The sequence below is a fragment of the Rhizobium sp. 768_B6_N1_8 genome, from assembly GCF_051811225.1.
In the GTDB taxonomy this organism is placed as follows: Bacteria; Pseudomonadota; Alphaproteobacteria; order Rhizobiales; family Rhizobiaceae; genus Rhizobium.
On the sequence record NZ_JBPWPV010000002.1, the window covers coordinates 970142 to 1892887 of the forward strand.

Annotated in this window: 817 protein-coding genes and 17 pseudogenes (2 of these 834 only partly in view); 373 read left to right on the forward strand and 461 right to left on the reverse strand. The window is 60.2% G+C overall.

The window, feature by feature from the left end; translation table 11 throughout:
- The 5 genes from arcC to AB8B33_RS28840 all read right to left on the reverse strand — a co-directional run.
- Positions 1-928, reverse strand: the 5' portion of a protein-coding gene (arcC, locus tag AB8B33_RS28820; RefSeq protein WP_310389065.1) for a carbamate kinase. 8 nt of this gene lie to the left of the window's left edge; 928 of the gene's 936 nt are visible here — the first part of the coding sequence; it begins with the start codon at positions 926-928; its stop codon lies beyond the left edge, outside the window.
- Between the two features lies 1 nt (position 929).
- Complete coding sequence (locus tag AB8B33_RS28825; protein ID WP_439017987.1) at positions 930-1934, reverse strand: ornithine carbamoyltransferase; 1005 nt, start codon at positions 1932-1934, stop codon at positions 930-932.
- Between the two features lie 37 nt (positions 1935-1971).
- On the reverse strand, positions 1972-3201 hold the full coding sequence (arcA, locus tag AB8B33_RS28830) for an arginine deiminase (protein ID WP_113320166.1): 1230 nt from the start codon (positions 3199-3201) through the stop codon (positions 1972-1974).
- A gap of 169 nt (positions 3202-3370) precedes the next feature.
- Positions 3371-3577, reverse strand: a complete 207-nt coding sequence (locus tag AB8B33_RS28835) for a hypothetical protein (protein WP_439018875.1) — start codon at positions 3575-3577, stop codon at positions 3371-3373.
- A 182-nt stretch (positions 3578-3759) separates the two neighbouring features.
- Positions 3760-4110 (reverse strand): hypothetical protein, encoded by a 351-nt coding sequence (locus AB8B33_RS28840; RefSeq protein WP_439017988.1) that lies wholly within the window; start codon positions 4108-4110, stop codon positions 3760-3762.
- Positions 4111-4394: 284 nt separating this feature from the next.
- Between AB8B33_RS28840 and AB8B33_RS28845 the strand changes: the two genes are divergently transcribed.
- The 3 genes from AB8B33_RS28845 (at position 4395) to AB8B33_RS28855 (ending at position 8132) form a co-directional block, all read left to right on the forward strand.
- A complete protein-coding gene (locus tag AB8B33_RS28845; protein ID WP_439017989.1) occupies positions 4395-5603 on the forward strand; it encodes a sensor histidine kinase in 1209 nt (402 codons plus the stop codon).
- Positions 5593-6261, forward strand: coding sequence for a response regulator transcription factor (locus tag AB8B33_RS28850; RefSeq protein ID WP_439017990.1), 669 nt, complete (start codon positions 5593-5595; stop codon positions 6259-6261). Before AB8B33_RS28845 ends, AB8B33_RS28850 begins: the two co-directional genes overlap by 11 nt.
- 92 nt (positions 6262-6353) lie before the next feature.
- The gene (locus AB8B33_RS28855) at positions 6354-8132 is read left to right on the forward strand and encodes a hypothetical protein (RefSeq protein WP_439017991.1); all 1779 of its coding nucleotides are present in this window, start codon (positions 6354-6356) and stop codon (positions 8130-8132) included.
- A 5-nt stretch (positions 8133-8137) separates the two neighbouring features.
- Here the strand turns inward: AB8B33_RS28855 and AB8B33_RS28860 are convergent, their stop codons facing one another.
- Positions 8138-9103, reverse strand: a complete 966-nt coding sequence (locus tag AB8B33_RS28860) for a hypothetical protein (RefSeq protein WP_439017992.1) — start codon at positions 9101-9103, stop codon at positions 8138-8140.
- Between the two features lie 159 nt (positions 9104-9262).
- Between AB8B33_RS28860 and AB8B33_RS28865 the strand changes: the two genes are divergently transcribed.
- The 7 genes from AB8B33_RS28865 (at position 9263) to AB8B33_RS28895 (ending at position 15960) form a co-directional block, all read left to right on the forward strand.
- Positions 9263-9907, forward strand: a complete 645-nt coding sequence (locus tag AB8B33_RS28865; protein ID WP_439017993.1) for a helix-turn-helix domain-containing protein — start codon at positions 9263-9265, stop codon at positions 9905-9907.
- A gap of 45 nt (positions 9908-9952) precedes the next feature.
- Positions 9953-10300: a hypothetical protein gene (locus AB8B33_RS28870; protein ID WP_113319956.1), complete on the forward strand. Its 348-nt coding sequence runs from the start codon at positions 9953-9955 to the stop codon at positions 10298-10300.
- Positions 10301-10549: 249 nt separating this feature from the next.
- On the forward strand, positions 10550-11707 hold the full coding sequence (locus tag AB8B33_RS28875) for a Gfo/Idh/MocA family protein (RefSeq protein ID WP_439017994.1): 1158 nt from the start codon (positions 10550-10552) through the stop codon (positions 11705-11707).
- 13 nt (positions 11708-11720) lie between these two features.
- Positions 11721-12605: a carbohydrate ABC transporter permease gene (locus AB8B33_RS28880; RefSeq protein WP_025669760.1), complete on the forward strand. Its 885-nt coding sequence runs from the start codon at positions 11721-11723 to the stop codon at positions 12603-12605.
- Positions 12602-13459 (forward strand): carbohydrate ABC transporter permease, encoded by an 858-nt coding sequence (locus tag AB8B33_RS28885; protein ID WP_025669759.1) that lies wholly within the window; start codon positions 12602-12604, stop codon positions 13457-13459. Before AB8B33_RS28880 ends, AB8B33_RS28885 begins: the two co-directional genes overlap by 4 nt.
- Positions 13460-13535: 76 nt before the next feature.
- Positions 13536-14741, forward strand: coding sequence for an extracellular solute-binding protein (locus tag AB8B33_RS28890; protein ID WP_439018876.1), 1206 nt, complete (start codon positions 13536-13538; stop codon positions 14739-14741).
- An 85-nt stretch (positions 14742-14826) separates the two neighbouring features.
- Complete coding sequence (locus tag AB8B33_RS28895) at positions 14827-15960, forward strand: ABC transporter ATP-binding protein (RefSeq protein ID WP_439017995.1); 1134 nt, start codon at positions 14827-14829, stop codon at positions 15958-15960.
- A gap of 16 nt (positions 15961-15976) precedes the next feature.
- Here the strand turns inward: AB8B33_RS28895 and AB8B33_RS28900 are convergent, their stop codons facing one another.
- The 3 genes from AB8B33_RS28900 to AB8B33_RS28910 are packed head-to-tail and all read right to left on the reverse strand — an operon-like array spanning position 15977 to position 19069.
- Positions 15977-17077 carry a D-TA family PLP-dependent enzyme gene (locus AB8B33_RS28900; protein WP_439018877.1) on the reverse strand — a complete coding sequence of 367 codons (1101 nt, stop codon included), beginning with the start codon at positions 17075-17077 and terminating at the stop codon, positions 15977-15979.
- Position 17078: 1 nt separating this feature from the next.
- Positions 17079-18554 (reverse strand): M81 family metallopeptidase, encoded by a 1476-nt coding sequence (locus AB8B33_RS28905; RefSeq protein WP_439017996.1) that lies wholly within the window; start codon positions 18552-18554, stop codon positions 17079-17081.
- A 29-nt stretch (positions 18555-18583) separates the two neighbouring features.
- Complete coding sequence (locus AB8B33_RS28910) at positions 18584-19069, reverse strand: hypothetical protein (RefSeq protein ID WP_439017997.1); 486 nt, start codon at positions 19067-19069, stop codon at positions 18584-18586.
- Positions 19070-19180: 111 nt separating this feature from the next.
- Here AB8B33_RS28910 and AB8B33_RS28915 point away from each other — a divergent pair, with 111 nt between their 5' ends.
- The 11 genes from AB8B33_RS28915 (at position 19181) to AB8B33_RS28965 (ending at position 30575) form a co-directional block, all read left to right on the forward strand.
- Positions 19181-19567 carry a RidA family protein gene (locus AB8B33_RS28915; RefSeq protein ID WP_113325728.1) on the forward strand — a complete coding sequence of 129 codons (387 nt, stop codon included), beginning with the start codon at positions 19181-19183 and terminating at the stop codon, positions 19565-19567.
- Positions 19568-19592: 25 nt separating this feature from the next.
- Positions 19593-20459 (forward strand): MurR/RpiR family transcriptional regulator, encoded by an 867-nt coding sequence (locus AB8B33_RS28920; protein ID WP_310389035.1) that lies wholly within the window; start codon positions 19593-19595, stop codon positions 20457-20459.
- A gap of 20 nt (positions 20460-20479) precedes the next feature.
- Complete coding sequence (locus tag AB8B33_RS28925; protein WP_310389033.1) at positions 20480-21256, forward strand: SDR family oxidoreductase; 777 nt, start codon at positions 20480-20482, stop codon at positions 21254-21256.
- Positions 21257-21287: 31 nt separating this feature from the next.
- Positions 21288-23204, forward strand: coding sequence for a beta-N-acetylhexosaminidase (locus tag AB8B33_RS28930; protein ID WP_439017998.1), 1917 nt, complete (start codon positions 21288-21290; stop codon positions 23202-23204).
- 253 nt (positions 23205-23457) lie between these two features.
- Complete coding sequence (locus AB8B33_RS28935) at positions 23458-24654, forward strand: MFS transporter (RefSeq protein WP_439017999.1); 1197 nt, start codon at positions 23458-23460, stop codon at positions 24652-24654.
- A 478-nt stretch (positions 24655-25132) separates the two neighbouring features.
- Positions 25133-25738, forward strand: coding sequence for a flavin reductase family protein (locus AB8B33_RS28940; RefSeq protein WP_439018000.1), 606 nt, complete (start codon positions 25133-25135; stop codon positions 25736-25738).
- A gap of 233 nt (positions 25739-25971) precedes the next feature.
- The gene (locus tag AB8B33_RS28945; RefSeq protein ID WP_439018001.1) at positions 25972-26202 is read left to right on the forward strand and encodes a hypothetical protein; all 231 of its coding nucleotides are present in this window, start codon (positions 25972-25974) and stop codon (positions 26200-26202) included.
- A gap of 197 nt (positions 26203-26399) precedes the next feature.
- Entirely contained in the window at positions 26400-27275 is an 876-nt protein-coding gene (locus AB8B33_RS28950; RefSeq protein ID WP_439018002.1) for a carbohydrate ABC transporter permease, read from the forward strand.
- Positions 27272-28180: a carbohydrate ABC transporter permease gene (locus AB8B33_RS28955; protein WP_439018003.1), complete on the forward strand. Its 909-nt coding sequence runs from the start codon at positions 27272-27274 to the stop codon at positions 28178-28180. The genes AB8B33_RS28950 and AB8B33_RS28955 overlap by 4 nt, the downstream gene beginning before the upstream one ends.
- Before the next feature lie 4 nt (positions 28181-28184).
- On the forward strand, positions 28185-29288 hold the full coding sequence (locus AB8B33_RS28960) for an ABC transporter ATP-binding protein (protein ID WP_439018004.1): 1104 nt from the start codon (positions 28185-28187) through the stop codon (positions 29286-29288).
- A 39-nt stretch (positions 29289-29327) separates the two neighbouring features.
- Positions 29328-30575: an ABC transporter substrate-binding protein gene (locus AB8B33_RS28965; RefSeq protein ID WP_113321689.1), complete on the forward strand. Its 1248-nt coding sequence runs from the start codon at positions 29328-29330 to the stop codon at positions 30573-30575.
- A gap of 78 nt (positions 30576-30653) precedes the next feature.
- Here AB8B33_RS28965 and AB8B33_RS28970 read toward each other — a convergent pair whose 3' ends face one another.
- Together AB8B33_RS28970 and AB8B33_RS28975 are read right to left on the reverse strand one after the other, a co-directional pair.
- Positions 30654-31097 (reverse strand): VOC family protein, encoded by a 444-nt coding sequence (locus tag AB8B33_RS28970; protein WP_113321690.1) that lies wholly within the window; start codon positions 31095-31097, stop codon positions 30654-30656.
- Between the two features lie 3 nt (positions 31098-31100).
- Positions 31101-31535: a VOC family protein gene (locus AB8B33_RS28975; RefSeq protein WP_113321691.1), complete on the reverse strand. Its 435-nt coding sequence runs from the start codon at positions 31533-31535 to the stop codon at positions 31101-31103.
- Positions 31536-31793: 258 nt separating this feature from the next.
- Between AB8B33_RS28975 and AB8B33_RS28980 the strand changes: the two genes are divergently transcribed.
- Complete coding sequence (locus AB8B33_RS28980) at positions 31794-32666, forward strand: IclR family transcriptional regulator (protein WP_439018005.1); 873 nt, start codon at positions 31794-31796, stop codon at positions 32664-32666.
- Positions 32667-32741: 75 nt separating this feature from the next.
- On the opposite strand, the gene AB8B33_RS28985 is transcribed toward AB8B33_RS28980, so the two are convergent.
- The 3 genes from AB8B33_RS28985 to AB8B33_RS28995 form a co-directional block, all read right to left on the reverse strand.
- Positions 32742-33866, reverse strand: a complete 1125-nt coding sequence (locus AB8B33_RS28985; protein ID WP_439018006.1) for a Gfo/Idh/MocA family protein — start codon at positions 33864-33866, stop codon at positions 32742-32744.
- 9 nt (positions 33867-33875) lie between these two features.
- The gene (locus AB8B33_RS28990) at positions 33876-34805 is read right to left on the reverse strand and encodes a sugar phosphate isomerase/epimerase family protein (protein WP_439018007.1); all 930 of its coding nucleotides are present in this window, start codon (positions 34803-34805) and stop codon (positions 33876-33878) included.
- A gap of 209 nt (positions 34806-35014) precedes the next feature.
- Positions 35015-36073, reverse strand: coding sequence for a substrate-binding domain-containing protein (locus tag AB8B33_RS28995; protein WP_439018008.1), 1059 nt, complete (start codon positions 36071-36073; stop codon positions 35015-35017).
- Between the two features lie 226 nt (positions 36074-36299).
- On the opposite strand from AB8B33_RS28995, the gene AB8B33_RS29000 reads away from it, so the two are divergent.
- The 10 genes from AB8B33_RS29000 to AB8B33_RS29045 all read left to right on the forward strand — a co-directional run bounded on the left by AB8B33_RS29000 (position 36300) and on the right by AB8B33_RS29045 (position 48066).
- On the forward strand, positions 36300-37229 hold the full coding sequence (locus AB8B33_RS29000; RefSeq protein ID WP_439018009.1) for an aldo/keto reductase: 930 nt from the start codon (positions 36300-36302) through the stop codon (positions 37227-37229).
- A gap of 227 nt (positions 37230-37456) precedes the next feature.
- Positions 37457-38203 (forward strand): phosphoglycerate mutase family protein, encoded by a 747-nt coding sequence (locus AB8B33_RS29005; protein WP_113321710.1) that lies wholly within the window; start codon positions 37457-37459, stop codon positions 38201-38203.
- Positions 38204-38366: 163 nt separating this feature from the next.
- Positions 38367-39065: a GntR family transcriptional regulator gene (locus AB8B33_RS29010; protein WP_439018010.1), complete on the forward strand. Its 699-nt coding sequence runs from the start codon at positions 38367-38369 to the stop codon at positions 39063-39065.
- A gap of 234 nt (positions 39066-39299) precedes the next feature.
- Positions 39300-40847: an ABC transporter ATP-binding protein gene (locus tag AB8B33_RS29015; RefSeq protein WP_439018011.1), complete on the forward strand. Its 1548-nt coding sequence runs from the start codon at positions 39300-39302 to the stop codon at positions 40845-40847.
- The gene (locus AB8B33_RS29020; RefSeq protein ID WP_439018012.1) at positions 40837-41913 is read left to right on the forward strand and encodes an ABC transporter permease; all 1077 of its coding nucleotides are present in this window, start codon (positions 40837-40839) and stop codon (positions 41911-41913) included. The genes AB8B33_RS29015 and AB8B33_RS29020 overlap by 11 nt, the downstream gene beginning before the upstream one ends.
- Positions 41913-42833: an ABC transporter permease gene (locus AB8B33_RS29025; RefSeq protein ID WP_439018878.1), complete on the forward strand. Its 921-nt coding sequence runs from the start codon at positions 41913-41915 to the stop codon at positions 42831-42833. Before AB8B33_RS29020 ends, AB8B33_RS29025 begins: the two co-directional genes overlap by 1 nt.
- Positions 42834-42874: 41 nt before the next feature.
- Positions 42875-43975 (forward strand): BMP family ABC transporter substrate-binding protein, encoded by a 1101-nt coding sequence (locus tag AB8B33_RS29030; protein ID WP_439018013.1) that lies wholly within the window; start codon positions 42875-42877, stop codon positions 43973-43975.
- Between the two features lie 76 nt (positions 43976-44051).
- Positions 44052-45251, forward strand: a complete 1200-nt coding sequence (locus AB8B33_RS29035) for an amidohydrolase family protein (protein WP_439018014.1) — start codon at positions 44052-44054, stop codon at positions 45249-45251.
- The gene (locus tag AB8B33_RS29040; protein ID WP_439018015.1) at positions 45251-46825 is read left to right on the forward strand and encodes a gamma-glutamyltransferase family protein; all 1575 of its coding nucleotides are present in this window, start codon (positions 45251-45253) and stop codon (positions 46823-46825) included. Before AB8B33_RS29035 ends, AB8B33_RS29040 begins: the two co-directional genes overlap by 1 nt.
- Positions 46822-48066, forward strand: coding sequence for an amidohydrolase family protein (locus AB8B33_RS29045; protein ID WP_439018016.1), 1245 nt, complete (start codon positions 46822-46824; stop codon positions 48064-48066). Before AB8B33_RS29040 ends, AB8B33_RS29045 begins: the two co-directional genes overlap by 4 nt.
- A 52-nt stretch (positions 48067-48118) precedes the next feature.
- On the opposite strand, the gene AB8B33_RS29050 is transcribed toward AB8B33_RS29045, so the two are convergent.
- From AB8B33_RS29050 to AB8B33_RS29085, 8 genes are all read right to left on the reverse strand, one after another.
- On the reverse strand, positions 48119-48862 hold the full coding sequence (locus AB8B33_RS29050; RefSeq protein ID WP_113321717.1) for a tyrosine-protein phosphatase: 744 nt from the start codon (positions 48860-48862) through the stop codon (positions 48119-48121).
- A gap of 2 nt (positions 48863-48864) precedes the next feature.
- Positions 48865-49725, reverse strand: a complete 861-nt coding sequence (locus tag AB8B33_RS29055) for a carbohydrate ABC transporter permease (protein ID WP_439018017.1) — start codon at positions 49723-49725, stop codon at positions 48865-48867.
- Positions 49715-50668 (reverse strand): carbohydrate ABC transporter permease, encoded by a 954-nt coding sequence (locus AB8B33_RS29060; protein WP_439018018.1) that lies wholly within the window; start codon positions 50666-50668, stop codon positions 49715-49717. The genes AB8B33_RS29055 and AB8B33_RS29060 overlap by 11 nt, the downstream gene beginning before the upstream one ends.
- Before the next feature lie 81 nt (positions 50669-50749).
- Positions 50750-52045: an ABC transporter substrate-binding protein gene (locus AB8B33_RS29065; protein WP_439018019.1), complete on the reverse strand. Its 1296-nt coding sequence runs from the start codon at positions 52043-52045 to the stop codon at positions 50750-50752.
- A gap of 16 nt (positions 52046-52061) precedes the next feature.
- Complete coding sequence (locus tag AB8B33_RS29070) at positions 52062-52904, reverse strand: metallophosphoesterase family protein (protein ID WP_439018020.1); 843 nt, start codon at positions 52902-52904, stop codon at positions 52062-52064.
- A 111-nt stretch (positions 52905-53015) separates the two neighbouring features.
- The gene (locus tag AB8B33_RS29075) at positions 53016-53657 is read right to left on the reverse strand and encodes a TetR/AcrR family transcriptional regulator (protein WP_439018021.1); all 642 of its coding nucleotides are present in this window, start codon (positions 53655-53657) and stop codon (positions 53016-53018) included.
- Between the two features lie 166 nt (positions 53658-53823).
- On the reverse strand, positions 53824-55548 hold the full coding sequence (locus AB8B33_RS29080; protein WP_439018022.1) for a peptidoglycan D,D-transpeptidase FtsI family protein: 1725 nt from the start codon (positions 55546-55548) through the stop codon (positions 53824-53826).
- Positions 55549-55706: 158 nt separating this feature from the next.
- Positions 55707-55985: a hypothetical protein gene (locus AB8B33_RS29085; RefSeq protein WP_439018926.1), complete on the reverse strand. Its 279-nt coding sequence runs from the start codon at positions 55983-55985 to the stop codon at positions 55707-55709.
- A 448-nt stretch (positions 55986-56433) separates the two neighbouring features.
- Between AB8B33_RS29085 and AB8B33_RS29090 the strand changes: the two genes are divergently transcribed.
- The 4 genes from AB8B33_RS29090 (at position 56434) to AB8B33_RS29105 (ending at position 60842) form a co-directional block, all read left to right on the forward strand.
- The gene (locus AB8B33_RS29090) at positions 56434-57105 is read left to right on the forward strand and encodes a L,D-transpeptidase (RefSeq protein WP_439018879.1); all 672 of its coding nucleotides are present in this window, start codon (positions 56434-56436) and stop codon (positions 57103-57105) included.
- Positions 57106-57118: 13 nt separating this feature from the next.
- Positions 57119-57655: an OmpA family protein gene (locus tag AB8B33_RS29095; protein WP_113321726.1), complete on the forward strand. Its 537-nt coding sequence runs from the start codon at positions 57119-57121 to the stop codon at positions 57653-57655.
- A gap of 288 nt (positions 57656-57943) precedes the next feature.
- Entirely contained in the window at positions 57944-59254 is a 1311-nt protein-coding gene (locus AB8B33_RS29100) for a polysaccharide biosynthesis/export family protein (protein WP_439018023.1), read from the forward strand.
- Between the two features lie 79 nt (positions 59255-59333).
- The gene (locus AB8B33_RS29105; protein WP_439018024.1) at positions 59334-60842 is read left to right on the forward strand and encodes an O-antigen translocase; all 1509 of its coding nucleotides are present in this window, start codon (positions 59334-59336) and stop codon (positions 60840-60842) included.
- Between the two features lie 70 nt (positions 60843-60912).
- Here AB8B33_RS29105 and AB8B33_RS29110 read toward each other — a convergent pair whose 3' ends face one another.
- From AB8B33_RS29110 to AB8B33_RS29135, 6 genes are read right to left on the reverse strand one after another with little or no spacing between them, the layout of a single operon-like run.
- The gene (locus AB8B33_RS29110) at positions 60913-62130 is read right to left on the reverse strand and encodes a DegT/DnrJ/EryC1/StrS family aminotransferase (protein WP_439018025.1); all 1218 of its coding nucleotides are present in this window, start codon (positions 62128-62130) and stop codon (positions 60913-60915) included.
- On the reverse strand, positions 62127-63101 hold the full coding sequence (locus AB8B33_RS29115; RefSeq protein ID WP_439018026.1) for an NAD-dependent epimerase/dehydratase family protein: 975 nt from the start codon (positions 63099-63101) through the stop codon (positions 62127-62129). The genes AB8B33_RS29110 and AB8B33_RS29115 overlap by 4 nt, the downstream gene beginning before the upstream one ends.
- Positions 63098-63817, reverse strand: a complete 720-nt coding sequence (locus AB8B33_RS29120) for an acyltransferase (protein ID WP_439018027.1) — start codon at positions 63815-63817, stop codon at positions 63098-63100. The genes AB8B33_RS29115 and AB8B33_RS29120 overlap by 4 nt, the downstream gene beginning before the upstream one ends.
- Complete coding sequence (locus tag AB8B33_RS29125) at positions 63807-64910, reverse strand: DegT/DnrJ/EryC1/StrS family aminotransferase (RefSeq protein WP_439018028.1); 1104 nt, start codon at positions 64908-64910, stop codon at positions 63807-63809. The genes AB8B33_RS29120 and AB8B33_RS29125 overlap by 11 nt, the downstream gene beginning before the upstream one ends.
- Positions 64907-65944 carry a Gfo/Idh/MocA family protein gene (locus AB8B33_RS29130; RefSeq protein WP_007813020.1) on the reverse strand — a complete coding sequence of 346 codons (1038 nt, stop codon included), beginning with the start codon at positions 65942-65944 and terminating at the stop codon, positions 64907-64909. The genes AB8B33_RS29125 and AB8B33_RS29130 overlap by 4 nt, the downstream gene beginning before the upstream one ends.
- On the reverse strand, positions 65941-66447 hold the full coding sequence (locus AB8B33_RS29135) for an acyltransferase (protein ID WP_439018880.1): 507 nt from the start codon (positions 66445-66447) through the stop codon (positions 65941-65943). Before AB8B33_RS29135 ends, AB8B33_RS29130 begins: the two co-directional genes overlap by 4 nt.
- A 553-nt stretch (positions 66448-67000) precedes the next feature.
- Between AB8B33_RS29135 and AB8B33_RS29140 the strand changes: the two genes are divergently transcribed.
- Positions 67001-67789, forward strand: a complete 789-nt coding sequence (locus AB8B33_RS29140) for a response regulator transcription factor (RefSeq protein ID WP_113321733.1) — start codon at positions 67001-67003, stop codon at positions 67787-67789.
- A 277-nt stretch (positions 67790-68066) separates the two neighbouring features.
- Here AB8B33_RS29140 and AB8B33_RS29145 read toward each other — a convergent pair whose 3' ends face one another.
- From AB8B33_RS29145 to AB8B33_RS29165, 5 genes are all read right to left on the reverse strand, one after another.
- The gene (locus AB8B33_RS29145) at positions 68067-69059 is read right to left on the reverse strand and encodes a glycosyltransferase (RefSeq protein ID WP_439018029.1); all 993 of its coding nucleotides are present in this window, start codon (positions 69057-69059) and stop codon (positions 68067-68069) included.
- A 72-nt stretch (positions 69060-69131) separates the two neighbouring features.
- Entirely contained in the window at positions 69132-70136 is a 1005-nt protein-coding gene (locus AB8B33_RS29150; protein ID WP_439018881.1) for a glycosyltransferase family 8 protein, read from the reverse strand.
- A gap of 59 nt (positions 70137-70195) precedes the next feature.
- The gene (locus tag AB8B33_RS29155; RefSeq protein ID WP_439018030.1) at positions 70196-71248 is read right to left on the reverse strand and encodes a UDP-glucuronic acid decarboxylase family protein; all 1053 of its coding nucleotides are present in this window, start codon (positions 71246-71248) and stop codon (positions 70196-70198) included.
- 45 nt (positions 71249-71293) lie between these two features.
- The gene (locus AB8B33_RS29160; protein ID WP_439018031.1) at positions 71294-72787 is read right to left on the reverse strand and encodes a sugar transferase; all 1494 of its coding nucleotides are present in this window, start codon (positions 72785-72787) and stop codon (positions 71294-71296) included.
- Between the two features lie 15 nt (positions 72788-72802).
- Positions 72803-73660, reverse strand: coding sequence for a WecB/TagA/CpsF family glycosyltransferase (locus tag AB8B33_RS29165; protein ID WP_439018032.1), 858 nt, complete (start codon positions 73658-73660; stop codon positions 72803-72805).
- A 369-nt stretch (positions 73661-74029) separates the two neighbouring features.
- Between AB8B33_RS29165 and AB8B33_RS29170 the strand changes: the two genes are divergently transcribed.
- Entirely contained in the window at positions 74030-74860 is an 831-nt protein-coding gene (locus AB8B33_RS29170) for a phytanoyl-CoA dioxygenase family protein (protein ID WP_439018033.1), read from the forward strand.
- Between the two features lie 13 nt (positions 74861-74873).
- Here the strand turns inward: AB8B33_RS29170 and AB8B33_RS29175 are convergent, their stop codons facing one another.
- A complete protein-coding gene (locus tag AB8B33_RS29175; RefSeq protein WP_439018034.1) occupies positions 74874-75053 on the reverse strand; it encodes a hypothetical protein in 180 nt (59 codons plus the stop codon).
- Positions 75054-75584: 531 nt separating this feature from the next.
- On the opposite strand from AB8B33_RS29175, the gene AB8B33_RS29180 reads away from it, so the two are divergent.
- From AB8B33_RS29180 to AB8B33_RS29200, 5 genes are all read left to right on the forward strand, one after another.
- Entirely contained in the window at positions 75585-76535 is a 951-nt protein-coding gene (locus tag AB8B33_RS29180; RefSeq protein WP_113321740.1) for a glycosyltransferase family 2 protein, read from the forward strand.
- Positions 76532-77632 (forward strand): glycosyltransferase family 4 protein, encoded by a 1101-nt coding sequence (locus tag AB8B33_RS29185; protein WP_439018035.1) that lies wholly within the window; start codon positions 76532-76534, stop codon positions 77630-77632. The genes AB8B33_RS29180 and AB8B33_RS29185 overlap by 4 nt, the downstream gene beginning before the upstream one ends.
- The gene (locus AB8B33_RS29190; protein ID WP_439018882.1) at positions 77632-78768 is read left to right on the forward strand and encodes a glycosyltransferase family 4 protein; all 1137 of its coding nucleotides are present in this window, start codon (positions 77632-77634) and stop codon (positions 78766-78768) included. The genes AB8B33_RS29185 and AB8B33_RS29190 overlap by 1 nt, the downstream gene beginning before the upstream one ends.
- Positions 78765-80975: a GumC family protein gene (locus AB8B33_RS29195; protein ID WP_439018036.1), complete on the forward strand. Its 2211-nt coding sequence runs from the start codon at positions 78765-78767 to the stop codon at positions 80973-80975. The genes AB8B33_RS29190 and AB8B33_RS29195 overlap by 4 nt, the downstream gene beginning before the upstream one ends.
- A gap of 129 nt (positions 80976-81104) precedes the next feature.
- A complete protein-coding gene (locus AB8B33_RS29200; protein ID WP_439018037.1) occupies positions 81105-82334 on the forward strand; it encodes a right-handed parallel beta-helix repeat-containing protein in 1230 nt (409 codons plus the stop codon).
- Positions 82335-82428: 94 nt separating this feature from the next.
- Here the strand turns inward: AB8B33_RS29200 and AB8B33_RS29205 are convergent, their stop codons facing one another.
- A complete protein-coding gene (locus AB8B33_RS29205; protein WP_113325256.1) occupies positions 82429-84012 on the reverse strand; it encodes a hypothetical protein in 1584 nt (527 codons plus the stop codon).
- A gap of 482 nt (positions 84013-84494) precedes the next feature.
- Here AB8B33_RS29205 and AB8B33_RS29210 point away from each other — a divergent pair, with 482 nt between their 5' ends.
- The 5 genes and pseudogenes from AB8B33_RS29210 to fcl all read left to right on the forward strand — a co-directional run bounded on the left by AB8B33_RS29210 (position 84495) and on the right by fcl (position 91369).
- Entirely contained in the window at positions 84495-85682 is a 1188-nt protein-coding gene (locus tag AB8B33_RS29210; RefSeq protein WP_113325257.1) for a glycosyltransferase family 2 protein, read from the forward strand.
- Between the two features lie 574 nt (positions 85683-86256).
- Positions 86257-86721: pseudogene (locus AB8B33_RS29215) on the forward strand (O-antigen ligase family protein); the annotation flags it as partial.
- Positions 86722-86913: 192 nt separating this feature from the next.
- The gene (locus tag AB8B33_RS29220; RefSeq protein WP_439018883.1) at positions 86914-89121 is read left to right on the forward strand and encodes a GumC family protein; all 2208 of its coding nucleotides are present in this window, start codon (positions 86914-86916) and stop codon (positions 89119-89121) included.
- Between the two features lie 180 nt (positions 89122-89301).
- Entirely contained in the window at positions 89302-90405 is a 1104-nt protein-coding gene (gene gmd, locus AB8B33_RS29225) for a GDP-mannose 4,6-dehydratase (protein ID WP_439018038.1), read from the forward strand.
- Positions 90398-91369, forward strand: coding sequence for a GDP-L-fucose synthase (gene fcl, locus AB8B33_RS29230; protein ID WP_439018039.1), 972 nt, complete (start codon positions 90398-90400; stop codon positions 91367-91369). Before gmd ends, fcl begins: the two co-directional genes overlap by 8 nt.
- A 65-nt stretch (positions 91370-91434) precedes the next feature.
- On the opposite strand, the gene AB8B33_RS29235 is transcribed toward fcl, so the two are convergent.
- Positions 91435-93276 carry a putative bifunctional diguanylate cyclase/phosphodiesterase gene (locus AB8B33_RS29235; RefSeq protein WP_439018040.1) on the reverse strand — a complete coding sequence of 614 codons (1842 nt, stop codon included), beginning with the start codon at positions 93274-93276 and terminating at the stop codon, positions 91435-91437.
- Positions 93277-93488: 212 nt separating this feature from the next.
- A complete protein-coding gene (locus AB8B33_RS29240) occupies positions 93489-94124 on the reverse strand; it encodes a GntR family transcriptional regulator (protein WP_113320323.1) in 636 nt (211 codons plus the stop codon).
- A gap of 177 nt (positions 94125-94301) precedes the next feature.
- On the opposite strand from AB8B33_RS29240, the gene AB8B33_RS29245 reads away from it, so the two are divergent.
- The 6 genes from AB8B33_RS29245 (at position 94302) to AB8B33_RS29270 (ending at position 99503) form a co-directional block, all read left to right on the forward strand.
- Complete coding sequence (locus AB8B33_RS29245) at positions 94302-95726, forward strand: M20 family metallopeptidase (RefSeq protein WP_439018041.1); 1425 nt, start codon at positions 94302-94304, stop codon at positions 95724-95726.
- Positions 95723-96442 (forward strand): ABC transporter permease, encoded by a 720-nt coding sequence (locus tag AB8B33_RS29250; protein ID WP_007826850.1) that lies wholly within the window; start codon positions 95723-95725, stop codon positions 96440-96442. The genes AB8B33_RS29245 and AB8B33_RS29250 overlap by 4 nt, the downstream gene beginning before the upstream one ends.
- Complete coding sequence (locus AB8B33_RS29255) at positions 96442-97182, forward strand: ABC transporter permease (RefSeq protein ID WP_439018042.1); 741 nt, start codon at positions 96442-96444, stop codon at positions 97180-97182. Before AB8B33_RS29250 ends, AB8B33_RS29255 begins: the two co-directional genes overlap by 1 nt.
- Positions 97179-97961, forward strand: a complete 783-nt coding sequence (locus AB8B33_RS29260) for an ABC transporter ATP-binding protein (RefSeq protein ID WP_439018043.1) — start codon at positions 97179-97181, stop codon at positions 97959-97961. The genes AB8B33_RS29255 and AB8B33_RS29260 overlap by 4 nt, the downstream gene beginning before the upstream one ends.
- A 37-nt stretch (positions 97962-97998) precedes the next feature.
- Positions 97999-98856 (forward strand): transporter substrate-binding domain-containing protein, encoded by an 858-nt coding sequence (locus tag AB8B33_RS29265; RefSeq protein ID WP_439018044.1) that lies wholly within the window; start codon positions 97999-98001, stop codon positions 98854-98856.
- 269 nt (positions 98857-99125) lie between these two features.
- The gene (locus tag AB8B33_RS29270) at positions 99126-99503 is read left to right on the forward strand and encodes a hypothetical protein (RefSeq protein ID WP_113320329.1); all 378 of its coding nucleotides are present in this window, start codon (positions 99126-99128) and stop codon (positions 99501-99503) included.
- Between the two features lie 114 nt (positions 99504-99617).
- Here the strand turns inward: AB8B33_RS29270 and AB8B33_RS29275 are convergent, their stop codons facing one another.
- Positions 99618-100184, reverse strand: a complete 567-nt coding sequence (locus tag AB8B33_RS29275; RefSeq protein ID WP_113320430.1) for a DUF309 domain-containing protein — start codon at positions 100182-100184, stop codon at positions 99618-99620.
- A 111-nt stretch (positions 100185-100295) separates the two neighbouring features.
- Positions 100296-101216, reverse strand: coding sequence for an MYG1 family protein (locus AB8B33_RS29280; protein WP_439018045.1), 921 nt, complete (start codon positions 101214-101216; stop codon positions 100296-100298).
- 460 nt (positions 101217-101676) lie between these two features.
- On the opposite strand from AB8B33_RS29280, the gene AB8B33_RS29285 reads away from it, so the two are divergent.
- Positions 101677-101877, forward strand: a complete 201-nt coding sequence (locus AB8B33_RS29285; protein WP_113320331.1) for a DUF4167 domain-containing protein — start codon at positions 101677-101679, stop codon at positions 101875-101877.
- Positions 101874-102899 (forward strand): fatty acid desaturase, encoded by a 1026-nt coding sequence (locus AB8B33_RS29290; protein ID WP_439018046.1) that lies wholly within the window; start codon positions 101874-101876, stop codon positions 102897-102899. The genes AB8B33_RS29285 and AB8B33_RS29290 overlap by 4 nt, the downstream gene beginning before the upstream one ends.
- 28 nt (positions 102900-102927) lie before the next feature.
- Here the strand turns inward: AB8B33_RS29290 and AB8B33_RS29295 are convergent, their stop codons facing one another.
- Positions 102928-103731, reverse strand: coding sequence for a helix-turn-helix transcriptional regulator (locus AB8B33_RS29295; RefSeq protein ID WP_439018047.1), 804 nt, complete (start codon positions 103729-103731; stop codon positions 102928-102930).
- 190 nt (positions 103732-103921) lie between these two features.
- Here AB8B33_RS29295 and AB8B33_RS29300 point away from each other — a divergent pair, with 190 nt between their 5' ends.
- From AB8B33_RS29300 to AB8B33_RS29320, 5 genes are all read left to right on the forward strand, one after another.
- Positions 103922-105013, forward strand: a complete 1092-nt coding sequence (locus tag AB8B33_RS29300; RefSeq protein ID WP_439018048.1) for an ABC transporter ATP-binding protein — start codon at positions 103922-103924, stop codon at positions 105011-105013.
- Positions 105014-105035: 22 nt separating this feature from the next.
- On the forward strand, positions 105036-106199 hold the full coding sequence (locus tag AB8B33_RS29305) for a polyamine ABC transporter substrate-binding protein (protein WP_439018049.1): 1164 nt from the start codon (positions 105036-105038) through the stop codon (positions 106197-106199).
- 83 nt (positions 106200-106282) lie between these two features.
- Positions 106283-107149, forward strand: coding sequence for an ABC transporter permease (locus AB8B33_RS29310; protein ID WP_439018050.1), 867 nt, complete (start codon positions 106283-106285; stop codon positions 107147-107149).
- On the forward strand, positions 107149-107961 hold the full coding sequence (locus AB8B33_RS29315; protein WP_439018051.1) for an ABC transporter permease: 813 nt from the start codon (positions 107149-107151) through the stop codon (positions 107959-107961). Before AB8B33_RS29310 ends, AB8B33_RS29315 begins: the two co-directional genes overlap by 1 nt.
- Before the next feature lie 13 nt (positions 107962-107974).
- Positions 107975-108736: an SDR family NAD(P)-dependent oxidoreductase gene (locus AB8B33_RS29320; protein ID WP_439018052.1), complete on the forward strand. Its 762-nt coding sequence runs from the start codon at positions 107975-107977 to the stop codon at positions 108734-108736.
- On the opposite strand, the gene AB8B33_RS29325 is transcribed toward AB8B33_RS29320, so the two are convergent.
- The 7 genes from AB8B33_RS29325 to AB8B33_RS29355 all read right to left on the reverse strand — a co-directional run bounded on the left by AB8B33_RS29325 (position 108733) and on the right by AB8B33_RS29355 (position 115748).
- Positions 108733-109776, reverse strand: a complete 1044-nt coding sequence (locus AB8B33_RS29325; RefSeq protein ID WP_439018053.1) for an L-idonate 5-dehydrogenase — start codon at positions 109774-109776, stop codon at positions 108733-108735. The two genes, AB8B33_RS29320 and AB8B33_RS29325, sit on opposite strands and share 4 nt — an antisense overlap.
- Before the next feature lie 9 nt (positions 109777-109785).
- Positions 109786-111192, reverse strand: a complete 1407-nt coding sequence (locus tag AB8B33_RS29330; RefSeq protein WP_439018054.1) for a TRAP transporter large permease — start codon at positions 111190-111192, stop codon at positions 109786-109788.
- Between the two features lie 4 nt (positions 111193-111196).
- A complete protein-coding gene (locus AB8B33_RS29335; RefSeq protein ID WP_113184449.1) occupies positions 111197-111769 on the reverse strand; it encodes a TRAP transporter small permease in 573 nt (190 codons plus the stop codon).
- Between the two features lie 63 nt (positions 111770-111832).
- On the reverse strand, positions 111833-112807 hold the full coding sequence (locus tag AB8B33_RS29340) for a sialic acid TRAP transporter substrate-binding protein SiaP (RefSeq protein ID WP_439018055.1): 975 nt from the start codon (positions 112805-112807) through the stop codon (positions 111833-111835).
- A gap of 23 nt (positions 112808-112830) precedes the next feature.
- The gene (locus tag AB8B33_RS29345) at positions 112831-113589 is read right to left on the reverse strand and encodes a FadR/GntR family transcriptional regulator (protein ID WP_439018056.1); all 759 of its coding nucleotides are present in this window, start codon (positions 113587-113589) and stop codon (positions 112831-112833) included.
- Between the two features lie 109 nt (positions 113590-113698).
- Positions 113699-114766 (reverse strand): Ldh family oxidoreductase, encoded by a 1068-nt coding sequence (locus AB8B33_RS29350; protein WP_439018884.1) that lies wholly within the window; start codon positions 114764-114766, stop codon positions 113699-113701.
- Between the two features lie 127 nt (positions 114767-114893).
- Positions 114894-115748, reverse strand: coding sequence for a helix-turn-helix domain-containing protein (locus tag AB8B33_RS29355; protein ID WP_439018057.1), 855 nt, complete (start codon positions 115746-115748; stop codon positions 114894-114896).
- 102 nt (positions 115749-115850) lie between these two features.
- Here AB8B33_RS29355 and AB8B33_RS29360 point away from each other — a divergent pair, with 102 nt between their 5' ends.
- The 9 genes from AB8B33_RS29360 (at position 115851) to AB8B33_RS29400 (ending at position 125587) form a co-directional block, all read left to right on the forward strand.
- Positions 115851-117167 carry an alpha-glucosidase/alpha-galactosidase gene (locus AB8B33_RS29360; RefSeq protein ID WP_439018058.1) on the forward strand — a complete coding sequence of 439 codons (1317 nt, stop codon included), beginning with the start codon at positions 115851-115853 and terminating at the stop codon, positions 117165-117167.
- 204 nt (positions 117168-117371) lie between these two features.
- The gene (locus AB8B33_RS29365; protein WP_439018059.1) at positions 117372-118166 is read left to right on the forward strand and encodes a DeoR/GlpR family DNA-binding transcription regulator; all 795 of its coding nucleotides are present in this window, start codon (positions 117372-117374) and stop codon (positions 118164-118166) included.
- The gene (locus AB8B33_RS29370; protein ID WP_439018060.1) at positions 118163-119125 is read left to right on the forward strand and encodes an N-acetylglucosamine kinase; all 963 of its coding nucleotides are present in this window, start codon (positions 118163-118165) and stop codon (positions 119123-119125) included. Before AB8B33_RS29365 ends, AB8B33_RS29370 begins: the two co-directional genes overlap by 4 nt.
- Before the next feature lie 27 nt (positions 119126-119152).
- Positions 119153-120409, forward strand: a complete 1257-nt coding sequence (locus tag AB8B33_RS29375; RefSeq protein ID WP_439018061.1) for an ABC transporter substrate-binding protein — start codon at positions 119153-119155, stop codon at positions 120407-120409.
- A complete protein-coding gene (locus AB8B33_RS29380) occupies positions 120406-121323 on the forward strand; it encodes a carbohydrate ABC transporter permease (protein ID WP_113320349.1) in 918 nt (305 codons plus the stop codon). Before AB8B33_RS29375 ends, AB8B33_RS29380 begins: the two co-directional genes overlap by 4 nt.
- The gene (locus tag AB8B33_RS29385; RefSeq protein WP_439018062.1) at positions 121323-122180 is read left to right on the forward strand and encodes a carbohydrate ABC transporter permease; all 858 of its coding nucleotides are present in this window, start codon (positions 121323-121325) and stop codon (positions 122178-122180) included. The genes AB8B33_RS29380 and AB8B33_RS29385 overlap by 1 nt, the downstream gene beginning before the upstream one ends.
- An 11-nt stretch (positions 122181-122191) precedes the next feature.
- A complete protein-coding gene (locus AB8B33_RS29390) occupies positions 122192-123148 on the forward strand; it encodes an SIS domain-containing protein (protein ID WP_439018063.1) in 957 nt (318 codons plus the stop codon).
- Positions 123145-124446, forward strand: coding sequence for a D-tagatose-bisphosphate aldolase, class II, non-catalytic subunit (locus tag AB8B33_RS29395; RefSeq protein WP_439018064.1), 1302 nt, complete (start codon positions 123145-123147; stop codon positions 124444-124446). Before AB8B33_RS29390 ends, AB8B33_RS29395 begins: the two co-directional genes overlap by 4 nt.
- Before the next feature lie 70 nt (positions 124447-124516).
- Entirely contained in the window at positions 124517-125587 is a 1071-nt protein-coding gene (locus AB8B33_RS29400) for an ABC transporter ATP-binding protein (RefSeq protein ID WP_439018065.1), read from the forward strand.
- 75 nt (positions 125588-125662) lie between these two features.
- On the opposite strand, the gene AB8B33_RS29405 is transcribed toward AB8B33_RS29400, so the two are convergent.
- Positions 125663-127891 carry a methyl-accepting chemotaxis protein gene (locus AB8B33_RS29405; RefSeq protein ID WP_439018067.1) on the reverse strand — a complete coding sequence of 743 codons (2229 nt, stop codon included), beginning with the start codon at positions 127889-127891 and terminating at the stop codon, positions 125663-125665.
- Positions 127892-128396: 505 nt separating this feature from the next.
- Entirely contained in the window at positions 128397-128909 is a 513-nt protein-coding gene (locus tag AB8B33_RS29410) for a hypothetical protein (RefSeq protein WP_439018068.1), read from the reverse strand.
- Between AB8B33_RS29410 and AB8B33_RS29415 the strand changes: the two genes are divergently transcribed.
- Complete coding sequence (locus AB8B33_RS29415; RefSeq protein WP_439018069.1) at positions 128892-129467, forward strand: helix-turn-helix transcriptional regulator; 576 nt, start codon at positions 128892-128894, stop codon at positions 129465-129467. The two genes, AB8B33_RS29410 and AB8B33_RS29415, sit on opposite strands and share 18 nt — an antisense overlap.
- A gap of 104 nt (positions 129468-129571) precedes the next feature.
- Here AB8B33_RS29415 and AB8B33_RS29420 read toward each other — a convergent pair whose 3' ends face one another.
- Complete coding sequence (locus tag AB8B33_RS29420; protein WP_113320356.1) at positions 129572-129985, reverse strand: cupin domain-containing protein; 414 nt, start codon at positions 129983-129985, stop codon at positions 129572-129574.
- A gap of 259 nt (positions 129986-130244) precedes the next feature.
- Between AB8B33_RS29420 and AB8B33_RS29425 the strand changes: the two genes are divergently transcribed.
- Complete coding sequence (locus AB8B33_RS29425) at positions 130245-131435, forward strand: MFS transporter (RefSeq protein ID WP_439018070.1); 1191 nt, start codon at positions 130245-130247, stop codon at positions 131433-131435.
- A gap of 19 nt (positions 131436-131454) precedes the next feature.
- Here AB8B33_RS29425 and AB8B33_RS29430 read toward each other — a convergent pair whose 3' ends face one another.
- The gene (locus AB8B33_RS29430; protein ID WP_439018071.1) at positions 131455-132468 is read right to left on the reverse strand and encodes a LacI family DNA-binding transcriptional regulator; all 1014 of its coding nucleotides are present in this window, start codon (positions 132466-132468) and stop codon (positions 131455-131457) included.
- A gap of 180 nt (positions 132469-132648) precedes the next feature.
- Between AB8B33_RS29430 and AB8B33_RS29435 the strand changes: the two genes are divergently transcribed.
- The 5 genes from AB8B33_RS29435 (at position 132649) to AB8B33_RS29455 (ending at position 138834) form a co-directional block, all read left to right on the forward strand.
- Positions 132649-133893 (forward strand): ABC transporter substrate-binding protein, encoded by a 1245-nt coding sequence (locus AB8B33_RS29435; RefSeq protein ID WP_439018072.1) that lies wholly within the window; start codon positions 132649-132651, stop codon positions 133891-133893.
- A 76-nt stretch (positions 133894-133969) separates the two neighbouring features.
- Complete coding sequence (locus AB8B33_RS29440; protein ID WP_439018073.1) at positions 133970-134896, forward strand: carbohydrate ABC transporter permease; 927 nt, start codon at positions 133970-133972, stop codon at positions 134894-134896.
- 20 nt (positions 134897-134916) lie between these two features.
- Entirely contained in the window at positions 134917-135765 is an 849-nt protein-coding gene (locus tag AB8B33_RS29445) for a carbohydrate ABC transporter permease (RefSeq protein WP_439018885.1), read from the forward strand.
- A 29-nt stretch (positions 135766-135794) separates the two neighbouring features.
- Positions 135795-137726: a glycoside hydrolase family 127 protein gene (locus AB8B33_RS29450; protein WP_439018074.1), complete on the forward strand. Its 1932-nt coding sequence runs from the start codon at positions 135795-135797 to the stop codon at positions 137724-137726.
- A gap of 10 nt (positions 137727-137736) precedes the next feature.
- Entirely contained in the window at positions 137737-138834 is a 1098-nt protein-coding gene (locus tag AB8B33_RS29455; protein ID WP_439018075.1) for an ABC transporter ATP-binding protein, read from the forward strand.
- A 44-nt stretch (positions 138835-138878) separates the two neighbouring features.
- Here AB8B33_RS29455 and AB8B33_RS29460 read toward each other — a convergent pair whose 3' ends face one another.
- Positions 138879-140177, reverse strand: a complete 1299-nt coding sequence (locus AB8B33_RS29460; RefSeq protein WP_439018076.1) for an alpha/beta fold hydrolase — start codon at positions 140175-140177, stop codon at positions 138879-138881.
- A 96-nt stretch (positions 140178-140273) separates the two neighbouring features.
- Between AB8B33_RS29460 and AB8B33_RS29465 the strand changes: the two genes are divergently transcribed.
- The 15 genes from AB8B33_RS29465 (at position 140274) to AB8B33_RS29535 (ending at position 154010) form a co-directional block, all read left to right on the forward strand.
- Positions 140274-141419 (forward strand): M24 family metallopeptidase, encoded by a 1146-nt coding sequence (locus AB8B33_RS29465; RefSeq protein ID WP_113320365.1) that lies wholly within the window; start codon positions 140274-140276, stop codon positions 141417-141419.
- Between the two features lie 254 nt (positions 141420-141673).
- Positions 141674-142462: a phosphonate metabolism transcriptional regulator PhnF gene (gene phnF / locus AB8B33_RS29470; protein WP_113320431.1), complete on the forward strand. Its 789-nt coding sequence runs from the start codon at positions 141674-141676 to the stop codon at positions 142460-142462.
- A complete protein-coding gene (locus tag AB8B33_RS29475; RefSeq protein WP_113320366.1) occupies positions 142455-142913 on the forward strand; it encodes a phosphonate C-P lyase system protein PhnG in 459 nt (152 codons plus the stop codon). Before phnF ends, AB8B33_RS29475 begins: the two co-directional genes overlap by 8 nt.
- On the forward strand, positions 142913-143458 hold the full coding sequence (phnH, locus tag AB8B33_RS29480; RefSeq protein WP_439018078.1) for a phosphonate C-P lyase system protein PhnH: 546 nt from the start codon (positions 142913-142915) through the stop codon (positions 143456-143458). The genes AB8B33_RS29475 and phnH overlap by 1 nt, the downstream gene beginning before the upstream one ends.
- Positions 143458-144555 (forward strand): carbon-phosphorus lyase complex subunit PhnI, encoded by a 1098-nt coding sequence (locus AB8B33_RS29485; RefSeq protein ID WP_439018079.1) that lies wholly within the window; start codon positions 143458-143460, stop codon positions 144553-144555. Before phnH ends, AB8B33_RS29485 begins: the two co-directional genes overlap by 1 nt.
- A complete protein-coding gene (locus tag AB8B33_RS29490) occupies positions 144552-145466 on the forward strand; it encodes an alpha-D-ribose 1-methylphosphonate 5-phosphate C-P-lyase PhnJ (RefSeq protein WP_439018080.1) in 915 nt (304 codons plus the stop codon). Before AB8B33_RS29485 ends, AB8B33_RS29490 begins: the two co-directional genes overlap by 4 nt.
- Positions 145463-146311 (forward strand): ATP-binding cassette domain-containing protein, encoded by an 849-nt coding sequence (locus tag AB8B33_RS29495; protein WP_439018081.1) that lies wholly within the window; start codon positions 145463-145465, stop codon positions 146309-146311. The genes AB8B33_RS29490 and AB8B33_RS29495 overlap by 4 nt, the downstream gene beginning before the upstream one ends.
- A 21-nt stretch (positions 146312-146332) precedes the next feature.
- Positions 146333-147073, forward strand: a complete 741-nt coding sequence (locus AB8B33_RS29500) for a phosphonate C-P lyase system protein PhnL (protein WP_439018886.1) — start codon at positions 146333-146335, stop codon at positions 147071-147073.
- Positions 147060-148232, forward strand: coding sequence for an alpha-D-ribose 1-methylphosphonate 5-triphosphate diphosphatase (locus AB8B33_RS29505; RefSeq protein WP_439018082.1), 1173 nt, complete (start codon positions 147060-147062; stop codon positions 148230-148232). The genes AB8B33_RS29500 and AB8B33_RS29505 overlap by 14 nt, the downstream gene beginning before the upstream one ends.
- Positions 148233-148450: 218 nt before the next feature.
- On the forward strand, positions 148451-149272 hold the full coding sequence (gene phnC, locus AB8B33_RS29510; RefSeq protein WP_439018083.1) for a phosphonate ABC transporter ATP-binding protein: 822 nt from the start codon (positions 148451-148453) through the stop codon (positions 149270-149272).
- 56 nt (positions 149273-149328) lie between these two features.
- Complete coding sequence (gene phnD, locus AB8B33_RS29515) at positions 149329-150243, forward strand: phosphonate ABC transporter substrate-binding protein (protein ID WP_439018084.1); 915 nt, start codon at positions 149329-149331, stop codon at positions 150241-150243.
- A gap of 67 nt (positions 150244-150310) precedes the next feature.
- Positions 150311-151231 (forward strand): phosphonate ABC transporter, permease protein PhnE, encoded by a 921-nt coding sequence (gene phnE, locus AB8B33_RS29520; protein WP_439018085.1) that lies wholly within the window; start codon positions 150311-150313, stop codon positions 151229-151231.
- Positions 151232-151234: 3 nt separating this feature from the next.
- Positions 151235-152089, forward strand: coding sequence for a phosphonate ABC transporter, permease protein PhnE (gene phnE, locus AB8B33_RS29525; RefSeq protein ID WP_439018087.1), 855 nt, complete (start codon positions 151235-151237; stop codon positions 152087-152089).
- 30 nt (positions 152090-152119) lie between these two features.
- On the forward strand, positions 152120-152929 hold the full coding sequence (locus AB8B33_RS29530) for a PfkB family carbohydrate kinase (protein ID WP_439018089.1): 810 nt from the start codon (positions 152120-152122) through the stop codon (positions 152927-152929).
- A 121-nt stretch (positions 152930-153050) separates the two neighbouring features.
- Positions 153051-154010 (forward strand): trypsin-like peptidase domain-containing protein, encoded by a 960-nt coding sequence (locus AB8B33_RS29535; protein WP_037098700.1) that lies wholly within the window; start codon positions 153051-153053, stop codon positions 154008-154010.
- Positions 154011-154090: 80 nt separating this feature from the next.
- Here AB8B33_RS29535 and AB8B33_RS29540 read toward each other — a convergent pair whose 3' ends face one another.
- The 7 genes from AB8B33_RS29540 to AB8B33_RS29570 form a co-directional block, all read right to left on the reverse strand.
- Positions 154091-154984 (reverse strand): haloalkane dehalogenase, encoded by an 894-nt coding sequence (locus AB8B33_RS29540; protein ID WP_439018091.1) that lies wholly within the window; start codon positions 154982-154984, stop codon positions 154091-154093.
- The gene (locus AB8B33_RS29545) at positions 154974-155573 is read right to left on the reverse strand and encodes a TetR/AcrR family transcriptional regulator (RefSeq protein ID WP_310382100.1); all 600 of its coding nucleotides are present in this window, start codon (positions 155571-155573) and stop codon (positions 154974-154976) included. Before AB8B33_RS29545 ends, AB8B33_RS29540 begins: the two co-directional genes overlap by 11 nt.
- A gap of 341 nt (positions 155574-155914) precedes the next feature.
- Positions 155915-156331 carry an organic hydroperoxide resistance protein gene (locus AB8B33_RS29550; RefSeq protein ID WP_113320380.1) on the reverse strand — a complete coding sequence of 139 codons (417 nt, stop codon included), beginning with the start codon at positions 156329-156331 and terminating at the stop codon, positions 155915-155917.
- 159 nt (positions 156332-156490) lie between these two features.
- Positions 156491-157816, reverse strand: a complete 1326-nt coding sequence (locus AB8B33_RS29555) for an ATP-binding protein (protein ID WP_439018092.1) — start codon at positions 157814-157816, stop codon at positions 156491-156493.
- Complete coding sequence (locus tag AB8B33_RS29560; RefSeq protein ID WP_007826946.1) at positions 157813-158553, reverse strand: response regulator; 741 nt, start codon at positions 158551-158553, stop codon at positions 157813-157815. Before AB8B33_RS29560 ends, AB8B33_RS29555 begins: the two co-directional genes overlap by 4 nt.
- A 137-nt stretch (positions 158554-158690) precedes the next feature.
- A complete protein-coding gene (locus tag AB8B33_RS29565) occupies positions 158691-159731 on the reverse strand; it encodes an alpha/beta fold hydrolase (protein ID WP_113320382.1) in 1041 nt (346 codons plus the stop codon).
- A 137-nt stretch (positions 159732-159868) separates the two neighbouring features.
- The gene (locus AB8B33_RS29570) at positions 159869-160240 is read right to left on the reverse strand and encodes a DUF488 domain-containing protein (RefSeq protein WP_439018093.1); all 372 of its coding nucleotides are present in this window, start codon (positions 160238-160240) and stop codon (positions 159869-159871) included.
- Between the two features lie 230 nt (positions 160241-160470).
- On the opposite strand from AB8B33_RS29570, the gene AB8B33_RS29575 reads away from it, so the two are divergent.
- Together AB8B33_RS29575 and AB8B33_RS29580 are read left to right on the forward strand one after the other, a co-directional pair.
- On the forward strand, positions 160471-162246 hold the full coding sequence (locus tag AB8B33_RS29575) for a cytochrome c biogenesis protein DipZ (protein ID WP_439018094.1): 1776 nt from the start codon (positions 160471-160473) through the stop codon (positions 162244-162246).
- 43 nt (positions 162247-162289) lie between these two features.
- Complete coding sequence (locus tag AB8B33_RS29580; protein WP_439018095.1) at positions 162290-163048, forward strand: alpha/beta fold hydrolase; 759 nt, start codon at positions 162290-162292, stop codon at positions 163046-163048.
- Positions 163049-163080: 32 nt separating this feature from the next.
- Here AB8B33_RS29580 and dhaL (AB8B33_RS29585) read toward each other — a convergent pair whose 3' ends face one another.
- From dhaL (AB8B33_RS29585) to AB8B33_RS29640, 12 genes are all read right to left on the reverse strand, one after another.
- On the reverse strand, positions 163081-163737 hold the full coding sequence (gene dhaL / locus AB8B33_RS29585) for a dihydroxyacetone kinase subunit DhaL (protein ID WP_439018096.1): 657 nt from the start codon (positions 163735-163737) through the stop codon (positions 163081-163083).
- A gap of 60 nt (positions 163738-163797) precedes the next feature.
- Entirely contained in the window at positions 163798-165888 is a 2091-nt protein-coding gene (locus AB8B33_RS29590) for a bifunctional sugar-binding transcriptional regulator/dihydroxyacetone kinase subunit DhaK (RefSeq protein ID WP_439018097.1), read from the reverse strand.
- Between the two features lie 152 nt (positions 165889-166040).
- Positions 166041-166688, reverse strand: coding sequence for a dihydroxyacetone kinase subunit DhaL (gene dhaL / locus AB8B33_RS29595; protein ID WP_439018098.1), 648 nt, complete (start codon positions 166686-166688; stop codon positions 166041-166043).
- Between the two features lie 14 nt (positions 166689-166702).
- Complete coding sequence (locus tag AB8B33_RS29600) at positions 166703-167698, reverse strand: dihydroxyacetone kinase subunit DhaK (RefSeq protein ID WP_439018099.1); 996 nt, start codon at positions 167696-167698, stop codon at positions 166703-166705.
- A 22-nt stretch (positions 167699-167720) separates the two neighbouring features.
- Positions 167721-168491 (reverse strand): SDR family oxidoreductase, encoded by a 771-nt coding sequence (locus AB8B33_RS29605; RefSeq protein ID WP_439018100.1) that lies wholly within the window; start codon positions 168489-168491, stop codon positions 167721-167723.
- Positions 168492-168550: 59 nt separating this feature from the next.
- A complete protein-coding gene (locus tag AB8B33_RS29610) occupies positions 168551-169537 on the reverse strand; it encodes a substrate-binding domain-containing protein (RefSeq protein ID WP_113320389.1) in 987 nt (328 codons plus the stop codon).
- Positions 169538-169631: 94 nt separating this feature from the next.
- Positions 169632-170708, reverse strand: coding sequence for an ABC transporter permease (locus AB8B33_RS29615; RefSeq protein WP_439018101.1), 1077 nt, complete (start codon positions 170706-170708; stop codon positions 169632-169634).
- Positions 170677-172155: a sugar ABC transporter ATP-binding protein gene (locus tag AB8B33_RS29620; protein ID WP_439018102.1), complete on the reverse strand. Its 1479-nt coding sequence runs from the start codon at positions 172153-172155 to the stop codon at positions 170677-170679. The genes AB8B33_RS29615 and AB8B33_RS29620 overlap by 32 nt, the downstream gene beginning before the upstream one ends.
- Before the next feature lie 533 nt (positions 172156-172688).
- Complete coding sequence (locus tag AB8B33_RS29625; protein WP_113296602.1) at positions 172689-173672, reverse strand: ABC transporter permease; 984 nt, start codon at positions 173670-173672, stop codon at positions 172689-172691.
- Positions 173669-174664, reverse strand: a complete 996-nt coding sequence (locus AB8B33_RS29630) for an ABC transporter permease (RefSeq protein ID WP_439018103.1) — start codon at positions 174662-174664, stop codon at positions 173669-173671. The genes AB8B33_RS29625 and AB8B33_RS29630 overlap by 4 nt, the downstream gene beginning before the upstream one ends.
- Entirely contained in the window at positions 174661-176199 is a 1539-nt protein-coding gene (locus AB8B33_RS29635; protein ID WP_439018104.1) for a sugar ABC transporter ATP-binding protein, read from the reverse strand. Before AB8B33_RS29635 ends, AB8B33_RS29630 begins: the two co-directional genes overlap by 4 nt.
- Before the next feature lie 78 nt (positions 176200-176277).
- A complete protein-coding gene (locus AB8B33_RS29640; RefSeq protein ID WP_439018105.1) occupies positions 176278-177417 on the reverse strand; it encodes a sugar ABC transporter substrate-binding protein in 1140 nt (379 codons plus the stop codon).
- Positions 177418-177652: 235 nt separating this feature from the next.
- On the opposite strand from AB8B33_RS29640, the gene AB8B33_RS29645 reads away from it, so the two are divergent.
- Complete coding sequence (locus AB8B33_RS29645; protein ID WP_113320396.1) at positions 177653-178696, forward strand: LacI family DNA-binding transcriptional regulator; 1044 nt, start codon at positions 177653-177655, stop codon at positions 178694-178696.
- Here AB8B33_RS29645 and AB8B33_RS29650 read toward each other — a convergent pair.
- Positions 178659-180962, reverse strand: a complete 2304-nt coding sequence (locus AB8B33_RS29650) for an FdhF/YdeP family oxidoreductase (RefSeq protein ID WP_439018106.1) — start codon at positions 180960-180962, stop codon at positions 178659-178661. The two genes, AB8B33_RS29645 and AB8B33_RS29650, sit on opposite strands and share 38 nt — an antisense overlap.
- Positions 180963-181212: 250 nt before the next feature.
- On the opposite strand from AB8B33_RS29650, the gene AB8B33_RS29655 reads away from it, so the two are divergent.
- From AB8B33_RS29655 to cysG, 9 genes are all read left to right on the forward strand, one after another.
- Entirely contained in the window at positions 181213-181800 is a 588-nt protein-coding gene (locus AB8B33_RS29655; protein ID WP_007816832.1) for an ANTAR domain-containing response regulator, read from the forward strand.
- 43 nt (positions 181801-181843) lie between these two features.
- The gene (locus AB8B33_RS29660) at positions 181844-183121 is read left to right on the forward strand and encodes a CmpA/NrtA family ABC transporter substrate-binding protein (RefSeq protein ID WP_439018107.1); all 1278 of its coding nucleotides are present in this window, start codon (positions 181844-181846) and stop codon (positions 183119-183121) included.
- 360 nt (positions 183122-183481) lie between these two features.
- The gene (locus AB8B33_RS29665) at positions 183482-184780 is read left to right on the forward strand and encodes a CmpA/NrtA family ABC transporter substrate-binding protein (protein ID WP_439018108.1); all 1299 of its coding nucleotides are present in this window, start codon (positions 183482-183484) and stop codon (positions 184778-184780) included.
- Between the two features lie 59 nt (positions 184781-184839).
- On the forward strand, positions 184840-185721 hold the full coding sequence (gene ntrB, locus AB8B33_RS29670; RefSeq protein ID WP_439018109.1) for a nitrate ABC transporter permease: 882 nt from the start codon (positions 184840-184842) through the stop codon (positions 185719-185721).
- 20 nt (positions 185722-185741) lie between these two features.
- Positions 185742-186539, forward strand: coding sequence for an ABC transporter ATP-binding protein (locus AB8B33_RS29675; RefSeq protein ID WP_439018110.1), 798 nt, complete (start codon positions 185742-185744; stop codon positions 186537-186539).
- A gap of 3 nt (positions 186540-186542) precedes the next feature.
- Positions 186543-188993, forward strand: a complete 2451-nt coding sequence (gene nirB, locus AB8B33_RS29680; RefSeq protein ID WP_439018111.1) for a nitrite reductase large subunit NirB — start codon at positions 186543-186545, stop codon at positions 188991-188993.
- A gap of 11 nt (positions 188994-189004) precedes the next feature.
- Positions 189005-189334: a nitrite reductase small subunit NirD gene (gene nirD / locus AB8B33_RS29685; RefSeq protein WP_007816845.1), complete on the forward strand. Its 330-nt coding sequence runs from the start codon at positions 189005-189007 to the stop codon at positions 189332-189334.
- Positions 189334-191988, forward strand: coding sequence for a nitrate reductase (locus AB8B33_RS29690; protein WP_439018887.1), 2655 nt, complete (start codon positions 189334-189336; stop codon positions 191986-191988). The genes nirD and AB8B33_RS29690 overlap by 1 nt, the downstream gene beginning before the upstream one ends.
- Complete coding sequence (gene cysG, locus AB8B33_RS29695; protein ID WP_439018112.1) at positions 191960-193435, forward strand: siroheme synthase CysG; 1476 nt, start codon at positions 191960-191962, stop codon at positions 193433-193435. The genes AB8B33_RS29690 and cysG overlap by 29 nt, the downstream gene beginning before the upstream one ends.
- A 219-nt stretch (positions 193436-193654) precedes the next feature.
- Here cysG and AB8B33_RS29700 read toward each other — a convergent pair whose 3' ends face one another.
- Together AB8B33_RS29700 and AB8B33_RS29705 are read right to left on the reverse strand one after the other, a co-directional pair.
- Entirely contained in the window at positions 193655-193996 is a 342-nt protein-coding gene (locus tag AB8B33_RS29700) for a hypothetical protein (protein WP_439018113.1), read from the reverse strand.
- Between the two features lie 122 nt (positions 193997-194118).
- On the reverse strand, positions 194119-195129 hold the full coding sequence (locus AB8B33_RS29705) for a ketopantoate reductase family protein (RefSeq protein WP_439018114.1): 1011 nt from the start codon (positions 195127-195129) through the stop codon (positions 194119-194121).
- A 1442-nt stretch (positions 195130-196571) separates the two neighbouring features.
- Between AB8B33_RS29705 and AB8B33_RS29710 the strand changes: the two genes are divergently transcribed.
- Positions 196572-199853, forward strand: a complete 3282-nt coding sequence (locus AB8B33_RS29710; RefSeq protein WP_439018115.1) for a GH36-type glycosyl hydrolase domain-containing protein — start codon at positions 196572-196574, stop codon at positions 199851-199853.
- On the opposite strand, the gene AB8B33_RS29715 is transcribed toward AB8B33_RS29710, so the two are convergent.
- The 7 genes from AB8B33_RS29715 to AB8B33_RS29745 all read right to left on the reverse strand — a co-directional run bounded on the left by AB8B33_RS29715 (position 199850) and on the right by AB8B33_RS29745 (position 209473).
- Positions 199850-200860 carry an ABC transporter ATP-binding protein gene (locus AB8B33_RS29715; RefSeq protein ID WP_439018116.1) on the reverse strand — a complete coding sequence of 337 codons (1011 nt, stop codon included), beginning with the start codon at positions 200858-200860 and terminating at the stop codon, positions 199850-199852. The genes AB8B33_RS29710 and AB8B33_RS29715 overlap by 4 nt on opposite strands.
- Positions 200857-201864: an ABC transporter ATP-binding protein gene (locus AB8B33_RS29720; RefSeq protein WP_439018117.1), complete on the reverse strand. Its 1008-nt coding sequence runs from the start codon at positions 201862-201864 to the stop codon at positions 200857-200859. The genes AB8B33_RS29715 and AB8B33_RS29720 overlap by 4 nt, the downstream gene beginning before the upstream one ends.
- Positions 201861-202742 (reverse strand): ABC transporter permease, encoded by an 882-nt coding sequence (locus AB8B33_RS29725; RefSeq protein ID WP_113320408.1) that lies wholly within the window; start codon positions 202740-202742, stop codon positions 201861-201863. Before AB8B33_RS29725 ends, AB8B33_RS29720 begins: the two co-directional genes overlap by 4 nt.
- Positions 202742-203677 carry an ABC transporter permease gene (locus AB8B33_RS29730; RefSeq protein ID WP_113320409.1) on the reverse strand — a complete coding sequence of 312 codons (936 nt, stop codon included), beginning with the start codon at positions 203675-203677 and terminating at the stop codon, positions 202742-202744. The genes AB8B33_RS29725 and AB8B33_RS29730 overlap by 1 nt, the downstream gene beginning before the upstream one ends.
- A 93-nt stretch (positions 203678-203770) precedes the next feature.
- Positions 203771-206332, reverse strand: a complete 2562-nt coding sequence (locus tag AB8B33_RS29735; RefSeq protein ID WP_439018118.1) for a hypothetical protein — start codon at positions 206330-206332, stop codon at positions 203771-203773.
- A gap of 206 nt (positions 206333-206538) precedes the next feature.
- Entirely contained in the window at positions 206539-208158 is a 1620-nt protein-coding gene (locus AB8B33_RS29740; RefSeq protein ID WP_439018119.1) for an ABC transporter substrate-binding protein, read from the reverse strand.
- A 220-nt stretch (positions 208159-208378) separates the two neighbouring features.
- A complete protein-coding gene (locus AB8B33_RS29745) occupies positions 208379-209473 on the reverse strand; it encodes a LacI family DNA-binding transcriptional regulator (protein WP_439018120.1) in 1095 nt (364 codons plus the stop codon).
- 531 nt (positions 209474-210004) lie between these two features.
- On the opposite strand from AB8B33_RS29745, the gene AB8B33_RS29750 reads away from it, so the two are divergent.
- Complete coding sequence (locus AB8B33_RS29750) at positions 210005-212194, forward strand: alpha-amylase family protein (RefSeq protein ID WP_439018121.1); 2190 nt, start codon at positions 210005-210007, stop codon at positions 212192-212194.
- A 60-nt stretch (positions 212195-212254) separates the two neighbouring features.
- Here the strand turns inward: AB8B33_RS29750 and AB8B33_RS29755 are convergent, their stop codons facing one another.
- Positions 212255-213067, reverse strand: coding sequence for an IclR family transcriptional regulator (locus tag AB8B33_RS29755; RefSeq protein ID WP_439018122.1), 813 nt, complete (start codon positions 213065-213067; stop codon positions 212255-212257).
- Between the two features lie 393 nt (positions 213068-213460).
- On the opposite strand from AB8B33_RS29755, the gene AB8B33_RS29760 reads away from it, so the two are divergent.
- From AB8B33_RS29760 to AB8B33_RS29790, 7 genes are all read left to right on the forward strand, one after another.
- Complete coding sequence (locus AB8B33_RS29760) at positions 213461-214768, forward strand: ABC transporter substrate-binding protein (protein ID WP_439018123.1); 1308 nt, start codon at positions 213461-213463, stop codon at positions 214766-214768.
- The gene (locus AB8B33_RS29765; RefSeq protein ID WP_310382068.1) at positions 214768-215727 is read left to right on the forward strand and encodes a carbohydrate ABC transporter permease; all 960 of its coding nucleotides are present in this window, start codon (positions 214768-214770) and stop codon (positions 215725-215727) included. Before AB8B33_RS29760 ends, AB8B33_RS29765 begins: the two co-directional genes overlap by 1 nt.
- Positions 215724-216545, forward strand: a complete 822-nt coding sequence (locus AB8B33_RS29770; protein WP_439018124.1) for a carbohydrate ABC transporter permease — start codon at positions 215724-215726, stop codon at positions 216543-216545. The genes AB8B33_RS29765 and AB8B33_RS29770 overlap by 4 nt, the downstream gene beginning before the upstream one ends.
- Positions 216546-216549: 4 nt before the next feature.
- Positions 216550-218601, forward strand: a complete 2052-nt coding sequence (locus tag AB8B33_RS29775) for an alpha-L-fucosidase (RefSeq protein WP_439018125.1) — start codon at positions 216550-216552, stop codon at positions 218599-218601.
- Positions 218602-218741: 140 nt separating this feature from the next.
- Positions 218742-219776, forward strand: coding sequence for a LacI family DNA-binding transcriptional regulator (locus tag AB8B33_RS29780; RefSeq protein WP_113320419.1), 1035 nt, complete (start codon positions 218742-218744; stop codon positions 219774-219776).
- Between the two features lie 37 nt (positions 219777-219813).
- The gene (locus AB8B33_RS29785) at positions 219814-220911 is read left to right on the forward strand and encodes an ABC transporter ATP-binding protein (RefSeq protein ID WP_439018126.1); all 1098 of its coding nucleotides are present in this window, start codon (positions 219814-219816) and stop codon (positions 220909-220911) included.
- 2 nt (positions 220912-220913) lie between these two features.
- On the forward strand, positions 220914-223160 hold the full coding sequence (locus AB8B33_RS29790; protein ID WP_439018127.1) for a glycoside hydrolase family 95 protein: 2247 nt from the start codon (positions 220914-220916) through the stop codon (positions 223158-223160).
- Between the two features lie 182 nt (positions 223161-223342).
- Here AB8B33_RS29790 and AB8B33_RS29795 read toward each other — a convergent pair whose 3' ends face one another.
- Complete coding sequence (locus AB8B33_RS29795; RefSeq protein WP_439018128.1) at positions 223343-224956, reverse strand: right-handed parallel beta-helix repeat-containing protein; 1614 nt, start codon at positions 224954-224956, stop codon at positions 223343-223345.
- Positions 224957-225281: 325 nt separating this feature from the next.
- On the opposite strand from AB8B33_RS29795, the gene AB8B33_RS29800 reads away from it, so the two are divergent.
- The 8 genes from AB8B33_RS29800 (at position 225282) to AB8B33_RS29835 (ending at position 234672) form a co-directional block, all read left to right on the forward strand.
- On the forward strand, positions 225282-226415 hold the full coding sequence (locus AB8B33_RS29800) for a transporter substrate-binding protein (protein WP_113320423.1): 1134 nt from the start codon (positions 225282-225284) through the stop codon (positions 226413-226415).
- Positions 226412-226993 (forward strand): ANTAR domain-containing protein, encoded by a 582-nt coding sequence (locus AB8B33_RS29805; RefSeq protein ID WP_113320424.1) that lies wholly within the window; start codon positions 226412-226414, stop codon positions 226991-226993. Before AB8B33_RS29800 ends, AB8B33_RS29805 begins: the two co-directional genes overlap by 4 nt.
- Positions 226994-227842: an ABC transporter permease gene (locus AB8B33_RS29810; protein WP_439018129.1), complete on the forward strand. Its 849-nt coding sequence runs from the start codon at positions 226994-226996 to the stop codon at positions 227840-227842.
- Positions 227842-228762: an ABC transporter permease gene (locus AB8B33_RS29815; RefSeq protein WP_439018130.1), complete on the forward strand. Its 921-nt coding sequence runs from the start codon at positions 227842-227844 to the stop codon at positions 228760-228762. Before AB8B33_RS29810 ends, AB8B33_RS29815 begins: the two co-directional genes overlap by 1 nt.
- Before the next feature lie 25 nt (positions 228763-228787).
- Positions 228788-230407: an ABC transporter substrate-binding protein gene (locus tag AB8B33_RS29820; protein ID WP_439018131.1), complete on the forward strand. Its 1620-nt coding sequence runs from the start codon at positions 228788-228790 to the stop codon at positions 230405-230407.
- A gap of 66 nt (positions 230408-230473) precedes the next feature.
- Positions 230474-231418, forward strand: a complete 945-nt coding sequence (locus AB8B33_RS29825) for an acetamidase/formamidase family protein (RefSeq protein ID WP_439018132.1) — start codon at positions 230474-230476, stop codon at positions 231416-231418.
- A complete protein-coding gene (locus tag AB8B33_RS29830; protein WP_439018133.1) occupies positions 231415-233091 on the forward strand; it encodes an ABC transporter ATP-binding protein in 1677 nt (558 codons plus the stop codon). Before AB8B33_RS29825 ends, AB8B33_RS29830 begins: the two co-directional genes overlap by 4 nt.
- A gap of 513 nt (positions 233092-233604) precedes the next feature.
- Entirely contained in the window at positions 233605-234672 is a 1068-nt protein-coding gene (locus AB8B33_RS29835; protein WP_439018134.1) for a porin, read from the forward strand.
- A 384-nt stretch (positions 234673-235056) separates the two neighbouring features.
- Here the strand turns inward: AB8B33_RS29835 and AB8B33_RS29840 are convergent, their stop codons facing one another.
- From AB8B33_RS29840 to AB8B33_RS29850, 3 genes are all read right to left on the reverse strand, one after another.
- On the reverse strand, positions 235057-235431 hold the full coding sequence (locus AB8B33_RS29840) for a DoxX family protein (RefSeq protein WP_439018135.1): 375 nt from the start codon (positions 235429-235431) through the stop codon (positions 235057-235059).
- A gap of 175 nt (positions 235432-235606) precedes the next feature.
- Positions 235607-236323, reverse strand: coding sequence for a GntR family transcriptional regulator (locus AB8B33_RS29845; protein ID WP_439018136.1), 717 nt, complete (start codon positions 236321-236323; stop codon positions 235607-235609).
- Between the two features lie 135 nt (positions 236324-236458).
- Positions 236459-236626: a hypothetical protein gene (locus AB8B33_RS29850; RefSeq protein WP_439018137.1), complete on the reverse strand. Its 168-nt coding sequence runs from the start codon at positions 236624-236626 to the stop codon at positions 236459-236461.
- Here AB8B33_RS29850 and AB8B33_RS29855 point away from each other — a divergent pair.
- The 8 genes from AB8B33_RS29855 to AB8B33_RS29890 are packed head-to-tail and all read left to right on the forward strand — an operon-like array spanning position 236619 to position 244134.
- Positions 236619-237746: a BMP family ABC transporter substrate-binding protein gene (locus AB8B33_RS29855; RefSeq protein ID WP_439018138.1), complete on the forward strand. Its 1128-nt coding sequence runs from the start codon at positions 236619-236621 to the stop codon at positions 237744-237746. The two genes, AB8B33_RS29850 and AB8B33_RS29855, sit on opposite strands and share 8 nt — an antisense overlap.
- A gap of 20 nt (positions 237747-237766) precedes the next feature.
- Positions 237767-238897: an ABC transporter permease gene (locus AB8B33_RS29860; RefSeq protein ID WP_113322959.1), complete on the forward strand. Its 1131-nt coding sequence runs from the start codon at positions 237767-237769 to the stop codon at positions 238895-238897.
- Positions 238897-239823, forward strand: a complete 927-nt coding sequence (locus tag AB8B33_RS29865) for an ABC transporter permease (protein ID WP_113322960.1) — start codon at positions 238897-238899, stop codon at positions 239821-239823. The genes AB8B33_RS29860 and AB8B33_RS29865 overlap by 1 nt, the downstream gene beginning before the upstream one ends.
- A gap of 19 nt (positions 239824-239842) precedes the next feature.
- Complete coding sequence (locus AB8B33_RS29870) at positions 239843-240859, forward strand: formamidase (RefSeq protein WP_439018139.1); 1017 nt, start codon at positions 239843-239845, stop codon at positions 240857-240859.
- A 12-nt stretch (positions 240860-240871) separates the two neighbouring features.
- Positions 240872-241573, forward strand: a complete 702-nt coding sequence (gene biuH, locus AB8B33_RS29875) for a biuret amidohydrolase (protein ID WP_439018140.1) — start codon at positions 240872-240874, stop codon at positions 241571-241573.
- Entirely contained in the window at positions 241570-243120 is a 1551-nt protein-coding gene (locus AB8B33_RS29880; RefSeq protein ID WP_439018141.1) for an ABC transporter ATP-binding protein, read from the forward strand. The genes biuH and AB8B33_RS29880 overlap by 4 nt, the downstream gene beginning before the upstream one ends.
- A complete protein-coding gene (locus tag AB8B33_RS29885; RefSeq protein ID WP_439018142.1) occupies positions 243120-243788 on the forward strand; it encodes a cysteine hydrolase family protein in 669 nt (222 codons plus the stop codon). The genes AB8B33_RS29880 and AB8B33_RS29885 overlap by 1 nt, the downstream gene beginning before the upstream one ends.
- Positions 243781-244134 carry a cupin domain-containing protein gene (locus AB8B33_RS29890; protein ID WP_007826658.1) on the forward strand — a complete coding sequence of 118 codons (354 nt, stop codon included), beginning with the start codon at positions 243781-243783 and terminating at the stop codon, positions 244132-244134. The genes AB8B33_RS29885 and AB8B33_RS29890 overlap by 8 nt, the downstream gene beginning before the upstream one ends.
- A 76-nt stretch (positions 244135-244210) precedes the next feature.
- Here AB8B33_RS29890 and AB8B33_RS29895 read toward each other — a convergent pair whose 3' ends face one another.
- The 4 genes from AB8B33_RS29895 to AB8B33_RS29910 are packed head-to-tail and all read right to left on the reverse strand — an operon-like array spanning position 244211 to position 249067.
- Positions 244211-245209 (reverse strand): TRAP transporter substrate-binding protein, encoded by a 999-nt coding sequence (locus AB8B33_RS29895; protein WP_439018143.1) that lies wholly within the window; start codon positions 245207-245209, stop codon positions 244211-244213.
- Positions 245210-245226: 17 nt separating this feature from the next.
- On the reverse strand, positions 245227-247056 hold the full coding sequence (locus AB8B33_RS29900) for a TRAP transporter large permease (protein WP_439018144.1): 1830 nt from the start codon (positions 247054-247056) through the stop codon (positions 245227-245229).
- Between the two features lie 24 nt (positions 247057-247080).
- Positions 247081-248211 (reverse strand): LLM class flavin-dependent oxidoreductase, encoded by a 1131-nt coding sequence (locus AB8B33_RS29905; protein ID WP_439018145.1) that lies wholly within the window; start codon positions 248209-248211, stop codon positions 247081-247083.
- A gap of 10 nt (positions 248212-248221) precedes the next feature.
- The gene (locus AB8B33_RS29910; RefSeq protein ID WP_439018146.1) at positions 248222-249067 is read right to left on the reverse strand and encodes an ABC transporter substrate-binding protein; all 846 of its coding nucleotides are present in this window, start codon (positions 249065-249067) and stop codon (positions 248222-248224) included.
- Between the two features lie 214 nt (positions 249068-249281).
- Here AB8B33_RS29910 and AB8B33_RS29915 point away from each other — a divergent pair, with 214 nt between their 5' ends.
- Together AB8B33_RS29915 and AB8B33_RS29920 are read left to right on the forward strand one after the other, a co-directional pair.
- Complete coding sequence (locus AB8B33_RS29915) at positions 249282-249647, forward strand: metalloregulator ArsR/SmtB family transcription factor (RefSeq protein ID WP_113323003.1); 366 nt, start codon at positions 249282-249284, stop codon at positions 249645-249647.
- A gap of 8 nt (positions 249648-249655) precedes the next feature.
- Positions 249656-250294 carry a glutathione S-transferase N-terminal domain-containing protein gene (locus AB8B33_RS29920; protein WP_439018147.1) on the forward strand — a complete coding sequence of 213 codons (639 nt, stop codon included), beginning with the start codon at positions 249656-249658 and terminating at the stop codon, positions 250292-250294.
- A 26-nt stretch (positions 250295-250320) separates the two neighbouring features.
- Here the strand turns inward: AB8B33_RS29920 and AB8B33_RS29925 are convergent, their stop codons facing one another.
- The 7 genes from AB8B33_RS29925 to AB8B33_RS29955 all read right to left on the reverse strand — a co-directional run bounded on the left by AB8B33_RS29925 (position 250321) and on the right by AB8B33_RS29955 (position 260825).
- Positions 250321-250752: a hypothetical protein gene (locus AB8B33_RS29925; protein WP_113322968.1), complete on the reverse strand. Its 432-nt coding sequence runs from the start codon at positions 250750-250752 to the stop codon at positions 250321-250323.
- Positions 250753-250874: 122 nt separating this feature from the next.
- Positions 250875-252440 (reverse strand): SpoVR family protein, encoded by a 1566-nt coding sequence (locus tag AB8B33_RS29930; protein ID WP_113322969.1) that lies wholly within the window; start codon positions 252438-252440, stop codon positions 250875-250877.
- On the reverse strand, positions 252437-253714 hold the full coding sequence (locus AB8B33_RS29935) for a YeaH/YhbH family protein (protein ID WP_439018148.1): 1278 nt from the start codon (positions 253712-253714) through the stop codon (positions 252437-252439). Before AB8B33_RS29935 ends, AB8B33_RS29930 begins: the two co-directional genes overlap by 4 nt.
- Before the next feature lie 35 nt (positions 253715-253749).
- Positions 253750-255693 (reverse strand): PrkA family serine protein kinase, encoded by a 1944-nt coding sequence (locus tag AB8B33_RS29940; protein ID WP_439018149.1) that lies wholly within the window; start codon positions 255691-255693, stop codon positions 253750-253752.
- 424 nt (positions 255694-256117) lie between these two features.
- Entirely contained in the window at positions 256118-257467 is a 1350-nt protein-coding gene (locus AB8B33_RS29945) for an FAD/NAD(P)-binding protein (RefSeq protein ID WP_439018150.1), read from the reverse strand.
- A gap of 131 nt (positions 257468-257598) precedes the next feature.
- Complete coding sequence (locus AB8B33_RS29950) at positions 257599-258966, reverse strand: sigma-54-dependent transcriptional regulator (protein ID WP_439018151.1); 1368 nt, start codon at positions 258964-258966, stop codon at positions 257599-257601.
- Positions 258963-260825: a sensor histidine kinase gene (locus AB8B33_RS29955; RefSeq protein WP_439018152.1), complete on the reverse strand. Its 1863-nt coding sequence runs from the start codon at positions 260823-260825 to the stop codon at positions 258963-258965. The genes AB8B33_RS29950 and AB8B33_RS29955 overlap by 4 nt, the downstream gene beginning before the upstream one ends.
- A gap of 221 nt (positions 260826-261046) precedes the next feature.
- Between AB8B33_RS29955 and AB8B33_RS29960 the strand changes: the two genes are divergently transcribed.
- The gene (locus tag AB8B33_RS29960; protein WP_439018153.1) at positions 261047-262381 is read left to right on the forward strand and encodes a dicarboxylate/amino acid:cation symporter; all 1335 of its coding nucleotides are present in this window, start codon (positions 261047-261049) and stop codon (positions 262379-262381) included.
- 102 nt (positions 262382-262483) lie between these two features.
- Here AB8B33_RS29960 and AB8B33_RS29965 read toward each other — a convergent pair whose 3' ends face one another.
- The 4 genes from AB8B33_RS29965 to AB8B33_RS29980 form a co-directional block, all read right to left on the reverse strand.
- Positions 262484-263557 carry an ABC transporter ATP-binding protein gene (locus AB8B33_RS29965; protein ID WP_439018154.1) on the reverse strand — a complete coding sequence of 358 codons (1074 nt, stop codon included), beginning with the start codon at positions 263555-263557 and terminating at the stop codon, positions 262484-262486.
- 21 nt (positions 263558-263578) lie between these two features.
- On the reverse strand, positions 263579-264376 hold the full coding sequence (locus AB8B33_RS29970) for a carbohydrate ABC transporter permease (protein ID WP_112572501.1): 798 nt from the start codon (positions 264374-264376) through the stop codon (positions 263579-263581).
- A 79-nt stretch (positions 264377-264455) separates the two neighbouring features.
- A complete protein-coding gene (locus tag AB8B33_RS29975; protein WP_439018888.1) occupies positions 264456-265379 on the reverse strand; it encodes a carbohydrate ABC transporter permease in 924 nt (307 codons plus the stop codon).
- Between the two features lie 100 nt (positions 265380-265479).
- A complete protein-coding gene (locus AB8B33_RS29980; protein ID WP_439018889.1) occupies positions 265480-266748 on the reverse strand; it encodes an extracellular solute-binding protein in 1269 nt (422 codons plus the stop codon).
- A gap of 258 nt (positions 266749-267006) precedes the next feature.
- Here AB8B33_RS29980 and AB8B33_RS29985 point away from each other — a divergent pair, with 258 nt between their 5' ends.
- The 5 genes from AB8B33_RS29985 to AB8B33_RS30005 all read left to right on the forward strand — a co-directional run bounded on the left by AB8B33_RS29985 (position 267007) and on the right by AB8B33_RS30005 (position 270637).
- Positions 267007-268206 (forward strand): ROK family transcriptional regulator, encoded by a 1200-nt coding sequence (locus tag AB8B33_RS29985; protein ID WP_113322991.1) that lies wholly within the window; start codon positions 267007-267009, stop codon positions 268204-268206.
- Positions 268207-268237: 31 nt separating this feature from the next.
- The gene (locus tag AB8B33_RS29990; RefSeq protein ID WP_439018155.1) at positions 268238-269341 is read left to right on the forward strand and encodes a Gfo/Idh/MocA family protein; all 1104 of its coding nucleotides are present in this window, start codon (positions 268238-268240) and stop codon (positions 269339-269341) included.
- A gap of 19 nt (positions 269342-269360) precedes the next feature.
- Positions 269361-270002 carry a ThuA domain-containing protein gene (locus tag AB8B33_RS29995; protein ID WP_113322992.1) on the forward strand — a complete coding sequence of 214 codons (642 nt, stop codon included), beginning with the start codon at positions 269361-269363 and terminating at the stop codon, positions 270000-270002.
- Between the two features lie 133 nt (positions 270003-270135).
- Positions 270136-270288: a hypothetical protein gene (locus tag AB8B33_RS30000; RefSeq protein ID WP_310381983.1), complete on the forward strand. Its 153-nt coding sequence runs from the start codon at positions 270136-270138 to the stop codon at positions 270286-270288.
- 19 nt (positions 270289-270307) lie between these two features.
- A complete protein-coding gene (locus tag AB8B33_RS30005; protein ID WP_113322993.1) occupies positions 270308-270637 on the forward strand; it encodes a DUF6665 family protein in 330 nt (109 codons plus the stop codon).
- On the opposite strand, the gene AB8B33_RS30010 is transcribed toward AB8B33_RS30005, so the two are convergent.
- Complete coding sequence (locus AB8B33_RS30010) at positions 270627-271541, reverse strand: LysR family transcriptional regulator (protein ID WP_439018156.1); 915 nt, start codon at positions 271539-271541, stop codon at positions 270627-270629. The two genes, AB8B33_RS30005 and AB8B33_RS30010, sit on opposite strands and share 11 nt — an antisense overlap.
- Before the next feature lie 174 nt (positions 271542-271715).
- On the opposite strand from AB8B33_RS30010, the gene AB8B33_RS30015 reads away from it, so the two are divergent.
- Positions 271716-272492, forward strand: coding sequence for a class I SAM-dependent methyltransferase (locus AB8B33_RS30015; RefSeq protein ID WP_439018157.1), 777 nt, complete (start codon positions 271716-271718; stop codon positions 272490-272492).
- Positions 272493-272497: 5 nt separating this feature from the next.
- Here AB8B33_RS30015 and AB8B33_RS30020 read toward each other — a convergent pair whose 3' ends face one another.
- Positions 272498-273826, reverse strand: a complete 1329-nt coding sequence (locus AB8B33_RS30020) for an LLM class flavin-dependent oxidoreductase (RefSeq protein WP_439018158.1) — start codon at positions 273824-273826, stop codon at positions 272498-272500.
- Positions 273827-274137: 311 nt separating this feature from the next.
- Between AB8B33_RS30020 and AB8B33_RS30025 the strand changes: the two genes are divergently transcribed.
- Entirely contained in the window at positions 274138-275355 is a 1218-nt protein-coding gene (locus AB8B33_RS30025; RefSeq protein WP_439018159.1) for an SfnB family sulfur acquisition oxidoreductase, read from the forward strand.
- A gap of 71 nt (positions 275356-275426) precedes the next feature.
- Here AB8B33_RS30025 and AB8B33_RS30030 read toward each other — a convergent pair whose 3' ends face one another.
- Together AB8B33_RS30030 and AB8B33_RS30035 are read right to left on the reverse strand one after the other, a co-directional pair.
- Positions 275427-276635 (reverse strand): acyl-CoA dehydrogenase family protein, encoded by a 1209-nt coding sequence (locus tag AB8B33_RS30030; RefSeq protein WP_439018160.1) that lies wholly within the window; start codon positions 276633-276635, stop codon positions 275427-275429.
- A gap of 78 nt (positions 276636-276713) precedes the next feature.
- Positions 276714-277760, reverse strand: a complete 1047-nt coding sequence (locus tag AB8B33_RS30035) for a substrate-binding domain-containing protein (protein ID WP_439018161.1) — start codon at positions 277758-277760, stop codon at positions 276714-276716.
- Positions 277761-277994: 234 nt separating this feature from the next.
- Between AB8B33_RS30035 and AB8B33_RS30040 the strand changes: the two genes are divergently transcribed.
- The 13 genes from AB8B33_RS30040 to AB8B33_RS30100 all read left to right on the forward strand — a co-directional run bounded on the left by AB8B33_RS30040 (position 277995) and on the right by AB8B33_RS30100 (position 292946).
- Complete coding sequence (locus AB8B33_RS30040) at positions 277995-279479, forward strand: sugar ABC transporter ATP-binding protein (protein ID WP_439018162.1); 1485 nt, start codon at positions 277995-277997, stop codon at positions 279477-279479.
- Positions 279476-280534 carry an ABC transporter permease gene (locus AB8B33_RS30045; RefSeq protein ID WP_439018163.1) on the forward strand — a complete coding sequence of 353 codons (1059 nt, stop codon included), beginning with the start codon at positions 279476-279478 and terminating at the stop codon, positions 280532-280534. The genes AB8B33_RS30040 and AB8B33_RS30045 overlap by 4 nt, the downstream gene beginning before the upstream one ends.
- Before the next feature lie 115 nt (positions 280535-280649).
- Positions 280650-281660, forward strand: a complete 1011-nt coding sequence (locus AB8B33_RS30050) for a sugar ABC transporter substrate-binding protein (protein WP_439018164.1) — start codon at positions 280650-280652, stop codon at positions 281658-281660.
- A gap of 60 nt (positions 281661-281720) precedes the next feature.
- Positions 281721-283271 (forward strand): sugar ABC transporter ATP-binding protein, encoded by a 1551-nt coding sequence (locus AB8B33_RS30055; protein ID WP_439018165.1) that lies wholly within the window; start codon positions 281721-281723, stop codon positions 283269-283271.
- Entirely contained in the window at positions 283261-284280 is a 1020-nt protein-coding gene (locus tag AB8B33_RS30060) for an ABC transporter permease (protein WP_439018166.1), read from the forward strand. The genes AB8B33_RS30055 and AB8B33_RS30060 overlap by 11 nt, the downstream gene beginning before the upstream one ends.
- 1 nt (position 284281) lies before the next feature.
- Positions 284282-285259, forward strand: a complete 978-nt coding sequence (locus AB8B33_RS30065) for an ABC transporter permease (protein WP_439018167.1) — start codon at positions 284282-284284, stop codon at positions 285257-285259.
- A gap of 34 nt (positions 285260-285293) precedes the next feature.
- Positions 285294-286694: an LLM class flavin-dependent oxidoreductase gene (locus AB8B33_RS30070; RefSeq protein ID WP_439018168.1), complete on the forward strand. Its 1401-nt coding sequence runs from the start codon at positions 285294-285296 to the stop codon at positions 286692-286694.
- A 123-nt stretch (positions 286695-286817) separates the two neighbouring features.
- Positions 286818-288428: an ABC transporter substrate-binding protein gene (locus AB8B33_RS30075; protein WP_439018169.1), complete on the forward strand. Its 1611-nt coding sequence runs from the start codon at positions 286818-286820 to the stop codon at positions 288426-288428.
- 40 nt (positions 288429-288468) lie between these two features.
- Complete coding sequence (locus AB8B33_RS30080) at positions 288469-289458, forward strand: ABC transporter permease (RefSeq protein WP_439018170.1); 990 nt, start codon at positions 288469-288471, stop codon at positions 289456-289458.
- Positions 289455-290285, forward strand: coding sequence for an ABC transporter permease (locus tag AB8B33_RS30085; protein WP_439018171.1), 831 nt, complete (start codon positions 289455-289457; stop codon positions 290283-290285). Before AB8B33_RS30080 ends, AB8B33_RS30085 begins: the two co-directional genes overlap by 4 nt.
- Positions 290282-291064: an ABC transporter ATP-binding protein gene (locus tag AB8B33_RS30090; protein WP_439018172.1), complete on the forward strand. Its 783-nt coding sequence runs from the start codon at positions 290282-290284 to the stop codon at positions 291062-291064. The genes AB8B33_RS30085 and AB8B33_RS30090 overlap by 4 nt, the downstream gene beginning before the upstream one ends.
- Positions 291061-291840: an ABC transporter ATP-binding protein gene (locus AB8B33_RS30095; protein WP_439018173.1), complete on the forward strand. Its 780-nt coding sequence runs from the start codon at positions 291061-291063 to the stop codon at positions 291838-291840. Before AB8B33_RS30090 ends, AB8B33_RS30095 begins: the two co-directional genes overlap by 4 nt.
- 11 nt (positions 291841-291851) lie before the next feature.
- Positions 291852-292946 (forward strand): pyridoxal-phosphate-dependent aminotransferase family protein, encoded by a 1095-nt coding sequence (locus AB8B33_RS30100; protein WP_439018174.1) that lies wholly within the window; start codon positions 291852-291854, stop codon positions 292944-292946.
- 4 nt (positions 292947-292950) lie between these two features.
- Here AB8B33_RS30100 and AB8B33_RS30105 read toward each other — a convergent pair whose 3' ends face one another.
- Complete coding sequence (locus AB8B33_RS30105; RefSeq protein WP_439018175.1) at positions 292951-293118, reverse strand: hypothetical protein; 168 nt, start codon at positions 293116-293118, stop codon at positions 292951-292953.
- Positions 293119-293375: 257 nt separating this feature from the next.
- Between AB8B33_RS30105 and AB8B33_RS30110 the strand changes: the two genes are divergently transcribed.
- The gene (locus AB8B33_RS30110) at positions 293376-294230 is read left to right on the forward strand and encodes a glycerophosphodiester phosphodiesterase (RefSeq protein ID WP_439018176.1); all 855 of its coding nucleotides are present in this window, start codon (positions 293376-293378) and stop codon (positions 294228-294230) included.
- Here AB8B33_RS30110 and AB8B33_RS30115 read toward each other — a convergent pair whose 3' ends face one another.
- The 7 genes from AB8B33_RS30115 to AB8B33_RS30145 form a co-directional block, all read right to left on the reverse strand.
- The gene (locus tag AB8B33_RS30115) at positions 294231-295046 is read right to left on the reverse strand and encodes an inositol monophosphatase family protein (RefSeq protein WP_113319588.1); all 816 of its coding nucleotides are present in this window, start codon (positions 295044-295046) and stop codon (positions 294231-294233) included.
- Positions 295046-296053: a LacI family DNA-binding transcriptional regulator gene (locus tag AB8B33_RS30120; protein WP_439018177.1), complete on the reverse strand. Its 1008-nt coding sequence runs from the start codon at positions 296051-296053 to the stop codon at positions 295046-295048. The genes AB8B33_RS30115 and AB8B33_RS30120 overlap by 1 nt, the downstream gene beginning before the upstream one ends.
- Positions 296037-296810 (reverse strand): glycerophosphodiester phosphodiesterase, encoded by a 774-nt coding sequence (locus tag AB8B33_RS30125; RefSeq protein ID WP_439018178.1) that lies wholly within the window; start codon positions 296808-296810, stop codon positions 296037-296039. Before AB8B33_RS30125 ends, AB8B33_RS30120 begins: the two co-directional genes overlap by 17 nt.
- 3 nt (positions 296811-296813) lie before the next feature.
- Positions 296814-297863, reverse strand: a complete 1050-nt coding sequence (locus AB8B33_RS30130; protein WP_439018179.1) for an ABC transporter ATP-binding protein — start codon at positions 297861-297863, stop codon at positions 296814-296816.
- Positions 297863-298705 (reverse strand): carbohydrate ABC transporter permease, encoded by an 843-nt coding sequence (locus tag AB8B33_RS30135; protein WP_439018180.1) that lies wholly within the window; start codon positions 298703-298705, stop codon positions 297863-297865. Before AB8B33_RS30135 ends, AB8B33_RS30130 begins: the two co-directional genes overlap by 1 nt.
- A gap of 3 nt (positions 298706-298708) precedes the next feature.
- Entirely contained in the window at positions 298709-300010 is a 1302-nt protein-coding gene (locus AB8B33_RS30140; protein WP_439018181.1) for an ABC transporter permease subunit, read from the reverse strand.
- Positions 300011-300079: 69 nt separating this feature from the next.
- Positions 300080-301426: an extracellular solute-binding protein gene (locus AB8B33_RS30145; protein ID WP_439018182.1), complete on the reverse strand. Its 1347-nt coding sequence runs from the start codon at positions 301424-301426 to the stop codon at positions 300080-300082.
- Positions 301427-301987: 561 nt separating this feature from the next.
- Here AB8B33_RS30145 and AB8B33_RS30150 point away from each other — a divergent pair.
- The 3 genes from AB8B33_RS30150 to AB8B33_RS30160 all read left to right on the forward strand — a co-directional run bounded on the left by AB8B33_RS30150 (position 301988) and on the right by AB8B33_RS30160 (position 303951).
- Positions 301988-302170, forward strand: a complete 183-nt coding sequence (locus AB8B33_RS30150) for a hypothetical protein (protein WP_113319595.1) — start codon at positions 301988-301990, stop codon at positions 302168-302170.
- A 227-nt stretch (positions 302171-302397) separates the two neighbouring features.
- Entirely contained in the window at positions 302398-302856 is a 459-nt protein-coding gene (locus tag AB8B33_RS30155; RefSeq protein ID WP_439018183.1) for a YbaK/EbsC family protein, read from the forward strand.
- Positions 302857-302937: 81 nt separating this feature from the next.
- On the forward strand, positions 302938-303951 hold the full coding sequence (locus tag AB8B33_RS30160; RefSeq protein ID WP_439018184.1) for a Tim44 domain-containing protein: 1014 nt from the start codon (positions 302938-302940) through the stop codon (positions 303949-303951).
- Here the strand turns inward: AB8B33_RS30160 and AB8B33_RS30165 are convergent.
- Positions 303948-304979 carry a hydroxyacid dehydrogenase gene (locus AB8B33_RS30165; RefSeq protein WP_439018185.1) on the reverse strand — a complete coding sequence of 344 codons (1032 nt, stop codon included), beginning with the start codon at positions 304977-304979 and terminating at the stop codon, positions 303948-303950. The genes AB8B33_RS30160 and AB8B33_RS30165 overlap by 4 nt on opposite strands.
- 243 nt (positions 304980-305222) lie before the next feature.
- Between AB8B33_RS30165 and AB8B33_RS30170 the strand changes: the two genes are divergently transcribed.
- The 7 genes from AB8B33_RS30170 (at position 305223) to cydX (ending at position 312998) form a co-directional block, all read left to right on the forward strand.
- The gene (locus AB8B33_RS30170; RefSeq protein ID WP_439018186.1) at positions 305223-305822 is read left to right on the forward strand and encodes a HupE/UreJ family protein; all 600 of its coding nucleotides are present in this window, start codon (positions 305223-305225) and stop codon (positions 305820-305822) included.
- Positions 305823-306071: 249 nt separating this feature from the next.
- A complete protein-coding gene (locus AB8B33_RS30175; RefSeq protein ID WP_037098473.1) occupies positions 306072-306647 on the forward strand; it encodes a GbsR/MarR family transcriptional regulator in 576 nt (191 codons plus the stop codon).
- 4 nt (positions 306648-306651) lie between these two features.
- The gene (gene cydD, locus AB8B33_RS30180) at positions 306652-308358 is read left to right on the forward strand and encodes a thiol reductant ABC exporter subunit CydD (protein ID WP_113319600.1); all 1707 of its coding nucleotides are present in this window, start codon (positions 306652-306654) and stop codon (positions 308356-308358) included.
- Complete coding sequence (locus AB8B33_RS30185; protein WP_439018187.1) at positions 308355-310046, forward strand: amino acid ABC transporter ATP-binding/permease protein; 1692 nt, start codon at positions 308355-308357, stop codon at positions 310044-310046. Before cydD ends, AB8B33_RS30185 begins: the two co-directional genes overlap by 4 nt.
- A gap of 78 nt (positions 310047-310124) precedes the next feature.
- On the forward strand, positions 310125-311702 hold the full coding sequence (locus AB8B33_RS30190) for a cytochrome ubiquinol oxidase subunit I (protein WP_113181683.1): 1578 nt from the start codon (positions 310125-310127) through the stop codon (positions 311700-311702).
- Between the two features lie 6 nt (positions 311703-311708).
- The gene (gene cydB, locus AB8B33_RS30195) at positions 311709-312863 is read left to right on the forward strand and encodes a cytochrome d ubiquinol oxidase subunit II (protein WP_113319603.1); all 1155 of its coding nucleotides are present in this window, start codon (positions 311709-311711) and stop codon (positions 312861-312863) included.
- Positions 312864-312875: 12 nt separating this feature from the next.
- Positions 312876-312998, forward strand: coding sequence for a cytochrome bd-I oxidase subunit CydX (gene cydX / locus AB8B33_RS30200; protein ID WP_007815879.1), 123 nt, complete (start codon positions 312876-312878; stop codon positions 312996-312998).
- A 61-nt stretch (positions 312999-313059) separates the two neighbouring features.
- On the opposite strand, the gene AB8B33_RS30205 is transcribed toward cydX, so the two are convergent.
- The 3 genes from AB8B33_RS30205 to AB8B33_RS30215 are packed head-to-tail and all read right to left on the reverse strand — an operon-like array spanning position 313060 to position 315599.
- Positions 313060-313470, reverse strand: a complete 411-nt coding sequence (locus AB8B33_RS30205) for a VOC family protein (RefSeq protein WP_113319651.1) — start codon at positions 313468-313470, stop codon at positions 313060-313062.
- Between the two features lie 10 nt (positions 313471-313480).
- The gene (locus AB8B33_RS30210; protein ID WP_113319604.1) at positions 313481-314578 is read right to left on the reverse strand and encodes a Gfo/Idh/MocA family protein; all 1098 of its coding nucleotides are present in this window, start codon (positions 314576-314578) and stop codon (positions 313481-313483) included.
- A gap of 10 nt (positions 314579-314588) precedes the next feature.
- Positions 314589-315599 (reverse strand): Gfo/Idh/MocA family protein, encoded by a 1011-nt coding sequence (locus AB8B33_RS30215; protein ID WP_113319605.1) that lies wholly within the window; start codon positions 315597-315599, stop codon positions 314589-314591.
- A gap of 368 nt (positions 315600-315967) precedes the next feature.
- Here AB8B33_RS30215 and AB8B33_RS30220 point away from each other — a divergent pair, with 368 nt between their 5' ends.
- The gene (locus tag AB8B33_RS30220; protein ID WP_439018188.1) at positions 315968-317128 is read left to right on the forward strand and encodes a fumarylacetoacetate hydrolase family protein; all 1161 of its coding nucleotides are present in this window, start codon (positions 315968-315970) and stop codon (positions 317126-317128) included.
- 1 nt (position 317129) lies between these two features.
- Here the strand turns inward: AB8B33_RS30220 and scpA are convergent, their stop codons facing one another.
- The 4 genes from scpA to tauA form a co-directional block, all read right to left on the reverse strand.
- Positions 317130-319265, reverse strand: coding sequence for a methylmalonyl-CoA mutase (scpA, locus tag AB8B33_RS30225; RefSeq protein WP_439018189.1), 2136 nt, complete (start codon positions 319263-319265; stop codon positions 317130-317132).
- A 99-nt stretch (positions 319266-319364) separates the two neighbouring features.
- On the reverse strand, positions 319365-320195 hold the full coding sequence (locus AB8B33_RS30230) for an ABC transporter permease subunit (RefSeq protein ID WP_439018190.1): 831 nt from the start codon (positions 320193-320195) through the stop codon (positions 319365-319367).
- Positions 320192-320986: a taurine ABC transporter ATP-binding protein gene (locus tag AB8B33_RS30235; protein WP_439018191.1), complete on the reverse strand. Its 795-nt coding sequence runs from the start codon at positions 320984-320986 to the stop codon at positions 320192-320194. Before AB8B33_RS30235 ends, AB8B33_RS30230 begins: the two co-directional genes overlap by 4 nt.
- Positions 320987-321050: 64 nt before the next feature.
- Positions 321051-322055, reverse strand: a complete 1005-nt coding sequence (gene tauA / locus AB8B33_RS30240) for a taurine ABC transporter substrate-binding protein (RefSeq protein WP_439018192.1) — start codon at positions 322053-322055, stop codon at positions 321051-321053.
- A gap of 204 nt (positions 322056-322259) precedes the next feature.
- Here tauA and AB8B33_RS30245 point away from each other — a divergent pair, with 204 nt between their 5' ends.
- A complete protein-coding gene (locus tag AB8B33_RS30245; RefSeq protein WP_439018194.1) occupies positions 322260-323615 on the forward strand; it encodes an LLM class flavin-dependent oxidoreductase in 1356 nt (451 codons plus the stop codon).
- 3 nt (positions 323616-323618) lie between these two features.
- On the opposite strand, the gene AB8B33_RS30250 is transcribed toward AB8B33_RS30245, so the two are convergent.
- From AB8B33_RS30250 to AB8B33_RS30335, 18 genes are all read right to left on the reverse strand, one after another.
- Complete coding sequence (locus tag AB8B33_RS30250) at positions 323619-324272, reverse strand: methionine ABC transporter permease (RefSeq protein WP_037098446.1); 654 nt, start codon at positions 324270-324272, stop codon at positions 323619-323621.
- Positions 324253-325335, reverse strand: coding sequence for a methionine ABC transporter ATP-binding protein (locus tag AB8B33_RS30255; RefSeq protein ID WP_439018195.1), 1083 nt, complete (start codon positions 325333-325335; stop codon positions 324253-324255). The genes AB8B33_RS30250 and AB8B33_RS30255 overlap by 20 nt, the downstream gene beginning before the upstream one ends.
- 86 nt (positions 325336-325421) lie before the next feature.
- The gene (locus AB8B33_RS30260; protein WP_310381882.1) at positions 325422-326258 is read right to left on the reverse strand and encodes a MetQ/NlpA family lipoprotein; all 837 of its coding nucleotides are present in this window, start codon (positions 326256-326258) and stop codon (positions 325422-325424) included.
- A 240-nt stretch (positions 326259-326498) separates the two neighbouring features.
- The gene (gene msuE, locus AB8B33_RS30265; protein ID WP_113319616.1) at positions 326499-327059 is read right to left on the reverse strand and encodes an FMN reductase; all 561 of its coding nucleotides are present in this window, start codon (positions 327057-327059) and stop codon (positions 326499-326501) included.
- 206 nt (positions 327060-327265) lie between these two features.
- Positions 327266-328468 (reverse strand): MFS transporter, encoded by a 1203-nt coding sequence (locus AB8B33_RS30270; protein ID WP_439018196.1) that lies wholly within the window; start codon positions 328466-328468, stop codon positions 327266-327268.
- 301 nt (positions 328469-328769) lie between these two features.
- Positions 328770-329591, reverse strand: coding sequence for a 3-methyl-2-oxobutanoate hydroxymethyltransferase (gene panB, locus AB8B33_RS30275; RefSeq protein WP_439018197.1), 822 nt, complete (start codon positions 329589-329591; stop codon positions 328770-328772).
- Complete coding sequence (panC, locus tag AB8B33_RS30280; RefSeq protein WP_439018198.1) at positions 329588-330463, reverse strand: pantoate--beta-alanine ligase; 876 nt, start codon at positions 330461-330463, stop codon at positions 329588-329590. Before panC ends, panB begins: the two co-directional genes overlap by 4 nt.
- 292 nt (positions 330464-330755) lie before the next feature.
- Positions 330756-331349 (reverse strand): transglutaminase-like cysteine peptidase, encoded by a 594-nt coding sequence (locus AB8B33_RS30285; protein WP_113319620.1) that lies wholly within the window; start codon positions 331347-331349, stop codon positions 330756-330758.
- A 673-nt stretch (positions 331350-332022) separates the two neighbouring features.
- Entirely contained in the window at positions 332023-332619 is a 597-nt protein-coding gene (locus AB8B33_RS30290) for a 2-hydroxychromene-2-carboxylate isomerase (protein ID WP_439018199.1), read from the reverse strand.
- Positions 332620-332657: 38 nt separating this feature from the next.
- Positions 332658-333695: an LLM class flavin-dependent oxidoreductase gene (locus AB8B33_RS30295; RefSeq protein WP_439018200.1), complete on the reverse strand. Its 1038-nt coding sequence runs from the start codon at positions 333693-333695 to the stop codon at positions 332658-332660.
- Positions 333696-333706: 11 nt separating this feature from the next.
- A complete protein-coding gene (locus tag AB8B33_RS30300; protein ID WP_439018201.1) occupies positions 333707-334645 on the reverse strand; it encodes an ABC transporter substrate-binding protein in 939 nt (312 codons plus the stop codon).
- Positions 334646-334720: 75 nt separating this feature from the next.
- Entirely contained in the window at positions 334721-335665 is a 945-nt protein-coding gene (locus AB8B33_RS30305; RefSeq protein WP_439018202.1) for an ABC transporter substrate-binding protein, read from the reverse strand.
- Positions 335666-335755: 90 nt separating this feature from the next.
- Positions 335756-337534, reverse strand: coding sequence for an amino acid ABC transporter permease/ATP-binding protein (locus AB8B33_RS30310; protein ID WP_439018203.1), 1779 nt, complete (start codon positions 337532-337534; stop codon positions 335756-335758).
- A 39-nt stretch (positions 337535-337573) separates the two neighbouring features.
- Positions 337574-338131 (reverse strand): GNAT family N-acetyltransferase, encoded by a 558-nt coding sequence (locus AB8B33_RS30315; RefSeq protein ID WP_439018204.1) that lies wholly within the window; start codon positions 338129-338131, stop codon positions 337574-337576.
- Positions 338128-339327, reverse strand: coding sequence for a M20 aminoacylase family protein (locus AB8B33_RS30320; protein ID WP_439018205.1), 1200 nt, complete (start codon positions 339325-339327; stop codon positions 338128-338130). The genes AB8B33_RS30315 and AB8B33_RS30320 overlap by 4 nt, the downstream gene beginning before the upstream one ends.
- An 18-nt stretch (positions 339328-339345) precedes the next feature.
- On the reverse strand, positions 339346-340695 hold the full coding sequence (locus tag AB8B33_RS30325) for an LLM class flavin-dependent oxidoreductase (protein ID WP_439018206.1): 1350 nt from the start codon (positions 340693-340695) through the stop codon (positions 339346-339348).
- A 23-nt stretch (positions 340696-340718) separates the two neighbouring features.
- Positions 340719-341711, reverse strand: a complete 993-nt coding sequence (locus AB8B33_RS30330; protein ID WP_439018207.1) for an LLM class flavin-dependent oxidoreductase — start codon at positions 341709-341711, stop codon at positions 340719-340721.
- Positions 341712-342382: 671 nt separating this feature from the next.
- Positions 342383-344167 (reverse strand): APC family permease, encoded by a 1785-nt coding sequence (locus AB8B33_RS30335; RefSeq protein ID WP_439018208.1) that lies wholly within the window; start codon positions 344165-344167, stop codon positions 342383-342385.
- Positions 344168-344414: 247 nt separating this feature from the next.
- Here AB8B33_RS30335 and AB8B33_RS30340 point away from each other — a divergent pair, with 247 nt between their 5' ends.
- A complete protein-coding gene (locus AB8B33_RS30340; protein WP_439018209.1) occupies positions 344415-346784 on the forward strand; it encodes a DUF1989 domain-containing protein in 2370 nt (789 codons plus the stop codon).
- Between the two features lie 6 nt (positions 346785-346790).
- Here AB8B33_RS30340 and AB8B33_RS30345 read toward each other — a convergent pair whose 3' ends face one another.
- The 14 genes from AB8B33_RS30345 to AB8B33_RS30410 form a co-directional block, all read right to left on the reverse strand.
- Positions 346791-347390 carry a methyl-accepting chemotaxis protein gene (locus AB8B33_RS30345; RefSeq protein WP_439018210.1) on the reverse strand — a complete coding sequence of 200 codons (600 nt, stop codon included), beginning with the start codon at positions 347388-347390 and terminating at the stop codon, positions 346791-346793.
- A gap of 118 nt (positions 347391-347508) precedes the next feature.
- On the reverse strand, positions 347509-348846 hold the full coding sequence (locus tag AB8B33_RS30350) for an NAD(P)-binding domain-containing protein (RefSeq protein WP_439018211.1): 1338 nt from the start codon (positions 348844-348846) through the stop codon (positions 347509-347511).
- Between the two features lie 83 nt (positions 348847-348929).
- Positions 348930-349970, reverse strand: coding sequence for a heme-dependent oxidative N-demethylase family protein (locus AB8B33_RS30355; RefSeq protein WP_113319633.1), 1041 nt, complete (start codon positions 349968-349970; stop codon positions 348930-348932).
- Between the two features lie 20 nt (positions 349971-349990).
- Entirely contained in the window at positions 349991-350956 is a 966-nt protein-coding gene (locus AB8B33_RS30360; RefSeq protein WP_439018212.1) for a PDR/VanB family oxidoreductase, read from the reverse strand.
- Entirely contained in the window at positions 350953-351558 is a 606-nt protein-coding gene (locus AB8B33_RS30365) for a dimethylamine monooxygenase subunit DmmA family protein (RefSeq protein ID WP_439018213.1), read from the reverse strand. Before AB8B33_RS30365 ends, AB8B33_RS30360 begins: the two co-directional genes overlap by 4 nt.
- 11 nt (positions 351559-351569) lie before the next feature.
- Positions 351570-352703 (reverse strand): aminomethyltransferase family protein, encoded by a 1134-nt coding sequence (locus AB8B33_RS30370; RefSeq protein ID WP_439018214.1) that lies wholly within the window; start codon positions 352701-352703, stop codon positions 351570-351572.
- A 114-nt stretch (positions 352704-352817) separates the two neighbouring features.
- The gene (gene folD, locus AB8B33_RS30375; protein ID WP_310381841.1) at positions 352818-353717 is read right to left on the reverse strand and encodes a bifunctional methylenetetrahydrofolate dehydrogenase/methenyltetrahydrofolate cyclohydrolase FolD; all 900 of its coding nucleotides are present in this window, start codon (positions 353715-353717) and stop codon (positions 352818-352820) included.
- A gap of 3 nt (positions 353718-353720) precedes the next feature.
- The gene (gene purU, locus AB8B33_RS30380) at positions 353721-354605 is read right to left on the reverse strand and encodes a formyltetrahydrofolate deformylase (protein WP_439018215.1); all 885 of its coding nucleotides are present in this window, start codon (positions 354603-354605) and stop codon (positions 353721-353723) included.
- Positions 354606-354707: 102 nt separating this feature from the next.
- Positions 354708-356015: a type III glutamate--ammonia ligase gene (gene glnT, locus AB8B33_RS30385; RefSeq protein WP_113325125.1), complete on the reverse strand. Its 1308-nt coding sequence runs from the start codon at positions 356013-356015 to the stop codon at positions 354708-354710.
- A gap of 80 nt (positions 356016-356095) precedes the next feature.
- Entirely contained in the window at positions 356096-357424 is a 1329-nt protein-coding gene (locus AB8B33_RS30390) for an FMN-binding glutamate synthase family protein (RefSeq protein WP_037098381.1), read from the reverse strand.
- Between the two features lie 18 nt (positions 357425-357442).
- Positions 357443-358129 (reverse strand): protein GlxC, encoded by a 687-nt coding sequence (locus tag AB8B33_RS30395; RefSeq protein ID WP_439018216.1) that lies wholly within the window; start codon positions 358127-358129, stop codon positions 357443-357445.
- 54 nt (positions 358130-358183) lie between these two features.
- Positions 358184-359080 carry a class II glutamine amidotransferase gene (locus tag AB8B33_RS30400; RefSeq protein WP_439018217.1) on the reverse strand — a complete coding sequence of 299 codons (897 nt, stop codon included), beginning with the start codon at positions 359078-359080 and terminating at the stop codon, positions 358184-358186.
- A gap of 90 nt (positions 359081-359170) precedes the next feature.
- Positions 359171-359854, reverse strand: coding sequence for a helix-turn-helix domain-containing protein (locus AB8B33_RS30405; protein ID WP_025668617.1), 684 nt, complete (start codon positions 359852-359854; stop codon positions 359171-359173).
- Between the two features lie 72 nt (positions 359855-359926).
- Positions 359927-360886: a GlxA family transcriptional regulator gene (locus AB8B33_RS30410; protein WP_439018218.1), complete on the reverse strand. Its 960-nt coding sequence runs from the start codon at positions 360884-360886 to the stop codon at positions 359927-359929.
- A gap of 88 nt (positions 360887-360974) precedes the next feature.
- Here AB8B33_RS30410 and AB8B33_RS30415 point away from each other — a divergent pair, with 88 nt between their 5' ends.
- From AB8B33_RS30415 to AB8B33_RS30430, 4 genes are read left to right on the forward strand one after another with little or no spacing between them, the layout of a single operon-like run.
- Entirely contained in the window at positions 360975-362225 is a 1251-nt protein-coding gene (locus AB8B33_RS30415) for a sarcosine oxidase subunit beta family protein (RefSeq protein ID WP_113325129.1), read from the forward strand.
- A gap of 12 nt (positions 362226-362237) precedes the next feature.
- The gene (locus tag AB8B33_RS30420) at positions 362238-362516 is read left to right on the forward strand and encodes a sarcosine oxidase subunit delta (protein WP_439018219.1); all 279 of its coding nucleotides are present in this window, start codon (positions 362238-362240) and stop codon (positions 362514-362516) included.
- Complete coding sequence (locus AB8B33_RS30425; protein WP_439018220.1) at positions 362513-365446, forward strand: sarcosine oxidase subunit alpha family protein; 2934 nt, start codon at positions 362513-362515, stop codon at positions 365444-365446. Before AB8B33_RS30420 ends, AB8B33_RS30425 begins: the two co-directional genes overlap by 4 nt.
- A complete protein-coding gene (locus tag AB8B33_RS30430; protein WP_310381816.1) occupies positions 365439-365960 on the forward strand; it encodes a sarcosine oxidase subunit gamma in 522 nt (173 codons plus the stop codon). The genes AB8B33_RS30425 and AB8B33_RS30430 overlap by 8 nt, the downstream gene beginning before the upstream one ends.
- Before the next feature lie 54 nt (positions 365961-366014).
- Here AB8B33_RS30430 and AB8B33_RS30435 read toward each other — a convergent pair whose 3' ends face one another.
- Entirely contained in the window at positions 366015-368057 is a 2043-nt protein-coding gene (locus tag AB8B33_RS30435; RefSeq protein ID WP_439018221.1) for an FAD-dependent oxidoreductase, read from the reverse strand.
- 89 nt (positions 368058-368146) lie between these two features.
- Entirely contained in the window at positions 368147-369052 is a 906-nt protein-coding gene (locus AB8B33_RS30440; protein WP_439018222.1) for a DMT family transporter, read from the reverse strand.
- A 114-nt stretch (positions 369053-369166) separates the two neighbouring features.
- On the opposite strand from AB8B33_RS30440, the gene AB8B33_RS30445 reads away from it, so the two are divergent.
- On the forward strand, positions 369167-370042 hold the full coding sequence (locus AB8B33_RS30445) for a LysR family transcriptional regulator (RefSeq protein WP_007822164.1): 876 nt from the start codon (positions 369167-369169) through the stop codon (positions 370040-370042).
- Here AB8B33_RS30445 and AB8B33_RS30450 read toward each other — a convergent pair.
- Complete coding sequence (locus AB8B33_RS30450; protein WP_439018890.1) at positions 370017-371066, reverse strand: GlxA family transcriptional regulator; 1050 nt, start codon at positions 371064-371066, stop codon at positions 370017-370019. The two genes, AB8B33_RS30445 and AB8B33_RS30450, sit on opposite strands and share 26 nt — an antisense overlap.
- Positions 371067-371107: 41 nt before the next feature.
- Here AB8B33_RS30450 and AB8B33_RS30455 point away from each other — a divergent pair, with 41 nt between their 5' ends.
- The 10 genes from AB8B33_RS30455 to AB8B33_RS30500 all read left to right on the forward strand — a co-directional run bounded on the left by AB8B33_RS30455 (position 371108) and on the right by AB8B33_RS30500 (position 384851).
- Positions 371108-372010: a 3-keto-5-aminohexanoate cleavage protein gene (locus AB8B33_RS30455; protein WP_439018223.1), complete on the forward strand. Its 903-nt coding sequence runs from the start codon at positions 371108-371110 to the stop codon at positions 372008-372010.
- Between the two features lie 7 nt (positions 372011-372017).
- Positions 372018-373508, forward strand: a complete 1491-nt coding sequence (locus AB8B33_RS30460) for a carnitine 3-dehydrogenase (protein ID WP_439018224.1) — start codon at positions 372018-372020, stop codon at positions 373506-373508.
- A gap of 10 nt (positions 373509-373518) precedes the next feature.
- Entirely contained in the window at positions 373519-374679 is a 1161-nt protein-coding gene (locus AB8B33_RS30465) for an acyl-CoA dehydrogenase family protein (protein WP_439018891.1), read from the forward strand.
- Between the two features lie 3 nt (positions 374680-374682).
- Positions 374683-376737: an acetate--CoA ligase family protein gene (locus tag AB8B33_RS30470; RefSeq protein ID WP_439018225.1), complete on the forward strand. Its 2055-nt coding sequence runs from the start codon at positions 374683-374685 to the stop codon at positions 376735-376737.
- Between the two features lie 6 nt (positions 376738-376743).
- Complete coding sequence (locus AB8B33_RS30475; protein WP_439018226.1) at positions 376744-377526, forward strand: carnitinyl-CoA dehydratase; 783 nt, start codon at positions 376744-376746, stop codon at positions 377524-377526.
- Between the two features lie 121 nt (positions 377527-377647).
- Positions 377648-379237, forward strand: coding sequence for an ABC transporter substrate-binding protein (locus AB8B33_RS30480; RefSeq protein WP_113325140.1), 1590 nt, complete (start codon positions 377648-377650; stop codon positions 379235-379237).
- A gap of 97 nt (positions 379238-379334) precedes the next feature.
- Positions 379335-380342, forward strand: a complete 1008-nt coding sequence (locus AB8B33_RS30485) for an ABC transporter permease (RefSeq protein WP_439018227.1) — start codon at positions 379335-379337, stop codon at positions 380340-380342.
- Positions 380339-381166 carry an ABC transporter permease gene (locus AB8B33_RS30490; RefSeq protein ID WP_439018228.1) on the forward strand — a complete coding sequence of 276 codons (828 nt, stop codon included), beginning with the start codon at positions 380339-380341 and terminating at the stop codon, positions 381164-381166. The genes AB8B33_RS30485 and AB8B33_RS30490 overlap by 4 nt, the downstream gene beginning before the upstream one ends.
- A complete protein-coding gene (locus AB8B33_RS30495; RefSeq protein WP_439018229.1) occupies positions 381159-382790 on the forward strand; it encodes an ABC transporter ATP-binding protein in 1632 nt (543 codons plus the stop codon). The genes AB8B33_RS30490 and AB8B33_RS30495 overlap by 8 nt, the downstream gene beginning before the upstream one ends.
- Positions 382791-382847: 57 nt before the next feature.
- Positions 382848-384851: a CocE/NonD family hydrolase gene (locus AB8B33_RS30500; protein ID WP_439018230.1), complete on the forward strand. Its 2004-nt coding sequence runs from the start codon at positions 382848-382850 to the stop codon at positions 384849-384851.
- Between the two features lie 3 nt (positions 384852-384854).
- On the opposite strand, the gene AB8B33_RS30505 is transcribed toward AB8B33_RS30500, so the two are convergent.
- On the reverse strand, positions 384855-385769 hold the full coding sequence (locus tag AB8B33_RS30505) for an alpha/beta hydrolase (RefSeq protein ID WP_113325556.1): 915 nt from the start codon (positions 385767-385769) through the stop codon (positions 384855-384857).
- A 407-nt stretch (positions 385770-386176) separates the two neighbouring features.
- Between AB8B33_RS30505 and betC the strand changes: the two genes are divergently transcribed.
- The gene (gene betC / locus AB8B33_RS30510; protein ID WP_439018231.1) at positions 386177-387691 is read left to right on the forward strand and encodes a choline-sulfatase; all 1515 of its coding nucleotides are present in this window, start codon (positions 386177-386179) and stop codon (positions 387689-387691) included.
- Positions 387692-387862: 171 nt separating this feature from the next.
- On the opposite strand, the gene AB8B33_RS30515 is transcribed toward betC, so the two are convergent.
- Genes AB8B33_RS30515 through AB8B33_RS30525 form a run of 3 tightly spaced genes read right to left on the reverse strand, consistent with a single transcriptional unit; the run spans position 387863 to position 390614 of the window.
- The gene (locus AB8B33_RS30515; RefSeq protein WP_439018232.1) at positions 387863-389113 is read right to left on the reverse strand and encodes a Zn-dependent hydrolase; all 1251 of its coding nucleotides are present in this window, start codon (positions 389111-389113) and stop codon (positions 387863-387865) included.
- 11 nt (positions 389114-389124) lie between these two features.
- Complete coding sequence (locus tag AB8B33_RS30520; protein WP_439018234.1) at positions 389125-389766, reverse strand: TenA family protein; 642 nt, start codon at positions 389764-389766, stop codon at positions 389125-389127.
- 5 nt (positions 389767-389771) lie between these two features.
- A complete protein-coding gene (locus AB8B33_RS30525) occupies positions 389772-390614 on the reverse strand; it encodes a BtpA/SgcQ family protein (protein ID WP_439018236.1) in 843 nt (280 codons plus the stop codon).
- 26 nt (positions 390615-390640) lie between these two features.
- Between AB8B33_RS30525 and AB8B33_RS30530 the strand changes: the two genes are divergently transcribed.
- Positions 390641-391543 carry a PfkB family carbohydrate kinase gene (locus AB8B33_RS30530; RefSeq protein ID WP_439018237.1) on the forward strand — a complete coding sequence of 301 codons (903 nt, stop codon included), beginning with the start codon at positions 390641-390643 and terminating at the stop codon, positions 391541-391543.
- Between the two features lie 3 nt (positions 391544-391546).
- On the opposite strand, the gene AB8B33_RS30535 is transcribed toward AB8B33_RS30530, so the two are convergent.
- The 8 genes from AB8B33_RS30535 to AB8B33_RS30570 form a co-directional block, all read right to left on the reverse strand.
- Positions 391547-392317, reverse strand: a complete 771-nt coding sequence (locus AB8B33_RS30535) for a glutamine amidotransferase (protein WP_439018238.1) — start codon at positions 392315-392317, stop codon at positions 391547-391549.
- Between the two features lie 27 nt (positions 392318-392344).
- Positions 392345-393415, reverse strand: coding sequence for a phosphotriesterase family protein (locus AB8B33_RS30540; protein ID WP_439018239.1), 1071 nt, complete (start codon positions 393413-393415; stop codon positions 392345-392347).
- Positions 393415-394419, reverse strand: a complete 1005-nt coding sequence (locus AB8B33_RS30545) for an ABC transporter permease (protein WP_439018240.1) — start codon at positions 394417-394419, stop codon at positions 393415-393417. Before AB8B33_RS30545 ends, AB8B33_RS30540 begins: the two co-directional genes overlap by 1 nt.
- Positions 394416-395225, reverse strand: coding sequence for an ATP-binding cassette domain-containing protein (locus AB8B33_RS30550; protein ID WP_405049695.1), 810 nt, complete (start codon positions 395223-395225; stop codon positions 394416-394418). Before AB8B33_RS30550 ends, AB8B33_RS30545 begins: the two co-directional genes overlap by 4 nt.
- Positions 395222-396172, reverse strand: coding sequence for a substrate-binding domain-containing protein (locus tag AB8B33_RS30555; protein ID WP_025668587.1), 951 nt, complete (start codon positions 396170-396172; stop codon positions 395222-395224). The genes AB8B33_RS30550 and AB8B33_RS30555 overlap by 4 nt, the downstream gene beginning before the upstream one ends.
- Positions 396169-397230, reverse strand: a complete 1062-nt coding sequence (locus AB8B33_RS30560; RefSeq protein ID WP_439018241.1) for a LacI family DNA-binding transcriptional regulator — start codon at positions 397228-397230, stop codon at positions 396169-396171. Before AB8B33_RS30560 ends, AB8B33_RS30555 begins: the two co-directional genes overlap by 4 nt.
- 338 nt (positions 397231-397568) lie before the next feature.
- On the reverse strand, positions 397569-399623 hold the full coding sequence (locus AB8B33_RS30565; RefSeq protein WP_439018242.1) for an ATP-binding protein: 2055 nt from the start codon (positions 399621-399623) through the stop codon (positions 397569-397571).
- Between the two features lie 296 nt (positions 399624-399919).
- Complete coding sequence (locus AB8B33_RS30570; RefSeq protein ID WP_439018243.1) at positions 399920-401455, reverse strand: sensor histidine kinase; 1536 nt, start codon at positions 401453-401455, stop codon at positions 399920-399922.
- A gap of 1361 nt (positions 401456-402816) precedes the next feature.
- Between AB8B33_RS30570 and AB8B33_RS30575 the strand changes: the two genes are divergently transcribed.
- Positions 402817-403116 (forward strand): GCG_CRPN prefix-to-repeats domain-containing protein, encoded by a 300-nt coding sequence (locus tag AB8B33_RS30575; RefSeq protein WP_113325552.1) that lies wholly within the window; start codon positions 402817-402819, stop codon positions 403114-403116.
- 112 nt (positions 403117-403228) lie between these two features.
- On the opposite strand, the gene AB8B33_RS30580 is transcribed toward AB8B33_RS30575, so the two are convergent.
- Positions 403229-405343 carry a carboxy terminal-processing peptidase gene (locus tag AB8B33_RS30580; protein WP_439018244.1) on the reverse strand — a complete coding sequence of 705 codons (2115 nt, stop codon included), beginning with the start codon at positions 405341-405343 and terminating at the stop codon, positions 403229-403231.
- A gap of 537 nt (positions 405344-405880) precedes the next feature.
- Between AB8B33_RS30580 and AB8B33_RS30585 the strand changes: the two are divergent.
- From AB8B33_RS30585 to AB8B33_RS30610, 6 genes and pseudogenes are all read left to right on the forward strand, one after another.
- Positions 405881-406182: pseudogene (locus AB8B33_RS30585) on the forward strand (transposase); the annotation flags it as partial.
- 242 nt (positions 406183-406424) lie between these two features.
- Positions 406425-406599, forward strand: a pseudogene (locus tag AB8B33_RS30590) (histidine/lysine/arginine/ornithine ABC transporter ATP-binding protein); the annotation flags it as partial.
- Positions 406600-406772: 173 nt separating this feature from the next.
- A complete protein-coding gene (locus AB8B33_RS30595) occupies positions 406773-410021 on the forward strand; it encodes an adenylate/guanylate cyclase domain-containing protein (RefSeq protein ID WP_439018245.1) in 3249 nt (1082 codons plus the stop codon).
- A 73-nt stretch (positions 410022-410094) separates the two neighbouring features.
- Positions 410095-410775 (forward strand): peroxiredoxin-like family protein, encoded by a 681-nt coding sequence (locus tag AB8B33_RS30600; protein ID WP_439018246.1) that lies wholly within the window; start codon positions 410095-410097, stop codon positions 410773-410775.
- A 35-nt stretch (positions 410776-410810) separates the two neighbouring features.
- Positions 410811-410969 carry a hypothetical protein gene (locus tag AB8B33_RS30605; protein ID WP_162748179.1) on the forward strand — a complete coding sequence of 53 codons (159 nt, stop codon included), beginning with the start codon at positions 410811-410813 and terminating at the stop codon, positions 410967-410969.
- A 256-nt stretch (positions 410970-411225) separates the two neighbouring features.
- The gene (locus AB8B33_RS30610; RefSeq protein ID WP_439018247.1) at positions 411226-412104 is read left to right on the forward strand and encodes an SMP-30/gluconolactonase/LRE family protein; all 879 of its coding nucleotides are present in this window, start codon (positions 411226-411228) and stop codon (positions 412102-412104) included.
- On the opposite strand, the gene AB8B33_RS30615 is transcribed toward AB8B33_RS30610, so the two are convergent.
- The gene (locus AB8B33_RS30615; protein WP_439018248.1) at positions 412067-412759 is read right to left on the reverse strand and encodes a GntR family transcriptional regulator; all 693 of its coding nucleotides are present in this window, start codon (positions 412757-412759) and stop codon (positions 412067-412069) included. The two genes, AB8B33_RS30610 and AB8B33_RS30615, sit on opposite strands and share 38 nt — an antisense overlap.
- A 156-nt stretch (positions 412760-412915) precedes the next feature.
- On the opposite strand from AB8B33_RS30615, the pseudogene araD reads away from it, so the two are divergent.
- Together araD and AB8B33_RS30625 are read left to right on the forward strand one after the other, a co-directional pair.
- Positions 412916-414653: pseudogene (gene araD, locus AB8B33_RS30620) on the forward strand (L-arabinonate dehydratase).
- 17 nt (positions 414654-414670) lie between these two features.
- Positions 414671-415393, forward strand: coding sequence for a ribonuclease activity regulator RraA (locus AB8B33_RS30625; RefSeq protein ID WP_439018249.1), 723 nt, complete (start codon positions 414671-414673; stop codon positions 415391-415393).
- Between the two features lie 48 nt (positions 415394-415441).
- Here AB8B33_RS30625 and AB8B33_RS30630 read toward each other — a convergent pair whose 3' ends face one another.
- The 3 genes from AB8B33_RS30630 to ltnD form a co-directional block, all read right to left on the reverse strand.
- Complete coding sequence (locus tag AB8B33_RS30630; protein ID WP_439018250.1) at positions 415442-416215, reverse strand: SDR family oxidoreductase; 774 nt, start codon at positions 416213-416215, stop codon at positions 415442-415444.
- Complete coding sequence (denD, locus tag AB8B33_RS30635) at positions 416212-417198, reverse strand: D-erythronate dehydrogenase (RefSeq protein ID WP_439018251.1); 987 nt, start codon at positions 417196-417198, stop codon at positions 416212-416214. Before denD ends, AB8B33_RS30630 begins: the two co-directional genes overlap by 4 nt.
- A gap of 277 nt (positions 417199-417475) precedes the next feature.
- Complete coding sequence (gene ltnD, locus AB8B33_RS30640; protein WP_439018252.1) at positions 417476-418402, reverse strand: L-threonate dehydrogenase; 927 nt, start codon at positions 418400-418402, stop codon at positions 417476-417478.
- A 210-nt stretch (positions 418403-418612) separates the two neighbouring features.
- Between ltnD and AB8B33_RS30645 the strand changes: the two genes are divergently transcribed.
- From AB8B33_RS30645 to AB8B33_RS30680, 8 genes are all read left to right on the forward strand, one after another.
- The gene (locus AB8B33_RS30645) at positions 418613-419551 is read left to right on the forward strand and encodes a LacI family DNA-binding transcriptional regulator (RefSeq protein ID WP_439018892.1); all 939 of its coding nucleotides are present in this window, start codon (positions 418613-418615) and stop codon (positions 419549-419551) included.
- A 169-nt stretch (positions 419552-419720) separates the two neighbouring features.
- A complete protein-coding gene (locus AB8B33_RS30650) occupies positions 419721-420644 on the forward strand; it encodes an ArsR family transcriptional regulator (protein WP_113324828.1) in 924 nt (307 codons plus the stop codon).
- 206 nt (positions 420645-420850) lie between these two features.
- Entirely contained in the window at positions 420851-422359 is a 1509-nt protein-coding gene (gene arfA / locus AB8B33_RS30655; protein ID WP_439018253.1) for an arabinosylfuranosidase ArfA, read from the forward strand.
- Between the two features lie 196 nt (positions 422360-422555).
- Positions 422556-424460 (forward strand): ABC transporter substrate-binding protein, encoded by a 1905-nt coding sequence (locus AB8B33_RS30660; protein ID WP_113324827.1) that lies wholly within the window; start codon positions 422556-422558, stop codon positions 424458-424460.
- Between the two features lie 109 nt (positions 424461-424569).
- Complete coding sequence (locus AB8B33_RS30665; RefSeq protein ID WP_113324826.1) at positions 424570-425574, forward strand: ABC transporter permease; 1005 nt, start codon at positions 424570-424572, stop codon at positions 425572-425574.
- Positions 425575-425577: 3 nt separating this feature from the next.
- Positions 425578-426435, forward strand: coding sequence for an ABC transporter permease (locus AB8B33_RS30670; RefSeq protein ID WP_439018254.1), 858 nt, complete (start codon positions 425578-425580; stop codon positions 426433-426435).
- A gap of 2 nt (positions 426436-426437) precedes the next feature.
- On the forward strand, positions 426438-427427 hold the full coding sequence (locus AB8B33_RS30675) for an ABC transporter ATP-binding protein (RefSeq protein ID WP_310381706.1): 990 nt from the start codon (positions 426438-426440) through the stop codon (positions 427425-427427).
- Positions 427424-428236, forward strand: a complete 813-nt coding sequence (locus tag AB8B33_RS30680; RefSeq protein ID WP_439018255.1) for an ABC transporter ATP-binding protein — start codon at positions 427424-427426, stop codon at positions 428234-428236. The genes AB8B33_RS30675 and AB8B33_RS30680 overlap by 4 nt, the downstream gene beginning before the upstream one ends.
- Positions 428237-428308: 72 nt before the next feature.
- Here AB8B33_RS30680 and AB8B33_RS30685 read toward each other — a convergent pair whose 3' ends face one another.
- From AB8B33_RS30685 to AB8B33_RS30715, 7 genes are all read right to left on the reverse strand, one after another.
- Complete coding sequence (locus AB8B33_RS30685; protein ID WP_439018256.1) at positions 428309-429034, reverse strand: FadR/GntR family transcriptional regulator; 726 nt, start codon at positions 429032-429034, stop codon at positions 428309-428311.
- 23 nt (positions 429035-429057) lie between these two features.
- Positions 429058-430056, reverse strand: coding sequence for a Gfo/Idh/MocA family protein (locus tag AB8B33_RS30690; RefSeq protein ID WP_439018257.1), 999 nt, complete (start codon positions 430054-430056; stop codon positions 429058-429060).
- A gap of 15 nt (positions 430057-430071) precedes the next feature.
- Entirely contained in the window at positions 430072-430902 is an 831-nt protein-coding gene (locus tag AB8B33_RS30695; RefSeq protein ID WP_439018258.1) for a sugar phosphate isomerase/epimerase family protein, read from the reverse strand.
- An 86-nt stretch (positions 430903-430988) separates the two neighbouring features.
- Positions 430989-431741, reverse strand: coding sequence for an SDR family NAD(P)-dependent oxidoreductase (locus AB8B33_RS30700; RefSeq protein ID WP_439018259.1), 753 nt, complete (start codon positions 431739-431741; stop codon positions 430989-430991).
- A gap of 40 nt (positions 431742-431781) precedes the next feature.
- The gene (locus tag AB8B33_RS30705; RefSeq protein ID WP_439018260.1) at positions 431782-432645 is read right to left on the reverse strand and encodes a carbohydrate ABC transporter permease; all 864 of its coding nucleotides are present in this window, start codon (positions 432643-432645) and stop codon (positions 431782-431784) included.
- Complete coding sequence (locus tag AB8B33_RS30710) at positions 432638-433573, reverse strand: carbohydrate ABC transporter permease (protein ID WP_439018261.1); 936 nt, start codon at positions 433571-433573, stop codon at positions 432638-432640. Before AB8B33_RS30710 ends, AB8B33_RS30705 begins: the two co-directional genes overlap by 8 nt.
- 48 nt (positions 433574-433621) lie before the next feature.
- Positions 433622-434905: an ABC transporter substrate-binding protein gene (locus AB8B33_RS30715; protein ID WP_439018262.1), complete on the reverse strand. Its 1284-nt coding sequence runs from the start codon at positions 434903-434905 to the stop codon at positions 433622-433624.
- 167 nt (positions 434906-435072) lie between these two features.
- On the opposite strand from AB8B33_RS30715, the gene AB8B33_RS30720 reads away from it, so the two are divergent.
- Both AB8B33_RS30720 and AB8B33_RS30725 read left to right on the forward strand, forming a co-directional pair.
- Positions 435073-435534: an HIT domain-containing protein gene (locus AB8B33_RS30720; protein WP_439018263.1), complete on the forward strand. Its 462-nt coding sequence runs from the start codon at positions 435073-435075 to the stop codon at positions 435532-435534.
- Complete coding sequence (locus tag AB8B33_RS30725) at positions 435534-436583, forward strand: ABC transporter ATP-binding protein (protein ID WP_439018264.1); 1050 nt, start codon at positions 435534-435536, stop codon at positions 436581-436583. Before AB8B33_RS30720 ends, AB8B33_RS30725 begins: the two co-directional genes overlap by 1 nt.
- Before the next feature lie 162 nt (positions 436584-436745).
- On the opposite strand, the gene AB8B33_RS30730 is transcribed toward AB8B33_RS30725, so the two are convergent.
- Positions 436746-437897, reverse strand: coding sequence for a mandelate racemase/muconate lactonizing enzyme family protein (locus tag AB8B33_RS30730; RefSeq protein ID WP_439018265.1), 1152 nt, complete (start codon positions 437895-437897; stop codon positions 436746-436748).
- Positions 437898-438108: 211 nt separating this feature from the next.
- Positions 438109-439395 carry an extracellular solute-binding protein gene (locus tag AB8B33_RS30735; protein WP_439018266.1) on the reverse strand — a complete coding sequence of 429 codons (1287 nt, stop codon included), beginning with the start codon at positions 439393-439395 and terminating at the stop codon, positions 438109-438111.
- Positions 439396-439534: 139 nt separating this feature from the next.
- Between AB8B33_RS30735 and AB8B33_RS30740 the strand changes: the two genes are divergently transcribed.
- Positions 439535-440281 (forward strand): FadR/GntR family transcriptional regulator, encoded by a 747-nt coding sequence (locus AB8B33_RS30740; protein ID WP_439018267.1) that lies wholly within the window; start codon positions 439535-439537, stop codon positions 440279-440281.
- A gap of 274 nt (positions 440282-440555) precedes the next feature.
- Here AB8B33_RS30740 and AB8B33_RS30745 read toward each other — a convergent pair whose 3' ends face one another.
- The 5 genes from AB8B33_RS30745 to AB8B33_RS30765 form a co-directional block, all read right to left on the reverse strand.
- Positions 440556-441170 (reverse strand): DJ-1/PfpI family protein, encoded by a 615-nt coding sequence (locus AB8B33_RS30745; protein WP_112972442.1) that lies wholly within the window; start codon positions 441168-441170, stop codon positions 440556-440558.
- Between the two features lie 62 nt (positions 441171-441232).
- Positions 441233-442180, reverse strand: coding sequence for a substrate-binding domain-containing protein (locus tag AB8B33_RS30750; protein ID WP_113324382.1), 948 nt, complete (start codon positions 442178-442180; stop codon positions 441233-441235).
- Positions 442181-442233: 53 nt separating this feature from the next.
- Entirely contained in the window at positions 442234-443226 is a 993-nt protein-coding gene (locus AB8B33_RS30755) for an ABC transporter permease (RefSeq protein ID WP_439018268.1), read from the reverse strand.
- The gene (locus tag AB8B33_RS30760; protein ID WP_439018893.1) at positions 443223-444791 is read right to left on the reverse strand and encodes a sugar ABC transporter ATP-binding protein; all 1569 of its coding nucleotides are present in this window, start codon (positions 444789-444791) and stop codon (positions 443223-443225) included. The genes AB8B33_RS30755 and AB8B33_RS30760 overlap by 4 nt, the downstream gene beginning before the upstream one ends.
- A 22-nt stretch (positions 444792-444813) precedes the next feature.
- A complete protein-coding gene (locus tag AB8B33_RS30765; RefSeq protein WP_439018269.1) occupies positions 444814-445494 on the reverse strand; it encodes a GntR family transcriptional regulator in 681 nt (226 codons plus the stop codon).
- A 211-nt stretch (positions 445495-445705) separates the two neighbouring features.
- On the opposite strand from AB8B33_RS30765, the gene AB8B33_RS30770 reads away from it, so the two are divergent.
- The 4 genes from AB8B33_RS30770 (at position 445706) to AB8B33_RS30785 (ending at position 450807) form a co-directional block, all read left to right on the forward strand.
- A complete protein-coding gene (locus tag AB8B33_RS30770) occupies positions 445706-446932 on the forward strand; it encodes an iron-containing alcohol dehydrogenase (protein ID WP_439018270.1) in 1227 nt (408 codons plus the stop codon).
- 16 nt (positions 446933-446948) lie between these two features.
- Complete coding sequence (locus AB8B33_RS30775) at positions 446949-448436, forward strand: NAD-dependent succinate-semialdehyde dehydrogenase (RefSeq protein ID WP_439018271.1); 1488 nt, start codon at positions 446949-446951, stop codon at positions 448434-448436.
- A gap of 19 nt (positions 448437-448455) precedes the next feature.
- A complete protein-coding gene (locus tag AB8B33_RS30780) occupies positions 448456-449274 on the forward strand; it encodes an alpha/beta hydrolase (protein ID WP_439018272.1) in 819 nt (272 codons plus the stop codon).
- 276 nt (positions 449275-449550) lie between these two features.
- Positions 449551-450807, forward strand: a complete 1257-nt coding sequence (locus tag AB8B33_RS30785) for an arsenic transporter (protein WP_439018273.1) — start codon at positions 449551-449553, stop codon at positions 450805-450807.
- A 112-nt stretch (positions 450808-450919) separates the two neighbouring features.
- On the opposite strand, the gene AB8B33_RS30790 is transcribed toward AB8B33_RS30785, so the two are convergent.
- The 5 genes from AB8B33_RS30790 to AB8B33_RS30810 all read right to left on the reverse strand — a co-directional run bounded on the left by AB8B33_RS30790 (position 450920) and on the right by AB8B33_RS30810 (position 455886).
- Positions 450920-451987: an ABC transporter ATP-binding protein gene (locus AB8B33_RS30790; RefSeq protein WP_439018274.1), complete on the reverse strand. Its 1068-nt coding sequence runs from the start codon at positions 451985-451987 to the stop codon at positions 450920-450922.
- A gap of 14 nt (positions 451988-452001) precedes the next feature.
- Positions 452002-452847 (reverse strand): carbohydrate ABC transporter permease, encoded by an 846-nt coding sequence (locus tag AB8B33_RS30795; protein WP_439018275.1) that lies wholly within the window; start codon positions 452845-452847, stop codon positions 452002-452004.
- A 3-nt stretch (positions 452848-452850) separates the two neighbouring features.
- The gene (locus tag AB8B33_RS30800; RefSeq protein ID WP_439018276.1) at positions 452851-453768 is read right to left on the reverse strand and encodes a carbohydrate ABC transporter permease; all 918 of its coding nucleotides are present in this window, start codon (positions 453766-453768) and stop codon (positions 452851-452853) included.
- A 69-nt stretch (positions 453769-453837) separates the two neighbouring features.
- Positions 453838-455082 carry an ABC transporter substrate-binding protein gene (locus tag AB8B33_RS30805; RefSeq protein ID WP_439018277.1) on the reverse strand — a complete coding sequence of 415 codons (1245 nt, stop codon included), beginning with the start codon at positions 455080-455082 and terminating at the stop codon, positions 453838-453840.
- A gap of 105 nt (positions 455083-455187) precedes the next feature.
- Positions 455188-455886: a GntR family transcriptional regulator gene (locus tag AB8B33_RS30810; protein WP_113324374.1), complete on the reverse strand. Its 699-nt coding sequence runs from the start codon at positions 455884-455886 to the stop codon at positions 455188-455190.
- A gap of 62 nt (positions 455887-455948) precedes the next feature.
- On the opposite strand from AB8B33_RS30810, the gene AB8B33_RS30815 reads away from it, so the two are divergent.
- Positions 455949-457091, forward strand: a complete 1143-nt coding sequence (locus AB8B33_RS30815) for a mandelate racemase/muconate lactonizing enzyme family protein (protein ID WP_439018278.1) — start codon at positions 455949-455951, stop codon at positions 457089-457091.
- A gap of 97 nt (positions 457092-457188) precedes the next feature.
- Here the strand turns inward: AB8B33_RS30815 and AB8B33_RS30820 are convergent, their stop codons facing one another.
- The 3 genes from AB8B33_RS30820 to AB8B33_RS30830 form a co-directional block, all read right to left on the reverse strand.
- Positions 457189-458172, reverse strand: coding sequence for a GGDEF domain-containing protein (locus AB8B33_RS30820; protein WP_439018279.1), 984 nt, complete (start codon positions 458170-458172; stop codon positions 457189-457191).
- Between the two features lie 330 nt (positions 458173-458502).
- Positions 458503-459381 carry an alpha/beta fold hydrolase gene (locus AB8B33_RS30825; RefSeq protein ID WP_439018280.1) on the reverse strand — a complete coding sequence of 293 codons (879 nt, stop codon included), beginning with the start codon at positions 459379-459381 and terminating at the stop codon, positions 458503-458505.
- Positions 459382-460422: 1041 nt separating this feature from the next.
- Positions 460423-461337, reverse strand: a complete 915-nt coding sequence (locus tag AB8B33_RS30830; RefSeq protein ID WP_439018281.1) for a phosphotriesterase family protein — start codon at positions 461335-461337, stop codon at positions 460423-460425.
- A gap of 324 nt (positions 461338-461661) precedes the next feature.
- Here AB8B33_RS30830 and AB8B33_RS30835 point away from each other — a divergent pair.
- Positions 461662-461847, forward strand: a pseudogene (locus tag AB8B33_RS30835) (hypothetical protein); the annotation flags it as partial.
- Here AB8B33_RS30835 and AB8B33_RS30840 read toward each other — a convergent pair.
- Positions 461774-463567 carry an ABC transporter ATP-binding protein gene (locus AB8B33_RS30840; RefSeq protein WP_439018282.1) on the reverse strand — a complete coding sequence of 598 codons (1794 nt, stop codon included), beginning with the start codon at positions 463565-463567 and terminating at the stop codon, positions 461774-461776. The pseudogene AB8B33_RS30835 and the gene AB8B33_RS30840 sit on opposite strands and share 74 nt — an antisense overlap.
- A 763-nt stretch (positions 463568-464330) precedes the next feature.
- Between AB8B33_RS30840 and AB8B33_RS30845 the strand changes: the two genes are divergently transcribed.
- Positions 464331-465158, forward strand: coding sequence for a MipA/OmpV family protein (locus tag AB8B33_RS30845; RefSeq protein ID WP_439018894.1), 828 nt, complete (start codon positions 464331-464333; stop codon positions 465156-465158).
- Positions 465159-465176: 18 nt separating this feature from the next.
- On the opposite strand, the gene AB8B33_RS30850 is transcribed toward AB8B33_RS30845, so the two are convergent.
- The 13 genes from AB8B33_RS30850 to AB8B33_RS30910 all read right to left on the reverse strand — a co-directional run bounded on the left by AB8B33_RS30850 (position 465177) and on the right by AB8B33_RS30910 (position 478054).
- Positions 465177-465527 (reverse strand): EamA family transporter, encoded by a 351-nt coding sequence (locus tag AB8B33_RS30850; RefSeq protein ID WP_439018283.1) that lies wholly within the window; start codon positions 465525-465527, stop codon positions 465177-465179.
- A gap of 5 nt (positions 465528-465532) precedes the next feature.
- Complete coding sequence (locus AB8B33_RS30855) at positions 465533-466636, reverse strand: peptidogalycan biosysnthesis protein (protein WP_439018895.1); 1104 nt, start codon at positions 466634-466636, stop codon at positions 465533-465535.
- Positions 466637-466688: 52 nt separating this feature from the next.
- Entirely contained in the window at positions 466689-467501 is an 813-nt protein-coding gene (locus AB8B33_RS30860; protein WP_439018284.1) for an alpha/beta hydrolase, read from the reverse strand.
- Entirely contained in the window at positions 467491-468366 is an 876-nt protein-coding gene (locus AB8B33_RS30865; protein ID WP_439018285.1) for a fatty acid desaturase family protein, read from the reverse strand. The genes AB8B33_RS30860 and AB8B33_RS30865 overlap by 11 nt, the downstream gene beginning before the upstream one ends.
- The gene (locus AB8B33_RS30870; RefSeq protein WP_113325179.1) at positions 468363-468713 is read right to left on the reverse strand and encodes a permease; all 351 of its coding nucleotides are present in this window, start codon (positions 468711-468713) and stop codon (positions 468363-468365) included. The genes AB8B33_RS30865 and AB8B33_RS30870 overlap by 4 nt, the downstream gene beginning before the upstream one ends.
- Positions 468710-469663, reverse strand: coding sequence for an arginase family protein (locus tag AB8B33_RS30875; protein WP_439018286.1), 954 nt, complete (start codon positions 469661-469663; stop codon positions 468710-468712). The genes AB8B33_RS30870 and AB8B33_RS30875 overlap by 4 nt, the downstream gene beginning before the upstream one ends.
- Before the next feature lie 4 nt (positions 469664-469667).
- Positions 469668-471080: an aspartate aminotransferase family protein gene (locus tag AB8B33_RS30880; protein WP_439018287.1), complete on the reverse strand. Its 1413-nt coding sequence runs from the start codon at positions 471078-471080 to the stop codon at positions 469668-469670.
- A 12-nt stretch (positions 471081-471092) separates the two neighbouring features.
- Positions 471093-471779 (reverse strand): MtnX-like HAD-IB family phosphatase, encoded by a 687-nt coding sequence (locus AB8B33_RS30885; RefSeq protein WP_439018288.1) that lies wholly within the window; start codon positions 471777-471779, stop codon positions 471093-471095.
- Positions 471780-471866: 87 nt separating this feature from the next.
- Positions 471867-473237 (reverse strand): ATP-binding protein, encoded by a 1371-nt coding sequence (locus AB8B33_RS30890; RefSeq protein ID WP_439018289.1) that lies wholly within the window; start codon positions 473235-473237, stop codon positions 471867-471869.
- Positions 473234-473896: a response regulator transcription factor gene (locus AB8B33_RS30895; protein ID WP_439018290.1), complete on the reverse strand. Its 663-nt coding sequence runs from the start codon at positions 473894-473896 to the stop codon at positions 473234-473236. The genes AB8B33_RS30890 and AB8B33_RS30895 overlap by 4 nt, the downstream gene beginning before the upstream one ends.
- 285 nt (positions 473897-474181) lie before the next feature.
- Positions 474182-475312, reverse strand: a complete 1131-nt coding sequence (locus AB8B33_RS30900; protein WP_439018896.1) for an NAD(P)/FAD-dependent oxidoreductase — start codon at positions 475310-475312, stop codon at positions 474182-474184.
- Positions 475313-475651: 339 nt separating this feature from the next.
- A complete protein-coding gene (locus AB8B33_RS30905; RefSeq protein ID WP_439018291.1) occupies positions 475652-477160 on the reverse strand; it encodes an amino acid ABC transporter permease/ATP-binding protein in 1509 nt (502 codons plus the stop codon).
- 60 nt (positions 477161-477220) lie between these two features.
- Positions 477221-478054 carry an ABC transporter substrate-binding protein gene (locus AB8B33_RS30910; protein WP_439018292.1) on the reverse strand — a complete coding sequence of 278 codons (834 nt, stop codon included), beginning with the start codon at positions 478052-478054 and terminating at the stop codon, positions 477221-477223.
- Positions 478055-478281: 227 nt separating this feature from the next.
- Here AB8B33_RS30910 and AB8B33_RS30915 point away from each other — a divergent pair, with 227 nt between their 5' ends.
- Positions 478282-479358, forward strand: coding sequence for a LacI family DNA-binding transcriptional regulator (locus AB8B33_RS30915; protein ID WP_439018293.1), 1077 nt, complete (start codon positions 478282-478284; stop codon positions 479356-479358).
- 213 nt (positions 479359-479571) lie between these two features.
- Here AB8B33_RS30915 and AB8B33_RS30920 read toward each other — a convergent pair whose 3' ends face one another.
- The 3 genes from AB8B33_RS30920 to AB8B33_RS30930 are packed head-to-tail and all read right to left on the reverse strand — an operon-like array spanning position 479572 to position 482404.
- Positions 479572-480291 carry a GntR family transcriptional regulator gene (locus AB8B33_RS30920; RefSeq protein ID WP_310381635.1) on the reverse strand — a complete coding sequence of 240 codons (720 nt, stop codon included), beginning with the start codon at positions 480289-480291 and terminating at the stop codon, positions 479572-479574.
- Between the two features lie 35 nt (positions 480292-480326).
- On the reverse strand, positions 480327-481757 hold the full coding sequence (locus AB8B33_RS30925) for an MATE family efflux transporter (RefSeq protein WP_439018294.1): 1431 nt from the start codon (positions 481755-481757) through the stop codon (positions 480327-480329).
- Between the two features lie 11 nt (positions 481758-481768).
- A complete protein-coding gene (locus AB8B33_RS30930; RefSeq protein ID WP_439018295.1) occupies positions 481769-482404 on the reverse strand; it encodes a cysteine hydrolase family protein in 636 nt (211 codons plus the stop codon).
- A 306-nt stretch (positions 482405-482710) separates the two neighbouring features.
- Between AB8B33_RS30930 and AB8B33_RS30935 the strand changes: the two genes are divergently transcribed.
- From AB8B33_RS30935 to AB8B33_RS30970, 8 genes are all read left to right on the forward strand, one after another.
- Positions 482711-483826 carry an ABC transporter substrate-binding protein gene (locus AB8B33_RS30935; protein WP_439018296.1) on the forward strand — a complete coding sequence of 372 codons (1116 nt, stop codon included), beginning with the start codon at positions 482711-482713 and terminating at the stop codon, positions 483824-483826.
- Between the two features lie 14 nt (positions 483827-483840).
- Positions 483841-484893 carry an ABC transporter ATP-binding protein gene (locus AB8B33_RS30940; protein WP_439018297.1) on the forward strand — a complete coding sequence of 351 codons (1053 nt, stop codon included), beginning with the start codon at positions 483841-483843 and terminating at the stop codon, positions 484891-484893.
- A gap of 2 nt (positions 484894-484895) precedes the next feature.
- On the forward strand, positions 484896-485768 hold the full coding sequence (locus AB8B33_RS30945; RefSeq protein ID WP_439018298.1) for an ABC transporter permease: 873 nt from the start codon (positions 484896-484898) through the stop codon (positions 485766-485768).
- Positions 485765-486565 (forward strand): ABC transporter permease, encoded by an 801-nt coding sequence (locus AB8B33_RS30950; protein WP_113320834.1) that lies wholly within the window; start codon positions 485765-485767, stop codon positions 486563-486565. The genes AB8B33_RS30945 and AB8B33_RS30950 overlap by 4 nt, the downstream gene beginning before the upstream one ends.
- Before the next feature lie 16 nt (positions 486566-486581).
- Positions 486582-487202: a cysteine hydrolase family protein gene (locus AB8B33_RS30955; RefSeq protein WP_113320833.1), complete on the forward strand. Its 621-nt coding sequence runs from the start codon at positions 486582-486584 to the stop codon at positions 487200-487202.
- A 1-nt stretch (position 487203) separates the two neighbouring features.
- Complete coding sequence (locus AB8B33_RS30960; protein WP_439018299.1) at positions 487204-488589, forward strand: amidohydrolase; 1386 nt, start codon at positions 487204-487206, stop codon at positions 488587-488589.
- 48 nt (positions 488590-488637) lie between these two features.
- Entirely contained in the window at positions 488638-489525 is an 888-nt protein-coding gene (locus tag AB8B33_RS30965; RefSeq protein ID WP_310381621.1) for an MBL fold metallo-hydrolase, read from the forward strand.
- A gap of 413 nt (positions 489526-489938) precedes the next feature.
- Entirely contained in the window at positions 489939-490061 is a 123-nt protein-coding gene (locus tag AB8B33_RS30970) for a helix-turn-helix domain-containing protein (RefSeq protein ID WP_439018897.1), read from the forward strand.
- 52 nt (positions 490062-490113) lie between these two features.
- On the opposite strand, the gene AB8B33_RS30975 is transcribed toward AB8B33_RS30970, so the two are convergent.
- From AB8B33_RS30975 to AB8B33_RS30995, 5 genes are all read right to left on the reverse strand, one after another.
- The gene (locus AB8B33_RS30975; protein ID WP_439018300.1) at positions 490114-491022 is read right to left on the reverse strand and encodes a homocysteine S-methyltransferase family protein; all 909 of its coding nucleotides are present in this window, start codon (positions 491020-491022) and stop codon (positions 490114-490116) included.
- A gap of 120 nt (positions 491023-491142) precedes the next feature.
- The gene (locus AB8B33_RS30980) at positions 491143-491832 is read right to left on the reverse strand and encodes an ABC transporter permease (protein WP_113320827.1); all 690 of its coding nucleotides are present in this window, start codon (positions 491830-491832) and stop codon (positions 491143-491145) included.
- A 12-nt stretch (positions 491833-491844) separates the two neighbouring features.
- On the reverse strand, positions 491845-492570 hold the full coding sequence (locus tag AB8B33_RS30985) for an ABC transporter permease subunit (RefSeq protein WP_113320826.1): 726 nt from the start codon (positions 492568-492570) through the stop codon (positions 491845-491847).
- Positions 492571-492582: 12 nt separating this feature from the next.
- A complete protein-coding gene (locus tag AB8B33_RS30990; protein WP_113320825.1) occupies positions 492583-493356 on the reverse strand; it encodes a transporter substrate-binding domain-containing protein in 774 nt (257 codons plus the stop codon).
- Between the two features lie 44 nt (positions 493357-493400).
- Positions 493401-494180, reverse strand: coding sequence for an ATP-binding cassette domain-containing protein (locus tag AB8B33_RS30995; RefSeq protein ID WP_113320824.1), 780 nt, complete (start codon positions 494178-494180; stop codon positions 493401-493403).
- A gap of 162 nt (positions 494181-494342) precedes the next feature.
- Here AB8B33_RS30995 and AB8B33_RS31000 point away from each other — a divergent pair, with 162 nt between their 5' ends.
- Complete coding sequence (locus AB8B33_RS31000) at positions 494343-494807, forward strand: Lrp/AsnC family transcriptional regulator (RefSeq protein ID WP_113320823.1); 465 nt, start codon at positions 494343-494345, stop codon at positions 494805-494807.
- Positions 494808-495197: 390 nt separating this feature from the next.
- Here AB8B33_RS31000 and AB8B33_RS31005 read toward each other — a convergent pair whose 3' ends face one another.
- Complete coding sequence (locus tag AB8B33_RS31005; protein ID WP_310381606.1) at positions 495198-495419, reverse strand: hypothetical protein; 222 nt, start codon at positions 495417-495419, stop codon at positions 495198-495200.
- Positions 495420-495808: 389 nt separating this feature from the next.
- Here AB8B33_RS31005 and AB8B33_RS31010 point away from each other — a divergent pair, with 389 nt between their 5' ends.
- Complete coding sequence (locus AB8B33_RS31010; protein ID WP_439018301.1) at positions 495809-496201, forward strand: YciI family protein; 393 nt, start codon at positions 495809-495811, stop codon at positions 496199-496201.
- Positions 496202-496232: 31 nt separating this feature from the next.
- A complete protein-coding gene (locus AB8B33_RS31015; RefSeq protein ID WP_439018302.1) occupies positions 496233-497504 on the forward strand; it encodes an RNA polymerase sigma factor in 1272 nt (423 codons plus the stop codon).
- Between the two features lie 202 nt (positions 497505-497706).
- On the opposite strand, the gene AB8B33_RS31020 is transcribed toward AB8B33_RS31015, so the two are convergent.
- Entirely contained in the window at positions 497707-498579 is an 873-nt protein-coding gene (locus AB8B33_RS31020; protein WP_439018303.1) for a LysR family transcriptional regulator, read from the reverse strand.
- On the opposite strand from AB8B33_RS31020, the gene AB8B33_RS31025 reads away from it, so the two are divergent.
- Positions 498578-499693 carry a zinc-dependent alcohol dehydrogenase family protein gene (locus tag AB8B33_RS31025; protein ID WP_439018304.1) on the forward strand — a complete coding sequence of 372 codons (1116 nt, stop codon included), beginning with the start codon at positions 498578-498580 and terminating at the stop codon, positions 499691-499693. The genes AB8B33_RS31020 and AB8B33_RS31025 overlap by 2 nt on opposite strands.
- A 131-nt stretch (positions 499694-499824) precedes the next feature.
- On the opposite strand, the gene AB8B33_RS31030 is transcribed toward AB8B33_RS31025, so the two are convergent.
- The 9 genes from AB8B33_RS31030 to AB8B33_RS31070 form a co-directional block, all read right to left on the reverse strand.
- Positions 499825-502719: a hypothetical protein gene (locus tag AB8B33_RS31030; protein ID WP_439018305.1), complete on the reverse strand. Its 2895-nt coding sequence runs from the start codon at positions 502717-502719 to the stop codon at positions 499825-499827.
- Between the two features lie 14 nt (positions 502720-502733).
- Complete coding sequence (locus tag AB8B33_RS31035; RefSeq protein WP_439018306.1) at positions 502734-504527, reverse strand: GMC family oxidoreductase; 1794 nt, start codon at positions 504525-504527, stop codon at positions 502734-502736.
- Positions 504528-504529: 2 nt separating this feature from the next.
- Entirely contained in the window at positions 504530-507319 is a 2790-nt protein-coding gene (locus tag AB8B33_RS31040) for a hypothetical protein (protein ID WP_439018307.1), read from the reverse strand.
- 16 nt (positions 507320-507335) lie between these two features.
- Positions 507336-508811 (reverse strand): cytochrome c, encoded by a 1476-nt coding sequence (locus tag AB8B33_RS31045; RefSeq protein WP_439018308.1) that lies wholly within the window; start codon positions 508809-508811, stop codon positions 507336-507338.
- Complete coding sequence (locus AB8B33_RS31050; RefSeq protein ID WP_439018309.1) at positions 508808-509239, reverse strand: hypothetical protein; 432 nt, start codon at positions 509237-509239, stop codon at positions 508808-508810. The genes AB8B33_RS31045 and AB8B33_RS31050 overlap by 4 nt, the downstream gene beginning before the upstream one ends.
- A complete protein-coding gene (locus tag AB8B33_RS31055) occupies positions 509236-510762 on the reverse strand; it encodes a cytochrome c (protein ID WP_439018310.1) in 1527 nt (508 codons plus the stop codon). The genes AB8B33_RS31050 and AB8B33_RS31055 overlap by 4 nt, the downstream gene beginning before the upstream one ends.
- 34 nt (positions 510763-510796) lie before the next feature.
- Positions 510797-512182, reverse strand: a complete 1386-nt coding sequence (locus AB8B33_RS31060; RefSeq protein ID WP_439018311.1) for an NADH:flavin oxidoreductase — start codon at positions 512180-512182, stop codon at positions 510797-510799.
- 343 nt (positions 512183-512525) lie between these two features.
- On the reverse strand, positions 512526-513674 hold the full coding sequence (locus AB8B33_RS31065; RefSeq protein WP_439018312.1) for an ABC transporter ATP-binding protein: 1149 nt from the start codon (positions 513672-513674) through the stop codon (positions 512526-512528).
- A gap of 223 nt (positions 513675-513897) precedes the next feature.
- Complete coding sequence (locus tag AB8B33_RS31070) at positions 513898-515100, reverse strand: ROK family protein (protein ID WP_439018313.1); 1203 nt, start codon at positions 515098-515100, stop codon at positions 513898-513900.
- Positions 515101-515256: 156 nt separating this feature from the next.
- Between AB8B33_RS31070 and AB8B33_RS31075 the strand changes: the two genes are divergently transcribed.
- Positions 515257-516261, forward strand: coding sequence for an ROK family protein (locus AB8B33_RS31075; RefSeq protein WP_439018314.1), 1005 nt, complete (start codon positions 515257-515259; stop codon positions 516259-516261).
- Entirely contained in the window at positions 516258-518000 is a 1743-nt protein-coding gene (locus AB8B33_RS31080) for a GH116 family glycosyl hydrolase (protein ID WP_439018315.1), read from the forward strand. Before AB8B33_RS31075 ends, AB8B33_RS31080 begins: the two co-directional genes overlap by 4 nt.
- A 96-nt stretch (positions 518001-518096) precedes the next feature.
- Here AB8B33_RS31080 and AB8B33_RS31085 read toward each other — a convergent pair whose 3' ends face one another.
- The 3 genes from AB8B33_RS31085 to AB8B33_RS31095 are packed head-to-tail and all read right to left on the reverse strand — an operon-like array spanning position 518097 to position 521103.
- Complete coding sequence (locus AB8B33_RS31085) at positions 518097-518915, reverse strand: carbohydrate ABC transporter permease (RefSeq protein WP_007814669.1); 819 nt, start codon at positions 518913-518915, stop codon at positions 518097-518099.
- Positions 518912-519865: a carbohydrate ABC transporter permease gene (locus tag AB8B33_RS31090; RefSeq protein WP_113320808.1), complete on the reverse strand. Its 954-nt coding sequence runs from the start codon at positions 519863-519865 to the stop codon at positions 518912-518914. The genes AB8B33_RS31085 and AB8B33_RS31090 overlap by 4 nt, the downstream gene beginning before the upstream one ends.
- Positions 519862-521103, reverse strand: a complete 1242-nt coding sequence (locus tag AB8B33_RS31095) for an ABC transporter substrate-binding protein (RefSeq protein ID WP_439018316.1) — start codon at positions 521101-521103, stop codon at positions 519862-519864. Before AB8B33_RS31095 ends, AB8B33_RS31090 begins: the two co-directional genes overlap by 4 nt.
- A 205-nt stretch (positions 521104-521308) precedes the next feature.
- Between AB8B33_RS31095 and pglB the strand changes: the two genes are divergently transcribed.
- Positions 521309-522607 (forward strand): polygalacturonase PglB, encoded by a 1299-nt coding sequence (gene pglB / locus AB8B33_RS31100; RefSeq protein WP_439018317.1) that lies wholly within the window; start codon positions 521309-521311, stop codon positions 522605-522607.
- 161 nt (positions 522608-522768) lie between these two features.
- Here pglB and AB8B33_RS31105 read toward each other — a convergent pair whose 3' ends face one another.
- On the reverse strand, positions 522769-523974 hold the full coding sequence (locus AB8B33_RS31105) for an MFS transporter (RefSeq protein WP_439018318.1): 1206 nt from the start codon (positions 523972-523974) through the stop codon (positions 522769-522771).
- Between the two features lie 106 nt (positions 523975-524080).
- On the opposite strand from AB8B33_RS31105, the gene AB8B33_RS31110 reads away from it, so the two are divergent.
- From AB8B33_RS31110 to AB8B33_RS31130, 5 genes are all read left to right on the forward strand, one after another.
- Positions 524081-525022, forward strand: a complete 942-nt coding sequence (locus tag AB8B33_RS31110) for an AraC family transcriptional regulator (protein ID WP_113320804.1) — start codon at positions 524081-524083, stop codon at positions 525020-525022.
- A gap of 311 nt (positions 525023-525333) precedes the next feature.
- Complete coding sequence (locus tag AB8B33_RS31115) at positions 525334-525978, forward strand: lysophospholipid acyltransferase family protein (protein ID WP_439018319.1); 645 nt, start codon at positions 525334-525336, stop codon at positions 525976-525978.
- Positions 525975-526922: a phosphatidate cytidylyltransferase gene (locus AB8B33_RS31120; RefSeq protein ID WP_113320802.1), complete on the forward strand. Its 948-nt coding sequence runs from the start codon at positions 525975-525977 to the stop codon at positions 526920-526922. Before AB8B33_RS31115 ends, AB8B33_RS31120 begins: the two co-directional genes overlap by 4 nt.
- On the forward strand, positions 526922-527317 hold the full coding sequence (locus AB8B33_RS31125; RefSeq protein ID WP_439018320.1) for a hypothetical protein: 396 nt from the start codon (positions 526922-526924) through the stop codon (positions 527315-527317). The genes AB8B33_RS31120 and AB8B33_RS31125 overlap by 1 nt, the downstream gene beginning before the upstream one ends.
- Positions 527314-527955, forward strand: coding sequence for a CDP-alcohol phosphatidyltransferase family protein (locus tag AB8B33_RS31130; protein ID WP_439018321.1), 642 nt, complete (start codon positions 527314-527316; stop codon positions 527953-527955). The genes AB8B33_RS31125 and AB8B33_RS31130 overlap by 4 nt, the downstream gene beginning before the upstream one ends.
- A gap of 39 nt (positions 527956-527994) precedes the next feature.
- On the opposite strand, the gene AB8B33_RS31135 is transcribed toward AB8B33_RS31130, so the two are convergent.
- The gene (locus AB8B33_RS31135; protein WP_439018322.1) at positions 527995-529320 is read right to left on the reverse strand and encodes an acetyl-CoA hydrolase/transferase family protein; all 1326 of its coding nucleotides are present in this window, start codon (positions 529318-529320) and stop codon (positions 527995-527997) included.
- A 546-nt stretch (positions 529321-529866) separates the two neighbouring features.
- On the opposite strand from AB8B33_RS31135, the gene AB8B33_RS31140 reads away from it, so the two are divergent.
- The 7 genes and pseudogenes from AB8B33_RS31140 to AB8B33_RS31170 all read left to right on the forward strand — a co-directional run bounded on the left by AB8B33_RS31140 (position 529867) and on the right by AB8B33_RS31170 (position 538735).
- Positions 529867-530172 (forward strand): hypothetical protein, encoded by a 306-nt coding sequence (locus AB8B33_RS31140; protein WP_113320798.1) that lies wholly within the window; start codon positions 529867-529869, stop codon positions 530170-530172.
- A 485-nt stretch (positions 530173-530657) separates the two neighbouring features.
- Positions 530658-532613 carry an SARP family transcriptional regulator gene (locus AB8B33_RS31145; RefSeq protein ID WP_439018323.1) on the forward strand — a complete coding sequence of 652 codons (1956 nt, stop codon included), beginning with the start codon at positions 530658-530660 and terminating at the stop codon, positions 532611-532613.
- 42 nt (positions 532614-532655) lie between these two features.
- Positions 532656-533684 (forward strand): phosphatase PAP2 family protein, encoded by a 1029-nt coding sequence (locus AB8B33_RS31150; RefSeq protein WP_439018324.1) that lies wholly within the window; start codon positions 532656-532658, stop codon positions 533682-533684.
- Positions 533685-533717: 33 nt separating this feature from the next.
- Positions 533718-535412: a S8 family serine peptidase gene (locus AB8B33_RS31155; protein WP_439018325.1), complete on the forward strand. Its 1695-nt coding sequence runs from the start codon at positions 533718-533720 to the stop codon at positions 535410-535412.
- A gap of 238 nt (positions 535413-535650) precedes the next feature.
- Positions 535651-537096, forward strand: coding sequence for an aKG-HExxH-type peptide beta-hydroxylase (locus tag AB8B33_RS31160; RefSeq protein ID WP_439018326.1), 1446 nt, complete (start codon positions 535651-535653; stop codon positions 537094-537096).
- A pseudogene (locus tag AB8B33_RS31165) lies at positions 537096-537917 on the forward strand (ThiF family adenylyltransferase); the annotation flags it as partial. The gene AB8B33_RS31160 and the pseudogene AB8B33_RS31165, both read left to right, overlap by 1 nt.
- A 329-nt stretch (positions 537918-538246) precedes the next feature.
- Positions 538247-538735, forward strand: coding sequence for a DUF982 domain-containing protein (locus tag AB8B33_RS31170; protein ID WP_439018327.1), 489 nt, complete (start codon positions 538247-538249; stop codon positions 538733-538735).
- Between the two features lie 29 nt (positions 538736-538764).
- Here the strand turns inward: AB8B33_RS31170 and AB8B33_RS31175 are convergent, their stop codons facing one another.
- Complete coding sequence (locus AB8B33_RS31175) at positions 538765-539625, reverse strand: helix-turn-helix domain-containing protein (RefSeq protein ID WP_439018328.1); 861 nt, start codon at positions 539623-539625, stop codon at positions 538765-538767.
- A 135-nt stretch (positions 539626-539760) separates the two neighbouring features.
- Between AB8B33_RS31175 and AB8B33_RS31180 the strand changes: the two genes are divergently transcribed.
- Positions 539761-540609: an N-acyl homoserine lactonase family protein gene (locus AB8B33_RS31180; protein ID WP_439018329.1), complete on the forward strand. Its 849-nt coding sequence runs from the start codon at positions 539761-539763 to the stop codon at positions 540607-540609.
- Between the two features lie 267 nt (positions 540610-540876).
- Here AB8B33_RS31180 and atzF read toward each other — a convergent pair whose 3' ends face one another.
- From atzF to AB8B33_RS31215, 7 genes are all read right to left on the reverse strand, one after another.
- Positions 540877-542703 (reverse strand): allophanate hydrolase, encoded by a 1827-nt coding sequence (atzF, locus tag AB8B33_RS31185; protein WP_439018330.1) that lies wholly within the window; start codon positions 542701-542703, stop codon positions 540877-540879.
- Positions 542704-542707: 4 nt separating this feature from the next.
- The gene (locus tag AB8B33_RS31190) at positions 542708-543349 is read right to left on the reverse strand and encodes a cysteine hydrolase (RefSeq protein WP_439018331.1); all 642 of its coding nucleotides are present in this window, start codon (positions 543347-543349) and stop codon (positions 542708-542710) included.
- Complete coding sequence (locus AB8B33_RS31195) at positions 543342-544028, reverse strand: cysteine hydrolase family protein (RefSeq protein WP_439018332.1); 687 nt, start codon at positions 544026-544028, stop codon at positions 543342-543344. Before AB8B33_RS31195 ends, AB8B33_RS31190 begins: the two co-directional genes overlap by 8 nt.
- On the reverse strand, positions 544025-545173 hold the full coding sequence (locus tag AB8B33_RS31200; RefSeq protein ID WP_439018333.1) for an ABC transporter ATP-binding protein: 1149 nt from the start codon (positions 545171-545173) through the stop codon (positions 544025-544027). Before AB8B33_RS31200 ends, AB8B33_RS31195 begins: the two co-directional genes overlap by 4 nt.
- 11 nt (positions 545174-545184) lie before the next feature.
- Positions 545185-546006: a carbohydrate ABC transporter permease gene (locus AB8B33_RS31205; protein ID WP_310381536.1), complete on the reverse strand. Its 822-nt coding sequence runs from the start codon at positions 546004-546006 to the stop codon at positions 545185-545187.
- A 4-nt stretch (positions 546007-546010) separates the two neighbouring features.
- The gene (locus AB8B33_RS31210) at positions 546011-546910 is read right to left on the reverse strand and encodes a carbohydrate ABC transporter permease (RefSeq protein ID WP_439018334.1); all 900 of its coding nucleotides are present in this window, start codon (positions 546908-546910) and stop codon (positions 546011-546013) included.
- A 133-nt stretch (positions 546911-547043) separates the two neighbouring features.
- Positions 547044-548270, reverse strand: coding sequence for an ABC transporter substrate-binding protein (locus tag AB8B33_RS31215; protein WP_439018898.1), 1227 nt, complete (start codon positions 548268-548270; stop codon positions 547044-547046).
- A 443-nt stretch (positions 548271-548713) separates the two neighbouring features.
- Here AB8B33_RS31215 and AB8B33_RS31220 point away from each other — a divergent pair, with 443 nt between their 5' ends.
- Positions 548714-550192: an FAD-dependent oxidoreductase gene (locus AB8B33_RS31220; protein WP_439018335.1), complete on the forward strand. Its 1479-nt coding sequence runs from the start codon at positions 548714-548716 to the stop codon at positions 550190-550192.
- Positions 550193-550243: 51 nt separating this feature from the next.
- Here AB8B33_RS31220 and AB8B33_RS31225 read toward each other — a convergent pair whose 3' ends face one another.
- From AB8B33_RS31225 to AB8B33_RS31245, 5 genes are all read right to left on the reverse strand, one after another.
- Positions 550244-551338 (reverse strand): questin oxidase family protein, encoded by a 1095-nt coding sequence (locus AB8B33_RS31225; RefSeq protein ID WP_439018336.1) that lies wholly within the window; start codon positions 551336-551338, stop codon positions 550244-550246.
- Positions 551339-551611: 273 nt separating this feature from the next.
- Positions 551612-552445, reverse strand: coding sequence for a DeoR/GlpR family DNA-binding transcription regulator (locus AB8B33_RS31230; RefSeq protein ID WP_113320784.1), 834 nt, complete (start codon positions 552443-552445; stop codon positions 551612-551614).
- A gap of 163 nt (positions 552446-552608) precedes the next feature.
- Complete coding sequence (locus AB8B33_RS31235; RefSeq protein ID WP_439018337.1) at positions 552609-553292, reverse strand: HAD family hydrolase; 684 nt, start codon at positions 553290-553292, stop codon at positions 552609-552611.
- Complete coding sequence (locus AB8B33_RS31240; protein WP_113320782.1) at positions 553289-554797, reverse strand: FGGY-family carbohydrate kinase; 1509 nt, start codon at positions 554795-554797, stop codon at positions 553289-553291. The genes AB8B33_RS31235 and AB8B33_RS31240 overlap by 4 nt, the downstream gene beginning before the upstream one ends.
- A gap of 14 nt (positions 554798-554811) precedes the next feature.
- A complete protein-coding gene (locus tag AB8B33_RS31245) occupies positions 554812-555612 on the reverse strand; it encodes a BtpA/SgcQ family protein (protein ID WP_113320781.1) in 801 nt (266 codons plus the stop codon).
- 161 nt (positions 555613-555773) lie between these two features.
- Here AB8B33_RS31245 and AB8B33_RS31250 point away from each other — a divergent pair, with 161 nt between their 5' ends.
- Entirely contained in the window at positions 555774-556559 is a 786-nt protein-coding gene (locus AB8B33_RS31250; protein WP_025669357.1) for an SDR family oxidoreductase, read from the forward strand.
- Positions 556560-556949: 390 nt separating this feature from the next.
- Here AB8B33_RS31250 and AB8B33_RS31255 read toward each other — a convergent pair whose 3' ends face one another.
- From AB8B33_RS31255 to AB8B33_RS31285, 7 genes are read right to left on the reverse strand one after another with little or no spacing between them, the layout of a single operon-like run.
- Complete coding sequence (locus tag AB8B33_RS31255) at positions 556950-557558, reverse strand: alkylhydroperoxidase domain protein (RefSeq protein WP_439018338.1); 609 nt, start codon at positions 557556-557558, stop codon at positions 556950-556952.
- A gap of 10 nt (positions 557559-557568) precedes the next feature.
- Positions 557569-558213: a CMD domain protein gene (locus AB8B33_RS31260; RefSeq protein WP_439018339.1), complete on the reverse strand. Its 645-nt coding sequence runs from the start codon at positions 558211-558213 to the stop codon at positions 557569-557571.
- Between the two features lie 20 nt (positions 558214-558233).
- Positions 558234-559283, reverse strand: coding sequence for a putative FMN-dependent luciferase-like monooxygenase (locus AB8B33_RS31265; RefSeq protein WP_439018899.1), 1050 nt, complete (start codon positions 559281-559283; stop codon positions 558234-558236).
- Position 559284: 1 nt separating this feature from the next.
- Positions 559285-560973: a dipeptide ABC transporter ATP-binding protein gene (locus AB8B33_RS31270; protein ID WP_439018340.1), complete on the reverse strand. Its 1689-nt coding sequence runs from the start codon at positions 560971-560973 to the stop codon at positions 559285-559287.
- Positions 560970-561887, reverse strand: coding sequence for an ABC transporter permease (locus AB8B33_RS31275; RefSeq protein WP_439018341.1), 918 nt, complete (start codon positions 561885-561887; stop codon positions 560970-560972). Before AB8B33_RS31275 ends, AB8B33_RS31270 begins: the two co-directional genes overlap by 4 nt.
- Positions 561887-562828, reverse strand: a complete 942-nt coding sequence (locus AB8B33_RS31280; protein ID WP_439018343.1) for an ABC transporter permease — start codon at positions 562826-562828, stop codon at positions 561887-561889. The genes AB8B33_RS31275 and AB8B33_RS31280 overlap by 1 nt, the downstream gene beginning before the upstream one ends.
- A 46-nt stretch (positions 562829-562874) precedes the next feature.
- Positions 562875-564455 (reverse strand): TIGR04028 family ABC transporter substrate-binding protein, encoded by a 1581-nt coding sequence (locus AB8B33_RS31285; RefSeq protein WP_439018344.1) that lies wholly within the window; start codon positions 564453-564455, stop codon positions 562875-562877.
- A gap of 723 nt (positions 564456-565178) precedes the next feature.
- Between AB8B33_RS31285 and AB8B33_RS31290 the strand changes: the two genes are divergently transcribed.
- The 6 genes from AB8B33_RS31290 (at position 565179) to AB8B33_RS31315 (ending at position 571853) form a co-directional block, all read left to right on the forward strand.
- Positions 565179-566834 carry a putative bifunctional diguanylate cyclase/phosphodiesterase gene (locus AB8B33_RS31290; RefSeq protein WP_439018345.1) on the forward strand — a complete coding sequence of 552 codons (1656 nt, stop codon included), beginning with the start codon at positions 565179-565181 and terminating at the stop codon, positions 566832-566834.
- Between the two features lie 64 nt (positions 566835-566898).
- Positions 566899-567420 carry a hypothetical protein gene (locus tag AB8B33_RS31295; protein WP_439018346.1) on the forward strand — a complete coding sequence of 174 codons (522 nt, stop codon included), beginning with the start codon at positions 566899-566901 and terminating at the stop codon, positions 567418-567420.
- Positions 567417-568586, forward strand: coding sequence for a methyltransferase domain-containing protein (locus AB8B33_RS31300; RefSeq protein WP_439018348.1), 1170 nt, complete (start codon positions 567417-567419; stop codon positions 568584-568586). The genes AB8B33_RS31295 and AB8B33_RS31300 overlap by 4 nt, the downstream gene beginning before the upstream one ends.
- Complete coding sequence (locus AB8B33_RS31305; protein WP_439018349.1) at positions 568583-570943, forward strand: SpoIIE family protein phosphatase; 2361 nt, start codon at positions 568583-568585, stop codon at positions 570941-570943. The genes AB8B33_RS31300 and AB8B33_RS31305 overlap by 4 nt, the downstream gene beginning before the upstream one ends.
- 3 nt (positions 570944-570946) lie before the next feature.
- The gene (locus AB8B33_RS31310) at positions 570947-571507 is read left to right on the forward strand and encodes a slr1658 superfamily regulator (protein WP_439018350.1); all 561 of its coding nucleotides are present in this window, start codon (positions 570947-570949) and stop codon (positions 571505-571507) included.
- 7 nt (positions 571508-571514) lie between these two features.
- Complete coding sequence (locus AB8B33_RS31315; RefSeq protein ID WP_007814738.1) at positions 571515-571853, forward strand: slr1659 superfamily regulator; 339 nt, start codon at positions 571515-571517, stop codon at positions 571851-571853.
- A gap of 101 nt (positions 571854-571954) precedes the next feature.
- Here the strand turns inward: AB8B33_RS31315 and AB8B33_RS31320 are convergent, their stop codons facing one another.
- A complete protein-coding gene (locus AB8B33_RS31320) occupies positions 571955-572863 on the reverse strand; it encodes a DMT family transporter (protein ID WP_439018351.1) in 909 nt (302 codons plus the stop codon).
- A 71-nt stretch (positions 572864-572934) separates the two neighbouring features.
- On the opposite strand from AB8B33_RS31320, the gene AB8B33_RS31325 reads away from it, so the two are divergent.
- Positions 572935-573861, forward strand: coding sequence for a LysR family transcriptional regulator (locus tag AB8B33_RS31325; RefSeq protein WP_439018352.1), 927 nt, complete (start codon positions 572935-572937; stop codon positions 573859-573861).
- Positions 573862-574083: 222 nt separating this feature from the next.
- Here the strand turns inward: AB8B33_RS31325 and AB8B33_RS31330 are convergent, their stop codons facing one another.
- The 13 genes from AB8B33_RS31330 to AB8B33_RS31390 all read right to left on the reverse strand — a co-directional run bounded on the left by AB8B33_RS31330 (position 574084) and on the right by AB8B33_RS31390 (position 585831).
- Entirely contained in the window at positions 574084-575076 is a 993-nt protein-coding gene (locus tag AB8B33_RS31330) for a dihydroxyacetone kinase subunit DhaK (RefSeq protein WP_113320768.1), read from the reverse strand.
- A gap of 59 nt (positions 575077-575135) precedes the next feature.
- Positions 575136-575546: a hypothetical protein gene (locus AB8B33_RS31335; RefSeq protein ID WP_113320767.1), complete on the reverse strand. Its 411-nt coding sequence runs from the start codon at positions 575544-575546 to the stop codon at positions 575136-575138.
- 1 nt (position 575547) lies between these two features.
- Positions 575548-577128, reverse strand: coding sequence for a putative PEP-binding protein (locus tag AB8B33_RS31340; protein WP_439018353.1), 1581 nt, complete (start codon positions 577126-577128; stop codon positions 575548-575550).
- A complete protein-coding gene (locus AB8B33_RS31345) occupies positions 577112-577456 on the reverse strand; it encodes an HPr family phosphocarrier protein (RefSeq protein WP_113320765.1) in 345 nt (114 codons plus the stop codon). The genes AB8B33_RS31340 and AB8B33_RS31345 overlap by 17 nt, the downstream gene beginning before the upstream one ends.
- Positions 577456-577854 carry a dihydroxyacetone kinase phosphoryl donor subunit DhaM gene (gene dhaM / locus AB8B33_RS31350; RefSeq protein ID WP_310381490.1) on the reverse strand — a complete coding sequence of 133 codons (399 nt, stop codon included), beginning with the start codon at positions 577852-577854 and terminating at the stop codon, positions 577456-577458. The genes AB8B33_RS31345 and dhaM overlap by 1 nt, the downstream gene beginning before the upstream one ends.
- Positions 577851-578441 carry a dihydroxyacetone kinase subunit DhaL gene (dhaL, locus tag AB8B33_RS31355; RefSeq protein WP_113320845.1) on the reverse strand — a complete coding sequence of 197 codons (591 nt, stop codon included), beginning with the start codon at positions 578439-578441 and terminating at the stop codon, positions 577851-577853. Before dhaL (AB8B33_RS31355) ends, dhaM begins: the two co-directional genes overlap by 4 nt.
- Positions 578442-578489: 48 nt before the next feature.
- Positions 578490-580127 carry a dihydroxyacetone kinase subunit DhaK gene (locus AB8B33_RS31360; protein WP_113320763.1) on the reverse strand — a complete coding sequence of 546 codons (1638 nt, stop codon included), beginning with the start codon at positions 580125-580127 and terminating at the stop codon, positions 578490-578492.
- 51 nt (positions 580128-580178) lie between these two features.
- A complete protein-coding gene (locus AB8B33_RS31365; protein ID WP_439018354.1) occupies positions 580179-581183 on the reverse strand; it encodes an ABC transporter ATP-binding protein in 1005 nt (334 codons plus the stop codon).
- Positions 581176-582273 carry an ABC transporter ATP-binding protein gene (locus tag AB8B33_RS31370; protein ID WP_439018355.1) on the reverse strand — a complete coding sequence of 366 codons (1098 nt, stop codon included), beginning with the start codon at positions 582271-582273 and terminating at the stop codon, positions 581176-581178. The genes AB8B33_RS31365 and AB8B33_RS31370 overlap by 8 nt, the downstream gene beginning before the upstream one ends.
- 3 nt (positions 582274-582276) lie before the next feature.
- On the reverse strand, positions 582277-582489 hold the full coding sequence (locus tag AB8B33_RS31375) for a hypothetical protein (protein WP_007814759.1): 213 nt from the start codon (positions 582487-582489) through the stop codon (positions 582277-582279).
- A complete protein-coding gene (locus AB8B33_RS31380; protein WP_113320760.1) occupies positions 582486-583439 on the reverse strand; it encodes a carbohydrate ABC transporter permease in 954 nt (317 codons plus the stop codon). The genes AB8B33_RS31375 and AB8B33_RS31380 overlap by 4 nt, the downstream gene beginning before the upstream one ends.
- On the reverse strand, positions 583436-584404 hold the full coding sequence (locus tag AB8B33_RS31385) for a carbohydrate ABC transporter permease (RefSeq protein WP_183800803.1): 969 nt from the start codon (positions 584402-584404) through the stop codon (positions 583436-583438). The genes AB8B33_RS31380 and AB8B33_RS31385 overlap by 4 nt, the downstream gene beginning before the upstream one ends.
- A gap of 101 nt (positions 584405-584505) precedes the next feature.
- Positions 584506-585831, reverse strand: a complete 1326-nt coding sequence (locus tag AB8B33_RS31390; RefSeq protein WP_113320758.1) for an ABC transporter substrate-binding protein — start codon at positions 585829-585831, stop codon at positions 584506-584508.
- Positions 585832-586160: 329 nt separating this feature from the next.
- On the opposite strand from AB8B33_RS31390, the gene mug reads away from it, so the two are divergent.
- Positions 586161-586691, forward strand: coding sequence for a G/U mismatch-specific DNA glycosylase (gene mug / locus AB8B33_RS31395; protein WP_439018900.1), 531 nt, complete (start codon positions 586161-586163; stop codon positions 586689-586691).
- 172 nt (positions 586692-586863) lie between these two features.
- On the opposite strand, the gene AB8B33_RS31400 is transcribed toward mug, so the two are convergent.
- The 17 genes and pseudogenes from AB8B33_RS31400 to AB8B33_RS31480 form a co-directional block, all read right to left on the reverse strand.
- A complete protein-coding gene (locus AB8B33_RS31400; protein WP_439018356.1) occupies positions 586864-588255 on the reverse strand; it encodes an aldehyde dehydrogenase family protein in 1392 nt (463 codons plus the stop codon).
- 1 nt (position 588256) lies between these two features.
- Positions 588257-589903, reverse strand: coding sequence for an acetolactate synthase large subunit (locus tag AB8B33_RS31405; protein ID WP_113320756.1), 1647 nt, complete (start codon positions 589901-589903; stop codon positions 588257-588259).
- Positions 589904-590207: 304 nt separating this feature from the next.
- Positions 590208-591038: a DMT family transporter gene (locus AB8B33_RS31410; RefSeq protein ID WP_113320755.1), complete on the reverse strand. Its 831-nt coding sequence runs from the start codon at positions 591036-591038 to the stop codon at positions 590208-590210.
- Positions 591035-591616, reverse strand: a complete 582-nt coding sequence (locus AB8B33_RS31415; RefSeq protein ID WP_439018357.1) for a TetR/AcrR family transcriptional regulator — start codon at positions 591614-591616, stop codon at positions 591035-591037. Before AB8B33_RS31415 ends, AB8B33_RS31410 begins: the two co-directional genes overlap by 4 nt.
- A gap of 208 nt (positions 591617-591824) precedes the next feature.
- A pseudogene (locus AB8B33_RS31420) lies at positions 591825-592289 on the reverse strand (SDR family oxidoreductase); the annotation flags it as partial.
- 192 nt (positions 592290-592481) lie between these two features.
- Positions 592482-592745, reverse strand: coding sequence for a hypothetical protein (locus AB8B33_RS31425; RefSeq protein ID WP_439018358.1), 264 nt, complete (start codon positions 592743-592745; stop codon positions 592482-592484).
- Positions 592746-593307: 562 nt separating this feature from the next.
- Complete coding sequence (locus AB8B33_RS31430; protein WP_439018359.1) at positions 593308-594249, reverse strand: hypothetical protein; 942 nt, start codon at positions 594247-594249, stop codon at positions 593308-593310.
- On the reverse strand, positions 594243-595397 hold the full coding sequence (locus AB8B33_RS31435) for a hypothetical protein (protein WP_439018360.1): 1155 nt from the start codon (positions 595395-595397) through the stop codon (positions 594243-594245). The genes AB8B33_RS31430 and AB8B33_RS31435 overlap by 7 nt, the downstream gene beginning before the upstream one ends.
- Positions 595397-596227 carry a hypothetical protein gene (locus tag AB8B33_RS31440; protein ID WP_439018361.1) on the reverse strand — a complete coding sequence of 277 codons (831 nt, stop codon included), beginning with the start codon at positions 596225-596227 and terminating at the stop codon, positions 595397-595399. Before AB8B33_RS31440 ends, AB8B33_RS31435 begins: the two co-directional genes overlap by 1 nt.
- Positions 596205-597653, reverse strand: coding sequence for a hypothetical protein (locus AB8B33_RS31445; protein ID WP_439018362.1), 1449 nt, complete (start codon positions 597651-597653; stop codon positions 596205-596207). Before AB8B33_RS31445 ends, AB8B33_RS31440 begins: the two co-directional genes overlap by 23 nt.
- A 642-nt stretch (positions 597654-598295) precedes the next feature.
- Positions 598296-599039: a glycerophosphodiester phosphodiesterase family protein gene (locus tag AB8B33_RS31450; RefSeq protein WP_439018363.1), complete on the reverse strand. Its 744-nt coding sequence runs from the start codon at positions 599037-599039 to the stop codon at positions 598296-598298.
- A 33-nt stretch (positions 599040-599072) separates the two neighbouring features.
- A complete protein-coding gene (locus AB8B33_RS31455) occupies positions 599073-599951 on the reverse strand; it encodes an ABC transporter permease (protein ID WP_439018364.1) in 879 nt (292 codons plus the stop codon).
- 11 nt (positions 599952-599962) lie between these two features.
- Positions 599963-600892: an ABC transporter permease gene (locus AB8B33_RS31460; RefSeq protein WP_113320742.1), complete on the reverse strand. Its 930-nt coding sequence runs from the start codon at positions 600890-600892 to the stop codon at positions 599963-599965.
- Positions 600893-600903: 11 nt separating this feature from the next.
- Positions 600904-601887, reverse strand: coding sequence for an ABC transporter ATP-binding protein (locus AB8B33_RS31465; RefSeq protein WP_439018365.1), 984 nt, complete (start codon positions 601885-601887; stop codon positions 600904-600906).
- The gene (locus AB8B33_RS31470; protein ID WP_439018366.1) at positions 601884-602900 is read right to left on the reverse strand and encodes an ABC transporter ATP-binding protein; all 1017 of its coding nucleotides are present in this window, start codon (positions 602898-602900) and stop codon (positions 601884-601886) included. Before AB8B33_RS31470 ends, AB8B33_RS31465 begins: the two co-directional genes overlap by 4 nt.
- A gap of 82 nt (positions 602901-602982) precedes the next feature.
- On the reverse strand, positions 602983-604617 hold the full coding sequence (locus AB8B33_RS31475) for an ABC transporter substrate-binding protein (protein WP_439018367.1): 1635 nt from the start codon (positions 604615-604617) through the stop codon (positions 602983-602985).
- A 169-nt stretch (positions 604618-604786) separates the two neighbouring features.
- Entirely contained in the window at positions 604787-605500 is a 714-nt protein-coding gene (locus AB8B33_RS31480) for an HAD family hydrolase (protein ID WP_439018368.1), read from the reverse strand.
- A gap of 74 nt (positions 605501-605574) precedes the next feature.
- Here AB8B33_RS31480 and AB8B33_RS31485 point away from each other — a divergent pair, with 74 nt between their 5' ends.
- From AB8B33_RS31485 to AB8B33_RS31495, 3 genes are all read left to right on the forward strand, one after another.
- Positions 605575-606513: a sugar-binding transcriptional regulator gene (locus AB8B33_RS31485; protein ID WP_439018369.1), complete on the forward strand. Its 939-nt coding sequence runs from the start codon at positions 605575-605577 to the stop codon at positions 606511-606513.
- Positions 606514-606997: 484 nt separating this feature from the next.
- Positions 606998-608044 (forward strand): catalase family peroxidase, encoded by a 1047-nt coding sequence (locus tag AB8B33_RS31490; RefSeq protein WP_439018370.1) that lies wholly within the window; start codon positions 606998-607000, stop codon positions 608042-608044.
- Positions 608041-608580 carry a cytochrome b gene (locus AB8B33_RS31495; RefSeq protein WP_439018371.1) on the forward strand — a complete coding sequence of 180 codons (540 nt, stop codon included), beginning with the start codon at positions 608041-608043 and terminating at the stop codon, positions 608578-608580. The genes AB8B33_RS31490 and AB8B33_RS31495 overlap by 4 nt, the downstream gene beginning before the upstream one ends.
- Before the next feature lie 150 nt (positions 608581-608730).
- On the opposite strand, the pseudogene AB8B33_RS31500 reads toward AB8B33_RS31495, so the two are convergent.
- The 10 genes and pseudogenes from AB8B33_RS31500 to AB8B33_RS31545 form a co-directional block, all read right to left on the reverse strand.
- Positions 608731-608955 (reverse strand): annotated as a pseudogene (locus AB8B33_RS31500) (RES domain-containing protein); the annotation flags it as partial.
- Positions 608956-609237: 282 nt separating this feature from the next.
- Positions 609238-610122, reverse strand: coding sequence for an intradiol ring-cleavage dioxygenase (locus tag AB8B33_RS31505; RefSeq protein ID WP_439018372.1), 885 nt, complete (start codon positions 610120-610122; stop codon positions 609238-609240).
- Positions 610123-610129: 7 nt separating this feature from the next.
- A complete protein-coding gene (locus AB8B33_RS31510) occupies positions 610130-611884 on the reverse strand; it encodes an FAD-dependent oxidoreductase (RefSeq protein ID WP_439018373.1) in 1755 nt (584 codons plus the stop codon).
- Entirely contained in the window at positions 611877-612992 is a 1116-nt protein-coding gene (locus tag AB8B33_RS31515) for a branched-chain amino acid ABC transporter permease (RefSeq protein WP_439018374.1), read from the reverse strand. Before AB8B33_RS31515 ends, AB8B33_RS31510 begins: the two co-directional genes overlap by 8 nt.
- Positions 612993-613001: 9 nt before the next feature.
- A complete protein-coding gene (locus tag AB8B33_RS31520; RefSeq protein ID WP_439018375.1) occupies positions 613002-613865 on the reverse strand; it encodes a branched-chain amino acid ABC transporter permease in 864 nt (287 codons plus the stop codon).
- On the reverse strand, positions 613852-614574 hold the full coding sequence (locus AB8B33_RS31525) for a branched-chain amino acid ABC transporter ATP-binding protein (protein ID WP_113320730.1): 723 nt from the start codon (positions 614572-614574) through the stop codon (positions 613852-613854). The genes AB8B33_RS31520 and AB8B33_RS31525 overlap by 14 nt, the downstream gene beginning before the upstream one ends.
- The gene (locus tag AB8B33_RS31530) at positions 614574-615293 is read right to left on the reverse strand and encodes an ABC transporter ATP-binding protein (RefSeq protein ID WP_113320729.1); all 720 of its coding nucleotides are present in this window, start codon (positions 615291-615293) and stop codon (positions 614574-614576) included. The genes AB8B33_RS31525 and AB8B33_RS31530 overlap by 1 nt, the downstream gene beginning before the upstream one ends.
- 51 nt (positions 615294-615344) lie before the next feature.
- On the reverse strand, positions 615345-616625 hold the full coding sequence (locus tag AB8B33_RS31535; RefSeq protein WP_439018376.1) for an ABC transporter substrate-binding protein: 1281 nt from the start codon (positions 616623-616625) through the stop codon (positions 615345-615347).
- 51 nt (positions 616626-616676) lie between these two features.
- Positions 616677-617738: a maleylacetate reductase gene (locus tag AB8B33_RS31540; RefSeq protein ID WP_439018377.1), complete on the reverse strand. Its 1062-nt coding sequence runs from the start codon at positions 617736-617738 to the stop codon at positions 616677-616679.
- On the reverse strand, positions 617735-618610 hold the full coding sequence (locus tag AB8B33_RS31545; RefSeq protein WP_439018378.1) for a dioxygenase: 876 nt from the start codon (positions 618608-618610) through the stop codon (positions 617735-617737). Before AB8B33_RS31545 ends, AB8B33_RS31540 begins: the two co-directional genes overlap by 4 nt.
- Before the next feature lie 98 nt (positions 618611-618708).
- Here AB8B33_RS31545 and AB8B33_RS31550 point away from each other — a divergent pair, with 98 nt between their 5' ends.
- From AB8B33_RS31550 to AB8B33_RS31560, 3 genes are all read left to right on the forward strand, one after another.
- A complete protein-coding gene (locus AB8B33_RS31550; RefSeq protein ID WP_439018379.1) occupies positions 618709-619659 on the forward strand; it encodes a LysR family transcriptional regulator in 951 nt (316 codons plus the stop codon).
- An 81-nt stretch (positions 619660-619740) separates the two neighbouring features.
- Positions 619741-619944 carry an alpha/beta fold hydrolase gene (locus AB8B33_RS31555; RefSeq protein ID WP_439018380.1) on the forward strand — a complete coding sequence of 68 codons (204 nt, stop codon included), beginning with the start codon at positions 619741-619743 and terminating at the stop codon, positions 619942-619944.
- An 8-nt stretch (positions 619945-619952) separates the two neighbouring features.
- The gene (locus AB8B33_RS31560; protein ID WP_439018901.1) at positions 619953-620723 is read left to right on the forward strand and encodes a class I SAM-dependent methyltransferase; all 771 of its coding nucleotides are present in this window, start codon (positions 619953-619955) and stop codon (positions 620721-620723) included.
- Between the two features lie 367 nt (positions 620724-621090).
- Here AB8B33_RS31560 and AB8B33_RS31565 read toward each other — a convergent pair whose 3' ends face one another.
- The 4 genes from AB8B33_RS31565 to AB8B33_RS31580 are packed head-to-tail and all read right to left on the reverse strand — an operon-like array spanning position 621091 to position 626152.
- Positions 621091-622620, reverse strand: coding sequence for an ABC transporter substrate-binding protein (locus AB8B33_RS31565; RefSeq protein WP_439018381.1), 1530 nt, complete (start codon positions 622618-622620; stop codon positions 621091-621093).
- A 27-nt stretch (positions 622621-622647) separates the two neighbouring features.
- Positions 622648-623475 (reverse strand): ABC transporter permease, encoded by an 828-nt coding sequence (locus tag AB8B33_RS31570; protein WP_439018382.1) that lies wholly within the window; start codon positions 623473-623475, stop codon positions 622648-622650.
- Positions 623472-624443: an ABC transporter permease gene (locus AB8B33_RS31575; protein WP_439018383.1), complete on the reverse strand. Its 972-nt coding sequence runs from the start codon at positions 624441-624443 to the stop codon at positions 623472-623474. The genes AB8B33_RS31570 and AB8B33_RS31575 overlap by 4 nt, the downstream gene beginning before the upstream one ends.
- Positions 624443-626152 (reverse strand): ABC transporter ATP-binding protein, encoded by a 1710-nt coding sequence (locus AB8B33_RS31580; RefSeq protein ID WP_439018384.1) that lies wholly within the window; start codon positions 626150-626152, stop codon positions 624443-624445. The genes AB8B33_RS31575 and AB8B33_RS31580 overlap by 1 nt, the downstream gene beginning before the upstream one ends.
- A gap of 276 nt (positions 626153-626428) precedes the next feature.
- Here AB8B33_RS31580 and AB8B33_RS31585 point away from each other — a divergent pair, with 276 nt between their 5' ends.
- From AB8B33_RS31585 to AB8B33_RS31615, 7 genes are all read left to right on the forward strand, one after another.
- Positions 626429-627142: an SDR family NAD(P)-dependent oxidoreductase gene (locus AB8B33_RS31585; protein WP_439018385.1), complete on the forward strand. Its 714-nt coding sequence runs from the start codon at positions 626429-626431 to the stop codon at positions 627140-627142.
- A 22-nt stretch (positions 627143-627164) separates the two neighbouring features.
- Positions 627165-628478 (forward strand): NAD(P)/FAD-dependent oxidoreductase, encoded by a 1314-nt coding sequence (locus tag AB8B33_RS31590; protein WP_439018386.1) that lies wholly within the window; start codon positions 627165-627167, stop codon positions 628476-628478.
- 37 nt (positions 628479-628515) lie between these two features.
- Positions 628516-630570 (forward strand): hydantoinase/oxoprolinase family protein, encoded by a 2055-nt coding sequence (locus AB8B33_RS31595; protein WP_439018387.1) that lies wholly within the window; start codon positions 628516-628518, stop codon positions 630568-630570.
- Entirely contained in the window at positions 630567-632219 is a 1653-nt protein-coding gene (locus AB8B33_RS31600) for a hydantoinase B/oxoprolinase family protein (protein ID WP_439018388.1), read from the forward strand. The genes AB8B33_RS31595 and AB8B33_RS31600 overlap by 4 nt, the downstream gene beginning before the upstream one ends.
- Before the next feature lie 35 nt (positions 632220-632254).
- Positions 632255-632677, forward strand: coding sequence for a RidA family protein (locus AB8B33_RS31605; protein WP_047522366.1), 423 nt, complete (start codon positions 632255-632257; stop codon positions 632675-632677).
- 168 nt (positions 632678-632845) lie between these two features.
- Positions 632846-633637 carry a DeoR/GlpR family DNA-binding transcription regulator gene (locus tag AB8B33_RS31610; protein ID WP_439018902.1) on the forward strand — a complete coding sequence of 264 codons (792 nt, stop codon included), beginning with the start codon at positions 632846-632848 and terminating at the stop codon, positions 633635-633637.
- Between the two features lie 58 nt (positions 633638-633695).
- The gene (locus AB8B33_RS31615; RefSeq protein WP_439018389.1) at positions 633696-634772 is read left to right on the forward strand and encodes a LacI family DNA-binding transcriptional regulator; all 1077 of its coding nucleotides are present in this window, start codon (positions 633696-633698) and stop codon (positions 634770-634772) included.
- A 340-nt stretch (positions 634773-635112) separates the two neighbouring features.
- Here the strand turns inward: AB8B33_RS31615 and AB8B33_RS31620 are convergent, their stop codons facing one another.
- The 7 genes from AB8B33_RS31620 to AB8B33_RS31650 all read right to left on the reverse strand — a co-directional run bounded on the left by AB8B33_RS31620 (position 635113) and on the right by AB8B33_RS31650 (position 642336).
- Positions 635113-635556, reverse strand: a complete 444-nt coding sequence (locus tag AB8B33_RS31620) for a YybH family protein (protein ID WP_439018390.1) — start codon at positions 635554-635556, stop codon at positions 635113-635115.
- Between the two features lie 82 nt (positions 635557-635638).
- Positions 635639-636484: a carbohydrate ABC transporter permease gene (locus AB8B33_RS31625; RefSeq protein ID WP_310381389.1), complete on the reverse strand. Its 846-nt coding sequence runs from the start codon at positions 636482-636484 to the stop codon at positions 635639-635641.
- A gap of 6 nt (positions 636485-636490) precedes the next feature.
- A complete protein-coding gene (locus AB8B33_RS31630; RefSeq protein WP_310381387.1) occupies positions 636491-637429 on the reverse strand; it encodes a carbohydrate ABC transporter permease in 939 nt (312 codons plus the stop codon).
- Positions 637430-637526: 97 nt separating this feature from the next.
- Entirely contained in the window at positions 637527-638780 is a 1254-nt protein-coding gene (locus AB8B33_RS31635) for an ABC transporter substrate-binding protein (protein WP_439018391.1), read from the reverse strand.
- 536 nt (positions 638781-639316) lie between these two features.
- Complete coding sequence (locus AB8B33_RS31640; RefSeq protein ID WP_439018392.1) at positions 639317-640462, reverse strand: ABC transporter ATP-binding protein; 1146 nt, start codon at positions 640460-640462, stop codon at positions 639317-639319.
- A 131-nt stretch (positions 640463-640593) separates the two neighbouring features.
- Entirely contained in the window at positions 640594-641532 is a 939-nt protein-coding gene (locus tag AB8B33_RS31645) for a PfkB family carbohydrate kinase (RefSeq protein ID WP_439018393.1), read from the reverse strand.
- A gap of 3 nt (positions 641533-641535) precedes the next feature.
- On the reverse strand, positions 641536-642336 hold the full coding sequence (locus AB8B33_RS31650; RefSeq protein WP_439018394.1) for an aldolase: 801 nt from the start codon (positions 642334-642336) through the stop codon (positions 641536-641538).
- 232 nt (positions 642337-642568) lie between these two features.
- Here AB8B33_RS31650 and AB8B33_RS31655 point away from each other — a divergent pair, with 232 nt between their 5' ends.
- Positions 642569-643330 carry a DeoR/GlpR family DNA-binding transcription regulator gene (locus AB8B33_RS31655; protein ID WP_037097941.1) on the forward strand — a complete coding sequence of 254 codons (762 nt, stop codon included), beginning with the start codon at positions 642569-642571 and terminating at the stop codon, positions 643328-643330.
- Between the two features lie 156 nt (positions 643331-643486).
- Positions 643487-644521 carry a LacI family DNA-binding transcriptional regulator gene (locus AB8B33_RS31660; protein WP_439018395.1) on the forward strand — a complete coding sequence of 345 codons (1035 nt, stop codon included), beginning with the start codon at positions 643487-643489 and terminating at the stop codon, positions 644519-644521.
- On the opposite strand, the gene AB8B33_RS31665 is transcribed toward AB8B33_RS31660, so the two are convergent.
- Together AB8B33_RS31665 and AB8B33_RS31670 are read right to left on the reverse strand one after the other, a co-directional pair.
- Positions 644509-645462 (reverse strand): alpha/beta hydrolase, encoded by a 954-nt coding sequence (locus AB8B33_RS31665; protein ID WP_439018396.1) that lies wholly within the window; start codon positions 645460-645462, stop codon positions 644509-644511. The genes AB8B33_RS31660 and AB8B33_RS31665 overlap by 13 nt on opposite strands.
- Positions 645463-645471: 9 nt before the next feature.
- On the reverse strand, positions 645472-646620 hold the full coding sequence (locus tag AB8B33_RS31670) for a Gfo/Idh/MocA family protein (RefSeq protein ID WP_439018397.1): 1149 nt from the start codon (positions 646618-646620) through the stop codon (positions 645472-645474).
- Between the two features lie 253 nt (positions 646621-646873).
- On the opposite strand from AB8B33_RS31670, the gene AB8B33_RS31675 reads away from it, so the two are divergent.
- The 6 genes from AB8B33_RS31675 to AB8B33_RS31700 are packed head-to-tail and all read left to right on the forward strand — an operon-like array spanning position 646874 to position 652093.
- Complete coding sequence (locus tag AB8B33_RS31675; RefSeq protein ID WP_439018398.1) at positions 646874-647695, forward strand: sugar phosphate isomerase/epimerase family protein; 822 nt, start codon at positions 646874-646876, stop codon at positions 647693-647695.
- 10 nt (positions 647696-647705) lie between these two features.
- The gene (locus AB8B33_RS31680; protein ID WP_310381360.1) at positions 647706-648782 is read left to right on the forward strand and encodes a Gfo/Idh/MocA family protein; all 1077 of its coding nucleotides are present in this window, start codon (positions 647706-647708) and stop codon (positions 648780-648782) included.
- On the forward strand, positions 648782-649603 hold the full coding sequence (locus AB8B33_RS31685) for a sugar phosphate isomerase/epimerase family protein (protein WP_439018399.1): 822 nt from the start codon (positions 648782-648784) through the stop codon (positions 649601-649603). Before AB8B33_RS31680 ends, AB8B33_RS31685 begins: the two co-directional genes overlap by 1 nt.
- Positions 649600-650433 carry an alpha/beta fold hydrolase gene (locus AB8B33_RS31690; protein WP_439018400.1) on the forward strand — a complete coding sequence of 278 codons (834 nt, stop codon included), beginning with the start codon at positions 649600-649602 and terminating at the stop codon, positions 650431-650433. Before AB8B33_RS31685 ends, AB8B33_RS31690 begins: the two co-directional genes overlap by 4 nt.
- Entirely contained in the window at positions 650430-651149 is a 720-nt protein-coding gene (locus AB8B33_RS31695) for a ribulose-phosphate 3-epimerase (protein WP_439018401.1), read from the forward strand. Before AB8B33_RS31690 ends, AB8B33_RS31695 begins: the two co-directional genes overlap by 4 nt.
- On the forward strand, positions 651149-652093 hold the full coding sequence (locus AB8B33_RS31700) for an ROK family protein (RefSeq protein WP_439018402.1): 945 nt from the start codon (positions 651149-651151) through the stop codon (positions 652091-652093). The genes AB8B33_RS31695 and AB8B33_RS31700 overlap by 1 nt, the downstream gene beginning before the upstream one ends.
- 241 nt (positions 652094-652334) lie before the next feature.
- Here AB8B33_RS31700 and AB8B33_RS31705 read toward each other — a convergent pair.
- Both AB8B33_RS31705 and AB8B33_RS31710 read right to left on the reverse strand, forming a co-directional pair.
- Positions 652335-652444 (reverse strand): annotated as a pseudogene (locus tag AB8B33_RS31705) (SAM-dependent methyltransferase); the annotation flags it as partial.
- A gap of 655 nt (positions 652445-653099) precedes the next feature.
- On the reverse strand, positions 653100-653585 hold the full coding sequence (locus tag AB8B33_RS31710) for a GFA family protein (RefSeq protein ID WP_113320724.1): 486 nt from the start codon (positions 653583-653585) through the stop codon (positions 653100-653102).
- 326 nt (positions 653586-653911) lie between these two features.
- On the opposite strand from AB8B33_RS31710, the gene AB8B33_RS31715 reads away from it, so the two are divergent.
- The 6 genes from AB8B33_RS31715 to AB8B33_RS31740 are packed head-to-tail and all read left to right on the forward strand — an operon-like array spanning position 653912 to position 660265.
- Positions 653912-655090 carry an acyl-CoA dehydrogenase family protein gene (locus AB8B33_RS31715; protein WP_113320843.1) on the forward strand — a complete coding sequence of 393 codons (1179 nt, stop codon included), beginning with the start codon at positions 653912-653914 and terminating at the stop codon, positions 655088-655090.
- An 11-nt stretch (positions 655091-655101) separates the two neighbouring features.
- Positions 655102-656460: an LLM class flavin-dependent oxidoreductase gene (locus AB8B33_RS31720; RefSeq protein ID WP_439018403.1), complete on the forward strand. Its 1359-nt coding sequence runs from the start codon at positions 655102-655104 to the stop codon at positions 656458-656460.
- Positions 656461-656470: 10 nt separating this feature from the next.
- Positions 656471-656812, forward strand: coding sequence for a DUF3088 domain-containing protein (locus tag AB8B33_RS31725; RefSeq protein WP_439018404.1), 342 nt, complete (start codon positions 656471-656473; stop codon positions 656810-656812).
- Between the two features lie 12 nt (positions 656813-656824).
- Positions 656825-658057 (forward strand): acyl-CoA dehydrogenase family protein, encoded by a 1233-nt coding sequence (locus AB8B33_RS31730; protein ID WP_439018405.1) that lies wholly within the window; start codon positions 656825-656827, stop codon positions 658055-658057.
- Positions 658054-659379 (forward strand): LLM class flavin-dependent oxidoreductase, encoded by a 1326-nt coding sequence (locus tag AB8B33_RS31735; protein ID WP_439018406.1) that lies wholly within the window; start codon positions 658054-658056, stop codon positions 659377-659379. The genes AB8B33_RS31730 and AB8B33_RS31735 overlap by 4 nt, the downstream gene beginning before the upstream one ends.
- A 34-nt stretch (positions 659380-659413) precedes the next feature.
- Positions 659414-660265 carry an NADPH-dependent oxidoreductase gene (locus AB8B33_RS31740; RefSeq protein WP_113320720.1) on the forward strand — a complete coding sequence of 284 codons (852 nt, stop codon included), beginning with the start codon at positions 659414-659416 and terminating at the stop codon, positions 660263-660265.
- Positions 660266-660292: 27 nt separating this feature from the next.
- On the opposite strand, the gene gcvA is transcribed toward AB8B33_RS31740, so the two are convergent.
- Complete coding sequence (gcvA, locus tag AB8B33_RS31745) at positions 660293-661303, reverse strand: transcriptional regulator GcvA (protein ID WP_113320719.1); 1011 nt, start codon at positions 661301-661303, stop codon at positions 660293-660295.
- Positions 661304-661602: 299 nt separating this feature from the next.
- On the opposite strand from gcvA, the gene AB8B33_RS31750 reads away from it, so the two are divergent.
- Together AB8B33_RS31750 and AB8B33_RS31755 are read left to right on the forward strand one after the other, a co-directional pair.
- Positions 661603-663210 carry an ABC transporter substrate-binding protein gene (locus AB8B33_RS31750; protein WP_439018407.1) on the forward strand — a complete coding sequence of 536 codons (1608 nt, stop codon included), beginning with the start codon at positions 661603-661605 and terminating at the stop codon, positions 663208-663210.
- Positions 663211-663224: 14 nt separating this feature from the next.
- Positions 663225-664844 carry an ABC transporter substrate-binding protein gene (locus tag AB8B33_RS31755; RefSeq protein ID WP_439018408.1) on the forward strand — a complete coding sequence of 540 codons (1620 nt, stop codon included), beginning with the start codon at positions 663225-663227 and terminating at the stop codon, positions 664842-664844.
- Between the two features lie 92 nt (positions 664845-664936).
- On the opposite strand, the gene AB8B33_RS31760 is transcribed toward AB8B33_RS31755, so the two are convergent.
- The 8 genes from AB8B33_RS31760 to AB8B33_RS31795 all read right to left on the reverse strand — a co-directional run bounded on the left by AB8B33_RS31760 (position 664937) and on the right by AB8B33_RS31795 (position 672773).
- Complete coding sequence (locus AB8B33_RS31760; RefSeq protein WP_439018409.1) at positions 664937-665824, reverse strand: FAD/NAD(P)-binding protein; 888 nt, start codon at positions 665822-665824, stop codon at positions 664937-664939.
- A gap of 63 nt (positions 665825-665887) precedes the next feature.
- A complete protein-coding gene (locus AB8B33_RS31765; RefSeq protein ID WP_439018410.1) occupies positions 665888-666355 on the reverse strand; it encodes an FAD/NAD(P)-binding protein in 468 nt (155 codons plus the stop codon).
- 131 nt (positions 666356-666486) lie between these two features.
- Positions 666487-667731 carry an acyl-CoA dehydrogenase family protein gene (locus AB8B33_RS31770; protein WP_439018411.1) on the reverse strand — a complete coding sequence of 415 codons (1245 nt, stop codon included), beginning with the start codon at positions 667729-667731 and terminating at the stop codon, positions 666487-666489.
- Between the two features lie 72 nt (positions 667732-667803).
- Positions 667804-668862 (reverse strand): aldo/keto reductase, encoded by a 1059-nt coding sequence (locus AB8B33_RS31775; protein ID WP_439018412.1) that lies wholly within the window; start codon positions 668860-668862, stop codon positions 667804-667806.
- A 12-nt stretch (positions 668863-668874) separates the two neighbouring features.
- Positions 668875-669810 (reverse strand): ABC transporter ATP-binding protein, encoded by a 936-nt coding sequence (locus AB8B33_RS31780; RefSeq protein ID WP_439018413.1) that lies wholly within the window; start codon positions 669808-669810, stop codon positions 668875-668877.
- Entirely contained in the window at positions 669788-670783 is a 996-nt protein-coding gene (locus tag AB8B33_RS31785) for an ABC transporter ATP-binding protein (protein ID WP_113320714.1), read from the reverse strand. The genes AB8B33_RS31780 and AB8B33_RS31785 overlap by 23 nt, the downstream gene beginning before the upstream one ends.
- The gene (locus AB8B33_RS31790; protein WP_439018414.1) at positions 670783-671787 is read right to left on the reverse strand and encodes an ABC transporter permease; all 1005 of its coding nucleotides are present in this window, start codon (positions 671785-671787) and stop codon (positions 670783-670785) included. Before AB8B33_RS31790 ends, AB8B33_RS31785 begins: the two co-directional genes overlap by 1 nt.
- Positions 671784-672773 (reverse strand): ABC transporter permease, encoded by a 990-nt coding sequence (locus tag AB8B33_RS31795; RefSeq protein ID WP_113320712.1) that lies wholly within the window; start codon positions 672771-672773, stop codon positions 671784-671786. Before AB8B33_RS31795 ends, AB8B33_RS31790 begins: the two co-directional genes overlap by 4 nt.
- A gap of 281 nt (positions 672774-673054) precedes the next feature.
- Here AB8B33_RS31795 and AB8B33_RS31800 point away from each other — a divergent pair, with 281 nt between their 5' ends.
- From AB8B33_RS31800 to AB8B33_RS31815, 4 genes are read left to right on the forward strand one after another with little or no spacing between them, the layout of a single operon-like run.
- The gene (locus AB8B33_RS31800) at positions 673055-674659 is read left to right on the forward strand and encodes an ABC transporter substrate-binding protein (RefSeq protein WP_439018415.1); all 1605 of its coding nucleotides are present in this window, start codon (positions 673055-673057) and stop codon (positions 674657-674659) included.
- 27 nt (positions 674660-674686) lie between these two features.
- On the forward strand, positions 674687-675865 hold the full coding sequence (locus AB8B33_RS31805; RefSeq protein WP_310381301.1) for an LLM class flavin-dependent oxidoreductase: 1179 nt from the start codon (positions 674687-674689) through the stop codon (positions 675863-675865).
- A 13-nt stretch (positions 675866-675878) separates the two neighbouring features.
- Complete coding sequence (locus AB8B33_RS31810; protein ID WP_439018416.1) at positions 675879-676916, forward strand: ABC transporter substrate-binding protein; 1038 nt, start codon at positions 675879-675881, stop codon at positions 676914-676916.
- 12 nt (positions 676917-676928) lie between these two features.
- Entirely contained in the window at positions 676929-678089 is a 1161-nt protein-coding gene (locus AB8B33_RS31815; RefSeq protein WP_113320708.1) for an acyl-CoA dehydrogenase family protein, read from the forward strand.
- Positions 678090-678149: 60 nt separating this feature from the next.
- Here AB8B33_RS31815 and AB8B33_RS31820 read toward each other — a convergent pair whose 3' ends face one another.
- The 13 genes from AB8B33_RS31820 to AB8B33_RS31880 all read right to left on the reverse strand — a co-directional run bounded on the left by AB8B33_RS31820 (position 678150) and on the right by AB8B33_RS31880 (position 688737).
- Complete coding sequence (locus AB8B33_RS31820) at positions 678150-679757, reverse strand: ABC transporter substrate-binding protein (protein WP_439018417.1); 1608 nt, start codon at positions 679755-679757, stop codon at positions 678150-678152.
- Positions 679758-679958: 201 nt separating this feature from the next.
- A complete protein-coding gene (locus AB8B33_RS31825) occupies positions 679959-680894 on the reverse strand; it encodes an amidohydrolase family protein (RefSeq protein ID WP_439018418.1) in 936 nt (311 codons plus the stop codon).
- Between the two features lie 160 nt (positions 680895-681054).
- Positions 681055-681741: a gamma-glutamylcyclotransferase gene (locus AB8B33_RS31830; protein ID WP_310382173.1), complete on the reverse strand. Its 687-nt coding sequence runs from the start codon at positions 681739-681741 to the stop codon at positions 681055-681057.
- 82 nt (positions 681742-681823) lie between these two features.
- On the reverse strand, positions 681824-682129 hold the full coding sequence (locus tag AB8B33_RS31835; RefSeq protein WP_310381288.1) for a hypothetical protein: 306 nt from the start codon (positions 682127-682129) through the stop codon (positions 681824-681826).
- 27 nt (positions 682130-682156) lie between these two features.
- Positions 682157-682297: a hypothetical protein gene (locus AB8B33_RS31840; protein WP_162748058.1), complete on the reverse strand. Its 141-nt coding sequence runs from the start codon at positions 682295-682297 to the stop codon at positions 682157-682159.
- Between the two features lie 11 nt (positions 682298-682308).
- Positions 682309-682476, reverse strand: a complete 168-nt coding sequence (locus AB8B33_RS31845; protein WP_439018419.1) for a hypothetical protein — start codon at positions 682474-682476, stop codon at positions 682309-682311.
- 26 nt (positions 682477-682502) lie between these two features.
- Entirely contained in the window at positions 682503-682691 is a 189-nt protein-coding gene (locus tag AB8B33_RS31850) for a hypothetical protein (RefSeq protein ID WP_113323913.1), read from the reverse strand.
- A 9-nt stretch (positions 682692-682700) separates the two neighbouring features.
- On the reverse strand, positions 682701-683261 hold the full coding sequence (gene msuE / locus AB8B33_RS31855; protein ID WP_113323914.1) for an FMN reductase: 561 nt from the start codon (positions 683259-683261) through the stop codon (positions 682701-682703).
- Between the two features lie 175 nt (positions 683262-683436).
- Positions 683437-684807 (reverse strand): NtaA/DmoA family FMN-dependent monooxygenase, encoded by a 1371-nt coding sequence (locus tag AB8B33_RS31860; protein ID WP_439018420.1) that lies wholly within the window; start codon positions 684805-684807, stop codon positions 683437-683439.
- A gap of 2 nt (positions 684808-684809) precedes the next feature.
- Entirely contained in the window at positions 684810-686063 is a 1254-nt protein-coding gene (locus AB8B33_RS31865; RefSeq protein ID WP_113323915.1) for an acyl-CoA dehydrogenase family protein, read from the reverse strand.
- A 12-nt stretch (positions 686064-686075) separates the two neighbouring features.
- On the reverse strand, positions 686076-686840 hold the full coding sequence (locus tag AB8B33_RS31870) for an ABC transporter ATP-binding protein (RefSeq protein ID WP_439018421.1): 765 nt from the start codon (positions 686838-686840) through the stop codon (positions 686076-686078).
- Entirely contained in the window at positions 686837-687718 is an 882-nt protein-coding gene (locus tag AB8B33_RS31875) for an ABC transporter permease (RefSeq protein WP_439018422.1), read from the reverse strand. The genes AB8B33_RS31870 and AB8B33_RS31875 overlap by 4 nt, the downstream gene beginning before the upstream one ends.
- On the reverse strand, positions 687718-688737 hold the full coding sequence (locus AB8B33_RS31880; RefSeq protein ID WP_439018423.1) for an ABC transporter substrate-binding protein: 1020 nt from the start codon (positions 688735-688737) through the stop codon (positions 687718-687720). The genes AB8B33_RS31875 and AB8B33_RS31880 overlap by 1 nt, the downstream gene beginning before the upstream one ends.
- A gap of 237 nt (positions 688738-688974) precedes the next feature.
- Here AB8B33_RS31880 and AB8B33_RS31885 point away from each other — a divergent pair, with 237 nt between their 5' ends.
- Positions 688975-690069: a rhodanese-like domain-containing protein gene (locus tag AB8B33_RS31885; RefSeq protein ID WP_439018424.1), complete on the forward strand. Its 1095-nt coding sequence runs from the start codon at positions 688975-688977 to the stop codon at positions 690067-690069.
- 312 nt (positions 690070-690381) lie between these two features.
- On the opposite strand, the gene AB8B33_RS31890 is transcribed toward AB8B33_RS31885, so the two are convergent.
- Positions 690382-691764 carry an FAD/NAD(P)-binding protein gene (locus AB8B33_RS31890; RefSeq protein ID WP_439018425.1) on the reverse strand — a complete coding sequence of 461 codons (1383 nt, stop codon included), beginning with the start codon at positions 691762-691764 and terminating at the stop codon, positions 690382-690384.
- Between the two features lie 388 nt (positions 691765-692152).
- Between AB8B33_RS31890 and cysE the strand changes: the two genes are divergently transcribed.
- Entirely contained in the window at positions 692153-693001 is an 849-nt protein-coding gene (gene cysE / locus AB8B33_RS31895) for a serine O-acetyltransferase (RefSeq protein WP_113323921.1), read from the forward strand.
- Between the two features lie 125 nt (positions 693002-693126).
- Here the strand turns inward: cysE and AB8B33_RS31900 are convergent, their stop codons facing one another.
- The 15 genes from AB8B33_RS31900 to AB8B33_RS31970 form a co-directional block, all read right to left on the reverse strand.
- Positions 693127-693459, reverse strand: a complete 333-nt coding sequence (locus AB8B33_RS31900; RefSeq protein ID WP_113184976.1) for a hypothetical protein — start codon at positions 693457-693459, stop codon at positions 693127-693129.
- A 535-nt stretch (positions 693460-693994) separates the two neighbouring features.
- Positions 693995-694996 (reverse strand): GlxA family transcriptional regulator, encoded by a 1002-nt coding sequence (locus tag AB8B33_RS31905; RefSeq protein WP_439018426.1) that lies wholly within the window; start codon positions 694994-694996, stop codon positions 693995-693997.
- Positions 694996-695559 (reverse strand): isochorismatase family protein, encoded by a 564-nt coding sequence (locus AB8B33_RS31910; protein ID WP_310381250.1) that lies wholly within the window; start codon positions 695557-695559, stop codon positions 694996-694998. The genes AB8B33_RS31905 and AB8B33_RS31910 overlap by 1 nt, the downstream gene beginning before the upstream one ends.
- 286 nt (positions 695560-695845) lie before the next feature.
- The gene (locus tag AB8B33_RS31915) at positions 695846-696232 is read right to left on the reverse strand and encodes a tautomerase family protein (protein WP_439018427.1); all 387 of its coding nucleotides are present in this window, start codon (positions 696230-696232) and stop codon (positions 695846-695848) included.
- Positions 696233-696427: 195 nt separating this feature from the next.
- On the reverse strand, positions 696428-697435 hold the full coding sequence (locus AB8B33_RS31920; protein ID WP_439018428.1) for a fatty acid desaturase: 1008 nt from the start codon (positions 697433-697435) through the stop codon (positions 696428-696430).
- A gap of 350 nt (positions 697436-697785) precedes the next feature.
- Positions 697786-698817 (reverse strand): L-idonate 5-dehydrogenase, encoded by a 1032-nt coding sequence (locus AB8B33_RS31925; RefSeq protein WP_439018429.1) that lies wholly within the window; start codon positions 698815-698817, stop codon positions 697786-697788.
- 11 nt (positions 698818-698828) lie between these two features.
- Positions 698829-699776 (reverse strand): 2-hydroxyacid dehydrogenase, encoded by a 948-nt coding sequence (locus AB8B33_RS31930; protein WP_439018430.1) that lies wholly within the window; start codon positions 699774-699776, stop codon positions 698829-698831.
- A 20-nt stretch (positions 699777-699796) separates the two neighbouring features.
- Entirely contained in the window at positions 699797-700351 is a 555-nt protein-coding gene (locus AB8B33_RS31935; RefSeq protein WP_439018431.1) for a gluconokinase, read from the reverse strand.
- The gene (locus tag AB8B33_RS31940) at positions 700320-701087 is read right to left on the reverse strand and encodes an SDR family oxidoreductase (protein WP_310381237.1); all 768 of its coding nucleotides are present in this window, start codon (positions 701085-701087) and stop codon (positions 700320-700322) included. Before AB8B33_RS31940 ends, AB8B33_RS31935 begins: the two co-directional genes overlap by 32 nt.
- 43 nt (positions 701088-701130) lie before the next feature.
- Positions 701131-701805 (reverse strand): 4-carboxy-4-hydroxy-2-oxoadipate aldolase/oxaloacetate decarboxylase, encoded by a 675-nt coding sequence (locus tag AB8B33_RS31945; protein ID WP_439018432.1) that lies wholly within the window; start codon positions 701803-701805, stop codon positions 701131-701133.
- Positions 701806-701898: 93 nt separating this feature from the next.
- A complete protein-coding gene (locus AB8B33_RS31950) occupies positions 701899-702732 on the reverse strand; it encodes an ABC transporter substrate-binding protein (protein ID WP_439018433.1) in 834 nt (277 codons plus the stop codon).
- A 32-nt stretch (positions 702733-702764) separates the two neighbouring features.
- Positions 702765-703532 carry an amino acid ABC transporter ATP-binding protein gene (locus AB8B33_RS31955; RefSeq protein ID WP_310381227.1) on the reverse strand — a complete coding sequence of 256 codons (768 nt, stop codon included), beginning with the start codon at positions 703530-703532 and terminating at the stop codon, positions 702765-702767.
- The gene (locus AB8B33_RS31960) at positions 703529-704287 is read right to left on the reverse strand and encodes an amino acid ABC transporter permease (RefSeq protein WP_310381224.1); all 759 of its coding nucleotides are present in this window, start codon (positions 704285-704287) and stop codon (positions 703529-703531) included. The genes AB8B33_RS31955 and AB8B33_RS31960 overlap by 4 nt, the downstream gene beginning before the upstream one ends.
- On the reverse strand, positions 704284-704991 hold the full coding sequence (locus AB8B33_RS31965) for an amino acid ABC transporter permease (protein ID WP_439018434.1): 708 nt from the start codon (positions 704989-704991) through the stop codon (positions 704284-704286). Before AB8B33_RS31965 ends, AB8B33_RS31960 begins: the two co-directional genes overlap by 4 nt.
- On the reverse strand, positions 704988-705767 hold the full coding sequence (locus AB8B33_RS31970) for an SDR family oxidoreductase (RefSeq protein ID WP_439018435.1): 780 nt from the start codon (positions 705765-705767) through the stop codon (positions 704988-704990). Before AB8B33_RS31970 ends, AB8B33_RS31965 begins: the two co-directional genes overlap by 4 nt.
- A 233-nt stretch (positions 705768-706000) precedes the next feature.
- Between AB8B33_RS31970 and nac the strand changes: the two genes are divergently transcribed.
- Positions 706001-706906, forward strand: coding sequence for a nitrogen assimilation transcriptional regulator NAC (gene nac, locus AB8B33_RS31975; RefSeq protein WP_439018436.1), 906 nt, complete (start codon positions 706001-706003; stop codon positions 706904-706906).
- A 41-nt stretch (positions 706907-706947) separates the two neighbouring features.
- Here the strand turns inward: nac and AB8B33_RS31980 are convergent, their stop codons facing one another.
- The 13 genes from AB8B33_RS31980 to AB8B33_RS32040 all read right to left on the reverse strand — a co-directional run bounded on the left by AB8B33_RS31980 (position 706948) and on the right by AB8B33_RS32040 (position 719011).
- Positions 706948-708153 (reverse strand): pyridoxal phosphate-dependent aminotransferase, encoded by a 1206-nt coding sequence (locus AB8B33_RS31980; RefSeq protein WP_439018437.1) that lies wholly within the window; start codon positions 708151-708153, stop codon positions 706948-706950.
- Between the two features lie 48 nt (positions 708154-708201).
- Positions 708202-708969, reverse strand: a complete 768-nt coding sequence (locus tag AB8B33_RS31985) for a 5-oxoprolinase subunit PxpA (RefSeq protein WP_310381211.1) — start codon at positions 708967-708969, stop codon at positions 708202-708204.
- Between the two features lie 30 nt (positions 708970-708999).
- The gene (locus AB8B33_RS31990) at positions 709000-709995 is read right to left on the reverse strand and encodes a biotin-dependent carboxyltransferase family protein (RefSeq protein ID WP_439018438.1); all 996 of its coding nucleotides are present in this window, start codon (positions 709993-709995) and stop codon (positions 709000-709002) included.
- Positions 709992-710699: a 5-oxoprolinase subunit PxpB gene (gene pxpB, locus AB8B33_RS31995; RefSeq protein WP_310381206.1), complete on the reverse strand. Its 708-nt coding sequence runs from the start codon at positions 710697-710699 to the stop codon at positions 709992-709994. Before pxpB ends, AB8B33_RS31990 begins: the two co-directional genes overlap by 4 nt.
- Positions 710696-711115, reverse strand: coding sequence for an acetyl-CoA carboxylase (locus tag AB8B33_RS32000; protein WP_439018439.1), 420 nt, complete (start codon positions 711113-711115; stop codon positions 710696-710698). Before AB8B33_RS32000 ends, pxpB begins: the two co-directional genes overlap by 4 nt.
- A complete protein-coding gene (locus AB8B33_RS32005) occupies positions 711112-712500 on the reverse strand; it encodes an acetyl-CoA carboxylase biotin carboxylase subunit (protein ID WP_439018440.1) in 1389 nt (462 codons plus the stop codon). The genes AB8B33_RS32000 and AB8B33_RS32005 overlap by 4 nt, the downstream gene beginning before the upstream one ends.
- Positions 712497-712922 carry an acetyl-CoA carboxylase biotin carboxyl carrier protein gene (locus AB8B33_RS32010; protein ID WP_439018441.1) on the reverse strand — a complete coding sequence of 142 codons (426 nt, stop codon included), beginning with the start codon at positions 712920-712922 and terminating at the stop codon, positions 712497-712499. Before AB8B33_RS32010 ends, AB8B33_RS32005 begins: the two co-directional genes overlap by 4 nt.
- 492 nt (positions 712923-713414) lie before the next feature.
- A complete protein-coding gene (locus tag AB8B33_RS32015) occupies positions 713415-714713 on the reverse strand; it encodes an ATP-binding protein (RefSeq protein ID WP_439018442.1) in 1299 nt (432 codons plus the stop codon).
- A 29-nt stretch (positions 714714-714742) separates the two neighbouring features.
- On the reverse strand, positions 714743-715402 hold the full coding sequence (locus AB8B33_RS32020; protein ID WP_439018443.1) for a response regulator: 660 nt from the start codon (positions 715400-715402) through the stop codon (positions 714743-714745).
- A 185-nt stretch (positions 715403-715587) separates the two neighbouring features.
- Positions 715588-716268 (reverse strand): outer membrane protein, encoded by a 681-nt coding sequence (locus AB8B33_RS32025; RefSeq protein ID WP_439018444.1) that lies wholly within the window; start codon positions 716266-716268, stop codon positions 715588-715590.
- Between the two features lie 14 nt (positions 716269-716282).
- The gene (locus AB8B33_RS32030; protein ID WP_439018445.1) at positions 716283-717020 is read right to left on the reverse strand and encodes a methyltransferase family protein; all 738 of its coding nucleotides are present in this window, start codon (positions 717018-717020) and stop codon (positions 716283-716285) included.
- Positions 717021-717025: 5 nt separating this feature from the next.
- Entirely contained in the window at positions 717026-717787 is a 762-nt protein-coding gene (gene cmoA, locus AB8B33_RS32035; RefSeq protein WP_113320986.1) for a carboxy-S-adenosyl-L-methionine synthase CmoA, read from the reverse strand.
- Positions 717788-717988: 201 nt separating this feature from the next.
- Positions 717989-719011, reverse strand: coding sequence for a methyltransferase (locus tag AB8B33_RS32040; RefSeq protein ID WP_439018446.1), 1023 nt, complete (start codon positions 719009-719011; stop codon positions 717989-717991).
- 891 nt (positions 719012-719902) lie between these two features.
- Between AB8B33_RS32040 and AB8B33_RS32045 the strand changes: the two genes are divergently transcribed.
- The 6 genes from AB8B33_RS32045 to AB8B33_RS32070 all read left to right on the forward strand — a co-directional run bounded on the left by AB8B33_RS32045 (position 719903) and on the right by AB8B33_RS32070 (position 725887).
- Positions 719903-722278: a methyl-accepting chemotaxis protein gene (locus AB8B33_RS32045; RefSeq protein ID WP_439018447.1), complete on the forward strand. Its 2376-nt coding sequence runs from the start codon at positions 719903-719905 to the stop codon at positions 722276-722278.
- Positions 722279-722575: 297 nt separating this feature from the next.
- A complete protein-coding gene (locus AB8B33_RS32050) occupies positions 722576-722893 on the forward strand; it encodes a PepSY domain-containing protein (RefSeq protein WP_439018448.1) in 318 nt (105 codons plus the stop codon).
- Between the two features lie 32 nt (positions 722894-722925).
- Positions 722926-723528, forward strand: coding sequence for a general stress protein (locus tag AB8B33_RS32055; RefSeq protein ID WP_439018449.1), 603 nt, complete (start codon positions 722926-722928; stop codon positions 723526-723528).
- Between the two features lie 90 nt (positions 723529-723618).
- Positions 723619-724122 (forward strand): YciE/YciF ferroxidase family protein, encoded by a 504-nt coding sequence (locus AB8B33_RS32060; protein WP_439018450.1) that lies wholly within the window; start codon positions 723619-723621, stop codon positions 724120-724122.
- A gap of 104 nt (positions 724123-724226) precedes the next feature.
- Positions 724227-724580: a hypothetical protein gene (locus AB8B33_RS32065; RefSeq protein ID WP_439018451.1), complete on the forward strand. Its 354-nt coding sequence runs from the start codon at positions 724227-724229 to the stop codon at positions 724578-724580.
- A gap of 134 nt (positions 724581-724714) precedes the next feature.
- Positions 724715-725887 (forward strand): GAF domain-containing sensor histidine kinase, encoded by a 1173-nt coding sequence (locus tag AB8B33_RS32070; protein WP_439018452.1) that lies wholly within the window; start codon positions 724715-724717, stop codon positions 725885-725887.
- Positions 725888-725952: 65 nt separating this feature from the next.
- Here the strand turns inward: AB8B33_RS32070 and AB8B33_RS32075 are convergent, their stop codons facing one another.
- Positions 725953-726354: a response regulator gene (locus AB8B33_RS32075; protein ID WP_439018453.1), complete on the reverse strand. Its 402-nt coding sequence runs from the start codon at positions 726352-726354 to the stop codon at positions 725953-725955.
- 74 nt (positions 726355-726428) lie between these two features.
- Here AB8B33_RS32075 and AB8B33_RS32080 point away from each other — a divergent pair, with 74 nt between their 5' ends.
- The 3 genes from AB8B33_RS32080 to AB8B33_RS32090 are packed head-to-tail and all read left to right on the forward strand — an operon-like array spanning position 726429 to position 728412.
- A complete protein-coding gene (locus AB8B33_RS32080; RefSeq protein ID WP_439018454.1) occupies positions 726429-726689 on the forward strand; it encodes a hypothetical protein in 261 nt (86 codons plus the stop codon).
- The gene (locus AB8B33_RS32085) at positions 726682-727101 is read left to right on the forward strand and encodes a CopG family transcriptional regulator (RefSeq protein WP_439018455.1); all 420 of its coding nucleotides are present in this window, start codon (positions 726682-726684) and stop codon (positions 727099-727101) included. The genes AB8B33_RS32080 and AB8B33_RS32085 overlap by 8 nt, the downstream gene beginning before the upstream one ends.
- Positions 727102-727128: 27 nt before the next feature.
- Complete coding sequence (locus AB8B33_RS32090) at positions 727129-728412, forward strand: extracellular catalytic domain type 1 short-chain-length polyhydroxyalkanoate depolymerase (protein WP_439018456.1); 1284 nt, start codon at positions 727129-727131, stop codon at positions 728410-728412.
- Positions 728413-728687: 275 nt separating this feature from the next.
- On the opposite strand, the gene AB8B33_RS32095 is transcribed toward AB8B33_RS32090, so the two are convergent.
- Both AB8B33_RS32095 and AB8B33_RS32100 read right to left on the reverse strand, forming a co-directional pair.
- Positions 728688-728927 carry a hypothetical protein gene (locus AB8B33_RS32095; protein ID WP_310381160.1) on the reverse strand — a complete coding sequence of 80 codons (240 nt, stop codon included), beginning with the start codon at positions 728925-728927 and terminating at the stop codon, positions 728688-728690.
- Positions 728928-728990: 63 nt separating this feature from the next.
- Positions 728991-729698: a hypothetical protein gene (locus tag AB8B33_RS32100; RefSeq protein WP_439018457.1), complete on the reverse strand. Its 708-nt coding sequence runs from the start codon at positions 729696-729698 to the stop codon at positions 728991-728993.
- A 168-nt stretch (positions 729699-729866) separates the two neighbouring features.
- Here AB8B33_RS32100 and AB8B33_RS32105 point away from each other — a divergent pair, with 168 nt between their 5' ends.
- Both AB8B33_RS32105 and AB8B33_RS32110 read left to right on the forward strand, forming a co-directional pair.
- Positions 729867-730343 (forward strand): hypothetical protein, encoded by a 477-nt coding sequence (locus AB8B33_RS32105; RefSeq protein WP_439018458.1) that lies wholly within the window; start codon positions 729867-729869, stop codon positions 730341-730343.
- Positions 730340-731677, forward strand: a complete 1338-nt coding sequence (locus AB8B33_RS32110) for a GAF domain-containing protein (RefSeq protein ID WP_439018459.1) — start codon at positions 730340-730342, stop codon at positions 731675-731677. The genes AB8B33_RS32105 and AB8B33_RS32110 overlap by 4 nt, the downstream gene beginning before the upstream one ends.
- A gap of 297 nt (positions 731678-731974) precedes the next feature.
- Here AB8B33_RS32110 and AB8B33_RS32115 read toward each other — a convergent pair whose 3' ends face one another.
- The gene (locus AB8B33_RS32115; protein ID WP_439018460.1) at positions 731975-733735 is read right to left on the reverse strand and encodes an MOSC domain-containing protein; all 1761 of its coding nucleotides are present in this window, start codon (positions 733733-733735) and stop codon (positions 731975-731977) included.
- 32 nt (positions 733736-733767) lie between these two features.
- Positions 733768-733949: pseudogene (locus AB8B33_RS32120) on the reverse strand (adenylate/guanylate cyclase domain-containing protein); the annotation flags it as partial.
- Positions 733950-734446: 497 nt separating this feature from the next.
- Between AB8B33_RS32120 and AB8B33_RS32125 the strand changes: the two are divergent.
- Entirely contained in the window at positions 734447-735379 is a 933-nt protein-coding gene (locus AB8B33_RS32125) for a hypothetical protein (RefSeq protein ID WP_439018461.1), read from the forward strand.
- Here the strand turns inward: AB8B33_RS32125 and AB8B33_RS32130 are convergent.
- From AB8B33_RS32130 to AB8B33_RS32150, 5 genes are all read right to left on the reverse strand, one after another.
- Positions 735340-735720 carry an SIP domain-containing protein gene (locus AB8B33_RS32130; RefSeq protein WP_439018462.1) on the reverse strand — a complete coding sequence of 127 codons (381 nt, stop codon included), beginning with the start codon at positions 735718-735720 and terminating at the stop codon, positions 735340-735342. The genes AB8B33_RS32125 and AB8B33_RS32130 overlap by 40 nt on opposite strands.
- Before the next feature lie 246 nt (positions 735721-735966).
- A complete protein-coding gene (locus AB8B33_RS32135; protein ID WP_439018463.1) occupies positions 735967-737289 on the reverse strand; it encodes an HlyD family type I secretion periplasmic adaptor subunit in 1323 nt (440 codons plus the stop codon).
- A 14-nt stretch (positions 737290-737303) separates the two neighbouring features.
- Complete coding sequence (locus AB8B33_RS32140) at positions 737304-739763, reverse strand: calcium-binding protein (RefSeq protein ID WP_439018464.1); 2460 nt, start codon at positions 739761-739763, stop codon at positions 737304-737306.
- Positions 739760-741523, reverse strand: coding sequence for a type I secretion system permease/ATPase (locus AB8B33_RS32145; protein WP_113321001.1), 1764 nt, complete (start codon positions 741521-741523; stop codon positions 739760-739762). Before AB8B33_RS32145 ends, AB8B33_RS32140 begins: the two co-directional genes overlap by 4 nt.
- Before the next feature lie 72 nt (positions 741524-741595).
- Positions 741596-749683, reverse strand: a complete 8088-nt coding sequence (locus AB8B33_RS32150) for a peroxidase family protein (protein WP_439018465.1) — start codon at positions 749681-749683, stop codon at positions 741596-741598.
- 269 nt (positions 749684-749952) lie between these two features.
- Here AB8B33_RS32150 and AB8B33_RS32155 point away from each other — a divergent pair, with 269 nt between their 5' ends.
- Positions 749953-751404 carry a sensor histidine kinase gene (locus AB8B33_RS32155; protein WP_439018466.1) on the forward strand — a complete coding sequence of 484 codons (1452 nt, stop codon included), beginning with the start codon at positions 749953-749955 and terminating at the stop codon, positions 751402-751404.
- Here the strand turns inward: AB8B33_RS32155 and AB8B33_RS32160 are convergent.
- Positions 751401-752060 (reverse strand): response regulator transcription factor, encoded by a 660-nt coding sequence (locus AB8B33_RS32160; protein ID WP_113321004.1) that lies wholly within the window; start codon positions 752058-752060, stop codon positions 751401-751403. The genes AB8B33_RS32155 and AB8B33_RS32160 overlap by 4 nt on opposite strands.
- A 602-nt stretch (positions 752061-752662) precedes the next feature.
- On the opposite strand from AB8B33_RS32160, the gene AB8B33_RS32165 reads away from it, so the two are divergent.
- Both AB8B33_RS32165 and AB8B33_RS32170 read left to right on the forward strand, forming a co-directional pair.
- The gene (locus AB8B33_RS32165) at positions 752663-754228 is read left to right on the forward strand and encodes a diguanylate cyclase domain-containing protein (RefSeq protein WP_439018467.1); all 1566 of its coding nucleotides are present in this window, start codon (positions 752663-752665) and stop codon (positions 754226-754228) included.
- 57 nt (positions 754229-754285) lie between these two features.
- Positions 754286-754540: pseudogene (locus tag AB8B33_RS32170) on the forward strand (alpha-hydroxy-acid oxidizing protein); the annotation flags it as partial.
- Positions 754541-754653: 113 nt separating this feature from the next.
- On the opposite strand, the gene AB8B33_RS32175 reads toward AB8B33_RS32170, so the two are convergent.
- The 3 genes from AB8B33_RS32175 to AB8B33_RS32185 all read right to left on the reverse strand — a co-directional run bounded on the left by AB8B33_RS32175 (position 754654) and on the right by AB8B33_RS32185 (position 758829).
- Positions 754654-755319: a hypothetical protein gene (locus AB8B33_RS32175; protein ID WP_439018468.1), complete on the reverse strand. Its 666-nt coding sequence runs from the start codon at positions 755317-755319 to the stop codon at positions 754654-754656.
- A gap of 419 nt (positions 755320-755738) precedes the next feature.
- Positions 755739-757883, reverse strand: coding sequence for a methyl-accepting chemotaxis protein (locus AB8B33_RS32180; RefSeq protein ID WP_439018469.1), 2145 nt, complete (start codon positions 757881-757883; stop codon positions 755739-755741).
- Positions 757884-757899: 16 nt separating this feature from the next.
- The gene (locus AB8B33_RS32185; RefSeq protein ID WP_439018470.1) at positions 757900-758829 is read right to left on the reverse strand and encodes a substrate-binding domain-containing protein; all 930 of its coding nucleotides are present in this window, start codon (positions 758827-758829) and stop codon (positions 757900-757902) included.
- Positions 758830-759131: 302 nt separating this feature from the next.
- Here AB8B33_RS32185 and AB8B33_RS32190 point away from each other — a divergent pair, with 302 nt between their 5' ends.
- Positions 759132-759500 (forward strand): hypothetical protein, encoded by a 369-nt coding sequence (locus AB8B33_RS32190; RefSeq protein ID WP_439018471.1) that lies wholly within the window; start codon positions 759132-759134, stop codon positions 759498-759500.
- A gap of 255 nt (positions 759501-759755) precedes the next feature.
- On the opposite strand, the gene AB8B33_RS32195 is transcribed toward AB8B33_RS32190, so the two are convergent.
- From AB8B33_RS32195 to AB8B33_RS32210, 4 genes are all read right to left on the reverse strand, one after another.
- Positions 759756-760547 (reverse strand): amino acid ABC transporter ATP-binding protein, encoded by a 792-nt coding sequence (locus tag AB8B33_RS32195; protein WP_439018472.1) that lies wholly within the window; start codon positions 760545-760547, stop codon positions 759756-759758.
- Complete coding sequence (locus AB8B33_RS32200; RefSeq protein ID WP_439018473.1) at positions 760544-761212, reverse strand: amino acid ABC transporter permease; 669 nt, start codon at positions 761210-761212, stop codon at positions 760544-760546. The genes AB8B33_RS32195 and AB8B33_RS32200 overlap by 4 nt, the downstream gene beginning before the upstream one ends.
- Entirely contained in the window at positions 761209-761850 is a 642-nt protein-coding gene (locus AB8B33_RS32205; protein WP_113321025.1) for an amino acid ABC transporter permease, read from the reverse strand. The genes AB8B33_RS32200 and AB8B33_RS32205 overlap by 4 nt, the downstream gene beginning before the upstream one ends.
- Positions 761851-761948: 98 nt before the next feature.
- Entirely contained in the window at positions 761949-762776 is an 828-nt protein-coding gene (locus AB8B33_RS32210) for a transporter substrate-binding domain-containing protein (protein ID WP_439018474.1), read from the reverse strand.
- Positions 762777-763006: 230 nt separating this feature from the next.
- On the opposite strand from AB8B33_RS32210, the gene hutC reads away from it, so the two are divergent.
- The 4 genes from hutC to AB8B33_RS32230 all read left to right on the forward strand — a co-directional run bounded on the left by hutC (position 763007) and on the right by AB8B33_RS32230 (position 766691).
- Positions 763007-763750 carry a histidine utilization repressor gene (gene hutC, locus AB8B33_RS32215; protein ID WP_439018475.1) on the forward strand — a complete coding sequence of 248 codons (744 nt, stop codon included), beginning with the start codon at positions 763007-763009 and terminating at the stop codon, positions 763748-763750.
- Complete coding sequence (locus AB8B33_RS32220) at positions 763747-764688, forward strand: LysR family transcriptional regulator (RefSeq protein WP_439018476.1); 942 nt, start codon at positions 763747-763749, stop codon at positions 764686-764688. Before hutC ends, AB8B33_RS32220 begins: the two co-directional genes overlap by 4 nt.
- 111 nt (positions 764689-764799) lie before the next feature.
- Positions 764800-766155, forward strand: a complete 1356-nt coding sequence (locus tag AB8B33_RS32225) for an LLM class flavin-dependent oxidoreductase (protein ID WP_439018477.1) — start codon at positions 764800-764802, stop codon at positions 766153-766155.
- Positions 766152-766691 (forward strand): flavin reductase family protein, encoded by a 540-nt coding sequence (locus AB8B33_RS32230; RefSeq protein ID WP_439018478.1) that lies wholly within the window; start codon positions 766152-766154, stop codon positions 766689-766691. The genes AB8B33_RS32225 and AB8B33_RS32230 overlap by 4 nt, the downstream gene beginning before the upstream one ends.
- Here AB8B33_RS32230 and AB8B33_RS32235 read toward each other — a convergent pair.
- Complete coding sequence (locus AB8B33_RS32235; protein WP_439018479.1) at positions 766668-767831, reverse strand: aminotransferase; 1164 nt, start codon at positions 767829-767831, stop codon at positions 766668-766670. The two genes, AB8B33_RS32230 and AB8B33_RS32235, sit on opposite strands and share 24 nt — an antisense overlap.
- 96 nt (positions 767832-767927) lie before the next feature.
- Here AB8B33_RS32235 and speB point away from each other — a divergent pair, with 96 nt between their 5' ends.
- A complete protein-coding gene (gene speB, locus AB8B33_RS32240; protein ID WP_113321127.1) occupies positions 767928-768983 on the forward strand; it encodes an agmatinase in 1056 nt (351 codons plus the stop codon).
- 219 nt (positions 768984-769202) lie between these two features.
- Here speB and AB8B33_RS32245 read toward each other — a convergent pair whose 3' ends face one another.
- Positions 769203-769994 carry a GntR family transcriptional regulator gene (locus AB8B33_RS32245; protein WP_439018480.1) on the reverse strand — a complete coding sequence of 264 codons (792 nt, stop codon included), beginning with the start codon at positions 769992-769994 and terminating at the stop codon, positions 769203-769205.
- Between the two features lie 165 nt (positions 769995-770159).
- Here AB8B33_RS32245 and AB8B33_RS32250 point away from each other — a divergent pair, with 165 nt between their 5' ends.
- The 5 genes from AB8B33_RS32250 to AB8B33_RS32270 all read left to right on the forward strand — a co-directional run bounded on the left by AB8B33_RS32250 (position 770160) and on the right by AB8B33_RS32270 (position 774904).
- Complete coding sequence (locus AB8B33_RS32250; RefSeq protein WP_439018481.1) at positions 770160-771416, forward strand: ABC transporter substrate-binding protein; 1257 nt, start codon at positions 770160-770162, stop codon at positions 771414-771416.
- Between the two features lie 104 nt (positions 771417-771520).
- On the forward strand, positions 771521-772615 hold the full coding sequence (locus tag AB8B33_RS32255) for an ABC transporter ATP-binding protein (protein WP_439018482.1): 1095 nt from the start codon (positions 771521-771523) through the stop codon (positions 772613-772615).
- Positions 772612-773502, forward strand: a complete 891-nt coding sequence (locus AB8B33_RS32260) for a carbohydrate ABC transporter permease (protein WP_439018483.1) — start codon at positions 772612-772614, stop codon at positions 773500-773502. The genes AB8B33_RS32255 and AB8B33_RS32260 overlap by 4 nt, the downstream gene beginning before the upstream one ends.
- A gap of 5 nt (positions 773503-773507) precedes the next feature.
- Positions 773508-774386 (forward strand): carbohydrate ABC transporter permease, encoded by an 879-nt coding sequence (locus tag AB8B33_RS32265; protein ID WP_439018484.1) that lies wholly within the window; start codon positions 773508-773510, stop codon positions 774384-774386.
- A 14-nt stretch (positions 774387-774400) separates the two neighbouring features.
- Complete coding sequence (locus tag AB8B33_RS32270) at positions 774401-774904, forward strand: GNAT family N-acetyltransferase (protein WP_439018485.1); 504 nt, start codon at positions 774401-774403, stop codon at positions 774902-774904.
- A 111-nt stretch (positions 774905-775015) separates the two neighbouring features.
- Here AB8B33_RS32270 and AB8B33_RS32275 read toward each other — a convergent pair whose 3' ends face one another.
- From AB8B33_RS32275 to AB8B33_RS32320, 10 genes are all read right to left on the reverse strand, one after another.
- Positions 775016-775855 (reverse strand): SH3 domain-containing protein, encoded by an 840-nt coding sequence (locus AB8B33_RS32275; RefSeq protein WP_439018903.1) that lies wholly within the window; start codon positions 775853-775855, stop codon positions 775016-775018.
- Positions 775856-776490: 635 nt separating this feature from the next.
- Positions 776491-778110, reverse strand: a complete 1620-nt coding sequence (locus tag AB8B33_RS32280) for a GMC family oxidoreductase (RefSeq protein WP_439018486.1) — start codon at positions 778108-778110, stop codon at positions 776491-776493.
- The gene (locus tag AB8B33_RS32285) at positions 778107-779633 is read right to left on the reverse strand and encodes an FGGY-family carbohydrate kinase (RefSeq protein ID WP_439018487.1); all 1527 of its coding nucleotides are present in this window, start codon (positions 779631-779633) and stop codon (positions 778107-778109) included. Before AB8B33_RS32285 ends, AB8B33_RS32280 begins: the two co-directional genes overlap by 4 nt.
- Positions 779634-779665: 32 nt before the next feature.
- Entirely contained in the window at positions 779666-780508 is an 843-nt protein-coding gene (locus tag AB8B33_RS32290; RefSeq protein WP_439018488.1) for a class I fructose-bisphosphate aldolase, read from the reverse strand.
- The gene (locus AB8B33_RS32295; protein WP_439018489.1) at positions 780481-782229 is read right to left on the reverse strand and encodes an FAD-dependent oxidoreductase; all 1749 of its coding nucleotides are present in this window, start codon (positions 782227-782229) and stop codon (positions 780481-780483) included. The genes AB8B33_RS32290 and AB8B33_RS32295 overlap by 28 nt, the downstream gene beginning before the upstream one ends.
- A 12-nt stretch (positions 782230-782241) precedes the next feature.
- Positions 782242-783237 (reverse strand): aldo/keto reductase, encoded by a 996-nt coding sequence (locus AB8B33_RS32300; protein WP_439018490.1) that lies wholly within the window; start codon positions 783235-783237, stop codon positions 782242-782244.
- Entirely contained in the window at positions 783234-784238 is a 1005-nt protein-coding gene (locus AB8B33_RS32305) for a sugar-binding transcriptional regulator (protein WP_439018491.1), read from the reverse strand. The genes AB8B33_RS32300 and AB8B33_RS32305 overlap by 4 nt, the downstream gene beginning before the upstream one ends.
- 1 nt (position 784239) lies before the next feature.
- Positions 784240-785229, reverse strand: a complete 990-nt coding sequence (locus tag AB8B33_RS32310) for an ABC transporter permease (protein ID WP_439018492.1) — start codon at positions 785227-785229, stop codon at positions 784240-784242.
- 28 nt (positions 785230-785257) lie between these two features.
- Positions 785258-786802, reverse strand: coding sequence for a sugar ABC transporter ATP-binding protein (locus AB8B33_RS32315; RefSeq protein ID WP_439018493.1), 1545 nt, complete (start codon positions 786800-786802; stop codon positions 785258-785260).
- 72 nt (positions 786803-786874) lie between these two features.
- Positions 786875-787906: a substrate-binding domain-containing protein gene (locus AB8B33_RS32320; protein ID WP_439018494.1), complete on the reverse strand. Its 1032-nt coding sequence runs from the start codon at positions 787904-787906 to the stop codon at positions 786875-786877.
- 635 nt (positions 787907-788541) lie between these two features.
- On the opposite strand from AB8B33_RS32320, the gene AB8B33_RS32325 reads away from it, so the two are divergent.
- Positions 788542-788874 carry a hypothetical protein gene (locus tag AB8B33_RS32325; protein ID WP_439018495.1) on the forward strand — a complete coding sequence of 111 codons (333 nt, stop codon included), beginning with the start codon at positions 788542-788544 and terminating at the stop codon, positions 788872-788874.
- Positions 788875-788882: 8 nt separating this feature from the next.
- Positions 788883-789170 carry a hypothetical protein gene (locus AB8B33_RS32330; protein WP_439018496.1) on the forward strand — a complete coding sequence of 96 codons (288 nt, stop codon included), beginning with the start codon at positions 788883-788885 and terminating at the stop codon, positions 789168-789170.
- 496 nt (positions 789171-789666) lie between these two features.
- On the opposite strand, the gene AB8B33_RS32335 is transcribed toward AB8B33_RS32330, so the two are convergent.
- On the reverse strand, positions 789667-790029 hold the full coding sequence (locus AB8B33_RS32335) for a DUF982 domain-containing protein (protein ID WP_439018497.1): 363 nt from the start codon (positions 790027-790029) through the stop codon (positions 789667-789669).
- 1094 nt (positions 790030-791123) lie between these two features.
- Between AB8B33_RS32335 and AB8B33_RS32340 the strand changes: the two genes are divergently transcribed.
- The 9 genes from AB8B33_RS32340 to AB8B33_RS32380 all read left to right on the forward strand — a co-directional run bounded on the left by AB8B33_RS32340 (position 791124) and on the right by AB8B33_RS32380 (position 799000).
- Positions 791124-791555, forward strand: a complete 432-nt coding sequence (locus AB8B33_RS32340) for an organic hydroperoxide resistance protein (RefSeq protein ID WP_439018498.1) — start codon at positions 791124-791126, stop codon at positions 791553-791555.
- A gap of 344 nt (positions 791556-791899) precedes the next feature.
- Positions 791900-792694, forward strand: coding sequence for an alpha/beta hydrolase (locus AB8B33_RS32345; protein ID WP_113321037.1), 795 nt, complete (start codon positions 791900-791902; stop codon positions 792692-792694).
- Between the two features lie 104 nt (positions 792695-792798).
- On the forward strand, positions 792799-794442 hold the full coding sequence (mdcA, locus tag AB8B33_RS32350; RefSeq protein WP_439018499.1) for a malonate decarboxylase subunit alpha: 1644 nt from the start codon (positions 792799-792801) through the stop codon (positions 794440-794442).
- 12 nt (positions 794443-794454) lie between these two features.
- Complete coding sequence (gene mdcC / locus AB8B33_RS32355; protein ID WP_113321039.1) at positions 794455-794772, forward strand: malonate decarboxylase acyl carrier protein; 318 nt, start codon at positions 794455-794457, stop codon at positions 794770-794772.
- Positions 794769-795713: a biotin-independent malonate decarboxylase subunit beta gene (locus AB8B33_RS32360; protein WP_439018500.1), complete on the forward strand. Its 945-nt coding sequence runs from the start codon at positions 794769-794771 to the stop codon at positions 795711-795713. Before mdcC ends, AB8B33_RS32360 begins: the two co-directional genes overlap by 4 nt.
- On the forward strand, positions 795700-796416 hold the full coding sequence (locus tag AB8B33_RS32365; RefSeq protein WP_439018501.1) for a biotin-independent malonate decarboxylase subunit gamma: 717 nt from the start codon (positions 795700-795702) through the stop codon (positions 796414-796416). Before AB8B33_RS32360 ends, AB8B33_RS32365 begins: the two co-directional genes overlap by 14 nt.
- A complete protein-coding gene (gene mdcG, locus AB8B33_RS32370; RefSeq protein ID WP_439018502.1) occupies positions 796394-797077 on the forward strand; it encodes a malonate decarboxylase holo-[acyl-carrier-protein] synthase in 684 nt (227 codons plus the stop codon). The genes AB8B33_RS32365 and mdcG overlap by 23 nt, the downstream gene beginning before the upstream one ends.
- A gap of 23 nt (positions 797078-797100) precedes the next feature.
- The gene (mdcB, locus tag AB8B33_RS32375; RefSeq protein ID WP_439018904.1) at positions 797101-797943 is read left to right on the forward strand and encodes a triphosphoribosyl-dephospho-CoA synthase MdcB; all 843 of its coding nucleotides are present in this window, start codon (positions 797101-797103) and stop codon (positions 797941-797943) included.
- Between the two features lie 124 nt (positions 797944-798067).
- A complete protein-coding gene (locus AB8B33_RS32380; protein WP_439018503.1) occupies positions 798068-799000 on the forward strand; it encodes an acyltransferase domain-containing protein in 933 nt (310 codons plus the stop codon).
- Positions 799001-799080: 80 nt separating this feature from the next.
- Here AB8B33_RS32380 and AB8B33_RS32385 read toward each other — a convergent pair.
- Positions 799081-799414 (reverse strand): annotated as a pseudogene (locus AB8B33_RS32385) (ATP-binding cassette domain-containing protein); the annotation flags it as partial.
- A 207-nt stretch (positions 799415-799621) separates the two neighbouring features.
- Here AB8B33_RS32385 and AB8B33_RS32390 point away from each other — a divergent pair.
- The 3 genes from AB8B33_RS32390 (at position 799622) to AB8B33_RS32400 (ending at position 802849) form a co-directional block, all read left to right on the forward strand.
- A complete protein-coding gene (locus AB8B33_RS32390; protein ID WP_439018504.1) occupies positions 799622-801364 on the forward strand; it encodes a glycosyltransferase family 8 protein in 1743 nt (580 codons plus the stop codon).
- 35 nt (positions 801365-801399) lie between these two features.
- A complete protein-coding gene (locus AB8B33_RS32395; protein ID WP_439018505.1) occupies positions 801400-802086 on the forward strand; it encodes a glycosyltransferase in 687 nt (228 codons plus the stop codon).
- Positions 802087-802603: 517 nt separating this feature from the next.
- Positions 802604-802849 carry a hypothetical protein gene (locus AB8B33_RS32400; protein WP_162747937.1) on the forward strand — a complete coding sequence of 82 codons (246 nt, stop codon included), beginning with the start codon at positions 802604-802606 and terminating at the stop codon, positions 802847-802849.
- 123 nt (positions 802850-802972) lie between these two features.
- Here AB8B33_RS32400 and AB8B33_RS32405 read toward each other — a convergent pair whose 3' ends face one another.
- The 4 genes from AB8B33_RS32405 to AB8B33_RS32420 all read right to left on the reverse strand — a co-directional run bounded on the left by AB8B33_RS32405 (position 802973) and on the right by AB8B33_RS32420 (position 807549).
- Positions 802973-804172: a mandelate racemase/muconate lactonizing enzyme family protein gene (locus tag AB8B33_RS32405; RefSeq protein ID WP_439018506.1), complete on the reverse strand. Its 1200-nt coding sequence runs from the start codon at positions 804170-804172 to the stop codon at positions 802973-802975.
- Between the two features lie 17 nt (positions 804173-804189).
- Positions 804190-805551: a mandelate racemase/muconate lactonizing enzyme family protein gene (locus AB8B33_RS32410; protein WP_439018507.1), complete on the reverse strand. Its 1362-nt coding sequence runs from the start codon at positions 805549-805551 to the stop codon at positions 804190-804192.
- 67 nt (positions 805552-805618) lie between these two features.
- The gene (locus tag AB8B33_RS32415) at positions 805619-806785 is read right to left on the reverse strand and encodes a mandelate racemase/muconate lactonizing enzyme family protein (RefSeq protein ID WP_439018508.1); all 1167 of its coding nucleotides are present in this window, start codon (positions 806783-806785) and stop codon (positions 805619-805621) included.
- A gap of 53 nt (positions 806786-806838) precedes the next feature.
- Positions 806839-807549, reverse strand: a complete 711-nt coding sequence (locus tag AB8B33_RS32420) for a GntR family transcriptional regulator (RefSeq protein ID WP_310380905.1) — start codon at positions 807547-807549, stop codon at positions 806839-806841.
- A gap of 207 nt (positions 807550-807756) precedes the next feature.
- Between AB8B33_RS32420 and AB8B33_RS32425 the strand changes: the two genes are divergently transcribed.
- From AB8B33_RS32425 to AB8B33_RS32455, 7 genes and pseudogenes are all read left to right on the forward strand, one after another.
- Positions 807757-809235 (forward strand): ABC transporter substrate-binding protein, encoded by a 1479-nt coding sequence (locus AB8B33_RS32425; protein WP_439018509.1) that lies wholly within the window; start codon positions 807757-807759, stop codon positions 809233-809235.
- A gap of 73 nt (positions 809236-809308) precedes the next feature.
- Positions 809309-810268, forward strand: coding sequence for a carbohydrate ABC transporter permease (locus AB8B33_RS32430; RefSeq protein ID WP_439018510.1), 960 nt, complete (start codon positions 809309-809311; stop codon positions 810266-810268).
- The gene (locus tag AB8B33_RS32435; RefSeq protein ID WP_310380897.1) at positions 810265-811155 is read left to right on the forward strand and encodes a carbohydrate ABC transporter permease; all 891 of its coding nucleotides are present in this window, start codon (positions 810265-810267) and stop codon (positions 811153-811155) included. Before AB8B33_RS32430 ends, AB8B33_RS32435 begins: the two co-directional genes overlap by 4 nt.
- 11 nt (positions 811156-811166) lie before the next feature.
- Complete coding sequence (locus AB8B33_RS32440) at positions 811167-812264, forward strand: ABC transporter ATP-binding protein (protein WP_439018511.1); 1098 nt, start codon at positions 811167-811169, stop codon at positions 812262-812264.
- A gap of 33 nt (positions 812265-812297) precedes the next feature.
- Positions 812298-813461 (forward strand): mandelate racemase/muconate lactonizing enzyme family protein, encoded by a 1164-nt coding sequence (locus AB8B33_RS32445; RefSeq protein WP_439018512.1) that lies wholly within the window; start codon positions 812298-812300, stop codon positions 813459-813461.
- A gap of 21 nt (positions 813462-813482) precedes the next feature.
- Complete coding sequence (locus tag AB8B33_RS32450) at positions 813483-814229, forward strand: ribonuclease activity regulator RraA (RefSeq protein WP_439018513.1); 747 nt, start codon at positions 813483-813485, stop codon at positions 814227-814229.
- Between the two features lie 183 nt (positions 814230-814412).
- A pseudogene (locus tag AB8B33_RS32455) lies at positions 814413-814778 on the forward strand (DNA-binding protein); the annotation flags it as partial.
- Between the two features lie 140 nt (positions 814779-814918).
- On the opposite strand, the gene AB8B33_RS32460 reads toward AB8B33_RS32455, so the two are convergent.
- Positions 814919-815602, reverse strand: coding sequence for a methyltransferase family protein (locus tag AB8B33_RS32460; protein ID WP_439018514.1), 684 nt, complete (start codon positions 815600-815602; stop codon positions 814919-814921).
- A 67-nt stretch (positions 815603-815669) separates the two neighbouring features.
- Positions 815670-816086, reverse strand: a complete 417-nt coding sequence (locus AB8B33_RS32465) for a GbsR/MarR family transcriptional regulator (RefSeq protein ID WP_439018515.1) — start codon at positions 816084-816086, stop codon at positions 815670-815672.
- Between the two features lie 81 nt (positions 816087-816167).
- On the opposite strand from AB8B33_RS32465, the gene AB8B33_RS32470 reads away from it, so the two are divergent.
- Positions 816168-816320 (forward strand): hypothetical protein, encoded by a 153-nt coding sequence (locus AB8B33_RS32470; protein ID WP_439018516.1) that lies wholly within the window; start codon positions 816168-816170, stop codon positions 816318-816320.
- A gap of 24 nt (positions 816321-816344) precedes the next feature.
- Here the strand turns inward: AB8B33_RS32470 and AB8B33_RS32475 are convergent, their stop codons facing one another.
- Both AB8B33_RS32475 and AB8B33_RS32480 read right to left on the reverse strand, forming a co-directional pair.
- Entirely contained in the window at positions 816345-817316 is a 972-nt protein-coding gene (locus tag AB8B33_RS32475; RefSeq protein WP_439018517.1) for a quinone oxidoreductase family protein, read from the reverse strand.
- 26 nt (positions 817317-817342) lie between these two features.
- A complete protein-coding gene (locus AB8B33_RS32480; RefSeq protein WP_439018518.1) occupies positions 817343-817615 on the reverse strand; it encodes a hypothetical protein in 273 nt (90 codons plus the stop codon).
- A gap of 45 nt (positions 817616-817660) precedes the next feature.
- Between AB8B33_RS32480 and AB8B33_RS32485 the strand changes: the two genes are divergently transcribed.
- From AB8B33_RS32485 to AB8B33_RS32495, 3 genes and pseudogenes are all read left to right on the forward strand, one after another.
- Positions 817661-817984, forward strand: a complete 324-nt coding sequence (locus AB8B33_RS32485; RefSeq protein WP_439018519.1) for a winged helix-turn-helix transcriptional regulator — start codon at positions 817661-817663, stop codon at positions 817982-817984.
- A gap of 142 nt (positions 817985-818126) precedes the next feature.
- Positions 818127-818219, forward strand: a pseudogene (locus AB8B33_RS32490) (ABC transporter permease); the annotation flags it as partial.
- A gap of 79 nt (positions 818220-818298) precedes the next feature.
- A complete protein-coding gene (locus tag AB8B33_RS32495; protein WP_439018905.1) occupies positions 818299-818664 on the forward strand; it encodes a S1/P1 nuclease in 366 nt (121 codons plus the stop codon).
- An 87-nt stretch (positions 818665-818751) separates the two neighbouring features.
- On the opposite strand, the gene AB8B33_RS32500 is transcribed toward AB8B33_RS32495, so the two are convergent.
- From AB8B33_RS32500 to AB8B33_RS32550, 11 genes and pseudogenes are all read right to left on the reverse strand, one after another.
- Complete coding sequence (locus AB8B33_RS32500; RefSeq protein WP_113325434.1) at positions 818752-818991, reverse strand: hypothetical protein; 240 nt, start codon at positions 818989-818991, stop codon at positions 818752-818754.
- A 268-nt stretch (positions 818992-819259) separates the two neighbouring features.
- Positions 819260-819821, reverse strand: a pseudogene (locus tag AB8B33_RS32505) (IS110 family transposase); the annotation flags it as partial.
- Positions 819822-820236: 415 nt separating this feature from the next.
- Complete coding sequence (locus AB8B33_RS32510; protein ID WP_439018520.1) at positions 820237-821058, reverse strand: inositol monophosphatase family protein; 822 nt, start codon at positions 821056-821058, stop codon at positions 820237-820239.
- Positions 821051-821851: a glycerophosphodiester phosphodiesterase gene (locus tag AB8B33_RS32515; protein ID WP_439018521.1), complete on the reverse strand. Its 801-nt coding sequence runs from the start codon at positions 821849-821851 to the stop codon at positions 821051-821053. Before AB8B33_RS32515 ends, AB8B33_RS32510 begins: the two co-directional genes overlap by 8 nt.
- Before the next feature lie 18 nt (positions 821852-821869).
- Complete coding sequence (locus tag AB8B33_RS32520) at positions 821870-822736, reverse strand: ABC transporter permease (RefSeq protein WP_439018522.1); 867 nt, start codon at positions 822734-822736, stop codon at positions 821870-821872.
- Between the two features lies 1 nt (position 822737).
- On the reverse strand, positions 822738-823655 hold the full coding sequence (locus AB8B33_RS32525) for an ABC transporter permease (RefSeq protein ID WP_439018523.1): 918 nt from the start codon (positions 823653-823655) through the stop codon (positions 822738-822740).
- On the reverse strand, positions 823652-824671 hold the full coding sequence (locus AB8B33_RS32530; RefSeq protein ID WP_439018524.1) for an oligopeptide/dipeptide ABC transporter ATP-binding protein: 1020 nt from the start codon (positions 824669-824671) through the stop codon (positions 823652-823654). Before AB8B33_RS32530 ends, AB8B33_RS32525 begins: the two co-directional genes overlap by 4 nt.
- Positions 824668-825615 carry an ABC transporter ATP-binding protein gene (locus tag AB8B33_RS32535; RefSeq protein WP_439018525.1) on the reverse strand — a complete coding sequence of 316 codons (948 nt, stop codon included), beginning with the start codon at positions 825613-825615 and terminating at the stop codon, positions 824668-824670. Before AB8B33_RS32535 ends, AB8B33_RS32530 begins: the two co-directional genes overlap by 4 nt.
- A 57-nt stretch (positions 825616-825672) precedes the next feature.
- Positions 825673-827238, reverse strand: coding sequence for an ABC transporter substrate-binding protein (locus AB8B33_RS32540; RefSeq protein ID WP_439018526.1), 1566 nt, complete (start codon positions 827236-827238; stop codon positions 825673-825675).
- 44 nt (positions 827239-827282) lie between these two features.
- The gene (locus AB8B33_RS32545; protein WP_439018527.1) at positions 827283-828056 is read right to left on the reverse strand and encodes a DeoR/GlpR family DNA-binding transcription regulator; all 774 of its coding nucleotides are present in this window, start codon (positions 828054-828056) and stop codon (positions 827283-827285) included.
- A gap of 164 nt (positions 828057-828220) precedes the next feature.
- Positions 828221-828433 (reverse strand): hypothetical protein, encoded by a 213-nt coding sequence (locus AB8B33_RS32550; protein ID WP_439018528.1) that lies wholly within the window; start codon positions 828431-828433, stop codon positions 828221-828223.
- 166 nt (positions 828434-828599) lie between these two features.
- On the opposite strand from AB8B33_RS32550, the gene AB8B33_RS32555 reads away from it, so the two are divergent.
- The 6 genes from AB8B33_RS32555 (at position 828600) to AB8B33_RS32580 (ending at position 835360) form a co-directional block, all read left to right on the forward strand.
- Positions 828600-828839, forward strand: a complete 240-nt coding sequence (locus AB8B33_RS32555; protein WP_310381018.1) for a hypothetical protein — start codon at positions 828600-828602, stop codon at positions 828837-828839.
- Between the two features lie 112 nt (positions 828840-828951).
- Positions 828952-830784 (forward strand): alpha/beta hydrolase family protein, encoded by a 1833-nt coding sequence (locus AB8B33_RS32560; protein WP_439018529.1) that lies wholly within the window; start codon positions 828952-828954, stop codon positions 830782-830784.
- Between the two features lie 68 nt (positions 830785-830852).
- Complete coding sequence (locus tag AB8B33_RS32565; RefSeq protein WP_439018530.1) at positions 830853-831551, forward strand: hypothetical protein; 699 nt, start codon at positions 830853-830855, stop codon at positions 831549-831551.
- Between the two features lie 9 nt (positions 831552-831560).
- Positions 831561-831749: a hypothetical protein gene (locus tag AB8B33_RS32570; protein WP_310381009.1), complete on the forward strand. Its 189-nt coding sequence runs from the start codon at positions 831561-831563 to the stop codon at positions 831747-831749.
- 290 nt (positions 831750-832039) lie between these two features.
- Complete coding sequence (locus AB8B33_RS32575) at positions 832040-833203, forward strand: HlyD family efflux transporter periplasmic adaptor subunit (RefSeq protein ID WP_439018531.1); 1164 nt, start codon at positions 832040-832042, stop codon at positions 833201-833203.
- Between the two features lie 15 nt (positions 833204-833218).
- Positions 833219-835360 (forward strand): peptidase domain-containing ABC transporter, encoded by a 2142-nt coding sequence (locus tag AB8B33_RS32580; RefSeq protein ID WP_439018532.1) that lies wholly within the window; start codon positions 833219-833221, stop codon positions 835358-835360.
- Positions 835361-835502: 142 nt separating this feature from the next.
- Here the strand turns inward: AB8B33_RS32580 and AB8B33_RS32585 are convergent.
- Both AB8B33_RS32585 and AB8B33_RS32590 read right to left on the reverse strand, forming a co-directional pair.
- Positions 835503-836386 (reverse strand): annotated as a pseudogene (locus AB8B33_RS32585) (hypothetical protein).
- Between the two features lie 30 nt (positions 836387-836416).
- Positions 836417-836887 (reverse strand): NUDIX hydrolase, encoded by a 471-nt coding sequence (locus AB8B33_RS32590; protein WP_439018533.1) that lies wholly within the window; start codon positions 836885-836887, stop codon positions 836417-836419.
- Between the two features lie 73 nt (positions 836888-836960).
- On the opposite strand from AB8B33_RS32590, the gene AB8B33_RS32595 reads away from it, so the two are divergent.
- From AB8B33_RS32595 to nuoG, 15 genes are all read left to right on the forward strand, one after another.
- Entirely contained in the window at positions 836961-838409 is a 1449-nt protein-coding gene (locus tag AB8B33_RS32595; RefSeq protein ID WP_439018534.1) for a CYTH and CHAD domain-containing protein, read from the forward strand.
- 177 nt (positions 838410-838586) lie between these two features.
- Positions 838587-839087, forward strand: coding sequence for an NADH-quinone oxidoreductase subunit J (locus tag AB8B33_RS32600; protein WP_439018535.1), 501 nt, complete (start codon positions 838587-838589; stop codon positions 839085-839087).
- Positions 839087-839389: an NADH-quinone oxidoreductase subunit NuoK gene (nuoK, locus tag AB8B33_RS32605; RefSeq protein ID WP_007819572.1), complete on the forward strand. Its 303-nt coding sequence runs from the start codon at positions 839087-839089 to the stop codon at positions 839387-839389. Before AB8B33_RS32600 ends, nuoK begins: the two co-directional genes overlap by 1 nt.
- Before the next feature lie 5 nt (positions 839390-839394).
- Positions 839395-840861: a monovalent cation/H+ antiporter subunit D family protein gene (locus AB8B33_RS32610; RefSeq protein WP_439018536.1), complete on the forward strand. Its 1467-nt coding sequence runs from the start codon at positions 839395-839397 to the stop codon at positions 840859-840861.
- The gene (locus AB8B33_RS32615; protein ID WP_439018537.1) at positions 840858-841112 is read left to right on the forward strand and encodes a hypothetical protein; all 255 of its coding nucleotides are present in this window, start codon (positions 840858-840860) and stop codon (positions 841110-841112) included. The genes AB8B33_RS32610 and AB8B33_RS32615 overlap by 4 nt, the downstream gene beginning before the upstream one ends.
- The gene (locus AB8B33_RS32620; protein WP_439018538.1) at positions 841105-842880 is read left to right on the forward strand and encodes a Na(+)/H(+) antiporter subunit D; all 1776 of its coding nucleotides are present in this window, start codon (positions 841105-841107) and stop codon (positions 842878-842880) included. Before AB8B33_RS32615 ends, AB8B33_RS32620 begins: the two co-directional genes overlap by 8 nt.
- 8 nt (positions 842881-842888) lie before the next feature.
- Positions 842889-844364 (forward strand): NADH-quinone oxidoreductase subunit M, encoded by a 1476-nt coding sequence (locus tag AB8B33_RS32625; RefSeq protein ID WP_439018539.1) that lies wholly within the window; start codon positions 842889-842891, stop codon positions 844362-844364.
- Positions 844361-845800: an NADH-quinone oxidoreductase subunit N gene (locus AB8B33_RS32630; RefSeq protein ID WP_439018540.1), complete on the forward strand. Its 1440-nt coding sequence runs from the start codon at positions 844361-844363 to the stop codon at positions 845798-845800. Before AB8B33_RS32625 ends, AB8B33_RS32630 begins: the two co-directional genes overlap by 4 nt.
- Before the next feature lie 128 nt (positions 845801-845928).
- Positions 845929-846294: an NADH-quinone oxidoreductase subunit A gene (locus AB8B33_RS32635; RefSeq protein ID WP_439018541.1), complete on the forward strand. Its 366-nt coding sequence runs from the start codon at positions 845929-845931 to the stop codon at positions 846292-846294.
- Positions 846282-846785: an NADH-quinone oxidoreductase subunit NuoB gene (gene nuoB / locus AB8B33_RS32640; RefSeq protein WP_007819590.1), complete on the forward strand. Its 504-nt coding sequence runs from the start codon at positions 846282-846284 to the stop codon at positions 846783-846785. Before AB8B33_RS32635 ends, nuoB begins: the two co-directional genes overlap by 13 nt.
- Positions 846782-847318: an NADH-quinone oxidoreductase subunit C gene (locus AB8B33_RS32645; RefSeq protein ID WP_439018542.1), complete on the forward strand. Its 537-nt coding sequence runs from the start codon at positions 846782-846784 to the stop codon at positions 847316-847318. The genes nuoB and AB8B33_RS32645 overlap by 4 nt, the downstream gene beginning before the upstream one ends.
- 28 nt (positions 847319-847346) lie before the next feature.
- Positions 847347-848561: an NADH dehydrogenase (quinone) subunit D gene (gene nuoD / locus AB8B33_RS32650; RefSeq protein WP_126911742.1), complete on the forward strand. Its 1215-nt coding sequence runs from the start codon at positions 847347-847349 to the stop codon at positions 848559-848561.
- A gap of 16 nt (positions 848562-848577) precedes the next feature.
- Positions 848578-849087 (forward strand): NADH-quinone oxidoreductase subunit NuoE, encoded by a 510-nt coding sequence (nuoE, locus tag AB8B33_RS32655; RefSeq protein WP_439018543.1) that lies wholly within the window; start codon positions 848578-848580, stop codon positions 849085-849087.
- Positions 849088-849091: 4 nt separating this feature from the next.
- Complete coding sequence (gene nuoF / locus AB8B33_RS32660; RefSeq protein WP_310381046.1) at positions 849092-850357, forward strand: NADH-quinone oxidoreductase subunit NuoF; 1266 nt, start codon at positions 849092-849094, stop codon at positions 850355-850357.
- A 32-nt stretch (positions 850358-850389) separates the two neighbouring features.
- A complete protein-coding gene (nuoG, locus tag AB8B33_RS32665) occupies positions 850390-852969 on the forward strand; it encodes an NADH-quinone oxidoreductase subunit NuoG (RefSeq protein WP_439018544.1) in 2580 nt (859 codons plus the stop codon).
- A 75-nt stretch (positions 852970-853044) separates the two neighbouring features.
- Here nuoG and AB8B33_RS32670 read toward each other — a convergent pair whose 3' ends face one another.
- From AB8B33_RS32670 to AB8B33_RS32750, 17 genes are all read right to left on the reverse strand, one after another.
- Positions 853045-853485, reverse strand: a complete 441-nt coding sequence (locus AB8B33_RS32670; protein WP_439018545.1) for a CBS domain-containing protein — start codon at positions 853483-853485, stop codon at positions 853045-853047.
- A 45-nt stretch (positions 853486-853530) separates the two neighbouring features.
- A complete protein-coding gene (locus AB8B33_RS32675; protein ID WP_439018546.1) occupies positions 853531-854097 on the reverse strand; it encodes an NADH-quinone oxidoreductase subunit I in 567 nt (188 codons plus the stop codon).
- A 10-nt stretch (positions 854098-854107) separates the two neighbouring features.
- Positions 854108-855109 carry an NADH-quinone oxidoreductase subunit NuoH gene (gene nuoH / locus AB8B33_RS32680; RefSeq protein WP_439018547.1) on the reverse strand — a complete coding sequence of 334 codons (1002 nt, stop codon included), beginning with the start codon at positions 855107-855109 and terminating at the stop codon, positions 854108-854110.
- A gap of 267 nt (positions 855110-855376) precedes the next feature.
- Positions 855377-856162 (reverse strand): SDR family oxidoreductase, encoded by a 786-nt coding sequence (locus AB8B33_RS32685; RefSeq protein ID WP_439018548.1) that lies wholly within the window; start codon positions 856160-856162, stop codon positions 855377-855379.
- A 45-nt stretch (positions 856163-856207) separates the two neighbouring features.
- A complete protein-coding gene (locus AB8B33_RS32690; protein ID WP_439018549.1) occupies positions 856208-856981 on the reverse strand; it encodes an SDR family NAD(P)-dependent oxidoreductase in 774 nt (257 codons plus the stop codon).
- Between the two features lie 10 nt (positions 856982-856991).
- Positions 856992-858326: a dihydroorotase gene (locus AB8B33_RS32695; protein ID WP_439018550.1), complete on the reverse strand. Its 1335-nt coding sequence runs from the start codon at positions 858324-858326 to the stop codon at positions 856992-856994.
- A gap of 16 nt (positions 858327-858342) precedes the next feature.
- Positions 858343-860034, reverse strand: a complete 1692-nt coding sequence (locus AB8B33_RS32700) for a thiamine pyrophosphate-requiring protein (protein WP_439018551.1) — start codon at positions 860032-860034, stop codon at positions 858343-858345.
- On the reverse strand, positions 860027-860935 hold the full coding sequence (locus AB8B33_RS32705) for an allantoinase PuuE (RefSeq protein ID WP_439018552.1): 909 nt from the start codon (positions 860933-860935) through the stop codon (positions 860027-860029). Before AB8B33_RS32705 ends, AB8B33_RS32700 begins: the two co-directional genes overlap by 8 nt.
- Positions 860935-861972, reverse strand: a complete 1038-nt coding sequence (locus tag AB8B33_RS32710; RefSeq protein WP_439018553.1) for an NAD-dependent epimerase/dehydratase family protein — start codon at positions 861970-861972, stop codon at positions 860935-860937. The genes AB8B33_RS32705 and AB8B33_RS32710 overlap by 1 nt, the downstream gene beginning before the upstream one ends.
- A 32-nt stretch (positions 861973-862004) precedes the next feature.
- Positions 862005-862766, reverse strand: coding sequence for an SDR family NAD(P)-dependent oxidoreductase (locus tag AB8B33_RS32715; protein WP_439018554.1), 762 nt, complete (start codon positions 862764-862766; stop codon positions 862005-862007).
- Positions 862763-864196, reverse strand: coding sequence for a dihydropyrimidinase (hydA, locus tag AB8B33_RS32720; RefSeq protein WP_439018555.1), 1434 nt, complete (start codon positions 864194-864196; stop codon positions 862763-862765). The genes AB8B33_RS32715 and hydA overlap by 4 nt, the downstream gene beginning before the upstream one ends.
- Positions 864193-865455, reverse strand: coding sequence for an MFS transporter (locus AB8B33_RS32725; RefSeq protein ID WP_439018556.1), 1263 nt, complete (start codon positions 865453-865455; stop codon positions 864193-864195). Before AB8B33_RS32725 ends, hydA begins: the two co-directional genes overlap by 4 nt.
- Positions 865455-867545, reverse strand: a complete 2091-nt coding sequence (locus AB8B33_RS32730) for a dipeptide ABC transporter ATP-binding protein (RefSeq protein ID WP_439018557.1) — start codon at positions 867543-867545, stop codon at positions 865455-865457. The genes AB8B33_RS32725 and AB8B33_RS32730 overlap by 1 nt, the downstream gene beginning before the upstream one ends.
- Positions 867542-868417 (reverse strand): ABC transporter permease, encoded by an 876-nt coding sequence (locus AB8B33_RS32735; protein WP_439018558.1) that lies wholly within the window; start codon positions 868415-868417, stop codon positions 867542-867544. The genes AB8B33_RS32730 and AB8B33_RS32735 overlap by 4 nt, the downstream gene beginning before the upstream one ends.
- A 3-nt stretch (positions 868418-868420) precedes the next feature.
- Positions 868421-869434 (reverse strand): ABC transporter permease, encoded by a 1014-nt coding sequence (locus AB8B33_RS32740; RefSeq protein ID WP_439018559.1) that lies wholly within the window; start codon positions 869432-869434, stop codon positions 868421-868423.
- Between the two features lie 69 nt (positions 869435-869503).
- On the reverse strand, positions 869504-871183 hold the full coding sequence (locus tag AB8B33_RS32745; RefSeq protein WP_439018560.1) for an ABC transporter substrate-binding protein: 1680 nt from the start codon (positions 871181-871183) through the stop codon (positions 869504-869506).
- Between the two features lie 184 nt (positions 871184-871367).
- On the reverse strand, positions 871368-872378 hold the full coding sequence (locus tag AB8B33_RS32750) for a GlxA family transcriptional regulator (protein WP_113321070.1): 1011 nt from the start codon (positions 872376-872378) through the stop codon (positions 871368-871370).
- Between the two features lie 373 nt (positions 872379-872751).
- Between AB8B33_RS32750 and AB8B33_RS32755 the strand changes: the two genes are divergently transcribed.
- Entirely contained in the window at positions 872752-872967 is a 216-nt protein-coding gene (locus tag AB8B33_RS32755; RefSeq protein ID WP_439018561.1) for a hypothetical protein, read from the forward strand.
- A gap of 264 nt (positions 872968-873231) precedes the next feature.
- Here AB8B33_RS32755 and AB8B33_RS32760 read toward each other — a convergent pair whose 3' ends face one another.
- Positions 873232-873897, reverse strand: coding sequence for a GntR family transcriptional regulator (locus AB8B33_RS32760; RefSeq protein WP_162747938.1), 666 nt, complete (start codon positions 873895-873897; stop codon positions 873232-873234).
- Positions 873898-874086: 189 nt separating this feature from the next.
- Here AB8B33_RS32760 and AB8B33_RS32765 point away from each other — a divergent pair, with 189 nt between their 5' ends.
- From AB8B33_RS32765 to AB8B33_RS32795, 7 genes are read left to right on the forward strand one after another with little or no spacing between them, the layout of a single operon-like run.
- Positions 874087-874566: an ureidoglycolate lyase gene (locus AB8B33_RS32765; protein WP_113321075.1), complete on the forward strand. Its 480-nt coding sequence runs from the start codon at positions 874087-874089 to the stop codon at positions 874564-874566.
- Between the two features lie 2 nt (positions 874567-874568).
- Positions 874569-875480, forward strand: a complete 912-nt coding sequence (locus tag AB8B33_RS32770) for an allantoinase PuuE (RefSeq protein WP_439018562.1) — start codon at positions 874569-874571, stop codon at positions 875478-875480.
- A gap of 30 nt (positions 875481-875510) precedes the next feature.
- A complete protein-coding gene (locus AB8B33_RS32775) occupies positions 875511-876374 on the forward strand; it encodes a substrate-binding periplasmic protein (protein WP_310380811.1) in 864 nt (287 codons plus the stop codon).
- A 54-nt stretch (positions 876375-876428) separates the two neighbouring features.
- Positions 876429-877100: an amino acid ABC transporter permease gene (locus tag AB8B33_RS32780; RefSeq protein WP_439018563.1), complete on the forward strand. Its 672-nt coding sequence runs from the start codon at positions 876429-876431 to the stop codon at positions 877098-877100.
- Positions 877101-877109: 9 nt separating this feature from the next.
- The gene (locus AB8B33_RS32785) at positions 877110-877790 is read left to right on the forward strand and encodes an amino acid ABC transporter permease (RefSeq protein WP_439018564.1); all 681 of its coding nucleotides are present in this window, start codon (positions 877110-877112) and stop codon (positions 877788-877790) included.
- Complete coding sequence (locus AB8B33_RS32790; RefSeq protein WP_439018565.1) at positions 877787-878764, forward strand: NAD-dependent epimerase/dehydratase family protein; 978 nt, start codon at positions 877787-877789, stop codon at positions 878762-878764. The genes AB8B33_RS32785 and AB8B33_RS32790 overlap by 4 nt, the downstream gene beginning before the upstream one ends.
- A 14-nt stretch (positions 878765-878778) precedes the next feature.
- Complete coding sequence (locus tag AB8B33_RS32795) at positions 878779-879549, forward strand: SDR family NAD(P)-dependent oxidoreductase (RefSeq protein ID WP_439018566.1); 771 nt, start codon at positions 878779-878781, stop codon at positions 879547-879549.
- 168 nt (positions 879550-879717) lie between these two features.
- Here the strand turns inward: AB8B33_RS32795 and AB8B33_RS32800 are convergent, their stop codons facing one another.
- The 8 genes from AB8B33_RS32800 to AB8B33_RS32835 form a co-directional block, all read right to left on the reverse strand.
- A complete protein-coding gene (locus tag AB8B33_RS32800) occupies positions 879718-880659 on the reverse strand; it encodes an ABC transporter permease (RefSeq protein ID WP_113321081.1) in 942 nt (313 codons plus the stop codon).
- Between the two features lies 1 nt (position 880660).
- Complete coding sequence (locus AB8B33_RS32805; RefSeq protein WP_113321082.1) at positions 880661-881638, reverse strand: ABC transporter permease; 978 nt, start codon at positions 881636-881638, stop codon at positions 880661-880663.
- Position 881639: 1 nt separating this feature from the next.
- Positions 881640-883121, reverse strand: a complete 1482-nt coding sequence (locus AB8B33_RS32810) for a sugar ABC transporter ATP-binding protein (protein ID WP_439018906.1) — start codon at positions 883119-883121, stop codon at positions 881640-881642.
- Positions 883121-884134, reverse strand: a complete 1014-nt coding sequence (locus tag AB8B33_RS32815) for a substrate-binding domain-containing protein (RefSeq protein WP_113321084.1) — start codon at positions 884132-884134, stop codon at positions 883121-883123. The genes AB8B33_RS32810 and AB8B33_RS32815 overlap by 1 nt, the downstream gene beginning before the upstream one ends.
- 147 nt (positions 884135-884281) lie before the next feature.
- On the reverse strand, positions 884282-885166 hold the full coding sequence (locus AB8B33_RS32820; protein WP_113321085.1) for an SMP-30/gluconolactonase/LRE family protein: 885 nt from the start codon (positions 885164-885166) through the stop codon (positions 884282-884284).
- A 3-nt stretch (positions 885167-885169) separates the two neighbouring features.
- Positions 885170-885361: a tautomerase family protein gene (locus tag AB8B33_RS32825; RefSeq protein WP_113321086.1), complete on the reverse strand. Its 192-nt coding sequence runs from the start codon at positions 885359-885361 to the stop codon at positions 885170-885172.
- 112 nt (positions 885362-885473) lie between these two features.
- Positions 885474-886214 (reverse strand): response regulator transcription factor, encoded by a 741-nt coding sequence (locus tag AB8B33_RS32830; RefSeq protein ID WP_439018567.1) that lies wholly within the window; start codon positions 886212-886214, stop codon positions 885474-885476.
- A gap of 1 nt (position 886215) precedes the next feature.
- A complete protein-coding gene (locus AB8B33_RS32835; protein WP_439018568.1) occupies positions 886216-887502 on the reverse strand; it encodes a GAF domain-containing sensor histidine kinase in 1287 nt (428 codons plus the stop codon).
- A gap of 746 nt (positions 887503-888248) precedes the next feature.
- On the opposite strand from AB8B33_RS32835, the gene AB8B33_RS32840 reads away from it, so the two are divergent.
- Positions 888249-889970 carry a flagellin N-terminal helical domain-containing protein gene (locus AB8B33_RS32840; protein WP_439018569.1) on the forward strand — a complete coding sequence of 574 codons (1722 nt, stop codon included), beginning with the start codon at positions 888249-888251 and terminating at the stop codon, positions 889968-889970.
- A 123-nt stretch (positions 889971-890093) separates the two neighbouring features.
- Here AB8B33_RS32840 and AB8B33_RS32845 read toward each other — a convergent pair whose 3' ends face one another.
- The 4 genes from AB8B33_RS32845 to AB8B33_RS32860 all read right to left on the reverse strand — a co-directional run bounded on the left by AB8B33_RS32845 (position 890094) and on the right by AB8B33_RS32860 (position 894371).
- Positions 890094-890825, reverse strand: coding sequence for a DUF2182 domain-containing protein (locus AB8B33_RS32845; protein WP_439018570.1), 732 nt, complete (start codon positions 890823-890825; stop codon positions 890094-890096).
- Between the two features lies 1 nt (position 890826).
- Positions 890827-892419, reverse strand: coding sequence for a tyrosinase family protein (locus tag AB8B33_RS32850; RefSeq protein WP_439018571.1), 1593 nt, complete (start codon positions 892417-892419; stop codon positions 890827-890829).
- A 202-nt stretch (positions 892420-892621) separates the two neighbouring features.
- The gene (locus AB8B33_RS32855; RefSeq protein WP_439018572.1) at positions 892622-892867 is read right to left on the reverse strand and encodes a hypothetical protein; all 246 of its coding nucleotides are present in this window, start codon (positions 892865-892867) and stop codon (positions 892622-892624) included.
- Between the two features lie 7 nt (positions 892868-892874).
- On the reverse strand, positions 892875-894371 hold the full coding sequence (locus AB8B33_RS32860; RefSeq protein WP_439018573.1) for a S8 family serine peptidase: 1497 nt from the start codon (positions 894369-894371) through the stop codon (positions 892875-892877).
- 487 nt (positions 894372-894858) lie between these two features.
- On the opposite strand from AB8B33_RS32860, the gene AB8B33_RS32865 reads away from it, so the two are divergent.
- Positions 894859-895671, forward strand: a complete 813-nt coding sequence (locus tag AB8B33_RS32865; protein WP_439018574.1) for a reprolysin-like metallopeptidase — start codon at positions 894859-894861, stop codon at positions 895669-895671.
- Between the two features lie 289 nt (positions 895672-895960).
- On the forward strand, positions 895961-897754 hold the full coding sequence (locus AB8B33_RS32870) for a GMC family oxidoreductase (protein WP_113321095.1): 1794 nt from the start codon (positions 895961-895963) through the stop codon (positions 897752-897754).
- A gap of 229 nt (positions 897755-897983) precedes the next feature.
- Here the strand turns inward: AB8B33_RS32870 and AB8B33_RS32875 are convergent, their stop codons facing one another.
- Together AB8B33_RS32875 and AB8B33_RS32880 are read right to left on the reverse strand one after the other, a co-directional pair.
- Positions 897984-898406: a type II toxin-antitoxin system VapC family toxin gene (locus tag AB8B33_RS32875; RefSeq protein WP_439018575.1), complete on the reverse strand. Its 423-nt coding sequence runs from the start codon at positions 898404-898406 to the stop codon at positions 897984-897986.
- Positions 898403-898657 (reverse strand): type II toxin-antitoxin system Phd/YefM family antitoxin, encoded by a 255-nt coding sequence (locus AB8B33_RS32880; RefSeq protein ID WP_113321097.1) that lies wholly within the window; start codon positions 898655-898657, stop codon positions 898403-898405. The genes AB8B33_RS32875 and AB8B33_RS32880 overlap by 4 nt, the downstream gene beginning before the upstream one ends.
- A gap of 438 nt (positions 898658-899095) precedes the next feature.
- Between AB8B33_RS32880 and AB8B33_RS32885 the strand changes: the two genes are divergently transcribed.
- The gene (locus AB8B33_RS32885; RefSeq protein ID WP_439018576.1) at positions 899096-900868 is read left to right on the forward strand and encodes an adenylate/guanylate cyclase domain-containing protein; all 1773 of its coding nucleotides are present in this window, start codon (positions 899096-899098) and stop codon (positions 900866-900868) included.
- A gap of 553 nt (positions 900869-901421) precedes the next feature.
- On the opposite strand, the gene AB8B33_RS32890 is transcribed toward AB8B33_RS32885, so the two are convergent.
- From AB8B33_RS32890 to AB8B33_RS32910, 5 genes and pseudogenes are all read right to left on the reverse strand, one after another.
- Positions 901422-901931, reverse strand: a complete 510-nt coding sequence (locus AB8B33_RS32890) for a DUF995 domain-containing protein (RefSeq protein ID WP_439018577.1) — start codon at positions 901929-901931, stop codon at positions 901422-901424.
- 18 nt (positions 901932-901949) lie between these two features.
- A complete protein-coding gene (locus tag AB8B33_RS32895) occupies positions 901950-902888 on the reverse strand; it encodes a glycoside hydrolase family 26 protein (protein WP_113321100.1) in 939 nt (312 codons plus the stop codon).
- A gap of 19 nt (positions 902889-902907) precedes the next feature.
- Positions 902908-904815 (reverse strand): glycosyltransferase family 2 protein, encoded by a 1908-nt coding sequence (locus AB8B33_RS32900; RefSeq protein ID WP_439018907.1) that lies wholly within the window; start codon positions 904813-904815, stop codon positions 902908-902910.
- Between the two features lie 39 nt (positions 904816-904854).
- A pseudogene (gene galE / locus AB8B33_RS32905) lies at positions 904855-905796 on the reverse strand (UDP-glucose 4-epimerase GalE); the annotation flags it as partial.
- On the reverse strand, positions 905796-906842 hold the full coding sequence (locus AB8B33_RS32910; RefSeq protein WP_439018578.1) for a UDP-glucuronic acid decarboxylase family protein: 1047 nt from the start codon (positions 906840-906842) through the stop codon (positions 905796-905798). The pseudogene galE and the gene AB8B33_RS32910, both read right to left, overlap by 1 nt.
- Before the next feature lie 353 nt (positions 906843-907195).
- Here AB8B33_RS32910 and AB8B33_RS32915 point away from each other — a divergent pair, with 353 nt between their 5' ends.
- Positions 907196-908344 (forward strand): helix-turn-helix domain-containing protein, encoded by a 1149-nt coding sequence (locus AB8B33_RS32915; RefSeq protein WP_439018579.1) that lies wholly within the window; start codon positions 907196-907198, stop codon positions 908342-908344.
- 100 nt (positions 908345-908444) lie between these two features.
- Here AB8B33_RS32915 and AB8B33_RS32920 read toward each other — a convergent pair whose 3' ends face one another.
- The 8 genes from AB8B33_RS32920 to arfA (AB8B33_RS32955) all read right to left on the reverse strand — a co-directional run bounded on the left by AB8B33_RS32920 (position 908445) and on the right by arfA (AB8B33_RS32955) (position 916964).
- A complete protein-coding gene (locus tag AB8B33_RS32920) occupies positions 908445-908912 on the reverse strand; it encodes an MEKHLA domain-containing protein (protein ID WP_439018580.1) in 468 nt (155 codons plus the stop codon).
- A gap of 96 nt (positions 908913-909008) precedes the next feature.
- Complete coding sequence (locus tag AB8B33_RS32925) at positions 909009-909809, reverse strand: GNAT family N-acetyltransferase (protein ID WP_439018581.1); 801 nt, start codon at positions 909807-909809, stop codon at positions 909009-909011.
- A 226-nt stretch (positions 909810-910035) separates the two neighbouring features.
- Complete coding sequence (locus AB8B33_RS32930; protein WP_113321106.1) at positions 910036-910959, reverse strand: ArsR/SmtB family transcription factor; 924 nt, start codon at positions 910957-910959, stop codon at positions 910036-910038.
- Positions 910960-911124: 165 nt separating this feature from the next.
- A complete protein-coding gene (locus tag AB8B33_RS32935; protein WP_113321107.1) occupies positions 911125-911949 on the reverse strand; it encodes a carbohydrate ABC transporter permease in 825 nt (274 codons plus the stop codon).
- A gap of 1 nt (position 911950) precedes the next feature.
- Positions 911951-912784, reverse strand: a complete 834-nt coding sequence (locus AB8B33_RS32940; protein ID WP_113321133.1) for a carbohydrate ABC transporter permease — start codon at positions 912782-912784, stop codon at positions 911951-911953.
- A 100-nt stretch (positions 912785-912884) separates the two neighbouring features.
- A complete protein-coding gene (locus tag AB8B33_RS32945) occupies positions 912885-914153 on the reverse strand; it encodes an ABC transporter substrate-binding protein (RefSeq protein WP_439018582.1) in 1269 nt (422 codons plus the stop codon).
- A gap of 142 nt (positions 914154-914295) precedes the next feature.
- The gene (locus AB8B33_RS32950; RefSeq protein ID WP_439018583.1) at positions 914296-915381 is read right to left on the reverse strand and encodes an ABC transporter ATP-binding protein; all 1086 of its coding nucleotides are present in this window, start codon (positions 915379-915381) and stop codon (positions 914296-914298) included.
- A 62-nt stretch (positions 915382-915443) separates the two neighbouring features.
- On the reverse strand, positions 915444-916964 hold the full coding sequence (arfA, locus tag AB8B33_RS32955; RefSeq protein ID WP_439018584.1) for an arabinosylfuranosidase ArfA: 1521 nt from the start codon (positions 916962-916964) through the stop codon (positions 915444-915446).
- Positions 916965-917224: 260 nt separating this feature from the next.
- Between arfA (AB8B33_RS32955) and AB8B33_RS32960 the strand changes: the two genes are divergently transcribed.
- Positions 917225-917467 carry a DUF982 domain-containing protein gene (locus tag AB8B33_RS32960; protein ID WP_007819632.1) on the forward strand — a complete coding sequence of 81 codons (243 nt, stop codon included), beginning with the start codon at positions 917225-917227 and terminating at the stop codon, positions 917465-917467.
- A gap of 59 nt (positions 917468-917526) precedes the next feature.
- Entirely contained in the window at positions 917527-917763 is a 237-nt protein-coding gene (locus AB8B33_RS32965) for a hypothetical protein (RefSeq protein ID WP_439018585.1), read from the forward strand.
- Positions 917764-917788: 25 nt separating this feature from the next.
- Here AB8B33_RS32965 and AB8B33_RS32970 read toward each other — a convergent pair whose 3' ends face one another.
- Complete coding sequence (locus AB8B33_RS32970; RefSeq protein WP_439018586.1) at positions 917789-919240, reverse strand: aldehyde dehydrogenase; 1452 nt, start codon at positions 919238-919240, stop codon at positions 917789-917791.
- Positions 919241-919543: 303 nt separating this feature from the next.
- Here AB8B33_RS32970 and AB8B33_RS32975 point away from each other — a divergent pair, with 303 nt between their 5' ends.
- The gene (locus AB8B33_RS32975) at positions 919544-920440 is read left to right on the forward strand and encodes a helix-turn-helix domain-containing protein (RefSeq protein ID WP_439018587.1); all 897 of its coding nucleotides are present in this window, start codon (positions 919544-919546) and stop codon (positions 920438-920440) included.
- Positions 920441-920467: 27 nt separating this feature from the next.
- Here the strand turns inward: AB8B33_RS32975 and AB8B33_RS32980 are convergent, their stop codons facing one another.
- Both AB8B33_RS32980 and AB8B33_RS32985 read right to left on the reverse strand, forming a co-directional pair.
- Positions 920468-922102: an FGGY-family carbohydrate kinase gene (locus AB8B33_RS32980; protein ID WP_439018588.1), complete on the reverse strand. Its 1635-nt coding sequence runs from the start codon at positions 922100-922102 to the stop codon at positions 920468-920470.
- Positions 922103-922269: 167 nt separating this feature from the next.
- On the reverse strand, positions 922270-922746 hold the 3' portion of the coding sequence (locus AB8B33_RS32985; RefSeq protein ID WP_113321115.1) for an SDR family oxidoreductase. Its footprint extends 252 nt past the window's final position; the window shows 477 of its 729 coding nt (coding positions 253-729); the start codon falls outside the window, past its right edge — the gene reads right to left on this strand; it ends in the stop codon at positions 922270-922272.

Sequence of the window (922746 nt, forward strand, 5' to 3'; positions counted from 1 at the left end):
AGCTCAGGCCATCAAAGCCGCCATCGATGATCGTCCCGCGCTCGCCGCGCACCATTCCGGCAATGTCGGCAAGTGAGCCTATCGCCGCCGCCTTGCCGTTGGCACGGGCGAAATGACAGGCCGCCTCCACCTTCGGCCCCATCGAGCCGGCCGGGAAGGAAAACTGCTTCAGATCATCGGGACGAGCGCGATGGATCGCCTTCTGGGACGGCTTGCCCCAATCGGTATAGACCGCCTCGGCATCGGTCGCCATGATCAGGAGATCGGCATAAAGCTCGCGGGCCAGAAGCTCCGAGCAGAGATCCTTGTCGATCACGGCTTCGACGCCGATCAGCTTCCGATCGGCACCCTTTTCATACATGGTCGGTATGCCGCCACCGCCTGCACAGACAACAATCGTGCGCTGTTCCAGGAGCCAGCGGACCGGGCGGATCTCGAAGATGCGTTTCGGCGCCGGCGAGGCGACGACGCGACGCCATTTTTCGCCATCCTGCTTGAAGACCCAACCCTTTTCCGTGCGTATCCGGTCCGCCTCGGATTTGTCGTAGACCGGTCCGACGAATTTTGTCGGGTTCTGAAAGCCGGGATCGTCAGCATCGACTTCGACCATGGTGAGGAGTGTCGCCAGGGGCTGCTCGAAGGGCAGGAGATTGCCGAGCTCCTGCTCCAGCATGTAGCCGATCATGCCTTCGGTCTCGGCGCCCAGAACATCGAGCGGATAGGCTTCCTCGGGTTTATAGGCCGCCCCCTGCAGCGCAAGCAGCCCGACCTGTGGCCCGTTGCCGTGTGTTATGACGAGCTCGTGTTCAGCCGCCAGGGGCGCGATCGCCTCAGCCGCGGTGCGCGCATTTCGCCTCTGGGTATCGGCAGTCATAGGCTCGCCGCGCCGAAGAAGCGCATTGCCGCCCAGCGCAATGACGACACGCATGTCAATCTCCCAAGGTAGCCACAAGTAGGGCCTTGATCGTATGCAGGCGGTTTTCCGCCTGCTCGAAGGCAACATTGGCCTCGGACTCGAAGACGTCGTTCGTGACTTCGAGGCCGTTCGCCATGCCGTAGTCTTCGGCGATCTGCTTGCCAAGCGTGGTTTCGGTATCGTGGAATGCCGGCAGGCAATGCATGAACTTGGTCTGCGGATTACCGGTCGCTTTCATCAGGTCCTGATTGACCTGGTAGGGGGTAAGCAGCTTGATGCGTTCACGCCAGACATCTTTTGGCTCGCCCATCGAAACCCAGACATCCGTGTGGATGAAATCGACGTCCTTGACTGCCTCTCTGGGATCCTCGGTGACCAGCAGGCGTGCGCCCGAGGCCTGCTGCAGATCCTTGGCGATCTTCATATATTCCTCAGACGGCCAAAGCGATCTTGGGCCGCAGATGCGCACCTCCATGCCGAGCAGGCAGCCCACGATCAGCAGTGAATGCCCCATATTCGAGCGCGTGTCGCCGACATAGGCATATTTGATGGCGGTGATCGGCTTGTCGCTGTGTTCACGCATGGTCATGACGTCGGCAATCATCTGCGTCGGATGATATTCATCCGTCAGACCGTTATAGACTGGCACTCCTGCGTAACGTGCCAGCGTCTCCACGCCCTTCTGCTCGGAACCGCGATATTCGATCGCGTCATACATGCGGCCGAGCACCCGCGCCGTATCCTTGAACGATTCCTTGTGCCCGATCTGCGAGCCGGACGGATCGAGATAGGTGACGTTGGCGCCTTGGTCCGAGCAGGCGACTTCGAAGGCGCATCTCGTTCTCGTCGAGGTTTTCTCGAAGATCAGGCAGATTTCCTTGCCTTTCAGATGCTCCTGCTCGGTGCGGGAATATTTGGCCCGCTTCAGATCGCGCGCGAGATCGAGGAGATAGCGGAACTCCCGCGGGGTGTAATCCTGCACGGTCAGAAGCGAGCGATTGCGCAGATTGAAGCTCATGGTCTTGCTCCGTCAGTCTGTTTGGTGGGTGAAAACGTCAGTAAGCCGGGTCGCGCCAGATAGGGCACGTCATGCAGTGCCCGCCACCGCGGCCGCGACCGAGTTCGGAACCGCGGATGGTGATGACCTCGACGCCCGCCTTGCGCAGCAGCGTATTCGTATAGGTATTCCGGTCGTAGGCGACGACGACACCGGGTTCGAGCGCGACGACATTGTTGCCGTCGTCCCATTGCTCGCGTTCGGCCTGATAGGAATTGCCGCCTGTTTCGACCGTGCGTATTAGCGGCAGATCGAGCGCTTCGGCGACGACATCGAGCATCGGCTGGCTTTCGGGATGGATCTCGAATGTGCCGTCGTCATCTACCGGATACATGCTGTAGCAGCGGATCTGATCGACGACCTCGGCAAAGAGCGTGACAAGATCGCGATCACAAAAGCTGAAAACCGTATCGAGATGCATGGCTGCGCGGCTCTTCGGCATCAGGCAGGCGATCACTCGCTTTGCGGCCTTGTTTTTGAACAGGGCCTGCGCCACCTGGCCAACGGCCTGATAGGTAGTTCGTTCGCCCATGCCGATCAGAACAGTGCCATTGCCGATCGGCATGACGTCACCGCCCTCCATCGAGGCATTGGCAAACTGATTATCGGAATCGCCCCACCAGATCCGGAAATCGCCGCCGTGGAATATAGGGTGAAACTTGTAGATCGCGCGCTGGATCAGCGTCTCGGCGCGTCTGGCCGGCCAGAACATCGGGTTGCAGGTCACCCCGCCATAGATCCAGCACGAGGGGTCGCGCTGGAATAGGGTGTTGGGGATCGGCGGGATGACGAAATCGGTTTCCGGAAGGGCACTCAGCATCAGCGACTTCGCTTTGACGTCGGGCAGGTCGGAGATCGCAATGCCGCCGATCATGAAGGCGGCAAGCTGTTTGGCCGGCATCTCGTCGAGCCATGGCCGCATCGCCTCGGCGATCTGGGAGCCGAGCACGTTCGGGGTGATGCGTCGATCCAGTATGAAATCGCGCGCTTGTTTGTTTGAAAACGTCTGGTCAAGCAGGTCATGGGTCTCAAGAACTTCGACCCCTCTTTCCTGCATCTTCAGGACAAAATCATAGTGATCCTTCTGGGCCTCATGCACCCACAAGACATCGTCGAAAAGAAGGTCATGGCAATTTGCGGGCGTCAGCCGCTGGTGCGCCAGAGACGGTCGGCAGACCATGACGGTTCTCAGCTTTCCGACCTCAGAATGAACACCGAAACCACGCATGCGTTCCTCCTTCCAGCCCCCGGGATGGCGGCCGCGCCGCCGGCCGTTGAACACATCCGGCCTGTTTGGCAACCTACTTGGGCAGACACAGCGATGTCATTGATTGCAGACAAGGTGCGGTGCAGCATTTGCAATTTCGGCCATTCGGGATGAGGAGAATGCGACCTACTCAATGAAGCTCAGACGTGTCGCATCGCTGCATCTGCCATGCGCGCCAATGGGTCGGGTGGAGGTCGAGCATCTCGCCTGTCAGGGCATTTGCCCATCCGCGAGGCAGACGCTGGCAGGGAAAAACCAAGGCATGGACGCCTTCGTCGTCAATGACGGCGAGTTCTATATCCTCTTCGAACGGAGCTTCGACGACCAACCGCCACATCACCGACCCTTCCCGACGATGCACGAGTGTCGACCGACAAGAGGCTATTGTTTCGGCGTGCCAGTCACTCGGCCGGCGTGATTTTCCTATTAGCGCGGATGCCGCAAAGACCTCCGCTACGACCTGCCTTTCGATGGATTCGCGACAGCGCGGCCTTCTTCGTGGGAACCCTGCGTGCCCGCTCATTCGATGTAGAACGTCAGATTGCCGTTGCGGGCGCGCGTCACCCATTCGATCTGGTTGGGTGTCAATTTCTTGGCCTTCAGTTGCTGAACGAGCCATGCGTTGGAGCGGATGGCCGTTCGGATTTCCTTGACATGTTCAGCGCTGCCCGGCCTCGGCATCGCGCCGACTTCGACTGCGGTTCGAAAACTGACAATGGAGAACCGCTTGTCGTGATAGGCTCTGATGTGCTCCGGCAGGTTTTCGGCCCAGTTCATGCGCCGGAATTCCTTGCGGTTCTCCTGGGCGCCGACAGGGGTCACGACCGACGCAGCGGTCGCAATAGCAATAGCAAGAGCAAACTTCCTCATCTTCCAGCTCCCTCAAAATGGCTGCAAACCCATCGCGTCCCAGAGTAGCGGAACAACGAGCCAGAGGCATTGAGCCGGATCAATGGAGATGAGGCCGGCCCAAAGCGCCGGCTCGCCGGGCTTTCAGCAGGTGCGGTTGTAGAAAAAGACCAATAGAGTCTACGCGATACTACACTGATCCCCCATCCAAAGATGGTAAACTCTTGTCATTGTTGAGGAGGGAAAGGCCGTTGAGGCACTGGATCGCTTCTCAAAGGGCGGAGGAGACCATCATGTCGACCAAGATGGAGGCGCCGCATGTTACCGAATTCAGCACCCATGTCTCAAGCCTGACGGGACGAACCTCGTTCATCGGCTCGCGAATAGCACGCGATAAGTCCGCGCGAGGTTTGTGCAAAGAGAACGGGCCACAGGCGAACTGGATACGGCAACTCTACGAACACATGCCCGACGCAGTGTTTTTCATGACCGCCAACAATAGAATTTCAGCCTGTAATAGGGCTGCGGTGACCCTGTTCGGTTATGAAGAAGATGAATTGCTCGACCGTAAGATTGACTTCGTCTGGTCTTCAACGCCGGATGTTCAGATCAAGGGACGCTGGGCAGACCAGGGCGCAGTGCGTGCCGGTCTGGCAATGACCAAAATCGGCGTTCAGTTTCCGACTGCCCTGACCATCATCCGAGAACAAGGCGAAGGACAAACCTTCGTTGCGGCGATCTTTGAGGACTTCCGGACAGAGCGTGAGACATTGCAGCAGGTTCAGGAGCTTCAACGTGAGCTGGCGCGTCTCGCAAGAATAGTCACACTTGGGGAAATGACAGCGACGCTGGCACACGAACTGTCCCAACCGCTGTCCTCGATCGCCGCTTACTCTGAAGGTTGCAAGCGCCTTGTGACGAACGACTGCCGGCGGCACGGCGTGGAGCTTCGTGAGGCCTTCTCGGAAATCACGCAGCACGCCTTGTGGGCGGGAACGATCGTCGAGAACGTCCGGGAATTTGCAAAGCGCGGCGCCGGCGAGAAACGACTGGAGGCGATGCACGCGTTGATCCCCGAAGCGACGGCGCTTGGGCTCACCGGATCGGCCCGGAAAGGCCTTCACATCGATTTGCGGCTCGAATCCGAGCGGGACATCGTGGTCGCAGATCGCGTCCAGATCGTCCAGGTGCTGATCAATCTTCTTCATAATGCCGTGGAAGCGACCGACGGCGTCGAGCAGCCGACTATCGCGATCCACACCAGGACCGACGATTTCTCGCATCTGTTTGTCGACGTATCCGACAATGGCTGCGGAATTGCCGCCGAGATCGAAGAGGCGCTGTTTCGTCCCTTCGTGACCAGTAAACCGCGCGGACTTGGCATGGGCCTGGCATTGTCCAAACGCATCATCGAAGCGCATGGAGGCCACATCAGCGCGCGCAAGGGAATACAGGGAGGCTCGATCCTCTCATTTTCGCTTCCGCTGGCGGAGACCCCAATCGATGGCGAATGACCTTACGATCCATCTCGTCGACGACGAGGAGTCGCTCCGGCGCTCTCTAACGTTTTTGCTGGTGTCGGCAGGCTTTGCTGTTCGCGCACATAGCTGTGCGAAAGCCTTCCTAGAACTTCTGCCGCTGTCGGGGCGGAGTTGTCTGGTCACTGATCTGTGCATGCCGCATATTAACGGCATCGAATTACTCTATCGCCTGCGACGTCTCAGTATAGACGTGCCGGCGATCGTCATTACCGGCCAGGGAGATATTGCCGCGGCTGTACAGGCAATGAAGGCGGGGGCATTCGATTTCCTGGAAAAACCTCTGAAGGAGGACGTGCTTATTGCCGCTATCAACGGAGCGATGGGACAGAGGCGGGCCGGCAGTGTTTTACCTGATTCCGGAAGCGTCGCCACACGGCTCCGCCAGCTCACGGAGCGCGAACACCAGGTTCTGATCAGCGTACTCGATGGCTTACAGAACAAGATGATTGCGTATCAACTTGGGATCAGCTCGCGCACGGTGGAGGTCCACCGCGCCAATGTGATGGCTAAAATGGGCGCGCGCAATCTGGCAGAGCTCATGCGCATGGCCATTACCATTGACGCTGCGACGCAATCGCCTGAAACCGCAAAGGCTTTGCCGATCGGCAGCGGGTCAACTTATATTCGATAGCCTTAAAGCAAATCTTGCAACCTCGGACTTGTGGGGTATGATGCGTTAGAATTGACTTATATAACTGCGTGATCTTTGTCGTAAGGTCGATCATGAGAAGCGCAAAGGTCAATACTTTCCGCAGTTTTGGGCCGACGACGGACGAAGTTTGCCGACAGGTCGAACGAATCCTTACAAGCGAGGAGTTTCACGCGCCGAAGCGCGGGCGAAATTTCCTGGAATTTGTCGTCAACGAGACGCTTGCCGGTCGATCGGACTTCTTGAAGGCATTTACGATAGCAAATGTGGTGTTTGGCCGGGAAGCTTCATTCGATCCGCAAAATGATCCTGTTGTCCGGATCGAGGCCGGCCGAATACGAAAGTCGCTCGAGCGTTATTATCTCGTCGCAGGCGAGAGGGACGACGTCGTCATTACTGTGCCCAAAGGCGGATATGTCCCGCATTTCGAATATGCGCGGGGTGCGCTTGCTCCGACTGAGCCCATCGAGACCTCAGACAATCCGGAGAATGTTGAGTACGAAGATCAAAGTCATTCGCTTGAGGAAACACGTCGGCCGGGATTGGTCACCCTTATTGGTCTCGGGACTGCGCTGGCCGTCGTCCTCGCTCTTCTTCTTCTAGCCCTCACGTTCGCATTGTCTTTGCGTGATGCTCCGACGGCAGCATTGCCGCCGACACGTCCTGAGCCAAAGGTGATCGTCGAATTCTTTGCCGAAAGCAGCCCTGCTGACCTTGGCTCGGATATCGGGCGAGGCCTGAGGGACGATATTATCGGACAACTCGCCCAGTTCGATGACATCGTTGTCGTCGCAGATCCGTTCCGTGATGAGCACGTCTCAGTTGCCGACTACATACTGCAGGGTAATGTCCAGATCGATGGAAGCAGGCTGCGTGCTGCTGTCAGGCTGGTGCACCAAGTGGATGGAGCCGTCATCTGGGCCAATAATTTCGATGGGGACCTTCAGGACCAGAACCAGCTTTTGATTCAAGGCAATTTCGCGCGAAAAATCGCCAATGCGATCGCACAGCCCTATGGCGCCATCTTTCAGACCGACACGGATATGATAGCGCGAACGGCACAGATGGAAGACCGAAGTGCCCATGAATGTACACTCGTCTATTCCAGCTATCGTCAGACCATGACAGGGCAAAGTCACAGCGCGGCGCGCGAATGCCTGCAACAGGCCACCCGGCGTTTTCCCGACAATGCGACGTCCTGGGCGCTGCTGTCCATGGTCTATCTCGACGAAATCAGATTCCGCCATACGCTCGGTACATTATCGTCGACCCAGCCTCTCGCGCTGGCGAGCGCTGCGGTGAAGCGGGCAGCATCGCTCGCGCCGCACAATCCACGGGTGCTACAGGCGCAGATGCTGGTGAGCTTCTTTAGAGGGGATACCGACGAAGCCTTAAAGGCAGGCACCGCAGCCTATGCTGCAAACCCTGATGATGTGGAAGTCGCAGGCGAGTACGGCTTGCGATTGGCGATGTCTGGGAAATGGCAGTCAGGCTGCGAGTTGCTGTCGATCGCCCTCAATAAGGGTGTCGGTACCAAAGGTTACTACGAGGTCGGTATGGCTTTGTGCGCATTCATGGAAGGAGATCTAGAAGAGGCGGAGAAGTGGTCGCGAAGGTCCGATCTCGATGATAACCCCATGCATCGCCTTGTGCTGCTGTCCATTCTCGGTGCTGCCGGAAAGACTGATGAAGCCATGCTGGAAAAGGATTGGCTCAATATTCACGCGCCCATTTTGATGACTGACATACGCCAGGAAGTCTCGCTCCGCCTGCAGCGGCCGGAGGACCAGGAGCGGTTCCTGAACGGGCTGCGCGCCTCGGGATTGGTTATCAGCCCCCTGTCAGCAAGATAAGGCAGCTACGGGTCGGCGCCCGCGTCGTTCAGCCCGTGGTTGTTCGAAATAGTCACCGCGATTTGTGTGGCGATCTCGTCCTCGACGTCGAGAATGGCCTGGCCGCGCAGGTCTCGATCATATTGATTTGCCCAGGTGACCGCGCCATCGGCGGCATTTATCAGGCGGACATGCAGATGAAGGATCGTACCCTCGATGAGAGCGCTTCCCTGCAGGCTGAAAAACGAACCGGTCATTTCCGCCCCGGATCGGCCTGGAGCAAGCACAGTAAGGCTCTCCACCTTCATGAGCTTTGCAATCAGCTGATCGGCCAATCCCTTCACGAAATCAGCTCCCTGCGCACTGCCGCCGAGAGCGACGAAGGGTTCGACCGCAACCCTGACCTTGCTCTCCGACTTTGATGCGGCAGGCGCCGGCGACGTCTCTGGTGGGGAGAGATAGGCTTCAAGCGGACGAACAAGAGCGAGTATGGCCATTGCCCCGAACAGCGCGGGGACGCCGATCGGCAACAGGAGATCACGATAGCTCACCGCCCGCTCCTGCCCGGGGGCGCGCCGCTTGCTCTCGCGGTTCTGCGGGGCGGAAATTTCTGCTACATACGAACTGTCTTCTGCGCTCGAAAAGTGCGGCGCATAACCTCCTTTGGGGACAGTAATCCGGATTGGATCACTGCTTCCGCAGACCAGGTAGTATCGTTCGAGCGCTCGACGGATCCGCCCCGCCTCGATGCGGACAACTGGATCATTCTGTGCATCGAAGGATGCATCACGGCCAAAAACCGCTTGTGCAATCGTATAGGCCTTGAGCTGTTCGCTGCGCCCTTCAAGTGTCTCTTCAACGATATATTGCAGGAAGCGGCGCCCGCGCTCCGGGGCAAGGAATTCCGGACTGGCGAGTATAAGGTCAAGCTGCGCACGCACGCTTGCAGAGTCTTGAAGTGCGCGGTTTTCCCCTCCCTCTTCCGATACCATCCAGACCTCCCTCGATACCTTCGTATCGCTCTCATCAGGGGGAATGGCTTTATACACCTATTGGTGGTTCTGGGCTTCCGTAGCGATACGTAAGGGATATCTCGAATACCGGGGCGGACAGCGATTGCCTATGCTGCGATACGAATGGGAGCGACGCATATGCTTCAAAACCAAACGATCGCAAAGCACACGACGTTTCCTGGCCATCGCTATGGCAGCGTTGCCGGAACGGCTAAGGATCAATCGATCCGGCTCAAGGCCGACGAGACGATCTATAGCGAAGGTGAACACGCGTTTGCGATCTATCAGGTCGAAGCGGGCGCGGTGCGGATTTACCGCCTCACGGCAAGCGGGCAGCGATATATTCTGTCCTTTTGCGGCAAGGGTGAATGGTTCGGGCTCGAGACGGGCAATGTACGAACCGATTTTGCAGAAGCCGTCTGTGAAACCTGTATAAAGCCCTTTCGCGCCAATCAGGAGGCAGTCGTCCCGATAGACCTTCTCCACATTGCCCTGACGAACCTCGCGAAGGCACAGCACAAACAGCTCGTCATCACCGAGCAAAGCGCACTGAAGCGGGTCGCCGCCTTTGTTTATGAAACGGCTGATCGTTATCCCGGAGATTGCGAATTCGATATGATGATGTCGCGCAGCGATATTGCCGACTATCTCGGGCTGACGGTCGAGACCGTCGCCCGTTGCTTTACGAAACTACGCGAAAAACGAATTCTTTGTCTCAACGGCAAACTGCAACGCATTGTCCGACTTCTCGACCGTGATGCGCTCGTCGCACTGACGATCTAGCTGCAGCGGATTTCGAAGGTCGATCTTGAAAAAGGGGATTGAACGATGACGCATGCATCCGGTCGAAGATTGAACGCATCAGCCAAAGCGGTCCTCGCAAGCCTGATAGCGCTAACGGGCCTTCCACTCGCGGCTGCGGAGGCACAGACCTCTCCGTTTGACCAATTTCCAATACTTATCCAATGCAAGTACAAGGAAACCTATCACGTTTTCTACATATCACGTATTTCAGAGGACGGTGTCGCAACCTATGTGGCATCCGAACGCATGGGCGGTACGATCACCCTGGACGGTCAAGCGAAGGCAACCGGCGGCGCAAGTGGCGGCAGCTGCGTCGGCAAGACTTTGGCAGAGCTTCGTGCATCTCACCAAGCCTATGACTTGAAACCCTAAAGCCCGCCTTGTGTTCTCTCCGTCACGCGAACGCTGCGGAGTGAACCGCCGATCGCATAGTCTCGAAGCCAAAGCCGAAGGGTGTACTCGAGCCGCCCGATCTGATCTTGCAACCGGTCACATCGGGGTTGGAGCGGATTGATGAAAATTAATTTCATCAATCCGCTCTGAACCCCGTTTTCAGTTGACGGCCCTTGTTTTTTGTCCCAACTTGAAGAAAATAAATTACGAATTGGGAACATTGTTGGCATGAAAGTGGGAATCATAGGGCTGGGATTCCGGCTCGGCTATCTTGGCTATGTTTTCAAGGCTATCGACAGCAGCTTCGAGATCGTCGGTTACGTCGATCCGGAGCCCGCGGGACTTCCCGGACTGATGGAAAAGGGCGTCTCTGTCGGCAAGGCCTATGCTTCACCGCAAGAGCTCCTCGCCTCCGACAAGCTCGATCTCCTGATGATCGGCTCTCCCAACCACATGCATCTCGATCATATCCGCCTCGGTCTTGAGGCTGGTCTCAAGGTCTTCTGCGAAAAGCCGATTGTCACCACGATCGCCGAAAGCATCGAACTTGCCCATCTGATGGCCAAGTTCGGCCATGAGCGGCTGATGGTCGGCCTCGTGCTGCGCTACTCTCCTCTTTACAAGGATCTGCGCGCCATCCAGGCCGAAGGCAAGCTTGGCCATATCGTCTCCATCGAAGCCTCTGAACATATCGAACCCTATCACGGCGCCTTCTTCATGCGCGACTGGCGCCGCTACGAGCGCTATTCCGGCAGTTTCATGCTGGAAAAATGCTGCCATGACCTCGACCTTTATAATGGTGTGATCGGCGCCCGCCCCGAACGCGTCGCAAGCTTCGGCGGCCGCAAGAGCTTCATTCCCGCCAATGACCCGGCGCGCGAAGGCATCAACGATCTGGAACTCTTCCACCGCAAGCCAAGCGGCTGGATGGGCTCGGACAAGGTGTTCGACAGCGACGCCGACATCATCGATTATCAGGTGGCGATCGTCGAATACGCGAATGGCGTCGGCATGAATTTCCACACCAACCTGAACGTTCCCGACCAGTTCCGCCGCTTCGCCATCATGGGCTCGCGCGGCATGGCCGAGGGCGACTTCGTCCGCGGCTATCTCGATGTCCACGAGCAGCTGACCGGCAACAAGATCGTCGAAAACAAATATGCCGCGACCGAATTGTCGCAGCATTACGGGGCCGACGAGCAGATGGCGGCCGATATTCTGCAAAGCGTGCGCTCCGGGTCGGATCTGCCGGTCTCTACGCTGAACGCATTGGAGGCAGGCATCCTGGCACTTGCCATGGATGAAGCTCGCATGAAGAAGGCCGTGATCGACCTTCGTCCCATATGGGACCGGTTCGACGAGGCGCTACACGCCAGAGCGGCCTGAGGAGAACGGCAAGATGAGTGCTCAGAAAAGTGCCGTCATCTTCGCCTGGATCCTTCTCCTTCCGGCCGTCCTCTATGTGCTCGCGATCGTCGCCTATCCACTGGTCGATACGTTCATCCTGTCGTTCACGGATGCATCGCTACGCAAGGTCACGAACTGGGTCGGCTGGGTCAACTACGAGAAGATCTTCAATTCCACCTTTGCGGAAGTCATTGTCCGAACCTTCATCTGGACCTTCTTTTCGGTCGCCCTGAAGATGATCATCGGCACCTTCGGCGCCTCCATGCTGAACGCCGCCGTGCCTGGCCGTTCATTGTTTCGACTGCTGACCATGCCGCCATGGATCGTGCCGATGGCAATCGGCATCTTCATGTGGGGCTGGATGTATAATGGCCAGTTCGGGATGATTTCAGGATTGCTGCAGCGCTTCGGCCTCGTCGACGGTCCGGTCGCCTTCCTCGCCTACGGCAGCACCGCCTTCTGGGCAACGATCGTGACCGACGTCTGGATCGGTGTGCCGCTGGTGACGATCTACTTCCTCGCCGCGATCCAGTCGATCCCGAAGGATCTCTATGAAGCGGCATGGACCGACGGCGCCGGCCGCTGGTATCGTTTCCGCCGCATCACTCTGCCGCTCATGGTTCCGGCCATCATCACCATGTCGATGCTGTCGCTGATTGCGACCTTCAACTCCTTCGACATTATCTGGATCCTGACGCAGGGCGGTCCGAGCGGCGAAACGACGACGATGATCATCGACACCTATCAGACGGCGATCGGCTCGAAAAAATATGGCGAAGGGGCAGCGCGGGCGGTGCTGATCTGCATCTTCCTGTCGCTCTTCTGCTTCGCCTATTTCCGCGTCACCCGCCGCCTCAATCCGGAGAAGCGCGCATGAGCAGCCGTCCCATGATCGATCGCTACAGCTGGTGGGAAATCATCCTCATCTACTGCGGCATAGCGCTCTTCCTGTTCTTCGTGCTGTCGCCCTTCGTCGAAGGCTTCCTGGTGTCGCTGAAGCCGCTGAGCCAGCTGTTCTCCTCGCCCTACCGCTTCTGGCCGGAAAACGGCTCGTTCGAGGCCTACCGGACGATGTGGATCAGTGTACCGGGCTTCGGTCGCTACATCTTCAACTCGTTCTTCATCTCGATCATCGTCACCGTGATCGTGCTCTGCCTCGTCATTCCGGCATCCTATGCCTTCGCGAAATTCGAGTTCAGGGGCATGGGCATTCTGCTCGGCGCCTTCCTGACAGTGAACATGTTCTCCGGCGCCGTCCTGCTCATCCCGCTCTTCCGCCTGATGCGCAGCATCGGTGTTTTGAACACCTATCTTGCGATGATCGTGCCGGGCGTCGCCTTCCTGATCCCTTCGGCGATCTGGCTGCTGCGAACCTATATGATCCGAATTCCACAAGAACTCAACGAAGCGGCCTACATGGATGGCGCCAGCCATTTCTATACGCTGCGTCGTGTCATTCTGCCCATTGCGATGCCGGGGATTATCGTCGTCGCGATCACCACCTTCATCGGCGCCTATGCCCAGCAGTTCATCTTCGCGCTGACCTTCAACTCGAAGACTGAATACATGCCCCTGCCGGTGGGACTCTTCGCTTACTTCGGCAAGCAGGAGGTCATCTGGAACGAACTGATGGCGGCCTCCTTCGTCGGCATTGCGCCGGCGATGATCGTCATCTTCTTCCTTCAGCGCTATCTCGTCGGCGGCCTGACCGCCGGTGCGGTGAAACAATAAGACCAACAATAAAGAGTGAACAGCTAACAACGAGAATGGGAGTAACGACGTGAGCATTACCATCAAGACTGGCCTTATGGCGCTCGCCCTGCTTGGTTCGACGGCACTGACCGCGGTCACGGCCCAGGCAGCCGACAAGGAAATCAGCTGGATCTATTGCGGCGACACGATCGACCCGATCCACACCAAATATATCAAGGAATGGGAAGCCAAGAACGCCGGCTGGAAGGTTGCGCCGGAAGTCGTCGGCTGGGCTCAGTGCCAGGACAAGGCAACGACGCTGGCTGCCGCCGGCACGCCTGTCGCCATGGCCTATGTCGGCTCGCGCACGCTGAAGGAATTCGCGCAGAACGACCTCATCGTTCCCGTTCCGATGACCGATGACGAGAAGAAGGGTTATTACCCGCATATCGTCGACACGGTCACCTTCGACGGCAACCAGTGGGGCGTTCCGATCGCCTTCTCCACCAAGGCGCTTTACTGGAACAAGGATCTCTTCAAGCAGGCCGGCCTCGACCCCGAAACACCGCCGAAGACCTGGGCCGAAGAAATCCAGATGGCAAAGACCATCAAGGAAAAGACCGGCATTCCGGGCTTTGGTCTCTCCGCCAAGACCTTCGACAACACGATGCACCAGTTCATGCATTGGGTTTACACCAACAATGGCGCGGTGACCGATGCCGAAGGCAAGATCACGCTCGACAGCCCGCAGATTCTTGCTGCACTGAAGGCCTATAAGGATATTTCGGCCTCTGCCGAAGAAGGCCCGACCGCCTATGAGCAGAATGAAGTCCGCGCCATCTTCCTTGATGGCAAGGTCGCGATGATCCAGGCCGGCTCGGGTGCCGCCTATCGCCTGAAGGATACGAAGATAAACTGGGGCGTCACGACGCTGCCGCTCGGTCCGGATGCCAAGGGTGCAGGCACGCTGCTGATCACGGACAGCCTTGCAATCTTCAAGGGCTCTGGTGTCGAGGACAAGGCGATGGAATTCGCCAAGTACATCACCTCACCCGACATCCAGGGCGAATACGAACTGCAGGGCGGCGCCGGCCTCACCCCGCTGCGTCCGTCCGCAAAGGTCGACGAATTCGTTGCCAAGGACCCCTTCTGGAAGCCGTTCATCGAGGGCATCAGCTACGGTGGTCCCGAGCCGCTCTTCACCGACTACAAGGGCTTCCAGAATTCGATGATCGAGATGGTTCAGTCCGTCGTCACCGGCAAGGCCGAGCCTGAAGCCGCTCTGAAGAAGGCTGCAGGCGAGATCGAGGCCTTCAAGTAAATCGACGTCGAGGATCGCAGGTCGACGATCTGCGATCCTCACCGACCAATTCATGCGTGTTCAGGCCGGGACCGGAGACAGATTTTTGGGACAGCTTCAGCTCAACAAGGTTCAAAAATTCTATGGCGACTACGAAGTTCTCAAAGGCGTCGAGCTTGACGTCAGGGACGGCGAGTTCGTTGTCTTCGTCGGGCCTTCGGGATGTGGCAAGTCCACCCTCCTGCGCATGATCGCAGGTCTTGACGCGACAACCAAGGGCGACATCATCATCAATGGCGTCAGGGTCAACGACCTGCCGCCGGTCAAGCGCGGCATCGCCATGGTCTTCCAGTCCTATGCGCTCTACCCGCACATGACGGTTTTCGAAAACATCGCCTTCCCTCTTCGTGTGGAAAAGATGGAGGAGGAAAAGCTCAAGGCCAAGGTCGAGAATGCCGCACGTATCCTGCATCTCGAAACGAGGCTGCAGCAGAAGCCCGGCATGCTGTCAGGCGGACAGCGCCAGCGCGTCGCTATCGGCCGCGCCATCGTTCGCGAGCCGAAAATCTTCCTGTTTGACGAGCCGCTGTCGAACCTCGATGCCGCCCTTCGCGCCGATATGCGCATCGAACTTGCCAAGCTGCACCGGCAGCTGAAGGCGACGATGATCTATGTGACGCACGACCAGGTGGAAGCCATGACAATGGCCGACCGGATCGTCGTGCTGGATGCCGGCAATATTTCCCAGACCGGCGCGCCGCTCGAGCTCTACCACAAGCCCGCCAACCAGTTCGTCGCCGGCTTCATCGGCAATCCGAAAATGAATTTCCTACCCGTTACCTGCACGTCTGCAAGCGAGGCGGGCGTGACCGTGGACTATCGCGGCCAGCCGGCAACCCTGCCTGTAACGCCACGCGACGGCATGGTCGGCAAGATGATGACGCTCGGCATCCGGCCGGAGCATATCCAGCTCGGAACCGGCGACATTTCGCTGACGGTTGCACCCAGCGTCATCGAACGGCTTGGCGCAAATACTGTGGCCTATGTTGCGCTCGGCGGCGAAACGGAGAACTTCTGCGCCATGCTGCCCGGCAGTGTGGGCATTCGCACCGATGCGCCGGTCGCCGTCGGCATCAATGCCGCCGATTGCCATCTCTTTGACGAAGAAGGTGTCGCCTTCGAACGCCGCGTCGAGCTCACCGATATCGACATGAACCTGCTGGCACCTGCAACGGCCTGAACGGCCGATCGATCAATTACCAGACGAGCCCGCGCGCGGCGACGTCCTCGACGCGCGTGACGATGCCGTTGCGATGGAAGACCATCGTGTCGAACAGGTTCGACACCACGCATGTGTGGTTCGGGATGATGAAGAGCTTTTCGCCGATCCGGGGCCGCGCACCAGTGCAGACCGAAAGGTCAATGACGCCGTGCTCTTCCGAGAGGCTGGCTATCTTTGCCTCGGGATATCCGACGACGAGGCCGAAATCGGCAAAGCCCTGAAGATCGGAGGTCAGCGCCTTCGAGCCTGCGTCGATAACGGCGCGGTCGGCATTCGGCCGCGATACGACGGTTGCCAGGACGTGCATTGCGCAATCGTCTTGCGTGCAATGTCCCATCCGGATCATCTGACGGTCATTATAGATATAGGTCCCTGCCCGATGCTCCGTCGCCGATTTGACCAGATGCGCCTGAAAGAGACTGGGCGTGCCGCCATTGCTGACGATCGGGCAGGCAATTCCCTCTTCCGTCAGCCGTTTCAGCGTAGCCTGGATGAAAGCCTCGACCGCATCGGCAGCCTGCGGCTTCGGATAGGTGAGGATACCACCGAATGTCAGCCCGTCGGCAGCAGCGATGCGTCTGGCGAGCGAGACCGCCTGTTCGGGCGTCTGGACGCCGCAACGCGCGCCGCCGATATCGCATTCGACGAGGACAGTCAGCGGTTTGCGGCCGGAAAAATGTGAAGACAGGCCGTCGACCGTCACGTCGCTGTCGGCAACGACCTTGAGACCCGAAATGCGATCGTTGAGGGCGGCGAGCCGTCCGAGCTTCGAGGGGCCGATAATATTGAAGGTAATCAGGATGTCTTCGAAACCGGCTTCGCCAAAGACCTCGGCCTCTGTCACCTTCTGGCAATTGATACCCTTGGCGCCGGCCGCGACCTGGGCCGCGGCAAGCGCCGGTATCTTGTGCGTCTTGATATGCGGGCGGAAATTCAGCCCGTGCTCGTCCATGTAAGACTGGACCCTTGATATGTTGGCGGCCAGTCTGTCTTCGTCGATGATCGGTCGGGGCGTGGAAAGATCGGCGATCCTGTCTCCAGCCTTGGCGACGACGGCAAACCGGTTGTCATGCATCTCAGGCAGCTCCGCGTTCTGTTCCATGAGGATCGGCCACAATCGGCCAGATGGTCTTCGGCGCGCGGCGATAGTGGGTCGTCGCCGGATTGTTGGGATAGGGGGTCCCCGCCGAACAGTAGAGTATTTCAGCAGCGATCTTCGAGAAGGATGCGAAGAAATGGTTGGTCGATTTGATCACCAGGATCTTCTGCTTGGTCGGATCGATGCCCATCACCGAAAACAGGCTCGGATCGAAGCTCTGCGCCCGCGTCGAGTTCAGAATGATATCGATACCATCAAGAACGATATGCGCCGCATCCCCGAAAGGTGCCAGGCTTTCGCCGAACTGCATTTCGGCATTCTTCACCAGTTTGACGACCTTCACCATCCCGTCGACGGGATTGCCGGTCCCCGGTGCCGACTTTGCGCCAAAACGCAGCGGAATTTCAGCGCCCTCGCCTGCAGCAAAACAGATCTGAACGGCGATCGGATCCCAGATGGTGCCGATCGCAGCATTCTCCACTCGGCGGGCCAGAAGCTCTTCGAGAATGACGGTGGCATCGCCAGCGGTTCCGCCGCCCGGATTATCCCAGACATCGGCAATGACGACCGGCCAGGCTTTCGCAGCCATCGCCCGGGATACGGCTTCCTTCTCGTCGATCTGCGGCACCATGAAGGTGCCGCGCTTGGAAAACAGCTCCAAGCCGAGTTCGCGCGCCAGCGCCGCACCCTTTTCCGGATTGTTGTCCGTGACGACAAGCAGCTTGGTGCCCATCTCGGGCACATCGCCGACCATGAAGCCGTGGACTACGGAGATCGACAGGATTTCCGGATCTTCCTTCTCGATCCGCATGATCTTGTCTACGAAGGAGCGCATCGGATCGCGCGATGTCGGGAAAACGTCGATCATCCGGCAGTCGAATATCGAATTGACAGGCTTTACCCTGCCCTCGAGCGCGTCGACGGCGATGCGCCAGAGATCCTCGGCGCGGTCGACGAAATCCGTATGCGGGAATTCCTTGAAATAAACCGCGAAATTCAGCGCCGCGATGCGCTTCCGGGTCAGATGGCTATGCGGATCGAGTTCAGCGCAGATCAATACGTCAGGCCCAACGATGTCGCGGATGCGCGTCAGGAGATCGCCTTCCGTGTCCTCATATCCCGCGGCCACCATTGCCCCGTGCAGCCCCATCACCACGGCATCGACAGGCATTGCGGCGCGGAGCTGGTCGAGAATTTCGTCCCGCAGCCCTTCATAGGCCTGACGGTTGACGAGGCCGGCCGGGTCTGCCCAGGCTGCCGTGCCCTCGATCAGCTCCCAGCCCTTTTCAGCGGCGACTCGGCGACCGACAGTGATCGGCGCGGTACAGAGTGTGGGCGTTTCCGGATGCTGGCCGGGCGGGGCATAAAGAGACGCTTCGAAAGCGCGGCGATCCACACAGATCGGGGAAAACGTATTGGTTTCGGTCGCCAGTGCTGCCGTGAAAATGCGCAAATGAGTTGGCCTTGTTTTGCGGTCCCGCCTCAACCCATCGGGTTTGGCAGGTAGCCGGTAAATCCGCAGATTTTCCACCGTCCCCCGTGGAACCTGCAATAATAGAGCGTCTGCCACTGCATGAGGTCACGGGTACCATCACTCTTCGTCAGGCCGCCGTCGAATTTCTTGCGGACAAGAGCCATGCCGCCCTCGATCTCGATGTCCTCGAGCGTCGTGGTCGTGAAGATCGCGGTGCGGGTATCCTCGGCGAAGCTCTGTGTGGCAAAATCCTTTGCCTGTCTCAGCCACTCGTCGCGATAGGCCGAAAGTGCGGGGAATGCCAGACGCCACTTGTCGGGGCTGACTTGCTTGCGGCCATCGATGCCGATGAAGCCTTCCTCAACGAAATCATCTTCGACCATCGACCAGTCGGCTGCCAGAAATGCGTCGATGTCGCGGGGCACGAGCATCTCCCAGATGGCGTGCCGTGCAGTATCGGAGGACAGAAAAGGATTCTTGAAAGGATCACGCATCATAGCTCCCGATTTAAATTCTTTTCATAAATGGCGTTTTTCACTGGTCAAAATCTGCTTTCTATGGTCCCTTGTCAACTTATCAAGAAAATAATTTGCAGGGATCCCGACATGTCCATCAAGCGATATGGCACTGTTCAGACCGGCGCCGGCGGCAAGGCGTTGCCTTTCGCGCGCGCGGTCGAGGCTGATGGCTGGCTCTATGTTTCCGGTCAGGTGGCGATGGAAAACGGCGAGATTATCGACGGCAATATCATTGCCCAGACGCACAAGACGATCGCCAATGTGCTCGCCATTCTCGACGAGGCCGGATACGGCGTCGAGGACGTGGTGCGCGTCGGCGTCTGGCTGGACGATCCGCGCGATTTCTGGACATTCAACAAAATCTATCAGGACTATTTCGGCGCACATCCGCCGGCCCGCGCCTGCGTCCAATCGTCCATGATGGTGGATTGCAAGGTCGAAATCGACTGCGTTGCCTACAAGAAGAAGAGCTGACTGACGGATCGGCGGGAGGACAGGCTTGGATATTTTTTCCACATTGCAGGAAGACAGGAGCCGCCTCTCCGCCTCCGAGAGCCGCATCGCCGACATCATCGTCAACGATTTCGAATTCGCCGTGAATGCCTCGATCATCGAGCTTGCCGAACGCGCAGAAGTCTCGCCACCGACGGTCACGCGTTTCTGCCGCCGCCTCGGCTGCGACAGCTTCTCCGATTTCAAGGTGCAGCTCGCGCGCACCGCTCATGTCGGTGTGCGTTACCTGAAGCCGGAATCAAAGAGCAGCGATCCGGCCGATGTCGCCCAGGATATCATCACCAAGGCGCAGAACGCCCTTTTCCTGGTGCACCGCTCGCTGGACCTGACTGCGATCGAGGCCGCCGTTGCGCAGATTGCCAAGGCGGAGATGATCTATGCCTTCGGGTCGGGCGGCAATTCCTCGATGATCGCCGATGAGTTGCAAAATAGGCTCTTTCGGCTTGGCCTGCGCATTACGGCCAGCTCCGACCACAGCATGCAGTTGATGATGGCGGCAGCGGCGAAGGCCGGCGATGTGATCATCGGCTCGTCTTTTTCCGGACGCAATGCCGAACTGGTGCGGGCCTTTGCGCTGGCACGCGAAGCCAAGGTCAAAACCATCGCGCTGACGCAGTCCGACAGCGCCGTCGCAAGGGCCGCCGAGATCGTCGTGCCGATCGATATTCCGGAAGGCACAAACATCTATCGCCCGACATCGACGCGTATCGCCTATATCGCCACCGTCGATATCCTGGCGAGCCTCGTCGCCTACGCCATCCAGCCGAAGGCGACAGTCACGCTGAGGCGCATCAAGCAACAGCTCATCACCCACCGCGACGGCGACGACGACAAGCAGCTGCTCGGCGATTGATCAAGGGAAGGAAGCGGCAAATGACGCAATCAGTGGCAATCGTCACGGGAGCAGCGGGCGATATCGGAGCGGCGATCGCTGGTCGGCTCGCCGATGACCACGACATTATCCTGCTCGCGGACATCAATGCCGACGCTGCAGCAGCCGTTGCCGGCAAACTCGGACCGTCCGACCGCTTCGTCGCCTTCGAATGCGACGTGACCAACGAGACGAGCGTTGCGGCGCTTGCCGGGCGCGCAGTCGATCTTGGCAGCCTACGCACGCTCGTCAACAATGCGGGTGCAGCCCGCGCCGTCAGCCTGCATGATACGACGCCTGAGATCTGGCGTGCCGACAATGCGCTCAATCTCGAAGCGGCATTTCTCTGTTTTCGCGCCGTCGAAGACCAGCTGAAAGCGTCGCGGGGCTCCATGGTCAACATTGCCTCGGTCAACGGCATGAACGTGTTCGGGCATCCTGCCTACAGCGCCGCCAAGGCCGGCCTTCTGCATTTCACCCGGCTGGTCGCCGTTGAATATGGAAAATTCGGCATCCGCGCGAATGCCGTTGCCCCCGGAACGGTGAAGACGCAGGCTTGGGAAGTTCGCGCGGCAGCCAATCCCAATGTGTTCGAGGATGCCCGTCGCTGGTATCCGCTGCAGCGCGTGGTCGATCCGAAAGACGTCGCCAATGCTGTCGCCTTCCTGGCTGGTCCCCAGGCTGCGGCGATTACCGGCGTCTGCTTGCCGGTCGACTGTGGCCTGACAGCCGGTCAGGCCGAGCTTGCCCGTACTTTTTCTCAGTCCGAGCACTACTGAAATTCATAGGATACACCGAGAGGAACGAGATATGAAACCGGCCGACTATCGCCTGGAAAGCAGCTGGAACCCTGATGGCGGACCGAATGGCGCCTTCACTTTCACGCTTTTCAATCTTTCCACTGAGGCGCTTTCCGGTTTCAAGCTTGTCTACACCGCGCTCACTCGCGTCATCGATGCTGCCGCATGCAGCAATGCCACCTTTCTCAGGCGCAACGCCAATTTTCATGAATTCGAACCACCGGCCGGGCTGACCCTCGCTGCTGGTGAAAGCTGGACGTTCACAGTCGCCGGCCTGCACCGCCCGGCGCGGCATTGCACTGATGGAGCAAAGTCCGCCTATCTCACATTGTCATCCGGTAAACATGTGCCGGTCGCCGTTTCCGATCTGCTTCTCGAAGGCCGTACCAGCGAGCCTCCGCCCGCGCTTTTGCCCGAGGGCCGGCTCGATCTGCCTTTTGCGCTGCAGCCGTGGCCGGCCGAAATCGATGCGAAGCCGGGCGATAGCTTTCCGGTCATTCTCTATCCGGAGGGTGCCAGCGCAGACGAATTGTCGGCAATATCCGCCTGCATTTCTCTAACCCGCCGCCTTTTCGAAAGCGACCATTCGGTTTTCAATCTGGTCGCCTCGCCGCAGGGGCGCGCCCTTACGTTCAGCAAGGACGCCTCGCTCGACACCGAAGCCTACCGGCTGACCTTCTCGGCCGATCGCGTGACACTTTCCTATTCCGGCGCTGCTGGGCGCCAGTATGGCCTGACCTCGCTCGCACAAATGCTGAACGGCGCGCGAGTAAGCAAGGGCAAATTCCAATTCCCGGTTTCCGGAACGATTTCCGATCGGCCCCGCTATAGCTGGCGCGGCTGCCATCTCGACGTTTCCAGGCAGTTTTATCCGGTTGATGACGTCAAGCGGCTGATCGACATCCTTGCCTGGTTCAAGTTCAACATCTTCCACTGGCATTTGACCGATGACGAGGCCTGGCGTCTGGAGATCAAGGCCTATCCGCAGCTGACGACAACGGGCGTGTTGCGGGGCCCGGACGAACCGCTGCTCCCGCAGCTTGGCAATGGCGCGGAGCCTGTCGGCGGCTTCTACTCGAAGGACGATGTCAGAGACATCGTCGCGCATGCAAGCGCCCTTCATGTCGAGGTGGTTCCGGAGATCGACATCCCCGGCCACAATGCGGCGACGCTGGTTGCCCTGCCCGATCTGACGGACGGCCAGGAAGCGCCGGATAGCTACCATTCTGTCCAGGGCTATCCGAACAACGCGCTGAACCCGGCCGTGCCGCTGACCTACGAATTCCTGGAAAAGGTCTTCGACGAAATGGTCGAGCTGTTCCCCTCATCCTACATCCATGTCGGCGGCGATGAAGTGGCGAACGGCTCCTGGCTCGCCTCGCCGCTTGCCAGGAAGCTGATGGCCGAAGAAGGCATTTCCGGCACCTTCGGGCTGCAATCCTACTTCCTGAAGCAGGTCAAGACGATGCTCGACAAGCGCCGCCGCAAGCTCGCGGGCTGGAACGAGGTCGCCCATGGCGGCGGGGTCGCGGCAAAGGACAGCCTCTTGATGGCCTGGGAAAATCCGCAGGTCGGCATCGAGCTTGCCGAACAAGGCTATGACGTCGTCATGACGCCGGGTCAGGCCTATTATCTCGATATGGTCCAGGCCGAAGCCTTCCAGGAACCGGGCGCGAGCTGGGCCGGTACGGTACCGCCGGCCCACACCTATGCCTATGAAGCAGCCGGCGAATTCCCGGAGGAATTGAAGCATAAGCTGAAAGGCGTCCAGGCCTGCATCTGGTCGGAGCACTTCCTGTCGCGCGGCTATTTCAACCGCCTCGTCTTCCCACGTCTTCCGGCAATTGCCGAAGCTGCATGGACCCCGAAAGCGTCGAAGGATTGGGACCGTTTCGCTGCGATCGTGGCGCTTAGCCCGAAGCTTTGAGCTGGCAACGATGAAGATTGACATCGGGATGATAATCGCTAGCCCTTACCGAGGGTTTGGTCGGTCAAGGCATCGAGTATCGGATGAGCATCAGGCCGCCCGCTTTGTCTTTCCCTTGAATCAGGATTTCGGCTACACGCCGCATGCGCGCCTTCCCACCCTCAGGCGCGACCGAGATTGATCATGACGATCCTTGTGCGGACGCGGTTCCCCCTCCGCACAAGGAGCGCCTCAAAGCCAGCTGGCGACGATAATGAACCGCTTGATACCCGACGTTTTCCGTAATCCTGCAATCCGGGTGAGCATGATCGCCATCTTCACGTTCGAATTTGCCGGAGCGACGACGACCCCCTATCGGTCCGTGGTCGGCATCCGCGAGCTCGGCCTGTCGAATGAACTCTATGCGGCGCTGATCTTCGCCGCAGCGGCGGTCAACGTGATCGTCAGCATTCTGCTTGGCAATCTTGCCGACCGGCTCGGTGAATATCGTACGATGATGCTTGTTGCGGCGACCTTCGGCGTTGTCGGTTATGGCGCGGTCTTCTTCTTCCCGACGCAGGACATATTTGTCCTCAGCGCGCTTCTGCTACTGCCGGTCTATGGCTGCCTGAACTCGTTGCTCTTTGCCAATGTCCGGGCCGCAGCCCATGGAATGGCGCCGGCTGACGTGGCGACAGTCAATTCTGGCGTTCGGGCGATGATCTCGCTTTCCTGGGTCCTGGTTCCTGGGCTCACGGGGGTTTTGCTCTCCTCCTCTTCGACCATGCTGCCAGCCTATCTCTTCGCCGCTATTTCCTGCCTGGTCTGTGTGGGGCTCGTCGGCTTCCTATTGCCCCGACAGAGCGGCACGGATCGCGCTGCCACCCACCATCTCTCCTATCTCGCCGCACTCGGCCAGGTGATTTCCCCGAAAATCTTCAGCCGGATCGCGGCCATCGCGCTGATCAGCAGCACATTGCATGTGAACGACGCCATTTTCCCCCTCGTCGTAACCGGCGCCGCCCGCGGCACTGTCGCCGATATCGGAATTCTGGTCGGGATCGTCGCTCTCCTCGAGGTGGTCTTCATCATCGTCTGGTCGCGCCTGCTGCGCCGCATCAGCCAACTCGCAGCCCTTGCAGCCGGTGCATTGATCTATGCCGTCTACCTGCTGCTACTGGCTTTTGCCCATGAGCCCTGGCATGTCTATGCCCTCACCTTGATCAGTGGCATCGGCGCGGCGTCGCTGATCTCTATTCCCATCACCTATCTGCAGGATCTGATTGCCGAGCGGCCCGGTCTCGGCAGCGCACTGATTTCCGTCAACATCTTCCTCAGCGCCGGACTGAGCGCCCTTCTCTTTGCCGCTGGTACAGCCATCACCAGCTATTCCGGCACTGCGGTGGTCAGTGCCCTCTCTGGTCTTCTCGGGATCGCTTGGCTGCTATTTCTCGATAGACGCCGGCGCTAGTTTTGAGGCTGGAATCATTGGATTTCTCTTCCTCTTCCCAGAGCCCTAGGCTCCCTCGCCTCCTATTTCTCGATCGTTGCCGATGGCATCGCCAGGGAACGGTGACGGCGTTTGAGAAAGCTTCGGCGCCATCCGCATTTGCATCGCATTGGTCATTAAGAAACTGGAGACTTACTGGTCACCGGAGCAGATCGCTAGACGTCTTTTGGCCGACAGCTTCTCCACCGCAAAGTTAGAATGTCCTGATCTCGCAAAGTCGGAATGTCATCCTCCCCGCCTCCGCTGCACCTCCGGCTGAGGTGTTCGTGGCATAATTGTACGAGGGAGCCTGATCCCCTACCCTTGCAAACCGGCTATGATGCACTGCGATCAGATTCTCCAAGCGTCATCAGGAAATCACGCAATTTCGCAGCGCCTCACTTCGTCTTAAGGCGCGGAGAAATACCCGGGACTGCGACTTCACCACCGTGGGCTTCAAATGAACGAGCATATGAAGGCTGTTGAACTCAAGAAGGCCTTTCGCCTGATCAACCACGGGCCAACGATCCTGGTTTCCGCGCGCCACGACGGCATCGACAATGTCATGGCTGCCGCATGGTGCTGCGGGCTCGACATCGATCCGCCGAAGCTCACCGTCGTCATCGACAAGATAGCCCAAACGCGCACGCTGATCGAGGCGAGCGGGCGTTTCCTCATACAGGTGCCAACGGTTGCCCAGCTGTCGCTGACGCGCGAGGTCGGGAACCGCAGCCTGTTTGAGGAGCCGGACAAGCTGCAGAAGTCGGGGGTTTCTATTTTCGACGTGCCGGGACAGGACCTGCCCTTCGTGGAAGGCTGCTCGGCCTGGCTCGCCTGCAACCTGATCAATGAGCCTCATATCCAGCATGCCTACGACCTGTTCATCGGTGAAGTAACGGCGGCATGGGCAGACGATCGTGTGTTCCGCGATGGACACTGGCACTTTGAAACGGCCGGCCCTGAATGGCGCAGCCTGCACCACGTCGCGGGTGGCCATTTCTATGCGATTGGCGAAGCGCTTTCGGTTGAAGCCGAACCTGTCGAGCGCGCGCAATCCTCACTCTGAGCAGAAGGCCAATTAGCCCTTGGTCGCTCCTGCCGTCAGCCCGCCGACGAAAAGGTTCTGGAAGAAGAGGAACAGGAGAGCGATCGGCACCGTCATCACCATGGAGGCGGCCATAACCGCTCCCCAATCGGTGTCGAACTCGGTCGAGAATTCGGCAACCCCGATCGGCAGGGTCTTGACCGAGGAATGCGTCGCAAATCAGAGCGCGAAGATGAATTCGTTCCAGGTGCCGCTTGGCCTCGGTGCTCATCCGGGTCTGCGCCACCCTCCCTCGTAACTTCATCGCCTTCGAATATACGACCGGCGATCCGGACTGGTGGTACGACATCGTCGAAGGGCTGCCGCAGGCGATCGTCAAGGATGGCTTTGTCGATGTGATCGAACGGCCGGGCATGGGCGTCGACCTCGTGCCCGAACGGGCAAGACAGTATCTCGCGGAAGACGAGCAGATGTTCTTCGATTGATCGGTGGTCCGAGAGCCCTCACCTTTCCAACTTCAGCGCGAACAATACCGAAGGGCGCAGCCAATTGTTATTTGACATCGCAATTTTTTGATTCCTATAGTTGATCCGTTATGAACTGCATATAGTTCATATAGAAACAGGATAGCAGCGGTCTGGAGGAGCGGAGCGCTGTCAACCTGAGGAGGAGGAGGAGGCTCATGGGAATCCGATGGAGCCGCGTCATTCCGCATCTGGCCGTTGCGCCTGCTGCGCTGTTGACGCTTGTCTTTTTCATTGGGGCGATAGGCTGGACCGTCTATCTCTCCTTCACGGCATCTAGACGCTTTCCCGACTATGAACTGGTCGGCTGGAAGCAGTATTGGCGGCTGTTTCACGATCCGTCCTGGACCCTGTCGCTTCAGAACCTCGTCATCTTTGCCATCGGCAGTCTGCTGTCGATCGTGATGGGCTTTATTCTCGCAGCCTTGATCGACAAGGAGGTGCATGGCGAAGGCATCTTCCGCACGGTTTTTCTCTATCCGCTTGCGGTCTCGCTGATCGTCACCGGCCTCGTCTGGCGCTGGCTCTTCAATCCGGGCCTTGGCGTCGAAAATGTTCTGCACTCGATGGGCTGGGAGAGCGCCTCCTTCAATTGGCTTGCGAGCCAGGACACCGTCATGTTCGGGGTCATTCTGGCGGCGGTCTGGCAATCGACAGGCTTCTTCATGGCGCTCATGTTGGCTGGCCTGAAGTCGATCAATACCGAGATCTGGCAGGCCGCGCGCCTCGATGGCGTGCCCTTCTGGCGACTATACATCGAGGTCATCATTCCCATGATGAAACTCACCTTCCTGACCTGCATCATCCTGCTCTGCATCGGCGTTGTGAAGGCCTATGACATCATCGTCGCCATGACCAATGGCGGACCGGGCGGGGCATCGGTCATGCCGGCCTATTTCGTTATCGATGCTTATTGGCAGAAGCAAAATCTCGGCTTCGCCTCGGCGGGTGCCACCGTCATGCTTTTGACGACGCTCGTTCTGTTCCTGCCGCTCGTCATCATCACCGCTATCCGGCAAAGGAGGGACGCATGACGGCGATTTCAGCTACATCGCAACCCGGCCGCGCGACGAAAGTGCGCCGGCGCCCGCTGATCCGGCCAAGCCGGGTGGTGATCTTCGTCTTCCTGCTGATGGCATCCGCCTTCTTCGCGGTTCCACTCTATGTGGTCGTCGTCACATCCTTCAAGACGATGGAGCAGATCCGCGAGGGACAGATTTTCTCGCTACCCTCGCCCTGGACGGTCGATGCCTGGTCCTATGCGTGGATGCAGGCCTGTTCCGGCATGAACTGCAACGGCGTGCGCGTCGGCTTCGTCAACTCGCTTTATATCCTTGCCCCCAGTCTGGTGCTGACGATCTCGCTCTCGATCGTCACCGGCTATGGGCTGGCGCTCTGGAACGTCAAATGGGCAAACGCCTTTCTTTTCGTGCTTTTCATCTGCGCCTTCGTGCCGTTTCAGATCATCATGTATCCGCTGATCAAGATCACCGGCTCACTGCATATCTACGGCACGACATTCGGCATCGCGGTCATTCACAGCGTCTTGTCGATGCCTTTCCTCACATTGATCTTTCGCAATTATTTCAAGGGAATGCCGCCGCAGATCATCGCCGCGGCAATGATCGATTCCGGCTCCTTCTGGCGGATCTTCTTCGAGATCGTCCTGCCGATGTCGGGCAATATCATGATCGTCGTGCTGATCCTGATGATCACGGGCATATGGAACGACTTTCTGGTCGGCCTGACCTTCGGCGCGCAGGACACGCAGCCGATGACGGTCGTGCTCAATAACATCACGGTCACGACGACCGGCGCCAAGAATTATGCCGTCGACATGGCCTCGGCTCTGCTCACCGCGTTGCCGCCGCTGCTCATTTACTTCGTTCTCGGCAGATTTTTCGTGCAGGGCATCACTGCCGGCGCCATCAAGGGATAGAGGCATGCCTTCCATCGCATTCAACAATATCGTCAAGAAGTTCGGTGCGCTGACAGTCATCGAGAACCTGAACCTCAGCATCGGTGATGGCGAGTTTCTGGTGCTGCTCGGACCGTCCGGCTGTGGCAAGACAACGCTTCTCAATCTTCTGGCCGGCCTGCTCGAAATCGACGATGGAGAAATCCTCATCGACGAACGGGATGTCAGCTATCTCGATCCCAAGGATCGAGGCCTTGCGATGGTCTTCCAGTCCTATGCGCTCTACCCCACCAAGACCGTGCGCGGAAACATGAATTTCGGACTGTCTTCCCGCGGTATTTCGCGCGACGAGGCGAGCCAGCGGATCGCCTGGGCAGCAAAGCTGCTCCAGATCGAGCACCTGCTCGACCGCAAACCATCGCAGCTTTCCGGCGGCCAGCGCCAGCGCGTTGCGATCGGCCGGGCGCTGGTCAAGCAATATGGCGTCTGCCTGTTCGATGAGCCGCTTTCCAACCTCGATGCCAAGCTGCGTAACGAGATGCGCATGGAGATCAAGAAGCTCCATAACCAGCTCAAGAATACCGTCGTCTACGTGACTCACGACCAGGTCGAGGCGATGACCATGGCGACCAAGATCGCCGTGATGAACAAGGGCGTAATCCAGCAATTCGGCACGCCCGATGAAATCTACAACGAGCCGGCCAATCTTTTCGTCGCCGATTTCGTCGGCTCTCCGGCCATGAACGTGCTCGACTGCACCGTCAGGCGTGACGGCAGCGACTTCGTTGCCGTGGATGAAAAGGACGGTATCCGTATCAACCTCGGCGACTACAAGTGGAAGACGAAGGCTGCGGAAGGCAAGCCCGTCAAGATCGGCTTCCGCGCGGAGGAGCTTCTGGTCGAGGAGCGCCATGATGCCGGCAATACCGTCCGCTTCGACTGCCCGGTCGAATATTTCGAGAAATCCGGGCCTGACGCTTTCGCCTTCCTGACCATGTCGGGAAAGAGCATCGCCGTGCGCATCGATGGGCGCGATGCCAACCGCTATCGCGGCCAGCCGGCCCTGCCCGTTTATCTACCGCTGACCAAAATCAACGTCTTCGACGCGCCGACCGGCCAGCGCCTGTGATCAGAAAATGTGATGAGATTACAAAGGGAGGAATGTTGCATGACGAAATGGAAATCGCTGAAGAGACTATCGCTCCTGCTTGCCGCGACCACACTTGCCGCGAACGCCTGGGCAGATGAAGTCGTCGTCTATCACACCTGGTCCAAGCCATCCGAGATTGCCGCACTCGGCGTTCTCCGCGATGCCTGGGCAAAAGACGGTCACCAGTGGAAAGATCTGTCAATCGCCCATGATTCCGGCGCCAACGTCAGCCTGATGAACATGATCACCGGCGGCAATCCGCCTGCGATCTTCATGAATTCCGATCCCGGCATCTATAGGGATCTGAACAAGCAGGGCCTCGGCGTTCCGCTCACCAAGCTGTTCGACAGCATCGGCGCCACGAAGAACTTCCCGCCCTCGGTTCTCAAGAACATTACTGTCGACGGCGAGATCATGAAGGCGCCGGCAACGGTGCATATCGACGGGATGGTTTACTACAACAAACATGTCGCCGAAGCCGCAGGCGTCGACCCGAAGTCCTGGAAGTCGCTCGACGACCTCTTCGCAGCCTTCGACAAGGTCAAGGCCGCCGGCTATATCCCGATCGCCCAGGGCGGCGATCAGTTCCAAAAGGCCTATCTGCTGCAGGCCCTGATCGCCTCGGAAGAAGGTCCTGACATCTACAATCGGTTCTATGGTGAAAAGCCCGACCGTACGGTGATCGATACGCCGGAAATGCGGGCGGCGCTGAAACGCTTCCGCCAGATCGCCGACCACACCGATCCAGGTTCCCCGAACCGCCAGTGGAACGACACGACCAATCTCGTTATTACCGGCAAGGCCCTGCTGCAGATCCACGGCGACTGGATGAAGGGCGAGTTCATGGCCGCGCAGAAGAAGCTCGGCGAGGATTTCGACTGCATCAACATCCCGGGAACCAAGGCTGTCGTCGTTACCGTCGATTCCTGGGGCTTCCTCAACACCAACAATGCTGACACCGCAAAAGCCCAGGAAGACTTCGCCAAGCTCGATGTCGATCCGAAGCTCAATGCCGAGTTCGTCTTGAAGAAGGGTGCAAGCCCTGTTCGTACCGATGCCGATACGACGAACCTTGATGCCTGCAACAAGCTCGTTCTGGAGACGCTGAAGGATCCGACGAAGCAGGTTTCCAACCCCTTCAATATGGCAGATGCTGACTGGTATCGCACCATCTGGCAGGAAGCCGACAAATATTGGAGCGATCCGAAGCGGACGGATGACGAGTTCGTGCAGGCGATGCAGGACGCCTACGACCAGATCTTCTGACTTCTCGCAACGAAAGAACCCGGCAGGTGACTGCCGGGTTCTCTCTCGTTATTTGCCACTACCGCAGAAACAGTCGGTTCAGACTGATTCTTTATGCAGTCTTTTGATGGCCTGCAGCTGAATGCAATCCGGCGCCATCTCCATGACCTCGATCTGCGTGCCATCGGGATCCTCGATCCAAGCGCCGCGATTACCGTCGATGCCGATCTTGGTCGGCCTTGGCTTGCTGGGCTGGATGCCAACTTTCGCAAGCTCTTCGAACGTCTTGTCGATATCTTCGACGGTGAGGCAGATATGGAAGATGCCGATGACGTCAGGGCCGGATTCCGGCCTCTTCACGCCCTTCGGGAAAAGCTCGAGGTATTGATCATCGTTGATGCGCAGATAGACGATCCATGCCTCGCCCTGATCGTTGAGCAGGCGCGTCATCTCGCGAAAGCCGAGCTTCTGATAAAAGGCCAGCGACTTGTCGAGGTCGTTGACGCGCAATGCGATATGGCCGAGATGATTGAAAAGATCCATGGCTCAGGCCCGTCCATTGATGCGGCGAACGGCTGCCGTCTGCATCGCATCTGTGCCAAGCTGCATCAGTTCGATGCGGTTGCCTTCAGGGTCGGCGATCCAGGCCTGATAGTTGTTGTCGACGCCGAGCTTCTTTTCAGCCGTCAGGACAACGCCGCGGCTGGTGATATCAGCGATCGCCTCGTCGATATTCTCGACTTCGAGGCAAAGATGGTTATAGCCGACATTGGCAAAAGGCGGCGCGCTGTCGCCGACACCTTCCGGAAACAGCTCGATGAACTGCGTGTCGGTGATCCTGAGATAAACGATCCACAGGCGGCCGTCGCGCTCCAGTCGGAACATTTCGTCGAAGCCGAGCTTGTTGACATAGAAGTCGAGCGAGCTGTCGATGTTCTTCACACTGACGGCCACGTGTCCGATCGATTTCACACTCTTCATTGCATCCTCCTCCGTCTTTCGGTTTCACCGCGCGTACTGGCGCAGCCACTCGCCGAACCTCCCGATCCGGCATCTTTTCGGAACGCCACGTGCGGAATAAATCGACGTGACGTTTCTTATTTGAACTGATATAAGTTCATGTAAGAATTTATCGGCATTCGTGTGCCGGAGTCAATCGAAAGGAGCCGCGATTGCGTGAACTCCACGCATTGCTTATGGAAGGCGAAGCATTGCCTGATGGGCCTGGCAGGATTTTCAATGACCGACATTAGTGAAGACGCCGCGCAGAAATATCGTATCCCCGTCATCGAGCAGATGGTGGAGGTGTTCGCGCTTCTGGAACGAACGCCGGAAGGCGCGACGATCCGCGACGTGGTCAAAGCGGTACGGCTGTCACGCACCACCGTCTACCGGATGCTCAACACGCTGAGCGCCTACGATTTCGTGCATCGCTCGCCAGCGGGAAGCTATACGCTCGGCCGCCGCCTCCTGACACTTGCGGCCCATGTCGCGCCGACCGTTGCGAGTTACGACCTGCTGGCGATCGCGCAGCCACATCTCAACAAGATCTCCGAGCTTCTGGGTGAAGGCAGCAAGCTGACGCTACCATCGGGCGACAATATTCTGGTTGTCGCCTCGGCGCAGGGGCATGGCCAATATGCGCTATCGGCGACGGCCGGCCAGCGCCTGCCGTTTCATGCAGGTGCCGCCGGCAAGATCCTGCTTGCCTTTTCACTGCAGGAGGACATCGAGCGGCGCCTGACCAAGCTCGAGCGCTTCACCAACCAGACGATTACCGATCCCAAGCAGATGCTTGAAGAGCTTGCGCAGATCCGCAAGCAGAATTGGGCGCGGGACATGGGCGAGCAGATGTCCGGCGTTCACGCAATCGCAGCGCCGGTCAGGGATCATCAAGACACCGTCATTGCAGCTGTCAGCGTTCCTTTCGTCACAGGCGTCGACGAAAAGCGCGTAGCAGACATCAAGCAGGCGGTAATAGCCGCAGCTCAATCGATCACCAACGATATCCGATCCGCAACGCCCACGGCGCCAGCGGCGGGGCTCGCCACAGAGAAGCCTGCACCAAAACACTCAGCTCAGAAGACGGTGGCAAAGCCGAAACAGCGATAGACGTCTGGCGGCCTAAGGCCTCTTCCCCTCGGCGGACGGTGCATTCGCGCATCGCCCGACCGGCCGGGAGGAGCCCTACGTGAATTTGCCTTCCTTCAAATGCTTCGGGATCGGATCTGGGCGGCCGCAGCTGCTGCGGATGGCAACCGCGCGCTTCGACTGGGCAGACCGTTCAAAGGCGGTCATCACCTCGAGCGCATGAAAAGCGAGTTCCGACGAGACGCGATGCGGCCTGCCGGAACGCAGTGAATCCACCATCTCGGCAGCACCCAGTCCTCTCAGGCCGAGATGACCGGGAACGCCTTCGACATAGGGATGGTCGACCGCCACCTCCTCCCAGGCCTCATTTCCCTCGGTGAAGATCTCGACCTTGCCCGTGAAGTTGTTCGGGTCCGGCGTTACCATCGAGCCCTTGGAACCGTAGATTTCGATCTGGTTGTGCTTGTGTTTGATAACGTCAAAGCTCGTGGCGATCGTCACCGTCGCACCGCTATGGAACTCCATGACGCCGGTAAGATGCGTCGGCGTCAGCACCTTGATCGTCTCGCCGAAACGTGGCTGCGTCTTCACAATCCGCTCTATGCGGGTGACCTTGGCAGCGCCGAAGACTTCGCGAACCGGCCCGAGAAGAGCAATCAGATTGGTGACGTAATAGGGGCCGACGTCGAGCATCGGCCCGCCGCCGCGACCGTAGAAGAAGGCCGGATTGGGATGCCAATGCTCGTGACCTGGCAGAAGCAGCATAGCGGTTGCGGAAATCGCCGTGCCGATGCGGCCTTCATCGTAGAGACGCCGCGTCAGCTGATGACCGCCGCCGAGGAAAGTATCGGGCGCGCAGCCGAGCCGCAGATCGCCAGCGCGGGCAAGGGCCATCAGTTCCTCGGCCTCTTCCATGGAAACCCCGAGCGGCTTTTCGGAGTAGACGTGTTTGCCGGCAAGCAGCGCCTTCTTGCTGATCGAATAGTGAGCGGTCGGCGTGGTCAAGTTGATGATGAGGCCGATTTCGGGGTCGGCGAGCATTGAATCGAGCGACACCGACTGGACGCCAAACTGCTCGGCAAGCTTGCGCGCGGGCTCTTGGTAGAGATCGTAGATCGACTTCACGCGAATGAAATCGAACATATGCAGCGTCGCGACATAGGTGGCGCTGATATTCCCGGCACCGACGATGCCGACTTTCATGGCGCTGTTCCCGCTCATTTTTGTTCCTCAGGCGATGATGATGTCGAGTTCTGCAGCGCAGTCGCGCAGGTAGCGGATGCCGCGTTTCATTTCGGAATCGAATTCCGGCGTGGCTTCCCGGAAATGGGTCCAGTGCGATGCGCCCGGTGCATCCTCGAGCTCCAGGGTGATCGGCCCGGAATAGCCGATCGTTCGCAAGGCTGCGAAAATCGCCTTCCAGTCGATCTTGCCGCGGCCGGGGCGCCAGTGGGCATTGGTGTGCCCTTCATTGTCGGAGAAATGCGTGTTGTAGATCCGGTCTCCGAGCGACAGCACCACGTAATGTGGCATGTCGCCGGCAGGAAAGAGATGACTTGGATCGAAATTGAGCCCCAGGTTGGGAGCGCCCGTGCGCTCGATCAACCGCAGCATTCCCTGACCTGAGCTGACCCAGCGATAGGGATGCGGTTCGATCGCGACACGCAGCCCGGCATCAGCGGCAATGGCGCAGGCCGCCGCGAAACCTTCGACGACGACCTCATATTCCTCCGCCCAATCCCATTCGGGCTTCACGACAGCCGACCATTCCTGGGCCGTCGGCCGCTGCAGGATCGGCCTGATATCCGATTGGAAAGGATAAGGCGTCATGCTTGTCATGATCGGCGTGCCGATCTTTGTAGCCATCTCGACGCCGCGTTTATAGGCATCCAGGTCTACGCGAGAGACCGGTGCGTTATCATCACGCGAAAATGGCAGATTGTAGAAGAAGTTGGTCAGCGTCAGCCCTTCACCGTCAGCGATCGACTTGAGCTCGCGGATCGTCTCGTCGGTGTAATAACCTAGCATGTCGACTGACCATGCAGTCAGCTCGAAACCTTTGCAACCGGTGGCCGCCAGCCGGCGCAGAGGCGCCGCATAAGGCGGATTCCAGTTGAACGTCCAAATTGGCGAACCGAAAAAAAGTGCTTGAGCACCCACGCCGTCCTCCCATCATTATCGCAGCGTCTTTATCTTCCCTTTGGAGCGCTCCAACCCGCTCTAAAAGTTAATTCGTAACGTTACGAATGCATGGTAACAGCCACCCTGTCAACGTCCTCCCCGATGGAATTTGTCCCGTATTGCGGTAGGGAAAGATGAATTCGTAACGTTACGAACGACTTGACCTACGCAAGATTTCTGAGGGATTTTTAGCGCAGGCTGAATTCACTGCGGCGTTCGACAAAACTGGCGCGGACGATCTCGATCAGGCCGGATGCCGGCTCGCCCTGCATCGACCTGTAGAGGAGGTCGCTCAAACGCTGTCCGATGATGAAATTCGGAAAATAGTAGGTACTGAGCGGCGGATTGTAGAAATCGTGGAGACGGCTGCCGGAATAGGTCAGGATGGAAAAATCCTCGCCGACCTTTCGCCCAAGATCGGCCAGAGCGGAAACGAAGCCGAGGGCTGCCTCGTCGCTTGCCACGAAGGCGCTGGTGACCTGGGGATATTTGGCAAGCGCATCCACGGCAATCTTCTTGCCGCTATCAGGCGTGGTTGCGGTGAAGAACATCCGCTCGTCAGGAACAGTCAGGTTCCTGCGGTTGAATTCAGCTGTCCAGCCCTTGATGAATTGCAGGCTGTAGGTGAACTGGCTGGAGGGCGCGACCAGCAGCGGCGCCTTGTGTCCGGCATCGAGCAGTCGCGCCGCCGCAGCCGCGCCGATCTCCTCGTGGTCGATATCGATGCTCGGATGTTTGCTGAGCAGCTCGGTGCGGCCGAAGGTGACGAAGGGCATGCCGACTTCCAGCAGATATTTCACCCGATCGTCCTGAGGCCTCGTATGAGTAAGGATGAGTCCATCGACGGTCCCCTCCTCCACAAGATCCCGGACGGTTGTCAGTGGGTCGTCAGCCTGAAACTGCGGGGCGACCGTCGTGCGGTAGCCATGTTGTTTCATTGCGCCGCAGAAGCCCTCGATCAGTGAGGCTACCACGATATTCATCTCGCCCTCCCGATGGAACGGCATGATGACGCCGACGGCATGTGTCTTGCCCGTTCTCAGATTGATGCCGCCGAGGTTCGGTCGGTAACCGAGATCGGACGCGGCTTTCTTGACGAGGTCGATCGTCTCCCGGTTGACCTCGGGGCCATCCTTCAAGGCGCGGCTGACGGTCGTGACGGAAAGGCCGAGCGACTTCGCCACAGTGCGCAATGTCACCCGCTGTGCAGCCCGGCGGGATGCCGCCAGTTTTGCTTGATCCGCCACGCAGATTTCCTCCAATTTGACAGCCGATGTCCTTGCTGGAACACGGCGATCTCTAGCCTATCATGGGAGCTTCGTCCAAAGGGAGCGGCGGAATCCGAAGCCGACATCTGCAAATTCCCGACGCCATCGGTCGTTGACAGCAACAGATCCGGCTAGCCACGCGGCCGGCGTTCCCGTAATAAGCGGATAACCATTTAGTTATTTCGCAACCTCTGAGGTATTCAGCATGAAATTCTATAGGCTTCCGCAGACCGACCTCGACGTGTCGAGCATCGTCCTCGGAATGATGCGGATCGCCAATATGAGCAATGGCGAGATCCAGCAGCTGGTCGGCGGCGCACGCGATGCCGGCGTGACCTTTATCGACCATGCGGACATTTATGGCGGTGCTCCGCATCGCTGCGAGGCTCGTTTCGGCGAGGCGATTTCCCTCACCGCCGCCGAACGCGAGAAGCTTGTCATCCAGAGCAAGGTCGGCATTCGCAAGGGATTTTTCGATTTCTCCGCCGAGCATATTCTGGCCTCGGTGGATCAGTCACTCGCAGCGCTGAAGACTGACTACTTGGACGTGCTTCTGCTGCATCGCCCTGACGCACTTGTCGAACCCGAGGAAGTCGCAGCAGCCTTCGACACGCTCAAATCTGCCGGCAAGGTCCGCCATTTCGGCGTTTCCAACCATACACCTGGCCAGGTCGAACTGCTCAAGACCGCGGTCAAGCAGCCGCTCATCGTCAACCAGGTACAGCTCAGTATCACTCATGCGCCGCTGATTGCATCCGGCGTTGCCGCCAATATGGCCGGGCTTGACCAGTCGATCGATCGCGACAACGGTCTGCTCGACTATTCCCGCATCAACGGCATGATGCTGCAGGCCTGGTCGCCGTTCCAGAAGGGCTTCTTCGACGGTGTCTTCCTCGATGATCGTGAAAATTTCGCCGATCTGAACGACGCCATCGACGAACTCGCGAAGGCCTATGGCGTGACCCCGACGGGTATTGCCGTCGCCTGGATCACCCGTCATCCGGCAAAGATCCAGGTCGTCCTCGGCACCACGAAGCCGGAGCGTGTCGTCGAAGCAGCAGCCGGCTCTTCTGTCTCACTGACCCGCGAGGAATGGTATCGACTGTTCAGGGCTGCAGGACATACCGTGCCCTAACCTGCCCGAAGAGACGGTCGCCCGTCAGTTGGGTGGAACCTTTCCCCAATCCGGTCAATGAGTAACGCCGAGCATCGCCCCGCAGATCTCCTCGTGGTCGATCGTGCGAGTGCTTAAACTCTAGGCTGGCGTTTTGGGGGGCGACTACGTAGCCCAACGCTTCGCGGCCATTGCACACCGCCCTCACGCCCGTCATGATGCCTCATCCTCAGCATATACAGGCAGCCATGCACATCTTTCTCGTTCGACACGGCGAATCTCTCGGCAACATCAGCGAGAGCGCCTACCGGCAGTTCGGCGATCACAATGTTCCGCTGACGGAATGGGGTTACCGGCAGGCGCTGGAAGCGGGACGCAGCATCGCTTCCTATCTGGCAGCGCTACCTGGTGTTACCAGAAAGGCGGCCATCTGGCATTCGCCATATCTGCGGACGCGCCAGACGAAAGACGCGATCATCGAGGCCTCGCCTACGGGCGCTATCGGCGATGTGCATGAGGATTATCTGCTGCGGGAACAGGATTTCGGCTTGTTTACCGAGATCTACGACCGGGCCGAGCAGCGGCGCAAATTTCCGGAAGAATTTGAGAAATGGGCGCGCCTTCGCAACAGTAGCGGCAAGTTCTATGCCCGCCCGCCTGATGGGGAGAGCCGCGCGGACGTTGCCCAGCGGGTGAGGCTGTTTCTGCAAACTGTTATGCATGACATCGGCAGCGGCAACGACACCGTGATCATCATCGGCCACGGTGTCACCAACCGTGCCTTCGAGATGAATTTCCTGCATCACAGCGTCGAATGGTTCGAGCGCTCCGATAATCCAGGCAATGCCGATGTGACTTTGATCCACGGCACGCGTGTGGAAGGCTATCGCTCGATGCTTCTGCACAAGGCCGACGACCGCGATCCATCCGAGGCGACCGAAATGCGCGACGCCTACGGTTCGGAGCTGACGATCGCACCGAAGACCGATATCTAGAGTCTATAGGCAGCGAGATTTAAGCCTTCAAAAGAGGGTAACTTTCTGTCATCTGATCCAGAATATTTCAGCGTGGCATCGACGGATTCGCGTCACAAGTATCGCCTTGTTGTATGCCTGATGGCGCTATAATGTATGCAGAACCAACCGAGCCTTTGAAATCATGTCATCCAATTCCGACCGGGTGGATATCGCCCATCGCACACTTCGGCAGGCCATCATCGAGCAGGCGCTGAAAGCCGGCACCAAGCTTCCCGAAGACGAGATCGGCCGGCATTTTTCGATGAGCCGCACTCTGGTCCGCACGGTGCTGGCTAAGTTGCAGGCCCAGGGGCTGGTCGACACCTACCACAAGCGCACAGCCACTGTGGCCCAGCCGAGCCTTGATGAGGCGCGTGATGCTTTTGCCATCCGCCGTGCACTTGAGCGCGAGATGATGAAAGCTGTCATCAAGCGGTGGAATCCCGCCATCGAAAAACTGTTGCGGGAACATGTGCAGGAAGAGGAGGCCGCTCACGCCAAGGGAGATGTGCGCCTGTCGACCCGTCTTGCGGGTGAATTCCACCTGAAGCTTGCCGAATTGTCAGGCAATGCTCTGCTCGAGCGCTATCTCTCCGAACTCGTCTCCCGCTGCTCGCTCATCCTTGCCATGTATAGCCGGCCCCATTCGAGCGAATGCGCGATCAGCGAACATTCCGGCCTCATCAACGCTTTGAAAAAGGGCGACTTGGCTGCGGCGGAGCATCTGATGGACGAACACCTATCATCCGTTGAAAGCCGCGCCCTGATCGAAGACGGTCTCGCAGCAGAACCTGATATCGGGTCCATCCTGTCGCGATTTTCCACGCGCGCAGCCGGCTGATCTGCCGGTTTTTCAATCACGTATACAAGATTCTGACTATTATGTAGACGCGATCTGCTTTCCACGTTTTGTGGATTTATAGTCGCGCTTCCCGGTAAGACGGCCTATCGCCATTTTTCTCTCAACGAATTCGTGTGTTTAGCCCCTCATAGGCTTGGGGCCGCCATTTACGATACATTCTGGCATTCATATTGCATACTTGATTCTCAGTATCATGTAGCCTGGATTTCGCTCATGTCGCATACCGTGTCATCATCGCCGGAATACCGTCTGGAGTTGCGAGGCATCCGGAAAGCCTATCCGGGCGTCATCGCTAATGATGGGATCGACCTCAGCGTCAACCCCGGTGAAATCCATGCGATCGTCGGCGAGAATGGTGCCGGCAAGTCGACGCTGATGAAAATCATCTACGGCATGGTTCGCCCTGATGCCGGCGACATGCTGTGGGATGGCAGGGAGGTGAGCGTCGCCTCGCCCGCCGATGCGCAGAAACTCGGCATCGGCATGGTGTTTCAGCACTTTGCGCTCTTCGATACGCTGACCGTCGCCGAGAACATCGCCCTTGCCCTACCGGGCAAGCAGAAGATCGAGACCTTGTCCGCGAGAATTGCAGATGTCGCGACCCGCTACGGTCTGCCGGTCGAGCCAGACAGACATATTTACACGATGTCCGTCGGGGAGCGGCAGCGTGTCGAGATCATCCGCGCGCTCTTGCAGGATCCGCGCCTCCTGATCCTCGACGAACCAACCTCCGTCCTGACGCCGCAAGCAGTCGAAAAGCTCTTCGTGACGCTCCGGCAGATCGCGGCCGAAGGCTGCAGCATTCTCTATATCAGCCACAAGCTCAATGAGATCAGGGATCTCTGCCACAAGGCGACAATCCTGCGTGGCGGGCGTGTCACCGGCGTCTGCGATCCTTCACAGGAGAGCCCGGCCTCGATGGCGCGGCTGATGATCGGCTCAGACCTTGCCGGGTACCGCCATCGTTCGCATAGCGTCGCCGGTGAGAGCCGGTTCGCCGTCAACGGCCTTGATCTGCCGACAGCAGATCCTTTCGGCACCGCGCTGTCCAGCATCACTCTTTCGGTGCGGGGTGGAGAAATCCTCGGCATTGCCGGGGTTTCCGGCAACGGGCAACAGGAACTGCTCGCGGCTCTCTCGGGTGAAACCCGTCTGGCGAGAAACGATGCCATTACCATCGACGGCGCGCCGGCCGGCCATCTCGATCCGGCGGGGCGGCGCAAGCTCGGCCTCTGCTCGGTACCCGAGGACCGTCTGAGGCAGGGTTCCGTTCCCTCGCTGCCGCTATCAGAGAACGTGCTTCTCACCGCCAATAGCGGCAGCGCCGTCAGGGCCGGCCTCATTCGTTTCGACCGCGTTCTTGGCTTTGCCGAGCGCTGCATCAAAGCCTTTGACGTCCGCTGCCCGGGACCGACAGCGCCCGCCGGCAGCCTGTCAGGCGGCAACCTGCAGAAGTTCATCATCGGTCGCGAAATCCTGCAGGAGCCCGGCGTGCTCATTGTCTCACAGCCGACCTGGGGCGTCGATGTCGGTGCGGCCCTCGTTATCCGTCAGGCTCTGCTCGACCTGCGCGAACGCGGTGCCGCCATCGTCATCATATCGGAAGAACTGGATGAATTGTTCGAGATTGCCGACCGCATTGCCGTGATTGCCGGAGGCCGGATGACCGAAGCACGGCCACGCGCCGAGGCCGATCGCAACGATATCGGCCTCGCCATGTCCGGCAACAAAATGGAGAGGGAGATGGCCGATGCGCTTTGAACCGCGCCCGAAACCCTCCGCGTTGATGGTGTTCCTGTCGCCGGCGGTCTCGCTCGCTCTGACGGCAATCGTCGCGATGATCATTTTCGCCTCCGCTGGCCTGGAACCATCAGGTGCGCTCGTTACCTTTCTCACCGCCCCGGTCGGCGATCTCTATGGTTTCGGCGAACTGCTGATCAAGGCTGCCCCTCTTGTGCTGATCGGCATCGGTCTTGCCATCGGCTTCCGCGCCGGCATCTGGAATGTCGGCCCCGAGGGACAACTGACCGTCGGCGTGATCTTCGGCGGCTACGTCGCCCTGCATTTCGGTCCTGATGGTGGCGCCTGGGTGCTGCCGGCCATGGTGATGTCAGGCGCCATCGGCGGCATGCTCTGGGCGGCGATCCCTGCCTTCCTGCGTGTCCGCTTCAATGCGTCCGAAATCCTCACAAGCCTGATGCTGAACTATGTCGCCGGCCTTTGGCTCACCTGGCTGATCTTCGGTACATGGCGCGACCCTGCCGGCTTCAATTTCCCGCAATCCGAGCCACTCGCACCGGCCGCCCTCTTCCCGATCCTCATAGAAGGCACGCGCATGAATGCCAGCACCGTCTTCGCGCTAATCGCGGTCGTCCTTGGCTGGATCTTCATGAAACGCAGTTTCATCGGCTTCCAGCTGAAAGTCACCGGCCTGTCAGCGGGAGCCGCGCGCTACGCCGGTTTCAGCGTCACGCGGGCGGTATGGATCGGAATGCTGGTCAGTGGTGCGGTTGCCGGCATCGCCGGTGTCGGCGAGATCGCCGGGCCGTTGGCGCAGATCTTTCCCAATGCCTCGCCCGGCTATGGGTATACGGCGATCATCGTCGCTTATCTCGGCCGGCTGAACCCGCTCGGCATCCTGTTGTCGGGGCTCTTGATGGCGCTGCTCTATCTCGGTGGCGATCTCGCACAGATGTCGCTCGGCATGCCCTCCTCGATCACCGGTCTGCTGCAGAGCACGCTGCTCTTCTTCCTGCTGACGGCAGATGTCCTCGTCCACCACCGCATCCGTTTCAGGACCTCCGGCAGAAAGGGCGTCACGGCATGATGAGCCAGCTTCTTCCCATTCTCATTGCCACGCTGATTGCCGGTACGCCGCTCGTCTATGCCGCCCTTGGCGAACTGGTCACAGAGCGCTCCGGTGTGCTCAATATGGGTGTCGAAGGCATGATGGTGGTCGGTGCGGTCATCGCTTTCATCACCATGCAGGCGACAGGCGAACTCTGGCTCGCCGTTCTCGCCGCCATGCTGGCGTCCATGCTCTTGGCGCTGATGTTCTCGGTGCTGGTCGTCAGCTTCCGCGCGCATCAGGTGGCCGTCGGATTGGCGATGACCATTTTCGGCACCAGCTTCGGTTCCTTCATCGGCAAGAGCTATGTCGGCATGGCGATCGTCATGGAGCCATCGAGGCTCTCGGCTTTCGCAGGCAGAATTCCGCTGCTCGGCGCCGTGCTCGGCCAGTTGCACCCGCTGGTCTGGCTTTCATGGGCGCTGTTTGCCGGCGTTTGGTTCTTCCTCTATCGCACCCGCTTCGGCCTCATCGTTCGCGCCGTCGGAGAATCGCCCTCCTCGGCCCATGCCATCGGCTACCCTGTCGTACTGATCCGCTATCTCTGCACGCTCTTCGGCGGTGCGATGGCAGGAGTCGCGGGCGCCTATATCTCAATCGTCTATACCTCGCTCTGGACCGAGGGGCTGATCGCCGGGCGCGGCTGGATCGCTGTGGCATTGGTGGTCTTTGCCACATGGCGGCCGGGCCGCTGCTTTCTCGGCGCCTATCTCTTCGGCGGCGCGACCATTGCGCAGCTCTTTGCCCAGAGCGCCGGGATCGGGCTGCCATCGGAGCTGATGTCCGCCCTCCCCTATCTCGTGACCATTGCGGTGCTGGTGCTGATCTCGCGCAACGCGACGCTGATGCGCCTCAACGTCCCCGCTTCCCTTGGGCAGCCCTTCGTCGCCGGAGGCTGAACCTCACGCCACATGCCAACAAAAACAGAGAGGAACTGAAGATGAAATTCCAATCCAGACGTGATTTCCTGAAGACGGCCGCCGCCGGCTCGCTGCTCGCCGCAACCGGTGTCCGGCCGCTTCTTGCCGCCGATGAAGTGCTGAAGGTCGGCGTCATCCATATGGGGCCGATCTCCGATACCGGCTGGGAATATTTCCAGGCCAATGCATGGCATGCCCTGGAGAATGCCTTTCCGGGCAAGGTAAAAGTGACCGCGCTTGAAAACATCGCCCAGATCCAGGATTGCGAGCGGCTCTTCCGGCAGCTTTCGTCCCAGGGCCACAAGCTGATCTTCGGCACCACGTTCTCGCAATATGCTTCGCTGAAGAAGCTCGCCCCGACCCTGCCGAACTCGCATTTCGAATGCTGCGCCGGCATTGCCGCGGGTACCAATCTCGGCGTCTTCGAAGCGCGCGAATATGAAGGCGCCTATGTCACCGGCATTGCCGCAGGCCGCATGACGAAGTCCAACATTCTCGGCTGGGTCGGCGCCTTCCCCGTGCCGCAGGTCATCTACAGCATCAATGCCTTCCTGCTTGGTGCGCGCAGCGTCAACCCTGACGTTGTGGTCAAAGTCGTGTGGGCCAATGCATGGGTCGATCCGGCCAAGGAAAAGGATGCCGTCGCAGCGCTCGTTGCCCAAGGGGCTGACGTTCTCTCGGGCAGCCCCAACACGCCCGTTCAGGGCCTTGCCGCGGAGGAGAAAGGCGTCTGGTCGATCGGCAATACCGGTGACTTCTCGCGCTATGTGAAGAAGAAGCAGCTCGTCTCCTACGAACTCGACTGGAGCTCGGCCCATATCAACGCCGCCAAGGCGGTGATGGAGGGCAACTGGAAGCCGGAAAGCACCTGGCTCGGCCTTGGCGAAGGCGGCTATGTCAAGATGACGACGAGCAGCCCGGACCTGCCGGAATCCGTCGCCAAGGAAATGAAAGCGGCAGAGGACGCCATCGTCGCCGGCAAGCTGAAAGTATTTGCAGGCGAGATCAAGGACCAGAACGGCAAGGCAAAGGTCGCCGCCGGCCAAGAACTGGCCGAGAATGACATCAAGGGCATGACATGGCTCATTGACGGCGTACAAGGTACGCTGCCGCAGAACTGATCCTCCATCGCTGGAGAATAGCCGGACCCTGCATCGGGCGGGGTCTGGCCGATAATGGAAGGGAAAGGAACCATCAGTGAGTGCAGTGGAAACAGTCTTCACCAACGCAAAGCTTGCCGACGGTACGCTGAAAAACATCATGGTGCGGGACGGCCGGATCGCGGCGATAGAGCCGGCAAGCTCCAGCGAAGGCGCGAAGGATGTCGTCGATATTGGCGGAGCGCTCCTCGTGCCGAGCTTCGTCGAGGGTCATATCCACCTCGACACGAGCTTCTACGGAGACAAATGGATCCCGCACAAACCGTGCACCAATGGCTTCGATTTGCATGAGCGCGTCGCCTTTCAGGCTGAGAATATGGCTGCCGCAGCGCCCATGGACGAGCGTGCCCGCAACCAGCTCGACCTGTGCATTTCGAACGGCGCCTTGCAGATGCGCAGCCACGTGATGGTCGATGGGTCGGTCGGGCTCAAGTCGCTCGAAACCATCCTGAAAGTACGCGAGGAATACGCTGACATCATCGACATTCAGCTCGTCGCCTTCCCGCAAAGCGGTATCCTGAAGAGCCCGGGTACGCCGGAATTGATGGATGAGGCGATCGCAATGGGCGCCGATCTCGTCGGCGGGCTCGATCCGCTCTCCTTCGACCGCGACATCAAGGGTCATCTCGACGTGGTCTTCGGCATTGCCGAAAAGCGCGGCGTCGATGTCGACATCCATCTTCACGACGCAAGCACGCTTGGCGCGATGACGATCGAGGAGATCTGTGCTCGCACAACCGCCCTTGGTATGCAGGGGCATGTCGCCGTCAGCCATGCCTACGGCCTTGGCGATCTCGCGCCCGACGCCGCCAAGAAGATCGCTACCCTGATCGCCAAGAGCGGCGTCTCGATCATGACCAATGCGCCCGGCAACCACAATTTCCCTCCTGTCGCACTGCTGCGCGCTGCCGGCGTCACCGTCTTCAGCGGCAGCGATAATATCCGTGATTCCTGGTGGCCCTTCGGGGATGGCGACATGCTGCACCGCGCAGAGATTATCGCCTACCGCTCCGGCTTCTACACCGATGCGGAACTCAGCGCCGCCTTCGACGTGGTGACATCAGGCGGCGCGAAGGCGCTACGACTGGAAGGCTACGGCATTGGTATCGGCGCAAAGGCCGATTTCGTCACCCTTGCAGCCGAGCATGTGCCGGAGGCCGTCGTCGCCATTCCAAAGCCACGCCGGGTCTTCAAGGAAGGCCGGCTCGTCGCCGACAACGGCTCCGTGATACGCTGATGTCCAATCCCGTCACCCAGAATAGTCGAGCTGACACGTCGTCCCGCGGCGCCATGATTGTGACGCCGCATTGGCTTGCCAGCGAAGCAGGCGCGAAGGTGCTGCGGCGCGGGGGAAATGCCATTGAAGCGCTGGTTGCCGCCGGCGCAGCTCTTTCGGTCACCTACCCGCATTTCTGCGGGCTCGGCGGCGATGGCGTCTGGCTGATTGCGGATGAGACGGGCAAGGCACAAACCTTCCTAGGTATTGGTCAGGCGGCGGGCGTCATTCCGGATGGAGACATCCCACTTCGCGGTGCCCGCTCCACGCTGACGAGCGCCTGCCTCGTCGATAGCTGGGAGAAAGTGCTTGCCCACTCCATAGCCGAATGGGCGGGCTCGGAGAGCTTGCCAAGCCTGCTTGACGACGCGATCGCCCTGGCGGACGGCGGCTTCGAGGTCAGCCGATCGCATGCCTTCTGGTACGAATTCCGCCGCAGTGAACTCGGGAACTGGCCGGGCTTCACGAAGCTGTTCCGATCAACAGGCGTTCAGCGGCAGCCGGAACTTGGCAAGACGCTTGCCGCTATTGCCCGCCATGGCACCCGTGAATTCTATGAGGGCGCGCTTGCCCGGCGGATCGCCGCTGGGCTTGCAGAAGCCGGCTCGCCGCTTTCGGCCGCCGATCTCGCTGCAACACGAACTGATATCGCGACCCCGCTCCGGCAGACCTATCGCGATACAACCCTGCTCGCACCACCTCCCCCAACCCAGGGAATAACGACGCTCGGCATCATGGGCGTGCTCAACCATTTGCCGATGACGGATTTCCCTCCCGACAACGCGGGCTTCTACCACAGGCTTGTCGAAGCGGTGAAACAGGCCTTTCTCGACCGGCACGCGATCGCCGATCCCCGCTTCGCAGCTGATGTTTCACAGAAGCTGCTCGATCCGGTGCGGCTCGCAGCGAAGGCGGCGGCAATCGATCCCGGCCGCGCACTAGCATGGCCGCAGCCCTATCGGCATGGTGACACGGCCCTGCTTGCCGCTGTCGATAGCAAGGGGCGCTGCGCATCGCTGCTGCAAAGCCTCTACTTCGACTGGGGCAGTGGCGTCGTGGTCAGCGATACCGGTATCCTCTGGCAGAACAGGGGGACGGCTTTCAGCACCGACCCCGCCAGCCCCAATGTCGCCAGTCCCGGCAAGCGACCGTTCTACACGCTCAATCCCGGGCTCGCTCTCAAGAACGGTCGCCCGCATCTCGTCTACGGTACCCAAGGAGCCGATGGACAGCCACAGACTCTGTCGCTGCTTCTCAGCCTGCTAATCGACCATGGGCTCGATCCAGCCGCCGCGCTATCCCGCCCGCGCTTTCTGCTCGGCCGCACCTTCTCCGACAGCCGGGATAGCCTGAAGATCGAGGAGAATGCCGGCCCGGAAATTGTCGCCGCGCTCGCCGCAATAGGCCATGAGATATCGACCATCGACAGCTTCAGCCCGCTCGGCGGCCAGGCCGGCGTGATTCGCATCGGGCAAGATGGGATGATTGACGGCGCCCACGATCCGCGCAGCGACGGAGGCGCGATCTCGCTGTGACGATCACCGACCAATTGTTCGATCTCGTTATCCGCAACATCCGCATTGAAGAAAATGGCGCTCTCGTCGACATAGCCGTGCGAAAGGGTCTGATCGCTGATATCGGATCCGATATACGGTGCGAGGCCATAGAAAGCGTCGATGGCGAGGGCGCTTTCGCCTTCCGTGGATTTGTGGACACGCACATCCACCTGGACAAAGCCTGCATTCTTGACCGCTGCACGATTTGCGAAGGCACGCTTGCCGAGGCGGTGCGGGAAACGGCCAGGGCCAAGGCGGGCTTTGAGGGAGAGGATGTCTATGCCCGGGCCGCACGCGTCGTCGAGAAGGCGATTTCGCACGGTACCACGCGGATGCGGACCTTTGTCGAGATCGATCCCCGCGCTGGCTTCCGCTCGTTCGAGGCAATCAAGCGCATTCGCGCGGATTATGCCTTCGCAGTTGATATCGAGATCTGCGCCTTCGCCCAGGACGGGCTGACGAACGAGCCCGAGACATCAGGCATGCTCGATGACGCCCTTTCCAATGGTGCGGATCTGGTTGGCGGCTGTCCCTATACGGACCCCGATCCCAACAGGCATATCGAAATGATCTTTGCGCTGGCACAAAAACATGACTTGCCGGTCGATTTCCATCTCGATTTCAGCCTCGATCCTCACCGAACCGATCTGCCGGCAGTGATCGAGGCCACGCTTCGTCACGGTTGGCAGGGTCGCGTGGCGATCGGCCACGTCACCAATCTCTCTGCCATGTCACAAGCAGAGGTCGTCGCCATCGCCGACAGGCTGGCTGAAGCCGGCATTGCACTTTCCGTTCTGCCGTCCACCGATCTGTTCCTGAACGGGCGCAGCCATGACCGGCTGGTGCCCCGCGGCGTTGCGCCCGCCCATCTGCTGGCAGGCCGTGGTGTCACCACCTCCATTGCAACGAACAACGTCCTCAATCCCTTCACCCCCTATGGCGATGCCTCGCTGATCCGAATGGCCAATCTTTTTGCCAATGTCGCCCAGCTCTCGCGGGATGAGGACATGGCGCTGGTTTTCGACATGGTGACAGAAGTGGCGGCACGCCAGCTTGGCGGCGTCAAACGGTTGCAAGTGGGCGCCGAGGCGACGATCGTGCTGCTCGATACTTCTGGCCCGCGTGCGGCGGTGCGCGAGATCGCCCGTGTCATTGCCGGCTGGAAGGGCGGACGCAGGAGTTTCGATAATGGCAGACCGCGTCTTTATCGGCCGGGCTGACGACGCTCGATTTACGCAGGCTGCCCTCTCGCTCAACGCGTCAGAGCAAGGTTCAATCGCACAGCCGCTGTCTGAGGCTGGTGATTTCCGCTTCGCCCAAGCCTATCTGCGCGAGATAGGAACCAACGCGGCCATAATGCCCGGCAAGGTACCCGAGTGCCCGGGCCATGCTCTGCGGTGCCGAGGCGAGTATCAGGTCTGCAAGATCAGAAGGTACGCCGCGTGCGATTGCCCGTGCCCGGAAGTCGGTAAGCAAGGGCGCGAATATCGAGCCGGTCAGCGCATAGTCCTCGATAATCGTTGCTTCATCGACGCCGGCGTGCGCCAGCATCAAAGCGGCGATGATGCCGGTGCGATCCTTGCCGGCCGTGCAATGGAAGAGAACGATCCCATCGGGTGCGTGTGCGATCGCCGTCAGCACCCTGGCGATCGCCGGCTGGCAATTGTCGAGGGCGTGACAGTAACGGTCGCCCATGTCGAAATCGGTCGCTTCCGCTGCCATCAATTCGACCGGCGCTAGGGCCGAAAACAACGAGACGTTTTCGTAGTAAACGCGCGGGTCATTCAAGAACGGATTGGCTTCACGTGCGAGTTCCTGAGAATTGCGCAGGTCGATCACCGTCGTGACCCCATGGGCGATCAGCGCCTCGATGTCGGCTTCGCTCAGCGCATGCAGGGCGTCGCCACGCAGGACCGAGCGCCAGCGCGTCTGCCTGTCATTGCCAGCCGGATAGCCGCCAAGGTCGCGCACGTTATGGGCGCCTTCCAGCGCAATAAGTCTCTCATAATTTTGCATGATCAGCGGATTCCGGATTTCATGAAGGATTCGATGACGTGGCGCTGGAGCACGAGATAGATCAGCAGGATCGGCAGACTGGCGAGTGCCGCCGCCGCCATCAGTGGCCCCCAGAGGTTGCCCTCCTGGGTCATGAACATCTGCAGGCCTATCTGCACGACCGAATTCTCCGGCTTTCGCGACAGGAGCAGCGGCCAAAAATATTCGTTCCAGGCGGAAATGAAGGCGATGATCGACAAGGAGGCAATGGGCGCGCCCATGTTGGGCGTGACGATCTGCCAGAGGATGCGCAGGCTTCGTGCCCCATCCACGCGGGCAGCCTCCAGCACTTCGGTCGGGAAGGCCCTCATGGCATGATAGAGAAGCAGGATCGCAAAAGCGTGGGCGGCATTCGGCACGACGAGGCCCGTCAATGTGTCGAGCAGCCCTAGCCTGGAGGCGAGCACATAATTCGGGATCATCGTGACCTGGAAAGGCACGAGCCAGGAGAGCGCAATCAGACCATGGACGACAGACGATAGCCGCATTCGCCAGCGCACCAGCGCGTAGGCGGCAAACATGCCGGTCACGACCTGCAGCAAGGCAGTCGCGGCTGCTACGATCGCCGTGTTGAAGAGCATCTGCAGCATCGGCACGCGCGTTAACACGAAGAGGTAATTGTCGAAGGTCGGACGGGACGGCCAGAGTGCAACGGAGAAGATCTCGTTCTCCGGTCGCAACGATGTGACGATCATCCAGTAGATCGGAAAGATCGAAACGAAGGAAAGGAGCACCATGATGGCGTGCACGCCGAGCTTGCGCACCAATCCGCGGGACGGAGCCGATCGGCTCGGCCTGTGATCGTCGAGTCTGTCAGTTGTCATAGAAGGCAAACCTCTTCGTCAACCACATGCACAGCGCAGCAAGCACCGCGAAGCCGGCAAAAGCGATCATACCGGCGGCCGAGCTCCAGCCAGCCGAAAGCGTCTGGAAGCCGTATTCCCAGAGCAGGTAGAAGATGTTGGTCGTGGACTTCAGCGGGCCGCCATTGGTCAGCACATTGATATAGGCAAAGCTCCACTGCGCGCCGAAAAGCACCGTCATCATCGACAGCAGCAGGATCGTCGGCGAGAGCAGCGGCAGCCTGATATCGCGGATGATGCGCCAACGGCTGGCACCGTCGATGCGCGCCGCCTCGATATAGGACGGGTTGATACCCGCATTGGCGGCGGAAAAGAGCAGCGTCGAAAAGCCGATCAACTTCCAACCGGTGATCCAGGTCAACGTCGGCAGGGCATAGGCGGGATCGGTCAGGAAGCCGATGCGGCCGAGGCCAAGACCCTCGAGAGCGAGCGTTATAAGCCCCTGGTCTTCGTTCAGCAGCCAGCGCCACAGGATGGCGGCTACGACTGGAGCAATGATCATCGGCACGAAGATCAGCGACCTGTAGATCGTCCGGGCGCGGCCGCCGAGATCCTGCGTCCAGATCGCGACGAAAAGCGGAATGATCACCGACATCGGAAACAAGCCGATCGTGTAATAGAGCGTGTTCCAGAGAGCGTTGCGCATTTCCGGCAGCGCCAGCAGCCGCTGGTAATTGGTCAGTCCGACAAAGCGTTGCGGCGACGTCGGCAGCATGTTCCACTGATAGAAAGACAGGCGGAATGTCTCGGCAAGCGGGATGTAGGTCCAGACCATCAGCAGGATGAGCGCAGGCGCCAGATAGAGCCAAGGCGCAATGGTAAACCGTTCGCGGGTCATTTCCGACCGCACCGAAGCCATTTTCACTGTGGCGGGGCCGGCCACTTCTGCCTGGATATCTGTCATTGGCGAAAGCTCCGATCGACTGTCGGCAAAGGGCGGCCCTCGTCGCCGCCCCTCACCTTCCTCGTGAAGATCAAGATGGGCTTATGGCATCAGGTCCTGACCCTGCTCCTGCGCACTCTTCAGCACTTCGACCGGGTCGCCGCTTCCGAAGACAGCTTCGCGAACACCGTCCATCATCATCTTTTCGACCTGGCGATAATTCGGTCCGGGAAAGGCGATATTGGCGGTCAGTCGGTCGAGCTGTTTGATGTTGGCCCGAAACATCGGATTTTCCTTGAGCCAAGGGCCGAGATAGTTCGGGTCGTCGACGATATCGAGGCGCAGCGGCAGGTAGCCGATCTTGCTGGTGATGATCGTGTAGGCTTCCTTGCTCGTCAGATATTTGAGGAGCTCATAGGAGGCGCGCTGCTTGTCGGGGTCCTTGCTGAAGACGAAGAGGGCGCTGCCGGAATTGGTCGGCGCCGTCGGCTTGTCGCCAAAGGAGGGCATCGGTGCAAGCCGCAGCTCGAACTTGCCCTGAGCCGACTTCTTGACACTGGACAGCAGTGCGCTCGTATAGAGGAACATGCCCATATTGCCGGCGGCAAACGTATCGGATGCGCTCGCCGGATCGATCTTGGCATGCGCGCCGCTGTCGACCATGTTGCGCAGCATCTTCACGGCGTCCGCCGCGTCCTTGTCGGCAAAGGTCAGCTTGTCGCCGTCGCGCACCTTGCCGCCATTCGACATGACGATCGACTGATAGACGAAGGTGCCGTCGGTCGGGCCGTAAGCGCCGGGGAAGAAGCCGTTCTTGCCGGTCTTCTCCTTGATGGCCTTGCCGGCAACGTTGATATCGTCCCAGGTCCTCGGGGGCTTGTCCGGATCGAGGCCCGCCTGCTTGAAGAGGTCGGCATTGTAAAACAGGATCGGCGTCGAGAACGTATAGGCAAGGCCATAGGTCTTGCCATCGACCTTGCCGAGTTCGAGGCCCTGCGGGATCATGCCGGCGAACTGATCCTTTAGTTCGTTCGCATCGACCATGTCTTCCAGCGCGTTGGCGCCGAGGTCGCTGGCGATGTAGATCAAATCGCGGAACACCAATTGTGCTACGTCCGGCTGCTTGCCGGCGACGATATCGGCCTGCACGCGCGACATGATCTCATTGGACGGGACGGCGACGGTCTCGACCTTGATGTTGGGGAATTTCTTTTCGAAAGCGGCAATCAGTTCCTTGGTGGCATCGGCCCCGGCGCTCGCCGAGGCGAGATTGTAGTTGTAGAAGCTGATCGTCACCGGCTTGTCGACGGATGCGGGCATTTCGGCGAATGCGCCCAATGGTAAGAGCGAAACGGCGGCGAGTGCTGCCGTGAACTGCAACATGGTTCTGCGCAACATGGATGTCTCCTGACGTTTATTCGGCCGCGACGGGAACGGCCCGCGCCAACAGCATTTCGAGTGGATAGGTGTTGAGTTCGGCGCGGTCGGACGGCAGCGGCACGAAGGCCATGGTCAGGCCGGACTGACGGATGGTGCCGATGCCGAAAGAGGCGCCGCGCACCATGCGCAAAATGTCGGTGCGCAGAATGTCGGTCGCTGCATGCTGGCCGGTGCCGACAACGACGGGGATGCCGTGCCAGACGGACACGCGGTCATGATGGATGTGGCCGCTGAGGATGCCGATGATATCGCGGCCCTTGAGCAGCGATCTGAAGCGTTCCGACTGCGGAAAATGAATGGTCCGCCAGTGGGTTGTATCAGGTTTTTCACCTAGAGCCGGCGGATGATGGACGACGATCAGCTTGGGCAGATCGGGATGCGTATCCAGTGTCGAGGCCAGCCAGTCGAACTGTTCCGGATCGATTGTTCCGCCGATCAGTCCCGGCGTAGAGGAGTCGATCGTGACGATGTGGATGCCATCGACGACGACATCGTGATCGTAGGGGGCATCCGGATCTTCGATCGTAACGCCCATACCCTCGTAAAAACCGGGACGAGTGTCGTGATTGCCGAGCGCATAGATCACCGGCACGTCGATGCGTGCATCCATGATCTCCTTCAGTCGACGGAAGCTCTCCGCATCACCGCGGTTGGTGAGGTCGCCACTGGCGATCACGAATTGCGGCTTAGGCGTGACTGTGGCGACCAGATCGAGCACTTGGTTGAGCGTCTCGGACGTATCGCTGTAAAGATGATCGTCATCGGCGGTGCCGATGTGCAGGTCAGTCAGATGAATGAAAGTGGTCTCGCGGCGCATCGGAAGGCTCCCTGACGGTTCTCTGATGAAAACCGATAGAGGGGGCGTGTTTCGCAGGCGTGACGGATTTCGAATGCTGTTCGAAAGACGTTAGGACTTCATCCGCGAAGCTCAGGAAGCCCGACGGAACATCGGCGCAATCACCTCCACCATGCGCGCTATGACGAGATCCGGATTGTCGAGATCCATCTGATGATTGGTGAGGAGCTCGGTGCGCTGCCTGCTGCGGGTGACCTGCGAGCGGATGCCGAGCGCACAGTTCAGGCGCCAGCCGATATCCACTTCCTCGAGCCACGGAGCGATCCGCTTCAATTGCGGAATGAAGGCCCTGTGATGCTCAACATCGTCGATGATGCGACGATAGTGAGGCGCACCGTCACGGTGGGAATGGGCCATCGAGGTGAAGTGCGACAGCACTGGATAGCTCGATGTCGGATCGGTCGCCCAGCGGATCGACGGACCAACAAGGGCTGCAATCACCTCCTCGATATCGGGGGGATTGGGCGCCCGCCGATCGACGGCTTTCTGCAGCAGGCTCAGGCGCTCGGCGTTCAGCCGGCGATAGACGCGCTCTGCAACGGCGGTGATCAGTTCTTCCTGGGATCCGAAATGATAGACGATCGCCGAAGGCGTCGCCTGCGCCTGGATCGCGATCCGGCGCGCCGTCAGTTCTTCGAGGGCATGCGCCTCGCAAAGCAGCAGCTCGCAGGCATCCATGAGGCGTTTTGCAGTGACGTTCGTTCGACTGGACATGAGGCGCGCACCTTCGCCCAATGACCTAGGCCGCAAGTATGTAGCCCGGATGACGCAACGCAATGAAAGTTCGATGAACTTCACTGCCGGCAACGATTCGGTCAATAATTGCACTGCTCAGCAGAAAAAACCGTCACAGAAGATTTCAAACCGCGCCCGCCAGCCCTCAATATGAGGCCAGCAGGTTCTGCCCGAAATCCGGTTCGACGCCCAGAATAGGCGCGGCGCGGCTGATGATGTCATGCACCATGGGTGCTGCCGTATTCGTCGCGAAGGTGAGCCCGTGCTGGCCGGTCAGCGGTTCGTCGATGAAGGACAGCACGACATATTTCGGCGCATCGATCGGGAATGCCGCGAGATAGGCGTTGAAGCTCAGCGTGTGCGAATAATGGCCGTTCACGACCTTGTTCGCCGTGCCCGTCTTGCCGCCGACATGGAAACCAGGCACGTCGGCCGTGCGTCCGGAGCCCTGTTCGCCATTGAGCTTGAAGAGTGCGCGGATCGTGTCGCTTGTGCTTTTCTTGACGATCTGCTGCTCGGTTTTTGCTGCCTCTTCGGCCGAGCGCGGCAGGAAAGTCGGCTCTATGAGCTCACCGCCATCGACGAGAGCGGCACCGGCAACCGCTGTCTGCAATGGCGTGGTCGCGACACCATGGCCGAAGGAGATCGTGATCGAATTGATCTTCTTCCATACTTTCGGCTGCGTCGGTGTTTTCACCTCCGGCAGCTCGGTCTGCATCTTCGTCAAGAGGCCAAAGCGGGTCAGATAGTCCTTCTGACGATCCATGCCGACCAGATCCATCATCCTCGCCGTGCCGATATTGGAGGAATAGCGGAAGATTTCCGGAATGGTCAGCCAGCGGCGCGGCACGTCATGGTCGTCATGGATGATGAAGCCGCCGTAGTGCAGCGGGCCAGTGGCATCGAAACTGTCTGAGAGTTTGACCGTGCCGCTGTCGAGCGCCAACGCCATCGAGAAGGTCTTGAAGGTCGAGCCCATTTCGAAAGTGCCGTTCGACATGCGGTTCAGCCAGCCTTCGCTGCCGTTCGCCTGCGGGTCGTTCGGGTCGAAATCGGGGGCGGAAGCCATGGCCAGAACCTCGCCCGTGTGGATGTCGAGAATGACGGCGCCTGCGGCCTCGCCCTTATAGGTGGTGATTGCGTCGGTGACCACGTCATGAACGACATTCTGCGCCCGGATGTCGATCGACAGCTTCACCGGCTCCAGATTTTCGCGCACCGCAAGCCCGGTGGATTCCAGATCAGAGAGCCCCTGCATGTCGAGATATTTTTCCATGCCGGCCATGCCCTTGTTGTCGATATCGACATAGCCGAGAATGTGGGCCGCCGTGCGCCCGCCAGGATAGAAGCGCTTCACTTCGGGGCGGAAGCCGATGGCGGGAAGGCCGAGAGCCAGAACCTCGCTTTGCTGCTTCGGCGTCAGCTGGCGACGCAGCCATGTGAACTGCGAACGCTTGTCCGACAGTTTCTGATAGAGCGTTTTCCGGTCGAGTTCCGGGAAAAGCTGCGTGAGCTTCTCGACCGCCTCATCGACATCGACCATATGGCTCGGCTCGGCAAACATCGAAACCGTGCGGATATCGGTCGCCAGGAGTTCGCCGTTGCGGTCGAGGATATCCGGCCGTGAGGCCATGATCGGATTTGGCGGAATGCTCGATGTCGTCGTGTCGACGGCAAGGCCATAATAGATCAGCTTGCCGAACATTCCGACGTAGACGATGCCGAGGACGCCTGCGAGGGTGACAATACGGCTTCTGGCTTGCCGGGCCGTTCCGGCGGTCTTGCGAGCGGCTCGCGTGAAGGGGGCAGATTCGAAGGTGAGCTTTACCAGCCGACCGCTTCTTACGCTGATACTATGAATGATCGACATTGCCACACACCGAGAACAGAACGCACTTGCGCATAACCCACCCGTCGGCATCGACTCTCGAGGGGAGGCATGTGCGGATTTATAGCCCTACGCGGCGGAACACATTCCCACGGCTCTGGTAGAACGTTTAAACTTCTGCCCATCTGAGACCTGGATGGTTAACAAGGTCTTATCCGGCTGCGTGCATTTTGTCGCAGCCGCTCTACGCCCGCGCCAAAAATCACTGGATGATTTAAAACGATTTTAAAATAACCACCCAGAAAGCTAATCGATTTTAATTTTATGGTTAAAATTTTCTTGTTGCAGCGCAAAAAGAATTCGGGCCTAAATCCCTCCGAAGGGTCAATTTGCTCCTCGGAGGAACGCATATGACTGTGACATTTCCGCTGACTGAAAAGCGCAACGCCGATGAGTTGCTTAAACATCTGATCCAGCACAACCTCTCCTATCCCGGAAACTGTGCCGTTTCGCTCAAGGCTCACGTGGCCCTTGTCACTTCTTCCCATACGTTCGCGCTCAGCACCGCACGGACAGCTTGGTAGCGATCGACAGCCGCGCTTTTATTTCTAACGCCATCGGCCTCAGTCCTCCCGAAACGCGGAGATGAACAACCGGCAGGCCAGCCAAATACCGTCTGATCAGCGGCTCCCCGCACGGAACCGCAATCCAACTTCGCAAGGCCGCACAGTTCGTGGCCGCCTCCTGGTGATGTTATCCAGGTGGGTATAGCGCCGATCTCTCCGAGTAACGATCGGAGCAACGCAGACCGCGGACATTAGCAACTCCACCTCAGCCTTTAGGGGATGAGAAGAGTTTTGTGTTGTGACAAATGAAAAATCTGATTTACTGGCACCGCGCAGCTTGGCTTTGAGGGGGATACGGCCGATGGTGTGGACTCGCAGGGATATTCTGTTTGGTGGATTGGCGTTACTTGGCACCGGCGCGGTAGGGAAACCGGCCTTTGCCCAGGCAGCTTCCTATTTTGCCGGCACCGCAGTCGACAATGGCGTCACGTTCCGAGCGACCAACTTCGCCAAGATCGACAAGCAATGGCACCGCCAGGTTGTCAAATATTTCAGCAGCGAGCCGATCGGCACCGTTGTTGTCGATACGCGGCATCATTTTCTCTATTTGATCATGGAGAACAAGACAGCCATTCGCTACGGCGTCGGCGTCGGCCGCGAGGGCTTCAAATGGTTTGGCCGCGCCACGATCGACAACAAATCGCTTTGGCCGCGCTGGACACCGCCTCCGGAGATGCGCAAGCGTCATCCCGAACTGCCCGAATTCGTGGCGGGAGGCTCGCCGAAGAATCCACTCGGGCCCCGTGCCATGTACCTGCTGCGTGACGGCGTCGATACCGGCTATCGCTTCCACGGCACGTTGGAACCGTGGAGCATCGGCAAGGATGCCTCCAGTGGCTGCATCCGAATGTTCAACGAAGACGCCATTGATCTTTACCAGCGTTGCCCGATCGGCACCGCGGTGCAGGTTCTGCCGCATATTGCCGACCAGGCGCCCGCCGCCGAGGTCAGCCAGGCCACCCCGGTCGAATGAGGAAATCAGCTTGATGTCTGTTTTGACCGCATATGCGATGCGCCTTGCCGTCTCGGCCATGCTTCTGGCGCTCACGGCCTGCACCACCACCGATATCGCCTCCGTGGAGGAACCTGCGACAGCACCGATGACCGGCCAGACCAACGATCCCGCACCCGGTTTCGAGAACGTCAAGGCTGGCAGTGAAGAGGATTTCATCCTCAGTGTCGGCCGACGGATCTACTTCACGCAAGATTCCGCCAAACTCGATACCGTCTCCATGACAACGCTGGACAACCAGGCTGCCTGGCTGAACAGGAACCCGGCCTGGCTGATCAAGCTGCAGGGATTTGCCGATGATTCCGGTTCGGAGTCGAAAATGAAGAACCTGTCGCAGCAGCGCGCCGATGCCGTCATGGCCTATCTCGTCTCGAAGGGCGTCGACGCCAACCGCATGTGGGCCAAGGGTTACGGTGCAGATCGCGAAGTTCGCGACTGCACACAGCGTTCGTGCAAGGTGCAGAACAGGCGCGTCGTCGCCAATCTGCGCACGGAGCGGGATGCGATCTGACTGCAATTTCCTGGCTTATGACCTCAATCCGTGGGGGCGCGCCTGACCTCTCCGCTTCCAACGGCCGTTCGTGAGCCGGAGATATGTGCGCCCGCTCGATCTGGGTTGAAGCACACTACCCCGTCTCATCAAAAGTGATGAAGCCAAGCATCCGGCCTTCATCTTCCTCAAGGCTTCGCCAGGCTGCACACTGATGTTGCGGCCTCGGACCCGGTGTTCGGCGTGCGCGCAGCGTCTAAGGCATTGAACCTGTATCCGATTAGGATGCTTTGCAGGCTGGACATGTAAATGAAGTTTTCGTACCGCGTTCCTCACATGTTCTATCGTGCGACGTTTGCCGTCAGCGCACTCGTCTTTCTCGCCGGCGCTGTGTCGCCAGCTTACGCCGACGACACGCCCTTTGCTCCGCAAACGAAAATCCGTCTGACGGTCGTCCAATGGATGCCGTCCAAGGGTCAGTTCGAGCGATGGGATGCGATCGGCGGCGAATATACGATTTCGAATGAAGGCGCAGTCTCCCTGCCCTTTCTGGGATCGCTGTCCGTTGGAAATCTGGACAATGCCGGCCTAACCAATGAGATTGCCAAGCGCCTGCAGGAAAAGATGGGTTTGGCCCAGACACCTGCGGTCACCATCGATGTTCTCGACTATCCGTCCATCTATGTCGTGGGAGACGTAACCACGCCGGGGGAATACAAGTTTCGCTCGGGCCTCAGCGTCCTGCAATCTCTGGCCATGAGCGGCGGCCCACTGCGGCCGGGAGCACGGCAACGATCGCAAACGATCACGCTTGCCGGCGACTTGCGGGAAATCGACCATTCGCTGCTGCGCAGCTCCGCAAAGCTCGCGCGGCTGCAAGCGGAGATGGCCGGAGCAAAGGAGATAAGCTTCGACCAGCCGCCCGCCGTCGACCAGCAATATGCCACCAGTATCCATGACGAGGAGAGGGTCATATTTCAGGCTCGCGCAAGTGCACTGGACAGGCAGTCGACGGCGCTTGTCGAATTGCGCAATCTCTTGAAGGCGGAAATCGATACGCTGGAAGAGAAGCTGAAGGGCTCGGATGACAATATCCAGTCGGTCGAGGAGCAGTTGACCAGCGTCAAGACGCTGGTCGAGAAGGGCCTCACGATCACCTCACGCCAGATGGATCTGGAACGGTTGCTCACCACCTATCGCTCCGACCGGCTCGACCTCGTCACGGCTATCATGCGGGGTCGCCAGGCGATCAACGAGACGACGCGCAATCTCGAGGGACTTTCCGACACACGCCGGAGCGAAGTCGCTTCCGAGGTGCAGGCGGAAAAGGCCAACCTCGATCAGCTCAGATTGAAGCGCGACACGACACAACAGCTGCTTCTTGAAGAGCTCTCCAACGGCAGCAACGTGAGTGACAGCGGTGAAGAACTTCCGCTGACATTCACCGTGAGCCGGCGGGACAACGGGCAAGTCAATCAGTTCCAGGCCTCCGAAACAACGGAACTGGCGCCGGGTGACGTGGTCAAGGTAATACAGCCCCGCATCGCGGATGTGCCGTCCGACGACGCCACTGCGCTGCCTGTTCAGACAGAGGCGCATATCAGTCAGGTGAGCCGGTGAAGCGCGAAAAGCATGTGCCGCAGCCGCGCTTTCGGCGGGCGGTTGAGCGTCATCACGGGATAAACGGCTGGGGCATCTGATGACTTTGCGCATGACCCCACCCAGCAGCCAGACTTACACCCAGATCCTCAAGTCGACGATGTTGATGGGCGGCTCTTCGCTCGTGAACGTCGCACTCAGCATTATCAGAAACAAAGCCATGGCTGTTCTCCTCGGGCCGGAAGGCGTAGGGCTCATGGGCCTTTACGGGTCAATCCTCGATATCGCGCAGGCGATTGCCGGGCTTGGCGTGGGAAGCAGTGGCGTGCGCCAGATTGCCGAGGCTGCGGGCACCGATGACGCAGAAAGGATCGCGCGATCGGCGACAGTGCTCAGACGCATATCGTTGGTGCTCGCATTGCTTGGTGCGCTCCTTCTCGCTGCGCTGGCATTCCCGGTCTCGAATTTCACTTTCGGCGACTACCAGCATGCCGGTGGCATCGCATTGCTGTCGCTGGCAATCTTCTGTCGACTGGTCTCTGCAGGGCAGACTGCATTGATCCAGGGCCTGCGGGGCATTGCAGATCTTGCCCGCATCAACGTGCTTGCCGGGCTTTTCGGCACGGCGGTCAGCATCCCGCTGATCTATTTGTTCGGCATGCAGGCGATCGCACCGTCTCTCGTGGTGATCGCGGCTGCCTCAATCCTTCCGACCTGGTGGTACAGCCGGCGGATCTACCCGCATCCCTCGCCAATGCCCGCGCGCCAGTTCGGCCGGGAAGTGTCGGCGCTGCTCAGGCTCGGCTTCGTCTTCATGGCAAGCGGGCTTCTGACCTTCGGTGCAGCCTATGCCATCCGCCTCATCGTGCTGAAGGAGGGTGGCGTCATGGCGGCGGGATTGTATCAGGCAGCCTGGGGCCTTGGCGGCCTCTACGCCGGCTTCATCCTGCAGGCTATGGGAACGGATTTCTATCCACGGTTGACCGCAGCAGCGGACAACGATGCCGAATGCAATCGGCTGGTCAATGAACAGGCCGAAATCAGCATGTTGCTGGCCGGCCCCGGTCTGCTCGCCACGCTGACCTTGGCGCCGCTCATGATGAGCTTATTCTATTCTGCGGAGTTTCACGGGGCCGTGGATCTTTTGCGCTGGATTTGCCTTGGAATGATGCTCCGGATCATCTCCTGGCCAATGGGCTTCATTGTCGTGGCGAAGCGTACCCAGGCGATTTTCTTCTGGACGGAGGTGGCGGCCGCAGTCGTTCATGTGGGGCTCGCCTGGTTCTTCGTATCGCTGCTCGGCACGCCAGGAGCCGGCATGGCGTTTTTCGGCCTCTATGTCTGGCACAGCATTCTGATCTACGTGATCGTGCGGAAGGTTACCGGTTTTCGCTGGTCCACCGGCAATCGCAGGCACGCTTTGCTTTTCCTGCCTGTCTCGGGATTGGTCTTCCTGTCGTTCTCGGTCCTGCCGCTATGGCCGGCGACGGCGATTGGCTCCGTCGCTGTGGCTCTCACCGGGCTCTATTCGCTGCGCATGCTGGTTGATCTGCTTCCGCCAGAATCCGTGCCAGCAATCATCCGGGGATGGATTGCGAAGTCTGTATGACGAACAATGCGCGCATCGGGTGATACGCGCATTGTTCGTCATGCAAATATTACGTCACGCAAAAACGCTGTCAGGCGAGAGCGACGTCCAGATCGCGTTGCACACTCGCATGACCGGTCACGGCTTCAGCAAGCGCTCCGCGAAGTGCCTCGACAACACGTGCGATGTCGAGCTCCGTCATCTGAGCAAAAAGCGGCAGGATAAGCGTTTGCTGTTGCGCTGATACGCTTTGCATCAGGCTTGTGGCAACGCGATGCGAGCTCCGGTCGGAATAGGCTCTCTCCAGATGAATGTTCATCACGCCGCGCCGCGTCGAGATCCCCTGATCGAGGAGGGCTTGCATGACCGCCCGTTGATCGACGGTTTCAGGCAATCTCACACAGAAGCTCTGCCAGTTGCTGCGAGCCCAACGTGGCTCCACCGGCGACAGCCCTGCTGATATCACGGACAGGTGCTCACGATACTGCTCGGCAAGCAGCCTCCGCTGTGCGATCAGTCCCGGCAGCCGCCGCAACTGCTCGCGTCCGACGGCGGCCTGAAGGTCGGTCATACGGTAGTTGTAGCCCAGTTCGTCATAGTCTTCGAAGATCACCTGTTTCGAGCCGTGACGAACGGTATCGGTAACGCTCATGCCATGCTGGCGCCATAGCCGGAATTTTCGGTCATATTCGGGATTGGCCGTAGTCAACATGCCGCCGTCACCTGTCGTGACGACCTTCCGGGGATGGAAGGAAAAGCAGGCAATGTCGCCATGCGCCTTGCCGATCTTTTCCCAGCGCCCGTCCCAGAGGATTTCGCTTCCCGTCGCGCAGGCTGCATCCTCGATAACCGGTATCTGAAGGCGCTTGCCGATCTCCACGATCGGGCGGAGATCGCAAGGCATGCCGAGTTGATGCACGCAGAGAATTGCTTTGGTGCGCGATGTGATTGCCGCTTCGATCAGGCTGGCGTCGATATTGTAACCATCCGCCTCGATGTCGACAAAAACAGGCACCCCATCGCAATACCGAATGGCATTCGCGGTTGCGATGAACGAATGGCTGACCGTGATGACTTCATCGCCGGCACTGACACCGACGGCCTTCAGGGCGAGATGCAGCGCAGTCGTGCAGTTGGAAACGGCGCAGGCATGCGCCGCACCGACAAAGGCGGCAAATTCGCTCTCGAAAGCTGCGACTTCCGGCCCCTGCGTCACCCATCCTGACAGAATAACGCGGCGCGCAGCCTCGGCCTCCTCCTCCCCAAGAACGGGCTTGGCAACCGGAATTGTCGATGGTGACGGGCTCATGCAGCTTGACCTCCTGCTGCAGCAGTCTTCAGCTGCCACCAGGCCACAAGGTCGCGAAGCCCTTGTTCCATCGATATTTCCGCTTTGAATCCCAAGAGTTTCTCGGCCTTGCTGATATCGGCAAGACGACGGGTCACGCCATTGACCGCACGAGCTTCTTTGTGCTCCGGTTCGAGTGAGACACCCATGATGCTGCTCAGCATCTGCGCGAGTTCCAGGAGGCTTATTTCCCTGCCGCTCGCGACATTGAACACCTCATCCGTGACATTGCTCTTCGCAGCCAGCAGGTTTGCCCGGGCGATGTCGCGTGCATCGACGAAGTCCATCGTCTGACTACCGTCTCCATGGACAACCGGCGGCATTCCGGCGGCCAGACGCTCCATCCAGCGGATCAGCACTTCGGTATAGGCGCCGTAAACGTCCATTCGCGGCCCGTAGACGTTGAAATAGCGAAGCGCCACATAACGCAGGCCGTACATGTCAGCGAAGCTGCGAAGCAGCCCCTCATTGAATGTCTTGGCCGCGCCGTAGATCGTCCTGTTATTATAGGGATGATGCGCTTCGGTGGTCGGAAAGCTCTCGGCAAGCCCCAGCACAGAGGCAGAAGAAGCAGCAACGACCTTCGAAATACCTGCCTTCACGGCAGCTTCAAGGACATTGAACGTGCCCTCGGCCAACACATCGAAGGCGAGCCGCGGATCTTCCGCGCATTGCGTGATGCGGATGGCCGCCTGATGGAAGACGATGTCAACGCCTTCGAAGGTTTTCGCAAGCAGCGCTCTGTCGCGGATATCTCCCTCGATGATATTAACGGACCCGCCGGCTATTGCCGTGCTGAGATTGTCCCGGCGCCCGCGCACGAAATTGTCGAGGATGATGATCTCGCGCGGTTTTTCCAATGCGACGAGATCGGCAATATGCGACCCGATCAGGCCGGCTCCTCCGGTAATGAGCACCCGTTGATTTCTCACGATCTTCCTCCACGCGATATATCCAGCACAGAATCGGCTTCCGTGCGCCAGCGAATGAACTTCGCCGGCACACCGGCGACAACTGAAAACGGTTCGACATCGGAGACGACAACCGCGCCTGCTCCGACGATTGCCCCCTTCCCGATGCTGGCGCCGGGAAGAATTGTGGCATTCGTACCGATATCGGCCCATGCGCCGATGCGGACCGGCTTGATTTCGAGATCCGTGCGGATGATTGGCACATCCACCGGCAGTGCCGTATGGGTCGAACCAAGCACCTTGGCGCCAGGCCCCCAGCCGACACAATCCTCAATCACCAGATCGCGTGCGTCGAAATAGGCCATCGGGCCGATCCAGACATTGTCGCCGATCACGCAAGTGCCGTCGAAGCGCCCCTGGATATAGGCCTGGGCACCGATGAACACGCCATTGCCGATTTCGAAGGTCTCCGGATGTTTGAAACCGGCACCGCCTGCGACCTGCAATCCAGTGCCGCAGCTGCGCGCAATCGCTTGCCAGATGGCTTTCCGCATCAGGGTGTCGACGACACCGTCACCGCTGGCGAAGCGACCGTAGAGCTCGATCAGGCCAGCGCGCCCGTATGATTGCCTGAGTTCTTCGGCTAACCCAGCCTGGTAGGCAGGGTCCGCCGGCCTTTCGTGGCGGCCATGGACCGCCTGCACGACCCTGGCCTCGCCTGCACAACTAGCTGACATACGCGTACTCCAGCGCAGCGGCCACCTGATCGACGTGCCACGCAGGCATCTCGGGATAGATCGGCAGCGAGAGGACTTCCCGTGCCGCGGCTTCCGAGACCGGGAAATCACCGGCTTGGTAACCAAGGTCGGTATGGGCCTTCTGCAGATGAACGGGGATCGGATAGTGCAGCCCGGACTGAATGCCTTCTGCAGCGAGCACGCGCTGAAGCGCATCGCGATCACGGCTTCTGATGGCATAAACGTGGTAGACGTGGCGCCGCTCCGCGACCTCGACAGGCGTCTTTAAATGCGCCGATCCCGCAAGCAGCGAGGAGTAGCGGCGACCATGCGTTCGACGCGCCTCGGTCCAGGCTTCGAGATGCCGGAGCTTGATACGCAGGATAGCGCCTTGAATGGCATCCATGCGATAATTGAAGCCCTTCAACAGATGGTGATAGCGCTGCTCCTGACCCCAGTCACGCAGCATGCGCATCGTCTTGGCGTGATCGTCGCTGTTCGTTACGACGATACCTCCCTCGCCGCAGGCGCCAAGGTTTTTGCCCGGATAGAAGCTGAAGCAGCCGGATGTGCCGATGCTGCCGGCGCGCGCACCCTTGTAGCAAGCTCCATGTGCCTGGCAGGCATCCTCGATGACCGGTATCCGGTAATGGTCGGCGATCGCCTTGATCGCGTCCATATCGGCCATCTGGCCGTAGAGGTGGACGGGAATAATGGCCTTGGTCCGGGACGTAATCTTTGTCTCGAGCTGGGCCGCATCCATTGTGAGCGTTACGGGCTCAACATCGACGAAGACAGGTCGTGCACCTGTGTAGCAGATCGCCGACACCGTCGCGACAAAGGTGAATGGCACGGTGATGACTTCATCGCCAGGGCCGACACCCGCCGCAAGAAGGGACAGATGCAAAGCACTCGTCCCGGTATTGACTGCGATCGCATGCTTGACGTTGCAATAATCTGCGAATTCCTGCTCAAGACGGATGACCTCCTCGCCCAGTATGTATTGTCCCGAGGCCAGGACGCCGAGCACGGCGGCGTCGATTTCGCTCTTGATGGATTGATATTGTGCTTTGAGGTCCAGAAAGGGGATCATGCAATGCGCCTCGCCTCTTCGAGCTCGATGATACGGCCGCGCTGAGCGAGCGACCGACTTGCGGCTTCAAGAATGCGAACGACGCGCAGGCCGGCATGGCCGTCCGTGATGGGCCGCGAATTCTGCTCGATGCACTCAACGAACTGATCCAGTTCGCGTTTCAACGCCTCGGTCATATCGAGCTTGGGCGCCCACATGTCACCACTGCGGTAGCCGACCATCATCTGATGCACCTTCTCGCCATAGGCCTGAGAATTCGGGTTCAGCGTGATGCCCTTGTCGTAGACTTTGATTTTTTCGCTGGGCTCCAGATCGTCGTAGACGACCATCTTGTTGCTGCCGCCGATCAGCGTGCGGCGCACCTTGACGGGTGCCAGCCAATTGACGTGGATGTGAGCGATGAGCTTGCTTTCGAAGAAGAGCGTCAGATAGGCGATGTTCTCCGGCTCGCCGAGTACATGGCTCATGCCCGTCGCTGAAACAGCCACCGGCCTTTCCTGTACGACATGGTCCAGGATGGAGAGATCGTGCACCGCGAGATCCCAGATGACGCTGACATCATGCTGGAAAAGCCCCAGATTGACCCGAACCGAGTCGTAATAATACATGTCGCCCAAGCCGCTCTCGACCAGTTCGCGCATCTTGCGAACGGCACCTGTGTGGACAAAGGTATGATCGACCGCCAGCACGAGGCGTCGGCGTGTGGCCTCTTCGACCATCCGCGAGGCTTCCTCCGTCGTCGAAGCCATCGGCTTTTCGACGAAGACATGCTTTCCGGCCATCATAGCCTGCATTGCGAGCTTGAAATGGGTGAAGACCGGCGTCGCGATAGCGATGGCATCCACTCTCGGATCGCGCAGGACTTCCTCAAAATCATCAGTAATCGTCACTGCGGGGTAGCGGCTTTTGACAGCCGCCAACCGTTCGACATTGAGATCACAGACTGAAATGAGTTGCGCACCGGCCGCTTCCGAGATGTTGCGAACCAGGTTCGGGCCCCAATACCCATATCCAACAACAGCAATACCGATCATCGCATTCCTCCCAACGCTTGCATGTCAGCTGCCCGGTCATGAACGCGACCGGTAATCCTGGCCGGAACACCGGCGACAATGGCGCCCGCAGGCACATCTTTTGTTACAACTGCCCCGGCGCCGACCTGCGCGGCTTCTCCGATGGTTACGCCAGGCAGAATGGTCGCATTGCTGCCGATTGACGCGTGGCGCTTGACCAGCGTGGGGATGACAACCCAGTCTGCTTCGGTCTGCAGACTGCCATCCGCATTGACGGCGCGCGGGTACGTGTCATTGGTGAACATCACCCCGTGGCCGATAAAAACGCCGTCTTCCAGCGTCACGCCTTCGCAGATGAAGGAATGGCTGGAGATTTTGCAGTCTTTTCCGACGAGGACGTTTTTCTGGATTTCGACGAAAGTGCCGACGCGCGTTCCCGCGCCGATCGTGCAGCCATAGAGATTCACAAGATCTCGATGATGGATGACGCAGCTATCATCCAGCCTTACGTTTGATGCAATCATACGCATGCACCCCTTACTCTTCTACAAACCGGATTTCTAAATGAAACCGTCAACCATATGATTGCGCCCAAGGTTTCATTTCGAAAAAACAAATATTTCTTTCCATTCAAAGAGAATTGTTTTCGCCATCGGAGTAAAGAAACAAAACGTCTAAGCTTATTAACCTAAAGACGTATCTACCTATGACGATGTACGCCAAAGTTCATAGCCAACGATCAACATTGGTGATGGAGCAAGCGCGGACCGGCCCCGATCATGCGCCGGGGTGAGCATTATTTTCATGCGTTTAGCAGTTCGTCCGTAACCGAGGAGCAACGTAATCAACCCCTCCGCGAATGACCTAGTATCGCATGAGTTTATACCAAGAATTACGTCCTCTTTACACCTTACGATGGAACTAATCTGCTCCTTTAGCCTATATTAGCTAGTTTAAGATAAAAGGAACTGTGGTATTTAGTTCCTACTTTAGTGCTGCCAAACCCTCATATCTGAAGGGCTTGAGTGTTCGGTTGTTGTTGAGGCGTAGAGAAACTCGGCTGGGGAGGATGAAGCAGTGAATTCAGCGCTTGTACCAAATTTAGACCTTAGGCAGGAAAATGTAGCTCTTCCACTTAAGGTAGAGAATAGTTCTACTGGTTTGAGCTTACAGTCGAGGCCAAAGCACTCTTTGGTTATCCTCGACAACCGTGAACTTGATCGGCAATGCCTCGCGCAGTGCATGGCCGCCTACAAGACGGATTTACTTATACTGGCATTCGGAAGCGTCGAGGAGTGGAAGCAGAAATGCGACGAATATCCGCCGCTTTCGGCAATCCTCCTGAACATTGGCGGCAAGAAGATCGATGAGCCCTCTGTTTCTGGGCAGATCAGGAGCCTTGCTGCGGAATTCGGGGCGATACCAGTCATCATATTGGCTGACAGCGACGATTTCGGCCAAATCGTGAGGGCGATCGAATACGGGGCCAAGGGCTACATACCCGCTTCAGTCAGCATCAGCGTCTGCATGGAGCTGATCGCGCTGTCGGTAGCGGGCGGCGTTTTTGTGCCTGCAAGCACGCTATTCGCTATGCGTCACCTGCTGGAGTCCAGCAACACCACCGCTCGTCCGCTGGCCGGGATCTTCACGGATCGTCAAGCCGAAGTCGTAGAGGCACTTCGACGCGGAAAGGCGAACAAGATCATCGCCTATGAGCTCAATCTGCGAGAAAGCACCGTCAAGGTACATGTTCGCAATATCATGAAAAAGGTCAAAGCAACGAACAGAACGGAAGTTGTGTTCAAGCTAAATGATCTGTTTCAGGGTGGTATTTCCGGCTTCAGTGCAAATAAGACGCTGTGCTGACGCCGTCTTCCGATCAAAGCTTTTCACATGCCGCAAGCACGTTCTTGCTCTAGCTTATCCCGGTGGCGCAGACCAAAAGGCCACCGGGGTTCTGTTTAAGCCGCGGCACCTCGGACCCCGTTGTCGCTTACCCGAATATCTGACGTCGCCATAGCGCGTTCGAAACTGTCGAAGATCTCCGATTCTGCCGTACATCCCCGTCTTGGCATGAGCAGCGATCAAGCGCTCAACCATCGGCTATTGTTTCCGTGCCCTGCGGATGAACCAGATGAACCACTCATCCTGCAACCCGTCGCCCAATAGAATTCAAGGCACACCAGTATTTGGGCCCGATGGTTTGCTTGCAGACCAACTTGATCCAGGGCAAAGAATTTCGCACTTCGGGGGAAACCTCCAGAGCGAAGCGCTGAATAGCCACGGCTGTAGCAACATCGAAATTATTGAACGCCATGCCGGCCAGTCGAAGCGCCTCTTTCCCGAGATCTTTGGCAAGAAAGCGTCTTAGTTTCTCGTCTTTCTTGAGGCTATCTGCGCCCTGACGAAACAGAATATCGAAAGCCTGTTTTCTCTGCCGGAGATCGGGAAGAATACTTTGTCCATAGTATTGCAGCGACATATTCGAAGCATGTCTGCGATATACTGCTTGGTCTTCGTTGATGTAACCCACTCCGGCATGTGATGCGAGCCGCAGCCACATCTCCATATCACCGGCATGCGGCAGCTCCTTATGGTAGCCGCCGACCTGTTTTTGCAGTGTCGTTCTCACGACGGCCGTCGGGGTCGGAACTAGGTTGCTTGCTCCGCTCAACCGCATGAACTGCGGACCGGACAAGACCTGCATGGCAGGCACATTATTGTCTCCGAGAGGATCGACCCGCTTGGTTATGATGCCGTCTGACTCAGCGATGAGCGCGTTCCCGAACGTGAAACCTACATCCGGATGATTGTGCATAAGCTCCGCGGCGCGGCCCAGCGCGCCCGGCAAAAGATAATCATCTGCGGAAAGAAGCAGGAATAAGTCGCCGCTGGCCCACTCGATCCCCTCATTATAGGTGGCAATGTGGCGCTTGTTTACCGTGTGCCGCCTATAGGCCACCCGTTTGTCCCGGGATGCCAAGGCCATTCCGACCTCCGGCGTGTTGTCTGGCGAGGCGTCATCCAGAATTAGGACGCGCACATCGACATTGGCTTGCGAAAGAACGCTTTCAACACATTCCTGCAGGAAATGAGCGTAGTTGTAGCAGGGAATTACGACATCAACACGTTGCAAACTTATTCCTCCGCAGGCAATCGTTTCGTTCGGGCCATTTCATGACCCCCTGAATTCGGCTTGCTTTCGCTCTTATGTGTTCTTCACTCCCCGTTTCACTCGCGCCAACGTTGAAGCGTGCGCCCGTATCGCCGATTTCGTGCAGGACCATGCAGCTCTCAAGAAGGCGGATCGGGCAAGCAGGCGGGAGCCTGCACGCTTCAAGCCGCTCAGAACGCGCTCCCGACGCGTGAGCGCAAAACGGGTCCGGGATCGAAACGTATCGTAAAATGCGACATTCGGGCTCAAGCTTCCTGATTTCCAGGGCTTCACATTGGTCACGAAATGAACGATCGCGGGCCTATGCTCGAGAGTGATACGAGCAAGCGCCTGCGTAGGCTCGAACTGAAAATTCCAGGCGCGGTCCAGGACTTTCCACTTTCCGTCGCAGGCGACGTTAAGAGCGTCCTGATCTGAATATTCAGTGGTCGGAAAGCGATCGAGATAGTCCAACGACCGTTCCGATATTCGCTCGGTTCGCCATCTTGCAAGGTCGATAAGAAGAATGCCGGCGTTGAAGTAGCGCTCGACTCGAGCGCCGCCTGTAGCACCCCGGCCGCTGCTCACCACATTGTCCAGCCAGTAATCCGGTACGGCCCCGATCACTGCCTCGCCCAGATCGATATTCCACAACTGTTCGAGCGCCGTCAGCACGAGGATGTCACCATCCAGATACAGAGCCCGGTTGCAAGTCTCCGGGAGGAACTGCGGCAGAAGGATCCTTGCGAAGGTCATCTTCGAGACGCCGGGGCGAGTGGAAAATCCGCTCGCGAAGGACAAGGTACCGATGGGATGCCACTGGATGACGGCAGAGTTTGCGGGCAGAGAATCAAAGATCCGTCGCTTGGTTTCTTCGCCTATTCCTTCATGAATGACATGGATATCCAGGGGCCATGCGCTTCTGTTGTTCTCGGCGACCGATCTAAGGGCGGTCGCCAAGGGAACGGCGTAGGCCGCATCGACTGCAAAGACGATAGGCCCTAACCGCTGTTTTGCGCCCACAGGGGCGGCTCCTGTTGGTATGCTATGCACATTCATGTTTCCGGCACCATCCCATCGAAAGAAAACGAGCTTCGCCTTATGATCGACGTTGCTGTTCACGTCCCGATCGACATGGCTTCCTGAACAGGAAGGCCGACGGCCGGGGTGGGCAGATGGGTGTAAGCCGGTTGCGGGGGCCGGACGCCAGGCATGCTCCTGGTTCCGCCAGAAAGCTTCCACTCGAAATAGGCGATCGTCTTCTCAAGCCCCTCACGCAGATTCACCGTCGGCTGCCAGCCCAGGTCCTGCTTTGCGCGGCTGATGTCCGGCTTGCGCTGCGTCGGATCGTCGACCGGCAGAGGCTTGTAAACGATGCTTGATTTCGATCCTGTCATTTCGATGACCATTTCGGCCAGTTCCCGGACCTGGAATTCTCCCGGATTGCCGAGGTTGATCGGGCCTGTGACACCGGCCGGCGCGCCCATCAGGCGGATGAAACCCTCGATCAGATCGTCCACGTAGCAGAACGAACGCGTTTGCGTGCCGTTGCCGAAGATGGTGATCGGTTCGTTTTGAAGCGCCTGAACAATGAAATTGGAGACAACACGGCCGTCATTGGTCTGCATGCGCGGCCCGTAGGTATTGAAGATCCGCGCCACCCGGATTTCCACGCCATACTGACGATGGTAGTCGAAGAACAATGTTTCGGCACACCGCTTGCCTTCGTCATAACATGCCCGCGGCCCTATGGGATTGACGCTGCCTCGATATTCCTCGGGCTGAGGATGGACTGCCGGATCACCATAGACTTCGCTCGTCGAGGCCTGAAAGATCTTCGCCTTGGTGCGTTTGGCAAGGCCAAGCATATTGATGGCCCCGTGTACATTGGTTTTGACCGTCTGAACGGGATCAAACTGATAATGGACCGGAGATGCCGGACAGGCGAGGTTATAGATCTCGTCGACCTCCACATAAAGCGGGAAGGTAATGTCGTGGCGAAGGATCTCGAAGCGTGGGTCGTCGAGAAGATGCAGCACGTTGTCGCGCGAGCCGGTGTAGTAATTATCTACGGCGAGGACATCATTGCCTTCGCGCAAGAGCCTTTCGCACAGGAATGACCCCAGAAAGCCGGTGCCGCCGGTTACCATAATTCGCTTTTGTCCGTGCATTGGTGTGCTCCGTTGTTGATGGTTGCCCCGCAGAAACGAGGATGGTTAGTAGGCTCCCCTGCGCTTGAAGACCGCAGGGATTGTGCTGAGAAGAATTTGGCAGTCGAACCACAGGGACCGGTTGTCGATGTAGAACTCGTCGAGTTGCTGCTGCAGCTCGATATCAGCATTGCTTCGTTCGGATATCTGCCAAAGGCCCGTGAGCCCCGGCGTTACTGAACGGCGTTTGTTTCGAAATTCACCGTCCATGGCCAGGAGGTGATATTCCGGAAACGGACGCGGTCCGACGATGGCCATCTCGCCTGCAATGATGTTCGCCAATTGCGGGAGCTCGTCGAAGCTTGAAGTGCGCAGGAGATGTCCGATAACCGGCAGGACGCGCGGATCGTCCTTGAGCTTGAAGTGGGCCAACCACTCGGCCCGCATGGCGGGGTTCTCTCGGAACAATGCCTCGAGGCGCTGTTCCGCGTCTCTGTACATCGTCCTCAGTTTCAGGACGTGCACCGGCTTGCCGGACAGACCTTCCCTGGCATGTCGGAAGAAGACGGGTCCGGGATCGATGGCGTAGATTGCGGCGGCCGCAACCGCGATGAAGGGCGCAACCACGATTGCGGCAGGGATGGCGATTGCGAGATCGAGGATCCGGCGAACCAGGTCCGTGTTGACCGAACTCCCACCGGTGGTGAGGCGAATACCGATCTCTCCGCCGACATCCGCAGGTCGCAAGCCGCTGATCTTGAGGCTCGGCGTATCGGACAGGAGAATGACTTCGGCGAACTTCCCGCGCATCGCCGCCAGATCGGGTACAAGCGAGCCCGCGTCACCCGCAATTAGGGCAATGGATGGCCCGCCATCGGGCGATGCTTCCGGCGTCTCAGGGGAAAAGGGCTCCGGCCTGATGCCATACTGCCAATGGTCCTTGAAATGCGCCATGAGCGTGGGGAGAAGATTGCGGCCCCCTATGATCACCGCGCGCTCCCCCCAGATTCCAAGTCTCCAGCACAAACCTCGTGCGAACCAATGCATGAATGGCTGAACGACCAGCCCGAGGCCAAGGAAGCCAATGATGGCAAGCAGCAGCCGTTCCCCTTCCGGTAGGATGATTGCTCCGAATGCCGCCAGGACAGCCACCTTGACGGCAGCCATCGTGCGCCGCCGCAGATGTTCGTGGTCGTGCAGCCGATATCCGGGATAGAGGCCGGCCGATGCATAAAGAACGATCGCAGCCAGTGCTGCCAGGGTGAAAGCACGCTCCAAAACCGTGCTCTCCGAACCACTGGGAAGAAAGGACAGGAGAGTAAAATAGGCAACCAGATAGCTTGCAATGTCGCCGGCAACCAGGAATGACGACGTTGCGAGCCGAGGAAGCCGGCGCCGCAGTGCGATCGGCATATTCAGCCCTGACTGCCCCAAGGGATCGGCGGTCCTGGCTGCTATCGGTGGCACGGAACCTGCCGGAATTGCCCGCGACGCCATGTCATTTGTGGCGGAGGTCTTCGACGGACCCGATGTTATCGCTGACGGCGCAAATGAGGACATGATGCTTTTACTCCTCTACGGCCTTTGTCCCGACGTACCCAATCCAGAAACGGCGTCTTCGATCGGAAACTTCCGAAGGCCCAGTCTCTGGAAGGCAGTCAGTGAGATGAAGGTCGGCACGACGAGCGCATAGCGCCGCCACAGCCGTCGCGGCTCGCATAGAAGACGAAACACCCATTCGAAGCCGCTTCTTTGAATGATCCTTGGAGCTTGGCGCTTGAGGCCGGCGTGGAAATCGAAGGCAGCGCCGACACCGATGAGCATCGGTGCCTCCAGACGGTCGCGCATGCGCGCCATCCAGAGCTCCTGCTTGGGAGTGCTCAACCCGACCCATATAATATCGGCGCCCGACCGATTGAGCCGGTCGGCAATATCCGCTTCCTCCTGCATCGACAGTTGGCGGAAGGGCGGCGCATAGGAGCCAACGATCCGTGCTTGCGGAAATTTTGCGAGAAGGCGTGCCTGCAGTTGCTCGAGCGTTTCGGCTGTCGCGCCATAAAGGAAGTGTCGCAAGCCTTTGGGGCTGCCGGCATTGAAAACGGAGAGCATGAGATCGGGTCCGTAGACCCTGTCGCTTTCCACGTGACCAGCGTGTTTCAGCGCCCATACCAACGGCATGCCGTCGGGGGTTACGAGGAACGCCCGATTATGGATGGACCGAAGCTCGGGATCCTTTTGACACCGCACGACACCGTGTGCGTCACGAACGCACACATATTCTCTCCGGCCGTCTTCAATCGCCTCTTCGATAAGCCCGGTCGCGCTTTTGAGATTGACTGCGGAAACTCGAACACCAAGGACATTCGTCCACTTCAGGGAACCCTTTGCATCAAGGACTGAAGTTTGGTTTCTGTCTGCTGGTGAATTTCTCATGACCTACGCTTTTGCCAACTGAAACTGTAGCTAGAATATGCTGGCAAGCCTGTTGCCTCCATACTTGCAGCTGCAGCTATTGGACGTAGAAAGACTTCCCATTTCTGCGTTCTGTATAGAAATGAATTACAATATTCGAAGTAAGGCAGTGTCCCCGGGGTATGCCTGATTGCTCTTTTTGATAAGCGTTACCCCAAAAGAGCGGTTTGACCTTCGCGCTGCCGCAGAAGACAGTCGCTGTAGCGCGGCCAAAGCTGGGGAGGTTTGAGCGCGATAAAGCCGGGGAGAGAGACAATGGTGAATTCAACAGGGGTGAATTCAATAGACGAATTCCGGGTGCCGACCAGAGAGCCTTCAAAGGCGCCCAGCATGACCAACCAGCTGCAGAACGATTTGACCTCTGATGGCTATATCGTCATCAGGGATGTCCTGGCGCCTGAGCAGGTGGAAAGATTACGGCGGGTTGCCAAACAATATCTGAGGTCCGGCGGCAAGTATCTGTACGGCGGCAAATTCCAGCTTCACGCCATGTATGCCGTGGACGAAGTCGCCAGGTTTATGACCGCCGATACGATCCTCAATCGCCTCAAGGAAATAACGCAACCGCTCGATGTCGTTCTTACAGGCGAATGCGATCTCATGATCAACACGACATCGTCGTGGCATAATGACGTCCCTCACCATCCTCGCTGCGTTGATGGAAGTATTTTCTCGGACGAGAGCTTCAGGGTCTACAAGATCGCATTCTACCTGCAGGACCAGAACGAGAACTCGAACGCCACATTGAAGGTGCGACCGAGATCCCATCTCAAGGGTTTGGTCCAGAGCCTGCCAGCGAAGGGCCTTGGGGTACGGGCGGGCGATGCGATTATCTTCGACGTCCGTATCGAACATGCCGGGCAGATGCCCACACTGGTTGACAGGAGCCTACGCAAATTCTTCGAGCGGATCGGGCCACTGCTTCGCCTGGACGTTCAGAAGGCATTCACCGTGACGCGATCAATCATTCGACGGCTCAGCAGAACGCCTGACCGCGTCGCGGTTTTCATGACATTCGGTCCATCAGATGCCGAGACCTACTCCTATGCCGAGGAAGGCCGCCATCGCCATCCCGGCGTTCGGGGAACGCTCAGTGCGGACGTGCTGTCACAGCTCGCTGTCAACAACGTTGTTCCACCGATTATCGGGGCGCCTGCCTAACCACATCCGGCCTTCAGGCACTGATCTCAATGTACACAATCGTGCCTGCCATGACTGCGCACCATCGAAAATGGTGCGCAGGGCTACTCCGGTCGGGCGGTGAGCCGCTGGCGGTGCCGAACAGTCCGGCACTCTCGATCAGCTTGACTGCGATCCTGATACCATCGCCGCCGGCAACATAGGTCGGCGACATCAAAACCGCCTCACAACAATCCGACCGCATCCGCAAGGAACTAACCCGGTAGCGGCGGTATCTACGTCTAAAGCATACACCCACTATCCAGGGAGCGGGTTGCACTTACGCCCTCAGCGGTTGCCTCCCCCAAAGGGTGGCGGCCAGGGTCTAGGGGATTGCCAATAAGAGCAGATGTTGCGGGTGTCCATTCACCGGTAGCTTGGAAGGAATGCATAGCGCAAAGGACATGGCTGGGCAGTAGTTTCTGATGACGTAAGGCAATAGTTCCGGCGCAGGCTGATTGTTCGTAGTTGACGCTTAGAGGTTGGGATTCCTATGGTTTCGCGTTCTGGTCCTAGTTCTGCACATTACATGATGGAAGCGTCACCCGTCCCGGCATTTTTGGCGGCGACCTTTCCAGTTCCATGCGATATCCCGGCCAAGCAGAGGGATGCCCTGGATGTCGCCATCATGGAGCTCCCAATGGACACGATCATGATCATGTTGCTGCACCGCGGTGCAGCGCAGCAAGCCGCTTGAGAGGGTGTCATGGAGCGGCAGGGCATCAGCGTTCTCATCAACAATTACAATTACGGTCGCTTTGTCGGGCATGCGATCGACAGCGTCTTGAGCCAGGAGATTGCCGACGTCGAGATAATCGTCGTCGATGATGGGTCCAGCGACGAGTCACGTTCCGTTCTGGAAGCCTATGACAGCCGGGTGAAAGTGATCTTTCAGGAGAACTCGGGACAGGCGGCCGCGATCAACGCGGCCGTAAAGTTCAGCAGCGGCGGCATCCTCTGTTTTCTGGATGCCGATGACTGGTGGGCACCGGGCAAGCTGTCGGCGACGGAAGCGGCTTTTCGCTCGCATCCCGAAGTATCGCTTGTCTACCACCGACTTCAGCCAACTTCGATCGATGGCTCCCCGACCCTCAAGCCGATCCCCCGAACCCTGTGTTCGGGAGACCTGTCGCCGCAGTTGACCAAATCGGCCGGCTGGTGGCCCTTCCCGATGACATCGGCCATCTCCGTACGGCGCAGCGCGTGGGATGCTGCAGGGCCTATTCCCGAACAGTTCCGCATATCCGCCGATGCATGGCTCACGGGGATCTATCCATTTCTGGGCGACGTTGCCGCCTTGCCGGACTCACTTGGATTCTACCGAATTCATAGCAACAACTGGTACCGGCCAGTTGATGATGTCTCCATGCTGAAAAGGCGAATGGCGCATTGGCAGCGTAGTGTCGAAGCGACGAACCGGTTTCTCTCATTCCACGACTTGCCGGCAAGGCTCCGTCTCTCGGATCACTATCCCTATCAGATGGCGGCAGCAGAGCTGGATGGCGTCAATGCGCGCACCCGGCTCAGGCTTGCTGTCGAAGGGCTGCTTTTCGCTGGAGAACCAAACCTGCTGCGGCGGACGCGCGACGCGTTGCGTAGCGCCTACCACCTTCCTCGCCCCAGTCGGGACGTGGGCTTGTCGGAGGCAGCCAAATGAAGGCACTGCTGCTGGTTTCTGAACTGGAAGACTACACCATTGCCTTCGCGAGCGGCGTTGCCCAACACATGCCGGTCGTCCTTGGCGTCCCGCGCCGGCGCTACGCGCATCTCGCTTCCTGGTTCGATCCGGCCGTCGATCTTCACCTTCTGGACTGGCCACGGCACCGCTCGCTTGCCAATCCCTGGTTCCTGCATCAGCTCACGCGTCTCATCCGGCACGAGCAGCCGAACCTCATTCATCTCTTGAGCAACTCCACGCTGTGGCTGAACTTTGCCGCACCGTTCTGGCGCCCGATTCCGCTCGTGACCACCGTCCATGATGTGGAGGTGCATCCCGGCGATTCCGATACGCGCACGCTGCCCGGCTGGGCTCCGGAATTGATGGTGAGGCAGTCGGGGCATGTCGTCGTGCATGGCGAGGGGCTGAAGCGGATGGTCCTCGATCGATATTCAAAATCCCCGGACTGCGTCCATGTCCTGTCGCATCCCGCTATCCATCGCTATGCGGAACTCGCGCGGCGGCAGAAGATGGCGCGACGTACCACTGACGGAACTTTGCGCGTCCTGCTCTTTGGACGGATTTTCGCTTACAAGGGCCTGGAATATCTGATCCGCGCCGAGGCGATGCTCAAGGATGCGCTCCCCAATCTGCACATTACGGTCGCAGGTCGCGGCGACGACCCCTGGGTCTTCAAGCCACTGATGGGCGAAGCCGGCCGCTACGACATTCGCAACCGCTTTATCGAAGACGAGGAGGTCGCCCAGCTTTTCCTGGACGCTGATATTGTCGTCCTTCCCTACACCGAAGCATCCCAAAGCGGCGTGCTCAACCTTGCTGCGGCGTTCGGCAAACCCGTTATCGTGACTGACGTGGGCGAATTGCGAGCGACCGTTCAGCCCAACGGATTGGGAATGGTGGTCCCGCCGGGCAATGCGGAAGAGCTCGCAAAAGCCATCCGGATATTGGCTGACAATAGCGAGCTTAGAAACAATCTCGGCGCCAGCGCACTCGAATGGGCCACAGGACCGAATTCGCCCGAACAAGTCGGCGCCCGGGCCGCAGCCGTTTATCGCGAGGTGGTCGGATCATGCTGATGAAGGTGCGCACGGATGGTCATCAGCTGTCGATGCGAAACACGGCAAGCGTCCGCCACTATGTTCCGGGTGGCTGCGAGAACGGCGGCGGCATTGGCAGGCTGGTCGGTTATATAACCAGCACGGCGAAAGAAGGCGGGGCAGAACATGCTGTCACCGACACAAGAGGGCCTCGATGGTCGGCGGCGACGTCGTCGCTGCGCCTGCTCGGCGCCATCCTGACAATGGCAAAGGATCGAATCGTCGATCCAACACGCATTCACCATATCCATATTGCGGGCCGCGGCAGCACCTCCCGAAAACTGATCCTGACCGAGGTTGCCCATTTGCTCGGGTGCTTTCACATATTGCACCTGCACGACTACGACTATGCCAGCGACTTTGCCGCACGCTCGCCGCGTCAGCAATCGCTCATACGCCGGATGTTTCAGCGTGCCGATTGCGTCGTGGCGCTGGGCCAGCGGGATCGCACGGTACTCGCAACACTTCTGGGCGTAGATGAGCACCGCCTCGTAATCGCTCACAATTGCGTCCCCGATCCCGGCGTGCACAATATTCGTGCCGGCGAACCGCCGTTGATCGTTTTCCTTGGTCGCCTGAGCGAACGCAAAGGCGTTCCGGAACTTCTGCTCGCCCTCAGCCATCCGGTCATGAAAGAGCTTCGGTGGCGCGCCGTGCTGGCCGGCGATGGGCCTGTAGAGGATTATCGCCGCCAGGCTGCGGACATGGGCCTTTCAGGTCTGGTGGAGATGCCAGGATGGCTTGGCGCCGACGAGGCCCGCGCGCTGTGCGCCCGCGCCGATATCCTGGTCTTGCCCTCGCATGCTGAAGGCCTGGCAATGGCGGTGCTCGAAGGACTTTCCCACGGGCTTGCTGTTGTCACCACCCGCGTTGGAGCGCACGACGAGGTCATCTCCGACGGCGAAAACGGTGTCTTCGTCCCTGTCGGAGACAAGGACGCTCTGGCCGCGGCCCTTGCGAGACTGGTTACTGATCCAGATGTCCGCAGCCACCTGTCGGCCAGGGCGCGTGCCCATTATCTCAACCATTTCAGCATGAAGGCATATATGCGGTCGATGGAAAAACTCTACGAAACCATCTCCGCGCAACCTCAAGCAAGGGTTAGCGCACAATGACAATTTCAACTTTTCCGCCAGATCGCAACGTCCCGCTCCCGGCGGTGCATTATGAACCCCGGTTTCAGACGGAGATGAAATCGGAGGAGTTCGATCTGACATCGGGATTACGTTTGCTCCGTCGCCGGATGGTGATGATTGTGGCGCTGATGGTGGTGCTGATGGCGGCTTCCATCGTGCTGATATCGGGGTTGAAGCCGAGCTATCACGCCGGGTCACGGCTGATGATCCACAAGCCCCTGGCAACCGCGCTGAGCACCGGCGATGCCGGCAACAATGCGCCGCTGAACGTCACGTCCGAGACCGAGCGGCTTCTGTCCAGAAGCGTGGCGGAGCGGGTCATTCGCGACTTGCGGCTCGATGAGCGGCCGGAGTTCAACCCGGCCCTGCGCCAGGCCTCTATCGTCGATGAGATCAGGGCAACGTTGCGCGGCCTGGTGAGCAACGATAAGCCGTCGCAACCGGCGGGAGGCAATCTCGAGCCGATCATCCAGGCCTATTACAAGGCGCTCAGCGTATGGCGCGACGGCCAGAGCGACGTCGTCCAGATCGGCTTTACGGCCGGCGATGCCGAACTGGCCGCCGCCGTCCCGAACCGGCTCATCAGCATCTATCTCGAAGAGCGCAAGGACAGTATCCGCAGCAGCCTCGATACGGCGGAAGCATGGATCGGCCAGCGCATCGGCGAACAGCAGGATCGCGCCAAGGCAGCCCGTGATGCCGCCGACACCTATCAGCAAACGATGGGCGTCGTTCAAAATGACGATGATCAGAGCGAACAGATCAAGGCGATCGTCGAGCTCAGCGACCGGCAGACGAAGATCGGACAAAGCCGCGCCGATATCAAGGATACGATTGCCGCGCTGGAAGCAGCCCACGACCCTTCGCTTGCCGCTCAGAACAAAGCCATTCCCGACAGCATCGGCGTGATGCAAGGCGACCTGCGGACCCAGCAACAGGATCTTGCGCGCCTTCTCGACATCTATGGCAACGATGCTCCCGCCGTGGTCGACCTGCGGGCAAAGATCGACACGTCCCGCGCCGATCTCAGCACTGCGGTCGACCGGTACCTGCAGTCCATGCGCGCCAAGCTGACCGCCCTTGATGACGAGGATCGCACCGTCCGATCGGCACTGACGGCTGCCTATGAGCAACGGTCCCGCTCTTCGCTGGCGCAGACCGAGCTGGTGCGGCTGCAGCGCGTTGCCGACAAGGAACAGACAGCCCTGGACAAGCTCGAGGAGCAGCGCCGCAGCCTGGTCGGACAGGCCATGCTGCCGGGCGCCGAACTGGAGGTTCTCTCACCGGCTGCAGTCCCGCTCGTGCCGCAGGGGCGCAGCCGGCTGTTCTATCTGATCGGCGCCTTCTTCGCTTCGATTTCGATTGCGGTGACGGCCGCCTTCGTGGTCGAGATGATGGACCGGACGGTGCGCAGCTTCGACCAGATCACCACAATGGCGCGCATCGTGCCGGCCGGCTTCGTCCCGCATTTAAGACGCAAAGACCGGAGAGATCCGTCGCGGCTGTTCGGGCAAACGCAGATCGGCATGTTCGACGAAGCGATCCGCACCGTGATGATCTCGCTCAAGCAGGCCAATGGCGGAAAGCTGCCGAACAGCATTGCCGTGACCTCGGCCCATAGCGGCGAAGGCAAATCGCTGGTGGCCGGATCGCTGGCAATCGAACTGGCGGCCAACGGAACGCCGGTGCTGCTTGTCGACAGCGACATCCGGCGCGGACATCTCGACACGCTGTTCAGGTCCGGCCTGAAACAGGGGCTGAATGAGTTCCTGAGCGGGCAGGCAAGTCTTGAGGATGTCGTCTATCACCATCCGAGCGGCATCGACTTCATCCCGACCGGCAACCCCCGTCTGCAGCGGCGCGTGCGTTTGACCGACGTGGCCGAGATCATCGAGATGGCCCGCGCCAGGGGCCAGATCGTCATCTTCGACAGCGCGCCCGTGCTCGCCTCGGCCGATACGATGCATCTGACGGCGCTCACTGAGCGAACGCTGATGGTCGTGCAATGGGCAAAGACCAGCCGGCGGGCCACCGAATTCTGCCTGCAGCAGCTCAGAAGCGCCCGCAATGCCGACATCGTCGTCGCCATCAACAATGTCAAACCCAAACAGCACGCCAAATATAACTTCCGTGACTCCGAATTGTACGCAAGGTCGTTGATGAAATACCACGATTTCAAATCGTAAATCTGAGTATTACCAAGGATTTAATAGGGCTTGAGCGACCCGCTGCCGCCTTGGGCAGCGGGTGAACGCCATCAATCATCACAGCCAGCACCCTAGGGATCAGCAGACTACTGGGACAGGAGAATAGTGATGACGGACTATTATGTTGCCACTGACGGAAGCGACATCGCCAAAGGCAGCTTGTCTGCACCATGGAAGACGATTAGTCGCGCCATGCAGGCGCAGCTCAAGCCCGGCGATCAGGTGGTGGTAAGGTCTGGAACGTACCATGAGCAGATCGTGGTGACGAAGGATGGTGCGGCGGATAATTACGTCACCATCCGCTCCGAATTGCCGGGTGACGCTTTACTCAGACCGCCTTCTTCGGACAGCTACAGCACGCTGAATGTGCGAGCAAACTACGTCAAGATCGAGGGCTTCGACGTCGTTGGCCGCGGGGGACATGCGATCGATATTGAAGGGTCGCACCATGTCACGATCAAGGACAACATCGCCCATGACAGCGGCGGTTCGGGTATTTCCAGCGCCAAATCGGATTGGCTGACAATCGAAGACAACCGGGTCTACGGCAACGCCGCGACGAACGGCTATCAGTGCAGCGGCATCTCGCTCTGGCAGAACATGGATCTCGCCGCAGGCAATGCCGAATTCCGCAACATCATCAGGAACAACATAAGTTACGATAACGTGCAAGGACCCGCTATCAACTGGGAACATACGGATGGAAACGGTATCATCATCGACGGCTTTCAGGACACCAAATACCGCTACGGCACTCTGATCGAGGGCAATGTCTCCTACGGCAATGGTGGCAAGGGCATCCACGTCTTCCTGAGCGACTTCGTCACGGTGCGCAACAATACCGTCTGGCACAACAACCATGACAACGCCAACAAGGGAAGCTGGCGGGGCGAGCTGAGCAACGCCATGGGTAGCTACAATACCTGGGTGAACAACGTCGCGGTGGCGGATCCGCGAACGGACTCCAGAAACCGAGCCATCAACGATGTCAGCACCAACGGCTACGTGAACAAGGATGTGAAGTGGTACAACAATATCACCTTCAACGGCACTCCGCGCGAGGCATCGGTGCTTTCGGACGGCCAAATGCCGGACGCCGCCAACGGAAACCTGCTTGGGCTTGATCCGCTGCTTTCGAATCCGGCTACGGGAGATTTCCACTTGAAGCCGGGTTCGCCGGCCACCAATGCAGGAACGTCCGCTTTCGGGCTCGGATCTGTCGACATTGACGGGCAGGCCCGCGTGAACGGCAAGGTCGACATCGGAGCAGATGAGGCCACCTCCACTGCGGACACGCCGCCGAATGCTAAGGACGTTTCTGGTTCGGCGCCGCGCTGAATACAGTCTCCGAGATTATTTTTCGCCAACGGCGGCTAGATCACACCGAGCTCAGTGGCGATGATCGCGGCAGCTCGAAGCGCAATATCGGCGCTTAGCCGCAAGGCAATGAACCCGTCGATGGCGCGCGTCGCCAGATCTGGAAAGCCTGAAAGGTTTCGGTGATCTGAAAATGCTGGTCGGATAGGAACGCGGCTAGTACCCCTTCCGGATCGTAGATATCGGGCTTGCTGGCGACGATCAGGGTTGGAACCTGCAGTGCGGAAGCAAAACCTGGCCGCGGTTCAGAAACATAGAGTGCACTGCCACACTCCTGACCCAGCGGCACATGGTAAACGAGCGCGCCAAGCGCGTCGGCGCTCCACCAGACCCGATCACCCTCGGTGAGGGCTGAGCGTACGACGGCGGCCGCAGAGCGATAGTCGTCCTTCGCGTGACGGGGCGCGAATCTGATGCTTGCGCCGGAGGCCAATGCCATCGTCAGGAAGCCAAGCACGACGAGCTTACCGACAGGCCGACGCCAAAGTAACACCACACCCGCCGCCTGCAGCGCCAAGACGACCGCGATTGCGGGCGCGAGATGGCGACCTACGACTCGCCAGTGCAGAATATATCCGGCAATCAGGATCAGTGCAGCGGCGGCCGTGAACGCGATGGCACAGGCCGCCAGTGCGCGAAGCGGAACATCGCGAATTGCCTGGATCACGCCGGCCAGCGTTACAGCCGCGACCAGGATGGCGTAGCTCGCCAACGCAACCAAGTAAGAGGAGACGATCGCCCCCTCCCCGGCGCGCAGATCCGTGCGGCCCGGCCCGAGGCCCGCAAAGCCCAGCAACTCGTAAGCTGAGAAAACCAGAGTCCGAACGTCAGTTGTCGCTACTTTGGTGCCGCCTGCCCCTCCAAGCACCGTCCAGAGATAGTAGAGCCCGAGCGGCGCCAGCACGACCACGAGCAGAACCGACGGCCCAATGATGCGGCTGGCGGCAAGCCGGCGAACGCGCCAGGGTACGGCACAAGCCGCGGCAGCAACGGCCGCTGCAGCCCATATCGCGCCGAGCAGGCTGCTTCCGGCAAGAGCAATAAGCCCGAGCGCAAGCAGCCAAACTTGGTAGGGACGAAGGAGCGGACCTTCCGCGCCGCGATCACCAGCTGCAACGACCGCGCGTTCGAGCAGGCCGAAGACGATCAGGCTAGCTCCGATCTGCATGCCATAGGGCCGCGCCTCATCGATATAGTACCACAGGAAGGCACTGGTCCCGGCCACCAGAAGCCGATCAATCCGGCCGTTGGCGAAAATGTAGAGGCCCGGAACGAGCCAAAGCAGGTTCATCACCCTCAGCGCGACCTCGCCGTCGCCTGCAACCTTCTCCCAGGCCCAGATCGCCACTAGGAAAAACGGCATCTGCGCATCGGAGCCAGTCTCCGCGACCATGCGAGCCAGAAGCGCCCCGAAGTGCGGCTCCGCTGCACGCCACGCCGTATTGGCCTCGTCTATCCAGTAACTCTGTCCGCTGATCGCCGTGCAGAGCGCCACCAAAGTGGCGACCATCGCGAACCATAGAGTGACGTGCCGCGACAATGGCCGCGACTTCTGCGAAAACGATCCTGATTTGTTGACCGGGTTCGATGGCCCCGCGATCTCCGCGCCCAGCGTCAGATTGAGGTCAGATATGCCCATCCACGTACAATTCCCAAAACCGTGTCCAGCGCGCCACCGGTAATACATCTATCCGGCTTAGATCATCGCTAAGACTAACGCGTTCTTCGTTCAAGCAACAATCAGCACAAAGTGGTACGCGTACGCCTTATGGCTCGCTTTCGACCAGCCGACATAAAGAATAAAGTTCATTTCTACAGAGGCTTGCGTGTCATCACAGACGGAGATTCCGAGAGAAGTTCGATGAGCCTCGGAGCTTGCCAGTTCGGCAAGCTGGATGGAGCCGAGAATGGTCAAGAGTAAGACTAGTGTAAAGAGTAATCGGATCGAACGGTTTCCTCAAAAGACCTATGGGCGGCGGAGTCGCTGCCTTGGCAGAGACTTATATCAGGCCCGATCCCTATTCGGCATGTGCCGGCAGTTGCTCAATCGGCCGAGCGCCGATCGTCATGCGGTAGCTGGCATTCATGGTCCAACCCATTTCATCACATCGGGGGCTTAACATGTTGCCGCACAGCACGGAGTTCCCCCGCACATGGCCAATTGCCACAACTGATCTTTCGCCCCGCGGCATGTCCGATGTGGACGGCCTTGTGCTGAGCATTGTGGTGCCGGTGTTCAATGAGGAGGAGACGATCGTGCTCTTTCTCCAGGCTCTGGATGCACAAACCAACGCGATCCGCAACGCTCTCGGACCAGGCGGACAGGTGGAGATTCTGTTCGTCGACGACGGCAGCCGAGATCGCACTGTGGAGATCATCGAAAGTCTCGTGGCACAGCGACCGGATATCGGCCTGATCTGCCTGTCGCGAAATTTCGGCAAGGACGCAGCGCTGGCAGCCGGCCTCGCCCATGCCCGCGGCGACGCAATCATCCCGATGGACGTCGATCTGCAGGACCCGCCGGACATCGTTCCGGATATGGTGAGCGCCTGGATGCGCGGCGCAAAGGTGGTCAACGCACGCCGCAAGCGGCGTGGCAGCGACACCTGGCTCAAACGCTGGAGCGCCACGGCTTTCTACGGCCTCTATAATCGGATGGCCGATTATCCTATCCAGGACAATGTCGGCGATTTTCGGCTGCTGGATCGCAGCGTCGTCGATGTTCTGAACGGCATGCCTGAGCGCATCCGCTTTATGAAAGGTCTGTTTTCCTGGGTTGGCTTCACTCAGGCGACGGTCGAATACGACCGGCCGAAACGCACGGCAGGCACCTCCAAGTGGGTATATTGGCGCCTGTGGAACTTCGCTTTGGACGGGATCACCGGATCGACGACGATGCCGCTGCGGATCTGGACCTATGTCGGTCTCGTTGTCGTCTTTCTGGCGCAACTCTACGCGGCTATCATCATTGGGCGAACGCTTATATTTGGCGTCGATGCGCCCGGTTATGCATCCATAATGGTGGTCATTCTGGTGTTCGGCGCGTTCAACATGATCTCCGTCGGGCTTCTTGGCGAATATGTCGGCCGCATCGCAGTCGAGGTCCGGCAACGGCCGCTGTACCTGGTGGAGCATCTGACGGGCCGAGCCGCTGCGGGACCGGCTACCGGCACCGTTGCCGATCAGGCGGGGCGTGACGGACCCGCCGGCGCCAGTTCTCTGCGGCGGGTCGGCATCGCCGCAAGTTCAGCGGTGACGAGCGCGAGAGCGCCGGAAGGCCAGTTGGGCAGCCAGTATCCGGCAGAATGACATGGCGGATAAGGCTTGCTACCCGGTAGTCTACAGCCCCGGTGTCATCATGCCTTGGCGTTCGATGGAGTGCGTCGGCGTCATCATCGCGCTGCTCCTTCTGAGCGGTTGCGTTTTTCCGCTGGTCGATCGCGATGGCTACCTGGATGCCAGCGAGATGGCGACTCTTCGCCTGCTTGGCATGCCTATCTATCTGATTTCTCTCGGGCTCTTGGCTCGAAATCAGGCCGAGCTGCTGATCGCCATTCGCCGCAGCCTGCCGTTCGTTGTGCTCCTCCTTTTGCCACTTGTCTCCGTGCTGTGGTCGCCCAGCCCCGCTCTCACCCTGCAGCGGGGCATTGCGCTCGTTCTCTCGGTATCGCTTGCATATCTCCTCGCCATCCTGTTCACACCGCGGCAATTGCTGTTGCTGACGGTTGTAGTGCTTGGCTCCGGCATGGCGTTCAGTCTTTTGATGGCCGCGGCGTGGCCCAGTCGCGCATTCACCGTGGGCGAGAGCTCCCTGAGAGGCGTCTTTGACAACAAGAACGCGCTCGGATGGAACGCCGCAATCGCGACTTTCGCATGTAGCGTGATGGTGGCGGATCGCCGGGCGGGGCTGAGAATAGTCAGCATACCGCTGCTGTGCGCCAGTCTCGTTTGCCTCGTCGCGTCCCAGTCGATGACGGCTATGACCTCACTCGCCAGCGCGGTGGTGGCGACGTTTTTCTTCCTTGCTCTATCAAAGACCCGCGACCTTGGACGGGTGACCCTCGTGCTGGTCTGTCTGCAATTGGTCGCACTGGTCCTTGTAGGCCTCAGCGAACTACTCGTTCCCCTGCTCGAAGCACTGGGCAAGGATGCGACACTGACCGGTCGTGTTCCGCTCTGGCGGGAAGTGGATCACGCAATCGGAAGGCGGTTATTGTTCGGTTACGGCTATCAGGCCTTCTGGGCCGACTCCAACCTCGACGGCTGGCGCGTCCGAGCTGCGGCGGGATGGCCGGCGCCGCACGCCCATAATGGATTTCGTGACACATTGCTAAGCCTCGGGCTCCTGGGCTTCATCCCCCTGGTCTGGACCATTGCCCGCGCGGTGCGGCAGGGTGCGACGCTGCTGTGTGATGCTCCCGAGGAAGGTTGGCTGTGGCTGAACGTGCTGGTCATCATGTTCCTGGTGATGAACCTCACGGAAACGATCCTCCTCACTCAGAATAGTCTTCTCTTCGTCCTGTTTGCCACTGCCGTAATTATGTTCGCGATCCGGTTTCCGACCGAAGCGAGAGAGCTGACATCGGGATTACGTTTGCTCCGTCGCCGGATGGTGATGATTGTGGCGCTGATGGTGGTGCTGATGGCGGCTTCCATCGTGCTGATATCGGGGTTGAAGCCGAGCTATCACGCCGGGTCACGGCTGATGATCCACAAGCCCCTGGCAACCGCGCTGAGCACCGGCGATGCCGGCAACAATGCGCCGCTGAACGTCACGTCCGAGACCGAGCGGCTTCTGTCCAGAAGCGTGGCGGAGCGGGTCATTCGCGACTTGCGGCTCGATGAGCGGCCGGAGTTCAACCCGGCCCTGCGCCAGGCCTCTATCGTCGATGAGATCAGGGCAACGTTGCGCGGCCTGGTGAGCAACGATAAGCCGTCGCAACCGGCGGGAGGCAATCTCGAGCCGATCATCCAGGCCTATTACAAGGCGCTCAGCGTATGGCGCGACGGCCAGAGCGACGTCGTCCAGATCGGCTTTACGGCCGGCGATGCCGAACTGGCCGCCGCCGTCCCGAACCGGCTCATCAGCATCTATCTCGAAGAGCGCAAGGACAGTATCCGCAGCAGCCTCGATACGGCGGAAGCATGGATCGGCCAGCGCATCGGCGAACAGCAGGATCGCGCCAAGGCAGCCCGTGATGCCGCCGACACCTATCAGCAAACGATGGGCGTCGTTCAAAATGACGATGATCAGAGCGAACAGATCAAGGCGATCGTCGAGCTCAGCGACCGGCAGACGAAGATCGGACAAAGCCGCGCCGATATCAAGGATACGATTGCCGCGCTGGAAGCAGCCCACGACCCTTCGCTTGCCGCTCAGAACAAAGCCATTCCCGACAGCATCGGCGTGATGCAAGGCGACCTGCGGACCCAGCAACAGGATCTTGCGCGCCTTCTCGACATCTATGGCAACGATGCTCCCGCCGTGGTCGACCTGCGGGCAAAGATCGACACGTCCCGCGCCGATCTCAGCACTGCGGTCGACCGGTACCTGCAGTCCATGCGCGCCAAGCTGACCGCCCTTGATGACGAGGATCGCACCGTCCGATCGGCACTGACGGCTGCCTATGAGCAACGGTCCCGCTCTTCGCTGGCGCAGACCGAGCTGGTGCGGCTGCAGCGCGTTGCCGACAAGGAACAGACAGCCCTGGACAAGCTCGAGGAGCAGCGCCGCAGCCTGGTCGGACAGGCCATGCTGCCGGGCGCCGAACTGGAGGTTCTCTCACCGGCTGCAGTCCCGCTCGTGCCGCAGGGGCGCAGCCGGCTGTTCTATCTGATCGGCGCCTTCTTCGCTTCGATTTCGATTGCGGTGACGGCCGCCTTCGTGGTCGAGATGATGGACCGGACGGTGCGCAGCTTCGACCAGATCACCACAATGGCGCGCATCGTGCCGGCCGGCTTCGTCCCGCATTTAAGACGCAAAGACCGGAGAGATCCGTCGCGGCTGTTCGGGCAAACGCAGATCGGCATGTTCGACGAAGCGATCCGCACCGTGATGATCTCGCTCAAGCAGGCCAATGGCGGAAAGCTGCCGAACAGCATTGCCGTGACCTCGGCCCATAGCGGCGAAGGCAAATCGCTGGTGGCCGGATCGCTGGCAATCGAACTGGCGGCCAACGGAACGCCGGTGCTGCTTGTCGACAGCGACATCCGGCGCGGACATCTCGACACGCTGTTCAGGTCCGGCCTGAAACAGGGGCTGAATGAGTTCCTGAGCGGGCAGGCAAGTCTTGAGGATGTCGTCTATCACCATCCGAGCGGCATCGACTTCATCCCGACCGGCAACCCCCGTCTGCAGCGGCGCGTGCGTTTGACCGACGTGGCCGAGATCATCGAGATGGCCCGCGCCAGGGGCCAGATCGTCATCTTCGACAGCGCGCCCGTGCTCGCCTCGGCCGATACGATGCATCTGACGGCGCTCACTGAGCGAACGCTGATGGTCGTGCAATGGGCAAAGACCAGCCGGCGGGCCACCGAATTCTGCCTGCAGCAGCTCAGAAGCGCCCGCAATGCCGACATCGTCGTCGCCATCAACAATGTCAAACCCAAACAGCACGCCAAATATAACTTCCGTGACTCCGAATTGTACGCAAGGTCGTTGATGACCTATCAGAATTTCGAGACATCGCCGATCGCGGCATGGTTCACCCTGCGTTGGCTGCACCCGTATCTGGGGATGCAAAAATGAGAGCCAGATGTTTCGATCACCCGCATCACAGGCAAGGCGGGAACCGCCGTTCAAACACCGAAATACCGCCTGTCGATGGCATTCGGCGAGGCATTGCACCTGCATGGGGCGGCATAACGCCCGTCTCTTGCAGCATCGACTTCCCAGAAACAGCGTTAGTATTCGAGTTGGAGAGCGATCATGGATACCGGAATGAGACATGACAGGAAAGTTGCACTGATTACCGGCGTAACAGGTCAGGACGGTGCGTATCTGGCCGAGTTGCTCCTGGACAAGGGCTATATTGTTCACGGCATCAAGCGGCGTTCGTCGTCCTTCAACACCAATCGCATCGAGCATCTCTACGAGGATCCTCATGTCGAGAATCCGCGCTTCATCCTGCACTACGGAGATATGACCGACGCGACAAACCTCATCCGGATCGTCCAGGAAACGCAGCCCGACGAGATCTACAATCTTGCCGCACAAAGCCACGTCCAGGTGTCTTTCGAGACGCCGGAATACACCGCCAACGCGGATGGGACGGGCACTCTGCGGCTGCTTGAAGCTATTCGCCTACTGGGCCTGACCAAGAAGACCCGTTTCTATCAGGCATCCACCTCCGAACTCTACGGCAAAGTTCAGGCGGTCCCGCAGAACGAAACGACGCCTTTCTACCCTCGATCCCCCTACGCGGCTGCCAAGCTCTATGCCTATTGGATCGTCGTGAATTATCGCGAGGCTTATGGCATGCATGCCTCGAACGGCATCCTGTTCAACCATGAAAGCCCGATCCGTGGCGAAACCTTCGTGACCCGCAAGATCACCCGGGCGGCGGCTGCCATCCATCTCGGCCTGCAGGACCGGCTCTATCTCGGCAATCTGGATGCCAAGCGCGATTGGGGACATGCACGAGAATATGTCCGCGGAATGTGGCTGATGCTGCAGCAGGACGAACCGGAGGATTATGTTCTTGCGACCGGCGAAACGCATTCGGTTCGCTCTTTTGTCGAGAAGGCCTTTGCCAGGGTAGGCATGCCGATTGATTGGCGTGGGGAGGGTGCCGAGGAAAAGGGATACGACAAGATATCCGACCGCTGCGTGGTGGAGGTCGATCCGGCCTATTTTCGGCCCACTGAAGTCGACCTTCTGCTCGGTGATCCGACAAAGGCGCATACAAAGCTCGGCTGGAAAAACGAGGTCAGTCTTGACCAGCTGGTTGCGGAGATGGTTCGCGAGGACTTGAAAGTCATGGCCCGCAATGTTCCCTTGCTCAGTGCGAACAAGGGCTTGGTCCATGCCTGAGGTCATCTACAGCCTTGCCGGAAAAAAAGTCTATGTCGCGGGGCACCGCGGCATGGTGGGTTCTGCGATCGTGCGGCGTCTCGCGTCCGAGGGTTGCGAGATCTTGACGGCCCTGCACGCCGAGGTCGACCTGAGGCGGCAGGATCAGGTGGAGGCATGGATGGCAAAAAACCGGCCCGATGCCGTCTTCCTGGCGGCTGCGAAGGTCGGCGGTATTCTCGCCAATGATACCTATCCGGCCGATTTCCTCTACGACAACCTGATCCTCGAGGCGAACGTCATCCACGCCGCTTGTAAAGTTCGCGTCGAAAAGCTGATGTTCCTGGGTTCATCCTGCATCTACCCGAAGTTCGCCGATCAGCCGATCGTCGAAGAGGCGCTTCTCACCGGATCGCTCGAACCCACGAATGAATGGTATGCGATCGCCAAAATTGCCGGACTGAAGCTTTGCGCTGCCTACCGAAAGCAGCATGGCAAGGATTTCATCTCGGCCATGCCCACCAATCTCTATGGGCCAGGCGACAATTTTGACCTCGATTCAAGCCATGTCATGCCGGCGCTGATACGCAAGGCGCATGAGGCCAAGCTCAATGGCGAGCAGGAAATACGCATCTGGGGCACAGGAACGCCGCTGCGTGAGTTCCTGCATGTCGATGATTGCGCCGACGCCTGCGTCCATCTCATGAAGACCTATTCCGCCGAAAGTCACGTGAATGTGGGCTCAGGCGAAGACATCAGCATCCTGGAATTGGCAGGACTTGTCGCAGAGGTCATCGGATTCGAAGGCGAGATCACGCGGGACCTCAGCAAACCGGACGGCACGCCACGCAAGCTCATGAGCGCCGACAAGCTCCGCGCGCTCGGCTGGTCACCGAAGATAGGCCTGAAGGAGGGCATTGCAGACGCCTACCAGTCCTTCCTGAAGGGGAATTATCTCGAGCGCCACAACGAGGCTGCAGAGTGAGCGCAGCTCAGTTGTGGTCACAATAGTCGCGTTATCTGACGCGCCTGATCGTCAGCGTATCAAGGTCACGGGCCGCTTGAGTTTTCGCTTCGCCTTGCTTGCCGAAGGGGAGCCTCGGCACGCAACGCTTCCGTTGCCCGGTCGCGGTCAACCGGACGGCCGAACAGATATCCCTGCACATAGGGGCATCCGAGGCGCCGCAGACGTTCTGCCTGATCTTCCGTTTCCACACCTTCGGCCACAATCCGTGTACCAAGTCCGATCGACATGTCGAGAAGGGCTTTAACGATGACTGCGCCGGGTCCGTCGGACATCCGGTCAATGAAGGTCTTGTCAATCTTGATGATGTCGACGGGGAAATTCAGCAGATGCGTGAGCGAGGCATACCCTGTGCCGAAATCATCAAGCGCCACAAGCAGCCCTTCCCTTCGAAGCTCCTCGATCGCTTTTGCGACCTTCCCGTCTTTTTCATCCATATAGACCGTTTCGGTGACCTCGAGCACGACATGCTTGAGGGGCGTGCGGTGGCGGGCAAAAACGCTTTTGATCCGCTCGCAGAGATTTCCCTGATTGAAATCCGCCATCGATACGTTGACGCTGACATATTGAAACGAGAGCCCGAGATCGAGCCAGTATCGGATGTCGCGGGCGACCTGCTCCAGCATCCGGTCTGTCAGGAGATAGCCCACCGACGGATCCTGGAGCGCCTCGGCAAACGCGCCGGGTGAAAGGATCTGGCCACCGTCCGTACGAATGCGGCACAAAGCCTCAAGGCCAATGATTTCCTGCGTTGGAAGGCTGACAATCGGTTGGTAATGCGCCTCTATCCGATCTTCGGCCAAGGCGCTCGTCACTGTCTGCAGCGCCCGAAACCGGTTTGCGATCGCCCCGGCAAGATCGTCGCTGTAAAGCACAAAACCGCCTCTGGCTGTCTGCTTGGCATGGTGGAGTGCGAGATTTGCATGTTGCAGAAAGGTCGGAACGTCGGGTGGCCCGGACGGTTCGAAGGTTGCGCCCCCGCACGTGACCGAGACCGGCAGGAGATGTTCGTCGCGCTGCGGCGTCCGGTTCTCCATAGCACGTAGAATTTCTGCCGAAACCGCTGATAGGTCCGTTGCGGAACGATTTTCGATCAATACTGCGAACTCATCGGCATCCACCCTGAAGATCGCCGCCGGCGCCGCGATCCGTGCAACCGTTTGACCGACCTCCAGGATCAATCTGTCGCCGGTCGCATGCCCGAAGGCGTCGTTGACCCGGCCGAGATGATCGATATCGACGAGCAGAACCGAAAGAGGCGCGGAGGCACAGTCGACCGCGGACTCCAGCGTCTTCAAAAAGTTGGCACGGTTGCCGAAGCCGGTGAGATTGTCGAAAAAGGCGAGCCTTTGATTATCGGCTTTCACCTCCTCGCGCTCGAGCACCAGCGAGCAAAGGTCGAGGCACTCGGCGACGATCATGCGTTCTTCGGGCGTGGGGCCGCGATTGTCCCTGTAGTAAAATCCGAACGCGCCGAGCACGCGTCCGTCGCTGCGCAGTATGGGGCTCGACCAACAGGCCTTGACGCCATGTTCTTTCGCAAGGATGTCGGCAAGCGGCCGATAGGGGATCCAGAGCGGGTCTGCAAAGATATCGGTGACGGCGATCGGCCTGCGGAAATGGGCAGCCGTGCCGCATGAGCCAACATCAGGCCCAATCGGTATTCCGTCGAGCGCATCTGAATAAGTTTTGGCGATCGTCGGCCCCGCCAGGGGATGCAGGAGCCCTTCGCGGTCAACGGTCACGATTGAGCAAATGACGCCGGCGGCAAGCCGTTCAGCATGCTCGCAAATACGATCGCAGGCATCTTCGAGGGAAGACCCTCGTGCCAGCATATCCAAGATTTCCTGCTGAAGCTGTCCTCGCATGCCCGGCCTCGTCATGTTGCCTTTCGCTCGAATGGCCTCGAAACCCGTTCGACCGGCTACGATCAAAAACTAGCAGGTACTATGTTACGGGTTCGGAAATTTATCGACTACAATTCGAAGCCCCAGATTTACGGTACGTTCTCGCCTTATGGGCGGTCGCGGCTGCAAGTTACAACGACGGCGAAGTGATTGGCGGGATAGGTTAGACGCGTTTAGCCCTGAAGAATGTGTTTTCGCACCAGTTCCTTCAGACGCTCCGTATCGGCAGCTTCGATTGCATCGACCATCAGGTGGTGCTCCCGGCCCGACTGTTCCACACGGGCGCGGGTGCGCCACTGTGAAACCGGCGCCGATGAGGTTCGCTGGCGAATTTCCGTGATGAGGTCGACCAGTTCCTGATTGCCGCCGAGGATCAGCAACTGGCGATGAAAGGCAAGATTTGCTTCATAGAGTTCCAGCATCGTGCCATTCAGCACCATGAAGTCGAACTGCTCTGCCAGTCCGCGCAGATTGGTGATGTCTGCCCGCGACGCGTTCTGAATGATCGTTCCGACGATGGCCGTTTCCAGGATGATGCGGATCTCGCTGACTTCCCGCGCGCGCCGACCGTCCGGCTCATAGACATGGTAGCCGCGGTTCGGCACATGTTCGACAAGCCTTTTCTGGGCGAGGCGATCGAGAGCCCGGCGCACTTCAGGCCGCGTGCAACTGTAACGTCGCTCAAGATCGATCTGCTTCAGCCACGTTCCAGGCAAGAGGACACCGGCCAGGATATCCTGAAGCACGAGATCCGTCACGTCGCGCCCATTGGACACTCCCTGCCCCGAATCCATCATGACATCCGCCATTCGAACTTCTCCTGACTTTCTTCATCGATATCACGGGCTGAGGCATGTCCGTAAGGCAGTCCGAACAGTTTGCCGTGATGAAAATTTATTCGTGCACACGGATTGCGCATAAATTTTTTGTATCCTAAATTGGCGCCAATTTTGGATACTATGCAAAATGAAGCTGTTTTGGAAGTCATGAAAAACTCGGACGCCGTGTGGGACATCGTCGAAGCCAAGCGCGAAGCCTTCTTTGCACTCAGCGACCGGATCTGGGATATGCCGGAGACGAATTACGAGGAGTATCGCTCCGCTGAGGAGCACGCGCGCCAGCTGGAAGCGGAAGGATTTCGTGTCGAGCGAGGCGTTGCAGGACTGCCGACGGCTGTCATGGGCGAAGCCGGCGAAGGTGGCCCTATTATCGCGATCCTCGGAGAATTCGATGCGCTGCCGGGGCTTAGCCAGGAGGCCGGCGTCGCCGAAAAGCGTGAGGTGACGGCAAATGGCAATGGCCATGGATGCGGCCACAACATGCTCGGCGCCGGTTCGATGCTGGCGGCAGCAGCGGTGAAGGATTTCCTCGCTGCAAACGGCCTCAAGGGTCGCGTGCGCTATTACGGCTGCCCGGCAGAAGAAGGCGGGTCCTCGAAGGGCTTCATGGTTCGTGCGGGTGTCTTCGATGACGTCGACATTGCCATTTGCTGGCATCCGGCTGCCTTTGCCGGCGTCAATAACCCGGTCTCGCTTGCCTGCAACGAACTCAACTTCCACTTCACCGGCCGCTCCTCGCATGCCTCGGCAACGCCGCATCTCGGCCGCAGCGCACTCGATGCCGTTGAGCTGATGAATGTCGGCGTCAACTATATGCGCGAACATATGCCCTCGACAGCGCGTATCCATTATGCCGTGACCGATACCGGCGGGTCGGCGCCGAATGTGGTGCAGGCCCGTGCGACGGTGCGTTATCTCATCCGCGCCCGCAACCTGCCTGAACTCCTGTCGCTCGTCGCCCGCGTCAAGAAGGTGGCGGAGGGCGCAGCCCTCATGACCGAGACGTCGGTCCGCAGCGAAGTGATCAGTGGCGATGCCAATCTCGTCGGCAATGTTCCGCTCGAGGAACTGATGTTTGCCAACCTCGAACGCCTCGGCCCGCCCGTCTTCGATGAAGACGACCGCGCCACTGCCCAGACATTCCAGGCGACCATGAGCGCCGAGGACATAGCCTCTTCCTACGCGCGCTTCGGTCTTAAACCGAAGAAGGGCCAGCCGCTTTGCGAGGAAATCTTCCCGCTCTATGCCGGCGACAGCACAATCGTTGGTTCAACCGATGTCGGTAGCGTCAGCTGGGTCGTACCAACGGTGCAGATGCGCGGCGCGACCTATGCGATCGGCACGCCCGGTCACTCCTGGCAGCTGGTCGCTCAAGGCAAGCTTCCAGCCGCCCACAAAGGCACGGAACATGCGGCAAAGGTCATGGCCAGCACCGCCATTGACCTGATCCGCAATCCGGCACTCATCGAGGCGGCCAAGGCGGACCTGAAGGGCCGCCTCGATGGGACGCCATTCGTCAATCCTATCCCCGATGACGTTCAGCCGCCACTGCCGGAGAAGCAGGCACCATGAACCAGCCCGGCATCCTCGAGCTCATAAGCTTCGGCCCTGATGGTTGGGGCAAGGCGCTGCTGGCCGGCGCGTGGATGACGATTCTGGTTGCGATTTCCGGTTATGCGATCGGCGCTGTCATCGGCACTTTCGGCGCCTGGGCGAAAATATCGGGCGGGCGAAGCCTCCGGATCGCCGCCGACACCTATACGACGGTCCTTCGCGGCATACCGGATCTTCTGGTCATTTACCTCTTCTATTTCGGCGGCAGCGCCGCCGTCACCGCTCTCGGCCGCCTGTTCGGCGCTGAAGGTTTCCTCGGTTTTCCGGGTTTCCTCGCCGGATCTCTTGCTGTCGGCGTCACCTCAGGTGCGCAATTTACCGAAGTCTTCCGTGGGGCGTTCAAGGCGGTCCATTCCGGTGAGATTGAAGCGGCAATTGCCTGCGGCATGGGCCGTATATTGCGGTTCCGCCGTATCGTCGCGCCGCTGACGCTTCGCCACGCGCTTCCGGGCCTCGGCAATGTCTGGCAGGTCGTTCTGAAAGAGTCCGCGCTCGTCTCCATCACCGGCGTCGCCGAACTGCTTCGCCAGACACAGGTGGCGGCAGGTTCGACCGGTCTGCCCTTCGATTTCTATGTCGTTGCGGGAGCGATCTATCTCATTATTTCAACCGGTTCCGGCCTTTTCCTAAGGCGAGCTGAAAAGCACTTCTCTCGCGGCGTGAGGAGAGGCTGATGGATTGGCAATTTCTCGGCGAAACCTTCGTCAGTCTCGTTTCCGCCATCCCGCTGACGCTTCAACTTGCCGCGACCTCGATCGCGCTCGGCGCCATCCTGGCGCTCGCGATCGCACTGTGCCGGCTCTCCGGCATCATGGTGCTCGAATGGTTTGCGCGCGCCTATGTCTTCGTCTTCCGCGGAACGCCTCTGCTCGTGCAGATCTTCCTGATCTATTACGGGCTCGGCCAGTTTCCCGAGGTCAGGCACAGCATCTTCTGGCCGTTCCTGCGTGAACCCTATTGGTGCGCCGTGCTTGCGCTGACCATGAATACGGCCGCTTACGCCAGCGAGATCATTCGCGGCGGACTTCAGTCTGTGCCTTTCGGCCAGATCGAGGCGGCGCGCGCCTGCGGCATGCCCCGGCTTATGCAGTTCCGTCGCATCGTTCTTCCGCTTGCAATCCGACAGGCGCTGCCGGCTTACAGTAACGAGATGATCGCCATGGTGAAGGCAACGTCGCTCGCCTCGATCATCACCCTGATGGAGGTGACAGGCGTCGCCGCCAGGATCATTTCCGAGACTTACCGGGCAATCGAAGTCTTCATCGTTGCAGGCGCCATTTACCTGGCGATCAACTTCCTGCTGACGCGCCTCGTCCACCTTGTCGAATATTGGCTGAGCCCGCATCTGCGCCAACCTGTTCCCCACCATCCGGTGGCCGCCCCCGCATCCGCACTCGAAGGAGACGCCCGATGACTGCGGCGAATGCCCCTATTTCTCCGATCGCGCTCAGCGTGAAGGATCTGCACAAGAGCTTCGGGCCTATGGAGGTCCTGAAAGGCATCTCGCTTGATGCACATGAAGGCGATGTCGTCTCGATCCTCGGGTCTTCCGGTTCGGGAAAGTCTACCTTTCTGCGCTGCATCAACCTTCTGGAGATGCCGAATTCCGGCGAGGTGACCGTCGCAGGCGAGACGATCCGCATGGTGGCCGACCACACAGGCGGCAGTCGGCCAGCGGAACGCAGGCAGGTCGACCGTATCCGCTCGCAGCTCGGCATGGTCTTCCAGAGTTTCAATCTCTGGTCTCACAAGACGGTGCTCGAGAACGTGATCGAGGCGCCGGTGCATGTCCTCGGCCGCTCGAAGGCGGAATGCATCGAGGAAGCAGAGGCGCTACTTGCCAAGGTCGGCATTGCCGAGAAGCGGAATTTCTACCCCTCGCATCTTTCCGGTGGCCAGCAGCAGCGCGCGGCGATCGCACGCGCGCTTGCCATGCGGCCGAAGGTGATGCTGTTCGACGAGCCGACGTCGGCGCTCGATCCGGAGCTCGTCGGCGAAGTACTACGCGTCATGCGCGCGCTCGCCGAGGAAGGCCGCACCATGCTGGTCGTCACCCACGAAATGGGCTTTGCCCGCGATGTCTCCAGCCGGGTCGTCTTCCTGCATCAGGGCGTCGTCGAAGAGGACGGCAAGCCGCTGGAGGTCTTTGCCAATTCCCGGTCGGACCGTTTCCGCCAGTTCATCAGCAAATAGTTTTCTCGGCCCAAACAAAGAAAAGGGGAGCAAAAACATGACGTTCTTTTCACGGGTTCTGACGGCGACATCAGCCGCAGCCATCATCGCGACGGCCGGCATCGCGCATGCCGAAGACAAGAAGTGGACGACGGTGACGATCGCCACCGAAGGCGCCTTCAAGCCCTATAACTTCACCAAGCCGGATGGTTCGCTCGATGGTTACGAGATCGAGCTGACCAAATATCTCTGCGACCACATGAAGGTCGAGTGCAAGATCGTCGTCCAGAATTTCGATGGCATGATCCCGGCGCTGAACGCCGGCAAGTTCGACGCCATCATCTCCGGCATGTCGGCGACGGCCAAGCGCGAAGAGGTTATCGCCTTCAGCGATTCCTACGGCTCCACCGGCCAGGCCTTTGCGACCTCGAAGACGGGCGATCTCGCAAACCTGCCTGAAAAGGGCCAGGTCTTCTCGCTCGCAAGCGATGAAGCGGGCGCTGCTGCCGAGATCGAAAAGATCAAGCCGGCGCTCCAGGGCAAGACGATCGGCGTTCAGACGGCCTCAACCGCAGCGACCTTCGTTGACAAATATCTGAAGGGTATCGTCGATGTCAGAGAATACAAGACGACGGAAGAGCATGATCTCGATCTCAAGGCCGGTCGTGTCGATATCGTCATGGCGTCCATGGCCTATCTGACCACGGCTTCCGAGAAGCCAGGCAACGAGGACATGACGACCACCGGCCCGCGCTTCCAGGGCGGCTTCCTCGGCCGCGGCAGCTCCGTTGGCCTGCGCAAGAGCGACACCGAGTTGAAGGCCATGTTCAACGACGCAATTGCCGCCGCAAAGGCGGATGGCACGATCAAAACGCTGTCGGAAAAGTGGTTCGGCTTCGACGTCACGCCGAAGTGAGTAAATTTGCGATTGATACCCGGCGAGTGAAAGTCGCCGGGTATCGCCATTTGGCCGGCCATCAGCGCCTGTGCGTAGCGTTCCACCGATCTCCTTGATGGCAGAGACGTCGGACCAGCCATGGCGCTCAACATTCCGTCGCGGAATATTCAATGGATAGACCCTTGCAGCGCTCGTAAAGCGGCGCCTATACCGCTATTCGTGTGGCTGCGAGTATTGCGATCGACAAGCCCGATATTGGGACCGAACCCATTGCGAAGGAGTAAGCTATGGCCAATCTTCCCGATATGACGAAACACCGCGGCTTCCCATCGGGCATGCCGGGGAGCGGCATTCAGTTCACCATCCGGCGGGCCAATCCCAGGGGCGTGACGCCGATCAAGGCCCTGCCCCGCCGCGCCCGACCCGGCACGGCAGAGCACCGGGTCGATGCAGCCTTCCTGCATGCGCTCTGGCATCATTTCGGGGCAGAGCCCTTCGAGCGTGGCAATCTGGACGCGGCTCGGCTCAACCTGCTCTTTGGACGAGAAGTGGTGGCTGTGGACAAGGATTTCGATCCGATGTCCTATGAGGCGATGCTCGTCATCGACGAAAAGGTAGCACGTCAGAATTTCCCGGAATCGTTTGAAGATGTCATGGAAATTTGATGAGAGCGCTGGCGATGGGCACTGAGCGTTGGGTTCACGGCCATCATCATCGGAAAGCCGAGCACGTAGCGATTGCCCATGTTGTTGTCTCAATCAGAGCTGCCAATAGATCCCTTATGGCGCGAAGCTTCGTGGGTTTCCTAGAATGAAATCGTAAACCGGTTCGGGCTGTCCCAGCCCGGTCGTCCGCAAAACCGGCGGAATGCTTGCCGATGCTTCTGCCCTGTCAGCAAGGATCGCTGGCGACATTCCAAGTGCCTGCGAAAAGGCCTCATGCGGGACTTTCGATAGTTGACGAAACAGCCCGGCGGCGCGGCCTGCATGACGCATGGCCGGTGCGCGCTTGCCTTCGCGGATCTTCACGCCGGCAGCAGAGAGCAGGATCAAGCCCTTAAGCAGGGTGCGCAGCGCACTGCCTCTCGCCGCGACCTGCCAGATCCCTTCCCAGGCCTCATGGGCTTCCCAGTAATAGCCATGGTTGAAAAGGTCAGAGCCCCACGCGAATTCATCGGAATCGAGTGTCGGAAGAATCGGCGCAGGCTCGACCCGGTAACTGTGCCCTGCCGGATCCCTGACGGGATGGGGCATTCGGCCGGGCAAATAGGCGTAGCGCGGAAAGCTTCTCTGCGGCAGTAGACGAGGACGTTGCATAACCTCAACAATCATCATGCCGGTGACCATGATCGCAAGCGAAGCTGCGCGCAAGCCGGCCGACAAATCGCTTCGTCGCCCGCCATTGGACCGGCTTTCCTTATAAGCGCGGAACGACGTCGCCGACGCACGCCGATCGTCCTACGAAAGGGCCTCGTCTACGGCGATTTGTGCCATCGCAAGTGCTGCTTCGCGGTTTTTCGCCGCCGCGACGAAGAGGCCTTTGTGGCAGAAGGTTGCTCCTGCGACGCCGCAGACGCGCTCGAGTTCCTGGCCGGTCAATCCCGCCCATGATGCAGGCAAATCGGCACGCAGCTCGAAGCCCTCGTCTGCGCGGCGGATACCGGTCAGGCACCAATCATTTTCCCGGGGGTGAACAACGAAAAGCAGATGATCGGCCTTCGCCCTTACGATCGCCGCACGAAAAGGCATGCCCATCGGCAATTCGAGGACGCGCCCCTCACCTGTTTCGTTGATCGCCCCGAGAACGAGGGCTTCGGCGCGCAGCTTGGCATCCTGCGTCGCAATACCGGCCTCGACGAAGCTTCGCGCGATCGAAAGGGCGGCATGGAACGCCCTGTCATCGGCCTCGGGATCCTTGGCATCGAAAACAGGCTTCAGGGTTTCCAGCAAGGCCGGCAGCGTAAGGCCGGCCAGCTCGCCTGCGATGGAAGGATCAAGTGCACCATTGTCGGTCAGATCGACAGGCAAGACGAACTTGGCGTCGAACGAGGCATGCACCGATGAAACATGCGCTTCGGGCACTCCTAGCGCTGCAAGATAATCCGCTCCATAGTGTTTCCAGACCAGGCCGAAGGAACTGTAGGGTCGTCCGTCCTTACGCACGGGCGCGCCACGCTGATGGTGGTCGAAAATACCTGCGGCGGGATCATACTGCCCGCCGACGTCGTAGATGATGCGATCGGTGGCCGGTGTGGTCCATTCGACATTTCGGCTGCGAATGATCCTGGCCTCAGGGAACAGCCGGGTTAGGATGACGCTCGAAAGCAACTCATCGGCGTGGAAGCCGCCGGAATGCGTAACCAGGTATGAAGGGGTCATTGTCAGATGCGTCTCTCGGAACCGGAACTTTGTTGCCCGTCCTGATAGCCTGCGTCGGTCGCGAGCTCAACAGCGGGTGCGGGAAGCGACAGAATTCTTTCGATCCGGATAGCTTGCAGGCATGCTGGACGTGATGCAGCCACAATGCTGCAGTAATACGGTAAACATCCGAGGATATTGTATCCTCGATGATGCAGGCTCCGTTGCCCGATTGCCGACGCGCGCTTGCCACCTTCCCATCAGCGATTTGTAGCAGCCGCAGTGGAGTATTGCTTCTGCGCGTGGATCTCATACAGACCAGATCAAAACGACCCCATCAGCTGGCGGAAACGCCGCTCGCCGAGCGCTAACGCACCTTGCCGCAGTCTCCTAAGACAAGGCATCAGTTGCAAGCTGCGCAGAGCACTCAAGCAATCATTTTTAGACAATCAGGAGCGAACCCTCGTGGTTCGGATCTATCATGAATAATCACCATTTCGCCCACCCCAATAGAAGTGCTACACCATCGAGGCAGCGCCTGCTGGATCGACACAAGCAGTACCTTCAGTTTGCCGAGCTGAAATCTTTGGCCGGCGACCGGATCGGCGCAGAAAATGACTACCAGCATGCCGAACACTTCTTCCGCAGCGCTGCCCAACAGAAAGACGCCGACCGACTATGAACGCGACGATGACGGCCGGCCAAGACGCCGGTACCGAAAAAGCCTGGCTCAAGATTCTCTCGAATTACCGAAAACCCAATACAGGCCGAAGCCTGTACGAACTGGCCGTGACGCTGATCCCGTTTATCCTTCTTTGGGCAGCAGCGTGGGTTGCGATCCACTTCGGCTATTGGCTCGGCTTAATCCTCGTCATCCCTGCCGCCGGATTCCTCTTGCGGCTCTTCATGCTGCAACATGATTGCGGACACGGCTCGTTCTTCGGACGGCGTCAGTGGGATGACTGGACAGGGCGCGCGATCGGCGTTCTCACGCTCACACCCTACGACTATTGGCGACGCGCGCACGCGGAACACCATGCCTCAGCCGGCAATCTGGACGAGAGGGGGGTCGGCGATATCACCACGCTGACGGTCGAGGAATATCGCGCCCTGACGAGGCGAGGAAAACTCACCTATCGCCTATACCGGCATCCCCTGGTCATGTTCGGCATTGGCCCTGCCTATCTTTTTCTCTTCAAGCAAAGACTGCCATTCGGCATGATGCGCTCCGGGGTGTTGCCCTGGCTTTCGACGATGGCGACCAACGCAGGCATCGCTGCGCTGGCCGTTCTCCTCATCTGGGCCGTCGGCATCGTTCCCTTTCTGCTGATCCATCTGCCAATCGTTCTGCTTGCCGGATCGGCTGGTGTCTGGTTGTTCTATGTTCAGCACCAATTCGAAGATACACACTGGTCCAAGCCTCCGGAATGGACGTTCCCCTATTCCGCCATGCATGGCGCCTCGCATTATGATCTGCCGCGCCCGCTGCGATGGATCACCGCCAATATCGGCATGCACCATGTCCACCATCTATCGAGCCGAGTGCCGTTTTACCGGTTGCCGGAAGTGCTGCGTGACTATCCGGAGCTGGCGAAGCTTGGGCGCATCAACATTCGTGACAGCCTCAGCTGCGTGAAACTCATCCTCTGGGACGAGACGGCACGACGGCTGATTTCGCTGCGCGAGGCAGAGGCGCGCGCCTAACTGCAGCCCCGGCGCGCGCAGCAATCGGTCAGCTCAGATTTTTCAGATAAAGCGAGAGCAACTGCGTCTGTGAGGAGATTCCGAGCTTGCGGTAGACGTTGCGGCGGTGAACCTTCACCGTCCCCGTCGAGATGTTGAGCTTCAGGCCGATCGATTCCGACGAATGGCCCTGCAGCACCAGTTCGACGATTGCCGTTTCACGGCCCGTCAGGTTGAGGTCGTGCCAGACAGTATCGGCGCGCGGGCTGCCCTCGCTTTTGCGGCGGCTCCTGCCTCTCGCGGCAAGCTGCGTGTCGAAGCGCGGCGCGAGCCCGGCCCAATACTGTTTCACCATGCTGGCCACGAGCGGCTCGACCTTCTTCAGCGTGGCGAATTCGGCGGGCGGGAAAGCGCCGGTCTTTTCGCGCCGCATTAGCGACAACACGACCGTGATATCGCCACCGACAGGTACGAAGAAGCCGATTTCCTCGGCAAGTCCGGTCTGGACGTAATAGGTGCGATAATATTCGCTGGAAAAGAACCGGTCCGGCGCCAGCTCGCGCATCCTGAAGATGCCCTCCCGCCGTTCGTGTGCGGTATGATAGAAGGGATCAAGCAGGTAAGGACCGGCCTGATAGAGCGTCACGAAAACGACGTGCTCTTCGCGATCGAAGGTGCTGTAGAGATCGATCGGCCGCTCTTTTCCGCGATAGGCGAAGACGACGACATAGTCGAAGCGCACGAGTGCGGCCATCATCTGGCGGAACGTATCGCCGAAGCCCGCATCCGTCATGGCTGACTTGCCGACCGTGGCATTGAAAGCGGCAAACAGCGTCTCCAGGTCGATACTCACTAGCCCTTCCTCTCCGCCGTTCCGCGCAGTTTCGCGCAGCCCGGATATACACCTTCCACGAAACGTTGTGCGCCTAAATACCTCTCTCGGGGTATATACCGTGCAGGAAGCTCAGGCTTACTCTTTCCTTAACGACGGTGGCAATAAGGCAGCGACAGACTGCCATTCCAACCAACCGCAGGGAACAGACGTGGCATCCGCTTCGACGAACGATATCGAATTCCGTTCGGTCACAAAAAACTATGGCGCCGTGACCGCCGTAACGGACATCAACCTTACTGTGCCCAAGGGCGCGTTCCTGGCGCTGCTCGGGCCTTCCGGCTGCGGCAAGACGACCTGCCTGCGCATGATCGGCGGTTTCGAACAGCCGAGCGAAGGCACCGTGCTGATCGACGGGCGCGAGATGAACGGCGTTCCGGCCTATCGCCGACCCGTCAACATGGTCTTCCAGCACTATGCGCTGTTTCCGCATTTCAATGTCGAGCAGAACGTTGCCTATGGGCTGAAGCAGATGCGCCCGAGAATCGGGTCGGCGGAGATCGACCGCCGTGTCGCCGAGGCGCTCGAGATGGTCCGACTTGGTGGCTTTGCCACGCGGCGGATTCATGAAATGTCGGGCGGCCAGCAGCAGCGTGTGGCGCTCGCTCGTGCCATCGTCAATCGCCCCTCCGTGCTGCTGCTCGACGAACCGCTGGCAGCCCTCGACAAGAAGCTGCGCTCGGCGATGCAGATCGAGCTGCAGACCCTGCAGCGCGAACTCGGCATCACCTTCGTCCTCGTCACCCACGACCAGGAAGAGGCGCTTTCGATGGCAGATGTCGTCTGCGTCATGAGTGCCGGGCGCATCCGTCAGCTCGGCAGCCCGCAGGAAGTCTATGACCGCCCGGCCGATCTTTTCGTCGCCGATTTCGTCGGCAAGACCAACCGCATCACTGCCGCGATGGAACCTGATGGTACGACGCTGCGGCTGGCGGACGGGTCGGCGATGGCCTCCGGCAAGCGGTTGGCGCCAGGAGACGTCATCGCTGCGCTGCGCCCCGAGGCGATCCATATGACACGTACGGCGGCGGCGACCGGCACGTCGTTCAAGGGGACAGTGACGCACCGCATCTTCCTCGGTTCATCGGCGGAGTATGCCGTCAGCGTGCCGGGGCTTGGCGACTTCCTGATCACGGCCGATCGCCGCAGGATGAACGAGAGCGATCTCGTGGAGCCGGGCGAGGAGGTTTTCCTCGGCTTCGACCCCGCCGCCATCCATGTCTTTCCAGCATCGAATGCATAAACCAAAACAAGGGAACAGCATCATGAGCAAGGATTATAAGGACAATCTGCCCATTTCCGCCGAAGGTTTCATGGACGAGTTCATGCGCCTGAAGCGCGGTTCCGTCAGCCGCCGCCACTTCCTCGGCATTACCGGCCTCGGTCTTGCGACCGCCGTCCTGTCTCGCTTCCCGGGCGCGCTATCGACGCCCGCCTATGCAGCAGAAGATCTCGGCACGCAGATGTCGATCGCCACATGGCCGAATTACCACGACCCGGCGACATTCGAAAACTTCAAGGCGGCAACCGGCGTTGCGGTCGAGGTCAACGTCTTCGGTTCGAACGAGGAAATGCTCGCCAAGCTGCAGGCCGGTGCCTCCGGCTGGTCGCTCTTCGTGCCGACCAACTACACGATCTCGACCCATCACAAGCTCGGCCTGATCGAAGAACTCGACCTTTCGAAGATCCCGAACTTCAGCCAGGCAAGTGAAAGCCCGCGCTTCACCAAGGAAGGGCAGATCGACGGCAAGACCTATGCCGTGCCGAAGAACTGGGGCACGACCGGCTTCTCCGTCAATACGTCTAAGATCAAGACCAAGCTTTCGAGCTGGAAGGACTTTTTCGAGGTCGCCCAAACGGAAGCCGACGGCCGTGCCATGGTGCATGACTATCAGTTGACGACGATCGGCAGCGCGCTTGTTTCGCTCGGCTATGACTTCAATTCGATCAAGGCTGACGAGCTTGCCAAGGCGGAAGAACTGCTGATCAAGGTCAAGCCGCATCTCTTCGCCATCAATTCCGACTATCAGCCGTCGATGCGTTCGACCGATGCATGGCTGACCATGTGCTGGACCAATGACGGCGCGCAGCTCAACCGCGACATGCCGGAGCTTGCCTACATCCTCGGCACCGACGGCGGCGAAATCTGGACCGACTATTACGCAATCCCCAAGGATGCGCCGAACAAGGCTGCCGGCTACGCGCTGCTCAACTATCTGATGGACCCACAGAATGCGGCGAAGGAGCACATTGCCAACGGTGCGCCGACCACCGACAGCCGCATCATTGCGCTGCTGCCGAAGGAAGTTACGTCCAACAAGATCGTCTATCCGGACGAAGCAGCATTGACCCCGCTGGAATTCGGCGCCGCCGTCACGCTCACCGATCCGGGTCGTGCTGAACTGATGGCGCGCTTCAAGTCGGCCTGACACCATCTCTGAACGCCGGTCTTCCGCGGCTTACTGCGGGAGACCGGTTCAGCTCTCATATCCGGCGGATGAAGACTTAAGCCATGTCCCTGCCCCACTCCACCAAATGGCGCCTGATTACCGTCGCCCTTGTCGGCCCGGCCAGTATCTGGCTGTTCGTCTTCCTGGTGCTGCCCTTCATCGCCATCATCGTCTTTGCCTTTGGCGAGCGAGCGCCGGAAGGTGGTTATCAGCCAGCCTTCACCTTCGAGCAGTTCGCCAATCTCGGCGCGCGGTCGGCAGCCTTCGTCAATACGCTGATCCTGGCGCCGATCGGGGCGGCTGCCTGCCTCGTCGTTGCCTACCCAGTCGCCTACTACCTCGCGGTCAAGGCAAGCCCGCAGCGCCGGCTGCTGCTCGTCTCGCTTGTCGTCGTTCCCTTCTGGACCAGCCTGCTGGTGCGCACCTATGCCTGGATGTATCTGCTCGGCGCACGTGGCATTCCGCATCTGCTTGAATTCGTCGGCATCGAAAATGTCAGGCTGATCAATACACCCGGCGCTGTGCTGCTCGGCATCGTCTACGGATACCTGCCGCTGATGATCATGCCGATCTATGTCAGCCTCGAGAAGCTGGACCGCCGGCTGCTCGAAGCTTCGGCCGACCTTGGTGCAAAGCCTATCTCGACCTTCTTCGGTATTACCCTGCCCCTGTCGCTTCCGGGCGTGATGACCGGCGTCGCGCTGGTCACCATCCTGCTGCTCGGCGAATATCTGATCCCGCAGCTTCTCGGCGGCGGCAAGGTGTTCTTCATCGGCAATGCGCTCGTCGATCTCTTCCTGCAATCACGCAACTGGCCGTTCGGCTCGGCGATAGCCGTCACGCTCGTCGCCGTCGTCGTCATCGTACTGCTCGTCGCCATGCGCATCGCTTGGCGTGTCGCCGGTACGCGGCAGGTGGATCTCATCTGATGCGCGCGCTCGTCACCTTCGTCTATCTGTTCCTCTACACGCCGATCGCGCTCGTCGTGCTCTTCTCCTTCAATGCGGGCCGCAATGCCAGCGAGTTCACCGGCTTCTCGACGCAATGGTATGGTCGGGCTCTGTCCAATACCTTCCTGATGGAGGCGTTGCGCAACAGCCTGATCATCGCCGTCACCAGTGCGGCACTGGCGGCGATCTTCGGCACTATGGCCGCGATCGGCATGGAACGGCTCGGCACCAGGACCCGGGCGATCTTCGACGGGCTCTTTGCAGCCGCGATCGTGGTACCGGGTGTCGTCATCGGCATTGCAACGCTGGTTGCCCTCGTCGAAGTCTTCGGCTTCATCAATCCTGTTATCGCCGCCCTCTGGCCAGGCGACCAGCCGCCGAAGCTGGCACTCGGCTACGGCTCGATCATCGCTGCACATGGGCTCTTCACCATGGCGCTGGTGACGATGATCGTGAAGGCGCGTATTGCGAGCCTCGGGCGCGACATCGTCGAGGCCTCCAGCGATCTCTACGCCACACCCTTCACGACCTTTCGGCAGATCGTGCTGCCGCAGATCATGCCGTCGATCCTGGCGGGGTTTCTGCTCGCCTTCACCTTTTCCTTCGACGATTTCATCATCGCCTTCTTCGTGGCGGGCTCCAACACGACGCTGCCGATTTACGTCTTCGCCTCCATTCGCCGCGGCGTGACGCCGGAAATTAATGCAGTCGCGACGATGGTGCTGATCGCTTCGCTTGCCCTCATTTTCATCGCGCGCTTCCTGATGCGCGAAAAGACAACGACAAACTGACCGGGGAAATGCCATGATACTGAGAGATCGCGTTGCAATCGTCACGGGCGCAGGTTCGGGCATCGGACGGGCCGGCGCACAGATCATGGCGCGCGAAGGCGCCTATGTCGTCGTTGCCGACATCAATTTCGCAAATGCCGAAGAAACCGTCGCTCTGATTGTCGAGGCAGGCGGTGGCGCCGAGAGCATGATGGTCGATGTCACCGACGACCAGGCGCTTGAAACCGGCATTGCCGCTGTTGCTGCACGTCACGGCCGGATCGACATTCTGCACAATCACGCGGGCGCGCAGGTGGCCGGCGATCTGGAACAGGTTGCCATCGAAGGTTTCGACAAGTCCTGGAGCCTGAACGTGCGGGCGCATTTCATGGCCGCGCGTTTCGTCATGCCGATCATGAAAAAGGCAGGCAAAGGCGTAATCCTCAATACGTCCTCATCGTCAGGCGTGCTCTACGACCGCGAAATGATCGCCTATACGACGACCAAACATGCTGTCATCGCCATGACCCGGCAGATGGCGGGCGACTATGCGAAGTTCGGCATTCGCGTGAATGCACTCTGCCCCGGATGGGTCGACACGCCATTCAACGAACCGTTCATCGCGCAGATGGGCGGGCGCGGCGCCATTGAAGGCTACATCGCCGAGAAGGTGCCGCTCGGCCGCTGGGCGGATGTTTCGGAGATAGCCGAACCGATCCTGTTCCTGGTCTCGGACCGCTCGTCCTACATGACGGGGCAAATCCTCGTCGTCGATGGCGGCGAGACGGTCGTTTAGGCTGACTGGAAAGTCAGTTGCACCTTGCAGGCCAGCGAACGGTCGCCGGCAATTTCAAAGGCTGAAACGGCGTCTTCGAGCGGCATTCTGTGGCTGATGATTGGCCGCACATCGATCTTCCGGCGGGAAATCAGGTCGACGGCGGTTGCGAACTCCTCATGGAAACGCTGCGTTCCGTGGATGTGCAGTTCCTTGCCGACAATGGCGTTGAGAGGCACCGGAACGTCGCCGGTGACGCCGACCTGGACGATGGCGCCGCGCGGCCGGACCGCCGCAATCGCGCTATGGATGGCCGGCGCGGCGGCAGAACATTCGAACACGAGATCGAAACAGCCTTTTCCTGCCTGGAATTCGGCAAATGACTCTGCATCCCGCGCCACGTTGATCGTGCGGCTGGCGCCCATGGCTTTCGCCCGCGCGAGCGCTGCGTCGGCGAGATCCGTGACCACGATTTCGCCGGCGTAATAATGGCTGATAACAGCGACCATCAGGGAGCCAATCGGTCCGGCACCTGTCACCAGGACTTTCTTGCCGGCAATGCCGGGGGCGCGCGATGCGGCGTGCAGGCAGACGGACAGCGGCTCGCTGCAGGCCGCTTCCGCAGGCGTTATCGAGGCTCCAACCTCAACGCATTGTTTGGCCGGCACCACCAGCCATTCCCGAAACATGCCCTGCTCATGCGGCAGGCGCATCGCACTGCCCATGAAGCGCATTTCCAGGCAGTGGATCGGCAAGCCGATACGGCAATATTCGCAAGCACCGCAGGGCTGGCTCGGATTGACGGCGACCAGCATTCCGGCCTTCAGGGTGACGCCCTCACCTGCCTGCTCCACGGTTCCAGCGGCCTCGTGCCCGGGTATCATTGGCTCGCGAACCCTGACCGGTCCGAAACCACCGTCCTGGTAATAATGCAGGTCGGAGCCGCAGATGCCTGCGGCTGCCATCTTCAAAAGCACTTCGCCCGGACCGGGGGCTGCGACCGGATCAGTCTCGATCCTGAGATCGCCCTTTGCATAAAGCCGTGCCAGACGGGTGTGCATCACATTCTCCTATTTCAGAAGCCCAAGCTGCTGTGGCAGCCACAGGGATATCGAGGGGACGAAGGTGATCAAAATCAAGGCGATGAAGAGCGGCGCAAGCCAGGGCAAGATCGCCATCGTCGTGCGTTCGACGGACAATTTCGCCACCCGCGACAACACGAAGAGTACCATGCCTAGCGGAGGGTGAAGCAGGCCGATCATCAGGTTCAGGGTCATGATAAGGCCAAACTGTACCGGATCGATGCCGAATTTCGCGACGATCGGCAGAAGGATCGGTACGAGGATGGTAATGGCGGCGATTGTGTCCAGAAAGCAGCCGACGAAGAGCATCAGCAGGTTCACAAGGATCAGGAACACCCACTTATTGTCGGTGATCGACAGGATCGCGTCGGACAGAAGCTGGGCAGCCTGGCTCACCGTCAGCAGCCATGCGAAGACCGAAGCGGCAGTGACGATGAAGAGAACGGATGCCGTCGTTTCAATCGTGTCGAAGCTCGCCTTGGCGAGTGTCGAGAACGTCATCGTGCGATAGCGCACGAGGCCGAGGAACAGCGACCAGAGCACAGCGGCGACGGCCGCTTCCGTCGGCGTGAACCAGCCCATGGTCATGCCGCCGATCAAGATGACAGGAGTCATGAGCGCCATGACGGCGGAAAAGCGGAAATACCAGTCGAGCGCCAGAAGCACGACGAGGGCAATGCCCGCCGCGGCATTCATCGATACGCCTGATCGCATCATCACGTAGATCGACAGGGGCACCAGCAGGACAACGACGATCTCGAGACCTGCGGAAAGGAGTTGCTTGACGTCGAAGGGCGCATCGGAACCCCAGCGCTTCACGTAGGCGAAGGCTGCGACTGTGATCATCATCAGCAGCGTCATGACGATGCCCGGCAGAATGCCCGCCATGAAAAGAGCGCCGATCGAAACATTCGCCATCATGCCGTAGATCACGAAAGGCAAGGATGGCGGGAAGATCGGACCGAGCGTGGCAGACGCCGCCGTTACCCCGACCGCGGCCTCGACGGGGTAGCCGTGATCCTTCATCGCCTTGATCTCGATCGTGCCGATGCCGGCCGCATCGGCAAGCGCAGTGCCCGACATGCCCGAGAATATGACGGAACCGATGATGTTGACCTGTGCGAGACCACCTTTCATCCAGCCGACGAGCGCGACGGCGAAGGAATAGATGCGGCCGGTGACACCCGCCGAATTCATCAGGTTGCCAGCAAGGATGAAGAAGGGAACAGCGAGAAGCGGGAAACTTTCGACACCCGCGATCATGCGCTGGGCGACGATGATATCGGGCGCAACGCCGTAGAGGACGATATAGAGAACGGAGGCGACGGCCATCGAGATCGCGACGGGCACGCCGATCAGCATCAGCACCAGAAATGAGCCAAGCAAGAGCAGCATCAGGTCATCCTTCGACAGCGTGGAATTCTTCGGGGCGCTCCAGAACGGAGTAGCCGCGGCGCATATTGGCGATGAAGACGATCACCGCACGGATCAGCATCAGCACGAAGGCTGCAAGCACGCTGTAGAAGACGATGTTGCGCGGCAAGTCGACGGTGACCATCTGCTCGTCGGCGACGATCTGCACGTAGCGCCACATCAGATAGCAGCCATAAGCGAAGAAACCGATGCGGACGATATCCACGAAGGTTGCGAGAACGCGCGCAAGACCTGCCGGCATGTAATGATAGAAGACGTCCACCTGGATATGGCGCGACGTGCGTACGCACATGACGGCGCCGAGAAAGACGACGCCGATCAGGCAGTTGACGGCGATTTCTTCGGTCCAGGCATAGCTGTTGTTCAGCACATAGCGGGTGAAGAACTGCAGGAAGACGCAACCGGCCATCAACCAGAAAACGAGCAGCGTGATCCAGTCTTCGATGGCGTAGTCCGAGATATTGGCGGTGGGCGCATGCCCCTCGAATTCGTGGCCGATCTCCTCGGCAGTGACTTGCGTATGAACTTCTTGTGACATGATCGGCCTTGTTCCGGTGGGGAAGAAGGGCGCGCGGCGCTCAGGCGGCGCGCCCTCGGGCTGTTACTGGATCGCGCGGATCGCTTCCCAATCGGCCTTTTCGTAGCCGAAGTCCTCGAACTTGACCTTTTCCGCGACCGTCTTCTCGAAATCGGCCTTGTCGACTTCGGTGACGCTCAAGCCCTTCTCCTTGAAGGTGGCGATCAGGCTGTTTTCCTTGCCCTCGATGGTCTTGGTCGTGCGCACGGCAGCTTCCTGCATGACCTCGCCGAAGATCTTCTTGTCTTCGTCCGAAAGGTTCGACCAGAGCGTCTTCGAGATCACCGTATTCAAGTGATCGACGATGTGGCCGGTCAGAATGATGTTCTTCTGGACTTCGTAGAACTTCTTGGCCTCGATCGTCGTCAGCGGGTTTTCCTGGGCCTCGACCGTGCCGTTCTGCAAGGCGAGATAGACCTCGGCAAAGGCGATCGGCGTCGTGTTGGCGCCGCAGGCGCGCGGCATGGCGAGGTAGGCCGGAACATCAGGTACGCGGATCTTCAGGCCCTGCATGTCGGCGCATTTGGCGATCGGCTTGTTGGCCGTCGTATGGCGCGTCCCGTAATAGCTGACGGCGGCGATATGGTTGCCGGTCTTGTCCTCATAACCCTTGGCCAGGCGCTTGAAGACGTCGCTCTTGGTGTAGGCGATCAGGTGTTCGGGGCTGCGGAAGATATAGGGGAAATAGGTCACGCCGATCGGCTTATAGTCGCGGGCGGCAAAGCTCGATCCGGAAATGATGATGTCGACCGTTCCGAGCTTGAGACCCTGGTTGATATCGGCTTCCTTACCGAGCTGCGAAGCCGGATAGACCTCGATCTTGTAGCGGCCGTTGGTGCGCTTGTTGATCTCTTCCGCGGCCCAGAGGGAATCCGTGTGGAAAGGTTCCGATGTCTCGTAGACATGGGCCCATTTCAGCACCGTCTGGGCATGTGCGATCGCCGTTGTCGCCATGATTGCCGCGGCAGTGCAGAGTATCGTCGTCAGTTTCAACTTCATCGCTCTCTCCTCCTGAGATCTCGTTAAGTGGCTGCTTTTCCCTTGTTCGGCCCGGCCGTGCGGCCGCGCCCCTGCTCGCCCGAAACCTCCTCCCCGAAGCTTTCGGAAAATCTCTTCTGTGAATTCGTGAGATGCGTGTGCATGGCCGCCTTCGCCCCTGCCGTATCGCCGGCGGCGATCGCGTCGCGGATGGCCCGGTGCTCTTCGAGCGCTGTACGCCACGACATCGGTCCTTCGAAATGGCTGGCTAGCTTTTCGAAATACGGCGTCATGCGCATGTCGAACATCTCGCCGGTAACGCGGAGCAAGGTCGCATTGCCGACGATTGCGGCGATGCCGGTATGAAAGGCGCGGTCGGCGACAAGCACGGCGCGCGCATCCTCCACCACGCCGCTCATCGCTCTCAGCGCCTCGTCGAGGACGGCAATGTCCTCAGGGCGGGCGCTTTTTGCCGCCTCCTCTGATATGGCGCATTCGATGATGGCGCGGGCTTGCAGCAGCTCGAAAGGCCCCTCCACTGGCTCGCGCTCGCTGCCGGTCGTTTCGCCGGCATGTTTGCGCGTGACATAAATGCCGGAGCCCATGCGGATATTGATGTATCCCTCGACTTCCAGCACGATCAGCGCTTCGCGCAGCGTGGGGCGCGAAACCGAAAGTTGCTCCGCAAGCTCGCGCTCGGCAGGCAGCCTCTGGCCGACGGCGAGTTCGCCTCGGATAATCATCATACGAATCTGGTCCGCCACCTGCCTGTAGAGGCGGCGTGATTCAACTGCCGAAAACATTATGGCCTCCCCGGCACGCTTCTCCTCAAGCGCACAACTGGTCAACTGGCCTGACCAATTGATCCGAAGCTATCATCGGGGAAGTTGTGCGTCAATCCGACGCATGCACTCAGACCGGGCTGGCCAGTTGATAAGTGGATGCAAGGGTCCTAAGGGCCTCGACCGTCGCCGGATCCAGCGTCACGCCATGTCTTTCCCGCTCGGCGGCGACAGCCCATTCCCGATCGCCCGGCGCCGTCACCCTGAAGCCTTCACGCGGCGGAGATGCCCTCAAGGTTTCGACGTAGCGTTTCATGGCAGCATCAAAGATCTCGATATCGAGGAAGGCTGCAGGGTTCAGCGCGATGACGAAGGCACCCAGCCCGCGCGGTGTCGAAAAATCCGGCCCGGACATCGGAGCGATATCGAAACTCAGCTTCATGCCTGTGAGCACAGCACTCAAGATCTCGGGAATGCCTGCAAGCCCTGCGCCCTTGAAGCCGAATTCGCCGCCGAGCGGCGCCAGCATTTCGGCCACATCGGGATCGGCCGTGTCATACCCCCGTTCATCGGAGGCGACTCCTTCGGGCAGTTGGCGGCCGAGGCTGCGATAGAGCAGCACGCGGTTATAGGGCACGGCGCTCGTCGCCATGTCGAAGAGCCACGGGTTATCTCCCGTGACCGGCACAGCGCAGGCGATCGGATTGGTGCCATGAAAGCGCATGGCGCCGTCGTGCAGACGCACGAAGCTATCGGAATTGCAGAAAGCAAAGCCGATGAAGCCGCGTTGGGCGGCATCGAACGCATAGGCACCTGCCGGTCCGAAATGCGAGGAATTGCGGATCGCAACCGCACCGATCCCGAATTCCCCGGCAAGACGCGTCGCATGCTCCATGGCCGTATAGGTCGCGAGCGCACCATGGCCATTATCCGCATCGAGCGAAGCGACGGCGCCGAAAGTGTTTACCAGCGCGAGATGCGGGCGCGGATTGAGGCGCCCTTCGGTCAACCCTTTCACATAATGAGGGAGGAGGCGCACACCGTGGCTGTCGATGCCATAGCGCGTAGCATGCAGCATTCCCCGCGTCGCTGCATCCGCAGTCTGTTGGTCGGCACCGGCCGCGATAAAGACCTCTCGGCAGAAATCCTCGATCGTTGCCAGGGACGCCAGGGCGCCAGCGGTTTTTTTTGCTGTCAGTCGTCATCGGCCTCAATCCGTTAGAGTGGATCGTCTGCAAACTCTAGCGCGCTGGCGAGAAGATTCGATAGCCGCACCGCGCCTGAACCTGCACTTCTTTCAAACCCCTGTCCGACTTGTGCAAACGTCACGGCTTGCCGAGCGACAGGCGGAACTGCCGGGGTGTCGTGCCGGTTCGCTGCTTGAAGATGTCGTAAAATCGGCTACTGGAGCCGAAGCCGCAGTCGAGGGCAATCTCCAGGATCGAGTCCTCGGTCTCAGCCAGCCGCTGCATTGCTCTCGCGAGACGATAACGTGTCAGATATTCCATTACGGAAATGCCGAGCACATCGCGAAACGCCCGATTGGCAGTGGTTGGATGCACGTTAACGCGCTTTCCAAGATCCGCCAGGCTTAGCGGCTCGGGAAAATGCCGGTTGATCAGGTCGGTCAGCACCTCTGAATGGCGGATGGCGGGGCTTACCGGCGTCGCGGCCGCTGCAACGGACGAGCCTCGATCATCGGCGTGATCAAGGATGAGCCGGCGCACCCTGAGCTTAGCCTCGTCCGCGATCAACTGGCGCCGGACGGGATCGCTGCTGCCCCATTCCTCGACCCAGGCAGAGACGGTGAGCGGCGTCGTCTCGCGGCGGCGGGGCTCGACCACGAAGGCGCCCTGCATGATTGCCTGTCTCGCCTTCTTGTCGATGGAGAGCGCGAGAAAGTCGACGAGCGGAAGGTAGATGCAGATAAGCGGCGCCTCCGGCGTCACCAGGATCGTCTGGTGGGGAATGGCCGCCCAGAAGAGGACAAGACGCCCGGCCTCGACCCGTTCCTGCCGACCATTGAAGAGATAGGTCATGGCACCATCGAGAAGCAGGTTGATCTCGACATGGTCGTGCCAATGCGCAGCGCTCATGGCATCTGCCGTGTGGCGCTCGATCAGGAAGCTCCGCGGCGACCCCGCCCACTCGCCGCTCCTGTTGAAATGATCGTCTTTCATGCGTCCAACGCTTCAATCCGGGAATACTCCCTTCAATAGCAGGAAGAAATTCTGATTTGGAAGAGGCACCACTATGGCAACCTTGATTTGTGGGAGACCGAAATGCCGAAGATTTGCCTCGTGGGTGCGGGCAGCACCGTTTTTGCGCAGAACATTCTGGGGGATGTGCTGTCCACACCCTCGGGCAGCGATTATGTGATCAGCCTGTTTGATATCGACCCCGAACGGTTGAAGACATCGGAGATCGTTGCGCGGCGCATCTGCGAGGCGCTCAATCTGCAGAGGGTAAGGGTAGAGGCAACCCTCGATCGTCGCGAGGCGCTGCGCGGATCGGATTTCGTTATCCTGATGATGCAGGTCGGCGGCTACAAGCCTGCGACTGTGACGGATTTCGACGTGCCGAAGCGGTACGGCCTGCGGCAGACCATTGCCGATACGCTCGGCATCGGCGGGATCTTCCGCGGACTTCGCACCATTCCGGTGCTGGAAGCGATCTGCCGCGATATGGAAGAGGTCTGCCCCGACGCGCTGCTGATGCAATATGTGAACCCGATGGCGATCAACTGCTGGGCGATCAAGGAGCTGGCGCCCAGTATCCGCACGGTTGGCCTTTGCCATAGCGTGCAGCATACCGCCGCCCATCTCACCTCCTGCCTCGACGAAGACATTGCCGACATCAACTACATCTCGGCTGGCATCAACCACGTCGCCTTCTTCCTGAAATACGAGAAGCTGCATGCCGATGGCCGGCGCGAGGATCTTTACCCCCGCCTGAAGGCTCTCGCCGGCGAGGGACACGTGCCGCCCGACGATCGGGTGCGCTTCGATGTGCTGAAGCGGCTCGGTCATTTCGTGACGGAATCCAGCGAACATTTCTCCGAATATACGTCCTGGTACATCAAGGACCGCCGTCCGGAGCTCATCGACAAGCTCAATATCCCGCTGGACGAGTATATCAGCCGCTGCGAGCGGCAGATTTCAGAATGGCATGCGCTGCGCCGGGATCTCGAAGGCGACAAGCCGATCGAAGTCTGCCGCAGCAACGAATATGCCGCGGGCATCATTCACGCCGCAGTCACCGGCAATCCGGCGCTGATCTATGGGAATGTTCCCAATAACGGCCTGATCGAGAATCTTCCGGCCGAGTGCATCGTGGAAGTGCCCTGCCATGTGGACAGGAACGGCATCCAGCCAACCCGCATCGGCAGGATCCCCTCGCAGCTCGCCGCTGTGATGAAGCTCAGCATCTCGGTTCAGGAACTGACCGTTGAAGCAGCATTGACGGGAAAACGCGACCGCATCTATCAGGCAGCCCTGCTCGATCCGCATACATCGGCAGAACTGTCGCCGGACGAGATCTGGGGCCTGGTCGACGACCTGATCGAGGCACACGGCGAACTCCTGCCCAGATATAGCTGAGATCGGCCACAGGCCTTATTCGCTCACCAAACAACAGCCAAGAGGCACGTCGTCATCAGAGACGGCGTGCCTTTCTTTTTGATCCTGCACCACCAGATCGGCCGGCATGAAAAAGATCATAAACGATCAGAATCTTGATTGACATTGATCGTACTGAGTGGGAACTTTGATGCAAAGAAGCACAATTGCATCAGGGGACGATCTGTGAACCAGACTGGCGGCGTGAAGACTGATCGGCTCGATGCCATCCGCAGCCATCTCTATGCGAATGGCTTTTCCACCATTCAGGACCTGGCCGATGCTGTCGGCGCCTCCTTGGCAACTGTGCGGCGCGACCTGCAAATTCTCGAACAGGATGGCGCGATCGACCGTGTGCATGGCGGCGCTCGCATCGCCGAGGGTTCCTCGGTCGAAATGGCCTTTCAGGAGCGCGAAAAGCGACAGCTCTCGGCCAAGCGTGCGATCGCCAATGCGGCCTATGAACTGCTTCTGCCCCGCACAGCGATCTTCCTCGATGCCGGCACGACGGTTCTTCAGCTTGCCCGGCTCATCCGCATCAATCCGATGCCGCTGCGCATCTTCACCAACGGCCTGATCGTCGCTCAGGAATTTCTCAACATTCCGAACCTCGAGGTCGTGCTTCTCGGTGGCCAGCTGCGCAGCGAAAACGCCTCGCTTGTCGGCCCGCAGGCCGAGGCGATGCTCGAAACGATCTGGTTCGATCAGCTGTTTCTCGGAGCAAGCGCCATCAGCCCCGACGGCGCGATCTACAGCGTGGACAGTGCCGAAGCCAGCCTGAACCGGCGCATGCTCACCCGCTCTGCCAACGGCTATGTGCTCGCCGATTCCTCGAAATTCGGGACGATGGCAACCTACAAGGTCGCGCCCCTGAACGCCGCAAAGCTCATCACCGACAAGGGTCTGACACCCCAATGGCGCGCCGAACTCACCAACTTCGGTATTGACGCGATCTATGCCGAGCTCGGAGCAAAAGAATGAGTAACGAACTGATCCTCGGCATCGATGGCGGCGGCAGCAAGGTGCTCGTCACACTGGCCGACAGAGGCGGCCGAATTCTGCGCACTGCGCTCGGCGGTGGTGTCAATCCGATGGACAATCCGGACTGGCGACAGGAGCTGGAGCGGCATATCGAACCGTTCCGCAATGAGCCGGGACTGGCCGCCGTCGGCGCTGCCCTGCCTGCTTATGGCGAAGTCGCTCACCTCTCTGCGCTTCAGAAACAATGCATTGATGACGCCTTTCCGGATATCCGCAGGATCGTGCTCAATGACGTCGATGCAGCCCATCTCGGTGCCTTTGCCGGGCATCCGGGCATCCTCATCCTGTCGGGGACCGGCTCCATGTCCTGGGCGCGCAACGGCGCGGGCGCCTCCGCACGCGCCGGCGGTTGGGGCGATGTGATCGGCGACGAGGGCAGCAGCTACTGGATCGGTCGCGCAGCCCTGCATCTCATCAGCCAGAGCCTCGATGGACGTGCCAAGCCGACGGCGATGGCGCGAGCCATTTACGATCATCTCCAGCTGGATATTGCAGACCCGATGAACGCGCTCGGCGGCTGGATCAACGGGCTCGCAAAGCCCCGTGCGGGTATCGCCGCGCTCTCCATCCTTGTCGATCGAACCGCTCAGCAAGGTGATGAGACGGCCATTGGCCTGATCGAGACGGCGGCCGAAGAGCTTGCCAAACACCATTGGGCAATCGCCAGCCATTGTGAAAACGGCACGGAGTGGACCTACGCGGGCGGCACCTTCTCCAGCCGTCTTTTGCTTGAAGCCGTCGAACGGCGGATCGGCCGACGGGCGGTTTCACCCGTACTTCCCCCTATTGGCGGCGCGCTTCTGGCCGCCGCCCAACTTCTCGACTGGCCGCTTGACGAGCGCTGGTTCGGGCAAATCGCGGTCGCGGCCGAAACCGTGATCGCGCGATCAAGACAATGACTGTCAACGATAAAGAAGGATGGGAACATGCGTAAATTGATATTGCCTTTGCTTGCCTCCGCCGCCCTTGCGATCGCCCTGCCTGCCGTGGCGGACGACGCCAAACCGCTTGCCGGCCAGTCTATCACGGTGCTGATGCCGTCGCCGCAGGGCGCCACGGTTGCGGCCGATTTTGAAGCCGCGACCGGCATTCATGTCGATCTCCAGACCCTCTCTTGGGACGATATCCGCCCGAAGCTGGTAACGGCGCTCGTCGCCGGCACGGCACCAGCCGATGTCACCGAATTCGACTGGTCATGGACGGGTCAGTTCAGCGCCGCCGGCTGGTACATGCCGCTGAACGACGTGATCGACAAGGATAGTGTCGATGATATTGGCGTCGCCAAGATCTTCACCGTCGACGGTCAGTTGCTCGGCGTACCCTACACGAACGACTTCCGCGTCATGCTCGTCAACAAGAAGCATTTCACGGACGCCGGCATTACCGAAATGCCGAAGACGCTCGACGCGCTGGTCGAGGCCGCAAAGAAGATCAAGGAGAAGGGCATCTCCACCTATCCGATCGGCCTACCGCTCTCGGCGACCGAAGGCGCTTCCACGAGCTGGTATCTGCTGACCAAGGCCTTTGGCGGCGAACTCTTCGACAAGGATTTCAAGCCGCTTTTCCTCACCCCCGATTCAGCCGGCTACAAGGCGCTCGCCTTCGAACTGAAGCTCTTGAAGGACGGCCTGGTCGACCCTGCCTCGACAGGCCTCAAGGACAGCCAGATCAACGAGAGCATGTTCGCCCAGGGGCTGACCAGCATCATGATCTCGGGTGAGCCCGGTCGCCTGGGCCAGATGAACGACCCGAAGCAGTCCAAGGTCGCCGGCCAGGTGGAAGCGATCCTCGTACCGACCGAAAGTGGTCAGACCCGCAGCTTCGGCCTTCCGGAAGCGCTCGCCATTCCGAACGTTTCGCAGAACAAGGAAGCGGCGGTCGCCTTCGTCAAATGGTTCACCAGCAAGGAGTTCCAGAAGAAGAATGCCGCAAACGGCTTCCTGCCGACGCGCACTTCGGCTCTCGCCGAACTTAATACGGAAGGCAAGCTGACAAGCGGCGACGCACTTGTCGAACAGTCCAAGACCGTCGAGCCACTGTTCCAGCAGGGAACGCCGCCGTGGTATCCGCAGTTTTCGAGCGCGGTAAACACGGCGATCAATAGCGCGGCAAAGGACCAGGTCACCGTTGATCAGGCCATGCAGAGCATCGCCGATGCAGCCAAGCAGGCGATGGCGCAATGACAACAGCCACCGCTGAAGGTGTGGCAGCCAAGCGTAGTGTCGGCCTCAACGCCGACACCATGCTCGGACTGCTGCTGGTGCTGCCGATCCTGGTGACGATGGCAGCTCTGGTCTTCTATCCGATGGGACGGACGGTCTGGGACTCGCTGCACCGGGTCAATCCAATGCAGGCCGGAACGCCCTTTGTCGGACTGGAAAATTACACACGCATGCTGTCGGATGGCCAGCTGGCGACGACCTGGACGAATACCCTCATCTACGTCGTTCTCGCCGTCGCTGCCGAAACCATCTTCGGCGTGCTTGCTGCAGCGCTCATCAATCAGATGAGGGTCGGGCGCCAGTGGGTGCTTGCGGCTGTCATTCTGCCCTGGGCGCTCCCCGGTGTCGTCAACTCCGTCATCTGGCTATGGATCTATCAACCCGGCGCCGGCCTGTTGAACGGCATACTCGTCGCACTTGGCCTGCCTTTCGAAAATCATGTCTGGTTCAACGACCGGACGAGCGCGATCATCGCGGTCACCGTCGTGCATGTCTGGCGTATGATGCCGCTGACCATCGTCATCGTGCTTGCGGCTATGCAGAGCATCCCGGCGCATCTCTATGAGGCTGCCCGCATCGACGGCGCGACGCGCGTGCAGATGTTCAGCCTGGTCACGCTTCCGCTCGTGCGCAGCGCAATTGCCGTTGCCATGACGAACGCGACGGTCAATGCCTTCAATCTTTTCGACGAGGCCTGGGTGCTGGCCGGATCGAGCCTCGAAACGCGGCCGATCCTCGTGCAGATCTATCTCGAGACGTTCCAGAACCTTCGCTTCTCCTACGGGATGGCGCTGTCGGTCGTCATTACGCTGGTGTCGCTGCTCGTCTCGCTCGTCTATGTCCTCCGCGTCTATCGCAACACACGGTTCGACTGATGAAACCAACCATTCTCTATCGCCTGATGATTTGGGCCGGTCTTGCGGTGCTGCTGATCTGGTCGCTTGGCCCGATCTACTGGACGATCGCAAGTTCCGTGACGCCGACGGAAGATTTTTCCACGCGGCCGATCCATTTCTTCCCGCAGCATTTCACGCTCGACCATTATTCGCGCCTGCTCGGTATCAACATTGCGCGGATCGGCGGGGTGGAAGTATGGAAGCAGTTCCGTGCAGCACTGCTCAACAGCGTGATCACGTCTGCAGCTGCCACGGCTCTCTGCGTCGCGATCTCGGCACTCGGCGCCTATGCATTCACCCGGATGCGCTTTCCCGGGCGTCAGCTTCTGTTTGGCGCTGTCGTCGCGACGCTGGCCATCCCTGCCTATGCGGTGCTGATCCCGCTCTATCAGATCATGATCAGGATGCATCTGGTCGACACCTATACCGGCGTCTCGCTGATCTATGTCTCGGCCTATCTGCCGCTCTCCCTTTGGCTGTTGCGCAGCGTCTTCGAGCAGCTTCCGATCGCGCTCGAAGAGGCGGCACAGCTTGATGGCGCGGGTCGCCTCTTCATCTTCTTCCACATCGTGCTGCCACTCGCCGGACCCGGTTTGACGGCGGCCGCTATCCTCACCTTCCTGGGGGCGTGGGGTCAGTATCTCGTTCCCCTCATCTTCTCACCGCAGGCGACGAAACCCCTGACGGTTCTCATCCCTGAATTCGTCACCAAGAACTTCATCGACTACGGGCTGATCACGGCCAGCGGATCGATTGCGATCGTCATCCCTGCCCTCGTCGTCATCTTTCTCAACCGGTACCTCGTCAGCGGTCTGCTGGCTGGTTCGGTCAAATAATCGGAGACATCATGAACACGACCGAAAAGGTAATCTTCGAGCAGTTCCGCTATTGGGAAAAAGCCATCGGCTCGAATACGGCAAGCGGCAAGGCGGACGACCTCCTCGTCTTCGTCGGCTGTGGCACCTCCTTCAACCTCGCTTTGTCTCTGGCCGCCTATGCCAACAGCCTCAAGCGCAAGGCGATCGCCGTCCCGGGAGCGGAATGGCTTAACCGGCCTTCTTACTTCTGGCCGGAATGGCAGAAGACCCATGTGGTCGCGCTCTCGCGCAGCGGTGAAACGACGGAAACGGTTGCCGCCGCGAAGGCAAGCCGCGCCGCCGGCGCCTTCGTGACCGCCGTGACCGTCGAGCCCGAAAGCGCACTCGCCAAGAACTGTGACCAGTTGATCTGCTCTCCGACCCATCCCGAGGAAGGCATCGTCATGACAGTTTCGGCAAGCCTCATGGTGTTGCTCAGCCTGCAGCTGATCGGTCAGACCGTGCCTGCCTCGGCCGTTGCATCGGCACGTCAGCTCGCGAATAAACTCGACTCCGCCCTGCCCGACATTATCAAGGATCGTTCGCACTTCGTTTTTCTCGGCGGCGGCCCCCTTTTCGGCATCGCGCTCGAAGGGGCGCTCAAGCTGATGGAAATGAGCCAGCTGATGACGCAGGCCTTTCATCCGCTCGAATACCGCCATGGGCCAATCAGCCTCGTCGACGAGAAGACGGCTGCCATCATGCTCTACAGCACGGACCAGAGACACGCCGAGGCCAAGCTCGTTGGCGAGTTGCGCGAGAAAGGCGCCGTGGTCATCGGTATCGGTGGCCCCGGCGATCTGGAGCTTACTGTCGATGTCGATCTGCCGCTTGCCGGTCTCGTTGTCCTGCCAGCGCTGCAGATCCTTGGCGAACGCGCAGCGCAAGCAAGACAGATTGATACCGTCTCGCCGCGTCATCTTACCAAGGTCGTCACACTCGTATGAGCGCCGTGATCGATCAAAACCGCCAGACCGCCCTGGCGAAACTGTTCGGCGAAAGGGCCCGGCCCCTGCCGCGCGGCATCACATCTGTATGCTCGGCTCATCCGCTGGTCATCGAGGCGACATTGCGACACGCGGCCCGGCGGGGTGATGTCGTCCTCATCGAGGCGACCTGCAATCAGGTCAATCAGGAAGGCGGTTACACGGGCATGAAGCCAGCGGACTTCCGGGCCTTCATCGAGCGCATCGCGACAGAGGTCGACTTTCTCGCAAACCGCATCATTCTCGGGGGCGACCATCTCGGCCCGAACCCATGGCGAAAGCTCGACGCCGAGGATGCGATGGCGCGTGCTGAGGCTATGGTGACGGCTTATGTCGAGGCCGGTTTCGAAAAACTGCATCTCGACACGTCAATGGGCTGTGCTGGCGAGCCCTTGGCGCTTGCCGACGAACTGACCGCCGCAAGAGCGGCACGTCTGGCGAAAGCTGCCGAAGAGGCTGCCCGTCGCAGCGGTCGACGTCTGCCGGTCTATGTCATTGGCACCGAGGTGCCGCCGCCCGGCGGTGCGACCCATGCACTGGACGAGTTGGAGATCACGCGGCGGGAAGCAGCTCTGAGGACGCTTGATGTTCACCGTCGGGCATTTGCCGAAGTGGGCGTCAGTCCAGCTTTGGAGCGCGTTATCGCCATTGTCGTCCAGCCGGGAGTCGAGTTTGGCAACGCTAATGTCGCGCTCTACAGGCCCGAGCGCGCGCAAAAGCTCATCTCTGCGCTCGATGGGATGAAGGGACTGCTTTTCGAAGCTCATTCCACCGACTACCAGCCGGCAGCCGCGCTCTCGGCTCTGGTCGACGGCGGGTTTGCGATCCTGAAAGTCGGCCCCGGCCTGACCTTCGCATTGCGGGAGGCGCTCTACGGCCTCGATGCGATCGCCGGTATTCTTGGCGATGGCAGGCCAGGCAGCGGGCTCACGGCGGCGATGGAAGAGATCATGCTCGCCGAGCCCAGCCACTGGGCTGGCCACTATGGCGGTACGGCTGATGAGCAGCGGTTGCAGCGGCATTTCAGCTACAGCGACCGTATCCGGTACTACTGGCCCGACGCACGTGCCGCTGCAGCAGTCGACGAACTACTCGCCCGGTTGCCCGACGAGATCCCGGAAACGCTGATCAGCCAGCATCTCGCCCGCGTCTACCCTGATGTGGTCGAAAAGCGTGTCGCTCCGAAAGCCCGCGATCTCTGCCTTGCCGCTGTTGATGCTGCGCTCGCTCCCTACGCCACCGCGACAGCGCCTCGATAAGCGAGGCGCTACATATCGCTCTGCCCGAGCGAGCGCAGATCCGAAATCAGATTTTCAGCCGGAGACAGTTATGGCGTCCGTAAACGTGGCAAATGTCCGCAAGAACTATGGTCACTTCGAAGTATTGCACGGGGTCGACATCGATATCCGCGACGGAGAATTCGTCATCCTTGTCGGCCCTTCCGGCTGCGGCAAGTCGACCTTGCTGCGCATGATCGCAGGGCTTGAGGAAATCTCCGGTGGCAACGTCTCGATCGGCAGCAAGGTCGTCAACAACGTCGCCCCGAAGGGGCGCGACATTGCCATGGTCTTTCAGTCATATGCGCTCTATCCGCATATGACGGTCGAAGCGAATATGGGATTTTCGTTGCGACTGGCGAAAGCGCCGAAGGAGCAGATCAAGGCGCGTGTCCGCGATGCGGCGCAGATCCTCGGCCTCGAACATTTCCTCGACCGCTATCCGAGAAATCTCTCCGGCGGTCAGCGTCAGCGTGTTGCCATGGGCCGCGCCATCGTCCGCCAGCCGCAAGTCTTCCTCTTCGACGAGCCCCTGTCCAACCTCGATGCCAAGCTTCGCGTGCAGATGCGCTCCGAGATCAAGCAGCTGCATCAGCGGCTGAAAACGACGACCATCTATGTGACGCATGATCAGATCGAAGCCATGACCATGGCCGACCGGATCGTCGTCATGCGCGATGGTTATGTCGAGCAGATCGGTTCACCGCTCGATCTCTACGACCGGCCGGCCAATCTCTTCGTCGCCGGCTTCATCGGTTCGCCGGGCATGAATGTCATCAAAGGCAGGATCAGCGCGTCCGGACCGCTCGAATTCATCGCCGACGGAGGGGCGCACCTGCCGCTGCCGGAGGCTGCTGCGGCAGCACGCGGCGCGGAGGTGGTCTATGGCATCCGTCCGGAGCATCTGATCGTCAGCCAGGACGGCGTGAGCGCCGAGGTAGCGGTCATCGAACCGACGGGCGCGGAGACCCAGATTAACGCGAAGCTTGGATCGGATCCCCTGGTGGCGACGGTGCGAGACCGGCTTTCCCTGCAGGCCGGCGATACCGTCAGAATGATGCCGGATCTCACCAAACTGCATCTTTTCGACGCCAAAACCGAAAAGCGCCTGCCGATCGGCTAGCGGCTGCTTTATGCTACCGAGTGAAAACGGTGCGGCGATGATCGCCGCACCTTGTCTTGCTTTGCGGGTCTGACCTCAGAACTCTTCCCAGTTGCCGCCCTTGGTATCCAGTGCGGCATTTCCTGAGAATGCGGAGGCAATCTTGCGACCGAGCGTCCGGGCGGGAGACGGCGCCGGCGTAGCGTTTCGCCCGGCGCTACGAACAGGCGCCGAATGCGAAGCATAGCCTGCTTCGTTCAGCTTGAACTGAGCGAGAAGCTGGTTGAGCGATGCAACCTCCTTCGCAAGATTGTAGCTGGCAGCGGTCGACTCTTCGACCATGGCAGCGTTCTTCTGCGTATCCTGGTCCATCTGATTGACGGCCGTGTTGATCTGGTCGAGGCCCAACGACTGCTCCTGCGATGCTTCGACGATCGCAGCGATATGTCGGTTGATTTCCTGAACCTCCGAAACGATCGCCTGAAGCGCCTTGCCGGTATCGTCGACCAATTGCACACCTGCATGCACCTGCGCATTCGAGGCCGTGATCAGATCCTTGATCTCTCTGGCCGCCGTTGCGGAGCGCTGCGCCAGTTCACGCACTTCCTGCGCGACGACGGCAAAGCCCTTGCCGGCCTCGCCGGCTCGGGCTGCTTCAACACCGGCGTTAAGCGCCAGCAGGTTCGTCTGGAAGGCGATGTCGTCGATCACGCCGATGATATTGCCGATCTCACCGGAAGACTTGGAGATCTGCTCCATGGCGAGCACGGCCTTTCGGACCACCTCACCAGAATGTTCGGCGCCGGTTTTGGCACGGGCCACGAGCTGGCCGACATCCTGGGCGCGTTTGCTGGAACCCTTGACGGTCGTGGTGATTTCTTCGAGAGCCGCAGCCGTCTCTTCGAGAGCCGCCGCCTGCTGCTCGGTGCGCTTGGCGAGATCGTCGGCAGCCGACTTGATCTCGTTTGCTCCCGAGTCGATGCCGCGGGCATTCTGCGACACCCGGTTCAACGCGGATTGCAGCTTGTCGGCGGAGTCATTGAAGTCGCTGCGGACGCCATCGAGCCTTGCCACGAAGGGCTGCGCGATCCGGTAGGACACATCGCCCTCGGCAAGCTTTGACAGGCCGGCAGCGAGATTGTCGACGGCAAACTGCACATCGGCAGCGTCCTTCGCCTTTTCCTTCTCGCGCTCGATCTGTTCTCTTTCGCTCAAGCTGCGATTGGCTTCCGCCTCCTGTTCGAGGCGAACCCGCTCGATCGCGTTCTGCTTGAAGACCTGAACGGCACGGGCCATCGCGCCGATTTCGTCAGGCCGGCCCTGACCTTCGACCTCGACATTGATATCACCTGCGGCCAGGCGCGCCATCGTGCCGGTCGTCTTCTTCATGACCGACGCAATCGAACGCGCAAAGACGAGGAAACCGAGCAGTGAAATAAGTGAGACGACGACTGCGCCGATCCCAGCCATCCAGAACGCCTGCTGCGATGCTTCGACGACTTCCGTAACATCGGAGCCGATTTCGAAGACACCGATCTTGCGACCGGAGAAATCTTCGAAGGGAATGGCGGTGACTTCATAGTCCCTGTTGCCGAGAACGGCATGGACACGGACGCGGTCGCCGTTGAAACCCGCCTGCAACTGTTCCTGGGTGAGGATCGTCTTGTCTCCGAAGGTCGAGGCCTGCGGCACAAATTTCCCGTCCTGCAGGATATGGACCGCAACTTCGGCATCGACGGATTTTGCAAGCGGCGCAAAATAGTCATTCGTGAGCGAGGTGCCGACATCGACGACGCCGACAGTCTTGCCGTCCTTGATAACGGGGGCCGAGGCAAACATGCTGACGGCGGTCCGCCCAGGTTCGATGCCCGCGTTCAGTTTGCCCTGCGTCAGCGCCGCAACGATCATCTTGCGACGTCCCTTGAGATCGTCGCCGAAGGTGTCAGGCGTATGGATACGTGCGACCGCGAGGCCATCGCCATTGCTGAAGGTGATGAGCTGAAGGCCTTGCGCTTTGATCGCCGGCAGGCTGGCTGTGTATTTTGCAAGAATGGATGCCCGATCATTCTTGGCGATAAGATCGGCCGTTTCGGGCTCACCGGCAAGGGCTACTGCAAGCCCGGCAGCAGCGCGTTTCTGCGCATCCATATCGGTCTGGATGACGTGCAGGTCGGCCGAGAGCTCCTTCTGAAGCGATTGATCGCTCATCGCGCTCTGGCGATGCCAGGCAAGACCACCGATTGCTGCGCTCGCAAACAAAACCGCAGCGAACCCGTAGGCTGTGATGCGGATCCAAATCGGCCGCTTAATCTGTTCTTCGCTCATATCGTCCTCTCATGCGTCGAGTACCCTAATTCTTGAGAGGAAAACTTGTTTTTTACTTAATTTTGAATGGTCAACATTATGGACATAATCCGTAGGCACATATCGCCGACAGCGCTAGCAAGCGGCGCCTTATCCCGCATAGATTGTGTCTATTTCCATCGCTTGGGCGAGTTCGAAACTCCACACCTGAGGGATGGACGAGCATCGACAACGCGACATGCCGTATCGCCTTCCATGCCAGACCAATCGGCGTCTCATGGCAGGAACCGACCAGATGGTTTCAGATACTCGGCCTTATCTCTTGATAAGCCACGGAGTTTTCTGTCGTCACCCAATCGGGTGATGCTCAAGTATCAGTCTCTCCTCTAAAAGATTTGGCCAGACTAATATTCGGCTTCGGCCGCTCATATGACTTTACCAATCGAAAGACAGTCAAATGGAGCATGCGGATATTGTCGATGCCATCTATCGGGCTTCTGTAAACATACAGTTGTGGTCCAGCACATTATGCGCGGTTGTTGACTATGTGGGAGCAACAGCCGGCAATATTGTCTATCAGGCCCCAGATGGAAAAAGCAGTTTTCTGATCCCCGGCCGGATGCGCGAAGATCTGAACGATCTCTATCTGCAACATTACGCCGGCAATCCCTATGCAAAGGCGTTCGAGAAAGTTCAGCCGGATCAGGTAGCGATCGGCAATGAGCTCATCGATGATGCCGCCGTTCGGCGCACCGCATACTATGCCGACATCTGCGCGCCTCAAAATATCTACAATCAGCTCTTCGTTCCTCACGCCAGCCTGCACGAACGCGGCGGTATCGGCGGGGTAGCGCTTTTTCTCTCCAAGGCCCAGGACACCGAAAACGCCCAGGCGGCCCGGAAGCTCCTGCAATTGACGCCGCATCTTTCCCGCTCGATAGAGCTTTCCCTTCATGTCGGAAGCATCAGGCGAGAAGCCAGCCTTCTGCAGCGGCTGCTCCAGGCGCTGCCCGATGCGGCCATGCTGCTCGATGGCCAAGGCGAAATCGTCCTGCTGAATTCCGCCGCAGAAGACATCCTGAGACGGGGCGACGGCCTTTCGATCAACAGACATGAGCGCTCGGCGCTTCCAAGCATTTCCAGCAGCTCCAAGGTTCTGGCTCATGCGATACGGCAAGCCATCGAAATCGCAAGCGGAACCGCCACGCAATTGCCGGGCGCTGTCCAGATTCTCCGACCGTCGGGCCTGCCTCCCTACCTCGCGCAGGTCACTCCACTACCGCCAAATTCCTTCGTCGCCTGGGACTCGGCAGATTCCGGCGCCCGCGTGCTTCTTCAGATCGTCGATGCGGAAAGCCGCGCCACCGGGCAGGCAGAGCAGCTTCGCAGTATCTTCAGCCTAACCGCCGCGGAAACGAAGGTGGCTGTGCTTGTCGGCTGCGGATTTTCGGTTCCAGAGACCGCGAGGATGCTTGCCCTGTCTCCCAACACCGTCAAAACACATACAGCAAGGCTCCTGTCCAAGACGGGTGTGCGATCTCAAGCGGCATTTGCGCGACTGATGGCGTCCGTTCCCGCGCGGCCCGGCCGGCCCTAATCCCGTTTCCGTCGCAAAGTGATAACGAGAGGCGTTGTAAGGCCGAAAATACGGGAAGGTGATGAAGGGACATCCCCTTCCCGCTCAACGCATCGACTTCTCGATCAGGGATCGGGCGTCGTCAGCTCCGTTTCCTTGGTATCGACGACAAATACGGCCAGAATTTTTGCCGGCTTCGTCTTGCTGGCATTCGCACTTACCAAGTGATGATCGCCGGGTACTTCGATCCAGTTTTCACCGGTTTTGAAGACCTTTTCCTTGCCGTCGTTCACCTTGCTTTTGATTTCACCCTCGATGACCGTCGCGTAGATGAAAGCGCTCTTCGCATGGGTATGCGCGGGATTATACCCGCCCGGCCCGTATTCAACGAGGACGCCGCGCATACTTTTGCCCGGGACATTTGGCAATTCATGGTCGAAGACGACCGTGATCTTGGCATTGTGGGCCTTCTGAGCCGCGAAAGCCGGGGCTGCGGCAAGGGACAGCGCCAGCGCGGCAGTGGTCATGGACTTGAGCATCGTATCTTTCTCCTCTGAGGCTCGCTACGACCTGGGCAAGGTAAGTCCACGCACGAGGAAAGGTCAGATATACGATGGTTTAACGCGCTGCCCTGCGGCTGTGATGACACAGTCCGCGAGTGTGTCGACAACTAGTTAAGGTTGTTGTTGCGGTTGGCGTCAACAAGATATATCTCGGAAATGCCACTCGAAATTGTCTTTTCTCGCCGTCGCTGCGATTGAGACCAAACTCCCGAACCGATCATCCCGGAGCGATCGAATGCATATCCAGCCGCAACACCGGATCTATGTCTGCTTCTTTCTCTTCGCCGTTTCGATGGGAGCACTGCTTTCGCGCCTGCCCGACCTACAGGACGCCCTGGGCGTCAACAAGTCCGAACTCGGCCTCACGCTGATCGGCGCAGCGATCGGTGCGTTGATTTCCCTGACATTCGCGTCGCCGCTCATTGCGCGCTTCGGCGCGCGTAAGACGGCGTTCCTGACCGTGCTCGGCACGTCCGCGCTACTGGCAACCATTCCCTGGGCCAATGCCGCCTGGCTGGTTTTCTTCATCCTCTTCTGTGAGGGCTTGCTGGCCGGCGCCCTGGAGATCAATCTCAATGTCGAGATCGATCGCATCGAAGCCCAACTCGGCCGTGGCGTGATGAACAGGGCACATGGCTTCTGGAGCCTTGGATTCTTCCTGACCGCACTTTTCGGCTCTGCCGTTCGTCAGGCGGGCGTGCCAATGCATCTGCATCTTGCGCTGACATTCACTTTCGTCTTGATCGTCGGCATTGTCGTCATCTCGGGCATAGAGAATGCGCCGGCCCGTGCCGGAGTTGAGCATGTGGAGGGCCCAAGTATGGCGCTGCCGACATGGGGGCTCATGCCACTTTGCGTGATCGGCATTGCCGCCTTTCTGGTGGAAGGCGCAGGTATCGACTGGTCGGCGATCTATATGCGTGACACCTTCGCGGTCGAACCCTTTATCGGCGGCCTTGGGCTGACGCTGTTCACCTTTTTCATGGCGGTCGCCCGACTATTCGTCGATCCGCAAGTCGACCGATTTGGCGCGCGCGCCGTCGCAACGTTTCTGCTGGTTCTCGCGGTGGTCGGGCTTTGCGCAGTCTGGCTTGCGCCACACCCCTATGTCGCGCTGTTCGGTTTTGCGCTGATGGGCGGCGGCTGCAGCGCGGTCTATCCGCTCGCCGTGTCTGCCGCGGCACAGCGAACTGATCGCCCAGCCCATCTCAATGTCGCGGCTCTCGGGCAGATGTCCTTCGTCGTATTCTTCCTGGCCCCGCCCCTTCTCGGCTTTGTCGCCGAGCATGCCGGCATCAGAGTTTCCTACCTTGTCTGCCTGCCGATCATCGTCGCAGCCCTTTGTTTGACAAAGGCGTTGAAGCCGCGCGCCGTTGACAACAAGGAGGATACCGAGGACGAAGCCAGTCAGGCCGCATGCGGATAAATGGTCAGCCGTGCCGGCCTCAAGATTGATCGCCCTGGCCGGCGGACCGGCGAATGACGAGCGTACAGGGCAATCTCTCGACGCCAGGTTGGATCGGTTCACCTTTCGAGAGAGCGAGGATCGCAAGCCCGGCGCGGTGACCGAGTTCCTTGAGTTCCATGTCAACGGTCGTGAGCGGCGGGCGTGTCTGCCGTGAGACGACTTCCCAATTGTCGAACCCGACGACCGCAACGTCGCCGGGGATGGAGACGCTTCTGTCGCGCAGCGCATCGATGACGCCGCGAGCGATCTCGTCGCTGCCACAGAAGATCGCATCCGGTTTGGCCCCCGATCGCGAGAATACCGTCTCGATCGCCGCATGCCCCCATTCTTCCGACCAGTCACCGAACATGACCTCGGCCGTCTGTCCAACGAGCTCCCGATAGGCCTCGGCGCGAATACAGGCGGCGCGATAGTTCTGCTCACCGGTAATGTGCAGGATGCGGGAGCGGCCGAGGCTCTGGAGATGTTCAACCGCAAGCCGCGCACCTTGAGCGTCATCGGGATGAAAGCTGACGCTGTCCGCGGGTCCCTGCGCGAAGACATAGACGACTGGAATGCCCAATTGGGTCAGTTCCGGCGGTGGTTCCAGATCAATGCGCGTCGCGGTGAAGATGATGCCGTCGACCTGCCGGTCGCGCAGCGCTTCGAGATGCAGTCTTGCCAGCCTTGGATCATTGTTGGTGGCGCAAAGGAAAAGGGAGACGCCATGGTCAACAAGCACTTCCGATACGCCGCTCGCCATCGGTAGCGTCAGACGCCCGTATGTATCGTTGGTCAGCATGCCGATCGCATGGCTGCGCTTGGTCAACAACCCACGCGCGAGCGCGTTCGGTCGAAATCCGATCTCCTCGGCGATCCGTCGCACCTTTTCACGGGTCTCGGCATTGGTTCGCCCAGTGCCATTCAGCGCGTTCGACGCCGTCGAAATACTGACCCCCGCAGCCTTCGCAACGTCACGGATCGTATGTCGGCTGCCACCAGATTCCTTCAAATTCGCACCTGTTCAATTGGCTTGTTAAAACCTTTTAGCAGAAAAAATTTAGCTGCTAAAAGGTTTTAACAGAAAGATGGTCTTTTGATGCATACAGACTGTCGACATGAAAAATTTTCTCCGTTAACGTCATCTTCGTCTTGAGGCAGAGGAGCCTCGCATAAGAGAAGGGGAACCCATATGTTACATTTGAAAACCACGATTGCCGCTGTTGCGTTGCTGGCGAGCTCTTCTCTCGCCAGCGCCGAAGAAATCACGCTATGGGTGCGCACATCTTCGGGTGCCGTGCTTCAGGGCCTGGCCGAAAAGTACAATGCTTCGCATTCCGACAAGGTTAACGTGACCCAGATCACCGCCGAGCAGATGGTGCCGAAGCTCGGCGCCGCAATCGCCGGCGGCGCAGCGCCTGATGGGGCGGTCCTTGATCTGATCTACCTGCCGACCTTTGCAGCCAATGACAGCCTTGAGGACATCAGCGACTTCGTCAAGGGTCTGCCCTATTCGGCAGCACTCAGCCCGTCGCACATCCGCCTTGCCACTTATGACGGAAAGGTCTACGGCGTGCCGGCGCTGCCGGATGCCTCGATCATCGCTTACAACACCGACCTCTTCAAGAAGGCCGGCCTTGACCCGAACAAGGCTCCGGCCTCGCTCGATGAGATTGCCGCCGACGCCAAGAAGATCCATGCGCTCGACAAGGAAACCTACGGCTTCTACTTCGTCGCCAATTCCGGCAGCTGGCTGATCTACGACTTCCTGCCGCATCTGTGGGCGGCCAATGGCGACGTGCTCTCCGATGACGGCCGCACGGCGACCGTTGACACGCCGGCGCTGCGCGACACCATTGCTGCCTATCGCGACATGTGGAAGGAAGGCGCCATTCATCCAACCTCCCGTTCAGGCAACGGCAATAACGCCGTCGAAGCCTTCGCCTCCGGCAAGGTCGGCATCCTCATGACCGGCTCCTACATCGTCAACCTGCTGACCAGCAAATATCCCGACGTCAAGTTCGCGGTTGCCCCGATCCCTGGTCCTAAGGGCGGCGCATCGAGCTTTGCCGGCGGCGATACGGTTGCCCTCATCAAGGGCATCAGTGAGGAGAAGAAGAAGGTCGCGCTCGACTTCGTGAAATTCTACATGGAGCCCGAGCAGCAGGTCTACATTACCCAGGAATCCGGCATGCCGTCGCGCACGGATCTTGCCAAGGAAGCCTATGCCAAGTTCGACCCACGCAATCTGATCGCCTACGATATCCTGGCAAAGGCGCGCACGCCCTATACCTTCTCCTCGGATGAGTTGTTCGTCAGCCGCACCGGCCCGTTCCTCAACCTGATCCAGGGCACGATTTTCGGCGATGATGTCGACGGCTCGATCAAGAAGGCGCAGGACGACTTCACCAAGATCCTCGATCGCACCAATCCGTAATCGCATCTCAAGCGGGGCGGCCTCCCGCCCCGCTCCTTCCGCGGATGCCGACGCGCGGTTTTGAAATCTTCGAGGAATGACAGTGGTCGACACGCCGACAACACACATAAAACAGCCGATCTCCGGAGAGCCGGAGCCGAAGGGCTGGCTAGGGCTGGCCTTCATCCTGCCCGGCTTTCTGTTCATCCTGGTGCTGTTTCTCGTTCCGCTCGCCATGACGATATGGATGAGCTTCTACAACTGGCCGCTGCTAGGCCGGAAGAAATTCATCGGTCTTGCCAACTACGGCGAACTGCTGGGCGACATGCAGCTCTGGCATTCGCTGGGCTTCACGATGCTCTATACCGTGCTGGTGACGGCCGCGATCTTCGCCGTTGCCTTTCCCTTGGCACTGCTCGTCGATCGCCCACTGCGCTCGGCCGGCTTTTTCCGCACCATCTTCTTCATGCCTGTCGTCATCGGTTTCGGCGCGGCCTCCACACTCTGGATGTGGCTGCTCAATCCTGACAGCGGCGTCTTCGCTCAGGTTCTGCGTGGCATAGGTCTCATCAGCTCGGCACCGCGCCCGCTCGAAAGCTTCTGGCCAGCGATGGCCGTGATCATCCTGATGGTCGTCTGGAAAACCTCAGGCTTCACGATGGTCATCCTGCTGACCGGCCTGCAGGGCATTTCCAACGATGTCATCGAGGCCGCCAAGATCGACGGCGCCAGCGTCTTCAGCCGGTTCCGCCGTATTACGCTGCCGCTGATGCGCAATTCGCTGGTGCTGGCTCTGGTCCTCAATGTCACCTCCTCGATGCTCGCCTTCGACCAATTCTTCATCATCACCCAGGGTGGGCCGGAAAACAGCACGATCTCGGCGGTATTTTCCATCTACCTGGCGTCCTTCTCATCCTATCGGCTCGGCTACGGTTCGGCGCTCTCCTTCGCGCTGCTGATCGTGCTGGTCGCCATCAGCGCCATTCAATTCGTGCTGCTGCGCGAGCGCCCGGAGGAAGGCTAATGACCGTGACCCCATCCAAGATGAACACCAATCCGCGAGGCGGCCAGACGGGCTACCTGCTCTTCCTGGTGGCATCGATCCTGTTGGCGATCTTCTTCATCATGCCGATCGTCTGGTCGCTGGCGAATTCCTTCAAGCCGGCTGCCGAGGCGCTCGCCAACCCGGCTGCGCTGTTTTCCAAGACCTTCTCGCTGGAAAATTACCGGCGGCTCGAGAATGTCGGTGCCGGCTGGTATGTGTACGCTGCCAATTCGGTGATGATCGCCGTCGGCACGGTTGTGCTGACGGTGGTCGTCTCCGTGCCGGCCGGCTACGGCTTCTCCAAGTTCCGGTTTCCCGGCCAGTCGATCCTCTTCGTGCTGATCATGGCGACGATGATGATCCCGTTCCAGTCGATCCTAACACCGTTGTTCCTGATCCTGAAGCTTCTCGGGCTGCAGAACAACCTCTTCGGCCTGGTGCTCATCTACGTCACCTTCCAGCTCCCCTTCTCCGTTTTCATGATGCGCAATGCCTTTGATGCCGTGCCGAAGGCGCTGATCGAGGCGGCGCGCATCGATGGCGCCTCGCAGGCAACGATCCTGCGCCGCATCATGCTGCCGATTGCGCTGCCCGGCGTGGCGACGGTGGCGATGTTCGCCTTCCTCAATTCGTGGAACGAGTTCCTGGCCGCGCTCATCTTCCTGTCGGACCAGAACAAGTTCACGCTGCCGATCATGCTGGTGAACGTGTCCTCGGGCCTTTATGGCATCATCGACTGGGGGGCACTGCAGGCCGGTATCGTGGTGACCATGATCCCCTGCATCATCCTCTTCCTTCTTCTGCAACGCTATTATGTGCGCGGCCTGACGGCCGGCGCCGTGAAATGAGAAGCGGCCCGTCCGCTCAAGGAGTTCCCATGCCCATCGCCCAGAAATCACAGTCACGATCCCCGATCGACCGCTACGTGCCGGCCGACCATACCCGCGTCGCTTTCAATGGCGGCTTCTGGAAGAGCTGGACGGAAACCGTCCGCGACGTGACCATCCCCACCCAGCATATGCGGCTGGATGAAGAAGGCTTCCTCGAAGTGCTCGATTTCGACAAGCCGGCCGGCCCGCTGGCGCGGCCGATCCAGCCAAGTGGCCTGTCGATGCAGCATTTCTTCGATTCCGATTTCGGCAAGTGGATCGAGGCCGCGAGCTACACGCTGAAGAACAATCCGAATCCGGACATCGAGGCCAAGATCGACGCGATTGTCGAGAAGCTCGAACATGGCCAGATGACTGACGGCTACCTCAACAGCTGGTTCATCCGCCGCGAGCCGGAGAAGCGTTGGACCAATCTGCGCGACTCGCATGAAATGTATTCGATGGGCCATCTGCTGGAAGGTGCGGTCGCCTATTTCGAAGCGACCGGCAAACGCCGCTTCCTCGACGTGATGATCCGTGCCGTCGATCATATCATCGACACGTTCGGCCGTGAGCCGGGCAAGCTGCGCGGCTACGACGCGCATGAGGAAATCGAGCTGGCGTTGGTCAAGCTCTACCGCGTCACCAAGGATCCCCGCCACCTTGATCTCGCCACCTATTTCGTCGACGAACGCGGCCAGATGCCCTCTTACTATGATGAAGAGGCGCGCAAGCGCGGCGAGGACCCGACCAGCTATGTCTTCCAGACCTATGCCTACAGCCAGGCACACATGCCGGTGCGTGAACAGACGCAGGTCGTGGGTCACGCAGTGCGTGCCATGTATCTGTTCTCGGCGATGGCCGATCTTGCGTTCGAGAATGATGACGAGGGCCTGAAGAGCGCCTGCGACCGGCTCTTCAACAATCTGGTGGGACGACAGCTCTATGTCACCGGCGGCCTCGGGCCCTCGGCCTCGAACGAAGGCTTCACTAGGGAATACGACCTGCCGAACGAGACGGCCTATGCCGAGACCTGCGCCGCCGTGGCGCTCGGCTTCTTCAGCCACCGCATGGCGCAGATCGAACTCGACAGCAAATTCACCGACAAGCTCGAAACCGTGCTCTACAATGGCGCGCTTTCCGGTATCTCCCGCGACGGCGAACATTATTTCTATGAGAATGTGCTCGAAAGCCACGGTCAGAACCGCCGCTGGAAATGGCACTACTGCCCCTGCTGCCCGACCAATATCGCCCGTTTCATCACTTCGCTCGGTCAATATTTCTATTCGAGCAAGACCGATGAGGTTGCTGTCCACCTCTACGGCGAAAATGCCGCGGAGCTTACGGTCGGCAATTCCTTCCTGCGTCTGAAGCAGAAGACCGAATATCCCTGGAATGGCGATATCGGGATTTCGCTCGGCCTCGATCAGCCGAAGCGTTTCACGCTACGCCTGCGCATTCCCGGCTGGTGCCGCGATGCCAAGGCCTCCGTCAACGGCGAAGCAATCAAGCTGGATATCATCAAGGGTTATACGGCCATCGAACGTGAATGGAAGGATGGCGACGAGGTTCGGCTCGCCTTCGACATGCCGGTCGATCGCCTCTATGCCCATCCGGCGGCAACGGAGGACAATGGCCGCTTTGCGCTGCGGCGCGGGCCGGTGATTTTCTGCGTGGAGGAAGCCGACCTCGGCACGGAGCCGCAGCGGCTAAGGCTGCCCTCGCAGGGCGAGATTGCAGCAAGTTTCGACGAAACGCTTCTCGGCGGCGCCACCGTGCTCGAAGGCGATGCGCTGGAAGCCGATGCATCCGGATGGCAGGAGACGCTCTATCGCACCGAGCCGCCGGCGCTGAAGCCGCGACGGTTCAGGGCAATCCCCTACCATCTCTGGGCAAACCGAGAGCCGGGCGCAATGGCCGTCTGGCTGCACGAAAAGTAGGGAGATCACAATGGCACGCCTTGAACTGCGCAACGTGGTCAAATCCTACGGCATCTACGAAGCCGTGCGCGGCATCAACCTTGATATCGAGGACAACGAATTCGTCGTCTTTGTCGGCCCCTCCGGTTGCGGCAAATCGACGACGCTGCGCATGATTGCCGGACTGGAACACATCACCGGCGGCGATATCGTCATCGGCGATCAGGTCGTCAACCGGCTTGGCCCCGGCAAGCGCGACATTGCCATGGTGTTCCAGAACTACGCCCTTTATCCGCATATGAGCGTGCGCGAGAACATCTCTTTCTGCCTCGAACAGCAGAAGCTGCCGAAGGCGGAGATCGACGAGCGCATCAGCCGTGCGGCCGAGACGCTGCATATTACCGAACTCCTGTCGCGGCGCCCCGGCCAGCTCTCGGGCGGCCAGCGCCAGCGCGTCGCCATGGGTCGCGCCATCGTGCGCAATCCCAAGGTCTTCCTGTTCGACGAGCCGCTGTCCAATCTCGATGCCAAGCTGCGTGTGCAGATGCGCACCGAGATCAAGCGCCTGCACCAGTTGCTGCCGACCACGACAGTCTATGTCACCCACGACCAGGTCGAGGCCATGACTATGGCTGATCGCGTCGTCGTCATGAATGGCGGCATCATCGAACAGGCCGGGCCGCCGCAGGAACTCTACCATCATCCTGTCAGCCAGTTCGTGGCCGGCTTTATCGGCTCGCCGTCGATGAATTTCCTCATTGCGATGCTTGAAGCCGAGGGAGATGGGCTCGTCGTCATCCTCGAAGACGGCAGCCGGCTTGCCGTTCCAGCGACCCGGTTTCAGGAATATCAGGCGCATGCCGGCAAGCCGGTCATCTTCGGAATCCGGCCGGAATCGATATCGAGCCTGACGCCGAAACCCGGCTTTGAAACCATCGAGGCAAATGTCGATCTGGTAGAGCCGCTGGGGCCGGAAACGATGATCTATTTCGATATCGGCTCGGTCAGCATGTGCGCCAATGTCGATCCTGAGAGCGACCCGCGCCCACGCACGAAAATGCCGCTCTCCTTTAACATGAATCGCATGCATCTCTTCGATCCCGTCGGCGGCAGGTCGCTTTCGGCCTGACGTCGGCGTACGCACAGACATACCAACGGCGGAAACCCCTCGGATTAACCGAGGGGGCCGCCGCGATCACGCACCATCTGCCGCAGCCGCGTGAAGACAGCGGCTGACTGGCGCACGCCGTCGTGTTCGAATTCGTTCGTCACCCAGGTCTGGACATTGCCAACGTCACGCGCGGTGGCGAGTGACAGATCGGCATCGACATACATGTCATCGAAATAGACTGCTGCGGCGACAGGGATCTCGCCTGATGCCAGCCGGACTGGATCGTAGAGCGGTTCGAACCCGTCGTAGCGCGCCAGCGCTTCCACCGCATCGCGGAACGGCCGCAGCGAGCGGATTTCCTCGAACATCCACGGATACATCATCTCGCCGGTCAGATAGAGCGGCCGGCTCTCTTCGCCGAATTCGGCGAATTCCGACCGGATACGCTCCGCAGCCCAGCCGGTCGCACCCTTGCCCTGCCCGTAGATGCTTTCCTGCAGCACGGCGAACATCGGGTTTCCGTCATAGGAGGTCAGCGACATGACCGAAGCCAAGAAGGCATCGGAAAAGCGCATTTCCTCCGGATCGGAGAAGGCTTCATCCACCAGCCAGTGCACGTTTTCATAGCCGGGCGCCATGCCGAAATCGATGCCGATGGTCTGCAGCCGGCGAACTGTCAGGCGATCCCCATCAGGCAGACGGACATCATCGGCGGCAATGCGCGCGGCGATCCGGGCAATGCGATCGCGATCGGCGGGATAGCGCCGGTAATATTCCCGGTTCTTGGCAGCAACACGCGGATAGGTGCGGCGATAAACCTCATCTGCCGTTGCCGAGAGCCCAGCCAGCCCGCCCGTGACATAGCAGGCAGCCAGCCCCTCCGGCGCCTGCGACAGATAAGTCAGCGTCAGGAAGCCGCCATAGCTCTGACCAAGCGTCTCCCAGCGCGCGCCGCCGAACACGGTCTTCCGGAGATGCTCGCAATCGGCAATGATGCTGTCAGCCCGAAAATGGCTGAGATAATCGGCTCCGGCCCTCCCGTCCGCAAAGGCAGCCATGGTGGCGCTCTCGATGCGGGTGCTTCTGCCCGTACCGCGCTGATCGAGCAGCACGACGCGGTAGTTCTTGAGCGCCTCGCCGAGCCAGGGCGGACCGCCGCCGACCGGCCGTGGCGACTTGCCGCCCGGGCCACCCTGCAGGAAGAGCAGGACAGGTAGCTTTTCCTGCTTACGTGCGGGATCACAGACCTCGCGCGCGAAGACCTTGATAGAAGCGCCATCCGGATTTTTCCAGTCGAGCGGCACGTCGACGAGATGGTCGCAGACATGAACGCCGGGGATCGTATATTCGCTGACGAGCATGATCAAATCCTGTGGAATGTTTGTCGACACACTGCCTACAATTGCCCTATGCTGGAATCAAGCATTCAATTTTGACAAAGATAACGGATATATAGCGTGTCTCTCACGGTCTGGTCCCATCCCGTAGCAGCCATCACTGACGAAGAACGCCGCAGCCGCCTGTCGCACTTGCGCGAGCGCATGCAGGCGGACGGCATCGCCGCCACAATGCTCGGCCCAACCGAGAGTCTACGCTATTTCACCGGCCTCGTCTGGCACCTAAGCGAGCGACTGCTCGGCGCGGTCGTGACTGACGATAAACTCACTTACATCGTACCCGGTTTTGAGCGCAGCCGCGTCGAGATGCTGCCGCATCTGCCCGGTGAGATTGCCGTCTGGGAAGAAGAGGAAAGCCCCGCCGCATTGGTATCACGGCTCGTCGGTCCGTCCGGCAAGCTCGCGCTCGACGATGCATTGCCGCTTGCCTTCTATCACGCCTTTACCAGAGAGATGGGGGCGACCCGCCTTGTCGATGCAGGGCCTATCATCCGCGCGCTACGCGCCATCAAATCGCCGGCGGAAATCGCCCTCATCCGATATGCGATGGGTATCACGCTCGATATTCATCGCAAGGTTCGCGACACTCTCGCGCCCGGCATAGCCGCCTCGGACGTTGCGCGCTTCATCGACCAGCAGCATCGCGCTGCCGGCGCCGATGGCGGCTCGACCTTCTGCATCGTCTCCTTTGGTGCGGCGACAGCACTGCCGCATGGGGCGGATGGCGAACAGATCCTGCAGGCGGGTGACGTCATTCTCGTCGATACGGGCTGCCGGATCGACGGCTATCATTCCGATCTGACACGCACCTATACGCTGGACGAGGGCAATCACGAATTCGTACGCGCATGGGCAATCGAGCGTGAGGGCCAGCAAGCCGTTTTCGATGCGGCAAAACTCGGCACGCCCTGCGAGAGCCTTGATGCGGCCGCCCGCAACGTGTTTGCGCGACATGGGCTCGGCCCGGACTATCGCCTGCCCGGCCTGCCGCATCGCGCCGGCCATGGCCTCGGCCTCGAAATCCACGAGGCGCCCTATATCGTCCGCGGCAATAAAACTCCGCTGGCACAGGGCATGTGCTTCTCGAACGAGCCGATGGTTGTCTTCCCCGGCGCATTCGGTGTTCGCCTCGAAGACCATATCTACATGACCGAAGATGGCCCGCACTGGTTCACGACGCCCGCAGAAAATCCCTACGCGGTCTAAATTTCGTTTCCCTCCCACGCCAAGTCATCTGCTGCCATCGGTTCTCCTGGCGTCGGACATGAACGCGACGCCGATATCGGATGATGATCCGTCGGCAGCCTATTTGTACATCCGGATCTTCCGGATCGGGCCTGCGCGACCGGTTCGCTTCAGTCAGCTAGTCAATCAGCGAAGAGTTCGTCCGCCGCTTACACAAAAGCGTCACCGATAGCCGCTATGTTTAGGTCATCCGAATGAATTTTGGATTCATCCGAATGACTAATGAAGAACACTCGATCGAAGCAAGATCGCGGTCCGGCCACTGGCAGACCGTCGAGAAGCAGATCAACAGGGATATCGCGTCAGGCGCGCTCCAGCCGGGAAGCCGCCTGCCGACGGAAACCGAGATCATGGAGCAGTTCCAGGTCGGCCGCCACAGCGTACGACGGGCGATCGCCGAGCTTGCTGCTGCCGGAAAGGTGCGGGTCGAGCAGGGGCGCGGTACCTTCGTGGAAGAGCACTCCGTCATCACCTACAATATCGCCCGGCGAACGCGCTTCCGCAAAAACCTTCTGGAACAAGGGCGCGTTCCCTCCGGCCAGCCGGTCTCTGAGTCGGAGATCGTGGCGCCGCCGGGGATCTCCGCAGCACTAAAGCTCCCGGAAGGCGCAAAGGTCTACATGATCGCCCGCCGCGGCTTTGCCGACGATGTGCCGATCAGCTTCAGTCATTCCTACCATCCGGTCGAGCGCTTCCCGAACATGCACCTGCGCCGCCGCGCGGGTGAATCGGTCACCAGCATCTACGCTGCCTTCGGCATCCCCGACTATGTCAGGCAGAGCACCATGATCCTCACCCGCCGCGCGATTGGTGACGAAGCGCAGCTTCTTGCCCAGTCGCCCCAGCAGCCGGTGCTCGTCGTCCAGAAAACCGACGTCGACATGGAAGGCCGGCCAATCGCCTATTCCGAGACCGTCTGGGCCGGAGAACGCGTGCAATTCAGCATTGACAACGAGCCGGAGGATCGCGCTGCGACGACGGCAAAAGGACAGGACGATGAATGACACCATGGAAGCCGGCGCGCCCCCTGCCAGCTTCAGCCATGCAAGCATGCTCGACATACTTGCCAGGGCGGATGCGGAAGGGATCAAGGCGATTGCAGAGGAACTGCTCGATGACGTGGGAGCGGTTGAGGTTCTCGTGAACCGCACCGGCCTTGCGATGCTGCCCTACACTGACACCGTGCATAACACGGCCTTCCATCTCGGCGAAGTGCTGATGGCCGAGGCCCATATACGCCTGTCGGATCATGGCGTGGAAGGTTATGGCGCCGTCGTCGGGCGCGATCTCGAACATGCCATGGCGATCGCCGTCATCGATGCGAGTTTCGCAGGCAAGATCGGCAAGACCGGCATCGAGACCTTCCTGACCAGCGAACAGCGCCGCCAGATTCAGGACGACGATATCAGGCTGCGCAAGGTCGAAGCGACGCGCGTGCGCATGGAGACCTTCTGATGACACAGACCTTGCTCCTTCCGACTGATGAGGACATACGCACGAACGCCACCTTCGATGCGCTGATGTGGGCACTTGCCCGTCCCGGCCGCGTCCAGCCCCTGCCCTTTCAGGGCCTTCTTGCGCTGGCCGAAAGCCTGCTCGACCGCGAATGCAGCTTCTTCTGCACCGATGAGAGATTGAAGGCAGAGATTGTCGGGACCGGCGCCAATGCCGTTGCCCTGCATCAGGCGGAATATGTCTTCGCATCGATCGGCGACCGCGCCGAAGTCTCCGCGCTTTCGGTAATGCTCAGCGGCAATCTGCTCTATCCAGATGCCTCCGCAACGATTTTCGCGCCGGCCATCATCGGATCGGGAACGGGGCTTCGCCTGACAGGCCCCGGCGTCAACGGTTCCATCGATATCGCGATCGGCGGCGTGCATCCGGATTTCTGGGCGCTGCGCGCCGAAGCCACCCACTATCCGCTCGGCTGGGACATCTATCTAGCCGACGGCGCAAGCCTGATCGGCATTCCCCGCTCCACCAAGATAGAGGTGCTCTGATGGCCTATGTTGCAACACGTGGCGGAGAACACGCTATTGAACAGTCCGAGCGCTTCTATCGCGAAGAACTCGGACAGATCGACAAGGCCCGTGTCGACGCGATCGGCGAGAGCCTGCCTTACTTGGTCGACCGCGTGATGGGCGAAGCCTCGCTTTACGCGCCAGAGCTTGCCGCATTGGCGCTGGCCCAGTCCGGCGGCGACCTCTACGAGGCAGTGCTGCTGCTGCGCGCCTATCGCACCACCCAGCCGCGCCTGACGATTGCTGAACCGGTGCGCCAGCGGGATCTCTTTACAGTGCGGCGTATTTCGGCAGCCTTCAAGGATATTCCAGGCGGCCAGATCCTCGGGCCGACGCTCGATTATTCGCACCGTCTGCTGAATGTCGATGTGCTGAACGGAACGACCTTCGTTCCAGAACCGGTGGAAGCCGCAAAGACACCCGCACCCGCCACCCAGCCGTCGCTCACCGACTGGCAGAAGGCGCAGGGCCTGATCGAGGAGACATCAACGGAAGACGTACCGCTCGACGAGATCCCCGATGTGACGCGCGAGCCGCTGCTCTTTCCGGCGAGCCGCGCCCACAAGCTGCAGAGTCTGGCGCGTGCCGATACCGGCGGGACGCTGGCGCTCGGCTACTCGACCATGCGCGGTTATGGCAGCGTGCATCCGACCGTCAACGAATTACGGCTCGCCGAAGCCGAAGTGCGCATCCGCCATCCGCGCGGCACGCTCTTCAGCGCCGGACGCGTGCGCGTCAGCCAAACGGAGGTCATCTCCAAGAGCAAGGGCCTCGAACTCGGCTTTTCCGCCACGTTCGGCTGGAACGAGGTGAAGGTCATTGCCGCCGCCTCGCTCGATCTCGCCTCCAATCAGCCCAATCCCCATCCGGCCTCGAATGAGGAATTCGTCCTCTACCATACGGAACCCGTCGAAAGCTCGGGCTTCTGCATCCACTTCAAGCTGCCGCATTACGTGACCTTCCAGTCGAGCCTCGATGCTATCAGGCGCGTCAAAGCCGACAAGGCAGCCAATGAGACCGGAGCACCCCGGGACGGCGCCGTCAAGCAGGCCGAACTCGAAAAGGCAATGCCGTGAAACTCGATCAACTGACAAAACCCTGGGCGGCCTTCAGCTATGGCTTCCTGGACGAATCCGCCAAGCGCGAGATGCGCCGCCGCATCCTCAAAGCCATCGCCATTCCCGGTTATCAGGTGCCCTATGCCAGCCGCGAAGTGCCGATTGCCCGCGGCTGGGGAACCGGCGGCCTGCAGGTGACGCTGACGCTCCTGAAGCCGACATCCGTCGTCAAGGTCATCGATCAGGGCGCCGACGATTCGGTCAATGCCAGCAGCATCCGCAAGTTCCTGCGCCGGGTCAGCTCGGCCCGGGAGACATTGGATACGCTGGAGGCAGACATCATCCAGTCGCGCCACCGCATCCCAGAAGAGAAGCTGCGCGAGGACCAGATCCTCGTGCTGCAGGTTCCCAATCCCGAACCGCTGCGGCCTGTCCAGCCGGACATGTCAGAAGCGCGTATCATGCATGGTGATGCCGATTACGGCCAACTCTGGTTGACCCTTTACGAGCAGCTGGTGCGCTCCGGCCGGATTATGCAGGGTTCCAGCTATCCGAGCATGGTCAATGGTCGCCATGTGATGACCCCTTCGCCGATCCCGCGCTGGGATGTGCCGAAGATGAACCAGGCGGCGAACCTCACCATCCTCTCGGCCGGCCGCGAAAAGCGCATCCATGCCGTGCCACCTTACACGCGCGTCGAACCGCTTGTATTCGACGACGTGCCCTACCGGGTCGAGGATCATGCTGACAAGATTTGTCACCGCAGCGGCGTAACAGGCTATTTCATGAACGAACTACCGCAGGATGATGGCTCCTCCACCTTCGAGGTTTCCGACAGCCAGTATGGCGTCAAGCATATCCGCAAGCGGGACGGCGAGACCGTTGCCATCGGCGAAACCTATTACAAGCAAGGCAAGATCGAGCAATGAGCGCCGCCCCCCTTTCCGCCTCCAATCTTTCTGCCGCAAATCTTTCGGCATCCGGGCGCCAGCCGCCGCGGCTGATGCTGTCCTCGCCGATCCTGACGATGAACGGCATCCGCAAGAGCTTCGGCGAGGTACAGGCGCTGCGCGGCGTCGATGTGACCGTCTATCCCGGCGAAGTGCTCGGCATCGTCGGCGAATCCGGTTCCGGCAAATCGACTTTGCTCAGGATGATGAACCTAGAAGACCGGCCGGATGATGGTGAATACAGGCTGACGCTTCCCGGCCGCGAGGATATCAACCTCTTCACGCTCGACCGTTTCGAGCGGCGCATGCTGCGGGCGCGCCATATCGGTATTGTCTACCAGAACCCGCATCTTGGTTTGAGGATGAACCATACGAGCAGCGGAAATGTCGCCGAGCGGCTGCTGATTGCCGGCGAGCGGAATTTCGCAACGCTTCGTGCCCGCGCCAAGGGCGCACTCGATGCCTCGGAATTTCCGGTCGCGCGCATGGATGCCCGTCCCGCGGAACTCTCGGGCGGCATGCAGCAGCGCGTGCAGCTTGCCAAGGCGATTGCGCTCGAACCGGCGCTTCTGCTGCTCGACGAACCTACCACGGGGCTCGATGTCAGCGTCCAGGCGCTGGTGCTCGACACGCTGAAGCGGCTGCAGCGCGAACGCCGGATCACCATCGTCATCGTTTCGCATGATCTCGGTGTTATCCGCACGATGGCAGATCGTGTGATGGTGATGCGCAACGGCGAAGCCGTCGAAGAGGGGCTCGCCGACCAGATCTTCCAGGATCCGCAGCATGAATATACCCACCAGCTCGTGCATGCGAAGCTTTGAGAGGAGACCGAGCCGGTGAACATGCACACACATCCTGCCGCTTCGGCGCAGACCATTCTCTCCGTCCAGGGCCTCGCCAAGCATTTCGAGATGCATCATCTCAAACGCACGCTGCACGCCTTCGACAAGGTCGATTTCGAACTCCGCGAAGGTGAATTCATCCTGCTGACCGGCGAAAACGGCGCCGGCAAATCGACGCTCTTGCGCACGCTCTACCGTTCCTACGTACCGCGCGCCGGCCACGCCTATTATCATACGCGCGAAGGTGTCATCGATCTGACAGTCGCAGCCGACGTCGATATCGCCCTTTTGCGCAAGCGGGAGATCGGCTTCGTGACGCAGTTCCTGCAGGCCCGTCCGCGCGTGGCGGCCGAAGAACTGGTCGCCGAGCCGCTGCGCCTTGCCGGCCAGCCTTACGACGAGGCGATTGAACAGGCGCGCCGTTGGCTTTCCGCCTTCGGCGTCAAGCCGGGACTGTGGGCCGCTTATCCCTCTACCTTCTCCGGCGGCGAGCAGCAAAAGGTCAATCTGGCGCGCGCCCTCATCCTGCCGCAGCGGCTCCTCTTTCTCGACGAGCCGACTGCCTCGCTCGACAAGAATGCGCGCCGCGCACTCGTTGCCCGCCTTGCCGAGCTGAAGGCTGCAGGCGTGGCAATGATCGGCGTCTTTCACCACCCCGACGATGTCGCGGATCTCATCGACCGCGAAATCAGCCTTCAAACCCGACAGATCCAGGATGGAGCAGAGAATGTGGCTGAGTGATTTCGAAATCGTGCTGCGCGATAGGGTCATACCGCGCGGCGCTGTCAGGATTAAAGATGGCATTATCGCCGACATCAGAGAAGAGCCGGCGGCTGGGGCCGATATTTCCGGCGATGGCAGGCTGCTGCTTCCAGGTTTCATCGACATGCATGGCGATATGATCGAGCGTGAGATCGAGCCGCGGCCGAATGTGCGCTTTCCGCTGGAACTCGGCATTTTCGAACTCGACAAGAAGCTTGCCGGCAATGGCATCACCACCGCCTATGCGGCGCTGTCCTTCCATGCCAATAGCAGCTATGGCCACATTCGCTCGGAAGAGCATTCGCGCTCGATCATCCAGACGCTGGTCGAACTCCGGAAGAACGATCTCCTGATCGACCACAGGGTTCACGCACGCTTCGAAATCACCTTCACCCATGCCCGCGCCGTCATCGAAGACCTGCTGCGGGCCGGCGCCCTCGATCTCGTCTCGCTGATGGACCACACGCCGGGCCAGGGCCAGTACCGCGATGTCGAACGCCATATCGAGACGATCGCGCGCAACAACAAGATCAGTCTCGAACAGGCTGCCCAGCGTGTTCAGCAACGCATGGAAAACCGCGCCCAGAACAATGACGCGGTCGACAATCTGCAGGGCATCGCCGCCACCGCGCGCGACCATGGCGTCATCATCGCCTCCCATGATGACGACAGCGTAGAGAAGGTCGCAATCGTGGAGGGACTTGGTGCGCGCATCAGCGAGTTTCCTGTGACGATGGCGGCTGCACAGGAGGCCCGCAAGTTCGGGCTGGCAACGGCCATGGGTGCACCGAATGCGCTTCGCGGGCTTTCCTATTCAGGCAATCTTTCTGCCCGTGAGGCCTATGAACGCGGCGTTCTCGACATCCTGGCGAGCGATTACCATCCCTCCGCCATGCTGCCGGCTGCCATCGCACTTGCGGAAGCCGGATCGGGCGGACTGCCGGCTTCTGTGGCGCTGGTCAGCGCCAATCCCGCCAAGGCGCTTGGGCTGACAGATCGCGGCGCGATCGAAGTTGGACTACGTGCCGATCTCGTCATCGCCGAGCATGGCCGCCTTCCGCGGGTGCGGGCCACTTTCTGCCGGGGCAGGCAGGTCTATTCGGATGGAATTGTCCTGCGATTCCAAAAGGCTGCATAAGAAGCCTCCAGCCGAAAAGCGCCAGGGGCTGCTATTGAACAAAATACATCCGGATTTTCCGGATGTATTACCTGATAAAAACAACGTAACTATCGGCAAATATTGAACAATTACTTAATAAAAGTGTCATACTGAAATGCTATATTTCATTTCATCGACTGGTATTTAAGTACAATTCAGTTTCGTCTCTGACGCTTCTGGCAAGCGGAGGTCTTCCGGTGCTTGAACTTCATTCCCTCAAGAAGAAATTCGGCCAAACACAGGCGGTCGACGACGTAACTCTATCGATCCACGCCGGGCAGATGGTCGGCATTATCGGACGCAGCGGCGCCGGCAAATCGACATTGCTCCGGCTGATCAACCGTCTGCTCGACCCGACATCCGGCACGATCATGTTCGAGGGCAAGGATATTACCAAGCTGCGCGGCCGCGAGTTGCGTCTGTGGCGCGCCTCCTGCGCCATGGTGTTCCAACAGTTCAATCTGGTTGAGCGCATGGATGTGCTGACCAATGTGCTGATCGGCCATGTTGCCCAACACGGCTTCCTCTCATCCATGCTGCGCCGCTTCACGGATGAAGAAAAGGAAATGGCGATCCGCGCACTCGATCGGCTCGACCTCGTGCCGCAGGCGCTGCAACGGGCGGGCACGTTGTCGGGCGGCCAGCAGCAACGTGTCGCCATCGCAAAGGCGCTGGTTCAAAACCCGAAGATCATGCTTGCCGACGAGCCGATCGCGTCGCTCGACCCGGCCAATGCGACACGCGTCATGGAGGCGCTGCGCAAGATCAATCGCGAGGATGGCATTACCGTACTCGTCAATCTGCATACGCTCGATACTGCCCGCAACTATTGCGAACGCATTATCGCCATGCGGGCCGGGCGGGTGCGTTTTGACGGCGCGCCGGCAGATCTGACCCAGGAACGGGTCCGCGAAATCTACGGCACGGAGGATTTCGACGCAGAGATCGACGAGGCCGTGACATCCACCTCATTCAACGCCGGTCGAACCGCAAAAGAGAAGGTCTACCAGGCGGTATGAGTTTCGCCCGCGGTTCTGCCAGGCCGCGGGCTTCTTTTTGCAACAGGAGAGTTGGAATGAAAAACGTCCTCATGCTTGCGGCCGTGACGGCCACGCTTGCCCTGTCCAGCCAGGCCCATGCCGACGGTTGGAAAGACCAGTACAAGACGATCCGCCTCGGCGTTCTCTCGGGCGAGAACGAGAAGGACCGCATCGCACGCCGCGTCGGCTTCCAGCAATATCTGGAAAAGGAACTCGGCGTGAAGGTCGAGATCTTCACCGCCGGCAATTATGACGGCGTCATCCAGGCGCTCGCCTCCGACCAGATCGAATTCGCCTTCCTCGGCTCCTCCGCCTATGCGGCCGCCTATACCGAAACCAATGGCGGCGTGGAACCACTGCTCGCGGGCCAGGAACAGGACGGCTCGACCGGCTACTATTCTGTCATCACCGTTCGCTGCGACTCCGGCTACAAGTCGGTCGACGACCTGAAGGGCAAGGTTCTCGCCTTCGCCGATCCGGATTCCACCTCCGGCTACGCCGTGCCTTACTATAACCTCGTCAAGCAGGGCTACGATCCGAAGACCTTTTTCTCGGCCATTCCCTTCTCCGGCGCTCACGAAACCGGCGTCATGGCCGTCGCCAACAAGCAGTTCGATGCTGCCGCGACCTATGTCAACAACGACATCAGCGGCATCCCGCAGCGCATGGAGTCGAAGGGCATGATCCCGAAGGGTGAGGTCTGCCGTATCTGGCAGTCGCCTGAGATCACCAACGGCCCCTTCACCACCCGCACCAACCTGCCCGCCGACATGATCGCTGAGGTCAAGGCAGCGGTAAAGGCAACGCCGGAGAAGGCACCCGATGCCTTCAAGGAAATGAGCGGCGGCGATAACTCCACCTCCAAAGGCTATGTCGAAGTCGATCATCAGCGCTATCAGTGGATCGTCGACATGCGCGACTGGCTGAAGAAGCAGCGCCGTAACGGCTGACATCCCTCATCCACGCCAAGCAACGGGAGCGCCGCGCCCTCCGGCGCTCTCACGACCGGGATCAGACATGACGACAGCATCAGCTTCCATCACCATCCGCCAGTTCGAGGCGGAATATCGCAGTATCCGCAGCCGCGCCAAAACCGTGCAACTCGTTTCGGTCATGCTCTTTGCCGTCGCGGTTTTGCTGACGGCCTGGACGGGCGGCTTCTTTGACATGACCGAGGTCAATCTGCCCTCGGGCGAGCGTATCACGACCTGGAAACTATGGGCTTCCCTGCCCCGGCTCGGCGAATATCTCTACAAGACACTGCCGCATTTGCGCCTCGAGACGCTCGGTTCCGATCTCGCCGAATGGTTCTGGCGCTGGCCGGTCTGGCTGGAGCTGCTCGGCGAAACGATCCTGATCGCCTATGTCGCAACGTTTTTCGGTGTCGTCGGCGCCTTTATCCTGAGCTTCCCCGCCGCCCGCAACCTCAGTCCCAACAGCTTTCTGCTGATCGCCTCCCGCCGTTATCTCGAGGTTATCCGCACGGTTCCCGATATCGTCTGGGCGCTGATCTACGTCTTCTGCTTCGGCGTCGGCCCACTTGCCGGCGTGCTGGCGATCTCGACGCATGCGACGGGTTCGCTCGGCAAGCTCTATTCCGAGGTCAACGAGAATATCGACATGCGGCCGCTGGAAGGCGTCAAAGCTTCGGGCGGCAACTGGTTTCAGCAGATGCGTTATGGCGTCGTGCCGCAGGTCATCCCGAACATCATCAGTTACACGCTCCTGCGCTTCGAGATCAATGTACGCTCGTCTTCGATCATCGGCTATGTCGGCGCCGGCGGCCTTGGACAGGAGATCCGCACCGCCATGTCGCTTCAGGAATACACCGATCTATCGGCGCTCTTCGTCATCATTCTCGTCACTGTCGTGATCATCGATTTCCTGAGTGAGAAGCTGCGCCACCGCATCATCGGCATCGAAAGCCGGAGTATCTGAGACATGGCCGACACCTCCTCCCTTTCCGGACTGCGGCAACGCGTGCCGGGCGCATTTTCGGTCCCGCCGCGCGTACGGCTGATGCGCTATACCGGTTCGATAGCCCTTATCCTGCCACTCATTGCCGGCCTCTATCTCTTCGACTTTTCGCCGGCGCGCATCCTGAACGGCCTGTCGCGGCTCGGCATGATCTTCTCCTTCATGTTCCCGCCTTATATCTGGACGACCTGGCAGGAATGGAACGATGTGCTCGTCGGCCTCGGCCAGACGATTTCTATGGCGTTCCTGGGAACGCTGCTTGGTGCGGTGGTCGCCTTTCCGCTCGCCTTTCTCGGTGCCAAGAACATCATGCCGCTCGGCTGGGTGCGGCTGTCGACCCGCCGAGGTTTCGATGCGCTGCGCGCAGTGGAACAGATCGTACTCGCACTGATCTTCATCCGCGCCTTCGGCCTTGGTCCGCTCCCGGGCGTCTTCGCCATCGCCGTCTCGGAAATCGGCACATTCGCCAAGCTTTTTTCGGAAGCAATCGAAAATACCTCGCGCAAACCCGTCGATGGTGTTCTCGCGTCGGGCGGCGGACCGCTGCAGACGATCCGCCTTGCCATCATGCCGCAGGCCATGCCGGTGATCCTGTCGATCATGCTCTACAATTTCGAATCCAACACCCGCTCAGGCACCATTCTCGGCATTGTCGGCGCCGGCGGAATCGGGTTTCTGCTTGCGGACCGCATTGCCGCCTATCGCTGGCCGGAAGCCTGGACGATCATCTTCCTGATCGTCGCCGTCGTTTATGTTATCGATCTTTCCTCCGCCTGGCTGCGCGGTAAGATCATCGGCAAGAATGACAGCGCACGCTAAGCGGCGGAAGAGCGCGGCAAGGGAGACGGAATGGCAAGGATAATGGTGGTCGGCAATGCCAATGTCGACCGAATCTGGCGGCTCGACCGACCGCTGGTGCCCGGCGGGAGGCTCGCCTGCCAATCGATTGAGGAGCGCTATGGCGGCGGCGGCTTCAATACCGGCCTGGTCCTGCTCGATCGCGGCCATGAGGTGATACTCGTCACCAGTCTTCACGACGATGATCGAGGGCGCACCTATCTGAAGGATCTCGGCAAACGTGGCTTCAACACCGATTTCGTTGGCCTCGTGCCCGGAAAGACTGCAGCTGTCGACATCCTTGTCGACCCCAGCGGCGAACGCACCATCATCGCGCCTGCTGGCCGCCGCAGGCCTGGTATCGAAGCCCTGCCGCCGATCGATGCTTCGCTCGTCTACCTCAATGCACGGACGATGAGCCAGGCCGCCCTGCGGCAATTGGATGATTTCGACCAGGTGGTTTCGCAATATCCGCTCTCGGCTGAACGCCGGCCGGCCAATGTTCTGATCGCTTCGCGCTCGGACGTGAAAGGAGCGGCGCAAACCGCCTGGCAGGCAGCTGCTGAAATCGCCGCGCCACGGCTTGAAACCCTCGTGCTGACGAGCGGTATGCAACCCATCGAGATCGTCAGCCGGCAAGATTCGATCATCGTCGAGTTACCGCCAGCAGCCCCGGTGCGCGATACGACGGGAGCGGGGGATTATTTCGCTGGTGGTTACATCGATGCCATCATCGGAGGTCTTGACGCCGGCGCCGCAGCGCTGGCTGCCTGCAAGGTGGCGGCTTCGTACCTCGCCGCCTCCAGAAATCACGGCTCTTGAAAGACAGCGCTGCAAGCCTCACCTGATATTTCCATTGTTCACCTGTCGAACGACAGCCCTTTGCCTCCAGCAGTCGCTGCCGGTCCTCAACGTCGACGCCTCACGCGTCGGAGGAGATTTCATGGGATTCATTGATCGTGACATTCAGCCGTCGTCAGACGCCGGGCTGCTGGATGCCTATTCCGAAACGGTGTCAAATACCGTCGATATGGTCGGCCCGGCAGTCAGCCGCATCGAGCGCATCGGCGGACGGGCGGGGCATGGTTCCGGCTTCGCCATCTCGCCCGACGGTCTCATCGTCACCAACAATCACGTCGTCGGCGATGCAAAGGCCGTCACCATCAAGACGCCTGATGGTGCAGTCGTAGAAGGCCGGGTGCTCGGCCGGGATGAAGACACCGACCTTGCGCTGATCCGGGCCAACGACTGGTCCGGCGCCTGGGCGCAGCTTGCCGACTCGAAGAAGCTGAAGCGCGGGCATATCGCTGTTGCCATCGGCAATCCGCTTGGCTTCGAATGGACTGTCACAGCGGGCGTCGTTTCCGCTCTCGGACGCTCGATGCGCGCCGCGAGCGGTCGCCTGATGGAAGATATCATCCAGACCGACGCGGCGCTTAACCCCGGCAATTCAGGCGGTCCGCTGGTCTCTTCGTCAGGTGAGGTCATTGGCGTCAACACCGCGGTCATCCAGGGCGCGCAGAGTATTGCCTTTGCGGTCGCATCGAATACCGCCAAGCACGTCGTGTCTGAAATCCTGCGCTTCGGCGAGGTCCGCCGCGGATATATCGGCATCGCAGCCGATACGGTCGATCTGCATCGGCGTATTGCGCTTGAGGCCGGCGTTCCCCAACGGACAACAGTCCGCCTGCGCCGCGTCGAAGACGATGGTCCTGCCGCCAGGGCCGGCCTTCGCGAGGGTGATTATCTGCTCGCAATCGCCGGCCATCCGGTGTCGGGGATAGACGACGTCGTCCGGCTATTGGATGGGTCGACGATCGATGCCGATGTCGATGTGCTGATTTTCTCCATCGCAGGGCGGATCGAACAACGCACCGTTCGCCCCGCAAAAAGAATACATTAGCATCTGCGGTAGCCGGATAGAGAAGAGAACGAAGTCGAGGCTCGCCTTCGTTCTCCAGTGGCGGCAATCGCTCCGCTGCCTTATGCGACCAGGCTCTGCGCCTCGATCTCGGCGATGAACGCGGCAACCGTCTCGCCGATGATTTCAGGATGATCTTCCTGCAGGTAGTGCAGGCCTTTGCCCAGCTTGATCAGCCGGCAATTACGCAGACGTTTTGCAAAATCCTCGGCAAAGGCGGTCGGAATGAGGGCGCCGGGATCGCCAGCGAAGAGAAGCTTCGGATAGTTCGATACCGCCAGAGCCTCGTGCGCCTTTTCCATGATCGCATAGACATCTGCCGGTTCGCCGGCGATCGGCAGCTCATTTGGAAATTGCCAGGTCGGCCGGCGCGAGGCCGGTGTCGGAAACGGCGCTCGATAGACGGCCATCTCCTCCTCGCTGAATTGACGGTGCGTTGCCCCCGGCAGTACGCCTTCAACGAAGATATTGTCCTGGAGAACGAGCGCCTCCCCCTCTCCCGGCGTGCGGAATCTGCGAAAAATCTCACGCTCGTCGCTGTTCTGCAGAAATTCGTCCCAGGTCGGGATCGGTCTGATGAACTCCATGAAGGCCAAGCCTCGGACGAAATCGGGACGACGGGCGGCGAGATGGAGCGCCAGCCCGCTTCCCCAATCCTGGGCGACGAGATAGGCCGACTTGATGCCCATCTTCGCTATGAAGGCGTCGACGTAGCGCACATGGTCTTCGAATCGATAGGCAATATCCGGCTTGCCGGATTGGCCGAAGCCGATCAAGTCCGGAGCGATACAATGGGCGGCATCTGCGACATGCGGAATGATGTTGCGCCAGATATAAGACGAAGTGGGATTGCCATGCAGAAGGAGGGCGACAGGGCCGTCCGTTCTGCCGGCCTCGCGATATGCCATTTCGGAATCGAGCACCGGCACGCGCGGCAGACTGATATCATGTCTCATGGCTGTGATCCTTGAACACGGTGGCAAAGACGATCTTCTTGAACCGCTCCAGGGGCTGGGCATCCCGCGATACTTTCATGCGCAGGATCGCGCCTTCCCATGAAGCAAGGAGGAATTCGGCCAGATCTTCCGGACTGATCGCATCATCGATCTCCCCGGAGGCCTGTCCTTCGGCAATGCAAGCCGTAAATGGCGCGCTCCATTCGCCAAAAATTTCCGATAGCCGCGTGCGCAGCGTCTCGCTCTGCGGGGCCGCCTCCAGGCTGAGATCGCCGATGAGGCAGCCGCGGCTGAAACCATCGGCAGCCAGACGGCCGGTGATGATATCGAGATATTTCTCGATGCGCTGGCGTGGTCTCAGCCCCGCATCCCCAAGCGCCGTCTCGATGGCGCACTGAAGATCCTGAAAGTAGAGATCCAGCACCTCCTTCGTGAATTCCTCTTTGGAACGGAAGTGGTTCGTGAACGAACCCTGTGGCACGCCCGCTTCGGCGACGATGTCGCGGACCCCCGCGCCAATGTAACCCTTGCGGAACATGACCTTTCGGCCGGCTTCGAGAATTGAGTTTCGATGTGAATGTTTTGCCATACGCATTACAATACGTACGACCGTATTAATGTCAAGACTGAGATCGTTTTGCGACGCAATCGGAGCCAGACAGGTAGAAAAACTTAAAAAAATAAGGCACCCGCCAAACGGCGGGTGCCCTACTCATCGCTCTCAGCGATGACAGATTGCAATCACCTTACAGGGACCCGGGTGCCCCCGAGGCCGCAGCAAGCAGACCAAGCAGTGGCGACGGCTCATCAGAGAACACGTCATAGATACAGGGGGCTGCAAAAACCGCTGCTCCCAGAATGAAGATAATGATCCTTTTCATCGAAGCCTCCGTGGATGCAGCCAGCTGCACCCAAATTGCGCCGGGATGTTTAGACGAGATTGAGCTCGACATTGATGTTGCCGCGCGTCGCCTTCGAATAAGGGCAGGTCTGGTGGGCTTCCTCTATCAGCGTGCGGGCGACTTCAGGCTCCAGACCCGGCAGGCTGATGTTCAACCGGGCCTGCAGGAAATAGGCATCGCCGGTCATGCCGAGATCAACTTCAGCGTCAACAGCAGTATCGGCGGGAAGCCTCAGCTTGCGCTTGCCGGCAGCAAGGCCCATCGCCCCGATGAAGCAGGCCGACCAGCCGGCTGCAAAGAGCTGTTCAGGATTGGTGCCTGCATGGGCGCTGCCCGGAGGCGAAAGCTTTACATCGAGCTGCGCATCGCTGCTGCGGGCGGCGCCGTCGCGGCCGCCGGTGGTGTGGGTCTTGCCGGTGTAGAGAACCTTTTCAATCGTCGTCATGAGAGCACTCCTTGGTTTCGTGTCGCAACCTGCGACATCTGGTGACGGAGTGGTTTTGACGGGCTGACGTATCCCGTATGTTTCCAAAATCGGCCGAACTGTATCAAAGCGTAGCGCCGGTCTATCTGGACATTTTCGCATACAAATGCAGCGAAAAATTCAATTGGCGCGGATCGTCACTTCGGCCGCGAGACCACCGCCCTCGCGGTTGTAGAGCCGCACCGAGCCGCCGATTGCGGCTGCCAATTGCTGGGCAATGGCAAGGCCAAGGCCTGTGCCGCCAGTCTCGCGATTACGCGACTGTTCCAGCCGGAAGAAGGGTTGCATGGCGGCTTCGAGCATGGCGTCCGGAATGCCAGGGCCGCGGTCCATCACGGTGATGGCGATCGCCTCCTCGCCTTTCCGCTCAACGCTGATTTCGGCTGCACCTGCGAATTTCAGCGCATTGTCGACGAAGTTCGTGAGAATGCGACGAAGCGCATGCGGTTTTGTCGATGCAATGCCCTGCACGAGGCCGACGACGCTGACGGCCTTGTCCATGTCCTGATAGTCATAGGCGATGCTGTCGATGAAGGACGAGAGGTCGATGCGGGAAAACTTCTCGCCATTGCCATGGGCGCTGCGGGCATAAGCGATCCCATCCTGCACGAGACGTTCGATCTCACCGAGATCGCGCACCAGCTTGTCCTTCTCGGGGGAATCATCGGTCATATCGGCGCGCAGCCGCATGCGGGTGATCGGCGTCTGCAGGTCGTGCGAGATCGCAGCCAGAATCTGCACTCTCTCTTCGAGATAATGCGCGATTCTCTCGCGCATGGCATTAAAGGCGCGCGCCGCATGCGCAACTTCGCTCGGGCCACGCTCGCTAAGCGGCGGACCTTTCTTGTTGGGATCGAGTGCGTCGGCCGCAGCCGCAAGAGCCCCGAGCGGCCGGATTGCCTGGCGCACGGCAAACCAGGTGCAAAGCACCAGCAGCACCATCTGGATAGCAAGCACATAGGGCAACCATGCCGCAATCGGCATCGGAGGCCGCGGCGTGATGTCGATCGTCAGCGGACTTCCGTCACTCAGCGTCAGATGTGCCTGCAGCCGGCTGATATCGCCCGGAATGGATTCCATGCGGATCGGATAGGTGCCGCCGATCGCCTCTTCGATCCTGCCGCCGATTTCCCTGCCCTTGCTGGAATTGTCGGGCACACCGGGCAGACCCGGCCCAAGTTCGAAACGATAGTTGCCGCGGCTGAGACGATCGAGCAGGTCGCTGCGCTGATCCGCCGGCAGGCGGTCGAGAACGGCGATCGAGGTCGCGACATCACTTTCCAACGTGCCGAGCATGACGGCCTTGGCCGACATGGAACGCTCAACGAAGAGGACTGTGAAGGACAGGCCATAGGCAATCGCCAGGCCCGCCAGCAGAATGAAGAAAAGACGAGCCCGCAGCGTGCTCGGCCAAAACCCGGAGCGAAGAGCAGCCCCCACGCTCATGACCTGGCCTCTTCAATCTCCACCGGAACGGAAAAGACGTAACCTTCGCTGCGCACCGTCTTGATATAGGTCGGCTCGCGGGCATCATCCCCCAGTCGCTGCCGAACGCGGCTGACCAGCAGGTCGATGGAGCGGTCGAAGAGTTCCGCATCGCGGCCCTGCGTGAGGTTCAGCAGTTGGTCACGGTTGAGCACCCGCTGCGGATGGTCGATGAAGACGCGCAGCAGCCGATATTCGGCGCCGCTCAGCGCAATCTCGGTTCCTTGCCTGTCGAGAAGATGCCGGCCGACCGTATCCAGGCGCCAGTCGCCGAAGCGAAGCCACTGCCCTGCCTCCGAAATCTGCAGGTTTGGCGGCAGGGCGCGGGTTCGGCGCAAGACGGCCTTGATGCGTGCCAGCAATTCGCGCGCGGCAAAAGGTTTCGGCAAATAGTCGTCAGCGCCCATCTCCAACCCGATGATGCGATCCATCTCGTCGCTGCGGGCTGTCAGCATCAGGATCGGCGTTGCCTTATGCTTACCCGCACGCAGCTCACGACAGAGCACGAGCCCGTCATCGCCCGGCATCATGACATCGAGCACAATGAGATCGACCGTATTGCCTTCGAGAAAGCTGCGCATCTGGCGGCCATCGGCGGCGACTGACGTCCGAAGCCCGTTCTTCTTCAGATAGCTCGAAACCAGTTCGCGGATTTCACGATCGTCATCGACGATCAGGATGTGGTCGACGTGCTCCATGTCGGGACTTTCGGATCCTCTATCTGTTGGCGCGCAGCAGAATTGTTATCTCTGATGCAGACTCGCTGCTTACTGTTTTGACTCTGAATTGGCTGCCGCGAAACAGGGAATTCCGTTCGCGGCAGCCGAGGCAGGCTTTAGAAGCGATCGACATCTAGAATGGCCTGGGCAAAGGCCTGCGGTGCTTCTTGCGGCAGGTTATGGCCGATACCGCCAGTGATGTTGCGATGCTCATACCTGCCGGTGAACTTTTTGGCGTAGGCCGAAGGCTCCGGATGCGGCGCGCCATTGGCGTCGCCTTCCATGGTGATGGTCGGTACGGTGATGACGGGGAAGGCAGCGAGCTTCTTTTCCAACGCGTCATATTTCTTTTCGCCATTGGCGAGGCCAAGCCGCCAGCGGTAGTTGTGGATGGTGATCGCGACATGGTCGGGGTTTTCGAAGGCTTTGGCGGAGCGGTCGAAAGTCGCGTCATCAAATTTCCACTGCGGCGAAGCAAGCTTCCAAATCAGCTTTGCGAAATCATGCCGGTTGGCCTCATACCCCTCGCGGCCGCGTTCAGTGGCGAAGTAGAACTGATACCACCAGGACAGCTCGGCCTGCGGCGGAAGCGGCTTCTTGTTCGTCTCCTGACTGCCGATCAGATAGCCGCTGACCGAGACCAAGCCCTTGCAGCGTTCCGGCCAGACAGCGGCCAGGATGTCCGCGGTGCGGCCGCCCCAGTCATAACCGCCGATCACGGCGCGCTCGATGTCAAGCGCATCCATGAAGGCGATGATATCGGTGGCGATGGCAGCCTGCTGACCGTTGCGCGGTGTCTTTGCGGAGAGGAATTCGGTTGAGCCATAGCCGCGCAGATAGGGGATCAGTACCCGATAGCCGGCATCGGCGAGCGCAGGCGCGACATCGACGAAGCTGTAGATGTCGTAGGGCCAGCCATGAAGAAGGAGCACAACCGGGCCATTTGCGGGACCGGCTTCAGCGTAGCCAACATTAAGTACGCCAGCCTTGACCTGCTTCAGCGGTGCAAAGGACGTGTGCGAGCCTGCCGTGACGGCGGGCGCGGTGACCTGTGATTGGGCACCGGCGGCGCTGGTCAGGCCGAATTCGACCGCCGCCATGGTCATGGCCGCAACACCGAAAAAACGACGACGCTGAAGATTGATTTCGCTGGACATTGGCTCTCTCCGTTTCAAGTTGATGGCAGGGAGAAAACAGCTCGCATGTATCCCCGATGTTTCGGGTATCCGCTTCAATTGCATGCGGATGTAGCATCCGGCCTTCCAGATACGTTCTGATACAATTGGCTGCCTTCTCAATCGAAAATCCGTTGGATGAGGAAATCACGAAGCACCACGGCATTGTTGTGCTCGTCATCGCTGGTGGCATAAAGCAGCGTGACGGTGCCTTTCCTTATGAAATCGGTCACGGGCTTCAGCTCTTCCTCTTTATGCTCAAGCTCTGCAGTGTAGCGCCGGCGGAACTCCTCCCAGCGAGAGGGCTCATGATTGAACCAGTGGCGCAACTCGGTGCTTGGCGCGACATCCTTTAGCCAGGCAGTCAGTGCAGCACGCTCCTTGCTGAGACCGCGCGGCCAGATGCGATCGACCAGCAGCCGGGCGCCATCCGCATCCGCCTTGGCCGCATAGACCCGCTTGAGCTTTATCGTCTCAGCTCTGGCTGTCATCTGATCCTCCTCATTCACCGATCATCCCTCTTCTTGCGGGATCCCGGCCGGGCGAAGCGCTGATGCATGGAAGATAGCGCAGCCCTCATCGGAGCGCTTCCTACACTTCGGTACATATTGCCGGGAAACCAGACACATCCGAGATACATCGCCCCGGCCAGATAGCCGCGTTGCTGGTCGGGCTGCATCGCCGTCCAGAGCCCGATCACCCGGTTTCAAAGGAAACGATGATGACGCTTCTTATCATTGCCTATCTCGGAGGGGCGCTGACCATATTCAGCCCCTGCATCCTTCCCATCCTGCCCTTCGTCTTCGCCCGCGCCGGACAGCCATTCGTGCGCAGCACGCTGCCCATGCTGATCGGCATGGCCGCCACCTTCGCGTTGGTGGCCACACTTGCCGCCGTTGGCGGCAGCTGGGCGATCAACGCCAATGAATATGGCCGCCTTGCCGCGCTGACCTTGCTTGCCGTCTTCGGCGTCGGTCTTCTTTCGCCGCGTGTCGCAAGCTTCATCACCCAGCCGGTCGTCGATTTCGGCAACCGCCTGCTGAACGCTTCCGGCAAGACCGGTGCTGCGCCGACTGTGGCAAGCGCGCTCGTTCTCGGCGTTGCAACCGGACTGCTCTGGGCGCCCTGCGCCGGGCCGATCCTCGGTCTCGTGCTGACGGGTGCGGCACTTCAGGGCGCCAACCTGCAGACGACATTCCTGCTGCTCGCCTATGCCGCCGGTGCCGCCACTTCGCTGGCTATCGCCCTCTCCGTCGGCGGAAAGATCTTTGCCGGCATGAAGAAGTCGCTCGGCGTCAGCGAGCGCATTCGTCAGGGCCTCGGCGCTGCCGTGCTTGCAGGTGTCGCCGTTATCGCACTCGGTCTCGACACCGGCCTGCTTTCGCAGCTTTCCTACGCCAGCACCGCATCTTTCGAGCAGGCCGTTCTCGACAGGGTGAATGTGAAGCCAACAGATGGAGGATCGTCCGAAGTCGCGAGCAACGACAAGACGATCGGTCTTGCCGATGCGAAGAAACCTTTCCGCAGCGATCTGCCGGTCGAAGGGCCTGCGCCATCGCTGGACGGAGCCGTCGAATGGCTGAACACGCCGCCGCTGACGACGGAACAGCTTCGTGGCAAGGTCGTGCTCGTCGATTTCTGGACCTATTCCTGCATCAACTGCATCCGCACTATCCCCTATGTCCGCGCCTGGGCGGAAAAATATAAAGACCAGGGCCTGGTCGTGATCGGCGTGCATGCCCCGGAATTTGCCTTCGAAAAGAAGATCGACAATGTCAAAAATGCCATTGGCGACTTCAACATCGGCTATCCGGTTGCAATCGACAACGACTACAAGATCTGGCGCGCCTTCGATAACAGCTACTGGCCGGCCCATTATCTGATCGATGCCAAGGGCCAGATCCGCGAACATCACTTCGGCGAAGGCAACTACCGACAGACTGAGCAGGCGATCCAGGACCTGTTGCGCGAAGCCGGCAGCGAGATGGCAACAAGCGCACCGGTCGTGCCGGATGCGAAAGGTGCCGAGGTGAGCCCGGACCTGAAGGACATCGGCTCTGGCGAGACCTATATCGGCTATAAGCAGGCCACCGGCTTTGCGTCCAATGAGAGCATGCGTGCCGATGCCACCAAGGACTATTCGGTCAAGCAGCCGGGTCTCAACCAGTGGGGTCTTGCGGGCAAATGGACTGTCGGTGCCGAAGAGGCGACCCTGGATCAGGCAGGCGGCGGCATCGCCTACCGCTTCAGCGCCCGCGATCTACATCTCGTTCTTGGCCCAAGTACTGACGGCAAACCGATCCGCTTCCAGGTGACGGTCGACGGCAAGGCGCCGGGTGCCGACCACGGCAGCGATATCGATGCCGATGGAAACGGCACGGTGACCTCGACCAAACTCTACCAGCTCGTGCGCCAGTCCGGCGCGGTGGAAGCACGCAACTTCGAGATCCATTTCCTCGATCCCGGCGTCCAGGCCTACGCCTTCACATTCGGCTGAACATTCCTTCTCTCGTTTAACTTGAACAACAGGAGCAATCACCATGAAACGTAAGTATTTTTCTACCATCGCCTTTGCCTTCGCCACCAGCGTCATCGCTTTTGCTGCCCAGGCGGCCGAGGTGAAAAACATCGTCGTCGTCCACGGCGCACTCGCCGATGGCTCCGGCTGGCGCCAGGCAACCGAAATCCTCGAGCGCCGCGGCTTCAACGTCACCATCGTCCAGGAGCCGATCACCTCGCTTGCCGATGATGTCGCCGCCACCAACCGGGTGCTGGACTTGCAGGACGGCCCGACCCTGCTCGTCGGGCACAGCTATGGCGGCATGGTGATCACCGAAGCCGGCAACAGTCCCAATGTCGTGGGCCTGGTCTATGTCGCGGCCTTCCAGCCGGACAAGGGTGAAAGCCTCATCAGCCTGGCGAGTTCCAAGCCGGCTGGCGGCATGAATATTCGTGAGACAAAGGACGGAAAATACCTCTATCTCGATCCGGCCGCCTTCGCGAACGACTTCGCCGCCGACCTGCCGAAGGACGAGGCCGCGTTCCTAGCGAAATCGCAGGTCTTCGCCTCCAAGGAGGCCTTCTCGGCCAAGGTCGGGGATCCCGCCTGGAAGACTAAAAAGAGCTGGACGATCGTCGCCACCGAAGACCGTTCGATCAATCCCGACCTCGAACGTGACATGGCAAAGCGGGCCGGCAGCACGGTGGCGGAGATCAAGGCAAGCCACGCCGTCTTCGCGTCTCAACCGGAGAAGGTTGCCGATGTGATCGCGAAGGCTGCCGAGGCAGCCGGCAAGTAATCAGATCAAAAGCGGTGACCGGAGCCGGTGGATCACTCCGCCGGCTCATTTTCCGTGAACGTTTCCTTCATCGCCTTGATGATGACGACGGCCGATGCCGCGCCCGGATCGATGTGGCCAAGGGATCGTTCGCCGAGGCGGGCGGCACGGCCGCGCGTGGCAACCATCGAACGGGTCGAGCGTGCGCCGGCGTCTGCGGCTTCAAGAATGCCGTTCCACATGTCCAAGACTGTCACCTGTCTGTCGCGGGCAGCAGCAGCCGCCTCTGTTGCCGGGATCCAGGCATCCAGCATCGTCTTATCACCGCGCTGCCCCTTGCCGCGGTCCCGGATACCCGATGTCATAGCCTCGACAATTGCAGCCTGAGCGGCGATCGAAAGCGTCTCGTCCCGCTTCAGAGCCTGCGCCGCCTTGCGGAAGGCCGTGGCATAGAGCGGGCCGGTCGATGCGCCAACGGCATCGAGAAAGGCGGATGCGGCAAGCGAAAAGACCTCTGATGGCAATATCTTATCGAGATCGTGTTTCGCCAGTTCGCCATTCACCGCCTGGAAGCCGAGCGACATGGTAATGCCGTGGTCGGCATCGCCGATCGCGCCATCCAGATCGGAGAGATGATCCTTCTCAGCCGAAATCGCCACGGATATCCGGTGAAACATCCTGCTGAGGCGGCGGGCCGCGTTTGCCGACATGCGTATCCTCCCAATTCATGCAGCCCAGCCCCCTGGGATGCTTTTATGCTTTTATGCTTTTCAGTTTACGACCCTCAGAAACGCCGTATCGCAGGGGTGATGCAGCAGATCCGTCAATTCCTGGTCGAGATGCAGGATCGATATGGATGCGCCGACCATATCGAGCGATGTGCAATAATGCCCCACCCAGTTCGCTTCGATCTTGATCCCCTTCGCGCTCAGGCGCTGCTCCACCCTTCGGTAGAGAATATAGAGCTCCATCAGCGGCGTGCCGCCGAACGAGTTGACGAGAACGGCGACGCGGTCCCCCGCCACCGGTTTCATCTCCGAAAATATGCGATCCATGACGACATCGACCACGCCGTCGGCGCTCATCATCTTTTCGCGCATCACGCCCGGTTCGCCGTGAATGCCCATGCCGATTTCCATATCGTCGGGACCGATCTCGAAATTGTGGCGACGCGTCTGCGGCAACGAACAGGGCTCCAGCGCAACACCCATCGTGAACGTACGGTCATTGGCTTTTCGCGTTGCTGCCTCGCAAGCATTCAGCGACAGGCCGCGATCGCAGGCCGCACCGGCAATCTTGAAAATGAAGAAATTGCCGGCAACACCGCGGCGTCCATCCCGATCCTCCAAAGGCGAGGAGGAGATATCGTCGGTCGTCACCACGGTGCGGACTTCGATATTGTCCTCTGCCGCCATTTCGGCAGCCATCTCGAAATTCATGACGTCGCCGGCGTAATTGCCGTAGACGAAGAGCACGCCGTCCCCGCCCGACGCTGCCTTGGCGCATTGCAGGATCGGCCCCGGAGGCGGCGAGGAAAAGATATTCCCGACCGCGACAGCGTCAGCGAGCCCCTTGCCGACATAACCGAGGAACGCCGGCTCATGGCCGGTGCCGCCGCCGACGACCAGTCCAACCTTGCCAGCCCGCGGGCCCGCGCGGGCAACGAGAGCGCGGTTGGAGCCGTCGACCGGGCGGAGGTAATTCGCATGCGCTTTGACGACACCCTCGAGCATTTCCTCGACGACATCATCAGGATTGTTCAGGAACTTCTTGATGTGGGTGCGAGCGCCGTTCAGCGGCGCCGACACCTCGCTTTCCGCGCGCGGACGCTGGGAGAGCTTTTGGGCGATCTCGGTGACGCCATCAGCATTCAGGATGCCGCGGCCGGTGGCTGCATCGGTGATCAGCACATTGACATAGCCGCCGCGCAGCGCGGCGAGGATCGCCGGCACCTTGTCGAACCCGCCGGCAACAGCAATGCGCATGTTGATCTTCTTCAGGAGGTCAAGCGAAATGCCGACGGTCCGGTCGTCCAGCGGACCGGCGACGGGCCGTCCGTGGCCGTCGATGAAGCGTCCGGCAACGACACCGGTCGCGTCCTTCGCCAGATAGTCCTGCAACGATACCGACTCAAAAAAGCCGCTGGTGTGGATAGTGGAATTCGGCCGCATGGAGGCGATGCCGAAAATCACCCTGTTTGCCCGCGAAAGCGCCTCAAACTGCTGATCGATCAAAGGTTCGCGCATCAGCATGTTACGCAATTCGGCGCTGGAAACGATGGCAGGCGCAGAAATGTTGATAAGCCGGCCATCGACCGCGTCGGCAAAGGCCGCGGCACAAAGTTCCGGCGTGTAGGCGAAGGTTGCGCTCGTCCCACCTGTCGCCTGCACGATGGTCATGTCCTGCAGTCCCGAAATGGCGGCCTGCTCGCCAACCGCCATGATGGTGCGGCCCCAAACGACCGCCATTGTATCCCCGGATTTCAACAGTTTCTGCAGCGCCTGCGCGCCGGCTGCGCCAAGCCGTTCGATCAGCGGCCGGGCATTGTCGTCGCTCGGTACGACAAGACAGTCATGCAGACCGAAATGCCGCTTCAGTTCCTGGGCGATGGTGAGAGAACTCAGGCGCGAGGGTTCGATGGAAATATTGACGATGCCGCGGGCGCGCGCATCGGCGAGGTAACTGTTCACCGTGGCGCGTGAAATGCCCATGGTTTCGGCGATATCGCCTTGGGTCATGCCATCTTCGTAGTAGAGCCAGCATGCCCACACATAGGGATCGTCGCCGTAGCGCAGCGGGATTGGTTCAGCCGCGATATCAGCCGTAGTGTTCTTTCGTGCCGATGATGTCTTAGCCGTCATCCTGCCTGGTTCCCCTCGTCTGCAATCGACGGCGAAGATGAGCGCAAAAGCTGCAGTTTTCAACGTACTTCCGGCCGATTGTTCCCGGCCGCCGAAGCGGCCGGGAAGGTGATACAAGGGAGGATCACGGGCTCTCACCAAAGCCCGATTTGTCAGGCGGGCTGGAGCCTCGTTTCCACGCCATCAGCCAGCGATTTCAGGATCAACGCGCAGGATGTCGCGCCCGCATCGAGCACGCCGAGCGAACGTTCGCCAAGGCGGCTGGCGCGACCGATCTTGGCGACGAGATCGCGTGTACTGTCCCGCCCGGCCTCCGCAGCTGCGACGAGAGCCTGAAGCGCCTCGCCAAAGGACTTTCCGCTGCCGATCGCCGTATCGAACGCACTGATCGCCGGCACGAGCGTGTCGAGCAGCGTCTTGTCGCCCACCTTGGCCGAGCCGATCGCCTGAATGCCATCGAGGCCATTGTGGAGCATGGTGCTAAACGTCGCGGCGTCGATCGCATCAGACTTCTCGATCGTTTCGGCAAACTGCGTGAACATGACGCCATAGAGCGGTCCCATGGAGCCGCCGATCTCTGTCATCAGCACGGTGCCGAGCGTGTCGAGCGCTTCCGCCAAGGACATATCTGCCCCTTTGACGCGTTCGGCCGCCATACCGAAACCCTTGGCCATGTTGACGCCATGGTCACCGTCGCCGATCTTGCCGTCAATTTCGCTCAGATAGGCGCGGTTTTCGATGATCCGATCGGCAAGCGAGAGAACGATATCGCCCGATTTGGCATTCCGAAATTGCTGCATTCGCCTGCCTCCCCTCATAGCATCGCAGGGCACTGAACATCAATATTCAGCAGCCGCTTCAGCTCGTCGTCCAGTGCCATGACGGTCAGTGTTGCGCCGACCATTTCCAGCGATGTGAAATAGTTGCCGATATAGACCTTATAGATCTTCAGTCCGCGTCCGGTGATCTCGGATTCAATCGTATCGTGGAGAATATAGAGCTCGTTGAGCGGCGTTGCGCCAAGCCCTGACACGATAACTGCGACTTCGGCTCCAGCAGGAAGCTGGTGATCGTCGAGAACGATCTTCGCCATCTCCTCGGCAACTTCCTTGGCGGATTTCAGCGGCTCGACGCGCACGCCGGGTTCGCCATGGTGGCCGATGCCGACCTCCATCGTGCCGGGCTCGATGGTGAAATTCGGATGGCCGACGGAGGGCAGCGTGCAGGGGCCGAGGCCGACGCCGATCGAACGGCAATTGTCGATCGCTTTCTGAGCGGTCGCACGAACCTCTTCGAGGCTCGCGCCCTCTGCAGCCTTCGCCGCGCCGCACTTCCACATGAATATCTCGCCGGCGACGCCGCGACGCTTTTCGCGCTCCTCAGGGCCTGCTGAACATACATCGTCATTGGCAACGACGGTGACGATCTCGATGCCTTCTTTGGCCGCCAGCTTGATTGCCATCTTCACGTTCATGTTGTCGCCGGCATAGTTGCCATAGAGGCAGACGACGCCATTGCCGCCATTGGCTTCGCGCGCGGCATCGAGGAAGCTCTTTGCGGTTGGCGAAGAGAAAAGTTCGCCGACGGCCACGGCATCCAGCATGTTGCGGCCGGTATAACCGATGAAGGCCGGCTCATGACCCGAACCGCCACCGGTGATAACGCCGACTTTGCCGGCGACCGGCGTGTGACGAGCAGCAATGACACGGGGATTTTGTGCTGATAGCCTGACGATGTCGGCATGGGCCTTGACGAAGCCCTTGACGGTATCCTCGACGACCTCGTCCGGATTGTTGATAAACCTCTGCATTATAACTCCTATCTACCGCGCGTCAGATAATGGTGTAGCCGCCGTCGACCAGAAGGTCCGCGCCATTGATCATATCGGCGCCGTTGGAAGCCAGGAACACCGCCGCCGCCGCAATCTCCTCTGGAAATGCAAAACGGCCGGATGGAATGCGCTGTTTCAGCGCCTCACCGCGCGGGCCGTCCCATGCCTTCCTGCCGAGATCGGTCAGGACGACGGTCGGAGAGATCGTGTTGACGTTGATGCCGTGCTTTCCCCATTCGGCAGCCAGCGTCTTGGAAAGACCGATGACACCGAACTTCGAGGCGCAATAGGCAACATGCTGGTCGATGGCGACCGTGCCTGCCTGTGAGGCCATATTGATGATCTTGCCGCCCCTGCCCGCCTTGATCATGGCGCGGCCAGCAGCCTGTGACACCAGGAAGGTGCCCTTGAGATTGATCGCGATGGTCTTGTCCCACGCATCGAGGCTGAGTTCCTCTGCTGGCGCGAGCATGACGACACCGGCGCTGTTGACGGCAATATCGATGTGACCGAATGCGGCCACCACGTCGGAAACCACCTTTTCTACCGATTGCGGGTCCGACACGTCGCAGACGAATGATTTCGCGCCGTTGCCGAGTTCGTCGGCCTTGGCCTTCGCGACCGATTCATTGATGTCCACCACGCCGACGATCGCGCCCTTGGCGGCCATGGCGGATGCGATGGCGCTGCCGATGCCGGAGGCCCCACCCGTGATCAGAGCGACCTTGCCGCTCAAGGAAAAGTTCAAATCAACCTGTTTTGAATCAGTCATGGCTTTCTTCTCAACCTGTCGGAATATGGGGCGGGACCTTCATCCCGCCCCAGGGAGGATCACTTGCGAGTGGAAAGCAGTTTATCGACGTTTTCAGCCGTCACCGGGGTCCACGGGACATTATAGGTCTTATCCTTGCCGTCGTTCCACGGCATATCCTTGTAGGTGGTCCAGATATCGGATTCCGGCTTATAGTCGCCCTTCTTGGCATTGAAGATCGCAAGATCCAGAGCGCCCTGCGCCTGGGCACGGGCATCCTGAAGGATCGAGGTCATCTCACCGGCCTTGGCAGCCCGCAGCGCATCGGTGACACCGTCGATACCGGCGATGGCAAAGCTCTTGACGTCGAGCCCGGCAGCCTTGATCGCCTCGATGGCGCCGAGCGCCATTTCATCGTTCTGGCCGATAATGCCGTTGATCTGGTTCGGGTGCGACGTCAGCCAGTTCTCCATCAGCGTCTGAGCTTCGGCGCGCGACCAGTTAGCCGTCTGGTCTTCGAGAACCTTGACGTTAGGGCACTCGGCCAACGCCTTCTTGTTACCCTGCAACCGTTGGATCTGCGCCGACTGGCCGACCGGGCCCTCGATGATCACGACATTGCCCTTGCAGCCGATCTTGTCCAGCACACTCTTGGCTTCGAGATAACCGGAAACCGTGTCATCGGACCCGACATAGGAGGTCAGTTGATCGGAATTGACGCGGGTGTTGGAGCCGATGACCGGAATGCCGGCGTCGACGGCGGACTGAACGGCAGATGCCCCTGCATCAACGTCGATCGGAGCGAAGATGATGGCGTTGTACTTTTGCGTAATCATCGTCTTGAACTGGTCCTGCTGAACCAGCGCGTCATAGCGGCCATCGAAGACCGTCAGTTCGACCTCGCCGCTCTTGACGGCGGGGTGGTCCTGCAGGGCCGCAGTCCAGATCTGCATGAATTCCGCATTCAGGCCGTAGGGCGCTGCGCCAATCTTAATCTTCTCCTGGGCTGCGGCCGACGTCGCCAGCAGCGCCGTTGCCGAAGCAAGCGCAATCAGAAGCTTTTTCATTTCATTCTCCTCCACCTTGGGTTTAGGCTGCCAGCATGGCTTGCCTGTCGGACGGGGCGGCCGAAGCGCCTGCCCCGAATTTCTGTTGTTGAGCTCAGGCTCCGAAATTTCGTTTCTGGTCGAGCATGACGGCGCCGACGATGAGGGCGCCCTTCAGGACCTGCTGGTAGTAGGATTGGATACCCATCAGATCGAGACCATTGTTCATCACGCCGATGATGAGCGCGCCGATCAGTGTTCCCGTCACCCGGCCGACACCGCCGGAAAGGCTCGTGCCACCGATGACGACTGCTGCGATCGCGTCCAGTTCATACGCGACGCCAGCCTGCGGCAGGCCCGAACCGGTGCGAGCGCTGAGCAAGATGCCTGCAAGCCCTGCCAGGCCGCCGGAGATGACATAGACGGTGAAGCGGATTCGGTCGGTGTTGATGCCCGAAGTCTTGGCCGCATGCGGGTTGCCGCCGACGGCATAGATGTAGCGGCCGAACCGTGTACGGTTGAGCACCCACCAGGAAGCCACAAAGACGACCGCAAGAACGATGACGGGAGCAGGAAGACCGAACACATCACCGGTGCCGATCCAGCGAAAGGCGGGTGTCAGCGCCGGAACCGGGCGACCGCCACCGTAGATCAACGTCATGCCACGGGCAGCTGAGAGCATGCCGAGTGTGGCGACGAAGGCAGGCACCGAGAAGCGCGAGACGATCGCGCCGGAGATCGAGCCGCAGACAACACCGACCAGGACACCGACCAAGAGGCCGATAGCGACCGGATAGGGCGAACCGATGACCCCGGCCGTTTCCGAAGTGGTGGCAAAACTGGCGCTGACGATGCCGGCGAGTGCTACGACAGAGCCGACCGACAGGTCGATGCCGCGCGTCAGGATCACGAAGGTCATGCCGATCGCCAGCACGCCGTTGATGGACGTCTGCAGCAGCACGTTGGAAATATTTCCGCCGGTCAGGAAGAACTCATTCGAGAACGACAGGATAACGACCAAAAGCAGGAAGGCGAGGAAGATGCCGTATTCCTGCACGATCAAACGCCGCTGTTCGGTCTTGAACCAGCCGCCCGCACTCTTGTTCTCACTCACTGACACTGCCTGCTCCTCTGCTGCCGGACGAACGCCCTGACCCTGGTCAGGTTGATAAGTGGACGAGTGATTGGGCATTCGTCTCCTCCCGGCTGTATATTCCGGCGCTCTTGCCGCCGCGCATCACCATGATGCGGTCCGACATGCCGAGAACTTCGTCGATTTCCGATGAGATCATCACCACCGTGCCGCCGCCTTCGGCGAAGTCGCAGATGATGCGGTAGATTTCGCGCTTCGCGCCGACATCGACGCCGCGTGTCGGCTCATCCAGCAGCAGGACCTTGGGGTTGCGCAGGAACCATTTGCCGAGAACGACCTTCTGCTGGTTGCCGCCGGAAAGGCCTGATACCGGCATGGTGTCGCGCGCTGCCTTGATCTGAAACTGCTCGCGCATCCGCCTGCTGGCATCCACTTCCTTCGCATGGTCCATCGCAAAGGCGGGGCTCAACTCCGGCAAGCTTGCCATGCAGATATTGGCGCGAACGGAATCGGAGAGATTGAGCCCCGTCTGCTTTCGATCCTCGGTTACCAGCGCCAGTCCATGAGCCATCGCGTCCGAGGGCTTCGCGACCGAGATCGGCGCACCGTCCACTGCAATGTGTCCCTTCGATGGTTTATCGAGGCCAAAGAGGCAGTTGAAGATTTCCGTACGGCCGGAGCCCATAAGCCCGTATATGCCGAAGATCTCGCCCTTATGGGCGGAAAAGGAAATGTCCTCGATCTTGTTCGGGCAGGAGAGCGCACTGACCTCCAGACCGATCTGAGGTGTCGGCGTATTGGTCTTGACGTATTCTTCCGACAATTCCCGTCCGACGATCATGCGGATCAGGCTCGGCCGGTCGATCTCCGACAAGGCGCCGGCACCGACGAAGGAACCGTCGCGGAAGACCGTGTAGGAATCAGCGATCTGGAAGATTTCCGACAGGCGGTGCGAGACGTAGACGATACCGCGCCCCTGGGCCTGCAGGCGGCGGATCGCCGCAAAGAGCTGCTGGGCCTCACGCTCGCCGATCGCCGATGTCGGCTCGTCCATGAAGATGACTTCGGCATCGTGGCTCAGCGCCTTGGCGATCTCCACCAACTGCATTTGCGCGACCGAGAGGCTCATCATGTACTGGTTTGCGCGGATATCGAATTCCAGTCCATCGAGCAGCTTTTGTGCCGCGCGGTTCATGGTGCGGAAATCGATGCCACCGAAACGGGCTGACGGCTCACGGCCAAGATAGATGTTCTCGGCGACCGTCATGTGCGGAACCGGGCTCAGCTCCTGCTCGATGATTGCAATACCGGATGCGAGCGCATCAGCCGGACTGGAGAAATCCACCCCCCGGCCCCGCCGACGAATCGAGCCAGCATCGCGCTTGTGAATGCCCATCAGAATTTTCAGGAAGGTCGACTTGCCCGCACCATTGCCGCCACACAGCGCGTGGACCGAGCCAGCGCGAAGTTGGAAGCGGCCGTCGCGCAGGGCTGCGACGCCGCCAAAGGACTTCTTGAGCCCCTCCACTTCCAGCAGAAATTCCACGTCCGTCTCCTCCACGCATGCGTCTGGCGAGCACGTTTCAGCGCGCCATTCGACATCCGGAAACCTCCGCTCGAATATCGATGCTGACAATATTCGATTGCTATTCGACAAATGTCAAGCGACGCATAATCACGTAAATGTCAGGGTATCCGGGAGTCAGGAACGGCGCCGAAAAATCCCGCAATTTCAGGGTGATGAGTGACAGCGCGCCGGAAATGAGGGCGTGTGGAACATCATGCCGACGTGGCGCAAAGAGATTATCGACGGCGAGCATAATCGCGCCCAGCTCTTCTGAGGAACGGTCACCGGCGTGTCGATTTCTGCCAAAAAGCATCCGGCGGCGCTGACTGACGATGCCTATTCTGCCGCGCGTGCCACCAAGTCATCATCACCGTGGATGCATGCGTGGCCGGCCCCGAACTCGCCAAAGCGATCGTCGATAACTATCTCGCCCCCAGCTTCGGCCCAAATGGTCTATCGGTTGAAACGTCAGGGCAATCGACGGCCAGAACCAGGCAAAACACTGAGTTTTGTCACGAGACCTTCTGCCGACCGTAAAGCAGCAGCATGCCGATGATGACCGCGCCATAGATGAGCTGGCGGCCGGCCTCCTCGATCTGCATGACCGAGAGGATCGACTGGAGAAGGGTAATCAGGATGACGCCGGCAACGGTTCCGAGATAGGAACCCTTGCCACCGAGCACATGTGTGCCGCCAAGCACCACGGCGGCGATCGAGGGCAAGAGATAGGCGTCGCCCATGGATTGAGATGCCTTCGAGGCGTAGCCGGCGAGAAGCACGCCACCGAGCGCGCTGAGCCCGCCTGACATGATGAAGGCCAGCAGGGTGATCCTACGGGTGTTGATGCCGGACATGTACGCGGCGCGCTCGCGATTACCGATCGCATAGAGCGCCCGGCCGAAGGTGGTGCGCGTCAGCAGGAAGACGGCGAGCAGGCCGACGGCCAACCACACCAGAACGCCATTCGGAAGCCCGGGTATGGCGTAACCAGTTGCCAGAAAGCGCATGGCGGCAGAGGCCGAATCCTGTGGCGAAAAACCGCCTGTGTAAACGACCATCAACCCTTGCGCGACGGCATTGGTCGCAAGCGTGATGATCATCGAGGGAATGCGCAGATAGGCGACTGCGATGCCGTTGACGAGGCCGATCGCGGCACCGCAGAGAATACCGAAGGGGATTGCGAGGACCGCACCCGTCGTTCCGTAAGCAGTGGCGGCGCAGGCCATCATCGCCCCTGTCGTCACCACCCAGGGCACAGACAGGTCGATTTGTCCAAGCAGGATGACCGCCATCATGCCGGTTGCGATAACGCCGAGGAAGGAAGCTACCTTCAATTGCTGCAGCAGGTAATCCGGCGACAGGAAATTGGAGGAATAGAGCGAACCGCCGAGAAGCAGCAGGATGATGCAGCCGAAGGCGATCGCCACAGCCGGATCGACGCCGCGCAGCCGGGCGGGCACAGGAATTTGCCGCATGGTGGAAGCATCCTCGCTCATTGGAACCACTCCAGACGATTGCGAACGCGCGACAGGCCGATGCAGCCGATGCTGACTGCCAGCATCAGCACCACGCCCTGGAAGAGCGGCTGCCAGAGCGGATCGAGATCGAAGACGAACAACAGGTCGCCGATGGTGCGGAAGGCCAGCGCACCGAAAACGGCGCCGACAGCGCTTCCCTTACCACCCGCAAGCGAAACACCGCCGAGCACCACTGCTGCGATCGAATAGAGCGTATAGGCGTTGCCGCTCGCAAAGGCAGCCTCACCCGTATAGGAAAAGAACGTCAGATAAAGCCCGCCAATCGCTGACAGCAGACCAGCCAGTGCATAGGCAGCAAGCTTTGCCCGCTTCACCGGCATGGCAGACATATAGGCGGCATTTTCTGCCGAGCCGACCGCATAGGCGGTGCGGCCGAGCACCGAACGGCTGAAAGGCACCCAGATCACTAGGACGACAAGCGCGAGCACGACAAGGCTTGCCGGGATGACGCCGAAAAGTTTCGAGGTAAAAGCATCGGCGAGATCTTCATTGACCGAGCCGCCGGGTGTGGGCCGCAACAGCAGTGCCAGTCCGTAAAAGACCGCACTGGTCGCAATCGTGGTGACGATCGGCTGCAACCGCCCGAAGATGATGACGAGCCCATTGAGAAGGCCGCAGGCGAGACCGGTCAAAAGTACGGCCACGACACCCAGCCCCGTCTGCAGCGGCGTGCCGACGACAAGCCACGAGGCGAGACAGTTGCACAGGATCAGGATCATGCCGACCGAAAGGTCGATGCCCGCCGTTATGACCACGAAACACTGCGCCATGGCCACGAAGGCGAGCAATGTCGCCTTGTTGGCGGCCGTCTGCACCACATTGGGCGTGAAGCCGGCGGGATGGTTCGAAACATAGATGATGAACATCAGGATGAAGAGGAGCGCCGCAAAGAGCGTGCCCTTCTGCTGAACGTACCGGTAGCGCCATTCACCAGTCGCCTGTCTGCTCATTGGGCCATCCTTTGCTGCGCCTCGGCGGCGCCGATGTTGAGGGCGGCGCTCACCAACTCGCGCTCGTTGATCTCGTCTCCCTCGAGAATGCGGATGATGCTGCCATCATACATGACGAGCACGCGGTCGCAGCAACCGACCAGTTCGTCATAGTCGGTGGAATAGAAGATGATGGCCGCACCAGCATCGGCAAGCTTGCGCAGCAGGGCATAGATTTCCTGCTTGGTGCCGACATCGATGCCGCGTGTCGGATCGTTGAGCAGGATGATGCGCGGCCGGTTCATCAGCCATTTGGCGATCACGACTTTCTGCTGGTTGCCGCCGGACAGCGAGGCAACGGGCATGTCGATCGTCGCGGCCTTGATCGCCAGCAGCTTCAGAAGTTCGTCGATCTCCCGAAGCTCGGCTGCGCGGTCGATCACGCCATTGCGCGAAACACGATCAAGGGCTGCGATCGACAGGTTTTCGCGCACCGTCATCGGCAGCATCAACCCCTCGGTCTTGCGGTCCTCCGGGATCAGCGCCATGGAGATCTCGCCCGATTTCGCCGCGCCCGGGCTCTTCAATCTGACCGGTCTGCCATCGACTGCCACCTCTCCCTTGAGGTCTCGCAGCACGCCGAACAGCGCCAGCAGCAATTCGCGCTGCCCCTGCCCGTCCAAGCCGCCGAAACCGATAATCTCGCCAGGGCGCACATCAAAATTGATCCCGGAGAGCCGATCTCCCCAGGAGAGGTCGCGGCAGGACAAAACCGGCGCGCCCGCCCTCGATTGCAGCGGCTTGGGCGGAAAGACGTTGGTATATTCGCGTCCGATCATCAGCTCCACTACCTGCTGGTCGGTCTTGGTGCCGGCGGGATAGGATTCGATACTGCGGCCGTTTCTGAAGACCGTGCAGTCATCGGCGAGCTCTGTAATCTCATGCATGCGATGCGAAATATAGATCAGCGCCATGCCCTCGGCCCTGAGTTGCTTCAGCACATCAAAGACCTTCTCGACATCCGATTGGGTCAGCGCCGAGGTCGCCTCGTCGAGGATCATCAGACGCGGTTTGCGGGCAAGCGCCTTGGCGATCTCTACCATCTGCCGGCGAGAAAGCGGCAAATCCTTCACCAGGGATGATGGATGGATATCGGCAGCGCCGGCGCGGGCAAGTGCTTCCTCGGCAATCTGGCGCTGCCTCTTGCGGTCGATCATGCCGAAACGCAGCGGCGGATTGCTGATGACGATGTTGTCGGCCACCGAAAGATCGGGAATGAGCGACAGTTCCTGGAACACACAGACGATACCGGCAGCATTGGCGGCGGCCGGCGAGGCGAACGAGACCTCATTTCCGTCCAGCAGCATGCGCCCTTCATCCGGCGCCACCACACCGGCCATGATCTTGATGAGGGTCGATTTTCCGGCCCCGTTTTCGCCGAGCACGGCGTGGATCGCGCCCGGTCGAACAGCGATATTAGCTTCCTTCAGCGCAATCGCGCCGCCATAGCGCTTCGATATGCCTTCCAGGCGCAGAAGCGGTTCGGAAAGGGTCATGCATCCAGCCTCCATTCGGTCTTGTCGAGATCGAGGCTGCGGGCGCGAGCGCCCGCAGCCAGGTCCGGATGGTGGTGCTTACTGGTTTTCCTTGGTCTGCCCCATGATTTCCTGTGCGGAGAAGTTGATGCCGCAGGTCGGGAAGGAGTTGCCGACGAAGAAGTTGTCGGACTGGGTGGGGTAATAATCCTCCCCTTCCTTGAAATCGGGATCGGAAACGAGGGCCGTCGGTAGCTTGACGGCCTGCGGAACGACCTCGCCTTCAAGAGCTGCGATGGCCGTCTTGATGGCAACAGCAACCTGTGCCGGGCCGGTGCCTGCCGACGAGCATTTCAGGCCATCCCCCGCATGGGCCGCGCAGAATTTACGGAAGCCATTTTCCGTCTCACCGCCGAAGGGCACGAAGGGATGCTTCGCATCGATCATCGCCTGCACGACGCCGGTGTCACCGCCCTGCGCGGTGATGCCATCGAACGGGCCATTGGTGGCGATCGCATCGGCCGTTGCCTTCTGCGCTACGCCATCATCCCACTTGCCGACAACTTCAGTGACGGTGAACTTCTTGCCGGAAGCGTCCAGTGTTTCATGAATGCCGCTATGGCGATCCGTATCGACGGAGGTACCGGCTACGCCGCGCACTTCCAGGATCTTGCCGCCCTGCGGCAGGTGCTTCACCAGCCAATCGGCCCAGATGACACCAAGGCCTTTCTGGTCGACGTTGACGTTGATCGCATCCTTGGTGTCGAGGATATTGTCGAAGGCGACAAGAACGACGCCGGCTTCCTTGGCGCGCTTGATGACCGGACCGAAGGCTGTCGGGTTCTGGGCGTTGACCACGACGGCGTCATAGCCGGCATCGATGAAGTTGTTGATCGCCGAAATCTGGGCCGGAACGTCCTCGCCTGTCGACACGACCTTGAATTCTTTCAGCTTGGCGGCGACGTCCGGCTGGGCGGCATAGGCCTTTGCCGTCTGCACCATCTGGATGCGCCAGGTATTGGCGATATAGCCGTTGGCAAGCGCGATGCGGTAAGGACCATCCTTCTTCGGATATTGCAGGAATTGGGTTTCGGCCGACCACGGAACCATGCAGTTCGGATCGGCGGCGGGGCCGGACACGACCTTTGGCGCCGCCATGGCCGTGCTGCAGAGCAGAGCAAACGCCGACGCGGAAAACGCGGCGATACGGGCCATCTTCGCTTTCTTCACCTTAAGCATTGAATGTCTCCTCCTCAGGCGGACCAGGCCGCCCCTCCACAAAATCTTATTGGCATGCTGATCCCGGAAGGCTCCATCCCATCCTTTTCCGGTGCAATTTGAGCCTAACATAGTTGACAGCGCTGTCAAATCGGATTTGCTAGCGCTGTCAACTGTAATCATCGATAGGAAATATTTCGCAGTTGCGAGATACATTACAGATCGGCATGAGTTTTCTGTATAAAGCGAGATGACAATGCGAAGAATAACTTTGGATGACGTGGCAACTCTGGCCGGCGTCAGCCCGATCACAGTTTCACGCGTACTTCGCAAACCCGATGCGGTCTCGGAGGCGCTGCGGCTGCGTGTCAATGCCGCCGTCCAGGAACTCGGCTATGTGCCGAATATTGCGGCCAGCCGGCTTGCCTCGTCGCGCACTCATGCAATCGGCGTCATCGTGCCGACCCTCTATAACGTCATCTTTGCCGAATATCTCTTCGCTCTGCACGACGTGCTAGTCGGGGCGGGCTTTCAGGTCATCGTCGTCAATAGCCGGTATTCCGAACAGGAAGAGGAAAATGCCATCAAGGTACTGCTCGGCCAACGGGTCGAAGCGATCATCATCGCCGGCATTCATCATACGCCGCTTGCCCATCAGCTTCTGATGCGGGCGCATTTGCCCGTTGTCGAGACATTCGAGTTATCGCCCGATCCGATCGACCTCAATATTGGCATGCTGCAAGATCGCGCCGGGCAGGCAGCAACGCAGCATCTCATCGACCGTGGCTTCAAGCGTATTGCCTTTCTGGCAGGCAATCTCGACCATCGTTCCCAGTCCCGCTTCGACGGCTATCGCCTGGCAATGCAGGAAGCGGGCTTGGAGAACCTTGAGATCGTCACCCAGCGGCCGCGGCACAGCTCGGTTGCGCTCGGCTCCGATCTCCTGGCCCTCATGCATGAACGTGGCGACCGCCCGGAAGCGATCTTCTGCACCGACGACAACGTGGCGCTCGGCGCCATGCAGGAGTGCCGCAAGCGCGGCATCCGCGTGCCTGACGATATCGCCATCATCGGTTTTCATGATCTGGAATTTTCTGCCTGTGCGTCACCATCCCTCTCATCGATCGTGACGAGGCGTTTCGAGACGGGCAAGCTTGCCGCCGAAAAGGTACTGGCGGCCCTCAATTCGACGAGCCGCCAGCCGCCGAGCCAGATCGACCTTGGCTTCGAGGTCATCGCCCGCGAAAGCACGGGCGTGACCATCAGGCAGCAGCCTGGGCCTCGCTCTTGGCGATCGTGACCGGAACACCCTTGTAGCTCGGCGTGCCCGACTTGCGGTCATAGTGATCAAGGGCAATCACCGCATTCATTTCCGGATAATAGCCGGCCACCGAACCGACGGGGATATTATACTCGACAGCCGTGAAACCGATGACGGTTTTCCCGCCGCCGTCTCCGGTGGTTGAACGGATATCGATCCGGTCTCCGTCACGCAGGCCTCGTTCGGCAAGATCCTGACTGCTCATGAAGATGACGTCACGACGGCCGAAGATACCGCGATAGCGATCGTCGAGGCCATAGACGGTCGTGTTGTATTGGTCGTGGCTGCGCAGCGTCGTCAGCACCAGTGTCGTCGGGTCCTTCAGGCGGGGATCTTCGTCGAGACCGGGGGCAATAAGGAAATTCGCCTTTCCGCTCGCCGTCTTCCAGACGCGATAGGAAGCCGGAACATCGAGCCGGAAGCCGCCGCGGACCCGGACGCGACTGTTGAACTCGTGAAAATCCGGAAAGACCACTTCGATCTTTTCGCGGATTCGATCGTAATTGGCGATCAGCCCGTTCCAGTCGATGCCGTATTTTGTACCGAGTGTGGCCATCGCAATGCCGGCGATTATGGCGGGTTCGGATTTCAGAAACTCGCTCGGCGGCTTGAGGAAGCCGCGCGAGGCATGCACCATCGACATGGAATCTTCCACCGTCACCGACTGCGGGCCTGATGCCTGCGTGTCGAGGTCGGTCCGCCCGAGGCAGGGAAGGATGATCGAGGTCTTTGCCGTCAGGAGATGCGAGCGGTTGAGCTTAGTGGCGATATGGACGGCAAGATCGAGCTTGCGCATCGCTTCGAAGGTGACGTCAGGATCGGACATGGCGACAGCCAGATTGCCGCCGAGGCAGATCAGCGCCTTGGACTTGCCGGCCGCAATTGCCTCAATGGACTCGACCGCATCATGGCCCTTCTCTGCAGAAGGCCGAAAACCGAAGGCGCGTTCCATACCGTCGAGCAGCGCCTTGTTCGGGATTTCGGTAATGCCGACAGTCCTGTCCCCCTGCACGTTGGAGTGGCCACGCAGCGGGCAGAGCCCCGCGCCCTGGCGGCCGATATTACCGCGCAGCATCAGGAAATTGGCAAGCTGCTGGACATTCGCCGTTCCATTGGCATGTTGCGTGATCCCCATGCCGTAGCAGAGAATAACATTGCGGGCATTGAGATAGACATCGACAGCGCTGTTCAGCGCCTCCATGGTAAGGCCGGACACGCTGAGGATATCGGCCCAGCCGGCATTGGCGAGATCCTCCTTCAGGGCATCGATGCCGACAGTGTGTTCGGTAATGAAGGCCCGATCGAGAACGCCTTCGCCGCCGGCTGCGAGATCGGCCTCGTCGCGCTCGAAGATCAGCTTCATCAGCCCTTTGAGGGCAGCGAGGTCGCCGCCTGTGCGAAGCTGATGGTAGGCCGATGCAATGCGTGTCGAGGATAGGGTCACCATTTCCACCGGGTTTTGCGGCGCGGCGAAACGCTCTAGCGCCCGCTCCTTCAGCGGGTTGAAGACGATGATGGGAACACCGCGACGGGACGCCTCATGCAAGGTCGTCATCATGCGGGGATGATTGGTTCCGGGATTGTGGCCGAAGCTGAAAATTGCATCGGCATGATCGAAATCCTCGAGCGTCACTGTACCCTTGCCGACACCGAGCGACAGCGGCAGGCCGACACTCGTCGCCTCATGGCACATGTTCGAACAATCGGGAAAATTGTTCGTGCCATAGGCCCGCACGAAAAGCTGATAAAGGAAAGCCGCCTCGTTGGACGCGCGCCCGGACGTGTAGAACTCGGCTTCGTCAGGACTTGCGAGTTTGTTGAGTTCCGCACCGATCAGGCTGAAGGCATCATCCCAATCGATCGCTTCATATTTATCCGTGGCGCTATTGTATTTCAGCGGATGCGTCAGCCGGCCCTGGTCTTCGAGCTTGTGATCGATCCATCCCCAAAGCTCAGAGACCGTGTGTTCGGCAAAGAATTCCGGCGCGACACGGCGGGCGGTCGATTCCCAGGTGATTGCCTTTGCGCCGTTTTCGCAGAACTCGAAGGAAGACGTGTGTTTGGGATCGGGCCAGGCACAGCCGGGACAGTCGAAGCCTTCGGGCTGGTTTGCCTTGAGCAGGGTCGTACTTCCCTGCGCAACGATCTGCTGATGCTTAAGCGTTTTCGCCACCGCCTTCAGCGCATCCCATCCGCCTGCGGGGTGACTGTATGTCTCAACGCCTTCCGGACGCTTGTCGCTCATCTTCGCTCTCCGTCTTCAAGATGGCCCGACGATAACAGCGAGTGTCCGGGCGGTGCATTATACTGAGGCATAGGTAGCGCAGCCGCCGACAACGGCATGGATGTCGCAATCTTTTTTCGAAACTCCCAACGCAGAAGAGGCACTGCACATATACCAAGCAAATGGCTCATTATTTCATCATTTTTAGCAAATGCCTAATAAATTGCCTTTTTAGCTTGTCCGCTTTGCTGCATTGCGTCATAAATGATGCATGAGCCGGCTCGATCTGACCATCCTTGTGATCGATGAAAACACCATTCGCGCCTCCATCATCGAAGAGGGGCTGCGAGAGGCGGGGCATGCGCGTGTGACGGTCATCCATGAGGTCCAAGGCGTGGCGCGCATCATCGATACGCTGCGGCCAGACGTCATCATCATCGATATCGAGAACCCCAATCGCGACATGATGGAGCATCTGTTCCAGTTGACCCGTACAGTCGGCAGGCCGATTGCCATGTTCGTCGACCGCTCCGACACGGCCTCCATCGAGGCCGCGGTGGATGCCGGCGTATCAGCTTACATTGTCGACGGGTTGAAGAAGGAGCGCGTCAAACCCATTCTTGACATGGCGGTCAGCCGTTTCAATGCCTTTAGCCGGTTGCAGCGCGAACTTGCCGATGCCAAGTCAGCCCTGGAGGAGCGCAAGGTCGTCGAACGCGCCAAGGGCATATTGATGAAGATGCGCGGCCTGTCGGAGGAGGAAGCGTTTGCATTGCTTCGTCAGACGGCAATGAACGAGAAGAAGAAAATGTCCGACATCGCCCAGAGCGTCGTGACCGCGGCAGGACTTTTAATGTGATGGCCGGTCTGGTTGCGACTGTCCGGAGGAAGCCGGAGTGAACATGATGACGAAAAGCCTCGATCCCGATGCCGGCCTGCCCGCGCCCGCCCGCGCCAACGGCGAAGGCTCCAGAACGCTGAGGGCCGGCTTCATTCCGCTCGTCGATGCTTCCGTGCTCATCGCCGCAGCGGAATTCGGCTTTGCTGAGCGGGAGGGCCTGACGCTCGATCTCGTCAAGGACGTCTCCTGGGCGAACGTTCGCGACCGCCTCGCTTTCCGGCAATTCGATATCGCCCACATGCTCTCGCCGATGCCCGTTGCCTCCATGCTCGGCCTCGGCTCCAATCCGTCGCCGACGATTACGCCCTTCTCTCTCGGGCGCGGCGGCAATGCGATCACGCTCTCGATCCGCCTGTTCGATAGGATGCGGAATGCGACTGGGCTTTCCGAAACTGCCAGCGCACTCGAAAACGCCAAGGCGCTCTCAACGGTCCTGGCGGAAATGAAGGCAAATGGCGAGTCGCTGCCAACCTTCGGCGTCACCTATCCTTTTTCCTCGCATAATTACGAATTCCGCTACTGGCTCGCCGCCGGCGGCATCGATCCGGACAAGGACGTCAAACTCGTCGTCGTGCCGCCGCCGCTGACCTCGGATGCATTGGCCGCCGGCGCGATCGACGGCTTTTGCGTCGGCGCGCCCTGGAACATGGTGGCGTCCGAGCGCGGTGTCGGGCGTATCGTCGCTACCAAACAGGATATCTGGCCATCCGCACCGGAAAAGGTGGTCGGCATGCGCCCGGAATGGGCGGACAGCCATCCGGAAACGGTCTCCCGGCTGATTGTCGCTCTCGACGCAGCGGCACGCTGGTGCGACCGGCCGGAAAACCACGATGCGCTTGCCGAGGCCCTGGCGGATGCCCGCTACATCGCAGCACCTGTCCACATCATCCGCCATGTGCTGGCCGGCGAGTTCAGCCTCGATGCAAAGGGGAACCGGCGCATCATCGACAATTACTTCATGTTCCATTCGGGCTTTGCCAATTATCCGCGCACGAGCCAGGCGCTCTGGATCTACAGCCAGATGATCCGCTGGGGCCAGACCGAACTCGGACTCAACCCCGCACGCGCAGCCGCTTCCGCCTATCGCCCGGACCTTTATCGCACGGCCCTAGGCGAGGGCAGCGCACCTATCGATGCTGACGTGCGCATCGAAGGCGCCGACGAAACCGACCGCTTTATGGACGGCCATGTTTTCGATCCATCGAAGCTGCCTGACTATATTGCGGGTTTTGCGGTGAAGAGCGCCCTGCCCTTCATTCCGCATCCTGATGAAACCTGAAAAGGTTGCTGCATTGCATAAATCACTTGCAGCATTTTCGACCCGCGACTGAGCAATCGCACAAAAGTTTTGCAGAGCGATTTCGTGCTTCGAAAAACAGCAACTGGCGCAAACAGAAGAAATTTCCTTTTATTTCAATGTTTTGCAACAACCAAAACAAATTGGCACGCCGCTTGCAAGGCTAAAACCGCACCGGTCAACGGCGACCAGGTGCAGGATGAGCGCGGAATAAGCGCTTACAACAGACATCGACGTCGCAAGGTTTTTGCTGTCCGGGACTTCTCCCTTCCCGAGGACGCAATCTCCGAGCGGCGTTTTTTTATTCCGAAAAATCCGGCAGCCACCCAGAGGAGCCCGCGCATGACCAAGATTTTCACGACCGCGATCAGCCGTCGCAGCATGCTGAAGACCACCGCCGCCGCCGCCCTCGTGAGCGCCGTTCGGACGGCATTTCCTTCAGGCGCTTTCGCTGCTGCGGCCACACCTGAGGTGACCGGCGTCAAGCTTGGCTTCATCGCCCTGACGGATGCGGCGCCTCTCATCGTCGCCAAGGAAAAGGGTCTGTTCGAAAAGCACGGCCTTCCTGAAGTCGATGTGGCGAAGCAGGCCTCCTGGGGGGCAACGCGTGACAATTTGGTTCTCGGCGGTGCGGCCAATGGCATCGATGGCGCGCATATCCTCTCGCCGCTGCCCTATCTCATGCACACCGGCAAGGTGACCCAGAACAACCAGCCGGTGCCGATGGCACTGCTGGCACGTCTGAACTACGACAGCCAGGGCATCTCGGTCGCCAAGGAATATGCCGATACCGGTGTCGAACTCGACTCCTCCAAGCTGAAAGCCGCTTTCGAGAAGAAGAAGGCCGAGGGGAAGGAGGTGAAAGCCGCCATGACCTTCCCCGGCGGTACGCATGACCTGTGGATCCGCTACTGGCTCGCCGCCGGCGGCATCGATCCGGACAAGGACGTCTCCACCATCGTGGTGCCGCCGCCGCAGATGGTGGCGAACATGAAGGTCGGCAACATGGATGTCTTCTGTGTCGGCGAGCCTTGGAACGAACAGCTCGTCAACCAGGGCATCGGCTTCACCGCGGCAACGACCGGCGAGCTCTGGAAAGGCCATCCGGAAAAGGCCCTCGCCATGCGCGCCGACTGGGTGGAAAAGAACCCGAATGCCGCCAAGGCCCTGCTGATGGCCATCATGGAAGCCCAGCAATGGTGCGACAGCATGGACAACAAGGAGGAGATGGCGACCATCCTCGGCAAGCGGCAATGGTTCAATGTGCCGCCGAAGGATGTGCTCGGCCGCCTGAAAGGCGACATCAACTACGGCAATGGCCGCGTCGCCCATGGGACCGATCTCTACATGAAGTTCTGGGCCGGCGGCGTCTCCTACCCCTTCAAGAGCCACGATACCTGGTTCATGGCGGAGAATATCCGCTGGGGCAAACTCGCGGCGAATACGGATATCAAGGCGCTGGTCGACAAGGTGAACCGCGAGGACATCTGGCGCGAGGCCGCAAAGGACCTCGGCGTTGCGGTGGCCGACATTCCGGCCACGACGTCGCGCGGCAAGGAAACCTTCTTCGACGGCAAGGTCTTCGATCCGGAGAACCCCTCTGCCTATCTCGACAGCCTCTCCATCAAGGCCGCTTCGTAATCCCCGCCTCCGGCGCGTGAGGCGCGCGCCGGCCTTTTATTCCATGAAGGAGCGAACGCATGTCAGCGCTTGCAAAGAATGAACCCATCAAGGCGGCTGTTGCGCCGAAGACGGCCAATGTCGTCCATCTCGCAAAGAAGCCGGCGCGCAAGATCGATTTGCAGCTCCTTTCGGTCGCTGCCGCCCGCAATATCGTGCCGCCGCTGATCGTTCTCGCGATCATTCTCGGCCTCTGGCAGATCCTCTGTTCCTCGCCGAACGCCTCGCTGCCATCGCCGCATCAGGTCTGGCAGGAAAGCTATGATCTGATCGCCTATCCTTTCTTCAACTACGGATCTCAGGATATCGGTCTCGGCTGGCGCGTACTGGTTTCGCTGCAGCGGGTTGCTTATGGTTTCGGCCTTGCAGCCGTAGCCGGCATCGTCATCGGTGCGGTTATCGGCCAGTCGATCTGGGCGATGCGCGGCCTCGATCCGATCTTCCAGGTGCTGCGCACCGTGCCGCCGCTTGCCTGGCTGCCGCTGTCGCTCGCGGCCTTCCAGGACAGCAATCCTTCGGCGATCTTCGTGATCTTCATCACCTCGATCTGGCCGGTCATCATCAATACCGCCGTCGGCGTGCGCAACATTCCGCAGGATTACCGCAATGTCGCCGAAGTGCTGCGGCTCAACCAGTTCGAGTTCTTCTTCAAGATCATGCTGCCCTCGGCAGCCCCCTACATCTTCACCGGTCTGCGCATCGGCATCGGCCTGTCATGGCTGGCGATCGTCGCAGCCGAAATGCTGACCGGCGGCGTCGGCATCGGCTTTTTCATCTGGGATGCGTGGAACTCGTCCCGCCTGCCCGACATCATCGTGGCGCTTGCCTATATCGGCGTCGTCGGCTTCGCCCTCGACAAGCTCGTGTCCGCCATCGGCAAACTCGTCACGCGCGGCGCCTAGGCCAATTGAGGGGATCGACCATGAGTGCCTATCTGAAACTCGACCACATCGACAAGCATTTCGACCGCGCGGGCGCCCGCACCGAGGTGCTGAAGGACATCAACCTCGTCATCGACAAGGGCGAATTCGTCTCGATCATCGGCCATTCCGGCTGCGGCAAGTCCACGCTGCTCAACCTGATCGCCGGCCTGACGCCTGTGTCAAACGGAGCCGTGCTGCTCGAAAACCGCGAGGTCAATGAACCCGGCCCCGAACGCGCCGTCGTCTTCCAGAACCATTCGCTGCTGCCCTGGCTGACTGTCTATGAAAACGTCAATCTCGCCGTCTCGAAGGTCTTCAGCAATAAGAAGAGCAAGGCCGAGCGCCACGACTGGGTCATGGCCAATCTCGATCTCGTGCAGATGGCTCATGCGAAAGACAGACGCCCCTCCGAAATATCGGGCGGCATGAAGCAGCGCGTCGGCATTGCCCGGGCACTCTCGATGGAGCCGAAGATCCTTCTGCTCGACGAGCCCTTCGGCGCTCTCGACGCATTGACCCGTGCGCATCTGCAGGACGCCGTGATGGAAATCCACGCCCGCCTCGGCAATACGATGGTCATGATCACCCATGATGTCGACGAGGCCGTACTGCTTTCCGACCGCATCGTGATGATGACCAACGGCCCCGCCGCCCGCATCGGCGAAGTGCTCGACGTGTCGATGGCCCGACCGCGCAACCGTATCGAACTCGCCTCCGACCGAACCTACCTCAAATGCCGCGAAGCCGTGCTGAAGTTCCTCTACGAACGTCACCGCTTCGTCGAAGCCGCGGAGTAAACCATGACCGAAAAACTCGTCATCATCGGTAACGGCATGGCGCCTGGGCGCATGCTGGAACACCTCTTCGAACAGGCGCCGGGCCGTTATCAGGTTACGATCTTCAACGCCGAGCCGCGCGTCAATTACGATCGCATCATGCTCTCGCCGGTCCTCTCGGGCGAAAAGACCTACGAGCAGATCGTCATCCATGGCGATGGCTGGTACATCGACCACGGCATCACCCTTTACAAGGGCCACAAGATCGTCTCGATCGACCGCGACAGGAAGACAGTCACGTCGGATCATGGTGTGACCGAGAGCTATGACAAGCTCGTCATCGCCACGGGCTCTGTGCCCTTCATCATTCCCGTTCCCGGAAAGGATCTGCCCGGCGTCATCACCTACCGCGACCTCGATGACGTGCAGGCCATGCTGCTCGCCGCCCAGTCGCGGCAAAAGGCGATCGTCATCGGCGGCGGCTTGCTCGGGCTCGAAGCGGCCGCCGGGCTTGCTCAGCGGGGCATGGATGTCACCGTATTGCACGTCATGCCGACGCTGATGGAGCGCCAGCTTGATCCCGCCGCCGGCTACCTCTTGCAGAAGGCCGTTGAGGAACGCGGCATCAAAGTCATCTGCAAGGCCAATACCAAGCAGATCATCGGCAACGGCAAAGTGGAAGGCGTCGAGCTCGACAACGGCACAATCATTCCGGCTACGCTCGTCGTCATGGCGGTGGGCATTCGCCCGAACGTCAATCTTGCCAAGGAAGCCGGGCTTGCCGTCAATCGTGGCATCGTCGTCGATGCCGGCATGCAGACCTCCGATGGCGACATCTACTCGCTCGGCGAATGCGCCGAAGTCGGCGGCATGGTCTATGGCCTTGTCGCACCGCTCTACGAGATGGCCCGTGTGGCAGCCTCCCATCTTGCGGGCGATACCAAGCCGGGCTTCGTGCATTCCGATACGCCGACCAAGCTCAAGGTTACCGGCATCGAGCTCTATTCTCTGGGTGATTTCACCGACGGTGATGACCGGCAGGAAATCGTGCTGCGCGATGCAACCGCGGGCGTCTACAAGCGCTTGGTGCTGAAGGACAACCGCATTATCGGCACGGTGCTTTATGGCGAAACCTCCGACGGCGCATGGTTCAACGATCTCAAGAAAAAGGCGGTCGACATCTCCGAGATGCGCGACACTCTGATCTTCGGCCAGGCCTATCAGGGAGGGTCCCCGCTGGACCCTATGGCGGCCGTTGCAGCCTTGCCGGATGATGCGGAAATCTGCGGCTGCAACGGCGTCTGCAAGGGCAAAATCACTTCAACGATCACGGCCAAGGGGCTGACATCGCTCGATGATGTGCGCGCCCACACCAAGGCTTCGGCCTCCTGTGGCTCCTGCACCGGCCTTGTCGAGCAGCTCATGTCCTTGACGCTGGGTGATGCCTATAATCCGAAAGCCGTGCAGCCTATGTGCACTTGTACGGAACTCGGCCATGATGATGTGCGCCGCCTGATCAAGGCGAAAAAGCTGAAGACCATACCCGCCATCATGCAGGAGCTGGAATGGAAGACATCCGGCGGCTGCGCCAAATGTCGCCCGGCACTCAACTACTATCTCGTCTGTGACTGGCCGGACGAATATGCCGACGACTATCAGTCGCGCTTCATCAACGAACGCGTCCATGCCAATATCCAGAAGGACGGCACCTATTCCGTCGTGCCACGTATGTGGGGCGGAGTGACCAATTCCGGCGAGCTGCGTGCCATCGCCGATGTGGTCGACAAGTTCGCGATCCCGATGGTCAAAGTGACCGGCGGCCAGCGCATAGACCTGCTCGGCGTCGAAAAAGAAGACCTGCCGGCCGTCTGGGCCGATCTCGGCAAGGCCGGCTTCATTTCCGGCCAGGCCTATGCCAAGGGCCTGCGCACGGTGAAGACCTGCGTCGGTTCCGACTGGTGCCGCTTCGGCACGCAGGATTCCACCGGCCTCGGCATCCGCATCGAGAAATTCATGTGGGGCTCCTGGACACCGGCCAAATTGAAGATGGCAGTGTCCGGATGTCCGCGAAACTGCGCCGAGGCTACCTGCAAGGATATCGGCGTGATCTGCGTGGATTCCGGCTTCGAGATCCATTTCGCCGGGGCTGCAGGTCTCGACATCAAGGGCACGGAAGTGCTCGGCCTGGTGAAGACCGAGGACGAAGCGCTCGAACATATCGTGGCGCTGACCCAGATGTATCGCGAACAGGGCCGCTATCTCGAGCGCATCTACAAATGGGCCAAGCGCATCGGCCTCGATGAGATCCGCCGGCAGATCATGGAGGATCACGACAAGCGCAAGGCTTATTATGAGCGCTTCGTCTTTTCCCAGAAGTTCGCCCAGGTCGACCCCTGGTCGGAGCGCGTCTCCGGCAAGGACAAGCACGAATTCCGGCCGATGGCGACCATCGGCTTCAATCAGGCGGCAGAGTGAGGAGATCAACCATGAACTGGCACCCGATCGGCGAGATCTCCGATATTCCTTTGCGTGGCTCCCGCTGCGTGAAGACCCCGCATATGAATATCGCCGTCTTCCGCACGGGCGAGGACGAGGTCTATGCGATCGAAAACCGCTGCCCGCACAAGGGCGGGCCGCTTTCCGAGGGCATCGTGCATGGAAATGCCGTCACCTGCCCACTACACAACTGGGTGATTTCGCTGGAGACTGGCAAGGCACTCGGCGCCGATGACGGCGCGGTGCGTACCATCCCGCTCAGGAACGAGGGCGGCAGGCTCTATATCGCGCTCGAAAGCCTCGTTATGGCGGCCGAATGATGGGAGCGGAGGTCAGGACCACCTGCCCCTATTGCGGTGTCGGCTGCGGCGTGATCGCCCGGGTGGACGAGGCCGGCACCGTGACCGTGAAGGGCGACCCAGAGCACCCGGCCAATTTCGGGCGGCTCTGTTCCAAAGGTTCGGCGCTTGCCGAAACCACCGATCTCGACGGTCGGCTGCTCCATCCCGAAATCGATGGCAGACAGGCAGGCTGGGATGAAGCTCTCGCTCTCGTCGCCAACAGATTTTCCGAGACCATCGCCCAACATGGCCCTGATGCCGTCGCCTTTTATGTCTCGGGGCAGCTTCTGACCGAGGATTACTATGTCGCCAACAAGCTGATGAAGGGCTTCATCGGCTCCGCCAATATCGACACCAATTCCCGCCTCTGCATGTCTTCCTCGGTCGCCGGCCATCGCCGCGCTTTCGGCTCGGATACGGTTCCCGGTCTCTACGAGGATCTGGAACTTGCCGATCTCGTCATACTGACCGGGTCCAACCTCGCCTGGTGCCATCCTGTCATCTACCAGCGGCTGGCTGCCGCCAAAGCGGCCCGGCCGGGCCTGAAGATCGTCGTCATCGATCCGCGCCGGACGATGACCTGCGATATTGCCGATCTGCATCTTGCCATCCGTCCCGACGGCGACGTGGCGCTCTTCATGGGGCTTCTGGCCCACCTCGCGGCAAGCCCTGCTATCGACCAGAACTATATCGGCGCCCATACGGAAGGTTTTGGTGCGACTTTCGCAGCTGCCGCTGCGCTATCGGTAGACGACCTGCTTGAGCGCACCGGCCTGCCGGCCATGCAGGTGAGGGAATTCTTTCGCCTGTTCGAGACGACCGAGAAGGTCGTCACCTGCTACAGCCAGGGCGTCAACCAGTCCACGTCGGGCACTGACAAGGTCAACGCGATCATCAATTGCCACCTGGCAACCGGCCGCATCGGCCGCCCCGGCGTGGGGCCGTTTTCGCTGACGGGACAGCCGAATGCCATGGGCGGGCGCGAGGTCGGCGGACTCGCGAATATGCTGGCAGCCCATATGGCGATCGAAAGCGCTGACGATCGCGACCGGGTGCAGCGCTTCTGGAATGCGCCTGAGGTTGCCGCCAAGCCCGGCCTGAAGGCAGTCGATCTGTTCCGCGCCGTCGAAGAAGGCCGCATCAAGGCATTGTGGATCATGGCGACCAATCCCGTCGTTTCCCTGCCGGATGCACGTCGTGTCGAGGCTGCGATTGCTGCCTGCCCCTTCGTGGTGGTGTCCGACATGTTGCGCGAGACCGATACGACACGGTACGCGCATGTGCTGCTGCCATCGCTCGGCTGGGGTGAGAAGAACGGAACGGTCACCAATTCGGAACGCCGCATATCGAGGCAGCGCCCCTTTCTCGCTCTGCCGGGAGAGGCGCGCGCCGACTGGTGGCAGATGGCAGAAGTCGGCCGCCGGATGGGCTTTAACGCCTTCAACTACACGTCTCCGGCCGACATCTTCGCCGAACACGCGGCACTCTCCGCCTTCGAGAATGATGGCAGCCGCGACTTCGACATCGGCGCCTATGCCGAGACGGAGGCGCCAGCCTATGATGTGCTGAAACCGTTTCAGTGGCCGCAGCCTTTCGGAGCAGAGGAAAGGGAAACGCGGTTTTTTGCCCAGGGTGGTTTCTTCCACACCGATCGCAAGGCGCGCTTCATTGCCGTCGAAGCGCCGGCAACCGAAAGAACAGATTCAGCCTATCCGTTCACTCTGAATACGGGCCGCATTCGCGACCAGTGGCACACCATGACACGGACGGGAAAGAGCGCGCGGCTGTCATCCCATATCGCCGAGCCTTTCGCGGAAATCCATCCGCGCGACGCGATGGAACTTGGCGTGGCCGATGCCGCCCTCGTGCAGATCGAAAGCAGCTATGGCAAGGCCATCATCCGCGCGCTGGTAACCGACCGGCAGGCACGCGGCAGCGTCTTCGTGCCGATGCACTGGAGCGACCAGAATTCGGCTGAGGCGCGGATCGGCGCCGTCGTCAAACCCGCAACGGACCCTGTTTCGGGTCAGCCCGCCTCGAAGAATGTCGCGGTTGCCGTCAGCCGCTATCGCGCTGCCATCTATGGCTTCGCTGTCAGCGTGGCAAAGCCTGATGTGGCGGACGCGGACTATTGGGCACTCGCCAAAGCCGATGGCGGATGGCGGCTGGAGCTTGCGTTCCATAACGGCATCGAAGACTGGATGGCCCGGTGTCGAAAAAGCTTCGGCATTGCCGACCATATCGAGCCCTTGGGTTATGCCGACCAGCAATCCGGCGACCGGCGGATCGCCTTCTTCGACGGAGAGAGGCTGCTTGCCGCGCTCTTCCTTGCAAGAGAGCCGGTTGCCGTCGCGCGCAACTGGGCGGTGTCGCAGCTGACTGCCGATCACAGCAATCTGCGTCGCCGCTTTGCCGTCATCGCCGGCCGACCGGGCGCCGACAGACCGGATCCGGGTGCGACGGTCTGTTCCTGCTTCAGCATCGGCGTCAACCAGATCGCCGCCGCCGTCCGCTCCGGCTGCCGCAGCGTCGAGGCGATCGGCAACGAACTCAAGGCCGGCACCAATTGCGGTTCTTGCCGCGCCGAAATCAGGGGGATCATCAATGCCTGTGTTGCAGACGCTGCTGAATGATATTGCCGACCGGGCGCCCGCTCGCATGGCGCCGCTCGCCAAGCTGCCGGTCTTCTGGTCGCTTGCCGGACAACGGGTGATCATCGCTGGCGGCTCGGATGCCTGTGCCTGGAAGGCGGAACTGCTGGCTGCCTGCGGTGCGAAGGTCGAGATCCATGCGGAGCACCTCGGCGAAGCCTGCGCCACTCTCATCGAGCGCGGCGCGCCACATCCTGAAGGCGCGCTCATCCACCGTCCAATGGCGTGGCGCGAAGATATTTTTGCAGGTGCGGCCCTTGCCATAGCGGATTGCGAGGATGAGGCCGAGGCTCGAACGTTTTTCGAAGCGGCGCGGCGAGCCGGCGTTCCCGTCAACATCATCGACAAGCCGGCTTTCTGCCAGTTCCAGTTCGGCTCCATCGTCAACCGCTCGCCTGTCGTGGTGTCGATCTCGACGGATGGAGCGGCACCGATCCTCGCCCAGGCCATTCGCCGCCGCATCGAAACGCTGTTGCCGACATCCCTGAAATCCTGGGCGGTCCTTGCCCAGTCACTGCGCGAGGAGATTGCTCTTCGTCTTAAACACGGCGCAGAGCGCCGCGCCTTCTGGGAGCGTTTTGTCGATCGCGCTTTCGGAGCCGAACCGACGGAAGCAAGCGCCCGCGACATGCTTGCTGATATGGAAAGGCCCGCTCAGACACGCCCCGTCGGGCGGGTGACGCTTGTCGGCGCCGGTCCGGGCGATGCGGAATATCTGACGCTAAAGGCCGTGCGGGCATTGCAGGCCGCCGATGTCATCCTGTTCGATGATCTGGTGTCGGACGAGGTTCTGGAACTGGCGCGGCGCGAGGCAAAACGCCTGCTCGTCGGCAAACGCGGCGGGCGCACGAGCTGCCGCCAGGAAGATATCAACGAGATGATGCTGACTTTCGCCAAGGCCGGCAAAAACGTTGCCCGGCTGAAATCCGGCGACCCGATGATCTTCGGCCGCGCCGGAGAGGAGATTGCCTATCTGAGGGAGAACAATATTCCGGTCGAGGTCATCCCCGGCATCACGGCGGCCAGCGCCATGGCCTCGCGGCTCGGCGTGTCCCTGACGCATCGTGATCATGCGCAGAGCGTTCAATTCGTCACCGGACATTCGCGCCATGGCATCCTGCCTGACACGATCGACTGGCAGGCGATCGCAGACTCAAGAAAAACGACGATCTTCTACATGGGCGGACGCACCGCCGGAGCGATCCAGAACAGGTTGATCAAGGCTGGCCTCGATGCAAAAACACCCGTCGCGATCGTCAGTTCGGTTGCCAATGCCGACGAGCGGCGCTGGACCGGCAGGCTCGATCATCTTTCTTCGGCCATGGCCGGAATCAGCCTCGACCGGCCCGTACTCATCGGCGTCGGGGAGGTTTTTGCCGCCTGCGGTCTGATGGCCGAAACCGGTCTCCCCGTTGCGGCCCAGGCTTGACGACCGGCCGGGTCGGAGAACTCGCTGCAAATCGGGTCTCAAGTCGGATGTATACACGTAACTGGAGCTCGGCTTGCTGCGGCTTCAACTTCCACGCGGACCACACTCTCCCCGACTCCAGGGGTCGAGACGGGAGCCCAAAGCTTTGCCACAAGGGCTGCGACAGAAAATGGCGATGAAGGGTGACCGGGTCACGCCGAAAACCCCAAACACGTCATATCACCGTGCTTGTGATCCCTGTCGGCGGCGGGATAAGACAACCGCAAATGTAGTCGTTACCGCGATTGCCGCCAAAATCGCTCCCCATTGGTCGTGGGTTATTTTGTCAAAGCCCTCGTTGTTCGCAAGCACGAAACTGGCGCAGGTCAATACGCCAGCAGCAAGCCCGACATAGGCCACCGCAAATCCGGACAACACCCTGGTCGAGAACAATATCAACGGAAGATACAGTACGCCCACGACCGGGTCGTACGGTCCCAAGATGTCCAGTAAGAAGACAGCCGAAAGGCCTAAGGGTATTATGAGGAGCATAGTGATGCTCGGGGGTTGTTCGCTTTGCATCTTAACGTCTCCAGTGAACTCTCGCGGCGGGTTCCGTAGCGCCACCGCAGCAGCGTCGCTGTGCAACACTGTTGGTAGCTCGGAACATTCGGGAGCTATGTGCGGACTACGTGCAATGTCCCCTAGGCTGCATTAGCCGGCTCGCCCTGGCTTCTGAAATGAGCGATACCTGTAACGGCTTCCGTAACCGGCATTGTTATTCCTTGCCGCTCCGCCATTTCGATGACGGCATCGCAAATCGAGGCAAGCTCAAGCCGATTTCCTTTCTCGAAATCCTGGAGCATCGAAGTCTTTACATCTCCGAGCATTCGACCGGATTCAATGATCGCATCGGGATCGACCTCAAGTTTGCCACCATAGGCCTCGATGACAGGAATGACCTCCCGAAGCATCTGTCGGCTGACGTCAGAGAGATAGTGATTGCCGAAATTCTCACGAAGCGTCGCACCCGTTATTGCGGTCACCGGATTGGAGATAAGGTTGCGTACGACCTTCGTCCAAACGGCATCGCGAATGCGCGTGGCGACACGGACGTCGATTCCTGCGGTATTTAGAATCGCTGCCAGTTCGCCGACACGTGCAGACAGTCGGTCATCAAGCTCCCCGATCGTCATCTGCAACGGATTGAAGGTTTGCGCGGTCCCCCAACCCAAACGCTCGGCCGTTATGACAGTGGTCGTGCCTATGATTTGCCGCGATGGCATCAATTTCTTCAGGTCGCCCTTTGGGTCGACAGACCGAACAACTGGACCGTCCCACAGCCCACCTTCGCCGTCGAAGTACCACCACGGGATACCATTGACGACCGGGATGATCGTCGTTTCACTGGTAATGAGCGGCTGCAAGGACGCGGCCAATTCCGGCAGGTCGTAAGATTTTGCGCACAGGAATAAGATATGTTGCGGGCCAAAGTCTGCCGCCCGGCCAACCTCCACTTGTGAGCGGTGATCCCCTTCCTTGTCCAGCAGCCGTATCCCGTTCTCCCTTATCGAGGCCAGGCTTCCGCCTCGAGCGATCAACCTTACGCGGAAACCGACGATCGAAAATCTTGCGGCAATCGTGATGCCGATAGCGCCCGCGCCTGCTACACAAATCGATGGAACCTGATCGTTCTCTTCGAGAAGTTGCGACATATAGTGTCTCCTGCTGAACTTCGGTGACGCCGCGAGAATGACAGCGTCAACCTTTAGGCATGGTTTTCCGCGGGTTAGCCGGAATTTGGCGACTTCCTGGACGCTGATGGTGAGATGTTAGGCCGCGAACAGTGCCGAATGGATGTTACTGCCGGCTCCGTGGCTAAGAGTTGAACATGCAGACTCCTACCGACGGATTGGACAGCTATCTGATCCGCGTTAGTAGCAGTCGGGAGAGGTGACAACGGTTCCGACAACGTTGCATGTCGGCCTCGATCCAGATGCTTTGTTCCGATCAATTCCGATACGAAGAAGTTATGACTTCGCTGTCGTCTACGCATCTATACGGAGGTCTAGCCAGCGCCTACAATTGGTGTATAGCCAAAACCGCGAGCTAGCCCTATCAGCTCCTTCGGATCCTCCCAACGAGGAGATAACGGGTCGTTTCGTCCACTCATTCGGCTGCCCATCTGCCAAACCGAGCGGAAAATTGGCAACCAGCAGGTTACCAGCTTTCGACTTTGGCGCCTGCCCATCGACACACATCTGCACCGGATAGTGCGAGGACAGCTCCAGCGCGTTTTTGAACACAGCGCCGGTCGACCTACCTCTTTGTCCCGGCATCGCTACACCTCGGTATAGATGCATGCGGTCATTGATCAGGGGTATTCTAACAACTGCGTAACGGCCTAAGGAAATGCCTCCGTCAGAAGCAGCAATGCGATTGGTTTGCCTCATACGCAACCAGTCAAGACCCGGCTCTTTCGCCCGCGTCGGCCTTGGAGGCGGAAACCGTGGAAATTCCGCAGGGCTTCTTAGAAAAGCGGCCGACCTCGCCGCTGTCCGGATGCTGACGACCAAATCGTTACCGCAATTCAATGGAACTTCACCAATCATGCCCCAAGACCCGGATAAAAGAGCAGGCACGCCAAGATGTTTCATTCTGGAGACAGGCATCGTGTGTTTTATCGCTTTCGCCTGTTGCCTCGCGGTATGGGCCTCGCTCGAGCTTAGCGTTGCCTCAAGCGAGACGGATGAAAGCCCCCGCGCTGCGTCTTCGGTGCCAGTAAAGGTCGCCAGGCCAGTTCCCGTGTATCTTTACAGTCTTGGTTCGGTGCACGGATTGAGCGCAGTCACCGTCAGAACGCGAATAGAGATTCGAACTGCGGGTGTCGCTGGTAGCTAATTCCCCCCAAACTCCTCCGTTTTCGCGACGATGGCTCTCGGTGGAGTCGTCCTCAGCATTTGCTGGACGGCAACCTGCTGACAGGCGCGATGATTTTCCTGGGCGTCGACGGCAGCATCCCTGATGGCCCTTCACCGCCTCGCTCAGGTGCATTCGTCATCTGTGCACCACGATCTAACCAGTGACATTAGGTAGTATTTCGCTCAAACATTTTGCATCATTCTTCGATTCCCTTTTACGCGACACGAGATCTCACATGCCCTCGAGACTGAATCGCAAATTGCAGATGCCCCGCCGCGACGACCTCGGCCTTCTGACGATCGCCAATGGTTCCGGCCTCTCCATATCGGCGCTGCCGAACGGCACGCTCTTCTCCATCGATTATCTCGACAGCTTCGGATCGGTGCAGATCAACCAGATCCAGGGATCGCCGCTGTCCGGCAGCGTCGGGCGCCTCTATCTGCGGATCGGCGGCAAGAAGCCTGCCGTTGCAGAGATCGTCGGACCTCGGGCGCAGGGTCGCTTTGGCCACAGTGAGGCAGGCTTCTCCTGGAGTGGCGAAGTCGAAGACATCCACTATCAGGTGAGCCTCGTGCTTGCCCCCTCCGAAACGACATGGCTCTGGCATGTCACGCTGAAGCATTCCGGTACGGAAAAACTGCCGGCCGATCTCGTGCTGGTTCAGGATATCGGCCTCGGCGATCGCGGTTTTCTGATGAACAGCGAAGCCTATGCCTCGCAATATGTTGACCATCATATCGCCGAGCATCCCGTCTTCGGGGCCGTCGTGATGAACCGGCAGAACCTCAAGCAGGGCGGCGGACGCAATCCGTGGCTCGCGCAGGGTTGCCTGGAAGGTGTTGCCGCCTACGCTACCGATGCGATCCAGTTGGTCAAATCGGCCGCCGGCAAGGATGACCTTCTGGTTGGTCCCTTCGGCAGCAACCTGCCGAGCCAACGCCGGCAGCATGAAATGGCCTGCCCGGCCCTTCAGTCGAAACCGCTCTCCATTTCGGCCGAAGGCGTGACCGCGAGTTTCTTTGGCCTGTTCCTCAACGATCATCAGGCGGCATCCGACAATAGCGATCTGTCCCGCCTCGATCATCTGAAAGCCGTCGAAAAGACGGCTGCTGGTCCGGCAGAGCAGGTGCCGCCGCGCAGCATCCTGCAGGACGCCGGGCTGCTGACGGTCGAAACGCTCGACGACAAGGCGCTTACCCGCCTCTATCCCGATCGTATGCTCGAAGAACGCGTAGACGGGAAGCTGCTGTCCTTCTTCGTGCCCGAGGGCGCCCTCAATCGCCACGTGGTTCTGTGGGAGAAGGAACTGCAGATCGCGCGCCGCCATGGAGCAATCGTGCGCAGCGGCCAGAATATGCTGCTCGACGATGTCACATTGGCATCGACCTGCTGGATGCAGGGCATATTTGCCGCGCAGCTGACGATCGGCAATACGTCCTTCCACAAACTGTTTTCGGTCTCTCGCGATCCCTACAATCTGACGCGGGCCAGCGGGCTGCGCATCCTGGCTGATATCGGTCAGGGCTGGCAGCTTCTCGGCGTGCCTTCAGCCTTCGACATGGGCCTCAGCGATTGCCGCTGGATCTATCGCCTTGGCGACCGCACCATCACCGTCACGGCGACAGCGTCAGGCGAAGATCCCGCCATGCAATGTGCCGTCTCTGTCGAGGGTAAGCCCTGCCGCTTCCTGGTCTTCGGCCATCTCGTTCTCGGCGAGCGGGAATATGACACAAGCGGTTATGCCGAATTCGACGCAGAAGCCAAACGCATCCGCTTCCGCCCAGACCCGCGTTGGCTCTGGGGCGAGCGTTTTCCCGATGCCAGCTACTGGCTGGTGAGCTCCACGCCTGGCGCCGTCGAGGCGGTTGGCGGCGACGAGTTTCTTTATGAAGACGGCGTGGCCCGCAACGGCGCCTACATTGCCCTGCGCTCCCACGAGACACAATCGCTCGCCTTCGCCGTCGTCGGCTCGATGACGGACATCGCAGAGGCCGAGCGTCTGGCCGATCGCTACGCAGGTGGCATCACGCAGGAGGCGATGCTCGATCCAGCTTCGCGTTTCTGGCAGCACGCCATTCGCGGCCTGACACTCGACAAGCCCAAAGCCAATGCGGTGGCGCATGCCGCGATCCTGCCCTGGCTCGCACATGATGCAATCGTGCATCTCAGCGTCCCGCACGGGCTGGAGCAATATACGGGCGCTGCCTGGGGCACGCGCGATGCCTGCCAGGGGCCGGTGGAATTCCTGCTCGCCTACGAGCATGACCGGGAAGCCAAGGAAGTGGTCAAGACTGTCTTCAGCGAGCAGTATCTGGAAAAGGGCGATTGGCCGCAATGGTTCATGCTGGAACCCTATGCCAACATCCGCTCCGGCGACAGCCACGGTGATATCGTCGTCTGGCCGCTGAAGGCGCTCTGCGACTATATCGAGGCAACTGGCGATCTCGCCGTCCTCGATGAAAAGGTGGTCTGGCGCGACGACAAGACCATGGGCAGGGCACCGGCCGATACGATCACCGTCCATGTCGACAAGCTTCTCGCTACCGTGCGCGAGCGCTTCATTCCCGGCACGCATCTAATCCGCTACGGCGAAGGCGACTGGAACGATTCCCTGCAGCCGGCCGATCCGCATCTGCGCGACTGGATGGTGAGCAGCTGGACCGTTTCCCTGCTCTATGAACAGATCGTGCGTTATTCCGCTATCCTGCGTCGCATCGGCCAGGCTGCTGACGCCACGGAACTGCGCAAGATCGCCACCGCCATGCGGCGCGACTTCAACAAACACCTGATCCGCGATGGCGTGGTCGCCGGTTACGGCATCTTCGATCCCACCCATGACGGCGTCGAGCTGCTGCTGCATCCCGACGACCAGCGTACCGGGCTGCACTATTCGCTGATCTCGATGACGCAGGCGATGCTCGGCAAACTTTTCACGCCAGAACAGCGGCAACAGCACATGAAACTGATCGAGAAGCACCTGCTCTTCCCCGACGGCGTGCGCCTGATGGAGAAGCCTGCGACCTATGCCGGCGGTCCGGAGACGTTGTTCCGGCGTGCGGAATCCTCATCCTTCTTCGGCCGCGAGATTGGCCTCATGTATGTGCATGCGCATCTGCGCTACTGCGAGACCCTGGCAATTGCTGAGGATGCAAAGGCGCTCTGGAGGACGATCGGTCTCGTCAATCCGATCGCCGTGACCGACGCCTTGCCACACGCCTCACTGCGCCAGCGCAACACCTATTTCAGCAGCAGCGATGCCGCCTTCCCTGACCGCTATCAGGCGACGAGCGACTGGGACCAGGTCAAGGAGGGCGAGATCGACGTCGACGGCGGCTGGCGCATCTATTCCAGCGGGCCCGGCCTCTATGCCCGCAGCTTCATCGAAAACATCCTTGGCTTCAAACGCCGCTTCGGACGACGCAAGCGCGAACCGCTGCTGCCGTCTTCCGCCTCGATCACGATCAAGACGGATCATGCACCCTGGCGCCGGCTAAAGGGCCCAAAGCGAAAGGGTTAAGCGGCAACTTCGCGTACCCGAGGCGGGATCGGATTGGGAGCGGCGAAATGGCAGGCGGCCATCTGGCCGCTCGCTACCTCTGTCAAAGCGGGCCGTTCGACTTTACAGATGTCCTGCGCGATCGGACAGCGAGTGTGAAAGCTACAGCCGTGAGGGATGCGCGACGGGCTCGGCACGTCGCCTTCAAGCACGATGCGGCGGCTTTTCCGGTCCGGATCGGGCTCAGGTGCCGCTGACAACAGCGCCTGCGTATAGGGATGCTGCGGGGCCGAATAGACCATCCGCTTGTCACCTATCTCCACGATTCTGCCGAGATACATCACTGCCACACGGTCAGCGATATGGCGGACGACGGCGAGGTCATGGGCGATGAAGAGGAAGGAAAAGCCCTTCTTCTCCTGAAGGTCCTGCATCAGGTTGATGATCTGCGCCTGCACGGAAACGTCGAGTGCGGAGACCGGCTCATCGGCGACGATAAAGCCGGGATTGAGGGAGATCGCCCGGGCAATACCGATGCGCTGCCGCTGGCCCCCGGAAAACTGCCGGGGATAACGGTCCATGGCGCTCGTCGGCAGGCCGACCTGCGTCAGGAGATCGGCGACCCTCTCGCGCCGTTCGCGCTTCGAGCGGATGAGGCCGAAGGCGTCCAACGGCTCGCCGATGATTTCGGCGATGGAGCGCCGCGGGCTCAGCGATCCATAGGGATCCTGAAAGATCATCTGCACATTGCGCCGCATGCTGCGCATCTTCTCGTGCGACAACGCCGTCAGCTCGGTGCCCTCGAAGAAAACACGGCCATCAGTCGGCTCGATCAGCCGCAACAGCAGGCGTCCGAGTGTGGACTTGCCGCAGCCGGATTCTCCCACAAGCGCCAGCGTTTCGCCACGCAGGATCTCGAAGCTCAGATCATCGACGGCGCGCACGCCGCTACTCTCCTGCTTGAAGGACAGCATGCCGCCATCGGAAAACACCTTGCTCAACCCTTCGGCCCGCAGGATTGCGTTCATCGCATATGCTCCTCGATCGATGGGAGGGATACCTTGTTTTCGGCTGTAACCCAGCAGGCCGCCTTGTGCTTCGGACCGAAGGCAAACATCGGCGGCATTTCGCTGCGGCACTTGTCGATATGCAAAGGACAGCGGGTGTAGAAGGGACAGCCCTGCTTGACCGTGCCGGCGAGCGGTACGGAACCCGGGATCTGATATAGGCGCGAGCGCTCATCATCGAGCCTTGGGATCGATTGCAGCAGGCCGCGCGTATAGGGATGGCTCGGGTTACTGAAGATCGAGCGGACATCCGCATCCTCGACCACGTGGCCGGCATACATGACGATGACACGATCGCAGACCTCGGCGATGACGCCGAGATCGTGCGAGATCAGCAGCACGGCCGTGTTCAGCGTCTTGCGCACCTTCGCCATCAGGTCGAGCACCTGCGCCTGGATGGTCACATCAAGTGCCGTCGTCGGCTCATCGGCGATCAAAAGCTTCGGATTGCAGGCAACTGCCATCGCGATCATCACCCGCTGGCGCATGCCGCCCGAAAACTGATGCGGATAGGCATCGAGACGCCCTTCCGGATTGGGGATGCCGACAAGCTTCAGGAGTTCGATGATGCGGGCACGGCGCTCTCCGCGGTTCATCTTCTCATGCAGCTTGATCGCCTCGCCGATCTGGTCGCCGATCGTCATGACCGGGTTCAGCGAGCTCATCGGCTCCTGAAAGATCATTGCGATGTCGCGGCCGCGGATCTCGGGCATGGCGCTTGCCGGCAGTTTCAGCAAATCATTGCCCTCGAAACTGATCTTGCCGCCGGAAATCCTACAGAGTTCCGGCACCAGCCGCATGATTGCAAGCGAGGTGACGGACTTGCCGGAACCGGATTCGCCGACGATACCGACCGCTCCGCCAGCTTCGATTTCGAAGCTGACATCATCGACGACAACGATCGGGTTTGCCGGTGTTCCGAATTCCACCCGCAGATGCTCGACACTCAGCAAGGGCTGCTTCATTGGCTCGTCTCCGGATCCAGCACGTCGCGCACGGCGTCGCCGATCAGGTTGAAGGAGAGAACCACGAACGTAATCGCAATACCGGCGCCGATGATCGGCCAGGGTGAACCGAAGAGGTTGTTAAGACCGTCACGGATGATATTGCCCCAGCTTGGATTGGGCGGTTGCGTACCGATGCCGAGGAAGCTGAGCGAAGCCTCCAGGCGGATGGCGGAGGCGACCCAAAGCGTCATCAACACGACGATGGGGGCTGCAATGTTCGGAATGATGTGGCGTAAAATAATCGTCGGCGTGCGCACACCGACCGCGACCGCCGCTTCAACATAGGGCTCCTGCTTGACCGCCAGCGTCGAGGCGCGGGCCACACGGGCAAAGCCGGGGATGAAGGCGACCGTTATGACGGCGATAATATTCCAGAAGCCGCCACCGAGCACGGCGGCGATGATGATCGCCAGCAACAATTCCGGAAAGGCGAGCAACAGGTCGATGACGCGCGAGATGAGGCGGTCGGTGATGCCGCCGAAATAGCCGGCGGTGACGCCGAGCAGGGTGCCGAAAATCGCAGCCAGAACCGGCGATATGAAGCCGAAAATCAGCGAGTTGCGCGAGCCATAGATCATCCGCGACAGCACATCGCGGCCAAACTGATCGGTGCCGAGCCAATGGCCGGCTGACGGGTTCTGGTTGATCGTCAGAATGCTCTGGGCGAGCGGATCATAGGGTGCAAGCCATGGCGCAAAGGCGGCGACGAAGATGAAGATCGCGACCACCAGCAGCGCAAAACTGGTGGATATTCGCCCATAGAGGATGTGGCGGAACGCATCCGCCAGCCGGTGATCGTCAGCAATGACCTGGGGTGCCTGTTCGGTTGCGGCCATCACTTCACCCGGATTCTTGGATCGACGACGATGTAGACGAGATCCATCGCCAGATTGATCAGCACCACGAACATCGCAAAGACCACGACGCCCCCTTGAATGACACCATAGTCACGCTCAGAGATGGCGCTGATCAGCAACTTGCCGATGCCTGGGCGGTTGAAGACGAGTTCGATCGCCACGGAACCTGACAGCGTCGCCAGCATGCTGAGGCCGAGCCCGGTCGTCAGCGGCAGAAGTGCATTGCGCAACCCGTGGCGATAAATGACGCGCGTTTCGCGCGCGCCCTTGGCGCGAGCGGTGCGCACATAATCGCGGCCCATCACCTCCAGCAGCGAGGTGCGGGTGAGGCGTCCGATGAAGGCCGCCTTGACCAGTGCCAATGTAAGCGCGGGTAGGAAGACATGGTGCATGCGGTCAATGAAACCGGTGCCGCCACCATTGATCGGGAACCAGCCGAGATTGAGCGCGAAGGTAATGAGCAGCAGCGCGCCGAGGTAAAAATCTGGAATGGCATAGCCGAACAGCGAAAAGCCGCGCATGGCCGAATCCGGCAGGCCGTTGCGATGCGTGGCTGCCCAGACACCAAAGGGTACACCGACGACAACGCCCATGATCATCGCAACGATCGTCAGCTCGATCGTGTAGGGAAGATTATAGACGATCAGTCCGAGGACCGGCTGGTCGGTCATGGCGGAACGGCCGAAATCAAGGCTGAGCGTGCCGATGACGAAGTTGATATATTGCTGCCATAGAGGAGCGTTCAGCCCCATCCGCTCGCGAAAGAGCTGGAGCTGTTCGGCCGTGGCATTGTCGCCCAGCGCCGCAATTGCCGGATCGCCCGGCAGAATGCGCATGGCAATGAAGACAAGTGTCAAAACCAGCAGGATGGTCGGAATAGCGTCCGCCAACCTGAGCAAGAGATACCGGGTCACAGATCCGTCTCCTCCCTGTCACCGCCAGAGCGGTCTCCTCCTTCGGCGCGGCCGGCGTTCCCGTCGGCGGACGCCCATGTACGTATGCACGGTTCAGTCCTGCAGCGCCGTGTAGTAAGGCTCGTTGGACAGGTTGTCCTCAAGACCTGGTGACAGCACGTGTCGCCCGCCCCTCCTCGAGCTGACGAAAAACTGCAGGTGAAACTTGGAGTCGGTGTAGTCGCCGGGAATGGTCGCGGCGAAGCCATCGCCATTCCGTGTCATCTTCGCCGAATTCCAGCGCTCGGCCTGATTGACATGACGATAGTGCAGCACCGGTTCCTCGTCCACCGTCTCATCGACATGCACCGTAAGCGCCTCGCCAGCTTTGAATGTTGCAGGTGCTGCGATACCCGCAGTGCTGGAGATCACCGGCTGGCGGGCCTTGAGCGCCTTGACGGCTGCAAGTACCTGCTCGTCCGGCTGCACCGCTTCAAACTTGCCGGCGCCGCGCAGCGACTCCAGATCGAGAACTTCGGCCGCCATCTCGGGCAGGCGCGATTGCCACGAGCCGCGCAGCCAGGATTGCGGGCCGTAGGTCAAGTCGTCGTGATAGATATCGCGGGAGACATCGGCCGCCGCCTGCCAAGCCATGACGGAGCGCTTCGCGTGATCAATAACGGGCTCGATCAGCGTCGTGACCTTGGTGGCGATGAAAAGCTCCGCCCAGCATGCAGCCCGGAAGCGCTCCGCGAAGAAGCGGGCAATGCCGGCCGAGATCTGTATGTCGATCATGATGCGCTGGACGGCGGCGGAGCCGAAGCTTCCGGTCGCCTTCGCCCTTGTCAGAGCCGCCTCACAGCCTTCCGCCATCTCCTCCAGCCAGTCGGCCACATCAAGTGGTGTGTAGCGATGCGAGGGCTTGCCAGCGAGAAGCAGTTCAGCATATTCGCGCGCATTGGCAAAGAGCGATGAATCGAAGGTTGGTGCATTTCCGAAACGGACCGGCCCTTCCATGTCGAAGCCATAGGCGCGACGGCCCGAGCCTTCGACGAGTGCAAGGTTGGTGTAGACTTCCGGCCAGTAGTGATTGTTGGACGCTGAAGGGCCGTGTGCCAGGGTGATCAGCGGCAGCACGCGGCTTGCCCAGGAGAGCCCCTTCTCGCAGTCGGCGGCGGCATCGCCGCATTCATGTTCGAGATAGCGCATCCAGCTTTCGCGCGGTGCTTCCGGATAAAAGAGCAGTCGCCCCCAGACGCGGTATTGATACTCATATTTCTGCCAGTCGTAGCGCGTCGGCAGGCCGTGCTTCTGGTAGTTGAAGCGACCACCGGGAATGCCGGTACCCATACGGCCCTTGAAGCTCTGCGGCTCGCACCATTCAACGCCGTCGGAGCCGGCAAACATGGAGCTGCGGCCATAACCGGCGGCAAATTCCGGATCGCCCCAGAGCAGCACCCGCTGCGTCCCCGCCCAGATGCGGTAGATGACCTTGTAGTCCTTGTCCTTGGTCAGGAGGTCACCGTAGCTGTAGCGCAAGAACTTGCGGGAACCTTCGCTGAGCTGCTCGCGCTCGCTGCGCGCCACCTCTGGCGGGTACTCCTTGTTGCGAATAGCGGACTGGTGATAGGGCGGCCCCATATGTTCGGCGAGATATTTCGGCGAGGCGGCAAAGGGCATTCCGGACTCGCGGGCGATCTGCAACATGGTGTGATCGAGACCCTTGCCATGCATGTCGATCTCGACAGGACGGCCGGCGGCAGCAACACCCGCGAAAGCCTCTTTCCAGAACCCGTACTCGCCTTCCGCAATGCCGCCCTCGACATGGACGCGGAATGTCAGGCCGGTTATCTCGGGGACTTGCCGCAGCAATTCGGTGATCGCATCGCGACAGTAAGGTGCGAGATTATCATCAGTGACACCCGTGACCGTGTAGTTGGCACGTGGCACGTCGTCGAAATCGTATCGCTGCGTCCAGAGCGCCAGCTGGAATTCCAGCCCGCGCTTGGCGGCCTCACGACCAATGAATTTCAGCATGTCCAGATTGGTTTCGCGCTCCTCGTCGGAGAGCTCGGTGACGTCAACGTCATAACCCGGCAGCTTCAGCAGGAACGGATAAGGGAAATAGAAATAGACGTCGGTGATCCACGGATTGTGGTAGGGATAGTTGTAGCCCATGCCAAGCGTCAGCGCGAAACGGTTGAACCGGTTCGATGCCAGCATGGTCAGATAATCGCGCCATTGCTGCTTGTGGTGGAACCAGACCTTGTCTTCTTCCTCGCTGCAGAAAAGCCGCGCCATGCTGCGGATGCGAGCTGACGGTTTTTCGGCAAGAGGAAACCTGCCTGCAAACAGGTCTTCGCCATCGCTATAGCGCACGCGATCGGCGAGCTCGGTCAAAGCATAGACCATACCCCTTTCGTCATGCGCCCACACGGTAATCGTGTTGCCGTCGCGGATGAGAGCAAACGCCTCCTCGCTCCGCGCCATCGCCGCCGGCGCCTGTGGCGATCCAACCTCGGCCACCACGATCGAGATACCCTGCCCCGACGCCTTATCGGAGGACTTCGCACCCCGCCGCTTCAGGCGGCTGCGCAATTCGTCGATTGCCCATGCGACACTGTCCGAAAGCGGTGTGGATGGCAGGCTGAAGGATACGGTGTCGGCTTGCGCCATGTCTGACCTCGCAGGAATAAGACCAATATCAGCGCGCAAGGCGCAACGCTCCCCGCTCAACGCTGGGAACGATCATGATGTCGGAACGTGTTCGCGACTGGAGCATCAGACCGAAAATATGAAGCGGTTTTCGAACAATCCGATGCTTTAACAAAGACCTGGAGCGGCGGACGCGATTCGGTTTTTGTCCGCCGTTCTAAGGGAAGTTAGGCCTTGATCTTGGCCTTGGTCAGCGGCCAATTCACATAGCCGGAAACCACATCGTAGCCGAGATCGACCTTTTCAGAACGGACGATCATGAAACCGTTATTGGAAACGGGCAGAATGACCGCATCCTTGAGGGCCTTGATCTCGATTTCCTTGACGATCTCCAAGCGCTTGTTGAGATCCGGCTCGGCAAGCGCCTTGCCCAGGAGGTCGTCGATGCCTGGAACGGCAGCGCCATAATGGCTCATATTCGCCCCGCCATTGCCATCCGAGCGAACTTCAGCGCCCTTCGACAGATAGGTGACGATCACCTGCGTCGGCACCGGCGGCAGCGCAGACGACTGCTGCGACAGCGTGTTGGTGCCAATGTTCTGGTCGGCATGGAAGGCTGTATGATCCTTGATGTTCAGGTCCATATTGATGCCAACCTTGCGCAGCTGCGCCTGGATCATCAGCATGATGGCCGAAAAATCCTCGCGCTGCGACGTATCGTTCTTGAAGCTGAAGCCATCAGGGAACCCGGCTTCGGCAAGCAGCGACTTGGCTTTTTCAGGATCATACTTGTAGGCAACATCGGCCGGGATGTTTTCCGCCGTGAAGCCACCGGGATAGGAGGGTGGATTGAGCCCGTAAGTGCGTTTGCTGATCGGCGCGATCGCTGTGGTGATCTCGTCGCGGTCGATCGCATAGAAGAGCGCCTGACGCACACGCACATCGTCGAACGGCTTCTTCGTCACGTTGACCTGCATGGTGAAGAAGCTGCCGGGGCTGACGACGTCGAAGATCAGGTTCGGATCGCGTTGCGACATGGAAGCCGCCCAGCCGGGGGCACGAACGCCCTCAATCAGATGCACGTCGCCTGACAGCAGCGCCAGCGTACGCGCCGTCGTATCGGCGATATAGAGGCATTGCAGCTTGGGTGTCGCCGGCTGGACGTCCCAGTGTTCTGTATTGGCAACCAGCATGACGCCCTGCGACGGATCCGGATAGACAGTTTCCAGCACATAGGGGCCGGTTCCGATCGGATCGCGGCCGATCGGCTCCTCGCCCTTCTCCTCGACTGCCTTCTTGCTCATGACGGAGGCGTCGTAGTCGCTGAGAACGCCGAGCAGGAAGAGCGGATCCGGCTGCGCCAGCTTGAAGGTGACCGTGTAGGGATCGTCGGCCACGACCTCGCTGATATTGGTGAATTTCGGACGCACGCCACCGACGCGGACGGCATCGCGAATGCGGTCGAAGGTGAACTTGACGTCCGCGGACGTCATCTCGCCATAGCCCTTGTGGAACTTGACACCCTGACGGAGCTTCAGCGTCCAGGACTTCGAATCCGGCGTTGAGCTCCAGCTCGTTGCAAGGCGCGGTACGAGCTCGTCTATCGTTGCCGGGAACTTCCAGAGCGGCAGGTCGACGAGCTTGTCATAGACGTGGATAATCGCCCAATTGTCGACACCCTGGATCGACTTCGCAGGGTCGATGGTCCTGAGGCCGCGGGCAGCAAAAGCAATTTTCAATGTATCGGTGGCTTGCGCAAACGCGGCCGGCCCGAAGCTTGCCACAATACCGGCGCCGACAACGGCAGCCGCAGAATTTTCCATGAATTTACGTCGAGTAATCGCCATGCTCAGATCCTCCCTTATCGAGGCGCTGCATCCCGGTTGACGCTTAATTCCCGGTATTTTGTTATGAAGCGTCTTCTGGGTCGACGAGCAACGCAAGGGGACGGTAGCGCTACCAGATACAGGCGTCAAGTTTGTTCGACGGCGGATTTATGGGCGTTTTGGAAAAGCTCTTATTCAAATTGCGACATATGCCGCAAGCGAAAGATCGGCGGTCTTGGCGTCAGTCGCCCGCCAGCCGGCGCCGCAGTTCCCCGCTGCGGTCGGTGCTGACACGTTTCTTGATTTTGAAGCCCAAGTCGACAATCCGGTCTCCGCTGTCGTCTCCGCTCAAGCGGCGACGGAGCGCCATAACGGCATTGTAACCGGATTCCCATCGGGGGCTGCGCACACTAGTGATCGAAGGATAGGCCGCTTCCATAATGTCGAAATCGTTGAAGCCGGCGATGCCGAAATCCTCGGGCACGCGGATGCCGCGCTCCATGCATTCGAACAGCGCACCAAGCGCCATGACGTCATTGTTACAGAAGACAGCGTCCATATCCGGATTGGCGTCCAGAAGATCGGCCATCAGCTTGCGGCCCGTCGAGGGCGTTGCAAAGCGCGGCGTTTCCCAGCCCACACCTTCGGGAATATTGTCGCTCCTGTCGATCGGCGAAATATAGCTCGGATTATAGATGCCGGCTTCCGTCAGCGTGTCCTTCAGACCGGAATAACGGCCGAAGGAACGGCCATTCAGCCAGCCGCTCAGAAAACCGATATGCCGGTAGCCGGCCTCGATCAGGTGACGGGTTATCGCCCGGCCGGCCTCATAATGCGAAAAGCCGATGATCGTATCGATCGGTTTGTCCGTCAGGTCCATGATCTGGATGACTGGGCAACGAGCATCTTCCAGCATTTCGCGCGCGCGATCGCTCTGTTCGGTGCCCGAGACGATCATGCCCGCCGGCTTCTGGCGCAGCATCTGTGCGATCAGTCGCTCCTCCTCTTCCGGCTGGTAGCGGGTATTGCCCATCTGGATCTGCAGCTCAGTGCCTTCGACACCGTCATAGACGCCGCGCAGAACGTCGGAGAAAATATTCTGGGTCAGCGAAGGAACCAGGACACCGATGACATCGGCCCTGACGGAGGCGAGCGCCCGAGCGCTGAGATTGGGAACATAGTTCAGTTCCCTCACCGCCTTGTCGATATTGGCGCGCAGGGCAGCAGAAACCTGGCTCGGATCACGCAGCGCCCGCGACACCGTAATCGCCCCGACCCCGGCGAGACGCGCAACATCGGCAATCGTGGGACGACCATCGGTCCGTCGGCTTCGCAATCTTTTCTCCCCTCGCGGCATTTCGGAACAGCGCTGCCCCTCCCTTGGAGGGTTTTTCAGGCATTGCCCAAAGCGAATATGTCAATTCCAAAAAGCAACATCGCAGTCAACACAGGCGCAAAACCAATCAGTCCGCCACGATCCTGATAGCGGAACGATGCGCTTCCCGGTCGAATGAAATGTCTGGCGTCTTTGCGGAGACGGCAACACACGCTGGCCTTTATGGGAGCTAGCCTATACGCACTGCGCTTATACTGTCAAAAAGGTAAGCCCTTTCCAGATCGAGCATGAGGCGAAAGATTTCGTCCATCCGGAAATTGAGCTGGGTTTGCGAACCCGTCGCTCGCGAGCGCTCTCGCGCGGACTGCCGGCGCTATGTTCGTTGCAATTGTCTGAACACATTTCCGGACAACCATCGAGCGCTTTGCTGAGATTTTCCGCATCGTGGAATTTCCGGGAAAAGTCGGCGACTAAGCGACGCTTTCATTTAGTTTGGCGATGCAAACCAACTGAACGAGGGTGGAAATAGTCATGGGATCGGAGCCTTGGTACCGCACAGCGTTGCGATGGGGACAAACCAATCTGGTCGAGATCGACCCAGCGCGTTACGACGACACGTGGTGGCGGGAGCACTGGCGGAAGACCCGCGTCCAAGGCGTCATCATCAATGCCGGTGGCATCGTCAGCTATTATCCGACGAAGTTCCCACTGCATCACAAGGCCGTAACGCTCGGCGACCGCGACCTCTATGGCGAGATCGTCAAGGCTGCGCGCGAAGAAGGATTGAAGGTCGTCGCGCGTATGGATTCAAACCGTGTCGCAGAGGATTCCTACCGCGCTCATCCGGACTGGATCTGCCTCGATATCGACGGCAAGCCCTACCGGCAGGCGGACAAGTATGTGACCTGCATCAACTCGCCCTATTACAGCGAATACCTGCCTGACATCATGCGCGAGATCATCGAGCGTACCATGCCAGACGGTTTTGCCGACAACAGCTGGGCCGGCATGCCGCGCAAGAACATCTGCTATTGCCGGCACTGCACCGAGCAGTTCTTCGCATGGTCGGGCGTAGACCTGCCCCGCCGCCATAACTGGGCCGACGAGAACTATCGCCGCTGGATCCAGTGGAACTATAAGCGCCGCACCGATCTCTGGGAATTCAACAACAAGGTCACGACCGGGGTCGGCGGCAAGGACTGCTGCTGGATGGGCATGATCAGCGGCGACATCCTGAACAACGGCAACCGCTTCATCGATCTCAAGGAAATCCTTGCCCGCAGCCCGATCGTCATGCTCGACCACCAGCGCCGCAACCTGATCGACGGTTTCGAGGACAATACCGAAACCGGCAAACGGCTGCATGAGGTGGGCGGCTGGGACAAGCTCATTCCTGAGAGCACGCCGCAATACCAGCTTGGCTCGCCGGCTTTCCGCCTCGCCAGCATGCCGCCCGCCGAAGTGCGCCTCTGGTCCTCCTCCGGCTTTGCCGGCGGCATCCAGCCCTGGTGGCACCATATCGGCTCACTGCATGAGGACCGCCGTCAGTACAAGACGGCTGAGCCGATCTTCAAATGGCATGAGGCGAACCAGGATATTCTGATCAACCGGCAGCCGCAGGCCGATGTCGGCGTCGTCTGGTCGCAGAACAACCACGACTATCACGGCCGCGACAAGGCAAACGACCGCACGATGAACCCCTATCGGGGCACGGTGCGGGCGCTCGACCGCGCCGGCATCACCTATCTACCCGTCAATGCAGACGATATCGGCAAGGCGGCGGGACGCTTCGGTGTGCTTATCCTTCCGAACCTCGCCGCCATGTCGGACGAGCAGGTTGCCGCCATCGAGGCCTTCGTGGCTCACGGCGGTTCCGTTATCGCTTCGTCAGAAGCGAGCCTCCACAGCGAGCATGGCGACCGCCGGATGGACTTCGCTCTTGGCAAGCTCTTCGGTGTCCATCGCAGGAACGGAGCGCATGGCGACTTCGAGGCCGCTAATCCCGACATCGAAACCAGCGCGCGCCACACCTATTTGCGCCTCTTGCCGGAGCTGCGCGCCGGTGTGCACGGCCCCTCCGACAAGACGGCGCCGAAAGCTGACGGAAGGCGTCATCCGGTGCTGGCCGGTCTGGAGGAGACCGACACCCTACCCTTCGGCGGCTACCTGCCGGTCGTTAGCGTCGATGATGACGTCAAGGTGCTGGCGACCTTCATTCCGGATTTTCCGATTTATCCGCCGGAAACCTCCTGGATGCGGCAACCCTATTCGGATGTGCCCGCCATCACTGTCCGCGAGAACGGCAAGGGCAAATTCGTCTGGTTCGTCGCCGATCTCGACCGTTGTTATGCCCGTGACGACCAGTTCGAGCACGCACGCCTGATTACCAATGCCGCGCGCTGGATGCTTGGCGATCACTCGCTGCTCAGGCTGGAAGGCACGCATGGCCTCGTCACCGCTGCGCTCTATCAGCAGGATAAACGGCAGATTGTTCACCTCAACAACCGCGTTCTGATCTCCCGCGTGCCGGGCCGCCAGAACGAACTCGTACCGATCGGCCCGGTGACGTTGCGTCTGCGCAAGCCGGCCGGCAAGTCTGCTTCCGACGCGAGCCTCAGAGTTGCGGGAAAGACAGTGAAGATCATCGACGAGGGCAGCGAAATCGCCATCGATGCCGGCGCAATCCTCGACCACGAGGTGATCATCGTCGACTGGTCCTGATCGGATAAAAAACCGCCGGTTCGAAAGAGCCGGCGGTCCATTCGAGCAGGGTGTTTCGCGTCAGCTCGCAATGGCGTTGACAGGCGGCATCTCCCCGCTGAGAGCCGCCGTCAACTGCGCCGAAGTCTCAGCGAGCAGGCGCCCGAGCACCGGAATCCGCTGCGGCGTTATCCGCGATGCGATGCTCGACAGTGATATGGCGCAGATCGCCTCGCCGTGATGGTCATAGACAGCAGAGGCCACGCAACGCAGGCCGGAAACCAGCTCCTCATCATCGATAGCATAACCGTCTGTCCGGATTTTTTCGAGATCGGCGCGAAGCGCCGATTGTCTGGTGAGCGTATTGGCCGTAAAGCGCCGGCTTCCCTCGCGCAATAGGATCGTCTCCAGATCATCCTGCGAATAGGTCGCCAGGATCGCCTTGCCCATGGCTGAGGCCGTCATCGGCACTCTACTGCCGACCCGGGCGACGCTGCGGGTGATATCGCGGCTCTCAACTCGATCGACGCAGACCACCTCGCCATCCTGAACGAAGCCGAGATTGGCAGTCTCTCGCGTCTGATCGCGCAAGCGCCTGAGATAGGGGAGCGCGCTCGCAACAAGGTTGCTCTGACGGGTGAACACGGAACCGATGGCAAAGGCCTGCCGGCCGATATGCCACATGCGATCATTCGGATTGTACTGGATGAATTGCCACCGCTCCAGCGTCGTCAGAATGCGATGGACCGTCGAAGGCGCCAGACCCGTACGGGTGGCGAGATCGACCAGACGGTTGCCGTCCTCGTCCATTCCCATCGCTTCGAGCAGCATCATGGCGCGGTCGATCGATTGAACGCGCCCGTGAAGACTTTTCTCCTCCACACGCTCTCCCATGCGTCTCCTCCATTGCAATTATTCAGCATCTCCTGGCGCCGTCGACGCTTATGGTAACGCTACCATGCGTAAGCGTCAACGCTGGAAAGATGAATGCATCGACCGAAAAATGATTGTTCACGAGATCGTGCGCCACGCCGCCACCAGGTCGGGCAACGCCACCGCAATCCTGCGGAGACGACCCGGATTCCTAGCCCCTTTTTGCGAACACCTCGCTCGAGAAAGCCAGCTTCAAATCATCATACATGCCGGAATTTATGCATTTATTATAATGACTTAAGCGCATTGTCGTTTATTTATCGATAAAAACACTTGTTCGAGGCAAAATAGATGATAACGTTTCAACTAAATTGAATGCCGGATGGCAGCAGTCAACGTTTGGGAGGACTTGACATGACCAACAGCAGTAAATTTATGCCTGAAATCCGCCGCCGCACGCTGCTCGCAGGAGCAGGCAGCACCGCCTTGCTGGCCATATCAGGTGCAGCACAGGCTCAGGATCCAGTCAGCGGCGAACTCGTCGTTCTGAACTGGCTCGGCGGCTCCGAACTCGACATGATGCATTCGATCCAGAAGGCCTTTCTGGCGAAATATCCAAATGTCACGATCCGCGAAGTCGCCATCACCGGCCAAGGTGACATGCGTGGCGGCATCCGCACCGCGTTGATGGGCGGCGAGGTCGTCGACGTGCTCTTCAACACATGGCCGGCCTTCCGCAAGGAACTCGCCGATGCCGGCATGCTCCGGCCGATTGACGACCCGTGGAAATCCTTCGGTTGGGACAAGCTCATCAGCCAGTCGTGGAAGGATCTCGGATCTATCGGCGACAAGACCTACGGTCTGACTTACACCTTCGGTGATCGCTCCGGCATCTGGTACAAGAAGGAGCATCTCGCCAAGGCCGGTATTGCCGAACCGCCGAAGACCTGGGACGAGTTTGTCGCCTCCTTCGCAAAGCTCACCAAGGCCGGCTATGCGGCCCCGGTCGCGATCCCCGGCAAATACTGGGCACACGCCGAATGGTTCGAAACTCTGTTGCTCAGAACCGCAGGCGTCGAGACGGCGACGAAGCTTGGCGCTCATGAAATTCCTTGGACCGATCCCGCTGTGAAGACGGCGCTGACAAAATACGCCGAGATGCTGACTGCCGGCTGCTGCGGCGCGGCGAACATCATGCTTGCCAATGACTGGGACGGTGAGGCCGACCAAGTCTTCCAGGCCAACGCCAAGAATTATCTGCTGATCGGCATGTGGATGAACAATCGTGCCAAGAACGACTACAAGCTGGTCGAAGGCAAGGATTACGGTCTCTTCCAGTTCCCGTCTCTCGGCATGGGCCATGACGATACATCGAGCGTCGACGCCAAGGAACTGCTGGTAACGACGAATGGCCCCAATCCGAAGGCTGCAGACGCCTTCCTCGATTTCTGGACGAGTGCCGAGGCCGCCAACATTCTCGCCAAGGCCGGTTATGCTTCGCCAAGCAGCAACGTCGATACTTCGCTCTATGGCGAAGTACAGAAAGTGGCGACGCAGGCCGTTGCGAGTTCGAAGCTGCAATTCGTGCTCGGTGACCTGCTGCCCGGCGATCTCGTCGACGAGTATCGCGTGCAGCTGCAGAAATTCCTGCAGGATCCGTCGAGCGCCAACATCGACACGGTTCTTGCGGCTATCGAAACCAAGGCCCAGGGTTCCTACTGATGGCTAGCACCTCCGCTTCCCCGGTGCGGGAAGCGGCGGGCGTGATGCAGGGTTCTCCGCTGGCGGCTGGCATTAAAAGCCGTCGGCGTCTGCTCAGGGACACGCCCGCCGCACTGATCCTGATTGCGCCGGTTCTCGTGTTGTTCGCGATTGCCGTGATCTACCCGTTGGTGGAGACGATCCGGCTGAGCTTCTGGGATATCCAGGGGCTGAGAAAGCCTGTTTTCATCGGCTTCGGAAACTACGCGCGGCTGTTTGCCGACGCGGCATTTCGCAACACGCTGCTGACGACCTTGATCTTCACCATCGGCACGACTGTCATCTCAGTGGCGATCGGCTGGATTCTGGCAATGCTGTGCGCTTTTGCGCCGCAGCAAACCCTGCCCTTCCGCGTGATGATCTTCGCGGCCTTCGGCATTTCGGAAGCGGTTTCCGGCTATATGTGGATCGGCATTTACAGGGCGGATGCCGGCGGCCTGCTCAATTCGCTGATCCAACTCCTGGGCTTTCCGGGCTTTGCGCATGCCTGGTTGGGGGATGCCAACACGGCCCTCTGGGCGCTGATCATCGCGGCCTCCTGGAGCGGCGTCGGCCTGCCCCTCATGCTGATCTTTGCGGCCATCCAGGCGATCCCGAAATCTGTGCTCGAAGCCGCCTATATGGATGGCGCCAAGCCGGTCTCGACCATGCGGCATATCATGATGCCGCTGTCGATGCCGGGCGTGCGCGTCGCCGTCTTCATCAACCTGCTCACGGCACTGCGCGCCTTCGACATCATCTATATCCTGACCGGCGGCGGCCCCGTGCGCTCGACGGAAACCGTCGGCTACTTCATGTACCGGGAATCCATGACCCAGTTCAAACTGGGCTATGGGGCGGCCGCGACCGTCATCCTGCTGCTGGCGGTCCTTATCATTTCCATCCCGGCCATCATCCAGCGAACGGCAGGTGCGAAATGATCGGCAAGGCTCCTCGCTGGATTATCGTCGTCGTCGGAATCGTCGCCTTCATCTGGGTGATCCCGATCATGGGCATTGTCGTCACCTCTTTCCGCCCGCCCGAGGGTGTCTCGCTGGGTTGGTGGCGCTTCGATCATTTCGATCTCACGCTCGATGCCTGGCGCCGCGTCTGGGACAAATATCCGCTCGCAGACTCCATGTGGGTGACGATGAAGACGGCCGGCATCGCGACGGCGCTCACCATGCTGCTGACACCGGCTGCAGCCTATGCCTTCCACTTCCTGACATTCCCATTCCGCCGGGTGCTGCTGATCGTCATCATCAATGCATTCGTGCTGCCGCAGCAGGTCGTCATCATTCCGCTCTTCACGCTTTGGCGCGATATGGGGCTGATCGACAACATGCTGTCGGTGCTTATCCCCTATGTCGGGTTATCCTTCGCTTGGTCGATCTTCCTCGTCAAAAACTTCTTCGAGGATTTCCCGCGTGAGCTGGTGGAGGCCGCCAAGATCGACGGTTGCGGGCCGCTGGCGACCTTCCGCCATGTGGTGTTGCCGAATAGCCTTTCGCCGATCTTCGCCGTCGGCATCCTGCAGTTCCTCTGGACATGGAACGCCCTGCTGCTGCCCATGCTCTTCCTGCGCAGCGATGTGCCCCTTCCCGTGCTGCTTGCCCGCATTTCCGGCAGCTACGAGATCAACTGGGACCTGAGATCGGTGGCGGCCATCATCACCACCCTCGTTCCCCTGCTCGTCTTCCTCATTTTCCAACGTCAGTTCGCCGCCGGATCGCAGACACGCACCGGCGCAAAGGAATAGAACCATGCCCAAAACTACGAACAAGCCGCTGCGCTACCGCCAGATCCATCTCGATTTCCATACGTCGGAACATATTCCCGGCATCGGCGCCGATTTCGATCCGGATGCCTTCGTCTCGACGCTGAAGGCAGCACATGTCGATTCCATCACCATCTTCGCCAAGTGCCATCATGGCTGGTCCTATTACCCTACCAAGGTCGGCAAGCCGCATCCGCAGCTTGCCCGCCCGGATCTGCTCGGCGATATGGTGAAGGCGCTGTCTGCCGCCGATATCGAAAGCCCGATCTATATTTCCGTGCAGTGGGACGAGCTGACGGCGCGCGAACATCCCGAATGGCGGGCCATGAGCGCCTCGAACCGCTATCATCACGACCGGCCGGCAGACCCTTCCGCCGGCAAGCAACTGAGCCCGGCCTGGCACACGCTCTGCCTCAATCATGCGGGCCTGCGGCACTACATCCTCGAACAGGCGCGCGAAGTCGCCCAGAACTATCCGACACAGGGGCTTTTCTTCGATATCATCCTGACACCTGATTGCGTCTGCCCTGATTGTATCGAGCGCATGCAATGCGAGGGCCTTGACCCGGAAGATCCGGCCGACCGCCTGAAGAATGACGAGGCGGTCAACGAGCAGTTCCGTCGCGAGACCAGCGAGGCATTGTTCGCAGAGTTTCCGGGCCTGCGCGTTTTCTACAATTGCGGCCATATCCATAAGCAGGGGCCAGAACGCTTTTCGACCTATTCGCATCTCGAGCTCGAAAGCCTGCCGACTGGTGGCTGGGGCTATGACCACTTCCCGTCGAGCGCACGTTATGCCGCCACACTCGGCATGGACTTTCTCGCCCATACCGGCAAGTTCCACACATCCTGGGGCGAATTTGGCGGCTTCAAACATCCGGACGCACTGGAATATGAATGCGCCCAGATGATCGCGCTCGGCTCCAAATGCCTGGTCGGCGACCAGCTTCATCCGAACGGAGCTATCAACCCCGACACTTATGCGTCGATCGCACCGGCCTATCATCGCGTCGAGAAGCTCGAACCCTTCCTGGAAGGCGCAAAGCAGATCTCCGAGATCGCCATCCTCTCGGCCGAACATATGAACCCCAAGGGGGCACGCAACCATCCAAGCGATGATGGTGCGGCCCAGGTGCTGCAGGAGCTGAAACGCCCCTTCGATGTCCTCGATATATCCGGCCGCTTCGAACAATACCGCCTGCTGATCCTGCCGGACGAGATCCCCGTCGATGCGCCACTCGCCGCACGTCTGAAATCCTATTTGGCCGGCGGTGGCAAAATCATCGCTTCCTGGCATTCGGGGCTCGATGAGAGCGGTAAATTCGCGATCGACTTCGGCATTGAAAGAGGTGTAGCACCCGTCGCTTTCAAGCCGAGCTATGTAAGGGCCGGCAAGGACCTTGACGCCTCCATGCCGGAAACGGCTTTCGTTTTCTACGATGAGGCTGAAACCGTCCGCTCAGCCGGTGCGACTGTCCTGGCAGGTATTTTCCCATCTTACTTCAATCGCTCGTACAAACATTTCTGCTCGCACCAACATGCGCCCGATGACACAAATGCCGAGATGGTCGGCGCTGCCGTGACCGAGCATAAGGGGGCGGCCTATATAGCCTACCCGATCTTCCGGCTCTACCGGGCGATGGGTCAGCCGCTCTACAAATATGTCGTTCGCGGCCTTATCGACCGGCTCGTTCCCAATCCGGCGATGGTCACCGACCTGCCCTCCTCCGGGCGGGCGACTTTGACGCGTCAGATCGAGCACGATCGCCATATCCTGCATCTCCTCTACGGTCCGCCGCAGATCCGCGGCAAGGACGTGCGCGGCGATGACGGCTCGACGCGTGTGATGGAAATGATCGAGGACATTCCGGCGATCGGCCCTGTCAATGCCACAGTGCGTCTGCCGGCAAAACCGAAACGCGTCTTCGATGCGATGACCGGCGAGGATCTCGCGTGGAATGCCGGCGACGACGGCGCCATCAACATCACCGTGCCACGCCTGCACATCCACAGCGCAGTAGTATTCGAAGGCGCCTGATGCAGGTTGAGGTAAGGGAACCGTCGGACTTTGCTCTTGCCGCTCGCAATACTGGTGGGCGGCGGGGCGCTGGGCTATACGACGGAAAGGCGCCTGACCAGGCGCCATTTCCCATGAATGAGTGTAGGAGCCCGCTCGAAATGCGACAGACGGACCAGACGGCTGCAAGGAGGCGCGGAGCCACGATCATCGACGTTGCAAGGGTGGCAAACGTCGCAGTCGGCACCGTGTCCCGCTATCTCAACGGCCAGACGATCCGCCGGTCCAACCGCGAGCAAATCGAGCAGGCGATCCAGGATCTCGGCTATCGGCGCAATGCCGCCGCCGCTTCGATCCGCACCGACCTCACCCATATGATCGGCTTCCTGGTGCCGACATTCGACGAATTCCATGCCCGCATGCTGGAGCATCTCGCCCATTCGGTGCGCCCAACCGGACGCGCACTTCTGACTTATTGCCATGGCGGCGATCCGCGGGTGGTCGCGGAAGCCTTGGATTTCTTCGCCGCGCAGCGTGTCGATGCGCTGGTCATGGACGGCACAGCGGAGGTTTACGACCGTGTCGACGACCTGATCCATCACGATATTCCGATCATCTTCTACAACAACGACGTCCGCGGGCTGGCGGCCGACCGGGTCATGGTGGAGAACCACCGCGCAAGCTATCGCATCGTCAGCCACCTCATCGATCTCGGTCACCGCCGCATCGGCATTTTGACAGGCGATCCACGCAATTCTTCGGGTATCGAGCGGCTGGCGGGCTATGAGCAAGCGCTGCGCGACCGGGGCATCACAATCGATCCGACGCTCGCGGCGCGTGGAAACTGGCGCATGGATGGCGGTTATGAGGCGACCAAGCGATTGATGTCGCTCGAAAATCCGCCGACCGCAATTTTTTCCGCCAACTACGGCATGGCAGTCGGAGGGCTGAGCTGGCTGAAGGAGAACGGCCGCCATGTGCCCGAGGATATTTCGCTCGCCAGCTTCGACGACGTGGCAATCTTCCGGCTCTATGAAGCCGGTATTACGGCCGTCGCCCAACCGGTGGCAAGCATTGCAGAAACCATCACCGACATTCTCGTGGAACGCTTGACAGAACCGTCAGGCGGGGCGACGCGGAGCGTCGTCCTTGAATGCGACATCATCCTGCGAGGCTCGACGCGACGGATCACCTGACGCGCTCTGCCCGCCAAGCGGTTAAAGGGAGGAAGCTTTGGCCAGCGTAGAATTGCACGATATCGACAAATCCTATGGCAGCTTTCAAGCGATAGAGGGCCTCAATCTGAGCGTCGATGATGGTTCATTCACGGTCTTCGTCGGTCCCTCCGGCTGCGGAAAATCGACGCTGCTGCGTATGATCGCCGGCCTTGAGAAGATCACCGCGGGGGACCTCACGATCGACGGGCGGCGCATGAATGAGGCCGATCCGATCGAACGCGGCGTCGCCATGGTCTTCCAGAACTACGCGCTTTATCCGCATATGACGGTGGAGCAGAATATCGGTTTCTCGCTGCGCATGGCCGGCATGGGCAAGGCCGATATCGACAGGAGCGTTGCCGCCGCCGCTGCCACCTTGCAGATCGAGCCGCTGCTCAAGCGCAAACCTGCACAGCTCTCCGGAGGCCAGCGTCAGCGCGTCGCGATCGGCCGGGCGATCGTGCGCAACCCGGCCGTCTTCCTGTTCGACGAGCCCTTGTCGAACCTCGATGCGGAACTCCGCGTCTCCATGCGCGTCGAGATCGCGAAACTGCACCGGCGCATCGGCGCGACGATGATCTATGTCACGCATGACCAGACGGAAGCGATGACACTTGCCGATAAGATCGTCGTCATGCGCGCCGGCAAGATCGAGCAGGCCGGCACGCCGGACACGCTCTACGCCGATCCCGACAATTTCTTCGTCGCTGGCTTCATCGGCTCGCCGCGGATGAATTTCCTCGACGGCAAGCTGGGCGCGGATGGGGTGATCAAGCTCGATTGCGGCACGGTTTTTAGAGCCGGCATCGTCGGCCTGGGCAAGGAAATGCCAGTCAAGGTCGGCATCCGCCCGGAACATTTCACCGGACAGGACGAAGGCGGCGGCGCGATCGACGTCAAGGTCGACGTAGTGGAAAACCTCGGCGGAACCCGCTTCATCTACGGAACTCTCGCTTCGGGCCAATCCGTGATCATTGAGGACCGCTCGGAAAGAACCCTGCGCCCGGGCGAAACGGTCAGCGCCGGCTTTTCTGCGAGAAAGGCGCTGCTCTTCAGCGTTGACGGCCTGCGGATCCGCGACATCAGGCCGGCAAACAGCATCCCGGCAGAATGACGATGGCGGACAACCTTCTCTGGTACGATTCCCCTGCCCGGCTCTGGACGGATGCGCTGCCGCTCGGCAATGGTCGGCTCGGCGCCATGGTCTTCGGCGACCCTGTTTCCGAGAGGCTGCAGATCAACGAGTCCACCTTCTGGGCCGGCGGGCCTTACCGGCCGGTCAATCCCGATGCCTATGGCCACTTGGAGAAAATACGGGAACTGATCTTCGCCGGGCACTATGCGGAAGCCGAAGCAATGGCCGAAGAACATCTGATGGCGCGGCCGATCAAGCAGATGTCCTATCAGCCGATCGGCGATCTCCATATCGATTTCCTCCATTCGCAAACTGTCGGCAGCTACCGTCGCACGCTCGATCTCGACACGGCGATCGCCACGACCTCCTATGTTGCCGACGGCATCACCTTCTTCCGCGAAGCCTTTGTTTCCGCGGTTGATGGCGTGCTTGTCCTGCGCCTTTCAGCGGATCGGCCCGGAGCCATCAGATGCCGGATATCGCTCGACAGCCCGCAACAGGGGCAACTCGTCGACCAGGACGCTACAGGACTGACTTTCTCGGGCACCGGCAAGGCGGAATGGGGCATTGCCGCCGCCCTTCGCTTTGCCTTCGGCATTCGGGTGATCAATACAGGCGGGAGCCTGAGCTCCTCCAACGGCATCATCTCCGTAGACAATGCCGACGAGCTTGTGATTCTGCTCGATGCCGCCACGAGTTTCCGGCGTTTTGACGACGTCTCCGGCGATCCCGATGGCGCTATCACCGGGCGCCTTTCGAAAGCCGGCGGCCACAGCATCGAGGCCACGCGCCGTGACCATATCACCGAGCATCAAAGGCTGTTCCGCACTTTCGCGATCGATCTCGGCACGACGCAGGCAGCCTCGCAGCCGACCGATCGCCGGATTGCGGGCTTTGCCGGCGGAGAGGATCCCGGGCTTGCGGCACTCTATGTGCAATTCGGCCGCTACCTGATGATCGCCTCGTCCCGCCCGGGCACGCAGCCTGCAAACCTGCAGGGCATCTGGAATGAGGAGGTCGATCCGCCCTGGGGCAGCAAATATACAGTCAACATCAATCTGCAGATGAATTACTGGCTGCCGGCGCCGGCCAATCTGCCCCAATGCATCGAGCCGCTCGTCGAGATGGCGGAGGAACTTGCTGAAGCCGGACGTGAGACGGCACAAGTGCATTATCGCGCCCGCGGCTGGGTCATGCACCACAATACTGATCTCTGGCGCGCGACTGGGCCGATCGACGGAGCCAAATGGGGCCTCTGGCCGACCGGTGGCGCCTGGCTCATGACACAATTGCTTGATCTCAGCGATTACCTCGACGACGCCGATCGTCTACGCAGGCGGCTTTTCCCGGTTGCCAAGGCCGCGGCAGAGTTTGTCTTCGATGTGCTGGTGTCGCTTCCGGGCACAAGCTATCTGGTGACAAACCCCTCGCTTTCACCCGAAAATGTCCACCCGCACGGCGCTTCGATCTGCGCCGGGCCTGCCATGGACAGCCAGATTATCCGGGACTTCCTCAATCTGCTTCGCTCCGTCGCCACGTCGATCGGCGGCGAGGAAGAGTTCGTCTCGGAGATCGATCGCGTCCTGCCGCGCCTTCCGCCCGACAGGATCGGATCAGCGGGCCAGCTCCAGGAATGGCTTGAAGACTGGGACTTGCAAGCGCCGGAAATGCACCACCGGCATGTCTCGCATCTCTATGGCCTCTATCCAAGCTGGCAGATCGACATGGACAACACGCCTGCGCTTGCCGCCGCTGCCCGTCGCTCTCTGGAGATCCGCGGTGACGACGCGACGGGCTGGGGCATCGGCTGGCGCATCAATCTCTGGGCACGGCTTCGTGACGGCGATCATGCGCTCGATGTGGTCAAACTGCTGATCGACCCTGAGCGGACCTATACCAATCTGTTCGACGCCCATCCGCCCTTCCAGATCGACGGTAATTTCGGCGGGGCCGCCGGCATTCTGGAAATGCTGGTGCAGTCTCGCCCAGGCGAAATTCACCTGCTACCAGCCTTGCCCAAAGCGTGGCCGCGCGGCTCATTGCGCGGTTTGCGGGTGCGCGGCGGCATGCTTCTCGACCTCGACTGGGAGAATGGCAGGCCGGTGAAGATTGTGATCTCGGCAGCACGGGATATTCGCACGGCCATCCGCTTTGCGGACGGCAGGTTCAGCGTCGCCATTGCCGCTGGACAAACTTTCATGGCGAGCAAGGACGATCTCTTCGCATAGAGGCCAGGCCTCTATGCGAACTCAGCTTTTAGCGGCCTACATTGCCGATCAGACGATAGCGGCTTGATCGAGTGCAAATTGCCCGCACGATATTCAGCCAGTGCGCGTTGAACTTTTGACGGCAGCAGACGCTTGATCGCAAGCGTTCGTATTGCCGCTGTCCTTGCTCTTCCCCTCCCTTCCTAAGACTGATCTCCCTCAGAATATCGTGCTGGTGTAGGCCATATGACCGCGAATGATGGATCAAAGGCATCGATCCGGCCGGTTTCTTGCCAGGCGCCGACGCAATAGTTGGATGGCGCAAACAGACTGCGCGATTTATCCGGCAACTCGATCGAGAAGGCTACCGCCGGCGGAGTCTTGGTTATCTTCAATCCGGATGGCAGACCGATGGTCTGCTCCTGGAATTGAACGTCCGCATAGCTGGCATTTTTGCCGATATCATAATGCGCCTGCCGCAATCGGTCGGGAAAATCCGGGTGCGAGATCACGTCGCCGTCAAAGACAATGCCAAGAGATCCCCAGGAACGTGTGAAGCAACCCTCCTCAAAGCGGATGAGGTCATCCAGCTCGCTCGAGGGATAGGAATCGAAGCTCCAGCCTGATCCAAAGGGAGAACAAGCCTCCCACTTGAACTTATCAGCATCAGCCGCATAACCAATAAGGTTGTTGCGATGCTCTAGCTTCGCAAATCTCTTCTTCTTGGCAATCGGCGCGCGAAGGAGCCAGGTATTGTTGAAGACGTAATGCGGTCCATCCGCAATATGCGTGTCGGGAAACTTGAAAAGCACGCCCTTGGCATGCTTGTCGTCTTCGGGTCCGGGAATGTGAACGTTCCAGCCAAGATTGCCATAGACATAAAAGTAGCCCGAGCGCTGCATTTCGAAGGAAAACGGCATGTAGCAATCGACGAATTGGTTCCGGCGGATCGTCCAGTTCCACGCGAAATTCTCAGGTTCGACGGCATTATCCTTTATCCGCACGAACCAATTATCTTCGATAAGAACGTTCCGAGCGAAGGCTTCCTTGGTGGACTCCGATGCCTGATTGAAGAAATGGACGCCATTGAATGCGTCTGTGATGACGTTGTCGCGGATGATGACATACCCGGCGATGGTCCAGGCGCGGAAGAAGTCGCCGTCATAGGCACGTGCATCGCCGATGGGGTCAACGGGACCATCCTCGTCGCCCGATCCGTGCACCTGCTTCCAGGGGATATCGCTCCAAAGCCTGCAGTCTCCTAGGGATAAGTCGGCACGAACATAACCATTGTCCCGGATCGACAGGACGTCGTCTTCACCGTGGCTTTTCGTATCCTGCACCCAGCTGCATTTCTCGATGAGCAGATGACGCGTGTAGGGACCGGCCGCACCGATCGCAATGCACCCTCCCCTGAAATCGACGCGGCGTATGAAAATGTGTTGGCAGTTATCGAGGTATATTGCTGTCGGCCAGCAGTTCCTGAAAACCAGTTCGTCGATGATAGCCCATTGGCAATCCCGCAATGTCAAAGCCGCATTGTCGGCCATGAAATAGATGCCGGGAAACGAACCACCTTTCTGGTGAGCGGCGGCCAGTTTGTTCGCAGTTTCCCGATAGGCGTCGAAGTCCATATCAGAGCCTAAGATCGCTCCCGGACCGGTGATGTATATAGGGCAATCCTCGGAGCCTCGTTTACCTATTATCGTTATCGGATCGGGATAACGGCCCTTTTTCAGGTAGAGCTCGCCACCGGGCCCCAGCCGGTTGAGTTTCCTATGAATATCTTCGGCATTGACCTTTATTTGCGCTTTCATTCAATGCCGCCCCAACAAAACACCTCATCGACACTATCGCCGGAGTTGATATTTTTGCCAACACTCCCAAACGGGACCCGGCACGGGGCGAGAGCTTCATCTTCAGGCCTTCGCCTCTGCTGTAATCTTACCGCAACGTCCCGGATTTCGCCTGCCGCGCGCTTGACAAAACCGGACTGCCTGTATTTTATTCAAGCCTGCGGATTAGGCAGAGAGCGCCTCCGCATTCTTACATGACTTCGATAGTCGCTGGGCAGTTTCGCCCCATGATGGCCCCATCGCGGATGGGACGCCCTCATGGGGTTTTTGGTTTTTTGGCTTGCAGATGAATGATGCGTTGAAAATCGGCATTCTTTACTCCACCACCGGCCCTTACGGCTCGATGGGGCGCGACGCGCGCGACGGCGCGGAATTCGCGATTGCCGAATTTGCCGCAGAAAGCGGCCTGCCTGTCGAACCTGTTTTCTTCGACCCGCAGGCCGATCTTGCCGCCTATCTCGAAGGCGCGCGCCATCTGCTGCGCGCCGGCTGCCGCCACATTGTCGGCACCATTACCTCGGCCGCCCGCAAGGAAGTCATCCCGCTCATCGAAAAGCATGACGGGCTTCTCTGGTACATGTGCCCCTACGAGGGTTTCGAGGCGAACGAAAACGTCATCTATGTCGGCGGCTGCCCGAACCAGCATCTGTTGCCGCTCTTCGAACATCTGATTCCGCGCTACGGCAACCGGCCCTATCTCGTCGGCGCCAACTATGTCTGGGGCTGGGAGATGAACCGGCTCGCCCGCGAACTTACCACCAATGCCGGTGGCGAGGTTCTGGGCGAGCGTTACCTGCCGCTCGAGGAAACTGCCGTCGAGCGCATCGTCGCCGATATCGAGCAGCGCCGCCCGAGCTTCATCCTCAACAATCTTATCGGCCCGTCGAGCTACGCCTTCCATGAGGCGATCCGGCGGCTTGCCGATCGCGACGCGGCCTTCCGGCCCGAGAACTGCCCGGTCGTCAGCTGCGACCTGATGGAATGCGAGCTTGACGATATCGCGCCGGGTGCGGCCATCGGCCAGCTCTGCGCAGCCTCCTATTTCGATAGTGTCGCCACCTCCGAAAATGGCGACTTCAAACAGCGGATCCTCGCTCATTACGGCGCGCCGCGCCGCATCTCCAGCGTCTTTGCCAGTGCCTACACGGCCGTGCGTCTTTGCGTTGATGCGATCGTGGCTGCCGACGGCGACGAGCCTTCTGCCGTGCGTCGGGAACTCTACAACAAGAACTGGGCAACACCCTTCGGCATGCTGAGCATCGACAGGGAAACGAACCACGCCGCCCTGCCCTTTCATCTCGGCCGCATTAATCTCCAGAACGGCTTTGATGTGATCGCCTCGCGTCCGCCGCTTGCTGCCGATCCCTATCTGACCGGCCGCAACAAGCCGGCTTCGCCGAAATTGCGGGTTGTATCATGAAGGAAACACCCAATTTCACCGGCTGGCGTGCCGTGGTCCTGCACCGTGAGGACGGCAATACGGAAAGATTGATCCGTCAGCTACGACTTCTCGGCCTTTCGGCAACGCTGCAATGGGCGCCTCTTTCGGCCGCAGGCGTGCCCGACCTCGTCATCGTCGATGCCGACCAGGGCTTTGATGATCTCCTGCCCTGGAGCGGTGCCGCCGCGACATGCCCGGTCGTCGCACTGCTCGGCTCGGAAGCACCGGGCCGTATCGCCTGGGCGCTCGGCCAGGGTGCCGGCGCGATCATCGCCAAGCCGATTGCCGCCTCCGCTGTCTATCCGGCCCTCGTCATGGCCGTCTCCATTCACCAGGAGCGCAAGGGTGCCACCGAGCGGCTGCAATATCTCGAAGAGCGCGTGCGCCTTCGACCGCTCGTCCATGCCGCCGTCGAGAAGCTGATGAAGGCGCATGGTGTCGATGAGGAGCGCGCCTATTCGATCCTGCGCAATTGCGCCATGCGCCGCCGCCTGCCGATGGAACAGATCGCCGCCTTCATTATCGGCGGCATAGAGCCCCTGCCGGAGGCGGGTTGAATGCGTATATTAAAAGCCATTTTGCGGCAGCCGACCGCCCTCTTCGGCCTTATTGTCGTCCTTATTGTCATCGGCCTTGCCGTGGCCGCTCCCTGGATCGCGCCCTTCAATCCTGATGAGCAGATGTTCGACGGATTGTCGCTTGAAGGTGCGCCATTGCCGCCTGGTGGCCCCTACCTGCTCGGCACCGATACGCTCGGTCGCGATCTCTTTTCGCGCATGCTCTTCGGTGCACGCACCTCGCTCGTCATCGGCCTCGTTGCCAACGGCATTGCGGTCGCGATCGGCCTCCTCATCGGTATCCTCGCCGGCTACCTGCGCGGCATCGTCGGCAATATCCTGATGCGCTTCACCGATCTGATGATGGCTTTCCCGGCGCTGCTGCTGGCAATCGTGCTTGCCGCCTTGCTGCGGCCGAGCCTCTGGATCGTCGCCATGGTGATCGCGCTCGTCAACTGGGTGCAGGTCGCCCGCATCGTCTATACGGAGACGCGCGGACTGGTGGAGCGCGACTTCATCATGGCCGAACGCTCGCTCGGTGCCGGCCATATGCGCGTGCTTTTCCTGCATATCCTGCCGCACCTCGTGCCGACGGCGATCGTCTGGGGCACACTTGGTATCGCCACCACCGTTCTGCTGGAAGCGACGCTTTCCTTCCTCGGCATCGGAGTGCAGCCGCCGCAACCCTCCTGGGGCAATATCATTTTCGAAAGCCAGAGTTACTTCCAGGCAGCTCCGTGGCTCGTCTTCTTCCCCGGCGCGATCATCCTGCTGACGGCACTGTCCTTCAATCTCGTCGGGGATGCGCTGCGCGACATTCTTGATCCGACCCAGCGCGGGAGAGGCTGATGGTCTTCCTCATCCTTCGCCGGCTCGTTCAGGCCGCCCTCATTCTTCTCGGCGTTGCCGCCATTACTTTCGTGCTGCTCTATGCGCTGCCGGCCGACCCGGCGCGCATGATCGCCGGACGAAGCGCCACGACGCAGACGGTTGCCAACATCCGTCACGAACTCGGCCTCGACCAGCCGCTGCTCGTTCAGTTCAGCACCTATCTGAGCAACCTCCTGCACGGCAATCTCGGCCGCTCCTATGCGCAGAAGACCGAGGTCTGGACGCTGATCGCCGCCCGCCTGCCGGCGACGCTCGTGCTCATGCTGGCCGGTATTCTGGTGGAAGTTGCTCTCGGCCTGACCCTCGGCACGATCGCCGCCGTGCGCCGTGGCGGTTTCGTCGACCGGCTTGTCATGACGGCTTCCTTCGTCGGGGTTTCGGCGCCGCAATTCGTCGTAGCCCTGCTGCTTCTTTATGTATTTGCCGTAACGCTCGGATGGCTACCCATGAGCGGCTACGGCACCTTCGCCCATGTCGTGCTGCCAGCCTCCACCCTCGGCGTTCTTGGCGCCGGCTGGTATGCACGCATGGTGCGATCCGCGATGATCGACGTCCTCAATCAGGACTATGTGCGCACGGCGCGGGCCAAAGGCCTGTCTTCGCGCCGCATCATCTTCCGCCACGCCCTGCCAAACGCCATCCTGCCGATCATCGCCATGATCGGCATCGATATCGGCCAGTTCATGGGCGGCGTGGTCGTCGTCGAAGCGGTCTATGGCTGGCCGGGCATTGGCCAGCTCGCCTGGCAGGCAATCCAGCAGGTCGACATACCCATCATCATGGGCGTCACGCTGACATCGGCACTTGCCATCGTCATCGGCAACTTGCTCGCCGACCTGGTGGCCCCGCTTATCGATCCACGCATCCGTACACGTTGACAGCAACCAAAGAAGGGGAACCCGAATGTTCAAACGCTGGCTTCGACACACAACCATGGCAACGATGGTGGCGCTCGCCCCCCTCGCCGCCACGGCACAGGAAACACCCAAGCAGGGCGGCGATATCGTCGTCACCTACAAGGACGACATCACCACGCTCGACCCGGCCATCGGTTACGACTGGGTCAACTGGTCGATGATCAAGAGCCTCTATTCGCGCCTGATGGACTATGCGCCGGGCACGCCGAACCCGATCCCGTCGCTCGCCGAAAGCTTCACTGTATCGCCCGATGGCCTGACCTATACGTTCAAGCTGCACAAGGGCGTAAAGTTCTCCAACGGCCGCGAAGTCGTCGCTTCCGACGTGAAATATTCGATCGAGCGCGCCGTCAATCCGAAGACACAGGGTCCGGGTGCCGGGTTCTTCGGCGCCATCCAGGGCTTCGAGGACGAAACCGGCGGCAAGACCGAAACGCTTTCGGGCATCGAGACGCCCGACGACAGCACTGTCATCTTCCACCTGTCCCGCCCGGACGCGACCTTCCTGCACGTACTCGCCATCAACTTCGCTTCGGTCGTGCCGAAGGAAGCCGTCGAAGCCGCAGGCGGCGATTTCGGCAAAAAGCCCGTCGGTTCCGGCACCTTCATCCTGAAGGACTGGACGATCGGCCAGCAGCTCGTTTTCGAGCGCAACAAGGATTATTTCGTCAAGGGCGTACCCTATATCGACAGCTTCAAGGTCGAAGTCGGCCAGGAGCCGCTGGTTGCGCTGCTGCGCCTGCAGAAGGGTGAGGTCGATATCGCCGGCGACGGTATCCCGCCGGCGAAATTCCTCGAAATCAAGAACTCTGCCGATGGCGCAAAGATGATCGTCGACGGCGAACAGCTTCACACCGGCTACATCACGCTGAACACCAAGGTGAAGCCGTTCGACAACGTCAAGGTGCGCCAGGCGATCAACATGGCCGTCAACAAGGACCGCATCGTGCGCATCCTGAACGGTCGCGCAACACCCGCCAACCAGCCGCTCCCGCCGCTAATGCCGGGTTACGACAAGTCCTTCACCGGCTATGCCTACGACGTTGCCAAGGCGAAGGCGCTGCTTGCCGAGGCAGGCTTCCCCGATGGATTCGAAACGGTACTCTACTCGACCAATACCGATCCGCAGCCGCGTATCGCCCAGGCGATACAGCAGGATCTCGCAGCTGTTGGTGTCAAGGCTGAAGTTCGTGCTCTGGCACAGGCCAACATCATTTCGGCCGGCGGCACGGAAGGTGAAGCGCCGATGATCTGGTCGGGCGGCATGGCCTGGATCGCCGACTTCCCGGATCCGTCCAACTTCTACGGCCCGATCCTCGGTTGCGCCGGCGCTGTTCAGGGCGGCTGGAACTGGTCCTGGTATTGCAATGCCGATCTCGACAAGCATGCGGTTGCGGCCGACGCGATGTCCGATCCGGCAAAGTCTGCCGAGCGCACCGCTGCTTGGGGCAAGGTCTTCACCGACATCATGGCCGATGCGCCATGGGTTCCCGTCATCAACGAGCGCCGCGTCGTTGCCAAGTCGCTGCGCATGGGCGGTGCCGACAACATCTACATCGACCCGACCCGCGTCATCAATTACGACGCGATCTATGTGAAGCAATAAGCCCTGAGGAAACAACGCCTTCCCGGCCCGACCGGGAAGGCATCATAAAGTCGAGGGAGACACCTTATGTGCATTGCCTGCACCCACACCATTCACCGCGCGCAGCATAATTTCGGCTGGAACAAGGATTTCGCACCGGCCGTCGTCGCCAAGCCCGGCGAGACCATCCATTTCGAATGTCTGGATTCCTCTGGCGGCCAGCTCGGCAGCGACGCGACGCTCGATACGCTGAACAATCTGGATTTCGGCAAGATCAACCCGGTCTCCGGTCCGATCTACGTGGAGGGCGCCAAGCCCGGCGATGCACTGAAGGTAACGCTGCGCAAGTTCATTCCCTCGGGCACCGGCTGGACGGCGAATATTCCGGGTTTCGGCCTGCTGGCCGACCAGTTCAAGGATCCGGCGCTGCATGTCTGGTCCTATGACGCTAACAGCATGACGCCGGCCCTTTACGGCCCTGGCGGCCGCGTGCCGTTGAAACCCTTTGCCGGCACCATTGGTGTCGCCCCGGCCGAGCCGGGCACGCATTCCGTCGTGCCGCCCCGCCGCGTCGGCGGCAATATGGATATTCGTGACCTGACCGCAGGTGTCACTCTCTATCTGCCGATCGAGGTCGAAGGCGCACTCTTCTCCATCGGCGACACGCATGCGGCGCAAGGCGACGGCGAAGTCTGCGGCACGGCGATCGAAAGCCAGATGAATGTCGAGGCGACGATCGAACTCGTCAAGGATGCGCGCTTGCAGACGCCGCGCTTCACCACCACCGAGCCCGTCACCCGCCACCTCGACGGCGCCGGCTATGAAGTCACGACGGGTATCGACCCCGACCTGATGACCGGCGCACGCGAAAGCGTCATGCGCATGATCGATCTCCTGACCGCGGAACATGGCATGAGCGCCGTCGACGCCTATCTGCTCTGCTCGGTCTGCGGCGATCTGCGCATCAGCGAAATCGTCGATATGCCGAACTGGGTCGTTTCCTTCTACTTCCCGAGGATCGTATTCGCGTGATTGAAGCCATGCCCGCCGCGCCCATTCTTAGTGTTCGCAATCTTAGTGTCGATGCGCGAACGCCTGACGGACGCAAACCGGTTCTGAAAGATATCAGCTTTGATCTCGCGAGCGGCGAAACGCTTTGCCTGGCCGGGGAATCCGGCTCAGGCAAATCAGTGACGTCGCTGTCAATCATGGGCTTGCTGCCGAAGGCCTCGCTCCAGGTCGCCTCCGGCAGCATCATGCTCGGCGAACGCGATCTGCTGAAACTTTCCGACCGGGCCATGCGCAGTGTGCGCGGGGGCGACATCGCGATGGTCTTCCAGGAACCGATGACGTCGCTCAACCCGGTCATGTCGATCGGCGCACAGCTGACGGAGGCGATCCGCGAGCATCAGGGCAGCGAGAATGCCGAAGCGTTCGCGCTGCAGATGCTCGATGCCGTGCAGATCACCGATCCGGCGAAACGCCTGAAGCAATATCCGCATGAACTTTCGGGCGGCATGCGCCAGCGCGTCATGATCGCGATGGCGCTCTCCTGTCGTCCCAAGGTGCTGATCGCGGATGAGCCGACCACGGCGCTCGACGTGACGGTACAGGCGCAGATACTCAAGCTGATGCGGGAGCTGAAGTCGGAATTCGGCACATCGATTATTCTTATCACCCATGACATGGGCGTCGTAGCCGAAATGGCTGATCGCGTCATTATCATGCAGAATGGCGGTATCGTCGAAGAAGGCCCGGCAGTCGCCATTTTCCGCGCGCCGCGCCAGACCTATACGCAGCAACTGCTTTCGGCCGTGCCGCGCCTTGGCGCTTTTGCCGGCACCGACGCTCCTCCGCGTATCACATCGCGCAGAGTCGAGACCCTGCATCCCGACCGCACCCCGGTCCTGAATGTACGCGGCCTCAACGTCACCTATGGCGGGGCAGCGAGCTTTCTCTTCAAGGGCAAGGCGCCCGCTGCGGCCGTCAGCGACGTTTCCTTCGATATCCTGCCGGGCGAAACGCTTGGCCTCGTCGGCGAAAGCGGATCGGGAAAATCGACAACCGGCAAGGCGGTGCTCGGCCTTATCCCCTTTACCGGCGATGTGATCATCGATGGCCGCAACATTGCCGGCCTCAGCCATCGCGAGATGCAGCCCATACGCCGCACGGCGCAGATGATCTTCCAGGACCCCTATGCCTCACTCGACCCGCGCATGGCAGTGGGCTCTGCAATTGCCGAACCGCTGGTCATCCATGGCATCGCCAACAAGGCCGAGCGGCAGGACAGGGTCGCGGAACTCCTGCGCCGTGTCGGCCTGACGGCAGATGCTGCCACGCGTTATCCGCACGAATTTTCCGGCGGCCAGCGCCAGCGCATCTGCATTGCGCGTGCACTGACGCTCGAGCCGAAGCTGATCGTTGCCGATGAGAGCGTTGCGGCGCTCGACGTATCCGTGCGCGCTCGCGTGCTCGACCTGATGCTGGAACTGCAGGAAAGCATGGGGCTCTCCTACCTTTTCATCTCGCATGACATGGCGGTTGTCGAACGCATGTCCCATAAGGTCGCCGTCATGCGCGGCGGCAGGATCGTCGAAACAGGCACCCGCCGCCAGATCTTCGAACATCCGGCAGAGGATTACACGAAGGCCCTGATGGCTGCCGTTCCGATCCCCGATCCGGAAGCGCGGCGAGCGCAGGTCTAAGATTTATAGACAGGAAGCAGAAGTGCCTCCTTTGGAGCCGTATACGCTTCCGCGAGGCTTGCTCTCGGCCTCCGCCGAATCATCGCTTAAAATCGACTTTCGGCACGAGCGAATGTCGGTCGCGCCTGCCAACCAAATCCCACTCGCCAGCCACATTTTCTTTCGGCAGCCCGTCCAGATGGGCAAATACAGGCTCGCGGGTGCTGGATTTTAGATAAATTCAGCGTTCATCGACAACTCCCCGCGCCCCTTTGCGCGTGGCCAATCCGGCTAAGTCGTCCTAATATAGCAATATTTCGCCTTTCTATTTTACCTCTCGTTAATACCCGCGCAAGGACTGTTGTACATCTGTCACACACATCAAGGTTTAGTTAGAATTCTCTACAAAATGAGAGCTTTCATTGTTGAGCCCGCCCCCCTTTCGGTTATTTTAGGTCTTACCGAATTAATCGGGTTTTATCAGAGGGGACGTTCTTTCGTGGAACGCACTCGAACTTAGGAGATTGGCTTTCCATGAACATTCGTATGATGTTGCTTGGTTCTGCAGCTGCCCTCATCGCTGCACCGGCATTCGCAGCAGACGCAATTGTCGCTGCCGAGCCGGAACCGGTTGAATACGTTCGCGTCTGCGACGCCTACGGCACCGGCTACTTCTATATCCCGGGCACGGAAACCTGCCTGAAGATCGAAGGTTACATCCGTTTCCAGGTTAACGTTGGCTCGAACGTCGGCGGTGACAACGACTCTGACTGGGATGCAGTTACCCGTGGTCAGGTTCAGTTCACAGCTAAGAGCGACACCGAATACGGCCCGCTCACCGGCGTGATCGTTCTCCAGGCCAATGCCGACAACGCAACGAACCAGGAAACGATCCTCGACTCCGCTTACCTTGACGTCGCTGGCTTCCGCGCTGGTCTCTTCTACTCCTGGTGGGACGATGGTCTCTCCGGCGAAACCGACGACATCGGTTCTGTCGTAACGCTGCATAACTCGATCCGTTATCAGTACGAAACCGGCACCTTCTACGCTGGTCTCAGCGTCGACGAACTGGAAGACGGCGTCTATCAGGGTGACGTGGATCCGGTCACCGGCCTCCTGGTTCCGAACGATGGCCCGAACAATGTCGGCGTTGCCTTCGGTATCGGCGGCACGGCTGGCGCCTTCAGCTACCAGATCACCGGCGGCTGGGACTTCGACAACGAAGACGGCGCAATCCGCGCTATGGGTACGGCTGAACTCGGCCCGGGCACGCTCGGCCTGGCTGTCGTCTACTCCAGCGGCCCGAACTCCTACTACTCGACGGCTGAATGGGCAGTTGCTGCCGAATACGCCATCAAGGCAACGGACAAGCTGAAGATCACTCCTGGTGTTCAGTACTATGGCAACTACATCGGCGGTGCCAGCGCGTTCGACACCGTTCCGGATGACTTCGACGGTACCGGCGACGCCTGGAAGGTCGGCCTGACGGTTGATTACCAGATCGTCGACAACTTCTACGCCAAGGCTTCCGTCCAGTACCTGGATCCGGAAGATGGCGACGACTTCACGACGGGTTACTTCCGTCTGCAGCGCTCGTTCTAAGCTGAATATTGAAGACCCCGGGATCGCATCTCGGGGTTTTTCATCACAGGCTTCTGGTTTGGTGACCTCCAATTCAGAAGAAAGAGGTCGATCCGGTTCCCTGCCGGATCGACCTCACCCATCGATACAGAAATCCACTCCTGTAGATGGTTCTGGCTCGCCCTCATCCGAGGGCGAGCTTTTTACTTGACGGGACTGGATTGTCCGACGGACGGGGGTCTCTGTCGGCGGCTGAGAGTCTGAAGAACCCAGCCGCCGATTTCCTGCAGGAAAAAATGCAGCCGGTAAGCGTAACGATTGTCCTGGTCGCAGATCGCGAACGCGCGCCTGTCCTGGACAGGGACGGAGCGATTGTTCAGACTCCGGGACGAGATCGCTACGCGCTTAAACCATGTTCAGCGGTATCAACTGGCGCAGTCTTGGGTCGCGCAGATACAGGCCACTCCAGGCAGCAATCCCCAGAAGCAGGCTGACGATCTGGGGAGGCGTAAAAAACTCGCCCAGGCGGAAGTGTGTGCAGATAGCGCCACCGAGAAAACCGGTTACCAGTATCGCACCAAGGAAGGCTGTTTTCGGAACAGCATAAAGGATCGCGCAGATCGCAATGATAATGCCGAGTGCCGGAGCAAGATTGACTGGGAAACCGGTTGCCTCCATTTCCGCCCTTATGAAATCAGGTGCAAAAAGGTTGGTGGCCGCATCAGCAAGAAGCAGAACAACAACTGTCGCTGACAGAATTCGCCCAATCCAGATCGACATTATTGCTGCCTCTTCAATTGCCGGTCACAACCCGGCTTATGGTGTGGTCTGGATGTTGTCAATTCAGCAGCAACCGCGCAATCGGGGATTTGGTCCTCCGCGTCCGATCACGTCTGCAGTTCCAAACGTTACTGTCATGATTGCCGCCTTACGCAGTCTGTGCTGGCCGTGGCAACTATTTCTCTCTCGCCGAGGCAAAAACGACGCTGGCATCGCTGACGATTTCCACATGCAAATAGGCTGCCTTTGCAGCGGCTGCACCATCTGCCCGCATGATCGCGGTCACGATCATATCGTGCTCATCATAGGATTTCGCGAGCCGACCCGGCAGCCGGAACTGCGCGCGGCGGAAGGGCGCGAGCCGGGCCCGGCTCTGGGTTACCAGCTCATAGATATGCTCGTTATGCGCACCGCGATAGAGCCGGGTGTGGAACTCGGTATTGTGAACAGCATAGTCCTCTTCCGCACCCTGATGCACAAGCCGAGCGGAAGCGCGATGTTCGATTTCCAAGATGCGCCGCTCATCGACCGTCATACGTTCGGCGGCCAAACGCGCGCAGACCCCTTCGAGCTCCGCCATCGCCTCGAACATCGAATGCAAATAGGTCTCGGTTACGTTGGTGACGAGAGCGCTACGGTTCGGCTCGCGATCGACGAGCCCCATTGCGCCGAGTTCGCGAAGCGCCTCGCGCACCGGCGTGCGCGACACTTCGAAACGGGCCGCGAGCGAGATCTCGTCAAGCTTATCGCCTGGCAGCATCTGCCCGGTCACGATCATATCGGCAATAGCCCGCACCATCTGCTCGACAGTCGTTCCTGCCCTGATGATCTCTCTGCGCCTGACCTGCTTCAAGGAATGATTCTGCCCATTGACGAATGCATACACATGCATTGTTGACGCCGCAAAGTCAAATATAGCTGCAACTCATTGTTTTAATAAAGAAACGTACTGGCCGATGCGCCGCGACACAGTACGCAGAAGCATCTGACGCCGAAATTAGCTAATTTTATAGTCTCTGCATAGTTTTTAATCTTGTGTGGCTAAAAATTGCATACACTTTTCTACAGTGTTTTGCGGACCATTGAATATTTCCAATGCATTCAATGGAATAAAATCTGGCACGGTCATTGCATACACTTTTCCGTAACCGATTGAACCGGCAAAGCCGCCATAAGGGAGCATTCCGATGACCAAACTCCTTTCCATGAACCGTCGCCATTTCCTCCAGGCTTCTGCTGCCACCGCCCTGGTCGGCGCAGCTCCCGGCTTCCTCTCCTCGCCTGCACTTGCGCAGACTGCGCTGACCGTTGGCTTCATCTATGTCGGCCCGAAGGATGACTATGGCTATAACCAGTCGCACGCCGAGGGCGCTGCAGTCGTCAAGGCGCTACCGGGCATTACTGTCGTCGAAGAAGAAAATGTGCCGGAGACCGTCGACGTCCAGAAAACGATGGAATCGATGATTAATCTCGATGGCGCGACCCTGCTGTTCCCGACCTCCTTCGGCTATTTCGACCCGCATATGCTGGCGATGGCCGCCAAATATCCCGATATCCAGTTCCGCCATTGCGGCGGCCTCTGGCAGGAAGGAAAGAACCCGGCCAATACCGGTTCCTATTTCGGCTATATCTTCCAAGGCCAGTATCTGAACGGCATTGCCGCTGGCCATGCTACGAAGAGCAAGAAGATCGGCTTTGTTGCCGCCAAGCCGATCCCGCAGGTTCTGCAGAACATCAACGCCTTCCTGCTCGGCGCGCGCACGGTCGATCCGACCATCACCTGCCAGGTGATCTTCACCGGTGAGTGGTCACTCGCAGTCAAGGAAGCAGAAGCCACCAATGCGCTGGTCGATCAGGGCGCCGACGTCATCACTTGCCATGTCGACAGCCCGAAGGTCGTCGTCGAGACGGCCGCCGGCCGCGGCGCCTTCGTCTGCGGCTATCACGCCAACCAGAGCCCGCTTGCTCCCGAAAAGTACCTCACTGGTGCGGAATGGGCCTGGGGCAATGTCTACAGCGATTTCGTCAAGAAGGCACAGGCCGGCGAAAAGCTCGGCAATTTCGTCCGCGGCGGCCTGAAGGACGGTTTCGTCAAGATGAGCGCACTCGGACCCAGTATTGCCGAGACGGGTCGCAAGGCTTTCGAAGCCACCCACGCCGAGATGATGAAGGGCGGCTTCTCGGTCTTCAAGGGTCCACTGAAGGACAATAAGGGCAATTCCGTCGTGACCGCCGACAAGAGCTATGCCGAAGACGCGATCGAGCTCGAGAGCATGAATTATCTGGTCGAGGGTGTCGTCGGGTCCACAGCGTAAACCGGCAAGGGAGAAGCGCCATGACTGTCCAGGCCAATGATCCCGCAATATCAGTCCCTTCCGAGAAATCGGCGTCGCTGCGCCCCTTCCTCGAATGGATCGCGCGACATGCCGAACCTGTTGTCATCGGCCTTGTGGCCATCCTGATCGGTCTTGCGCTCTTCTCCCTCTTCATCCTGGCGATCGGTAAATCGCCAGCGATGCTCTTCCAGCTTATGTATACCGGCGGCTTCGGCAGCTGGTTTTCGGTGCAGAACAGCTTAAGTCGTGCCGCACCCCTTCTCCTGACGGCACTCTGCGTCGCCCTGCCCGCCCGCCTCGGCCTCGTCATCATCGGCGGGGAAGGAGCGGTCGTGCTGGGCGGCGTTGCCGCCGCGGCCATGGCCATGCCGCTTGCCGGCACCGCGCCTGTTTTCCTGACCCTCATTCTCATGGGCATTGCCGCCATGGTGGTCGGCGGTATCTGGATCGGCCTAGCCGGTTTCCTGCGCCACTATCGCGGCGTCAACGAGACGATCTCGTCGCTACTGCTCTCCTATATCGCCATCGCCCTGATGAACCAGTTCGTCGAAGGGCCGCTGCGTGATCCTGCCAGCCTCAACAAACCTTCGACCACGCCGCTGCCGCCAGAATATATGCTCGGCAACATCCCGGGCATGGACGTGCATTGGGGCCTCGTCATCGGCATTGTCGCCTGTATCCTCTCCTGGATCCTGATCGAGGTGACGAGCTACGGCTTTGCGGCCCGCATCGCCGGCGGCAATGTACGCGCCGCCCAGATCCAGGGCCTGCCAGTCGGCAGGCTAATCGTCGGCTTCACCGCGATCGCCGGCAGTTTTGCAGGCCTCGCCGGCATGGTCGAAGTCGCCGCGGTGCAAGGCAGCGCCAATGCCTCGCTTGCCGCGGGCTACGGCTATACCGGTATCCTCGTCGCCTTCCTCGCTCGTCACAATCCGCTGGCAATCATCCCGGTCGCGATCCTGCTCGGCGGCATCGATGCCTCGGGCGGCCTCATCCAACGCCGCATGGGGTTGCCGGATGCCACCGTTCTGGTGCTGCAGGGCACGCTCTTCATCGTCATTCTCTTCTGCGAGACCTTCTATGGCCGCTTCAAGATCTTCAATCCCGACCTCTGGAAAAGGAGCCTCTGATGGAAGAGACAGGTATCGGCATATGGGGCGTGCCCCTCGGCATCCTCGCAGGCGCCATCCGCGTTTCCACGCCGTTCATTTTCGTCAGCCTCGGCGAGACCATCACCGAGCGCTCCGGCCGCATCAATCTCGGCCTTGAAGGCACACTCGTCTTCGGCGCGATGACGGCTTACGCCGTTGCCGTCATGAGCAATTCGCCCTGGCTCGGCGTGCTGGCGGCCATGGCGACGGGTGGGGTCTTCGGCCTCGTGCATGGCTGGATCTGCAAATGGCCTAAGGTCAACGATATCGCGATCGGCATCGCCATGATGCAGTTCGGGCTCGGTCTTGCCTTCTTTCTCGGCAAGCCCTTCATCCAGCCGGCAGCCCCGCACCTGCCTGCAATCCCCTTGGGTTTCTGGTCCAGCATGCCCCAGATCCAGGCGGCGCTGAATATCAATGTACTCTTCCTGCTTGGCGCGGCACTCGCCTTCATACTCTGGTGGGCCTTCAAGAACACCCGTGTCGGCCTGATCCTGCGCGTCGTCGGCGACAGCACTGATGCCGCACGCGCCATGGGCATCAATCCTGATCGGGTCCGCCTGCTGGCAACGGCCGTCGGCGGTTCGCTGGCGGCAATCGGCGGCGCCTATCTGTCGCTCTATTATCCCGGCTCCTGGAATGAGGGCATTTCCTCCGGCCAGGGCCTGATGGCCGTCGCACTCGTCATCTTCGCCCGCTGGAACCCGATCGGCTGCTTCCTCGCCGCTCTGCTCTTCGGCGGCGCTGGTGCGCTCGGGCCGGCACTGCAATCGGTCGGCGTCACGCAGGGCTACTACCTTTTCTACGCCGCTCCCTACGTGCTGACCCTGGTCATCATGATTGCGACGTCCTCGCCGACACGTTCGCTCGCCGGTGCACCCGGCGCGCTTTCCCTGACGAAATAAGCGTGAAAGGAGCCAAGCCATGAACGGTCTCGGCGGATTGAACAAGGCGGAACATGGCGTCGGCATGGGCCTTGTGCAGCTGCAGCTTCCGGTCACCGTGACAAGGGAAGACCTTACGCGCCAGACGCAGGTCATCGTCGAACTCGTTGCCAAGGCGCGGCGCAACCAGCCGGGCATGGATCTGGTCGTCTTTCCGGAATATGCCCTGCACGGCCTGTCGATGGATATTAATCCGGAGATCATGTGCACGCTCGACGGGCCGGAGGTCGCAGCCTTCAAGAAGGCCTGCAGGGAGAACGCGATCTGGGGCTGCTTCTCGATCATGGAGCTGAACCCTGATGGCATGCCCTATAATTCCGGTATCATCATCGACGATAAGGGCGAGCTGACGCTCTACTACCGCAAGATGCACCCCTGGGTGCCTGTCGAACCCTGGGAGCCCGGCAATTTCGGCATTCCCGTTATCGACGGGCCGAAAGGCGCCAAGCTCGCGCTCATCATTTGCCATGACGGGATGTTTCCCGAGATGGCGCGCGAATGCGCCTACAAAGGCGCGGAAATCATGATCCGCACGGCCGGCTATACGGCACCGATCCGCGAAAGCTGGAAATTCACCAACCAGTCTAACGCCTTCTGCAATCTCATGGTCACGGCGAGCGTCTGCATGTGCGGCTCGGACGGTACCTTCGATTCGATGGGCGAAGGCATGATCTGCAATTTCGACGGCTCGATCATTGCCCATGGCACCTCCGGCCGGGTCAACGAGATCATCACCGCCGAAGTGCGTCCCGATCTCGTGCGCGAAGCCCGCCGCGGCTGGGGTGTCGAAAATAATATCTACCAGTTCGGCCATCGCGGCTACGTCGCCGTTGCCGGCGGCGCTGGCGATGCACCTTACACCTACATGCATGACCTTATTGCCGGCAAATACCGCCTTCCCTGGGAGGATCAGGTGAAGGTCACGGATGGCACATCATGCGGCTTCGACAAGCCGGCGCGCCGCTACGGCGAAACATTCAAACTCGCGGGTGAATAGGAGAAGAAGACGATGGACGCCATAGTCGAAACCAAAGGACATTATGTCGACGCCGATCCCTATGCCTGGCCCTATAATGGCGCCCTGCGGCCGGACAATACCGCGCTCATCATCATCGACATGCAGACGGATTTCTGTGGCAAGGGCGGCTATGTCGACCACATGGGCTACGACCTGTCGCTGGTGCAGGCGCCCATTGAGCCGATCAAGAAGGTGCTCGCAGCCATGCGCGCCAAGGGCTACCACATCATCCACACACGCGAAGGCCATCGCCCTGATCTTGCCGACCTGCCGGCCAACAAGCGCTGGCGCTCACAGCGCATCGGCGCTGGTATCGGCGATCCAGGCCCGTGCGGGCGCATCCTGACCCGAGGCGAACCCGGCTGGGACATCATTCCGGAACTCTACCCTGCCGAAGGCGAGACGATCATCGACAAGCCCGGCAAGGGTTCCTTCTGCGCGACCGATCTGGAACTGATCCTCAACCAGAAGCGTATCGAGAACATCATCCTGACCGGCATCACGACCGACGTCTGTGTCTCCACCACCATGCGCGAGGCGAATGACCGCGGCTATGAGTGCCTGCTTCTGGAAGATTGCTGCGGCGCGACCGACTATGGCAACCACCTGGCCGCCATCAAGATGGTCAAGATGCAGGGCGGCGTCTTCGGTTCCGTCTCCAATTCTGAAACGCTTGTGAGCCAGCTGCCATGAGTACGGTCCGCGACACTCCCCTTCCGCAGGCCGGCAAGGCCGTCGGCATCGACACGATCGACATGACGATGCGCTTCGGCAGTTTCACCGCGCTCGATCACGTGTCGATCAACGTACCCTCGGGCAGCTTTCATGCGCTGCTCGGCGAAAACGGCGCCGGCAAGTCGACGCTCGTCAAATGCATCATGGGTTTCTACCACGCCACATCCGGCGCGCTTTCCGTCGATGGCCGTGAAGTGGCGATCGCTTCGCCGAAGGATGCTGCAACTTACGGCCTCGGCATGGTCTACCAGCACTTCACGCTGGTCCCTTCGCTGACGGGTGCGGAAAACCTCGTCATCAGCCGCGCCGAAGTGCCTGCCATCATCAACTGGGCGAAGGAGCGCAAGGATCTTGCTGCCTTCATGGAGCGTATGCCCTTCAAGATCCCTCTCGATCGGCCGGTGAGCGAACTTGCCGCCGGCGAAAAGCAGAAGCTCGAGATCGTCAAGCAGCTCTATCTCGGCCGCTCCTTTCTGGTACTAGACGAGCCGACCTCGGTGCTGACGCCTGCCGAAGCCGACGAGATGCTCGGCCTCGTGCGTGGCATGACCGAACGAGGCGAGCTGACCGTGCTGATGATCTCCCACAAATTCCACGAGGTCACAAAATTTGCCGATGCCGTCTCCATCCTGCGGCGCGGTAAGCTGGTCGGCACGGGCAAGGTGGGCGAGGTTTCGACCGCCGACATGGCGGCGATGATGATCGGCGACGTCAAACTGGCCGAACTCGACACCCGCGTTCCAATTTCCGACAATGCCAGGCCGGTGCTGACGGTCGAGCAGGTCAAGGCGCCGGACCGTTCAGGCCTCAAGACCATCGAGATCGGCAATCTCACTGTTCGCTCCGGCGAGATCGTCGGCATTGCCGGCATATCGGGCAATGGCCAGAAGGAACTGACGGAAATCCTCGCCGGCCAACGACCGACCGATACCGGCCGCGTCAGTGTCAAAGGCGAGACCTATGGCGCGACGCGCCCGGAGACCCGCAAGAACAATGTCCGCTTCATCCCCGAGGAGCCCCTGCAGAATGCCTGCGCCCCGCGCATGACGGTCAGCGAAAACCTCGCCTTCCGCACCTTCGATCTCAAGGCGGATGGTAAGGATGCGATCTGGCTGAACAAGGCCAAGATGAAGAAACGCGCCACCGACCTGATCTTCGATTTTAAAGTCAAGACGGCCTCCTCCTCCTCGCCGATTGCGGCGCTTTCCGGCGGCAATGTGCAGCGCGCCGTGCTCGCCCGCGAACTGACGGGCGAGGTCGATCTGCTGATCGTCTCCAACCCCTGTTTCGGCCTCGATTTCTCAGCCGTTGCCGAGATCCGCGCCCGCATCATGAGAGCCCGCAATTCCGGTACGGCCGTGCTGCTGCTGTCCGAAGACCTCGATGAGCTGCTCGAAATGTCCGACCGCATCATGGTGATTTCCGAAGGCAAGCTGGTCTACGAGACACCGGCACGCTCGGCCGATATCGGCATCATCGGCGCACATATGGCGGGGCATCACTGATGGCAGAGATCAAGGCAGAACCCTTCGCCTTCCCGGCGAAACACGACCAACTGGCCCTCATCGTCATCGACATGCAGCGCGACTTTGCCGAGCCGGGCGGGTTCGGCGCCAGCCTCGGTAATGATGTCAGCCGCATCACCAGGATCGTGCCGGATGTCAAACGCCTCATCCAGGGCTTCCGCAATGCCGGCCTGCCGGTCATCCATACAATGGAATGCCACCAGCCCGACCTTTCGGATCTGCCGCCGGCAAAGCGCGATCGCGGCAATCCGACACTCCGCATCGGCGATGCGGGGCCAATGGGCCGTATCCTGATTGCGGGTGAGCCCGGCACGGCAATCCTTCCGGAGCTTGCGCCACTCAAGGGCGAAGTGGTGATCGAAAAGCCCGGCAAGGGCGCTTTCTATGCCACCGAGCTTGGCGACGTGCTGCAGGAAAAGGGCATAAAACAGCTCGTCTTCGCCGGCGTGACGACGGAAGTCTGCGTTCAGACGACGATGCGCGAGGCGAACGATCGCGGCTATGAATGTCTGCTCGCCGAAGAGGCGACGGAAAGTTACTTTCCCGAATTCAAGGCGGCTGCCATCGCCATGATCCGCGCCCAGGGCGCGATCATCGGCTGGACGGCGCATGTCGACGACATCCTGGAGAGCATCGCCCATGCCTGAGACTACCCGCGAACTCCTAACTTCAGATGGCTGGAAGACACTTGAATTCGGCCCCTTCCGTGATGAAGTGACGATCCATTGGATCCGTCCTTTCGACGGCGACCAGCCGGGCGTGGCGCTGCTGAAATATGAGGCCGGCGCCAGCGTTCCCCGCCATCGACATGAAGGACTGGAAACAATTCTTGTCCTGGACGGCGTGCAATCGGACGAGGCAGGCGACTACGGCCGCGGCAGCTATATCGTCAATGCGCCGGGCACCGAACATTCGGTCTGGAGTGATACCGGCTGCGTGGTGCTGATCCAGTGGGACAGGCCGGTGAAAATACTGGGAGAGGAAGCAGCGTAAATTCGGCAGCACCTGCTTCGTCAATCCAACGACTGAGCGAGGCTGGCTGACGGCCAGCCTCGCGTTCAGAACTTGTTCAGGCCGATTGGACGGCTTTGATACGGTCAAGGCCACCAACGACAGAGGCGAAATCGTCCCAGACGCCCTGTGCACCCTTCTGCCATTCATCGAAGGCTTCGGGCTTCAGCAGCTTGCCGCCGTTCTTCAGCGAGATTTCGACCGATGCGACCTCGTCACCGACGATCAGCTGGTTGAAGTAGGCCGCACCTTCCGTGGAGGCCTGCTGGAAGACGGCCTTCTGCTCGTCGTTCAGACCGCCCCAGAAGGTCGACGAATAATAGATGATGCCCGACGCCCAGATGTGGCGGGTCTCGGTCATGTAGGGCACGACCTCATAGAGCTTGAAGCCGGCGTAGGCCGATTTGGTGAGGTCCATCGCGTCAGCAACTCCGGTTGCCAGCGCATTATAGGTCTCGGTGATCGGGATGCCGATCGGCGTCGTGCCGAAAGCGCTCCAGAGCTTGGTGTGCAGCGGGCTCTGGATGACGCGGATGCGCTTGCCCTTCAGTTGTTCCGGGCGCGTCACCGGCTCCTTGGTGAGCAGATGACGGGCGCCGTAATTGATGAAGTCGCCGACGACGAAATTCTGCGCCTGCAGCTTGCCCTTCAGATCGGCGCCGACTTCCCCGCTGACGGTGCGGCGTACATGGTCGGCATCGCGGAACAGGAAGGGAAGGTCGAGGATCTGCAATTCCGGCGCCCAGCCGGAGAGCGAAGAGACCGTCGAAAGGCTGGCATGGATGGAGCCTAAGCGAACACCTTCCGCCACTTCCTTTTCGCCGCCGAGCGCACCGCTCTTGACGATGTTGAACTTGAACTGGCCCGGCAGCTTGGCTTCTACCAGCTCGCTGATCTTTACCCAGATCTTCGTCTCCGGCTTATCGTCGCCGAGCAGCGAGGCGATGGTAATCGTCGTCGTACGGGCAGCCGCCGTGCGAACGAAGGCCGGGGCGGCAAGGGCAGTGCCGGCAAGCGCGGCGGTCTTCAGGAAATTGCGTCGGTTGAGATTGTCCATGAATGAGGTCCTGTCCGTTAGAAGATAATCGCCCAGGCGCAAAGGATTGCGAGGGAGACGAGAAGGGCAAGCAGATAGGGAACGACCGCCTTGAAGAGGGCGGAAGCTGGAATGCGGGTCACGCCGCTGACGACGAAGATCAGCATGCCGAGCGGCGGCGTCAGGCCGTGGATCATCAGGTTGACGACGATGATGACGCCGAAATGAATGGGATCAATGCCTGCGGCGACGGCCGCCGGCAACAGGATCGGGCCGAAAAGCAGGATCGCCGCGCCGATGTCGAGAACGAGGCCCACCACAAGCAGGATGATGTTGGACAGCAGGATGACGGCGAGCGCACTGCCGCCAAGCACCGTCGTCAGGTGTGAGATCAGGCCCGAGACATCGTCGACCGCAAGCAGGAAGGCAAAGGGGCCAGCCGTGCCGATCAGCAGGCCGATCGCGGCGGCCTCGACAGCCGCCTGCCGGAAGGCCGTGTAAAGCGAGAGTACGCCAAGCCGCGCACCGATGCCGAGCAGGAAGGTGTAGAAGGCGGCAAGGGCCGCGGCCTCCGTCGTCGTGACGATGCCGATGCGAATGCCGACCACGACGATAACGCCGAGACCGAAGGCGGGGATCGCCTGGACGGCCGACTGCCAGCGCTGCGCCGACGTGGCTCGCGGCAGCGGCGCCTGATCGCGGACCGTCAGATGGATGGCGACCGCGAGGCAGATCGCCATCAGACCACCGGCAAAGAAGCCCCCGACCAGCAGGGAGCCAACCGAAAGATTGGTGGCGGTTGCCAGGATCAGGAAGGCGATCGACGGCGGGATGACATTGTCTAGAACCGAGGTCGCCGCGATGATCGCTGCGGCCTTGGCCGGCGGATAACCGTGGCGGACGAGCTCCGGCTGGAAGGTGGACGCACCGAAGGCGGCATTAGCAACCGAGGAGCCGGATGCACCGGAAAAGAGCACGCTAGTGAGCAGCGTCGTCTGGGCGAGACCGGCACGGCGATGGCCGACCATGGCGGCAGCGAAACGCACGAGCTGGTTGGCAACGCCCGATGCCGTCAGCAGACCGCCAGCAAGCAGGAAGAAGGGGATGGCAAGCAGCAGGAATTTCGAAATGCCGGTGACGGTCGAAGAGACGATCGCCGGCTCCGGCAGGCTGCTGCCGAAAGCGATCACCACATAGGCGGCGGCCAGGAAGGCATGCGGCAAGGGTGCTGCAAGCACGAGGCCAATAGCGGCAATCAGGCCGAGGAAGATGCTGGGCGGCCAGTCGAGTTCGACGGAGACGAAAGGAATGCCGGCATAGAGTGCCACGCCGACTGCGAAGGAGAGCAGGACCGGCCAAGCCTTTCCTTCGGCGATGCGCTGCAGCAGAAGAACGACGAGGATCAGCGCGCCGCCGGCGCCGAGAAAGCCGAAACGGATCCATTCCGGCACGCCGAGCGTCGGGGAAATACCGCCAAGCATGGTCATGATCTCGCTGCCGCCGAAGCTCAGGATGAGACCGGAAAGCACGGTGAAGATATCGGCGGCCACCTGCGTTGCCGGGTAAAGGCGCTCCGGCATCATCTTCACGAAGACGTCAAGACGCATGGCAAGCGCGCTGTTGAGACTGAGCGGTGCGCCGAGCGCGATCAGCAACACATGCAGCCAGATGCCGAGATCTTCAGCGCCGATGAAGCCAGCCGCGAAGAAATAGCGCATGCAGACCGTGACCAGCACCATGACGAGCAGCACGGCAAGCACCGACGCGGCGGCAATGCCAAGGACGCCTTCGATCGTCTTCAGGATGCGGGCTGCAAGCCCGTTACCTGTCGTCTCCTGTTCGGCTGGGTGGAATTCGCTTGCTGCCACAGAACTTGCTTTCTTGCCGGAGGGTCAGGCGCTCTTGACGGTGGAAAGGTCGCGATCGAAGAGCGTCGACCAGGTGTAGTTGCGCGCCTTCGACACTTCCCTGCTGACATCAAGACGCGGCAGAACCTTTTCGCCGAAACGATAGGCTTCCTCAAGCAGCGGCATGCCGGAAAGAATAAAGGTTTCGACGCCGGCCCTCTGATAGGCCTCCAGCGTGCGCAGCACCGTATCGGGCGAGCCGACAATCGCCGTGCCGGGACCGGGCCGTACCAGGCCGATGCCAGCCCAGAGATTGGGCGCCACTTCGAGATCACGCAGGTTGTCCGGCTTCAGGCCGCCATGCAGCGCCGTCATGCGCTGCTGGCCGACGGAATCACTGCGGGCGACGAAACGCTGGTTGGCGGCAATCGCCGCATCGTCCATGCGGCCGTAAAGGTCGGCGGCAGCTTCCCACGCCTTTTCGTCCGTATCACGCACGATCACATAAAGGCGGATGCCGTATTCGAGCTCACGTTCATATTGGGCGGCACGCGCCTTCACGGCCTCGACCTTGCCCTTGATCTGATCGGGCGTCTCACCCCAGGAAAGGTAGGTATCGACGTGCTTTGCCGCGACGTCGAGCGCCTTGTCGGAAGAGCCGCCGAACCAGAGTGGCGGCGGGGCGATGCTTTCGCCAACCGGAAGCGCGAGCTTGGCGCCGTCGGTGGAGAAATACTTGCCTTGATAGGTGACGCTCTCGCCGGCGAAGAGTCGATGCCAGAGCTGTAGATATTCATCCGCCATGTCGTAACGTTCATCGTGCGGCAGCATCATGCCATAGGCGCCGAGCATCTTGGCATCGCCTGAGACGACGTTGATCAGCAGGCGGTCGCGAGCAAATTCCTGAAAGGTCGCGGCCATCTTGGCCAACAATGTCGGCGCGACGAGACCGGGGTGGATGGCGACGAGGAACCGCAGCCGTTCGGTATGGGAAAGCAGCGCGCTTGCCAGCACCCAGACATCGTGGGCACCGGTCGCAAAGAGTGCGCCAGTGTAACCCAGATGATCGTAAGCCTGGGCGAGCTGCTTGTAATAACCGTAATCGACCGGACGCGAGCCTTCCGGCTGCCACGGATAGGCGCCGTCAGGAGCACACATATACCAGAAGACGTTCATTCCCGGCTCCTCACTTCGTTGCTTCCAGCGGCCCACCAATGGCGACCGCGCGATCAAAATAGCCGTGGCGAAAAAGCGTGTCGGCTTCCTCCTGCTGCTCGGCCAGCACTGCTGCATCGATCGGCACGACCGAGAAATCGCGTGCGCGTACCACCCTCTCCCAGGCCTCGGCGTCGATACCGCTACGGTCGTTTTCCGCCAGAAGGTGAGCTGCCCTTACCGGATCGGCGGCGATCTCGCTGCCAACACGGGCAAGCTCCAAGGCAATGCCGGCAATTTCGCTAGGGGAAAGTCCGATGCGCGCGAGGCTCCAGAAGAGCGACCGGTTGGGGATGGTGGCGCCACAGCGGACGATGAGACGGAGATCCGTCCGCTCGATCACCTTCTCCAGCCGCGGCGACATGGCGATCCAGGCATCGACCCTGCCCTCCAGCAGCTCCGTCAGGGAATCCCGCGTGCCGCTTTCGATGCGCTCGACGTCACCAAGCGCGAGATCCTCGCCCTCCAGGCTGCGAGCGAGCAGATAGGTGTGAAACGAACCGTCGATCAGCGAGATTTTTCGGCCGGCAAGATCAGCTACCGAGCCGATATCACTGTCGGCGCGCACGAAGATCGCGCCATTGGCTGGCCGCGGTGCCGATGCGGCGACATATTCGACATGAAGGCCACGCGCATCCGCCTCGATCGGCGGCGTCGAGCCGGTTCCGCCGACATGGATCGCGCCGCCTTCCAGCAGCGAGGCTGTGTCGCGGCCTTCATCATAGGGAACGAAGATCGGATCAAGCCCGGCAAAGGCACCCGGCCATGCGCTGGCGAGCCGCAAGTGGAGATTGTTGGGATGAACGCCGATTCTCATCTTCATTCCGGTCGGGATTGTCATTGCGATCAATCTACTTTTTTATAAATTGAAAGCGAGAAAAGTCCTGCCGGAGACCGGTGGGAAAACAGATCAAAAACCTATTAAATCTACCGAAAATAAAATCTTTTATCGCAGTTGCGCCCGCAAAGCGGCCGGGCATTGAAATTTCCGAGCACTCACTTTACTTTTTTGTAGAACAAGAGAGATGGCGATGACCAAGCCCGTATCATCGAGAGTCTGCCGCAGTGTCGGCGAGGCGAGCGAACTTCTGAAGCTGGTCGCCAATGCGAACCGGCTGGCAATCGTCTGCTATCTGATGGAAACGGAAGCATCGGTGTCTGCGCTGGAAGACGAACTCGGCATCCGCCAGCCGACGCTTTCACAACAACTTGCGGAATTGCGTGAGGCAAACGTCATCGAAGGGCACCGCGACGGCAAGTTGATCGTCTATCGAGTCGTCGATCCGAGGATTAAGACCATCGTCCACGCGTTGCGGGACATGTTCTCCGGCCTCGACGACGTCACCGGCCGTTTCGGCATGGCAAAGCTGCCGGTCGATGAAGTGATGTTCGACTGATCGCTCCTATGATCGACTTCTATACCTGGATCACCCCGAACGGCCTGAAGATATCGATCGCACTCGAGGAATTCGGGCTTCCCTATAAGGCCCACACGATCGATATCACCAAAGGTGATCAGTTTTCCGCCGACTATGTGGCGATCAATCCGGGCAGCAAAATCCCAGCCATCGTCGATCACGAAACCGGTATTACCCTCGCCGAATCCGGGGCCATTCTTCTCTATCTCGCCGAAAAGAAAGGACGATTCCTGCCGCGTGAAGGTGCTGCTCGCCATCACACGATCGAATGGCTGATGTGGCAGATGGGCGGCTTCGGGCCGACGCTCGGTCATGCCCATCATTTCCTGACTTACAATGAAGGTCGCGCGCCCTTCGCCGAAGAGCTTTTCCGCAAGGATACAATAAGGCTCTATGAAACACTTGATGCAAGACTTGAAGGCCGGGAGTACCTTGTCGGCGACTATTCCATCGCCGACATGGCCGTCTGGCCCTGGGTTTCGCGCTTCGTGCGCCACAAAATCGACCTCAGCGACTTCCCGAATGTCCGCCGCTGGTATCTGCAGCTTGCCGCCCGGCCACAGGTGAAGCGCGGCTACGAAGTGCCGCATTTCACCACCCCGGTTCCGCTGCCGCCAGGTGTCTAAGCATTGGTTTCGGATAGGCAGTCGGCCTATCGCGTAAACATCAGCCGCATGCGCGCCAGAATGCCCTTCATGCCCGGTATGGAGGTCGCTCTCAGATGGCGGGCGACGACACCCGCATCGACCCGTGCTCCGAAATGGCAGGAGCAGACGAGCCCGTGCAGTTGCCGATCGTTAAGATCGAAGAAGCTCTGGGCGTCCCCATAAGTATCGCCTTCGAGACCCGCGGCACGCAGAACCGGATCGTCATAGGCTACGGATATGGGTGACCCGGTGATCCTCATCAGTGTCCGCTGGTCGCGGGGTAGATATTCGGTTTCCCGAAGGGTAACGAGCGAACGCGCAGGATCGACTTCCAGAAGCTCAGCCCACCGGTCCAACCGCTCGGCGCGAGACAGTTGTGGCGTGGTACGGCTGACCCTGGCTATAGCCTTAAGCTGATCGACTGCGTATTGTTCCATGACGGCCTCCTATTTGGAAAAATAGACTGCACGCCCCCTCTGAAAGGTTGATCCCAACTACGCAGCCTGTCCAATCACGTTTGAAGAATCGTGTCTCTTAAATGCAGGCAGAATCCCGCCACTCAGGCGAATTCGCTCTGTCGCGAAAATGTCCGCGGGTGGGCGACGTGCTTCCGGACGACACTCTCCTTGCTGTCGAGTTCCTCCAGCAGAACGTCATAGCTCCAGAGATCGGCAAGGTGCTGCAGGACGAGCTTAAGATCTTCTTCTTCCAGGAACTCGTCATTGGTGGCTCGGTGCTGCAACAGCAATCTACGGTCACCTGCGAGATCGACGTCGACGATCTCAATCGCCGGATCGGTATGGCCAATATCGTAGCCGCGGGAAAGTTGCCGGCGGATACGCCGATAACCGCGCTCGTCATGGATCGCGGAAACCAGGATACCCTCCTGAATCTCCGGGTCGTCATGGAGCTGGAACATGCGCCAGCGCCGCATGAGGCTCGGGCTCAGGAACTGGCTGACGAAACTCTCGTCGCGGTAGTTGGCCCAGATATCACGCAGGACCGCCATCGGATCGCCCCGTCCGGCGATGTCAGGAAACCAGTCGCGATCTTCGCCAGTCGGCTCCGTCACGATGCGCTCGATATCCTGCATCATCGCAAAGCCCAACGCATAGGGATTGAAGCCAGAGAACCGCCGATCATCGTACATCGGCTGGAACACGACATTGGTGTGCGATTTCAGAAACTCGAAATAGTTGCCGTCGCTGAGTTGCCCGCGCTCGTGCAGGCGCTGCATGATGTTGTAATGGACGTAGGTGGCGGTCCCCTCATTCATCACCTTGGTCTGGCGCTGGGGATGAAAATACTGGGCGACGTGGCGCACGATGCGCAAGATCTCTCGCTGCCAGGAATGCAGCCGGGGCGCGGATTTTTCGAGGAAGTAAAGGATATTGTCCTGCGGCAAACCGAGTGCGGCACGCCGGTGCTCGAGATCGCGATCGGACTTGTTGCGCTTGAGGCCGACAGGCACGGTGCGCCAGAGATCGTTGAAGATCTTCTCCTCGTGCGCACGGCGCTCCTGCAGCCGCTTTTCTTCCTGCCGGAGGTCGACCGTCGTCTTGCCGGCATAGCGGTGCACACCGTGCGACATCAGCGCATGTGCGGCATCGAGCGTGCGTTCGACGGCCACTTCGCCATATCGTTCTTCGCAACGCGAGATGTAGCTCTTGGCGAAGTCGAGATAATCAAGAATACCTTCGGCGTCGGTCCAAAGCTTGAACAGATAGTTGTTCTTGAAGAAGTGGTTATGGCCGAAGGCAGCATGCGCAATGACCAGCGTCTGCATGGTCGCCGTATTCTCCTCCATGAGATAGGAGATGCAGGGCGAACTGTTGATGACGATCTCATAGGCGAGGTCGCGCATCCCGCGGCGGTAGAAGGCTTCGTGATGGGCAAAATGCTTCCCGAAGGACCAGTGGCGATAGAACAGCGGCATGCCTGTCGAGGAATAGGCATCGAGCATCTGCTCCGATGTAATGACCTCGATCTGGTTCGGATAGACATCGAGGCCCAGTTCCCCAAGCGCGATGTCCTCACAGGCATCATGAATGCGCTGCAGGGTCGGAAAATCCCAGTCAGCCCCTTCAAACAGAAGCTTTTCCTTATGCCGCGTGCTGGTCTTCATGGCGTAGCCCCTGCCTTGGCAGCCTTCTTCTGAAACAGGTCATGGAAAACAGGGAATATCTCGTTCCTGCGGCAGACCTTGCGTATGGCAAGAGGCAGAGCTGCGGAGCGGATCTCCTGATAGAGCGTCCAGAGCGGTGACCTAGACATTGAGGAATCCCCGTCTTCCTCACCGACTTCGATATAGGCGAAGTACTGGCAGACCGGCAGGATTTCCTGCTGCAGCAGCTGGCCGGTCAGAGCGCCGTCGGAATAGGAATTGTCGCCATCGGAGGCCTGCGCCGCATAGATGTTCCATTCCGTCGGATCGAACCGCGCGGCAACGATCGAGCGCATGACCGCCAGCGCACTGGAAACCAGCGTGCCGCCTGTCGCCGGGCTATAGAAGAAAGTCTCCTCATCGACTTCCTCCGCCTTTTCAGTATGGCGGATGAAGACGATCTCCACCTTCTCATAACGCTGCGACAGGAAGAGGTAGAGGAGCAGGTAGAAACGCTTGGCGAGATCCTTCATATGCTCGCTCATGGAACCGGACACGTCCATGAGGCAGAACATCACCGCCTTGACGACAGGCTTCGGTGTGTTTTCAAAGCGCCGGTAGCGGACGTCGAGCGGGTCGATATAGGGGATGCGCTTGCTCTTGAGCGTCAGGGTCCTCAGCCTGTCTTCAAGAACAAGGCGCTCTTCCGCATTGTCGCATTCGTCGATCTGCTTCTGGAGCGCCTCTATTTCCTCTACCTTCGGGCGATGAAGCGCCAGGCGCCGCATCATGGCAAGGCGTGTCGTGCGCCCGACGGCGATGTTGGAGGGGGAGCCGGAGACAGAAAAACCGGCCCTTTGCGGTGTCACCTCCTCGGTCTCGCTCAGTCGCCGCTTGGCGAGATCAGGCAATTCCAGATCTTCGAGGAAGATGTTGAGGAACTCCTCCCGGGTCAGGACGAAGCGGAAGCCGTCTTCGCCGTCGCCCTCCCCCGCCTCGGACGAACGGCCGCCGCCCGATGCCGGCGGACGCTTGATGAAATCACCCTCGACGAATTTCTGATTGCCGGGAAGGATACGATCCTGAATTCCCCCTCCGCCCCGGTGAAGGCCCGGTTCGGCCATGCCGCCGATCGGGAGAGTAACTTCACCGCCATCAAGCACATCGCGGATGGAGCGGTTTTGCAAAGATCGTTTAACCGCTTGTGCTACGGCGTCCTTGGCACGCCGTAGAAACCGTTGTCTATTTTCTAAACTTTTACCGCGCGGATTGAGCCGCCGGTCAATGATGTGCATGTTTGCTCCTAATGGGTACTCGCCGGACAGCCTACCTAACTCGCCTGTTTGACGCGCATGTACCATTCCACCAGCCGGCGAACCTGCCGTTCGGTATATTCCCGCGCGACCATGCGCGAGACGAACTCACTGTGTTTCTTTTCAGTCTCGCTATCCTTCTTCGATCCGAAGGAGATGACCGGCAGCAAATCCTCGACCTGCGAAAACATCCGCTTTTCGATCACTTCCCGGATTTTTTCATAACTGGTCCAGGATGGGTTCTTACCACCATTGTGGGCGCGCGATCTGAGGCAGAACTTGACGATCTCGTTGCGGAAATCCTTGGGATTGGCGATGCCCGCGGGTTTTTCGATCTTCGTCAACTCCTGGTTCAGAAGTTCGCGGTCGAGCAATTGTCCTGTATCGGGGTCCTTGAAATCGACGTCCTCGATCCAGGCATCCGCGTAATCGACGTAACGGTCGAACAGATTCTGACCGTAATCGGAGTAGGATTCCAGATAGGCCTTCTGGATCTCGTTGCCGATGAATTCCGCATAACGCGGCGCCAGTTCTGCCTTGATGAACTCCATATAGCGCTTTTCCGTCTCCTCGGAAAACTGCTCGCGGCGGATAGCCTGTTCCAGAACATACATCAGATGAACGGGGTCGGCGCCGATATCCGTTGTGTCGTGGTTGAAGGTCGACGCAAGGACTTTAAAGGCGAAACGTGTCGATATTCCGTCCATGCCCTCATCGACGCCTGCGGCATCGTGATATTCCTGTACGCTTCTGGCGCGCGGATCGGTTTCCTTCAGGCTTTCGCCGTCATAGGCGCGCATCTTTGAAAAGAGATTGGAATTCTCGTGCTTGCGAAGCCGTGACAGGACGGAGAAGCGGGCCAGCATCTCCAGCGTCGCTGGCGCGCAGGCTGCATCTGCAAGCTCCGAGCCTTCGATCAACTTCTCGTAGATTTTCTGCTCCTCCATGACCCGGAGGCAATAGGGAACCTTGATGACGCAGATGCGGTCGATAAAGGCTTCATTGTTCTTGTTGGCCTTGAAAGTCTGCCATTCCGCTTCGTTCGAATGGGCAAGGATGATACCCGAGAACGGGATCGCACCGATATTCTCGGTGCCCATGTAGTTGCTTTCCTGCGTCGCCGTCAGCAACGGGTGCAGCATCTTGATCGGCGCCTTGAACATCTCGACGAATTCCAGAATGCCCTGATTGGCGCGATTGAGACCGCCGGAATAGCTGTAGGCGTCTGGATCGTTCTGCGAATAGTGCTCGAGCTTGCGGATATCGACCTTGCCGACCAGCGATGAGACGTCCTGGTTGTTCTCGTCACCCGGTTCGGTCTTGGCGATCGCGATCTGGCGAAGCCTGGACGGCTGGATTTTCACGACGCGGAAACGAGAGATATCGCCGTCGAACTCGTCGAGGCGCTTCAGGCACCATGGGCTCATCAGGCCACTGAGGCGACGGGTAGGGATACCGTATTCTTCGAGCAGCAACGGCCCCATGGCCAAGGGATCGAAGAGATTGAGGGGGCTTTCGAAGACCGGGCTCAAGTCGTCGCCGGCCTTCAGCACATAAATGGGATTGACCTCCATGAGTTGCTTCAGGCGCTCCGCAAGCGAAGACTTGCCACCGCCGACGGGACCGAGCAGGTAGAGGATCTGCTTACGCTCTTCCAGGCCTTGGGCTGCATGCCGGAAGAAGGACACGATCCGCTCGATCGTCTCCTCCATACCGAAAAAACCCGCAAAGGCCGGATAGGTTCGGATCGTCCTGTTCATAAAGACCCGCCCGAGCCGCGAATCCTTGGCTGTATCGATGATCTCAGGTTCGCCGATTGCCGCCAGCAGCCGCTCGGTGGCGTTGGCGTAAGCCATCGGATCCTTCTTGCATATGGACAAATAGTCCGCGATAGACATATCCGTCTCGCGGCGAGACTCGTAGTTACGGGTGAACGCATCAAATAGGGAGTTGTTCAGCATAGGCCCTCCTATAAAGGTCTGCCTCAGCGATTTTCGCCTTCGCTAAGTAAGATGGTGCGCCAATGTTTTGAAAGATCAAGGTCCTCCTAGACGGAAATAAGACATCGCTGGCATTCCAGCATCGCTACACAAAAAATTGCGCGTAACCTGCCGATTTGATCCTCGAAAGTTGACCGCCTCTATAGATTTGCGGCAGCACCGGGAGTATTATTCGCGCGCGGTATGAAAGAGAACGCCGCGCACCTTCACGCCATGATGTGAATATGTGTTGGTGCCCCTTAAAGGGCTGCCTGATTCGATGGAGCGAGGATTTCTCGCCGTCCGAATGTGAAATATGCCTTCAAGAACCGCCCGTGAGAAAAGCAAGGCCTGATCGAAAACAGGCCAGCGGCGCAACCCATGCGGTCAAGGCTGAGGGTCCTTCTCACATTGCTATTTGCGCAGCGACCTGTTCTGCCTGAGCCCTGATATCGGGAACGGCGGTAATCTCCCAGAATTGACCGGCTGTCAGCGCGCCGACCGCATAAAGGTTCGATTGCGTCACGCCTTCTGAATTCAGCACGCGCGAATCCCGGTTTACCGAGATTCCGAGCCCAAGCGAATCCGCAACGACAAAGCCCTGCCGGCGCATTTCCTGCAGAAGCGGTGAATGCGCCAACCCCGCCCGTTCCATCCCCGTGCAATTGACGATCCAATCGACTGTGAGAGCGATCGTCTCACGGCGTCCTCTTTTGCGGTATTCGATGCCGATCCCGTCGCCGGCGTCCTTGAGCGTTTTGAGATAGCCGGCGTGGAAATTGACGACGCCCTGCTGCCGCAGTTGCTCGAACCGGTCGCAGATGTCAGGCGCCACGCGATGGCGATGGATGTTCCACCATGGCAGCGCATGCCGCAGGAAACGCGACCGCTGCGCTGGAGCGAGGTTCTGCCAGATCGCCTGGGTCTTGGGCCGCAGCCCATCCATGACGCTTCGCCAGTCGGCCCCCGATCTTACCCGCCGCCTGATATCGTGCAGGATCTGGCTGAGTGTCGTCCCGTTTGCATCGATCTCGATGGCCGCAGGTGATTTCGGATCGCGGGCATGTCCGTGCGGCGCGAGCCCGCGACGGGAGAGAACATCGATGCGGCCGCGGTGCCCATGCGACCGAAGCCCAAGAACCTGATCGATCATGGTAAGGCCCGAGCCCAGGATACAGACCCGATCCTGCGGGCCGACATGTGTCAGCCAGGAAAGGCGCCAGGGATTTTCGATCACATGCGAACGCGTGGCGCTCCCAAGAACTCCGGTATCGACCGGCAATTTCGCATTTCCCAACCCAAGACAGAGGACGACGTGGCGGCCGGCGATTTCGCCGCCATGCTCCAGCAGAAAGCCGAGGGCGCCCGGATAGCGCTCGACGCAACCGGTGGCCTTGGCCTTGATGAAATCGACGCGGCGCCGGTCGTCGCGAGGCCGCAGCAGATCTGCGAGCGTATCCCTGACATAGAGCCCATAATCGCTCCGTGACGCGAAATCGGCATCCCGCGACGGACGGTTCTTGCGGCTCAGCCATTCCACGAAATCGGCCGGCCTGTCCGTGAAGAGGCTCATGCGCGCCGCTGGGACATTCAGCCGGTGGAGATGCATTTCAGTGCGATAGGCCGTGCCTCTGCCAAAACCCGGATCATCGCCGATGACGGCGATCGACGCCGTCTGCGGAAGTTTCCGGACAAGATTGCAGACGACTGCGATCGCAGAAAAGCCGGAGCCGACGACAACAACATCATAAATCAAGCGCTCGTTCCATGAATCACCGGGTGAGGCATCGATGGAACTAGCGCGGCTTGACGACTTGTCACGGTCCCGGACTCTCAACCAAGGTGTTTATACCGGGATCCGTTTCGGCACCGCCGGTAACCGATGTGTCAGCTCTCCGCCTTTGAAGAGCTGAACGCGGCACGCTCGATGCCATAACGCTGCAGCTTGTCATAGAAGGTCTTGCGCGGAATGCCGAGTGTTTCGATCGTTCGGCGCACGTCGCCGCCGTTCCGGGTCAGCGTCTCCCGGATGATATCGGCCTCATAGCGGTCAATTCTCGCCGGCAAAGGGAGCGAGGCCTCTTTGTTCGCCATCCCGTCTTGCTGCGTTTCCGCCGGCGCCGCTTCGAGACCGAGCACGAAGCGCTCGGCGAAGTGGGAGAGCTCGCGTACATTTCCTGGCCAGTCATGGTCTTTCAGATGGCGATGCAGTTCGGGCGCAACAGGCGGAACCGGGCGTTTGAAGCGGTTGGCAGCCCGTTCGGTAAAGTGGGCGAAGAGAAGCGGGATATCGTCGCGCCGATCGCGCAGTGGCGGGATGCTGATCGTCACGACATTGAGCCGGTAATAGAGGTCCTCGCGGAAATCGCCGCGCTCACGCGGATCGCCGAGATCGATCTTGGCAGCGGCCACGACACGCAGGTCGACGGGGCGCACCTCGTTGGTACCGAGCGGCATGACTTCCCGCATTTCCAAGACGCGCAGCATCTGCACCTGCGCGGAAGGCGGCATGCTTTCGATTTCATCGAGGAAGAGTGTCCCACCGCTCGAATGTTCGATGCGGCCGATGCGCTTCTTCTGCGCGCCGGTGAAAGCGCCGGCCTCATGGCCAAAGAGTTCGCTCTCGATCACGGTTTCCGGCAGGGCGCCGCAATTCAGCGCCACAAAGTTTCCCTTTGAGCGACGGCTCCAGCGATGCAGCAGGCTTGCCACCACTTCCTTGCCGCTGCCGGTCTCGCCGGTCACCAGCACATCGACATCCGTGTCGGCGATCTGCCGGAGCGTTCGCCGCAGGCGCTCCATGGCCGGCGTCTGGCCGATCAGCGGCAGGTCGCCTTGTGCCTGCTCGGCCGCCTCGCGCAGCGACCGGTTGTCGAGCACGAGCCGGCGCTTTTCGGCGGCACGATGCACGCTTTGCACCAGCCTGTCGGCCGCGAAAGGCTTGGTGATGAAGTCATAGGCCCCATCCTGGATCGCCTTGACGGCCATCGGGATGTCACCGTGCCCTGTGATCAGGATCACGGGAAGGTCTTCATCGAGCCGGCGGATCCGATCGAAGAGCTGCAATCCGTCGACATGCGGCATGCGGATATCGGAAACGACCACACCCGAGAACTCCGCGGTCAGATCCTTCAGCGCTTCCGTAGCGGCGGAAAAGGTCGAAACAGAAAAGCCGGCAAGCTCCAGCGTCTGTTTCGTCGCCTTCAGGAGATCCTTGTCGTCATCGACCAGCAAGACCGGGATTGCTTCACTCATGCCTGTGCCTTCTGCAGATAAACGGTAAAGCGGGTGCCGCTTTCGTTGCTTTCGACCTCGATACGGCCGCCATAATCGGCAACGATATCCTTAGAAATGACGAGCCCAAGGCCCAGGCCTTTTTCTTTCGAGGTGTTAAAAGGCGAAAAAAGCGAGCCAAGGATGTTCTCCGATATGCCGGGGCCGTTATCTGCCACAGTCACCGCCACCTCGCTGTCCGTCTCCTCGCAGAAGATCTCAACCTTCGCGGCCTCCCTGCCCTCCAGCGCTTCCAGCGCATTCTGGAAGAGGTTGATCAGTACCTGCTCCAGCCGGATGCGGTTGCCGCTCACCTTCAGATCGGCTGCAGGTAGCCTGATATCGAGCGCATCTAATCGGCCGGCAAAACGGCTGCGCAGCAGTACGACCGCGCCTTCGATGACGGCGCGCAGTTCGATCGGCTCCGCCGCAGTGCGGCCCTTGCGGGCAAAGGCCTTCAACTCCTCGGTGATGGTGCCGATGCGCTCCGTCAGGCTGGCAATCGCATCGAGATTGCCGTCGGCCGATTCCGGCTGATGGCGTTTGAGGAAGGTGCGAGCATTGTCGGCATAGGCGCGGATGGTCGCGACCGGCTGGTTGATCTCATGCGCCACGCCGGCGGCGACCTGCCCCAAGATCGCCAGGCGGTTCGCCTGCACCAGTTCCTGCTGCACCACCTGCAGCCGCGCCTCGGTCGCGCGGTGGTCCGATATCTCCTCCTGCAGACGGTCACGGGCGCGGCTCAGGTCCTGTGTGCGCTCCAGCACCCGGCGCTCCAGCTCCTCGCGGGCGGCGCGCTCGGTCGCGATACGCATGACGACGATCTGGCGGCGGCGCAGCAGGAAGGTCATGATCGCCAGCACCGGAATGAGGGCGGCCAATGTCAGCAGCCGCCATTCGCGCACCGAAGAGGCGATCGGCGCTTCGGTCGGCACAAGATATTCGAGTTGCCAGGTTGTCGATGGCACCTCCGTGCGCAATCGCAGGAACTCGCCCTCCCCGGCGCCCGGCATGATGGCATGGACGATTGCGGCTCCAGGCCCCAGCGCCTGCCGTTCGTCGATCGGCAAGGGCAGCAATGGCGCCTCGCCGAATTGCAAACTGCTCCTGATCGCCGCAAGGCTTTCTTGCGGCAGAGGTTTCGCCGTCATAAAGCGCCAGGACGGCAGGCTGGTGATGAGCACGACACCGTGCTCGTCGACAACATAGGCGGGCCGGACAGCATCGCGCCAGTCGGATTCCAGCTGATCGAACTCCATCTTGACGACGACGACACCAAGCGGAGCCGCGGCATCCCCGACCCGCCGGGAAATATAGAGGCCCGGCCGGTTGCTGACATTACCAAGCGCGAAATGCTCCGCCGTGCCCGTTTCCATCGCACGGCGGAAATAATCGCGGAAGGAATAGTCGTTGCCGACAAAACTCAGGGGCTCCCGCCAATTGCTGGAAGCGATCGCGATGCCGTTCTTGCCGGTTACATAGAGAACCGAGGCGCGGGTGCCGGCGACAAGGCTCTGGAGCTTGCGGTCAAGCCCCATGACGGCTTCTCCCTGCCCCGAGGCCAAAGCGTCCCGCACCTGCTGGTCATCGGCAAGGAGCAGCGGCAGAGCCCGTGGCCCCTCGAGCACGGCACGCAGCAGCGCCACCTTGAGATTGGCGTCGGTCTGCCCCTGATCCTCCAGCGCTGCAATTGCCTGCAGGCGGCCGTAGATGCCGGCGCCGTAAAGGGCCGTTCCGATGAGGACGGCGGCGAGCGCCGCAAAGATCAGCCAGACGGATCGGGAGCGCCGGCCAAGCTGTTCAGGCGTCAGTAAAGGTTCATTTGCTGTCCTCTGGAGCATGGCCGCATTGTGCATCTTTTCGCACGGCCAGCAAATCACTTTGTGCGAAAAATCGCACTATCGTTTCTGGGTCAGCCCGACGCATTCAATAATATCAATGAATTAGGCAATTGGAAGTAACTGGCACGCGCGTTGCAAACAAGTCCTCATCAGTCGGGAGGCTGTTTGACCATCATGACTTGGCCGTCGCCCTATTGGCGTCCGGCATAGTGGAGGACACCATGGATATTGCAATGAACGCCGCTACAGAGCGCGGCAAAACTCCCTTTTACCGGCACCTCTACGTGCAGGTTCTCGCCGCCATCGCCGCCGGCATTCTGCTCGGCCACTTCTACCCTGCTCTCGGCGCTTCGCTGCAGCCGCTCGGAGACGCTTTCATCAAGCTCGTGCGCATGGTGATCGCACCCGTCATCTTTCTGACTGTCACGACCGGCATAGCCGGCATGGCCGATCTCAAGAAGTTCGGCCGCGTGGTCGGCAAGGCGCTCGGCTACTTCCTCGTCTTTTCGACGCTGGCGCTCGTCGTTGGCCTCGTTGTTTCCAACGTGCTGCAGCCAGGCGCCGGCATGCATATCGATCCGGCGACGCTCGATACGAAGGCGGTCAACAACTATGCCGCCCAGGCCCATGATGCGACGATCGTCGGCTTTCTGATGAACATCATCCCGGACACGATCGTCGGCGCCTTCGCCAAGGGCGACATCCTGCAGGTGCTATTCTTCTCAGTCGTCTTCGGCATTGCGCTCGGCTCCGTCGGGGAGCGTGGCAAGCCCGTGCTGGATTTCTTCCAGGTTCTGACCGCTCCGGTCTTCCGCCTCGTCGCAATCTTGATGAAATTCGCCCCGATCGGCGCCTTCGGCGCCATGGCCTTCACCATCGGCAAATATGGTATCGGCGCGATCGCCAACCTCGCCTTCCTGATCGGCACCTTCTATCTGACGTCGCTGCTCTTCGTGTTGGTCGTGCTCGGTGCAGTTGCCCGCTACAACGGCTTCTCCATCCTGGCGCTGCTCCGCTATATCAAGGAAGAACTGCTGCTGGTGCTCGGGACTTCGTCCTCGGAAGCCGCCCTGCCCGGCCTGATGAACAAGATGGAACGGGCCGGCTGCAAGCGCTCGGTCGTCGGCCTCGTCATTCCGACCGGCTATTCGTTCAATCTCGACGGCACCAACATCTATATGACGCTGGCTGCACTCTTCATCGCCCAGGCTACTGATACGCATCTGAGCTTCGGCGACCAGATCCTGCTGCTTCTGGTGGCGATGTTGAGCTCCAAGGGTGCTGCGGGCATTACCGGCGCCGGCTTCATCACGCTTGCCGCCACACTCTCAGTCGTCCCCTCGGTTCCGATCGCCGGCATGGCGCTCATCCTCGGCATCGACCGCTTCATGTCGGAATGCCGGGCATTGACGAACCTTGTCGGCAATGCCGTCGCGACTATCGTCGTCGCCCGTTGGGAAAACGAACTCGACCAGACCCGCTTTGCCGCCGCAATGGCCGGCGATTTGCGCGAAGACAGCGACGTGCTTGTTCCAGTGGCGCAGCCCGCCGAGTAAACAACCGACAAAACAAACCCGCCGCCAGTCATACATTGGCGGCGGATTTCATTTGATGTCGACGAGCCGGCACACGTCCGGATCGTCAGCGATCTCTCAGATTTAAAGCGCCAGACCCGTGCCGCGGTCGAAAATATGGACCTGATCGCTGGCGATATTGGCCTCGAAACGGGCGCCGTAGCGGGCGGCATAGTCTCCATCCACCACCGCCGTGACCGGCTGACCGGCCAGATCGAAGACGACGTGCGTCTGGGCGCCGGTCGGCTCGACAAGAAGGGTCTGGCCGGCGAGCGCATTTCCATCCCTGCCGCCCGGCGTCAGATGTTCGGGACGCAGGCCGACTGTCACCACCTGGCCCGGACGGACCTTACGGTCCGGCGCAATGCGGATCGCGGTTCCATCTGAAAGACGGGCTGCAGGCACGCCACCCTCGCCTTCGACAATACCTTCGATGAGGTTCATCGCCGGAGAGCCGATAAAGGCTGCGACGAAGAGATTGGCCGGTTTTTTGTAAAGTTCGAGCGGCGTGCCCTCCTGCTCGATATTGCCCTGGTTCAGGACGACGATGCGGTCGGCGAGCGTCATGGCCTCGATCTGGTCATGCGTAACGTAGATGGACGTCGTCTTGACCTTCTGATGCAACGCCTTGATTTCCGAGCGCATCTGCACACGCAGCTTGGCATCGAGGTTCGATAGCGGCTCGTCGAACAGGAAGACGGCCGGGTTGCGCACGATGGCGCGACCCATGGCGACGCGCTGGCGCTGGCCGCCCGAAAGCTGCGCCGGCTTACGCTCCATGAGCTTCGTCAGATCCAGCATACGCGCGGCCTCAGCCACGCGCTGCTCGATCTGCGGCTTGGGAAGACCTGATAGTTTCAGATTGAAACCCATGTTCTCTGCGACGGTCATATGCGGATAGAGCGCATAGGACTGGAAGACCATGGCGATGTTGCGCTCGCGGGGTGTCAGTTCGTTGACGACGGCGTTGTCGATGATGACCTCACCGCCGCTGATTTCCTCGAGACCAGCGATCATGCGCAGGAGCGTGGACTTGCCGCAGCCGGACGGGCCGACGAGGGCAACGAACTGCCCATCCTCGATCGACAGCGAGATATTATGGATCACATCGAGCGATCCATAGGCCTTGCGAATATTCTTGAGTTCGACAGACGCCATGTGCGTGTCTCCGATGCGGGCTCAGGACTTCACCGCACCGGCGGTCAGGCCGGCGATGATGTGCTTCTGGGCGAGGAAAAAGACGATGATGGTCGGCAGGATGGTCAGCGTGATGAAGGCGAGGATGAGGTGCCAGTCAGTGGCAAACTCCCCTCTGTAGACCATGATGCCGAGCGGCCAGGGATAGAGGCTCTCCGAATTGAGCATGATCAGCGGCACGATATAGCTGTTCCAGCTTCCGACAAAGGAAATGATGCCGACGGTCGCGACGATCGGGCGCGAGAGCGGCAGCGAGATATGCCAGAAGAAGCGCATATAACCGCAGCCATCGACGAAAGCCGCATCGAAGAGCTCCGACGGCAGGTTCCTGAAATAGTTGCGGAACAGCATGATGCTCATGCCGAGCCCGAAGGCCACCTGCGGCAGCACCACACCCCAATATGTATTGAGAAGGCCGAGATCGCGGATGCGGATGTAGAGCGGCAGGATGGCAGTTGCAGCCGGAAACATCAGCCCGATCAGGAAATAGTTCACCAGATAGGTCGAGCCGAAGAAGCGGATATGGGCAAAACAGAAGGCCGCCATGGCACCGAGCGTCAGCGTCAGGAAGACGGTGAGCAGCGCGATCAGCAATGAATTGCCCATCTGCAGCCAGTAGCGATGGCTGACGATGATGTCGATATAGTTGCTCCACTGCCATTCCGTCGGCAGACCGAAGGGATTGCCCCGAAGGTCGGAAAGTGTCTTGAAGCCGCCGAGCGCGGTGCTGATGAGCGGGATGACGACGAGGCCGGCGACGATCAGCAGCGAGACGTACATGTAGATCTGCGTACCGGTGCGGACCTTGCGGCCGGCGCTATTTGCCGATGCGGCATCGATAGGTGGTGCGGTTGAGATATCAGTCATTGCGCATGAATATCCGCTTGTAGCTGAAGGCGAGCGTGACGCAGATCAGGAACAGCACGACGCCGACGGCGCTGCCGAAACCGACCTGCATGCGGGTCACCCCGAAATTATAAAGGAAGGTCACCATCGTTTGCGTCGAGTTCGACGGACCGCCGCCAGTCAGCGGCATGATCATGTCGAAGAGCTGCAGAGAGCCGACGACGCCGAAGAAGACGGACAGGCGAACGGTGGAGCCGAGAAGCGGCAACGTGACGTGCCGGAATTTCTGCCAACCGGTCGCGCCATCGATATCGGCCGCCTCCAGCACGCTCTTGTCGATCGCCTGAAGGCCGGCAATGAAGAGCATCATGTGAAAGCCGAAATACTTCCAGACGATGACGCCGAGAATGGCATACATGGCGACGTCGCGATCGGCGAGCCAGAAGGGTGGCTCAACGCCGATCATATGCGAAATGCCGGCGACCAGGCCGAAATCGCCGTCATAGACGAAGCGCCAGATCATGCCGGCGGCAACGTCGGCCAGAACATAGGGCAGGAAGAAGATGAGGCGAAAGAACAGCGCGCCCTTGATCTTGGTGGAGACCATTGTCGCGAGCCATAGCGCCAGCGGGATCTGCACACAGAGCGAGATGAGGACGATCAGGCCGTTATTGATGAGCGCCTGGGTAAAGGCACCGTTGCGGAAAATGAGCTGGTAATTGCGGAAGCCGATCCATTGCGTCGGGTCGCCGTAGCCATTCCAGTTATAGAAGGAATACCATGCGGCTTCGCCCATCGGTACGATGACGAGCAGCGTGAAAAGCATCAATGCCGGCGGCAGGAAAAGGATCAGCACCGGCCATTTGCTGTGGGCCAGCGAACGCTTGTGCCGGCGCGGGGCCACTTTGGCGCTCGTCCCTGCCACATTTGCTGACATGAAAGTATCACTCATCGGTCTCTAGGACTCCTCGGGCGAATTCGCGACTGCGCCGCGAGTGAGAAGGAGCCGGCGCTCGGTTCGAGCGCCGGCGGATTTTTTACTTCGCTTCGAGCGAGTAGGCGTCCTGGATCTGCTGGGCAGCGTCGGCCGGCGAAGTCGAGCCAGAGACGATCTCCATCGTCATGTCGTTGACGACACCACCGACATTCGGGCCGAGATCCTGATCGAGGAAGTTCTGGTGCCAAGTTTCCTGATCGAGAGCGACCGCGCTGTCCTTCAGAAGCACGTTCTTAACGCCATCGGCTGCGCCCTTGGCGACGGGGATGATACCGGTCTTCTGAGCCAACAGCTTCTGATTTTCCGGATTGCCGAGGAACTTCAGGAACTCTTCGGTTTCCGGAGGCGCATTCTTGGTGACGACCCAACCGTTCAGACGACCGAGGTAATCGGTCGCGAGACCCGGAGCGCCTTCGACGACCGGGAACGGGAAGCGGCCGATATTGTCGTCCGGCTGACCCTTTCCGCTGGTTGAGCTCGCACGCGAGGTGTCGTTGGTGTTTTCAAAGCCGAGCAGCATGGCCGCGCGTCCGTCGCCGAAAGCAGCAAGCGCATCGTTCCAGGTGGCGCCAAGATAGCCGTTCTGGAAGGGTTCGAGCTTGCCGAGTTCGGCGAGATGCTCGCCGGCCTTCACGAAGGCTTCACCGGCAAAACCATCACCCTCGCCAGCCTTGGCCTTTTCGAAGCCATCATGGCCGGCTTCGCGCATGGCGAGATAGCCCCAATAGAAATGGATCGGCCACTTATCACCGCCACCGCCGGCGATCGGCACGATGCCTGCGGCCTTCAGCGTCTTCACGGCGCTGAGGAAATCGCCCCAGGTCTTGATCTTGCTGGCATCGACATTGGCCTTCTTGAACAATTCCTTGTTGTAGAAGAAGGAGACGAGGCCAGTCTTGTAGGGCGCTGCCCAGACCTTGCCGTCGAAGGTCATGCCGTCGATCGTGGCAGCACTGGTGCCGTTGCGCCATGCGCCGCCATCGGCGTCAAGGGCGGCATCGATCGGCCGCAGCATACCGGTCTCGGCTTGCGCCTTCAGCACGCCGCCACCCCAGGTGTAGAAGAAGCTCGGGGCTTCGTTCGACTGCAGGAGCGTCGGAAGCTTGGCCTTGAAGGCCTGGTTTTCGAGGAACTGCAGCTCGACCTTGACGCCGGGGTGGCTCGCTTCGAAGTCCTTGGCGAGCTTGTTCCACACCTCGAGGGTGCCCGGAACCTGCTCCAGGTGGAGCCAGCGGATGGTCGTATCGGCGGCAGCCGTTACCGTTGATGCACAGTAACCGGCAACCGCGATTGCGATCGCCGACAGCATGTTGATGCGATGAGTTTTGGTAGTCAGCACTTGGCACTCCTCCCGAGGCGCTTTATTTCTGTATCCGGATTAAATAATCGCAACCTTTGCCTTTCTGTCAATACCCTGCCTGAAAAAGCGGCAGAAGATGCGCAAAATGATGCCATTATGGAAATTCCTGTTGCGCGATTGTGAAAATCAGATCTACAACAAGGCGAATTTAATTTGCCTCTCGAATAAAATCGCGAGGCCTATGACAGTTTAGGTGCGCACGAGACGATGAAGACTGCCGATCCTGAATTGATGCGTGCCATCAACCGCTTGAACGTGCTGGATACGATCCGGCGCCACGGCCCGATCTCCCGCATCCAGATCAGCGAACGCACCGAATTGTCCACGACGACAGTTTCGGCCATTACCGCTTCGCTTCTCGACGACGGGCTCATTTTGCCCATTCACGAGGGTGATATCCGCAACGAGGCAGTGCGTGGCAGGCCGCGCGTCATGCTGGAGGTCAATCCGGATGCCGCCCGCGTAGTTGGCGCCAAGATTGCCGCCAGCCGCATGATCTTCGTGGTTACCAATTTCCGCGGCGACGTGCTCTCCAAGCTCGCCCTGCCGATCCGCATCGATCGGCAGCCGATTGCCGTGATTGCCGACCTCATCGAGGATGGCGTGCGGCGCTGCGTCGTCGATATCGGCCTCTCGCTCGATGATATCGACAGCATCTGCCTGGCACTCCCTGGCGTCATCGAGCACCGTACCGGCCATATCCGTTCAAGCCCCATCTTCCGCGAAGTCAACATTGATTTTGCTGCGGAAATGTCGGCCCGCCTGTCGACGCCGACCATCATCGAGAGCGACGCACATGCCATCACGCTTGGCCATCATTGGTTCGGCAAGGCCCGCGATCTCGAAGACATGGTGCTGATCTCGCTGGAGCAGACACTCGGTCTCGGCGTGCTGCACGACAACCAGCTTTTCCGCGGCGCTGGCGGCCTCAGCCACAATCTCGGCGATCTTGTCCTCGGCATGGGTCAGCAGGGCGTGGTGCGTCTTTCCAGCCAGGCCGGTGAAAGCGCCATTCTCGGCGAACAACAGGCCGATGGCCGCTTTGCCGAAGCGGTACGCCTCGGCCGAGGCATGACCCATGTTCAGGCGCTGATCCAGGCCGATGACGACCGTCTGATCGGCGCGGCCATGCGCGCCGGCGAGGCGGTGGGGCTGACCATTGCCAATATCGTCACCCTGTTTGCGCCACCGCGCGTTATTCTCGTCGGCTCCTCGCTTGCGCTGGGTGAGCCCTTCCTCAACAGTCTGCGGGATGCCTATGCGCTGGCTATCCCGCCGTCCCTGCAAGGCGTCAGTGAACTCGTTTTCGATGATTCGACCGACGACTTCTGGGCGCAGGGTGCTGCCGCTGTTGCGCTTTATGAACTCTACGAATCGCCCTGGAGCACTACAGGACCGGCGCTCTGACGCGCAAAAATCAGTATTTATGGAGGATATGATGGAAAAAGTCGGCATCGGCATCATTGGATGCGGCAATATTTCGGGCGCCTATCTGAAGGCGATGACATCCGCATTCCCGATTCTCGAGATCCGCGGACTGGCCGACCTCAATCGCGAACTTGCAGAGGCAAAAGCCAACGAATTCAATCTTCATGCCAGGTCTGTCGAAGAGCTCCTGGCCGATCCGAAGGTCGAAATCATCGTCAACCTGACCATTCCGAAGGCCCACGTTGCAGTCGGTCTGCAGGCACTGGAGGCCGGCAAGCATACCTATTCGGAAAAGCCGGTGGGGATTAATTTCGCGGAAGGGAAAAAATTGGCGGATGCCGCCAAGGCCAAGGGTCTGCGCATCGGCGCTGCCCCTGACACCTTCCTTGGCGGCGGCCACCAGACCGCCCGCGCCCTGATCGACGAGGGCGTCATCGGCATTCCAGTCGGCGGCACCGCGACCTTCATGTGCCCGGGCCATGAGCGCTGGCATCCCAATCCGGCCTTCTATTATGAAGTCGGCGGCGGCCCGATGCTCGACATGGGTCCCTATTACATCACCGACCTCGTCAATCTGCTGGGGCCGGTTGCCAAGGTCGCCGGTTTTGCGGTCACGCCGCGCGATGAGCGCATCATCACCAGCGAGCCGCGCAATGGCGAGCGCATTCCGGTTCATATCCCGACGCATGTGGCCGGCGTGATGGCTTTCGCCAATGGCGCTGTCGTACAGATCGGCATGAGCTTCGATGTGGCAGGCCACAAGCATGTGCCGCTCGAAGTCTACGGCACCGAAGGCACGCTGATCGTGCCGGATCCGAACCGTTTTGCCGGCCCGGTCGAATATCTGAAGAAGGGCGGCCAGTTCGAGGACCAGCCCGTGACGCTGCCCTATGCCGACGGCAATTATCGCTCCCTCGGTGTGGCCGATCTCGCCCACGCGATCCGCTCGAACCGGCCGCATCGCGCAAATGGCGATCTGGCGCTGCATGTGCTCGAGGTGATGGAAGCCTTCCAGAAGGCATCTGACACCGGCAGCACGGTAACGCTCACCACGACAACGGAGCGCCCTGCTCCGCTTTCTCAATCCCTCGTCGACGGACTGCTCGGTAAGTAACATTCAGGAGGAATACACGATGCGTGAAGCACTGATCGTCTGGGGCGGCTGGGCCGGCCACGAACCGGAACAATGCGCCGCAATCATCAAGGACATACTCGAGGAAGACGGCTTCAAGGTCTATGTGGAGCACAGCACGGAGGCCTTCGCCGATCCGTCGATCCACGATCTGAGCCTGATCGTTCCCGTCATCACCATGTCGAAGATCGAGAAGGAAGAGGTCAAGAACCTCGCTGCCGCGATCGAAAGCGGCGTCGGCATTGCCGGCTATCACGGCGGCGCCGGCGACAGCTTCCGCGAATCGACCGATTACCAGTTCATCATCGGCGGCCAATGGGTTGCCCATCCCGGCAATATCATAAACTACACCGTCAACATCACCCGGCCGGACGACCCGCTAATGGAGGGGATCACCGATTTCCCCTATAATTCCGAACAATATTACATGCATGTCGATCCCTCGAACGAGGTGCTGGCGACGACGACTTTCACCGGCGAACATGCCTACTGGATCGACGGCGTGACGATGCCGGTTGTCTGGAAGCGGAAATATGGCAAGGGTCGCGTCTTCTATTCCTCACTCGGCCATGTCGCCAAGGAATTCGACGTGCCGCAGATGAAGACGATCTTCCGCCGCGGCGCCAATTGGGCAGCGCGCTGATCGGTTCGACGTTGGGGCTGCCGGTGTCTCGCCGGCAGCCCCACATGAAAAGTGCATATTTGGGCACGACACGGGTGCCAAATCCGTCGATATGCGTTACTGCTGTGGAAAGAACGAACCAGACAGCAAGACAATGAGCGATAACGTTATCAAGTTTCGCAAGCCGAAGCCCCCGCCGAAAGCCCCCAATCCCATGCTCCGCAAGCTCGTGATCATCGCCGCGGTGATCATCGTGTTTGCATTGGCCTGGGTCTATGTCCAGGTCACCGGCGTCCAGCCGCAATAATCCAGCGAGGGATCGTCCGATGAGCGTTCGCCCGCCGCAATCCTTCAGGCAGTCTTTTTCGGCCGAAGGCGGGGTGAATGTACTCGAATACGAGCTCATGTCGGAGCGCGCCAGTTCACTCGGACGCAACGGTCTCAAAGTCGAATCGGCTCTCTCAGCCCTGAAGGCCTGGAATCCCGATCGCGATAGTGCCGAGCAGCGCGAAACGCTGATCAACGAGGCGTCCGATGCCGTTTGGGCGCTCTTCGTCCAGCGCGAGATCTGCGGGCTGCGCAACAACAGGGATATTGTCCAGCGTTACGCCATTCCCGGCGAAGTGCTGGCGCGGGTCGGCGTCGTCAGGAAATAGCGGCGGTCAGGCTCTGTGTCGCAGGCGCCGGATGCGAGAGAACGAATGCGCGCGCCTCTTTTTCCAGCCATTCGCAAAAGAGCGTGGATTTGCGGTTTCGCCTCGCCCGGCGCAAGGCCACGTACTCATGGCCGCTTTCCAGAAATCCATGCGGCGCCACCAACCGGCCGAGGCGAACATCATCCGTCACATAGGGCCAGGGCACGACGCAGACGCCAAGCCCGGCATTGGCCGCCTCCAGCATGAAATAGAAATGCTCATATTCGACACGGCCACCAGCTTCGACGGTGATGCCCGAGCGAGCAAGCCAGTCACCCCAGGCGCGTAGACGGCTGCGGGTATGAAGGCGAGCGGCACCTGTGAAGCGTTCGCCGACAATTTCCGCCAATGCCGGCGAAAGCACGGGACCGGTCTGTTCGGGAAAGAGCGGGATGACATCCGCACCGGCTGGCCAGGGTGCTGTTCCAACGCGGATAGCGACATCGAAGCTGTCGCGGGCAAAATCCACCGGACGTGAAGAGGCGGTCAGGCGCACATCGATATCGGGATATTCCGCCTGAAACCGGTAGAGCCTTGGGATCAGCCAGCGCATGGTGAAGGTTCCGGGGCAGGATACATCGAGCGCACCATCCTCGGTATCGGCCACCGCGCGGACGGACGTGTCGATCTGGTCGAAGGCGGCATTCAGACCTGACAGAAGCGTCGTGCCGGCCTCGGTCAGACGCAGCCGGTTCTTCGGGCCTTCAAAGAGGGGAACGCCGAGCACATTTTCGAGATGCTGGATCTGGCGGCTGACGGCGCTATGGGTGACGTTCAGTTCGTCCGCGGCGAGCGTCATGCGCCCGAGACGGCCGGCGGCTTCGAAAGCGCGGAGCGCATTAAGCGATGGAATGCGGCGAGCCATGTGCATTTTCCGAACAATATTTGTTCGATCATATCGATTTTCACACTGCATTCCATGGTGTTTCTTGCGGTTCGCAAATTAGCGAATGCCTTTTCAGGAACAACAAACGCCGGAGAGCTCAGCGCTCCGGCAACAGCGGCGCTTTGCCTTTTGAAGCAGTCATGGAGACCGATCGTGAACAGCAGACACAGGGACGGAAGTGCGGGCGACGCCAATTACGGCGTGATCGGTACAAATTACACCAGGTACCGCCAGCCCGATCCGCATATCGCCGAATTCATCCGCGCCGCACTTGGCAACGCCGAGACCGTTCTGAATGTCGGCGCAGGTGCAGGCTCCTACGAGCCGGTCGACCGGAAGGTGACACCAGTAGAACCTTCTGCATGCATGCGCGCCCAACGCCCGGACCATCTGCCCGAGGCAATCGATGCAACGGCCGAAAAACTTCCCTTCGCAGATCAATCATTCGACGCGAGCATGGCGACCTTCACTGTGCATCAATGGTCGGACCTCAAAACTGGTGTTTCAGAAATGCGTCGTGTTTCGCGCGGTCCCGTGCTGATCTTGAGCTGCGATCCCAATGAACTGGAACACTCATGGCTGTTCGACTATGCGCCGGAGATGATCGCCGTCGAGGCAAGCCGCTATCCGGCCCTGCAGACCGTCGCCGATCATCTCGGCGGCACAATTGAGATATTGCCCGTGCCGATCCCGCTTGCCTGCATCGATGGTTTCGGCGAGGCCTACTACGGTCGGCCGGAGCTTATGCTCGATCCCGGCGCCCGGCTTGCAAATTCGGCCTGGAGCTTCGTCGATCCATCGATCGGCGAACGCTTCGTGACCGAACTCGGCCGCGATCTCAAGGATGGCACGTGGGATGCGCGTTACGGGCATCTGCGCACGCAACCCTTCTTCGAAGGTTCACTGCGCCTGATCGTCGCCCTGCCCTGACAGCCTTAGCTGAAGAAGCGATTCTCCGGTCGCGGCAGGCCAAGATGTTCGCGCAGCGTCGTGCCTTCGTACTCGGTACGGAATAGGCCACGGCGCTGCAGTTCAGGCACCAGGCGCGTGGTCACGTCGTCAAGCCCCTGCGGCAGGTAGGGGAAGACGACGTTGAAACCGTCAGAGCCCTCTTCGTCCAGCCAACGTTCCATCTCGCCGGCAATGCTTGCAGGCGTGCCAACAAAGGCAAGACCGGAATAGCCGCCGTAACGCTGGGCGAGCTGCCGGACGGTGAGGTTTTCCTCCTGCGCCAGCTTGATGACCTGACCGCGGCCCGTCTTACTGGCATTGGTATCGGGAATATCCTTGGGCAGCGGCGCATCCGGGTCGAAGCCCGAGGCATCATGGCCAAGCGCGATCGACAGCGAGGCGATGGCGCTGTCATAGTGAACGAGACTGTCGAGGGCGAGGCGCTTGGCGCGCGCCTCCTCGATGCTGTCGCCGATGACAACAAAGGCGGCCGGCAGCAGTTTCAGGTGATCGCGGTTGCGGCCGATCGCCTCCATCCGGCCCTTGATGTCGGCATAGAGAGCCTTGCCGCCTTCGAGATCACGCGGCGAACAGAAGACCACTTCGGCGGTTTCCGCGGCCAACTGGCGGCCGGGATCCGACTGGCCGGCCTGCACGATAACGGGCCAGCCCTGAACCGGTCGGGCAATATTCAACGGCCCGCGCACGCTCAGTTCCTCGCCCTTGTGGTTGAGCACATGCATTTTTTCGGGATCGAAATAAATGCCGCTCTCGCGGTCACGAATGAAGGCGTCGTCGGCGAAGCTGTCCCAGAGGCCGGTAACGACATCGTAGAACTCGCGCGCCCGCTTGTAGCGCTCGCCATGTTCCACATGCTCGTCAAGGCCGAAATTGAGCGCAGCATCGGGATTGGAGGTCGTGACGATATTCCACGCGGCGCGGCCATTGCTGATGTGATCGAGCGAAGCGAAACGGCGGGCCACATGGTAGGGCTCGTCGAAGGTCGTCGATGCCGTTGCAGCGAGCCCAATCCTCTCGGTGACGGAGGCAAGCGCGGACAGCAGCGTGAAGGGCTCGAAGGAAGTCACGGTGTGACTGCGCTTCAGCGCTTCGACCGGCATGTTGAGCACCGCCAGGTGATCGGCCATAAAGAAGGCATCAAATTTCGCGGCCTCGAGCTTCTGCGCGAAGGATTTGATATGAGCGAAATTGAAATTGGCATCCGGATAGGAGCCGGGATAGCGCCATGCGCCGGTGTGCAGGCTAACGGGACGCATGAAGGCGCCGAGGCGCAACTGCCGTGAACGGGTCATGTTTTTCCTCATGGATCGGGCGAAGCGGCCGCCTGCCCTCTGCTGAACGGTGATGCCGGAACGACGTATCCGTTCGGGTTACGTAGGCGTTGGCGCACAGCAATTCGAGATCAGCCTTGGCATTTTCTGGTGGCGATTTCACCGGCAATCCGGTCAATTCCCGGTGAGATGGATAGGGGCAGACGTTAGCCGTGCCGACGCGCCTCGCAGAAGCAAGCACTTTCCATTTTCTATCACATCTATAGAATTTATAATCTTACCTGCCGCTCCGATTTCTTTCACCCATATCACGGTCAGAACTGGAGAAATCGATGACGACCGTGCTAAGGCAGCAAGACCAGATCCGGCCCGTGGCCGCCCGCATTGCCAGCGACGAGGAGGCGCTTGATGCGGCCCGCAGGCTTGGCGCTCAATTTGCCGCCACGGCCGCCGCGCGAGACGCGGAGCGCCGATTGCCTTTCGCCGAACTCGATGCGCTCGCGCAGTCCGGCCTGCTGGCGATTGCCGTTCCAGCACAATATGGTGGGCTTGATGTTTCGAATGCCGTGCTCGCCGAGGTCACCGCGATCCTGGCCGAAGCCGATGGCTCGATCGGCCAGATCCCTCAGAACCATTTCTACATTCTGGAAGCTCTGCGCACCGATGGCAGCGAGGAGCAGAAGCGTTATTTCTTCAACCGCGCGCTTGCCGGCGATCGTTTCGGCAATGCGCTTTCGGAGCGCGGTACGAAGACGGTCGGCCACTACAATACGCGCATCGTCAGGGACGGACCCGGCTACCGCATCAACGGCCAGAAATATTACTCGACCGGCGTACTGTTTGCCGACTGGATCACAGTCTTCGCGCTTGATGAGGAAGACCGGCTTGTCATGGCCTTCGTGCCGAAAGGGACAGAGGGTGTTGAGATCCTCGACGACTGGGACGGCTTTGGCCAGCGCACGACCGGCAGCGGCACGACGATCCTCAAGAATGTCTATGTTCATGCCGATTCCGTCGTTCTGCACCACAAGGGCTTCGAGCGGCCGGCGACGATCGGCTCGGTCGGCCAGATCGTCCATGCCGGCATCGATCTCGGCATCGCGCGGGCCGCTTTTGCGGAAACGCTGGAATTCGTGCGTACCAAGTCACGCCCCTGGATGGATAGCGGCGTGGAACGCGCTGCCGATGATCCACTGACGATCTCGAAGGTCGGGCAGATCGCCATCCGGCTGGAAGCTGCGACCGCACTCCTCGAACGAGCCGGCCGCAAGGTCGATGCGGCGCAGATAGAGACGACAGAAAAGACCGTCGTCGACGCCACGCTTGCGGTCGCTGCCGCCAAGGTGCTGACGACCGAGATCGCCATTGAGGCCACCAACACGCTCTTCGAGCTTGCCGGAACCTCTGCGGTCAAGAGCGACCTCAATCTCGACCGGCACTGGCGCAACGCACGCACCCATACGCTGCACGATCCCGTGCGCTGGAAGTACCATGTCGTCGGCAATTACCACCTGAACGGCGTGATCCCGCCGAAGAACGGCGCGCTCTGAACCCTCTCCTCAACTAAAAACCCCACTTCCGTCACCGGAAATGGGGTTCTTTTTTTCTTATGTTCCTGAGTTCAGCTGTAAAGGCTCACTTCAGGGATTTTGTCGTTCAGCACGAATTCGCCGACTTCCTTGGCCTTGTAGAAGACCGGATCGTGCAGCGTGTGGGTGCGCACATTGCGCCAGAAACGGTCGAAGCGATATTTCTCCGCCGTCGAACGCGCGCCGGTCAGCTCGAAGACACGCGAGGTGATATCGAGCGAGACATGGGTAGAGTGCACCTTGGCGGCATAGGCTTCTGCCGCCGCTTCGCCGCGCTCGCGGGCGGTGACACTATGGCCCTTTGCGAGACCTGCCTGAACGGCGGCGGCTGCCGTATCGGCCAGGGCAGCAGAGGCTTTCAACGCGGCGGTGAACTCACCGACCCGCTCCAGGATATAGGGGTCGTCTGCAGCGCGCTCGACGCCCGAGGTGATCCACGGGCGCGTCGTCGTGCGCACATAATCGACAGCAGCCTGGAGCGCGCCTTCTGCGCTGCCGAGATAGAAGTTGACGAAGACGAGCTGGATGAGCGGCGTATTGAAGGTGGAAAGCACCGGCGGGGCGGCATCAGGAGCAGCCGGGGGACCGACGAAGTCTTCCTCATAAACAGGGAAATCGTGGAACTCGACACTGCCGCTGTCGGAGAGCCGCTGGCCGAAATTGTCCCAGTCGTCATTTGCCTGATAACCGGGCCGGTTGGTCGGCACGGCGAAACCGACGATCTTGTCGTCGAGCGTGGCGTTGGCATTGATATAGTCAGATACATGGGCGGCGGTGGAAAACGACTTGCGCCCGTTCAGCACATAGCCATTGCCACGACGGGTCAACACAAGACCCGGATCACGCGGATTGACGGCAGCGCCCCAATAGAGGTTTTTCGCCACGGTTTCGGCACCCAGCGCATGAGCACGTGCTTCTTCTAGCGCCCAGTAGACATACTGGCTGTTGACGAAGTGATAGCCTAGCAGCTGGCCGATCGAGCTTTCGCCGCGCGCAAGGATACGCACCAGCCGCAAGCCATCCACCCAATCAAGGCCACCGCCGCCGATCTTCTGATCATGCAGGGCATTCAGCAGGCCGGCATTCTTCAGCTTGACGATCTCCGCAAGAGGCGGGCGACCGTCGCGGTCGAGTTCGGCGGCGCGATTGGAAAGATCGGTCGAGATTTCCTCGACGCGGGCAAACAGGTCCTCTCGCGTCGTGCTGCGATTGGTCGCGAAGACGACATTGGACTGGCTCATGGGTCGAAACTCCGATTTCTTAAAAAAATGGGCCGGCGGGGGCCGCACAACCCCCGCCGGAAGATCGAGGCAGGCAGCTTAGAAAAGCTTGTCCGGGATCCAGCTCGCGGTTGCCGCGTCACTTGTGCTGAAGGCCGGGATTTTCTGCGCCAGGTCCTCGATCGTCTTGACGCCGGCTGCGCGCAGGCTTTCCTGCGTCAAAAGCGTCGGCTTGACAGTGATCTGATGGGGGACGTCCTGTCCGGCAATTTGCAGAGCCGCGGCGCGGACGGAGACGGCGCCGACAACAGCCGGGTTGGTGGCGACGGTCGCAACCCAGGGGCTGCCCTCTTCGGTGATTTCCTGAATGTCAGCAGTCGAAACGTCGGCCGAATAGATCTTCAGCTTGTTTGCGATACCGAGGTCGTTGGCGGCAAGCTTCACACCCCGGGCAAACTCGTCATAGGGGGCGAAGACGACGCTGATATCGGGATTGGCGGTCAGTGCGGCCTTGGCTTGATCGGCCGTTGAGGTCGCGGTGGTGTCGCTCACGTTACCGAAGCGGGCCTTTTCGACAACGCCGGAATTCTCGGACTTAAACTTTTCCCAGACCTCGTTGCGGCGGTCGAGCGGCGCGAAGCCGGCAACATAGACATAACCGGCATTGAAGCTCTTGCCGTTATCCTTCACCACCTGTTCGAGCCCGAGTTGAGCGAGCTCATGATCGCTCTGCTCCACCTGCGGCACCCCAGGATTGTTGAGGTTGACGTCGAAGGCGACGACCTTGATGCCCTTGTCCAGCGCCTGCTGGACGACATCGCCGAGCGATTCCGGCAGGCCGTGATCGACGACGATGCCGGCCACGCCTAGATTGATCGCCTGCAGGATCTGCTCACGCTGCTCGGCGGCATCCTGCCGGCCGGGGAAGACGCGCAGGTCGATATCGAGGGCTTTGGCCTGGGCCTCCGCACCGGCCTGATAGGCCTGGAAGAAGTCACCCGCGGAGATATAGCTGATCAGCGCCACCTTGACGCCGCCCTTGTCGAAAGGTGCCGGTGCGCCGTTGAGACCGTCGGCAAAGGAAGTCTGGTAGAGGGAGAAAGAAATTGCGGCTGCAGAGAGCGCCAGCCGTGCGAGGGATTTCATCGTCGCGGTCCTTCCGGTCAATCGGGAGCGTCGTCTGACAGGTTGGCAGCTCCCTGCGACGCATGAAATTATTAGATATAAACTCTATGTTTTTAGTAGATTTAATGATCCGATTTTTGCCGGTTCAGGAGATTCTTTGTTCCCATCGCCATGCGACCGGGGCAAGGCTTGCCTCGAAGTTGGGGCACCTGCCGGGCCAATATCGCGGTTTGAAAGCAGACCCGGATTTGCCCGATGCCTCTCCTTGAAGTCGACAATATCACCCGCAGTTTTGGGTCCGCGCGCGCGCTATCCGGCGCCCATTTCTCTATCGAGCGGGGCGAGATCGTTGCGCTGATGGGAGCCAATGGCGCCGGCAAGTCGACGCTGGTAAAGATAGTCTCCGGTGTGCTTGCGGCCAATGGCGGCACAATCAGCCTGAACGGCCGGCCCTTCTCGCCGAAAACGCCATCCGAGGCGGCAAAGGCTGGCATCGTCACGGTACATCAATCGACGGATCTTGTCGGAGCGGCGGGGCTGACCGTTGCCGACGCCTTGCTGCTGCATCGCTTCGCGGAGGGCAGTACTCCCTTCTTTCTCTCCCGCGCAAGCGTGCGACGCGAAGCGCGTGCCATGCTCGATGCCGCCGGCTTCTCGCTGCCGCTCGACCGGGATTTCGGCGATCTGAACGCCGCCGACCGGCAACTGGTTGCGATCGCCCGGGCGCTTGCCAACAAGGCAGAGCTGCTGATCCTTGACGAGCCGACCGCGAGCCTTTCGGCGGATGAAAGCCGGCGCCTGTTTGACATCCTGCTCACCTTTCGGGCGCAAGGCCTTGCCATCCTCTATATCTCCCACCGGACCGCCGATCTCGAGGCGATCGCAGATCGAGCGCTCATCATGCGCGGCGGCCGCATCGTCGGCAGCTTCAACCGGCCGATCGACTTTTCCAACGCAATCGAAACGATGATCGGCCGCAAGCCTGAAGCGGCACGGCCGGACGCTCGACCGGCGACAGGCTCAGCTGTTTTCGAAATGCACGGCATCCGCCTCCTTCCGTCAAGCAAGCCCTTTGACCTGACCCTGCACGAAGGCGAGGTCGTTGCCATCACCGGCGTGCTGGGCGCCGGCAAAAGCCGTCTCCTATCTGCGATCTTCGGCGTTCGAGACTTGGCTGGCGGCGCGATGCAACTCGACGGCAAGCCTTACCGGCCGAAATCGCCAGGTAAGGCGATTGCCGCCGGCGTCGCCATGGCAGCCGAGGATCGCCATCGCTCCTCGCTGATGCCGGCCGCCTGGCCCGGCAATTCGCTCGCCGCCACCATCAGCCTGCCGCATCTTGCCAAATGGTATCCGAGCGGCTTGCTTTTCGGCGGACGCGAGCGGCGCGAAGCAGAGCAGGCCATTTCCCGGCTGGGCATCAAGGCCCCCGGTCCGCTCGCCTCGATCTGGTCACTGTCGGGCGGCAACCAGCAGAAGACGGTCATCGCCCGCTGGGAGGCAGAGCCGAGCCGGCTGTTGCTGCTCGACGAACCGTTCCAGGGGGTTGATGTCGGCGCCCGCCATGACATCATCCAGGCGATCCGGGCACGCACCGACCGCGCGACGCTGATCGCCACATCCGATCCCGAAGAGGCCTATGAGGTCGCCGATCGCATCCTGACGATCGACCACCACAGCTTGCTGCCCGATCTCATCGATATCGCCTCTTCTTCAGCTTCACAGGAAATTTCCGCATGACGACCATCGACGAAGAGGCCCTGCCAAAGACCAGTGCGATCCCTCAGAGCCATAATGAGGATAGCCGCGCTCTGGCACTCGGCAGCTTCTTGCGCGCCGGTGCGGTGTTCATCCTGCTCGGGCTGATGGTGATTGGCTTCACCATCGCCCAACCGGCCTTCATCAACATCGGCAACCTGATGAGTATCCTGCAGGCCGTATCGGTCGTTGCGATCCTCGGCGCCGGTGTGACGGTGACGCTTGCCGTCGGCGGCTTTGATCTCTCGATCGGTGCTGTCGCCGCCTCCAGCGTCATGGCCGCGAGCTATGCGATGATCGTCTGGCATCTCGATGTTTTTGCCACCGTGCCGCTCGTCCTTGCCTTCGGTGCCGCGGTCGGGCTCGTCAATGCCTTGCTCATCGTGCGCCTGCGCGTGCCCGATCTGCTGGCGACGCTTGCCATGATGTTCCTGCTGTCGGGCCTGCAACTCATCCCGACCGCCGGGCGATCGATTTCTGCCGGACTGGTCCTGCCCGACGGCTCCAAGGCGACCGGTGCCTATGATCCAGCTTTCTTGCTGATCGGCCGTTACAGCCTGTTTGCCACCCTGCCCGTTTCCGTCGTGCTGATGGCCGCCGTCGCCATCTTCCTTTTCGTGCTGACAGAGCGTACCCGCATCGGCCGACTGCTCTTTGCGACCGGCGGCAATGAGGTAGCGACGCGGCTTGCCGGCGCCTCCACCACCCGGCTGAAGACGCTTGCCTATGTCATCTCGGGAACCTTGGCCGCTCTTGGTGGCATCGTGATCGCCGCCCGTGTCGGGCGCGGCGATGTCTCCTCCGGCGGCTCGCTGCTGATGGACTCGGTCGCTGCCGCCCTCATCGGCTTTGCCGTCCTCAACCTGCGCCGCCCCAATGTGCTTGGCACCATTGCCGGCGCCGTCTTCGTCGGCGTGCTGCTCAATGGCCTGACGATGCTGAACGCACCCTATTACACGCAGGATTTCGTCAAGGGTGCCGTGCTCGTCGGAGCACTTGCCCTGACCTATGGGCTCGGCCGCAACAGCGATCGCTGAAGCCAGGCCTTAGCTTCAGAAAATTTCCTGCGACCGTGTGCTTTTGGAATAACGTACCTCTTATGAGCCTTAAATCTATATATTTTACAGACTATCAAATTGAGAGGGTATCGTTATGAATGAAGGACTTGGAGGCGGCTTCGGACGCCGTGAAATCTTGAAGCTCGCGGCTGTCGCCAGCGCGACCTTTGCAGGCGCCAGCATGCTGACCGCACCCGCCGCAAGGGCCGACGACGAGGGGCTTTCCCTGAAGGGCAAGCGCGTCGCCATCAGCGCCACCGGTACGGACCACTATTTCGATCTGCAGGTCTATAATGCCCAGATCGAAGAGGTGAAGCGGCTTGGCGGCGAACCGATCGCCGTTGATGCCGGCCGTAACGACGGCAAGCTGATCGCCCAGCTTCAGACGCTTGTCGCTCAGAAGCCGGATGCGATCGTCCAGATCCTCGGCACGCTCAGCGTCATCGATCCCTGGCTGAAGAAGGCCCGTGACGCCGGCATTCCTGTTCTGACCGTCGATGTCGGCTCAACCAATTCGATCAACAACACGACGTCGGACAATTGGGGCATTGGCAAGGATCTCGCCCTGCAGCTCGTCTCCGATATCGGCGGGGAAGGCAATATTGTCGTCTTCAACGGGTTCTACGGCGTGACACCCTGCGCGATCCGTTACGACCAGCTCGTCAACGTCATCAAGTATTTCCCGAAGGTGAAGATCATCCAGCCGGAACTGCGTGACGTCATCCCGAATACGGTTCAGGACGCCTTCACGCAGATCACCGCCATCCTCAACAAATATCCGGACAAGGGCTCGATCAAGGCCGTCTGGTCGGCCTGGGACATTCCGCAGCTCGGCGCCACGCAGGCGATCGCCGCCGCCGGCCGCAACGAGATCCGCACTTATGGCGTCGATGGAAGCCCGGAGGTTCTCCAGCTCGTTGCTGACAAGAACTCGCCGGCTGGCGCCGATGCCGCTCAGCAGCCCGCCGAAATCGGCCGTGTCGCAGTCCGCAACGTTGCCAAGCTGCTCGCCGGCCAGACGCTGCCGCGCGAGACCTATGTTCAGGCGCTGCTCGCCAACAAGGAAAACGTCTCCGAGATCATCAAGAAGCTCGGCATCGGCTGATATCAAGGCTGACCTTGCGGTTAGCGCCGCAAGGTCAGCATGTCCCTGGAAAGCGGCATCATGACTGAACCCGTCCCGGCGCAAGTGACCGACAGCAACGATGTCATCATTCGCTTCGATCACATCATCAAGCGTTTCGGCGGTGCCCAAGCGCTCGCCGACGCATCGCTCGCCATACGACGCGGCACCGTCCACGGCCTCGTCGGACAAAACGGCGCCGGCAAGTCGACGCTGATCAAGCTGCTTGCAGGGCTGCATGTCGCAGACGAGGGCACGATCGAAATCGAGGGTAAAGTCTACGATCGGCTGACACCGCATCTCAATGAAGAGCTCGGCATCCATTTCATCCATCAGGACAGGCTGCTGGTTCCGACATTCACCGTCGGCGAGGCTTTGTTCCTCGGCCGTGAAACGCGGCTTGCGAAAACTCCCTTCCTCGATCGCCGGGCGATGCAAAAGCGTGCCGGTGAGCTCCTAGCCAATTATTTCGGGATCACTCTGCCGAAGAACGCCCTTATAAGTGAATTATCGACCGCCGAAAGGCAGATCGTCCAGATCACCCGCGCACTGCTCCACCAGCCGAAAATACTCGTCTTCGACGAGCCGACCGCGGCCCTGGTGCGGCGCGAGGCCGAGATCCTCTTTCGCCTGATCCGCCGGCTGCGCGACGAAGGCGTGACCATCATCTACATCTCGCATTACCTCAACGAGATCGAAGAACTCTGCGATCACGTCACCGTGCTGCGAAACGGCCGGGATGTGGCTTCGTTGCCGATTGGCGAAACCTCGGCCAAGGCGATCGCCAGCCTGATGATCGAGCGTGACATCGCCGAAATGTTCCCCAAGCGCCAGGTCGACCTCGGCGAAACGATCCTGAACATCCGCGGGCTTTCAGCGCCCAACCGGTTTGACGATGTCAGTTTCAGCCTGCGACGTGGCGAGGTGCTCGGCATCACCGGTCTCCTCGGCTCCGGCGCCAAAGACCTGATCCGCACGCTCTTCGGTCTGGAACAGGCCGCGAGCGGCGAGATTGAAATCGAGGGTCGAGCAGCACAGCCGCGCAGCCCGGCAAGGGCCGTCGACCGTCGGCTTGCACTTGTTCCCGAGGATCGGCGCGGACACGGCGTCGGCCTCAATCTTAGCGTGGCCGAAAATGTCACGCTCCCGAGCCTTGACCGCTACAGCCGTTTCGGTTTCCTCAATCGCAGGCGTGAGCGCTCCGATACCGAGGACCTGATCAAGCGGCTGCAGATCAAGACGGCCGGGCGCGATGCGCTGGTCCGCACACTCTCGGGCGGCAATCAGCAGAAGGTGGCGATCGCCAAGTGGCTGAGCCGCCAGTCGGAAATCTACCTGCTGGATGAACCGACCGTCGGCGTCGATATCGGCTCGAAGGTCGAGATCTATGCGCTGATCGGCGAACTTGCGGCGCGTGGCGCCGGCGTCATCGTCCTCTCCTCCGACCTGCCGGAGCTCGTCGGCATCACGGACCGGATCCTGGTGTTTTTCCGCGGCCGGCTGATCCGAGAGCTAGACTCCTCCAAAACCACAACGGATGAAGTGCTGTCCATCTCGACCGGCGCTTCGGAAGGATTGCGCCATGTCGGTTGACGTTCACTTCGCGCCCCATCCCGCCGTTTCCTCCGACCCCGTGCCGCAAGCCAAGGGCGCAGCAGCCGTCGCGGTGCTCCGCTTCGGCTCGCTGCTTGCTTTCGCGGCCATCCTCGTCGTGTTCTCGTTGACCGCGCCCTACTTCCTGTCGGTCGGCAATATCGGCAATGTTCTCGGCCAGTCCGCCATTTCGGGCGTGCTGGCGATCGGCTTGACCGTAGTGCTGATCGCGGGGGGCTCGAATGTCGTCACCGGCGGCATCGACCTGTCGCTGGCCGCCAATATGGGCCTGAGTGCTGCAGTCTATGCGACTTTGATCCAGCTCGGCTATGGCGACGCAACAGCGGTGGCTGCGGCCTTGCTGACCGGGCTTGCGATCGGCGCGGTCAACGCTGTCGCCGTCGTGCTCGCGGGCATCGTCCCGCTGCTAGCAACGCTCGCGGTAATGAATGTCGTCGCCGGTCTCGAACTCGTCCTAACGCAGAATACCGTCGTGCCCGCCTCGACCGATTTTCTGACAGTGGTTTCGGCTTCCGACAGTTTCGGCATTCCCATTCTCGCCTATGTGCTGATCGGGTTTACAGCAATTGCCACCGCGATAGTGCAATATACGCCAGTCGGTCTGAGGCTTTATGCCGTCGGCGAATTTCAGGATGCCGCGCGCGCCGCTGGCCTGCCGCTCAAGCGGCTGCTTGCCGGGGCCTTCATTGCCAGCGGGTTCTGCGGTGGTTTTGCCGGCATTCTCTCGGTTTCCTATCTCAGCGGCAGCACGACCGGTTCGGGCGAAGCGTTGCTGCCCATCGTCGTTATCGCATTGCTCGGCTCGGTCTTTTCGCGTCGGCTGGTGCCCACTGTTCCGGGAACACTGATATCAGCGCTATTCATCGGCTTCCTCACCAACGGCTTCCAGCTCCTGAACCTGCCGAGTACGCTCGTCAGCGGCGTGCAGGGGCTTCTCATTCTGATCGTCGTGTCGGCCACGACATTGCTGCGCAAGCGGGAGATCTGACATGACCGCCTCGACTTCAGCCGGCCGCTCGCTCGCCGGCCTCGCACGCTTTGGCCTGATCGTGGCGCTCATCGTGGTTTTCTCCGTCTTCTCGATCCTGGCGCCAACCTTCTTCACTCCCGGCAACCTGCAGAGCATTCTCGTCAACAATTTCACGCTGCTCGCCATCGTCTCGATCGCCATGACCTTCGCCGTCTCCGCAGGCGGCATCGATCTGTCGGTCGGCACGGCCGTCGATTTTGCAAGCTTCGCCTTCGTCTCCCTCGTTCTGGCGGGCCAGCCGGTGCCGCTCGCGCTGCTCGCCGGCCTTGCAGCCGGCGCACTGGTCGGCGCGTTCAATGCTGTTCTTGTGTCCGTGATCGGCGTTGCACCATTTCTGGCGACACTCGGCACCTTGTTTATAGGTCGTAGCATCCAGCAATTGCTGACCAATGGCGGAAATCCGGTCTATCTGCCGCCCTCGGGCGTGCCGGACGCCTTCCGCTTCGTCGGCAACGGCACGATCGCCAGTGTGCCCGTTCCGCTGGTGATCGCCGCGGTCGTCATTGCCGGTGCAGCAGCCGTGTTCGCCTGGACGCGTTTCGGGCGGGTGGTGGTCTCGATCGGTATTCAGCCAAGCGTCGTGCGCTATTCCGGCATCGGGCTTGGCGTCCCTGTGGCCGCCACCTTCATTCTCGCCGGGCTGATTGCCGCCGTTGCCGGCCTTATCCTGACGGCGACCGTGACCGTCTACATCCCCTCCTCCGGCAATGCGTTCCTGCTGAACGCCATCGGCGCCACCTTCATCGGCACGACGCTGTCGCCGCTCGGTCGGCCCAATGTGCTTGGCACCGTTCTCGGCGTCCTGCTCCTCAGCATCGTCGCCAACGGCCTGCTGCTGACGGGCCTGAACTTTTACTGGCAGCAGGTCGGTACCGGCACGCTCATCTTTGCCGTGCTCGCCTTCAGCTTCATCAACAGAAAAACCGTCGGCGCCTGAACCGCACCTCGCCGACCGATGTAGGAAGAATAAAATGACCCGTGAAATCAGGCTCAACGCCTTCGATATGAATTGCGTCGGACACCAGTCGCCAGGGCTTTGGCGGCATCCGCGCGACAAGTCCTGGACCTATAAGGACCTCGACTACTGGGTGCATCTGGCAAAGACGCTGGAGCGCGGCAAGTTCGACGGTCTCTTCATCGCCGATGTGCTCGGTGTCTATGACGTCCTGAACGGCAACGTCGATGCAGCACTTCGCCATTCGGCGCAGGTGCCGGTCAACGATCCGCTGCAACTCATCCCGACCATGGCCTATGAGACCGAGCATCTCGGCTTCGGCCTGACGGCTTCGCTTTCCTTTGAACACCCCTATACATTCGCCCGGCGGATCTCGACGCTCGACCACCTGACCAAGGGCCGCGTCGGCTGGAACATCGTCACGTCTTATCTCAACAGCGGCGCGCTCAATATCGGCCAGCCGGCACAGACCAACCATGACGACCGCTATGATCTCGCCGACGAATATCTCGAGGTCTGCTACAAGCTCTGGGAAGGAAGCTGGGAGGCCGATGCTGTCGTGCGCGACCGCGAAAGCGGCATCTTTACCCATCCGGAAAAGGTCCATCCGATCAACCATTCGGGAAAGTATTTTAACGTTCCCGGCATTCACCTGAGCGAGCCCTCGCCGCAGCGCACGCCCGTTCTCTATCAGGCTGGCGCTTCCAGCCGCGGCAAGGATTTTGCCGGCGCACATGCCGAATGCATCTTCGTGGCTGCGCCCTCCAAGACGGTTCTGAAGCGCTATGTCGCCAATGTCCGCCAGGCCGCCGAACGGCTGGGACGTAACCCGCGCGAAATGCTTGCCTTCAACCTGCAGACCGTGGTGCTCGGCGAAACGGATGCCGAGGCGCAGCGCAAATTCAACGAATATCGCAAGTACGCTTCCTTCGAGGGGGCGCTGACGCTGATATCCGGTTGGACGGGCATCGATTTCGGCCAGTTCGGCCCGGACGAGGTGCTGCGCCACCGCCATACGAATGCCGTGCAGTCGGCTGTCGAGACCTTCACGACCATCGACCCGAGCAAGGAATGGACTGTGCGCGAAATGGCCGATTGGGTCGGCGTCGGCGGTTTCGGCCCGGTCTTCGTCGGCTCGCCATCGACGGTCGCCGATCTGATGCAGGAATGGGTCGAGGACACCGATGTCGACGGCTTCAATCTTGCCTATGCGGTGACGCCCGAGAGCTTCGAAGATACCGTCGATCTGCTGGTGCCGGAACTGCAGAAGCGCGGCGTCTACAAGACCGAATACCGGCAGGGTACACTGCGCGAAAAGCTCGGCGCTGCGGGGCCGAGGCTGGTTGCGCCCCATCCGGGAGCTGCCTATCGCAACCTTGGCGCGGAAGCGCTGCGGCTTGCTGTCGGCGGCCGCTGAAAAATAATGGCTGGGTGACAAAAAATATCTCGCCTGGCCATCCTGTTCGAATTTAATTCCTGTCACACTTACGGTTTCAGCTCGAATATAGATCATTGAATTTTTAAGGGATCAGGAGGGGGCATGACTATTGCGGATATCTCTCGGCGTGGCCTGCTGAAGGGCACGGCGCTGCTGCTCGGAACAACGGCGCTGTCGCGCATTGCGCTGGCGCAGGCAGTGCCGGCTGGCGGGCGTCTGATCGTTGCAGCCGACTCCGAGCCGAAGAACCTCAATCCTGCCATCGTCGCCTCGAACGGCGTTTTCTTCATTTCAAGCAAGGTGATCGAACCGTTGGCGGAAGCCTCCTATGAAGGTTCGGATGGTCTCGCACCGCGTCTTGCAACGTCATGGGAAGGCTCGCCGGACGGGCTCTCCGTGACCTTCAAGCTGCGCGAAAACGCCACTTGGCACGACGGCAAGCCCTTCACCTCGGCCGACGTTGCCTTCTCGGCGCTCAACGTGTGGAAGCCGCTCCAGAACCTCGGGCGCCTGGTCTTTGCCAATCTGCAGGCTGTCGATACGCCCAACGATCATACGGCGATCTTCCGCTTCTCGAAGCCGACGCCGTTCCAGCTCATCCGCAATGCGCTTCCGGCTGTCACCAGCGTCGTTCCCAAGCATATTTTCGAAGGCACCGATATCGCCACCAATCCGGCCAACAATGCACTCGTTGGCACCGGACCTTTCAAATTCGCCGAATACAAGCCTGGCGAATATTACCGGCTGACACGCAACGAAAATTACTGGCAGAAGGGCGAGCCGAAGCTCAACGAAATCGTCTACCGCGTGTTGCCGGACCGTGAATCGGCCGGGGCCGCGCTCGAAGCAGAAGAGATCCATCTCGCCGCCTTCTCGGCCGTGCCGCTTGCCGATCTCGACCGCATCTCCAAGGTCGATGGCATCAAGGTGATTTCCAAGGGCTATGAGGCGCTAACCTATCAGCTTGTCGTCGAGATCAATCATCGCCGCAAGGAGCTGTCAGATCTAAGAGTTCGTCAGGCGATTGCCCATGCGATCGACAAGAAGTTTGTCGTCGATACGATCTTTCTCGGCTATGCGACAGAATCCACCGGCCCCGTTCCGAAGAATTCGAAAGAATTCTACACCGCCGATGTCGCCAACTACAATTTCGACGTGAAGGCGGCAAACGAGCTGCTGGACCAGGGCGGCTATACCAAAGGCGCTGACGGCAATCGGTTCCAACTCAAGCTGCGCCCTGCACCCTATTTCAACGAGACACGCCAGTTCGGCGATTATCTGCGCCAGGCGCTTGCTGCCATCGGTATCGATGCCGTCATCGTCAATGCCGATGCGGCCGCCCACCAGAAGGCCGTCTATACCGACCACGACTTCGACATCGCCGTCGGCCCGCCGGTCTTCCGCGGTGATCCGGCAATTTCCACGACGATCCTCGTGCAGTCCGGAACACCTGACGGCGTGCCCTTCTCCAACCAGGGCGGTTATGTCAGCGCCGAGCTCGACAAGATCATCAAGCAGGCGTCCGAGACCGTTGATACGGCCGCACGCACCGACCTCTATTACAAGTTCCAGCAGCTTGTGGTGGCCGAGCTGCCATTGATCAACGTCGCCGAATGGGGCTTCATCACGGTCGCCCGAGACACCGTGCTGAATGTGTCCGACAATCCGCGCTGGGCAGTTTCGAACTGGGGCGATACCGCGCTGCAATCGTGATAGGGTCGAAGGCGCAATTGCTGCAGGGGCCTCGTCCGGCGTGAAACGTGCACTTCTCCTCCTGAGACGCAGGGTCATCAGCAGCATTCCGGTGCTGCTGATCGTCGTGATCTTCAGTTTTTTCCTGCTGGAATCCGCCTCCGGCGATGCGGTCGATGCCTATCTTGGTTCGATCGGCGGTGGTGACGCCGCCCTTATAAATTCGCTGCGGCAGAGCTACGGCCTCGATCAATCGGTCTTTGCCCGCCTCTGGCTCTATCTGTCGTCACTTGCCCGCCTCGATCTCGGCTGGTCGGTGGCCTTCAACCGGCCGGTGCGGGATCTGATTGTCGAGCGGCTGCCGAACACGCTGCTTTTGATGGGAAGTGCCACGGCACTTTCCTTCGGGCTTGGTTCGACACTCGGCATTCTGGCTGGCGCAAGGCCCGGCAGCGTGCGGGATCGCTTCCTCTCGATCGGCTCGCTCGTCATCTACGCCATTCCGAGCTTCTGGCTGGGATTGGTGCTCAGCATCTTCTTTTCGGTCAAGCTACGCTGGCTGCCAATTGCTGGCATCGAAACCATTGCCTCGGGCAAGACAGGCCTCGCGCGTGCGCTCGATATCGCGGAGCACCTGGCCCTCCCGGTTGGCGCACTTGCCTTCATCTATCTCGCGCTGTTCCTGCGCGTCATGCGCTCGGGTATGGAAGAAGCTTGGAAGCTCGATTTCGTGCTCTTTGCCCGGGCCAAAGGCCTGTCGCGCAGCCGTATCGTGCTTCGCCATGTGGCACGCAATGCGCTTCTGCCGCTTGTTACCATGCTCGGCCTGCAATCCGCGGCTATGCTCGGCGGCAGTGTGGTGATCGAGAGCGTTTTTGCCATTCCGGGCTTCGGCCGACTGGCCCAGGAAGCCGTCAACGGTCGTGACGCGCCATTGCTGATGGGCATTATCCTTTCCAGCGCTGTTCTCGTCATCTGCGTTAATTTCATTGTCGATCTGGTCTATGCGACGCTCGATCCGCGCATCGGCGCATCTGGGGGCCGGGCATGACACTGCTGCGTCGTCTTCCTCAAACTCCGGAAGGTGGGATCGGGCTTGCAATCCTTTCAGCTTTGCTCGTCGCCGGCCTGTTGGCGCCGGTCATCTCGCCAGGAGATCCACTACGAATTGCTGGCCGGGCGCTCCTTACGCCGTTCACCGATCCGAGGCTGCCGCTCGGCACCGATAGGCTGGGGCGCGACGTGCTCGCCGGCCTGCTCTACGGTGCGCGCACCTCGCTCGCCGTCGGTATCGCCGCTGCCCTGTCCGCCATGGTGCTTGGGCTCTTTGTCGGCATGGCTGCCGGATTTGCCGGTGGTGTCATCGATGAAGCACTGATGCGCGTCGTCGATGCTTTCCAGATCGTTCCGGGCTTCCTGCTGGCGCTCGCCTTTGTCAGCATCATCGGCGTCTCGACGCCGGTCATCGTCTTCGCCATTGCGCTCGGAACCTGGGCCGATCCTGCGCGGCTGACGCGCGCGCAAGTGCTGTCCATCCGCGAACGGGATTATGTGGCTGCCGCACACGTGATCGGCATGCACCCGGCTGAGATCGCCTTCAAGGAAATCCTGCCGAATGCGCTGCCTCCGGTTCTGGCCCTGTCCGCCACTATTGTCGCAGGCGCGATCCTCACTGAAGCCGCCCTTTCCTTCCTCGGTCTCGGCAATCCCAATCTCGCCACCTGGGGATCAATGATCGCTGAGGGCCGCAGCGTGTTGCGCTCGGCCGCCTACCTTTCCGTGCTGCCCGGCCTCGCGCTGGCAATAACGGTGCTCGGAGTGCATCTCTTTAGCGAGGGGCTGAGCAAGGCGCTTGGCAATGAGGAGGGATTGCGATGAGTGATCTCTTCTGCAGCGTGAGAGGGCTTTCCGTCCATTACGAGCGCGATGCGGCTCTGGAATCCATCGACCTCGATGTCCTCAGAGGTGAAAGGCTGGCCCTCATCGGCGAAAGCGGCTCCGGCAAAAGCACATTTGCCCGAGCGCTTGCCGGACTTTTGCCGAAGAGCGCCAGGATCAGAGGCAACATAACATGGCCGGCGCTTGGTCATGCGCCGCTTCCCGGTCGCGATTTCGGTTTCGTCTTTCAGGACCCCGGCACCAGCCTCAATCCGGTGCTGACCATCGGCGAGCAGGTTGCCGAAGCGGCCCGACGGCACCTGGGGTTAGACTGGCGGCGAGCCTATGCCCGTGCCGAAGAGCTTCTCGAGCGGGTGCGCATACCACAGCCCGCGAGCGCCATGCGCGCCTTTCCGCATCAGCTTTCCGGCGGCCAAAGGCAGCGTGTGGCAATTGCGGCTGCGATTGCCGCCAAGCCAACCTTGCTGATCGCCGATGAGCCGACCAGCGCGCTCGACGTCGTTGTTCAGGCCGAGATCGTCAGCCTTCTCGACGGGCTGGTGCGCGAAGAAGGTATGACCCTGCTCTTCATCACCCATGATATCGCGCTTGCCTCCGGTTTCGCCGATCGCATCGCCGTCTTCCGGAATGGAGAACTGGTCGAGGCCGGCCCTATCAGATCGGTCCTGTCGTCGCCGGCCGATGGCTATACCGCGGCCCTCATCGCAAGCCATCGCGATCTGTCCACGCCGCCCTTGATTGCCGAGGCAGCGTCATGAGCGGGCTTCTGACTGTTGAGGCTCTATCCAAGGCCTATTCCTCCACCGGCCGACAGGTTGCCGCTCTCGACAATGTTTCACTGACGATTGCAGCCGGCGAAACCCTGGGCTTGGTTGGAGCGTCGGGCAGTGGAAAATCGACGTTGTCGCGCGTCCTTCTGCGACTGCTGGAGCCCGATTCCGGCTTCATCCGATTCGAAGGGCAAGATTGGCGCGCGCTTCGAGGCGCCGAACTGCGGCGCCGGCGCGCGCATATGCAGATGGTGTTTCAGGACCCACTCGGCGCCTTCAATCCGCTGTCCTCCGTCGCCTCGGTTCTCGACGACCCGCTGCGGATCCACGCCATCGCGAACAGGAAACAGCGGCCGGCCGAAATCGCTACCCTGCTGGAGCGCGTCGGCTTGCCCTCGACCTTTGCCTCCCGCCCTGTTCGCACACTCTCGGGCGGGCAACGACAGCGCGTTGCCATTGCCCGTGCCATCGCGACGCGGCCGTCTCTGCTAGTGCTGGATGAAGCCGTTTCCGCGCTCGACGTGACCATTCGCGGCCGCATCCTCGAATTGCTGGTCGAGTTGCAGCGCGAGCGTGGCCTTGCCTATCTCTTCATATCCCATGACCTCGCGGTGGTGCGCGCGGTTTCGCATCGTATCGCGGTCATGGATGCGGGCCGAATCGTTGAGGAGGGACCGGCAGCGGATATCGTCAATGCCCCGCGATCCGATGCAGCGCGCCGGCTCGTCGCGGCTGTGCCGCGCCTTGTAACCGAACCCGTTTGAAGGAGTTTCCCATGACCGAAGTCGCCTGGAACCCGTTCTATGGTGCGCCGGTCTATCCGGCCGAACGTTACACCGCCCTCGCCCGCCGCATCGGCGCGATCCTGAAGACGGACAACGACGTTTTGCTGGTGCAGGCCGAGGCGGTGGTGGCGCTCGAAGCCGTTGCGACCAGCCTTGCCAGACCTGGCTTTTCCGCGCTGAACGTCGTCACCAGCGCCTACGGCGGCTGGTTTGGACAATGGCTGCGGCGCGGCGGTACTCACGTCGTCGATGTCATCGCTCAGCCCGGCCTGCCTATCGAGGCCAGAGCAATCGCCGCCGCGCTGGATGCAAATCCCGATGTCAACGTACTGGCCCTCGTCCACGCGGAATCGGCAAGCGGTATCCTCAATCCATTGCCCGAGATCGCTGCTCTCGCAAAGGCGCGAGGCATTGTGACGGTAGTCGATGCCGTTGCCTCCGTCGGCGGCCATGCGCTCGATGTCGACGCGTTGGGCATCGATATCGCCGTGATCGGCCCACAGAAAGCACTCGGCGGGCCGGCCGGCGTTTCCGCGCTGTCAGTCAGCCAGCATGCCTGGGAACTGGCCCTCTATGACGGTGCGCCGCGTGATTCCATCCTGTCGCTGGCCGACCTGAAGGCTTGGGTGGATGCCGGCCGCGGCGCGTTGCCGGGAACGCCGGCACCGCTGGAATTCTTTGCACTGGAAGCGGCCCTCGACCGGGTCGAGGCGGAAGGCCTCGGGCAGGTCGTCGCCCGCCATGAAAGAGCAGCTTCGGCGAGCCGGGCCGGACTTGCAGCGCTGGGCGCCAACCTTTGGGTGCCGGCCGAACAGGCATCGAACCTCGTGACAACGGTCTCCTTACCGTCAGGAATTAAACCCACCTCTGTGGTTGGTTTTGCGGCGGGGTTGGGCGTCGAACTGACGCCGGGTGTCGGGACAGGCTCGTCGCACCTCATGCGTATCAACCACACAGGGGCACGGGCAACCTTCCAGACCGTGCTCGCAAATGTCGTGGCCTATGGTGCCGCGCTTCGGCAGGCCGGCTTCCCGGCGAATATCGGCGCCGCATCGGAAGCTGTCGCGAAGATCTATAGCAGCTGATCGCTCAGTACCAGGAATTCGGCGTCGGCTGCCAGAAGAAGAGTTCTTCCTCCCGCAGGCTACGCAGACGGCTTTCGGAATCCTCTTCCGTCGCGTGGACAGATGTTTCGAACACCGGTTGGTCACGGTCTCGGAAAAGCTTCGCAAAGAAAGTTTTGAATGCCGCAAACATACGTCACCTCCTGGAAAACCGAGCCACGATTTTCGCACGGATCGCTGGGCCAGGGAACATTGTCTACAAAATTAGTATTCTAATTTGCACTGTTGTGCCGCATGCAGATGCCACGGGAAGACTGGCGCACGAAAAAGGCTTTGTTCGGTAAAGAGGGGCCGCGGCCGCGAGATCAAGCCTAATCTTCCACCGACCCTTGAGAATCGAACCTTTCCGATGCACGAAGAAGCCGAGACGAATAGGTCGAGGATGATGGAATGACCGATACAGGCGGACTTCGGATAGAGTTTGAAGGCCATTCGCCCCTGCTGAAGTGGCACCGGCTGCGCCGGCGTATGGCCGACCCGCTGTTTTCGGCCGAGGTGATGGCCGAAGGCTTCAAGGCCGGCGCTTCGATGGAGCTCGACCTGCGGGTGCGCGCCGATGGTGGTTTCGTCGTGCTGCATGATAAGGAGCTGGAAGGCGAGACGACCGGGCGCGGTCTCATTGCCCAAAAGAGCCTTGCGGATCTGCGCGACCTGCGCATGAAGGACGGCAATCGTCCGCTCCTCTACAGCGAGGATCTGGCAGCCATGCTGCAATCGGCCCATCCGGACGCGCTGCTGCAGTTCGATATGAAAGACGATTACGAGGCGATCGGCGAAAAGGGCATCGCCCATCTTGCAGAACACCTGCAGCAGATTTCCGCCTCCGTCATCGTCAGCGCTGGAAGTCCGGAGCTAATCCTGGCCGTCAAGGACAAGCTGCCGCATCTGCGCCGCGGCATCGACCCCACCAACAAACTCGGCGATATCGCCAAAGCCGAAGGCTGGAAAGCGGTCGAAAAGGAACTGCTTGCAGATCTGCGCGGCCCGACGGAGCCGGAAACAATCTACCTTTACTGGCCGATGTTGCTCGATGCCGCAAAGGCCGGCCTCGACATGATCGCGCTCTGCCACAGCGAGGCCAAGCTGGTCGACGCCTGGACCTTCACACTGAAAGATCCCGACGGCGGCTTCAGCGATGCGGAGTGGACGAACTTCTCGGCACTGGTCACTTTGAAGCCGGATCAGATCACCACGGACGAAGCCCTGGCGACCGAGCGGGCGTGGCTGAAGCGCATGGCGGGCTGATCAGCCCGCCAGACCTTCGAACTCGACGAGGAAGGCGAATTCTTCTGCCAGTCCAGGCGAATGGGCGATAACAGGACCGCCATCCTCCAGCAGCGTATCGACAGGTGGAATGGCGACCTTCGCACCGGCCTCCGAGGCGATCAGCGCGCCAGCCAGCATATCCCAGGCATTCAGGTGCCGTTCGTAGAAGAGGTCTGAAACACCTTCCGCCACGCGCACGAGATCGACTGCGGCTGCACCCATGCGGCGATAATCCATGCCGCGCTCGTAGAGCCGCTTGGAGAGCGCCGCATAGTCGTCAAAGCTCGTCTTGCGCGAATGGCCGAGCACGACGATCGCATTGGCAGGATCGGTCGTCGGAGCAGCGTGGATCGGCTGGCTCTCCTTGAAGGCGCCACGGCCGCGGATCGCGGAGAAAACCTGGTCGTTGGCCGCATCATAGACCACGCCGATCTCCACCTTGCCACCAACGACGAAGGCGATGGAGACGCCCCAGTGACGAAAGCCTCTGATATAATTTGTCGTGCCGTCGATCGGATCGACGACCCAGGTGCCGGCAGAGCCGGACTCGCCGCCGGTTTCCTCGCCCATGAATGTGTCGTCTGGAAAGCGCACCAGCAGCCCTTCGCGGATCGACTGTTCTGCCTGCCTGTCTGCGACGGTAACGAAATCCTGCAATCCCTTGTTTTCGACATGCAGCGTGCCTGGGTGTCCTTCACGCCTGAAGCGCGCAGCCTCGCGTCCAACCTTGCGGGCCACGTCGATTGCGACCTCCGCCCGCGCGGTTAGAGCAGAGGCATCGAATGCGGAATTCATCAAGCAGTCCTTCTTTTAATCAGCGTCACGGGGGTAAATTCGACGCGGGCGGTCATATCCGGTTCGGACATGCGGGTCATCAGCAGATCGACCGTTTGTTCGGCCTGGAAATCGCAGGGCTGGCGGATGGTCGTAAGGTCATAGGCAGACCAGCTGGCCTGCGGAATGTCATCATGGCCGATGATGCGTAGCGGCGGCTCATCGTCGCGGCCAAGCCCCTTCATGATGCGGTCGATCACGCCGCAGGCCATGTAGTCGTTGGCGCAGAACAGACCGTCAATACCGAGCGAAACAAGATCGGCGGCCGCGTCGTGGCCGCTCTTATAGTCGTTGATTTTCAATTCGATCATGCGCGGCTCGAGGCCGAGTTGCCGACAGGCCGTCATGAAGGCTTCACCGCGCCGCCTTGCCGTATAGGAGATAGCGGGCGCCGCCATGACCGCCGGCGCCCTGACGCCGCTTTCGATCAGATGCGTGGCAGCGAGATGGCCTGCCATGCGATCATCGGAAATGATGCGGTCGACGAAGGGAATATCGTCGCCCTTGTTGATCAGCACGATCGGCACACCTTCGGCTGCGCATTGCTCGCAGATCTCCGTCGGCGGCGCGTCCGATGTGACGATGACGCCGGAGACGGCATAGTGCAGAAGCTGGCCGATGACGGTCGAGGTGTCCGCCTCCTTCGAGGTCGGCAACAGGATCGGGCGAAAATTGCGGGCGATCAGCACCCGCGCCAGATGCTCGATCTGCAGCGTGCGGAACGGGTTATCGAGGCCGGCGGCGACAAGGCCGACGAGATCGGAACGCTTGTTGGTGAGGCTGCGAGCCAGATAGTTCACCCGGTAGCCGAGATCCTTGGCCGCCTGATAGACCTTCTCGCGCGTCTTCGGCGAAACACTGGCATCCGGGGTGAAAGCGCGCGAAACGGCAGCGCGCGAGACGCCCGCCACACGTGCCACGTCGAAGGACGTGACCTTCCTCGGTCCCTTGTTATCCTTGTCTGCCATGCTTCTCATCCCTGGCGGCCGGGCGCATCAGATCGGGCAGGTCCGTACAGATGCCGAGTACCGGAAGCTTCATGATGTCGGACAAAATGGCCGGCCGTTCCTCGTGCCACAGCACGATTTCACGGCTTTCGCCGAAGGCTCGCCGCATCAGCTCTCCTGTGACCAGATCCTGCGGGCGCTCGCCGGCCCTTTCCCAGCAAAGGTGCAGGATATCGGCGCCGGCTTCATCGCCAGCTGCGTGCGGATCGTGGCCAACACGGACCAGTACCGAGAGCGGGTAATCGCAGCCCGCATCGCGAAGCTCACGCACTTGCGCGGTATCGAAAGAGCCGAGGCAGGCAAAGCGCTGGTTTTTCTCAATAAGATGCTTCCAGCACCGAAGCCCCGTGCCCGGCGCCTTGAGCTCGATATAGAGGCCTGTATTGGTCCGCCGTCCAAGGGCTGCGACCGCCTCGAAGGTCGGAACGTTGACGCCTTCGAGAGCAGCAAGCTCGGCCGCCGTCATCTCGGAAATTCGGCGGTCGATACCGAAGACGCGCTCGAGATGATCGTCGTGGGAAACGACAACCACACCATCTTTGGTGAGTTGCGTGTCGAGCTCCCACATTTCCGCGCCGAGTTCGGCAGCGCGCTGGAAGGCTTCGAGGGTATTCTCCCGCTCATGGCCACTTGCACCGCGATGGCCGATGCAGAAAGGCAGATATCCCTTGTTCGAGGGCCAATCATAACGTTCGAAAAAAGACGAGAAGTCACGCATCGCTCAGAGCCTCCGGCCTTCTTCATCGAAGACGAATACGCCTCGGCTGTCGATCGCCCACTTCACCTCGTCGCCGACGGTGATGTCATTGCGGACCGGCTGAATGGACCGCAGCAGCGAGCCGCCGGCAAGCTGCACGTCGTAAAGGTTCTCGCGGCCCTGCGTTTCGGCAAAGGTGACCTTGCCGGGAACGGCGATGTCGCCGGCCGGATTGAAATGTTCGGGGCGCACGCCGAGCGTCAGCTTGGTGCCCTCGGCGGCCTGGACCGATACCGGCACGCGGATCTCGCTTTCCGGCATGGCGAAAGCGCCATCCTTCATCACGCCACGCAGGAAGGTGATCGGCGGATTGCCAAGGAAGCCGGCGACGAAGGCAGTGCGCGGGTCGCTATACATCTCGGCCGGCGTCGCGATCTGCACGATCTCGCCTTCCTTCATGATGGCAATGCGGTCGCACATACTCATCGCTTCCACCTGATCATGGGTGACTAGGATGGCGGTGATGCCCGTCTCGCGCTGGATGCGGCGAATTTCCGAACGCATTTCGAGGCGAAGCTTGGCATCGAGATTGGCAAGCGGCTCGTCGAGCAGCAGGACGTCCGGCTTGCGGATCAGCGCACGGGCAAGGGCTACGCGCTGCTGCTGGCCGCCGGAAAGCTGGGCTGGCCGGCGCTCCATCAGATTGCCGATCTGCACGAGGCCGGAAATGCGCTCGACCTCCTTGCGGATATCGGCCGCATTGACGCCCTTCACCTTCAGCGGAAAGCCGATGTTCTCTGCAACCGTCATATGCGGATAGAGCGCATAGGACTGAAAGACGACGCCGACATTGCGCATCTGGCTCGGCAGGTCGGTGACGTCCCGGTCGCCAAAGAGAATACGGCCGCCGGTCGGGCGATGGATGCCGCAGATGGCAAACAGCGTTGTGGACTTGCCGCAGCCCGAGGGCCCGAGAAGCGCCAGCATCTCGCCGCTGCCGACTTCGAGATTCATGTTCTCGATGACCTTGGTGGAGCCGAAGCTCTTCGAAAAATTGTCGAGGAGGATACGCATCAGCCTTTGCTCCCGCCGCCATAGATGTTCATGAGATATTTGTGGAAGAGTGCGTAGGCGATCAGAACCGGGATGACGTAGAAGAGGCCTACCGCCTTGAACATGTTGAAATCATAATTGTTATCGTCGGCGAGGAAGCCGGCGAGATAGACCGAGAGCACTTGCACCTGATTGCCGGGCGCCAGCACCTGCGGCAGGATGAATTCGCCCCAGCCGGACAGGAACGAGAAGAGGCCGAGCGCCATGATGCCCGGACCGACCTGCGGCAGAACGAGGCTACGCCAGACCCGGAACCGCGAAGCGCCATCGACGACGCCAGCCATCTCTATTTCCCAGGGCACCGTGTCGTAGAAGCCCTTCATCAACCAGATGCCGAGCGGCAGATCAATCGCCGCCTTGACCAGGATGACGCCGATCAGGGAATTGTAGAGGCCGATCATCTGCAGCACGATGAAGATGGCGATGATCAGCGTTACCGACGGGAAGGCGTGGAGCACCATGACACCGGCAAGGAAGAAGCCGCGCGCAGGTACATTGAGCCGCGAGAGCACATAGCCTGCCATCGACGAGACGATGACGACCACGCTCGTCGTGGAGCTGGCGAAAAGCAGCGTATTGAGCGTCACGATCCAGATGTTCGGCTTGCCTTCGGTCGTCTGCCACAGGAAGCGCCAGTGCTGGAGGGTGAAGCTGGAGGGTATGAGCGAGCCGGCCTCTTTCACCGTTACCGTGTCGATGAAGAAATAGGCGTACATCAAAAGCAGCGGCAGGCTGACGACGGCGAGCATGGCGATGACCGGCCAACTGCTGAAATTCGCGGAGGGTTGCGCTTTTTCGGCCATGGATCAGTCCTCGATCAGCGGCTTGGAGACAAGTGTGCCGTAGTTGAAGATGCGCAGGTAGATCAGAGACAATGTCACCCCGATAACCACAAGCACGAGGGCCATGGCGGCGCCGAGACCGTATTCCAGGTTGCCGGCGTAGTTGTTGAGCGCCGTATGGTAGGCGGCGAGCGCCCAGATTTCGGTCGCCCTGCCGGGTCCGCCGTTCGTCGAAAGCAGGATTTCGTTGAAGGAGGCGAGCAGCGAGAGCGTCTGGTAGCAGGTGACGAAGAGGATCGGCCAGCGCATCTGCGGCAAGATGATGTAGCGGATCTGCTGCCAGCGCGACGCGCCGTCAACCTCGCTCGCATAGAACTGGCTCTTCGGAATAGCCTTCATTGCCGACGAGAAAACCAGCATGCCCATGGAGGCGCCGATGAAGCCATTGATCATGACAACGAAGACCCAGGCATTATAGGCATTGTCGAGTAGGTAATTCTTCGGCGGATAACCGAAATTGCCCATCAGCGTGGAAATGAAGCCGGTATCCCAGGCAAGCCATTTCCAGAGCATGACATAGATGACGACGGGCGTGATGCGCGGCAGTAGCCAGACACCCCGGAAAAAGGAAGCCGGTGCCGCCGGCATGTAATGCGTCCAGATGGCAAGCAGCAGCGCATAGCCGACATTAAAAATGACCAGCACCAGCGCGACGTAGAGCACTGTATTCAGCAGCACGCGGGCCATATCCGGCGAGGAGGCCATGCGCGAGAAATTGTCAGATGTCCACACCCAACCGGTATAGGCGGCCTTGGCGACCTGTTCCTTCTGGTCGGGCGTCAGCTTGAAGCCGAGCGTATCGAGGGCGGAGAAAAGCTCGTCCTTGCTGTCGAATCGGGCATTGACGACCGAGCGGTTGAACTGGTCGGAAATTTGTTTGACCTCGCGCGTCGAGGGGCGCTCGTTCAGGTCCTTGATCATGCGCTCGATTTCGCGGCGTGATGGGAAGACCTCGTTCATATGCTTATCGCGCAGTTCCGAGACGATGGCTGACGAGAGGCTCAGGTCTTCGACGGCCTTGAGGCCAGCTTCGTCGATCGTGTAGCGCGGCTCGCCCAGCTGATCGGCGATATCGGGCATGGTCGATTTGAGCGTGATCAGCGAATTCGGCGCGACCTGGTAGACGCCGCCGGAAATGCCGGTCGCCGTCGTCATGTTCGTCATCGAGAAGACGGCGGTCAGAACGACCGGTAGCAGGAAGAACAGAAGGATCATGATCGCCGCAGGTGCGATCATCACCAGCCCAAGCGTTCTGGACGATTTCATGGAAGTCCCCTCATGGACGACGCTCCGGAAGGCGGCGTTGCGGCCGCCTTCCGGCAGAGTGCGCCGATCTTAGCGGATGACGATCTTGTCGCCGAGCGTGCTCTTCAGCTCGCTCTCGGCATCATTGACGGCGGCGTCGACAGTCTTGGCGCCGGTCCAGGATGCTTCAAGGTTCTTCCACATGATGTTCCAGTAGGTGCCGAAATCGGAATTGTTCGGCATCGCGTTGGCGTGGGGCAGCAGTCGCTCCGTCGCCTCGCGGGCCCAGCGATTGGCGGCGTAGAAATCAACGGCTGATTCGGACTTGGAGACACCGAGATGCGCCGACTTGATAGCGTGCAGCGCATTGGTGCGCGGCTCCGAAGCGATCGTGATCAGCTGGGCTGCGATCTGCGTGTCCTCGTCGCTATGACCCGATGTCAGCAGGTAAACGAGAGGGTGCGTCAGCGTGTTGGCCTTGCCGCCTTCGCCAGCCGGAATCAGCGTGAAGGCGATGTTGCCGAAGAAGTCTTTCAGGCCTTCCTGGTTGACCATGCGGGCATAGTGCCAGGTGCCGGCGTCCCAGATGCCGGCCTTGCCGCTGGAGACTTCCTTCCACCACTGGTCGCCCGGCATGCCGATGTGGTTCTTCTTGGTGACGCCGGAAGCAACGGCATCAGCAAAGAACTGGTACGTGCGCTTCATCGCAGCCTTGTCGAAAACGAGCTTGCCGTTTTCTTCCATGACGCCGCCGAATGAGGTGTAAAACTGCCAGTAATCAGGACCGTTGCTGGTGCGCGGATAGAAGCCGTAGCCGGGCTGTACGAGGCCCTTGTCCTGCATCTTCTTGGCGTCTTCGAGCAAGTTCTTCATCGTGTACTTGCCGTCCTGGACGTTCTGCGGCAGCGCGTCGAGGTCAGCATCGCTGTAGCCGATCGCCTTCATGTGCGGCTTCCAGAACAGCATCGGGCGGGATTCTGCATCCTGTGGGATGCCGTAGACCGAGCCATTGTAGGAGGCGATCTGCATCAGGTTTTCGTAGATGTCGTTGAGCGGCCAGGAGTCGAGGTCGACATAATCCTCCACAGGAACGATGAGGCCGGCCTGCGACCAGGGAGCGATGTCTTCATGGCCGCTGACGACGATATTCGGAGCCTTCTTGGCTTCGGCGGCAAGCGTCAGCGCCTGCTTGAAATCATCCCAACCGGAGTAAGGGGTCTTTTCAACAATGATCTTCAGATCTTCGCCCTTCAAAGCAGCTTCGCGCTGAAGCTGCTGAGCGGCGATCTCAATGGCATCGAGGCGATAAACGTCGTTCGGGCCGGTACCACCAGCCCAGACGCTGATGTGAACATCCTTGGCAAGCGCAAATGCAGAGGTCGAGGCCAGGATTGCGGCCGCAATGGTAAGGGATTTCAGTGTCGGCAAAATGGTCATCTTCTTCGTCTCCCTAGAAGAGCAGTGTGAGGCCTCTTGACGGGTCATCACTGGTGTTGATGGCCGTTCCGATAGCCCCACGAAAACGTGGCGTATCCCGCTCTAGGGGGCGAACGTAACGGCCGAATGACAAAATTGAGCACGTGTGCAAAATTATTATGACGATGTTCTCGACGTGGTCAATCGCTGATGGAAACGCCAGTTCAGCTGCCGGTGGAAATTGATATCAAAGGACGCAACGACGCCGGTCATCGACCGCGACACGGACCCTGCGTCCATATTCAAGCTCTTGCCTACCTTTTCTCAATCGGCTAGTAATCTCGCCGGAGCTGTTCAACAACGGAGGCGTGCAATGACAGATATTTCTTCGTCCCACGCCTCTTTGGCATAGCCTTCGAAGCTCCCAACCCTTGCCCCTATTCGGGGTCTTTCAAGCTTCACCATCCAAAGATGGCACCCGTTTCGCACGCAGCGCCTGGCAGCGATAACGACTGCGCCTGATCTTGCTGCGCACATTCAGCTTGAAGGAAGGGCGGTCCAGAATTCTGGCCGCATTTGATCATGAACAATCAACACGCCGGCGAGAGCCTGGCGACATCCGTGAGCGAGCTCTGCTCGCGCTTCAGCTTTAGAGAAATTCTCGTCGCAACCATCATTGCCCGGTGGAGACGTCGTCGCGTCGTGAACAGCGTCGAAGCTTTCCCACCATGGCTGCGCCGTGATCTTGCTCTGTTCGATGAGTAAGTCCCACACTTTGCAAACCTTACCAGCGATCAGCTGGCGGGTGATCCTCTTTCAGATCATCCCGCCAGCTTGCGGCCGGCAATCCGGGTGGCCTTTCGAAGCACCCGAAATCGTCTCTGTAAACCAAGCGATTGAATTTTCTGAAATTGAGATATTAAGTTGAACGCATGAATCCCCATGCCGCTTCGCGGTCCCTTGTCGGCTGTTCATCCAGAAGTATCCATCCCATGAGCCTCGAATCCGTTCGCACCTTCTTCGCCGCCAACGCCCCCGACATTGCCATCATCGAAACCGCCGGCAGCTCTTCGACAGTCACCCTCGCCGCAGAAGCGCATGGCGTCGAGCCGGCGCAGATCGCCAAGACGATCTGCCTGCGCGTCGGTGATCGCATCATGCTGATCGTGGCGAGCGGCATGGCGCGTCTTGATAACAGGAAGTTCAAGGACACCTTCGGCGGCAAGGGGCGCATGCTCGACGCGGAGGAAGTGCTGGCGGTGACGAGCCACCCAGTCGGTGGCGTCTGCCCCTTCGGCCTGCCGGCACCCTTGCCGATCTATTGCGACATGTCGCTGAAGCAGTTCGATGAGGTCGTTCCGGCCGCCGGCTCGACCAATTCCGCGGTGCGCATCCCCACCGAAAGACTGGCGGAAATCACCCGGGCCGAATGGGTCGACGTCTGCCAGTAGCGGCGCATAACTTCACAGCGCAGAAAGAATACCTATATTAGGTACCGACATGCCATTCAGCGCATGATAGGAGATGAACGAATGCCCACTGCCGTTTCGCGTTTTGCCAGGATCGCGGCGATTGCCGTTCTTGCGAGCGCTACCGTCTTTGCTTCGATCGGTGATGCCGATGCGCGCCGCGCCGGTGGATTCGGCGGATTCGGAAGCCGCGGCACGCGTACCTTCAGCGCGCCTCCGGTCACGCAGACTGCTCCTGCCCCGGTTGCGCCCATTGAGCGCTCGATGACGCCGCGCCCGCAGACAACTACGCCCTATAACACACAACAACCCGGCTACGCCCAGCAGCGCCCCGGCTTCTTTGGCGGCTTCGGCCGTTCGATGATCGGCGGCCTGATTGCTGGCGGTCTGCTCGGTATGCTGCTCGGCCACGGTTTCGGCGGCGGCTTCGGTTTCCTCGGCATGCTCCTGCAGATCGCGCTGATCTTCGGAGCGATCACCCTTGCCATGCGCTTCTTCGCCAATCGCCGCCAGCCGTCCTACAGCGCAGGCGGCCAGAGCTATGGCGGACCGCAGTCCTATGGCATGTCGCCGGCCAATGGCGGTTCGTCCTTCCATATTCCGGCAATCGGTTCGGGCTCCAGCGGCCAACAGCAGCACAACGCACGGCCGAGCGATGAGATCGGCCTTGCCCAGGCCGACCTCGATCAGTTCGAGGAATTGCTGACCAAGATTCAGACCGCTTATGGCGCGGAGGATTACGGTGCGCTGCGCCGCCTGACGACGCCGGAAGCCATGTCCTACCTTGCTGAAGAACTCGGCGAGAACGCGACCAACGGCGTCCGCAACCAGGTTACCGACGTCAAGCTGCTACAGGGCGATATCGCCGAAGCCTGGCGCGACGACGGGCTGGAATATGCGACGCTTGCGATGCGCTACTCCTCGATCGACGCCATGGTCGAGCGTAACAGCGGTCGCCTCGTCTCGGGCGACGACCGCCGCCCGAGCGAAAGCACTGAGGTCTGGACCTTCGTGCGCAATTCCGGCGCCGACTGGAAGCTTGCCGCCATCCAGGGCACCGGCCAGCGCGCTGCTTAATTAACCGAAACGGGTTTGGAGCGCATGCGGGACACCGTTTCGCGCTCCGCCCGCTTGCAGCGCATCGGCGGCAGGCCGCGGTCCATCAGATCCATATCCTCAAGCACCATGTCGCCCATCCTCTTGAAGGCGATATCGAGTGCACCGGCCCGATGGGCCGAGCGGATGAAGCCCTTGAGGTTCCGCACCGGATGGTCTGACGGCAACGGCTCCTGCGGATAGACATCGCTTGCCGCAACGATGTGGCCTGACGCGACGGCGGCCATCAGCGCGTCGAAATCCACGACATCGGCGCGACTGAGCAGGATGAAGGCGGCACCCTTGCGCATGCTGGCAAACGCATCCGCACCAAGGAAGCCCCTGTTCTCGCTGGTGACCGATGCTACGACGAAAACGAAATCACTCTGTGTCAGCACTTCGTTCAGGCTCGCGGGCTGGACGCCATTTTCCTCCAGGATCGAGCGTGGCATCCAGGGATCGAAAACCCTGATCCTGGCGCGAAAGCCCGACAGAACCCGCCGCAGCGCCTTGCCGAGATCGCCGAAACCGACAATGCCGATCTCGGAACCGGATATTAGCCGGGCGCTTGTATTGCCCTCACCGCCCCAGAGTTCATTGCCTTCCCGGAAAGCCACATCGGCATCGACGATGCCGCGGGCGAGGCTGAGCGCAAAGCCAAGACCGATCTCCGCCACCGGCTCGGCAAAGACCTGTCCTGTCGTCACCACATGAATGCCGCGCTGGAAGAGGATCTCGTAGGGCATGTTGTTGAGGAGATTACTCTCGACATTGAGGATCGAGCGGAGCTGCGGCATACGACCAAGCGTTTCCGCAGAAAGCGGTGGCTGGCCGATGATGTAGCGCGCCTTGCCGATGACATCATCGTCGAGGCCAGCGATGTTTTCGGGATCGGCCTCGACGATCTCATATTTGGCGTTGAGTTCGGCGCGCGCCTTATCGCTGAAGATCAGGTCGAGCGTACGCGGCTCCGGCGCGCTGATCGCCAGCGGCCTTTCGGTATTCGTCATGGGGTCCTCCTCGAGACGCGGCGGCACACCTCCGCAAGATGATTGATAATCCGGTTGAGCGCCCCTTGTGAAGCCGCCCTTCAAAAAGGCAATTGCCTATGATATAAGCAATTGAAATTCCTATTTATTTTCATGCTTTTCGTTGACGATAAAATCTCGCTGGACTAGCTTGGCGACGCGACTTGAAACCGTGCCTGAGGGGTCGGCGGCCGCAGGATCTAAAAGCTCGGAGGGAATTCCACAATGAAATCAATCTTCAAGAGCGGCGTCCTTACGCTCGCCACCGCAGCGCTCCCGGCAGTCGCCTATGCCCATACCGGCGTCGGTGAGACGGCCGGCCTTGTCCATGGTTTCAGCCATCCTATCTCCGGCTTCGATCACATCCTTGCCATGGTCATGGTCGGCGTTCTCGCCTTCCAGCTTGGCGGCCGCGCTCTCTGGGCCGTGCCCGCGACCTTCGTGCTCGTCATGGCCTTCGGTGGCGCGCTCGGCATTGCCGGTATCAATGTGCCTTTCGTCGAGACCGGCATTGCGCTTTCCGTCATCGTGCTCGGCGCTGTCGTCGCGCTGAACATCCGTGCCTCGACAGCAGTCGCGATGGCGATTGTCGGCCTGTTTGCAATCTTCCACGGCCACGCGCATGGCGTCGAGATGCCTGAAAATGCCGGCGGCGCTGCCTATGCCGTAGGTTTCATGATCGCAACCGCTCTGCTGCATGCAGTCGGGCTCGGCATCGGCTTCCTCATCGCCCGCTTCGGCGAGCGTCAGGGCGCCTTTGTCGTGCGTTCCGCAGGCGGCCTTGCGGCAGTTGTCGGCGTCGGCATCCTGACCGGCCTGATCTGAGGCTCACGCCTCTCCGATAAATTTATATGGCATTTGGCGCCCGGCAGACACTTGTCTGTCGGGCGTTTTATATTTGCGCGATTTGACTCAAGTCAATTTCAGGCGCGCGACGCCGGTCTATGAAGAAACAGACCACCGAAGCATGTATCCAAATTGACGCAGGTCAAGCTGGGCAATTGCGGCATAAACGCGAAAGTCTGTATAGTGATTTCAGAAATTTCTGAAATAACAGATATAACGGAAACGACAATGAACCTTCCGCCTCTCGTTCAGTCCTTTGTCCTGCACTTCGGTGAAATGGGTTCCCGCTGGGGCATCAATCGCACGGTCGGCCAGATCTATGCCCTGCTCTACGTCTCGCCTTCGCCGCTTTGCGCCGAGGAGATCGTCGATGCGCTCGGCATATCGCGCTCGAACGTCTCCATGAGCCTTCGCGAATTGCAGGCCTGGAACCTAGTGATTCTGCGCCACAAGCCGGATGACCGGCGCGACTTCTTCACCACACCCGACGATGTCTGGCTGATTCTCAGAACGCTTGCCGAAGAGCGCAAGAAGCGCGAGGTCGATCCCACATTATCTGTGCTGCGCGAGATCCTCATGCAGCGCCCGGCGAGCGAGGCCGAACGCCATGCGCAGGAGCGTATGAGCGAGATGCACACGCTGATCGAACAGCTGACGCATTGGTATGAAGACGTAAAACAACTTGAAACAGAAAGGCTTGCGACGTTACTCTCACTAGGTGCGAAAGTGACCAAATTGCTGGAGGCCAAGGACAGAGTCGTTTCGCTTGGCCGCCGTCGTCCCAATCCTGCGAACAAGAGTTAGCGCCATGGGTAGTGCTTTCTTCGACGCGAGAAACCAGCAAGTGTCCGGGATACCGGATCGTAAGGCCGCGGCACGCAAGCCGTCCAAGACCAAAAGCCGCCTACGCGGCGCAGCGATGCTGCAAGCGTTTGCGGCTGCCCTCTGGATTCCCCAGGCAGGCCTGCTCGCCTGGTCCGTCGGCCGGCTCGCCGATGGTGGAAGCCCTGCCGATATCCTCTGGCCGGCACTCTTCATCCTGTTGCTCGGCGTCGTCAAAAGCTGTCTCGATGCGGCCGGCGGCCGCCTTGCTTTTCGTGCGGCACGCGCTGAACTCAGCGAAAAACGCGCCACTGCCATCCGCCTGCTTGCCCGTCTTTCGCCTGTTGATGCCGGGCGCCCTGCGTCGGGTGAGGCCGCCAGCGTTCTCGGCGAACAAGCTGAGCTGATCGTGCCCTATCTCTCCCGTTTCCAGCCGGCGCGAATGAAGGCAAGCCTTGTGCCGCTCATCATCCTTAGCTGCATCTTTCCGATCTCCTGGATCGCCGCGCTCGTGCTGCTGTTTGCGGCGCCGCTCATTCCGATCTTCATGGCGCTGATTGGTTGGCGCGCGCAGACTGCGAGCGAAAAGCAACTCGTCGCAACGGGCGGCCTCAACGCTTTCCTGCTCGACCGGCTGCGCGGTCTTGCGACGATCCGCTCTCTGAACGCGGTCGATGCCACGGCGCGCAGGCTTCGCGCGGAAGCAGAATCGCTTCGCACGCGCACCATGACAGTGCTGAAGATCGCTTTCCTGTCTTCGGCTGTGCTCGAACTCTTTTCGGCACTCGGCGTCGCGATGACCGCCGTCTATGTCGGCTTCAGCCTGCTCGGCGAAATCCGCTTTGGCGCCTGGTCGGGCGGCCTTGACCTTTCGCAAGGCCTGTTCGTCCTGCTGCTGGCACCGGCCTTTTTCGAGCCGCTGCGTGAACTCTCCGCCGTCTGGCATGACCGTGCCTCGGGCGAGGCCGCGCTGAAGGCGCTGGATGGGCTCGCTGCCGAAGGCATGACGCTTCCCGATCGCGAAGAGGCGGGAGCCTTTGCCGCGAACGAGGCCCTCAATATCAACCTAGAAAATATCAGCTTTCGCTATCAGCCGGATCATGCGCCGGTCCTTGATGGCTTCAGTCTCGATATTGCCGCCGGCGAACACGTAGCGCTGCTTGGCGCCAGCGGTACCGGCAAATCAACATTGTTGTCGCTGATCGCCGGTCTGGCGCCCTGCTATGAGGGCCAGGTTCTGGTTGGCGGCACAGCGACAGATCGCGGCAAAATGGCCTGGATCGGCCAGAAGCCGCATATTTTCGCAGGCACCGTTGCCGGCAATATTGCGCTGGGACGGCCCGGCATCGCCAAGGCAGAAGTCTCCAAGGCGCTCGATCTCGCAAGGCTTGGCGGTATCGCGAATGCCTATGGACATCGCCCGCTCGGTGAAAGCGGCATCGGTCTTTCTGGCGGCGAGGCGCTGCGCCTTGCGATCGCGCGGGCTGCCTGCGACCCCGATATCCACATCATCCTCGCTGACGAGCCGACCGCGCATCTCGATGCCGAGACGGCTGCCGAGATCACCGAGAGCCTGCTTGCTCTTGCGGAGGGCCGCACGCTGATCGTGGCAACGCACGACCCGCTGCTGGCCGCACGCATGCACCACGCCATCCGCCTTGATACGGAGCGTCTTCAGGAGGCTGCCGAATGACCAACTTCCTTAGAGATATCAGGCCGGTCCTGCGCCTGTTCATGCAGACGCGTCGCAAGGAACTCCTGCTCGGCGCCGCACTGTCGGCGGCGACCGTTACGGCTGGTATCGCCCTGCTCGGCCTATCCGGCTGGTTCATTACCGCAACCGCGCTTGCAGGTCTCTCGGTAACCGTTGCCGCGACCTTTGACGTCTTTGCGCCATCGGCCAGCATCCGTTTCCTTGCCATCCTGCGCACGGCTGCACGCTATGGCGAAAGACTGACGACCCACAACGCGACGCTCGCCGTGCTCGCCGCCCTTCGCGAGCGCCTGTTTCGCGGCTGGGCCTCCGCCGGTGCGGCGCGCGCCCTTCTCAACCGTCCGGCCCGGCTGCTCTTCCGGCTGACCGCCGATATCGATGCGTTGGATTCGCTCTATCTTCGCATCCTGGTGCCGGCAGCCGTGGCAGTCGGCACGGCACTTGTTGCCAGCGTGACACTCGGCCTGATGCATCCGCTGTTCGGCCTGCTCTTCGGATCTTGCCTCGTTCTGGTGGGGCTTGGCCTGCCACTCGCCGCCGGCCGGCTGGCACTGAAGCACGCTCGCCGCCGCGCCTACGGCATCGAAACCATCCGGTCGCGGACCATCGATCTCGTCGCTGGGCAGACCGATCTTCTCATGGCAAACCGCCTTGCCGCACAGCAGCAGGCAATCGCCGCCGCGGACGCCTATACCGCAAAGGCCGACGACCGCCTGAACAGGATCGAGACCGGCGTGAGTTTCGGTTTCGGGCTCGTCTCAACCGCCCTGCTGGTCGGGGCATTGCTGACATCAGCGACGCTAATGCAGACGGGCAGGATCACCGCACCCGTTGCGGCACTCGGCGTGCTCGTCGCCTTTGCTGCAACAGAACCCTTTGCCGCATTGCGCCGCGGCGCGATGGAATTCGGCAGGACCATGCTAGCGGCGAAGCGGATCGCGCCACGCCTTTCGGCCATTCAAGCGGATTTCACGCCCAAGGCTCCGGCCCATGAGCTCGCCTTCGCGCTGCAGAATGTGACCGTCGCCAATGATGGGGCGGCACTGCCGGCCTTGCGGGAGGTGACGTTCGAACTTCGCCGCGGTGAGCACATGGCCGTGGTCGGCAGCAGCGGCGCCGGCAAATCGACCCTGCTGTCGCTACTATCAGGCGAACTGCCGCCAAGTGCCGGCATGGCCGCAGCGCTCGACGCAACGCTGCTCATCCAGCGCACCGAGCTTTTCCAGGACACGCTGCGCGGCAACCTGCTGCTCGCGGCGCCCGATGCTGAAGATGACCGACTGCGAGACGCGCTCAGAGCCGCAGGCCTGCTTGCCGATGTCGATGCGCTGCCATCAGGCCTCGATACCCCGCTCGGCGAAGGCGGCATGGGGCTTTCCGGCGGCCAGTCGCGCCGGCTGGCGCTCGCCCGCCTCTTCTTGCGCGACACGCCGCTCTGGCTGCTCGACGAGCCGACCGAGGGGCTCGACGGCCGCACCGCCCGCGATGTGCTGCATCGCCTCGCGCTGAGAGCGGAAGGCCGCGCGCTTGTCATTGCCACACATATTCGCCGCGAAGCGGCGCTTGCAGACTTGATCGCCGTCATCGAGGACGGCCGCATCTCAGAAGTTTCGCGCCGTGGAGAGGCGGCGTTCGAAAAGGCGCTCAACCGGCTTCGGCCGGATTGAGCGAACAGGCATGCTCCGCACGGCCAGCCGGCCATGCGGAAACTTCTTGATACCCCGTGGGACCGTGGGAGTAAGACAATGGAACTAGACATCGTAGCGCTATCGCGCTTCCAATTTGCGCTGACTGCGCTTTATCACTTTCTGTTCGTGCCCTTGACGCTCGGCCTTTCCGTGCTGCTTGCCATCATGGAGACGACCTATGTCATGACTGGCCGCCAGATCTGGCGGCAGATGACGAAATTCTGGGGCACGCTCTTCGGCATCAATTTCGTGCTGGGCGTCGCAACCGGTATCGTCATGGAATTCCAGTTCGGCATGAACTGGAGCTATTACAGCTATTATGTCGGCGACATCTTCGGTGCGCCACTTGCAATCGAGGGCCTGATGGCCTTCTTCCTCGAAGCGACCTTTGTGGGCCTTTTCTTCTTCGGCTGGGACAAGCTGTCCAAGGTCGGCCATCTGGTCGCTACCTGGGCAGTGGCGCTCGGCTCGAATTTCTCCGCGCTCTGGATCCTCATCGCCAATGGCTGGATGCAGAACCCGGTCGGTTCCGCGCTCAATCCCCAGACGATGCGCATGGAGATCGTCAGCTTCTTCGACGTGGTCTTCAACCCTGTCGCCCAGGCGAAATTCGTCCACACGGTTTCAGCCGGCTACGTCTGCGCCTCGATCTTCGTGCTCGGCGTTTCGGCCTGGTACATGCTGAAGGGCCGGCATATCGAGCTTGCCAAGCGCTCGATGACGGTCGCCGCCTCCTTCGGCCTCGCTTCGGCGCTGTCGGTGGTCGTTCTCGGTGACGAAAGCGGCTATCTCGCCACCGAAAACCAGAAGATGAAACTCGCTGCGATCGAAGCCATGTGGAAGACGGAGCCGGCTCCGGCCGCCTTCACCGCCTTCGGCTTCCCGGACCAGGAAGCACGCGAGACACATTTCGCCGTCCATATCCCCTGGGTCATGGGCCTGATCGGCACGCGCTCGCTGACGACGGAAATTCCCGGTATCGACAAGCTGGAACAGCAGGCCGAGATCCGTATCCGTGACGGCATCAAGGCCTACGATGCGCTGATGCAGATCCGTTCCGCCCCGGCCCAGGATCAGGTCGCCCAGGAAGTCCGGAGCTCCTTCGAAGATCTGGGCCACGACCTTGGCTATGGCTTGCTCCTGAAGCGCTATGTCGACGATCCGCGTCAGGCGACCGACGAACAGATTGCCCAGGCGGCACGCGATACCATCCCGCATGTGCCGACGCTCTTCTGGTCGTTCCGCATCATGGTCGGCCTCGGCATGTTCTTCATCGTTCTGACGGCAACCTTCTTCTGGCTGTCGGCCCGCCGACATCTGGACAAATATCCGCTGTTGCTGCGCATCGCGGTCTTTGCCATCCCTCTGCCCTGGATCGCTATCGAAGCCGGATGGGTGGTTGCCGAAATCGGCCGTCAGCCCTGGGTGATCGAAGGCGTGCTGCCGACGGCGGTTGCCGTCTCCAATCACGGCGCCTGGGCAGTGCTGCTCACCATCATCGGGTTTGCCGCACTCTACACGACCCTGATCATCATCGAGATGAGCCTGATGCTCAGGGCGATCCGCCAGGGCCCGGAACCGGACCACGAACCGGAAGCCAAGCTCATTTCCGAAACCCTCGTTCCCGCGGAGTGACCTGTCATGATCCTTCATGAACTCATCGATTATGGAACCCTGCGCCTCATCTGGTGGGTGCTGCTCGGCGTGCTGCTAATCGCCTTCGCCGTCACCGACGGCTTCGACCTCGGCGTCGGGACGCTCCTGCCCTTCGTCGCCAAGACCGATGCGGAACGCCGTGTCGCCATCAACACGATCGGCGCCACCTGGGAAGGCAATCAGGTCTGGCTCATCCTCGCAGGCGGCGCGATCTTCGCCGCCTGGCCGCCGCTCTACGCGGTCTCCTTCTCGGGCTTCTACCTGGCGATGTTTGCGATCCTCTTCGCGCTCATCCTGCGTCCGGTCGGCTTCAAGTATCGCTCCAAGCGCGACAGCGCGCGCTGGCGAAACGGCTGGGACTGGGCGCTCTTCATCGGCGGTTTCGTGCCGTCGCTGATCTTCGGCGTTGCCGTCGGCAACGTGTTGCAAGGCATTCCCTTCCGCTTCGCGGACGATATGCGGATCTTCTACGAGGGCTCGTTCTTCGCGCTTCTGAACCCCTATGCCCTTCTCTGCGGCCTGCTTTCCGTCGCCATGCTGGTAATGCATGGCAGCGCATGGCTGGTGCTGAAGGCAACAGGGCCGGTTGCCGATCGCGCCCGGCGCTTCGGCAGCATCGCAGCGCTTGTGGTCATCGTGCTCTTTGCGCTCGGCGGCCTATGGCTCTGGGCCGGTGTCAGCGGTTATCGCATCACCAGCGATATCAGTCCGGTCGGCCCGTCGAACCCGCTTCTGAAGACGGTGGCGCTGGAAAGCGGTGCATGGCTTGCCAATTACGTCACCCATCCCTGGATGATCGCCGCTCCGGTACTCGGCTTCCTGGGTGCGGCGGCCGCCTTCCTTGCCATGCGAGCACGGCTGGAAGTCATGACCCTGCTCTTCAGCGACCTCTCGATAACAGGCATCATCTCGACGGTCGGTCTGTCGATGTTCCCCTTCATCCTGCCCTCTTCGCTCGATCCGAGGTCGAGCCTGACGGTCTGGGATGCGTCGTCGAGCCACCAGACGCTCTTCATCATGCTGGTGGTTACGGTCATCTTCCTGCCGATAATCTTTGCCTACACCGCCTGGGTCTACAAGGTGCTGTGGGGCAAGGTCGACGAGAAGAGCATCACCGACAAAAACAGCCACGCTTACTGAGGAGACGAAACGATGTGGTATTTCGCATGGATACTCGGCCTGCCGCTGGCAGCCGCCTTCGCCGTCCTCAACGCCATATGGTACGAGCTGGTGGATGACGAAGCCAAGAAAAAGGCATCGGGCGAACGCCGATAAAGAATTGAAGGGCGCGGCCCAAACCGCGCCCTTTTTCTTTCAGCTCATCGCCGCACAGCTGTCAGCCAAGCCGGTTCTGCGACCGCTCCGCAAGCTCGACAATGATGCCATCGGGATCGCGGACAAAGGCGATCCTGTTCAGCATCTCCGAATGGACGGCAAAGCGCGGCCGTTCCTTGATTTCGACGCCTGCCGCTTCCAGCTGCGCGAAGGTTTCTTCGACATTCTCGAAATGGAAGGTGATGTGCTTGACGCCTGCCGTTCCTTCGGGAAGATCGACCGCGCGAGCGGCCCCGCCAGGCGGGGCGAAAACTTCCAGCATGCCGCCGCCAGCGTCGAGGAAGGCAACCTGCATGCCATCAGGCATCTGCTTGCGCAGCTGCAACTTTAGCCCGAGCAGACCGCAATAGAACTCGATGGCACGATCCATATTGCTGACGGTCATACCGATATGTTCGAATGATTTCAGCATCTTCACTACCTCAGACGCCAGCCGCAACGCGCCGATCTTCTTCCGGCAGCCAGGAACGATAGAGCGGATGATCGGCCGTGATCGGCATCGGCGTCGGCTGGCCGGTACGCTGCGAATAATAGGCGGCTGTTACGAGCTCCAGCGAATTGCGCGCGTCCTGCAGGGTGACTGGCGGATCGTTGCTCTCCATAAGGGCCTGATGGAACAGCTCGAACTGCCGTGTATAACCGTCTTCCTTGGCTTCGTAGCCGGCAAGCGCTGCGTCGATGCGGGCCTGATGTTCCTCGGTCCCAGCGATGAAGGTCCAGGGATCGCGACCCATCGTGTAGGGTTCCAGAATGCTTTCGGCGACGAGATCGCTGAAGCAGAAGCGCAGTCTGGAGATCTCCTTGCGTGAGCCGAGCGTCATGGAGAGCGTGGCGAGGGAGCCGTTCTGCATCTTCACCGATAGCGCGGCGGTATCTTCCACCTCGATCGGATTGACCAGCGTCGCGCCATAGGAAAACACCTCGGCGCATGGGCCGTGTACATAGTTCAGCATGTCATGGGCATGGATCGCATGGCCGAGCAGGCCGCCGCCGAGTTCCGTCGCCCACTTGCCGCGCCACGGCACGGCATAATAGTCCGGCCCGCGCCACCAATGCGTTTCGATGGTGGTGAGGAACGGCTTGCCGGCCAGGCCGCGCTCGATCAACAGCTTCAGCTTCTGCAGGCCGCTGCCGTAACGATACTGGAAGATCGGCATCAGCTTGCGGCCGTTCGAACGCGCCAGGATGCGCGCCATCTCGTCCACTTCGGCGATGGAACCGAAGAGCGGCTTTTCGCATATCACGTGCTTGCCGCTTTCGATTGCCTTTTTGCAAAGCTCGAAATGTGAGCTCGGCGGCGTGGCGATATCGATGATATCGAGATCGTCGCGTGTGAAGAGCGAATCCGTATCCTGGGTATATTCAGGAATTTTGTGCTCCTCACAGAGCGGCTGGCCGCGATCCGCGTCGAGAGAGCAGAGAACGGGAACCTCGAAAAGATCGCGGTTCCAGCCGAAGCCTGTCAGATGCCGTTCTGCAATGCCCGCGCCGATGACGCCCACGCGCAGTTTCCGTGTCATGATGTTTTCCTCAGCGGGTGCCGATGCGGGCGGCCTTGGTCTGTGCTTCGATTGAAAGGCGGCAGACCTCATAAACGTGGTTCTGCGTCATCGCCGTTTCGGTGCGGTCGCTTACATCGGCGGCAAAGGCATCAAAATAGTCGAGCTTCTCGCCGCTGCAATCGATATGCGTCATCTCCTTGCCGTTGACGAGGAAGAGATGATCCTTGCCGGGCCGGCCGGCGATATCGATATATTTGCGCAGCTCGATATAACCTTCGGTGCCGAGAATGGTCAGGCGTCCGTCGCCCCAGGTGGGCAGCGCCTCCGGCGTGAACCAGTCGACGCGGACATAACCGCTTGCCTTGTCGGAACGCAGCAGCACTTCGCCGAAATCCTGGAAATCAGGTTTTTCCGGCATGCCGAAATTACCAACGGAGCTTGCGACCACCTCACCCGTCGTCGAGCCGGTGTAGAACAGGAACTGATCAACCTGATGCGAAGCGATATCGACGATGATGCCGCCGAAGGCTTCCGGATCGAAGAACCAGTCCGGCCGTGTCGGCAGCTGCAAGCGGTGCGGCCCCATGCCGAGCGTCTGGATGACCTTGCCGATCGCCCCTTCCTTCACCAGCTTGCCGGCCTTGACGGCGGAGCGCACGCAATGGCGCTCGGAAAAGCAGATGGAGAAGATCTTGCCGGTCTCGGCAACAGTACGTTTGACCTCTTCCAGCTGGGCAAAGGTCGTGACACCCGGCTTGTCGGTCATCACATCCTTGCCAGCCTTCATGGCGCGGATGGCAAGGCCAGCGCGGTCGCGCGGAATGGCGGCAATGCAGATGACGTCGATCGAGGGATCGGCGAAGATCTTCTCGCGATCGATCTGAGGCGCATCCGGATAGGTCTTCTCGAACATTTCGCGGATTGCAGGCACAGTCGTTTGCGGGCAATAGCCGACGAATTCGGCACCCGCGGCCAGCAGTCCCTTCACATGATCGAACGTGTGCCCATGGTCGATCCCGACGACGGCAAATCTCAGCATCGCAGTATTTCCTCCCGCGAAATTTCCGGAATCGGCAGCCGCCGACCCTTCTCCATAGTGCAAAACAGACAGCGAAAGAGAGGCCCTGTCAAGGCAAGATCAGCGGCAAAACTCTTTTGCCGCATTGGTAAATATATGAAATAAAACGGTTATTTTGTATCTAAATAGTTATAAGTTATGATGAAATGCCGCTTGGGTGCTCCATTGCGTCGCGGGCGCAAGCCGCCGATGCGAACCGCTTTTCGCCCGCTGAGACTTGCTCTTGCCCGATGAATATGCTCGATTTTCGCAAGCCGTCGGGTAGGAGGACGGCAGCTATCCCTTTCTGCAGGAGCGCTCCCCGCTCCGCCCTGTGACGGAAGATCACCATGTCCCATTCTCCCCTCGATGCGACCGCTTCGGGCGGCCTGTTTGTCGGCCGCGCCTGGAATCCTAATGTTGTCGGACCGAGCGTCGTGACGCTTCGCGACGGCGCACTTGTCGATATCACCTCCCCCGAAGCGCCGACGCTGAGCGCGCTGCTGGAACGAGCCGATGCCGCAGAGTTCGTCCGGGCCGCCGCCGGTAAAACGCTCGGCACGCTGGAAGCGATCGCCGCCAACAGCACCGGCAAGCCGGATGCGAGCAAGGCTTATCTTCTGGCGCCGGCCGACCTGCAGGCGATCAAGGCCTGCGGCGTAACATTCGCACAGTCGATGATCGAACGCGTCATCGAGGAGAAGGCGGCCGGTAACCCGGATCGCGCCGCCTCGATCCGCGAGCGCGTCAGCACGCTGATCGGCGGCAGCCTGACCAACATCAAGGCCGGCTCGCCCGAAGCTGCCAAGGTGAAGCAGGCGCTGATCGAGGAAGGCATCTGGTCGCAATATCTCGAAGTCGGCATCGGCCCGGATGCCGAAGTCTTCACCAAGTCTCCGGTGCTCTCTTCCGTCGGCTGGGGTTCCGACGTCGGTCTTCATCCGATCTCGACCTGGAACAATCCGGAGCCGGAAATCGTGCTGGCGGTCAATAGCCGCGGCGAGATAAAGGGTGCGACACTCGGCAATGACGTGAACCTGCGTGACGTCGAAGGCCGCTCCGCGCTGCTGCTCGGCAAGGCGAAAGATAACAACGCCTCTTGCTCGATCGGACCTTTCATTCGACTGTTTGACGCGAGCTACAGTCTCGACGACGTGCGCAAGGCCGAGCTCGACCTAAAGGTCACCGGCCAAGACGGTTTCGTGCTGCACGGCAAGAGCTCCATGTCACAGATCAGCCGCGACCCGACCGATCTCGTCAAGCAGACGGTTGGCGCTCACCATCAGTACCCCGACGGATTCCTGCTGTTCCTCGGCACCCTCTTTGCGCCGACGCAGGACCGCGATGCGAAGAACCAGGGCTTCACCCACAAGATCGGCGACGTCGTGGAAATCTCGTCCGCCGGTCTCGGCGCGCTGGTCAATACCGTCAGGCTTTCGACGGAATGCCCGCCCTGGACCTTCGGCATCTCCACGCTGATGAGCAACCTCGCAAAGCGCGGATTGCTCTGAGCTACTGGTTTCGCCTGATCCCCTGCAGGAGGTCGAGAACGGAATTCGCGGCCTCAAGCACATTGGTACCCGGACCGAACACGGCGGCAACGCCGTGTTCGTGCAGGAATTCATAATCCTGCCGGGGAATGACGCCGCCGCAGACAACGATGATATCGCCGCCGCCCTGCTCCTTCAGCCGGTCGATAAGCTGCGGCAGCAGCGTCCGGTGACCGGCCGCCAGCGACGAGACACCGATGACATTGACCTTCTCGCCGAGCGCCATGCCGGCCGCCTCCTCCGGCGTCTGGAACAGCGGGCCGGCCAGAACATCGAAACCGACATCGCCGAAGGCCGAGGCAATGACCTTGGCGCCGCGGTCATGTCCGTCCTGGCCGAGCTTGGCGACCATGATCTTAGGCTTTCTACCCATCGCCTCGGTCACTTCCGCCATACGCACCTTGAGCACGTCAAGCTCGGGCTCGTCCCGGTAGGCTGCACCATAGATGCCGCGGATAACCTTGGGCGTGGCAAAATGATCGCCAAAAACGTCGCGCATCGCATCCGAGATATCGCCAACGGTGGCACGCGCCCGCGCTGCTTCGACGGCGGCTGCAAGCAGATTGCCATTGCCGCTGCGGGCAATCTCCAGAAGTGCTGTTAGCGCCTCCTTGACCTTCACGCTATCACGACGGCGCTTGGTCTCCTCGATGCGGCGGATTTGCGCGGCACGCACCGCGCTGTTGTCGATTTCGAGAATGTCGATCGGCTGTTCGGCCTCCAGCCGGTATTTGTTGACGCCGACAATGACCTCATCGCCCTTGTCGACGGCGGCCTGACGGCGGGCGGCGGCTTCCTCGATCAGCCGTTTCGGCAAGCCTTCATTGACGGCCTTCGTCATGCCGCCGAGCGCCTCGACCTCTTCGATCAGCGCCCAGGCCTTGTCAGCCAGTTCCTTCGTCAGGCTCTCGACATAATAGGAGCCGGCGAGCGGGTCGACGACGTTGGTAACGCCGGTCTCGTGCTGCAGAATGAGCTGCGTGTTGCGGGCAATGCGAGCGGAAAACTCCGTCGGCAGCGCGATCGCCTCATCGAAGGAATTGGTGTGCAGCGACTGCGTACCGCCGAGCACGGCCGACATGGCTTCGAAGGCGGTGCGGATGATGTTGTTATAAGGATCCTGCTCCTGCAGCGAGACCCCCGATGTCTGGCAGTGGGTGCGCAGCATCAGCGAAGACGCTTTCTTCGGCTGGAACTCCTCCATGATGCGGGTCCAGAGCAGGCGGGCGGCGCGAAGCTTGGCCGCCTCCATGAAAAAGTTCATGCCGATCGCGAAGAAGAAGGAGAGCCGGCCGGCGAAATCATCAACATTCAGCCCCTTGGCGATCGCCGCACGCACATATTCGCGCCCGTCGGCGAGGGTGAAGGCAAGCTCCTGCACCAACGTCGCGCCGGCCTCCTGCATGTGATAGCCGGAGATCGAGATGGAATTGAATTTCGGCATCTCCTTCGCCGTATATTCGATGATATCGGCGACGATGCGCATCGAGGGTTCCGGTGGGTAGATATAGGTGTTGCGGACCATGAACTCCTTGAGAATGTCGTTCTGAATGGTCCCGGAAAGCTCCGCCTTCGAAACACCCTGCTCCTCGCCGGCGACGATGAAATTCGCCAGAATCGGGATGACCGCGCCATTCATCGTCATGGAAACGGACATATCCTGCAGCGGAATGCCGTCGAACAGAATCTTCATGTCCTCGACGCTGTCGATCGCAACACCCGCCTTGCCGACATCGCCGACGACGCGGGGATGATCGCTGTCATAGCCGCGATGGGTGGCGAGATCGAAGGCAACGGAGAGGCCCTTCTGACCGGCGGCGAGATTGCGGCGATAGAAGGCGTTGGATTCCTCGGCGGTCGAAAAGCCGGCATATTGCCGGATCGTCCAGGGCCGGCCGGCATACATGGTGGCGCGCGGGCCGCGGGTGAAAGGCGCAAAGCCCGGCAGGCTGTCCGCATCCGTACCGTTAAGATCAGCGGCCGTATAGAGCGGTTTGACGTCGATGCCTTCGGGCGTGTGCCAGGTCAGCGTATCCGGTGCTGCGCGCAGCTCCTTTTCCGCCAGCGCCTCCCAGTCCGACAGCGTCTTCTTCGTCATATCATCCTCCGCATCGTCTGCGCGCCACGCTACCACTTTGCGGTGACGCGGCGCGATACAGCCTTAGGATAATTTCATCGGCAAGGCGATGATAGACGTTCAGCGATGCGCGGCCCAGGGCACAAACAACCGTTCGATCAACCGCGCCAGGATCTCCAGCAGGAAGGCAATCGCGGCAATGACGATGATCCCGCCGATGACGATATCGGTCACGAGGAACTGCGCCGCAGACTGGATCATAAAGCCGAGGCCTTGGCTTGCCGCAACGAGCTCGGCCGCGACCAGCGTCGACCAGCCGGCGCCGAGCGCAATGCGCGTCCCCGTCAGGATCGACGGAATGGCGCCTGGAAGAATGACATGCAGCAGCACCTGCAGCCGGCTCGCCCCGAAGGAGCGGGCAGCGTTGACGAAATCGCCCGGCGCGGATTTGACGCCTGACGCCGTCGACAGGATGACCGGTGGCAGCATCGCGAGCGAGATGACGGTGACCTTCGACGCCTCGCCGATGCCGACCCAGATGATGATCAGCGGTAGATAGGCCAGCGGCGGCAGGGGCCGCAGGAATTCGACGATCGGATCAAGGATGCCCTTGCCGATACGGCTCGTGGCGATCGCTAGGCCTGCCGGCACACCGATGATGAGCGAGACGGCGAGCGCTGCAAAGATGCGCAGCAGGCTTGCGAGCGTATGTTCGGCAAGCGTGGAATCGACGAAGCCGTTGACCGCGACATTGGCAAGCGATTTCGCTACGACGAGCGGCGACGGGAGGAAGACCGGCGAGACGGCACCATAGGCCGAAGCAAGGCTCCAGCCGGCAATAATGACCGCTATTGTTACAAGCGAGATCGGCAGCGTGCCGCGGCGTTTCGGCCGCGCCTCTACCGGTCGATCCGACACTGCTGTCGTAAGTGCTTCCGCCTCGACGCTCATGCGGCAATCTCCTCTTCATCCGCGTGGATGAGTGCGGTCAGTTCGTCATGCAGATGTTTGAACGCAGTAAGCGCCTTGATCTCCTTGACGCTTCTGCCTTCGAGCAACGCCTTGCCAAACTCGGTCTTGATGTCGGCGACGATACGGCCGGGATTGGGCGCCAGCACGATGATGCGTGTTGCAAGCAACAGAGCCTCGTCAATGCTGTGGGTGATCAGCAGGGCACCCGTTTTGCTTTCTGCCCAGACATCCAGCAGGAATTTCTGCATGCGGCTGCGTGTCAGCGCGTCGAGCGCACCGAGTGGTTCATCAAGCAACAGGAAGCGAGGGCCGGAGGCGAGCGCGCGAGCGATGCCGACGCGTTGGCGCATGCCGCCTGAGAGTTCCCAGATATTCTTGTGACCCGCGCCATCGAGCCCGACTTTCACCAGCAGTTCCTCCGCGCGGCGCTGTCTCTCGCCTTTCGGGATGCCCTGAAGCTTCAGCGGAAAGGCCACATTGCCGGCTGCGGTCAGCCAGGGATAGAGCGCGTCGTCCTGAAACACCACGGCCCGGTCTACGCCTGGCCCGTCGATCTCTTTGCCGTCGACCAGCACGCGCCCCTCGCTCGGCTCAGTGAAACCTGCAGCAATATTGAGAAGACTGGTCTTGCCGGAACCGGAACGGCCAATGACAACCACGAATTCGTCCGAAGTGATATGCAGGTTGACGCCATCGAGCACACGTCTCTTCCGACGACTGCCTGCCTCGGCATAATCGAGCGACAGGGACTGTAGTGAAAGTATGCTCATATGGGCATCACCTGTTTGAGAAAAAACCGGCGCAGCCGAAGCCACGCCGGGACCCTTGGGAGGATCAAAGACCTGCCTTGGCTGCTTCCTTGACCCAGCGGTCGGAAACATAGGGGCTGTAGTCCCTCAGAACGCCGGGGATCTTGCCCTGCTCCAGAAGGAAGGCCGAGGTTTCAGCGACGGCCTTCGTCGTACCGCCACCGAGGAGATCGGCGCTCGCCTGTTCCTTCAGGCTCGGGAAAATGTAGCCCTTGAGAAGAGCCGGCACTTCATCGGTCTTGGCACCGGTAAGCTTGGCAATCTTTTCGGCCTCCGGTGATTTCGCATTCCAGCTATCCGGATTGGTGAGGTAGGAGGCATAAGCCGCACCCGTGACCTTCACGAAGCCCGTGACCACTTCAGGATGGGCCTCGGCAAATTTCTTGCTGACGATCCAGGCGTCAAAGGTCGGGCCGCCCCACTTGGCAACATCGGCCGAAGTGGCGAGCACGCTGCCGCTCTTCTTCAGCTGCGCCAGCACCGGGTCCCAGACATAGGCGCCGTCGATATCACCGCGCTCCCAGGCAGCAGCGATTTCCGGCGGACGCAGGTTGAGGATCTGCACCGACTTCGGATCGACCTTCCAATGCTTCAGCGCCGTCAGCAGGCTGTAATGCGCGGTCGAAACGAAGGGCGTGGCGATCTTCTTACCCTTCAAATCTTCTGGCTTGGTGATGTTCTTGACGGCGAGCGCTTCGGCGTCGCTTATGAGACCGACGACATAGATCGTCTCGATCGGCAGTTCGCGACTGGCAGCAGCGGCAAGCGGCGATGAGCCGACATAACCGATATCGATGGAACCGGAAGCGATGGCGGTGATGACATCGGCGCCGCTATCGAATTTCTGCCAGTTGATCTTGGCCTTGGTCTCCTTTTCATAGGTACCGTCGGCCTGCGGCACGCGTGACGGCTCGACGATCCGCTGGTAGCCGATATTCAGCGTGACGTCGGCAGCGTGGGCCGCATAGGTGGTCAAGGTGAGGACAGCGGCAGCGGCCGTACCCAGAAGGTTGCGTCGGTTGATTTTCATATCCCTCTCCCGCAATGTTCAAAATCATTCCACCCCGGAATGTGGTTAGATCATTGTAAAATTCATAGATTTTATAGAGATAGAAAATTCCCGAAATCGGGCATGCGAGATAATTTGCTTCTAAATAACGAGAGAGATCCGGTGGTTTCCCGATCTGCCCGATAATTCCACCAAGTGACCGACTAACATCTCAGGACAGTATTGATGAAGAAAATGCAGATCTACGCCTTCGACATGAACTGCGTCGGACACATAAATCACGGCATGTGGACGCATCCGCGGGATCGTTCGGTCAACTATACCGATCTTGATTATTGGGCAGATTTTGCGCGCACGGCCGAACGCGGCAAGCTGGACGGCATATTTCTCGCCGATATTGTTGGCGTCTACGATATCTATAAGGACAGCCCGGGCCCGGTCATCGAGACGGGCGCGCAAATCCCGGTCAACGATCCGCTAATGCCGATTTCGGCAATGGCCTACGTCACGAAGCACCTCGGCTTCGGCGTCACCGTCAATACGACCTATGAGCCGCCCTTCCTGCTGGCGCGGCGCATGTCGACCCTCGATCACCTGACCAAGGGACGCATCGGCTGGAACATCGTGACAGGCTATCTCGATAGCGCTGCCCGCAGCATGGGTTTCGACAAGCTGCCGGAGCATGATGCGCGCTACGACGCCGCCGAGGAATATCTCGAAATCCTCTATAAGCTCTGGGAAGGCAGCTGGGATGACGGTGCGGTGCTGCGCGATAGGGAACGCAGCGTCTTTGCGGATGCCGCTAAAGTGCGGGCCGTCAGCCATCAGGGCCAGTATTATAAGATGGAGGGCATCCATCTCTCGGAGCCCTCGCCGCAGCGCACGCCCCTGCTCTTCCAGGCCGGCGCATCCGCACGCGGACAGGATTTCGCCGCCCGCCATGCCGAATGCGTCTTCATCGCCGGACCGACGCCGCAATCGGCGCGGCCGACCGTCGATGCGCTTCGCGCCAAGACGCTTGCCAATGGCCGCGGCGCGGATGCGATCAAGATCCTGAGCCTGATTACCGTCGTTGTCGGCAAGACCGAAGCCCAAGCGCAGGAGAAGCTCGAGGACTATCGCCGGCACGCAAGCATCGAAGCGTCGCTTGCGCATTATTCGGCCTCCGTCGGCGTCGATTTTTCGAAATACGGGCTCGATGACGTGATCGACCAGAACTCGACCAACGCCAATCAGTCGGCACTAGCGGCAATCACCAAGCAGGCGGCAAAGCCGGTGACGAAGCGGCAGATCATAGACCAGATGGTGCTCGGCAGCCGCATGAAGCCGATTGTCGGATCGCCGGAACAGATTGCCGATACCCTGCAGCGCTGGATCGAGGAAGGCGGCATCGACGGCTTCAATCTCGCACGCACTGTGGCACCTGAGAGCCTTCATGATTTCGTCGATCTCGTCGTGCCTGTGCTGCAGGAGCGCGGCCTGTTCAAGGCCGACTATGTGGAAGGGCCGCTGCGCCAGAAGCTGTTCGGCGGCAATGGCCGGCTGCCGGCCAGCCACCCCGCCGCACAGTTCAGGCGATAATTTCTAGCGATGATCCATGCGGGCGACCAGCCGGTCGCCCAGCCACTGGATGCCGCAGACGAGAACGATGAGCACGACCACGACCGCAATCATCACATTGGTCTCGAAGCGCTGGTAGCCATAACGAATGGCGAGGTCACCGAGACCGCCGGCACCGATGGCGCCGGCCATCGCCGAAGCACCGATCAGCGTCACCAGCGTGACGGTAAAGCCGGCGACGATTCCGGGCAGGGCTTCGGGCACCAGAACCTCGCGGATGATCGTCCAGCGATTGCCGCCCATGGCACGCACCGCATCGATCAGGCCACGATCGACCTCGCGCAACGAGACTTCTGCGATACGGGCATAGTATGGCGTCGCGGCAATGGCGAGTGGAACGATGGCCGCCCAGGTGCCGATCGCGGTGCCGACGATAAGGCGGGTCAGCGGGATCAGTGCCACCAGCAGGATGATGAAGGGCACGGAACGGAAGCCGTTGATGACGGCGCCGAGAATGCGGTTGATCCAGAGATTTTCGGCAATGCCGCCGCGGTTCGTCAGGACCAGCGCCAGGCCGAGCGGCAGGCCGGCAACCAGCGAAATCAGGCCGGATGCAGCTGTCATCAGCACCGTCTCCCAGAGGGAGCGCAGCAGCAGATTAATCATGATCGGTGACATAACCAAGCACCTCCACCCGAGCCGACCGGGCCTTCAGAAATTGTTCGACCGTTCCGGCAAGCGCGGGATCGCGCGCAGGAACGGCAATGAAGAACCGCGCCACGGGCTGGTTCTGGATGTGATCGATACCACCGTGCACGAGGCGGAAGGAATGCGGCAGCGCTGCAGAGAGATCGGCAAAAAGCGCGCCTTGCGCTTCCGGTCCAGCAAGATCGACACTGAGGATAGCTTCCGTGCCGCCGGTTTGCGACAGGCGTGCAGCAATGTGTTCCGGAAGCTGCGGGCGAATGCCGCTGAGCAGGCTTTTTGTGATCGCCGCCTGCGGATCGCCGAAGATCGACCAGACCTGGCCTTCCTCCACGATGCGCCCTGCATCGATGACGGCGACGCGATCGGCAATGCCGCGCACCACTTCCATCTCATGGGTAATCAGAAGAATGGTAAGACCAAGCTTACGGTTGATGTCCTTCAACAGCGCAAGGATCGAACGCGTCGTTTCCGGATCGAGGGCCGAGGTCGCTTCGTCGGACAGCAACAGGGCCGGCCGGGCGGCCAGTGCGCGGGCAATGCCGACACGCTGCTTCTGGCCACCTGAGAGCGACGACGGATAAGCCCTAGCCTTATCGGAAAGACCGACGAGGTCCAGAAGCTCCTGCGCCCGCTTCAGCCGTTCGGCCTTGGCGACACCCTCGATCTTCAGCGGCAGGGCGACATTCTCCTCGACCGTCTTGGCCGACAGCAGATTGAAATGCTGAAAGATCATGCCAATGCGGCGGCGCAAGGGCTGCAGCTCCTGCTCGGCAAGGCCTGCAATATTGCGGCCCTCGATAACGATCTCGCCACTATCGGCCCTTTCGAGACCGTTGAGGCAGCGGATCAGCGTCGATTTGCCGGCGCCGCTGCGGCCGATGATGCCGAGGATTTCGCCCTTCTTCACGCTGAGTGAAACGCCGTCGAGCGCTGCCGTCACACCGAACTTGCGCCTGACATCCTTCAGGCGCACGACCTCTTCGGCATCGACTGGCCGCGTCTCGATCCCTAAGGCGGAGACAATTGAATTCATGCTCGTTCCTTCACAAACGCTGAAGGCGGCCCTGGCAAAAGGCCAGGGCCGCCTCAGTTGCTGACGCCCTTTTAAGGGCGGCGAAATCAATAGGCGCTGAGGCCCGTACCCTTATAGACCTTATCGAATTCGGCCTTCACCGTCTCGTTCTGATAGGAGGAGACGAGCGTCTTTACCCAATCGGCATCCTTGTTCTCTTCCTTGACGGCAATGAAGTTGCGATAGGGATTGTCGGCGATCGGCTCCTGCGCGATGCGCTCCTTCGGGGACAGACCGCTCTTCAGCGCCCAGTCGGTATTGACGATACCGGCATCAAGGTCATCAATGGAACGGCCGACGATACCGGCGTCGAGTTCGCGGATCTCGATGTTCTTCGGGTTTTCCGAGACGTCGACGATCGTCGCCAGAATGCCGGTGCCGTCCTTGAGCTTGATCAGACCCTCATTCTGCAAAACGCGAAGCGCACGGCCTTCATTGGACGGATCGTTCGGGACACCGATTACGGCGCCCGCTGGCAGTTCGGCAACCGACTTGTGCTTCTTGCTATAGAGACCGATCGGCCAGACGCCCGTGTAGCCGACGGATACGATATGGTAGCCGTGCTGCTTGACCTGATTGTCCAGATAGGGCTGGTGCTGGAAGGCGTTCGCGTCGATTTCGCCGCGTTCCAGAGCCTCGTTCGGCTGGGTATAGTCGTTGAAGGTGATCGTCTCGATCTTGAGGCCCTTCTTGGCGGCTTCGCTGGTGACGACGCGCCAGACATCCTCGTCCTCGCCGCTCATGATACCGACCTTGATCGACTTGTCTTCGGCAAAGGAAGGAGCCGGCGCAGCAAAGGCGATGAGTGCGGCCGCAGAGGCGGCAACAGTAAGAGCCGCGCGGCGCGAAAGCGAAATGGCGCCGAAATTCTTGTTCTTGGTCATTTTTTTATCCCGTCTGACTGAATGAGGCCGAGCCCCGAGCAGGCGGATAATTGCAAATACGGGCATGGCGAGCGAAGCACGAACGTCTGATGTCTTCTCACCACCGGAAAAACTCTTGCCGCGTCTTCGAGAGCGGCAGGATAAAATTCCATCAAATTTATGGATTAAATGCCAGCTGCTGGCACGCTCCAAACAAAACGGCGCCCGAAGGCGCCGCTGAAATCCGTATTTGGATATTGTTTATTCCGCTGCGATCAGCCTTGAGCTTCTGCCCGGAAAGAAGGCGGCGAGTTCGCCGATGACCTCCCCGATGCGCTTGGAAAGCTGTTCGGAGGAAACGCGATAGTCGGTGAAATCGCGGTCCGAGGCGTAGACAGCAGTCGGCAGCGTGTGGGCCATGAAGAAGCCGAAGAGCGGGCGCAGTTGATGCTCGACCATCAGCGCATGGCGGTCGCCGCCGCCGGTCGCAGTGATGACGATCGGCTTGGCACGCAGCTCATGCGGGTCGATGAGATCGATCAGATGTTTGAAGAGACCCGGATAGCTGCCCTTGAAGGTCGGCGCACCGATGACGAGGACGTCGGCATTGGCGATGTCGGCGATGATTTCCCTGGCGCGATTGTCGAGATCGTCGCGGCGCAACGCCTGGCCGAGCGAGGGGCCGACATCCGTCAGGTCGTAAATCGTATTGTCGAAGCCATATTTTTCGGCGGCGAGGCCGGCGATATTCTCGACCAGCGCAAAAGTCTTCGAGGGACGATTGAAGCTGCCGGCAAGACCGACCAGTTTGGGTGCAGACATATCATTTCCTTCCACTATCGCGCCGTCGATGGCTGCATCATACGACGGATATTATCCATCAAAATAGTAGATTAAAGAAATGACGATCCGTCTTCGCCGAGGGCCGAGGAAAAAATGTTCGTTCGAACGCAACGCCGCGCCGTGCGCTTGCCCTGACGCAAAAGAGGCACCGAAACGCTTTCGGTGCCTCTTTCTGAGTGCGAAACCTAAACCGCTCGATACTTCGGGATGCGCGGCAGGAAGATAGTGAACAGGCCGAGCAGCGGCAGGTAGGAGCAGATGCGATATACGAAGGCGATACCGTGCGAGTCGGCAAAACCGCCGAGCAAGGCAGCACCGAGACCGCCCGCACCGAAGGCGAAGCCGAAGAAAACGCCGGCGATTAGGCCAACACGACCGGGCACCAGTTCCTGCGCGAAGACGACGATGGCCGAAAAGGCAGAGGCGAAGATCAGGCCGATAACGACGCTGAGCACGCCCGTCCAGAAGAGGTTCGCATAGGGCAGCAGCAGCGCGAAGGGGATCACCCCGAGGATCGAGAACCAGATGACGAAGCGGGCGCCGAAACGATCACCGATCGGACCGCCGAGAAAGGTGCCGGTTGCAACGGAACCCAAGAACAGGAAGAGCATGAGCTGCGCCTGCTGCACATCGAGCTGGAAACGGTCGATGACGTAGAAGGTGAAGTAGCTCGAGACGCTTGCCATGTAGACATTCTTCGTCGCCGTCAGCAACACGAGGATGAGTAGCGCCCAGACGACCTTGCTCTGAGGCAGCGGCAGCGTGCGGCTCGGGGCCGCCTTGCTGGCGTGCTGGCGGCGGTGACTCATGTACCAGTTCCCGACCCAGCTCAGGACCACCATGCCGACCATGGCGATGCCGGAAAGCCAGGACACGCTGTGCTGACCGTTCGGCAGAACGATGAAGGCGGCCAGCAGCGGACCGATTGCCTGGCCGGCATTGCCGCCCACCTGGAAGAAGGACTGCGCAAAGCCGTGGCGACCGCCGGAAGCAAGACGCGCGACGCGCGAAGATTCCGGATGGAAGACGGCCGAGCCGAAGCCGATCAGGCTCGCGGCAACGAGCAGCAGTTCGAAGCTGCCGGCATTGCCGAGGAGGATCAGGCCGCAGAAGGTGCTCGCCATGCCGACAGGCAGCGAATAGGGCATCGGCCAACGGTCGGTGACGATGCCGACAAGCGGCTGGAGCAGCGAGGCCGTGACCTGGAAGGTCATGGTCAGGAGACCGATCTGCACGAAATCGAGGTTATAATTGGCCTTGAAGAGCGGATAGAGCGAGGCAAGCAGCGACTGCATGATGTCGTTGAGCATGTGGCAGAAGCTGACTGCCACCAGGATAGACATTGCGGTCTTTTCAAAGCGGGGGGCGCTCTCGGCAACGGATGCCATGGGTCTTCCTCCTGCGCGGCCGGAATCATGCCGGTCCGTCGTCGGTTTTCGTGCGTGCTGTTCTTAAGGCGATCGGGGCTTGGGAAGTGAATTTCAGCGGCGGTCGCTGAGAAAGCATTTATCGTATGAAGTGGAACGATTACAGCCCAGTTTTACGCGGATCGGTACGCAGTTTTTAAGATTTCTGCTCTCGATCCTGCAATTCGGCCACCTCACGCGCCAATCCCGCGCTGGCGACTGTTCCGTGGGTTAGAGCCGATATGGCTTATCGCCGGGCTCTCCAACGCAATAGGCCGCGCAATCAAGACCGGCGCTTGAATGTATGTTTCTCCGTGGGGAATGCGCGGGAGCGCACCTCCTCTGCATAGGCGGCAGCGGCCACCCCGACCCTCTTTCCAAGTTCGTCGTATCGTTTAACGAAGCGCGGCGTGAAGTCATTGAACAGTCCGAGTATGTCGTCCGAAACCAGGATTTGACCGTCACAGGCAGCCGAAGCGCCGATCCCGATCGTCGGAACAGGAATTGCCGTCGTCACCTCGCGGGCAAATGTCTCGACGGTGCCCTCGATGACCACCGCAAAGGCTCCCGAGCTGCCGACCGCGTCGGCATCACGCCGGATCTTGGCAACCTCCTCCTCGGAATGTCCAACAGATCGGTAGCCGCCTGCGGTATGAACCTGCTGAGGCATGAGCCCGATATGCCCGAGGACCGGAATACCGCGCGCTGTGAGGAAGGAAATTGTCTCGGCCATCTCCTCGCCACCTTCGAGCTTGACCGCGTCGCACCCTGTTTCCTGCAGAATGCGCACGGCATTGCGATAGGCCAGCTCCTTCGACTCCTGGTAGCTGCCGAAGGGCATGTCGACGACCACGCAGGATTTAGCGACGCCACGCATCACCGCCTTGCCATGGGCGATCATCATGTCGAGCGTCACCGACACGGTGCTCTCCATGCCGTAAAGAACCATGCCGAGCGAATCCCCAACAAGCAGGAGATCGCAGTGTTCGTCCAGGAGCCGCGCCATCGGTGTAGTGTAGGCCGTCAAACACACAATCGGCGTTCCGCCCTTCATCGCCCGTATTCGCGTTGGCGTCAGGCGTTTTGCGGAGCTGACAGCGCTCATTGTGCTTCTCCCGTTCCAGACGAACCTTTTCTCGCGATCACCCGATTATCGAGGAGCTTGGTCGTGCCAATCCGCACGAACAGTGCGACAACCACCGGGTCCTCGATTTTCACCACATGCTTCAAGGTCGAGGCGTCCCTCACAGCGACAACTTCCGGCTTTGCCAGGGGCTCACGGCCGATGAAGCCGACTAGCTTCGCTTCAAGGACCTGCGGGTCGGAGAGGCCTTGAGCCACAAGGCGCTCCGCCTCATCCAATGCGCGCGGGATGATGACCGCTGCGCGTCGTTCCTCCTCGCTGAGATAGACGTTACGAGAAGATAGAGCGAGACCATCCGCATCCCGGACCGTCGGCACCGAAACGATACGCACCGCCAGAGCCAAATCGTCTGCCATTCGTTTGATGATGACGACCTGCTGGTAATCCTTCTCGCCGAAATAGGCGTTGCTTGGCTGGACGATATTGAAAAGCTTGCTGACAACGGTGGCGACACCCGCAAAATGCCCCGGTCGAACGGCGCCTTCGAGCTCGCAGCCAAGCTCCGGCACATCAACCACAGTTTTCATCGGGTGCGGGTACATATCTTCGACAGCGGGCGCAAAGAGAATATCGACGCCACCCTTTTCCAGCATCGTTCTGTCGCGTTCCAGATCGCGCGGGTATCGGGTCAGGTCCTCCGTCGGCCCAAACTGGAGCGGATTGACGAAGATCGAAGCAACAACGATTTCGTTTTCAGCGCGGGCTCGCGCAACAAGTTCCATGTGCCCCGCGTGAAGATAACCCATCGTTGGCACGAAACCGATGTCTCCGCCATTTGTTCTCACCGCTGCAAGCGCTGCGCGCACCGCCTCAATGCTCGATAGGACCTGCATGTGCCCTCCCTGGCCGCCTTCCTGACGTTGGGGGCGGATAGAAGATGTAAGCAGGGTCGCAGGTCAATGGATTCTTTTCGATAAGACCGATTAGATGAAGAAGCTTCCATCAGGGCGTGTTCAAATATTGCGGACCGCAACCGAGGCGGCGGATTTCTCACTGGGCAACAAGGGGCGGCGGCTGAGTTGATGGTGTTTCCACGCGCGTGACTTCCGCGCATCTGGTTACCGATAGCGGCACAAAAGATCTCCACGCCCCACATCCGCCCGAACTCGTATCATGCCCGTGCATCTAAAGTTCGTACCATATCCGCGGATTGTCGCCCGACTGGATCATCAGCCAGCGAAGATCCGTATCCTTCCAGCCCTTGATCGCATTCGTGCGGTTGTCGAGCACCAGATCGCCTTGATCGGTTCTGACGACCAGAACCGCGTGGCCCTTGCCGGAGGGCGTCTTGGTCACGGCGATCCGCAATGCCTTCGTCGACCAGCCCATGGCAATGAGGTGGTCGCGCTTCGTCAACGCAAAATCCTCGCAATCGCCCGCCGTGACGTTCACCTGCCAGACATCACCTTGATCGGGCCGGTCGTCGAGCGAGCGGATCGAGCGGTTGACCGAGGTGTTGACAGTGCGAAGCTGCTCGTCCGCTAAGGGGCCCAAGGAGACTTCCGAAGCATCGCCGCGAGCAGTGCACTCATCGGGATTTCGAGCGCAGAACATCACATGCGCGAAAGGTGCTGTAGTCCGGCGCTTTTCAGAAATATAGCTGAATACAGGCGCCGTCTTCAGGCCACGGGCTGCACCGGCAGGCCCGTCCGCGTGAGCAGTCTGAACCGAGAAAAGAGATGCAAGCGTCATCACGATAACCAGTTCATGCTTGCGCATCTTATACCTCCGTGTGGTGGTTGATCGAACGATGATGAGGTTCGCCCAGCGGTGATGAAGCTCTTTCAGGCGCGTCATTCGGACGGCTGGGCGCTTAGTCGCGATCCTTTATTTCCGGGATGTTTCCGGAGACGATCACCTTTCAAATGCAAACGCTGTACGTGTGTCTCACTTTGCGAACCAGACACATCCAAGTTGTGGGCATGTCCGATCCTTCAGTCACAGCGCAACTGGCGGTATGCGCATCGCAACCAGACGCATTCATCCAATGACTTGACAATTTAAAATAGTGCGGCGGACGGCCATGTCAATTGCCGTGATAAGTGCTGATTTGGAAAGACAAGCACTGGGCAACAGGAGATATCGCACCATGTGCGAGCGACGGCGCACCGAGATCCAATACCCGTCGCGGACCGGATTCTGGTCGTCCTTCAATTCGTCGCGGCATCGACGACAGAGTGTTACCACCAAGGACGCCAAGCCTCGGTTCCGTCAGGCAGGGCGGTGTCGCTCTGACGAAGAAGCCGCCGGTATTGTCGTTGCTGTCGGTATGCCCCTTTCGCCGTGGCAGCTCCAGTGGAGAGCAAGGCCGCCGGCATCGGCATTTGCGACGCACCGGAGTTTGCTTTGCAGCCCGCCACCGGCTTTTGGCAGAACGCGCTGCGTCAGCCCTTTACGGCTTGTCGCCATGAAGATGGCGCTCGAGGAAGGGGAGATTGTCCTGCCCCCAGTAGAGCTCATCCTCATAGGCAAAAGTCGGGAAACCGAAGACGCCTCTTTCGCGTGCGTGAACGCGATCGGCTGCCCATTTCTGCTGGACATCGTCATCGGCCTGCCGTCGCAGCAAGGCCGCGCCATCGAGACCGACAGCGTTGACGATCGCTTCGCGGATATCAGGCCTGCCGATATCTTTCGCCTCACTCCAGAAGGCATGCTGTAGGGCGCGCGTCACCCCGATCCAATCCTGGCCATCGAGATAGGCGGCAATGACGAAGAAGGAGGCAGGCGTCGGATCGCTGAGCTCGGGGCGATTTTCAAGGATGAGGGGCTTGCCGCGCACCCTTGCCCAGCGCTTGAGATCGCGGATCCAGTAGGCACGGCGAATTTCCGGGCGATTGCGCGAAAAAATCCCGCCGTTCTCTTCAACGACCGTCGTCAGATATGGCTTGATGGCAATGTCGTTGTTTACGGCAAGCGCGGCAAAGGCATCAAGACCGATATAGGACCAGGGCGAACTGATGGAGAAAAAGTATTCAACTGATTTCGTCACGGAGAGATTTCCTACAATTTCGGCGTTTGTCGCGCCGCTTACGACGCCGCCCGGAGGGCGGTCTTCGTGTTCCAGCCCAGCTCGGGAGCAATGTGGGTGACGAAGTCGTGTAGAATCTGGCGATATTCGTCATGCTCGAACTCGTAGGGCAATTCCAGCCTCAGCTCGCGCACATGCGGCAAAATGGGATCGGCAAGAAGGCGCTCGAGGATCTGCTCTGACGGACCAACGAGATCACGGGCAAACAGCGTGCGTCGTTCACCCTGGGGAGACAGCGTGCGCTCATATCGTCCGGCGGCATAGTCTGAGTATCGCTGGCGGGTGGCTGCATCCGCACTGTCAAAGGGCACGATGACCCGGCCGAGCGCCACGCGCCGTTCCGCTCCGCCGGAAGCCCGATAGGCTTCGAGCTGACGGGACTGGGCGACGAAAAAATCATCGGTCTCTTCGCCGGACGTGACATTGCCGATCAGCAGGTTGAAGCCGTTCCGGCCGGCCCATGAGGCCGACCGCAATGAGCCACCGCCATACCAGATGCGATCGATCAGGCCTTTAGCGTAGGGCTGCAGTCTCGGGCGCTGGGGTCCAAAGGGCGTTTTGATGAAGGTGTTCTCGTCACCGAGATAGGTCCCCTTCAGATTGTCGGCAAAGCGCAGCACGCGCGCATGCGAGAAATCATGGTTCTGCCAGTTGCCGTCGAAGGCAAGCGGACCGATGAGATCGGCATGCAGCGGACGGCCGGCGCTCAGGCCCACATTCAGCCTTCCCTTCGATAGAACATCCACGGTAGAGAGATCTTCGGCGAGCCGATAGGGACTTTCGTAACCGATCGGAATGACCGCGGTGCCGAGTTCGATACGGCTGGTGCGCTGGGTGGCGGCCGCCAGGAAGGCGGTCGCCGAGGAAATCCCGGGCTCCAGATGCCGCTGGCGGGCCCAAGCACTGTTGAAGCCCAGCTCTTCGCCGAAGCTAAGAAGCTGCAATGTCTTTTCGAGGCCGGAGAGCGGGTCGTCATCCGGGTAGTTGCCGGGTGTCAGGAAGCCGATATGGCTGATCGAAAGCGCGTTGCCGCTCATCTTGTCCTCACTCAGAATTTCGGCAGGCCGGGCGGGTTCGTCTCGGAAGCGGGCAGCGCCTCTTCTGAAAGCTGCCAGTGCGCAAGGATTTTTGCGTAGGTTCCATCCCTGATCAGACCATTGGTGGCGAGCGTCAGCGTATCGGCAATGCCGCTTCCTTTGCGGGTGGTGATCGCAACGTCGGAGCGATCGGGCCAACCGGCGCTCAGCGTTCCGACCCGTTTGAGGTTCTTGTCGCGGGCGGCGATATAGACGAGTTGGGCATGCGGCTGGACGATGACATCGGCACGGCCTGAGCGTAGCGCCAGCAGACTTGCTGCCTCGTCATCATAATATTGCAGCTCGAGCGGCTTGAGGCCGGCAGCGACATCCTCATCGCTCCATTTCAGCAGGATGCGTTCCTGATTGGTGCCGGCGCCGACGATGAAGCGCAGTCCTGCCGCATCCTTCGGCTCCTTGATCGAGGCGATCGTGCTGTCGGCCCTGACGAAAAAGCCGTGCAGACCTTTCCGGTAGGTGGAGAAATCGAACTTCTCCTTGCGCTGCTCGGTGACACCGACATTGGAAATAACAGCATCATATTTGCCCGACGTCAGGCCAAGTGGCCAGTCGATCCAGGCAACCGGGACGAGCTCAAGCTGCAGCCCGAGGCTTTCGGCAATGGCGTTCGCGTACTCGGGATCGGCTCCGACGACGGTCTTGGCATCCGTCGCATAAGTGGCAAGCGGCGGTCCGCCCGGGCTTACGGCAACCGTGAATTTGCCTGATGTGACGAACTTGAAACCCTTCGGAATGGACGCGATCGCCGCCTCGTTGCGCTGAGCGTGCACGCGGTTGGGCTGCTCGGGGCTCAGGTCGAATTCATCAGCCGCAGCCACGCCTGTATAGCAGCTTGTCAGCGAGGCAATGGCGGCAATCGATGCGATGCGCAGTCTGGAAAATATCGTCACGAGAGAACTCTCCAAAATATATGAAAACGAGGACGGACCGGCGCGACCTCCAACGCCCGTCCGTCAGACCATCCTTTACGAACCGCTCTTCGGCAGCCCCGGCGGGTTGGTCTTGGCGTCGTCGATGGCTTCGGCGTTCAGGCTCCAGTGCTTCAGCACTTCGCCGTATTTGCCGTTCTTGATAAGGTCGTTGAGGGCGACGGTGACGGCATCGGCAAGGCCGGCGCCCTTATTCGTGGTGACGGCGATTTCAGCCGTCAGCGGCCAGCCGCCGGAGACGATACCGACGAGCTTGGTGTGCCCCTTGATTGAGGAGCTGTAGGCCTGCGTCGCATTCGGATTGAACTCGACATCGGCACGGCCGGACTGCAGCGCCAGATCAGCTGCGGCACGGTCGTCATAATATTGAACTTCAATCGGCTTCAGGCCGGCGGCGACATTCTGGCGATCCCATTCCAGGATGATCTTTTCCTGATTGGTGCCGGCACCGGTGATGACTTTGAGGCCGGCGACATCCTTCGGCTCCTTGATCTCGCTGATCTTGCTGTCGGACTTCACGTAGAAGCCAAGCACGTCCTTGCGATAGGTGGAGAAATCGAACTTCTCCTTGCGCTCCTCGGTTACCGTGACGTTGGAGATGACGGCATCATATTTGCCGGAGGAGACGCCGAGCGGCCAGTCCGCCCAGGCGACGGAAACAAGGTTCAGCTCGAGGCCGAAGGAATCGGCAAGCAGTTGCGCCAGATCCGGATCGGCGCCGACCACGGTCGCAGCATCCGATGCATAGGTTGCGATCGGCGGATCCCAGGCGTTGACGGCCACGGTGAACTTGCCCGGTTCGACGAACTTGAAGTTGGGTGCGATGGCCTTGATCGCGGTCTCATCTTTTTCGGCCCGCACGCGGTTCGACGTGTCGGGGCTGAGATTGAATTTCTCGGCTGCCTGCGCCGTGCCGAGGCCGATTGCCGCCAGGGCGACGACTCCGGCAAGCAGGTAGTTGGCTCTATTTCTGAATGCCATTTCCCTTCTCCATTTCATCTTAGGGTTGTTTTTCTTTTCATGCCCTCCGGACGCCCGTCGCGGCCGGGATCTGCTGATGCCTTGCTATTTTCAGAGAACTTTGGCGAGGAATTCACGTGTGCGGGGATGTTCCGCGCCGTTGAAGATGCGGGCCGGCGAGTCGGCTTCGAGAATATGGCCGCCATCCATGAAGACGACAGTGTCGGCAACTTCACGGGCAAAGCCGATTTCGTGCGTGACGATGACAAGCGTCGTGCCCGTGCGCGCCAGTTCCTTGATCACATCAAGGACTTCACCGACCAGTTCCGGGTCGAGCGCCGATGTCGGCTCATCGAACAAAAGCACCTTCGGGCGCAGTGCTAGGGCACGGGCAATGGCGACGCGCTGCTGCTGGCCGCCGGAGAGCTGGCGCGGATAGGCATTGATCTTGTCGCTGAGGCCGACGCGGGCAAGCAGCTCCTGCGCAAGTTGCACGGCCTCTTCACGGCTCACGCCACGCACCTGGATCGGCGCTTCGATCAGGTTTTCAAGCACTGTCAGGTGCGGAAAGAGATTGAAGCTTTGGAAGACCATACCGATATCGGCACGCCGCTTGAGGATTTCCTTTTCCTTGAGCTCGTAGAGCACATCACCTTTCTGCTCATATCCGACGAGATCGCCGTCGACCGAGATGAAGCCGGCATCGACGCGCTCCAAGTGGTTGATGGCGCGCAGCAGGGTGGACTTTCCGGAGCCCGAGGGACCGAGAATGGCGGTGACGCTGCCGGCAGGCAGATTGAGGTCGATACCATCGAGCACTTTCAGAGAGCCGAAGCTCTTGGAAATGCCGTGGATGCGCACCGTCCCGCCGGTGCGAAGAACCGCTGCGTCACGGAAGCCGGAGGTACGGGTAAAGTCGCCAGAGATCGCTGCCGTAGGCAAAGGGCGGGCAAAACGCTTGAGGAAAGACTGGAAGGGCAAGGGCTTCGGGTTGCGCAATGCGCCCTTGGCAAAATAGCGCTCGATATAATGCTGGGCGATCGACAGCACCGTCATGATGACGAGGTACCAGACGGTCGCTACCATCAGCAGCGGAATGACTTCGAGGTTACGGCGATAGATGACCTGGACCGTGTAGAACAGTTCCGGCAAGGCAAGCACGTAGACCATGGAGGTCGCCTTGGCGAGACCGATGATCTCATTGAACCCGGTCGGCAGGATCGAACGCATCGCCTGCGGCAGCACGATACGGAATGCCTGCCGACGGCGCGAGAGACCGAGCGCCGAAGCGGCTTCAAGTTGCCCCTGATCGACGGACAGAATGCCGCCGCGCACGATCTCGGCGAAGAAGGCCGACTGATTGAGCGTGAGACCGAGGAACGCGGCAGCAAAGGGCGTCAGCAATTGTGTCGTCGGATATTCGAAGAGGACAGTGCCAGTGAACGGCACCCCGAGCTTCACCGTCTCATAGAGATAGCCGAGATTGTTCAGCACCAGCAGCAGAACGATCACGGGGATCGATCGCAGCAGCCAGATGTAGCCCCAGGATAGGCCCGAAAGCAGCGGCGATCTCGAGACACGGGCAAGCGCCAGTGCCGTGCCGAGGATCGAACCGGAGATCGTTGCCAACAGTGTCAGGAGCAGCGTGCGCCCGAGGCCGGCGAGAACAGGCGCCGCAAAGAACCATTCGGCAAAAACATCCCAGCCCCAGCGCGGATTGGTGAAGGTCGAATAGAGGACGGCGGCAATGACGAGAGCAGCGAATATGGTGCCGGCAACCCGGCCGGGATGCCGCGCCGGGACGATCCTCAGTCGGGAATAATCCTGAAGCGTTCGGTCCCCTGCCCTGCTGCCGGTATCGATGCCGGCATAGTCACTCGTCAGTGCCATCGTATATCCCCCTTTTTATGGAGCGTTATTTGCCTGGATTCAGCGACCTGCTGCTGCCTGTAATGGCGGGCGATCGGCGTTGGCCGACAGCTGCGGTGCGAGGTGGCGGATATCCTTCTCGAAGGGCAGCGTCTTATAGATTTCCGGGTCGACCTTGGGGTCGAAAAGCGCCGTATAGCCGTAGTTGAGATAGAGGCCGACCGCCTCCGGCTGGCGAAAGCCGGTCGTCAGGTAGACCCGCGAATAGCCTTGGCGGGCGGCCTGCGCTTCCAGTTCCACGAGAACCTTGCGGGCAAGGCCCTGCCGACGTAGGTCAGAGCGTGTCCAGATGCGTTTGAACTCGGCGGTCTGCTCATCATAATATTTGAAAGCGCCGCCGCCGATCGTCTCGCCGCCGCGTACCAGCAGCACGAAATTGCCGACGGGCGGCGCGAAAGCCTCGGGCGGATAGCGGTTGAGCTCTGCCGCGGCACCCTCATCGCTGAAATAGTTCCCGTAGCGGCTGTCATATTCGTGGATAAGTTCGTCGATCAGCGGCTTGGCGCGGGGGTCGAGCGGGGAAGTGTAGAGAAACGTGTCGCTCATGTCGTTCGTCACCCGTTGTCGTCAGTGAGGAAGGTCTCGGCAAGCCGCACCCAGTAGCGGGCGGCGGGCGCAATGATCGCGTCGTTGAAATCATAGTGAGCGCTGTGAAGAGGCGCGCTGTCGCCATTGCCGACGAAGAGATAGCTGCCCGGCTTCTCCTGCAGCATGAAGGCGAAATCCTCGCTTGCCGTGCGCGGGCGGAACCCAGCCTCGATCCTTTCCGGTTCGAAAGAGGAGAGCGCGACATCGCGGGCAAAGGCCGTCTCGGCCCGATGGTTGATGAGCGCCGGAAAGCCAAGCCGGTAATCGACCTCGGCCGTTGCCCCGAAGCTCTCAGCTTGGGCTAGGGCAAGCGCCGGCACGCGTTCCTGGAGTTTGTCGCGCACCGACTGGTTGAAGGCACGCATGGTGAGCTTTAGCTCGACGCTCTCCGGAATGACATTCGACGCTGACCCGGCATGGATGGAGCCGACGGTGACGACGGCCATATCCTGCGGATCGACATTGCGTGAGACGATGCTCTGCAACGCCGTGATGAAGGAAGCCGATGCCAGAACCGGATCGATGGCGCGATGCGGCTCGGCGCCATGACCACCCTTGCCGACGATGCGGATGACCGCCTGATCGACGGACGCCATGGCGGCATCGGCAACGAAACCGAACTTACCGGCCGGCACGGCCGGCCAATTGTGCAGCCCAAAGACCGCATCGACCGGAAACCGTTCGAACAGGCCTTCCGAGATCATCTTGCGAGCACCGGCACCGATCTCTTCGGCCGGCTGGAAGATCAGCCGAAACGTACCGCTGAAATTGCCGGCCTCGGCCAGATAGCGCGCAGCGGCAAGCAGGATCGTCGTATGGCCATCGTGGCCACAGGCATGCATGACGCCGGGATTGCTGCTTGCATAGGAAAGGCCTGTCGCCTCCTCGATCGGCAGGGCGTCCATATCGGCTCGGATGGCGATGGAGCGCTTGCCGTTTCCGCGGACCAGGGTGGCGACGATGCCGGTGCCGGCAATGCCCGTCGCCACCTCATAGCCCCAGGAGGAAAGGTGTGATGCCACGAGCTTGCTCGTGCGGCGCTCCTGAAAAGCAAGCTCCGGATATTGGTGAAGGTCGTGGCGCAGCGCGATGAATTCATCGAGATAGACGGCAATTCCCGTCTCGACCGGATCGTGGCTGCGCGAAGGTTTTGTAATGACGTTCATGGAATTGTCCGCCGCGCCTCAGGCGCTGGCAGCCTTTCCCTGTTCGACCTCACCGGCATCTGTCGCATAGCGGCTCTCGCGGAAAGGCAGCCCCAGATGATCGCGGAGCGTCTCACCCTTCAGGACGGGATCGAAGTAGCCGCGCCTTTCGAGGAGCGGCAGCACATGGCGGGAAAAATCATCGAAGCCTTCGGCGATGACGGGGAACCCAAGGATGAAACCATCGGCAGCCTCGCCGTCGATCCAGCGGATGATCTCGTTGGCGATATGATCTGCAGTACCGATGAACGCCGTGCGCGGCGTTGCCGCGTCGAGCGCGACATCCCGGAGGGTGAGCCCCTTTTCGCGCGCCGTCTTCTTGATCCGATCCGTCGTGGCACGGAAATTGTTGCGGCCGATGTCGCCGATATCAGGGAAAGGTTCGTCGAGCGGATAGGCGCTGAAATCGTGATGGTCGAAGAAGCGGCCGAGATAGAGCAGCGCCTCTTCAATGGTGACGAGATTGCGGATCGCCTGATACTTGGCCTCCGCTTCCTCTGCCGTCGCGCCGACGATCGGGCCGATACCGGGATAGACGCCGATCTCTGCGGTCCGTCGCCCTTGCGCGATCGCGCTCTGCTTGAGTTGCTTGTAGAAAGCCTGCGCTTCCTCGATCGGTCCGCCGTTGGTGAAGACCGCGTCGGCATGTTTGCCGGCGAGCCGGATACCGGAATCGGAGGCGCCCGCCTGGAAAACCACCGGCTGGCCCTGTTTCGAGCGGCCGATATTGAGCGGCCCTTCGATGCGGAAGAAGCGCCCCTTGTGGTTCAGCCGGTGCAGTTTGGTCTTGTCGGCGTAGACGCCGCTCTGACGGTCGCGCACGAAGGCATCGTCATCCCAAGAGTCCCAGAGACCCCTGATGGCGTCGATATATTCCTCAGCGATCTCGTAACGCAGCTCGTGCTCGGGATGCTCGCGCCCATAGTTGCGGCCCGAGCCTTCGAGTGGCGAGGTCACGGCATTCCAGCCGGCACGGCCGCCGCTGACGAGGTCGATGGAGGCGAACTGCCGGGCAATCGTGAAGGGATCGCTGTAGGAAGTGGAGACCGTGCCGACTAGGCCGATCTTCGAGGTCGAGGCCGCGAGCGCAGCAAGGATCGTCAGCGGCTCGAACCGGTTGAGGAAGTGCGGGATCGATTGTTCGTTGATATAGAGGCCGTCGGCAACGAAGGCGAAGGCGATGCCTGCTTCTTCGGCCTTGCGCGCCGTCTTGACGAAAAAGTCGAAATTGGTGCTGGCATCGGCCGGGCCGCTTGGATGTTTCCAGGCGTTCATATGGCCGCCCGGGCCCTGCAGCATGATACCGAAAGTGATTTTCTTCTTGGCCATGGGTTCAATCCTCCTGGGGATGGTCAGGCTGCGAGGGAAAGCCGTTCCTTGGCGAGCAACTCGATTGAGGAAAGCCGCTCGGAAGCGGCGAGTGCCGGTGTATCGAGAATGAATTCCTTGACCCCGTAGCGGCGATGCAGCTCGTCCAGTTCCTTGCGGATCTGGGCTGCGGTACCGTGCAGCACGCTCGGCACTTTTTCCTCGATGCGATACTCGGCAACACCGGCCTGCCTTGCGAATTCGGCCGCCTGTTCCTCGCTGCCGACATTCACGGTCTGGCCGTTCGGCAGGAAGACCTTGACGATGCGCAGATTGCCGACGCGCTCGCGCGCCTGCTCCTCACTGTCGGCCGCGAAGGCAGCCAGCGCGAGGATCGGCCTCTTGCCATCAGAGGCGCGTTCATAGGCTTCAAAAGTCTTGCGCAGGTTCTCCGGATCGCCGTTGAGATGACCGGCAAAAACCAGCTCCCAGCCTTTCTCGGCGGCAAGTACTGCGCTCTCGACGCTTGCGCCGAGAAGGAAGCGCTCCGGCGCATGAGGCGGAAAGGGCGTCGCCTGCACACCTTCATAGTTGGGATCAGCCGCAAGATAGGTGTTGATGTCGGAAAGCTGGACGGCGAAATCCGGCTTTCTTTCTGGATCGAAAGCCGCCTGAAGAGCCCGCGTTGACAGCGGAAAGCCGCCTGGCGCCTTGCCGACGCCGAGGTCGACGCGGCCGGGCGCAAGCGAGGCGAGAAGATTGAAGGTCTCGGCCACTTTGTAGGCGCTGTAATGTTGGAGCATCACCCCGCCCGACCCGATGCGAATTTTCGAAGTCCGCGCCAGGAGATAGGCAATCAGTGTTTCCGGCGCAGAACTCGCCAGGTTAGACATATTGTGATGCTCGGCGACCCAGAACCGATGATAGCCGAGTTCCTCGGCCCGGATCGCCAGCCGCACGCTTGCCTGCAAGGCTTCGCTAGCGCTTTTTCCCTGTTCGATCGGGCTCTTGTCGAGAAGGCTGAGAAAATAGGTCATGCGAAAACGCCTCATCCGGATCCATATTGTCTATAAAAACAGTAGATAATATGGATTATAAGAAATCGCTTTCTCATTTCAGGGCAGCAGCAGGAAAAAGCGTTTGGGAGACGGAATGGAAAGCGAAGTTCAAAACGCATCTCACCGATAGGCGGATCACGCGCCCCGAGAGCCACGACCGCGACAAGCCGAAAGGGCAAGCAGATGGCCGACCGCGCCGACGACGCGGCACAGGATGTTATGAATGCTATTCAGAGATCACACGGTGAAAATTGCCTCTCGATCGCTGATCGGCGTCGCAAACTTTGGTTTGAGGTTCGGAGTTCGTACACGAGCATGGATAGTCGGGCGGCAACAGCACCACGGGTGCGTTTTCAGGCCCTACTCGCGGGAAGAGATATCGATGCCGTTGACGGTCACATATCTATGGAGCTCGAGCGTCCGAGGCACTGCAGTCAACGCCGACCGGCTTCTGCCCGAGAAGTCGATCTTTCAGGTGTGTGAGTGCAGTCATAGTCGTGGTGGCCTCGGACGTTCCGGCGGGTCCTGACACCGCATAGATGCGTGCAGAGGCGTCAGCCGTTTCCAACTGACGCCTCTGCAGGCATATGGTTTCTCTGCCCGAGCCCGAGCATCAGACAAATCTGTCAGAATACCCCGGCCGACAATCCTTAAGCGGGCAATTGGAAGATCCAGTTGGCGATCAATACGATGGCGAGACCGCCGGCAAGCGCGAGGTATGGCAATATCCCGGCCTTTTTGACACCGAGGTCCTGGCCCACGAGCCCGAGGTCGTCCATGGCGCCGGCCGGGAATTTGCCGCCGTCGCGGACGTAGTGGCGATAGGCGAAAACCGGCAGGATAAGCGCGGCGAAGATGAAGCCGACCCAGAGCGCGTTGGCGTAGCCCCAGACCTTCGCGCCGGCGCCGAGGAAGAGCGCGTTGACGAAGGCAAGCACGGTATTGACGCCGATCAGCCAGGTGGGGGCCTTCCAGGGACGCTCGACATGACCGGAATCCATGCGATGGATCCAGCCGGAATTAAGGTTCAGGAAGTTGAAGATGATGTAACCGACATTGGAGACGGCGAGCACGAAGAAATAGCCGCCAGCATCGGACGCGATCGCCAACAGGAAAAGATTGAAGGCAAAGTCCGTCCACATCGCCCGGGTCGGGGCACCGTGTTCGTTGACATGGTCGAGATATTTCGGCAGCCAGCCATCCTTCGAGCCCTGGTAGAGCGTGCGCGAGGAGCCTGCCATCGCGGTCATGATGGCGAGGAAAAGCGCCATGATCATCAGCACGACGAGAAGCTGGGTGACGACACGGCCGGCGCCGATCAGTCCGCTGAGTGCTTCGGCGACACCCGTCCCGTCAATGATGCCCGGCGCCAGCATGCCCGCATGACCGAGCACGCCCTGGAAGGCGAAAGGTACGAGGAAGAAGAACAAGCAGCAGGCAAGGCCGGAATAGAAGATCGCCTTGAAGGTATCCGTCTTGGGGTTCTTCAGTTCGCGCGTATAGCAGACCGCAGTCTCGAAACCGTAGGTCGACCAGGCGGCGATATAGAGACCGCCGAGGAACAGCGTCCAGCCGCCATTGCTCCAGGTACCGTCGGTGCCGGCATAGGCCGCCGTTGGCGGAACCAGCCCGGTGACGTTGGCGCTAACGATCTGGCCGCTGATGATCGGATAAAGACCGATGATGAGCAGCGGTACGAGCACGATGATCGCCAGCCATTTCTGGACGCTCGCCGTCTCGGAGATGCCGCGATGCTGGATCGCAAAGATGATCAGCATCAGGATGCCGCCGATGAAGAAGGTGGCGTTGATATTGGCGGTGGCCAGGAAGGGAATGCTGAAGCTGACGAGCGACCAGCTGCGGATCGCCGGCGTCAGCGCGGATACGCCGTCCGCGCTCAGCAGCGCCTTGACCGCATCCTCAGGCGAAGTGCCGGCATGGGCAGCAATATATTCGGCGACGCGGGGGCTATCGGCCGTGATCGAAGCGGCATGCGCGCTGATCCAGGCGAGGACCGCCTGCGAATCCGCTGCCGGGATCGGGAAGAAGGCATTGAGAATATATCCGGCCGCAATGGCGCAGCCGAGCGAAAGCACCGGAGACCAGGCAAACCAGTTACACCAGACGGACAGCGGCGCGATGAATTTCGAATAGCGCAGCCAGGCCGTGGCGCCATAGACCGATGCGCCGCCCGACTTGTTGCCGAACATGCCGGCGATTTCGGCATAGGTGAAGGATTGCAGGAAGCCCATGATCATCGAGATGATCCAGACCACAAAGGCGAGCTTGCCGGTCGTACCTGCAATACCGCCGATGGAGAAGAGAACAAGCGGTGGCACGCCGGCTGCCACCCAAAACGCACCCTTCCAGTCAAGCGCGCGTATAAGTTTACCTTCGGTGCCGGCGGCAACGCCGGCGTCCACGATATCCGTCATCGGTGAAATTCCCCATTCTATTTGTTCGGGACGTAGCTTTGCGTACGTCTCCCTGAACGCGCCTCCCGTGGCATTGCATGGGCTGCCCGGCATTTTCTCGATCCGCGTTCCCGAGCGGATTTCCGAGTCTCGACCCTTTATGCATAGTGAAGATATTTTCTTTTTAGTCAACATCCCTTTACTTTCGGGCGGCATTTTGTCAGCATGATTTGCGTGCCGGAGAGCACATCAATCCCATGAGGACCACATGCGAGATCTCCATCCCGGGATGTCAGGGGTGCGACCGGTATCGGCAAGCATCATCCGCTATCCCGGTATCCCCGCGCTGCCCGAGGGTGTCGAGCGTTACCGCTGCAAGGGCGGTGGATCCCTTGTTGTTCGCGTCGAGGCAGGCGACCACGTCACCCTAATCGACAGCGAAGGTGGACAAGCCTGCGAGCTTTCCTTCCTCGACGAAAATGGCCGGTTTCAATCGACCGGCCTCGGCGCAGCCTTCACCGGCTCGGCCGAAGGACTAAAGGCCATTCTCTCTTCAGGTGATGAGGGCGCCGACCGGACCCGCACGGCGCTTGAGCGACGCGGTGCCGATCTCGCCACGGCAGGTGCAATCCGCATGTTCAGCGAAGCCTCCATTCCGGGCAGCAAGGCGGAGTTTGCGATCACGATGAAGGGTCTGCTGATTGCCGCCGCACCTGCAACGGCGATGTCGCCTGACGCGCAGGACACGGCAACGCCGATCGAGATCCGCATCAGGCGCAGCAGGCTGATCCGCGACTATGCCGCGGCCCTCCCCGAGCCGATGGCCGATCCGATCGAGGACATCCGCATCAAGGCGGCGACCGCCTCGGCCTATTTCGTCCGTGCCGGAGAGTTCATCCAGATCATCGATGTCTACGGCCGGCAATGCACCGATTTCCAGGCCTTCGCCGCCCGCAAGGTCGACAAGGGTCTTGATCTTGCGCTCGATTCCACCGTCACACGCACCCTGCTCGGCCGCAGCTATCCCGCCCCCGGCCTGCCGTCCAAGGCTTTCGACCGCGATTTCGAGCCGTTGGTGGAGGTCGTCCAGGACACGGTCGGCCGCCATGACGCATTCGCGACCGCCTGCAATTCGCGCTACTACGACGACATGGGCTATCCCGGCCATGTCAATTGCACCGACAATTTCAACGCGGCGCTAGCGCCCTACGGCATAGCTGGCCGGAAGGGCTGGGAGGCGCTCAATTATTTCTACAATACGAATATCGACCACAACAACCAGCTCTATCTCGACGAGCCATGGTCGCGGCCGGGCGATTATGTGCTGATGCGGGCGCTGACCGACCTCGTCTGCGTCTCCTCCTCCTGCCCCGACGATATCGATGCGGCCAACGGCTGGGATCCGACCGATATCCAGGTGCGCACCTTCTCCGGAAAAGAAAAATTCTCAAGAGCGGTAGCCTATCGCATGACCCCTGACGCCGACGCAGACCTGACGCGGGAAACCGCCTTCCACCCCCGCCTCTCGGCACTGACGCGGGATTACACTGAATATCGCGGCTACTGGCTGCCAAACCGGTTTTCCTCCGCAGGTCCGGTCGAGGAATATTGGGCCTGCCGCGAGAAGGCCGCCGTCATAGACCTGTCGCCGTTGCGCAAATTCGAAGTCACGGGTCCGGATGCCGAGGAACTCTTACAATATTGCCTGACGCGCGACGTGCGCAAGCTGTCGACCGGGCAGGTTGTTTATTCCGCCATGTGCTACGAGCACGGCGGCATGATCGACGACGGCACGCTCTTTCGCCTCGCCGATAAAAATTTCCGCTGGATCGGCGGCGACGACTACAGCGGCATATGGCTGCGCGAACAGGCCGAGAAGAAGGGCTTCAAGGCCTGGGTACGCTCTTCGACAGACCAGATGCACAATATCGCCCTGCAGGGACCAAAGAGCAGGGACATCCTCAAGGAGATCATCTGGACGGCGCCACGCCAGCCTGAGATCGGCGAGCTCGAATGGTTCCGTTTCACAGTCGGCCGCATCGGTGGCTTTGAAGGCGCTCCGGTCGTCGTCTCGCGTACCGGCTATACCGGCGAACTCGGCTACGAGATCTTCTGTCATCCGAAGGATGCGCTGACCGTCTTCGATGCCGTCTGGAAGGCCGGCGAACCCTATGGGCTGAAGCCGATGGGACTAGAAGCGCTCGACATGGTCCGCATCGAGGCAGGCCTCGTCTTCGCCCATCACGAATTCGACGACCAGACCGACCCCTTCGAGGCTGGCATTGGTTTTACCGTGCCGCTCAAGTCCAAGCAGGACGATTTCATCGGCCGCGAGGCGCTCCTGCGCCGCAAGGAGCATCCGCGCCACCTGATGGTCGGTCTAGACATACAGGCGAACGACGCGGTCGGCCACGGCGATTGCGTCCATGTTGGCCGCGCCCAGGTCGGCGTTATCACCAGTGCCACGCGCTCTCCGATCCTCGGCAAGACGATTGCGCTCGCCCGCGTCAACGTCACCCGTGCCGCCGTCGGCACAGAGGTTGAGATCGGCAAGCTCGACGGCCAGCAGAAGCGCTTGCCGGCGATCGTGGTGCCGCTGTCGCACTACGATCCGCAGAAGACCCGGCCGCGTTCGTAAAAACCACTATTCCGCCCTGCGCTGGGCACTGGTGATTGCCCTTGCGGCCTCTTCGGAGGAATTGGCGAGCTGACGCATCTCAGCGGCGAGCACGGCGAAGCCGGAACCCGCCGTCCCCGCCCTTGCCGCCTCGATGCCGGCATTGACGGCGAGCAGCTTCAGGTAGCGCAGCGATTGCAGGATCTCGTTAGTCTTCGAGGCGGTGATGCGCATGCCGGCGGTCTGCTCGTCGATGCGCCGGTAGAGTGACTCGATGTTGATAATGCTGCCCTCAAGATAAAGCAGCTCGCCGTTTTCGTCCCAGATGCCCCCACCCGTTTCCGTCACCCAGACATAATATCCGTCACGGTGGCGGATACGATATTCCATCGTCCAGTCGGTGCGGCTTTCCAGCGCGATGCCCACGACCTCATCCATCAGCGGCACGTCCTCTTCACACATGATCGAGGTGAAGGTGCGTGTGCTGTTGCCGATAATCTCCTCTGCCGGATAGCCGAAGATGCGTTCGATGCCATCGGTCATCTCCAGCATCGTGTAATTTTCATCCGCACGGCAACGATAGAGAAAACCGCTCATGCGGCCGAGAACACTGCTCTGAAAATCCATGAAGACCACGCCTTGAGAAAATGAGTTGCAGATCGGGTTTGCTTCGTCTCATTTCAAACACGCCGGAAAGGGTCGCGACGGACGACCCTTTCTCGGTTACGCGGGAGCCTGGGAAAGATCAGTTGCGCAGATATTCCTCCATGGAATCGTCGAGCGCCTCGACCCAGGGCGTGTGGTGCGTCGGCGACATGTTGCCGGTCATCAGCGAACGATAGGCGTGATCGCGGAAGCCCATGATGTTTTCCGCCTTGTGGTGCTCCCACTCCATGAAGGTCTTGTTGGTCCCCTCAATGTCGAAGCTCGGATAGTCGGTTTCGGCGAGCAGTTCCTTCACGTAGTCACCCTGGTACCAGATCATCTGCTCGGCATCCTCGAGCGTCTCCTCGCGGGCCCGCCACATGTCGAAATTCGCCTTCAGTTCCTCTTCCGGCGGCAGGGTGATGCGACCCATCATCACGTCGCGCGCCCACCATGCCTGCACGTCGAACATGTTGAAGGTGTAGAACTGGTCCTGCATGCCGATATAGAAAAGCTGCGGGTTCCTGTCGAAGATCACACCCTTGTAGAGATGGTCCGCCCAGAGGCGGTTGGCAGTCTTGAGCCTCAACTCGTCGGGCAGGAAGGGGAAGTGATGCTGGTATCCCGTGCACAGGATCAGCGCATCAACTTCCTTCGTTGAACCGTCGAGGAAATGGGCGGTGCGGTTTTCGAGCCTGGTGAGCAGCGGCCGTTCTTCGAAATTATCCGGCCAGTTGAACCCCATAGGCTTCGACCGATAGCTCGTGGTGACCGACTTGGCGCCGTATTTCCAGCATTGCGAGCCGATATCCTCGGCCGAGTAGCTGCGGCCGACGATGAGGATATCCTTGCCCTTGAATTCCAGCGCATCGCGGAAGTCGTGGGCATGCAGGACGCGGCCATTGAAGGTTTTCACGCCCTCGAAATAAGGCACGTTCGGTGTCGAGAAGTGGCCGCTCGCCACCACGACATAGTCGAATTCCTCGTCGTACATCTGATCTTCGACGCGGTTATGCGCCGTCACCGTGAATTTCTTCGTGGCATCATCGAAACGCACCATGCGCACCGGTGTATTGAAGCGCACCCAATGGCGGACATTCGCCTTTTCGACGCGGCCCTTGATATAGTCCCACAGCACGGCGCGCGGCGGATAGGAGGCGATCGGCTTGCCGAAATGCTCCTCGAAGGAATAGTCGGCGAATTCGAGGCATTCCTTCGGGCCGTTCGACCAAAGGTAACGATACATACTGCCGTGGACCGGCTCGCCATATTCGTCGAGGCCGGTGCGCCAGGTATAGTTCCAGAGCCCGCCCCAGTCGGACTGCTTTTCGAAGCAGACGATCTCCGGGATCTCCGCACCCTTCTGTGCGGCCGACTGGAAGGCCCGCAACTGGGCAAGCCCGGAAGGACCGGCGCCGATGACGGCAACTCTTGTCATGAAGCATTCCCCTCTTGATTATATGTCATTGCTTAGTTTACGCGTCTGAGAAGACGCACGGCGCTGGTGCGCATCGCTGCGCCTCAGTCCGGATAAATGCCGGGGCTGGTCGGCGCCCCATCGTCGTATTTGGAAAGCCAGTCGATCGTGGTCTCGCGGAAGCGGGTGAGGCCCTTGTAGTCGATGAGCTCTGGCGGCAGCGTCTTCAGCACGCGCGGGAAGCGCCGCGCCCATTTCGGCACGGTGACGAGTTCTTCCATGTTCATCAAATAGCAGCGGATGACGAAGAGGATGGCATTCGAGCGCGGCAGACGCCAGAGGCTTTGCAGCTCGACGCGCAGATGCACCTTCTCGCCGACATTGTCAGGCGTCACCGTCGTGCGGTCGGGACCCCATTTGTGATAATTCTCAGGACTGGTGTCGAGCCGCGGATTGATCGTCATCGTCCAGTTGAAGCGCCGGGTCGGCTTGCCCTGCTGCAGGTTCAGCAGGAATTTCAAAGCCCGGTCAAAGACGCCGATCTGGTGGGCGAGCGGCACCGGTCCATGCCATTCCATGAAGTTCATGCCGAGGTCGAAATCGAGCGACCAGTCGGCCTGCGTCGTCACCATACCGGCATCCATCCAGAGATTGCCGTCGCGCTGATCGACGATGCAGAAATCGCCCTGGGCCTGGCGGGTGATATATTCGAAGGGCTCGCAGGGCAGCGTCGAGGCATCGCCGAAGGTGAAGCTGTCGTCGATGCCGAGCGGGCGGTTGATCCAGCGCCAATGGTCGCCGTTGCGGATCAGCGTGAAGTGGTCAGGAAAACCCGCCGCCTGCTCTTCCATCAGCAGTTCGAGCGTGTCCCACTGCGCGCTCATCATGTGCGGCAGAGCCTGATAGCGCAGCGGGTCTTCCTTCAACACCAGCGCGCGATCGCACATCTCGGCGACATAGTGCTCGTCGACGTCGATCAGGTTTTCGTAAACGGTGTCCGCCCGGCCGCGCACATGCGGCTCCATATTGACGGAATACATGTATTCGTCGCGGTCGAAGGGAAACGGGAAGCGACGGATGTTCCCGGGGCTGTTCCGATAGCTGAAATCGTCCCGGAACGTTTCCTGCTTGAAGGCGATTGCCATGTCCGGTCTCCTTTTTACCGTCAAAGATCGAGATGCAGCGTGTTTCCCTCGAAGCGGGAAACACAGATCATCACCTTGCGGCCGGATGCTTTTTCTTCGCTCGTGAGATAGACGTCATTGTGCAGCAGCTTGCCGTCGCAGGTGACGACCCCGGTCTCGCATTGACCGCAGGCCCCGCCGCGACAGAGGAAGGGCGCGTCGACGCCCGCCGCCTCGATCGCCTCCAGCATGCTTTCGTGATGGCCGACCTTCACGGTCTTGCCGGATCGCAGTAGCTCGATCGCGAAGGGTTTACCGGGCAGCGACGACAGGAACCGTTCCGAATGCAGGTTCTGTTCCGGCCAGCCGGCATTCAGCCCCGTCTTCAGCACGCCGTCGATCATGCCTGTGGGGCCGCAGACATAAAGATGCGTGCCGAGCGGCTGGCTGTCGAGCAGCCGTGTCAGAGGAATGGCGCCGCCTTCGGAGTCGCAATAGATCTTGATGCGATGCGGACCGTAGCGCTCCAGCAGTTCCCGCCAGTAGGCGCCGCGGTCCCGCGTGCGGATGGCGTAATGCAGTTCGAAATTGGCGCTTTCGCGGGAAAACTGCTCCATCATCGCAATGAAGGGCGTAATGCCGATGCCGCCGGCAATCAGAAGATGCTTGCGCCCGCGCCAATCCGGTTGGAACAGGTTGACGGGATAGCTGACCTTCAGCTCGTCGCCTTCGCTGACCTTCTCATGCATGAAGGTGGAGCCGCCGCGCGAATCCTCGACGTGCAGCACGCTGATCTCATAGGCGGCGCAATCATGCGGCGGCGACATCAGCGAATAGGCGTTGCGGCGCATATGGCCGCCATCGTTCATCGAGACGATGACATGGGCGCCGCCGGAGAAATAAGGCATCGGCTTGCCGTCCAGCCGCTCGAAGCGGAAGCGCTTGACGCGCTCGGCGATCGGGGTGATCCGCACCACGCGGACGGGAATTTCTGTACCACCGCTCAAAGGAACAACTCCTCCGGATTGGGCGCGCTGCCGGGCTCTTCCGCATCGATATTGACGCCCTGGAAGGCGGCGAGCCGACGCGAATAATGGTCACGCACGAGAAGCGTCAGCCCGCAATGGCTGCAGGAAAAGGGGCTGACGGTGACGTCGTCGGTGATGCCTTTGCAATGGACACATTGCACGCGCCTAGCCAGCGAGCCGCGATGCTCGGTGATGATGGAGGCATGGTCCATGCCGTATTCGAGCGCCACCAGCATCGCCTGGCCGATGAAGCCTTCCGTCCCCGAAATATAAAGCCGCGTGCCCATATGGGCGGTGGCGAGCGAACCCTTCAACCGAAAGAGCAGCGTCGCGATCGTCGGGGCCGTGAAGAACATGTCGGCGCCGAGATGGCGCAGCGCCTCGTCCAGGCCGGACCATTGGGAGCCGCGGGCGACATAGAGGATCTCGCTGCGGGAAAGGGCTGCCTCGTCAAGCACCGGCTGCTGGTCGAGGAGAGCCTTGGCGCCCTCCCCTTCGAGCGCGAAAATGTGCCGCCGGGCGTGCGGCTGGATGGTCAGGCCCTTGTAGACTGGTCGGCTCTTGATGCCTGCAACGAGCATTCGCGTGCTCCTTAACCTACGGCAGTCCTCTTCTTCTTCTCCGGATCGTCGAAGGGGAGCGTATGGGCGGTGGCGCTCGCCTTGACGGTCTTGCCGCGTACTTCGAGTTTCGCCCCGTGCACCGCCTTGTCAACATCGAGACGGGCAATCGCCATGGATTTCTTCGTCAGCGACGAATAGCTCGGGCAGGTGATGACGCCGACTTTCTTGCCGTCGGCAAAGACCTCGTCGCCGAGATCGGCCGGACCGTCCGCGTCGATCAGCATGCCGAAGATCTTGAAGCGTTCCTTGCCCTTTAGCCGCGCATGTTCTTCGGCGCCACGGAAGCCGGTCTTGCCGGGGCTGACCGTGAAATCGAGGCCGAGTTCCCACAGGCTGTCGCCGGGCGGCTGGTCGGCAAAGGGATACATCTGCGAATTGTCGTAGGGATAGAACAGCAGGTAGCTCTCGACGCGCAGCATGTCGAGCACAGAGAAGCAGCAGGGAATGATGCCCATATCGGCGCCTTCTGCGACGATACGATCCCAGACCATGACGGCGTCCTGGCCGCGCACGAAGATTTCGTAGCCGCGCTCGCCGGTATAGCCGGTGCGCGAGATCATGACCGGCGCGCCGAACAGCGTCGTCTGCATGTGATGGAAATATTTGAGGTCGCGGATGCCGGGCACATATTTGGCGAGGTAATCGACCGCGATCGGGCCCTGCAGCGACAGGTCATGCAGGTCGTCGTCGAAGAGCACGGCGCAGTTTCGGCCGGCCGCCTGCTTGACGAGTTCCTCGTGGCCGGAACCTGAGCCGTGTACCAGCATCCAGGAATTCGGGCCGGTGCGGTAGACGATGCAATCGTCGGTGAAGTGGCCGCGGTCGTTCAGCATGGTCGCGTAGACCGAGCGGCCGGGATAGATCTTCGTCATGTCGCGGGTGGTGATATAGTCGAGCACGGCGATCGCATGCGGGCCGACAAGATGCACCTTCTTCAGGCCCGAGACATCCATGATGCCGGCCTTGGTGCGGACCGCGACATGCTCGTCTGACATGTTCTTGTCGTAGGTCCAGGCGGTTCCCATTCCGCTCCAGTCCTCGAGCTTCGATCCCAGAGCGCGATGCCGATCCGCCAAGGCGGAGAAACGCCAAGATAATGCCATTTCCGTTCCCTCTTATTTCCTCTACGGAATATTTATTTCCTGACTATATTCGTCTTTCACGCTGTGGCAAGCCGATCCCGGTGATTTTTGTCGGCTGTCCCAATGGCACTTTCCTTAGAATATCGGCGGTGTCAGCCCTGCCGAGCGATGGGCGGCAATCACCGTATTGGCCATCAGCATGGCGATCGTCATCGGGCCGACGCCACCCGGCACCGGGGTGATGACGGCGGCAACCGGAGAAACCTCCGCAAAGGCGACATCGCCGACGAGGCGGGTCTTGCCCTCGCCGCGCTCGGGTGCCGCGATGCGGTTGATGCCGACGTCGATGACGGTGGCACCGGGCTTGACCCAATCGGCCCTGACCATTTCCGGACGGCCGACGGCGGCCACCAGAATATCGGCGTTGCGGCAGACTTCGGCGAGGTTCTTCGTGCGCGAATGGGCAATGGTGACGGTCGCATTGGCATTCAGCAGAAGCTGCGCCATCGGCTTGCCGAACAGGTTGGAGCGGCCGATGACGACGGCATTGAGGCCGGAAAGATCCTCGCCATGGGTGCGGCGCACGAAAACCATGGCGCCGGCCGGCGTACAGGAAACGAGGCCGGTCTTCAGATCACCGGTCGCAAGCTTACCGGCATTGACGACGCTCAAGCCATCGACATCCTTTTGCGGCAGGATCGACTGGATGATCGGCTCGCTGTCGAGATGTTTCGGCAATGGCAGCTGTACGAGAATGCCATGGATCGACGGATCGGCATTGAGCGAGGCGACGAGGGCTGCAAGCTCCTCCTGCCTGGTCTCGGCTGGCAGTGTGTGCTGGACGGATTTGAAGCCGCATTCCTTGGCCATGCGGCTCTTGGAACTGACATAGGTGTGGCTCGCCGGATCATCGCCGACAATGACGACGGCAAGGCCCGTCTGGACGCCCTTGGCGGCTTCAAGCGCAGCATTTGCCGATTTAACGGTTTCGATTACGGAAGCGGCAACCTGCTTGCCGTCGATTACCTTGACCATGGCTCAGCCCATGCGCTCGGAGGCATAGCTGCCGGGGCTTGCCGGGAAGACGACGGTACGGTTGCCATTGATGAAGGTACGGTGGTGGATATGGGCGTGGATGGCGCGCGCCAGCACCTGGCTTTCGACATCGCGGCCGATCGAGACATAGTCTTCGGCGCTCTGCGCATGGGTTATGCGAGCAGTGTCCTGCTCGATGATCGGGCCTTCGTCGAGATCGGCCGTCACGTAATGCGCTGTCGCGCCGATCAGCTTCACGCCGCGCTCATAGGCCTGCTTGTAGGGATTGGCGCCCTTGAAGCTCGGCAGGAAGGAATGGTGGATGTTGATGATCCGGCCCGACATTTTCTGGCACATCTCGTCCGACAGGATCTGCATATAGCGGGCGAGCACGATCAATTCCGTGCCGGTCTGCTCGGCCACGTCCATGATATGCGCTTCCGCCTGCACCTTGTTGGCCTTAGTGACGGGAATATGGTGGAAGGGAATGTCGTGGTTGACGACGACCTTCTGGTAATCGAAATGATTGGAGACGACGCCGACGATATCGATCGGCAAAGCACCGATCTTCCAGCGATAGAGCAAGTCGTTGAGACAATGGCCGAAGCGGGACACCATGAGCAGCACCTTCATGCGTTTCTCGCTGTCATGGAAATCATAAGTCATGCCGAAGCGCGTGGCGATGCTGGTGAAGCCGGCGCGGATATCGGCCCCGGAGATGCCTTCCTCGGAAATGAAGGAGACGCGCATGAAGAACTGGCCGGTGTCCAGATCGTCGAATTGCGAGCTGTCGACGATATTGCAGCCCTGTTCGGCGAGATACCCCGAGATCGCCGCAACGATGCCGCGCGTCGACTTGCAGGATACTGTCAGTACGTAGCTCTTCATGCCATCTCTTCCTTCGTCACTTGACGCATAGGCCATCAGCCGGGCCGGTGCGTTGATGCTCCGGCTCGCAGGCGCATGATGTCAAAACCTCAACCGGTCGGCTCAGATATCGAGCGTGCTGTCGCGTTCCCACTGGGTGAAATGCGAGCAGAAGGCATTCCATTCCTGGTGCTTGAGCTTGAGATAGGCGGCGGAGAACTCGGTTCCGATCGCAGCCTTCAGACCCTCGTCGGCGTCATAGGCACGCAGCGCATCGAGCAGGTTCAGCGGCAGACGCGGCGCGTCCTTCACCAGATGGCCTTCCGCATACATGTCGATATTGTGATGCGGACCGGGATCTGCCTTGCTGTTCAGCCCGTCAAGACCGGCCGCAATGATGATTGCCTGCAGCAGGTAGGGGTTGACCGCACCATCAGGCAGGCGCAGCTCGAAGCGGCCGGGGCCCGGCACGCGTACCATGTGGGTGCGGTTGTTGCCGGTCCAGGTTACCGTATTCGGCGACCAGGTGGCGCCCGAGGTCGTGCGCGGCGCGTTGATGCGCTTATAGGAATTGACGGTCGGGTTGGTGATCGCGGCAAGCGCCGAAGCGTGTTTCATGATGCCGCCGAGGAAATGCCTGCCTTCCGCCGACAGGCCGAATTCGGCTGCCCTGTCGGCGAAGACGTTGACCTTGCCATCATTGTCCCAGACCGAGATATGGCAATGGCAGCCATTACCGGTCAGGCCCTTGAAGGGCTTCGGCATGAAGGTGGCGCGAAGCCCGTGCTTTTCGGCGATCGACTTGACCATGAACTTGAAGAAGGAATGCTTGTCGGCCGTCTTCAGCGCATCGTCGAATTCCCAGTTCATCTCGAACTGGCCGTTAGCATCCTCGTGGTCGTTCTGATAGGCGCCCCAGCCGAGCTCCAGCATATAGTCGCAAATCTCGGCGATGACGTCGTAGCGGCGCATGACGGCCTGCTGGTCGTAGCAGGGCTTTTCAGCAGTGTCGCGGCCATCGGAAATCTGTTCGCCGTCGGCGGTGATCAGGAAGAATTCGGCCTCGACGCCGGTCTTGACCCGCTTGCCCGCCGCTTCGGCCTTATTGACGAGCTTTTTCAGCACGTTGCGCGGCGCCTGCGCCACGACGTTGCCCTCCATCATGCAATCGGCGGCTACCCAGGCGACGTCCTTCTTCCAGGGAAGCTGGATGACGGAGGTGGCATCAGGAACGGCAAAGAGGTCGGGATGGGCGGGCGTCATGTCGAGCCAGGTGGCGAACCCGGCAAAACCCGCACCCTCTTCCTGCATGCCGGCAATCGCCTGCGCCGGCACCAGCTTGGCACGCTGGCCGGAGAAGAGGTCAGTATAGCTGATCATGAAATATTTGATGCCTTTGTCTTTCGCAAAAGCAGCAAGGTCCAGTGTCATTCTCGTTCCCCTTTGGATTTCTCAGAGACACTTTGGTTATGGATGCGAAGCGGCCGGACCTTTTGCCCGGCCGGTAGAAATCAGTAACCTCCCTTGCCCGGTATCCAGCTCGTTCCCGCGAGCGGTACCTGCGCCATCGCAGAAGCCTCGATCGTCAATGCGCAGAGGTCTTCCGGTTCCAGATTGTGGACATGATTCTTGCCGCAGGCGCGCGCGATCGTCTGCGCCTCCAGTGCCATGACCTTGAGGTAATTGGCGAGGCGGCGACCGGCGGTGATCGGATCGACGCGCTTCATCAGTTCCGGATCCTGCGTGGTGATGCCGGCCGGATCCTTGCCTTCGTGCCAGTCGTCATAGGCGGCCGCCGTCGTATGCAGCGCCTCGTATTCCGCCGCCCAGCGCGGATCATTCTCACCGATGGCGATGAGGGCGGCCGTGCCGATGGACACGGCATCAGCGCCGAGCGCCAGGGCCTTCGCCACGTCGGCGCCATTCCTGATGCCGCCCGAAACGATGAGTTGCACCTTGCGGTGCATGCCGAGATCCTGCAGCGCCTGCACGGCCGGGCGAATGCACGCGAGCGTCGGCATGCCGACATGCTCGATGAAGACTTCCTGCGTCGCCGCAGTACCGCCCTGCATGCCATCGAGCACGACGACATCGGCGCCGGCCTTCACGGCAAGGGCCGTATCGTAATAAGGGCGCGCACCGCCGACCTTCACATAAATCGGTTTTTCCCAGTTGGTGATCTCGCGCAGTTCGAGGATCTTGATCTCGAGGTCGTCAGGGCCGGTCCAGTCGGGATGACGGCTTGCCGAACGCTGATCGATACCCTTCGGCAGCGTGCGCATCTCGGCGACGCGGTCGGAGATCTTCTGACCGAGCAGCATGCCACCGCCACCGGGCTTGGCACCCTGGCCAACGACGATCTCGATCGCATCGCAGCGGCGCAGATCCCGCGGGTTCATGCCGTAGCGCGACGGCAGGTACTGGTAGACGAGCGTCTCAGAATGGCCACGCTCTTCCTCCGTCATGCCGCCATCGCCTGTTGTCGTCGAGGTGCCGGCGATCGTGGCACCACGGCCGAGCGCTTCCTTGGCCGGACCGGAGAGCGAGCCGAAGCTCATGCCGGCGATCGTGATCGGGATCTTGAGTTCTATTGGCTTTTTGGCGTAGCGCGAGCCGAGCACGACATTGGTGCCGCACTTCTCGCGGTAACCTTCGAGCGGATAGCGGGAGATCGAGGCTCCGAGGAACAAGAGATCGTCGAAATGCGGCAGCTTGCGTTTGGCGCCGCCACCGCGGATATCATAGATGCCGGTCGCCGCAGCGCGGCGGATTTCCGACATCGTGTATTCGTCGAAGGTTGCCGAAAGGCGAGGCTTTGTGGGCGGGTTATGATAGCTCATGGAGAACCTCGATAAAACTCAATAGGCGTCGGCATTGTCGACGTTGAAATTGTAGAGCTTGCGGGAAGAACCGTAGCGGCTGAACTCCTCCGGCCGCACATCGGTAATGCCTGCCTTTGCGAGCAGGGCGGAGAGAAGCTCAAGATGTTCTGCCCGCATTTCCTTCTCGATACAGTCCGCGCCGAGGCTCTCGACCTTGCCACGGACGAAGATGCGGGCCTCGTAAAGGGAATCTCCGAGCGCATCGCCGGCGTCGCCAAGCACAACGAGGTTGCCGGCCTGCGCCATGAAGGCGGACATGTGACCGATATTGCCACGCACGACGATATCGATGCCCTTCATCGAGATGCCGCAGCGCGAAGAGGCATTGCCCTCGATGACGAGCAGGCCGCCGCAGCCGGTGGCACCCGCATACTGGCTGGCGTCACCCTTGATGGTAATGCGGCCGGACATCATGTTTTCGGCGACACCGGGGCCGGCCGAGCCGTGCACGGTGATGACCGCCTCCTCGTTCATGCCACCGCAGTAATAGCCGACGCTGCCGTGGATATCGATGCTGACGGGTGCATGCACGCCGGCGGCGACGGCATGGTGGCCACGCGGATTGACGACGTCGAACTGCAGGTCGTTGTCGCCTGACGCCACGTCATGCAGGGCTTGATTGAGGTCACGAAGCGGGGTCGCCGCAAGATCGAATGTGGGCATGAAATCGTCCTGAAATGAAATCGAGCCGATGGGATGAAGGCAGAAAAGTTGCTCTCAGCGTTCCCAGAAATAGACGGTCGCGGGCTCCGGCTCCCAGACGCGCGCGGCATCGATGCCGGGCAGGTTGACGAGCGCGCGGTATTCCGAGCCGAAGGCGACGTAACGGTCGGTCTCGGCCATGACAGCAGGCTTGCAGGCGATCGCATCGCGCACGACGCCGAAGCCGGACTTGGTGCCGACGACGAAGGTGAAGAAACCGTCGAGATCGTCGACGGCACCTTCCAGCGCCTCGCCAAGATTCTTGCCCTTGGCCATTTCGGCGGTCAGGTAGGCTGCGGCAACCTCGGTGTCATTCTCGGTCTCGAAGGTCATGCCTTCGCGCTTGAGTTCGCGGCGCAGGTTGTTGTGATTGGAGAGCGAGCCGTTGTGGACGAGGCATTGGTCGGAGCCGGTGGAAAAGGGATGGGCACCGAGCGTGGTGACTGCCGATTCCGTCGCCATGCGGGTATGGCCGATGCCATGTGTTCCAGCCATGGAATTGACGGCGAAACGGGAAACGACGTCCTTCGGCAGGCCGGTTTCCTTGTATATCTCGATCGCGTCGCCGCTGCTCATAATACGGATGTCGGGGCGCAGCTCGGCGATGGCGGCACGGCCCTCTTCGAGCATGTCCTTCGGCAGGGTGACGACGGCATGGGTGCTCTTGATGTCGATTGAGACCTCCGTGCCGAGTTCCTTCTCAAGCTCGGCCTCAAGACCCGAGAAATCCTTCTTCGGCTTGGCGGACTGGACGGTGATCTTCGCGCTGTCGCCGCTGCTTGCGCCATAGATGGCAATGCCGGCGCTATCAGGCCCGCGGTCCGTCATCGTCACCAGCATGGACGACAGCATCGCGCCGAGCTCCGGCTCGAGGCTTTTATCCTTCAGGAAGAGACCCACAATTCCGCACATGACAGACCCTCCATTTCGCGTCTGCAAAATGACTATCAGGTCTGTTTTGGGTTTTCAACCTGCAGGAATATTTTTTTCTTTTAAGGCAAGTCAGTCATTCTTGCCGCGTTGCGGATAGCTGATGATGGAGAGATATCGGCTCGGCAATTTCACAAGTTTTTCCGGTCCGTGCGGCGCATCGGCATCGAAAAACAGGCTGTCGCCCGGCTGCATCGGGAAAAGCTGGTCGCCATGGCGATAGACGACCTCTCCGTCCAGCATGTAGATCAGCTCCATGCCCTCATGCTGGAAGGTCGGAAAGACATCCGAATCGGTCGTCAGCGTGATGAGGTAGGGCTCGACGATCACGCCGCTGCTGTTGTTGTCGATATGGCCGAGCAGATTATACTGATGGCCGGCGCGCGTGCCGCGGCGCTCAAGCTCGATACCCTGCCCCGCCTTGACGAAGACGGCGTTGCGCGGCTCCTCGTAACGGCGAAAAAAGGCTGTCAACGGCACGCCGAGAGCGCGCGAGAGCGATTGCAAGGTCGTCAGCGATGGCGAGATATTGCCGTTCTCGATCTTCGACAGCATGCCGAGCGAAATGCCGGTCGCGGCGGCAAGGTCGGTCACGGTAATGCCGAGCTTCTTGCGATAGGCGCGAACCTCATGGCCGATCGCCATTTCGAGATTGTTTTCCTTCGGCTCGCGCACCGCGTGCGGATTCTGGGACAGGGCCTGACGAACCGCATGGGCATGCTCCTGGCTCGACGTTTCATCCAGCTTGATCTTCATTCACAGTCCTTCGCGCACTCTCTCTGCAAGTATCCTATCGTCAGAGTGAAATCTTCTCAACCCTGAAGAAAGTCAGAGCTTGCGGCTTGAACTCGGATTGGTGCCGTAGAGGCCGCGAAAGAGGCGTGAAAAATGCGCGGCGCCGGAAAAACCTGTCGCAATGGCGATCTCGGAGATCGACAGCGGGCTCTGCTCAAGGAGCCTTCGGGCGTGCTGCAGCCTGATGCGTCTGTATTGCTCGAGGAAGGTCGTATCGAGGTGAGCGGCGAACAGACGGTCGAGATGGCGCGGCGTCACCCCGGCAATGCGAGCCATGGCTGCACGGTTGAGCGGCATCTCGATGGTTTCCTCCATCTTCTCCAGGACGCTCAGCAGACCCGGATGGTGCGCGCCGTAGCGCTCGGCAAGGGAAGCGCGCTGCGGCGCTGTCGGCTGACCGACCTCGGTATGCAAGAACCAGTCGCTGACCCGACGGGCGAAATCCGGTCCCATGCGCTCGGCGATCAGCGCATGCATCATGTCGAGCGGCGCAATGCCGCCGCCGCAGGTAATGCGGTTGCCGTCGACGACGAAACGCGCCTGGCGCGGCGACAGGTCGGGAAAGGCTTCGAGAAGCGTCGGCGCATGCTCCCAATGGATTGTAAAGTCACGGCCTGTCAGCAGCCCGGCCTCGGCCAGCAGAAAGGGGCCGCCCGAAATGCCGCCGATGCGCACGCCTTCGCGCGCGAGCTGCCGTATGCAGGAAAGCACGGCCGGATAGTGCCAGTCGCGCGGCGAACCGCCGGCGCAGACGAAGACAGTGCCGAGCCCAAAACCGCGACCGGGAAGCGGCGCGGCTGGAACTGGTACGCCACCAGAAGACAACACTACCCCGCCTTCCGGCGAAAAGCATGAGATACGGTAGATTTCCCGCCCGGCGAGCAGGTTGGCGGCGCGCAGCGGCTCGCTCGCCGAGGCATAGGACATCAGGGCAAATCCCGGCAGAAGGATGAAGCCGATGGAATGCAGGTTTTTTGCTTCGACAGACGCCATGTCCCTTTCTTATCGATAAATGTCCTAAACAGGCAAGTCACGCCTCTTCTTTCTGGCATCATGGCACCAGCTCCCACCGGATCTATCCATGCGCTATTCCGCTCTCTCCATCTTCTTAAACGGGCTTCGCGGCAACAATGGCTGGGCGCCTGCCTGGCGCCAGCCTTCGCCGAAGCCGCATTATGATGTGATCATCGTGGGCGGCGGCGGCCATGGCCTTTCGACGGCCTATTATCTCGCCAAGACGTTCGGCATCACCAATGTCGCCGTGCTGGAGAAGGGTTATCTCGGCTCCGGCAATATCGGCCGCAACACGACGATCATCCGCTCCAACTACCTGCTGCCCGGCAACAACCCCTTCTACGAGTTGTCGATGAAGCTTTGGGAAGGGCTGGAACAGGATTTCAACTTCAACGCCATGGTTTCGCAGCGCGGCGTGCTGAACCTCTTCCATTCCGATGCGCAGCGTGATGCCTATACAAGGCGCGGCAATGCCATGCGCCTGCACGGCGTTGACGCAGAGCTCCTCGATCGGGCTGCTGTCCGCAAGATGCTGCCCTTTCTCGATTTCGACAATGCCCGCTTCCCCGTCATGGGCGGCCTGCGCCAGCCGCGCGGCGGCACGGTGCGCCACGATGCGGTCGCCTGGGGCTATGCCCGCGGCGCCGACAGCCGCGGCGTCGACATCATCACCAATTGCGAGGTCACCGGCATTCGCAGCGAGAATGGCAGGGTGACAGGCGTCGAGACCACCAGGGGCTTCATCGGCTGCGGCAAGCTGGCGCTCGCTGCCGCCGGCAATTCCACCGTGGTCGCCGACATGGCGGGCTTGCGCCTGCCCATCGAGAGCCATGTGCTGCAGGCCTTCGTCACCGAGGGGCTGAAACCGTTCATCGATACCGTCGTCACCTTTGGCGCCGGCCATTTCTACGTTTCACAGTCGGACAAGGGTGGCCTCGTCTTCGGTGGCGATATTGATGGCTATAATTCCTATGCCCAGCGCGGCAATCTCGCCACTGTCGAGCACGTCGCCGAAGCCGGCGTGGCAATGATCCCGTCGCTGACGCGGGTCAGATATCTGCGCAGCTGGGGCGGCGTCATGGACATGAGCATGGACGGCTCGCCGATCATCGACCGCACCCATATCGATAATCTCTACCTGAATGCCGGCTGGTGCTATGGCGGCTTCAAGGCCACACCCGCCTCCGGCTATTGCTACGCCCACCTGATTGCCCGCAACGAGCCACACGAGACGGCGCGCGAGCTGCGTCTCGACCGTTTCCGGCGCGGCTACCAGATCGATGAAAAGGGCGTCGGCGCCCAGCCCAACCTGCATTGAGGACGTGAAGCCATGGCAAGCCTGATTTCCTGCCCTCATTGCGGCATCCGTCCCAAGGAAGAATTCACCATCCGGGGCGATGCGAGCCTGACCCGGCCGGCGGCCGATGCCGGCGCTGACACCTGGTACGACTACGTCTATCTGCGGGATAATCCGAGGGGATGGCACAAGGAGTACTGGCACCATTCCTCCGGCTGCCGGCGCTGGCTGACTGTTGAGCGCGACACCGTCACCCATGCCGTTCACACCGTCAGCGATGCCGCGCTTGCCAAGCTCGGAGGTGCGGCATGACGAGTTCGCGGCTTCCCAGCGGTGGCCGGATCGACCGATCGAGCACGCTGAACTTTACCTTCGATGGCAGACAACTGGCCGGCCATCCCGGTGATACGCTCGCCTCCGCGCTTCTTGCCAACGGCATCCAGCTCGTCGGCCGCAGCTTCAAGTATCACCGGCCGCGCGGCATCCTGACGGCGGGTGCAGCCGAGCCCAACGCGCTGGTCACGACGAGCACTGGCGGCCGCACAGAGGCCAATACGCGTGCCACGATGATCGAACTCCATGACGGGCTCATCGCCCGCAGCCAGAACCGCTGGCCCTCGCTCGGCTTCGACATTGGCGCCGTCAACGGCCTGCTGTCGCCCTTCCTGAGCGCCGGCTTCTACTACAAGACCTTCATGTGGCCGGCCGCCCTTTGGGAAAAGCTCTACGAGCCGCTGATCCGCAAGGCCGCCGGCCTCGGCAAGGCGTCCTACGAGCCCGATCCTGACTCCTACGAGAAATGCTGGGCTCACTGTGATCTGCTCGTCATCGGCGCAGGACCTGCCGGGCTCGCAGCGGCGCTGACGGCAGGACGCGCCGGCGCCCGCGTCATCCTCGCCGACGAAGATTTCGCGCTCGGCGGCAGTCTGCTCCTCGAAAACGGCACCCGGCTGCAGGACATGCTCGACGAACTCGAGGGCCTGCCGAACGTCCGTCTCCTGCCGCGCACCACCGTCGTCGGCTGGTACGACGACAATGTCTTCGGCGCCGTCGAACGTGTGCAAAAACATGTGGCGCTGCCCGATCCGCATCGGCCCGTCGAGCGCCTCTGGCGCATCATCGCCAAACAGGCAATCCTCGCCTCGGGCGCTGAAGAGCGTCCGCTCGTCTTCGGCGGTAACGATATTCCAGGCGTGATGGTGGCCGGTGCTATGCACAGCTATCTCAGCCGCCAGGCGGTGACGCCCGGCGCCCGCACCGTGATCTTCACCAGCAATGCCTCCGGCTATCGCGCGGCGGCCGCCCTCGAAGCCGAAGGTGTCGATGTCGCCGCCATCGTCGACAGCCGCGATGCGGCCGGCAGTGCCTGGTCCGGGCGCGCCCGTGTGCTGAACGGCAGCCGCGTGCGCGACGCGCATGGCGGCCAACGCCTGCGCCATGTCACGATCGAGACCGCTTCGGCAGTGCAGCGCATCGAGGTGGATGCGCTTGCCATGTCCGGCGGCTGGAGCCCGATCATCCATCTTGCCTGCCATCGGGGCGCCAAGCCGGTCTGGTCCGAGGAAAGGGCAGCCTTCCTGGCGCCGGAACGCCAGCAGGGACTGTCGATTGCCGGCTCTGCGGCCGGGCTCGGCGCGACGGGCGCCTGCCTCGGCGATGGCGCGGCGAAGGCCGTTGAGGCACTGAGGGCGATCGGCTTCGTCAACGTTGAGCCCGCCTTCGCGCCCGTCGAGGAAACCGAGGCGGCCTCGAAGCCGCTTTGGTCCGTCAAGGGCGGAAAGGGCAAGGCCTTCGTTGATTATCAGAACGACGTACACCTCAAAGATCTCGGCCTTGCCGTTCGCGAGGGATATGGGCATGTCGAGCTTGCCAAACGCTATACGACAAGCGGCATGGCGACCGACCAGGGCAAGCTTTCCAATATCAATGCGATCGGCATCCTGGCCGAGGCCCGCGGCGTGTCGCCTGCCGAAGTCGGCACCACCACATTCCGTCCCTTCTATACGCCCGTCTCCTTCGGCGCGCTGACGGGTGGCTCGCGCGGCCGTCATTTCCAGCCGGTGCGCAGATCACCGCTACATGGCTGGGCCAAGAAGAATGGCGCCGTCTTCGTCGAGACCGGGCTCTGGTACCGCTCCTCCTGGTTTCCACGTGCGGGTGAGACGAGTTGGCGTGAGAGCGTCGACCGCGAGGTGCTGAACATCCGGCAGAATGCCGGCATTTGCGACGTCTCCACCCTCGGCAAGATCGAGGTCTTCGGCAGGGATGCCGCTGCCTTCCTCGACCGCGTCTATTGCAACGGCTTTGCCAAGCTACTGGTCGGCCGGGCGCGCTATGGCATCATGCTGCGCGAGGACGGCATGATCTACGACGACGGCACGACGAGCCGCTTTGCCGAGGACCATTTCTTCATGACGACGACGACGGCGCTCGCCGCCGGCGTGCTGACCCATCTCGAATTCTGCGCCCAGACGCTCTGGCCGGAACTTGATGTCCGTTTTGCCTCCTCGACCGACCAATGGGCGCAGATGGCGGTCGCCGGCCCGAAATCGCGCGCTATCCTTTCCGAGATCGTCGACGCGGATATTTCCGATGCCGCCTTCCCCTTCATGAGCGCGCGCGTGGTCTCCCTCTTCGGCGGCTCGCTTGAGGGCCGGCTCTTCCGGATCTCCTTCTCCGGCGAACTCGCCTATGAACTCGCCGTGCCGGCCGGCTACGGCGAATGGGTCGCCGACCGGATCATGCAGGCGGGTGAAAAGCACGGCATCTGCCCCTACGGTGCCGAGGCACTCGGGGTCATGCGCATAGAGAAGGGCCATGTCACCCATGCCGAGATCAACGGAACGGTTACGCCAGGCGATCTCGGCTTCGCCCGCATGGTTTCGGCCACCAAGCCCGACTTCATCGGCAAGGCGATGCTCGCCCGCGAAGGTTTGCAGGCCGAGGACCGCCCTCGCCTCGTCGGCGTCAAGCCGCTCGATCCGGCGACGAGCTTCCGCACCGGTTCCCATATCCTTGCCAAGCATGCCGCAGCGACCCTTGAAAACGACCAGGGCTATGTGACCTCGAGCGCCTTCTCACCGAGTCTTGGCCATACGATCGGCCTTGCGCTCGTCAAGCGTGGGCCTGAGCGCATGGGCGAAAAGGTCGTGGTCTGGAATGGCCTGAGAAACGAATTCACCGAGGCGGTGCTCTGCAGTCCCGTCTTCATCGATCCCGACAACGAGAAGCTCCATGCCTGAACGTCCCGAACACAAGCCGGCCCTCGCCGGCAAGGCGACAGTTGAAGCCTCCGGCATCCGGCTGGAGCCGCTGCCGGAAGGCCATCTCCTGCATGTCATGGCCGCAATTGATGGCGATAGCCTCGCCGACGCGCTCTCTGCCGCTGGACTGGCAACGAGCGCTGCGCGAGTGGCCGGTTATCAGCAATGGTATATAACAGGCGAGGAAAGCCTGCCGCCCTCGCGTATCACGCTCCTTGCCGATCATTTAAGAGGCAGAGGCTTCGTCTGCGATCAGAGCCATGGCCGCATCCGCATCGCTCTTTCCGGTCCCCGCGCTGCGGACCTGCTCACTCGGGGAACGGCAGTCGACATCGATCCCACCGCTTTCCCCGTCGGCCAATCGGCCGTCACGCTTTTCGGACATGTCTCCGTCCAGCTGACCCGGACGCAGGCGACGCGCTTCGAACTCACGGTGCTGCGCAGCTTTGCCGAGGATCTCTACGAGATGCTCGAACACGCCGCGGCGGCCTGAGCGCGGGCCCTGAGGTCACATAGACACACAAAAGCCAGGCCCACGGTCAAGAGCTCAAAACAACGAACAGAACCTCAGCGCATCATAGACGGCGGCATGGATGTTGCGGCTGGAAACCGCGTCGCCGATCCGCACGAGGTCGAAACGCCCCTCGCTATTGCGCAGCGGCAGCGGTGGCTGACGATTGATCAGGGCGGAATAGTCCACCGCACCAAGATTTCGCGAAAGCGGCTTCAGCTCAAGATAGGGCCCGTCATTGGCAAGCGTGCCATGTTCGACGACGACCTGGGAGACGCGCCGCTCCCACTGTGCGCCGTCTGCAAAATCCGACCCGAGTACGGCGACAAGGGCATTGCCGTCGCGCCGGACGGATTTGAGCCGCGTGTTGATGGTCACCTTGACGTTCCGTTCTGCGAAGGTACGGGCATAGGGCACGTGGTTCATGCCCCCCATATCGGGCGCGAAAAAGCGTTCGGGCGACACAAGCTCGAGCTCCGCGCCGCTTCTGGCAATCACCTCAGCCGCCGACATGCCCGGATGTGCGCCATTGTCATCGAAGAGCAATACTGTGTCGGCGATCCTGACACCGCCGGCGAGGATTTCCCAGGAAGATGTCACAAGCTCATCGCCTGCATCGAGTTCTGGCTGCTGTGCGATGCCACCGGTCGCAATGACAACGAGATCGGGTTCAAGAGCAATGACGTCGCTTGCCTCTGCGTAGACATCATAATGCATGCGAACACCCAGCCGCTCCAGTTCCGCCAGCCGCCAGTCGATGATACCAATCATCTCCTTGCGCCGGGGATTGCGGATGAGCAGATTGACCTGTCCGCCGGCCTTTCCGGTCGCTTCCAGAACATCCACCTCATGGCCACGCTCGGCAAGCACGCGGGCGGCCTCGAGACCGGCCGGTCCGGCACCGACCACGACCGCCTTGCGGCGGATCTCCGCCTTGGGGATCTCATGCGGGATCTGTCCTTCACGACCGGTCGCGGCATTGTGGATACAGAGTGCCTCGCCGCCTTCGTAGATACGGTCGAGACAATAGGTGGCGCCGACACAGGGCCGGATGCGAGCCTCCTCACCGCTCTCGATCTTGCGCACCATATGGGGATCGGCAATATGGGCGCGCGTCATGCCGACCATGTCGAGCTTTCCCTCGGCGATCGCATGACGGGCTGTTGCCACGTCACCGATGCGCGCAGCATGAAAGACGGGGAACTTTGTTATCGCCTTCACTTCGCCGGCAAAATCGAGATGCGGGGCAGACGCCATGCCCTGGATCGGAATGACCTCGTTGAGCGCGACATCGCTGTCGATATGACCGCGAATGATGTTGAGAAAATCGATATCGCCGGATCGCGCGAATCGTGAAGCGATCTCTATGCCTTCCTCGCGTGGCAGTCCTTTCTCCCAGTCCTCGTCGGCGACAAGGCGCATGCCGACGATGAAATCCGGCCCAACCGCCTCGCGAACTGCCCGCGTGACCATGACCGAAAAACGCATGCGATTGTCGAGCGAACCGCCGAATTCGTCCTCGCGCCGATTGGTCGCCGGCGACCAGAAGCCATCCAGCAGATGGCCGTAGGCCTCGATCTCGATACCGTCGAGGCCGGCTTCCTGCATGCGCTGCGCCGCCGTGGCATAATCGGCGACGATGCGTTCGATGTCCCAGTCTTCGGCCTCTTTCGGGAAGGCCCGGTGCGCCGGCTCACGGATCGGCGAGGCTGATAGCACAGGCAACCAGTCGCCCCTGTTCCAGCCCGTGCGGCGGCCAAGATGCGTGAGCTGGATCATGACCGCTGCACCGAACTCATGACAGTCGTCTGCAAGCTTCTTCAGCCAGGGCACGATCTCGTCGCGATAGGCATGGAGATTGCCGAAGGATGGCGGAGAGTCAGGCGAGACGACCGCCGATCCCGCCGTCATGGTGAGTGCAATACCGCCTCTCGCCTTTTCCCTGTGATAGAGCCGGTAGCGATCCGTCGGCATGCCGTTTTCCGAATAGGCCGGCTCGTGAGCGGTCGACATGACGCGGTTTTTCAGCGTCAGGTGCTTGAGTTGGAAAGGCTGCAGCAGGGGATCTCTAGAGGTCATATCCGCTCTCGTCGCTTGGGTGGGAGTGGCAATCGAACCGCTATTCTGGCCGATGCCGCAACGAATGACGATCCGGCCGACGCCGCATTCTAGCCGGCATGCGCCCGCCGGCTGCGGCTAAGGTCGATTGCGGTGTGCCAGAGCACGGCTCCAAGGATGACGGCACCCCCAAAGAAGGTGGCAATCGGCGGCTGTTCGGAAAACATGAGCCAGACCCAGAACGGGGTCAATACAATCTCCATTGTTCCGATCAGTGCGGCTTCGGCCGGCGGCATTCGCCTCGCCCCAGCCAGGAAAAGCACGAGCGCCAGCGAAAAATTGGTCGCGCCGAAGGCTGCCAGCACGATCCAGTTGTGAAGATCGAGCGAGCCGACCGAGCCGAAAGGGGCGAAAATGATAAGCGTCAGGAAGGCGCTGACAACGGTCGGCGGCAGGCTCGGCACCTCGGGATTGATGCGCGGAATGATGATGACGAGTGCGAAGGAAACCGTCATGCCGAGCGCCAGCAGGTCGCCGAGCCCGGTCCCGCCGCCGATCGACGAGGCAACGATGACCACAACACCCAGAAGAGAAATGCCCCCGGCAATCAGCGTGCGCCTGGCGACCCCCTCTTTCAGGATGATCCATCCGAACAGGGCGGCGATGAAGGGTGCGGTCGAATAGATCATCGTCACATTCGCGACGCTGGTCATATAGAGCGCCCCGATGAAGCAGCCCTGACTGACGGTCTGGCAGACAATCATAGCCAGACCGGATGGATGCAGGACCGAACGCCATTGCTTTCGCGAAATCCCGCCTTCGAGGAACAGGCAGGGGATCAGCAGGAACAGCCCGCCGAACAGCGAGCGCCAGGCAATGGCCGTCCAGACGTCTGTCGTCAGGAGCCGCGAGTAGACCCCGCTGGCGCTCCAGGCAAGCGTCGCCCCGATGACGAGAAGGACACCCTTCTCGTGCTCGCCGGCACCCAGGTGCCTGGCCGGATGTTCAATCGTCACGCAGGTTATTCTCGAAGGAGGAAAAGTCGAACGCACCTCCTTTTTGCACCCGCAATTGACATCAGACAAACGAATAGTAGAGATGGATGTCATCGATTTTTTCTATGGCTGTCCATGCGCGAGCCCATCGAGAGTGATCTTCTCCGAACCTTCCTCGTCGTCGTCGAGACCACCAATTTTTCGGCGGCCGCACAGCGCGTCGGCAGAACACAGTCTGCGATCAGTGCTGCGATCAAGAAGCTGGAAGACACGATCGGCGAAGCACTGTTCGAACGCGGCGCCCGAGGGGTGGTGCTGACACGTCAGGGCGTCCAGCTCGTCCCCTATGCCCGCCGTGTCATCGATCTCCTGAGCGAGGCGGCGGCGACGATCCGGAGCAAACCGCTCGGCGGACCGGTTCGCATCGGCATTCCCGAGGAATATAGCCAGACGGTGCTGCCTGCCGCGCTTGCGGCCTTCGCCGTGCGTCATCCGGCTGTCGAGGTCACGATCTCCTGCGATTATACTGTCCGCAACATCGCCGCCCTGGAACGCGACGAGCTCGATCTCGCCGTCGTCTTCGACTGGAGCGATCAGATGAGTGGCGAGGTGCTCTGCATCGACCCGACCGTCTGGGTGACCTCGATCGTCCACCGGCTGCACGACATCGACCCGCTGCCGATCGCCACCTATAGAGACTCGAGCTGGTGTCGCGATTTTGCATTGAAGTCCCTACACCAGCTCGGGCGCAACTACCGGGTCGCTTTCATTGCCGATACCAGCTCCGGACTGAAGAACGCTGTGACTGCCGGTCTTGCCGTCACCACGCTGTCGCGCAGCAACATCCCACCCGGTTGCCGGGAACTGACGACCGAGGACGGCTTCCCGCCGGTTGATTCCTCCAGGGTCGTTCTTCGTCGCAACACATTCCGGTCGAGCGAAGCGGTTCGCGAGCTTGCCGAGATGGTGCGCGACGCCTTCCAGCCTATGGCCGGGCCTCCGATGGCCTGACCGTATGCCGCAGCCGTCGCCGCGTTTCCGAGGGACTTTCGGAATAGCTTGCCCGATAGCTTCGCGCGAAGGCGGAGGCAGAATTGAAGCCGGTTGCGGCTGCAATATCGGCAAGGGATGCCGTCGTCTCGATCACCTTGCGCCGCGCCGCATTCAATCTCAGGGCAAGATAATGGATATGGGGCGGCGCACCGATCGAGGCCTGGAAGAGATCTTGCAGGTGCCGGGCGCTGATCCCGACCCTGCGGGCAAGACGCGCCAGCACGATCGGCTGCTCGATATTGTCCTCCATCAGCCGCACGGCGTGGGCCACCCGCGGATCATCCATGCGCAAGCCCGCCGACAGCGCCTCGTCGGCATGAAAGGATGGCTGCTCGTAGCGGAACAGCCGACTGACCTCGAGCGCCAGCGAATAGCTCTGACGCCGCCGGATGACCTCCAGCATCAGGTCCACGGTCGGCAGCGAGCCTGATGTGGTCAGCCGCTTGCCGTCGATGACGAACCGGTCCTTGACGACCGACACCTGCGGATAGGCGAGCGCGAAATCCTCGTAGTCCTCCCAATGGACGGTCGCCGACAAGCCGTCGAGCAGGCAGGCTTCCGCAAGCAGCCAAGTACCGGATTCGATGCCGGCGATCATGGTCCGGTGGCGTGCCGCCTGCGATAGCTGCATCTTCAGGCCAGCAGTCGCGCTTTGCCGCCAGTTGTAGCTCGCCAGCACGAAGAGCGGCGTATCCGATGCCGTGGTCTGGAACGTTCCCTGTGTCGGTATGGCAATGTGGCTGGTTGTCGGCACCGCTTCTCCATCAGGCGTGAAGATGCGCCAGCGGTAGAGCTCGCTGCCGGAAATGCGGTTTGCCCCGCGCAGCGGTTCGATGACGGAAGCGATAAGGATCAGGTTGGTGTCCGGCAGGACGAGAAGATCGATGTCGAGCCGTTCCGTCGATCGCTCCAGCACAGTCCCCTCCCTAGTGTTCCGATAATGTATCGATCGATTCCGAAAATGCAAAGCATCCTCTCCCATCCTGGCGCGTAATACCCTCAAGACGAGGGAGAACAACAAACATGCCTCTTGCGATGAACCGCGATGTTTTCGTCACCTGCGCCGTCACCGGTGCCGGCGATACGGTTTCGAAATCCAGCCACGTTCCCATTACTCCCAAGCAGATCGCGGATTCCGCGATCGACGCCGCCAAGGCTGGGGCGGCAGTCGTTCACTGCCATGTCCGCGATCCGGAAACCGGTGCCGCGAGCCGCCGCAACGACCTCTACAGGGAGGTCACCGACCGCATCCGTTCGGCAGACGTCGATGTGGTGCTGAACCTGACGGCCGGTATGGGTGGAGACCTGATTTTCGGCGACGTCGAAAGCCCCCTTCCCTTAAAGGCGAAGGGGACGGACATGGCAGGCGCAACCGAGCGCGTCAGCCATATTGCCGAATGCCTTCCCGAAATCTGCACGCTCGACTGCGGCACGATGAACTTCAATCTCGGCGACTACGTCATGACCAACACGCCCGCCATGCTGCGGGCAATGGCCAAGAAAATGACCGATCTCGGCGTGCGCCCCGAGATCGAAGCCTTCGACACCGGCCATCTGTGGTTTGCAAAGCAGCTCGCCGAAGAGGGCCTGATCGAGGATCCGGTGCTGATCCAGCTCTGCATGGGCATTCCGTGGGGTGCCCCCGACGACCTCAACACCTTCATGGCAATGGTCAACAACGTGCCCGATAGCTGGACCTTCTCGGCCTTTTCGATCGGTCGCAACGCCATGGCCTATCCGGCTGCCGCGGTTTTGGCGGGCGGCAATGTTCGCGTTGGCCTGGAGGATAATCTCTATATCGGCAAGGGCGCTCTCGCCACCAATGCGCAACTTGTCGAAAAGGCGGTGCAGGTGGTCGAAGGCATGGGCGCGCGGATCATCGGTCCTGAGGACGTCCGCAAGAAACTGAAACTGACGAAGCGCTGAGGACGAAATGACAGGGATTACCAAAGCGGCCTGTATCGGCGGCGGCGTCATCGGCGGCGGATGGATTGCACGTTTTCTGCTTGCCGGCATTGATGTCAGCGTCTTCGATCCGCATCCGGAAGCAAGCCGCATCGTCGGCGAGGTCCTTGCCAATGCGGAAAAGGCCTATGGGATGCTGACCGGCGCCCCGCTGCCGCCGCGAGGTCGGCTCACCTTCGAAAAGTCCCTGCAAGAGGCCGTCTCCGGTGCCGACTGGATCCAGGAAAGCGTGCCGGAACGGCTCGATTTGAAGCGCCGCGTCTTGAGCGAGATCGACGCTGCCGCACGCCCGGATGCCCTGATCGGCTCGTCTACCTCCGGCTTGCTGCCGAGCGACCTGCAGCGTGACATGAAGCATCCCGAGCGTCTCTTCGTCGCCCATCCCTATAATCCCGTCTACCTGCTGCCGCTGGTGGAGATTGTCGGTGGCGAGAAGACCTCGAAAGCCACCATCGAGGCAGCGATGGAGTGTCTGGTCCCGATCGGCATGAAGGGCGTCCATATCGCCAAGGAGATCGAGGCCTTCGTCGGCGATCGGCTGCTCGAGGCGCTCTGGCGCGAGGCGCTCTGGCTTATCCATGACGATATCTGCACCGTCGAAACGCTCGACGACGTCATCCGCTATTCCTTCGGTCTGCGCTGGGCGCAGATGGGCTTGTTCCAGACCTATCGCATCGCCGGCGGCGAGGCCGGCATGCGCCATTTCCTGGCCCAGTTCGGGCCATGCCTTGCCTGGCCCTGGACGAAGCTAACCGACGTCGTCGATCTCGACGACGCGCTGATCGAGAAGATCGGAAAACAATCCGACGAACAGGCTGCCGGCCTTTCAATCCGCGCATTGGAGCGCATCCGCGACGAAAACCTCGTCGGCATCCTGCAGGCGCTGAAGGCCGGAAACGACGGCAAGGGCTGGGGTGCCGGCGAATTGCTGAAGGATTTCGAACGTGCCCTCTGGGCAGCAGGCGGCGGGAAAACCGCTGCTGTCGATCCCACAGAACCCCTGAAGCTCGTCGAGACGAAGGTGAGCCCCGCCTGGGTCGACTATAATGGCCATATGACGGAGCATCGCTATCTGCAGGTCTTTGGCGACACCTCCGACGCGCTCTTGCGCCTGATCGGGGTCGATCTTGCCTATGTCGAGGCCGGGCAGAGCTACTATACGGTCGAGACCCATATCCGCCATCTCGGCGAGGCAAAGCTCGGGCAGGCCATCCATTCGACATGCCAGATCCTCGCAGTCGATGAGAAGCGACTGCATCTCTTCCACACGATCTGCGACACCGAGAGCGGCGCCGTGCTCGCCACTGCCGAGCAGATGCTGCTGCATGTCGATACCGAGGCCGGCAAGGCGACGCTGGCGCCAGCCGCCGTGCTCGACAAGGCGAATGCTATTGCCGCGGCTCACTCAAAGCTGCCTCTCCCGGAAGGGGCCGGCCGCCATGTCGGCCAGAAACGATAAGGAGATCGTCATGGATTTCGGCCTCAGCGAAGAACAGGAAATGATCGTCGAGACGGTCCGCGGCTTCGTCGAAACCGAAATCTATCCGCATGAAAACGAGGTTGAGCGCACCGGCATCGTCCCGCCAGATCTCGCGGTTGAGATCCGACGCAAATGCATCGACCTCGGTTTCTACGCCTGCAATTTCCCCGAAGAGGCCGGCGGCGCCGGCCTCGACCATGTCACCTTCACGCTGGTCGAGCGCGAACTTGGCCGCGGCTCCATGGCGCTAACAGTCTTTTTCGGCCGTCCCTCCGGCATCCTGATGGCCTGCGAGGGCGAGCAGCGCGAACGTTATTTGCTTCCTGCCGTCCGCGGAGAAAAGATCGACGCGCTGGCGATCACCGAACCGGACGCCGGTTCTGACATGCGCGGCATGAAATGCACCGCTCGCAGCAACGGTGGCGATTTCGTGCTCAATGGCACCAAGCATTTCATTTCGCATGCCGATGCCGCCGATTTCATCATCGTCTTTGCCGCAACCGGCGAGGAGGAAACGCCAAAGGGCCTCAAGAAGAAGATCACCGCATTTCTGGTCGATCGCGGCACGCCGGGCTTCGAAATTCTCAAAGGCTATGATTCTGTCTCCCACCGCGGCTATCACAATTGCACCCTGAGCTTTGCTGACTGCCGTATTCCGCAGTCCCAGGTGCTCGGCGAACTGCATCGCGGTTTCGAGCTTGCCAACCAATGGCTTTACGGCACGCGGCTGACGGTCGCCGCCACCTGCGTCGGCCGGGCGCGGCGCGTCTTCGACATGGCTTTGTCCTATGCCGCCGAGCGCAAGCAGTTCGGCAGACCGATCGGCGCCAACCAGGGTGTCTCCTTCAAGCTTGCCGACATGATCACGGAGATCGACGCAGCCGACTGGCTGACACTTTCGGCGGCATGGCGACTGGATGCCGGCCTATCCTCCGATCGCGAAATCGCTTCGGCCAAGCTCTACGCCTCTGAAATGCTTTCGCGCGTCACGGATGAGGCGATCCAGATCTATGGCGGCATGGGCCTGATGGATGACCTGCCGCTCGCCCGCTTCTGGCGTGATGCGCGCGTCGAGCGCATCTGGGACGGCACGTCGGAGATCCAGCGCCATATCATCAGCCGCGATCTCCTGCGGCCTCTGGGAGCGTAGCCGATGACGTCCCGCCCGCTCGATCGCCTGTTCAGACCACAAACGATCGCCGTCTTCGGCGGCCGTGAGGCGCGCCGGGTGATCGAACAGTGCGACCGGATGGGGTTTGCGGGTGAGATCTGGCCGGTTCATCCGACGCTCGATGAGGTCCTCGGACGGAGGTGTTACAGAAACGTTTCCGAACTGCCCTCTCCGCCAGACGCGGCCTTCGTCGGCGTCAACAGGTCATTGACCATCGAGATCGTCCGTAGCCTGTCGGCAGCTGGCGGCGGCGGCGCGGTCTGTTATGCCTCAGGCTTCAGCGAGGCCGTGGCGGAACTTGCCGATGGCGCCGACCTGCAACAGGCGCTGATTGCCGCTGCAGGCGACATGCCGATCCTAGGGCCGAACTGCTACGGCTTCATCAACGGCCTCGACGGCGCTCTGCTCTGGCCCGACCAGCACGGCATGATGCGCGTCGAACGCGGCGTGGCGATCCTGACCCAATCGTCGAATATAGCGCTCAACCTGACCATGCAGACGCGCGGTCTGCCGATCGCCTATGTCGTGACATCAGGCAACCAGGCGCAAACTTCGCTGTCCGACGTCGCCTGCGGCCTGCTTTCCGACCCGCGCGTGACGGCGCTTGGCCTGCATGTCGAAGGCTTTGGAGAGCCGGCCGCGCTCGAACGCCTCGCCGCCACTGCCCGCCTGACGAAAAAGCCTGTTGTCGTGCTGAAAGTCGGCAGGTCCGAACAGGCAAGACAGGCAACGCTTTCCCATACCGCATCGCTTGCCGGTGGCGATGCTCTGGCCGATGCGGTGCTTGCCCGCCTCGGCCTCGGCCGCGTCGAAACGCTGCCAGCGCTGCTTGAAACGCTGAAGCTCCTGCATGTCGCCGGCCCGCTGCCAGACCCTTCGATCTCCTCGATGAGCTGTTCAGGCGGCGAGGCCTCGTTGATGGCGGATGCAGCAGTCGGGCGCGCCGTCACGTTCCGGGAACTCGAACCAAGGCAATTGCCGCGTCTGAGGCGCATCCTCGGCGACATGGTGACGCTCTCCAATCCGCTCGACTACCACACGTTCGTGTGGGGCGATCTCGCGCGCCAGACAGAGGCTTTCACTGCCATGTTCGAGGGCGGCTACGCCCTTAATCTCGTCGTACTCGATTTTCCCCGCACCGACCGGTGCAGCACAGCCGACTGGGTGACGACGGCGGATGCCGTCATTGCCGCTGCCTCTGCGACAGGCGCGCTTGCCGGGGTCCTGGCGACCCTGCCCGAGACCATGCCGGAGGCCGTCGCCAGCCGCCTGATCGCCGAAGGCGTCGTTCCCTTCTGCGGCATTGATGAAACCCTGATTGCCGCGGAAGTCGCAGCCGGCATCGGCCATGCCTGGCGCAAACCGCCTCCCCTGCCGCTTCTCAATGTGCCGTCCGTTGAAGGCGCGGTCGAAACGCTGACGGAGGCCGATGCCAAGGTGGAACTCAACCTCGCCGGCCTTCGGATACCCAAAGGCCTGATTGCGAGTACGCCCCTTCAGGCGGCAGATTGTGCTGAGCGGATCGGCTTTCCCGTCGTCCTGAAAGCGCTCGGCGTCGCACACAAGACCGAAGCAGGAGCGGTCGTACTCAACCTGAAGGATGCAAGGGCCGTATCGGATGCCGCATCAAAGATGGCTGCGACAAGCGGTTTTCTGGTCGAGCAGATGATCGACCGTCCCGTCGCCGAGCTGATTGTCGGCGCCTCCCGCGACCCGGTTTTCGGATTGTCGCTGACGCTTGGCGCCGGCGGGATTTTCGTCGAATTGCTGGAGGATTCCGTCATTCTGCCACTGCCAACGACGAGATCGGATATTTCAGAAGCAATTTCACGCCTGAAGATCGCAAAATTGATTGAAGGATATCGTGGAGGCCCGAAGGGCGACCTCGAAGCGACCGTGACGGCTGTCGCACGGGCGGCAGATTATGTCGTAATGAATGCGGCACGGCTGGAGGAACTCGACATTAATCCATTGATGGTTCTTCCCGAAAGTCGCGGCGTTGCCGCAGTCGATGCCCTGATCCGGCGAAGGAGGTAGCATAGGTTGAGCGACCCCATTCGCACCCGACAGGTTGACGCAGTGCTGGAAGTCATCATCGACCGGCCGAAGGCAAATGCCATCGACCTTGCGACCAGCCGCGCCATGGGATTGGTATTCCGGGATTTCCGTGACGACCCTTCGCTGCGCGTGGCGATCATCTCCGGCGCGGGCGAGAAATTCTTCTCTGCCGGATGGGACCTGAAGGCTGCCGCAGCAGGCGACGCGGTCGACGGCGACTATGGTGTCGGCGGTTTCGGCGGGCTGCAAGAACTGCGCGACCTCAACAAGCCGGTCATCTGTGCCGTCAACGGCATCTGTTGCGGCGGCGGGCTGGAGATCGCGCTCTCCGCCGACCTGATCCTCGCAGCCGAACATGCGACCTTCGCCCTTCCGGAAATCCGCTCCGGCACGGTTGCCGATGCCGCCTCGGTGAAGCTACCGAAGCGCATCCCCTATCATATCGCCATGGACATGCTTTTGACCGGCCGCTGGCTTGACGTCCAGGAGGCGCATCGCTGGGGTTTCGTCAACGAAATCCTGCCAGAGCACAAGCTGATGGAGCGGGCCTGGGATCTCGCCCGCCTGCTCGAAAGCGGACCGCCGCTCGTCTACGCGGCAATCAAGGAAATCGTCCGTGAATCGGAGGGTTCGACCTTCCAGACTGCCATGAACAAAATCACCAAACGGCAGTTTGCGACGGTCGACCGACTTTATTCGAGCGAGGACCAATTGGAAGGCGCACGGGCTTTCGCCGAGAAACGAAGCCCTAACTGGAAAGGACGGTAACAAGGCGGCGGCAACCGCATCATCTTCCCGCAAGCGTGCGGGCACCGCGAACGGAAGAGGAAACCGTTCGGGGATCATGCCCAAAAACCGAAGTCAACGCACCATAAGAAGGAGAAGGGGAATGAACGACTACACGAAATATCTCGCAAGCCGGGTGACCGCCGGTGGCCTCAGCCGCCGCGAATTCCTGGGACGCGCCATGGCAGCCGGCCTGACGCTTGCTGTTGCCGATAAGCTCTTTACCGAAAGTGCCGAGGCCGCTGAACCGAAGCGTGGCGGTCATCTGAAGCTTGGTCTCGAAGGTGGTGCCGCCACCGATTCGAAGGATCCGGCGAAGTTCCTGTCGCAGGTCATGTTCTGCATCGGCCGCTGCTGGGGCGACATGCTGGTCGAATCCGATCCGCTGACGGGTGCTGCCGTGCCGTCGCTTGCCGAATCCTGGGAGCCGTCGAAGGACGCGGCGACCTGGACCTTCAAGATCCGCAAGGGCGTCAAGTTCCACGATGGCAAGGAACTCACCATCGACGACGTCGTTGCGACGCTGAAGCGTCACACCGACGCGAAGTCGGAATCCGGCGCGCTCGGTGTTCTCGGTTCGATCAAGGAGATCAAGGCCGACGGCGGCAATCTCGTGCTGACGCTTTCCGAAGGCAATGCCGACATGCCGCTACTGCTGTCGGACTACCATCTGGTCATACAGCCGAACGGCGGCGTCGACGATCCGCTGGCCTCGATCGGCACCGGCCCTTACAAGATGACGAGCTTCGAGCCCGGCGTCCGCGCCACCTTCGAGAGGAACAAGGACGATTGGCGCACGGACCGGGGTTATGTCGATTCGATCGAAATCATCGGCATGAACGACGCCACCGCCCGCATCGCGGCACTGTCGTCCGGCCAGGTCCACTACATCAACCGCGTCGATCCGAAGACCGTCAATCTGCTGAAACGCGCTCCGAACGTCGAGATCCTCTCGACCGCCGGCCGCGGCCACTACGTCTTCATCATGCACTGCGATAAGGCGCCGTTCGACAACAACGACCTGCGCCTGGCGCTCAAATACGCCATGGACCGCGAGACCATGGTGGAGAAGATCCTCGGCGGTTACGGCAAGGTCGGCAACGACTTCCCGATCAACAGCACCTATGCGCTTTTCCCCGAGGGCATCGAGCAGCGCGTCTACGATCCCGACAAGGCGGCCTTCCACTACAAGAAATCAGGCCACAGCGGTTCGGTCCTTCTACGCACTTCCGAAGTCGCCTTCCCCGGAGGTGTCGACGCGGCCGTCCTCTATCAGGAAAGCTGCAAGAAGGCCGGCATCGAGATCGAGGTCAAGCGCGAGCCGGGCGACGGTTACTGGACCAACGTCTGGAACGTCCAGCCCTTCTCGACCTCCTATTGGGGCGGCCGTCCGACGCAGGACCAGATGTATTCCACCGCCTATCTCTCGACGGCGGACTGGAACGACACCAAGTTCAAGCGTCCTGACTTCGACAAGCTGTTGCTGCAGGCCCGCTCCGAACTTGATGAAGCCAAGCGCAAGGACATGTATCGCACCATGGCGATGATGGTACGCGACGAGGGCGGCGTGATCCTGCCGATGTTCAACGATTTCGTGAACGCCTCCACCAAGCAGGTGAAGGGTTATGTGCACGACATCGGCAACGACATGTCGAACGGCTACGTCGCAACGCGCGTCTGGCTGGACGCCTGATGGCAAGGGGGCACATGCCCCTCCGACCTTCAACGAAGCCGGGACCGTGGGATGAAAACCCGCGGTCCTCCCGACGTTTTAGCGCGAGGTCCTCGCCATGACCAATCCTGCCTCAAGCAATATCTTGCCCGGCCTCAGGTTCCGGCAGCGTTTTCCGCTGCTTGCCCTCATCCTCGAGCGCTTCGTGCTCAGCCTCGTGCTGCTTTTTGCCGTTTCCATCCTGATCTTCGGCGGCCTTGAAGCCTTGCCAGGCGATTTTGCTACCACCTATCTCGGCCAGTCGGCAACGCCGCAGGCCGTTGCCAATATTCGCCAGGACCTCGGATTGAACCGCCCGGTCACGACGCGTTACGTCGAATGGCTCGGCAACGCCGTCCAGGGTGATTTCGGCACTTCCTGGGCGAGCAAGAATTCGGTGAGCGAACAGATCGGCAAGCGCCTCGGCAATTCGCTTTTTCTGGCTGGTTTCGCAGCCGTGATATCCGTGCCGCTCGCCATCGGCCTCGGCATGCTGTCGGTGCACTTCCGGGGCCGCCTGCCTGATAAGATCATCAACGTCATCTCGCTTGCGGCGATCTCCTTGCCAGAATTCTTCATCGGCTACCTGCTGATCCTGTTCTTCGCCGTGAAGTTCGGCATGGCCACATTTCCCGCGACGGTCTACGACAGCATGGGCTTCGTCGAGCGATTGAAGGCGATCGCGCTGCCGACGGCGACCCTCGTGCTCGTCGTGCTCGCGCACATGATGCGCATGACGCGGGCTGCGATCCTCTCCGTCATGTCCTCGGCCTATATGGAGACCGCGGAGCTGAAGGGCCTTAGCGCCTTCCGCGCGATCGTCAAACACGCCGCCCCCAATGCGCTCGCGCCGATCATCAACGTCGTCGCATTGAACCTCGCCTATCTCGTCGTCGGCGTCGTCGTTGTCGAAGTGGTCTTCGTCTATCCCGGCATGGGGCAATATATGGTCGATGCAGTCACCGTGCGCGACATGCCGGTGGTACAGGCCTGTGGCCTGATCTTTGCCGCCGTCTACATCTTCCTCAACATGCTGGCCGATATCCTCGCGATCATCGCCAATCCCAGGCTGAGGCATCCAAGATGAGATTGCGAGATATCCCCATCACCGCCTGGATCGGCATGTTTGGCATCGCCGTCGCCTTCATCTTCGCGATCTTCGCACCCTGGATCGCGCCCTATGGCGAGACGCAGGTCGTCGGCGACGTCTGGGCGCCTGCCAACGCCAACTATGTCTTCGGTCTCGACAATCTCGGCCGCGACATCCTCTCGCGCCTGATCTACGGCGCGCGCACGACGCTAATGGTCTCATCCGCCGCCACCGTCATCTCCTTCTCGCTCGGCGTCATCTTAAGCTTCACCGCGGCCGTCTCGCGCGGCCTCATCGACACCGTCCTCTCACGCTTCAACGATCTGATGATGTCGATCCCGACGCTGATCTTCGCGCTCGTGGTTCTTGCGGTGCTGCCGCAAAACCTCATCGTCCTGATCCTGGTCATGGCTATCCTCGATTCCACCCGTGTCTACCGTCTTGGCCGCGCCGTCGCACTCGATGTCGCGGTGATGGAATTCGTCGAGGCGGCGAAGCTCCGTGGCGAAGGCAAGCTCTGGATCATCTTCCGCGAGATCCTGCCGAACACGCTGTCGCCGCTGCTTGCCGAATTCGGGCTGCGTTTCGCCTTCTCGATCCTGTTCCTCTCGACATTGTCCTTCCTCGGCCTCGGAATTCAACCGCCCGCGGCCGATTGGGGCGGCATGGTCAAGGACAACAAGGACGGCATCATCTTCGGCATTTCCGCAGCGCTGGTGCCGGGCACGGCGATCGCCGTGCTTGCCGTCTGTGTCAACCTCGTCGTCGACTGGCTCTTAAAACGCACATCCAGCCTCAAGGGAGGGCGCGGCGATGCCTGAGCTTCTTTCAGTTCGCAATCTGAGGATCGAAGCAACCAGCTATCCGCCGGGCGAACCGCCCAGGCGGGTGACGATCGTCGATGGGGTTTCCTTCGACCTGCAGAGGGGCAAGGTTCTCGGCCTTATCGGGGAATCGGGTGCCGGCAAGTCGACGATCGGCCTTTCCGCGCTCGCCTATGGCCGGGGTGGAGCCGAAATCACCGGTGGCGAGGTGCTGCTCGACGGCGACAATATCCTGGCGCTCGGCAAGTACGGCATCCGTCAAATCCGCGGCGCGCGGGTCTGCTACGTGGCGCAATCTGCGGCCGCTGCCTTCAATCCTGCGCATCGGCTCGGCGATCAGGTGGTCGAAGCGTCGATCAAACATGGATTGATGAGCAAGGAGGAGGCGCGCAAACGAGCGCTCTATCTGTTCGGGGTTCTCGGCCTGCCCAATCCCGAAAGCTTCGGCGAGCGCTTTCCCCATCAGGTCTCGGGCGGCCAGCTGCAGCGCGCCATGACAGCGATGGCGCTCTGCTCCAACCCCGAACTGATCGTCTTTGACGAACCGACCACGGCACTTGACGTCACCACCCAGATCGACGTCCTGGCAGCGATCAAGCACGCCATCGAGGAGACCCATACCGCGGCTCTCTACATTACCCACGACCTTGCCGTCGTCGCCCAGATTTCCGACGACATCATGGTGCTGCGCCATGGTCGGACGGTGGAATATGGCAGCGTCCGGCAGATCATCGAAGAGCCACGGGAGGATTATACCCGCGCCCTCGTCAATGTCCGGCAGAGCTTGCGACAGGAAGCAACCGACCAGTCCGACACTTTATTGAAAGTCGAAAACGTCAGCGCGGAATATTCCAATGGCTTCAAGGTCCTGAACGATGTCAGCCTCCATCTACCGAAGGGACAGACACTAGCGATCGTCGGTGAATCGGGCTCGGGAAAATCGACGCTCGCCCGCGTCATCACCGGGCTCTTGGCGCCCAGCGCCGGGACGATCTCCTTTGCCGGCAAGCCGTTGACCGCCGAGGTCAGGCATCGTTCGCGCGACGATCTGCGGCGCATCCAGCTCATCTATCAGATGGCCGACACGGCGATGAACCCGCGCCAGACCGTGCGCGACATCATCGGTCGACCGCTGACCTTCTACTACGGCCTCAGGGGAGCCACGAAGACGGCCCGCGTGAAGGAATTGCTCGACCAGATCGAGATGGGCAACGGCTTCCTCAACCGCTACCCGGCAGAGCTCTCGGGCGGCCAGAAGCAGCGCGTCGCGATTGCCCGCGCGCTGGCCGCAAAACCCGAGCTCATCCTGTGCGACGAGCCGACCTCGGCCCTCGACCCGCTGGTGGCAGAAGGCATCCTGAAGCTGCTGCTGCGCCTGCAGGAAGAGGAAAAGCTCTCCTACATCTTCATCACACACGACATCGCCATCGTGCGGGCCATTGCCGATAGCGTCGCAGTCATGCACCGCGGCAGGCTCGTTCGCTTCGGACCGAAATCGAAGGCGCTCTCGCCGCCCTTCGATGACTACACCGACCTGCTCCTGAAATCCGTCCCGGAAATGGAGATCGGCTGGCTGGAAAAAGTGTTGACCACCCGCCGGATGGAGAGTGCCGGAAACTGAACCGTCACGGCGGCCAGTTGCGTTCGGCGGCCTGAAAGATTGCTTCCAAGGAGAACCATGAGCCAACGCTCCTTCACGACGATCGAAAACCAGTGGATCACGCTCAGTGACGGGACGCGCCTTGCCGCGCGCATCTGGATGCCCGATGGTGCGGACGCCGATCCGGTGCCGGCCGTCTTCGAATTCCTGCCCTATCGCAAACGCGATGGAACGAGCCTGCGCGATGAGTCGACCTATCCGGTCTTTGCCGCCGCCGGCATTGCCGGTGTGCGTGTCGACATCCGCGGCTCGGGCGAATCCGAAGGCGTGATCGACGGCGAATATACCGAGCTTGAGCTTGCCAATGCCTGCGAACTGATAACCTGGATCGCCGCCCAGCCCTGGTCCAATGGCTCGGTCGGCATGATGGGCATTTCCTGGGGCGGGTTCAACAGCCTGCAGGTCGCAGCCCTTCGCCCCCCGGCATTGAAGGCCGTCATCTCGATCGCCTCGACGGTCGACCGCTATAATGACGACATCCATTACAAGAACGGCTGTCACCTTTCCGCACAGCTCTCCTGGGCCGCGACCATGCTCGGCTACCAGTCTCGCCCGCCCGATCCTGCCATCGTCGGTGATCGCTGGAAGGACATATGGCTGGGGCGGCTGGAAAACGAGCCCTTCTTCATGGAGGAGTGGCTTAGCCACCAGCGACGCGACGCGTTCTGGAAACACGGTTCGATCTGTGAGGATTTCTCAAGCGTCGAGATCCCGGCGCTGGTGATTGCCGGCTGGGCCGACGGCTATCGCAATACGCCGCTGAAGGCGATCGCGGGGCTTGGGGCGGGAGCCAAGGCGCTGATTGGTCCCTGGGTTCACAAATATCCGCATTTCGCCTTTCCAAAGCCGCGCGCCGATTTCCATGGCGAAGCGATCGCCTGGTGGAACCGCTGGCTGCGCGGCGAAGAAAACGGTGCGGAAAACACGCCGCAGCTTCGCGCCTACATCCTCGATGCCGTGCGCCCTGCCCCGCGCCGCGATGCCGATCCCGGTTTCTGGGTCGCCATGGACATATGGCATGCGCCGACAATGCAATTCTTCCACGTCGGTTCGTCGGGCCGGATCGAGGAAGGTAAGGCCGAGCCGCAGGCATTGGCGCACGAGGTCTATCTGCGCTCGCCGCTCGATACAGGAACAGCATCGGGGGAATATTTCACGCTGAAACCGGATGCCGAAATGGCCATCGACCAGCGCGGGGACGATGCCGGTTCGCTCATATTCGAGACCGCGCCACTTGCCGAAGATCACGACTATCTCGGCCAGCCTATTGTTACCGTGGCGCTACGCTGTGAGGAGAAGACCGCAAATCTCTGCGTACGGCTCGTCGATGTGCATGAGGACGGTACTGCGACACGCGTTTCCTTCGGCGTCCTCAATCTTGCTCATCGTGATAGCAATGCAGAGCCCAGACCCATGAAGAGCAGAGAGCGGACGACGGTGCGCCTGATGCTCGATGCCTGCGGCTACCGCTTTCGCGCTGGCCATCGCATTCGCCTTTCGCTTTCGACGGCCTATTGGCCGATGATCCTGCCGCCGCCGACTAATCCCGGCCTTGTCATCGATACGGCCTCAATCGAACTTGCCCTGCCGATACTTACCGATCATCGCCTCATCGCCGTGAAGGAGCCGGATAATCCCGATCCACTGCCGAAATATATCGAGCATGCGCCGGCGGAAACCAAAAGGCAGGTCATCAGGGAGCTTTCCGCCAATCGAACAGAATACCGCATTCACGAGGATACCGGCCTTTTCGAGCATCCCGACACCGGGCTCAGCACGCGCCAGGTGCGGGATGAGACATGGTCGATTTCGCCGGATGACTCGCTCTCGATGACGGGGCAATCTACCTGGACCTGCGATATGCAGCGTCCCGGCTGGTCCGTGACGACGGTTGCAACCGCATCGATCGGTTGCACGGCAACGCACTGGATCATCGCCGCCACGGTCATCGCCCATGAAGGCGGAATAAAAATCTTTGAGAAGGATTTTGGCGAGACGGCAATCGCTCGCGATCTGATGTAGCCGTCAGCGCGATGCGAAGAGCCGTGCCGCCTCGCATACCGCCTTGAAGCCGGCCCGGGCACCCTCGCTCATATGGCGGGCACGTAGCCACGCATGCACCATCTGCGGTTCCTCGCGGAACCAGACTTCCACGCCGGCCTCCGCAAGCCGGGCAGCGTAGGTGCGCCCGTCGTCTCGCAAGGGATCGAACCGCGCGACCGTGATGAAGGCGGGTGCAAGCCCCTCGACAGAACCCGCATGAAGCGGCGCGGCCACAGGGTGGCGCGACGGAGCCTGCAGGACGTCGCGATAATAGGCGACATCAGCCGTGGTCAGGCCAGGTGCATTTGCCATTTCCACATAGGAACCCTTCTGCAGGTCGCCGCCCAACGCCGGATAGACGAGGACCTGACCGGCAACACCGGGTAGCGCCTCCTCCAGCGCCCTGATGGCGAGCCCCGCCGCCAGATTGGCGCCGGCGCTATCGCCGATGATGACGACCTTGCTGCCAACGGACGACAGAAGGTGTTTCAAGATGAGGAAACAATCCTCGCTCTGCGCCGGCCAGCGGTACTCGGGTGCCAGCCGGTAATCGACGGAAACAAGTTCAGCGCCGGCAAAATCGGCGATTTCAGCACAGATCGAGTGATGGCTTTCGAGCGAGCCGACAACGAAGCCGCCGCCGTGAAGATAAAGGAGAACAGTTGATGTCGTGATTGTCCGCGGCCGATACCGGCGGATCGGTATACGCAGCACCATGCCATCGGCATAGACCAGCCCCTGCGGCAGAAGGTGGTCAAAGCGCGCGCAGAGTGCATCATACCATTGCCGTTGCTGCTGGATCGATGCTTCGACCGCGTCCGGTGGATAAAAGCCTTCGCAAATCTCCAGAAATTCCAGAATGCCCTCTTCGGTGGGCATCGGTCGGGCGATCGACATGAAGATCCTTCCGCGTGCTCGCAAGATGCTGTCGAGGCGATGGCCAGCCAGCCAATACCGCATCATGCACGCACTCCGCCGCGACGCCTGTCTTGGCGCGACCCTTGGTGTCGCCGGCAAGTCTGTCGCTGGAAAACAGGCCCCGCGCTTGTCCGGAACAACCGATGTCGGCGAGGCGATAGTGCGCAGTCACTCGGTCGGCTATCGTCGATGTGTCAATTGCGACCCACGCCGCCAAGAGGATCACTCATGCGACGACCAGTGCCGGTTCTGAAGAGGATAATGGATCCGATCGGCACTTGCGCCGCCGACAAGACGGTTCCGTCAGGCGTTCGCCAGCTGGTGGCGGACACATCCGTAAGCCCTTCCGCCTAAAAGCCATCGAACACGAGCAGCAGCGACATATCATGGCCCGTCCCAATATTCTCATCATCATGGTCGATCAGCTTAACGGCACGCTGTTTCCGGACGGGCCGGCCGACTTCCTGCATGCACCACATCTCAAGGCACTCGCGGCACGTTCGGTCCGCTTTGCCAATAGCTACACGGCAAGCCCTCTGTGTGCTCCGGCGCGCGCCTCCTTCATGTCGGGTCAGTTGCCGAGCCGAACGCGCGTCTACGACAATGCGGCCGAATTTGCCTCGGATATTCCGACCTATGCGCACCATCTCAGGTCCGCCGGCTATCACACCAGCCTGTCGGGCAAGATGCATTTCGTCGGCCCTGACCAGCTGCACGGCTTCGAGGAGCGCCTGACGACCGATATCTACCCGGCCGATTTCGGCTGGACGCCCGATTACCGCAAGCCTGGAGAGCGGATCGACTGGTGGTATCACAATCTCGGCTCGGTCACCGGCGCGGGGGTCGCCGAGATCACCAATCAGCTCGAATATGACGACGAGGTCGCCTACAATGCCACCCGCAAGCTCTACGACCTGTCACGCCGGCAGGACGAGCGTCCCTGGTGCCTGACCGTTAGTTTCACCCATCCTCACGATCCCTATGTCGCCAGGCGCAAATTCTGGGATCTCTACGAGGACTGCCCGGCCCTTGACCCGACTGTTCCGGCACTGCCTTTCGACGAGATGGATCCGCATTCGCAGCGTCTGCTCGAAGCCTGCGACTATACGGCCTTCGATATTGCCGCCGAGCAGATCCGTCGGGCCAGGCGCGGCTATTTCGCCAACATCTCCTATATCGACGAGAAAGTCGGGGAAATCCTCGAGGTGCTGGAGCGGGGGCGGATGCGCGACAATACCGTCATCCTGTTCGTCTCGGACCATGGGGACATGCTCGGCGAGCGCGGCCTATGGTTCAAGATGTGCTTCTTCGACGGGTCTGCGCGCGTCCCGCTGATGATATCGGCACCCGACTGGCAGCCCGCCTTGATCGATCAGCCGGTCTCCACTCTTGACGTTACACCGACGCTCGCATGCCTTGCCGGCCTGGATATTTCGGCGATTGCCAAATGGACGGATGGCGAAGATTTGGCACAGCTGTTGAATGGCGCGAAAGCCCGCGGTCCGGTTTTGATGGAATATGCGGCCGAAGGATCGATAGCACCGCTGGTGGGCATTCGCGCCGGGCGCTTCAAACTGACGGTCTGCGAGAAGGATCCCCCCCTGCTGTTCAACCTTCAGGCCGATCCCCACGAGCTCGTCAATCTGGCCGGAGATCCGGCCTATGCGAACACGCTGGACACGCTTCTCGATCAGGCGAAGCTACGTTGGGACCTTGCAGCTTTCGATGAAGCGGTTCGAGAAAGCCAGGCACGGCGCTGGGTCGTCTATCCGGCCTTGCGCGAGGGAGCCTACTATCCCTGGGATTATCAACCCCTGCAGAAAGCCGCCGAGCGATACATGCGCAATCATATGGATCTGAACGTGCTGGAGGAAAACCAGCGGTTTCCTCGGGGCGAATGACGCTCCGGCACACCATTGGGCGCCACATGTGTCCGCCGGCCCGACCACCCGCACTTTCGTGATACATCCGCTTGCGGGCTGATCTGCACCTTCCTCAAGCGCAATCATCTGCGCGACAGGCCATCTTTCAATGCGGCGTTTGTCGCCATCAATCCCGATCCAAAGCCTTGCTCAAACCTCGGCTTCCAGGATTTCGATCGTCGACAGCAGCAGCATGCGTGCCCCCGAGACAACGTGATGCGGCGCCGCATATTCGGCTTCGTTATGGCTGAGGCCATCGCGGCAAGGCACGAAGATCATTGCCGCGGGCGCGACCCGGTTGACGAACAGCGCATCGTGGAAGGCACCTGACAACATTCTCCTGGTTGCCAGTCCGCCTTTCACCGCGGCTCTGTCCAATGCATCCAGCACCTTTTGAGGAAAGTTGGCCGGCGGCATATTGAAGGTCTGCCTGAGCGCAACCTGGCAACGTTCTGCTTGGGCTCGTTCACCAAAGACTTGCTCGATGGCCGCGCTCAGCCGCTCGATCTCTGATGGATCCGGGTGACGGATGTCGATGGTGCATCGCGCTATCTGCGGGATGGCGTTGATGGCACCGGGTTCTACGGCGATACGTCCGACGGTAAATCGGGCACGATCGTCCTGAGGCATGATACTGGCGTAGAGTCCGTCGAGGGCCGCGATCATCGCGCGAAGCGGATCTCGTCGATAGTTGAGTGCGGTGGTCCCAGCATGGGCGGTCTGGCCCGAGACCGTCACTTCCAGCCACCGCGTCCCCTGAATGCCGGTGACGATACCGATAGGGATATCCTCTTTCTCCAGAGAAGGTCCCTGCTCGATATGCACTTCGAGATATGCGTAAGCAGGAAAGCCGAGATCGCGCATCGCGGCCTGCGGAAGACTGGCAACGGTTGCTCTCAGCTCGTCGTCAAACCGTGCGCCATCGGTTGCGATGAGGTTGGACCACGCAAGCGGAATTTCGCCTGCAGAGAATGCTGATGACCCCATGCAGCCGGGTGCGAAGCGGCATCCCTCCTCGTTGGTCCAGGCAACCACCTCGATCGGCCTTCCGGTTTCAACGCCGGCATCCTCAAGACTTTCCAGAACCTCGAAAGCCGACAGCGTTCCGAGCGCACCATCAAAGCGGCCTCCAGACGGCTGGCTGTCGAGGTGGCTGCCGATCAGGAGCGGTGCCGCCGTCTCGTCCCTGCCCGGGCGGCGGATGAAGAGATTGGCGGCGGGATCCTGGAACACGCCGAAACCGCGCGCCTCTGCCAACTCTGCCAGCAGCAACCGGGCCTGTCGATCCAGCTCCGTCAAAGCCTGGCGATTGACGCCGCCGCCCGCGGTCGCGCCGATCTCGGCAAACCGATCCAGGCGTTCCAGCAGACGTTCTCCATTGATAACGGGATTGCCAGTCATGGCGCGGGCTCTCAGGAATAGGCTGCTCCGTGGAAGTCGATCTCAAGGCGTTGGGCACGGCCGAAAATGGCGCTCAATCGCTTGCGTTCGGCAATATCCATTGTCTCGCCAGCCTCGTCCAGCACCGCCTTCAGCCAACGCGCCTGCGCTTCGAATTCCGGTTCGGCATGAAGCCTGACCCATTCCTTGAGAAGTGGATCGCTGATGGCCATCCGGTCGGCCTCGGTCGACCAGGTCCAGTACATCCATTCGGCGGCAAACATGGCGGCGATCGTATCGAGGAAACCGCCGTCACGGGCAATCGCCAGCATTCCCTGTCGGAACGCAGCGACATCGGCTCGGCCGGTGTCATAGCTGGCGGGGTCGATGGCGCGAGCTGCGAAGGTCTTCTCGAAATAGGCAATCTGCTGGTTTGCCAGCGCGTCCAGCACACCGATCAGCCAGCGCTTCTCCTCGATGGTGCCGGCCTTTGCAGTGGCATAGGAGAAGATCGCAATCGCCGTATCGACGAAGGCACCCTCGAAGACCAGATATCGTTCGAAGGCTTCATTCGGGAGACGGTCAGCCTTGATGTCTTCGACGAAGCGGTGGTGCACCATGGCTTCGAAGACGTCGCGGTTCTCGTCGAGCATCTGTTCGGAGAGAGATACCATGATCGTCACGACTCCAGACCGGGTTTTGCGGCTTCGACGAAGGCTGCGACACGGGCCGGCTCCACAGGGTTCCACCAGACGCCACCCTCCTTCAGCGAAGAGGCGACGATGACGCCGTTGGTGCGCTTGAGGATCTCGACGATATTATCCTTGGTCACGCCCGAGCCGACGAGCAACGGAAGATGGGTTGCAGCACCGATTTCCTCGATCTCCTCCATCGTTGCACTGTTGCCCGTTCGCTGGCCGGTAGCGATCACCACATCCGCATCGAAGAAGGCCAAATCGCGGGTCAGTTCATCGATCGTCCGGTCGGCAGTGATGGCGTGTGCCCCATGCTTGACGTGGCTGTCGGCAAACACCTTGATATGTTCGGCACGCAGCAGCGAGCGATAGCGCATGGCCTCGGCTGCACGGCCCTCCATGAAGCCCTCATTGGCGACATAGGCGTTCGCCCACTGGTTGACGCGGATGAAGCGTGCGCCGCCGGCGGCCGCGATCGCGAAAGCGGGGATCGGCGCATTGGCAAGCACATTGATGCCGAGCGGCACGCCGACAGCGCGAGAGATGCGGTCGGTTACAACAGACATGAAGGCCGCAGTTTCGTGGCCGATATCCTCGGGCTTGGAAAAGGGGATGTCGCCGTGATTTTCGACGATCAATCCATGAATGCCGCCTTTGACAAGCGCCTCGGCATCGCGCATGCAGGTGTCGTAGATGGAATCCATTGCCGCGTCGCGGTAGCGTGGAGCACCCGGGAAGGGCGGGCAATGGATCATGCCGATCAGCGCCTTGTCAGTGCCGAATATTTCCCGTATGGCGCTTGTGGCCTTATCCGATATCTGCTGCATTTTTCTTTCCCTTCTGAAAGCCCGCCATGCGTGCCTATGTCATCGGTAACGTCGCCATCGACGAAACCATTTCTGTAATGTCCATGCCCGAAGCGGGTGCCTCGATCCTCGGTCGGGAGGAAACCCGCGACCTCGGCGGCAAGGGCGCCAACCAGGCCGTCGTAATGGGCCGCACCGGCCTTCCCACGACGCTTGTCACAGCCGTCGGCGAGGATTTTCGCGCCCAGACGATCCGCGACCAGCTTGCTGGTGAAGCGCTGGACGCCCGATTGTTGGGCAGCCCTCACCGCTCCAGCGACTTCTCCATCATCTTCACGACGCCCGATGGCGAAAACGCCATCGTCACGACGACGGACTCGGCAGAGGCACTGACCCTGTCTGAGGCGCTTGCCCCGCTCGACGATGCAGCCGGCGGCGACCTCGTCGTCCTGCAGGGCAACCTCAGCGAAGACGTGACCCGCGGCATTCTTGCCGAGGCCAGACGCCGCGGCCTGACGACCGCCTTCAATCCATCGCCGCTCAGGCCCTATTTCGCCGAGCTCTGGCCGCTCATCGACATCGCCTTTCTCAACAGGGGCGAGGCCGAAAGCCTGACCGGATCATCCGGCGAGGCCGCAATCCACCGCCTCGCCGAAGCCGGGGTGGCACAGACCGTGCTGACCCTCGGCGGCGATGGGGCAATCCTTGCCAGCGGAAATCAAGTGCTGGCAACCATTCCTGCCCGTGCCACAGAGGTCGTCGACACGACCGGCGCCGGCGACACATTCATGGCCGTCGCCCTCGCCTCTGCCGCACTCAGATCGACCACGCTCGACGCCAAAGCCATTCATCATGCGACTGCGGCGGCGGCCATTACCGTCAGCCGCCGCGGAACGCGTTCGGCCTTTCCGAGCAGGACCGAACTCGCCGGCATCCTCGCCGGCGAATGACGCCTACTTCGCCTCTGTCAGCCAGCCGAGGATATTCTTCCAGAGACGCCCATAGCCTTCCCACTCGCAGAAGGCAGGCGAAAGCCAGTGCGGCCCAATATCCGAAGTCCAGGCGGCGGTTCTGCCTTTGCCGAAGCGTCCGGTCACCAGGAGCGGATGGCCGCCTTCCGTATCCGGCAGGCGAGCAATGACTTCGACATCGTCGCGCTCGCGCACTTCTACCTCGTTGACGCCCAGAAGCAGAGGCCATTCACCCGACAGGCCGGCAACCGTGGCGTGATCGGACCTGACGAGGACAGGCGTCGTTCCCTCCGGAATTTCCACTCGGTCGTCATAGGGCAGACACGTGACCGGCAGGACATCCTCGACCGGCGTACGGCGCCAGCGCGCCTTGCCGTCGATGCCCTGGAACGAGAAATAGCCGCCGACCATCAGCAGACCGCCGCCCTTTTCAACCCAGGCTTTGAGCAGCTTCAACCGGTTGGGAACCGTCTTCGAATGCAGCCAGACCGCCGGGGGAAGCAGCAGGGAATTGGCGCCTATATCGGAAAGAATGATCGCATCAAAGGCGTCGAGCCCCGCCATATCGAAGGGGAATTTTTCGACCGCTTCATGGGCCGGCATGTAGGTGAGCTCGAATGCACTATCTTTGAGTGCCGCAACGAGCGGCTCGGCGCCGAGATGAAAAGTGACGCTTCCGAACTGGTCGAAACCCTTGTAGTGCGTGGCGGAACTGACCCAGCTTTCGCCGACGAGAAGAACCTTCTTTGTCATGATGTTTCCATTTCTTTTATGTCACGGTCAGGCGCTGGCCTGAAAGACGGATTTCGGATTGACGCGCATGAAGATATCGAGCGTCGCGTCATCGAGACCGTGACGCTTCAGGCGCGGCAGGAAGTGGCGCAGGATATAGGCATAGCCGTTGCCCCCGTAATGCTTGAGCATCATCTTCAGGAAGACGTCGTGGGAGAGCAGGAGGCGATCGGCATGCCCCATCTCGACGAGCTTGACGAGCGCGCGAGCCGCCTCCTCGTCGCTCGGGCATTGCACCTGCTGATCGGCATAGAAGAAATCCATGCCGATCATGTCATATTCGAGAAATGCGCCGCGGGCGGCAAGCTCGGACTGATAGGTGAGATCGTCATGTGACGGGTTCATGTGGCAGAGAACCGTATGCCTGAGATCACCGCCTTCGGAGGCGACGACATCGAGGACCTTATGGCCCAGCCTGAACCAGCCGGGAAGATGGACCATCAGAGGCAGACCGGTGCGCACCTGCGCCTGGGCAGCACCGCGCAGCGACTTTTCCTCCTCGGCGGTGAAATCGGACGACACGCCGATCTCGCCGATCAGGCCGATCTTCACGTCGGTACCATCGGCGCCGACGGTGGCTTCGGAGACGATCTCGTCGGCGATCTGGGAAGCAGACATGCCGGCGACCTTGGCCGGATGCGAGGAACCAAGATAGAACCCGGCACCCATGACGATGTTCAGTCCCGTCGCCCTGGAAATCCGCCGCAGGGCGAGAGGATCCCGGCCGATGCCCTGGCACGTTGGCTCGACGACCGTTCGACCGCCGAGGCCGGCGAAGTCCCGGAGTTCCGTGACAGCCAGCTGCTCATCGTCGAGGGTGATGTTGTGCTTGTTGACGAAAGGATCCTGCCTGAGTTCGCCGAGGATCTCCATGCAGACGAAACCTTCGGCAAGATATTGCCGCTCAGGCGTCTTCGGCGCATGCCACCAGCAGCGGCAATCGTTGAGAATATGCTCGTGCATCAGCGTGACGCCGATCTCCGATACGGGAACCGGCCCCGAGACCGTCATCACCTTCCCGGATCGCACGTGACCCGGCGAAAGCCGATCCGTTGCCATCAGCTTTTCCTCCTGCCCGCCAGGCGGAAGTTTGCGGTGAAGATGCGGGTGTTCAGCCAGATGGCAACCAGAATGATGGCGCCGGTAACGATCTGGGTGAAGAAGGGCGAGATATGCATGAGGATCAGGCCGTTGCCGATGACGGCGATGGTCATCGTGCCGAGCACCGTGCCGATCATCGTGCCGCGCCCGCCCATCAGGGAAGTGCCGCCGAGTACGACCGCGGCGATGACCTGCAGTTCGAAGCCGACAGCGGCGTTCGACGAACCGGAGCCGAGACGAGCGGCGATCAAAAGACCGGCGAGCGCCGAGGCAACGCCCGATACGAGGTAAACCGAGGCAACGATCCATTTGGCCGGCATGCCGACGCGGCGCGCTGCCTCCATGTTCGATCCCACCGCGATAATCTGCCGGCCATATTTGGTGACGGCCATGATGACGTAGCCGACGATCGCGACCAGGATCGCGATGAGTGCCGGGACGGGAAAGCCCGCCAGTTCGCCGCGCCCCAAGTAAAAGAAGCCAGGCTCGTTATTGATCGGAATGGAATAGCCCTGTGTCAGGTAGAGGGCCACGCCACGCAGGATGGAAAGCCCGGCAAGGGTGACGATGAAGGCTGGAATGTTCTGGTAGGCGATAAACCAGCCCTGCAGCAGACCGACGATGCCGCCGAAGGCGAGCATGCCGATCGAGACGATCGGCCACGGTATGCCTGTGGCAAGAGTAATGGCAGCAACGGCGTTGATCAGGGCCAGCATCGAACCGACGGACAGATCGATCCCGCCGGTCACGATGACGAGGGTCATGGCGATGGCGACGACGAGGATGGGAGCTGCCTGGCGCACGATGTTCAGGATGTTGCCCGTCGTCATGAAGGTGGTGGTCGTCAGTGAAAAGAAGACGAGGCATGCCAGAAAGAAGAAAGCGATCGACAGGACCTGGGCGTTCTCCCCCAGAAAGTCCGCCATCGGTGAGCCCTTGGCGCGTTCGGTGTAGACGGTCAATGTCTTTCTCCCCCGACGATGAGCTTGACGAGATCCTCGAGATTGGTCTTGCCGATATCCCGCTCGGCAACCTTGGTGCCTTCGTACATGACGGCAATCCTGTCGCAGACGCGGAACAGATCCTGCAGGCGATGGGTAATGAGGACGACGGATACACCCTTCGCCTTGACCCGGTTGATCAGCGAGAGCACGGCTTCGACTTCGGCAACAGCAAGGGCCGATGTCGGTTCATCCATGATCAGAACCTTGGGCTGGAAGGAAGCGGCACGGGCGATTGCGATCGCCTGGCGCTGGCCACCAGACAGTTTCTCGACCTTGGCGGAGAGACGCGGAATGCGGATTTCCAGCGCATCCAGCATCTTGCGCGCCTCGCTCATCATCTTCTGACGGTCGAGGAACGGACCCCTGGTGAGTTCGCGCCCAAGAAACAGATTGCCGACGACATCGATATGGTCGCAGAGGCTCAAATCCTGGAAGACCATTTCGATGTGGCGGCCGCGGGCGTCCGCAGGTCCGGAGAGATGAACCTCCTCGCCGTTCAGCGAAATCGTCCCCTCATCCGGCAGATAGGTTCCGGAGATGATTTTGGTAAGTGTTGACTTACCGGCTGCATTGTCGCCGACAAGGCCAAGGCACTCGCCGGGAAAGAGGTCGAGATCGACGCCACGCAGCGCCTGATGCGAGCCGAAAGTCTTGCGGATCCCGCGCAGTGAAACAGCAGGTGTCCGGACGGACGAGCCAGAGGAATGCGGGGAGGCTTGCGCCTCCCCGGCCCCGGCATAAACAGGCCGGTTGTCCGTCATCATTTGAAGACGGCCCGGTACGGTTCGACATTTTCCTTCGTCACGATCGTGATCGGAACGGAGATGCTCTTTTCGACGCTCTGACCTGCGGTAAGCTTGGCAAGAGCCTCGACCGCGGCTTTGCCTTCGCCGGCAGGATCCTGCTGGACGACGGCAACAACGTAGCCGTCGTCGAGACCTGAAATCGCCTGCGCGGTCAGATCCCATCCAAAGACCTTGATGCTGTCCTGCTTGCCCTGGCTCTGGACAGCGGCGATCGCGCCGAGGAGAGCCGGTTCACCGGTTGCATAGATCGCCGTCATGTCGGGATTGCCAGTAATGAGGTTTTCGGCAGCGGCAAGTGCGTTGTCCTGGATATTCTGGCCGTCGACGACGCCAGCCGTCTCGATGCCGTCGCTCTTGACAGCATCCTCAAAGCCCTTCTGGCGAACGTTCTGAATATAGGAGTTCAGGGCGCCGACCACGCCGAACTTGGCTTTGCCGCCCATGTTCTTCTTCACGTAGTCGAGGAAATAGGCGCCCATGTCGGCGCCGGCTTTGCCGTTGTCGACACCGATCTGCGATTTCTGCGGGCCGTCGGGCAGGATCGCGTCAATGGCGACAACCGGAATGCCGGCATCCGAGGCCTGCTTGACGGCGGGCATGATGCCGTTGACGTCGATTGCGACGACGATCAGGCCATCGACCTTCTGCTGAATGTAGTTTTCGATGGCGCTGTTTTGCGCGGCCGCTTCATTGTTGGCGTTGAAGATGACGAGCTTGTCGCCAGCAGCATCCGCCGCCTTCTGTGCGCCTTCATTGATCTGGTTGAAGAAAAGGGCCTGCTGGTTGATCTGCACCAGCGCATAGGTCTTGCCTGCAGCCTGAGCAAGTGAGGCTCCAAGCGTTGCACTGGCCAGCGCGGTGAAGGCAAGAGCGGCGGTAAACGCCCGACGTCTGATCTGTTTCATGTTCTCATCCTCTGGTTTTGTTCTCGTTGCTTATTATGGGTCGACGGCGGCGCAACGGAGTTCCGCACGACGATTTCGACTGGCACGAGTTCCTCGGTGGCGAGCGATTTACTCTCCTGCCAGTTTGTTTCGAGAAGAAGAGATAGCGCGCGCCGGCCAATGGCGCGCACCGGCTGTCGGATCGCAGTCACTGGCGGCGCAAAGAGGTGCAGTGGACTGACATCGTCGAAGCCGATGATCGACAGGTCCTCGGGGATCGATATTCCTTTCTCCCTCAGGACTTCGATCATGCCGATCGCGATTTCGTCGGAACTCGCAAAGATTGCCGTCGCTGGCATGCCTTCTTCCAGGAAGCGGCGCGCCATGTCCCGCCCGCAGGCGATCGTATATTCGCCGCTGTAGCGCCTGATCGAGGCATCGTCGCCGAAACGCTCCTGCAGGCCCTTGCGCAATCCGTTGAAGCGCCGCTGCGTGCTGATCATCGCATCGGGGCCGCCGACATAGAGCACATCGCGATGACCGAACTCCGCCAGATGGCGTCCTGCGAGATGGCCGCCCTGGAAGTTGTCACAGAAAAGCTTCGGGACGCTGGCAAGCGGAACGTCTTCGTCGACGACGATGACCTTGCCTGTTCGATTGATGAGAGCTGCGAGATCCCCGTTGTCGGGATGGTTGGTGACGAAAACCAGGCCGTCGACGTGATTGTGCTCGAGCAGCCGGAGATAGGCGACTTCGCGGCCGGTCCGGTTGAGAGTGGCATAGAGCGAAACGGCAAGCCCCCGGTCGTTCGCCTCCTCTTCGACCGCCGCCACCATCGTCGCGAAGAATGGGTTGGCGATATCGGGCACAACCAGCCCGATCGTGTCGGAACGACCGCGGCTCAGCCGCCGCGCATGGGGGTTCGGCTGGTATTTGAGGGAAGTGATAGCATTTTCGATACGCTGCTTGGTAAGCGCAGGCAAATCCAGCGAACCGTTCAGCATCCGCGAAACGGTCGTCACCGACACGCCGGCAGCTTTCGCGACATCCTTCAATCCTGGGGTACGTCCATGCGCCATCAGCTTTGTAAACCGCTTTAGTAAAACGCTTTACCTACACTCCATGACAAGGGATTGCCTGTCAAGAGGCGTTGTCAGCTGCGGACGATAGGATTTGGGAGGCCAACTAAGCCGCCTCGTGGAAATGCGCCGCTTCGGTTTCGACTGCGCGCCTCGCCAGCCGTTCGACGAGCCATGAATTCGTGGGCAGGCGAAGGGCTCTTTAAATCAGTTGGTTAGCTTCTGGAGGAATAGGGCGATCTCTTCTTTCTCGAAGTCGCAGACCATTGCGCGCTGCGAAGCCGCCAGCAACGGTCGCGACCGCGCAAAAATGCGTATCACACAGACGTCGAAGCTGATCAGCCCTTCGTCGGAATTTCCAGACGCACGACGTTTGCCGATTGGATCACCGAGGTTTTCGCCTCCTCGAGGCAGGCGGCCAGATCCTCGACCTTGAAGGGCTTCGGGACGACCGGACGTCCGACTTCCGTACCGGCCTCCAGCCTGTCGCTATAGCCGGTCATCAGCACGACGGGCAGAGACGCATCTCTGCGGCGGATCTCCTCGGCAAGCTCGATGCCCGACATGCCCGGCATCATGATATCGCTGACGATCGCCTCGATTTCAGGATGACGGTCCAGGATCTCGATCGCCTCGGGTCCACCTGCAGCTATGAAGATCGTCGGCACGATGCCGTCAAGCGCCAGTCGCACGGATTCCAGCGATGCCGGTGTGTCGTCGACGATCATGATCGTACGGGGAAGGTTCGCCGAAGGAGCTGTATCCGCACGCACTGCCCGCGGCTCGTTTGATCGCGGCAGAAGCAAGGTAAAGGCGCTGCCATGGCCGGCCAAACTTGCGACCTTGACTGCACCGCCGGTGCCGGTGGCGAAACTGTGGACCTGCGTCAGGCCAAGGCCCGAGCCACCATTCTTCTTGGTAGAAAAGAACGGCTCGAACACCCGTGCGAGATTTTCCGGGGCAACACCTGTCCCGGTGTCGGAAATCGTCAGCGCGACGAACGGCCCCTCCAGCCCGGAATCCTCCGTGGCGGCGTCGAGCACATTGCGGGCGGAAATGGTGACCTTTCCGCCTCCCGTCATGGCTTCGCGCGCATTCGTCAGGATGTTGATCAGGGCAATTTCAAGCCCTGCAGGATCGACGTGAACCGGCCAGGTATCTTCCGGCACCCTGATTTCCATCAGGATCGCGTCGTTGACGGCTTGGCGCAGCAGCGGAGACAATTCGGCAAGCCTGACGTCCAGCTCGACCTGGGAGGCGCCCTGGTTGGAGCGCCTTGAAAACGACAGCAACCTTTGCGTGATCGCCTTTCCCCGAACCACGCCATCGCTCATATGCGCCAGAAGCTGCGTCACGCGCTGTTCGTCATTTCGTCGTCTCTTGATGCCCTCCACCCCGGACTGGAAAACCATCAGAAGATTGTTGAAATCGTGGGCCGCCTGCCCCGTCAGCTTTCCAAGCGCATCCATCCGCTGCCAGTTGGCCATGCTCTCCCATTCCCGGTTTCTGGCGCGCACCTCCCTATAGAAGAGGAATACAGCCGAGCCGGACAGCAGGAGCGTGAAACAACTCGCCGTCACAAGCAGCATGGTGGCCCTGCGCGCCAGCCGCTCATAGTCGGAGACCGGCAGGCCAACCCTTACCCGCCAGGGCGTGTCGGCGAGCGCGACTTCGGCGACCCGAAGCTCCATCCCGTCCTTGAGGGTGGCCGCGCCAATGTCCTGGCCGGAAAAGGTTGCGAATTCGCTGGCCGGATTACCGGCAAGCGCGGGAGCGCCGGTGGATGCCACCAGACGGTCCCGTCCATCGACGATCCAGGCCGACCAGGATCCTGGAAGTCCATTGGCATAAAGCAGTTTGGTCACGATCGTTGGACGGATCACCACCGACAGGACGGCTTTCAAACGATCGCTTCTCTGGATCGGAGCGCGCAACGCAAAGGCCGCCTCGCCTTTCGGCCCGATGGCGATATTGCCGACCAGGGCAACACCTGTGCGAACCAGGGCGTCGTGGCTTTCCATGTCCACAACGTGCGTATCGGCCGACGGATCGAGCGGCGGAAACGACAGAACCACCTCGCCCTTCTCGTTCGAAATCCGGATCTGCTCCCATTCGGGCACCCGATCGCGCAGACGCCGCGCAGTCTCGGCAAAAGCGGCGCGCGGAATCGGAGGGTCGAGGCGGGGAGAGTCGGCGACGATCGAGAGCAACTGGATCTGGCTCTTGAGTTCACGTTGAAGAGTGGCGGCCAGCGTAGCTGCCCGGCCGCGAATGTCATCGTCGAGAGCGGCTTGCTGCTCCTTGATGAAGAACCTTCCCATCAGCGCCGCCAGTATGATGACCGGAATGAGCGACGCCGTAATGAGAAGGAGCGCTGGCCGGGTTTTGTTCAACAGACACTCCGGATGTGTTCTTCGAGCCCTATCAAATAATCCAGGGCACGAAACTTGCAATGCCAAGCTGCGAAAAGACTGAGCTTTCCCCCTAAAGATAAGCGGTGACAGCAGAGCCGGTATCGCAACTCGGCTTTCGAATGGGTGTGCTTCGACCCGTCAGACCGTGTCGGCAGCCGGCCTTCGATGCGAACCGCGCACGTCATTTGCCTACGTCTTCCAGATCGCCAGGACAACCGCACACGTTGTCCGCCGTTTCAAATGTCCGGCACTCGGCCTCCCCCACGCCGCCCACATCATCGTGCGGCAATCGACAATAGAGCGGTGAAGACGGTACCTTGCGCCCGCTCGGTCCCGTAGGTCCCATCCATCTGGCCGACGAAGGATTTGATCAACCTGCTTCCCATGCCGGTTTCCGTTGCAACCGGCTCATATCCGACGCCGTCGTCCGCCACTTCAAGCAGGACCTTGCCGTCGGGGCGCTGAAGCAGCCTGATGCGGATATGTCCGTCGGCCCGGCCGACAAAGGCATATTTCATGCTGTTTGTCAGAAGTTCGTTCAGCAGCAATGCAAATGGTGTGGCCTTGTCCGCATCGATCCTGATGTCGTCGATCTCGAAGGTCAGCTTGATTTCGCGATCATGCAGCCCGACCAGCGTGCGAACCAGGTTTGGGACGAACTGCCGTGCAGTGACGCTACTGAACTGATCGAAGCCGTACATTTGTTCGTGCACCGCCGACATGGCGACGATCCGCTCGTTCACCCTCCGGACGGTTTCAGGCCGCAACCCCTGCAGCCGGATGAGCGCCATCACGGTCTGCAAATTATTTTTTACCCGATGATGAATTTCCCGCATCAGCACCTGATTGGTTCGAAGCGCCTCGGCAAGTTCGGTGGTGTGGCGCGCGTCCGCATGCGCCAGCCTCAGGATCTTCAATCCGCCGATCACGGCCGCGCAAAGGGCCAGAAGAACGATCAGCGCGGCAATCGAAACATCGGTCCAGAAAGGCTTGAGGATTGCCGCGGTGTCGGCCGATGCGATGGCGACGAAGGGTGTGCGCTCGACGATGCGGTATGCCACCAACCTTTCGACCTGGTCGACGGGTGAGACAGACACATAAGAGCCGGACGTTGCCTTACGCATATAGTCGGTAAACAGGACGTAGTTGCCGAGATCGACAGCTTCTTTCGGCTCGGGATATCTGGCGATCAGCTTTCCATCGCGCCTCAGGAAGCTCACCGTCGAGTTTGGCCCGAGCGACGCAGCGTCCCAGATCGATCGCAACATCCCGACATCAAACGCCAGGATCGCGACGGCTTCGAACTTGTCGTTCCGCTCGATGCGCGCAGCCGAGAGGAAGACGTGGCGATCTGTGTTGCGCATGACCGTCATCGCCGACGTATGGTCCTCTGCGCCATTGGCCAAGCGACGGAAAAAGGTCTGGTCGACGATGTCGGCCGGGCTGCTTTCCCGGTCGGTCGAATAAAGTAAGGTCCCGTCCGCGGCGACCACATAGGCGGTTGCAGTGGTCGGCAATTCGGCCGTCGCGGCGTTGAACCTTCGAATGCGCTCCCCGCCTGATAAGGCCTCCGCCGTTCCGAAGGCATCATCCATGCGGTGAAGGGTCTGGCGCGCCAGGGAGTTGATCCAGATCGCGTTGGCTGCAACGATCTTGGCCGTGGCTGTGACCTGATCTTCCCCACGCGTAACGGCGGAGATGTAGCTCGAATGCAGCCAGAAGCCCAAGACAAGCGAGAGCGCAAGGAACATTGACACGATGGCGGCTATCGCAGCCCTGCCGACAATCGTGAAGCCTTTCGTGAGGCCCATCGAATCCCCATGGATTTAACAGGGAGCACTGTCGGATAGCAGGCTATCAGAGTCAAGGATAGGTTGCAGCCGGCCCGCTCCTCCCATTCTCCGCAACTCGATTTAGGAGACTAACACACGCTTTGCGAGCTTGGTGGCCGAAGGCTCCGGCTCATGAATCGGGACCAAGACGGTGTGGTCATGATCGGTGACCCAACGGCTCAGGCCCATGCCGCAAGCCTGCATAAACTAGGCAATTGCCTCGGGATCGATGTCGCGAAGTCACGCCACTCTACCCGCTAATGAGATGAGGACGATGTGGGGAACCAGCCTCAGAACCTTGGACCGCCTTCGATCGGAGGAGTTCGGAAGGCTCGATTGTGCGGCGGCTGACATTGCTGCCTTTCGACGAGAATTATGGTATTCTCAAAATTACGGTTGTCCTTGGCTGGGAGGCAGTTGATGGTCGCGCGAAGGGACATGACAAGCGACGAATGGAAGTGGCTTGTGCGGCTCTGCCAGCACGAAGCGGATAGCATTCCCAAGGCGATCGAAGCGAGGTTAACCGAACTCGGACTATCCGGGCCGAATGGTCTTTCGAACGAAGCGAGAGACCTGGTTCAACATGAATTGTTGAATGAGCGGCGAAATCGGCTGCAGGGCCTTCATTGAGTTATTGATCGGACACAAAGGAAGTATGCGATCTCTTGCCCCAGGCCCAATCCGCAAGGCAGAACCTTTCTGCGAGCCGACAGGCGCGACAGTGCTTGCAGCAGCATGCAATCTGTTCGTGACAGGCAAGATCGACTGAACGATACAGTCGTCCGCATCGTCACGCACCAGTCGCAGCCCCTCAATAGGAACTATCGCCTCGACCCATCGTTACCTCCGCACAAAAGCGAGGTAACGTCATGAAGAAAATCATAGGACTATCGGCGGCTATCTTTGGATTGGTCTCCACTTGCGCCTTTGCGCAGGCCCCAGCTGAACCATCGCCGCCTCCACCTGCATCGCCAGAATCCAGTAGGGAAAATCCGCCACCTCCGCCGAATTCTTCAAGCAAGAACGAAGAGCGAGCGGACGCTGATTGGCGGTCGCAGCCGAGGGAGCGCGGCGCCCGGTTCCACATCGAGAACGGCCAGACCAGGATCGACCTCAGGTGCGCCGACGGGGACTCCACGAAGGACTGCGCCGACGCAGTTCTGCAGGTGCTGGAGCATTTGCAAACGTCCAATTCCGGCAACAACGATCGACGCGGCGATGACCGACGTGATCGCTGGGAGCGCGACTAGCAGCTAGAGCTGTCCCTCAGGTGAACGGCGTTTTCAGCCTCGGTTCACCAGGACAGGCGCTAAATCCCTCCGACAATCGGAGAAAAGAAGATGCGAAAACTTCTAGTCACTATAGCCCTTCTCGCAGCCGGAATAACGGCTGGAGCCGCAAATGCCGCGCCTGTCGGCAGCATGACGGCGCCAGCAGCCTCGAACATCATAACCGTCGATTTTGCATGTGGCCGCGGTTATCACCTGAGCCCGCGCGGCTTTTGCCGACCCAATCGGTGGGCACCGCCGCCGCGACGCTACTACGGTTGGGATCGCAGCTACGGTTGGGATCGTCCCCATCGCGGCTGGCGCGAATACAGGCGCTACGAGCGCTGGGATCGCGATCGCGACTGGCGGTGAGCACTCCTTTCGCCGGCCGGAATCTCGATCACCTGCTATAGTTCATGCCGGTGATCGACCGCCGCCGTCATGGCTGGACTACCCGGAGCACCACGAAATTGATCGGGCATGACTATTTGCCCGTATCCCCCGATTGTTTCGTAGCTGCCCGCAACACGCCTTTCTGCAAATCCGCCTCGTCGGCAAGAATGGCCGCCGCCTCGTTCAGCAAGACGTCTTTTGCTTTCTTGCGTGCATTTTCAATGGCAATATCGGCACTCAGGCTGCGCTCGTTTGACTCCAGGCCATCATCTCCACCAGGATCTTCGCCATCGCCTAACTCGGCTCGAGACTTCCGTCGATTTTCTCGAGCGGTCGCTTCCTTGCGACGTTCGGCTTCATTGAGAGAGATAATCCCCTTCTCGCGCTGCGCCTTCAGGTCGGCAATATCCTTTACGAGACCTTGGAAGTCCGGATCGCTCGCAACCCGCCCGTCATGGCGGCTTTGCAATGTCGGCAGCAACTTCGTAACCGTGTCGGCGGGCGTGTAGTTCGCGGGCTTGATCTGCGCCCACGGCAGGGCATTGTCATAACTGGTCTCGCCGAAGCTCGTCGGATCGGAAAGTCCAGGCAAACTGATATCAGGCGTCACACCGCGCAACTGCGTCGTACCGCCGTTGACCCGGAAAAACTGGGCAATCGTCACTTTCAGTTCCCCGAATTCGGGTTTGCTGTTGCGAACCATCTGGTCAAGGTCGACGACGGTCTGAACCGTCCCCTTCCCGAAACTGGGTTCGCCGACGATCACGCCTCGACCGTAATCTTGGATCGCCGCAGCAAAAATCTCTGAAGCCGATGCCGACCCGCGATTGATCAGGACACCCATCGGGCCTGTCCAGACAGGTGCTGCAAACTCAGCGCTTCTGACCTCGACCTTACCATCGCTGCCGCGTTGCTGAACGACCGGGCCATTGCCGATGAACAGACCGGTTAAATCAATCGCCTCGTCCAATGAACCGCCGCCATTGTTGCGCACGTCAATGAGAACGCTATCGACCTTTTCTTGTTTCAGTTCATCGAGAAGCTTGGCGACATCGCGGCTTGCACTTTTATAGTCCTTGTCGCCTTTGTGCCGAGCCTCAAAATCCTCGTAGAATGTCGGCAGAGTAATCACCCCGATTTTGCGCGTGACGTCGCCCACGTTCACGGACAGCACGGTCTTCCTGGCGGCCTGCTTATCGAGACTGATTTTATCGCGCACAAGGCTGACAACGCGGTGCGTGCCATCTGCGCCGGCATCCGCCGGCAGGATATCCAAGCGCACGACGGAGCCTTTTTTTCCGCGTATCAATTGCACGACTTCATCAAGGCGCGTGCCTACCACTTCTTTTATCGCACCGTCCTTGCCTTGACCGACGCCGGTAATGCGGTCTCCGACCGAGAGCTTGCCGGACAACTGGGCCGGACCGCCAGGCACGAGTTCGCGGATCGTCGTGTAGTCGTCCCGCTCCTGCAGTACCGCACCGATACCAAATAGTGAAAGCTTCATCGAGATATTGAAGTCGGCCGAAGCGCTCGCGCCAAAATAGTCCGTGTGCGGATCGATCGACGTCGCATAGGCATCCATGAACAACTGGAAAACGTCGTCGCTTTTATACTGGTAGGCGCGCTCGAGAGCGTTTGCGTAGCGTTTGTCGAGCGTTTCGCGTATAGCCGCGTCGGTTTTGCCGGCGAGTTTCAACGGCAACCAATCGCTTTTGACGCGCTTGCGCCAAAGCTCATTGCTCTCGGCTTCCGACTGCGGCCAGGGCTCTTTGTCGCGCAGTACGGAATAATTTTCCTGCACACTGAAATCGAAGTCCTGCTTAAGCAAATTGCGCGCGTAGTTCATGCGATCGACAATACGCTGTTCATACGCGTTGAAGATCGCAAACGGGATCTTCAAATCCTTCTGTTCGATGGCGTCGTCGATCTCGCTGCGGTCAGACATGAACCTGTCGATGTCGGCTTGCAGGAAGAGCACATGGTCCGGATCCAGTGACTTGATAAACTGATCCATAATTCTGGCCGACAAGGCATCGTCGAGTGCAATGGGCCTGTAACTGTATCGCGTGAGAAGTTGTGCACTCAACTGCGCGGCTTGCGCCTGTTGCTTTAGCGGCGCCAAAACAGGAGGTGATGCGACTTCAGCATAGGCGGACTGCGCGACTGCAAGAAATGCAGCAAGAAAAAGGTATGGTATGCGCATTCAGCTTCGATCCAATTCTTAGTGCCTGTTATCGATGTGCGATCTAGGCGGGTAATTATGGTTTTTTGGCAACCAAATGGTAAACGGCATGGTTTGCAAAGCCGCGAAAACCCATCCGGCACGATCGGTCGGGAGGCAGTGAAGCCCATCGGGGCTTCAGCATAGCACCACGCAAAGCGCGCGGGAAAGCGGGAATTCGCGTCACACGAGGTCGTGACAAGGGTAGCCGCAGGAGCTTCAGGATAGCGGTCCGCAAGGAAGCGGGGCCAACTGCCCTAGGACTTCGCGTTCCGCCTCGGGTCGCGCTCGCCACAAGTCGCGATCCTCACACCTGCCAACCAGCCAGCACTGCCTCACCTTCTTCAGTTCACCCCGGGTTCGGCAAGTGACCGCCTACCGACGCATGTCGTATTGATATACTGATGCATTAGCGCTTTAGAACCTCTTTGCGTAGCATGACGTGCCCCCGTCAAATTGGGCCATTCAGACCTGGGATTTTCCACTTATGATCCCCGTTCGGAAGAAGAGGAGAATTCGATGAAGGCCTCGAAGTTTTTAGAAGCGCAGATCGCGTTCGTTTTGAAGTAGGCAGAGGACGGAACGCCGATCGGTGAAGTCTGCCGCAAGGCAGGAATTTCGGACGCGACCTTCTACAACTGGCGCAAAAAATACGCAGGGCTGATGCCCTCGGAGATGAAGCGTCTGCGGCAGCTCGAGGAGGAGAATGCCAAGCTCAAGCGGATGGTGGCCGACCTGTCGCTGGACAAAGCCATGCTTCAGGACGTGCTGTCAAAAAAGCTCTGAGGCCTGCCCGCAAGCGCAAGCTTGTCGACACTTTGAGAGGCGGTGAAATCGCCACGGCTGCGACGGCGGCACCGGCGGAAAGGAGTGCGCTCCTGCGTGTCATGGAAGAAAAGGTCTGGGTCATTTTCGGCTGCCTGCGGCTTCTTCGTTGAGGCATCAGGCGACACTGAGTTCGTCTGACGGGCTGATAGTGCCGCAAGCGTGGGGCGCTCACAATTGCGCCAATAGTTTCGATTTTATTGCGAAATCTGAAATGGTGACGGTGGTCGACGGTCCCGATGGCCGCATTATGCTGATCGTGACGCACGAGATGGCGTTTGCGCGCGACGTTTCCAATAAAGTTTCTTCACGAGGGTGTCATCGAAGAAGCCGGCGCGCCTGCCGAGCTTTTCACGCAGCCGAAATCCGAACGATTTCGGCAGTTTCTGTCAGGGCGAGGCGACGCCGTTTGACGTGCGCTTCAGATCCCGTTCGCAGCCTGATATTCAACGCTGACACGTCAATCCGACCACTTGTTTAGTGCTTGCAGGCAAGTGGCAGCAGGTTCATGCTTGTCTTCGCTTTTGAAGCCCGCCAGTAGCGGCTGATCAGCCGAACAAAGTGGGCTCTTCGTGAGACGCGTGCGATGGAATGCGCCGGCTGCGGTTTCGACATTCAAAGCGGTTTTGCTTTCTGTCCGCGATGCGGCGCAAAGCAGCCGCTCTTGTGTGCTGGCTGCGGCTACTCATGTCAGCCCGATTTCGCCTTCTGCCCCCGTTGCGGCGCGTCGCTTGCCAGCAAAATGCAGCCCGTCCTGAAGTCAAGTACCGAGGTGGCGGTACCGGAAAAATCAGACAGCGATGCCGATCGGCGGCCGGTGACCGTGCTCTTTGCCGATCTCTGCGGCTTCACCACTCTGAGCGAGCAGATCGACCCCGAAGTCATGCGGGCGCTGCAGAACGAATTGTTCGAAGAGATGACCCGGGCGGTTGAAACTTATGGAGGCTTCGTCGACAAGTTCGTCGGCGATGCGCTGCTGGCGTTGTTCGGCGCGCCTGTGGCGCATGAGGACGATCCGATCCGAGCGCTTAACGCGGCGCTCGACATGATCGATCGGGCCACCGAGGTCGGCACGCGCTGGCGTTCACGCGCCCGCGTACCGCTGCGGCTGCATATCGGCATCAATAGCGGACCTGTCGTCACCGGCGGTTTCGGTGCGGTTGGCGCAAAGTCCTATTCTGTCACCGGCGACACGGTGAATACGGCACAGCGCCTGCAGTCCATGGCCGGCGAAAACGACATCCTCGTCGGGCCGCTGACCTATCGCCTCACCCGTCATGCCTTTGCCTTCGATAGTCTCGGCGCACAGACACTGCGGGGCAAAAGTGGTAACGTCCATGTCCATCGACTGACAGGGCTCCTGGAAGCGCCGCATACCGCGCGGGGGCTCGAAAGTTTCGGCCTGCAAGCGCCGATGATCGGACGGGACGCGGAACTGTCGCGGTTGCTGACATGCCTCGATCTTGCCTGCGGCGGCACGGCACAGCTTGTTCGCTTGATCAGCGAAGCGGGCATCGGCAAATCACGCCTGGCGAATGAATTCGTGACAATCGCCGGCAATGCCGGCCGTTTCCCGGGCCTCGCCATTCGCAAAGCCACTTGCTCTCCCCTCGGCGAACAATCCTATGGTACGCTTGCCGCCGTGGTGCGGAGCGCCTACAGCGTCGGCGAGCGGGATGATCCCGACAGGACGCGGCAACTGCTGTCGACGGGGTTTCGCGCGTTGGATTTCACGCAGGAGGAAGTCGAGGGGCTTTTGCCGCTCTTCCTGCATGTCCTCGGCCTCGGTGACCCCGACGGCGCGTTGCGGCATATCGAGCCGGAGCAGTTGCGGCGGCAGATCTTCTATGCGGTCCGCACCGTCTTCGAGCGGCGGCTGGGACAGGGTCCGCTGCTGCTCGTTATCGAGGATCTGCATTGGGCGGACGCCGCCTCGCTGGAAGTGCTTCGCTTCATGATGGACCGGCTGGAGCGCAGCCGGCTGATGCTGCTTGCGATCTACCGGCCGACATCGCAGACCGACCCGCTGAATTCCGATCGTGTCAGCGTCACCGTGCAACGCCTTGGTCCGCTCATGGCAGCCGACGGGCAGAAGCTGCTTGCCGCGTTTTTCGGCGAGGCTCACGGAAAGCTGCCGGTCTCGATGCGAAAGCGCATCCTTGAGCGGGCCAGCGGAAATCCGCTTTTCATCGAGGAAATCCTTCGGGGACTGATCGACATGGGCACGTTGCATCATGACGGTCAGCACTGGCATGTTGCGGCCGAAGACACGGATGTCGATATCCCGGTCAATCTGCAAGCGCTGCTGCTTGCCCGCGTCGATCGTCTGCCGCAGGAGATAAGGCGGTCGGCGCAAGAGGCGGCGGTGGTGGGACCGAAGTTCGCTACCGCGCTCCTGCGCACCGTCGCCACCGATCCGGCCGGCATCGATGCTGCATTGGATTACCTCTGCGACGCCAATATCATCGAGGAACTGCGCGGCCCCGATGCCGCTGTATCGCCGGGCTATCGATTCAGCCAGACGCTGATGCATGACGTCATCTACCATAATCTCCTGCTGCAAAGACGCATGGAGCTTCATCGACGGATCGGCCAGTTTCTGGAACGCCAATATGGCGCCTCTCCCGACCGGCCCGAGCATCTGGCGCTGCTCGGCCACCACTTCAGCCTAACCACCGAAAGAGCCAAGGGAGCAGCCTATCTGATGGCGGCGGGCGATCTGGCGCGCAAGACCTACGCCAATGACGATGCGATGCGCCTTTACCGCCAGGCGCTTGCTGCCTTCGCAAACGAAGCGGAGGTGACGCCGGAGCAACCGGCACTCCTGGAGCGCCTTGCCGATCTCTGCGGCCCGGCCGGTCTGCGCGACGCTGCCTTGAACCATTACCAATGCGCGCTTGCGATCCATCGCTCCAAGGACGACCCTATCGCCGCAGCGAGGATACTGCGAAAGATCGGCCGCCTGCATCTCGATGCCGGGCGCCGCGATCAAGCGGAGACACATTGCGCCGAGGCTGAAGCACTGATCGCGGCGATCGATGCGCCGGTCGAACATGCGCATCTTCTACAGGAGCGCGGTCATCTGGCCTTCCGCATGGGGGATCAGGCCGCTGCCGCCGAGTGGGCCACGCAAGCCCTACAACGCCTGCAAACGCTACCGATCGACGGAACGACTGAGGCCGGACGGGAGGCAGCGCGCGCGATGGCGGAGGCGCTGAACACCAAGGGTGCCGCACTTGCGCGGCTCGGGCGGCGGCGCGATGCCGTGCAGGAAGTGGAACACAGTCTTTCCGTCGCCGAAAAGGCCGATCTGCAAAGTGCCGCCTGTCGCGCCTATTCCAATCTCGGTGTCCTCTACACCATCGTCGATCCGGGCAACGCCATCAGGATCTGCCGGCGCGGACTAGAGGTGGCGACCCGTATCGGCGATCTCGGCTTCCAGGCGCGCCTTCTCGCCAATCTCGCAGTCTCCTGCTGCACTTTCACCGATCGCTGCGCCGCCGAAGGCGTGCCGGCGGCGGAAAAGGCCGTCGAAATCGACCGGGCGCTCGATCAGCGCGATCATCTCTCCGTGCCGCTGATTGTGCTCGCCCAGATTCATCAGTGCCATGGGCAGCCGAAGCTAGCTCGTAAGTATTACGAGGAAGCCCTTGAGGTTGCGAAGGAAATTGACGAGCCGCAATTGCTCTTTCCGTGCTATGATGGTCTGGCGACACTCAGCCTCGAGCATGACGACATAGACGAGGCGGAACGGTATTTCACGCTGGCACAGGATGTATGCATCCGCCACAACCTCGATCCAGCCACGCTCGTCGTATTGCCGTTCCTCGACTGACTGTCCCCGTTGCAACGACTGCAGGAGATCGATGAGGAGAATCGTATCCAACGCATAAAGGGAGGAATGAAAGATGCAGGAGAACCACGTAGCAAAACCATTGCAGCCAGGAGATCGCGCGCCGAACGTGGTGCTGGATGCGATCACCCGCCAGGGCAAGATCTCTATTGACGATTTTCGCGGCCAGAAGCCGGTGCTCGTCGGGTTGTTCCGCGGACTGCATTGCCCCTTCTGTCGCCGGCAGATCGCCGCTATGGCCGAACTCACCGATGCCCTACAGGAGAAAGGCATCGATAGCCTGACCGTCGTCAACACGCCGATCGATCGCGCCCGCCTCTATTTCCGCTACCACCCGCTTCCCAATCTGCTGGCGGCTTCCGATCCGGAACGGGTATCGCACAAGGCCTTCGGCCTGCCGAACCTTCAGTTCACGGAAAACGAGAACGACTGGCCGCACAAAGTCAGCATGAGCACTGTGTCCTCGATGCAGATCGACATGCCGGGCGAGCTTCCGGCGCCCATGGGCGTGATGGAGGCGGTGGAATATCTCGACAAGGCGGATGGCTATGAATTCACCGAGGACGACACGCAGATGATCGCCACCGGCCACGGCCAACTTGTCGGCGAATTTCTGCTCGATCGAGATGGCGTCGTGCGTTGGTGTTTCACCGAAGTCGAGGATGGTGGCCGCCATATGTTCGGCGGCCCCGCCCCGCGGGAGGTGATGTCGGCAGCTTCGAACATGGCAGTCTGAGACGAATTGCTGGTGCGACAAGCGACGACAAGATTATGTCGTCGCTTGAAGGACTGATGGTGACCGATCTTCTGGTTACCGAGAACATGGATGGGGAAAACACAACCATTCATCGTGGCGGATCCCACACCCGCAGTCCTGACAGCCGCTACCACCCGTCGCGTAAAAAGCTGCCGCGCAAACCTCATCCCTGAGGCCCAGAGGATCCTTGTCCGCCGCCCACGCCAAAATCCCGTTCGTTTGGATAAAATCTCAATTAGTTTGGATGTCATCGCAGGGCTGAAACTGGAAACGCAGGTCGCGGGCACCTACCTAAGTTATTGGTCCTACGCAGTCGGCGTTTGAGAATACGATTCTGGAATTTCAATAAGCTTAGCTAGAATTACGATTTTTTTTGATCCAGAATTCCCTTCTTTTGGTGCGGACACGGCGAGGCAAGCCTGGGGCGAAATGACGATCACATTCGAAGTCTTCTCCGACCACTGGGCGCATCTCGGCGAGAGCCCGGTCTGGTCGGAGAATGAAAATTGCATCTGGTGGGTTGATACCGATGGCCGCAGGCTGCTTCGCACCGATTCGGCAACCGGCAAGACCTCGACATGGGACGCACCCGAAGCAGTCGGCTGCATCGCGTTGCGGACAGATGGAACGTTGCTCGCAGGCCTTGCGACCGGCATTTTCCTCTTTGATCAGCGGACAGGCCTGTTCAAGCGCGTCTGCGCGCCGGAAAGCCGCGCGGATGTCCGCTTCAACGATGGGACGCTCGACCCCGCCGGCCGGCTCTGGGCCGGCACGATGCAGCGGGAGATGGCAGCGCCAGCGGGAGCAATCTTCTGCATCGAGCCCGATTTTAGCCACCGCCGGGTCTTCGAAGATTTCTGGACACCGAATGGCCTGGCCTTCGATCCGATACGGCAGAGAATGTATTTTTCCGATTCCCATCCTTCGGTTCAGGCCGTCTGGGCCTGCGACTACGATCTTGCCACCGGCACGCCGTCCAACCGGCGGGTCTTTGCGACCACGCATGCCTTTGCTGGACGGCCCGATGGCGCATTCGTCGATGAGGACGGCGTCTACTGGATTGCCGGTGTCGGCGGCTCGCAGTTGCTGCGCTTTGCGCCATCGAGCGAGCCGCTTGAGCCGGTGGAGCTACCGGTAACCCACCCGACCAAGCTCGTGATGAACCGGACAATGCCGCGCACGGTCTTCGTCACCACGCGACGCATGGCCGATCCGGAGCAGAGCGACGCCTCCGGCCATCTGCTGCGCTGCCTGCTCCCTGAGGCTGTCCTTAGCGCTGGACGAAATCGGGATATTGTTCGCAGATGAGATCGATGATCGACAGCGTGCCGGACAGGTGCTTGCGCATGGCCGCGACCGCCCATTCAGGCTCGCCGGAGCGAACCGCTTCAATGATCGCATGATGATCGGCAAGCACCGTCTCCAACTTGCCGGGCATCGGCAGGTTGAGGCGGCGCAGCCTGTCGAGATGGATGCTCAGACGCCGCACCGTTGCCCAGAGGCCCAGAATGCCGCTGCGCTCAAAGAGCGTGCGATGGAAATCCCTGTCGAATGAATCGAACTGGTCAAACTGATCCGCCGAGGCCACCGCCTCCTGTTGCCGAAGCACCCGCTCCAATACCTGCGCCGTCTCGGCCGGGCTTTCGAGCGTCAGCCGGCGGACCGCCTCGAGTTCGATCGACAGCCTGAGGAAATGCGCCTGGGTGGCGTGGTCGATATCGATCTTGGCGACAACAGTCGCATATTGCGGATAGACCTCGACCAGTCCCTCCTCTTCAAGCCGTATCAGGGCGTCGCGCACCGGCGTCTGGCTGACATTGAACTCCCTCTGCAGCGCGATGCGGGACAGAACCGTTGTCGGCGTCAGATCCATGGAGAGAATGCGGGAACGAAGGATTTCAAGAATTTGCGGCGCGACCTGGCGCGTTCGGTCGAGGGCAAATTGCGTTCGGTTAACTTTCACGCCTGGCCATCCATCCTGTCGAAGCACTGCCGACCGTTTAAACATATTTTGTGGCTTGATGCACTGATACATTAGTGCTTTAGTTAAGCCAATGCAAAGCCGTTGCGCCAGAAACAGGACGGCATTTTCTTCAGTTCGAGACAGGACTTCAAAACGATGAAGGCCAGGAAGACACCTTCCAAGCTGCGCAGCGCCAGATGGTTCGCGCCCGATGACCTTAGAAGTTCAGGCCACCGTTCGCGCACCATGCAGATGGGCTACGCGCCGGAGGAATGGGCTGGCAAACCCGTCATCGCCATCCTCAACACCTGGTCAGATGCCAACCCCTGCCATGCGCATTTCAAGCATCGCGTCGAGGATGTGAAGCGCGGCATCTTCCAGGCCGGCGGCTTCCCCCTCGAACTGCCGGCACTGTCGCTGTCGGAAAGCTACGTCAAGCCGACGACCATGCTCTATCGCAACTTGCTCGCCATGGAGGCGGAAGAACTGCTGCGTTCACATCCGGTCGATGGCGCGGTGCTGATGGGCGGCTGCGACAAGACCACTCCCGGTCTTGTCATGGGTGCGCTCAGCATGGGCCTACCGATGATCTACCTGCCGGCTGGCCCGATGCTGCGCGGCAATTATCGCGGTGAATATCTGGGCTCCGGTTCGGATGCATGGAAATTCTGGGACGAGCGCCGTGCCGGCACGATTTCCGAAAACCGAATGGGTCGAGGTGGAGGCCGGCATCGCCCGCTCTTACGGCCACTGCATGACTATGGGCACGGCGAGCACGATGACGGCAATCGCCGAAGCGCTCGGGCTGACGCTGCCGGGTGCGAGTTCCATTCCGGCCGCCGATTCCAACCATATCCGCATGTCGTCGGCGGTCGGCCGGCGCATCGTCGAGATGGTCTTCGAAGACCTCGTGCCCGCTAAGATCGTTACACAGGCGGCAGTCGACAATGCCGTGACGGTCGCCATGGCGACAGGCTGTTCCACCAATGCCATCGTGCATCTGGTCGCGATGGCACGCCGTGCAGGCATACCGCTGACGCTTGACGATCTCGACCATGCAGGCCGTACAACGCCTGTGCTCGCCAATATCCGCCCGACCGGCAAGACCTATCTGATGGAGGATTTTTATTATGCCGGCGGCCTGAGGGCGCTGATGGCAAAGCTCTCCTCCAAGCTCGATCTCTCGACGATGACGGTCACCGGCGCAACACTCGGCGAAACGCTTGAGGGTGCCAGATGTTACAATGACGATGTCATCCGCTCTCTCGACAATCCGCTCTACCATGAGGGGTCGCTCGCGGTGCTGAAAGGCAATCTTGCACCGACCGGCGCCGTCATCAAACCCGCGGCCTGCGATCCGCGCTTCCACAAGCATGAGGGCCCCGCCCTCGTCTTCGACAGCTATCCGGATATGAAGAAGGCTGTCGACGACGAAACCCTCGACATTACCCCGGATCACGTCATGGTTCTGCGTGGCGCCGGCCCGCAGGGCGGCCCCGGCATGCCGGAATGGGGAATGCTGCCAATGCCGAAGGCGCTGCTGAAGAAGGGCTATCGCGACATGCTGCGCCTCTCGGATGCACGCATGAGCGGCACGAGCTACGGCGCATGCATATTGCATATTTCACCGGAATCGCATGTCGGCGGCCCGCTCGCTTTGTTGAAAACCGGCGATATCGTTCGCCTCGATCTTGAAGCCCGCCGTATCGACATGCTTGTCGACGATGAGGAACTGGCGCGTCGTCGCGCCGCCTGGGTCAAACCGGCGGAAAAGTTCGGCCGCGGCTATGGCTGGATGTTTGCCCGCCACATCGCCCAGGCCGATACGGGCTGCGATTTCGATTTTCTGGAAACCGGCTTTGGCCCCACCCCCGACGAGCCGGATATCTATTGATTTCAGGAGGACAAGATATGACCACCACTTTGAGCCAGCAGACGCGTGAGAAGCTGAAGGGCGTTTCGACTGCGACCCTTTGTACCGCTCTTTTCAAACGCGGCCTGCGTAACCAGTTCATCCAGGACGTGCGCCCGCTCTCACCGAAGAAGACCAACATGGTCGGTCAGGCTTTCACGCTGCGCTATATCCCGGCGCGCGAAGACCTGAACACGCTTGATGTCTTCCGCAATCCGGAACATCCCCAGCGCGCCGCCGTCGAGCGCTGCCCGCCGGGCGCCGTATTGATCATGGATAGCCGGCGGGATGCGCGTGCTGCCTCCGCCGGCTCGATCCTCGTCTCGCGCCTGCAGGTGCGCGGTGTTGCCGGCGTCGTGACCGACAGTGGTTTCCGCGACAGCCCCGAAATCGCCGGTCTCGATATTCCTGCCTATCATCACCGGCCTTCGGCGCCGACCAACCTGACCCTGCATCAGGCGATCGAGATCAATGTCCCGATCGGCTGCGGCGATGTTCCTGTCTTCCCCGGCGACGTCGTGGTCGGCGACAATGAGGGCGTCGTGGTCATCCCCCTGTATCTTGCCGAGGAAATCGCCGACGAGGCCGTCGAGATGACGGCCTACGAGGATTTCGTTACCGAGGAGGTGCTCGGTGGCGCGACCATCATCGGGCTCTACCCGGCGACCAGCGAAGCACCGCGCGAAAAGTTTGCGCAATGGCGCAAGAACAATAACCGATAGGCGCGGAAAGGGGCAGGGTTGCCCTTTTTCATTTCTTGACGGCGCCTGTCATCCACGCCCGACAAAGGGCATCCTGGTCGCCATCACAGTCATCGTCAGCACGTTGGCGCTGAGCGGCAGGCCGGCCATATAGACGACCGCATCGGCAATATGGGCAGGATCGATGGTCGCCTCCGCGGCAGTCGTACCATTGGCCTGAAGAACGCCGGTGGCGATCCTTTTTGTCATGTCGCTTGCCGCATTGCCGATATCGATCTGGCCGCAGGCGATGTCGAATTCACGCCCATCGAGCGCAGTCGATTTCGTCAGGCCGGTGATCGCGTGTTTGGTCGCCGTATAGGGCGCGGAATTGGGACGTGGCGTCGTTGCCGAAACCGAGCCGTTGTTGATGATGCGGCCGCCGCGTGGCGTCTGGCTCTTCATCAACCGGAACGCCTGCTGCGTGCAGAGGAAGGCGCCTGTCAGATTGGCCGAGACGATGGCGCTCCAGTCTTCGAAAGACACATCCTCCAGCGGCATGCCCGGCACCGAGACACCGGCATTGTTGACCAGCAGATCAAGGCGACCATGCTGATTTGCGATCGCATCGAACAATGCTCTGACCGAGACCGGATCGCCGACATCGGCACGGATTGCGGCAAATTCCGCACCTGTCTCGCTGCCGAGTTCGGCGGCGGCTTTTTGGAGAATCTCGGCACGCCGTCCCGAGATCACGACCCTGTAGCCGGCAGCCGCGAGCCCCTTTGCGATCGCGCGACCGATGCCCGTGCCGCCACCGGTCACCAGGGCAATCTTCGATTGCGTGCCGGTACTTTCGCTCATGCAATCCTCCCGCCGAGTTCATCCTCGATATGCACCTGCAGGATCTCGTCAAAACTCGCCTCCGCCTTGAAGCCGAGCGCGGATGCCCTCTGCGCGTCGAACTGCGTCGGCCAACCGGCCACGATGCGTTCGATCACCGGATCGGTCTCGCGCTTGATCAGCGCAACAGCCCTGTCGCCCGCAATCCGGCGCAACGCTTCGATCTCTTCCGAAACCAGGGCCGAGAGACCCGGCATGGTCAGGTTGCGCCGCGACCCCACCTTTGCCGTGTCGATCCTCGCCGCGTGAACGAAGAAACCGACTGCCGCTCGTGGGCTCGCGAACCAGTGCCGGACGCTATCGCTGACCGGCAGCACCGCTGGCTTGCCGGCGAGCGGCTCACGCAGAATATTGGAGAAGAAGCCGGAGGCCGCCTTGTTCGGTGCACCCGGCCGCACGCAGATCGTCGGCAGGCGAATGCCGATGCCATCGAAAATGCCGCGGCGCGAATAATCGGCAAGCAGCAGCTCGGCAATTGCCTTCTGGGTGCCGTAGCTCGTGAGCGGCGTGGAAAAGAACTCATCCGGAATGACATCTGGGAAAGGCGTGCCGAACACGGCGATGGACGAGGCGAAGACCACGCGCGGTACATAGGCGGACTTCAGGCCCTGATGGCGGATCGCCTCGAACAGTGCGCGCACGCCATCGAGATTGACGGCATAGCCTTTATCGAAATCGGCCTCCGCCTCACCGGAAACGATCGCCGCCAGATGAAAAATCAAATCGGGCCGGGCCTCGATCAGCTTGTCGGCGACGCCTGTCCGGGCGAGGTCGATCGTCAGGGTGCTCGACACGGACCGAAGAGCCTCAGGCACCGGCGGCTGAACTGCATCGACCAGCGTCAGTCGGCTGATCGCGGCGCCAAGCACCCCAGGCTCGCGGGCAATTTTTTCGACCAGCTTGCGGCCGATCATGCCTGCCGCACCTAAAATCATCACATGCATATTGGTTTACCTCCCAGCGCTGCCGGCGTCATTTTTTCGAGACGATCTCGATGTTTGATCGGAATCCGTTCTCCCCAGTCGGATTCCGCGCACGTCACGCGAGGCGCAACGCCATCTACTCCTTCAAGTTTTCCACTGCCTTCGACCGATACTCCGGAACGTTAGCGATCAGATGAAACCAAACAAAACTGCAACTTGCAGGTAAACTTACCTCGCATGATCTGCGGATGGTAGCAATCGAACATAAGTCTCATGCGCATTTTGCCCAGGGCCGCCGTCAACCCATAACCGTCATGCCCGGCAGGACGACACCGCTCTTTTCAGCGAGGATCTTTGCCACCGCGGCATCATCTTCGAGGCCGAGACCAGCATCGGACGCTTGCCGGAAGAGATCGAGCGCGGTCGCCGCGAGCGGTGTGACTGCACCTGCCCGATCTGCTTCAGAGGCGACGATGCCGAGATCCTTGACGAAGATGTCGACTGCCGAGCGCGGTGCATAGTCACCCGAGACGATATGCTCGCCCCGGTTCTCGAACATCCAGGAGGAGCCGGCCGAAACCCGCAGCACATCGTAGAGCGTCTTCAGGTCGATGCCCGTCTTGGCTGCAAACGTCATCGCCTCGGCGGTCACCGCGATATGCACCCCGGCAAGGAGCTGGTTGATCATCTTCACTTGCGAGCCGGGACCAGGCCTGTCCCCGAGCCGGAACACCTTGCCGGAGACCGCATCGAGCGCCTGTTTGGCACGCGCGAAAGCTTCTGGCGAACCAGAACCCATGACGACCATCTCTCCGGAAAGTGCCTTGGCGTGACCGCCGGAAACCGGCGCGTCGACGACAAGCATGCCGGCGGTTTCGAGCCGGTCGGCAATCGCGACCGTGGCGCTTGGCGCCATGGTGGTACAAAGCAGGAAGACGGTACCGGCACGAGCCGTCTCCAGCGCGCCGCCAGGCCCGAACAACACGTCCTCGGTCTGGCTGCTGTTGACGACAAACACGAAAACCGCGGCGGCTGTACTGGCAGCTTCAGACGGGCTTTTACACGATTTGCCGCCGGCCTGTGAAAAGCGCTGAAGAACATCCTGACGGACATCGCATCCGCTGACGACAAATCCTGCCCGCAAGAGGGACAGGGCAGCACCCCATCCCATCGAACCGAGGCCGATGACTGCAGCCTTGCCGGCGTCCTGCAAAGTTGTCTCCATAATACCAATCCGTCGATTGATCATGTGTTACCGATACCGGTATCGATACCAAGCGCTAGAATCGCTACAAATGTCAAGCGCTGCCAGTTCCACTTCAACCTCAACAAGCTTATGAATACTGGCGCGGCAGACGCCCTGCTATCGGGAGATCCCTTGCATACTCACAAATCCACTCTGGAAGAGGTCGCTGCGGCAGCCGGCGTCAGCAAGATGACTGCATCGCGAGCCCTACGCGGCGCGCCCGACGTCTCGATAAAAACGCGGGACAAAGTGCTGCAAGCGGCCGAGCGGCTGAATTATCTCGGCAATCGCCTGGCTCTGTCGCTGTCGTCGCAGCGAACCGACCTTGTCGCCGTCGTGGTTCCAAGCATGTCCAACATCGTCTTTCCCGAAGTCCTTGCCGGCATCTCGACCGGCCTGGAAGGGTCGGGCATGCAGGCCGTGTTCGGCATTTCCGATTACGATGTGACCAAGGAGCGCAACGTTATTAGAGACATGCTCTCCTGGCGGCCTTCTGCCATCATCGTTACGGGTCTGGACCAGCCGGATGAGACCGTGAGGATGTTGAAGAACGCGGCTATCCCCGTCATTCAAATCATGGACCTCGATGGCACGCCGATCGATTTTAACGTTGGGCTCTCGCACTGCAAGGCGGGCGAGGAGATGGCAAGGGCACTGATTGCCGCCGGCCGGAAGCGTTTCGGCTATATCGGCAGTGCACTGGACCGGGACTTGCGCGCCGGCAAACGCAAGGCCGGCTTCGAGCGCGTCTTGCATGAGAACCGTCTCGCCTTCATCGGGCAAAGGCTCGGCGACACCCTTTCCTCCGTCAGCCTCGGCAAATATCTGACGCACCAGTTGCTGAGTTCCGAGCCGAGCCTCGACTGCATCTATTACTCCAACGACGACATGGCAGCCGGAGGCGCATTCGCCAGCCTGGAGGCTTCTCGCACCGACGACATTCTGATGGCAGGCTTTAACGGACTGGAACTGGCGGCCGCGCTTCCCGTGAGGATCGCCACATCCAGATCACCCCGCCATATGATCGGCGAAGTCGCAGCGCGTCTGGCACGCGGCTCCATGGCGCCGGACGCCCCATCGGTCAGCAAGATCACCGCCTTCGTCCCCGAGATTACGGGGATTGTATAGCTTGCGTCGCCGCTCGAGCCGGCAACCAGATGGCTGCGGAGGAAAAGCGCCTATCATTTTAAACGAATACTGAGATTTAAATCAAAGAAATCGATCTATATCGCCTCTGGCAACTTGCTGTATCAGCATTGTCGATATAAAGCCGTGTGTGACGCAGCATGGAGCAATCATGGAACGCTCGTTTTTGACGATTGATGCCGGAGTCAATGACACCGTTATCAAAGCTCTCTCTGCGCCGGGACGCCTACAACTCCTCAAACTTTTGTGCTCAAAGGGTCCCATGAACGTCAACGACATGGCCCGAGCTCTGTCGCTGCCGCAGTCAACCGTCGCAACCGGAATTCAAATTCTGGAGGACGTGGGATTAGTCGAATCTCGCCTCGCCAAAGGGCGGAAGGGCAATCAGAAAATCTGCTCCGCAGTTTATGATGAAATCCTCATCAGCTTTGAGGACAAGTCCGTCAACAAGGCAGACGACGTCATCGAAGTTGAGATGCCGGTTGGGCTCTATACGAGTTGCGATATCCACGCCCCTTGTGGCCTTTGCTCAAGCGACAGTGTCATCGGCCTGCTCGACGTCCCTGACTATTTCCTTGATCCACAGCGTATGCAGGCCGGTCTCGTGTGGTTCGGAAGGGGCTTTGTCGAATACAAGTTCCCGAACAATGCCAAGGTTTTGAACAAGGACGTGCGCGCCATCGAGTTTTCGATGGAACTGTCTTCGGAAGTACCGGGAACCAATCCCGACTGGCCCTCCGACATCACGCTTTGGGTCAACGGAATGCCGGTTGGCACCTGGACTTCCCCAGGCGATTATGGTGACAAGCGAGGCGCCTATACGCCTGACTGGTGGAAGCTTAAAGGCTCCCAATACGGCAACCTGAAAACCTGGCGCATCTCCACACGAGGCACATTCATCGACGGCGTCTCAACCTCCAACGTCACGGTTGGAGACCTCGCCCTCGCGCAGCATTCCTCGATCCGTCTGCGCGTCGGCATTGCCGAGAATGCCAGCCATACCGGCGGCGTGAATATATTCGGCCGTGGATTTGGGAATCATGGCCGCGACATCGTTATGCGCCTCTACATTTAACGAACAATATCGGAAATCCTGATTTCAATAATGCGATATTTTTTCTGCCAAAAGACGAAAATTCCGATCTAAATCATTGTGAAATAATAATTATCTCTGATGCCCGAGCGGCGCATAGCGCGCGCGCTGTTCAATTGACTCCCTTCCATCAAGCCATCAAGATAGCTGTATAAGAACGAAGAAATCGATATTTAAGGGAGGGTTCGTTGAAGGCGAATGTTATCGTTCATCGCGATTTTCGGGTCGCGAACATTGACCCCAGACTTTACAGTTCGTTTCTCGAGCACCTCGGGAGAGCCGTTTACGGCGGCATATACGAGCCGGGGCATCCAACAGCCGATGCGGACGGCTTCCGGCGAGACGTTATCGATCTCGTGCAGCAACTCGATACGCCCTATTGCCGTTACCCCGGCGGCAATTTCGTTTCCGCCTACGATTGGCAAGATGGCATCGGCCCGCGTTCGGAGCGCCCTGTCCGTCTTGACCTTGCCTGGCGCACCCGTGAAAGCAACCAGATCGGTGTCAACGAATTCGTCGACTGGTGCAAGAAGGCGAAGACCGAGCCGATGCTCGCCGTCAATCTCGGCTCACGCGGGCTCGATTCGGCCCGCAATTTCCTCGAATATTGCAACCATCCCAGCGGCACCTACTGGTCGGACCTGCGTCGCAAGCATGGTTGGGAAGCGCCCCACAATGTCAAATTATGGTGCCTCGGCAACGAAATGGATGGCCCCTGGCAGGTCGGACACAAGTCGGCGCACGAATATGGCCGGCTCGCCGACGAAACGGCAAAGGCCATGCGCAATTTCGATAAATCGCTGGAACTCGTGGTCTGCGGTTCGTCACATTCCGATATGAAGACCTATCCGGACTGGGAAGCGCAGGTCCTCGACGAGTGCTATGACAGCGCCGACTATATTTCGCTGCATATGTATTTCGCAAACCGCGAGAAAAATACGCTCAATTACCTTGCCCGCACGACCAAACTTGATCGTTACATCACCACCATTGGCGGCGTGATCGACTATATCAAGGCGAAGAAGCGGTCGAAGAAGACGATCGGTATTTCCTTTGATGAATGGAATGTCTGGTATCATTCCAACCAGCAGGACAAGGATATCCTCGCGAAGAACGAATGGCCCGATGCCCCTCACCTTCTCGAAGACGTCTATAATTTCGAGGACGTGCTGCAGGTCGGCGGTATTCTCAATACCTTCATTCGCCGTTCGGATCGCGTGCGCATTGCCTGCATTGCCCAGCTCGTCAACGTCATCGCTCCGATCATGACCGAGAATGGCGGTCCGGCCTGGCGTCAGACGATCTACTACCCCTTCTATTTCGCATCAAAGTATGGCCGCGGATCGGCCCTGCAGCTCATCACCGACGCGCCGACCTATGACTGCGACGAAGCAGACGACGTCCCCTATCTCGACGCATCAGCGGTCCTTTCCGATGACAGCCAGACGCTGACCTTCTTTGTCGTCAACCGTCATCCGCAAAACGCGCTTGACCTCGACGCCCGGTTGGACGGCTTTGCCAATGCCCGCGTGCTGGAACAGGTGGAGATGACGCATCCGGACCTGCAGGCCGTCAACACGGCGCGGCAGCCGGAGACAGTCGCCCCCGTCAAAGTCGAGAACGCGAAAATCGAGGATGGCAGATTGCGCGCAACGTTAAAGCCCCAGTCCTACAGCGTCATCCGGCTGTCGGTCTGACACCTTTCCGGCCATCACACTCGTGCTGGCCTGGAGAATATCCGCTCGCTGCGAGGAGGCAGCCGAGCCGGAGGAATGGTTCGCAGAAGCATCGGACCTGACAAGCGCAAGTCCCAATGCTGCTACGAACCCAAAACCGCGACGTCCCATGCGTCCATTGCGGCCGCGCGCTCGTCGCATTCAAAGGGAGGAGATTATGCAGCATTGGAAGAAGCTTGCATTCGGCGTCGCCTTAGCGACGCTCGGCCTGATGGCCGCGGCTAAGGCTGATGACTATAAATCCTTGCCTCGCAAGGACACCCTCATCGTCGAAAATCCGGAAGGCACGATCAAGAATCCCGGCTGGTTCAATATTTGGGTCAACGGCGGCGGCGGCGTTTCAACCGGGCTGCAACAGTTGACCATGGACACGCTCTGGTACATCGATCCGGAAAAAGGTCTCGGCGGCTCGACCTGGGACAATTCCCTTGCCGCCGACAAACCGCAATACAATGCCGACTTTACCGAGATGACGGTAAAGCTGCGCAAGGGGCTCTATTGGAGCGACGGCGTGGAATTCACCGCCGACGACCTTGTCTATACGGTCAAGACACAGATGGACCATCCCAGCATGGTCTGGGGTGCTGCCTTTTCCGTGCAGGTGGCGAGCGTTGAAGCGACCGATCCCTATACGGTCGTCTTCAAGCTGAAAAAGCCCAATTCCCGTTTCCATGCGATCTTCACCGTGCGCTGGAACGGTGCCTGGATCATGCCCAAGCACGTCTTCGAGAAGGTGGCCGATCCGCTTCGCTATGATTTCGCCAATCCGGTCTCACTCGGCGCCTATAAGCTCAAGGCCTACGATCCTCAGGGCCAATGGTATACCTGGGAGAAACGTGACGACTGGCAGCGAACATCGCTCGCGCGCTTCGGCGAGCCGGGCCCGAAATACGTGACCTATGTCGATCCCGGCCCGCCGGACAAACGCACCATCGCGCAGCTCGAGCATAATCTCGATATCATTCACGACAACACGCCCGAGGGCATGTTCACCCTCAAGGAGAAGTCAAAGTCGGTCGAGACCTGGTTCCCGGGCTTTCCTTTTGCCCATCCGGATCCGACGCTTCCGGCAGTGATCTTCAACAACCAGGATCCGGCCTTTGCCAATCCCGATGTCCGCTGGGCGCTTGCCCTTTTGATCGACATCAAGGCCGTAGACATGGCGAGCTACCGCGGCGCTGCCACGCTGTCGGCGCTCGGCGTACCGCCCACGGCGGCCACCATGAAAGACTACCAGGCGCCGATGCAGGATTGGCTGAAGAATTTCGAGATTGATACCGGCAAACGAAAGATCAAACCCTATGATCCAACAATCGGACAACAGGTTGCCGATATCCTGCGCAAGCAGCCGAAGTTCAAGGACCAGATCCCGACCGATCCGGAAGCGATCAGCACGGCATTCGGCTACGGCTGGTGGAAACCGGATCCGCAGGCAGCAGCCGAACTTCTGGAAAAGGCAGGCTTCAAGAAAACCGGCGGCAAATGGATGACCCCGGACGGCCAGCCGTTCAAGATCCGGATGACGGTTGAGGGCGACACGCGCTCCGTCTTCACCCGGGCAGGCACCCTGATCGCACAGCAATGGGCCTCTTTCGGCATCGACGCCAAAGCCGTGCCCGCCACGAAACTGTGGCAGGTTGCACTGCAGCCCGGCGATTTCCAAGTGGCGATTGCCTGGAGCGTCGAGACCTGGGGCGGCGATCCCGACCTGTCGTTCTTCCTCGACAGCTGGCACTCGCAATTCGTGGCAAAGAAAGGTGACAATCAGCCGCCACGCAACTGGCAGCGTTGGAGCAATCCGGAGCTCGACAAGATCATCGAGAGCATCCGCGGCATCAGCGCCGACGATCCGAAGGGCATCGAACTCGGCAACGATTATCTGAAGCTGGTCGCCCGTGAAATGCCGACGATCCCGCTGATGTCCTATAACGTCTTCACCTCGATGGATACGACGTATTGGACCGGTTATCCGACGATATCAGACCCCTATACCGACCCGGTTCCGAACTGGGCGAATTCCAGGCTCATGATGGTCAAATTGAAGCCGGCACAACCGAAATAATCCTCCCAACGCCGGCGCGATCATGTCGCGCCGGCCCCCTATTGACGGGCATGCGCCCCATGTCCGTCAATCCTTTCGAAAAAGGGAACCAGAGAGGAACCACTGCTCTATGACGTCCTATCTGATCTTTGTGCTGAAGCGGTTCGGTCAGTTTCTGCTCGTCGTATTTCTTGGCGTGACCATAACATTCTTCGTCACCCACCTGACCCCGATCGATCCGGTCGAAGAAAGCATAGGCGCCATCACGCAGATGGGGCAATCCGATCCGAATGCGATCGAACTGATGCGTCAGTCGCTGCGAGAGCTCTACGGAATGGAGGGTTCGATCTGGCAGCAATATCTGCATTTTTGGCTGCGGCTTGCGACCGGTGATCTCGGCCCCTCGCTCTCGGCTTTTCCCACACCTGTTTCCACCATCATTCTGCGGTCCCTGCCCTGGACCATCGGGCTGATGACGGTTTCCACCCTGATCACCTTCGTGCTCGGAAATGCGATCGGCGCGCTCGCCGGCTACTACAGGAAGGATATGCTGCTGAAGGCCGTCAGCCTCGTCTTCATCGCCCTGCTTCCCATTCCCTATTACATTCTTGCTTTCGTCCTTCTCATCGTGTTCGGCTATCTCTGGCCGGTGCTGCCGATCAATGGCGGCTACGAGATGAACACCAATCTGGACCTCTCCTTCGCGCTCGTCCTCGATATCCTGAAACACTCGATCCTGCCGGCGCTGTCGCTGATCCTGGTCGGCGCCGGCAGCTGGCTGATCGGGATGCGCGCGCTTGTTTCCAACATCATCACCGATGATTACGTCGTCTTCGCCGAGCTCGGCGGCGTTCCGAAGCGAAAAATTCTCCGCTCCTACATCGCCCGCAATGCCATGGTGCCGCAATTCACCGGGCTTGCCATGTCACTCGGCGGGATCTTCAACGGCACCGTCATCACGGAGATCGTCTTCGGCTATCCCGGTATCGGAAACCTGCTGATTTCGGCGGTGCATGCCGGCGACTACAGCCTGGTGCTCGGCCTCAGCGCATTGTCGATCGTCGGCGTTGCCGCCGCCGTGTTCATCATCGACATTCTGAGCCCGCTGATCGATCCGCGCATCAAGGTGGAATAGAGCATGTTTACGATCATCCGTGACCTCGCACGTCAGAACATGGAGTTCCTCTGTGGCCTGCTGCTCTTTGCCGTCATCGTCGGATTGGTAGTGGTGTCCTATTTCTCGCCCTATGGTCCCACGGACATCTATCTTCTGCCGCCTGACATGCCGCCTGACGGCGACTATTGGCTCGGCACGACATCACGTGGCCAGGACGTTTTCTGGCAGTTGACGACGGCCCTTCGCAACACCTTGTTTTTCGGCATCGGCGTCGCCTTCCTTTCGCGCATCATATCGCTCGTCGTCGGTCTCGTCGCTGGTTATGCCGGCGGCACGGTCGACCGGGTGCTGATGGCCATCAATGACAGCGTCATGGTGATCCCGCAGTTCCCTCTGTTGATCCTGTTCTATTTCGTGCTGAAGGACAGCATGACCTGGACTGCGCTGATCGTCATCATGGCCGCGCTCGGCTGGTCCTACGATGCCCGCCTCATCCGTTCGGTCGCGATCGGTCTGAAGACGAGACCCTTCACCACCCAGAGCGTCTATTCCGGCATGAGCATGCGCAAGATTCTCGTCCAGGAGCACCTGCCCTATGTATTGCCGATCGTCTTCGCCACCACGATGAACAACATGATCTGGTCGATCGGCATGGAGATCACCCTGTCGGTGCTGGGCTTCACCGATATCGAGACGCCGACCATGGGCATGATGATCTACTGGGCGAATGCCCATTCCGCGCTGATAGCGGGAATATGGTGGTGGGTGGCTGCACCCGTTGCCGTCATCGTCGTTCTCTTCCTGGCGCTGTTTCTCCTGTCCATGTCGATGAACGAATACAACGATCCGCGCAGCCGGCTTAACCGGATGGGAGGTTAGCCATGGATGCCCTGGTCGAAGTCCAGAACCTGAAAGCCTATTACCGCGCCTTCCTTTACGGCGTCGATCGCGAGGTGCGCGCCGTCGACGACATCACCCTGACGATCGGGCGCGGCGAGATCTATGGGATCGCCGGCGAATCCAGCAGTGGCAAAACAACCTTGATCAAGACGATTGCCGGCGCCATCCGGCCGCCGCTCAAGGTCGTATCTGGCAAGGTAATATTCCATTTTGCCGGTGGCACGCAGGACATGTACGCCATGACGCCGGACGAGCGTATGGCGCTTCGCTGGCTGTACCTATCCTATATCATGCAAGCGTCGATGAATGTGCTGAACCCGGTTCGGCGCATCCACCACTCCTTCACCGATTTCGCCTTCCGGCACATGAAGGTCGGCAAGAATGAGTTCTTCATAAAAGTCGGCTCGCATCTTGAGAGACTGAAACTTGATCCGCATCTGCTCCAGGCCTATCCGCACGAACTCTCCGGTGGCATGCGCCAACGTATGACGATCGCGCTCGCAACGATCCTGACACCCGAATTCATCATTGCCGACGAGCCGACGACGGCGCTCGACGTCATCGTCCAGCGCGACGTGCTGTCGATGATCCGCGAAATCCAGCGCGAGATAGGCTCCTCCTTCTTATTCGTCACACACGATATGGGGGTACATGCGACGGTTTCTGACCGCGTCGGCATCGTCTACGCCGGTCGCCTCGTCGAGGAAGCGCCGACCCGCAAGCTCTTCGCCCTGCCGCTGCACCCTTACACGCAGCATCTGGTCGGCAGCCTGCCGCGTATCGGCGATGCAAAGGCCCGGCCTTCACTCGAGGGACGTCCGCCGAACCTTGCCATGCCGCCCGAGGGCTGCCGGTTCCATCCGCGCTGTCCGAAGCGGATGGAGATCTGCTCGCAGAAGGTCCCGCCGATGATCACGGTTGAGCCAGATCGGCGAGTGGCTTGCTTTGCGGTTACGGGAGATCAGGCTTGAGCGCTCTTCTCACTCTCTCTCATGTCACGAAGATCTACCGTCAGGGCGGCATGCTTGGCCGGCGGCAGATTGTGGCGGTCAAGGATGTCAGCTTCGAGATCGGCAGCGAGCCAGAGATTCTCTCCATCGTCGGAGAATCCGGTTCCGGAAAATCAACGATCGCAGCGATGATCCTCGGACAGACAGCGCCCACGCAAGGCGAACTCCAATTTCGTCAGAAAGTGGTGGCCCTCCACGGCAAGGCCGAGCGTCGCGCCTTCATGAGGGAAGTGCAGCCAGTCCTGCAGAATCCCTTCGAAGCCTTCAACCCGCTCAAGCGCGTGGATCGCTACCTTTTCGAAACGGCGCGGAACTTCTCAGCTGGCGCGGGCAAGCTGGACCGGCAGCAGATCGAACGATTGGCCGACGAGGCTCTCGGCCATGTGGGCCTTAGTCTTGCGGAAGTGAAGGGCCGGTTTCCGCACGAACTGTCCGGAGGCCAGCTCCAGCGCGCCGCAATTGCCCGTGCTCTGATCCCGCAGCCACGCCTGCTTATCGCCGACGAGCCGGTATCCATGGTCGATGCGTCACTGCGCATGGCAATCGTCAGTCTTTTCGAACAACTGAAACGCGAGCTCGGACTTTCGATCGTCTACATCACCCATGATCTCGCAACCGCCTACTACATCAGCGACCGGATTATCATCATGCGCAAAGGCGAGATCGTCGAGCAGGGCGAGGCGCGCAAGGTCCTCGACAATCCTCAGCACCCCTACTCGCGTGCGCTGAAGGAGGCCGTGCTGAGCGCAGATTTCGCTGCAACGGCCTAGCAACTCGAATGGCGGCGCCGTCCAGTTATCGACGGAAAGGCGGGAACCGGAATTGTCTCGTGCGCGGCTCGCTTATTTCTGCAGAACTGACTTCACGTCCTCGTCGGCGTGCTCGAGTAGAATACGGACGGTTTCCGCCGCCTTTTCAGGATCACGCTCGCGGATCGCCTCGAACACGTCGCGGTGCTCCTGCAGGCAATGCTGATGGTGGAAGTTCGAGCTGGAGACACTGAAGCTCATCTGGAAATACTGTCTGAACAGATTGGCCAACGGAGCGATGAAGACATTGTTGGACGCGACGTAGATTGCAGTGTGGAAGGCGACGTCGCCCTCGATCCATTTGTTGAAATCCGTCTTGGCTTCGGACATTACCTGAAGCGCCGCCTCGATCTCGTAGAGTTGCGCAAGTGTGGCATTTCTGGCCGCCTCCGCGGCCGCAGCGGGTTCGACGGCGCTGCGGAACGCAAAGAGCTGCTGGATAGCATTTTGCGAGTCGGAGGTTTTCTGGACCCAGCCGAAGACGACTGGATCCAGAAAATTCCATTGGCTTGTTGGCAGAACGACCGTTCCGACACCCGAGCCGGTCTTCAGAAGCCCTCGCCAGGAAAGAAACTTCACGGCCTCGCGAATAACCGTCCGGCTAACGCCGAAACGAGTGCAAAGTTCAGGCTCTGAGGGCACCAGTTCGCCGACCGGAAGGCGACCAGTGACGATGTCTGCGCCAATCTCGCCCGCAACTGCCAGATGCAGGTTCGAGCGGCTTTCACGATGCTTGCTGAGCAAAACAGGGCTTCCCATACGTTCATGTCCTTTCGCGGATGTCAGACCCCGGCTGCGAGTGCCTGTGCGAGGATCGTCTGACATACGCGCATCGTCTTGACCGTGTCCTCGAAGCGCGAGGAGCACGTATTAATGCCTGACTTAAGGGAGTCAATAAACTCTCTGTTCTTCGCTGCAAATCCTCCGTAGACGAAATTCTGGTCGTGATTGGCGGCTTGCTGCGTCGAAAGCGTCTCCCCTTGATAATTGTTATCAAGGTAGATTTTCGCCTCAGCCTCCACCTCGACATCAGCATATCCGCCCTGGACGTGCATCTGGGTTCGAAACACGCGCCGTCCGGATGCCCAATTGCACACGACATAACAGGTCGATCCGTTGTCGAAATGCAGCGTGGCGCCGAACCAGTTGATATCAGGCACGCCGATCCGACGGCACTGGCTTTCGACCTTGACCACCTCCCCACCACAGATCCATCGGGCCGTGTCGATTGCATGCGTGCCATCGTCCATCATCCGGTCGCGGGCAATCAGCATCGGCGTGACGTCGCATTTGAAGAACTCGACGACCCCGTGGATGATCGGCCCTTTCTCGAGAAGGCAAGCCTTGACCTGCTGCAGGATCGGCGAATTGCGCCGTTGATGGCTGACCTGCGTCACCAGATCCTTCTGTTTCGCCAGATGGGCGAGCGCTTCGGCCTGGTGTGTCGTCAGCCCCATCGGCTTTTCAATATAAAGATTGAAACCGTTCGTTAGACACCAGTTCCAGATCGGATACATGATCTCGGGCTGCCCGATGACATAGACGCCATCGGGTTTGAGCCTGGTCAGGATATCCTGATAATCGGAATCGAGGCGGGTTTCGAAACGTGCGGTCTCGGGGATTGCGAACTTGTCGCAGGTTTGCTTGAGCCGATCTGCCCGGCTTTCTATGACACCAACGATCTCGACATCATCGAACGAGGTCAATGAGGGATAGTGGACATTGTTGGCCATGTTGCCAGCGCCAATGATGCAGACACGGACTTTGCGATCCTTGATCATCGTTTCGACCCTTCCTCAATGCGACCAGACGGAGGACACAAGGGAGCGCAGATATGCGACGTCAGTGGACAGATAGGGTAAGACGTCATCGCCCATGCGCTGCGGCTGACCATTCGGATCGCTGTATTCACCCGGCAGCACAAAAGTTCCGGTAAAACCGCGGCGATGCAGCTCTTTGACAAGCCCCGACCACGAATAGGCGCCATGCCGCCCCGTCGTCCAATGGGTCTGGTAGACGGCCTCCGGCTCTTCCGGCCCATTGATCCTCTCGCGGTAGGCATTTTTGAAATTCACGAGGTTGGGGATGCGCTCCCAAAGCAGGTCGACGGACAGTTCGATCGGTTCGCCGGCGATGCCGCAATGCGCCATGTCGAGGATGGCGCAGACATGCTTGGCGTCATAACGCTCCATCAGATGGAAAAGGCCGATGGCGCTACCGACGCAGTTGCCTGAATGGTTTTGGACGCCGATGCGCACGCCGCTTGACTCGAGCAATGGGATAAGTTCGTTGTAGCGGGCGCGATGCTCGGCGATCGTATCGGCGTAGCGTGCCTTGGACAGATCGATGCCGACCATGGTGCGCACGAGCGCAATACCACTGTCGCCACAGGCCGCGATAATGTCGTCGTCGAGCGGGGCGGCGACGCTGCATATCGACAGCCCGTGGCCACGCAGACGACGCACGACCTCAGGCAATGCGGTCTTGACCGTTTGCGGCGTGACCTGATAGCCGGGCCGGATCGGCAGCTCGATCGCTTCGACGCCCAGGGAATTCATTCTTTCCGCCACCTCGTCGATGGGGTCCGTCCACGGCTTCGTGAACACCCCGAATTTGATATCGCTCATTTTCATTCTCCAATTGGAAATTGCTGGACAGGAATAAGGTGTCGCGGTCTCGCCGCGGCATCGGCGGCTCGAAGGCAGAGCGGGTGTCAGACCATCCGCATCGACATGCCCCCGTCGATGGTAAAGGTCTCGCCGGTGATGAACTCGTTTTCGATCAGTTGCAGAATGAGGGACGCGACCTGCTCGGGACGCCCCTCCCTGCCAAGAGGAATGCGATTGCGCAGGTTATTCTCCTTTGCGGCCTCGCTCATCGCATCGTGAAAAGGCGTGCGGATAATGCCGGGCGCAACGCAATTGACGCGGATGTTTTCGGCCGCATGATCGCGCGCCAATGCGCGGGCAAGCTGGATGAGGGAGGCCTTGACGACCTGATAGGCGACGGTTCCGGGGCAGCCACGAAGTGCGGCTGCCGACGATAGAAAGGTGACCGAGCCTCCCCTTGCCGATAGTGGACCATGCGCGGCCCGGAACAGGTGGAAGGCGGAATGGACGTGGACAGCAAAGGCTTCCATCCACCGCTCAGGGCTCAGGTCGAGGATGGTACCCGCTGCCGGTCCGCCGGCAGAGTGGACGACCGCATCGACCCTGCCGAAGGCGTCCAGGGCAGCCGAAACGACTTTTTGGGACGTTTCGGGCGCCGACGCATCGCCGGCAGCGAAGACGCATCGGGCACCGGACGGCGCGCCGAGCGCGCAGAGCTTATCGAAGAGATCAGCTTTTTCGGCCCTGGCATTGATCACCACGTTACTGCCCTTCGTCAGCAGAGCCATTGCGGTTGCCAGGCCGATCCCGGACGTACCGCCCGTAACGACGGAGACTGTCCCTGTTAATTCTGTCACCATTCTTCTCCTTACAAACTGACGAGAGGGTCGACGCGACCTATTTCTCGGCAAAGGCGGTCAGCCCCGAAACGATGAAACGCTGGGCAAAAAGATAGCCGATGAGAACCGGAAGCACGGTGATCAACGTGGCTGCGAAGAGAGAGGTATAGGCGGTCGCCGAGTCTGGGCCGAAGAAGGTAAACAGGCCGACGCTGGCAACCGCCACGTCCTTGCCTCCGGCAATGACCAGAGGCACTAGGAACTCCGACCAGGCCGACACGAAGACCAGGAAGCCTGCGACTGAAAGGCCGGGCAGGCTGAGCGGCATGATGACGCTCCAGAAGGTCCGCCACTTGGAGCAGCCGTCAATCGCGGCCGCCTCATCGAGCGAGCGGGGTACCGTATCGAAGAACCCCTTGAGCACCCATATCGTGATCGGGATGTGGGTCGCGGTATAGATCATCACCAGGGCGGTCAGCGTATTGAGCAGACCCAACTGGTTCATGATCATGTAGTAGGGAACGATGTTGACCGTGCTCGGTATCAGCTGGAGGCCGAGCAGGACCAGGAGCAGAACGTCCTTGTGGCGAAAATCCCAGCGCGACAGCGCGTATCCAGCCAGCCCGCCGAAGAACAGCGTGAATATGACCGTCAAGACGGCCACGATGACGGTGTTCCAGATATAGTGGCCGAAATCCAGACGCGTGAAGAGATCGATGAAGTTGGCGAAGGTTGGCGATCTCGGCCAGATGGTCGGCGGATAGGTGAAGAGCTCGTTGGGATTCTTAAATCCGCCGAGCAGAGCCCAGCTCAAGGGAAGCAGAACTGCCCCGGCAAGCAACGGATAGAAAATATAGGCAGCCGGATTGGGCTCCATTGGCCGGCGCAGGCGCCGACGGGATATGGGTCGAGCCTCAGCCATCCTCATTCCTCCGCTTCGGTTGAAGGACGGCGAGATAGAGCATGATCAGCAGAATATTGACGATCAGCATGACCGTACCGATGCTTGCGCCATAGCTGACGTCGAGCTGAAAGAAAGACTGCTTGTAGAGGGCGATGGAGATGAGCTCGGTCGCGTTCCCCGGCCCTCCACCCGTCAGTGCGAGCGGGATGTCGAGGCTGTTGAGTGCACCGCCGGTTCCCATGATGATGCTGATCATGATGATGGGTCGCAGGAGCGGGACGGTGATGTAGCGGAACCGCTGCCAGGCTGTTGCTCCGTCGATCGCGGCCGCCTCATAGACGTCGCGCGGCAGGGTCTGCAAGCCGCCGAGCAGAATGATGACGGTGAAGGGGATGCCGCGCCATGTGCATACGCCGATCAGGATGATCATCGCCAGCAACGGGTCGGAGAACCAGGACATCTGACCAATGCCGAAGAGCGACAAGAGATAGTTGGCGATGCCGAGGCGGCTACCGCCGAATATCTGCGCGAAGACGAGACCGACGACGACCGAAGGAAGGACCCACGGAAGGATGACGATCGACCGCATCAGCTGATGGCCCGGCAGGCGCTGTTCAAGCAGCACGGCGGCAGCCAAGCCCAGACAGGCCTGAAGGATCACGCAAGCTGCCACGAAGGACAGTGTGTTGCGCGTAATCAGGCCGAGATCGGCGGCCGTGAAGAACCGAATGTAGTTTTCGAAACCGACGAAAGAGGATCCGACATAGCCGAGATTGAGATTGGTCAGGCTGATGTAGATGCCGTAGACCGCCGGAAATAGCGTCAGGCCGAGGACGATCGCAACCCCCGGAAGGACGAAAAAGAAGTAGCCATTGACGGCAAAGCGTCTCTTTCTCGTCTTCGTGACGGTTTTTGCAGGATGTTGTGCGAGCGTGTTGTAACTCATTGTTTCCTCCCAAGGCGGGAGCAGGTGCTCCCGCCGATTGAGCCCAGTTCAGCGCGACTTCTGACGGTCATATTCGCGCATGACGGCCTCTTTCGCCGCCGCTACTGCGTCGGCTGGGGTCAGCTGGCCACCGATGACGGCCGCAAGCTGGGAGGAAATAGCCGATGAGACTGCCGTATAGATCGGCACGGCCGGCCGGGTCTGCATCTCACCGTCGTAGATCGCCTTGTAGCTCTTCATGAGCGCGTTCTGCGAAAAGAACGTACTCGTGTTCCAGATGGATTTTCGCACCGGCAGCTGGCCGAGCGTTTCATTGACGGCTGTCATGTTCTCTGGCGATGTCATGAACTGCACAAACTTCCACGCAGCCGCCTTCTTGTCCTCGTCCTTGGCTGCGATGGCATAGGCATATCCACCAAGCACGGTCACCGGCTGCTTGCCGTCGGGCATCGGATAGGGGGCCACAGCCAGGTCATTCTGGAGATCGGGCAGTTCGCTCCACATCTGCTTTATGCCCGAGGAGCTTGCACCGATCGAAAAAGCCTCGCCGCCATAAAAGAACGGCCTCAACGCGGTTTCGTCCATGGTCGTGACATTGGGCGATATTGCCCCCGCAGCCGCCATATCGTGATACATCTGGTAGACCTTGGCGAGGGATTCACCGTTCTTTCCCTCGAAGAAGACAGGCGCGCCCTGGTCGTCCACCAGCTTGCCGCCGAGACCCCAGAAAATGCTGAGCATATGCAGGGTGGCCGGCTCATCGTTAGCCTTTGCAGGCACGAGTTCGGCAGTGATGCCCTTTTCCTTCAAGGTCTTGGACGCGGTCATGAAATCGTCGAAGCTCTTGGGAAATTCCTTGAGCCCGACCGAGGCCATGACGCTCGGACGATAGAGAAGGCCGCGCATGCCGGTCTGGAACATGATGGCATAGGGCTTTCCGTCAACGGTCTCGGCTGCCAGGACGGCGGGATGAAAATCCGTCTGGTCGTCGTTCGGCCAAAGACCGTCGAGTGACTGCAGGACATCGGACTGAACAAGCCGAGCAATCCACTGACCATCCACGATGACGGCATCGGGCAGCGTATTCGAGGCAGCGGCCGTCAGCAGTTTTTGCAGGCCGGCCGGGCCTGTATCGAAGACTTCGTAATCGATCTTGATATCAGGATTGGCGGCTTGGAACTTCTCGTAGAGCTGCTTGTGAATGTCGGCCCCCGGTACGAAACCGGATGAGGGCGAATAGGTAGCAGGCACCAGCACCTTCAGTTCGACTGCATGAGCGGCACCGGCCGCCGACAGCATCAACGCAGCAATAAAGCCCATCTTTCGAAGCATGATTTCCTCCTCTTTTCCTCCAATGAGGGTCTGAGCAAGCCCACTCCCTCGTCTCTCCCTCCCAATGACAACAACACATAAGCGATCCTGTCAATAACATAATATGTTTGACTTCAAACATTCTACGTATGATGTTTGAAGAGCCATAAGCAGGGAGGAAACGGAACATGGCTATCAAGAAAGGCTGCGCTCATTGCGAAGCGAAAGGTGAGGATCGGCTGTGGCAGGGTCCCACGTTCAGAGTGGTGCTGGTCCATGAGACGGGCTTCGAAGGATGGTGCCGCGTCATCTGGAACGAGCATGTTTCGGAACTCACCGATCTCTCAGAAGGCGATCGACGCGAGGTTTTGGAGGCCGTCATGGCGCTCGAGGAGGCGCTCAGGGCTGAACTGTCGCCCGTCAAGATCAACATCGCCTCGCTCGGGACGGCAGCACCGCATCTGCACTTTCATGTCATACCGCGCTTTGAGGGCGATCCGACCTTTCCCGACCCGGTCTGGTTGCCGCCTTCAAGGGCGAGTGCGCGTTCCCTGCCTGACGGGTTTCATGGCCGCATGCAGCGCCGCCTCGCCGAACGGCTCGGTCCGGCGACGACCAGCCCGCGAAATGCTGTCGCGGAGACGCGATAATGGGGCATGTCATCGTACGCGAAGCACGCAAGTCTTTCGGCGCGTTCGAGGCGTTGAGAGACATATCGCTCAAGGTCGATGATGGCGAATTCGTCGTGCTCGTCGGCCCCTCGGGATGCGGAAAATCGACGCTTCTAAGAACAATTGCCGGCCTTGAAAACATCACCTCGGGCGATATCGAAATTGCCGGACGGATCGTCAGCGACCTGCCGCCCAAGGATCGCAACATCGCAATGGTGTTCCAGAACTACGCACTTTATCCGCACATGACGGTAGCGCAAAACATGGGATTTTCTCTCAAACTGCGTGGAGAGACGAGTGGCGAGGTCCGAGCGAAAGTCGAGAGGGCGGCCGCGATCCTGGGCCTTCAGCCCCTCCTGGAGCGCTATCCCCGACAATTGTCGGGCGGGCAGCGCCAGCGTGTTGCCATGGGCCGCGCCATCGTCCGCAACCCTGCAGTTTTCCTGTTCGACGAACCGCTTTCCAATCTCGATGCGAAGCTGCGCATGCAGATGCGTACCGAAATCAGGGAATTGCATCAACGCCTGCGCACGACAACGGTCTATGTAACGCACGATCAGATGGAGGCGATGACGATGGCAGACAGGATTGTCGTCATGCGCGGCGGCGTCATCGAACAGCTCGGCACGCCTCTCGAACTCTATGATCGTCCCTGCAACACCTTCGTCGCTGGTTTCATCGGTTCGCCGTCCATGAACTTTCTTGAGGGACTTATGACCGACGAGGGGTTTCGTACAGCCGATGGCGTTCTTCTACCGGTCAACTCGACGAATGGACGAGCAGCAGTCTTGGGTGTTCGCCCCGAAGCGATCGGTCTTGATCCATCGGGGCTGGAAGTGGACGTCGTTCTGGTTGAGCCGACCGGTTCCGAAACGCAAGTCGTTGTCAGGCTGGGTGGACAGAACTTGATCGCACTCATTCGCGAACGGGTGAGATTCGCGCCCGGCGTCAAGATCAAGATCTCCATCGATACCTCGGCAATTCACCTGTTCGACGCGCAAGGCCACCGCCTCGCAAACGGCGTATGACCCGATCGCCCCGGAAGACCGCGGTCCGTCCGCGGCTTTCACCCGTCAATGTTGAGGAAGCAGGTGATGATTGAAGGGGATTTTGCGCATCAGGCTTAAAGCCCTGTCGCCGTCCGCGTTCACGCGACGAGGATGCTGAAATCACCATTCCTGTTTTTGTCGCTACCAGTTGGTGAAGCTGCCGTCGCGACGGCGCAGATGCGGGGGCTCGAAATATTGAAAGTCGCGCTTGTTCAGCGCATCTTCGTTCACCTCGATCCCCAGGCCCGGAACCTCCGGGACGTCGTAGTGACTGCCGTTCAACTCTGCCTGCTGCGGAAAGAGCTCGCGGGAATCGAAGCCGAGCTGCTCGACGGGAGAAGCACGGCATTCCAGCCAGGAAAAATTCGGCACCGCAGCGGCAAGATGCACCGTGGCGGCTGTGCAGACGGGACCAAGCGGATTGTGCGGCATCAGATCGACATAGTGGGCTTCGCTCCAGCCGGCGACCTTCATGGCCTCGGTGAACCCGCCGACATTGCAAATGTCCAGTCGATTGAACTGATGGATATCGCGCTCGATATAGGGCAGGAACTGCCACTTGGAAGAAAACTCCTCGCCGATCGCAAACGGCACATCCGTCATCCTTCGAAGCGCTTCATAGGCTTCCGGCGTCTCGTCCCGGATCGGCTCCTCGATATAATCGAGTGTTCCGGACGGCATTTTCTGGCAGAAGGAGGCTGCCTCGGCGACGCTGAGCCGATGATGGTAGTCGATGCCGAGCACAGCCTCGGCGCCCAATTCCTCCCGGACCTTGACCATCCACGGCGCCGTGCGTGCAATCGACTCTCTCGGCTCGAAGACGTCGAGGGAATGCTGTCCCCACGGCACGAAGCGGATGGAGTTCCAGCCCGCATCCATCAGGATCCTGGCCTGCTCCATCATCTCGGGACCGGGATCGGCCGGCGCGGTGGCAAAAGCCGGAACACGGTCACGGTGTTTGCCGCCGAGAAGCTCGTGGACAGGCACGCCAAGCGCCTTGGCGCGGATGTCGTGGAAGGCAATATCGAGTGCACCAATCGCCGCTGTCAGGACCCGCCCGCCCTCAAAATATTGGCTGCGGTACATTTCCTGCCATAGTGCACCCGCCCTGCGGGCGTCGCGCCCAACGAGAAATTCCTGATAATGCCGGATCGCACCAATGACGGCATGTTCCCGACCCGTCAGGCCGGATTCTCCCCAGCCATGAATCCCATCTGCGGTCGTGACTTTGACGAGCAACTGGTTACGATGCCCCACCCTTGGCGTGAAGCACTCAATTCGTTCGATTTTCATCTTGCATCATCCGTCAGATTGATCAGACCGTTTCAAGCAGTTTAGGATCCGCTCGCTATCGAATGCAATTTCAGCTTGACGGGAACGTACTCAGCAATCCACCCGCAGGAGAGTTTGTCGGCCAAGTCAGGCAGCGGTGACGAGATGAACCAGCTGACCGCCTCGCCCGTTTTCGCGAGGCGGCTGACTTTTGCTGATCCAGAGCTCAAGACTACTCGAGCGAGAAAGCGTCCTGTATCTGCTGGGCCGCATCAGCGGGGCTCACGGCCCCGGAGACGATTTCGACCGACATGTCATTGACCACCGCACCCACGTTCGGCCCGAGATCCTGATCAAGAAAGTTCTGATGCCAGGTTTCGGCCGCCACGGCGTCGGCCGCCGCCTTTACAGTCGGTTCGTCGATGGCATCGGCCGCACCCTTTGCCGAAGGCAGAACACGGGTTTCCTTTGCCAGGATGCGCTGCTGTCCGATGGAACTCAGGTATTGCAGGAACTGTTCCGTTTCGGGCGGAGCGTTTTTGGTGATCGCCCAGCCGTTGATGCCGCCAAGATTGTCGGTTGCAAGACCGGGTGCGCCGTCAACGGCAGGAAATGCAAAGCGCCCAATGTTCGACAGGGGTTGTCCTTTTCCGTCTGCCGCGTTGACGGCCTGCGTTCCCGGCGTGTTTTCAAATCCGAGGATGATTGCGGCTTTGCCATTGCCGAAGGCACCGAGGGCATCGTTCCACGTTGCGCCGAGGTAACCGTTCTGGAAAGGTTCGATCTTGCCCAACGCGGCGAGCTGTTTGCCGGCCTCCACAAATGCGGGCGCGACAAAGCCGTCTCCGTTGCCGGATTTTGCCTGATTAAACCCATCCTTGCCGGCTTCGCGGATGGCGAGATAACCCCAATAGAAATGCAGCGGCCACTTGTCGCCGCCGCCACCCGCGATCGGTGTGATGCCGGCAGCTTTGAGTGATTTCACCGCGTCGAGAAATTTCTCCCAGCTCGCTATCGAGCTGGCATCAACGCCCGCCTTGGCGAAGAGATCTTTGTTGTAATAGAAAGAGACCAGACTGACCTTGAAGGGGGCTGCCCAGACCTTGTTGCCGCTCGAAAGGCCGTCAATTGCAGCGGCGTTCAGCGATGCCCTCCAGGCCGCGCCATTCGCGTCCAGGGCCGGCGTCACGTCGCGAAGCATCCCAGTCTCAGACTGCGCTCTCAACACGCCGCCACCCCAGCTGTAAAACATGCTCGGGGCGTCAGACGACTGCAACAGGGTCGGCAGCTTGGCCTTGAAGGCCTGGTTCTCGAGGAACTGCATCTGGATCTTGACACCCGGATGATCCTTTTCGAACGCATCGGCAATTCCCCGCCAGACCGCCACAACCTTCGGCTGGGCCTCTGGATGAAGCCATTTGATCACGGTCTCGGCCGCCGCCGCAGACGGCAACAGCGAAATTGCAGCGCCGGCGATAGCTGTCGAAAGGCCGATCATCGTGGATATTCTCAAACCCATGCTTCTTCCCCCGTTTGAATGTCTGATCCGGTTGACATATCGATTGATCACCGCATCATTGCCTGCGACGCGCGAAGCCACCTCAAGCTTGATCGGGCTTATAGATGGGATCTAAAGACTTTGCAAGAAGGACAACATCATGCTGCCGAAGGGGGTGATCGCCGATACGGTCGAGAGGTTCGGCAGGTCAATCGTCGAAGGTGACTGGCAGCCGGGGGAACATTTGCCGCCGGAACCGGAACTCGCCGCCCGCTTCGGCGTCGGGAGGAACGCCCTGCGAGAGGCAGTCAAAGTCCTCACAGGCAAGGGCCTGATCAGGACCGCCCGCCGTTACGGATCGCGCGTCGCCACGACCGAGGACTGGAACGGCCTGGACGCCGACATCATCCGCTGGAGGCTCAAAGACCGGAAATCGCACGCATCCTTCCGCCGCGAAGTCGCGCAACTGCGCGAAATGATCGAGCCCGGCGCAGCCGCAATGGCTGCTCGAAACGCGACCATCGAGGAACGGCAGACACTCCTCTCTATGGCCAGATCGATGCAGGATTTGCCGTCCATCGCGGCAATCGAGCAGGATATAGCTTTTCACCTTGCCATCTTGCGGGCCAGTCACAACAGCCTGCTGCAGGGGATCGGGCGCTCGCTGGAAATCATGCTGCGGACGCTCTTTACCGCGGACCTTGCGCTCGACGAGCACGATTTGATCTACGATCCAAACCCGACGATCCATCTCGCGCTCGCCAATGCGATCCTTGGCGGCTTCGCCGAAGAGGCGCGGCATATTGCGATGGCGATGATCGCACGCGGCTCCGAGGGCGCCGATCGCTTGGAGCGTGCGAGCAAGAACGGAAGGACCTTATCTTTGGATCCCACCCTCGGATCATGAGGGAAGTCGCTCGGATTGCTCAAACCGTGGATCGACATCGCGACCACTCGCCCAGAATCTTCTAGATGGGATTTATAGTTTGGATTGAAGCGAGAGCCGGCGGATTGCGGCGGGCGCTCTCGGCGCCGCCATGATTGCTGCCCGCAAATGATGCTGCGCATGCATCTGCCTCCCGAGGGCAGGCAAGGACCGTCCCCGGAAAGGCAACCCCCGCGTCCTGCGAGGATTGCCTGATCATCAAACCAAGGAAACAAGCTTTAGCAAGAGAGAAGGCTCAGGCAGCCTTGGCGATATCGTCACTGTGGCGGATTTCGGTGCCCAGCACCTTGAGACATTCGCGGATGAATGCCGCAAGTGCAGTCCATCCCTTCGCCGAGACCATGGTGCCATCGACATAGGCTTCCGTCGGCGACAGATCGATATAGGTACCCCCTGCAAGCGTGACTTCCGGCTCGCAAGCCCCCAAGGCACCCACCTTCTTGCCGCGAACCACGCCATCGACGGCAATCAGAATCTGCACGCCGTGGCAAATCGTAAAGATCGGCTTCTGCTTCTCGTGGAAATGACGCACGATTGCCTGGACGCGTTTGTCGGTCCGGATGTATTCGGGGCCGCGACCGCCTGCGCAATAGACTGCATGATACTGGTCGAGCTGCGCCTCGGCCTCCGAGAAGGTCTTGTTGATCGTGAAGAAGTGCCCGAGCTTCTCCGTATAGGTCTGATCGCCTTCGAAATCGTGGAGCGAGGTCTTGATCAGGTCGCCAGCCTTCTTGTCGGGGCAGATCACGTGGACCGTATGGCCGACCGCCTCCATCGCCTGCTGATAGACGTAGATTTCATATTCCTCGGTGAACTCACCGGTCAGCATCAGTATCTTCTTACCAGGCATGATTTGCTCCTCTTCTTCATGCAATGGGGCGGCGGCTGCGGCCGCCCCGGTTTCAGGTATTGTCAGAACGGAGAGTCGGGGAAGTAATATTCCTTGGCGTTCTCCTGCGTGATCAGCGGCGCATCCAGCTTGACAGTGCCTCGCACCGGCGCCTGGCCGACAATATTGGCAACGGTCATGTAGATGGCGGTCTTAATCATCGATGGCGGATAGGGTGTTTCGACCGGCGTCATCTGATCGCCGTCGATGACCTTTTTGACGATGTCCTTCATACCATTGCCGCCGAGGGCGAGCTTGATGTCCTTGCGGCCCGATTCCTTGACGGCCTCGAGCACGCCAAGAAGCATATCATCGTCATTTGCCCAGACAGCGTCGATCTGCGGGTATTTTGCGAGATAGTCCTGCATCAGCTTGAAGGCGTCGTCACTGTTCCAGTTCGCGTACTGGATGTCCAGAACCTTGAAATCGGTTCCCTTGATGGCGTCCTGGAAGCCCTGTATGCGTTCATCGTCGATGACGGTCGGAATGCCGCGCAAAACGACGAGGTTGCCTTTGCCGCCCAGCTTGTCGATCATGAACTTCGCCGTATTGCGGCCGACCGCGATGTTGTCGCCGGCAAGATAGAGGTCCTGGATGGACTGATCGTTCAGGCCACGGTCCACGACGGTGATGAAGGTGCCTGCATCCTTGACCGCCTTGACCGGCGTCGTCAGTTCTTCCGACGTATAGGGCAGGATGACCAGCGCATCGAGCTTGCGTCCTGCGGAGAGATCTTCAAGCGCGCTCACCTGCGCCGTTGCCGAGGGCGAGGTCTTCACGACGACCTCGACATTCGGAAAGGCGGCATTGATTTCCTTGGCGGCGGCCTGCGCGTGATAGACGATGCCCGCCGTCCAGCCATGGTCGGCTGCTGGGATCGACACTGCGACGACCTTTTTGTCTGCCGAAAGGGCCTGGCTGGCAAGCAGCACCGTACTGACGGCCAAGGCCGCAATCCATTTACTAGACATTCATTCCTCCCAGAATCGGACCACAAACATCAATCCGCGCGGTCCGGACGCGGTTACTTCGAGAACCTCTGTATGAGCATGGCGATGATGATGATGACGCCCTGAACGCCGGCGACGAGATATTCGGACACAAAATCCGAGAGCACCATGAGGTTGGCAATGAGTTCGAGGATGACCGCTCCGGCGACCGTGCCCCAGACATGGCCCTTGCCACCCCGCAGGGCGGTTCCGCCGATGACGACCGCAGTGATGACCTGCAATTCCCACAGCACGCCAGTAGTCGGCGTTGCCGCACCCAGGCGCGGCACGTAGCAGATCGCGGCGATCGCAACGCAAGCGCCCTGGATCGCATAGGCGATCGTGCGCGTCTTGATGATAGAAATGCCTGAATAGCGAGCAACGTCCTCGTTCGCACCAACGGCGGCGCATTTCCGGCCATATTTCATCTTGTAGAGGATGAAGGATGCGATGGCGGCGACGGCAATCGAGATGAGGATCGGAAAAGGAATACCGCCGAGGGTCCCGAAATAGACGGGCCGATAGGCGTCACGGAGACTGCGATCGATCGGGATCGTTCCGCCGTCCGACATATAGGTGATGAGGGCCCGGAAGATCCCCATAGTGCCGAGCGTTGCGATGAAGGGCTCGATCTTTCCGACCGTAACGATGACCCCGTTCATCAGCCCGCAGATGAGCCCGACGACGAGCGCGACCGCCATGCCGGCGGGAATTGCCAGGACACCCCAGTCGGGAGCCATCCTATTCATGAACATGATGGTTATGCCGGTGATGAATGCGGCCATCGAACCGACAGACAGATCCAGTCCGCCGGACGAGATAACGAAGGTGGCACCGACTGCGATGATGGCAATGAAAGCGCTTCGCGTGATCACATTGCCGAGATTGGTCGCAGAGAGAAAATCCGAGTTGATCGAAAAACCGATCACCAGCAGCGCCAGAAGCGCAAGGAAAGGACCGACATCCGACCAGCCGATGTTCCATTCCCGCTCCGGCCGAACCGGCGTCGAACCCGTAATCACAGTCATTGCCTTCCTCCCTGCTTCGCCCCAAGCGTCGTTTCGCTGGTGGCAAGAAGCGCAATCTCATGTTCCGTCATTCTGTCGCTCGTCACCTCTCCTGTGATGCGCCCCTCCCGCATCACAAGAATCCTGTCGCAGATCCCGATCAGTTCCTGCATTTCGGACGAGATGACGATGCAAGTCCTGCCCTCTGCGACGAGGCGCTCGATGAAGGCATAGATCTGGGCCTTATTGGCGATGTCGATCCCGCGCGTCGGCTCGTCGATGACCACGACCGAAGGGTCGGTTAGAAGCACCTTGGCAAGCAGAAGCTTCTGCTGGTTGCCGCCGGAAAGCTGGCCCGCCTTGAGCGCGTAACTTTTCAGGCGGATGTCGTAGGCGCTGACGGCCTCGACAAGCGCGCCCCGCTCGCGGCGGCGGTGCATCAGAAGGCCGGGATGAAACCTGCTGAGGGCGGACAGCGTGAGGTTCGGCGCGAGCCGCTCTTGTAACAGCAGCCCCTTACCCTTGCGGTCTTCAGTCAGGTAACCGATGCCGGCATCCATCGCAGCCCGGGGGCGCCTGATGTCGATCGCTCTGCCCTGCAATTTTACGGTTCCCGTGGCGGGACGCAGGCCCATGATGCCCTCGAACACTTCGGTGCGGCCAGCACCGATCATGCCAGCAAATCCGAGGACTTCGCCTTTGTGGGCGGTAAACGAGATGTCGCTTGCAAAGCCAGGAACGCTGAGGTCCCGGACTTCAAGCATCGCCTGTAAAGCCGGCTTTACGGTCTTCTCAGGATAAAGTGCGGCGAGATCGCGCCCGACCATCAGCCGCGCCATGTCCATCTGCGTCAGGCTATGGCCGGGATATGTGCCGACCATCTTGCCGTCTCTGAGCACCGTCACCTTGTCGGCAAGCCGCTGGACCTCATCCAGGCGGTGGCTGATGTAGAGCACCGCCGCACCCTGTTCCTTCAGCTGCAGGATGATTGCGAGCAGCCGCTCGACCTCCTCACCCGTCAGGACTGCGGTGGGCTCATCGAAAATGACAAGCTTGTAGTCGTCGAGAAGTGCGCGCGCGATCTGCACGAGCTGGCGATCTGCAAGCGAGATGTCGCGCACCAGAGCATTCGGCGACACGTGGCAGCCGAGGTCGTGAAGCTTTTCGACGGCCAGACGCCGCATCGTCCGATCATCGACCAAGCCATGGCGCATCAGTTCCCGGCCGAGGAAGAGATTTTCGGCAACGGTCAGGGCATCGGCAAGTAGGATCTCCTGATGCACCAGAACGATGCCCGCCTCCTGGGCCTGCTCCGGCTTCGAGAAACCGACCTTGCGGCTGTCCATCGACAGCGTTCCGGCAGTGGGTTCGGCATAACCGGAGAGGAGCCGCATGAATGTCGACTTGCCGGCGCCATTCTCGCCGATGATGGCATGGATTTCACCGGGCAAGATATCGAGCGTGACCTCCGAGAGTACGGTGACGGATCCGTATTGCTTCGACATGCCCTCTGCACGAAGGACCGGACGAGAGGCGAGGTCTTCTGTCTCGGCCACCACGCTCCTCCCTCTCCTCTCGATGGTCATGACGTTCGACATTACCCGCCCCTTAATCGAAGGCCGGCACGAGCCGGTCCCGCGAATGTTCGAGATGGGTTCTCATTGCCTTTTCGGCGGCCGACGGGTCGCCTGCAGCGAAGGCGGCGAGAAGTGCCTCGTGCTCGTCCAACGCCTCTTCGGTGACGCGGGAATGGAACATCAGTCGAAAGATGTGAAAATGCGTGTGCTGGTGGCTAAGGGTTTGGCGAATGAGCTCGTTGCCGGCAAATTCCATGATCCTGTCATGGAAAAGGGCGTCTTGCCGCGCGAAGGTCGAATAGCGTAGCCGTTCATCGCCTCCTTCCCGGCGCCCCATGACACCGGCCGCCTCCCGCAGGATGGCAAGCCTCTCATCGTCCATCGCCCTTGCTGCCCTTGCCGCACCATCAGGTTCGAGAAGCAGCCGCAAATGGTAAAGCTCGTCGAAGCGCCGATGGGTGATCTGCGGGGCAGCGCTGTAACCGATGAGATGCGTCTTGACGACAAGTCCCTCTCCCTCGAGGCGGCCGAGCGCTTCGCGGATCGGGGTCTGGGAGACGTTGAACTCCTTGACGAGATTATCGACGGTGATGCGCGCACCTGGAGCGATCTTCAAGGACATTAACTGCGCAAAAATCACCTCGTAGACGCTGTCCGCGAGACTGTTGCTGCGCTGGATGAAACCACTCGGATCAGGCGTGGCATTGAGCATCATCGTATTCCGGCCCTGTATTTCATTTGCCTCTTGACAGGAACAATCGCTAACACGATGCTCGGCGATATGCAATCCCATATCCTATAGGATTTTATATCGGAGGTTTCATGAGGGTCATTTGGGTGGGTGCGAAAGAAATCGCGCGCCAATTTTGCGACACTTCCTCACGGTCTTCCTTCATCCCACAACTGGTGAAGGGACCAGCACGATGACCCTCTTCGCCGCCATCAGGCTCCCGAAAGAAATCCTGTTCGGCAAAGGCCAACGTTTTGCGCTGCCGGCGGTCGCCACCAGGCTTGGTCGAAGGGCACTGATCTGCACGGATGAGCGCCTCGCAGGAACGTCCACATTCGCCGAACTCGTTGCCGCGCTGAACGCAGCATCGATCGAGACATTGGTCTACGACCGGGTCTTGCCGGATGTCCCGCGCGACACTGCTGCCTCATGCGTTGAAGGGGCTCGGAGCTTCGCGCCCGACATGGTGATTGGGATAGGCGGAGGGAGTTGCCTCGACATGGCAAAATGCGCCGCCCTTCTGCTGAGCCACGGCGGAAGCCTCGCCGACTATTACGGTGAGTTCAAGGTTCCCGGTCCGACAATCCCGATCATCGCTGTCCCGACCACGGCGGGGACCGGCTCCGAGGTGACACCGGTTGCCGTCATCTCCGACCCGGACCGGACGCTGAAGGTCGGCATATCGAGCCCGTACCTCATCGCCGCAGCGGCTATCTGCGATCCTGAGCTGACGATGTCCTGCCCGCCGGGCCTGACCGCTGTCGCAGGCGCAGACGCACTGACCCATGCAATCGAGGCATTCACGGCCGCTCGACGCGGCACCGACCCGTCGCTGCCACAGAACCATGTCTTCATTGGTAAGAGTACACTTACTGATCATTTCGCGCTTCTCGCCATCAAACTCTTGGGACGCAGCTTGGAGGCGGCTTGCAAGGAGGGATCGAACGAAGATGCGCGCGCTGACGTCATGATGGGTGCGCTGGCCGCCGGCTGTGCATTCGGCACGGCCGGCACGGCAGCAGCGCACGCCATCCAGTATCCCGCAGGCGCATTGACCCATACGGCCCATGGGCTCGGCGTCGCAACGATGATGCCCTATGTCATGACCTACAACCGCTCCGCCTCGATGACCGAAATGGCTGAGATCGGGCAAGCGCTGGGTCTGGATTCAACCGGCAAGACGACGCAGGAGATGGCAGACGCAGCCATTGAGGAGATCCGCAGGCTCTTTCAGGCCATCGGCATCACGCCGACGCTCGCCGATCTCGGGCTTTCTGCCGACAAGCTCGACTGGACTGCCGAACAGGCGCTCAGCATCGACAGATTGATCAAGAACAACCCGCGGCCCTTCGACATCGACGCCATGAAACGTCTCGTTCGTGCCGCCTATGACGGCGATCTTGCCGCCTCCGCCCTTTAAACATTCGAGGAACAAAATGACCATTGCCCAGCAAGTGCCACAGGCCGACCGCCCCCTGCCAGACATCGAGGCCGCGGCCCGCGGTCTCTATATCGATGGGAGCTGGCGGCAGCCAAAAAGCGGGCGCAAGATCGATGTGATCGACCCCTCGACCGGCGCGCTTCTTGCGGCAGTGGCGGACGCGACCGTCGAGGATGCACGGGCAAGCGTCGAGGCCGCGGCCCAGGCTGCGCCGGCCTGGCGATCGACACCGCCGCGCAAGCGCTCGGAGATTTTGCGACGCTGTTTCGAGCTGATGATCGAGCGTTCCGAAATGCTTGCTACCTTGATCTCTCTGGAGAACGGCAAGGCGCTGCGCGACGCCCGCGGCGAGGTCGCCTATGCCGCCGAGTTCTTTCGATGGAACGCCGAAGAGGCCGTCCGTATAACGGGAGAATTCGGCGTCGCTCCGTCGGGTGCCAACCGGATCGTTGTCGACTACCAGCCGATCGGCATCTGCCTGCTGATCACCCCTTGGAACTTCCCGGCTGCGATGGCCACGCGAAAGATCGCCCCGGCCCTCGCCGCTGGCTGTACCGTCATCCTGAAGCCAGCAAGCGAGACGCCACTGACGGCCTACGCGCTGGCCTCGATCTATGAAGAGGCCGGCGTACCACCAGGCGTCGTCAACGTTCTGACGACAAGCGCCCCTGCTCGATTCAGTGCCGCCATTCTGGCGGATCCACGCGTTAGAAAACTTTCGTTTACGGGCTCGACAGGTGTCGGTCGCCTGCTTCTCGCAGAAGCGGCCAAGCATGTCGTCTCATGTTCCATGGAGCTCGGCGGCAACGCTCCGTTCATCGTTTTTGATGACGCCGATCTGGAGGCAGCGCTCGACGGCGCGATGGTCGCCAAGATGCGCAATGCCGGCGAGGCCTGCACCGCCGCAAACCGCCTCTACGTCCAGTCAGGAATCTACGCGGCCTTCGCTGAAGGGTTGGCCAAAAGAATGGCAGCTCTCACCGTTGGTCCGGGCGTCGATGCCCTGACCGAATGCGGGCCGATGATCACGCCAAAGGCTGTGGAGAAGATTGATCGCCTGGTCGGCGACGCAAAGGCAAAGGGCGCGCGGGCCATGTGTGGTGGCGAGGTCTCTGCTGGGTCGGGTTATTTTTACCCGCCGACAGTTCTTGTCGACATGCCTGATGGCGTCGAGATGGCGTATGAGGAAATCTTCGGACCGGTTGCGCCTCTTTACAGGTTCGAGACCGAGGACGAGGTGATTGGACGTGCCAACGACACCGAATACGGCCTTGCCGCTTACGTCTTTACGCGCGACATCACGCGGGGGCTGCGCGTTTCCTCCGCTTTGGAAGCGGGTATGATCGCGCTCAACCGGGGTCTGGTTTCCGATCCGGCGGCGCCCTTCGGCGGCGTCAAGCAGAGTGGTCTCGGCCGTGAGGGCGGGCAGCATCACGGCATCGCCGAATTCATGGAAGCCAAATATATCGCAATGAGCTTCTGACACGCCAGGGGGGAAATCTTTGGAGACCGATCCGTTCCGCATACGGGGACACGTGCCGGAATTCGACGCCATCGTGTCGGAGATCAAGGCAAGGGGTGCTTCAACCCGCGCAAGGCTCCGCATGAAGGAAATCTCCTATGGAGACGATGCAAGCGAAACCCTGGACATCTTCTACCCGGAAGGTACGCGTGACGGGCTGCCGGTGCACATGTTCATCCACGGCGGCTACTGGCGGATGTTTTCCAAGCGCGACTACTCCTATGTCGCCGACACCATTACCGGCAAAGGGGCAATCGCCGTCATTGTTGATTACGCCCTGATGCCGCATGTCCGGATGGAGGTACTCGTCGACCAGGTTCGGCGGGCCAAGCAATGGGTGCTTAAACATATCGCGAGCCACGGCGGCGACGGATCGCGCTTTACGGTCAGCGGTCATTCCGCCGGTGCGCATCTTGCGAGCTTCCTGTTTCATCGACAGGAGGCTTTCTCGGGCGTGTCGGCGGCTCTCCTGCTTGGCGGCCTTTACGACTTGAAGCCCCTGCAGTCATCGTTTCTGCGTTCAGAGATAGCCATCACCGATAGAGAGGTTGCCGACTTTTCGCCGATGCTGCATTCCTATGACGGGGGCTGTCATGCCACTATCGCGATCGGTGCTGAAGAAACGCCGCCGTTTCATCAGCAGGCGGACGCCTTCGCATTGCGCTTGCGACAGCAAGGACTGTCGGTGACCAACGAAAGGCTCGAAGGCTCCAACCATATGAGTAGCGTTCGCGATCTTGGTCTGCCGGAAACGGCTATCGGCCGAATCCTCGGCAAAACAATTGCATACGCCCGGTGATGTCCAAGGACTAATCTTGATCAGGATCAGGTGGTTTCGGTCAAGAGCGCCTTTGACGCCTAGCCTTTTGACCGATCCAACCACACCAAAAGCCTTGTATTGTGCCGATCCTTCGGGAGCTAATACCAGTCTGCGGCCAGCGGCTTGGCGCAACTGAAAATCGGCCTTCTCGCTTGGTGCTTCCGATTGGCCCGGGCAAACGTCCCCGAGATAATTCTCTTGCGCCTGCCGTGTCGGCTGATAAAAGCCGGCCTGCCAACCGAAAACAGCGACTGAATGACAGAACACGCCATCACCTGGAGCATTGCCGGCTTGACCGCCATGGGTGTGGTCGTTCGTCCATTCCGATGGCCGGAAGCGGTATGGGCCATATTTGGCGCCTTGTTGCTCTTTGCCTTTCGCCTGATTGGACCACACGATGTCATCGCGGGGATCTCGAAAGGCGGCGACGTATATCTCTTTCTGATCGGGATGATGCTTTTATCGGAACTCGCTCGTCGGGAAGGCCTGTTCGACTGGATTGCAGCGATCGCCACAGCGCACTCCAGCGGCTCCCCCAGACGCCTATTCCTACTTGTCTATGTGGTTGGCGTTATCGTGACGGTCTTTCTCTCAAATGATGCGACGGCCGTCGTTCTCACCCCAGCCGTCTTCGCTGCCTGCCGGGCTGCCCGGGTTCGGGACCCGATGCCCTACCTCCTGACTTGCGCCTTCATCGCCAATGCGGCGAGCTTTGTCCTCCCCATCTCCAATCCCGCCAATCTGGTAATCTTTGCTGGCGGCGAGATGCCGCCCCTGGCGCGCTGGATGTCGACTTTCATGCTTCCGTCGATCGTTTCGATCGTGGTTACATTTGGCTGCCTTTACTGGACCCAGCGCCGGGCTCTTGCTTCGGACAGCGTTGCCGAAAATGTGGCCAGGCCGATCCTTTCGGCGAGCGCTCGGCTGGCCGGATGGGGAATTGTCCTGACGGCCATCATTCTTATCGCAGCATCGGCGATGCATATTGATTTGGGTATGCCAACTTTTCTCGCCGGCACAATTACCTCCGTGCTCGTCCTGGCGCTGACCCGTCAAAGTCCGATCGAGATCTTCAAGGGTGTCAGTTGGAGCGTCCTGCCTCTGGTCGCAGGCTTGTTCGTCGTTGTGGAAGCCCTGGATCGCACCGGTCTGACGACCATGCTCTCAGACCAACTGGCCTTGCTCGCGGCAACATCGGAAACACAGGCGGCCGGCATTGCAGGCGTGCTTGTTGCGATTATCTGCAACCTTGTTAACAATCTTCCAGCAGGCCTGGTTGCGGGAAGCGCGGTGCAGGCGGCGCATGTCTCAGACAAGATCGCCGGAGCGGTGCTGATCGCAGTCGATCTCGGCCCCAATCTTTCCGTCACCGGATCCTTGGCGACAATATTGTGGTTGTCTGTCCTTCGCCGCGAGGGACTGCACGTCAGCGCGTGGCAGTTTCTGAAGCTCGGAACTGTCGTCATGTTTCCGGCACTGATTTTGTCTTTGCTGTCGCTCGTTCTTTTCTGAAACTTTCAACGGGCAACGTCTCGCGAAGAAGGCGTGATAATTCAAAACTGTCCGTCAATGATGACATTCGCCTCCATGTTGCGACGCGACAAGATGCCAATCTACGTCTGCACTATAGCCTCAGCTGCGTCTCTGCATCGAAGAGACTGACACTCGATGGGTCCACAGCAAAGGCAATTGGCTCTCCCCTTTTCCCGGCAAAACGTGGCTCCACCCGGGCGATAACGGTTTGGCGACCGATGACCGTCGTCAGGATCGTATCTGGTCCCGTCGGCTCGACCACATCGATGACGCCATTGAAGGCGCCATATCCCTGCACAACCTTGAACTCCTCCGGACGAACACCGAGAATCAGGTCTCGCTCGGTCAATCCACCGTTGCCGGATCCAAGTTCCAGCGCTACGCCTTCCGCCCTGAACTGCCAGCCACCCTCGCTTCCGACCACGCGCCCGTGGAGGAAATTCATGGCCGGTGAGCCGATGAAACCGGCGACGAACATGTTGGCGGGGCGCTCGTAGACGGTTCGCGGATCGGCCAGCTGCTGAAGGTGGCCGCCTTTCATGACCGCCACTTTGGTGGCGAGTGTCATGGCTTCGATCTGGTCGTGCGTCACGTAGACGATACTGGTCCCGAGACGCTCGTGGAGCCTCTTGATCTCGGTGCGCATCTCGACCCTGAGCTTGGCATCAAGATTGGAAAGCGGCTCGTCGAACAGAAACAGGTCCGGATTCCGGACGATTGCGCGGCCCATTGCCACGCGCTGGCGCTGCCCGCCGGACAGGTTTGCCGGTTTGCGATCGAGGAGATGCGTGACCTGCAGCATGTCGGCCGCTTGCGCCACGGCTTCGCGCCGCTGATCCGCAGGCACACCGCGCATCTCCAGACCAAAACCGATGTTACGTTCGACTGACATCGTCGGGTAGAGCGCGTAGGACTGGAAGACCATCGCGATATTGCGGTCTTTCGGCGGCAGAGCCGATACCGAGCGACCGGCGATGGCGATATCGCCGCTGGAGGAATCGTCGAGCCCAGCGATAATGTTGAGCAAGGTCGACTTGCCGCAGCCGGATGGTCCAAGCAGAACAAGGAAACCGCCGTCCTCCAGCTCGACATCTATCCCGTGAAGAACTTCAAGCGCGCCGTAGGACTTTCGGATGTTTTTGAGTGAGAGCGTAGCCATTCGATATTGTCCCTTCAACCCTTGATCGCACCGGCAGTAAGCCCCTGGACCATCGCCCGTTGGACGATTGCAAAAAGAAGCATGACGGGCAGAATGCTGAGGATGCCTCCGGCGGCCAGAACGCCCCAGGGAAGCTGGAATTCTCCGACCATCAGCTGGAGCCCGACGGGCCACGTGCGTGACCCCTGCCCGGTGGTCAGCATGAGGGCGAAAATGAACTCGTTCCAGGCGGCGATGGCGATGAAGACGGAACTGGCGAGGAGACCATTTCGCGCTAGCGGCAAGACAATGCGGACCATGGCGCCGAGACGCGTCGACCCGTCGATGCGCGCAGCGCTTTCCAGCTCCTTTGGTGCGGCGTCCAGGAAGCCCTTGAGCATCCACACGAAGAGCGGCAGCAGGAAGCTGGTATAGGCAAGCGCTAGGCCGAAACGGCTGTCCACCAGCCCCACGGTCTTCATCATCACATAGAGCGGGATGATCATCATCACGGCGGGGAACATGCGGATCAGCAGGTAGCCCAGCATGAGGCTGTTGCGACCGCGGAATGTCATCCGTGCAAACGCATAAGCGGCCAGCGTGCCGGCAACGACGCAGATGGCGACGGTGACGATCGTTACGATCAGACTATTGGTGATCAATACCGGAAAGTTGGACTGTGTCCAGATCGCCACATAGTTCTGAAATGTCACGTGCCGGGGAATATACTGCATCTGCGAGGTGACGATGTCCGTCTCTGCCTTCAGTGAGGTCAGAAACATCCAGAGGATGGGACCAAGGCAGAAGGTCCCGAGCGCACACAGGACGATGTAGGTGAGAACATCGGCTGCCAAACGCCTGCTGTGTTTGGTTCGAAACATGGATCATTCTTTCGTTATGCGTGACAGGCGGATGTAGATCGTCGCAAAGATCATCAGGATCAGGAACATCACGACCGACAGAGCGCCGGCATAGCCAAAATTGAAATCCCGATGAGCGGTCTGAAAAGCATAGAGTGACAGCACTTGCGTCGCGTTTCCGGGGCCGCCGCCGGTCAGGACCAATAGAAGATCGGGAGAATTGACAAGGCTGATGACACGCAGGATGACTGCAGCGGCAATCACTGTTTTCAGCATCGGCACCATGATCAACCGGAATTTCGTAAAGGATCCGGCACCGTCTACCGCAGCAGCCTTGTAAAGGTCCTCGGGAATCCCCTTGAGACCAGCGAGAAACAGCAGAGCAAAGAACGGAAAACCGTGCCAGGCTTCGACAAGGATCGTGGCCGCAAGCGCGGTACTCGGGTCGGCAAACCATGCCTTGTAGGTATTGAGCACGCCTATCCGGACGAGCATGTCATTGATGACGCCAAGTCGCGGGTCGAGAAGCAGGGCCCACATGTGCCCGGCCACGACATTCGGAAGGAAATAGGGCAGCAGGATCAAAACGCCGAAGATCTTCGTCCCCGGCAGATTTCGGTTCAGCGCAACGGCAGCGATGAAGCCGAGCGTCATCTCGACGGCGATCGCCGCCATCACCCATATCGCAGTGTTCTTCAACGAGATCCAGAACACGCGATCGGACATCATCGCCACATAGTGCTTCATCCCCACCCAGCCGTTGAGGCCGGGCCGGGTAAGGCGCATTTCCCGCGCACTGATGACGAAGCCATAGATCGTCGGATAAGCGACGACGAGGAGTAGCAGAAGGAGGCTCGGCAACAGGAGAAGATAGACCCAGGAGCGTGTTTCCGAGAGTTCGCCAAGGCGGCGAAGCGGTTGGCGGTATGAGACTGATGTCATTGGATGTCGGCGATGCGCCGTCCTTGATTAAGGCGCGTGCCCCTTGTGGGACATAGCGCCTGAACGAGGTTAGCGAAGGGCGGCTTCGAGGCCTTCGATGATACGGTCCACGGCCTGCTCCGGCGTCAACTGACCGGTGAGGACTGCCTGGAAGGTCGGATTGACGACGTTCTCCGACCAACCGGCGGCGCCGACGAAACTGTTGGGCAGGCGCCCGAACTCCAGTGTCTGCGTTGCCGCGTTGTAGATCGGGTTGCCCGTGATGCGCTCGTCCTTCAATGCTGCCGTGGAGGCCGGGAAATATCCCGTTGCCTCGAGAAGCGCGATGGCCGCATCGGTCTCGCCCCAGAAGCTGATCCATTTCCACGCGGCTTCGACATTGTCTTCCTTGAAGATCCCGTTGCCGGCGTAGGCGACGCGGGCAATATGCGCCTTCGGACCCGCAGGCATCGGTGCGGTGGAAAACTGCTCGCCTTGTTTGAGCGCTGCCGAGATCTCGATGAGCGAGCCGGTATGGTGCCAGACCATCGCCGTCTGACCGGTCCTGAAGCCCTCCATGATCTGCCGGTAGCTATCGTTCGGCGCGCTGGGCGGAACCACTTTCTCCTTGCGGAAGAGATCGGCGTAGAAGGTGATCGCCTCGACGGCGGCCGGCTTGTCGATGGCGGCCTGGCCATCCTTGACGAGCGGCGAGCCGAACGCTTCCATCACGTCGATGACGTATTTGAAAGCCCCGGCGCCGCCGCGCATCCCGAATGCATAGCGGTTCTTGGAAGGATCCGTCAGCTTTCGGCAAGCGACCAGGAATTCCTCGAAAGTCTTGGGGGGAGCGGAAAGCCCAGCTTCCTCGAAATAGTCCTTTCTGTAGTACATCCAGTCGACGAAGGCGTAGGCTGGAACTGCGTAGATGGCACCATCCTTCGACATTCCTGTCCAGCGGTTGTCGGGCAAGTTCGCCTTGCCGGCCCAATCGTTGACGCGCGCGCTGATGTCAACCAACGCTCCCATCGCCGTCAGGTCAGCAAAACGCTCGGCGATCACCATCCCGGTGTCGGGGCGCCCTCCGGCAACGACCGCCGACGAAACCTTCGCCATATATTCGGAGTTGGGGATGCCCTCCTGCGTCACCGTCACATCCAAATTTGCTGCTGCGAAAAGCTGGATGATCTTTGCGAGTCCGGCCATCTCCGACTGGCTGGCGAAATGGTGCCAGTAATTGATGGCGGTGGCGGCGTTGGCGCTGCGAAGGCTGGCCGCCAGGCTCAGAGCTGCCGAGGCTATCAGGAATTCACGCTTGCTTAGTTGCACTACCATCTCCTCCCGAGATATCAGACCATCAATCTGATCGATCAGATGGCAATATCATCGTTTTGGAAATCCCGCAACACGCTCGCTCGAAGACAGCGAATGTGGAAACGCTCAGACAAGACCGAGATTGCGTTGTACGGCAGCTTGGAAGTGCGCGATCAGGGCCCTTTCGGCAGCGTCCGCGTCCCTCGTGCTGCATGCTTCGAGGATATCGAGGTGCTCCTTCAACGTGCGCACAAGGATCGGCGTCGTGACCTTTCGCTCCAGCCGCAGAAGACGCAGATAGTTGTGCATGCGCCTGTAGGCACTGTCGATCAGCGGATTGCGCAGGGCCTTGATGATCTCGCCGTGCAACTCCAGTTCGAGCGCGTCCGTCTCCAGAAGCTGCTCCGGCCCTATGCCGTTGCGCTCAAGCTGGCGAATAAGCCTGGAATGCCTGACTTCCAGGGCATTCATCAGGTGCTCGTCGCCCTCCTCGGCAAACACCCGAATAGCCGCACGCTCGACGATCGAGCGGAACTGATAGGTGGAGCGCGTCAGTTCCATGCCCGGCCGGACGAACTGGATGCCCGAGCGCGGGTGGATGGTCAGAATGCCCTCCGCTTCCAGCACCCGCAGCGCGTCGCGCAAGGGTGCCACGGGAACATCAACGATTGCCGACAGCTCATTCTGCGAGATGAAGGCACCCACAGGCACCTTCCTTTCGAACAGGCTTTCCAGGATGCGCTCATAGGCTATGTCGCTGAGGCGCATTGCTGCGGCATCCCCGATCGCCGACTTCGCGACATCTGGCTCTTGCAGTTTCTTCATAGGTCCGATATCACCTTTCTGATCGATCAGATCAACATTTTAAACGATCAGTGAGCGCTGCGATGTCTCTCTCCCACTTCCGTATAACCCGATTTCAGTTTGCCCGCGACCGCGTAATCGGCGACAGCCAGGTTCGCGCCGACGAGACCAACGTCGCAGCACTCGAACTGATCTCGGACACAGGCGAGGTGGGGCTCGGATTCATCCAGACCCTTTTTTATCCTCTGCCGGATCAGGCGGAGATCGAGGCCGTTTTTGAGAGCGAGGTCTGGCCAACAATCAAGGGAGAAAAGGCGATCGGACTGGTTCATCGCGTGAACAGGCCGCGCGGCGGCAACCAGCGCGCCTACTCCCTGCCGTTCCACGAAGCGCTGCAGGTAGCTCTCTGGGATCTCGCCGCCAAGCAGGCAGGCATGCCCTTGCACCGTCTTCTCGGAAGCCGGCGCAACCGCGTCCGCGCCTATGCGAGCGGCCTTGATTTCCATCTAAGCGACGACGCCTTCAGCGCCCTGTTTGCGCATGCTGCAAGCATCGGCTACACGGCTTTCAAGATTAAGGCTGGCCATCCCGATTTTGCCCGCGACCTTCGCCGCCTCGAACTCTTGAAGAAGGTCGTGCCGGAGGGATCGCAGATCATGATCGATCCGAACGAAGCCTGGAGTTCCAAGGAAGCCCTGGTCAAGCTGACGGCAATACGCGATGCAGGACACAATCTCCTCTGGGTGGAAGATCCCATCTTGCGCCACGATTTCGAGGGTTTGCAAACCCTGCGTCACGCCGTCAACTGGACGCAGATTAACAGCGGGGAATATCTCGACCTGTCCGGCAAGAGGATCCTGCTCGACCATCACGGCACCGACATTCTGAACGTTCACGGCCAGGTGACGGACGTTATGCGGATCGGCTGGCTGGCCGCCGAACTGGGCGTGCCGGTCAGCCTCGGCAATACTTTCCTGGAGATCGGTGTGCACATGGCTGTCGCACTGCCGGAGGTCGAATGGCTGGAATATTCCTTCCAGAACTTTGACCACCTGGTCGAGACGCCGATCGAGATCCGCGACGGCTTCGCCTACGCACCAGACCGCTTGGGTCATGGTCTCGTGCTTTCCGAGGAAGCGCGGCGCGAATGGGCGCGGCCACACCGGTTGGAGCGGTCCAAGCTTGGCCCAGCTCCGAAAAACAACCGCCTCCCCCTCCTTTCGTGAGGAGGAGTTTGCAAGAGGCGAACAGCCACTGCAGGTGAGATGGCTGGGCAGGGATATGGGAGCGACGCCAACAGAGCCGGCTACCTGATAATTGCAGCTAAGCGGCAAGCTCCCCCAGGGGATGTTCGGGTCCGCTCGAATGCTGGGTTACGGTCGTTGCCGTCGCGCTTGAAGAGAGTTCTTCCATGTTTTGTGGGTTTGCATATAGCTCTACTCGGTTACGGCCGCCTCGCTTCGCAAGGTAGAGTGCCTGGTCTGCCTGATCCCGCAGCTTCTGTGCATTGCAATCGCCTCTCCAAACGGCAACGCCCGCGCTCACACTCGGCACTATAGTCTCCGCGCCAGATGCGAATGCCAAGGCATTGACCGTCCTGCGGATTTGATCCGCCTTGGCAACAGCAGTTTCTTCGGTTTGATCACGCAGAAACAGCGCAAACTCCTCGCCACCAAGACGGCCAAGCGTGACCTTGCGTCCAGCGGCCGTGGCGATGGCTTGTGCGACACCGACAAGAACCTCATCGCCAGTTTCATGGCCGTAGCGGTCGTTGACACTCTTGAAGTGGTCGATGTCTATCATGATGAAAGCGTCGCCTCCCCTGAGCTCGCTCGGAAGGGATGCCAGGAAGTGCTGCCGGTTTGGGATTCCCGTCAGCGCGTCGGTATTTGCCAGCCTTCTGAGCTGAGTTTCTGCGCGTTCCTGGACCAGGACAACCACGAAAAGCGCGACGGAGAAATGGCAAATGATGAGCATGAAAAAGGCATAGCGGGGTTCGACCGGCCCATACTGCGGAAAGATCATTCCGACAGTGACCAGCGTCGAAAAGCCCATGGCAGCAGCGAGTGATGCAAGCAGACCCAATCTCGCCGGCAGGCGGTCGAGGAAGAAATCCCGTAAGATGACAACACAGGAGATGCCAAGGAAAGCCGCGGTGTTCGCATTGAATATTGCGGCGCGCGTTTGGTTATCCGCATACCAATGCATCCAACCAACAACGACGGACAAGATGAGGGCGAAACCCACCAGAAGGCAATCCGAACGCTTTCGCCCGCGACGGCTCAACTGGATCAGTCCCGTCGTCATCAACGCATAACCTGTGACACCGATGGAAAAGCTTGCCAGAGTCCAAATCTCATATGGCAGTATGCCCTGTTCTCCGCCCCCGGCAAGCGTGGATGCAACGGCAAGAAGGCCGTCGCCGATCGCCAGAAAATCGAGACCTGGCTCTCTGGAGCGCCACCTGACGTAGAAACAGCAGATGGCGCCGACTATGAAGGAGCACTTGTGAAGAAGAAGAACTGTAGCAAGATCCATCGTCAAACCGAAAAACAACCGGGATGCTGATGTCTATAATCTCCGAGAGCTACTTTTGAATGAATCTTCTCGCGCTGACACAGGAGATCAGGCACAACTTCATCGCGGGGTCAGCCCGTGAGCTTCAGAAAATGCGAGGACGGCGTTTAAGAATTCTTCCGGCTGTTCCAAGTGCGCGAAATGACCGCTTTGGGAGAAGTGCACCAGCTCCGAATTCGAGCAGCTGTCATCCAGGGTTCTTGCCCATTTCGGACCGCATATGAAATCGTGAGCTCCGGCCAGAACAAGCGCCGGTACGGAAAGGTCCTGAAGTCTTGAGCGGACGTCAAACGGCTCATTATTGCCGATGAGAATTGTCGCCTTTATCCGCAAGCGGAATACTCCAAGATCAAGCTTCTCGTGAACATCGTCGGCAAAGTAAGCGGGAAGCAGGTCGCGCATGATCTCGGTATAGTGTTCGTCGCTCGACATCTTCGGAACCGACTGCCACGCTCGCAGTACTGCCCGTCCCTCCACCTGGTGGCGATCAGCAAAACTCCGCACACCGTCTGCAGCCGCCGCCATGAAGTCACTCCCTGTCACCGCCGACGAGGAATACAGGATCATCGCCGATACGCGATCCGGGTGCTCGATCGTATATTGCTGGATGACGAATCCTCCGTGGGAATGACCAAGAAGCACAACGTTTGAAAGATCGAGTGTTTCGAGGAACCTGCCAAGCTGTTTGGCGAAGCGTTCGACGGTATAGCCATGGGGGTGCTCCGCCAACCGGCCCGAGCCACCGGTGCCGATCGGCTCAAGGTAGAGCATGGTAAAATGCCGCTCCAAAAAACCCATGCGAAGATATTGCCAGTGGATCCCTGGGCCGCCAGGGTGAACGACCATGACCGGCCCCTGGCCCGCGACATGAAAGCTTTGCTGAATTCCGTCGATATCGACGACATGATGTCCGGGATTGAGGCTATTTCGCATTGACATCGATTAGACCTTATATCGCTTGAAAAGCACGGCCGTCGTTGCACCGCGCCAGAGAAATGGATTGAGTCCGGGGAGCCGCGGACGAACACATTGGTGTCACTGCGAACCTGTAAGGGATGCCGCACGCTTCGAGGCGTACGACACACTTGTCCTAAACTCCGCCGATCGCCGTTGCCGCAGCACTGTAGGAAGAAGCTGCGGCAAGGTTTGAGCTGGAAGGCCAAGCACGGTGGACTGCTGGTTTTGGTCCGTGCCAGTCATCGGCTGGTCAGAAGGACCTTACGTTTCGCGTCCACTAGTAGCATACCTCGGTCCTGACCGGACGCCCGGGGCGCTCAGCGTCCCATTGCCAATAGCAGCGATCATAGTCGTCGTTGCTGCCCAGGAAGAACGGCCCGCGATCCCTAAACCGTCCATCGAAGCGGTCGTGGGCAAAAAACGCGCCGCGGTTTCCTTCCCTGTCGAAATGGCCCATACTGAATCCCCCCATGTGCTCCCCTCCCATGTGCCCCCCTCCCTCGTGGCCTCCGCCTCCGTGACCTCCGCCTCCACCGTGAGCCAGTGCGGGCGTTGCGATGGAGCCAACTGCGAGGGTCAGGGAGATAAGACCTGTTGCGGCGATTTTGCGAAGCATAGACATGGTGGTTTTCCTAAAAAGCGGCTCTGTGTAGCCACTATCCGTATGTGTTCATCGAAATTGGCGAACACCTGCCACAATTCAGGAATTTTGCTCACATCTTGTCACATCTTCTCACCACGACCCGTAACACCCGTGATCGCTGGTTGCGCGGAAGCGAGGCATTGAGAGGACAGCCTTCACCCGGCATTGCCAAACACCTGATGATCCCGGTCAGCGGAGACACGTTGGTCCGTGCAGCAAGAAGAAAATCTATATCTTAAAGTCCTTCCTTAACCGCCCAGAGCCAGATGAGATAGGTCTGGGCGCTTCGGCAACCCCTCGTACAAAGCCATACAGGAAGCCTTCGCTCTTCCTGGCAAAACAATCGCAGCAACGTCCAGAAACGAGAACTGCGCCTTTCTTCAGCGTGCGAATGCCTCGAAGGGATTGATTTCGGTGAGTTTGCGGATCGCATCCTGGCTTACCCCCGCGATTGTGAGCGATGGCAGCAGGTTCTCGACAAGGTGCGTGTAAGGTCGCGGGATTCCACCACCGGGCTGCGCGGGATCATACCAGCCGAGATCGTGGCTTATGAGCAGGTGCTCGCCCAGCCCGGTTTCAAGGGCGCGCATTATCATTGCGACCAGTTCTTGGTCTGGAGCCCTTCCCACATGATCGTATTCGATCCACGCACCGCGCTCCACCAGTGCCCGGTGAAGCCCGAAGTCTTTTTCCTCTTGAGTGTGAATGGATATGAAGCGCTCTGGTGCGCAGCCCTCTGACTGAAGAATGTCCAACTGATCCATCACAACCCTTCCCCGGATTGTATGCGAGCCGATGACCGCATTGGTCCGCACGGATGCTCTTGCCGCTGCGCGGAGGATACGGGCTTCGAGCGGCGTTATCCCATCGTCGCCAGCGCTGAGCTTGATCCATCCCGCCAGCACACCAGTGTCCTCGATTCCTTCGGTGAGCTCACTTACCATCCATTGTTCAAGATCACTCTCACTAGCCTCGGCTATCCAAGCCGGTATCCATGGTTCGCGATAGTTGCCGGTCGGGACGACGATCGGGAAGTCGGCGGCCTTCGAAACAGCGAGATCTATGTCGGCCCGTCTTCCAACGCCACCCGTCGTACACTCGACGAGCAGCGTAATGCCTTGTCTTTTGATTGCCTCGATCTGTGGGACCATCAGTGCCACAACGGCGTCTGTCTCCGCCTCGGCATAGCCGGGCTGATCAGGCGTTCTAAGGTCGACGAACACATGCTCGTGCGGGAGAATCATCCCGAGTTCGTCGCGGCGCTTCGGTCCCAAAGTCGTGTAGATCTGCTTCATCGTTTAAGGCCTCCCTCTCGCAATTGAATGCATCTGATCCATCTGGTCTACAGAATAGTAGGATCATTTGTCTGCAGGACATTCGATGACATCTCGCTGACGGTGGAAGATCCCTGCGTTGCCACGTTAGCGGCCACCTTAAGCGCGTGATCTCCCTTATATCTGCGCAGCCGCGATTTTGTGCAATTGAGCCTGTGGCCGGGTGGCCGCTAGGCTAAAGGCGTAGTGGCATTGCCGGTACCCCCGATTCACCGTGGCTTAGCGGGCCGACTGCCCCACGACCCTCGTTCAGTCTTCGGGCCACGCTCGCCAAAAGTCGCGGCCTCGTATTCGACGGCACCATCATCGCTCGGATACCAGACCCCGGCAGATTATGCCGGGATCATCGACGCAAGCGAGATGAATGCTTCGCGTTTCCGCCGGTTGCTCACCGCGGTCATGAGGCCACCAACCCCTTGGTCAACTCCAGCGCCTGCCGCTCGAACAACCGGCGATAGATGCCTTCATTGAGCCGGATCAGAGCCTGGTGGTCGCCCTCTTCAACAATCTTTCCTTTGTCGAAGACCAGCAGCCGATCCAGCGCCCGCACCGTCGACAGCCGGTGCGCGATGACAAGCGTCGTGCGGCCAACCATCAGGCGTTCCATCGCCTGCTGGATCTGCACTTCGCTCTCGCTGTCGAGGCTCGACGTCGCCTCGTCGAGGATCAGCACCGGCGTATCGGCCAGGAAGGCGCGGGCAATGGCAACACGCTGCCGCTCGCCGCCCGACAGCTTGACGCCGCGTTCCCCCACCATGGTTTCATAGCCCTTGGGAAGCTCCATGATGAAGTCGTGGGCACTGGCCTGTTTCGCCGCCTGCTCGATCTCGCGCCGCGAGGCATTCGGCCTTCCATAAGCGATGTTTTCCGCCAGCGTGCGGTGGAACAGGATGGGCTCCTGCTGCACGATGGCGATCTGGCCGCGCAGGCTTGCTTGCCTGACGCGCGCGATATCCTGCCCGTCGATGCGGATTGTGCCGGCGTTCACGTCATAGAGGCGCTGGATGAGCTTGACGAAGGTTGTCTTGCCCGAGCCCGAATGCCCCACCAGTCCCACACGCTGGCCCGGCTTGATGGTGACCGAAAAGTCCTCATAAAGCGGGTTGGGATGAGCGCCATACTGGAAGGTGACGCGATCGAAGACGATCTCGCCCCTGTCAATCTTGATGGGCGTGGCGTTCGGCCTGTCCTCGATACCGAGCGGCGCCTTGTCGAGCAGCACCAGTTCTTCCATGTCGTTGACAGCCCGCTGCAGATTGCGGATGTCCTGGCCGACATCGCGCAGATGGCCTTGCAGGACGAAGAACATCGCAAGCACGAAGGTGATGTCGCCAGGCGTCGCCAGCCCCTGCCGCCACATGATGAGGCCCGTTCCCAGGATACCGGCCTGCATGGAAACCATCATGAAGCCCTGGATCGTGCCGCTCAAGTTGCCGCGCTTCCATGTCCGTCGCGTGCGGCTGTCCCATCTGGCAAGCACATGGCCCAGCCGCGCTTCCTCGCGGCTCTCGGCCCCGAAGGCCTTGACCACCGAATTGCAGCTGATGGCATCCGCCAGCGCGCCGCCGAGCTTGGTGTCCCAGGCATTGGCAAGTTGAGCCGCCGGCGATACGAAGCCCATGGAAAGCGCGACCGTCACACCGATATAGACGAGTGAACCCACACTCACGATCAGACCCATAATCGGCCAGTAGCTGCCGAGCACGATGCTGGCGCCGACCAGCATGACGATGGACGGCAGCAGGGCGACCAGCAGCAGGTCGTTGAGCGAATCGAGCGCCCACATGCCACGGGTGATCTTGCGCACCGTCGAACCGGCAAAGCTGTTGGCGTGCCAGTCGGTCGAAAACCGCTGCACCTTGTGGAAACCGTTATTGACCACATCCGCCATGGTGCGCAGCGTCAGCCGGACGATGCCGTTGAAGATGAACCAGCGCAGCGCGACGCTGGTCAAGCCCAGAGCCACGACGATGACGAAGGCGCGCAAAGCGCCGTCGGCCGCATTACCGCCGGCGATGGCATCGACGATCTGGCCTGAAAACACCGGCACCATCACTTCGGCCAGCGTGCTTAGGATCACCAGCACGATGATGCCGCCGACCAATAAAGGCCGATGGGTCCAATGATGGAAAACAAAGCCGAGCACGTGACGATAGGCATCGGCGCGAAAATCGAGCTTCTTGCGAGTCATTTTAACCAGCCCGGCCCGTATCTCGGTAACCGGTCCTCAAAATCGAGAGCTAAAAGGCACAGCCCGTGCGGGAGACGAAATGATCCCGTCAGATCAATCGGGCTATGAAGGGAGATAAACCGCGTGTCGCGGGCCCGAGGCGGGCCGCGAATGGAAATGACCTAGTGTCGGGACATTCCACACAGGAAGGTTTCGATGATAGCTGCTCTCATGCAACGCCTCCCTTATGTTCGATCTGGAGCGGTAAGCGTTTTGTACCGAACCAATTCGCCATTGCCAACCGGTTTTTTACAACCTTATGGAAAGTGATGCGAAAATGACACAATTTAGCAACTTGCAGCTTTGCATTTAGTCATGTTGGCCCAGAGCCTGTAATCCTATGTTGGATTTCGGCGAACCCTACCTTGAGCTGAGGGAGATCGTCGCGGCCTGAATGGCTGCCGAGAGGCAGACAAAGAATATTTCTTCGCCGACCGATGAAATCCGAGACGCCAAGCCGTCCTATCCTGAGAGTGGCACTCGCTGCTGATCGCCAGGAAAGGAACTCGAAATTGCAATTCGGTTGGATTGGTTACGCCTTCGCGATGGGCTGGGTCAACATCGTCTCGGCGGCGACCGACGGAACGATAGTCGCGCAGGGATCACGACCCCGACATGCCCTCGCGCAGATAACCTATTGACTAGCCTCGCCTTGGCGGCCATTTTTCGGCTGCATCGTGGCGCCTAGGGGCGATGCTTTATCCGGAGAGCAATCTCGTTGAGAATGAGAGCCAAGAGGCTTACGCTTTTTTCTGTCGCCTTGGGGGGGCTGTTGACCGCGTCGCTAGCGCGTGCCGCCGATAGCGGAGACGCGCGCAACCAACCCAATTCCGGCACTTGGATCGTGACATTGGGTGCGAGTGTTGAGTACGGCCCGAAATTTCCGGGCTCGAAGCATGATGGCTTCAGCGCCTTGCCCTCTTTCGATATCAGGCGTTTCGACGAACCGGATGAGCACAGCGCGCCGGACGACAATATCGATTATGGCCTTATCGACTTCGGCGGCTTCGAAGCGGGTCCGGTAGTCGGCTTGCGCGACAGCCGTTCGCAATCCGATGATGACCGCTTGAAAGGCATCCACTCGGTGGATTGGGACGTCGATGCCGGGATTTTTGCACAATATTGGGCGATTCCGAACCAGCTTCGATTCCGCTCCGAGATCCGCCAGGCCGTATCGAATGGCAGCGGTCTCGTCGTCGATATCGGCGCCGATTGGTTCCAGCCGCTCGGCGACAGATGGCTGCTCTCGGCCGGCCCTCGTGCTTCGTTCGGCAACGGCGCCTATATGCGGACCTATTTCGGCATTTCGTCGAGCGAAGCTTTGCAGAACGGCGCCCTACCCGCCTTCGATGCAAAGGGCGGCCTGAAGTCGATCGGATTTACGGTTTCCGCCGCCTATAATGTGACCCCGACCTGGACGCTGCAGATTTATGATCGCTTCGATCGCCTGACCGGAGATGCGGCCAACAGCCCGATCACATCGAAGCTCGGCAGTGAGAACCAGAATGTGATCGGCATCTCCCTCACCAAGGCCTTCAACGTCAGCTTCTGAAATCCGTCATTCAACCGCTCAACTGGCCGACGCCGTTGCGATCAACCAGACACCGACCAATATCAGGAGGCTGCCAGCAAGCCGAAGCAACGGCAATGGCTCGCCAAAGGCGAACCAGGCAACGCCCATGATGAGGACATAGCTGATGGCCGAGAGCGGGAAGGCCTTGCTGAGATCGAGCTCGGAGAGCACGCTCATCCAGATGGCAAAGCAGACGATCTCTGCGGCAATCGCCGCCAGGAACCAGTGTGACGACAGAATATCGACCAGCCAAGCTCCGCCCGCCCTGCCCGCATCGACGGCGCTCTGCTTCAGCAATATTTGTTGCGCCGTGTTCAGGAGCGGTACCATCAGCCAGATCGGCCGCATCGTTCTCACCCTTGCACCTCGCCACCATCGTCTGCGGCAAAAAGCGGTGAGATTGTCTTGAGGATGAATTGCAGCAGCGAATTGGAATGGCGGAAATACATCGCATTTGGCGTCAAGCAGCTTCCAAGCCGAACCTTGTTGCGATAGTAGGCCTGCCCGCTCTGATAGCGACCCATGCCATGGCTCAGGCAATATTCGATATTGGCACACCAACTGAGATAATAGAGATTGTAGGTCCTGCCCTTCCGACCGTCCATGCAGAAGAACTTGTCGACCAACCTGTCCTCGTCGTGGATCAGCAGATTGGCAGCAAGCAGTTCGTCGCCCACAAAATACATTGCGCAGAAAGATCGGCCCGGCATGCCTTTCAGCACCCCTTCAAAATAGGCCGGCGTCAGTTCTTCGAACTGTAATCCGCTCCGCTCGCGCGTCTCACGATAGAGCTGCATGACGCGCGGCAGGAGATCACCGAATTCCGTGCGGTATTCGACCCGCACCTCCTGCCGGCTCCGCAGTTTCCGACGCATATCCTTGCGGGTTGCTGTAGACAGGGAGGCAAAATAGGCGTCGATGTTACCGAACCGGATGTCCATCCATGCTGTCGGCAGTCCGCCTATCTCGGCGTAACCTCTCGCCGACAATACCGGTTCGACGCCTGACGGAATAGGGTAGGACAGATCCTTCAGCGCCGTCAGCGAGCAGCCTTCCATGCGCGCATGCGCCTCGAAAGCGTCGAGGAGTTCCGTAAAAAGCGCCGGCCGGCGAGATTGGGCGATATCAGGATGAAAGCCAATGGAAGCCGTCTCCGTGCAGGGTGAGCCAAGACAGGCGAGGCGGAGCGTCAGGAAGCCGCTGAAGATGCGGCGGATGCTTTCCACCACCCTGCGGAAACGCCCGGCCTCCAGCGTCGTCTCAAGGGCATAGCTGCAAAGGAATGCCGGCATGGCGGCAACAATCTCGTCGTCTTCGCGCACGACCGCATAGCGCCACTCAAAACCCTCGATACCAGCTTCCTCGACCGCGAGCAGATAGTCATAGGTCTCGACCTCACCGGGGAAGCAGGCGTTCCAGTCATCGCGGTCGAGCATTCGAATGCTCGGAACGATCATCGCCGCCACGGATGACGTATCGCTTGAGACCTGCGCTTCAGGTGACCGCACTTTAAGCGCTTGCTGCATATTCTGCCTCGAAGAATTCCGCTGTCATGTCAGCCACACGCCTGTGCTGCCGATCGAGATGGATCATGTGATAGCTGTCGTCGAGCCAGCGTAGCTCCCGGCGCCCGCCAATATGCGCGGCGATATACTGGGCATGCGCGGGGCCGCTGAGATCGTCTTCGCGCGAATGGAGGATCAGGGTCGGTGTCCTGATGTCGGGAAGCCGCGCTTTCAGCGTCCGGCCAAGCTCATGCATCTCGATCAGGCCGCGGCCGGGAAAGGTTTCGAGCATGCCCTCGCCTGTCATGCCGGCCACCATTCGGCGCATGCGCTCGTCCTTGATGCCGAGGGAGGCCGTCTCGCGAAAATTCAGCCGGTCGATGAATGGGATAAACGAGATCCAGCGAATGTGCGGAGAAAACAGCGAATAATAGCGCGGCACGTCCCATCCATCGTAATGGAAACAGGGCGAATAGACGGCGACGGCACGGATCGACATGGGATTGCGATCGGCTGCCATCATCGCCAGCTTGCCGCCAACGCAAATTCCGGCGGCAAAGACCATATCGCTGCGTTCGCAAAGCCAACCAGCCGCCGTTTCGACGCTGCCGAGCCAGTCTTCCCAGCGCGAGCGACGGAGCGCCGCTTCGTTTTCGCCATGGCCGGCCAGCAGCGGGGCGTAGACGCTGAAGCCGCGGCGATGGAATTGCCTCGCCACAAGCCGCATTTCCGCCGGCGCCCCCGTCAGCCCATGAACGAGGATGACGCCCTTGCCGTTCGTGCCCTCGAGAAAGAAGGAAAGACTGTCAGCCGACATGCGGGAATTCCCCCTGCTGGCGGTTCTCCTTCGCCATGAAACCGAGGGCATGGCAAGTGCTGATCACATGCGTGCCCGCCGCCTCCTGCTCCTGCTTGATCTGATCGTGGAAGGTCCTGAGCTTCGTCCAGTGCATCTTCGGGCGGTAGTGATGTTCGGCGTGATAGCCGTTGCCGAACCAGAGCCAGTTGTAGAAGCTGTTATGGCTGCTGACACCCCAGGCGATGGGGACATCGGGGTCGCCGTTCAGATGCTCGTAATAGCCGTTGAGGGAGGACAGGCAGTTGCCAAGATAATAAAACGGCAGGAAAAAGAACGCCGCTCTCCAGTCGTAGATAAGAGCGAGGAGGACGAAGGCAAAGAACGAGACGAGCTCGATGCGCCCCCATCTCGCATCGAATGGCCTTTTTTTCGCAATCGCTCGATGGATGTCGCCGACATCATCGCGGAAGAAGCTGAGAAAGGTATAGGAGAAGACATTTTCCGGCGCACCATTCTTGCCATGCTTGTAGATCGACAGGAGGTCGACCGTCTCGCCGTTTTCGTTGGGGCGATCGCTATTGCCGGAATGGTGACGCATATGCACCCAGTGATAATAGACCTGCGAAAAGCCGATCGTTACGGATTCGAGCAGGCTGAATGCGTAGTTCATCCACTTCGGCTTGAAATACGGCGTGTGGATGAAGTTGTGCGAGATGCTGTTGATGTTCCACGATATCGACACGGCATAGACCGCACCGAGCACCGCCGACAGCCAGAGCGGCCGGCTTTGGAAGCCGGCGATCAGATAGATGTTGAATGCCAGATGCGCTGTCGCGGCAAGCACCGGCACGATATCCCATTTCGTGTGCGCGAAGATTTTCATAGTCCCGTCGCTCCAACACAGACCACGCCGGCTGTCACCAGGACGATGCCGAGAGCGTGGCGAAGATTGATGGTTTCCTTGAAGATGGCGGCGCCTGCAAAAGCGATCGCCGCATAGCTCAGCGCCATCAGCGGAAAGGCCACCGACAACGCCACCTGTTCCAGCACGCGCGTCCACATCACCAGTTCGACCGCCCAGAAAACGATCCCGAGCCAGATGACCGGTTTCTGCAGGGTCTCAAACAGCGCGCTCGCTGCGCCATACTTGAAACACAGCTCGCGGCCGGTTTCGGCAAGAATGCAAAAAGCAATGATGGCGAACGTCCATCCAGTCAGTCCCGTCGTCATGCCATCAGCTCCGACAGGACTTCGAGCAGTGCATGGTTTGCCGCGCTGTTGATGTTGCGGACAACTTTCATGTCGCGACGGCGGAAGGGCTGGTCGATCAGCACCTCTGCTTTCTTCATCGCGCGCGTGTAGAGATCGCCGCCGTAGTGCGGCGTCGAATAATCGCCGGTCACGTCTGCTCCGATGACGCGATACCGTTCACCGATTTCGCTGAGCAGCCAAAGGACGTAGGGTAGCCGCATGCAGCCCTGATCCCAATTGGTCACGGCATCGGCGTCGGAGAGAGCGTCCTTGTCGATCGTTACATAGACCGCTTCGGTTTGGATGCGGCCAAGAAGCCGGTCGAGGAAATTGCTCTCGCCGAGTTCCGATATCGATTGCCAGTGCAGGGCGCCGTCGATCTGGCTGAAACTCGGGCCGGAGCCGTAGTGCAGTTTCACTTTGCTCGGCGGATGCCGATAGGGATAGAGTTCCAGGCGGCCATCGGATAGCGGCATGAGATTGGCCCCCTTGCGCTCCGGCGACTTGAGATCGCGGCTGCAGACCCCGACGGTTATCACTTTTTTGACCAGGGGCTGTTCGAGCGCTTTGTTGACCCAGGAACCGCAATGCATGCCAGGGTCGAAATGGACCCAGTCGGGGTGATTGTCGATATGGATGACGGTAACGGCTTTGCTGCTATTTTCCAGAGCCTGCGACAGAAGAAGAGCTGTCACATGATGGAAGTCGCCCGATCCCATGAAACAAAGGCGGGCGCCGTCACCGGCTGATGGCCGTGCCTTCGCCAGGTTGCGCCAGACGGTATCAAGGTCCGGCCGGCGCCCCCACAGCCTGATGGCGCGGCCGCTATCCTTGGCCTCGACTTCGCGCGCCCCTGCCATCCGGCAGGAATGCACGAAGTCGGGCTGCAACTCCAACGCATCATCAAGATGGAGAAGGAGGAGCTGCAAGGTTCTATCTCCGCTCGGCGCGTGTCAGAAGCTGGTCGAGCAGCGAGATCGCAAGCTCGATCTCCTCGCGGCTGATCATCAGGTTCGGAGCAAGAGTGATGACGTTCTTGTGGTATCCGCCGACGTCGAGCACCAATCCATATTTCCTGCCATCGACCACAAGATCACCCTTCATGCCTTCATCCGCCATCCAGTCGAGCGTTGCCTTGTCGGGGGTGAAGCCATCGGGACCGCAGATTTCCATGCGAAGGGCAAGGCCAAGGCCATCGACATCGCCGACGATCGCATGCCGCGACTGCAGGTCCTTCAGGCCTTCGAGGAAATGCGCGCCCTTTTCCATCACATTCGCGCCGAAGTCGGTCTCAGACACCATCTTCAGCGTTTCGAGAGCGACGGCCGTGCCCATCGGGTTGCTGGCAAAGGTCGAATGCGTGGAGCCTGGCGGGAAGACCGTCGGGTTGATCATCTCTTCCTTGGCCCAGATGCCCGAGAGCGGATTGAGACCATTGGTGATCGCCTTGCCGAAGACGAGTACATCTGGCGACACGCCGAAATGTTCGATCGACCAGAGCTTGCCGGTCCGATAGACGCCCATCTGGATCTCGTCGACGACAAGCAGGATGCCGTGATCGTCGAGGACCTTCTTGAGCTCCTTGAAGAAATTCATCGGCGGAATGACATAGCCGCCGGTACCCTGGATGGGTTCGATGTAGAAGGCGGCATATTCCGATTTTCCGGCCTTCGGATCCCAGACGCCGTTGTACTCACTTTCAAACAGCCGCGCGAATTTCTGGACGCAAAAGCGCCCGTATTCTTCCTTCGACATGCCCTTCGGCCCGCGAAAATGATAGGGGAATTCGATGAACTGGGCACGCTCACCGAAATGGCCGTAACGCCGGCGATAACGGTAGCTTGATGTGATCGACGTCGCGCCGAGCGTTCGCCCATGGTATCCGCCCTCGAAGGCGAACATCAGGCTCTTGCCGCCGGTATAGTTGCGAACGAGCTTCAAGGAATCCTCGACGGCCTGCGAGCCGCCGACATTGAAGTGAACGCGACCTTTCGAACCGAATTTATGTTCGGCATCCCGAGCGATCAGCGCTGCGAGTTCGACCTTTTCGCGATGGAGATATTGCGAGGCGACCTGCGGCAATCGATCCAGCTGCCGATGCGCGACATTGTTCAAACGCTCGTTGCGATAGCCGAAATTGACGGCGGAATACCACATCTGGAGATCGAGAAATGGTGTCTCGGCTGCGTCAAAGACGAATGAACCATCGCAGCTTTCGAAGAATTTCGGCTTCTGCGAATAATGAACCGTATCGCCGTGGGAGCAATAGGTCTCTTCGAGCCGTCGCAGCTCGTCTTCGGAAGCGATGGGGTGCATGCTTGCAGCAAGTTTCAGGTTGGAACGCATGAAGTCCTCTTCTCACGCAGTTTTTGCCACGGGCAGCGCAACAGGCTGCCGTGACGGGCTGGAAAGGATGGCTGCGACACTCGCCTGGATTTCGGCGAAACCGCTATAGGGGATGAAAGGAAGGCAGTTCGCGCGGCAATATTCCGCAAGCTTGGCCTTGGCGAAGACAAGCTGCGCCTCGTGGGAAACGCAGAAGTCGCTGCGGCCGTCGCCGATATAGATATGGTTGCCGGACGGCCTCACCTGGGCGCATTTGCACACGCCGGCGCCGGCAGCGCAGGCTGCGCTCTTGAACGGAAAGCCGAGATCGAAATCGGGCATAGTGCAAGCGTGCGGGCGAGAAATCAGCTTGTTTGCGATGATCTGAATGTCTTCAAGACCATGTCTGGCAAGGACCCGCCTGATAAAATGATCGACACCGTCGCTGACGATGGTGAGGCTTAACCCGTTCTCTTCACAGAATGCCTTGAAAGCTCCGAAGGCACTGTCGATTTCGATCGTGTCCAGGAATGCGTCGATGTCTTCGTGTTTTGCCTGAAGCAGCTGGATCTGGCGGCGCATGCACTGGGCGGCTGTGATCCTGCCGTTGGTCCACTGATCTTCGATCTCGCGCCACTCTGGACGCGCGAAACGGTCCAGAACCAGATCGGTCACGTCTTCTTTCGATATGGTTCCGTCGAAATCGCAAAACACCTGCATCGCATGCTCCTTCAATGTGACGAAGCATTTAGCGTCGCTACCTGAAGGCGAGATGAGGCGAATGTGAAGCGAAACTGAATTGACCGCTTATGCGGCAGGAATATCGAGATCCACCTTCAGGCCGGACCCCCAGGCAGGCGTGCCGAGGCTGATCCCAATGTCGAGACGGTTGCCGATATCGGCGACGATCGGCAATCCCAATCCCGCGCCCTCCTCCCCGGCTCGCGCGTCAAGGCGGTTGAACCGCTGAAATGCGGCTTCTCGCTGTTCGGGTGGGATACCGGGGCCGCTATCTTCAATGGAGAGGCGAAAGCCGCGCGAGCTAGGTTCGATACGCACCTCGATGCGACCGCCGGCAGGGGAATATTTGATCGAATTGTCGAGGAGATTATCGATCATGACGCGCAGCAGGGCACGGTCGGTCAAGACTTGTGGGTCTTGCGTTCCGACCAGCCCGGCATTGAAACCGCGGCGATTGAGCATGACCCCAAAATCCGCCAGGGCTGCCGCCGCAATCTGGCGCAGTGGCAGCGCCTCCAGCTGCAGCGGCTGATGGCTGACCCGTGCAAGCCGCAGCAGCTGCTCTATGAGATGCATGGCGCGCTCGTTGCTGACAACAAGATCCTTCAGCAGGGCGGCGCGCTCCTCGTCGGAATCGGCACGATCGAACAGTTGCAGAAGCAATTTGATGCCGGCCTGCGGTGTTCGCAATTGATGGGCGGCAAGATCGGAAAAGCGCCGCTCCATTGCCAGCGAGTGGCCTAGCTTTCGCAAAAGGTTGTTGAGCGAGTGGACAAGCGGCGTCAGATCCCGCGGCAGTCTTCCCGTCGCAATCATCGACAGATCATCCGGCGTGCGGGTCCGGATCTGCGAGACCAGTCCCCGGACATTCGCAAGCCCGTTATTGATGGCGAGCCAGATGATGATGGCACTGACGGGCACAAGGACGAGCAGCGGAAAGGCGAGATTGAGAAGGATGTTATCGACAAGACCTTCCCGAAGGATGATCTTTTCGGCGACCTCGATGGTCACGTCGCTATTCGGGATCGGCAGAGAGTAGATCCGCCAGAGCTCGTTCTGATAGGTCACATCGGAGAAACCGGCCGAGAAGCGCTTGACCTCGGCTGGAAAGGCGTTGCTGCTGGCAAAGGCCAGCGCCGGCCCCTTCCAGGCGCGAAACGAATGGGCGTCGGCATAGTCGTCCGCGTCCTCGTTGAGCGCAAGCTGATTGTCCATATTGAAATCAAGATCCGGAACCTGCACCGTCGGCCTCGCAGTCAATCTTGTGAGGGGGTGCTTCATCAACGACCAGAGCACGTTGGCATCGTTGATCAACTGCGCATCGTAGATGTTGTCGATCTCGCGCGTTGCGCTGTGATAGGCGAAGATGCCGACGATGGCGATCGTGATGATGAGGGTCGGGAGAATGCGGAGAAAAAGGCGTTGGCTGAGTGTCACTGCTGCCGCTCGACCATGTAGCCGACGCCGCGGATCGATCGGATGAAATCGGTACCGAGCTTCTTGCGCAGATTATAGACCGTCACTTCGATCGTATTGCTCTCGACCGAAACATCCGTGTCGTAGAGTGCATATTCGATATCGTTCTTCGTAACGTAACGTCCACTCCGCTCCATGAGGAGGCGCAACAGATGGAACTCCTTGGCCGGGATGTGAAGCTGTACGCCATTTCGACGCGCCACCATGGCTGAAGGGTCGAGCTCGACGTCGGCGCATCGAATGATGGTTTCGGTACGGCCCTGCCGTCGCCGGATAAGCGCACGCAGCCGGGCGAGCAGTTCGTCAAGGTCAAAGGGCTTGACGAGGTAATCGTCCGCACCCTCGTCCAGGCCGTTGACACGATCGCGCACGCTGTCAAGCGCCGTCAGCATCAGGATCGGGACATCGTTGCCTCCCCTCCTCAGCGAACGGACAACCTCGAAGCCGCTTGCCTTGGGAAGATTGACGTCGAGGATCACGCATCCAAATTGGCTGTCGCGCAGCGCATCAAGCGCCGTCTCGGCATCGTGGAACCAATCCACGCCATAGGCGTGCTTCTCGAATGCGCGTTTCAGCGAGGAGCCGAGAATGTAATCATCTTCGACCAGGAGTATGCGCACGTCCGCGTCCTTGCGATTTCAACTCTCAACTTGCTTCTTCGGTCTCGATTGAGGCCGAAATCCGGCGAAGGTTTCCTCGGGCTGTCCGAAGCCCTTCCACCCTAGCACTCGGCATATTGGCTCGAAGCAGCGAGGAAGCGCAAACTGTCCCAGCCAGCGGATTGCTGGCTCGGCATTGTATCAAATCAATGGAATCACCCCGCCGCTGACCTTGGCGCGACAATTGTGCCAAGGGTCCCGCTGTATTTCGTGACGGGACCACATGCAAAAACCACGCGCGCCCAACTAATGCACAGCAAACCGTTCAGGTCGGAACGAAGCAAGCATAGGATGCTCTCTTCCGGTGGCGATTTCGAAAGCTTGCAGCTCGCCCACGATGAGGCCGAGCGTTGCGCCACTGTGGCTGAAGGCAACATGGTAGCCTGCAATGGCTTTGAATGCACCGAGGACCGGTTCTCCATCGCCGGGGATCGGCTTGCCGCCGACGCCGATTGAAGCAACCTCGAGTTTTGGATTACCCTCCAATACCTTCGACGCTTCTTCAAGCAAGGCCGCAACGACTGAATGGTCGATCTCATAGCTGCCATCCGGATTGATCTTCACGCCTTGATCTGCCGCCCAATCGGCATCGAGCGAAAGGGTTCCGTCTGGTGCCGGACGCACCGCGACACGCGGCGTGTTCAGGACGGCCTTGAGGGGATGGTCAAGAGGTTTGGTCTGCACCAGAAGTGCAATCGGCGTCCCATCACCGATCGTCTGCCCGGAGTCGGCCGCCATTTCCGGTACGGCAGGGCCAGTGGCAAGAAGGACGGAATCCGCCTTGAAACGGCTACCGGATGTCGTTTCGACCCCGATGGCCCGCCCGCCCTCGACCACGACCCTGGCTTTGCCCTGATCCGTAATGAGCACGCCGCCCAGCGTAACAAACTCCTCAAGCAAATGGCCGATCAATCGCGGCAAATCGACCCAACCCTCCCCTGGATTGAAGATGGCACCCGGCGACGTGACGGACCTGGCATCGACGCCCGGGGTCACACTCGCGATCTGGTCGGACGAAAGATGCTGAGCGTCATAGCCGATCGAGGTCTCGTAGTCGAAGGCGAGAACGATCTCGTTCCCCTCGCCCTCGGCGTCCCAAGTCAGTCCGCCCTCGAAGCGGAGCCAGTCCGCATCGGGGTTGCGTGCAGCCAGCGTGCGATAACGGTCGATCCCTGCCATGCGCAACAAATGATAGGGTTTGGAGCGCATACGCGCAGAATTGAGCCAGGAGAGCGAACGGCCCGAAGCGCCGTTGGCCGGCGGACCGTCATTGACGATGGTCACCCGGATGCCGCGCCGGGCCAGCTGCAGACCGGTGGAAACGCCGAAGATACCGGCTCCGATGATGACCGTTGAACTGATGATGTTGTCGTTCATTTTCGTGTCTTTCAGTGGTTGTGCGTGATGATCGGGAAAGAGATCAGAAGGCTTGCCAGCCGCCGGACCCGCAGAGCGAATGAGAACGTCAATCGCCTTCATGTTGGCGATGGCATCATCCAGCCCTGACAAGGGCGGTTCCCCCGTTGAAACGGTTGAGGCAAAGGCGTCGGCCCGCTCGCCGTAGCCTGCGCCCGACCCGGATCGCGCCAGGCGATGGCCGCCGCCTACCCAGCCGGCTCGACTGGATCGCCGCAAGAACCGCTTTGATCGCAATCCTTGCGCAGCCAAGCACGCCCCCGATCGTTCGTGTCATTGTCATCTCCATGCGCCGGGTGGTCAGAGCACTTCCGCAAGGAAGCGCTGGAGGCGCGGGCTTTCGGGGTTGTCGAAGATCGCCTCGGGCGTTCCCGCCTCGACCACGCGGCCCTCGTCCATGAACACGACCTGATCGGCGGCCCGACGGGCAAAGCCCATCTCGTGGGTGACGACGACCATGGTCATTCCCTGCTTTCCAAGATCGGCCATAAGGTTGAGCACACCCTTGACCAGTTCGGGATCGAGCGCGCTTGTCACCTCGTCGAACAGAATGACCTCAGGCTCCATCGCCAGCGCGCGGGCGATCGCAACACGCTGCTGCTGACCACCCGAAAGACCACCGGGACGGTGATGCTGGCGGCTTGCAAGGCCAACATCAGCAAGCCGCGCCTTGGCGATGCGTTCGGCTTCAGCCTTCGGCAGGCCCTTGATCTTCGTCAGCGACAGCATGACGTTTTCGAGCGCCGTGTGATCGGGGAAGAGGTTGAAGTGCTGGAAGACCATGCCGACACGCCGGCGCAACCGCTCCGGTTTCATGGCGAGAATGCTTTGTCCGCCGACAAGGATATCCCCGCTCTTCGGCTCGACCAATCGGTTGAGGCAGCGCAAGAGAGTGGATTTGCCCGAGCCGGACGGACCAATGATACAGGTGACGCTACCAGCTTTCACCGTAAGATCGACGCCCTTCAGCACATCGAGTTCGCCATAGGCCATGCCGAGCCGGCACACATCGAGGCTGCCCCCCTTGAATGTAGGCTGAGATATGCTGCCGGTGCCGTCGAGTTCGCTGACCTCCTCCAGCCCACTGGTGATGATTGCAGGGCGCTGCTTTCCAAGTCTCAAGCGATTGTCGATCGCGTTGACGACATGGGTCAGCGGCACGGTGACGATGAGATAGAAAATGCCTGCAAGCAGCAGCGGCGAAAGATTACCGGTTACGACCGCCTGATCCTGCCCCACGCGAAAAATCTCGCGCTCCGATGCAAGCAGGCCGAGGAAGTAGACAAGGCTCGAATCCTTCACATTGCCGATGAACTGGTTGACAAGCGCCGGCAACACGCGGCGCACGCCTTGGGGCACGACGATCAGCCGCATGCCCTGGCCGTAACTCATACTCAGCGCCCGACACGCCTCCATCTGGCCGCGATCGACGCTCTGAATGCCTGAGCGGAAGATTTCGCCGATATAGGCACCAGCAATCAGACTGAGCGCCAGGATGCCAAGGGGATAGGGCGACGGGCCGAAGAGTTCGCGTCCGATGCGCGCAAAGCCCTGGCCAATCAGAAGAATGGTGACGATGGCCGGCAGACCGCGGAAGATATCGGTATAGACGCGAGCGGGAACGCGCAGCCAAGGTGAGCGAGAGATGCCCATGATGGCAAGCACCATGCCAATGACGACGCCAAGCACGGTCGAAGCCGCGGCCAGGATCAATGTATTCTTCAGGCCGACAGTGATCATGGTCGGCAGGACTTCGGCCATCGCATTCCAGTCAAGGAAGCTGCGACGCAGGTTTTCAAGCCAGTTCATCAAATGGTCCCTTGCAAGAAAGGCCGGCCCGACCGACAGAGGTCGGACCGGAAGGTGGCATCACTGCTTGGGAAGATACGCGTCTGGCATGGGGGTGCCGGGGAACCATTTTTCGTGGAGCTTTTTCCATGTTCCGTCCTGCATGGCGGCATGAAGACCCTTGTTCAGAGCTTCGCGCAGTGCGTCGTTGCCATTGCGGACGACGAAGCCGGCCGGCGCATCAAAACTCGGGATGTTGATCGCCACCTTCAGCACCGGGTAACGCGCCGAATAGTCCTTGGCAGCCTCGTAGTCGAGGAAATGCGCATCGACCGTTCCGTTGTTGAGGGCCGACACAGCAGAGTTGTTGTCCGGAAATTTCACGAGGTCGGCACTCGTGAAGTTCTTCTGCGCATAGATTTCCTGCAGCGTTCCCTGCACGACGCCGAGCCGCTTGCCCTTGAGGCCCGCAACGTCGGTAATGCCGGCATCCGACGTCAACACGGTGAGGTAACCCGCAAGGTAGCCATCAGAGAAATCGACCGTCTCCTTGCGCTTTGCGGTGGTACCGATCGCTGCGGCTGCAACGTCGAAGCGGCTGTTGGCGACCGATGGCATAAGGGCCGAGAATTCCTGACCGGTGAAGACCACCTGCTCTTTTTTGAAGCCCATGCGCTCGGCGACATTGAGAAAAAGTTCGATGTCAAAGCCGGTGAAATTGCCGTCAGCGGTCGTGAAAGCGTAGGGCTTTGCGTCACCCATCGTGCCGACGCTGATGACGCCCGGATCGATCAGGCCATAGGGATTATCTTCGGCAGAGACCGGCGCCGCACCTGCTGAAAGGCCAAGGGCGATGGCAAAAAGGGCGACGCGAACTCCGGCGAAGGGGGACGTGACAATCTCGGGAAATTTCATCGTTTCATTCTCCTCTGGTGGTATCGTTTGCGATTTTCCACGACGCAGGGGTCCCATCCGGGCGACGGCAGAAACCGCACGTCCGGCCCATGCGAGCGCATGTCGGATTTCGATGGATTTTTATATGAGACCGGTCTCTTTTTGAATTGAGACCGGTCTCATTGGCTTTTATCAATTGTTATCTTCGCATTTGCTAGTCGTCAATATCTCTTGTAAGGCTAGTTTTCATGAATCCGAACTCACCTCAAACCGCCTCCGTTACGGTGGCCGATGTCGCGCGCAAGGCGGGCGTATCGAAGGCAACCGCTGCGCGCGTGCTGGGCGGCTATGGGACCGTCAGCGATCGGGTGCGCGATGCTGTCACCGCCGCCGCCCGCGCGCTCGACTATCGGCCCAACGAACTTGCACGCAGCATGACGACGGGACGTTCCGGCACGATCGGCGTGGTCGTGGGCGATATTGAAAACCCCTTCTTCAGCCTCGCGATGCGCGGCATCACGGACGTCGCCCGGCAAGCCGGCTTTACCGTCATCCTTATCAATTCGGGTGAAGACGTATCGGCAGAAAAAGCCGCGATCCGGACGCTGATTGCCAAGCGGGTAGACGGCCTGATCGTCTCTCCGGCCAAGGAGACCGACGTCGAGCATCTTCGGGAGGTTGTCGGTTCAGGACGGCCACTGGCGTTGCTGGACCGCGGCATCAATGCTTTCGAGGTTGATACGGTCATTGCCGACGACCGGCAGGCAGCCGAGGGTGTCACACGCCAGCTTATCGCGTTGGGACACCGGCATATCGCCTATCTCACGGCCTGCGACACGCCCGATCACCTTTTCCGAACGCCTGGTGACATCAATACCGGTTCCGTTCGCAGGCGAATTGAGGGCTTTCTTAGCACCTGTCGCGAGGCCGGTCTTGGCCCGGTCGAACGTTGGATCCACATGGGCGCCGTGATCCCCGAGCAAACGCGTCAGATCGCCGAGCGGCTGCTCGAGGGAAGGGATCGTCCAACGGCAATCATCGCCTCCGACAGCGTGATCGGGCTGGAAGTGTTCAAGACGAGCCGCACGATCGGGCTGGCAATTCCAGATGATCTGTCACTCATCTCATTTCATGATGCTGACTGGACCGCAGTCACCTCTCCTCCCGTAACGGTCGTGCGCCAACCGGTCTATCAGCTCGGTGAAATGGCTGCGCGTCTTCTCGTCGAGCGCTTGAACGGGTTTGCGGGGCCAGGACGCGAAGTCGTCCTTCAAACAGAGTTCGTTGAACGTGCGTCTATCTCCAGCGCTCCGACCCTACCGTGATAGCCCTCCCCGCGGCCCGGACGGCAACTGTCCTTACGCCCATCATGACGGCACATCTACTGATCCTCTAGCAAATCAGCAAAACGCGCTCGAAACCATCAGCAAATGCGCGTCAGGGGCCCTTTTTTGCCGGCCCAGACGACCAATCCCGCCGAATCGCATCTGGTCACAATCGTACTATTTTGCAATCGACAAGAGCTCTAAGCACCGCCGCTACAGAGAAACGGACGGGGCTTTTAAGCCGGCATATTCCTCGTAGGAATCCTCGACGGTGAGGATATGGCTTCGCATCGTATCGGCGGCAAGTTCGCGGTTGCCCTGCAGGATGGCGACGAGGATCGCGTCATGTTCTTTGTACGATTTCGCCAAACGTCCCGTGGTCAGAAACTGTGCGCGACGAAACGGCGATAGCCGCCGACGTGTCGCGAGCGTGATCTCCACAAGATAGGCGTTGTGGCTGCCGGCATAGATCGCCGCATGAAACTTCTCGTTGAGCACATGGTAATGGCTCGGATCGTTTTCCTTGAGAATCTGGGCAAGGCCTTCGTGAATAGTTTCGAGATTGCGCCGTTCCGAAAGGGTCATGCTGGCGGCGGCGAGGCTTGCGCAAAGCGCTTCAAGCTCCGCCATGACGTGAAACATCTGCCGCAGATGTTCCGGCGAAGGACGGGTGACTATTGCGCTACGATGCGGCCGCGTCTCAACGAGGCCCATGGCTGCCAGGTCCCGGATCGCTTCCCGCAAGGGGGTTCGCGAAACGCCGTAGCTTGCGGCGATCTCGGTCTCGTCTAGCGGCATTCCCGGCGAGAGCTTGCCATCGACGATATCGTCTGCAAGGCGCGTGCGCACTTCCTCGGCACGCGTCAGCTTCCGCCGCGATCCGGCTTCCTTGATCAAGGAATTGTCTTCGCCCCGGCTGGGTCTAGTCTTCATTATGTTGTCCAAAGCAGCCATCTTTGCGAGTATTCTTATGTCGGACTGGTGAGCTTGCGCAACATGCTTCGACCTCGGCGTGTATTAGGCGATCCCGTCACCGATATAACCGCGCTATCGGCAAGCCTCCTCCAGCGCAGGAGAAGCGTGCAGGCGACACTTGTAATGCCCACCAATACGCCGAACCAGATGCCGACGGCGCCGAGACCGAGCCCGAAGGCGAGAAAGATTGCGATTGGCATGCCGAGCAGCCAATAACCGCAAAGACCAATGATCATCGGCATTCTCGTGTCCTTCAAACCGCGCAGGGCTCCATTGGCTGCCGACTGTATGCCATCGAAGATGAGAAACGCCGCGAGGATCATGATCAGCTTCTGCGCCAGCGCCTGGATCGCCGAAAATTCGGCGGCCCCTTCGGCGAGGAACACGCTGGCAATGTCTTCCGACGCCACGAGTAAGATCGCACCGAACAGCGCCATCACGCCGGCTGCGGCGATCAGTGAGAGATTGCCAGCCAGCCGGGCGACCGCGTCTCTGCCGGCACCCAGATGGTAGGCGACGCGGACGGTTGCCGCCTGGCCAATCGCAACGATCGGGTTGAAGGCGATGTTGTTCAGCGTATAGGCAATCTGGTTGGCAACGATCGCAACCGTCCCCAAGCCGCTGGTAATCAGTGTCAGCACCAGCGTCATACCGAGCTCCGCCGCATAGATCAGCGCGATTGGCCAGCCGATCGACCAGACATCCCTCGCCGCCTTTGCCGCCGTCGGAAAGGCGCTGCGGAACGTCGAAAGCGGCAAATGTCCTCGAGCAATTGCATAGGCCGTCAAACCGCCGGCGATCAGCCACCAGGCGATCACATAGGCAAGGCCGGCACCCGCAATCCCATGGCCGGGATCGCCGAAGGCACCAAAGGTAAGATACGACAGAAGCGGCACATACGAGAGCGCCCCAAGCCCGACCGACACCATGATCAGCCAGGATTTTCCCGATACCGAGCAATAGAGACGGATCGGCGCGATCCACAGGATAGCCGGTAGCGCCCAGGCCGCCCGGCTGATGAACTGCTCTACATCGCCAAGAATCTCGGACGCGACACCGAACGGCGCAAGTACGGACGGCAGATTGAGGAGGATCGCCACCGATAGGAGCGAAAAAACGAGGCCGACCAGCACGGCCCCGCCATAGGCATAGGCCGCGCCATCCTCCTCAACCGTCCCCGTTTCGCTTCTTCCTTTTGCGGCCGCCATCAGCGGGTGCGCGCCGGCGATCACACCTTGGGAGACGACCGTCAGCGCCTGGATGAAGATGGCGCAGAGGCCACCGGCCGCGAGCGCCGAGCCGCTGAGACGGCCGAGCATGACGCTCGCCGCCAGGCTCATAACGAGCTGGCTTGCCTGGGTCACAGCCAGGGGAGCTGCGATGCCTGCAAGCGAGCGCAGTTCATTCCATGTCGTACGGCTCATGCTTGTCCCGATCAGGCTGCAGTAACCTGACCAGCGAAGGCATCGATGACCTCCTGGGCGCTGCGGCGGGCGCCGGCCTGCAGATATTCCATGGCGACCAGCGCCGCATCATGTGCAGCCTGCCCAGAACCGGATACGCAATCCTCGATGACGCGGCAGTAATAATCGCCCTGGTGCGCATCGACAAAGCTGTAATGAATGCAGACATCGGTGAAGCCGCCGACGAAGAACAGGGTCTCGGCTTTGACAGCTTTCAGCAGGATTTCCATTTCGGTGCCGTAGAAGACCGAATAGCGGCGCTTGGTAATGCGCAGGTCATCCGGACGCATCTCCATTTCCTCGACTGGGAAGGGCGTGCCCGGCGAGCTTTCGAGGCAATGAATGCTTTCCGAGCCATCCAGCTCGCGCCCGAAGTCGATCAGGCTGTCGCGATGGGCTTCCTGCACAAAGATGACGGGAATGCCGGCCTTGCGGGCGGCATCGACGACCGACTTCGCACGCCAGTTGCGCTCGATGTGATCGCCCATGAATTCCAGGCGGGACGTCGTCGGACGCGGCATGAAGCCCGACTTCTGAATATCGACAACGATCAGGGCGGCACGACCGACGATCATAGGCTTCGGCACGATCGGATTTTCAGACGTCATTTTCACTCGCTCGCTTTGAATAAACACCCTCGCCATCCCTCTCCTCGACCATCAGATTCGGTTGGGGGGGGGAACGGCTTTCACGGCCGCAATTATACACGTCGAAATTCAGTATGCAACATTGCATACAATACGCATATTATTTGTGCATATGCCTATTTGGCTTCATGTTTTAGGGCGCATAGAGACAAACAAAAACTTCTTCAACTTCCATATCTATCTGTTTTCGTAAGATTCTTCCAACATGGCACGGCCATTGCATAGTTCTTGATCATCCACTCATGGGACAGTTAAGGAGAACATAGCATGGCATCCAGAAAGCCCTCCTCGCCTTCCGGTCAGGACAACAACTCGGCGATATCGCGCAGATCGGTCCTGAAAGCCGCCGGCGGCCTTGCCGCTGTATCGATCCTTTCGGCGCCCTTCGTGCGTCCCTCCTATGCCGCAGCGACGCTCAAGGTCTCGAACTTCGGCGGCTTCTTTGAGGAAGCTTTCGCAAAGAGCGTCTATCCGGCCTTCACCAAGCAGACCGGCATCGCGGTTCAGTCGATCCCGCAATCCGGCAGCTCGCAGTTCCTGGTCCAGCTCGGCCAGGCAATCCAGGCTGGCTCGGCACCCATGGATATCTGCTGCGCCGGTCAGGCGGACGTCATCCGCGGCCGCCAGCGCGGCCTCTGGGCAACGGTCGAAAGCTCGAAGCTCAAGAACCTCGGCAACCTGATGGAGGGTTTCGTCTATAGCGACGGCGGCAAGGTCGACGGCGTCGGCGCCATGGCCTGGTACATCACTCTGATCGCCAACCCGTCCGAATTCGAAAAGCTGCCGGACAGCTGGACGGAACTCTGGAAGCCGCGCGCTTCCGCCTGGGGCCTGCAAGGCGGCGGCAACAGCGTGCTGCTCGACATCGTCGCCTCTGTCTATTTCGGCGGCCCCCCGACGCTCGATACCCAGGAAGGCATCGACAAGGTCATCGCCAAGATCGCCGAGCTGAAGCCCAATGCAAAGCTCTGGTGGACCGACGAAGGCTCGATGCAAAGCGCCTATCAGAACGACGAGGTCGTCGGCGGCCTCTACTTCCACGACGTCTCGATGATCATGAAAAAGGAAGGCACCGACGTCGCTTCGATCTTCCCGAAGGAAGGTGCCGTGCTCGGCTACAACGCATGGTGCGTTCCGAAGGTCGCCCAGGTGACCGACGCGACGATCGCCTTCCTCGATTGGAGCGCCACGCCGGAATGCCACGAACTGATCGCCCGCAATGTCGGCGCAGCACCGCTGATCGAGCGTTCGAAGCTCAGCTTGACGGATGACGAGTTCAACGCGGTTTCCTTTACCGGCAAGCCGATCGTCGTCGCGTCCGCGGCAAAGGTGAAGAACGCCGACTACATCTCGACGCAGATGCTCAAAATGCTCGGTCAGTAAGTCTGGACGGAATGATGCAAGGCTTGGAAATTTCACACCTCACGAAGTCCTTCGGTACAAACACGGTCGTCTCCGACGTCTCGCTTGCCATCGAACAGGGCAAGTTCGTCTGCTTTCTCGGTCCGTCCGGCTGCGGCAAGACGACCCTGATGCGGATCATCGCCGGCTTGGAGCAACCCACGAGCGGCACAGTGCGTCTCGATGGTCGTGACATCACCGGAATTCCGACGAACGAACGAAACTTCGGAATGGTGTTCCAGGCCCTTGCCTTGTTCCCGCATCTCGATGTGGCCGGCAATATCGGCTACAGCCTTCGCTATCGGACGATGGCGAAGCACCATAAGCAGGAACGGATCGACGAGCTTCTGAAGCTGGTCGATCTGCCCGACATGCAGTCGAGGCGGGTCGATCAGCTCTCCGGCGGCCAGCGGCAGCGCGTCGCGATTGCCCGCGCGCTGGCGCAGGAACCGCTTCTCTTCCTGATGGACGAACCGCTCTCCGCGCTCGATGCGAAGCTGCGCGACCATATGCAGGTCGAACTGCGGCAGCTGCAACAGAAGCTCAAAATAACCACGATTTTCGTCACACACGACCAGCGCGAGGCAATGACCATCGCCGACCAGATCGTCGTCATGGCGCATGGCAAGGTGCAGCAGGTCGGCAGCCCAATCGATATCTACCGCAAGCCGGTCAACCGGTTCGTCGCCGACTTCATCGGCCAGAGCAATATTGCCGAGGGCATTCTCGTCGATCGCGAGCAAGTACGGATTGGCGAAAGCGTCGTTACCACCAGCCCCGCTTCCGCCGCGCTGAAGACCGGAGATCGCGTAACGGTCTGCGCCCGGCCGGAAAGCACACTCATCAGCCGGCCGGCCGCCGGCAGCGACGGCCCCTTCGGAACAGTCACCTTCGTGCGCGACCTCGGCTCGAGCGTCGAAGTCTTTCTCGAAAGCGGTGACCGCCAGGTGGTCGCTTCGCTCGCCCCGGCCGCCTGGGCTGAACTCGACGGCGGCCAAGAGTTTTCCATTTCCTTCGCACCGGGATCGGTGACTGTGCTGGAGGACTGACCATGTCGCGCGTATCCGGACAAGAAGGCATGAACCGGCAGCGCTTGTCGGTAGCGCTCGGTCTCGCCTGGCCGTTCTTCATGATCGTCGCCTTTTTCGGCGTGCCCTTCGTGCTTCTGCTGCGCGTCAGTGTCGCCCGCGTCGATCCCGCCTATTACGAGGGCAGCGGCTGGTCGCTCGAAGCGATGGCAAGCCTGTTCCAGCCGATGGTGATGAACGGGCTCGCTTTCTCGCTCTGGCTTGCGCTGACGGTCGCCACGCTCAGCATGATCATCGCCTTCCCGGCGACCTATTTCATCACCCGGATGAGCCGCAAGGCGCAGATCGTCTGGCTGATCGGTCTGCTGACGACGCTTGCGCTCTCCGAAGTGCTGATCACCTTCTCCTGGCAGATCATTCTCTCCAAGCGGGTCGGTATATCGAACATCGCCGTCTTCCTCGGCTTCCTCGACAAGCCGGTATCGCTGACCCCGAGCTTTTATGCCGTCGTCAGCTGCCTGATCTATGTCGTCATCCCCTTTAACGTGATGACCATCTATCCCGGCCTGTCGCGCATGGATGCCTCCTATATGGAAGCGGCGTCCACCATGGGGGCGCCTCCGATCCGGGCCTTTTTCAACGTGCTTCTGCCCCTGATGCGCAAACCGATCGCCACCGCCTATCTGACGACTGTGGTGATGACGATCGGTGCTTATGTCGCGCCTCTCGTGCTCGGCGGCCCGAGCAATTGGACGATCGGCGTCATCATCAGCGAAGTCGCCAATTCCGCCCAGAACCTGCCGCAGGCCTCCGCAATCGCAGTCTTCCTGATGCTGGTCACCGGCGCGATGATCCTGGTGATTAACCGCATCGGCGGGAAAGGATACACGTCATGAGCCGGTTTGCTCTCAAGCTCGTGCGCCAGTTCTTCCTCCTCTGCCTGGCCTTCTTCCTGGCGGCGCCGCTCATCATCGTTGCAGGCGTCAGCTTCAACACCACAGCGCAGATGACTTTTCCGCCGCAGAATATCAGCCTGCGCTGGTATTGGACCTTCATGGAAGACCCGGCATGGACCTCGGCCTTCCTGCGCTCCGTCGTCATCGCGATCGCCTCTTCGCTTCTGACGATCACTGTCGCCTTTCCGATCGCTTATATGCAGTGGAAGACAAATTCGCGCTTTGCAAAACTGCTGGCCGGAATGGCGGGCGTTCCCTTCATCCTGCCGCCCGTCGTCATCGCTGTCCTGTTCCTGTTGTTCTGGGGTACGGTCCGCCATGTCGGCCAGATCGAGAACATCGTCATCAGCCATGCCGTGACCTTCATCGCCGTGCCGCTGGTGATGATCTCACTTGGCTTTTCGGGGATCGACAAGTCACTCGTCGAGGCCGCCCGGACGATGGGCGCGCGCGAAAACGATATCCTCAGAACTGTCGCCATACCGATGGTCCTGCCTTTCGTCATCTCGAGTTTCATCTTTGTCGCGATCTTCAGCCTCAACGAATATGTGATCGCCTTCATGGTGGCGGGTTTCACCGCCGAGACGATGCCGGTCAAGATCTTTTCCAACATGCGCACCGGCTTCTCGCCGACCATGTGCGTCGGCGCCGTCCTGTTCATGCTGATCGGCCTGTTCGGCTTCATCACCGTTGCTCGCCTGGGCAATCTTCCGAAACTTCTCGGCGCACGTTTCTAGATCGAAGGAGCATCCCATGCCAAAGAAGCAAAATCCCATGATCGTCGGCCAGCCGGTCCTGATCGTCGTCGACATCCAGAAAGTCGGTTTCGACGATGACGGCTCGATCCCTCTTATGCCGGGTATCATCGAGCGCATGCGCAAGGCCCGTACCGTCATCGATGCCGCCCGCGAAGGTGGCGTGCCGATCATCTTCCTGCAGGAAAGCCACCGCAAGAGCGGCGTCGATTACGGCCGCGAAATGGATGGCGACGAAGACATGCACCTGCGCGAAGACTGGGAGGGCACCAAAATCGCCGCCGAGGAAGTCGGCTTGCGTGACGACGATTACGTGATCGTCAAGCGCCGCTATTCCGGTTTCATCGGTACCGACCTGCAGATCCTGCTGCGTGGCCTGAAAGCTGAGACGCTGATCCTCGTCGGCGGCCTCACGAATATCTGCGTCCATTATACCTTCGCGGATGGCCACCAGTCCGATTACCATTGCCGCGTCGTCGAGGATTGCGTCGCGGGATCCTCGATCGAGGCGCATGACGCCGCGCTCGCCAATATGGAATATCTGCAGCATGGCGCCCGCCGTACCGCTGCAGAGATCAACGAAGCATTCCTCGCTTTCAAACAGGGGAAGGCTGCCTGACATGCAGGATCGCTTGAAGACGGAAACACGCCGCATCTGGTCGGGGCTTGCCGCAGAAATCGAGCAACTGTTTGCCGAGATGTGGAAAGTGCCGGAACTGCCGGCGCTGGAATACAAGTCGCAGGCGATCCTCTGCGACTTCATCGAACGGCACGGTTTTTCGGTCGAGCGCGGCGTCGGCGGCGTGCCGACCTCATTCATCGCCCGCATCGCCAAAGGCGACGGCCCCACAGTCGGAATCCTGATCGAATACGATGCGCTGCCGAGCCTCTACAATGACGCGGTTCCCTACCGGCAGGGCAATCGTCGCCTGCCCGGCCATGGCTGCGGCCACAATCACATCGGCCCGGCCAATACCGGCGCCGGCATCGCCGCCGCAAAGGCGATGATCGAACTCGGCCTGCCCGGCGAGATCGTCATCGTCGGTTGCCCGGCCGAGGAAATCGGTTGGGGCAAGCTTGCGCTGCAGGCGGCCGGCGTGTTTGACGGGCTCGACCTCGTCCTGACCTCGCACGGCGACTACCAGAACGGCTCGCTTGCCCGGCCATGCCACGCCATGGCGAGTGGCGAATTCAAGTTCATCGGCGAAAGCGCCCATGGTGGCAAGACCGCCACCCGCAACGCACTGCTGGCCGCAGAAGCCGCCTATGCGGAATTCGACGGCCTCCGCAAGGAGGTTCCCGGCCTGCAGCTGAAGCACGTCTATCGCTTCGCGGGCATCACACCCGGCGTGACGCCTGAGGAAGTGCGCCTCTGGTCCTCCGTCCGACATCATGACTTCGACATAGTGCAGCAAGGTTACCAGCTGATGCTCGACACCTACAGCCGGATCGCTGCCGAACAAGGCGTTGAACTGGTGGCCGAGCAGATCGCCAATTGCCGCGGTTATCTCGGCAATGACACCGTCGGACGTGTGCTGGATACGTGCCTGAGGGAAATCGGCCCGCCGCGCTGGACCGAAGCCGATATCGAATGGATGGAGCAGCTTTCCGCCGCCTGTGATCCCGGCAAATCTTTCAAGCTGCATCGTGAACTCGAATATTTCGACACTGGCATCGATTATTACGGCCAGGATGACGGCGACATCAGTTGGCATATCCCGCTCGGACGGGTTAACTGGGCCTATCCAGACAATGTGCCGATCCATCACTGGGCATGGACGGCGCTGTCAGGACATTCGTCGAGCAGTCCGGGGCCGCTGATGGCGTCGGAAGCGCTTGCCATGGGCGCAATCACATTGCTGGCATCGCCGGAAACGATCGCTACCGCCAAGGCGGAACTCAGCGAACGCACCGGCGGCAAGCGTATTCCGGGACCGGCACCGACGATTTCCGACGTGCTGGCAAAGGATCCGCAGTCCTTCTGGGACGCGACCTGGGCGCGCTGAAGCACCCCGCTCATCATAATGTAAAGGCTGATGTCCAGGAGGAACCGGATGAAGGGCATGCTTGACGACTTCCGCATATTCGAACCATATCCAGGCATATTCGCCTATTATGACGGGCGCATCGCCGGCAAGCGGCTCTATTCGGAAGGGCCCAACTGGCTCGACGACGGCGCCTTCAGCCTCGGCATCGCATCCTATGCGATCGTCGATGGCAATGAGGCGCTGGTCTACGACACCCACATAAGCCTAGACCATGCCCGCGCCATCCGCGCCCATCTGGAAGCGCGAGACATCTCGAAGATCACGGTCGTCCTCAGCCATTTTCACAACGACCATATCGCCGGCAACGAGGTATTTGCCGATTGCATCATCGTCGCGAATGGCGCGACCGCCCGGCTTCTCGAAGCGGAAAAACCGCGCATCGCCGCCCGCCTGCCGAAGATCGATCCTGTCATCATGCCGAACAGCCTGTTCGACGGCAGCCGGTCGATCACGGTCGGAAGCCGCGCGATTGAACTCCACGAGTTCAACATCCACAGTCCCGATGCGACGATCCTATGGCTGCCTGAGGAGCGGCTTCTGTTTGCCGGCGACACACTCGAAGACACCGTCACCTACATAACGGATGCTGCCGCCCTGCCGCAGCATCTGGAAGAACTGAAACGTCTGCGCTCCTTTCCCATCGCCCGTATCCTCCCCTGCCATGGCGATCCGGATCGTATTTTCGCAGGCGGCTACGAGCCTTCCTTCATCGACGCGACGATCCGGTATGTCGAGGCGATGAGTGACGAGGCGCCAGAACCGGAGATCTGGCGCAAGCCTCTGGCCGAAGCGGTCAGCGAGGATGTGAAAAGCGGCGCGCTGATCTACATCCCCGCCTATGAAGATGTGCATGTCTCCAATATCGCATTGCTGAAGACCTTCCGAGAAAGGTGAGGCGTTTACGAACGCTCTCCAATGACATCCACTACGCCAACGGACCCGGCCTGGGCGATGACCGGATTTATGGAGCATCCTTGAACAAGCGGCACGGGGGATCAGACTGAAGTTTCGGGTTCATGTAGGCTATGCCGGTCTGCAATCTCACGCTGATGTGCAATCCGATCGAGCCTCTGCCCCGACCCCCTCGCGTGATGGTCTTGATGAGATTCGAACTGCCAGACTGGGAGCTTCCGACAACATTATCGTTCACCGCGAAGCAAGATCGGGTGACTGCATCGACGCTCGAAACCGTGGCCGAGGATATGGGAATGCTGCCATAACCTCTGGCAACAGATAAAGCACTGGCGGCCGTTCTGGCGCAGACAATCGAGCGAGGTGGCTTCGCCATCGATGATCTTAACCGCCAGATCTATCAGATGACCATGCGGCAAGCAGATGGCAACGTAGCACGGGCAGCCCGTAGGCTCGGGCTCAATCGGGCCCAGTTCGCCTATCGGCTGGGTCAGATCAGCAACGGAAGGAGCCGCTAAAACAATGCTGCCGCTGCCAACTCCCAGGCTATGAGCGATTTCGGCGGGTGCTTCAATCCAAAAACGTCTTCCTCAAGCGATGAATATGAGCAGCACCGATGCCGCAGCAGCCACCGATTATTGTCGCACCCGCTTCGACCCAGGAGCAGGCATAACGCGAATAGGCATCGTCATTCAGATCGTTGCGGGTGTCGTGCAGACCTTCATTGGCGGCTGCGTCGCCTGTTTCCCCTTCGAATGCATTGGCGTAGACGCCGATTTCGATGGAAGCATCCATCTTTCGGAAGACCCGCGCTGCCGTCTCCACTGCCGCCTGCATGACTTCGGGCTTGCTGCAATTGAACAGGAGAGCCTCGGCGCCCGATGAAACCGCCCAGGATGCCGCGTCCTCGACCCTTTCTTCGGAGCGAAGCTTCGGTTCGCCGCCACTGAGGGCTGCCTCGTCATCCGCCAATGTGAAGGAAATCCAGAACGGCTTGCCTAATGTCGCCACCGCCTTGCGGACAGCCTCTGCCTCGGCGATCAGGCTCAACGTCTCGCCGAGCCATATATCGACGAAGGGGCCGAGGTTCTCGACAAGCACCTTAAGATAATCCTGCACCCGCGAAGGCTGAAAATTCTGCGGCTCGTATGAACCGAAGATCGGCGGCAGCGACCCGGCGACCAGCACCTTGCGCTCCGTAACGGCATCCGCCGCCTCGCGCGCCAGGCGACCGGCGAGACGGATCAGCGCCGGCCCTTCCTTCCGGAACCGATCCTCGCCGATGTGAAAGGGCACGAGTGCATAGCTGTTCGTCGTAACGACCTCAGAACCGGCGGCGATGAATTCCTGGTGTACCTTGCGGACGATATCCGGCGCGTTGATCAGCGCCAATGCCGACCATTCCGGTTGTTTCAGTTCCGCGCCCAGCCGCAGCAGCTCGCGGCTCATGCCGCCATCGAGAATTCGCGTCGTGCTCATGAAGAGGTCTCCATTCAGGCTGTCACGCCGTCAGCGGCGGCGGGCTTTTCATAACAAAGTGGGCGAGTTGCGCGTGGTTCGTGCGCCAGGGAATTCATGAGCCAGTCCTTTTACGTCGGCCTAGCGGCGAACCGGCACCTGCGCTTCGAGACCTCGAAAGACGCGGGCGATCACTGCGGTCAGCGCGAGATAGAAGAGGGTGACGACCAGCAGCGGTTCATAGACGAGCAGCGTGTCCTGCCGAACCTTGTTTGCCACGGCGTAGAGATCCATCACCGTCACCGTAAAGGCGAGCGGTGTCGCCTTGAGCTGCATGACGATCTCTCCTGCAATCGTCGGCAGGGCGATGCGAATGGCACGCGGCAGCCAGATGCGGCGGGTCAGCATCCAGGGTGAAAGGCCGAAGGCCCGGCCCGCTTCGAGCTCGCCCTTGGGAACTGCAAGCAGCGCGCCGCGCAACACCTCTGCCTCATAGGCGGCATAGTTCAGCGTGAAACTGACGGCGGCAAAGAAGAAGCCCTCGCGCAAGACTGGCCAGAACAGGCTCTGGCGGATGCCGGGGATCATGGGGAGCAGCGAGCCCACCCCGTAGTAGAGGAGCCATAGCTGTATCAATAGAGGTGTGCCGCGGAAGAAGGTGCAGTAGCTGCGGGCGAGCAGCCGTGTCAGCCCGCCGCCGCTGACCTGCGCGAAGGCGAGACCGATGGCGATGACAAAGCCGAACATCACGGAGATCACCAGCAGGCAAACCGTCTGCCAGGCGCCCGTCAGAAGCAGCGGCCAATAGGAAGAGATCCAGGTGAAACTCATGGGGCGCTTTCTTCAGGCAAGGCGCGGCTGCCCTCGCCGTACCCGTCCCTCGATCAGCTTGACGATGACGTTGGAAACGAGCGTGATGGCGAGATAGAGAAGGGCCGAAGCGAGGAAAAAGACGAAGTAGTGTTTGGTGCTTGCCCCGGCAAGACGGGTGGCGAGCGCCAGCTCCTGATAACCGACGACCGCGACCAGTGCGCTGTCCTTGGTGACCGACATCCAAAGATTGGCGAGACCCGGCAGGGCGTTTGGCAGGAGCGCCGGCAGCAAGACCCGGCGGAACCTCAGCACCGGTCCCATGCCGAAGGCCTTGGCGGCATCGATCTGGCCGACAGGAATGGCGAGGATCGCGCCGCGCAGTACCTCCGTCATGTAGGCACCCTGCACGAAGCCCAGCACCATGACGGCCGCGACGAAGCCGTTCACATTGACCGGTGGCAGGTCCAAGGCGGCCAGGAGCCGGTTCAGGCCATCGGTGCCGGCATAATAAAGCCCGACGATCAGGATCAGCTCCGGAACGGCGCGGATCACCGTGGTGTAGAAATCGAGCAGCAAGCGGAGCCCGCGATTGCCCGAAAGCTTTCCAAGCGCACCACCCGTGCCGAGCAGCAGGCCGATCGTGAAGGCGCAAGCTGAGATGGCGACCGTGGAGACCGCACCTGCCAGAAGAACGCCGCCCCATCCCGGAGGATAGGGAGACAGCAGGTCCAGAATACCTTGTTGCGTGGTCGCCATTATCAGGACTGCTTACTTTGCGCCGTAGATGTCGAAATCGAAGTATTTCTTGGTAATGGCGTCATACTGGCCGCTGGCCCGTACCGCAGCGATGGCCGTGTTCAGCTTGGCTTTCAGCTCCGTGTCTTCCTTGCGCAGGCCACCCGAAACGCCGGCGCCGAGAATTTCCTTGTCGTCGGTGACGTCACCCATCTTGGCGCAGCAATCCTTGCCGCCATCGCTCTTGAGGAAAGCGTCAAGCGCCAGTGAATCGCCAAAGACATAGTCGATACGGCCGGAGGCGAGATCCTGAAAAGCCTCGTCGAGCGTCTGGTAGGTTTTTTCTTCCGCAGCCTCGGCGAAATACTTCTTGTAATATTCCGACTGGATCGTCGACACCTGGATGCCGATGGTCTTGCCCTTCACGTCCTCGGCTGTGGCGCCCGGCTTCTGGTCCTTGGGACCGATCAAAGTGCTCGGCGTGTTGTAATATTTGTCGGTGAAGTCGATCACCTTCGAGCGTTCCGCGGTGTTCGACATCGACGACCAGATCACGTCGAACTTCTTGCTCTGGAGAGCCGGAATGAGACCATCCCAGGAAATGTCGACGATCGAGCATTTCTCCTTCATCTCATCGCAAACGGCATTCATCAGGTCGATTTCCCATCCCTGCCATTGGCCCGACGCGTCCTTGGCGAAGAAGGGCGGATAGGATTCGTTCATGACGCCGAAGCGGACTTCGGCCTGTGCGGTGACGGCGGAAAGCACGAGTGCCGCGCCGGCGAAAAGCGTGGGGAGCAGTTTCATTCGCAGGATTCTCCTGGTTTGTGTTGTCGACGAGAGTTCGCGCATCAGTGGGCGCGCAGACCGGTAAATTCCCGGCAGCGGGCGCTCACCGGCGCCCCGAATATCTGCTCCGGCGGACCTTCTTCCTCGATCCGTCCCTGATGCAGGAAGAGAACACGGCTCGAGACATCCCTGGCGAAGCGCATTTCATGCGTGACGATCAGCATGGTCCGGCCTTCTTCCGCGAGATCACGGATGACCTTCAGAACTTCGCCGACCAGCTCCGGATCAAGCGCCGATGTCGGCTCGTCAAACAGCATGACATCAGGGTTCACGCAGAGCGCTCTTGCGATTGCCGCGCGCTGTTGCTGACCACCGGATAAGAAAGCGGGATAGACGTCGCGTTTATCGAAGAGCCCGACCTTGTGGAGCAGTGCCTCGGCCTTTTCGATGGCCTCGCGCCGCGAAATGCCCATGACGTGCACCGGCGCCTCGATGACATTTTCCAGCACCGTCCGATGGGCCCAGAGATTGAAACTCTGGAAGACCATCCCCAGCCCGGTCCGCACCCGCTCGATCTGCCGCCAGCTGCGCGGCTGCGGCCGTCCGCCCCGACCGATCTTCAGCACAATCTCCTCGCCGTTGACCGCAATCCGGCCACGATCCGGCATTTCCAGGAAATTGATGCATCTGAGGAAGGTGCTCTTACCGGAGCCCGACGAACCGATGATCGAAATCACATCGGACTTGTGGGCCTGCGCCGAAATACCCTTGAGAACCTCTTGCGAGCCGAAGCTTTTATGAAGATCTTCGACGCGAAGAGCAGGAAAGGGTTGATCCGACATGCATGGTTCCGGCTGAACTGAATTTGCGAAGGATAATGATAAAATAACGCGGTTTTTTCGCGCAATTTTCATCCATTCTGCATATTTTGTGCAAAATAATCTTCCCCGTGCGGCAAATGCGGCAGAATGCGTGAAGTGCCGCGGCAAGAATTGGACTGAACAATGGAACAACTGGATCGCTTTGACCGTGACATTCTCGATATCGTTCAGCGCGACTGCCAGCTGAAAGCCGAAACGATCGCCGAACGGGTCGGGCTATCGGTCTCGGCCGTGCAGAGGCGGTTGAAGCGCCTGCGCGAGGAAGGGATCATCAAGGCGGAGGTGGCCGTCGTCGACCGCAAGGCGACGGCGACATCGATGGTGTTCATCGTCGGGATGGAGATCGAGCGGGACAATTACGACGCGCTGGCGAAGTTCCGCCTCTGGGCAGAGAAGCAGGATCACATACAGCAGGTCTATTACGTCACAGGTGCGGTCGATCTGATCGCGATCGTCACCGCCCGCGACGTCGAGCACTATGACGACATCGCGGCCCTGATCATGGCGGAAAACCCGCAGATCCGCCGCATGCACACGAATGTCGTGCTGCGAGACGTCAAGCTCGGCCTGTTCGTTCCCCTGGAATAGCGCGCAAGCAATGGTCTCGCCACCATTGGTTTGGGCCGCGGAGAGGTCCCAGCAGTCTTTAACGGCGGTGTCAGTTACCGCTGTGACGTTTCTGTGCCTGTGTATCAATATCGCCGATAGAACGCTCCAGATCGATTGGGCACCAATGCGATCCTCCACGTCAGCATTCGGACGTGCTTCAAATCTTGGCAGGCTTTAATCGAGGCCGTCGTTTTGAGGATCTATCTGCGCAGATTGGTGTTTCGTGCAGCCCGAGATGAATTCCCAAATCACCCCAGCGGGATCGGCCGGGCCGATCAGGTCCGAGCGCTCCCAGGAGCCTCCGGGCCGGGCCTGTTGGGATCAGCCATTCATTGGGTGACAATCAGGGCCCAACGGAACCTTGACAGCTCATTCCTCAGGCACGCCGTCAAGAAGGCCATCATAGACATCCATGAGCGCGTTGGTGATCGCCTGACCCAGCGCGTTTCCGGCTTGGCGAACATCGTCATCGGTGCCGTCCCGCGCTGCCCTTGCAAGCTCGAAGCCCTGGTCGCCAACGATCTGCTTGGCCATTTCGATTGCCCATAGCCCGAAATCGCCGCGGTTATCGATCTTGATTGTATCGTTCATGTGCTGGGCTCCTGTGATCAGCAGCGAGGATTTACCCACTCGCGCCAGGAAAGGCCAGCCTTCGACGTGGTGTGATCTGCTTCAATCTTTCATGATGCGCCTGGATGGGCACCGGCGCTCTCAGCGAACTGGTTGTCGCAAGAAGCCTATGGGAAGTCAAAAGCGCAGCGATGGCTTGGCGGATCGTTCAATCCGAGGATTTTCTGCGGTGAATTCGTTTATGGCGATCTTGAGGAGCTCCGGGGCCGATGCAGGATTTGCCGGCGCTCTGCTCTAATCCGATTTTTTCAAGATTATTGTCGATTTCCGAAATGCTGCTTCGTTGTCAATATGAGCGGGCTTGTTCAGCGGCAATGGTGCCGGCGTCTCGCTACCGGAGGAACCTTCCTATGCGTTTCATGTCTATCGTCACGTCTACCGATTCGATGCATCCGACGTCCGAGCTTATCGAGGCGATCGGCAAGCTTGCCGATCGGGAAATCAAGGCCGGCCGCATGCTCGACACCGCAGGGCTGATGCCGCTCGCGACGGGTGCCCGCGTCACGATCCGTGAGGGCAAGCTGAATGTGATCGACGGGCCTTTCGTCGAGGCCAAGGAGGTCGTCGGCGGTTATGCGATCTTCGAACTGCAAAGCAAGGAGGAGGCCGTGGCGCTGGCAGTCGAGTTCATGCAGCTGCACAAGGATCTCATGCCCGGCTGGGAAGGCACGTGTGAAGTGCGCGCCTATTTTGAACCGGGTGCAGAGGGGATCTGCGACCCTCTTGCCGAAGCAAGGGCATGATCCTCTCGACCTGTAATCGGGACGGACGGCCGTGACGGTCGCCGGCACCCATCAAACGATCCTGGCGGTCTGGCGGATCGAACAGCCGCGGCTTATCACCAGCCTGGCACGATTGCTGCGTGACGTGCCGCTGGCCGAGGATCTGACCCAGGAAACGCTGACTGTCGCCCTGGAACGATGGCCGAAGACGGGAATCCCCGAGCGGCCCGGCGCATGGCTCATGACCACTGCCAAGCGTCGGGCGCTCGATCATCTGCGGCATCGCCGGATGCTGGATCAGAAGCACGAGATGATTATCCGGGAAATGGAAGCAGAAGAGCAGATCATGCCAGATCTAGACACGCCTCTGGATGACGATATCGGCGATGAAATGTTGCGCCTGATATTCACGGCGTGCCATCCGCTGATCTCGCGCGAGGCGCGTGTGGCCCTGGCCTTGCGGATGATCTGCGGCCTGACGACATCAGAAATCGCCCGGGCATTTCTGGTGACGGAAGCGGCGATCGCCCAACGCATCGTCCGCGCCAAGAAGACATTGTCTGAATCGGGGCTGGGCTATGAGACACCGCATGGCGAGCAGCTGTCGCAACGTCTCGCCTCGGTGCTTGAGGTCATCTACCTGATCTTCAACGAGGGTTACACGGCCGCCCGCGGCGACAACTGGTTTCGGCTGCAATTGTGCAATGAGGCGCTGCGGTTGGGCCGCGTCCTAACGTCAGTGGCGCCGCAGGAGCCGGAGGCGCACGCTTTGCTGGCTTTGATGGAGCTGAACGCGTCCCGTGCTGCGGCGCGCACGGATGCGGCCGGCAATCCGATCCTGCTGCTCGAACAAAATCGCGGCCGCTGGGATCGCTTGCAGATTCAGCGCGGCTTGAAGGCGTTGATGCGGGCTCAGGAGCTTGACGGTGCTGGCGGGATCTATGCCCTGCAGGCCGCGATCATCGCATGTCACGCAAAAGCGATGAGCGCCGATGAAACCGATTGGAGGCGGATCGCCGATCTCTATGCGGAACTTGCCGGGCTTCTGCATTCGCCGATCGTCGAACTCAATCGAGCCGTGGCCATCGGCATGGTCGAAGGCCCCGAGGCGGCACTGGACATTATTGAAAGCCTGCGCGATGAGCCTGCATTGAAGAACTATCATCTTCTGCCCAGCGTCCGCGGCGATCTTCTTTATAAGCTTGGCCGATACGACGAAGCGGGGCGAGCCTTTGAAGCGGCAGCCGCGCTTGCCGAAAATAAGAGGGAGCGTGATCTCCTCATGCGCCGTGCTGGCGAAGCTGGCGCCGCTGCGAAGGGTTGATCCGGCTGAGGGCGGCCCTTTTTTACTTTAGGCCATTCTAGAGTCTGAAGGCGGCCCCATCTGACTCCGGTCTCCAGACGATCAAATCTTATTACGCTTTTTCCGGATGGACGCTGCTGAAGCGGTTGACGCCGCTTGCCCGGATGATGATGCGTGAGGCGGAAGATCCGGTGAGCTCGGGGGGCTTCCTCAGAACGTAGGTCTAGCTGATTTCGGGTTGCGTGCCAGTGATAAAACTGCGCGCAACGGCCGAAATCGCATCGGCAACCTTCGACATGGATCCAAGATGCGGAGAGCGCAGCATCACGACGTCCAGATGCATATCCTGGTCGCTTATGTTGACCCTCTCGATGCCATGTGGCGGCGAGCTTTCAAACAGGCGTCTGGGCATCAACCCGAGACCGAAGCCCCTGCGCACCAGCGCGAGCTGCATACCTGCATCCTCAATTTCGGCCGCAATCGTCAGGGGCTGGCGCTGGCCGGCCAACAACTCTGCGAGACAACGGCGAGCGTCGCAGGGTTCTGGGCTCAATATCCACGTCCTGTTCGCTGGATCATCGGCTCTGCTGGTTCCGCTGGCACCGATGACGATCAGTTTTTCGTCGCCGATATTTTCGGCGTGCGGATATCGGGATCGCTCGGATAACACGATGGCGGCATCGAGATGCCCCAACCGGAACTGCTCGACAAGTTCCTGGCTCCATTGCGATTTCAGCCGCATCGACACCTTGGGAAACCGTGCGGTCGCCGAGCCTAGTTCTCCGGCGAGACTGTCATGCGCAAGGCCCTTGGCCACGCCGAGCCGGAAAAGGCCATGCGCCTCCGGCGCCGCCACAACGGCCTTCATGTTCTCGAAAGCAGTCAGAATATCGCGACTACGAGCCAGCACTTCACGTCCTGCCGGCGTCAGAACCGGCGGCTTCTGCCGACGGTCGAGCAGCGTGACGCCGAGTGCCTGTTCAAATCTCTGGATCTGACGACTGACGGCTGGCTGGGTCAGCGGCAAACGTTGCGCGACCCGTTGAACCGATCCTTCATCGGCAAACATCACGAATGTCCGCATCTCATCAAACATGTTCATTCCACATACTTATTTTGCATATTATGAATTTGAGTATCACGGATATCAAGGTCATTTTGCGGGCACGGATAAATCAACCCGGAGAAATATGATGAAAGCGATCGTCCTCACCGAGGCAGGCAGCCTCGACAATCTGACACTGCAAAAGCGCCCGATGCCACAGCCCCAGCGCCAGGAAATCCTGATCCGCGTCAAGGCAACGGCACTCAACTATCGGGATCTCGAAATTGCGCAGGGACATTATCATACGGCATTCGGGCTGCCGCTCATCCCCTTGTCGGACGGCGTCGGCGAGGTGATTGCCGTCGGTCGTGACGTAACTCGTTTCAAAATCGGCGACAGGGTCTGCAGCACGTTCTGGCAACGCTGGACCGGCGGTTCCTTTCGGATGGCAGAACCGTCCTACCAACGCGGCGGCCCGCTCGACGGGCTTCTTTCGGAATATGCAATTCTCGATGAACAAGCAGCCGTTTTCGCGCCGCGCAATCTGAGCGATATTGAAGCGTCGACCTTGCCGTGCGCCGCCGTTACGGCGTGGCAAGCCCTTGTAACGGAGGGGCACATCAGGGCTGGAGAAACCGTTCTTGTCCAGGGAACCGGTGCGGTATCGCTTTTTGCACTGCAGTTCGCCCGCGCGAGCGGCGCTCGTGTGATCGTCACCTCCAGCAGCGACGAAAAGCTGGAACGCGCAAAGGGTCTCGGTGCATTTGGTGGGATCAACTATCGACGCACACCGGAATGGTCTGCCGCCGTTCTCGATATGACTGACGGTCGTGGCGTCGACCACATCATCGAGGTCGGAGGACCAAAAAGCTTTGAGCAGTCGCTAAAGGCGGCATCCCGTCGCGGCCAGATCAATGTGATCGGCTACCTTGGTGGCATACAGGGCACGATCAATCCTCTCGATATCTTTCGAAAACAAATAGACGTTCGCGGCATTCCTGTCGGATCGCGTGAATCCTTCGAAGCCATGAACCGGGCCATAGAAGCCCTCGACCTCAAGCCGGTAATCGATCGTGTATTCGATTGGACAGACGTTGCAAATTCGATGCGCTATTTCTCAGCCGCTTCCCGTTTCGGAAAGGTTGTGCTGCAACTCGCCGGATGAAGCATGCTGCGGACGATCTCTCGGAAGGTGGGTTCCGCTACCTATGTCTTCGCCGTAACTACGGACAACCACATTTTTGTCGAGCACTGTGTTAGATCAAACCGAGAGCCAGCGACACCGGCTTGCCTCTTCTATTGCCCCGTCATTCCTCCCTGAATGTCCCGGCAACCGTGTTTGCCTCCTGCTTCCGCGAGACTGGCCAGAAGATCCCTCCACCGCTCGTCATGCTTTGTGACGTCGTCCTGCTGAGCCCAAAGTTTGACTTTCTTGGTTGCGGCCTCGTCCTGATAGGTTTCCGCGACATCGCTATGCAGCGCCAGAACCAGCGTTTCGACGTCTCGGGCAGACAGGATCTCGGTCTCCGATAAGCTCTTGGGATTGGTGAACGAGAGCGAGTTGGGAAGCAGCCAATGCGTCCCGATTCCGCCATCTCGTAAAACACGCGGCATGGTGATCTCGTGGATGCTGACTTCAGAATTATGATCGCAATAGAGCTTCTCGATCGCCGTGCGAAGCTCCGTCTCGAGGCCGAGGCCCAACTGGCCCCCGGCGCCAAGCACCGAGCCAAAACCGAAGCTCTCGCTATAGCGGCCGGCCGGCGCCGAAACATCGGCGATGACGACGTGCAGCGGCGGCAGCGTCTGCGGTGATTGCGGCGCTGAGTGGAACGCATTGCGGATGGCGTAGTAGAGCGTCATGGCGCCACGGTTTTCGACCGCTCCGCCATCGGTCACCCAGTATCGTGTCCTTGCTTCTCCGGATGCTTCGATGTCGATTGCAGCATCGGGAAAGACCGGCGGAAAGTTTGCGCTCAGGGCTGCGGCGCGCGCGATCGACATGTCCGCATTGTCGAGTGTGACGAGCTGCATGTGCAGCGATCCGTCGTCCGGCGGAGACGCAGGCGCGGCAAGATTGGTCAGCACCAGCCGCCCGCCCGCCTGGGCGGCATCCAGAAATTGGCGGCAGCGCGTCGCTCTCTCGGGAAGCGAAAGGCTCCGATCGGCTTGGCAGGAGGGGCTGTCATCGGAAAAAGATCCGACGATCGCGGTGTTGAGCATCACGCCGAAGGACGGCGCTCCCATCGTCCCGGCACCCATATGACAGACGAAGGATTCAGCGAGAATCGCGCCCAATCTCGAGCGTGCCGGTATCCAGCCCGTCACGTCCTCCTCCGGCCTTTGAGCTTCACGGCAGGCCGAGGACGCCCAATGCCAGCGCCCGAAGGCGAAGCGCATATCGCTCGCACTGTCGATCACCTGTTCGATGAAGGGCAGCGCCATGGCTTGCGAAAAATCATCCCATGCCTTGACGTCCATGCTGTCACGTGGCCGACGAAGCTCCTGCTCATGAAGCGCGAAATAGCCGAGCGCAGCGCTGCCACCAGAGACGCCACTGACAAGCACAACGTTGCAGATCTGGTCGTGCTCGGCCAGCCCCCGCAGCAGCGAGGCCGTGTAGATCGCCGCACGCGTGCCGCCACCGGAGGCGATAACTGCAACTCTCGGCGTTGTGGGCTGGAGCGGACCGCAGCCGCCGTTGGGTTGGCCGCTTTCGAATAGGAATGATGCGGGCTGCTTGCCCACATGTCGTTCGGAGCGGATTGCAAGTTCCGGAGGCTGGATCGCCCGCAGGAAACTGAAGACAGCAGGACCGCCGATGAGGCCATAAGCCAGCGCGCCGACGAGGGCGGGATAGACGAGCGTCGAGCGCTGGAAATTGCGCAGGCTCGCAAGCAGATCCCCGGCCGGCGCCTGCTCGGCGGGCAGGCGCTCCAGCTGGGCACGAAACTGCGCGAGCACTTCCGCCGGCGTCATGAACTGGATCGCCCGGTCAGACGCGGCCTTGGTCTGCCGCTGATACTGATCCTCATAGCGGCCCTCGATCTTCAGGCGCCCCGCGCCATGCAGCGCGATCGCGCGGCCTTGGTTGCGGACCGTGCTCAAGGTCTCGCTGCCTTCATAGTCGTAAGCGATTTCGACCGGAGTGATCGCTTGCTGCTCCCTGTCCATGAGACGCATGAGCCGGCGCGCGACGAAGTGATCGCACCAGAAGGCATAGTACCAGGCGACGGCATAGGCGAAGGCGATATAGCGCATGAGAGTCGTATTGCCGTAGCCTTCGGAGCCGGCATTGAAGAGGTAGGTGATGTAATGGACGTCAGCGAGGCGAAGCACTGCGACGACAATGACGAGAACGCTGATCACCCGCTGCGGGCCAATGAAGAAAAGACGCCCGATCGTCTGCAGGATTTCCATCAACCGATCGAACAGGATGCCGAGGAAAAGGGCGATCCATGCGGCAACACCGGTCACCAAGAAAGCGTACCAGAGATAGTGATCGGGCACGAACAGGGTGAGCAGCGATCCGGGCAGAAGCAATTCGACCGGATAGCGGATTGGGGCGATGACAAGGGCCGACACCAGCGCGGCAATCGGTCCGCGGCCCATGAAATCGTAGCGATTCTTGGGCAAGAAAAGCTCCACTTTAGGCAGGCTGTCGGCAAGCCCGCCGCCTGCATTGGAGCGGAATAGGCACCGCGAGAGCATCCAGGCCGCCGGCAGCGCAAGCACGAGTGCGCAGACGATCGCGGCGCCGATATGCAGGCGGGGCCGCGCCGTCATCATGCCGTAGGTTTCCGGGCGCGAATTGATGATGAGAAGCGCGGCGAGGGCCGCAAGGATCACCAGCTGTCCGGCAAGCAGATACTGGTTGAAGACCGCTCGCCGGCTAGCTGCCGCATGCAGCAGGAAAAGAAGCGCGAACCCGATCGCAAGCAGACCGAGATTGCCCCAGCGCATCTCGACGGTCGGACCGAGCGCCATGGCAAGGGTCAGAATGCCCGCGAGCAGCGGCACAAACCAGGCATAGCCGTCGGGCGCGAGCCATCGCCACGCGAGGCGCCGCCCCTTCGGCAGCGGCTGGTTCAGCCAGGCATCGAATTCCCGCCACCATCGAACGAAGCCCCGGACGCGTTCGCCGAGCCAATTGTAGATGCTGGCTTCCCGATGGATGGGGTGTTCGCTCATCAGCGTGTTTCCAGTCAGCTGTCGGTGAGAATGACATCGGCCGCCTTCTCGGCGACCATGTAGACGGCAGTGGCAAGGAAGTAGCCGGGAATGCGGGGAAAGACCGAAGCGTCAACGACGCGCAGGCCTTCGATGCCGTGCACCCTGAAGCGGCTGTCGAGCACGCCGCCATCTTCGCGGGGGCCGATGGCGCAGGTGCCGCAGGCATGGTGGCCCCAGGCGTTTTCCGCGACATAGCGGCGAAGCGCCTCGTCGCTCTCGTTCTGCCGGCCGGGCTCCTCTTCGCTTGCGATCGGAGCGTCCATCGCATCGTTGACCTTTCTTACGAAACGGATGGCATGGACGACGGCGTCGAGATCGAGGTCGTAATTGCCTGTTCCCTCGAAGAAGGAATGAAACATGACAGCAGGCAGGGCCGCGGGATCGGCGCTTCTCAACCGCACCGTTCCGCCCTGGTTTTCGGTATAGGCCTTGAGGATCGCCCAGGTCATGTAATCAGGCTTGCGGATGCGCTCGGAATAGCGAGGATAATAGCCGCGGAAATCGGCCAGCAGCGAAAAGCAATGCAGGTCTGGTTCGCTCAGCGTGTCGCGGGATTTAAGCGTCAGGGAAAACATGACACCGTTGCTCGTATAGTTGCCGATGCGAAATCTGCGCCACCGCTGGTAATGGGCGTCGCCCGTCGTATAGGTGACGCCCTTGAGGGCCGACCAGGGTTCGTTCATCCGGCTGACGACACCGACCTCGTAGCGGTCCTGCAGGTTCCGCCCGACGCCTGGAAGCGCCTCGACGACGGGAATATTGTGCTCGTCGAGATGGCCGGGATCGCCAATGCCGGAGAGCATCAGAAGCTGGGGCGAGGCGAAGGCGCCGCCTGACAGGATGATCTCGCGGCCGGCCCGAATGACTTCCTCGCGCCCCTCCCCGTTAATGCAGCGAACCGCGACCGCGCGCTTGCCGTCAAATTCGATGCGCGTGACCAGAGTGTTCAGACGAAGCGTCAGGCGGTCGGGGTGCCGCTTCATCACGTCGAGCAGCCGCTCGCGCGGCCCCTGCCTGGTGTGGCGTCGCGTCGAAAGCGGTGTGACGCGCACGCCGCAGGCGCCGACGTTCCAATTGCGGTGGTCGTTGGGGTCGATCTCGGTCGTCTCCCAGTCGGAACCCCGCTTGCCGAAGGCATCGGCGGCCGCGCCGACGCAGCGCAGCAGCGCCCGCCACAGCGGCCAGTCGCGCAGAGCCCGCAGTGGCAGGGCCCGCTCCGTCGTCATCCACCCCCACCATCCGTGGCCCGTCGGATTGAGGCCTGTTGCCGCGGCGAGCCACCGCCACAGGAAGAAGCGGTAGCGGCAGCGCTCGATGCGCTCGAAATAGCCCTGCATGTGCGAAGCCTTCCAGCTTTCGTCGCCGGTAATCGCAAAGATGTGGTTCCAGTCGCAATGATTGGGCCGCACGATGATCATCGCATGATGGGCGGTGCAGCCGCCGAGCCCGCGCACGCGTGGATAAAGCACACCGTCCTTTTCTTTGCTGTAGCGCCAGTCGCGCTCCTGCATTTCCTGATTTTCGTAGTGGCGCACCCAATGGTTCTCGGCCATGCCGGGATGTTCGGAGGCAAAGGCATGAAAGGCGGGCACGCGACAGGCATCGGCAAGCGGCATGTCGGAGCCGTCGTCCGACTTCGCCAGCGGATCGCCGCCGGCCTCGATGACGAGCACCGTCCGCCCCTCTTCGGCCAGCCGCGCGGCGAGGACGGCGCCGCCGGCGCCGCTGCCGATAACGATATAATCGTAAGTCGGCCCGCCGGACATCGTCAGAACTGCTTCAGATAGGAAATCAGGGCATTCTTGTCCGATTGCGGGAGATCGGCGCCGAATGTGTGCCCACCATTGACCACATAGTCAGGGCATTTGCTCAAGCCCACCAGGCGATCGATGAGCTTGGTGTCGCGCACTACCTTATCGGCTTTGGCGAGCACGGCGGGATCTGCGAGTTCCTCCGGCGTGCATTGCCCGCCGAGCTCGGAGAAGGCTCCGATCAGCGCCGGGCCGTTGGCGATCAGGCGCTTGTAATTGGCGAATTTGCTCTCCTCATCATTGTCGGGCAACAGCTCGGTGTTGGTCAGCGCATTAACAGGGAAACCGGCTGGGAAGGGGCCGACGGTGATCGAGCCGTCCTTCTTGAAGGCCCAGCCGGCGACCTTGTTCAGCAGGCCGGTGAAGGGCTTCACCTTGTCGGGCACGAAGCCCGGCGGCACGATGAGGCATGAGGGAGCGCTGGTGCGGTAGATATAGCCCGGCACCGGCGCCTCGGTCATCTTATCCATCCGGCGCGTTTGCGGCGAGAGCATCTGGCGGATCGACCGGTCGAAGACCGCAAGCCTGTTTTCGACGCAGGGCAGATAGGGATCGCCCGCATCCGCCGCCGGGCAGGCGGTGCCGCGACCGGCGCCGTAGCCGCCGGCATAGTCCTGATTGTAATAGTCCGTCCCGTAATAGCTGTCCTCGTGGCCAACGGAATTGTTGAGCAAGAAGGGCGCGGTCGACCAGAGGCTGACGAGCGATGGCGGCCTTAGATAGCCGCGCCCGTTGCCTGCCGCCTGTAGCGGCGTTGCCGCCCCCGAAACCGGATGATTGACCGTCACCTCATGCGGAGGCGGCAGCGACTTGTAGGTGGAGGAGGTGAAATTGTCCCAGATGTCACCCGAAAGACCGTTGGTGGCGATCGCGCTGCAGGCATTGGTGCGCACGACATCCATCGGCACGCGCCGTTCCGTCGACAGGTAATTGCCGTCGAGGAAATCCTTTCCGTTCTCATCCTTTTGCGTGACGAGCTTGACCATGCCGTGCTTGAAGGCATCCGACTGCGCCCAGGCCCAGTAGCGGTCCCAGCATTCGCGATAATGCGGGCCGGCACCGCCGCCTGCGCAGATGCCCTGATCGACGCCGAGGTCCGGCGCCGGCACCGGCTGCTTGCTCGAATGACAGGCGGCGCAGTTTTCGGCAAAGACGATCTTTCCGCGCTCGACCTCGGCCGGATCGCGCGCTTCGAGCACCTTTTCTCCGACCGGCGTATCCTTCAGGTGATCGGCGCGGGCTGCGACCAGGAAGAATATCGCCATGTCAGGCGTCATCGCCTCAGTGGCCTGCCAGTAGACCGAGTTCTTCTCGGCATCGGCGATGCGGATCGGCGAGATCTTCTGCCCGCCGAGGAAGGGGCGGAAGTGCAGCAGCCATTCCTCGCTGAAGAGGCCGATATTGAGATAGACGCGATTGAGCGCACCGAGCGTGCCGACGGAATCGGCGCCGTCCTTCAGGACGCGCATCGAGGCGACCGTGCCGGTCGCCTTGTCGTAGAGGGAACCGAAGGCCGCGGTCTGCGGATAGTCCTGCGCCTGCTTGTTGTCCTTCTCGTCCCCCTTGATGATTTCCTTGCCGGTCTTTGCCCCGATGCGCAGCCGCTCCAGGACGTCGTAGACGGCATTCATCGTGCGGGGATTGTTCATGTAATCGGTCGAGACCAGCGAGGTATCGAGCGAACCCGGCGGGTTCGTATGGAACAGCTGGAAGAGGAAATTCCTCTCGTTCTCGGCCGGTTCCCCAGGCGTCGCGCGCGGTTTGGTGTTCCAGAAGAAAATGCGGTCGACCCAGAAATACTGAGCGCCGGGATTGGACGAGATTTCGGAGAATTCCGGGCTCTCGACATTCTTTGGCGGGTTGATCGGATTGGGACCGACATGGCAGAAGGCGCAGGACATGCCGACGCGATAGGGACGCACGAGATCCTTGTCGTTGTAATAGGAGGGATCGGTGTAATAGCGCACTGCATCCCAATGTTCGGCGGCCTTGCTGTCGAAGTCAGGATTGGAGAAGAGACGCAGGCCCATCACGCCCGTCGGTTCGCCATAATAAGAGCCGACCGGGATTTTCTTCTCTTCGTCCTTCACCTTGACCGTGGTGCCGCGCGAGCCGATCTGCACGCCGGGATAGCGGGCATCCGCCTCGGCATTGCCGCCGAAACTGTCGGCCGCGCAGTCCTTTTTGCGCTGATCGATCCACAGCCCCCAATGATCGGGATCAGCGCTCTTCGGAGTGTCGAAGCAGGGTTCGTTGACGAGCCCGAGATAGCGGAAGCGGTTGTCGCGGCCATAGGCCATCGTCGGATGAGACGAGATGGTCTTCAGGAGATCGAAGGCGCCGATCGTCGCGCTGGCAGCGAAGTCCCAGAAACGGTCGTTGCCGCCGGTCCAGACGATCCAGGCATTCTGTCCGCGGATCGCCGCCTTGCGGACGGCCTCCGGATCGAGCCCGGTGGCGGTTGCGACCTCCTTGATCTCGTCGGGATAATCGGCGCCGGCTGCCGGCGGCAGCAGCAAGCCCTTGTCCATTGCCGCGAAGTAAGGCTCGCCGGCTCCGGGAAATTCCTCGACCTTGCGATGGACTGTCTTCGCCTCGTCCTCAACATTGCCGAACTGGCTCGCATCCGGCTCGATCAGCCACCAGACGATGAGCGCAACCGCAGCGATGGCGATGACGGCGAGCGCGACGACGGCTGCCACGATCCAGGCGAGAAACCGCACGATGCGCTGTCTGACGTTTGCCATTGCCCCCTCCTGATGGTCAAAGTGTCTTGAGATAGGAAAGCAGTTGCTCCTTCGCCTCCGGCGGCAGATCCGTGCCCCAGAGATGACCGCCATTGCCGTTGCCCGGAAGGCCGGTATCGTAGAGCGTGCCGTACCGCTCCCCCGGCTTATCCGGCATGCTCACGAAGCCGCCATTGTCGGCATCCACAAGATCGGAGCCGCGGTAGAACTGCCCCGGCCGCTCGGCAGGCGGAAGCAGCAGGGCGCGCAATGTCGGGACGCTGCCATTATGCAGGTAGGGACCGCGCAGCCACAGGCCACCAAGGCCCGTCGCCACATAACCGTCGGTCTTCTGGAAATTGGCAAAACCCCAGGCATAGCGCGGCTCGTAGGCCGCATAACGGTCGCGGGCTGCGGGCGTCCACATATCCAGGCGATGGCGGTCCGTGCCGAGCTCGACGATTGGGATCGGCGTCCTGTAGCGTGCGCCCTTGGCATCATGGCAGGCGGCGCATTGCGCGGTATAGATCGCACGGCCGGCGTCGACTGCCGCCGCATCGACATGATAGGGATCGCCTGCCGGCTTGAGGGGAGAAAACGGCGACGGCGGCGGCCCCTGCAGGCGGATGAAATCCATAATGCGGCGAAGACCCTCTTCGCTTCCCCCATAGGATTTGTAGGTCATGCCGTCGCCGATCGCGCCCGAGACCACCGTCTCGTAGAGATCGGTCTGCAATCCGTCCCAATGGAGTGAGAAGCGGCGCGTATTGGTGGCGGCGAGGTCGGCAAGCGACCACAGGGGCATCATGTCGGAATTGCCGATCGTGTGGTCATCGGCAAGTTGGAGGTTCTGGAACTTGACCGGATTGAAAGGATCGATCCGGCCCGGCCCCCAGTCCGGCCGATCCTTCATCCAGGCAAACTGCCGCCCCTGTTCCTGGAGGGCTGCCCGGGTCGCCGGCACCAGGACGAAGCGATAGAGCGCCCGCTCCCAGACCGCCATGTCATAGATCCTACCGATCTCCGTCATCACCCGGTCGGCGGTAAACCTGGGATCGGCGCCGACATCGATCAGAAAGCGGATATAGGCCTGCGGATTGACCCGCGTCCCAGGGCCCGCCTCGACCAGCCGCGCCGGCTCGGCGGCATGGAGCCGATAGCTGCCCTGGTGGCAGAAGGCGCAGTTCGGCGCAACGCGCTCTATGACGCCGAGCGTCTTGACCGACAGGCCGACCGGAACCTCGTCGCCGGCGCGCCAGTAGAGGCCGAAGGCGCCATAACCGTCCGCGTTTGCCGGCAGATGTTCGGGAAAGAGTTGCGGCAAGACGCGCCAGATCCAGTAGGGAATTCCCTGCGCCTCTTCATTGCCGATCGAACCGTGATTGAAGACCTCAGCCAGATCGTTCGTCCGCGGCTGGGCGACCGGCCGGAAGAGCAGGAAGAACAGCGCAAAAGCGCCGACGACGAGCAGGACCAGAACGGCGAAAAGCCATTTCCAGAAGACGCGCCTCATGCCTGTCTCCCTTCGGCGATGTTCTGTTCGAGCAGCAGGATGCGCAGGAGACAGAAAAGCGTCGCAATGCCGACCGACCCGTCGAGGAAGACGCCGGCGAGATAGCCGATCGGCTGGTCGAACACGAAGACGGCGAGAAAGAAGAAGACCGTGCCGAGCGTGCGGGAAGGGAAGACCGCGAGCCAGGCGAAGACGCGGTAACGGTCGATATCGAGCGTCGCCGGAATGTAGAAGATCGACAGGATCCCGAGCAGCAGTCCGGCAAAGCGCGGCCAGATCAGCTGGTTGACGGTGATGCCGAAGAGGCCGAGGATCCATTCCGGACAGAAGATGAGCGGCAGGACGAAGGCGAAGTTCAAAAGGATGCCGATCCAGACGAGGACCGCATGCCGTGCCTTCCATTTGCTGAGCGATCGCGACTGGGTCATAGCGTCTTCATATATTCGACGAGGGCGTCTTTTGCCGCCGCCGGCAACTCCGTGCCGTAGCGATATCCTTCGTGGCCGGCATTGCCATTTCCGGGCCGCGTCGTGTCGTAGCGAAAGAGATCGCCGCCGGCAGACTGATCCGACCGATAGCCCACTTTGGCGAGATCGAACTCGTCGCTGCCGCGGAACCAGACGGACGGCCGCTTGGCGCTCGGTTCAAGCAGATCGCGCAAGGTCGGCACCGAGCCGTTGTGCAGATAGGGCGATCGCGCCCAGATGCCGTCGAGCGGGTGATTGGCATAGCCATCCGTCTTGTGGAAGCGGCTGAAGCGCCAGGGATAGCCGGCATAGAGCAGGTTCTGCTCGGCGGCGAAATTTGCCGTATAGGAGGTCCAGCGTCCCGCATCGGTGCCGATATCGGCGAGGGGAACCGTCATGCCGAGGTGCGTGAAACGCTGCCTGTCGTAGCTGTAGTCCTTCGCATCCTTGAAGCCGTGGCAATCGGCGCAATACTGCAGGAACAGCGTCTTGCCCTCCGCCGCCTTCGCCTGATCGATCTTGGCGGCGACGGGGAACGGCGGCGAAGGCAGATCCCACATCCAGTCCTCGATGCGCGCGATTGACGCCCGGTCGACCGTCACGGGCGTCACGCCGGCGCCGAGTGCGGCACTCAGGTTTCGTTCGGCCACGGAATCATTGTTGCCGTCCCAATGGAGGTTCATGCCCTCGCGCGGGCGCTGGCGCCAGATGGCGGGATAGTCGGAAGAGCCGTTCAGCGCAGCACCACTGATATGGGCCTCGTCCATCGGAAAGTCGAACTGCAGCGCCTTGTAGGGATTGAACGTGTCCACGCGGCCCGGGCCCCAATCCTCCTGGCGCTTGACGAAATCGAGCTGGGTGCCGAGATCGAGGAAGGCGTTCTTGACCCGCGGGAAGACCACGTAGCGATAGACCAGCCGCTCGAAGACATTGAGATCGCCGCCGACCTTGGGGCTATCGATCGTTTCGATCAGCGCGTCGGCAGTAAAACCGGGATCGCGGCCGACATCGATGAAGAAGCGAATGAATTCCTGCAGGCGCAGATTATTGGAAGGCGCGCCGGGGATGAGATGGCGAACCGCGTCTCCAGAAAGATGATAGGTGCCGACATGGCAGACGGAACAGTTGAGCCAGACCCGCTCGACGCCTGAGACCACGCGGCGCGACACCCCGATCGGAAGGTCGTCGCCCGGCTTTTCGTAGAGGAAGCCGAAGCGGCCCCAGCCTTCCGGCCCGAGCTTGTCGGCATACATGACCGGCAAGGCCTTGAAGACCCAGTAGGGTGGTCCCGTCGCCGTCTCGCTGCCGATCGAGCCGCGCATGAAATGCTCGCTCTGGCTTTTGAAGGCGACGACATACTGGTTGACGAACACGAGGTAATAGACGAGCGCGAGCAACAGCAGCACAACGATCGCCAACCACCAACGGCGATGGCGGGCGACGGCGATCTCGACGGGCGTCTTGCGGTCGTTGTCGCTGCTCATAGGTCCACTCCGAATGCGCGGGCGATGGCGCGTGTCAATGGAAGGTCGGCGGCTCGAAAACCGACATGACCTGCTTGATCATCTTACCGTAGCGATCCTCGAAGCTCGTTCCGTCAAACCGGCTGAGATCGTAACAGCCGAGCGGGTTTTCGAGATCGTTGAGCAGACACTTGTTGCAATAGGTGCATTCCTTCTCCGGGCCGTTGGCCTCGGCGAGGATCTTCGGCAGATCGTTGTTGGCGATCAGCGGACGGGCCATGGTGACGCCGTCGCAGGCTTTCGAGCGGATAGCCTCGGCGATCCTGTCGGCATGCTGGAACCCGCCGGTACAGAGCACCTTGATATCGGGATCGATCTTGCCGATCGCTTCGGAAACCGCGCGCGCATAATCGAGATTGATGCCCTCGATGACCTTGCCCCTGCGCCAGCGCCAGAGCGCCTGGAAGGCGCGCCCCAGCAGGGGATTGGAAAAGATCGCATAATTCATCGGCGCACGCGTGCCCTGCGAGAGCATGCCGTCGTACCAGCGATGCAGATCGTTCAGCGGCAGGTCTCCGGCCGGATTGCGTGGATGCGGAAAGGTCGAGCCGCTCGAAACATGGAAGGAGTCGACACCCTTGCCGCCGTCGAGCAGCATCGTGCAGATCTTGACCGTCTCGTCGAGCGTGTTGCCCTTCTTGATCCAGGGATAGAGCCAGTCATTGTGGTCGACGCCGTTGATCTTCATCTGCAGATGGAAGTCCTGGCCCACCTCGCGGCGGATCGCCCTGACGATCTCGAGCACGAAACGCGCCCTGCCCTCCCAGCCGCCGCCATATTCATCCGTCCGGTCGTTGATGCCGGAACTCAGGAATTGCGTCAGCAGATAACCGTTGGCGCCGTGAAGCTCGACACCGTCGAGCCCCGCTTCCCGGGCGCGCCGCGCCCCTTGCGCGAACTGCTCCACCACTTCCGCGATTTCGGGTTTCGTCATCGCCTGGGCGAGCAGCCCATGGAAGTAGTCGCTCTTATCGGTCGAACTCAGGCCCTTGTTGAACAGGTTCTCGACGCCGCCCATGTCCTGCTGGCGGCCGGAATGGCTGAGTTGCATGATGAACCGACAGTCATGGGCGTGGACACGGCGGCCGACTTCCCGCCAGAAGGGGATCTTATCGTCGTCGTCGATCATCGCATAACGCACGAGGATGCGGCCACGCACGGAGACCGGCGTAAAGGAGGAAATGATGCAGCCGATCCCGCCGCGCGCGAACTTCTCCTCCCAGTTCAGCCGGGCATTCCCGCCGTGACCGTTATAGTCGTCGAACTGGCCGGATACATTGGATCGGAAAAGACGGTTCTTCACCGTCAGCGATCGAAACTTAAGCTCATCGAAAATGAGCGCCGCATTGTCGGCGTGGATGTATTGACTGTCTGGATGCATGAAGGCCTATCCGATTGACGTGCCTAGGCAACGGAAGAGGAAGTAAAAGCCGAAATGCAATGCTAAAGTTATAACTTTCTAGTGTATTGAAAGCTAATGCAATTTAATGTGGTTTGCAAACGAATTTCGGGACCATGCACCGCTTTACGCGGCAAGTCGCATGCAGCCATCAGGGCACAAACCCGCCGATGTTTGTGATGATCAGCAGGGCGGCGAGCACCGCCATAATGGCCCCAGCAATTTATAGGTTCATCGGAGCGGTCGATCGCCGATCCCCGTAAGGATAGAATTACAACGACCCGCCGGTCGCCGCATCGGCGCAGCCTCGGGAGCGGTAGGCGCTTCAGGCCTCGATATCGCCGGCATGAACGAGAGCCGCGGCGCCGATAGGCGGTTTTGTGATGGAACTGCCGGTCTTGGCTCGAAAGAGATGAAGGCGCGCGGGCCGGACCGCAAGCTGCAGGGTTGCACGGTCCTTGACCGCTACATGATCAGGCAGGTGGACGATTGTTGCAGTCCCGCTGCCCTCCACCACGCCATACACATAGGTATCCGTGCCGATGCTTTCGGCGTAATCGACTTCGAAGCGGATCGGAAAACCGTCGGCGCCATTGCCCTTGGCGAGTTCGAAATGGCTCGGCCGTACGCCGAGGATCACAGGTTCGCCGACGGTCGCATCCCCCGCCTGCGCTGGAATGTCCAGACGGCCGAAGCCCGCTACGTCGACAGCAACATGACCCGGACCGGTCCCGGCAAGCATTCCATCGAAGAAGTTCATCTGCGGCGAGCCGATGAAGCCCGCGACAAACTTGTTGGCCGGGGCCTCGAACAGCTCCAGCGGAGTACCGACCTGCTCGACGCGTCCGGCATTGAGGACGACGATGCGGTCCGCCATCGTCATTGCCTCAACCTGATCATGCGTCACATAGATCATCGTGGCGCCAAGCCGCTTGTGGAGGCGACTGATCTCGCCTCTTGTCTGCACGCGAAGTGCGGCATCCAGATTGGACAAAGGTTCATCGAACAGGAAGAGCTTGGGGTTCCTCACAATCGCACGACCGATCGCCACGCGTTGCCGCTGGCCGCCCGAGAGCTGTTTCGGGCGTCGATCGAGGAGAGGCTCGATCGCAAGCATTCTTGCCGCCTCCATCACACGCCGATCGATTTCGGCCCGGCTCATCGTGAGGTTTTCGAGGCCGAAGGACAGATTCTTGGCAACGGTCATATGCGGGTACAACGCATAGGACTGAAACACCATCGCGATCCCGCGATCCCCCGGAGGCGACGCCGTCACGTCATCGTCGCCAATGATGATCTTTCCCGCACTCACACTTTCGAGGCCAGCGATCAGGCGAAGCAATGTGGACTTGCCACACCCTGAAGGGCCGACCAACACGACGAATTCGCCCTCACCCACATCGAGATCGACACCATGGAGAATCGAATGATGGCCGAAGCTCTTCCTGATATCGTTCAATTTGAGACCGGCCATGAATCCATTCCTTTGACGTTTCTTCCGGAGGCGGCCGCAGCCACACCGAGGCAATCGGATCTCCTCATATCTCGGTTCAGTCTGCGTGGAAGCAATTAGTTCGTCAAGATGACGAACGTATTTTTCTATCAGCGCCCGTCAGTTTCCTCCCGCCTGCAGACAGGATTTTCAATAAACACCATCCTGGGTGGCTCGCGCCTTGACACGGAGATCTGCGTGACAATCAAAGCGGCGGTGGCGGCAAGCGCCGCTGCTCCGGCAAGGTCTGGGGAGAAAAAAGCAGGTTGTGAACGTGGTTCAGTCCAATCGCGAGAGCCCCGACCAGCGTTGCCCGACCGCCAAGAACACTTGCCTCGACATCGATGGCACGGCGGCTCGCCTTCACGATACCTCGCCGAACGCCTTCGGCTATCAAGGGGTGGCGACCGATACTGCCGCCGAGAACGACGATCTTCGGATCGACGATCGCATTGACGGACACGACAAGCAGCGCGGCAATGTCCGACACCTTGCCGATCACCTCGACCGCGATCGGGTCGTTCTTTTCGGCAAGTTCCAGGATGTCCCGGACCGAGGTGTCCTTCTCACCCCCGGAACGCTCGTAGAGCTCGCTAATTCCCCGAGCCGCGATCGCGCATTCCAGCGCGCCCCTTTCAAGACTGTCCTTCGTGTATGGATCGGCACCGAACGGCATGTAGGAAATCTCGCCGCCCGCCCCGTTTGCGCCACGCATCAGCTTGCCGTCCTGGAGCACGCCGAGCCCGATACCCGTCCCGAGCGAAATGAACGCCACGGTATCGATTGCGGTCGCGCATCCCTGCCAGGACTCGCCGATAACGGCTGCGTTGACATCGTTTTCCAGGACGACGGGACAGCCGAGCCTCTGGCTGAGCGTCCTGCCGATATCGATGCCGGCGATATCGGCGAGGTTTGGCGCCATCGAGAGCGCACCCGTCGTAGGATCGACGACCCCTGGCGTCGCTATCGCCGCTACGAGAACGAACTCCCTGGCGATACCCATCTCCAAAAGCATCTTCGACAGCATTGCTTCGGCCTGGTCGATCAGATGATAGCCGCCACGGCGGTCGGACGGATAGTCGATCTCGCCGACAACGTTTCCGACGATATTGCCAAGCACGATGCGCGTCGTTGTCGCGCCCATGTCGATACCGACAGCATAGCCGGCATCGCCATTGACCTCATAGGTAATGGCCGTGCGGCCGATGCGACCGCTCGTGACGCCTTTTTCCCGAACCCAGCCACCTTCTTCCAGCGCCCTGATGACCTCGGACATCGTCTGCTTCGAAAGGCCGGTGATCTTCGAAAGCTCGGCTCGCGAGGTGGGTCCGGCATGGAGCAGCACGTCCATGACCGCGCGTACGGAGATCTGTCGCAGCACGGGTGGCGCGTTTTCGGTCAATACCATCGTCGAGCTACCCCGCCAGATCCGTCTTCATCGTTGCACCGGTGTTTTGCTTTTTCCATGAAAGCCCCCCGATTTCAAACAGCTTGTTGACAGTTCGCGGGCGCGGTCATAATAAATTCGTCAACCTGCCGAACAAATATCGCAAAAGGACTGCATTTGTCAAATATTTCAACCATTGCGTCTGGCTTGCGACAGGCGAACAGCGTCCATCGTTCGGACGAAGCGGGCGGATCTGAAGGCATGGTCGCCGGTGTCGACCTCGGCGGTACCAAGGTCCTGGTGGGACTTGCCGATCTGCAGGGGCGTATTGTGGCAAAGGCCGAAGAGCCGACCGAACACGGCGCGGGAGCCCCTGTATTGCGGCAAATTCCACGGATGATTTTGTCCCTGGTGCAGGACAATCGCGATCGGGGCCCGTTGTGCAAGGCTGTTGTCGGCGTACCGGGTGCGGTATCGCCGTTGACGGGGCTTGCGTCACTTTCCCCTCACCTGGCCATTCCAGCCGATCAGCCGCTCGCCGCGCTGCTCGCACGAGCCCTGCCCTGCCCCGTCGTGGTTGAAAACGACGTGAATCTCGCAGCTTTCGCCGAGGCCACTCTCGGCAAAGGACAGGATCAGGACTCGCTTGCATTTATCGCTTTCGGAACCGGTGTCGGCATGGGGCTGGTCATCGGTGGAACGCTCTTCCGCGGCCAGCACGGGCGGGCAGGCGAACTGGGTTTTCTGCCGCTAGGTCCCAATCCTCATCAGGCGGCGCCGCAGGCCCGCGCCGGTCTCTTCGAGGATCAGGTTGATTCACCGGCGGTGCGCAGCCTGTATGGCGATGGGACGCTGTCGGTCGCCGAGATATTCGCTCGCGCTGCTGCCGGAGACGGGGAAGCTGTCGCGGCCATCGAAACACTCGCAAAATCGGCGTCGGTCGGCCTGGCCTCCGTGCAAGCCCTCTTCGACCCCGCTCTCATCGTGCTCGGTGGGGGCATCGGGTCGCGCGGCGAGTTTGTCGACGCCGTCAGGCGTCACATGTCGACGCTGCTGCCGTTTGAGACACGGATAGAGGCAACCGGGATTGGCCCCGAAGCTGGCATGCTCGGGGCGCTTATGCTTGGCCTGACCGATCTTGCGGCAACTGAGAATGCAGGAAAACAGGAAGCCATCCAATGAGCGCCGCATCAGCAAAACCGCAAGTTCTGATACCACTTGATGACGGACAGCTTCGCTCTGCGACACCGGTGCTTGTCCCGTTCATGGCTCCGCGCCTGCAGGGCGATTGTCGGCCGGAAGGCAGGATTGAACTTTCGCTATGGGGCGCCGGCAAGCTGGTCAATCTGACCTTCACCGGCTGGAGCGCCCCTTTCACCTATTCCCCGAACCGGGTGGAAGCGCATGGCGGAGGGCTTTACGTGGCGCAGTCGGCGCCGGCGCTCTTCTTGAAGGGCGCAAAGCTGCGGACCTTCATCCCTGCCCGGCGCTGCGCCTGGTGGGGCACGATGGCGAAACGCGAACCGATCGAACGGCAAGAGGGTCGCCGCATTGCCCGCACCGGTTGGGGCGTCGCCATCGCCGAACAGAGGCTGGACGGCATTTTCGTGACCGCCGGCGCGACGATCGAGGAAGCGCTTGCAGCGCTCGAGCTCGACCAGACGAAACTGATTGCCGAGGCCAATGCCTACGTCACGCGTTGCGATGCGATGCCGGAGGCGCCTGCCCTGATGCGCAGCATGATCTCGCAAAGCCTGCATGCCGCTCTTTCCAGCATAAGGCGGGACGAACATGGTGCCTTTGCCGGCCTCGCCGCCGGCCAGGCCTACAGCGCGCCGGCTCGCACCTATTACCGTGACGGCTATTGGACGCTCCAGGCTCTCCTGGATCGGGAACCAGAGGCAGTCCGCGCCCAGATCGATCGTCTTGCGCGCGGTGTGCAGGAAAACGGCGAGGCGCCGAGCGGCGTCATCCTGACGGGACCTGGGCAGGCCGAGGAATGGGAAAAGGTGCGTCTGACAGATCCACGGATCAAGGAGGAGCACCTTCGACCCGGCGACTGGTGGAGCGATCACTTCGACAGCCCGCTCTTCTTCATTCTGACGATCGGCGACTATATCAATGCGACCGGCGACGGCTCACCGCTGTCCCTGTACTGGGACAAGGTGGTGGCGATCTTCAATCGTTACTGCGGCTTCGACGAGAAGGGAACCGGCTTGCCGATCAAGCCGCGGCATGACCGCGATTGGGCCGACAATGTCTACCGCCACGGTTACGTGGCCTATGATCTCGGCCTGTGGATCGGTGCCCTCGACGTCATCGCACAGCACGGCGCCTCGCTCGACAAAGCCGTTGCATCGAAGGCGGCAGCCGTGGCGCAAAAGGCGCGCGCTTCGCTGGACGAGGCGCTTCTGCAACCGGGTGGCACTTATGCGGACTACGGGACAAAGACAGATTTCGTCGAAGACCACCTGACGCTGGACAGCCTGACGCTGCTTCGCTTCAAGGCGGTTTCTCCCGAGCGAGCGAAAAGCGTTCTCGCCAAGGTCCAGGAGATCTTGGAAAGTCGCAACAACGACGGCCAGCCTTATGGCGACTGGGGCGTGCTTTGCGCCTATCCGCCGTTCAAGCGCCCCAAGGATACGCGTGAGAAGTCCTATTTCGCGTATCGCTACCACAATGGGTCGGACTGGCCCTATCTTTCGGGCCTTTATGCCGAGCAACGGCTTGCCTACGGCCTGGACGGCGCGGACTACCCGCTCCTGCGCTGGTGGAAGACCTGCCTCGAAGAGGGCTGGATGGGTGCCGTCGAATATTTCTCGCCACCCTGGGGGCGTGGCTCGCTGCTTCAGGGATGGAGCAGCATGCCGGCCGCCGCCGCCCTCGCCCACAAGGACAAACTGCCGGCGGCGATCCGCTAGAGGTTTTCCGACCGGTCGCCACGGAGACGGCGTTTGAAAGAGAAAATGCAAAGGGCCGCCAGAGAGGCAGCCCTTTTTGCACGATATGTTGCAGCACTATTCCTTGGTTGCGCCCGCCATCAGGCCGTTCATCAACATGCGCTGCAGGGCTGTAAACATGACGAGCACGGGCAGCACCGAAAGCACCGACATGGACAGCAGCCTGGGCCAGTTGATACCGAAGCGCCCCACCGTATTGGCAAGCGCGACCTGGACCGTCCACTTGTCCTGGTCGCTGATGATCAGGAACGGCCAAAGATAGTCGTTCCAGCGCCATACGAGATTGAAGGCGAGCAGCGTGCCGATTGCGGGTATGGCGAGCGGAACGATGATCCGCCACAGGATCCGCCATTCCGGCGTACCATCGAGGCGCGCCGCCTCTAAAAGGCTGTCAGGAATGTTGGTGATGTACTGGCGCATGAGGAAGACCCCGGTCGGGGTTGCCGCCGGCGCGATGATGATGCCTGCCAGCGTATCGAGAAGATTGAGATCCCGCAGCACCAGAAAGACCGGGATCATGATGATCTGCAGCGGCACCATCAACGACGACATGATGAGCAGGAAGAAGAGCGTGTCTCCTTTAAACCGAAACTTCGCAAGTGCGTAGCCGGCCATGACGCTGATGGTGACGGACAGCAGCGCCGAGAGCACGGAGACAATGGCCGAATTGCGGAAGAAGATGAGGAACTTCGCGCGCGACACCGTGTCGATGAAGTTCTGCAACGTCGGTTGCGCCGGCAAAATGGTCGGCGGCCACTGGAAGATCTCCTGTTGTGATTTCAACGAAGACAGGAAGAGCCAGATCGGCGGCATCAGGAAGACGAACAGTGTCAGCACGACAAAGGCCAGTCGCCAGGGAGAGTAGATACGTGTCATTTCTCACTCCGCGATATGCGCAACTGGAAGATCGTGAGGAACAGCAGGATGATGAACAGCACCATGGATTGGGCGGCCGCAACGCCAGCCTGCATCGGTTTCTGGAACGCAGTGTCGTAGATCGTCTGTATGAGGTAGACGGTCGCCTTGCCCGGACCGCCGCCCGTCAGGGATACGACGAGTTCGTAGACCTTGAAGGCCTCGATCGAGGACAGGACCAGGACGACGGCGAGCGTCGGCTTGAGAAGCGGCAAGGTGATATGGGTGAATTGCCGCCACTTGCTGGTCCCGTCGATCGAAGCCGCCTCGTAATAGTCGGTGGAAATCGCGGTCAGACCTGCAATGAAGATCATCATGTTGAAACCGGCTTGCGCCCACACCCAGGCGATGATGACGGCGATCTGAGCCATCGTGTCCTGTTCCAGCCATGGGATTGGCGCGATGCCGGTCAGCGAAAGCAGGTAATTGACGAGGCCGTTGTTGAGGCCGAACAACCACCGCCAGGCGACGCCGATGATCAGCAGGCTGATCATGGACGGGAAGAAGACGATTGTGCGTACGATGGCAAACAGCCTGGTCTGTGGCGCCAGCAGGAGAGCCAGCGCCAACGAGACGACGATGTTCAGCGGAACCGCGACGATGACGAAAAGAACGGTCTTGAGCAATGAAACCTGAAAATCGGCATTGCTCAGGAGCCCGATGAAGTTATCCAGGCCGACATATTGCGGCAAGGTGCTGGGCACCTGCGGAACGACGACCACACCCCGCTTGAAAAAGGCCATGAAGAGGCCCTGGACCAGCGGGTAGAGGGTGAAGGTAACGAGGAGCGCCATTGTCGGCACCATGAGCAGGTAGGGCCAGCCGAGGCTTGCCAGGCTGCCTCGCAGACCTTTCGGCACTGGGTGGGGACCCAGTGCCGAACGGCTATCTTCCAGTATGTCCGTCGTCACTTGCCAGCCTCAAGCGAGGCATCGGCAGCCTTCTTGATCTGCGAAATGGCCTCGGCAGAGGAGATCTGACCGGCAACAGCCTGCGTGACGGCTGTCTTCACGGTACCCCAAACAGCCTGCATCTGCGGCCAGGCCTGGTCGGTCGCAGCGTAAGCAGGGCTGGCGTTCAACTCGGCCTGCATTGCCTTGATCGCATCGGTCGCGGCCGGATTATCGTACTTGACGGCTGCCGCCTTCAGGTTGGCCGGGATCATGCCGAAGGTCTTGGCGTACTGTGCCTGAATATCCGGCGAGGTGATCCATTTGATGAAATCGATCGCTTCCGGAAGATGCTGGCTCGTGTTGAAGGCCACGATATAGTCGCCTCCGTAGATCGACGACGCGACGGTGCCCCGCGGCGTTGGACCAGCCTGCCACGCAAAATGCGCGTTGTCCGCCAGTCCGGCGATTTGCCAGCTTCCTGACATATAGGCAACGGCCTGACCGGCTGTGAAGATTTCCTTCGGATTGTCCGAACTCGCACCGGACCAGAGCCCGGGCGGCATTGCGGCCTTCGTGATGTCGATGAACTTGTCGAGCGCGCTCGTCCACGCTGCCTCGTCCATGACGACCTTCACAGGTTCTTTTTCCGTATAGATGTGGTTTCCGTACTGATACTCGTGAACGATCCAGCGGCTTGCCGAAACGTCCCAGACAAGCGGATAGCGTGTACCCGACTTTTCGGCGACTTCCTTGATCTTCGGAACGAATTCATCCCAGGTCCAACCGGTCGCGTGGTCCGGGATGGCAATGCCGGCCTTCTTGAAGGCATCGACATTCAGGAAGACGCCCGTGGAGGTTACGCGCAGCGGCGCGGCGATAACCTTGTCGTCGAGCCTGGCGCCATCGCCCCAGCCCTTGACGAAGTCGTTGATCCATTCGGGGCCGATCTCCTTGTTGAGATCGACGAGGAACGGACGGATAACCGGCTCCATCGACGAAGTGAGCGACAAATCCGGCATGATGCCGGAGGCCGCATATTGCTGGAATTTCTGGACCATCCCGTCATAAGGGGTGATCTCAAGGTCGAAGGTCGTGTCCGGGTGCAGTTTCGTGTACTGATCGAGCAAGGCGCGCGTGTTCGCCTCTTCCTGATCATTGTCGACATACCAGACGATCTTCAGTTCGGATGCTGCCGCGAGCGAAATCGTCATCGCCAGGGCGCTTGCCGTCATAATCAATGTCTTGAGCGGTTTCATAGGGTTCCCCTTCTTTGCTCCTCAAACTCTGGCAACAACCGGCCTCCAAATCTCCCTTTGGCCGATCGTTTGTTCGTAACCATGACGAATTAAATACGAGTTTTCGATGGTGTCAACACAAACAAGATTGACGGCATCAATTAGTTCGTCCTGTTGACGAATAAAATGGCGTAGCTTAATCATCCCGAGAGCCAGAGGAGAAGCAATGGATATTTCAGTCGAGCCGAATGTCGCTGACCTGCAGCAATCTATCGACAGGCTGGTTAGCGCCGGCGGAGGAACGCTTCTCCTGCAGGCGGGCAGGCACATTACGGGACCCATCCGCCTGTTCAGCGGTATTACGCTGTCAATCGGGCCGGGTGCCACGCTAGAGTTCGTCCCCGACTACGCGCTCTATGCCGGAAATTCGGTGAGCGTAATCGCCGAGGGATCCGATCGCGCCTATATCGTCGCGCAGGAGGCCCATGACGTCGCGATCACAGGCGAAGGCAAGATCCTTGCTTCAGGCGGCGCCTTCAGCACCGGCTTCGACGCGACGGTCGGCACCTACACGCCGAGCGAAAAGCGCCCGAGGGTCCTGGTGTTCGAAGACTGCAGCAAGATCAGGCTGGAAGGCTTTGTCATCGAAGATTCGCCGATGTGGACGGTCCACCTGGTGCGCTGCCGTGACGTGATCGTCGAGGGCATAACGGTATTCAACAACCGACAACTCCCGAATACGGATGGGATCGTCATCGACAGCTGCGCAAAGGTCGCAGTGCGCCGCGTCATCATCAAAACGGCGGACGACGGCGTCTGCCTCAAGACCAGCCGAAGCGAAAAGGGCATCGCACGCTGCGTGGAAATCGAGGTTTCGGATTGCCTTGTCGAGAGCAACAGTTGTGCATTGAAGATCGGCACGGAGAGTTTTGGTGACATCCGCAACGTCGCCTTCACGCGTTGCAAGGTCCAAGATTCCAATCGCGCCCTCGGCATTTTCTCGCGTGACGGCGGAGTGATCGAAGACGTCGCCTTCTCGGACATAGAGATCGATTGCCATGAAACGCCCGATGGTTTCTGGGGCTCGGGTGAGCCGCTCACAATTACCCAGCTCGATCGCAGGCCGGAGATACCGGCTGGCCTCGTCACCAATGTCCGCGTCGAGAACGTGACGGGGCGCTGCCAGGGTCCGATCAATCTCTTTGCGGCGAGAAACGGCGGGATTGCCGGAATGAGCCTCAGCAATATTCAGTTGACGATCGAGGAAGGCTTACTGGGAACAGCCAGGCAATATGACCTGCGCCCCACAAGTGCCGATCTCTCCCCGCCCAAGGACCACGAGGGTCGTGGCAATGCCTGGTTGCGGGGAGCAGACGGAAAAATTGTCGGCCTTATCGATTATCCTGCAGGCATGCCGGCGCTCTTTGCGCATAATATCACTGGCCTCACGCTCGACAATATCGAAATCCAGCGTCCGGAGCCTCTGCCAGACGGCTGGAACACCGAAACCCTTTGCATCGAGTGACCAATAGGGGTCAGTCACAGAGCAATTTGGCGCATGATGCGATGGAGGCCGTCCGGGGATCGTCGTCCTTACTGTTCCATCCGCCAGGAGGGACGCACGTCCCGGGCGCCCCTGATCGTAGCTATTCTTGCGCGCGTTGACGCGCTTCGCATGATCTTTCCTTAAGACGCCGTCGCTACCGTCCTTCGGTTCAGGATACCGATCACCAGGGCCCCGCAAAGTGCGGCAATAGCTGCAAAGCCGAACACCCCTGCCAGCCCCTGCGCCTCGACGATGAAGCCACCAATGGCCGCCCCACTGGAAATGGCGACCTGGAAAGTGGTCAACATCAACGCACCGGCGCTTTCCGCTTCATCGGATGCTGCCTGCGTGACGAAGCTCTGAACGCTTACCGGCAGGGCTCCGAAGGCAAATCCCCACAGCGCGGTCGCGACAAACGCGACGCTTGCAAGGTTTCCGGCAAGCGCTAACGCCAATGTTGTCGCAGCAATCCCGGTAGCCGCGATGACGATGGACAGCGCCGTGCTGCGCTCGGAAACAAAGCCTCCGAACAGATTGCCGAGAAACCCGCCGATCCCGAAGGCCAGCAGAACTACAGATATCCCCTCAACCCCAAAATGTGGCACAGTTTCGAGGAAGGGCCGAATGAAGGTAAAACCCGCGAAATGGCCGGCGACCACCAGCAAGACGGTCAGAAGGCCCAGCCGGATTGCCGGGCGACGCAGCACCGTGGCCATCGTGCCCAATCCTGCGGTGCCGGTCGACGGCATCGCAGGCAGGGTGAGGAGTTGGGCGATGAAGGCAAGGCCGCCGACTGCAGCCGCGATGACGAATGCAGAACGCCAGCCATAGGCTTCTCCGACCCAGGCGCCGACAGGTGCAGCGCAAACCGTTGCAACGGACACGCCAGTCATGATGATCGCCATCGCCCGCGGCATCATCCGCTCTGGAACAAGCCGCATGGCGAGCGCCAGCGACATGGCCCAGAAGCCGCCCAGCGCGATCCCGAGCAATCCACGAGCAACGAGAAGCGTCGCGAGCCCATCAGAGAATGCTGCCAAGAGACTGGAAACAACGAGCAGGGCTGTCAATCCGAGCAATGTGAGACGACGGTCAAATCGGCTGGTGCCAATGACAATTGCAGGGCCTGCGATCGCGCCGATGACGGCGGTCATCGTGACCGACTGGCCGGCGGCACCGATGCTGACATGCAGATCTTGTGAAATTGGCGTAAGCAAGCTGGCTGGAAGAAACTCGGCCGTCACGAGACCGAAGACGCCGAGCGAAAGCGATACCACGCCTGCCCAGGCCGGATCGGCCTCCTTCTTGTTCGCGTGGAAGCCATTGGCTTCGGGATTGATGTTCATACGCCATCTCCAAAGATTGTGATGACAAGGCTAGACGGCTCACGCTGGTGTTTCTATGCTAGAAAATCCACAAGACATGACCGTTCGTCCAAATGACGAGGACTCGATGAGCGATGCACTGACGGAAATGATGCGAGGGCTTCGTCTGGATGGCGTCGACTACGGCCGCTGCCAGCCGTCTGCCCCATGGGCGACGGCGTTTCCGACCAAGGATGAAGCGCAGTTTCACTTTCTGGCAGCCGGAGAGGCATTTGTGCAGACGCCGGACGGGGAATGGATGGAAATGCGCCCGGGGGACGCGGTCCTGCTGCCGCGGGGCGATGCCCATGTCCTTGCAAGCGCGCCCGGTATAGTGCCGACGCCCGTCGAATCCATGCCGCGCAAGGCCGTCTGCGATGGGATCGTCGATCTGCAATGCCCCTGCGCCGATAGCAAGAACCTGCTGTTCTTCGCGGTCATGCGCTTCAATGTCGACAAGCGGCATCCCTTGCTGCAATTGATGCCCAATGTGATGCGGACAAGCGATCTCGCAGCCAGTGAGCCCTCCATCCCTGCCCTGCTCGATGCGATGATGCACGAGGTCGATATGAACCGCGTCGGCGCTGGCGGTATCCTGGCCCGGCTTGCTGATGTTCTGACCGCGACGATCATCCGCGCCTGGGTGGAACACGGCTGCGGCGATGCTTCCGGGTGGTTGACGGCCGTTCGCAATCCCGAGGTCGGGCGGGTCCTGGCGGCGATCCATCTCGACCCTTCCCATGACTGGACGGTCGAAGAACTCGCTCGCAAGATGGGCGCTTCCCGTTCTGGGTTCGCGGAGCGCTTTGCCAGGGCCGTTGGTGAAACACCCGCTCGCTACGTCGCTCGCATGCGCATGCACCAGGCGCATCAGTGGCTGCGTGAAGGACAGCGCGTGGCCGCGATTGCCGAGCGCCTCGGCTATGAATCGGAGGCGTCATTCAGTCGGGCGTTCAAACGCATCATCGGCGCCCCGCCCATGGCTTTCCGCGGGCGACCGCAGGATGGTCGCGCTTCCGCAATACCGTGATCTGTGAAGCACACAGCTTCGAAGCCGGTTTTTCTGACAGCCGCTTGACGACTTGCCACCGGCGGTGCTGCGCACGACCAGCCCACCTGATCCGGCTTCATCAGATAGGTCGGCATCAGATTGATCAGGCTTTCGGCGCCATGTGCTCAATTCGAAATCCAATCTTTGTCGTCCATGGAGATTGCACGTTCGGCTGGAGCCGGACGACCTGTCTACGCCTTTCGGCTGAAAACCCGCGAAGCTCCTTCCTTCCGCCGATGATAATGCTAGAGTTTCGGTTAGTGATCCGGCTAACATCAACAGAGTGATGAATGAAGGCTTTGCCTACAAAGGCCGCGGCGACGGTAATCGTACTGTTCGCGCGCGCGGTCACGGCGGTCCGCGCCGTGTGGCCCGAGGGAGGGCTGCCTTCCCGACCCTGCGTTTATTATGCCAACCACTCCAGCCATGGTGATTTCGTTCTGGTCTGGACGGTATTGCCGCCCAGACTGCGCCATCGGGCCCGTCCGGTCGCCGGAGCCGAATACTGGTTGAAGTCCTGGCTCAATCGCTTCATCGGCAGAGATGTCTTCAATGCGGTGCTGATCGCGAGGGATCGGGACAAGCGGACGGAAGATCCCGTCACTCAGATGGCCTCGGCCATCGATGCCGGTTCGTCCCTCATTCTCTTCCCGGAGGGAACACGAAACCAGTCCGATGCAAGGCTCCTCCCGTTCAAAAGCGGCATTTTCCATCTGGCTGTGGCGCGCCCTGATGTCGATCTCGTGCCGGTCTGGATCAGTAATCTGAACCGCGTCATGCCAAAGGGTGAGATCGTTCCGATACCGCTGATCTGCACAGTTACCTTTGGCAGCGCTTTGCAGATCGCGCCGGGCGAAGACAAAGATGTTTTTCTCGAACGGATACAGGCTGCTCTCCTGGCCCTGTCTCCGAACACTATAGGCGGTGGGGAATGAGTGGCGCGAATTCCGATCTTATGACGCTCGTAGCCGGGATCTTCGGCGTGCTTATCGTTGCGTCAGTCATCGGTTACATATTGCAGCAACGCCTCTCGCCGAACGGTTCGAATGCGGCTGTCGAAAACCTCAACGCGCGGATCAAGGCGTGGTGGGTCATGGTCATCCTGATTGGCATTGCTTTCATAGCGGGCCGTATCGGCGTCTTGATCCTGTTCGGCTTTTGTTCATTTGCCGCGCTTCGCGAATTCGTAACCCTCATCAATACAAGAAGGGCGGATCATTGGGCGCTTGCGGCAGCCTTCTTCGTCGTCGTTCCGATCCAGTATTTTCTGCTCTGGGCTGAACAATACGGCATCTTTTCGATCTTCATCCCGGTCTATGCCTTCCTGCTGATGCCGATCATCTCGGTACTCCGAGGCGACACGGAGCGCTTTCTCGTTCGCATCGCGGAAGTACAGTGGGCCCTGATGATCTGCGTCTTCTGCGCTTCCCATGTGCCGGCTCTGCTGACCTTAAAGATACCGGGATATGAGGGCCGCAATGTGCTGTTGATCGCCTTTCTGGTGATCGTCGTCCAGCTCAGCGATGTCCTGCAATATGTCTGGGGCAAACTGTTCGGACGCACGAAGATTGCGCCAAGACTGTCGCCCTCGAAAACGGTCGAGGGCTTCGTCGGCGGGATCATCAGCGCGACGCTGATTGGAACGGGCCTCTGGTGGATTACACCATTCGCACCGCTTCAGGCAGGGCTTCTCGCCTTGGTCATCACGCTGATGGGCTTCTTCGGAGGCCTGGTGATGTCGGCGATCAAACGCGACCGAGGTGTCAAGGACTGGGGCCATCTTATCGAGGGCCACGGCGGGTTGATCGACAGACTGGATTCCGTCGTCTTCTCGGCGCCTATCTTCTTCCACCTCACGCGCTATTGGTGGTCATTGTGATGCCTGCTGTACTGCAACGTCTTTTGCGCAGCGGAGTGGTACACGTCCTGTTCGCTTTTCTGGCGATGGGCAGCTGGGCCATCTTCGCCAATCGCGCTCATGTCATGCCAGCGCCGCTCGTTGCCGGTCTTGTGCAGGGGACGATATCGGCCTGCCTGACGCTTTTCCTGAAATCGGTAATCGACTGGCTTTCCAGCCGCTTCAGCGGTTCAACACGATTTTGGGCGCCGCCGCTGATTGCCTGCCTTGGTTCGGCCAGCATTCTCGCGGCGATCCATGCGGCAAGCGGCACACCGGAGATACTCCGAACCATCGCGCTGCCGCTGCTGGTGTCGACGACTTATGCAGCGATCTACAATTATTCGATCTCCGCAAGACGAGGTTTCGACACATGATGGAGACAGGAGACAGGAGACCTCTGGCGAGCCGCAATACCCGCTGGGCGGGCGCAATTGCCCGATGGATGGCCGCGCGGGCCATAACGCCGAACCAGATCTCGCAAGCCAGCATGCTGGCGGCAGCAATCGCCGGCAGCATTTTCTATCTGGCGGGACAGACGACAGGCCTGCCGCGTGCCGGCTACCTGCTGCTGGCTGTTCTATTCTGCCAGGCACGCCTTCTTTGCAATCTGTTCGACGGCATGGTCGCAGTCGAAGGCGGAAAGGGAGAGGCTGACGGCCCTTTCTGGAACGAGTTTCCGGATCGCATCGCCGACCTGATGATATTCGCCGGCGTCGGGTATGGTATCGGTATGCCAGGACTGGGCTGGGCGGCCGGAGCCTTCGCCGTGCTGACAGCCTATGTCCGGGAGCTCGGTCGCGCCACCGGCAATCCCAGCGATTTCTCCGGCCCGATGGCCAAGCAGCACCGGATGGCGATGATCACGGCGGCGGGACTAGCATCGCTTCTCGAGCCATTATGGGGCGGGCAGAACCAGATCCTGACGATCGGTCTCTGCGTAATAGCCGTGGGAGCAGCCCTTACAGCGATCCGCCGCTCGAAAACATTGGTAACGCGCCTCAAGCATCGCTGACGAGGTGGATCAGTTTCTAGCCGCCGAACGACGTTAGAATTAGGAGAGCCCTGCCCCGCGCGCTGCCCGGTCCAGCTCCCCGCGAAAATCGGGGTGGGCCAGCCCAATCAACGCCCTTGCCCGCTCCGCCACGGACTTGCCCTTTAGGTTCGCCCATCCATACTCCGTAACGACGATGTGCGTGTCGTTACGCGATGTTGTCACTGGTCCGGTCAGCGTCGGAACGATGCGCGAGAGCGTGCCCTTCGCCGCGGTGGAATGACAGGCGATGATCGATCGTCCCCCGCGAGAGGCATACGCGCCGCGCACGAAATCAACCTGACCGCCGGACGCACTGAACTGCCTGCCGTTCACGAACTCGGAATTGCACGCGCCGTTCAAATCGACCTGCAGCGTCGCGTTGACCGACACCACCCGATCATTCTGCGCGATGATGAAGGGATTGTTCACATAATCGACTGGGTAGGCCTCAACTGCCGGGTTGTTATTCAGGAAGTCGTAAAGGGCTTGATCTCCGAGCGCAAAAGTGAAGATGGACCGCCCGGCATGTATCTGCTTGCGACTGTTGTCGACCACGCCCGCCGTGACCAATCTGGCGAGGCCCGGCGTCATCATTTCCGTATGAATGCCGAGGTGGCGATGCTGTGAAAGCCCCGAGCACACCGCATCAGGCAAAGCACCGATACCCATTTGCAGGCAGTCGCCATCTTCCACCAGGTCGGCGATGATCGCCCCGATGGCATCATCCACCTCATTGCGCTCAGCGGCGAGCAACACAGGCAGGCTGACGTCGTTTTCAACCAGCGCTGTCACGCTTGATACAGGGATCATGCAATCGCCCCGCACATAGGGCATATTGCTGTTGACCTCGAGGATCAGGCGGAGCCCGGGCTTTCGCGATACCGTGAGCGCATAGTCGGTACTGGCACCAAGGCTGAAATTGCCATCGGCGTCCATCGGCGAGACGGTTGCAATCAACGTGTCCACACCGACATGCTCGACCATCGAGCGCGGCACCTGGCTGAAATGGCAGGGTACCAGGTCGACCGCGGGCAGCGCCTCCGCCAATCTCCTCTTGTCGAGCGCACGCTCGACGCCTCCATGAAAGTAGCTCATTGGGACGATCAGGTCGCGCAGCTCGAATTCGAATACACTCGTGCCAGCGACGCCAGTGCAAAGAAGATAGTAGAGCCGCACATTCTCGACGGCTCCCACACGGGCCCGTTCAGCAAGCGCCGCAAGGATAGCGGGTGGCTGACCGGCAGCGAGTGGCATCGCGACCCTCGCGCCGGACGGGACCATCGTGACCGCCGTGTTTGCAGATGTCAGCCGTTCGCGATACAGCCTCTGATGGATCGTCGTCATTGGGCCCTCCTCCCAGTGCACATTTCAGAACAATTCAGTATCCAGTGCCATGCTCACAACCTTATCGGCATTTGCGACCGATGCAGGCGCTTTCGTCTGCCACAGAACACTCTATAAAAAGCGCCCAGCGCGTATTTTTTGCAAGGCTGGGCGCAGCGACGCCGCCTCGAGCGAGCTTTCGTCGGTGCTGTTTTGGTCGCAGCTTTCGCCAACGCACTGGCGATGCCACTGCAAATTTGGATAAGGACGCTCGAGCACACGCGGCGGCACTCTCGCAAAGCCGCGCTCACTGCCAGAATTCTGAATCGGGTATGCGAGGCGTCCTAACCGCCCGAGGCGAAGGTCGGCGGTCGATGTCCAATATAAGCCCGGCGCCTCCGCGGACCATGGAAGCCGAAATTGGCGACCGTCCCGCCAATGCCGGCTACGGGTCAACCATCGCGGCCGGTCATCGATCGAGAGAGGATGGTTTGCACGTAGTTTGAGTTGACCGACCTCGATGGCTAGACGACAGTTGTAACTCGCAGCAAGGCAGGAGGAAATGCGATGGACGAGCCAGATCGGTGGCGCCATATGGAAAGCGCCCCGAAAGACGGGAGTCGGATCTTGGTCACGATCCGCTCGTCTGAACAGGGGCCGGCAGAAGTTGACCTCGCGTATTGGTCGAACGGCGATCAGTTCGGTGGGGAGGGCTGGCGCGCCTCTGATTCCTCCCCCGGACACATCATCGAATATGCTGAGCCGGAATTGAAGTGTTGGATGCCGATGCCCGCGGCAAACCTCAGCCGCAGCTCGATGCCCTCGCCCTGGGAAGGCGACGACACTGAGCAGCTCGACGGGTCGGGGATTTAAGAACTCGCGCTAAAAGACAATGGTTTCTGCCTCCGCAGAAGAGGTTCAGATTGCCGTCGACTGCAACAGGGATTCCGCCTGCGGCCCGCATCGGTCCAGCCTTCCGAAGGCGCAACGGCAAACCGATGTTCACACGTGCCATCTCCCGCGAAGATTAATGCGCTCCGCTTCTGTGTGTGGCGTCCCGGTGGTCAACCGTTTGTTTCGACCATGTTGAAATGATCATAGAGCGCAATCGCTCTTCAAATCGCGCACCGCTTCACAAACCTTTTTGGCCGCTGCCTGCACCTGCGCATCTCAATCTGACAGAGCTGAACATAGTCGTATTTTTCCCAAGATCGATCCCACTATTCTCTGTGAATAGTTGGCAGCCTTTGGCGACGCCTGCAAAGTGACGTCGCCTAAACAACATTCCTTTGACGCTGCTTTGACGGTGGGGTGCTACGGCCAGTTTGCGAAGTTATGCAGAGGGATTTCAGCCGGTTATGCTTCAGTTCAACCATCGCCAAAGTATCGATTTGCCTTTTGGAGTTCCGGTTTCCCTTATCGGTTGCTTGCCAGACGCCGCAGTTGTGGCAGACTGGCCTGCGCATGCTAGGTCTTCGAGCTGCCAAACCAGCACATCGGAGGCAACGGGGGCGGGGCCGGTGGATTGCATGGACAAGGAGCAAAATCCGTTTCGGATGTTCCTGCTCGGGCCTTTCGCCCTTGTGGACGCCGGAGGTCGGTCGGTTACTCCGAAATCAAAAAAGGCCCAGGCTCTTCTGGCGATGCTTGCATTGTCCGCCCGTGGCTCGCGCTCGAGAATCTGGCTTAGGGACAAATTGTGGAGCGATCGCTCTGACGACCAGGCGGCAGCTAGTCTGCGCCAGGCTCTTTTCGACATTCATAAGACTCTGGGGCCAGCACGTAATCTCTTGATTACGGATAAGAATACCGTTTGGCTGGATATGGATCGACTCGTACTCGACACCGACTTGGTGGTTCGGGCGGAGCGGTCCGCGGATCAAATCACTGATGAATTGCTCGAAGGTATCGACATCCGCGATCCGGAATTCGAGGACTGGTTAGCGCTGGAACGGCAGAACTGGTATCGCCGGCTCGATGAAGGACAAGTCCATGATGTATTCGAGCCGCGACAGCAGCCGAGCCGCGATATCGCCAAACATTCCGCCCTGCTGCCGCTAACAGGCGCCCCGGATGTGCCGAGGCCAGGCAAACCCACGGAAACCACCGGCAGCGGCCCAAATCCGCGGCGGGCTTCCGGTGACTGGCGATGGGTGATGGCGCTTCAGTCACCCATCGTGGTGGGCGCTGGAGAGGGCGGACAAATTGCTGCGGCACGATTCCGGAATCTCATTGCAAAAGCCGTCATCGACGGGCTGGCCATTGGCGTCACCGACCTCTCCTTCACCCTGCCGGATATTGAAGAGAGTGAACAGCAAATCAGCCTTCCGATATGCCTACAGCTTCGCGTGACGTTTGACGGTGACATGGTGCTGATCGAACTGGTGATGAAGCACCTGATCAACAACCGTATTCATTGGCTGGGCAGTCAGGCAATCAACCGCACGCAGTTCGAGCGGGGCGAATTCGGCACCGCCGCTGCGCTGATCAGCCAGGCCATCGATCAGTTGGCCTATTTCCAGGAGACCCAGGCAAACGACAGCCGATTGTCGCAAGACGGTCTCCTGATCGACGCTGTCAATGCGATCTTTCGGCTGTCGCGCAGCGATCTTGATAACGCCGAGCGGCGCCTGGAAGAACAGATCCAGTATCAACCGCGGTCATCGGCTTTTGCCTGGCTGTCATTCATCCGGACTTTCCAGGTCGGCCAACGTTTCAACGCGCTCGACGCGCATCTGATCGAGGAGGCCCAGGCCTATGCGCGCAAGGCGCTGGAACTCGATCCGCAGAATTCGGTGTCGCTCGCACTCGTCGGCCACGTCCATTCGTTCCTGTTCTGCGAATATGACTACGCGGCCAACCTGTTCGAAAAATCGATCCGCCTGAACCCCGCCCTGCCGCTCAGTTGGGATCTCTACGCCATGCTTCATTGCTATGCAGGCCAGCCCGACAAGGCTGTGGCCATGGCGCGTTGGGTGCAGGAGCTCGGCGTCTACAGCCCGCATAAATATTACTTCGATACGACCAAGTGCATTGCAGCGGCGCTTGCAAGCGATCATGCCACGGCCATAGCTGCAGGCGAAGAAGCTCTGCGGGCGCGGCCGAACTTCAACAGCCTGCTGCGCTATCTTGCCTCCAGCCATGCCCATTCCGACGATCTCGGCGGCGCGCGCCATTACCTGCAGCGGCTTGAGGCGGCCGAGGGCGGCTTCTCCATCAATGCCTTTCGCGGCAGCGGCTATCCGCTGCTCAACACAGGTGGCGGCCAGATCTTGATCGACGGCCTGCTTAAGGCGGGCGCTAAGCTGCGCTGAACCCCGGACAATTTCTTCAGAACTTCGCGCAAGGAGGCTGCAATGGAAGCGGACACTACCCCGGACCTACAATCAAAAATTGTTTCATTTCTAGACAGTTATAAATTCAGGATTGAGCCGGATACGGTTCTTCCATGCGAACCGAGGGGCGATGCGAGCGCTAATCCCCTCGCCGGTGCATCGCCGGCTGCGCCTGATGCGGCTTCCGAACCTGCGCTTTTCTTCGGTACGGATGAAGATGCATCTCCCATGGCCGGGCCCGTGATGGCGACGATGGCCGTAGCCTCGGTACTCAACAAGAGCGTCGCTAACAAGTCGGTGCTCAACAAGGCGTCTCTGAACAAAAACAAGAATAAAAATAAGAACAAAAACAAGAACAAGTCGACGATGGACGGCGCCAGTCTCGGCGTATCGCAACTTATCCCCTCCTTCGAACTGCGCAGGCTGCACCAGCAGCCGTCACGCAACGCCTATACCGCGGCGCGACGCTTCACCTGGGAAATGCTGGATATACTTCCACCGCCCGGCCCGGATTATACCCGCCTTGAGACGACGGTGCTGCTTTCCATGCAGCGCCGCGACCGCGAACGTGTGCGGCGCCTGCCCGACATCCAGATCGAAGCGACGATCTCCGTGGCGGAATTCACCCGCGCACTGCATATCGAGGATCTCGGCGGCTTCGAGCAGACGGAAGGCCTTTTCCAGGCGATCCTGACGGCCTGCGAATATGTCGGGCTGATCTACAAAAGCCAGTTTAACCGGCTGCGGCCACACCAGTTCGAGCCCATGCTGCGGCCGCTACTGGCCGTGCCTGGCCACGAGTCCTATCCCAGCAACCACTCGTTCCAGTGCTTTTCTATCGCCTTCGCATTCTCGACGATCCTGCCGGAACATCCGGCCACCGACGAGCTTGCCCGCATCGCCCAGAACGTCGCCGAAAACCGCGAATGGGCCGGCCTGCACTATCCGAGCGACACGCAGGCGGGGCGAGATCTCGCCCGACGCTTCGCTCCCTACCTCCACGACGCGTTCGGTCCTCTGTTCCAGGCCGTACACGACGAATGGGTCTGAATTCGCCAGCTGCTGCTCAACAGGATGATAACCATGACGGATCAAACACAAATGCCTGAGCCCGCGCCGATCGACTACTATTATCTCTGGCACCTGACTGCCCTTGGCGTCGTCGACGCGGAATACGGATCGGCTCCGCCTGCTCCAGCGGCACTCGATGCGAGCGCCGTACGCGCGCTCCCCGATCCCCTTATCACCGGCACGGTCTGGGATGCCATCGCTTCCGCCGGCCCGTTGCGACCGGCACGGGTCGCGCTGATCGATGTCGGCGTATCTCCGGATCATCCCAATCTGGCAACCCGGCTTGACCGGGAAGCGTCAATCGATTTGACGACCCATCGTTACGGCGCGCGCGTGCTCGAAATTCTCGATACGACCACGTCCTTTGACCGTGAGGAAAGACATGCCTTCTTCGCCGGGCTCAACATCGCTCCGCTTGGCAATATCGGCCTTTCGAATGACGACCGGGACTATCTCAGTGACCTGGTTGCTGAATATGCCGCGTCGGAGGGGGTTCTCCGGCGGCTCTACAATCCGGAATCGCTGTTCGCATCGCATGGTACCTGCTGCGCGGGGCTGATTGTCGGCGAACCCGCCGTTGTTGCGGAAGAAGGCACACCAAGCCTCCCGCCGGAAGGAGCCTTCTACGGGAATGGTGACGAGCTGCGTACGAGCGGCAATCGCAATGTCATCCCCTATTTTGGCGTTGATCCTTTCTCAAGGCTCATCTCGATCAGAACGTCCTTCGAAGACGATGTCAGGCAGTTCATTGCGGCCTTTCTTTATGCCTATCATCAGAAAGCTGACGTGATCGTCTTGCCGCGCGGTCTGCCTGACCCCAAACGCAGCATTGTTGATCCGAAGAACGAGCTGAAGGCGGACCTGGAGCTATGGAAAAACCAGGATGCCGCCAACTTGTTCACGCGCATTGCCGTTGCTGATCAGGGTGGGCCTGAACTGGAGCCGAAAGCCGCGCAGGAAGGATCTAATCCGGATCGCCCATGGCATATCCTCAAGCAACTCATCCTCGCCATCAGCCGGCACATCCCGATTGTCTGCGCCGCAGGAAATAGTGGCGAAAGCCAGTTGATCTATCCGGCAAGTCTTGCCGCCGATAACAACGGCATCATTGCTGTTGGGGCCGTTACCGTCGAAGGTTTCCGTTCGGGTTACAGCAATTACGGCGAAGGATTGACGGTTGTCTCCCCCTCTGACGATGGTGAGGTCTTCAACAGGCATCAGTTGCGCCTCGACCGGCTTTCTCCATTTGCGGCGCAGCACGACTACGGCGCTTTTCGAGCGCGGGAATACTACTATTCGCACTTCTCGCTGCTGACGACGGACCTGTCGGGGATTTTCGGCTATAATCATGGCTCCGATCCGTGGTCTGCCATCGTGCCGTTCGGAATCAATCCGGGCATCGGGGGCGGATACTACACCACTTTCGGGGGCACCTCAGGCGCGTCGGCGCAGGTGGGTGGGCTATGCGCCCTGATACAGCGGGCCTACAAGAGCCGCCACAATCCCGCTGACCGCCTCTCGGGGCCTCATGTGAAGTCAATTCTGAAGGCCGCATCGCGCCTGGACGCCATTGTCGCGCCCGGAACGAGGAAACTGACGGCGGATTGCATGAATGCCGAAAGCGAGGACGCACTCGATATGGCCTATTTCTTTGGGTCAGGCCTGCCGAACGCGCGGGCGGCAGTACAGGCAGCTCTTGCCATCTGACCCCCGGGGATGCTTTTCCATAATTCCAAGCCTCCTCTATCGAGGGGGCTTTTTCTTTGTTTGCGCCTTTTTACGGATTTTTAACGCGGTACTGGCGGGCAAATGACGCCCTTGGGCAATAGTGCCTCTCAACAGACGACGCACACCGTTCCGATGCCGGACGAAGCGGCCCCAACCGGGGCATCTTCACCCGAGATGCAACCTGATCCGCCCGAAGACAAACTCACGGAGGCTGTTGATGTCCGCGACCCGCATTCAACAATTGGCAGATGAGGCGCGCCACCTGCTCAAGGGCAATCCCTTGATGGCAAGTACCGTCTCCCGGCAGCGCGTCGCAACTCGCAACCTTTTGAAGCGACGCTTCCAATATGGCCGTACGCTCGCGGCGACTTCGAAGCTCGCCGATTGTTCGGTCGGGGTACAGGCGCTGGCGGGCTATTTCCCCGGCCTTGCAGATGATGGATACGCTCGCCTGCTCGAGCTTTCGCCAGCGGTCGCCGGATCGGTCAGCACCGACCCTTACCGTTCATCCGTGCTTGCAGCCTGGATGGGTGGGCTCGCGCGCAGTCTGGAATGGCAGGCGGGCAGCCCCAATGAGCAGATCGTCCGCCGCTATCTGCAGACGGATCTGATCGCATCGGATCTTCAACTCGAACGCCAGCCGGCATGCCGGCTTTCCTGCGGCATTGGCCTCGTCCGCATCGAGAGCCCGGCGTGGAGCCATGTCATGCAAGCCCTCCTCCGCCAATCTATGCCGGACTACCCCGGTCCCGACGACCCCATCACGGGCGATGCGGAATTGGACCGCGTCGCCGACCATCTGGAGAAGGCCTTCGCCTTGATCGCGGAACTGGACGTGTACGGCTATCAGCGTTTGATCGCCTGCCTGCACACGCTTCACGTTGGCGTGCGGCGTGAACCGTCGTGTTCCTTCTCAAGTTCGAACGAATTGCCGGGCAGCGCGATGATCGCCCTTTCAAGAGAAAGATTGCGCGACGACGATCATGCCGCGACAGCGGCCCAACTGCTTCACGAGGCGGGGCATGTCCTGCTGGGGTTTTATACGACCTCGGCTGCGGCATCCCTGCCTGGCGAGTTCCGGTATATCTCCCCATACGAGAACGACCTACAGACGCTCGAGAGCATCCTGCATACGGCCTACGCCATTCCCTGGGAGTGTGCCTTCCGCATGGCATGCCTATCCGCCGAGGTGGATCCTGAGCACCGCGCCCTGAAGACGGCATTCACAATCGCCTATGCTGCGCGGCAAATCCCGCTCATCGATATCGCTCGGAAAGGAATCGAACGTCTCGGCGGCGATGTCCTCCTCGACCTCCCAGACATCGCCGCCATTCCTTCCTGGAGTGGCCGGATCCTATTCCTCGTAAGCCAGTTGCTTGCCGAAGAGCCCGTTGCACACCGCCAGGCTCACCTTGCCGAGCGCCAACGAGTTCTCGATCGCCAAGCCTGGAACATCGGACAGGTGCTTCTGCGCGGCAAGGAGCCGATCGATCCGCGGATGGGTCAGCGAGAGATCGATGACAGCGGCGACAATGTCTGCCTCTGGTACGATGGCAGATTTCACGTGATCACGAAGGCTGCCGACCATGCAATGAGCAAGGATTACGGTCGCTGCGCCGAGACGACCCGTGTAACTGCGCCCAGCGAGATGGAGGCGATGTGATGGTCAATTCTCGGTCTAAACGATTGTCAGCGGCGGCTAGCGCGTCCGTCGATTTCCCGAACCCCTTCGCCCACAGCTTTGGGCGGGGCGGCAGAGGGGCTCTGTTCACCGGCAATAGTGCTGATGCTGTCGAGGAACAGAGCCCCAATGTTACCAGTGCTGCATTCGGCGCGTCGTCGTGGGCATCCGATATGCCGGCGGAGAACGAATATGTCTCCGCAGCAATCGATCACCACGACACCTTCCTGACGCCTCTTTGCCATCGGCAACGCGACTTCGCGCGGTTTCGCGAAATCGACTTCGTCATCATCGGATGCGGCGGCGTCGGCTCGCAGATTGCCATCCAGCTTGCGACCCTCGGCGCGCGCCATTTCCTTCTCGCGGATGCGGATCGTATCGGCGAGAATAACTTAAGCGACCTCCCTTGGGCGGGAAAAGCTGACCTCGGCTGTCTGAAGACAGACAAGCTGGCGACTTATCTGGCTGCACGGTTTTCTGCCAAGGTCTTTGCACTGCCGGAAACTGCGGAAGGGGCTGCTGCGCTTCGGTTGATCGCAGACTATGCCCATAACCCGTTCGTCATTCTCGCCGGCGAGGATTCCCCTTCGGTAGGGAAGTTCGTGGCAGCCGGTCGCGCATCGGCAGCCGGCATGCCGCCCTATTTGCAAGCGAGCCGCTACGGAGACTATCGCACCACCAGTTCCGCTGTCGTGGTGCATGCCGTCTCGCAGATCGCTCAACAATGCCTTTCGAAACACTCTGCCTCGCCAGGACTCCGATGGATAGCCGACCTCAAAACCGATCAGGGCGAGTTCCGTTCTCCTTTCAAAAACCTCGCAAGTGGAAGCCCGTTCGTCGCTCCTGGAGGCGCCAAGAAGGAACCTGTCGAAATCGCTGATGCCATCAATCCGGCGGCGCCGCATTCACAGATGTGGTCGCTCGCGCCATGTTCGCTCATCTGCGATGCTGGCGAAACTGGCGGAATGAATGGTGAGCTGACGATATCAGAAGCTCTTCGTGATCCGCTGATCGCCATGGTGATGCGGGCCGACGGCGTAACCAGCGAAGAATTGAAGCAACTCCTGGAGACAGCAGCCCGTAAGGTCGAAACGAATCTGTCTGACGAAGTTCAGGAACAATGAGATTCGATATGATGACAAATTTCCCAACGATAATTCTTGCTTTTGCGGGAGGTAAAGTTCGCAAGGTGATCCGTACCGCTCGCGAGGCTGCGCCACTGCTGCTGAATGAATGGCCCACCGACGATGGCGAGGAATTCTTCACGGCGGTGAGAATCTGTTTGGAGGTCCTTACCGGAAATACCGAACCCGAGAACTTGCACGAGGCAATCGTCCGCGCTGCATATGAAGCGGGTATTGCTGCGATCACGACTGATCACCGCCTGGGTATCCTCAGGATCTATCCGGTTGCCGAGGTCCACCGCGCATGCGCTCCTCGCAATCCCGCTCCCGTCGAACCGCTTTCGCTATTGCTATCAGGGCGCCGACGGCGGCAGCGAAAATGGTTGGGGCGATCCAAAAGGCATCGATCGGAAATGCATCGGGATGTTTCGAATGAAGGTGAAACTGCCCACGTATCTCTTCGCGATAACCGGAATGAGAAGGGCAAGATATTGTGATTTTCCGAAGCTCATCGACCTGCGCGAAGCTATGCTCGCCCTGTTGGGCTCGTCCCAAAACTCTCGCGAAACCGGCGGGAGAAGTGTGAGCGCGACACGTAGCCCGCAGCCTCGGCGGCGGCGATTGCCGTAGCGCCAGATGTGATTGCATGTTGCGCGGCCTTTAGACGCTCGCGCCGCAAGATTGCGCGGAAGGAGGTGCCGTCTGCGGCCAATCGACGTCGTAGCGTGGATGCTCCAATTCCAAGTTTTCCTGCGACATCAGAAACGTTCCAAGCCTCGGAAGGAGCCGTTGCGATCAGCCAGGCAATGTCGTCCGACAGGCTCTGTTTGAAGAGCGGTCGCGCCTCGGCAAGTGGCCGCAATAGCGCCAGAACCTCTGTCAGCCTCAGCCGTTTGATCGTTTCGCCGACGCTGACATCGGCGATCGTGGATGCTGCGTGGCAAATCGTCTCGACGAGATCGATGCTCAGCGGCACGGCGTCGAGATCGACGGCACTACGGGCGCGCTCCGCAACGGAGAGCGGTGGAATGCCCGCCGGCAGGAACGGCACATCGAGCCGCAATGCTGCATAGACGCCCGTTTTATCGTTCGGAATGTTGACCACGTCCATCGGCACATCACCGGGCAAGACGAAGAGCGAGCCGGCCGAAAAGGACCGAGTGCGATCGCCAAGCCACACGTCCTTTTGGCCATAGAGCACGACGCAGATCATCGGACAATCAAGTCGAAGAGCTGCCACCCGTTCGCGGTCGAAGCAGCAATAGGCGAAAAGCTGCCCGCCATAGGGATGCATCCCAACATCGAGCTTTCCCGCCACCATGGGGCGGAGTCGATCGAGCAGGCGTTGGGAAAGCTCGGAACGTCGGTCGCGGATCATCATGTTCATAAGCGCAATCTATGAGAAGGCGCGGCAAGAAAAAATACCGCCGGTGAGCGTTTCGGGCCCAAGTGATCACAAATCTGGCGCATGCCTTGTGGCGAGCGGCGGCACAAGAAGGATCTTCAAGACAAGGAGACCTTCATGAAGACCTTCAAATTTGCGCTTGCCATCGGGGCAACGGTCGCATCGCTGTCCTTCGCTTCCACGCCGACACGCGCTGCTCCAGACCTTGAACTCTGGCGTCTCGACTGCGGCGACGTCATCGTCAAGGATTTATCGATGTTTTCCGACACCTTCGCTTTTGCCGGCAAGAAGGGCGAGCTGACGGATAGCTGCTACGTTATCCGCCACGGCGGCGACTACCTTCTTTGGGACACCGGGCTTCCTGCCGGCATCATCGGCAAGGCACCCGATCAGGATGCGCCGATCGGCGTCTCGCTCAAAACCGACATCCCGACCCAGTTGAAACAGATCGGCATCAAACCGGAGCAAATCGCAACCGTCGGCATCAGCCACAACCATTTCGACCATCTCGGGCAGGCTGCGACCTTTTCGAAAGCCACGCTTATGATCGGCGCTGCCGATTGGCAGACTTTTCACGACAATCCTCCGCCCTTCGCGGTCGTACCGGATCTCGTCAAACCCTGGCTCGATGGCAAGGCGAAACTCGACCTCGTGACGGGTGACCGTGACGTCTTCGGCGACGGTTCAGTGATGATGCTGTCGATGCCTGGTCATACGAAAGGGGAAGCCGCCCTCCTGGTAAAGCTTGCAAAGATGGGGCCGGTCCTGTTGTCCGGCGATGTCGTGCATTTCGAGGATAATCTGGCCACCCACGGCGTGCCGGGTTTCAATGAAAACCGTGCCGACACGCTCGCATCGATGGAACGCCTCGAAGCGGTTGCAGCCGGGCTGAACGCAACGCTCGTCATCCAACACGACCCCACTCATATTTCGCGCCTGCCGGCCTTCCCCGAAAGCGCAAGATAGGCGACGCGATCGCCATCGGCACATAATCACAAATGCCACCGGCGTTGACATGCCGGTGGCAGCAACACGGTCGGGCTCGCCAACATCGTTCCCTTGGCAACCGGAGGCCGGCCATCCCTCCTTCACCTCCAGCGGTCTTCTCGGGCTCGAGGTGCTCGGCACTAACGCTCCTTTCGCCCTTTTTCATGCGCTTCATTGAAGCTCGATGTGCGATGGATCCGACGTTCGCATCATCATGGACCCGGCGAACAGGCCACTGGATCGTTTTCAGGCGCTTTGCGCGCAATAGGCACGCCAGCCGCCATAACCAGTGATATCCGGCTGGCCGGCGACGGCCGCACTTTCACAGAGAAAGCCGGTCACCTGCGAACCGTCGTCGAGCGTCAGCTTGCCGACGCCGAGCGGCGCGGGAATGCGACCGATGAAATCGCCGAAACCGGCAACCGGCAGGGCCCAAATCTCGATGGCGATCGGCGCACCGCCTTCGGCGCGGATCAGGCCCGGTTTGGCCGGAACAGCTGCGGTCAGCGCGTAGAGCCTGTAGTCGCTGCTGGTGGCGGTGGACCGGCAGAAAAAGCCGCCGCGTTCGACAAGTTCGTGGTTGAGCGGCATGCCGGAAAGATGGGCACCGACCACGGCGATCTCCCGATAGCCTTCCGGCAGCGGCTGTTCGACGACTTCCGGATACGGGTTGTCGAACTTGGCCAGCTTGAGGCCCGTTGCCTTGTGGAAGGCGGCGGCTATGCCGGCTGCGCGCGCCTCCTCGAAACCCGGGGCCAGGAACGTGACGCCGAGCGGCAGGCCGTCCTTGCGGAAGCCGTTGGGAACGGCAATACCGCAAAGCCCCATGAGATTGACGAAGTTCGTATAGATGCCGAGCTTGCTGTTCAGCTCGATCGGGTTCGCGGCGATCTCCTCCTTTGTGTAGATCGTCGGTGTCGTGGGCACCAGCAGAACGGCGATGTCCTTCCATACGGCGCGCGTGTCGCGCTTGAGTTCGGCGATGCGATGGATTGCCGCGAAGGTGTCGATGGCGCTGAAGTTGCCGGATTTCGAGAGGATCTGCCGCGTTACCGGATGGATTGCATCCCGATACTTCTCCAGCACGCTGTCGAGGCTGAGCGCGCGTTCGGAAATCCAGGGGCCGTCATAGAGAATGCGTTGCGTTTCCTCGAAGGGCGTGAAATCCACCTCGACCTTCTCGCCGCCCATGGCGATCAGCCGTTCGACAGCTTTGCCGAACAGGCGCTCGGCTTCGGCGTCACCGAAAAAACGAAGCGCATCGCCGGCCGGCACGCCGAAACGGAAGTGCGGCGGCGGCGCGACGGGAGTGAGCTGCACCTCGTCGGCTTCCGGCTTCGAGAAGGGATAGGACGGGTCATAGCCCGCCATCAGCTTCAGCACGCTCATGCCGTCCTCGACCGTCAGCGAGAATACGGAGAGCGTTTCGATGGTCTTTACGCAGCCGCCGCCGGAAACACAGGCATTGCTGACCAGACCGGGCGTCGGCTTGATGCCCACGATGTTGTTGAAGCCTGCGGGTACGCGCCCCGAGCCGGCGGCATCGTTGGCGATGGAAAAGCTCGAAAGCCCGGCGGCCACGGAAACGCCCGAGCCCGAGCTCGACCCCCCGGAAATATAACGCTCGTCGAAGACTGAGGAACAGGCGCCATAGGGTGTGCGCATGCCCACCAGACCGATGCCGAACTGGTCCATATTGGTCTTGCCGATGAGAAGCGCGCCAGCCTCGAAAAGCCGGTCGAGCGCCTGGCCGGAGGAGTGGGCAACATAGGCGGCTTCCTTGAGCGCGTTCGTCGTCGGCAGGCCGACGATATCGTTGCAGTCCTTCACCGAGAAGGGGATTCCCCAGAGCGGTCGTCCATCATGGCCGGCCGCTTCCAGCTCGGCTGCGGCCTTGAGCGCGGTTGTGCGCGGCACGAGATAGGTCCAGACGTGGTCGTCGCCGCGTGCTTCTATGCGGTCGTAGATGGCGTTGACGACGCGGGTCGGCGTCAGTTCACCGGTAGCATAAGCCTTGCCGAGCGTGGTGAGATCGAGGCTGCCTGTGGCGTCGGACCAGGTGATTTCTGACATGATGCTACTCCTGAATTGTCGTTAGTGCCGCCAGGACGTCGGCGGTGGCGGCAACCGTGCCGAAAAGGCCGTTGCCGAACGTTGTGATGCGCAATTGCGTGCTGTGGCGCAGGGGTGAGGTGCCCTTGCAGGCATCCGCTACCGTCAGGCACTCGAAACCCATGTCGTTGGCCGCCCGCTGTGTGGCGTGAACGATGCCTTCGGTCGGAAGGCCGGTCACGAGCAGGTTGCGCACGCCGCGCTGGCGCAGCTCATCCTCGAGCCCCGTGCGGAAAAATGCGTTGTCACCACCATGATCGACGAGGATTGCGTTATCGGGCAGCTCCAGCATTTCGCTCAGCGCCCATTCGGCAGAATGTCTAGCGGGAACATGATCGCCGAGGAGACGACGGCGAGCCGCCATCGCGCTTTCGGACGGATCTGCACCACGGCGGGCGGCAACGACGGCAAGGCCGGCTTTCTTGGCCCCTTCGAGCAGTTCCTTGGCGGCTTCGAGCTCCGGCCCGGCCGACAGCGCGGCGATGTTGCCGTTCTGGAAGCCGAGGAGCAGAAGCGCGGTGTCTGTCGCCGACCAGACCCCGTCAAAGGGCCAGGAATAGGGATTGGCGGCGATGGCGCCGAAGTTTTTCATGTCGCGCTCAGCCATCGAGCATCTCCAGCATGGCCTTGAACGCAGCCCGGTCGGAGACGCCGCCCCAGCGCCCGCCGAATGCCCCAAGGATTTCGATGGTCGCCTCGTGATTGGGTGTTTCGACCGCCGCCGTGCAGTCTTCGAGAAGCACGCACTCGATGCCGTATTCGAAACCGTCTCGCAGGGTGGATTGCACGCAACAATCCGAGGTGACACCGGTAACGACAAGGCGAGAGATGCCGCGCTTTTTCAGGTCGTCCGCCAGTTCCGTGCGGTGGAATGACGACTTGCCCGGCTTGTCGATCACCAGTTCTCCCTCGACGGGACTTAGTTCGGGAATGATCTGCCAGCCCGGCTCGCCATGCACCAGGATACGGCCAGTCTTGCCCTGATCGCCGATACCGAGCCCATGGACGCGGGTGCGCCATTGCTTGTTGGCATGCAGGTCCAAAAGATCGGGTCGGTGTCCCTCTCGGGTGTGAATAACGGTGATCTCCGCCGCCCGGGCAGCCTCGAGGACATCGCGGATCGGCGCGATGACGGAGCGGGTGTTGGAGACATCCTCGCCGAGTTGGTCGACCCAGCCGCCGGGGGCGCAGAAATCCACCTGCATGTCGATGATGATGAGCGCGATCTCCGCCCTTGAGACGGGACCGCCGAGCGGCCAGAAGCCGCCGGTTGCCGGACTCGTCACAAGGTTACTCCCGTTTGCGCATCAAAAACGAGGATGGACGCCGGATCGATGGTGAAGGACACGCTCTCGTCGCGGCTGATGCGATGGCTGCCGTCGATCATGGCCTTCAGCTTCGGCGACGACTTCATCACATCGCGTTCGTCCTCGATCATGTCGGCATGGCCCATGGCGATCTCGCCAGAATCCAGATGCAACAGCAGGTCGGCTCCCAGATCCTCGACGAACAGGACCCTGGCGGAGAGGGTTCCCGGTCCCGTCGAGCCCGTGGTCACTTTGAAGGCTTCCGGGCGGATGCCGGCGACGACCTTGCCGCCAATGCGTCGGGCCAGCCGGTCCGCCGAGGCCGGAAGCGGGAGCAGGAAGGGGCCGATCTGCAAGGCCGGTGCGCCATCGCGACCGACGAGGGTCGCCTCCATGAAATTGATCGGCGGCGAGCCTATGAAGCTCGCGACGAACATATTCACCGGATTGTCGTAGAGCTTGCGAGGGGCATCGAGCTGCTGCAGTGTTCCCTTGTTCATCACGGCGACGCGATGACCCATCGTCATCGCCTCCACCTGGTCGTGCGTCACGTAGACCGTGGTGACCGCCCGCATACGCTGCAGCCTCGAGATCTCTGTCCGCATCTGGCCACGCAGACGAGCATCGAGGTTCGAAAGCGGTTCGTCCATGAGAAAGGCGTTGGGCGAGCGAACCAGCGCCCGCCCCATGGCGACGCGCTGGCGCTGGCCACCAGAAAGGCGCGCCGGCTTCCGGTCGAGGAATTCCGTCAGTTCGAGCAGCGCAGCCGTTTCGCGAACCTTCTCCGCCACCTCCTCGGGCTTGGCGCCGCGAACCTTCAGTCCGAATGCGATATTTTCGCCTACGGTCAGATGCGGATAGAGCGCGTAGGACTGGAACACCATGGCGATATTGCGCTCGCGCGGGGCAAGATCGTTGGCGACGGTATCGTTGATCCGGAGCGTGCCGCCGGTGATCTCCTCAAGGCCCGCGATCATGCGCAGCGCCGTGGTCTTGCCACAGCCCGACGGACCGACAAGCACCATGAACTCACCGTCGTTGATCGAGAGGTTAAAGTCCGTCAGCGCGGCAGATTTGCCGCCCGCATAGGTCTTGGACACGTTCTGAAACGAAATCTGGGCCATGGATCTGGGTCCTACTGTACGCCGTTCGTTGCGCCCTGAACGAAGTAGCGATTCATGAACAGCGCCATCAGGACAATCGGAATTGTTGAGAAATGGGCGAGCGCGCCGAGCGTGCCCCAGGTGATGTCCTTGGTACCGTAGGCGGTCAGCAACGCGACCGATATCGGCTTGGAATCGAGTGTCGTGAGGAACATCGGATGAAGGAAGTCGTTCCAGGAAAACATCATGCAGAACAGGGCGCAGGCGATCATGCCTGAACGGGTGGTCGGCACAGCGACCTTGAGGAAGGCACCCATCTGCGTGCAGCCATCGGTCAGTGCCGCCTCTTCCATATCGGGAGGCAGCGACTTGAAGTAGGAGAACATCATCCAGGTCACGAAGGCACAGTTGAGCATGGTGTTGAAAACGATGACCGCCCACCAGCTTCCGAGCAGGCCGATGTCCCGCATGAGCAGATAGAAGGGGATCAGGGCGGCGATTGCCGGGATCATGCGGATCGCCAGAAAGAAATAGGCAAAGCCCGCGGCATACCTGGACTTCGACCTTGCCAGGGCATAGCCCGCGGGAGTGCCGAGCAGCAGCGACAGAAGCGTCGTACCGATGCTGATGACAAGCGACGAGCGCACCAGCGAGAACACGTCGAAAGCCGCAAAGGCCTTGCGGAACTGGTCGAGCGTTGGCTCGAAGAACAACCGCGGCGGCACGGAGAAGATCTGGTTCGAGGGCTTATAAGCCGTGGAAATCAGCCAGCATACCGGCAGCAGGAAGAGCACGGTAATGGTGAGAATGGTGGTCCGCTCGAGAAAGACGCGTCGTTTGGAAACCATGGCCATCGCATTACTTCCCATTGATCCGTACATCGGCGCGGCGCACCACCAGCATCAGCGCGGTCGCCATCAGCGCTATAAACAGCAGTGTGACGTTGCCGACCGCCGACGCATAGCCGACATTGAAGAATTGCAGCCCTTCCTTGACGCCAAGCATCATCAACGTGTTCGTGGCGTCGTCGGGTCCGCCCCCGGTCGTGACGAAGACGGAATCGAACACACGGAAGGCGTCCATGCTTCTCAGCGTGAGCGCCAGGAAGACCGATGGCAGCATCAACGGCAGGATAAGCATCCGAAAGCGCTGCCAGGCCGTTGCGCCATCGACCAGGCCCGCCTCCAGCACGTCTGCCGGCAGCGCTTTCAATCCTGCGAGCAGGATCAGCGCCATCAGGGGCGTCCATTCCCAGCAATCGATGAGGATCAGCACCCAGAGCGCCGTGCTGCCGTCCGTCAGAAGGCCGCTACGCGGCCCGATCCCGGCCTCTGACAGGAAGTAGCCGATCATGCCGTAGTCCGCACCGAGCAGCGCCTTGAAGATCAGGCCGACCACCAGCGGGGTGATCGTGGCGGGAATGAGCAGGAAGGCAAGGACGATGCGATTGAAGCGACTGTCGCGCCACAGCAGCAGCGCAAGGCAGAAGCCGAAAACCAGCTGCAACCCGACGCTGAAGATCGTGAACTGAAAGGTATTGAGAATGGCCTTGCGGGCCGACGGATCCGAGAAGATGTCGAAGTAGTTCTGGAGGCCAACGAACTGGGTGCGGGCCGGGCGCAGAAGATGGTATTTATAGAAGCTGTACCAGATGCCCTGTCCAAGGGGCCACAACCCTACAGCTGCGACATATATGACGGCCGGCGCTGCCATGAGAGATAGGAAAAACCTGCGGCGGTCTGAGAAGCTGTAACGCACAGGTCAACGCTCCACTCTAAATTCGGCAGGTCCGGGGAACAGCCAGCGCCTGTCATATGGCTCGCAACTTTACTCAGGTTGCATTGAAGGTCGGCCCGCCACCCTTTCCTCGGCTGGCGGGCGTCAAAGTCTGTCAGAACAGTTTTTCGGCTGCCGCCTGGGCTTTGTCCAGCGCATCCTTCGGCGTAACCGAGCCAGAGAGCGCCGAGTTCACGGCAGTGCCAAGCAGATCCTGGATTTCCGGATACTGGGGAATGCGCGGGCGGAATTCGCCATTGCCGTGCTCATAAGTTTCCTTGAGAACCGGCAGGAAGTCGAATTTCGCGTTGAGATCAGGGTCATCGAGTTCGCTCTTGCGGATGAAGCCACCTGCCCCGAGCATATTGAATTCCTTGTGGACCTTCTTGCTGCTGATCCACTTGATAAAAGTCCAGGCAGCGTCCTGCTTGGAGGCGTCGATGTCGGCATTGATCGACAGGCCCCAGCCGCCGACGCCGTATTGCGGCGTCATGCCCGTTGCGACCGGAGCGACCGAAATACCAACCTTGCCGACCACGTTGGAGACCTTCGGATCGGAATAGGACGTCGCACCGACGGACCATGTCTGCATGAAGGCTGCGAGCCCCTGACGGAAACTTTCTTCGCGGCCGCCCCAGTCATATTCGATTGCGCCGGGAGGTGCGGCCTCCGTGAAGAGCTGCTTGTAAACCTCGAGGCTCTTGATATTGGCTTCGGAGTTCAGCGCCGGTTGGCCATCCTTGTTGAGAATGGAGCCGCCAAGCTGATTGTTATACTGCATCCAGTCCTGCGCGACCGCAGGCCCCTTCTGGCCATTGGCGACAAAGCCATACTGCTTCTTGGACGGGTCGTTGAGTTTCAGGGCGTCCTGAACAAGTTCTTCCATGTTTGCCGGCGGCTTCAGACCGGCCGCTTCCAACAAGTCCTTGCGATAGGCCAGAACGTTGGCATAGGCCGCAAGCGGATAGGCAACATATTTGCCGTCATATTGCCCGAGGGATTCAAGGATCACCGGATAGATATCGTCGAGATCGAGTTCCGCCGCGTCGCGCTTTACCCTGTCGGTCAGGTCAACTGTATACTTGTTCTCCGCATAGGCGCCGGCCCAAACGATGTCCATGGTGACGAGGTCGTAGCCCTTGGTGTCGCCAATGAAGTCGGCGGTCGTCTTGGTCAGCAACGTGCCATAGTCCATGATCTCGACCTTGACGTCCGCGCCCGTCTCCTCCTTGAAGGCGGGGGCGAGTGCCTGAAGGACGTTCGCGAAGCCGTCGTTCATGGAGGCAATCGTCAGCGTTACGCCATCGAGCGACTTCGCCTCGGCATAGGCAGTAGAAGCCATGAGCGCGAGCACCGATACCGCCAGCCTGCCTGCTTTAATGGTCATGCATGGTGAGGATAGTTTCATCATGGATCGCCAACCCCTTCTGTTTTTGAACCGGATGAAGGCAGGTTAGCTATGACCGCACTCAAGTCAAACAAAAATTCACATCCATCACAAAAAACATACCGAAGTCTATCTCTCTGATTAATCCTTTTGCAGGATGACCAATGCGTAGCCGCGATCTGATTTATTTTAAGGCAGTAGCATCTAATTTTTCATCTTATTGTTTTTGCTAAGGTATTTTTCCACTCTATATTTCCCCGTTTCGTTCTCAGAAGGGAGCCGCCGTTTGTGTTGCGAAGAAGAGTGCGTGTGCGAAAAAAATGAAAACAACACAATCAAACACTTTACAACTTTCCCCCTCTCGATACCTTGGTGTCGTTTCCCGGAGAAATGTCGCCATGCAGCCATCGCCAATGGATGTTTCAGCCCCACACCGCCCCGCATTTGGTGCCGCGGCCGTTGCCGCACTTGAAGCGCAGGTTGCGCGCGACCTCACAACGATAGAAGTAGGCCTGCGCGAGTGGGTGCCGGAACGACGCCGCACATCCGGCGAGGCGATATCAGATGTCGTCATCGTGGGAGCAGGTCTCTCTGGCCTGTCGGTTGCCTTTGGGCTGAAGCGGCAGGGCGTCCAGCGCATACTCCTCATTGATGCTGCACCGGAGGGCCGCGAAGGACCCTGGATCACCACGGCGCGCATGCGCACATTGCGTTCACCCAAGACCCTCACCGGGCCGGATCTCGGAATTCCGTCATTGACCTATCGGGCCTGGCACGAGGCCACATATGGGCCGCAACATTGGGAGACGCTGGACAAGATCGATCGGATCGACTGGATGGCATATCTCGGCTGGTTCAGATCGGTCCTCGCACTGAATGTTTACAACGATACAAAACTGATCCGGATCGAGCCCGATGAAGGGCATCTGCGCCTCCTTGTGGAACGAGAAGGGGCGCTAGGAGAGCTTTCCTGCCGCAAGGTCGTGCTGGCCACCGGCCTCGAAGGGGCCGGCAGCCTGAACGTGCCGGGCGCAATCCGCGAAAACCTTCCACGTCAGCACTGGACCCATAGCGGTGATGAGATCGATGCCGGCTTCTTTGTCGGCAAACGGATCGGCGTGCTCGGTGCGGCCGCATCCAGCTTCGACTGGGCGGTCGCGGCTCTCGAGGCTGGCGCTGAATCCGTGACGGTTCTGGCGCGCTCGACTGTCCTGCCTCGCACGGAACTGCTTGATTGGTCGAATTTCCCCGGCTTTCTCAACCATTTCGCCGATCTCGATGATCACAGCCGCTACAGATTTACCCGGCGGATGTTTGCCTTCAAGACACCGCCGACCAACGAGATGTTCAACCGCGCCATGGCACATGAGGCGTGCCGGCTGGTGACGGGCGCCCATGTGCGGTCGGTCGCCATGGAGGGCGAGAAGATTTGCATAGGAACAGCCGCCGGCGATTTTCGGTTCGATCACCTCCTGCTCGGCACGGGCTATCGCGTCGATCTTTCATGCCGGCCGGAGCTTTCCAACCTGATCGGTTCGGTTGCGACATGGGAGGACCGCTTCATCCCGAACGAGGGGGAGGATGACCGCGATCTCCTGGCCTACCCCTATCTGGGCCCGGCTTTCGAATTCCTGGAGAAGACGCCGGGCTCTTTGCCGATGCTCGCCAACATCCATGTCTTCAATAATGCGGCGGTCCCGAGCCTCGGGCCTGTATGCAACGGCATCACCGGACTGAAATCTGGCGTGCCGAAACTCGTTGCCGGCATTTGCCGCGGCCTCTTCAAGGCCGATATCGAGCATTTCTATCAATCGCTCGACGGCTACGACAAGATCCATTTCCAGCCGGAATATTGCTTCGATGGCGGCGCTGCCTGAGGCGCCGGCCCGTCATCTGTCCTCAGGGCGCGCGAAGAATGCGCCCGACGTTCAGCCCGTGACTTGTCCCTGAAGGGCATTCGCGTCGAAATCGATCAGCCCCATGCGGCGCGCGGCGACGACCTTGTAGAGCGGATCGCCGGTATCGCGAAACTCCTCGAATGCCGAAAACACCAGCGAATGGTCGTGTTCGTCATTTGAGGCGACGGCAGCGGCGGTAATGATCTCATCCGGCGGCACCGGCACAGTCCGCCATTGGTCGAGAACCTCCGGCGAGGGCAACGCCGGCATGTTAATCTTGGTATAGAGCGCCATGACGACTTCCCAGAAATGCATGGCGAGGCGTTGCGGCTCATCCAGATGGGGACTGACGAGCCGCAGCCAATGGCAGCCGGTGACGGCATGCAGGGCCTCGAAACTCATTGTCGCCGCAAAGAGCGCAAGGGATGCGGGACGCATCCGGCCCAGCAGATCCGGCGACGGCGCCAAACGCCCGAGCCGCTCCCGAAACGCCGGAACCTTGTCCATGGCCTCGATCCATTTCCAGAGCAGATAGGTCGGCGCGTCGATATTGCGAAGCCGCGGATCGGCATGCATGTCGAGCAAAAGAGCGACCGGATCGATGACGTCGCGCCGGCGATCGGCCGGAATGGCGTCGTAAGACAGGTAGGTGGCCGCCCAGTAACCGAGCGCGACGGCAATTTCGGTATCGTCGCTGCGAAGCACCGCATAGGCGAGCCTCATCAATCCATGGGTGGCGGAAGCGGCAACGCCGGGAAAGAGGCGTGGCAGGTAGCGCCGGATGGCTGCGTGCCCGCCTATCTCGGCAACGACCCCCTGGAAGAAGCGCCGCAGGTCGCCCTCATGTTCGCGCTGCCCCAGCACCGTGTCCCAGTTCGAGGCATCGAGCTGCCTGACCGGCGCCGCCGGCAAGGGAACGGCATGAATGCGCGTGTAATGCTCAGCATATTCCTCCAGCCGCGCGGGTGAAGCGCCGAGCCGTCCCATAGCTTCGAGCACCATGGGAAGATGGTTGGCAAGCAGGACCGGAAACTCGCCGCTGTGACGGCCGATATCGGCGATCAACGAGGGCAGCCGCGCCCCGGCCGACGGATCGGGATAAATGGCTTTCAAGGAAGTGAACATGATCGCGCGCACCGTTTCTTCTGTCCGGAGACTTTTGCCCATCGGAAATGAGCCACAAGGGCTCAATTCACGAATAAAGAACAATCTCTAACAAAAAACAACAAATAGCAACCTTCCCTCCCCTCACTCCGAGGGAATTTCCAGCGGATTATCCTTCGCACGATCAATGCATGCAATGCGCATTTACCTCTTCAAAGGACAAGCACGTTCTCAGCAAGCAATCGTGATCCGAATTTAGGGACGCTGCATCGCGGACATCCGGAACTGGCCCGGTCAATTGGCGACGATAATTTCCACGTTTGCGTTGGTCAGCGCCTTGTAGAGATCGCCCGTCGGCATTTCGTCACAGATAAGCGTATTGAACTCCGTCAACGCGGCCACATACACCAGAGACATGTTGTTGAATTTGGTTGAATCGCACAACACCACACGCCGAGACGCTCGTGAAAGATAGATACGCTTCATGTCCGTTTCTTCGAACGAATAGTCGAAGATCCCTTCTGGCGTCAGGCCGGAAACACCGACGAAGGCCACGTCGAACCACAGGGATTCGAACTGACTGACGGCGGAAGAACCGCTCGTGGACATTTCCTCGCCGCGGATTCGACCGCCGGCGAGATAGATCTCCGCTCCCCTTCCGGCCAGATGTGCGGCGCTGCGAATGCTATTGGTGAAGATCTTAGTATGCGGACGTACCGTCAGGGTTTCCGATACGAAATAGGTGGTCGTTCCAACGTCGAGCGCGATGCTGCGAGCTCCCGCGGCAAGATCGACGGCGGCAGAAGCAATCCGCTTCTTCAGGTTCTCGTTTCGAACAAGGCGAGTTTCGAAGGCTGGCTCTTCGCTGTCGGCACTTTCGCTGACCGGCATCGCCGGCGCACGATCTGGCTTCACCGCGCCGCCATGGGTGCGAATAAGCTTGCCGTCCTTTTCGAGTTCTACGAGATCGCGGCGGACGGTCATTTCCGACACCGAGAGCTGCTGGGCCAGGTCGCTTACGGTCACTGAGCCGAAGCGGCCGATCGCTTCGACAATTGCGGCCTGCCTGACCTGCGCCAGGAATTTGGGCCGTTCATTCGTTTTCAACGCCGACTGTTCCCTCGCCATCTGCCTCTTGTCTTTCGTTTGTCGCCAATGTCCGTTGCGACGAAGATAAAAGCTAGCTTAGCCGAAAGGGAAAGCGTTTCAAACAAAGCTTGTTCGAATCAAACACGCCATGCACAGGCGATTATGATCACCTCTGTGCGGAAGTACAGGCTGCACATTTTGCCTAACGCGTATGACTGGTTGCATTGCCTGTCGAAAAGAGCGCTGCGACGCCGGCCAGCGCGTCGATCGTCAGATCCGGTCGTCGGTCCGTGTCCTCTTCCTCGAGACCGCCGTCCTGCATAGTGAAAAGCACAGAATAGAGACCTGCGGCCCTGGCGGAGACGAGACCGGTGAGACTGTCTTCGACAGCCACGATCGATGCAGGCGAAACCCTCAGGCGTTCTGCCGCGTTGCGATACGGCATGGGCGAGGGTTTGCCTTCCGCTACATCATCGAGGCTGATCGAAAAACGGATGCAGGAGGAAATGCCCATGGCATCGAGATTGGCGTCGACGACGGGCCTGCAGGAATTGGAAACGCATACTTGCGGAATGCCGATATCGGCGAGCATCCGGATGGTTTCGACCGCTCCTGGCACGGCCTGCAGGCTGTGCCGGTTTTCAATATAGTACCAATTGATCGCGTCCAGCCATTCCTGTTCTGCGAGCCCTTGCGGCAGGCGGGAGCGCAACAGCTTCCAGACGTCGCCCATGTGGACGCCGCGAAACGCCATATCCGGAAGATCGGACAGGTCGACGCCGAAACCCCGCGATGCCGCCACAAGTGCGCGATGGTGCAACGGCTCGCTGTCGACCAGCGTTCCGTCGATATCCCACGCAACGGCCAGAAAGCCAGCATCACTCACGAGCCGGCTCTCCAGCGCGGCGCGAGCCGTTCGTAGAGGTCACGGTAGCGGAGGTAACCCTCCCGGTATGAAGCAACGTTCTCGGCCTGCGGCTGCAGGACTTCGGAGAAGGTGACGAAGCGGGTCACGCCCCGCCAGTCGTTTTCAAGGCCGACGCCGATCGCTGCCGTCCATGCCGCCCCGATGCAGGAGCCAGGATGACCGGACAGGCGCTGTACCGGCGCATTCAGCACATCCGCAACGATCTGCATCCAGACGGTACTCTGCGATCCGCCATCCGACACGAGGAAGCGCCTGAGATGGTGGCCCATATCGACCAGAACCTCGATATGGTGGCGAATCGCATAGGCATAGGCCTCCAGGAGGGCTCGCCAGAGATGGCCGATATCGTGCGAAAGCGTGAGCCCCTCAATGACGCCGCGCGCTGCGGGATCATGTATTGGGGTCTTCTCCCCGAGCAGATATGGCAGAATGGTCAGCCCGTCCGCGCCTGCAGGTTTGGCAGAAGCCAGGACATCAAGATGCTGATGAAGGCTTCGCCCCGCGGCCCGCGCCGCTTCCCGCTCGCCTCCGGCAAATGTCTCGACGAACCAGTTGAGGGCCGAACCGCCAGTCGACATGCAGCCATTCGGCATGAACAGGCCCGGCACGAGATGGTAGTCCAGAAACAGGCGCGGATCGGGCTTGACGAGATCGGTTGCTGTGAGAATGTCGACCGCTCCGCCGAATTTCAGGAGCACGTCGCCCGCATCAATGACACCTGCCCCGAGCGCCGAGGCGATCATGTCCGCCGCGCCGCCGACGACTGGCGTGCCGGCCGCCAGGCCAGTCTCGCTCGCGCCGCGGGCATCGATCAAGCCCATGATCTCGTGCGAAGCCCGCTTGGGCGGAAGGACGTTTGGCCTGACATGGGCAAGGCGGATCAGGTCCTCGTCGACAAGGCCCGTCGAAATATCCACGAAACCTGCTTCGAGCGCCCAGTTCTGCTCCATGGCCCGGCTGCCTGTCAGGCGATAGTTGATGTAGTCGTAGGAGCCAAACACAGTGGCAATGCAGGAGAAGACGTCCGGCTCATGCCGCTCGATCCAGCGCAGCTTGGCCGTGACGAGTTGTTGGTTGATGCCATTGCCGGCTCGCTTCAGAAAATCGGGCTCGTTCCATTCCTGCCGAAGTTCGGCAACCTCCGCCCCGCAACGGCCATCGCTCTGCTGGATGCTCGGACGCAGCACGTTACCCTCGCCGTCAAGCAGCACCACAGCCGGCAACATGCCGGTGACGCCGACGGCCTTGACCTCGGACGCTTCGATGCCGCTCGCGTTCAGGAGTTCGGTCACGATGGCGCGCACATTGGCCCACCATTCGGCCGGGTCCTCCTCGGCCCATCCGGCGTGGGGGGAGGAAAGCGTGACCGGTCGGGTAGCGGTCGCCAATATGCGGTCGGGTAGCCCGACCAGGATGCCGATGGTCGAGGTCGTCCCGATATCCAGGCCAAGAACAACGGTCATAAAGCGGTTCCGTCTCAGCGCAATGTTTCGACTACGTCCATGAAGCGTTTGACGCGACTTGCGTCAACCGCATTCCAGGTGTTGCCGTCGACCTTGAAATGGGTGCCTATGACGACACCCTGCGCCATGCCGAGAATATCCCGGACGTTGTCGATGTTGACGCCGGTATTGGCGAAGACCGGGACGTCCTTTATGACGTCGCAGACATCGCGCAAGTCCGACTGATTGGCCGGCTGGCCGGTAATCGGGCCCGAAACGAGGATCGCATCGGCAAGCGAGGAGAATACCGCGCTCCGGGCGCGAAGAGCGATCGGGCGCTGGTCGAGAGAATGGGCAAATTCCGCGTTGATGTTGAACAGCATCTTCATGTCCTTGCGGCCGAGAGTGGCGCGCAGGCGTGCGGCGCCGGCGCAATCCGGCTGCCACAGTCCCATGTCTGAGGCGAACAGGCCCGTGAAGATCTCGCGTACGAAGCTTGCGCCGGTGACGGCCCCGATGGCGACGCTGGCCAGGGGATCCCACAGGTAGTTGACGCCGAACGGTACTTTCAGCGACGGCTTGATCGCCTGCACGATAGCCGTCATGGCCGCGATGCCTTCCGGCGAGCCCTTGAACACATACGGGCGGTCGTTTTCATTGCCGAACATGATGGCGTCCACGCCGCCGGCCTGGAGCTTCTCCACATCCGACATTACGCCATCGACCAGTTTCTGGACGCCGCCATCGGCATCATAGAGCGGAGAACCCGGCAGCGCCCCTATATGGGCCATGGAGATCACGACTTTCTTGCGGGCTCCAAAGCAGTCAAAAACCATTTCCAGATCCTTTAGCGGCGTCAGACTTTTCCGGGCGAAACGACCCGTCCGGTGTGAGATGTCGAAAGCATAGACAGAGAAACGAACGTAAGCAAACAAAAAAAACATTTGATAAGTTCGATTTTGTTTCTTATCGTGGTGCAGCATAATAAGGAGCAGTGATGACTCATCCGAGTTTCCCAGAACTACGCGAGCGCCGTGCCTTCCTTACCGGAGGCGGTACCGGCATCGGTCTTGCCATCGCAAAGGCGCTCGCCCGGCAGGGCGTAACGATCGCCATTGCGGATATCGATGTGCGATCTGCCGAAAAGGCGGCGCAGGAAATCGGAAACGGCGCGATTGCCCTCGAGGTCGATGTGCGCAAGCGCGCGTCGGTGCAGGCGGCTTTTTCGACCGCGCTGGAGAAACTGGGCAGCATTGATATCCTGATCGCCAATGCCGGGGTTTCGACCATGCAGAAGGCGCTGGAACTGACCGACGAGGAATGGGATTTCAACTTCGATGTGAACACTCGCGGCATATTCCTGACCAACCAGATCGCCGGGCGTCATTTCTCGGAACAGGGCCGCGGCTGCATCGTCAACACCGCATCGCTGGCCGCCAAGGTTGGCGCTCCGCTTCTGGCGCACTACTCTGCGAGCAAGTTTGCGGTGCTCGGCTGGACGCAGGCGTTGGCGCGCGAGCTTGCTCCCCAGGGGATCAGGGTGAATGCCGTTTGCCCTGGCTTCGTCAAGACCGGCATGCAGAGCCGCGAGATCGAGTGGGAGGCCACCTTGCGAAGCATCACGCCGGAGCAGGTTTTCAACGAATATGTCGGGCAAACACCGCTCGGTCGCATCGAAACACCTGAGGACGTCGCGGACGTCGTCGTCTTCCTATGCTCTGACAGCGCCCGCTTCATGACCGGCCAGGGCATCAACGTTACCGGTGGCGTCTATATGACGTGAGGGGCCGGGACGGCAAGCGGACCTGAGCACAAGCGCAAGGAGATGCCGCCAAACGGGGGTATTCCGGTTTCAGAGTTTTGTGCAGTTGGGGTAGGCTATCGGATGCCTTCAGCCGCAAGGTGAAGGCCTGGCCGACGCAAAAATAGGTCCGGCTTGCAGCGGTCGAGGCGGTAAAAAATTGTCGGCTTAATAGACAAAAGGCGACCGTTGCGTTTTCAAGGCAATGCCGGAATAAAATTCTTTTGTTGGCGATCGCCGGCGGGCGCTTATCGTCGGGAAGCCATCGCTAACCGTCACTGGCGCTGCTTACGCCCAGCCGAACCTGTCAGATCAGACAGGTGCGAAGCGGGCGGGACTTTTCGGGTCCCGCCTCAACCTACGAGATGGACGTTAGCGGCCCGCGGGCGTCGGCTCACCGAGCGAGAGCATCAGTCGGTTCGCCCAATTGAAGAAGGCTGCCCCGTGAATAACGTCGGCAATCTCCAGGTCCGACAGCCCCTCCTCCCGAAGACCCACAATATCCTCGACGTCGAACTTCGTCGGCGTTGCAGTGATCGCGACCGATGCCGCGACCACCGCGTTCCAGCGACGGCTGCCGAGATCCACTTCTGTGCCTTCCTTCAGAAGCCGTTCCACGTCTTCGGTCCGCTTGGAGTGATGGGAGGCAAACCGCGAGTGAACGGATGCACAGAAGATGCAGCCATTCGTACGCGAGGCGGCCGTTGCGGCAAGTTCCCTTTCCGCACGAGGCAGGCCGGACGTCGTATTATAAAATATGTCCTTGTCCGTCTTCGTGCGCGCCTCGAGCGTGTCAGGATCTCGCACGAGCAGCATGAAGTATGGAGACTTGGACCGCGCAGCATCCACAAGACCTGCCCAATGCCGGTCCGTAAGATCGGCCTCGAAGAGAGGTTCGAGCCAAGGCGTCCAGCCGATTTCGTCTTGCGCGAAGACGTTCGGAGAATTGTCGACGTTCGGACGAATAACTGATTCAGTCATATCAAGCTTCCTATTCTGCAGCTGCCGAGGAGGCCGCCTGTCCGGCGCCGGCGGCGCCAAGCGCCTTGAGCCCCTTGATCACCCTGATCTGGAACGAGAGAAACGCGACGATCTGCGAGAGCGTGACGATCCCGGTCGTCGACCAGCCTGCATCCAACAGCGTCTGAAGTGCATTCGGACTGGCGTCGCGTGGACGAAACACCAAGAGATGGGTGTGCTCCAATCCTGCGCTCAGTTTCTGTCCAAATACCGCGCGGCCAATATCGGACACGGCAAAGACAAGCCCTTCCTTGTTTTCGGCGGATAAAGGACCCTCGGGATAGGAACCATAGGGACCGTTGGTCACGCCATGATCCACTTCGGCTCTCACTGCGCCGGAGAGGGAAGATCCTCCGGCCAATTCGCTAAGACCAGCATCGTAAAACCCGCTCGCTTCGTCGGCCTGGTGGAGCCCGGCGACGAAAGTGGCGAGTGCCAGTCGCTCTCCACGCGTGACATCGCCTTCTTCGCGGGGCTCGAACAGCGCCAGATAGCTCTTCTGCGCATTGAGCCTTGTTTCCGGCCGCTCGGCACGAATTCGATCCACGAATGAGCCAGGTTCTATCCCGGCCAGAAGATCGATCACATCCTTTGACGATGACTTTGATGACGACATGGAATTTCCCTCCAACGAATTCAGGCTGTAGCAGCGTGACGCTGCGGTTGAGAATTGCGCGTGGCGCCCAGCCATCCGAGCGCCGGTGCGACCTCAGTTGCGATCAATTCCAGTGAGCGCAGGATACAGGAATGAGGCGGATCGACCGAATGGACCTGGAAAACGAGATCGGTGACCCGTGCGAGCGACTGATCGGCCTTTAAAGAGGCAATAACGTCATCGGGCGTCCCGACATGGACGTCGAAGGCCTTGATGAGCTCTGCGGTCGTCGATGCGTTGACCTTGTGTCCGTTGGCGATGAAGCGCTCGACGCTGCGGTTGAGACCAATCTCGGCGAAATGAAGTGCCTCTTTGCGGTCGTCTGCGACGAACAGGCTTCGAGAGCCCAGGATGCGCGGGGCACGCCCCTCTGGGAGGGCAGCCAGATAGGTGTCGATGATCGGGTTCTGCAACTCCCAAAGTTCCGCTTTCGGCGTCTCGGCCGGCCGGGGTTGGGTGCGTGACAACATCAGACCATCGCCATCTCGCCCTGCTCGCTCACCGCCGCCCACAGAAAATGTTGCCTGCCAGACACGATCGCCGAGGTCCCCGCCGGCGGGATAGAGATAATTATCGCCGGCAAGCGCCCTGCCCGCCCAAGCGTCACGAACCGTTGCCAGATGCCCGGCGTAGACGGATCCGCGATCACTGCTTTCCAGTCCGAACGGCAGGAAGGATTGAGGCGTCCCGCCAGTGCCGAAGCCGACCTCGAGGCGACCGTTGGAAAGCAGGTCGAGAACGGCCGTGTCTTCTGCAACACGAACCGGGTCTTCCATAGGTAGGGTTATGACACCTGTGCCCAAGCGGATGCGCGAGGTCCTTGCGGCAACATCGGCCAGAAACACCAGGGGGGCTGGCAAACCGCCTTCATCCCCATTGAAATGATGTTGCGCTACCCAGGCAGTGTCGAAACCGAATGCCTCGGCGTGAATAATCTGCTCGGCCACAAGCCGGTAACGGGTGGCAGGGTCCGCCTGATCAAGCACTCGGCTGAAGAAGCCGAGCTTTTTCGGGATATCTGTCCGGGTCATGCTATTTTCCTGCATTAGACGTCGTTGGCTGAACGGCACGGTGAACAAGTTTCTTGCCTGGGATCGCGTCGATCAACTCGCGCGTATAGGCGCTCTTCGGATTGCGAAAGACCTCTTCAACGGGTCCGCTATCGACGACACGTCCGCTGTTCAGGACCGAGACGGTGTCGGCGATCTGCCTGACCACGGCGAGATCATGGGAAACGAAGAGATAGGTCAGGCCGAGGTCGCGCTGGAGCTCGTCGAGCAAGGCAAGGATCTGCGCTTGCACGGTCACGTCGAGGGCCGATACGGCTTCGTCGAGTACAAGAATTTCCGGTTTCAGCACCAAGGCGCGGGCAATTGCAACGCGTTGGCGCTGTCCACCCGACAATGCTCGAGGCCGGCGCTGCAGGACGTCGAGGGGCAAGCCAACCCTCTCGATTGTCGTTGCCACGCGTCTTGCCCTTTCGTCTTTGGACAAAGGCTCGAAGTTTAAAAGCGGCTCTTCAACAATACGGAAGATGCTCTGGCGGGGATCGAGGGATCCAAACGGGTTTTGGTAAACCAGCTGTATCTTCTTGCGGAATTGTCGCAGGGTCTCCCCGCGCAGAGTGGCAAGGTCGAGACCATCGACAATCACCCTCCCCGATGTCGGCTTCTGAAAGGCCGAAACAATCCGGATCGTGGTGGTCTTGCCTGAGCCAGACTCGCCGACAACCGCGTGAGTGGTTCCACGGCGAACCCGGAAGGAGATGTCATCAACTGCACGAAAGCTATCGCTCTTGCTAAGACCGAAGTCCTGGACAAGGTTCTCGACAACAAGAACGTCGTCGGTTGCGGGCCCGCTCAGGTGCCTGGCTTCTGTGCGGTCCGTCTTCAAGTTCAAAGACGGGACATCCGCAAGAAGTTGCCGGGTATAGGCGCTTTTCGGGTTTGCCAGGATGTCGGCTGTGCGGCCCTGTTCCTGAATGCGGCCTTGCTTCAGGACGATGAGCCGGTTCGAACGATCGGCCGCCACACCGAGATCGTGGGTGACCAAGAGCACCGCCGTGCCGAACTCGCTGCGCAATTCGTCGATGAGATCAAGGATATGCTTCTGCACTGTGACATCGAGTGCGCTGGTCGGCTCATCGGCGATGATCAGAGCCGGCTTCAATGCGATCGCGATTGCAATGAGAACGCGTTGTTTCATGCCGCCGGAAAGCTCATGGGGATATTGCTGCGCGCGAAGCCTGGGCTCCGACAAGCCGACCCGTTCCAATAGCTCGATCGCCTGCGAATAGGCGACGGGCCCGGTTGCATGGCCATGAATGGCAAGGATCTCCGCAACCTGCTTGCCGATTGTCTTGACCGGGTTCAGCGCGTTTCCAGGATCCTGCGGGATCAGGCTCACAACCGAGCCACGGATCGCGTCGAGGCGCTTTTGCGGCCAGGCGGTAACATCCGTTCCGTTGAGCCGGATCGTGCCGCTGATGATGCGGCCATTGTCAGCGAGCAGACCGATGATCGCCTGAGCCGAAGAGGTTTTCCCAGAGCCGGACTCACCGACCAGAGCGACCACTTCACCGGGAGCCACTTTGAAATCGATCTCATGGACTGCCACACGGACCTGGTCACCATCTTGATATCCGACTGTCAGCCCCGATACGTCGAGGACAGGTTCCGGTCGGGCGCTGCCGTCGACAGGGTTGGAGAGAGGACGGTTCATCGAGATCCCTTTCCAATGGCTTGGCTGATGCGGTTTACCGATAGCACCACGACGACGACGACGATCCCCGGGGCGGCCGTCAGCCACCAGGCGGTGGCGACATAATTTCGTCCTTCGGCAATCAACAGGCCCCATTCTGGTGTCGGCGGCGGCGCGCCGTAGCCGAGGAAGCCGAGCGTCGACAGTTGCAGGATCGCCCAACCGATCTGGAGGGCGGTGTAGGCAATGACGGAGGTCAGCGAGTTCGGGAGAATGTGCCGCCAGAGCACTTTCAGGAAGCTTCCACCACTGCCGAAGGCGGCCTCGACATAGTCGCTTCGCCTGACCGTGACGACTTCCGACCGAACCAGACGGGCAAAGCTCGCGATCGAAGTCACGCCGACTGCTATCGCAGCGTTTATCGTGCCGAAGCCCAGGAGAATGATGATGCTGAGTGACAATAGGAGCACGGGAACGGAGAGCAGGACATCGATGATCCGCATGACGATGGTTTCAACCCATCCACCCAGGGATCCGGCAAGAAGCCCAAGTGTTGTTCCGACAACCAGCCCGATGCCAACCGCAGCGAGTGCCCCCGACAACGAATGGACCGCCCCGTAGACAAGCCTGGCATAGAGATCACGACCCAGAGAATCGGTGCCAAGCAGATGGAGCGCACTTGGTGGCTTCAACTGCTGACGTGGAATCCCCTCGATCGGATTGTAGGACGTGAACAGGCCGGGCGCGATGGCCCAAAGCAGAACGATTGCGAGCACTAATGAGGCAAGCAACAGGCCTGGTTCAATAGCAAGACGCCGCTTTCGGTTGATCGACTTTGTATCGCCAAGAGCATCCCGGCTCGCCGGTGCCGTCCAGTCGACCGGATCAGGGCTATCGATATTGAAATGACGTTCGGGCGCTTCGACGTGGCTCATCAGGCGTCCCCCAGCTTTGTTCTCAGGCGCGGATCGAAGACCGGGTAGAGAAGGTCCACGGCCAGATTGATAGCGACGAAGGCTGCAGCGGAGATAACGACGATCGCCTGCAGGACAGCGACATCCTGGAAATTGACAGCCTGCTCTGCGAGGCTTCCGATGCCGTTGCGACCAAATACGGTTTCCGTGATGACCGCTCCGGCAATCAACTCTCCGAAGAGGAGGCCTGCCACGGTCATCACGGGAAGCAGGGCGTTTTTGGCCACATGCCGCCACAGGACCCAGACATGTGAAGCTCCCTTGGCGCGGGCGACCGGAACGAACGGGCGAGTGAGCATCTCATCGATGTTGCGCAGGAGGATCTGGGCGAGAGGCGCGGAAATTGGAACGGCAACGGTCAGGACAGGCAGGATCAAGCCTTGCCACGGACCTGGATTGATGACCGGGACGAGCCGGAAGCGGAATGAAAAAATCTGGATCAGCATGATTCCGAGCCAGAAGGTCGGAACCGAAATGAAGAGAGAAGGGATCGAGTGCGCCAGCGATCGAAGCCATCTCAAGGGCGGCAGGTTTGCAAGTATCGCAATCAAGACTGACAGCAGGATGGCGCCCAGAAGGCCCAGTCCGGCAAGCCAAAGGGTTGGCGGAAGGTTGGTCGCGATTTGGTCCCGCACCGCGACGCCAGCCTGCAGCGAATAGCCGAAGTTTCCGGTGAGAAAATTGCCGATGGCATGGAGATATTGCGAAAAGATCGTCCCGTCCGCCGCATAGGCAGCGCGGATGTCGGCAATCTGTTCGGGGCTTAGTCCGTAGTCCGGGTTCTGAAACTTGATCAGGACCGCGTCACCGGGCAAGGCCTGGAGCAGGACGAATGAAACGGTAAAGGCAGCCCATAAAACGAGCAATGCCTGTCCGATCCTCGAGAAGAAATATTTAGCCATGACGACTCCAAACCTGGCCCGGCCACGCCGGGCCAGGTTGCTCTACTCAATGTTCGGCAAGCCAGGTGCTGTAGAAGGAGGGTCGACCGACGGCTTCGAAGGCAACGCCGTTGACGTAGGGAGCACCCGCAAAGGCCTGCGGCTCCTCGAAGATTGGAATGGCATAGGCCTGGTCGAGGACGTAGTTCTGGATGTCGGCGGCGATGGCGAGGCGCTTGTCACGATTGGGTTCAGAGGAGAGGCCCTCCAACAGGTGGTTGAGCTTGTCGTCGACGAAGCTCTTCACCTTGTCGCTTTGACCGCCCTTCTGGCGCAGAACGTCCCGGTTTTTCGGATAGTAGTTGCTCTTGATCACGTCCGGATCGGCGCGGCCGACCATCGCCGGTGCTACCGGGGTTTTTGCCGGATCGAGATCGTCCAACGTCTTGCTGCCTGCGTCGCCAGCCAACACGTTCAGCGTCACGCCAAGCTTTGCCCATTGCTGGGCGACCGGCTGAAGCGTCGCCTTGTTCTGTGGCTGCGGCAGCGATTCATAAGCGGTCAGGACGAGCTTCTGCCCATCCTTCTCGCGCTGCCCATCCGCGCCGAGCGTCCAACCGGCCTGGTCCAGAAGCTTGGCGGCCTGCTCGGGATCGTAGTTCAGCTTGGAAGAGAGATCGACATACCCCTGGGCGGTCGAGGCGATGATCGATTTTGCCTGTGGGTAATGGTCGGAAAACAGCGTCGTTACGATTTCCTGCGCGTTGGTGCCGTGAAGAAGAGCTTGGCGAACGTGAAGGTCCGCAACGAGCGGATTGTCAGGCCGGAACACAACACTGTTGTTCACACCGCGTGTCGGGGCGGCATAGATCTTGTAACCTTGGGCTTCGACCTGCTCCTCGTCATAGGCCTGTACCTGGCGGATAAAGTCAGCTTGACCCGATAGAAGAGCTCCAATTCGGACACTGTCTTCACCAGTGACGATATATTTTATACCGTCGAGATACGCCCTGCCCTGGTGCTCCAGCTTGGCTGGTCCCCAGTTATAGTCGTCACGGGCTTTCAGCGATAATTCCTTGCCCAGGGTTTCGCTTTCGACGACGAACGGTCCGGAACCGATAATCTTCGTCGCATCGCCCAGCTGTTCAAATGGCAAGGAAAGCGTCTTCAGGGAGACCAGGCCGGAGCCAATGACCGAGGTACCCTGCAGGAAGCCCGGCGATGGCCGCTTGAAGTAGAACTTCACCGTGTAGGGATCGACGACTTCGCTGTGATCATAATTGTTGATCACTTCCGATACCGGAAGCTTGAGACCCTTGTCGCCCAGACCGTAGACGTCATAGTTTTTGGCAACTGCATTGGCGTCGAGCGGCGAACCGTCCGAGAATGTCACGCCCTGCCGGATCTTGAACGTGTATTGCGTCGCATCGTCATTGACCGTCCAGGATTCAGCGATCCACGGCTCGATTTCGAGCGTCTTTGGGTTCTGGTAGGTCAGCTTGTCCGTGATCTGGTTGAGAATACCGCCATTCGGATAGAAGCCACCGGCCGGCGAATAGAGATTGGTATGCGCCTGCTGCTCCAGATAGATCAGCGTCCCGCCCTTGACCGGCTGATCGGCAGAGAACGCCGGCGCAGTAAGCGACATCCATGCGCCCAGGAATGTTGCGGCAGTGAGTCTGGCTTTGATGCCCATTTTGAAAAGCCCCGAAATTGATACGGGATCAAGCTAGCCCTATCATAATTTAGTATATAGAATTTGTATTCTATTTTTAGCCGGAGGTGTGAAACGAACTCCCCGAGGATCGCGCGGCACTGTGCACGCGATTGCCGTCACATCCGATGCGGAAGGGAGCGAAGTTCTCCAACGCACCCATCTCGATCCAGCGGCAATACCGCCCGCTTGACGTCAGATGGTCGCCATACTGCACAGGCAAATCGTCCCCGCGTGCGCCTGACCGGCCCATCCAGATCAACGCATCGACAAAGCTACGATTGTTTAGAGCGGGGCCCTCGCTGCCCCTTCACGCTTCGGGCAAAAAGGTCCGATCCGAGACCATCGGTCAGCGCTGAGTGTGTCGATATCCATGACAAGCCTCCGATGGCCAGTCTTGAATCCGATTTGCTCAAAGCGCGAATTCCGAAACGTTAAATCGTCACGACGACCTAGTCCGCGACTCACACTTTTAGCTATATAAAGAGAAGGCCCAGCAATTGGCACGCCAGCCGAAAGTTGCAATGTCCCGCACGAAAAAGAGGTTTGAACATTTTTAATACGGACTATCTAAATTAGATAATGCATACCTAAGTTGTGGCGGCTTTGAGTTGCGGTGATCGTTCTCAAGGAAACTCGACCATGGAGAGCTCAGACATGCGTAAAGCTCGTGCCACGCGCGCGGCTCCTGAAGATAGACAGGAACATGCCCCGAGCCCGATCGATCGGCTCTTGTTCTTCGATCACGAATTCAATCCGATCAAAAACTTGCTGGGCGATGAACTGCCAGCTGCGCTTGCGCCCGCGATGTCGCTATGGGAGCATTTTCCAGAGCTGGACAAATTGGCGACCATGCAGGCACTCCGCTCAATGGGCGAAGGCGTCCAGTCCTTGCGATTGTCGATCAATATCAGGAAACCTGGTTCGCAAAGACTGACGATCTTTCAGATCGGAAATATGTACGCCGTTGTTCGATCGGGCGATCGCCTTGACGATGAACGAGCAACCCTATTGCATCTGGCAACCCACGATCCGTTGACGGGCTTGCCAAATCGACGCCAGTTTAGCGAGGATCTCGCTGTGTCGTTGACGGAAATAGCTGCCTCGGGCGAGACCTTGTCTCTGATGCAGCTTGACCTCGACGACTTCAAGCCTGTGAACGACACGTTGGGTCATCCGGCCGGAGACAAGCTTCTTCAGCTTGCTGCTAGCCGCATTCAAGGATGCCTTGCAGAAGACGACAGGGCTTATCGCCTCGCGGGTGACGAATTCATGGTCATCTCCATGGGCCTGGGACATCCGGCCAAGGGTCACCAACTGGCGGAAGCCCTAGTTGCGGCATTCCAAAAGCCCTTCATGATCGACGGCATCGCGGTGTTTGTCGGCAGCAGCGTTGGCGTGTCAAGTGCGCCACCGGACGGCGCCAGTCCGGAGCAACTCATGAAGGCGTCTGACGTCGCACTCTACGCCGCCAAGAAAGAAGGTCGCCGTCGCGCAAAATCGTTTGATCCTTCAATGCTTGAATTGCTGGAGCAGCGCGAGCTACTGCGCCGGAGCCTTCGAATAGCCCTGGCAAACCACCAATTCTCAATGGAGTATCAACCGATCGCGGAGGTCGGTTCCATCGTCGGCTTCGAAGCGCTTCTGAGATGGCACCACCCCCTGCTCGGAAGTATTCCTCCAAGCACCTTCATTCCGATGGCCGAAGCAGATGGCTTGATGCCGGAAATAGGCGCATGGGTTTTAGAACAGGCATGTCGGGAAGCGATGAACTGGCCACAGAACTACATCGTCGCCGTCAATGTGTCGGCGGCTGAATTCCTGACAAACGGCCTTACCGATCGGATTTCGCAAACGCTGGATCTTGTCGGATTTCCATCGGATCGCCTGGAGCTTGAAATAACCGAGAGCGTGCTACTCGAGCGGACTGTCAACAACATCGACACCCTCAATACTCTCAACGTGCTGGGCATCAAAATCGCCCTCGATGACTTCGGGACAGAATATTCATCCCTCAGCTATCTGAAAACATTCCCTTTCGACACGATAAAAATCGATCGATATTTTATTACCGATCTCGAAAGCGATTTCAAAAGCCAGGCAATCGTGCGCTGTGTCATTGAGCTTGCACATGGCCTCCACATGCGCGTCACCGCCGAAGGGGTTGAGACGGCACAGCAGGCGGACTGGTTGCGCAAGGCGGGATGCGACAGGCTACAAGGCTATTTGGTGAGCAGACCGCTCCCGATCGCGACGATTGGGCAATTTATCGATCATGCGAACACATCCCAAGGCCGCTCCACGCAATTGTGAGTGCGAACGTTACAGCGTGTTCTAAAAGATGGCATGCGCCACCCATGTACCAACGGAGGATGTATTGGAAGAGATAGCAACCAGCATCGATCGCCATGCATTCACCCTCATGTTGTCGCTGGAAATGGATGTCGCATTGGTGAAATCCGAATGGAGATTTTGCGACAGGATTACCGAGTATCTCTCCGACATTCTCGGCCAAGGACATACCGACCCCGCCCGATACTCGAATTTTCTTTCGGTCGCGGCAAACGAGCTCGTTGAACTTGCTTTCCGCTGGTCGGGTCAATCAGGTTTGATGAGTTTCAGTCTCCATCGAAACGCCACAACAAATCGCCTGACGATTGAACTCCCCTATCAGGACCTGTCCGGTGGTCGTCACAAAAGTGCGAGCCTGATCGAGCTCCGGCCTCCCCTCGCGGATGAGGCAGGAGAAGCAGGAGACGGGAAGGCCTTCACGGCCGATACGACGGCGCTGCTCGGAGATTTGGCGACAATATTCCGCTCAGCGATCCGGATTGAGACAGACGGTGTGGAGAGCACGAAGATCGTCGCGGATTTCCCCTTGGCCGAGGACTTTCAATGAGCCACGACGCATCCTTCGCAGTTCGTTTTGATCCGACAAACCAAGAGCTGGTTTTGTCTGGCAAGATACGGCCAAAAGGCGCCGCAGAAATCGCCGATGCCCTATCGCTGATGCAGCAAAGCCTGGAAAGGTATAGCGGGGTCGTCTACCTCAATGTCAAACGTCTGACGCATATCAACATGACGGCCTTTTCCGCCCTGGCCGATATCCTCATGGAAAGCTGCCGGACGAGACCGGAGCGGAAGATCGTCATTGTGACCTCGAGCGTGATGGCCTGGTCGGCTCCGGTTTTTGAAAAGCTGGCCAAACGCTACCCCAACCTGACGGTGGAAGTTTACGACTCGGCCTTTTATCCGGGGCAGAGCTTTGTGGAAGACGAGCAGTTCATTCCCATTCTCCGTACTCAGACTAAAATGACATGGAGGCACGAGAGAGAACTATTGCCTCGTCACGGTCTCCGGAGTGGTCTTGTCGTTGCGGACATCTGCTGCGGGATTGGTGATTTCGCAGCCTTGGTTCAGCGGGAATTTAAGCCGTCCCGCCTTGTCGCCCTAGACCACTCGGTACGCAGCCTGGACTACGCTCGTAGAGTGGCTGCGGACTTCGATTTGAAGGAAATCGAATACACCTATGGCGATGCGTCCCAGATGCTGCTTCGGGACAATCAATTCGACTTTGTGACGTGCCGGCATTCCCTCCAGATTTTCGACCGTCCCGAGATGCTGCTGCGGGAGCTCTACCGTATCTGCAAGCCCGGCGGCCGGGTCTACATTACAAACGAGAAAAACTCGCATTGCCTGGGCGAGCCACATGCGGAAACGATCAAGTGGACGTATGAAGAAGTCGCCAAATTGTTCAGGCACTTCGACATGGACGTCGAGATGGGCCCGAAAAGCCGTCACCTGCTCGCCGACGCGGGCTTCGAGGCGATCAAGGTCGATGCTTTCATGGTAACAAACCTTGACGGCGATCCTCAGGACTTCGCCGATATCATCGAAGCCTGGGAAAACGTCTACGCGGGCCAGATGGCTGTCCGACGGGGAGACACACCGGAGTTCATTCGCAGGTTCAGGCAGGGATTTAAGGACCACATTTTCGCGGCCCTTCATCCGAAGGGTTACGCGGGCTGGCCGATCTGGGCGGCGTCCGGCCGAAAGCCATTATGATGGACAGGATATCTTCGAAAAGACCGATAAAACTGGGTTCATTCCGCGCAAAGTTCATTCTGGTCGTCGGCGGAGCGGTCCTTTTTGATCTGCTGGTGAGCGGAGGACTGGCACTCTGGAACGTCCAACGGCTGTCACGCGACGCGACGCTGGAGGTCGGGCAAGGCCTTGAGGCGGCAAGCCAGGAATACATCGGAACATATGCCGACTCCACCGCTGCCCAGGTCAGTTTGTTGTTACGGCAGGTTCACAACGATGTTGGCACGCTGGCAGGCGTGCTACAGGCACAAATCGACGATCCCGAGCGCAATTTAGACGTCGGCGCGGCGATCGCTCGAACCTCTCCCGGCAGCGTCAGGCTCGTTTATGACCAGAAGGGGAACTGGTCTCAAAACGTTCCGGGCTCTGTCTCCGTTGTGAGCGTTTGGGGCTACCTGCTGAGGCCTGACCATAGCCCAAGACCTGACGTCGAGGCCGACATCCAGGCCAGCTCGGTTCTGGACATCGTAGCGCCGAGTTTGCTGCAACACGGTTCTTCCAAGCTTCAGATGTATTACATTGGCCCGAAGGAAAGGCCGATTTTCAGAACCGCACCGTATACGGATCAGGCTCAGACTTTCGACCGTCTTTATCCCGGTCACAACGATGCAAATTTCTGGGACTTCTTTTTTCCCGGGCTCTACGAGTCTTGGCAGAGTTGGGCCACCAATAGGAATTTGCGGCCGGTCGCAGACGATATTACGCAGACAGCTCCATATACCGATGCGATTACCGGGAAACTCATCGTGAGTTTCTTTCATCCCCTATGGACAGCCGACAGGAAGGACGTCGCCGGCACGGCTGGCGCGGACATCACGCTCGACCAACTCGCGCAGACTGTTGAAAATGTTAAAGTGGCCCAATCCGGGTTCGGCTTCCTCGCAATGTCCGACGGAAACGTCGTCGCGATCAACCATACAGGCGAAGAGACCCTCGGCCTGCGATCCGCGAGCGATGCGAGCGGAACAGGCGTGACCGGACTGGAGCGGTCGTTGAAGGGAAGCTCCCAACCCGAAATTGCAAAAATGGCGCTGGACCGCGAACAGGGCATCCAACACCTGTTGTTGGAACGGGACGGGCAAAAAGTCCCCTACATCGTGATCGTGAAGAAACTGCCAGCGACCAATCTCTGGTCCAGCGGCCCGGTCCGTCAAGAGGCGATGTCCCTCGTGCTGGCTGTACCCGAGCGGGAAATCGATGCTTCCCTATACGCGGCACAAGCCAAGATTTCCGAAGCCACGAACCGCATCGTACTCTATCAGATCCTGGCAATTGCAATGTCGCTGGCAATCGTGACCCTCGCGGTGCTTGCCGCCTCAAAGCGAATAACAAGTGGTATCAGTGCCCTCGCAGATGCCGCGAGAAGGATCCAGACGAAGGACTACTCGGTACGGGTTGCCATCGCCAGCAAAGACGAGGTTGGCGAGGCCGGAGAAGCATTCAACAGGATGGCGGAAGAGATCAGCTTCCACACGGAAAATCTCGAGCAACTTGTTGAAGAGCGAACGGCCCAGATCGAAGATGCAAAGGAAGAGATCTCAACGTTGAACGCGCAGCTTCAGCGCGAAAATCGACGGCTTGGGACAGAACTGGCCGTCGCCGAGAGAATCCAGTTGATGGTGCTGCCACTGCATCAGGAACTTGACGAACTGCAGACGCTTGAAATAGCGGCCTACATGAGACCCGCCGAGGAGGTCGGCGGCGACTATTACGATGTCTTGAAAAGCGGCAATCGTTTGAAAATCGGCATTGGCGACGTCGCCGGGCACGGGCTCGAAAGCGGAGTGTTGATGTTGATGGTTCAGTCGGTCGCTCGCGCACTGCAGGAGGCAGGCAATGTCGATGCGGTGAAATTCCTCACTGACCTGAATAGCGCTCTTTTCAAGAATATCGTGAGAACCAAGATCGACAAGCACCTCACTTTGGCATTCCTCGACTACGACGGGAAAGAAATGATCCTGTCTGGCCAGCACGAAGAGGTGATCGTAATACGGGCGAGCGGCGAGATCGAACGTATCGATACGATGGATTTGGGAATACCGATCGGACTGCAGGCCGATATTTCCACGTTCATCAATACCCGCAGGATAGCGTTTGAGAAGGGCGACCTCATTCTTCTCCACACAGACGGCGTGACGGAAGCCGAAAACGACGCTGGAGAACTGTTTGGCATTGACCGTCTGTGCCTCGAGGCACTTCGCCTCAAGAACGAAAGTGTCGACAAAATCGTCTCCGAAATCGTTGCGGCATTAATGCATTTTATCGGGTCACAAAAGATCCACGACGACATCACACTTCTCGCAATAAGACATAGGTGACGCATGACACCAACGTTATATGGGATCGAATCTCTGGCAAATGAGAACCTGGATGCAAGCACGCGTCTGACGTTGCGCGATGGACCGCTTCAACTCGGGTGGAAGCATTCGGGGATGACATCGGACTTCATCGCAGAAGTAATGGCTCTCCCGTATTCTCAGTCAAGGAAAGCGTACACGCAAGCGCATCACGACATCGGATATCTCAGCAATGAGCTAATCGAAAATGCCGTCAAATTTCGACAGCCCGGAGAAATCCTTATCGAAGCCGGGATATCGGACGATTGTTTTTTCATGAGGACAACGAACAGCATCGATAGCGCATCGTCATCTCGTCTTCAGCAGCTGCTGCACCGACTTCGGTCGAGGGAACCCGGCGAGCTTCTTCTCGAACGGATCGAAAGCAATGCAATATCGGAAGGGAGCGGATCCGGTCTGGGATTGCTCACCCTCCTAAGCGATTACGATGCAAAAATGGCATGGGCATTCGAAGAAGCCGACGACGACCATGTCAAACTGACGACGACTGCATTGGTGGCGTTGCCGCCCTCCTCCAAGCTGTGAGCGAAAAATGGAAATCAGCGACGAAAATTTCCGCGTATGGGCAGAAAACACCGAGGTATATTTCGATGGTATATTTCGGCTGGCAGGACCCGACGCCTACGCGCCCATTCATTCGATGGTACTGGGGCTGCTCCATGAAGGACACAAACAAGTCACGTTCAATTTGACGGGTCTCGAATTCCTCAACTCCTCCGGCATAAACCTACTTGCCAAACTGACCATTGAGGCCAGGAAAATGGGCGAGCTGCAGCTCGTTGTGAAAGGCACCAACCAATATCCCTGGCAGGCAAAATCGCTTCCGAATCTGAAAAAATTGCACCCGCTGCTTGATTTGCGCCTAGCGTAGTGGTTCGCTGCGAAGACAGGGACAAGGCCATCGCGACTCCCGGTGAGCGAGGCAATGCACCGACCCGTCCATAGGCGGTGCCGGCGCCCGCAAATGGAGGGCTACCTCCGCCGCATGACATTGACGATGAGAACACCTGCGATCGCCAACATTCCACCAGCCGCACCAATTGTCGTTGGCGTTTCGCCCAGCCAGGTAAACCCGATCAGTGTTGCTGTCGGCGGCACGCCATAGAGGAAATTCGTGGCACGCGCGGCCGGAAGCCGCTTCAGGGCAACCGCCCAGGTCACATAGGCAACCACCGTCGGGAAAACCACCAGATAGGCAACGTTTGAGATGACGATCGTCGGGGCAACAGCCAGAGCCTTGACGGTGGCGGGCATCGCCGGGAGGAGTGGAAGCGAACCGAGAAATAGAATCCAGGCGGTCACCGTCAACGCTGGCATGCGGGCAAGAACAGGCTTTTGCAAGACGCTTGCAACTGCCGAACAGAGGGCAGCGCCAAGAATTAGAACAGCGTTGAGGTCGAGGGCGAAGCCGCCGGCGGCGGAAGCGGCGATCAATGCCACGCCTGCAAACGATACGGCGGTACCGACCCATCCCCACAGACCGAAGCGCTCGCCAAGGAAGAGGGTGGCGATCAACGCGGTAAAGATCGGCATGGTGTTGATAATGAAACTTGCCGGTCCCGCCGGCACGGTTTGTTCACCGGTATTGAGGAGCACCGCGTAAGCGGCAATGAACAAGACTGCAGCAACGGAAATCCGGGCAAGATCGGCCCCTTTCAGTGGGGTCCAGCGAAATGCCAGATAGCAAACAGCAATCAGGCCGGCCGTCACATAACGGGCAGTCGCGAGCTCGACAGGCGTCAACGGCCCGAGACAGACGCGGATGACGACAAAAGAGGATGCCCAAAAGGCGATCGTCACGACAATCGCCAAAAAGGCAACAAGATCGAACCCTGCCTTATCTTCCGGATCTCCAACCACCGTCGCCATGTTTGCCTCCATGCTTGCGTGCGCCGAATTAAGCGTCTCCTTTCCGGCTTGAAAAGCACCGCAATCGATGATCTGGTGTGTCCATGGTTCACAGCTCGCAAAGCCTCCCGCCACTCGATACGCTCGAAGCCTTTTCCCGGGCCGCGCGCCTCGGATCCTTCTCCGCTGCTGCCGAAGAAGCCGGCATCACCCACGGGGCGGTTTCCAGACAGATCTCGCGCCTGGAGCGGTGGCTGGGCGTTCGGCTCTTTGCCCGTCAGGCGCGGGGCGTCGCTCTTACACCGGAAGGCATCCGCTTCTTTGCCCGCGCCGAGGAGGCCCTTGCCCTACTCAGTGGGGCTGACGAGCGATGGATCCCGCGACGGCACAAGACGACGGTGCGCCTTTCACTCACGCCGTCCGTCGCGTCCTTGTGGCTATTTCCCCGATTAGGAAAGCTGGAACTCGACGACATTCACATCGAACTCTTCCTGGAGCACAGGCTTGCGGATCTCGGCGAGGGAACGGATCTTGCCATTCGGTGCGGAAGAGGTCCCTGGGCCGGCGTTCGTGCGACACCACTCTGGCAGGAGAAATCCTTTCCGGTGGCTGCACCGTCGCTTGCAGGCCAACTGGCCGGGAACTGCGACGCCCGATCGCTCCTCAAGATGCCGATCCTGCATGATTCGACCATCGAGGGCTGGCGGCGCTGGCTCGCCGCCGAAGACATCGACTATCTGCCGCGCGGGCAGGATCGTCGTTTCGAGGATTACAACCTCGTCATCGACGCCTGCGTCCAGGGCGTCGGCATCGCGCTCGCCCGCCCCCCATTATCGGACGCAGCCATTGCGTCGGGTCGACTGGTCGCGGTCTCCGAAAGAGCGTTGGACTATCACGTCTCGTTTCATCTCGTGCGGCCCGACGGACCTTTGAGCGGGCCGGCGACGGAACTTGCCAGACGCCTCCTTCAGGAAGCCGGGCACGCTGAGGCTGCAATCGCCGCTTTCATAGCGCCGGCCAGGAGGGCCTAGTCCACCCGCAACGATCCGATTGCTACCCGAGCAGAGTTGGGACAACGCATCGGCCAATGCCAGACGCTTGGTCGCCTTGATGGAATTCGAACCTGCCACCGGCTCGTGCCTCGACTAGACGCTTCCGTAAATCGCCGATGATTTTGGCTCGAGAGGCACAGTACGGTTTGCGGATCTTCCGCGAAAACTTCACCATTGCAAAACCGGCTGGTCACGAGCTGCCTAGCACCTCCAGCGCAATGCAGCGGTAGCAACGGGCGAATCCCATAGAGAAAGCTCCTCGTCCGTGAGGAAGGCGAGCGTGATGGAAAGGCCCTGCATGTCGAGCGAAGTGGCGTAGGTGCCAACAAGCGAGCGCTCGACCCGCAGCCCGTACTCCGACATGATGCGAAGGGCAGAGTTGTAGGCGAGATAGAGTTCAGCAGGCGGCGTGCCGCCAAGTCCGTTCACCAGAAGCAATGCTCTGTCTGTGCTTCGGCTGGTATCGTTGAGGATCGTCTCGCTGAGATACCTGACGATAGTGTCAGCGTTGGAGAAACGCTCTCTCGAATGACCCGGCTCCCCATGAATGCCGACGCCCATTTCTACCTCGTTCGGCCCGAGCGCGAAGGTTGTGCGCTGGGTGTCCGGCACGGCGACACCGGTCAGGGCAACGCCCATCGACCGGATGCGTGAAGCGAGGTTGTCGCCAAAGGCTTTTAGTTCCGAAAGGGAGCGACCCTGTTCGGCCGCCGCTCCGAGCAGCTTTTCAGTGATGAGCGTGCCGGCAACCCCACGTCGCCCACGACCGTCGCCGGCCCTCGTCGTTTCGATGTCGTCGCAGGCAAGGACCATTTCAATTTTATGCCGGTCCGACGCCATCTCCGACGCCATTTCGAAGTTCATGACGTCGCCATCGTAGTTCTTGACGACGAGCAAGCAACCGGCGCCGGTGTCTGCTTCCTCAATCGCGCTGACGATCTGGCTGGGCGTGGGCGATGTGAAGATATATCCGACGCAGGCGGCATCGAGCATGCCGCGACCGATGAAGCCGATATGCATTGGCTCATGGCCTGCCCCACCACCAGAAATGATGGCGACCTTGCCAGGAACGAGCTCACGGCGGCGTATACATTTACGGTCGGCGCCAAACACAACGAACTCCTGATGGGCGCGCACAAAGCCTTCGATGCTTTCGGCGACCATGGTCTCCGCTGTGTTCATGAATTTCTTCATCAAGCCCCTCCCAAGGCGATGATCATGCCAATCCTTTTGCATGTGCCACAAGGGCTTGCTTAATCCGGCAGCCCTGAAATTGCGGCAATCTTCTGCACCAGATCGGCAATCGCTTCCTCCAGCAGCCGGTTGCGTCTCTCGTCGCCGAAATCGGGCACCATCAGCGAAATGTGCCGCAGTTTTTCCGAGGCGCCAAGTTCCGGCAGCTTGCCTGGATGCGCAGCTTGATAGGCATCCAGAAAGCGCTCCTGTTCAGCGACGCTGAAATGGCACACCCGGAAGATCGTCGCGAGATGCCGGGCAGGAAGCGGCGTTGCATAGGTCGGGCTCGTTATCTGCGTGACGAAACTGCGATGTTTGCCAAGTTCCGTCGCAAGCCGCTGGCGTGTTCCAGAAGGCCTGTTGTCGATGATTTGCGCCAGAATGGACTTGTAGGCGATAATGGCGTCTTCCGTGTCTTCGCGCGCCATCCTATTCTCCGGCTGCCTTTGTCCCATCTGCCTTCAGGCCGACGATTGCCGATCTTATCGCGGGAAGTTGAGTGGGTGCCACGGAAAAATGCCGTATGCCTGCGGCAAGCAGATCCTTGGTCAGGGATGGATCCCCGGCCATGTCGCCGCAGATGCTGACCGGTTTGCGTCCGGCGAGTTTTATGGCCTGGGTCAGCAGGCGCAGTACGGCCGGCACCGCCTTGGCCTGGTAAAGCGTAAAGTCGGCATTCTCGCGTGGCGAGGCGACGAGATATTGCGCAAGGTCGTTCGTCCCGAACGAAAAAAAGTCAGCGCTTTCGAACTCGTCCAGCATGAGGGCTGCGGCCGGGACCTCTACCATCATTCCGATGGGAGGCATGCGATGCGGCACACCGCGTCGGGCGAGCGCGTCCGATTCTTCGCGATAGATCTGCCTGATATCATCGACGTCGGATGGAAACATCACCATCGGCAGCAAGATGCGAAGACTGCCGAAGACTGCCGCACGCAAAAGCGCGCGGGCTTGAACACCCGCGATCTCCGGCCGGGCCAGCAGGAGACGGATACCGCGTAGCGAGGGTACTTCGGCAAGTCCGGCGAGCGGCTTGTCGCCGCCTATATCCAGCATGCGAATTGTAACTGACCGACCGTCCGCCCAATCCAGCAGATGGCGGTAGATTGCAAACTGCTTTTCCTCGTTTGCGGCATCTCCAAGCGATGTCAGGGCGAATTCCGAGCGCATCAACCCGATGCCGGCGGTTGTCGCAACGTCAATCGCATCGACTTCGTCGGGAGCGTTGACGTTGACGGCCAGCAGGACCTGCGAGCCGTCGGCCGTGTACAAAGTGCCGTTGTCGGCTGTCGATGCCATGCTTGTCAGGCGATGGTCGAGCGGAGCCGGCGTCGCCCTCTGCTTGGCTATCTGAAGCATGATGATACCTGAATCGCCATCAACCCCGATGTATTGTCCTTTCTCCGTCGCGAAGCGACCAGCGCCGATGACCATCGGGACCGAGCGAGACCTGGCAAGCAGCGCCACATGGCCGACTGCGCTGCCCGCGTAAAGGGCGATACCCCCACCGGCCGACCAGTCATGTGCCAAGAAGCGACTGGGCTCCATGTCTTTTCCAACATAGATGGAGCCGGCCGGAAAGTCGTCGATCGGCGCCCCGGTCAGGATCGCCAGGACGCGATTCTTGACGTCGAGAATGTCGACGGCACGCGCCTGCACTTGGTCTTCCTCCGCGCCTTCCAGTTCGCGGATATAGCCATCGAGTGTCCCGGCCCAGGCAAACGCTATATTTTCGCCCGCGTCGATCCGCGCGCCGGCCGTCTCCATCAGCGTCGGGTCCTCGAGCACTTCGATCTGAAACTCGATGATTTCTCCGCTCTCAGGGTCTGTCCCGGCCGCAATGTTGCGTAATTCGTGTATGGCCTTCTTGATGGCATCGCCGAGTTCGGCATGGCCCGAAAGGCTCGATGGCGGCAACGCAGCAGCGGCCATCGGCCTCGCGACATAGGCCGGCCCGGTTGCAACGCCCGGCGATGCACCTATGGCTTTCAGACTAGGCGGTGCGGCCATGCTTCTTTTCCTCATCGAAGTTACGCTCGACGAGGCCTTTCAATGCGCGAATCGCTTCCTCGGCGAGGATCCCCTCGGCGCGAATCTTGAGCAATGATCCCTTACGGATCCTGGCACCCATGATCTTGATGATGCTCTTGCCATTCAGCCAGACATCGCTGCCGTTGATCGCGACTTCGATCGAGCAGGGAAACGACTTTGCAAGCCGCGTGAATGTCACCGAGGGCCGAGCATGCAGTCCAACGCCATGCTTGACCTCTACCTCCGTCTGGCAGTTGGCATGCATCTGTTCGCCCTCACGGCCTCCCATGCGCAATCCGCTGCTCATCAGGGTGATAGCTCCTCTGCCGTCGCAATCACCTTGCCCAGCGATGCGCCGCCGGAGGCCTCGGCCGCCGCGATAACAGCTCCCTCCACGACGGGTGCATTACAGATCGATACCAGCTTCGACCTCGGCAGGCCGAGCATTTCGACCGCCATTTCACTGTTGGTTTCAGCTCCACCAAGATCAACGAAGACGGCAACGCCTGCGTCCGACCAAGCCTCCTCGATGGCTTTGAGAATACCGCGGGCATCCGTCCCGAGTTCGCCGTGACTATTACCGCCCGACCAGGCAAGCGGCACACTGTCGCCGACCATCTGCCGCACCATGTCGGCAGTACCACGCGCAACCAGCGGCGAGTGGGAAACAATCACAATCCCAACGTTGGGCCTCTTCCCATTCATACAGGTCGGTACTCCTCGAGGTAGCGGCAGATCGCAGTTGTCAGCAGTGCACAACTTGAGGCGCCCGGATCGACATGACCGATCGACCGGTCTCCGAGATAGGAGGCACGCCCGCGCATGGCTCTCATCGCTGCCGTCAGCTCGGCAGAAAGTTCGGCCCGGCGCGCGATGTCCGTCAGAGGCAATCGATGTGCGAGCGCGTCCTGAACGGGATAGAGAACATCAAGAAGCGTCTTGTCCCCAGCATGTGAGCGGCCACGACGCGCGACGGCGTTGATCGCCTGTTTCAGTGCCGAAGGAAAATCCTTCTCCTCGTCCGGGGCACGGAGCTCGCGGCCCATCTCCATGAGCAACGTCCCGTAAAGCGGGCCTGCCGCTCCGCCGATGTTCATGACGAGCGTCAGGCCAATTTTCTCAAGCGCGTCAGGCAAGGGAAGGGCAGAAACGAAGGCTTCCTCGGCGCTCACCGCTTCGCAGCCGCGGCGCATGTTCGTTCCATGATCGCCATCACCAATGGCGCGATCAAGCGCACACAGGTGCTCGCTGTTTGCCGCGATCGTCGCACGGCAAGCTTCGATCAATCCCATGAGAAGAACCGGTTCAGCCAGCACCCGAAACCCTCCCGCCTGCAGAGCTCATACGAGCGCTGCCATTACCTCGAATACGCCTGCCACGGCCACGGCACCCGGATCGGGCACACCTTCCAGATCCCTTTCGCCAACGTAGGAGGCACGACCGGCCTTGGCCTGTCGCATCGCTCTTGTCGACTCAGCACCTGCCGTCGCCGCTCTTGCCGCGGCTGCAACCCCCTCCGATGAAAGGGCCGCAAGCGCGGGAGCCAGTGCGTCGACCATAGTGCGGTCGCCCACAACGGCGCCTCCATAGAACGTCATCCGATCAAGCCCGGCAAGCAGGGCAGCGGCGATATCCTCCTTTTCGGCCATGGACTTGGATGCGGCCGTGAAGAAGATCGAGAGAAGGACGCCGCTGGAGCCGCCCATGCTCGTGCTCAGGATTTCGCCGATGGAGGCCATCGTCGCGGCAGGATCTTTCAAGGGAAGTGTGTCGATGCGGGCAAGAATGCTGCGGGCTCCGGTCGCAACGGTGGAGCCGGTATCGCCATCACCAACCCGGCCATCCAGGCGGTTGAGCTCGCTCTCGAGCGAGATCAGGTGCTCGCAAAGTGCGGTCAGGAGACGACGATTATCCCGATCTTCGCTGGCGGGCGCCGCTTCGCTCTGCGACGCCCGTTGAGGCGCGGAAAGGATAGCGATCTCGTGCCGTTCGGTCGCGGGCGGCCAGGCATGGGGTTCGACGGCGGCCCTCAGGGCGGCTTCACGGTCGGCGTCCAGTCGAATGAGCGACAGGGAAAAGCCGTTCATGTTGAGAGCGGTCATCATCGGTGCCGGCCCAATGATCAACCGGACACGGTTGGCGATCGGTGACGACAGCACAGTGTTGGCGATGACGCCCATTTCGAGCGGCGGCACGGCGCCGAGGTTGTTGATCAGCAGCGCATGATCTCCCGCACCATCGAGCTTCGCCGCCAGTCGCCCGGTCATCGTCGCGACCAGATCGGCAATCGGCTGCAGGGAAATACGCTCGACCCCGGGCTCGCCGTGAATACCAAGGCCTAGTTCGCCTTCGTTGGCGCCCAGTCGATCCTCATGCGTTTGGCCCGGCACGCTGCAGGTTGAAAGCGACATGCCAAGCGAAACGATGCCGCCCGCTGCGGCGGTCGCCAGGCCCGCCAACGTCTTGAGCCCGGCGCCGGCTTCGGCATGGTAGCCGGCGATCTTGTGTACGAACAGCGTGCCGGCAACGCCGCGGGGCTGATTGATGCCGGGGATCGCGATATCGTCGGCAACAATGACCATCTCGACGTCGAAACCTTCGGCACGGGCCTTTTCGGCGGCGAGACCAAAATTGAGGCGATCGCCCGTATAGTTCTTGACAACCAGCAGGACGCCCTTGGGGCCGGTTACGGCGCGGATCGCCGTCAGCACCGCATCGACGCTCGGCGAGGCAAAGATTTCGCCGGATACGGCTGCGGTAAGCATGCCCTTGCCGACGAAGCCTGCATGCGAAGGCTCATGTCCCGCCCCGCCGCCCGAGATAATGGCGACCTTCGACTTGTCCCAATCGGCACGCAGTATCACCTTGATTTCCGGGAACGTGTCGAGACGGGCAAGACGACCGGCACTGCTTGTCTGGATCAGGCCGTCCAGGGCTTCGGTGACAATGGTTTCCCGGCGATTGAAGAAATGTTTCATGGAGACAGACCCGTCTTTTATGCCAGTGAGTTCGTTTCTTTCAGTTGCTTATCAAAGACGCTGACCGCTGGCGTCGAAATAGAGTGGATCGCGCAGCGTCAGGCTTATTCGATCACCCGGCCGGATCGCGAGATATGGATCGGCAAGCGTGACCAGCTTGTGGTCGCGCACCTTGATGTGAAGGTGGTTCTGGTCCCCCAGATGTTCGATCCAATCGATCTTCGCATCGGCGTTCTGATCGACGATGATATCAAGATGCTCGGTTCGCGCGCCGATCGTCTTCGTTCCCGGCGGCGGATTGGCACCGGGAAGAAGATCGGCCGGCAACAGGTTGATATGTGGCTGGCCAAGGCGCGCGGCGACATGAAGGCTGGCCGGATTGCCATAGATTTCGCGCGGCGTTCCGACCTGCAACAGTCGTCCTTCCGAGACAATGCCGATCCGATCCGCCATGGTCATCGCCTCGACCTGGTCGTGGGTTACATAGAGTAGGGTCGAGCCGAGTTCTTTCTGGATGCGCTTCAGTTCCAGGCGCAGTTCTGCGCGCAGTTTCGCATCGAGAGACGAGAGCGGTTCGTCCATCAGATAAATGGCGGGTCGGCGCACGAGCGCCCTGCCGATCGCAACGCGCTGCATTTCGCCGCCCGACAGACGCGTTGAACGGTTCTCCAGCTTGTGGTCGATCCTGACCATGCGCGCAATTTCGCGGACACGGCGGTCGATTTCTTCGCTTGCAAGTCGGTGCGCCGGGGCCCGCAGCGGAAAGGCAAGGTTGTCGTAGACCGTCATATGCGGATACAGCGAGTATTGTTGAAAGACGAAGGCGACATCCCGTTCAGCGGGAGCTTCGCCTGCAACATTGCGGCCGCCGATTTCGATACGTCCAGCGTCGGGGTGCTCCAGTCCCGCAATAAGACGCAACGTGGTCGTCTTGCCAGCACCCGTCGGCCCGAGCAGAACGACGAATTCACCGTCTCGGATCGACAGGTTGAGATCGGCCAGAGCCTGAGTGTCACCGAAACGCTTATTGAGCCCCTTGAGAACGACGTCAGCCATGCTGAGCCTCCGAGTAGAGTGCCGAGGCGACGGCGCGGCCCGACTTGCAGTCGAACAGCGCGAGCTTTCCCGGATTGAGTTCAAGGCCAACAGTCTCGCCGATACGGAAATCGCGGTTTGCCGGAACGCGTGCCTTGATCACGCCGCTCGATGTCTCGATTGCCACGACCTGATTGGTTCCGAGATATTCGCTGCCGTAGACGGCTCCGCGCAAGGGTGACGCGTCGCTGAAGCGGATATGTTCGGGCCTGACGCCGAGCGCAAGCTCCGCCTCGGCCATATCCTCGTGCACCTCGGGAATGCTGACGTCGACGCCGTTAAGCGATATCGACCGCGCTCCCGCCTTGAGACCCGACGTGAAGCGCATGAAATTCATCGGCGGCGAGCCGATGAAATCTGCGACATACATGGTGGCCGGCTTGCTGTAGATTTCCTGCGGTGTGCCGAATTGCTCGATGACGCCATGGTTCATGACCGCGATCTTGTCGGCCATCGCCATCGCCTCATGCTGATCATGCGTCACGTAAACCGTCGTCGCGTGGATGCGGTTATGCAGTTCGCGCAGCTCATGGACCATCACCTCGCGGAATTCGGCATCCAGCGTGCCAAGCGGTTCATCCATCAGGAAACACTTCGGACGGCGCACGATCGCGCGGCCGAGAGCCACGCGCTGGCGGTCGCCGCCCGCAAGTCCTGAGACGGACCGGTTCAAGATATGATCGATCTGCAGCAGCCGCGCGGTCTCCTCCACGCGCTGGCGGACCTGCGCCTTCGGCATACCTTGCGACAGGAGTGGGAAGCCGATGTTCTTGCGCACATTCATATGGGGATAGAGCGCAAAAAGCTGGAAGACGAAGGCAATGTCGCGGGCGCTGGCGCGGTTGAAGGTGACATCCTCCCCATCAAGATAGATCTTGCCGCTGGTCGGCAATTCCAGGCCGGCGATCATGCGAAGCGTCGTCGTCTTGCCGCAGCCAGAGGGGCCGAGCAGCGCCAGGAACTCGCCGTCATGAATGACGAAGCTCGAATCCTGCACCGCCACGAAGCCGCCGAACTGCTTGCGGAGATTTTCTATCCTGATGTCCGCCATGGCTCACTCCGGAAACTTCGAGACGATGATGAACATGGCGGTGCCTGCGAGCAGCGTCACCAACGAATAGGTATAGAGCACGAGAAGGAACGGCTGGAAGAGCATGAGGAAACCGATGGCGATCAAGGCGGTCGCGATGTTCTCCATGGGGCCTCGGCGCAAAAAGAACGGGCGCTTCGGGCGGGATGGGCGTGGGGTCTCGATAAGATGGGTCATTTTCGAACCGCTCCGAAAGTGATGCCGCGCAAGAGCTGCTTGCGCAGCAGAATGGTGAAGACGAGGATCGGGATCAGGAAGATCGTTGTTCCCGCAGCAACGGCAGGCCAGTCCTGGCCGCCTTCGCCGATGATGGTCGGGATGAATGGCGGTGCCGTCTGGGCTTCACCCGAGGTCAGCAATGCGACAAAGGCATATTCGTTCCAGGCAAAGATCAGGCAGAAGATCGCAGTGGCGGCGATGCCGGTGGTTGCCTGCGGCAGGACGACCTTCCAGAAGGCCTGCAGCCGGGTGTAGCCGTCGATCATCGCAGCCTCTTCATATTCGCGCGGGATCTCGTCGATGAAGCCTTTAAGCAGCCAGACGGCGAGCGACACGTTGACTGCCGTGTAGAGCAGGATCATGCCCAGCGCCGTGTCGGAGAGGCCAAGCTCGCGGTACATCAGATAGATCGGTATGGCGACCGCGATGGGCGGCATCATGCGCGTCGACAGGATGAAGAACAGAAGGTCGTCGGCGAGCGGTATCCTGAAACGGGAAAAACCGTAGGCGGCCAAGGTTCCCAACGATACGGCCAGAAATGTCGAGCCGAAGGCAATCACCAGAGAATTGGCAAAGCGTGGCAGGAAATTCGAGGGACCCGCAATGACCATGTTTCGCTTGCGGGTAACCTCATCACAGGTGCCGGTCGGTGCAGGCAAGGAGGTGATGTATTCCGGCGTCTGACGCGTTCTCGTCGTCAGCAGATTACAGTAGCCTTCCAAGGTCGGCGTGAAGACGATCTTCGGAGGATAGCTGATGGAATCCGGCGGAGATTTGATGCTGGTCAGGAAGATCCAGACGAGCGGGATCATCGTGATCAGGGCGTAGAGGATCACGATAGCACCGGCGATCCTCTTGCTGGTCGGGCTCGGCTCGACGACCGAATGGGCTGAGGTAACCGAGCTCATCGCTGCTTCACCTTGTTGAGTGCCTTGACGTAGATGTTTGCGAGACCGAACACGGCAACGAAGAGGACGATGGCAAAGGCCGACGCCCGTCCGGTTGCCCAGCTCTCGAAGGCGGCCCGCTTCAAGGTGATGGAGGCAACCTCGGTGGTCGAGCCCGGGCCACCACCTGTCAGCAGTGTCACCATGTCGAACATCTTGAAATTCTCGATGCCGCGAAACAGCACCGCAAGCATGATGAAGGGCAGCGCCATCGGCACGGTAATCGACCAGAATTGCCGCCAGGCGGAGGCGCGGTCCACCTCGGCCGCCTCATAGATATAGTCGGGGATGGAACGCAGGCCTGCCAGGCAGATCAGCATGACGTACGGCGTCCACATCCAGGTGTCGACGATAATGATCGCCCAGGGTGCAAGCGAAACGCTGCCGAGCATCTGTATGTCGGCTGTCGGGATGCCGGTGACCAGGGAAACTGCATAGGCGAAGAGACCGATCTGCGGCTCATAGAGGAAGCGCCAGAAGTTGCCGACGACGGCTGGAGACAGCATCATCGGGATCAGGATCAGCGTCGTCCAGAAGGCGTGGCCGCGAAACTTGCGGTCGATGAGATAGGCGAGCGTAAAACCGATGACGGTCTGCAGCAGGATCGTCCAGAAGACGAAGTGCGCCGTCGTCTGCATCGCCTGCCAGATGTCGGGGTCGTTGAGCACCCGCTCGTAATTGCCCAATCCAACGTTCAGGACCGGCGCATTCGGACGGTTGGCGCGATAATTCGTGAACGACAGATAGATCGCCCAGATCAGCGGAAAGATGTTGATGGCGAGAAGCAGGATAATGGTGGGCGCGATAAATACCCAGGCGATTGCTCGATCGGATAGTCCGCGGACGCGGCGGGCAAGCGATGTCGGCGTCGCCCTTGCAGTTGCGTCTGCAGCCTTCTCGACCATAGAGGAAGAAGAAATGTTCAAGGTGTCACCTGGTCTTTGCGTATATGAGACATGTGGCGGCCCGGCAGTCTTGGCGAGCCGGGCCGCCATTCTGACAAGAAGGTTGTGCGTCCAGCCGGACACTAGATCTTGCCATCGTCCTTGAAGACTTCGGTCCAGTCCTTCACCAGGCCATCAAGCGCCTCTTGCGCGGTGCCGTTGCCGGCCACGACATAGTTATGAACGCGCTTCTGCATGTCCTGGAGGAGGGTCGCGTAGCTCGGCTCGGCCCAGAAATCCTTCACGATCGCCATCGAGTCCAGGAAAGCCTGGGCATAGGGCTGGCTGGAAGCAAAGTCAGGAGCGTTCACCACCGATTTCAGGCAGGAATAGCCGCCGAGCTGCCACCATTTCGCCTGCACCTCGGGCTGAGCGAACCACTTGATATACTGGAGGGCAGCGTCCTTCTTGTCGGAATAGGAAACGACCGAGATGCCCTGTCCGCCGAGCTGAGCGAAGTGCTTCTTTTCAGCCGGGTTGGGGAAGAAACCGATCTTGTCGCCGCCCACCTTCTCGTCCTTGTAGAGGCCAGGCCAAGTGAAGGCGAAATTCATCTGCATCGCGACCTGGCCGGATTTGAAGGCATCGGCCGACTCGACCATGTAGACGTTGGAGCTGCCGGGCGGAGTGCAGCAATCATAGAGCGACTTGTAGAATTCCAGCCCCTTCACCGCATCGGGTGAATTGACGAATCCTTCCATTTCATAAGGCTTTTCAGGGTTGTCGTACTGGAAACCCCAGTCATACAGCACGTTGGTCACACCCATCGTGATGCCTTCGGAACCGCGCTCGGTGTAGATCGAAGCGCCGTAGACTGTCTTCCCGTCGATCTCACGCTTCTGGAAAAACTCGGCGATCTGCTTCAGCTCGTCATAGGTCTTGGGCGCGGTGAGATCGCGGCCATATTTTTCCTTGAATTCCTTCTGCAGTTCCGGCCGCTCGAACCAATCCTTGCGATAGGTCCAGCCGACCACGTCGCCCATGGCAGGCAGCGCCCAGTAGTTCGGCGTATTCTTCGGCCATTCCGAGTAGCCAACCACCGTCGCCGGCACGAAGTCATCCATCTTGATGCCTTCCTTGTCGAAGAAATCGTTGAGCTTGACGTAGTGGCCGTTTTCAGCCGAGCCGCCGATCCACTGGCTGTCGCCGATGATCAGGTCGCAGAGCTTTCCGTGAGAGTTCAGTTCGTTGAGAAAGCGGTCCGCATAGCTGGTCCACGGCACGAACTCGAACTTCATTTCGGTGCCGGTTTTGGCGGTGAAATCTTTCGAGAGTTCGACAAGCGCGTTGGCCGGGTCCCAGGCCGCCCAGCAGAGTGTCAGTTGATCAGCTTTTGCGAGATTGGGCAGCGCTGACGACATGATGAATGCCGATGCCAGCCCGAGAAGGGCTTTCGATTTCTTTTGCATACGTTCCTCCCAGAACCAAAGCCGGCTCCCCGCCGACATGCAAGTCCACCAATTTCAGAGAATGCCTACATGAACTCCTCAACCCTCATGTTTAGCAATATGTTTAGTGATAGACGTTTTTATAAACATTGCAAGTAACAATCGTCACAGTCCTGTCACCGACCCCGTAATGATGCAGATTGCCGGCATGTCGAACAGTGCAAGACCCTGACGTGCCACGCCTACGGGGTGAAGCGTGATTGCCTCGAGGTCAGAACGACGCTATGGGCAAAGGGAGCGCGCCGGGTATGATCAATCAATTGAAGGGAGATCGGCTGGTGTCTGCGCAGATGAATCGCGGCGGGGATGTGAAACAAACGCCAGCCGGGCTTTCGGACGTGCTCGGCTTGGGCCTGTCCGTCGTTTTCTGTGGCCTGAACCCTGCACTGTCAGCAGTCCGGGACGGCCATAATTTCTCGTCTCCCAGCAACCGCTTCTGGAGGGTGCTACACCTTTCCGGCTTTACGTCGCGCCTCTTGCGCGCCGACGAAGAGCAGGAACTGCTCCACTATGGATGCGGCATCACGGCCGCCGTCTCGCGAGCCACGAAGAGCGCCAGCGAATTGCGGCTGGACGACTATAAAAAGGCTGCACCTCTGCTCGAAGCGAAGATAACCAAGTTCGCGCCGGCCAACCTCGCCTTTCTCGGCAAGGCTGCCTTCGCAGCGATTACCGCACGGGCGGACTGCGATTGGGGAAGGCAGAGTGAGGTATTCGCCGGCGCCAACACCTGGATTCTGCCGAACCCCAGCGGGCTTAACAGAGCTTTCGGCCTCGAGCGACTGACGGCGCATTACCGTGACTTGAGAGCAGAAACCTAGCCACGCGTCGGCTGAGTTCCTGCTGAAAGCCTACAGGCGAACATCCAGATCGAAGATGGCGCCGGCCTCATCGACAATGTCAACCGAAGCAAGTTCGGCATAACGATCCGAAGGAGAAAGGGAGAGCGCTGCCCCGGTGCTGGGCACTCCCCTCCGCGCAAGAGGCAAGCGCCTAGCTTACCACATTGAGAACGACCATCTTGTCATCGGCCATCTCCTGCATCGTCCAAGGGATACCGCCGACGCCATAACCGGACTGGCGGCGACCAGCAAACGGCATCCAGTCCGTCCTAAACGCAGTGTGGTCGTTGATGAGAACGGTGGCTGCATCCAGACGCTTCGCCGCCCGGAGTGCAACGGCAATATCAGAGGAAAATACGCTCGACTGAAACGCATAAGGCAGCGAGTTGGCACTCTGAATTGCATCGTCGAGGTTTCGGTAACCGTAGACGCAGGTCAGCGGACCGAAGACTTCGAGTTGCGACACCTTTGCGTCGGCCGGCGGATTGAGCAGCACCGACGGCAGCAGCGTCGTTTCCGACAGACGCCCGCCTCCGAGCTGTTTTGTTCCGGCATCAACGGCTTCCCGGATCCAGTTCGACACCCGCTCCGTTTCGCGTGGCAGGATCAGTGGCCCCACCTCGGTTTGCTTGAGGGTCGGATCGCCGACCCGAAGGGCCGCGACCGCAGCGGCAAGGCTCTCGGTGAACGGCTCCAGGATCTCCTCGTGCACGAATATCCGCTGGACCGACACACAGACCTGGCCTGCATGATAGTAGCCACCTTTGACGATGGGACTGACGACTGCGGCCGCATCTGCACTTCGATCAACGATAACAGGTGCGGCACCGCCATGTTCAAGCGCGCATCTCGTGCCTGGCGGCAGCTTGCTCTTGAGATACCAGCCGACTTTCGCAGATCCGACGAAGCTTAAAAACGCGACGCGGGGATCGGTCGCAAAGGATTCAGCAAGCGCGTTGTCGTCGGTGACGAAGGTCTGGCACCAGCGCTCGTCCAGGCCGGCCTCCCAAAGCAACTTCACGATTTCGACGCATGAGATGGGCGTTGTTGCTGCGGGCTTTACAATGACGGGGCACCCGACGGCGATCGCAGGCGCAATTTGATGGACGATGAGATTGAGGGGATGGTTGAATGCCGAGATCGCCGCGACAACACCGATCGGCTCTTTCGTTGTAAACGCCAGGCGATTCAGGCTCGCGGCCGTCAACCCCATCGGGATTTCCTTGCCGCCGAAGTTGCGGATTTCATCGGCGGCGTTGATCAGTCCGTCGATCGCCCGTGTGACCTCGACGATGGCGTCCGCCAGAGGCTTGCCGCCTTCCCGCGCAATCATCATCGCGAAACGATCCCTGTTGTCGTGCAGCAGTTCCGACGTCTTTCTCAGGATCGCCATGCGCTGATACGCAGGCAACCACCCATCGCGATCAGCAAAGGCTTTCGCGGCAGTATCCAGCTTGCGATCAAGCGCGGCGGCGTCATCGGTCAGTAACTCGGTGATGATCGCTCGATCAAACGCCTGATAAACCGTTAAGCTATGCGACATCTCATGCCTCCAGAATTGCCGGGAGCCGTTCGCGCAGCTCTTTCACCAGCACACGTTCATTTTCCGAATAGTCGACGGGGACATTGACCAGATGCACGCCCCCACCTTTGAATGCATCCTCAAGAGCCTGCTTGAGCTGGCCGATATCATCGACCCTCGTTCCTTTGGCGCCGTAGGATTGCGCATATTTGACGAAGTCCGGATTGCCGAATGTCATGCCGAAGTCCGGAAATTCGTCGACGGCCTGCTTCCAACGGATCATCCCATAGGCATCGTCTTCAATCACGAGAACGACAAGGTTCAATTTCAGCCGGACGGCGGTCTCCAGCTCCTGCGAATTCATCATGAACCCGCCGTCGCCGCAGATCGCCATGACCCGCCGTTGCGGGTAAAGCATCGACGCGACCATCGCGGACGGAAGGCCAGCCCCCATCGTCGCAAGCGCGTTGTCGAGAAGCAGAGTATTCGCCATTTTGGTGCGATAATTGCGAGCGAACCATATCTTGTACATGCCGTTATCGAGAGCGAGAATGCCATCGTGGGGCATGACCTCTCGGATGTCGTGGACGAGCCTCTGGGGCGTAAACCGTTCCTCGGTCGCCCGGTCTGCAATACGATTGAGAATTCGCTCTCGCAGGTGAAGAAGCGCCTGCGCGTTTGGGAGCTTGCCTTCCAGGCGATCGGCGAGCGCCTTGAGTGACGGTCCGATGTCGCCGATGACCTCGGTCTGAGGAAAATAGACCTGCTCGACCGTCGCCGGCTGGTATCCGACATGGACGACCTTGGGGCCGCCCTTGCCCATGATGAACGGAGGTTTTTCGATCGTGTCATGGCCGATCGTGACGATCAGGTCCGCCTGTTCGATGGCCTCGTGGACGTAGTCTCGCTCCGAGAGGGCCGCGGTGCCCATATAGAGCTCAGTTCCCCCTGGAACCGTCCCCTTCCCCATCTGGGTCGTGAAATAAGGGATGCGTGTTCGAATAACGAACTGGGCGATGTCCGACGTGGATCGAGGACGCGAGGCTGCCGCTCCGAACATGAGCAATGGACGCTTGGCCGATGCAATCAGCGCAGCCGCACGATCAAGCGCAGCGTCGCTTGCGGTCGGTAGTTCAAGCTGATGCGGCGCTACCAGCGCGATGTCTTCACACTCCTCTGCAGCGATGTCTTCAGGCAGTTCGAGATGAACTGGACCAGGCCGTTCCTCCTGCGCGATCCTGAACGCCTCCCTCACCAAGGTCGGGATCATCTGCGGCGAAACGATCTGACGCGTCAGCTTCGTCAACGGCTTCATCGATGCGACGACGTCAACGATCTGGAAGCGGGCCTGGCGCGATGAAAGAATACCCTTCTGGCCGGTGATCATCACCATGGGCATTGCGCCGAGAAGAGCATAGGCCGCTCCAGTCGACAGGTTCAGCGCTCCTGGCCCGAGCGTCGTCAGGCATACGCCAGGCTTACCCGTCAGCCGTCCGTAGGTCGCTGCCATGAACGCAGCTGCCTGCTCGTGTCGCGTGAGCACGAGCTCGATTGACGATTTGCGAATGGATTCGACGACATCGAGGTTTTCTTCACCTGGAATGCCGAAGATACGCTCCACGCCTTCGTTCTCAAGCGCCGCAATGAGGAGATCCGAGCCTTTGGTCATGGAAGGTGCCTGTGTGCTTTGACGCCGCGGTCAAGGGCGACGCGATGAGAAACGTCAGACGCTGAACATAGGTCGATTTGCGGTCCGAACCAATCGCACCTTAGTGCAGATTTTGCATGCGAGATATGCTCGCAGAACCTCCCTCGGATTTGGAGCAGCCAGAAGATCAAAATCATTGACGGCAAGCGCGTTGCCCGCGTGCTGCCTCTCCCGTTGCCTCGCGCAGTTTGCGTTCAGGAAATAGATTGGCGAAAAATGCCAGCGAGGCGGGCTGGCGAGAGGTTTGGGATTTTCGCGGCAGGGTTCAACTCCCGAGCAGGATCGCCCCTGCCGTAACAATAATGCAGGCGAGAATGCGCCGAGCGGTCAAGATTTCGCCAAGGAATAGCCAGCCGATCAAAACGGCGAATACAACGCTTGTTTCCCGTAGCGCCGTGATTGGGCCGGCCGGTCCGATTGAGAAGGCGGCAATCACCACACCGTAGGCGATCATTGCAACCAAGCCACCTCCGAGAGCCTTCCATGTGTCCGGCGCTCGAAAATCGACCCGAAGCCGCCGACGCATACCGATAAACGCAACAGGCAGGAACGTGCCGTAGAGGACGAGCACCCAGGCAGTATATGCGCCGCTCTGGCCGGCCAGTCGTACGCCGATGGAGTCGACCGTTGCGTAGGCGGCGATGATCGCTCCTGTCGCCAAAGCGAACAGGATAGACGAAGTGGAGGATCTGCCCTTGCCAAAGGATAGGCTCATGATCCCGAGGGCAATGAGAATGACACCTGCAATCTGGAAAGGGTCCAGGTGGTCGCCAGCGATGACGAACCCGCCGAGCGTCACGAGAAGCGGCACCGTTCCGCGAACGATCGGATAGACCTGCCCCAGTTCCCCATAACGATAGGCCGCGACGAGGAAGACGCTATAGCCGACCTGGAGGAGGGCAGAGAGGAAGATATAGGACCATGCGGCCGACGGCGGCAGCGGATAAATGAACAGGAATGGAAGCGCGACAACCGTGCTCGCAAAGCTCATGACGGTGACGGTCCAGAGCCGGTCGCCGCCGCTGCGCAGGAAGGCGTTCCATGTGGCGTGAAGGATCGCCGCGAAAAGCGCCAGGCCGATGACGGCGGCGCTCATTGCCGCGTCCTCGTCGCCAGCAGTTCGGCGGCGACGTTCCGGGCATTGTCGATCGCCTCTTTCCCCTGGCCCATCTGAGCGAGCATCGTTGCCCCCTCGATCAGCATGAACAGGATCCTGGCGATATGCGGCGCCCGACCCTCCTCCATCGACGGCGCCAGGATGTCCCGAATGCGGGCCTGAAGATCGCGCTTCTGGCGCATGACGGCCTCGAATACCGCATGATCCCGCTCGCCGAACTCCGCGAGCGCATGCTGAAACAGGCATCCGTGAAAATCCGGACTGTCGAACCAGCGTTCATGCCAATCGAAAACCGCCATGATCTTCTCATCTGGCGTCATTGCGGTTTCCGAAAGCCGGTCGAGCTGGCGTTTGAACCGATCCGTCCGCCAGTTCAGAACCTCGACAATCAGGCCGCCCTTGCTGGGAAAATGCCGATACATGGTCATCTTGGCGACCTCCGCCTCGGCAATGATCCGGTCTATGCCGGTGGCGTGGAAGCCGTCGCGCTTGAACAGGGTATAGGCAGTTTCAATGATGTGCTGACGTTTCTCGATGGCAATGGCGCGGCGTGGCATCGCGAAAATCCAAGTGAGACAGACCCGTCTCACTCATATGTCAATTAACAGCTTTGGTCAATGAGCGTCGGAATATCGGGATGGCAGCAGCGCCTTCAGCATCGGCAGCAGATGCTTGAAATGGGCGTGACGCGGATCGAGATCGGACCAAGTGGATAGGATGCCGATCAGCGGCTTGCCGGCCCAATCGCCAGTGTCTTATTGGCTTTCACAGACATGCCGACATGCCTCCATCCACGTAAAGTATGTGACCATTGACATAACTTGAGGCGCCCGAGGCAAGAAAAATACAGGCGCCCGTCAGTTCCTCCAGTCTGCCCCAGCGGCCGGCCGGCGTGCGCCGCCCGATCCAGCTCGAAAACTCGGTATCGGCCACGAGCGCTGCGTTGAGCGGCGTATCGAAATATCCGGGGGCGATGGCATTGACTGCCAGCCCATGGCGGGCCCAGTCGGTCGCCATGCCTTTGGTGAGATTGCCGAGCGCGCCCTTGCTTGCGGTATAGGGCGCAATTCCGGGCCGGGCGAGCGCGGTCTGGATCGAAGCGGTGTTGATGATCTTGCCGCGCCCGCGTGCGATCATGTGGCGTGCGACGGCCTGGCCGACGTTGAAGGCGCCGGAGACATTCGTTCGCATCAGCAGTTCGAACATGTCGGGCTCGAACTCCTCCAGCGGCCCTTTGCGCCACCACAAGAGTTGGACCGCTTTTTTGGAATGATGCGAGAGCCTGCGGCAAATGGCAGCACCCTCCTTCTCAATGAATCTCATCCCGTACAACGCAAGCTGTTCTGGCCAGAAGGCCCACACCACTACCAAGCCTTCGTGGAGCGTGAGCGCAGTGTCGCTGCACTAAGCGCCAGACAGCTTTCATGCTAGATTGGCGTTCCGGAAATCCACCACGTCGAGCGAAACAGCCATGGCCGCAGCAAACAAATCGTCCCAAGCGGGAGCGCCACAGAAACGTCGCCACAAATTCCATCCCAAGCGAGACCCGAAGCCACAGGTACTCGCCCAGGCCAATCGCACGGTTTTACGGATGGTTTCCGTGGTGGTAGTTGCTTTTCTCGTCGTCATCGCCGTCCAGGCGCTGTGGTAGAGCGAATGACGCTGGCCCGGAGCGGCCATGGTCAACGGAAATTTCCTGGTCTCGGAGCCTCCCGATATGTCCGTAAGGTAGGCGCTTGCGACAACATGGCGTCGAGTTTGGTTCGCACGGGCGGCTCTCTTAAAGAGCTGTGACTTGAAACGGACAGTCGCCCAACCTCCGGCCCGTCTCCCCTCAACCTGCTCAGACAAGAGTGCCGCCCTCATCCGATCGCTTTCGCTAATTCGGTGTTGCAGTTTCGCACTCGACTCCCGTGGTACTCAATGGTTCAATTTCCGCTGCTGAGAGGGAGTAGGCAGCGATGTATTACGAGTGGAGCGAGGCGAAGGCACGCAGGCGGTACCTGATCAAGTTCGCGTCCGTATGGTTGGCTGCTATTGCGCTGGGATTTCTCCCGGTTTGGTGGTTGGTGCAGGAGACCACGTTCTAAGCCGCTAACGATATAAACGGTGGCGCTATATCCTGAATGGCACGTTCAGCGACCAGACCCGCCCGTCCCGCGGTGCTATCGGACGGGCTAGCAACAGGCTTCCGTTGGAGCCACTATGGTCACTCACCATACGTGCAAGCTGCTAGCTGCGCTCCCGGTCAGGGCTGCAGGGACTCGGCCCGACGCCTGATCCTGATCTCGATGCGGCGACGTTCCTTGACGTCTCCCGCCTGCCCGCTGGTGAGCGTATCACCCGGAATAACCAGCTGGGCAGCTGACATCGGCAACACGGTCACGTCCTTCAGCTTCGGATTTTCCTTCAGAATATTCGCAACCGCGATCGCCCGCGCGAGTCCAAGCCCGGCATTATCGGCAGGCTGGAGGAAATCGACAGGTAACTGGCCGTCGATGACGCCGATCGACGCATTGTCGAGATTGGATGTGCTTCTGGCAACGCGCTGCTCGTCCGTGTGTCCGATCACCTCGACCACGTCGACCTGGTAACGCTCGAGGTTGTCGGCAATCTGGTCCGCGATCGAGGTCTCAAGCTTGTCCTCGAATTCCCGCGTCAACGCGGCGCTGCCTGACGTGAAGTAATATCCGCCGGCTTCGGAGAGGCTAATGATAGGCGGCCATTCATGGGGTTTGATGTCCCCGTGCAGCAGTTGCGCGAGCTGGTCCGGAGCTTTGTCGAGTGGGATGTTGTTCGCTGCCAGTACCTTTGCGACCGCCGCCAGCTTGGCCAGATCAGCGGGGCTGGCGTCGTTCATTTTCAACCTGTCGATGATCTGCCGGGCAGAGACCAGCTCGCGCCATTCGCTCTCGAATTTCGCGCGATCGGTCGCCGACATGTTCGAGCCGACTTTCGACTGCACCTCTACGAGCTGGGCGGATAGTTCCTTATTCTGCTGTTCCAGTTGCGCGAGCCGCTGCTCGGCGTCCATCCGTTGTTTCCGCTCGGCCGTGATCATGGCGGCGGCAACCAGCAGCAGGCAGAACACCAGCAGAAGCATGGATTCCGCCATCGTCAGCCCGAGGATGAGGCCCCGGTTATAGCCCTTGTGCTCCAGCCTTGGGCTTCCGCTTGCCTGGGTCACCATCTGAACAACCGCCGTTTCGGCTCGTCTAGTGCCGGGCTGGTCTCCGTCTTCTCACCATCCAGGACAACCGGTTCGGCATCCACCGTCGTACTCTCGCTCGCCCCGACCACCTCGACAACGTCTGCCGTTTTCAAAGAGATGGACGATGGCGGATTTTCCCTGTCACGCTCAAGCGCTTCCGCGATGCGATCCAGCTTATTGTCTATACTGGTCAGGGGCTTCAATGCATCATCCACCTTGGCGGACTGCGAGCGTGTTTCCGCGATCCCCTCCTCCATCCGCCTGAGATGGGCAGCGGTCATATCCTTGATCGCGTCGATTGTCGGTGTCAGCTCGAAACGGATGACATCCTCGGGTGGCCTGATCTCTCCGAGACGGGTACCGACGCCCTCCACGGCGACACCGAACTTGTCGATGATCGTCGAGAGCTTATCCGTCGTCTCACTCAGTTTGCGGGTAGCTTCCGCTGCTTGATCTGTCACCGACCTGTTGTGGTCCTCGATGATCGATGAAAGCTTGGTCGCGGCCTCCTGGATCGGGATAATGGCCTCCTTGGAGATCGCCTCGATGACCTTGCGGATTTCCTCGCCGTTCTTTTCCGCCTGACGACCGATCTCCTCAAAGCCCTCCGTCAGCATCTGATTGCTGACCCTGCGGTAGTTCGCGAACTCGCGAGCGGACGTGTCCAGCTCGGTTCGGACCCGCCGCGTCATCTCCGCGAGCTCGTGGCGGGCGCTGCGTTCGATGTCGATCGGGTCCCGGCGCATCTGGTTGAAGAGGATGCGTAGCGTCACGCCCGCGATTGTCGATGTCACCGCGATACCGAAGTTCCGGACGATTGTCTCGATCGAAGTCTCCCCGGCGAACAGGTAGAGGGATACACCAAGGCTCGAGAGCGTAAACAGGAACCCCATGTAATAGAGGTTGTCGCCCGCCTGCTCATTGTGCAGCCGGAAGCCAGCCAGCGCTATCGACGCCAGGAAGTAGATCGCCATTAGCACCAGGGGCACTGCCGTCACAACAAATGTCGACCAGGCGGCGAGCTTCGCCGACCAGATGAAGATCATTCCCCCGATCGTCACCGCCGCGAACAGCACGATAGGAGCCCAGTCCCGAAACGCAGTTCTTCCCGTGTCGTTTGATGCCATCACTCCAGTCCCTCCAGACGGGTGAAACCAGCGAACTCGCCGTTATTCTTCTCTACCCAGGATTTCCAGAACGCAGCCAAGTCCTCCATCTTGAACTTCTGGCCCGGCCGCTGGAAAGCTAGGACTTTGACCTGCACCCCATCCAAAGACGTCCGGAATTTCTCCCGTGCAGGACTGCTTTCGAATTTGGCGATCGAAACGCCGTCGCGATAGCTGGAAAACGCCGCAGTATGTTCGACCATATCCGAGGCAACATACAAGGTCTTCGGAATACCTGCAGGCAAGGGCTGGAAGGCTTCGAGGTTTATGCGCTGGATACCCGCCATGATCGGCGAGAATTCACCCGAAGCGCCAGACCCGAGTTTGCCCGCGATTTCATCCAGGGGCTTCTGGAAACCCTTCTCCCAGCGTTGCTGCACCAGCTTCGGATTGCTGGTCCACTCGTTGGCCAGATCGCCGCTGCCCGGATTGCAGCCGTGGAAGGTTCTTTCAAGCTCACCTTCCTTCTCGGTCAGCGCATAGACGTCGATCGCTCCGTTGACCGGAACGCCGGAAACCAAGCGCTGGAACTGGTTCTCGAGGTCAAGCGATGTCGTGCCCGAAATCGGGTCAGTGACATCGAGCAGGATGGCCGTCTCGCTGGTCGGACCCGTCGTCGGGCATAGAGATGCCTTATCGAGCGAAACACTGGACATCGCCTGGTACTTGAGCCAACCAAAGGCTCCGATCATGGCAAGCGCGACTGCCGAAAGTGCAATCGTCGCCACCACAGCGCCCGTCGAAAAGCCGCCTTTTCTGGAACGACTGCTACGCCGCCTGTTCCGCGCCAACGCCTGCCTCCGGGAATAGATTGTCCAGTCTGTGGTACTGCTCGACGGCCATCTCGAACGCGGAACCGATCTTTCTGATCTGATCGCTGAGTTCTGCTTGGGCGACCTGGATGCGTTCGGACAGAAGGCGATCGTCCCATTCCTCGCTCGTTTTCAGGACGGGCGTTATTCGCTCCAGCTTGTACGCGCTCGTAAAATATTGAGGCTCCGGCTCTGTTCTCGCAGCCCGGTTCGCCTCGCGGTAGGCCGTGAGAACAGCATTTGCCGTGCGCTCGAGATGGCTCTGGTACTCCGCGAAAAGTCCCGTGCTCCGCGCACGATGGGCGATGATGGCAGCAGATTCCTGGCGGCGCGAGCTCAAATCCCTGACGATCTCTTCGATCTTGTCGTTGTGGTCGTCGCGAATCTTACGAAGGTTGTCGATCAGGTCCAGCTTCCCGGAAATGTAATTTTGCCGCGCATCGTCCAGACGGCGCTGGACGCCGGCAAAACCCGGATACGGATCGGTCAACATGCAGCCGTCGATAAATGCCAGGATCGAGAAGAAAATCCCGATGGCGAAAAGCATCCAGGAATTCAACTCGGTCAAACCGAGCGGATTCTCTTGTATTCGTCTGATAACCTCGGTCCCCGCCCCTTCCAGAATGGTGGCCGACACCTCGCGATAATGGGCTAGAGCAAGGTTCACGGCCAGCGCAACGACAATATAGGCTGCAAGGCCAAGCAATCCCCCGAGCTTCAGTAGCCATGACCGGTGGACGAGATTTCGAACGCAGAAGAAGGCGAACAACAGCGCAGCGCCGATATTGAGCACCGCGAAGACTACCGCTTCGGTGATGCCGCCAATGATGCCCTGTTCGCTGCCCTTGGCCAGGAAGTTGCCGTTCATGACGATCTCGATGAGCACCAGGACGACGAGCAACGCGATCTTGACGCTTGTTGCTCCGGCGCTCGGTACCTTCGCCGCCCGATCCAGCCGATGCTGCCTCTTGAAAGACGTCATCTCGTCTTCGGCGATCTTGAGATCGCGGCGCAAGCCATGGAGTTCGTCGACGCCGCTTGCGATCTCGGCCTTGAAATCGGAAAGACTGGACGCGTTCGCCTGCCGGATGAGCCCGAACTGCCCCTCGAAATCGAGATTGCGAAGCCGTCCGTCGAAGGTCTGGAATTGATCCTCCAGCACTTGATAGGCCGATGCCTTTTCCTGCTCGATGCGGCCGACGATACGCTGCTCGACCTCGTCCAGCGACTGTGCCGACGGTGCGGGACGGTTAGCCTTTCCGTTTTCAGCACCCTTCTCCCGGACTTCCAGCGTCTGGACCAGTTTGTCCGTATCGAGTGACGCGAAAATCTCCGTGGATGCGCGGAAGTCGTGACTGGATTCGCGAACACTGGTCCAGAGCTTGTTTAGTGCTTCAAACGGCAATGCGTCCTCATCGGAAACATGGTTGCGGAAATCCTAACTTGTAATGCGTAGCTCAGAGGTTGTGATCGGTCCAGCAGCTGCGTCAACGAGCGGAATTTAATCGCTCACCACGGTTAATCTGTGTCGGCAAGAACATCCTTCCAGGCGGCGGATAAAACGGTTCCGGCCCGGCGACCGGACTACCTAAAGCTGTGGATGCGGACGCCAATCCACCAAAAAAGTCCGACTCTCCGATCGGCTTGAGGGTGCAATGGCGAGAATGTCATAATCGCGGGCATTCCATCGGAAGTTGATATGGCGCGAAAACGCCGGCACAAGACGACATCGAAATCGACTCCGGCAGTTATCTTCGCGGTGTTGGTCTTCGGCGTTATTGTATCCCACTCTGGACGCAGGGAACCGCCGCTCGAGCCAGTAGCTCCACTGGCCGTATGAAGCCGAGATTGATACGGCCTGCCTCGATACGGCGGATGCGTCATCGGTGGTGCCGCTTTCGATATGTGGACGAAAGCTGGCCGTCGACCATTTCGCATGATGTCCAAGCCGACCAGCCGAAAGCACAGCGCCATGACCGCGTCATTGATCCAATGGCACAGGCTTAGCGGGCCGTTCCCCGCTAGGGCGAAGTGGCAAAGCCATAGCTCACGCAGCAATGCCGGCGCGCAGTTTCAGCGCCAGATCCGGGCTGTCCGAGGTCAGGCTGCCGATGCCGCGCTCCAGCCAGTGGCGGATGCCGGGCTCGTCGTTGACGGTCCAGACACAGAGGCGGTCGAGCGGCAGCCGGCCGCGGATCAAGTCCCATTCGGCTTCCATCAGCTCGTGATGAATGGCAACGATCTCCACCAGCCCGTCCAGGCGGTCGATGAAGGCGGCGAGCCCGCCCTGCTTGTCGGCCCAGGCGGCGTTGACGGAGACGAGGCGGGAAACATCAGGCGCGTGAAGACGGCACTCCTCCAGTACCGACGGATCGAAGGAGGTCAGGTAGGAACGTTCGCCGACACCGAAGCGAAAAAGCTCGGCTGCGACGCGCGCGGCAATGTCAGGATAAGGCGTACCGGTCTCGTCGATCTTGATCTCGACATGTAGGTCGATGCCCTTGTTGACGGCAAGCACGTCGAGCACATCGGCGAGCATCGGAATGGCCTCGTCCGTGCCTCTCAACCTGACGGACTTGCGGGCTTCCACCGACAGGTCCTGCACCGGGCCAACACCTTCGGCGGTGCGTTCCAGCGTCGCGTCGTGGATGACGACGAGTTCGCCCGAGCGCGTCAGGTGCACGTCGAATTCGATGGCGTCGACCCCGAGCGCGGTCGCGTTGCGGAAGCCGGCGAGCGAGTTTTCGGGCCAGAGGTTGCGGGCACCGCGGTGGCCGGTGATAAGCGTCATGAAATATCCTTCAACCTGTTGATTTCATAAGCATTAGCGGATCGTCGGGTCGAGCTTGTCGCGCAGCCAGTCGCCGACGAGCGAGATCGAAAGCGTCGTCAGCATGATGACGGCGGCGGGCGCCAGCATGATCCAGGGTGCGCGCGTCAGATATTCACGCCCGAAGCCCACCATGTTGCCGAGGCTGGTTTCTGGCGGCTGCACGCCGAGGCCAAGGAAGGAGAGCCCGCTTTCCATCAGGATGATTTCCGGGAAAGTGAGGGTCATGGAAACGATCAGCGTCGAGGCGACGTTCGGCAGGATATGATGCAGGTAGACGCGCGAAGGTGTGGCACCAAGCTGCACCACCGCCGCCGCATAACCCTGCGCGCCGGCGGCAATGGCGAGGCCGCGGGCGATGCGCGCATAGCGCTCCCAGCCGTAGAAACCCATGAGGCAGACGAGCAGCAGCATCGAGGAGCCGAAGAAGGCGAGAACCGCGAGCGACATGATGAGGAAGGGAAGTGCCGCCTGGAAATCGGCGAGCATCAGGACCAGATGCTCCACAAAGCCGCGCAGCTGCGCCGCTAGGAACCCGAGCAGCGTGCCGAAGAGTGCCGACAGGATCGTCGCGCCGAAGGCGATGACGAGCGAGACGCGGATCGACTGGATGAGGCGCGAAAGCACGTCGCGGCCGAGTTCGTCCGTGCCAAGCAGATGCTTGAGCCCGCCCGGCGCCGAAAGCCGGCTGCTGAGATCCATGGCCGTGATGTTGAACGGGCGGATGGTATCGGCGAAAATGGCCGTCAGCACCATTGCCGCAAGCCACAGCAGGCCGAACGCCACCGAGAGCGGCACGTTGCGGCGCAGGAAGGAGACGAGACGGTTCGGCTTTCCGGAAGCCGGCGTACCGGGGAGATCGACAGTTGCCATCGGCTTTCTCCTCAATGTCCGGCCGCGTGCGAGCGAAGCCGCGGATCGAGCCAACCGTAGAGCAGGTCGACAACGAGGTTCGACAGGACCATGACGGCGGCGATGATCAGCAGGATGCATTGAACGACGGCGAGGTCGCGATTGCTGACGGAGACCACCAGCAGGCGGCCGATGCCGGGCCAGGAAAAGATCGATTCCACGACGACCGCGCCTGCTATCAGCGAGCCGACCATGAAGCCGACGATCGTGACGATCGGCACCGCCGCATTGGGCAATGCGTGGTTCCAGACCACGTCGCGCCATGTCAGCCCCTTGGCCGAGGCGGTGCGGATATAGGGCTGGCCCATCACCTCGATCATGGCACTGCGCGAAAAGCGGGCGAGGATGCCGATGCCGCCGATGCTCATGGTCAGCGTCGGCAGAATGCCGTGCACCCAGGTATCCTGCCCGCCCGAGGGCAGCCAGCCGAGGATGACCGAGAAGAGCAGCACGAGCAGCAGTCCCATCACGAAGGAGGGAATGGTGAAGCCGAGGACGGCTAGCAGGATGACACCGCGATCGGAGAAGCTTTGCCGGTGCAGCGCCGCGTAGACGCCGGCCGGAATGCCGAAGACGAGCTTCAGGATGAGGGCCGGCACCGTCAGCTGCAGTGTCGCCGGCACACGTTCCAGCACCAGCTGGATTGCGGATGCCTTGTCACGCATCGAGACGCCGAAATCACCGGTGAAGATCGACTTGATATAGGCGAGATATTGGATCCAGAGCGGCTGGTCGAGGCCCCATGCCTTGCGGAAGGCATCGACCGCCTCCCGCGGCACGTCAGGCCCGAGCATCACCATGGCGGGATCGCCCGACATGCGCAGGACCACGAAGGCGAAGGTGACGACCGCCATGATGGTCACCATCGCACGGAACAGGCGGACGAGAACAAAACGGATCATGGAACCCTCCCCTATGCCGCCACCGGCGTGGTCTCGCCCGCCACGACATGGCAGGCGGCGGTGCGGTACTCGCCGATCCCTTGGAGCTGCGGCACGACGGAACGGCAGATGTCGCGGGCCAGCGGACAGCGCGGATGGAAGGCGCAACCAGAGGGGCGCTTGGCCGGGTTCGGCGGCTCGCCCCGCAGGATGACGCGGCCTTCTAGCGGCTTGCCGGGAATGGGCACGCTGGATACCAGCGCCTTCGTGTAGGGATGCTGCGGGGCGCGGAAGATGACGTCGGAAGAAGCCTCCTCGACGATGCGGCCGAGATACATGACCGCGACACGGTCGGCGATGTTGCGCACCACCTTCAGGTCGTGGCTGATGAAGACCATGGCAATGCCGTTCTTTTCCTGCAGGTCGCGCATCATGTTGACGACCTGCGCCTGGATGGAGACGTCGAGCGCCGAAACCGGCTCGTCGCAGACGAGCAGTTTTGGCCGCGAAGCCAGCGCCCGGGCGATCACGGCGCGCTGGCGCTGGCCGCCCGAAAGTTCGTGGGGATAGCGGTCGGCCTGGTCATCGCGTAGGCCGACGGCCCGCATCAGTTCCGTCACGCGCGACCCCTGATGCTCCCTAGGAATGAGCTTGTGGATATCAAGCGGCTCGGCGATCTGCTTCGCAATCGTTACGCGGCGGTCGAGCGCTGCGAGCGGGTCCTGGAAGACGAGCTGCATCTTGGCACGCAGTGCCCGCCATTCCGCGGTATGGCGCGCCGGCATCGGCTGCCCCTGGAAGCGCACACTTCCTTGCTGTGCGTCATCTATGCCAAGCAGCATGCGGCCAAGCGTCGATTTGCCGGAGCCGGATTCGCCGACGATCCCGAGTGTTTCGCCGGGCATGACCGAGAGCGAAACGCCGTCGACGGCGCGCACCGGCGTCGGGCGGCCGAAGAGGCCGCGACGGATCTGATAAATGCGGACGAGATCGTGGACTTCGACGAGCGGCGTCATTGCAGCAGGCCTTCGGCGATACGGGACGACCGGGTCTCGACGGCACCCGCGACGGGCACCGGGCGCGTGCAGGCGAGCTTGCGGCCGCCATCGAGGGAAACGAGCGGCGGGCGCTCGCTGCGACAGGACTCGACGGCGCGCGGACAGCGCGGCGAGAAGGAACAGCCCTCCGGCAGATGTTTGGGATTGGGAACGGTGCCAGGAATGGGGATCAGCCGTTCGCGGCCGCCGTCGAGGCGCGGAATGGCATCGAACAGGCCGCGCGTATAGGGGTGGCGCGGCTCGGAGAAGAGCTGTTCGACACTACCCTCCTCCACGATGCGTCCGGCATACATGACGCAGACGCGCTCGCAGACCTGGCTGACTGCGCCGAGATCATGGCTGATGAAAACGGTCGCCATGCCGGTTTCGGCACGCAGGCGGATCAAGAGATCGAGGATCTGCGCCTGGATCGTCGCATCGAGCGCGGTGGTCGGTTCGTCGGCAATCAGAAGATCGGGCTGACCGGCCAGCGCCATGGCGATCATCAGGCGCTGGCACTGGCCGCCGGAAAACTCGTGCGGATAGAGATCGAAGCGGCGGCGCGAATCGGGAATGCCGACCATGTCGATCAGCCGCAGCGCCTCGGCCTTTGCCGCCCCGCCGCCGAGCCCACGATGGACCCACAGCGCTTCCGCGATCTGCCGGCCGATGCGCAGCACCGGGTTGAGCGAGCTGGACGGATCCTGGAAGATCATGGCTATGCGGCTGCCGCGCACGCTTTCGAGCACCGTGCGCGATCCGCCGATGAGTTCGCGGCCTTCGATTTGCACCGAGCCGGAAACGCCCGCCTTGCCGGGCAGCAGGCCGAGGGCCGCAAGCCACGTGACCGACTTGCCGCAGCCGGATTCGCCGACGAGGCCGAGCGCCTCGCCCCTGGCGACATCGAGATCGATGCCGTGGAGAACCTGCACGCCGTCGAAGGCGACCCTCAGGTCACGCAGTTCCACGAGATTGGAGCCGGTCGAGCCCATCTTTCATCCCCGCTCTTCGTTTGCATCAAAAACAGGATCTCCGGCAGCCCTTCAGCCGCCGGAGACCGGAGTGACGGACCGATCAGATCGACCAGTTGGTGGCGCGGAAGTCCATGGCGAAGGCCGGAGCGGCCTTCCACTTCAGCGACGACTTCATGCCGGTGAAGACGGCATTCTGATGCAGGACCTGATAGACCGGGTCTTCGCGCTCGGCGATTTCCAGCATGCGGGCGATGGCCTTCTTGCGCTGCGCCCGGTCGGTGGAGGTTTCCATGACGACGGCGAGCTTGTTCATCTCTGCGTTCGTCCAGTCCTTCTTCTGCTGCACTTCGCCGTTCGGGCCGAATTGCACGACCATCGGCGTGATCGGGTCGTTGATCGAGTTGCCAGCCGACCAGTCGCGCACGCCCTTGATGCCCTGGGGATCGTGGATCTGCGCCCAGTTCTCCTTCATCTCGATCTCGACGTTGAGGCCGACCTGTTTCCACATCTCGACCATGATCTGGCCGTTGGCCGTCTGGTTCGTGTAGTAGTTGTTGAGCAGGCGGTAGGGGATCGCATCGCCCTTGTAATTGGCCTGCTTCAGAAGGTCCTTGGCGAGATTGGGATCGTAGGCCGGGGGCGCCCAGCCATCGATGAACATGTCGCTGTTGCGGAAGGATTCGAACTGCAGGCCGGCCGGGATGACCGTCTTGCCGGCCCAGAGCGCATCGACGATCGCCTGGCGGTCGATGGCATGGGTCATCGCACGGCGAACCAGCGGGTTGGCGAGGATCTCGTTCTGGGTGTTGAAGACCGAAATGCGGTGGTTCCAGATCGTCGAGTTCTGGATCTCGTAGCCCGGAGCGGCCTGAACGGCGGCGATCTGATCCGGCGGCAGGTCGCAGGCGAAGTCGTATTCGCCAGACAAGAGGCCGTTGACGCGCGAGGCGACTTCCGGAACTTCCACGAAGCGGATCTGCTCGAGCGGCGGGCGGCCGCCCCAATATTCGTCGAAGGCGACGAGGGTCAGCGAAACGTCCGGCTTGTATTCGCCGACCATGTAAGGACCCGTCGTGATCGGCTTGCGCGACCATTCGGTGAAGCTCGCGGCCTCATCCCAGGCGCGGCGGTTGGTGATCTGGCTGCCGCCGGAATAGAGGCGCCCTTCCAGCGTCACGTCGGGCGTCGTGTTGTGCAGGCGCACGGTGTACTTGTCGACGATCTCGATGCCGGCGAGCGCCGGCCACAGGCGACGTCCGACGCCGGGAACGGTTGCCGGCAGTTCCTTGGCGGTCGCAGGCTTGTGGTCAGCTTCGAAAATGGTCTTGCCACCGGCGGGCTCCGTGTTGCCGAACACGCGTTCCTTGGAGAAGGAGAAGGCGACGTCCTCGCCGGTCATTTCATCGCCGTTGTGGAACTTGACGCCCTGGCGCAGCTTCAGCTCGAGCGTCTTGTCGTCGATACGCTTCCACTCGGTGGCAAGACCCGGAACCGGACCCTGATTGCCCATCCAGTCACGCAGGATCAGGCCTTCCCAGAGGTTGGGGAAGAAGATGCGCTCGCCGACGTTGGACTGCTCGTGATAGACGTCGAGCGAGTTGTTGTTGGTGATCTTCTGCACCGCGATGGTGATGGACGGGCGCTTGCCCTGGCTGAAAGCGAGGCGCGGCAGAACGAGCGTGCCGGCGGTGGCGCCGATAAGGCTGAGCGCGCCGCGTCGATTGATCGAAATCATCGGAAACTCCTTGTGTCTTGACCGACGAGCCCCCGCTCGTGGTCTGTGTTGTTAAAATCAGCTAGATGTCGCCGCATTGACGGCTTCATGAATTTTTCAATAAAGGCGCCCGTCGCGGATGCCGCGAAGAGCCGTTCCAGCGCGTGAGGCAGGGCCCCGCGCGACGAGATCAGCCGGCGACAGGAACCACCGGTTTGCTTGCAGGCGAAGCGGCGGTTCCCGCCGAAAACGCTTCGAGCGCGCGCGCCAGTTCACCCGCTCCCTCCACCGTTTGCAGAGCGCCTGCCGCCTTCAGCGCCGCGTGCCGTCCGCTGCGCGGATCGGCCGGATCGACGAAGCCGATCGCCGCCATGCCGGCCGCCACGGCACCCGTAATCCCGAGCGCGCTGTCGTCGATGACAAGGCAGCGGTGCGGCGCCACGTCGAGACTTTCGGAGCAGAGAAGGAAAAGGTCAGGCGCAGGCTTGGGCCTCGCCACCATCTCGGCGCTGTAGATATGCGGTGCAAATTCCGTCCACAGATCCAGAAGACCGAGGCTGCGGCGCAGCCTCTCCATGTCGCTGTTGGACGCGACGCATTTGCGCTGCTTCACCTTCCGCACCAGCTCTTCCATGCCGGCCATCGGCCGCAGCGAACGGGAAAACTCCGCGTAGAGCGCGCTTTTGGCATCGGCGAAGACACGATCCGGATCGGCAAGGCCGAGTTCCTCGCGACAGAGGCGGCCGGCCGCCTCCCTCGAAAGACCGGTGAAGCGACGGTGAACCTCAGCGTGGCCCAAGGGAACGCCGGCGCGCTGCAGGGCCTGCGCCAGCGTGCCGCTCGCCACCGGCTCGCTGTCGATCAATACGCCGTCGCAATCGAAGATCAGAAGTTCTATCGTCATGCAGACGGCATTACGTTACATATGTTACACCAATGTGAAATATGTAACGCCGAGGCGTTTCGGGATGGGGATTGATGGAATCGCATGAACTGAAAATTCGGGCGGCCTGGCTCTATCACGTGGAGGGGCTGACGCAGGCACAGATCGCCGAGCGCATGTACCTCACCCGTCGCCGGGTGAACGAGTTCCTGGCCGCAGCCCTTGAGGAAGGCATCGTCAGGGTGAGCTTCGCCTCGCCGCTTGCCGCCGGCATGGAGCTGGAATCGCGCCTGCAGGGACGTTTCGGCCTGGAGGCGGCAGTCGTCGTGCCCACCCCTGCCGATCCGCAGCTTCTGCACCAGGCGCTCGGCCGCGGCGCGGCCGCCTATCTCGACCGGCTGATCCAGGCCCGCAAGCCCCGCTCCATCGGGGTCGGCTGGGGCGCGACGCTGCGCGAGACCGTCACCAACATGACGCCGGCAAGCGAGCCCGGGATCGAGCTGCGCTCGATGATGGGCGGGCTGACACGCGGCTCGGAGATTAACACGTTCGAGATCGTGCGAGCCTTCGCGCAGGTCCTGAAGGCGCAATGCCACTATTTCGCGGCACCGATCTATGCCGAGAGCCCGCAATCGCGCGAGGCGATCATCACGCAATCGGTCTTCGAGCGCATTTTCCGCCAGACCTGCGAAGTGGATATTTCCTACCTGAGCGTCGGCGACGTGACCAGGCAATCCCTGCAGGTGCGCTACGGCCTGCCGGCCGGAACCGACGTCGGTGACCTCATCGCCGTCGGCGCCGTCGGCGACCTGCTCGGCCGCTATATCGATGCCGAGGGCCGCCCCGTCGCCCACCCGCTGAACGCACAGGTGCTAGCCCCCGACCTCACCGACTACCGCAAGATCCCCTGCCGCATCGTCGCCTCGGGCGGCATCCACAAACACGCCATCCTCACCGCCACCGTACGCGCCGGACTCGCAACCGCGCTGATCACGGATGAGGAGAGCGCAAGAGCGTTGCTGGCGGGCGGATGAGGTGAGGTGCGTGCCTGCGTAATGGGAGGCGACCGGCGGGCGCGCAGGGTTTGAGCATGGTAGGTGGAATGTGGGACGTGTGCCCTTCCACCCCTTCGGCCGCACGTCCCCGAATGTTGGCGCCAATGCCACCAACCGAAAGGCGCTACGGAGCGAATAATGTCCGCCTTGAGCTGTGGCGGCAGCAGCGAGATACACCGGTATACGGGACAAATCTCGATCTCCAAGGGGTTCGAAAGGCATTGTCGGAAGCCAGTCCGACGCGAAAGCCCGAATGGTTTACCGAAGATGCACCGCAATCTTGATGCAAACCCTTGGCACGCCGGCCGAGCTCCTGGACTGTTCGCGGCGAGGGTTTGACCTGGCAGCTCGACGGTGGCATCTTCCCTGTGCGCCCTGCGCATAGAACCCGGCTACTTCTCATTGTGTACTGAAATCGAAGCCCCCGCACCGCGTTGAAACTGGCACGAAGGGAGAGTCTTGGATGCCTGGCCCGCAGCGTTCCGCCCTAGGATCCCTCGTATTGATAGCGGCCGTCGTAGGTTTCGGCGTCGGCGCGTTTGCCTACACTGCTGGATGGCTCAGCCCTGACCGCCTTACGTCGACGAAGCTCGTAAATGCGTTGGCGCCTCCTGGCGGACCCGCTCTCGGACATCGGAGAAACCACGCAAAGGGCGTCTGCTTCACTGGCACATTCGAAGCGAACGGGAACGGTAGTGCGATTTCACGGGCGTCAATGCTTGCCGCCGGACAGTACCCCGTCCTTGGCCGCTTCAACCTCGCAACGCCGGACCCGAATGCTGCCGATCCGACAGTTAGAGTTCGGGGCATTGGCGTGCAGATCGCAGCGCCCGACGGCAACGTCTGGCGGATGGCTCTGATCGATCCGCCTGTTTTTGCGGTCTCCACGCCACAAGGTTTCTACGACTTGCTTAATGCGTCTGCGAGCAAGGATCCGGAAGCGATGAAAGGCTTTGTGGCAGCGCATCCAGAATTCGCTGCGTTCGGCGAGTGGGCGACCACGGCTCCCTGGACGGCCAGCTACGCCGAGGTGGCGTTCAACAGCCTCAATGCATTCATGTTCAAGGATGGGTCGGGCGCAGAGCACGCCGTTCGTTGGTCTTTGCGTCCGGAGGCGCAGGCCGCGCCGATCACGGCCGAAGACTTCGCCAAGCTCGGCGCCAATCATCTCGAGCAAGATATAACCGAACGCGTTGCGAGGTCGCCTCAGCGTTGGACGCTCGTGCTGACGGTGGCCGATCCCTCCGATCCAATATCAGATCCTACCAAGGCCTGGCCGACGGGGCGGCGTACTGTCGAAGCTGGAACTCTGGTCGTGCAGAAAATAGAGCCGGAGGCGGACGGCCCATGCCGTGACATCAATTTCGACCCGACCATCCTGCCTGACGGAATCAAGGTTTCCGATGATCCGTTCCCCGCGGCCCGCTCGGCAGCCTATGCCAAATCCTATGATCTGCGGACATCGGAAGCGAGCAGTTATCCTCGAACAGGAGCGAGCGCGAAGCCATGACGGACGGCATCAAGACACGATTCTCCACCATCCAGCGCTTGTTGCACTGGCTGATGGCGATAGGCATCCTGGCAATGCTCTTCATCGGCGTCGGAATGGTTTCCACCATCGGACGTGAGTATGTGCCGCTCTTGCTGACGCACAAGACGCTAGGGATCGCCATTCTTGTCCTCGCCCTGGTTCGCCTCGTGATTCGCTTCATATCCGGCGCTCCACCGTTGCCCGCAGACCTTCCGGAACCGATGAAGCTTGCCGCCCATCTGTCCCACGTAGGTTTGTACGTGCTGATGATAGGGATGCCTTTGATCGGGTGGGCGATGTTGTCCGCCGCCGCTTACCCAGTCGTGCTCTATGGCGGCATAAGGCTCCCCCCGATACTGCCGCAGAGCGACACCCTGCACGCACTCCTCTGGAGCGCGCATTACTATCTTGCCTTCGCGTTCTTCGCTCTTGTGTTGATGCATCTTGCGGCGGCGCTTTTCCACGGGCTCGTCCGTCGCGATGGGGTCCTCGAGACTATGCTGCCTGGCAGATAACGGTGGTGTTCGTGGAAAGCTTATCGTCACCGCCAGGCCTTCAACCGAGGCAGCGCTGAGTGTGAGGGTGCCTTCGGCTACGGCGTCTACCGCCGGTACCTGGATGAACCGCCTCACAGCTGATCGCCAACGCAATCGTGCGTTGAACTTCTAGGGTGCCAAGCCGACTCCATAGGGGGCACCCACTCGCCAAAACCAGTCCTGATCGAGATCGAGTTCACGGGACACCTCTCCAATGGCGGACTCAGCCCGGTTGAAGATCGCGTAGCAGAGTTCGGTATCGTCATGGCGAGCATGATAGGCAATTCCGTCAGGGCTCACCGGATGATCGATCAATGCCTTTGCCCAAGCCTGTGGAGCGTCGTAGGGAAGACCCGAATGAGGGACTTCCGCCGTCGCTGCCGGGCCAGTGCGGCTTCTTTCCCGCCGAAGCTAAGGTTGGCTATCCCCATCACCAGTTAGATCACGGCCGGACACAAAGATTACGCGCGGACGTGGGATTTCCGCAACTCAACGCCCGTCTCGGGCAGCAAGGACGGCGCGGAGCGTAGACTGGGGGTGTCGTCGTTGCGGACTCTGAAGTACGAGCGGCCGCTCAATTTGGTCTATGGAACGCTTTTGACCAAATTGCCGCGACCGGTGCGGACCTGCCCCAACCTAAGACTTAACTGGTGCGAGCACGAAATCGTGCTCGACCTGCCAGAATTTTCCCTCGAAGCCGAGCTCTCTGGCTCGAGCGGGATCCTCGGTCAGCTTGAAGTCGGCAAGAAGGCTCTCCTTCACGCCAAACACCGCGTCCGAATGGATGTAGGGATCGTCGGGATCAAAGATATGCGTGACAAGTGTTTCGAACCCTCCCGCCTTGATGATGTAATGCAGATGCGCCGGCCTGAAAGGGTGTCGGCCGAGCGCACCCAACATCTGCCCGACAGGCCCGTCATCAGGGATCGGATAATATTTGGGCTTGACCGCGCGGAACCAATAGTGCCCGTCCTTTCCCGTTCGGAATACGCCGCGCAGGTTGAAATCCGGCTGGATACCTTGCTGCTGCACGTCATAGAAGCCTTCGTCATTGGCCTGCCAGACATCGAGGACGGCATTGGCGATCGGCTTACCATCGGTATCCAGGATGCGGCCACTGATGACCATATCCTCGCCCTTGTGGTCCAGGCAGATATTGGCACCCATCGGCAATTCCGGGGCATCGGCGACGTGGAACGGTCCGAGTACCGTGCTCTCCGAGGCCCCGGTGGGTTTGCGATTGTTGATCGCATCGACGAGCATCGAAACGCCTAGCACATCCGACAGCAGGATGAATTCCTGCCGCCAGTCGGTACAGGTGTGGCCGGTGCGCGTGAGGAACAGGATCGCATCCATCCATTCCTCCTGCGTCGGTTCCAGTTCCTTCACCGCCTCGTGGAGCTTGCGGGTGACGACCTCGATGATCACTTTCAACCGCGCGCTCTTTGCCCCGCCATTGCGGCTGGTGACGACGTCGACGGAATTTTCTTCGGTGAAATAACCGTTTTCTTCAGCACCCATGACGACCTCAGCGATCCAGGATTATTTTCAGGACGTGGCTCAGTTCGGCTTCCGGCTCTAAGACCGCCGCATGCGAGCGCCAGGCGACATGATGGTCGGGACGAACGAGCAAGGCGCCGGAATCACTGATCTCGCGAGCACGCGCCCAGTCTCCCGTCAGATCCTGCCAGGCCTGCCGGGGACCGATCTTATGGACGGCGATCGGCACGCCGAACTCTTTCGACAGCGCCTTTGCCGCTGAAACCCAGCCGTCGCCGCCGATTCCGGTCAGGATCGTGAAAAGGCCATGACCGGTGAGATCGAGGCTGGAAACCTTTTCGCCCTGCGTCCCGAACAGCCAGACATGCGGCAGCCTCGCACCGGGCCATGTCGTCGGCTGGCAATGAAGTTCGGCGTCCTTTTCGAAGGCAGGCTCCGGTTGGCCGTCCTTGACGACTGCCATCGATGCATAGCGATGGTTCATTTCGACACCATGGGCGTCGAATTCATAGACCTTGTAGGCAATGGCATCGCGGATGGCGGCGCGCTGGCGCTCGGCGGCCTCGCCGTCATCGCAACGCGCGTCCATGTTCTGCTGCATCTTCACCGGATCGACTGAGTCGAGCAGGCCAAGCGCCTTGAAGATCGGGCCAAATTCCTCGATCGACTTGTTGGCGCGGGTGACGATCTGTTTGGCGATAGGCGCGCGCTCGGCCTGATAGCTGTCGAGAAGACCCATTCCCGCCTGCCCTCTGATCACCATGGCAAGCTTCCAGGCGAGGTTGAACCCGTCCTGGATCGAAGTGTTGGAACCGAGGCCGTTCGATGGCGGGTGTCGGTGCACAGCGTCGCCCATGCAGAAGACCCGGCCGCTCGACAGGGTCGTCGCATACATATTGTTGACCGTCCAGGTGGAGACCGACTTGATCTTCGGCTCAAGCTCGGGAACGCCGACCAGTTCGCGCACGACCTTGGTGGCAAGGGCGCTGTCGACGGCAGGCGCCGGCTGGTTAATGTCGTAGCCCCAGACGATCAGCCACTCGTTCCACGGCCGCACCATGCGCACGAGGCCCATGCCGATGCCGCCGACGTCGGCACCCGGCTGCAGCACCCAGTAAAGCACGGAGGGGCGATGGGCGACATAGCGCGACAGATCCGCCTCGAAGAGAATGTTCATCGAGCCGGCGACGCCCATCCGGCCCTCGAAGGACAGGCCGGCATGTTCGGCCACCTTCGAATTGCCGCCGTCCGCGCCGACGAGGAATTTCGAGCGGATCGTCACTTCCTTCCCCATCAGGCGATCGAGGCATGTCGTCGTGACACCGTCAGCGTCCTGGACGTGGCTCAGATATTCGGTCGACATGCGCGACTGGGCGCCGCGCGAACAGGCCGTCTTGAAGAGGAGCGGCTCCATATAGGTCTGCGGCAGGTCGTTCATCCGCCCCGGCGAGGACAGTATATGTTCGGCGCGCGACAGCGGATGATTGCCCCAGCTCTGCATGCGGCCGATTTCCTCGCCGGCGACCGCCGTGCAGAAGACGTTTTGCCCCATCAGGTCCTGTTCGGTCGCAAACAGATAGGCCTCGTCCTCGACATCCCGGCCGAGATCGCGCAGAACCTCCATCGTGCGCTGGTTGGTGATATGCGCGCGCGGCGTATTGGCGAGCCAGCGATAGCGATTGATCACGAGCGGCTCCAGACCGTAGCTCGCCAGCAATGCGGCAGTCGCCGAGCCCGCAGGTCCCGTTCCTATGATCAAGACGTCGGTGGTGATATCAGCCATTCGGCCCTCCCTTTTCATCTGGTAGAACAGGTCCGCCCCTGAGCAGGCGGCGAACCGGAAAGAGTTCCCAACCGGTGCGGTCGGATATCAGCCCCCAGAGCCCCCGGGGCGCAAACAGCATGGTGACGATGGCAAGCGCCCCGAGCGCCAGAAGGTACCAGGAGCCGTAGGCCGAAAAGGCGTTCTGCAGGAAAAAGAAGACCAGCACGCCAAGGATCGGCCCTTCGATCGTGCCTATCCCACCGATGACCGTGATGAAGATGACATAGGCCGTCCAGTCGGTCAGCGAGAAGGCGGCATCAGGCGATATCCGCCCCTTCTGGAGATAGATGAGCGCGCCGATGGTGCCGGTAATGAAGGCCGTGAGCAGGTAGATCATCGTCTTCAGCCGGCGTGCATCGACGCCGAGTGCACGCGCAGCCGTCTCGTTGTCGCGCACCGCCGCAAGCCCGAGACCCTGGCGGCTGCGCAACAGCTTGTAGACGGTCGCAATCGTTGCGGCCGCGACGATCAGCGCAAGCCAGAAGGACAGGGCATCGGCTGCCGCGGCAGCCCGCATGCCGAACCAGTCTTCAAGCAGCGAGATGCCCAGCATGTCGCGGGTCGCATCCCGCGGCAGCGACGTGCCGGTACCACCGCCGAGCGCCTTCCATTGGGCAAGCAGCAGTCGTCCGACTTCGGCGATAACCCAGGTGCCGATCGCAAAATACGGGCCGTAGAGGCGAAAGGCGAAGAAAGCGGTCGGCAGGGCAATCACCATGGCGGCGACGCCCGCAAGCGGGATGGCGACGATCGGATCGAGCCCGGCCAGAATGACGAGGCCGAAGAGAGCATAGGCGCCGCAGCCGACAAAGAGTTGCTGGCCGACCGAAATCAGCCCCGCATAGCCGGCAAGCAGGTTCCAGCTCTGCGCCAGGGTCAACATCGTCAGGATGAAGAACAGGTCCTGCACCACGCCGCGTGGCAGGAAAAGCGGTGCTGCCGCAAGGCCGGCGAGCACAACCAGGCAGACCAGTGAAAAGATCTGGGACAGCCGCGTGCCTGTTTCGATCCTCCAATCCGGGGATGCTTGACTATCGGTTGTCATGGTTTCCAAACCCGTGGTCATGGCGCGGCCTCAATCGACAGCGCGCGGAAAGAGGCCGCGCGGCCGCAGGAGCAGAACGATCAGGAAGGCGATATGCCCGGCAAGGATCTGCCATTCCGGATTGATGGCGGCACCGATCGTCTGCGCAAGTCCGAGGATGACGCCGCCGGCAAGCGTGCCCCAGAGTGATCCAAGACCGCCGATGATCACAGCCTCGAAAGCATAGATCAGTCGCGCGGGCCCGGCGGTCGGATCGAAATTTGCCCGCATGCCGAGATAGAGCGCGGCAACGGTCACGATCATCATCGCCAGTCCCGTGGCGATGGCAAAGATCGAGTTCGGACGGATACCCATCAGGCCGGCGGTGATCACATCGTCCGACGTGGCGCGGAAGGCGCGCCCGAGGGCCGTGCGATAGACGAGCTGGTTCAAAGCGACGACGACCACGACCGCCGAGCCGAAGGTCAGAAGCGGCATCAGTCCGGCATTGATGCCGCCCACCTGCACCGAGGCAGTCTCAAGCGATCCGGCGGAAATCCTTCTGCTGTCGGCAGTGAAGACCTCCAGAAGACCATTCTGGATGACGATGGACAGGCCGAATGTCACAAGCAGTGGCGGCAAGACATCCTTGCCAAGCGTGCGATTGAGAAGGTGGTACTGCAGCAGCCAGCCGATCGCAAACATCAAGGGCGCTGCGATCAGCGCCGCAATGAATGGATCGAGCCCGAGCGACGAAACGAGAAGCAGAATCAAAAATGCTGCCAGCACGATGAGGTCGCCATGGGCAAGATTGACAAGCCGCATGATGCCGAACACCAGACTGAGGCCGGCCGCAAACAGGGCATAGAGCCCGCCGAGCAACACGCCCTGAAGAAGCGTATCAAGCCAGTTCATTGCTCTCCGCTCCAAAATAGGCTGCGTGGATGTCGGCCCGATCGAGGTCGGCCGGGCGCCCGCTCAGGGTGATCCGTCCCTCCATCATGCAATAGACGCGATCGGCGACCTTCAGGGCCTGGGCGATATCCTGCTCGACGACGACGATCGCCATGCCGGATGCGCGAATGCGGCTGAAGGCTGCGTAGATATCCTTGATGACGACGGGCGCCAGACCGAGGCTGAGCTCATCGCAGAGCAAGATCTCCGGGTTCGACATCAGGGCACGGCCGATTGCCACCATCTGTTGTTGGCCGCCCGAAAGCGCAGTCGCCGGATTGCTGCGCCTTTCTTTCAGGATCGGAAACAGCGCGTAGACGCTTTGCAGCGACCAGGGGCCGGATCGCTTGCAGCCGTAGCTGCCGACCTGCAGATTTTCTTCCACCGTCAGCGAGGCAAAGAGCTTGCGCCCTTCCGGCACGAGAGCAATGCCGCGGCGCACGATATCGAAAGCAGGCATCGCACCAATCGCCTCGCCCTCATGCAGGACCATATCCGCCCGGTTGGCAATCACACCCGCGACCGAGCGCATCAGCGTCGACTTGCCGGCCCCGTTGGCGCCGATGACGGCAATCGTCTCGCCGGCATCGAGATCAATGTCGATGCCGAAAACGGCCTGGAAGTCGCCGTAAAAGGCCGTCAGGCCGCGGGTTTCAAGAAGGCTTGCCATCAGACCTCCATGCCGAGATAGATAGCGCGCACCTCGTCCGAGGCCATGATCGCCTCCGGTGCACCGATGCCGACGACACGCCCGAAATTGAGGACCAGGATGCGCTCGGCGACAGCGGTCAGCGCGTGCAGCACATGCTCGATCCAGATGATGGTCATGCCGCGCTGGTGAATGCGCCTGATCGTCGCCACCAACTGCCGGCACTCGCCCTCCGTCAGGCCACCGGCGATTTCGTCGAGGAGCAGGAGCTTCGGCCGGGTCGCAAGCGCGCGGGCAAGCTCCAGCCGCTTGCGCTCCAAAAGGGTCAGCGATGCCGCCTGTCTGTTGGCCTTGGCGATCAGGCCGGTCTCGACCAGGATGTCGGCGCAGAAACCGGCGACATCGGCTTCGCTCGCCCGGGTGCCGAAAGCGCCTGCGACGAGCAGGTTTTCATAGACGGTCAGACGCTCGAAGGGCTGCGGGATCTGGAAGGTGCGGCCCATGCCGGCAAGGCAGCGCTGCATCGGCGGCGTATGAGTAACGTCCCGGCCGTCAAAGCGGATTGCCCCGCCCGCAACGGACAGATTGCCGTTGATCAGGTTGAAGAGCGTGGACTTGCCGGCACCGTTCGGCCCGATGACGCCGAGCGCTTCGGCCGGCTCGACCGAAAAGCGGATATCCTCGGCAACGACGAGCGCGCCGAAGGATTTCGAGACAGCATTGAGTTCCAGGATGGGCATCGGCCAATCTCCGCAAAGATCCGCCCGGCCGCAAAGCCGGGCGGATGTGCCTTACGCCAGCGCTTCGAGCTTGCCGCCGAGCGGCACGTTCGGTGCAAGGCCGTTTTCGACGACGATGAGATCGTAACCACCGCCCGATTTCAGCCGCCACTGACCGCCGACCAGCGGCGTCTTGGCGACGTTCTTCTGGGCGAAGGGCGGAAGCTTCTCATTGCCCCAGGCAATCGGTCCGACAAGCGTGTCGAGCTTGGTCTCGCCGATCGCTTTTGCTACGGCATCACCGTCACTGACATCGCCGGCACGCTTCATGACATCGACCGCAAGCTCCAACAGTGCATGGGCAAAGCCGATCGGCTGCGTCCAGGGACGGCCGGTGGATTTCGTAAAGGCATCCGCGACGGCAGCCGTCGTCTCGCCCGTCAGTGACGATTTGAACGGATGGCTCGGTGTCCACCAGACTTCCGTCGACAGATTGTGGCCGGCATTTCCGAGCGCCTCAACCGTCTGCGGAAAGAGCAGCGCCTTGCCGATCGAGGCGATCTTTGGCTTCAGGCCCTGCTGCTTGGCCTGGTTCCAAAAGGTGGTGAGATCCGGCGGGATCATCACGCCGGTCAGAATATCCGTGCCGGCCTGCTTGAAGGCGTTGATCTGCGCGGAGAAATCGTCCGTCAGGTTCTGATAGCGACCCGTGTCCGTCAGCCCATAGCCGAGCTTTTCAAGCACCGGCGGGAAGCCGACGACCTTGTCGCCCCAGGCATTGCCATCCCCGTCATTCGGAAAGAGCCCGCCGATCTTCTTGTTGGTTTCGATCTGTCCCCACATGCCGGTGAAGACAGCAATGATATCCTCCAGGCCCCAGAAGAAATGATAGGCATAGTCGAAGGACTTCCAGGAAGCAGGATCGCCCGGATTGCCCTGCTGGCCGATGAACCAGGGCTGCCAGGGCGCGACCGTGGAAATGCAGGGCATGCCCTCGCCTTCGCAGGTCGTCGAGACCGGATTGGTCGTCTCCGGCGTCGAGGAAACCAGCATCAGGTTGATCTGATCATCGACGATCAGCTCCTTGGCGACCTCGGCAGCGCGGTTGGGGTTGGATTGGCTGTCCTTGACCACGACCTCATAGTTGAGGCCGAGCTTCTTGGTCGTCGCCAGGAAGGCATCGATGACGAACTTATCGGCCTCTCCGAAGGCTGCAAGCGGACCGGTCTGGGGGCTGACATAGCCAAGCTTGATTGCCGCCGTCTGACCGATTGCCGGCGCGGCAAGGCTGGATGCGGCAAGCGCGGCTCCGCCGGCTGCCGTCGTCTTCAGAAAATTGCGTCTCGTAAACATATGTCCTCCCATTGTCCTCTCCTCCCAAAGAGTGCGTAGTCAGGCAGACGATCAATCTGCTGGTCGGCGGCCATCCCAGGCCTCCTGCAAAAGTGCCCTGATCGAACCCCGGTCAATCGGGCGCGGGTTCCAGTAAGGATTTTCAACGGCAATCGACGCCGCACGGTCGAGATCGGCCTCGGTCAGCCCGAATTCCTTGAGCGTCAACGGCGCGCCGATCGACTTGGCAAAATCCCACAGGCCGCCACCGATCGAGCCGCCGAAGAGATTGGCAGCTGGGGCAAGTTCTGCCGCTGCCGCCCTCGCGTTGAACGCGGCCGTATGCGGCAGCATCACCGCATGGGTTTCGGCATGCGGGGTGTCGAAGGAGCCGCCGAGCGTGTGGCAGATCTTGTGATGCAGCGCCATACCGACCGTGCCAAGCACTGTGCCGCAGAGCCAGGCACCATAGAGCGCCTCATTTCGGGCATCGGCATCGTCGGGCGCTGTTACGATTTTTGGCAGGCTTCTGGAAAAAGCGCGCAGCCCCTCAAGAGCCATCAGGGTCGAAATAGGATTACGGTCACGTGCATAAAGGCCTTCGACGGCATGCGCCATGGCATTGAGGCCGCTCGTCACACTCATCGAAACCGGTAGCCCCAGGGTCAAGGCCGGGTCGTAGATAACGATTTCCGGCAGGATCCGCGCGTCACGTACAGTCGTTTTCCGACCGCCTTCCGTCTGGCCAAGAATGGGCGTGACCTCGGAACCGGCATAGGTGGTCGGCACGACGATCTGCAGAAGGTCGGTGCGATAGGCAATCGCCTTGCCGAGGCCGGTCGTCGATCCTCCACCGAGCGAGACCACGCAATCCGCCTCGGTTTCGGCCACCATTTTCATCGCGGCCTCGGTCACGTCGACCGGCGTATGCATGGTAGCGCCGGTAAAAACACCGCAGGCAAGAGAGCCGATTTCGGTTGCCAACGCCTCCGCATCCGCCTTTTGATGAGGCGTTGCAAGGACGAGCGCCCGCTTGCAGCCGGCCGTCACAATCCATTCTCCAACCTTGCTCCTGCTGCCGTCGCCGAAGACAATCCGGGCCGGACTGCCGGCATAGGAAAACGCGTCGATCATGCCGCCCTCCCCGGTTTTGCCCGGACCATGACGAAGATAAGCTCCACCGCCTTTGCACCATGTCCGTCGACCTCGACGGGATCGAAAGAGGTTATGAGTTCGGGCCGCACGCCAAACAGCGCGTCTTCGTGCAGGTGCGGGTCGCTTGCGTCATAAACGTGCGTCGTAATCGTCTCGAAGCCCTTTGCACGCACGACGAAATGCAGATGCGCCGGCCGGCGCAAGGGATAACCGGCCGCAGACAGCAGCCGACCGACTGGACCGTCGGCCGGCACGCCGTAGCCGGACGGAACAATAGAGCGATAGGAAAAGCACCCCTCAACATCGGTTCTGAACAGGCCCCGCAGATTATGTTCGGGCTGGAGATCCGGTTGCTGGTTCTCGTAGAAGCCCTCTGCATTGGCCTGCCAGGTCACGACTTCAGCGCCTGCGACGGGCAAGCCGTCGAGATCCTGGACGCGAACCGACACCATAAGCGGTTCGCCGATGCCGTCGAGCGAGATCGACGACGCCGAGGCACGTGCAGGCGCATCGGCGCGGAAGAAGGGGCCGCGGATGGTATTGGGGGTTGCCCCCTTCGGCCGGCGCGAATTGATGTCTTCGATAAGTGCCGAAGCGCCGATCAGGTCGGACAGAAGGACCCATTCCTGCCGGCGCTCGTCCGAAGCGTGACCGACCTCCGTCAGGAAAGCGATGAACCTTCGCCACTCGTCCTGGGTCGGCCGAAATTGCTTGATGAGGTCGTGCGCATGGGTCACGGCGGCCGCGAGCAACTCGACTAGCCTGGCGTCCCTGTCGGCAGAAAAACGCTCAGCGAAGGCTTCAGACGATGTCGCCTCGCTGAATGTGAGCGGTTGAGAGCGCCCCGCCATACCAATCCTCCCCGACTTGCTCTGCGACGTGTGGGGAGAATAGCAGGCAGAGCCACGTCGATTGATGATTTTGTTGAGAGATAATATAACGGATCGTTATGAAGATCGATGAGCGTCACCTGATCCAGCTCGCCGCCGTCGTGAAGACCGGCGGCGTTACCGAAGGCGCGGCTTTGCTGGGACTTGCACAACCTGCCGTCTCGCGCACCTTGTCCATGTTGGAAAAGCGCCTGGGCGAGCCGCTTTTCGTCAGGGGCCGTCGGCCCCTGCAGCCGACAGCCTTTGGCCTGGCGCTCGCCGAGCATGGTTTCGTCATGCTGGCGGCCTCCCGCAAGGCCTCCGATCTCGTCGAGAGTTTCAGGGTCGGCAAGAGTGGCGTCGTGCGCGTCGGCGGCACGCCTTTTTTCATGGATGGGCTGATCGCCGGAATCTGTGCGGAGTTTCAGTCGAGCCACCCCGATGTGCGCATCGACCAGAGCTACGGCTACTTCCCGGATCTCAGGGCAGCGCTGAAAGCCGACCAGATCGATCTCGCTATCTGCCCGATCGATATTCTCGATGAAGGCTCGGGGCTCGAGTTTCAGCAGATTCTTCCCGGCCGTAACGTTGTCGCCTGCCGGGTCACGCATCCCCTGCTCTTGAAGCGGCGGCCGCAGCCGAGCCATCTTCTCGAATATCCCTGGGTCGCACCGCCACCAGGCAGTCCCTTGCTTGCGGACTTGCGCGCGCTGCTTCTCTCATTCGGCGCAACCGAACTCAAGATCCGCTATTCGGGCGGTTCGCTGATGGCGGTGATCAACTATCTGAAGACCGCCGATGCACTGACGATCATGCCCCATAGCGTCGTCTTTGCGCAACGCAAGGACAAGTCGATCACGGCTTTGCCAATCACCATTCCGCATCCCGAACGGGCACTGGCGATCCTCAGCCGTGTTGATGCGCCGCGCTCTCCCGCCGTCGACCACTTTGCCACATTTGTCCGCTCCGGTTTCGAAAACTTGCGCCACCTCATCAAACGCCACGAAGAAGCGGTCGTATGGGGTCTTTGATATGCCAGCCTCTCGATCAGTGACGACTGTTGACGGCACTTCCGGGACCAGACATGGCATAGCCGGCTGAACGAGATCAAAGTGCCGCCTCCCGTCGTTCACGGCAACGATCCAGTTTTCCCCGTCGCGCACGGCAAGGCACTCGCGCGAGCTGTGGCGGACGCGAAGTTCGTGAAGATCGAAGGCGACGGCCATGAAATTCGTCCCGAGGATTGGGAAACGATCATTTCTGCTATCGACGAACATGCCGAACTCTCGTCAAGTGACCGAGGCAAAACCACGTGAGGATGGACATGTTGGATCGTGCTGACTTCTATGATGCAGAATTAAAGCGGCACAATGGGCATTTGCGTGCCGCCGCCTCCGTTGGAATACGTGACCGTGTGCTCGATATCGGTTGCGGGGCAGGACAAACGACGCGTGAGGCCGCCCGTGTCGCGGTGGAAGGCGAGGCGATCGGCGTGGATACTTCCACAGAAATGCTCGAGGTTGCGCGCCGACGTTCCAACGAAGCGGGATTGCGAAATATTGCCTTTGAGCAGGGTGACGCCCAGCACCACGCATTTCCGGCTGCGGGCTTCGACCTCTGCATCAGCCGGTTTGGCGTCATGTTCTTTGCCGATCCGGCGGCAGCGTTTGACAATGTCGCCCGCGCGATGCGTCCGGGCGCGCGCCTTGCGTGGATGGTCTGGCAGAGCCAGGAGCGCAACGCTTGGTCTGGTGCCATCAGGCAAGCCTTGGCTCCGGGAATTGCGATTTCCGCACAGGCTTCCACGCCGTTTTCGCTTGGCGATCCCACCATCGCTGCAGAACTTCTCAAGACGGCCGGCTTTGTTTCGATCGATTTTATCGACGTGCGAGAACCGGTTTTCTACGGACCGGACGTCGATACGGCCTTTGACGCGCTCGTCGAGCTCTATCTTGTGAAGGACGCGCTGGCGCAAACCGGTGAAGCGCCCGACAAGGCGCTGCAGCGGCTGCGCGAACTGCTGGAGGCATATATGACCACGGAGGGCGTACTCTTTGAGTCGCGCGCGTGGATCATCACAGCTCGCAGGGTGTAAATCGGACGAGGAGATCTCCTCCTCAACATGCGTTTCGGCGGGCACTCGGTGTCGCCGATGACGCTGTTCTGCTCATGCTCCGTGTGGCGCGAGACCTTCTTCCGTCGTTGCGGCACCCGCGCATGCGATCGCGAGCGTCCGTATCCTGATGGCCCACAACAGATCGCTGATCGAGGGCAAGGGAGACGATGACGGTGCAGGCAAAACCATCGTCGAACGCACCGGCCCGGAGATGCTCCGAAGGTTGCGAGGTCATATGATGGGTTAGAACAAGGCGCGCTTCGGCACGCGATCGATGTCGGGATGGATCGGATGCGCGGCGAGGAGACGAGGCTACCGGACACCTTTGCGTCCGGTAGCCTCGTGTTCATTCGACTTTGGTGTTCTCGATGCTGAGACCCGACTGGAATGTCAGGAAGCCGGGCATGTTCGTAAAACCAGTTACACCCTTCCTGACGGCGTAGTTCTGTTCGCGCCACATAAAGTAGACGAGCGGCGACAATTCGAGCGCTCTATCGACGAAGGCATCATAGACTTTCGCTCTCTCGTCCTTGTCGATGGTTGCCCTGCCCTTGTCGAGCAACTCGTTGATCTGCGGATCGTTGAAGTAGGGGGAATTGTTGGTTCGGACGAGCTTGTCGCCACCGTAGTAGTAATTGCTCAGCCAGTCGGCATCGGTAATCTCGCCGAGGCTGCCGAGTACGGTAAAATCGTAGTCTGCAGCGGTTGCCTTGGCCATGCGACTTGCCCAGTCCGGCAGGTCGAGCTTCACCTTGATGCCGATTTTTGCAAGCTCCGACTGAATGGCGATCGCCGTATTCTGATGGAAGCTATATTGCGATGACGCGAGCAGTCGCGCCTCAAAGCCGTTCGGATATCCCGCCTTGGCAAGCAGTGCCTTGGCCTTCTCAATATCATGCGAGAAATAGTTCGCCTTGGCTTCGGAATAGCCCATATAGCCCTTCGGAATGGCAATGCCGTAAATCGGGCTGCCCAGGCCATTGAAGGCGGTATTGATGATCACGCTGCGATCAACCGCATAGGCGATTGCCTGGCGAACTTCCGGCTTCGAAAACGGCTCGAATTTTGTATTGAACTGCAGTCCCATGAACGGGCCAGTGTTCCGCAAGAGCTCGGTATCTGGTCCCTTTTCAAGATCGGCAGCGTCCTTGGCCGGAACATAGTCAATGATATCGACGTCGCCCGATTTCAGCGCGTTCACGCGCGTATTCTCGTCGCTGTAGAAGACGTAGTGGACCTCGTCCAAATCCGGTTTGCCGGGCTTGTAGTAACCGTCGTATTTTTTGACGACGATCTCTCGCCCGCGCGTCCAGCCGGCGAATTTGAACGGGCCGGCACCGATCGGCGAGGCGGTCGGATTATCGGCATTCTTTGCGAGCCACGCCGCCGGCACGATGACGGATTCCGGCAGTGCAAGATAGTCGACGAGCGCAACCGATGGGCTCGAAAGGGTCAGCTTCACGGTCTTTTCGTCCGGCGTTTCGATCTTGGAAATGATCGAAAGCTCGTTGCGGAAGGCGGCTTTTCCCTTAGGGTCGAGAATTCTCTCCAGAGAGGCTTTCACATCGGCAGCGGTTACGGGAGAACCATCATGAAAGGTGGCCTTTCGCAGATGGAAGGTGAATTCCTTTGCGTCGGGGCTGATATCGTAGCTTTCGGCAAGCTCCGGTGTGATCTTTCCGTCGACACCATAATTTACAAGTCCGCGATGGATCGCCAGCTTGACGGTGCGGCCGGATGTACCGGGCTGGATGACTGTGTCGAGGGTCGACGGCTCTCCCGAAAGGCCGAAGTAAAGGGTGCCGGCTGCGAGCGCACTCGTCGCGGTCAGACCCAGAAGGCTCGCAGCGAGAGCCATTTGGAGAATTCTCTTCATGATGTTCCCTTTCTTTGTTGAGGATTGTCAGTTTTCGCGAAGTCGCGGATCGAGATGGTCGCGAAGCGCATCGCCGAGGACGTTGATGGCGAGAACGGTGAGCGCGAGGCACACGGAGGGCCAGACCACATACATCGGATTCTGGCTGAGATAGCCGCGCGCCGTGCCGATCATCTGCCCCCATGATGGTTCGGGCGGCACGATGCCGAGACCGAGAAAACTCAGGCCGGATTCGAGCAGGATCGCCGCTGCGATCGTCAATGTTGCCTGAACGACCAGTGGCGACAGAATATTGGGCAAGATCGCTCGCAAGACGACGCGAAGGTAGCGCGCGCCCATGGCGTGCTCGGCTTCCACGAATTCCTGCCTGATCACCTGGAGGGTCGCGGATTGCGCAACGCGCGCAAACTGCGGGATGAAGATTATGCCAATGACCACACTGAGGCTGACGACACCACTGCGCCAGAAACCGACGGCGAGCAAGGCAAGCAGGATTGCCGGGAAACTCAGCATGATATCGACGCCGCGCATGACGAAGAGGGCGAGCACCGGCCGGCTGTAGGCGCCGACAATACCACAGGCCGTGCCGCCTATGGCGGCGATGATGGTGGAGATGACCGCTACCAGGATCGTCGGACGGATGCCGACAAGGAGACGCGATAGGATATCTCGGCCGAACTCGTCGGTGCCGAGCAGGTATTGCGTCGAACTCGCCTGGTTGACCGCGTTCTGGTTGATGGCGAGCGGATCGTGCGGGGCGAGAATGGGCCCCGCCAGTGCAATCGCGAGAACCACCGTCACGACAAGCAGACTGGAGGCAACGAGCGGTCGGCGAAAAAGAAAGGTCGTCTTCATGCGCGTTTCCGGCGGATGCGTGGATCGAGCAGGCTGTAGAGGATGTCGACGCACAGATTGATCAGGATGAACAGTGCCGCAATGGTCAGGATGCTTCCCTGGACCAGGGGATAGTTGCGGTTCGAAACGGCCGTGACGAGAAGAGTGCTCAATCCCGGCCAGTTGAAGAGGGCCTCGACCAGGACTGTGCCACCCATCAGGTTGCCAAGTTGCAGACCGATGATCGTGACGATCGGGATCGCCGCATTGCGAAGGACGTGAAGCCAGATCACGCGGCGTTCGCGCATTCCCCTCGCCCGCAGAGACCGCACAAAATCACGACCCAGGATCTCCAACATCGAAGAGCGCGTCATGCGGGCGATCGAAGCGGCAAGCCCGAGGCCGAGAGTAACTGCCGGCAAGGTCAGCTTCTGAAAATGCAGGAAGGCGTTTCGGGAAATGTCGGTGTAGCCGCTCGAAGGAAGCCATCCGAGCTTGAGGCTCAGCAGCAGAATAAGAAGCGACCCGAGAATATAGACAGGCACTGAGATGCCGAGTGTCGAGAGCGACGTCAAAAGACCGTCGAGAAAACGTCCGCGTCTCAAAGCGGCCGCAATGCCGACCGGCACGCCGATGATGGCAGCAAGGACGATCGCAGCGCTGGCAAGCTCGATGGTCTTGGGAAGGCTGGAGGTTACGTACTCGACGACGGGAACGCCATCGAGAGAGTTGCCGAGATCGCCGGTGGCGGCATTGCCGAGCCATTTGAGATATTGGGACAGGACGGGCTGGTCGAGACCCAGCTGCTGACGCATCGCGGCAACTGTTTCCGGAGAGGGGTTGCTCTCTGGCCCCAGCAGCAACAGAACCGGATCGCCCGGCATGATGTACATGATGGAAAATACGAGGGTCGCGATGACCCATAGCTGGACCAGCGCCGTAATGAGCCTTGATCCCAGCGTGATGACAAATGTCGATAGGGTCTCCATCAACGCGCCTCCAGAGCGGTTAGCTGCGCCGTGCCGATCTTCGGCACTGCGCTGAGAAGCGTACGGGTGTATTCAGCCTTGGGATTGTCGAAAACGTCTGCGGCAGGGCCGGTTTCGACGATCTTGCCCTTCTGCATCACTGCGATCGTGTCGCTGACGTGGCGCACGACCGACATGTCATGCGAGATGAACAGGTAAGTCAGGTCGAATTCGTCCTGCAGATCCTGCAGCAGGTTGAGAACTTGCGCCTGAACGGACACATCGAGCGCCGAGACGGCCTCGTCGCAAATCAAAAGCTTCGGGTTGAGGGCAAGAGCGCGAGCGATGACAATGCGCTGACGTTGGCCACCCGAGAACTCGTGAGGATAACGGCGCATGGCGTTGCGGGGCAAACCGACGGCGTCGAGAAGCTTCGCGACCGTTGCCTCACGATCGCGTCCTTTCTCGTGGATGTCGATCGGTGCGGCGACAAGGTCGGTCACCATCTGTCGCGGATTGAGAGAGCCATAGGGGTTCTGGAACACCAGGGCGAAGTCGCGACGCGCTTCACGCAATCGGTCGCGGTCAAGCGAGACGAGATCGCGACCCTCAAATTCGATGGAGCCGCTGTCCGGTTCCATCAAGCGCATGACGAGCCGAGACAAGGTCGATTTTCCGCAGCCCGATTCACCGACAAGACCGAGCGTCGAACGGGCCGGGATCGCGAGACTGACGTCGTCGACGGCGCTAAATGCCTGCGGCGCTGAAAGGGAGCTCTCACGAGTCCAGAAGGTCTTTGTCAGGTTCCGGATGTTGAGTAGCGTCGCGCCCTCCGGCTCCGACGAAGGTCGCGCCTTAAGCGCCGATCGGGCCTCGACAACACTTGAGATCACACCGCGGTCATCCCTGCCAATCACGGGCAGACGGCTCTTCGGTGCGGAGACAGACGGCATCGAGGCGATCAGCGCCTTGGTGTAGGCGCTGCGCGGCGACACAAAGAGATCGCCTGTGGTGGCCTCTTCCATGAGATCACCTCGGTAGATGACGGCAACGCGGTCGGCGACCTCGTAGATGACCCCAAGATCATGCGTGATGAGCAGAATGGCGGCGCCGATTTCCTGGTTGAGGCTGCGCAGCAGACCAAGCACTTGCTTCTGTACGGTAACGTCAAGGGCTGTGGTCGGTTCATCGGCGATGATGACATCCGGCTTGCAGGCGACCGCCATGGCAATCATGACACGCTGACACTGTCCGCCCGAGAGTTCGTGAGGATAGGAGCGCATGCAGCGCGCCGGATCGGAAATCCCCACTCGGGCCAGCAGATCGCGGGCACGCTCGCCTGCCTGCCGGCGGTTCACGCGCTCATGCAGCAGGATCGCCTCAATGATCTGGCTTCCACAGGAAAACACCGGGTCGAGTGACGCCATCGGATCCTGAAAGATCATCGAGATGCGCTTGCCGCGCAGCTTTCGCAGAACGTCGGGCCTGGCTGTCAGCAAATTTGCGCCGGCGAAATCGACACGTCCGCTCGTCACGACCGCATTGCGCGGCAGCAGGCCCATCGCAGCCAGCGACAGGATGGTTTTCCCGCTGCCGCTTTCACCGACGAGACCCAGAATTTCACCGGATGTCAGCGAAAGTGACACGCCGTTGACCGCGGCGCGCAGGCCCTCGCCCGTCTTGAAGGCGACGGAAAGATTGTCGATTCTCAGAATTTCCCTACCCGGCATACCGCGATCCGATCTGCGATTTCTGCCCTCCATTGCCGGAGAGCCCGTTCCCGTAGTTTTTGAGCGCTTATGCGCATATTTTGAATTATTAAGGCATAAAGCGCCAAACTCCGTCAAGCATACGTTTGTATTTTGGAAGAAACTTTTCTTTGATGGGAGTTTTTGAAGCTTTTTTGAGATTTCTACCAAATTCCAGCTTGCCAGAAATGAAAAGCCCGCTTACCGTCAATGCAAACGAATGCGCGACCGGGCAGTAACGTCAGGGGGGAATGGACAATGACACCAGAACATCACTCACGCGTGGCGCTGATTTCAGGGGCGAGCCGTGGCATTGGGCTCGCAATCGCCCGCGAACTCGTCGAACATGGTTATCGGCTCAGCCTCGGCGCCCGCGACGTCAAGGCGCTGGAGGCGCAGCTCGGTCCGGAAAATGATCGGCTGCACTATGCGCATTTCGATGCCTACGATCCGGCAACGGCAGAGCAATGGGTGGCAGCTGCTGCTGCGAAATTTCAAAGGATTGACGCTCTCGTCAACAATGCCGGCCTCGGTGAGCGCGTGTCACTCATGGACGATAACGATGAGGCGCTCGACCGGCTCTGGGCCGTCAATGTAAAGGCGCCACTGCGCCTCACCCGTCTTTGCATGCCCCACCTCGAAGCGACGGGCGCCGGACGTATCATCAACGTCGTCTCGCTGTCTGGCAAGCGGGTCAGAAACGCCTTCGTCGGCTACAACATGACCAAGTTCGCGCTGATGGGGCTGACCCATACGACACGCCATGTCGCCTGGGAAAAGGGCGTGCGGGCAACGGCGATATGCCCGAGCTTCGTGCGCACCGAAATGAGCGCCTACACGAACAAGGTCACGCCCGATGAGATGATCCAGCCGGAAACCCTGGCCTCGCTCGTGCGCACCGCGATCGAGCTTCCCAACAATGCAGCAATGGCTGAGATGCTGGTGAATTGCCGGCTCGAAGACATGCTCTGATCAATGCCGGCGAGATAGAACTATGTCACGTATTATTCCCGACGCCGTCCCCTCCGCTCAGGCCCTGCCGGCAAAGGTGGATGTCGTCGTCATCGGCGGCGGAATCGTTGGCGTCTCGACGGCGCTGGAGCTGGCCGAACGCGGTGTATCCGTTGCGGTTTGCGAAAAAGGTCTTATCGCGGGCGAACAGTCGGGTCGCAACTGGGGCTGGGTGCGGCAGATGGGGCGGGACCCCTCCGAACTGCCTCTCGCCATCGAAAGTCTTTCTCTGTGGAAGGGTATGAACGCGCGCACCGGCGAGGAAACCGGATTCCGGCAGACCGGCATCGCCTATCTTTGCCGCAACGCACGCCAGGAGGCTGAATACGAGGCCTGGCTGGTGCATGCGCGCGATTTCGGCCTCGATTCCAGATTGCTGAGAAGCGAGGAATTGGGCCAGCACCTGCCCGGCATGACCGGAGGGTTTACTGCCGCCCTGCATACCTCCACTGACGGCCGTGCTGAACCGTTTAAGGCAGCACCGGCGATTGCCCGTGGCGCCATCCGCGCCGGCGCCCACGTGATCACCGGCTGCGCGGTCCGGTCCATCGAGCGCTCGGCAGGTGCTGTCAGCGGTGTGATCACCGAACGCGGACGTATCGCCTGCTCCTCGGTCGTGCTGGCCGGCGGCGCCTGGTCGCGGCTCTTCAGCGGGAATATGGGGATTGATTTTCCGCAGCTGAAGATCCTCGGTTCCGTGGCACGGGCCACACCGGTAGAAGGCGTGCCCGAGCTGCCGGTCGGCGCGGACAATTTCTCCTTCCGGCGACGGTTGGACGGCAGTTTTTCGATTGCCATGCGCAACGCCAATATAGCGCCCATCGTGCCCGACAGCTTCCGCCTGTTCGCCGACTTCGTGCCAACGCTTATCAAGAGCTGGCGCGAGCTGAAACTTCGGGTGGGCAATCGGTTCATCGAAGAGTGGCGGACACCCAGCAACTGGGCTCCAGACGAGATCACGCCTTTCGAACAGGTGCGTATTCTCGATCCCGTACCTTTCGAGCGCTTCAACCGGGAGGGCCTTGCACATCTGGTCAAGGCATTTCCGGCCTTTGCCGAGAGCCGGATCACGCAGAGCTGGGCCGGCTTGATCGACGTGACGCCGGATGCGGTTCCGGTCATCTCTCCGGTCGGCGGCATTCCCGGCTTCTTCATTTCCAGCGGCTTCTCCGGACATGGGTTCGGCATCGGTCCCGGTGCCGGAAAGCTGATGGCCGACATCGTCACCGGCGCGCGGCCCTGCGTTGATCCCGCGCCATTCCGTTTCGATCGTTTCAAGAAGACCAAGGCGGCCTGATCCGCTCGCTAAAACCTTGGCCACAGAGGGTGAAGACATGGCATTGAGAATTGGAGTTGATTCCGGAGGCACGTTCACCGACGTCTGCCTGTTCGATGACGAAACCGGCAAGCTCGACATCTGGAAGGTACCGTCGACACCGGACGATCCTTCACGCGGAATTGCAAGCGGCGTCTCGGAGGGGCTCGCGACCGTCGGCAGCACCGCGGCACATGTGGCCTTTCTCGGTCACGGAACCACCGTCGCCACGAACGCGCTGATCGAGCTGAAAGGCGTCGCAACCGGGCTGATCACCACCGATGGCTTCCGCGACCTGCTGGAGATCGGCCGCCAGAAGCGCCCCAGCCTCTATGACATGAATGCCGAGAAGCCGGAAACCCTCGTCAGCCGCGACCGCCGGCAGGAAGTTCCCGAACGTCTCAAATGCGATGGCTCGACGGATCGCTCGCTCGACGAGGAAAAGTTGCGCGCCGCCGTGCGCAAGCTCGCCGAGGAGGACGTCAAGGCAATCGCGGTTTGTTTCCTCTATGGCTTCTTAAACAGCGCCCACGAGCAGCGCGTGGTCGACATCCTCCGCGAAGAAATACCCGATGTCTTCATCAGTGCCTCGCATCAGGTGGCACCGGAGTTTCGCGAATACGAGCGCATGTCGACGACGGTCGTGAATGCCTATCTCGGTCCGGTGATGCAACGCTATATCGACAGGCTCAAACTGCGCTTGAGCGAGCTCGGCGTGCCGGTCGCCCCGCAGCTGACCCAGTCGAACGGCGGCGTCATCGGCTTTGACATGGCCGCACAGCTTCCGGTCCGCACCGTCCTTTCCGGCCCGAGCACCGGCGTCGTGGCGGCCCAGGCGGTCGGACGACTGGCCGGCTTCGACAATATCATCACCTTCGACGTCGGTGGAACGTCGAGCGACGTGGCGCTGCTGCAGGGCGGCATCTGCAAGCTCACCGGAGAGGCCAACGTGCATGGCTATCCGATCAAGGCGCCGATGCTGGACATCCATACCGTCGGGGCTGGCGGCGGCTCGATCGCCTTTGTCGACAGCGGCGGCCTTTTGAAGGTCGGTCCGCGCTCGGCAGGGGCAGATCCCGGACCGGTCTGCTACGGACGCGGTAATACGGAGGCGACCGTCACCGATGCGAACATCGTCCTGCAGACCCTCAATCCCGTCGAAATCCTCGGCGGACGCATGAAGGTCCGGCGCGACCTCGCGATCGAGGCTGTGCAGCGCCTGGCCGATCAGCTCGGACTCGGCCTGATGGAGACGGCGCAGGGTATCATTTCAGTCGTCACGGCGAACATGGCAAAAGCGATCCGTCTGATCAGCGTGCAGCGCGGCCATGATCCGCGCGACTACGCGCTGATGGCATTCGGCGGCGCGGGGCCTCTTCACGCTGCTCGGCTCGCCAAGGAACTCGACATGAGCCGCATCATCGTGCCGCTCACGCCCGGCACGCTCTGCGCCCTTGGCCTGCTTTTGACCGATCTGCGTTCCGATTTCGCCATCTCTCGCCTGATGAAGGTCGATGAGAACGCAGTCGAGCCGATGATCAGCGGTTTCCAAGCGCTCGAAGCCCAGGCAGGAGCCTGGTTTGATCAGGAAGACATCGAGGCCGAGCGGCGTGTCGTCAATCGGACCGCCGACATGCGTTATGTCGGCCAGAACTATGAACTGCAGGTCTCTGTACCTGCGGGCACGGTGGGACCGGATACTCTTGCCGCGCTGGTCAAGGGCTTCGAGCAGGCACATCTGCAGCGCTTCGGTTTCATCGCCGAGGGCGAGGCGATCCAGATCGTGACGTTGCGGCTCGAGGCGGCCGGTGTCGTCAACAAGGCCGAGCTCGCCTCATTGCCGGATGCTGGCCCATCCTGTGACGGCGCCGTCATCGGCTCGCGGCAGGTCTATATGGACGAGGCCAAGGATTTCCTGCCCTGCCCTGTCTATGCCCGTGAAAAACTGAAACCAGGCAACCGCATTGCCGGTCCGGCGATCGTCGAGCAGATGGACACCACCACCGTCATCCTCCCGGACATGCAGGCGACAGTCGACCCCTATCTCAACCTCATTCTGGAGACACGGGCATGAGCAAGATCGACCCGATCACCGTGGAAGTCATCGGCAGCGCGCTGACATCGATCGTCGAGGAGATGGGAGAGGCGCTGGTGCGTGCCAGCTACTCGACCAACATCAAGGAGCGGCGCGATTGCTCGACCGCCCTCTTCGACCGGCACGGAAACACCCTGTGCCAGGCCGAGCATATTCCGATGCACCTCGGCAGCTTCATCGGCATCATCCCGCATATCAACAAGCGCTTCGCCGCCGACGATATCAAGCCGGGCGACGTGTTCATGGGCAACGACGCCTACGAGGGCGGCGCAACGCATCTGCCGGATATCGTACTCGCAGAACCCATCTTTCATGGCGAGACGATGGTTGGATGGGCCGTCAACACCGCCCACCACGCCGACTTCGCCGACCGCGGCCACGCCCATATCTATCAGGAAGGTCTGCGCATCCCCCCCGTGCGACTCTATCGCCAAGGCCAGTTGCAGAAGGATCTGCAGGACATGTTCCTGCTGAACTGCCAGGTCCCGCACGAGCGGTTGTCGGACCTGCGCGCCCAGATGTCAGCCAACCGGCTCTGTGTCCAGCGCATGCAGGATCTCTGCACGAAATACGGCGCGGATCTCGTTCTGGCTGCCGGCGACGCCCTTCAGGACTACGCAGAGCGCAAGATGCGTGCCGGCATCGCCGCCATTCCCGACGGTGTCTACAGCTTCACGGACTACTTCGACAGCAACCAGTTCTCCGATATCATGGAGCTCAAGGTGGACATCACCATCAGTGGCGACGCGATGCACATCGCCTTCGATGCGCCGCCGCAGGTCCCCGCCGGGCTGAACGTCATTTACACGGCCCTGCTTGCGACCTGCTACTATGCCGTCAAGGCGGTCATCGACCCGACCATCCTGCCGAACGCCGGTCTGTCGCGGCCGATCAGCGTGGAGGCGCCACACGGATCGCTGCTCAACTGCAAGCACCCTGCAGCTGTCGACGGACGTATCGCCGCTTGCCAACGCGTTGCCGACCTTGTCCAGGGCGCACTGGCGAAAGCTTTGCCCGGCAGGGTGACGGCCGCAGGCAATGGTGCCTGCACCGGCGCTCTCTTCACTGGCACACGTGAAGATGGTTCGCTCTGGGTCTATCTCGAGACCATCGGCGGCGGCGGTGGGGCGCGTCCCACGGCAGACGGGCTGAGCGGCGTCCATGTCCATATGACGAATACCTCCAACCTTCCGGTCGAAGCGCTCGAGCTGGAATATCCTCTGACGCTGCTGCGCTATGAACTCGTCAACGGCTCGGCCGGGGCCGGCACATGGCGCGGCGGCATGGGGCTGCGGCGCGTCTATCGCATCGAGGCCGATTGCCGGTTCAGCGTCGAGGGTGGACGGCTGTCAGTCTACCCCTGGGGACTTGAAGGCGGTCTGCAGGCTACCGGTTCGCATTTTGATTTCGGAAACGGCGCGCAGAACCTGCCGGGAACCGTGCAGTTGAAGGCGGGACAGGTGGTCGAGCTGGTGACCCCCGGCGGCGGCGGTTACGGCGAGCCCTCCGGCCGGTCCCTGGAGGCCATTCGCCGCGACATCAAGGAAGAGCGCATCACGGCCGAATTTGCCGGACGGATCTACCGCCTCGGCGCCGAGCAAACACCTCATCGGGCGGCAACCGCCTGATCGTTTAATCCCACATCAAAGGAAGGATCTTACCCGTGGTAAAGGTGACCAAAGTCAAATCCGGCAGCCTCTATGAGGAAAAGGAAAGCTATTCGCGCGTTGTCGCAGTCGACAACTGGGTGTTTGTGTCCAACACCGCCGGACGCAATTACAAGACCCGCGAGATGTCGACCGACCCGGTCGAACAGGCCAAGCAGTGCTTCCATAATATCGAGGGCGCCCTTGCGGCGGTTGGCGCAACTCTTGCAGACGTCGTGCGTTCGCGCGTCGTCATTCCGAACGTTGCCGATGCTCCCGCCGTTATGGCCTATGTGGGCGAAAAGTTCCGAGGCATCGACCCTTGCAGCACGGTCACCTGCCCGCCGCTCGGCGGTCCGGATTTCCGCGTTGAAATCGAGGTGACCGCCTACAAGGGCGTGGGCGCTGCCGGCTCGGAATATATCAACGTCACTCTGTAACGAGATCATCATCGGCCGCCCGGCGCGCTCGGGCGGTCGACCATTAGAGGTGGCGGTCGATCGCCCCTGCTTTCAGTTTCCCTGCTGTTTCTGTAAGGTCGCGCTCCATTGAGAAAGAAAGAGGGTCTGCTCTTGGCTGAGACGGGAACACCGCAATCGGAAGACTTTTTGCCCGCCGAGCGGCGCGAGAAAATCATGGAATGGTTTTCGTCAAACCAGGTCGCCTCGAGCCAGGATCTCGCCAAGCGCCTCAACACCTCGATCTCGACGATCCGCCGCGATCTCGATTTCCTGGCATCTCAGGGCGTGGTGAGAAGGACCCATGGGGGAGCTGTCCGTGTTCGCCGCAACACGACCTTCGAGCAACTCGTCGATGAAGCCCGCCAGACGGCGGTCGAAGAAAAGCGCGCCATCGCGGTGGCGGCCGCAAAGCTCCTCCAGCCAGAGCAGAGCATCTTCATCGATTCCCGCTCAACGCTGCATCAATTCGCCTATGTCATCGCTGAACTGACAACGCCGCTGACGGTCGTAACGAACGACGTGCATGTCGCAGATGTCCTGGTGAACAAAGGCCATATCAAGCTCGTGGTGCCTGGCGGGATCTGTCGTCCGGGCGCCTATTCCCTGCTTGGGGAAACGGCGATCAATTTCGTTCGCGAGCTGCGTTGCGATCATCTGTTCCTGTCTTCTCAAGCAGTCGACACGGAGTGCGCAAGCGACACGTCACTCGAACTGGTTCAGCTGCAACGCGCCATGATCGAAGCGTCGGTTGAAACAACGCTTTTGATCGACAGCAGCCGCTTCGGTAGCAGGGCGATTTATCGCACTACGCCCATCGAAAGGATCAACCGCATCATTACGGACGAGGGTCTCAATCCCGAGGAGCGGGCAAAATATGCTTCCGTCGTCGCGGACCTCGTCATCGCGCCCTACGTCGACGAGGTTGAGGAGCCTGAATGAGGTTGCAAGATGACCAGGGAGGCGTTCATTCCCTTTCAAACGGTAGCGCTGACCGCCCGTGACCCTACCAAAAACCAAAGGACAGGCGGCACGAGCCAAGGCGAGCATTACGATCGTTGATATCGCCCGGCTCGCAGGCGTCAATCCATCCACTGTCAGTCGGGCCCTCTCGGGATCGCCCGCCGTGACCCCGCAAACGCGTGCGCGAATTGCAGAGATCGCCAGGGAAAGTGGTTACGTTGCGAACCATAATGCTCGCATGCTCCGATCCCGAAAAGCCAACCAGATCCTCGTCATTGTTCCAAATATTGCCGCTTTCTCCCATCCGGACGTCATACTGGGAATCGAGGAGGCACTCGAAGAACACAATATCGGCGTTATCGTCGGGAGCACGAAAGGAAGCGAAGAAAGAGAAGTTGCACTCGCCCGGCAGCTGATTACCGGGGCCGCCGATGGCCTCATCCTTCTCAACGGCCGCCTGCCATCCGAACTGGGAGAGCTCCCGCAATACACTCGCAGGATCGTCGCGATCTCCAGACCCGTCGCAAACCCGGCGATTGCCTTCGTCGGAATCGACAATGAAAAGGCGGCAATTGAGGCGACGCAGTATCTGCTTTCTCTCGGCCGCAGCCGCATCCTACACATTGGGGGGCCGGAGCAGAGCCCGATTTTCACCGCCCGTGCGCAGGGCTATCGAAACGCGATGCGACAAGCCGGTCTCCATGAACACAGCGAGGTGCAGCATCTCTGCTCGTTCGATATTTCCGCCGGGCGAGAGGCCATGCGGAGCATCCTCAGCAGACGACATCTGCCGGATGCCATCTTATGCGCCAGCGACGAACTTGCCTTCGGCGCAATCCAGGTGGCCAAGGAACACCGGATAGAGGTACCGGAACAAATCGCCTTCATCGGTTTCGACAATCATCCGGTCGGCGAAGCCTTCAGTCCGGCATTGACCACGATTTCCGTGCCGCGCAGGCGGCTTGGATTTTTGGGAGCGCAGACTCTCCTGCGCCTGATTGAAGAGGACCGCGAAATTTCCGAGCCCCAGCTATTGCCCTACGAACTGCTCGTAAGAGCAAGCTGTGGCAACGGAACCAGTTCGAGTCCTGATACGCGCCAATCAGCACGGTGATCAGGATAACGGCGCTATCCGCAATGGGACGCCGTTGCGCCACGATCGCGTGTTCCGGTTCCGGTTCCGGTTCCGGTTCCGGGCCGAACTCGCAAATAGTCGCCCCCCTCGCAACTGACGGCCGTCCATCATTCCCCTTGTATGTTCAATTTGGACTGAGTGCTGGATGATTGGTGTGCGCTCCGGCGGGACCATCCGCCGGAGAGCGGACAGTCGGGGCCAGCGATGCCGGCGAGAAGGCGTCATCGCAGCTGTAAGCAATCCGGCCGCCTCCATCTCGTCCGGTCGCCTTCGCGCCGATCGGATGAAACTGGTGGAAAGGCACCCTGAAGCCGGTGTTTTAAGGTTTCAGATCGAGCAGCGCGAGGCCGCTTCCATCCATGGCGAAGGGCACGGAGGCATGCTGATGCGCCACCATCCAGCGGCCACCTTGCTTCACGAGGCCAAGGGTTTGGCGGTACCAAAGATCGACTTCAGTGCCGTTGGTCTTCGTTCCCGTCATGTGCAGCAAGCCACTCCAGAAAGCCACGTCTCCGCCAACTGTCAGCTTAGCGTCATGCATTTCGCTGCCGATCGGACCCTCCCAGGTGTCGAACCAGGCCTGCAGGCCCGCCTCGTCCTTGCCGTGATAAACGAGCGGCGGCGCCAGCGAAAACTCGACAGAATCGTCGGTTTCGTCGAACAATGCGCCTTTGGCGTCTTTCTCGCCGAGCGCGGTAGCGTGCATCATCAGCATGGCGATGATTGCCTCTTCTTCGATATTAGCTTTGGTTTCTTTGCTCATTTGTCCTCTCCTTTGCTAATCTAGACAAAGGACGAACGGAGGATCGACAATTCGACATTGATGAAGCGAGATTCTCGCCTACTCAGCTCTTCACCGACCCGGCTGCCATGCCCGCTAGGAAGTAGCGTTGAGCAATCAGATACAGGACCAAAAGCGGGAGCGATCCCAGCACGCTCATCGCCATCATCTCGTTCCATTCGAAGGCATGTTGCCCCATAAGCAATTCGATACCGATCGGAACAGTCCGCATGTCCATCGACTTCGTCAAAGTCAGGGCAAAGAGGAATTCGTTCCATGCCAGCAGAAAGGTATAGACCGCCGTCGCGACAATGCCGGGTACAGACAGCGGGATGATCACACGCCATAGCGCCGTCCAGCTCGACCCGCCGTCGACAAGCACTGCCTCGTCGAGTTCCTTTGGCAGGGTATTGAGATAGCCCGTCATGAGAAGGATCGCATAAGGCAGGGTAAAGACCATGTAGGTCAAAATCAGCGCAAAATAGGTGTTGAAAATACCGAAGGCGACGACCATGCCGAAATAGGGGATCAAAAGCGTGATCGGCGGCACGGTCTGCGTGCTGATGATGAACACGTTCAGCGTTTTCTTGAGCCGGAATGAATACCGGCTGAAAGCATAGGCCGTCAGGATGGCGATCAGCACCGTCAGAACCGTTACCACTCCAGCGACGAGATAGCTGTTGATAAAGAAGCGAACCTTCGTTGGGTCGTTGAAGATCGAAAGATAGGCGACACTGGTGAATTGGTCGGGCAGCAGCCGCGGCGGCAGGGCAAAGATCTCGGTATTTGATTTCAAGGACGTGAAGAACATCCACAGGATCGGAAAACCCGCGAAGACTAGCCCGACCGCCAGCCCGAGATATGTCAGGAGGGTTGGCACTATGGTGCGACTGAGAGAGCGTTTTGCCATTGCCGGTCACCTGGCCTTCTGATGTTTGATGTAGAAATATGTGGCGCCCATCGAGATGATCAGAATGAAGATTGCGCTCGCCGACGCGCGCGAAAATTCATAACTCGAAAAAGCGAGTTTGTAGGTGTAGGTGCTGAGCACCTCGGTCGCGTAGATCGGACCGCCTCCCGTCGTCATCCACACGAGGGGAAAGACCTGCATCGTCCAGATGAAATCAAGCAAGGCGATGCTGATGATGATCGGCATCAATTGCGGGATCGTGATGTAGCGGAATTTCTGGAACTCATTGGCCCCGTCAATGCCGGCAGCCTCGTAGAGATCCTTGGGGATGCCCTGAAGGCCAGCGAGAAGGCTGACCATATAGAGCGGGTATCCCGCCCAGATATTCGCAAAGGTCAGCGCATGCAGCGCGGTTCTCGTTGAAGAAAACCACTCGACCTTGAAGTCAATGATATGGAGCGTCATCAGAATGCTGTTGACGACGCCATTGGGGTCCAGGAGCAGCCGCCAGATGATCGCTATGATCACCGCCGTGAAGAGCCAGGGCAAAATGTAGAGAACCCGCAGAATGCTTCTGATCAACGGATCGACACGCTGGCTGTTGAGCAAAAGGGCGAAGGCCAGACCGATCAGAAGATGGAAGATGACGCTCATTATCGTGAAGTAGAGTGTCTGTCCGACCGACTGCCAGAAAACCGGATCTTTGAAGATCGTCACATAGTTCTGCAAACCGACGAAGGACGCGTCCTTCTTCGTGATCGCACCGTCCATCAGCGAATAGCGCAGGACAGTGAGCATGGGAAACAGCATCAGCAGGCAGAAAAGAAACGTCGCGGGTGCGACGTATAGATAGGGTAAAAGCCTCTTTCGCGTCTTGTAGGAAAGAATGCCGGGCCTTCGAACTTTAACACGCGTCCGGATCGATGTTTCTGTGGCGAGGCTCATGAGAGGTAATTTCTCCCTGGTCGTAACGCATTGCTTCGTCGCGGTGTAGCGGCAGCGTGATCGAAGTCTATCACGCTGCCGCTACCGTCTTGGGAGACTACTTGGCGAATTCGGCCAACCATTGCTTCTGCGTATTGGCGGCTGCCTCCTTTGCGCCTTGCTGACCGTCGAACATCTTTTGAACTTCGACGTTCATCTGGCGCATGAGATCTTCGGCCACCGGCAGTCCGACGAATTCGTTGGCGAGCTTCCCGCTCTGGAAGATTTTGAAGGCTTCTTCAAACAGCGGGTCTGACCTGGAGAAATCGGGTTTGGCGTGGATATTGCCCGGGAAGGCATTGGCGATCGACACGAGGCGGCTGTTCACCTCCGGGCTCATCAAATATTCGACGAGCTTCCAGGCTTCCGCCTTGTGCTCGCTTTTGTCGCTGATGCCGATACCCCAGGAAGCATAGGGCAGCCCGCGCTTGCCGGTGTAGCCGTCGACGGCTGGAAGGGCGGAGATGCCGAACTTGAGATTGGGATTTCGCTGGCGAATGAGATTGATGTGCGCCAACGAGTCGATCATCATGCCGACACGCCCGTTGACGAACTCTTCGACCTTGTCCTGTTCCTTCTTGGCAAAAATACCGGGCGAGATGACGCCGGCGTCCTGCAGCGACTTGATGTATTCAAGCGTGCCGACGACGGAGGCGTTTTCCAGATCGGGCTTGCCATCCTTCAACATGGATGCTCCGGATGCCCAGACCCAGGACATCACGTCATTCTGGATGCCGCCGGGATTTTGCAGCGAAAGCGGTAGCACCCAACCGTATTGATTCTTGTCCGCATTGGTCATCTTCTTCGCGGCAGCGGCGAATTCGCTACGGTTTGTCGGCATCTTTTCGACGCCGGCCGCCTTTGCCAGATCGAGGTTGACAAAGACCGGGTAGACGAACGAGGCAAGCGGGAACATGACGCTTTGCCCGTTGACCTTGATAATATCGGCGATCTGGCTCTGATCATATTTGGCATCAGCCATCAGGCTTTCCATCGAGGCGATCGCGCCCTGCTTTGCCAGGCCGTTGACCCATGCGCCGTCGAGGCCGACGACATCGCTGAGTGTCCCGGACGCTGCGCCCACAACGATCTGATCATGGGTGGCGGAATAAGGACCGCTGACGAGCGTCACCTTGATGCCGGGGTTTTTGGCTTCAAAGTCGTCCATGATGCTGCGCAGAGCGCCGGCGGGCATTTCTGGTTCCCACCATTGGATGAACTCGAGATTGGTCTGAGCAAAGGCGCAGGTGGCGCATAGTGCCCAGGCGGCCACAGCCGACTGAGCCGCCATGATATATCTTCTGACGTTCATGTTTCCCTCCCTAGGAATGATATTTTTGCTCGATCCTCCCGATCGAGACCAAAGTAGGTTCCTTTAGGCATCTGGCTGTCAATGAAGAACTGCGATCGGAAAAAGCAAGAAGGCTCCAGGAGCGATAAAAATGACATTAAGCTGTTGATTTTTGTGCGCTTTTCCTTCGGATTTCGAGGTGTTTTTTTCCTTCTGTCATATTGCTCGTGTCGCATTTTTTCTTTACTTTCGTAAACAAATGAAAGCCGCGTCGCCCAAAGGAAAACAAATGAAAGGCTTGGCGATCTGGGAAAAGCAGGGTTCGGCAGGGTCGTTTGCGGCCCGCATCACAGTTTAAAGTAGCTCTCAGGTGCCAGGCGCCAAAAGAACCTGACCTGTGGCTGCAAAGTTGGAGGGTTACGAGACGGGCGTGGCCTGCGCTCTCGATACGCAACGCGCAAAGCCGGCCGGCGAAGATCGGCGAAGACTTGTCAACGATGAAGCAAGCAGGCGCTCTTGCGAGCACCCTTCAACCAGTTCCGCCACCGCGGATCCTGCTAGATTGCCAGATGCGTCTGGGGATCGAAGAAGTGCAGTTTGGCTACATCGATCGCCAGGTTGGTCATTACGCCGGGCTGGACTGTGCTGGCGGCTTCGAACTTCGCCACGGCGTTTGCCGCACCGCTCAAGTCCTCGACGGCATCGGGGTCACCGGAGTCGATCCGCACTGCTTCGATCTTGAGATGAACGATCAGCTCCGAGCCCAGTTCCTCGATCGATTTTACAAGCGCCGGGATCGTCGCGTAGCGTGATCCCGATTCAAGACCGCTGTCGTAAAGGTCTTCCGGGCGAATGCCGAAGATGATCGTCTTGCCTTCGAACGCCGTCAGACCGGGAGACTGCTCGAATGCGGCCGTCGCGACCGGTATGGAAAAGGTCGGCAGATCGATCCTGCCGTTCTGCAAGCGGCCCTCGAACAGATTCATGGACGGCGAGCCGATGAAACCCGCAACGAAGGCATTGACCGGCCGGCTATACAATGTCTTTGGCGTGTCGACCTGCTGAAGGACGCCGCCCTTCAGGACGGCAACCCGGTCGCCCATGGTCAAGGCTTCGGTCTGGTCGTGCGTCACATAGATCGTCGTCACGCCAAGCTGCCTTTGCAGGCTGACGATTTCGGCGCGCATTTGTACGCGCAGCTTGGCATCAAGGTTTGACAGGGGCTCGTCCATGAGAAAAGCTGCCGGTTCCCGCACCATGGCGCGTCCCATGGCGACCCGCTGGCGTTGGCCGCCGGAGAGCGCGGCCGGTTTGCTGTCGAGCAGCGTATGCAACTGAAGGGTCTTTGCTATTTCGTGGACCCGCTTCGTGCGCTCTTCCTTGCTCTTGCCCGCAAGTTTCATCGAGAAGGCAATATTTTCGAACACTGTCATATGCGGATAGAGCGCATAATTCTGAAAGACCATTGCTATATCCCGGTCCTTCGGCGCGAGATCCTCGACATTCTCTCCACCGATGCTCAGGGTCCCGCTGCTGATCTCCTCCAGCCCGGCGATCATGCGCAATGCCGTCGATTTTCCGCATCCCGAAGGGCCGACGAGGATGAGGAACTCGCCATCATTTATCGTCAGGCTAAGATCCTTGATCGCGTGGAATTTGGTTCCAAAGGTCTTGCAAATCTTGTCCAGTACAACAACAGCCACGGCACTTCCTCCTTAGTATCATCGCCATCCAATCCCGAAGACAGCCCCTCCCGGCGCTGTTTCAGATCGAACCGAAACCGTCATCTGCGCAGTGCTAATCCGATCGTCCAGGGCACCAGTGCGATGAACTCTCAGTCTGGCGGCGCAATCGGTCTGGGCTCGGACGCATCTTCCCTCGCCAGCCACGCGAGACAGGCGCTTTGATCCGGCAGAGCCATGCGGCCACCCGGGCCTGTCACGGAGATCGCGGCTGCGGCAGTTGCATAAACGGCGCAGTCGACAGGCTGCTTTCCCTGTGTCAGCGCAAAAGCATAAGCGCCGTGAAAGCAATCTCCGGCGCCCGTCGTGTCGACCGCTTTGACCTCGTAGGCCGGAACATGCCACAAAACGGCGTCTCCCGTCTGCCTGATATAGGATCCTCGCTCACCGTCAGTCAGAACGACTGCGGTGCGGTCGTCAGACCAAAGCTTCTGCAGGATCAACGTCGGATCGGTTTCGCAGGAATAAGTCTGCGCAAATTTCAATGGCAATACGAGATGGTTGGACAGGCTCATCAATCGTTCGGTCGCAGGCCCGATCGTCCATTCAATGTCTGCCACCACCGCCAGACCCAGCTTGCGGGCGCGCGCAACGATCGTATCGGCGTGGGTGGCATAGCCGTCGATCAACAGCACCTGGGCTTGTGCAAGAGTGCTGTCGGCCAATGCCTCGGAGGTTCCGTGCGGCACATCATCGTCATAGGCGATAAACCTGTCGCCTTCAGGTCCGACCGTGATCACCGACCGTATTGGCCTGGCATCGGGGCGGCGCGGCGCAAAGGATATATCGACCCCATGCCGTTCAAGCTCGCGGGCGCTGATATCGCTAAGAGGCCGATCACTCAGCCAACCGATGAAACCAGCCCGTCCCCCCAGCTTTGCGACAGCAACAAGGGCCGTCGCGACATTGCCGCCGTGGTCCTGGGTGCGACTCGTCACCTTTCCCTTGCCGGCACTCAGCGGTCGATCGACATATATGATATCGTCGATCGCCAGAGCCCCGAAGCCCAGAACCTGAAGGTTGTGTGTCACCCGTCAACCGCCCGCGGCAGCGAGCGCCTCTTGCGGCGCCATACCGTTGTGAATGACTAGCTTGAAGGCGCGCGCCGCCATCGTCGTATCGCCGTGTCCCCAAAGGTTTCGCCCCACCACGGCGCCCTTCGCTCCCGCCCGCAAGGCGTCGGCGGTCTGGGTCAGAGCCCCGAGCAGATTTTCCGTTTTCGGACCGCCCGCGATAACGATGGGAACCGGGCAAGTGGCGACGGTTTCTTGGAATGAACCGAAGTCCCCGGTGTATCCGACCTTGATCACGTCAACGCCTGTCTCAAACCCGATCCGCACCGCATAGGCGATTTCATCGGGAGTGAATACGATCTTGCCGCCGTTTGAATAGTCGCGGGGATAGACATGAGCAACGACCGGCATTTCAAAGCGAGCAGCGGCGTTGACAGTATCGGTAAGCCAGCGAATATATTCGCCTTCCGTATTGCCGCGCACCGGAATGGCAACGGCCAGAGCATCGGCACCGTAGCGCACCGCGTCCTCGGGGGTCGCGATCAACTGACGGATTCGATCGTCCGGCGTAAAGCAGCCGGCTTGAATGACCAGCGCCGCCTTGCCGGCATAGGCAGGCCACAAATGGCGCGCAGCCCCAGGCTGAATGCTGATATAGTCCGGCTCTCCGGCCATCACCCGCTTCAGTGCGCCCGGCAGATCCGCCAGGCCGCCCTCACGGACGTTGCCATAGCCAACGAAGTGGTCGACCGCACCACCGAACAAATGCCCCGACGGATGTGAAAACAGCCGTGACAGGCGAATTTTGGTTCCAAGGCCCATATCGATGCTGTCCCTTTACAAGTTTGATTTCGCGCCGAGACCCTAACTCGAAAATAAACGAATGTTCAATATTTCGATTTCTTTCGTTTTGATTTAAGATGACGGGAATACGGGCTAGACACGTGCCGACACCGTCTTTTCTCGTGTTTTTTTGACCACAGTGGTTGCCGTGCATTTTCGATTTTCGAAAGCTCGGTACCGTCACTTATTCGAAAGGAATTCGAGGTCACACATGCTTGCGGAACAACGGCGACATCAGATCATGCTGGAACTTCAGCGGACCGGCCAAGCGCGCACCACGCAGCTGGCGGAAAACTTCGGCGTCTCCGAGGTGACCATCAGATCCGATCTCGAAATTCTGGATGCCAAGAAGCAACTCATCAAAACGCATGGCGGCGCGATCGCATTGCCGGCCAGCTCGCCCGCGGCAGCCTTCGAAGAACGGATGAACCGCAATTTCGATGCCAAACGACGCATCGCGCAGATGGCGGCACGCCAGATCATCGACAACCAGTCCATTGTGTTCGACAGCGGCTCGACCCTGCTGCAGGTCGCCATGCAAATGCCCCCGGTCAATAACGTCGTGGTGGCCACAACCGCCATGAATATCGCGCAGCATCTGATGTATCGGCCGGGCCTGGACGTGCATATGATTGGCGGCCGGGTTTTCCCCAGCACCGTCAGCACGATCGTCTCGGATTCCGACAAGGCCGTGGGCGGTCTTGTCGCCCACCAGGCGTTCCTCAGCGCTCATGCCATCGATCACGCATTCGATGTCGTCGATGTCTCGGAAGACATTGCACGCACCAAACGCAATCTGGTCCGCATGGCGAGGCGCGTGATCCTCGTGGCGGATTCCAGCAAGTGGGATATTGGCGCCTCGTCCAAAGCATTTTCGCTTTCCCGGGTCGATCTGATCATCACCGACACCGGCATGCCGCACGGGATTCGCAGTCGGCTGGACAAGTTGGGCGTCGAAGTGCGCTATGTGTAGAGGCGGTTACGCTGCCAATTGTGCTTTATGTAACAAAAAATTTTGCGCATGCGACATTGTCGGGCTACAAACGCAGTTCGAAAGCCTTCACACTGACCGCCTTTGCGATATCGGCTGACGCAGACGAGCCCTGGCGCAGTGCAACCAGAATTGCCAATGGACAAGCTGACGATCAAAACCATGGACGATTTCGCCCGGTCCTGTGGCGTTTCTCGTCCAACGCTTTCTAGGTATTTCGATAATCCGAGCAGCGTAAAGCCGGGTACGCGCAAACGCATCGAGGAGGCGCTATCGGCATCGGACTACCGTCCTAATCTCTATGCGCGCAATCTCAATCGCAAGAGAACACGAAACATCGGCATTGTCGTGCCTGTCATCACAGATCCATTCTATGCCGAAATGGTCAACCGTCTGGAATTGCTCGTCCGTGGTGAAGGTTACTGGCCAATCGTCATTTCGTCCCATGGCTTGCCAGATCTTGAAGCCGAGGCTGTGAACACGCTTCTGTCCTTGAAGGCTGCCGGCGCGATCATCGCGCCTCTCGGTCTCTCTTCCGAGCCTGGCATCTTCGAAAAACTCCGGGAGAGCATTCCCATTGTCTATTTCGATACGTTCATCGAAGGCGACACGCCCTTCATTGGCAACAACAACGCCCAAAGCGTCGCGACAATTGTCGACTATCTCTGCCGATCGGGCGAGCCGCCTACATATTTCGACATTCCGCATGTCAATCACAATTCCGGGGAGCGGCTGGCAAGCTATATCGCCACGATGGAGTCGCTCGGTTTCGAACCGGTCGTGTTTGGCGCCACCGAGAGCTACGGCTGGGATTTCGAACGTATGGGATATGAGCAGACCGACGCAATGATCGCGGCTGGAACGCTCCCGGGCAGGACGATTCTCTGCGCGAACGATCGCCTCGCCTTCGGCGCGATGGCAGCTGCCCACTCGCGCGGCCTTCGCGTCGGCCGCAGAAGCGATAGCGATCTTCGCATCGCCGCCCATGACGACCACCCTCTCAGCCGCTATACCTGCCCGCCGTTGACGACGATGGCGCAAGACTTCACCGCCATGGCGCGCAGCAGCGTCGACACATTGCTTTCGATGCTGGACGAAGACAATGACACCACGCAGGTCGTTGCACGAAAAATCATCCTCGACGGTACATTGGTGATGCGTCAGTCGGCGTGATCGACGAGGCTGCGCCATCCGGCAACCGCTTCTTCCACCGCCCGCCGCGCCGACGCAATGTGCCGCCCCATGGAAACGAAGCCATGGATCTGGTCCTGCCAACGCCGCAGGGCTACAGGGACACCCGCCTCGGCAAGCCGGCGGGCATAGGCCTCGCCTTCGTCTGCGAGGATATCATGGCCCGCAATCGCGACGAACGCCGGTGGCACACCCGCCACATTGCCGATGCGCAGGGGAGAAACGCGCCAATCAGCGATATCAGCCGCATCGCGGATATAATGATCGCGGAACCAGCGCATCGTCGAGGCAGTCAAACCATATCCTTGCGAAAACCTGACATAGCTGTCGGTCGTCTGTCCGGCATCGGTGTTGGGATAGAGCAAAAGTTGCGCGGAGATTTTCTGGGCAACGCCATCCCGCGCGAGAAGTGACAGGACAGCGGCCAGATTGCCGCCGGCACTATCGCCGGCAACCGCGATCCGATCTGGATCGATACCGAGCGCGCTTGCCTGCCCCACAACATAGGCAAGCGCCGATATGCAGTCTTCCAGGCCCGCCGGGAACTTGTGCTCGGGCGCCAGCCGATAGTCCGGGCAAAATACGATGCAGGCACCGATATTCGCAAACCACCGGCAGATCTCGTCATGGGATTCAAGCGTGCCGACGACCCAGCCGCCGCCATGAAGGTAGAGAAGTGCCGGCGCATCCGCGTTCGGAGCGCCCACGCCTCGGTAGATCCTGAGCCAGATCGGGCCGCCCGTCCCGGCGATCGTTCTGTCCTCGATGGCCGCGACCGGCTCGCGATCGCCCTGCAATGTCGGGCAAGCCGCGTCATAGGCAGCGCGCGCCTCGTTGACTGTCCCGCGCTCAAAGGGTGGCTGGTTTACGGCGCGACCGAGCGCCAGGACATGCACGGCGCCGGGATCCAATCGATCTTTCATCGCTTCACCTCAAGCAAGCAGGCTACGGGCTTCATCTTCGCCAAGCAGCGGCGGTTGTGCGACTGCGCCCGCAATCGCAACCGCGCTCCCGGCCTCGCTGGATGCCAGGGTCGCTTCCATGATCTCGAGAACATGAAGGGCCAAATCGCCGGAGGCGCGCGGCGCCCTGCCCTCGCCAAGTGCGCGGACGAGATCGGCAACGCCGAGCATGCGATAATTGGCGCGGGCGGGAGCGCTGTACGGCCAGTTCAGGGCGCCATACAGTTCGCCCTCGCTTTCGAAATTCTTCCATTCGGCGCCGCGCTCGGAAAGCGAGACCGTTCCGCCGAACGTATCGGGATCGGGCAAGCGCAACGAACCTTCCGTGCCGTGCAGCTCGATTGGATGATTGGAGTGCCGGAAGACGTCCCACGACGCACCGAAATTCACCGTCGCGCCCGATTGAAACTCGAGAAGCGAGAGCACGTTGGTCGGCGTGCCCACTTTGAACGTCGTGTTCTTGAAGGGGCCATCAGCGGTGATCAGCCGTTCTTCCTGGCCTTTCGTCGCCATCGCCATGACGCTTTTCACCGGGCCGAGCAGATTGACCAGCATCGTCAGGTAATAGGGACCCATGTCGAACATCGGCCCACCACCGGGCTGATAATAGAATTGCGGATTGGGATGCCAATGTTCCATGCCGCGGCCGAACATGAAGGCGGTGCCGCTGACCGGGCGGCCGATCGCACCTGCATCCATCAGGCCTCGTGCACGCCGGCCGGCGGCGCCGAGGAATGTATCGGGAGCCGAACCCAACAGAAGACCGCGACCTCCGGCTTCCGCCACTAGCTTGCGGCCCTCGGCGGCCGACGTCGCGAGCGGCTTTTCGGTGAAGACGTGCTTACCCGCAGAAAGCGCCGACATCGTCACGTCGAAATGGACGGCCGGGATGGTGAGGTTCAGGACAAGGTCGACTTCTGGGTCGGCCAGGAGCGCATCGACCTCCATCGCCCGGATGCCATATTCCTTCGCCCTCAGCGCCGACATGTCGGATGAGATGTCGGCACAGGCCCTCAATTCGACTCCGGCAAACAGGGCGGCGTTACGCAGGTAGGTCATCGAGATATTGCCGCAGCCGATAACGCCGATGCCCAGCCTGGTTTCCGGATATGCTTTCATGAATTGGCCTCCCCACCAATTTCAGATGTTTAGCCCATCATCGATGGGCATCGCTGCCACGACAATCGCTATAGAAACATTTTATTTCTTGACGCGCGATAAATTTTTATAAACCATGCGGAAATAGCAATCTGACCGTCACACGCGGCTCGCCAGGGGACGTCGCCACTTCACCATCATGCCAAGAGCGCGGTCATACCGGTCCGGCGGCATATCATCGAAGGCCTAGGCAGGTCGAAGTCAAGGAATGGGCATGAGTATCAAAGAGCTGAAAGTCGGCTGCCAGACATTCACCTGGGAAATGCTCGGGAGAAACTGGAATAGCGGCCCGGACTATCTGCTGGAAGCCATTGCGGAGGGCGGGTACGCGGGCATCGAGATTACCGACACGATGATCGGCCACTACGCAGATAGTCCCGATGATTTCGCCGCGAGCCTGAAGAAACATGGCCTGACACTCGTGTCTTTTGCGATGGGCTCCAAAACCGGCTTCACCGTCAGGCAAGAGCTCGAGAACGACCTCAGGACCGCACAGCGCTGGATCGATTTCGCCGCCGCCTTTTCCGGCGCTCTCGTTTCGATCGGCTCGGCGACGGTTGTCTCCGAAGGACCACGGGAGGCGAAATTCGAAATCGCCGCTGAGTTCTACAATCGGGCCGGCGAACTGGGCAAGGCTTCCGGCGTGGATATTGCTGTGCATCCGAGCTCGCACCACAATACGCTGCTGTTCGACCGTGCCGATTATGACCGGATCTTCTCGCTTATCGATAGGAACCTCGTCGGCTGGGTGCCCGATACCGGCCATATTCTGCGCGGCCACGACAATATTCTGGATACGCTGCGAACCTATCAGGATCGTATCCGCTATCTGCACCTCAAGGACGTCGATGCAGACGGCAAATGGGCCATGCTTGGCAAAGGGGTCTGCGATACGCCCGCCGTGATCGACATCGTCGCTGCCGCGCCGCTCTTCAGTGGCTGGCTGGTCTTGGAAGAAGAATCAGACACGGCCGCCGCCGATCCCGTGGCAGCCGTCCGGGCGAACCGTGAAACGATGCGCCGCTACGGCGCCTGAGGGAGAAGTCATGATCCGTAAGGAAGACCGTCGGCTGCGTGTGGGCGTGCTCGGCTGCGGCCCGATCGCACAGTTTGCCCATCTCGAATCCTGCGTGAAGGCTGGGAATGCCGATCTTTACGCCATCTGTGACGCAGCACCCGACCTGCTTGCGCGCATGGGTGCGACATACGAACCACAGAAAATGTATGCCGATTATGACGCGATGCTTGCCGATCCCGAGCTCGAAGCCGTCATCATCGCCACGTCGGACGCCTATCACGTGCCGATGTCGGTCAAGGCGCTCGATGCGGGAAAGCATGTGCTCTGCGAAAAACCGACGGGTATGACGATCGAGGAGGGCCGGGCGCTCGCCGACGCCGTCAAGCGCTCCGGCAAAGTGCTGCAGGTCGGTCACATGAAGCGGTTCGACCCGGCGCTGGAGGCTGCCCGGGCTTTTGTCCGTGACGATATCGGCGAGATCTTCGCGCTGAAAGCCTGGTACTGCGACTCCACCCACCGCTACACCAATACCGACGCGGTCCAGCCTCTGCCGATCACCAGCAAATTTGCCAGAAAACCCTCCGGAAATCCCAAGGCTGACCTGCGCCAGTATTTCATGCTGGCGCATGGCTCGCATCTCGTCGATACCGCCCGTTTCCTGTGTGGCGAGATCGTCGCGGTGCGAGCCCGCCTTCTCGAGCGTGCCGGCGCCTATTGCTGGTTCGTGGAGACCGAATTCGCCAATGGCGCGCTCGGTCATCTCGATCTGACGGTCGCGGTCCGCATGGACTGGCATGAGGGCTTCCAGCTCTATGGCGAAAACGGCTCGGTGATCGCCAAAACCTTCAATCCATGGTACCTCAGGGCGAGTGAAGTCGAGATCTTCCATGAAAAGGACGCGACGACCCGCAAGCCGCTGGGAGCCGACGGGCACTTCTTTCGCCGGCAACTGGAAGGGCTTGCCGATACCGTGCTGAACGGCGCGCCGATGCGCGGCGCTGATATAGAGGATGGCATTGCCTCCATCCGCGCCATGGTCGCCATCGCCCGCTCGGTCGAAACGGGCGAACGCGTCGCACTCGCAACCGTCACGGGATCGGTCTGATGCTGCTTGGCATCTTTGCAAAGACCTTCCCCGGCACCGATCCACAGCACGTGCTCTCGGCCGTGCGTAACAGCGGATTTGCGACGACGCAGTTCAATCTCGCCTGCGTCGGCCTGCCGTCGATGCCGGATGCAGTGGCGCCGGAAACGATTACCGCGATACGGGCGGCATCTGAAGAGACCGGCGTTTCGCTCGCAGCACTATCGGGCACCTATAACATGGCCCATCCGGACAAATCCGTGCGGGAAATGGGGCTCAAACAGCTTGGGGTGGTGATCGAAACGGCAGCGGCCTTGCAGATTCCGCTGGTGACGCTCTGCACCGGCAGCCGCCATGCCCAAGACCCATGGATGCATCATCCTGACAATGCGCTTCCGTCCGCCTGGGCCGAAATGGCGGCCGAAATGGAAAAGGCACTGGAACTTGCCGAGCGGTACGACATCGATCTCGGCATTGAGCCGGAACAAGCAAACATCGTCACCTCTGCCGCCGATGCGGTGCGGCTGATCCGAGAGATGGGTTCGAAGCGCCTGCGCATCGTGCTCGACCCGGCAAACCTCTTCGAGAAGGCGACACCAGCCGAAGTGTCCGAGATCATCGCCAGGGCGATCGAACTCTCGGCCGGGCATGTGACGATGGCCCATGCAAAGGATCGCCATGCCGACGGCCGCTTCGCGACGGCAGGTCAGGGTATCGTCGATTTCCCCGCCTTCATCGACGGCCTACGCGCGACCGGTTTCAGCGGTGCGCTCGTCACGCACGGCCTTGCGGCGGAGCAGGCACCCGCCGTCGCCAGATTTCTTTCGGATCTGATCCGATGAAGGTGCAGATCACCCTCAGGCGAGACGATGCCGACCTTTCCATCCAAGACTTCGGGACCGGCAAAGCCTTGCTCTTTCAACACGGGCTCGGAGGAAATGAAGCGCAGGTCGCGCAGGTTCTCCCCGAGGGGCCCGACTGGCGGCGGATTACAACCGAGTGCCGCGGACATGGCAGTTCGACGCTCGGAACGCAGCGCCCCTTCTCGATTGCGATGTTTGCAGCCGACGTCATCGCCGCGGCGGACGAAAAGGGAATAGACCAGTTCATCGCCGGCGGTATCTCTATGGGCGCAGCCATCGCGCTGCATCTGGCAAAAACACACCCCGAGCGGGTCATGGGTCTCATCCTGGTCCGCCCGGCCTGGTCCTTTGCCCGCGCGCCCGACAACCTCGCGCCGATCCGCGAGATCGCGGCTTTGCTTCGATCTCATCCACTTGCCGAAGGCGAGGCGCTTTTTGCCAAGTCGGCGACAGCGGAACGTCTGCGGGTGGAAGCGCCGGACAATCTTGCTTCCCTGCTCAGCTATTTCGAGCGCCCGGATGCGTTAGCCTTTGCCGACGTGCTTGATGACATCGCCTCGGATGGCACCGGCGTTTCGCGAGAAGACGCGGCACAGCTTGCTATTCCCGCCCTCGTCCTCGGCAATCAGCAGGATGCCATTCACCCTCTCGCAGTCGCACGGTTGACGGCTGACACGCTTCCCAATGCGGATTTCTTCGAAATGCCGGCGAAGGCGGCAGATGCCGAAGCGCATTTCGCCGCGGTCCGAACGGTTATCCTGCAATTCCTTGATACAGAATTCAAACATCGGAGCGTCGCTCAGGCATGACATCGAAATCCCTCTCGGGCGGCGCCATCGCCGCATTGCCCCGCCATAGGCTGCTCGGCGAGTTTTCACTCTGGTCCGCAGATCTTGCAAATATGGAACGCGACCTTCACCGCATCGAACCCTATGTCGATCTCCACCATATCGACGTTGCCGACGCGCGCTTCACACCCGGCTTCCTGTTCTTTCCCGATTTCGTCGCCCGCATCGCCAAGCTGACGGCAAAACCGATCCATGTGCATCTAATGGTCGAGGCCGAGATTGTCGAGGAGCAGACACGCCAGTTCATCGAAGCGGGCGCCGATCTCGTCAGCGTTCATGCCGAGAACGGTGAAGCTAGCCTGCGCGCAGTGGCCCTCGCAAAGGAGCTTGGGGCCGAAGCCGGCGTCGTCCTGCGGCTGGAAACTCCGGTCGCCGAGGCAGAACCGTTCCTCGCCGAGGTCGCTTTCTTCACGCTGCTCGGGACCTCGATCGGCGTCAAGGGACAAAACCTTTCGGACAAAGCCTGCGACCGGCTTCGCGAAGCGCGCTCGCTGATGAAGCGTGCCGGACGTGAAAAGGAGATCGTTCTTGCGGCGGACGGCGGCATCCGCGAACAGACCGTTCCGCTGTTGCGGGCAGCAGGTGCCGAGACGGTCGTGCTCGGATCGCTGGCGTTCGGCGACACGAATCTGCCGGAGCGTATCGCCTGGCTGCATGCTCTGGAGACCCGGCCCTGATGAGCAGAATTGCGCTTGCATTCGATCTGGGTGGAACGGAGTTGCGCGCTGCACTGGTTGGCGACGGCGGCAAATTGCTGGCTTTCGCATCCGTGCCGACGCGCGCCAGGGATGGACCGGATGCCGTTATCGAGCAGATCACAATGCTTGCCGATAAAACCTGCTCGCAACGTCCCGACGCCAGGCCGCTCGGTATCGGCATCGGAGCGCCCGGCCCGCTCGATCCGGTCGCGGGCATCCTTACAGCACCGCCGACGCTCTCGGGCTGGCGTGAAGTCCCCCTCGCGCGCCTTCTTCAGGACCGCTTGAACCTGCCTGTCCGGTTGGAGAACGATGCGAACGCCGCCGCTCTCGGCGAATGGCGTTTCGGCGCCGGCCGCGGCGCGGCCTCGCTGGTGTTCGTCACCGTGTCCACCGGCATCGGCGGCGGGGTGATCTCCGACGGCCGGATCGTGCATGGGCGCCGCGGGCTCGCAGGCGAAATCGGCCATATGACCATCACGAGCGAGAGCGAACGATGCCTTTGCGGGGCGGTGGGCTGCTTCGAGGCGGTGGCGTCGGGCACGGCACTCGGCCGGCGTGCGACGGCTCTGACAAAACCGGGCGACGGTTCGGCGCTGCGAACGCTGTCCCACGACGGCGAGGTGACGGGCCGACACGTTGTCGAGGCTGCGCGCGGGGGTGACGAAGCAGCCCTTGCGCTAATTGACAGGGAAGCCCGCTGGCTCGGCATCGGCTTTACCAATCTGCTCCATCTCTACTCGCCCGACATGATCGTCATGGGCGGTGGAATTTCCCACGGCTACGATCTCCTTCGCAAACCGATCGAGGGAACCATTCAGGAGCGGGCGATGCCTGCCTATCGCGATGTGCCGGTCGTGCCGGCACAACTCGGAAGGCATGCCGGCTTGATCGGTGCCGCAAGCCTGATCTTTCTCAATTGAGAGGTTCCGAAATCTACTGTTTCCGTTACCCTCCAGGACGATAGCCGAGAGTTGACTTAGACTGTGGTAAACGCAGCGCAAGCTGCGACAGCACGCCTTCCTTAACAATTCGCTGCCATCGACGTGCTCGCTGTCGTTTGGCAGTTAACTGCTAGACTTCGGTCTGAACGATATCAAATAGTTGTATCGGCATATGAATTGAGAATAAGCATTTAACTTGAGAGTCACGTGCGAGTTTGGCGAGCTCGATGCCAGCCCTGATCGCTGCTGTCTTGCGCATGCAAACAGTGCATCGACCACGAGTTCAGGCGACACTACGCCAGTATGGGCGTCCTCAACAATTGTTTCCATGGTATCCTCCAGAGCCTCGACCGATCTTGCTGGCAGCGTCAGCCACAGAAATTATGCGTATATCCGCATATTCTACAATACGCACCCACTAACCCTATCGGGTGATCGCGCCGAGCTGCTCTGCCGGTCACCTCCGACGTTATTCGAGTTGCTCTTTCTCGCCTGCAGACTGCAAATCGAGCATCGGGAATTCGCGTCAGACGAGAGGGTGAGGAAGGGCCGGAGCTTCAGCGTCAGCGTTGCGCAGCAGAAGCAGGAGCGACTGCCCAACGACCTCGTGTTCCGCTTCCGGATCGGACCCGCCACACGTCGCCATTGTCGCAACAGACGACCGGCCATCTTCAGCGCAACTGGAAGAGCGCCGCTGAACATCGATACCGCGAACCGCCGCCATGTTCACTTGACGCGAAATAGCCTTGTCGAATGCCGCAAAAATCGGTCCCATTCTGTGCCGGGCGCACGTGAAGGCGACGCTATCTTGTCGTCAGATGTTGCAAATCAACCAGACGGCTGCCGTTTTAGGCCCTCAATGTCGGCGTTGAAGTGGCGCGTGCTGGGGAAGAGTTTCGCCGTCGTCGCGAAAGAAGTGCGTGAAGTTGCACAGCGCTCGGCGGTGGTCGCGTCACACTATTATTCGCTCACACTAAACCGGGCGCTAGAGAGTCGGAGGCCAGATATCCGTTTCATGGTCTGGATGCTGATGGTTGGTGCTCGTGATCCGGTGCAGCATCTGAGGGTTGTCGGCGTAAGTCGGTCGGTCGCCGGGTACCTGTACGAGCCCAGAATACCAAGATACACGACTCTCGTTACCGTACTGATTTTCGGGCGGCGCACGGTTAGGCTCGTCGAGCGTACCGACGAGAACACCGATGTCCTCGCCATCAGGATAGTCGAATGTCAGCGGGGTGCCGCAGTCGCAGCAGTATCCGCGGCGCCCGACATCCGAACTGCGGAAATAGCTGACTGCGCCACGTGTCACGCGAAATGCCGTCTTCATTACGGGGCAGATGATCGCGAAGGGGCCGCCTACTGCCTTCTGGCACATTCGGCAGTGACAAATGTGAACGTTCTGTGGTTGCTGATCGAGCGAATATCGGACGGCACCACATTGGCAGCCTCCCGTCAGAACGATGGTTTGCATAATGTCCTCCACTAACTAAGTTTCGGAAATAGGCGACGTCCAGGACTCCTGCGGACACACGCGTCAAAGTCGGTCCTTGCGAGATAGTCTCCCGCGAAGAAGGTCCACGTCAACTGCGATGACGGGTGGCGCTCATCAGTTAGGCGACTGAGCCGTATCAGGACCCGAAGCAGGCCGAGACTCGTAATCCGACTATGCGCTGGTTCCGGAAAGAATTTCTTTCCCGAACCCCAAATTCATTTGTCTGGACTTGCCCCGAGCATCGGTCGACGGTCGGCGCCATAGACGCCGCCAGAACTCCTGGCGCCATGATGCGCAGAGGCGATATGTCGTTCGAATTTGACGTTGATGATCCGCTCCTAGCAAAGGCTGCCGAGTTGCGGGCGGCGTTCCACCGGGATGCGGTCGATCGGGACAAGCAAGGGGGAAGACCTGTTGAGCAGATCAGGCTCCTGAAGGAAAGCGGCCTGCCGTCGGCGCAAATCGCGAAAGCCTATGGTGGGCAGGGGGCTCCCTGGCTGACGATCCTTCGCATCGTGCGGGAATTCGCCAAGACCGACGGATCGCTCGCACACCTCTTCGGTTACCATCATCTGCCACTGAACCTCATCCTCTTTCGGGGTTCAAATCCCCAGAGGGATAGGTGGCTGAGTGGATCGGCTGCCGGCAACTGGGTCTGGAGCAATTCCGGCAATGCCATGTCGAAGACCTCGACAGGCGAAAAGACCAAAGGCGGCTGGATGATCAACGGCAGCCGTCCCTTTTCCTCGGGCTCGCACATTGCCGACTATATCCAGATATCCTGGGAAAATTCGGCCGGTGAACGCCTCACCGCGGCGGTCCCCGCAGATCGTCAGGGAATCGTGATTGCGGATGACTGGGACGGGATCGGGCAGAGGCAAACCGGCAGCGGCACCGTCCATTTCCGCGACCTCCAGATCGGCGACGATGAGGTCATCAGTGCCCCTTCCGTGCCACTGACGCCTTACGCGTCCCTCACCTCGCTTCTTCAGCAGAGCGTCCTTCTCAACGTGTTCGTCGGCAGCGCCCAGGGCATCCTGGAAGAGGGCCGCGACTACACCGTAACGGCATCCCGATCGTGGATTTATTCCGGTGTGGAACGACACATCGACGACCCATGGATCAAACGCCAGTATGGCGAACTCTATATCCGCACGCTTGCGGCCGCAGAACTTGCCGACAAGGCTGCCCGCAGCCTAGATGCCGCCTATGCGCAAGGACCATCCCTGAGCCACGCCGATCGTGGTGCTGCCGCCATCGATATCGCCACGGCCAATCTTTATGCGGGCGAGGTCGGCCTTGCCGTGTCGAGCGAGGTCTTCGAGGTCATGGGCGCGCGTTCCGCCACGCAGGCCAACGGCTTCGACCGTTTCTGGCGCAATGTGCGGACCCACACGCTGCACAATCCTGCCGAATACAAGAAGCGCACGGTCGGCGCCTTTCTGCTGACGGGCGAGTTCCCCGTGCCGGCCATCTACCGCTGAAAGGATATTCCATGGCAAGACGCAAGGACCAGATCAAGCTCGGTGCCTTCCTGCTCTTCACCGGCCACCATGTCGCCGCCTGGCGCCATCCGCAGGCCTCTGTCGGCACGGAATTCGAAAATTATCTCGAACTTGCACGCCTTGCCGAGGCTGCGAAATTCGATGCCATCTTCTTTGCCGATGGCGTGGCAGCACGGTTGAAAGACGTCGAAGCGGCAAGCCGCAAGGCCCATAGTGGCATTTATCCGTTCGAACCGATCACGTTGCTTTCCGCGCTTTCCTCCGTCACCCGCAATATCGGCCTGATCGCCACCGCCTCGACGAGCTTTTCCGATCCGTTCAATCTGGCACGGCAGTTTGCGTCCCTCGACCGGTTGAGCGGCGGGCGGGCCGGCTGGAACCTCGTCACATCTTCCGATCCGGACGCCGCCTATAATTTCGGGCATGACGCGCAGATCCTGCATGCCGACCGTTACGAGCGCGCCGAGGAATTCGCCGATGTCGTCCTCGGCCTCTGGGACAGCTTTGAAGACGACGCCTTCATTCGCGACAGGCAATCGGGACGCTATTTCGATCCTCATAAGCTCCACAGGCTCGATCACAGTGGCAAGCACTTCAAGGTGCGCGGCCCCCTCAACATCCCGCGCTCACCGCAGGGGCGGCCAGTCCTCGTTCAGGCGGGAGCCTCCGAGCCCGGCAAGGAGCTTGCCGCGCGTACCGCGGAAGCCATATTCGCCGCCCAGATCACCCTTGAGGAAGCGGTCGCTTTCTACGCCGATGTCAAAGGCCGGCTTGCCAAATTCGGCCGTTCACATGACGATCTGAAAATCCTGCCGGGCATTTTCCCTGTTGTCGGCAGAACAGAATCCGAAGCGCAGGAAAAGTTCGAATCCCTGCAGGCGCTCATTCAGCCCGAAGTCGGACTGAACCTGATCTCCCAGCTCTCCGGTGTCGATCTATCCGCCTATCCGCTCGATGGGCTGGTGCCCGACGATCCGCCGGCCACCAATGCCGGTAAAAGCCGACAGGCTCTCGTCCTTGATCTCGCCCGACGCGAAAATCTGACGATCCGCCAGCTCTATCTGCGCATCGCCGGCGCCCGCGGCCACTGGCAGGTGGTCGGCACGCCGGTCCAGATCGCCGATGTGCTCGAAGAGCGTTTCGAAAATTACGGGGCCGACGGCTTCAACATCATGGCGCCGCTGATGCCGGGCGGGCTTGCCGACTTCATCGAGCTCGTCGTTCCGGAGCTGCGCCGCCGAGGCCTCTTTCGCACTGAATACGAAGGCGCGACGCTGCGCGAGAATCTGGGTCTCAAGCGCCCGGCAAACCGCTTCGCAGATGCCGGCAATGCTGCGGCGGCCGAATAGCGAGAAACCAATGAGCCACGACAAGCTTTATCTCATCGAACCGGGTTTTTCCGATCCCAACAAGCCGGGCGTCAGTTTCGTCTGCCCCTATTGCAACGCTATCGAGGGACTGCTGGCGTCCTTCCCCGATCTTGCAGGCAGGATCGAGGTGGAGCGGGTTGCCTTTCCCCGGCCGCGCGCAAGCGTGATTGCTGCCGTCGGCGAGGAACATCAGTCGTTGCCCGTGCTTGTTCTCGCCGAGAACGCACCGGCTGATGCGGAACACTGGAATGGCGTGCGTTTCGTCAACAAGACCGATCGCATCCTCGAACTGCTTGCCGAGCGCCATGGCTTCCCCCGGCTTCATAACTGAAGGAAGAACACCGTGACCGTAAAGCCTGGAACGTTCGAGCCAAATCAACCAGAGCCGACACCAAATCCGCCTGCCCTGTTTGAGGCGGATCGAGACAATCCCTATCTCGCCAAGGCGGCCGAACTCACGGAGATCTTTGCTCACGATGCTGTCGAACGCGACCAGCTCGGCGGCCGACCCTGCGAACAGATTAGGCTTCTGAAGGAGAGCGGCCTCGTCAATCTGCTGATCCCGAAGGAATTCGGCGGTGAGGGGCAGCCCTATTCGACCGCGCTCAGGGTTCTGCGTGAATTTTCCAAGGTCGATGGTTCGCTCGGTCATCTCTACGGCTATCATTTCAGCCCGCTGCAGAACGCGGCGACGGCTGGCGACAAGCGCTCACATGAGATCTTGCGTCGCTCAGCGGATGGCCGCTGGTTCTGGGGCAATACGACCAACAGTTTTTCGAAGAGCCTGTTCGGCCGAAAGACCGCCGGTGGTGTCATCCTGAACGGCTTTCGCCCCTTCGCCTCCGGCTCGCATGTCGCCGACTATCTCATGGTCGCCTGGGAAGACGAGGAAACCAACCAGCGCAGCTTTGCCTATATTCCGGCCAATCGTCCGGGGATCACCATCGCCGACGATTGGGACGGTATCGGCCAACGGCAGACAGGCAGCGGTAGAGTCTTCTACAAGGATGTCGGGATCGACGGTGACGAAATCCTGGCGGAGCGCCCGCGCGACCCGATCGCGCTTCTGGCGCCCCAGCAGCAGCAGAGCGTGCTCCTCAACGTCTTTGTCGGCACCGCCCAGGGCGCGCTCACAGCAGCCCGCGACTATACGGTCACGAAATCACGGCCCTGGATCTATTCCGGCGTCGAGCGACACGTCGACGATCCCTGGATCAAGCGGCAATATGGTGAGCTCTGGACGAAGGTGCAGGCTGCGACCGCGCTTGCCGACCGGGCAGCTCAGGCCATGGACGCCGCCTATGCCAAAGGCGCTGCACTGACGGCGGACGAGCGCGGCCAGGCAGCGATTGCAGTTGCTTCCGCCAACGTGCTGGCCGGCAAGGTGGCGCTCGAGGTGACAAGCGAGATCTTCGAGGTCATGGGCGCGCGGTCGGCGGTGCGCGCCCATGGTTTCGACCGGTTCTGGCGCAATGTGCGCATCCATACGCTGCACAATCCGGCCGAATACAAGACACGCAATGTCGGGACGTGGTTCCTGACGGGCGACTGTCCTGAACCCGGGATATTCCAATGAGCGGGCGTGAGCTTCATCTCAACATCAATATCCTGCATTCGGGCTTCTCGCCTGCGGCTTGGCGGATGGAAGGCAGCGATCCGCGCGCCTCCTTCGATATCAATCACTACATCAATGTCGCCAGGATCGCCGAACGCGGCACGTTCGATGCCGTCTTCCTCGCCGACCAGGCGGCGATCTCGGACCGGGTGGACTTCCGGCCGCTGACCTCGCTCGAGCCAACGATCGTGCTTGCGCTGGTCGCCGCCAACACACAGCATATCGGGCTCATCGCCACCGCCTCGACGACCTATAACGAACCCTACAATATCGCCCGTCGCTTTGCGACGCTTGACCATGCGAGCGCCGGCCGGGCCGGCTGGAACATCGTCACCAGCGCCGACCTGTCGCAGAGCCGCAATTTCGGCCTCGAAAAGCCGGTCGCCCATTCCAGCCGCTACGAGCGCGCCGGCGAATTTACCGCCGTCGTCAAGGCGCTGTGGGACAGCTGGGAGGAAGATGCCTTTATCGGCGATGTCGCGACAGGCCGTTTCGTCGATCCGACACGTGTCCATGCGATCGCCCATCGCGGCAAGCATTTCCAGGTGCACGGGCCGCACAATATTCCACGCCCGCCTCAGGGCCATCCGGTTCTCGTCCAGGCCGGCGGCTCGGACGATGGAAGAGAGCTTGCGGCCGAACATGCCGAAGCCGTTTTCTCCGCCTCGCAATCCTTCGAAGAGGCGCTCGATTATGCCGGTGACCTGCGCCGGCGTGCCGCCCGCTTCGGCAGGCCGGCCGACAGCATCCTCGTGCTTGCCGGCCTCGCGACGATCATCGGCAGTACCGAGATCGAGGCCAAACGCCGGCAGGAAGAGCTGCGCGAGCTGATACCGCTCGAATATAGTCTCGCTCGACTTGCGGGCGTGCTGCAGCTCGACGCCAAGAACCTCGACCTCGACGCGCCGCTACCGGACGACATTCCGCTGCCACCCGATGGCGGCCATACATTCTTCCGTGCGACGCTGGCGCTCGCCAAACGGGAAGGGCTCAGCGTGCGCGGCCTGATCCGTGCCTTGAACGGGGGCACCGGCCATCGCACCATTGTCGGCACGCCACAGGACGTTGCCGACGACATCGAACACTGGTTTGTCGCCGGCGCGGCAGATGGCTTCAACCTGATGCCGGACGTATTGCCGCACGGGCTCGAGGTCTTCGTCGACGAGGTCGTGCCGATCCTGCGCAAACGCGGACTATTCCGGCGAGCCTATAGCGGCCGGACGCTTCGCGAGCATCTCGGTCTTGCCCGCCCGACCAACCCGTATGCGGCCGCGGCAGAATAGCGATCGACAATGACAGCAGACAGGGGAAATCGATATGACGCCATCAACAGCAGCAGAAAGAAACGTCGGCAACGACAGGCTGAAGGCGCTTGCCGGCGAGCGTTACCGCAATAAGCAGCAGCTTTCGGGCGATTGGACCGAAACCATCGAGACGATCCTCTCACATCGGAGCGTGCGTCACTATCTGCAGGACCCGGTACCGGCGGAGGCAATCGAGCTTGCCGTTGCCGCCGCCCAGTCGGCACCGAGTTCCTCGAACCTGCAGGCCTGGAGCGTGGTTGCCGTTGAAGACGTCGAACGTCGCGGACGTTTGAATGCGGTTGCCGGCAATCAGCGCCAGATCGCCCAGGCCCCGCTTCTGCTCGTCTGGCTCGCCGATCTTGCCCGACCGCGCAAGATTGCAACCGAGCGCGGCGCGACGGGCGAAGGTCTTGACTACGTGGAAAGCTTTCTTCTTGGCGTGATCGACGCGGCACTCGCCGCCCAGAACGCCGTCGTCGCCCTGGAATCTCTTGGCCTCGGCACCTGCTATATCGGTGCGATCCGCAACGATCCGGAAACGGTCGCCCGCGAACTCGCCCTGCCCGATGGTGTCTTTCCCGTTTTTGGCCTGACGGTCGGTTATCCCGATCCGGCGGTGCCCGCCGGCGTCAAGCCACGCCTGCCGCAGACAAGCGTCCTGCACCGCGAGCGCTATCGAGATGGCGCACCGGCCGATGATCTCGCCGGTTACAATTATATTCTCAGAACCTTCCAGACCGAACAGACCATGCCTCTGATCGACTGGACCGATCAGGTTCGCAATCGCATCGGCACGGTCGAGGCGCTCAGGGGCCGCCATGTACTTGGCGAGGTGGCGCGCAAACTGGGGTTCCGGCTGAAATAGGCCGTCCCGGCCTGCCTCTGCGCGATCTCACTCGGCGGCGATCATATCGAAATCGGATCGAGGGCTACGGGAGGAGGCGACCTCAATCGTCTGCGCGGCGCGCGCCTCGGCAAGCAGCCAGTTGCGGAAGAGATCGACCCGCATCAGCCGCGCCTTGTGGGTGGATGTGACGAAAAAATAGGAATAGCCGACCGCCTGCGGACTGCCGAGGGGGCAGACGAGCCGGCCACTGCGGATCTCGGCTTCCGCGAGCCGGATCTTGCCGAGACCGAGCCCCTGGCCGGCGACAGCCGCGTCGAGCACCAGCGAGGACTGGTTCAATCGGAAGCCGCCGCGCGACGGGCGATAGGAAAGTCCCTCGGCGCGCAGCCAAGCATGCCAGTCCGGGCAGGCATGGTCATGCTCAGCCCCTTCTTCATGAAGAAGCGGCACGTCTTCGATCGCCTCCGGTCGCTCCCACAATCCGTGGTGGTCGGCAAATTGCGGACTGCAGACTGGCACGACCGCCTCTGAGAAGAGATGATCGACCGCGAGGCCGGGATAGGCGCCGCTGCCGAAGCGGATCACGCAGTCGGCGTCGCTCGCGTCGAGGTCCGTCAAATCGGTCGAGGCTTCGACCAGGACCTGCAGGCCGGGGGCTGCGCGGCGAAGCGCATCGAGCCGCGGGATCAGCCATTTGCTGGCGAAGGACGGTGCGACGGACACCCGGATCGGCTGCTCGTGATCGCTCGTCGCAAACTGCGTCATGGCCGAAAGAACGGCGTCGAAGGCATCGGTCAGACCCGGCATTAGGGCGTGGCCTGCTGGTGTCAGCTGCAGCTGGCCGCGCACCCGGTTGAACAGCGGCTGGCCAAGGTAGTTTTCCAGGAGCCTGATCTGCTGGCCGACGGCAGCCGAGGTGACGTGCAGCTCTTCGGCGGCACGGATGAAATTGAGATGACGCGCCGTCGCGACGAAGGCGCGCAGCGACGTCAGCGGCGGCAGACGGGCAAGCGTCGGATTGATGGTCTTCCTGCGGTGGGGCGCGAGCGTGTTCATGAGCTGATTGCACCACAAACCGACCAGACAAGACGAGAACCCACTTTGCGCCGATAGCGAGGCCGGAAACATTTCCTTGCGCGTGATCACCCTTGCCGGAGAAGCAAAAACTAAAATCGAAAAATTGTCTACTAAAAGACTAGATTATTACGGCCACGGCACGCCTGCCGATTTGCGCGAAGCTTTGCTTTCGGGCGCTGTTAGAAAAACATTCTTCTCGATTTCCCCTCCCCGGACCGATCATGCGCGCTCACCAAGGCGTGGGCCTCGGCAGGCCGAAACGGACACAGGGGGTCGTTATGGATATCAACAGACGTCAGCTCAATCAGCTCTTCGCGTTCACGGCGCTCAGCGCCGTGGTGCCCATCGGCCGCTTTGCCGAGGCGGCGGAGCCTGTCGCCGGCGGTACGCTCAATCTGCTCGTCCAGCCGGAGCCACCCACACTCGTCACCCTTGCGCATACGGCAGGCCCGACCACCCGCGTCTCCGGCAAGGTCACCGAAGGATTGCTGGCTTACGGGCTGGACTTCAAGCCGATCCCGCAGCTTGCGACCGCCTGGTACGTCAGCGACGACGGGCTGGAATACCGTTTCGAACTCAGGCAAGGCGTCAAATGGCATGACGGCAAACCCTTTGCCGCCGAGGATGTCGCCTTCTCGATCCTGGCACTCAAGGAGGTGCATCCGCGTGGCCGGGCCACCTTCTCCAGCGTCAAGGAGGTCGCGACACCGGATGCCCATACCGCCATCATCCGCCTGTCGAAGCCGGCGCCCTATCTGATCGGCGCCTTGCAGGCGAGCGAATCCCCGATTGTGCCCAAACATGTCTACGAGGGCGCCACCGATCTTGCCGGACACGCAAATGGCCGCGCCCCGATCGGCACCGGTCCTTTCATCTTCCGTGAATGGGCGGTCGGCAGCCATGTGATCCTGGATCGCAATCCCGACTATTGGGACCAGGGCAAACCCTATCTCGACCGCATCGTCGTCAAGTTCATTCCCGATGCCAGCGCCAGACTTGCAGCACTTGAGACCGGCGAAGTCGATATTGCTCCCGATACGCCGGTGTCGCTGAGCGAAATCGACCGGCTGAAAGCCTCGCCCACGCTTGCCGTCGACGATCGCGGCAACGATTATTCGCCTACTGTCTACCGCATCGAGTTCAACCTGCAGAACGAGTATTTCAAGCATGACAAGGTCCGCCAGGCCGTGGCCCATGCGATCGACCGGCAGACTGTCGCCAATATCGCCTTCTACGGCTATGCGGTCGCAGCGCCGAGCCCGATCAGCCCCTTCCTCAAGGCTTTCTATAATCCTGACGTCCCGGTCTATGCCCATGATCCGGCAAAGGCCGAACAGCTTCTCGACGAAGCAGGCTTCCCGCGCGGGCCAGACGGTGTGCGCTTCGAGGTGCCGCACGATGTGATGCCCTATGGCGACACCTATACTCGTATCGGTGACTATCTGCGCGATGCGCTGTCCAAGATCGGCGTCAAGGTGACGCTGCGCGGACAGGATGTGCCGACCTGGCTGAAGCGCGTCTACACCGACCGCGATTTCGCCTTCGTCACCAACGGCATGGGCAATACGTTCGATCCGACCATCGGCGTGCAGCGTCTCTACTGGTCGAAGAACTTCAAGAAGGGCGTGCCCTTCTCGAACGGCTCGGGCTACAACAATCCGGAAATCGACGCGATCTTCGAACAGGCTGCGGTCGAGAACGACAGGGCCAAACGCGTCGAACTCTTCAACCGCATGCAGGTGATCATCGCCCGCGATCTGCCCGATATCACGCTCGTCTCCTTCCGGCAGCTGACGATCTTCAACAAGAAGGTCCAGGACCATACGGTGGTTGCCGACGGTCTCTCGGGCAGCCTCTCCTCCGCCTATCTCCTCAAGAACGCCTGACAGGGACGATCCTCATGAGCATCAATCGTCGCACCTTCAACCAGCTGCTGCTTTTATCCACCGCCAGCACGCTCGTGCCCTCGTTCGGCCTCAAGGCCGCAGAAGACAAGCCGAAGCCGGGCGGAACGCTGAACTTCATCGTCGTACCAGAACCGCCGACAATCCTGGCGCTGGCGCACACCGCCGGCGGCACGCAGAAGGTCAGTCCGAAGATCACCGAGGGGCTGTTGACCTATGATTTCGACCTGACCCCCAAACCGCAGCTTGCGACCGAATGGTCGATATCGGACGATGGCCTGAGCTACACGTTCAGGTTGCGGCCTGATGTCAAATGGCATGATGGCAAACCCTTCACCGCCGATGACGTCGCCTATTCGATCGAGCTCTTAAAGCAGGTCCATCCGCGCGGGCGCGGCACCTTCGCCAATGTCGTCAGGGTCGAGACACCTGATCCGCTGACAGCGGTCATCCGCCTGTCGAAGCCCGCGCCCTACCTGCTCAGCGCTCTCTATGCGGCGGAATCGCCGATCGTGCCGAAGCATATCTACGACAATATCGCGATCGCCGACGTGCCGCTCAACAAGAACGGCAGCGCACCGATCGGCACCGGCCCTTTCGTCTTCAAGGAATGGACGCGCGGCTCGCATATCATCCTGGAGCGTAATGCCGACTACTGGGATGCAGGCAAACCCTATCTCGACCAGATCGTCATCCGCTTCGTGCCCGATGGAGCGGCACGAGCAGCAGGATTCGAGACCGGCGAATTCGATATCGGCGGCGACAATCCGATCCCGCTCAGCGATCTCGAGCGCATCAAGGCGCTGCCGAACATCAGCGTCGATTCCCGCGGTTACGAAACCAAGGGCGATCAGACCCAGCTCATCTTCAATCTCGACAACGAATATCTGAAGGATGTCAGAGTTCGCCGCGCCATCGCCCACGCGATCGATCTCGACATCATCCTCAACACAGTCTGGTACGGTTACGGCCATATTTCGCCGACACCGATCAGTACCTTCCTGTCACGCTACCACGACGGCTCGATCAAGCCCTACGCCTACGATCTTGCGGCAGCCGAACAGCTTCTCGACGAGGCCGGCTACAAGCGCGGCGCCGACGGCACGCGCTTTGCCCTCAGGCTCACCCACAATTCCTACAATGAAGGCTTCAAGCGGGTCATCGAATATCTGAAACAGAATCTCACCCGTATCGGCATTGCCGCGACGATCGATTCCTACGATTTCTCGACCTACATCCAGAAGGTCTATACCGAACGCGTCTTCGACGTCACGGCCGAATATCTCGGCAACCAGTTCGATCCGACGCTCGGCGTCCAGCGCATCTACTGGTCGAAGAACTTCAAGCTCGGCCTGCCTTTTTCCAATGCGGCGCATTACGCCAACCCGGAGGTCGACCGGCTGCTGGAGGCAGCATCAATCGAAATCGACGAGCACAAGCGAAGACAAGAATTCAACGATTTCCAGAGGATCATCGCCGACGAGGTTCCGGTGGTCAATCTGATCGCGCTGGAAAATGTCACGGTCTTCAACAAGCGGGTGAAGAACCACACGGTCGGCGCCGAAGGCGTCCAGGCCAATTTCGCCGAGGTCTATATCAAGGACGGCGAAGGCTGACGGTTCGGGGGTCACGACCAGCCTTCACGGATCGGGGGCGCATCGCCAGATGCGCCCCCGATCGCTTTCCGATCTGTCGAATAAATGTTTGCTTAAGAGGCGGCGCGGGCCGGCGTGAATTTCGCGAGGATGCGGTCGGCAAGCGCGATCGCCTGCGTGCGCTGCTCGGTGATCGAGCTCGATTCCCAGGCGACACCGCGCAACGGATGGCCGATGGCGCTCAAGTTGCGGTGAACGCACCCTTCCTCATTGATGAGGTCGCCTTCAGGGGTGGCGTCGATGCCGAAGCCGGTCGAATGCGGGCGCACCTCGCCGCTTGAAAGAAGCTGGCGAACAAACGGATCAGAGATTTGCCGCCAGTCGTGCAGCTGATGTCCACGGCAATCGATCACACCGCCGAACACGGTATCCTCGAGGCCGCCCGCCGTCTTCAGGGTTGCTGCAATACCGTTTTCATCAGGCCTTAGCGCCAGCAGGCGGGCCGTCTCTGCGACGAGCCGTCCCTGCGACCGCGCTTCTTCGACGCTGCGGTGGCTTTCCGGCGCGGATCGATGTGCCGTCACGTCCCAGAAGGCCCTCAGATGACGGGCAAAGCGCAGTCTTTCCCGATCCTCTGCATTCTGCCAGAGCGGCAGGATGTAGGGGCGAATGGCAAGCGGCAGCCCCTGCCAGTCCCCACCAGCGGCGGCAAGCCGGCGCCGTTCCGCCTTGACGCGCGCAAGCAGGCCGCGCGCCGTCGCAGGAAAGGGTCCCTCGGCGAGAAAGTCGCGGGCCGGCTCGGCATTCCTGCGACCCTCGACGAACTGGCCCCGCCGCGAAATCACCCGGTAACGTCCACGAAACCCCCTCGCCTCCATGCTCGCGATCGCATCAACCATGGAGAGACTGGCACCGATGATGAGGATATCGGAACTGTCGCGCAACCGGTCGAGCGCTGCCGTGTTCCAGGGATTTTCGGCAAAGCGCGGATGTCTCGCCACAGCTGCCTCGGCAGGGCGCAGATCGGGCTGGAATACCCCGAGCGCCAGGACGGCCTCGTCCGCTTACAAGACAGTGCCGTCCGTGGTCGCAACACGGACCCGGTGTGGCGATGATGACAGATGTGCCGCCGACGAACGGACATGCTGCAGGCTCGATCCGGAGCGTGCCTGTGCAACCGCGCGCTTCAGTTCGTAGCGCACATAGGTCCCGTAAAGATGGCGCGGCGGGCTGCTTGCGGCAACGTCTGCGGGCGGCTGCCAGCCGTTGGCGGGGCCGTGTTCGGTAAGCCAGCGGGCCAGGTGCCCCATGTCTTCGGGATAGAGCGAGAAGATCTCAGCCGGTCCGTTGACGAGATGGGCGGGATCGCTGGTGCTATAGGCAACGCCGCGCCCGAGCTCGGCACGCGGCTCGATGATGGTGATCGACAGCGCGACCGTGGTCTGGTCGAGCAGTTTGAGCGCGGTTAGCGCGCCGGCAAACCCGCCGCCGATAATGATGACGGAATGGCCTGGCTTTGGATCGAAATGCATGAGACCTCCCTCCCCGTCACGCAGATCCGGGGGACGACAGCAAGAAAGGCGCAAAGTTCTCCTGCCGACGCGGCGGCCGGAGATCCGGATGACCCCGGGTGATAGATGGAAGCGACGCGACCGGCTGGGCTTTAGAAGACCTTGCCTTCCTCCAGATGCGTCCTCGTTCCGTTGATGTAGAAATCGCCGACCACACGCGCCTTGTGCAAAAGCGGATTATGGTTGAGCACAGTGCGGATATTGCGCCAGTGGCGGTCAAGGTTGAGATGCCTCGATGTAGCCGAGCCACCGCCGAGCTCGAAGACGTTGGTTGCGGCAGAAAGCGCGATCTGAGAGGCGACGATCTGCGTGCGCGCCGTCGTCAGGGCGCTTTCGACAAGAGCCGCTTCCAGTCGTTCCGGATCGCCTGCTCCGAACGCCGCGACGGAACGGTCAAGCGCGCGGGCCGCCTCGCGGATCAGCGTATCGACAGCAAACGAGCCGCTGGCGATCTCACCCAGAATTTTCTGGACAAAGGGGTCGGCATTGGCCGTCTCGGCCGCGCTATGGGCAGCCGAACGTGCCTGTCTGCGCACGTAATCGGTACCCTCGGCCACTGCGCCGCGCACCGCACCTGCCATGGAAGCGGCAAGGTGGAGCTGGCGCAGGGTTGATGTATGACGCCCGACAAGCGAATTGAGGCCGCGCGTGGAAATCTCATGGGCCAGCACCTCCACGTCCTCGAGCAGCACGCCGCCGCTTGCGGTCAGCCGTTGGCCCATGCCGTCCCAGTCATCGAGAATGGTGATGCCTTTGCGGTCGACCGGCAAGAGAACGCTGACGAGCTGGTCCTCGTCATTTTTCGCGCTGAAGGAAGCGAAATCGGAAAAGGCAGTGCCCGTCGCATACCATTTGCGGCCGTTGAGGCGATAGCTGTCGCCGGATTTTGAAAGCCTGGTCGTCACCTCGCCGGGCCGCTTGGTGCCCTGTTCCGTATGAGCGCCGCCGAACAGCTTGCCGGCAAGCACTCTGGCAAGCTGTGTGCGATCGAGCGCTGTATTCGGATTGAGAATGAGGCTCTCGGTGAAATTGAAGTGGCTGCGAAGCGCATGCGCCACATTGGAATCGGCCGCACCGATCGCCATGATCGTTTCGATATAGTCGAGGACACTGCCGCCAGGCCCGCCGAGCGAGACGGGGATGCGCAGCGCTCCGAGACCGGCCTCCTTGAACAGGCGGAAAGCCTCAAACGGAAGCTCGCGATCGAGATCGCGCCGTGCCGCTTCCTTGCCGATTTCGGCTGCGAGCGCCGGTACCGTCGAAAGCAGGGCGGCAAGATCGGAATCGGGCGCAGATCCACCTGCAGATAACAGCACGGAAGAGGTCGGAGTGGCCATGGTCAAGCTTTCAACGGCGGATTTTTGAAGAATGGGGAGGATCCACACGAGAGCGGATCCTCCCTGACGGCCTCAGGCGACGGCGCGCGTCAGCGACACGACATTGTCGGTCCCACCTTCGCTGACGCGCGGAACGCGCCCTTCGACCGGATGGCTTGGATCGTTGAAGCCCGGCGTCGACGGATGACCGGCCGTCACCAGCCTGTCGACCAGGGCCTCGTCCTCGGCATCGAGCTTGACGTCGAGCGCGCGGATATAGCTGTCCCAATGCTCTTCGGTGCGCGGACCGGTGATGGCGGCCGAGATCAGCTTGTTGTTCAGCACCCAGGCGAGCGCGAACTCGGTCGGCGTAATGCCCTTGCGGTTGGCATGGGCAGCGATCTCCTTGGCGATCGCAATCGATTCCGGACGCCATTCGGTTTCGAGGATGCGCTTGTCGCCACGGCCTGCACGCGTATCGGCACCCGGCTCCTTGCCCGGCTCGTATTTGCCGGTCAGCACGCCGCGGGCGAGCGGCGAATAGGAGACAACGCCGAGGCCGTAGTAGTGGGCGGCCGGCAACTGTTCGGCTTCGGCCGTGCGGTTGACGATGTTGTAGAGTGGCTGGCTTGCGACCGGCCGATCGATGCCGAGCTGATCGGCAAGATGAGCGATCTCGGCGATGCGCCAGCCACGGAAATTCGAGACCCCGAAATAGCGAAGCTTGCCCGCGCGGATAAGGTCAGCAATGGCGCGCACCGGCTCTTCGAGCGGCGCGTCGAAGACGGCGCGGTGGAAATAGAGGATGTCGATATAGTCGGTGTTCAGCCGGCGCAGCGAATTCTCCACCGTCTCGATCACCCATTTGCGCGAGTGGCCGCCAAGGTTCGGGCCCTTGGTGTGCGAGTTGACGAACTTGGTCGCCAATACCCAATGGTCGCGGCTTGACTTGATGCCACGGCCCACGACCTCTTCCGACTTGCCGTCGTGATAGACGTCGGCCGTGTCGATGAAGTTGATCCCCTGCTCGCGGGCCTTGTCGATGATGCGGAAGGCGACCTCATCGGGCGTCGGCCCGCCGAACATCATGGTTCCAAGGCTGAGCGGTGACACTTTGAGCGCGCTGCGCCCGAGGTAGCGATAATCGACCATTTCATTCTCCATTCATTGAGCGTGGTGACAGGCGACGGCATGGCCGGCGCCGAACTGGCGGAATGCCGGATCCTCGGCCTGGCATATATCGGTGGCAAGCGGACAGCGCGTGTTGAAGCGACAGCCGGAAGGTGGATTGTGCGGACTTGGCAGGTCGCCGGTGATCGGGGCGGCCTGCTTGCGGCGCGACGGGTCGGGCACGGCGGCAAGCAGGGCCTGCGTATAGGGATGTTTGGCACCGTTCCAGAGGTCGGCGGTCGAGGCGCTTTCGACTATACGCCCGAGATACATGACGAGCACCCGGTCGGCAAAATAACGAACGACGGATAGATCATGCGAGATGAAAAGATAGGAAAGCGACAGCTCCGTCTTCATCTCGACCAGCAGGTTGAGGATCTGGGCCTGGATCGACAGGTCAAGTGCCGAGACCGGTTCATCGCAGATGACGAGCTCGGGCTGCAGGATCAGCGCCCGGGCAATGCCGATGCGCTGGCGCTGGCCGCCGGAAAATTCGTGCGGATAGCGCTCCAGGCTGTCGCGTGGCAGGCCGACATGCTCGACCATTCCCGCAGCGATCGCATCACGTTTCCTGCGATCGCCGATGCCGTGCACGGCAAGCGGCGCCGTCAATATGGTGCGGATGGTCTGCCGTGGATTGAGCGAAGCGAAGGGGTCCTGGAAGATCATCTGGATGCTGCGGCGGATCGACTGCAGCTCCTTGTTCGACATGGCCGTAACATCGCGGCCGCGAAAGCGGACCTGCCCGGAAGACGGCGTGACGAGACGCGTCAGCGACTTGCCGAGCGTCGACTTGCCGCAACCGGATTCGCCGACGAGCGCAACTGTCTCGCCTTCCGCGATTTCCAGTGACACGCCGTCGACGGCACGCACCGTGCCGGCGCTGCCTGGATAATGGGTGGAGAGCCTATCGACCGACAGGAGCGACATGAGCGACCTCCGCATGGACTGAAACATAGGGGCAGGCGACTTCGCGGCCCGCCGAGATGGAAAACAGCGTCGGCACCGCCTGGGCGCAGGCGGGACGGGCGACCGGACAGCGCGGGCGGAAGGAGCAGCCCTTCTCGCCGGCGGCCGAGACGATGGAACCCGGAATTTCGGCAAGCGGCCCATCGCGATAATGATAATCAGCCGTCAGCCGCGGCGAGGCAGCCAGGAGGCCGCGCGTATAGGGGTGATAGGGCGTATCAAAGACCGGACCGGGCAGCCCCTCCTCGATCTTGCGGCCGGCATACATGACGACGACGCGATCAGCCCATTGCGCCACGATGCCGAGATCGTGCGTGATCAGGATGACGGCCATGTTCAGCTTGGCGCGCAGATTGTCGAGAAGCTGCAGGACCTGCGCCTGGATGGTCACGTCGAGCGCGGTCGTCGCCTCGTCGGCGATCAGAAGTTTCGGATTGCAGGCAACGGCAATCGCGATCATCACGCGCTGGCGCATGCCGCCCGACAGCTGATGGGGATAGTCATCGATGCGTCTGGCCGGCTCCGGAATACTGACGAGGTCCAGAAGCTCGATCGCCCGGGCACGCGCCTGGCGGCGGCTCAGATCCTCATGGATCCGCAGCACCTCGATGATCTGGTCACCGATCGACAGGACCGGATTGAGCGAGGTCATCGGCTCCTGGAAGATCATCGCGATGTCGCGCCCGCGAATCCGGCGCAGCTGCCGTTCCGACAGCGTCAGCAGACTGCGACCGTCAAACAGGATTTCGCCACCCGGCCGGGCGTGCCGTGGCAGGAGCCCCATTAGGGCAAGGGCTGTCAGCGATTTTCCGGAGCCGGATTCACCAACGATCGCCAGCATCTCTCCGGGATTGGCGTTGAAGCTTACGCCCTTCACCGGCTCTGCGGTCGCAAAGCGGACGAAGAGATCGCGGACTTCGAGAAGATGGCTCATCAGCGTTCCTCAGAAAAGCGCGGATTGAGCGCATCGTTGAGCCCATCACCCAGAAGATTGAGTGCCAGTACGGTAAAGACGATCGCGAGACCCGGCAGGGCTGTCAGGTACCAAGCGGTGCGGATCACGTCCCGGCCGGCACCGATCATCGATCCCCAGGAGACGCGATTGGGATCGCCAAGCCCCATGAAGGACAGCGCCGATTCCATCAGGATGGCGCTTGCGACCATAACCGAGGAGGTGACGATCAGCGGCGGCAGGGCGTTCGGCAGGATTTCGCGGAAGATGATGCGTGCATGGCCGAAGCCGAGGCTTCGAGCGGCCAGCACATAGTCCTTCTCGCGGATGGCGCGGAACTCGGCCCGTGTCAGGCGCGCCACCGTCGGCCAACTGACGATCGCAATCGCGATTGTGACGGTCGAGGTCGTCGGCTGAGCGATGGCGACCAGGACGACGAGCAAGACGAAGCTCGGGATCGTCTGGAAGATCTCGATGAATTTCACCAGGAGATCATCGACGATCCCGCCGAAATATCCCGCCATCGCGCCGATCGTGATGCCGGCGGAAAGCCCGAGGGCGGTCGCAGCGATACCGACCGTAAGCGAAATGCGCGCCCCGTGGAGGATGCCTGCGAGCACATCGCGTCCCATCGAATCCGTACCGAGCGGATAGGACGGATTTTGGCCCGGCCAGAGGAACGGTCGCGCCACCATCTCCATCGGATCGCCGGGATAAAAGACGGGAGCAAGAAGGGCAGCGAGTGCGGTGGCGATCAGGAACAGGACGCCGAACAATGCGGTGGGATTGGACAGAAAAACCTTGAGCTCCCGCCGCAGACCGCGCCAGGCAATACCGGGTGCGGCGGCGGCGCGCACGTCGGGCGCATGGATATGCGTCCAGCGCGGCTCGGCGGGTTTTTGGGGCGGCGGCCGCGAGGCGTCGCTGTCGTGCTCGGCCAGATCGATTGCGCTGCCGGCATAGGTATGAAGCTTCTGACTGGTCATCGGCTGGCTCCGATTCTGGGATCAATCCATGCCTGCAGCAGATCGACGGCCGCGTTGGCGACGATCACAAGGAAGGAGGACAAGAGCAAGATGCCGAGCAGCACGGAAAAATCGCGGGCCATCACGGCTTCGAAGGCAAGCCGGCCGAGCCCCGGCCAACTATAGACGGTCTCGACCACGACGGCTCCGCCAAGCATGCCCCCGAAATGCATGCCGGCCATTGTCGTGATCGGGATCAGCGCATTGCGCAGCACGTGACGCGTGGTCAGGAAGAAGGGCGACACGCCCTTGGCGCGGGCGGTGCGGACGAAATCCTGCGACTTGACCTCCAGCATCGCCGCGCGTGTCAGTCGCGCATAGATTGCCAGATAGAAGAGGGAGAGCGAGGTTGCCGGCAACACCATGTAGCGGATCCGGTCGAGGAGCGCCGGAAGCCCGGTCAGCCGCGATCCGATCGTGCTGTCGCCGCCGCTCGGCAGCCAGCCGAGCTTGACCGAGAAAAACAGGATCAGCATCAGGCCGATCCAGAAGCCGGGGATTGAGTAAAACAGCAGCGAGACGACCGAGATCACCCGGTCGGCAAGCCTGCCGGAAAAGCTTGCCATCAACGCGCCGAGCAGCAGACCAACGGCAATGGCGATCAGCAGCGCGGCCAGCATCAGCGTCAGTGTTCCAGGCAGCCGCTGGCCGATTAGATCGGCAACCGGCATTCCGTAGCGCGGCGAAAAACCGAGGCTGAAATGCGCCAGGTTGTCCAGGTAGTTGGCGAGCTGCACGAGGAGAGGGTTGTCGAGCCCGAAGCGCTGGCGCAGAGCCGCCATTGTTTCCTCCGTGGCCGAACCGGATTCTGCCGCCATCACGTCGGCCGCATCGCCCGGTGCGAGCTTGAGCAGGAAGAAACTCAATATGACGATGCCGAGCATGGTCGGCACGGCCTGAATGACGGTCTTTCTGATCGTGCGGGCGACCCGCTTGAGTGCCGACATGGATTTCCACCTCGCGTCGCCGGAAGAATTCATCGTGCTGTGTTGCGATAGTAGTTGACTAAATCTGTGGGTTTTGTCAAATCCATATTAGTAAATAATTCCAAGAAGAGATCGAATATCGAAGTCTTTTGAAATTATTTAACGTCACTAAGATTTACATAAGAATTTCCTACCGAAGCAGCTCCGGAATTGGGTAAAAAACTCTACTGCGGCGCCGAAGTATGGAAAGGCGAACCCAGGACGCCTGGCAACGGGCACGCACAATCATTGAGGGACCGACCATGCCAGCATTTCCTGCCCCGACACGCCGCAATTTCCTTCTTGCTTCCGTTGCGCTCACCGTGGCGTCGGCGACACGCCTGCCGGCCTTTGCGGCCCCTGTGCGTGGCGGCACAGCGACGCTGCTCCTGTCGGCCGAGCCGCCGGTGCTGACGACGATTGCTAACACTGCCTTCAATTCCGTCTACGTCTCGCCGAAGGTGATCGAAGGCCTTCTGACCTATGATTTCGAGCTGAACCCGCAGCCGCTCCTGGCCAAGGAATGGTCGGTGAGCCCGGATGGGCTGGCCTACACGTTCCACCTGCGCGAGAGCGTAAAATGGCATGACGGCCAGACCTTCACATCGGCCGACGTCGCTTTCTCGATCAAGACGCTGAAGGAGGTTCATCCGCGTGGCCGCAACACGTTCCTCAACCTCGTCGACGTCGAAACGCCGGATCCGCTGACTGCGATCCTGAAACTCTCCAAGCCGGCTCCCTACCTCATCACTGCGCTTGCCTCCTCCGAGACGCCGATCGTTCCGCGCCATATCTATGAAGGAACGAAGGTCGCGGAAAACCCGGCCAACCTTGCACCGATCGGCACCGGCCCCTTCAAGTTCAAGGAATGGGTTCGCGGCAGCCACCTCGTCTATGAGCGCAATCCTGAATACTGGGATCAACCGCGTCCCTATCTCGACCAGCTCATCGTCCGCTTCATTCCCGATGCAGCGGCGCGCTCCATCGCGATCGAAACCGGCGAAATCGATCTTGCGCCCTCGACGCCCGTTCCTCTCAGCGACCTTGAACGTCTGAAGGAGGTCCCCGGTATCGCCTTCGAGCAGCGCGGCTATCAGTATGCGAACGGCGTCAGCCGCATCGAGTTCAACCTCGAACGTCCCTTCTTCAAGGACATTCGCGTCCGCCAGGCCTTCGCCCATGTGATCGACCGCAAGGTGATCCTCAACACCATCAACTACGGCTATGGCGCGGCCATTCCCGGTCCGATCAATCCCAATCTTGCCAAATGGTATGATGGCGATCTGAAGACCTATCCGATCGATCTTGCTGCCGCCGAAAAGCTGCTCGACGAGGCCGGCTATCCGCGTGGCAGCGACGGCGTGCGCATCCGCATCAATCTCGACTATGTGCCGAGCGGAGAAACCTATCCGCGCGGTTCGGAATATATCCGCCAGGCGCTCGCCAAGGTCGGTGTCGATGCGACCGTCCGCAGCCAGGACTTCGCCACCTATACCAAACGCATCTATACCGACCGCGATTTCGATTTCGCCTTCGAGGGCATGAGCAACCTCTTCGATCCGACCGTCGGCGTCCAACGTCTCTACTGGAGCAAGAACTTCAAGCCGGGCGTGCCCTTCTCCAACGGCTCCGCCTACAGCAATCCTAAGGTCGATGCGCTTTTGGAGGCTGCGGCGATCGAGGTCGATGCGAAAAAACGTGTCGATCAGTGGCGCGAGATCCAACAAATTCTCGTCGAGGACCTACCGGCGATCGACATAGCCAGCCAGCCGGAGCTGACCATCTACAACAAGCGCATCGCCGACCACACGGTCGGTGGCGAAGGCGTTTCGGGCAGCCTCGCCTACGCCTATGTGGTGGCAGCCTAGGCAGGCAGAAAGAGAAACAGATCCGTCATGTCCATCCAACATCCTCCCGGCTCCATCGTCGGCCTGCCGAAATTTTCCGCCCCCACCGATTTTGCCGAAAGCCCGCTCTCGCAGGCGCTCAAACAGCCGGTACTGCTCGGCCTTTTCCTGCCGATCCAGGCCGGTGGCTGGACGCAATCGACCCTTGAGCGGTCGACCGACTGGCGCTTCGACTACAATAAGGCGCTCACGTTAAGGGCCGAGGAACTCGGCTTCGATCTCGTCTTCGCCCTGTCGCAATGGCTGCCGAAGGGCGGCTATGGCGGCGTCTTCAACGGCCAGGCCCTCGACAGTTTCGTATCAACCGCAGCCCTTGCCGGGCTCACGAAGAAAATCATGCTGATCTCCACCATGCATGTCCTCTACGGTCCCTGGCATCCGCTGCATCTTGCCAAATTCGGCGCCACACTCGACCACATCACCGGCGGCCGTTGGGGCATCAATGTCGTGACCGGCCACCGCGCGGTCGAGCACGAAATGTTCGGCTGGCCGCGCATCGAACATGACAGGCGTTACGAGCTGGCGGCCGAATTCCTCGAGGTCGTGCAGCGCCTCTGGAGCGACACGGAGAACTATTCCTTCGAGGGCGAAAGCAGCTGGAAACTCGGCGGCGGCTTCGTGACGCCGAAGCCCAATTTCGGCCGACCGATCCTCGTCAATGCCACGGGTTCGGATGCCGGCATCGCCTTTGCGGCCCGCTATTCGGACATCGTCTTCATCACCAGCCCGACGGGGGCCGATATCGACAGCGCGCTACAGTCGCTGCCCGCCCATACCAAGAGGGTCAAGGATGCGGCCAAGGATGTCGGACGCACGGTGCGCACGCTGCTCAATCCGATGGTTATCTGCCGGCCGACAGAAAAAGAGGCCTGGGAGCTTGCCGACAGGATCGTCGCCCATGGCGACCAGCGCTCGCCGCAGGGGTTTTCGTCGCTAAACTCCGACGCCCAGGCCTGGAAAGGCCGCGATCCCCAGGATCCCTACCGCTTCGTCGGCGGCAATATCCGCGTCATCGGCTCGCCTGAAAGCGTGGTCGACCAGTTTCTGAAATTGAAGGCAGCCGGCGTCGACGGTCTGCAGCTCAGCTTCTTCGATTTCCGTGACGACCTCGAATTCTTCGGCAGCGACGTGCTGCCGCTGATGAAGCAGGCCGGCCTGCGCCACTGAGAAAGGGACAACCATGACCAGCAATGCCATTTCCGAAATCTGGTACACGCGCTGCCCGGTGCCGACACCGGTTGGCCTTGCCGCCCAACTCGGCTACCTGGAGGAAGGCTTCCGCAAGGAAGGTGTGACACTTAAATCGATCATCGACTCGCCGGACCGCGCCATCCGCCAGAGCCATTTCAACCATACGCTGGACTGGTCCTTCCGCCATGGCGGCAATGTGCCGCCAATCCGCGCCCGCTCGGAAGGCCGCAAGACCCGGCTCGTCGGCATCACCTGGACCGACGAGTTTCAAGCGATCATCACCCTGCCCCAGACCGGGATCAAACACACCAAGGACCTGAAGGGGCGTCGTTTCGGCATTGCCCGCCGGCCGGAAGGTATCGTCGACTTCATGCGCGCCACGGCCTTGAAAGGTCTGCAGTCGGCCCTTTCACTCGAAGGTCTTGCGCTTGGCGATGTGGAGATCATCGACATCGCACTTGCCGATTCCGTGCTTGCCACCCAGGAGGGACCATCGCTATTCGGTCTAAAGCGTCGTCAGGCCTATGGCGAGGAGATCGCAGCCCTCCTCCGTGCTGAGGTGGATGCGATCTATGTGAAGGGAACGGCCGGCATCAGCGTCGCCAATCTGATCGGTGCCGTTCAGGTCGTTGAATTCGGTTTTCACCCTGACCCGAAGATCCGCATCAATTCCGGTTCGCCGCGCGTCCTCACTGTGGACGAACTGCTTGCGGACGAGCGACCCGATCTCGTCTACCGGCTCCTGGAGGCGATCTACAAGGCGTCCGACTGGGCCGAAGCCCATCCCGACGAAACCCGCCGCTTCGTTGCGCGCGAGGCAGGCGCCACCGAGGAGCAGGTACTGGCGGCAAACGGGGCGGGGATCCACCGCCATCTCGGCCTCGGCCTGGAGCCCGGGTTGGTCGAAGCGGTCGGCCACTACAAGGATTTCCTGCGCGACTTTGGTTTCCTCGCTGCCGACTTCGATATCGCCGATTGGGTCGACCGCCGTCATATCGACGGCTTTGATGCCCGCGCTGTCGCCTGACAGGAGATAAGCATGCTGCAGGAAACGATCGACCCCATCGACAGAGCACGACGGCTTGCTAAGGATTTCGCGGTAGACGCTCATCATTTCGACGCGAGCGGCGAATTTCCTTTCGAGAACTTCGCCCGGCTCTACGAGGCGGGCCTGCTCGGCTTGATGACGGCGCCAGAGCACGGCGGCTATGGCGGCGGGCTTGCGGATGCGCAGGCTGTGATCAGCGAGATCGCCCGCGGCGAACCCTCCACGGCGCTGGTGCTCGCCATGCACTACAATAGCCACTACAGCCTGCGGCGGTTCGGAAAATGGCCGAGCCATCTCGCCGAGCGGGTGCTTCTTGCCAACCGGCTCGGCCCGGCCCTGATCAACGCCGCCCAGGCCGAGCCGCGTATCGGCTCTCCGGCCCATGGCGCCTTGCCGGAGACGATTGCAAGGCGGGTCGGCGACAGCTGGCGGATTACCGGTCGCAAGACCTATGTGACCGGCATTCCGATCCTCAAATGGGTATCGCTTCTGGCCCTGACCGACGAGCCCGAGCCACGACTTGCCTCCTTCCTCGTGCCGACCGACAGCCCCGGTTTGACGATCGAGAAGACCTGGAACGCCGCCGGCATGCACGCGACCGCCAGTGACGACATCATTCTTGATGATGTCGCGATCCCCCTCGAAGACGTTATCGAGGCGCAGCCCGCTTCGGAGCCGATAAGGCGGGAGGAGCACGCGACGGCCTTCTTCTTTTCGCTGATCGGCGCCGTCTATCACGGCGTGGCGCTGTCGGCGCGTGACAGGGTGATCTCCTTCTCGGCGCATCATGCGCCTGCAAGCCTCGGCGCACCGATTTCAACCGTGCCCCGCATCCAGGATGGTCTCGGCGAGATCGAGGTTCGCCTGTCGACGAATGCCAGGCTGCTGCGTTCGCTCGGCGAAGACGTCGATGCCGGAAGGCCGGTCGGGATCGACGGCATGGCGGTGCGCCATGTGGTGATCGACAACGCGGTTGCGGTGACAAGCCTGGCGCTCGATCTTGCCGGTAATCCCGGGCTCAACAGGGATTTCGGACTCGAACGTCAGCATCGCGATGCGATCACCGGCCGCTCGCACGCGCCGCAGAACCACATGGTCAGGGTGATCGCCGCCAAAAACGCCCTCGCTCGCCTGGAGGCGGGGCGTATCTGAAATTCGAAATAACACAAGGCTCGGCCGTCCCCGTAGGGGCGGCCGGTCATGTCGGAGCCATCAGGCATCCGGGCTCAGCCATATCTGGCCGAAGCTGTTGTTGATGCCCTGCGCTCCGGGCGCGAAATTCTTCACCTTTTTACTGGCGACGATTTGCGAGCCTGCGGCGACAAGATCGACCGAGACGACATCCTCGTGAATGATGCGCTGGAACTGGTACCAGAGATCGCGGCGCTTGGCCTCGTCGGGCTCGACGGCTGCAGCTTCGAGCAGCCGGTCGACCTCGGGGTTGGCATAGTGGCTGGCGTTGGAGAAGACGAGGCCGATCTTGAAATTCTTGGACCAGTAGGCGCGCTGGACCCCGAGCGTCGGATCGAACGTGTTAGACAGTGATTCGATCACGAGGTCGAAGGCGCGATCGGTGTAGACAGTCTTCAGGAAGGTCGCGAGGTCGAATTTGAGAATTTCCGCATCGATGCCGACGGCCAAAAGCGACTGGCGGATGAAGTCGGCATAAGAGGGCGGCAGGAAGGAATTGTAGGCAAGACGAAGCTTGAAGCGCACGCCATTTGCACCGCGCGGGTAGCCCGCCTTATCGAGCAGCTTTTCTGCGAGCTTGGGATCCGGTTCACGGGCCTTGATGCTCGGATCATACCATTTCGGCAAGGCGGTGCTGATCGGGCTCGGCGAGACCTGCGCATAGCCGAACAGAGCGATATCGACAAGCTTCTGCAAATCGATGGCATGCGCGATCGCCAGGCGCACGTCGCGCTTGGTCAGGATTTCGTTCTCATAATTGAAGAACAGTTGCTGCTGTGGTCCGGAATAGGCATAGGTCGTCGTATCGACGACCAGGTTGGGATTGGCCTTGAGGCGCTCGATGTCCGACAGGGGCACTGGGTTGGCGCCGATATCGATCTCGCCGGTCTCGAGCGCGGCAGCGCGAGCGGACGGATCGAGGATGACACGCAGGATGACACGATCGAGATAGGGCTTTCCCGCATCCCAGTAATTCGTATTGCGCTCGAAGATCAGGTGGCTGCCGGGAACCCATTCCTTCAGAAGAAACGGGCCGGTTCCGATCGTCTGGGCAAGCTTGGGCTGCTCTTGTGGTTTGAAGGTTTCGTAGACATGTTTCGGAACGATCGGCGATTCCGAACTGGAGAGCGCCGTAATGAGATAGGGCGCGGGTTTGGTGAGCACGACGATTGCTGTGTGCGGATCGGGCGTCTCGACGGCCGTGACGTTCTGATAGGTGATCCGGCCGCGCGGATGGGCTTCCTTAAGCCGGAAAATGGTGAAGGCGACGTCGGCCGATGTGAAGTCGGCGCCGTCATGCCATTTGACCCCCTCGCGCAGCTTGAACGTATAGCGCAACTGATCCTCGCTGACCGACCACTCGGTCGCAAGAAGCGGGATGGGATTAAGATCGTAGTCGAAGTCGAACAGGCCCTCGTTGATCTTGGGCCCGATGGCCTGGCCGGTGCCTGAGGATGTATTGATGGCGATCAGTGCGCTCGGATCGGGATAATAGGCCCAGTTGAGCGTGCCGCCTCTGACTGGGGTCTCGCTTGCGGCGCCGGCAACCTGGGGACCGGCGGCACCAAATGCAAGGCCGGCGGCGCCTGCGAGGAGGAACTGATTGAATTGACGGCGATTGATCGACATGGTCGGCTCCAAAGGCGGCGACGCTCAAGAAAGCGCTGACGGAGCCCCATGCCCCGCTGTCGGAATGATCCCTTTGCGGCCGGCCGAAGCAAAGGCAGATTTTCTATCGCGGCGGAGAAGCAAAGCTTGTCGCGCAGGCATCGCGTCCGCTGCAACAGGCAGCGGACGGCGCTCGACGTTGCCAATGGTGAAAGATGGGATCTAGCGAAGGACGTGGCCCAATAGCCGACGCGCATTGCCACCGGCAACCAGAGACCGTGCTTGCGCGTCAAGACCTGCCGCTGCCAGGTTTTGCGCCAGCGTTTGCCGGGAAAGGGCGGGAAGGATGGGCCAGTCCGTTCCAGCAACAACACGCTCGGCGCCGAAGAACTGCACCAGAATGGCGATGATCGACGGATCGTCGCCCATCGTGTCGAAGTAGACATTCGGCCGATGCCCGGCAGCGCGGTTTTGTTGGGAGTAGCGGCCACCACGCGCCGCCTGCACGACCGCGCCCAAGCCAAGGGTTGCGAAGACGAAGTTGAGATCCGGGAACTCGTCCAGCACGCCGTTTTCCAGCAGGGACAGAAAGGCAACGCCGTTCATCAGCCCGCGGCCCAGCGAATTGCCGAGCTTGCCGGCACCGGCAATAAGGACGTCGGCTTGCGGCGCATTGACCGGATGCACGAAAACCGGCTTGCCGAAACGAGCTGCGACGGCGAGCGTAGGGCGGGCGACCGGATCACCGATGAACTTGCCATCACGATAGGAATCGACGACGAGGCCGGCCAGTCCAAGTTCGCCGAGCGCCCTCTCTGCCTCCCGGGCGGCCACCTCGCCGGAAAAGGGATCGATGGTCGCCAGTGCGGCCAGGCGGTCGGGCTGGGTCTTGACGAGCCCGGCAAGCCAGTCGTTCACCTCGACGATCACATGAGGATCGGCAGGCTTCTCCATACCGAACAGGCTCTCGACGGTCGTGCTCAAAACAGCAAGCGAGACACCAGCCGAGGAAAACTCGTCAATCAGGGAAGCCGGGTCGACAATCTTCTTCAGGACAGTGTCGGGAAGCCCGGCGGATATGCGTTTGCTGCCATCAGCACCCCATTCGAGGGGCCAGAGATGTGTGTGAATGTCGACGATATCCAGTTCGTGGCTCATCTGCTGACGCTTTCCTTCGAATAACGATTGTCGTTGGTGGTCTCGTGTCCCGCGCCAGGCGGGTCTCATCGGTGATGGATCTCAGAACCAAGGCACCGAGCGCAAACACCACGCCGGTGACGCTGAAGCTTTTTTGGAAGTGGGGAGCGGTCTTGCGCAGCTACGCGGCCTCAAGCCCGTGAATACGCCTGATTTCCTCGGCGACCAGTGCCTGGAGCCGCCATAGATTTCGATCGCGGATGCCCTTCTCTTCGAGATGCTTGACGGTGAGATAGAGATATTCGGCACAGGACCCCATATGCCCGCAGGCCCTGGCCAGAACCTCGGCGACGCTTTCCAGAGGCAGCCCGCGCAGAACGCGCTTGCCTTTCGGTCCGGCCCAGAACACCAAGGCGCGCAAAGGTCCCTGTGGCGTTTCGATCGGAACCCATCGGATGAAGGAGGAGTCGGTGATCGTGCCAATCTCCCTGCGGATCATGCGACGGATCTGCCCCATGCGGTCTTCTTCCGAGAGCCTGTAGGCGACGCCGTTGCATTGCCCGCCCTGATCGAGCGCCATCATCAGACCGGGCACGGCATCGGTCGCCCGCCACCGCGTCATCTGCAGGCAAAAGGACCTGTGCCAGCCGCGGGCACGGGCGTGCTGCCATTCCACCGCGTCGAAGTCCGGCTTCCAGATCAGCGAGCCATAAGCAAAAACCCATAGCGGCCGGCCCACGGCGTCACGGTACAGTCTCTCCGAAAGGACCTGAAGTTCCCCGTCGCTTAGCGGAACACGATTGGGATCCGGTCCGGGGTCAGCTTCCAGCCTCAGGCTGAGTGAAACGAGATCGGCCGTCAGCGCCATCGTACGCAAGTCTGCGGGATGGTTCTTTTCTTCCGAGGCGGCCTCATGGATCGGTGAGGCTTTCGACAAGAACGCCTGCATCCTAGTGGACCGTGAACTGGCTGAAATAGGCCTGTCGATCACGCACTGCCCGGATCAGCAAGGCGGCCTCGCGCATGATCGCATTGAAGGTCGCATCGTCGGCCGATGCGATGCCGTCCGACATAGTCTGGAGAATTCCGATCAGGCGCCCGATGGATTCCTGTGATACCCCATTCTGGCCTTCCAGCCCTTCGGCAAGAGCGGCGAGCGTTCTCACAATCTCGTCAATGATCTGACGGCGGCGCGCCTGGCTTGCCGGCGGATCGCCAGCCCCGGCTAACGCCGTTTCTTCCAAGTCCCTGTCCATCATGGCTCGCCGCTTCATCGTCGTCGATCAAATCAGTCCGAGGACGAGCGCCAGAATGAAGGCAAACGATCCGGCGGCCGCAACCTGATGGAGGCGCAGACAGACGGGAGAGAGCCAGTCGGCGCGATGTCGCGGCAAGAAGCGCTGATGATTGTCGACAATTGCCATTGTCGCCTCCGTTAATACCAGATTGGAGCTGCCGCTCGCCAAAAGGAAAGCTCGTATTCCAGTGCCGTCTGGCGGTCTTCACCCTCGAGACCGGGCGATCCGACCTTTTGTCCGTGCACTCGCCGGTGAGAAAGCCGGGTAATTCTCGCAGCGAGCTGGGCAAGCATGCCTCGTGTCATAGCGAACCTCCTCGATCGGTCGGTTGTTACGGAGACAATTCGGTTCGCCTGGCGCTCGAAAGCAGGTCGCGAGGCGACGCCATCTTTCCGAACAGTTTCAGCAGGCGATTCTCTTCAGACTTCGCCAGCCGGTAGCGCCGCGAGAAGTCGAAGACGCTCCATAATTCCTCGCTCGTTGGCTCAGACTCGGTCTTTTCCTGCAATCTCTGGTGCATGGCCGCCTCCTATTCTGCGGCATACAGCGCCGGGCGAGAGCCTGGGAAGAAAGCGTCGATCTCGCTTATGACCTCGTCTATGCGCTTGGAAAGCTGTTCGGAGGAAACGGCGTAGTCGGCAAAATCCCGATCGGACGCATAGATCGCAGTCGGAAGGGTATGAGACATGAAGAAGCCGAACAACGGGCGCAGTTGATGTTCGACCATCAGTGCGTGCCGGTCGCCGCCGCCCGTTGCGGTGATGATGATCGGCTTTGCCCGCAGCTCGTGCGGATCAATCAGATCGATCAGATGTTTGAAGAGACCTGGATAGGAACCCTTGTAGGTGGGGGAGCCGACGATCAGCAAATCCGCGCTGACGATCTCGGAGATCACGGCCTCGGCCTGTCCGTCAAGATCTCTGCGCCAGCTGGCGTCTCCAAGGGAAGGTCCGACATCAAGCATGTCGTAAACCTTGCTAGTGAAACCATGTTTGTCGCTAGCGATGCCGGCGATATGGCTCACGAGCGCCAGCGTCTTGGACGGACGGTTGAAGCTGCCTGCGATTCCAACGAGTTTGAGAGCGGCCATCGGCTTTCCTTTCGTTAAAATCACTATTGTCTATAAAAATACTAGATTAAAGAAACGGCAGTTTATGATCGGCGCAATGCGCGAAAAAAATGCCTCTTTCTACGGCGGCTTGAACGGGCTTCATCGCATCGTTCCATCTGCGGCCGTGCCGCGTTGAGCGATCGATGCTTATGTTTCAAGAGCCGATGCGGGCTGCGACGGGAACCGCAAGCGCGCTCGCGTCACCAGCCCGCGCAGGATCCTGCGGATAGGGCAGCCCATAGCGGTCACGAACCGTCTTGCCTTCATATTCCCGCCGATAGACGCCGCGATCCTGCAGGATTGGAATGACTTTATCGACGAATTCCTCGATATCGTCGGGCGCGCGTGGTGGCTGGAGTGTGTATCCATCCACGGTAGCGTCCGCCCAGAGATCGATGATGTCGTCAGCCACGTCCTCTGGCGTCCCGAGCAGGAGGCGATGATGGCCCTCCGACCTGCGCACCGCTTGTCTCGCGGTCAGCTTCTCATGCGTCAGAAGGTCAGACAGACCAAGTCCCATGCCCACGGCCTGCAGGCGATTGGGATCAGGGATGAACCGTTCCGCATCCAGCACGGCGTCGGGATCGAAACCGTCTGGGTCGATGCCGTTCTCCTTGACGAACCGCGCCAGCAGTCCGTCTTCCGACCCCGTGCCGCTATAAAGTTCGTGCTTGCGCAGCGCTTCCTCGCGGCTTTCGCCGAGGATGACGACAAGACCGGGCACGATGCGGATACCCGACGGATCGCGACCGATTGCGACGGCGCGATCCCTCACCTTCGCGCCGAAAGCCCGGCCCGCGCCGCGCGAAAGGATGTTGCAATAGATGATTTCACCGTGACGCGCGGCAAGTTCGATACCCCCCTCGGATGCCCCGGCCTGGGCGATGACGGGATGCCCCTGCGGCCCTTTCGGCACGTTGAGCGGCCCTCTGACCGAAAAATAGGCGCCCTTGTGATCGATCGTATGCGAACTTCCCGCGTCCCAGAAACGGTTTTCAGGCACCTCGCCCTCACGCATCGGGTCCCAGCTCGCCCAGAGCTCCTTGGCGACATCAAGGAATTCGGAGGCTCTGGCGTAGCGCTCGCTGCGCGCAGGCAACGGTTCGGAACCGAAATTGGCGGCGACATTCGGGTTGAAGGAGGACACGACATTCACGATCAGCCGGCCGCCCGAGATGATATCGGTCGACTGCACCCGCCGGGCAAAATTGAACGGCGAATTATAGGTCGAGGACATCGTCACGACGAAACCGATATCCGGCACCTGTGCCGAAAGGGCGGTGCAGAGGATCAGCGGATCGATCGTATGAAAGGGCCGGCTCGCGGGATCGGTCATCAGCGCCGGATGATCGGAAAAGAAGACCGCATCGAAGCGCCCCTTGTGCGCAAGTTCGGTCAGCCGGCGGTAATAATCCGGGTCGTTGATGTCGTGCCGGTTGCCGCTCCTGTATTTCCAGGCATTGGCAAGATAGCCGGTGGTGTTGATGCCGACGTTAAGATTGAGTTTGCGGGCCGGTGTCGTCATTGTCAGGCAACCTCGCTGCTCGGGCCGAATGGTGTGATGATCTTGCGGTAACCGACGGCTGCCGGCTTCTTGCCGGAGACGGCGAACTCGCCCACGACGCGATCGTGATAGATGCGCGGATTGTGCGAGGTGATCGTGCGGGCGTTTCGCCAATGGCGATCGAGCGCTGTGGCACGTTTGGCCGCGGATGCGCCGAGGGCGTCGAAGAGAACCGTCGTCGCCTCGAGGATGAGCGTCGAGATGACGGTGACCGCCTGGCTCGTTTCGATATCTGCAAGAAGGTGGATATCGGTTTGTTCAGGATCGACGCCGGCGGTATTGGCTTCAAAGGACCGCTGCAAGGCTTGCGCGACATTCAGTACGATGGCGCCGGCAGCATAGGCCGGCCCCCTGACACGGCCCACCACTTCAAGCACCTGCGGATCTTCCGCGCTCGTCGCGCCATTACCGCGCGGGTAGATCCTGGCCCGGCTGCCGACATGGCGGGCGAGCTCCTTGGCGGCAGCCCGGCCGATCCCGGCAAGGCTTGCCAGGTGGACGAGCTGGAAGAAGGCTGGGGTATAGGGAAAGCGAGCCGAATCCGGTTTGATGTGGGCGCCCTCCAGCCTGACGTTCTCAAACCGCGCGGTGCCACTGCCGCTCATGGTCTGCCCGAAGCCATCCCAATCGTCGAGGATCTCCACGCCGGACACGGACGTGGGCACGAGAGCGGCGACCGGCGAACCCGATCCGTCGACGGCGGCCAGGTTGATCCAGTCGGCATAGATCGAGCCGGTGGTATAAAACTTCTCGCCGTTCAGGCGATAGAAATCGCCATCCGGCACGATTGTCGTGGAATGGTCCCCGACCTTGAGGCCGGCGAGCTCCGAAAAGCCGCTGCCGATCATCTCGCCGCGCCCGAGGCGAGTCAGCCACTCGTCCTGCCAGCTATTGTTCGGCGCATTAAGGAGATCCTCCGTGAAGCCCAGATGGCTGCGAAAGATATTGGTGATATTGGGATCGGCCGCCGCGAGTTCGATCAGCAGCGCAAAAAGCTCCGGCAAGGTAACCTCAAGACCGCCATAGACCGCCGGAATACGCAAAGCGCCGAAGCCCGCCTCCCGCAGCCATCGGACTTCCTCGAAAGGCAGGCGCCGCTGCTGATCCCTTTCGATTGCCGCCTCCCCTATCCGATCGAAAATGGGACGGAATCGCGCGGCAATTTCCTCATAGCGCGCCGAGGGGCCACGGCCCCAGCCTTCATCGATCCTGGTCATCAACACGCTTCCTCAATGTCTATGATTGTTCTGTTCTGGCTTTTCGACTGCCGGCTCGCTCACGCCCAGCCAATCGAGCAGCTGCAGGCGAAGCCGGTTGAAGCCTATGCTGCCGGTCGAGCGCGGCCGTGGCAGATCGATCGTCGCTTCATGCGCCACCACCCCGTCTCGCATCACCAGCACCCGGTCGGCAAGCAGCAGCGCCTCTTCGACGTCATGAGTGACGAGGAGCACCGCTTGCCGATGTTTTTGCCAGAGATCGGCGACGAGGGCCTGGGCCTTCAGCCGCGTCAGCGCGTCCAACGCTCCGAAGGGTTCATCGAGCAGCAGCAAATGCGGATTGCGCACAAGCGCGCGCGCCAGTGATGCACGCTGGGCCTCGCCGCCGGAAAGATCCTTTGGCCAGGCATCGCCGCGATGGACCAATCCCACTTCGGCAAGCGCCGTCTCCGCCCTCGCCCGGTTACCGCTCCTGCCGAGTCCGGCCACGACATTGCTCCAGACCCGCTTCCAGGGGAAGAGCCGCGGCGACTGGAACGCCACGCCGCGGCGCGGTGAGACAAAGACATCGCCCTCGATCTCGTGATCGAGATCCGCCAGGATGCGCAGCAGCGTACTCTTGCCACAGCCGCTCGCGCCCAGCAGGGCGACGAATTCCCCGTGTCTGATTTCGAGGTCGAGATGATCAATGACGGTGCGCGGCCCAAAGCGGCGCACAAGCCCGTGAACGCTGACCGAGAGACCCGTCGGGGACGGGGCGTGAAAGGACATGCTCATGCTCCATCGAAGCTTTGACGCCATCTGAGCAGCACGCGCTCGAGCAGCCGGACGATGAGGTCGGCCGAAAGCCCGAGAAGCGCATAGATGACAAGGCAAAGGATGATGATGTCGACGCGATAGACTTCGCGTGCGTGGGTGATCAGATAGCCGAGACCGCCTTGCGCATTGACCGTCTCGGCAAATACCAGCGCCAGCCAGGCAGATCCCAGCGAGTACCGCAGGCCGACGAGCAGGTTCGGAAGTGCTCCCGGCAAAATGACCTGGAAGATCAGCGCGGTTCGCCCGAAGGAGAGCGTGCGCGCCGCCTCGATGAGGGTCTTGTCGACATTGCGGATCCCGGCGAAGGTATTGATGTAGAGCGGAAACGTCACGGCGAAGGCGACGAGCGTTATCTTCGGTGTTTCGTCGATACCGAGCCAGATGATCAGGAGCGGCACGAGGCCGGCCCAGGGAAGCGTGCGCGCCATCTGCATCGGCGCATCGACGAGGTCCTCTCCGAGGCGCAGGAGCCCGGAGATGACCGCGAGGCCGACGCCGATCACGAAGCCGAAACAAAAGCCGATGACGACCCGCTCGAGCGACAGCAAAAGGGCTTCAGACAGGTCGCCGCCCGTGATCATGTCGAGGAGGGTTGCCCAGAGCGTCGCCGGTCCCGGAAACAGGTCCTCCGAAATCCAGCCGTAGCGCGTGGCCAACCACCAGGCGACCACGAGCGCAGCAGGTCCGAGGCTCTTGCCGAAGCCCCGCGGCAGGGAAGCCGTTTTCTGCTTGCCTGCCGGAACGATACGTTCAAGACCCGTAACCGGGCGAGGATCGGACACGCCCGATCCGGGTAGCGCCGGTTGCCCTTCCGAAAGGCTGGTGAGCAACGCCATCAATTCGTCTTTGCCAGCTTCTTGTTCTCATCACGGATTACGTCGCCAAAATCCTTGAGGACATAGTCTTCGACCCTGAAATCGCGCTTGAACTGGCCGCTTTCATGAAAATAGGCGACCTCCTTCTGCCAGCCGGCAAGCACGTCGTCATCGGTTGCGGGAACATATTCCACCCGCGAGCGGCTGGCCTGGAGGTTGGCCGCATCGAGCGAGATCTGCGACAGCTTGGCGACCTGCTCGGCCCATTCCGTCGGATGGGCGTTCACCCAGGCTTGCGCCCGGATGATGCGACGCGCCAGGTCCTCGAGAGCGGCCTTGCGGGCCGCATCCTCGACGGAGGACGTCGGCGCGTAGAGGACGCCCGCCGTGTCGATCACCTTGCTCAGCGATTTCAGAATGCGCGCGCCATGCTGCTGCTGGGCGATCGCCGTGTTCGGATCCCAAACCACGAAAGCATCGACTTGACTGTTGACCAGCGCCGACAGGCCGTCCGTCGTGTTGAGGTTCAGGATCAGCTTGTCGTCCCATGGCACGCCGGCCTGTTCCAGCGCCTTGGCGAACTGATAGTGCTGCTTCGTGAAATAGGGCAAAGCGACCTTGTGACCCTTCAAATCGGCCACGTCCTTCAAGGAGGAATCGCCGCGCACAAGGATGGCGCTGCCGCTTTCCTTGCGCTCCCGCGTGCCGGCCAGGATCGTCACTTTCACGCCATTGGCAATCGCCGCCAGCACGCCGGTGTCACCGCCGGCTGCGATATCCACGTGTCCGGCGCGCAGCGCTTCGACGAGCGGCGGCGTGGAATCGAAATCCGCCCATTTGATCTTGTAGGGAAGATTTTCGATTTCATTGGCAGCGATCAGCTGGCGGTGCAGGCCCGTCTTGTTCGGGGTGCCGACCGTCAAGGTCACGCTCGCGAGGTCGGGAGCACCCTGCGCCCAGGATGCACCGGCAAATAGGCTGGCAAGAGCGATGCCAAAGCCAGCGTTGCGGATCAGACCGGTAATCTCTTTAAATCTCACTCTTCGTTCCTCCTGGCCGATCGGCCCCATGGCGCTTCAATGAGCGAAGGGCCGGTGAATGACGGTCAAAAACCTACGAGAGGTAGGAAATGCTGGTAAGAAAATAAACTCTATAGATTTTATGTATTATGGAAATGCTTTTCGGGTTTTGGTCTGTGCTCGCATCGACCGGCTTCGAAACGGTACGGCGCGACCGCTAGTCTTGAGCCATCACCACAAAGGACAAGGAGACCGATCATGGGCCAGAAGACGATTTCGCGCGAGACGTTCCGGCATTGGCTTGCAGATGGGAACGAGCTTGCAGTTTTCGATATCCGCGAGCCCGATGTCGTGGGTTACGCCTCACCGCTCTTTGCCACCAATCTGCCGGCCGACAGAGTTGTGCGTGAACTTTCGCGCTTTGTGCCGCGCAAGGTCGTCCGCACCGTGCTCGCCGACGGCGGCGATGGAGCGGCCGAGCGCCTTGCCGCGGAAGTTGCAGTTGCCGGATGGCCGAACATCTTCGCGCTCGACGGCGGTATTCCCGGCTGGACGGCAGATGGAGAAGAGGCCGAATTGCCGACATTCGATACGCCCGGCGTCGACTTTACCCTTGCAGTCAAGGAGGAAAAGGGCACGCCGGTCATCTCTGCCGATGAATTGAAGCGACTTCGCGATGATGGTGAAGATGTTGTCGTCATCGACACCCGCACCGTGCCCGAGTTTGCCCGCGAGCACGTGCCCGGCGCCGTCAGCGTGCCCGGTGCGGAATTGGTATTGCGCTTCAAGGACGTGGTGCCCTCCGAAAAGACGAGGGTCGTTGTCTCCTGCGCCGGCCTGCCGCGCGCCATCCTCGGCGCACAAACGCTGATCGACGCTCAAGTTCCCAACAAGGTGTCCTATCTTCACGACGGGACCAAGGCCTGGACCGCAGCCGGCCTCAGCCTGGAGACAGGCAAGACGCGCACCTACGGACAGGCCAGCGAGACGGCGGTCGAATTTGCCCGCCGGCAGATCGGCATCCTGAGCAGCGGTGATAATTTCCCCGAAATCGATATCGCGACCGCAAGGGCATGGGCGGCCGATCCCGATCGCACCACCTACCTCTTGGACGTCAGGACGCCGGAGGAATTCGAAACCGGCCATCTCGACGGCACACTGTCTTCGGAAGGCGGCCAGCTGCTCGGTGTGGCCTATCGGACCATCGCGGTCAGAGGGGCTCGCGTCGTACTAGTCGACGACCTCATCGGCGCACGCGCGCGCATCGTGGCCCACTGGCTGCAGCGACGTGGTTATGAAATCGCAATCCTGTTGATCGATTTTGCGTCGCAGGAATTAAGCAACGTGGCCTGACGCGCTCCAGGCGCTCTGCGTCGGCCTTGCCCAGAACCGCATCGGCCGGAGATCCAAAAGCTGACAACGGACCTCCGGCAGATTGGACCGCACTCCAATCGTCAGATCTTGTCAAACGACATCGGCAGGATTGCGGAAAAGAGAAACTCGGTCTCAGACAGTCGGCCTGACTGCGGTCGAACTAAGGCGCCACGATAGAATGGCGGACCGCGGGCTGGCGGCTTCATCTCAACTTCGACCGTTCAGAAAGACGTTAGCCCTGTCGATCCTGCCGGGCGGCAGCGAACCTCACACACATATTCCAGTTCCCCATCACACGGATGTCGCCTGCACCACGTTCGTAGCGTTGCCAATCCATTCATTCAGCGACGCAGCGGCGGCATGGCTCTGTGAGACGATCTGCGGCACCAGATCGATATCGGCAACACTGCCAAGACCCAGGAGGCCCATCGCAAAAAGACCGGAAACTGAACGGTGCGCAGCAATAGTGCGCCCGCATTCGTCGGCGACGAGACCAAGTTCGAGCTCATCGCGTGTTGCCAGACCGCACGCAACCACGGACCTTATAAGGGAACTGTCATTGGTGGACGAAGGAAGCCGGCAGTCAACCGTGAAATCGGCCTGAAGTACTTCGAGGCCTTGCGAGGCCGACAGCAACAAACCATTGCTGGCAATGCGTTCAACCCTGCCCTTCCTCAAGGTGATCGCGCCGCTTTCGATAGCCTGATGCAGGTGCCTGTAATCGTCTGGCGGCAACCGGTGGCGATGGCTGTCATACACTGCTTTCACATGCCGTTTGAACCTTGCGCGTTCATCCGGCCTCAACTCCTCCCAAAGCTCGCGTGCCTGCAGCCGAAACCCGTTCATGATGCCCTGCCATCCAGACCCCTCTGCGTCCGCCCGCCTTGCCGCATCGCGCAGATAGCGGAACGCACCACGCAGCGTTCGCGGGATGGGTTCGCCCGCAGCGGCGGATCCGACCGCCGCCTGGGCATGCGATTGCGGCAGAAAGCCGGATTCGGAAATGAGATTGATATGAGGGACCTTGCCGTCTTTCAGAAGCGCAAGGGCTTGACCCACGGCTTTGACCCCGCCTCCGATCACGACACCGCTTTGGGCTCCGATGGGTATTGTGGGCTTCTCCAGACTGTCGCGCAATCCATAGCCCGTCGCCAGGAAGACGACGTCGAAATGCTTCCTCTGGTCATTGCCGAAAAAAACGGAAAAGCCCATCTGCGGATGGCGATCGATTGCGATCACGGTCTCCGGAAGGAATTGAACAACCACGTCCGGCCGCGCCATCAACGCCTCAGCGAAACGCTTGTAGACGTAGCTGCCAAACACCCGCTCCGGAACGAATGAGTGCTCGAGCCCCGCAGAATTGGCGGGAAGGCCATCATGCCAATCCCTGTCCGCTTCCAGCCAGCTCTGGAAGTCGTCCCTGCGCGTGGGATCGACGGACAAGTCGCGAACACGACTGTTCAATACCGTTGCCACAGCATGGTTCACGCCCTCTCCGACGTCGATCTTGGGTCGGGGATCGAACATTATCAGGTGAAAAGGACGATCGATGCCTTTGAACAGAGCGATTGCGGTCATGATGCCGGTAAAGCCCCGGCCGACGATCGCAATTCTCGCAAGGCGGTCCGCATCTTTCCCCTGAGGGTCCAAAGAGTGGGGCGAGAGAAGAGTCATGCGTTGGCTCCTTCTGCGTTGGATCAGCTCGGTTTACAAAAACACAGCCGGAACTGTTCTTGCCGCGTTAATCTCTACAAAGATGATAGATAATGGTCGCCGGATAGCAAGATCTATTCGGCAAGTCATCCTCGCCAACCCCCGCCACAGGACGCAAACCGTTTAATGTGCTGGGTAATTTCTCAACCGCATCCGCATGGGGCTGCCGCGAATTGCGACCTTTGACCTGCGTCGACGGCAGAATTTTCTCTTTTTCTATCGAATATATAGGAAAATAAACGAGCTTTCGTCGTCGTCGCGAGCGTTTGCAACCTCCCCCCACGGTAGCAACCGGCCTAGCATCGCTTCCTACAATGGAGACGAGTACTCGCGGTTTGAGGAGGTTGGCATGGCAGGTTTAAACCGCAGCTTGAGCGATCTGTCAAAAGAACCGCCCCCGTCGTCAGACGTTTCTAAATTGTGGGACGCGCTTTGCGGTGAGGCGATGGATGCAGCCTCGAAGGATCCGTCCCTGGCCCGTACAATGAATTCCGCAGTTCTTTATCATGCGAGTTTTGCGCAGGCGCTCGCGCAGCGCATCGCCTTCAAACTTGCCAACCACGACCTTGATCAGGATGAGCTGTTGTCCGTGATCGCCCAGGCGCTGATCAGCAACGCAGATATCGTCGATCATGCTGCTGCGGATTTGGCGGCGATCAAGGAACGTGACCCCTCAAATGCGGAAATCCTGACGCCATTCCTGTACTTCAAGGGATTCGTGGCTTTGCAGGGACAGCGTGTCGCGCATTGGCTTTGGCATCATGACCGCATCCATATGGCCCGGCACGTGCAAAGCCGCATTTCCGAAGTCTTTGGGGTCGATATTCATCCCGCCGCGAAAATGGGAAAGAGCATCATGCTCGATCATGGAAGCGGCCTCGTTATCGGCGAGACAGCGGTTGTCGAAGACGACGTATCGATCCTTCAAAACGTGACCTTGGGCGGAACCGGCAAGGAAAGCGGTGATCGCCATCCAAAAGTAAGGCGTGGGGCGCTCATCGGAGCCGGAGCCAAAATCCTCGGTAATGTAGAAATTGGCGTCGGCGCCAAGGTTGGGGCCGGCAGCGTGGTCGTCGGTTCCGTTGCGCCCTACACCTCCGTCGTCGGCATTCCGGCGACACCGACCGGAAAACGCCACTCAAGCCTTCCCGGCATCACAATGGATCAAGCGCTGGCAGAGCCGGAATACATCATCTGATGCAGGCTTTCGCAGACGCTGCTGTCCCGGACCCTATGTCTAGGAGACTCTGGGGCGGATATTGCCCCTCGTTGCGTTCTGGTTTCGCATCTTTCGAAGAACCGCACTCACCGCTTCAGACTCTGCTATCTTTGCCCAATCGGGAACAACAATAGCATCATTGCGACCAAACCCAGTCCCGCGCCGACCATCTGTGAGGGAGCGAGCCGCTCGTCAAAGACAAAATATGCAATCACGTTGATGAGCAGCAGTTGAGCAACGGCGGAAACCGATATGGCGAGCCCCATTCCACCCTCTCTCATCAGCCGCACCATGATCAGATTACCCACACAATAAAGCGCAAGTGACAGGACCAGCACAAGAATGCTGTTGGTCGCGATATAGGTGCGTGAAGCGGTCGCCGCACCGAGGAATGTTGCCATTGCGCCGGCGAGCCAAAGCAGAAATTCTATTCTCATAGGTGACCTTCGTTCGTCTTTCCGCAAGCTGCATACAGCTGTCGGCCGAGGATCGCCAGCATTGGATTCCACTTACGGATCGGCTGTTCTGGCCTAATCGGACGCTTTTCTCAAGCCTCGCATCGAGAGCGTGAATGACGTTCTCGATCCGCAGCAGCAGGCTCTTGCCGACATCGTCTTTCACCATCCATCGGCTGATTGCGGGTCTTTCTGAGATCGTCTGCGGTAGAATTTGTCAAGGAGCGCCTCGATTTGAGTGCCTTATACTTCGCATCAGCAACGACCTTCGGTCATCATCTCGACAGTCGACGATCTTCGGCGGTTCATTCCTCCCGACCCGCTACGTCGGCTGTTCCCCCTCTGGAGGTTCTTGACCTTCACACCTCGAGGCCCGGCTTTACGCCCGTGGCCTCTTTTTTTGTCCATCCGGCACAGATCCCGTTGCCATACAGCCGTTGTTTGCGCACTCTTGCGCCGCGTTTTCTCAGCACAATTTCGAATTCTGTCTCTGGATCGGGGGATTTGATCTAGCTTTTCAGCCCCTGGCAGGCGCTCGGACGTGGCCTGGTGGTGTGTCGTGAACTCGTCTCCAGGCCCGCCGAAACTGTCGAGCCGACGAAAAGCCGATGCGTTCGGCGACGTTTTCCATATCGAGTCTTGAACCGATGATGAGTTCTCGTGCGAGCGCAATTCGCATGCGATTTACATAGTCGGTTACGCTCATGCCGGTGTGCTCGTTGAAAAGCCGTGACAGATTGCGCGGGCTCGTCGCGGCGATCTTGGCAAGCGCCTCGACGGACCAGTTCTGCGACGGATCGGCACCGACGGCATCTTGAGCTCTGTGGATCGCCGGATGGAGGTGGTTTCGCCCTTCCAGCCACGGCGACAATTGAGGATCACCGCCGGCCCGTCGCAGGTAGATGACCAGCGTGCGTGCGACGGCAAGCGACACGGCGTGGCCGACCTCTTTTGCGACAACGGCAAGCATGAGATCGATCCCTGCAGTGACGCCGGCACTGGTCAAGCGCTCGCCGTCCTCGACATAGAGCCGGTTTTCGCGGACGCGAGCGGTCGGAGCAAGTCGGACGAGATCCTGCAGCATGGAATGATGGGTGGTGCATTCGTGTCCCTCGAGCAGTCCCGCGCGTGCCGCAAGCAAGGCACCGGAACAGATCGTCGCAAGCCGGATACCAGGACGAACGATCGCCCTCAGCCATTCAACGATTTTCGCTTCGAGAGCCGCGTCTCCCGGAGCAGTCTCAACCACTCCAGCGAGCGGTTCATCCACCGCACCGGAAACAACGAGAAGTGCGTCATCGGGCAGGCGTGCCGGAAGCGGGGAAATCCTGGCCAGGTCGAGACCGGTCGAACTTCGCACCTCTGCGGCAGGTCCGATGTAGGTCGGCAAGAACGCTATCGATTCCTGTTCGAGATTGGCTCTGCGCAAGACTTCCATCGGACCTGCGATATCGAGCAGGAGCGCCCGCGGCGGCACGACCACAAAAACCGGGATGATGCGCCGGGGGCCTTCCACCATTATGCGGCCGCTCGTGCTGAAAGCCCGTTGAGCACCTGCTCCACGGTAACGATACGGGCAAAACGATCGGCAAGGACCAGTTCCGTGCGCGCCCTGATCTCGGCGGCACTCCATTCGCGGCCGGATGTATCGGTCATTGGAAAGGTCAGTGTCGCCTCGCCGACATAGTCGACCTCATAACCGAGGTCGGAGGCGTGCCTGGTCGTCGTCTCACAGCACTGCTCTGTGCGAATGCCGGAGACGATGACGCGCCGGATGTGGTTTTCAGTCAGCCAGACGTCCAGGCCGCTGCCAACGAGCGCGCTGTGGCGGCGCTTGCGAAACACCGCATCCGCCTTGATCTGAAGCGGCGTCAGCGGACGGACGAAACCCGAGCCTTCAGAGAAAACGCCTGACTCCTCGACGTGAAATATCTGGACGACCGGAAGACCGGCCCTTTTCGCGCCATCGATCAGCGCCTGCTGAGACGCAATGTAAGTCCCGATCTCATCTTCACGGAAATAGGGTCGATGACGGAAGGATTCCTGGGCATCGATGACGAGGAGTGCGGTATCTGCAGACATGTGATTATCTCCAAGGGATGAGCGTGAAGACAGTCTACCGACAACACCATACTGCGAAATGCCGATTGCGGACAGATAGCGGACAGATCGCGCCAACCCGAAGACCGAACACCGGAGGTCCCCATCTGTCGAAGACACTCACACAGATTTGCTGCGCAATCACATTATCGGGTGTCCCGACATGACCGGCATCTGATGTGGAAGCGTTCGTCGGAAGAAACGGATGCCGCCAATCATTTTGTCCTGTCCGTTGGATTCGCAAAGTTGCACCTCATCGGCCGGCAGCCTAAACATCGATCTTGTAACCAAGGTCAATGTCGCTTGCCGCTTTCCCAGGAAGCCCCCAGTTTGAGGCGGGCACTTCGACGAGGATGGTTTTGATATCGGAGGCAGGGATACCGAGGGATGAGAGCTCTCTCGCCAAACCAGCGTAGAGCCGCCGCTTGGCGTCGTCGGTACGGCCGGAAAATAGGGTTACCTCCACCACCATATAGGAGGAACCTTTTCCGGGCGGGGTGATAATGGCGTCGTCATCGTACTCAAAGAGACGCACACACCGGTCGTCACTTGGCAGTTTCAAGGCGTCCAATAAGGCACGTTGCACGGCTTCGATAAGTTCGAGCCTGCCCTCTCCTATCCATCCACGCCGTGTCTCGATGCGAGTCGAAGGCATCATAATCTCCAGTCCAGCACGTGATGTAGATCTTAAGAGCTCGGCATGATCGGCATGGCGTTCCTTTTACAATTCATCGCCGGGCAGCGTTCGCCCCGCTCCAAGGTACGATTCATGATAGCTTCGACGCTGGTTCATCGATTGGCGATCTGGACCCGTCTGCTCTCAGTCTTTCCCAGCAAGCGCTGCGTTCCGTCATGCCCCGGTCAGCTGTGTTTCGCCTGTCGTGACAACGCCTTCATCGAGCGATCGAGCGAGAGGTTCTGAAAAAGCGTGACGTGGATGGCGTGGATCATCATGTGATGTCAGAAAGAAGCGACGGGCGACATCGATATAGCCATTATAGACGAGACCACCATTGATCGAGACAAGCAGGTTCCGGTGCCGGCGGTAGAGACGCGGAATCCGGTACCATGGTATGCTGGGCCTCTGATGATGGAGAACATGCAGGTTGTTGTAGAGGAACAGCAGACCGAACAGCGGGCTGTTTTCAACGATGGCCGTGCGTTCGTGGTAATGATCGGCAAAGCGGTGTTCGGCATAGGAGCGCAGCCTGCTGAGGGACGCGCCGCCATAGACGAACGCCAGCAGATAAAGCCAAATCGGCATTTGGCAAATCGAGCCAATCCAATAAAGAACGACCGCAATGCTGACGAAGTGCCATGTCCATAGTATCGCGCGATGCCTGTCTCCGCCCGTGACCCTGACGAACTCTTCCCCCACAAAGTTTAGGATCATGACGAGTGGGCCAAGGGTCAACCGTCCCAATAGCGTTGTATTCCAGACAGCCAAACCGCGGCCGAAGCGGCCCATGCGGTTCCAAGCCACCTGGGTAAAGTATGAGGATTCCGGATCCTCAATCGGATCGGTCAGAAGTTCGTCGCGGTGATGGACCAGATGGGCCTCGCGATAGATGACATAGGGCAACCAGAGTGATAGGGGCGGCCAACCGATCGCATCGTTGATGCGCTGATTTCGCGTCGGGTGCCCATGTATCACCTCGTGTTGCAGCGATCCGTGCCAGGCAATCAACCAGCTTCCGAGCGCGATAACGACAACGAGCGGCAATTTCTGCCAAAACCAGGTCACCGCCAGAAAGCCGCCATAGATGACGAGCGCCAAGGCAACTGTCTGCCATTCAATGCGTGCAATGGAAACGACGGACTGGGAGGGAAGATTTTCGACACCCGTACGGAGCGGCATTCACGAGATCCAAAAAAGCAATATCTTGAAACGCCACTATAGAGGCGATCAAAGCGCGCTTGCGCCACACAGGTTTGCCGACCGCGTTTCGAAAAAGGAAAACTCGTGCGCCCCAGCGTAAAATCGCAAAATATTTATCTATTAAAAATATAGACTATTCCAGCAGCCGTCGTAGCCCGCTGACAATTGGAAATTTGATTCGACAAATGGGATGCGTGGCAAGCGGAATTGTTGCTCAGATGGAAGCGCGCTGGGCCAGCCAGGAGGGTCGTGCAGGTAAAAGCGCGCCAGTGTGTGAAGGCATCATCGATCGCGAAGCGCCATCAACACGACTGATGGCGCGCTTCCTCTCAGAAGGCGATTTGGACCTTCATCGACCGATTTCGGTCGCCGGCCACCTCAAAGGCGCGGACGGCATCGTCCAATGGATAGGTCTCGGTCAACAGCGGCCTGAGATCGACGCGGCCTTGGTTGATGAGGTCGATGGCAAGAGCGAATTCCTCGTGAAAGCGGAAGGTTCCCTTCATCTCGATCTCCTTGGCGACAACCACGTTCTGCGGGATCGAAACATCTCCGCCGAGGCCGAGCTGGACGAGGGTCGAGCGGGGTCGGAGAACTTCAAGCCCCGCACGGACCGCGCGTTCGTTTCCGGAGGCTTCGAATTGGACGTCAAAGTAGCCCTTTCTTTCAGCGTATGCCGACAGCTTCTCAGGACTTTCCGCGACGTTGATGACGCGATCGGCCCCCACTTCCAGAGCCTTGTTCAAGACCGTGTCCATAACATCTGTTGCGACGATCTCGCGCGCGCCGTGCGCCCTTGCGGCAATGATGGCGAGCGCACCGATCGGACCGCAGCCCGTCACGAGCACACGTTTGCCCGTCAGCGAGCCTGCGCGGTTGACGGCGTGCAGCGTCACTGCAAAAGGCTCGGCCATGGCGGCTTCGCCGATCGACACGCTTTCGGCGACCTTGTGGCACTGCCACGCCTTTGCAATCAAGCGCTCGCGAAATGCGCCCTGGATGTGCGGCATCGGCATGGCGCTGCCGTAAAAGCGCATGTTAAGGCAATGGTTCTGCTGGCCCTTCAGGCAATAGTCGCAGGCATTGCATGGCCGGCTTGGCGAGACGGCGACACGATCCCCCACCGCAAGATCCGAGACACCCTCGCCAAGTGCCGTGACGACGCCGGCCACCTCATGCCCAAGAATCATCGGCTCGCGAAGGCGCACCGTCCCAAAGCCGCCGTGATTGTAGTAATGCAGATCGGAGCCGCATATCCCTCCTGCCTCGATCGCCACTTCGACCTGACCGCGCGCCGGTGCCTCGACAGGCCGCTCCTCTATGCGAAGATCCTTGGCTGCGTGAATGACGAGAGCTCTCATCGATGTGGTCCTCAAATGACGGGGGTTGGAGGTGTGGCGCCGGCGAAGTGGGCAGCGAGATTGTCTCGCACCAGCCTGCCCATCGCCTTGCGGGTTTCTATCGTCCCGGAGGCGTGATGGGGCTGGACGAGTACGTTGTCGAGCCCCAGGAAGCGCGTATTGAGCTTCGGCTCGGCTTCGAAAACATCGAGCGCCGCCGATCCCAGTGCACCACTTTCAAGTGCATCGAGCAACGCGTCTTCATCGATATTGGAGGCACGCGAGATATTGATGAGCATGCCGTCGGGACCTAGCGCTTCTATGACATCCTTCGAGACGATGTGGCGGGTCGCCTGCGATGCGGCGAGCGTCACGAACAGGAAGTCGGAACGCGCCGCAAGTGCGACAGGATCGGCGACAAAGGTCATGCCCGCGGCATAGGGCTTCTCGCTCACGTCTGAATAGGCAATGTCCATGTCAAACCCGCGAAGACGCTTGGCGACCTCGAATCCGATCCGGCCGAGCCCGAGAACACCAGCGCTGCGACCCCAGACTCGTCTCTTCAGCGGATAGAGCCCACGGTTTTCCCAGCTGCCATCCCTGACCCAGGTCTCGGCGCCAATCATGCCCCGCGACTGGACAAGCATCATCGCAATGCCGAGATCGGCCACGTCGTTGGTCAGGACGTCGGGCGTATTGGTGACGCGTATGCCCCTTGTCCGGCATGCACCAAGGTCGACGGCATCATAGCCGACCCCGTAGACCGAGACAATTTCAAGCCCGGGTAGCTTTTCGATCATCGCGGCCGACGCACCGAGTTCGCCGCGTGTTGCCACGGCGCGGATACCGGCACCGTGGTCGGCAAGGAACTTCTCCTTGTCTTGGGCCTCGTAGAATTTGTGGACCGTATAATCCCGCTCGAGTTCGACCAGGTCCCATTCCGGATAGGGCCCGATCAGAAGGATTTCAGGTTTTGTCATGGTTTCCTCCACTATCGTGATTATTCGTGCCGGCGGTTGGCGAGCGATGCGACGCTTACCAACGCAACCGAGACCATGCGTACAAGCGGCTGGTCGATTTCGATCGTTACGACGTCGCGCTCGCCGAGAGGCAACTCCAGGGTGGCTAGCTGGCTGTCGAGGAGTGCGAGCGGCATGTAGTGATCCTTGCGACCACTCAGCCGTGCGGCTAGCGTCGAGCGATCGCCCTGCAGGAAAATGAACGAAAGAGGTCGGCCTGCCCTCGCCCGCAGGAAGGTTCGATAGGACCGCTTCAGCGCCGAACAGGAGATCACGGTCTCTTCGACCACGGCAAGTTCGTCGCCGAGGGTCTGCAGCCATGGCCAGCGATCCTCGTCTTCGAGAGCCACGCCCGCCGTCATTTTCTCGATATTGCTCGCCGGATGACGGCTATCGCCTTCGACGAAGCGGTAGCCGAGATGGGATGCCAGAAGCTCTCCCACCGACGTCTTGCCGCATCCCGATACGCCCATCACTACGATGGGGCCGAGATGCGAGCTAGTGTCAAAGGCAAGTGGTGATGCCGCCGTCGACATAAAGCGTGTGTCCATTCACAAAGGAGGAAGCATTGCCGGCAAGAAAGACGGCCGCGCCGACCAATTCCTCGACATCGCCCCAACGGGCGGCGGGCGTGCGCTTTTCAAGCCAGGACGAGAATTCCTCACTGTCGACAAGCGCCTGATTGAGCGGCGTCTTGAAATAGCCGGGCGCTACGGCGTTGATCTGGAGACCATATCTCGCCCAATCGGCGCACATGCCGCGCGTCAGATTCTTCACAGCGCCCTTCGTCGCCGTGTAGGGCGCGATCCCGGGGCGGGCGAGCTCGCTCTGAACGGAGGCGATGTTGATGATCTTGCCTCTTTTGCGCTTTATCATGTGGCGGGCGACGGCCTGACCGACATGAAAGACGCTGGAGACGTTGGTGCGCAGCAATTGGTCCCACTTCTCGACTGGAAAGTCCTCGAGCGACGTGCGGAACTGCATGCCAGCATTGTTGATGAGGATGTCGATCGGGCCGATTTCGTACTCGATGCGGTCGACGCCAAGACGTACCGCCTCGGCATCGGTCACGTCGAAGTCGCAAGCCGACACAGTGGCGCCAGCCTCTTTTATGCCGCGTACGGCCGCGTCAAGTTTTGTCCGGTCCCGACCGTTGAGGACGATGTCGGCGCCGTGATCGGCAAGGCCCCTGGCGAGCGCAAGACCGATGCCTTGCGACGAGCCGGTGACGAGCGCCCGCCGTCCGGAAAGGTCGAATAATGGAAAGCTCATTGACTGTCTCCGACCGCGTATGCGGCAATACTGGACCTGCGCGTCAGATGTCGACGACCAGACCCTTCGCCTTCAGGACCGGCTCCAGCTTGCTGACCTCGATGACCGACTTGCCCTGCTTGTAGGCCTCGATGAAGCCAGCTTCGGCATCCTCGCGCAGCTTTGACAGCCTTGCCGCCTCCTGGGCTTCGGCCCGCCGCACGACGACCAGCCCGTCGGCGTCGCCAACGACGATGTCGCCGGGATTGATGATCTCGCCGCCGACAATGATGGGGTCGTTGACGGCCGCGATCGTCTCCTTGACCGTGCCCTTGATGCAGACGCTGAGCGAAAAGACCGGAAAGCCGAGGTCGCGCAATTGAAGCGTGTCGCGCACTCCCGTGTCGGTCACGAGACCGCCGATGCCCTTTGCAAGGCAGGCATTCGCCAACACGTCGCCGAACGAGCCAGCCTCTTCGTATTGGCCGGCCGAGACCACGATAATGTCACCGGGCCTGGCGTAATTGATGGCGAGCTGCAGCATGATGTTGTCGCGCGGCGCGCATTTGACGGTGAAGGCCGGCCCGCACAGTTTCATGCGATAGTCGACCGGCTTCAACCGCGAGGAGAGAGCGCCGCGTCGGCCCTGCGCCTCATGGATCGTTGCGGGCGAGAACTTGGAAAGCGCCTCGATGTCGACCTTGCTCGGCCGTTCAGCGATGTCTTTGATGTGGATCATAGGAAACCTCGGGCAACAGTTTTGGGAGCGGCGGGCAGACCCGCCGCCGGCATTGATGGGTGATGTCTCAGATCGTTTGCGGCAGATGCCGGCTTAGGGGATCGGATCGAACTTCAGCTCCGAGAGCGGTACGACCTTGTCGGTACGGGTCATCTTGTATTCGGTGTTCGGGCCAAGCCAGGTGTCCCAGATCTTGTTGATCTCGCCGCTGTCGTCGAGCTTGTGCAGGATCTCGTTGACCTTGGCAGTCAGCGCCGGCTGATCCTTCTGCATGCCGATGCCGATCGGCTGGTAAAGCATTGGTTCGTCGATCATGCGCATCTTCTTGCCGCGCGTCTGGGACTCGTTGACGAGCTTGGTGGTGGTCATGGTATTGGCGACCATGCCGCGCGCCTTGCCCTGCTGGACGGCAAGATAGGCAGAGCCGGTATCCTGGAATGTCAACGGATCGGACTTGTTGAGCTTGATCGACATCTCAGACGTCGAACCCTTTGTCGAGGCAAGCCGCTGGCCCGCATAGTCGGCTTTCGACTTGCCTGCATCGTCTGCCGGCACGATCAGCATTTCCTTGGCGACATAATAGGGATCGCTGTACTGGATCTGCTCGGCGCGGCTGAGCGTATAGGCGAGATTGGCGACGGTGATGTCGACACGGCCGAGCTTGACCTCCGGAATGCGGGCTTCGACCGAGATCGGCTTGATTTCGGCCGTCACGCCGAGCTCCTTGGCGATCGCCTTGCAGAGGTCGACGTCGAAGCCGACCATCTCGCGCGTCTTGACATCCGGCGAGGAAAAGGGCGGCACGTCGGCATAGGTCGCGCAACGCAGCGTCTTATTGGATAGGATCGTATCAAGCTGATCGGCCTTCACCGGCAGCGCGGCGGCGCCGACGAGGACCAGGCTTGCAGTAATGCATTTCCAGTTCATTGCTGTTCTCCTTGTTATGAAGTCGTGCCCCGTCAATGCCGCAGGTCCGACAGGAAGCGCTGGGCGCGCGGATGACGGGGATTTTTGAAGAATTCGTCCGGTGTTGCCGTTTCCAGGATCTCGCCGGCGTCGATGAACCAGATCCGATCGGCGACATCGCGAGCGAAGTTCATCTCGTGCGTCACACAGAGCATCGTCATGCCTTCTGCCGCCAGACCCTTCATGACGGTCAGAACTTCGCCGACCATCTCCGGATCGAGCGCGCTCGTCGGCTCGTCGAAGAGCATGACCGGCGGCTCCATCGCCAGCGCCCGGGCGATCGCCACACGCTGCTGCTGTCCGCCGGACAGTTGGCCCGGATAGGAATTCGCCTTGTCGGCAAGACCGACGCGGTCAAGCAGCTTGATGGCCTTGTCATGAGCCACGTTCGCCGCCAGACCCTTGACCCTGATCGGCGACATCGACACGTTTTCGACGACGGACAGATGCGGGAAGAGATTGAAGCTCTGGAAGACGAAGCCGATTTGGCTGCGCAAGCGGTTGAGTTCGCCTGCCCGCATCCTGGCGTGAATGTTCTGGCCCTCGAATTCGATGGAGCCGCTGCTGATCTCCTCGAGCCGGTTGACCGTGCGGATCAAGGTCGACTTGCCCGAGCCGGACGGCCCGCAGATGACCACGACTTCCCCGCGCTTTACCTCAGCGTCGATGTTCTTGAGCACCGGATGGTCGCCGTAGCTCTTGCAAACCCCCGTCAGGCGAATGGCCTGCCCGTCCTGCGGCTTTGGTTGAAGCGCGGTCATAGTTGCTCCGTAAGTGTCTTGAGAGCCACGCTCTCGGCCGGGAGACGAACGTTGACGGGTCCGGCACGGCGACGCGTGATGCGCCGCTCGACGGTATTGGCAACATAGGTCAGGCTCCAGCAGAGCACGTAGTAAACGAGGGCAAGCACAAGGAAGACCTGGAAGGGCTGGGTGAGCAGCTGGTTGTTGACCTGGCTTGCCGCAAAGGTCAGATCCGGGACATTGATGACGTAGCCGAGCGTCGTATCCTTGATCGTCGAGACGAAGGTCGAGATCATGCTCGGGATCATGTTGTAGAGCGCCTGCGGCAGGATCACATATCGCATCGCACCCATGTAGCTATGCCCGAGAGCGCGCGCGGCATCCATCTGCCCCTGACCGAGCGAGACGATGCCAGCCCGCACCACTTCGCTGAGGAACGCCCCCTCGTAAATGACGAGCGTCACGAGCATGATCCAGAAGCTCGGCACGTCGGCGCCAGTCCAGAGCGGTACGAGGAAATAGAACCACAGGATCAGCATCAAGAGCGGCACGCCGCGCGTCACGTAGACGAGACCCGTCACCGGCCATCTGAGGGCGGTGAACTTCGACAGGCGGGCAAGCGCCAGCAGGATGCTGACGGGAAAGGCGAGCGCGATCGCCAGCGCCGACAGAAGAAGCGTATTAGCAAGGCCGCCGAGCGGGCCGTTCGGATACTGGCCGATCAGAAGCAGGAGCCAGTAGTCCTTGATGATGGCGACGACGTCCTGGATCATCGGCGCACCTTCCAAGCCGGGTCGGCGCGCATCGAGATCGCCGCGCCGGTGCTCATGATGATGAGCGAGAAGAACAGATAGATCACCGTGCCGATCAGGTAGATCTCGAAGGTGCGGAAGCTGACATTGTCGATCTCCTTGACCGCATGGGTCAATTCCGAGGCACCGACAACGATGGCGAGACTGCTATTCTTGAAGAGCGAAACGGAATGATTGATCAGCGGCGGCAGCGCGTTGCGGATGCCCTGCGGCATGATGACGAAACGCATCGCCGAGACGTAGCCGTGGCCAAGCGCCTTGGCCGCCTCCATCTGCCCAGGACTGACGGCACGAAGACCGGAGCGAAGGTCCTCGCTAAAATAGGCGGCCTGGCAGAGCCCGAGCCCGATGACCGCAAAGATTGCTTCGGCGTTATGCTCAGCAAGCCAGCCCGTCACGGCATCCGGCATCAGCGTGTAGATCCCGAAGTACCAGAGCATGAGCTGCACGAGGGTCGGGACATTGCGATGGTAGGAGACATAGGCCTTTACGACCGGATCGGCGAACCGGATCGGCGAGATGCGCAGGCAGAGCAACAGGATGGCGAGCGTCATGGCGAGCAGCCATGAACCGGCATAGATGACGAACGTCATGACGATCCCATGCGCGAGCATGGAGAGGTATTCCCGATTAGACAGGATCGCAGAGAGATCGAATCCGCTCACGGTCTTGCCCCTTCGCTGCGATCGTCGGCGGCCGGCGACTGCGGCTTTGCGGTCTGCAGGCCGCCCATGACCTGCAGGGTGGGCGTGATTTCCATATGGCCGATATTGACGGCAACCGGGGCCGCGATGGCAAAGGCGATTGCATCGGCGATGTCGCTTGCCTGCGGCAGTTCGAACCCGTCGATGAACCGTTCGCGCACGCTCGGATCGTTGCCGTGAACGTGGTTGAAGATATCCGTCGCTACGCGGCCGGGGCAAATTTCGGTGACGCGTACCCGTTTGCCGAAGGCGTCGATGCGCAATTGGTTCGACAACATGGCGACACCCGCCTTGACGGCGTGATAGGTCGAGTTGCCCCCAAAATTATAGTTGCCGGCAATCGAGGAGATATTGATGACGTGACCGCGATCGCGCGCGACCATACCCGGAACAATCAGACGGCACAGATGCAGGACGGCACGCAAGTTGACGTCGACGAGAAGATCGATGTCGCCCTCGTCGGCTTCGAGGAATTTCTTCGGCCGGTCGACGCCGGCATTGTTGACGAGAATGTCGAACTCAACGCGGCCGGCAAGTTCGGCGATCGCCTGGCGATCGGTCACGTCGATGGTGTGAGCGATGCAGCCAGTGCGGGCAGCAAGTGCTGCCAAGGCGTCGCTACTGCGGGCGATCGCGTGCACCTCGATGTTTTCGCGGGCGAACCGCTCCACGATCGCTGCGCCGATACCGGAGGAAGCGCCGGTCACCAATGCTGTCTTGTAATCTGCGAATGGCATCTGCGTTCCCTTGTTGTTGGCGCGGACCTTAGCGGAGCTTTGAACCCTTGCCTAAGACCGATTATGTCTGGAGCAATAAGCAACTCTTATGGATGCGGTTCAGGCGCCGAACCCCCTCTCGCGCAGGGCTTCACACGATCGTTCTGGCCTGACGAGGCCGACTGGCGGGCGCGTTGCAAAAGCGCGGCAGCTCTGTAAACATGCATTGCAATGCCTGTAACGCACCTTCGCAAATGGATATAAAACGCCTCAAGTCCTTCATCGTCATCGTCGACAGCGGCAGCATCACGCGTGCAGCCGACATCCTGCATCTCGCCCAGCCGGCGCTCAGCCAGCAGCTTGCGGCGCTGGAGGACTATTTCGGCCAGAAACTGCTGATCCGCAGCCAGCAGGGCGTCAGCATGACGGATGCCGGACACGCTGTGTATCGACATGCCCAAATCATCCTCAGGCAGATGGAACAGGCCCAGGCCGATGCCGCCGCCGCCGGCAATTCGCTTGCGGGGCGCGTCTCGGTCGGCCTCGTCCCCTTCAGCAGCGCGGCGATGTTGTCGGTCGATCTCTTATCCGAAACCAGGAAGCGCCATCCCGGCATTCTCCTGCATCTGACCGAAAGCGTCGGCCAGACCTATAGCCAGTTGATCATGAACGGCCGGCTGGAAATGGCACTGATCCATGGTGTCGGTCCGATCAAGGGCGTCCGTTTCGACCCGATCCTGAGTGAGGAATTCTACCTTGTCGCGCCCCAGGACTTCGCCATAGAAGCGGATGCCAAGCCAATCCCGATCGGCGCGCTTGATGGCATCCCGCTGCTCTTGCCGCCGGCCTACAACTTCGTGCGCCGAGCCGTAGACACAGCATTTACCCGTAGCCGGATCAACCTGAAAGTTGTCGCTGAAGTCGAGGTCGTCAGAACGCTGGCGCGTGCGGTTGCAAGCGGCCTTGGGGCGACGATCATGCCGAAAGCGATCGCCGACCGCATCGTCGCGGAAGCAAGCGAGCCGCTCGTCTGCCGGGTCGTTTCTCCCCGCATCGAGGAGACCCTGTCGCTCTGCACGTCCGATCAGAATGCCCTGTCGGAACCCGCCCTTGCCGTTCGGGGCATTCTCGTCGAACTAACCGAACGCCTGAAGGTCTGAAAAGCCCGCCAGAGACGGGCCTTTCGTGCGCATCTGAACCGTCAGCGCATGTTGGCACAGAACTCAGCAATACGCGCGCATCCTTCGCGCAGCATCTCCATGCTCGTCGCATAGGAGATGCGGAAATAGGGGCTCATGCCGTAGGCCGCGCCCTGGACGGTTGCGACATGGTGCTCGTCGACGAGCCCCATGACGAAATCGACGTCACCCTCGATTTTGCGGCCACCCTTGGTGGTCTTGCCGATCAGGGAGGCCATGTTCGGATAGACGTAGAAGGCGCCTTCCGGCTTGTGGCAGCACAGGCCGTCGATCTTCGACAGGGCATCGACGACGTAGTCACGCCTTTCCCGATAGATCGCCGCCCTTTCCTTTAACAGCTCCTGAGGGCCGTTGAGCGCGGCAATCGCGGCGGCCTGGGCGACCGTCGAAATACCGCCGCCATTCTGGCCGTTGACGTTGCTGATGGCCCCGATCAGCGCCTTGGAGCCGCTGGCGCAGAAGCCCAGTCGCCAGCCGGTCATGGCATAGGCCTTCGAAACGCCGTTCATCGTCAGCACCCGGTCGTAAAGTCTGGGTTCCACCTCGGCGATGGTGCAGAACTCGAAGTCGTCATAGACCAGATGCTCGTAGATATCGTCGGTTAGGATCCAGACATGCGGATGGCGCAGCATCACCTCGGCGATCGCCGCCATGTCGGCACGCGAGCAGGCAGCCCCCGTCGGATTGTTGGGAAAATTCAGCACTAGCCATTTCGTGCGTGGCGTGATCGCCGCGTCGAGGTCTTCCGCACGCAGCTTGAAACCGGCCTGTTCGAAACAAGGTACGGCCACCGGCACGCCGCCCGCAAACTTGACGATGTCGGCGTAGCTCACCCATGACGGCGTCGGGATGACAACCTCGTCGCCGGGATTGCAGGTCGCAAGCATCGCATTGAAGATCACCTGCTTGCCACCGCCCGAGACGACGATCTGGCTGGCGTCATAGTCGAGGTTGTTGTCGCGCTTGAACTTTCCGGCGATTGCCGCCTTCAGCGCCGCGGTACCGTCCATCGGTGGATATTTCGTATCGCCGGCAAGTGCTGCGGCATGCGCCGCTTCGATGGCATGGGCAGGTGTTGGAAAATCCGGCTCTCCCGAAGACAGGCTGACGACCTTGATCCCCTTGGCGGATAATTCACGGGCACGCTGGGTCATTGCGGCTGATGCGGATACGGAAACGTTCTTCAGACGGTCGGCTATGGATGACATGGAACAGATCTTTCGCTCTTGGATGGATTCGGCGATCAGCGGGCAACGTCACGAGGCAAGTTCGGATGCGGGTGCCAACACTGCGCCGACGGCTTCAATTTCGTTGCGGATCAGGCTTGCAAGTTCGAGCGAGCCGGGGGTGTCGCTGTGCACCAGGATGGACCGCGCCGGCATCGCGATGATGCTGCCGTCGATCGCCTCGACGGTGCCCTCGAGAAGAAAACGGCGCACGCGTGCGCGCACCGACGCCTCGTCCTTGACGAGCGCCCCGGCAAGGCCGCGGGCGACGAGATTTCCGGCCGCATCATAGGCGCGGTCGGCAAGGAAGAGCGCCAGCCTCTTCAGCCTGGCCCGCTTGGCCGCTTTCTCGATCTCGCTGCCGGGCGTGACGAAAATCACCAACCTATCGTCCACCTTTGCGATCGCGTCCATCATCAGGTCGGCCAGCTGCGGGTCCCGGTTGACCATGTTGCCCATCGCGGCATGGAAGCTGAAGTGAGCAACGCTCATGCCTTGCGCGCTGGCGATCGCCGAAAGCGCGCCGAGCTGATAGAGCAGTTGCTGGCGCAGTTCGTCCGGCTGGAACGACATCTCGCGGCGGCCGAAGCCGGCGCGATCGGGCAGGCCCGGATGGGCGCCGATGCCGACGCCGTTTTCCTTTGCAAGACGCACCATCCGCCCCATCGTCTCAGGATCTCCGCCATGGAAACCGCAGGCGATATTGGCTGACGAGACGATCCTCATCATCGCTTCGTCGTCACAAAGCCGATAGGGCCCAAATCCTTCGCCCATGTCGGAATTCAGATCGATCTTCATCGCGTCCTCCATTTCAACCCACCCGCTCCGTCAGCCGATCACGCCGAGCGCTCGTTTGACCATCGCTGCAGTGCGCCTGACATTATCGACATAGTGGGTGACCACCTGCTCGATTGCCCTTGCCTCGGCATGGGTTGCGCGAACGAACCTTACCCTGCTGCCGATGCGCGCCTGGCCGAGCCGCCACAGGTCACTTTCGATCACACCCGCAATCTTCGGGTATCCGCCTGCCGTGTTTGCATCGCTCATCTGAATGATGGGCTCGCCGCCCGGTGGAACCTGAACCACGCCAGGAATCACCCCATGCGAGCGCATTTCGACAGGCGCAGCCGGCTTGATCGGTTCGCCGGACAGCCGATAGCCCGTCCGGTCGCTCTGCGAGGAGATCCGCCAGGCCTGGCTCCAGAACCGGTCGGCGTCGGCGCCGTAAAGCTCGTGCTCGCCGGCGACGATGGCACGAACCGAAAGCTCTCCATCGATGGCCTCGGGAAAGAGATTGCGCAAGGCGACCTCCGGTTCGATGACAGAGATGCCGCCCTTCGGGAGCGGCAACGCCTCGTCGGCAGCCGCGATCGAGAGCGTGTCGCCGGTAGCCAGCGGCCTGCCGCAATTGCCGCCGAACCCGCCGCGCAGCGTGGTACTGCGCGATCCCATGAGGAGAGGCACGTCGAACCCACCGGCCACCATGATGTAGGCACGTGCCAGACGACGGGGCTGCTCGAGCTCCAGGACATCGCCCTTGGCTGCGCGATGTGTGCACCATGGCAACAATGTACGTCCGGTGAGGCGTGGCCTGCCTTCCGCGCCAGTGACGACAAAATCCGCGTCGACGGCAAAACGAAGCTTGAACGGAAAGGTCTGTACTTCGATGGCGGCAGCACTCTCTGGGTTGCCAAGCAGAATGTTGCCGACCTTGACGGCGAGCGGATCCATGGCGCCGCTCGCCGAGACGCCGATGTCGCGATAGCCGGGCCGGCCGAGATCCTGGATCGTATTGAGGGGACCTGTCTGGACGATCTCGATCACAGTTCGATCCTTTCCGGCACGAAACGCACGCGGTCACCGGGTGCCATCAAGGCGGGCGTCGACGACGTCGGGTCGAACATCTTGAGATCGGCATAGCCGATCGAATTCCAGCCGTTTGGCCCGGTCAGCATGGCGACGCCGGTTTGCATGCCGCCGATCGTGACGCAGCCCTTTTCCATCCGAAGCGACGGTACGGTCTTGCGCGGCATGTAGATGCGTGGGTCGAGGCCGTGCAGGTAACCGAAGCCCGGCGCGCTTCCGAGCGCAAAGACCCGGTAGGACGCTTCATGGTGGATCCGCACGATCTCCCGGTCTTTCAACCCCGACAGGTTGCAAAGGGCAGGAAGATCGGTAGCGAATTCTCCGCCGTATTGAACGGGGATTTCGATCGTCTTGCCGGCCAGATCGATGCTGCGGGCTTCCTGCCACGCGGTCTGCAGCCGCTCGACGACGGGGGTCGGGTCTTCCGGCGTCTCTTTCAGGATCGCCAGCAGATTGGTCATGCCCGGAATGACTTCCGCCACGTCATGCCATGTCGAAACCAGGCGCGATGTCGCCCAGATGAGGCGCTGGGCGGGAAGATCAAAGTCGCCTGGCGCCTCGAGCAGGAAGGATTTCGCCCCGATGAAGGAAACCCGCGCACCGTCCCGAACGACAGTCAGCGTCTCATCTCGCGGGGCATGGTTGTTGGGCTGTATCGTCATGTAAATTGCTCGAGTTCGAACAAGGGTTCGCCAAAGCCCACCAGGGCATCGGCATCGGCCAGGCGTCGCCGCACTATGGCCGCGCGACCGGCTGACAGAGGAAGGAGGATCGGCCCGACAGCGATGAAGCCGAGGATGTCGTCTTCGCCGACCCAGTGCGACGCGCTGTTGCTCGCCTCCCCGCCCGGTTCCGACGGTCGAAAATGGCCGGCCAAAGGCGCCTTGAGGAAGAAAGTGGAAGTGGAGACCTGCGGGGTGGTGGCCGAACCGGAAACCGCAACGTCCTTTCCCTTGGCAATAACGATCCGCAGATGGCCGTCGGGCGTGGTGATCTCAAGACCCTCGACCCCTGCCCTCGTCAGCGCATCGGTGAGCGTGGCAATCGCTTCGGCGTCCGTAAGGTCGATTTTGCTCATGTCGACCTCCGCCGTGCGAGCCATTGTTCGAGATAGTGGATATCCGTCCCGCCGCTGGCAAAGGCCTCGTCATCAAAGAGCGCGCGCAGGAAGGCAAGATTGGTCGAAATTCCATCGATCTCGGTCGCAGCCAATGCCTCGCGCATCCTGGCGATCGCCGCCGGTCGGTTCGGTGCATGCACGATCAGCTTGGCGATGAGGGAGTCGTAGTAGGGAGAAACCCTGTATCCTTCATGGATGTGCGTATCCACCCGCACGCCCTCACCTTCGGGAAGTGTCAGACGACCGATCATCCCGGCCGACGGCAGGAAGCTATCCGGATCCTCGGCATTGATACGGCATTCGATCGAATGGCCGGTGCATCGGACCTCGGCTTGATCGATCTCCAGACGGCAGCCCTGGGCGACCTTGATCTGCTCCTGGACGATGTCGAGACCGCTCGTCATTTCGGTGACAGGATGTTCGACCTGCAGGCGCGTATTCATCTCGATAAAATAGAACCTGCCGTCCTCGAAGAGAAACTCGAAAGTCCCGACGCCGCGATAGCCGATCTGACGGCAGGCCTCCACGCAGGCCAGCCCGACGGGATCGATGATCCGCGGCGAGATACCCGGGGCTGGCGCCTCCTCGACCACTTTCTGATGGCGACGCTGCATAGAGCAGTCCCGATGGCCGAGCCAGAGAGCATTTCCGTTGTTGTCGCAGAGGACCTGGATCTCGATGTGACGAGGATGCTGGAGGAATTTTTCCATGTAGAGCTCGGCCGAGCCGAAGGCCTGTCGCGCTTCCTCGCGGGTCAGCGCGACGGCTTCATGCAGCTGCCCCGCATCGGCAACGACGCGCATGCCGCGACCGCCACCACCGCCAGCGGCCTTTATGATGACGGGGTATCCGATCTTACGGGCGGTGCGTTCGATCACATCCCGGTCTTCCGGAAGGGCCGTGTCCGGCCCGGGCACGCAGGGAACGCCGGCTGCGATCATCGCCCGCTTTGCGGCAATCTTGTCACCCATTGTTGCGATGGCCGAGGCTGGCGGTCCAATGAAGACGAGGCCGGCTCTTTCGACCGCCTCCGCAAAAGCCGCCTTCTCCGACAGGAAACCGTATCCGGGATGAATGGCGCCGGCACCGGTCAGCCGGGCGGCAAGCAGGATTGCATCCTGATTGAGATAACTCTTTGCCGCCGGAGCAGGTCCCACGCAGAGGAAGTGTTCAGCGTCGCGCCGGTATGGCGCCTGCCTATCGGCCTCCGAGCAGATCATGACCGTCTTGATCCCAAGAGCGTGGCAGGCACGCTGGATCCTCGTTGCGATCTCGCCGCGGTTGGCGATCATCACGGTATCGAACCGGAGAGGCGCCGCTGCACTGTCGGAAGACTGCCTCATGCCGTGATCTCCGCAAGGAGGTCACCGGTCTCCACCTCGCCACCGTCGATCTCGGACAGACGCGTGATGCGTCCCGCGCGCGGAGAGGTAATGCGGTTGAATACCTTCATGGCCTCGATGATGAACAGCGTCTGACCTTCCTCGACGGTCTCGCCCAACTGCACGAACGCCGGTTCGCCGGGAGAGGGAGCGCGGTGGAGGATGCCGAAGATGGGCGCCCTGACTGTCACCGCGGCGGTGTCGGCCGTTACCGGTCCCGTAACCGCGTCCTTGGAAGGGTCAGATAAGACCGGAGCGGGCGCGGCTGCCTGATCGTTGAGGCGAAAGATCTGGACGGTCGTGTCCTTCTGTGTGACCGTCAGCTCAGTGACGTTCGACCGCCCAACGAAGTCGATCAAGGTCTTTATCTTTTCCAGATCCATGAGCATCTCGGTATTTGGAATGCAACTTCCAGCCGCACCCGACGGCGACGACTGCATGACCATTCCCTAGCATGATGCTTGTGACGATGGGGTCAGACGAAGTTTTGATGACCGGCAATTTGCGCCGACCGGCACGGTGAGGCACGGTTCGCAGAGAGCCCAATAATCTTCGGCTCCGACCGTTCGATGCGGAGTATATGTCCAGTCGGAGGTCTTTGAGCGTATCCCGAATGCTCTGCGATCTCGCAGGCACCCTCCACAATAAAGAAGCGTATCTGAGCTTTCAGCATCAAGTCGATGCGGTCGGCGCTCAGGCCTTTCGTGATCGCGCTCGGCGTCTCGATCTGCTTCTTCCGGCAGATGATCGGCGCATTGGGCAAGCGATACGATGATGGGCTGGACTGGTGGCGCCGCATTCGCCTTTTGGCTCGCCCACCAGTTCGCCCGCAGACAACTCGTCGTCAGATGTGGACCCAAAGGGCGACCTGAAGCTCATCGCCGCAGAACGATCCGGGCCTCGAAACCATCTCCACGGCTGCTCGCTGGCGAGCGGAGCTCCAATACTCCACCCATCTGGCGAACGATCGTATCGGCAATGGCAAGTCCGAGGCCGGCGCCCTTGGCAACAGTCGCACCTCTGCGAAATCGAACTTTCAGGCTTTCCAGTTCTGCAGCAGAAAGCACGGGGCCGTCATTGGCGATACTGATGCTGCCATCATCGTCGACCGAAACGCCGATCGTGCCTCCGGGACTTCCGTGCAGGATGGCATTCTCGATGAGATTGCTTGCGACGATCCCGAAGGCGTCCACATCGACGGCACGCATCAGGGGATCTGCCGAAGCGGAGTAGATAAGCCTCTTGCCCGTTGCAGGATTGCGCTGATAGTCGCGGACGATCAGGCTGAGTACCTTGCCGAGATCGGCCACTGTGGCCGTCTGCCCAAGACCCGCGTCGGCTCGAGCAAGCTGCAGAAGTTTTTCCGATGTGCGCCCAAGCTTGGTGAGCGCGGTCTCGATGTTCCGTGCGCGAGCTTTCGACGCTTCGTCCGGCAACTCGGCAAGAAGTCTCTGTGTCTGCGCCAAGGCCCCGGCTACAGGTGTCCGAAGCTCATGAGCGCTGTTGGTGGCGAATTCCCGTTCCGCATCGATGGTCGCCTTCACGCGCTGCAGCAGCAGATTCACTGACTGAGCGATCGGCCTCAATTCTCGTGGAATCGTCTCCGTCTCGACAGGAGAAAGGTTGCCACCGTCCTTTTCCGAGATCGCTGTGCGCAGCTTGTTGATGGGATCTACTGCGCGTCTCGCAATCCACATCATCAACAGGACGCTGACAGGCAGCAGAATGGCGAGCGGGATAAGCATCGTGACAGCGCTTTCCCGCACGGCCTCACGTCGGTGGCTCAACCGGTCGGCCGTCTGAAGGAAAAGAGCGCCGTGCGAGCTCTTCGCGGTGTAAAAGCGATATTTTTCAGAATCATGGAAGCCGACAGTGAGTGGGGCGTCGAATGGCTCGACGGGAGCGTCTTTCGAACGGAAGACAACCACTCCGTCGGCGGTTCGAACCTGGTAGACGAGATATTCATGTTTCGACGTCGTGGGCGGCGCCCGCTCGGGCTGCTCACCGCCCTGAACATTCGGCAGGTGCCCCTCCTCCACGATCGCCAGCAGCCGTTCGGTGGTTTCCTCAAGCGCGTTGTCGAAGATCTCGTCGAACTCACTCCGCATCACGAAGATGCCAAGCCCGATCGCACCAAGCCAGAACGCGACCAGCGCGCCCGTGAGCGCGGCCATGAGGGGTCGGATGATGCTGCGGTTCCTCGTCATTCAACTGACAGCATATAGCCGATGCCGCGGGCTGTCCTGATCTTCTCCATCCCAATCTTCTTGCGAAGCCTGCTGATGTACACCTGCACCGTATTGCTCTCGACCTCCTCGCCAAACGCATAGAGGGCATCCTCGATCCGTTTCAGCGCAACGAGCTTTCCCGGTCGCTCGACGAGGAGATCGAGCAATGCCCATTCGCGCGGCGTCAACTGAACGTCCTGTCCGCCCACGCTGATAGAGTGCGTAGATCGCTCGATCACGAGATCTGCTATCTGAATGGTGTTTTGCCGACGTCCCTCGTAGCGACGCCGGACGGCAAGGATTCGAGCTTCGAGTTCGTCGAGATTGAAGGGCTTGATCAGATAATCGTCCGCGCCGGCGTTCAGCCCGGCGATGCGGTCGGATATCTGATCTCGAGCGGTCAGGACGATGACCGGAGCGTCACCTCCCCTTGCCCGAAAATATTCAAGGAAGACCAGGCCGTTGCCATCGGGAAGCTGCAGGTCAAGGAGGACCAGGCCGTAGTCGATGGACTTGCTCGCCGCTTCTGCGTCGATGATCGTACGGACCCAGTCCGTCGCATAACCTGCCGTGTTCGTATGGTCCCGGACCGCATCGCCGATGATGTCGTCGTCCTCGATCAAGAGAATACGCACGATCTATTCCTTCCAGCCTTACGCCTTGGAGAGCGCTCGATGGCGGTGTCATACCAGACCATTGCCAACGTAGCACTCTCAGGCGTCGTTGCGGCTATCGAGAACCAGTCCATCCCCTGATCCCAGACGGTCGTGCGGACAAGCGACCAGCATCTGAAGGTCAGCGCTGATCGCTTCCTCGTGTTTTACCAGTGGTAGGAAATACCGACATTGACGGCGTTGGTGACGATGTTCGTCTTCAGGCGGTCGCCGCTGTCGATCGGAACGTCGACGCGCGAATAGGTGCCCTTGTATTCCACGAAGGTCGACCAGTTGTCGGTGACGCGGAAGTCGACGCCAGCCTGCGCCTGGAAAGTCACGCCGCCGAATTCATAGTCGAAGGTCGTGCCCTGCGGACGGGTGACTTCAACGTGCGGAATGTTTACCCCGACACCGGCGCCGAGATAGGGGGTCCATCGACGAGCCGGGTCCTTGAAGCGATAGAGGCCGTTGACCGTCAGGAGGTTCAGGCCGTCGGTGAATTCGAAATGCGTCCAGCCCGGTGAACGTGCCATCGTCTCGTCATCGGCATAGACCTTGTCATGGGTATAGTCGAGCGACACGCCCCAGTTCGGCAGGTTGAAGTCGCCGAGCCACCAGGTGACGCGGCCGCCGTAATAGGGCGGGCTGCCGAACGACTTGCCCTCCCAGCCGGCGCTGAAGGAGGTGCCGTCGGAAACATCGACGTGGCTATGCGGCGCCGTCTGGTAACCGCCATAGATGGAAAATTCCAGATCCTCGGCCGAAGCTGTGCCGGCCACCGATGCAAGCGCGGAAAACGCAATGCCCGCCAGAAGCACGGCGGAAAGACGCAATGCAAGTCTCATTGGATACTTTCGGATTAGATTTCTTTAAATACGCCACGCTTTTTGAAAGCGCTGACTAAGCCTGTGAGGGCGAGAACGGCCGCAAGCAGCAATACCAGCACGATTGCACGGGCTTGTTCCTGCTCCGTAATCGAGCCGACTGCGACCCTGTAAAACTCGGTTGCCAACAGTGCGATAAAGGTTGACGACACCGTGGAATAGTCCTTCGCCACGACCCGTTTCAGCTTGAACGCCATCCCCCTCGTCGATTCGTCAAAGGCGCCGCGCTTAAATGTCCATCGCGGGACATCTCGGCAGTAGGCTTTGTAGGCTGCGCCGAACTTATCATGGAGGAAAGCCTCTTCGGCGTAGACAATGCACTGGTAGAAAAAGGCGAAGAGAGTGCATCCGACCACGATCACGACCGGATTGCCGTGGAAGACGAACAGTCCGACGTAGATCAGCATGTTGCCTACGTAGAGCGGATTTCTGCAGACGCCGAACATGCCCTCGGTGACAAGCTCATCGGCGTAAACACGTTTGTTCAAGCCGCCCCGCCTGATGTAGGCATAGCCAATGACGCTTGCCCGCAAGATCAGCCCACTGACCACGATGAGCAGGGCCAGCGCGTCCTTCGCCTGTTCAAGCGCAGGATTTCCCCATGGCGCGGTCGACGGCGGCGCGGCGATAAAGAGCGCTATGATGATCAGCGGGAAAGCCTGATTGCGATACTTGAAGAGGAACGTGCCAATCCTCAGCATGATGTCTTTCATGATGCTCACTTGATTGCGACGATCCCGCAGAAATTGTACCAGCGGAAGAAGACCTCTGTGCTCTTGAAGCCGACCTCACGAAGGAGCTGGATGTTTTCCTCCAAGCGGTAAGGAATAAGGACGTTTTCCAGCGCCTCCCGCTTCTTCGAGATCTCGATGGTGGAGTAACCGTTCCGTCGCTTGAAATCGTAGTAGTGATCAATAAACAGGCGGTTGAATGTCGTGTCTTCACTGGTCAGCTTTTCAACCAGGAGCAGGCACCCCTGGTCGTTGAGCCCGTCGTAAATCGTCCGCATGACCCGCTCGCGGTAGAGTGGACGAACAAACTGCAGCGTCAGCACCATCGTTACGACGCTTGCCTTCTCAATCGAGAAGCCGCGATGAAGGTCGACCGTGTGAAGATCGATTGAGCGGTTGGTTCCTGACTCCGCGATCTTTTCGGCAGCTTTCTTCAGCATCTCCGGAGCATTGTCGATCCCGACGAAATCGATGTGATTGTCGACTTCACGGTCCAGCGCCAGAAGGGTCGTGGCCGTGGAGCAGCCGATGTCATAGAGTTTCGACTGAGGCTGTGCGAAATCCCTGGCGAGCTCGCAAACCATCCGTTGCATCTCGCCATAAAAAGGAACCGATCTGCTGACCATATCGTCAAAGACATTCGCGACGGTCGAGTTGAACGAAAAGTCGGCAACGGAATCGTGTTCTTCAGCAAAAACTTCGTCTCGCGAATTGGTATGCAATATTAGACGGTTAGACTGTTCGGTCATATCCGCTCCCAGGTCGATGAATGGAAATTGGACGCGTCATTTCCCCGCCCATAATGCGTCACAAAACTTTAACATCGAATCCTGACAATAGGCTGAAAGCGCGGTTGTATTAGACCTCGCGTCTGGTCCTCACGTCCTGGAAAAGCATGATCTGGGCGACCCGGCACGTGTCGGCCAGGTGGCGCAGGCGACTGTCGCCGGCTATTCAAAAAGAATGAGGCTTGCCGGAGTTGGCGGTAGCGGTTTGACCATGACGCCAGCAAAGCCGGCCAGTCTTGCCATCTCAGTCAGCTCATTTTGCGTATAAGCCTGACCGGCCGGCGTGCCGGCAAGCATCTCCCAGGAGAAGGCCGCGGGGAAAGGCGGCGACACGCCATCTTCGTTAGGCACGAAATCAACCGCGACGATCCGACCATCCTCAGCAAGGCTCGCGATGATCCTTCGCAACAGTTGGGCACATGTCGGCAAATCGAAGTGGTGCAGAAAATTCGGAAGTAGCACGAGATCATAACCCGTGCCCCATTCCACATCGAAGGCACTGCCGGCGATCGTCCGGTACCGATCGGCCACTCCGGCTTTTTCCGCATTCTGCCTCGACAGCTCCAATACGGAGGCCCAGTCGACGGCGACGATCTCCGCCGATGGAAGGGCCTTCGCAATTTCGATCCCGAAAACGCCTGGACCTGCAGCGATGTCCAAAACCTTTTTGGGAGGCCTCGGCCAGCCGGAGATCTCGCCAGCCAGTGCTTTGGCGCTCAGTCCGGTAAAGGAGCCCATGCCGCGCGCAAATTTCACCCAAACGGGGTTGTCTGCCGACATGTTCGCAAGCCCGGCCGAACCGCCGTTTCGCACGACGGCGGCCGGATCGCGCAGAAAATTATCCAGTATTTCAGGTGCGGCGGTGAATTCGACGGCAGAGCCCATATAGGCTGGCGAATTGCGATCGAGGAACATTCTGGTCGAGGGTGTCATTCGGTACTGTCCGCTCTCCTTCGTCAGGAAACCATGTACCACGAGGTAGTTGCACAGGATGCGCACTCCACGCTCCGAGGCGCTTGTCGCCGACGCCAGCAATGCTGCCGTTTTGCCCTCGCCGATATGAGTAAAGAGATCGAGCTCGATGGCCGCCCTGATCGCTGCTGTCTTTCGGCATGCAAACAGCGCATCGACCACGAGTTCGGGCGACACTACGCCAGAATGGGCGTCCTCAACACTTGCTTCCATGGTATCCTCCAGAGCCTCGACCGATCTTGCTGGCAGCGTCAGCCACAGAAATTATGCGTATATCCGCATATTCTACAATACATAACATACCGCGCTAACCCTATCAGGTGAACAGGCCTCAATGGCCGAGTTGTCCTGCCGGCCGCCGCCGTTATTCGAGTTGCTCGTCCTCGCCTGCCGGCTGCAGATCGAGCATGGCAACCCGGCGGGGCAGCAGATGCGGCCCTTGGCTGACAGAGGCCAATCGATATTCTGGATTGGAGCACGTTAGGGACGCTGCTGGAGCACTGCTTGGTCAGAAAGGCGTGAGAGGCCCACGCAAAAGGCGCAACATTCGCCCGACGTGGTCGCGATTTCCTGGACTTACGCCAGCCAATCAATCCTGCGGGTTCGCCCAAGGAGACAAAGAAACGCATCAGAGCTTTCTGCATCGCGACGCGACCGCACGCGCGGGAAGCGAGAGTTTGCGTCACACCAGCGCGTGAGGAAGGGCAGCAGCAGGAGCTTCAGCGTTGCGAAGTAGAAGCGTGATCGACTGCCCGCGACATCCTATTCTGCTTCCGGGTCGGGCTCGCCACACGTCGCGATGTTCACTTGGCGCGAAACAGCGTTTTCGAATGCCGCCCACATCGGTCTCATTCTATGCTCACGCAAGTGAAGGCGACGCTACCTTGTCGTCAGATTGTTGCAAATCAACCAGTGAACGGCTGCCCATTTCATTAGCGAATACCGGACGATACACCCTAAATTAAGCCTCTTCGCATATTCCTTAATTCGCAAACGATTTTCGTAACGTTGAGGCGCGTCCCGAAATCAGTTCTCGGTCAGAGGAGCCGGGACGGAATAGTTCGGGGTGCGATCGATCACATGCCCGCTCGAGGAGGCAAGCGCATGCAGTTCAAATCGGCTACCGGACGCAATATTTTCTCCGTGGCGGCCTGTGGTGTCGTCGCCACAATCGCGGCATCGAGCGTCCTTTCCTATATCGCCTACAACGATATGCGCAAATCGAACCTCGACCAGATGCTCCAGATCGCTGCCACCAACGCGCTCAACGTTGAGAAATCCATGAGCGTGGCGCTCAATATCGTCAACGGGCTGGAAACGTCGCTATCGACGATGAAGGAAGGTGGAAACTCGGACCGCGCGGCCGCCGACGCTCTGCTCAGGAACACACTGCAGGACAATCCGATGGCGCTTGGTGTTTGGACCGGCTGGGAACCGAATGCCTTCGACGGCAAGGACAAGGATTTCGTCGACAAGGAAGGCCACGACGCTACGGGACGCTATGTGCCCTACTGGGTACGCAGTGGCGACAAGATTCAGCACACACCGCTGGTCGATTATACCGTGTCGGGCGCCGGCGACTACTACCAGCTTCCTTTTGTTCAGAAAAAGACTGTCGTCATCGAACCCTATGTTTACGCCGTCGACGGTAAGGACGTGCTGATGACCTCGGTCGCCAAGCCGATCATGGTCGAAGGCAAGGCGCTCGGCGTGGCCGGCATGGACATTTCGCTCGACGACGCCAACAAGGCGATCTCCGCAGTCCACCCGATGGAGACCGGCTATCTCAGTCTCGTAACGGGCGCCGGCAGCATCATCAGCCATCCCTCCGTCAAACTTGCAGGCACGAATATCAAGGATGGCGGGGATCTGACCGCCGGTTGGGATCGGCTGATCGCAAGACCAGGAGTTGAACAGGAGATCGCAGGCCCCGACGGCCAGACCTATTTCTCGGTTGCCTATCCGGTAAAGCTCACGAATGACCTGAACTGGTATGCGGTCGTTTCGGTGCCCAAATCCACGGTCTTCGCCCAACTGAACAACATGGTCTGGAGCGCAGTTGCGATCACGGCTGTCGCCGCTTTCCTGCTCGGTCTCGCAGGCTGGCTCATTGCCCGCAGATTCATCCGCCGCATAGAGGGTGTGATCTCCGAGACTGATCGTATCGCCCATGGCCAACTTGACGTGCAACTGAGCGACAAGAATGCGAAGGACGAAATCGGCGACCTCTCGCGCTCCCTCGGCATCCTGCTGGAAAGCAATCGTCAGAAGATCAAGCTCGAAGTCGATGCGGAAACGTCACGGGCTCGCGAGGAGGTCGAACGGCAGGAACGTTCCGTCCTCCATGCCGCCCGCGAGGATTCAATCAAGTTCGCAGTGAGCGAGCTCGGAAACGGGCTCGCCAGCCTCTCGAATGGAGACATGACCGTCCGGCTGGAAAAGCCGTTCACTGACTCCCTCGACAAGATCCGCGTCGATTTCAACGCGTCTGTCGAAAAACTCCAGGCAGCCCTGATTGCCTTCTCCGAAAACGCCGCCGTCATCCAAGCCGGTTCTGAGGAAATCCGCTCGGGCGCCGATGATCTCGCGCGCCGCACAGAGCAGCAGGCGGCTTCCGTCGAGGAGACGGCCGCCGCGCTCGAGCAAATCACGACGTCCGTCAAGGACTCCACCCTTCGCGCCGAGGAGGCAGGGGCTCTCGTTGGTCGAACTAAGGAAGGTGCGGAAAAATCCGGGGAGGTTGTGCGCAGTGCCGTTGAGGCCATGAGAGGCATCGAGCAATCCTCGCAGTCGATCTCCAACATCATCGGCGTAATCGACGACATCGCCTTCCAGACAAACCTGCTTGCCCTCAATGCCGGCGTTGAAGCGGCGCGTGCTGGGGAAGCAGGCAAGGGTTTTGCCGTCGTCGCACAGGAAGTGCGTGAACTCGCACAGCGCTCGGCGGCGGCAGCCAAGGAGATTGAGGCGCTGATCACCTCGTCCGGCGACCAGGTCAAGCGTGGCGTCAGCCTGGTCGGCCAGACCGGCAAAGCATTGCAGGCGATCGTCGCCGAAGTGCAGCAGATCGACATCAATGTCCAGGCTGTTGTCCAGGCAGCCCGAGAGCAGTCGACGGGTCTCACGGAGATCAACACGGCAGTCAACCAGATGGACCAGTCGACCCAGAAGAATGCCGCAATGGTCGAGGAATCGAACGCCGCCTCGCATACGCTGGTGACGGAGATATCGGCTCTCTCAGGGCGTCTGGCCCAGTTCAATCTCGGTCAGGCGGCAAAGGCGGCCTCTGCCGCTCGCGCGACTATCAGGCCGTCGGCGCGCCCGGTCGCGACCCTTGTTGCGCAAAGAATGGTTCCCGCCTCGGCCACCGGCTATAAGCCCGCTCCCTCGCCGGCCCGCACACTCGGTGGGAAGCTCGCAGTCGCGCTTGGCACGTCGCCTGCACAGGTGACGACCGAGGGCAACTGGGAAGAGTTCTAACGCGGTACGCACCATGTCTGGATGGCGCCGATTGGCAATGTGATGTTGGCCGGTGTTTGAGCTTTGCGGGTCGGATGCAGTCATGTCTCCGGCCTGTTTACGTGTCCGATATGGCAGCTGGCCCTGATCTTGTCCGCTTGAACCGATCCCTATCAGGTTCATCCACGGTCTCATCCTTTCTGACATGCAAAGGTCGGCACGCCGCATATTCCGGGAAGGTGCACGGAACTTATACAGGCTGGATAGGTTGTCTCTTCACGGCCGTGTGAACCCGGTCAGAGAAAGAGAAAAACCTCAATGAAAAATATGATCCTAGCGGCGGCGCTCGTCGGAGCGTCGGCACTGACTGCTGTCGCGCAGACAACCCCCGCACCCTCCACCGATGCCGGAACGCCCGCGGTCGCCACACCCAACACAAATAACCCGGCTGCACCGGTCGCAGGCGCAAACAGCTTCACCGAGGCTCAGGCTAAGGACCGCATCGAGAAGGCCGGCTTCTTCGAGGTCAAAGACCTCAAGAAGGACGACAACGGCATCTGGATGGCGGCAGGCATGAAGGACGGCAAAGCCGTCATGGTCGCCCTCGACTATCAGGGCAACGTCGTCGCGAAGTAACGCCACTCCTCAAATTCCCAAGGATACCTTTCATGAAAACCATTACTGGACTTTTTGACGACTACACCGACGCGAGTTCCGCCGTCAGCGCGCTTGAAGCAACAGGCGTTCCCTCGAACGACATCAGCATCGTTTCCAACAACGCCGATGATCGCCATTCCAACAACGGTGCCGCTACCGGCGCGGAATCCGGCGCGGGCCTCGGTGCCGTCGTCGGCGGCGCCGGCGGTCTTTTGACCGGGCTCGGCATTATGGCCATTCCAGGCGTCGGTCCCGTGGTCGCTGCCGGCTGGCTTGCGGCGACCGCAGTTGGTGCCGTGGCGGGTGCAGTAGCCGGCGGCGCGGCCGGCGGACTGATCGGTGCGCTGACCGCGTCAGGGGTGTCTGAGGACGACGCCAACTTCTACGCGGAAGGGGTCCGTCGCGGCGGCTCTCTGGTTACAGCCAAAGTGGACGACGCCCTTGCTCCCGAAGCCGAAGCTATCCTGAAGCGTTCGAACTGGATCGATCCTTCCCAACGCAAGGCCGCTTACAACGAGCAGGGCTGGACACGTTTCGACGAAACGCTGGACCCGTATGGGCCGGAGCAGATCGAACAGGAACGTGACCGCTACCGTCGCCCTCCGGCTGCTTGATTACAATGCACGGCTTCGTCGCGGCAGCCGTGAACCTGACCGGAAATCTGGTCCTTTACAGAAGCTATTCCAAACCCCGAGGAGCCAATGATGGCCAAGGAAACCAAAACACTCGACGTCCTGTTTCACGACACTTTGAAGGACGTATATTTTGCCGAAAACAAGATCGTTGCGACCTTGCCGAAAATGCACGAAGCGGCGAAAAGCAAGCAGCTCAAGGACGCCTTCACCAAGCATCTCGCCGAGACCAAGGTGCACGTCACCCGTCTTGAAGATGTCTTCAAGATCATCGGTAAAAAACCGGAACAGAAGACGTGCGACGCGATGATGGGCATCGTCAAGGAAGGCGCCGAAATCATGGATGAGTATGCCGGGATGCCGGCGCTCGACGCCGGCCTTCTGGCCGCAGCCCAGGCTGTCGAACATTACGAGATGGCGCGCTACGGCACCTTGCGAACATGGGCGCTCGAGTTGGGGATGAAGGATGCCGCCAAGCTCCTTCAGACGACACTCGACGAGGAACAGGCGACCGATATTGCTCTCACTTCCATCGCGACAAAAGTCGTCAATCAGAATGCCGAAAAGGCTGCCTGACGCCCTGACGTAACTGCGTCAGCCATCAGCACGCGGTCACCGCAGCAGGGCGTTGGCGGTGACCGGCCATGGAGCCTAAGCATCCGGTGGAAGGGAACTCTCCAATGACCGAATTCCAGGATATTAAGATCGTCGAGTTAAACGACGGTGCATCCGGGGCCGCAGTAGGGCCGGTCACGACAATGGTCCTGCAACTTTCGGCCGATGCGCCCGCGGCTTGGTCCGATGCCTTCAACGAGATATGGAAGGGAGGCGCATCCGTGATGAGACGGGCGGCTACGGCTTCCGGGAACACGATAACGTCGGCATGTATGCCCTACGAGTTGCAGAGCCAGATAGCGGAACTGAACAAGGTTGTCGCGGCGACCAATGCTGCCTATCGCGACAGTGTCGAGCACGACGCAGCTCGACAGGACGTCGAACTCAGGGATTTGAAGGCAACGCTGAACTACGAATAGGATGACGAGGCGGGTCAACTGAGAATATTTTCTCGTTCGTCGTCGTCACTTCATCGTCATCCACACTATGTCTTAATGAAATGACTTCCTCGCTCCAAGACTGTAAAAACAGGGCTTACAGAAGGAGCGATGCCATGGATGACATCCAGGCAGACGTCCAGGCTATCGGCCGGATGGCAGAGGTGCCGACGATCCTCGAAGTCATCTGCAAGACAACCGGGATGGGGTTTGCTGCGGTCGCTCGGGTGACGGACAGTCGCTGGATTGCATGCGCCATCCTCGATACTGTCGATTTCGGGCTGAAGGCTGGCGGGGAGCTCAAGGTTGAGTCGACGATCTGCCACGAGATTAGGCAAAGTCACGATCTCGTTGTCATCGACGACGTCGACGAGAGCCTCCAATATCGCGACCATCACACGCCTGCGATCTACGGCCTGAAAAGCTATATCTCCGTGCCGATCATCAGACGCGACGGCAGCTTCTTTGGAACGCTCTGTGCGATCGACCCGGCACCTCACAAGGTCGACAATTCCGAGACGATCGGGATGTTCCGGCTATTCGCCAAACTAATTGCCAGCAACTTGGATAACAATGCCGATCTCGTTCAGGCGCAGGTCGACCTTGCCGAGGAGCGCGAGCTCTCGGTCGTCCGAGAGCAGTTCGTTGCCGTTCTTGGCCACGATTTGCGAAATCCAATCGCTTCGATGATGGCGGGGATCAGACGCCTAAGTCGGGCGGCGGGGATGAGTTCGGAAAGCCGCGACGTTCTTGGGCTTATGCAGTCGAGTACCATCCGCATGCGCGATCTCGTCGACAACGTACTTGATTTCGCAAGAGCCCGCTTAGGAGACGGATTGAAACTGGACGTCGTGACAGGTGCGCCCTTGCGCCCTGTTCTGGAAAATGTCGTCGAAGAGATCCGTTCAGTGCACCCAGATCTGGATATCCGCACTGATTTCGAGCTCGATCGCGACGTCCGCTGCGATCATTCCCGAATTTCCCAGCTTCTTTCGAACCTGATCGGGAACGCAGTGACGCATGGCGACCGCAAGAAACCCATCGAAATCGGCGCGACGACGACAAGAGGCCGTCTGGAACTCTGGGTCGCCAACAGTGGCGAGCCGATATCAGACGAGGTGAAGACGACACTGTTTCGGCCCTTTTTCCGGGGCGAAGTCAGAAGCAGCCAGCAGGGTTTGGGTCTTGGTCTCTACATAGCGAGCGAGATCGCCAGAGTGCACGGCGGAAAGCTTTCCGTAAATTCGCACGAGTCCGAGACACGATTCACATTGACGATGCCCCTATAGTCGCGTCAGCGCAGGTCCAACAAACAGCGCGAGCGCCTCGCCCCATAGTCTGAGCAGGGCGATACTCAGGATTTGCTTGGTCCATCCGGAAAGTGCTCCTGCAATGTTTCAAGAACGGTCTCGGCGGAAAACGGCTTGCGTATGAAGCTCGCATTGCCCGGGAGCTCGCCCTCCTTCGGCACTCTCGCTCCGGACGCGACGACGACCTCTATATTCGGCCACCGCTCGGCGATCTTCCTTGCCAGTTCAAAGCCGTCGAGATCACTACCCGTCTGCACGTCCGTGAAGAGTAGCTGGAGCGAGCTATATTTCTCGAGAAACGCCAGAGCTTCGTCAGCCGTGGCCGCCTCTACGACATGATATCCGGCATCGGAAATGATGGCGGCGATATCCATCCGTATCAACGGTTCGTCATCCACGACGAGTGCGATGGGCTCCGGGATCTTGTCGAGCTGCTCTTTATCCATGCTCGGTAACACCATCCGCGAAGGCTTGTTCCAAGCTTTTGATATATTCCAAAAATAACTAGGGGCCGGCGCGATTGCAAAATCCAGATGACGGCGAAAATCCCGCCCTTCCGGCGGTGGAACGGGCCAACCGTCGCCTCAACAATAGGATTTATCGCAAACATGGGAAGCAGGACCGATCAGCCCTTGAGGGTCAGAATGAAGGTCCGAGCGATCTCTACCAAACATTCACGGTTGGCGCCTGGTTATTTTTGAGGTTTGTGATTGATGGCCTTGCAAACCATCCAGGGAACATCCATATGGCATCCATGTGGATGGTAGCGAATGATGTCTGACGGCGTTTACAAGCTTCGCGACAAAAATAGCGAGTCGGAAAAAATCACGATCAATCTCGGCTATGTCGATCTTGGTCGTATCGACCTCCTCGTGCAGGAGGGCTTTTATTCCAATCGCAGCGATTTCATACGAACAGCGATCCGAAACCAGCTCGCCGGCGAGAGTGAGGCTGTCAAACAATCCACCATCAGGCAAACGCTGGAACTCGGCCTAAGGGATTACAGCAAGGCTGATCTGGAAGCGATGAAGACCGCTGGAGAAAAGCTGGAGATCAGGGTGCTTGGACTGGCCCGGATCGCCCCGGACGTCACACCCGAACTCGCTCTTGCGACAATTGAATCGATCACCGTACTTGGCGCGCTTCAGGCGAGTGCGGAACTGAAATCGGCATTGGCCGAACGTATTCGCTAGGCTAAGGCCCGACCACAAGGACATCCGATGAACAATTTCCTCATTGCCATGAGGCGTGCGACGTCGTTGACGCGATCCTTCAATCTCGCCGAGGCAACCCGCGTGATCCAGGATGCACTCGCTCGCCGACCGATCTCCGGCGCTCATGCCTTAACGGAACCCGACATCTCGGACGCTGCACGAGCGCATCATTCGAAACCTTTTCAGATAGATCCGAACGCCGAGATCATCGAGCCTGAAACACCGCAAGCAGCCGGAGCCACGAACCCGCTTGACGGTGTTGGATTTAATCGGCTGCGAAAGCCCCTTGGCGAGACACTCAGCATCCTACGCGAGGGACGGGGAGGCTCTGGCGCATTCGCTTCCGTGCCGGGCCTGGGTCTGCACGAACCGACGAAACCTGAACTCTCTGCTGCTGTGCCGTCCGGGGCGCGATTTCTGGCACGATCCTATGCCTGCGCGGCCGGCATCCGAAGTTACAAACTCTATATACCGGCATCCAAACAGGGCCAGCCACTGGGATTGGTCGTCATGCTCCACGGCTGCAAACAAGACCCAGGCGACTTCGCCACGGGCACGGGCATGAACGCCGTTGCTGAGGCGCATGGCCTCCTCGTTGCCTATCCCCACCAGACCGGATCGGACAACGCCTCATCCTGCTGGAACTGGTTCAGGCCCTCTGATCAGACGCGCGGTGCAGGGGAGCCATCGATCATTGCTGGAATTACCGCGGAGATCATGGCGGAATTCCACCTCGATCGCAGTCGGGTTTTTGTTGCGGGACTGTCAGCCGGCGGCGCCATGGCCGCGGTTATGAGCGAGACGTATCCCGATCTTTACAGCGCCGTGGGCATTCATTCCGGACTGGCCTGCGGTTCGGCAAACGACGTCATGTCAGCCTTCTCCGTCATGCGAGGAGATGCGCCTGTCATATCTGATCCAAAACCCCGCTACCGCTCCACACCGGAGGTTCGCACGATCGTGTTTCAGGGTGGTGCAGACCGCACGGTCCATCCCTCAAATGCTGAGCGGATAGTCGCGGCGGCCATTCCGCCAGAACCCACCAGGACAATTCAAACTCATACCGGCCGCTCCCCCGGTAAGCGTGCCTACACCAGAAAAATTGTTACAAATGCGCAAGGGTTGCCGGCGCTAGAATACTGGCTTGTCGAAGGCGCCGGGCATGCCTGGTTCGGCGGCGACGCTCGCGGATCGTACACAGACCAGCGCGGGCCGGACGCAACAAATGAGATGGTGCGTTTTTTCCTCGAACCTGGCAACGCTTCGCACGAAAATGTGGCCGCTGAGTAGGTACGCGAGTGCGTCGCATCCGGAACATGGATCCTCGAGTTGCTCGGCCCACGTCAAGGGCAGCACATTGTTCGTCACCGCTGAGAAAGTGCCCGATGGCGGCAAGTGGCCGTATTCCATCGCAGACGATTTAGGTGATGGCCAGCATCGGTATCGCATAAATCGTTCGGGGTCACGTATGGCCCTGCCCGCTTTGAAGGGATTCTAGTCGACGGCCCAAACAGCGACCGTTCCGGTTCGACGCGACTTGGATCGATTGATCGCCAGCGCTTCTCTCACCTCCCAAGCCGCGCCAGTGACATTGCGATATCGATGGTGTCGTCACGGGCGACGGTCGGGTCTTCCCTGTTCCAGACGAGGCGGTCGTGAGGCGTCGGAGGTTTTAGCCGGACGAGCGCATCAACCCGCTCGGCTACCTCCTCGGCCGCGACCGCGTACAGCATGGGACAGTGACGGCAATCGCCGCGATGGGGACATACGGCCGGGATGGCGACTTCGCCATTTGGTTTGCACATAGGTCTTCTCCGGAAATTCTGGACCGGCAGCGGGCGAGCCTTCTGTCGCCCGCTGCCGGCCTTTCAGGCTGCCAGCTGCAATGCGCCGGCGAGCTGCGCGAAGTCGCCGACCGAAAGGGCGGGGCGGACGGCGAAATCGATGACCGCTTGGAAGACTTCCGGTGGCGCATCCTTCTTCATGGCTCCGAGCAGAGCAGCACGTTCGGCCGGATTGATCGCCGGGATCATGATGCGCATAAAGGCCATGCTCTTTTCCGGCGGCAGGGAAGCGATGATACGCATCTCGATACCCAGCATTTCATCGTCGGTGAAGTTGCGCCACAGAAGCGGCCCGGTCACCGCTTCCTCCTCGTGCATATGCGCGAAGTCGTCGGCGATGTAAGCGGCGAAGGCGAGGTAAAGCTTACGCCCGCAGGCCGGCTTGTGCAGCGGCCAGGCATTTTCCCAGGCGACGACGAGTTCTTCCAGTTCACGGAAGGCAGTGCGGTGATCGTCGTGCTGTTCGTCGAGCGTGGTGGTGGAGAGACCCTTGGCGGCGAGCGCTTCGTGGATGTGGTCATCTTCATGACCGACGTGGGAGGCGGCGAGCATCAGGTAGTGGCGCAGGTCCTCGATCAGAAAGCCGGTCTCCTCGGCATTGTGGAAATCGGCCGTGCCGAGGCGTCCGAGCAGGTCACAGCCGGCCTTGCGCAGGCCCTTGTGGACGGCGCCGTAGATATCGTAGCGGCCATTGAGATCGGGAATGCTGGTAAGCGAAAATTCGTGGCTCATGACTGGTTTTCCTCTCTTTAGCCGGCGCCGCGTCTCTGTGCGCCGGGCGATGGGGAGGGGATAGTCGAAGTACCTGCGAAGAGCTTCCTAAAACCATCCTAAGCGATAGTCGCGATTGCTAAGAATATACTATCTACTTAATGTGACTTCGTAGCAGGGAGAAAAGCATTGCTGGGCTCGAAACTCGCGGAATTCATCGAAAGCCCCGTCATGATGCTGTTTGCGACGCGCGACGGGAGCGGCCGACCAATGATCGGCCGCGGGTCAGGCGTACGTTTAGACCGGTCGAGCGGATATCTGCAATTTCTTGCCTCGCGCTGCCAGTGGCCGAAGGCCGTGGGCGAGGCGTTGGTCGGACGACCGATTGCCACGACCTTTGTTCGGGCGGCCGATTACAAGGCCTGTCAAATCAAGGGCCAGATCCTGGATGCCGGACCCGCGGACGCCGCCTGCCAGACGCTGGGCGAAGCCTATGTCGCCGAGCAGCTGGCGCGCATGCTAGCGCTCGGGGTCACCCGCATGCAGCTTTCCAGCACGCTGTCCGACCAGGATCTTGTCTGCCTGACGATTGAGCCGCAGGAAGTCTTCGAGCAGACGCCGGGGCCGGGGGCCGGACGCAGGCTGACGCCGGAAACCATGGCATGATCCCTCTCGAGCGGCTGCGCGACAGTTTCGAAGGCGTTATCCCCTCCGTTATCGCCACCACCGATGCCAACGGCATGCCCAACGTCTCCTACCTCTCGCACGTACACTATCTCGACGAGACACATGTGGCGCTTTCCAACCAGTTCTTCTCCAAGACCGCCACCAACGTGGCACGCAACGGGCTCGCGACCGTCATGGTGGTCGACGGCTATAGCGGCCAGCAACACGTGCTCGACCTTGTTTTCGAGCGCTCGGAGACGGAGGGCGAGGCCTTCGAACGCGTGGCAGTCCATCTCGCGATCCTCGAAAGCCGGATGAGCGGGATCATGAAGCTGCGCGCCCTCGACATTTACCGGGTGGAGGACTGCCAGCCGGTCCCGGCCGCCAATCCGCTCGTCGCGCCCGAGCCCCTGGTGCTGCCCGACCTGATGGGCAAGGTGGCGAGGCTTGCGGCGTGGATGTCGGGCTGCGTCGACCCCGAAACGCTGCTTGACATGACGCTTGAGGGGCTGGCCGAGCACTTCGGCTATGGCCACTCCATAGTCCTGGTGCCGGACGGTGAACGCGGGGACCTGACGACGATTGCCAGCCGTGGCTACGAGCAGTTCGGCTTCGGCGCCGAGGTTGCGGCCGGGAGCGGCATCATCGGGGTCGCCGCCGAGCGCAGGAGCGCCGTCCGGATCACCGATCTCAGCCGCGGCCAGCGTTACGTCCAGGCGGTGCGGGTTATGGCCGGTATCGAGGACACCGCCTCCATCCCGCTGCCGGCTCTCGAAAAGCCGCTGAGCCAGATCGCTCTGCCGCTGGTGGCGCACTCGAGGCTCGTCGGCGTGCTTTTCCTGGAGTCGACGGAACGCTTCACCTTTCGGCACCGCGACGAGGAGGCGCTGACGGTAGTGGCGGCGCACCTCGCCACCGCCCTCTCCTTCTTGTCCGATGAGCGCGAGCGGGCCGAGACGGGCCGGCGCGACGGGGCCGGCCCACAGGTGGAGCAGGTGCCGGCCGGTCGGCGGATTGCGGTGCGCTTCTACCAGCGCGATGGCTCGCTGTTCGTCGACGACGACTACCTAATCCGCGGCGTGCCGGGGCGGCTGCTGCTGCACTTTCTCCAAGACTACACCCGTAGCGGCAAACAGGAGTTTCTGAACCGCGAGATCCGCCGCGACCGGCGCTTGCAGCTGCCGGATTTCAAGGACAACCTGGAGACCCGGCTGATCCTGCTGCGCCGGCGGCTGGAGGAAAAGGCCGGGCCGATCAAACTGGAACGTGCCGACCGCGGCCGCCTGCGATTGACGCTCGCTGGCCGGCCAGAGATCGAGGTGATCGAGGACTAAGCCTTCCGCACTTTCTTTCGCCAAGGCAGCCACATTGGCGCGGTTTCGGGTGCAGCGAACCAGCCGGCGTCGGTGCTGACCGTCACCATCCTTTTATAGCCACCTCCATCTCGCAGGTGAGGCTGAAGTCGTCCCTCCGCTTGGCGACGATCCGTAGGGCAGAAGCTGCCGCGACTGAAGACAAGCACTACCGGACAGCGGCCCCGACGCTTGGAAAGTATCCGGCGCTTTCCTGAGTGATCGCCCGCAATCGGCGAAAACTGCTCGGTCACAGTATCTTATCGCATCCCGGCTCTGTCACATATCGATGACGAGCTCGCCTTTCGGCTGCGAGCAGCACAGGAGCATATTACCGTCCGCCGGGGCATCGATCGGATCGGGACGGTAGCACACTGCACCGGAAATCAATCCGGTCTCGCAGGTGTGGCAGACGCCTGTCCTGCACGACCAGCGCACGGGCACGTCGCATGCCTCCGCGAACTCCAGCAGATTGTTGAATTTCGGGTTCCAGGCGGCGCTAAGACCACTGCGGGCAAACGAGATCAAGGCGCCTTCACCGGGAGGCCCGTCCGGCTGATGCGTTTGCCGGCTCGGCGAGGCCGCGATCCCTGGAGTGATCGACGAGGCCGATCCGAACATTTCGGTATGAATTCTGCCTCGCTCCACTCCGAGCTTCTCAATCCCTGCGGCAAGATCGTCCATGAAGCTTGCCGGCCCGCAGAGATAGAAGTCGCCGCCCAGCGGCAGGCCCGGCGACTGGATGACCGCCAGATCGAGGCGAGATCGTCTGTCGTAGTCAATACCTGACTTATCGGCCGGATCGGGTGCGCTGTAGCAGACAAGGCTTTGGGCATCCGGAAGGATTTGTAGTAGCCCTCTCACTTCGTCCGCAAACGGATGTTCTCGTCCATTCCGTGCGCCATAGAGCCACAAGATTTTTCTGCCCGAGCGATCGACTGCCAGGGCGTGGAGCATGGCAAGGACGGGCGTCGCGCCAATACCCGCGCTGAGGAGGACGATCGGCGTTTCGCCCTCGGCCAGCGTAAAGCTGCCGCGCGGAGCGCTTACCTGCACCACCTCGCCGAGGCCCAGCTCGTCATTGACATAGGCGCTGGCTGCGCCGTGAGCTTCCCGCTTGATGCTCACTCTGTAATAGGCGCGATTTGACTGGCCCGACAGGGAATAGCTCCGCAGCAAGAGAGGAGCCCCTCTGGGCTGGAAACCGAGCACGATGAACTGTCCTGGAAGGAAGTCGGGCAGCCGCTTTCCATCCGTCGGCTCGAGCTCAAGAGACTTGACGCTTTCACTCTCGAGCGACATGCGCGACACCTTGAACGAGCGAAATCCCTCCCACGCCGGCTCGGGGTGCTTCACCCCCGTAAGGCCAGCGTTTCCAGGCGAAGCCCCGTTTTTTGGAGATTGCTCCAGCAAGGACTGAAACGAGCGACGCCAACCGGGACTTAATGCGGTGATCCGCAATGCACGTTCCAATCGATCGCGCGGGTGACCAGGCTTGTAGAGAAGATCGTTGATGGCGGCGACCGTCATACCGTCCTCTGCCGATGCCACGTGTTCGACTTCGTCACCCTCCTGAACTTTTCCTTCCTTCAGGACACGGAGGTAGAATCCCGGTCTCCCGTGCGAAACCAGCAGGGCAGCCATTTCCGGCAGCTCCATCCGAATACCGAGCCGATAGCACGTGACGCGAGGCTGGCTCACCTCGAAGACAGCGTCGCCGATGCGGTAGCGGTCGCCGATGCAAACTTCAGCGTCCGGAAGACCGTCGACCGTGAAGTTCTCGCCGAACTGACCGTAGACGAAATCACGTCGGCCCAGATGTTCCTCCCAATACCGGTAGGAATCCATCTGATAGACATAAACTGCGCGGTTCTCGCCACCGTGGCCAGCGCGATCCGCCTGGCCGTCGCCGTCGATATTGAGGCGGCGCACCATGCAAGGTCCTTTGACCGGCGTCTTCCAAATCGCCGTATTCACCAGCCTCCCCTGCCACTCGACATCGCGTGGCAGGCCGACGTTGACCGAAAGCAAATGAACCATAACGTTCCCTTTCGAAGATAATGACGAGATTTCTCTGCCAGAAGACCGTCGCCCATGAGCTTGAAATCCGCCGATGATTCCCAGCAATCCCGGGTTCAAAAAGCTCAGTGCGTCGCACTCAAAGATGGTCAAAGGTTCCCGCGACGTCTTTGTCCATAAGTGCTGAGTATCTGACCACAACGGCGGCCAGGATTGCAGAGAATTTGCGCTCCATGTCTTGGCTCCCAACATGAACTCCGCGCTACAAACCGTACATGATTTCGCCGCATGTTTCACGCGCGCCCGAATAGTCGCCCCCGAGGAGCGGAGTTACGATCCACCGAAGCGTGATGGTTCCAAGCCTCCAAAGCCTCGTTTCACTCGAATCGATGCCAACTCATCTGACCCGCCATTGGATCAGCAAAAGCGTCACACCCAACAGCAGGAAATATGAGTAAGAGCCAGATCTCCGATGGAAATGCCGGGTCAGTTCCTAGTGGAAATCAACAGATTAGCTATATTTTACAATTCTTTTTTAAGGGACATAGTGCAGCAGGAGATGGCCGAGTGCTGGCGGCTGAAAGTTGGCGAAATCGGTTTGGCCCAGCGTCCAAGGAAAGTGCACGTGAACACGAAACCCTGCGAGCGCGTCAGTGGCATAAACTACGCCGTGGGCGCAAACAGTCGCTCAGGCCGTAGCTTGCCCAATTCATCCTTGCTTGGAGATATCCGTTGAGTTTCATATCGACCGCAATGCGCTCCGCCACGAATGCGCCGACGGTTTTGACAGTCGAAGCAATTTTGGAAAATCGCTTTTACGCTCTCGCCCTAAAGGATGCCGCGCTGAAGCTTATTGCCATGCACGATGCCGCACCTCGTATCGTCCGCTACACCGCAGATATGAAACGATGGTTGCTGACACAGTCAATTCTGGCTTTTCATTTTCAGCGTGTCACGTCGCCGTCTCATCCGGGCCTTACGGCCGCCAAACTGAACGCCCTCATCGCTGAGAGTAAAGTTGCCTCCAAGAACACGGCGTTCGCACATCTCGCAGAGATGCGCAATTACGGTCTCTTGGTTGATACTCATGAGAGCGGGGACAGGCGCGTTCGCCAGCTCAGAATTTCCGAAACTGCCGAAACCTTGATCCGCGAATGGTTCAACGAACATTTGAAATCACTCGACATGCTCGATCGGGGCACGCGATTCGCACGATCATCAGCCGATCGGCGCTTGCTTTGGTATGCGCAGCCAAGAATGTCCGAAAGCCTCTTTCACGATCCAAACTGGACCAGCCCTCCGCAGACGGTGGACGCCTTCGTCCGAACTGCTTCCGGCAGCAACATCCTGCATGACCTGATGTCTCGCTTACCCCCGGAAAGGGAACTGGAGCCGCGCATATCTATTGGTCCTTTGCGCATCGGAGAGTTCTTCAAGCGCTACGCTATCTCCCGGACCCATGCGCGGCGCCTTTTCGATCGCGCTCACTTGCTTGAGACTTGTGGATGGAACCTCTCCAGCAACAGCGGTGATTTCTGGCTTGGAGCAGAGCTGATCCGCGACTATCGACATTGGCAGGCTGTGAAGTTTGCCGCAATCGACGAAGCGTTCGAATGGGCCTACTGTCATCTATCCGAGCCAAGTAATGAGCAACAACAGGATTGAGCTCTTGGCGCGGCAACGCAAGACTTAGTGGGCTTACATCCACCTTGTGCTCGCAAACTACTAGCGGCGCGATGCCGCCAACGGACGTCGAGTGAACCCGCCGAAAAGAGTGGCTGCTCCACCATTTCGTCATCGACCTCGATAATTGCCTGCAGGCGCGTCCCGGCCGGCACTTCATCGGCGATGCGGGCGATCGCAGGCTGCTGGACCTCAACGAAGATCCTTCCTTGCTGGCGGAACCCGGGTCGGTTTGCAAGATCAAGAGCAGCACGCGCCATCGCCCGCAGGATTGTGATGATCGGTACGGCAAAGCTCGCAGTTTTTGGATCCTGGTAGATCATTCTCTTGCCAAGTCCGGTCGTCGCCTCTCGGCGCCACCAACCGCTAAACAGCTCGGTTCTTAAAGCTGCTCCCCGTATAGGACCTCAGTCTGGCGGCTTCACCGACCAAGGTCCCGGGGTACTGATCATCCGGTCGCCACCTGCCTATTTCCTGCTGTGACATGAAGTTGGAATTTCAGGACGCCGGGGCGAACGAAGGCGAGATGCGTCCCGTCGCTCCAGGCGGCTCGGCGATCGAATAAAGAACTATTCCTCGCGAAACGCCCGGTTGAACTGATCACTGAGCGGCTTCGCGAGGAACGACATCGCTGTTCGCTCTTTAGTCGAGACGAAGACTTCGACAGGCATGCCGGGAAGAAGCTTCCTGTTTCCAAGTTTTGCGAGCTCGGTTGCGGTCACGGCTACGTCGACAAGGTAAAATATCTGGCCTGTTGCTGCATCTGTGCTGGTGGCTGCGGAGACATAAGCGATGCTGCCGTCAAGCTCCGGCGTTGCACGCTGGTTGAAGGCGGAGAAGCGCATCCTGGCGTCCTGGCCGATGAAAACCTGGTCGATATCGGTAGGCGAGAGCCTCGCCTCTATCTTTAGTGAAGCGTCGACCGGCACCAGCGTCACCAGTTTTTCAGCCGGCGTAATGACGCCGCCGATCGTATGGACGAAAAGCTCGTTCACTGTCCCGGCCAGTGGCGCCCGAATATCGGTCCGTGATAGCCGGTCTTCGACAGCGACACGTCGTTCCCGCAATTCGGATAGCTTCGGTTCGACGACGCTTAGCTCTCGTTGCGCCTCGGTGCGCGCAGCTTCATCGATGGCAATGATCTGGATCTGAATCTCACTCATCCGTGCTCTCGATCGTGCAATATTGGCCTGGATCTCCCCACTCTCTCCCGTCAGCTTCGCGAGTTCGCGATCGATCACGTATTTGCGGGAAGTGTCGACGAGCTTCTTTTCCGCCAGACCTTTGATCTTGATATGTTCGGTCCTCACGAGATCGAGTTCGTCGGCCTTTGCTGCATGCTGCGCGACGAGGCCTTTCAGTTCCTCCTCAAGTTGGGATATTCCGTACTGAAGCTGCTGTTTCTGGTTTTGCCTGTTGCGACGATTTCCATCGAACAATCGCCGCTCACCGGATGAGATAAGGGGGAATTCGGCGCTGAACGCCGGCTCAAAAATGAGTTCATCCTGATTGTCCCGCTCGGCGATCAGGCGCGCCTGGCGTGCCGCCAGCTCGATGAGCTGCGTCTTGACGATGGACAATTCGGCGCGTGTCTGGGCATCGTCGAGGCGCAGCATGACCTGCCCCTTGCTCACGACATCCCCTTCCTTGACCGCGATTTCACTGACGATCCCGCCATCCCGATGCTGGATCGACTTCAGGTTCCGATCGACCTTGATGACGCCTGATGCGATGATCGCGCCTTGCAGCTGGGTCGTCGCCGCCCATCCGCCGGCCCCTGCAAAGAGCAGGAGGCCAAGCGCAATACCGGCCAGAATTCGCGATGTGACAGGGAACGTGTTGCTTGCCTCAGGTGAGGGAGCAGATTGGGTTTGCGATTGCTTCAAAGACACGTCTTGTCTCCCCTTCAGGTATTCTCGACGATCACGAGGAGATGGTGCCCCGTCAGATTGATCGTCATTTCGTAGTGTTGATCCTTGTCCATATCGACTTCGATGAAGGTACGGCTCATGTCATCCGTTCCCTCATGACGTACGCGTATCGGCAGGGGCTGGGAGTCGGCCTTCTCGCCGTAAATATCCTCGAAGCGATCCTCCAGACCGTCCATGACCTCCTCGAAGATCTTGTACCTGGACACGTCGATACGGTCCCCGACCATGAAGTCCAGAATCTGATGGACGACCTCGGCACTCTCGCTCGCAGGAACGCTGAACTCGAAAGTGTCGTTGCCCGCGCCGCCTTCGACGACAACAGCCACCGGTCCGGCCCGGACGACGTCATCGCCCGAACCGCCGATAATTTTCTCGAATCCGTCGATGCCATCATGGCCGACATCGAAACCGGTGGCCTTGCCGGTCGTCAGGTCGATAAGCACCCCGTGGGCGGCCTGCGAATAATCGATTGTGTCGAAACCGTCCTCACCCCGGAAGTCGTCATCCGAGGCGTCGGCAGCCGCGGTAATCGTGTCATCGCCTTTGCCGGCGAGAATACAATCGGCATCGTCCCCGTCCCGTAGAAGGTCGTCACCTTCGCCGGTCCTGATGATCTCGAAGTTGCTTATCCCGTCGGTGCCGATCTCCTGACCGGACGCGTTCGCAGCAGCGAGGTCAACGACGACAGACATGAGCGCGGCCGAATAGTCGAGCGTGTCCATTCCGTTTCCGCCATCATAGTTGTCTGCCACGCAATCGAGGTCGCCTTTGATGACATCGTTACCATCACCGCCGTGGACGACATCCGAAGCGCCTCCGCCGCTCAGATGGTCATCGCCACCGTTGCCATGTATCTCTTCAGCCCCGGCACTGCCGGTGACGGCGTCGTCGTTTGCGCCAGCATGCACGATTTCGAAGTTCGAAATCGAGTCGGTGCCGATCTCAGCTCCGGAAGCGCTGCCATCTGCCAGATTGATCTCCGCCACCTCCACAAGCGCAGAATAATCGAGACTGTCGATCCCGGTTCCGCCGTCGTAAGTATCGTTGACCCGGTCACCATCACCGGCAACCGTGTCGTTGCCACCCTCCCCGTTGACCGTGTCCTGGCCACTGCCGCCGCGCAGCACATCGTTGCCGGTGCCGCCGGCAAGGTTGTCGTTGCCGCCTCCCCCCTCAAGAACGTCGTTGCCGTCATCGCCTTTCAAAGCGTCATCGCCGTCGCCTCCGTGCAGGATGTCGCCGTCGGCACCGCCGCTCAGCAGATCGTCGCCGGCGTCTCCGAAGATACTGTCGCGGCCCTCTTCGCCATACAGCCGGTCATTGCCGGCGCCTCCAAAGATGGTGTCGTCGCCGAGACCAGCGAGAACGATGTCATTGCCTCTGCCCGCAAAGATCGTATCGTCTCCGCTGCCGCCAACGATATTGTCGTTTCCATCGCCGGCATCCACGGTATCGCTTCCGTCTCTGGCGTCGATATTGTCATCGCCGGCCAGTCCGTCGATATCATCAACGCAGCTGGTACCGACGAGCAGGTCGTCTCCATCAGTGCCGGTTATTGGTGCAGCCTTGACGACGGAGAAATGGGCGGTCTGCTGCACCGAGGCCGTGCCGTCGGTAATCTGGTAGTGGATGGTCACGGGGCCGAGCCCTTCGGCCTCATAAGACCATCCACCGTCTGCCTGCACCAGCTTGCCGGATGAGACTTTGATGTCCTTGACCGAGAGCGCGTCTCCATCGGGGTCCGATGTGCCACGCAAAAAATCGGCCAAGCCGATCAAGGCAATCGTGCAACCGGAAACATCGGCTAGTGTGACCGGGTTGCTAACACGTGGCGCGCGGTTGTGTGCCTTCTCCTGCTGAACCGGCTTATCCTCTTTCGCTTGCGGTGTGGCTGAGGTTGCTCTGTCAGCACCTGTCCAGGCCTGGTCCTTGGACATGCGCAAGGGAACGATTGATGCTGGTTTGGTGACCGTCCAGGCATTGTCGTTGGATGCGTGGAAGGAAACTGAGATCCCGCCTGACGTTTTCAGGAGAGTAAGGCTTGGCAGGTTCAGCCTGCCGAATTCTATCGGCGGAGAGTCCGATTGGAGGTAGCTCACGGCGTTCTTATGGTTGGACAGATGCACTCCCGCCTTCTTTGGAGCCGGTGCAGCCTCCTCTTCTTCGATCGTTGTTCTGGCTAAAGAGCCCGTGGTGACGGGATCAGTCGCCGGCAGGGCCTCGTCGGCATCCGAGGATGGCCGCGGGGCCGTCTCTTCGACCGGCAGGCCTTCGTGCTGCCCTGACAGCGCGCTCTTCAGATAAAGCGCGAATCCCGTGAGAAAGAGCGTCAGCAACATCGGCACTTTCGTGTTTTTGTCCTCATTCTTGAGAACATAGCGATCGTGCGGGTCGTGATCTTCCTTGGCGGTTTTGGTTGCCTTTACCTCGATCATTCTGACATCCTCGCTGTAATACGCGAGCCGACCTGTGTTGCGGCCGCAGGTTTGCTGCCAGTGTCCGCCACCGATGGCTTGAGGATGTCGTCCTTGGGTCCGAACGCTATCATCTTTCCATTCTGGATAACGGCAACCATATCAACGGCAGCGAGCGCGCTCGGCCGGTGAGCGATGACGATCGCGATGCCACCGCGGGCGCGGACTGCCTTGATCGTCTGGGTAAGTGCTACCTCGCCTTCACCATCCAGGTTCGAATTGGGCTCATCCATGATGACGATGAAGGGATTACGGTAGAGCGCCCTTGCAAGACCGATGCGTTGGCGCTGCCCGGCAGAAAGCGAGATGCCCTGGGGCCCGAGGGCTGTGCGGTAGCCATCGGGCATACGCACGACCATTTCATGAATACCCGTCGTTTGAGCGGCTTCGACGATCGCGCGCGGATCGACCTGTGGCTCGAGGCGCGAGATGTTTTCCTCGATCGTCGCGTCCAGGAGCGCTACATCCTGCGGCAGGTATCCGACGTGCTGGCCGAGATCCGTATCCGACCATTGCGTGAGCTCAGCATCGTCGAGTCTGACGCTGCCGCGAAGGGTCGGCCAGACGCCGGTCAAGGCGCGCGCGAGCGTCGTCTTGCCGCCACCGCTTGGACCGATAATGCCGAGCGCCTGCCCTGCGGCGATCTCGAAGCTGACTTCACTGAGAAGAACCCTTCCCGAGCCAGGCGCAGCAACTGTTATCTTCTCGACCTTCAGCGAATGGGCGGGTGCTGGCAGCGCCATCGGCGGAACAGTGCCCGAAAGCGCGATGACCGTCTCCTTCAGCCGGTTGAAGGCCGTGCGGGCGGCGACAAAACCCTTCCAGTTGCCAATTGCGAGATCCACGGGCGCAAGCGCGCGTGCGGAGGCAACCGAAGCGGCGATGATTGCGCCCGCCGACAGCTCTCCTTGGATCGTCAACCATGCGCCGAGGCCAAGCACGGAAGACTGCAGGATCATGCGCAGCACACGGGAAATCGCCCCGAAGGTGCCGCTTATGTCGTTGGTGCGCGTCTGCAGCTCGAGATGGTCCTGATTGGCGCGGTTGAAACGATCAACCGCGCGCCCCGCAAAGCCCATCGCCTTCAAGATATCGGCGTTGCGAGCATTGGAATCGGCAATCGCGTTGCGCTCTATTCCCGATTTATGCGTGGCGCTCGCCAAACGACGGGTCATGAGTTCCGTCACGATCGTCAGCATCGAGAGGATGAAGGCGCCGGCGAATGTGAGCGCTCCGAGATAGGGATGGAGCATGTAGACAAAGATCAGATAGAGCGGCACCCATGGCAGGTCGAACAGGGCAACCGGGCCTTGACCGCCGAGGAAGGTGCGAACCGTATCGACATCGCGTCCGCGCTCGAGCGACTCCGCTGTCGAAAAGCCGAAGCGCGGCATGTCGATCGCGACCTGATGCGCCATGGGAGCGATCCGGCTGTCGAGCCGGGCACCCATGCGCACGAGAATTTGTGACCGGATGATGTCGAAGAATCCCTGGAACAGATAGAGGCCGATTGCCAGTGCCGAAAGTCCAAGGAGCGTCGGGACGCTGCCGCTGGTCAGCGCACGGTCATAGATCTGCAACATGTAGAAGGAACCCGTCAGCGCGAGAACGTTGATAACCCCTGACGTAATGACCAGGAATATCAATATTCCCCTTAGTCCATGGGTTAGTTTCTCGATCTGTTTGCGCTTGCTGCCGGTCAACGGAGTTTTGGGGCGCATATCGTTCACCACTTCCTGCTTGTATTGGGCTATGCGGCGCGCCGGTCGGACCGGCGCGCGGCATTTGACGCATTACAGATTGAAGTCCGAAGTGGTGAGGTTGTGGTTCCCCTTTACGCTGAGGCGGAGCTCGGCACTGCTGTCGCCGTCGACGCTCGCCTGGACGACGGTGTAGTCGCCATCGTCACGCGTCTCGTGGGTGACGATCAGTTGCGCAGCACCGCTGAGCGTGGATGCGGCGACGAGCGTGAACGCCTGATTTCCGGAGACACCATTGTTGGCGTCCGTGCTGCTGAGGTCGATCTTGTCTCCCGGTTGGAAGCCGATGATCGTATCGCCGTCCGCATCCCTTTCGGACAGGAATACGAACCTGTCGTTTCCGGCTCCACCATCGATGATGTTGGCGGAAGCATTGGCGGTGATCGTGTCGTTACCTGAGCCCGTAACGACATTCTCGACGCTCCAGAGCGTGTCGTTACCGGATTGGCTGCTCGATGCACTTCCTCTGCCCTTAAAGCCGCTTCCGAGATCGACCGTCAGGTTGGCGGTTATCGCTGCCATGTCCAGCGTGTCGCTGCCAGCATCACCATAGTAGATGTCGTCGCCGTCGCTTGCCTCGGCAATGAACATATCGTCGCCGCCGCCGCCATGGGCCGTGTCGTTGCCGGCACCGGCCTGGATCATGTCATCGCCATCGTCGCCGAAGATACGGTCGGATCCCGCATCACCGTAGATCATGTCGTTTCCATCACCGCCCAGAAGGTCGTCGTTTCCAGCGCCGCCGAAGATCATGTCGTTGCCGGCCTCTCCACTGAGGAGATCGTCACCGTCGTCGCCGCGCATGATGTCGCCGCCGCCGCCGCCGGTCGCCACATCATTGCCGGCGAATGCGACGATCATTTCCCCACTTGCCGTGCCGACAAGCACATCGGCGGCGACGGTGCCGACGACGGTGGTTCCCGTTGCTGCTCCGGGAACGGGTGGTGTCGGCGTTTCGGGCGTCGGCACCTCTTCTTCTGCATCGACCTCGCCGTTGAATTGCGGCAGGCCACCTTCGCTTGTGAAGCTAATGCTGTGCTGGCTGCTTGTCATCGTGGTCACGCCGTTTTCATCCGTCGTGATTTCGTAATCATCGGCAGTCGTGCCCGCGGGCAGGTCGATGACGTCCTGCGGTCGCAAGGTGCCGACGATCGTGTCATTGCCACCGTTCGAGCGGAACACGATGCGGTGCGCAGAGGTGAGTGCCGAGATGTCGATCGTGTCGTCACCGGCGCCACCATCAATTGTGATCGTGTTCAGTCGCAGGCTTGTTGCCGAGAAGTCGCCGATCACCTGGAACGTATCGCCGCCGGCAGAGCCGGGTCCGGACGGATCGATACCGTTGATGCGGATCTCTTCGATCTCGCGCAGCTCGGCGATAACAGAGGTGGCAAAATCGGTATTGGCGCCCCGCGTGATGACGATCTCTGTCGCCGCATTCAGGCTTGCGCCATTGTTGCCGGCCAGTGCGTCCCATGCAGCGCGGGTATAGATGCGGTAAGTTTCTGCAACCGCGCTGTTGCCTGTGATCACAAAAGTGTCCCCGGCCTGCCCTTCCGTGCCGCCATTGACGATGTCACGCCCGTCAGAATTGGCCAGCGAAGTCGCTGTCGCGTTGTTGGCGTTCCAGTTGAACGTATCGTCGCCGGCATCGCCGTTGAGGGTGTCGTTGCCTGTGCCGCCGTTGACGATGTCGTTGCCGGCTCCCGCATTGACGGTGTCGTTACCGCCAAGCGCATTGATCGTGTCCGCACCAGCTGTGCCATTATGCGTCTGGCCGGCTGCCGCGCCGTTGATCACGTTTCCGGCAGTTGCGAGCGTGAAGTCGGAGATGTCGATGCCGGCATTGTTGACCCCGTTGATCTGGATCGTGCCCTGGATGGTCGAGGCCGGCCCGTTCTCGCGGATGGTAATGATCGTGTTGCCGCCGCTGGCGGATTCGAACACCCGATTGGCGAAGTTCGCCGCCGTTATCCCCAGCCCGCTGAGGTCGATGCGATCCTGGTTCGCCGGCGTGCCGCCGGTGGCATCGAAGCTGTTGATGACATCGGCTCCGAAGCCGGTCGAATTGTAGATGATAGTGTTGACGCCGCCGCCTACATCGATCGTGTCGTTGCCGGCACCGCCGTTGATGGTGTCATTGTCGTCACCGCCATTCAGCGTGTCGTTGCCATCGCCGCCGTCGAGCAGGTCAGCTCCGGCAGCACCATTGAGCGTATCGTTGTTGCCGCCGCCGAAGAGCTGGTTGGCGGCGCCATTACCGTTGATCGTGTTGGCGAGCGTGTTGCCGCGTCCGGTGACCGCCGCGCCGATGAGATTGAGGTTCTCCACCTCAGCCCCGAGCGTGTAGTCTACACTGGAGTCGACCCGGTCCGTGCCGCCTGCCGCCAGTTCCGTCACCACGTCGCCGGCATCGTCAACAGAATAGATGTCGTCCCCGACACCGCCCAGCATGGCGTCGGCACCAAGGCCGCCGTTCAGCGTGTCATTGCCGCCAAGCCCCGTCAGCGTATCGGCAAGATCGCCACCGGTGATGACGTTATTGCCGTCGTTGCCGGTGCCGGCAAACTGGTCGGCGTCGACACCCGTGTAGGTCAGGTTCTCGACATTGGTGAAAGTGGCCAGTGTATAGAGTGCTGCTGTCGTCTCGACCGTGTCGGTACCGCCAGCCGCGGCCTCGACGATCAGGTCCTCGCCGGTATCGTCGATATAGGTGTCGTTGCCGGCGCCGCCGACCAGCGTGTCGATATCGTCGCCGCCGTCAAGCGTGTCGTTACCGGCGCCGCCGACGAGCAGATCCTCACCAAGCCCGCCATTGAGCGTATCATTGCCCTCATGGCCGAACAGCAGGTCGAAGCCGGTATTGCCGGTCAGGGTATCGTTAGCCGTCGTGCCTGCGAGTGCCGTGTTGATGCCGACAGCCGCCGTCCGCTCGCCGTTGTCATCCGTGCTAAGCGCATAGTCGCCGGTCAGAACATGGCCTTCGAAGGTACTGCCGTTGAAGTTGATGAACTCCACCGCTTCGCCGGCGGTGTCGAAGTGATCGGTGACGGTTGCCTGCTGGCCGTTGAACTGGATGACCAGGTCGTCGTTACCGCCGCCGGCGGTCACTTCAAACATGTTGAGCCCGGCAAGAGCGGCCGGTAGCGCCGGCGGCACGGTGCCTCCGACCGTGATGCGGTCGGTGCCGGCTGTCTCGTTGATGACGTCGATCCCGTCGCCGAGATTGATGACATAGGTGTCGTTACCGGCGCCGCCGTTCAGTGTCTCGGTGGCGCTGGAGAAGGCGATCGACAGGTTATTGATCCCGACAAAGTCGCCGCTGTTATTCGTGCCGCCCACTACGAACCTGATTGCCGAATTGGCACCGAACGGTCCGTTCAATGGCAAGTTGTTTATCGATCCTGTGTTGGATGCGCCGGTTATGGTCTGGATCGTCTGATTGAAGTTGACGCCATCGGCGGCGAACAGAACCGTGACCGTTTCTCCCGCGTCGAAGCCGCTCTCATTGTAGGTGTAGCTGATGGTGGCGCTCGATGCGCCCGACAGATTGAAGGATCGCGTGATCGTCGCCGTGCCGTTGCCCGGATCGTTGTCATCATCGCGCAGGCGCAACTCGTTGGTACCGTCGTCAATGCGGATCTGGCCTGCGGCTGCACTATTCGTATTGCCGTTGTCTCCTGTTTCAACCCAAGGCGTGGCCCATGCCGCCGTCCCACTCGATCCATTCAGTACGGTGTTGTCGAAATTATCGGCATAAGTGCCTGAGGCGCCCGCCGTGCTCGGCCCACCGACGAGGATGTCGTTGCCGTCGCCGCCGTTGAGGACGTCGTTGCCGCCGAGGCCTAGCATCAGGTCGTCGCCGGTTGTGCCATTGAGAACGTCGTTGCCTTCGGTACCGACGATTATGCCGACGGTGCCATCGGTAAATTGCAGGCGCTCAACATTCCGCAGCCGGTCGGAGCCATCGAGGTTGAGCTCGGTAACGTCGGTGACGGTGACCTGCCCATCGGCAGTCGCGCCGAACGTATAATCGCCCCTCGCACCCTGGAACACTGCCGTATCGACATCACCAGCCGTCGTATCGGTCCGGATGGTCCGCACGATCGCCAGCTGGCCAGGGTTTATCGAGCCGTTGAACATCGCGGCGGCCAGCGTCGTCATGCTGTTGTGCAGCGCGATCGGCTGACCGGTATGTTGCGTGTCGCCTGGTGCAAAGACACCGATCTGGACGTCGAGCCATTTGTCGCCGTCGATGATGTCGTCACCGGCAAGGCCTTTCATGATGTCGCCGCCGTCGCCACCCAGAATGATGTCGCCGGCGCTGAATTCCGTGACACCCGCGCCAAGGATTTCCTGGAGGCCCTGGATGAGAGCGATGCCCTCGGCCGTCAGCGCACTGCCCTGATAGCCCTCGGTGCCGCCCTGAGCTGCGGGGAGCCGCTCTGCTGCGAGTGTGTTCGTGCCGGTCAGGACATCGCCGAATTTCGTACCCGACAGACCTTCGACCGACTCGTATTCGTCGAGCGCTGCATTCTGGGGCAGCGTCGGTGCCTCGTCGAAGACGATCGGGATCGACAGATCGGCGTTCACGAAGTTCGGGTTGTCCTTGTAGGTTGCCCAGTCAAAGCCGGACATGCCCACCATCTTGCCGCGACCAGCGCTGCCGACGAAGATATCGTCGCCGCCCTCGCCGATGAACTCGTCAAAGCCGCCATCGCCCAGGAACACGTCGTGGCCATCGATCTCGTCATGCGAGAAGATTTCGTCGAAGTTATCCCCGGGTGCGCCGTCGAATGTGCCGGTTTCGATCCAGTCATTGCCCTCGTTGCCGAGGATGCGTTCGGCATTCTTATTGCCGTAGATAAAGTCGTTACCGGTGCCGGCGAAGACTTCCGAGCCCATGTCCGTGCCGAGGAAGATGAAGTCCTGGCCGTCATTGCCCATCACCAGGTCGAGACCAGGCCCGGCATGGACGACGTCATTGCCCTTGCCGGCCTTGATATTGTCGTCGCCGCCGCTGTCGACGATGATGTCGTCGCCGTCGCCGCCATTAATGATGTCGTTGCCGAAGCCACCTTCGAGCCGGTCGTTGCCGCCATCACCGAACAGCGTGTCGTCGCCGATGCCCGCGATGATGGTGTCATTAGCTTCGGTACCGCCCATGACCACATGGTCGCCACCTGTGTAGCGAAGGTAGTTGGTGTCCGGACCGACGGTAGCCGGGTTGTTGCGGATGACGAGTTGCGTGAGAATACCATCGCCAACCGGATCGGTGCTCTCAAGCACGCCATCGCCGTCAAGATCGTTGAACTGCCTGGCTTGGTTGACCTCCAGGATGAGGCCGGGGGTCGAGAAGACGTCCGACGGCAGATGGGTCGCGTCGGTATTGCGCATGATCATTGCGGCGAAGGAATTATTCTCCATCTCGCCGAAGAGATGCAGGCCGTCGAGGCGCTGCAGATAATAGAAGCGGTCGCCGTTCTGTAGCTTCTCCATCTGCGTCTCGAAGACGAAATTGAAGGTCGAACCGAGCATGCCGCCAAAGGGCATGATCGCTTCGGCCAGTCCGCCGATCCATAGATCGACATCGTTGAGGCCGCCGAGCGTGCCGCCTGCATAGGTTCCGCTTGCGTTGAGGAAGTCGAGCCGGTCCGCTGGGACCTCTAGTCCGCCGACTGACACGCCGGAGATGATGGTGAGCGCTGCGTCGCGCTTGCCCTCGATTGTCGTCTGGCCTGCAATCAGCGAATGCGTACCGTAGGCCGCGACGAAGTTGATGATCGAGGCCTCGTGCTTGAGATGCCCGGCGAAATCAACCCAGCTTTCATAGGGCTTGAGGAGCACGTCCTGATTGGTCGCATTGTAGAATTGCGTGCGGGCTTCATTCAATGTTGGTACGCCGGTATCGCGGCCGCGGGCGAGGTTGATGGTCGCCAAATCCAGTGGCAGGCCGAGCAGATTGTTGCGCAGCGCGCTTGTAACGAACTCGTCGATCTCGTTGCCCGCCTGCCGCGTCATGCCGCGAACGATGGCGCCTGCCGAAATATTTGCATCGACGGTCGCTGTGCCGCCATTGTTCTCGAACTGCAGGGGATTCAGGAAGCCTTCGATCAGGCCGATATGATCTGGGTTGAAGTTCGGGTCGAAGCGATCGATCGATTCCGTCAGCATCGAGTGGCCGAAACGATAGACCACATGCGCGAATTCGGCGACGATGGAGGGGTCGATGGTGACGTCGTAGCCATCGGGAACCAGGAACACGTTGATGTTCGGCTGGATCTTGCGGGCGAATTCTTCGAATACGAGGTGCTGATACTGCATCTCGGTGCCGAACTTGGCAGCCTGAAAGAGGCGCTCGCCGTCCCAGACGAGGCCAGCCGCCGAGGCGGGAACCTCCGCAACGTCGTCAATGAGCCATTCGTTCAGGAAGGCCACTGCCTCTGCCTGGGAAGCGCCGTCGTCCAGCATCGCAACGGCATCCGTGAACACCACATCCTTGGTGTGTTCCACCAGCCGGTTGTGCTCCGAGTGGAACACGTGATGCACGGCAGTCAGGCCGATATTCTCGTTGGCTCGGCCATCGCCGGCGACGTAATGCGCATCGAGCAATTCGTTGTCGTAGACTCCAGGCTCGTTGCCCGGGTTTTCAAGCCCGATCTCGATGTCGCCGTCGGCCAGTCCACCCGGCACGGCATTATGAGCGATATCGGCGAGGAAGGCGTGGCCGGTCAGGATCGCATTCGCCGGAACGGCAACGCCTAATCCTCCATTGGCCAAAGGATTTCCTTCGACAAGGCCTGTAGCGGTCACCATCTGCGGGAAACCATTCGGTCCGCGGATGAATTCGCCATAGGGGTCGGTGGCGAGCAGCGGAACGTTGCCGACATTGGCGTCGACAAGCTGGATGCCCAGCATAGAGGCGGCCTGTGCCTTCAGATCCGCCCATGTCGCCATGCCGCCATTGCCGCCCTCGATGAGCTTGCCGGTCGAGACCGGGTCGCCGGCAGCGTTAAACACATAGGCCCTGAGGAAGACTTGATGAGACGGATGGGACGTATAGGTCTGGTTCTGATCGACAAATGAGGTCGTCGTGTTGACCGGACGATCGGTATTATCAGCAGCTTCGTTGACGGTCGTTACCGGGTCGTCATTCATAATACCGTCGGCGCCGGGACCGGCAAGGGTGGCGCGTGTGAGCACCATAAAGTTGGTATCGCTTCCCTCGACATAGAGCGGGTCGTCCGGCATCAGCGGAATGAAGACCGTGCCGTTGCCGCCCTTGGCGACGAGGTCGAGACCGTGATCGAAGAATTGGCCGAAGAGGGTGAACCAGGAATTGAATGGCGCCGACAGGCCCTCGTCAGGCGCGGCATTGGTGATCACCACATTGACGCCTTCGAGTTCGACGCCGCTTGCTTCGAGCAGCGCGACCAAAGCGTCATCTTGCGCATCAAGCGCTGCTTGCGCGGCGGCCAGATTGGCCGCGGTCGCGGCGGCGGCGTCCTGCAAGGCCTGATTATTGGGGCTTGCGGACGCGGCCGCCTGCGCCTCGGCGTTCAGCCGCTCAGCCGTGCCCACGGCGTTGAACAATGGACGCAGCGGCTCGTAGGCCGCCGTGATCTGGGCGGTGACCGTCATCTGCTGCGCCGCTGGGACAATGCCGGCGCGCTGCAGGGCCGTAAGGATCGCCGACGGATTGCCGAGCGTCTGATCGACGATCAGATTGGAGATCGTGCGGACTGTCGGGTCGAAGACGTCGCTTGGGGCCGCCGTGCCGGGTCCGTCATTATCGACACCAGGCTGATAGGTCACGGGAACCAGGGCACCTCCCGGTCCACCCGGCACCATGATCGTCTTGAACTGGGTGCCGAGGTTTTCTGGAAACTCATTGTCGGCCGCACCCCATTCCGGATGCAGCGGGTTGTTGTACGTGCCGTCGACGGTGCGCAGCCCCCAAGCAAGATTATAGGTCGGGATCGAGCCGCCAGCGCCGAAAAGCGGCTTTGCCACATTGTTCGGATCGCCAGTCGATATGCCTTGCCGGAAAGCGGCATCGGCTTCCGCAATTTTGATCTGCTTCAAGATGAAATCGAGATCCGATCGAATATAGGTGACCATTTTACTCCCCCCTTTGGATTGCTCAGGAAACGGTATCGTTCCGGCAATGCTTCTTTTCCGGCCTGCGATGGCAGACACCGGCTGCTCTGCTGCAGATCTTCTACTGGGGTTTCGGAGATGAGGTTGCGAAAGCCGATAGAAAATCTTCAGGATTGTCTGCGACGATCGGATAGTGTCTTGTGGCAAGGCGAAGAGATAGTTCCAAAGGTCCGCCGACATTTACGGACTTTGGTCTTCAGGAGGCCGGGACGTTAGGCCCGGAAGAAAATGTGACTTTGGTCCCGCTCACGAAGATCTCCGGCGGCTTGAGTTCCAAGATCTTAGCAACTTGGCACGGCCTTGATTTAACGAAGCAATTTCTGATTGTGGCAGGACTCGTCATCTGCAGTTCGATGGCAATCCTAGGTGAGTGGTTGAACGGCCAGATTGCGGCAAATCAGCTGAGAAGTCGCGCCGAATCCGGTGCCCTTTACATGGAGGGTTTTCTTGCTCGTCACATCGAGGGATCGTCAAGCGACCCCCAGGTGGCCGAAGCCCGCCGCAAAGAACTCGACGATCTGTTGATCGGCACCGATCTCGCGCGTCGGGTCGAAGGCTTCAGGATCTGGCGCAGTGATGGGGCAGTCGTCTACAGCACCGACAAGTCTCTCATTGGAAAAATCTTCCCGTCGTCGGATATCGACCTGGCTTTTTCGGGCCAGGTCGTCGCCCAGCTTGAAAACGGCCACAACGACGGCGAGGGGGGAGAAGCGACCAGGGGTCGACCGTTGATCGAAATCTATGCGCCGATCTATCGCTCAGGCACGCGCGACATCATTGCCGTGGGAGAGCTCTACGAGGATGCCGCCGAATTCGTCGTCCAGCGAGCCCGGGTCCAGCGTCAGACATGGGCGATCGTCGGTGCAACGACACTGGCCATTATGGCCTTGCTGTTCCTCATCGTTCGACGGGCGAGCAATATCATTGCCAATCAAAGGATGACCCTGAAATCGCAACTAACTGAGGCTCAGACGCTAGCCAAGCAGAATACTGAGCTGCGCAAGGCCGCTGATCGGGCGCGCATGGATGCATCGAAGTCCAACGAGCAGCTTCTCAATCGCATTGGTGCGGATCTCCACGATGGTCCCGTTCAACTCCTCAGCCTGTTGATCCTCAAGCTGGGGGAAAGTACAGACGCACCGGTCCCATCAAGCACAACCTTCGAGAGCGCGTCCGGAGTGCAGGAGGCCGATCTTGCTCCCGCACGTATCGCAAGCCAGGTGCTTACAGAGTTACGTGAACTCTCGACAGGGTTGGTTCTGCCGGAGATCGAACATTTGCCGCTGAAGGCGGCCCTTCGCATGGCGATCGACCAGCACGAATATGCCACCGGTTCGAAAGTTACATCGGAGTGTGACGGGCTGCCTGAGCGTGTCGCGCATCCTTTGAAAATCTGTCTTTATCGGGTTGTCCAGGAGGGACTTAGCAACGCGTTTCGGCATGGCGGCGGCCATGACCAGCGGGTCTCTGCCTGGGCAGACCTGTCGGCCATCACTGTCGTTATTGCAGACAGCGGCCCGGGCTTTGGAAAGAGCAACTCGAGGGGGGACCACAGACCGCTCGGTCTGCAGGGTATTCGCAATCGCGTTGAAGCCTTCGGCGGTCGTGTTCACATTCGCCAGCGTCCCCGCTCGGGAACCGAGCTTGAGGTCGTCGTGCCGATGGAAGGTAACAGTATCTAGTGGCGCTGAATCGTGTCTGTTCCACTCTCAAGCTTTTGAGCGGCGAGTAGAACTTCCAGCCGATTTCGCGCGTTCAGCTTCTGCATCAGGATCGTCATGTAGTTTTTCACGGTCTTCTCGCCGATCTGCAGGTCGGCTGCGATCTGACGGTTCGTGAACCCCCGCAACAACATCCGGATGATCTGGCCCTCGCGGATGCTGAGCTTTACTTCCGTACCTGTCACTTTTCGCAGCGAGGCTATCTTGAGCTCTTCTATGACCTTGCAGGCAAAGGCGGGCGTGATGAACATATCGCCTCGGTGGACAGTTGCGATGGCCTGGATGAGCTCCTTGGCACTACTGCCTTTGAGCACATAGCCGCTGGCGCCTGCGTTGAGTGCTCGCACAGCGTGATCGCTGCCAGTCATGGCTGTGAAGACCAGGATTTTCGTTCGTTTTTTTTCGACAAGTTTCGAGATCGTGTCGAACATGTTTCCGGGCATCATCAGATCGACGATAAAGACGTCGGGCGCCAAGCGCAGGCCGATCTCCAATGCCTCCTCAGCGCTCGACCCGGTCGCCGCGACAGCAAATGCCGGCTGCTTCCTAAGGATTTCAGTCAATCCGGCCAGCATTAACGGATGGTCGTCAACCAATGCTACTGAGATTGGACTCATGTTATGCGCCCTGTACCAAGTAATTGTATAATTTGTATTCGTAATTTAATTTCCTGTCTATGTAGCCATTTCTGACTATTACTCTCGTGGGTGGAGTAAGAGTCCAGCCACACATCACCCTCACCCGCGCTGCATTCAGTCCACACACAGTCCCAAGACGGCCTCGATATGGGGATGATCTCATCGGTGGTGCGGCAATGCGCGACAGAAACGCTGACAGCGCGAACTCTCCGGTGCCGGTCTAGTGGCCATGGAAATACACGACGCTATGCGAACGCCCTGGACACAAACTGGAATTGGATTGTTGCGAAACGGAAAAAGGGGGGCACGCAGCGCCGGAACTCAAGACGAGAAGGCGACCGGCTTTCTCCGCAGAATAAACTTATCCGTTTGGAGCAATAGCGTTTCCATTCTATCAGCCTCTTACATCCAGATGGATAAAAGCCCGACTATAAATTTAAAGCAATATTAAGCGCCGTGCCGATCGCCGGGTCGACAGTGTTTGCGTGGCATTGCCATAATAGCCCAATATGAGTTTGCATTTATCGCGCGTTTGATTGGCTCCCGCTCAGCAAGCCGATTAGCCAATAGCGGAGCTACACATGTTCATTCGTGTGCTCGATTGCATCAGCACTGATCACAATCCGACGCTTGTCGTCGTTGCGATTGTTGTCGCGCTCTTCTCGGGCTTTGCACTGTTCACCATCCTCGACCACGCCAGAGCGCGACATGGCCGCACGAAGATCGTTTGGATATTTGTGGCTGCCTTCACGGCGGGGGGCGGAATTTGGTCGACGCACTTCATCGCCATGCTGGGTTTTCAGCCTGCTGCGGTTGTGAGCTACGATGTTGGTCTCACGGTAGTGTCGGCCTTTTTTGCAGTTGCCCTTGCGGGAACTGCAATGCCTTTGTTACTGTCGCGCAACCCTGTCAACGCTCTGGCGGGCAGCCTTCTTCTCAGCGCTGCAATCGGTGTGATGCACTTCATCGGCATGAGGGCTCTGCTCTTTGCCGGCACTTTCGAATGGCATCTGCCTCTCGTTGCGCTCTCGCTCTGCGCGGGCTGCTTGCTTGTTATCGCGGCGACGTTCGCCGAACGTCGACGTGCTTCGGTCGGATTTCGTCTTGCGGCGGGATCCCTATTCGGTGCAGCTATCTGCACACTGCATTTCACCGCGATGAGCGCCGCCATTCTTAAGACAGATCCGTCTCTTCTGGTTCAAGATGGGAACCTGTCAGAATTTCTCCTCGGGATATCAGTTGCCGTCGTCACAGCATTGATCGTGATCTTCAGTCTGGTGACGGTTATGTTTGATCGACGTGCTCACGATGCGACCACTGATGCCCAGCAGATGCGATGCATTCTTGAGGCCGCACAGATCGGCATCCTGGTTTGCCAGGATGATGAGATCGTCTCTGCGAACAAGGCATTCGAGCGGTTAGTGGGCTGTGAAGGATCGAGTATCGAAGGGCGTGCCGTCGCCGACTTTTTCGAACCGCCGGCACGCGCCAATCGCCACGAACCGCGCCCCTACGAGACCGAAGGACAACTAAAGACGGCCAACGGGATGCGGATGGACGTTGCGCTCAACACAACTCCGATCCTATCCGGAGACACGTTGCGACATCTCGTCGAAGTGCGCGATATTGGCGATCACAAACGTGCTCGTGACCGCTTGGATCACCTTGCGAACCATGACGAGTTGACCGGACTTCCCAACCGCAGACTGTTAAATGCTGAGTTGCGACAGGAGGCACTGTCCAGTCAGGAGTTCGGGCTAATGTGGATGGATCTCGATCGCTTCAAGGAGGTTAATGACACGCATGGGCATGCGATCGGAGATGCTCTTCTCCAGGCGGTGGCGCAACGCTTCCGTTCGGTTCTGGACGAGCGGCATTTGCTTGCTCGCGTGGGTGGAGATGAGTTCGTCGTTCTGTTCAGGCACTCATCGAGACAAAGTGATCTCGCCAGCGCAGCTGAAAGCCTGTTGAAGGCAATGGTCAATCCGGTCGTCGTTGAAGGCCAGATGCTGGAAGTCGGGGTGTCTATCGGTTTGGCAAGGTATCCCCAAGATGCGGAGTCGACAGACGCTTTGATGCGCCGGGCCGATCTTGCTCTTTATGAGGCGAAAAAGACCGGTCGCAGCCGTTACGCCCCCGCAGCGTGAGCCTTGCGTTGTCGGTGAGGTGGCCGGGGGGGGGGGCGCGATACGGACGTCGAGGCCGTCGGAGAGCGGGCCACCGTAATGATCGACGGAGGCGTCAGGCGCGGATCGGACGTGCTGAAGGCGCTTGCGCTCGGAGCGAAATTCGTCTTCGTCGGGACGCCGTTCTTATACGCTGCCGCCGTGGGCGGAACCGATGGCGTGCTCTTGGCTGTGGACATCCTGAAGACGGAACTCCACCGCAACATGGCCCTGCTCGAGGTCACCGCAGTGGACGAGCTGTCCACCGCGCATCTTGTCCCAAACCAACGCTGAACCATCCTTGCGCCGAAGGCCGTCGAGAAGCGGTTCATCAACTTTCGTGAGAATCCAAAAAGGAGGGGATGGGAAACTCGCTGCTCGTAAATTGGCAGGTCATTGATTTCCTCCTATTTCAAGTAAAACCGTATGAGATCGAGCATGGATCGCTCGATTGAATTGACAACTTCCGGAGATCTATTTCTGACGATGAGCCCCACTCGGGCCAGCATGCGCCCTTCGACGAGAACGTAGTAATCGCAATTCGAGGGCAACTTTGGGAAACAATCCAGCCCGTCCTCGGACGTGCCTGTCAATACACTCACCGACCAACGGTCGCCAGGTCTTGAAATCGGGCGGACACTCGCAAGCAGATCATTCAGCACTGTCGTTCGAGGGAGGCCGCTGACATCAAAACCTAATATTGCTATCGGCGTGCGTTGATAAGGTTCCGTGTCCTCGCAGAACGCCTCCTGTTTGGCCAAGGAATAGCAATCGCCCTGGACATTGAATCCTACACGACTAACCGATAACGGGCCGCCGATACCTGTTCCCCAATTGAGCTTGGCGCGGTCGTCGGCTGTTGGTGGGCCGGAAGGCTTCCGGAAGGAGCCGTGATCACCAAGCCGTTCAGCGGCAAGGTAGAAGCCGCCGCGCAAATCAACTGAAAAAGGGACACGACCAATTTCGATCGGGAAAAGCTCGTTTGCCAATGCTTGCGAGCCGTTAAAGCCCGTCAGTAGTATTGCTATGCCCAAGGTCAGGTACAACAGCATAGTCCGGGAAGCTTTCGCCATTGGAGACATCAGGTTTCAATTTACAGGGCTGCGGGCATCTGTCGGGGGGATTCCGCCCGGGACGATCACTTGGAAATCAGATGACCACACCAATCGGCTCGAGTTCATATCAAAGGGCGCTCGCGGCGTCTGAATGCTGCGAGGCCTCGAGGAGTCGGCCGGCGAAATGGGTGAGCGACATCTCTTCCTCGGCGGCTAAAACATGCCGACGGCAGACTGGCAAGGCCGCGATCAAACATCCAGTGGGCAGTACCCGGTCGCCTCGTAACGATCTCGGGACCGTTGGTTTCCGCTGGCCGACTACACACGTTCCTCCAGGATTCTTCTGGCTTACATTGATTGACCTCGTTTCGAGACCGTCAGGCCGACAGGCGACCCGGCCTCAGACCGGGCTGCGCCATTGGGAACGATCGAACGCGTCACGATGCCATCGCATAATGCCGATTTTCTGAGATGCGAGCGCTGCTTGTCCGGAACCGGTGCAGCAATTCCGCGAGGTTCTCAGTTTCCTGCGTCAGACTCTGAGCTGCAGCCGTGGTCTGTTCGACCATCGCGGCGTTTTGCTGGGTCACCTTGTCCATCTGGTCGCCGGCGGCCGAGACCTCGCGCAGGCTTGTGGCCTGCTCGCGGGCGGCCACCGCAATCTCGGCGACCGTCGCATTCATCGCGGTCACCTGCTCGACGATCTGTTCGAGCGAGACGCCGGATTCGCCGACCAGTTCGACACCCGTCTTGACCTGCATCGAGGAGGTGGAGATCAGTTCCTTGATCTCTCTTGCCGCATTGGCCGAGCGCTGGGCGAGCTCGCGCACTTCCTGGGCGACGACGGCAAAACCCTTGCCGGCTTCGCCGGCGCGTGCGGCTTCGACACCGGCGTTCAGCGCCAGCAGGTTGGTCTGAAAGGCGATCTCGTCGATGACGCCGATGATGTTGCCGATCTTCGACGACGAGTTCTGGATTTCCGTCATCGCGGCGATGGCGCGGGAGACGATCTCACCACCCTTTTCTGCGTTGGTGCGGGCCGTTGCCACGACAGCCTGGGCGCGGCTGGCGCCTTCCGCCGTCCCGTTGAGGCCGCGGGTGACATCACCGAGCGCTGCGACCGTTTCTTCCAACGAAGCGGCCTGCTGCTCGGTGCGGCGGGCAAGATCGTTGGAGGCAGTGGAGATCTCCGCAAGGCCGGACCGGATGGTCGTGACCGCGCGAATAACGGAACCGATTGCTTCTTCCAGGCTTGCGACCGAGTTGTTGAAGTGATCGCGGATCCTGATGTAGCGGTGGTCGACTTCGCCGACGCGGACCGAGAGATCGCCCTTCGAGAGTGCATCCAGGCCTAGAGAAATCTGGCGGAAGGCATGCTCCATCACGTTTGCGTCGCTGAGGCGCTCGGCTTCCTGGCGCAGCCGCTCTTCTTCGGCTGCGAGGCGGGCGCGCTCGGCATTGGATTCGGCGATCAGCTTGGCGCGACCGGTCTCCTGGAAGACCCTCAGCGAACGCGCCATGGCGCCGAGCTCATGACGATTCTCGACGCCCTTGATCGCGATGGTGTCGTCGCCGCGGGCAAGCCGCTCCATAGACTGTGCCATGCCGCGAACGGCGGAGGCAATCAGTCGGCCGACCAGATAGGAGAGCAGGAGGCCGATGACGATCAACAGGCCACTAATGACCAGCATCGTGCTGGTCGCGGCGGCGACCGTTGCTTCGACGGAACCGTCCAGGTTCTTCTGCGCGCCGGTCACGGTCGCCTGCAGATCCTTGAACGCGCCCGATATCTTCGGCGCGAGCACGTTGAGCTGCATCTGACGGATATTGCCGGATGCCTCCAGTACTTCCTTCAGATCGCCGAGACGGGCAGTGTAATTCTGCATGAGCTGGCCAGCGCCCATCAGGCGCTTCTTCTGCAGCTCGTTCTTCGCAGCCTTGGCGGCGGCATCGTTGAGCGCCACCGCTTCGGCGAGCGCCGCCTGCGCCGTATCATAGGCGGCGAAATCGTCCGAATGCACAAAACGTTCGGAAAAATAGAGGCTGCGGTTCAGGGCCTCCAGCGTCTCCGCAGTCATGTGCAGCAGGGCTACGTGATTCTGGCGCCAGGCGCTGCGCATGACGTCGTTGAGCGCGATGCTGGTCCAGGGCCCGAATTCGGTGACCTTGGAAATCAGCATGTCACGTCGGGCCTGAAGGGCGACGATCTGTTCGAACGCCTTGCCATAGGCTGCAATGTCCTGACGGATCGTCGCAAGACCGGACTGCAGGTCCCTGTTATCTGCAAAACGCGCATCGCCTGCCTCGAAGGCTTTGACGCCGGCGCGAAAGCTGTCGACGACGGCCTGCGTCGGCGTGGAGCGGAAGGCTTCCGCCGACATCTGGATCTCGTGCAGTCGGTCGCTGTAATCGGAGATGGCAAGGCTCTGGCCTGCCGTGGCGCGATAAGAGGTGAAGATGGCAGCAAGCCCGTTCATGCCGGAGATCGCGCTGACGGTGAGAAGGCTCATCAACAAAATCAGCGGTACGAAGCCCGAGGTGATCTGCGCGCGAATGCCGAATTTATTCCAGAAATGCAACATGATTGGCCTCTTATGCTCACTGGCTCTTCGGCAAATATTTGGTGATGTTCTCGGGCGTCACGAGTTCGAAGGGAACGTTGTTTTCGCGCGGCACCTTCTCCTTGTTGGCGAGCTTCACAGCAGCATCGACTGCGACCGCACCCTGCCCGACGGCGCTTTGAAGAATAGTGACGTCGAGATCGCCGGCCTCCATCGCGGCAAGCGCGTCGTCGGTCGCATCGACCCCGGCGGTGACGACGTCCTTCATCGGCATACCAGCCTTCTTCATGGCGCGGATCGCACCGAGCGCCATCTCATCATTGTTGGCGATGACAGCGTCGAACTTGACGCCGGCCGCCAGCCATTCTTGCATCTGCTGGTCGGCATAATCGCGCGACCAATAGGCCGCCTGCCGCTCGACGATCTCGAGGCCCTTGCATTCCGGCGTGGCGATGACGTCTGATATGTCCTGCGTGCGGGCGCGGGCGGCCGCGTGGAAGGGTTCGCCCATCAGCACGACGACGCGGCCCTTGCCCTTGAGGAGCGCACAGACCTGCTTCGTTTGGAGCGTTCCTGACTCCTTCTCGTTCGAGGCGACCACGACCTGATTTTCCGGCAGGTCGAGCAGGTTGGAGGGGACGTTGTTGATGTAGACCAGCGGAATGCCTGCATCTGCCGCCATCTTGGTCATTTGCGGCCCGAGGTCGCCATCGGAGACGGCAAGGATAATGGCGTCGACCTTGTCGGCAATGAGCTTCTGGACCTGCTTCTTCTGCAGCTCATTGTCGCTCTTGGCATTTTCGGTGACGAGCTTGAGTCCTGATATTGTCTGCCCGTGATTGACGACGCCGTTCAGCAGCGCCGTTCTGAATTTGTCGAGATCGGACATCGAGACGCCGATTGTCTGCGCGCCGGCGGCGGAGATCGACATCGCCAAGGCTATGGATGCGAGCGTGGCAGTCTTCACTAAATTCCCTCCGCGATTTGGACAGCATCGGATCGTTACAAATCTTGGTAAATTTTACCTTTCATTCGCAGGGAGGTGGCCAAGGAAATTTAACGGTTGGCCATGAGATCGAAGTCGGGGCTGCCGACCCATTGTGTAGTCGGTGTATCCGGAAAGCGTCGTGCCCATGAAGTCAGCGCCCGAGGCGATAGCGTCCTGACCTTCCTCTGCGGTGCTCTGCCATGGTCATACGGCCATGCGCTTTCGCCCCTGCGACCAGATCGCCGACAGAGACGCATAAAACTTCCTGAGGTGGAGTTTACTTGGCTGACGTCCGCGGTTTTTCACAAGACGAAATTGAAGCGGTTCGCGACTACGCTAATCGTCTTTATTTGCCAGAACGCCCAAAGTGGCTCGTTAGATTGATCCAGCTCCAGCTCCGGGATGGTTCTCGTAAAAACTTCAACCAGCGTGGGAAGAAGATCGAGGCCATGCTCGTCGGCTCCCGGGACCGAAATGCCCGCGATCTACCGTTGGAATTGGGGGAACATAGGAGGGAAGAAGAAATACCGCCGGATCAGGAATTGCTGGACCTGCGGCTTGCTTGGATCACCGAACATGGATTCGTTCATCTGAATGCGAGAGGACGAATGTTGTCAAACGAAGCCTATTTGGAGAGCGCTGATGCGTAGCGTTCAGCTGCAATCAGCCGAAAGAGTCCTGAATGATCGTCTCGAACGGATTGGAACCAGTGACCTCTCCCATCTGCCGCCGCCTCGGACATTTTCGATCGTCAAAAACAGATCACGAGGAACAGACCCTTGAATAGCTGGCGGAACCCATAAGTCGTCTGCCTCCGCGCATTACCCGGTGTGAATGCGGATCAGGTTTGGGGAGATTCCAGGTGCTCAACCTAGTCTGCCTGGCGACCTGGAAGGACATGGACATTACAGCAACATCGAGGCACCGCGGTCGAGATAGGTATCGAGGAATTGTTCAAGACGGGGATTTCTCGGCTTCTTAAAGACCTCCTGGGGGGATCCGCTGAAGAGCACTTTGCCGTGGTCGAGAAAGATGATCTGCTGGCCGACGGTCGCAGCAAAACCTATCTCATGCGAGACAACAACCATGGTCATGCCCTCAGCGGCCAGATCGCGCATGACGTTCAAGACTTCGCCAGTCAGCTCCGGATCAAGCGACGAGGTCGGCTCGTCAAACAGCATGATCTTGGGCTTCAGCGCCAGGGCACGGGCGATCGCCACGCGCTGCTGCTGTCCACCTGATAGCTGCGAGGGATAGTGCCCGGCCCGGCCCTCGAGGCCAACCTTGACGAGCTGGGCCATTGCCCGCTCCTCCGCATCCTTGCGGCCCATCCTGTGAACCGTCTTCAATGCTTCGCTGACATTGCCGAGGGCCGTCATGTGCGGCCAGAGATTGAACTGCTGGAACACCATGCCGATTTGGGCGCGGATCGCCCGGTTGGTGGCGGCCGAGACGCGCTCGCGCCGTCCTTGAGAATCCTCGGTAAAGCCAAGCACCTCGCCGTTGATGGAGATCGTCCCGTGCGTTGCCTCCTCAAGAAAAGCCATGCAGCGCAAAAGAGTGCTCTTGCCGGAACCGGAAGGGCCGATGAGGCAGGAAACCCGTCCGGGTTCGATGGCGAGATCGATATCATGAAGGACCGTGGTCTCTCCAAAAGTCTTGATGAGATTCCTAACTGCTATTGCGGGGACGCTCATGCGTTGAAAAACCTGAATCTGGAAAGTTTCGTTTCAGCAAGGTTGCCAAGCCAGCCGGTGACTTCGACGAGCACCCAATAGAAAAGCGCCAATGCGGAGAGTGCTTCGACGAAGGCATATTGCTGCGACCCGATTGCACTCAGCGTGGCCGTCAGCTCCGGCACGGTGATAATGGACAAGACCGCCGTCTCCTTCATCAGGATGACCACCATATTCACGGATGGCGGCAGCACCAGCATCGTCATTTCAGGCAATAGAATGCGCCTGACGATCTGCCCCTTTGTCAGGCCGACACATTCGCCAGCCTCGATATGGCCCTTCGGCACAGCCTGGAAGCCGGAGCGGAAGATCTCGCTGAAATAGGCCGCGCCATAGATGGAAATGCCGATCAGTCCGGCCGGCAAGGGATCGAGATCAAGGCCGACAAAGGGGCCGCCGTAATAGACCAGGAATATCTGGATGAGAAACGGCGTGCCACGCAGTACGCCTACGACGGCACCCAGCGCCTTGTTGATCAGCACGCCGCCATATTGCCTGGCGACTGCCATCAGGAAGCCGATGACGGCTGCAGCGATGGTGCCGAGGATCCATATCATGATCGTTACGCCGGCACCGCTTACGATGGCCGGCCATTGCCCGACGAGGACATTGATGTCGAAGGTCACCGCGGCGCCCCCGGGAGTCTATTTTCGATCAGGCCGCCGGCAAGCGCCATCAACCAATTGATCACCAGATAGATGAGACCGGCGGATGCGAAGAGCTGCAGCGGCAGGAAGGTGCTGCCGGCAAGGTCCTGGGCCATGCGCGTCAGTTCGACGATGCCAACGACTGAAACCAATGACGACGCCTTGAGAATGAGGATCGCCTCGTTGACGAGAGCTGGAAACGTGAGGCGCAGGGCGATCGGAACCTTGACGCGTCGGAAGACCTGGCGCGGCGTCAGGCCAACCATTTCCGCCGACTCCACCAGGCCTAGAGGCACGCTGGCAAAGCCGCCGCGCAGGTTCTCGGCCTGGTAGGCTGCCGTGCAGAGCGACAGACCGATGATCGCGGCCACGATGCTCGGCACATTGATGCCGATGACCGGCAGCAGATTGTAGATCAGCAGCAGTTGCACCAACAGCGGCACGCCGCGAAAGAAGCTGATGAAAATCTGGGCAGGTCGCACGAAAAGCCCTCGCCCCGACAGCAGCATTCCCGAAAGAAGGATCGCAATCGCAAAGCCGATGAGGATCGACACAACACTGATGGTCACCGTGTAGATCGATGCCTGCAGAAGCAACTCGAAGAGTTTAACGGACATTGTTCAGATTTCGCTCGCTTGGCGGTGAGGAAGATCCGGTCGCATTTCTCGGCCATGCCCCGGCAACACCGCGGGCATGGCCGATTTCCGATGGCTGATCAGAATGCCGGGTCCTTAACGGAATCCGGTGTGTCGAAGCTCGCGCCGAACCACTTCTTCTGCAGCGTCGCCATCCGGCCGTCAGCTTTGATCTTCAGCATGGCGGCGTCGATTGCGTCCATCAGTGGCGCATGATCTGCATCCTTCAGGCCGATAAAGCCGAAATAGGATTTTTTGCCAAAGGGCGGCATCACGACTTCGAACGTGCCTTCGCGCTGCTTCGCGACGAAAGCAATATTGGGCAGTGAATTGGCAACACCGGCGATGCGGCCGGCCGCGAGATCCGCATAGGACTCGGTGAAGGCCGGATATTCGCGGATATCGACCTTTGTCGGCAGGGCTTCGGAAAACTCCTTGAGCTGATCCAGCTGGGCGGTCGCCTTGCCGACGCCAATCTTCTTGCCAGCGATATCCTCCGGCTTGTTGATCGTCTGGTCGCCGGCCTTTTTCAGGATCGCGATGGTCGCCTCGGCAAGCGGCGGTGTGAAACGATAGCGCTCCATGCGCTTCTTGGTGATCGTCGCTGGGCCTGCGACGACGTCGAACTTGCCGGCTTCGAGCGCCGGGAAGACGCCATCCCAGGGGAGCGTGACCCATTCGATTTTCACGCCGAGTTCCTTGCCGATCTCGTTAAAAAGATCGACGTTCAAGCCGACATGTTCGCCAGCGTCGATAAAATCGAACGGTGCGAAGGCCGTCTCGGTACCGACCTTCATGGTGCCAGCGGCCTTTACGGCGGCAAGCGTGTCGGCCGCATGGGCAGAAATCGTCGCGCCGAACAGAAATGCAGCGCCGACCAGCCCCTTCAGAAGCGAATTCTTCCTCATGTTTTTCTCTCCAGTTTTCACCCTTCCGGTGGAAGGTCCAAGTTCCCCAATCGTTGTCCCGCCGAGCGGATTTCTCTGATCCGCTTTTGTCTATACAAATAGATACAGGCCGGCCTACACTGTCAAACGCTAAACTCGGCGGATGCAAGATTTGTGCCGCATAGTGCCGGTAGACCCGGTAGCGGCGGCTTTGGTGGAAATTGAATGTCATCGCTGGATCGAGGTGAGTTTTGGTCTCAATTCATCAGAGAATTTTCGAAGACATCGAAACCAGGATCATGACCGGCGTTTGGCAACCCGGGCACCGCATCCCCTTCGAACACGAGCTGGTACAAGAGTATCGATGTTCCCGAATGACCGTGAACAAGGCTCTTTCGGCCCTGGCGGAACGCGGCATGATCACACGCCGCCGCAAGGTTGGCTCCTTCGTCGCCTCCCGGCAGATCGACCGCACCGTGATGGATATCCAGGACATTTCCACGGAAGCTGAATTGGCGGGGCATGACCACAGCTACAGGATCCTGCGGCGAAAGATCGAGACACTGGATGGTGCCACCGCGGCAAAGCTCGGCGAGACGACGGGATCAGACATTCTGCGGCTTCACTGCCTGCACACCGTGGACGGCAAGCCAAATGCGCTGGAGCGGCGCATCATCATGCTCGCCATGGTACCGTCTGCCAGAACCGAAAGCTTTGCTTCGGTTCCGCCCGGCAAATGGCTGCTGGACATGGTGCCTTGGTCGAAGGCAAGGCATGTCATTCGTGCGGTCTCGGCCGATGCCGCCACGGCACGCCTGCTTGAGACCGAGCGTGGCAAGGCCTGCCTGACCCTGATCCGCCAGACATGGCAGGGCAGCCGCACGGTCACCCACGTCGAAATCATCCATCCCGGCGACCGTTTCCAATTCGCCGGCGACTTTCATCCGACGGAGAGAGGCATCCCAGATCAACCGCCGCGGAGAAGCTCCTTTTGACGGTAAAACAGGTTATCAGGACGGTGCCGCTCAAGGGCTTACAGGCGTTCGAAGCTGTCGGCCGGTGTGGCGGCGTAAGCGCCGCGGCCCTCGAGCTGAAGGTTTCCCCCGGCGCAATAAGTCAGCAGATTCGCAAGATCGAGAGCTTTCTCGGCGTCACCCTGCTGGAGCGCAACGGCCGCACTGTGGAGCTCACCCAATGGGGACGGCTCTATCACCAGGAAATATCGAAGGGTTTCGAGCAATTCGCGCTTGCGGAACAGATTTTGGAACGGGCGCGCAATGAGAATGCTCTGGTTCTCAGCGCCTTGTCTTCCGTCGTCAACAAATGGATAGGGCGCCGGATCTTCGACTGGCAGGCCCTTCATCCTAATGCTCATGTCAGGATTGTCGGCCGCGACAAGGAACCGCGCATGGGCTTCGACGAGGTCGATTTCCGCATCAGCTATGGATCGGATGTGCTGCAGCATGAACACTATACCGAACTGTTCCGCGATTGGGTCGTGCCGGCCTGCTCGCCGGCGCTGATCAAAGGCAAGGCGCCCTCCGTCGCGCGGCTTCTCGAATATCCACTCCTGCATGTCGAATGGGAGCGGCACTTCACACCCTATCCAAGCTGGCGCGAGTTTGCTGCTAAGACGGGCACCGCGTTTGAGGAGAGCACAGCCGGCCTTTCCTTCACTCTGTCGAGCAGTGCGATTGACGCAGCCGTCAACAAGCGCGGCGTCGTCCTTGCGCAGATGTCTATGATTGCCGATGAGCTCGAGGCACAGACGCTCGTCATCCCCGTCGACACACGCATAGCACTGCGCGAAAGCTATTATCTCGCCTGGGACCGCGCGGCGTTGCAAAAGCCCCATGGGAGCGAATTCCGCGATTGGCTCGTGGCTGTTTCCCGTCAGCAGGCCCTGGCGTCCGCGCCCCGGCCAACACTTTAGAAAAACTAAAACAGAACTCAGCTGCGCAATATTGATGAAAATTTGTGCCTGACGATAATTTGCGCAGGCGGTTTCCCGCGGTGGCAATGACCAACATGGCAGGAGAGTTCGATGGCGCGGGCCGACAAGATGAAACTCGGAACTTTCGTCTATACGTTCGGTTTTCATCCCGCCTCCTGGCTGCATCCGGCAAGCGACGTCAATGGTGCCAACGACTTCGCTCATCTGCTCCATGTCGCCAAACGATCCGAGGCAGCCAAATTCGATTTCATGTTCATGGCGGATTCTCCCGCCGCCGCCGTCGGCGACCCCAGTGCGCTTGCCCGCATTCCCACAAAGATGAACCGTTTCGAACCCCTCTCGCTGCTTTCGGCTCTGGCGGTCACAACCGATAATCTCGGTCTCGTGGCGACGGTCTCGACGAGCTATTACGAGCCGTACAATGTCGCGCGTCTGTTCTCCTCAATCGACCATCTGAGCAAGGGACGCGCCTGCTGGAACGTCGTCACCTCCGACCACGACGAAACCGGCTACAACTTCAACCGCGAGGGGCTCGACCCACATGCGTTGCGCTATGAGCGCGGCAACGAATTCGTCGATGTCGTGTTCGGTCTTTGGGACAGCTTCGAGGAAGGCGCGTTGCTTCTCGACCGTGAAAACGGTGTCTACTATGACAAAGACAAGCACCATACGCTCGATCACAAAGGCAAGCACTTCCAGGTTCGCGGCCCCCTCAACATCGCGCGGACGCCTCAGGGCCGCCCCGTGATCGCCCAGGCGGGCGGTTCGGAACCCGGAATGGACATGGCGGCACGCACCGCCGAGATCGTCTTCAGCCTCGCATCGAATATCGAGCGCAACCGGGCCTTCTACGAAAACGTCAAGGGCCGGATGCAGGCCTATGGACGCGATCCGGACGATCTGAAAATCATGCCGGGCATCGTCATCAACGTCGGTGAAACCGAAGCCGAGGCAAAGGCGAAGGTGGATTATCTGATCGATAAGATGCATCCGGATGTTGGCCGGCTGATGCTCTCTGAATTCCTCGAGGCTGACCTGCGTGACGTAGCCCTCGACAAGCCTTTCCCCATGGATCGGCTGCCGGCGGCGCCCAAGGGATCGCGCGCCCTGTTCGATGAGCTGGTCGATTTTGTCAGAAGCGGCCACACCGTCGGCGAACTCATCCGGCACTATGCGGAGAAGCATACCGGAAATGGCATGACGGGCACGCCATCCCAGATTGCCGACTTCATGGAGGAATGGTTCGAGACGCGCGCCGCAGACGGCTTCATCCTGATGTTTCCGACCTTGCCGTCCAGTCTCGACGACTTCGTGCGGCTCGTCCTGCCCGAGCTTCGACGCCGCGGGCTATTCCGCGAGGAATACGAGGGTAGAACCTTGCGCGAGAACCTCGGCCTCTCAATGCCGGCGAACCGCTTTGCCAAAACGCAAGCGCCAACCCGATGAGTGCCGAGACCTTGATCAGCGAAGCGGACTTCAAGCTTTCGATGCGTCATCTGGCAGGTGCCGTGAGCGTGATCACCGTCGGCGACGGTGAAGACCGCACCGGCTTCACCGCGACGTCAGTCTCTTCATTTTCGGCGGAGCGGCCCTCCGTCATCGTCAGCGTCAATCGTGCCTCTTCCTCGTGGCCAGTGCTGCAACGGTACGGCTGCTTCTGTGTCAACGTGCTCGCCGCCGATCAGCAGACTGTGGCGCAATCCTTTGCCGGCCTTGATGGACGCAAAGGCGCCGAACGCTATGGCGATGCGGGATGGTACCGCCTGAAGACCGGCGCGGCCGTCCTTGAAAAGGCTCTTGCAGTGCTGGATTGCAGGCTTGAAACCGCATTCCACCATCATTCCCATGCAATTTTGATCGGGCATATCTGCGCGATCAAAATCCGAAAGAGCATAGGGCCGCTTCTCTATTGGCGCGGCGGTTATCATCAACTTCCGGCAGAGGCTGAGCGCCGCGGTCTAGAAAAGACGCTCGGACAATAGGCCTATCGACGCGACATCCGCATTGGCAAAAGCAAGCCTGAGGTAACGCTCTTGTCCCTCGCCGAAATAGGCGCCGGGTAAACAAACGATTCCGGATTCCCTGGCGAGTTTTTCGGCCACCTCGGAAGACGATCGATCGGCGAAAGGGTGGCGAACAAAGGCGAAATAGGCGCCGATCGCTCCAATCTCCCAGCCTGGCAGCTTGGACACGACCAGCCTAAGCGCATCCGCCCGGCGAGCGATCTCGGCACGGTTTCCGGCCCGCCAGTCGGCGAGCAACGGGATGGCCGACGCAACGGCGATCTGAGCCGAACGCGGTGCGCAGATCTGCATGTTGTCCATCACTTTCGCGATCTCGGCGACGAGTTTGGGTCCTGCCGTGATCGCACCCAGCCGGTGGCCAGGAATGCAGAAGGATTTCGAGAAGCTGTAGAGAAGAACGAGCGTATCCTCCCAACCCGGCTCGGACAGCAGAGAGTGCGGCCGTCCGTAATCGGCGCCGAGGAAATCGCGATAGGTCTCATCGAGGATCAGCCAGGCGCCATATTTCCGGCAGAGAACGAAAAGCTCATGAAGCAGCTCCGGCGGATACACTGCCCCGGTCGGATTGTTGGGTGTAACGACCGCCAACATCTTCGCGCCGGCCGCAAGTGCCGCCTCGGCCGAACGCGGATCGGGAAAGAACCCGTTGGCGGGATCGCAGTCGACCAATCGCCGCCCGATCCCCAGCATCGACAGCGTCGTGTCGTGATTGAAATAGAAGGGATTGGTGAGCGCTACGGTATCGCCCGCGCCAGCAAGCGCGATCGCGGCACACATGAACGCCTGATTGCAGCCGGCCGTAATGTGGATATTGCCGGCGGAAATGGCGGCGCCGTAAAGCTCGGCAATATGGGCAGCGTAGGTCTTGCGCAATAATGGCTCACCCTCGATCGGCCCGTATCCCGTCATCGCCTGTTGTCCGGCCGTCTCGCCGAGAAGCCGTAGCATCTCCGGATGTGCGGGATAGCCGGGTACGGCTTGCGACAGATCGATGAGTGGACCCTTCAGCCCTTTGTATTCACGGCCCCAGGCAACGACGGACGGAATGGGCGGGGCAGAAAGGCGGGAAGCGAGCGGATTGAATTTTGCGGCGGTCATAGCGATTTCTCTTTGATCCCGATTGCTACAACGATACCAATGGCTTTCTCAACCTCTTTGTTGGGCGAGACGAAACTGAAGCGGAGACGCATGCCGATGGTGTGGGACAAAATGCGGCTTGAGCAGCTGCGCTCGGAGTTTGCGGACACCAATGGCGGCGAGATATTCGATGAGAAGTTTCGGAAAGTGGCGGAGAAGATCATCTCCAAAAATGGCACGCGACTGGCGCCATATTCTGGAGTGCCAACCTTCCTCAGCGCACCCTATATGCAGGTCGCTGCCGAAGAGCCGGACTTCGGCAATCTCCAGGTCGCAATCACCGGAATCCCGATGGATCTCGGTGTCACCAATCGCCCAGGTTCCCGTTTCGGACCGCGCGCACTTCGCGCCATCGAGAGGATCGGCCCGTACAATCACGTTCTCGCCACGGCGCCGGTCTTTGATCTTCGGGTCGCCGACATCGGCGACGTTTCGTTCCAGAGCCGCTACCGGCTGGAGCTCAGCCACGACGACATCGAAAGGCGCATTGGCCAAATCGTTGATGCCGGCGTCGCCCCGCTTTCCGTCGGAGGCGATCATTCGATCAGCCATCCGATTTTGAAGGCCATCGGCCGGCAACAACCAGTCGGTCTTATCCATATCGATGCCCATTGCGACACAAGCGGCGCATTCGATCGGACAAAGTTTCATCATGGCGGACCGTTCCGGAACGCTGTGCTGGACGGCGCACTTGACCCGACAAGGACAATCCAGATCGGCATCCGTGGCTCGGCCGAATATTTGTGGGAATTCTCCTATGCGTCGGGAATGACTGTGATCCATGCCGAGGAGATCAGCGGAATGGGGATCGCGGCGGTCGTCGCCAAGGCAAAATCCATCGTCGGCGACGGCCCGACCTATCTTTCCTTCGACGTTGACAGCCTCGATCCGAGCTTTGCACCCGGCACGGGCACGCCTGAGGTCGGTGGATTGACCACGCGTGAGGTCCTTGAATTGATCCGCGGGCTGAAAGGTATAAACCTGGTGGGCGGCGACGTCGTCGAAGTTGCACCGCAATATGACGCAACGAGCAACACTGCACACGCCGCAGCGCAGGTGCTCTTCGAGATCCTGAGCCTGATGGTATTCAGCCCCTCGATCGGCAGACGCTAAGCATTCTGTTCAACGAATGCGAGGTATGCGGGCAAGTCTCCAGGCCAAGCTATTGAGTGCCAATGACCGGTAAAAGCAGCATCGCTAATAGGCAACTGCTATGGCTGAAAAGCTCAAGAGCTCGCGAATCGGATCTACCCCGGTTCTGGCGGACGTGTCAGGCTACTGCATGGCGCGGAATTATCCCGAGCGGCAATCACCGGAGCAGGACAGAGTGGCTCAATACTGCGTGAAATCGCCCGATTCCGACTGAAGCAGCGTCAGCGGATAACGCGCGGGATGATGGACCAGCGCCGTCAGGTTGACCGGGCGGTTGCGATCGTCAAAAGCGATCTGATCCACGGTGAGAACCGCGGCTGGCGGAGGCAGCTCGAGCATCGCAGCCTCCTCATCCGTCGCAAGGCGCGCGCTCAGCGTTGTCTGCCCGCGTTTCGGATGAATGCGATAGCGCTCGCGAAGCTCGCCGTAGAGCGACCGGTTGGCAACGGTCCAGTCGAGATCAAGCAGGCCCGCAACGCGGGCCGCCGGGATCCAATCGGTCTGGACGACAGCAGGTATGTTGTCGAGAAGACGAAGCCGCGACAACAGAACCACCTCGGCGCCGGGTGCAAGGAAAAGCGGGCGGCTCACCTCAAGCGGCGCATGCACGATGCTGGCCCCGATCAGCCTATGGCCAGGACTTCGCCCGTTCGCTATGGCGATGCTGGTGAAGCTTTTCAGAACCTGGAGCTCGAAGCCGCCACCACGCTCGGCGACGTAAAGTCCTTTTCCCGGCTGGCTGTGTATGACGCCTTGTTGGATCAATTCTCGCACAGCATGGCGCACGGTGATCCGGCTGACATTATAGAGATCAACGAGTTCGCGTTCTGATGGCAGCTTGCCGCGCAACGGCAGCTTGCCGTCGCGGATAGATGCCAAAAGGGCTTCGTAGACCTGCTTGTGCAAAGGGCGAGGGTCATTCCGGTCGATGCCGCCCTTTGGCGCGACGAGTGGTGCCGGAGCTTGCTGCATCTTCGAAATCCGATCCTGTGCGGAGCACTCTTGCCGTTTTGCATCTTCGACGCAAACGTCGGCAAAGTCCATGTTGACATGACTGGTCATAACCAGTCCTATTGGAAACAAGGAGACAGAGAGCTCCGCGTGATGCCGAAGCGTTATCAACGAAGGGAACAATCGATGCTGAAGAAAAGCCTTGCCGCATTGGCGATATCTGCAGCCCTCTGGGGTGGCAGCGCGCATGCCGAAACCATTTCCGTGTTTTGCTCGCCAACGGAATTCGAGCTCTGCACGAACGTTGCCAACGCCTGGAAGGAAAAGACGGGCAACGAGGCCAAGATCAACAAGATGCCCGCGCTTCTGGACGATGCGATCCCGATCTATCAACAGTTGCTCGCCGCCAAATCCAAGGACGTCGACGTCCTTTTCCTCGATGTGATCTGGCTCGGCATGTTCAAGAGTAACCTGCTCGATCTCAAGGCAATGATTCCGCAGGCAGACCAGGACAAGCATTTCGCCTCGACACTCAATGCGGCCAAGCTTGACGGCAATCTCATTGCCATGCCCGCGTATATGGACGTCGGGCTCATGTTCTACCGCAAAGACCTGCTCGAAAAATATGGCAAGCCGGCGCCCAAGACCTGGGACGAGCTTGCTGCCACCGCCAAGGAAATTCAGGACAAGGAACGGGCTGCAGGCTCGGCCGACATGTGGGGTTATGCCTGGCAGGCAAAGAGCTATGAAGGCCTGACCTGCGACGCGATCGAGCTTGTTGCTTCCAACGGTGGCGGCACCATCATTTCTGACGAGGGAAAGGTGACTATCGACAATCCGCAAGCTGCCGAGGCGCTCGAAAAGGCGAAGGGCTGGATCGGCTCGATCAGCCCCGAGGGCGTCCTCAATTATGATGAGGAGCAGTCGCGCGCCGTCTTCGAATCCGGCAACGCGGTCTTCCACCGCAATTGGCCCTATGTCTGGGGCACTTCGCATGAAAAAGGGAGCAATATTGTCGACAAGGTCGGCGTGATGCCTCTACCGGTCGGCAAGGAAGGCGAAAAGTCAAGCGGATGCCTTGGCCCAATGTACTACGGCGTCAACAAATACAGCGCCAAACCCGAGGTGGCGGCCGACTTTGTGAACTTCATCACCGGCCCCGATATGCAGAAGATGCGTGCGCTGAAGGCCGCCCTCAACCCGTCGATCCAGGCGCTCTACAGCGATCCGGACGTTCTGGAGAAGATACCCTTCCTCAAGGATAACCAGCAGGCCTTTGCCGATAGCGCCGTGCGCCCGTCCGGCTACACTGGCACCAGCTACAACCGCGTTTCGCAGGCTTTCTACCGTTCGGTTCACGACATGCTTTCCGGCGGTGCCGAGGTCAAGTCCAGCCTGACGCCGCTGGCCGGTCGGCTCGAGAAACTGAAGGAAAGCCGCTGACGCTCTTCGGATTTCCGGCGGCGGGAACGCGGCCGGAACGCGTCACTGCCTCGCCACCAATCACGGTGGCGAGCCCTCTGCCGTCTCATACCCCCAGGTGAAAAATGGCATCGGTTTCGCTCGAATCCGTTTCGAAGAATTTCGGTACACATGCTGTTATCCAGAATGTTGACCTGCAGATCATCGACGGCGAGTTTGTCGTTTTCGTCGGTCCCTCCGGTTGCGGCAAGTCAACGCTTTTGCGCATCGTCGCCGGCCTGATCTCCGCATCGAAGGGTGTGGTGAGGATAGGCGGCGACGACGTGACTGATGTGCCCGCCTCCAAGAGAGGCGTAGCCTTCGTCTTCCAGTCTTACGCGCTCTATCCGCATATGAACGTTGCGCGCAATATCGGCTTCGCGCTTGAGACCCTCGGCATGAACAGGGCCGCTATCAGCGAGAAGGTGCGGTCGGTCGCACGAATGCTGAAGGTCGATCATCTGCTCGAACGCCGGCCGCGCGAACTGTCCGGCGGACAGCGCCAGCGCGTGGCGATCGGGCGCGCCTTGGTGCGCCAGCCCGAAATCTTCCTCTTCGATGAGCCGCTGTCCAATCTCGACTCGGATCTGCGCATGGAGATGCGCATGGAGATCGCCAAGCTCCACGACGATCTGAAGACGACAATGATCTATGTGACCCATGACCAATCGGAAGCGATGACACTTGCCGACCGGATCGTCGTTCTCAATCACGGACGCATTGAGCAGGTCGGCACGCCGAAGGAACTCTACCACACTCCTGACAACCGGTTTGTCGCAGGCTTCATCGGCAGTCCCCGCATGAACTTCCTGCCCGTGCAGACAACATCGGCCAAAGTGAGCGGACCGGGCGGCCTCGTCATCGATGCGGACACCGAGGGCCAGGCAGTGACCGAGATCGGCATACGGTCGGAAGCGATCCAGCTGGTGGCGGCTGGGGACGGACGAATGACCTGCGTGCTCGAACGTATCGAGGATCTTGGCCACGAGCATTTCGCCTATTGCCGCATCAACGGTGACGTCATCTGGGTCGTCCGCGTCAATGTCGAGCCGCCGAGGGAACTGATCGGCAAGGCGGTCGGCCTGAATTTCCAGGACGCCTCGATCTTTGCATTCGCCGCCGACGGAAGACGGCTCATTCTCAACCGCCAGGTCGGCGTGACCGAAGGAGCGCGGCAATGAGTGCCCGGCTCGCCCGCCGCGACCATCGTGCGGCCTGGCTGTTTCTGCTGCCGGTCATCGTCGTCATGCTGGTCGTCGCCCTCTGGCCGCTCGGCCGCACCTTCTTCTTCGCCTTCACCGATGCCTATCTTGACGATCCCTCAGTCTATTCAATGACAGGGGTCGACAACTTCCTTGAGGTCATCAACGATCGCAGCTGGTGGATTGCCGTCAAGAACACGCTGATCTTCACGGTCATCTCGGTCGCGATCGAGACGGTTCTCGGCCTGGCGATAGCGCTTCTCGTCAATGAAGCCATTCCGGGCCGCGGGCTGGCGCGCGCCGCCATCCTCGTGCCCTGGGCGATCCCGGTCGTTGTCTCGACGAAGATCTGGGAATGGATGTTGAACGACCAGTTCGGCGTTATCAATAAGCTCCTCATCGGGCTCGGCCTCATCGATCATGGTATTCCCTGGACGGCGAGCGGTTCGCTGCTGATGGGCGTCGTGATCTTCGTCGACGTGTGGATGACAACCCCGTTCATGGTTCTGCTCATCCTGGCGGGCCTGCAACTAATATCCTCGGAAATATTCGAGGCAGCGGAGGTCGATGGCATTCCGGCATGGAAGCGCTTCTGGTCGATCACCCTGCCGATGCTGCGCCCGGCGATCGGTGTGGCGGTCCTCTTCCGCGCCCTCGATGCGCTCAGGATGTTCGACCTTGCCTATGTGATGGCGGCGAGCAACGAAAGCGTGATGACCGTCTCCATCTACGCGCGCGACCGGCTGATCAGCTTCCAGGAGCTCGGCATCGGCTCGGCGGCATCGACCTGGGTCTTCCTGCTCGTCGCGCTTGTCGCCATCATCATCATCGGGGTCCTTCGCCTCGACAGAGCCGCGGGGACCTGAGCGACATGGCCGATGCAATCATCCCGAAGACCGTGCGCAAGCCTGCCTCCTACTTCCGGATGCGGCGCCGCGCCGTGCGAAGCCTGCAGGTCCTGGCTCTTCTGCTCGTCCTGTTCTACACGCTGTTTCCCTATTACTGGGCCTTCGTTTCCTCGACGAAGCAAGGTTCGGCGCTCTATCAATCCGCGCTGATGCCGGCGTTCGACTTCACCTACTATCGCCAGTTGATCGACAATCCTGTTTTCATGGGCTCGCTTTTGAACTCGGCCTATGTCGCGGTCTCAACCACGTTCCTGTCGCTCGTCATCGGGCTCAGCGCCGCTTATGCGCTGGGGCGCATCGACTTTCCGCAACGGCGCACTATCCTGATGATCGTGCTGATGATCTCGATCTTTCCGCAGGTCGTCGTTCTCTCCGGCATGTTCGAGCTGATCAACTGGATGGGCCTGTTCAACCGGCCAAGCGCGCTCGTCCTCACCTATCTCCTGTCGACCGTGCCCTTCACGACCTGGATCCTGACCACCTTCATCCGCGAGTTTCCGCGGGAGTTGGAAGAGGCTGCGATCATCGACGGCTGCTCACATTTTAGAATTCTGACGAAGATCCTGCTGCCGCTGATGGGACCCTCGCTCGCCAGCACGGGCATTCTTGCCTTCATTCTGGCATGGAACGAGTTTCTCTTCGCGCTGACCTTCACCCTGACGGACGAGAACCGGACCGTGCCGGTTGCGATCGGCCTGATCGCAGGCAATAGCCGGTACGAATATCCGTTCGGTCAGATCATGGCCGCGTCCGTTACCGTGACGCTACCGCTGATCATCATCGTATTGATCTTCCAGAGACGGATCGTTGCCGGCCTAACGGCAGGCGCCATCAAAGGCTGACAAAGGAATAAACCATGGACATGCTGGTAAAACTCTACGAGCTGAAGGCCGATCCTGAACTTAATGCGCGCATCGCCGAGCAGGGCATTACCATCCGGCGCGTCCTTGCGCCGGAGTTAAACGCTCTGACGGCCTGGATCGGGCCGCGCTTTGGATCCGGCTGGGTCGCGGAAGCGACGGTTGCCACGACGCGCCAGCCGCCCACTTGCTTCATCGCAATCCAGAACGACGAACTCATCGGCTTTGCCTGTCACGAGGCAACCGCGAAAGGCTTCTTCGGGCCGACCGGCGTCGATACGGTCGCCCGCGGCAAAGGTGTTGGCCAGGCTCTGCTGCTGACCACACTTCTCGATATGTACGCGCAGGGGTATGCCTACGGGGTAATCGGGGGCGCCGGTCCAATGGAGTTCTATCGTCGAAGCGTCGGGGCAGTTCCGATCGAAGGCTCGGAACCAGGCATCTATCGCGGCATGTTGCCGCTTGCCGAGCCGAAAGGCATTTCGGAATCGGGCCACTAGGTCTGGTCGAGACACCCACAAGAGACAGTCGCAAAGGTCGCGCCGACGAGCGCTTGTGTTGCACTTTAATTTCCACAAATGAAAAGGGGCGGCATCGTGCCGCCCCTTTATTCAGTTGTTGCAGTTAGGGTCGCCCGGATCACACGCACCGCGCGGTCTTCTTCGATCATTACCCGCCCCGCCATTATCGCCTCTGCGACGGATGTCACCGTTGTTGCTGTCGTCGCCTCCCCGGCGTCGAAAGTCCCGGCGATCGCGGTTGCCATTGTCATCGCCGTCACGGCGGAAATCCGGCCGGCGATCGAATTGCGGGCGGCGATTTTCGTCACCGTTGGCAGCCGGCCTGCGGTTGTCTCGGTCGCGATTGAAATCAAACTGTCGGCGCTGATCGCGATCGAAGTCCGTCCGGCGATCAGCATCCGGCGTGCGGCCAAGATCAGGTCTTCGATCAAATCCGCGACGTCCGTCAGCGTCTTGTCGTCGATCGAAGTCTGGCCGCCTATCGAAGTCTGGACGGTTGAAGTCACGAGGCGGCGGGCGATAAAAATCGGGGCCTCGACGCCACCGGTCACGGTCCCGATAAAAATCACGGTTGCGGTAATAGCGGTCCCAATAATTGCCTACGCTGAAGACAACGGTCGGGATTCCAAGCGGGCGATAATATTCGGGTCCGACATAAACACGCCGGCTTTGATACACCGCCTGAACATATCGTCCGGCGACCCAACCGCGACCACCGTAGAATTCGACGTCACACCATGGCACGTCAGCAAGGCAACCATGGATCTCGACAGATTCGCCAAGCGGGATAACGGCAACTGCGGGGTAGCTCGTGCTCGGACCTGCACGCATATTGACGTTCGCCGTCGAATAGCCTTCGGCGGCAGAGGCTATCGCAGGCGACAGCAAGAGAAGGCCGGTTGCGCAGATTCTGAGAAGTGTATCTTTCACATTCAACTCCATTGGGGCCGCGCCACCGTCATGATCCCGAGCGGACAGCTCCACATTGCGGTCGTGTGGAAAAAACGTAGCGCATATTGCCACTTAAGGCGTAACGTTGATGCACTTGTTTCTCCGAAAATAGATCTGTGGTGATGAACCTAGGTTGAACGCGCCGGTCATCGACTTGTTCGCTTTTTTGTACCTCCCAGGCATGATCCCTTCCGGCGTCGGCGTTACTGCAATAGCCGGTTGGCCATCGGTGCGCGCTCCGGCGGGACCATCCGCCGGAGAGTGGACGGCCGGCGCCGTGCTCCCCTTGGCTTGCCCGCACGACGTTCGAAACTGCGGCAGCTGCATGCCAGAAAACATTCGTGGAGTTTGACGGCGCTGCAGGTGAGTTGAAAAGGATGGCAACTCGCTGATCATGTCGAATGACCTGGCGAGGATAGAACCGCCGCGCCAATTCAATCTGCCGACAACGTTGATGCTGCCGGCCGCCCATCGCTCCCGAGGTATGGTGAAAGCATTAGAAACGCTTGAGCTGCTCGTGTGACATCGGGGCCGACAGCACGGCGATCTTATGGAAGTGGGCAGGGTTAAAGGAGGATTCCTGCATCTGCGCATCATCTGGGAGCCGCATTTTCTCAATTGGCGATCATGTCTGCCGCTTTCTCAGCGATCATGATAGCTGGCGAATTGGTGTTGCCTGAGACAATGGTCGGCATGACAGACGCATCAACGACCCTCAGCCCCAAGATACCACGCACGCGCAACTCTTGATCGACGACAGCATTGTCATCGCTTCCCATCCTGCACGTTCCAACGGGATGAAAAATGGTCGTTGCGATATCACCCGCCCTTTGGATCAGTTCTTCGTCGCGTTGAAACTCGAAGCCTGGCAGCATTTCCTTGGGCGCAAACCTCGATATCGCCCTTGTCTGCATCAGCCTACGCGCATGGCGTATCGATCTTGCGGCAACCATGCGATCTCCAGTGGTCGAGAGATAATTTGGCCTTATCTCCGGTGCCGCCCATACATCCGGCGCTGAGATATGTACGGTGCCTCTGCTTTCCGGGCGCAGGTTGCAAACCGACACCGTGACGGCCGGGTAGCGATGCAGCGGTTCGCCGAGCCTGTCAGTGCTGAGAGGCTGGACATGGTATTCGAGATCGGCGGTAGCCAAGGTCGGATCGCTCTTTGCAAAGATGCCCAGCTGGCTTGGTGCCATGGAAAGCGGGCCAGAGCGGCGAAGCGCGTATTCCAGGCCCATGCCGGCGCGTGAAAAGAGGTTGTGGTAGAGTTGGTTCAAGGTCTCTGCGCCTTCGATGCGGAAGACCGTGCGAATCTGAAGGTGGTCCTGCAGGTTCTCGCCGACGCCATTCAGCGAATGAATGACGTCAATTCCGGCCGCCTGCAGCACATCGGGCCTGCCGATCCCGGAGAGCTCCAATATCTTCGGTGAATTAATAGCGCCGGCGGAAAGAATGACCTCGCGGCGGGCGCACGCTTCGTGCATCTTGCCCTTCGATCGAAACCGGACGCCGGTGGCGCGCATGCCCTCGAACTGAAGCTTCTCCGTTTCGGCGCCCGTCATGACCCTGAGATTGGGTCGTTTCATTGCCGGGCGGAGGAACGCCTTTGTAGTGTTCCAGCGCAGCCCACCGCGTTGATTCACTTCGAAATAGCCCGAGCCCTCGTTGTCCCCGCAGTTGAAATCGTCCGTCTTCGGGATACCGAGTTCCTCGGCCGCATCTCGAAATGCATCGAGAACGGGCCATGAGAGGCGCTGGCGTTCCACCCGCCATTCGCCGCCCGCACCGTGCATCTTAGACCTTCCGCGGTAGTTATCTTCGGATTTGAGGAAGTACGGGAGCACGTCGTCCCAGCCCCATCCGGCATTGCCCGCCTGACGCCATCCGTCATAGTCGGCCGCCTGACCGCGCATGTAGATCATGCCGTTGATGGAGGAACATCCGCCAAGCAGCTTGCCACGTGGATAGGGAAGCGAACGGCCGTTGAGGCCGGGCTCTGACACCGTCCTCATCATCCAATCCGTCCGCGGATTGCCCATGCAAAAGAGATATCCGATCGGGATATGAACCCAGTGATACCGATCGCTGCCGCCTGCTTCGAGCAGCAAGACACGGTTTGCCGGATTTGCGGAGAGGCGGTTCGCAAGGACGCATCCGGCGGATCCTGCTCCAACGACGATGAAGTCATAAACGCCGGCATCGGCAATCGCATCAGATGAAGATTTGGTCACGCGGTCGCTCCCGCAGTGGGTTGGCGTGTCGATGATAGACGCCGCCAGACCGGCGCTAGTGCTTCCGCAATATCGCGGTAAAGATCGTAGCGGCGCGCGTAGTAATCTCGCATGAGCGCATTCGGAACGTAGTTCCGTTCGATGCGCACCATGGACGCAGCGCCATCGGCAAAATCCGCGAATAGGCCGGCACCCGTTCCTGCCGTGATCGCGGCACCGAGCGCGCCGGTCTCGCGCGAACGCGCAATCGATATCGGCAGCCCCAGGACGTCGGCGAATATTTGCGGCCAGACCATGCTTCGAGAGCCCCCGCCCGAAAGCACAGCCTCGTTGAAGATTGCTCCCGCCTCTCGCATCTTCTCGATGTGCTGGCGGTGGCCGAAGGCGACGCCTTCAAAGACAGCCCGCACGAGATGTCCCTTCGTATGCCAGCCGGCAACGCCGTAGAAGCCGGCGCGGGCATTGCCATTCTGCTGCGCGCCATAAAGGAACGGGTGATAGAGCGGATTATCGGAGGCGGGTTCGATCGCGGCGGCTAGCTCGCCGCAGAGATCGAACGGCGAGCGGCTGCCTGGAATATCCGGAAAGAACTCCCGTACCAGCCATTCGAGGTTGGCAGCCGAGGTGGCACTTGATTCGATCGCCATGTAGCGCTCGCGATCGAAGGTCGAGGACATGAAGACTGGGCCGGCGAGCTGCGGCGTGTCGATGATGACCTGATTGATGCTCCAGGTCCCGGCAATGATCGAAGCGGCACCGGTGCGGGTGACGCCGGAACCGACGGCCGAGGCGACGACATCAAAGAGACCGCCAACGACAGGCGTTCCGACGGCAAGGCCTGTCTGAGCCGCGGCCTCCGCAGTGATATATCCCGCAATATCGGAACTTTCGATGAGCGGCGGCAGCAGCTCCATGCAGTCACCAAGGCCATAACCCTCCATCAACGTCCGATCGTAGCGGCGAGCTGCAACGTTGAGCAGTCCGCAGCCGGTCATGTCGGACACCTCGCTTATACGAATGCCGGTCAGGCGGTTGACGATGAAGTCCTTGCACAGGAAGATTGTACCAACGCTGGCGAAGGTTTCCGGCCGGTGCCGCTTCAACCAGGCAAGCAAGGTCGGCGTCTGCGAAGGCCAGGGCCGCTGCTGACCGATCGGATAGGTGCGATCCCCAACGCCCTGCGTCTGCCATTCCTCGACGAGAGCTGCAGCCCGCGTATCCAGCGACTGGATGCCGAGCAGCGGCCGGCCGTCAAGATCCAAGGCATAAAGTCCGTTACCATGGCCGGCGCAACCGACGGCGGCGATCTCGCCGGGTTGGATTTCTGCTTGCTCGATGCAGCTGCGAATGACCTTGCGCGCATTCGTCCAGAGTTCGTCGAGATCACGTTCCACGTGCCCCGGCCATGGCATGCGGCTATGTCCCTCCGCCGATGCAGCGGCGATTTCGTTGCCGTGGCGATCGAAGATCACCGCCTTGATAACGGTATTGCCCGCGTCGAGCCCCAATAGATAATCTGCCATGCTTCCCCCTCCCAAGGTACCGGGCTTCGGTTTCAGCTGCGCTGATAGAGCGCAAACGCTTCTTCGCCGCCAGCATCATCATGCACGATCGCCATCAATCCGCGCACAACCGCGCTCGGATTGGCATGCTGGTAGATGTTGCGCCCGTAGACCATGCCCGCGGCACGCTGGCGCATTAAGGCCGCCGACTTGTCGAAGACGGCGCGAAGATCCTCCTTGCCGCCGCCGCGAACCAGAACCGGGCAGCGCGCTGCTTCCACGACCCTGTGGAAATCGCCGGCATTCGTGGTCGGATCCGCCTTGACGATGTCTGCGCCCATCTCGCGAGCAAGCCGGGTCAAGGTCACGATCTTGCCGGCGTCGCCATCGACCATGTAGCCACCGGCCTTGTCGACTGGCTGCATGACAAGCGGTTCGATCATCAGCGGCATGCCGTATCTGTCGCAGTCTGCACGAACGCGGGCGATATTCTGCACGCATTGACGGAAGAGGTCGGGCTCGTCCGGCAGCATGAACAGATTGACGACGACACAGGCCGCATCCATCTCGATGGCGCCGATCAACGGCTCCGCCTCGTTCTGCAGCACCGCCCACATGTGGCGGTGGCGTATACTGTTGTAGGGATTGCCCATATCGACGCGCATGACGAGAGCCGGCTTGTCCCGGCCTACCACTTCCTGCAGCAAGTCTGCCTGGCCATAATTCATCTGGATCGCGTCAGGCCCCGCATCGACGAGAGCCTTGACCACGGATTGCATATCTTCGAGACCACTGAGAAACGATGGTTCGTTGCAGACGCCATGATCGATCGCCACGTCGAGGCAGCGTCCACCGCCGAATAAGCGATTCATCCGGACTTTGCTGTTGTTTCGCATTCCATGCTCCTTTGGTCGTTCCGTTCAAAAAGGGTGGTTTCATCGATGCCGTGGCGTTCGCGCAAAAGCGTGATAAAGCGGCTGCGCTCCGCCGCGCTTTGTGCCGGTGTCCATCCCTTCTCCGCCGCGAGAAGATCAAGCACCGCATCCATCATCTGCAGGGAAAGATTGCCGGTTACGGCAAGCGTCGTGCGCCTGAGAAGCACATCGTCCAGCCGTTCGGCCGCTTCGTTGCGGATGAGAAATAGCAGTTCGCGCGTTGAATAGTCCGGATGGGGCATGACTTCATCGGGCCCGATGGCAATGAAGCTGGCGATCGCTTCCGCCTCGGTGCCGTAACGGGAAAAGAGCGCAGCCATCCGGCTCGCCGGAATTCCCTTTTCCGCTGACACTTTCGCGATCCAGGCCGCGCGATCGAGGGGAAATCGCCGCCCGCCTCCGATTGCCCTATCGGCCGTCGAAATTCGACGCTCCTTGCCCAGCCGCCCAAGGGCCAGATCGGCCGCGAGTTCGCCAAATGACCGGAAAGTCGTCCATTTGCCGCCGATCATGCACAACACCGACGGCCCACCATCGGCGGATTCAACGACGGTGCAGAAGTGGTCGCGAGGAATCCGGCCGGTAAAACTGTCGGTGCTCGCCGGCAACGGCCGCACGCCGGAAAACTGATAGGAGATTTCTTCCGGCCGGATTACGATATCAGGCAGGACGAAGGAAAGGGATTGCAGAATATAGTCGCGCTCGTCGGCCTCGCAACGCACCGCTTCCGGGTTCTCGACGCGGATATCGGTGGAGCCGACAAGCACCTTTCCAAGATAGGGGAACAGAATGCAGATCCGGCCGTCCTCATTCTCATAATAGATCATGTGACCGGCCAGCGCGCTGTAGAGCGCAGCGTTGTTGATGATGAGATGCGAGCCCTTGGTTCCCCCCATCAGGTTTCCAGGCCGGGTATCGGGCTTTAGAAGCGTGCCGTTGGTAATGTCGATCCATCCGCCGGTTGCGTTGATGATGAGTTTTGGTTCGATTGCGACCAGAGAACCGCCGATGTCGTCGCGGATGACATGCTGGCCGGCGTCACTCCTGCTGATCTCGGCATGGTTTAGTGCGCGTGCCTGTCGTCCGGCGGTAAGGCCGTCGGCCAGCAGTTCGATACCGAGCCGCTCCGGGTGGCTTACCCAGGCATCATAGTAGGTTGCGGAACTCCTGATCTGAGGATTGAGCGCCGGCCATTTCGCAAGCGTTGTGCGCCGGCCGCGAAACTGGTGAAGCGGCATCATGGCCCGCCTGCGCGTGAGAAAGTCGTAGATGCTGAGCCCCGCCTTGATCGCCAGAGCACCGCGGCGGCTTGGTCGCCGGGTCAATCCGAGGAAGCGGACGAGACCGTTGCCGAGACCGGAAAAGATGTCGAAGACGGGAACCGTTGTGGGTAGAGGCGCGACGTAGTGCGGGGCGTTGCGCAACAGCCGGTCACGCTCGACCAGAGATTCCTGAACCAGTTTGAACTCGCCGTTCTCAAGATAACGAAGGCCTCCATGCACCATGCGTGACAACGCAGCACTCGCACCTGAGCAATAGTCGCGCCTCTCGACAAGCAGCACATTGATCCCCTGCAGGGCCAGCTCACGGAAGACGCTGATGCCGTTGATGCCGCCGCCGATGACACACACGTCCACCTTCGGGCTCCGGCGAAGCCCGTCCAACGTTTCTTCACGATTCATGATGACGATCCGTTACCTGTCCATAGCGGTCAGTTTCGCTGAAATGGCTGCATTGATGGCTGACTGATCATCCGCATCCAGCCGTATGGTCCCGGCCCGGGCATTGTCGAGTGCCTGCGCTTGATTGCGAGCGCCGCAAAGAGCGAAGGTGATACCTGGCTGGGCAAGCGTCCAGGCGATTACTGTCTGTGCGACGCTAGCCTGATGTTTGTCGGCAACCGGCCGGATCGCGGAAGCAAAGTCCACGGCCTTTTTACGGTTCGAGACGGAGAAGCGCGGATTGTCCCGCCGTTGATCGTCACCAGAAAATATCCGCTCCGGGCCAATAGCACCAGACAGAAGGCCGAGCGCCAGCGAGGAATAGCTCAGCGTTGACACGCCATTCGCCCGGGTCAACGGCAGGAGATCGCTCTCAATCTCCCGATCGATCATGCTGAAGCGCTCCTGGATAGCATCGAGACCGCCAATGGCAATATAGGACTCCAGCTCAGGGGCGCTGACATTGCTGGCGCCGATCGCCCGGATCTTACCCGATATCTTCAGGTCTTCCAGCGCCCGCATCGTTTCCTCGATCGGCGTCGTCGGATCCTGCCAATGGGTGATATAGAGATCGATATAATCAGTGCCGAGGCGCCTTAAGCTCTCCTCGACTTCGTGGAAGATCGCATCGCGACCAAGGTAACGGTGAACCGGCCTGCCATCCTGATCGAAGAAATGTCTGCCCTTGTCGGTATGCCACACGAGGCCGCATTTGGTGGCGATGACTGCCTTGTCGCGGCGACCTGTAAGCGCCTTGCCGACGATCTCTTCTGACCGGCCGAGACCGTAGGCCGGGGCGGTGTCGATCAGCGTGACGCCGGCGTCAAGTGAGGCCTGGATCGCGGAAATGGATTGCGCCTCGTCCGTGCCACCCCACATCCATCCGCCGATCGCCCAGGTGCCGAGCCCAACCGCCGAAGCGGTGACGCCGGAACTGCCGATCGCTCGCATCAACTGCTGCCTGTTCATGCGCGTTTTCCTTCCGAGCTTGCGAGTGCGAGGACGCGTGCGCCGGTTGCTTCGTCGGTGACGAGCGTATCGAGGTGATGGCCGCGCATGACGCTGAGGATCGGACGCGCCTTGTTCGGTCCGCTTGCCACGCCGATTTTCGTCGGGATCGAGGCAAACTCGCCAAGCGTCAACGACACCAAAGACCGGTTGAGGCTGTAGTCGCAGACGCGCCCCTCGTCGTTGAGCAGATGGGCGAGCAGTTCGCACGAAGCGCCGGACCGTTCGATCGCCGCACGATCGGTGCTGGAGGATGGATGGAGGTCGTAATAGCTGGAGTCGTCCGACAGTATCGACCCGATTCCGACGATCGCCACCTTCGCCTCGCGGGCCCGTTTGAAGACATCGGCAACCGAGCGCATGTTGATCAGCATTTCGTGCTCGGCCGCGCTGTCGGCAAAGAGAGGCGCATGGATCTGGAAGGAGCGGCCGCCGAGCCGGTCAGCCATCATCGTCGAGACATGGTTGACATCGGTATAGTGCTTGCCCTGGACGCATCCCGTCGCAGGGATGACCTCGACGTCGAAGCGGCGCGGCGCCTGCAGGCCGGCGACGACGGCACTGACGCCCTTTCCGCCGGTAATGCAGATCGTGTCGCCGTCGGCAATCTGCTCCAGAAGTAGGCGTGCTGCCGCTTCGCCGACAGCCTGCAAAGCCGTTTGCGGATTGTCGGATACGGTCGGCACCACGATGGCGCGGCTAATGCCGCCAAGCGCCAGAAGCTGTTCCTCCATATCGACAAGCGGCTCGACCGGGGATTTGATCTTAATCTCCACGAGGCCGAGCTGGCGGCCGCGCTTGATCAGCCGATTGACGGTGGCATGCGAGATGCCGAGCCGGTCGGCGATTTGCGCCTGCGTCAGACCTTCCAGGAAGTGCAACACCAGAGCCTGATGCATCTGCCGCGCGATCACGATTTCCTCACGCGGCGCGGGTGCAGATTTTGGTTTTGCAATCGGCATATCAGGCAGCCTTCCGCTTGTGCAGGAAATGGTCGATGGAGACGGCGGCAAGCAGAATGCAGCCTTTAATCATGTCTTGCCAGTAGACCGAGACATCGAGCAGGATCAGCGAACTTGTGACGACCGACAGGAGCGCAATGCCGAGGATGGCGCCAAGGATCGTGCCGGAGCCACCGCTGAGCGAGGCACCACCGATAACCGCTGCGGCAATGATATTCAGCTCCATGCCAACGCCGAAGGTCGGGGTCGCGGCACCGAAGCGAGACATGTAGATGATGCCGGCGACACCCGACAACGTGGCACAAAGAACAGTGACCCAGAACTTGACCTGGTTGGTCTTGATCCCGGAATAGAGCGCCGCCTTCTCGTTGCTGCCAGTATAGAACACTTTCCGAAAGGCCGTGGCACGCCTCAGCAGGAAGTCGAAGATGGCGACAATCGCGACGAAGATCAGGATGACGTAGGGAACCCCGTAGAACGTACCCTGCCCGACTGCCTTGAACGATGGAGGCAAGGTAAACAGCGAAAGCGGCGTTCCCTTGGTGATGATCAGGCAGACGCCGCGCACGATGACCATGGCCGCAAGCGAGGTGATGAAGTGGTTGAGCCCGATCACCGTGACGAAGAAGCCCATTGCGCAGCCGATCAGCGCGCTTGCGAGAATCCCGACCAACGACGCGCTCCATGGATCGAGACCCATGAGAAAAAGTGATCCCGACAGCACCATAGAGAAGCAGACGACCGAGCCGACCGATAGGTCGATGCCGCCCACGATGAGCAAGATCGTCATGCCGACGACGACGATGCCTTCTACCGAGAACGACATCAGCATCGCTCTGAAATTGCCGAGCGTCAGGAAGTGCGGAGAAGCAAAACTCATGAGCACGCAGAGCGCCAGGATGATCGCGATCAACCCCGCTTCGCGCATTGTTGCAAGCCTTCTCCAGGAAGATGCGCGCTCCTTCGTCACCGCCAATGCGTAATCTGTCATTGCCTGGTCTCCCATCCCTGCTTCTTCTTCAGACGGCATGCTCTGATGCCTTCGATTTGATATGTCGCCTTGCGCCGATACCGGATGCGAGCCTCATGACGGCTTCCTCGGTCATCGCCTCGCCTTCGAGTTCTCCCGCGACGGTGCCTTCCCGAATGACGATTGCCCGGTCGCAGAGACCGAGCAGTTCCGGCAACTCTGATGTTATGACGAGGATCCCGATCCCCGAACGCGCAAGGTCGCGCAGAAGTCGATGAATTTCCGATTTGGCGCCGACGTCGATACCCCGCGTTGGCTCGTCCATGAGGATCACTTTCGGATCGACCGCCAGCTGCTTGGCGATCGCGACCTTCTGCTGATTGCCGCCGGAAAGTGATGAAACCGGCATGTCGATGCCGCCCATGCGAACGCCAAGGTCGCGTGCCAGGTCTCTTGCCAGCGCCGCCTCCGCCTTCGCGTTCAAGAGCCCGAACCGTCCTGTCAGCGATTTCAGGTCGAGAGCTGCAATGTTCTGCGCGATCGACAGATTGAGGAAGACGCCGGACCCCTTACGATCCTCGGACAGGTAGACGAGCCCTTCTCGCACCGCGTCTGCATAGCACGTCGCCCGCAGCACCTTGCCCTGCAGCCGGACCTCGCCTTGCTCCGTCCGGCGCAAGGCGCAAATACCCTCCGCAATCTCCGTCCGGCCGGAACCGATCAGGCCGCCGATACCAAGAATTTCACCCTTGCGAAGTTCAAAGCTGACGTCCTGAAAGCGCTTCCCGTCGCCAAGGTTTCGAATGGATAGGATGGCTTCACCGCCGCGCTCGGCCACGGGCTGCTTTTGCGGATAGAGCTGCGTGATTTCGCGGCCGACCATGCGGCGCACCACATCCGCGGCCGTTGTTTCGCAGACCTTTTCGGTCGAGACGTAATGTCCGTCGCGAAAGACGGTGACGCGGTCGCAGAGATTGAAGATTTCCGCCATGCGATGGCTGATGTAGACGATCGATATGCCGTGGGCCTTGAGATCGTTGACGATGCCGAAGAGCACCTGCGCTTCCGTCTCCGTCAGCGCCGCGGTCGGCTCGTCGAAGATGAGAACGCGGCAGTCGAGTGTCAGCGCCTTGGCGATCTCAACCAGCTGCTGGCTTGCAATCGGCAGCTCTCCGACCTTTCGGCGGACGTCGATCGGGGCAAGACGGTTCATCACCACCTGCGCCTCGCGTTCCAGCCGGGCGAAATTCATAAACGGCGTGCGGCGCCGGTTGGTCGTCGCCATGAACATGTTTTCGGCAACCGTCGCATCCGGGCAAAGCGCGATTTCCTGATGCACAAGACCGATACCCAGCGACTGGGCAGAAGCCGGGGAAGCGATCTTGACGGCCGCACCATCGACGAAGATGTCTCCTTCGTTTGGCTGCAGGACACCGGCGATTATGTTCATCAAGGTCGATTTACCCGCGCCGTTCTCGCCGCAGAGGGCATGCACTTCGCCCCTCTCGAGACTGAAATTTACATCCGTCAGCGCCTTGATCGCGCCGAAGCGCTTGCTGACGTTGCGTATTTCCAAGACCGGCGCTGGCGTCATGACATCCTTTCCCTTCCCTACCCTGCATCGGTTGTCCGGGATCTCTCATCCCGGACAGCCGATTTGCCAGGATTACTCCTCGATGCCCTTCGTACCACGGCGTTTCAGGTACTTGTCCCAATAGAAATCGTCGGCATTGGCGGCTGTCACGATCGACAGGCCGTTATCGACGACGGGAATGCTCATCGGGTTGAAGCCTGAGCGCTTGGCGTCGTTCATCGGGTCGATCAGTTCCGGATGCTTGGCAAGCCACAGCATCATGAAGCCCATGTAGCCCTGCATGCCCTGGTTCGGATTGATCGAACCGAACACTTCGCCGGCCTTGATCATGTCGAGAATGTTGGCGTTGACGTCCGCGCACATCACGAGGATCTTGCCGCCGCTTTCCTTATTGGCCTGGGCTGCCCCGATTGCCGAGTTTGCCTCCGGCATGAACACGGCATTGAGGTTCGGATGCGCCTGCACAAGGCTCATGAGACCCTGATAGGCCTTGTTGGGGTCCTGGTTCGATGCGGCCCGCCCGACGAGCTTCATGTCAGGATATTTTGTTTCCATGCGAGCGATGAAAGCCGCGATGCGCTTGTCATGATTGTCCTGGCCTGGATTTTCCAGAACGGCATATTCGCCCTTACCACCAAGCTTCGCGGCAATCGCGTCGGCCGCGTAGGTGCCTTCACGCGTATTGTCCGAGGTGATGAAGGAGATGCGCTTAGAGAGCGGCGAGTCTGCGGCGAAAGTGACCACCGCCGTGCCCTGGTCGATGGCGCGGTTGATCGGCTCGATGAAGGGGTCGGAATTCATCGGATGGACAAGGATGCCTGCCGGATTTTGCGCGAGCGCCTGATCGAAGGTGGCGATCTGCTTGTTGACGTCATATTCCGGCGTACCGGTATAGGCGGTCTCGCAGCCAAGCTGTCGGCCGGCCTGCTTGAACATTTCATAGACCGGAAACCAGTATTCGACGCCCGAAACCATGACGTTCATGACGTATTTCTCGCCTGGCTTGCAGCGAAACGGATTTTCCGTTTCAGCCGCTGACGCAGCCGTGCTCAATGTCGCGACAGCCAAAACAGCCATCGCTGTCGTGCCCAAAAAATTGCGCAAAGTTCCTCCTCGAGGCTGACGCCCCTCCCAAAAAGCCGATGGCGCACAGCGCGCCTTGTTCATGAAACCGGGCTTCCTCCTCGAACCCCGGTGATGGCAGTTAGCCTCGGGAGACACTGGTTGTCAATATAATTCACACTGTGAAATATATTTCACGGCGCATTCTCATGATGCGGGCTATTGCGTGGCAATACCTCGTTGCATGCGGATATGCCCCGAATAAAGTGGACGTGCTCTAGCTACAGGAGCGTCAGCGGCTGCCAAAATCGCATTACGACCTACGGGGTCCGGCTTCGACATGCTTTGTCAGAACGATGTCCTCCAAGCTGACGAAGGCTGGTATTTTCGTGCAGTGATTGGCGGTAATTAGGTAACTATCTCGCAGAATATCGCGCAATCGGTGGCAAAATGGCAGGCCACGCCCATTAATAAGCACTACATCTACGTTGTAGCGCTACGATGATAGCGGCGCAGGTTGGGGTGCGGCAGGGACCATCACCGTTATTGATGCGACATGGGGATCCTACTTGCAAATCGGAACAATAGTGCAGTGCATCGTGCCGATGTTCGTGTGGCGGCATTTGGAACATTCCCTACTCCGAAGTGTTTTCACGAGAGCGAAGGAAGGAGGGTACATGCTCTCCATTCAAGCAAATGTCGTCGATTACACGAAACGCATCGGCGCAATAGTCTGCGCCGTCGGACTTTCCTGCGGACCGGCATGTGCCCAGATATCCCCCGATCAGTCGGATCGCTGCCAAGCGCCGGATCAGCAGCAGGACCAGGTCCCAGTCCCAAAGGACGGCAATTCTCGATCAGCAAACAAGTCGGACGCCGAACAATTGGCTGATTGCAACGGCGTGTTAAAGCCACCCTCGACCGGCGACCGCGATCTCGTCAAGCCTGCGCCACCGGTCGGCGAGACACCCGTAATCCCGCCGGACGAGTTTCCTCAGAAACAGCAGTAAGGAGAATTATGCTGGAGTGTGTGATGAACGTTGATGATGAAAACGCTGCCGTCTTCGTATGGATCGTTCCGGAAGGTGCGGAAGATACCCGTCATCTTTCCGTTGACGGGGACTATGTTGGCTCGATTGCCAAAAGCATCGACAACCCTTCAGCAAAGCATCAGTGGAGTTGGCGCATCATCATTCCCGACAGCCTTGATCGAAGCACGCCATTGGCGGGGTATGCGGACGATGAACTGGCCGCCAAGAAGGCTGCAGAAGAGGCTTATTCGGGTGCGAGACGGGAAAGCGGGTGAAGGCTTGAGGTTCCTTCGGCGCCCGCTTCAACTGGAGGTCGGGCTTGTTGCCGCTCTGATGATCGCGCAATGTAGCTCAGCCGCAAAGGGCGGCCGCCTCCGATGCCTTCGCCCCACCATGCCTGTCGATGTAGCTGTCGTAGACTGCGCAATCAACGATACAGCGCGACCAGAGGCCGTGGCCGACCGCCTGCCGGTCTCTGCGCCCCGATCACAAGCCTGTATCCATCGAACTTGAGTTCCGCGATATAGCGCGGATCGCTTGGCGGCTCCGCCTTGAGCATCCAAGCGCCGGCCCGACGCGGTCGGCATCGGATCGAGAAGGAGGTTCGGCCACGCAGGATCACGCGACCTACGAACGCGGCCCTTCAAGGGCTTGTCTTCGGAAAGCATTGGCTTGGAACGGAGTCGGTCGATCATCTGGGGATTACATCAGTAAGTTCTAAAGAAGTGGTTGTCTTGATGGCTAAGGATGGTACCGTTCCTACCAGTCACCTTACCGGGTGCGGACTTGAGTGTGATGACCCCCAACTGCCCCGCTTCGGCGGGGCTTTTGTCGTCTTTTGCCGGCCTTCTTTTTCCCTTTCATGTCATCCGGCAGGATGTGCATTCTCGATGCATGTGCCGCCTCCACGAACGCCTTGCGGGCGACTTCCGGATCCAGATAGAGCTGCATGGCGTCCATCGAGGTCGCCAGCGCATGGTGGAATAGAGCGGGGTCGTTTTCGAGATGCGGCCATTGTTCGCTCAGCAGAAAAGCGGCGAGATCCTCGACGCTGTGTGCCTGACGATATCTCGCCATGCCGTCGATCTCGACGTGGAGTGGACGAATCGGTGTCGGGCTCTGAAGATTGTCCATGAAGCGGTACCTCTCAAAATCACGACAGACTCACATGGGACGCGATTCGAACGTGTCGAGTCTCCCGTTGCGGAATCCACCGGAAAGGCATGCATGGGACATCACATCGATCCGCAAGGATCGGCCAGAAAACAAAGAAGCGTATCGGAGCTTTCAGCATAGCGTCCGGGGGGAACGCGCGGGAAAGCGGGAATTCGCGTCACACAAGGGCGTGAGCAAGGGCAGCCGCAGGAGCTGAGCGAAAGCGATCCGAAGGACAAGCGGGACCGACTGCCCCACAACCGAGTGTTCCGCTTGCGGGCCGATTTCTAAGCTCTTGAAGGGACACGATCTGGAGATCCCTACGATCCTCAACCAACTGCATGCCAACTCAGAGCGCTGACTCTTTACGCCCTGATTATAGTCACGGTTCGCTGTAATTCGCTCGACCAGAATCTAAACTTAGGTATCGGTCAAATAGACCTAGTCCTGATTCTCCAAAGTCTCCAACTGCGCGATCCTCGATTGTGAACCGACGCTCATCGGCATCTTGAGGAAACCCCGATGTCACACACCCAATTATCCTTGTACCACCGCGATCGGCGCGAGACCTCGTCGTCCCACTCGCGCGTTCTGACCGCGGCGAATTCGAACTACCAAAACACTCTAATGGTGCCAACGGCATTCCCTTACGGCCCCGAACCGGGCCCCTTAGGCGTGAACACGAGCACTCGCAGTCCGCGTCAATTTCACCCGTTGATTGCGCTCTCGACAGTTCTTCTTATCGCGATTGTCGCGTTCATTGCCGTTTCTTGGGCGGGAGCCCAGCTGATTGGAATGCTTCTCGCGCTATACCAATGACACCGGGATTGAACTCGTATGAAGTTGCCCGATGTCGTCAACGGCCCCGGATTCTCCGGCGATGGAGAGGTGTTTTTCAAACCTTTCCACACATCGAAACAGAGCACGGAACCGGCATGGGCCTCACCATTTGCAGGTTTATCGTCGAATCCCATGGCGGAAAAATATCGGCCGCGCCAACCCGTCTGGCGGCGCTCCATTCCTCGTGAGCCTGCCCCTCACCCACAAAACAACGAACTCAAAGGAGCAAGTATATGGAAGCGATCTACACAGCCAAGGTAACCGCCTCCGGTGGACGTCATGGCAAGATTAGGAGCGACGACGGCGTTCTCGACTTACAGCTGGCTATGCCGCAAGCTTTGGGCGGCAAAGGAGGCGCAACCAATCCTGAGCAACTTTTCGCGGGAGGCTATGCCGCGTGCTTCGAAAACGCCCTTTTCCGGGCAGCACGGGAAAGCCGTCATCACATTCCCGACGGTGACATCGAGGTGGTTGGTGAAGTCGGGCTCGGCAAGACCGAGAGCGACACGTTCGCGCTGGCTGTTACCCTGCACATCACGATCGTAGGGATCGAACCGGGCCTGATCGACGAGCTTGTCGCTCGGGCTGACGCGATATGCCCATACTCGAACGCCATTCGCGGAAATGTTGAGGTTAGGAAGCTGGCCCACTCTGGGGTCTCGTAATCGAATATCCGATGCGAGAACAAGCGGCCCCCATCAAAAAGACCTGACGATTATCACTAGTACCTACCACGGAGTGTGGGGGTACCTACACTTTGATCTGGTTTCGCTCCAATCGGGTCTGGCCTAAAATCGCGCTCATCGACCGATATCGTCAACGCAAAGCGTTATGAGGACGGCAACCCCATAGCCTTAGACGAAACTTGCTGAACGCCCGGTCACTCGGCGGCGAACGAACAGCGCACCTGGCGCAAACCTCTGATTTTGCATGATTTTGCAACGCTAGACTCGATTCAGAAATTAATCCGCGACAGCCTTTAACCAGCAGCAACAAAGGAACTGTGATCATGAGATACACTAGCGCATGCCTGGCTCTTGCCGCACTCGTTCCGCTCGCAACCTTGGCCAATCCCGCAGCCGCAGAACCTGTCAAGAACATCGTTCTTGTACATGGTGCATGGGTCGACGGTTCCGGTTGGAAGCCGATCTTCGAAATCCTGACGAAGGAAGGGTTCCACGTTTCGATGGTCCAGGAACCCGAAAGCTCCTTCACCGATGACGTGGCGGCGACGAAGCGCGTCCTCGACATGCAGGACGGCCCTACACTGCTCGTTGGCCACAGTTATGGAGGCTCCATCATCACCGAAGCGGGCGTCCATCCGTCTGTCGTAGGTCTGGTCTATGTCGCCGCCCATGCACCGGATGTCGGGGAAGACGAAGGATCGCTGGGCAAGAAGACGCCCAGCGTGCTCGCCAAGACGCCGGGCGCGATCAAGAAAACCCCGGATGGCTACACCTATCTCGACCCCGACGAGTTTCCGAAACTGTTCGCTCCTGACCTGCCCCGCGAACAAGCTCTGTTCGGAGCACGTTCGCAAGTCCTTGCATCTGCGCAAGTGTTCACCCAACCACTGACCGCGGCTGCGTGGAAAACCAAACCAAGCTGGGCTGTCGTCGCCGGCAACGACCAGATCATCAATCCGGACCTTGAGCGTTGGTACTACAAGCGCGCCAAGAGCCACACGATCGAGATCAAGGGTGCGAGCCACTCGGTCTACGAGTCCCATCCGAAGGAAGTGGCGGCCGTCATCACGGAAGCCGCGCGAAAAGTTGAAACTGCGGCCATGGCGAGCGACAAATAACAGCCGGGCAAAAAAGGGCAGCCGCTAGGCGGCAGCCCTTCATCCCGCAATTCGGTCCACACCGACGGATCGCATGGTCCACCTTCCAAATGCAGGAGTTTCGCATGCAGTGGCACAAGAACCGTGACGCCAGGGATCAACGCATCGAAGCGGGCCGCAAACTGTCAGCGGGAAAAATCGTCGACGCCCAGGATGCCACTCGCCTGCTTGAGGCCGTCATCCGCAAAGGCGATCGCGTCTGCCTGGAAGGCGACAACCAGAAGCAGGCCGACTTGCTCAGCTCGGCCCTCCTGGCAGTAAATACGGAAAACATAAGCGACCTGCATATGGTGCAGTCGGGCGTCGTACTTCCCGAGCATCTCGACCTCTTTGAGCGCGGCGTCGCCACCAAACTCGACTATGCCTACTCCGGTCCGCAGTCGGCCCGCATTGCGGAAATGCTGTTCGGCGGAAAAATTCAACTCGGCGCAGTGCACACCTACCTCGAACTGTTTGCCCGCTATTTTATCGATCTGACGCCCAACGTGGCTCTTATTGCGGCGGTTAGCGCTGATCGTGAAGGCAATCTCTATACGGGTCCGAATACCGAAGACACGCCGACTGTCGTCGAAGCGACTGCTTTCAAGGACGGTATCGTCATTGCCCAGGTCAATGAAATCGTCGCTAAGGTCCCTCGCGTGGACATCCCCGGAGACCGCGTCCACTTCGTGGTTAAAGCCGACAAGCCCTTCTTCGTCGAGCCCCTTTTCACCCGCGATCCGGCGGCCATCACCGAAACCCAGATCCTGACGGCAATGCTTGCCATCAAGGGCATCTACGCGCCCTACGGCGTCAAGCGCCTGAACCACGGCATCGGGTTTAATACGGCTGCCATCGAGCTTCTTTTGCCGACGTTCGGCGAAGCTCTGGGGCTGAAAGGCAAGATCGCCAGCCATTTTGCCCTCAACCCGCACCCCGCACTTATTCCTGTGATCGAATCCGGGTGGGTGGAGCAGATACACTCGTTTGGCTCCGAGGTCGGGATGGAAGACTATATCAGGGCCCGGTCCGATGTTTACTTCACTGGGCCCGACGGGTCGCTTCGCTCAAACCGCGCCTTCAGCCAGGTGGCGGGCCTCTACGCTTGCGACATGTTCATTGGCTCGACGCTCCAGATCGACTTGGCTGGAAACTCATCAACGGTGACGACCTCACGGATAGCTGGATTCGGTGGCGCTCCCAACATGGGATCGGACGCGCGCGGTCGGCGGCATCCGAGCGATCCCTGGCTGCAGGCAGGACGGGAAGCAGATCCCGCGGGATTGCCGGCCCTGCGCCGCGGCCGGAAACTCGTCGTCCAGATTGGCGAGACGTTCGGAGAAAAGAACGTCCCCTTGTTCGTCGAGAAGCTGGACGCGCTTGCCCTGGCCGAAAAGCTCAAGCTCGATCTCGCGCCCGTCATGATCTACGGAGATGACGTCACTCACATCGTGACGGAAGAAGGCATCGCGAACCTGCTGCTGTGCCGGAACCCGCAGGAGCGCGAACAGGCTATCCGCGGGGTTGCCGGCTACACGGACGTGGGCCGCGCCCGCGACAAGGCGATGGTCAACCAGCTCAGGGGTCGCGGCGTCATTCTCAGACCGGAAGACCTTGGAATCGATCCGCTTCAGGCGGACCGCAATCTGTTGGCAGCACGGTCCATCAAGGACATCGTTCGCTGGTCGGGCGGCCTCTACGTTCCGCCCTCGAAGTTTCGCAACTGGTGATGGGAGCAGTCCATGGAAAACCTCACATTCACACATGACGTGGCCGACAAGGCCGCGGGCAACACGAAGCAAGCGATCACAGGGGTCGTTGCGTCAGGAAATTTGGAAGTCCTCGTCGAGCGAGTCGTTCCGGAAAAGCAGTGCGTTGTCGAGATTCGAACCACGGTTCGAGGGTTCGATCCCGTCTGGCAAGCGGTCGTCGAAGATTTCGTCGAGCGCTTCCAAACGGGCGGCCTGCGGTTCTCGATCAACGATGGAGGCGCGCGACCCGACACCGTATCGCTTCGCCTGGCACAGGCTTTGCGCCTGATGGAGAAAACAGAGAAATGAACGTTCCAACAAACGCTGCCACCCAAGCCGCCGGCACCGACGCCAGACAAGCCAGCTGGTACGAGTCCTCGGCTCGCGCCCGTGTATCGCTCCTCCTAGACGACGATAGCTTCAACGAGTTTCTCGGCCCGGCAGAACGCGAGATGAGCCCAAATCTCAAGTCCTTCGATCTTCCCGAGCAATTCGATGACGGTATGATCGTCGGACGTGGCCTGATCAAGAGCATACCCGTTTTCATCGCAGCGCAGGAAGGCCGTTTCATGGGCGGGGCTTTCGGCGAGGTTCACGGCGCAAAGCTCACTGGCCTTCTTCGGGCGGCCCGCGATATGCGTTCGGTACCAGTCATCATCCTGTTTGATACGGGTGGTGTGCGTCTCCAGGAAGCTAACGCCGGCGAACTGGCGATCGCCGAAATCATGCGTGCGGTCATAGAGGCGAGGATCGCCGGCGTCACAGTCATAGGCCTCATTGGCGGAAGAGCCGGATGCTACGGCGGCGGGGGCCTGATTGCCGGATGCTGCTCGGCTCTCGCAGTCTCCGAGCAGGGCCGCATTTCCGTCTCGGGACCCGAAGTGATCGAGACAAACCGCGGCGTTGAGGAATTCGATTCTAAAGACCGGGCACTCGTCTGGCGCACCATGGGCGGCAAGCATCGCCGTCTGATCGGTGGGGCCGACGCCTTCGTCGATGACACGATCGCAAGTTTCCGGGAGACCGCTCTCAGCCTGCTGGCCGACACTCGGCCGTTCACGCTCCAGACATTGCAGGATGAGCAGAGGCGGCTCGAATGGCGGATTGAACAGTTTGGCAAATCCGCCGATGCGATCGACATCTGGCGGTCCATAGGCATCACCGACGCCGCTTCCATCCCCGAGATGACCTATGCGCGGTTCACGGCCGCCGCTCAAAAAGTACGGAGGCCCAACCATGCAGCTCGCTGATATCCTCGCGTCGCTTTTCCCGCACGGTCATAGCATCAAAACCGACCATGGTCTGCTATACGGTTCGGCTCTGCTTTCGGACGGACAGCAGGCACTTGTCGTAGGCGTTTCGGATCGGGCAGCAGTTGGCGTCGATCAGGCCTCCCTGCTTTCCCGTCACATCCTCGACGACCATTCGGGGACGGGGCCGATCCTGGTGATCGTCAACAGCGATAGCCAAATGATGAGCAAACGCGACGAGTTGCTCGGGCTCAACGAGTTCCTGGCTCATCTCGCCAAATGCCTGATCTTCGCCGATTTTCACGGCCGTCCGACGATCGGCATCCTCTACGGCCACACGGCGGCCGGGGCGTTTCTCGCGACCGCGCTTGCGACCCGTGTTCTCGTCGCGCTTCCTGGCGCGGAGCCTGCTGTGATGGATCTCGCGTCCATGTCAAAGGTGACGAAGCTATCCATCGAGGTTCTGCAGGAAAAGGCTAAGACGACTGCCATCTTCGCTCCGGGATTGGACAATCTCGCGAAAACGGGTGCAGTCCATTTCGTATGGAACGAGCGGGAATCGCTGGCAAGCCAACTGAGCGCGCTTCTGGCCGATCTCCCTGACACAGTCGACAAGCGCGACCTTCTCGGCTTCGAACGGCATGGCCGTACCAAAGCGGCGGAAATCGCGGAGCGCGTCTATGCGATCGCACGCGCTTCCTAAGCTTCGCCCGCTGAAACGCCACGACCTGGTTTATCTCGACCCGGCGAGATGGGATTCCGTGCTCGAAAGGCAGCTGGGATCAGATCGCGCCGATCCTCTGATCCAGTCCTGGGTGCACAGAGAATGGCCGCTCGTGGCGCGCCGGCCCATGGCGCACGAGACGCACGGCATTGCCCTTGGCCTGCCGCTGCCACCATCACGGGAAAAGCGACGCATTCCGTTCGTGGTGGAAGCCGATGACATCCTCGCGATCCACGAACCGACGGCGCTCGCCTGCGCCCGCGGCCAAGCCCCCATGGTATGGCAACGGACCTTCGACGAACTTGAGTTCTTCGCGGCGCATCGCGGTATCGAACTGCAAGTATTCGGCAGCCTCGCTTGGCAGGCGCTGACCGGTCTTGCGTATCTTACCAGCTCGTCGGACATCGACCTGCTGCTGCATGTCCGTTCCCCGGCCGACATAGACCTGCTCTCCTCGGAGATTTCCAGGATCGAGGATGTATCGCCCAGCCGCATCGACGGCGAGTTTATCCGTGACGACGGCCTTGCCGCCAACTGGCGCGAATTCCTGTTCAGGCCGGCCGACGTCATGGTGAAGTCCATGCAGGGCATCGCACTACTCGACCGAAGACGGTTCCTCGCCGGAGATTTTCTCTCATGAATGCCCTCTCCCTTCCTGTCTCCATGTTCGAAGCTTCCGCGCGCTTGACTGTCGATGCGGCGGGCATCGCTTCTCTAGCGAAGAAAAGCCTCCTTCTGGAGGTGGAGACGTGGCCGAAGCCGGGTTTGGTCAGCCATGTGGATTCAGGCAGCCACAGTGACATGGACGCCGGGACGTTTCGCGACAGTGCTTCCGCAATCGAGCCGTATCTCCGGTCTCTTGTGGTCGCCGGCGCAAGTGGCTGTCAAATGACGCATCTCAGGTCCATCGGACTCGCAGCCGAAACGGCGATGCTGTCGGCGACGAACGGCATTAATACTCATCGAGGAGCAATCTTCGGCATGGGTCTGCTATGTGCTGCCGCGGGAGCGAGGGCCAACGGCGTTGTCAGCCCCCGATCGCCGCTTGGCTCGGTCGTCCACGAGCTTTGGGGCCAAAGCATTCTTGCAGGTCCAAGGCTTGCCGATAGTCACGGTGCACAGGCGCAACTTCGCTACGGAGCGGGCGGCGCGCGAGCGGAGGCCGCCAAGGGATTTCCGAGTGTCTACAAGATCGGAATTCCCGCACTACAGGCTGCGCGGCTCAAATCGCCCGACGATCTGGAGGCGCAGAGGGTCGAAACCTGCTTTGCGCTGATCGCAGAGCTGGATGACACCAACCTTCTGCACAGGGGCGGCGAGGAAGGCCTTCGCTTTGCCCAGCGGGCTGCACGTCATTTTCTGGCGACAGGCGGAATCGGCGCCGGTCGCTGGCAACGACGCGCACAATCGATCCACAAAGAGTTCATCACCAGAACACTCAGCGCAGGCGGAGCAGCGGACCTTCTTGCAATGACGCTGTTCGTCGATGAGATAGAGGGACCCTGAAGTCGATGGCCGGAACCATCCTACTCGCGCTGACACCAACTTTTTTCGTGATGTCACTCACGGTGTTCGGCGTGATCACCCTGCCCATTGCCATAATCATACTCTATCCCCGGTAGGTCCAGTCATGACACTTGCCATCTTGTGTTCCGGTCAGGGGAATCAGAACCCGAACATGTTCACCCTGACCGGGGATTGCGCGATGGCCAGCCACTTGTTCGCCAGTGCGACGATGCTGCTGGACCGTGTCGATCCACGCATCATCGTAAGGCAAGAGGCCGAGAATGGGGTCTTCGAAAACCGGACCGCTCAAATCCTCTGCACCCTTCAGTCGCTCGCTGCGATAACCGCGCTGAAGACGAGCATTCCGCAGCGTTCGGTTTTCGCCGGTTACAGCGTCGGAGAGATTGCCGCGTGGGGCGCAGCTGGCGTCTTCCGTCACATTGATACCTTGACGCTTGCTGCGCGACGCGCCGAGATGATGTCTGGGGCTAGCGCGGCAGGTGATGGGCTGGTCTTTATAAGAGGTCTCGCCTACGAGGCGATACGCCGCCTCTGTGAAGAGCACCACGGAGCCATAGCGATAATTAATCCAGATGATGCTTTCGTCGTCGGAGGGGGGCAGACCTTCTTGGCGGCGATCACGCGGAACGCTAGTAAAGCACACGCCACGCGCATCGTTCGTCTTCCCGTGGAGGTCGCGTCTCACACCCCGCTCCTTTCCGAGGTATCCGCGCAATTTCGTAGCGTCCTCGAAGGTCCACCCAAGGCGTTTCCACCTATTGCTGGAGCTAGACTTCTGAGCGGGATCGATGGAGCCAGCGTGTCCCGGTTGGATCAGGGGCTGGACAAGCTGGCCGCGCAGATTTCGCACACGGTCAGATGGGCGGACAACTTGCAGGGCTGCGTCGAAAACGGCGCAACGGCCTTCCTGGAATTTGGACCGGGACGCGCCTTAAGTGAAATGGCTGCCACGAGTTATCCGGACATTCCGAGCCGATCGCTCGACGATTTCAAGACGCTGGACGGAGCGCGGGCGTGGATTTCCAGGTGGACATAACGATAGGACAGCCGCTCTAGGACCTCTGTCGATTTATAGCGTGAGCATAGCAAATCCACGCCAAAGTCCCCTCGCACGGCGATGATCATTGTCATCGCGTCGCTGGCAAGCTCGCGCATCACGCGCAGCACGTCGTCGGTCGATTCCGGATCGAGCGCGGAGGTCGGCTCGTCAAGCACGCGTCAAACAGAAGTACGGTTGGCGAAAGAGCAAGAGCCCGCGCGATTGCAACGCGCTGTTGCTCTCCGCCTGACATTTGCTCCGGATAGGCCAGCGCACGGTGTAGAAGACCAACCCGGGTCAGCAATCGTACGGCTCGCCCACAGCTTCACGCTCGTCGACGGCAGCAGCGTGCATCTGCGCCAGGACGACATTTTCCACGGCGGTCAGATGCGGAAACAGATTGAAGCGAAGGTAAAAAACCCTGATGACGTTGACAAAACTCTCTTGCGTACAATGTTTGAGCGTTTACGCGACAAATATAACTGGCTTTTCCCGAATTTTCATTGAATATCCAATCTCGATAAGGCTCCTGTCGTCGTTCAATACTGCATATCTCAGGTGGGTGGGATGTCGGTTCGCATACGTAGCAAGGCCATATACGTATTCACGGATGCGCGAATGCTTCCGGCAGCCTGCTGCGCGCTTCTGTCTGTCGAACGCAATAGTCAAAAGAACGATATCAAGCTGATCATTGTCGGCATCGATTTGCCTGAAGACCAGAAAGCTGGGGTCGCGACCTTCAACGCCGTCAACGGTATCGATATCGACGTCGTCGATTTCACTTTTCCCACCGATACGCCCGAGACGGCAGGCCGCTGGCACAAGTCGACGCTTGCGCGCCTCTATCTCGACAAGCTGATGGGCGGGGAGCTGGAGCGCGTTCTTTACCTTGATGCAGATATATTGGCCGTCGGCAATGTCGATCCACTCTTCGATGTCGATCTCAACGGCAAGGCGATCGGTGCGGTTGACGACTACCGCATTGCCTTCCCCGACAAGATCGGACAGCTGGAGCGGGAGCTCGGCCTCGACCCGGGGGCGGGATATTTCAATGCCGGGGTCGTTCTCATAGATTGTGCCGCCGTCCGGGCCGGCGGCTTTTTCGAGATGGCGCGTTCGCTGCTCAGATCAGGGCGATGCTTTGCCTCCAACGACCAGGATATTCTCAATATTGCCTTTCGCGGGACGTGGCAACGGCTGGACAGCCGGTGGAATGTCCAGACCGGTATCATGCCCTATATCCGCAATGCTGTGCTCCTGCATTTCACCGGACGTCGCAAGCCGTGGCATTTATCGGTGCAGGCTGGGCAGTCGGTCTATGCCGAGATCTATTCGAACATGCTTTCGAAAACGCCATGGTCAGGATTTGTCAGCCGGCGCGGCGGCTTGCGAAAGGCTGCCGACTATCTCCTGGCGCTCGGCAAGCGCGCCGGCGCGATGCACCGCGCCCAACAACTGAAGGCACATTTTGGCGCGGGTGAGGTCCCAAGGGCTGAAACGAGCCCCGGATCCGAAAATTCCGGAAGTCCCGTCTTTCACACGCAGGGCGCCGATGCGTGGCGCGCATTCTTCAATCGCTATTCGCACATCGTTCTGGTCGCCAATAGCGAGGCGCTCGATCCGCAGTCGATGCGGACGGAGTTTCCAGGGGATACGTTGTTCGTCTTCTTCAACAAGGTCTACAAGGTTCTCGACGACAGTTTTCCCGGGCATGCCATTCTTGTGGCGCGCAGCGGCATGATGGGCGCGAATATCGTCCATCGGCGGGAGGTGGACGAGGTCCTAAAATTCTTCACTTCGGACAAGTTCCTCGGCATTCTGAATATCCGTACGGCACCTGAGGAGCGCTTCAGCCCCGTCGGCGCATTCAAGGGTGCGACAGTCATGTACAGCGATCTCGAGACGCTGATGTCGCGACACTATCCGCCGGACAAGATCCCGACGAGCGGCTTTGCGTTGGTTGCGTGGATGCGCGAGCTTGAGCTGACACCGAAGATCGTGCTCGCCGGATTTTCCGGGAAACGGAGTGCGCGCTGGAAGGTCTTCGACGTTCATGACTGGACATTCGAGCGGATCTATTTCGGGCTTCTGGCGCGAAGAGGTATCATTACGAGCGCCGAACATGCCAGGCCGTACCGCTTCGACCTTCTGACCCGGCATTTTCCGGATGCGGAAAGCGAGGAGATCCAGGCGGGGATCAATGATGCACTCTCCACGCGGCTCGATCATGCGCTGACCCTCATCGACGGCCTGATGTCACTAACCAAATGGCAGCGGGCGCTCGACCAGGCCTTCCGCAAGGCGCGGCCAAAGACCCGCAAGCAGCGCGCGCTCGACCGCCAAAAGAAGCAAGCTTCCTGAAGGCAACACATAATTCGTCCCGAGGAGAAATTGATATGACCGATATCGTCAACATCTATGTTGGTTTTGATTCAAAGGAAGTTGTCGCCCATCACGTGCTATCGCAGAGTATTCTGGAAAAATCGAGCGTGCCGGTGAGAATCACGCCGATCTACCTGCACAATATCGAAAGCACGTTTACGCGTGAACGCAACGCCCTTCAGTCGACCGAGTTCTCCTTCTCGCGCTTCCTGACGCCCTATCTCAGTCAGTATGAGGGATGGAGCCTGTTCATGGATTGCGACATGCTTGCGCGCACGGATATTGCCGAGCTCTGGGCGCTGCGCGATGAGCGCTATTCCGTCATGTGCGTCAAGCACGATTACCAGCCTAAGGTCGAAACGAAGTTTCTCGGCCAGGTGCAGACTAAGTACGAAAAGAAGAACTGGTCGAGCCTGATCCTCTTCAATAACGCGAAATGCAGGGCGCTGACGTCTGATTACGTCAATACCGCAACCGGGCTGCAGTTGCACCAGTTCAAGTGGCTCGACGGCGACGATCTGATCGGCGAGCTACCCGTCACCTGGAACTATCTCGTCAACGAATATGACAAGCGCGATGACGCCAAGATCGTGCATTTCACGGATGGCGGACCCTATTTCGACGAATACAAGAACGACGATTACGCCGAGGAATGGTTCGCGACACGCGAGCGCATGCTCTACGTCCAGCAGCGTGGCTGACTGGCATGCCGGGCGGATGGGGCGCTGACCGAAGGCCCAGCCGCAAAAACGGAGCAAATGCGGGGTAAGCAGGCCGGGTGACTGGAGAAGGCAAATAGGATTTCGCGGGCTAAAACGGCCGGGAAACCGTCGCTCGAATTCAGCTCGAAACTACGACGAGCGGCAAAAGTAACTGGCGGGGCTGGAACGGCGGATTAGCTTTCTAGCTCGGGCACAGAGTCATGCCGTAGCAAGGATGGGCCGAGACCGCGTGAGGCGTCCCGAGCGGCAGAGGATTATCACGACAAGCTGAAGGAACGTCACGGTCGAAGACGCCGTCGACGGCGATAGGAGGGCGCACCATACTTCAGGTACGAAGCCCATGCTGCGTTGCGTGCGAAACCCGGAGACGCGCCGAATCATTTTTGAGGATTCATCGGCCATACGACGCCAGCCTGACGATTCAGGGTTGCAGATTGTAAACTTTTCGCGCAACATGCTTGGCGACATATAACGCAGCAAGCGTGGAGGTTTAATCGTGAATGATGGAAACCCCTTTCTTGAAGTTGTGCTGGATAGCTTGGTAGCCGTCGTTGTCTTCCTTAGTGCGGCAACCGTAATCGCGGCGGCAGCTTCATTTGCCTCTCTCATCAGTCGTGTTGCGGGAATTGTGCACGAGCCAGGCGCAACAGGCTCGCTGTTCGCAACATCTGGTATTCTTTTACTATCAACTATCTTGTCGGTTCTCGCCTCAATAGCGGCTCAACGTCTCAGCGTCGGCTGATGCCGGCTGAAAAGCCGCGAATGTTGCCCGCGCCGAATTGGGTCGGCGGATCGGTCAGCGCTTCTTATTTCGACAAGCCCTATACCTAGCGTCCGGCAAGATGAGCACGGCAGATGGAGGGGTTCAGTCGAAGAACCCCGCATCCTCTTCCCTGAGATATCTCCTGGCCCCCTCAGCGTCGATATCGAGGCCCAGCCCCGGCGCTTCCAGCAGGTCCACCATGCTGTCCTTCACGATCTGCGGCGGCAAGCCGATTACCAGATCCTCCCACCAAGGGTCGGAGGCGCTCGGATATTCGAATGCGATGTAATTTGCCGGCAATGTGGCGCAGACATTGATCAACGCGCCGAGCCCCAGAAGCCCGTTAGCGGTGCCGTGCGGCGCCATCAGGATCGAATGCATGTAGGCGTGCTCGGCGACCCATTTGAGCTCGGCAATGCCGCCAATATCGGCTGGATCTGGGCCGATGACGCGCACCGCCTGCGACTCGATCAGTTCCTTGAAATTGTGCCGCAGGTAGATCTGCTCACCAGTGTGGATTGGCGTCGAGGTGGAGATCGTCAGCTCCCGATAGGCCTGCGGATTGACCCACGGCACGTAGTCGCCGGTCAGCATGTCCTCGAGCCACATCAAATTGTACTTCTCGACTGCGCGAGCGAACTTGATCGCATCGGGCAGCATCCAGCCCGGGCCGCAGTCGAGCGCCAGGCTGACTTTGTCGCCCAGCACTTCCTTCATCGCGATCACGCAGTCGAGCATGTGATTGAAACCCCGCTCGCTGATCACGCCCTGATCCATGGCACCGTGATAACCGGCCTTCTTCTGCGTCACGCCGTAGTGGAAGTCCTCGATGGTGTCCTTCATGTTCGAGTGGAACGAGATGCCTTGCTTGACCATGAAGAAGTTCTGCGGCTGCTCCATCATCCATTTGACGTCAGCGGCGTAATCCTCCGGTCGGTCGCCCGTGCGTTTCTGGCGGACAGAGCCATTGTATACGCGTACCTTGTCCCGCACCTTGCCGCCGAGCAGTTTATAGACGGGCACGCCCGCAGCCTTTCCAGCAATATCCCACAGCGCATGCTCAATAGCACTCACCGCCGCACCGTACGGCTTGAAAGAGCCGCGTTGGCGGATCTTCAGCATTACTCTTTCGACATCGGTCGGGTCCTCGCCGATCAAAGCCTCGCGGAAATGCAGCACAAAGGGCTTGAGGTAGGACTTGGTGAATTCGACTTCACCCAAGCCATAGAGGCCCTCGTCGGTTACGATGCGGACGATCGGGTGTTTGCCGATAACAGCGCAGCGGAGATCGGTGATCTTCATCTTCGTTCCTTTTCGCTTCAGCTCCAGGTGCGATCCCAGGAATACTCATCGTCCCAGCGATCCGTAGGCTGCCAAATGCCGGTGACACCCGGCTGCAGATGCTGCGAGATCACCTCATCGACGACGTCGTCAATCCCCAGACCCGGCTTGTCCGATACAGTGATGAAGCCGTTCTTGACCAGCGGCTTGGGAAGGCCCGTGACGATATCGTCCCACCAGTCGACATCGGCGGAATGGTATTCGAGCGCCATGAAATTCTCGGTCGCGGTCGCGACATGTGCCGCGGCCATTGCGGCGATTGGACTTTCTGCCATGTGGATTGCCATGGCAACACCACGGTCCTGCGCCCTGTCGCCGATCTTCTTGGTCTCGAGAATGCCCCCACTGGTGAGAAGGTCCGGGTGGATAACGGAGACGCCGCCGCTGTTGAGCAGAGGCTCGAAGCCCTCCTTGAGATATATATCCTCACCAGTGCAGATCGGCACCGTCGTGGCATCCTGCAGTTGTCGGTATTGCTCGGTATATTGCCAGGGGATCACATCCTCGAGCCAGGCTGGCACGTATTTTTCAATTCGCCTGGCAAGGCGAATGCCGTTCTGCATGGAGATGTGGCCGATATGGTCGATCGCAAGCGGCACATCCATGCCGATGACCTCACGAACCTCGGCGATGTATTGCTCAAGCAGGTCGAGGCCCTTGTCGGAAAAGTGCAGGCCGGTAAACGGGTGCGGGACGTTATGCAAATCGTATGAAGCGTTGCGGACACGCCGCTCTTCAATGGTCTTCAGCGGGCCGCGACTGGGACCGTCGCGGTATCCTTCGAGTGAGCCGGCAGGAAACACGACCGCACCGGGCACATCCGCAATCTGCATCAATCCCAAATCCATCTTGAGGAAGGTGAATCCGAGCTCCATGCGCTGCTTGAGGCGCTTACCGGTCTCGGTACCGCTCGGCACGGTAGCGTCGGTATCGCAATAGACGCGCACTTTTTCCCGAAACCGGCCACCGAGCATCTGGTAGATAGGGACGCCATAGGCCTTGCCGGCAAGATCCCACAACGCGATTTCGACCGCCGATACGCCGCCGCCTTGCCGGCCGTGCCCGCCGAACTGCTTGATGCGGCGAAACAGGCGGTCGATGTCGCAAGGGTTCTCGCCAAGCAACCGGCTCTTCAGCATCAGTGCGTAGGTGGCGCTGGCGCCGTCGCGCACCTCGCCAAGCCCGACGATGCCCTGGTTGGTGTAAATCTTAAGCAGCACTGAGGTGAACGGCGCGCCGACAATTTCGGCGACCCGCATGTCGGTGATGCGAAGGTCGGACGGCTTGGAATGCGTGTTCACCCGATTGAGCGCCTCGTCGGCTCCATGTGCCTCTGGCATGATCTATCCTCGTTCTGGTCGGGGGGCTCGTCGTCGCGCACGCTGAGGCGGCGTAGAGCGTTGCTAGCTAGTCGAGCTCTATCTCGTGATTTTGAAGGTAGTCGCGGTTCATTTCAACGCCGAGACCGGGCTTGGGCGCAAGCTTGAGGCTGCCGTTCGAAACATCGAGTGGTCTGTCGATGAGGTGATCGTATTTGCCCAGGTTCCACTCCGACGTTTCAAGTTTGTAGAAATTGGGAACGGTCATCATCACCTGCGCTCCCGCAACCACGTTGATTGGCCCTGCGGCGTCATGCGGCGAGACCGGGATGTAATAGGCTTCGCATAGGGCAGAAATCTTCTTGAGTTCGGTAATGCCGCCGGTCCAGGTGACATCCGGCATGATGTAGTCGGCGAGCCTGTTTTCGAGCACCGGCACGAAATCCCACTTCGTGTGGCCACGCTCGCCCCACGAGATCGCGGCGCTGACCTTCTCACGGACCTGCCTGAGAGCGTTGAGGCTTTCCGGTGGACAGGGCTCCTCGAACCAGTCGATCTGACCAGCTTCCTCAAGGCTCCGACAAAGGCGAATGGCGGTGGGAACGTCGAACCGGCCATGCGCATCGATGAGGATGTCGACATCAGCGCCCGCCGTCTGGCGGATCAGAGCCGTCAGTTCGGCGGCTTCGCGCTCATCCTTGCGGGTCATGCTGCCATCGAGATAGCCGTCCCGCTGCTCGCGAGCCTGTCCGCCGGCGGTGCGACCCTGCTGGGGAAAAGGATCGAACTTGAGCGCAGTGTGGCCCGAGTCGACGATGTCTCGAATTTCCTGGACCACAGCCTCCTTGCTGGTAAACTTGCGCTGGTTGGGATGGGTGTAGAGCGAAATTTCATCGCGTACCGGTCCGCCCAACAGCTCGTAAATCGGCTTGCCAAGGACTTTGCCGCGGATATCCCAGAGGGCGATATCGATGGCGCTTACGCATTCGACGGCCGCACCGCGACTGCCCATATAAGTGAAGCTACGGAATATCTTGTGCCACAGATACTCGATCCGCGCCGGGTCCTCGCCTGTCAAAGCGGCACCGATCTGGCGAAGGATCGTGCAGAGGGCGCGATTGGCAAGCCTTGTCGTGGTGGTGATCTCTCCCCAGCCGCTCACCCCCTCGTCAGTCGTCACTTCGACGAACAGGAACTCTCCCCAATAGGAAGCATCGGATCTGATTAACCACGGCCGAACGCTGGTGATTTTCATCTCAACTGCCTTTAACTGAAGTGGTCGGGATAACGATATTCAGGTTGTGGATTCTATCCTGCCCGAGCGGCATTACGCGCACGCATGTGCTCGAGGATGTGCCGGCCGGAGCCCTCAACATGGCGTGCAATGAGTTCGGCTGCCTCGTTCGCATGTCCCGCTTTTACATGCGCGATGAGCTCGCGATGCTCGCTAAGGATTGCGGCACGCCGGGCGAGCGTGAAGTCGAAACGCCGACTTACGGCTCGAAGCACTTCGCGATGCTTCCACCAAAGCTCGGCGGCATGGCGGTTGTAGTGCTTCTGGTACATTACCGTGTGAAAGGCGGTGTCCAGTTCGCTGTGTCTGAACGGGTCGGCGAAGTTGTTCTCTTCAATCAGGCCTTGGATGCGTTCGAGTTCAGCAATGTCCTCGACGGTGGCCATATTCACGAACCATTTCGTCAGTGCCGGCTCGATCAAGACCCCGATCTCATAGATGTCCCTAACGAAATCCTGATCTATGGGCCGGACACGCGCTCCGCGGTTGGGGACGAAGGTGACAAAGCCCTCCCCGCGCAACAGTTGCAGAGCCTCGCGCACGGGGTTGGTCGAGGTGCCGTGGCGCCGGGCGAGATCGGTGACAACAAGCCGCTCGTTGGCAGCGAGCCGCCCTTCGATGATGTCATCCCTGATCAGTTGATAAAGCGAGGCGCCCTCACTGGAGGCCCCGATAGCGTCGATGCCTTCGGGTGGCTGTGCTTTAAAATCGCTCGTTTCGGCCAAGATTGTCCCCAATGAATACACACATTGTTCGGATATCACGCGAAGCTTCTCTAAACAATGTACGATTTCTCTGATTGACAGGCAATCTACGATCTGAAAACGTATGATCAGGTCGAAGGGATACATTAGGGGAAGTCCCGCGGCCGGAGAGCAAAGACCGCTCGCCTCGATGCAGAGCGGCATGGGAGAAAACCTGGGAGGTTACCTATGACGAGGATTTCACTCGGCCGTGCCATCCTGTGCGGCACTGGCTCGACTGCTTTGATGGTATCGTTGATGTCCGTGTCTGCGATGGGTGCGCCGGTCGACCTGAGCAAGTGGTCGCCGGAATACGTTCGCTCCATCGCCGGCACACAAGATTTTGACACGGCGGCCGATTGCGCCAAGGTCACTCCGCTCGACTATAAGGGGCGACTGACTTTCTGGTATCAGGGCGTCTTCGAGGGCGACCCCGACCTCCTGCGCCAGTATTACAAGGACTTCTTCGAGACCTTCCGCAAAACCTATCCGAACATCCAGCTCGAGGAACAAGCCCTCACCTATAACGACCTGCTGGACAAGTTCCGGACCGCACTCCTTGGCAATGCAGCGCCCATGGCGGTCCGCCTGCAAATCCTTGGTGGCACCGAGTTCGCCGCAAAGGGCTATTTGCAGCCGCTCAAACCCGAAGATGTCGGGTATTCGACCGAGGATTTCTGGCCCGGCGCAATGAAGGCTGTAACCTGGGACGGGGTGACCTACGGCATTCCAACCAACAACGAGACGATGGCGTTCATCTGGAACGCCGACATCTTCAAGCGTGCAGGCCTCGATCCGGACAAGGCTCCGGCAACCTGGGACGACGTCGTCAAAGATTCCAAGCAGATCCACGACAGGCTCGGCATTGCCGGTTACGGCCTCGTGGCGCGCAAGAATGCGGGCAATACGCCGTACCGTTTCATGCCGCAACTGTGGGCCTATGGCGGCGGCGTCTTCGACGAAGCTACCGCCAACCCAACCTATAAAGAGGTCGAGCTCAATAGCCCGCAGAGCAAGGCGGCATTGCAAGCCTCCTACGATATGTATGTTCGCGACAAGTCGGTTCCGGTTTCGGCACTCACCAACCAGCAGGCGGACAACCAGCCCCTCTTCCTCGCTGGCCAGCTCGGCATGATGATCTCGCACCCGTCCGACTACAACGTCATGCTCGACCTGCAGAAGAAGACGACGGGCAGCGACAAGGAAAAAGCGCAGACCGTCATCGACAACATGCGCTACGGCCTGATTCCGACCGGCCCCGACGGCAAGCGTGCCGTCGTGTTTGGCGGCTCCAACATTCACATCCTGAAGCCCGAATATGTCGAGGGCGGCAAGGTAGACGAGCCGGCTGCAAAGGCTATCATCTGCATGTGGACGAGCCCCGAATGGTCGCTGAAGATGGCCTATGCCGGCTCGAACCCGGGAAACCTTAACGGCTTCAAGACCAAATGGATGAAGGAACGTCTTGATAACATCAAGTTCCTTGATGTCACGACCTCGATGCTGCCATACGGCATCCCCTTCCCGGCGCTGCCACAGTCTCCCGAGATCATGAATATTATCGTCCCGGACATGCTGCAGAATGCCCTGACCGGAGCCATGACCGTCGACCAAGCAGCAGACGACGCAGCCAAGAAGGTAAAAGACCTGACGGACGGCGGACTCTAGTCCAGGCCTGCCGATCTGACCGGCTGCGCCTCGATTGCAGCCGGTTTCTTCCGAAGAATAAGGGCAGGGCACAGTGACGATCTTGACTGGCAAGGCCGAGGTTCGCCGAAGACTGCACCCCGATAGGTCCGGCGTGCTGCGAAAGATTTGGGAGCATCGCGCTGACTACGCGTATGTGCTTCCTGCGATCGCCGTAATGCTCATCGTCATAGCCTACCCTATCTACTACACGATCGAGCTGTCGTTCTTTAATACACCACCTGGCCTTCAGCTCCGGGACAAGATTTTCGTCGGCTTCGACAACTACATCGCCATCCTCACAAGTCCGGTGTTCTGGACGGTCACCTCGAACACTCTTATCTGGACACTGGCATCCACTTTTATCTCATTTGTCCTGGGATTTGCCTGTGCCTTGGCGCTCCATCGCGACTTTATCGGCCGCGGCATCCTGCGGGCCATCCTGATCATTCCCTGGGTCATCAGCGCGGTCGCCGCGTCCTATATCTGGAAGTGGATCTACCATTCGGACTTTGGGATCATTGGCGCGGTGCTGGTCGGCCTCGGGTTGGCCGACCGGCCGCCGAATTTCATCGACAGCGTCAGCACGGTGCTGCCCTCGCTGATCGTCGTGAATATCTGGCGAGAGTTTCCGTTTGCTATGATCATGATGATGGCTGGGCTGCAGACGGTTCCCGATCAGTTGCTGCGCGCAGCAAAGGTCGACGGAGCCAATGCGTGGCAGCGGTTCTGGCACGTCACCTTTCCGCACTTGAGAAACGTCTCGACGGTGACGATCCTTCTGCTGGCAGTGGCGAACTTCAATTCTTTCATCATCCCCTGGATCATGACCGGCGGTGGGCCGTCGAACGCATCGCATATCTGGATCACCCATATTTATGAGCTCGCCTTCGGCCGCCAGCGCTGGGGGGTGGCATCGGCCTATTCGGTGCTGCTGTTCCTGATCCTGATGTCGCTCGGCTACTTCTACGTCCGTGCGTTGAGCGGCAATGAACGGAAGGATGGAAACGAATGAGCGCGATTGCCGAGACTGCTCGTCGAAGCCAGGCGCGTCGCCGTACCCGCATCGATGGATGGCGGTGGGGCGGACGCATCTTCCTCGTGTTCATGCTGCTTTACACCGCATTACCGATGATCTGGATGCTGATCACCTCGATCAAGTCCGGCTTCGCGGCCATGCAATTCCCGCCGCAATGGTGGCCGGACCAACCCACCCTTGCCAGCTACCAGAAGCTGCTCGATCCGCAAAACAGCGTCGGCCAGGACTTCCTGCGCTTCTTCTGGAACAGCCTTTTCGTCTCCACCGCCACGACCATCCTTTCGGTGATCGTGGCAGTTCCTGCGGCCTACGCGTTTTCGCGCTTCACCTTCCCGGGTCGGAACTTTCTGTTCTTCGCCGTCTTGCTTCGGAACATGTTCCCGGCAGTGATTTTTCTCGTGCCGCTCTTCATCCTGATGCGCGCGATCGGGCTGGTGAACACGCATGGGTCGCTCATCCTCACCTACCTCACATTCGGCCTGCCGCTGGCAATCTGGCTGCTCAAGGGCTTCTACGACAACATCCCGGTGCAACTCGAGCAGGCCGCACGCATCGACGGGGCAACGCGGTTCCAGGCCTTTGTCCTCATCGTGATGCCGCTCTCGGCGCCGGGAATCATCGCCACGGCGATCTATTCCTTCATCGGCGCGTGGAACGAGTACATCTACGCCTACACCTTCCTCTCCAAGAACGAGCAGTTGACACTGCCGGTCGGCATCCAGCGCTTCTTCTCGGAGAATACAACGGACTTTCCGGGCCTGATGGCGGCCAGCTTCATGATGAGCGTGCCCGTCGTGGTCCTGTTCCTTGTCCTGCAGCGATACTTCGTACGCGCCCTCACGGAAGGCGCAGTCAAGCACTAAGGGAGTTGCCGGTGGCCCATGTGGTCCTCAAAGATCTGGTCAAGACCTATGGCAGCTTCAAAGCTGTCAACGACGTTTCGCTGACGGTCAACGACGGCGAATTCGTTGCGCTCGTCGGCCCCTCAGGCTGCGGCAAGACAACCACACTCAATCTTGTGGCGGGGCTCATCCCCATCACATCTGGCGACATCGTCATCGGCGACAGGGTGGTCAACGACCTCGACCCCAAGGACCGCGACATCGCAATGGTGTTCCAGAACTACGCGCTCTATCCGCAGAAATCGGTCTACAAAAATCTGGCGTTCCCGCTGCAGATGCGCAAACTGCCAAGGGACGAGATCGACAAGAAGGTCAAGGAAGCAGCGCGCGTGCTCGACATGACGCAGCTGCTCGAGCGCAAGCCGCGCGAACTTTCGGGCGGGCAACAGCAGCGCGTGGCGCTGGGCCGTGCCCTCGTTCGCGATCCGGCGGTATTCCTGATGGATGAACCACTCTCCAACCTCGACGCAAAGCTGCGCGTGCAGATGCGCTCCGAGATCAAGCGTTTCCACCAGGACCTCAACGCGACGATCATCTACGTGACACACGACCAGCTCGAAGCGGTAACCATGGCCGACAGGATGGCGGTGATGAACGGCGGCTACTTGCAGCAATACGATACACCGGCGCAGGTCTTTGCCCATCCTGTGAACATGTTCGTCGCCAGCTTCGTCGGCAGCCCGGCGATGAGCCTCGTTCCGCTGGAGGCGTCAACGGCAAACGGCAATACTGTGTTGACGAGCGTGGAGGGCTGGCGCCTCGAGCTCTCGCCACAAAACGCTCAGAAGGTCTCGAGGGCAACAACCAAGAAAGTCGTGCTCGGGGCACGTCACTCGACGATCAGGCTGCATAAGAGTGCGATACCTGGAAGCGTCCCTGCCAAGGCCTACACGGTGGAGCCGACTGGAGACGTCACTTTTGTGCAGGCGTTCCTGTCCGGCGCCATTGTCAACGTCAGCGTGCCGCCGACCATTGCCGTGGCGCCCGATGAACAAATTTGGCTCGAGTTCGATCAGGAGCGGATGCATCTTTTCGACGGCGAAACAGAAATGGCGCTCAAGGCCAACTGAGACCAGGCGGATGCGTGTGAAACGAGGGCGTGGATGACTGCGAAGCTTAAGATCACGGCGATCAAGCCCTATCCAGTATGGGTAGGAACGCGCAATCAGATGCTGGTCAAGGTGGAGACCGACGATGGCATCTTCGGCTGGGGCGAGAGCGGCCTGAGCGGGCGCGAGAAGGCCGTGGCCGGCGCGATCGAGCACTATCGCGAATTTCTCATCGGCCGCGACCCGATGCAGATTGGTCGGATCTGGCAAGAAGTTTATCGCAGCCAATACTTCGAAGGCGGGCGCGTTCTGCAGGCGGCGATTTCGGCCATCGACATTGCCCTTCACGACATCAAGGGCAAGGCGCTCGGGGTGCCGGCCTACGATCTGTTGGGCGGCAAGCAGCGCGACTGCATTCCGACCTTCGCCTCGACCGGTGACGAGGCCGAGGGCGATGCTGCCATCGAACGGGCCCGCGAACTACGCGCACAGGGGTGGCAGGCGATCCGCTTCTTCCCCATCGGGCAAAACAGCAGGGATATCTTTGAGCCGCGGGAGTCGATTGGGCCTACCGCACGTATGCTGAACAAGGCGCGTGAAGCGCTGGACGACGACGTCGTCCTCGGCATCGACTATCATCATCGGCTGTCAGTGGCAGAGGCGGCTAGCTTCTGTAACAAGCTCGGCCGTGGCGTGCTTGATTTCCTCGAGGAGCCGATACGAGACGAAACGCCGGAGGCTTACCAATCCCTGCGCACGATGACCGACATCCCGTTCGCCATCGGCGAGGAATTTGCCAGCAAGTGGCAATTCCTGCCCTACGTCGAGCGTGGCATCCATCAGTTCAACCGGCTCGATGTTTGCAATGTGGGCGGGCTCACTGAGGCGATGAAGGTCGCTGGGTGGAGCGAGGCGCACTATGTGGACCTGATGCCGCACAATCCCCTCGGCCCAGTCTGCACTGCCGCGACCATCCATCTCGCCGCCGCAGTAGCGAATTTCGCCTGGCTCGAGACAAGGGCGCCCGAAGCAAAGCTGGGGTTCGATAATTCCGACTTCTTCCCCGTGCAACCACGGCTAGACGGCCCCGACTATCCGGTCAGCGATTTGCCGGGGCTCGGCGTCGAGGTCAACGAAGAGGCGATCAAGGCGGAGAGCTTTCGTTTCTGGGAAGCGCCTCACCTGAAGCGCCGCGACGGTTCTGTGACAAACTGGTAGTTTCATCCACCGGAGCTTAGAATGACACATACGCCCGACATTACGCGACCGCCCAGAGAGCTGATCGACGCGCTGAAGGAGATCGGCGCCGCGACGGTTTCCGGCACGCTTGGCCACATGGGCTTCCGCAATCCGCACATGGTGGGTCCCGTGGCGCAGAATCACGGAAAATCGATCGTCGGGCCGGCCCTAACGCTTCAATTCCTGCCCCAGCGGCCGGACCTCTTCACCGAGGGAGAATATGCGGATCCGGAGACGCAGTTGCACCGCCATGTGCTTTATCACGCGCAGGAGGGCGATGTGGTCGTGGTCGACGCGCGCGGCGACATGAGCTCCGGCGTCTTCGGCGATATGATGTCGACGTATTTCAAAGGACGAGGCGGCGCTGGCATCGTGATCGATGGCTGCATGCGCGATCGGCCCAATGTCGAGAAGCTGGATCTACCTTTATGGCTGCGTGGCTGGACGCCCAATTATCATGTGCAGACGGGCATCTATCCCAACGCCGTCAATGTTCCGATTGCCTGCGGCGGTGTCACGGTCATCCCCGGAGACATCATCGTCGCCGACGATGACGGAGTGGTGGTGCTTCCAGTCGCAATGGCCGCGAAGGTCATCGAAGAATCGCAAAAGCATCACGATTGGGAGGAGTTCTCCCGCGTGAAGCTCATGGGGGGCGGGTCGTTGCAGCGCTACTATCCGCTGCATGACGATGCCCGCGGAGAATACGAAGAGTGGCGCAAAACAAACCGCTTGGGAACTACTTAGCCAATGGATTACCCGAGGCGGGCGGCGAACTTTCTGGGGTATCGCCGTCGGCGCCCGCGTTTCGATCTGGCAGCCGGGGTCCAGCCGCCGAGGTTCGCCGAATGTCACCTTCTATGAAGGGTTTCGGATGCCGGCAGCTTCGGGCCGAACGTTGCATGGCGGCGTCGGGTCTTCGGAACTGCGGGCGACAGGCTGGAACTTCATGTTCGTCATGAAGGCGAGAAGGAACAGACGCTTTCGATACCGCCCTCGGCCGCTGCGGCAGTTGAGGCGCTTTTGGCGCACGTGCTACGCGGCGAACGTGTTGCCGTGCTGGCCGAGGACCAAGAACTGAGCCCGACCGAGGCGGCGGCTATTCTCGGCATCTCTCGTCCCCTCGTCGTCCTGCGCATGGATCGGGGCGATCTGCCATTTCGCTACGTGGGCAAACACCGCCGTGCTCTTCTAAAGGATGTGCTCGGGCTGAAATCCAGGCTCGACGTCCGTCAAGCGGCGGTTGACGCGCTTGCCGAAGATACCGAGGACCTGATCCAAACCCATGGCCTCTAAATCGCCTGTCGCGGTCTATGATCCCTCCCATGGCGTTCAACGTCAGTGCGCGTTGCCGCAATGTATCCTGCTAATTCCATCAGTCTGTCGTATTCGACGCCATACTTTCTCGTCGAGATCGGCCATCGTGGCGGGCAGTCTCACCAGATGAATGGAATCAGGCGCCAACCCACGCGGCGCGCATAATCGTCATAGCCATCGAGGCCCGTGCGCAGTGTTTTTTCTTCAATGCCGATCCGGATGCCGAATAAGAATGCGAGGATGGGGACCGTCACAAGCCCCCACCATGAGCCGAGCACGAGCGAGGTACCGGCGATGTAGAAAAGCGCGCCGAAATACATCGGATGGCGGACGATGGCATAAGGGCCTGTTGTGATAACCGCCTGCCCGCGGTCCTTTTGTATTTTCACGACCGGCGCCGCGAAGCTGTTCGTGCGCATAACCCAGTAAATGAACAAAAGCGCCGCCAGAAGGAGGCCGCAGCCTGCCCACTGCACGGAAGATGGCATCGCCGACCAGCGCCAGCGCGCCGCATCTGCCGCCATGAAACCCATTCCTCCAAATATGAGGAGCAGGGTTGGGATGAGGATCAGCTTGTCCGCGAGCGGCTGATCCCTCTGCATGGGCGGCTTTAGGCGCTCTCTGAGCAGCCCGGGATCAACGCGCATCATGATTGTCCCAAAAACGATTGAGAGCGCGACCATTTCACCGAGATAGAGCCACCCACCGGTGTAGTCTATCGTGCCCGCGGCACCAAAGATAGTCGCGCCCATGAAGCCGTACCAGACGATCGTCTGGATGATAAGATTTAGAACGAGACCCATTTCTTGCCTCTCACGTCGAAGCTGTTAACTCTTCCGCGCGGCGTGCCTCGCCACGGGAATTCACCCTTCACCGCCGGCGCCGGCTACGCTGCCAGCGGCTCATGGCGTCTTCCATGGCTCCGCGCATCACCCGATAGAATTCCGCCATCTCCTCGAGACGTGCGTTTACTTCCTTGGACGGGACGATCCCGACCCCGGCGTTCAGGTGCTCGGCCAGTGCATCGAGCAGCCGGTTCTGTTGTCGGATCATGGCTTCGTAGTCGTCGGCCACCGCGTAAAGCGCGCGCTTGGTTCCGGGCTCGCTGTGGCGACGCGCGAGCGTATAGGTCTCCAACAAACGCGCCGCCACGCTTGCGCTGCTCTTGCTGATCCCGAGATCCTCGGTGATCTGGTCTAGGCTGACGGGACGGGGGCAGAGAAGCAGATGACCATAAAGCCGGGCGGCGATGGGCGGCACGCCCGAAGGCACCAGCAGGCGCGCCATATCCTCCACGAAGCGCTGCTCGTCTTTATGCAGTTTGTTTGATATATTCGACATATCCCGAATATATAGAATGAAGGGCTGATGGCAAGTATCAAGCTCTGGAGAGGCTCATGCTTCCCATGGTCGGTCGCGGTGGATGGCGAACTCTGCGTGCGCGGCTACAACGGCGCCACGAGTCGTCAGCTCGACAATCGCAGCGACGCCGAAGGCGTCGCTTGTCGCCACGCCTGGTGATGTCTGATGCAATCCACCATTTGCTCAACTCACCCGTAAAGCGAGCTTGCCGACGTAGTGGGTGGTAAGGGCCCGGTGCGCATCAACGACCTGTTCGAACGGGAATGTACGGGCGACATGGACATCGAACGGGCCAGAGTCAATCAGGCGGTTAAGCTTGTCGGTCGCGTCCTGGCTGCGGGCGCCGTTGTAGCGAATGAGCGCCACGCCGGGCCGGACATTTGGATCGGGCATCACGCCGTAGGGACAGGCGACCCGACCGCCATCTCGCACTGACGACAGCGCTTGGTCGGCCGTCTCACCGCCGACGGTGACAAGGGCAGCGTCGAGGCCGCCAGGGGCGAATTCACGAGCGGCCACCGCCACGTCGTCCTTGCGCCCATTGACGATGGCGTCGGCACCCAGCCGCTGCGATAGCGCCACGCCGTCATCGCCCGAAGCCACCGCGAATACTCGGGCGCCCATTCGTTTTGCGAGTTGGATGGCCATGTGCCCGATACCGCCGCTGGCGCCGAAGATCATTATTGTATCGCCCTGCTTTAGGCCAATCTCTTCCAGGCCACTGAGCGCAGTCAACGCATCCCAGCCCATGACGCCCGCTTGCTCGATCGTGAGCTTGGCGGGGATGAGCGACACGTTGTCCGCATCCGTTGCTACGTACATGGCGTAGGTTCCACCCTTGGGGAGTGGCATGGAGGCAGCGTACACCCGGTCGCCTTCCTTGAAGCGTCTAACCTGGCCGCCAACGGCGGCGACCACGCCCGCGCAGTCCCAGCCGAGCACATAGGGGAATGTCGACGGCATTCCGAAAACCCCGTCGTAGTGACCCTCACGCTCGACCGCGTCCCACGAGGCCACGCCCGCCACTTCGACCCGGATCAGGACATCGCTCGGCCCGACCTCGGGCACTGACACCGCTCGCACAGTAATCAGGTCGGCTCCACCGAACCGGTCGATGGCGGCAGCCTGCATTGTATCCGGTTTTGCATTCGTCATGATTCCTCTCCTAAGAATACTGTTGGTCATGAGACGACCACCGCTTCCAGCGGTCGTGAATCGAGCCTTGCCGACGTGATTTCTTTGTTTCGCGCCGGCGAGGCAGAAGTTCGCCTTTTGTCGTCGTTCCATGATTGGTTGATGATGAAGGCTTGGATCGCCTCACGCACATCCATCGGTACGGCGCCTTTGAAGGCACTTATTGTAAGCTTCATTCCGACACCCCATAATTGATTGGCGTAACGCTCGGCTCGCTTGCCGTTCGCGGGAAAGCTATGATTGGAGAAGCGCGACGCCAATACGCACCGAGGCGTAAGTGGTTACCTGCCGGTAAGGAGAGCGAGATGAACAAACCCGCCGAGAATGGTTTTGCAACCGCGATAAAGATGGTCTCCGGTAAGTGGAAGCTAGACATCATCTGCGAACTCGGCGCGACACCCCGCAGGTTCGGCCGGCTGCGGCAGTCAATTCCGGCGATCAGCGAAAAGATGCTGACGCAGCAGCTTCGAGAACTTGAGGTAGACGGGCTTGTGAACCGAAAAGTCCATCCGGGTTCTCCGGCGAAGGTTGTCTATTCGTTGACAGAAAGCGGGTCGGCGCTCTGTGCTGGGGCAGAGGGCTTATGCCGCTGGGGTGAACAGTTCCATTGCTCGCGTCAGCCGGAATGATCATGTGCCGTGCTGAAAGGAGCGTCGATGAAGCGACCGCAGGTCGCATTTTCACGTCGCTAACGACGAGCGCCGGTTGGCGAACTGTTGTGATCACCTTGGGGCGGCACCCTAAGGCCGCTCGCGCCACGAGATCATGGAGCTCTTCCATAGATTCCCGAACATCGCCTCGACGCTGATCGTCTCTATGACCCTGAACTTCCCGGAAGTGATCCTGCTCGATAGCGGCCTCTCGGGGTGCAGCCGCAGATGACGCGTCGCTCGGCAACAAGGCGGGTTCCCGAACCCGATACTGGTAACCGGGCGGCAACGAGATCACTGTGATTCCTGCAAACGGTGTTTCCATGAATCTCCATTCATATTGGGACGGTACATTCGGCGGTTATTCGACGGTGTTCGACATCTTCTATACAAAAGAGGTCAACGGCGTGATGACCTCGAGATCGAAGATTGACCCGCCACCCGCCGACAAGGCTGCCATTTCTGACCCAGCGGCATGGGCGCAGGAGAGCTTCGAGCTGGTGAAGACCTATGCCTATGCGGACCCGGTTCTGAAGGGTGACAAGCCGGAGCTGACACGTGAATACGAAACCAACGCTAGACGCGTTGCCGAGCAACGGGTGTCGCTCGCAGCGGCAAAGCTGGCCAACCTGCTGAATGACGCGTTAGGAGGTCACTGACCGCCCGAGCGTAGCGGGCGGGAAACAATCATTGCGAAAGGGAATCGATGTGACCTCGATTTCCGTGCTGTCTGTTTGCGTTCGGACTCAGGCAGCGTTGAGATCAGCGATCTCGCCATGCTTTGCAAGCAGTCGGGGTGAGCTCATGTCACCGGTCTCTTCGTCGACCATCACTGCATATGCCGCAACGCCAACGAACCTATCCGACATGGACGCTGCGATTTTCTCCGCAGAGGTAGCATTCGAAGCTTGGCGCATCTCCCCCGGAACGAGATTTCCGCGGTTCTTCTTGTACGGCACGATAATGAATTTCTCAGCGCTCGACATCAGAAGGCCTCCTTGTTTGTTCACTCGTTGTTCCCTTCGTCGACCGGAGTCAACGACAATCGGTGATACCTCATCATGAAGGCTTGAGACTGACTACTGTCATGCTGTCGACGACAATCCACAGAGTTCGGACCATGTCAGCGGCTTCGAGAAGTGCGGCTGTGAGCTGATCGCAGACCCGCTCGGCCGCCGTCGCCTTGCGGCCCACTCCCCGACAACACGAGAACAACCACGGAAACCTTTGCATTTTAGCTGCAGCCAGAGTCAGGATGTGGTGGGCGGGATGATCGAAGGCCTGGCACGTCAGCCATCTTGTATGGGCGCGCGTCCAGGGCTTGCGGCCGGTATAGATCCGGCCATGACGCAACAAGAAAGACTGAAGTTGCTGGCGTGCCTGTTTCAGCGCATCGCTGGCCGCCTCGCGAGCCCACCAGATCGCGGATCGCCTCATGAACTTCATCCGGAATCCAGACCGCAGTCAGTTCGCCGGCGCGGTGCAGGCGCGCCAGGCTCACGGCATCGCGGCGGTTGGTCTTCACCCGGTCGCCAACTCGCTTGGGCACCAGCGACGGCGCCACCACCACGCAGTCATGCCCCAGCTCGACAATTTGACGGTAAAGGCCGTAACCGGTGGGACCCGCCTCATAGCAAAAGTGAAGCTTGGCTCCGCGCTTCGAAAGTTTGTTGACCAGCGATGCCACAGATGCCGGCTCGGAAGAGATGTCGCCGAAAAACCGGATCTCGCCGTTGCGTTCTCCTTCGGCAACGGCCACTGAAATCTTCAACTTGGACGTATCCAAGCCGATGAAAATTACGCTATCTTTTGTCATGGTTCGCCCTCGTTAAACTATGGGGCTCGGCTTTGGCTCTATCCAGAGCAACCCCCGAATTTAGTTTATCGCGGGGGCGGGCCACCGCTCACGAACATACGGTCTAACTCGCCCAGCTCTCCGCAAAAGGTCCACGGGTGGCCTAGGCTCCGAATTGTGCCGTCGCGCATCGACCGATCCCGCGGAGAGACGTCACACCTGATGGCTTTCAGGAGTTCTGACGCCCATGGTTTTTTGGCGGGCTCCTCTGTTAGTCCGGGCTTATTGTCGACGGCGGGCTAATGCAGGCGGAGATTCGGCCTTGTCGCCATCATCGAACTGATCGGGTGCATGCTGGTTTGCATCCGTGACATCCGCGGCGTCCTGTTCAATGTGCCTTCGCACGCGGGCTCACATTCGATCGGCAGACCAGCGCCTATGAGGCCGCTACCGACAGGGTCTGCAGCAGCGGCCTTAGCCTGTCGACGAACTCCTCGCTTCCGCAGGCGAAGCGAAGCTTCTGAGGAAGTTCGGTTCGATCCCAGTCGATGGTGCTTGAGACACCGAGACGTGCGAGGATTGGAAGCGCCGCCATCACGTCCCAGGTTGAATCTCCAATGGAGAGGTAGCCGTCAGTCTCGCCGAGCATGACCTCGATCAGCGAGATCGTTGCAGCCCCGCAAAGCCGGAAGCTGATACCGAGATCATCCGAGATGAAGCGGATGGCTTCAAGCCGGTCGGCAGTCGATACCGTGGGGTGGAAACTAAATCCCGTGGATGCTCGCGACATGTCGAACGTCGGAAGCGGCTTGATCGGGCGACCGTTGAGCCGTGCCGGGACCGTCGTCCCTCCCATTATGGTCAGGTCGCGGACGGGTGCATGGATCACCCCGAAGACGGGTCTCCGGTTCTCGTAAAGCCCGATCGAGATCGCCCAATTCTGGCTGCCACGCACGAAATTGAAGGTACCGTCGATCGGATCGATAACCCAGATACGGCCCGACGTGCCGCGGACCTCGCCGCCTTCCTCGCCGAAGATGCCGTCGTCCGGGAAGGCTTGATTGAGCCGGGCGATCAGCAGCGCCTCGACCTGTCGGTCCGCCTCTGTCACGAGGTCGAGGTGCCCCTTCTTTTCGACCGGCAGGCTTGCCAGCGAGCGGAAGTGAGTGAGGGCCAGTGTCCCGGCCTCCCTTGCGATATCTTCGATAATCACCTCGACCGGACGCACCGGCGAGGCGGAGGCATGCCTGTCAGCCACGAGCACGATCCCTGATGCGTGCCATCTGCGCGACGTCGTCGCCCATCAGCTGGTCCAGCTGGCCCTCGCGAACCCACTGGACGATCTTTGCTTCGACATCGACGCCGTATTTCATCATCTTTTCGTGGTGGCCGCCGGGCAGATAGGTGAAGACGGCAAAGCCCTCGTCGTGAAGCTGGCGGGCCTCGCCGCTGGCGAAGTGATAGACTTCGATATTCATCGCATTGAGATTTGCCTGCCGGGCAAGCGCCGCTGGATCGATCACTCGGGAATGCATCAGGCCGACGGTCGGCACTTCGGGGATAGCGGCCTTCACGGCCCTCAGTTGGACGAAGTCGAACGACGAGAACTGCAGCAGGTCGGCGCAGTCCAGTTCGTCGATCAGCGCACGCAGCTTGGCGATGATCACGTCGTTGCGGTCGTAGATCTTGAGTTCGAGCTGATAGAGGATCCCGAGTTCGCGGGCGAGCTGCAGCGCGTCGCGCAGCAGGGGCACACGTTCGCCGGCGAAATCCTCGCCGAACCAGCTTCCGGCGTCGAGCCCGGAGAGTTGCGAATAGGTCATGTTCTCAACGATGCCGTAGCCGTTGGTGGTGCGATCGACGGTCTTGTCATGTATCAGAACCAACTCGCCATCGCTCGTCATGCTGAGATCGGTTTCGCAGGTGGCGAGCGGCCCGCCATATTCGAAAGCCTTGCGAAACGCGGCAAGCGTGTTTTCCGGAGCGCCGGCGCTGTGGCCACGGTGGCCACCAACGCGCAAGGTATCGAGGTTCATTCTGAGCGGGTTCATTGTTTTTCCTTTTTCAATTCAACGGAGGCGCGCATCGAAACGATCGCGCAGGTAGTCGCCGAGCAGGCTGATGGAGAGGGTCGTGAGGACGATGACGGCGCCGGGGAAGGCGGCGATCCACCAGGCGATCGCCAGATAGTTACGGCCGTCTGCAACCATCAGGCCGAGGCTGGTCGCCGGCGGCTGGATACCGAGGCCAAGAAAGCTCAGCCCGCTTTCGAGAAGGATGATTTCCGGGAAGTTCACGGTGAACTGCACGATCAGCGGGCCGGCGATGTTGGGCAGCATGTGGCGAAAGTAGATCCGTCTCGACGGCACGCCGACGATGCGGGCCGCTTCCGCATAGCCTTCTTCCCGGGCGCTGATGACGAGGCCGCGGGTCAGCCGCGCATAGCGTTCCCAGTTCTGAAAGCCGACGAGGAAGACGAACAGCAGCGGGCTCGAACCGAACATGGCAAGCACGCCGAGCGCGATGATGATGAAGGGGACCGACGCCATCGAATCTGCAAAGCCCATGATGACGTTGTCGATCCAGCCACCGAAATGGGCGGCCAGCAGGCCAAGCGTGGTGCCGATCAGCGCGCAGACGATCGACCCGACGAGCGCGATCATCAGGGTGGTCTGGGTGGCGACCAGCACGTTGCTCAGCACATCCCGGCCGAGATAGTCGGAGCCCAGCAGATGGCTTGCAGACGCGAAGGGCCGGGCAAAACGGGCGAGCGGGTCCTGCGAGAGATAGTCGAAAGGCGATATCCAGCGCGCCGCAATACCGATGACGACGACGATACCGATCCACAGACAGCAGAGGCCAATGCTGGACGGCATGCGGTGGAACGGAGCGCAAAGCCGGCCCCGGATCGGGCGGGACGAGGTCACGATCGTCATGTCAATGCATCCTGAGTTTCGGATTGAGGACGACATAGAGAACGTCGACGGTGAGGTTGATGACGACCATGAAGGCCGTAAACAGCACGATCATCGCCTGCGCGACCGGCAGGTCACCGGCGCTCGTCGCATTGACGAAGCCGCTGCCGAGGCCCGGCCAGGCAAAGACGGGTTCCACCAGCACGGCGCCCCCGAGCAGGCCGCCGGCGACGAAGCCGAGCGTCGTCACCATCGGGATCGCCGCATTCGGCAGGGCATGGCGCAGGATGATCTCCCAATTCAGGACGCCGTCGGCACGGGCCGCGGCGATATAGGGCTGGCCCAGGACATCGATCAGGGTCGAACGCATGAAGCGGGCGACGGCCGCGGCATTGAACAGCGCGCAGGTCGCCACGGGCAGGATCGCATGTCTCCAGGTCGAGCTGCCGGAACTCGGCAGCACGCGCAGCCAGACCGCGAAGGTGAAGATGAAGACGAGGCCGAGCAGGAAGTTGGGAATGCTGTAGCCGAAGACGGCGGCCGCCATGACACCCTTGTCGACGGCAGATTCCCGGCGCACGGCCGCAAGGATGCCTGCCGGGATGCCGATCAGCAGACTGAGGATGAAGGCCGGCGCCGTGAGGGCGAGCGTCTTCGGGATCCGCTCGGTGACGACGGCAAAGACGTCGCGGCCATCTGCAAAGGAGACCCCGAAATCCCCGCTCAGGATGCTGGCGACATAGAACAGGTATTGTTCTAAGATCGATCGATCCAGCGCCCATTTTGCATTGAACGCGGCCAGCGCCTCGGGGCTGGCATTGTCGGACAGCATCTGCTGGGCCGGATCGCCGCTTACGCGCAGGACAATGAAGACCAGCGTGACGGTAAAGACCAGAACGACGATCGCCCTGACCGCACGAGCTAGGATGAACCCGATCATCGCGCCATTTCCTTCTGCTGCGGTGCGGCTACCGAGGAGGAGAGCGGCCCGGCGAATTCCTCGGCCCGGTGGCATGCCGCCTGCTGTCGGTCGAAGGCCCGGAGCAGCGGCGTCTCGATGGCGCACCTGTCGATGGTAAAGGGACAACGCGAGCGAAAAGCGCAGCCGCGCGATACGTTGCCGGTATCGAGCTCGCCCTTGATCGGCGGCTCGATATTGCGGATCGAGGGGTCCAGTGTGGGTACGGAGGCGAGCAGCGCCCGCGTATAGGGGTGACGCGGCTGTTCGTAGACGGCCCTGATGTCGCCGGTCTCGACGATGCGGCCGAGATACATCACCGCGATGCGATCGACGAGATGGCGCACGATCCGGAGATCGTGGGTGATGAAGACATAAGCGAGATCGAGCTCCTGCCAGAGCGATCGCAACAGGGCCACGACCTGGGCTTGAACGGAGACATCAAGCGCCGAGACCGCTTCGTCGAAGACGACCAGCTTCGGTTCCAAGATCAGGGCACGGGCGATGACGACACGCTGGCGCTGGCCACCGGACATCTGGTGCGGGAAGCGGTTCATCATGGCGCTGGACAGGCCGACGCGCTCCAGCATTGCGGCCGTGCGCTCATAGGCTTGCGACCGGCCGGCGACGCGATGGACCAGAAGCCCCTCGGCGACCTGCTCACCGATGCTCATCTGCGGATTGAGGGCCGATAACGGGTTCTGTTGCACGAGCGAGGTTCGTTTGCGGAACGCCGTCCAGTCTTTTGGCCCGCGGTCCTTGTGGTTGACACCTTCGAACCATACGTCGCCGCGGGTCGGCGCGGTCAGGCCGAGAAGGAGCCGGCCGAGGGTCGATTTTCCGCTGCCCGATTCACCGACGACGCCGATGCGTTCGCGTGGCGAGAGCTCGAAGCTGATGGAACTGGCCGCCAATTGGCTTGTTGGCCTGGCGAAGAAGCCGGTCTTGTGCCGATAGGCCTTGGTCAGATCGCGGGTGCGGAGCAAGGGCGTGTTCATGCGGCCACCGGATTGAAACAGGAGGTCTCGTGAACGAGACCGATCATGGTGGGAGCGGGGAAACGGGCGGCGCATCCGTCGCTCGCGCGAGAGCAGCGCGGATGGAAATGGCATCCCTCAGGCAGGCTGTCGAGCAGCGGAACGGAACCGGGAATGGGAACGGGCGGTTCGAGGTCGGCGGGATCGATGCCCGGCATGCATTCGATCAGCGCGCGGGTGTAGGGATGCGACGGGCGCAGCAGCAGCTCAGCCACCGGCGCGGTCTCGACGATCTTGCCGCAATACATCACCGCCGCCCGGTCGGCGAGGCGGGCGATAACGCCGAGATCGTGGGAGACAAGGATCAGGGCCATGCCGGTTTCGGCCTTCAGTTCCTCGAGCAGGTGCAGAATCTGGGCCTGCATGGTCACGTCGAGCGCCGTGGTCGGCTCGTCGGCGATCAACAGTTGCGGCCTGGCTGCAAGCGCGTGGGCGATCATCACGCGCTGGTTCATACCGCCGGAAAATTGGTGCGGATAGGCGCGCAGCCGGCTTTTGGCGCGGTCGATGCCGACGCGTTCCAAGAGGCGCATGGCTTCGAACCGGGCGTCGTTGCCCTTCAGGCCCTGATGCCGGTAGAGTGCGGATTCCAGATAATAGCCGATCGTGTGGACCGGGTTGAGGCTACTGGTCGGATCCTGGAAGATCATTGCGATCGTCGGATCTGCGGCCTTGCCCGACTTCGATGGGTCGCGCGCGAATTCGATGCTGCCGCTGGTACGGGCAATCCCGCGCGGGAGCATGTTGGCGACCGCATAGCAGGTCATGCTCTTGCCGCAGCCGGACTCGCCAACCAGGCCGAGCGTCTGTCCGGCCTCCAGGGAAAAGCTGATCCCGCCGATGATCTTCATGTTTCGTGCCGGGACCTCGACGACGAGGTCGCGAACGGTCAAGAGCTTTGACATGGCTATTCTCCGGGGGCAGCGCGCACGAATGCGCACCGCCGATACGCTGGATTGTCGTTACGAGAAGCTGAGGTTGTTGCGGAATTCCATCATCTCGAAGCTGATCGGCCTCCAGTTGACGTCCTTGCGTGCGGCGTAGACGTCGAACGGCTGGTAGAGAATGACGGCAGGCGCCTCTTCCTCGAAGATGTCGCGTAGACGGTTGAAGGCGTCGAAACGTTCCTGGCCGTCAGGCAGCTGGGCTACCTTCACGCAGAGCTCGTTGAACTCCGCCGGCGCTTGCCAGCCCCAGCGCTTCTGGATGCCGCGCCCGGGACCGAATTCGGACACCATGGTCGTATAGGCATCGGTCAGCGACATGCCGTTCGACCAGTTGCGCATCATGACGTCATCGTCCTTCGGGTTTGCACCCGGAGCGTAGATCTTCGGCTCGACGGTGATGCCGATGTCCTTCCACATCTCGATCATCATCATGAGCGCGGGAATGGCGTTGGCGTAGTAATTGCCCATCGTATGGTAGGTGATCGGGGTGCCATCGTAACCGCTTTCCTTGACGAGGCGCCTGGCTTGCTCGACATCGTATTCCATCGCACGGCGATTGGGGTCGAAGGTCTTGCCCATGTGCGGGAAGTTCATGCCGGCCGGAATGGACGCCCTGCCCTTCCACAGGGATTCGACCATCAGCGGGCGATTGACGGCAAGCGCCAGCGCGCGGCGCAGGGTCTTCGACTTAAACATCGGCTTGTTCATATTGAACGTGAACATGTGGAAGTTCTCGATCAACGTGCCGCGCGTCTCGATGTCCTGATAGCCGTCGATCAGCGCCATGTCGTCGGGCGTCAAGGTTGTGATGACGTCGTATTCGCCGCTGATCAGGCCGGCGACGCGGGTCGCGGGCTCTGCGACCACCTGGTAGGTGATCTTCGATGCGGTCGGCTTTTCGCCCCAATAGACGTCGTTTGCCTCGAGCACGACGCGGTCATTGGCCACGAACTCGACGAACTTGTAGGGGCCGGTGCCGATCGGCTTGTTGCCGAAGGCGACGGCGCCGAGGCTCTTGTAATATTCCCTCGGGACGATGCGACCGAGCCAGGAGGCGAGAAAGCGCTCGATCAGGAAGGACGGGGTCTTGGTGCGCAGCACGACGGTATACTTGTCCTCGACGACAGGCTCATCCCAGTCCGGCGAGAAAGCGCGTCCGTTCGGAATGGTCTTGATCGCTTCGTTGCCCCACAGGCGCTCCGACGAGAACGTGTAGGCGACGTCCTCGGCGGTCATGTCCGCGCCATCGTGGAATTTGACGTTCTGGCGCAGCCTGAAGCGCACGGACTTGTCGTCGATCCGCTCCCAGCTCTCGGCGAGCTGTGGGACGAGCCCGATGCCGTTGCCCTTTGCGCCGTTTCCGAACCAGTCGCGCGTAACTAGCGTATCGAAGATCTGGTTGACGATACGCGGGCCGACATTGCTGATGGCGTTCACCGGCTCCAGTGAGGCAGGCACCCCGTTGACGCCGATCCTCAGTTCGCGCCGTTCCTGTGCGAAGGCAAATTTCATGCTGGTGGTCGATGCCAGCGCCGCGGCGCTTGCACCGATGATGAACGTTCTGCGGTTGGTCGTAAGCATCCAATGTCTCCTGCTTGGCAAGATGCGGTTGATGGAAAGGGAGCTCAGTCCGCGATGACAAATTTCTTGCGCAGCTTCTCGGGCGCTGCGTCGATGATCGACTTGGCGCCTCGATCGGTAACGATCGTGCCGACGTCTTCGATCTTGGCCACGACAGACATGCTGGATTTCGTGAACTTCGAATTGTCCGCGACGACAATGACGCGCCGGGAGACTTCCATCATGGCCCGAGCGATGCTCGCGTTTACCGGCTCAACGGTGCAGACCAATCCGCGATCGACATCGATCGATGCCGCATTGAGAATGAGCTTGTCGACGTTGAATTGCCGGATGAACTGCTCCGCCAGCGGCCCACGGAAAGAATGGTTTGTGGCGGTGTATTCGCCTCCGACCGCGTAGACGCTCTGCCCCTCGTCACGCGTCAGTTCGGCGATAATGTCGAGGCCGTTCGAGATCAGCGTGAGGCTCCGGCGACCGACGAGTTTTTTTGCGACTTCCAGAGCCGTGGTTCCGGCATCCAGCAGCACGGTGTCGCCATCGACGATCATTCCCGAGACGACGGATGCGATCGCGGCCTTCTCGGGCTGGTTCCAGACGGAACGGGCCTCGTTCGTTTTGTCCTGCGCGACCTGATTGATGCTTACGGCGCCGCCGTGGGTGCGACGGAGCAGCCCGGCACCTTCGAGGTCACCGAGGTCGCGTCGGATTGTTGCGACAGAGACATCAAATCGCTCAATCAGAGTGCGCAAATCGAGGAAGTTACGTTCGCGCAGCAATTCGACGATCTTTGCCTGACGATCTTCCGCTTGGGTCAGCAATGGCCTGCTCCTTGCCACTAAAGTGACGCATATCGCTCACTTGTGAGCGATATCTATCGCGACGAGGTGACAGGAATATGACGATTTCCGGAATAGAACAGAGCCTTTCCTCCACATCTCAGCTTCAAAAAATGAGAGCCGGAAGCAACGGTGATCGAAATCGCTCATGGTGTCATATGACGGTTTTTTGTCGAAAGGATCGACACCATTCTGGCCGCGCCGCTGCGCAGGAAGGCGTTCCATATGGCGTGAAGTATCGCCGCGCAAAGCGCGAGCCCTTCAAAGGCTGAAGCGACTTCGACGGGCAGATCCTCCGGCGGCCAGCGTCGGGAGTGCGAACGATGATCGAAAGGCTTGGCACGCTCTTCGGCCACCATGCGAAGCGGTTTTGCTGGTCGGTATTGCCGCCGTCATCACCCTGCGACGATTCCCAGGACAGCAACAAAGCCTTTGAAGGTTGACTCTCCGGCATCGGCCATTAGCTTTCCACACGCACAAAGATGCTTTCGACTACCTTTCTGAAACAAACGAATGGTGAGTTAAGTGAAGGGAATCAAAGAACTTTCGCATAGCGAAATCGATCATGTCTCCGGCGGCGCTTCCGTTACCGGGTCTGTCAGAAGCTATATTGACGGCGCGGCCGCATTGGCCGGCGGCGGGGCTATGGGTTATGCTGCGGCAATCGGTGCCGGGGTCGGTCTATCGACCTTCGGTGTCGGCGCGCTTGCCGTCGGAGCGGTGGGCCTCGGAGCCTACGGCATCTACAGGCTCGCAACGGCCTGAGACAATTCCTTTTAAATCACTCAGGCTCTTTCGCCGTCAGGCGGAGAGCCGCCAGAGATCGGTCCGCGCCCGCAAGTGGCCGATTGGCTCCATCCTCAGAAAGCGTGACCGTTTGCTTTCAGCCAGCCGCTTTTACGCCGATCCCTGGGCAAGCTGGGGATACGAGTCGAGCTTTGATGGAACACTGCTGGCATGGTGGGGCACGAAGGGCGGACACCCGACGGTTTTCGTCGGCGAGATCACAGCAAAGCCGCTGAAGGCCTTTGCGAGCTTTTCCGGACCCCTGTTGCATTTCTCTTGGCGCGACTACGCCAACCGGCTGCTGCTGACGGAAGGGGACCGGCTGTTCGAGGTGGATCCCAGACGTCCGAACGAACGCATCGACGTCACGCCGCAGGGTTTCCATACCTGGCAGATCATTGCGGAGCCGTCCGCCCCCGGCGCAAGACAGGCCGTCATCTCGCACGACCGCAGCCCCGTCTTCACCGATCTTTACACGACGCTCGCCGACGGCACGGCACGGCAACTGCTCGAGGAAAATTCCGGGCGCACCGAAAGCTGGCTGCTCGATGCCGATCTGCTGCCCTGCCTGCGTGTCGAGCGCGGCGAGGATGGCGCCAGGCGCTATGTCGCAAGGCTTGCCGACGGCAGCTGGAAAGAGATTGCGGCGCTTAAGGCTGAGGAAACGCTGATCATCTGGAACGCCGACCCGCATGGCCTGCGCTACGAGGCACTGTCGAACCGCGGCCGCGACAAGATCGCCCTCGTCGGCATCGATCCTTCAACCGGGCAGGAAACCGCAATCGCCGGCAGCGACGCTGTCGATATCCTCGATGCGATCCGTTTCAACCCCGCAGAGCCGACCGACCTTGTCGTCATCCGCAACGGCTTTCCACGGCTCGTGCCTATCTCTAAACGCGGTGAGGCCTTCGCCGAACTCGTGTCCAGCGCTGGCCGGCATGCCGATTTCGAAATTTCCGGCGCGTCGAAGGATGGCAGGATCATCGCCGCCTCCGTCTCTTTCGACGCGCAGCAACCGCGCGCCATGCTTTTCGATCTCACTGGGAAAACCGCTTTGACACTCGGGCCTGGGCCGCAGGCGTTGCCCGCGACGGCAACCACGCCCGTAGAGATCGCCGCACGCGATGGCGAGCAGTTGAGCGCCATTCTCACATTACCGGAAAAGGCTAAGACACCCCTGCCCGCCGTCATCGCCGCCCATGGCGGCCCGGCACGGCATGAGAATTGGGGCTTCGACCGCGACAGGGCCTTCCTGGCAAGTAGGGGCTATGCCGTACTGTCGGTCAACTATCGCGGCTCGACCGGTTTTGGAAAGCGCTTCCAGGCGCTCGGCTTCCGGCAGTTCGGCCGCACCATGCAGGACGACCTCGCCGATGCCGCACGCTGGCTCATCGACAAGGACATTACCGTGCCCGGCCGCATCGCCATTCAGGGCGAAAGTTTCGGCGGCATGATCGCGGCGCTCTCCATGAGCCGCGACCCCGGGCTGTTTGCTGCAGCCATCATCGATTATCCCGTCGTCGACCTGCCCTTCCAGATGGAACACAACCCCGCCAGCTGGGCGCTTTTCACCGAGCAGGTGGAACAATATTTCGGCACGCCCGCCAATGAGGCGGATGCCCGCGCACTCACTGAATCCTCGCCGATCAACCAGGTCGAGCGCGCCGAGGGCGCCTTCCTGCTGACGGCAGGCGAAGCCGATTCGATCGTCGGTGCGGAGCAGACCAGGCGGTACGAAATGGCGCTGCGCAAAGCCGGCCGCGCGGTGACCGCTCACTACTTCGCCGGCGAAGCACACGGCTACACGAAATGGCAGACGAAACTGGCCAGAGCCCGTGCAATAGAGCTCTTTCTTGCCGGTTGCATTGGCGGAAAGGCAAAAAAATTCGATTGGCGGACGGCCCTGGCAAGATATTGGAAATAAGAAAAAATTGGTCCTCCAGATGATTTACACACGCAGCGCGCGTCAATTTCATTGGTCACGAAGGGTTGATGCTCGCGCTGATTGCTCTAAACTTGCCCTCGTTCGCTAGAAACGGCGGATTTCTGTTCACCTCGGAGGCACCTATGGCTGACGTTCAGAGCGTTAACGCAAATTCGAACGACTACTACTACATCCTTCCCCTCGAAGACTTTGAGATAGATGCGGTCAATGGCGCCGGCTCCTGGGTCGGCCACGTCGATCGCGGCATGATCGGCGGCACGGCTGCGGCCGGCGCTACCTTTTCGACGACAGGCAGTCTCAGCAAGGCAGGAATAGCCAGCGGATTTGGATTTGCAGCTGGTGCCGGGAACAGCGTCTACAATGGCGGATTATCCGGTAGCGGCAACTCGAGCGGCCGCGTGATCTGCACTCATTTCTATCGGCGTGGAAAACTCGATCGCGATCTTTGGCGCGCGGATCTTGAGTTCACCTTTGAGAACCTGTCGGAAACCACCATTCGCGGCTATCACTACTGGGCTATCCCTTACGTGCGCCTGATGCGCCGCAGCCGGCTTGCAGAACAGATCATGTATCCGCTGGCAAGGGCCCGCGCTGAGGAAATAGCCTTCCAGGCGGGCCGCCGCGCCAAAGGATCGATTTCCGGTAAGATCGTTCGTCTGATCGGCGAACCGATCTGCTACGTGATCGGCTCCATGGTGAAGCAAAAGGACTTTGCGCCGCTTTGGACCGAAACCAGTAACGGGTGAGGTGTCGCCATGACCGCACTCCAACGCATCATTATCAGCGAAATTGGTCTTTCCGCCATCATTGCGGCGGCCGCGGTGATCGGGTTGCCGAAGCTCAGCGATCCGGCAGCGCCGGTAAACTATCCGCTGGCTATCATCGTGTTTCTGGCATGCTCCGCTGCCTTCGTTGGGTACGAACTTTTCGCCCGGCGGACCTGAGCTTTCGAATCTGACACGATCAGGGGCCGGGTCACCGGCCTCATTCTCATCGCGCAGAGCCCGTCCCTTCCGTCGAAAGCTTCATTTTTCCTCTCAAGGTTGACGAATATTCCTCTTCGCCTAGCTCCTTTAGGGACGACAGAGGAGGAAATTCAAGTGAATGTCCATACAGGCATCCAGCCGGCCTTGCCCCGCCCCTACCCGATCAAAGGTCTTGTCTCGCTGAGATGAATCTGTTTCGCCGAGAAGCTCTGGAAAGACAATCCCAGCGGCTGGCCGGAACGGTCTCCATGGCCGTACCGACGGGCTGGCATCTGACCGGCTATCTGATGGCTGTCGTGCTTGCGGGCGTCGTGATCTTCCTCTCGATGGCGAGCTATTCGCGCATCGTCCAGGCGACTGGCGTCATCCTGCCAGACAAAGGCATTGCCGTGGTCATCCCGCCCCGCGCCGGCGTCATCATGCAGATGATGGTGTCCGATGGCGACCATGTGAACGAGGGACAGGAACTGATCGCCGTGCGCTCCGAGGACTATCTCGTCAGCGGCGAATCCGCCTCGAAAAAAGTCGCCGAGATGCTGCAGCGGCAGAATGCCAGCATCGACGAGCAGCTGCAGGAAGTGAAGAATGACGAAGCGTCCCAAACGGCGCAGTTTTCCGCTCAGATCTCCGGCTTCGAAACGCAGATTACCAAACTCGAAGGCCAGATCGGCCTGCAGCAGGATCTCATCAAGTCTATCGACGCCGATGTCGAGCGCATTCGCGGCCTCGTCAGCAAGGGCATCGTGGCCCAGCGCGACGTGCTGTTGCGCGAGGACTCGCTGACCGAGCGCCGCCAGCAGATGTCGGTCATCGAGAGTACGCTGTCCGAACGGCGCTCGGATCTTTCCGATGCGCAACGCATGCTCGACCAGGTGAAAGCCCGCGCCAACGAGAAGATGGCATCGCTGGAGGCCGAACGCGAAGACGTCAATCGCGGCATGGCGACCAACGAGCAGTCGCGCGCCTATATCATCCGCGCCGCCATGCCCGGCACCATATCGGGGCTCACCGCAAGGATCGGCGAGGCCGTCAATCCGCAGCAGGCGCTGATGAGCATCGTGCCCGAACAGGCCGTGCTGCATGCCCAGCTCGACGTGCCGAATGCGGCAATCGGTTTCATCGAGGTCGGCCAGGATGTTCGGCTCGCCATCGACGCTTTCCCCTACCAGAGCTTCGGCACCGTCGGCGGCCATGTCAGCAGCCTGTCGAAAAGCCCGGTGTCGCGCAGCGGCGCCGGCAGCGCCAATCTCAACTATCTCGTCAAAATCGAGCTCGAACGGCAGGATATCCTCGCTTACGGCAAGCCGCAGGCCCTGTTTCCCGGCATGACTCTGTCGGCCCGCATCGCGACGGCCCGCCAGTCGCTGCTGGAGTGGCTGTTCCAGCCGCTCTATGCCTTGCAGCGCCGCTAGGGAGGCGCGCGCCCCGTGAACACTGCCGTCCTTCAATCAGGCTTCCTGTCCAGCGCCCGCGTGCGGCTGATCCGCCAGACGGAGGTCAGCGAATGCGGCCTCGCCTGCCTTGCAATGATCGCCGGCTTCTACGGACGCAGCATCGATCTGGCGACCATGCGCCGGCGCTTCACGCCCTCGCTGCGCGGCGCGCCGCTCTCGAGCCTCATCAAGATCGCCGACCAGATCGGCCTGTCGCCGCGCGCCGTCAAACTGCCGCTGGAGCAGATCCCCAATCTGGCGCTTCCCGCCATCCTGCACTGGGATATGAACCACTATGTGGTGGTCGAAAAGGTCTCGGCCGGCAAGGTGCTGATCCACGATCCTGCGGGAAGAAGCGAATGGCTGCAGACCTCGGAAGTGTCGGGTCATTTTACCGGCGTGGCGCTGGAGCTGAGGCCCAACGAAACCTTCGAGAAGAAGAGCGAGCGCGAGACGCTGCGCTGGTCGCAGCTCTGGAGCCGTATCACCGGGCTTGCCGGCGCCTTCCTGCAGGTGCTGGTCTTGAGCCTGGTGCTGCAGGTCTATGTGCTGGCGCTGCCCTACTATCTGCAAATCGGCATCGACACGGCGTTGCCAGCCCTCGACCACGATCTGCTCAGCGTCCTGGCGCTGGGCTTCGGACTTTTCACTGTCTTCAATGCCGCTGCGACCTTCCTGCGCTCCTTCGTCATCCTTGCCGCAGGGTCCGCCCTCGGATTCGGCATTGCCGCCAATATTGCCCGCAAGCTCTTCCGCCTGCCGCTCGACTGGTTTCAGAAGCGAGAGGTCGGGGACATCCTCTCGCGCTTCCAGTCGGTGACGCCGATCCAGAAGCTCCTGAGCGAGGGCGTTGCCGCGACACTGGTCGATGGCGTGTTGGCGCTGACGACGCTGGTTATCATGTTCTTCTACAGCGCCAAGCTGGCGCTGGTCGCTATCACCGCCTTCTTCCTCTACTTCGTCGTGCGCCTCGTCTCCTTCTCGCTGGAACGCCGGGCGCAGGAGGGCAGCATCATTGCCCATGGCAAGGAACAGACGGCGCTGATCGAGACGATTCGCGGCATCCAGACTTTCCGGCTCTACAACCGGGAAAGCATGCGCCACAGCATGTGGCAGACGTTGCTGACGGATGCAGTTAACGCCAATATTCGCGTCGCCCGCGTAAGCATCTGGCAGAGCACAGCCAATGCGCTGATTTTCGGGCTGGAAAATATCGTCACGATCTGGCTCGCGATCGGGTTCGTCATGGATGGCGGCTTCAGCGTCGGCATGGTCTTTGCCTATCTCGCCTATAAGGGCCAGTTCCTGGAAAAGACCGGCAACCTCGTCGACCAGGCAACGGCCTTCTTCATGCTGCGCCTGCATCTGGAGCGTCTGTCCGATATCGCACTGGAGCCCGACGATCGCAGCTTCGGCTCAACCGAGAATTCGATGATGAAGCTCAAAGGTTCCATCGAGCTCAAGAACCTCTCCTACCGCTACTCGCCGACCGATCCGCTGGTACTCTCCGATGTCGGCCTGACGATCGGCGCCGGCGAGCACGTCGCCATCACCGGCCCCTCGGGCTCGGGCAAGACCACGCTTTTGAAGCTGATGATCGGACTTTTGGAACCGATGAGCGGCGACGTGCTGATCGACGGCATGCCGCTCAACCAGTTCGGCCACAAATCCTTCCATAACCAGATTGCCGCCGTGCTACAGGACGACAATCTCTTCGCCGGCTCGATCGCCGACAACATCGCCCTCTTCGACGAACAGCCGGACCGGGACGCCATCATCGCCGCCGCCACAGCGGCGGCCATCCATGACGAGATCATGGCGACACCGATGCAGTATGAGACATTGGTGGGCGACATGGGTTCCAGCCTGTCGGGCGGCCAAAAGCAGCGCGTGCTTGTGGCGCGCGCGCTCTATCGCAAACCGAAGATGCTTTTCCTCGACGAGGGCACCTCGCACATGGATGTCGCCAACGAGGCGCGCGTCAACGCCTCGGTCAAGGCCCTCGGCATCACCCGCATCATCGTCGCCCACCGGCTGGAAACCGTGGCTTCGGCCGATCGCGTGCTTTATCTTGACGAAAAAGGCCTCGTGTCGGTTGAGACGGGGCATGTGTTCAGTCATGGTGGCGAAAGGTGATTTGTCCGAACATGATCGCGCACGACCCCAGTTCGACCCGGTAGTTGAGGACCGAGACCCGTGGGATCGGCGCGGCCAAAGCGTTTCGCGATCGCGGTCTGCTTTGCTTGGCGACATCGGCTGTGAGGTGCCGGCTGCACGACTAGCCGCCGTGCTGACTGCCGACTGTTTTTACCTCTCTCGACCGCGCCGCCCTTCTTGCGGGCCGAAGCTCATCGATCGTCGGTGTCCACCACTGCGCGCGTTCCGGCCGCGCCGTCTTCGATGGCCAAGTGCGCACGAGTTCGTCGAAAGTGGGCTTCCGCCACAATCCCCACACATGATCTTCGGTGACACCGGGATAGAATTCCGCGACCGCCGCGGGCTCGACGAGCTCGCCGGTAATGTCGGTGAACACGACGAGACCGTAGGAGATGGCGACAACGCGGCCGATAGGCGGCAGGTCGCCGCTCACAAGAGGATAGCGTCGACGCCTCCGTTCCATCGAGCGAAGCTTCGACCTCATGTCCTCTTCGCTACCCTTTCGTTCTGCGGCACGACGTCGCCGTTCCTCCGGCTCGTTGCGGCGAGCTGCCGCTTCGATCTGTGGCCAGCGTTGGCGCAGTTCCTCGAAGGATCGGTAGGGGACATGCCAGATCTTCAAGTCACCGTCCCACCGCGAGAACGGAACCTCGCGTAGCGTGTCGACCACCGTCTTCGAGTACGGTGTCTTGATGCGGAAACCTGTCTTGCCAGGCTCCAAATAGCTGCTGTCGATCGGATCGAAATCGAAGGCGTCCCTCCCCTTCGCATCGGCATGGGCGTCGGCTTCTGCCTCCCGTTCGGCCAGCCATTTTCCGAACCGACGGGACGCAGTCCGACCGGGAATGAACCATGCCTTGCGAATATCGCTCCACCGTGCGCGGGGGAACTTGCGGCGAAACTGTTCGACGGTCATCCGGTCGAAAGGAAAGTTGACGTCGCGCCCGGCTTGGCGTCGTCCGGTTCATTCGTATTGCCCAAGGTTACCGAAATTTCGTCTTGCATCTCGCGATAACGTTTCTCGAGACCGGCAGTTCAACGCAGACGTTTCAAGAGTGCACGCAATCCCGATTGCGAAACGTCGCGGATCGCAACCTCTATCGGAAACCACTTTTGTCTTCGGATCCTCTTTTCGGGAAAGTCCGTGGCGATCCCTGAGACTTCGAGAAGATGGACAGCGACATGGTAACGATGAGGCGTGCTGTCCTTCTGATAGGAAAATGACCCGAAGACTTCCGGGTCGATCTCTCCCACCACGCCAGCCTCTTCGAACGCTTCCCGCAAAGCAGCGACAGAGCTGGTTTCACCCGGATCGAGATGCCCTTTTGGGACACCCCATCGGCCGTTCCGCAGGCTTCCGACCAGAAGCACCCGCAGCCGGCCACTTCCGTTGCGACGATAGCAGATGGCTCCTGCCTGCTGCAGGTCGTGGCCGGCATTGCCGGAACGCGATGATTTGAGGTCCTTGGCAAGCATGGAGGTTGTCGATTTTCGATTTTGTTTCATGAAATCGCTGTATCATCGCACTATGACAGCACGCTCAGCGTTGAGGACCGCCCTCTCACAGCCGGAGTTCATCTTGTCGTCGGAAATCGAAATCAAGCTCGATCTGTCAACGGAAGCCGCGAACGCTGTTCTTGGTTCCGATCTTCTTGGGAAACCCGACAAAGTTTTAAATCAAAAGTCGACTTACTTTGATACGGTCGATCGCACCCTATGGCGGAACGGATACACGCTGCGCATCCGGCAGGTTGGGGCGGCGCGGACCCAGACGGTAAAGGCCAGCGGTCCCAGCAGATCGCTGTTTGCCCGTTCCGAATGGGAGACGCCCGTCGAGGGAGAAGAACCCGTCCTTGATCACACGAGCCCGCTGGTTGGAGAGTTCGGCTGCGACCTGAGCCTCGAACCCGTATTCGACGTCACAGTCGAGCGGCGATTGTGGAACGTCGAGGAGAACGGCTCCCGGATCGAGGTCGTCATCGACGCGGGCGAGGCGAAATCCGGCGACAGGAGTTCGTCGATCCGCGAAGCCGAGCTGGAACTGAAGGAGGGTGATCCAAGCGACCTTTTCGTCTTTGCCCGCAGGATCGATGGGGTTGCCGCATTCAGGTTCGGCATCCTCTCAAAGGCCGAAAGCGGCTTCGTTCTCATCGAAGCGCAGAAGCCGGCTTACAAGGCCGAAAGTCTTCATCTTGACCGCGACATGACGGCCATTGCAGCTTTCCAGACCATCGCGACTTCCTGCCTCCGTCATTTCCGTCTGAACGAAGACGCGCTCCTTGACAAGCGCAAGCCCGAAGCCCTGCACCAGGCTCGGGTAGCCCTGCGGCGTCTCCGCTCGGCATTCTCTCTCTTCAAGTCGATCGTCTCCGGCGACGAACCGGTGCGTCTCAACGGCGAACTGCGCTGGCTGGCTACGGTGCTGGGCGAGACCCGCAACGTGGATGTCCTCCTGAGCAAGGCGCAGGACGCCGATCTCGTCTCCAAGCTGAAGGCAGCCCGCCGGGACACATATAAGGAAGCGATCGAAGCGTTGAATTCCTCAAGGGTAAGAGCCCTGATGCTCGATTTGCGCGAATGGCTCCAGTGCGCCGACCATCTTGTAAATAGCGGGCTTGTTGCGTCGGAAATTCCAACTGCGCAGGACTTTGCTGCGCGCGTCCTGGAGAAGAAGCGCAAACGGCTAAAAAAGGACGGAAAGGCGCTTTCGTCGATAGACGACGAGCACCGGCACGAAGTTCGCAAGGATGCCAAGAAATTCAGGTATGCAGCGGAGTTCTTCGGGTCGCTCTTCGCTGACAAGCGCGGTGCAAGCCGGCACAAGAAGTTTCTGAGCGCGATGGAAACGCTGCAGGACGATCTCGGTGCTCTGAACGACCTCGCGACTGCTCCTCACGTCCTGGAAAAGCACGGTCTGGCCGAACATCCAGCAAGAGACAGTGTCGTTCCGCACGCCGACAAGCAGGTTCTCATCGAAAAGGCACAGGCTTCGCTCGACGACGTCCTGGACACAAAGCGGTTCTGGTGATGAGACGAGCGGCCTTCGCCGCATCCGGACTGGCCTGGTTTTGCTCCGCCGATGACAATAATCTTGTGAAAAATCCGATACTAGGGCACAATTTGCGAAGGCATCTGAAGTTGCGGCGCAGTCTCAAATCCGGCCGTCTCGCGCCGAGTGACAGTTCGCGTCGGAGGGTCGGCGTCGATGGATCAGGGGTTCTTTCTTCTGTTCGCTGCGGTATCCGTGATCACGGCCCTGACGGTGGTCCTGGCGCGCAATCCGGTTCACAGCGCACTGGCGCTGATGGCGTGTTTCCTACAGGTCTCGGCAATCTTCGTCTTGCTCGAGGCACCGCTGCTCGCGGTCATCCAGATCTTCGTCTATGTCGGCGCGATCATGGTCCTGTTCCTGTTCGTGATCATGATGATCGATGTGCGCGAAGCGGTGTTGCAGCGGTTTTTGCCGGGCGGCAACCTCCCGGCTCTGGTACTGCTCGTCCTGCTCGGGGTCGAGATGCTCGTGCTGGTGCTCTGGAGCGACCGCTTTTCGGTCATGGAGCCCGTCGCCAAGGGCGGCGGCGATGAGGTCAGGCAGCTTAGCATAGCCCTTTTCGCCGACTATCTCCTGCCGTTTGAAACCGCCTCTGTAATCCTGCTGGCGGCCCTGGTCGGCGCCATCATGCTGGCGCGAAAGGAGCAGGGGTGATGGTTCCGCTCTGGTGGTATATTGTGCTCGGAGTGGTCCTGTTCGTGATCGGAGCGGCGGGCGTGCTGCTCAGGCGCAATATTCTCGTCGTCCTGATGTCGCTGGAGCTGCTGCTCAACTCGGTCAACATCAATTTCATCGCTTTCGGGCGTTACCACGCCGATTTCCGCGGGCAGATCTTCGCGATCTTCGTCATCGCAATCACCGCGGCAGAGGTTGCCGTCGCCCTCGGTATCCTGGTCGCCCTCGTGAGGAACAAATCCACCCTCAAGGTCGACGACGTGACGGTGATGAAAGGATAGCGGCTTTGGACCCGGTTGTATCGATCCGGCCGTTGCTTGCCATCACCGTCGCCGGTCTGGCGGCCCTTGCAGTGCTCCTTTTGAACAACCGCGAGAGACTTCGCGATCTGGTCTCGCCGTTGGCCGCGATCGCCATGTTCGCGATTGTCGTGTCGATGGCGCCCACGGTGCTGGCGGGCGGGACGGTCGAATTGCGCCTGTTCGAGATTCTGCCGGGGATTGACTTTGCTTTCCGGGTCGATGCGCTCGGCATGGTGTTTGCCACCGTCTCGTCGCTGCTGTGGATCGTGGCGGCGATCTATTCCATCGGCTACATGCGGCATCTGAACGAGCATGCGCAGACCCGGTTCTTCGCCTGCTTCGCCAGCAGTCTTGCCGCCGCCGCCGGGGGCGCCTTCGCCGCCAATCTGTTTACGCTGGTGATCTTCTACGAAGTGCTCAGCCTCGTTACCTATCCGCTCGTCTACCACCACGAGGACGAAGAGGGATGGAGGGGCAGCCGCAAGTACCTCGTCTATCTGATGGGCGCCTCGAAAAGCGCGCTGCTCGCCGCACTGGCGCTGACCTACCATATTGCGGGGTCGCTCGACTTTGTCGCGGGGGGGCTGCTGGCGGGGAGCGGTGCCTCGGCGGCGCTGCTGACGGTCGTCTATTTCTGCTATCTTTTCGGCTTTGCCAAAGCCGCCGTGATGCCGATGCACGCCTGGCTGCCCGCCGCGATGGTCGCGCCGACACCGGTCAGCGCGCTTTTGCATGCAGTGGCAGTGGTCAAGATGGGCGTCTTCTGCGTGCTGCGGGTGGTGTTCCATGTCTTCGGCACGGGACTAGTGGGTGGGCTGGGCCTCGGCATCGCCACGGCCTATCTGGCTTCGTTCACGATCCTGATGGCGTCGGTTTACGCCCTGACGCGGGACGACCTGAAGGCCAGGCTCGCCTATTCGACGGTCAGCCAGCTCTCCTACATCGTGCTGGGCGCGGTTCTGTTGTCACCGGTCGCGATGGTTGGCGGGATCATCCACATCGCGGCGCACGCATTCTCCAAGATCACGCTCTTTTTCTGCGCCGGGTCGATCTATTGCGCGTCGGGCAAGCGTAACATCAGCGACATGGCCGGTATCGGCCGCAGGCTGCCCTGGACGATGGGGGCATTCTTTGTCGCCTCGCTCAGCATGATTGGCGTGCCGCCAACTGCGGGCTTCGTCAGCAAGTGGTATCTGGCGGAGGGCGCCGTGGCGGCAGGAGAGACCGCGTTCCTGGTCGTCATCCTGGTGAGTTCGATCCTGAACGCCGCCTATTTCCTGCCGGTCAGCTATGCCGCCTTCTTCCAGGCGGAGAGGCAAGAGGAGAGCCGGACCACGGTCCGTGAAATTCCGTTGGTCACGATTCCGCTGGTCGCAACGGCGATCCTGTCGGTGCTCATGGGCATTTTCCCGGGCTATTTTCTCACCCTGGCAGACGGAGTGATCCGATGATCAAGCGTGTCGTCGACTTCTTTGGTGACGAGCAATATGCGAGGCCGCGCCGCCGGCTGTTCTACCTCGTGCTTGTCCTGATCGTCGTCGCCGACTTTCTGGTCTCGCGCGAACACGCCGAATATCTGTGGGACAGCCTGCCGGGCTGGTCGGCCGTCTACGGCTTCGTCTCCTGCGTCCTGCTTATCTTCGTCTCCAAGTTTCTCGGCCATCGGGTCGGGCTGATGCGGCGCGAGGACTATTATGACTGACTTCATCCATCCGGCTCTGCTCTTTATTCTCGGCGCCCTGCCGATCCCGTTCCTCAGCGGGTCGGTCCGCAAGGCCTATCTGCTTCTGATCCCGGCGCTGGCGATCCTTGCCGTGCTTGCGATGGAGCCGGGCAGCTATGGCGAAGCGCGGTTCATCGGGCAGGAGATCCTGATCGCGAAGGTGGACAAGCTCAGCATCGTCTTCGCCACCGTTTTCACCATCATGGCGCTGATCGGCATGGTCTACGCGCTGCACCTGACGGATGCCGGCCAACACGTAGCGGCATTCGTCTATGTCGGCAGCGCGCTTGGCGTGGTGTTTGCCGGTGACTATCTGACCCTCTACCTGTTCTGGGAGGGCATGGCATTCGCTTCCGCCTATCTGGTCTTTGCGCAGCGTGGTGGGCCGGCGATCCGGGCCGGGTTCCGCTATCTCATGGTCCATATCACCGGCGGCGTCGTCCTGCTCGGCGGCATCATTTCCCACGGGCTCGCCACCGGTTCACTGCTTTTCGGTCCGATCGCGGGGGACCTCACCAACGGGGGAATGGGGGTCGGCGACTACCTGATCCTCGCCGGCTTCATCCTCAATGCGGCCGTGCCGCCGCTCAATGCCTGGCTGACCGATGCCTATCCGGAGGCGACCGTCACCGGGGCGGTGTTCATGAGCGCGTTTACCACCAAGACCGCCGTCTATGTGCTGGCGCGGGCGTTTCCGGGGACCGAACTCCTGGTCTGGCTCGGCACCATCATGGCGCTCTACGGCGTCATCTACGCGGTGCTGGAGAACGATTGCCGGCGGCTTCTCGCCTATCACATCGTCAGCCAGGTGGGCTATATGATCGCGGGTATCGGTATCGGGACCGAGATGGCGGTGAACGGAGCCGCCAGCCACGCCTTCGCGCATATCCTCTACAAGGCGCTGCTGTTCATGGGTGCCGGGGCAGTCATCCACGTCACCGGCCGACGCAAGCTCACCGAGCTCGGCGGGCTCTACAAGGCCATGCCGCTGACCGTGGCACTTTACATGGTCGGCGCCTTGGCGATCTCGGCCTTCCCGTTCTTCTCCGGTTTCGTCACCAAATCGATGGTGATAGCGGCTGCAGGAGCGGATCACCGCGCGCTGGTGGTGCTGGCGCTGACGATGGCATCGTCCGGGACGTTCCTGCACACCGGCCTCAAGCTGCCCTATTACATGTTCTTCGGGACGGACCGGAAACTGGAGGCGCGGGAGCCGCCGCGCAACATGCTGATTGCCATGGGCATGGCGGCGGTGCTCTGCATTGCGATCGGGGTGTTCCCCCAGCCGCTTTATGCGCTTCTGCCCTATCCGGTGGATTTCGAACCCTATACGGGCCTGCATGTCATGGAGAGCCTCGGGCTGCTGATGTTCACCGCCCTGGGGTTCGTGCTGTTCCTGTGGGCGCTCGATCCCGAGAACACGATCAGCCTCGACACCGACTGGTTTTACCGCAAGGGCGCGCGGGCCTTCATGTGGCTCGCCGAAAGGCCCCTGGCGCGCTATGAGCAGGCGGTGAGCAATGTCTCCGAAACCGCGGCGCTGCCCTTGCTGCACGGCGCGGCGCGGGCAGGACTCCGGCTCGATCTTGTCGGCGTGGATGCCGTCGTGAACGGCGTCGCCCACTCGATCCTGCACAGCGGTGGGCGGCTCAGGCGGCTCCAGACAGGTGTCGTGACCCATTACGTGCTGGCGATGGTCGTCGGTCTGATCGCAGCCACCGTCGTCTTCGTCGTGGCGTGGCGGTAGGGGGTGCCATGGGCTTCCCGCTGCTGAGCCTCATCATATTCACACCGGTCGCCGGGGTCGCGGTTCTGATGTTCCTGCGCGGTGACGATGCGGCGCGGTGGACTGCGCTCTCTTTCACCGTCCTCGACCTTGCTCTCTGCATCGCCATGCTGACGGGCTTCGACACCACGACCCATGCCATGCAGTTCACCGAAACGCGCCCGTGGGTGCCCGCGCTCGGGATCAATTATGCGCTTGGCATCGACGGAATCAGCGCGCTCTTCGTATTCCTGACCGCACTGTTGGGGTCGATCTGCGTGCTCGCCTCCTGGGTCGCGATCGACCGCAAGGTGAAGGAATTCATGATCTGCCTGCTCTCCATGCAGGCGCTGATGCTCGGGGTCTTCTGCGCGCTCGATCTGTTCCTCTTCTACGTCTTTTGGGAGGCGATGCTGATCCCGATGTACCTCATCATCGGCGTCTGGGGTGGTGAGGGTCGGGTCTATGCGGCGATCAAGTTTTTCCTCTACACGCTGGCGGGCAGCCTGCTGTTCCTGATCGGTGTCATCGTGCTCTATTTCTACGGTGGCAGGACCTTCGATATCCTCGCTTTGACAGAGCAGGACTTGCCGTTCCGGATCCAGTCCTGGCTGTTCTTCGCCTTCCTGATCGCTTTTGCGGTCAAGGTGCCGATGGTGCCGGTCCATACCTGGCTGCCGGACGCCCATGTGCAGGCGCCGACGGCGGGCAGCATTATCCTCGCCGGCGTGCTCCTGAAGATGGGCGCCTACGGATTCCTGCGGTTCTCGCTGCCGATGCTGCCGGAGGCATCGATGTATTATTCGACGCTGATGCTGGCGCTTTCGGTGCTTGCGATCGTCTACGGCGGGTTGCTCGCGCTGGCGCAGGACGATCTGAAGAAGCTGGTCGCCTATTCCAGCATCAGCCACATGGGCTTCGTGACGCTCGGGATTTTTGCGCTGAACCTCCGCGGGCTCGAGGGCGGTATCCTGCAGATGTTCAATCACGGCGTGACGACAGGCGCCCTGTTCCTGTTCGTCGGGCTGATTTACGAGCGGACCCATACCCGCAGCATCGCCGACTATGGCGGGTTGATGAAGGTGGCGCCGGTCTACACCACGTTTCTGGCACTGTTTACCCTGTCGTCGATGGCGCTGCCGGGAACGAATTCGTTCGTCGGCGAGTTGCTGGTGCTGTCAGGCGGGTTTGCCGCCAACCTGGTCGCCGGCTCGGCCGCCGTTTTGGGTGCATTGCTGGGGGCTGCCTATCTGCTTGGCATGTATGGGAAAGTCGCGCTCGGCCCGACCAGCGTCAGCGCCCGGTTGACGATACGCGACGTGAACGCCCGTGAGATGGCTGCGATCCTGCCGCTGGCCGTCTTCGTACTTTGGGTTGGGCTCTATCCGAAACCCTTTCTCAACGTCATCGATGCCTCGGTGAAGCATCTGCTGACGCAGGTGCAAAGTAGGGGGAGCGGCCCATGACCACCGCCACGCTTTTCCAGTCGGCCCTGGCGAGCCTGCCCGAGATCGTGGTGATCACAGGCGCCTGCATCCTGCTGATCCTGGGACAGTTTGTGCGAAAGGGACAGGAACATTTCCTTGTCGGGGCGTCGGTCGCGGTCGTGTTGATTGCCGCCTTGGCGACACTCATGCTGGCGAGCGAGGTGCGGCCGGCCTACACGGGCATGTTCATCGCCGATCGCTTCGCGGTCTTTTTCAAGTTCGTTTTCTACTTGGCCACCCTTCTGACATTCCTCCTTTCGCGAAAATATGCCGATATCGAAGGGATCGGCAGCAGCGAATACTATGTCCTGCTGCTCTTTGCGCTTTCGGGCATGATGATCATGGCCTCGGCGACCGATCTCCTGTCGATCTATGTCGGCATCGAACTGATGGTGATTTGCACCTATGTGCTGACCGGTTTCCTGCGGCGTGAGCGGCGGTCGAACGAAGCAGCACTGAAATACGTAGTCCTTGGCGCGGTCTCGACCGGGATTTTCCTTTACGGCGTTTCGCTGGTCTACGGGCTCACCGGCACAACGCAATTGGACGGGATGGCTGCGGCCGTGACCGGCGATCGGCTCGATCCGGGATTGTTGCTGGCGGTGGTCTTCATCGTCGCGGGGCTGGTCTTCAAGGTCGGCGCGGTTCCCTTCCATATGTGGCTGCCGGACGTCTATGAAGGCGCCCCGACGACGATCACCGCCTTCATGTCGGTAGGGCCCAAGGCGGCGGGGTTCGCGGTGATCCTGCGGGTGTTCCTCAACCCTCTCGTCGCAGCCTCGGACGTCTGGATCATCCTCGCTGTCATTGCGGTGGTGACGATGGCGCTCGGCAGTTTCGTGGCGCTGGTCCAGGATAATTTCAAGCGTCTCCTGGCCTATTCCAGCATCGCCCATGCCGGCTTCGCCATTTTCGGCGTGGCCGCCGGCGGTGCCGATGGGATCGCCAGCGTGATGCTCTATCTGCTGATCTACGCTTTCATGAATCTCGGCATTTTCGGAGCCGTCATCATGATGCGGAACGACGATTTCTCCGGCGAGGTCATCGAAGACTATGCGGGTTTCGCCAAGTCACATCCGGGGCTGGCGCTTCTGATGCTGCTCTATCTCTTCTCGCTGGCCGGCATTCCGCCGACGGCCGGGTTCTTCGCCAAATTTTACGTGCTGGTCGCCCTCGTCGAGCGTGGTTTCGTCATGCTGGCGGTAATCGCAGTGCTGCTCAGCGCCGTCGCCGCCTATTTCTACATCCGCATCGTCATGGTGATCTACATGCGCGAGCCGAAGAGGACATTCGCCCCGGCGCTGACGCCTTTGGTGGGCGCGACACTCGCCGTCACCGCCGCCGGCACCATCGGCATCGGCCTGTTTCCGTCGTGGTTTCTGAAGCTTGCCCAAGATTCGGTCTTTGGTGGGTGAGCGATTGGATTTGCAATGATCACACCGACGGAATAGACTTGAAGGTGGAGGAAGGATTGCCCACGTAGCGCCGCGGCGGACCGATTTACCAGTTCGCGATGAGGTCGATGGGCAACCGGTGCAGTGATATGACTGCAATGGAATTCTTGCCCGTTCTTTTCATGGTCGCCGGAGTCGTTCTGGTGACGGGGGTGACGTTGTTCGTTTCCTCGCTGCTGCGCCCATCCAATCCCTATCCCGCCAAGAACATGCCCTATGAATGCGGCATGGATGCAGCGGGCGAGGCGGCGGCGGGCCGCTTCAGGGTGCCGTTCTTTATCCTCGCGATCCTGCTGGTCGTTTTCGATGTCGAAGCGATGTTCCTCTTTCCCTGGGCCGTCGTCCTGAAAGAGATCGGGCTGGTCGGCTATATCGAGATGATCGTCTTCATGGTGCTGCTTCTCGTGGGCTTCGCCTACGCCTGGCTGAAAGGAGCGCTGGAATGGGAGGCGTAAACAACGCGATCCGCGACAGCGTGCTGTTCACCACGGCCGACAGCATCATCAGTTGGAGCCGGAGATCGGCGCTGTGGCCGGAGACCTTCGGCATTGCCTGCTGCGCCATCGAGATGATCTCGGCCGGTTGCGCCCGCTACGATCTCGACCGGTTCGGCGTGGTGTTCCGCCCTTCGCCGAGACAATCCGACGTCATGATCATCGCCGGCACCGTGACCAGGAAATTCGCGCCCGTCGTGCGGCGGCTCTATGACCAGATGCCGGAACCGCGCTGGGTGATCGCCATGGGCACCTGCGCTATTTCGGGCGGGGTCTACAACACCTATGCCGTGGTGCAGGGATCGGAAACCTTCGTGCCCGTCGATGTGCATGTGCCTGGCTGTCCGCCCCGGCCCGAGGCGCTGATGCACGGCTTCCTCCTGCTTCAAGAAAAGATCAAGAGATCCCGGGCGCTCGCCGGCACACCTCTGGATCGGGTTATGGCGTCATGAGTGCGCAGCCGTCCCTCAATCGCGCTCCGATCATGGAGCGCTTCGGAGAAACAATCGAGGACCTCGGCACTGCGCACGGCGTCGACGCCTTTGCCGTTCCGCCCGAGAGGATCGTCGAGTTCTGCCGGTTCCTGAAAGAGCATCCGGCGCTGCAATTCAATTTCCTCTCGGACATTTGCGGGGTTGATCACTATCCCGAAACGCCGCGGTTCGAGGCGGTCTACCATCTTTATTCGCTGCCCAACAGGTGGCGGGTCCGCATCAAGTGCCGGCTTGGCGATCCTCCCGACGTGGCTTCGGTCACGGGGGTCTGGCGCACCGCCAACTGGCATGAGCGTGAGGCCTGGGACATGTACGGCATCCGGTTCGAGGGACATCCCGATCTGCGCCGGATCTACATGTGGGAAGGCTTCGAGGGCTTTCCCCAGCGCAAGGATTTCCCCTTAAGGGGCTATAGGGACACGTTGAACCCCTTCGGTGCCGAAGGTCCGCCGCCAACACGGCCCGACCTTGCCACCAGGGACATTCCGTAAGGAGGCCGTTCTACGCCGGAACGTTGAGATGACCGAAGTCACCGAGCTCAGCAGGCCTGAGGGTGAAGCGCTCAATACCAGGGAAGTGCTTCTCAACCTCGGTCCGCAGCACCCCAGCACGCATGGGGTCCTTCGGCTCGTCCTCGAACTGGACGGCGAGTTCGTCGAGCGTGTCGATCCGCATATCGGCTACCTCCATCGCGGCACCGAAAAACTGGCGGAGAGCTTCACTTATACCCAGATTTTCCCGCTGACGGACCGGCTCGACTATCTCTGTCCGCCCTCGAACAACCTGGCCTTCGCGCTGGCGGTGGAGAAACTCCTCGGCATAGAAGCACCGATCCGGGCGCAATATATCCGCGTGATGATGGCCGAGCTGGCACGGATCTCCGGTCACCTCCTGATCACCGGCGCGCTGCCGATGGATCTCGGCGCCATGACCGCGCTGCTTTACGTCATGCGCGAGCGCGAAATGATCATGGACCTCCTGGAAATGATCACCGGTGCGCGCATGCACACGTCCTTCTGCCGGGTCGGCGGGGTGCGCGAGGACCTGCCTGACGGGTTCTTCCCCAAGATCCGCGAGTTTTGCGACATCTTCCCGAACCGGATCCGCGACTATGAGCGACTGCTCGAAGATAACCGGGTGTTTCTCAATCGCACGAAGGGGATCGGCGTGATCTCCGCCGAGGATGCTGTTGATCTCGGCCTCAGCGGCCCGAACCTGCGTGCTTCCGGTGTCGACTGGGACATCCGGCGCGATGAGCCCTACGAGATCTACGACCGGCTCGATTTCAACGTCATCACCCGTAACGAGGGCGATTGCTATGCACGCTGGCGATGCCGCGTCGACGAGATGCGCGAAAGCATGAGGATCATCGAACAATGCATCGACCAGATGCCTGAGGGCCCGTTCCAGATCGACAATCCGACAATCGCCTTCCCGCTCAACAAGGATCGGGTGCACTGCTCGATGGAGGCGCTGATCCAGCATTTCGACCTGTCTGCCTACGGCTTCAAGGTGCCGAAGGGCGAGGTCTATTCGGCGATCGAGGCGCCAAAGGGCGAGCTTGGCTTCTACATCATCAGCGACGGGTCGCCAAAACCGTTCCGCATGAAGGTGCGGGCACCCTCGTTCGTCAATCTTCAGGCTCTCTTCGGGGTCACCAACGCCCGCTATCTGGCGGACATGATCGCCGTGCTCGGCAGCCTCGACCCTGTGATGGCGGAGGTGGACAAGTAGCAAGGATTTGAATGCGATGACCATGCGCGAAAAGATCCAAGAGGCGGCGGCGCGCTATCCCGACCAGCGTTCTGCGATCATGCCCGCGCTCCTGATCGCGCAGGAAGAACATGGCCATCTGCCCGGGCCGGTATTGGAAGAGGTCGCCGACATTCTCAAGGTCGAGCGGATCTGGGTCTACGAGTTGGCGACTTTCTACACCCTTTTCCACACCGAGCCGGTGGGGATGTTCCACCTGCAGCTCTGTAACAATGTTTCCTGCATGCTGTGCGGATCAGAGGAGCTGCTAAACCACCTGGAAACGGTGCTGGGGATCAGGAAAGGCGACACCACCCCGGACGGGCTGTTCACGCTTTCGACCGTCGAATGCCTCGGCGCCTGCGAGATGGCTCCGGTGATGCAAGTCGGCGACGATTACCACGCCAACCTTGATGTGGCGCGGATAAACGCACTGTTGGACAGCCTGCGGGCGACAGTGGGAGCGCCGAGCATCGAGCACGCCTCCGCGCGGCTGCCGGGGGAGTAGCGCCATGTTCGAGCCGGTTCTTCTCAAAAATGTCGATGTGGCCGACAGTCATTTGGTGTCGACCTACGAGGCTGGCGGCGGCTACCAGGCGCTGGAAAAGGCGCTGCGCGCGTACACGCCTGACGAGGTTGTCGACCTCGTCAAACGGTCCAACCTGCGCGGTCGCGGCGGTGCCGGATTCCCAACGGGCATGAAATGGGGTTTCGTGCCGAAGCGCACCGGCAAGCCGACATATCTGTGCTGCAACGCCGATGAGGGCGAGCCGGGCACGTTCAAGGACCGGATCATCATGGAGCGCGACCCGCATCAACTGATCGAGGGGCTGGCGGTCAGTGCATATGCGATTGGGGCCGAAACAGCCTATGTCTACATTCGCGGAGAATATGTGACGGCGACCCGTCGTCTGGAGCAGGCGATCGCCGAGGCCCACGCAAAGGGCTATCTCGGAAAGCGCATTCTGGGCTCCGATTTCAATTTCGCCGTACACATCCACTGCGGCGCCGGCGCCTATATCTGCGGCGAGGAGACTGCGATGCTCGAGTCGCTCGAGGGCAAGCGGGCGCAACCGCGATTGAAGCCGCCATTTCCGGCCGTGGCCGGGCTCTACGCCAGCCCGACCGTGATCAACAATGTCGAGACGCTCGCTTGCGTGCCGCATATCGTCATACGGGGGTCGGACTGGTTTCGGGGCATCGGCCCGGATAAGAGCCCCGGCCCGAAGCTCTACTGCCTCAGTGGGCAGGTGCGCAAACCCGGCCTCTATGAGTTGCCGATGGGCATACCGCTGCGCGAACTGGTCGAGAACCACGCCGGCGGCGCGCTGCCGGGACGCAGAATCAAGGCGGTGATCCCGGGCGGGGTCTCAGCGCCGGTCATACCGGAGCACGGGCTGGAGGTGAGGATGGATTTCGACTCGCTGGCTGCCGCCGGCTCGATGCTCGGTTCGGCTGGCGTTATCGTCATCGACGACTCGACCTGCATGGTCAAGGTCGCCACCCGGATCATCGAATTCTTCCATCATGAGTCCTGCGGCAAGTGCACGCCGTGCCGGGAAGGATTGAACTGGGTCGTGAAGGTCCTGCGCCGGATCGAGGCTGGCGAAGGTGCGCCCGGCGATCTGGAGCAGCTGGAGATGCTCTGCAAAGGCATTTTCGGCAATACGTTTTGTGCCTTGGGTGACGGGGCGGCGATGGGGTTGCGGGCGGCACTCGGCCATTTTCGCGATGAGTTCGTTGCCCATATCGAGGACCGCAGGTGTCCTTTTCACTGAAGGCGTGTGCTGCGACAGGACTGCGAGGAAGCATGGTTAGCATTACGATCGATGGACAAACGCTGGAAGTTGAGGCTGGCTCGACAGTGCTGCAGGCCGCCCAGCGTTTGGGCATCGATATCCCGACCTTCTGCTATCTGAAGCGTCTGCCGCCGCTGGCCTCCTGCCGCATGTGCCTGGTGGAGATCGAGGGGCAGCGGCGGCTGCAGCCGTCCTGCGCCACCGCCGTCACCGAGGGTATGGTGGTGCGGGCGAACACAGCGCTGATCGAGGAAACGCGCTCTTCCATGCTCGATATGCTGCTCGCCAACCACCCCCTCGATTGTCCGATCTGCGACAAGGGCGGCGAATGCGAACTGCAGAACATGGTGATGGCCTACGGGCCCCGCGAGAGCCGATTCCGCGATGACAAGCGTGTGTTCCACTCAGAGGACATCCGTCTGAGCCCGGTCATCATCATGAACGTCAACCGCTGCATCCAGTGCCAGCGCTGTGTCCGGATGTGTGAGGAGGTCGTCGGCGCGGTCGCCCTCGGCACAATCGAAAAAGGCATGGATACCGCCGTCACCGGGTTCGAGGGCAGTCTCGCGGCTTGTGACCAGTGCGGCAATTGCGTCGAGGTCTGCCCGGTCGGCGCGCTGATGAGCTTCCCCTATCGCTACAAGGCGCGGCCCTGGGATCTCACTGAGACCGACACGGTCTGCCCGCATTGTGGCACCGGTTGCCAGCTGACGGTGGGCACACGTAAGGGCGAGTTCATGCGGGTGCGCTCGAAATGGGACGAGGGGGTCAACCGCGAAACGCTCTGCGTCCGGGGACGCTTCGGCCTCGATTTCGTCACGAGCCGGGACCGCATCAAGCGACCGATGATCCGTCGTGATGGCGCCCTGGTTCCGGTTTCCTGGGATGAGGCTGGGGACTACCTGCGCCGGCGACTATCGGCCGTCGAGGGCAAGGCTGCCGGCGGGCTGGCCTCGCCCCGCCTCCCCAACGAGATGCTCTATCAGTTTCAGAAGCTGATGCGGACGGCATTCCGGACCAACAACATTGATTGCTCGTCACGCTGGTCCACGCCCTTCGATACGCTCGGCCCGCTACTGGCAGCCTTCAACAGCCGCGCACCGCTGGACGACGTGATCGGCAGCGACTGCGTGCTCGTCATAGGCGGCAACGTCACCGAGGAGAACCCGGTCACCGAATACCTGCTGCGGGATGGCGTGCGGCGGCGGCAGACCGGATTGCTCATGCTCTCGGCGCGGCCATCCCGTCTGGATGCCGATGCCAGGGTGGTGGTTCGCGTGCTGCCGGGCAGAGAAGCGGCGAGCCTTGCGGCAGTGGTGGCCGGTCTCGCAGCGGCAGTTGGTCAGGCCTTGCCGGACGACGTTCTTGCGGGCGTCGCCGCGACAATCGGCGAGCCGGCGGCGGAAACCGGCATTGACGGGCCGGATCGTCTGGCCGCGGCGCTCAGGGAAGGCCGTAGCGTTACCGTGCTTGTCAGCGTCGACCTCCTGAGATCACCCGAAGCGCGCGCGACGCTGCAGCAGATCAATAACCTGCTGCAGGTTCTGCGCCTGCTCGGCAAGGGCCTGGCAATGCAGTTCCTCTTCGACCGCGCCAACCAGATGGGCGCCTGGGACATGGGAGTCCTGCCGGCCGCTCTGCCGGGGCTGTGGGCGGTCGCCGACGATGTGGCGCGCACAAGTCTTGCGCGGGACTGGGGCGCCGAAATCCCGCCTGAACCCGGCGCGGATCTCGACGCCATTCTGGAGCTCTGCGTCGGCGGGCGGATGGGCGCCCTCTACATCGTCGGAGCCGACCCCCTGATCGCCTATCCCGACAGGGATTTCGTGACGCGGGCGCTTGGCACCGCCGATCTCCTGATCGTGCAGGACGCCTTCCTCACGGATACGGCGGGCCTTGCCGAGGTCGTCCTGCCCGCGGCAGGTTACGGCGAGGAAACCGGCACGTTCACCAACAACGAGGGGCGGACCCAGACGGTCCGCAAATTCCGCGAACCCGCCTTCGAGGCGCGGAGCAATCTGGCGATCTTCGACTTCGTCGCAGCGCTCCGCAACCAGGCACTGCGGCCGTCGACGCAAGGCGAAATTTTCGACGAGATTGCGCGGCTGGTTCCAGCCTATCAGGGGTTGACACTGGGCGGACTTGGCGCTGACGGCGCATTTACCAATGCGGTGCCGACGCCACCTGTGGCCAGGTTCTTTGCGCCGCCGTCCGTCCCGGCAGCAGTCGACCGGCTCATGTTGATCACCGGCGACTGCCTGTTCCACAACGGATATCTTTCCGAACGGTCGGACATCTTAAACACGGTCGCCAATGATCCCTATGTCGCGATGAGCGCGCAGGATACCGCGCAGCTTGGCCTTTTAGATGGCGATCAGGTCATTGTGCGTTCCGCCCAGGGCGAACTGACGGCGCAGCTCAAGGTCGATAGGCGGTTTCCCAAGGGCCTCGTCTTCGTTCCGGAAAACTATCGAGCCTTGCGTCTCAACGGCTTGATGCGGCGGGGCGAATACCCATGCCCGGTGGAGGTCCACAAGGTGCATGCCACTCTTGAGGTCGACCGCACGAGCCGGATCTGGCGTGGGGTCTGAAGATTTGGGATCGCCGCGCCGCGGGCCACCCGGCAAGCTGCCCTGCCCCAGCGCCTTCACATCAAGCTGGTAACGTCAGTGATACCTGGTCCCGCAGATGTAATCCTGCAGATCCTGCTCTGTGCGCTGCGCTTCGTCGAGCCTGTGTTTAACCACGTCGCCGATACTGACCACGCCGACAACGTCGCCTCCATCCATGACCAGCACATGACGCGTACGCCGCTGGGTCATGATCCCCATCGCGACGGGTAGCAAATCCCGTGTCGAACAGGTCGCCACATTGCGGTTCATGACATCCGCGACCGGCATCATCACCGCCTCGGCCCCGTATTCCGCCACCGCATTGCAGCAATCCCGCTCCGATAGCGAACCCAGGTATTCGTCGTTCGATTGGCTGACGACGACGAAGCCGATATTGTTGTCGCGAAACAGCCTCAAGACTTCCACCATCGTCTGATCGGGAGCGACAGCGATGACACCGACACCCTTGTTCTTCATGATTTCGCCGACAAGCATCTGAGCCTCCTGTCTGCGCGCTCCGGCTTGACGGATGGCGCGCGTTCACGTTCGCCGGATATTCCGCCACCAATTGTAGCCCTGCATCTCTTTCGTCTCGACGAGCACGTCCTTCTGTGTATTCAGGCGCGCGGCGACCACGCCGCCGCCGGTTTCAGCCTTGCCCGGCTTGGCGAGCAGGTCGTCGCGCCCGATCACCAGGTCACGCGAGGAAAAACTCGAAAATTCGTACTGCTGGCCAAGCGCGATTGCATCCGCTGGGCAGGCGTCCTCGCACAGCCCGCAGAACAGGCAGCGAGCCGTGTCGATCTCGAATTTTGCCGGGTGCCGGTTGCCCTTCTCGTCCTCGTAGGGGACGACTTCGATACAGTCGCAGGGACAGATCCGCGCGCAGAGTTCGCAGGCCACGCACTTGATCTCGCCCTCTTCATCACGCGTCAGGAAGTGATGCCCGCGATAGCGTGAGTAGGGTAGCCATTTTTCCTTGTCCGGATATTGCATGGTTACGGTTCTGGAGAACAGGTAGCCGAAGGTCAAAGCCAACGCATTCGCCAGATCGGCGAAGAACGCCCAGCCAATCCATGTTCCAACTCTGTCCTGCGCGCGCGACATCGCCGCCTCGCTACGGAGCCGCTACGGCCCCTAAAAGTACACCGGTTATAATTATGTTCGCCATCGACAGAGGAAGCAAGACTTTCCATCCGATCGCCATCAGTTGGTCGTAGCGGTAGCGGGGGAAAGTGAAGCGGACCCAGATAAACACGTAGACGAAGAATGCGACCTTGAGCACAAACCAGAGGAGTGGTGGCAAGGGGATCAGTACACCGTTCCAGCCGCCGAAAAACAGGATCACCACCAGGACCGATACCAGCAACACGATGGCATATTCGCTGACCATGAAAAAAGCAAAGCGGATACCGCTGTACTCGGTATGGAAGCCGGCCCCGAGATCTCCCTCCGCTTCCGAAAGATCGAAGGGAATACGCTGCGCTTCGGCCAATCCGGCGACGAAGAACACGAAGAAACCGACCGGTTGGTAGACGATGTTCCAGACATCGGTCTGTGCCCGCACGATGTCGAGCAGGCTCATGGATTGCGCCAACATGACCACCCCGATCACCGCAAACCCCATCGGAATCTCGTAGCTGATCATCTGCGCGCAGGTCCTGAGGCTGCCGAGGACCGCGTATTTGCTGTTAGCGGCCCAGCCACCGAAGATCACGCCATAGACCTCGATCCCGATCACCGCAAAGATGAAGAGTAACGCCACATTCATGTTGGAGACGTAAAGCGTGATCTCGGCGCCGAGGACCGAGATGCTTTCGCCGAAGGGGATCGCGACGAACACCACAAAGGGCGGGGTGAGCGCCAGGATTGGCGCCAGTTTGAACAGGAAGCGATCGGCCTCGGCCGGGATGTGGTCCTCTTTGGTTAAGAGCTTTATTCCGTCCGCCACCGGCTGCAGCAGCCCGTGCCACCCGACGCGCATCGGCCCCATCCGCTGCTGGATGTGCCCGGCGATCTTGCGTTCGAGCCAGGTTAGCGGCAACGGCAGCAACAGCAGGATCGCAATCAGAAACGCGACCTTGAAGACAATCAGGCCAAGGGCGACGATAAGTTCCATGATCCGCGGCCACTTATGCATCGGGTTGAGACGTGCGACCGGACTTTGGCTCCGGCTATACACCAAGCACTATGCGCAACCGTAAGCCTCCATGGTACAACGGTGACGCACCTCATACAATGCCATCACAGTTTGCTCTTCGGCCCAAATCGACGGCCGGTCATCCCTCCCCTTGTTTGTTCAATTCGTACTGATTGCTGGATGATTGCTCCACTCTCCGGCGGGACCATCCGCCGGAGAGTGGACGGTCGGGGCAAGGCCGCCCTCTCACACGCTTGCGATCAGGCCGCCATCGACCCTGATGACAGAGCCGGTCAGATAGGAGGATCGCATGCTTGCAATGAAAGCGACCACGTCAGCATATTCCTGAGGGTCTCCATAGCGGCCGACCGGGATCGAGGCGGTGCTTGCGGCCGAGACCTCCTCCACAGGCCTGCCTTCACGCTTGGCCTTTTGCTCATCGAGGAAAGTGATGCGCTGCGTAGCGATACGTCCCGGCAGGACGACATTGACGGTCACGCCATCGCGGCCGACCTCACCCGCCAAAGTCTTGGACCAGCCAAGCAGGGACATGCGCAGGGCATTCGAGAGGCCAAGGTTGGGAATGGGCGCGACGACACCCGACGATGTCGAGGTGATGATACGGCCCCACTTCTTTTCACGCATCTTGGGAAGCACGGCGTCGCTGATGGCGATGACCGAGAGAACCATGCTATCGAAATACTTGCGCCAGCTTTCGGCGTTCTGACCGGAAACGAGCGTCGGCGGCGGGCCGCCGGTGATATTGACGAGAACGTCCACCGGACCGAACTGCTTATCTATTGCAGCGAGATTGGGCTCGATCACACCGAGATCGGCAAGATCCCATTGAAACGCCATCGCCGATCCGCCGGCCGCCGCGATTGTTGCGACGGTCTTGTCGGCCGCCTCCCTGTTGATATCGGCAACGGCGACGTTCGCGCCCTCCGCGGCTAGCGTCTTGGCGATTGCTCCGCCAAGTCCGCCACCGGCGCCCAATACGAGGGCAGTCTTGCCTTTCAATCCGAGATCCATGGTCTGTTTCCTTTCCGTTATTGTCGAACTTGTGCGACGTCATGATCAGCCCGCCATCCAGCCGCCGTCGACCATCAGGTTGACGCCGGTCATGTAGCTCGCCATGTCGCTGGCGAGGAAAAGTGCGGCATTCGCGACATCGCGCGGCTCGCCGAGCCGCGGCCAGGGCGTGCGACGGCGTGAATAGTCGAGAGCGTCAAGATCGTTGGCGACACCCGGCTTGCCGGTGATGATCTTGCCGGGGGCGATCGCATTGCAAACGATTCCTGCCGCTGCATGGTCGACAGCAATTTGCCGGGTCATCTGGACGATCGCACCCTTGCTGACCCCGTAGGGGAAATCGCCTGGGCAGGCGACCATGCCGTGCTGCGACGAAATGTTGATGATGCGTCCGCGCGTGTCGCCGACCGGCTCCTGCAGTAGGAATTGCTGCGCTGCCCGCTTGCAGCAATAAAAGAAGCCGGTGACATTGACGGCGATCACCCGATCCCATTGTTGCGGCGACGTTTCCAGGAGATCGGTCGAAGTGTAGATCGCGGCATTGTTGACCATGATGTCGAGCCGCCCAAACCCTTTCACCGTCTGTGAGACCAGCGCATCGACGTCAGCCCATCTGGAAATGTCGGTCTTTATGAACATACCCTTTCCGCCTGCCGCCCGGATGCGGGAAAGGGTCGTTTCACCTCCCTCGATCGGATCCTCGGAGACGTCGCCAATCACGACGGTCGCGCCCTCTTGGGCGTAGCGAAGCGCGATCGCGCGACCGAGACCGGAACTCGCCCCGGTGACAATGGCAATTTTCTTCTCGAGCATAGGCATGGGAGTTCCTTTAGTCGGCCCTGCGGACGACCTGGCCGCGATTGGGGATGATGAGCGTTCCGTCTTTGACGATGCGTTCGCCGCGGAGGAAGACATCGGTCAACCGGCCGGCCGCACGCTTGCCATGAAATGGTGTATAAGCGGCGCGGGAAGCCTGTTCGGCATTGGTGATGACAGCTGATCTGCCCATATCGACAATCAGCATGTCGGCATCACGACCGACGGCGATCGACCCTTTCGAACGTCCAAGCCCGAAGCGGTGGGCGGGATTGTACGCGCAGATCCGCACCAGGTCCGGAAGCCCTATGACCTTTTCCGCCACAAGGCCCAGCATCACCGAAAGCAATGTCTGAAGTCCGGGCATGCCGCCGGGAATATCGGCAAAGGATTCATAGGCCGCCGACTTCTCGGCCGGGCTGTGCGGTGCGTGATCGGTCGCCATGATCGTGATCAGGCCCTCCGAGACCGCATGGCGCAGGGCAGCGACATCGTCATGCGCGCGAAACGGCGGTGATCCCTTCAGCTTGGCACCGTCCGTCTCGTAGTCGTCGGATGTGAAGAACAGGTTCTGCGGCGTCGTTTCGACAGTGACGTCAGCCATGCCCTGAAGGCGGCGCCAGGTTTCGACGCCGAGCTTCGAATTGACCTGGCGAACATGCACTCGCGCACCGCTCTCGGCCGCGGCAAGAACCGCACGCGCGATACCGCCGGCTTCGGCGAGCGGCGGCCTGCTGGCAAGAAACGCCGAAATGCCGCCGCTGCGGTCGCGTGAACTGGTTCCCTCGAGGATCGACTGGTCGCCGGGGGAAACACCGATCACCGTGCCGGTGTCCTTCAACCGGCGCAGCATCTGCGTGACCGCGTCCAGACTGTCGAACCGATAGTCGGCAGGCACATCCGCCGTGAACAGTTCAAGCGAAACCGGCGACAAGGCAAGCAGGTCATCCAGGCTGTCGCAGCTCTTTGAAACCACCGCCTGAAAACCGACGTCGACATTCAGTCGTCCCGCTGCGCTCGCCATCTTGTCGGACAATTGCTGCGCCGAAGCCGTCCAGGGATCGTCCGTCGGCATATCGAGGATCGTTGTCACGCCGCCGAGAGCGCCGGCATGCGTGCCACTCTCAAAGTTTTCCTTGTGCGTCAGTCCGGGTTCTCGCAGATGCGCATGCGCATCGACGAGCCCCGGCAATAGCTGCTTGCCGCCCGCATCGATGAAATTGCGTGCCATCGCGGTTTCGCCAGGCGCAAGCAGAGCCGCTATCCGTCCATCGAGAATGCCGACATCCGCACGGCCTTGACCGTTTGCATTGACGACCGTGCCGCCAAGGATCATCGTATCGAACACGTCCGCCTCCGCTTTTCTACCACAGACCTGCGAGCCGCGGTTCTTCGTGCGTGACAACCTCGATCAGCGCGGCCTGGCCGGCTGTGACCCTGTCCAGGGCGCGCAACAATGCGGGACGCAGGTTCTCCGGTTCGATCACACATTCGCTGTAGCCACCGAGGGCTTCAGCGATCGGAGCGTAGTTGCCCGTCACCCGGTTCGCGCCATATTTCGTGGTGGCAATCGGCATGCTTTTCGCGTAGCCGCCGAGCACGTTGTTGCGCAGCACGACCGTCAGGACTGGCAGATTGCACCGCACGGCGGTTTCGAAGTCGATGCCGACCATTCCAAAGGCGGACTCTCCCATCAGATTGACGACCGTCGCATCGGGACGAGCAAGCTTGGCCCCCATCGCAAAGCCGAGGCCGCTGCCGAGCTGGGTGGTCTTGCCCCAGCCGATGTAGCCGCCGGGCGTGCTTGCCATATAGAACGGGCAGAACTGGTCACGCGGATTACCGGCATCATGCGTCACGATCGAGGTCTTCGGATCGATCGCCTGCATGATCTCCCAGACGACACGGTAGGGCGAGATCGGTGTGCTGTCCGATGTCAGCAGCGGCATCCACTTTTCCAAGAAGGCCGCACGAATGACGGCGATTTCTGCCGCCGGCTGCGGCCGGTCGCCAAGTGGCAGAAATTCCCGGCGGATAAGCGTAATCATCTGCCTGAGGACGGAGGCGGCATCACCGATCACGCCTTGCGAGATCACATAGTCCTTGCCGAGATCGGCTTCGTCGAGCGTCACCTGCAGGATGGTTTTGTCGTCCGGGACCGGCAGGATGTAATAGGAGCGCGTCAGGCTGCTGCCGAGGGCAAACACGACATCGGCCCTTTCGAGAAAATGGTCGACCGTCGCCGGTCGTGCCCGGCCGGCAGCCCCAAGCGCAAGTGGATGGTCTTCGGGAAAGGCGCTCTTGCCGTTCGGTGTCGTCATGACGGGAACGTTCAACAACTCGGCCAGCTCGACCAGATCCTGCGTGGCCGATGCGGCGAGAACTCCCTGCCCTGCCAGGATCACCGGGCTCTTGGCCGCAATCAGGGCTTCAACCAGATTGGCCACCTCACCGTCATCGGCCTGCGGCACGCTGCGGCGCGGGCGGCGATGATCGGCCGGACGGGCGTCGAGCGTTTCGGCCAACAAATCGACCGGAAGTTCCAGCAGAACGGGCGCCGGCGGCCCGTTTCTGACACGTGAAACTGCCGCATGCATCAGCTTCGGCAGATCGGCGACCTGCGTTGCCGCTTCGCACCATTTAGTGATGTGGCGGAAGTTGCGACGGGATTCGAAATTCGGGGCGACCGCTTCCGATCCGCGCGGATAACCGGTCGGCAGGAACAGCATCGGCACACGATCATTGAAGGCCTGAGCGATACCGGCAAAGGCGCTTTCGGCTCCCGGACCGTACTGGACGGTGACGACGGCGAGCTCCCTGCCGGCCGTCGCCCGGGCGTAACCTTCGGCAATGTTGACGGCGACCCGCTGCGTACGTGCGATCAGCGGCGGAATATCGAGCGCGGCAGACGCATCAAAAAGCTCGCTTGCCGGAAAGCCGATGATCTGCTTGACGCCTTCCTGCTTCAAGACACCGGCGACATATTCGGCGCCGCTTATCGTTTCCGCCTCTGCTTGACGATGGTCACCCGGCATCGCATGCGCACCGTCAGCCATGATGATCCATCCAGTAACGAGCGATGTCTTCGCGTCGCATGAAGGCAGCGCCCGGGGTCTTCTTGACGTGTTCGATCACGTCCCGAAGCCCCGACGCCCGATTGGGCTGGCCCATCCAGCGCGCATGCACGCCGATCGTCAGCATGCGCCCCCCGATCTCGTCGGCTTCGCCAATCATGTAGTCGATGGCAGAACGGCAATCCTCGGCAAAATCGCGCGGATTGCTGTAGCCGGGCGCAATCAGATAACGGCTGTCGTTCAGTGTCTTCGAATAGGGAACGACGAGAAGGCGCGTGCCTTCGTGATCGAGAAAATAGGGAAGATCGTCGTTGCAGGGATCGGAATAATAGAGAAAGCCACCTTCCCTGACGATCAGATCTCGGGTGTTGACGCTTGGAAAGGATCGGCAGTTCCAGCCCATCGGCCGCTTGCCGGTCAATTTTTGATAGAGGGCGATGGCTTCGTGAAGCTGTTGCTCCTCCTCATCGCGCGGCATGATGGAATATTCACTCCAGCGCAGGCCGTGGCCGAGCAGGTCATGGCCGCGGGCATTCATCCAATCAATGACGGCAGGGTTTTTCTCGAGCGCAACGGCGCAGGCCGAGACGGTTACCGGAATATCGTAGCGGTCGAACAGGCGTGATAGGCGCCAGACGCCGGCACGACTGCCATATTCAAAATGCGTTTCGGTGCCGAGGTCGCGCAGCGGCGGGCTGTTTGGGATATTGTATTCGCCCCAATTGTCGTTTCGCCCGTCCTCGAGCCAGGAATATTCGGCGCCCTCCTCGTAGTTCAGGACAAGGTTGATCGCGAGCTTGACCCCACCTGGCCAAGTCATGACAGGAGGCTTCGGGCCGTAACCGACAAAGTCGCGCGATTGATCTTTTGCCATGGCGCTCATCACTTTCCCTCGTTCTGATTTTCGTTGTCGATAATCCAGTCCATGTAATCGTGGAACGATTGCCTTGCGCCGCGCGGCTGCCAGCCGGTGTCGCGCGCGATGCGGGCAATGTCGTAGGCTCCCCACATGCCGTCTTTGAGTGAGACGTCCTGAATGATGTTGGCAGTTTCCCCCGGGCTCAAATCGACCTGCAGGTCCGGAGCCCGCTCCTTCGCCCAGGCGATGATGTCGCCGATCGTCGAGGTCTCGCCGCTGCCGATATTGTAGTGCCGGTAACGCAGGCGTTCTGCGAGGATCAGCGCGATGATCGCATCGGCGACATCGGTCGAGGTGATGTAGTCGCCGACAGGCTCCAGGCTGTTTGGCCGGATGGTCTCGCCAGCAAGCGCCATGTGGGCTACCCGGTTCGGCACGTGCCGGAAATTGCGGCTGCCGGTGACCCGGTCCATCGGCCCATAAACCGACGCAAGCCGAACGGAGGCCGCCGACAGATCGAACAGATCTGCGTAGCGGTTGACGACCATCTCGGCTGCAAATTTGGAGATCCCGTAAAGCGTCAGCGGCGCGACATAGCCATCTTCAGGAAGCGGCTCACCCGTCCAATCCGGCCCGTGGTGACGGTAGACGGAGCCCGAACTGACGAAGACGAGGCGTTGAATGCCGGGGCGTTCCCTCAACCATTCGAGAATGTGCACGGTGCCCATGAAATTGACATCGACGATCCTGGCAGGATCGTCAGCTTCGGGCTGGCGCTTTGCTTCTGCGGCACTGCCACGCGAGATTGGAGTGACAGTCGCGCCATGGACCACGTAGCGGATATCGTGACTGTCGAGCGCTGCCTCCCACTGGCCGGGATCACAGATGTCAGCCGTGATAACAGTGAGCCGATCGCGGACCGGTGCAAAATAGCGCTCAGCCATGTCATCCAGGCCGGCGCGGTCAAGAATGACGACACGCGCCCTGGCATCACGATCGAGCCACGTCCGGGCAAGGACACTCATGACAAAGCCGGTTCCACCGGTGACAAGTAGGGTCATTTCAAATCCATCCAAAGATTTCGCGACATGCATCAGCGCGTGGCATAGCCACCATCGGCCAGGAGGTCGGTTCCGGTGACGAACGAAGCGTCCGACGACAGCAGGAAGGCGGCAGCAGCGGCAATTTCATCGGGCTTTGCGATACGACCGAGCAGATGCGCAGGTCCGAGTCCGGCATTGGCCGCCTCAAGATCCGGCCAACGCTGCAGCAGCCTTGGCGTGGCAACAGCGCCCGGCGACAGGCTGTTGACGCGGATGCCATCGACCGCATGATCGGTGGCCATGGCCTTGGCGAGATGCACAAGACCGGCCTTTGCTGCGCAGTAGGCGACAGCCCTGCCGGTCGCCACATGCGCAAACTGCGATGCGATGAAGACGACCGATCCGCCGCCGCCTGCAATCATTGCCGCAAGCGCATGCTTGCTGGCCAGGAAGGCGCCCGTCAGGATGACGTCGATCTCGAGGCGCCATTGCTGTTCGTCAAGATCGACGACCGTCCCATCCATCGAAGGTGCTGCGGCGTTGTGCACGAGCCCGTCCAGGCGTCCAAACCGTTTCACACCACTATCCACCGCGCGACTGACTGACGCATCGTCCGTCACGTCGCACTGGATGGCGAAAGCCTGAGGGCCAAGGGACTGGGCGAGCGCAGTGACGCTATCGAGCGATTGATCCGCACAGATCACCGAGGCGTTTTCATCGATGCAGCGGCGCGCAATCGCCGCGCCGATACCGCTCGCAGCACCGGTCAGAAAGATCACCTTGCCATCAAGGCGTGACATCGCCGCCGTCATGATGCAAGCACCTTCGAAAGACCTTGGCGCGGTGGGAACGGCCGGTGACGGGCGACGAACTGGCCCCGTCCCGGCTCGGCCATGATCTTTCCGTCGTCCCAGACGATGTCGCCCCGTGAGATCGTCATGATGGGCCAGCCCTTCACGACCTGGCCTTCATAGGGCGTATAGTCGGTCGCATGATGCAGCAGCGAATTGGTGATCGTGACGCTGCGATCCGGATCCCAAATCGCGATATCGGCGTCGGCACCAACTGCAATCCGTCCCTTGCGGGGATGGAGACCAAAGAGCCGCGCCGGGGCGCCGGCGGTCAGATCCGCGAATTTCTGCAGCGAGATCAGGCCACCGTTCACACCAGCGGAAAACAGCAAAGCGAGCCGCGTTTCGATACCGGGAATGCCATTGGGAATGCGATGGAACGGGGTTCCCGGCCCACCCGCGATCTTGTCGGCATAGTGCCAGGGCGAGTGATCGGACGTGAAGACCTCAAGCGTTCCATCCAGGATGCCGCCCCAGATTGCCGGCTGGTTGGACTTGTCGCGCGGCGGCGGCGTGCAGACGCATTTGGAGCCGGACAGGTCGTGCGTATCGATGTCATCGGCCGAGAGGAAGAGATATTGCGGGCAGGTCTCGGCATAGATCGGAAGCCCTCTCGCCTTGGCGCGGCGAATCTCCTCGACGGCCCCGCCGGCGGCAACATGGCTGACGAGGATCGGGGTCTCGATCAGTTCCGAAAGGCTGATCGCCCTAAAGGTTGCTTCACGGTCGCCGATCGCCGAATGGGCCTTCTCGTGATAGCGCAGGTCGGTCTTGCGCGCAGCGAGGAACTTTTCGGTCAGCCAGCGAATGCAGGCATCATTTTCGGCATGTACCATGACCATCGCACCCTGCGCGCGGGCAAGGTCGAGGACGTTCAACACCTCGTAGTCATCGAGTTTCAGCCCGTCATAGGTGAGGTAAATCTTGATCGACGTGCAGCCTTCGGCGATCAGGCCGGGAATTTCGTCGCGCAATACTTCGGCTGAGGGATCACCGACGATCAGGTGAAAGCCATAGTCGATCCGCGCCTTTGGACAGGCCCGCTTGTGATAATCCTCGACGATATCGCGCAACGACTGGCCGCGCATCTGCATGGCGAAAGGCACGACGGTGGTCGTCCCGCCGCACATCGCAGACAGCGTGCCGGTGTTGAAGTCGTCGGCCGTCGTTTTGCCTTCCCATGGCTGTTGATCCATGTGGCAATGGCTGTCGACCCCACCTGGCAGGACCAGACGACCTTCTGTTGCGACTTCATTTCTTCCCTCGGGCAGATCCGGCTCCAGCGCGGCAATCACGCCATCGCGAATGCCGATATCGATCTGCCTGGTCGCGTCCGGAAGCACCACACGGCCACCACGGATCACGAGGTCATAAGGCTTGGCGCACGTCATTCGCATCCTCCCGAAACGAGGCAAGGCTTGGCCGCGCCGATCGGACGGCGGACAAGATTGAAGCAGGCGGCGGCAGCAACCAGAAAGGCTCCGCCGCCGAGGAGAAGGAAGAGAGCCTGCGGTGCGAATTGTTCCATCAATTGCGCGGCAAGCCCCGGCGTCATGATGTTGCCGATCGAATAGAGGAGCAGCAGGCTGCCCGACGCGGAAACCATGTGCCGGCTATCGAGCTGCGCGTTGGCATAGGCGATTGCGACCGGGTAGATCGTCAGCGCGACTGCGCCATAGACAAAGAACAGGCCGTAGAGCAGCGCCTGGGGCCGCATTCCGGGCCAGGCGATTGCAGCACATAGACCCGCTGCCGCCAGTCCCTGCAGGAGCAACAGAACGCGCCGGTCCATGCGATCCGACAACCATCCGATCGGCGCCTGGGCGAGCATCCCGCCCAGGCTGAAAGCCGTCACCAGCGTCACCGCAACGGCTGCGTCGAGGTTCACCCGCTCCGCATAGATCGGCGTCATCGTATAGACGTTCATGTTGGTCATGCCGGACTGAAAGACGCAGACGACAGTGACTGGCGCGAGAGCGGCGAGCCGCCAGATGCCAAACCGGCTCCCGGAGTGGACGTTGCCGGCATCGACCGCCACTGCCAGCGGCAATCGCAAGGCCGGCCAGGGGCCACCGACAAAGCGGGCATAAACCAACCCGGACAGGATGACCCCGAGCACAAGCTGAAAGAGATGGGGAGATTTCGGTCCGGCCGCCTCGATCAACAATTGCGCAAACAATGTCGCAAGCGAGGTCATCAGCATATAGAGGGAAAAATATGTCCCGCGATTCTTCTGATCGGCATAAAGGTTGATCCAGCTTTCGGAGACGACGAAGAGGGTCGCGATCGAAAAGCCGTTTATCAAACGCAGGCAGAACCAGAACGGGGCGGATTCCGTCACCATATAGCCGCCGGCGCCGAACGCGGCGAGCAATGAGACGATCTGGAAGGCACGCTCATGTCCAAAACGGACGACAAGGAAACGTGCCGACAGGCAACCGCCAAGAAAGCCTATGGGAAATGCTGTCAGCAGCAACTGGACCACGTGCGAATCGATTGCGGGATCGCTCAGATGAAGCGAAACCGTCGTCGTCAGAAGAGAATTTCCAGTCGCAACGATGCAGATGCTCGCCAACACGTGCAGGATTGCACGCAGACCGGCGGCTTTCCGCCAGAAATCACCAATCAACCTGTCGGGATCGCGCATCATTATGCCTGTTTGACGGGAACAAGAATGGATGGCCGGGCGGCGAGGTCCGCCTGATCGATATGGCAGAGAATCTCGTGCGTGCCGGTCATCTTGCGCAGCGGCGGCGGTACGGTGTCGCAGATGCTGCCGAGCTTGCGGTGGCATCGCGTCGAAAAGCGGCAACCGGCGGGTACGTTGACAGGGCTTGGCGTTTCACCCGACAGGCGAATACGCTCGCGCGGCGTTTCGTCGGGATGCGGGCTGCGGATCGCCGACAGCAGCGCCTCGGTATAAGGATGGGCGCCTTCTCCGAAGACTTCCTCGACGGTTCCCTGCTCCATGATCTTGCCGAGATACATGACGACGACCTTGTCGGCGACATGGCGGACCAGCGCCAGGTCGTGGCTGATGAACAGCATCGTGGCGTGCTTTTCCCGCTGAATGTCGAGAAGAAGCGTCACGACCGCTGCCTGCACCGAGACGTCGAGAGCTGAAACCGGTTCGTCGGCGACGATCAGCGAAGGTTCGGCCGCAAAGGCGCGGGCGATGGCGATACGCTGCTTCTGGCCGCCGGAAAGCTGGTTCGGCTTTCGATCTGCAACGGCTGGAGACAACCGCACCATTTCCAGGAGCTCGCGGACGCGCTGCTCGATCTCGGCCTTTCCTTTCCGGATACCGAATTTCTTGATCGAACGACGAATGGAGAAGGCAGCCGAATGCGAAGGGTTGAGCGTACTGTCGGGATTTTGAAAGATCATCTGAACCTGCTGCAGCAGTTCGCGTGGACGCGCGCTCGCCTGCAGCTCGGCAATGTTTTCGCCAGCCATGCGGATTTTTCCCGACGTCGCCTTGTCGAGACCCGTCACGATGCGCGCGAGCGTCGATTTTCCGCAGCCGGACTCACCGACCAGCGCGACGATCTCGGCTGTTGCCGCTTCGAATGTGACCGCTTCATTCGCCTTGACCGTCTTCTGGTGGCCGACAGGATAGAGACGGTTGACGTCGGCTAGCGAAATGGCCGTCGTTTTTTTGGTATCATACGCCTCGACATGCGCCCCGCTTGCGGTCGCAGCCGGAATGTCCGGCCAGCGAACACAACGCACGAGATGGTCCTCGCCCGCCGGCTCCAGAACAAGCCCGGGGCGATCGCAGAGGCCTGCCACGAAACTTGAACAGCGTGGCCCGAAGAGACAGCCCTGCGGCCGTTCCTGCGGTAGCGGGATCGAGCCCGGAATGGCGGCAAGTGTGCGGCTTCTCTTGTCGCCGGTGATATCGGGAATGCAGTCGATGAGACCGCGCGTATAGGGGTGTTTCGGCCGGCGGAACACTTCACCTGTCGTTCCCTCTTCGACCATCTCGCCGGAATACATGATGCCGAGACGGTCGCAGCTTTCCGCGATCAGACCGAGATTGTGCGAGATGAACAAGAGGCTCGTCGAATAGCGTTGACGCAATTCGGCAATCAGATCGATGACCGCAGCCTCGACCGTCACGTCGAGGCCTGTCGTCGGCTCATCGAGCAGCAGCAGGGACGGTTTGGCGAGCAATGCCATGGCGATGACGACACGTTGCTGCTGGCCACCTGATAGCTGATGCGGATATCGCCGCATCATGTCGCGGGCATCCGGCAGGCGAACGTCGGCAAGCATCGCCTCCGCCATCGCCATCGCGTCCTTCTTGCTGGCGCCCATGTGAAGCAGCGGCACTTCGGCAAGCTGCGCGCCAATCGTCTTGACCGGATTAAGCGCACTCATCGGATCCTGGTAGACCATGGCGATCTGCCGCCCACGGATGGAGCGCAACTCCCTGGCCGAAGCATCGACCAGTTGCTTGCCATTGAAGCGGATGCTGCCGCCGGCAATCACACCGGTATTGCCGAGATAGCCCATGATCGCCATGGCCGTCGTGCTTTTGCCGCAGCCTGACTCCCCGACGAGCCCGTAACTTTCGCCGGGCATGACCCTGAACGAGAGGTCAGGGATCGCAACGACCGTTTCGTTCTTGCCGCGAAATTCGACGCGCAGGTTTTCAATGTCGAGAACAGGTTCACGATCGATCGATGGCGTGGTGGACATGGCCGCTCCTTGAGGATTGGACGCGATGATGTTCATGGCTTCCATGCCTCCCGCATACCGTCGGCGAGGAGATTGAAGCCGAGAACCAGGCTGACGAGCGCGAAGGACGGGATCAGCGACATGTGCGGCCAGACATTCAAGACAGTGACGCTCTCCTTGACCATGCCGCCCCAATCGGGGTTCGGTGGCGGCAGGCCGAGGCCGAGGAAACCAAGAATGCCGATGGTGATGATCGTGTAGCCGATGCGCAGGCAGGCATCGACGATCAGGAGACTGCGGCAGTTCGGCAGCAGCTCGACAATCATGATGTAGAACGTGCTTTCTGCCCGCAGCTTCGCCGCGGAGACGTATTCCTGCTGCTTTAGGCCGAGGACCAGGCCGCGCGTGATACGGCCAATGCCCGGCGCCGAGGCGATCATCGTCGCGATGACAATATTCAGGACCGACGGTCCGATATTGGCGATCAGGATGACGTAGATGACGAGAACCGGAAAGGCCAGGATGATGTCGGAGAAACGGCTGATCAGCACATCGATCCAGCCACCGTAGTAGCCGGCGATCATGCCCATGGTGATACCGACGATCATGGCAACCGCCACCGACAATGGCGCGACGGATAGTACCGTGCGGGCGCCAAAGATCAGCCGTGACAGCATGTCGCGACCGAGGATATCGGTTCCCAGCCAGTGGGCCGCGGACGGATAGGGGTTGCTCATTGCCATGACATCGGAATCCGTCGGCGATGGCAGCGGCAGGATGGGGGCGAGAAGGGCGGCAAGTACCCAGAAGAGAACCAGGCAAAGCCCGACGACGGCTGTGCGCGAATGGAAAATGCGCATCCAGTTGGGTCGCGCTGCGCGTTTTGACGGTACGCCAACGACGCCGACGATATTGTCTTGAACAGCCATGATTTACCTCACCCGGATACGTGGATCGAGCAGCATGTAGCCAAGGTCGCCAAGCAGCTGCGTAATGACGGCGATGGCGACCGTGATCAGCGTGGCGGCTTCAAGCGTTGCGATATCGCCGAACAGACTTGCGTCGAGGATCAGGCGACCGAAGCCCGGATAGGCAAAGACGAGTTCGGTCACGACGACGCCGCTGATCAGGAAGTTGATTTGCAGCAGGAGCACGGTGAACGGTGCGATCATCGCATTGCGCAGCGCGTGGCCGAGGACCATGCGGCGCGTGCTCATGCCCTTGAGGATTGCCGTTCGGATATAGGGCCGCTCCATCACGCCGATCATCGAGACGCGGATCATGCGGGCGACATAGCCAAAGTCGTAGATGACCAGCACGGCAACGGGCAGTACGAACTGGTAGGGCACTGCCCAGCCGCCATCGCTGTTGAGAGGGCTCGTGCCTGGCAGGATCGGCCAGAGGATCACGAAAAGCGTCACTAGGAAGACCCCGGACGCAAATTCCGGAATGGAAGTGAAAGTGATACAGATGACCGACAATGTCCGGTCGAGCACGCCGCCCTCCTTCAGCCCCGACAGGATGCCGAAGATGATCGACAGCGGCACGATCAAGAGGAACGCCAGGCCGGCGAGGATAGCGGTATTGCCGAGGCGATCCCAGATGACGTCGTTGACGGGCAGCTTGTTCAGCGTCGAATAGCCGAAATTGCCAAAATACTGGGCACCGCGCGGATCCTTGAAATTCAGTCCGGTGGCCGGATCCTGGAGGGGGTCGGGAATTGCGCCGACGAGCACGCCCAGCCAGCGGCCATAGCGCACCAGCAGCGGATCATTGGCCTTCAGCTTCTGCGACAAAAGGTCGACCTGCTGCTGGGTGGCGAAGGGACCGAGCGACTTGCGTGCCACGCTGCCGGGAGTGAATTCGCAGACGGCGAAGACGAGGAACGAGGCACAGAGCATCGTCACCATCATCATCACCAGACGCTTGAAAAGGAAATTCGCCATAGCCGGGGATCCCGAATATCGGGGCGTAGCACCCGACCGCGTAAAGGCGGCCGGGCACCAGCCGGGAGGTTAGGCCGAGATCGCGTATTGATGCGCGAAGATATATTGCGAAGGATGAAGCTCGAAGCCCTTGACCTTCTTGTCCATGACTGTCGAGAAGACACGCCAGAAGGGTTGAACGATCGGTCCGTCGTCCTGCATGATCGCTTCAATCTTTGCCATGACCTTGCTGCGCTCCTTCGGATCGAGGATGCCTTCGGCTTCCGTCAGCAGCTTGTCGAAATCCGGATTGGAATAGTTGGATTCGTTCCAGGCGGCATTCGAACGGTAGGCAAGTGACAGCGTCATGATTGCCAGCGGCCGGTGGCCCCAGGCCGTCAGGCTGAACGGCGACGTCGTCCAGACTTCCCAATATTGCGCACTCGGCAGCGACTTGATGTTGACCTTCACACCGATGTCCTTGAATTGTTCGGCAAGGACTTGCGCCGTGTTGAGCTCCCAGATCGGATCGGGGCGCGTGGTCATGTCGAATTCGAAACCGTCAGGATAGCCTGCGTCAGCCAGGAGCTTCTTGGCCTTCTCGATATCTCGGGGATATTTCGGCAGGGCCGCATATTCGGGATGTGACGGCGCGACGTGATGATCTTCGGCCGGAATGCCGGCACCGAGAAGCGCGGTCTGGATAACCTTGTCGCGGTCGATCGCATAGCGCATCGCCTGGCGCACGCGCTTGTCCTTGAACTGCTCGATATCCGGATGCATGCGGGCAACGACCGTTTGCGTCGTCTCGACCTGGTAGACGGCGACATGCGGGAAATTCTTCATCGCATTGATCTGGACCGCATCGGCTTCCGACAGGCCATCGACCTGCTTGGAGGCCATGGCGGCGATGCCGGCGCCCGGGTTGTCGCCGAGGTCGACATATTCGAACGTGTCGAGATAGGGGCCCGTGCCCCAATAGTCGGTCCTGGCCTTGTACTTGGCACCCTTGCCGACGACGTATTCGGTGATGACAAAGGGACCGGTGCCGTTTGCATCGGCCCCGAAGGCACCGTTTTCCTCCGGATCGAGGATGAACATCGGGTAGTGATAGAGGTGCTCGGGCACGGCGATCTGCGGCGAGGAGCAGTTGAGACGGACGGTGTGATCGTCGACCTTCTCGATGGCATTGTCGGCCCAGAGCTTGCTCGACTTCTTTGGATTGCCCTTCTCGTCCTTTTCACCGGTTTCGTATTCCTCGACGAGATAGCCGGTGAAAAGCCCGAGCATCGACGAACCGATCGCCGGATCGCAGACGCGCTTCAGGTTCCAGACGACGTCGTCTGCCGTCAATGGCTTGCCCTTGCGCCACTTGACGTCCTTGCGCACATGCAGCGTCCATGTCTTCAGGTCGTCGCTGACGTCCCATTTCTCGAGAAGATAGGGATGGGTGATATTGTTGCGGTCCGTGAGCGTGAGATATTCGCAGACCTGACGGATGACGTTCGACTTCTCGGCGAAGTCTGCCAGATGCGGATCCTTGATCTCCATGCAGCGCATGCCGATGCGCAGATTTCCGCCTTTCGGCAAATCGTCCGCCTGGGCAACATCGCCGGGCATCGTTACACCGGCCAGAGAATAGGCAGCGGCCGCCGAAACACCGAGCAGTGTTGCCTTTCGAAGGAATTCGCGGCGGCCGATCGCGCCGCTCGACATCTGTTCGACCAGGGTCGGAATATAGGAATGTTGAGACTTATCCACGGTAGTCATCTCCTAGTTAGCGCTTTAACTGTTCCGATTTTATGGGTTGGACCGATCGGCTAACCTTTGCCGGCAAGCCGCGGTCGCAGCGGGCTTTTTGCCCGTCGCCCGTCCGTCTTCATAAAAATTAAAACGGGATGAACCTCGGTGACATGCAGTGATCCGACATCTTCTCTGCGTCGATCGACATTGTTCATGCGGTTGACATCCCCCGTCGTTTCTCGGCGTTTCTGGTGGCAGCAGGGCTCTCGCGAAATCGCGTGCGATACGAGCGACCGAAATGGGAGGCCGATTGATAACCGCAGATTTCAGCGATCTGTCCGATCGCCAATTCCGTGTAGACCAGCAGTTCTCTTGCTCGCGCCATGCGCAGCTCGATGTAGAAATGACTGGGACTTTTTCCGAGGTTGGCGTGGAACAGCCGTTCGAGCTGCCGCAGCGAAAGCGCGACGCTGTCGGCGAGATCTGAAATCTCGACGGGATCGCCGAGACTTGCCTCCATGCGGCGCACCACGAATGCAAGCTTGGCATTCCTGATGCCGAAACGGTCTTCTGGCGACATGCGCTGGACGTCATCCTGGCGCCTGATCCTCGCATGGTTGAACTGGTCTGAAATGAGCGCGGCGAGCTCTCTGCCTTCCACAGCGGAAATAAGGTAGAGCATCATGTCGAGCGTGACCGTACCGCCCGAAGAGGTCAGGAAGCGTCCGTCGATCGCGAAAATGTCGTCCGTGGCGAGGCAGTTCGGAAACTCGCTGCGAAAGCTTGCAAGCGATTCCCAATGAACTGCACAACGCCGCCCCTCCAGTAACCGCGCCTTTGCCAGGAAGAACACTGCCGTACTGACGGCGCCCAGCACGCATCCTTCTGAATGGATGCGTCTCAACCACGCAAAGACATTGGCATCATAGGCATCGGCATAATTGATCCCGGCACAAAGTATGACGATATCGCAACGGGGCGCCTGCCCTATTGCCGTATCGGCATCGAAGCCCAAACCGCTGCTGGACTTCACATGGCTGCCATCGGCCGAGAGAATGAGCCACTCGAAGGCCTTTCGCTTGGCCAGACGATTGCCCTGCCGCAGCGAGTCGAGCGCGGCGGCGAACGTCATCAGGGGGAAGTCCGGCACCAGGAAAAAGCCGATCCGGATCGGCCGATCACCCTGTGCCAATTGCTTCAGCGTATAGGTCTGCTCCATCATGGGGCGAGCTCCAAACATCCGCTTGCCCTGCTTTTGCCGGTCTGCAGCAGCCGCGGGCTTTGGCGGGCAACCAAAAGCAGATACCGACGATCTTGTCTCACCGTATGGTCAATCGGTTTTCCGTCACATCGTCGCCGGTGACCGGCTCGGCGGGCAGGCTTGCGTCATGACGCAGGATTGGCCTCGCGAGACGGCCGTCTTCGGCCCCCCCCGTCGCGGATCACGATGTCGGCGTCGGTATTCAGCGTGGAAAGCCCCATGCAATCCCGCTGGTATCCCACTAAGATACCGTAGCAAGAGCTGGTTGATTGAGTCAATCGGCAAATTGGCGAAGGGCCGCTCACGAGTTGGGAAGAGGACGATGTAAAGGCGCATGGGCGCAGAGGCCAGTCGGATATCGGAACTCAGCGACGATCAGATACTCTCGCTGATCGCGACTCGTGAGCTGCGCTCGGGGACGCTGCTCGAGACCGCACGCCGAACGGTTCCTGGCGGTTACGGAACGTGCGTGAAGGATTTTGCGCAGCTGACCCAGTTTCGCCCTAACGTCGAAAGCGAGGCCGCCTGTCTCGACCTCATTGAACCTTGACGACGAACCGCATGTGTTGATTGCGAAATCCTGCGCCAATTGATGGCTCGAGCAGCGGTGCCGATGGTGCGCACGCTGCTGCATATGTGCGAGGTCGAAACTTCCTCGGCGTTTTAGCCAGGCCCGTTGAGAGCAGCTTTGCATCCTCGGCGCCATGCAAGCAAACGATGCCGATCTTGCCAGACAGAACACGCGCAATCACCTCGATCGGGGCAGGCTCGGATCTCTCAAGCCTGCTGACCAAGGGCTAGCGGCCTTGATGCCTCAATCCGAAAAGAGCCAACGCATGAAGCGTTCGCGAACGCGGTCTATATGGTCGGCCATTGCCTGGCGCGCCTCGTCCGGTTTCTTGTCAGCCACCGCCTGCAGGACGGCGATGTGCTCGCGCGCTTGCTGCTCGAAATTCCTCTCCATGCGCACGACATGGGCCATGCGCGCCTTGTCGCGCAGATTGCGGATATACTGCGCAAGCATGGGCTTGCCGCTGGCATCGGCGATGAACAGATGAAAGTCGTCGTCATATTCCCAGAAAGAATCGAATTCCAGACTCGGATCTGCGACGATGGCCCGGCTCTTTTCCAGTATGGCATCGACGCTGCCGGGGCTACTGCGATTGGCAGCCTGGGCGGCGGCTTCGCCCTCGAGTAGACGGCGGATCACCAGGATCTCCATCAACTCTTCGACCGCCACCTGCCGGATGACGATGCTGCCGTTCGACAGGCGCGACACGAGGCCCTCGCCCACAAGCCGGTTGATGGCGGCCCGCAGCGGTGTTCGCGACGCCTTGATCTGCTCTGCAAGCTTGCGTTCCGTAAACACATCGCCGGGACCGAGTTCGCGCGCCAGAATCAGGCTCCTTAAGTACTGATAGGCCTGCTCCGAGATTTTCGTCTGATCTTTTCCCGTGGTGATGGTTGCTTCGTCCGCCACATTCAATCCTTGAGAGTTTTCCCGCCGGCCTCCCTCTTAGACGATGAGAGGACGCCAAGCAATCCCAGCGGGGTCCCGCTGGTTTGTTCGTCGTGCCAAGTGCGGGATTTGCGCTTTACAAACCCATTTTTGTCGCTAACTTCACCGCGTGCCCCGCTGGTATCCCAGTGGGATCTATATGGAGTTGACGTGAGCAGGATCGTTCAACAGCTTAAACAGGCCGACTTCGTGGATTTCGGCGATGTCATTGAACATCAGGGCGATCAGCGCCGCCGCGCGCTCTCGATCGACTTTACGCACGAACAGGACGGCATGCGTCGCGCCTTTTGGGTGTCGAAAGTCGTCGCAGCGACAGCGCTTCCGGCAGAAGTCAAATTCCTTGAGAGGCATCCCTTCTCCGACCAGGCCTTCGTGCCCCTTCGCGACACCCGTTTTCTTGTCGTGACTTGCCCGAGCAATCCGGACGGCAGCCCCGACCTGGAACAGATCCACGCCTACGAAGCAGGTCCCGGGCAGGGTGTGATCTACAGGCGCAATGTCTGGCACGCACCGCTTTCCGCTTTCGACGCTCCCGTCGAATTCTTCGTCACGATGGGGGTCACCGAAAAGGCCGCAAATGACGAGTTCTACGAGCTGCCGACACCTGTCGTGATCAATCCGGGGGCATGAGAATGAAACCGAAAAGCCACCTGACGCGGGATTTTGTCGGCTACGGCGCCAATGGCTACGATCCGAAATGGCCGGATGGAGCACGCTTGGCGCTGAACATTGTCATCAATGTCGAAGAAGGGTCCGAGCCCTCTACCCTCGATGGAGATGCCGCAAGCGAGACCGCGCTGACGGAAGGCGGTTCGGGCTCGTTTGCCGGCCGCGATCTTGCCGCTGAATCTATGTTCGAATATGGAAGCCGTGTCGGGTTCTGGCGCCTGGCGCGATTGCTTGAGGAACGGTCCTTTCCGGCAACCGTCATGGCATGCGCCCTGGCGCTTGAGCGAAACCCCGAAATCTCAACGTATCTGCGGACAAGCAGATTCGACGTCTGCGCTCATGGTTGGCGCTGGGAGCACCATCGCGGGCTTTCCGTCGACGAGGAGCGTGCACGGATCAAAAGAACCGTGCAAAGCATAGAGGCCTCGATCGGTACCGCACCCGAAGGGTGGTATTGCCGCTATGGCCCAAGCGTCAACACGCGAAATCTCCTCGTCGAACATGGCGGATTTTCCTACGACAGCGACGCCTATAACGAGGAATTGCCCTATTGGGTGAAGGTCGGGCACCGCAATCAGCTGATCGTTCCCTATAGCCTGACCAACAACGACGCCAAGTTCATGCGCGGCGCCATGGCCACCGCCGACCATTTTTTCCAGTTCCTGCGCGACGCATTCGACGTCCTTTATGCTGAAGGCAGGCATGCCCCGAAAATGATGTCGGTCGGTCTACATTTGCGCATCGCCGGTCATCCGGGAAGGGCAGCCGGGCTCCAGCGTTTTCTCGATCATGTCGCTCGCCACGACGGCGTCTGGGTGTGTCGCCGCGCCGACATTGCCAGGCATTGGCATCAGCACCATCAGCCGTCACCATAATCAACGCCAGCAATAGAAAAGGGGAATGCAATGACAAAAAAAGCAATCAATTCAATCGCACTTCTGGCCGCGCTTGGAGCCTTGGGGCTTTCCGGCGCACCTGCTCTTGCAGATGACCATGCTCAGGACCAGCCACTCGTCGTCGGCTCGGATTTCGGCGTCGCGCCGTGGATGGTGCGCGGCGCAAGCGGCCCGGAAGGGTTCGGCGTCGATCTCATCAACGCGATCGCAAAAAAGGTCGGACGGCCTTCGGTCGACGTGCAGGACATCAACTTCTCCGGCCTGTTTGCGGCACTATTTTCCAAACGTATCGAATTCACCGTCAATCCGCTCAACATCACGCAGGAGCGGTCCGAAAAGATGCTCTATACCGAGCCCTTTTTCGCAACGGGCAACGGCTTCCTCGTCAGAAAGGGCGAGAAACTCCCCGCGCTTGAGGGGCTGAAGGGTCAGGTCCTAGCCGTCAACCGGGGCACTATCTCGGACACCTGGGCGACGCAGAACGCCGAGAAATATGGCTTCGAGGTGGAGCGCTACGAGACCTTCCCGGATTCGGTGCAGGCCGTTATCACCCATCGCGCTTTCACAGCACTCAACGAGATCCCGACAACCGTCTATGCCGCCAGCAAGAATCCTGCCATCGAGGTCGGCTTCAAGGATTTCAACGGCCGTAATTTCGGCTATGCTTTTCGTTACGGGGACGAAGCCTATCGAGACAAGGTCGAAGGCGCGATCGAATGCCTGAAACAGGACGGCACGATGGCGAAACTCTACGAGAAATGGTACGGCGAAAAGCCTGCTGACGGCACGGCCCTGACGACCGTTTTTCCCGGTTATGGCGCGCCGGGCTTCAAAGGTTACGACGACAAGCCGCACGAACTCGCCTGCAACTAACGCTGCTCAGATCCGGCGCGGCTGTGCCGCGCCGCGCTCCACGGCGAGGGTTCTATGGACCAGATTCTCGAAAACTACTTCAATGCCCCGGTCATCGCTCAAGCTTTGCCGGAGGTTTTTGCCGGCTTCATCGTAACGGTCGAAGTGGCCGTCTGCGTGATCGTCATCGGCGTCCTTACCGGGCTTGGCCTTGCGCTGTTGCGTTGCACCAACAATCGGCCTCTCAACGGGCTGGTGACGGCCTATGTCGAGGTATTTCGCACGCTCCCGCAACTTGTCATCATCATCTTCATCTATTTTGGCCTGCCCTATCTCGGGCTGACCTTCTCGCCATTCTTCGCGACGGCGCTTGCGCTTGCTGCGGTCCTTGCCGCCTTTTCCGCGGAAATCTTCTGGGCAACGATCATGGCGGTTTCCAAGGGCCAATGGGAGGCCGCGTCGGCACTCGGCATTTCCCGTGCCCTGACGCTCCGCTTGGTCATCCTGCCGCAATCGATCCGGCTCGCCATCCCTTTGATTACCAACCGCTCGATCGCCATCACAAAAGGCACGGCGCTTGGTGCAGCGGTCTCCCTTCCCGAGGCGCTCGGCAGCGCCCAGAGCGCCATGTCCATTTACGCCAACCCGTCACCGCTGACGTTGGCGGCCGCCTTCTATCTGGCTTTCTTCATCCCGCTCGTTTTCCTGAGCCGTGTGATGGAAAAGCGCTATGCACATGCGCATTGAGGAGTGGCCGTGGATCTTTTCATCCAGAATTTCGCAAGTTTTCAGTCCTTCCTGCTGATTTATCCGCTGCTGCTGCAGGGACTTGAAGTCACGGTCCTGCTGGCGCTTGTCTCACTGCCCTTGTCAGTGCTTTCGGGCCTCGGCGTGGCGATGATCTACAGCTTCGGCGGACCGCTCATACAACGGCTGGTCGTGATGTTCATCGATCTGCTGCGGTCTTTTCCGGTCCTCGTCCTGTTGATCCTGATCTTCTACAGCCTGCCGTTTTTCGGGCTGACGCTCGGCAATTTCACTGCCGTCGTCGTGGCGCTGATCATCAACAATACCGGCTATTTCGGCGAGATCTTTCGCGCCGGTCTCCAGTCTATCCCCAAGGGCCAGCACGAAGCGGCAGCAGCGCTCGGCCTTCATCGTTTCCACACGATTATGCTCGTGATCCTTCCCCAGGTCCTACGCAAGGTTCTGGCCCCGCTCGCCAGCAATTCCCTGGAACTTGTCAAGACGACCTCGATCGCCTCGATGGTGGCACTTCCTGAATTGCTGCGTTCAGCCCGTGTCGCGCAGGAGCAGACCTACAATCCGACACCGCTGACCGCGGCAGCAGTGATCTTCTTCGTCATGTTGTGGCCCTTCTCCCACTGGGTATCGCGCATGGAGAGACGCGCCATCATCGGGAGCAATCGGAGATGAGCATCGTCATTACCGGCGGCACGGGTTTCGTCGGCCTGGCCGTGACCGAGGCTCTCGGACAGGCTGATGAGGCCGTCGTGCTCTTTGGACGCGAAGCGGTTCCTGCAGCGTTTGGCGGCGTGTTTGGGAATATCAAGTTCGTTGCCGGCGACATTACCAGCGCCGCCGACATCGATCACCTCGTTGGCACCGAGGCTGTAAAGGCGGTCATCCATCTGGCGGCCGTTACGCCGGATCGTCAGGCAGAAATGGCCGATCCCGCCGGCGTGATCGCGGTCAATGTCGGCGGAACGGCCAATCTCATGCACGCCCTTTCCGGTCTTTCGCCACGGCCACGCCTCATCCTGGCAAGCAGCGTCGCCGTCTATGGAGTGGCAAGACCGGAGGGAGGTACCTATCAGGAAGATGAATCCCGCCCGTCGCCGGTCAGCCTCTACGGCATTACGAAGCTCGCCGCCGAAGCGACAGCCATGCGACTTGCAGACCTCTACGGGATTGATCTGACGATCGTCCGGCTCGGCCCTGTCTATGGTCCGTGGGAATACAAGACCGGTCTGCGCCCTGTCCTGAGCCCGCATGGCCAGGTTGTCGATCTCTGGCGGGAAGGAGAAAATGTCGTTCTGCCACGGCCCTTGACGGGCGACTGGCTCTATAGTCGCGATGCCGGGGCCGGCATTGCTGCCCTTCTCCGGCAGAAGGAATTGAACCACACCATCTACAATCTCGGCGGCGGGCAGGTCACGAGCGTGGCCGAATGGTGCGATGCGTTGCAAGGCCTTCCCGATGCGCGCGGCTGGCGCATTGCCAATGGCGGCGAAGTGGCGAACCTGACATTCGGCCTCGCCGCGGACCGAGCGCCTCTTTCGATCGACCGGCTCTTGTCGGATACGGGTTTCCAACCACGGTTCGCCGGCCGGCATGCTGCTGAAGACTACATCAAATGGCAATCCTCCCTCCGGACAGAAAAATCATAGGACGGACAGCGATCATGCGCCTGAAGAACAAGACCGCCATCATAACCGGCGCTTCCTCCGGTATTGGCCGTGCTATTGCTGTCCGCTTCATGGAGGAAGGCGCCAATGTTGTCGCCGTGGATATTTCGACGGCGGTTGTCGAAGGTGGCGCGCCTGTGATCGAAGTGCTGAGCGCAATTGGTCCGAATGCTATCTTCATCCAAGGAGACGTCGCGCGCTCCGAGGACGTTTCGCATGTCTTTGCAGAAGCCCAGGCGCGTTTCGGAAGGCTCGACATCCTCGTCAACAACGCCGCCATTCACGTGCCGAAACCGCTCGCCGAAACGGAGGAGACAGAGTGGGACCGGGTCATGGACGTGAACCTGAAGGGCGCCTTTCTTTGCAGCCGTGCGGCCGTGCGGATCATGCTTCAGCAGGAGATCGTCGCCGAAACGCGTGGCAGGATCGTCAATATTTCCTCGCAGCACGGCATGGTTTCTGCGCCGGGTGATTTCGCCTATGGTGTCAGCAAGGCCGGCCTCGTCTACATGACGAAACAGATTGCCGCTGATTACGCCGCCGCCAACATCATCTGCAACGCAGTCGCGCCAGGTAAGATATTGACCGGGAAATCGGGCCGGGCAATCCTGCCGGAGATGCTGGAATATTCGCACAAACGGACGCCGATGCCGCGCTTGGGTAGACCCACCGATGTCGCAAGCGCTGCGCTGTTTTTGGCGAGCGATGAAGCGTCCTATATTACCGGTCACAACCTTTTGGTTGACGGTGGCTGGATGGCTGCCTGACACAGGAGGTTATATCGATAACAGCTTCCCCCAGCTGCTCTGCGATATCCGACGGCGCAGCGCGGCCGAAACTTCGCGATCGTGCTTGCGATCGCCCTCGCTTCCTCCGCATCGAGTTCGACGTCTGGGCTTGAGGTCGCTTACGCGGGGCGCGCGCGCCTGACGATCTTATGAGCGTTTGCCTCCAGCAGCGGTGATGACGCCGACGATGATGAGGCCGGTGAGCAGCAGGCGCACGCCGGCGCTGACGCCGAATGTGTTGAGCATGGTGAGCAGAAGCACGAGGAAAAGGGCGGCCCCCCAGATGCCGGGAATATTGGCCTTTCCGCCCGCGACCGAGGTGCCGCCGATGACGACGACGGCGATCGAGGAAAGCAGATATTCATTGCCGATATCGACATTTGCGCCGCGAAAATAGCCGGCAAGCAGCGCCCCGTTCAGACCGCCGAGCGTGCCCGAGAGTGTATAGGTGAGAAAACGGATGCGCCCGACAGGAACACCGGCAAGCCAGGCGGCGCGGATATTCTGCCCGATCGCCAGCACCGAGCGCCCGTAGATCATCCTCTGGAGCGCAATGCCGGCGCCCAAGGTGAACAGGATGGTGACAAGGGCCAGTACAGGAACGCCGAGAATCTGCAGGTTGGTGAATTCCGCAAAACCCGGCGGTGGCTTGATCTGCAGGCCGCGGCCATAGCTGATGTCGATAGACTGGATGATGAAGCTTGCCGAGAGCGTGGCTATGATCGGCGGAATGCGCAGCGCCCAGATCAGCAGGTAATTGGCAGCGCCGACCGCAGCACCGCTGGCGAGCGCCGCAAGCAGGCCGATTGCGATCATGCTGTCCTGCCCGTCCATGGTCTTCATCGCGACGGCGCTGGCAAGCCCGATATTGGCCGGCAGCGAGAGATCGACATTGCCAGGGCCGAGCGTGATGACGAACATCTGCCCTGTACCGACGATGACCATGAAGACGGCGAGCGAGAAGGCGGCCGTCAGCATGCCGCCGGCGCCGTAGCCGCCGGTAAACGCGATAGTGGCGAGCCAGGCGGCGAGAGCGCCGATGAAGGACCAGATCCAAGGTTTTGCGGCGAGCGCCTTCAATTGCGCCATGTCATGCCTCCTTGCGGCTGATGAGCGCGCGTGCGGCAAGCACGATGATGAGGATCGCGCCATTCGCTGCCACCTGCCAGTCCGGCGGAATATGCATGAAGGTCAGGAGCGACGAGGCGGCGAGCGCCAGCGTCAGCGCGCCGATGACCGCGCCGATCGGCGACACGCGCCCGCCCATGAATTCGCCGCCACCGAGAATGACGCCGGCGATCGACAGCAGCGTATAGCCATTGCCGATATTGGCATCGCCCGACGAGGTAATGCCGATCAGCGTCATGCCCGAGAGCACGCCGAAGCTTCCGGCCAAGGCAAAGAGCGTGATCTTGGTGTGCAAGAGCGACCAGCCGGCCCGCGCTAGCGCTGCCGGATTGCCGCCCGAGCCGCGCAGAATGACGCCGTACGAGGTGCGCATCAGGCCGAAATAGACGACGGCGGCTATGACGATCGCGGCGACGATCGGAAAAGGAATGAAGGGCGGCTTGAAGGACGTGATCGCCTGCAGCCAGTCAGGCGCCTTGCCACCGGGTTTGGGCAGCACGAGGATCGCCAACCCCTGCCAGACGAAACTCATGCCGAGCGTCACGACGATCGACGGCAGGTTGCGCAGGTGGATCAGGGCGCCGAGCAGCGCATAGACACCAATCGAACCAAGTAGCACGACGATGCCGAGCAGCGGCGCGTCTCGCAGCCAGGTGGCGGTGACGCAGCCGACGAAACCGACGAAGGTGCCGATCGAAAGATCGAGCTCGTTGCCGGCGATGACGAACATCTGCGCGATGGTGGCGAGCGCAATCGGGATCGCGAGGTTCAGCATCAGGCTGAAGCCGAAATAGGAGATGGCGCGCGGATTGAGCCAGGCGATCGCAATCAGCACCAGAACGAGCGAGAGCGCCGGCAGCATGGCGCGCAGGGTGCGTGCCCTTCTGGCGCTGCTGCGGGCCGGGCGCATGAGGGAATTGTTCAGCGAAACGAATGTCATCTCAGCTTGCCTCGACGAAGGAGGATTGGATGATCTTCTCCTCGGTCAGCTCGTCGCGCGTGAGGTTGGCGACGATGCGGCCGTTCTTGAAGACGTAGACATGGTGACAATTGTCGAGCTCTTCCGTCTCGGTCGTATACCAGATGAAGGTGCGGCCATTGGCGGCCTCCTGGCGGATGAGATCGTAGACTTCGAGCTTGGTGCCGATATCGACGCCGCGCATCGGATCGTCCATTAGAATGATCTCGGCATCGGAGCCGAGCGCACGGGCAAAGAGCGCCTTCTGCTGGTTGCCGCCCGAAAGCGACAGGATGTTGTTGTTCATGTCGGGCGTGCGGATGCCGATCCGGCGCTTCCACGCATCGGCAAGCTCGGCCTCGCGCTTTTGCGAGATGAGCAGGCCGGCACGCAGCCGCTTCAGCGACCGGATGCCGATATTCTCTGCGATCGACCATTGCGGGAAGATGCCGTCGGACTGCCGGTCGCCGGCAACAAGCGCCACCGGTGCTGTCACCTCGATGCCGATCTTGCTGCGGCGCGCGGCATTGAAGATCGCCAGCAACAGATCGGTCTGGCCGTGGCCGGCAAGCCCGGCAAGGCCGATGATGGAACCTGATTGGGCAACGAGCTCGGCGCCATCGCCCTGACGTGCCGGTCGTGCCCGCACGCGCGGCGCACCTGTCGGCTTGGCGGCGACGGCTTGCGTTGCGCCTTTCTCACGATGGGCGGCCCCACCCATTGTCGCGACCAGCCGGTCGCGGTCATAGGCACGAGCCGCATCGGCGGCCACGACCTTGCCGTCGCGCATGACGACGATGCGGTCGGCATTCTGCAGCACCTCGCCAAGCACATGCGAAATCAGGATGCAGCTGCCGCCGGCCGCAACGAAGCGCCGGACGAAGGCGAGCAGCTGGCCAGCGGTATGGGCATCGAGCGAAGAGGTCGGCTCGTCAAGGATGACGAGGTTCAGCGGATCCTCCGTCACCGTGAAGGCGCGGGCGACCTCCACCATCTGCCGCCGCCCGATCGACAGATCCGCGATGATATCGGAGGCATCGATGCCGTGCTCGGGAAAGATCTCGTCGAGCTTGGCGCTAATCAGTTCGGCGGCACGCCCGTGCCAGCCGAAACCACGCAGTGACGGATGGTTGATGCGGGTATTCTCTGCAACGGAAAGATTGGGACAGAGCGACAGTTCCTGGAAGACGCAGCGGATGCCGAACCTCTGGGCGCGGATGACCGAATAGTTCTCCGTGACCGCCTTGCCGATCGTCATGCTGCCGCGGTCGAGCACCAGCGTTCCCGCCAGCATGTTCATCAGCGTCGACTTGCCGGCGCCGTTATGGCCGACGAGCCCGACGCATTCGCCGGCGCGAACGTCGAAATCGACGCCATCAAGCGCCCTCACGGCGCCGAAATGTTTTTCGGCGCCGCTGAGGCTGACGATGATCCGGGTGGCCACAGCCTGCACCGGCGTGATCATCACTTGATATTGGCCTTAATGGCTTCGATGGCATCGGCTTGCGTATATTCCTTAGTGGCAACGCTGCCGACGGGAATATCCGTCAGATGCTTCTCGAAATCATCCTGCGTAAACGCGAGATAAGGCACCAGGAGATCGTGTGGGATGTCCGTGCGGCCGTCGAGCACCTGCTGGGCGACCCAGAAGGCGAGCGTCGAGACACCGGGCGCGATCGAGGCGGACCAGGTCTTGTAACCGTCCTTGGCCTTCTGCTCCTTCCACCATTGCAGCTCGTCCTGACGGTTTCCCATGATGATGGTGGGGCGCGGCTTGCCGGCAGCGGCAAAGGCCTGAGCCGCGCCGTAGCCGTCGCCGCCCTGGGTGACGACGCCGACGATATCGGGCAGCGAGGGGAGAACGGTCGCGACTGCTTTTTGCGCCGTCGTCTGGTCCCAGTTGCCGGTAACCGAATTGACAATCTTGAATTCGGGATGAGCGGCAACGGCTTCGATCAGGCCCTTGTGGATGGAATCGTCGATCGAGGTACCGGCAAGGCCGCGGATTTCCAAGAGGTTCCCGCCTTCTGGATGAAACGCCTTCATCTGCGCGATTTCCTGTTTGCCCATATCCTCGAAATCAACGACGACGCGATAGGCGCAAGGCTCGTTGACGATACCATCAAAGGAGACGACGACGATGCCTGCTTCGCAGGCTTGCTTGACGGCACCATTCAGCGCATCCGGCGAAGCGGCGTTGATGACGATCGCGTCATAGCCCTGCAGTATGAGGTTCTGGATCTGGGCGGCCTGGGTTGGCACTTCCTGGTCGGCCGTGGTGAAGACGTCGGCCGCGCCCACGATCTTGTCGGCGACGGCCTTCTTGGTCACGATGTCATAGCTCTTGAGCATCGCCTGGCGCCAGGAATTGCCAGCATAATTGTTCGAGAAGGCGATTTTCTTGCCGCTCGTGTCGGCAAAGGCCGTGCCCGATGCGAGCAGTGCGGCAAGGCTGGCAAGTACGAAGACTTTACGCATTTCAATCCTCCCTAAGTTGTTTGGCCTTGAGTGAAAGGCTTTCACCCGGCGCCGGTCATTCTCCGGCAATCCGTCGATCGGATGCTTGGACATCCATGGCGCCGATCCTCCATCGGCAGCCACTCCTGCTAGCCGGTTTCCCGGATGTCAGAACAGTCTTAACCCCGGGACGCGCACCCTCAGCCGGTGCAGCGAACTCGAGGCGGTAATATACAGGCTCTTCAGATCCTCGTCACCGAAGGCGAAATTGGCGGTCGGCTCCGGCGTGCGGATAAGGCCGAGCATATGGCCCGAAGGATCGAAGACATGGATGCCGCCCGGCCCGCAGCAATAGACATTGCCGCAGCTGTCGATCTTCATGCCGTCAGGCGCACCCGGCGCCTCTCCTTTCGTCTCGGCCCAGACCGCCCCGCCCGTGAGCTCGCCCTGCGGCGAGATGGCAAAAACCCGGATATGCTGGCGCTCGGTGTCGTTGACGAAGAGGCGCGATTCATCGAGTGAGAAGCAGAGCCCGTTCGGCTGGGCGAAATCATCCACCAACAGCGTCAGGTTGGAACCGTCGGGATCGACGCGGTAGACGCCCTGAAAGGAGAGATCCTGCGGCCGTGGCACGCCATAGTATTCCATCCGCCCATAGGTCGGATCGGTGAAATAGATCGCGCCGCCGGTCGCAACGACGATGTCGTTCGGGCTGTTGAGTTCCTTGCCCTTGTAGTGTGTGGCGATGACACTCGTCGAACCGTCGCGCTCGAGCCTCGTGACGCGGCTCATCGCATGTTCACAGGTGAGCAAACGCCCTTCGCGGTCCAGCGTATTGCCGTTCGCCTTGTTGCTCGGTCGGCGAAAATCCTCGACCGCGCCGGAACGCCGGCGGATATACATGCGGTCTTCGGGCATGTCGCTGAAGACAAGCCATTTCTCGTAAGGATGCCAGACGGGACCTTCGGTGAAGCCGAGACCGCTTGCCAAGGTCTCCAGCGCCCCGTCGCCGACCACGTCCGCAAATCCCGGATTGCGGGTGCTCCTCGCCATGGCTCAGCTCTTCGAGGATTGGACGGATTTTCCGCCGACGAACCAGTCGGATGCCAGGACGTCCTCGAAGACGACCCAGATCGCCTCCTTCGGCAGTTCGGCCAGTTCGCTGACGGCGGCGGTGACGCGCCGCGCGATCTCGTCCTTGCGCTCCTGGGAATGGCCTTTGAGAATCTGGATGTTGACGAAGGGCATCGCGTGTTCTCCCATCTGCTTTTTATTGCTTGTGCCCGAGTTAGCCACGGATGGACGGGCTCGGCTACGTTTGAAGACGCAGATTTGAATGTGCAAACACACACTCGGATCTTCAGAGCTCCTTCGGCGGCGAAGCCTGGTCGATCCAGGCGTCGAGGCTCTCCTGCGCGCGCCTCAGCGCATCGACATTGATAAGGCCGCGGGCAAAGGCCAGATAGATCGCCCGCGTGCGGGAATTGAAGAGCGAACCCTCGCCCGCCCCGTCCTCGGGCATGACGACGCCGAGCTTTTCGTAGAGATGGCGGATGCGCGCCTGCGCGCCGCGGGTAGAGAGGCCGCGGCGGGCGGCGATCGCCTTGTCCGTCAGCCCGAGCGCGACATCGATCAGGCTCTCATATTCGCTGTCTGTAATGCCCTCCAGGCGATCCTGCACGCGATGCTGGATGCCGCGCACCTCCCGGTCGATGATGCAGTGCCCCTCGGCGAAGACGCCGCGCAGGGCCGAGCGCATGCCCTCCTCCGAGGCCGATTTCAGCACATAGCCGTAGACGGTGCCCGGCGGCACGATACGGGCAACCCCGCGCACGTAGGATTCATCGGCGAAATTCGACCAGAAAAGGATGTGGGTATTGGCCCGTCGGCTCCAGATGGATCGCGCCACTTCGATGCCTGTCGCTTTCGGCAATTGCAGATCGAGCACCACATAGGGCGGCTCGCGGCGTCGCGCGAGATCGATTGCGACGTCGCCGCTGCCTGCCTCGATCACCTCGACATCACCCGGCCACAGATGCTCGATCGTGGCGCGCACGAATGCGCGATGCAACCCGTCATCCTCGGCAATCATCACCAGCATGTCAGAGCCTCCCCGCGGCGTTGGCTGCAGCGACCGCAGCGTCCGGCGGCAGCGTGCCGGCACTTATCGTCTCACCAGCAAGTGGCACGTCGATTGCCACGCGCGTACCGCCCTTGCGGCTGGAGCGGCCGATGCGAAGCTGCGCACCGATCAGCGCCGCCCGCGTGTGCATATGGCCGATGCCGCCGCTCGCCTGCGGGTCGGCCTGGACGCAACCTGACCCGTCGTCGGTGACAACAATCTTCAGCAGCGACGGCGTCGATTCGATGCGCACCTCGATGCGCCGCGGCATTGCGTGCTTGACGGCATTGTTGATCGCCTCCTGGGCGATGCGGTAGATCGCCGTCAGCGTGCGCTCCGACAGCATGTCGGCGGCGCCTTCGCTGGTATCCTGGATCCGCACCGCAATCGAAGGCGTTGCCCGGCTGACGCTGCGGTTGAGATGCGCCTCTATGGCATCGCGCAAGCCGAAGAGCTCGAGCACGCTCGGCCGCATATCGTCGACGATGTGGCGCAGTTCCGTCAGGCAGTTGACGACTTCCCGCTCGAGATCCGCAAGCTGGCTGACGCCGGCCATGCCACGGCGATGCAGCGCAGAGACCTGGCGCACGACACGGGCAAGATCGGCGAGTGTCTGGTCGTGCAGGTCCATGGCGATGCGCCGCCGCTCCTGCTCCATGCCTTCGGTCAGCCGAGATGCGCCGACGCGCAGGATCTCTTCGCGATTGCGCGCATCGCTTTCTGCCATCATCGCCCGGCGTGCCTCCTCGCTCTGGATCAGCGCGAAGATATAGGGCGCAATGAATTCGGCGCAGTGCTGGGCGATCTCCAGATCGGCAGGCGTGTAGCAGCCGGGCTCGTGCCTGCTGATGTTGAGGGCGCCGATGATCTCGCCCCTTGCCCGCATCGGCACGACGATGCGGCTGCGTAACTTGGCGGTAAAGATCGGCTCGTCTATTGCGCCCGTGAAATGAAAGCGCTCATCTCCGAGCGCATCATCGCTTAAGAGATATGGCAGCTCGCCTCTGAGCACCGCCCGCACCGGGCTAAGTTCGACCGGCGGTGGACTGAGCGCCAGTTCGCTCCAGCTTGTCTGATAACCTGTCTCGTAGCAAATGTGGCTCCGCCCGCCGTTCAATAGAACGGCGACATCGATATGGTCATGCGGCAGCAACTTGAAGATCTCTGTTGCCGTTGCCCGAAACGCTGCTCCCGTCTCGGTATGTCCAGCAAAGGCACGCGAGATCGCGAGCATCCGGTCGAACAGCTCGGCATCGTGTCTGATCATCGTCACTCCTCCGACAATCGCGCTCCTCCTCGAAGCAAAGCATTAATGCCATGTTCCTCCGGCGATGACACTATTCGCGATCGTCCCTGCCGACACAAGCTGCTTTCCAAGCAGGAGTTTCTGATCGGCAAAAGCTCTACACGCGCTTCCTGCAAAGAACATTCTCGCTCTCGATGACATTCACGACGCACATGAAATCGAAAAGAAATTCGTTCACCTTCACGCCGGCTTCGAACCCGAGTTGGCATTCGTCGCATCGGTGATACCACAATTCCGACGCTTCGATGGTGGGGCGTGATCACAGGCAAGCATCGCGACGAAGAGTGATAAGGTAGGATCTTGCCACCCACAGAGACCGCGCCGACGCCAGCACGTATTCGAGACGTGGGGGATAAGCCGCCGCTCTCCGTCGAGATGACGTTCGATCGGGTCAACTTCCACACCCAAGATCTGCTGACAGCATTGGAAGAAACGAGCAACCAGGAATAGAATTTTTCGCGCCCCGCGTAGTCGCGCTAACCTTTTTTTAACCATCTCCATTGCAAAAAGGTTCACGAAATTGCCGGTCTACTTGAGTGCCCGGCAATAGCCCTAGCACACTGATTTCGTTCGGTTTCGTGGGGGCGACGGTCCTGCCATGATCGCAGGCACCCTCGTGGTTAGCCGTTAAATGTTCCGACATCGCCAGCTATGTTTGCCGGACGTGCTTAAGTCCGGGGGCTGGCTTATCCTCACGGGGCTTTAACATGGCCAGCATTTTGACCAACACGTCCGCTATGACAGCCCTCCAGACATTACGCGGCGTCAACGCCGGTCTCGAAAAGACGCAGCAGCAAGTCAGCTCGGGTCTAAGGGTTCAAAAAGCATCCGACAATGCGGCTTACTGGGCGATCTCTACGACGATGAGGTCGGACAACAGGGCTTTCTCAGCGGTATCTGACGCCATCGAATTGGGATCGGCCACAGTCAATACCGCCTATACCGCAACCTCGTCCATCGTCGATATCCTCAGCGAGTTCAAAGCCAAACTGGTTGCAGCCAAAGAGAATGGCGTCGACAAATCGAAAATCCAGGATGAGCTCGATCAACTAAACGCACAGGCCGAAACAACGGTGATCTCGGCGAGTTTTAGCGGCCAGAACTGGCTGAGCACCAATGCACCAACCCACCTGATGGAAACGATTGACCTCACAACCGACGTGGTCTCGTCATTCGTCCGATCAGAGAACGGAGCAGTGGCGGTTGCAACAAACAAGGTGAACCTCAAATCGACCAGCATGCTGAACGCTGGAGGAGGCGGCATTCTCCAGAAAGAGATCGGCGGTGTTGGGGACATCGGTGGGTTTCGGAGCACCGGCATCAATTCCGTGGCACATGAAGGCCACGAGAGCCACCTGTTCACTGGTCCAGCGACATTTGGTGCAACAGACTACATCACATTTGATCTGGTGGTCGACGCGGGGACCCACTCCGCGGGCGTCAGTTTCGCGGGATTGCGGATCGACAAGAGTGTCATAGATGTTGCTCTCGGCACCACGGATGGCACGATCCACGACGGCGCAGAGATGAGAAAGGTCTTGCAGAAGGTCTTCGCAGACAACTCGGTTCCCGCAACAGCCAACGAGACCATGTTCACAGGCTCACCTACGGCTCCAGGTGTCTTTGAAGTCGGCTCGCTTGAGACCTCGGGTCATCCAGGCTCCAGCATCGATATCTCCAACGTCATATCACATCTCGCAAGCACCTATCCCGCCGGTTTTGCCATGGGCCTCGAAAATCCGCCAAATGCCAACCACGACAACATGTACCCGGAAGCCTTCTTCGATTTCACCAAACCATTCACCGTCTCGCCGAAGTCCCAGATTTTCTTTGACGCACAGGTGGGACCGGGAGCTCCTCAATCCTTCACGATCGACCGGACGACGGTGGATGCGGCCCTTGGAACGACGGATGGCTTTATCGGCAATGCAGCCGACCTTGCGACTGTCATTGGGTTCGTCACAGCCGGACTGGGCCTGTCGATAGTCACCTCCGGCAACCGCCTGACTTTTTCGGCCGACCAGACGGTCTATCCCAACGCGGGAAATCGCGCGGCGCGCGTCATGGTCGGAAACGTCAGCTCAAATCCCACATGGGCATTGGAGTTCGATCTTGCGGAAGTCGATGTCACGTCGTCGAACTTCACGATCGACGAATATCTTGTCGGCATCGAATACATGCTGCACCGGTCAACGGCGAGCGGCAGTGTCCTTGGCTCTCTCAACAAGCGGCTCGACATGCAGTCGGATTTCGTAAGCCACCTGCAAGCCAGCATGACATCCGGGATCGGCCGTCTGGTGGATGCGGACATGGAGGAAGAATCTGCCAGGCTAGCAGCACAACAGACCCAGCAGCAGCTTGCCGTCCAGGCGCTTCAGATTGCAAACACGACCCCTGGCACAATCTTGCAGCTTTATTCAGGTCGATAGGCTCGTGTGGGGCACCATCGCGGCGTGCGAAAGTGGTGGGGAGCGTCGCCGTGACATCAAGGAGGTCGACATGGTCATAGGCGGGAATGCCCAATATCATGGAAAACCTCCTCGACACCCGGTTCAGACCGACAGCCGGACCCCGTTGAACCATGTTGCAGGCTGGGGGCCGCGTTTTCGCTCGAGAAGAGCAAGGATCATCGTGGCGGCCATGACAGCCCAGTGAACGATGCCGCTGGAGACGAGGACCACCAGCATGAAGGCCCAGCAGGTCGCCGCGCATGACAGTCCGCGGGCCACACCAAAGCGAAACACGTCGAGGTCGGCCTGCTTGCCGTAGGCCGCAAGCGGCGGCCTGCCATGGCACGCGTTCAGGAACCATTGCTTGCTCGGCGTCACCTGCCAGACGAAGGCAATCAGCAGCGCGGGCAGGATTGGTGCCAATGCGACGGTCTGGCTCCAGGCATTCAGCACGATGGCGGCAGGAACGAGTATGGTCCCGGCCACAATCCAGACGAGGAGATAGGCCAACACAAACGCACCGACAGCTCTTGGCCTGCGGCGGCTGAAACTGCGTCGCCAGACATGCAGCAATGGCCCGGCGAGCAGAGGCGGCATCATTGCCAGGATCATCGCGACCCAGGCCAACGCCGTCAAAAACAAACCTTTGTCTGCGAGGGCGACATCGACCTGGGTCGTCAGGCGGCCTGCCACCGAGGACGAGGAAAAGCAGAGGTCAGGCATGGCCGGCAAAACCTCTTTGCCCGTCATCACCATCCAGCCGAACAGCGTGGCGAGGAGAAGCGGCTTGGGAAGTCGTGTGATGAGACACCAAACGACGACGACGGGCCGCACCTTACTGCTCCTGTCGGTAGACGCTGATACGCCCGATGGAAATTCCTTCGCTTGTCACCCCCGGCACGGCCGAGACGAGTTTGACCGAAATCTCCTCTGCCAGTCCCTCTTGGGCAAAAGCGGCATCGATGATCCTGGTGATGTCGAAGGAGGCATTGATGCCGCTGCCGCCGGTCGGCCCTTCCCGCTTGCTTGCCTTGCTGACACCGAACATCGACAGGGTGCCGGCGAGATGCTCGGTATCGTCGGATGGATCGGCATCGCCGGGCAAGTTGACATAGACGTAAAACACCGCGGCGTCGGTCGGACTTTTGACGTTCTCAAGGTTGAGATAGACCTTGTCCGGTTCCTTCTGGACGCTGGGCGAGATCGACAAGGTGGTGGACAGCCGCTGCTGCTGGTCCTTGTCCAGCCGCACTTTTGTCTCGACGACGTCATCGCCAAGTTTGATCGTCCCGCTATTGGCTCCGAGGAGCTCTGCCTGTTTCGGTGGCGCCATTGACACAGCTCCTGCAACCTGGAATGCGACCTGCGGCGTTGCTCCGAGCCGCTGGAGGCGAGCGGCCACCACGCTCGTCAGGTCCTCGCCGGCCGGCTCGTCATCATAGATATAGTTGAGCGACGGCGATTGTGTATCGAGGACGTCCTGCGCCTTGAAATTATAGATCGTGCCATCGACGGCAGGCATCGCAAATTCTCGATCCTGTGGCCCATCGAGCCAGTCCGGGTCAATCGGATTGGCAAACACATCCGCACTGTCGTTCGGACGGCGCTTCTGGCGCAACCAGACATTCCAAAGGCGGTCGATATTGGCATGATGCAGCCAGAAGATGGGATCGAGGGCGGCGGTGTCGGGGTTGGTCATCCAGCCGATTTCCAGGGGATCCTGACTGAGGCCGTTGCCCTTGAAGCCGCCGCCGACGAGAACATGGACGGGGCCGTGGGGTTGGGTTTCGAGCACGCCGAAGGTGCCGTCATTGCTTTCGTCGCCATGCCAGAAGGGCGTCTTGACGCCCCCGAAGCCTGGCGAACCGCCACCGGCCGAGCCTTCGAAAAACCGTTCGGCGAGCGGGTCGGTGATGGTAACGGCGCGGGGGTCTAGCACGATTGGCGATTGCACCTGGGGTACTTGCCCCGTACCGTAACGCTGCGCCACAAAGAGGAAGTTGCGCTGACCGCCGACAAGCTTGTCCGTCGCGAAGGCGGGCGGCAATTCGCGACTGCGCGCATCGGCCGAATAATTCCAGTAGGGGAGCGCCCAATCCTTCGGGCCACCCAGGTCGATAATGGCGTTGCGGATGATACGCTCGAAGGCAAGCAGATAACCTCTGTGCCAGGGAAGGAAATACCAGGTCAGATGCTGGCACTGCCGCCAAAGCGCTGTCTGCGCCGGGCCGGCCGGCAAAGTTGCGCCAGCCGGGATGATGTTGAAACCGCGCCAGATCGGTTCGTCGATGCCGTGCATGGCGGCAAGCGACCACCAGCTCGTGACATCGGAAAATGGCAGTCCCTGAAGACGCTCGACGGCACGGCCATACCAAAGTAACGTTTGATCGCCACTTGGTAGCTTCCAAACATCTTTGCGAACAAACATCATGACCTCCCCCGATTAGGCATTATTCTGGTAGAGTTTTAGGATGTGCTTGGATTATACATGCGGGATGCGGCATTACAATGTTAAATCGCAATCCACTCAGATATTCTATAATAACGCGCATTGGAGCGCGCAAAAAGCCGAATGCCGGGCCGTGACGGCCCGTCATCCGCGCATAAAACTATGCTGACGTCGCGGCCGGCTATAAAGCGATTTTCTCGCGGGTGTCCGGCACGGAATAGCGTTTCATCGGAATGGTCTTCCAGCCCTTGAGGGCTGCCGTGGCATTGCGAAGAGTTTCCTCCTCGCCTTCGACGAGAAGCGACGAGGCCTGTTCGTCCACGACAGTCGCACCGGCGCGGCCAAGCTTTTCGGCCGCTTCCTTGGAGGACGGCGCAGTAGCGCTTTCCTTGCGCAATATGACCTGTTGCATCATCATGTCGCTCATGATCATCCTAACTCGGAAGTCCAAAGCCTTCGTAATCGCGCCCGAAGCCCAAGGGGGTCGCAGCGCCAAACAAGCGGTCCCTGAGCGCCGTACTGCGCTCTGCACCATGTAATGCCAATATAGTGGCTTCCGAGGACAAAAGAAAGGCTGCGTATCCGGCCACAGCGGGGCTTGCCATGGATGTTCCGTTCATCGGCCCGAACCGCCCTCCCGGCAACGTGGAGACGATACCGACACCCGGCCCTGTCAGATCGATCTGCGGCCCGAAATTGGAGAAGGCGCCGAGGAAGGTACTGTTCGAGCCATAGGGTTTGGCGATGTCTCCGACTTCCGAGGAGGTCGTGGGAAAGCTGTCAGACCAGCCCATTGCCGAGACGGCCACACAAAACGGCAGGGCTCCCGGAAAGCTGACAGGTTTGCGGCCATCATTGCCGGCAGCGGCAATCACCAGCACGCCGTTGTCGAGCGCCGAGCCGATTGCCGCGCGAACGGCTTCATCCTCACTTGCGCCACCGAGGCTAAGATTGATGATATGGCAGCCGTCCTGCACCGCCCGGTCGATGGCGTTCATGATGTCGTAATTGGTTGCCCCGCCCCCGGTATGGGGAAAGACCCGGTAACTCCTCAGTGTCACGCCCGGGGCGACGCCGGCGAGATCAAGGGCTGCGGTCGGGCGCGCGCCCACGATGCCCGCTACATGCGTTCCATGCTCGCCGTCGGTAGCGGCCGGCCCCCAGTCGGCCACCTGGCCGGGATCGTCTCTCGTCTCGTCGAGCACCATGTTGGCACCGCCGGATACGTTGGGCAGCAGCGGGTGTTGCGGGTCGATGCCGCTGTCGACGATGCCAACGACGATCTGGTCGCCGGCGGTCAGGGGAAGGTTGGTACGGAAGCGCCGCAAAGCCAGGGATTGCCCGGCCAGATCGATCGCCTGCAGGCGGATCACCGCATTTTGCGACAAGCTAAAGCTTTTCTCGAAATATCCCCACCATCCGGCGGGACCGTAGACATAGACCCGTTCCAGCGTTGTGCCGGTTGCAATCCGCAGCGCCACCTTGCCGTCGGCACCGCTGCGGCCTTCGTCGCCTGCCCTGTTGCGGAAATTGGTGAAGGCCACAACCCGGGCGTTTTCAACCGGATTGCCCCCGTCGTCCTCGACCCTCAGCACGGCTGCCTGTACACCGGCAGCCGAAACCGCCTCGCTGGGCTGCCGCTCGATGTCGAAGACCACGCGCATCTTTTCGTATCTGACGAGCGGGACGATCTTCAGTGACGGTTCCTGAAGACGCAGGTTGAGTTCGGCCTCGGGCGACATTTCGACCAGTTTCGGGCCATCGACGCTGACCGAGTCGATTACATTGACGTCAGCCGCAACGGCCCGTGCCGTGGCGAGCCCACCGGCGCCCCGGGCGACCAGCGGAATTGTTGCTCGCAAGGCGGCCGCTTGCGCCAGGGCCGGGGACCGAAAACCGTGGGCCGGGAGCACGACATATTGCTTTTGCATCGACGAATACCCCACCTTGTCAACGCAGCGCACAGTGCACACACGCGAATGATTATATTGAATTCCCCTATAGGTAGAGTAACCGATGAGTGCCGCCGCCGTCCAGTGAAATCACGTATGCTGGGGCCTGATCCAGCGGACAATTCCTCGACATTGGCGACCAGGCCCTGTTAGTCGCCGATGGCGTTGTTCGCATTGCACGTTCTAGGTCGCTCTCAATGACGCGTTCCCGCCCTGAGACCTTTTACGAATGATGCAAGAACTCCAACCGCATAAAATCGATTGAGGCTGAAAACTTCAAAGGCGTTTCTACTATATTTCACGAGCATTCAAAACCTGTTCGGCAACGGTTCAATTTTATACTTTAATTTTGATACTGATTTGCTATAATGCACGCTGAACTTGCATTTCACAGCAGGATAAAACCGCGCCACAGCGTGAGAAAAGTGGCTCGAAGGAATACGAGCACTGGCAGGGGGAGGCCAAAATGGTAGTCAAAAAGAAGGGCAGCGCTGACATATTCACACTGAAGTCAGACACGCAACTTAAGTCCGTTTTGAAAGAAGTCACGCACGTCTATCACGGTGGCGCGTGCTGCGAGACTGATGGCGTGGGATTTGCCTTGCCCAACAACCGGTCGATCACCGAAATCGTTGTCGACGCCACCAACGGATTCATCCCGTTGTGGGACATCAATGTGACCTTGAATTGGAGATTTCAGGAGGCGTCTCTAAGACAGTTCGCTGATCCCGACGCAGTCAAATCTTATCTACGGACGCTGTTTGGTGAGACGCTGATCAAATGGGGAAAGGCCGTTCCGATCAAATTCTCAGAAACTTCCGAACCTTGGGATTTCGAGTTCGTCGTCAAGTCACAGGATAATTGTAGCTCCTTAGGCTGCACCCTGGCGCGCGCCTTCTTCCCGGATGCCGGACAACACGAGCTCGTACTCTTTCCGAAAATGTTCGAGCAAGTGCGCAAAGAGCAAACCGAGACCCTCGCGCACGAGCTCGGTCACGTGTTCGGACTGCGCCATTTCTTTGCGAAAGTGTCAGAAACGGGCTCCGCGAGCGAAATCTTCGGTACTCATGATCCTCTCTCCATTATGAATTATGGGCCTCAGAGTGTCCTGACAACCACCGATATCGATGATCTCGCACGCCTTTATCAACAAGCCTGGAGCGGCTCCCTGACCGAGATAAACGGTACGCCGATCCGCTTAATGCAGCCGTTCAGTCATTTTCGGCAGAAAGCGCAGATGCCGCCTCAGTTCTCATTGGCGGCTCGGACAATCATCTAAGCGACTATCAGAGTCAGACCATCGTCGAGGTGCCGGTGATTTGCATGTCCACGCACCTCGGCGCTAACCTACGACGCGAAAGGTCAGCCCAACGGCGTCGCTATCGAACATATCTGCATCGAGAGGATCTGTTTTACCGACAAGCCCCCTTATTGCGGCCCGGTCATGCAAAAGATCGCTCCGGAACAGATCGAGAAAGCGAAAAAGCAGCTGGGGCTGATATATGCGCAGCCCTGCTCATCGTCAGAATTCAGGATCCGAAATGCACGCATAACCACAGGAGCAGTCCATGTTCACGATCCGGTTCATGACCGAGCAGTACGCTCCTGGACAAACCGTTACCCTCCGCTGGGCGCCAAACTGGGACTTGGAACGAGGTGGCGTTTTCAAGGGCGGCGCATGGACCTTCGACCTTGACGAGGCTGCGTTCCCGAACGGGATCGAATTCAAATTCGTGCTGACGCCGGCGCGCTGGATGCTCGGGCAGAATCTTTTTCTCGCACGAGCTGATCTGGCTGGTGTGCATGACTACGTGGCACCGCAAATCGCCTTTCAGCCCGTTGAAGCCCTGGTCACGGAAAACGGGCTCGTCGCGCAACGTTTCTTCGTCCGCAACCTTGATCCCAATCATGAATACGACGTGATCGTCGTGGGGTCGGGAATGGGCGGCGGGCTGCTCGCTTCACGATTGGCCGAAGGAGGCGCGGACGTATTGGTCCTGGAAGCAGGTTCATTTCTGTTTCCGACCCATATCGGAAACCTGCCGCGGCGACTGAGGATCGGGCAATTCGACAAGCATGTCTGGTCGCTTTGGCCGGACTTCAAGGTCAAGAACTTTGTCAACGGACCAGGATCGGAGTTTGCCGGCGCGCAAGCGTTTAATCTCGGAGGTCGCTCCGTTTTTTGGGGCGGATTAATTCCGCGCCAGGTAGGCTATGAGCTGGCGGCGTGGCCGGCGGCGGTCAGAGACTATCTGCTCGGGCTTGGATATCCGGCCGCAGAGAGGGTGATGAATGTCGTGCCGCCCGCCCCCTCGAACTATCAGGCCGCCACTAGAGCGTTTCTGCAGAACACGCTACCAGGCTATGCTGCAGAAGACGCTCCCATTGCCGTGCAGTATCGAGGCGCCACCCGCTGGTCCATTCCGGCAGGCTTCTTCTCCACGGCCGACCTGCTGATGGAGGACCGCCTTTTGGACGGGCTTGCCGCGGCCCAAGCCAAGCCAACCGTCAATCTCAATTTCGCAGTGTGGAGGGTCGTGAAGGATACAGCTGCTCAGCGACGCGCCGTCGGTGTCGAAGGCTGGGATCTGCTCGGCCAAAAGGCGCGCACGTTCAAAGCCAAGAAAGTGGTTCTGGCGGCAGGCACAATTGAGTCTGCCAAGATTGCGCTCCAGAGCGGCCTCGTCGACCCATCTGGTAAGATTGGAAAGGGCATCACGGATCACACGATCCGCTATCGCCATTTCACGCTTCCTCCCGGCGCCCCGCAGTCCAATGCGATCGATTCCGCCAAGGTGATATTGCGGCACCCGACTGCGGCGGACGGTTCTCACGCATTCGACATCGTGGTTGAACTCGGAAGCGACTTCAACCAAGGTCGATATATCGACCCTGAAAACCTGGCCCGCGAACGCGCAGCACGCGCCGACTGGATGCTCTGCGAACTTGTTTTCATGAGCTATTCGGCCTTGAACGAAGGCAATGCTGTGGCAATAACGGGCAATCCGGCGGATCCTGTGGGCCTCGCGTTCGCACGAAGCATGCCGAGCGCTGCAGATCTCGCCGAGCAAGATGCCCTCGCCGCCCAGCTATTCGCGACCATCGGGGCGCAACCTGTTCTCGGCGAAAACAGCCTGGCTTTGCAGTTTGCAGACCTCGGCGGGGTCGCTCACGAGGTTGGGACATTGAGGATGTCCGGCAACGGGACCGGCGTCGTCGATGCCGACCTGAAATTCGAGGGCTACGACAATCTCTACGCCTGCGACAATTCCGTGTTCCCCGCTTCTCCTGCGGCGAATCCGAGCTTGACGCTGGCGGCACTGGCAATGCGCTTGGCTGCGCAATTGACGACAGCTGGCTGACGGCGATGCGCACGCCAGCGGAGCCTGCATATTTTGGCGTCATCCATGCGTCCAAGCAGCCGGCGGCCGATATATCTGCGGCGCGTCACCGGGTGACTGATCGGCGACGCCAGTCCACCCAGGCACTATTGGACGGATACGAACCGCCACCCGTTAAATCCAGCACAAGTCTGAAGAAATCTTAGAATTTTGTGAAAGGCGCGTCCCCTCGTGTGCGCCCGCGCCGATTTCAGTCTAGCCATGGGTCGATCATGATCAAGTTTGTACCATCGAAATCCTGAACATTCCGTGTGACCACAGTTAAACCATGAACCAGCGCGGTAGCCGCTATCAAAGCATCAGCCTCGCGGCGGCGGTCTGGAATATGTAGGTGGGCACAACGCGTAGCTATCGCGTCATCGATTGGCAGAACTCGCTCAGCGAATTCAGGGCGAACCCGGCTATCCATCCATCGCCGCAAACGAGAACCCTGGTCAGCGTCGCGACGCTGGATGCCTAATATCCCGCGCTCAAGTTCTAGGATCGTAATCGCGGAAATGAACAGGTCGTTGGAGTCTTGCGCACCGACCCACTTCGTCACATTCGGATCGGCTTTACCGTCGCCAACTTTGCGCAACTCTGAGACGACATTTGTATCCAGCAGATACTTCAAGACAGATCGACCCGGCGAGGCGCGACTTCGGCTCGAGGTAGATCGAAATCAATGGACGACAAACCAGGCATTGAAAGAGCATCGACCAGATTGCGGCGCTTGCCAGTCAGGCGCTCGAACTCGCTGTAGGTCATCAATACATGGGACGGCTTCCCGCGATCTGTAATTACGACAGGTCCGTTTTTGGCAGCCTTCTTTGCCCTGCTGACATCGTGGTTCAACTCCCGGCTAGATAAACTCGTGATGCTCATAGGACGCCTCCATTGTAGGAACGTACCTACATATAAGGTATCATTTGCAATGAAGCAATATCTAACGGGACGCCTTGAAGGGATTGGAATCAATGACCCTGTTATTTCAAATTTCCTCTGTAACAGATTCGTTAGGCGAGCCAAGAACTTGGCCTGGCTGGAATGACTGATTGGGGGCCGGAAGCGCACTGGCAACTTCAGGTGCGGATCTTCAAAGAGCGGACATACGGGTGGACGCGGACATCGTCGTGACCTGACCCTCAGTGGGCTTCGGACGGCCGGGAGCCCGACAGAACTGTCATTGCGTGGGCTGCAACGTCGGCTGCGTCCACATGAGCCATGGCCAACTCGATCTCAACCAACATCGCTCTGAGCAGAGGCTAAACTTCTTTCTTGCCCCCTGTCTCCCTGCTATCGTGGGGGTTAGGAGACAGCGCCATGAGCGAGAACCGAAAGCTGGTTGCAATCCTGGCCGCGGACGTGGTGGGGTACAGCCGTCTTGCCGGCGCCGACGAGGACCTCACCCTGGCGAGGTTGCGGACACTGCGCAGCGATCTCATCGATCCGACGATCGCCGTGCACCATGGCCGGGTGGTGAAGCGCACCGGCGATGGTGCGCTGGTCGAGTTCCGCAGCGTGGTGGACGCCGTGCGCTGCGCCATTGAGGTGCAGAACGGTATGGTGGAGCGCAATGACGGCGTCCCGCAGGACCGTCGCATTGAGTTCCGGATCGGTATCCATTTGGGCGATGTCGTCGAGGAAAGCGACGGCGATCTTATGGGCGACGGCGTCAACATCGCCTCACGATTAGAGGGCGTCGCCGCAGCGGGCGCGATCTGCCTGTCCGAGGATGCCTATCGCCAAGTCAAGGCGAGGCTCGACCTCTCGGTCAGCGATCTCGGCAGCACACAGCTCAAGAACATTGCCGAGCCCATCCGGGTCTATTCGCTGCAAGTCGGCAGCGCAGGGACCAAGTTAGCCGCGACCCCGGAAACCGCGACGAGCCAACCGGCAACGGCAGCGGCGCCGAAGTTGTCGATCGCCGTCCTGCCCTTCGCCAACATGAGCGGTGACGCCGAACAGGACTACTTCGCCGACGGCATTTCGGAAGACATCATCACGGCGCTATCGAAGCTGTCGCAGCTCTTCGTCATCGCTCGCAATTCGTCGTTTACTTTCAAGGGCAGGAACGTCCATGTGCAGGAGGTGGGCACAAAGCTCGGCGTGCGGCATGTACTTGAAGGCAGCGTACGCAAATCGGGGAACAGAGTACGCATCACCGCGCAGCTCATCGACGCGACCACCGGCGGGCATCTATGGGCGGAGCGGTTCGATCGCGACCTCACCGACATATTCGCGGTTCAGGACGATGTCACGCAGCAGATCGTCGGCGCCCTGGCGGTCAACCTGACAGAGGGCGATCGGCAAAGACTGGCGCCGGGGCAGACCCGGCACCCCGAGGCGTATGACTGCTTCTTGCGTGGCCGGGAGCTGTGGCACCGGCTGACGAAGCAAACGAACAGCGACGCCCGCGACCTTTTACAACGTGCCGTCGAACTGGACCCGAACTTCGCCTCGGCGCACGCCTTCCTCGCCCTTACCCACGGGCTTGACTACCTGAACCGGTGGAGCGCGTCGCCGCAGCGCTCGATCGAGCAAGCCGAAGAGGCTGCGACGCTGGCGGTGGCGCGGGATGATAGCGATCCCGTGGCGCACTGGTCGCTAAGTCTGGTCAATCTTTACTCGCGACAGCACGATGGAGCCATCAGCGAGGCCGAGCGTGCGATAGTCCTCAATCCGAACTTCGCCGAAGGGCATGTCAGCCTCGGCGAGGCACTTGTCTATTCAGGCAGATCCGAGGAGGCCCTCGCCTATTTCGATCGGGCGAGGGTTCTGAACCCTTACTTTCCGGATGTCGTTCTTCACTTTCAGGCCTGGGCCTTGTTTCAACTGGGAAGGTACCAAGAGGCCGTCGAACTGTTGCTGCAGCGCGTGAGCCGCAACCCCGTCACCGATGTCTCGCGCGCGCTTCTGGCTGCCTGTTACGGGCACCTCGGCCGTTTCGAAGAGGCTCGCGCAACGTGGCAAGAGGTGCTGCGCGTCAATCCCGACTACTCCTTGGAATACCGGCGCAAAGTCTTGCCCTTCAAGAACCCCGCCGATTTCGAGCTCGTCATGGAGGGGCTACGCAAGGCCGGTGTCGTACAATGACGGTGATTAATGTCCGATCTTGAAGCTGTTGCCGCCATTTGCACAGAGTATGAGCAATAGCCAGTGCCGGCGCAACGACGACCTCCAGCGTGATCGCAAGCAAGGTCTGCTTTCAGCAAGCTGCGAAGCCGCCCTCTATGCCAGGCATGAAAGCGCATAGTTGCCGAAACTTTCGACGCAGACAGATGCCCGCTCGGCCTGGGTGCGCTCTACACACTCCAAACTCCTGAAAGGATTCGAACCCGTCGCGACGCCGTCCAGTGGATTGGATAAATAGAGATGTAGGCTCCAGAGCACCTGTTGCGCCCTTCCAGACTCTGCCTGCGGTGCCATGGCTCTCTCTCAATTGAACACTGTCGCGACATTAATCGGAACAGTCGACGGGACACCCGATGGTCCGGCCACGACAAAAGAGGCGCCGGGCGTCCGTTCGCCGCCTCTTTGATTTTGAAGGCGCTTCGCGATCCTCTATGAAAAGGGTTGCGCGCAGGCATCGGCTCCCAGGCAAGGACACAGATGGCGCCTCGGCCGCGCGCAACCCCTTGCTTCGCCTTTATTTGGTCCTACTGGCGCTCGTCTCAATTCTCCCCAATTGAGAGCTCACGTAGTCGCCGTGGCGAAGCTTTGCGAATTCGTCGGTTGCTTGTGCCGGTGCGCTCTTGAAAACGTACCATTGACCGTCCGGTTCGCGTTTTTGATAGATCAGGCCGCCCTTCTTGCGGTGGCTGAAGCAGGTGATTGCCGTCGCCGTTCCGGTCTTGGCGTGCCAGTCGGCGTTGAAGCAGAGTTTACCCCGCTCCGTGATGAACCAGCGGCCCACGCCGAAGGACGGCGAGCCGTTTTCCCGCGACCAGGCGGTAAAGCGGCGCGCCTTTGTGGAGAAGTAGCCGGCGCCGGCTTTCCACATCCAGGAATTCTGGTTGTAGAGCTGATAGATTTCCGCGCTGCTCATCGGCTTTGCGGTCTCGATCCCCGCAGGCTCATTGGTTCCCGCAGCGGACGCGGCCGTGGCGATACCGCCGGTCAGGGCCACGGCCAGGAGCGTTTTTTGAAGCATGGACATGTTCAGGTTCCTTCTTGTTCAATTGATGCTTTCGCGGACGACCCGCCAGTCGGGGCGGCCATAGCCGTCCGGCCACGGATAGACTTCACGGTCGTTGAAGTAGATAACGGCGCTCAGGGCCGGGAACTGGGGATGGCGTTTCGCTACGCTCTCAGCCCAGTTTCGCACGTATGAATCGTCGCCTTCGTAGCCGAGTTCCGCAACCATGATGGGCTTGCCGTAACCAGCGACACGGGCGTATCCGGGCGCAAGGTGCTCTGCAAACGTCTGGTCATGGCCGGTCTTGTCCCTGTCGTATTGCTGCAGGCCAAAGACCGAGAGCCCGATGAGATCGACGACATCGTTGCCGGGATAAAAGGCTTGAAGCCCCTCATTGCCCTTCGGTGACCACATGTATTTGGCCGTCTTCAGGTGAACTTTGCAGACCTCCACCATTCGACGATAGGCCTTGGCATAATCGGCGCCATGCCAATGCGACCAGGAGAACTGGTTGTCGGTTTCGTCCATTTCCTGTCCCCAGCGAATGATGACCGGACTTTTCAACTTGGCAGCAGTCGAGCAGACGGCGGCCATGTTCGCATCGCGCGAACCGTCCAGGATGCTGTGCAGCAGTTCTTGCGAGGTCTGGCGCCAATCGGGTGACCAGGTCCAGGGCTCGACCGAGATCAGCAGGGTGCGGCCATGCGCTCGCGCATAATCATCGGCGAGGGCGAGCGTGCGCAGATCGACGTCTTCCCAGGGCAGGAAGAGGTGTTCGATCTTCGAATCGGGCGAGGCGCCGAAATCTCCGTGCGGATCATAGGCGCCGAACGTGATCGACTCCTTCGTGACGACCGGCATCTTGGTCGGCGGCGCGATGGACGATGTCGTCATGGCAAGCGGGTGCCCTTCGGCAAAGCTGCCCGGAGCGGTCGGTAGGACCGCAACTCCCGACAGCAACAGGCCGGTGAATGACAACAGGGCTATTTTGGATGGGCTATACATTGTGTACTTCCTCTAGGCTCGGCCGCAAATCCGGGTGAGCGGCATCCGTTCTCAGTTGGATTTCCTCCGGATCGGAGATCCATCGTGGTTTGAAGAAGATCGTGCGCAGGGCGGTTCCGCCCCGGCCTGCACCGGAGACGGCGTAGCGTTCTTCGAACAGCTGAAGACGGCCGCTGCCCCAGGCGAGTGCCTCGGTCGCATCCTTTCCGCGCATGATGGTTGCAGCCCCCGGCAGCGCGACGAGCGCAAGAAGCAAGGTCGCCATTACCGGACGGTAGAAACGCGGGGCCGCCGCAATCTTATTTTCCTTCGAATGGCGCCCGACGATGACCAGCAGCAGCGCGCAGTAGATTGCCGCGTTCAGGACGGTAAAGAAGTAGCTCCCCTTGGAGGCGCCGGCATCGCCGATCGCCAAGGCGGGCAATACCGCCATGAGCGCCAGCGCAGCGTAGGGCGCCAGGACTCGCACCGGCAGCGGATCGACTTCGGACCGCCCTTTTGGCGTGACGCGGAAATCGACGAAGGAGCCCGTCAGAAAATCGTGCACCGCAGCCAGGGTGCCGGCGAGCGCCCAGGGCCAGCGCGCGAAGAGAAAGAGCATGCATTCCCAGCTCAGGATCTTGGCATCGTGGGGACGAAACGAGCTGCTGGCGCGCCAGCGATAAGCCATCACCACGAGCGCGATAGAAAGCGGCGCGAAATGCGCGAGGAAATCGAGATAGGTCACCGTCACGAAGTTCTGGCCGCGCACGAGCGCGATGATCGGCATCGCAAACATGAGCAACATGAAAAACGCAAACAGGGGATACCAGAGTTGCGAAAAGAGGAACTGGAACCTGAGCCGGGGCGGCAGCCGGCCGACGAGGCTCGGCGAGTACCGCAACAGCAGCATGACCAGGCTGCGCGACCACTGGAATTCCTGCGTCACGAGATCGCTGAAGGTTCTGGGGCCGTCACCATGGGCGATGGCATCCAGCGCATGCACACCCCGCCAGCCGCCGGCATTCATCATCAATGTCGTCGAATGGTCTTCAGCCAACTCCGGGCCAAGGCCGCCGATCTGTTTGAGGGCGACGGTACGCACCGCGTAGTGCGACCCTATGCACAGCGGCGCCAGGCCGTCACTGTAACCGGCTTGGAGCGAGCCATGCATGCTGGCTTCGGCATAGAGCCTTCCCCGTGCCGACCAGCTTTCGGAAGCGTTCTTGTCGCAAATGCTGGGGGCCGAGACATAGCCGACCTTTGGATCGGCGAACGGACGCAGCATGTGGAAGAGATAGTCGGGCGCGGGAACATGATCCGCATCGAGTTGCGCCACGAAATCGTAGCGGCTGTAGCCGTAGTGGTCGTAGAAGAAGGCGAGGTTGCCTTCCTTGCACCGCGTGCGTCTGGGCCACGACGTCCGATGGTAATCGGATCGCCCCTTGCGGGTCGAGACGAAGACCCCGTGCCTGGAGCACCAGTCGAGGGTCTCGGGGGAAGGGTCTTCGTCGGCAAGCCAGGTGTCGTGTTCCACATCCTGGGCAAGCATTGCCAGCAGGGTTTCACTGACGACCGAGAAGGGTTCCGACGGCGCCTTGGTCACGACCATGGCCACTCGGCTGCCGGCCGGTAAGCGCAAGGGACCGTTCGGTCTTGCCGCCCGATAGAAGACGACGATGAAATAGGCCGGCAGAGCGGTAACCCAGGCAAGAACGAGGCTCACCGTAATTGTGCCGAAAGCATCGACGTGATGGCGCGGCTCCAGCCACCAGATCCAGAAATAGGCGAAGGCGCAGGCCCATACGGCCGCCAAGAACAGATATTCGGCCCGCCGATATCCGGTCAGAACCGGGACAAGAAGCAGCTCCTGGCAGGGTTCCGGAGCATGCGTCGCTTGGGTGATCGCGGGTTCGGTCACGCGCGCCTCCAGTCCGAAGAACGGAGCCGCCGTCCTCACGATGGTTTCCAGGTCGGAATATCGAGGCTGGAAGCAGAGCGTCTCGCGGGCCAGGCTGGCGTCGGCGTAAAGGCTGGGCGGATCGCCAGGCCGGCGCGGATGGATGACGACCGGGACTTCGCACCCGGTCGTTTCCTCGATCACGCGCAGCACTTCCCCAATGGAAAACCCTCGCCCGGTGCCTAGGTTGACAGCGAGGTTTGATCCGCCATTGGCGAGATGGGTGAAGGCCTGAACATGGGCACGCGCGAGATCTGCGACGTGAATATAGTCCCTTATGCAGGTCCCGTCAGGGGTGTCGTAGTCGTCGCCAAATATCTCCAGGTGCGGAATCCGGCCGGCCGCGGCCAGCAGTGCCCGCGGAATGAGATGGGTTTCCGGAACGTGCCACTCGCCAAGCTCGCCGTCCGGATCGGCTCCACAGGCATTGAAGTAACGCAGGGCAACATAACGCAGGCCGAAGGCCGCCGCATAATCGGCGAGCATATGCTCGCCGATCAGCTTCGTCATGCCGTAGGGATTGATCGGCGCCTTTGGCATCGTCTCGTCGATCGGCAGCACAGAGGGGACGCCATAGACGGCACAACTCGATGAGAAGATGACGTTCTGAAGCCCCGTCTGCCGGCAGGCATCGATAAGCGACAATGTACCGCAGACATTGTTGTTGTAATATTTTGCCGGGTTTTGCACGGACTCGCCCACGTAGGCCGAGGCGGCAAAGTGGATGACGGCATCGGGAGCATATTTCTCGATGACCTCGATCAGGCTTGGCGAGTCGAGGACGTCACCTTCGACGAAAGGGCCCCAGCGCACGGACGAACGGTTTCCGGTCGTGAGATTGTCGTAGACGACAGGCTCAATCCCTTCCGAGCGGAGGAGCTTGGCGGTGTGGCTGCCGATATAGCCGGCACCGCCCGTAACAAGGACCCGGGGCGCATCCATCAGACCGCCTCCAGTTCTCGTGCCGAACGGGTGAGAAGGCCATCGAAATAGTCGATCGTCTGACGCAGGCCGCTCGACAAGGCCATCTTCGGCCGCCAGTCGAGTTCCTGCATGGCAAGCGAAATATCGGGGCGACGCTGACGGGGATCGTCAACCGGCAGAGGGAGATGGATGATTTGCGACCGGGAGCCGGTCAATCCGATCACCTGCTCGGCCAACTCCCGGATCGTGAATTCGCCCGGATTGCCGAGATTGACCGGCCCCGTCAGCGACGCCGGCGAGGCCATCATGCGCACGATGCCGCCAATGAGATCATCGACGAAACAGAACGAGCGGGTCTGCGAACCGTCGCCATATATGGTGATGTCTTGCCCCGTCAGGGCCTGAACGATGAAATTCGAGACGACGCGGCCGTCGTCCGGACGCATCCGCGGGCCGTAGGTGTTGAAGATGCGGATGATCTTGATCTCGACGCCGTGCGTGTTGTGGAAGTCGAAGAACAGCGTCTCCGCGCACCGCTTGCCCTCGTCATAGCAGGCGCGCGGCCCGAACGAATTGACGTTGCCCCAGTAGCTTTCGACTTGCGGGTGGACGCTCGGGTCGCCGTAGACTTCGGAGGTGGATGCCTGGAGGATGCGTGCGCCGGTGCGCGCGGCCAGCTCCAGAAGGTTGAGGGAGCCCAGCACGCAGGTCTTTGTCGTATGGACCGGATCAGCCTGATAATGCGGGGGCGATGCCGGGCAGGCGAGGTTATAGATCTCGTCGACTTCCAGATCGAGCGGGTGGACGATATCGTGGGCGACGACATTGAAGCGATCAACGCGCTTCAGATGGGCGATATTGCGCCTCATGCCGGTGGAAAAATTGTCGAGGCAGATCACCTTGTGTCCGGCGGCCAAAAGGGTCTCGCACAGATGTGATCCGAGGAAACCTGCACCGCCGGTGACAAGAACTCTCTTAGGCGCACAAGATTTTCTCGATGAATAATTTGCGTCACGAGCCGACGCTTGCGCAGAGCGCGCACGAATTTTACCAAGATAGTTCACGACTACCTCCCGTGTTTTCAGGTTTGTTCTGTAGAATTTTTGTTTTTTACTTCTCCATTCCGAACAACTACGTCGTTCGATCAGGAGAATATTCTATTAGCCCGGCTTTTCCTCTGGAAAGAACCGTCGTTTATTTAGATACAGCCAAGGGAGGCAATTGTCGTTATCCTCACATCCTGGAAATTATCGCTCCGTACATTTCTGAGCGAAAAGGAGTATGATAAACAACTTATGGAGGTGGCGCTTCGGGCACCTCCGCTTTTTAAGGCGGGTTCTGCGGAGATTTCAGCCGCAAAACAATTGCTTTTCTCAGTTTCCATGGCTCGCGTCGGGTCATACGCTGGAGGAATTGGATGGCTACAGGGGCTGAATCCGACGATGATCCTCCTCCAGAACAGGAACGGCCGGCGCATATGGAGCGGCGGCGCTGGCCGCGTGAACCGGCCATGCGCAAGGAACGCCCGCCCCATGCCTCCCCTGCCCTCGTGCCGCTGCGGTTCTCGACGCAGGACCTGCCACCGGCAGAACAATTCCCGGCCTGGCGGGCACATATGGCGCCGCTCGTGGATGTTCATCTGCCGCAGGGAAAATCACCGGAAGACGGGTTCCTCGCGGAGCAGATCGGCTGGCATCTCGGCGATATCCTCATCGTCCAGCAGCGCGCGCAGGCCCACAGATATATCCGCGATCAGGCCGTGCTTCGATCAAGCCCCATCGACCATTGGAACGTCGGCCTGCTGCGCAGCGGCCAGGCCTGGACCGAGGTCAACCGTCGTGTCACCGAGACCGGCGCCGGCAAGATATTTTTCATGTCTCTCGGCAGCCCCTATCGCGGACGGATGACCGACACCGAAGCTTTGCTCGTGTTCCTGCCCTATGAGCTGCTGGCTCGCGATGCGAGCCTTCTCCAGAGCGCCGGCAACACGGTTCTCTCGGGCAGCCTCGCCGAGTTGCTCACGGGCTATCTCACGGGCCTCGAAACGAACCTCGGCAATCTGACGACAGAGGAAGTGCCCCGGATCATCCAAACCATCGGCGATATGGTCGTTGCGGGCGCGGCATCGTCGACAAGGACGGATACCGGTCAAAACCAGACCAACATGGGACTGATGGAGCGGGCGCACCGCTACATTCACGTCAATCTCCATTCGGAAAACTTGACACCGGACACGATGTGCCGCGCGTTGGGAATTTCGCGTACGCGGCTTTACCAGCTGTTCGAGGCGAACGGAGGCGTGCTCAATTATATTCGCCGGCGGCGATTGCTGCAGGCCTATGCGGATCTCAGCACTCCGGCCGACCACAGGCCGATTTCAGAAATCGCAGAAGCCGCCGGTTTCGAGGTCGCCGCCAATTTTACGCGCGCCTTCATCCACGAATTCGGGCTGAGCCCGCGTGAAATCCGAAGGACGGTGGCAACCCAACAGCGGCCGGCTCCGGCCATCCGCTCCACGCGGCGTTACGGAAAAACGATCGGGGATTGGCTGGCGCTGACGGGTTGATCCGGCATGCCGCTTGCTTAGGGCCGTTTCTCAGCTGAGCGGGAGATCAACGCAACTCGTTCGGGGAAGCGCGGCATGATTGCCAAACGCCATTGATGATTTAGGAGGGCGGTATCTCAACCCACTGCGAGAATGTCGCCGCCTGACCGAAATCCTGTCCTTCTGCGTTCCGCAGCTGCCAGACTATTCCGTCTTCCATCCAGAACCGGCTCCCCGACTTCGTCACCCGCAAGCCACGATAACCCGCCATAAACCCGTTTCGTGCCACTGCATCGAGCAACGCCTGACGCTCTGACCGCTCGCTTGGGCCAGCGGACAACCGGGATTGCAGCTTTACGAACTCGCTCCAGCTGTACCCGAACCGCCTCTGTGCTGCACCATTGGCATAGACAAAGACGGGATCGGGCGCGGAATTGTGGGCAAGGACCACAAACGGGGCATCGCCGTAGAGCCACTCGGGTCCCCGATCCCTCGGGAGAAGATCTCGGCCGACAAGGCGCCGGAAGCTCCCAGTGAGAAGTTCAAAGAATTCGGGATCGTTCGGGTTCAATTCGCCGTTCAACTGCATCTCGTTTCCTTCTCCGGTGCGGCCGCTTCACGAGCCTGTTCCGATCTAGTCACGGCATATGGCATCGGTGCGGCAATCCGCACCGATGGGAAGAGCTTAGTTCGGCAGGAGATAGTTTTTGCGGATATAGGATGGCTTGAAGCCTGCCTTCTTCAGGTTGGCGAAGGAGATGTTCGGCTGATCTTCCTGAGGTTCGGCCGTCTCCACGGCAAAGAGAGAAACGCCCTGCGCGAGACCCTCGTTCAATCGAGCGTTGATCAACGCCTTTTGCGCGCCGCGGTTCCGGTACTCACCAAGTGTCGTTCCGCCTCCCAGCCATGCGCATCCGTCCTCCACGAACATCGCCCCGGTTCCGATCGCCGTTCCCTCCAATTCCGCAATGAAGCAGGCCCAGCCTTTCTTGCCGACCAGGCATGACCACAACGGCTCAAGCTCCGTCGGAAAACCAAAGCCTGTGCACATCAGCCTGCCGAAAATCGGCGCGTCATCGATACCGGCCAAGCGCGTGTGCACAGGTCCTTCGATTGCAAGCGGAGCGGATGGGGCAGGCCGCGTGAGTTTCATCCAGGCACCGTTCTCGACCAGTCCGTGATCCAGTATCCAGCCACGCAGCGCATTGGCGGCAAAGGTTTCGCGGATCTGGACATGCCGCCTGCCTGTTTTGGTCTTCATCCATTCGAATGCGAGATTGAGTTCGTCCCTGTCATTCAAGGCAAAAACGCGATTGAGACCAACGGCGGGAGCCGTGGGCAGCGAAATGGCGCAGCCGGTGCCCACCGGCATGCAGGCAAACTCGACGCTCTCTTTAAAGGGCTGGGGTGTGATCCTGGCCAGATCAATGAAAGCCTTGGCCTCGATCATCTCTTCCCAGGAAATTCTGTCGCTTGAAATACTCAATTTGTTTCCTCTTTAAATGACGGGCCACTGAGAGCCGCTGCGCAAGCCCTGGCGGATTTCCCTGTCCCTTTCAGGAGTGGTCTCGCGGGCGTCGAGATAACCTGCATCGCATTCACGAATAAAGTGGAGGCCGGTTAAAAGAGGTTAAGGGTAGCCATCGAGAACGTAGCCAGGCTGTTCCATTGCGCCGCAAACTGTTGCGGCAATCGTCGTGCGTTATCGTCCGTCAGAAATAGATCGACATGACCAGATCCTGGTCGAAATCACCAAACCCCTTGCCAAAGAGGTTCATCCCACCTGGATTGTCGGCCTTTTCGTCGATGCCGATGCGAAAGCGGATCGAGTGGTGATCGGGTATGCGCAGCGAGGCTATGGTCTGGGTCGAAACCATGGCGCCATCGATCCAGGTGCCGGTCTCGTCGATCGTCCACGTCTTGAGCTTGCCGTATTGCGAGCCGGACAGTTTCCACCAGGAGGGCGAATACATGCCGCGCCGGTCGCCGAAATCGCCGGGTGAGGTCCAGTGCCCGGCCTTGATGCCATTGACCCAGATCGAAATGTCGGAAGGCCAGTTGGCATTCGTGGCCGGCGTCTCGGAGCTCAGTTCGGCCGAGAATTCCACCTTGCGGATCTTCTTGCCGGAGACCTTGGCGTTGTTGGGAAACTTGTATTCGACGTAACCCCGGGTAAACCAGAGCAATGCCGCCTGCATGCGCTGCGGATCGAGGAAAACCTCCTGCACGTCGAGCATGCCGATGACGTTGTTGACCGAACAGAGGCCGCAGGGGGCGCCCACGTCGAATTCGGTGAAGAGGCCGATCGGCATGCTGACGGTGACCACATCCTCGCTCGCCTTGGTGCCGTTGGTATCGAAGCGGATCAGGATTTCATCGTAGATGCTGGAGCAGACCTTCTGATTTCCCTTCGTCGCCTTCATCGTCTGGGTCTGGATGAGGCCGGCCTGCTCGAGCGACTTCAGATTGGTTGCCGTCGTCGATTGCGGCAAGCGCATCTGCGCCGCAATGTCGTTGACATTCAGCGGCCCCTTCTGGCGCAGCAGGTTGAGGATTTCGATACGCGTCGGAGAGCCGAGAGCCTGGACGACGTCAACGTCCCTCATCGGATCGACGGTTAGAAGTTTCGTCTCCATACTTTAATACTGGTTCTCCAGTCTTTCTTGCTGGTTTCAGCTGATATCACGGCGTCATGTCCGATGTCGCCGCTCTTTTTCGTGACGCCGGTCCGCGCCTCGGGAGAGCTCTCGCGGACCGGCTGGGCCTTCTCACCTCGGCCCGGAAGCAAATCTCTCATGCACCTATCCCTTGATGCCCGATGACAGCATCAGGGCCTGCGTTACGCGTTTCTGGAACAGGAGGTAGGCGACGGCGACCGGCATGGCGGCAAGGATCGCCACCGCCATATCGCGCGCATATTTGACGCCGAAGGCATCTCTCGTCTGGGTAATGCCAACCGTGATCGTCATCATGTCGTCGGAGTTGGTCACGAGGAACGGCCACAGGAAAGCGTTCCACGCCATGATGTAGGTGATGATGGCAAGTGCCGTGGTAATCCCCCAGTTCAGCGGCAGATAGAGCTTGAACAGGATCTGGAATTCGCCGCAGCCATCGAGTTTGGCCGCCTCGCGCAGTTCCTTCGGCACGGAATCGAAGAACTGTTTGTAGACGATGACGACCACGGGAACGATCAGCTGCGGCAGGATGATGCCGCCCCAGGTATTGATCAGGTTCAGCTTGTGCATCAGCACGAACTGCGAAATGACGAGCGCCTGCGAGGGCACCATGAAACTTGCCAGGATGATGCCGTAGAGAAGCTTGCGGCCGGGAAAGACGATCTGCGACAGCGCATAGGCGCACATGACGCTGATGAAGATGACGACGACGGTCACGCTCACCGAGGTGACGATGGAGTTCAAATACCATGTCGAAAGCTTCGTCTCGAAGAGTGCGTAGTAATAGGCCGAGAAATTGAAGACGTCAGGGAAAAGGGTTGTCTTGTTGACCACATCCTGTTCCGGCTTGATGGATGTCACGATCGCCCAATAGATCGGGAAAGCCCAGGTGCAGGCGATCACCAGCGTGAGGATCAGAAGCAGCGCGTTGCCGATTGTCTTGCCGGGCATCTCAGCGCTCCCGCACACGCAGGAGCTGATATTGCAGCACCGAGACGACGACGATGATGATGAACAGGATCACCGCGACAGCAGAGCCGAGACCGCCATGGTTCGATCGGAAGGCCTCGCGATAGACGAGCTGCAAGAGCACATAGGTGGAATTGAACGGCCCGCCCTCGGTCAAGAGATAGACCTGGTCAAAGATCTTGAGCTGCAGGATGAGCTGCAATGTCAGCACCAGCGCGGTCACCGGCCAGATCAGCGGCCAAGTGATGCGCTTGAAGCATTGCCAGCGCGTCGCGCCATCGAGCATCGCCGCCTCATAATAGTCGTGGGGAATGTTGCGCAGGCCGGCAATGAAAAGCAGCAGGTTGAAGCCGTTGGTCCACCACACTGTCACGAGCGCCACCATCGGCATCGCCCAGATCGGATCACGGAACACACTGACCCGCCCGCCTGTGAAGGCCTCGATGAGGAATTGCGCGATCCCGAATTGCTGGTCGAGGACCCATTTCCAGATCTGGGTGACAACGGAAACCGGAAGAATATAAGGGATGAAGAAGAGCACCAGCACCAGGCTCTGCACCCAGCCTTTCAGGCGCACGACCATCAGCGCCAGCCCGAGGCCGATCAACGTGTTCGGGATGACCGTCAGCACGACGAAATAGCCGGTGTTCCAGACCGAAGTATAGAAGAGCTTCTGGTGGAAGAGCCTCACATAATTGGCGAAGCCCACCCATTGCCCCTCGCCGACGAGCGGGGCGTCGGTAAAGCTCAAGGCGAACATCTTGTAGACCGGATAGGCAAAGACGATCGCATAGGCGATCAGGAACGGCGCGATCATGACGATCGCCGTCAGCGTCTTGCGTCGCTTTTCAGTATTGACCACAGATCATCTCCCTGGACGAAGGGCTGGCCGGAGACAGGCTCCGGCCAGCATCTTCTCACTGCTGGCTCTGCAGCTCTTCGCGCATCTGTTCGATCGCATCCTCCGGATCGAGCTGACCGTTGAGTGCGGGAACCACGAAGTTCTGCGTTGCCTCGTAGATCGGGCCGGCAACACCCGCGAGCTTGGAGACCGGGTCGAAGACGGCGGTATCGGCAAGCTTCGCATAGGTGGCGTTCGGCTGCATTTCCTTGAATTCCTTGCTGTCCGTCACCGGCTTGTAAGCGGGGATATGGCCAGCACTTGCCCAGGAGATGCTATGCTCGTTCATCCAGGCGATGGTCTGCAGCACGGCTTTCAGCTTTTCAGGCGTGATCGGCTTGCTCTCGCTGTTTGGAACGGCGAAGGAATGCGAGTCCGCCCAGGTGGCCTGCGTCCCCAACAGGTTCGGGATTTCGATAGCCCCCCATTCGAAGCCGAGCTCACCCTTCTTTGCGAGGTCGGCCATCGTCGGCACTTCCCAGACGCCGTTGACGTGCATCGCAGCCTTGCCCGAGGTGAAGAGCGCGATTGAGGCTTCATAGGAAATCAGCTTCGGCGAATAGCCTGAGGAGACCCAGTTCGCCATGGTCTTCAGCGCCTTTACGCCGGCATCGCCCGGCAGGATCTGGTCACCGTCGATAAACTTGGCGCCCTGCTGAGAGAGAAGCGTATAGAAGACGCGCCACATGGAACCGCCTTCATCCGTGTGCAGCGACAGCGGATATTCCACCTTGCCCGTCGCCTTGATCTTGTCGAGCGCAGCATTGAAATTGTCGAGACCGTCGAGACCCTTCGGCAGGCCGTCGTCGCCGAGCAAGCCGGCTTCCTTCAGGATGTTCTTGTTGTAATAGAGAACGATCGAATGGACGTCGAAGGGAATGCCGTAGACCTTGTTGTCGAAGGTCGCCTGCTTCCAGGCTGCATCGACATAGTTTTCCTTCTTGATGCCGGCGGAAGCCAGTTCCTCATCCGTGAAGGGACGCAGGATGCCGGTCGGCACGGCCAGCGGATAACGCGACATATGATAGGTCATGATGTCGGGCTGCTGGCCAACGGCAGCAGACGTTTGCACCTTGGTGTAGAAGGGCACGCCCCATTCGAGCGTTGTGGCATTGATCCTGATGTCGGGATGGGTGTCGTTGAATTCCTTGATGAGCGCCTTCATGCGCACGCCGTCGCCGCCGCTCAAAAAATCCCACCAAGTAATGTCCGTCTGCGCGAATGCGGCTGCCGAGGGCAGCAATGCGATGGCCGCCGAAACGGCAAGTTTTAAGAGTTTTCTCACGTTTGTTCCTCCTCTAAAGCATGGGTTGGGATCATCCCGCGTCTCGGGCTGACTTTTGCCGCGAGCCTCCTCCAAAGGCGCGCGATCAAGATCTCCTGCATTCCTTTCCGGTCTCCGGATCTCAAGCTCCGGACCCGTTCAATCAGCTGAGCCTTCTGCCTTCGGCATCGAAAGCCAGCATCTCAGGCACTCTCAGAGAGAGGCTGATCTTCTCCTTCGGCTGGGGCCTGCTTTCGCGGCACTCGACAGTCATCTCCGCATCGGTTGCGGTCAGCACGTGAAGATATCCGGTGCCGCCAAGCTCCTCGGTGAATTCGGCGGTCACGGGCAGTGTCAGGCCGGTATCACCGGCACCGAGCCCGATATGTTCGGGCCGGACGCCGACATTGATCGCAGCACCATTTGCAACAGGGCTGCGCGTCGGCAGGTCGAAAGCCTGGCCCGGCGCGTCATCGAGCTCGACGCGGGCAAAGCCCTGTCCGGCGCCGATGACCTTGCCCTTCAGGAAGTTCATGCCCGGCGAACCGATGAAACCGGCGACAAACATGTTCCGCGGATCGCGATAGAGCTCCAAGGGAGCCCCGACCTGCTGGACGATGCCCTCCTTCAGCACGACGATCTTGTCGGCAAGCGTCATCGCCTCGACCTGGTCATGGGTGACGTAGACCATGGTCGCTCCGATCTGCCGGTGCAGGCGGGCGATCTCCATGCGCATTTTCACGCGCAGTTCGGCATCGAGGTTGGACAGCGGCTCGTCGAACAGGAAGACCCGCGGCTCGCGTACGATGGCACGGCCGATCGCCACGCGCTGGCGCTGGCCGCCGGAAAGCTGGCTCGGCTTATGCTGGAGATAATCGCCAAGGCGAAGGATATCGGCGGCCGCCTTCACCTTCTCTTGAATCTCCGCCTTCGGACGCTTGGCGATCGACAGGCTAAACGCCATGTTTTCGAAGACGGAAAGATGCGGATAGAGCGCGTAGGACTGGAAGACCATGGCAACGCCGCGCTTCGATGCTTCCCTGTGCGTGACGTCTTCATTCTCGATGCTGATCTGCCCGCCGCTCGTTTCCTCGAGCCCCGCAATCATCCTCAAAAGCGTCGATTTCCCGCAGCCGGAAGGGCCGACGAAAACGGCAAACTCACCCTGCTCGATCTCGATATCGACGCCGTGGATGACCGCGAAGGCCCCGAACGACTTCCTGACGTCAGTCAGTTTTATCCCAGACATATATCCTCCCGATGGACACTCCAGACGGGGCAGCCTCCTCCGCTGCCCCGATGGCGATCAACTCACGCCGAAGCGACGGAGAGCAGGATGAAATGATAGGATTTCGCCGGCAGCGCTCCGGTGAGCCTGCCCTCGTCGGTGACCTGGAGGCCGGATCCTGCCGTCGGCACGATACGGTTCTGATCCTCGACGGAGTTGCGCGCCTTGAGGTCTTCGCCCGCCATCGTGTGATGCTGGATGACCTTCCCGCCTTTGAAGCCCTGCAGGGCAACATCGAGATCGATCGCCTCATCGAGGCTGCGGTTGATCGCAAAGAGCGCGATGCTCTTGCCATCCTCCTGCAGCACGGCCGAAAGATCGAGATAGGGAACGTCCTGCGCGACATCGCAATCATAGGTCGGACCGGAGGCCGAAACCGTCAGCGCCGTGCCGCGGCCATACTTCGATGCGAACTGCAGCGGATAGTAGATCGACTGGCGCCAGGCCGGGCCTCCGGCCTTGGTCAGGATCGGGGCGATGACGTTGACGAGCTGCGCCATGCAGGCGATCTTGACGCGGTCGGAGCGGCGGATGAAGACGTTGATCAGCGAGGCGATGAAGATCGCATCCTCGAGATTATAGAGCTCTTCGAGCAGCGGCGGCGCTTCCGGCCAGTCCCAGTTCTTGTAGCGCTGATCGTCTTCCTTGCGGTCGTGATACCAGACGTTCCATTCGTCGAAGCAGATCTTCACGTCGCGCTTGGAGCGCTTCTTCGCCTTGATGTAATCGATGACGCCGCCGATCGTGACGATGTAGCGGTCGAGTTCGATCGCCTTGGCATAGTAGTTCAGCGTGTCGTTTTCCTCGTTGCCGAAATATTTGTGCAGCGAGATGTAATCGACGCTGTCATAGCTCGCATCGAGAACCTGTGCCTCCCATTCGGGATAGGTCTTCATCTTGTCGTTCGACGAGCCGCAGACCACGGTTTCGAGCGTCTTGTCGAAATATTTGAAGGCCTTGCTGACTTCGTTGGCAAGCAGACCATATTCCGTTGCGGTCTTGTGACCGACCTGCCAGGGGCCGTCCATCTCATTGCCGAGGCACCAGATGCGGACATTGTGCGGGTCCTTGTATCCGTGCTTGGCGCGCAGGTCGCTCCAGTAGGTGCCGCCCGGATGGTTGCAATATTCCAGGAAATTGCGAGCGTCATTCAGGCCGCGCGAACCGAGGTTCATGGCGAGCATCATCTCGGTCTTGGCGAGCTTCGACCAGTCGGCAAATTCGTTGACGCCCATCTGGTTGGTCTCGCGGGTCCGCCAGGCAAGATCGAGACGCGTCGGACGCTGGTCGCGCGGGCCGATGCCATCCTCCCAATGATAGGCCGAAACGAAATTGCCGCCCGGATAGCGGACGATCGGCATATCGAGATCGCGCACCATATCAAGAACGTCGGTACGGAAACCGTCTTTATCAGCTTTTTCGTGACCCGGCTCATAAATACCGGTGTAAACGGCGCGGCCCATATGCTCCAAGAAGGAGCCATAGACGCGCTTATCGACGGTCGAGATGGTGAATTCCCTGTTCAGGGTCGCTTTAGCCCGCATTGATGTTCCTCGTTTATTGAATTTGATTTTTGAGCAAGCTATTCTGAGAGATTTTTTTAATCAAGTATTTTGTTTAATATCCAAAAATCAGTTTTAGTATGGCGAAAGATCAAAGGAATCCGTGAGAAACCAGGCGTTTCAGGCCCAATCGTCGGTCTCCGCCGGGTCGTTAAAGCCGCGATTAACCAACCAGCCTCTGGCGCGGGAACAAATTCTGCTCCGCAACGTTTTGGCGCTCGCGACAGGAGGAGGAAGAACAGATGCCAAATGCAAAATGGAGCGAGCCGGTCGAAATCGAGTTCGACAATGCCGGATCCCGGACCGTCAGAGGCCCGTTCGACGCACTCATCTATCTCCACGACATGTGGCCGCGGCGCACGGGAGCGAAATTCGTCAGGGCAAGCAATGCATGCAAAGGCGCAGTCGAGGGACGCGTTAGCCTGGAAACGGCAAGGGAAGATTTTCTCGCGGCGGCAGCAGAAGCAAGACTAACCACCCATTGAGCCCGAGGGGCGGACGCGCACATGCCGCGTCCACCCATATTTCTGAGGAAGGAGACTGCATGCGCGCCTTGCTAATATCGTCACTGACCTTGGTCGTGACCGCCATTTGGACAGGCCCTGCCCTATCTGCCGACATGATCCAAGGTTATGAACGATCCCATGTCGCCAAGCATCGACCGAAGCCGGTCATTCGTGCACGCTATGTGCAGCGACGGCATCTCGATTGCACGGATATGATCGTCGAATACCGCTACATTCCGCGCACGAATTTGGTGACGGTGTGCCATCGCATCTGAGGCCTGCCAGACCGGCCGGCCGGTGTCAGATCGGATAGTGCCCGGGCTGCGATGCCACCGTCATCCACCTGAGGTCGGTGAATTCGTTGATGCCGGCCTTGCCGCCAAAGCGGCCATAACCGGAGGCCTTCACGCCGCCGAAGGGCATCTGTGCCTCGTCATGCACGGTCGGGCCGTTCACATGGCAGATGCCGCTTTCAATCCGTCTTGCGACCTCCATGGCGCGGGCGGCATCCCTTCCGAAGACGGCGGCGGACAGGCCATATTCCGTATCATTGGCAACACGGACCGCCTCATCGATACCGCGCACGCGTACCATGCAGGCCACCGGACCGAAGCTTTCCTCTCCATAGATCCGCATCGACGGTGTCACGTGGTCAAGCACCGTGGCGTCCATCAATGTCCCGATCGCACGGCCCCCCGCAAGCAGGCGGGCGCCTTTGGATACTGCATCCTCGATCAGGCCGTTGACGCGTTCAACCGCATCGAGGCCGATCATCGAGCCGAGCGGCGAATTGCTCTGGCGCGGATCGCCGGCAACCAGCGTCGAGGCCTTGCGGGCGAACTGATCGGCAAACTCGTCGGCCACCGCCTCGTCGACGACGATCCTCTCGGTCGACATGCAGATCTGCCCCTGGTTCATGAAGGCACCGAAGGCAGCGGCTTTCACGGATTCGCCGATATCGGCATCATCGAGCACGACGAAGGGCGCCTTACCGCCAAGCTCCAGCAGCACGGGTTTCAAATGGCGGGCGGAGACCTCGGCGATGATCCGGCCGACGCGGGTCGAGCCGGTGAAATTGACACGGCGCACGGCCGGGTGGGCGATCAGCTTTTCGACGATGGATGCAGCATCGGCGGGTGCATTCGTGAGCACATTGACGACACCGTCGCCGAGGCCCGCTTCGCGCAATGTCTCGCCGATCAGATGATGCGTCTTCGGGCAAAGCTCGGACGCCTTGAGGACGACCGTGTTGCCGCAGGCAAGCGGCAGGGCGACGGCGCGCACGCCGAGAATGACGGGCGCGTTCCAGGGTGCAATGCCAAGGACGACACCGGCCGGCTGGCGCACGGCCATCGCCAACAGGCCGGGCTTGTCCGAGGGGATCACTTCGCCGGTGATCTGAGTACACATGGCGGCGGCTTCACGCAGCATATTGGCGGCGAGATAGACGTTGAAGCCCGCCCAGGCGGCTGTCGCTCCCGTTTCCTCGGCCATGGCGGCGATGAATTCGCCGGTGCGGGAATCCAAGAGGTCGGCTGCCTTCGAAAGGCGCTTGCGCCGCTCTGTCGGTGCAAGCGCCGACCAGCCCGGAAAGGCCGCGGCCGCAGCGGCAACCGCTGCATGCGCATCTTCCAGCGTTGCGGCGGCCGCCTTCGTCGCAAGCTGACCGGTAATCGGGTTCAGCCGTTCGAAAGTCGCGCCGTCCGAAGCCGGCATGGCACGGCCGCCAATGAGAAGCATCAGGTCAACCATCTCGTTCCCTTTCAGATATGCGCCTGATTTCCCTCCCAAAGGGTTGGCGCGATGATGTCTGCTGGTTTCCGGCATCCGCCGGGAGTCATGCAAATCCCGCGGTCACGCCGGGAGATCGACGTCTTTCATTGGAAGATCCTCGCCCATATCGCCTGAACTCAGGCGCTCCTCAGGATCCAGTAGGAACCAATCCATCGGCGAAATGAATGGATTTTCCTGGCAGTTTATTGTACTTTTTCGCAAGTTTTTCAGATTCCCGCTTGGCATGCGATCGCCCGGCCGGTTGTGCGCCCGGAGTTCATGATGGCGGAAAAGTTGCTCGATATGCCGGCCCTGTCGGTCACTGCATCGATGATTTCCGCCGGCCTCGGCAGCCAGACCTGGAGCCTTGACGCCCACGGCAACCGTCCCTTCTATCAGGCCTTTTTTGTCTCGCGGGGCAGAGCGAGCCTTTCCATCGATGGGCAGGCGGGGCTTACGCTTTCGGCACCTGCAGCAGTTTGGCTGCCGCGGCGGATTTCGGGGGCTTTCGTTCTTGCCGCCGGCAGCGAGGGGGCGATGCTCTCGGCGGCCGAAGGCTTTGTCGGCAGAACGGTCGGCGACAGCCCGGCCGCCGTGCAGTTGCACGATATGATCGAACGCGTAGTCTTGGCTCAGAACGAAAATCTAGCGGGGCGTGCAGGCGATATCGGTCGTGCCTTCGAGGTCATGACGCAGGAGGCACGGGACCAACGACCCGGCGGGACAGCGCTTGTCGGCGCCTATTTTTCCGTGCTGCTGCTGCTGATATGGCGGGCCTCAGGGGCATCGGCCCCGACGAGGACGTCAGGCACAGGGGCGACCACCTTGCAGCGGTTCAGGCAGATCGTCGAATTGCGTTTCCGCGAACAGCCGGCGATCACCGATATCGCCCGCGCCATGGGCATCACCTATGACCACCTGCATCGGGCCTGCATTTCCGGCACCGGACGAAGCCCGATGGAACTGATCCATGAAAGGCTGATCGCCGAAGCAAAGCTGCGGCTTGGGCAATCGGAGCAATCCGTCGAGCAGATCGGCTTCGGGCTCGGCTTTCGCGATCCGGGCTATTTCAGCCGCTTCTTCAAGAGCCGCGTCGGCGAACCGCCCGGCGCCTACCGGCGCAAGATCGCCGAGCAGTCACAGAAAGGCCTCGCCCCATCCTTTGCCGCCTGGCCGTGAGGCACTCGCGATTGAGGCGACGGCCGTTCAGAACGTCCGCAACTCACGCGTCAGCGCCTGGAGCTGCTTGAAGCCCTCGTAGCGCTTTGCGTGACGATCAGCGATCGCACCTTGCGCCGGCTTGTAGGTCTCTTCGGCGGCCGAGAGTTTCGTCATTGCTTCACGCATATCGCTAAACAGCCCGCCAGCGACGGCGCCAAGGATCGCAGCACCCAGCAGGACGGGTTCCTCCGCCTTCGTCGCGATCACCGGTTTGCCGCTCGCATCGGCAAGCATCTGACGGACGAAATCATGCTGGCCAGCACCCCCGCTGATGACGATGTTCTCGATGGTGACGCCGGCATCAGCCTGCGTGTCGATGATCTGTCTCAGGCCATAGCCGATGCCGCAGAGGCCTGCGACATAGAGCGAGACCAGACTGTCGAGACCCCTCTCCATGTCGAGACCGGCAATCACGGCGCGGGCGTGCGGATCGGCGAAGGGCGCGCGATTGCCGAGGAATTCGGGAACGACATGCAGGCCTGCGACGAGTCTGACGGCATCGGAAGAATACCCTGCCTTTTGCGCGGCCATGTCAGCCAGAAGGACCGGCAGCGGAACGCCGCTGCGCTTCGACAATTCCTTTGCCTCGCTGGCGGCGGGATGGAAGGACAAGAGCTGTTCGATCGCCGCACCCGCAGCACTCTGACCACCCTCGTTCAACCACATGCCTGGCACCATGGCAGAATAGTAGGGACCCCAGACGCCCGGAACGAAGGCCGGTTCGACGGTTGATGTCATGGTGCAGGACGACGTGCCGAAGACGTAGCCGAGATTGGCCCGCGGACCGGCGCCGATACCAACGGTTCCGATGCCGCCAGCATGGGCATCGATCAGCCCCGCGGCGACAGCCGTTCCCGGAACGAGGCCGAGTTCACCGGCGGCCGCCGCGGTCAGGCCCTGACCGAGCGGCGAGCCGGGCTCGACGATCGACTGGCCGATGCGGGCAAAACCTTCGTCGGCCAATGCGCCGAGGCCGATCTCATGAAAGTAGGTCGCATCCCAGCGCTTCTCATGGGCGAGATAGGTCCATTTGCAGGTGACGGTACAGGTGGAACGCGCGAGATCGCCGGTCGCCCGCCATGTCAGGAAATCCGCCAGATCGAAGAATTGCCAGGCCGCATCGAAGACCTGCGGCCGCCTTTCCCTCAGCCAGAGCAGCTTCGGCGTTTCCATCTCGGGGGAGATACGACCACCGACATAGCGCAGCACTTCATGGCCGAGCGCGTTGATACGCTCCGCCTGCGGGACGGCGCGATGGTCCATCCAGACGATGATATCCCGGTTCGGGTCTTCCGAGGGACCGACGGGCAGCGGCCGGCCAGCCTCGCCGAGCACGACGAGCGAACAGGTGGCGTCAAACCCCAGGCCAGCGACCGAAGTCGGATCGATACCGCTTGCGGCGACGACCTCGCGGACGCAAGCGCAGACGGCCGTCCAGATTTCCGTACTCGACTGCTCGACGATGGAGCCGGCTTCATGAAACAGCGTGATATCCCGCTTGGCGGATGCGAGCATCAGGCCATCGAGGTCGAAGAGGCCGGCGCGGGCGCTGCCTGTACCGACATCGACGCCGATGACATGTTTGGCACCCGCTGATGACGTGTGTGAAGTGTCGCTCATGATCTCTCGTTCAAATCGGCAGTATCAGGGTTCCAGAGCATTTCCATCTTTCCTCGAATCGCGGAAACGCTCTATCTCTTTGTTTTCATGCAATTGCGGACGCAAGACCGCTACGCATTCTTGCTGGAATTGCTCTAGAGCAATCCGCAACGGGACCTGTCAAACTCTCAGAGGTCGACGCTGTTCGGCAGGATCACCAGATCGCGCACAGTGACGTTACGTGGCCGTGACAGCATGAAGAGCACGGCGTCGGCCACTTCCTTTGGCTGCATCAGGCTGCCATTGGCCAGCGCCTCTTCCATCTTGGCTTTCGGCCAGTCATCCAGGAGCGCGGTAACGACCGGTCCGGGCAGCACCGCGCCGACACGCACGCCATGCTGGGCGACCTGGCGGCGGGTCGAGTGGACGAAGGCCTGAACGGCAAATTTCGAGGCGGTGTAGATCGGCTCCCAGACGACGGGCACCACGCCGGCGATCGAACTCGTAAACAGGATATCCCCGGACTTCTGAGCGATCATATGCGGCAGCACCGCATGGACCGAGCGGAAGGCCGCATTGATGTTGAGGTTGAGCACCCGGTCCCAGGCATCCGGATCGCCGTCGGCGACCGGGCCACCAATATAGGCGCCGGCATTGGCGTGGAA

Coding starts and splice junctions, on each gene's coding strand:
- AB8B33_RS28825 (WP_439017987.1), bottom strand. CDS start 1,934: ATGAGCTTCAATCTGCGCAATCGCTCGCTTCTGACCGTGCAGGATTAC.
- arcA (WP_113320166.1), bottom strand. CDS start 3,201: ATGCGTGGTTTCGGTGTTCATTCTGAGGTCGGAAAGCTGAGAACCGTC.
- AB8B33_RS28835 (WP_439018875.1), bottom strand. CDS start 3,577: ATGTGGCGGTTGGTCGTCGAAGCTCCGTTCGAAGAGGATATAGAACTC.
- AB8B33_RS28840 (WP_439017988.1), bottom strand. CDS start 4,110: ATGAGGAAGTTTGCTCTTGCTATTGCTATTGCGACCGCTGCGTCGGTC.
- AB8B33_RS28845 (WP_439017989.1), top strand. CDS start 4,395: ATGGAGGCGCCGCATGTTACCGAATTCAGCACCCATGTCTCAAGCCTG.
- AB8B33_RS28850 (WP_439017990.1), top strand. CDS start 5,593: ATGGCGAATGACCTTACGATCCATCTCGTCGACGACGAGGAGTCGCTC.
- AB8B33_RS28855 (WP_439017991.1), top strand. CDS start 6,354: ATGAGAAGCGCAAAGGTCAATACTTTCCGCAGTTTTGGGCCGACGACG.
- AB8B33_RS28860 (WP_439017992.1), bottom strand. CDS start 9,103: ATGGTATCGGAAGAGGGAGGGGAAAACCGCGCACTTCAAGACTCTGCA.
- AB8B33_RS28865 (WP_439017993.1), top strand. CDS start 9,263: ATGCTTCAAAACCAAACGATCGCAAAGCACACGACGTTTCCTGGCCAT.
- AB8B33_RS28870 (WP_113319956.1), top strand. CDS start 9,953: ATGACGCATGCATCCGGTCGAAGATTGAACGCATCAGCCAAAGCGGTC.
- AB8B33_RS28875 (WP_439017994.1), top strand. CDS start 10,550: ATGAAAGTGGGAATCATAGGGCTGGGATTCCGGCTCGGCTATCTTGGC.
- AB8B33_RS28880 (WP_025669760.1), top strand. CDS start 11,721: ATGAGTGCTCAGAAAAGTGCCGTCATCTTCGCCTGGATCCTTCTCCTT.
- AB8B33_RS28885 (WP_025669759.1), top strand. CDS start 12,602: ATGAGCAGCCGTCCCATGATCGATCGCTACAGCTGGTGGGAAATCATC.
- AB8B33_RS28890 (WP_439018876.1), top strand. CDS start 13,536: ATGGCGCTCGCCCTGCTTGGTTCGACGGCACTGACCGCGGTCACGGCC.
- AB8B33_RS28900 (WP_439018877.1), bottom strand. CDS start 17,077: ATGCATGACAACCGGTTTGCCGTCGTCGCCAAGGCTGGAGACAGGATC.
- AB8B33_RS28910 (WP_439017997.1), bottom strand. CDS start 19,069: ATGCGTGATCCTTTCAAGAATCCTTTTCTGTCCTCCGATACTGCACGG.
- AB8B33_RS28915 (WP_113325728.1), top strand. CDS start 19,181: ATGTCCATCAAGCGATATGGCACTGTTCAGACCGGCGCCGGCGGCAAG.
- AB8B33_RS28925 (WP_310389033.1), top strand. CDS start 20,480: ATGACGCAATCAGTGGCAATCGTCACGGGAGCAGCGGGCGATATCGGA.
- AB8B33_RS28930 (WP_439017998.1), top strand. CDS start 21,288: ATGAAACCGGCCGACTATCGCCTGGAAAGCAGCTGGAACCCTGATGGC.
- AB8B33_RS28935 (WP_439017999.1), top strand. CDS start 23,458: ATGAACCGCTTGATACCCGACGTTTTCCGTAATCCTGCAATCCGGGTG.
- AB8B33_RS28940 (WP_439018000.1), top strand. CDS start 25,133: ATGAACGAGCATATGAAGGCTGTTGAACTCAAGAAGGCCTTTCGCCTG.
- AB8B33_RS28950 (WP_439018002.1), top strand. CDS start 26,400: ATGGGAATCCGATGGAGCCGCGTCATTCCGCATCTGGCCGTTGCGCCT.
- AB8B33_RS28955 (WP_439018003.1), top strand. CDS start 27,272: ATGACGGCGATTTCAGCTACATCGCAACCCGGCCGCGCGACGAAAGTG.
- AB8B33_RS28960 (WP_439018004.1), top strand. CDS start 28,185: ATGCCTTCCATCGCATTCAACAATATCGTCAAGAAGTTCGGTGCGCTG.
- AB8B33_RS28965 (WP_113321689.1), top strand. CDS start 29,328: ATGACGAAATGGAAATCGCTGAAGAGACTATCGCTCCTGCTTGCCGCG.
- AB8B33_RS28970 (WP_113321690.1), bottom strand. CDS start 31,097: ATGGATCTTTTCAATCATCTCGGCCATATCGCATTGCGCGTCAACGAC.
- AB8B33_RS28975 (WP_113321691.1), bottom strand. CDS start 31,535: ATGAAGAGTGTGAAATCGATCGGACACGTGGCCGTCAGTGTGAAGAAC.
- AB8B33_RS28980 (WP_439018005.1), top strand. CDS start 31,794: ATGACCGACATTAGTGAAGACGCCGCGCAGAAATATCGTATCCCCGTC.
- AB8B33_RS28985 (WP_439018006.1), bottom strand. CDS start 33,866: ATGAGCGGGAACAGCGCCATGAAAGTCGGCATCGTCGGTGCCGGGAAT.
- AB8B33_RS29000 (WP_439018009.1), top strand. CDS start 36,300: ATGAAATTCTATAGGCTTCCGCAGACCGACCTCGACGTGTCGAGCATC.
- AB8B33_RS29005 (WP_113321710.1), top strand. CDS start 37,457: ATGCACATCTTTCTCGTTCGACACGGCGAATCTCTCGGCAACATCAGC.
- AB8B33_RS29010 (WP_439018010.1), top strand. CDS start 38,367: ATGTCATCCAATTCCGACCGGGTGGATATCGCCCATCGCACACTTCGG.
- AB8B33_RS29015 (WP_439018011.1), top strand. CDS start 39,300: ATGTCGCATACCGTGTCATCATCGCCGGAATACCGTCTGGAGTTGCGA.
- AB8B33_RS29020 (WP_439018012.1), top strand. CDS start 40,837: ATGCGCTTTGAACCGCGCCCGAAACCCTCCGCGTTGATGGTGTTCCTG.
- AB8B33_RS29025 (WP_439018878.1), top strand. CDS start 41,913: ATGAGCCAGCTTCTTCCCATTCTCATTGCCACGCTGATTGCCGGTACG.
- AB8B33_RS29030 (WP_439018013.1), top strand. CDS start 42,875: ATGAAATTCCAATCCAGACGTGATTTCCTGAAGACGGCCGCCGCCGGC.
- AB8B33_RS29040 (WP_439018015.1), top strand. CDS start 45,251: ATGTCCAATCCCGTCACCCAGAATAGTCGAGCTGACACGTCGTCCCGC.
- AB8B33_RS29050 (WP_113321717.1), bottom strand. CDS start 48,862: ATGCAAAATTATGAGAGACTTATTGCGCTGGAAGGCGCCCATAACGTG.
- AB8B33_RS29055 (WP_439018017.1), bottom strand. CDS start 49,725: ATGACAACTGACAGACTCGACGATCACAGGCCGAGCCGATCGGCTCCG.
- AB8B33_RS29060 (WP_439018018.1), bottom strand. CDS start 50,668: ATGACAGATATCCAGGCAGAAGTGGCCGGCCCCGCCACAGTGAAAATG.
- AB8B33_RS29065 (WP_439018019.1), bottom strand. CDS start 52,045: ATGTTGCGCAGAACCATGTTGCAGTTCACGGCAGCACTCGCCGCCGTT.
- AB8B33_RS29070 (WP_439018020.1), bottom strand. CDS start 52,904: ATGCGCCGCGAGACCACTTTCATTCATCTGACTGACCTGCACATCGGC.
- AB8B33_RS29075 (WP_439018021.1), bottom strand. CDS start 53,657: ATGTCCAGTCGAACGAACGTCACTGCAAAACGCCTCATGGATGCCTGC.
- AB8B33_RS29080 (WP_439018022.1), bottom strand. CDS start 55,548: ATGTCGATCATTCATAGTATCAGCGTAAGAAGCGGTCGGCTGGTAAAG.
- AB8B33_RS29090 (WP_439018879.1), top strand. CDS start 56,434: ATGGTGTGGACTCGCAGGGATATTCTGTTTGGTGGATTGGCGTTACTT.
- AB8B33_RS29095 (WP_113321726.1), top strand. CDS start 57,119: ATGTCTGTTTTGACCGCATATGCGATGCGCCTTGCCGTCTCGGCCATG.
- AB8B33_RS29100 (WP_439018023.1), top strand. CDS start 57,944: ATGAAGTTTTCGTACCGCGTTCCTCACATGTTCTATCGTGCGACGTTT.
- AB8B33_RS29105 (WP_439018024.1), top strand. CDS start 59,334: ATGACTTTGCGCATGACCCCACCCAGCAGCCAGACTTACACCCAGATC.
- AB8B33_RS29110 (WP_439018025.1), bottom strand. CDS start 62,130: ATGAGCCCGTCACCATCGACAATTCCGGTTGCCAAGCCCGTTCTTGGG.
- AB8B33_RS29120 (WP_439018027.1), bottom strand. CDS start 63,817: ATGTCAGCTAGTTGTGCAGGCGAGGCCAGGGTCGTGCAGGCGGTCCAT.
- AB8B33_RS29125 (WP_439018028.1), bottom strand. CDS start 64,910: ATGATCCCCTTTCTGGACCTCAAAGCACAATATCAATCCATCAAGAGC.
- AB8B33_RS29130 (WP_007813020.1), bottom strand. CDS start 65,944: ATGATCGGTATTGCTGTTGTTGGATATGGGTATTGGGGCCCGAACCTG.
- AB8B33_RS29135 (WP_439018880.1), bottom strand. CDS start 66,447: ATGATTGCATCAAACGTAAGGCTGGATGATAGCTGCGTCATCCATCAT.
- AB8B33_RS29150 (WP_439018881.1), bottom strand. CDS start 70,136: ATGAATGTGCATAGCATACCAACAGGAGCCGCCCCTGTGGGCGCAAAA.
- AB8B33_RS29155 (WP_439018030.1), bottom strand. CDS start 71,248: ATGCACGGACAAAAGCGAATTATGGTAACCGGCGGCACCGGCTTTCTG.
- AB8B33_RS29160 (WP_439018031.1), bottom strand. CDS start 72,787: ATGTCCTCATTTGCGCCGTCAGCGATAACATCGGGTCCGTCGAAGACC.
- AB8B33_RS29165 (WP_439018032.1), bottom strand. CDS start 73,660: ATGAGAAATTCACCAGCAGACAGAAACCAAACTTCAGTCCTTGATGCA.
- AB8B33_RS29170 (WP_439018033.1), top strand. CDS start 74,030: ATGACCAACCAGCTGCAGAACGATTTGACCTCTGATGGCTATATCGTC.
- AB8B33_RS29175 (WP_439018034.1), bottom strand. CDS start 75,053: ATGTCGCCGACCTATGTTGCCGGCGGCGATGGTATCAGGATCGCAGTC.
- AB8B33_RS29180 (WP_113321740.1), top strand. CDS start 75,585: ATGGAGCGGCAGGGCATCAGCGTTCTCATCAACAATTACAATTACGGT.
- AB8B33_RS29185 (WP_439018035.1), top strand. CDS start 76,532: ATGAAGGCACTGCTGCTGGTTTCTGAACTGGAAGACTACACCATTGCC.
- AB8B33_RS29190 (WP_439018882.1), top strand. CDS start 77,632: ATGAAGGTGCGCACGGATGGTCATCAGCTGTCGATGCGAAACACGGCA.
- AB8B33_RS29195 (WP_439018036.1), top strand. CDS start 78,765: ATGACAATTTCAACTTTTCCGCCAGATCGCAACGTCCCGCTCCCGGCG.
- AB8B33_RS29200 (WP_439018037.1), top strand. CDS start 81,105: ATGACGGACTATTATGTTGCCACTGACGGAAGCGACATCGCCAAAGGC.
- AB8B33_RS29205 (WP_113325256.1), bottom strand. CDS start 84,012: ATGGGCATATCTGACCTCAATCTGACGCTGGGCGCGGAGATCGCGGGG.
- AB8B33_RS29210 (WP_113325257.1), top strand. CDS start 84,495: ATGTTGCCGCACAGCACGGAGTTCCCCCGCACATGGCCAATTGCCACA.
- AB8B33_RS29220 (WP_439018883.1), top strand. CDS start 86,914: ATGTTCGCGATCCGGTTTCCGACCGAAGCGAGAGAGCTGACATCGGGA.
- gmd (WP_439018038.1), top strand. CDS start 89,302: ATGGATACCGGAATGAGACATGACAGGAAAGTTGCACTGATTACCGGC.
- fcl (WP_439018039.1), top strand. CDS start 90,398: ATGCCTGAGGTCATCTACAGCCTTGCCGGAAAAAAAGTCTATGTCGCG.
- AB8B33_RS29235 (WP_439018040.1), bottom strand. CDS start 93,276: ATGCGAGGACAGCTTCAGCAGGAAATCTTGGATATGCTGGCACGAGGG.
- AB8B33_RS29240 (WP_113320323.1), bottom strand. CDS start 94,124: ATGGCGGATGTCATGATGGATTCGGGGCAGGGAGTGTCCAATGGGCGC.
- AB8B33_RS29245 (WP_439018041.1), top strand. CDS start 94,302: ATGAAAAACTCGGACGCCGTGTGGGACATCGTCGAAGCCAAGCGCGAA.
- AB8B33_RS29250 (WP_007826850.1), top strand. CDS start 95,723: ATGAACCAGCCCGGCATCCTCGAGCTCATAAGCTTCGGCCCTGATGGT.
- AB8B33_RS29255 (WP_439018042.1), top strand. CDS start 96,442: ATGGATTGGCAATTTCTCGGCGAAACCTTCGTCAGTCTCGTTTCCGCC.
- AB8B33_RS29260 (WP_439018043.1), top strand. CDS start 97,179: ATGACTGCGGCGAATGCCCCTATTTCTCCGATCGCGCTCAGCGTGAAG.
- AB8B33_RS29265 (WP_439018044.1), top strand. CDS start 97,999: ATGACGTTCTTTTCACGGGTTCTGACGGCGACATCAGCCGCAGCCATC.
- AB8B33_RS29270 (WP_113320329.1), top strand. CDS start 99,126: ATGGCCAATCTTCCCGATATGACGAAACACCGCGGCTTCCCATCGGGC.
- AB8B33_RS29275 (WP_113320430.1), bottom strand. CDS start 100,184: ATGGTCACCGGCATGATGATTGTTGAGGTTATGCAACGTCCTCGTCTA.
- AB8B33_RS29280 (WP_439018045.1), bottom strand. CDS start 101,216: ATGACCCCTTCATACCTGGTTACGCATTCCGGCGGCTTCCACGCCGAT.
- AB8B33_RS29285 (WP_113320331.1), top strand. CDS start 101,677: ATGAATAATCACCATTTCGCCCACCCCAATAGAAGTGCTACACCATCG.
- AB8B33_RS29290 (WP_439018046.1), top strand. CDS start 101,874: ATGAACGCGACGATGACGGCCGGCCAAGACGCCGGTACCGAAAAAGCC.
- AB8B33_RS29305 (WP_439018049.1), top strand. CDS start 105,036: ATGAGCAAGGATTATAAGGACAATCTGCCCATTTCCGCCGAAGGTTTC.
- AB8B33_RS29310 (WP_439018050.1), top strand. CDS start 106,283: ATGTCCCTGCCCCACTCCACCAAATGGCGCCTGATTACCGTCGCCCTT.
- AB8B33_RS29315 (WP_439018051.1), top strand. CDS start 107,149: ATGCGCGCGCTCGTCACCTTCGTCTATCTGTTCCTCTACACGCCGATC.
- AB8B33_RS29320 (WP_439018052.1), top strand. CDS start 107,975: ATGATACTGAGAGATCGCGTTGCAATCGTCACGGGCGCAGGTTCGGGC.
- AB8B33_RS29325 (WP_439018053.1), bottom strand. CDS start 109,776: ATGCACACCCGTCTGGCACGGCTTTATGCAAAGGGCGATCTCAGGATC.
- AB8B33_RS29330 (WP_439018054.1), bottom strand. CDS start 111,192: ATGCTGCTCTTGCTTGGCTCATTTCTGGTGCTGATGCTGATCGGCGTG.
- AB8B33_RS29335 (WP_113184449.1), bottom strand. CDS start 111,769: ATGTCACAAGAAGTTCATACGCAAGTCACTGCCGAGGAGATCGGCCAC.
- AB8B33_RS29340 (WP_439018055.1), bottom strand. CDS start 112,807: ATGAAGTTGAAACTGACGACGATACTCTGCACTGCCGCGGCAATCATG.
- AB8B33_RS29345 (WP_439018056.1), bottom strand. CDS start 113,589: ATGTTTTCGGCAGTTGAATCACGCCGCCTCTACAGGCAGGTGGCGGAC.
- AB8B33_RS29355 (WP_439018057.1), bottom strand. CDS start 115,748: ATGAAAGACGATCATTTCAACAGGAGCGGCGAGTGGGCGGGGTCGCCG.
- AB8B33_RS29360 (WP_439018058.1), top strand. CDS start 115,851: ATGCCGAAGATTTGCCTCGTGGGTGCGGGCAGCACCGTTTTTGCGCAG.
- AB8B33_RS29370 (WP_439018060.1), top strand. CDS start 118,163: ATGAGTAACGAACTGATCCTCGGCATCGATGGCGGCGGCAGCAAGGTG.
- AB8B33_RS29375 (WP_439018061.1), top strand. CDS start 119,153: ATGCGTAAATTGATATTGCCTTTGCTTGCCTCCGCCGCCCTTGCGATC.
- AB8B33_RS29380 (WP_113320349.1), top strand. CDS start 120,406: ATGACAACAGCCACCGCTGAAGGTGTGGCAGCCAAGCGTAGTGTCGGC.
- AB8B33_RS29385 (WP_439018062.1), top strand. CDS start 121,323: ATGAAACCAACCATTCTCTATCGCCTGATGATTTGGGCCGGTCTTGCG.
- AB8B33_RS29390 (WP_439018063.1), top strand. CDS start 122,192: ATGAACACGACCGAAAAGGTAATCTTCGAGCAGTTCCGCTATTGGGAA.
- AB8B33_RS29395 (WP_439018064.1), top strand. CDS start 123,145: ATGAGCGCCGTGATCGATCAAAACCGCCAGACCGCCCTGGCGAAACTG.
- AB8B33_RS29400 (WP_439018065.1), top strand. CDS start 124,517: ATGGCGTCCGTAAACGTGGCAAATGTCCGCAAGAACTATGGTCACTTC.
- AB8B33_RS29405 (WP_439018067.1), bottom strand. CDS start 127,891: ATGAGCGAAGAACAGATTAAGCGGCCGATTTGGATCCGCATCACAGCC.
- AB8B33_RS29415 (WP_439018069.1), top strand. CDS start 128,892: ATGCTGCTCGATGGCCAAGGCGAAATCGTCCTGCTGAATTCCGCCGCA.
- AB8B33_RS29420 (WP_113320356.1), bottom strand. CDS start 129,985: ATGCTCAAGTCCATGACCACTGCCGCGCTGGCGCTGTCCCTTGCCGCA.
- AB8B33_RS29425 (WP_439018070.1), top strand. CDS start 130,245: ATGCATATCCAGCCGCAACACCGGATCTATGTCTGCTTCTTTCTCTTC.
- AB8B33_RS29435 (WP_439018072.1), top strand. CDS start 132,649: ATGTTACATTTGAAAACCACGATTGCCGCTGTTGCGTTGCTGGCGAGC.
- AB8B33_RS29440 (WP_439018073.1), top strand. CDS start 133,970: ATGACAGTGGTCGACACGCCGACAACACACATAAAACAGCCGATCTCC.
- AB8B33_RS29445 (WP_439018885.1), top strand. CDS start 134,917: ATGAACACCAATCCGCGAGGCGGCCAGACGGGCTACCTGCTCTTCCTG.
- AB8B33_RS29450 (WP_439018074.1), top strand. CDS start 135,795: ATGCCCATCGCCCAGAAATCACAGTCACGATCCCCGATCGACCGCTAC.
- AB8B33_RS29455 (WP_439018075.1), top strand. CDS start 137,737: ATGGCACGCCTTGAACTGCGCAACGTGGTCAAATCCTACGGCATCTAC.
- AB8B33_RS29460 (WP_439018076.1), bottom strand. CDS start 140,177: ATGCTCGTCAGCGAATATACGATCCCCGGCGTTCATGTCTGCGACCAT.
- phnF (WP_113320431.1), top strand. CDS start 141,674: ATGACTAATGAAGAACACTCGATCGAAGCAAGATCGCGGTCCGGCCAC.
- AB8B33_RS29475 (WP_113320366.1), top strand. CDS start 142,455: ATGAATGACACCATGGAAGCCGGCGCGCCCCCTGCCAGCTTCAGCCAT.
- phnH (WP_439018078.1), top strand. CDS start 142,913: ATGACACAGACCTTGCTCCTTCCGACTGATGAGGACATACGCACGAAC.
- AB8B33_RS29485 (WP_439018079.1), top strand. CDS start 143,458: ATGGCCTATGTTGCAACACGTGGCGGAGAACACGCTATTGAACAGTCC.
- AB8B33_RS29495 (WP_439018081.1), top strand. CDS start 145,463: ATGAGCGCCGCCCCCCTTTCCGCCTCCAATCTTTCTGCCGCAAATCTT.
- AB8B33_RS29500 (WP_439018886.1), top strand. CDS start 146,333: ATGCACACACATCCTGCCGCTTCGGCGCAGACCATTCTCTCCGTCCAG.
- AB8B33_RS29505 (WP_439018082.1), top strand. CDS start 147,060: ATGTGGCTGAGTGATTTCGAAATCGTGCTGCGCGATAGGGTCATACCG.
- phnD (WP_439018084.1), top strand. CDS start 149,329: ATGAAAAACGTCCTCATGCTTGCGGCCGTGACGGCCACGCTTGCCCTG.
- phnE (WP_439018085.1), top strand. CDS start 150,311: ATGACGACAGCATCAGCTTCCATCACCATCCGCCAGTTCGAGGCGGAA.
- phnE (WP_439018087.1), top strand. CDS start 151,235: ATGGCCGACACCTCCTCCCTTTCCGGACTGCGGCAACGCGTGCCGGGC.
- AB8B33_RS29530 (WP_439018089.1), top strand. CDS start 152,120: ATGGCAAGGATAATGGTGGTCGGCAATGCCAATGTCGACCGAATCTGG.
- AB8B33_RS29535 (WP_037098700.1), top strand. CDS start 153,051: ATGGGATTCATTGATCGTGACATTCAGCCGTCGTCAGACGCCGGGCTG.
- AB8B33_RS29540 (WP_439018091.1), bottom strand. CDS start 154,984: ATGAGACATGATATCAGTCTGCCGCGCGTGCCGGTGCTCGATTCCGAA.
- AB8B33_RS29545 (WP_310382100.1), bottom strand. CDS start 155,573: ATGGCAAAACATTCACATCGAAACTCAATTCTCGAAGCCGGCCGAAAG.
- AB8B33_RS29550 (WP_113320380.1), bottom strand. CDS start 156,331: ATGACGACGATTGAAAAGGTTCTCTACACCGGCAAGACCCACACCACC.
- AB8B33_RS29555 (WP_439018092.1), bottom strand. CDS start 157,816: ATGAGCGTGGGGGCTGCTCTTCGCTCCGGGTTTTGGCCGAGCACGCTG.
- AB8B33_RS29560 (WP_007826946.1), bottom strand. CDS start 158,553: ATGGAGCACGTCGACCACATCCTGATCGTCGATGACGATCGTGAAATC.
- AB8B33_RS29565 (WP_113320382.1), bottom strand. CDS start 159,731: ATGTCCAGCGAAATCAATCTTCAGCGTCGTCGTTTTTTCGGTGTTGCG.
- AB8B33_RS29570 (WP_439018093.1), bottom strand. CDS start 160,240: ATGACAGCCAGAGCTGAGACGATAAAGCTCAAGCGGGTCTATGCGGCC.
- AB8B33_RS29575 (WP_439018094.1), top strand. CDS start 160,471: ATGACGCTTCTTATCATTGCCTATCTCGGAGGGGCGCTGACCATATTC.
- AB8B33_RS29580 (WP_439018095.1), top strand. CDS start 162,290: ATGAAACGTAAGTATTTTTCTACCATCGCCTTTGCCTTCGCCACCAGC.
- dhaL (WP_439018096.1), bottom strand. CDS start 163,737: ATGTCGGCAAACGCGGCCCGCCGCCTCAGCAGGATGTTTCACCGGATA.
- AB8B33_RS29590 (WP_439018097.1), bottom strand. CDS start 165,888: ATGACGGCTAAGACATCATCGGCACGAAAGAACACTACGGCTGATATC.
- dhaL (WP_439018098.1), bottom strand. CDS start 166,688: ATGCAGCAATTTCGGAATGCCAAATCGGGCGATATCGTTCTCTCGCTT.
- AB8B33_RS29600 (WP_439018099.1), bottom strand. CDS start 167,698: ATGCAGAGGTTTATCAACAATCCGGACGAGGTCGTCGAGGATACCGTC.
- AB8B33_RS29605 (WP_439018100.1), bottom strand. CDS start 168,491: ATGACTGATTCAAAACAGGTTGATTTGAACTTTTCCTTGAGCGGCAAG.
- AB8B33_RS29610 (WP_113320389.1), bottom strand. CDS start 169,537: ATGAAAAAGCTTCTGATTGCGCTTGCTTCGGCAACGGCGCTGCTGGCG.
- AB8B33_RS29615 (WP_439018101.1), bottom strand. CDS start 170,708: ATGCCCAATCACTCGTCCACTTATCAACCTGACCAGGGTCAGGGCGTT.
- AB8B33_RS29625 (WP_113296602.1), bottom strand. CDS start 173,672: ATGAGCGAGGATGCTTCCACCATGCGGCAAATTCCTGTGCCCGCCCGG.
- AB8B33_RS29630 (WP_439018103.1), bottom strand. CDS start 174,664: ATGAGCAGACAGGCGACTGGTGAATGGCGCTACCGGTACGTTCAGCAG.
- AB8B33_RS29635 (WP_439018104.1), bottom strand. CDS start 176,199: ATGACCCTTTCCGAACCGCTTCTGCGCCTGGAAGGCATATCGAAGCGC.
- AB8B33_RS29640 (WP_439018105.1), bottom strand. CDS start 177,417: ATGCTTAAGGTGAAGAAAGCGAAGATGGCCCGTATCGCCGCGTTTTCC.
- AB8B33_RS29645 (WP_113320396.1), top strand. CDS start 177,653: ATGCGAAGAATAACTTTGGATGACGTGGCAACTCTGGCCGGCGTCAGC.
- AB8B33_RS29650 (WP_439018106.1), bottom strand. CDS start 180,962: ATGAGCGACAAGCGTCCGGAAGGCGTTGAGACATACAGTCACCCCGCA.
- AB8B33_RS29655 (WP_007816832.1), top strand. CDS start 181,213: ATGAGCCGGCTCGATCTGACCATCCTTGTGATCGATGAAAACACCATT.
- AB8B33_RS29660 (WP_439018107.1), top strand. CDS start 181,844: ATGATGACGAAAAGCCTCGATCCCGATGCCGGCCTGCCCGCGCCCGCC.
- AB8B33_RS29665 (WP_439018108.1), top strand. CDS start 183,482: ATGACCAAGATTTTCACGACCGCGATCAGCCGTCGCAGCATGCTGAAG.
- ntrB (WP_439018109.1), top strand. CDS start 184,840: ATGTCAGCGCTTGCAAAGAATGAACCCATCAAGGCGGCTGTTGCGCCG.
- AB8B33_RS29675 (WP_439018110.1), top strand. CDS start 185,742: ATGAGTGCCTATCTGAAACTCGACCACATCGACAAGCATTTCGACCGC.
- nirB (WP_439018111.1), top strand. CDS start 186,543: ATGACCGAAAAACTCGTCATCATCGGTAACGGCATGGCGCCTGGGCGC.
- nirD (WP_007816845.1), top strand. CDS start 189,005: ATGAACTGGCACCCGATCGGCGAGATCTCCGATATTCCTTTGCGTGGC.
- AB8B33_RS29690 (WP_439018887.1), top strand. CDS start 189,334: ATGGGAGCGGAGGTCAGGACCACCTGCCCCTATTGCGGTGTCGGCTGC.
- cysG (WP_439018112.1), top strand. CDS start 191,960: ATGCCTGTGTTGCAGACGCTGCTGAATGATATTGCCGACCGGGCGCCC.
- AB8B33_RS29700 (WP_439018113.1), bottom strand. CDS start 193,996: ATGCAAAGCGAACAACCCCCGAGCATCACTATGCTCCTCATAATACCC.
- AB8B33_RS29705 (WP_439018114.1), bottom strand. CDS start 195,129: ATGTCGCAACTTCTCGAAGAGAACGATCAGGTTCCATCGATTTGTGTA.
- AB8B33_RS29710 (WP_439018115.1), top strand. CDS start 196,572: ATGCCCTCGAGACTGAATCGCAAATTGCAGATGCCCCGCCGCGACGAC.
- AB8B33_RS29715 (WP_439018116.1), bottom strand. CDS start 200,860: ATGAACGCAATCCTGCGGGCCGAAGGGTTGAGCAAGGTGTTTTCCGAT.
- AB8B33_RS29720 (WP_439018117.1), bottom strand. CDS start 201,864: ATGAAGCAGCCCTTGCTGAGTGTCGAGCATCTGCGGGTGGAATTCGGA.
- AB8B33_RS29725 (WP_113320408.1), bottom strand. CDS start 202,742: ATGGCCGCAACCGAACAGGCACCCCAGGTCATTGCTGACGATCACCGG.
- AB8B33_RS29735 (WP_439018118.1), bottom strand. CDS start 206,332: ATGGCGCAAGCCGACACCGTATCCTTCAGCCTGCCATCCACACCGCTT.
- AB8B33_RS29740 (WP_439018119.1), bottom strand. CDS start 208,158: ATGGCGATTACTCGACGTAAATTCATGGAAAATTCTGCGGCTGCCGTT.
- AB8B33_RS29750 (WP_439018121.1), top strand. CDS start 210,005: ATGGGATCGGAGCCTTGGTACCGCACAGCGTTGCGATGGGGACAAACC.
- AB8B33_RS29755 (WP_439018122.1), bottom strand. CDS start 213,067: ATGGGAGAGCGTGTGGAGGAGAAAAGTCTTCACGGGCGCGTTCAATCG.
- AB8B33_RS29760 (WP_439018123.1), top strand. CDS start 213,461: ATGACCAACAGCAGTAAATTTATGCCTGAAATCCGCCGCCGCACGCTG.
- AB8B33_RS29765 (WP_310382068.1), top strand. CDS start 214,768: ATGGCTAGCACCTCCGCTTCCCCGGTGCGGGAAGCGGCGGGCGTGATG.
- AB8B33_RS29770 (WP_439018124.1), top strand. CDS start 215,724: ATGATCGGCAAGGCTCCTCGCTGGATTATCGTCGTCGTCGGAATCGTC.
- AB8B33_RS29775 (WP_439018125.1), top strand. CDS start 216,550: ATGCCCAAAACTACGAACAAGCCGCTGCGCTACCGCCAGATCCATCTC.
- AB8B33_RS29780 (WP_113320419.1), top strand. CDS start 218,742: ATGCGACAGACGGACCAGACGGCTGCAAGGAGGCGCGGAGCCACGATC.
- AB8B33_RS29790 (WP_439018127.1), top strand. CDS start 220,914: ATGGCGGACAACCTTCTCTGGTACGATTCCCCTGCCCGGCTCTGGACG.
- AB8B33_RS29795 (WP_439018128.1), bottom strand. CDS start 224,956: ATGAAAGCGCAAATAAAGGTCAATGCCGAAGATATTCATAGGAAACTC.
- AB8B33_RS29800 (WP_113320423.1), top strand. CDS start 225,282: ATGAATGATGCGTTGAAAATCGGCATTCTTTACTCCACCACCGGCCCT.
- AB8B33_RS29805 (WP_113320424.1), top strand. CDS start 226,412: ATGAAGGAAACACCCAATTTCACCGGCTGGCGTGCCGTGGTCCTGCAC.
- AB8B33_RS29810 (WP_439018129.1), top strand. CDS start 226,994: ATGCGTATATTAAAAGCCATTTTGCGGCAGCCGACCGCCCTCTTCGGC.
- AB8B33_RS29815 (WP_439018130.1), top strand. CDS start 227,842: ATGGTCTTCCTCATCCTTCGCCGGCTCGTTCAGGCCGCCCTCATTCTT.
- AB8B33_RS29820 (WP_439018131.1), top strand. CDS start 228,788: ATGTTCAAACGCTGGCTTCGACACACAACCATGGCAACGATGGTGGCG.
- AB8B33_RS29825 (WP_439018132.1), top strand. CDS start 230,474: ATGTGCATTGCCTGCACCCACACCATTCACCGCGCGCAGCATAATTTC.
- AB8B33_RS29835 (WP_439018134.1), top strand. CDS start 233,605: ATGAACATTCGTATGATGTTGCTTGGTTCTGCAGCTGCCCTCATCGCT.
- AB8B33_RS29840 (WP_439018135.1), bottom strand. CDS start 235,431: ATGTCGATCTGGATTGGGCGAATTCTGTCAGCGACAGTTGTTGTTCTG.
- AB8B33_RS29845 (WP_439018136.1), bottom strand. CDS start 236,323: ATGCATGTGTATGCATTCGTCAATGGGCAGAATCATTCCTTGAAGCAG.
- AB8B33_RS29855 (WP_439018138.1), top strand. CDS start 236,619: ATGACCAAACTCCTTTCCATGAACCGTCGCCATTTCCTCCAGGCTTCT.
- AB8B33_RS29860 (WP_113322959.1), top strand. CDS start 237,767: ATGACTGTCCAGGCCAATGATCCCGCAATATCAGTCCCTTCCGAGAAA.
- AB8B33_RS29865 (WP_113322960.1), top strand. CDS start 238,897: ATGGAAGAGACAGGTATCGGCATATGGGGCGTGCCCCTCGGCATCCTC.
- AB8B33_RS29870 (WP_439018139.1), top strand. CDS start 239,843: ATGAACGGTCTCGGCGGATTGAACAAGGCGGAACATGGCGTCGGCATG.
- biuH (WP_439018140.1), top strand. CDS start 240,872: ATGGACGCCATAGTCGAAACCAAAGGACATTATGTCGACGCCGATCCC.
- AB8B33_RS29880 (WP_439018141.1), top strand. CDS start 241,570: ATGAGTACGGTCCGCGACACTCCCCTTCCGCAGGCCGGCAAGGCCGTC.
- AB8B33_RS29885 (WP_439018142.1), top strand. CDS start 243,120: ATGGCAGAGATCAAGGCAGAACCCTTCGCCTTCCCGGCGAAACACGAC.
- AB8B33_RS29890 (WP_007826658.1), top strand. CDS start 243,781: ATGCCTGAGACTACCCGCGAACTCCTAACTTCAGATGGCTGGAAGACA.
- AB8B33_RS29895 (WP_439018143.1), bottom strand. CDS start 245,209: ATGGACAATCTCAACCGACGCAATTTCCTGAAGACCGCCGCGCTTGCC.
- AB8B33_RS29905 (WP_439018145.1), bottom strand. CDS start 248,211: ATGAACGTCTTCTGGTATATGTGTGCTCCTGACGGCGCCTATCCGTGG.
- AB8B33_RS29910 (WP_439018146.1), bottom strand. CDS start 249,067: ATGAGAATCGGCGTTCATCCCAACAATCTCCACTTGCGGCTCGCCAGC.
- AB8B33_RS29915 (WP_113323003.1), top strand. CDS start 249,282: ATGACCAAGCCCGTATCATCGAGAGTCTGCCGCAGTGTCGGCGAGGCG.
- AB8B33_RS29920 (WP_439018147.1), top strand. CDS start 249,656: ATGATCGACTTCTATACCTGGATCACCCCGAACGGCCTGAAGATATCG.
- AB8B33_RS29925 (WP_113322968.1), bottom strand. CDS start 250,752: ATGGAACAATACGCAGTCGATCAGCTTAAGGCTATAGCCAGGGTCAGC.
- AB8B33_RS29930 (WP_113322969.1), bottom strand. CDS start 252,440: ATGAAGACCAGCACGCGGCATAAGGAAAAGCTTCTGTTTGAAGGGGCT.
- AB8B33_RS29935 (WP_439018148.1), bottom strand. CDS start 253,714: ATGCACATCATTGACCGGCGGCTCAATCCGCGCGGTAAAAGTTTAGAA.
- AB8B33_RS29940 (WP_439018149.1), bottom strand. CDS start 255,693: ATGCTGAACAACTCCCTATTTGATGCGTTCACCCGTAACTACGAGTCT.
- AB8B33_RS29950 (WP_439018151.1), bottom strand. CDS start 258,966: ATGAGTGAAGCAATCCCGGTCTTGCTGGTCGATGACGACAAGGATCTC.
- AB8B33_RS29955 (WP_439018152.1), bottom strand. CDS start 260,825: ATGCTCCAGAGGACAGCAAATGAACCTTTACTGACGCCTGAACAGCTT.
- AB8B33_RS29960 (WP_439018153.1), top strand. CDS start 261,047: ATGGATATTGCAATGAACGCCGCTACAGAGCGCGGCAAAACTCCCTTT.
- AB8B33_RS29965 (WP_439018154.1), bottom strand. CDS start 263,557: ATGGCGTCTGTCGAACTCAAGAATATTCGCAAGGCCTATGGATCGCTC.
- AB8B33_RS29970 (WP_112572501.1), bottom strand. CDS start 264,376: ATGTACGTCTCGCTGCTGATCGTCGCCGGCCTCGTCGTCATCCCGCTC.
- AB8B33_RS29975 (WP_439018888.1), bottom strand. CDS start 265,379: ATGTCAGCAAATGTGGCAGGGACGAGCGCCAAAGTGGCCCCGCGCCGG.
- AB8B33_RS29980 (WP_439018889.1), bottom strand. CDS start 266,748: ATGCTGTCGGCGATCGCAATCGCGGTTGCCGGTTACTGTGCATCAACG.
- AB8B33_RS29985 (WP_113322991.1), top strand. CDS start 267,007: ATGAAGACTGCCGATCCTGAATTGATGCGTGCCATCAACCGCTTGAAC.
- AB8B33_RS29990 (WP_439018155.1), top strand. CDS start 268,238: ATGGAAAAAGTCGGCATCGGCATCATTGGATGCGGCAATATTTCGGGC.
- AB8B33_RS29995 (WP_113322992.1), top strand. CDS start 269,361: ATGCGTGAAGCACTGATCGTCTGGGGCGGCTGGGCCGGCCACGAACCG.
- AB8B33_RS30000 (WP_310381983.1), top strand. CDS start 270,136: ATGAGCGATAACGTTATCAAGTTTCGCAAGCCGAAGCCCCCGCCGAAA.
- AB8B33_RS30005 (WP_113322993.1), top strand. CDS start 270,308: ATGAGCGTTCGCCCGCCGCAATCCTTCAGGCAGTCTTTTTCGGCCGAA.
- AB8B33_RS30010 (WP_439018156.1), bottom strand. CDS start 271,541: ATGGCTCGCCGCATTCCATCGCTTAATGCGCTCCGCGCTTTCGAAGCC.
- AB8B33_RS30020 (WP_439018158.1), bottom strand. CDS start 273,826: ATGACCCGTTCACGGCAGTTGCGCCTCGGCGCCTTCATGCGTCCCGTT.
- AB8B33_RS30025 (WP_439018159.1), top strand. CDS start 274,138: ATGACGACCGTGCTAAGGCAGCAAGACCAGATCCGGCCCGTGGCCGCC.
- AB8B33_RS30030 (WP_439018160.1), bottom strand. CDS start 276,635: ATGAGCCAGTCCAATGTCGTCTTCGCGACCAATCGCAGCACGACGCGA.
- AB8B33_RS30035 (WP_439018161.1), bottom strand. CDS start 277,760: ATGAAATCCCTCGCACGGCTGGCGCTCTCTGCAGCCGCAATTTCTTTC.
- AB8B33_RS30040 (WP_439018162.1), top strand. CDS start 277,995: ATGCCTCTCCTTGAAGTCGACAATATCACCCGCAGTTTTGGGTCCGCG.
- AB8B33_RS30045 (WP_439018163.1), top strand. CDS start 279,476: ATGACGACCATCGACGAAGAGGCCCTGCCAAAGACCAGTGCGATCCCT.
- AB8B33_RS30050 (WP_439018164.1), top strand. CDS start 280,650: ATGAATGAAGGACTTGGAGGCGGCTTCGGACGCCGTGAAATCTTGAAG.
- AB8B33_RS30055 (WP_439018165.1), top strand. CDS start 281,721: ATGACTGAACCCGTCCCGGCGCAAGTGACCGACAGCAACGATGTCATC.
- AB8B33_RS30060 (WP_439018166.1), top strand. CDS start 283,261: ATGTCGGTTGACGTTCACTTCGCGCCCCATCCCGCCGTTTCCTCCGAC.
- AB8B33_RS30065 (WP_439018167.1), top strand. CDS start 284,282: ATGACCGCCTCGACTTCAGCCGGCCGCTCGCTCGCCGGCCTCGCACGC.
- AB8B33_RS30070 (WP_439018168.1), top strand. CDS start 285,294: ATGACCCGTGAAATCAGGCTCAACGCCTTCGATATGAATTGCGTCGGA.
- AB8B33_RS30075 (WP_439018169.1), top strand. CDS start 286,818: ATGACTATTGCGGATATCTCTCGGCGTGGCCTGCTGAAGGGCACGGCG.
- AB8B33_RS30085 (WP_439018171.1), top strand. CDS start 289,455: ATGACACTGCTGCGTCGTCTTCCTCAAACTCCGGAAGGTGGGATCGGG.
- AB8B33_RS30090 (WP_439018172.1), top strand. CDS start 290,282: ATGAGTGATCTCTTCTGCAGCGTGAGAGGGCTTTCCGTCCATTACGAG.
- AB8B33_RS30095 (WP_439018173.1), top strand. CDS start 291,061: ATGAGCGGGCTTCTGACTGTTGAGGCTCTATCCAAGGCCTATTCCTCC.
- AB8B33_RS30100 (WP_439018174.1), top strand. CDS start 291,852: ATGACCGAAGTCGCCTGGAACCCGTTCTATGGTGCGCCGGTCTATCCG.
- AB8B33_RS30105 (WP_439018175.1), bottom strand. CDS start 293,118: ATGTTTGCGGCATTCAAAACTTTCTTTGCGAAGCTTTTCCGAGACCGT.
- AB8B33_RS30110 (WP_439018176.1), top strand. CDS start 293,376: ATGACCGATACAGGCGGACTTCGGATAGAGTTTGAAGGCCATTCGCCC.
- AB8B33_RS30115 (WP_113319588.1), bottom strand. CDS start 295,046: ATGAATTCCGCATTCGATGCCTCTGCTCTAACCGCGCGGGCGGAGGTC.
- AB8B33_RS30120 (WP_439018177.1), bottom strand. CDS start 296,053: ATGGCAGACAAGGATAACAAGGGACCGAGGAAGGTCACGTCCTTCGAC.
- AB8B33_RS30125 (WP_439018178.1), bottom strand. CDS start 296,810: ATGCGTGACTTCTCGTCTTTTTTCGAACGTTATGATTGGCCCTCGAAC.
- AB8B33_RS30130 (WP_439018179.1), bottom strand. CDS start 297,863: ATGCGTATCCTCCTCGACAATTTTTCGAAGAGCTTCGGCTCCACCAAG.
- AB8B33_RS30135 (WP_439018180.1), bottom strand. CDS start 298,705: ATGGCCGAAAAAGCGCAACCCTCCGCGAATTTCAGCAGTTGGCCGGTC.
- AB8B33_RS30140 (WP_439018181.1), bottom strand. CDS start 300,010: ATGAAATCGTCCAGAACGCTTGGGCTGGTGATGATCGCACCTGCGGCG.
- AB8B33_RS30145 (WP_439018182.1), bottom strand. CDS start 301,426: ATGACCATTTTGCCGACACTGAAATCCCTTACCATTGCGGCCGCAATC.
- AB8B33_RS30150 (WP_113319595.1), top strand. CDS start 301,988: ATGAACAATCAACACGCCGGCGAGAGCCTGGCGACATCCGTGAGCGAG.
- AB8B33_RS30155 (WP_439018183.1), top strand. CDS start 302,398: ATGAGCCTCGAATCCGTTCGCACCTTCTTCGCCGCCAACGCCCCCGAC.
- AB8B33_RS30160 (WP_439018184.1), top strand. CDS start 302,938: ATGCCCACTGCCGTTTCGCGTTTTGCCAGGATCGCGGCGATTGCCGTT.
- AB8B33_RS30165 (WP_439018185.1), bottom strand. CDS start 304,979: ATGACGAATACCGAAAGGCCGCTGGCGATCAGCGCGCCGGAGCCGCGT.
- AB8B33_RS30170 (WP_439018186.1), top strand. CDS start 305,223: ATGAAATCAATCTTCAAGAGCGGCGTCCTTACGCTCGCCACCGCAGCG.
- AB8B33_RS30175 (WP_037098473.1), top strand. CDS start 306,072: ATGAACCTTCCGCCTCTCGTTCAGTCCTTTGTCCTGCACTTCGGTGAA.
- cydD (WP_113319600.1), top strand. CDS start 306,652: ATGGGTAGTGCTTTCTTCGACGCGAGAAACCAGCAAGTGTCCGGGATA.
- AB8B33_RS30185 (WP_439018187.1), top strand. CDS start 308,355: ATGACCAACTTCCTTAGAGATATCAGGCCGGTCCTGCGCCTGTTCATG.
- AB8B33_RS30190 (WP_113181683.1), top strand. CDS start 310,125: ATGGAACTAGACATCGTAGCGCTATCGCGCTTCCAATTTGCGCTGACT.
- cydB (WP_113319603.1), top strand. CDS start 311,709: ATGATCCTTCATGAACTCATCGATTATGGAACCCTGCGCCTCATCTGG.
- cydX (WP_007815879.1), top strand. CDS start 312,876: ATGTGGTATTTCGCATGGATACTCGGCCTGCCGCTGGCAGCCGCCTTC.
- AB8B33_RS30205 (WP_113319651.1), bottom strand. CDS start 313,470: ATGCTGAAATCATTCGAACATATCGGTATGACCGTCAGCAATATGGAT.
- AB8B33_RS30210 (WP_113319604.1), bottom strand. CDS start 314,578: ATGACACGGAAACTGCGCGTGGGCGTCATCGGCGCGGGCATTGCAGAA.
- AB8B33_RS30215 (WP_113319605.1), bottom strand. CDS start 315,599: ATGCTGAGATTTGCCGTCGTCGGGATCGACCATGGGCACACGTTCGAT.
- AB8B33_RS30220 (WP_439018188.1), top strand. CDS start 315,968: ATGTCCCATTCTCCCCTCGATGCGACCGCTTCGGGCGGCCTGTTTGTC.
- scpA (WP_439018189.1), bottom strand. CDS start 319,265: ATGACGAAGAAGACGCTGTCGGACTGGGAGGCGCTGGCGGAAAAGGAG.
- AB8B33_RS30230 (WP_439018190.1), bottom strand. CDS start 320,195: ATGAGCGTCGAGGCGGAAGCACTTACGACAGCAGTGTCGGATCGACCG.
- AB8B33_RS30235 (WP_439018191.1), bottom strand. CDS start 320,986: ATGAGCATACTTTCACTACAGTCCCTGTCGCTCGATTATGCCGAGGCA.
- tauA (WP_439018192.1), bottom strand. CDS start 322,055: ATGAAAATCAACCGACGCAACCTTCTGGGTACGGCCGCTGCCGCTGTC.
- AB8B33_RS30245 (WP_439018194.1), top strand. CDS start 322,260: ATGAAGAAAATGCAGATCTACGCCTTCGACATGAACTGCGTCGGACAC.
- AB8B33_RS30250 (WP_037098446.1), bottom strand. CDS start 324,272: ATGTCACCGATCATGATTAATCTGCTGCTGCGCTCCCTCTGGGAGACG.
- AB8B33_RS30255 (WP_439018195.1), bottom strand. CDS start 325,335: ATGAATTCAATTGTCTCCGCCTTAGGGATCGAGACGCGGCCAGTCGAT.
- AB8B33_RS30260 (WP_310381882.1), bottom strand. CDS start 326,258: ATGACCAAGAACAAGAATTTCGGCGCCATTTCGCTTTCGCGCCGCGCG.
- msuE (WP_113319616.1), bottom strand. CDS start 327,059: ATGTCTGCACCCAAACTGGTCGGTCTTGCCGGCAGCTTCAATCGTCCC.
- AB8B33_RS30270 (WP_439018196.1), bottom strand. CDS start 328,468: ATGGCATCCGTTGCCGAGAGCGCCCCCCGCTTTGAAAAGACCGCAATG.
- panB (WP_439018197.1), bottom strand. CDS start 329,591: ATGAGCGCTGTCAGCTCCGCAAAACGCCTGACGCCAACGCGAATACGG.
- panC (WP_439018198.1), bottom strand. CDS start 330,463: ATGCAGGTCCTATCGAGCATTGAGGCGGTGCGCGCAGCGCTTGCAGCG.
- AB8B33_RS30285 (WP_113319620.1), bottom strand. CDS start 331,349: ATGCGCAAGCATGAACTGGTTATCGTGATGACGCTTGCATCTCTTTTC.
- AB8B33_RS30295 (WP_439018200.1), bottom strand. CDS start 333,695: ATGAGCGGCAACGCGCTTTCGATCAGCCATATCGGCTTCCTGACACCC.
- AB8B33_RS30305 (WP_439018202.1), bottom strand. CDS start 335,665: ATGGCATTCAGAAATAGAGCCAACTACCTGCTTGCCGGAGTCGTCGCC.
- AB8B33_RS30310 (WP_439018203.1), bottom strand. CDS start 337,534: ATGGCACTGACGAGTGACTATGCCGGCATCGATACCGGCAGCAGGGCA.
- AB8B33_RS30320 (WP_439018205.1), bottom strand. CDS start 339,327: ATGAACGTCATTACAAAACCTTCGCGCAGCCACGATCCGGTCGAGACG.
- AB8B33_RS30325 (WP_439018206.1), bottom strand. CDS start 340,695: ATGGCCAAGAAGAAAATCACTTTCGGTATCATGCTGCAGGGCCCGGGC.
- AB8B33_RS30330 (WP_439018207.1), bottom strand. CDS start 341,711: ATGACCTATTTTCTCAGCCTTCTCGACAAGAGCCCGATCGAACAGGGA.
- AB8B33_RS30335 (WP_439018208.1), bottom strand. CDS start 344,167: ATGACGGATATCGTGGACGCCGGCGTTGCCGCCGGCACCGAAGGTAAA.
- AB8B33_RS30340 (WP_439018209.1), top strand. CDS start 344,415: ATGCGAGATCTCCATCCCGGGATGTCAGGGGTGCGACCGGTATCGGCA.
- AB8B33_RS30345 (WP_439018210.1), bottom strand. CDS start 347,390: ATGGATTTTCAGAGCAGTGTTCTCGGCCGCATGAGCGGTTTTCTCTAT.
- AB8B33_RS30350 (WP_439018211.1), bottom strand. CDS start 348,846: ATGACAAGAGTTGCCGTCATCGGCGCCGGTCCTTCCGGGCTTGCCCAG.
- AB8B33_RS30355 (WP_113319633.1), bottom strand. CDS start 349,970: ATGGCAATCGCCTTCAAGCAGGAAACGTTCCGGGACGATTTCAGCTAT.
- AB8B33_RS30365 (WP_439018213.1), bottom strand. CDS start 351,558: ATGCTCGTTGCAGGCATCAAGAGCCGACCAGTCTACAAGGGCCTGACC.
- AB8B33_RS30370 (WP_439018214.1), bottom strand. CDS start 352,703: ATGGCATTATCTTGGCGTTTCTCCGCCTTGGCGGATCGGCATCGCGCT.
- folD (WP_310381841.1), bottom strand. CDS start 353,717: ATGGTCAAGGTAATCGACGGCAAGCAGGTTGCCGCTTCCGTAATCGAA.
- purU (WP_439018215.1), bottom strand. CDS start 354,605: ATGAAGAGCTACGTACTGACAGTATCCTGCAAGTCGACGCGCGGCATC.
- glnT (WP_113325125.1), bottom strand. CDS start 356,015: ATGACACTGGACCTTGCTGCTTTTGCGAAAGACAAAGGCATCAAATAT.
- AB8B33_RS30390 (WP_037098381.1), bottom strand. CDS start 357,424: ATGAGCTATCATAACCCGCCCACAAAGCCTCGCCTTTCGGCAACCTTC.
- AB8B33_RS30395 (WP_439018216.1), bottom strand. CDS start 358,129: ATGCCCACATTCGATCTTGCGGCGACCCCGCTTCGTGACCTCAATCAA.
- AB8B33_RS30400 (WP_439018217.1), bottom strand. CDS start 359,080: ATGTGCGGAATTGTGGGTCTCTTCCTGAAGGATAAAAGCCTCGAGCCG.
- AB8B33_RS30405 (WP_025668617.1), bottom strand. CDS start 359,854: ATGAAGATCAAGCTGGATGAAACGTCGAGCCAGGAGCATGCCCATGCG.
- AB8B33_RS30410 (WP_439018218.1), bottom strand. CDS start 360,886: ATGGCGTCTGTCGAAGCAAAAAACCTGCATTCCATCGGCTTCATCCTT.
- AB8B33_RS30415 (WP_113325129.1), top strand. CDS start 360,975: ATGCGCTATTCCGCTCTCTCCATCTTCTTAAACGGGCTTCGCGGCAAC.
- AB8B33_RS30420 (WP_439018219.1), top strand. CDS start 362,238: ATGGCAAGCCTGATTTCCTGCCCTCATTGCGGCATCCGTCCCAAGGAA.
- AB8B33_RS30425 (WP_439018220.1), top strand. CDS start 362,513: ATGACGAGTTCGCGGCTTCCCAGCGGTGGCCGGATCGACCGATCGAGC.
- AB8B33_RS30430 (WP_310381816.1), top strand. CDS start 365,439: ATGCCTGAACGTCCCGAACACAAGCCGGCCCTCGCCGGCAAGGCGACA.
- AB8B33_RS30435 (WP_439018221.1), bottom strand. CDS start 368,057: ATGACCTCTAGAGATCCCCTGCTGCAGCCTTTCCAACTCAAGCACCTG.
- AB8B33_RS30445 (WP_007822164.1), top strand. CDS start 369,167: ATGCGCGAGCCCATCGAGAGTGATCTTCTCCGAACCTTCCTCGTCGTC.
- AB8B33_RS30450 (WP_439018890.1), bottom strand. CDS start 371,066: ATGGGAGAGGATGCTTTGCATTTTCGGAATCGATCGATACATTATCGG.
- AB8B33_RS30455 (WP_439018223.1), top strand. CDS start 371,108: ATGCCTCTTGCGATGAACCGCGATGTTTTCGTCACCTGCGCCGTCACC.
- AB8B33_RS30460 (WP_439018224.1), top strand. CDS start 372,018: ATGACAGGGATTACCAAAGCGGCCTGTATCGGCGGCGGCGTCATCGGC.
- AB8B33_RS30465 (WP_439018891.1), top strand. CDS start 373,519: ATGGATTTCGGCCTCAGCGAAGAACAGGAAATGATCGTCGAGACGGTC.
- AB8B33_RS30470 (WP_439018225.1), top strand. CDS start 374,683: ATGACGTCCCGCCCGCTCGATCGCCTGTTCAGACCACAAACGATCGCC.
- AB8B33_RS30480 (WP_113325140.1), top strand. CDS start 377,648: ATGAACGACTACACGAAATATCTCGCAAGCCGGGTGACCGCCGGTGGC.
- AB8B33_RS30485 (WP_439018227.1), top strand. CDS start 379,335: ATGACCAATCCTGCCTCAAGCAATATCTTGCCCGGCCTCAGGTTCCGG.
- AB8B33_RS30490 (WP_439018228.1), top strand. CDS start 380,339: ATGAGATTGCGAGATATCCCCATCACCGCCTGGATCGGCATGTTTGGC.
- AB8B33_RS30495 (WP_439018229.1), top strand. CDS start 381,159: ATGCCTGAGCTTCTTTCAGTTCGCAATCTGAGGATCGAAGCAACCAGC.
- AB8B33_RS30500 (WP_439018230.1), top strand. CDS start 382,848: ATGAGCCAACGCTCCTTCACGACGATCGAAAACCAGTGGATCACGCTC.
- AB8B33_RS30505 (WP_113325556.1), bottom strand. CDS start 385,769: ATGTCGATCGCCCGACCGATGCCCACCGAAGAGGGCATTCTGGAATTT.
- betC (WP_439018231.1), top strand. CDS start 386,177: ATGGCCCGTCCCAATATTCTCATCATCATGGTCGATCAGCTTAACGGC.
- AB8B33_RS30515 (WP_439018232.1), bottom strand. CDS start 389,113: ATGACTGGCAATCCCGTTATCAATGGAGAACGTCTGCTGGAACGCCTG.
- AB8B33_RS30520 (WP_439018234.1), bottom strand. CDS start 389,766: ATGGTATCTCTCTCCGAACAGATGCTCGACGAGAACCGCGACGTCTTC.
- AB8B33_RS30525 (WP_439018236.1), bottom strand. CDS start 390,614: ATGCAGCAGATATCGGATAAGGCCACAAGCGCCATACGGGAAATATTC.
- AB8B33_RS30530 (WP_439018237.1), top strand. CDS start 390,641: ATGCGTGCCTATGTCATCGGTAACGTCGCCATCGACGAAACCATTTCT.
- AB8B33_RS30535 (WP_439018238.1), bottom strand. CDS start 392,317: ATGACAAAGAAGGTTCTTCTCGTCGGCGAAAGCTGGGTCAGTTCCGCC.
- AB8B33_RS30540 (WP_439018239.1), bottom strand. CDS start 393,415: ATGGCAACGGATCGGCTTTCGCCGGGTCACGTGCGATCCGGGAAGGTG.
- AB8B33_RS30550 (WP_405049695.1), bottom strand. CDS start 395,225: ATGATGACGGACAACCGGCCTGTTTATGCCGGGGCCGGGGAGGCGCAA.
- AB8B33_RS30555 (WP_025668587.1), bottom strand. CDS start 396,172: ATGAAACAGATCAGACGTCGGGCGTTTACCGCCGCTCTTGCCTTCACC.
- AB8B33_RS30560 (WP_439018241.1), bottom strand. CDS start 397,230: ATGGCGCATGGACGTACCCCAGGATTGAAGGATGTCGCGAAAGCTGCC.
- AB8B33_RS30570 (WP_439018243.1), bottom strand. CDS start 401,455: ATGGGCCTCACGAAAGGCTTCACGATTGTCGGCAGGGCTGCGATAGCC.
- AB8B33_RS30575 (WP_113325552.1), top strand. CDS start 402,817: ATGCGAAAACTTCTAGTCACTATAGCCCTTCTCGCAGCCGGAATAACG.
- AB8B33_RS30580 (WP_439018244.1), bottom strand. CDS start 405,343: ATGCGCATACCATACCTTTTTCTTGCTGCATTTCTTGCAGTCGCGCAG.
- AB8B33_RS30595 (WP_439018245.1), top strand. CDS start 406,773: ATGGAATGCGCCGGCTGCGGTTTCGACATTCAAAGCGGTTTTGCTTTC.
- AB8B33_RS30600 (WP_439018246.1), top strand. CDS start 410,095: ATGCAGGAGAACCACGTAGCAAAACCATTGCAGCCAGGAGATCGCGCG.
- AB8B33_RS30605 (WP_162748179.1), top strand. CDS start 410,811: ATGTCGTCGCTTGAAGGACTGATGGTGACCGATCTTCTGGTTACCGAG.
- AB8B33_RS30610 (WP_439018247.1), top strand. CDS start 411,226: ATGACGATCACATTCGAAGTCTTCTCCGACCACTGGGCGCATCTCGGC.
- AB8B33_RS30625 (WP_439018249.1), top strand. CDS start 414,671: ATGACCACCACTTTGAGCCAGCAGACGCGTGAGAAGCTGAAGGGCGTT.
- AB8B33_RS30630 (WP_439018250.1), bottom strand. CDS start 416,215: ATGAGCGAAAGTACCGGCACGCAATCGAAGATTGCCCTGGTGACCGGT.
- denD (WP_439018251.1), bottom strand. CDS start 417,198: ATGCATGTGATGATTTTAGGTGCGGCAGGCATGATCGGCCGCAAGCTG.
- ltnD (WP_439018252.1), bottom strand. CDS start 418,402: ATGGAGACAACTTTGCAGGACGCCGGCAAGGCTGCAGTCATCGGCCTC.
- AB8B33_RS30645 (WP_439018892.1), top strand. CDS start 418,613: ATGACTGCATCGCGAGCCCTACGCGGCGCGCCCGACGTCTCGATAAAA.
- AB8B33_RS30650 (WP_113324828.1), top strand. CDS start 419,721: ATGGAACGCTCGTTTTTGACGATTGATGCCGGAGTCAATGACACCGTT.
- AB8B33_RS30660 (WP_113324827.1), top strand. CDS start 422,556: ATGCAGCATTGGAAGAAGCTTGCATTCGGCGTCGCCTTAGCGACGCTC.
- AB8B33_RS30665 (WP_113324826.1), top strand. CDS start 424,570: ATGACGTCCTATCTGATCTTTGTGCTGAAGCGGTTCGGTCAGTTTCTG.
- AB8B33_RS30670 (WP_439018254.1), top strand. CDS start 425,578: ATGTTTACGATCATCCGTGACCTCGCACGTCAGAACATGGAGTTCCTC.
- AB8B33_RS30675 (WP_310381706.1), top strand. CDS start 426,438: ATGGATGCCCTGGTCGAAGTCCAGAACCTGAAAGCCTATTACCGCGCC.
- AB8B33_RS30685 (WP_439018256.1), bottom strand. CDS start 429,034: ATGGGAAGCCCTGTTTTGCTCAGCAAGCATCGTGAAAGCCGCTCGAAC.
- AB8B33_RS30690 (WP_439018257.1), bottom strand. CDS start 430,056: ATGATCAAGGATCGCAAAGTCCGTGTCTGCATCATTGGCGCTGGCAAC.
- AB8B33_RS30695 (WP_439018258.1), bottom strand. CDS start 430,902: ATGAGCGATATCAAATTCGGGGTGTTCACGAAGCCGTGGACGGACCCC.
- AB8B33_RS30705 (WP_439018260.1), bottom strand. CDS start 432,645: ATGGCTGAGGCTCGACCCATATCCCGTCGGCGCCTGCGCCGGCCAATG.
- AB8B33_RS30710 (WP_439018261.1), bottom strand. CDS start 433,573: ATGAGTTACAACACGCTCGCACAACATCCTGCAAAAACCGTCACGAAG.
- AB8B33_RS30715 (WP_439018262.1), bottom strand. CDS start 434,905: ATGCTTCGAAAGATGGGCTTTATTGCTGCGTTGATGCTGTCGGCGGCC.
- AB8B33_RS30720 (WP_439018263.1), top strand. CDS start 435,073: ATGGCTATCAAGAAAGGCTGCGCTCATTGCGAAGCGAAAGGTGAGGAT.
- AB8B33_RS30725 (WP_439018264.1), top strand. CDS start 435,534: ATGGGGCATGTCATCGTACGCGAAGCACGCAAGTCTTTCGGCGCGTTC.
- AB8B33_RS30730 (WP_439018265.1), bottom strand. CDS start 437,897: ATGAAAATCGAACGAATTGAGTGCTTCACGCCAAGGGTGGGGCATCGT.
- AB8B33_RS30735 (WP_439018266.1), bottom strand. CDS start 439,395: ATGGGTTTGAGAATATCCACGATGATCGGCCTTTCGACAGCTATCGCC.
- AB8B33_RS30740 (WP_439018267.1), top strand. CDS start 439,535: ATGCTGCCGAAGGGGGTGATCGCCGATACGGTCGAGAGGTTCGGCAGG.
- AB8B33_RS30745 (WP_112972442.1), bottom strand. CDS start 441,170: ATGCCTGGTAAGAAGATACTGATGCTGACCGGTGAGTTCACCGAGGAA.
- AB8B33_RS30750 (WP_113324382.1), bottom strand. CDS start 442,180: ATGTCTAGTAAATGGATTGCGGCCTTGGCCGTCAGTACGGTGCTGCTT.
- AB8B33_RS30755 (WP_439018268.1), bottom strand. CDS start 443,226: ATGACTGTGATTACGGGTTCGACGCCGGTTCGGCCGGAGCGGGAATGG.
- AB8B33_RS30760 (WP_439018893.1), bottom strand. CDS start 444,791: ATGACCATCGAGAGGAGAGGGAGGAGCGTGGTGGCCGAGACAGAAGAC.
- AB8B33_RS30765 (WP_439018269.1), bottom strand. CDS start 445,494: ATGCTCAATGCCACGCCTGATCCGAGTGGTTTCATCCAGCGCAGCAAC.
- AB8B33_RS30770 (WP_439018270.1), top strand. CDS start 445,706: ATGACCCTCTTCGCCGCCATCAGGCTCCCGAAAGAAATCCTGTTCGGC.
- AB8B33_RS30775 (WP_439018271.1), top strand. CDS start 446,949: ATGACCATTGCCCAGCAAGTGCCACAGGCCGACCGCCCCCTGCCAGAC.
- AB8B33_RS30785 (WP_439018273.1), top strand. CDS start 449,551: ATGACAGAACACGCCATCACCTGGAGCATTGCCGGCTTGACCGCCATG.
- AB8B33_RS30790 (WP_439018274.1), bottom strand. CDS start 451,987: ATGGCTACGCTCTCACTCAAAAACATCCGAAAGTCCTACGGCGCGCTT.
- AB8B33_RS30795 (WP_439018275.1), bottom strand. CDS start 452,847: ATGTTTCGAACCAAACACAGCAGGCGTTTGGCAGCCGATGTTCTCACC.
- AB8B33_RS30800 (WP_439018276.1), bottom strand. CDS start 453,768: ATGACATCAGTCTCATACCGCCAACCGCTTCGCCGCCTTGGCGAACTC.
- AB8B33_RS30805 (WP_439018277.1), bottom strand. CDS start 455,082: ATGGTAGTGCAACTAAGCAAGCGTGAATTCCTGATAGCCTCGGCAGCT.
- AB8B33_RS30810 (WP_113324374.1), bottom strand. CDS start 455,886: ATGAAGAAACTGCAAGAGCCAGATGTCGCGAAGTCGGCGATCGGGGAT.
- AB8B33_RS30815 (WP_439018278.1), top strand. CDS start 455,949: ATGTCTCTCTCCCACTTCCGTATAACCCGATTTCAGTTTGCCCGCGAC.
- AB8B33_RS30820 (WP_439018279.1), bottom strand. CDS start 458,172: ATGACGACGGGACTGATCCAGTTGAGCCGTCGCGGGCGAAAGCGTTCG.
- AB8B33_RS30825 (WP_439018280.1), bottom strand. CDS start 459,381: ATGTCAATGCGAAATAGCCTCAATCCCGGACATCATGTCGTCGATATC.
- AB8B33_RS30830 (WP_439018281.1), bottom strand. CDS start 461,337: ATGAAGCAGATCTACACGACTTTGGGACCGAAGCGCCGCGACGAACTC.
- AB8B33_RS30840 (WP_439018282.1), bottom strand. CDS start 463,567: ATGACTCGCAAGAAGCTCGATTTTCGCGCCGATGCCTATCGTCACGTG.
- AB8B33_RS30845 (WP_439018894.1), top strand. CDS start 464,331: ATGAGAGCCAAGAGGCTTACGCTTTTTTCTGTCGCCTTGGGGGGGCTG.
- AB8B33_RS30850 (WP_439018283.1), bottom strand. CDS start 465,527: ATGCGGCCGATCTGGCTGATGGTACCGCTCCTGAACACGGCGCAACAA.
- AB8B33_RS30855 (WP_439018895.1), bottom strand. CDS start 466,636: ATGATCGTTCCGAGCATTCGAATGCTCGACCGCGATGACTGGAACGCC.
- AB8B33_RS30860 (WP_439018284.1), bottom strand. CDS start 467,501: ATGTCGGCTGACAGTCTTTCCTTCTTTCTCGAGGGCACGAACGGCAAG.
- AB8B33_RS30865 (WP_439018285.1), bottom strand. CDS start 468,366: ATGAAAATCTTCGCGCACACGAAATGGGATATCGTGCCGGTGCTTGCC.
- AB8B33_RS30870 (WP_113325179.1), bottom strand. CDS start 468,713: ATGACGACGGGACTGACTGGATGGACGTTCGCCATCATTGCTTTTTGC.
- AB8B33_RS30880 (WP_439018287.1), bottom strand. CDS start 471,080: ATGCGTTCCAACCTGAAACTTGCTGCAAGCATGCACCCCATCGCTTCC.
- AB8B33_RS30885 (WP_439018288.1), bottom strand. CDS start 471,779: ATGCAGGTGTTTTGCGATTTCGACGGAACCATATCGAAAGAAGACGTG.
- AB8B33_RS30900 (WP_439018896.1), bottom strand. CDS start 475,312: ATGAACGACAACATCATCAGTTCAACGGTCATCATCGGAGCCGGTATC.
- AB8B33_RS30905 (WP_439018291.1), bottom strand. CDS start 477,160: ATGAACTGGCTTGAAAACCTGCGTCGCAGCTTCCTTGACTGGAATGCG.
- AB8B33_RS30910 (WP_439018292.1), bottom strand. CDS start 478,054: ATGAAATTTCCCGAGATTGTCACGTCCCCCTTCGCCGGAGTTCGCGTC.
- AB8B33_RS30915 (WP_439018293.1), top strand. CDS start 478,282: ATGAATCCGAACTCACCTCAAACCGCCTCCGTTACGGTGGCCGATGTC.
- AB8B33_RS30920 (WP_310381635.1), bottom strand. CDS start 480,291: ATGAAGACTAGACCCAGCCGGGGCGAAGACAATTCCTTGATCAAGGAA.
- AB8B33_RS30925 (WP_439018294.1), bottom strand. CDS start 481,757: ATGAGCCGTACGACATGGAATGAACTGCGCTCGCTTGCAGGCATCGCA.
- AB8B33_RS30930 (WP_439018295.1), bottom strand. CDS start 482,404: ATGACGTCTGAAAATCCGATCGTGCCGAAGCCTATGATCGTCGGTCGT.
- AB8B33_RS30935 (WP_439018296.1), top strand. CDS start 482,711: ATGGCATCCAGAAAGCCCTCCTCGCCTTCCGGTCAGGACAACAACTCG.
- AB8B33_RS30940 (WP_439018297.1), top strand. CDS start 483,841: ATGCAAGGCTTGGAAATTTCACACCTCACGAAGTCCTTCGGTACAAAC.
- AB8B33_RS30945 (WP_439018298.1), top strand. CDS start 484,896: ATGTCGCGCGTATCCGGACAAGAAGGCATGAACCGGCAGCGCTTGTCG.
- AB8B33_RS30950 (WP_113320834.1), top strand. CDS start 485,765: ATGAGCCGGTTTGCTCTCAAGCTCGTGCGCCAGTTCTTCCTCCTCTGC.
- AB8B33_RS30955 (WP_113320833.1), top strand. CDS start 486,582: ATGCCAAAGAAGCAAAATCCCATGATCGTCGGCCAGCCGGTCCTGATC.
- AB8B33_RS30960 (WP_439018299.1), top strand. CDS start 487,204: ATGCAGGATCGCTTGAAGACGGAAACACGCCGCATCTGGTCGGGGCTT.
- AB8B33_RS30965 (WP_310381621.1), top strand. CDS start 488,638: ATGAAGGGCATGCTTGACGACTTCCGCATATTCGAACCATATCCAGGC.
- AB8B33_RS30975 (WP_439018300.1), bottom strand. CDS start 491,022: ATGAGCACGACGCGAATTCTCGATGGCGGCATGAGCCGCGAGCTGCTG.
- AB8B33_RS30980 (WP_113320827.1), bottom strand. CDS start 491,832: ATGAGTTTCACCTGGATCTCTTCCTATTGGCCGCTGCTTCTGACGGGC.
- AB8B33_RS30985 (WP_113320826.1), bottom strand. CDS start 492,570: ATGGCGACCACGCAACAAGGTATTCTGGACCTGCTGTCTCCCTATCCT.
- AB8B33_RS30990 (WP_113320825.1), bottom strand. CDS start 493,356: ATGAAACTGCTCCCCACGCTTTTCGCCGGCGCGGCACTCGTGCTTTCC.
- AB8B33_RS30995 (WP_113320824.1), bottom strand. CDS start 494,180: ATGTCGGATCAACCCTTTCCTGCTCTTCGCGTCGAAGATCTTCATAAA.
- AB8B33_RS31000 (WP_113320823.1), top strand. CDS start 494,343: ATGGAACAACTGGATCGCTTTGACCGTGACATTCTCGATATCGTTCAG.
- AB8B33_RS31005 (WP_310381606.1), bottom strand. CDS start 495,419: ATGAACGATACAATCAAGATCGATAACCGCGGCGATTTCGGGCTATGG.
- AB8B33_RS31010 (WP_439018301.1), top strand. CDS start 495,809: ATGCGTTTCATGTCTATCGTCACGTCTACCGATTCGATGCATCCGACG.
- AB8B33_RS31025 (WP_439018304.1), top strand. CDS start 498,578: ATGTTCATTCCACATACTTATTTTGCATATTATGAATTTGAGTATCAC.
- AB8B33_RS31020 (WP_439018303.1), bottom strand. CDS start 498,579: ATGTTTGATGAGATGCGGACATTCGTGATGTTTGCCGATGAAGGATCG.
- AB8B33_RS31030 (WP_439018305.1), bottom strand. CDS start 502,719: ATGAGCGAACACCCCATCCATCGGGAAGCCAGCATCTACAATTGGCTC.
- AB8B33_RS31035 (WP_439018306.1), bottom strand. CDS start 504,527: ATGTCCGGCGGGCCGACTTACGATTATATCGTTATCGGCAGCGGCGCC.
- AB8B33_RS31040 (WP_439018307.1), bottom strand. CDS start 507,319: ATGGCAAACGTCAGACAGCGCATCGTGCGGTTTCTCGCCTGGATCGTG.
- AB8B33_RS31045 (WP_439018308.1), bottom strand. CDS start 508,811: ATGAGGCGCGTCTTCTGGAAATGGCTTTTCGCCGTTCTGGTCCTGCTC.
- AB8B33_RS31050 (WP_439018309.1), bottom strand. CDS start 509,239: ATGACCCAGTCGCGATCGCTCAGCAAATGGAAGGCACGGCATGCGGTC.
- AB8B33_RS31055 (WP_439018310.1), bottom strand. CDS start 510,762: ATGAGCAGCGACAACGACCGCAAGACGCCCGTCGAGATCGCCGTCGCC.
- AB8B33_RS31060 (WP_439018311.1), bottom strand. CDS start 512,182: ATGCATCCAGACAGTCAATACATCCACGCCGACAATGCGGCGCTCATT.
- AB8B33_RS31065 (WP_439018312.1), bottom strand. CDS start 513,674: ATGGCCGGTCTCAAATTGAACGATATCAGGAAGAGCTTCGGCCATCAT.
- AB8B33_RS31070 (WP_439018313.1), bottom strand. CDS start 515,100: ATGGTATTGACCGAAAACGCGCCACCCGTGCTGCGACAGATCTCCGTA.
- AB8B33_RS31080 (WP_439018315.1), top strand. CDS start 516,258: ATGAGCGCCGCATCAGCAAAACCGCAAGTTCTGATACCACTTGATGAC.
- AB8B33_RS31085 (WP_007814669.1), bottom strand. CDS start 518,915: ATGACACGTATCTACTCTCCCTGGCGACTGGCCTTTGTCGTGCTGACA.
- AB8B33_RS31095 (WP_439018316.1), bottom strand. CDS start 521,103: ATGAAACCGCTCAAGACATTGATTATGACGGCAAGCGCCCTGGCGATG.
- pglB (WP_439018317.1), top strand. CDS start 521,309: ATGGATATTTCAGTCGAGCCGAATGTCGCTGACCTGCAGCAATCTATC.
- AB8B33_RS31105 (WP_439018318.1), bottom strand. CDS start 523,974: ATGAACATCAATCCCGAAGCCAATGGCTTCCACGCGAACAAGAAGGAG.
- AB8B33_RS31110 (WP_113320804.1), top strand. CDS start 524,081: ATGAGCGATGCACTGACGGAAATGATGCGAGGGCTTCGTCTGGATGGC.
- AB8B33_RS31115 (WP_439018319.1), top strand. CDS start 525,334: ATGAAGGCTTTGCCTACAAAGGCCGCGGCGACGGTAATCGTACTGTTC.
- AB8B33_RS31120 (WP_113320802.1), top strand. CDS start 525,975: ATGAGTGGCGCGAATTCCGATCTTATGACGCTCGTAGCCGGGATCTTC.
- AB8B33_RS31125 (WP_439018320.1), top strand. CDS start 526,922: ATGCCTGCTGTACTGCAACGTCTTTTGCGCAGCGGAGTGGTACACGTC.
- AB8B33_RS31130 (WP_439018321.1), top strand. CDS start 527,314: ATGATGGAGACAGGAGACAGGAGACCTCTGGCGAGCCGCAATACCCGC.
- AB8B33_RS31135 (WP_439018322.1), bottom strand. CDS start 529,320: ATGACGACGATCCATCAGAGGCTGTATCGCGAACGGCTGACATCTGCA.
- AB8B33_RS31140 (WP_113320798.1), top strand. CDS start 529,867: ATGGACGAGCCAGATCGGTGGCGCCATATGGAAAGCGCCCCGAAAGAC.
- AB8B33_RS31145 (WP_439018323.1), top strand. CDS start 530,658: ATGCTTCAGTTCAACCATCGCCAAAGTATCGATTTGCCTTTTGGAGTT.
- AB8B33_RS31150 (WP_439018324.1), top strand. CDS start 532,656: ATGGAAGCGGACACTACCCCGGACCTACAATCAAAAATTGTTTCATTT.
- AB8B33_RS31155 (WP_439018325.1), top strand. CDS start 533,718: ATGACGGATCAAACACAAATGCCTGAGCCCGCGCCGATCGACTACTAT.
- AB8B33_RS31160 (WP_439018326.1), top strand. CDS start 535,651: ATGTCCGCGACCCGCATTCAACAATTGGCAGATGAGGCGCGCCACCTG.
- AB8B33_RS31170 (WP_439018327.1), top strand. CDS start 538,247: ATGATGACAAATTTCCCAACGATAATTCTTGCTTTTGCGGGAGGTAAA.
- AB8B33_RS31175 (WP_439018328.1), bottom strand. CDS start 539,625: ATGAACATGATGATCCGCGACCGACGTTCCGAGCTTTCCCAACGCCTG.
- AB8B33_RS31180 (WP_439018329.1), top strand. CDS start 539,761: ATGAAGACCTTCAAATTTGCGCTTGCCATCGGGGCAACGGTCGCATCG.
- atzF (WP_439018330.1), bottom strand. CDS start 542,703: ATGTCAGAAATCACCTGGTCCGACGCCACAGGCAGCCTCGATCTCACC.
- AB8B33_RS31190 (WP_439018331.1), bottom strand. CDS start 543,349: ATGGCTGAGCGCGACATGAAAAACTTCGGCGCCATCGCCGCCAATCCC.
- AB8B33_RS31200 (WP_439018333.1), bottom strand. CDS start 545,173: ATGGCCCAGATTTCGTTTCAGAACGTGTCCAAGACCTATGCGGGCGGC.
- AB8B33_RS31205 (WP_310381536.1), bottom strand. CDS start 546,006: ATGGCCATGGTTTCCAAACGACGCGTCTTTCTCGAGCGGACCACCATT.
- AB8B33_RS31215 (WP_439018898.1), bottom strand. CDS start 548,270: ATGGCTTCTACTGCCTATGCCGAGGCGAAGTCGCTCGATGGCGTAACG.
- AB8B33_RS31220 (WP_439018335.1), top strand. CDS start 548,714: ATGCAGCCATCGCCAATGGATGTTTCAGCCCCACACCGCCCCGCATTT.
- AB8B33_RS31225 (WP_439018336.1), bottom strand. CDS start 551,338: ATGTTCACTTCCTTGAAAGCCATTTATCCCGATCCGTCGGCCGGGGCG.
- AB8B33_RS31230 (WP_113320784.1), bottom strand. CDS start 552,445: ATGGCGAGGGAACAGTCGGCGTTGAAAACGAATGAACGGCCCAAATTC.
- AB8B33_RS31240 (WP_113320782.1), bottom strand. CDS start 554,797: ATGACCGTTGTTCTTGGCCTGGATATCGGGACGACCTCGACCATCGGC.
- AB8B33_RS31245 (WP_113320781.1), bottom strand. CDS start 555,612: ATGGTTTTTGACTGCTTTGGAGCCCGCAAGAAAGTCGTGATCTCCATG.
- AB8B33_RS31250 (WP_025669357.1), top strand. CDS start 555,774: ATGACTCATCCGAGTTTCCCAGAACTACGCGAGCGCCGTGCCTTCCTT.
- AB8B33_RS31255 (WP_439018338.1), bottom strand. CDS start 557,558: ATGACTGAATCAGTTATTCGTCCGAACGTCGACAATTCTCCGAACGTC.
- AB8B33_RS31260 (WP_439018339.1), bottom strand. CDS start 558,213: ATGTCGTCATCAAAGTCATCGTCAAAGGATGTGATCGATCTTCTGGCC.
- AB8B33_RS31265 (WP_439018899.1), bottom strand. CDS start 559,283: ATGACCCGGACAGATATCCCGAAAAAGCTCGGCTTCTTCAGCCGAGTG.
- AB8B33_RS31270 (WP_439018340.1), bottom strand. CDS start 560,973: ATGAACCGTCCTCTCTCCAACCCTGTCGACGGCAGCGCCCGACCGGAA.
- AB8B33_RS31275 (WP_439018341.1), bottom strand. CDS start 561,887: ATGAGCCACGTCGAAGCGCCCGAACGTCATTTCAATATCGATAGCCCT.
- AB8B33_RS31280 (WP_439018343.1), bottom strand. CDS start 562,828: ATGGCTAAATATTTCTTCTCGAGGATCGGACAGGCATTGCTCGTTTTA.
- AB8B33_RS31285 (WP_439018344.1), bottom strand. CDS start 564,455: ATGTCGCTTACTGCGCCGGCGTTCTCTGCCGATCAGCCGGTCAAGGGC.
- AB8B33_RS31290 (WP_439018345.1), top strand. CDS start 565,179: ATGCGTAAAGCTCGTGCCACGCGCGCGGCTCCTGAAGATAGACAGGAA.
- AB8B33_RS31300 (WP_439018348.1), top strand. CDS start 567,417: ATGAGCCACGACGCATCCTTCGCAGTTCGTTTTGATCCGACAAACCAA.
- AB8B33_RS31305 (WP_439018349.1), top strand. CDS start 568,583: ATGATGGACAGGATATCTTCGAAAAGACCGATAAAACTGGGTTCATTC.
- AB8B33_RS31310 (WP_439018350.1), top strand. CDS start 570,947: ATGACACCAACGTTATATGGGATCGAATCTCTGGCAAATGAGAACCTG.
- AB8B33_RS31315 (WP_007814738.1), top strand. CDS start 571,515: ATGGAAATCAGCGACGAAAATTTCCGCGTATGGGCAGAAAACACCGAG.
- AB8B33_RS31320 (WP_439018351.1), bottom strand. CDS start 572,863: ATGGAGGCAAACATGGCGACGGTGGTTGGAGATCCGGAAGATAAGGCA.
- AB8B33_RS31325 (WP_439018352.1), top strand. CDS start 572,935: ATGGTTCACAGCTCGCAAAGCCTCCCGCCACTCGATACGCTCGAAGCC.
- AB8B33_RS31330 (WP_113320768.1), bottom strand. CDS start 575,076: ATGAAGAAATTCATGAACACAGCGGAGACCATGGTCGCCGAAAGCATC.
- AB8B33_RS31335 (WP_113320767.1), bottom strand. CDS start 575,546: ATGGCGCGCGAAGACACGGAAGACGCCATTATCGCCTACAAGTCCATT.
- AB8B33_RS31340 (WP_439018353.1), bottom strand. CDS start 577,128: ATGGCCGCACCGCCTAGTCTGAAAGCCATAGGTGCATCGCCGGGCGTT.
- AB8B33_RS31345 (WP_113320765.1), bottom strand. CDS start 577,456: ATGAGCAGCGGATTGCGCATGGGAGGCCGTGAGGGCGAACAGATGCAT.
- dhaM (WP_310381490.1), bottom strand. CDS start 577,854: ATGAATGGGAAGAGGCCCAACGTTGGGATTGTGATTGTTTCCCACTCG.
- dhaL (WP_113320845.1), bottom strand. CDS start 578,441: ATGGGATTGATCGAAGCTTGCCGTGCGACGATCGCGGCAAACAGCGAG.
- AB8B33_RS31360 (WP_113320763.1), bottom strand. CDS start 580,127: ATGAAACATTTCTTCAATCGCCGGGAAACCATTGTCACCGAAGCCCTG.
- AB8B33_RS31365 (WP_439018354.1), bottom strand. CDS start 581,183: ATGGCTGACGTCGTTCTCAAGGGGCTCAATAAGCGTTTCGGTGACACT.
- AB8B33_RS31370 (WP_439018355.1), bottom strand. CDS start 582,273: ATGGCGGACATCAGGATAGAAAATCTCCGCAAGCAGTTCGGCGGCTTC.
- AB8B33_RS31375 (WP_007814759.1), bottom strand. CDS start 582,489: ATGACCCATCTTATCGAGACCCCACGCCCATCCCGCCCGAAGCGCCCG.
- AB8B33_RS31380 (WP_113320760.1), bottom strand. CDS start 583,439: ATGAGCTCGGTTACCTCAGCCCATTCGGTCGTCGAGCCGAGCCCGACC.
- AB8B33_RS31390 (WP_113320758.1), bottom strand. CDS start 585,831: ATGCAAAAGAAATCGAAAGCCCTTCTCGGGCTGGCATCGGCATTCATC.
- mug (WP_439018900.1), top strand. CDS start 586,161: ATGAATCGCGGCGGGGATGTGAAACAAACGCCAGCCGGGCTTTCGGAC.
- AB8B33_RS31400 (WP_439018356.1), bottom strand. CDS start 588,255: ATGTCGCATAGCTTAACGGTTTATCAGGCGTTTGATCGAGCGATCATC.
- AB8B33_RS31405 (WP_113320756.1), bottom strand. CDS start 589,903: ATGACCAAAGGCTCGGATCTCCTCATTGCGGCGCTTGAGAACGAAGGC.
- AB8B33_RS31410 (WP_113320755.1), bottom strand. CDS start 591,038: ATGAGCGCCGCCGTCATCGGCCTGGCGCTTTTCGCGGCGATCCTTCAC.
- AB8B33_RS31415 (WP_439018357.1), bottom strand. CDS start 591,616: ATGCCACGCCGCGCCATTGCCATCGAGAAACGTCAGCACATCATTGAA.
- AB8B33_RS31430 (WP_439018359.1), bottom strand. CDS start 594,249: ATGGTGACCCAGGCAAGCGGAAGCCCAAGGCTGGAGCACAAGGGCTAT.
- AB8B33_RS31435 (WP_439018360.1), bottom strand. CDS start 595,397: ATGGCATCAAACGACACGGGAAGAACTGCGTTTCGGGACTGGGCTCCT.
- AB8B33_RS31450 (WP_439018363.1), bottom strand. CDS start 599,039: ATGACGCTTATCACCGGCCACCGCGGTGCCCGCAACCTCTGGCCCGAA.
- AB8B33_RS31455 (WP_439018364.1), bottom strand. CDS start 599,951: ATGGCAACTGTCGATCTCCCCGGTACGCCGGCTTCCGGAAAGCCGAAC.
- AB8B33_RS31460 (WP_113320742.1), bottom strand. CDS start 600,892: ATGATCCGTTTTGTTCTCGTCCGCCTGTTCCGTGCGATGGTGACCATC.
- AB8B33_RS31465 (WP_439018365.1), bottom strand. CDS start 601,887: ATGACGCCGCTCGTCGAAGTCCACGATCTCGTCCGCATTTATCAGATC.
- AB8B33_RS31470 (WP_439018366.1), bottom strand. CDS start 602,900: ATGGGCTCGACCGGCTCCAATCTCGTGGAACTGCGTGACCTGAGGGTC.
- AB8B33_RS31475 (WP_439018367.1), bottom strand. CDS start 604,617: ATGATTTCGATCAATCGACGCGGCGCGCTCAGCCTTATCGGCGCCACC.
- AB8B33_RS31480 (WP_439018368.1), bottom strand. CDS start 605,500: ATGACGATAGAACTTCTGATCTTCGATTGCGACGGCGTATTGATCGAC.
- AB8B33_RS31485 (WP_439018369.1), top strand. CDS start 605,575: ATGGAATCGCATGAACTGAAAATTCGGGCGGCCTGGCTCTATCACGTG.
- AB8B33_RS31490 (WP_439018370.1), top strand. CDS start 606,998: ATGCCTGGCCCGCAGCGTTCCGCCCTAGGATCCCTCGTATTGATAGCG.
- AB8B33_RS31495 (WP_439018371.1), top strand. CDS start 608,041: ATGACGGACGGCATCAAGACACGATTCTCCACCATCCAGCGCTTGTTG.
- AB8B33_RS31505 (WP_439018372.1), bottom strand. CDS start 610,122: ATGGGTGCTGAAGAAAACGGTTATTTCACCGAAGAAAATTCCGTCGAC.
- AB8B33_RS31510 (WP_439018373.1), bottom strand. CDS start 611,884: ATGGCTGATATCACCACCGACGTCTTGATCATAGGAACGGGACCTGCG.
- AB8B33_RS31515 (WP_439018374.1), bottom strand. CDS start 612,992: ATGACCACGGGTTTGGAAACCATGACAACCGATAGTCAAGCATCCCCG.
- AB8B33_RS31520 (WP_439018375.1), bottom strand. CDS start 613,865: ATGAACTGGCTTGATACGCTTCTTCAGGGCGTGTTGCTCGGCGGGCTC.
- AB8B33_RS31525 (WP_113320730.1), bottom strand. CDS start 614,574: ATGGCAAGCCTTCTTGAAACCCGCGGCCTGACGGCCTTTTACGGCGAC.
- AB8B33_RS31530 (WP_113320729.1), bottom strand. CDS start 615,293: ATGCCCATCCTGGAACTCAATGCTGTCTCGAAATCCTTCGGCGCGCTC.
- AB8B33_RS31535 (WP_439018376.1), bottom strand. CDS start 616,625: ATGTTTACGAGACGCAATTTTCTGAAGACGACGGCAGCCGGCGGAGCC.
- AB8B33_RS31540 (WP_439018377.1), bottom strand. CDS start 617,738: ATGATCGACGCGTTTTCCTATGCCGGCAGTCCGGCCCGGATTGTCTTC.
- AB8B33_RS31545 (WP_439018378.1), bottom strand. CDS start 618,610: ATGGCGGGGCGCTCTCAACCGCTCACATTCAGCGAGGCGACATCGTCT.
- AB8B33_RS31550 (WP_439018379.1), top strand. CDS start 618,709: ATGAAGATCGATGAGCGTCACCTGATCCAGCTCGCCGCCGTCGTGAAG.
- AB8B33_RS31560 (WP_439018901.1), top strand. CDS start 619,953: ATGTTGGATCGTGCTGACTTCTATGATGCAGAATTAAAGCGGCACAAT.
- AB8B33_RS31565 (WP_439018381.1), bottom strand. CDS start 622,620: ATGAAGAGAATTCTCCAAATGGCTCTCGCTGCGAGCCTTCTGGGTCTG.
- AB8B33_RS31570 (WP_439018382.1), bottom strand. CDS start 623,475: ATGAAGACGACCTTTCTTTTTCGCCGACCGCTCGTTGCCTCCAGTCTG.
- AB8B33_RS31575 (WP_439018383.1), bottom strand. CDS start 624,443: ATGGAGACCCTATCGACATTTGTCATCACGCTGGGATCAAGGCTCATT.
- AB8B33_RS31580 (WP_439018384.1), bottom strand. CDS start 626,152: ATGCCGGGTAGGGAAATTCTGAGAATCGACAATCTTTCCGTCGCCTTC.
- AB8B33_RS31585 (WP_439018385.1), top strand. CDS start 626,429: ATGACACCAGAACATCACTCACGCGTGGCGCTGATTTCAGGGGCGAGC.
- AB8B33_RS31590 (WP_439018386.1), top strand. CDS start 627,165: ATGTCACGTATTATTCCCGACGCCGTCCCCTCCGCTCAGGCCCTGCCG.
- AB8B33_RS31595 (WP_439018387.1), top strand. CDS start 628,516: ATGGCATTGAGAATTGGAGTTGATTCCGGAGGCACGTTCACCGACGTC.
- AB8B33_RS31600 (WP_439018388.1), top strand. CDS start 630,567: ATGAGCAAGATCGACCCGATCACCGTGGAAGTCATCGGCAGCGCGCTG.
- AB8B33_RS31620 (WP_439018390.1), bottom strand. CDS start 635,556: ATGAGCAAAGAAACCAAAGCTAATATCGAAGAAGAGGCAATCATCGCC.
- AB8B33_RS31625 (WP_310381389.1), bottom strand. CDS start 636,484: ATGGCAAAACGCTCTCTCAGTCGCACCATAGTGCCAACCCTCCTGACA.
- AB8B33_RS31630 (WP_310381387.1), bottom strand. CDS start 637,429: ATGAGCCTCGCCACAGAAACATCGATCCGGACGCGTGTTAAAGTTCGA.
- AB8B33_RS31635 (WP_439018391.1), bottom strand. CDS start 638,780: ATGAACGTCAGAAGATATATCATGGCGGCTCAGTCGGCTGTGGCCGCC.
- AB8B33_RS31650 (WP_439018394.1), bottom strand. CDS start 642,336: ATGGGCCTTGGAACCAAAATTCGCCTGTCACGGCTGTTTTCACATCCG.
- AB8B33_RS31655 (WP_037097941.1), top strand. CDS start 642,569: ATGCTTGCGGAACAACGGCGACATCAGATCATGCTGGAACTTCAGCGG.
- AB8B33_RS31660 (WP_439018395.1), top strand. CDS start 643,487: ATGGACAAGCTGACGATCAAAACCATGGACGATTTCGCCCGGTCCTGT.
- AB8B33_RS31665 (WP_439018396.1), bottom strand. CDS start 645,462: ATGAAAGATCGATTGGATCCCGGCGCCGTGCATGTCCTGGCGCTCGGT.
- AB8B33_RS31670 (WP_439018397.1), bottom strand. CDS start 646,620: ATGAAAGCATATCCGGAAACCAGGCTGGGCATCGGCGTTATCGGCTGC.
- AB8B33_RS31675 (WP_439018398.1), top strand. CDS start 646,874: ATGAGTATCAAAGAGCTGAAAGTCGGCTGCCAGACATTCACCTGGGAA.
- AB8B33_RS31680 (WP_310381360.1), top strand. CDS start 647,706: ATGATCCGTAAGGAAGACCGTCGGCTGCGTGTGGGCGTGCTCGGCTGC.
- AB8B33_RS31685 (WP_439018399.1), top strand. CDS start 648,782: ATGCTGCTTGGCATCTTTGCAAAGACCTTCCCCGGCACCGATCCACAG.
- AB8B33_RS31690 (WP_439018400.1), top strand. CDS start 649,600: ATGAAGGTGCAGATCACCCTCAGGCGAGACGATGCCGACCTTTCCATC.
- AB8B33_RS31695 (WP_439018401.1), top strand. CDS start 650,430: ATGACATCGAAATCCCTCTCGGGCGGCGCCATCGCCGCATTGCCCCGC.
- AB8B33_RS31700 (WP_439018402.1), top strand. CDS start 651,149: ATGAGCAGAATTGCGCTTGCATTCGATCTGGGTGGAACGGAGTTGCGC.
- AB8B33_RS31710 (WP_113320724.1), bottom strand. CDS start 653,585: ATGCAAACCATCGTTCTGACGGGAGGCTGCCAATGTGGTGCCGTCCGA.
- AB8B33_RS31715 (WP_113320843.1), top strand. CDS start 653,912: ATGTCGTTCGAATTTGACGTTGATGATCCGCTCCTAGCAAAGGCTGCC.
- AB8B33_RS31720 (WP_439018403.1), top strand. CDS start 655,102: ATGGCAAGACGCAAGGACCAGATCAAGCTCGGTGCCTTCCTGCTCTTC.
- AB8B33_RS31725 (WP_439018404.1), top strand. CDS start 656,471: ATGAGCCACGACAAGCTTTATCTCATCGAACCGGGTTTTTCCGATCCC.
- AB8B33_RS31735 (WP_439018406.1), top strand. CDS start 658,054: ATGAGCGGGCGTGAGCTTCATCTCAACATCAATATCCTGCATTCGGGC.
- AB8B33_RS31740 (WP_113320720.1), top strand. CDS start 659,414: ATGACGCCATCAACAGCAGCAGAAAGAAACGTCGGCAACGACAGGCTG.
- gcvA (WP_113320719.1), bottom strand. CDS start 661,303: ATGAACACGCTCGCGCCCCACCGCAGGAAGACCATCAATCCGACGCTT.
- AB8B33_RS31750 (WP_439018407.1), top strand. CDS start 661,603: ATGGATATCAACAGACGTCAGCTCAATCAGCTCTTCGCGTTCACGGCG.
- AB8B33_RS31755 (WP_439018408.1), top strand. CDS start 663,225: ATGAGCATCAATCGTCGCACCTTCAACCAGCTGCTGCTTTTATCCACC.
- AB8B33_RS31765 (WP_439018410.1), bottom strand. CDS start 666,355: ATGCATTTCGATCCAAAGCCAGGCCATTCCGTCATCATTATCGGCGGC.
- AB8B33_RS31770 (WP_439018411.1), bottom strand. CDS start 667,731: ATGGCCACTCCGACCTCTTCCGTGCTGTTATCTGCAGGTGGATCTGCG.
- AB8B33_RS31775 (WP_439018412.1), bottom strand. CDS start 668,862: ATGGTCGATTATCGCTACCTCGGGCGCAGCGCGCTCAAAGTGTCACCG.
- AB8B33_RS31780 (WP_439018413.1), bottom strand. CDS start 669,810: ATGTCGCTCCTGTCGGTCGATAGGCTCTCCACCCATTATCCAGGCAGC.
- AB8B33_RS31785 (WP_113320714.1), bottom strand. CDS start 670,783: ATGAGCCATCTTCTCGAAGTCCGCGATCTCTTCGTCCGCTTTGCGACC.
- AB8B33_RS31790 (WP_439018414.1), bottom strand. CDS start 671,787: ATGACCAGTCAGAAGCTTCATACCTATGCCGGCAGCGCAATCGATCTG.
- AB8B33_RS31795 (WP_113320712.1), bottom strand. CDS start 672,773: ATGTCGGCACTCAAGCGGGTCGCCCGCACGATCAGAAAGACCGTCATT.
- AB8B33_RS31800 (WP_439018415.1), top strand. CDS start 673,055: ATGCCAGCATTTCCTGCCCCGACACGCCGCAATTTCCTTCTTGCTTCC.
- AB8B33_RS31805 (WP_310381301.1), top strand. CDS start 674,687: ATGTCCATCCAACATCCTCCCGGCTCCATCGTCGGCCTGCCGAAATTT.
- AB8B33_RS31810 (WP_439018416.1), top strand. CDS start 675,879: ATGACCAGCAATGCCATTTCCGAAATCTGGTACACGCGCTGCCCGGTG.
- AB8B33_RS31815 (WP_113320708.1), top strand. CDS start 676,929: ATGCTGCAGGAAACGATCGACCCCATCGACAGAGCACGACGGCTTGCT.
- AB8B33_RS31820 (WP_439018417.1), bottom strand. CDS start 679,757: ATGTCGATCAATCGCCGTCAATTCAATCAGTTCCTCCTCGCAGGCGCC.
- AB8B33_RS31825 (WP_439018418.1), bottom strand. CDS start 680,894: ATGAGCCACGAACTGGATATCGTCGACATTCACACACATCTCTGGCCC.
- AB8B33_RS31830 (WP_310382173.1), bottom strand. CDS start 681,741: ATGGCGCTGACGGCCGATCTCGTTTCACTCAGCCTGAGGCTGGAAGCT.
- AB8B33_RS31835 (WP_310381288.1), bottom strand. CDS start 682,129: ATGGACAGGGACTTGGAAGAAACGGCGTTAGCCGGGGCTGGCGATCCG.
- AB8B33_RS31840 (WP_162748058.1), bottom strand. CDS start 682,297: ATGGCAATTGTCGACAATCATCAGCGCTTCTTGCCGCGACATCGCGCC.
- AB8B33_RS31845 (WP_439018419.1), bottom strand. CDS start 682,476: ATGACACGAGGCATGCTTGCCCAGCTCGCTGCGAGAATTACCCGGCTT.
- AB8B33_RS31850 (WP_113323913.1), bottom strand. CDS start 682,691: ATGCACCAGAGATTGCAGGAAAAGACCGAGTCTGAGCCAACGAGCGAG.
- msuE (WP_113323914.1), bottom strand. CDS start 683,261: ATGGCCGCTCTCAAACTCGTTGGAATCGCAGGCAGCTTCAACCGTCCG.
- AB8B33_RS31860 (WP_439018420.1), bottom strand. CDS start 684,807: ATGACGACACCGGCCCGCAAACTCAATCTTAACGTCGGCATCAACACC.
- AB8B33_RS31865 (WP_113323915.1), bottom strand. CDS start 686,063: ATGACCAGGATCGATGAAGGCTGGGGCCGTGGCCCCTCGGCGCGCTAT.
- AB8B33_RS31870 (WP_439018421.1), bottom strand. CDS start 686,840: ATGAGCATGTCCTTTCACGCCCCGTCCCCGACGGGTCTCTCGGTCAGC.
- AB8B33_RS31875 (WP_439018422.1), bottom strand. CDS start 687,718: ATGGCGTTGCTCACCAGCCTTTCGGAAGGGCAACCGGCGCTACCCGGA.
- AB8B33_RS31885 (WP_439018424.1), top strand. CDS start 688,975: ATGGGCCAGAAGACGATTTCGCGCGAGACGTTCCGGCATTGGCTTGCA.
- AB8B33_RS31890 (WP_439018425.1), bottom strand. CDS start 691,764: ATGACTCTTCTCTCGCCCCACTCTTTGGACCCTCAGGGGAAAGATGCG.
- cysE (WP_113323921.1), top strand. CDS start 692,153: ATGGCAGGTTTAAACCGCAGCTTGAGCGATCTGTCAAAAGAACCGCCC.
- AB8B33_RS31900 (WP_113184976.1), bottom strand. CDS start 693,459: ATGAGAATAGAATTTCTGCTTTGGCTCGCCGGCGCAATGGCAACATTC.
- AB8B33_RS31905 (WP_439018426.1), bottom strand. CDS start 694,996: ATGGTGGAAGGCCCCCGGCGCATCATCCCGGTTTTTGTGGTCGTGCCG.
- AB8B33_RS31910 (WP_310381250.1), bottom strand. CDS start 695,559: ATGTCTGCAGATACCGCACTCCTCGTCATCGATGCCCAGGAATCCTTC.
- AB8B33_RS31915 (WP_439018427.1), bottom strand. CDS start 696,232: ATGCCTTCGACTCGCATCGAGACACGGCGTGGATGGATAGGAGAGGGC.
- AB8B33_RS31920 (WP_439018428.1), bottom strand. CDS start 697,435: ATGCCGCTCCGTACGGGTGTCGAAAATCTTCCCTCCCAGTCCGTCGTT.
- AB8B33_RS31925 (WP_439018429.1), bottom strand. CDS start 698,817: ATGAGAGCTCTCGTCATTCACGCAGCCAAGGATCTTCGCATAGAGGAG.
- AB8B33_RS31930 (WP_439018430.1), bottom strand. CDS start 699,776: ATGACAAAACCTGAAATCCTTCTGATCGGGCCCTATCCGGAATGGGAC.
- AB8B33_RS31935 (WP_439018431.1), bottom strand. CDS start 700,351: ATGTCGACGGCGGCATCACCACTTGCCTTTGACACTAGCTCGCATCTC.
- AB8B33_RS31940 (WP_310381237.1), bottom strand. CDS start 701,087: ATGAGCTTTCCATTATTCGACCTTTCCGGACGGCGGGCGCTCGTCACC.
- AB8B33_RS31945 (WP_439018432.1), bottom strand. CDS start 701,805: ATGATCCACATCAAAGACATCGCTGAACGGCCGAGCAAGGTCGACATC.
- AB8B33_RS31950 (WP_439018433.1), bottom strand. CDS start 702,732: ATGAACTGGAAATGCATTACTGCAAGCCTGGTCCTCGTCGGCGCCGCC.
- AB8B33_RS31955 (WP_310381227.1), bottom strand. CDS start 703,532: ATGACCGCGCTTCAACCAAAGCCGCAGGACGGGCAGGCCATTCGCCTG.
- AB8B33_RS31960 (WP_310381224.1), bottom strand. CDS start 704,287: ATGATCCAGGACGTCGTCGCCATCATCAAGGACTACTGGCTCCTGCTT.
- AB8B33_RS31970 (WP_439018435.1), bottom strand. CDS start 705,767: ATGCCATTCGCAGATTACAAGACAGCATTGGTGACCGGCGCTTCCTCC.
- nac (WP_439018436.1), top strand. CDS start 706,001: ATGGATATAAAACGCCTCAAGTCCTTCATCGTCATCGTCGACAGCGGC.
- AB8B33_RS31980 (WP_439018437.1), bottom strand. CDS start 708,153: ATGTCATCCATAGCCGACCGTCTGAAGAACGTTTCCGTATCCGCATCA.
- AB8B33_RS31985 (WP_310381211.1), bottom strand. CDS start 708,969: ATGAAGATCGATCTGAATTCCGACATGGGCGAAGGATTTGGGCCCTAT.
- pxpB (WP_310381206.1), bottom strand. CDS start 710,699: ATGACGATACAGCCCAACAACCATGCCCCGCGAGATGAGACGCTGACT.
- AB8B33_RS32000 (WP_439018439.1), bottom strand. CDS start 711,115: ATGAGCAAAATCGACCTTACGGACGCCGAAGCGATTGCCACGCTCACC.
- AB8B33_RS32005 (WP_439018440.1), bottom strand. CDS start 712,500: ATGAGGCAGTCTTCCGACAGTGCAGCGGCGCCTCTCCGGTTCGATACC.
- AB8B33_RS32010 (WP_439018441.1), bottom strand. CDS start 712,922: ATGGATCTGGAAAAGATAAAGACCTTGATCGACTTCGTTGGGCGGTCG.
- AB8B33_RS32015 (WP_439018442.1), bottom strand. CDS start 714,713: ATGGCCGCGCTCACGGGCGCGCTGGTCGCGTTCTGGCTTGGTGCGATC.
- AB8B33_RS32025 (WP_439018444.1), bottom strand. CDS start 716,268: ATGAGACTTGCATTGCGTCTTTCCGCCGTGCTTCTGGCGGGCATTGCG.
- AB8B33_RS32030 (WP_439018445.1), bottom strand. CDS start 717,020: ATGAAAGACATCATGCTGAGGATTGGCACGTTCCTCTTCAAGTATCGC.
- cmoA (WP_113320986.1), bottom strand. CDS start 717,787: ATGACCGAACAGTCTAACCGTCTAATATTGCATACCAATTCGCGAGAC.
- AB8B33_RS32040 (WP_439018446.1), bottom strand. CDS start 719,011: ATGGAAGCAAGTGTTGAGGACGCCCATTCTGGCGTAGTGTCGCCCGAA.
- AB8B33_RS32045 (WP_439018447.1), top strand. CDS start 719,903: ATGCAGTTCAAATCGGCTACCGGACGCAATATTTTCTCCGTGGCGGCC.
- AB8B33_RS32050 (WP_439018448.1), top strand. CDS start 722,576: ATGAAAAATATGATCCTAGCGGCGGCGCTCGTCGGAGCGTCGGCACTG.
- AB8B33_RS32055 (WP_439018449.1), top strand. CDS start 722,926: ATGAAAACCATTACTGGACTTTTTGACGACTACACCGACGCGAGTTCC.
- AB8B33_RS32060 (WP_439018450.1), top strand. CDS start 723,619: ATGGCCAAGGAAACCAAAACACTCGACGTCCTGTTTCACGACACTTTG.
- AB8B33_RS32065 (WP_439018451.1), top strand. CDS start 724,227: ATGACCGAATTCCAGGATATTAAGATCGTCGAGTTAAACGACGGTGCA.
- AB8B33_RS32070 (WP_439018452.1), top strand. CDS start 724,715: ATGGATGACATCCAGGCAGACGTCCAGGCTATCGGCCGGATGGCAGAG.
- AB8B33_RS32075 (WP_439018453.1), bottom strand. CDS start 726,354: ATGGATAAAGAGCAGCTCGACAAGATCCCGGAGCCCATCGCACTCGTC.
- AB8B33_RS32085 (WP_439018455.1), top strand. CDS start 726,682: ATGTCTGACGGCGTTTACAAGCTTCGCGACAAAAATAGCGAGTCGGAA.
- AB8B33_RS32090 (WP_439018456.1), top strand. CDS start 727,129: ATGAACAATTTCCTCATTGCCATGAGGCGTGCGACGTCGTTGACGCGA.
- AB8B33_RS32095 (WP_310381160.1), bottom strand. CDS start 728,927: ATGTGCAAACCAAATGGCGAAGTCGCCATCCCGGCCGTATGTCCCCAT.
- AB8B33_RS32100 (WP_439018457.1), bottom strand. CDS start 729,698: ATGAGCCACGAATTTTCGCTTACCAGCATTCCCGATCTCAATGGCCGC.
- AB8B33_RS32110 (WP_439018459.1), top strand. CDS start 730,340: ATGATCCCTCTCGAGCGGCTGCGCGACAGTTTCGAAGGCGTTATCCCC.
- AB8B33_RS32115 (WP_439018460.1), bottom strand. CDS start 733,735: ATGGTTCATTTGCTTTCGGTCAACGTCGGCCTGCCACGCGATGTCGAG.
- AB8B33_RS32130 (WP_439018462.1), bottom strand. CDS start 735,720: ATGATCTACCAGGATCCAAAAACTGCGAGCTTTGCCGTACCGATCATC.
- AB8B33_RS32140 (WP_439018464.1), bottom strand. CDS start 739,763: ATGATCGAGGTAAAGGCAACCAAAACCGCCAAGGAAGATCACGACCCG.
- AB8B33_RS32145 (WP_113321001.1), bottom strand. CDS start 741,523: ATGCGCCCCAAAACTCCGTTGACCGGCAGCAAGCGCAAACAGATCGAG.
- AB8B33_RS32150 (WP_439018465.1), bottom strand. CDS start 749,683: ATGGTCACCTATATTCGATCGGATCTCGATTTCATCTTGAAGCAGATC.
- AB8B33_RS32160 (WP_113321004.1), bottom strand. CDS start 752,060: ATGAGTCCAATCTCAGTAGCATTGGTTGACGACCATCCGTTAATGCTG.
- AB8B33_RS32165 (WP_439018467.1), top strand. CDS start 752,663: ATGTTCATTCGTGTGCTCGATTGCATCAGCACTGATCACAATCCGACG.
- AB8B33_RS32175 (WP_439018468.1), bottom strand. CDS start 755,319: ATGGCGAAAGCTTCCCGGACTATGCTGTTGTACCTGACCTTGGGCATA.
- AB8B33_RS32180 (WP_439018469.1), bottom strand. CDS start 757,883: ATGTTGCATTTCTGGAATAAATTCGGCATTCGCGCGCAGATCACCTCG.
- AB8B33_RS32195 (WP_439018472.1), bottom strand. CDS start 760,547: ATGAGCGTCCCCGCAATAGCAGTTAGGAATCTCATCAAGACTTTTGGA.
- AB8B33_RS32205 (WP_113321025.1), bottom strand. CDS start 761,850: ATGTCCGTTAAACTCTTCGAGTTGCTTCTGCAGGCATCGATCTACACG.
- AB8B33_RS32210 (WP_439018474.1), bottom strand. CDS start 762,776: ATGAGGAAGAATTCGCTTCTGAAGGGGCTGGTCGGCGCTGCATTTCTG.
- AB8B33_RS32225 (WP_439018477.1), top strand. CDS start 764,800: ATGGCGCGGGCCGACAAGATGAAACTCGGAACTTTCGTCTATACGTTC.
- AB8B33_RS32230 (WP_439018478.1), top strand. CDS start 766,152: ATGAGTGCCGAGACCTTGATCAGCGAAGCGGACTTCAAGCTTTCGATG.
- AB8B33_RS32235 (WP_439018479.1), bottom strand. CDS start 767,831: ATGACCGCCGCAAAATTCAATCCGCTCGCTTCCCGCCTTTCTGCCCCG.
- speB (WP_113321127.1), top strand. CDS start 767,928: ATGGTGTGGGACAAAATGCGGCTTGAGCAGCTGCGCTCGGAGTTTGCG.
- AB8B33_RS32245 (WP_439018480.1), bottom strand. CDS start 769,994: ATGCAGCAAGCTCCGGCACCACTCGTCGCGCCAAAGGGCGGCATCGAC.
- AB8B33_RS32250 (WP_439018481.1), top strand. CDS start 770,160: ATGCTGAAGAAAAGCCTTGCCGCATTGGCGATATCTGCAGCCCTCTGG.
- AB8B33_RS32255 (WP_439018482.1), top strand. CDS start 771,521: ATGGCATCGGTTTCGCTCGAATCCGTTTCGAAGAATTTCGGTACACAT.
- AB8B33_RS32260 (WP_439018483.1), top strand. CDS start 772,612: ATGAGTGCCCGGCTCGCCCGCCGCGACCATCGTGCGGCCTGGCTGTTT.
- AB8B33_RS32265 (WP_439018484.1), top strand. CDS start 773,508: ATGGCCGATGCAATCATCCCGAAGACCGTGCGCAAGCCTGCCTCCTAC.
- AB8B33_RS32270 (WP_439018485.1), top strand. CDS start 774,401: ATGGACATGCTGGTAAAACTCTACGAGCTGAAGGCCGATCCTGAACTT.
- AB8B33_RS32285 (WP_439018487.1), bottom strand. CDS start 779,633: ATGGCAGATTATCTATTGGGGCTCGACGCGGGCAATACCGTTATCAAG.
- AB8B33_RS32290 (WP_439018488.1), bottom strand. CDS start 780,508: ATGCGAAACAACAGCAAAGTCCGGATGAATCGCTTATTCGGCGGTGGA.
- AB8B33_RS32295 (WP_439018489.1), bottom strand. CDS start 782,229: ATGAATCGTGAAGAAACGTTGGACGGGCTTCGCCGGAGCCCGAAGGTG.
- AB8B33_RS32300 (WP_439018490.1), bottom strand. CDS start 783,237: ATGAACAGGCAGCAGTTGATGCGAGCGATCGGCAGTTCCGGCGTCACC.
- AB8B33_RS32305 (WP_439018491.1), bottom strand. CDS start 784,238: ATGCCGATTGCAAAACCAAAATCTGCACCCGCGCCGCGTGAGGAAATC.
- AB8B33_RS32310 (WP_439018492.1), bottom strand. CDS start 785,229: ATGACAGATTACGCATTGGCGGTGACGAAGGAGCGCGCATCTTCCTGG.
- AB8B33_RS32315 (WP_439018493.1), bottom strand. CDS start 786,802: ATGACGCCAGCGCCGGTCTTGGAAATACGCAACGTCAGCAAGCGCTTC.
- AB8B33_RS32325 (WP_439018495.1), top strand. CDS start 788,542: ATGCTCTCCATTCAAGCAAATGTCGTCGATTACACGAAACGCATCGGC.
- AB8B33_RS32330 (WP_439018496.1), top strand. CDS start 788,883: ATGCTGGAGTGTGTGATGAACGTTGATGATGAAAACGCTGCCGTCTTC.
- AB8B33_RS32335 (WP_439018497.1), bottom strand. CDS start 790,029: ATGGACAATCTTCAGAGCCCGACACCGATTCGTCCACTCCACGTCGAG.
- AB8B33_RS32340 (WP_439018498.1), top strand. CDS start 791,124: ATGGAAGCGATCTACACAGCCAAGGTAACCGCCTCCGGTGGACGTCAT.
- AB8B33_RS32345 (WP_113321037.1), top strand. CDS start 791,900: ATGAGATACACTAGCGCATGCCTGGCTCTTGCCGCACTCGTTCCGCTC.
- mdcA (WP_439018499.1), top strand. CDS start 792,799: ATGCAGTGGCACAAGAACCGTGACGCCAGGGATCAACGCATCGAAGCG.
- mdcC (WP_113321039.1), top strand. CDS start 794,455: ATGGAAAACCTCACATTCACACATGACGTGGCCGACAAGGCCGCGGGC.
- AB8B33_RS32360 (WP_439018500.1), top strand. CDS start 794,769: ATGAACGTTCCAACAAACGCTGCCACCCAAGCCGCCGGCACCGACGCC.
- AB8B33_RS32365 (WP_439018501.1), top strand. CDS start 795,700: ATGCAGCTCGCTGATATCCTCGCGTCGCTTTTCCCGCACGGTCATAGC.
- mdcG (WP_439018502.1), top strand. CDS start 796,394: ATGCGATCGCACGCGCTTCCTAAGCTTCGCCCGCTGAAACGCCACGAC.
- mdcB (WP_439018904.1), top strand. CDS start 797,101: ATGTTCGAAGCTTCCGCGCGCTTGACTGTCGATGCGGCGGGCATCGCT.
- AB8B33_RS32380 (WP_439018503.1), top strand. CDS start 798,068: ATGACACTTGCCATCTTGTGTTCCGGTCAGGGGAATCAGAACCCGAAC.
- AB8B33_RS32390 (WP_439018504.1), top strand. CDS start 799,622: ATGCTTCCGGCAGCCTGCTGCGCGCTTCTGTCTGTCGAACGCAATAGT.
- AB8B33_RS32395 (WP_439018505.1), top strand. CDS start 801,400: ATGACCGATATCGTCAACATCTATGTTGGTTTTGATTCAAAGGAAGTT.
- AB8B33_RS32405 (WP_439018506.1), bottom strand. CDS start 804,172: ATGAAGATCACCGATCTCCGCTGCGCTGTTATCGGCAAACACCCGATC.
- AB8B33_RS32410 (WP_439018507.1), bottom strand. CDS start 805,551: ATGCCAGAGGCACATGGAGCCGACGAGGCGCTCAATCGGGTGAACACG.
- AB8B33_RS32415 (WP_439018508.1), bottom strand. CDS start 806,785: ATGAAAATCACCAGCGTTCGGCCGTGGTTAATCAGATCCGATGCTTCC.
- AB8B33_RS32425 (WP_439018509.1), top strand. CDS start 807,757: ATGACGAGGATTTCACTCGGCCGTGCCATCCTGTGCGGCACTGGCTCG.
- AB8B33_RS32435 (WP_310380897.1), top strand. CDS start 810,265: ATGAGCGCGATTGCCGAGACTGCTCGTCGAAGCCAGGCGCGTCGCCGT.
- AB8B33_RS32445 (WP_439018512.1), top strand. CDS start 812,298: ATGACTGCGAAGCTTAAGATCACGGCGATCAAGCCCTATCCAGTATGG.
- AB8B33_RS32450 (WP_439018513.1), top strand. CDS start 813,483: ATGACACATACGCCCGACATTACGCGACCGCCCAGAGAGCTGATCGAC.
- AB8B33_RS32460 (WP_439018514.1), bottom strand. CDS start 815,602: ATGGGTCTCGTTCTAAATCTTATCATCCAGACGATCGTCTGGTACGGC.
- AB8B33_RS32465 (WP_439018515.1), bottom strand. CDS start 816,086: ATGGCGCGCCTGCTGGTGCCTTCGGGCGTGCCGCCCATCGCCGCCCGG.
- AB8B33_RS32470 (WP_439018516.1), top strand. CDS start 816,168: ATGGCAAGTATCAAGCTCTGGAGAGGCTCATGCTTCCCATGGTCGGTC.
- AB8B33_RS32475 (WP_439018517.1), bottom strand. CDS start 817,316: ATGACGAATGCAAAACCGGATACAATGCAGGCTGCCGCCATCGACCGG.
- AB8B33_RS32485 (WP_439018519.1), top strand. CDS start 817,661: ATGAACAAACCCGCCGAGAATGGTTTTGCAACCGCGATAAAGATGGTC.
- AB8B33_RS32500 (WP_113325434.1), bottom strand. CDS start 818,991: ATGTCGAGCGCTGAGAAATTCATTATCGTGCCGTACAAGAAGAACCGC.
- AB8B33_RS32515 (WP_439018521.1), bottom strand. CDS start 821,851: ATGAACCCGCTCAGAATGAACCTCGATACCTTGCGCGTTGGTGGCCAC.
- AB8B33_RS32520 (WP_439018522.1), bottom strand. CDS start 822,736: ATGACGATCGTGACCTCGTCCCGCCCGATCCGGGGCCGGCTTTGCGCT.
- AB8B33_RS32525 (WP_439018523.1), bottom strand. CDS start 823,655: ATGATCGGGTTCATCCTAGCTCGTGCGGTCAGGGCGATCGTCGTTCTG.
- AB8B33_RS32530 (WP_439018524.1), bottom strand. CDS start 824,671: ATGAACACGCCCTTGCTCCGCACCCGCGATCTGACCAAGGCCTATCGG.
- AB8B33_RS32535 (WP_439018525.1), bottom strand. CDS start 825,615: ATGTCAAAGCTCTTGACCGTTCGCGACCTCGTCGTCGAGGTCCCGGCA.
- AB8B33_RS32540 (WP_439018526.1), bottom strand. CDS start 827,238: ATGCTTACGACCAACCGCAGAACGTTCATCATCGGTGCAAGCGCCGCG.
- AB8B33_RS32550 (WP_439018528.1), bottom strand. CDS start 828,433: ATGGTGGCCGAAGAGCGTGCCAAGCCTTTCGATCATCGTTCGCACTCC.
- AB8B33_RS32565 (WP_439018530.1), top strand. CDS start 830,853: ATGCTCGCGCTGATTGCTCTAAACTTGCCCTCGTTCGCTAGAAACGGC.
- AB8B33_RS32570 (WP_310381009.1), top strand. CDS start 831,561: ATGACCGCACTCCAACGCATCATTATCAGCGAAATTGGTCTTTCCGCC.
- AB8B33_RS32575 (WP_439018531.1), top strand. CDS start 832,040: ATGGCCGTACCGACGGGCTGGCATCTGACCGGCTATCTGATGGCTGTC.
- AB8B33_RS32590 (WP_439018533.1), bottom strand. CDS start 836,887: ATGAAACAAAATCGAAAATCGACAACCTCCATGCTTGCCAAGGACCTC.
- AB8B33_RS32600 (WP_439018535.1), top strand. CDS start 838,587: ATGGATCAGGGGTTCTTTCTTCTGTTCGCTGCGGTATCCGTGATCACG.
- nuoK (WP_007819572.1), top strand. CDS start 839,087: ATGGTTCCGCTCTGGTGGTATATTGTGCTCGGAGTGGTCCTGTTCGTG.
- AB8B33_RS32615 (WP_439018537.1), top strand. CDS start 840,858: ATGATCAAGCGTGTCGTCGACTTCTTTGGTGACGAGCAATATGCGAGG.
- AB8B33_RS32620 (WP_439018538.1), top strand. CDS start 841,105: ATGACTGACTTCATCCATCCGGCTCTGCTCTTTATTCTCGGCGCCCTG.
- AB8B33_RS32625 (WP_439018539.1), top strand. CDS start 842,889: ATGGGCTTCCCGCTGCTGAGCCTCATCATATTCACACCGGTCGCCGGG.
- AB8B33_RS32630 (WP_439018540.1), top strand. CDS start 844,361: ATGACCACCGCCACGCTTTTCCAGTCGGCCCTGGCGAGCCTGCCCGAG.
- AB8B33_RS32635 (WP_439018541.1), top strand. CDS start 845,929: ATGACTGCAATGGAATTCTTGCCCGTTCTTTTCATGGTCGCCGGAGTC.
- nuoB (WP_007819590.1), top strand. CDS start 846,282: ATGGGAGGCGTAAACAACGCGATCCGCGACAGCGTGCTGTTCACCACG.
- AB8B33_RS32645 (WP_439018542.1), top strand. CDS start 846,782: ATGAGTGCGCAGCCGTCCCTCAATCGCGCTCCGATCATGGAGCGCTTC.
- nuoD (WP_126911742.1), top strand. CDS start 847,347: ATGACCGAAGTCACCGAGCTCAGCAGGCCTGAGGGTGAAGCGCTCAAT.
- nuoE (WP_439018543.1), top strand. CDS start 848,578: ATGACCATGCGCGAAAAGATCCAAGAGGCGGCGGCGCGCTATCCCGAC.
- nuoF (WP_310381046.1), top strand. CDS start 849,092: ATGTTCGAGCCGGTTCTTCTCAAAAATGTCGATGTGGCCGACAGTCAT.
- nuoG (WP_439018544.1), top strand. CDS start 850,390: ATGGTTAGCATTACGATCGATGGACAAACGCTGGAAGTTGAGGCTGGC.
- AB8B33_RS32670 (WP_439018545.1), bottom strand. CDS start 853,485: ATGCTTGTCGGCGAAATCATGAAGAACAAGGGTGTCGGTGTCATCGCT.
- AB8B33_RS32675 (WP_439018546.1), bottom strand. CDS start 854,097: ATGTCGCGCGCGCAGGACAGAGTTGGAACATGGATTGGCTGGGCGTTC.
- nuoH (WP_439018547.1), bottom strand. CDS start 855,109: ATGGAACTTATCGTCGCCCTTGGCCTGATTGTCTTCAAGGTCGCGTTT.
- AB8B33_RS32685 (WP_439018548.1), bottom strand. CDS start 856,162: ATGGATCTCGGATTGAAAGGCAAGACTGCCCTCGTATTGGGCGCCGGT.
- AB8B33_RS32690 (WP_439018549.1), bottom strand. CDS start 856,981: ATGCCTATGCTCGAGAAGAAAATTGCCATTGTCACCGGGGCGAGTTCC.
- AB8B33_RS32700 (WP_439018551.1), bottom strand. CDS start 860,034: ATGGCTGACGGTGCGCATGCGATGCCGGGTGACCATCGTCAAGCAGAG.
- AB8B33_RS32705 (WP_439018552.1), bottom strand. CDS start 860,935: ATGAGCGCCATGGCAAAAGATCAATCGCGCGACTTTGTCGGTTACGGC.
- AB8B33_RS32710 (WP_439018553.1), bottom strand. CDS start 861,972: ATGACCCTACTTGTCACCGGTGGAACCGGCTTTGTCATGAGTGTCCTT.
- AB8B33_RS32715 (WP_439018554.1), bottom strand. CDS start 862,766: ATGACGGCGGCGATGTCACGCCTTGATGGCAAGGTGATCTTTCTGACC.
- hydA (WP_439018555.1), bottom strand. CDS start 864,196: ATGACGTGCGCCAAGCCTTATGACCTCGTGATCCGTGGTGGCCGTGTG.
- AB8B33_RS32725 (WP_439018556.1), bottom strand. CDS start 865,455: ATGATGCGCGATCCCGACAGGTTGATTGGTGATTTCTGGCGGAAAGCC.
- AB8B33_RS32730 (WP_439018557.1), bottom strand. CDS start 867,545: ATGAACATCATCGCGTCCAATCCTCAAGGAGCGGCCATGTCCACCACG.
- AB8B33_RS32735 (WP_439018558.1), bottom strand. CDS start 868,417: ATGGCTGTTCAAGACAATATCGTCGGCGTCGTTGGCGTACCGTCAAAA.
- AB8B33_RS32740 (WP_439018559.1), bottom strand. CDS start 869,434: ATGGCGAATTTCCTTTTCAAGCGTCTGGTGATGATGATGGTGACGATG.
- AB8B33_RS32745 (WP_439018560.1), bottom strand. CDS start 871,183: ATGACTACCGTGGATAAGTCTCAACATTCCTATATTCCGACCCTGGTC.
- AB8B33_RS32750 (WP_113321070.1), bottom strand. CDS start 872,378: ATGATGGAGCAGACCTATACGCTGAAGCAATTGGCACAGGGTGATCGG.
- AB8B33_RS32755 (WP_439018561.1), top strand. CDS start 872,752: ATGGGCGCAGAGGCCAGTCGGATATCGGAACTCAGCGACGATCAGATA.
- AB8B33_RS32770 (WP_439018562.1), top strand. CDS start 874,569: ATGAAACCGAAAAGCCACCTGACGCGGGATTTTGTCGGCTACGGCGCC.
- AB8B33_RS32775 (WP_310380811.1), top strand. CDS start 875,511: ATGACAAAAAAAGCAATCAATTCAATCGCACTTCTGGCCGCGCTTGGA.
- AB8B33_RS32780 (WP_439018563.1), top strand. CDS start 876,429: ATGGACCAGATTCTCGAAAACTACTTCAATGCCCCGGTCATCGCTCAA.
- AB8B33_RS32790 (WP_439018565.1), top strand. CDS start 877,787: ATGAGCATCGTCATTACCGGCGGCACGGGTTTCGTCGGCCTGGCCGTG.
- AB8B33_RS32795 (WP_439018566.1), top strand. CDS start 878,779: ATGCGCCTGAAGAACAAGACCGCCATCATAACCGGCGCTTCCTCCGGT.
- AB8B33_RS32800 (WP_113321081.1), bottom strand. CDS start 880,659: ATGGCGCAATTGAAGGCGCTCGCCGCAAAACCTTGGATCTGGTCCTTC.
- AB8B33_RS32805 (WP_113321082.1), bottom strand. CDS start 881,638: ATGACATTCGTTTCGCTGAACAATTCCCTCATGCGCCCGGCCCGCAGC.
- AB8B33_RS32810 (WP_439018906.1), bottom strand. CDS start 883,121: ATGATCACGCCGGTGCAGGCTGTGGCCACCCGGATCATCGTCAGCCTC.
- AB8B33_RS32815 (WP_113321084.1), bottom strand. CDS start 884,134: ATGCGTAAAGTCTTCGTACTTGCCAGCCTTGCCGCACTGCTCGCATCG.
- AB8B33_RS32820 (WP_113321085.1), bottom strand. CDS start 885,166: ATGGCGAGGAGCACCCGCAATCCGGGATTTGCGGACGTGGTCGGCGAC.
- AB8B33_RS32825 (WP_113321086.1), bottom strand. CDS start 885,361: ATGCCCTTCGTCAACATCCAGATTCTCAAAGGCCATTCCCAGGAGCGC.
- AB8B33_RS32830 (WP_439018567.1), bottom strand. CDS start 886,214: ATGCTGGTGATGATTGCCGAGGATGACGGGTTGCATCGCGCATTCGTG.
- AB8B33_RS32835 (WP_439018568.1), bottom strand. CDS start 887,502: ATGATCAGACACGATGCCGAGCTGTTCGACCGGATGCTCGCGATCTCG.
- AB8B33_RS32840 (WP_439018569.1), top strand. CDS start 888,249: ATGGCCAGCATTTTGACCAACACGTCCGCTATGACAGCCCTCCAGACA.
- AB8B33_RS32850 (WP_439018571.1), bottom strand. CDS start 892,419: ATGTTTGTTCGCAAAGATGTTTGGAAGCTACCAAGTGGCGATCAAACG.
- AB8B33_RS32855 (WP_439018572.1), bottom strand. CDS start 892,867: ATGAGCGACATGATGATGCAACAGGTCATATTGCGCAAGGAAAGCGCT.
- AB8B33_RS32860 (WP_439018573.1), bottom strand. CDS start 894,371: ATGCAAAAGCAATATGTCGTGCTCCCGGCCCACGGTTTTCGGTCCCCG.
- AB8B33_RS32865 (WP_439018574.1), top strand. CDS start 894,859: ATGGTAGTCAAAAAGAAGGGCAGCGCTGACATATTCACACTGAAGTCA.
- AB8B33_RS32870 (WP_113321095.1), top strand. CDS start 895,961: ATGTTCACGATCCGGTTCATGACCGAGCAGTACGCTCCTGGACAAACC.
- AB8B33_RS32880 (WP_113321097.1), bottom strand. CDS start 898,657: ATGAGCATCACGAGTTTATCTAGCCGGGAGTTGAACCACGATGTCAGC.
- AB8B33_RS32885 (WP_439018576.1), top strand. CDS start 899,096: ATGAGCGAGAACCGAAAGCTGGTTGCAATCCTGGCCGCGGACGTGGTG.
- AB8B33_RS32890 (WP_439018577.1), bottom strand. CDS start 901,931: ATGTCCATGCTTCAAAAAACGCTCCTGGCCGTGGCCCTGACCGGCGGT.
- AB8B33_RS32915 (WP_439018579.1), top strand. CDS start 907,196: ATGGCTACAGGGGCTGAATCCGACGATGATCCTCCTCCAGAACAGGAA.
- AB8B33_RS32920 (WP_439018580.1), bottom strand. CDS start 908,912: ATGCAGTTGAACGGCGAATTGAACCCGAACGATCCCGAATTCTTTGAA.
- AB8B33_RS32930 (WP_113321106.1), bottom strand. CDS start 910,959: ATGGAGACGAAACTTCTAACCGTCGATCCGATGAGGGACGTTGACGTC.
- AB8B33_RS32935 (WP_113321107.1), bottom strand. CDS start 911,949: ATGCCCGGCAAGACAATCGGCAACGCGCTGCTTCTGATCCTCACGCTG.
- AB8B33_RS32940 (WP_113321133.1), bottom strand. CDS start 912,784: ATGATCGCGCCGTTCCTGATCGCCTATGCGATCGTCTTTGCCTATCCG.
- AB8B33_RS32950 (WP_439018583.1), bottom strand. CDS start 915,381: ATGTCTGGGATAAAACTGACTGACGTCAGGAAGTCGTTCGGGGCCTTC.
- arfA (WP_439018584.1), bottom strand. CDS start 916,964: ATGCGGGCTAAAGCGACCCTGAACAGGGAATTCACCATCTCGACCGTC.
- AB8B33_RS32960 (WP_007819632.1), top strand. CDS start 917,225: ATGCCAAATGCAAAATGGAGCGAGCCGGTCGAAATCGAGTTCGACAAT.
- AB8B33_RS32965 (WP_439018585.1), top strand. CDS start 917,527: ATGCGCGCCTTGCTAATATCGTCACTGACCTTGGTCGTGACCGCCATT.
- AB8B33_RS32970 (WP_439018586.1), bottom strand. CDS start 919,240: ATGGTTGACCTGATGCTTCTCATTGGCGGCCGTGCCATGCCGGCTTCG.
- AB8B33_RS32975 (WP_439018587.1), top strand. CDS start 919,544: ATGGCGGAAAAGTTGCTCGATATGCCGGCCCTGTCGGTCACTGCATCG.
- AB8B33_RS32980 (WP_439018588.1), bottom strand. CDS start 922,102: ATGAGCGACACTTCACACACGTCATCAGCGGGTGCCAAACATGTCATC.